Source organism: Lysinibacillus sp. BS3 (assembly GCF_039614735.1).
Classification (GTDB): domain Bacteria; phylum Bacillota; class Bacilli; order Bacillales_A; family Planococcaceae; genus Lysinibacillus; species Lysinibacillus capsici.
The window spans coordinates 518,250-1,440,995 of sequence record NZ_CP154860.1 but is presented as its reverse complement, the minus strand read 5'-3'; the positions used below and the strand labels follow the sequence as shown (position 1 = coordinate 1,440,995).

Here is a 922,746-nt window from a genome sequence, read left to right as displayed (position 1 = left end):
CAAGTTTTTATTGTACCAAGCCTCATCAAAGCGCTTTGCGGTCGTTTCTCGTTCCCGTATAAATTCAGGGTCTTTTTGTTGGATATACATTAATTTATTGGAAAGCGCGAAGCCGAACAGACCTGTTGCAGCGGCGGCTAGCGTTGTTGTAATACCAGAGAATAAAAGCATCTTCTTTTTCATCATAAAACACCTCCACATGCTGTTTCTTATTTGTAATGTTCCCAACTAAGATTGTTTAAAACACGTCAACATTTTACAATATCTTTGGCAAAACTGCGATTATTTCTATTATCGAAAATCGTCAAAATATTTGTTAAAATATACATATCTGCTAGTAGCATATGCATGCAGTGTTGATTCTTGAACGGGGAAAAGGGGAGAATGATTATGACAAACGAGGTAGTAATCGTGAGTGCGGTGCGTACAGCAATCGGCTCATTTCAGGGGACATTAAAAGACGTACCAGCGACAACGTTAGGTAGCATTGTTATTAAAGAAGCATTAGTGCGTGCTGGCGTAGCAGGTGAACAGGTCGATGAGGTTATTATGGGGAATGTTTTATCGGCTGGACTTGGACAAAATCCAGCGCGTCAAGCGGCAATTAAAGCGGGGTTACCTCAAGAGGTATCAGCCTTAACAATTAATAAAGTATGTGGATCAGGTTTAAAGGCTGTTCATTTAGCAACACAGGCGATTATAGCGGGAGATGCAGAGATTGTTGTTGCAGGTGGATTTGAAAATATGAGCCAGGCTCCATACGTCTTAAAAAATGCACGAGAAGGCTTCCGAATGGGCGACCAAAAGGTAGTAGATACAATGATTCAGGATGGCCTATGGTGTGCTTTTAACGATTATCATATGGGCATTACAGCTGAAAATTTATGTGATATGTATCAAATCTCTCGAGAAGAGCAGGATGCTTTTGCAGCTCGTTCTCAGCAACGTGCAGAGGCAGCGATTGCAGCGGGCAAGTTTGAAAATGAAATCGTTGCTGTCGAGATTCCACAGCGCAAGGGAGAGCCACTGCTTTTCAATAAAGATGAATTTCCACGAGCAGGTGTGACAGCGGAATCATTAGGTAAGCTACGACCAGCATTTAAAAAGGATGGCTCTGTCACAGCAGCGAACGCGTCTGGTATAAATGATGGTGCGGCAGCAGTAGTGGTGATGTCAAAGGAAAAAGCACAAGAGCTAGGAATTCAACCGATGGCGATCATTACAGCGAATGCTAGTGCTGGTGTAGATCCTGCAATTATGGGTACAGGTCCTGTAAAAGCAGTACAAAAAGCGCTGACAAAGGCTGAGGTTACTTTAAACGATATCGATCTAATTGAAGCAAATGAAGCATTTGCAGCACAATCGATTGCTGTAGATCGTGAATTAAGCTTTAATCATGATAAACTAAATGTTAACGGGGGTGCTATTGCTCTTGGTCATCCAATCGGTGCAAGTGGTGCTCGGATTTTGGTAACGCTATTACATGAGATGGAAAAGCGTGATGTGAAAACGGGCTTAGCCACACTATGTATCGGTGGTGGACAAGGCGTAGCAACAGTTGTGAAGCGCCCTTGATGTCAATAAGAAGGTGAATAGAAATGGGAAAGAAACGAAAACAGCAACAGCATACTGACAATAGCGTAACAGCTAGTCTACCTAAGCAAGAGGCAGTCACATTAGCAGATCAGCTAGGTGGCGATGTGCTAGCAAAATTGAAAGCAGCGAAGCAAGATTTAACTGCTAAAGAGCAGGCGGCAGAAGAAGAGCGTCAGGCAAAACTAGCTTTTGAACGTAAACAACGAGAAAAAAACAAATCGTTTGAAGAACTTTTAAACGAATACGGCGATAAAGGTACTAAATATTAAGAGAGAACAGTGAATTCACATAGGTGGGTTCACTGTTTTATATTTACAGCATAACATTTATATGGTTGTGGTCGATATATAAGGAGAGATTTTTGAAATTAATGGAACGGGAGACGCTGCCAATAACATATACCTAATTGTAGTTTAGTATCAATTAAATTATGTTAGGAGACCAACATGGTAGAATTACAAACGAAAAGAATAAGATTAATTCCTTTAAACGCTAAGTATCTTAATTTACTAATAGAGCATGAGGAGCAAATGGCGGCGGAGTTGTCATTAAGTAAAGGTGTAGGGAGTTTAGATTGCGAGCTTAAACAAGCGCTGTATTTTAGACTTTGCAAAGTATTAGAAAATGAGCCAAATTATCTATGGCATACGAATTGGTTACTTGTATTAAAAGAAAAAAATTGTGCTGTTGGTGGCATAATGCTAAAAGGTACGCCAAATGAGCAAGGGGAAGTTGTGATTGGGTATTATACTTTGCCTCCTTATATGGGGCAGGGCTATATGACAGAATCAATCATAGCTCTTAAAGACTGGTTACTCCATCAGCCAAATGCAAAATACGTTATCGCTGACACGGAAAAAGAAAATATGGCTTCCCATCGAGTTTTGGAAAAAGCAGGGGCTGTCTTGTTTAAAGAAACGAAGTCCCTCTATTTTTGGCGGTTCCACCTTTAAAATAAAAGACAAAAGGCTATAATTGAGCCTTTTGTCTTTTATTTTTGAGTATTTTTCTTAGTGCAACAACGAGACTAACAAAAACAATGGCTCCAGCTGTATCGACAAGCACATCTTGAGCACTCATTGTACGACCTGGCGTAAAGCTTTGACGAAACTCATCAAGCACTGCGATTGTAGCCGTTCCACCGATAGCAATACTTGCTGCAAAACGTCTTTTTCCCCAAGCGAAGTAAAGGCCAAGTGCGATGCATCCAAATCCCATGAAGTGTGTCAATTTACGAATTAAAAACTCTACAAATGGAAAATAACCTCGCTCTTCCACTGAAACGATGGTTCCCCAATAGGGAATTTTTAAAATAGATAGTTGTTTTTCAAAAGGTTTATTAGCGAGCAAATCTTCTAATGCTGGTAGTATACTCTGTTGCTCATAGGTCATACTAGAGGAGATTACTAGTACAACTAGACAAATGAGTAAAATTAGCCATTTTTTCATCGATGTTCTTGATAGTACTCATTTTTTGTTAGCTCATTAGCTACCTTGAAATCTGTTATAGAATTAATTTTCTCGTAGGAAGCAAGCGTTTGTGCTAGTTGTTGTTGAGAGCTTGCGCCAATGACCGTAGAAGCGATTGTCGGCTCTTTTAGATTAAAAGCGATAGCCAAAGCATGCAAGTTATTATAGTGTAAAGCTAAGTCTGTTAACGTTGTTGTTAACTCCTCAGCAGTATAGGTGTTAAAACCATTAACATGTTGTAGACGTTGTTGCCAGCTATTTGTTAATAAGCCCTTTGCCACTGTGCCACGTGTTACAACAGAAGCACCCTGTTTCGCAATAAAGTTAAACCATTCTTCAGGGCGGCGATCGAGGGCACTGTATTGCATCATGACGCTTCTAGCCGAGCTTGCAGGTAAAAATCGCTGCAATACATTAGGACGAATGGAGGATATACCATATTCACGAATGAGCCCTTCTTTTTTCAGTCCTTCAAATGTGTCAATTATCCCGTCCCAATCATCTTCGATTGTGCCACCGTGTAATTGATATACATCAATGTAGTCTGTTCCTAAACGTCGTAAGCTAGCATGGACAGCTTCTTTTATATAGGATGGTGATGCATCCCAATGCCAGCCATCTACCCCTTCTGCCCACCGATTACCTACCTTTGTTGCTAGGATGACATCATGACGACGCTTACCTAACGTTGCGCCAATAATCTCTTCATTTGCACCATAATCATATAAATCAGCTGTATCTATATAGTTAATGCCAGCATCTAATGCCATATCGACAATGGCAGCTGCTTGTGTTTTATCTGTCGAAAGAGACATGCCTCCTAAACTAATCTCTGAAATAAACAATTCACTTGTACCAAGCTGTCTTTTTTTCATACGAATGACCTCCTTCGATTTCTCTACTTGTAATGGTACAATGAACATATCTGAAGAACAAGCGAGGTTATCGTCAATGAAAAAGTTTGAGGAAAAAACAACGAAAACGACACCGATCTATGACGGAAGAATAATAAAACTACAAATTGATGATGTCACTTTACCAAATGGACAGGTTGCAAAACGTGAAATAATTAAGCATCCAGGTGCCGTAGCGGTGATTGCTGTGACGGACGAGGGTAAACTAGTGTTAGTAGAACAATACCGCAAAGCGCTGGAGCGTTCTATTATTGAAATTCCAGCTGGAAAGCTAGAGCCAGGTGAGGAGCCAGTGATGACAGCACGTCGAGAATTAGAGGAAGAAACAGGTTATGGCGCGCATCAACTTACTTTTTTACAAACATTTGCAACATCACCAGGCTTTGCGGATGAAGTTCTTCATTTGTTTGTGGCGAGGGGATTATATACAATAGACAATAAAGCAGATTTAGATGAGGATGAATTTGTCGAACTATTAGAAGTTTCGTTGGAAGAAGCACAAGTAATGGTGGCTGACCAGCGTATATATGATGCTAAAACAGCATTCGCAGTGCTATGGCTAGCTGCAAATTTAGAAAATAATCTTTTAGCATAATAGAGACGGACGAGCATAAGCTGTACAAACCTTGATAGAAAAGGAGCATGTTTATGTCTCGTACGGTGTCTATTTTTTATCACGCTTCCATCATTGCAGTAAGTTTTGTTTGTGGCGTTATTTTCTTTCATATTATTGGTGGACCGAAAGCGGAACCCTTTATATTATTTATAGAGCCTCGTTTAGCAGATGGGGACAGGCAATCCATTTTTCGTTTAGTACTGCCTGTTGCTATTTCCATAGGTCTTATATTATTACTAGCAACACATAGCGTCTTAAAGGTGTTAGTGCGTGTGACTGTAGCCATGCGTGCCACTTTTTTTGGCTTTAGTTCGGTTTTTTTATTACAAAAACTTGAAGCTTTTTGGCTTTATACGATTTGGTGGTTTCCATTTCAGCTCATCTATTGTATATTGTTGCTAGTCCTATGCAATTTACTTGTACCCGCTTGGTCAAAGCGAAAAATCGGGAAACAAGTATCTGGTCGGACAATTTTGTTGAATTTTATCGCATTTTTCATCATAATAGTTGCTGAGTTTATTGTTATTTCTTATGTGTTAAAATGATGGATTGAATAGACCAAAATTGTGATCAGATAAAAAAGTAGAAGCATGTTAGAAATCTATTCACTATCTTGTAATAGGATTTACTCCTTTGGTATAATGGAAAGAGTTTAGGGGGGCGTCACATGGAGAGCCGAATTGATCGTATAAAAAAACAGTTGCATAGTGCTAGTTACAAGCTGACGCCGCAGCGAGAAGCGACAGTTGCTGTTTTGCTTGAGCACGAAGAGGACCACCTAAGTGCTGAAGATGTTTATCTTTTAGTAAAAGAAAAAGCACCTGAGATTGGTCTAGCTACTGTTTATAGAACGTTAGAATTATTAACTGAGCTCAAAATTGTCGACAAAATCAACTTTGGCGATGGCGTATCGCGCTATGATTTACGCCAAGAGGGAGCTGCCCATTTCCACCATCATCTTGTTTGTATCGAATGTGGTGCTGTTGATGAAATTCAAGAAGATTTACTTGAAGATGTGGAAGCCGTTGTTGAAAAACGTTGGAACTTTATCATAAAAGATCACCGACTAACTTTCCACGGCATATGCTGGCGCTGTCATGATAAAAACGACGAATCGAATGAAGAAAAATAACGAAAAACTGTCTGTTTTAATCTTTGGTATAGATTGAATCGGGCAGTTTTTTGTTTTTTTTATTGAAGTATAGACACCATTAGGGTTGGTGGTTTATGTCGAATGGAGGGTCCTTTAGCACATTTCTTAAGGCCATGCTAAAATAGAGAATAATTGACAGTGAGGGGGCGTTGTGATGAATGAATTTCAATATGCAGTAGAGGACTATATCCATTTTATTCAGGTGGAAAGGCAGTTATCTGTTAATACATTAGCATCCTATCGCCGAGATTTAGAAAGCTATGTACATTTTTTAAAGGAAGCAGAAGGTATGTCTGATTTTAGTGTGGTAGAACGGACAACTATATTACGCCATTTAGAGCAATTGCGGGCACAGGGAAAGACAAGTCGTACCATTGCCCGTCATATTTCATCGATTCGAAGTTTCCACCAATTTTTACTACGAGAAAAGCGCGCAGAAACTGATCCGACAGTCCATTTGGAGATGCCGACAATTGAGCAAAAGTTGCCTAATATTTTATCTATCCAAGAGATTGAAGCTTTACTAACAGCTCCAAATAAAAGTAAGCCACAAGGTATACGTGATCTTGCCATGCTGGAGTTACTATATGGGTCTGGTATGCGCATCAGTGAACTTATTGCACTGGATTTAGCTGATATTCATTTAACCATGGGCTTTGTACGTGTATTTGGGAAGGGTGGCAAGGAGCGAATCATTCCACTCGGCAAAAGCGCACTTTCGGCAATAAATGCCTATTTAAATGGTGCTCGTAGTCAATTACAGGGAAAGTACCCCAAAACAGATGCGTTTTTTATTAATCAAAGAGGGAAACGTTTAACAAGGCAGGGTTGTTGGAAATTAATGAAGGAGCATGCGTTAAAGGCAGGCATCCAACATGAATTAACACCACATACATTGCGTCATTCCTTTGCCACTCATTTGGTTGAAAATGGAGCCGATTTACGAGCGGTGCAGGAGATGCTTGGTCATGCAGATATTTCTACTACCCAGATTTATACACATATTAGCAAAACAAGATTATCTGAGGTCTATAAGCAATTCCATCCACGTGCTTAAAAGATAATAGGAAAAAATTATTTTTCAGTCGGATGTCTGACCTTTATTTTTCGCATTTTTTTGGTAAAATAGAGTCATGAGATTAGGAGGCAACCATTATGAATAAACCTTTTAACAAAATCCATGTTGTTGTCATGGATTCCGTAGGTATTGGTGAAGCGCCAGACGCTGCTAAATTTGGGGATGTTGGCGCACATACACTAGGACATATCGCTGAAAAAATGAATGGGCTTACAATGCCAGTAATGGAGTCATTTGGTTTAGCGAATATTGAACCATTGCATGGAATGCATGCAACTACTGACCCTAAAGCATACTACGGTAAAATGCAAGAAGCATCAGTTGGTAAAGATACGATGACTGGCCATTGGGAAATCATGGGGTTAAATATTGATAAACCATTTAAAGTGTATCCAGATGGGTTTCCAGCAGAGCTAATTGATGAGCTAGAGAAACGTACAGGTCGGAAAGTGTTATGCAATCAGCCAGCAAGTGGTACACAAGTAATTGAAGATTTTGGGAAGGAGCATATGGAAACAGGTGCGATTATTGTCTATACATCAGCCGATCCTGTTTTACAAATTGCTGCTCATGAAGAAATCATTCCACTAGAAGAGTTATATAATATTTGCGAAATTGCTCGTGAATTAACATTACAGCCTGAATATTTAGTAGGTCGCGTCATCGCACGACCATTTGTGGGTACGCCTGGAAACTTTACTCGTACATCCAATCGTCATGATTATGCGTTAAAGCCATTTGGTCGTACAACAATGAATGTTTTGAAGGACGCGGGATTAGATGTGATTGCAATTGGAAAAATCTCAGATATTTTCAATGGTGAAGGTGTGACAGATGCTGTACGTACAAAAAATAATATGGATGGTATGGATCAATTTGCAGAAGTTGTACGTCGTGACTTCCGTGGTCTAAGCTTCTTAAATTTAGTCGACTTTGATGCCAATTTCGGCCATCGACGTGATCCTCTAGGCTATGGACAGGCATTACAAGAATTTGATGCACGTCTACCAGAAATTCTAGAGGTAATGTCAGAAGACGATCTATTAATTATTACAGCAGATCACGGCAATGATCCAACCTTCCCAGGGACAGATCATACACGCGAATATGTACCACTAATTGTCTATTCACCACGTTTTAAAGGTGGTGCGGAACTTGCGCTTCGTGAAACCTTTGCAGATATTGCAGCAACAGTTGCAGAAAACTTTCATGTAGAAGCACCGCCATTCGGTAAAAGTTTCTTACATGATTTGAAATAAGGGGGTTTTTTGTATGAATATGGTTCAATTGTTTGAAAAGAAAAAACAAGGATTAGAGCTTTCTCAAGCTGAAATTCAGTATTTTGTTGAAGGCTATACGACAGGCTCTATCCCAGATTATCAAGCAAGTTCTTTATTAATGGCGATACGTTTACTAGGCATGTCTGATGATGAGACATTTTATTTAACAAAGGCAATGATCGAATCAGGCGATGTCATTGATTTAACATCTATTGAAGGCTTTAAAATTGATAAACACTCAACTGGAGGGGTTGGTGACAAGGTTACACTTGTTGTTACGCCAATTATTGCTGCTCTAGGAATTCCTGTTGCGAAATTTAGTGGTAAAGGCTTAGGGATTACTGGGGGGACAATTGATAAACTTGAATCCATTCAGGGCTTTAAAACAGAGCTTTCATCACAGGAGTTCATTGATAATGTCAATCAGCATAAAATTGCCGTTGCTGGACAAACAGGTAATCTAGTACCAGCCGACAAAAAATTATATGCATTACGTGATGTGACAGGTACTGTCGATTCTATTCCATTAATCGCAGCGTCGATTATGAGTAAAAAAATTGCAAGTGGTGCCGATGGTATAGTCCTCGATGTAAAATGTGGCTCAGGTGCGTTTATGAAGACGCAGGAAGAAGCACAGCGTTTAGCAGATACAATGACGGCTATTGGAGAAAAACTTGGCCGTAAAGTCATCGCACACATCAGTGATATGGATAATCCTTTAGGGAAAATGATTGGTAATAAGCTTGAGGTAGTGGAGGCTTATGCCCTATTAAGTGGACGTATGGCAGAAACGCATGAAGATTTGGTTGAAGAATGTGTTGTCATCTCTTCCTTGATGTACCAAATTGCGGCAGGTGTGAATGAATCGGAAGCGACAGCTGCTGTTAAGCGAGTGCTAGCAGATGGCTCTGCAGCTGCAAAATTCGAGGAGTTTATTGTGGCGCAAGGAGGAGTAGTCTCTGATATTGTTCAAAATGACACAGCTCATAAAGTAGCAGTGACAGCGGTTTCAGAGGGCACGGTGGAGACGATTAATGCTTTATTAGTTGGAGAAGCAAGTGTTAGTCTAGGCGCTGGACGTTTAACGAAGGAATCAAAGCTTGATTATGATGCAGGAATTCAGCTAATCGCCAAAAAAGGTGATCATGTTAATAATGGCGATACGATTGCTTATTTGTATTCAAATCAGCCAATTGACGAAGAGACAATTAATAAAATTCAGCAAGCTTATACAATTGCATAAAGATTATTAGCGAGAGCCCTCACTTATGAGGGTTCTCGCTTTTTTGTGCGTTCGATGAATCGCCAAAATTTAGAGCTCGATGGCGTTTAGAAATTGTAGATTTATCCCATACTGCACTTAACCTAAAAAGCTATAAGTATGTCGATTAGACACTATTTCGGAAGACTTTGCACTAGTTCTGTCAGCCACAAGGATTCAATCTATTGAATGTGGAATTGCACGAGGAGGAGGCGATGTTCATGCATTATCAATTAGAAATGGTCACAAGAGAGACAGTCGTTATACGTTTGTTTGGGGAGCTCGATCATCATGCCGTTGAACAAATTCGAGCGAAAATTTCTGCAGCAATTTTTCAAGGCACTGTGACGACCATCATTTGGAACTTGGAAGGACTATCTTTCATGGATAGTTCGGGAGTTGGATTAGTGCTTGGTCGTATGCGTGAGTTAGAGGCAGTTGCTGGGCGAACTATATTATTGAATCCATCGCCAACAATGCGAAAAGTATTTCAATTTTCAGGTTTAGGACCGTGGATGATGGATGCAACAGAGGAACAAGCGATTGATCGCGTAAGGGGGATTGTAAATGGATAACGAAATGACATTAACTTTTTTGGCAATTAGTGAAAATGAAGCTTTAGCGCGTGTAGCTGTTACAGGCTTTATTGCTCAATTAGATCCAACTATTGATGAGCTATCAGAATTTAAAACAGTTGTCTCAGAAGCAGTTTCCAATGCTATTATTCATGGCTATGAAGAAGATGGTAAGGGTGTTGTGACAGTTCATGCTAAACGTGAGGATGATATTGTGACAGTATCTGTCATGGATAAAGGGATAGGAATTGAAGACGTTAGTCGAGCAATGGAACCATTATTTACAACAAAAAGTATGATGGAGCGTTCGGGTATGGGCTTCACGATTATGGATAGCTTCTCAGATCAGCTGACAGTTATATCAAAATGGCAAGAAGGAACAACTGTAACATTCACGAAGAAATTTTACACAGTTCGCACAGCGGTAATGTGAGGTTAAACCCGTGAAGCCGTTAGAACAGTCGTCCGATAAGCTATTGTCTCAGGAGGAAATGCGTGATTTAATTGCACGTGCACAGCAGGGCGATCATGAGGCTCGTAAACGAATGGTAGAAGGCAATACGAGACTTGTGTGGTCCATTGTTCAACGTTTTACAACGAGAGGTGTTGAGCTTGAGGATTTATTCCAGATTGGCTGCATAGGGCTCATGAAATCTGTGGATAAATTTGATTTAACCTATGATGTGAAATTTTCAACCTATGCTGTACCGATGATCATTGGAGAAATTCAGCGCTTTTTAAGGGATGATGGTATGGTGAAGGTGAGCCGCTCTATTCGTGAGCTCAATTTTAAAATCCGTCATGCTACAGATGAATTTATTAAAAAGAACGAACATCCACCAACCATTCAAGAGCTTGCTCAGGTGCTTGGTGTGACAACAGAGGAAATTGTTACAGCATCCGATGCATTGAGAGACCCTGCCTCTCTTCATGAGCAATTGTATGAGAGTGAGGGTGATTCCATTACACTAATGGATCAAATGAAGGATGAAAAATCGGAGCAACCCTTTGATTACATCCCATTAAAAGAAGTACTAACGAGACTTGAGCCAAGAGAGCAGTCTATCATATATCTTCGCTATTTTTCAGATTGCACGCAAACTGAAATTGCAAATAGATTAGGTATATCGCAGGTACAGGTTTCCCGATTAGAGAAAAAAATCCTTGCCCAGCTGAAAAGTTGGATGGCAACTAGTGCAACAGTGGAGCAGGAAGTAATAAAAAAAGACATCTAAGAAAATGGTGACAGCATGACAAATAAATTATTTAACAGCTTAGAAGAAGCCGAAGATTTTCTTATAGAACAATTTGGTGACGGCGAATCGTTTGACGTTGGTATTAAACACTTATTTGTCAAAGATTTGCCGGTCCTTTGTGCATATATTAGTGGGCTTGTAGATGGAGAAGCTTTAACACAGTTGCTGTCTAGCATGCTTCCAGATGAGGACATTGAAATTGATGTAGAGGATGAGAAGGAATATTTTGAGTCTTACTTTAATTTCCATGGACGTTCAGAAGAAACAGAGCGTAAAGCCTATTTACTAGCCATTTTAAGTGGACAAGTCACCTTTATTACTAAAAGTGGCTATTGCTATGTTGCAGAGCTTAGAAACTATCCAGGACGCTCTCCAGAAGAGCCAGATAATGAAAAAGTTATCCGTGGATCAAGGGATGGCTTTACAGAAGGGATTTCTCAAAACACAGCCTTAATACGTAGGCGAATTCGTAATAGTAATCTACGTTTCGAGCTACATAAAATATCCAAAATCGGTCAAACCGACGTGGCGATCGCGTTTATGAAGGATGTTGCCAATGAAGATATGCTCGAAAGTTTACGACAGCGTCTTGGACAAATAAATCATGATGGCTTGACGATGGCCGATAAATCATTAGAAGAATGGCTCTTTAAACAAAAGTTCCACCCAGTTCCATTTGTACGTTATACGGAGAGACCTGATATTGCTGCAGCTCATCTACTTGAAGGGCATATAGCTATATTAGTCGATACTTCTCCATCCGTTATTTTAGTACCTGTTACAGTGTTTCATTTATTGCAGCATGCAGAGGAATATCGTCAGGCACCCACAGTAGGGACGTTTGTACGTTTTATGCGATATTTTGGCTCTGTAATGGGTTTACTTTTATTGCCATTGTGGTATGTATTTGCAACGAATGAATCCCTACTTCCAGATGCCCTCTCCTTTTTAGGTACGGAGGAGAAATCGCATGTACCTTTATTACTACAAATTTTGATTGCAGATATTGGAATAGAATTTTTGAGGATGGCCGCCATTCATACTCCGTCACCATTGTCCACTGCGATGGGATTGGTTGCGGGGGTAATCATTGGTCAAATTGCGATTGATGTTGGATTATTCTCTTCAGAGGTGGTTCTCTATACAGCGGTGGCAGCCATTCTTATTTTCATTATTCCGTCCTATGAGCTTAGTATCTCCATTAAAATTTTTAGGTTACTGCTACTTCTGATGACGGGTCTCTGGGGTGTCAATGGGTTATTTATTGGTTTATTTTTATTGTTTACGTATTTATGTTCATTGCGACCAATGCAGGCACCTTATTTATGGCCGCTTGTTCCATTCTTTCCAACAGCAATGCTTCGCGTCATTATTCGCTTCCCAATGACAGCGGATGCACTAAGACCTTATGTAGTCGCTTCCAAACAGCGAAAAAGATCATAGGAGCCGTTGCACTCGTTTTTTTCATGTGATAAAGTTCACATATAGTATTTTGTGATTTTTGCAAAAATTATTTTCATTCAAGAAAAAGCAAGTACTATACATTTGTTTTTTTATATGTGAAGGAAATAGTTTTTTGATGGAATGGTTCTAATATAGTAAAGAACCCTTCCACTTTCAAACCGTAAAAATAACAAGATGGAACGATGTGAAAAGGGAGAGATGCACATGCATTTATATGGAACACAAGCGATTTCTGAAGATGGTCATTTAACAATTGGACAGGTAGACACATTAGAGCTAGCAAAAGAGTATGGTACACCACTTTTCGTGTATGATACTGCACTTATTCGTAAGCGTGCGCGCAGCTTTATCGATACGTTTAAAAAACTAGGTGTAAAAGCAGAAGTAGCTTATGCTTCAAAAGCATTTGCATGTGTAGCGGTGTATCAATTAGCAGCAGAAGAAAATTTATCATTGGATGTTGTATCTGGTGGAGAATTATTTACTGCCTTAAAGGCAGGTTTCCCTGCAGAGCGCATTCATTTTCATGGTAACAATAAAAGCATTGCTGAATTAGAGCTAGCTTTTGACTCCAAGATTGGATGTATTGTTGTAGATAATTTCTATGAAATACAGCTTTTAAAAGATATTTCGGAGCGCCGTCAGCAAAAAATGCGTATATTATTACGTGTTACACCAGGTGTTGAAGCACATACGCATGATTTCATCACGACAGGTCAAGCAGATTCAAAATTCGGCTTTGACTTAAACAATGGTCAAGCAGATGAAGCATTCCAACAAACATTTAACCATGAATTCCTAGAGCTACTTGGTTTACATTGCCATATTGGCTCACAAATTTTTGACACTGCCGGTTTTGGATTGGCTGGAGAAAAATTGATTGACAAAATTTCTGATTGGAACAAGACTCACGGATTTACATGTACTGTGTTAAACTTAGGTGGGGGCTTTGGTATTCGTTATACTGAAGAAGATGCACCGCTTGAACCACAAGTATATGTAGAGGATATGATTACAGTTGTCAAAAATAAAGCAACTGTTCTTGGACTGAAGATGCCGGAAATTTGGATTGAACCAGGTCGATCACTTGTAGGTGATGCAGGAACATCTCTTTATACAATCGGTTCACAAAAAATTGTGCCAGATGTGCGAAAATATATTGCTGTCGATGGAGGTATGAGCGATAATATCCGTCCCGCATTATACGACGCTAAGTATGAGGCAGTCATCGCAAGTAAGGCGAACGAGGCGAAAGATGAGCTCTATACAGTTGCTGGTAAATTATGTGAATCTGGCGATAAATTAATTATTGATGCTAAACTACAAGACGCTGCTTCAGGTGATGTGTTAGCCATCTTCTGTACAGGTGCGTATGGTTATTCGATGGCTAGTAACTATAATCGTGTGCCAAGACCTGCAGTTGTATTTGTAGAGGATGGACAGCATCAACTAGCTATTCGCCGCGAAAGTTATGAAGATATTGTGCAAAACGATCTCCCGCTAACTTTAAAAAAGGGTGAGTAAATTTGAGGAAAAATAAGTGGGTATTACTAGCGTCCATTACAACATTTATTTTATTATGGGGCGTAGTCTATTGGGTGTTGGCGTCGAAAGGTATTCTCGGACCTGGTTCGTAAGACAGAAATTGGCTTGCGGTAAAAGTACAAATCGTGTAGGATAGTCAAAGATTATGTACAGCTAGAAAAAGAGGGAATAGACAAATATGTTAATTCGATATAAAAAAGCTTTAGAGAAAATAGCAATGGGGCTACTTTCATTTATGCCTAACGAAAAAGACGTAAAAAAGCTTACAGAAACCATCCACTCCTATGAAAATGACGATAATTGGGTTTTATACTTATGGAAAAAGAATGATGAATATGTTGGCATTGTAGGGCTTGTTGTTGACGAGCATAATATAGCCACAATCCAGCACGTGTCGGTGATCCCTTCCTATAGGGGGGAGGGAGTAGCAACGGAGATGCTTCAAGAAGTGGCGGAACTTGGCCAATATGAAAGTGTGCGTGCTACAGATGAAACACGTAGTTTTGTTCGAAAATGTATTCATTGTATCGATGAAAAAGCAGACGATTAACAACGTCTGCTTTTTCTTTGTTTGCTTTCTTGTCGCTCTGCAAGAATATGTGAGCGATCTCGAAGCATATGTTTATGAAGAAGATAATTTGAGCTATTTGATGGCAAAAGCTTTATACGTGCTAGGGCTAAATCCAGCAAGTGAGGTGAGAGAGGAAGCTGGAAAGTTTGAAAGGACTTGCCCATTTCAATCGAAGTGATAGCTTTTGTTATTTGTGTTAGGAGTTCGAGATAATCAATTTCTTGGAAAAAAACATGCCCTTCATTTACTTGAAAGTTATGAAGTGCTTTTTCTAAAATTCGTTTAGCACCAGTATTGTTACCACGTCGCCAATGATAGAAACCTGTTGCCAGCTGCACATAGCCGACAAGCGGATGCATTTTATCACCAGGTGCAATTTCCTTCCAATATTCCTCTAGCACTTCATGGCATTCAAAAAAATCTTGATTGCCATTAAAATAGGCACAGTAATCTATAAATAAAGTATGATGCTGTGGATGCATTTTGGACTCCTTTCCACTATACTAAAAGAACATAGAATCTCAGGGTGGTAAAATAATGTCTTATGAAGTAAAATTAGAAGCCTTTTCAGGGCCTCTTGATTTATTATTGCATTTAATTCACAGATTGGAAATTGATATCTATGATATCCCAATGGCTGAAATTACACAACAATATATCGACCATATTCATGCAATGCAAGTACTAGAGTTAAATGAAGCAAGTGAATATTTAGTAATGGCAGCAACGTTACTGGCAATTAAAAGCCGCATGTTATTGCCAATTCACGAAGGAGAGATGGAGGACGCAGAATTAGAAGTGGACGGCCCTGACCCTCGTGAAGAACTGGTGCAACGCTTAATCGAATATAAAAAATACAAGGAAGCAGCTAGTAATTTGCAGGAGCTTGAAACAGATCGAGCACAGGTATTTACGAGGCCACCTGCTGATTTAACAGGATTAGCCTCAGAAGAACAGATGGCTTTATTTGATTTGAATGTGAATATCTATGATATGCTTGGAGCATTTCAAAAATTGATGCGTCGCAAAAAATTAAAGAAACCATTAAAAACAACTGTAGCAAGGCAGGAGCGATCAGTAAAAGATCAAATGCGCTCTGTTGTGGATTCTTTACGATTAACAGGTGGACGTGCATCATTTTTCGAGCTTTTTCCCTATGAAGATAAGCCAACACTTATTCTGACGTTTGTATCCCTACTTGAACTGATGAAACGTCAGGTCGTCATCGTAGAGCAAGATGGTAACTTTGAAGAATTAACGGTTACCTTACAGAAGGAGGAATGGGAAGATGACGAAAACTTTGATGTTACAGAGTAGAATTGAAGCCTTATTATTTGTTGTGGGAGATGATGGCTTAACGATTAAACAACTTTCACAACTCTTAGGAGAGCAGGAAGAGCTGATTCTGCAAACAATGAATACATTGAGAGAAACCTACGAAGAAGATTTAACAAGAGGAATCACGGTGAAAGAAATTGCAGGCGTTTATCAGCTCATTACAAAATCTGAGTTTGCCGATACGATTCAAAGATTAGTAGAAAATCCAACCGCACAATCCTTATCTCAAGCCTCCCTTGAAGTGTTAGCGATCGTGGCATACAAACAGCCCATTACACGTGTAGCAATAGAAGATTTGCGCGGTGTGAAGTGTGAACGACCAATCCAAACATTAGTTTCACGAGGATTAATTAAAGAGGTAGGACGGTCAGAAGGGACTGGACGTGCCATCTTATATGGAACAACAAAAGAATTTTTACATTATTTTGGCTTAAATAGTATAGAAGAAATGCCTCCTCTACCTGAAGAGGACCTTGCTGATACAGAACAAGAAACAGATTTATTTATGACGAAGTTCCAAGAGACTTTTAGCGGAGCAAAATAATGGTTAGGTATAATGCGTATCCTTCAACATAAATTTAAATCTATAATTTCCTATCACATTGAATAAGGAGTGGCTCGTTGCTTCGGTTATTTCGTTTAACACTGTTTATGATCATTGTGTTAATGGTAATGCTTCCTCAGACTAGCTTTGCAAGAGGAGGAAGCGGCTATGCTGTCTTGGATGGCGATACAGGTCGACTTTTAATTGGATCCAATAGCGATGAACGATTACCTATTGCTAGCCTCACAAAAATTTGGACAGCACTTGTGGCAATTGAAAATAGTGACTTGCAGGATGAAGTCGTTATATCCCCTAAGGCTGCTATGGCTGAGGGGAGCTCTATTTACCTACAGGCTGGTGAAACGGTGACAGTTGAAACGTTATTGTATGGCTTAATGCTACGTTCCGGCAATGATGCTGCAACAGCTTTAGCCGAACATGTAGGAGGGTCTGTAGAGGGTTTTGTCAAATTAATGAATGAAAGAGCTGTTATTGCAGGTCTTACCAATACCGTCTTTATGAATCCTTCTGGTCTTCATCATGATGAGCATTTATCGTCTGCAAGAGATACTGCTGAGATGTTAAGACTTGCGTTGCAAAATAAAACATTTGAGAAAATTGCTTCAACGGTACTTTATCGGGCAAATACAGTAAACGGAATGTTATGGGAAAATAAACACCGTCTATTAAGAGAAGGTTCAGGAATGGCAGCAGATATAGATGATGAGACAGAACAGCCTGTTAGTTCCTTAAAGTCAGCCACTGGTACTGCTTTCGCTGGAAAAACGGGCTTTACTAAGGTTGCTGGACGAACACTTGCAACGGCCTTTCAAAAGGACGGGCAAATCTGCGTTGTCGTCACATTAAATGAATCAGATGATTGGAATGTACATCGAGGCTTATCCAATAAAGTATGGCAAGATTATAGTCTTGAAACAGTAGTGAAAAAGGGTAAATACAATGTCAATAAAAAGTTGGCTATTCGTTTACAAGAGCCCGTTAGACTACAGTTAAATAAAGAGGAAAAAGAACAGGTGAGGCAAGTATTACATGTTTCAAGGAAACGCCAAGAAGCAGTCTTGTCTATCTTTATAGGAGAAGAACGGATTTATGCAACGCCAGTAAAAGTTGAATCAGCGGATCGTTAAAAACGATTTGCTGATTTTTTACATTATTTGATCAATTGATGTTAAATTTGGTAAAATGATAATGAATGTAAAATTCTTAATTTTCGAAAAAAGGGGTGAGGAAATTGAGGAAAGCTTCAATGGAAAGTAATGGTAGGCAAATTCAATTTGGGCTAATCATTATCTTATTCTTATCAAGTTTAATTGTGCCTGTCATTCTTCTATATCCAATTCAAGAGATACTATATCGACCTAATGAATTTTATTATTTTGCACCTTATTTTAATGCTTATATTATCTTTATGGTCTCTTTATTTGTCATGGCCCTCGTACTACTAATCAATTATTTGATCATACCTAAAACGAAAAAAAGAAAGAATATAAAACGTGGTCTAGTATCTACTTCCTTATTAATTGCCTTAGGTTTCATCGCATTAAGCTTTAATACTTATAAATGGATAGATTCAAGAGGTATTCATATGAATCCATTTTTTAGTTTAAAAGTAAATTTTGTCGAGTGGGAAGAAATAGTGAAAGTTGAGCAGGTTAATCTAGAAAAAAGTGGTGTGACAAAGCCTGATCATCTGGTTTTTACATTTCAAGATGGTTCCACAATTGAGGAACCTTTGGCAGGCAACATGGTACTGGCTAAAAACTATATAGCCAATGAGTTAAAGCAGCGTGGCCTAACAATTGAAAATGTATACAAATAAAAGCTGCCGAATGGTAGCTTTTTTTGTGTCAAAATAAACATTTTACAATCGATTCGCATGATTATCAAATGAGTATACTGCTAGTAAACAAAACAAAATCTCGGTTCAAATGTTAAGAAATTAACGAACGAGAAATTAGTCGGAATACTTAATTAAAAAATGTGAAATTTGTTTTTCTTTAATAATGTCTAAAAGTATGACATAATTTTCACAGATTAGCGGGAAAAATAACCCTATTCATTGGATCGAAATCGAATGATGACGAACGTGTCAATGTGAAAGAAAACTAGAGGTGAAAAAATGGAAAGATTACAAAAGGTCATTGCCTATGCAGGTGTTGCGTCAAGGCGCAAGGCAGAGCAATTGATTTTAGAAGGTAAAGTTAAAGTAAATGGTGTAGTGGTTCGTGAGTTAGGAACAAAGGTATCTAATTCCGATACAATTGAAGTAGAAGGTGTAAAACTAGAAAAAGAAGATAAGGTATATTTCTTACTTTACAAACCACGTGGAACAATTTCTGCAGTTACAGATGATAAAGGACGCAAAACTGTCACAGATTTATTTCATCATATTCCGCAACGTATTTTCCCAGTTGGTCGTCTTGATTATGATACATCTGGATTATTGCTATTGACAAATGATGGAGAATTTTCCTATATGTTGACACATCCGAAATTTAAAATTGACAAAACATATATCGCTCGTGTCAAAGGAGTGCCAACAATTGAAGGGCTTAAAAAGCTTCAACGAGGGATCAAATTAGAGGATGGAAAGACAGCACCTGCTAAGGTAAGTATGACATCTTTCGATGAAAAAGCGGGCAAAGCTATTTGTGAAATTACGATTCATGAAGGGCGCAATCGCCAAGTTCGTCGTATGTTTGAAGCGATTGGAACACCTGTTGTTAAATTAAAACGCGAACGCTTTGCTTTTTTAGATTTATTTGGTCTTGCTCCAGGAGAATACCGTGAATTATCAAAGCATGAAGTAAAGCAACTACGCGTGTTAGCAGAAACAGGAAAGCTTGATTAATGCAATTTTGCCAGAAGAAAGTGTGGATACCAATAGAGGTATTTGGATGTTTACACTTTCTTTGTGGTGAAATCGTTCATAAATCATTCATAATTAATAGCTAAGTGTTTTTGTATCATTTTGCTATAATAGGTGAGAATAGTACACCTAGTAGCAGTTTGTTCAAAAAAGCTGTAACACATTTAATCCGGTATTGTTGACGTCAATGTGAAAGAAGCTTTTACATATTTATAGACGTATAGAGAGTGAAAAAGTTCTATTTGTTTCTTCAATATGTAAAAGCAACGCAAGCCGTAATTGATAGGGGGTTTATTAACTTGGAGAAAAAGAAAAAACGTCTTGTACTGCGAACTGTCATTTTAGCTGTGTTAGCGTTGGCAATCGGGTACACAGTATATGGAACAGCAACAAAGGAAAAAGTAGAGTTAGTAGCAGTAGGCTCTGAGGCACCTGACTTCACGTTAGTAGATTTAAACGGTGAAAAACATAAATTGTCGGATTATAAAGGGCAAGGGGTATTTTTAAATTTCTGGGGAACTTGGTGTAAGCCTTGTGAGAAGGAAATGCCCGCAATGGACAATCAGTATCAAGAATTTAAAGATCACGGTGTACAAACATTAGCTGTCAATATTGCTCAAACAGATTTTGAAGTACAGAATTTTGTCGATCGATATGGGTTGTCATTTCCAGTAGTTATCGACAAAACAAAAAGTGTTATGACTGCTTATAATGTAGGACAATTACCTGCAACAGTGTTAATTGATCCAGAAGGCAAAGTGGCCAAAATTATTACAGGTGAAATGACGGAGAAAGATATTGCTTCGTACATGGAATTAGTGAAGCCAAATAAGGAGTAAATGACGATGGAAAAAATCATTTGTGCTTGTGGTCATAGTAATCCATACGGCACGAAGCTTTGTGAGAAATGTGGTCGTCCTTTAACCGAAGAAGAAAAACAAAATAAAGTTGTTGATATGCGCTATGATGGTATGGCCATTCGTTCCAAAACATATAACAAATCATTTGTTGATAAAATATGGAATTTCTTCTCAAGTGTTAAAGTTGGTATATCCTTAATTATTATCACATTAATTGCTGCTTCAGTCGGAACATTACTACCGCAAGAGTTTTACGTAAAAGCTTCTGATATGGAGAAGGGGGCTTATTACGCAGACGTATATGGTACATTCGGTAAAATCTATTATACGTTGGGGCTTTCGGATTTATATAGCTCATGGTGGTTCCAGATTTTAGTTGGTATGCTAGCAGTATCAATTATAGTGGCAAGTCTTGACCGAGGCATTCCACTTTATAAATCATTAAAGAATCAACGTGTTAAAAGACATGAAAGCTTTATGAAGCGTCAGCGCATTGTTGCAGAAGGACAAGTGTCAGCGAGTGCGGAGGAAACGCTTGATAAAGTGGCTCAAAAAATGACTGAGATGAAGTATTCTGTTCGTCGAGATGGTAGCGCTCTCTTAGCTGAAAAAGGACGCTTTTCTCGTTACGGTCCGTACATAAACCATGTAGGTCTCATCATTTTTTTAGGTGGGGTCATGCTACGTCTAGTTCCAGGCTTCTATGTTGATGAATCGATATGGGTGCGTGAAGGTGAAACACGAGCTATCACTGGAATGGAAGGCTATTTCATTGAAAACCGTGACTTTATTTTAGAAACACATGATAATACACCTCAAGGTGAGCAAGTTAAACAGGGTGTGAATGTAGTGGCTAAAAACTTCCAGACCGATATTACACTTTACAAGCAACCTGAAGACGCATTGCCTGGGGATACGGAAAATCTAGAAAAAGTAAAAGACTATTCTATTCGTGTAAACCATCCTTTGAAAGAAGATGGCTTTGCTCTTTACCAGATGGATTATCGTCTAAATGAATTAAAACAGATGAATTTTGAATTAATTAATAAGACGACAGAGAAATCATTAGGTAAGGTAGAGATTGATTTAACAAATCCTAAAAAAGAATATGATTTAGGGAATGGTTCATCCGTTCAAATTCTTGTCTATACACCTGATTTTGATGGATTTGAAAATGGAGAACCTCAGACTAAAACGTCTATTCCAAATAATCCTGCATTTTTATTTAAAATGACTACACCAGAAACTCCTGAAGGAGAAGTAAGCTTTGTTGAAATTATGCAGCCTCCTTTAGAACCACTGGGTGAAAATAAATACAGAATGAAATTTGCTAGTGCAGAGATGCGTGATATGTCAGGTATTACGGTGCGAAAAGATAGTACCATCCCTATTCTGTTTGTTGGTGGGGTCATCTTTATGATCGGTGTTGCCATTGGCTCTTACTGGAATCATCGTCGTTTATGGCTTCAAGTGGAACCAGACGGCCGTGTGTTAATGGCTGCCCATGTCAACAAAAATATGTTCAGCATGAAAAAGGATTTAGATGCTGTTACAACATTTGCTGCATTGCCTCCGTATAAAGATCAGTTAGAGAAAGATGAGGCTGGCGAAGAGTCCACTACTGGTGGCATTAAAGAAAAGGAAGGTGACAACACCTTATGAGTTTGATTGACTTAAGTGGAAACTTACTATTTGTAGCGTTTATTGCTTATCTAGTTGCGACATTATTATTTGGTGGTTCAATTAAGCAAGGTAATGCTACTGGTAAAAATACTGGCAAATGGGGCAAGCTTGCCATTGTGGTTACTATTATTGGTTTCCTATCACAGCTTGGCTATTTTATTACGCGTTGGATTTATACAGGACATGCGCCAGTAAGTAATATGTTCGAATTTACAACTGCCTTTGGTATGTTCATTGTCGGCGCGTTTATCTTAATTTATTTTATTTATCGTTTGACTGCACTTGGATTAGTGGCACTGCCTGTTGCACTTTTGATTATTGCTTATGCAGCAATGTTCCCGAAAGAAGTAAGTCCATTAGTGCCTTCATTACAAAGTCATTGGTTAACAATTCACGTTATTACAGCAGCATTAGGGCAATCTATTTTAGCCATTAGTGCTGTGGCAGGACTTATTTACTTATTAAAAGTAGTAGATTTAACAAAGCCCTCTAAACAACGTTTTTGGTTAGAAGCCGTTATGTACTGTCTTGTAGTAGTTGTTGGATTTGTCGCGGTAACATCTACATTTAGTGCTATGGATTATGAGTCTAGCTATAATTATGTGGATAAAGAAGGTACTACTCGTAAAATTATTTACAATTTACCTCCAGTATTCGGTATGAATGAATATGAAGTGATAGAAGAACATGGCATGTCGCCATTAGTAGAAATGCCAGCGTTAATTAATGCTAAAAAATTAACAACCGTTGTTTGGTCATTATTGGTAGGATCTGTGTTGTATTTATTAATTCGTTTAATTGCTCGCCGTCGAATTAGTGCCATTTTCCAACCACTTGTTAAACGTGTCAATTTACAATTACTTGATGAAATTGGTTATCGTTCAGTGCTGATTGGTTTCCCTGTATTCTCCCTTGGTGCTTTAATCTTTGCGATGATTTGGGCACAAATTGCTTGGAGTCGTTTCTGGGGTTGGGATCCAAAAGAAGTATGGGCTCTTATTACATGGTTATTCTATGCAGCATTCCTGCATTTACGTCTATCAAAAGGCTGGGAAGGTCGAAAATCTGCTTGGTTAGCACTAATTGGTTTTGGGATTATTTTATTCAACCTAATTGCTGTTAACTTAATTCTTGCAGGTTTACACTCCTACGCGTAACCTGTGAAGCAACAAGCCTTTTCGCTGTAGCGAAGAGGCTTTCTTTTCTTTTCAATATGTGTCACACCATGTACAATAGAAGTTAGAGAAAGATGGAAGAGAGGGATCGTGAAAGTGTCAGAAAATATTTCAGTATTAGTAGTAGATGACGAGGATCGTATTCGCCGCTTATTAAAAATGTATCTTGAGCGAGAAGGATACCTTGTTGACGAGGCCGAAAATGGAGAACAAGCGATCGAGAAATCTTTAGAAAAAGAGTATCACTGTATTTTACTTGATATTATGATGCCTGAAAAAGATGGGCTAGAAGTGTGTGCAGAAATTCGAGAGCGCGCAGCAACACCAATTATTTTATTAACTGCCAAAGGCGAAGAAGCGAACCGTGTACAAGGCTTTGAGCTTGGTGCAGATGACTATATCGTAAAACCATTTAGTCCTCGTGAGGTTGTGTTACGTGTGAAGGCTATTTTACGTCGTTCACAGGCTTTCTCACCAACGACTAATGCATCTTCTTCAAAAGATTTAGTGGTGTTCCAACACTTAATGATTGACCATGATGCACATCGTGTGACTGCAGAAGGCATTGAGGTTAATTTAACACCGAAAGAGTATGAATTGCTGTACTTTTTAGCGAAATCGCCAGACAAAGTATTTGACCGTGAACAACTACTAAAAGAGGTATGGCATTATGACTTCTTTGGTGATTTACGCACAGTAGACACACATGTAAAACGTTTACGTGAAAAGCTCAACCGAGTTTCTGAAAACGCTGCTAAAATGATTGTGACGGTTTGGGGCGTTGGATACAAATTTGAGGTTGTCAATGAATAGAATATGGAATAGTGTTGTCGGGAAGCTATGGGTAACCATATTGCTTCTCGTTTCATTTGTATTATTTGTTTTCACGGTATTAATGCTTGAATTTCTTCAAAATTACCATATGCAGCAAGCAGAAATTTCATTGCGACAAACAGCAGCAACGGTAGCAAGTATAGTAGATGACAATGAAACAGCCGAATCTACCTCTGAATTATTAAAAGATATTTTACCTACAGGAACCAATGCATTGATCGCTATCAGTCATGTTGAAGTGTCCTTTGCGATGCAAGAGGGTGTCAACAAAAAAGAAATACAAGATACTATATTAGCCAATAAATCTTTTCATGAAGTGTTTCAATCAGATGAGCCGATTATTAAAGAAATGATGATGCCTTCTTCAACTGATCAAGAAAAGATGGAATCTTATGTCGTACTTGGTTTTCCCCTAAATGTTGAAAATGCAGTACATGGAGCTGTCTTCATCTACCAAAGCCCAGATGCGCTACATAAAACGTCTAAGGAAACTACGAAAATTGTCTTTTTAGCAGCCTTCATAGCATTTGTGTTGACGACATTCTTCGCATTCTTCCTTTCTTCACGTATAACTTCGCCATTAAGAAAAATGCGTGAATTAGCTTTTGAAATTGCAAAAGGGAATTTTGAAGCGAAAATGCCTACTACCCAAAATGACGAAATTGGTCAGCTTGCCGTTGCCTTCAACCAAATGGGCCGTCAATTAAAGCATAATTTAGAGGTTATCAATCAAGAAAACGAACAGCTTTCTAATATTTTGACATCTATGACAGATGCAGTGATTACGTTTAATAGAGATCGTACAATATTATTAAGTAATCCACCAGCCGAACGTCTGATGCAAAAATGGTTTGTCAACAAAGGCTCCCAAAGTGCTAAACCAATTCCACCTGAGCTGTATCATATGCTTGATCATGCACTGATGTTTGAGGATAAACTAGAAGAGGAAATTGAAATGGATGGCAGCTATTATACATTTACCATTAGTCCTCTTTATAGTGGGGAAATGATACGTGGTGCTGTCGCTGTTATTCGTGATATGACTGAACAGCATCGCTTAGAAAAACTAAGATCGGATTTTATTGCGAATGTCTCTCATGAGCTTCGGACACCGATTGCCATGCTTCAAGGTTACTCAGAAGCATTAATGGATGACGATTTTATTCAGGATCAGGAAGAGCGAAATGAGATTACCAAAATTATTTATGATGAATCGAAGCGAATGGGTCGCCTTGTGACAGATTTATTAGATTTGGCACGTATGGAATCAGGGCATATGACTCTTTATAAAGATGAATTACCAATTAATTCTACTTTTGAACGTATTACACAAAAATTTGCACAGGTAGCAAAAGAAAAGCACGTTCGTCTGCTGTTTGAGAGTGAATTTAATGACGAGGCCATGATTAATATAGATGAGGATCGCATTGAACAAGTGCTTACAAATTTAGTTGACAATGCCCTGAGACATACAGATGAAGGGTCTGTGACTGTAAAAGTAGAGCAGGAGCCGACATTTGCTAAAATATCTGTTCAAGATACAGGACATGGCATTCCTCAAGAGGACTTACCCTATGTCTTTGAACGTTTTTATAAAGCAGATAAGGCACGTACTCGTTCCAAGGGTGGAACTGGTCTCGGCTTAGCCATTGCTAGAAATATTGTGAAGGCACACTCAGGTAATATTATGGTAGACAGTGTGTTGAAAGAGGGTACGACCTTCACGTTTTATTTACCGTTCGATTAATAACAAGTATTGCTATTAATTGGCTGTAACTTCTATGAATGTAAGACGACAAATATTATAGAACGGGGGTGGAGTGCTTTGAATGACTCCGTGTTCCATCGACTATACGATGCATATCACCAAGACGTGTTTCAGTTTTTAATATATTTAGTAAAAAACCGTACACTTGCCGAAGATTTAGCACATGAAGTTTATGTACGAGTGTTGCGCTCATACGATCAATTTGCAGGCAATAGTAGTGAGAAAACTTGGCTATTTGCTATTGCTAAAAATGTAGCAATTGATCATTTTAGAAAGCAAGCTGTACGTCAAAAGCATTCACATGATTTCTTTGACTGGGAAACGGAACAGCTCCATTCAACCACGCCATCACCGGAAGATATGCTACAGGCCAGTGATGAATTTATGCAGGTAGAATCAGCACTTGAAAACTGTACAGGAGACCAAAAAATGGTCATTATTATGCGCTATTTTCAAGATTTATCGATTGCAGAAACAGCGCAAATACTAGATTGGACAGAAGCTAAGGTAAAAACGACCCAGCATCGAGCCATTAAATTTTTAAGGCAACAGCTACAGCCGATTAGAGAACAGGAGGCGAAACGGCAATGACGCATAAGCCATTTGATGATGAACAGCTTGAACATGTCTTGAACAATGCCCCTAAGCTTTCTGACCGCCGTTCAAAAGAAGAAATATTAAATCGGTTAATGGCAGATGCTCGCTTGCAGGATAATAGTCACCTACAAGAAGCGATACAACAACCTATAGAGAATGAAGAAGCACAACAAGAAAGTAAATCTTTAATACAAGATGAACGACCATCACGATTTAAGTTCCGAAAAATGCCGATTTTTACGAGTGTAGCAGCAGTTTTCGCGATAACGGTACTCGTTGGCTTCATGTTCATGAATAATGACGCTAGCCAAAAAGATCTAGCTAGTACGCCAGAAACGGCTAATTACTCTACGTTACAGGAAGATCGTTCTGCTAAAGAGGCAGCTACCCAGGATGAGGCACTTCAATCCAGTATTGTATCGGAGCATGAGCGTATGTTATCTTTACGGTCGTCTGTCTATGAGGAAGATGTGAAAGATGCTGTCGTTTTCCGTATTGGTTTGGCAGGACGCGATGCAGAAAGTGTTCCAATGACATATGTGATACCAAATGAGCGTGTAGCAACTGATTTTGGAACTGAAAAGCCTTCTACCCTACAGATGTATGAAAAATATGCTCCTCAAATAGATGAAGAAGCCAAAGGGTTTACGGATTATCATCCTTTTAAAGGTGAACTGAAGGAGAAGGAAGACAAGCTTGTCCACGTATTACCAAAGGACAATGACTATGATGTTGCATCAGCTACCGTTAATGAGTACAAAGGGACTTTAGAGGATACCTTCTCGGATTCTGAATATACGGAAGTTGAGATTCAAAATGAAGATGGCACACCTTATGAGTTTTCTCAGGAGGGTGAGCCAAGTCAAGCTATGTCATTAACAAACGCCAAGCATTTTAATTATTATTTATACCAAGATGGTAGTGGGGCAGAATATCTGTCACCAGATTTCCGTCAAACATTTGCTAATGTTACAGAGGCACTTACACTAATGAAAAACAAAAATGATGATGTTTATGTAACAGTGGTTCCTGAAAATGTAACATATACCGTGAAAGAGGAAGCAGAAGGTGTAGTCGTAACATTCGATATTCCCTTAGATTTAGCATCGATGGAGCCAATTCGCGCTACCCAATTGATTGAAGCTATGATGTTAACTGCTGCTAGCTTTGACCAACAATTACGCTTGGATAATGTGGTCCAAGAAAGCTGGGAAGGATTCGATTTAAAAACGTATTTGCCAAAGCCTGTGGGGCCAAATAAACAATATATGCCTTAGTCAAAATCAAAAATGGAGCATTCCTGTAACATGGAATGCTCCATTTTTACAATACTTACAAATCTAATCGGAATTTTTTAAGCAGAACTATTTACTTTTTCTTAATAATTAATTATAGTAAGGTTGTAGTATAAAATAATATGATTCATCTTCGGGGCAGGGTGAAAATCCCGACCGGCGGTAATAGAGTGGTGAACCGTTAATGTTTCCATTAACTCGAATGGTTTATGCTTCGCTCTTCAGCCCGCGACCTGTGCAAATTTATTTGCATGGCTGACTTGGTGTGATTCCGAGGCCGACAGTTAAAGTCTGGATGGGAGAAGATGGAGGTACGATCGTCATTCATTGTTATGAAATAAACTATGACCGAGCGCTTTTTTTGTATGGCTTTTTAAACAGTGCTCAAAAATAGTTTAAATTGACGCCTATTCGTCATGCCTTTCTCCCTTGTGCTCTTTATGCATAAGGGTTTTTTTCGTGCTAACAATTGAAAGATCGTCACCTTTCTTCTTGCGAGATTGAATCAGCAAAGAGGAGAGAGTTTTCTATGAAGAAAAATGTTAAACTTCAATCGTTTATTACGATTGGCATGCTGAGCAGTATTTCGTTTTTATTAATGCTTTTTAATTTCCCAATTCCACCATTCCCAGCATTCTTGGAAGTCGACTTTAGTGATATGCCTGCATTAATAGCAGCCATCACAATGGGGCCTGTAGCTGGTATTTTAGTAGAATTATTTAAAAATGTATTGGATTGGATTTTCTCTGGAACGCCAACAGGTGTGCCAGTAGGTCATATTGCCAACTTTGCAACAGGTATTTTATTTATTTTGCCTGTAAGCCTTATTTTTAATCGCTTTAAAACAATTGCTGGTCTTGTTGGAGGTTTAGCGACTGGAACAGTCGTAATGGCAGTAGGGATGAGTATTTTAAACTACGCAGTATTTTTACCGATGTACACATACTTCTTAGGAATGGAACCTGTTGTAGGTGACTCACTTTATAAAATGATTATCGCTGGGATTTTACCATTTAACATTGTGAAAGGTATTTTATTAACGGCTATTATGGCGTTTTTATTTACAACTATGCGCAAGTGGATCGACCGCCAGCGTTCTATCTATATAACAAAATAATTTTTACTAACCTCGGGTGAACATACCTGAGGTTTTTTGTTGGAAGGAATGATGGATAGGGAAAGGTGTGAAGAATAGAAAGGCAAAACTAACGGATAAATATAGAAAAAAGTAATGGGGTAAAAAAGCTAACTAGTACTTTATAATTATAACCTAGTCGAAAGCTATATTTTCATGTAAAATAGAGAAGAGTTTAGAATGTTTGAGGAGTTTGAAGAGATGAGTGGAAAAAAAGGACAATGGTCTAGTAAATTAGGTTTTATTTTAGCATCAGCTGGTGCGGCGATCGGACTAGGGGCAATTTGGAAACTTCCCTATGTAACAGGACAAAGTGGTGGAGGAGCATTTTTCCTTATCTTTGTGTTATTTACCTTGTTAATAGGACTACCGATGTTATTGTCCGAGTATGTTTTAGGACGTGGTACACAATCCGAGGCTGTAACAGCGTATAAAAAAATTGCTCCAACTAAGCCAGGCTGGGCTTGGATTGGTCGAATGGGCGTGCTAGGCTGTTTTTTATTATTAACTTTTTATAGCGTAGTTGGAGGTTGGATCTTTATTTATAGCGGGCTAGGTGTAGCTGGCGCGGTAATTGATCCAGCAGTAGATCCAACTGAATTATTTGGAAAAATTATAGGCACGCCTTGGATTACGCTAGTTGGTCTAGTGTTGTTTACATTAGCCAACGTACTTGTGATTTCATTAGGTGTACAAAATGGGATTGAAAAGGCCAATAAATGGATGATGCCGTTACTTTTCATAATGTTCATTGTCCTTGTTGTGCGTGCAGTTACATTAGATGGGGCAATGGAAGGGGTAAAATTCTTCTTATGGCCTGATTTCTCGAATATTACGGGTAAGGCATTATTAGAAGCCCTAGGGCAATCGTTCTTTGGGTTAGCAGTAGGCTTTTCTTGTTTAGTTACATATAGCTCTTATCTAAAAAAAGATGTCAGTCTTCCGAATTCAGCGGGTTCTGTAGTGCTGTTAACTGTGCTTGTTTCATTTTTAGCAGGTTTAGCGATTTTCCCTGTTGTGTTCGCCTTTGATTTAGAGCCAGCAGCGGGTCCAGGTTTGCTATTTATGGTGCTACCAACAGCATTTAGTCAAATGCCATTTGGTGAAGTGTTTTTAGCCATGTTTTTATTGCTATTTTTATTTGCTACATTAACGTCATCATTTAGTTTATATGAGATTATCGTCGCGGCATTTATGGAGCATAGTCAGAAATCCCGTCCAATGTGGACACTTTTACTTGGTATAGTCGTATTTATTGCAGCTATTCCAGCAGCACTTTCTTCGAGTGTTTTATCGGATATAATGATTTTTGAGAAAAGTATCTTTGATGCAACCGATTTTTTAGTGTCGAATATCATGCTTCCGCTAGGGAATTTATTCATTGCTATTTTTATTGCCTATGTAGTGGATAAAGATTTTGTGAAGAGAGAATTGCTAACGGGTAGTCAAATGGGACAAGGCTATTATTCGACATATCGTATGTTAATGCTAGTTGTTGTACCGATTATCATTCTAGTTGTGTTTGTTAATATGCTACTGCAGTATTAAAGAAAAGGTATATTCTGCCATAGGAAAAATACCTTCTCTTAGTGTTAAAAACATAACAGCCAATAGAAAGGTAGAAATGGATTTCTATTGAAGGCTACTTGCTTTCCTGTGGGCGAGTGCTAGCAGCTTCCTCCGTGTAGGGGCTCACCTGTCTCGTTAACCCACGGGAGTCAAGAAGCCTTCCACACCAACCCAAAAAATCTCAATCTTTTTAGTAAAGGTTTTCAAATAAAGTAAAGGAGTTCATTACTCTTTATGAAGAGGTGTTGTCACTCAGCACTTCACCGCATTGAAAATAAGAGCCTATCCCCTCTAAGAATCCAGATAATGGGTGATTTGATCACTATGCTACTATGAGGTAAAGACACTTTGGAGAATGGTTGATAGCGTCACTCCTATGGGATTTAGCGGCTCATCGGACGCCCCCCTGGAAAGGACGCTGGCGGAACGGAAATCAACCTCTCGCCTTGCAAAGTTGCTATTTCTACCGTTGACTTCTTCTTTTTTTAACAACATAAAAAGGTGTATTCCGTCTAATAGGAATACACCTTTTATTATGATTATAGAGATTAATAATCGTTAAGTGATAGCTCACCTAGCCAATCTTCTTTAATAATCTTCCTTGCTTGTTCTTCACTTTCGGCAATAGGGAATACTTTATCAACCTGTGAAATAGCGAATAAGTTGCGAATGAAATCATCGACGACAATAATGGCGATTTTCTTATCTTTTACAGACACCTTCTTAGCAAAATTAACGATCATACCGAATCCAGTACTATCAATATTTGTTACCCTTTGCATATCGATAATGTATCCGTGTTTTGTGTCTAAGCTAAGTGTTTGCAGCTCTGACTTTATTTCTTCAATCATCCCGTATTCTAAATCGCCTGTAAACGCAATCACAATATAATCAGCCTTTGTGTCAATATTCATTGCAATTTTCTTCTGATTCATCCTATAGCGCCTCCATTTTTCTTTTCTTGTTTGGGGATTTATTCAAACTTAAATTTATTCACTTCATTTTGTAATTTATCAGCAATTGATGATAACTCATCTGAGCTTTGTGTAATTTCGGCAACAGTCGCATATTGCTCTTCTGAGGTTGCGGCAATCTCTTCTGTAGCTGCTGCAGCGTCCTCGATGATGCGAGAAATATCTTGAATGGCTTGTTGCACATCTAGGGAGTTGTCGTTAACATGTGTAAATGCCACTTTCATTTGTTCGACACCTTCTTCAGTTTCGACAACTTTCTCCACGATTTCTTTTAAGGCACTTCCGCCTTTATTGATGATCGTTACTTGCTCCTCGACAGCTAGTAAATTACTTTCCATTGTTCGTACGGTCACAGATGTTTCCGCTTGGATATCATTAATAAGATTAGTAATTTGTCCAGCTGCTAAACTTGACTGTTCAGCTAATTGACGAACCTCTGATGCAACGACAGCAAAACCTTTCCCTTGATCACCTGCTCGTGCTGCCTCGATGGCCGCATTTAGTGCTAACAGATTCGTTTGTTCTGCGATGCCAGTGATAACGGTAATAATACCACCAATTTCTTCAGAGCGCTTGCCTAATTTTTGGATAGAATCTGTTGCATAAGACACTGTTTTCGTAACATCACTTAGATGCATAATCGCTTCATTGATGGCTTCTTCTCCTTTACGTGCGATATGAGTGGATTCGATAGCGCTATTTAAAGTGATTTCAGCTTTTTGTAAGCTCTTTGATACTTCCTCAAGCGTTTTTTGCATCATTGAAACTATTCGTTCAGCCTGATCAGATTGAGTGGTAGTACCAACGGCGATTTCATTCATTGTTAGTGCGATCTGATTAGATGCTTCACTTGTTTGATGTGATGATTCTGCCAAAGTGTGTGATGACTTTGCAATTTGATGTGCACTACCAGCCACAATTTTTATCGTCTCTGTTAAATGATTTTTCATACTACTAAATGCGCGTGCTAATTCAGCGATTTCATCTTTGCCTTTAGGGTTTAACAGTTTAACATTTAAATTTAGTTCTGCTAGTTCCTTGGCATTGGTACTTAGAATGTTAATAGGATTAACAATTTGCTTTTGTAAGAACCAACTAATTCCTCCAATCATTACAATGGCGATCACTAAGGAAATCGCTACATTCTCCAGTGCTGATTTTGTGGCAATGCTTATATAAGGAGCGGTAGGGACAGCGGTTGCCCATACACCGATAACCTCGCCTTGACTATTTACAATCGGATCATAGGCTGCTTGATGCAAACTTCCTAAGACATTGGCAGAACCGATAAAGCGCTTTTTTTCTTTTAGTACAACAGTAGCAACCTCGTCAGAAACCTTTGTATTTAAAGCGCGTTCACCATTATCCACTATATTGGTACTTATACGCGTATCGTTTTGAAAGATGGATACAGCATTCCCGTTTGTGAGTTCTCCAACTTTATCAGCTACCTCAAAGTTTTCTACCATATTGATATCGCCCTTATAGAGTTGGTTGTTTTTAATGGACCATTCACCAGGATATTTAGCGTCTAAATATTCATAGCTCAACTGTATATCTGATAAAAGCTTTGTATCAGCACTTTCTAATAGATTGTTCTTGGCAACAAAAAAATTGACTCCTGCTAAAAGGGAAGTAAGTAAAATAATACAACCAAATATAAGCAGATTCATTTTCTTTCGTATAGATAACTTCATTAAAACGCCCCCAATTTTACGTTTACTTTATAGATGAATCTTTTTGGAAATACCAACTAAAAATTTTGTTTCAGAAATATTTTCGAACCAAATATGGTCGACCATATTTTTGACAAAAAATAAACCGCGTCCACGATCAGCATAATCAAATTTGTCTAAATCGAATTGAAGAACTTTGTCCCAGTCCTTTTCGTCAATGCCTTTTGCTTCGTCAGTGACTGTTATTTTTATCTCTTCGTTTGATTGAGTTACTTGTATTTGAATCTTCTTTTGAGCGGGTGTATTAATTTTTCTCATAGCCTCTACGGCATTGATGACTAGTTCATGAACAACAAATCTTAACTCTCGTTTATAAGGTAGATTATATAACTCTGTATAATTCTCCATTACTTGATCAATAAAGGCTATAGCTTGTGTATCAGGATTTACATTGAGTGTGAATTCCATCTTCAATCACCTACCCTTTAATGTAATTGTTATTGAAACGACTGTGATGTCATCGCTGTAATCATTATCAAATAAATTGTACTTTTGAGAAAACTTTTGTAGTGCATAGCTGTTATCCTGTGAAGCATAGGCGTAGAAAAAGTCCATATCAATTGAGTTTTGCTCGTTCAATGTTAATAATCCATCCGTATAAAGAATAATACGATGCCAGCCTGATAAAGGTATTGTTTTTTTATTTATTTGAATAGTAGGGAATAGTCCGAGGATAGGCGTATTCGCTGGGAGGAAGACTGTTTCTCCAAATTTTCCAAATAAAAAACCAGAAGGGTGAGCCGCATTCACATAGTGCAAAGTGCCGTTTTTTGTATCTAGAAGTATGTAGATTGCTGTCATTAAAAAACGGTCCATATCCTCATCAGAAAATAGCTCGTAAATTTGGCGGTTAAGTTCTTGGATTACGGCTACTGGATCAATTAACTTAGTAATCATTCCTTTTAATAATGATCTGATGGACATAGTAACGAGTGATGCAGCTATGCCATGCCCCATTGCATCGTACAGAAGAATGGCGGTTAAATGGTCATTAATCTTAAACCAGCAGTACATGTCACCTCCTAGTGTATTGGATGTTACGTAAAGACCATCAACCTGTATTTGCTCAAGATTTAATGGAGGAGATAGTGCGTTCTTTTGGAATTTTTTTGCAACAAATAAATCTTTTTGAATCATACTTTCTTGCTGCTTTCGAAGCTTGGCTTCCCTCTGATATTTTAAGGCTACTTGAATTCGAGTCTTAAAGTGAGTAAAATCAAACGGCTTTAAAATAAAGTCGAAAATGCCTGCTTCAAAAACCCTATCGATTGTTATGTTTTTTTCGTAGGTAGTAGATAGAAGGATAGGGACATCTATCCAATTTTTAAGTACATGAATGTGCTGACAAATTTCCTCGCAATTGCTGAGTGTCATTTTCGTGTCAAGTACGATTAATTCCAGCTCATCTTTCAAAGCTGAATCTACTAAATAGTTCATTGCTGCTTCCGTTGTTGAAAAGCAATAAATATTGGGGATGCTGATACGATGAAAATATTTTTGCAGACGTAGCACATCATTACTTACGCTGCCAATAATTAATACTGACATGCCTACTTAATTCACCGCCTTATGTATCTATAACTAAATATTTCCTGGAAGCCAACATAATGATTTCTAACCATAATTATATACTCCGTATTTACTGATAATATGAATAAATTAAAATTCTAATTTGCTATAAATTTACCAATAAATATCGCATTATACAAGGCTTTTGTGATATAAAGTAAAACTTAATCAATAGGATTTTTGACATCTTGGTTCTTGGATAGGGTTCACGGGTTATCTTTTTAACGATGTTCTTGATATATCTACAATTAATGCATGGGGAAATAGTGAATACTTCGTCTCTAGTCATGATACTAGACTGTTCATTTTTAGAGTGACGAAGAATTTTTGTAAGACTAAAGGCCTTTTGTAGAAAGTAGTAATTTTGCCCTTTTTTAAAGATGAAAGATCGCTATTTGAGATGGAAATGTGGTAAGAAAAATTAATCTAAAATAAGGATTAATATATTCGATAAAAAGCATGTCATAAAACCTTACATACATATTGCTTATTCTTCAAATTTAATGTATTTTTAGAGCAGTTATAAAAAACGTGTTAATTAAAATTACATTGGAGTGGTGAAGAATGAAACATTATACCAAAGAAGATATTATACGCCGAGTGAAGGAAGAAAATGTGAAATTTATTCGCCTACAATTTACAGATATCTTAGGGACAATCAAAAATGTGGAAGTTCCTGTCAGTCAATTAGAAAAAGCGCTAGATAATAAAGTTATGTTTGACGGCTCTTCAATCGAAGGTTTTGTGCGTATTGAAGAATCAGATATGTATTTAAAGCCAGATATCAATACCTTTGTGATTTTTCCTTGGACTGCTGAAAAGGGGAAAGTAGCTCGCTTTATATGTGATATTGCAAGACCAGATGGTACACCGTTTGAAGGAGATCCACGCTCCAATTTAAAACGAGTATTGAAGGAAATGGAGGAGCTGGGCTTTACGTCGTTTAATTTAGGGCCAGAGCCTGAATTTTTCCTATTCAAGTTGGATGAAAAAGGGCATCCGACACTGGAATTAAATGATAGTGGAGGCTATTTTGATTTAGCGCCAACTGATTTGGGAGAGAACTGTCGTCGTGATATTGTTTTAGAGCTAGAGGGGATGGGCTTTGAAATTGAAGCGTCTCATCATGAAGTAGCACCAGGCCAGCATGAAATCGACTTTAAGTATGCGAGTGCTATTGAGGCATGTGACAATATCCAAACATTTAAACTGGTGGTAAAAACCATTGCTGCACAGCATGGTCTCCACGCAACATTTATGCCAAAGCCACTATTTGGGGTCAATGGCTCAGGAATGCATTTTAATCTCTCTTTATTTGAAGGTGATAAAAATGCCTTCTATGATGAACATGCAGACTTGCAATTAAGCGCAACCGCACGTAGCTTTATGGCAGGAATTATGAAGCATGTGCATGGCTTTACAGCTATCACGAATCCACTTGTCAATTCCTATAAACGATTAGTACCTGGCTATGAAGCCCCTTGCTATGTAGCATGGTCTGCTCAAAACCGTTCACCATTAATTCGCATTCCAGCAGCACGTGGGCTATCTACACGAATTGAATTGCGTTCAGTTGATCCAGCAGCAAACCCTTATTTAGCAATGGCTGTAATTCTAGCATCTGGGCTGGATGGTATACGAAAAGATTTAACACCACCAGCCGCGGTAGACCGTAATATTTATAAAATGACAGCAGCAGATCGGGAGTTGAACGGGATTGATAGTTTACCATCCTCATTAGAATTTGCGCTAATTGAATTAGAGATGGATACCATTGTTCGTGATGCATTGGGTGACCATATTTATGATAAATTTACAGCTGCCAAAGAAATTGAATGGAATAAATATCGCACACGTGTCCATAACTGGGAGCGTGAGGAATATTTAACGATGTACTAAAGGTGTTGGGGCTTTTTTAGCTCCAACTTTTTTATGTGACATGTACTTCTTTTTGCTCTATCATAAGATTAAAGGAGTGTGAACGATGACACAGATAACTCAAGTTGTGACAATTCAAAACAATGATATTGTTCAATTTGAACTTGATATTAACCGTGCTTTAGTAGATTTAAAAGGCTTTTTCATACTTGATATCAAATACAATACGCTCTTTATTGGAGAGCAGACAGTCATCCATTCTGCTTTAATTATTTATCAGCAAAACAATTACACTATTTAACAAGAGGGGTCATGTCGATGAGACGTGACTTTTTTTAATAAAAGATAAACTCGATTGTTGGAAAGGTTAATGGTAATCGGGTTTCTTCCTCCTTGGATTGTCATAAATTAATTCATCTGGATCACGGATCATTATTTTTCTCCCTAACCAGTAAGTTTCAAAGTAATGAACATCCACAACTTCATTAAGTCTTATAATAACTTCTTTAATAATCTTAATGAAATAGCTTGTTATCCTGCCGAATGTAGCGTGCCTCAAAGTTTTCTACTGCCATTTTACCACTTGATGGAAACACCTGTTTTTTTATCCAAAGCACCTTGGTATTTTACAAAAAATACCTCCTCTCTTATATTTACAGTGGGTAAATGAAAATCGATAGTTGTCGGAAATTTATATGTATTTTATATACTTTTGCTATAATAAAATTATCATGTTCATCGAACAAAGGAGGGGTTTGGTTGAAAATACGGTTAGGTCTTCTTGGCCCTTCAGACTCGATTGAATTTGTCGAAGCTGTCTTGAAAAATTGGCCAGAGTTTATATTTACCTCGATAGAATGTCTAGCACAAGAGGATTTAGATGAAAAAGTGACACCTTTATTGATGGAAGAAATGGATATGTGGCTGTGTACAGGGCCCATCACCTATAATATTGTGCAAAGTTGGAACCAACTAAAGACACCAGTTTTTTATGTTATGTATAAAGGATCATCCTTATATAAAACCGTGTTAAAGGTATTGTACGAACACAAAATCGACGTGAATGAAATTAGCTACGATGCTGGTAATAGTGATGCATGGGAGCAGGCCTTGGTGGAGGCAGGGATTGAAGTAAAGCCTAAATTTGTGGAATCGGAGACAATTTCATTAAAAGAGCTTGTGCACTATCATTTTAAGCTTTGGGAAAGTGGCCAAACAAAGGCTGCCATTACTGGTCATCCCATTCATCATGAACTACAACTGCTAGGTGTTCCAACCTATCGATTGTTCCCATCCTCGATGGCTGTAGAGGCTGTTATTACGAATATGCTACGAACATATGAAATGCTACGCTATAAGGCGACTCAAATTGCTGTACAAATAATCGAAATTGATCCATTTTTAGGAATCGCAAAAAATAACTTCTCAACAGATGAGCTGTTTAGAATGGAACTTAAGATAATGGAGCATTTGCTGACGTACACAAAAAGCATCCATGGTTCCATTAAATCTACAAGATTTGGGCGTTATGTGATTTTCACTACGAGAGGCTTAATGGAGGATATAACGAAGAATTTTAACCAAATGCCTGATATAGAAGATTTCACACCGCTAGATCAAGAGGCCATGACTTGTGGAATTGGGATTGGTCAAACGGTATATGACGCAGAAATAAACGCTGGAAATGCCTTATTGCATGCAAAGGAATGCGGTAAGGGTTCATGGATGGTTTGTTTTGATGATAAAAAAATTGCAGGACCGCTTGGAAAGCCTGAACAACTTACATACTCCTATACCTCAGAAGAATTAGAGGCTTTAAGTCAGAAAACCACCTTAAGTGTGATGACATTAAATAAGTTAAAGTCCTCATTGAAAAAATTAGCAAGTGATGAGCTGAATGCTAATGAGCTAGCAAAATATATGCAGATACCAGCTCGAAGTGCGCGCAGAATATTAACAACCCTTGAGGAAAAAGGATTTGCTGAAGTCGTTGCAGAGGAGAAACCCCATACACGCGGACGTCCACGTAAGGTTTATAAAATTTCTCCATTCTAAGGAGAGTCCATAGATATATGGACTCTCTTGTTATGCTATGAGCGAATTTTGTATTGCTTTACATCTGATGGCAGAGGGGAAGTGTATACCTCACCAGCTCGACGTTCAATTAATTCTGCCTTCGCTTGTTCAATTAATTCTGGTTGTAGAAGGACATCCAGTGCTGTAGAAGCCATAACTTTCCCTGCATGAAGCATGCCTTTATGTGCTAAGGAAGTTGTCCCTGTTGCTACGATTTGCCATGTATGAAGAGGGGTTCCAAGTGGTTCACATGCGGTCATGCATTGTGCAGTTGGGACAAGCCAGCTAACATCACCTACATCAGTAGATCCAGCCATAAATTCATCAGGCTTAAATGGATCAATAATATCCGCAATATCTTTTCCAGCTAATTGACGATTTCTTTGCACATCCACCTTTTTTTCCTCTTCCGATAGTGTTTTACGAATAGCACTAGCAAATTGTATTTCCTCATCTGAATAAGAAGGTGTACCTAATTTAATGAAATTTTCATACATAACCTGTTCTAATGTTGTATTTGGAAGCACATTAGAAAGAGCTGAAGCTAGATCTATTTCTACCTCAGTACCAGTCATCAGAGCAGCACCTCTTGCAATTTCACAAATACGTTGGTAGATATCCTCCGTTTGAGAAACTCTTGGAGCTCTTACAAAATACAAAACTTCTGCCTCTGCTTGTACAACATTTGGAGAAAAACCACCTGTATTTGTAATGGCATAATGGACTCTTGCTTCAGGAATGATATGCTCTCGTAAATAATTTACTCCTATATTCATCAACTCCACAGCATCAAGAGCACTTCTCCCTAAGTGAGGGCTAGCAGCTGCATGGGCGCTTTTACCTTTGAATTTAAAGTACACTTCGTAACAAGCGAGTGTGGCAACCGACATAATATTATTCGTTGTTCCTGGATGCCAAGTCAAAGCAATATCAACATCATCAAAAACACCCTCTCTTGCCATAAAGGTCTTACCGCCACCGATTTCTTCCCCAGGACAACCGTAATAACGGACCGTTCCTTCGATATTGTTCTCTTGCATGTAATCACGTAATGCAATAGCAGCACCAAGTGAACCTGTACCTAATAAATTATGTCCACACCCATGACCGTTACCTCCTGCTTCTTGTGGATTTGGCTGCGCTATACCGCCATGTTGACTTAAACCAGTAAGCGCATCAAATTCTCCTAGAAATGCGATAACAGGATTGCCATGACCAGACGTTCCTATGAAGGCGGTTTCAATTTGGGCAACACCTTTCTCCACTTCAAAACCTTCATCCTCTAGTGCTTTGCTTAATAGTTCAGCAGATTTAAATTCTTCAAATCCTGTTTCAGCATATTGCCAGATTTGATTACTCACTTCAATTAATTTTTCTCGTTTTTCTTCAATAATTTGTGATAGTCTACTATGTTTGGTCAAATAAACTCACCCTTACCTTTCTTTTTATGCATGATCAATTAAACTACTATTCTTTGATGGAATTCTATAGAATACCGCACAGATTACCACGATGACTAAGGCACCGATTAGGAAGAAGAAGGCTGCTTGGAATGAGCCTCCAAAACCATCAATAAGAGCACCCATAGCTGTTGGGGCAATAAAGCCAGCCATACCACTAGCGAAATACATCATGCCTAAAAAAGAGCCTATAATTTTTTGAGAAACATACTTAAGTGGAATGGCCAAAATTGCCATTGAAATGGCTGAATCCCCTATAGAGAAGATACTCTGAAAGGAAATCGCTAACTGAATACTCGATGCATTAAACATCATATAAAGGCATAGGCCTGAAACAATGGCACCAATCAATACAATTATTTTTTCTTTTCCAGCAAGTCCTTTATCAATTAAAAATCCTGTGATAATAGCTGCGATTAATCCACAAGCCTGTGGAATCATAGCAAGTGATCCGACTTCTCGTAAATTTAAATTCCGCGTTTGTTCCAAATAGGAGGGAAGCCATGACGAGAAACCCCAATGGACTGTACTTGAGCAAAAGTACATCACGACAAGCATCCATAAAAATGAACTTTTATAGAGTTCTTTCATTGGACGACCATTTGAAGTTTCTGCCACCTGTTGTTTAATAAGCTTTGGGGGATTGTAAAACTTAAACAATAAAAGAGTGACAATTAGACCAACACCACCAATAATGTAAAACATTGTGCGCCAGCCCCAAGTATCAGCAATTAAACCAGCCAAATACAAAGCAAGAACACCACCAATTAATTGAGCAGCTAGAAGCATCGATTTAGCCCGTGCACGAACATCTTTTTTGAAAATCTCCGTAATGGCAACGCCACTGCCTGTCGGTAAACCACCATCACCAAGACCAAGAATAAAACGAATAGCTAAGATTGCCATAAAAGAGCCAATCATCCCAGTCAGTAGGGAGAAGAGGGAAATCATGAAAACAGCAATAACAATTATTTTCCGTGAGCCAAACTTATCAGAGGCCCATCCTGCTAGCAATGTCATCAGTGCACTGCTTAGCCAAAAGCTACTGATGACCAACCCGCTTTGTGTCTGTGTTAAATGTAATTCTTTGCTAATGGGGATAATGGCCACATTCATACCGAACAATGTTAATGAATCAACTAACCATGCTAGAAATAATAATGAAAAGATAAAATTTCGTTTGCCAACACTCAATTGCGTATGTAACTCACTCATTCAATTCTTCCTCCTTTTTAGGACGCTTTATTTTTATTTAAGGACAATAAAGGTCTTGTCCGTTATTATAAATACATTATTGTTATTTTTCAATATATTTTGATTTCGAGTACAATGAAATTTTGAGGAGATAGAGAAAAAAGTGTAGATAAAGGACGAAATTAAGCAAGGGGAGTAGATCATAAAAAATACTTCCCTTAAAACCTGTCCAAAGTTAGCATAAAAAGACAGGTTATATAGCAGTATCTATTTTAAGATGGAATCAAGGAGTGAAAGCAATGAGTTGGATTGAGTCGATACAAAAGGCCATTAATTATATGGAGGAGCATTTATTAGAGGATATTACGATTGAACAGATTGCGCAGGAGGTTAATTCTTCTGTCTTTCACTTTCAGCGAACATTTGCCATTTTGACAGATATGTCTATTGCAGATTATCTGCGGCGAAGAAGATTAACATTAGCTGCACAAGAATTGCTGGGTACTGAACAAAAAATAATCGATCTCGCCTACAAATACGGCTATGAAACTCCTGAAGCCTTTACTAAAGCGTTTCGAAAACAGCACCATGTTACGCCTAGTGAAGCAAGAAAGAAGCAAGGACCATTACAATCATATAATCGCCTGGTCATACAGGTAAGCTTGAAGGGAGCAGAACCAATGAAATATAAAATTATTGAAAAAGACAAGTTTCAAATTGTGGGTGTAAAAAGAACATACAACTGTCAAAATGGGGAGAATACAACGGAAATACCTCTATTTTGGCAAGAGGTAAACCAAAGTGGCTTTGATCACCAGCTATACCAATTAAATAATGGCACGGTCAATGGTGTATTAGGTGTTTGTGTACCAAATACTGAACAGGGACAAAAGGGCTTCATTGATTATTGGATTGCTACTGATCATGTAGGAGAAGTAGGGGAAGATCTCTTAACAATGGAAGTACCTGCATCCAAATGGGTTATCTTTGAAGTACATGGACCTATGCCTGATGCAATGCAAAATACGTGGAAACAAATTTATTCAGAGTGGTTCCCATCCAACCCATATGAACCAGCAGGAACAGCAGAGTTGGAGGTTTATCCTGAAGAGGATGCTTATAGCCCTGATGCGTATTCAGAAATTTGGATTCCAATTAAATAACAAAAAAGCCAAGGATGCTATACTAGTGCATCCTTGGCTTTTATTATTCTATTAAAAAAATTTACCCTTTTTTTAGTTTTATTAAAGATGTAAAATATATATATGTTTAAAATGAACGGTTTAGCGGTGTTTATTAATCGTTACATAATTTCATGAGGGGGTTAAGAAATGATGAGAGGTACGATTCAAAACAAACGTGTTGAAATTTCACAAGAGGATGCACAGCAATACTTAAAGTTGGGAAAAGTTGCGCATGTTGCAACAGTTGATGAGGAAGGTTTTCCTTATGTTATTCCGTTTGTCTATGTATATGAAGGGGAGGACAAACTATACTTGCATATTGGTAATCTTCGAGAAAGTCACTTTTGGTCAAATATCAAACAAAATCCTAAAATTTGTATAGAAGTTTGCGATATGGGTGATTTACATCCAGGCAAAAAATATGCCTGTCAATCCGCACTAGTTTATCAAAGTGTTGTTTTGTTTGGACATATCGAAAGAATTGAAGAGGAAACGAAAAAAGAATGGTTCTTTGATGCGTTACTGGAGAAGTATGGCAATCCTGAATGGACATTTGAAAGAGAAGGCTATCCGATTATGCCGAAAATTGAACTATTTGAAGTAAAAATAGAAAAGCTGACAGGGAAAATTAATCACGGCATGTATCATTAATCAAAAAGGCTAAGTATTGGTTGAATTCTACCATGCTTAGCCTTTTCTTCTTACGATTTTGTTAAAGTGTAAAGTTGTAGAGTATCATCAGTATTGTGCTTCTCTTGGTAAATGAAATTCAATTTTTTTAAAACCTTGATTGAATTGATATTGGCAGCGTCAACTTCTGCCACAATGGTTTCCATTTTTAAGTGCTTAAAGGCATAATCAATTAAAGCAGTTATAGCTTCTGTTGCATAGCCTTTTCCCCAATATTCCTTGCCCAAATCATAGCCAATCTCTGTTAGAGCATTGTCATAATCAAGCATATTAAAGCCACATGACCCAATGATATGATTGGATGCCTTTTCAAAAATAGAGAAGCGGATTGCCTTGTGTTGCTTAGCTAATTGTTCTAGAAGTTCAATCATTTCCAAGGCTTGCTCTTCTTGTGTAAACTGTGTAATGTTCATATACTTGGTTACATCAGGATCAGACCAAATGGTTAATAAACTTTTAGCATCAGCTTTCTCCATTTTTTGTAACCGCAATCTTTCCGTGTCGATATTTTCAATCAATACTTTTACCTCCAAAATTATGATGATGTTGGATGAAAAATATTGCTATCTGCGCATAATTCAGTCCCTTCATATGGATATAAGTTTATTATAATAGAAATGATACATACTGCAAAATACTGGAGGAAATAGCATGATAAAAGTCTCGGAAGAGCAATATCCTATCATTAAACAATTTATTTCAAGTGCCCCGACATTTGTTTATAGTATACTAGATCGAATGATAGAAGGAGCTGTCTATTCCGATACAGCTGCTTTTCAAACATTATTATTTCACACGAAATCAGGGATATACTATGTATATGGCGATGAAAATAAGACTTCGATTGATTATCAGCTTGCCTATTGTTTGCAACAGGCTATAGAACAACAGAAACGGTTTACCTTATTTTCTTATTCAGAACAGTGGAATACTAAAATCGAACAATTGTTAAATAATCAACTGAGAAAGCTAGAACGCTATACATTTACATTTGATGAAAATATTTATAATCATAGAGAGAAGCATGGGGAAAGTGATTACGAAGTCAAATTTATTACTGAACCCTTGATTAAAAATTCACTGGAATTTGATCAGACATATTATGAGGAATATTGGGATTCTATCTCTAATTTCCTCAAAAATGGCTTTGGCTTTTGTTTGGTACATAAAGAACAAATCATTAGTGAAGCGGTCTCTATATTTAAATCAAATGAGTATGCAGAAATTGATATTATGACAGATTCGAATTTTAGAGGACAAGGATTAGCAAGTAGCATTGCAGAAACATTTATAGATCATTGTCTTGTCAACCAGCTAAAGCCTTGTTGGGATTGTGACATTTCGAATACAGGATCCATTCACCTAGGCACAAAGCTTGGTTTTACGACACCACAAAAATATGCTATCTATACAAAAAGTAGCCCACGCGGTTATTAAAAACATCGTGAGCTTTATCTGCTTTTAAAAGAAACGATTGCGTAATTCAAAAACTCGATAGAATAGTCTAGCGTCTCTAGCCATTTTATTTGGAGCGTTCATATGTGGACGGAGGCATTGTTGAAACAATTCATCACAGTACTTTGTGCTACCGTGGCGTTCATAGCATTCATCATGCAGTTTACAGCAAACATCCACTGCATTTGTAGGCGTACCTGGTCCTGAGCAGCCAGGACCACAGTATCGGTAGCCGGGATAACAAAAACCGAGCTTGCGATTTCTATTCATCTCCTAAACCTCTCTTTTCGATGTTTTTACTATAAAATATGTAATATTTCATCGTAGAAGAGGATAAAAAACTATAAGACTATTCTTTTTGATTTGTAAGGTTCCCGTAAGCTTAAAAATAATTACTTGTAAGGATGGGGAGTTATGCTAGCTATAGCATAAAAGATAAGGAGTTTTTCAACATGAATCCATCCGTTACACAAAAAGAACGAATCATTGCCTTAGATATTATTCGAGGATTAGCGTTATTTGGTATTTTATTTATTAATGTAGGTGCCTATCAGCTCTTGATGGAGGGTGCACCAATGCCTGATATGAGCGGAATCAATGGAGTTATTGATTCACTTATTAATATTTTTATAGAAAAGAAATTTTTCTCTATCTTTTCATTCCTATTTGGGGTTGGTTTTTATATTTTTGCTACACGTGCAGAAGCGCGGGGAGATAGACCGAGAATGCGCTTTGCAAGACGCTTATTGGCTCTATTGGTTATAGGTATTATTCATATTTTTATTTTTTGGGGCTCTATCCTAGCCATTTACGCAGTGATTGGTTTTTTATTGCTACCATTTTACTCTGCGAAGGTTTCAACCATTTCTAAATGGTTGTTTACGATTATCACACTGCATATTCTGGCATTATTAGGACAAATGTATATGCCGTCTAATGCAGTTTCGTCAGCTATATTTGGCTTTTTAGGCAATGATGCCGTAGCCATCTTTATTATGTTTTTAAGTGGATTTTTAGTAGCAAAAGCTGATTGGATTGGGCACATTGGAGCGCATAGTCAAAAAATAAAATGGTTGCTTTATAGTACTTTCCCGTTCTTTATTGGATGCTCATTATGGATTTGGTTTTCCTCACAAGCAGATGACCAACAGCTTCAATCTATCATTGGCTTAGGGGTTGTTCCAACAACCTATTTTTATCTAAGTTGTTTGTTTATTCTATTAGAACATAAAACAATAGTGAAGCTACTTCAGCCAATTGGACGTGTGGGGCAAATGGCCTTTACAAACTATTTAGCGCAAAGCTTTATTGGAACAGCCATTATTTCATTAATGGGGCTAGAAGTAGTTTCACCATCAGATATTGTAGTGATAGCGAGTATTACGTTTATCATTCAAATAATTTTTAGCGTGATTTGGTTTAAGTTCTTTACAATAGGACCATTTGAAAAATTATGGCGATATATGACTTATGGAAAAAAAGTCGTGTCCAAACAATCATAAAATACTGTAAATCCCAAACAATCCTACTGTTTGGGATTTTTTCTGCTAAAATAAATTGTATGTTTTTGTAAAAAATGAAACCTAAAATAGGAGATAATCGTAAACTAGGTACCAGAAATAAAGGAGCGTTTATAATATGGCTAAGCAAATAAAAAAATACATGGCTGTGACAACGGCATCTTTGATGGCTGTACAGCTTGCAGCATGTGGGAATAGTGAAACTCAAACAGCAGAAGAATACCCTTTAACTACTTCTAATCAGATAACTGGAGATCAAAATCAAGCAAATACAAGTGATGAAATAGAAAGTGTTTACAATAGTGAAATGGCTGATGCCTGTGATGAATGGCAAGAAGGTGATGATGGTTCCTTTGAATGTATCGATGAAAATTCACCTTACTATGCCCAGCATTTCTTTAATGGTTTGATGTATGCAACGGCTGGAGCCATGATAGGAAGTGCGATATATAAAAGTCGCAATTTAAAAAATGGTACAGATCGGGATGAGCAAAGCAATGGTGGCGGCTCAGCAGTGCCACGATCGTCATCAAGCGCTAAGGATGAAAGTAAACAAACAAATGGTATAACAAACAGTACGCAAAATAAGGCTAGTTCAACTTCAGGTAGCTCAACTTCAAGTGGATCAAATTCTTATTCGAGTGGACAACGCTCCTATTCGACGGATAGTTCATCTAAGAGTTCCAATTCCTACTCCAATAGCTCTTCCTCAAGCACAGGAAAATCGGGCTTTGGTTCAGGTGGGGCATCTCGTGGCGGCTCGTCCTCCTCGTAAGGTTAGGATAGGGAGTGAAGAACATGATGAATCACACACAGCAACGACAAGAATTTTACTCAAAATTCCCTGACTTCTTTCCTGACTTTGAGGATTTAGAGTACGCATTATATGATGTTTTAGAATTGCCAAAGCAACAAATTGATCAACTTCATTATGCAACACAAATGCTTTGGCGCATCTTTTTAAAAGTCGGGAAACAATTTAAACATTTATCGGTCGATCAGCTCTTAGCCTTAGGTATTCGACCGGAAATGATCCCATATATTCAATTAGATTATTTACAGCAGCAATCAATTCTGGCACGATTTGATTTTATTTGTACAGAGGAGGGCTACATTAAATGTTTAGAGTTAAATGGAGAAACCCCTTTTCTTGTACAAGAAACCTTCAAGATGAATGACGCACTATGTCAGCATTTTGGCTATAAAAATCCCAATGATGTAACAGCCTTACAAAAAGCATTGTCGGGCGCTCTTTTTGCTGCCATTCAATATTTACATAATGTCAAAAAGCCGAAGATTGTCATCACAGGAAAAACAGCGAAAGAGGACTACGAAGAGTATTGCCAGGTACAGTTTATCAAATCCTGTATTCCTTTTGACATTGAGTATGTGCCTATACAAGAGCTTATCATCTTTTCTAGTGACACGTCTGAGGTAGCACAAGGTCTTTATACACCTACAATGGAGAAAATTGATATTTTATTTAGACCCGCACACCCTGTAGAGTTTTTAATAGATGATGTGGCAGCAGATGGTGATCGCATTGGCTTGCATCTTTTAGAGCTTGTCAAAAAACGACAGCTAGCAATTATTAATCCACCTGCTGCCTATGTATTACAATCGAAAATCTTATTATGGTTAATATGGGAGCGGAGAAATGATCCATTGCTCTTTACTTCCGAGGAACAAGCAGCTATTTTGCAATATATGCTTCCTACATACCTTACAGCAGAACCATTTATTCGTGATGATGTACCCTATGTCAAGAAGCCTGTTTATTCTCGTGAGGGAAATACAGTAGAAATTTACGCAGGAAGTGGGCGGAGAGTAAATGCTTCCACATCCAAACACTATGATGATAATTTGTTTATTTACCAACAGTATGTGGAGATGCCTAGTATAACAGTGCAGTTAAAAGAAGGATATCGTGCTAAGAAGTGGCTAATTGGCTCATTTGTTGCTGATAATCGTGCATGTGGTTTAAGCTGTCGGGTAGGCAATCAAATTACAGAATGGGATTCACATTGGTTAGCCGTTGGTTACAAGGAATAGCAAATCTATAGTGCTGAAAAACAAAACCACCTATAAAATTTTTTAGAAGGTGAAAATGGATTGCCGTTGCAGGCTACTTGCTTTCCTGTGGGCGAGCGCCGAACCGCTTCCTTCGCTCCGTGCAGGGTTTCGCCTGACTCGCTATCCCACGGGAGTCAAGTAGCCTTCCACTCCAACCTACAAAAGTGTTATCTTTTTAGCAAAGGTTTTCAAATAAAGTGAAGGTGTTCACTTCTTGTCACTCATCACTTCTCCACATTGAAAATAAGAGCTTATCCCCTCTATGAATACAGATAATGGGCGAATTTATTACTATGCTACTATTAAAAAAGTAAAGACACTTTGCAGAATGGTTGATTGGAGAGGAGCCAGCGTCACACCTAGGGGATTTAGTGAACTGCACCCAAAATATTGGACTTAAAAAATCTAATATAGGGGGTGCAGTTAGTGATTTCTGATGAACAAAAGTTAGCCGCAGTTCTAGCTTACATTGAAGAAAAGGAAAGTACGTATCAGATTGCCAATAGATTACAGAGGGATCGACAGTACGTTCGATTATGGATTGAATTATATCGATACCATGGCATTGAAGGAATTATTCGTCCTCAAGGGTTCACGAATTACGAAGATTCTTTTAAAATAAAAGTAATTCAACACCTGATAGAGACGGGCGATTCGCTCCTTCAGACTGCTGCGAAGTTTAATATTCCTTCTCGTGAAACCATTCGGAGATGGAAAAAACAGTGGATGTCCAAGGCTGGAAAGGTGCTCTATCAAATAGAAAAGGAGCACCAATCAATGCCAAAAAAACAACCACCTTCGTCTGATTTAAATGAAAAAACAACGGAAGAGTTAAAAGCGGAAATTGAGTATTTACGGATGGAAAATGCCTATTTAAAAAAGTTGAAAGCCTTAGTTCAAGAAAAGGAAGCATTCAAACCGAAGAAAAAATGAGAGCTGTGTATGAGCTAAGGCTGGAATTTCCACTTCAAGCTCTATTAAAAGTGGCAAAAATCAAGAAAAGTACGTATTATTATCATCTTCAAAAATGGGTAAAACCAGATAAATATCAGGCGATCAAAGAACGAATCCAGACACTTTTTCATCACCATAAGGGGCGTTATGGCTATCGTCGTATTTGTCTTGCCCTCCGAAATGAAGGTTTTTTCATCAACCATAAAACGGTACAACGATTGATGCAAGAATTGGGCTTAAAAGGGACGGTACGCCCTAAAAAATACCGTTCGTATAAAGGGACAGTCGGCTATGTCGCAGAGAATGTCATCCAACGTGATTTTGAAGCCACTGCATCCAATCAGAAATGGGTAACCGATGTCACAGAGTTTAAAATAAACGGTCAAAAAATCTATGTATCGGCTGTATTAGATTTATTCAATCGAGAAATCGTTGGATATGAGGTATCAAAATCACCTAATTTTGAGTTAGTTCAACAGTCTTTTAAAAAGGCGTTTACGTATACAAAGTTATCGAAAAAGAGTGGCTTAATCATTCATTCTGATCAAGGATGGTTATATCAAATACCCCGTTTTAAAGCGTTATTGACAACGCATGAAATCAAGCAAAGTATGTCACGGAAAGGAAATTGTTTAGATAATGCCGTAATAGAAAGCTTTTTTGGTATTCTGAAATCAGAATTTCTGTACACAACTACGTTTAAAAACTATGTAGAATTTACAAAAGCATTAGCAGATTATATTTACTATTACAATCATGAGCGGATTAAAAGAAAACTCAACGGAAAAAGTCCCGTTGAGTATCGAAAAGCTTCGTAAAAAAGTTTATATTTTTGGGGTCAGATCACGTAAGTGAGAGAAGCGGCTCATTGGACGCCCCCTGGAAAGGACGCTGCAGGACGGAAATCAACCCTTACCTTGCCAAAAGGTATTATTTCTCCTAGCGATATTATCTTTTTTCAACAACATGAATTGGCGAGACTTTTTAAAGTATCGCCAATCGTTTGGTCCTTATTCATTCCAGCCTTTACAGACATCAATCCATTCTTTATAGGGAGCATATGTTTCAAGTTCTGAAATGGTTACCTCAATGGCTGAATTACTACTACCGCACGCTGGAAATACTGTAGTAAAACGTTTTAAAGATTCATCTAAATAAATGGCTACGCCCTCATTCACACCAAAAGGGCATACACCTCCGACATCATGGCCAATCATCGTCTCCACATCATCTTTGGATAACATCTTTGCCTTCGTACCAAATACGGCTTTATATTTTGCATTATCGATTTTTGCGTCACCAGCAGCCACAATTAAGATCGCTCCATCATTTACAAGAAAAGATAAAGATTTTGCTATGCGCTCTGGCTCACAGCCAAGCGCCTGTGCTGCTAACTCAACTGTTGCGGAGCTTTCTTCTAATTCTTGTATTTTGTGTTCTACATGCCATTGTGCTAAATGGCGACGTACTTTTTCAATTGCCATATGTACACCCTCCTACTTGTATCAATTATGCCCTAGCATAGGTTGTCGAGATTTTTTGAGATTTTCGAAAAGATCCCTTTTCTATAGTTGATATACCACCTTCATACAAAAAGCATTCATTAAATCCAGACAAAATTAATTTTACCATAATTTTCAGAATATATAGTTGTGAATGCTTTATCTTTCGGGTACCATTGGTGTAAGGAGTGTAAAATTACACTAGGGAGGTCTTTGTATGCTTAGATTATTACAAATAGTATCTATATTAATTGGTTTGTCCTTTGTGACATTAATAGTGGCATTCATGATCACATTGAGTGGTGGGCTGCATTTAATTAATTTGGTCTTTACTATACCCATTTGTTTATTTGTCTGGATTGTATGTAGTATGTTTAAATGGACCAACACAAAAAAACGAAGGGGCTTGCTATTTGGTGTCATGGGAATCGCCCTGTTGATTGCAGCCATTAAACCGATTCAACATTATTATAAAATGAGTATTCCCACTGTTGATGCGGAAATTGATGTAACAGTCTATCAGCCATTTGTTCCTGGCAATGAAATAGTGAAAAATAAAGCTTCCTTACAATTGACAGAGTCATTACCACGACTAGATGGTGCAACAGCCATGTACCCTTTATATGCGGCTTTTGTGGAGGCTACTTATCCCAAAGGGGAATATCCTCCATATAATAGTAGAGTTCAAGTAAGTCGTACACCAGAGGCCTATCAAAATTTAATAGCTGGAGATGTTGATTTGATCTTTGTGGCAGCCCCGTCCACCTCACAAGAATGGCAGGCAGAAAAGGAAGGACTTACATTTGATATGACGCCAATTGGTCGAGAGGCATTTGTCTTTTTTGTGCATCGTAAAAATAAAATCGATAATTTAACACTTGAGCAGGTCAAAAAAATATATGCTGGAGAAATAACTAATTGGCGTGAAGTGGGTGGGGAGGATGAGGCCATTCGTGCTTTCCAACGCCCAGCAGATAGTGGAAGCCAAACGACACTAGAAAAGCTGATGGGCAATACGCCAATCATGGAGGCACCCACTGAAGATGTTGCATCAGGAATGGGCGGAATCATTCGTGAAGTGTCGCAATATCGAAATTATAAAAATGCCTTGGGCTTTACGTTTAGATATTATTCTACAGAGATGGTTGGTAACAAAAAGATCAAATTACTATCCATTGACGGAGTAGCACCAACAAAAGAAAATATTCAAAATGGTACATATCCTTTAGTGTCTGAATTTTATGCCATCACAGCAGGAACGGAAAATCAAAATGTACAGAAACTGATTGATTGGATACTTTCTGAGGAAGGGCAGGCAGTGGTAGAAAAGGTCGGTTACGTACCAGTGGAAAATCATTGAATAGTTTGCTATACTAAGAGTAATAATCGAATAAAAGTTTTCTAGGGTTCCGTAGCGCTTGCTAGTCTGGTCCAAGAGAAAACCACAAATTGATTTTGTGACACGGAAGGATAAAAGCCTGGGAGATACTGTTTAAAGACAGTTTCTTCAGGCTTTTTTTGTTTGGCTAAAATCAAGTCATTTGGCGAATGCTGAAAAAGTAGTTGGATCATCCAATTATTCGGCCGTGTCTTATAAAATGGAGGGATTTATGATGAATAAACAATGGATCAGCGTCATTATAGCGGCTTGCTTTGAAGTTGGCTGGGTCATTGGGTTAAAGCATGCAACAAGTGTACTAGAATGGATTGGTACAGCAATTGCCATTTTTATTAGTTTTTATTTGCTCATTAAAGCAGGTGAGCATCTACCAGTTGGGACCGTTTATGCAATCTTTGTCGGATTAGGAACAGCTGGTACTGTATGTGCGGATAGCTTGCTATTTGGAGAGCCGTGGAAATTAGCAAAAATCATATGTATTGTTGTGTTACTTGCAGGAGTTGTAGGCTTAAAGCTAGTAACAGGAGAGCCTAAGGAACAAGAGGTGAGTGAATAATGGCATGGATGGCATTAGTTGTTGCAGGGTTATGTGAAATGTTGGGCGTATATATGATTAGTAAATATAATAAGACAAAGAGTATGAAAAATTTAGGACTGTTGATTGGTGCATTCACCTTAAGTTTTGCAGGCCTTGCCTATGCGATGGAAACATTACCAATGGGTACTGCCTATGCGATCTGGACAGGGATTGGTGCAGCTGGAGGAGCGCTGCTAGGTATGCTGTTTTTTAATGAATCTAAGGACTGGCGACGCATCGTTTGTATTGTCCTTGTATTAGGAGCAGCAATCATGTTGAAATTGCTATCATAATTAATCAGGCACTCCTCTTATGCAGGAGTGCCTGTTTTTATATTATTTTTTTACGTCTTTTGTCCATTCAGCCACTTTATCTGGATTAGCATCAACCCATTCTTTCGCAGCATCTTTTGGATCTTTACCATCCATTACTTCTAACATAACACTTTCTAAATCTTCTGCTGTCCAGTGGAAGTTATCGAGTACTGAATATACATCTGGTAAATCTTCTTTTAAGCCTTTACGTACGAATGTATTAATCGTTTCTTCTCCACCATATACACCCTTTGGATCTTCTAAGTATTTAAGATCATATTTCGCAAATTTCCAGTGTGGTGACCAGCCTGTGACAATAATCTCTTCCTTATCTTTCAGCGCTTTTGATAATGCAGTTGTCATCGCACCAGAAGAAGAAGTAATAAAGTTCCAATCTGCTAAATTATCATATTCTTCTAATGCTTTTTCTGTAGCAGCAGTAATGCCCGCACCTGGCTCAATACCAGTGATTGTATGATCTGCTTCATTAGATAAATCTTCAATAGAATTGACATCCATATAGCTTGGTACAACTAAACCGATTTTTGCACCAGCAAGGTTTTCACCTAGCTCATCTAAATCAGCTTTATATTTTTCATATTGTGAAGCATGTGTATGTGGTAGCCAAGCAGCAACCATTCCATCAGCCTCTCCTTTCGAGACAGCCTCCCACATGATCGCATTATCCAAAGGAGTTAATGTTACATCATAACCTAAATCTTCGAGTACCTGCCCAACAACATTCGTTGAGGCAATTTCTGTATCCCACTCAACATAGGCTAGGTTTACCTCCTTAGAATCACTGTTTTTTCCAGAACTTGAGCCTGAGTCGCCTCCACTACATGCAGCAAGCATGAAGCCTAGACCTAGAGCCATTCCTAACTTTGATAGTGTTTTCAGTTTCATCGAATCTCCCTTTCTCTTCATCATTTTGTATCCAAACTGCCGACATCCACCGGAGGATGGATGGTAGCAAGAAAGATGACATTTTTATAATGCTTTCTTTTTATTGAGGCTTTGTGTTAAACGGTCAATAATGATCGCGAAAATAACTAAGCCTAATCCTGCAACGAAGCCATTCCCAACTTGAGTACGTTGAAGGGCTGTTAATACTTCACGTCCTAGACCAGGAGCCCCAATCATAGAGGCAATAACTACCATAGAAAGTGACAGCATAACGGTTTGGTTAATCCCTGCCATAATGGTTGATTTAGCAAGGGGGATTTCTACTTTAAATAATTTTTGGCTAGCTGTACTACCATAGGAGTCTGCAGCTTCCACTAATTCTTTTGGTACTTGACGAATACCGAGGTTTGTCATACGTACAGTTGGGGGTAAAGCAAAGATAACGGATGCAAAGACACCAGGTACAATACCAATACCAAAAAAGGCAACGGCTGGAATTAAATAGACAAAGCCAGGCATTGTTTGCATGAAATCTAGTATTGGTTTAATAATGTTTTCAGCTACCGTTGATTTTGACATTAAGATACCTAGTGGAATACCGATGATGATGGATATAATACTGGAAAAGATCACAAGCGTGGTTGTTTCCATAAGATGAGTCCATAATCCTTGGTTATAGATAAACAACAAGCCAATTAATGAGAATGCAGCAAGCCCTAACTTTTTGCCTGAAACGAAGAAGGCAAATATCACGACAAGAAGTATAAGAATAATGGCTGGGATACTAATTAATAAATCAGTGACCTGATTCATGAGTAGTTTTCCGAATTGCTGAATAGAGTTAAAGAACGCTGAAAAATTACTCGTCAACCAGTCCATAGCTGATTCTACCCACGGAGCTAGTGGTAATGTTGGAATATTATCTAAAAAGTTATTCATGTGATTCGGCCTCCTCATCGCTAGTTGACAGTGCTTGGATGACAACGCCTCTAATTAGTACACCAAGCAAGCGACCATCTTTCACAACGGCAATAGGAGTAGGAGAATTATAAATCATCCCTAAAATATCCTGTAGTAGCATATCTGGTGGAACAGTTAATACTTCTGATTGCACAATAGAATGGACGGTTTGCTCTTGTTTCTTCGCTGCAGCTAGTGCATCGTCTGCAGTGATATAGCCTTTTAAATGTCTATTTTTATCAACAGCCATTAATAAACTTACAGCCTCTTGACGCATACGCTTTAGTGCCACTTTAGGGCCATCTAGGTCTGTATTGACATAAACTGGACGTACCATGACATTTTCAGCTGTCAATACTTTAGAACGATCCACATCTTCCACGAATGTTTTGACATAATCATTTGCTGGGTTGGTTAATATTTCTTCACCCGTACCAATCTGAATGATAGAGCCATCCTTCATAATGGCAATGCGATCCCCAATGCGTAATGCTTCATTTAAATCATGTGTGATAAATAAAATAGTTTTTTTCAATGTTTGTTGTAGATCGAGTAGCTCATCTTGCATTTCCTTGCGAATCAATGGATCAAGTGCTGAAAATGCTTCATCCATTAGTAATATTTCAGGATCATTAGCAAGGGCTCGTGCTAAACCAACACGCTGCTGCATACCACCTGATAACTGATTTGGATACTGGTCTTTATAAGCGAGTAATCCAGCATTTTCTAAAGCCTGTTCAGCTTTTGCTTGCCGTTCTTCTTTTGAAATACCTCGAATTTCAAGGCCATATTCGGTATTTTGAAGTAATGTACGATGGGGGAATAAACCGAAGTTTTGGAAAACCATGCTCATTTTGTTTCTTCGTACAGACCGTAGACTTTCTTTTCCCATGGTAGAAATATTTTCTCCATCGATATATATATTTCCGCTCGTTGGTTCAATTAGGCGGTTTAAAAGCCTTATAAGCGTAGATTTGCCACTTCCTGACAATCCCATAATAACAAAGATTTCTCCTTCGTTGACAGTAAAGCTTGCATCGTATACTCCAACAGTTGCACCTGTTTCTTTTAAGATATCAGTCTTACTTTTTTGTTGCTTAACGAGTTCTAGTGCTTGGGGAATATGTTTGCCAAACACTTTCGATACGTGTTCTATTTTAATTTTTTCCATAGAAGCACTCCTTTCGTAGATTATTACTATGTGAGGATAATGATACCCAAAAATAAACAAGTAACAACCTTACTGTAGCAAAGGGTTGTTACTTTTGTCAAATCGACAAATAAGAAAAAACCCGCTTAAACGCTGTTATATCAGCGCTTAAACGGATTTTAATTTGGGTATAAAAAGCTTTGAACTCTAGCGAAACTTTCATCATTTCCAACAAAATAAATAATGTCCCCTTCTTCAAATGAGACATAAGGACCAGGGGATAGTAATAATTCATTGCCACGTCGAATACCAACGATAGTACTAGAAGTATTTTGCCAAAAATTTAAAGCTTGTACAGTTTGATGAATGCATGGACTATCAGCTGTCATTTCTAATTGATAGGGGATGAACGGATTGACTGACCGGTAATGCTCTGTGCGGCTAATTAGTTGCTTTGCCTTGTCTTGTAAATTAATCAATTCATGATGTTGCTTTTGAATACTTGTCAAAAGCTCATTTTGTATTTCATGAATCGATTGTACATCATGAAACTGTCTGACGAATTGAGCCGCTTTTTCATACGATTTTATAATTACGCCACTACCTTTTGAAGCTTCAACAATTTCTAAGTCTTGCAAAACGGCAATAGCTCTTCTTGCCGTCTCAGCAGAAACATTATATTGACTGGCAAGAGAGGATCTTGCATATATTTTATCGCCAATGCTGTATTTTCTTTCAACAATCTTGGAGGCGAGATCAATGGCTATTTGTTGATATTTTGGTTGCTTTAGTTGAACATTTTTTTCTAAGTTCATGTTAAACTTCCTTTCGTCATTACAGTACCACAGCTTATTATAGACTAGCCTGCACAGAAAAAATAGCATCTCCATAAGCTAGTAGTATATGATGAAAAAGTAATAATAAAATTATCATCGCTAATAATTATAATTAAAGAGTAATAGCTGTCGATTGACACTTTTTAGTTATTATTATAAACTAAGTTACGTTATGTAAGTGATGTGAAAATACATGTGCTCAGTTGGTGAATTTAGCCAACTGTTTCTATAGAAGGTTGGAGATTAATATGACAATTACAACTAAAGTGATGGACTTAGTAAAAGATAAAATGACGTTAGTAAAGCATACAAATACAGAGAATATTTGCCTAGTTGGACCAGTGAAATTACCTGTAAAACAAGGCGATTTTTCTGCAACTTTTCAATGGTATAACTGGCTTAAAATTGATGCGAATTTAACTAAAGAAGAAATCATTGATGGATTAGCCGCTGCTAATTTAGCATTTTTACAACAATCCTCTGTGCTTGTATATGGTGATTTTACCCATTCAGAAGATGCTTTAATCCGAATGCATAGTATTTGTCACACAGGCGACATATTTGGCAGCCAGCGTTGTGATTGTGGATACCAGTTGCATGAGTCTATGAAAATGATAGTTGAGCATGGCTGTGGTGCGATATTTTATTTAGCTGATCATGAAGGTCGTGGTATTGGACTATTCTCTAAATCTCTTGCTTATTTATTGCAAGAGGAAGGGCTCGATACAGTTGAAGCAAACCATGCACTTGGCTTCCCAGATGATACACGTTCTTATGACGAAGCACTTGCGGTATTAGCTACACTGCGTACCAAACCAGTAACACTTATTACAAATAATCCGAAGAAATTGGCTGCATTACAGGCTCGTGGCATGGCTGCGGAAGGGCATGTTCCTTTATGGGGCGGTTTGACAGAGACGAATCGTTTTTATTTAGAAACGAAAGTTGAAAAATCTGGACATATACGTGAAAAGCAATAGGTGGAGGTTGCGATGATGATGAATGTAGATGAAAAGTATATGCAACTGGCTTTGGATTTAGCAGCTAGTGCTAAAGGAAATACGAACCCTAATCCACTTGTTGGGGCTGTAATCGTGAAGAACGGTGTGATTGTAGGTACAGGTTTACACAGAAAAGCAGGGGAACCACATGCTGAAGTGCATGCTTTTCGAATGGCTGGAGAGCATGCACTGGGTGCTACGTTATATGTAACGTTAGAGCCTTGTTCACATTATGGTAAGACACCTCCTTGTGCCAATTTAGTGAAGGAATCTGGTGTCAGTCGAGTGGTAATTGCTATGCAAGATCCAAATCCAGCAGTAGCAGGTCGTGGCATCCAATTGCTACAAGATGCTGGAATAATGGTGGAAGTGGGGGTTTTAGAGCAACAAGCGCGCCGTTTAAATGAGCGTTTTATTCACAATATGCTTACGCATCGTCCTTTTGTTATTTCAAAATTTGCTATGACTCTAGATGGGAAAATTGCTACGCATACAGGACATTCAAAATGGGTAACTGGAGAGGGTGCACGTGAGGATGTTCACCATATTCGTCATGAAGTAGATGGAATTTTAGTTGGCGTGGGTACAGTCATTGCTGATAATCCTTCTTTAACAACAAGACTAAAAGAAGGATATGGAAAAAATCCAACACGTATTATTATGGATAGTTCTCTACGTACACCTGACAATGCAAATGTCTTGAATACAGAGGATGCACCAACGATTCTTGTTTGTAGTGACGACGTAAGCCAAGAAAAAATTCATTTATTTACAGAAAAAGGTGTTACAGTTTTACCCGTACAAAAAAATGAATATGGATTACAGATTGATGAGATGCTTGAAAAGCTTTATATACACGGCATAACAGATATTTTGCTAGAAGGTGGAAGTAAAATGAATGCTTCCTTTTTACAGCAAGGTGCAATCGATAAATATGTAGTATATATAGCACCTAAAGTTTTGGGTGGAAATCTATCGTTAACGCCGTTTGCTGGCTATAATCCCTCTCTCATGCATGAGGCATGGAATGTTGAGTTTGCATCATTTGATAAAATAGGCGAGGATTTGCGTATTATTGCCTATCCAAAGCAGGGTGAAGAAAAGTGAACTATCAAGCAGATGTCTGTATAGTAGGGGCAGGTCCTGCTGGTGCATTGTTATCCTACCTACTTGCTAAAAAAGGGCTGTCAGTGATTTTATTAGAGCAAAATGTAGCACTTGGTCAGGCATTTCGTGGCGAGCATTTAAATGAGGAAGGGGAGGCTGTTTTAAAAAGCCACCATCTTTTCGAAGCAGTCGAGGCACTCGGTATATTACGAATGGAGAAACTTGAGTATTATGCTGGTGGCAGAGCATTTAAAACAATTCTTCCAGATGAAGCAATAGGACATTTAGGCATTCATGTACCACAGGCAAATTTATTAAAAGGAATTTTACAAAAAGCACAGCTGTTCCCTAACTTTACATGCCTGCTACATACAAAGGTTACAAAGCTGATTGAGGATGCTACTGGTCATTATAGAGGCGTTATGGCGATAAAAAACGGAAACCCTATAAAAATCGATAGTCAGTTAATTATCGGTGCGGATGGTCGTTATTCTACTATTCGTAAGCAAGCACATATTGATGTTCAGAAACAGAAGCATGGCTTTGATTTACTGTGGGCTAAAATTCCTGCACCAGCTGATTGGGAACCATCCATAAAAATGGCACTCATCAATGATAAGCAGCTGTCATTGTTTACACAAGTTGGCGGTTATCTTCAAATAGGCTGGAATATTGAGCAAGGTAGTTTCCCTCAGCTTCGAAAACTAGCATTTACACCCTTTATCCAGCAGCTTGTGGAGGCATTTCCAGAATTAACGAAGACAGTACAGGCACAGATAACTTCCTGGCAGGATTTTGTTTTGCTTGATGTCTTTAGTAGCCATTGTAATAGTTGGGGGACAAAGGGCCTTGTCTTGCTAGGGGACGCCGTTCACACAATGACACCAACAGGCGCTTTTGGACTGAATAGTGCACTAAAAGATGCAGATTGTCTTGCGTCATTGCTAAATAAAGACACACTAGCACAATTTAACGTACAATATTTTCAACAAATGCGTGAGCAAGCCATTGAGGAAGTATTAGCAAAACAAATTGAAAAAGAGCAGACATTTGCTTCTAACTTTATAAACAAGGCTTCGTGAAAGGACGAACAACCAGATGAAGTTTGGCTTTGATATAGATGACACATTAATTGATTTACGCGCACATGCCTTTTTACTTTATAATAGAAAGCTTGGCAAAAAGGTTTCCTTTGAAACCTTTCAAGCGATACAACGAGTAGAAATTCATGAACCATTTGGATTAACAGATGAGGAGGGTTCTGCCATGTGGAATAGCGCATTGGAAGAGATCTATTTTACGGACTGTCCATCTTTTGATGGTGCTTTAAAAACCCTCCAAACTTTAGCAGAGCAGGGACATGACATTTACTATATTACATCTCGTCCAAAACAATATTGTGCGCAAACAAAAGCTTGGATGGAAGCACAGGGCTTTCCCATAACAGACGGTCATTTTTTTTGTGGCATGCAAGATGCAGAAAAAGTAGCCATTATAAAAGAGCTTGCTTTAGATATTTATGTAGATGATAAACCAGCAGTACTTGAGACACTTCATGATGTGACAACTAAGGTAATCTTAAAGAATCAATCTTATAACCAGCATGTAAATCTTCCACGTTTATATGATTGGCAAGAGTTTCAAACGATGTTAACAAAATAAAGGATTGGTGCAACGACTAACCGTTGTACCGATCCTTTTTTGCTAAAATCGACTAAGTTTAAAGGTAGATAAATCTTGTTTACTTTTGCCTTCTACAATTAAATCTGCAAGAGCTTCCCCAATGGCACTACTAAATTTAAAGCCATGACCAGAAAAACCTGCAGCAATCACAATATTCTGATGTTCAGGTAAAAAGTCGATGATGAAATCTTCATCTGGTGTCATCGAATACTTACATGTTTTTCCGTATTTAAGCGTTCCATGCTGAGGCATAAACTGATCAACGAAGTTTTGTAAGTCAACAGCATCAGACGCATCAAACGGACGTAGAGGGTCGTTTGGATTAACCACATCACCACCATCGTGTCGTCCAAGTTTTAACCCCGCTCCATCAATACTTGGAAAACCGTAGTAGGTTGAATCGGCAAATTCAAAGCAATAGGCTGGAAAAACTTCATCACGATACAGCTGCTCATCTGCCTCAAACCATGCAAAGGTTTTCCGCGTTGGTGTGACGGGTATGCTCACGTCTACTGTTTGTAGTAATTCTGTTGCCCATGCACCCGCCGTTACTATTAATTGCTTTGCTTTATAGCTATTATGTACTGTTTGTACCTGTACAATATCACCAGCTTGGATAGCCAATACTTTTTCATTTGTTCGGAGGCTTGCACCCGCCTCCAAGGCTAATTTTTTATAGGCTTGGATACATGCTTCAACACGAAGGACACCAGCTGTGGGTTCAAAGCAAGCAACTAAATTTTTTGGCAAGAATAACCCTGGCCATTTGTTCATCGCCTCATCAGGTGAATAGTGTTCAAGTGCTAAATCATAGAGCGCAGCACTAGCCTCCACATTTTGAATAAAGGCACATGTTGGCTCTCCAATATTAACTACTCCAGTTTGTAAAAATAAGCTTTCATTTGCTAAAGACTCTAGCTCTTGCCAAAGCTCGCCAGCTCTTTTTACAAAAGGTACATAGCTAGCTCCTTCACCATAAGCAAAGCGAATGATTCTTGTATCCCCATGATGACTACCTTCTTCATGGGGTGGAGTAAAGGCATCTAGCATAAGTACATTTTTTCCTTCCTTTGCTAAAAAGTAACCAGCCGCCATCCCCATGGAGCCAGCACCAACTATTATGACATCATAGTCCATTCTAATCCCTACTTTTTTGCTCTAGTATAACAGATTTATAGGGAAGGAAACAGAAATTTAGAAAATAAATAGACACAGCACCTGCAATCCGAATGGACTAGAGATGCTGTGCGTTGAGATAGCTACTATTTTGAGCTTGGTAAAATTTTATTAAGGAAAATCGCTACGAGCGCAGCGGTTGCAATAGGCGAACCAAATAAATACTGCACGGTAGTAGGTAAGGAATACAGGAAATCATCAGGCAATAATGTCAAAGCTAACGTTAAAATAACAGGAATTGCAATGACATACATTTCCTTTTCACCAATATGTTCATTTTTCATGACCTGCAAACCACTAATGGCTATTATGCCGCAGACGATCACAAATACACCACCAATAACAGCTGAAGGAATTGCTGAGATGAGTGCTGCTAATTTACCAGAGAAGCCGAAGACGATAAACCAAATACCTGCTGCTATAAAGACACGACGGCTCGCAATCCCAGTAATAGAGATAACACCTGCATTTGTTGAGTAACCTGTCACAGGAGTGGAGCCAAGTAAAGAAGCAATAAAGCAGCCAATTCCTTCACCAATAACACCACGGTTAATTTGTTTATTTGTTAAAGGTTGGTCGATGACATTGCTAATGGCAAACCATGTTCCTGTTGTTTCAGCCATTAAGACAATATATATAATGACCATTGTGATAATAGCAGAAATATTAAAGCTAAAACTAAAATCTGCAAATGGAATTTGTGGCATGCTAAACCATTTGGCTTGCGATACAGGAGATAAATCTAAAACATCCATGATATTTGCTGCAATACTACCAGCAATTAAGGCAATGATGACAGAAGCAATTCGGAATAGACGTCCTTTTTGATGGAAGACTGTGCCTAACATGACACAGATAATTAACACGAATGCTGAGATAAGTGCTAAATAAATGTTTTGATTTATGGATGCGCCTGCACCATTAAAAATATTATCTCTTAAACCAACAGGCATTAAGGACAGTCCAACCACAAAGATAATCGTTCCACCAACAATTGGTGGAATAAATGTTTGGACAATTTTATTGAAGATACCTGTATAGCCTAAAATAATAACCAAAATGGCTCCAATTAAACTAGCACCTAGCACAGTACTCCAACCTAAATCACCACTACCACTTGCTGCATAGATTCCAACAATGGCACCAAGTGGAACATAGGATGGACCTTGTGCCATCGGTAATTTCATACAAAAGTGTGTTTGCACAATCGTCGCGACCCCAGCTGCAATAAAGGTTGATTGAATCAAGGCGCTTGCCTGACCAGTTTGTAGACCGATTAGCATGGCAATTAAAAAGGGCACCACATAAACATCCATAGCCATAACATGCTGTAAACCGAGTAGAGCAGACTGACCGAACGAAATTTTTTCATCTGGTAACACGGTTAATTGTGTTTGTTTTGTTTGATTAGTTAGTTTTCTATGTTGTGTTTCCACGAAGTTGTACACCTCAAAATGATAGATTTTTATTAGAGAATAAGAGAATGATTAGCCTCTCGTATGAACTTTATTTCCTTGCACCCATACCTCGCGAATATTTTCTGGGCGTACAAGATACATGATTTTTTGGAATATATCGTGTAAATCTTCATTTGGATCAAAAATCGGAAGCCTAGCAGTAGGAATTTTTGTATCGATAATTTGTACATCCCATGTATAGTTTTCCTGTAAACGGCCAATTGGAAGACTTAAGCTTTCTCCACCACCAGCTGTCGCAAGATAGAAGGCCTCATTTATTGTAATGCGTGAATTTGGGACACCACGCTTTTCGGCGGAAATGGTTGTATCTACACCATCCTCTAGCATTCTCGATGACATAACAGTTTGTCTTGCATTATCAAAAAGACTAGGAGAAAATCCACCTGAAACATCTGAGCCTAATCCAATGTCAACGCCCATTGCATGGAAGCGGGCGATTGGAATCACGCTGTTTGCAAAATAGGCATTAGAGATTGGACAATGGCCAATGGCAGTGCCAGTTTCAGCAAATAATCGGGCATCCTCATCACTTAAGAAATTACAATGAGCCATGACAGATTTATCACCTAACAAACCAAAGTCATGTAAGGCAACGGCATCATTTTTGTTGAATCGTTCTTTGACGTAGCCGTGCTCCCAGTCACTTTCACTACAATGTGATTGAATATGTGTATCGTATTTCGCAGCCAGTTCACCTAAGCCCTTTAAGGCACCGTCCGTACAGCTTGGAATAAAGCGAGGCGTGACAACAGGATAAACACCCTGTTTAGTCGTTTTGGCTAAATCTTTTACAGCTAAAATAAATTCCTCTGTATCCTCTAATGCGGTTTTCGTGTTTTCATCTCGATAAAAATCAGGATTCTGTTCAGGATCGTCCATGACCACTTTTCCGACTAATCCTCGCTGTCCCTTTTCAGCACAGATTTTCGCTAAAAGTACACTGGCGTCCTTATGAACCGTCGCAAAATATAATGATGTAGTTGTGCCATTGGCAAGTAGTGTGCTTACTAAATCCTCATAAACTTCTTGAGCAAATGCTAAATCGGAGAATTTTGATTCGATAGGGAAAGTATATGTGTTTAACCAATCGTAAAGAGGAATGTCTAAAGCTGTCCCAGATTGTGCCCATTGAGGTGCATGTACATGCAAATCGACAAATCCCGGTAGGAAATATTGGCCTTCAGCTAATGCATGGAAGTTATTTTGATCTTGATATGTAATTAATAGTTGTTGGTAATCAGCTTGTTCAGGAGCGACAGTTTTAACAATCATGCCTTCAGCATTAATGAAAAATAAATAATCCTTTAAAATGTGAACGTCAGTAGCAGATTTACTAGTAAAAGCTGTTCCTTTGAAAATATGCGTATATTCAGACATAAAAACCACCTTAATGTTCGTTTATTGATAATAACACGGATTATTATAGGCTATAAAAACTATTAAGTCTACAAAAAAACGAATATTAGTATGGTGACTAAAGAAATATATGCACCTTTTTAACTACATTTTTACAGCTTTGACAAGCGTTGATAGATAACAAAAGAAGGCACCTATTTGAGAGTGCCTTCTTTCTACATGATCGATTCATTGATGATGTGAAGAAAATTATTAAAGGATGTGGAGTGATGCAATTCATTTTTTCTTGTACAAAGGTAGATCGGTCGTTGGATATCAATGTCCTTAATAAAAACGCGGGCAACTTGCTGCTGTAGAATAAAGCTAGAAGCTGCTATGGATGGTGCTAGCATTGTACCAAAACCTGCCGCAATGGCATGTATGGATTCATTAATCCCGTCTAGTTGTAAACCTACTTTCGGTGGAGGAATTTTATGCACTTTACATAGGGCATTTAAGTATTCTTTTGTGGAACTACCATCCTCCCTTGTGACGAAGGGCTGCTGCATAAGTTCTGCAAGGGATACTGTTTGACCTGCCAGATGATGGTTATACGGCACAATAAACCAATAATCTAAATTCATTAGAAATTGATAATTAATATCAGCATGATGTCCATCTTCTTTGACGATAAAAGCTAAATCAGCTTTATAATGGAGTAAATCCTCAATTACTTGCTGGGAATTGGCGGTCTTTAAATGAATATGTGTTGCTGGATAAACTTGTTTAAATTGAGCTAACCATTTAGGTAGTAAAAAATGGGAGGGAACATGTGTGGAGGCAATTTGCAATTCTTCATTGCCCGTATTTTTAAGCTGTTCAACTTTATTTTCAATATCAGTTTCTAGATCAAATAAGCGCTGTGCCTGTTTGTATAAAAAAGTACCATTTTGGGTTAGCGAAATGCCCCTACCTTTGGCTTCTAGCAGTGTCAAGCCTAGTTCTTTCTCTAAATTTCGAATTTGAATGGTTACAGCAGGCTGACTAATCATAAGTGTCTGTGCCGCTTTGGAAACACTATTGAGTTCAGCCACCTTTGTAAATAAACGTAGAGCATGTAAATTCATGTCGTTACACCTTTCATAAATTTTTTTTATGCTTTTATATACATTATATATTAGATTTATTAATTTGCGCTCTGTATCCTTTTAATTACAGTAGAATATATGAGAGGGGGGTTCATCATGAATCGACAACATATAGGAATTGTCTTTGGAGGAATTTTATTATTAGTTGTTGCAATGGGGATTAGTCGATTTGCCTTCACACCGATTCTACCTTTTATGCGTCATGATGTAGGATTTTCATTGAAAGTGGCTGGTTTTTTAGCTTCAAGCAATTATATTGGTTATTTCATTGGCGCATTATGGGCAGGGTTCATTTATCGTCAACGTAAAAATGTTTTAATGGCAAGTGTTGTTACCAATGTCCTATCTGTTATATTAATGGGCTTAATAGAAGTGTATAGTGTCTGGCTAGTTCTGCGTTTAATTGCTGGCATTACAGGGGGCCTTATTTTTGTGTTAACATCGAGTATTATTATGGATTACTTGGCGAAGCATTCATTATCACGATGGTCTGGCTATGTATTTAGTGGTATAGGCTTAGGGATTGCTATTTCAGGTTTATGTGTACCTGCTATAGAAGCAAGATTTGCTTGGCAGGGTGCATGGTTAGGCTTAGGAATTTTATCAGCGATTTTTTTATTTATTACCTCTTATTTATGGAGAAGTTTAGTGGTGCAAGACAGCACAAAAGTTACGAATTCTCTTGATACAAAAATGACAAAGGGTTTTATGCCATGGCTGATTTTATCCTATGGATTAGAGGGGTTAGGCTATATTATTACAGGTACTTTTTTAGTCGATATTATTCATAATATTCCTTCTCTTCAAGCTTACTCTTCCTATAGCTGGGTCATTGTGGGGCTCGCGGCTATTCCATCAGCTCCTGTTTGGACGGTCTTATTAGAGAAGTTTTCAGCTATAAAAATTTTGTTTGTGGCATACATACTGCAAGTGGTTGGTATCCTGTTACCTGTTTTTGCACAAACGGTATGGAGCGTTTTACTAGCATCTTTTTTATTCGGTCTAACCTTTGTAGGAATTGTCACGCTAACTACTTCCTATGCACGACAGCTATTCCCGACAAAGAGCGGATTCGTTGTTTCTTTATTAACAACCTTTTATGCTTTTGGACAAATTATCGGACCGATTATCGCAGGAAAACTGGTTGAAGTTTATAGTAGCTATAAAGCAGCACTTATATTTGCTGGTGTCATAGTGTTTCTTGCATTGCTCGTTATGGTAATTGGTAGATGGCTAACTGTAAAAAAAGAAGCTGTTGCTGAACATACAATTTCTATATAACGCATAAAAGCCAGAAATCCTATTTGGATTTCTGGCTTTATCATTTACTTAAAGAAGCCGTGCCTCTATCTACATGATATTAAAAAATAAAATAAAAGTCTATATATTTTTTTCTTTATATGGAAAAATAGACAAGTGCACACAGGACGTAACGTTACGATTTTACTTTGAAATGGGGACTGTAAATGAACACAGAACAAGCTATTCAACGCTGGAATCGATATGCGGAAAGGTATACAGCAAACTACGATGAGCAGGGGGATATTCATCGTGTCGTACTGTTAAATCCCACCATCTTTTCTTTGCTAGGTGAGGTAGATGGAAACCATCTATTAGATGCAGGATGTGGAGAAGGCTATTTAAGCAGATTACTGGTAAAGAAGGGTGCAAGAGTAACAGCTGTTGATTTTTCACAAAAAATGCTAGACATTGCTATGGAAAGAACACCACAGCAGGAAGCTATTCAATTTTTACACGGGAATTGTGAAAATTTATCATTTTTAGCAGATGAACAATTTGATGGTATTGTTTCAAATATGGTTCTCCAAGATTTAGAGGATTATCAGGCTGCTCTATGTGAGATGTTTCGATTATTAAAACCTAATAGCACTTTTATTTTTTCGATTTTACATCCATGCTTTGTGACACCAAATAGTGGATGGATGAGACATGAGCAGTTAGATCAACAGTATTGGAAAGTCCAACATTATTTTTATGAAGGGGAGTATCACCAGCTAGATGCTGACCCACCAATAGTTCTATACCACCGAACATTAACAAGCTATGTGCAAGCAATTAGGCAAGCTGGATTTACTATTGAGACTATTGTAGAGCCCAAGCCATCACAAGACATGCTAAGGAAGTACCCTCAATTTGCGGAAGATTTGCATTGTGCAGATTTTATTGTTTTTAAATTAAAGAAATAAAGGAGAAGTACCCATGAGTTTATTTCATGTCAGTGAAGACCCTACTATTATGATTTTTCATCCTCGACTGCCTGAGCGACCAGATTTAGATGCCAAAAAAGGGCTAGTATGGGCAATCAACGAAAGATGCCTGCCAAACTATTTAACGCCAAGAGATTGTCCGCGTGTCTGCTTTCATGCAGGAGATCAAACAACAGAGCAGGACAGACAGCAATATCTACATCAAGCTTCACATGTAGTAGTCATAGAAAACAAGTGGTTAGAAATATTGAAAACTACAAGTCTTTACCTATATGAGTTTGATAGTAATGGATTCACTTTACAGGATGATATTGCGGGCTATTATACGAGTGAAATAACACAAATGCCCATCCATGTCTCAGAGATCAAAGATATAGCTAAAGCGTTATTGGAGCGCAATGTTGAATTGCGAATCATGGATAGCTTATGGGAAATACATGATAAAATCCAAACTACAAGCTTAAATTGGTCCATGTGCAGAATGCGCTTTGCACAACCAAGATTCTAAAAACAAGCCTCGTTATGCACCTATTGCATGGACGAGGCTTATTTATTATTAGACAGTCGGTGTTTGTTCAATTGGTGCTGAAGAGATATTGACTAATTTCTTATCTTGATATGTAAAAATATAATCATAGTTTGCTGTTTCATTGAGCATCTTAGGTAAATAATATTTTAAGTCCGCAATACCTACATTTTCAGGGTGTAAAATCCAAGTAAGCTCCTTCCAATCAAGAATGCCCTCAGCAACCTTTATCGGTGTTACATATGGAAAAGATTCAGGTAGTTCCGCTATAAACGCATACATACAGCCATAGTTAACAACCCCATCTGTCCATGTTATTTTACCTTTATAGGTAATATCCTCAACCGTGATGCCTGTTTCTTCTTTAATTTCTCGTAAGGCACCAGCTAATGGTGTTTCATCCTGTTCAATTTTGCCACCAACACCATTCCATGCGCCCATCCACTGAGGCTTATCTCTATTCAATAAAAGGATATAATCTCCCTTCTTCAGAAAACAAATTGTAAATTCAGCCAAGTTTGTTCCTCCCTTTTCTTTAGTTATCTGAATTGGCAGGAGACCAGCCAGTCTGCTGACTCCAATGATTTGCTTGTTTTAAAATTTCCCATATGATCGATTCTTTAGATTTTGTATAAAGTTGACGATTATATTGGTATTTCTTAGCCAATACATATTTTACCTGCTCATAGCGACGACAGTAATCTGGATGACGGCGCAAAAAATCTCGAAATAATAAGGCTAGCTGCTCTGCCCAACTACCAGCCTGTCGAACATGAATATGTACTCGTCTATCTCTAGGAGCCTCTCGAAAATAGCGTATAGACTTGTCTGGATTTTCTGCTCGATAACTAAAACCTAGAGATTCTAATGGAGCTTTAAATGCTGCCAATGGTGTAAACGATGCGACGGATATTTGTATATCAATTACAGGCTTTGCTGCTAGCCCTGTTACAGCAGTTGAGCCAATATGATCAATTCTCAGCGCTATGTTTCCTAAGGCCTCCCGTAATTGACAGCCTATGCTATGAAATTCCTTAGCCCATTCATCTGTATAAGGTAAAATCAAAATAGGATCAGGCATTTTATCTCCTCCCTTGGTCTTCATAATTATTGTAGCATGCGTGTTATAGTGGAATAAAGATAGTAGAGGGAGTGAGAAAACGATGATTTTAATAAGTGCTTGCTTAGCAGGTTTAAATGTTCGTTATAATGGCACAAACAGTCTAGATGAAAAAATACAAAAGCTTGTGTTAGAAAATAAAGCTGTCACGGTTTGCCCAGAGCTGATGGGAGGCTTTTCAACGCCCCGCGAACCGGCTGAAATTGTAGGTGGCAATGGACAAGATGTACTTGATGGCAACGCAACAGTGGTTGAAAGTTCTGGACGAGATGTCACAAATTTATATCTGAAGGGAGCCTATGCAACCTTACAAAAAGCACTTGAGGTAGGGGCAACTCATGTCATTTTAAAGGAATATAGCCCATCCTGTGGCAGTGCAAAGATTTATAACGGTGCGTTTAATGGAACAAAATTAGCTGGCGAAGGAGTAACTACGGCATTGCTTCGAAGAAACAATATCGTCGTGCTATCTGAAGAGAATTTTTTTGAATGATTAAAGAGAGGCCCCTAAACTAGTAGGGGCCAAATTTATTTATTCAACAATTAATATGCGAGGCGACGTTTTAGCAATTATTTTGGTCGAAATCCAGCCGCCAAAAATGGCAGCTATATGTGAATCAAACTGATTAACACTTAAGTAGTCCCTTATAATATTAGCTATATCATTTTCGTCTTCAACAATTAGTACTTTGATGTTCCCGTTGCTCATACATACTATCTCTCCTTAGTAAGATGTCTAAATCATTTTCTTCGGTTGACTAGGAAAAAAAACAAAACAATGATAAGGAATGCATAGATTATAATCCATGTGTATTGCCAATAAAAAACGTTGGGTATAACTTCAATTTGATCGCCCACACTCATCATTTCTAATGAAAAATGAAGAGGAGGAAGTAACCAAAGAAGTCCAGTTAGAATAGAATCTTTTAAAGTAGCGATCACGACAGAAATAATAAGGATGCCTATTACACCCCACCACGTATTTCGCCTATTTTTCACGAGTTCCCTAGTAAATAAAGCAGTGAGTGCAATGGCAAGTAACGATAAACTAAAATGAGACAAGAAACCTAGTAAAATATGTAATAGTTTGGGCTTCTCAAAAAATGCCTCTATTAGGATAGGATAGATGACAGAAACACAGCTTAGGCTAAAGGCAAGCAGCCCACAAATGATGAATATCCCTAAATTGTAGTCTATTGTTTTTCTCGTATGAAGGGTAGTAATCATTTTTTGTCCTTCATCTTCAGCATGAAATAATGTAACAGTAAACCAGCCCATTAAAAAAAAGAGCACAAGAGATGTAAATGAATAACTATCTAATATTGGATTAGGGACAAAAGTATAATTAACGATAAGACATAGAATGAAGATTGTAAAAGGTGGAACGTATTGATAGGTTCTTAAATAATTTATCAATTGATAACGTACTAAACTGCTCATCTTTTTCGATTCCTCCTTTCAAAAATGAGAAGAGAATTGTTCTTTTTTGTAGTGGACAGTAGCTAAATATTTAATTGAAGCATTGTGTTGTAATAATTTCAGTAAAATTTGATCTGAATCCTTTGCTGGAACAATCGTCACTATTTCATAATGTCCATTCACTAAAAGTTGTTGTTGTTGAATCTCTATCGAAGGTATGATTTCATCGAGTAATGATAGGCTAGCAATCTCAAAAATTAATCGATGCGTTGGATTGCGATCGAAACCCTCTATCTGAATGATCGTATTCTCTTGAATAAGTAAAACGGAGTCTACAAGGTTTTCGAGTAATTTGGTTTCATGACAGGTTAAGAGGATACTGAGTCCTTTGCTTCTTACTCTAGCTAAGATTTGTTCGAAATCATTTTGTGCCTTGGCATCAAGTCCTGACAATGGTTCATCCATTATCAGTAGATCAGTTTCTTCTAGCATCGCCTGCATAATCATCACCTTTTGCTTCATCCCTTTAGAGAAATGGACAATCCTTGTATCTTTTTCCTCTTTTAGTTGAAACATCTCAAGTAATTCTTCTATCTTCTGCAAAAGCTGCTTTTTAGCCATACCTCGTATACAGCCCATGTGATAAAGATATTCTTGAGGTGTAAATAAAATATGAGAAGGAGTTGTTTCTGGTACATAGCCAACTTTTAAAGACGTTTTATGCTTCACAATAGAACCACTGTCGGGTTTAATGAATGCTGCAATAATCTTGAGTAAAGTGCTTTTTCCAGAACCATTTTTCCCCACTAGAGCAATGATTTGATTGGACGCAATTGAAAACGATACATTCTCTAAAATTTTTTTCCCATTGTATTGTTTACAGATGTTTTGTACTTCCAAAATAGTAGTCATCTTCACACACCTTTATTTTTGGATAATTCTTCTCCATAAAATAATTATAATGAAAATCGACCATTCACTTCAATTAAATTGGTTATATTTCCTGTTTTTAGTTATTTCAGTTACATAAAAAAGCTCTGCTTTTTAAATAGCAGAACTTTTAAGGATTGATTACAACGAACGATATTTTTTTAAACTGATAATATTTAACGTAATGAAAACAATGGCAAAACAAGCAAGAATGCTGAGATTCACTATAATATCAGAAAGTGAATAACCTTTATACATCACACCATTCAATGCGTCCGCAGCATAGTATAGAGGCATGATACGCCCAATGTTTTGAAGCCATTCCGCCATACTATCCAGCGGGAAAATACCCGAAAAGAACACTTGAGGAACAATAACAAGCGGAATAAATTGCATCATTTGAAATTCTGAAGCGGCAAAGCTAGATAGCAACGCACCTAAGGATAACGAGACAAGAGCAACCATCATATTGATGAGTAGGACAAGCCAGATGGAGCCTACATGGACAATATCGAGCACATAAATACCAAACAGGACGATAATAATTGTTTGCAGGAACGCAAATAAACCATAGCCAACCATATAGCCTGCTACAATTTCTGAACGTTTAATCGGTGTCGCTAGTAAACGCTCCAATGTTCCAGAAGTACGCTCCTTTAATAAGGCAATGCCCGTAATTAAAAAAACAAAGAAAAAAACAAAGAAGCCAATGAGCATAGGACTAAATATATCAAAAATAGCCGTATCCTGATCACCATAAACATAGTCCGTTTTCATACTGCCTATAGAGGCTTGTGTAGGCTGTAAGATTTGAGCAAGTTGCATCATTAAAGCCTTTGCCAGAGAAGGATCATCATTTAATAAAGTTAACTTACTAACATTTTGCTCTACTGCTAGCCAACCATTATACTCTTTATCTTGTAGCTGTTTTTTTGAAAAATCATTGTCCACGATAATGGTAAAATCAGTCTCTTTTAATTTGTCGATCAATGGGGCGGGCGCATTAGAGACCACAAGTGTGACGGAAGCCTCATTACTATTGAAAATAAAATACATTAAGGACAAGACAAGAAGTGGGGCTAAAAATAATAAAGCAAGTGTCCGTCTATCTCTTTTCATTTGTTGGATGATTCTTGTGATGATAGCACCTATTCTCATTGAACGTCACCTCCAGCTTTTACAAACACCTCATCAAAGTCTTTTGCTTGATATTGTTCTTTTAACTCTTGAGGGGTACCCTGTGCAATAATATGTCCACTTCTCAGCATGGCCAATTGATCACATCTTTCCGCTTCATCCATCGCATGCGTCGTCACTAAAATGGTTTTTTGTTCTTGATCTTTTAAACGAATCAGTTCTTGCCAAATTTCCTTTTTTAAGACAGGATCTATCCCCACCGTTGGTTCATCCAAAATGAGTAGTTTAGGATTTTGAATAAGGGCAATAGCAAGAGATAATCGACGTTTCATTCCCCCCGAATAATTTTCTACTTTTTGTCGTAAGTCATCTGTTAAACGAACGAGGCTTGCCGCATAGGCTACTCTTTCTATTCGTTCCGCTTTAGATAGTGAATAAAGCTTTGCAAAAAAATGTAGATTTTCTTCCCCCGTTAAATCTGTATAAAGTGCATCTGATTGTGCCATATAGCCAATGTCATTTAATAATTGTTTATGAGGAACATTCAAATCTAATACTTGAATAGTACCACTATCAGGTTTCAGCATGCCCATAATCATTTTGATTAGTGTTGTTTTACCACAGCCTGACGGACCGAGTAAGCCCATTAACTGTCCCTTAGGAACATCCAAAGAAAGGGGGGCAATAACTTGCTTATGTTGAAATCGTTTTTCGAGAGACTTAATAGAGATTGCCTGGTTGCCCATATGGTCCTCACTCCTTCACTGAACACAATGTTGATTTGATAAAAATTTTACGGTAGCATGTGAGCAAATACAATCAACAGTTTGCCAGCAAGTGTTAAGTAAATGGAGGGAAATATGTGTCTGTACATGAAAAAATGAATTTTGAAACGAAGCAAGCCATTAAAAATGCTTTTATCCAACAAGTAGAGGAGGTAGGCTTTGAGCGTGTGACTGTAAAGAATTTAGCGTTAGTAGCTGAAATTAATCGTGGCACGTTTTATTTACATTATTCAGATAAATATGATGTGATGGAGGATTTGCAGCAAGAGCTATTAAAGGAGTTAGAGCGCTATGTCAAACATGTTCAGCCGTTGGATGCTTTTCAAACGTTAAAAATGGGGCAACTTTATCAGCCATTTATCAAGGTGATAACGTGTATAAAAGAGCATGCACCAGCTTTTCGTATGTTATTAGGAGAGCAGGGGAGCCCTAGCTTTACACAAAAGGTGAAAATGATCTTTGGGAGTCATATTTTGGACAGATTATCGCTTATACGCAAGGAAGCACAAGATCCAGAGTTTCAACAATACTTACAAGCCTTTATAGCATCTGCCATTTTGGGGGTCATTCAGGAGTGGTTGGACAAGGGGAACGAGAACTTAACGGTAGAAGAAATGGTCGCTCTACATTTTCGATTAATACGTTTTTTAGGAAATGTAGTAGGTACTATTTAATGAAAACCGCTACAGCACTGGATCTGTAGCGGCTAGAAATTTAGAGATGTAAATCTCGTTTTACAAAAAAACGAATTGCTAGACTATAGCAAAGCAAGCCAATGAGGAAAAGTGTACCTAGCATCCACCAGCAAGAGCTATTTTGTTGAATTAATTGAACGGAATCGAACAATGAATAGATTGTAATGTATTGTAATTTGTCTAGTGAACCACCCATATTGCTCAGTGCCTCAATCAGATAAAAGGCAATGGGAATGCCAGCACTATAGGCATAGGATGTTCTTAAATCTTTCGTGCTGCAAGACATAAGAAAACAGAATCCACTAATGGCAAAGTGCAATAAAAATAGCCCGAAATTTAACAGGAGTAGGGCCGTTATGTCCAGCTCATTAGGGAATAATATTTCTGCAAAGACAATCATGACCAACGTAGTAACAGCAAGGAGTGTAAAAAGGCTGATGATCAAAAATAGTGCTTGTGTAAAGACAATTTTAAAACGTGTATTCGGTGTAGCGATTAAGTATGCCATCGAACCATTATCAATATAGCCCATGATGAGCTTATTGGCTAACATGATAGAAAATACCAAAGGAAGAATCATTAATAAAAATCCATATAAATAGGTGGAGAGAAATTCTATCAAGGTATCGCCAATGCTGGTCATACCAAAGGCTGCCATCATCTCAGGCATTGTTTCTGTTAATTTTTTTAGTGTATCCGTCATTTCTGGGTTATACATATAAATTACACTGACAATATATAGCATTAGTACACCGATAATTATGGTGAATAGTTTAAGAGAGGCAAATAACTCATGCTTGAATAAGGTAAAATTCATGATTAAGCACCTCCACTTTCGTAATAATGCATAAAAATATCTTCTAGTGACTGGGAAATAACGTCTAAGTCTATAATTTTATAGTTAGATAGCGTATGGAGAAATGCTTGAAGGTCTCCCATTATAGTAATCATAACTTTTGTAGAAGAGATACGTTCAAGTACATATTCCTCATCAAGGAAGCGAGTGAGCTCTTGCTCATCTTGAAACTCAAGCATGTATTTTTTAGATTTACGTTTCTTTAAATCTGTAATGGTTTCAGTCGCCACGATTTTACCTGCATTAATAATCGCTACACGATCACAAGTTTTCTCTACTTCTTCAATCATATGAGAGGACATGAAAATGGTCGTTCCTTTGTCCTTTTCAGCTAAAATGAATTCAATAAATTTGGTTTGCATGAGCGGGTCTAAACCACTAGTAGGTTCATCTAGAATGACAATTTCGGGATGATGCATGAAGGCACAAACTAAACCAACCTTTTGCTTCATACCTTTCGACATTTTTTTTATGAGCCCAGAAGCATCTAATTCAAAGAAATGCATTAATTCCTCGGCATGGGTGTAATCATTCATCCCTCTTAACTTAGCAATAAAGTGAATAAATTGCTTACCCGTCATTTTATCAATAAACGCAATTTCTCCAGGTAAATAGCCAACAACTTGTTGAATGGTTGCAGATGCCTCCCGACAATTTAAACCGTTAATGAAACAAGAGCCCTCAGTTGGCTGTAAAAAACCCATTAAATGGCGTATGGTTGTGGATTTTCCTGCCCCATTTGGTCCTAAAAAACCGAACACTTCACCCTTTGGAATTTGTAGATGAACATTTTGTATACTATAAAAATCGCCAAACTTTTTAGTTAAATGGTTTACTTCAATCATGGACACGTCACTCACCCCATTTTATTGATACAATAATGTTTTCAAAAATAGAAAATATTCACTAGCCTCTTCCATGCATTGCTCGATTAATTCATTAAAGAGCTCTTGATTATCTACATGCGCTTTTAATCTTTCCTCATAACGATGACTGATACCATCTGTTACCCATTGAATAGTATCAATTGCCTTTTTTATATCCAAATTTTCTCGGAATAAACTAGTATCAATTCCTTCGAATGCAGTTACATAAGCATTTTTTTGAAAAGCGGCATTGTAATGATTTAGTTCATCTCGTACCTCAGAGCTTGTTTCAGCATAGGCCTTTTTCAAAAAATCAAACAGCGCATGATATTGCTTCATGAGATCAATTTTAATTTTCATGATCTGTTCATAACGCTTAAAAATATCAGGCTCTGCTAAATCAATTTGGCGATTAAGTGCCTCGGAGAATTTAGTAGTTGTATAGTCATATAAGAAAAGATATAAATTTTTTTTACTACCAAAATAGTGATATAAAATGCCTTTTGATATATTGGCATTGCTCACAATTTTGTTTGTTGAAGCGGTAGCATAGTTATTGAGCGAAAATTCCCTTAAGGCAGCATTAATAATTGCTTGGCGCTTTTCTTCGGTTAAATTCATAAAAGCTTGATACAATTTTTTACTCCTTTCCGTCATATTTTATGCCATTATATAGAAATTGACTACTGTGGTCAATGTGATTTGGGAAAATAAAAAAGAACATGATTGTGACCATTTCCAATAGTCTCACTCATGCTCTCCATTGCTTCAGTTTACTTATCATAATAATTGTTCAATGCAATTTCTAAACGTTCTTCTAAATGCTTTGAAATATAGCTTAGAACGAATTGCTCTTTGTCCATTTCAATTTGTGCGGACTTAAAAAATTTGGTGAAAAAACCGACTTTATGATTTTGGGAATATTGCTGTAATGCTTCTGTACGTAATTTAGAAACGATTTCATTTTCTATATGACGCTCTCTAATCTTTTGGACAATGTCCTTCACGCTATTTTCTTGCAGCTCGGTAATTTGATTTTGTAGATGCTCATTTTCCTGCTTTAGCTCCAACGTTTCTTTTTGAATTTCTTCCACTTGAAGGACAGAATCGGTCGAAAGACGTTGAATGTTTTTGTCAAGAAAGTCCTGATTAATGTTAACTTGTAACGTCCCTTGCTCTTCATTCGGCAAAATCTGAAAAAGACCTGTTTGAATCATTTGCTGTAGGACGTTTCCAAGCAAATCGATTTTATGTGATAAATCCTCAGAATCCATGGTCGTTGCGGTAATTTGGTGTTTCAGCAACTGACCGTTATCATCAATACCTAGCAATAATTTAATCCCCCTTACACGATACTCATCCTTCAATAATAAAATCATGCGCAATCTCAATATAGCAGGTAGGTTTAAACGAATATTGCTATTTGTATTGGGCGAAGCATTGTCAAAAATATACTGTTCAAACGGTTTTAAATAGTAGCGAAGCATGGCGTCTGTAATATCAAACCAGCCCGCGACTTCTGCAATTGTATAGTGTTTCGATTCATCGATCTCTGCTAAATACCCATCATTATAGAGGTTTTCCTCTAAAGGTGTATGTTGCAGTGCCACAAACAATGGGTCATCTTGCACAATTTCAAGTACCATTTCTTTTGCATCATTTACTTTAAGCATCCTTACACACCCCACTTTATTTTTCCCATGACTAAATGTTCCCTATATAGGTTTCTATTCGATTGGCAGCAATTGTATGCCTATTTTATGTAGGAAATAGTCATTAGAACGAAGTACCTTTTAATCTTTTATGAATCTTAAGGGAAATTGTACTGAAGTTCAGGAGGAAGTTAATACAGAAGAATTACCATCCTATACATTTTATTTTTTATAGATAAAAGATTATAATTAGTGTAAAATTACACTTAAATAATCATATTGTATTTTTGTGGAGGTGTAGCTGAAATGAAAAGATGTATTCAAAGTATGTTGTCGCTATTTCCATTTCCGTTTTTATTTCATTTTTACGAGTATAATAGCCACCTCTCAAACCAAGAGGCTAGCTTCTTATTTCCGTTATTTCTTTTTTTCATCATTGGAGTAGGCATAGTATCTAGAAATGTTCATCTACCTTTGTTCATTGTCCTAAATTTTTTAATGACAGCTTTGTCTTTAATGTTAGGCCATTTTTTTATAAATGATGATGGAAGTTGGTTTAAACCTTTTGGAAGAGATGTAGCCATTATCTTTGTTTCATTTTTTTATGTTTTAGGGCAATTAATTATAAGAGGGATTAGAAAAGGAATCATGAGACATAGAGTAAAAGATTAAAATTACAATAAGTCGTATAAGAAAGGACCATGCCTTTATAAGAAGAGAGGAAAATATGGTCATTACTATTGATAAAGCTAAAAATGAAGATTATATTGCGATCAATCATCTTGGGGAAACAGTTACTTGAACGTGGTAAAGAATGGGGAGGGGGCTACATCTATAGAATTAACTATGTAAGTTCAATACCAATGAAATTGAATTTGATGAGCATTTAGGGATAAAGAGTGTAAAAAGAAAAATGAAGATGAATATAGAAATCAAGCAATTAAGTCACTCATGAATGAAAATGAGCGACTTTTTTGTTTTCACTGTATGAGATCGTGTTGATCTACTAGCTAAATAATGTCAATTATTAAGAAAAAGTTAAGAATTCTCCTTGCAAATCTTTAAGAAAGTCTCTTTATAGTTAAAACCATCAATAAAGAAAGCAAAGCGAGGAGACAACTAAATGCAGCTCATCACCTTCCTTACTGAATTTATAAAGCATCCAAAAACAATAGGCGCTATATCACCTAGTTCTAAGAAATTAGCGCATAAAATGGTGCAACCTATTTGCTTTGAGACGGCTCAATGCATTATAGAGCTTGGCCCTGGGATGGGGGCCTTTACAAAGGAGCTTGTGAAAAGAAAAAAGCCAGCTACATTACTTGTTCTCATTGAACATAATGCGATTTTTTGTGAGAAACTGCGTAGGCAATTTGCTCATGTAGCCAATGTTGTAGTGATCCATGGTTCAGCAGAAAATTTGAAGCAATATTTGACAGATTTGAATATCGAAAAAATAGATTATGTTATTTCTGGACTGCCATTTACTTCGTTAAAGGCGGAAGTATCGTGTTGTATTTTAAAAAATGTGAGGGATTGTTTGTACAATGGAAAATTCATTACTTTCCAATATTCACTTGTGAAAAAATCATTTTTTCAAACCTATTTTCAGAATATTTCACATGAGAAAGTATGGATTAATATGCCACCAGCCTATGTATTGAGCTGTAGGCTAGGAAATACGAGGGTCAGCTAATGGAGCTAAAGGATCTTTTATTATTTATTGAACAATATGGCTATTTTGCTTTGTTTTTTAGTTTATGGCTAGGGATCATAGGCATGCCACTACCAGATGAAATGATTGTCATGAGTGGTGGTTTTCTATCGTCGCTAGGAAAATTGATCATATGGAAATCTTTCTTACTTACTTATTTAGGCGTTGTTTCAGGGCTTTCTCTAGGATTTATACTTGGAAAACTATTTGGTCATCGTGTACTCGATAAACTTGTGAAAAAGAAAAAGGCAAAGTACTTAACCAAATCACAAGAATTGTTAGATCAATATGGACACTTTGCATTAGTCCTGAGTTACTTTATTCCAATTGTTCGACATATCCTCCCTTACTTGGTGGGAATGAATAATATGTCTTTTAAAACATATGCCTTATTTTCCTATACAACAGGCTTTGTCTGGACATTGATTTATTTTACACTAGGTTTATTATTTGGCAGTCAAATTGAATATATTTCTTTGATTGCTACGAAATATGGTATGTACTTTGGGTTATTCATCGTGACTGTTAGCTGTATTTATTATTTTTATATACGGAAAATAATAAAATAGCTAAAATGGAGGAGCATTATGAATGGAAAATATTTGATTAATGGTGGGATTAGATGAGTAATGAAACAATTTTAATTGTAGATGATGAAAAAGAGATAAGAAATCTGATAGGCATTTATTTGAAAAATGAGGGGTTTCATGTGTTAGAGGCATGTGATGGAGAAGAGGGCTTACAGTTAGTAAAGAAGCATAAAGTACATTTAATTGTATTGGATTTAATGATGCCTAAAGTAAATGGCATTGAAATGTGTATGAAGGTAAGAGAAATAGCAGAAATGCCTATTATTATGCTAACTGCCAAATCTCAAGATATGGATAAGATTAGTGGTTTAACGATAGGTGCTGATGATTATGTGACTAAGCCCTTTAATCCGTTAGAGCTAATTGCACGTATTAAATCACAGCTCCGTCGCTATCTGAAAATGAGTGTCTTACATAGCAGCAATAGAGAGGAGCTGGAAGTTGGCGATTTACGTATCAATACAGCGACACATGAAGTTTTTGTTAACAATGAAAGAGTAAAGCTGACACCTAGGGAGTTTGCTATTTTGGAATTGCTTGTTAGTAACCCTGGCATTGTCATGAGTGCAGAGCAAATCTATGAAAAAGTTTGGAAAGAGGAAGCATTTCAATCGGAAAATACTGTAATGGTACATATTCGAAAAATTAGAGAGCGAATTGAGGCAAATCCAAGGAATCCACAATATATTAAAACCGTATGGGGAGTAGGGTATAAAGTTGAAAAAGTTCTCTAGGCTTTTAAAGTTCCCAAGGTTTCTGAAGCAAATTGGTGCGAAAATAAAAAATAATATTCAACGTAGCATTCGTATTCAACTATTTACAACGTTTTTATTATGTGCACTTGGCAGTTTTTTAGTGGCACGTGCAGTAGTGCCATTTTTTGAGAATAACAATGAGACAGTGATTGTGGATTATAGTGGTAGTATGAAGATGATGTATTATCATGCACAGGATACAGCAGCATTGGCAACCCAAGAAAATAGTGTTGAAGCATTAAGAGAATTGATCGATCAAGAAAATGGAAAAATAGAAAATGAGGACAATGCATTCAAAATTGTCGTCACAGATGAGGCAGGTAAGATCTTATATAAAACAAAGCAGGTAAAAGAGCAACAAATCGATTTGCATGAAGAAATAAGGCATGTCATGGGCTTTACAATGAATCAACCTTTTGAAAATGCCTATCATATGATCGAAACTTCTCGTGAAGAGTTTACTACATTAGTGCCACTAACTTTACAAGATAAAAATTATTACTTCTTTGTTAGTGGACTTCCACAAGGAGAAGCCATCACAAGTACGAATGAAGGTCCCATACCTTTTTTCATTGGTGTTATGTTGTTTATCGTATCATTTTTCTCGATAACAAAACGCAAAATGAATCAAATTGAGGCATTAGCAGAGGGGGTTATGGAAATCGCAAAAGGAAATTTAGCCTTTCGTATTGAGAAAAAAGGCCAAGATGAAATTGCTTCACTAACGGATAATGTTAATCAAATGGCAGAAGAAATTATGACAAGTATCGAGATGGAGAGGAAAATTGAGCAACAAAAAAACGAGCTTATTACAAATGTTTCACATGACCTTAGAACACCTCTTACCTCAATCATGGGTTATTTGCGTTTATTAAGAGAAGAGAAGTATGAGACAAAAGAGCAATATGACGAATATTTGAAAATAGCCTTTTCTAAATCCGAACAATTAAAAAATTTAATAGACGATTTATTTGAATATACTAAGCTCACGAATGATAAAAATACTTTAATGCGACAACAAGTTTGTGTAAATGAGCTGCTCGAACAACTAATGGAGGAATTAGTACCGTTAGCAGAGGAGAAACAACGTATTTTTATAAAACATTTTCCAGAGAATCGAATTGTTGCTGCGCTGGATTCGGAAAAGATTGTACGAGTTTTTGATAATCTCCTCATCAATGCGATCAATTATAGTACTGCTGAAGGGAAAATTATGGTTTCCCTTGAAGGACAAGCACACCATGTGCGTATTTGTGTAGCGAATCAAAGTGATGCCTTTACATCGGTGGAGCTTGCTAGTTTATTTGAGAGATTTTATAAAAAAGATCAATCGAGAACAAATGTAACCGAGGGCTCAGGGCTTGGACTAGCGATTGCCAAAAGTATAGTGGAGCTTCACGGAGGAACGATTCACGCAAAATACAAAAATGAGACACTGTACTTTATTATCACATTGCCGTTAGCAGCTACATAACTGACTACAATGGAAGAATAGTAATGGCATGTTGTGTTTGTGTATGATGTGACAGCATGTCTTGCAGGGTTGCTAGGGTAGCTGTGTTTCTGATTAATAATTGGATTTCAGTATGCTTGTATTGTCGTTGAAAGTCCATAATATAATCTGCAATGATATGTAAATTATATTGATTTTTAATCTCTACCTCAACGAAAAATGGCAGTGTTAAATCTGGCAGCTTAATACTGCCACCACGTCGAATCCAAATTGCTTCCTGCACATAGTAACGGATCGGTAATTGGCGGTTACTAGCTATAAAAATATCCATAAAAAACTCCCTTCAGTGTCTAATTACAGCCTAATGGAAATGCATTCAGTCGTCAAAAGAAAACATGTAAAAATCTGATTGAAGATTTTTTCATGTTTTTTTTGTTTGTTTTTTGTTGAATTTGATTTGAATATGTCCGTTTTTTGGACTAATTGTAAAGGGCGTGTAAACATTAATTTAATCCATTGTAAATGATATGTACAGCTAGCTTAAAACTATTAATAATAAAGTCTGACAACAAGGAAAGGGTTGAATGGATTGGCTATCAATGTACAGGAGATGATTTTCCAATTTCTTGGAGGGTTAGGCTTATTTCTTTTCGCTATTAAATTTATGGGAGATGGCTTGCAGAAGGCTGCAGGTGATCGACTAAGAGATATTTTAGATAAATTTACAACAAACCCATTGATGGGTGTACTAGTTGGTATTGTGGTTACAGTTCTCATACAATCAAGTTCAGGTACGACCGTTATAACTGTTGGACTAGTGAGCGCAGGACTTATGAAATTGCGTCAAGCAATAGGCGTTATTATGGGAGCTAATATTGGGACAACCATCACAGCATTTATTATAGGAATAGATGTAGGTGCTTACGCATATCCAATTATGGCAGTGGGCGCGATATGCTTATTTTTCTTTAAGAAAAGTTTCATTCAAAATATTGGACAAGTATTATTCGGGTTTGCAGGTTTATTTATTGGTTTAGAGCTTATGAGTGGTGGAATGAAGCCACTTAGAGATTGGCAACCATTTTTAGATTTGACTGTACAAATGTCTGATGTGCCGATTTTAGGGGTATTAGTAGGAACGATATTCACCCTGATTGTTCAATCTTCCTCAGCTACAGTAGGGATTTTACAAGGGCTTTATGCTGAAGATTTAATAACTTTACACGGGGCATTACCTGTCTTGTTTGGAGATAATATTGGTACAACGATTACAGCAATTCTAGCCGCTTTAGGTGCTTCTATTGCAGCAAAGCGAGCAGCTGCCACACATTTACTATTTAATGTAGTGGGTACAATTATCTTTATGCTCATATTGGGATTATTTACGAACTATGTGGAATGGATTGCAGGGGTGCTCAATTTAGAGCCGAAAATGCAAATAGCCTTTGCACATGGAACGTTTAATGTCATCAATACAATCATTCAGTTACCGTTCATAGGTGTTTGGGCTTATGTCGTAACGAAACTAATTCCAGGCGAAGATTCAGTTATTGAATACAAACCAAAATTTTTGGATAAAAATTTGATTATCAAATCACCATCAGTGGCATTAGGTCAAGCAAAAATGGAAGTAGTGCGCATGGGCGAGTATAGTATTCAAGGTCTAGAAGAAACGTTAACGATTTTGAAAACGGATGATGCTAAGTTAATCGGCAAGGTCGGCCAATTGGAGGAAGCCATTAATAATTTAGACCGCAAATCAACGGAATATTTAGTGGAGCTATCAAAACAATCTCTATCAACCCATGATTCCCAAGTGCATCATGCTTTATTTGAAAATATTCGGGATATCGAACGAATTGGTGATCATGTAGAAAATATAATTGAGCTTCTGCAATACAAGGATAGTAATCGCGTTCGTTTAAGTCAACAAGCGATGCAGGAGTTAGAAGATATGTTTGTTTTTACATTAGAAACTGTGAAAATGTCTATTGAATCCCTTGATAAGCGTGATCTTTCCTTAGCACAGCAAGTGATAGAAAAAGAAAATGAAATTGATAATATGGAGAGACGTTTACGTAAGTTGCATATTAAGCGATTAAATGAAGGAGTTTGCTCAGGTTCAGCAGGTATTGTATTTGCGGATATTGTGAGTAATTTAGAAAGAATTGGTGATCATGCTTCTAACATAGCGGAAACCGTTATTGCCTAATATTAAGCTGTTCAGTGGAGATAATCTGCTGAACAGCTTTTTTATTAGGGGAAGGATAGAATTGTTAAAATGACGGATAGAATTTCAAAACTGAAGGATAGAACCCTCAAACTGTCGGATAGTCATAAGCTTCTATGGCTTCTAAAAAATAAGTTAGGATGGGGGATTGTACTTCGTCCTTACGATAAATAAACCATGTAGGAATATGTGCTTGCTTGTTCTTTATCTTGTGCAATGTTAATGCTTGTGTTGCCATATATTTTTCCGCAATGGCAAGTGGTAGTAAGGTAATACCTAACCCAGCAGCAACACAGCCAATAATACCGTCAAGCGTACCAAGCTCCATTCGATTTTGTGGTCGAACCCCTTCTTCATGTAACCAATGTTCCAAGATGGCTCGATAGGAACAGCCATGTCGGAATGTAATCACAGTGCTTCCCTCTAAATCCTGTAGATGCTTAATAGGTTTATGCTTGCTAGAAGTGAGAATAACAAGCTCTTCACAGACAAACTCTTTCATCATTATATTTTCTTTATAAACAGGTCCGGTAACAAATGCGCCATCTAGTTCATAGTTTTCTACCCGTTCAATATTGTACTGAGAAGGGCTTGTTAATATGGTGATATCCACTTGTTCATGTGCTTGATGAAATGTGCTTAACAGAGTTGGTAAATGCAATGCAGCAGTTGTTTCCATCGAACCAATTCGTAAAACGCCTCGTTGTTCCTCCGTTTCATGTATGATCTCAAAGGTTTTTTCATAGAGATGAAGCATTTTTAGGACTAACTCGTAGAATTGTTCTCCTTTTGGTGTTAGCCGTATCCCTCGATGTCCACGATAAAAAAAGGTTGTTTCGTAGATTGCCTCAAGACTTTGTATTTTCATAGAGATATTGGATTGTGTGTAATTAAGTGCTGTGGCAGCTTTAGAAAAGCTACCTGTTTGGACGACTGTTCGATAAATCGTTAAATCATTAATATTCATATGCCCTCCAGCTATCAATTTTATTGATACTTATTATAAAGAATTAGATCTATTTTTGATACCTAGATATTCGATATAGTGAAATAGAAGGAGTGATGATATGCACAAGCAAACCGTACGCTATTTAATCGGGGGTATTTTTGCTTTAGTTATTGCTATGGGCATCGGCCGTTTTTCGTATACGGTTATTTTACCTTATATGCAAGAAACTTTTGAATTTAGCCGAGCAACAGCAGGTTACTTAGCAACAAGTAATTACTTAGGTTATTTGGTTGGAGCCTGGGTGGCAGGTCGTTTACCAATAGGGAATAAACGTATTCTCTTTTTGCAAATTACCCTTGGTATCAGCATTTTAACAACAGCCTTCATGGGCTTTACAAATGTAATCATCATTTGGTATTTATTACGATTTATCTCGGGTGTTGTGAGTGCTTTTATTTTTGTTGTTATAACAAGCCTTATACTAGACCAGTTAGCCAGCAGTAGTCATATGCATCTATCGGGGCTGTTCTATAGTGGGGTGGGAATAGGGATTGCATTAAGTGCGGTAATTGTTTCACCAATCCAAGCTGTTTTCCATTGGAATGGAACTTGGATCGTATTAGCTTTATTTAGTATTGTATTGTTTGTCTTGATTGTACTATTCATTAAGCCTATTACACCAAGTAAACAACTAGTGGAAAGCCAGATAATTTCACAGAAAACGCCTCCTCAGTCTTGGATGAAATGGTTAATCATCGCTTATAGCTTAGAGGGGCTTGGCTATATTGTCACAGGCACATTTATTGTATCAATTGCACAGGAGTCGACAAGCTTTCATGGAGATGCAGCCTTTGTATGGTTTGTTGTGGGTGTTGCAGCAATTCCCTCATGTATCGTTTGGTCTAAGCTAGCACAGCGTTATGGCTATGTGAAAATTTTACTCATCTCTATGCTACTGCAAGCGATAGGTATTGTTTTACCTGCGCTAGCTACAAATTCGATGACCCTTTATGCTAGTGCCTTCATTTTTGGGGCAACCTTTATGGGAATTACAACTGTTTGTACAACATTAGCGAGGAAACTTGCACCAGTTAATAGTCATCAAATGATAGGTTATTTAACGGCTGGCTATGCGCTCGGACAAATGATTGGTCCATCCATTGCAGGCACACTTGCAAGTTACACAAATAGCTATCAGTATGCCTTAGTTGGGGCTTCCTTAGTAGTAATGCTGGGAGGATTATGTTTAATAGGAGGCGTAAAATATGATAGAAGCAACTAAAAAAAGTAAGTAAGGCATAGTGCGCCTTACTTACTTTGAAATTAATGGATATCTCGTTTCTTAAAGTTACCACCACGAACTTCTGACACATCAGAAATGACTACAAAAGCGCCTTCGTCGATGTCTTTAATAATCGAAACTAATTTATTTTCTTCCATACGGTTAATGACACAGTTTAAGATTTCTGTTGGTTCATTGGAGAAACCACCACGTCCATGTGTATAGGTAACACCACGTCCTAAGCGGGCTTGGATAGCGTCTCCAATCTCCTCGGATTTTCCACTAACAACACGAACTTCTTTTGATTTTTCTAAACCAACTTGGATAATATCGATAACATTTTTGGCAATATAGTAAGTTAACGCTGAGTAGAGAGCACTCTCTAAGCCAAAGATAAAGCTTGCCCCTAAGAAAATAAAGGCATTGATAAATAATATAATATCGCCGACTGAAAATGGAATTTTACGTGATAATAGTACAGCTAAAACCTCTGAGCCATCTAAAGCGCCACCATTTCGTAGGACAATTCCAATACCCACACCAAGGAGCATACCACCAGATAAGACAATTAGGAGGGGATCATTTGGGCCTAAAATGGTTTTGACGTCATGTAAAAGCACTGTAGAAATCGATAATGCTGCAATACCAGCACTACTCATTAAGGCAAAGGTTTTTCCAACTTGCTTGTAGCCGATATAAATGAACGGAATATTTAATACAAAGAGCAGTACGCCTAACGGGATACCAAAGAGGTGCGCACCCATAATACTAAGACCTGTTACACCGCCATCAATGACAGCATTCGGAATTAACACGGCCTCTAGTCCGTATGCAGCTATAACTGCCCCAATAATGATCATAATTAATTTTCGTATATTTTCTAGTGACTTTCCTTTTTTCATAAATCTTCTCCATTTCTCTACGTCAATAGTACCTAAGGCTTTGGAATAATATTTAAAGCAATTGTTTTAGTCTCCAAACCTTTATTTGAGTCGGTCATATTATAGTATTTAGTTAATAAATCGTTTAATTCATTTTCAAAGTTTTTGAATTGATCGTCCGTTAACGTTAAGTCGATTAAAGAAAAAGTTGCTAAATCTGTTGTGCTTTCTTTTTCATCAAGTGAATGCAAGTAATTTTGATATTGAGATAGTAAAGCCAATTGATAGTAGGAAATATAATTTAATTTTTGCTTGGTTGTGAGTTGAGTCCAATCCTCCTTACTAAGTTTTGCTGCTCCTTCATTTAATGCATAAAACTTCTCTGTAACAGAACGAACTTTTCGCTCTTTCACAATTTTTATGATATTTTCATCGACTAAAATTTGGATATGACGATATAGAGTGGCTTGTGGTACATCTTTAATGACAGAAATCATCTCCAATGTGCTCAAACCCTCTTCTTTATTGTGCATCAGAGCTTGTAAAATTTTCATTCTCACAGGGTGCATTAATACCTCTGCTTTATTACGCATAAACCGATCCTCCTACCAGAAAATGAGATAGTATCAAGGGAAGCAATCAAATGTTATCAATTTGAGAACATTATCAAAAAATATACTATAGCGTTTTTTTAAAGATGTACAGTAAAAAGGTAATGAAATTTTTTCATTCTTTTGTTATCATTATTGATAATGATAATGAAAGGGGTTATAAAAATGAAATTACACTATGGTTTTGAAGACTTAAATCAAATTGATTGGGTAAGCATACTACCAATTCTTTTACCATTTGTACTCGTAGGTTTTTTACTTATCACTGTTGCACTAATAGATTTATATAAACATAGAGATAGCAGAGAAAACATACTAATGTGGGCCATTATTATTTTGTTCTTTAATACAATTGGTTCTGTTCTATATTTCGTGATGGGAAGAAAGGATGTCAATAAACGTGCGCTTAGAAATTAATAATATTACGAAAAAATTTAAACAGAAAACGGCAGTAAGTAGTTTTTCAATGGTTATAGATTCGAATGAATGTGTAGGGCTTATTGGACCAAACGGGGCAGGGAAATCTACATTAATTCAGATTATTGCTGATATTCTTTATGCAGATGAAGGGGACATTGTACTTGATGGGCAAAAAATTTCAAAGATGAAAAATCATATTGGTTATTTACCACAGTACCCTAATTTCTTCTCGTGGATGACCGCATCTGAAACTTTAGCCTTTATGGGGACACTTTCGGGTATTTCGAAAAATCAATTACAAAAAGACATCCCAATTCTTCTGGAAAAGGTAGGCTTAGGGAAAGAAGCACATGCTCATGTTGGAACATTTTCAGGAGGTATGAAACAGCGTCTTGGAATCGCACAAGCTTTATTACACAGGCCAGCTTTCATCATTATGGATGAACCAGTTTCAGCCCTAGATCCAATTGGTAGACGTGAAGTGCTGAATCTATTAAAAGACATAAAAAAAGAAACGACCATACTACTTTCTACACATATTTTAGGCGATGCGGAGGAAGTTTGTGAGCGCTTTGTGGTCATTAAAAATGGTTACAAAATAGAAGATGCAACAAAATTAGAGTTACTTAATCGCTATCAAGATTCAGCTATCTTTTTAGCGGTTCAAAAGAAAGATGTTAAGTGGCTAACAACGATTGAACATTTACCTTATGTAAAGAGAATCGAAAATTGTGGGGATGGTTTTAAAGTATATGTCAATCATTTGGAAGAGGACGCCCATCGATTGCTACAGTACGGATTGGATTCAAATGTACTATTTACAAAGTTTGATCTTGGCCTTCAAGAAAGCTTAGAAGAAATATTTTTAGAATTGGTGGTGTAATTTGAAGTGAATACGTTTATAGCACTAAGTAAAAAAGAAATGAATCAAATGACAAAGGAATATAAAGTCGTTTGGCTACCAATCGTCTATATCCTCCTAGGTTTAACTCAGCCGATTATGATGTATTTCTTGCCTGCTATTTTACAATCAATGGGTGGTATAGAAGGGATTATAATTGATCCAACAATGGCAAAGCCAGGAGGAGAAGAAGTGCTTGCTTCAACCCTTAATTCGCAATTTGATCAATTAGGTATAATCATCCTTGCTATTGCAACGATGGGTATTATTCAAGGAGAAAAAGCGAATGGAATGATGGCCTTCATTTTAACAAGGCCAGTATCAATCACATCCTACTTAAACAGTAAACTCCTTACTCATTTTATTTTAGCCGTCCTATGTATTTCGCTTGGCTATGCAATGTCCCTTGGCTATACATCTTATTTATTTACCTCTGTACCGATAATGCGCGCATTGATAGCTTTAGCATTTTATTGTATTTGGCTGTTGTTCATCATTACATTTGTTGCCATGATGAGTACATTTTTTAATAGTACACCATTTATTGCTTTAATTAGTATTGGTGTCTTATTTATTTGTCGTTTTTGTGCTGGTTTACATCCATTCTTAGATGTCATAAATCCAGCTAGTAATAGTTTGTATGCTACAACGATAATCATGACAGGTGACATAGAAAAATGGTATAGCTTTAATATAATTGTCACACTGTTACTTGTACTATCCATGATGGCTATCATGCATCATTTTATTGCCAAAAAGAAATTTTAATATGGAGGAAATCCTCGACAAATGAATGTAAAAGTAAATCGAAGAAGCAAAATTCCATATTATCAACAACTCACACAGCAGTTGCTTTTATCCATAGCGACTGGAAGCTTAAAAAAGGGGGAACATTTGCCTTCAATTCGCCAGCTAGCAGCACAAACAAACCTCAATCTGCATACAGTTCATAAAAGCTACAAAGAGCTTCAAAAAAAGGGGATCATCACCATTAAGCCTCAGTCTAGAGCATTTATTATCGTAGATCCTAATAAAGCAACGACTATTTCATGTCACCAAATAGCTATGAAAGTGGAGCAATTATTGATAGAGGCTTATATTTTAGGCATGAAAAAATCTCAACTAAAAGAAATGTTTTATGACATTTTACAAAAGTATTATACGGAGAGTGAAAGAGATGGCTACTGATAACCTAGTAACCATCTCTTACTATTTTTATTAAATTAAATTAAAAACACAGCAACTATCGTTGTCACAATCAGTCCAATGACTACAGGAATTAAATTTCGTCTTGCCAGTTCAAATGGGCTGACATTACAAATAGCAGCTGCTGGGATTAATGCCCAAGGAATTAGTGTACCACCACCAACCCAAATCGCTGTGATTTGCCCTAAAGCTGTTAAAGTTGCTGTTCCATCACCAATAGCATTCCCGAATAGACTACCAACCGAACCTGCTAAAGAAATTCCGGAGAAGCCCGAACCATCTAACCCAGTAATGGCACCAACAACTGCCAATGTAACAACAGCAATTTCCTTTGTTAACGGAACTATTGCTGCAAGACCGACACCCAGATCATTGACAATACCGTGTGAAGTAGCGGGGAGGTGATCTCCAAGAATTTGTGTAAAGCCAGCATCTCCAAGATAGAAGAAAGCAGCAATTGGAATTACGGGTCCGAAGACTTTAAAGCCGAATTGAAATCCTTGAATCAAATAACTTGTTGTCTTTTCTAATCCCGCTGATTTATGAGCAACCATACTAAGCAACAATAAAATAAAAACAGAGGTTCCACCGATCAAAGCCGTTGCATCGCCGCCCGTTAAATTGAATACTGACATAGCGATAACGTCTAAGATAAAGGCAATAGGAATAAGTACGGCGAAGAATCGTTTTTGCCCAATTGACAGTAAGTTTTCCGCAGTTTCTTGTTCACCCTCCTCCTCCTCATTGTTGCCAGTATTTAAAAGTAGCGTTCCTCGTTTCATATCACGTCTTAAAAAAATATAAGCAACAATTGTCGTTACAACGCCCATTGTGATAACAAGCGGAATACTGGCTGAAACAACATCTCCAACAGGGATACCAGCAGCATCAGCCGTTAATTTTGGAGCCCCTTGAATGACAAAATCACTCGATAATGCAATACCATGCCCAAATAAGTTCATGGCCATGGCAACCCCCAGTGCTGGGAGGCCCGCCCGAATCGCAACAGGCAAGAGCACGGCTCCTAATAGCGCTACTGCAGGTGATGGCCAGAAAAACCAAGAAATAAACATCATTAAAAGTCCAATCGTCCAATAAGCGAGTGCGGGTGTTTTAATGATCTTTGTGAAAGGGGCCACCATAACCTCATTAATACCTGAAGACATCATGACCCGACTCATCGCCACGATAATCGAAATAATAAGAATCGTTGATAGCAGCTCAGTTATGGCATAAATAAAGCTGTTAAACACACCACTTATGGAAGAAGTAAAATCACCAGTTGCAACAATCGCTAGCATAAAGATGCCTACTACACAAATGAGGGTGGTATCGCGACGTTTAACCATAAATCCGATGATGAGCACAATAAAAACCACGTAAATCCAATGGAGAGCTGTGAATTCAATCCCCATACGTTTCCCCCTCAATATTCTGATTCTATAGAATATGAAGAGAAAAAAAGATGGTGATGATTTTAAAAAATTTTGATCCTGGTGAAAAGCAGTCTGAATTAATGGGTAATTAAAATAAATTATTTGATGTAGATCAAGTAATCATAAAAGGAGAGGAATTAGAGCTTGCCATTAAAAATGAAAGTTGAATTAAACGAGTAAAGGTGAAGCAATAATCAGTTCTATTGACTTTATAGTCTTAACAATTTATTATATAGACCAGTCATTATAATTTCGGAGGGGAAAATGTCTAGAAATCAAGAAAGTAAAATGAAAATTTTATCAACCGCGTCAACACTGTTTCAAAAACAAGGGTACCATGCTACTGGATTAAATCAAATTATTAAAGAGTCGGGTTGTCCAAAAGGTTCGCTTTATTATTATTTTCCTGAAGGCAAGGAGCAATTAGCGACAGAGGCAATTAATCGAACAAAAGATTTTGCTGCTCAAGAGTTGAGAAATTTATTTTCACAGCATGATGATGTAATAAAAGCTTTAGAGTGTTTTTTTGGGCAATGTTTAAGTTTCAATCCAAAAATTGCACATGATGGAATTCCACTAGCACTTATTTCTTTGGAAACTTGGCATATGAGTGAGCAACTTCGTTTAGCATGCAAGAATGCCTATGAAGAACTTATCATGATATTAAGAGAAAAGTTTATCCAATCAAATTGGCCCCCTGAGGAAGCTACAGAAATGGCGTATTTAGTCTTTAGCATGATAGAAGGTGGCAGTATTTTCGTACTCACTTACAAATCAAATGAGTCACTTAAAAGAATCTGTAAAAGTATCATAGAATTAATAAAGTTAAAGCAAAAGGAAATTCGCAGAAAACTTAGAAATGAGCTTTAAGATCTCGTAAAGTTCGAAAGGAGGAAGTTGGTAAATGCCATTGGATAACATTTCAAGTAACTTATAGTACAAAATAAGGAGTGCTTGATATTTGCTAAAATCATATATTCATTCATTTTTAAACTCAAAAGAAGAGGGGTTTAGTGGAAATATCTTAGTGGTTGATCAAGGAGAAACAATATATAAAGAATCATTTGGAAAAGCTAATTATGAATGGGATATACCAAATACAGCTATTACAAAGTTCCGTATTGGATCTGTAACTAAAATCTTTACTACCATTGCAATTTTAATGCTAGTTGAAGAGCAAAAGTTACAGTTACATAATACTGTGGATAATTTTATTCCTAATTTTCCAAAAGGTAACCAAATTATGATCGAACATCTATTAACGCATACATCTGGCATTGGTAATATTACTGATCAACCTGATTTTTTATTAAAATCTTATCAACTACAATCACCAGATGATTTAATAAATTGGATTATTTCTTGTTCATTCAAATCTATACCAGGGAAAGAGTTTAATTATTCTAATTCAGGATACATTGTATTAGGTAAGATTATAGAAATGACAAGTGGTTTAAGTTATGAAGAGTTTCTTAAACAAAAGATTCTTCAGCCTCTATCTATGTTAAATACTGGTCTTGATTATAACGTGGCTATTCAAAAGTATAAAGCAAGCGGTTATGAGTTAGAAAAAAATAATATTTATCATGCTAGTTTCATCAATATGTCTAACACCTATTCTGCTGGTGGGTTATTTTCTACAGTAGAAGATTTACAATTACTTGATGATGCAATAAAAAATAATTGTTTACTATCGAAAAATATAACAACTCAGATGCTTTCATCAGGTCGTTTTGGCCATGGATATGGATGGAACATTACTAAGACAAAAAAGAATAATGCGCTCATTTTTCATCATGGCGGGATTAATGGTTTTACTTCCTCCTATTTAAGGTTGATAGAAAGTGACGCAACAATTATTGTTTTAAGTAATATATCTACGTTGTTAACATCAACTGTTGCCAATCAAATTGTAAGTTATATAGAGAATAGAGACTAGGGGTACAGACTCTTTTTCATATGAGAAGAAACATGATTACGGCTTAGGAGTTATTCCTAAGTCTTTTTGAAATAGTATAATTAAAAGGTTGCATTCGGTACGCAAAGTGCTGGTAAGCCCATATAAATTGCAACAGAGAAGATTAGTGGTTCATATAGCGCAACAGTTGTTAATGGAAGAAACAGGGATATACATCGTCAACTCATAACAAATCACTTTAAGATGAATGGCATACAAATTGTTAGACAATAACTAGCAGTTTGTGTGCATTTTTTATAGGTTATTATTGAGTAACTCATATCGCAAATTATCTCCATATACCGGTCTGATCAACTTAACACCATCTTTTTTGCATTTATAAATTTTCTCTTAAAAGGTACTTCATATTATTTAGTTACCTACCCAAAACAAGATATTTGAAAGAAATGAGTTTATAGATTAAAATACTTTTATAGATTATCGATAATCTATAATCCATAATATATAACGCTTTTAGCTAATCACCCTATACACTGAACTATGTTAAAATAAAAAGATATAAATTTATTGGAGTGGTTTAATGGGGTTTGATGAAAATTCAATTTCAAAAAAAACAATTTCTGAGCAAATAGCTGAACGATTATTATTCCGCATATTTTCTGGTTACTATGAACAAGGTCAGCGCTTAATAGAGGCAGAAATTGCAAAGGAGTTACAAGTAAGTCATGCACCTGTCCGTGAGGCTCTATATCTTTTACAAAAAGATGGTGTAGTTGAAAAAGTACAACATAAAGGTGTAAGAGTGAAGATTATAACGGATCAGGAATTAAAGGATTATTTGGAAGCGCTTTATCATCTATTGGATATTGCACTAACCAAGTGTGAATCTAAATGGACTGCCGATTTGCAAAATGAACTATTATTTCGATTTGAAGCTATGAAACAAAGAAAGTCTGCTGAAAATATTTATGAATATGTTGTTTCGTTTGCCCACTTGTTACAATTGTTTTTTGATGTTACAGGAAATATTGCTATGCTACGATTCTTTAAAGAAACAATATTTGTTACAAATGTAGCTGCACAAACAAAATGGAAGATGAATCTAGTTGAATCCTATCATATGTCCATCAATACTTTTATCAAGTGTATAGAAGTGTCGGATTTTGATCATGCACGAGTAGCTATTAAGGATGTTATTTTATGGTACCAATTTAAATAATTTTATGGGGGTAACATAAATGAAAGCTGCAGTTTGGCATGGTGTGAAAGATATTAGAGTTGAAGAGGTTGAATTACGCGCTTTAAGAGAAGAAGAAGTGAAAGTAAAAGTAGCGTGGGCTGGTATTTGTGGAAGTGATTTGCATGAATACGAAGAAGGTCCGGTTTTCGTACCAGTTAATGAAAAAGCTGAATTAACAGGTGAAGTTGCCCCACTTACAATGGGACATGAATTTGCTGGTATCATCGAAGAAGTTGGCTCTAAGGTTACTGACTTTAAGGCTGGGGACCGAGTTGTCATCAACCCTACATTAACATATAGAAATAAACATGAAGAAGTCGATCGTTATGATGGATTTAACTTCATCGGTTTACATGGAAACGGTGGATTTGCGGAATATGTTAATGTCCCTGTAACGAATATACATCGTTTAGCAGATAACTTAACATTACAAGATGGTGCACTGGTAGAACCAATGGCTGTTGCTGTACAAGCTGTTAAAGATGCTGGGGTTACATTAGGTGATTCTGTTGCTGTATTTGGAGCTGGACCAATTGGATTATTAACAGTAATCGCTGCAAAAGCATCAGGTGCTAGTAAAGTTATCGTATTAGATTTATCCGATGATCGATTAGAAAAGGCAAAAGAATTAGGTGCAACCCATGCTATTAATTCAGGTAAAGAAAATCCTGTACAAGCAGTTCGTGCGATTGTTGCAGATGGGGTTGATGTATCCTTTGAGGTGGCAGGAGTTGCTCCTACCTTTAAACAAGCAATTGATGTAACAAAACCTCGTGGTAACATGATGATTGTTTCGATTTTTGCAAGACCAATCGAATGGAATCCAATGCAACTTACAAACACAGGTGTTAATGTATTATCATCCATTGTTTATACACCGTCAATTTTCCAAAGAACAATTGATGCAATGAGCGCTGGTCAACTAAATCCACAAGGGATCATCACAAGTCAAATTGACCTAGATGAGATTGTTGAAAAAGGATTCAAAACGTTAACAAATGACAAAACACAATCTAAAATTTTAGTCGAAATAAGCGGAGAAAAATAAAATTGAGAGGAGTATGGCTGATGACAGCCATGCTCTTTTTTTATAGTCTGGAGGAGTATGGAGCTTAAGAAAAAATGACAAAAGGAATCGAGAATGAACTTCTCGACTCTTTCAGTAACTTAATCTCTTTCCCTAGCTCTCTGTGTGTCTCTAATATTCTTTTGAACCGTGATGGATGCAAATAAACTTAGAACAAATGACATACCATAGAACCCTTTTTCGCTTAAAACAATACTTCCAGCATTATATAACCCAATGCCCATTAATGAAATAGATACAATAAGTGCAACCCAGCTAATACCATAATAAATACTAGTAACTGGTATTCCCTCTTCTTTATCTCTTACTGCTTTTTGTAAGGATATTGCTGAATAGAGTCCAAATATTAAAACAGCTAGGTAATATCCTTTTTCGTTTAGTTGCATCGTTGCATTAAACAAGCCTATAAAATATGCCGTAACACCTACTAACAATGCGCCCCAGGAAGCCCCCTTGAAAGCAGCAGTTGGTTCCCCCTCTTTTCTTTCTACTTTAACTTTCGGATTAGGCTGCTTTTCCTTATCTAATGAAGACTCATTTTGATTAGACAATATCTTTCTCCTCCTTCTATCACTGTATAAAAACATTCTATCATTCTACAGGGAGGTTATGAGAATAGAAATTTTTCTAAATCTCGCTCTTCAATAATAATTTGGCTGTTATTTTTACTGGAATATAGAGTTAATATGGCTTTCTCAAATCTGAAAGCACTCTTATCATTCCTTGGTAAAATTGTGTTCTACACCGAGAACATTTTTTTGCTGTGATTTGCTGTAATTATTTTGAACAGATAAGAGCTAGGTGTATAACTTTTTTTCATATTATTCAAATAGACAGCTGAATATGTTAGGTGTATATGTCTGCCTGTTATTGCTATGTCTACCGCTTATTACGATTCGTGCCACCGATGAAAAAATAATTGAAATGGTTGATAAAGCTGTGAATACCACCGTTTATAGATTTAATTAAATCGCTAGTCCGATCACTTAGAAAGTGATTGCGCCACTGTAACCAACTTTTTTACTCCTTCTCTTAGCTGTTTTTCGTTTGCATAGGAATAGCTTAAACGTATCCAGGAGGATAGTTGTTTTAATGGATCACAAACTTGACCTGGCACAAAGGAGATCGATTGTGCGATGCTTCTAGATAATAATAATTCAGTTGGAAGATCGTCTGGGAGCTGTACCCATAAATTTAGACCGCCTTTTGGACTGTTCCATCGCCAGCCTGTTACAGCTAGCTCTTCCTCCATAATTTCCTTTCGAATCTGTAGGGCAATCCGGATTTTCTCCAAATGTTGTTGCAATCTTAGTGAGGAGAAGTAATGGAGAAAAATTTTTTGATTGAGAAGTGGGGAGCCATTATCAGCTAGCGATTTTTCTGTTAATAGTGATTTCATTAATGATGATGGACAAATAACAGTTGCAATTCTCAAACCAGGAGAGATGTATTTGCAAAAGCTTCGGATATAAATGACTGTCCCAACACTATCAAATGTGTAAATTGGAGCTGGTGGGGCTTGGTCAAAATAAATGTCGTGATAGGCATCGTCTTCTATTATTAGAAACCGATAGTGCTCAGCTAATTCCACTAATCTTTTGCGCTGCTCAACAGAAACCGTATAACCAGTTGGATTATGGAAGGTAGGGTTGAGATAAAATAGGCGTGGCTTGTATTTTTTAATATAGTATTCGACCTGTTCTAAATCGTAGCCCTCAGGGTGGATATCCACCGTAACAATCTGAGCTCCTTGTGCTTTAAAGATATCAATCGCAGCACTATAGCTTGGACGTTCAAATAAAACGACGTCTCTTGGCTTAATAAAAGCTTGAGCAATTAAGTGAATGGCTTGCTGTGAGCCAGATGTTATTAACAGTTCATCTGGACTCAAATGTGTTTTATAGTGGTTGATAAAATATTGGGTCAGTGTCTCACGTAGCTCTAAATCACCCTGTACCGTTGAGTAGGTTGCCAGTACTTTCGGATATAGGTCAAACACTTCCTTCACGTAATTTGAAAAATAGTGATTAGGCAAAAGATTAGGATCAATCAATGCCTGAGAAAAATGATAGGAAACAGATGGCTGATGGATTTCGGATAAATGATTTTTTTTTACGTATGCTGAAACAATGGGATTGTCCTGATCTAAACATTCAATATATTTTGTTACAATTGATTGGACAAAATAGCCTGATTTATCTTTTACATAAACTTTGTCATGCTGTTTTAATAGTTGATAAGCTTTTAATACCGTTAGCCGATGGACATTCATTTCAGATGCTAATTGCCGGACGGAGGGAAGCTTTTCATGTTCTTTCCATTCTTTACGCTCTATTCGGTGCAGTACATCATCATAGACTTTCTTAAAAAGATAATCTTCATTTTGATTTGCTTTGCCCACATCGATTCCTCCTATTCAAACCGATTGTACCACGAACCAAATTGATCTGTTCTATCCTTTTTAATCTGTTCTATCCTACTTCTTTTATGATAGAAAAAGAGGAGGAGTTTGATATGGTAATGATTAATTATTTCTTTATGTGTTTGATTTTTGGGACAACATTTTTAGCAATTAAAGTTGGTGTTGATGCAGGGGTTCCTCCGTTTTTATCAGCTGGTCTTCGTTTTTTCATTGCCGGTTTACTACTATTTAGTTATATGGCTTGGCGCGAAAAAACGACAATTCGGTTATTATTTCGAAAAGAAATGTTTTTTACAGGAGTGGCCTTAACCTTTGGAACGTTTGCCACATTATATTGGGCAGAACAGTATGTGACATCTGGAATCGCAGCTGTCTTATCTGCTACAGGTCCAATGATGATTATTGTTATTCAGACATTTATATTGAAGCAAAAAGGAGACGGAAAATCATTTATTGGTTGTGTTGTCGGAGTCATTGGTGTTACGTTCTTAATCTTACCTAGTTTTGCAATTGAGATTAGTCCCTTCTGGATGGTTGGTTGTTTCGCTATTATTTTAGGTGAAGTTTTCTATGCATCTGGAACAATTTATACGAAGCATGTCATCCAAAAATTTGGAACAACATCTCCAATTGCTTTAAATGCAGCACAAATGATGCATGGAGGGATTTTATTAATCATTTTGTCACTTTTTACTGAGAACATTCAGCTTCATTATCTTTTAAGTCCAGCTTCAATTGGTTCTCTTTTTTATTTGATTATTTTTGGTTCAATGATTGGTCACAGCATTTATTATTGGCTTGTGTCACGAACAAATCCTGTTTTTCCGTCCACATGGCTGTATATCTCACCAGTAATTGCCGTTATATTAGGTGTTACCTTCTATCATGAATATATTTCGTGGTTAACAGGAATAGGTACGCTGACGATTATTGTTGGAACGATTCTAGTCAATTTTGAAACATTGAGAGAGTTGCTTTGGCGGAAGAGGACTGTTCTTCAGGATGTAAAAGAATAATAAAATCTAATCATAAAGGGGAAGAAATGATGAAAATTTCTAGGGGAGTAGAGATTCTGGAGCTTAAATTTAACGGAGCCTTCATTCATCCAACGCTTTTATGGGATCAGGAGATGGCTGTTTTAATTGATACTGGATGTTCAGGTCAAATGGAAGATTTACGTAAGGCAATGGAAGATGTAGGCGTGTCGTTCAACCAATTAAAAGTTGTGATTTTGACACATCAGGATATCGATCATATAGGCAGTCTTCCTGAAATATTGCAAAATTGCGGTAGTCATATAAAAATTTATGCGCACGAACTAGATAAGCCTTATATTCAGGGGGATTTACCGCTTTTGAAAGACGGGCACATAGAGAATCCACCTAAGGGGAAAGTGGATGAGACCTTGAAAGACGGTCAAGAACTACCATATTGTGGAGGAATACGAGTTATCCATACGCCAGGACATACGCCTGGCCATATTAGTTTATATTTGAAGCAAAGTAAAACGCTTGTTGCCGGCGATTCGATGTATAGTGTAAATGGTACACTGGGAGGGATTCATGTTCCAACCACTTTAGATATAGAGGTTGCTCAACAATCTTTAAAAAAATATGTAGACCTAGACATTGAATCGGTGATTTGTTATCACGGAGGATTATGCACGGTGGATATTAAAGAACAGATTCAAAAGCTTTGAATCTTAAAAATAATGATTAAAGATGAAATTTCCTTAGAAAACCAAATGTTTAGAGGCTCGCTCGAACCGTAACAGGCAAGAGTACAGCCCTCCAACGCTTGTAAAACTTCTGTTTTATTGTGAGCCAGCTCATGTTATAATGAGGCACTTAAGATACTTAAGCTCTTTTTTTAACGGATGCCAAGAAAAGCCTCCGCGGAACGATTAAATATGGAGGTGTAAGGAAATGAATAAACGTTGGACGATTGGTGAAATTCAGAAATTTGTTGAGAACAATTCAGAAAGTAAGTTGCTAACGACTGAATACCATGGTTTTTCTCAAAAGCTACTATTTAAATGTGCATGTGGTACTAACTTTGAAAAAACATTTACGAAATTTAAAAATAAAAACCAACGAAAATGTGATGTATGCCAACCGCCAAAAGAGTCACGCTAAACGTTTGCGGCCATTCTAATACTATTAGTGAACATTAAAAACATCTCACTTCTATGTTCTTTATAGAGGGGGGTGTTTTTTTTGATTGGATTATTACAGTATAAGATTTATGCTGAAGGAAATTGAGAAAAAACATTCAATTTAACATTCTTTATTAATGAAATACAAAGATAAAAGCCAAACCCTTGATACATGTGGGTTTTGGCTTTTTTATCATTTTTAAAAATTAGGTTTTCCTCTACGAGAGGATTCATTATTAACGAAAAAAAGATTGTAAAATAACAATCTGTGATATATATTGGAGATTATGATTTTTTTCGACATCTCAAAATCATAAACAAAATTTCATCAATAGACAAGTTTTGAGAGGGAAGTGAATAATCAAGATGTATCTTTATCCCCTATTAGTAGTGATTGCAGCTAGTAGTTTTGGTATCGTTTCAACTATTATAAAACTGGCAATGCGTAGTGGCTTTTCTGTATCTGAGGCAGTTACAAGTCAGTTTTTTATCGGCTTTTGTATAGCAGTATGTATTTCCTTAGTTACAAATAGATCAAATTTTAGCTTTAAAGGCGTTAAAATCCTTCTGTTTGCAGGCATGTTAACAGGGTTAACAAATATTTTATATGGTCATTCTTTAAACTTTTTGCCTGCTTCCTTGGCAGTAGTATTACTGTTCCAATTTACATGGATTGGTATGCTGATTTCTTGTATCACAAAACGGCAATTTCCAAGTAGAATTGAATTCATCTCTTTAATTATATTAGTAGCTGGAACCATACCAGCTGCAGGCATAATTGATGTTGATTTGTCTCAAATACCTTTTCAAGGGTGGTTATGGGGTTTAGCAGCTGCTCTTTGTTACTCCTTATTTTTATATGTAAACGGAAAGACAACCGCAAGTATGACAACCTCTAATCGCTTAGTATTGGTTTCTTTCTTCGCTTTCATGACGACTGCGGCTTTTCAGTCTCCAGAAATTATTTGGAATGGGACTTTGTTTAACGAAGGACTGTGGATTTATGGTTTAGCATTGGGGTTATTTGGCATGATTATACCAGTTTTCTTATTCACAATTGCAGTGCCTAAAGTGGGATTAGGTATGTCATCCATATTGAGTGCTGTTGAATTGCCAATCGCGGTGATGGTATCAGTTATCCTCTTAAGCGAAACGGTTACAACTTTGCAAATAGCAGGTATTGTCATAATCGTTATCGGTATCAGTTTACCAACTTTGCTTGATAAAGATGGATTATTAAAAAATGTAAAAGCTAAATACAGAAAATCTGACAAAGTAGCTAAAGGATCTTCGATTTGAAGATCCTTTTTTTCATGTCAATTAAGCAATGTCATAGCAAAAGAATCATTAGGTCCTTTCTGTATTTATTTAATGACGTACTATTTTTTTGTTCATACGCTGTTCATATTGTTGTCATAGGCAGTACACCTTCATTGTATAAGCTATCCTTAGCGGTTTATAAAAGTAGCCGAGATAGATTGATAGGGTGAAGAGTATGAAAGGGAGGTGTGGCACGAGAAGAAAGGAAAACACAGTTTTCGCTTGCTGTTCTATACCCTCGTGCCAATATAATGAAAAAAACGATAACCTTTATAAGTAAAATAGTAGTAGGTTTAATTATAGCCATATTACTTTTATTAGCGGTTGTTTTCCTTGTTCATATTGTTTGTAGCAAAATGGAGCAAGGAAAACTAGAAACTTATGGTCAGTCTGTCACCGTAGATGGGAAAAAAATGAATGTCCTTATCCAGGGAGAAGGAGAAGAAACTGTCGTACTCTTACCTGGTTATGGAACAGCAGCACCAGCACTTGATTTTCAACTACTAGTAGATGAACTATCTCCATTTTACAAGGTTGTAGTCATTGAGCCTTTTGGTTATGGATTAAGTGCTCTTACGGAAAAAGAAAGAAGCACTGAGAATATTGTTAGTGAAATCCATGAAGCATTACAGCGTCTTCAAATTGAGCGTTATATTCTAATGGGTCACTCCATTTCAGGCCTTTACGGATTGGATTATGTGAACAAATATCCAAACGAAGTAAGTGCATTTGTCGGGCTGGATAGTAGTGTTCCGACAATAAGTGAAAGAAAGATTGAACCTTCAGTATTAACTACTTTAAAACTACTAAAAAAATCAGGTTTAGCTAGATTGCAGGTGAAGCTTAGTGATGACCCATATGTCGAACTACCCTATGATGAGAAAACAAAAGAACAACTGAAAATTCTTAAGCACAAAAATATGTATAATCTCAGCCAGTTAAATGAAGCTGAAATGATGTATGCTAACTTTAAAGCGGCTGAAAGTTTAATATTTCCTAAAAATCTTCCAGTTATTTTGTTTATACAAGAGAAGCATCCAGTAACGGACAGATGGATACCAGAGCATAAAAAACAAATAGCTAACTCTGTCCATGGGAAAGTGATGACATTTGAAGGGAATCATTTCTTATATCGTACAAAAGCAAAAGAAATCGTTGAAGACTTTAGAGAATTTATGAAAGAGATAAAGTGAATGTTCTAAGAAAGATTTTTCATTTCTAAATGGAAAAAAACAGATTTAATTATTGTATTGCTTAATAGTGAAGTATTTAGTGCGTATGAGCAGCAAGCATATTATTATAGACCTAATTATTAACAAATAACCAGGCGCTCAAATGAGAACCTGGCCTTTTTTTGTGAACCATATGTTTTAATCCCAATGTTTAGATCTCAGAGCGAAAGTTATTACCAAGGTTGCTACCCAAACCAAAATAATGACGAAAATTATAAATTAGTGGACTCCATTTATTTGGATCAATATGATTTTCGTCAATAATTATTTCTTCGTGGGCATGTACTTGTGTCGTTTGGGTCTCAACGATAGCAAAATTAGGAGAATAATCTGGAATACGTATATGTTTTACCTTTGCTTCGATTTGAATAGGACACTCCATAATTCGAGTAGGAATAACCGTTGTAGACCCAATAGGTGTTAAGCAACTAATATCACATTTCTCTTTTCTAAATGTAAAACCGATCTGTTTCTTAAAATCTGGAACTGGATTTTTTCCTGTGTAAGGAGCTAACTGTTCCACGTTTTCCCAGAGAGAGGGGTCTGGGATATTTATGACACATTCAGGATGATGTTCTAAGTTTTCAATTGCCTTTCCTCCAAGACCAATCCCTAAGATAATGCAATCTCCTAATACCCAAGAAGAAGATAAAGGGCTAATATTTACTGTTCCATCCTCATTTAACGTACTTAGTAAAATTACAGGAAATCCATAATATAAAATTTTAGGATTTATTATTTTGGTATTTGGCATTTGTTGCATTATTTTCATTTTTAGTTCCTCCCATAAATGTTTTCACTGTCAGACTCATTGTAAAATATAAACATTTCGACGTTCATCGAAGTGTTGATTACAAAATTGATACTTCAATCTATAATGTTGAGCAAAGGTATAGTTTCAAGTCTCCCTATTGCGAAAGTCCTGAAAGTAACCAGTCCGACGCTTGATCATTTTGTACAAACTTATGAAGAAAAATTGTTACAAGTAGTAGCTTTATCTGAGAATCAAAGGCTTTCAGAAGCCTTCCAAATAAAATCTTTTTCACAAGAAATAGGAGATGATTTGCAAGAAATTGCTTTTAGGAAGAGGATAAAAGATAGAGAAATGAAATGAGTGAGGTTGATGGATCTTTGGGTATAAGAGGGAGGCTTCAACTTAATTGACAATGATAATCGTTATCGATAAGGTAGGGATAGGCGAGAGCCGTCATCCCTACCTTTTTATATTTTTGGTAATGAATAAGATGAAAACTATAATTCAACCCAACTACCGAGGACTACACCTTGAAAAAGCAGTAACTTATTGTGGTACGTGCAGTTTGCTGTATGACAAATATTGGTTTTCCAAACAAATTACTATTGAAATGAGGTATATAAGTATGAAAATCGACGTAAATCAGCTTGCAGAGCATTTAGCAAACACTCCTTTCCAAGTAAAAGGAATCTATCGATATTCTAGAAATACAGGTGTACCTTCCGCGGATTATACAGATTCTTTTCCAGGATTTGTTTTTCCCCTTTCTGGAAAAATAGAATTTCAATTTAATGGCACCCCTTACATCTTTTCTCCAGGAAAAGTTGTACACGGGGGAGCGAAGATGAAACTAAATCAAAAAAATTTTGATGATGCAAATTGGGAATATATTCTGGTTTTGTACAGGATATGTACGGAGAATTTAGCAGAGACAAGCTTTTCACATCAGCATTTTGAATTACCGATAGGACAATCTCCTCGTCTAATCGAGTTAATTATGCGTCTATGGCATGTATATAATCAGCGTGGAGGTATATCAATGTTTCAGACAGAAATGCTATTTCGTGATGTACTGAATGAAGCATTATTATGTGTAGCTAATCGACAAAATAGCTGTGCGTCTCACACTCTATTCGAACGAATAACTACTTATATTCATGAAAACTATTATCAAAGCCTTTCCATTACCTCTCTTGCCGAACAATATAACGTTAATCGAAATCGACTATCCTATATATTTAGAAAGCATGCAGGGATGGGTCCAGCAGAATATTTATTAAACTATCGTATAAACATGGCTCAAAAAATGCTATTTACAAGTGAAGTGCCTGTACAACAAATTGCAGAAACGGTGGGAATTACTGACCCCTTTTATTTTAGTAGAGTATTCAAGAAGCAATTTGGTATCTCTCCTACTGAATATCGAGATAAGTTCATCAATAATCCATGCTAAGTTCACCAAGCATCCATTCTCCGCCAAACATGACTTTACTATACTAAGTGTATATCAGAGATATTATGTTGGAGGAATTTCAATGCAAAAGATTAAAGGACTGCTATTTTTAATGCTACTACTAGCAGGTATATTGGGAGGTTGTCATAAATCGCCTGCTGAAAATAAGGGGTTAACTACAGAAGACATATCTTCATCAGCAGCTAATGTAGAAGAAACTGCTTGGCCTAGAACAATTAAAGATGCCCTAGGTAAGGAATTTGTCATCGAGAAAGAACCAGAAAAAATTGTTTCATTATGGTATTTTTACCCTGAAATTTTAGTTGCATTAGGTGAGCCACCTGCAGCTTCTACTGATAAAGAATATTTATCCACTTTGTCTTATTTAAACGGTAAGCTAGATTCAACAGAGGAATTAGGCGATAAATTGTCTCCTAGTATTGAAAAAACGCTATCGATTGGTCCTGATTATATTTTAGCAACAGAACATCATGAAAAATTGTATGAATCCCTAGAAAAAATCGCCCCAGTCATTACGTTGCAATCACAGGACATCTACGAAGACTGGCAATATGGACTTCGCACAGTAGCCAAGATTATCGGAAAAGACGATGAGGCGGAAAAAGTAATTGATAAAATGATGAAAGATATCTCAACAGGACGTGAAGCATTAAAGTCAATTCAAGGAGAGTCTGTAGCGCTTATTTTGTCTTGGGACGGAAAAACGTTTAATGTTCTTGGTGAAGATAACCCTGTTTATACACTTGCTTTCGATAAAGAAAAGGGCTTGGGTCTAACACCAGATCATACATTTAAAGGGAATAATAATCAATTCGCTGCATTTGAAGGCATCTCAACTATTCAAGCAGACCATATTTTCCTTATCGGTGATATTACAAAAAAGGAAGCATTAATGAGTGAGTTAAATCAAAGCAATGTCTGGAATAATATGAATGCCGTAAAAAAAGGTAATATTCATTTAATGGATACTTCCGCTATTACAGGAGGTCCATTAGCTATCGAGTACGCTTTGCAAAATATAACAGAAGCCTTACAAAAGGACGAATAATAGGAAAAACCTTTTCCAAAAGTAAATAAGGAGAGATGAATATGCAAGATCAAGTTATCCATATAAATGAGAAATTATCCGAATTAAAGGAGCTTTGGTCACCGAAAATTATTGGTGAAATACACGATTTTCAATTCAAAGTGGTGAAGATTGCTGGGGATTTTATATGGCATGAACATCAAGGGGCTGATAAGGTATTTATTGTGCTCGAAGGGGAGATGTTTATTGCTTTTCGGGATGGTCAGGTGAAAATATCCAAAGGTGAGATGTTTATTGTTCCTGGAGGAGCGGAACACATGCCCTTTGCTGAAAAGGTATGCCATATTATGCTTGTGGAGCCTAAGTTCATGTAGGCATTACCAGAATAACAAAAAGAGATAGATGATTTTTTATCTTACCCCTTTAGATTAATCTAAAGGGGTATTTACCTTGGGAACAGTTCGTTATTAAGCTAAACCACCATTTACGAAGATTACTTGTCCATTTACCCAACGTGCTGGTCCTGCTAAAAAAGAAACAACTTCTGAAATATCCCTAGGTTCTCCTAGTCTTTCTAATGGTACAGCATTTGCTAAATTATGAATCTGTTTTTCATCTTTTCCATTGAAGAACAAAGGTGTTGCCGTTGGTCCAGGAGCTATTGCATTAACAGTTATATCTTTTCCTCTTAATTCACGAGCTAGAATCATTGAAATAGATTCAACAGCTGCTTTACTTGCTACATAAGCACCATAGTTTGGAAATTGGCTACGAGTAACAGAGGTAGAGAAATTAATTATGGAGCCACCTCTCCTTACTCGTTGTGCAGCTAATTGTGAGATAACAAATGTACCTCTGATGTTTGTGCGATGCATTTTATCTAAATCATTTAAATTCAAATCTGCAATTGGACTAAGTAACATGATTCCTGCTGTATTTATCACGACATCTATACCACCAAAAGCGTTTTCTACTTGATCAAAAGCCATACTCATTTCTATTTCATTTGCTACATCACCTCCCACACCTATAGCATGTCCTTTATCAGCTAATATTTCTTCAACTAATTCGTTAGCCTTTGATTCACTTGAAGAAAAGTGAACGCCAACTGCATAACCTTCTTGTGCTAATTTTGCTACAACAGTACGTCCTATCCCTCCAGATCCGCCTAATACCAAAGCAACACGTTTATACATTTCTTTCACCATAAAATTCATCCTCCACAACCTGTTATTAAAAGTTACAATTTTTTAATTTTGTAACTTTGTTATTGTATATTACACATGTTATAGTTACATTGTCAACAAAATGTAACTATGAGAAGCGAAAGGAGTATATTTAATGGCTATTCTTTCAGAAGAGAAGATTTTTTCTACGGCTGAAGCAATTATTTTAAGCAAAGGTATAAATAAAACAACATTATCAGATATTGCAAAGATGCTAGGCGTAACACATGCTGCGCTTTATAAACACTATAAGAATAAGGATGATTTGCTCCAAAAGCTTGCCCTTAAGTGGTTGGATAATACTTCTAAAGATTTGTTTGAATGGAGTCCTAAAAAAGGCGTTGATGCGGAAATCGCTTTACATGATTGGCTATGGCTTCTTCACGTCACAAAAAGAAATCTGTATCAAAATCATCAAAAAATGTTTCTGTTGTATACAAATTATATAGAAACAAATAAAGATTTAATTAAAGATCATCTCCAGCATCTTGCTAAAAAAGTTGAAGAAATTAGTGGTTGGGAAAATAAGGGGATGGCAGTTATTGTAGCTTTTACTTACTTCCATAATCCTTATTTTGCTGAACGGTGGAATCAGGGGGACCATCTACATTTGTTTGAACAGGTTTGGTCTGTTGTTAGTAGATCTCATTAAGTCTTGATCTTTCAAAGTAAGTACTGCTTGTTGTGATGATCAAAATTATAAAACGGATTGGGAAATAAGCATTTTCCCAATCCGTTTCTTTTTATTAATAGATTCAGCTAAGGCAATCTATTTCTTTTTGGAAGATAGGATAATGTGGTAAATGAAGAATTTGCAATCAAAGCATTCCGATACTCAATTGAATATTTCTAACGAGGCATAAATGGATAATAGAATCGTAGATGTAATTTCAGGAGGATAAAAATTTATGATTCTGTATATCATTATATCGAAAAAATAATGAAATCGGATTAGATTGAAAAAGGAATTATTTGTAAAAATAATTAAAACAGCTACTTTTGCCGTTAAAGGTTATAGTATTACTAAATTATAGAAATTTTTTATGAAAAGATTCCCTATATAACCAATGCAGTATTAAAATTACCTTATTTTTAGCGTTTATTTATTGGTAATGAAGTTATATTATTGTCTTGTAAAGCAAATTACAGTTTGATTGGGATATTTAATCATGAAAAATTTAGAAGATTGCTTTACATATAATTGGTTGAATTATTATTTGTGGGAATGATTTATACATATTTTTATAATTTTATAATTAAATAGCGCGATAATATTGTTCTCACAGAATAATATAATTTATTAAAATTCTGGAGGAATATACTATGACAAAACAAAACAAAGGTCGTAAATTTTTCGCAACTACAGCTACAGCAGCACTTGTAGCATCAGCAATCGTACCAGTAGCATCAGCTGCGGAATTTCAAGATGCAGCTAGCATTTCATCTTGGGCAAAAGAAGCTGTTCAATTTTTAACTGATAAAGGCTACATCCAAGGCGATGAAAAAGGAAACTTCAACCCAGCTGGTACACTTACTCGTGCAGAAGCGGCTGAAATTTTATCAAAAGCATTAGATTTAAAAGCTACTGGTACTGAAGATTTTTCTGATGTTAGTGAAAATGATTGGTTCTATAATGCTGTACTTGCAACTTCACCAGAATTATTTGATGGTATGGGCAATGGTAAATTTGAGCCTAAAGCTCAATTAACAAGAGAACAAGCTGCTAAAGTCATCGTTCAGGGCTACCAATTAACAGGTAAAGCAGATCTTAGCCAATTTGCAGATGCTTCTAAAGCTTCTAAATGGGCTGTATCTTACTTAGAAACAGCTGTAGAAAATGGTGTAATCAATGGTAAAGGCTCTTTATTAGCACCACAAGATAAAATTAGCCGCGAAGAATTCGCTACAATGGTAAAACGTACGATTGATGCAGTTCAAGAAGTAACACCAGCTGTAGAAGCTGTAAAAGGACTTAATGCAAAAGAACTTGAAGTGAAATTCAACACAGCTGTTGATGCAAAAGATGCAGCAATCACAACAAAATATGCTGTTGAAGGTGTAGCAATCACTAACGCAGTAGTATCTGAAGACGGTATGACAGTTACGTTAACAACTGATAAAGAAGTAAAATTAACAAATGGTAAAGTAACTGTAAAACCAATTAAAACAAAAGCGGATGCTAAAGTTCTAACTGAAGAGTTCAACAAATTAATCACATTTGCAGATACGACTCCTGTAAGCGTTAATTCTGTAGAAGCTAAAGGTACTAAAGCTGTTATCACTTTCGACGAGCCAGTACAAAGTGAAGGAACAATCAGCTTAAATGGTACAGAACTATCAAAAGAGCGCTATACTTTATCTGGTAAGAAATTAACAATTACTGGATTAACAGCAGAACAATCTTACAAAGTAGACATTGTTGGTGCAACTGACTTCGCTAATAATATCTCAAATCCTATCGCAGTTAACTTCACAGTTTTGAAAGCAGACGTTGATAATTCAAAACCAACTGTTTCTACAGCAGTGAATGGTACAGAAATTACGTTTGATTTCTCTGAAGAATTAATGAAACAAAATCTTAATGCAGATGCAGAGACTAAAGAATATGCAAAAGTAACAGTAGGATCAACTGTATTCTATTTAACAGATGCTGATATTAAAGATACAGAGGATAAAACTGTATTCACTATTGATGCTAAATCTGCTTTAGGTACAGCTACATTCATTAATACAAACATTAAAGTAGAAGGACAAAAAGATTTAGCTGGTAATGCAGGTGATGCATTTGAGTTCAATGCTATTCTTTCAAAAGATTTAACACCTGCTACACTTGTTTCTGCTGCTACTAAAATGTTAGTAGCTGATGATGTAAATGCTACTACAGACGTTGATGCATTATACCTTACTTTTAGTGAGCCAGTAAAAGTAGAAGGAAAATTAACTGTTAAAACACAAAATGGTATTGCTTACACTACTGGAAAAGAAACAGCAGTAAAAGCAGATGCAGGTTTCGATGTAGATGGTAACGGTAAAATCGAGGGTGCAGAGAAAAACACTGTAAAAGTTGACATTGATCTAGATAGCAATTCAACATACACTTTCGAGTTATCTGCTAAAGCAGTAACAGATTTAGCTGGCAATGTAACTGCTGATACTGTTACTTTCAATGTAACAACAGGCGTATTTGAAGCAACACCTGAAACACCAACAGATTCATTAGTATTCGGCGCTACTCCAGTTGTTGTAACTGACAATAACGTATTCACAGTTGAGTATGCTAAAGATGTGACTGCAACAGCTACAAATGCTGCTAACTACACACTTGGAGGAAAAGAACTTCCTGCAGGTACGCAACTTCAGTTTGTAGATGGTACTAAGAAAGTAAGATTCACTTTACCAGAAGGTTCTATCACAGCTAATGGTAATTATGTACTTGAAGCTAGCAATGTAGTAGATACAAAAGGTAACACGCTTAAAGGTGGAAAAGTGACAACTCAAGTAGCACTTAAAGAAAATATTGTTCCTGTTGCTACTAAAGTAACTGCAGTAGATAGCAAAACATTTACAGTAGATTTCTCTGAAAATATTGCTGATCAAGCTGCTCCAACAGGTGTTACTGTTAAAATTGCAGGATCAACTGTAGAACTTGCTTCTATTACAGTAGCTGGTGGTAAACTTACTGCGACAACTAAAGCTGACTATGCATTAACTGACAGCATTGTAGTTGAATTCAAATCAACAAACCTAGTTGATGCTAATAACAACAAAGTAAAAGACGGTTCTATTGCAAAATAATTAAATCGTTCATTGAAAAGCCCTGTGGAGATTTCCACAGGGCTTTTTTAGTGTTTAAATATGGATCATGCTAATAGGAGAGAAAGACCTGCGAGAGGTTGATTTCCGTTCCGCCAGCGGTCCTTTCCAGGGGGCGTCCGATGAGCCGCTGTGTTCGCTCCAGGGTCTCCTCTGAGACGCTATGATCTGACCCCAAAAATATAAACTTTTTTACGAAGCTTTTCGATACTCAACGGGACTTTTTCCGTTGAGTTTTCTTTTAATCCGCTCATGATTGTAATAGTAAATATAATCTGCTAATGCTTTTGTAAATTCTACATAGTTTTTAAACGTAGTTGTGTACAGAAATTCTGATTTCAGAATACCAAAAAAGCTTTCTATTACGGCATTATCTAAACAATTTCCTTTCCGTGACATACTTTGCTTGATTTCATGCGTTGTCAATAACGCTTTAAAACGGGGTATTTGATATAACCATCCTTGATCAGAATGAATGATTAAGCCACTCTTTTTCGATAACTTTGTATACGTAAACGCCTTTTTAAAAGACTGTTGAACTAACTCAAAATTAGGTGATTTTGATACCTCATATCCAACGATTTCTCGATTGAATAAATCTAATACAGCCGATACATAGATTTTTTGACCGTTTATTTTAAACTCTGTGACATCGGTTACCCATTTCTGATTGGATGCAGTGGCTTCAAAATCACGTTGGATGACATTCTCTGCGACATAGCCGACTGTCCCTTTATACGAACGGTATTTTTTAGGGCGTACCGTCCCTTTTAAGCCCAATTCTTGCATCAATCGTTGTACCGTTTTATGGTTGATGAAAAAACCTTCATTTCGGAGGGCAAGACAAATACGACGATAGCCATAACGCCCCTTATGGTGATGAAAAAGTGTCTGGATTCGTTCTTTGATCGCCTGATATTTATCTGGTTTTACCCATTTTTGAAGATGATAATAATACGTACTTTTCTTGATTTTTGCCACTTTTAATAGAGCTTGAAGTGGAAATTCCAGCCTTAGCTCATACACAGCTCTCATTTTTTCTTCGGTTTGAATGCTTCCTTTTCTTGAACTAAGGCTTTCAACTTTTTTAAATAGGCATTTTCCATCCGTAAATACTCAATTTCCGCTTTTAACTCTTCCGTTGTTTTTTCATTTAAATCAGACGAAGGTGGTTGTTTTTTTGGCATTGATTGGTGCTCCTTTTCTATTTGATAGAGCACCTTTCCAGCCTTGGACATCCACTGTTTTTTCCATCTCCGAATGGTTTCACGAGAAGGAATATTAAACTTCGCAGCAGTCTGAAGGAGCGAATCGCCCGTCTCTATCAGGTGTTGAATTACTTTTATTTTAAAAGAATCTTCGTAATTCGTGAACCCTTGAGGACGAATAATTCCTTCAATGCCATGGTATCGATATAATTCAATCCATAATCGAACGTACTGTCGATCCCTCTGTAATCTATTGGCAATCTGATACGTACTTTCCTTTTCTTCAATGTAAGCTAGAACTGCGGCTAACTTTTGTTCATCAGAAATCACTAACTGCACCCCCTATATTAGATTTTTTAAGTCCAATATTTTGGGTGCAGTTCACTAAATCCCCTAGGAGTGACGCTGGCTCCACTCCAATCAACCATTCTGCAAAAGTGTTTTTTCCTTATTTTTCATACTAGCAGAGCGATCAAAATAGCCCATGATTTGCATGATTAGAAAAAGGATAGGTTTTTATTTTCAATGTAGAGAAGTGATGCGTGATAACCCCTCTTCATAAAACCTTCACTTTATTTGAAAACCTTTGCTAATAAGGTAACACTTTTGTGGGGGAGGGGAGGGCTACTTGACTCCCGTGGGATAGCAAGACAGGCAAAACGCTAAACGGAGTGGTAGCGGAGGAAGCAATTCGGCGCTCGCCCACAGGAAAGTAAGTAGCCTGCAACGGAAATTCATTTTCACTTTTTATTGATTGCTTTTTTAACACTATGAAACCCCTTGGTAGATTTCCACAGGGTCTTTTTAATTTGTTTCTTCTTATTTAATAATGCACCACAGAAGAAACATTAGTATTTCAGTAACGGTAAGCACAAAATAACAGGTTCTCAACTAAATATACACCAGTTGACGGAAACAAATCGACGACTGGCTGTGCATATTGAACGGCTATTTGTAAGGGAATTTGCTCGGGATAGGTCCAAAGGCAATCCAATGATATTTAAAGAATCTGCCCATCAATAGCACGACCATCCATGTGACGAATAGAGCAAAGATAAAGCCACCAATGCTCCATAGGTGATAGATTATACTATTACCACCAGTACTTAATTGTCTATAAAGGAAAAGGAAAAATGGATGCAATAGATAGACGCCAAATGATACTGTTCCTAGATTGATTAAGCCATTTACAAAAGCATGGTTCCATTTATCATAGATCCAGAAAGAAAGCTGTAATAAGACAATACAGGCTGTTAAAGATTGTAGCTGAAAAACTAGCTCAAATATTGTGCTGTTCACTATATAGGTTTGTGATGTATAAACAAAGTAATATAAATAAACATTATATATAGTAGAAATTAGCCATATACACCACACAAAAAGTATCTTGATAGGAAAATTTTCTTTTTTTAGTTGAAGCCATCCTTTGTATTTTTCAAAATAAATTCCTAAAAATGCCCCTGCTAAGAAATAAAAGAGATAGGAAAAAGCGATACTCCCTCTATAGGGATACTGCCATAACTCAGCGTTTAATAGAATAAAGACCCATTGAAGAACGAACCCAATCCAAATTAAATAAGGAGATAGTGCTGGTTTTTTCTTTAAAATATATAGGAATAATGGGAACATAAGATAGAATTGAACAATAATAAAAATATAGTATAGATGCGTATACGCTTTGCCTAATAAAAGTTTTTCTAGAAATTCGATACTAAATAGAGAACGCCATGTGTCTACTAAATCATGTGTCACATAAAATTGCATCGCTGCATAATAAAAAATAGAAAAAAAGAGATAAGGAATGAGTATTTGGGTCACTCTTTTTTTATAAAAATGAATGATAAGCTCCTTTGTTAAATCCTTTTGTATATAATTGTAAAATAATACAAAGCCACTTAAAAAAATAAAAGCAGGGACAGCGAATTTAGGGGAGATATTGAAAAATACATAAAATGGATATAATTTTGAGTCACTAGATAAAGTCGTTACAGGTGTACTAGTAGAATGAATAAGAAGAACAGCTAGAATGGCTAAAGCCCGTGTAATAGCTAATTCATTAATATGTGCTCGCTTCATACGATCATCTCCAAAGTATTAATTATAGTATTGAATTCCCAGAATACTGCCTACATACTCTATTGGTATGCTTGTTAGTACAAATTTAGACAAGCTTTGTTGCCTAAATTTGTCTAAAGGAAACAAGTGGGTTGTTCATGAGCTACTATAAAGCGCTTTTATGTCAGGGAGATGTCAACAATAAAAAAAGCTACCACGCTCGCTTTGCGTAGTAGCTGTATGTTGTTATTTGCCAACTAGAATTATTTTCTGGGAAATAGAATAAAGAAGGAAGCTTAATTAAACTCCTTATAATGCAACAAGGATTCTACCTCTTGCTTGACCCTTCAGTAAAATAGGTAAAACATCAGGAAGTTGTTGTAGTGTTACCTCTTGCTGAATAAAATCATTAAGGTTTGCTGGTTTGAAATCAGTCGCTAGTCGATGCCAAATGTTTAATCGAATGTCCATTGGGCAATAAACAGAATCAACTCCAAGTAAACTCACGCCTCTTAAAATGAAGGGAAATACACTTGTAGGAAGCTGTGTACCTGCCGTTAAACCACTACATGCAACAGCCCCACCATATTGAATTTGGCTTAATAATGAGGCAAGTGGCTCTCCACCAACAGAATCAACAGCAGCAGCCCATTTTTGTTTGCCTAATGCTTTAATTTTTCCATCATAAACCTCTTCACGATTTACTATTGTAGTAGCCCCGAGTGATTGTAAATATTCATGTTCAGATTCTTTTCCTGTGCTCGCTTCAACTTGATAACCCAGTGTTGAAAGAATAGATACGGCAAAGCTACCTACACCACCTGTAGCCCCTGTCACAAGAATTTTCCCCTTTTCAGGATGAATACCATTTTCCTCTAACTTTTGAACAGATAATGCAGCTGTAAATCCTGCAGTACCAATTACCATAGCCTCTTTAAGGGAAAGTCCTTTTGGAAGCGGTACAATCCATTGCGCTGGGATGCGGGCATATTCACTAAAGCCACCAAAATGGGAAACACCTATTTCATAGCTAGTTGCAATGACCTCGTCATCAATTTTAAAGCGAGAATCCTCAGAAGAAACAACAGTCCCAGCTAAATCAATGCCAGGAACAAAAGGATAAGACGTAACGATTTTACCATCAGGAATAGAGGCAAGACTATCTTTATAATTAATACCTGAATAACTAACTTTAATTAATACCTCACCCTTTGGTAGATCTTCTAAAGTTAACTTGTTCACTTTCACTGTAAATGCATCATCTTTATTGACTACTAACGCACTAAAATTTTCTGCCGTCATCGTAAACGTCCCCCTACAATTTTATTCCATTAAACAGTATCAAAATTATTCTGACCGGTCAACATAAAATTGGATTGTTGCTACTCTTCATGTATAATAACTTCTATCAAGTCATCGGAGGCTCCTATGAAAAAGAAAGAGGAAGAACGTAAAAAACAGATTATGAAAGCAGCCTTTAACGCTGTTTCACAATTAGGTTATGATAAGGTTACACTACAAGACATAGCCAATCATGCCAGTGTCTCAAAAGGGGTAGTTCACTACTACTTTACAAGCAAACAAAACATTTTATTAGAATTACTTGAATCCACTACGAACAAAATCTACAGCTATGAAATCCAAGAAATAGGCAAGCATCAAACAGCTATAGACAAGCTTCATGCCTACTTAAATGCTGTATTTGTATCCCCTATAGAAAATAAAAAATTTTACAGGGTTTATTTAGACTTTTTAGCTCAGGCAAATAGCAATGAAGAGTACAAAAGAATTAACTTAAAATTTTATGAGAATTGCTGGGGAATTGGACAAGAAATTATTGAATTAGGAAAAAGAGAAGGTGTCTTTAGTTCAGACATTGATTCCTTAACCTATGCAAAAATGATGAGGGCAATGATTGATGGTTCATTAATTCAGTGGTTAACCTGCGATTTAGAAGAACAACATAAATTTTATAAAGAAACCTGTTTGAATAGTATTGTGCGATTATTAAAATAGGCAATTGAAAAGCCTTATTACTATTGTAGTAAGGCTTTTTTTTGCCGTAAAAAAGAAGAATAATTGAATGATCTTGGAAAATATTTATTAACATATTGCATTTATAGATAAAATTACCGTCAAAATTTTCGGAAAAAACTATAAAAAAAGAACAGTTTTAATATTTTGTTTAGTAATTTTTTACAAAAATACGCACTAAAAAGGAAAAAATTGTTTTGTTATGCATTGAAATAGCGTTTATGCAATCGTTTATACAAGAATAAATCTATGTTTTTAATAATTTAAACTGTATAAAAATTTAAAATAATGTCGAGTTGAGTCAATGTTGCAATTTCTTTATACTGTGAAAGTAATTGTTGGAGAGGAGAAAACATCATGAATAAAGAAGTGACAATTATTGGGGTGCCCATGGATTTAGGTCAAACAAGAAGAGGCGTAGACATGGGACCAAGTGCTATCAGATATGCGGGGGTAACTGAACGACTTGAGAGACTTGGTTATTCGATTTACGACGAAGGGGATTTAACTATTGACTTCGTACACGAAGATAAAGACGCAGAAGGAAAGACAAACTTAAAAAATTTAAAAACTGTCACAGAAAGTAACGAGAAGCTAGGCCAAAAAGTAGACCATGAAATTTCTTTAAACCGTTTTCCTTTAGTTTTAGGTGGAGACCATAGTATTGCTATTGGAACATTAGCAGGAGTTTCCAAGCATTATGAGAATCTAGGTGTCATTTGGTATGATGCCCATGGCGATTTAAATACTGGTGAAACATCTCCTTCAGGAAATATCCATGGCATGTCTTTAGCTGTAAGCTTGGGCCTTGGACATCCAGCACTTACAAATATCGGAGGCTATGCTCCAAAGGTAAAGCCTGAAAACGTTGTTATCATTGGTGCTCGAGATTTAGATCCTGGAGAAAAAAAGCTTATTAAGGAAATTGGTATTAAAGTATACACGATGCATGAAATTGATCGTTTAGGAATGACGAAAGTAATGTCAGAAACGATTGACTATTTAAAGGAGCGCACAGACGGTGTTCACCTATCATTAGATTTAGATGGACTGGATCCAAATGATGCACCAGGTGTAGGCACGCCAGTAGCAGGTGGTATTAGCTATCGTGAAAGTCATTTAGCTATGGAAATGCTGTCAGAAGCAAATATTATTACTTCAGCAGAATTTGTTGAGACAAACCCTGTATTAGATCAATACAATAAAACGGCTATTGCTGCGGTAGCTTTAATCAGCTCACTATTTGGCGATACATTACTTTAAGCCATGAATAGAAGTCATTTTGTATCCCAGAAGGAAGAACTTTTCTTAAAAAATTAGGTCGCGACAACCAACTATAAGAAAATAGCTCTCCCTATAGTAAGTTTACAATACAATTTAGCTATTCAATAGCCTTTATTTTGTCAGAAAATTGACAGTTCATAAAATATATAAAACAGTTTATCTATTAACATTCAAATTTTAGATTGTTATCTGTTTTGTACGAAAAAAAGAAAGTGCTTACACAGATAATGAATGTAAGGAGTTTTTTATGGCAGCAGAACAATATGAATTAAAAAGAAGTATGAAAGCAAGACACTTATTTATGATTTCACTTGGCGGATGTATTGGAACTGGTTTCTTTCTTGGATCAGGCTACACGATTAACCAAGCTGGGCCAACTGGTGCCATCCTAGCTTACTTAGTAGGCGGAGCAGTTATGTATTTAACAATGCTATGTTTGGGTGAATTGTCTGTTGCTATGCCGGTATCAGGTTCATTCCAAACGTACACAACGAAATTTATCGGTCCTGCTACTGGTTTTGCCGTTGGATGGCTATACTGGCTAGGTTGGGCAGTAACTGTTGCTCTTGAGTTTTTAGGGGCTGGACAACTAATGCAAAGATGGTTTCCTGATTCACCAGTATGGATGTGGTGCCTAATATTTGCAGCACTACTCTTTGTATTGAATGGTTTATCAGCAAAAGCATTTGGTGAAGCAGAATTTGTCTTCTCCAGCATTAAGATATTGGCAATTATTATGTTCCTTGCGGTTGGTGGAGCAGCTATGTTTGGGCTAATCGATATGAAAGATGGAACAAATGCCCCTTTCCTTACTCATTTTTATGAGGGTGGATTGTTTCCTAATGGTGTAACAGCACTGCTTATTACAATGATTACCGTGAATTTTTCATTCCAGGGTACAGAATTGATTGGTATTGCTGCTGGGGAGAGTGAAAATCCTGAAAAGACTATCCCTAAATCTATTAAGCAAACTGTTTGGCGTACGCTGTTCTTCTTTGTGTTATCCGTATTTGTACTTGCAGCAATGATACCAATGGATAAAGCAGGGGTGGTGGAAAGTCCATTTGTAGTCGTATTAGATAGCATAGGTATTCCATATGCAGCAGATATTATGAATTTTGTTATCCTAACAGCCTTATTATCTGTCGCAAACTCGGGTCTTTATGCTGCAACACGTATGCTGTTTTCACTATCTGTCGAAAAGATGGCAAGTCCCGTTTTAGGGAAAGTTAATAAAAGAGGTATCCCAATGAATGCATTACTAATCACACTCGCTGTAGCAGGTCTGTCTTTACTGTCAAGTGTATTTGCTGCTAATACAGTCTTTGTGTGGTTATTATCTCTAGCAGGCTTAGGTGCACAAATTGGTTGGATTGCGATTACAGCATCTCAAATTGCATTTAGACGCTCCTATATACGCCAAGGAGGAAAAGTAGAGGATTTAAAATTCAAAGCGCCGCTGTATCCAGTGATCCCTATTTTAGGTTTATTAGCGAACTGTATTGTTATGGCAAGCTTGGCTTTTGATCCAGCTCAACGTTTAGCACTCTACTGTGGTGGAGCATTCTTCATTGGTTGTTATATCGTTTATTATTTAAAAGTGAAAAAAGTGACGAATTTAGAAATAAACCAACAAGAAGTCCAATTAAAATTAAATCAAAAAATATATCTTTAATATCAAAGAGTAGCTACTTACATGGCTACTCTTTTCTTCATAGAGAAGCAACAACAAAGACGTATTTAACAAAGAATAGTTCCAATAATAAGAGAAAAAATTTATTGTTTTTCGATAAATAAATATTGAAATAAGATAATTTATCATTTATTCTTCATACAAGAAGCAATTTAATTATGAACAAGTTCATTTGAGGTGGATTCATGTTGAAGAATTTTATTAAAGACTTAGGAGTCTTTACGTATCATCAATCATTATCTTGTATTTTTCCCGTTGTGATATTTGCTACACTTGCACTCTCTAAAGCCATTCAAATACCTGGGGTAGGAAGATATGACTTTATTCTGGCAATCTGTCTATTGACTCAGTACTTGATGTATAAATTTGGTTTAGAAACAAAGGATGAAATAAAAGTCATTTGCTTGTTTCACATTATTGGGCTCGTGCTCGAACTATATAAAGTGAATTTCAATTCATGGTCATATCCTGAAGAGGCGTGGACAAAAATAGGGGGTGTGCCTTTATATAGCGGATTTATGTATGCGAGTGTAGCAAGTTATATTTGCCAAGCTTGGCGTAGGTTTGATTTAAAAATTGTAAGCTGGCCAAAAAGTTATGTAGCTATTCCACTTGGAGCCATTATCTACTTGAATTTTTTCACACACCATTTTATTTATGATTTTAGATGGCTGTTAATGGCACTACTATTTATTGTGTTTTATCGTACTGTTGTAAAATTTACAGTACGGAACAAAGTCTTTAAAATGCCCATCGTTGTATCGTTCTTTTTGATTGGCTTTTTCATTTGGATTGCTGAAAATATTGCAACGTTCTTTGGAGCATGGTCCTATCCAAATCAAGAGGTGTCTTGGTCGATTGTTCATTTTGGTAAAATCAGTTCATGGTTTTTACTTGTAGTCATTAGCATTATGATTGTTGCGCAACTTAAACTATTCTATCGTAATGTAGGTGAAAATTTGGAGAAGAAATCATTCAATATATGACATTCATTTGTAGAACTAGAGAACTTCTAAGAAAATAGTATGGGCTTTTGATAAACTAGTATTTTTACCTTGTACCCATGCCCTTTCATCAAACTGTCCCTTTTTTAACGTGCAATACTGCTGTAGACTCCTTTTTAGAAGAGGATAGGGGGAATGATAATGGTAACAGATATTCGGATGATAAATAGAGCTTGTACAGATGAAAAACAAATTAAACAATTATTAGAAGGCGCACAAACTGCATTTCTTGGTTTGGTAGATCAACATATGCCATATGTTATTCCGCTAAATTATGTTTACAAAGACGGAAGTTTTTATTTTCATGGTGCCAACGAAGGAAGAAAAATAGATATTCTAACAAATAATCGGAATGCATGTATCACAATAAGTGAAAATTATGGAACAATGGTAGACCCTATTCCTGCTAAGACTGATACGGCTTATATAAGTGTAGTAGCAAATGGTTTGGTGGAATTTGTTACTGATTTAAATGAAGCTACTGCTGCTATGCAGGCAATGCTTGATAAATATGTACCAGATTATTACCAAGCACCTTTATCAAAAAAGCATATCGAAAAATATCAGTCATCTTTAGGGAGCAAAACGCTTGTTCTCAAAGTGAAACCGACCAGTATAACTGTAAAAGAGAATAAATTAAATAAACAAATGCTATATTACGCAGGTAGAGTGGTAACACAGGATATGAGTCGAAAATCTACTACTACAGCAATCAATCCAACAAATTAATTACCAGAAAATGCGAGGCTTGGGATATAACCTAAGCCTATTTTTGATGTAGTAATAGTTCATTATGAAGCTATCTATGATTTTGTTAATATAAACTTATTAAAAGTAGAGCTGGAAAGATGTTTTCATCTAACTACCCTAATAATAGATATAGTCATGCGTAAGTGCTATAATGCCTGTGAAAAATCATTGGAAAACAAGTGGGGAGAAGGAGAGGGCAATACAGTTGAATATATTAGTTGTTGACGATGAAAAGGAAATTGCAGATTTAATAGAACTTTACTTAAAAAATGAAAACTATCATGTATTTAAGTTTTATACGGCTCAAGAGGCTTTGGCATGTATTGAGCATGAGAAAGTAGATTTAGCTGTTCTGGATATTATGATGCCTGATATAGATGGGTTTACTATTTTACGAAAAATCCGAGAAACACTAAATTTTCCAGTGATAATGCTTACGGCAAAGGAAGAAGAAATCGATAAAATAAATGGATTTTCTCTGGGAGCAGATGATTATATAACAAAGCCATTTCGTCCATTAGAGTTGGTTGCTCGTGTAAAGGCACAAATACGAAGGTTTACTTTCTACAACCAAGGTTCGAAGCAACAGGAAGATATCATTGATTTTGCTGGCTTGGTGATTAATAAAAACACACGACAAGTCTTTTTAAATGAAAGGTCCATATCCCTTACACCTACGGAGTTCGCTATTCTTTGGTATTTATGTGCAAATCGAGGGACAGTTATTAGCTCAGAGCAATTATTCCAAGAAATTTGGGGGGAAAAGTACTTTAGCAGCAATAACACGGTAATGGTTCACATTCGACATTTACGGGAAAAAATGAAGGATGCTGCGGAGAACCCAAAGTATATTAAAACGGTTTGGGGAGTGGGGTATACCATTGAAAAATGAGTTTGGCAAACTGAAAAGGAAAATGGTTCTACAAATTATTTCGATACTTGTCATCGCTAGCATCATAGGCTTTTTTATTAATTTTGCATTTATTGATGGGGTCTTACAAGCTCCCTTTGCAGATGCTTTTATTGCTTTTTGTGAAAATGTCTTGCAACTTGATTATTATGCTGCAAGCAATGCCTATCATGTGTTATTTCGACAAAATAAATCGCTTTGGCTTGCGATAGGATTTATTTTATTATTATTGATTATTTTCTATATCGCCTTGTCTCGATTTACCCGATATTTTCATCAAATTAGTTCAAGTATTACCATGCTTGCTGATGAGTCAGGGAAGGAAATTGAGCTCCCAGCTGAACTCGATTTTTTGGAAAAAAAATTAAATAACGTGAAATATAAATTAGAAAAGCGTGCAAGGGATGCACAAGAAGCTGAGCAACGAAAGAATGATTTAGTTGTCTATTTAGCGCATGATATTAAAACACCTTTAACATCCATTATTGGCTACTTAAGTCTTTTAGATGAAGCGAGGGATATGCCGGTAGAGCAGAAAGAAAAATATGTGACGATTACATTAGATAAATCTTATAGACTGGAACAACTAATCAATGAATTTTTTGAAATAACCAGGTTTAATTTACAATCCATCATTTTAGAGAAAGATTCTATTCCTTTACAACATATGTTAATGCAAGTGGCCGACGAGTTTTATCCATTGCTGGCACCAAAGGGTCAAAAAGCCATCGTCAAATTAGATGAAGATATTACTATCTATGCAGACGGTAATAAGATAGCAAGGGTATTTAATAATATTTTAAAAAATGCAATTGCCTATAGTGATCCAAATAGTACAATTGAAATTAGTGCGCAAAGCGAAAATAATCAGACATTTATTTCGTTTACGAATACAGGGAAGACGATCCCTCCTGAAAAATTAAAAATGATATTTGAAAAGTTTTACCGCTTAGATAGTGCAAGGTCTACCCAAACAGGAGGTGCTGGGCTTGGTTTAGCCATTTCTAATGAAATTGTACAGGCCCATGGCGGAACCATTACCGCAACTTCTAGTAATGATACAACCGTATTCACCGTGATGATTCCAACCAATTCTTAAGAAACCTTAAGAATTCACTAATAGTAAATTAAAAATAAGCTCCTTTTTTTATGGTTGAATAAAAGCATAAAGAGAAGGAGTTGTTTTTATGTTCAAGAGAAAAGGTATATTGAGTTTATTGTTCTTATCCATACTGATTTTCGTTTATTTACTATTGAAAGAATCGCCAATGACTTTACGTCAGGAAATAGATCATGCACCAAAAGTAGTACAAACAGCCAGTCAGCATATGCTCGATCTTGATATGTACAGTTCGAATGCAATTTTAGTGAATTTGGATGAAAATCAAATTGTTTTAGATAAAAAAAGTGAGGAAAAGATTTATCCTGCTTCTTTGACAAAAATGATGACGGTTCTAGTCGCGATAGAGCAGATCTCCAATTTACAAGAAGAAATCATTTTACCTAAACATATCTTTCGGGATTTATTAGAGGAAAATGCGTCAGTGGCGGGCTTTCTCCCAAATGAAAAGCTGACAGTAGAAGATTTGTTGTATGGCTCTATGTTGCCATCAGGTGCAGAGGCATCACTAGGTTTAGCTGAATATGTTGCGGGGTCAGAACGTGGATTTGTGAAACTGATGAACGAAAAGGCGCAGCAGCTAGGCATGAAAAATACGCACTTTGTGAATACAACTGGACTCCACCATTCAGATCATTATACAACTGTAAAGGATATGTCTTTACTTTTACAATACGCCTTAACAAACGATGATTTTCGAAATGTTTATACAGCAGAAAGATATTCTATAAAATCAACAAACCTTCATCCGGAAGGCATTACTTTTACCAGTCGCATGTTTCAGCATATGACGTCAAGTGCATTGCCAGGAGGGGAAATTTTAGGTGGAAAAACTGGCTATACAGAAGATGCAGGCTTATGTTTAGCAAGCTTAGCCCTTATAAATGGACAAGAATATGTGCTAGTGACAGTAGGAGCGGACGGCAGCCCTAGAACGGAGCAATATAATATTACCGATGCCATTTCGGTATATAGTCAATTATAACTAGCCCTAATAGTGTGTGATTAGAGAATAATTCATTTTCTAGTCACACTTTTTTGTAGTTGTAAAAATAATAGAATTGAATAATAGATGGGAGATTCCATATAAGTCTCTATAACCAACATGTTGTTGGTATGGCAGAAATAATTTATTAATTTTAATCTTCAGAAAAATGATATATAGTAAATATGATCAAATACATTCATCTTTAAGGAGGATACTATGGGGAGATTAGTTCATTTTGAAATTCATGTAAGTGATATGGATCGAGCTAAGGATTTTTATGGGGAAGTTTTTGGATGGTCATTTCAGGACTGGAGTGAATATGCAGGCATGCCTTACTTCGGTGCCGTGACAGGTGAAGATGGTGAACTTGGCATTAACGGTGCTTTAATGCAACGCCAAGGGCCTCCACCAGAAACAAACCAAGCGTTGAATGGCTATGCTTGTACAATGGGTGTTGAAAGTTATGATGTAACGGAAGCAAAAATTCTTGAAAACGGGGGCAAAGTAGCCATGCCAAAGTACGCATTACCAGGAATGGCATGGCAAGGCTATTATATTGATACGGAAGGCAATGTATTTGGTATTCACCAGCCCGATAAAAATGCCAAATAGTATTGAGGGATAAATCGCTCTAAGAAGGAGGGAACCCGCTCCTAAAGAAGCGAAAACCCGCTCTTAAAAGTGTGAGAGCCACTCCACTGTAGTGAAAAACCCACTCATTAGCAGTTGAAAGTAGTAAGACCTATGTTCGAGAAAACGAGCATAGGTCTTTTTTGATTATCAGATAGGTAAATGGGGAGATTTGTAAATATATAATGTTTTATTTTGGTAAATTTGGTATCGTTGAATGAGATAATTTATCAAATGATACATAGTATGCAAGGAGAAATAGCAATGAAAAAAAGAAGCTTTATGTTATTTTTATTCGCACCAATATTGATTTTAGCATCTTGTAGTAGTGAGGATAAAAGTGTTACTGCTAATGAGAAAAAGTATATTTCATCGATACAGAAAAAGGAGGTCTATGAGATTCAACAGCCTGCAAAAGTCAATATTGCTAGAGGTTCAATCATCAATAATATGAATAACGCTTTAAATATTAATGAAATTGAAAGAGGGCTCATGAATTTATCGGTGAATCATTTCTCAACTGACAAGTTTTATATGCAGGAAGGTCAATATCTCGAAGAGAAAATGATCAGCCAATGGTTAAGTAGAAAAACAGATGAAGGTATTGGGTTAAATCCAGCCATTGAAACTAGAAGTGACAATGTGCTAGAGGATGAAAAAAAGTATCCTTTGATTCTCTCACATGTGTTAGAACAAAATTTTATTAATAAAGAAAATAACAAAGTAGAGGGACTATCGATCGCGATCTCGTTAAATGAATTTTATGATATACGAGTTTCCGATGCCAATGGTTTAATTTACACAGGCCAAGTGAAAGTAGACCAAAATGATGATGATATCAACGATGTTAAAAATTATGGGAAGGAAGTAGCTAAAAGGATTCTTGAGGATATTAGAAAAAATGAAAAATATCCGAGAGTCCCTATTTATTTAACTTTATATCAAGAATCTAATATAAACGATATTATTCCAGGCATATTTTTAGCTGAAACCTTTATTCCTAAAGATACAGATACCATAACAAAATGGTTTGATATAGATAAAAAGCATTATATATTCCCATCAGATGCTTTATATAGTTTGGACCAAAATATGTATAATAAATTATTAATTTTTAAAGAGGATATTCAAGGTGGATTTAAACATTTAAATCCTAAAATCATGGGAAAACTTCGTTATGAAGATGGCAAATTAACAGATATTAATCTAGAAATACACGTACCACTGGTTAATGATATTGAATTAATTGGCTTGTTACAGCTCACTAGTACAAAAATAAATACAATTTTATTTGACTATATCCCCATCACCATTCGGGTAATCGATCAGAAGCAGGATGTTGGAATTGTTCTCTGGGACCCAACGGAAAAACAAATTTTTGCATCACCTATTTGAATAGAAAAAAGCTAAAGGGTGAAGCTCCATATTAAATTTCGTAACTTGTATTTATATCTACTGTAATTGAAGAACCATCATTATTATCAAATTTCATGAACCATTGACCAGCTTGGCTTGCATCCAACTCGTAAGTTGAAGTAAATGATTGTCCAGATTTAATGATCTCTCCGTCTATCCAAACCGTTCCATTAGGTGCAGTTAATATAAACCTAATAGATTGTGAGCTGTTATTTTTCACATAAATTTGAATTGTATCAGTGCCATTACTAGGTGCTTTAAAATTAAAGCTCATCGAACCCTGACCAGTTGGAAAGGTAGAAGACGTTGTAAGAAGAGAATCATCACTTTTTTCAGCTGTGGGGGTAGAATAAGATTCCTCAGCAGAAGCACCAAGGTTCGGCGGAATAGATGGTTGGAGTATAGGATCTTCTATAAAAGATGCTCCACCAATTGGAAATATAAAAAGAGTAACTATAAATAAAGAGGTAAATTTTCTCATGATTCCTCCGCTTAAATATTTTTGAATTATCTCAATAATACCTTTATTTAACTTTATAGTAAATATTAGTTTGGTTGCTTATTTTTCATTTGTTAGAGGACCTTCAAAAACTTAATAGACATTCATTGCAATCTCTGCCATGAATGATTATTATGAAAATGATAATCGTTATCAATTAAAAAGAAGGAGAGTAGCAATGAAAAGACACCTTATTATTGGAATGCATTTAGCTGTTTACGGTAATCATGGCAAACAGGGTGCCTTGATAGAAGAACATATTGCATTTGCGCAGCGTGCTGAAGCAGCGAAATTAGATTTTGTATTTAAGGCGGATTATTTAACAGCTCATCCAGAATTAATGGCTAAAATGAAAGGAACAGTTGGCTTAGACCCTAACTTTTTAATGGCGATGGTGGCAAGAGAAACGAAACAGATTGGCTTAGTAACAACGATTTCCACATCCTTTACGCCACCTTATCTGATTGCGCGTCAATTGCAGTCCTTAAATTGGATTAGCGAAGGACGAGTTGGATGGAATATCGTAACCTCTATAGATGGCGCCCATAATTTCAGCAATGAGCCCATGCCTTCTTCCGAGGAGCGTTATGCTAAAGCGGCAGAATGTACAGCGGTGGTCAAGCAGCTATGGCATAGTTATCCCTATGAAACATTAGAAATGGATGGGAATTTAGAGAAAATAAAAGAGCTTGTTAAGCCAATTGAGTATGAAGGAGAATTTTTCCATATAAAAGGTCCCTTAAATCTCCCAATGCATCCAGCAGGAGAGATTCCACTCTTCCAAGCAGGAGCGTCGGATGTTGGGCGGCAATTTGCGGCTACTGTTTCCAATGCGATTTTTGCGGCTACACCAGTCATGGAGGTGGGTATTGAGATGCGTAATGATTTGCGTCAGCAGGCTATAGAAGTAGGTCGTTCAGCCGACGATATTCGCTTATTACCCGGACTCTATTTCTTTATAGGGGATACATATGAAGAAGCACTCGAAATGCACCGACAAGCACATGCACATTTAACACTTGAGCGGCGCTACAGTGCTTTAGAATCTGTGATTGGCATGGATGTTCGTCATTTGGCACTTGAAGATCAGGTAACGATTGATATGCTGCCATCAAAAGATCAACAAGTACGTAGTAAAACACATGCAGATTTGGTACGTCGTTATATTGTAAACAATGAACCAACAGTCGCAGTATTGTTAGCACGCCCAGAGGTAATTGGCTCAGCCCACCTTGTAGCAATCGGTACACCACAGGATATTGTCGATCAAATCGTTACTTTTTATGAAGAGGGTGCATTGGATGGCTTTATTGCCATACCAGGCGGACCTGCGAAATCTTTGGATTTGTTCTTTAGCGACGTTATTCCCATGTTAGTAGAGCGGGGGTTATTCAGAGCTGAATATGAAGGTAGCACATTACGTTCCCATTTAGGCTTAGATGTGCAATCCCCTATTAATAGCTGAAAAAGGGCAAGCCATAAGCTTTGCCCTTTTATTGCTAGAAACTCATTCGAATATTAATAGGATAAAGATAAGGTGATTCAGGTTGTTCGATTGTTACCCAATCATCAATATGGATAACAGGTAAGCTTGCACCTTCATATGTTGTTTGACTAATTGTACCGACCACTTCAATCCATGTATCTTCTGTGAGTGTAGGAGCGTCCGAAAACTCTGTCAGAAAGCCGACGATACTGGCATCGGCGACGCAATGCGTAATAAGAAATCTTGAAATCACTAGTTGCTTTTCTGTAAAATTTTCTTCTTTTAAAACAAAGCCCTTCAACTGTATTTTCTTCCCCAAATAGTTAGCCAAATTTTGATTAATTTCTTCATAATAAATCGTGTAGTCCTCATCGGTCATTTTTAGCATGGATTGTTGGGATAGCTGTTGCTTTAATTGCTCATATTGTTTTTTTGTCATTTCCTGTTTTTCCTCTGTCAGTCGGGGATCAGCTTCATGTTCATCATAGATGTTTTCATCAATCGTTTCATTTGAAGTGAGGTAATCCTCTATTTTAGATGATTGATTTTGCTGGGTGAGAATAAATGCACCACCTTTTTTATCAGCGATGGATGCATCTAAAATTTTTGCTGGCACCAAGAAGCCTGTCATTATTGGTGTCATGATAATGAGGTAGGCTATCATTTTTTTTCGGGTAAAGGCTGTGTGACCATGGTCGTGATGGGAGCAGCATGCTTGTCCCGTTTGATCACATGAATGAGGAACCTTTGAAAAAGATATAATTCTTGTCACTTGAACAAGAAATAGTATAAAAAATAAAATGGCGGCTGTTTTACTCAGCCCTTCATATTTAGGGTTGATAAATTTTGTTAGTTCTCCGGTCCAATGTAGGTTGGCAATCATAGCCGAAAAGGCGAGTAACATGAAGGCTCTTAGCGCTTGTTGAACGTGAAATTTCATGGTTTTCCCCCTTAGAGATACGCTGAAAGAATCCATATACTAATGTAGACAACTGTAGCCACTAAGGCGATTAACCAAAAAACAAATTTTAAACGAAATACGCTCATCAACATAATGGTATTTTTCAAATCGATCATAGGGCCAAAAATAAGAAAGGCTAGAATGGATGGAGTGGAGAAAATAGCACTAAAGGATGCGCCAATAAAGGCATCTGCCTCAGAGCAAAGTGACAGAATGAAGGCTAAGCCCATCATAACTAGAATGGAGGAGGGTTCACCTTCTCCAATGGCTACGAGTGTTTTGGTAGATATATAGGTTTGTACAAAGGCAGCTAAAAATGCCCCGATAATTAAGTATTTACCCATATCAAAAAATTCATCGATGGCATGTTTGACCATATTTAATAATTTGGTGAAGAAGGATGTTTGTTGACTAGGGATTGTTAATGAGTAGGGCTGTAAAGAGCTCTTAAATTGGGAGCCTTTAAAAAATAAGCTGATAAGTAATGCTACTACAATAGCGATGACAAAGCCAACAAGCATTCGAAGGCTCGCTATTCTTAAATCATTTCCAAATGCCATATAAGTAGAAAGAATAACAACGGGATTAATAAGTGGACCAGTTAACATAAAGCCTATAGCTGCATGTATAGGTACGCCTTTGACAATCAATCTTCTAACAATCGGAACAATCCCACATTCACAGGCTGGAAATAATGCACCTACAAGACAACTCATGATAACTGCCATCACAGGGTTTCGGGGAATCCACCTTTGGATATGTTCCTCTGTTATAAAAATCTGAATAAAGCCAGCAATCAGTATTCCAATTAAGACAAATGGTAATGCTTCAATTAAAATACTTAAAAATATCGTATTTAAATTGAGTAGAGAGGAACTAAGGTCGTTTAGAGCTGAGACGTTGAATAACAGTAGTTGTAGCATGCCTAGGAATAAAATGAAGAGCAACCAAAAATTCAATACATATTTAGAAAAATGGAGACGTTCCACATAGACCTCCTTAAAGTGTAATGGTTACGTTTTAATTCAAGATATGACATAGATGATATTGTTAGTACTTCAAAAAAGGAAAGAGAAAGTAAAAATTGATTTCTACCATCTTTTTACTTTCCCTCTATATCGAATTATTTATGAGAATACTTAGTTCTATATTGTTTAGGGGTAATTCCCGTAAATTTTTTGAAAACTTTAATGAAATAGCTTTGATCTGTGAAATTAAGTAATGAACCGATGTCTAGGATTGGATAGTTGGTAAATGTTAAGAGTTTTTTCGCCTCATCAATCCTTTGCTGCTGAATATATTCACTAAAGGAAGTACCTACTTCCTTTTTAAATAAGGAGGAAAGATAATTGGGGCTTAGGTGGCAAATTGCTGAAAGTTGGTCGAGTGTTAGATCCCCATACAACTCATTTTCAATAAAATGGATACAGGTAGTAATGGGTCCAGAATACTTCCTTGTATTTGCCTGTGATACACGGCTTGTATAGTCGTAAATAGCTTCCTCCATTAACGAAAGAATTTCGATTAAACTGTTTTGATCCTCTAGCTTTTGAATGTAAAAATCATTTAATGTAAAGGCTGTTTCTTCATTTAAACCACCCTCAATTGCTGCACGGCAAATAAGTGCAATGCCTGTAATCATCAAATATTGAACACTTCTTAAATTATTGCGTTTTGATAGTATTCCAAGTTCTGCTTGCTCAACAATGGAATAATTCAAAACTTCATTTAGTTTCTCTATACGCCCATTTTTCACATTGTCTAACAATATTTTTTCATAGTAAAGATTTGTATGAATAATATCATTTCTTCTTGCATAGGAGAGCTCAAGCGTAGTATTTTCCTCATGACGAATGAGAGGTCTTAATGCTTGGTTGTGATAAATGACAGCAGATTTATTTAATTTCTTTTGATAGATGGCATAATACACAAATAAACTAATGGCTAAACTTTGTTGATAATGAAGAATAGGAATCAGCTCTTGATTAACACTTGTCTTTATGTCTTCCACTTCTGGCGAAAGGGAAGGGCCAACTACAATTGCACCTAAATATTGATCCTCTTGCTGCACATTAATATAGAAAAAATTAAACTCAGCATAAGAGAAAAAAATTGGATAGGCATTAGAATCTTTATGGTAAGGATATGTTTTCAACTGTTCCTTTAAAGAAATGTAAGATGGATTATTTGTTGATGAATAGTCAAAGATTATTTTTCCTAATGAATTAATATAAGTGACTGGAAGATGATGTGTTTCATAGATTAATTGGCTGATGTATTGAAGATCAATAGTGTTAATTTTCATGTTCCTACACTCCAGTTCGTAATAATTCTATTAAAATGAAAGCATTTACATTTTTATTGGATAGACATTGAGAAAGTACTATTTTGTGTAGAATAATACAATAAATAAAGGAGAAGTAGCAATAAAATAGACAGTGACTTTAAAATGTTAGGGAGGAATAGAAGATGGATCTTTTGAATAAAATTGCAGTTGTAACAGGCGCAGGAAGCGGAATTGGAAGAGCTAGCAGCTTGAAACTTGCTAGCAATGGTGCAAAAGTGGTGGTAGTGGATTTCAACAAAGAAACAGGGGAAGAAACAGTAAGCTTGATTAGAGAACAAGGCGGGGAAGGTATTTTCGTTCAGGCAGACGTTTCAAAAAGTGAAGACGTTCAGAAATATGTCAATACTGCTGTTGATACGTACGGACGTATTGATGTATTTTTCAATAATGCTGGGGTTATTCAGAAAATTTCTCCACTAACAGAGATTGAAGATGCAGAATATGACCGTATTATGTCAATCAATGTGAAGGGTGTATTCCTTGGCTTAAAATATGTTTTAAAAGTAATGGAGGGACAAGGAAGCGGTTCAATTATAAATACAGCTTCTACAGCAGGAGTTCGCAGTGAGCACAGTATGGCTGTCTATTCTGCAAGTAAGCATGCAGTAGTGGGTTTAACAAAATCAGCTTCTTTGGAGTATGTAAAAAAAGGTATTCGGATCAATGGTATCTGCCCAGGGGGAGTAGAAACTGCATTAACAAACAGTGTAACTGCGATGTTTGAAACAGGTGGCTATGTGCCAGAGGAGATTCCAAATATGAGAATGGGACGCTATGCAAAACCAGAGGAATTAGCAGAAATGGTAGTATTCCTAGCATCGGACAAAGCAAGCTATATGACAGGCTCTATTGTGTTAGTAGATGGTGGTTTAACTTTATAATGAAAGAAGAAATCCAGTGAATCATTTCACTGGATTTTTTGCGGTAATGAATCGAATCACTATAGGGTGAATTTTTTGAGCTCATTCATCAACGTATTAATCATAGCTTCAAGATCGTCTATCTTAGCACTAATTTTTTGGAAGGAAAGTAGCTGTTCTTGCGTTGATGCCGATATTTCTTCTGTGCCAGCAGCCGTTTCTTCTGTAATAGCAGAAATATTTTCAATGGTACTATTTACTTGCTGGCTCATTTCATTCGTTTGTGCCATTTCTCTTGTGAGGTTTTGTAAATCGCGATGGATATTTGTTATGTGCATGGTAATAACAGAGAATGATTGTTCTGTCTCTACCATGGATTGAGATTGCTCATTTGACAGCAGATAACCTCGTTCAGCCGTAGTAAGGATGTGCGTAATGCCATCTTGAATATGCGAGACCATTGAAGTGATTAAATTCGTAGCATTCTCCGTTTCAGAAGAGAGCTTTTTAACCTCCTCGGCAACAATGGCAAACCCTTTGCCTGCTTCTCCAGCTCTTGCAGCCTCGATGGCAGCATTTAGTGCTAATAAATTTGTTTGGCTAGCAATCGTATGGACAGCATTGGCTGCGCCTTCAATTTCCGTAGTAAATTGAGAGAATTGAGTTACAGCTTCCTTAATATCAAGTGATGTGGTTGAAATATCCTTTGCAATGGAAGATTGTTTTTCTAATGAATATTGACCATTTTGAACAGCCTCCAGAGCTTGTTTACCAGTGTCAGCCGATTGCTCACTTGTACGCATTACATCCCTAAATTGATCTGCCATATTATTCATTTGGAGTGCCACTGATTGAATGTCTTCTGACATCGTATAGCTGCCTTTTGCTAATTCGTCGGTTGAGGTAGCGACTTGATTACTACTTTCATGAATATTGTTCATATGGCTCGTCACTTCTTGTGTAAACAAATTAACATCCTTTCCAATATTATCAATGGATTGTACAGTACTTTTTAAATTATTCATCATGTCTGCAAAGCTTTTTGTTAATTGATCAATCTCATATCGACTGTTTGCTTGATAGGAAAGGGTAGAAGTATCCATTGTTAAGTTTCCTGTTGCTGCAGCCTGTGCACAATCTACAATCTGATTAATGGGTTTGGTAATTCTTTTCGCAGCTACATAGGAATAAAGTATCGTAGCAATAATTAATAGCACACTACCTATGATGGTAGAGGTTGTAATGAAACCTATTTTTTGCTTCGTTACTTGGATCATTTCTTGATACCATTCGTTCGTTTCTTTTTTGAGCAAATACATATCGTTTAAAATTCCTTTAATTCTGATGGACTGCTTTTTAATTTCAGAGCGATTGTTTTCTTGAAACCCGCTTTCAGTCGCTTTTTCTAGATTTTCAAATTTACTAGCTATTTTTTCGACGATTGTCTGATGTTCAGGTATTCTCGTTAGAGAGGCTAATGCCTCTAAATTACTTTTTGTTTCTTGTAAAATAGCGAGCGCTTCGTTTTTATTGGCTTCACTATCCAGGTAGGTAAAATTATTTAAAGATTGGCTGGCAACAACTAAACTTTGCTCTAGTTCTTTCACTGCAAGTAAAAGTTTCGTATCATCCTGTGCTGTTGTTTGGATCGTGAATGTTTGTAGGATAATAAAGCCAATCATAGCCATAGCCAATACGATTGGAATCAATGTGTTCATAAATAATTTCTTACGTAGTGTCACTGGTCATTCCTCTTTTCCGCAGTAACTTTTATCGTACCTGAAATAATGGCTTCTTTGGCTTTTTCGATAGCAGTCTGTTGCTCAGCTGTCAGTTGAATTACACGAATATCTGCTAGTCCCACACCCTGATCCGCTAAACCTAATGCAAAGGATTTTTCTGTAATTTTACCATTTTCTACTAATGTCTTAGCGAGTTGATAGACGGCTAGATCAACATTTTTAAGCATGGATGTGACAACTGTTTTTTCGGCAACAAAAAACTGATCGATATCAACACCTGCTGCATAGATCCCCATTTCCTCTGCCTTTTTTATCGCCCCAAAGCCAGTAAAGCCTGCTGCATGGTAAATAAAATCAACGTTATTTTTGATATACCTTTCTGCTATTGCTGCACCAGCCTGGGTATCGTCAAAGGTACCAGCATAGTCACTCATAATTTCAATCGATGGCTGTACATAACGTGCCCCTTCGATAAAACCATTTTCAAAGTGATGGATAACAGGAGCATCTGCTCCACCAATAAAGCCAACTTTTCCTGTTTTACTTGTCATAGCAGCAATCATGCCAACTAAAAAGCTACCTTCTTGTTCTTTAAAGGTAATCGAAATGATGTTGTTAATATCAGATTGCCCGTCAATCAGTATAAATTGCTGAGAGGGATTTTGTTTTGCAGTCTTTTCTAGTGCTTCTTGTACAGAGAACCCGAGACCAATGATGATATCATATTTTTCTGCTACAAGTTCATTCAGCTTTTCCTCGTATTTACCATCAGGAGCCTCTTTGTAATCAAACAAAATGCCTAGCTCATCGCGCGCTTTTTCTAAGCCTTTAAAAGCGGAATCATTAAATGATTCATCGCCTAGTCCTGCATCTGATAGTAAAATTCCTATCTTATATCCTTCAGTTGATGTTTCTGTCGGTGCTGAGGAACAGCCTGCTATCAACAGAGTGATCAAAAGAAAACTAGTGAATAATTTCTTCAAATTTTGTGTACCTCCTGTTGTGTATAAAATATATATCGGCAAAAACTTAATATTTTTAGTCTGATGTCAGACATCCGTGCAAAAAATTTTTAGGATGTCTAAGAATAATGAATCATTTCTATATACATAATAAGTTAATAATATAAAGCTAGATTACTAATAAAGTAATTGATTTATAAAGGTTTTCGTAGCACTTCTTGTATGTACAGCACTATAAAAGCCTAACGCAAATAGCGTCAGGCTTTATATGTTCTAAACAGCGCCGAATAATTTTAATAAATTAATAATAATAATGCCGATTACCCCAAAGTCTGAATCACCGAAGGTTGTGCCCTCATAGCCAATGTCTCCCATAAAGATAAGGAGTATGGCTGGAATAAAGCTAATTAATAAACCATTGGCAAAGGCTCCGGACATCGCACCAATTCTACCGCCAGTAGCATTTCCAAAGACCCCCGCCGCAGCACCTGTGAAGAAATGTGGAACAAGACCTGGCACAATGACTTTTAGTCCGATGAAGGGGAGTATAAACATGGAAACCAGCCCTGCTATAAAACTAAAAATGAAACCAATAATAACGGCATTTGGTGCAAAAGGAAAGATGGTTGGACAATCAAGTGCTGGTTTTGTGTTTGGTACAAGCTTATCTGCAATGCCTTTGAAGGCTGGAATAATTTCAGCAATTAACATCCGTACACCTGCTAAAATAATATAAACACCCGCTGCGAATGTAATCGCTTGCATAATAGCGAAAATAATAAAATTTGAGCCAGCTGATAATTGTGACTCAATATAGGAAGGGCCAGCAAAAAGGGCAACAATTACAAAGAACACACTCATTGTTAAAGAAATAGCAACTGAGGTATCTCGTAAAAAGCCTAATGCTTTCGGAACCTGTATATCTTCTGTGGATTTCATTTTATTACCGAAGAGCTTACCAATCTTTGCAGAAACATAATAGCCAACACTGCCAAAGTGACCAACAGCAAAGTCATCACTCCCTGTTATTTGTCGAACTGTCGGCTGTAAAATGGCAGGGAACACGACCATACAAAGTCCAAGAATGATAGACCCAACAAGAATAAGAGGTGTACCACTCATCCCTCCAACTGATAATGAAGCGGCGATTAAACAAGCCATAAATAATGTATGATGTCCAGTTAAAAAGATATATTTTAATGGCGTAAATCGCGCAAATAGTAGATTCATAATCATACCAAATACCATGATTAGTGCAGTAGCTGTACCAAAATTAGTCTGAGCAGCTGCCACGATGGCCTCATTGTTGGGAATGACTCCCTGTACTTGAAAGGCATGATCGAACATTTTACTAAAATGATCTAAAGAGCCAATTAAGACAGTGGCACCAGCTCCGAGGATGACAAAGCCCATTATCGTTTTTAATGTACCTGACAGAACAGTGGAATTTGATTTTTTTTGAATAAGTAAACCAATAAAAGCGAATAGGCCGACTAATATAGCTGGTGTTCCTAAAATGTCATGCATGATAACATCTAACATACCAACACCTCATCCTATCCAAATTTTTAATGCTTAAAGCAACGGTTCAAGCTTTTCTTTTATTTCTGAAATACTCATCATATTTACGATGCTCACAATGATTCCTTTGTCTTTCGCTAATTCATTCACGATATCTGCTGCCCCTAAATAAATATCTGCTTTCTCCGCCTTGGCAGACGCTAAATCTGTATGCGTTACCTCTGCATCTTTCCCCAATACTTCTAATGCTTTTTTAACATTCAATTCTAAAATAAAGCTACTTCCTAAACCGCTCCCACACACGACTAAAATTTTCATTCTGTTGACTCCTTTGTCGTATATTGTTTGATTTTCTCCCATATCATGTCCGCATGTTGACAGGCGATTAGGTCATCAATCTGATCGGGTTCTTGTAAGACTAATGCCAAATCAGCCAACACCTGTAGATGTGAAGCATTGTCAATGGCAGCTAGCACAATTAGTAGGTAGACAGGCTGATTAGGGCTAAAAAAAACAGGCTTTTGTAATCGTAGCAAGCTTATGGCTAGTTCAAGAACCCCATCAGATGGCCGTGCATGAGGAATGGCTACTTTGGGTGTGATGACAACGTAAGGACCATAGTGTTCAATAGATCGAATCATGGCTTCGACATAGCGCTGTTCAATTTTGTGTTGTTGTACTAATGGGCTAGCCGCTAAATGAATTGCTTCTTGCCATGATCGGACAAAGTTTGCAAGCTGTATACAATCTTTTGTCAACAGCTTGGTTAGCAAGGACAACCCTCCTTTCATAAAAATATCTTCCCATTCCATGTTATTACGACTGTATGTGGAATTATGTAATCGTAGAAGACATTTTTAATTGCTTTGCTATTTCATAAACCGACGTTTTGACAAATTCATCCATTTTATGATCTAAGCGCGTTTTCGGATAAATCAATTGAATTTTTCTATTTAGTGTTACATCATGTAGATCTTTCTTCAGCAGTACACCTGATTTTAATTCTTCTTCTATTAAGGAAACAGATAGAAACGCCAAGTTTTTGCCAAAGGTCAGCATCTTTTTAATCGTGCTCACAGAATCCAGCTCAATTGTGTAAATAGAAGGCTGAAAAGGGTCCATCCACTTTTCAATGAAGTGATTCGTGGAGCTAGATGATGTATGCAACAATAGCTTGTATTTAAGAATATCTTCTTTGGTGATGTCTTTTTGTGCTGCTAGCTCGTGAGATGGGCTGAATGCCAATACAAGTGCATCTTCACCGATTGTTTCGTAATGAAGTAAAGGATTTTCCTGCTTAGTCTCCATGATGAGCCCGAAATCTAATTCTTGTAGTGCTACCTTTTTTTCAATTTCAGGTGCTGTTTTTACTTCTAATGAAATGCGAATCTCAGGACAGGTCGTTGAAACTTGATGAATTAAATCTGGCATAAAAATATGGGCAGGTAAGCCACTCGCCCCTAGTCGTAATGAACCGATATGGCCTGCTAAAAGATTTTCAATAAAACGATCCATATCCTTTTGAAGTTGAACCATTTGACGAGCGTAATGATACACACCTTCGCCCGCTTCTGTTAAACGGTATCCTCCAGCATTTGTTCGAAATAAATGAATACCATATTCCTCCTCTATAGAGCGAATATGAAATGATACGGTGGGGGCTGTAATGCCAAGTGCTTTGGCGACAGGTGCTAATTTTTTTAATTCTACAAGTAAGCAAAATGCCTGTAATTTACTATTGTTCATTTTATCCTCCTAAAGGAAATTAGAAAAAATCTTGTATTTGCTTTAGTTTATTAGATTTTTTTTAACGTGTTATTAATAGTAGATTAATATTTTCTAAATATCTGGAATTTATAGTTGTAAGTAACGAGGAGGATACTTATGAAAATCTCATTAAAAAATATCGAGAAAAAATATGGGCAGTCTCAAGCATTGTGGCCGATTGATGTGGAGTTAGATCAGCAATTTATTACGATTCTCGGACAATCAGGCTGTGGCAAAACAACCTTATTAAAGTTGATAGCTGGCCTTGAACAGCCATCAAAAGGAGAAATACGATTTGATGACACCGTCATTTATTCTTCGGCGTCTCGTAAAAATGTCAAACCAAATAAGCGTAATATTGCTATGGTTTTTCAAGATTTTGCTCTATGGCCACATATGACCATCTTCCAAAATATTGCCTTTGGCTTAAAGGGCATTATTCCGAAATCAGCTATTCCTGAACGAGTCGAGCATGTGATGCGATTGGTAAAAATGCAAGGCTATGAGAAACGAAAGCCAGGTGAATTATCGGGTGGACAACAGCAGCGAGTGGCATTAGCTAGAGCTTTAGCGACCAAACCGCAATTAATTTTATTTGATGAACCTTTATCCGCTCTCGATGCTGTTTTAAGAGAGCAAATGCAAGATGAAATCATGCACCTCATTCATGAGCTTAATTGCCAAGCCATTTTCGTAACACATGATCAAACAGAGGCCATGACAATGTCTGATCAAATTATCGTTATGGAGGCAGGGAGGATTGCTCAAATTGGCTCGCCTGAGGAAGTTTATCGTGCACCAGCAACGCCCTATGTGGCAGATTTTATTGGCAAAGTGAATTGGCTTCACAATCGACAATCAATTGTGCGACCTGAGGGTGTTTCGAGAATATCGCGTCCTGGTACGATTGCCAAACAAGCGCAGATTGTGAAAAGTACATTTGTTGGCGATCGTTATCTAGTACAAGCACAGGTAGAAGGACAGTATTGGAACTTTTATGAGAAGCAGCCATTAGAGCATGGAAAAAGGTTGCAAGTTTTTATTGATGAAAAACAAATCTATCAATTGGAGGGTTTACATTGAAGAAACGACATTTTAAATTTTGGGCAACTGCTGGCATTTTATTGGCCTTAGCATTAGCTGGCTGTGGTAATAAAGAGGCAAAAGAGACGAATGAAGCAAGTGCAAAGACACAGGAGGAGAAAGTTCTGACAGTGTATTCTGCTGGGCCAGATGGTTTAGCTGCAAATATTCAGCAAGCATTTGAAGAAAAAACAGGGATTAAAGTGGAAATGTTTCAAGGAACTACGGGTAAAATTCTCTCTCGTTTAGAAGCGGAAAAAAATAATCCTGTAGCTGACATTGTTGTACTTGCCTCTGTTGCCTCAATGGATGGGTTAAAAGCAACAGATCAATTGCAAAGCTACGAAGCGGCTAAAAACAAGGACAAAATTAACAGTGATTGGTCGGATCAAGATGGATATTTTTATGGCTACAGTGCCTCTGCTTTAGGTATTGCCTATAATACGAAAAATACGACACAGGCGCCTACGGATTGGTCTGATTTAGCAAAAGCTGATTGGCAAAATAAAATGAATATACCAGATCCAAGTCTGTCAGGCTCTGCTGTTGATTTCTTATTTGGCTACACAGCAGCAGAAAAAACAGCTTGGAGCACGATTGATAGTTGGAAGAAAAATGGCTTACAAGTCAATGGTGCGAATAAAGAAGCCTTGGATGCGGTTATTACAGGCGAGAAAAATGCCACGATTGCAGGTGTAGACTATATGGCTTATAAAGCAAAAGCAGACGGTGAGCCAGTGGAAATTATCTATCCGACGAGTGGGACAGTAGTTAGTCCAAGAGCGGTAGGTATTTTAAAGGATGCGCAACATGTAGAATCTGCACAAGCCTATGTTGATTTTTTATTGTCAGATGAAGGGCAAAAGCTAGTAGCAGATGCTTACTTATTACCAGGGAATAAAGATATTGCTGTGAAAAATCGTGCAGCATTAGATGAAATTCCACAGTTAACAGTTGATTGGATGGGTGCGGAAGCGAAACAGCTGGAAGTACTAACAAAGTTTACGGATATATTTCGTTAAATAAAGGGAGGTTAATTTACCTCCTTCTAGTTTTCATAGAGAAGGGTTGACATGCCATGATAATGGAAGGAAGACGAGCTTTTGGATTTTTACTGACAATTGTCATCATATTTGCTATCGCACCGTTGATGGCCATTTTAGTTTATACCTTTATAAAAGAGGGACATGTTGATATATCACAGTTTAGTCGAATGTTTACACACGATAGAATATGGAAAACGCTTGGAAATTCGATGGTTTTAGGGATTTTCGTGATTATTGGGACAACAATTATCGCATTACCTATGGCTTTCATTCGCACGAAAACAAGTTTATATCAATATGAATGGCTCGATATAGTGTTAACGATTCCATTTATGACACCTCCCTATATTGGTTCAATGGGCTGGATTTTGTTTATGCAGCACAATGGTTTTTTACAGCAGCTTATTCCAAGTGCTGCTTGGATGACAGATTCCTTCTTTTCCTTATTTGGCATGGTAGTGATCATGAGCCTACACCTGTTTCCATTTTTGTATTTAATGCTAAAAAATACATTACTTCGCATAAATGGCTCATTTTTAGATGCAGCGCTGATTTTTGGGCGAAGTTCTTTGCAAAATTGGCTAAAAGTTGTGTTACCTCTTTTACTTTCGAGCTATGTTTTGGGAAGTCTCCTTATTTTTATTAAGACGCTTGCTGAATTTGGAACGCCAGCTACATTCGGCAGTCGGATTGGATTTCAAGTGTTTACAACCGAAATTCATTCCTATTTATCAAGATGGCCAGTTGATATTCGCATGGCAACCTCGCTATCCTTATTCTTATTGTCAGTTTGCTTAGTCATTTGGTATTTCCAAAATCTCATTGGACGCAAATATACATATGGTGTGCTATCAGGAAAAACACCTGCTAGACGTGAGATCAAGGACAAGTGGTATATAAGAACAGCTTCTTGGACTTTTGTAGGGCTTATTTTATTGCTATCTATCGGCATTCCTTATTTCTCTATTATCGTGACCTCATTGCAAAAGGTACGGGGAGATGGTTTACAGGCAGGGAATTTCAGTTTGGCTTCTTATCAAGAGGTCTTCACTAGTGGAAGTGCAGGATTGACAGCATTTTTAAATAGCATTGTTTTTTCTATCATGACGGCCTTGATAACCGCCATAATAGGTTTATTCATAGCTCTTTATATTAAAAAAGGAGAAACCAGAAAGCAGCAAATATTAGACTTCTTTAGTTTAATGCCTAATATTATTCCGGGGATTGTCTTTGTTGTAGGTTTAATTATGTTTTGGAATGCTCCTTGGCTTCCCGCAACAATTTATAACACAAAGGCAATGGTAATAGTCACATACTGTGTACTGTTTTTACCTTATTCGGTGCAGTATATAAAGTCTTCTTTTTCACAATTGGATGCCTCTATTTTTCAATCAGCTGCTATTTTTGGACGTAGTAACATTGCGGTTTATCGTCGCATCATCCTACCACTTTTGATGCAGGGTATTTTTACAGGAATGATGATGACTTTTATTATTTCAATGCGAGAGCTTGTAGCTGGCCTTTTAATTTTGCCACCATCCGTAGAGACAGGGGCAACCTTTATCTATAGCCAATTTGAGCAAGGTAATGTAGGGGTTGGAATGGCAGTAGCTGTTATAACCGTCCTTATGACTGTTATTTTTATGTTCCTATTGGGTTGGCTGCAAAAACGAGGAGGGCAGGCCAATGCTTAGTGTTGAAATTTTAGGTGGTGTAGGCGAATATGGGCGCAATTGTTTTTATATAGAAAATCAGAGGCAGGCCATTTTATTGGATTGTGGCATTATGAAAAATACACAAAAAACGCCACCAAATATTACATTTAATCATATTGAAAAGCTAGTTGCTGTCTTTATTTCTCATTCGCATATTGATCATGTAGGGGCATTGCCAATACTACAGAACATGGGCTATACGGGACCGATACTAATGAGTCATACAACTGCTCAGCAGCTTCCACTGCTTATCCCACAAGTCAGAACTTTCTATCCAGATACGATTGGAAAATGGATAGAGGTCAATGAATATCTTGCCTTTCAATGGGGATATAGTGGGCATTTAATTGGAAGCGTGTGGTACAAAATTCGTTTTTTTGATGAAATGATTTTTTTCTCTGGTGATTATGTAGTCGATTCGTATTTATTAAAGGCGACCTTGCCAGAGGAGGATGGAACGGTTTATGATGTAGCGTTTATTGATAGTGGACATGCGGAAAAATGCATTCGAAATCTTGAGGTGTTACAGCAAATGGCTATGTATGTAAAGGCTCATCCCAATCATTCATTTATATTCCCCTCCTCTTTTTCGGGCAAAACAGTCGATATTATGACGTATCTTTCCGAACATACAACTCGAGCGATTAGGGTAGATGCCAAGCTACAACCTTTATTGGCGCATTATGATGAAGAACATGAAAATATTTGGCCGAATAAAGTGATGCTTTTAGAACGACTCAAGCAAAAACAGGACAGTCACCATGTACTGTATTTTGTCTCAGAGCAGGATGTGGCTCAAGTGGAGGAGCTTGCAATGGATTATCCGACGGCAATTTTTGTTCATACAGGCTATTCTCGTCATGCTTCCAATCCAGCTAGCTTAAAGCATATCTCTGAGGAGTTCTTCTATAAAACACATCCAGACTATTGGGATTTAGTGGAACTGTCACAGAGACTTCGTGCACGACAAACGATCTATTTTCACAGTACACATACAAATTTAACAACAACATTTCCGAAGGAGGAATTAAAGCGTGACTAAACTAAAAAAATGGGCATTTTATCTGTGTGTCTTGGGCTTAATAGTGATTAGTATGATGGGTGTGAATACAACACAAGCGAAAGCAGCCATTGAGCCAGGACATGAAATTAAATTCAATATTAAACCTGAGATTTTTAATGAATCAACTATTGTCCAGGCTTTTCAAGCAACTAAAAAGGATGACGTAAAAGTTTATTTTTATGATACGCTTGACCAATTGTTTCTACGTCATGACTATATACACCGCTTACGTGTATATAAGGGTAGTAATAAAATGGATATAACCTACAAAAAGCGTTTTTTAAACACACCTTTAAGTGAAGCAATGGCAGAAACAATGAATCATGGTTTTACTGGTTCTGAGTCAAATTATAAGTTTGAGCTAGATATTAAGGGAGATCATCGTACATTTACGATAAGCCGAAAGGAATCTTTGAAGACTTCTGCTGATGTCTCTTATGATTCAGTTGCTACAAATGTTGCGAAAAAATTCATTCTTGAAAATGCGCCAAAGAAAATTGTAAATTGGAACTCCGAAGCATGGTATAAAAATACGTTGTCTCAAGTTGTCGTATATGGGCCTGCTAATGCTACGACCTATAAAGGAAGCTTTTTAGGACATGAAGCGGATATAGAGGTATGGCAGTACAAAGGCGATATTATGGTTGAACTTTCTACGAAGGTAGATGATGCGGCTCAAGCAGCTACTATAGAAAAGCAATGGTATGAGCAACTATTATCCACTGGCTATCTAAGCGGGGATCAACGTGGTAAAACGGCATTTGTTATGGATAAATGAATAGGACGATAATGATTTCGCCTCATATAGAAATGAGGCGAAATTTTTCTTTGGCAACAGAGAGATTAAAAAAGTAGGTCCATGTTTGTTCTAACTTTGATAATTTCGCTTACACTTACTATAGGACGAACTTTGGGTGATATGAGGGGGAAATAACATAGCGAAAAAAATGGGCATTGTTACACTACTACTTTTCGGTGTTTACGTGCTTTGTATGTACTGGTATATTTTCCACAGCGGTGGTGGTAAAATACCAAGTGCCTTACAAGGAACGGCGGCAGATCCAGTGATGTTTATGTCTGGCAAGGAGCTTTTTTTAAGTGGTGAATATTCAAAAATACGGAACTTTGTATTCTTTGTAGCCACACCTTTAGAATGGCTTATTTACTTCTTGATTTTACTATTGGGTGTATCTCGTTATTTCGAAAAAGTGACGACCTCCCAAACGAAGTGGAAGCTATTGCAAAATGCGGGTTACTTATTCCTATTATCTTTATTGCTCTATATAGTGCTATTCCCGCTTGATTATTATCGCTATCATCTAAGCAAAAGCTATGGCATCAGTACACAAGCATTTGCATCTTGGATGAAGGATGGTGTCATTGATTTTTGGGTGAATTTTGGCACTAGCTTGATTATTGTTACGGTGATTTATTGGCTCATTAAAAAGAGCGAAAAAAGATGGTGGCTCTATGCTTGGCTTTTAACTATCCCCTTTACAATCTTTGTGATGTTCATTCAGCCAGTTGTCATTGATCCTTTGTACAATGATTTTTATCCACTAAAAAATAAAGAACTGGAAACAAAGATACTTTCACTTGCTACACAGGCCAATATTCCAGCAGAGCATGTTTATGAGGTCAACATGGCAGAAAAGACAAATGCTTTAAATGCTTATGTGACAGGAATTGGGAGCAATTCGAGAATTGTACTATGGGATACTACATTAAATAGACTAACGGACAATGAAATTTTATTTATCATGGCACATGAAATGGGACATTATGTTGAAAAGCATATTTATTTTGGCATTGCAGGCTATTTATTCTTAATGTTAATAGGGCTATGGCTAACAGCGAAAATTATGCGTCGCTTGATTTCACGATATGGACAGGTTTTAAAAATTAATAAAATCAGTTGCATTCGTTCCTATCCATTATTTTTACTCATTACTTCTATTTTACTATTTGCTTCCAATCCAGTATCCAATTTTATATCGAGATATCAAGAAACGAGAGCCGATCAATATGCTATTAACCTTATGAATGATCGAGAAGCGGCTGTAACAGCATTTCAAAAGCTAACGATTTCAGGCTTAAGTGAAGTGAACCCGCCGCTCTTAGTGAAGTGGTTCCGTTATACACATCCACCGATGCTTGAGCGAATCTATAAAGTTGCGGATACAGGGGAACATAAACAAAATATGCCTTTAAAGGAAGAACAGAAGAAAAAGTAAGAGGATAGGTTTTTCAGGAGTGTAAATTGGGTAGTCTATGACAAAGATGTATCAAAAATTGGTCGTTGATTGATAGGGGATAGCATTATGCGAAATGTGATTATAATTACACTTTCTTCCATTTTAGTGGCCTTTGCCTATAATTATTTATTGATTCCCCATGAAATCTTGAGTGGTGGGTTGAGTGGTATTGCCATCATGCTTGGGATTATTACCCCTTTAAATACAGGCGTGTTAAATTTACTGCTTAACCTGCCTTTACTGATTTTAGGTGTGATGAAGCTCGGCAAGCGATTTATTAGCTACACCATTCTTTCGGTGGCTGTGTTGTCAGTGAGTTTATATATTATTCCAATACACAAAGCGACACAAGAGCCAATCCTCGCGTCCTTATTTGGTGGTGTTATTGTAGGGTTTGCAATGGGCATGATTTTCCGAGCAGCTGGCTCCTCAGGGGGCTTTGATATAATTGCTATGCTACTTAGCCGGAAACGTGATTTTCCGCTCGGAACGTTAATTGCCGCTATGAATGGAATCGTAGTGGCTGCTTCTGGCTTTGTCTTTAGCTGGGATGCGGCGTTGTTAACCCTTGTGTCCATTTATGCAACTGGAAAAGTAGTGGATACAATTCATACAAGCCATATTAAATTAACGCTGATGATTATTACGAGTAAAGGGGACGAGGTCAAACAGCAACTATTAGAAAAGCTACATCGTGGAGTAACGATTATCGATGCAAAGGGAGCGTATTCAGGCGAGGGTCGGAAAGTATTAATTACTGTTATTACGCGTTACCAACTAGCTGATGTGAAAAGCACGATTAAGGAGACTGATCCAAAGTCGTTTGTGAATATTTTACAGACGACGGAAGTAATCGGAATGTTTGATCGTGGTACAACTAAATAATGCTATTCTCTACACACGTTTTAGGTTATACTTACCATAATCGAACGTGTGTTTTTATTTGAGGGGACGGGATTGTAAAGATGGAAAAAGAAATAATTCATGCTTACTGTATACAGCTTCATGGAACAACGTATGACTATCAAGAGGAGTGGCAAGCAGATCGCTATCATATCGGTGGAAAAATGTATGCCATGCTTGGAGGAAATAGAACAGGTAAGCCTGTTCTTACATTGAAATGTGAGCCTTCTCGAGCGGAGGAATTACGAGAAGCCTATGCAAGCATTATACCTGGTTACTATATGAATAAAACCCATTGGAATTCCATTTATATGGATGCTGAGGATGTCCCGATGGATTTGGTAGAGAATCTTATCCAACATTCCTATGAGCTTGTTTTCAATAAACTAACGAAGAAAGCACAGCAGGAAATTCAATTGATTGGCAACCCCTCAAACAAGTAATGAATAGCGCATTTACCTTTTTGGCAAATGCGCTAATGACTAATTATAACCACGCTCACCATAAGGCTTTAGTGTCTCAAGCCATTTTTGCTCCAGCTTTTCGAGCTCTTTTTTTTCATCGAAATAGCCTTCTTCTTTTTTCTTTAAATACTCAACGATTTCCACCTCAAAAGCTTCTTGACCATATAAATTGTAATCTGCCTGAAGCACCTTGTTCGTATGTGTATTGGTTTTTAGCATAAATTGAAAGCCATTTAAACGCTTTAAATTATTAAAGCTCCCCACAAATAATTTGCCTGTTTGTGTATTGGTCATTGTAAAAACGCCAGCTTCAATTTTCATCTCTTTATACATTTCTTTTAACTCTTTTTTATGATCCATTTTTATTAACCTACTTTCTTATTTTTTTACCCAATAGGCACTGCCATCTGCTTTCCGGTCAAGAAAACCGTATTCAATTAAGTAACGACGTATGTGAACATAGTCTTCATACATCGGTTTAATCACTTCATTTAATTCTTTTTCAGTATAATGCTTTTCTTGGTCAAAAAGATTTGCAATTGCACGCAGCACTACAATTTTCTGTTTTTCGCGCTTTGGAAAGCGAACCAGTTCCTTGCCAACACCGGTTGGAAATAGCTTCTCTAATAATTGCTGTTCTTCCGTGAGGGTTACGTTATAGCGATCGTCGACCATAGTAGCTGTTTTATGTATAGGCACAAATGGTTCCTCCTTCTGATCTTGTTCTTTTAGTAACTCCATCATCACCATCAATGTTTTGGCTTGGCGTTCCTTTTCTTTTAAAGCAAAACGGTGATGGCGAATCGTTGTGGCACTGCCAATCTCTAATTCTTCTTTTATCTCCTGATCTGATTTTCCCTCATAAAATAAGCGTAAAATATGACTTTGATGTTCTGTTAAGCCTGTCATTTTTTTATTGAGACCGTTTAAATAATGAAAAACAGAATGGTGAGCCAATGTAATATGGTGTTGCATCATTTTCTCTGCTTCATATAATAAGCCCTCTTGAGGATAAATAATGCCTTTTTCTACTTTTTCACCGCATAGTAGGCAGGTGAAGTGTGTCGCTTGATCGATATATCCCTTTTTTAGATCATCGATAGGAGCTTGCCAAAATAATTCATTTACATCCATTGCAATCCCTCCTTGATAAAACAAACGAATTATAAATTTGTTTGTTATTTAATATTTAAAATAACAAAATGTTTGTATTAAAGCAATAAAAAACACATCGTATTCTAAACGATGTGTAAAATGGTTGGCTCATATTTAGTTATACTTTCTCTTAAATAAGATCATAGATGCTAGAGAAAGAACTACAATTGTACAGACAATCACAATTAGACTTGTTGTGGAGCTAATTATATGTCCATTTAGTTCATAAACAATGCCATAATTCATTTTATAATCTTCCACATAAGAAACGGGCACACCATGAAAAACATTTGCAATAGAGCTCTCCATAAATGCATTGCGTAATAATAGTGTTGTATGGCTAATTGGAAAGTACATGATTATATGTTGTGCAAAGCTTGGTAGAGCTCCAAGAGGTACATAAACACCACATAAAAATCCAAGTAATGTACCAACAATTGTGCCGAGTGTTGAGAAAGCATTTTGGGTCGACACAAATAACGAAAGAAATAAATTAAAAACACTCGCAAGCAAGACAGATAAAAACAGTATGCTCAATACCTGAATAAAATCCCCAAAACTTAGAAGCTTACCTCCCGTTGTGACAATAAAGATTTCACAGCCAAGGAGCGCAATAAAGGAAAAAATACAGCCGATAATAAATGCATTGAGCACATAGCTCAACTGAATAGTTGCACGAGAAAGGGGAGCTGTTAAAAAGTCGGCTTGTACTTTGGATTCTTGGTCTTTAACAGCGATACCATAGGCACCAAGTGTAGTCGAAACAGCAATCATGGATAGTAAACCTGCTACTAGCCACTCATTGACCATGGTAATCAATTCAGGTGTAGCTTCTGTTAGTTGTTCAATGGCATCTACCTGCATTTTTTGGAGAAAGACAGCGTACAACACAATGACAATAATGACTGACAGTAGGGAGAAGAACACCTGTGTTTTATCCCGTCTAAATATTTTGTTATTACGCAGAACTAAACTAATTAATGCTTCCACTACGCAACCTCCTCCTCTGCCATAATATGAAGAAAGACATCATCCATTGATCCTTTAATGACTTCGAAGGAGGTGATAAGTGGCTCAGCTTTTTTTAAAAGGGGAAGTGCTTGTAAGGTAGACGTTAAACGGATGGTGTATATCCCTTGTTTCTCTGTGTAGGAGATCGCATTTTCCTCAAGAAACTTTACACCCTCCTGTGCATTTTGAAAAACGAGAGCCATTGAATCATAGGCATATTTTGTTTTTAGTGCATCGGGCGTTCCCTGTGCGACAATTTTACCTTGCTTTAAGACAGTGACTTGGTGAGCGACTGCCGCTTCCTCCATATAATGGGTCGTTAAAAAAACAGTCATATTGGTTTCCAGTTGAAGCTGCTTAATCGCCTGCCAAACAAATTGACGTGTTTGTGGATCTAAACCCGTTGTAGGTTCATCCAGAAATAAAATACTTGGACGATGAATCAGTGCACGAGCAATATCTGCTCGCCTTTTTTGTCCCCCTGATAATGTTCCATATTTTTTCTCTTCAATATCCTCTAAATGCAAATAGGTAGAAACAAATTGATAGTTATCGGTAAGCTGTGTTTTCGATAAGCCATATGTTTTCCCTCGATGGAGGATATTTTCACGTACAGTTAATCGCTCATCTAATAGACTTTGCTGGAAAACGACACCAATAGATTTACGGATATCCGCGTTATCATTGCTTGCGTCGAGTGTGAAACCATTAATAGTTACTTGACCACTCGATTTTTTTAGTAAAGTACAAAGTATTTCAATCGTTGTAGATTTACCTGCACCGTTTTCACCTAAAAAAGCGAATAGGGTGCCTTGTTCGACTGTAAAAGAAATACCTTTAACAGCTTGCTGATCTCCATACTGTTTACATAAATTTTCAACTTTTATCGCAAACGTCATGAGTGGTTAATCCCTTCTCTTTTGAATTTCTTTATTGATTTTTTCAATATCATTTAATTGAAGAACATATAGAATACACCAAACAATCAAGTAAATAATGGCTTCCGCAATAAGTACATACCATACACCTGAATCAAACCAGCTACCAAAATAGCCTGCGGTTAGTACACATGCTGTCACCGCTACTAAATGGAGAAGAAGCTGAACTGTAAAAGGCAATTGCTCCATATCAAAAATGACGGATAGCAAACCAATGGCAATGCCAAGGATGGCCGCGATAACAATTTGCTCCAATAATTCTGTTCCTGACGCCACCGCATTATTTGATAGGACGCTAAGTGTCACTAAGACATAAGAGGAGCTAAGGGAAATGAGTAGACCGATAATCATCATGCGTAAATACTTCATGCTATGAATCCCTCCCAATACCTAAGTGTCTCTTTAATTCTTTTAAATATTTTCGGCTGACATGAATGGCTACGTCATTTTCAAGTAATAGCTGTGTAGTGCCGATTTTGCCCATTTGAATAGAGGATATTTTATGGATATTGACGAGTGTAGACTTACTCACGCGTACAAAATCTTTGGCTAGCTGAGCCTCAAGCTCATATAATTTTCGCTTGGACTCAAACTCTTGCTCATCTGTCTGTAAAAATACTTTGGCATCCTCTGCGTAAATGGAATAAATATCGGAAATTTTTAAGAGATGAATTTCTTGTTGGTCATACCCATCTAGCATCGTAGTTTGGGATGCTTGAAGCTGTCTCATCAATCTTTCAATTTGCTCATTATATTCCTTGGCATGAATATGAACCTCAGTTTCCTCGAGCTCATGATTGATGGTTAAATGAATTTTCATAGGAGGCCTCCTTTAAAAACGCTGAATCAGGTATTACTAATGTAGCATAGAAAATTTTAGCAAGGATAAATTGTTCGATAAGAGGTTTTATTTGTTGGATAACAGGTTCTTTTTCAACGATAGCAAACAGCTCAAAAGTCGGTCCAGTAGAAAAAGCGGTTTATAAAGGTCATAATAGGCTTATCGAGTTGAAGGGGTTGCTACCATGTTTATTTTTGATAAGCATATGTTCATCACATTATGCATTGGTTTAATAGGTGCTGTAGTTTTTCAATTTTTCCATATACCGATGCCTTGGCTGTTAGGAGCGATTACAGCGGTCCTCATCGTGCAGCTATCCACCAATGTCCAATTAAAATGGCATCATTCTTTCCGCAATTTTGGTTTAGTCGTAGCAGGTTATTCTATCGGCTATGCCTTTACACCAGAAGCTGTACAGGACATCAAGCTTTTTTTAGGAAGCATGGTCGTGTTAAATATCATATTTATTTTGTTGTTTTTTGCGGTAAGTTTCCTTGTTGCCAAGCGGACAGATTTAGATTTTGCGACTGCCTTAACGTGTTGTGTTCCTGGAGGCATGTCGCAGGTTGTGGCATTTGCGGAAGAGCAACAAGAGATGGATATGGTGGTCATCACATTCTTTCAAATCCTTCGCGTTCTTTTAATCGTTGGCTTTGTTCCTTTAATGGTGGCAGGGGCAGGTGGCAATAGTTCTATGATTGATGGAACATACACATGGAACCTTGTTGGCATACTTGTGGTATGTGGTGGCGCAGGGTGGCTAGCACAAAAGCTAAAAATTCCAACAGGCTATATGCTAGGCCCAGTGTTTTTACTAATGGGCGTTAATATGGCAGGGATAGAAGTGCCAAAATTACCATTATCGCTTCTGCATATTGCCCAACTCATGCTAGGAATTTATATTGGATTATTATTGAAAAAAGAGGATTTACATTTATCGAAGAAGCATATCTTTTATGCGTTTGTTTCGGCAGGCATTTTTATTGGGGCAGCCTATGGTTTAACATTTGTGATGGCAGCGTTGTACAGCCTTGATTTTAGGACAAGCTTTTTAAGTATTGTTCCTGGTGGTCTTGATCAAATGGGGATTATTGCCGCTTCGGTCCATGCAAATGTCACGATTGTCACGGCCTTTCAGCTTTTTCGTGTACTAGTTGTCTCGATTTTTCTGGTGCCTGTGGTAAAAGTATTTGTAAGAAAAGTGAAAACATGAGGGGGCTTTGAATCAACCTCTCATGTTTTTCTTTGTGCGAATTTCGATCAAATAGAACTTTTGAATAATGATAAATGAACGTTAAATTTTCCCTTTCCAAATAATCCGAATAATGTTATGATAGCCATAACTACTATGAACGGAGGTGAGAAGGAATGAATAAAAACGCTACGAAAACATGTGTAAAAGTGGATACGGCTATGTATTTTGCACGTGTGATTACTTTCGATTTTGCGAACAACGGGATAGGTCTGTCCATTTTTAAGCAAAATCAAATAACAAACGTAGCGAATTAACCATTCTTTTTCACACATTTAATTGAGAAGAGGACTGCTTGTTAATGAGCAGTCTTTTTTGTGTTCTAAAGATGTTTTCGCACGTTTCATTGGAGGAAAAAACGATGCAAATGAAAGCTGAACAAATCCAAAAAATTATGGGTGGTAATATATTATTCGAGAACTTACAGCTAGAGGTGAATAGTGGCGAACACGTGGCGATTGTTGGTGTAAATGGCAGTGGTAAAACGACTTTATTACAACTGCTAGCAGGGGTAGAGATACCTGACAAGGGACGAATAATTAAAAGTAAAGAAGCGACGATTGGCTATTTACATCAGATTCCACATTATCCACTCCATGCTGTGAAAGAAGTGCTGGAGGAAGCATTTGCGGATATTTATGCAATAAAGGCAAAAATGACAGCACTTGAGCAAGAGATGCAGTCGACGGTCACGGATAAAATATTACTGCAATATGGGCAATTGCAGGAGCAATTTATGCTATTAGGGGGCTATGAAGTAGATGCACAGCTAGCAATGATTGCAAATGGACTAGGTATTTCAGATATGCTAGAGCAGCCATTTAGTAGTTTAAGTGGTGGTGAAAAAACAAAGGTTATGCTTGGACAAATTTTATTGAAAAAGCCCTCTATTTTGTTATTGGATGAACCAACGAACCATCTGGATATGCAAGCTATTGAGTGGCTTGAACATTATGTGCGAAACTTTGAGGGGATTGTCATTGTCGTATCCCATGATCGTCAATTCATGAATCAAGTAGCCCAGAAGATTATTGAAATTGAGGATGGAGAGGCTTTTACGTATAACGGCCATTATGATGCCTTTATAGCACAAAAAGAAGCAAAAATTGAACAACAGTTTGCAAACTATGAAGAGCAGCAAAAGAAAATTAAAAAGATGCAAGAAACGATAAAACGATTAAAGCAGTGGGCGAATGAGGCGAATCCACCAAACGCCTCGATGCATCGACGTGCAAAAAGTATGGAAAAAGCATTAGCACGTATCGAGCGAGTAAAGAAGCCCCTCACTAAAAAGAAAATGAATTTAGCGTTAACGATGGCTGAACGCAGTGGTAAAGAGGTCGTGCTTTTGCAAGCCATTGATCATGGCTTTGATAAGCCTTTATTGAAGGAAAGCAATCTAGCTATTTATTTTGGCGAAAGATTAGCGATTGTTGGGAGCAATGGTAGTGGAAAATCAACATTATTAAAAATGATGTTAGGGGAAATCATTCCTAATCTGGGAGTGTGTCAGATTGGAAGTAATGTGAAATTTGGATACCTTTCCCAACAATTTGAACATCAAAATCCTGCTATTCGATTAATTGATGCCTTTCGTGAAAGTGTCGCCGTGTCAGAGGCGGAAGCTCGCCATATACTCGCACGATTTTTGTTCTATGGCTATGATGTCTTTAAAAAAGTGAAGGACTTAAGTGGTGGAGAAAAAATGCGTCTTCGTTTAGCACAATTAATGCATGAGGATATCAATGTCTTAATCTTAGATGAGCCAACGAATCATTTAGATATTGAAGCAAGAGAAGTATTGGAAGAGACACTAGAATCCTTTGAAGGCACGATTATTGGGGTGTCACATGACCGCTATTTCTTACAGAAAATTTTTACGAAAACGGCGTGGATTGAAAACCAGACTATTCAAGTTTTTGAGGGAGATTATGAGTGGGCTAGAGAAAAACGACAGGAACTTGCAATGAAAATGGTTGAAAAACAACCAGTAAATAAAACGCAGCCACCTAAAAAAGAATTACCGATTGAACAGCAAATTGAAAAATTAGAGACAAAACTACAACAACCATCGCTTGCTAAAGAACAACGGCAGAAGCTTGAACTTCAATTAGAAAATTTATATGAAAGATGGTTAGAGGGGGGCACAGAGCATGTTTAATTTAGAACGCATTATGCAGCTTGATATAGAGTATGTGAAGAGTTTCAGTGAAGTGGAGGTTTGTAAGGAGGGGGTCTTATTTTACAATCAGGCTATCCCAACCTATTACGATGCAAATCATGCACAGATTTGGAGAAAGATTGAACAACCTGATTTATTTTTACAAGACATCAAAGATTTCTACCAATCAAAATCTCTGATCCCGCGGATTTATTTATATAATCTAGAACAAAATCAGCTATGTATAGAGGCATTAGAGACGCACGGCTTTCAATATGAGCATTTTGTTAATGAAATTCAGTACTGGGATGGTGAATATGCGATACTTCCACCTAATCCTGCCATTCAAATTGAGCGTGTAACGGATGCAAATATGGAGGAAGCATTAGCAGTAGAAATGAGCATTTCTGCATTTGGGGAGCCTTCATTAATAAAAAAGGCATTTGAGCAAACCTATCATTCTTCACATTTTACGTATTATCTACTAAGACTAGATGGGGTGGCGTGCTGCTCAGCAAATATTTTTGTGTCAGAAAATCAAGGTAGGATTGAAAGTGTTGCAACAACTGAAAGCTATCGTGGTCGTGGTTTAATCGGCTATATGCTGCAGCATATCCAACAGCAATCAGTCAAGCTTGGATTGGACGATCTTTGGATATTACCAATTAGTGAACAGGTTGCCAAAGTCTATGAGAAGGCAAATTTTAAATCGGTGGGCTCCGTTGCATCGATTCATGCGTTTACTGAAGGGAAGAGCATTCAAGATATCCGCCAACAGGCTTAAATAGCTACACATAAAGATCGCCAAATTCCTGTAGTGCTTACAAGGAACTTGGCGATTTTTTAGAACTGTACTTGTCAATTTTGATTACAGGTTGTTTTAATGAAGGGATGCTTTAAAATATAATCAGCAAAAATTATTTCCTGCTCCTGTAGAACGATAGCTGCTCATTACGACATCGAATTCCTCAGGCCTCAGTTAACAGCATTGTTTTTATCCATTGTCTGATATGAATTTGCGAGATGCAACTTACTCGGCTTAGTTGGAGCTGGTGGACCATTCATTTTTGCGATGAATGCCTATAAATGGAGGTGGGAGCTGTTTTATTGGAGCTTCTGTTACTTATTTTAATCGTGTAGTATATGTCTAATCGTTTGCGAATGAAACTTGTTAAAGGATAAGTAGGAATGAATGAAAACTAGTAAAATCCTGAATAGTATCGACTATTCGGGATTTTTGTTTTATTGTTAAAAAGAAGGATTTTCAATTATTAAAAGTTTTTTACTTGAAAAAATGTCGTATTCGATTTATTGTCTTTAGAGATACTTGTTTAATGGACTTGGAGGATATGAAATGCACGGAATTTATATACGCTATAATGTCTCAGATGAAACCCAAGCAGCACAATGGCCCAAAAAAATGGATGCATTTGCGTATGTTCAACGAGAAAAACCACAACAAGACAATGATAACTTGCTGTCAAAAGAAGAGCTAAAAAACCATGCCATTCGCTATATTAAAAGCTTGAAAGACAATGCAAGTGTCCATTTAGTAGAGCAGCGCAACGGTGAAATTGAACATTTTGATCGACGCTACATGGAGTCATTAAAGTTAAAGGAAAGCATCGATTCCCAACTTATTAATCTAGAAGAAATACGCTTATTATTGCAATTAATGAATGTCTTGAATTTATCCCATGCTTTTGGAGAAAATGCTGGCAAGCTACTTCGTCAAATAACGCCATATGCCAAAGAGGTAGAACATCCAACATTCCAAACAACACGCGTTGAGCGCCATTTTTATTCGGAGCTAATTGAACAAATTGAAATGGTTTACGCACGAATTATGCGTCAGCACAACCCATCGACAACGGAAATGCAGCAATCAGAAAAGCTCTGGACAACTGTCTGTGAGCAAGCAATAGAAAAAGTAGAAGCACGAATCGAACGTTTATCATCTATTAAATTAAAGCATGAGAAAAATTTACTAGAGTTTAGTCACTTAAAACAGCAAAATATCGAAGCGAAGGAACGCTTAGATCTAGCTGTCCATGAGCTGGATGCCATTTTAAATGTATTAGAATCATAAGAAAAGCATGTCTCTGTCAAAATCGGAGACATGCTTTTTATGTTGTCGTCGGATAGAGGGACAAAAGTGACGGTAAGCAGTGCGAAAGTGGTGGATAGCTTCGTAAGATTGACGGATAGCTGTGCTTTACTTCGCTTTCTCCTCTGTTTGATCCCGCTTAGTTTGGCGTGAAAGGCGGATTAAATCCAATCCAAGAAGCACAACAATGATATAGAATAGAGGACTTGTGAACGATAGGCCAATTTGTGATTGACCGCCAAGTAATGTTAAAACAATCCATAATCCAACTGTATACAATGTTAATCCGATATAAGCCTTTTTTGATAATCTTTTATATCTACCCTTGTCGAAGGCTAGCTGAATGATGACAAGCCCAACTAATATAAGCAATATTATTTTTTTAGTCAGCATCGCAGCAATAGCTGTATCAGGGAAGAAATCATTAACGAATAATAACGTGAAAAATATTAAAATTACAAAATTTAAGATTGTCGAAAGCTTCATGCCATTTCTCCTTAGTTGTCAGAATACTTTTCTATTGTAACATGGTTCTAATGAAAGCAAAAAATAATACTTTAAAGAAGAGTTTGAAAAATTTTGAAACTTTTCCTGAGGTACATCCGTATAGTAGGTAATATGATGAAAAGGGGTGAGCAACTTGACGCTATTTGGCTATTCACTCGAGCAGATCTTTTTGGTGGTTTTGATTTTCGCTGGCCTTGCCACAGTATTGGTTATGTTTTTTGGTGATGCAGTCGAAGGTATTGGGGAAGGACTACCCATTTTTAATCCGAGTGTCATTCTATCTTTCATTACGTTGATGTCAGCAGCAGGTTTTATTTTAGAAAAACTAGCCTGGTTCTCTAGCGTTTGGAACATCATTGCTGCATGTATCATCGGTGCTATTTTAAGTTCCATCTTTTATTTATTTGTTCTCGTTCCGCTACGTTCCGCTGATGTTTCTTTAGCTTACACAGAGGAATCGCTAGGCGGGCAATTAGGAAGAGTTATTGTGCCAATTCCAGTAGATGGTTTTGGCGAGGTTGTTATCGAAACGACAAGTGGCATGATTTCAAAACGCGCAACGGGCTATGATAATGAAGCTATTGACTATGATGAAACCGTACTTGTTGTGGATGTGAAGGACGGAACACTTTTTGTTAGAACGTACGAGAAAAAATTTGTTTAAAGGAGAGATATGTCTATGTCAACTGATATCTTAATTGTTTTAGGAATTGTAGCATTTGTATTAATTGCCCTAGTCGGCTTATATGTGACAAAGTATCGTACGGCGGGTCCTGATGAAGCACTGATTGTGACAGGTAGCTATCTCGGCTCTAAAAATGTACATAAGGATGAGTCGGGGAATCGCATTAAAATCATTCGTGGGGGCGGTACATTTGTATTCCCTATTTTCCAACAAGCACAGCCGTTAAGCTTACTTTCTAGTAAACTAGAAGTGACAACGCCTGAGGTGTATACAGAGCAAGGTGTTCCTGTTATGGCAGATGGTACAGCCATTATTAAAATTGGCGGTTCCATTTCAGAAATTGCGACAGCAGCAGAGCAGTTTTTAGGCAAGCAAAAAGCAGAGCGCGAAGGGGAAGCACGTGAAGTATTAGAAGGTCATTTACGTTCCATTTTAGGATCTATGACGGTTGAAGAAATCTACAAAAACCGCGATAAATTCTCACAGGAAGTTCAACGTGTTGCTTCACAAGATTTAGCAAAGATGGGTCTTGTCATTGTATCCTTCACGATCAAGGATGTACGAGATAAAAATGGCTATTTAGACTCACTAGGGAAACCGAGAATCGCACAGGTAAAGCGAGATGCTGATATTGCGACAGCAGATGCAGAAAAAGAAACACGTATTAAACGTGCAGAAGCGTCTAAGGAAGCACAAAAGGCAGAACTAGAGCGAGCGACGGAAATTGCAGAAGCAGAAAAAGAAAATCAATTAAAAGTAGCTGAGTTCCGACGTGAGCAGGATATTGCCAAAGCGCGTGCTGACCAAGCGTATGAGCTTGAAACTGCTCGTGCTAAGCAGGAAGTAACGGAGCAAGAAATGCAAATTCGCATTATCGAGCGTCAAAAGCAAATTGAATTAGAAGAAAAAGAGATTTTACGTAGAGAAAAGCAATATGACTCTGAGGTTAAAAAGAAAGCAGATGCAGATCGCTATGCAGTGGAGCAAAATGCTGCAGCTGAAAAAATGCGTGAGCTTGCACAGGCTGATGCGGAAAAATATCGTATTGAATCATTAGCAAAAGCAGAGGCAGAGAAAATTCGTTTGGATGGTCTTGCCAAAGCTGATGCAGAGCGAGCACAAGGGGAGACGGAGGCTGATATCATTCGTTTACGTGGTCTGGCTGAAGCTGAAGCTAAACGTAAGATTGCCGAAGCCTTTGAATACTATGGTCAAGCAGCTGTACTGGATATGGTTGTACGCATGATGCCAGAGTATGCAAAAGAGCTTGCAAGTCCACTTGGCAATATCGATAAGATTACAGTGGTCGATACTGGTGGTGGAGAGGGAAGTGGTGCGAATAAGGTGACATCTTACGCAACCAATTTAATGTCTACACTTCAAGAAACATTAAAAGAAACTTCTGGTCTCGATGTAAAAGAGCTGATCGAGAGCTATGCTGGGAAGCACACATTGCGTCCAGAATTAGAGCAGATTGCTTTAGGACTTGAAAAAAAGCAAGCACCTGAAGAAACGAAAGAAGCGGTAGAACAATCCTAACAAAAAACGACCTGATGATCTCATCAGGTCGTTTTTTTATAGTTGTTGCTGCCATTCACTTACAAGCATGCCATAAATAACGTGATTTACATAATGATCGTAGAGCCATTCTGCAGCTCGAATGGTTCCTTCTTGCATGAATCCAAGACGTTCTGGGATTGCGCGACTTTTGTGATTGGCTTCAGCAACACGAATTTCAACTTTATGAAGCTTCAATGTTTCAAAGGCATATTGCAATAAAGCTTTTACCGTTTTCGTCATGATGCCATGTCCTTGTGCTCCTTCGCTCAACCAATAGCCAATAGTGCCGATTTTATTGCTCGGGTTAATCGCGTTAAAGCCTGCAATGCCAACAATTTCATTTTTAAAGAGAATGACTAGGGAGAGGCTACTGTTCGCTTCATGGCCCTTAATACAGCCCTCAATATAGGCTTTTGTATCCGCCAGTTCTTTTGTGAAATCTAGCCATGGTAGCCATTCTTTCAGATATTCCCTCGAGGCATCCGTTAATGCAAAAACCTTCTCTGCATCTTCAGGTGCGATCATCCGTAAAGCTAAATCTTGGTTTATGGTAATTTGCATTATTGTTCACCTCATTATTATTTTAACGCATTGTGCATAAAGCCTTTCATTTCTCGGCTAAGTAAAGTTAATTCTTCTATAATTTCGCTGAAATCCTGTACGAGCTGTGCTTGCTCATTTGTTGCATCATTGATTTGTCCCATATTTTGCTTTAGATTATCTAGATTTCTATTGATATTCCGTAATGATGATTCTATATTTTCGGTAGCACTAGACGTCTCAAAGGACAGCTTTCGAACTTCCTGTGCCACAATATTAAAGCCAGCGCCGTGCTGTCCAGCACGTGCAGCCTCGATGGATGCGTTTAAACCTAATAAATTAGTTTGGCGAGATATACTTTTAATTAAATCTGTCACGGCATTTGTTTTTTCAGAGTCCTCTAGGGCATGCTGTGCCTGCTTATTAATTTCCTCACTAGTGGCTGCTAATTCCTCAGAATGAGAAGCGATTGTATGTACTTTATCCTGTAGACTGTTGACGATCTTATCCATCGTAGCCATATAATCTTCAAGTTTGAGCTCATTATCTATTGGTAAGCCAAAAGCTAATGCACCTACTACTTGACCATTTTCACGAATGGGGAATGAAAAAGCATTGATTGCTACACCGTAAACATCCTCTGGTATCACCACATCTGCATTTTGTCCATTAAAGGCGATGAAAACATTTTGGTCATTGGCGTTAACTTTTTGTCCATCATGGTAGCCGGAATCCACACGTTTACCTGCTAAGTATTTAACGACTGTTTCATTTTCCTTTTCAACAACAGCTACAATGGCTTCTTGTTTTAATGCTAGATGAATATAAGGTGTTGCGAGGGCTAAAGCTTCAATAATTTTCATAAAAATTCCTCCAAGTCTCGTCAATGAAAATGGTTGTGTCATCTGTCTTCATTGTGACAATGGTTCTAGATGATTACTTTTACTGTAGCACAATATTTGCCAAGTCAAAATAGCTATTTATATTTTTTATTAAAAGAAGAACATACAAATCCGAAGTGCTTTTATTTGTCAATTATTATTTTTTTGCAGCGGTGAAAATGAAGGCCTTTTTGTCTATTTTTTGACAAGGAGACGTGTGTTTTGCGAAATATTGTATTAGAATAATAGTAGCATGTGGAAGAAGTTAAGGAGAGAGTTTCATGGACTATATACAAAAGGGTACGAGGGCGTTTCATAAAGCGAATTGGGCCTTATTTTTAGCAGGCTTTATTACGTTTGCTAACCTATATGTAACGCAGCCATTACTACCAACATTTTCAGAAGCATTTCACGTCTCACCAGCTGTAGCAAGTTTATCTCTTTCAGTAACTACCTTTGCATTAGCGGTGAGTTTAATAATTGTCAGTTCGTTATCAGAAGCATGGGGAAGAAAATCATTGATGACGATTTCTATTTTTGCAGCTTCTGTCCTGACACTAGCTCTTGCATTTTCACCTAACTTTGAAACAATTTTAGTTTTACGTGTTGTACAAGGCATCGTTTTTGCAGGTTTACCAGCAATCGCTATGGCTTATTTGGGAGAAGAGATGGAACCAGCAAGCTTAGGGGTTGCCATGGGCTTATATATTAGCGGTAATTCAGTAGGGGGACTTAGTGGACGAGTTATTATTGGTACCTTAACGGACCATTATAACTGGCATACAGGCATGATGGTACTAGGAGGAATCAGCCTGCTAGTTAGTTTATTGTTTGTCTGGATGTTACCAAGCTCCAAACATTTCAGCGCGCGACCTTTACAATTAAAAGCATTGACCAAAACCCTACTGCAACATTTAAGAGATCCTTCTATGCTGTGTCTTTATGGGATGGGGTTTCTTTTAATGGGAAGCTTTGTCACACTTTATAATTATATTGGCTTTAAACTAATGGCACCTCCCTATAATTTAAGTGCCACAATTGTAGGTTGGATATTTGTCATTTATTTAGTTGGGACATTTAGCTCGGCATGGTTTGGCAGTTTAGCCGATCGTTATGGTCGCCAACGAATGCTCTTACTGGCCATTGCCATTATGTTAGCTGGAGCTATAGTAACGCTCAATGGGCTCCTTACTTTAAAGATTATAGGGATAACAGTTTTTACCTTTGGCTTTTTTGCAGCTCATTCAATCGCAAGTGGCTGGGTGAGCAAACGAGCATCCCACGATAAAGCACAAGCATCTTCTCTCTATTTATTTTTCTATTATTTTGGTTCAAGTGTTGGAGGAACAGTAGGAGGCGTTTTTTGGATGAAATATGGGTGGATGGGTGTTATAGTGATGATTGCTCTGTTTTTATTCATTGCTTGTGTCCTATCATTTTTATTAAAAAGATTCATTGTTAGACAACGTATCACAACATGATGTGAGGTGTCATTTTGCAGGAATTACTTTTCTATTTTTTCATTATCCTAGCAGCTTCTATTTTACAAACCAGTACAGGTTTTGGTTTTTCCGTTATGGCTACGCCTTTTTTACTGTTGCTTTTTACACCACAAGAGGCGATGCAAATCAATATAATACTGTCCCTTGTTATTTCGTTTTCTCTCATATGGAAGGTGAGACATGATATTGATGTAGCGTTGCTTAAAAAGGTGATGATCGGTAGTGTTGCAGGTGCTCCTTTTGGTAGTATACTATTTGCCTTAGTCGATGTGACGACATTTAAGCTGCTCATCGCTATCCTTCTTATAGGGCTTACGATTCTATTGATTAGAAATTTCTCTATTCAACAAACAAGGAGTAGAGATTATGGCGTTGGTTTTATATCAGGTATGTTCACAACAAGTATTGGGATGGCTGGACCACCACTGTTGCTCTATTTTGCGAGCACACATAGAAATAAAGAAACCATTAGAGCTGTTTCACTAGCCTACTATATATTTATCTATCTAATTAGCTTACTTTCTCAAGTCATTTTTGAGGGTACAAGTAAAATGGTTTGGATATATAGTATGTATGCTTTGCCAATTGTTTTCTTAGGACTTATTTTTGGACAAATGCTATTTACTCGATTAAATCAAAAATTGTTTAAAATCTTAATTTATTTTCTATTAGTAGCAGCAGGCTTAATTTTGTTGATCCAAAGTTTATGGACAATGCTATAAACAACAAAAAGAAGTATGGAAGGATAATACATCCTCCCATACTTCTTTATTGTTAACCCATAATATTGTAGCCAGCGTCGATGTAGATCGTCTCACCAGTCACACCACGTGATAGGTGAGATAGCATAACAATCGTCATATCTGCTACTTCGTCTTGTTGAACATTACGTTTTAAAGGAGCTGTTTCTTCAATTTTGTGTAAAATTGTGTTAAAAGAAGGAACACCTTTTGCAGCGAGTGTACGAATAGCACCAGCTGAGATAGCATTGACGCGAATATTATCTTGGCCAATATCAGCAGCAAGATAGCGCATAGAAGCCTCTAATGCAGCTTTTGCAACGCCCATCACATTGTAGCCATCAAGTACTCGTTCTGCACCTAAGTAACTCATTGTAACGATAGAGCCACCCTCTGTCATGTATGGATGAGCTGCTTTTGCAGTGGAAATAAGTGAATAGGCACTTGTATCTTGTGCGAATGCATAGCCTTCTCGAGTTGTTTCAAGGAAGCGGTTGTGTAAATCTTCTGCATGCGCAAAAGCCACTGAATGTACAATCCCATGAATAACACCAACCTTTGAGCCTATTTCTTCAAAAGCTGCTTTTGTGCTGTCGTCACTATTTACATCACATTGAACAACAAGAGAATCGGATTGTCCGATATTTTCTAATTGTTTTTGTAATTTTTTTAATGAACGTTCTTGACGATACGTGAAGATGACATTTGCACCAACGTCAAATAAACGTTTAGCAATGCCCCAAGCAATACTGCGATCATTTGCTACGCCCATGACAACAATGTTCTTATCTTTTAATTGTAATAAATTATCCATCATTATGAAGAACTCCTTTGTGAGATAATATCTGTTATTAGTACCAACTACTAAAATCTTATCATACATAAAATAACGTTGCAATAACAAGATGAAAAGAGAAGTAGTTGAGAGAGCAAAAAAAATTCATCTCTTTACAGTAGAGACGAATTAAAAAGTGTGCTATTTTATTTTGTTACATAATGATCATACATATCTACTGCTCGATTAACAGCACTACTGACAGTGATTCTAAAGCAATTTTGTGACCGAATGACCTGTGCCAATATTTTGATTGCTCTTGTTTGATTTTTATGGAATAAAGCATTGTCTGTTTGAAAATCATCGTTTAAAAAGGCAAGATAATAAGGTATTCGATTTTGTGGTTTTAACAAATCAGATTCTGCACTTTTTTCAAGTGTATCGTACACCCATAAATCGATGGCATTTCCTAAGTGGAAGGCTGCAAAATACTGAAAATCATCATTCTCACATTCTTTTACTTTTTGAATTATTTGAATTTTTTGGAGCTCATCTAATAAGAATGTATTGATGGAATAATAGATGGCTTTAGAAGGATTTAGAATGAGCTCATCGGTCTGCTGCGATTTTAAGAAAACCCAGTTATTTAACACGTTTGCCCATGCGTCCACATTATTCAAACATTTCGCACAAACATCTGGAAATATTGATTGCCACTTTGCAGCAAGATTTTTAAATCTATTCATATGGTCTTGATCAATATAAAATAAACTATGCTCAACTTGTAACTGCTCAAACATTCACATTCCTCCAATAGATTGGTATGTATAGCAATGGACCATATGCCTATTATCTTGATGCAAAAGATAGCCAATATTTTAATCAATAAGAAGGCATCCCCTGAAGGATGCCTTTTAAGATATACATCAACGGAAGACTATTCAAATTTTAATGAGTCACCATCGAATGTTTCATCTGCTACTTTGATAGAGTCTGTTGGACAACCTTCAAAAGCGTCTTGCATATCTTCCAATAGATCCTCTGGAACTTCAGCAGTTCCCATGTTATCATCTAAAATAACGAAGGCAATGCCTTCATCATCATAATCATAAATGTCTGGCGCTGCGGCTCCACATGCGCCACAAGCGATGCATGTATCTTTATCAACTATTGTGTATTTAGCCATTTTATTCTCTCCTTTAACGATGTTCCTACAAAGCTTCATACTCATTTTAAAGATGTTTATCTTACATTTCAACTTAAATACTATTAAATTGGAGGAATTTGCGTCAATGTTTCATCAAATTTTATTGCAAATCTTTCAAAAACTCAATAAAGAGCGGACGATTTCGGCTGCCTATCATGTCCTAAGAGGGAAGCGTTCAGGCCAGACGATTCAAGATATTGGTCTTTTTCAACTGCATCAATATTTTGGCCTCTTGCCAAAACTATCTCGTACTACATTTGATGAGGCTGTAAACTTATTTATGCAGAATAGTTGGTTAAATGTGCAGGAATCTGGTCATTTTTACATGGAAACGCTAGGATTACAACGAGCACAACAAACGCCAACCTTTTTCTTTGATGGTTGGCACTATCGGGGAAATGAGCATGTGTTTTTTGCGAGGCTCTCTCTCATTGTACAAAGTTTGTCACATCAAGCCGCAGCCGTTCGTACCTTTTCACCGATTAGTAGAGATACAATGATTCAAGCGTGGGTGCGAACTTTTTTACAGGCACATCATTATAAGGAAGGTCATTTACAACAGCAATTATTGACAGAATGTAATCATGTGCTAACTATTCTCCCTGTGTCAGATGCAAGCAAACAGCTTGTTCTATATCGTTTAAGTGGTTATCAATTACCAGGATGGACGTGGCAACAACTTGCAGATGAACGGAAGGAAACTGTACTGGATAGTCAATTAGCTTTTATTGAAACCCTACATATATTATTAAATGAAGTGCATCAAAAAATAGATGATTACCCATTACTAGGGCATGTGGCAGAAGGATTAAAAGTTAAAATATTGCTAACAGATTCTGCACAACAAACCGCACAATTATATGAACAAGGTTATTCGATGGAGCAAATTGTTCAAATGAGAAAACTAAAACAAAGTACAATTGAGGATCATTTTGTGGAATTAGCTATGTATGAACCGAACTTTTCTATTGGCCCATTCGTCTCCTATGATGAAGCTCAAAAAGTGTGGCAGGCATCGAAGCAGTATCAAACAAAAAAATTGAAAATATTACATGAAGCTTTAAACGATATGAGTTATTTTCAATTAAGGCTTGTCCTTGCGAAAGGAGAAGTATAAATGGAACTTGAACAATTATTGCATAAGCATTTTGGTTATTCATCATTTCGACCAGGACAGAAAGAAGTCATTGAGGCATTACTACAAGAACAAGATGTTATTGCCTTATTACCAACAGGAATGGGAAAATCACTCTGCTACCAGCTACCAGCCTATACATTAGAGAAACCTGTACTAATTGTTTCACCATTACTGTCATTAATGCAGGATCAAGTAGAAGAGCTGAAGCGTTTTGGGGAAAAGAGGGTGGTAGCTTTAAATTCCTTTTTATCACTAACAGAGAAACGTTATGTATTACATTATTTAGAGCAATATCGTTTTATTTTTACTTCCCCAGAGATGCTGCTCCAGCAACAGGTACAAGAGAAACTGGCGCAGATGAAGCTAGGTTTAATCGTAGTAGATGAAGCGCATTGTATCTCACAATGGGGCTTTGATTTTCGACCAGATTATTTACGAATAGGTGACTGGCTATCGAGAGAAAATCGTCCGCCAATTTTGGCATTATCTGCTACGGCAACAAAGAAGGTTGTTCGAGATATACGGGAAACTTTATCTCTCAAAGCTCCCTTCGAGTTTATGTATAATGTTGACCGCCCGAATATTCATTTAGGTCGTGTAGTAGTGGAGGATAAGGCTGATAAAGCTAGATGGCTCATGCACAATATTATGGAAACAGCAGGGCCTGGTATTTTATATGTTTCCTCACGTAAACGTGCGCAACAATATAGCGAAGCCTTATTACAAGAGGGCGTTCGTGTTGCTGCATATCATGCGGGCTATGGGGTGGAGGACCGTCAATTTATTCAACAGCAATTTATAGCTGGTGAACTTGATTGGATTGTTGCAACAAACGCTTTTGGTATGGGCATTAATAAGCTTGATATACGGCAGGTCATTCATGAATCAATGCCTGCCAATATAGCGAATTATATGCAGGAGATCGGACGTGCAGGGCGGGATGGTCACTCTGCACTTGCTATATTACTATATGCTGAAGGTGATGAGGAGCTGGCTAAATTTGTTGTGACAGGCGATTTACCAACTTTACATCATGTTGACCGCTATCAGGAGCTGCTATCTCAGCAAATACAGCCCATCCAAATGCTGAAAAATGGGGAGTTAAGTGAGACAGCCTTCCGTGTGTTAGACTATTGGCTGCAACGAGAGTCTTCGGAACAAGTGAAGGTCCGATTAAATCATTTAGCACTAGAGAAATACAATGCAGTGAATGAAATGCTTCAAATCATACAGACAAAAGACTGTATTCGTGAACATTTAGTCGGGTATTTTGGGCAAAAATTGCAGAAAAAGCCGGAAAACTGTTGTGAAAATTGTGGAATCCATTATGATGTAATCAAGAAAGTACGCTTAAAAGAGAAAAAGAAAGTAGAAATGGCAACGTGGGAAAGTCGATTGCAACAATTATTAATGGGTAATTAGACTAAAACTGACGGTCATTTACTTTTTTCGTAAAATTCGTCATAATAGAGATGATAGAAAGCGTAGTAAGGTTGGGGGAAAGGCGAATGAATAAAGAAGATTATCGCGATAAAATAGAAGAGCATCGTCAATCGTTTGAAGATGAGCAAAAAGAACAGCAATCCTTATCAAGAGTTTCCAGAATGAATAAAAACGGTAATAAAAACAAAAAGCCAAAAAATTCGAAACGTAAGACACCGTTAATGACGATTCTGTTTGTTATTTTTATCTTGATACCATTAACAATTCTTATTTATTTTTGGAAATTTTATGAACCAGGAAAAACGATTGAACAAGCCGAAAAGGATACAGCTGAACAGGTTGTGGAATTAGATCCTTCAGAAGCATCTGCGTCAGATAAAGATAAGGAAAAAGATGATAAGGGTCAAGACGCTCAGGGAGATAAGAAGGCTCAAGAGCAATCTCAAAAAGATGCTGATAAATTAGCAGCGGAGCAAAAAGCTGCTGAAGAAGCGAAAAAGGCTCAAGAGGCGAAAAAGGCAGAGGAAGCAAAAAAAGCCGAAGAAGCTCGAAAAGCTGAAGAAGCAAGAATAGCTCAACAACAAGCAGAGGCAGCAAGAAAAGCAGAAGAGGCTAGAAAAGCGGAAGAAGCAAAACAAAATGCTAAAGCAACGACACATACTGTAAAAGCAAATGAGAACTTATACCGAATTGCATTAAATCACTATGGCGATGGCAGTGAAGCGACTTTAGCTAAAATTCGTGCTGCTAATGGGATGTCCTCTAATACTGTAATGGTTGGGCAAGTCATTAAGTTACCTTAATAGAATTTTTTATCGTTATATAGGTTTTCTAGTATAAAATTACAGACAAACGTTCACACCAAAACGTACGTCTGATTTAGCAAAAAGGCGATTCGTTTTTTAAGAAGAATCGCCTTTTTGCTGTCGTAAGGAGAAGTGAGAAAATGCTATATTTAGGGCTATTTCTTTTGGTAGTCATCGCCCCTCCACTTTATATGTGGAAGGTGGCACATGAAAATAATGTATTGTCTCACCAGCTTTCATTACAGGGTGAACAGGAGAAGGTACGATTATTTTTTATTTCAGATGTTCATTTACGTAAAATAAGTAAGAAAATGATTGCACAGTTACAGGGACATCATTTTGATGCAGTAATTATTGGCGGTGATTTTGCGGATAGCCGTACACCGATTGATCGTATTCATGAAAATTTATCATTATTAACGTCCCTTGGACCAACCTATTTTATTTGGGGCAATAATGACAGAGAAATTGGGGAAGAAAGACTGAAGGACATTTTACAGGCATACCATGTTCAAATTATTGTCAATGATGCCGTACAGCTTCCGCTTAAAAATAGCTTTTGGTTAAGTGCTATTGAGGATACAACTGTTAAAGAATATAGTTTTGAAAAAGCTTTTGCAAAGATAGGAGATCAGGATTTAGTTGTTTTTATCGCCCATAATCCAGAGGTTTTTGCGAAAGTTCGGGCTAAATATCGTGCGGATTTAATGATGGGGGGACATTTACATGGAGGGCAAATCAGATTCGGTCCATATGGTGTCCATCCAAATGGTTCCTATCGTCGGCGTGATGGTGTCATGACTTTAGTAAGCAATGGCTATGGGACGACATTAGTACCTTTTCGATTTGGTGCAAAGCCCCAATGTCATATAATTGACATTGATATATCGAGTAAATAAACAACCAAAACGTGTGAGAAGGCGTATAATAAAAAAGTATCGTCTATTCTATGAAATGTGAAAGCATGGAGCAGCAATTTTTGCTGTTCAAATTCGATTGGAGTGTCAAGAAATGCAGCAAGCAGATGCAATTATTGTTGGAGGAGGCCCATGCGGCTTAGCAGCAGCAATAGCTTTGCAAAATATTGGTTTACAACCTATTGTGATTGAAAAAGGAAATATCGTCAATGCCATCTATCATTACCCTACACATCAAACATTTTTTAGTACGAGTGAACGGTTAGCCATTGGTGATGTACCATTTATTATTGAAGGACGTAAGCCGAAACGCAATCAAGCCCTTGTCTACTATCGAGAGGTCGTCCGTTTAAAAAATATACAAGTTAATCGCTTCGAAAAAGTACAAAGTGTTGTAAAAAATAATGATTTGTTCACGGTTACCTCCGATAAGGAAATATATGAAACGCCCTATGTTGTCATTGCAACAGGTTATTATGATCATCCGAATTATTTAAATATCCATGGTGAGGAGTTACCTAAAGTTTTCCATTACTTTAAAGAGGGCCATGAATTTTTTGATACGGATGTTCTAGTTATAGGCGGCAAAAATTCAGCGATAGATGCCGCGTTAGAATTAAATAAAGCTGGGGCTCGTGTAACCGTAGCCTATCGTGGCAGCGAATACTCTCCAAGCATCAAGCCATGGGTATTACCCGAATTTGAAGGGGTAGTCAAAACTGGAGAAGTTGACATGCTTTTTAATACAAATGTATTGGAAATACGTGAGCACGAAGTTGTTTTAGAAGTAGAGGGTCAAGAGAAAATAGTAAAAAATGATTTCGTTTTTGCTATGACTGGCTATCATCCTGATCACTCCTTTATTAAAGCGATGGGAGTGGACATAGAGGAAGAAACGGGTCGTCCTTATGTTACGCCTGAAACGATGGAAACCAATGTTGAAGGACTATTCATTGCAGGTGTTATTGCAGCAGGAAATAATGCCAATGAAATTTTTATTGAAAATGGTCGTTTCCATGGCGAATGTATCGCTCAAACTATTGAGCAGAGAAAAAAATAACGATCGAGGCTGTATAGGCATGTAGCTTATACAGCCTTTTTAGCAAGGAGGCAGCTCAATGATTGGCTTGTATTGGCTCTTGAGTTATTTAATAGGAAACATCTTGACGGCTTATTTCGTTGGTAAGATATACGGTGTCAATTTGCAGGAAGAGCGTAGTAAAAATTTAGGCGCGCGTAATGCGGGAAGTGTGATTGGGAAAACAGCGTTTATTTTGACTCTTCTTGGCGATTCATTAAAAGGTGTACTTGTTGTCGGATTAGGACGCATGTGGCAATTGGATGAATGGGTCCTTATTGGCGGAGCTGCATGGGTGATAATTGGCCATCTATTTCCGATTTGGCTGAAATGGAATGGAGGGAAAGGTGTAGCTACTTTTATTGGTGTGGGTCTCGCCTTATCGCCAAGTCTTTTTTTATGGATGATTATTGGTACAGCACTTATATCTGCATTTACTAGAAGTCTGACACTTGGCATGGTTGGGGGCTTTGTTTTTTATATAGCCGCAATTATACAAGCAGGGAAATTAGAGCCATATGGACTTTTAATCATGGCAATCGTGTGTATGCTTATTAAGCATATGTCTAATATTCAGGAATCATTGAAAAGAGGGAAGTGAAGGAAATGTATTGGTGTAAAATTGCCAAGACAAATGAAGAATTTGAGGCGATTGCTCGATTGAATTATGAAACATTTGTAGAAGAAATTCCTCAGCATGAGGTAAATGCATCGCGAAAAAAAGTAGACCGATTTCATCAGGAGAATACCTATGTCGTTGTTTATAAGCAAACAGAATTAATTGGCATGGTGGCGTTTAGAGATCAACGACCATTTTCTATTGATGAAAAGATTGGTAAGGTCGAGCAGTATTTATCGAAGGAAAATTGTGAGAAGCTTTGTGAAATTCGTTTGCTTTCCGTGAAGAAAGGTTATCGAACGGGGCGAGTTCTATTGAAGCTTACTCAGGCCTTAACTACATTTGCCTACGAAAAAGGCTATTCTGCTGCAGTGATTTCAGGTACAACGAGAGAGGAAAAACTATATAAGCAGATGGGTTTTAAGCAGTTTGCACCAGCTGTCGGGGAAGAGGGTGCGATGTTTTTACCGATGGTGCTCACTAGACATGAATTTGAACAATCATTACAACATAGACTAACGACGGAACCCTCTACATTTTATCCTGGGCCGGTGAGGCAATTAGAGACAATTGCTCATTCAGATTTATCACATCGTTCATTACCTTTTTATGCGCTTTATGAACGAGTGCAGAAGAGGTTACTGCATTTATCGAAGTCCAATCATGTTGGTGTAATCGTAGGAACGGGAACGCTAGCAAATGAAGTAATGCTTGCACAACTAAAGGCACAGCAATTAGGAAAAGGGCTTATTCTCACAAATGGAGAATTCGGTGAACGTTTACAGAAGCAAGCCGCTCGTTGGTCATTACATTATGATGTGGTAGAAAAAGAATGGGGAACAGTATTTGATGACAAAGAACTGGCTTCACAGCTTGAGACGGGGTCTTATCAGTGGATGTTGGCAGTACATGGTGAGACTTCCACGGGAACTTGTAATAACTTAGATATTCTTAAAAAGCTTGCTAAACAATACAATGTAAAGTTATGTATAGATTGTATTAGTTCGTTCGGTGCCATGCCGTTCTCTTTACAGGACTGCTATTTAGCTACGGCTGTGAGTGGTAAGGCCATTGGTGCGTTAAGTGGGCTAGCATTTGTATTTTCGCAATCACTTGCACCCCCATCTGCCAATCTACCCGCTTATCTTGATTTAGCAAATTATCAGCAAGGTGTCATACCATTTACATTACCTGCTGTATTACTGAGCAATGTGGAGACTGCATTGCAAGCCTATCCAGCACGTTATGAGCAGCTACAGCAACGCTTTCAATCACTGCTGCAGCTACCAATCATGCAATTTCAATATCCAACTACTCAATATCCGATGTTGATAACTGTTCAATTGCCTAATAATTATGCCAACCTACTTATTGATTTAGCATTAAACGGGCTATTCGTTCATGGTGAAAGCCAGTATTTACGCCAAAAGAATTTCATTCAATTTTCTGTGATACAGCCAGATTTTGATGAAGCTTTGGCTCGACTTAGCGAGATACTGGGCTATTATGAACAGGTGATCGAGACTTTAGCGTTACAAGAAAAAGTCCTTTAAATTTAAAGGCGAGCCAGTTGTGTTAAGGCCTATTAATAATTTTAAGCGTGCCTTTTGACCATTAATACCTGTGGCGAATATGGCGCCTAAGTCTTCTAGCATTTTACCGCCGCCCATATAGCCATAAACACCTTCTGCAATTCCATTAAAGCAGCGGGAAACAAGTACAACTGGGATGTCTCGCTGTATAAGGCTTTCAATTCCCTTTACAACAGATGGCGGGACATTCCCTTGACCTAGTCCTTCTAGCACAACACCATCATATTTACATGCAAGCACGACATCCAATAAATCTTCTTCCATTCCAGCGTACACTTTTAGCATTGCAACACGCTTAGTTAAATTGTTAACATCTACATATTGTCGACGAATTGGTGCGTGATGGAATAAGATTCTGGATTTTGTAATAAGGCCAATCGGTCCATATTGTGGAGATTGGAAAGTATTTACAGAACTTGTGCTTGTTTTTGTTGTATTTACAGCAAGATGAACCTCATCATTCATCACAACAAGCACACCTTTATCACGTGCTTCTTCATCAACAGCTACTCGGACTGCCTCTACTAAATTATAAATCCCATCTGCTCCAAGTTCGTTAGATGAACGCATTGCTCCTGTTAGCACAATCGGAATGGCTAAGTTCGTAGTTAGCTCTAAGAAATAGGCGGTTTCTTCCAATGTATCCGTACCGTGGGTGATGACCACACCGTCAATTGGCTGTGCGTCAATTTGTTCCAAAATCAAGTTACGCAATAAAAGCATCTCTTTCGGTGTAATATGTGGAGAAGGAAGGTTAAAAGCTTCTATTTCGATAATGCTTGCTAGTGAAGCCAGTTTATTACTTTCCTTCATTAGAGGATTTTCCTTATTAGGCATGACCGCTCCTTCAGCACTCATCGCCATGGAGATTGTGCCGCCAGTATGAATTAATAAAATTGTTTTTTTCATAAAAAAATAAATCTCCTTTTAAAAAGTTTTTTTGTCATTACATGGTATAATAATAGCAGTCTATTGTTGAAAGGAGCCGGCATCATGATCATTTTATTATCTGCTGCCATTGCTCCCGGTCTAGCGCTTTTTAGTTATTTCTATTTGCGCAATCAGATGGCTACGGAGCCAAGAAGAACTTTACTACAAACGTTTTTATACGGCGCATTTTTAACGTTCCCAATCATGTTTTTACAGTATGTATTAACAGAGGAAGGGGTTTTTCGATATCTTTATCTTCAAGACGTACTATTTTCAAGTGTCATTGAAGAATTTTTTAAATGGTTTGTGCTATTAATTGCCATCTATAATCATATAGAATTTGATGACCCTTACGATGGTATATTGTACGGGGCAAGCATTTCACTTGGCTTTGCTACGATTGAAAATGTTCTTTATTTACTTTCATTTGGCTTAGACACGGCATTTATGCGAGCCTTATTACCAGTATCGAGTCATGCTTTGTTTGGTGTCGTAATGGGCTATTATTATGGACGGGCTAAGTTTTCGAAACTTGTTAAGACAAAAGAGATGATAGCTATGGCGCTTTGTGCACCAGTCGTACTTCACATTCTATACAATACAATATTATCATTCAAAGGTCACTGGGTTTATTTAATGATTCCTTTTATGTTGTTTTTATGGTGGTTTGGCTTGCGCAAAGTGAAGCTTGCACATTATCATCTGGTGCAGCATCTTCACATGCAAAAGAAAATATAAAGCGTAGAAATCGTCAAAGATTTCTACGCTTTATTTCATTTTTATCATGTATAAATTACTCCTTTTGTTTCAAGCTATAAAAAAAAGGAGTGATAAAAGTGCGTTTAGTAAGCATACTTTTTGCTTTGATATTAGGAATTAGTATAATTGCGATTCCTCAAAATGATGCAAATGCATTTAGCGATCAGCAAATTACTCGAGGTGCCTATGGAGATGATGTCATTGAATTGCAAGCAAGGCTACAATACTTAGGTTTTTATAAGAGTAAAATTGATGGCAAATTTGGCTACAACACATACTGGGCTTTACGTAATTTCCAAGAAAATTATGGGTTACCAGTAGACGGAATTGCAGGCGCTAAGACAAAGAAAGCGTTAACGGGCAATTCAGATTATGACGAAAAATGGGTGAAAGCTCAATTAAATGCAGGAAATCAATTTACTTATTATGGTGGGCAGCCACTTGATCAGCAAGTGAAAAAGAATACTAGTGGTGGCAGTAGCAATAGTAGTGGAAGTAGTAATAATAATGGAACACAGACACAAGTTCCTCCCAAATATACAGAGCGTGATTTACAGCTAATGGCGAATGCGGTATATGGAGAGGCAAGAGGAGAACCATATGAAGGACAAGTAGCAGTTGCTGCAGTTATTTTAAATCGTTTGGAAAGCCCAGATTTCCCGAATACTATTTCAGGTATCATTTTCCAACCGTTAGCATTTACGGCTGTTGCAGATGGGCAAATTTGGCTTGAGCCAAATGAGCGAGCGAAAGAAGCGGTTATTGATGCAATGAACGGCTGGGACCCTTCTGAAAATGCATTGTATTATTTCAATCCAAAAACTGCAACGAGCAAATGGATTTGGTCACGTCCACAAATTAAACAAATTGGAGAGCATATTTTCTGTTCATAGAAAGGAGGAACCTAGATGAAAACTTGGCTCGTGGTCTTAACGATTGCCGTTATTGGGTTAGGGGCATACAGTATTGATTTACATGGAGATAAAGAAGATTTACAACGTACCGTGCTAGCACAATATACAGATAAGTTAACGGATGCATCTGAAAAACTTTCCCATCTTCAACGCTCAGTATCACAATCCCTGTTGTTTCAAGATGAGCAGGCGATTCACAATGAACTAGATTCGGTTTGGCGTTTAAGCTCAGAAGTTCGTTCTTCAATTGCGAATATTCCAATAGGACAAGAACTATCAAGTGAATGGATGAACTATCTAGGGCGACTTGGCGATGAAGCAAAAAGGACAGCGAAAACAGGGGATTATGAAGCTTGGCGTGAAAAAATGCCCCAGGTTTCAACGAATTTACAATCTCTTTCCGATGAATGGACAGCTGCAACCGTCGATTTCTATAAGCATGATGGGAAAATGGATGTTTGGCTACAGCAAGTAGATAATAAAAATCCAAATAGCCAATTTGATACTGTAAAAGATACATTAAAGGGCTACGGCGAAAAGGATTTCCCGTTAACTTTATCTGAATCTGATTGGCAGAAAAAAATTGAGTTAAAGGCATTACAGGATGCAGTTATTACCGAAAAAGAAGCTCTAGAAAAAGTGAAATACTTATTTCCAGTCATTAAAGATGCCACATTTACAGTTACAAAAAGTAGTGATACAGCACCATATCCTTTTTATCATATCCAATTCCACCAAGGGATTCGATTAGGCTATGTTGATTTAACAGAAAAGGGTGGACATTTATTATCCTATTTAGTAGAACGTCCTGTGGATGAAGCCAAGTTATCACAAGAGGAAATCATGAAAAAAGCGCAGGAATATGTGAAGAAATTAGGCATGAAAGATGTAGCCTATGTGGAATCACGAGAAAATCATCAAGCTTGGCATGTGACATTTGCTCGTGTCCATCCTGGAGATAATGCGTTAATCTACGCTGATGGTGTTCAATTGAAAGTGGCGAAAGATACAGGTGAGCTGTTAGGTGCAAATGCAATGGAATATATTCAAGAAGAAAATATTAAAAAGCAAACAGCTAAGCCGATTGATTGGAAAACGTTCTTCCAAGACGATATCCAAGTACAAGAGGTAAAAAATATCTACACAGATAATGGACAATTTGAGCAACGTCTTTGCTATGAGGTCATTGCATTGCGTGATGGTAATACGCAGGAAACATTTAGAATTGTTATTGATGCGGAAAACCATAATGTATTAAAAGTGGAATATCTAACTTAATCAATGATGCTTCCGCTCTGTATCAACTTGACATGAAAATACTACCAATTTTTATAGCCAAAATAAGCTTCTCATGAGATAATTAAACTATATTTTTCGCACGGGGAGATGCTCATGGAAATAAAAATTGGTACACAATTACAACTTGAACCAACTTATACAGAGCGTTTGGAGAAATTCCGCTGTAAAGTTGTAGAGCAAAAAGATAATATTCTATATATTGATTATCCGGTTAATATGGCAACAAAGAAAACGGCATTTTTAATAGATGGCTCAGAATTTAGAGCAACTTTTCGTACCGAGGATAAACAATCCTTTGCCTTTAATACAGAGGTAGTTGGCCGTAAAGCAGGTAATATCCCAATGATTATGTTGCATTGTCCAACACCAGAGGAGTTTATAAAAATTCAGCGACGAGAATACGTTCGTGTGGAGACACAAGTAGACGTTGCTATTCAGTTGAAAGATTATAAATATCAGCTTGTGACTGTGGATATTAGTGCAGGAGGCCTAGCAGTCATGTTGAAAGGTCAAGTAGCTTTCACTGAGGGTGATGAAGTAAAACTAACCATCGTATTGCCATTTGCCAATGGAGATGTCAAGTATGTCATTACGGAAGCGCTGATCGTACGTATTTTTGAAAAAGAGGATAAACGCATTGCAACAATCCAACTAACAGATACAGATGATGTCGATCAACAGCATATTGTCCGTTTTTGCTTTGAACGTCAATTAGTCAATCGTCGTAAAGAAATAAACCCTTTTAATGTTTAATATCCTTTATGAATATTTTGATGAAGCCCTCTCCTAGTAGAGGGCTTTTTTGAGGTTATATGATACAATAAGAGGTGCAGAAAGTAGGGAAGAATATGAAGAAAAACATTCAAATTGCGATAGACGGGCCTGCTGGTGCTGGCAAAAGTACAATCGCGAAAATTGTTGCTGAAGCACTTGGCTTTACTTACATTGACACAGGTGCAATGTATCGAGCAGTTACGTATAAAGCGATGCAACAAAACATACATTTAGATGATGAAGCAAAATTAGCAGAGATGCTTGAAGTAAGCACAATTGAATTAAAACCATCACCTCAGGGACAGCTTGTTTTTTTAGATGGTCACAATGTGTCAGCGGAAATACGCTCTAATGAGGTCACTTCATCAGTCTCACAAGTAGCTGCCCATGCGAAGGTTCGTGAGCTATTAGTTGCTCAACAGCAAAAACTTGCAGCTAATGGCGGTGTTGTCATGGATGGCCGCGATATTGCTACACATGTCTTAAAGGATGCAGAACTAAAGATTTTCATGTCTGCAACAGTAGAGGAGCGTGCTAGACGACGCTTGATTGATAATCAAAAAAGAGGAATTGACTCCTCTCTTGAAAAACTTCAGGAAGAAATTGCGCTACGTGATAAAAAGGATAGTGAGCGTGAAGCATCGCCACTGATTCAAGCTGAAGATGCGATTTTTTTAGATACAACAGCATTGTCCATTGATGATGCAGCACAAGCTATTTTAAAATTAGCAGAAGAAAAAATGCTATAAATCCTAAAATTTCAGACATTTTTAGAATTTAAAGGATTTATTTTTGTCTTTGTCTTCAATATCGAATAAAATAGTAAGGGAAGATGCGAAGGAGGGTTACATATGTCTGAAGAAATGAACTATGCAGAACAAACGTTTAACGAGGGTGATATCGTCAAAGGCATTGCCGCGCAAGTTGATGAAAAGGCAGTATCTGTATCAATTCCAGGTGCTCCGTTTGATGGTATTGTACCGATTAGTGAATTATCTAGCTTACACATTGAGAAAGCGTCTGATGTCATCTCAGTTGGAGATGAATTAGAATTGATGATTACAAAGGTTGAAGAAGAAAACTTTGTCCTATCAAAACGTAAAGTGGATGCTCTAAAAGCATGGGATACACTGGAGCAGCAATTTGCCGCTGAGGAAATCTTTGAAGCGGAAGTAAAGGATATTGTTAAAGGTGGTCTTGTCGTAGATTTAGGTGTACGTGGCTTTGTACCAGCATCGCTTGTAGAGGACTATTTTGTTGATGATTTTGAAGGCTATAAAGGGCAAACATTAAGCTTTAAAATTGTTGAGCTTGATAAGGATAAGAATCGCCTTATTTTATCTCACCGAGCAGTGGTTGAAGTAGAGAAAGCTTCGCAAAAGAAAAATGTGATTAATCAAATAAAAGCTGGCGATGTATTGGATGGTAAAGTACAGCGTCTCGCGTCATTTGGTGCATTTATCGACCTAGGTGGTATTGATGGTCTTGTACACATCTCGCAAGTATCACATGAGCATGTGAGTGATGTGAGTGAGGTTTTAGCTGAAGGACAAGATGTAAAAGTAAAAGTTCTATCAGTGGACCCAGAAAATGAACGTATTTCTTTATCTATTAAGGAAACAATTCCTGGACCATGGTCTAATATTGAAGAACGTGCCGCTAAAGGCACTATTTTAGACGGTAGAGTGAAGCGACTTACTTCATTTGGCGCATTTGTGGAAGTATTCCCAGGCGTTGAAGGTTTAGTGCATATATCGCAAATTGCGCATAAGCACATTAACACGCCTCATGAAGCACTAAAAGAGGGACAAGAAGTACAGGTAAAGGTTCTTGATGTCAACGCTGACGAAGGCCGTCTAGCCCTTAGTATTAAAGAATTACTAGAAAATCCTGAAGCAGAAGAAGTAATCGACTATGAATTACCTGAAGAGAATACAGGCTTCTCATTCGGTGATGTGATTGGCGATAAACTAAAAAACTTTAAATAATGTATAAAGCGAGGATGCTTAAATGTATCCTCGCTATTTTTATGGTTGATAGGATTTTGAAAGTGAAGGATAGCGATTGAGGAGTGGATAAAATCTTTGAATTGAAGGATACAACTTTAAAAGTAGCGGATAAGATTTCAGAAGTGAAGGATAGCAAATAAGAAGAGGATAAAATCTTTGAATTGAAGGATAAAACTCTAAAAGTAGCGGATAAGATTCTCAAAATAAAGGATAGCAATTAAAAAGGCGATAAAACCTAAATAACTCGGATAGTTTGCTTAAAAAAATGAGGTAACACCTTTTATCACCATACATAGCGTTCTACATTATGGATATGATATGATATAATGGCATTTTTCGTGTATAATAGCGAAAGACAAGAAGTTGGAAGGATGAAGTACAGATGACGAAACCAGTAGTAGCCATCGTAGGTCGTCCGAACGTAGGTAAGTCGACGATTTTTAATCGTATCGTTGGAGAACGTGTTTCGATTGTGGAGGATATCCCAGGCGTAACACGTGACCGTATTTATAGTTCGGCAGAGTGGTTAACACACGATTTTAATATTATTGATACAGGTGGCATTGAAATTGGAGACGAGCCGTTTTTAGAACAAATTCGTCAACAAGCTGAAATCGCTATTGATGAAGCAGACGTTATTATTTTCATGACAAATGGTCGTGAAGGGGTAACGGCAGCAGATGAGCAAGTTGCTAAAATTCTATACAAAACAAAAAAACCAGTCGTATTAGCGGTCAATAAAATTGATAATCCTGATATGCGTGAAATGATTTATGATTTTTATGCACTTGGCTTCGGTGAACCTTGGCCTATTTCAGGTTCCCACGGTTTAGGTTTAGGGGATTTATTGGACGAATGTGCGAAACATTTCCCGAAAGAAGATGAAGAACAATACGGTGATGATGTCATTAAATTCTCTTTAATTGGTCGCCCGAATGTTGGGAAATCCTCTTTAGTGAATGCTTTCCTAGGGCAGGAACGTGTTATTGTTAGTAATATTGCAGGGACAACACGTGATGCGATTGATACGCCTTATGCATATGATGGACAGGAATATGTCATTATTGATACGGCGGGTATGCGTAAAAAAGGAAAGATCTATGAAACAACCGAGAAATATTCTGTGTTACGTGCGCTACGTGCTATTGAACGCTCAGACGTTGTTTTAGTAGTGCTGAATGCAGAAGAAGGTATTCAGGAGCAAGATAAAAAAATCGCTGGCTATGCACATGAGGCTGGAAAAGCTGTGATCATTGTTGTGAATAAATGGGATGCCATTGAAAAAGATGAAAAAACAATGAATGTCTTTACACAGCAAATTCGTGAGCATTTCCTATTTTTAGATTATGCCCCAATTATTTTTGTATCGGCGAATACAAAACAGCGTGTGCATCAAATTTTACCGATTATCCAACGTGTCAGCGAGAATCATGCGATGCGTATTCAGTCCTCTATTTTAAATGAAGTGATTGAGGACTCAGTGGCTCGTAATCCAGCACCGACAGATAAAGGTCGTCGTTTACGTATTTACTATGCTACTCAGGTAGCGATTAAGCCACCAACATTCGTTGTTTTTGTGAATGAACCTGAGCTTATGCATTTTTCATACGAACGCTTCTTAGAAAATCGCATCCGCGAAACATTTGACTTTGAAGGGACGCCAATTCGTTTAATTACACGTGCGCGTGCTTAAGGCAATAGCTATAGACATACAATACGCCAACCCGACATTATTGTTGGGTGGCGTCTTTTTACAAGAAAGAACTTACTTAATAGACAACCCAACAAAGGGAGGATTTTGTTATGGAAAAAGTTTGTGTGTTAGGGGCAGGCTCATGGGGTACTGCACTGGCAATGGTACTAGCGGAAAATGGACATGATACGCTTGTATGGACACATAGAGCTGAGCAGGCAGAAGAAATCAATCAACTGCATACGAATAAAAAATATTTACCAGAAACCATTCTACCTGTAAATTTACATGCGACGAGTGATATGGCGCAGGTAGCTACTCATGCAGAAACCATTGTTGTGGCTGTTCCAACCAAAGCGATTCGTGAAGTATGTGAGAAACTAACGGCTGAATTAACAAAAAAAGTGTTGTTTGTCCATGTTTCGAAAGGAATTGAGCCTGACTCATTAAAACGAATATCTGAGATTTTAGCAGAAAGCTTACCAGCAATGTATGTGGAAGAAATTGTTGTTCTTTCTGGGCCAAGTCATGCAGAAGAAGTGGTACTGCATCATCCTACAACGGTTACTGCAGCTTGTGCTAATATTGATGCTGCTGAAAAGGTACAGGATTTATTTATGAATCAGTTCTTCCGCGTCTATACAAATGAAGATATCATTGGTGTAGAAATAGGAGGAGCGTTGAAAAATGTTATCGCTTTAGCGGCAGGTATTACTGATGGCTTAAATTATGGAGACAATGCAAAAGCGGCACTTATTACGCGAGGTCTTGCAGAAATTTCACGGTTAGGTGTAAAAATGGGTGGTAATCCATTTACGTTCTCAGGGCTTACAGGTATGGGGGACTTAATTGTAACCTGTACAAGTGTCCACTCGCGAAACTGGCGTGCAGGTAATATGCTAGGGCAAGGTATGAAGCTACAAGAAGTGCTGGATCAGATGGGCATGGTCGTAGAAGGTGTCCGTACCACGAAGGCAGCCTATCAATTAGCAGAGAAATATGATGTCGCCATGCCGATTTCCACAGAGCTCTATAGTGTGCTATTTAATGATGTTGAACCGAAAGTGGCAGTAGATGCCTTAATGATGCGTATGAAAAAACGAGAAATAGACGATATGAAGCATTAATATTAATTTTTTGATTAGACTTGTCATTAAATGGACATAAATAAGGTGTCTCAACGAATCTGTTGAGACGCCTTATTGTGTGCCACTAGTTGAATAGAAATACATGCTAAAAGAGTTGTCCATTTCTTGATAGTTATGGGACAACTATTTCTTTTTAGCAAAAGCACATAGTATAATATACTTTGATTGTGTCTTGACATTCAAAGAAAGGTGGTTTTTTGAAATGGGCCCGTTAGCTCATATGCCTGCGCTTGATGTAATGTGGGTGTCGTTTTATTGCATCGCATTTATGATTATATCAGTCGGCTTAATTTATTTAGCGCGAAATAAGATTTCAAATGTATTTTTACGAACAGTCGTAAATTTATGTGCATACATACTGTTTGGACTTGGCACATTTTTAATGGTACTTGTAGTTGCCACTTGGCCAGCATAAATAATAATGAGGTGTCAGTAACATGAAAAAACTAAGTGCTTTGCTGTTGGTATTTGCAACCGCCATACTGTTAGTAGGATGTGCGTACCCAGAAGAAGAAAAAAGGGCTAAGGTCACGCCTGATGTCGATCAACTAGCGGCAGTTCAACGTGCTGTGGATGAATACCGTGAAGCAACAGGTGGACTAGTACCAATTAAAAATAGCGAGCTAGATACGGATATCTATATCAAATATTTAATCGATTTTGAAAAACTTATGCCGAAGTATTTGACGACAATTCCTGGAAATGCCTATGAAAAAGGTGGTATATATCAATATATCATTTGGGACCCTGAAAATGAGGCATCGGTCAAATTAGTAGATTTAAACGCGGCAGAGCGTATACGTGAAATAGGTATTCGTAAACTATCTACACAGTATTTACCAATAAAAGGGTCAATTTCAGATAATGTTTATCAGATCAACTATAAAGATTTGGGTTATAAAACAGAGGTAACTGTAAAAAGTCCCTATTCTGGCGTCGAGTTACCGCTTTTCATGACTGGTGATGGTGAATTACATGTAGACTATGCTGTGGATTTAGGCCAGCTTTTAAAAGAGGATAAGCCGAATGTAAAGCCAGGTGATGATATTCGCCAACTGCTTGTCGACAAATTTCCAGTGGTGCCTGCCTATTCTATTCCATATACAGTGGACGAGAATGGAGAGCCTATCTATGATATGAAAACGTATAATGCGGATGTCAAAAAAGCGAAAGAATTACAAAAACAAGAGGCAGAAGCCGCCGAGAAAAAAGAGAAATAGCAAACAAGCTCCTTACATTTGTGAGGGGCTTTTTCATATTTGTCTACAGGCTCGCATATAGTGAAAAAGCGTAGATAAAGGAGGCAGAAACCTTGAGTGAAGCAGTATTTAGAGAAATTGCAGAGCGCACAAATGGCGATGTTTATATTGGTGTTGTCGGTCCAGTACGTGTAGGTAAATCAACATTTGTAAAAAAGGTAATGGAATCAGTCGTGTTACCAAACATTGTGGATGAAACGGAAAGAATGCGAGCACAAGATGAGTTGCCACAAAGTTCTCCGGGGCCAGTCATTATGACTGCTGAGCCGAAGTTTGTGCCTGCCCAAGCAACCCGTATTGTGGTCGGTGAAGATGAAATGCCATTCCAAATTCGATTAGCAGATTGTGTTGGTTATATTATCGATGGGACAAAAGGCTATGAGGATGAAAATGGACCAAAATTTGTTCATACGCCTTGGCATACGGAGCCAATTCCATTTCAGGAAGCCGCTAAAATTGGCACAGATAAGGTGATTCGCGATCATGCGAATATTGGTATTGTCGTAACGACTGATGGTACAGTGAACGGAATCAGTCGACGAGCAGCAGAGAAGGCAGAAGAGGAAATTGTAGAGCAATTAAAAGACATCGGCAAACCATTTGTCATCTTACTCAATTGCCAAATGCCTGCGAGAGAAGAAACGGTTCAGCTTCGCAATGAATTGTTTGAACGTTACAATGTCCCTGTTATTGCGATGTCCATTGATCAAATGAGAGAAACGGATATTCAATATATTTTACAAGAGGCGTTATTTGAATTCCCAATTCGTACCATTGAGGTGGAAAAACCAGACTGGCTGGATGTATTAGATGCTACACATCCATTAAATGTTGCATTGATTGATTCGATGGAGGAAGTCCTTTCTTCTGTTATGAAAATTCGAGATGTGCAACAGGCGTCAGATGCCTTTAAAGCCATTGACTTTATTGACCAAAGTGAAGTTGTTCATGTAGATGCAGGTGTAGGAACAGCTGTAATTCGGGTATCCCTACAGGGTGAATTGTATAAATCAGTTTGTAATGAATGGCTAGAAGAACCAATTGAAACGAAAAAAGATTGGTTACTCTTTATCAAAGAGGCGGCAGAGGCAAAAGAGGCCCAAAAACGATTTAAAAGTGCTATTCACGATGCTGATACGACAGGCTATGGCGTGACATTGCCAATGATGCAGGAATTTGAGCCAACAGCCCCAGAGCTCATTAAACAGAATAATTTCTTCGGCGTACGAATGAAGGCAAAAGCGCCATCCTATCATATTATCCGAGTTGATATGGAGTCAGAATTTGCACCGTTAATTGGCTCAGAGTTCCATAGTCAGCAACTTCTAAAAGATTTAAATCATGCTTATTTACATGATCGTGATGCCTTATGGAATACACAATTATTTGGCACACCATTGCATGAAGTATTAAAAGAGGGAATTCGTTATAAAATGGATGCAGTTCCATCTACTGCCAAAAAACGTATGCGTCAGACGATTGAGCGTATGGTTAACGAAGGAGATCGTGGTTTAGTAACATTTATTTTATAGTGATAAAATTCAGAAAAAATGCAAAAAATATACGCAGGGCTTTTCGTTTTTATGCGAAAAGTCCTTTTATTTTTGTTTTTTGGGTGAAAAACTGATTTTTTGGTTATAATCATGTATGAATACAGTTGCGTAGCGGTTTTCTATGTGTTACTCTTTTTACAGAATTGGTTCATGACCCTTTGAGAGGAGGTGAATGGTGTGAATAAAACAGAATTAGTAAACTCTGTTGCTGAAGCTGCAGGTCTTTCTAAAAAAGACGCTTCTAAAGCAGTTGAAGCTGTATTTGATACAATTCAAGATGCTCTTGCAAAGGGTGACAAAGTACAATTAATTGGTTTTGGTAACTTTGAAGTACGTGAACGTGCGGCTCGTAAAGGTCGTAACCCACAAACTGGTAAAGAAATCGAAATCGCTGCTAGCAAGGTGCCTGCTTTCAAACCAGGTAAAGCGCTTAAAGACGCGGTAAAATAATACACGTCTAGTAGTTACATAGAGCAGTCTTCATGTTAACGAACATGAAGGCTGCTCTTTTTAACTTCAAATTTGAATTTTACATAATAATATACAGTGATTTTCTTATCTAGAAGCGAATTTCTGATGAATCAGGTAAGTCATTTTGCGCTTACCTTTTGGATGTGCTACGATGCATAGGGAAATGTGTAATGTTTTGATATGCAGGAGGGTTTTTTGATGTCGAATATTGATTTATTAAAAATAGAAAAAGCGGTAAAAATGATTTTAGAAGCGGTAGGTGAAGATGTAAATCGTGAAGGTTTATTGGATACGCCGAAGCGTGTAGCAAAAATGTATGCCGAAATGTTCAGCGGCTTGCATGAGGATGCTAAAGATTATTTTAAAACGGTATTTCATGAGGATCATGAAGAACTAGTGCTTGTCAAAGATATACCTTTTTATTCGATGTGTGAGCATCATCTAGTACCTTTCTATGGCAAAGCACATGTTGCATACATACCAAATGACGGCGTTGTTGCTGGGCTGAGTAAGTTAGGACGTGCAGTGGAGACGATTGCCCGCAGACCACAACTGCAAGAGCGTATTACCTCTTCAGTAGCAGACACAATAATGGAGATGCTTTCGCCAAAAGGTGTCTATGTTGTGATCGAGGCTGAGCATATGTGTATGACAATGCGTGGATTAAAAAAACCTGGTTCTAAAACGGTGACATCTGTTGCACGCGGTATTTATGAGGAAGATGAAGTGAAACGTAGAGAAGTACTATCATTTATTCAAATGTCTTAAATTGCGTGTCTAATTATGTTATGATGAACTAAGAATTTGTCGGATTTAAGGAGTGTACAAAGATGTCACAAGATTATATTGTTATTCAAGCAGAAGAAGATGGTGTACATGTCATTGGATTAACACGTGGAACTGATACGAAATTCCATCATTCAGAGAAATTAGATGCCGGCGAAGTAATGATTGCTCAATTTACAGAACACACGTCTGCCATGAAAATACGCGGTAAAGCGCAAATTCATACAGCACATGGCGTGATCAATAGCGAAGCGAAAAAATAAGAAATTTTGTTTCTGACGATAGGTTTTAATGCTGTTCAACGTTCTACAGCACATATAAAAACACTAGATGTGAAAAACTTAGTATAAGGTCTATGGGCAGTTAGCATTCCAACATTCAATTATGGGAGAGCTTTACTGCCTGTGCTATGAAGAAAGCAAATTTTTTTTATTCCGCATCGTTGCGTATGCTATAATGACTCAGTAAGCAAGCGTTTGGCCTTGTAAAGGGCTAACGTATCTGAAAGTGAAATGGAGTAAGGTCTATGAATGCAACATACATTCAAAATTCAATTGCACAGTTAAAAACAGAGATTTTCATGGATGTTCGTCATAGAACTTTGCAAAAATACACAGGTGTACCTGTGCTAGATGAAAATCAACTGTTTTATTTGTTAATCCCGTTTTTGAATGGTGAAGAGTGGCAACAAGAGCAACAAGAGGCTGCAATTACTGTTGGCATAGTGTACGCAGCATTAGCGGCTCACGATCATATAAAAGAATTAGACGCAACATCAAAAGAACAGCAGCTTACCGTATTAGCTGGGGATTTTTATAGTGGTCGTTATTATGAAATATTAGCAATGTCAGGGAATGTTGCATTAATTCGAAACTTGTCACAAGGTATTGTGGCACGATGTGAAAACCAAATTAAGGTTTATGAAAATAAACAACGAACAATGGAACAGTGGTATACATCGATGAGTACGATAGAATCTGGGTTAATTGCTCAATTTTTTGATCTTTATTCTTTCAGTGAATATATACCACTTATAGAAAAAAGCTTATTAATCTTGCGTTTAGAAAAAGAATGGACAGCTTATCAACGTGGGCAAATGTCTTTAATGGGTAAGGCACTAGAAGAAAGTGTCAGACGTAATGGCGCAACCTTTAATAGCGTCATCCAAGGGAAAATTGTGCATTTAAAAACAGAGCTATCACAGATCATTAATCAGGCATCCTTTTTACAAAGTGATATCAAACAAGCTTTACATGCACATGTAGAGGCATCCATTGCTTCTACTAACGGATAAGAGAGGTTTTTCAAAATGGCTAAAACGAAAGAAGAACACGTTCACGAAGTATTTGAAAGTATTTCGGAAAACTACGATAAAATGAATGGTGTAATTAGTTTCCAGATGCATGTTGGCTGGCGTAACGATACGATGAAGCACATGGCTGTAAAACCTGGATCAAAAGCACTTGATGTATGCTGTGGCACCGCAGACTGGACAATCGCATTGGCAGAGGCTGTTGGTGAAAGTGGAGAAGTAAAAGGGCTTGACTTTAGTCAAAACATGCTGAAAGTTGGCGAAAAAAAGGTAGAGCCATACCCACAAATTGAACTCATTCATGGAAATGCAATGGAGTTGCCTTTTCCAGATGATACGTTTGATTATGTGACAATCGGCTTTGGTCTTCGCAATGTACCTGATTATTTACAAGTTTTGAAGGAAATGCATCGTGTTGTTAAACCAGGTGGAATGGTGGTTTGTTTAGAAACATCTCAATCTGAAATCCCTGGTTATCGTCAGCTGTTCCGTTTTTATTTTAAATTTATAATGCCGATATTTGGTAAAATATTTGCGAAAAGCTATAAGGAGTATTCTTGGCTTCAGGAATCTGCGAATGATTTCCCAGGTATGAAAAGGTTAGCGGCATTGTTTGAGCAGGCAGGATTAGAAAAAGTAACGTACAAAGCATACAGTGGCGGGGCTGCGGCAATGCATATGGGCTTTAAAAAGATACGTTAATGGGGGAAGGTTTTCACACGTGGAAAAGATGAAGTTAAAACTACTCTATTCCGATTTGAAATCAGATATCGAAATCATTGAACAAGAGTTAGAAAAAGCGGTGGACTCATCTTCATATTTGATCAACGATGCTTCTCTCCATTTATTACAAGCTGGTGGCAAACGGATAAGACCAATTTTTGTGTTACTAGGCGCAAAATTTGGTGATTATGACATTGAGAAGATGAAGGATGTAGCGGTGCCTTTAGAACTCATTCATATGGCATCGCTTGTACATGATGATGTCATTGACGACTCCAATATGCGAAGAGGACGCCCGACTGTCAAATCACAGTGGAATAACAGGGTAGCAATGTACACAGGCGATTTTATTTTCGCACGTGCGCTGGAATATATAACAAAGTTAGAAGACCCACTTGTTCATCAAATTTTAGCCCGTACGATGGTGGAGATTTGTAACGGTGAAGTCATTCAAATTGAAGATAAATTTAGATTAGATCAAGGTTTAAAAGATTATTTTAGAAGAATCAAACGCAAAACAGCATTACTTATTTCTTCAAGCTGTGAGCTAGGAGCTGTGGCAGCGGGGGTTGATGCTAAAACAGTTCGGCATTTAAAGCGCTTCGGCTACTTTGTAGGCATGAGCTTCCAAATTATCGATGATGTTTTAGATATTATGGCAACTGATAAAGAACTAGGGAAGCCAGCAGGTAGTGACTTACTACAGGGCAATATTACTTTACCGATTTTATTGTTGAAAGATGATCCGGAGATGCAACCATACTTAGTTAAAGTGTTTGCAGGCACGTTAACAGAATCGGAACGTCAAAATATGTTGCAATATGTGCGTAAATCTCATGCGATTGAGCAAGCTAATCGTATGAGTGATAAATATTTGAAAAAAGCCTTACAAGAAATTGATGCTTTACCAAAACATCCCGTTAAGAAAAAATTACGTGATGTAGCATTGTTCATGGGTAAGCGCAAATTCTAGCTTTTTGTTGTACAAAAGCTCATTTTTTGTTAATATTTATCGGTAGGTGTAAAACCTGTTAGACGAATTTAAGGAGTGTTTTAAACATGGCAATTGAACAAACTTTTTTAATGGTTAAGCCTGACGGCGTTGAACGTCAAGTAATTGGAGACATCGTTGATCGTTTCGAACGTCGCGGTTTTGTAATGAAAGGTGCTAAATTAATGGTAATTCCTAAAGAATTAGCAGAAAAGCACTATGCTGAGCATGCTGAGCGTCCATTCTTTGGTGAATTAGTTGATTTCATCACTTCTGGTCCTGTATTCGCTATGGTATGGGAAGGCGAGAACGTAATCAAGCTTGCTCGTACAATGATGGGTGCAACAAAACCTGAAGAATCTAACCCAGGTACAATCCGTGGTGACTACGCAACAACTGTTTCTCACAACATCATCCACGGTTCTGACTCTCTTGCTTCTGCAGAGCGCGAAATCGGCTTATTCTTCGGTGAAGATTTAGTTTAATTTCGAATAGATCAAGCAATCTCAATTTTTTGAGATTGCTTTTTTATTGCGCAAAAAAGGGGAGGGATCATTCCGACGAATAATCTCTTACTAGAAACATATAGAATTGTTAAAAACTTCTTAGTCATGTACAATAAATAATGTAATATTCTGATAATTAAGTGAGGAATAGTTGAGTAGACTCGTCAATAAACTAAGAGGATGACGAGGAAAAGGGGTTATGGACATGAGAGAAGTGGTGATTGTAGCAGCTGTGAGAACTGCTATAGGAAGAAGTAAGGGCGCATTAAGTCAAGTTCGAGCAGATGATTTAGCAGCTGATGTATTACAGGAGGTTGTAAAGCGTGCAGGCATTGGTAAGGAACAAGTAGACGATGTCATTTTGGGGTGTGTGACGCAAACAGCTGAACAAGGGGCAAATATTGCGAGGACCTCTTTATTAATGGCTGGATTCCCCGATAGTGTGCCAGGTGTAACCATTGATCGTCAGTGTGGTTCAAGCCAACAAGCCGTGCACTTCGCAGCACAGGCAATTTTAGCCGGGGATATGGACATTGTCATTGCTGGTGGGGTAGAAAGTATGTCAAGAGTACCAATGGGCTCAAACATGCAACATGCCCATGCTAGTAACCGCTTACAGGAAAATTATGATATTATCCATCAAGGATTATCAGCAGAGAAAATCGCTTCCCAATGGTCTTTATCGAAAGAACAGCTAAATAGCTATGCTTATCAAAGCCATCAACGGGCGATTTCCGCCATTAGAGCGGGTCATTTCCAAGCTGAAATACTACCCATTCAAGTTCCACAAGAGGATGGCTCAGTGACAACATTTGCGGTAGATGAGGGTCCTCGTGCAGAAACTACCGTTGACATTTTAAATGGATTAAAAACCGTCTTTCAAGAGAATGGCGCGATTACTGCGGGCAATGCGAGCCAAATGAGTGATGGGGCCTCAGCTGTAGTCGTAATGGCATTGGATAAAGCGAGAGAACTAGGCATTCAACCACTCGCTAAAATTGTGACAAGAGTGGTCGTGGGCTCTGATCCGACATTAATGCTGACAGGGCCAATCGAAGCTACTAGAAAAGCATTAGAACGGTCAGGGCTCAACATTGAGGATATCGACACATATGAGGTAAATGAAGCCTTTGCACCTGTGCCGCTCGTATGGCTGCATGAAATAGGAGGAGACCCACAGAAGCTCAATCCTGATGGTGGAGCCATTGCACTGGGACATCCATTAGGGGCAACAGGTACGAAATTGTTAACGACCATGCTCTATCGAATGGAGCGAGAGAATTATCGTTACGGTTTGTTGGCGATTTGTGAGGGAATGGGGATGGCCAATGCCACGATCATTGAAAAAATGTAAAAGGGGATATGTCTGATGAAGGAACATGAAGTGGTGGCAGTCGTAACAGGGGGTGCCTCTGGTTTAGGAGAGGCAACCGTTCGGAAATTAATAGGACAGGGTGGCAAAGCAATTATTTTTGATGTCAATGATGAGCGTGGACAAGCTCTAGTGGAAGAATTAGGTCAAAATGTCCTTTATGCACGAGTAGACGTCACAAAGGAAGAGGAGGTGGCGACTGGCCTTGAGCAGGCTATTGCAGCTTTTGGCAAGATCAATGTTGCAGTGAACTGTGCTGGCATTGCAGATGCGAGTAAAGTTATTTCGAAGCGTGGTATACACGCCCTTGCGTTATTTGAAAAAGTGATTGCTATTAATTTAGTTGGCACGTTTAATGTCATCCGTCTAGTGGCAGAAAAAATGCAACATAATGAGCCAAATGAGGATGGACAGCGTGGCGTCATTATTAATACCGCGTCTGTGGCTGCATTTGATGGGCAAATCGGACAAGCTGCTTATAGCGCGTCAAAAGGTGGCGTAGCAGCCATGACGTTGCCAATTGCAAGAGAGCTTGCGGAAATCGGTGTCCGAGTGATGACCATAGCGCCAGGATTAATTGAAACACCAATGTTTGCTTCGTTACCTGAGCCTGCACGAACAGGTCTTGCTCAAATGACACCATTCCCTAAACGACTTGGTAAACCTTCGGAATATGCTCTTTTGGTTGAAAGTATTATCCACAATGGCTTGTTAAATGGAGAGGTCATTCGACTAGATGGTGCCATTCGCATGCAACCGAGGTAACGGCAAAATCTAGTTCAAATAGTTTTTGTTTTGATTGTTTCTAAAATCGTAGATGAAGGGAAGCGGTATCATGCATATGATGGATACACCTTTATTATTAACAAGTTTTTTGAATCGTGCAGAACGATTTTTTCACTCAAAGAAAATCTATTCTCGAACAAGTGCCACTACTATTCACGAATTTACGTATAAAGAATATGTCAAACGGACTCGCCGATTAGCCGATGCTTTGACGAAACTAGGGATGGATCGAGGAATGAAGGTGGGCACATTTGCTTGGAATCACCATCGCCATTTGGAAGCCTATTTTGCTGTACCATGTGCAGGAGCAGTATTGCATATGATTAATATTCGATTATCCCCTGAGCATATTGCCTATGTCATCAATCATGCCGAGGATGAAATATTATTAATAGATGATAATCTGGTGCCACTAATTGCACCTATCGTCTCTCAGCTGAAAACGGTAAAGCATTATATCATTATGGGTGATGCTGTTGCAGTAGAAACTTTACCGATTCCAAATGCTCTTTCCTATGAATCGCTACTTGCGGAGGCAGATGAACATTTCACATTCCCAGAAGATTTAGATGAAAATACACCTGCAGGCATGTGCTATACCAGTGCAACGACGGGCATGCCAAAGGGAGTAGTCTATACACATCGCAGTATTGTACTTCATAGTTTAACAGCTGGTCTCGCTGACAGTATTGCAATTTGTGAGTCGGATGTGGTGTTACCTGTTGTGCCAATGTTCCATGCGAATGCATGGGGATTACCATTTGCCAGTGTCGCATTTGGTTCTACACAGGTCTTACCGGGACCTATGTTTACACCACAGCTATTGCTAGAATTATTTGATGTATATAAAGTTACATTGACAGCAGGTGTACCGACCATATGGCTGGGCGTTCTACAGGAGCAGCGTCAAAACCCTCGTGACCTATCGTCTATGCGATTAATTGTTTGTGGAGGTTCTGCTTCACCAATTGGTCTTGTCCGAGGCTTTGAGCAAGAACTTAATATCCCTTACATGACAGGTTACGGTATGACGGAAACCTCACCTCTTGTAAGCCTATCCACGTATTTAACACATATGCAGGACTATACGGCTGATGAAAAAATGAATGTTCGGATTACACAAGGTATGACGATGCCACTTATTGATACAAGGATTGTCAATGAAAATGGTGAAGTGCCTTGGGATGGCAAAACGATGGGAGAGCTTACGATTAGAGGACCATGGATTGCTAATGAGTATTATCAGGATGAACGAACGGAAGAGGCCTTTAAAGACGGCTGGCTCTATACAGGCGATATTGCTGTGATGACAACAGATGGCTATATAAAAATTACCGACCGTACAAAGGATTTAATTAAGAGTGGTGGCGAATGGATTTCTTCAGTAGAGCTTGAAAATGCATTAATGTCCCATCCAAAGGTCTTTGAGGCGGCTGTTATTGCCATTCCACATGAAAAGTGGTTGGAGCGACCATTAGCTTGTGTCGTAGCAAAGCCAGAGTTTAAGGGTTCGATTACAAAAGAAGAGTTACTAGAGAGTCTACAGCACCAATTCCATAAATCATGGGTTCCTGATGATATTGTCTTCATTGACGAGGTACCAAAAACGTCTGTAGGTAAATTCTTGAAGGCTAAATTACGAGAAGATTTAAAAGAGTATCGCATACAAGTCTAACGATAATGGATAGAATGAGGGTGGTGAAAAACTACCTTCATTTTTTATTGGAATAAATTCCTGAAAAATGAAACTATTTTTTCCATTTTGCCGTATAATCAAAATAACGAAAGGAAGTGAACGGATTGTCAATTGCCATTGTAGCGATAATTGGGGGCGTCATTATTTCTCTAGCTGGAATTTTTACAGACGCTCGTACTAGACAACAAAAAATAAAACTGAAGGCTGTTGAAAAAGAAGTAGAATTAGAAAAGCTTAGGTTAGAAACTTATACGATTGAAACAGAAAAAATGAGACTTGAATTAGAACAGTCGAAAGTATTACTTTTAGAGGAAAAACAAAACGTAAGAAAGTAGATTTGCATACATGAGAAAGACTATTTCAGGATTGGGACTTTTCCGCTATAATGGTAATACGACGCTAGAGGGGAAGATGACCATATGTCTGATTATGAACAGTTTATAGAAGGTATTAAGCGCAAAACAGGAATAGATTTAGCGTTATATAAAGAAGCGCAAATGAAAAGACGATTAACCTCTCTTTATGAGAAAAAGGGCTATCGTAATTTTGTAGACTTTCTAAAGGCACTCGAACAAGATCGTGATTTAATGAATGAATTCTTAGATCGTATGACGATCAATGTTTCTGAATTTTATCGCAATGGAAAGCGCTGGGAAGTATTACAAAAGAAAATATTTCCGAAACTTTTACAAACTAATAAGCGTTTAAAAATTTGGAGTGCGGCTTGTTCGACAGGAGAAGAACCATATTCTTTAGTAATGGTATTATCTCAATTGGTGCCTTTATCTCAAATTCAAATTATTGCCACTGATTTAGATGAGAATGTGATACAAAAGGCGAAGTTAGGTGTCTACCCTGAACGCTCTTTAGCCGAGGTCCCAAGTGATATTAAAGCAAAGTATTTTGAACAAGAAGGCTCCTTCTATCGCGTGAAGGATGAGATTAAGCGTTGTGTAACCTTTAAGAAACATAATTTATTGAATGACTCTTATGATGGCAATTATGATTTAATTGTTTGTCGCAATGTCATGATTTATTTTACAGAAGAAGCGAAAGATCAAATTTATAATAATTTTAGTAAAGCACTGCGCAAGGATGGCGTTTTATTTGTTGGATCGACAGAGCAAATTTTTAATCCAGCACGTTATGAATTTGATGTAGAAGACACGTTCTTCTATCGGAAAAATAATTAATAATATGGATGAAAAGCTTTGTACAAATAACACAATTGTACATAAAGTTGACCAAGCATTAAACATAGATAATTCATACGCTTTTCGCTTATCATAAGCAAAGGCGTATTTTTTATAAAATTTAGCTAGGTGTTTTTTATAACTTTCATTCAGAATATTCACATTTAGATCTATGAAAATGGTAACTACTTAAAAGACATTCGTAAAAGGACTGTTTTTTTAAAGAATATATGTTATAGTGAAAAATACATACTTTAGCGAGTTGAAGGGAGAAAGTGTTTATGCGTTACTTAACAGCAGGTGAGTCTCATGGACCTCAATTAACGACAATTATTGAGGGTTTACCGTCACTCTTACCCATTACAGCAGAAAAAATTAATCACGATTTAAAACGTCGCCAAGGAGGTCATGGACGTGGGCGCCGCATGCAAATCGAAACAGATACAGTGGAGATTGTTGCTGGTGTTCGTCATGGTCAGACACTTGGATCTCCTGTTGCACTCGTTGTCACAAATGATGATTGGAAGCACTGGACTAAAATTATGGGAGCAGAGCCACTAGCTGATGATATCAATCCTGAAGATATCAAGCGTCAAATCTCACGTCCTCGACCAGGTCATGCAGATTTAGTTGGAGGCATGAAATATGGTCACCGTGATTTAAGGAATGTATTAGAGCGCTCCTCTGCGCGTGAAACAACTGTACGAGTAGCAGTTGGGTCTGTGGCAAAGGCGTTACTTAATGAACTAGGCATTTCCATTGTTGCACATGTTACAGAGATAGTGGGAATTAAAGCCGATACTTCTTTAATAGAAGGAAAAACAACAGAAGAAATTCGTGCAATTGTCGAAGCGGATCCTTGCTACTGTGTAGATCCAATCGCCTCTGCGAAAATGGTTGAGGCAATTGATGAAGCGAAAAAGGCCGGCGATTCGATCGGTGGTGTTGTAGAAGTCATTGTAGAAGGCATGCCAGCAGGTGTAGGTTCTTATGTACATTATGATCGTAAGCTGGATGCAAAGCTTGCTGCTGCTATGCTATCTATAAATGCATTTAAAGGAGTAGAGTTTGGACTTGGCTTTGAAATGGCACGTCGAAAAGGTTCTGAAGTACACGATGAAATCATCTGGTCTGAAGAAGAAGGTTATACTCGTGCAACCAATCGACTTGGTGGCTTAGAAGGCGGTATGTCAACAGGTATGCCAATTGTTGTACGTGGTGTGATGAAGCCAATTCCTACTTTATATAAACCATTACAAAGTGTAGATATTGAAACAAAAGAGCCGTTTAAAGCGAGTGTTGAGCGCTCTGATAGCTGTGCAGTACCAGCAGCGTCTGTAGTTGCAGAACATGTTATTGCCTGGGAAATAGCGAATGCAATTTTAGAGCAATTCCATAGTGATCAACTACCACAATTACAAGCTCAAATTGACGAGCATCGTCAATATACAAAGGGGTTCTAAGTTATGCGTGTACCAGTAGCAACAAAATCGCATCAATATGAAGTTGTTCTTGGGCATCAATTTCTAACTGAAGCTGTGGAGGCATTTGCTGATAAACTTCAAAAAGCGGATAAGCTCTTTGTGTTTACAGATGTCAATGTTTGGGCAGCACAGGGAGAGTACTTCAAAGCAAATTTCCCGTACCACTTTGAGGTTTTTATTTTGCCAGGTGGAGAAGCGTGCAAAACCTTTGATCAATACAATGCTGCTCAAACATTTTTATTAGAGCAAAAATGCTCCAGAAAATCCTTCATTTTTGCTTTTGGAGGAGGAGCAGTTGGCGATTTAACAGGTTTTGTTGCGGCAACCTATATGCGTGGGATTCCGTTTATTCAAATTCCAACGACTATTCTAGCGCATGATTCCGCAGTTGGTGGAAAAACTGCCATTAATCATCCACTAGGAAAAAATATGATTGGCGCATTTTATCAGCCAGAAGGCGTGATATATGATACAGCTCTTTTAGAAAGTTTATCAGAGCGTGAGGTACGTTCGGGAACAGCAGAGTTAATTAAGCATGCCATGATTTCTGACCCGAACTGGCTGGAGGAATTAATGACAGGAGATTCGGTGATCCATTTTAATCAAAATGAACTAGCAAAGCAACTAAAAAAAGGAATTGAAGTGAAAGCACAAATTGTTGCTGAGGACGAAACAGAGCAATCCGTTCGAAAGTTTTTAAACCTAGGCCATACATATGGACATGCCATTGAGGCAGCTGCGGGTTATGGCAAAGTGGCTCATGGTGAGGCGGTTATGATTGGACTCGTCTATTGTCTTCTATTGAGTGAACGATATGGAGAAATTGATCGAACGTTCACCCAATCCTTTTTACAGTTTGCGATAAAAAACGGCTATCCTTTTAAGGCTGTGAGTGATTATTCATTTGAACAATTATCTAGCTACCTAATGAAAGATAAAAAAGCGGAATATGGCATTTTACAATTTGTTCTTTTGGAGAAAATTGGAAAGCCTTTTGTCAAAGCTATTGATTTAGAAGAATGCCAAGAAATAGATGCTGAATATAGACAGTTATTAGCGGAGGTGCTTGTATGATTCGTGGACTTAGAGGAGCAATAACAATTGAATCTGACAAGCCAGAGCTTGTATGGGATGAGACAGCAAGATTAGTGCGTGAGGTTGTGGCAGCAAATAATGTGGACATTGATGATATCGCATCGATCCTCATTTCAACAACGCCAGATATTACCTCAGCATTTCCTGCTCGTGCAGTACGCTTGATGGATGGCTGGCAGTATGTCCCTGTTATGTGTACACATGAAATGGATGTGCCAGAAGCATTACCATTATGTATTCGTGTATTAATACATGCAAACGTAGAGGTAGCCCAAAAAGATGTAAAGCACTTGTATCTCAATGATGCAGTGAAATTAAGACCAGATTTGGCTCAGGCTAAATAAGTAGAGGAGATGTTTTAGATGAAGTGGAAACAACAATTGGACGGTATGCAAGCATATAAGCCAGGTAAACCAATTGAAGAAGTACAACGTGAATATGGCTTAAAGGAAGTTATTAAATTGGCATCGAATGAAAATCCATTCGGGTGCTCACCTAAGGTAACAGCTTATTTACAAAATAATGCAGTGAATCATGCACTTTATCCAGATGGCTATGCCCAAAACCTACGTACTGCTGTGGCAAATCATCTAGGTGTGAAAGAGACACAGCTTCTTTTTGGTAACGGCTCTGATGACATCATTGCTATTATTACTCGTGCTCTGTTGTATCCAGGGGTAAACACGGTTATGGCCGACCCTTCCTTCTCTCAATACTGGCACAATGCTGAAATTGAAGGTGCTGAAGTACGTAAAGTGCCTTGTCAAGATGGAGCACATGATCTAGAGGCAATGTTGGCTGCGATTGATGACCAAACTTCTATTGTTTGGGTATGTAGTCCAAATAATCCTACAGGAGTTGTCATTCCTGATGCTGCATTGCGTGCCTTTCTTGCAAAGGTTCCAAGCGATGTCCTTGTCGTGCTTGATGAGGCATACATTGAATATGTTACACATCCAGACCACAAGGATACGTTACCAATCATTAATGAGTATCCGAATGTGCTTTTACTGCGTACATTCTCTAAAGCATATGGCTTAGCTTCGTTCCGCGTAGGCTATGCTATTGGCCAACCTGATGTTATTGCTAAGCTTGATCCTGTGCGTGCACCATTCAATAATACAATCTTAAGTCAAGCTGTTGCTGCCATTGCCCTCAGTGACCAAGATTATATTGAAGCCTGCCGTGAAGCCAATGAAAAAGGTAAAAAACAATATGTAGAATTTTGTGAAAAGCATAATTTAAAATACTTCCCATCTGATACAAACTTTATTTTCTTTGATACCCATGCTGATAGTGATGTTGTTTTCCAAGAGCTGATGAAAAGAGGCTTTATCGTGCGCAGTGGTAATGCATTAGGCTTACCAGGATTTATCCGTGTGACAATTGGAACAGAGGCTCAAAATGCAGCATTGCTTAGCCAACTTGATGAAGTGTTAAAACAACAAGGGGTATTTGCATGACACGCAAAGTACTCGTTATAGGGCTAGGATTGATCGGAGGTTCTATTGCCCTTGCTTTGCAAAAAGCACCAGAAACAAAAATTATTGGCTACGACATGGACGCACAAACACGCGAGCATGCAAAAACATTAAATATTGTGCATGAAATTGTCGCAGATCCACTGGTTGTTGCGGCTGAGGTTGATGTTATTATCTTCGGTACGCCCGTTAATGCAACACTGGATTGGATGGAGCAATTAAAATCATGGCCCTTGAAAAATAAAGTCATCGTAACAGATACAGGAAGTACAAAAAAATTAATTATGCAAAAAGCCAGCGAATTACGAGAACTTGGCATAACGTTTATTGGTGGACATCCAATGGCGGGGTCTCATAAAAGTGGTGTGCTGGCTGCTAAGGCGCATCTTTTTGAAAACGCATATTACATGCTTACGCCACTCGCTGGGGAAGAAATTGTTCATATGGCACAGCTTGAAAGTTTGCTGAAATTTACCCATGCAAAAGTAGTCAGTGTATCTGCCAGTGAGCATGATCACATGACAGCGGTGGTGAGTCATTTTCCACATGTTATCGCAGCCTCACTTGTCCATCAATTAGGTGGCGAAAATGGGGAGTACCCAATGACACGTTCTCTTGCAGCAGGAGGTTTTCGTGATGTGACACGAATTGCCTCTTCGAATCCTATCTTATGGCGAGATATTACGCTGCAAAATCGCGAGGAACTCCTCACGCAATTAGATGGCTGGGAAAAAGAAATGACACGCATTAAGGAACTGCTGATGGAGGGTTCTTCACAGGATATTGAAAACTATTTTGCTGTTGCCAAAGAACTGAGAGATGAATTACCGATTAGTGCAGGGGCTATGTATACACCATTCGATCTATATGTTGATGTTCCTGACTATCCAGGTGTTATTTCTGAAGTGACGGGCTTTTTAGCAGATGAAGCAATTAGTATTACGAATCTTCGCATCGTTGAATCACGAGAAGATGTTTTCGGTATTCTAGTCATTAGCTTCCAAAGTGAAAATGATCGCGAACGTGCTGCAGCCTGTATTCAAAAACGAGCAAATTTCGAAACGTATATTTCTTAGCATAAGAAAGCGTCGGCATTTCGGCGCTTTCTATCTTCATATTGGAGGGAAAAAAGTTCATGAGTGAAAAAGTATTGCAATACAACAAGCCTTCTTTACAGGGCTCTTTAACTGTTCCAGGCGATAAGTCTGTATCTCATCGCTCTGTGATGTTTGGCGCCATTGCTAGTGGAACAACGACAGTAGAGGGCTTTTTACTAGGTGAAGATTGTTTAAGTACAATTGATTGCTTCCAGAAACTTGGCGTTCAGATTGAGGTGGAAGGGACAAATGTAACCATTCATAGTCCAGGGATGGATGGCTGGCAGGAGCCGACAGAAGTGTTATATACGGGTAACTCTGGTACAACAACACGCTTAATGCTAGGCATTTTAGCTGGTTCTACTGTTCACTCTGTCATGACAGGAGATGCATCCATTGGAAAACGACCAATGCGCCGTGTTATAGATCCACTGCGTCAGATGGGTGCACAAATTACAGGGCGTGCAGACGGGCAATATACACCACTAGCCATTCAAGGTACAAAATTACAAGCCATTGATTACAAGATGCCTGTAGCAAGTGCACAGGTGAAATCTGCTATTTTACTAGCGGGCTTGCGTGCTGAAGGAACAACTATTGTTAGAGAAATGGATGTTTCGAGAGATCATACAGAGCGAATGCTGCGTCAATTTGGTGCACATGTAGAAGTAGATAATGGCGTAGTATCGATTGAAGGAGGACAAGCTCTCAATGGTACGCATGTTTCTGTGCCAGGAGATATATCATCGGCTGCCTTTTTCTTAGTGGCAGGAGCCATTTGCAAAAATAGTCAGCTAACACTAAATAATGTGGGCATTAATCCAACACGTGATGGCATTATAGAGGTGCTGGAAAAAATGGGCGCCACGATGACGGTAACGCCGAATGATGATAATCAAGCTGAACCGACAGCAACAATCCAAATCGCGACATCTTCTTTAACTGGTACAATAATTGAGGGAGACATTATTCCTCGTTTAATTGACGAAATTCCAATTCTTGCATTACTCGCTACGCAAGCACATGGTCAAACGATCATTAAAGATGCCGAGGAGCTAAAGGTGAAGGAGACTGACCGTATCACGGCTGTTGTGACTGAATTGAAGAAACTTGGTGCCCAAATCGAAGCAACAGAAGATGGGATGATTATTGAGGGACCAACGTCTTTAAAAGGAGCAAACCTTCAAACATATGGTGATCATCGAATCGGCATGATGGGTGCAGTTGCAGCTTTAATAACAGACGGAGCTGTTGCACTAGATGATGCACAATGTATTGCTGTATCCTACCCATCGTTCTTTGAGCATATTGAGGCAGTGAGGTAACAATTAAAGAGAGGCTCTCCAAGCTTTTGGGGAGTTTTTTCTTGTTTCAGAGGTAAATGTTTTGTAGCATAAAGGTATCAACGAAAGAATAGGTGAATGACTGTGAACAATGCGATGACTGAAATGATGCAAGCACTTGAACAAGGGGATTTAGCATTAATAGATCAGCTACTAGAATCATTTTTAATGAAGGAGCTACCCGAGGAGATCTATGCACTTGCTGAGATTTTTATGCAGTATGGGTACATGAAGGAAGCTGACCGTGTGCTGGAGCATTTACAATTTTTATTCCCAGAAGAAGCACAGTTAAAAATAGATCGTGCCAATGTCCTAATGGAGCTTGGTAATGAAGATGAAGCATTAGATTTATTATTAGAAATTGAAGAAACCTCCCCAGAATATCCACAAGCGTTATTGGTTTTAGCTGATTATTATCAAATGCAAGGGTTATTTGAGGTTGCAGAAAAGCGTATAAATGAAGCATTAGCGATTTTACCAGACGAGCCATTATTACATTTTGCGAAAGCAGAACTTTTATTTGAAACAGGTCGTTTTTTAGAGGCAGCAAGACTGTATGAGGACTTATATGAGCAGCAAAATGAATTTGCTGGTATTCAACTTGTCGAACGACTAGCGGAGGTTTATCGTGCAGGTGCAGCCTATGAGACGGCATTTGATTATTATGTCAAAGCCCTTGAAGATGAAGTAAAGCCCGATATTTTATTTGGAGCTGCTTATTCAGCCTTCCAGTCACAAAAATACGAGATGGCTATTAAACAACTAGAGGAATTGAAAGAATTAGATCCTGATTACTTCTCAGCCTATTTATTGCTTGCGGAAAGCTATGCAATGACAGAGGATAATCAAAAAGCTTATGCTGCCATTCAAGAGGGGTTAAAGCGTGATGAATATGATAAATCGCTTTATTTATTCGCTGGTAAAATGGCATTGAAAAATGGTTTGCCAGAAGAAGCTGAGCAACATCTGAGAGAAGCTATAGCGCTCGATCCTGAATATATGGAAGCGGTACTGGCACTTATTTCAGTGTTTGGACAACAGGAGCGCCATGAGGATGTAATCGAGTTATTTGAGACATTACAGCAAAATGATTTTGAATGGAGCACTTTATATCCTTTTGCGGCAGAGGCATATGAAAATTTAGAATTGTACGACCGTGCATACGAATTTTACCGTTTGGCATATAATGATTTTAAGGAAGACGCAACATTTTTAGAAAAATATGTTTACTTCTTATTAGAAGAAGGAAAGCTTTCAGAGGCAAAAGAGGTTCTTGGACAATTAATCAACATTCAACCGGGTGAACCAGAGTGGCAGGAGAAGTTAGAAACCTTAGAATTTGAGTAAAGGAGGGAGTGGGTATGACTGCTTCTGTATCAGTTGTTGATAAAAAAGCATTTGTTCGATGGTTTTTAAAAAATTATCAATTGAAACGTCGTGAGTGTGTATGGATTTTAAATTACCTATTAAGTAATGATGACTTGTTAAAAAGAATCCGTTTTGTGGAAGAAGCTCACTATTGTCCTAGGGCAATGGTGATGTCAACAGTAGACTCAACAGGTGTGCCTTTTCGTTTCTATAAAGGCAATGTGATGACGGCAGATGCTGAGAAGTCTTTCCATGATTTACGCTTACATGAACAAGAAGATATGTATATACAATTGAATTTTCCTAATATACCACCAAGTGCACAATACTTAGCAGTTCTTGAAGAAAACCCTTATATGCCAGAAACACTGCTCGTCAGTGAAAAAGATCGTGTACTGGCAGAAGAGCTGCTTTCCAATAGCTTACTCGTATTCCAAGAAGAGAAATTACTTGCACAAATTGATGAAGCTCTCGACCAGGGAGATGAAGTGCGATTTTATGAATTGTCTAATTTGTTACAAGCATTGAAGGAAACGGCTAATTTACGTTAATTATAGGTAAAAATTGAATGTCCTTTATCCATTTCAATATGGTAACATTACTAGTGAATGATTGTTTTCACTTTTAATTGGGTATCCTATTGAAGAGTGGAAAAGGACATTTTTATTTTGCGATAAAAGGAGGTTTGTTGAATGTATTTTAATGCAAACGATGTAACATCGTTTATGGCACAAAAAGATTTTATTGATACCGCGGTTGTTCCACTTGTATCCATTGATCTCTCTTCTGAAAAAATGAAACAAAGTGGTGCCGAGGTAGATTTTGTCATGTCTTTAACTTCTTTTATAGAGCAGCAGTTTAAAGGTCGACTACTAGTCATGCCACCATTTTCTTATATGACAACTTTAAAAAACGACGATTTACCACAGCAATTAGAAGCACAATTACATAATGCTGGATTTAAGCATGTGTTCTTCATTACTTGTGACCATTATTGGACAAAGAGTGGAGAGATAGGCAATATGATTTGGTTACCAGCGATTCCTTTAGAAAGTATGGATGCCAGTGTGAAAAAATCCATTCTAGAAGATCAATTGCGACAAGTGATTCCAATGCTTTCGACTAAATGGGCACAGATTTAACAATTAGTTTCAATAAATGTTCACATTCTCCAGCTTTCCACAGAATGCTATATTGACCAAGCTATGGACTTGATATATCATATATATGTCCTAGTATTACTATTTGTAAAAGTATGTCCGTTGGACTGACCTTTAAGTTAGAGGGGGGAAAATAATGAGTAATAATCGAGTTTCACGTCGTCAATTTCTAAGTTATACTCTTACTGGTGTAGGTGGATTTATGGCGGCAGGTATGCTAATGCCAATGCTTCGCTTTGCAATTGATCCTGTGCTACAAAAGCATGAGGGTGGGGATTTTGTAAAAACAGAGCATAAAATCGCTGACTTGACTGAAGAGCCTGTAAAAGTGGACTTTTCATATGAACAAGTGGATGCATGGTATAAATCACAGGTTACAGATGTAGCTTGGGTTTATAAAAGTGGCGATCAAATCATTGCCCTTTCACCTGTTTGTAAGCATTTAGGATGTATGGTTGACTGGAATGGAGATTCTGCACACCCAGGTCAATTCTTCTGTCCATGCCACGCAGGACGTTATGAGAAAAACGGGAAAAACATTGCAGGTACACCGCCTCTAGGTCCGTTGGATGAATTTGAAGTACAAGAACAAGATGGCTATTTAATGATTGGTCCAGCTAAAGCAAATTCTCTAGTTAAATAAGTAAGGGGGTACGACAACAGTGCTAAATAAAATTTATGATTGGGTCGATGAACGCCTAGATATTACACCGATTTGGCGTGATATTGCCGACCACGAAGTGCCAGAGCACGTTAACCCTGCACATCATTTTTCAGCATTCGTTTACTGCTTTGGTGGATTAACATTCTTCATCACAGTAATTCAAATTCTATCTGGTATGTTCCTAACAATGTACTATGTACCAGACGTTGTGAATGCCTGGAAATCAGTTTATTATTTACAAAACGAAGTAGCATTTGGTGAAATCGTACGCGGTATGCACCACTGGGGAGCTTCATTAGTTATCGTAATGATGTTCTTACATACACTTCGTGTATTCTTCACAGGTTCTTATAAAAAACCTCGTGAGTTAAACTGGATGGTTGGTGTAGGTATTTTTGGTGTAATGATGGGTCTTGGATTTACAGGATACTTATTACCATGGGATATGAAAGCATTATTCGCTACTAAAGTAGGTATCGAAATTGCAGCATCAGTACCGTTTATCGGTGGGATGATTAAAGTATTATTAGCGGGTGACACAACGATTCTTGGTGCTCAAACGTTAACTCGATTCTTTGCGATTCATGTATTCTTCTTACCTGCAGTATTGTTTGGGTTACTTGCAGCGCACTTTATCATGATTCGTCGTCAAGGAATTTCAGGACCGTTGTAATTGTCTTGACGGTTCGATGATCTTTAAAAGGAGGGGACACTATGCATCGCGGAAAAGGAATGAAATTTGTCGGCGATTCTCGTATTAAAGCGAATCACAGAATGCCGAACGTTCCAAAGGATTATTCCGAATATCCAGGTAAGACGGAAGCTTTCTGGCCAAACTTCTTACTGAAGGAATGGATGGTAGGTGCTGTATTTTTAATTGGATACTTATTATTAACTGTCGCTCACCCGTCACCACTTGAAGGGCCGGCAGATCCAACTAGAGCATATACACCACTACCGGACTGGTACTTCTTATTTATGTATCAACTTTTAAAATACTCATTTGCTTCTGGTCCATACAATGTAATCGGAGCTATTGTAATTCCAGGTCTTGCATTTGGAGCGCTATTATTAATGCCATTTTTAGACAAGGGTCCAGAACGTCGTCCATCTAAACGTCCATTGCCAACAGCGTTTATGTTATTAACTTTAGCTGCTATGTTCTACCTAACTTGGGAGTCAGTTGTTAACCACGACTGGGAAGCTCAAAAAGCTATGGGTGCAATCGTAGAAACAGTTGAATTCGATAAAGAATCAGAAGGTTATAAACTATACGCTGGTTCAGCTTGTATTACATGTCACGGTGAAGGCTTAGAAGGTGGAGCTGGTGCACCATCTCTAATGAACACTGGATTAACAGCTGATGAGATTAAGGACATTGCTCATAATGGTCGCGGTAACATGCCACCAGGATTATGGACAGGTTCAGATGAAGATCTTCAAAAACTTGCTGAATTCATCGAAAGCTTAAAAGCAGAGTAATAGTAAAAGAGTCAGGAAACTGGCTCTTTTTTTCTACCTTGTTATACTATTGGGACTGGAAGCCATACAAAAAGGTTCCCTTGTATAAAGGATTTTAGCGAAAGATGTCGAAAAAACATTTATTCTTGAAACAAGTAAGCGAATTAAAACAATAAAATAACACATATTGATGGTGAGATACAATTGAATTGAAAGGTAGAGTAAAGCTCTAGAATTTCAGAACTATACATAAATAATGGATTGTTTTTATCGGAAGGAGTTAACATCGTGCAACTAACAAGAGCAAATATTTGGTACCTTCTGACCCATAAATCATTCTTGATAGTGCTGCTAATTATTAATCTACTAGGTACAATTTATGGCTATTATTGGTATGGGTGGCAGCTTGCCATCACAGAGCCTATTTTTTATATTTTTGTTCCAGATAGTCCGACAGCCAGTTTATTCTTTTGTTTTGTGTTAATTGCTTGGATTATGGGGAAAAGCTGGCCACTGATGGAAGTACTTGCCCTTGTTACGTTGGTGAAATATGGCTTATGGGCAGATGTGATGAATATTTGGACATTAATTGAAACAGGTTCTATTGGCTGGCAGGGATGGATGCTAGTTGGTTCACATTTTGCCATGGCTGTACAAGCTGTACTATATATGAAGAAATATGTCTTCACTTATTGGCATGTTGTGATAGCAGCTGTTTGGACACTGCATAATGATGTCATTGACTATGTATTTGGGCAAATGCCGATGTATCGGGATTTAGCCAATTACACAAGCTATATAGGTTACTTTACATTCTGGTTATCAATTGCATGTATTTTACTTGCCATTTTCTCAATTAGGTGGCGCAAATATTTGCCGAATTAGGGTATAAATTATAGAATTATAGTATCGAGGTAGAAAGGGGTTAGAAAATTGTCAACGAGCATGTATATTGTTTATTTTGTGATTATTATGCTGCTTCCACTTTATGCTCAAATGAAGGTAAAGGGTACGTATAATAAATTTGCAAAGCAACGTACAATGAAGGGGCAAACTGGTGCAGAGGTAGCGCGTGCGATTTTAGATGCAAACGGCTTATATGATGTACGAGTTGTGCCAACACAAGGTGTGTTGTCTGATCATTATAATCCAGCAACCAAAACAGTGGCTTTATCAGAAAGTAACTTTTATGAAGCAAGTGTTGCAGGTGCTGCGGTTGCTGCCCATGAGGTAGGTCACGCCATCCAACATAAAGAAGCTTATTCCATGCTTACATTACGTAGTAAGCTAGTCCCAGTAGCAAATATTTCTTCTAATGCGTCTTGGATTTTCGTAATGATTGGTATTTTTGCAAGTAGTACGAATTTCTTGCTATTAGGTATCATATTATTAGCAGCAGGTGTTGTTTTCCAATTAGTGACACTTCCGGTGGAGTTTGATGCCTCAAAGCGAGCATTAGTTCAAATGAATTCACTTGGCATTATTACAAATGAAGAAGAACGACCAGCACGAAAAGTATTAAGTGCTGCAGCATTAACATATGTAGCAGCGGCAGCGGTAGCAGTACTAGAGTTATTACGTTTAATTTTAATTTTTACCAATATGCGTAGCGACGACTAAGAAAAAACTTGTTATAGTGGTACACCACTATAACAAGTTTTTTATCTTCGTATGCTTAATGAAGGGGTTGCTTTTGATCGTCTAGTGTGAAGCCTTCTCCTGCCACATCTCGTACTTCAATGATGGAAACAAATGCGTGCGGATCAACTTCATGCACAATAGATTTTAACCGTACAACTTCATTGCGACCAATTACACAATAAATAACCTCCTTAGGTTGTTTCGTAAAATGACCATGTCCTTCTAAAATGGTGATACCACGCTCCATTCGAAGAGCGATTGTTTCAGCAATGGCTCCAGACTTTTCTGATATGATAAGCGCACCACGAGCCGCATAAGCACCTTCTTGTACAAAGTCAATGACACGGGCTCCAACAAATACGGCTACTAATGTATACATCATGGAACGAGCATCCAAGAACGTCAGCCAAGAAAGAATGATGACGATGGCATCGAAGACAAACATGGTTTTCCCCATACTCCAGCCAAAATATTTATGCCCTAGTCGTGCCAAAATATCGACACCACCTGTAGTGCCACCGAAACGAAAGACAATCCCAAGTCCCAATCCAACAAAGACACCAGCAAAAAGTGCTACAAGCAACATGTCATCCTCTAAATGGATGGTAAATTGATATTTTTGGAAAATTTTTAGAAAAAGAGATACGGATAAAGTGCCGACAAGCGTATAGACAAATGATTTTTTTCCAAGTAATCGATAACCTATGATAAACATGGGAATATTTAATAACAGGTTCATTAAGGCAGGGTCCCATCCTAATGTAAAATATAGTATGAGTGTAATCCCACTTAGTCCACCTTCACCCAGTTGATTTTGGATGTTGAAGTGAACAAAGCCGAAGCTGAAAACTGCTGCTCCGAGCATAATCGCGATAATATTACGTATTTTAATCTGTTTTAGCATTTGACCTCCTGTAGTTCCAAACAAATGAAGTAGTGTTATCTATTATCTGACATTTTATTGGTTTTGACAACAATGGTGTAAATTTTATACGATGGTAAATAGGAGTGTGATTTTTATGGCAGATCAACTAACAATGCAAGCTTTACAACAGCGTGTCGATGACTATATAGGACAATTTAAAGAAGGCTATTTTCCACCATTTGAATTACTTGCACGTCTAACAGAAGAATTAGGTGAACTTTCACGCGAAGTTCAGGATGTCTATGGACAGAAAAAGAAAAAGAGTACAGAGGATACAAACAGTATTGAAGAGGAACTAGGAGACTTTTTCTTTGTACTAGTCTGTTTTGCAAATGCCCAAGGTATTAAACTAGATGAAGCACTTTTACGCGTCATACATAAATTTGAAACTAGAGATAAGGATCGTTGGACTAGAAAGGATGAAGAATGATGTCGATTCGTGTAGCTATTGCGGGAGCAAGAGGAAAAATGGGAGCTGAGGCTGTACATACGGTCATGAAACATGACAAAATGGAATTAGTAGCTGTACTAGATTATAAGGAAGTAGGAAAAACTTTAGGTGATTTAGATATGTTTCCAGCAAGCTATACAGTGCCTATATTTACAGAAATGCATGATCTTGTAGAAGCAACTGCACCAGATGTACTAGTGGATTTAACTAATCCACATGCAGTCTACAAACATACAAAGGAAGCACTGAATTTAAATGTACGACCAGTAATTGGTACAACAGGATTTACAGATGCACAACTAGAGGAATTATCAGCCATGGCCAAAGAAAAAGAGTTAGGTTGCATTATTGCACCAAACTTTGCGATTGGTGCTATCCTAATGATGAAGTTTGCAAAAGAAGCAGCCAAATACTTACCAGATGTAGAGATTATAGAAATGCACCATGATCAGAAGCTTGATGCACCATCTGGGACAGCGGTGAAAACGGCACAGTTAATACAAGAGGTCCGTACGCCAAAGGCACAAGGACATCTAGAAGAGAAAGAAACCATTAAAGGTGCAAGAGGTGGAGATTTTGACGGTATGCGCATTCACTCCGTACGTTTACCTGGTTTAGTGGCACACCAGCAAGTATTATTTGGAGGGGATGGGCAGCTACTAACGATTCGCCATGATTCATTAAACCGTAATTCTTTTATGTCGGGTGTTGCATTTTGCATAGAAGAGGTTATGAAAATGGATCAGCTTGTTTATGGTTTAGAAAACATCATCTAAAGATTGGGATGGAAGCTATATGAAAATCGCATTGATTGCACATGATCGTAAAAAAGATAATTTAGTACAGTTTGCTATTGCTTACCAAAATATTTTACAAGAACACACACTATATGCTACCGGCACAACAGGACAACGTGTCATCGAAGCTACTGGTTTGGAAGTTACACGTTTTCGTTCAGGGCCACTTGGTGGCGACCAACAAATTGGCGCAATGATTGCCAATAATGATATGGACATGGTGATATTTTTCCGTGATCCTTTAACAGCACAACCACATGAGCCAGATGTTTCTGCACTAATCCGTCTTTGTGATGTTTACCAAGTGCCACTGGCAACAAATATGGGAACAGCAGAAATATTACTAAAAGGCCTACAGGAAGGCTTTGTGGATTGGAGACTGATACAAGAAAGACGCAATTAACAAAAGACGTGATTCAGAAAGGATGATCATCGAATGAAAAAGCTAAAAATAGGCATTACCTGTTATCCTACAGTTGGTGGCTCTGGTGTCATTGCAACAGAATTAGGCAAAATGCTTGCAGAAAGAGGACATGAAATTCATTTCATCACCTCAAGCGTACCATTTCGATTGAATAAAATTTATCCAACCGTCTTTTTCCATGAAGTCGAAGTTAATAATTATTCAGTATTTCAATATTCTCCATACGATATTGCATTAGCGAGTAAAATGGCAGACGTCATCAAGGATGAAGAGTTGGATGTGCTACATGTGCATTATGCCATCCCACATGCAGTATGTGCGGTACTAGCCCGTGAAATGAGCGGCCGAGACATTGGCATCGTTACAACCCTTCATGGCACAGATATATCGGTGCTTGGGCAAGATTCTACGCTCTCACAGGCCATTAAGTATGGGATTGATAAATCTGATATTGTGACAACCGTGTCACAGGCATTAAAAGAACAAACCTATGAACTGATTGATACAGTAAAACCAATTGAAACGATTTATAACTTTGTGGACGAACGCGAATACTTCCCACGAAATTCAGGAAACTTAAAAGAGCAATTTGGTATACAAGAAGATGAAAAAGTCCTCATTCATGTATCAAACTTCCGTAAAATAAAGAACCTTCCACACATTGTAGACGCCTTTATGAAAATCCGTGCCAACATGAAAGCAAAGCTCTTATTAGTAGGTGATGGCCCAGAAAAGCATCGTGTCATGGACCAAGTAAAAGGAAGTCCGTATATGAAGGATGTTTTATTTTTAGGGAAACAAGAAAACTTAGCTGAACTGTATGCGATTAGTGATCTAAAGCTATTATTATCACAGCAAGAATCGTTTGGACTGGTGTTATTAGAGGCAATGGCTTGTGGTGTACCTTGTATTGGAACAAATGTAGGTGGTATTCCAGAAGTCATTGAGCATGGTGTTGACGGCTATATCGTGGAATTAGGGGATACAGAGGCAGTTGCGGCGTATGCAACCCATTTATTGCAAGATGAGGAACAATTACTGCGCTTCCGAGAAGCGGCCATCCGTGCAGTAAGTGAAAAATTCCACTCATCCAAAATTGTGGAACAATATGAAAATCTGTACGAGAAGGTTGCGGAAAGAAATCATGCAAAACAATAAAGAATGGCAGGCAGCCTATTCAGTCATTGAGCAATTAGAACAGGCAGGATTTGAAGCAGTTATTGTTGGTGGTGCTGTAAGAGATGCTTTACTCGATCGTCCTGCCCATGATGTAGATGTGGCTACAAATGCCTTGCCTGAAGAAGTAAAAACTGTGTTTCAAAAGACTGTAGATATTGGGATTCAGCATGGGACGGTACTTGTTATCGTACCCGCTGGACCTGTGGAAGTGACTACCTATCGGACAGATGGGGAATATACAGATCATCGAAGACCACAGAATGTCCATTTCGTTCGATCTCTAAAAGAGGATTTACAACGCCGAGATTTTACAATGAACGCCATTGCCATGCGGCGTGATGGCTCTTTTGTAGATTATTATGGTGGACAACAAGATATTGAAAAGCGCATTATACGAGCGGTAGGAGAGGCAGAAAAACGGTTTGCAGAAGATGCTTTAAGGATGCTGCGAGCGATTCGCTTCTCTGCACAGCTTGATTTTACGATCGAGGCGAATACATTCGCAGCCATCCAGCAAAGGGTTGCTGATTTGGGCTTTATTGCAAAAGAACGCATTAAAGCAGAGCTTGATAAGCTTTGGGTAGGACAAACAGTTTTTGGGGGTATACAAAAACTAGAGGACAGTGGATTAACTGCCTATTTAACAGGTGATTTTCAAACTGCACAATGGCATAATTTCCAAACAAAAGATGCCCTTCTTGGCTGGGCATACTTTGCCTTACTACAAGGAGCAGCATGGCGTGAGGTAGTGCGCGATTATCGATTATCGAATAAGGAAATGGCGTTTATTAATTCCGTTTTAACCGCTTATGACGCTTTAAAAGATGGTTGGACAAATCGCCATTATTTTTACTACACAGAGCAAGAACTAGAGGCTGCACAATATTTTGCCCAACTTCGCCAATTAGACGCTTTGATACCTCAACAATCTATCCGAGAATTACAGGCAAAGCTACCGATTCAACATAAGCAAGAATTAGCGGTGAATGGTGCTGATTTACTGAAATGGTCTGGCAAAAAGGGTGGGCCGTGGGTAAAAGCCTCATTGGAGGATCTGCTGACAGCCATTCTTCATCATGAACTTCAAAATGATCGACAACAGATTAAAAGTTGGTTGGAGCAACAGGATCTTACTTAAAGCCGAATACATGATAGGTAAAAGCCGCCTCCTGAAATGGGAGACGGCTTCATTAAATTCCTATCGTTGGTGGTCATTTACGTTAATTTACAGTATGATTAAGACAAAATAAGTTACATAACAAGAGTACAGTTAACTAAAGGATTGATGTGAAGATGACAATTTCCATGAAGGACGAAATTTTAAAAAGAATATTGGCTGCTGATGGAGAAGCGGTTTCAGGTCAGGAATTAGCAGATTCTCTTGGTGTCTCAAGAACCGCTGTTTGGAAGCATATGCAAACATTACAAGAGGAAGGGTATACATTTGATACAATTAAGAAAAAGGGGTATGTATTGACAGGTGTACCAAATAGCTTGAGCCCGACACAGATTAAGCTTTTTTTAAAGACAGAGCATTTTGGACGTTTGATCCATTATTACGATGTAGTTGATTCAACACAAACAATTGCGCATAAGCTTGCACAGGAAGGAGCTCCACACGGTACAATTATTATTGGTGAGGAGCAAACAGCGGGGCGTGGTCGTATGGCTCGTCCTTGGGAGTCTGCACATGGGACAGGTATTTGGATGACCGTTATCGTTCGGCCAGATGTTACGCCCCAACAGGCCTCATCCTATACACTTGTGGTGGCAGTAGCTGTCACAATGGCCATTAAAACCTTATATAAAGATGTAGAGCCAGCGATTAAATGGCCCAATGATTTATTGATTAATGGCAAAAAATGTACGGGGATTTTAACGGAAATGCAAGCAGAGGCGGATCTTGTGCAAGCTTTACTTGTTGGAATTGGCATAAATGCGAACCAAGCAGCAGCTGACTTTTCACCTGATATTGCGGATATTGCCACTTCATTACGATTAGAAGCTGGAGAAGAAATCAATCGTGCAGCACTTGTGGCCTCTATCTTACACTATTTAGAACAATTTACAGAACTATACGTTAAAGAAGGTTTTGCGAGTCTCAAGACACTATGGCAGCAAATGTCTTGTACAATTGGTCAACGTATAGAGGTAACAACGATACGCGAACGTTTTGAAGGGGTTGCCAGTGGTATTACAGACGATGGTGTTCTGCAACTGACACAGGACGATGGAACGGTTCGAACGATCTATGCAGGAGACATCAAAATATTATAAAAAAGAAGCTGCAAGTAATGTCCTATACTTGCGGCTTCTCATGTTGTTGCAAAAAGATGATGTCAACGGCAGAAAAAGCAACTTTGCAAGGTGAGGGGGTGATTTCCGTTCCGCCAGCGTCCTTTCCAGGGGGCGTCCGATGAGCCGCTTCACTCACTTACGTTCGCTCCAGGGTCTTATCTGTGACGCTAAATCCCCTATGAGTGACGCTGGCTCCACCCCAATCAACTATTCTGCAAAAGTGTCTTTGCTTTATCTTTCATACTGGCCGTAGCGAACAAAATAATCCATTATTTGTATTATTAGAGAATCGATAGACTTTTATTTTCAATGTGGGGAAGTCATGCGTATCAGCACCTCTTCATAAAGAGTCGTGAACACCTTCACTTTATTGGGAAACCTTTGCAAAAAGGTAACACTTTTGTAGGTTGAAGTGGAAGGCTACTTGACTCCCGTGGGATCGGCGCTCGCCCACAGGAAAGAAAGTAGCCTGCAACGGAAACCATTTTCACCTTTCACAAAAATTCTATTAATGGTTTTGTTTTTCAACAATATGAAAAGCTGCAAGTAACGTCCTGTACTTGCAGCTTCTTTTATAGTCTATTCTTTATTTTAGTGACACATCTATATCACCATGTGATAAGGAAACATTCAGTTGGTGCTGACCCTTCGTTACCTGAGTCACGGTGCCACTTTGTTCTTCATCATTAATGGTCACATCACCGAAGTCTGTTTTGAGAGCATAGCCTACATCACTTTGTTTGTTTTGTAAGTGAATCGTTGTATCGCCAAAACTAGAGGTAATGGTTGTTTGCCCATTTAATGTGCCATCTATATCGATATCTCCATGCTCGCTCTCAATAGTGAAGCCGTTACTAGTAAGTTGCTGAAGAGTCAAATCACCAAAGGACTGCCTAATCTCTGTTTTGTCACCCGTCGTGCTGTTGAAAGTAATATCTCCATAATCCTGGATGAGATTAAGCTGCTGATACTGGAGCCCATGAATGGCTGTATCGCCAAAATTACTGTCTATTACAATCGCCTCTATTTTTGTATCTTTTGGGACATAGAGTTTGATTGAAGGGGAAGAGAGGTTACCGAAGCCAAATTGAAAACCATCCTTTTTCTTTGCCATTGTTTCGATGGTTAAAGTTCCGTTATCAATATGATATGTTACATCTTCTTGCTCATGGACCTTTGTGTCTAATTTATAGTCACTATCACTTGCAACAATCTCCACATCTCCATAATCATTTACGATATTAATGCTTGTGAATGCATCTAAAGCATGAGACTGACTTATTAATTTAGTATTACTTGGGACATAAAGACCCTCTGAATCTTTAAGAATCAGCCAGCGACCCCCTGAAAAATAGCCAATCAATGCGAGTAGAATGCCTAATGCAATCATTGTCATGGCTATAAGGGTATTTTTTGACGTCATTTAGAAGTCCCCCTTTTTTTGCTTCTTTGTCATTTTATGGAACAGTCTGCCTAATGTTTCAACAGAGACAACAACGGTTTTCTTGATAACACGAGCAACAACTGGGAACAGTAGGACACCCAAGCCCGTTACGATTAACCCGACACCCATAAAGAGCAGTGCGGTCGGCCAATGCTCTGTTAAAATTAAGAAACCTGAAATGATCGCCACAACGCCACCAGCAAAAATACTAATAACAGTTGCGACAATAGCAAAGATTAAGCTGATAATGACTGCGCCAAATGAAAAAATGAGTGCAATGGCTGTTGCAAGTAATGGCAATGAAAGGGGCGCAGACAGTATAGCTAGAATAATGAGCCGAATGGCAGACATATTCTTTTTTGTTGATTTTGCCGAGGAGGTTTCTAAATCCTTTAATGCGAAATCAGCTAATATTTGTGAGGCAACGTGTGAAGGAGAGCCAAGTTGTGAAATGACCTGATGCTCATTTTCCTCTCCAGCTTCCTCAAAGTATTCTTCATAATAGGCAAGCGCAGCGTCTAACTCATGCGCAGGAAGCCGACGTAATTTTCCTCGTAGCTGTTTCAAATAGCTTGCTCTATCCATCTAAATTCCCTCCTAAAAGTACACAATCAACCTTTTCCTTATACATTTGCCATTCTTTTAATAGCTCTAATAATCGTATACGTCCTTGCTCCGTAATTTGATAATAGCGTCTATTTCTACCTTGATAAGGTTGATCGTACGTTGTTAAGTAATGCGCTTTTTGTAAGCGGCGTAATACAGGATACAGTGTAGACTCTGAAATCTCCATGACTGATTGTACCTGCTGTGTTAAAGAATAACCGTAGGCGTCCTCTTTCTCGACAATAGCCAGTACACAAGCATCAAGTAAAGCTGAACCAAGCTGAAATGTCATCTTTTCACCTCACATGTAATACCTATACTTCATTTTATATTATATGACATATAGTATGTGGATAGTATATGACGTATAACATTGATTGTCAATTCTAAAAGAAAATTTTTTCCAATGTTGTTAGACGAAGATATTGTAAGAAAATAATATTTGAAGATTAATAGGAAAATCTGTTATAGTATGTGCGAAGGGCAGTATCCATTGTGAACGGCACCTTCAAAAACGCAATAGACTATACTATCAAATATCTGCCTTGATCTTTTAGACAGGGACGGAAGAAAACGATACGTTCAAATATAGCTTTCATTTTGTAAGCTATTGCCTCTTTCAGGGGTCTTTTTATCATTGAACGACACACTACCCTTCTGTCTGTTTTCGGCCAGAAGGGTTTTTCTGTTTTCTTCCTTTAAAAAAGGAGGACTACAAAATGAAAACGACAACAGATTTTTTAAAGATGAAAGCGGCAGGCGAGAAAATCGTGATGGTGACGGCCTATGATTATCCAGCTGCTAAATTCGCGGAAGAAGCTGGCGTTGAGATGATACTAGTCGGGGATTCACTTGGAATGGTCGTGCTTGGCTATGATTCTACAATGCCTGTAACTGTAGCGGATATGGTTCATCATGCAAAAGCAGTAAGACGAGGGGCAAAGGATACGTTTATAGTCGTTGATATGCCCTTTGGTTCTTATCATGGCGATGTCAATGAGACACTCAAAACAGCCATTGCGATGATGCAACAAACAGGAGCAGATGCTTTAAAGGTTGAGGGGGCAGGTGAAGTTATACCTGTCATTCGTAAATTAACGTCAGCTGGTATTCCAGTAGTAGCTCACTTAGGCTTGTTGCCTCAATCAGCGGGAGTGCTTGGTGGTTATAAGGTACAAGGAAAAACAGCTGAACAGGCTGCTACACTGCTTGAAGAAGCAAAACAATGCGAAGCGGCTGGAGCATGTGCAGTCGTGTTGGAATGTATCCCTCATCAGCTGACAGAAATTGTTTCAGCTAGTCTTGTTATTCCAACCATTGGCATAGGCGCTGGTATTGAGGCTGATGGACAAGTGCTAGTGTATCATGACATGCTAAGCTACGGTTCGCACCATGTACCGAAATTTGTTCAACAATTTGCTGATATGGGCAAAGAAGCAAGCGCGGGGATGATGGGTTACGTAGAAGCAGTGAAAGCGGGTACTTTCCCAGCTCCAAAGCATTTCTTCACAATGAAAGAGGAAGCATTAGATCAGCTATATGGAGGCGTTAAATGATGAAAGTCATCACGACCATACAGGCATTAGCCACAGAAATTCAAGCAGCTAAGCATGCTCAAAAAACGATTGGACTTGTTCCGACAATGGGCTATTTACATGAAGGTCATTTAACATTAGCACAAACAGCTCGTGTAGAAAATGATGTCGTTGTGATGAGTATATTTGTCAACCCAACACAATTTGGGCCAAATGAGGATTTTGAAAGTTATCCTCGTGATTTGCCTAGAGATACTGCATTAGCTGAATCTGTGGGCGTTGATATTGTGTTTGCACCAAGTGTGGAAGAAATGTATCCTCAAGATGGAGGGATTCGTCTACATGCAGGTGAGCAGGCTACCATTCTTTGTGGTGCAAGTCGTCCTGGTCATTTTGATGGTGTTTTACAGGTTGTCTCTAAATTATTTCATTTAACACTGCCAACAAGAGCTTATTTCGGTCAAAAAGATGCACAGCAGGTTGCGATTATTGCGACAATGGTACGTGATTTTAATTTCCCTTTAGAAATGCGTGTTGTCCCAATTGTACGCGAGGAGGACGGATTAGCGAAATCTTCCCGTAATGTCTATTTAAGTGAGTCAGAGCGACAAGAGGCTCCAGCGATCAATGAGGCATTACAGTTGGCTCGCGATAACTTTTTAGCGAATGGTGATGCTGATAAAGCACTTGCAAAAGCAAAAGCTCATATTCATGCAAGAACACATGGCCGCATTGATTATATTGAATTATTAACATATCCAGATTTAACACCAGTGACAACTGCAACTCAGCAAGTTCTGTTGGCAGCAGCTGTTTATATAGGTAAAACACGTTTAATCGATAATTGTATTTTTACTGTGAAAGAGGGACTATAGTATGTTACGTATGATGATGAATAGTAAAATCCACCGTGCAACAGTGACACAGGCAGATTTAAACTATGTAGGCTCCATAACAATAGATGAAGATATTTTAGATGCAGTAGGTATGCTGGCAAACGAAAAAGTACATGTTGTTAATAACAATAATGGCGCTCGTTTTGAAACATATATTATAGCTGGTGAACGAGGATCAGGTGTCATTTGTGTTAATGGCGCAGCAGCAAGACTTGTGCAGCGTGGTGATATTGTCATTATTATTTCCTATGTGTATGTGGATAATCATGAGGCAAAAGACCATCAACCAACTGTAGCCATCATGGGAGAGGGCAATACAATTAAGGAAATGATCGCACACGAGCCAGAAGCAACTGTGATGTGAATTCAGCCATAGAATAAATTAATACTAGAGAGGAGGATGGCAGAGCATAGCCAATCCTCCTTTTTTGCGATTACGTTTATATCAAAAGTTACTGGCAAAAATTTGCTTTTATTACTATTAAACTAGTTAACAAAATTATAATTTTACAAATGTTCTAGTATTTTGCGTCATATTTATGTAGAATTTAGTTGTTAGTACATCATTTTACTAGTGGAGGTATCATTTGTCATGGAAAATAAACGTAACAAATTTTTAACAGTAACTGCAGCAGCATTGGCTGTAACAGCGGTAGCGGTAGTACCAGCATCAGCAGCAAGTCCTTTTTCGGATGTAAAGGAAAGTCATGCAGATTTTGAAGGCATTTCTACACTTTATGCAGCAGGGATTATTAGTGGTTACCCAGATGGTACATTCAAACCAGATACAAATGTCACACGTGGACAAGCGGCAAAAATGATTGCAGGCGCATTAAAATTGGATACAAAAGAAGTAGAGGATCCAAAATTTACGGATATTAGTGCATCAAATCCTTATTATGGCTCAATTGCAGCCCTTGTAGGATTAAATGTCATTACAGGCTATGGAGATAATACTTTCCGTCCAAACCAAACAATTACACATGGTGATTTAGCAAAAATTTTAGCATCTATCCCAACATTACCAGAGCTAGAAAGTGCAAAAAATCATGAGGCTAGTGAAAAAGTTACACGTGGACAACTGGCAACATTCATTGCTGAGGCTCTAACAAAATCAAACCCAGAAACTCCAGAGACTCCAGAAACACCAGAAACACCAGAGACTCCTGAAACACCAGCAGATGCATTCTCATTATCGATTTTACATGTGAATGATACACATGCTCGTGCAAATGAATTACCTAAATTGGCGACAGCTGTAAAAGAACAAAGGGAAGCAAAGAAAAATGTTTTAACATTACATGCTGGCGATGCATTTAATGGTACATTATATTTCAATGAATTCCATGGACAAGCAGATCTAGCGCTATTAAATGAAATTGGCTTTGATGCAATGGTATTTGGTAACCATGAATTTGATTTAGGTGCCTCTCCAGAAGGTCATCAAGCATTAGCGGATTTTGTTAAAGGGGCTAAATTCCCATTTGTGGATGCCAATACAGATTTCTCAGCAGATGATAAATTCACTGGTTTATTTACAGACTTAATTTCAAGTGAACCTGAAAATGGTAAAATTTATTCTGGTATTGTAAAAGAAATTGATGGAGAAAAAGTTGGTATTTTTGGTTTAACAACAGAAGAAACAAAAGCTGTTGCATCTCCAGATAAAGTAACATTCTCAAATTACATTGAAGAGGCCAAAAAAGCAGTAGCGGCTTTTGAAGGTATGGGGGTTAACAAAATTATCGCCTTAACACATATTGGATTTGAAGATAATGCGAATATAGATAATGACCAACTATTAGCAAAAAATGTAGATGGTATTGACATTATTGTAGGTGCACATGATCATACAAAATTAGACAAACCATTTATCGTAGATACAAATACAGCTGGCGAAGCAAAAGAGGCTACATTAATTGTACAAGCTAATGAGTATGTAAAGTATTTAGGTACACTAGATGTAACATTTGATGGAAATGGTGTTGTGACTGAATATAATGGTGAATTAATCGACCTTGGTAAAGTAGCAGAGGATAAAGCGGCATTAGAAAAACTTGCACCGTTTAAAGAAAAAGTAGATGCAATCATGAAACAAGAGATTGGTGTAAAACTTAATGAAGCATTAGATGGATCACGTGAATTAGTACGTACACAAGAAGCGGCATTAGGTAATCTCATTACAGATGGCATGTTAGCAAAATCACAACAATACTCAGATAAAAAAGTTGTGATGGCATTTACAAATGGTGGTGGTATTCGCGAGACGATTCCAGCAGGTGAAATTACTGTAGGTCATGTTATGACAGTACTACCTTTTGGTAACACATTAGCACTTATGGATATAACAGGTGCTCAATTAAAAGAAGCATTTGAACTATCTGTAGGACAAGCACCAAATCAATTTGGAGGCTTCTTACAAATTGCAGGTGCAAAATTACAATATGATTCTTCAAAAGAAGCAGGCTCTCGCATAGTATCGTTTGAATACTTAGATCAAGCAACAGGTAAGTATGTAGCATTTGAAGATGATAAAACATATACAGTAGCAACAAACGCCTTTACTGCTAAGCAAGGTGGGGATGGCTATGAAGTATTTAGAAAAATTTACGAAGAAGGTCACGTAACAGATTTAGGTTTATCTGACTGGGAAAATTTCCAAGAACACTTATTATCATTAAAAGAAGTGAAAACAACAACAGAAGGTCGTATTGTTGATGTAGCAAAAAAACAATAAGCGTAACGTTGTTTGAGTAAGCACTCCATAACGATTCCACAACGCAACCTTAGGGGATTGATATCTCCAAGGTTGCGTTTTTTGTATGGATGCGGTGATTCAACAAAGAGGAGAAAGGATGCCGCAGAGCCAATAATATGATAAAATTCAACTTATCTAATGTGAACTGTGAGTTGAGATGTATGATGGAAAGTCAAAAATATGCAATTGTAGATTTGGAGACAACTGGTCATTCACCAGCCAATGGGGACCGGATGATTCAAATTGCCATTGTTATTATGAAGGATTGGGAAATTGAGCGTACCTATACGAAGTTCATAAATCCGGGGAAAGCTATTCCAACTTTCATTCAAGATTTAACGCATATAACGAATGAGGATGTAAAGGATGCCTTCCCATTTGAAGCGCATGCGGATTACATATATGAGCTACTTGCTGACTGTGTATTTGTTGCACATAATGCAGATTTTGACTTATCCTTTTTACAAGCAGAGTTTAAACGTGCTGGACTACCGAAATGGCAAGGTAAAAAAATGGATACGGTGGAGCTAGCTAAAATTTTGTTCCCTATGTCCCTTGGTTTTAAGCTAGGGGATTTAGCGGCCGATTTAAATATTGAGTTAGCAAATGCCCATCGAGCGGATGACGATGCTCGCGCGACAGCGGAGCTATTCAAGCATTGCTGGAAGGAGCTACTAAGTTTACCACAGCTTACACTTGAACAGATGCATAAGCGTTCCTTTCGCTTAAAATCAAATATTTCTCAGCTTTTTTTTGAGGCGTTGCAAATTAAGCGCCAGCATACGACGGGCCGCGAAAATGTACATTATTACCGTAATTTTGCGATTGGCAATGGCCGAAATAAGCATGAGCATGTGACAGAAACGATTGCCTACCCTCAATCAGTAGATGAGAAAATAACTTTAATGTCAAAGGCACTACCAAATTTTGAGGAACGTCCTGCACAATTTGACATGATGGACACGATTTGGCGGGCATTACATGAACAACAGGAGTGCGTGATTGAAGCTTCTACAGGTATTGGTAAAACTGCTGGCTATTTACTTCCAGCCATCTTATTTGCCCGTGCTGTCAATAAAAAGATTGCCATCAGTACGTATACTTCCTATTTACAAGAACAGCTTGTAGAAGAAGAGCTACCAAAGATTGAAAAAATCCTTGGGACAAAGGTGAATTTGTGTGTGTTGAAGGGAATGCAGCATTATATTGATCTCGATCGCTTTGAGCAATGTATGGCATATGCTGATGAATCCTATGATGATACATTTACTATTTTACAAATACTTGTGTGGTTGACCAAAACAGAGACTGGTGTGTTGAGCGAGCTCAATGTTTCTGGTGGCGGACAACTGTTTTTAGAGAAAATCCGAAAAATACCGAATGACAAGCCTTCAAAGGGCTTTGATTTCTATGAGCAAGCTTTAAAGAACAGTGCAGTTGCTGACTGTATTGTAACGAATCATGCCATGGTTTTAAGTGATTTAGTGCGTCAAACACCACTTTTTACAGAAATAGATGGCTGGATTATTGACGAGGCGCATCAATTTATTCAGGCTGCTATGCAGCAGGATGAAGTAGTCTTCTCCTATACACAATGGAAGTATATTTTTGGACAAATTGGTACGATGGAGGACACGGCTCTATTTCAACAGTTTTGCCAGGCAGCGAAGAAAAAACAGCGAGTAGCCATGCAAAATTTACAGCATCTTGATGCACAATTCATACGTTTGCAACGGACATTTGATGAAACAATCCAGAGAACTATTCAAAAATTGCAACAGCAAATGAAAGGGAAACAAGCAGGTAGTAAATGCACCTTGTTTTTAGAGGATGTTTCATTTGCGAAAGAAACGTTTGCACAAGTAAGCAAACTAACCCAGCAATGGCTGGATCTCGCTACTAGCATTACACAGTCGTTCGAAAATGCGATTGAGCAGCTAGATAAAAACGATCAATATGTATTATCTGAATGGCAATATTGGATTCGAGAAGTGAAGATAAAAATTGCTGAATGGGACGATATTTTTCTGTCACCACAGGAAGGCAATTCTGTTTGGTTAGAATTTGATGTACGGAGTGTCCCTGGCAGTCTCCATGTTTTTAAGAAGCCTGTCAATGTGACGCCGATAATTGAAAAAGTATTAGCACCATTACGTCAGCAAGCAAGTATTGTTTGGACATCAGGTACATTAACGGTACCAGGCAATGAGCGCTTTGTTACACGCCAGTTAGGCATTTCTGATAATGTTGAAGTCTTGAAACTACAAGCTCCACCAGCCTACTATGCTGGGGCTAAGGCATTTATCGTCACCGATATGCCAGATATTCAGCATGTCAGCCAAGAAGAATACATTGAGGCTGTTGCCCATGCAATTACGCGGACTGTTCGAATGACAGAAGGGCGTTGCTTTGTACTCTTTACAGCACAGGATATGCTACGAAAAACAGTTGAGCTTATCCAAGATAGTGAACTATTAGATGATTACATGCTATTTGCACAAGGTGTTACAGGCGGTAGCCGTATGCGCATTCTAAAATCCTTCCAAAAATTTAGTCATGCCGTTCTATTTGGTACAAACAGTTTTTGGGAGGGGGTAGATGTTCCAGGAGATGCACTTGCCTCTGTTATTGTCGTACGATTACCATTTTCTTCACCAGAAGAGCCTGTTTTTAAGGCGAGGGCAAAGCATCTAACTACCCTAGGCCGCAATTCCTTTACGGAGCTTTCCTTACCAGAAGCGATCATGAGGTTTAAGCAAGGCTTTGGTCGATTAATACGTTCTTCGCAGGATAAAGGAGCTTTTATTGTCCTAGACCGACGAATTACTAGTAAGTCATATGGGAAAGAGTTTATTAAGGCATTACCACCTATCGATGTAAAGAAATTGCAGCTACCCGAATTGTTAAAGGAACTAAATCATTGGCAAAAATAGCAGAAACCCCTTTTAGCATTGCTAGAAGGGGTTTTTACGTATTGTATAAGCGTTTAAAGAAAGGCAATTGCTAGTATGATTCTCATTGCTTGTTTTTAGTTTGCTCATCAAAAAGGTTAGCATTACGAACGATTTCTGTAATATATTTCATAGTGATTGCCGTTGCTTGGTTGGCATCATAACTTTTGCGATTATTCAATAGGTTTGTAAACATACCTTGCCAAATTAATAGTGTAATTTCATTGATGGCATCAACATTGCCTTCAGTTAAGTAGCCTTCTTTTAAAGCGATCTCTAACATAGAACGCCCTCGTTTCGTTAAACTGTGTTGAAATAAAATGGTCTTTAAATCATCAGGGATATTGATTAAATCATTGGGGTAAAAATTATAATAATTTTCCAATAGTGCTTCTGGCGTTTCCCCTAAATCCATGATAAAGACTGCGTGAAAAATCTGAGGTTGTTTGAAGGAATATTGACAAAAGCACTCCCAAGCCAATAAGTATTTTTCAATAGGATCTTTGCCTCTTTCTATGTAGCGAGCAACTTCGTTGGTATAGTCTTGCATGCATCTCATCGATGCAAAAAATAGAAGATGCGAGACTTCTGAAAAATAATTGTAGATAGTAGCACTGTTGTAACCTGCTTTATCAGCAACCTTCCGGATTGTGACATTTTCCAGCCCTTCTTCTTCGATGATTTCCGCAGTGGCATCTACAAAGTATTTCCACATACGACTCCTTTGTATTTCCTTTTTCTTCAAAGTAATATCCCCCTAACAAACAATTAATTACTGTAAAATCATTAATTAAATGTATATATTTACCTTATTGTAGCTAATTTAAACTTATTATAGCATAGCAATTTTAATTATCTTCTTTCATTATAGCATTAGCTTTTGTCATTTTCAGAGTTGTGCATTAGAATTTCAGGTGATATACTAATCACAATTATTTTATAATCATGATTACTAAATAATCAAGATTCAGAATAATTAGACGAAGAGGATGTTATAACTAGGAGTCTTGCACTTAGACACAAGGGGAGGATTATACAATGAGTAAAAAAATTGTGACACAATTTGAGTGTACATATGAAACGATTGAAAACACATGGATCGAGTTAGCAGACGGCACAAGGCTTTCAAGTCGTATTTGGCTACCAAATGTAAAATTGGGAGAGAAAGTACCAGCCATTTTAGAGTATATTCCTTATCGTAAAACAGATGGGACAAGAGCAAGAGATGAGCCTATGCACGGTTATTTTGCAGGACATGGTTATGCTGTTGTGCGAGTGGATATGCGAGGTTCAGGTGAGTCAGATGGTTTATTAAAGGACGAATATCTAAAGCAAGAGCAGGATGATGCCCTTGAAGTCATTGAATGGATTGCTAACCAAAGCTGGTGTGATGGCAATATTGGGATGATGGGGAAATCGTGGGGCGGATTTAATTCTCTACAAGTAGCAGCTCGTCGACCAAAGGCGTTAAAGGCGATTATTACCGTAGGCTTTACAGATGATCGTTATAACAATGATATTCACTATAAGGGCGGTTGCTTGTTAAACGATAACTTCTGGTGGGGTGCTATTATGTTAGCCTACCAGTTACGTCCAATTGATCCACATATTGTTGGCGATAGCTGGCGTGATAAGTGGATGGAACGATTAGAAAATATGCCTTTATGGATGGCACAATGGATGGAGCATCAAACAAGAGACGATTATTGGAAACATGGTTCAGTTTGTGAGAATTATCAAGACATAGAAATCCCAGTTTTTGCGCTAGATGGCTGGGAAGATTCCTATACAAACACAGTCTTAAGTTTAATGGAAGGGCTTTCTGTTCCGAGAAAAGGCATCATTGGCCCATGGGCACATGTTTATCCCCACGATGGAGTGCCGGGTCCAGCAATGGGCTTTCTACAAGAAGCTGTGAAATGGTGGGATCATTGGTTAAAAGGAATAGACAACGATGTAATGGATGGACCAATGGTGAATGTCTGGGTAGAAGAGAGCATGGAGCCATCCGTTAAGAAACCAATTAGCAAAGGCTATTGGGTTGGTTTAGAATCGTGGCCAGCAGCGGAATCGATACAAACTAAGGTGTATCAACTGACACATGGAAAAATAGTAGAAAACCGTAGTGAGCAACAAGAGCAAGTCCTACTAAAAACTCCTCAAAATCATGGACTTTTATCTGGTGAATGGATGGGCGCTGGCGTACTAGGTGAAAGTCCAGCAGACCAACGATTAGATGATGGAATGGCCATGGTTTTTGAAACGGATAGGCTAGAGAAAGCCTTAGAGATTGTGGGCTATCCAAAATTTGAAGTGGAATTAATGAGTGACAAACCACATGCAATGCTATTTGCACAGCTATCAGACGTAGCACCTGATGGAGCTGTCACTCGTGTATCCTATGGCGTGATGAACCTGACACACTTAAATGGGCATGATCATGTTGACCTGTTAACACCTGGTGAAAAAGTGAAGGCCTTTGTTCAGTTAGATTGCTGTGGCCATCAATTTAAAGCGGGGCATCGTTTACGCCTATCCTTAGCTACAACGTTTTGGCCGATGTTTTGGCCAATGCCAGAAGACGCTACATTGACATTAAATCTAGAAACGGCTACCTTATCATTGCCAACCTTCCATGGTCAGCAGGTAGTAGGACCTAATATGAATGCTGAAAGTGCACCATTAACGCCAATCACAACGCTGCAAGAAGGAAGAGTTGATCGTTCTATATCCTATGATATTTTAACAGATACATGGACATGCATTACAGATGGGGTTGGAGGCGTATTTGGTGAAGGTATTTATCGCTTTGATGATATTGATGTCACTGTAGAACATAATTTGAAACGAGAATTAACCTTAACGAATGCTGATCCACTGTCAGCTCAGTATACAATCTATCAAAAGATGAAAATTGGTCGTGAAGGCTGGTGGATTGACGCGGATATTACGGTTACCAAAACATCCGATCAGGAAAACTTCCAAATTGTTGGGGAAATGGTCATCAAAGAAAATGACAAACAAGTCTTCCATAAGGAATGGAATCAAAAAATTAAACGTCATGGCTTGTAAATAACATATAAGGGGTAAACATATGGAAGCTAAGTTAAAAAAGAATACAGCTACTTTAGTTATTTTAGCTGTTTCAGGTGCCTTAATTTACGCATTGCCTTATTTTAGAAACTACTATTATGATGTCTTTCTGGATGCATTTCATTTAACCAATACACAAATGGGGACACTTGGTAGTGCGTATGGTGTTTGTTGTTTAATTTCCTATATTTTTGGAGGATTTTGTGCAGATCGTTGGAAAACGAAATATTTATTAACCATTTCTTTAGTAGCCACAGGATTATTAGGGTTTACATTATTATTGTATCCACCCTATCCAGTTCTTCTACTGATTCATGCTGCTTGGGGAATCACGTCCATTATGACGTTCTGGGGAGCATTAGTAAAAGCGGTTCGTTCTTTAGGCTCTGAAAATGAACAAGGAAAAGCTTTTGGATTTTTTGAAGGCGGACGTGGTGTAACCAACATTATTCAATCTGCTGTGATTTTAGGGATCTTTGCTTTTTTTGCAAAACATATGAGTGATAAAATGGCTCTTTCAGCAGTTATTACGGTGTATTCTGTGATTTGTCTTTTGTTGGGCCTCATGATTATGATGCTGTATAAAGATCCAGATCAAGCAACTGTCAGTCCAGAAGATAGAGAGAGCAGTAAAACGTTTGATTGGGCAGTCCTTTGGAAAGTGTTGAAGATGCCAACTACCTGGCTTGCGACTATACTTATCTTTACGTCCTACGCGATGATTATTAGCTATTATTACATTACACCTTATGCAACGGCCGCATTTGGTGCGTCTACGTTAATTGCTGCGGCTTTGGGCTACTTCTCGCAATATTGTCGTCCAATTGGTAGTTTTAGTGCAGGAATCATAGGAGACCGGATTGGTGTGTCGAATATGGTGTTAATCGGCTATATTTTATTAGCACTTGGTTTAGTAGGGCTCATTTTATTACCAGGAAAAGCTTCTTTTATCCTTATGCTTTTAGTGTTCATTGGGATTATCTATACATCTATGTATGCTTTGCAAGCGATGCATTTTGCAATTCTAGTAGAAGGCGATTATCCAGTAGAATCAACAGGAACTGTGTCCATGCCACTGATGATAATTGGTTATAGTGGTGAAATCTTTATGCCAATTATTGCAGGTGCTTGTTTAGATTACTGGGGTGGCACAGCGGGCTATAAAGTATTCTTTGGTATTTTATTAGGCTTAGCTATTATTGGATTCATTACAGTAGTCATTTGGCAGCGTGTGACGAAAGAAAAACGCCGAGAAATTGCTTTACAACGAAAGCTTTCCAAGGAACAGGCACTTACTTAATTTAGTTTAGAACTAACATTGGTTTCTTCCAAAGCCAGCTTTTTTTAAACATAATGATGAATAGCTAAAAAGGCTGCGAATAGTTTTTTACTATTTATACAAGTTGATTATTCACAAATCAATATGTAAACAGGGAAACAGAGGCGTCAAGATAATGACGCCTCTATTTTCGTCTCCGGTTTTGTATGATCCAGTAAAAATTCCACACGATTTCTACCATGGTGTTTGGCCTGATATAAAGCCTTGTCACATCTAGATAATAAGGAATGAATTGTATCGCCCATCACAAAGCAAGTCACTCCAATAATGATATACATATCAATGCTATCTAGTTTATCTGTTACCTCTAGCCAATGGGATTCATTTTTATCTATTCAAATATTATCCATGGTTAAACGTAACCAAATAGTATCTCTCGTATGCCAGAAGAATGGATACGATTGATTTCTAGCCACAAAAGAATGATCATGGACATCACTCAATATATCTTCGATGGAGACCATTTTGGAATTAAATGCTGTCCTAACACAATAGGATCTAGCAGCTTATCTGTTGGGCTATTGCGCTAACAGGGGGGATGAGAGCGAACATAACTAGGATAATAAGTGTGAATAAATTTATTTTTCTGACTATTGTATTTTCCATGTTATTTGCTAAAACATTATTATAGACCATAACAGCAAGATTGAGGACGAAATAAAAGGATAGTTCCTGATAATATAAGGTCTAACAAACAGCATGGAGGCTTATATTATGTCAAAAATTCAGCAATTTTATGATTTACATTTTTCACAAGAGCTATTATTTATTGGGAATGCTTGGGATGTTATATCAGCATTAACATTAGAAAAGGCAGGCTTTCAAGCAATCGGTACAACAAGCTGGGGCATAGCGAACTCACTTGGCTATGCAGACGGTGAACAAATCGATTTTCAACGACATCTAACAATTATTCAATCCATTACAGAGCAAGTCAAGATACCCGTATCAGCAGATATAGAAGCGGGGTATGGCCATGATGAACAAAGTATTATCGACAATGTTTTGAGAACGGCAGATGTAGGAGTAGCAGGGATTAACATTGAGGATTCCTTTAAACATCAAACAGGCTTAAGAAGCATAATTGAACACTGTTATTTATTAACAAACATGAGGAAAGAATTAGATAATCATGGCTATAAAGATTTCTTTATTAATGCTCGAACAGATACGTATTTTCAATTAGAGCAACCATTTGAAGAAACAATAACAAGAGCAAAAGCTTATATTGAGAGCGGAGCAAGTGGTATATTTATCCCAGGCTTAACAGATGCCAATGAAATAAGCGCGATGACTCGTAATATAAATGCGCCCATTAATCTTCTTTCATTACCTAGTTTAACGAATGTCAAGCTACTAAAAGAATTAGGGGTGAAACGCTTTAGCTTTGGAAATGCACTTTCAGATAAAATAATTGCGCATTTAACACAGCATGCTGCACAATTATTAAAAGACCAAGATACTTCTGCGTTATATATATAGTCGATGGGAATGAGGTGAGATAATCGTGGACAATGCCATCAATTTATCTTTTGAGGAAAAGTGGGAAAAGATTATAACATGTGATCAAACCTATGATGGGCTTTTTTATACAGCGGTTAAAACTACTAAGATTTATTGCCGTCCTTCCTGTAAATCCAGAAAGCCGAAAAAGATGAATGTTGAATTTTATGAAGATATCCAAAAAGTAGAGGCGGCTGGCTATCGGGCATGTAAACGATGTCAGCCTGAAATCGAACATTCCCCACACACGCAATTGATTAAAAATGTCACGACTTTTATTATGAACGAATATAAACAAAGAGTGACTTTACAGGATATGGCGGAGCATGTTGGCCTCAGTCCCTTTCACCTTGAACGACTATTTAAACAAGAGACTGCTGAGACGCCTCGAACGTATTTAGAGAAAATCAGAATTGATAAGGCTGCCCATCTATTAAAACATACCGACTTTACAAATTTAGAAATATGTTATGAAGCTGGCTTTCAAAGCCCATCTAATTTTTATAAAGTTTTTCGACGGCTGAAAAATTGTTCGCCTACAGAATACCGTAACCTATCGTAGGAGAGGGAAATGATATGAAATGGACAAACGATGTTGGCTATTTAGTTATCGAGTTACCACAAGCATTTAATTATAGAGAGTGTTTGCAGTTCTTAAAGCGCTCACATCACGAAATACTTCACCATATAAAGGATGATGTGCTCTACAAATTATTGAAGATTGATGAACAATTTATTTTATGTGAAATAACTGAACAAGCACATAAAATAATAGTAATATTTCCAATGAAACAGCCAGCTAGCCATGAACAGGCGATCATCGCACAATATATCGCAGAGTGGTTTGATTTAACAAAGGATTTGCAGGGGTATTACCAGATGGCTGAAAACGATCAAATCCTAAAGCCACTTGTGAAGAAATATAATGGATTACGGTTAATCGGGATTCCTGATTTATTTGAAGCATTAATTTGGGCAATTATTGGTCAACAAATAAATTTAACTTTTGCCTATATGTTAAAAAAAAGATTTGTCGAGCATTTTGGAGAATATGTTTACTTTGAGGGGCAAAGCTACTGGCTGTTTCCAACGCCAGAGAGAATAGCCGTTATTGAGGTAGATGATTTGATCCACCTCCAATTTACACGGAGGAAATCAGAATACATTATTGATATTGCCAAAATTATCGTAAGCGGACAATTGACAAAAAATTTGCTGTGGCAACAAGAGGACTACGAAGCCATGAAAAAACGATTAATGGACATTCGAGGAATTGGTGCATGGACAGCAGATTATGTGCTTATGAAATGTCTGCAACAACCGACAGCATTTCCTATAGCAGATGTAGGTCTACATAATGCTTTAAAAATACAACTAGCATTAGAACGAAAACCAACAATTGAAGAATTAAAGAACTATGCGGAACATTGGCAAGGCTGGCAAGCTTATGCCACCTTTTATTTATGGAGGTCACTGTATGAAACGGTATAAATTAGATTATTCATCACCAATTGGGATTATAGAAGTTGAGGGAAGTGATACAGCAATTGATGCCATTAACTTTGCAGAGCGAGAGCAGGTCGTCAATGCTCCTCAGCAAGACACACCTGAAGTTTTACTAGAATGTGTTAAGCAATTGCATGAGTATTTTCTAGGTGATCGTCAGGAGTTCTCGTTTCCTTATGTTTTTCGAGGTACAGATTTTCAACAAGCTGTTTGGCATGTTTTACCGAGTGTAGGATTTGGTGAAACGGCTTCATACAAGGATATCGCCATTGCTATTAACAATGAAAAAGCTGTAAGGGCTGTTGGTAGTGCGAATGGTAAAAATAATATCAGCATTGTTGTGCCATGTCATCGAATTATCGGCTCCAATGGAACGCTGACAGGTTATGGAGGCGGGATGTGGCGCAAAGAATGGCTGCTTCAGCATGAGCAGACACATAAAAATTTATCCAAGTAACGCCATTCATCAGAGTACGTCATTTCGCCATTTGTACACAGTATAAAAAAGAGGTTATTGCAAAAAATAAGACCGTCAAAATGGCGGTTGTAATGACTAGTCTTTGTCATTTTATCGCTTCTTATGACACCTCCCTGCTAAGAAATATAGCTTGGAGTATTGAAAATAAAGGAGGTGTACACATGAGCGTGCTTTATAGAATCGCCTTAGTACTAGTTATTATAGGTGCAATCAACTGGGGACTCATTGGATTCTTTAGATTTGATTTAGTGGCTTATTTATTTGGTGGACAAACGGCGGTCTTATCTCGTTGGGTTTATGCACTCGTTGGTCTTGCTGGGCTAATTTCGATTCCTATTCTTGTAAAGCGATTTGAAGACGAGGATGATGTAGATACATTTACTCGTATGGATAGAAATCCTAGCTATGGCATGGAGGCTGGAGAAGAAACAGATTTCTCAGAAGTAAGAAAAACGGAAGAGAAAAAAGAGAACAAATAGTTAAACTGTAAAAACTAGTGACCATGTTGGCGCGTCAGTTTTTTCAAAATATTCGCGTAGCTATTGACTACGCGAATATTTATTTTTTAGGATTAGTCCTGATTACTTGGAAATGCAAAGGAAGAGGTAACGTCATTCCCTTGTTCTATCCATTTTTCTGAAATGGTTTTCGCTTTTGTGAAGAAACGTACTTGGTCAGGTCCAAACATATGCCCCTCACCAAATCTTGAACGTTTCCAGCCACCAAAGTTATGATAGCCTACTGGAATAGGAATGGGTACATTGACACCTACCATACCTACTTCAATTTCAGTGGTAAACTTTCGAGCTGCAGCACCATTGTTCGTAAAGATGGTTACACCATTTCCTAATTCATGGGCATTAATAAGGGCTATAGCTTCCTCTAATGATGCCACGCGGACGACATTACGTGCAGGTCCAAAAACCTCTTGTTCATAAATTTCCATTCCAGGCTTTACATGATCGAGTAATGTAGGTCCAAGATAGAAACCGTTCGATTGTTTGGAAATTTCCGGATTTCGCCCATCGCAGACCAATGTTGCGCCTTCTTCTAGGCTACGATTGATATAGCCAATGATGGCATCCTTTGATTGCTGAGTAATGACTGGTCCAAAATCAACTTCGGCATCTGTATAGGGACCCACTTTTAATTTGGCAATTTTATCGGCAAGAATACCCACTAATTTATTGGCTGTATCCTCCCCAACAGGAATAATGGTTGACAGTGCCATACAACGCTGGGAGGCAGCTCCATAGGCAGCCCCTAAAAAGGCATTTGCTACATGCTCTAAGTCAGCATCTGGCATAACCACCATATTATTTTTACCTCCCCCAAGTGCTGTGACACGCTTCCCATGTTTAGAGGCTGTAGCATAAATGGCTTCTGCAACTGGCGTAGAGCCTACAAAGGAAATCGCTTCAATGGCAGGATGGCATAACAGCTCATTAACAGCATCTTTGTCTCCATTAATAACAGTCCAAACCCCATCTGGTAAGCCTGCCTCTTTCCACAGCTCTGATAAAAATAATGCTGAGCAAGGAACCCGCTCTGACGGCTTGAGAATCACACAGTTTCCTACAGCCACCGCCATACTTGTAATTGCTAGCGGTACCATGACAGGGAAATTAAATGGTGAAATAGCCGCTACAATGCCTAATGGTTCTTTCAGAGAGTAGGCATTGATATGACCACCAACATTCACCGAATACTCTCCTTTAAGTAAATGGGGGGCATTGATAGCTAAATCAACAGATTCTAAACCGCGAGTAATTTCGCCCTTGGCATCCTCAATCGTTTTGCCACTCTCTGTACAAATCATATCAATTAGTTCATCGATATTTTCTGTTATGAGTTGGCGGAATCTAAGGATAATTTCAGCTCGTTTACCAACTGATAAGGCACGCCAAGCAGGAAAAGCCGCTTGGGCAGCAGCAATCGCTTCCTGTACCTCTTGTTTTGTTGCTAAAGGTACACGAGCAATGACAGTACCTGTGCTTGGATTGTAAACATCTGAAAACTGACCGCTTTTCCCTAGAACTGTTTGTCCATTGATAAAATGACCTAAATCCTGTATGTCTGTATTTGTTACCATCTAGCTATTCCTCCTACAGTTTAATAGAATGTAAGGCTTGTACAAATTTTTCAACAATGAAATTCTTCTCGTCTGAGGAAATAATCAGAGGAGGAGATAAGGTTAACACATTATTGAAACCTGCCACGGTTACCCCATTTTTCCCAATGAGTAACCCTTGTTCCTTACATTGTGTGATCACTTTGTTCACAAGTGTAATGTCGAGGGGTGTTTTGCTATCTTTATCTTGTACTAGCTCTACGCCAATTAATAAGCCTTTCCCACGAATATCCCCAACATTCGGGTGCTCCTTTAATTGCTCCTGTAATGTAGTGAGTAATGTAGCACCTAGTGCAGCCGAGTGGGCAAATAAATTTTCCTTTTCCATTATTTCAATATTTTTTAATGCGACGGCACATGCTGCTGGTGATCCACCGAATGTGTTGACATGACGGAAAAAGTCATATTCCTCAGTTCCAGCAAACGCCTCATAAATTTCACGACGAACAGCTGTAGCAGACAGTGGCATATAAGCGCTGGTTAAGCCTTTTGCCATAGTCACAATATCAGGCTGGATGCCGTAGTTTTGGAATCCAAAAGCTTTGCCTGTACGACCAAAACCACAAATGACTTCATCGACAATGAGTAGTGCGCCATGCTTCTCACAAACAGCTTTAACTCCCTGTAAGTAGCTGTCGTGGGGCATAATTACACCACCGCCAGTAATAATAGGCTCCATAATGACTGCTGCTATGGAATCTGACATTTCCCAAGTCATGACATGATCGATTGCTTGGACGGATGGTAATGCACAAGGGTCCTTACTTTGAATATGGTCTTCATTGGCACGATAAGCGTCAGGTGGAGAGACATGTAAAAAACCTGGTGCCAGTGGCTCATATTTATACTTTCGTTGAGCTTGTCCAGTTGCTGCAAGAGCACCCATCGAGCTACCATGATAGGCCCGGTAACGAGAAATAATTTTCGTTCGATTGACGTGACCTTTTTGTTGATGATATTGTCTAGCTATTTTGAAGGCTGCCTCATTTGCCTCGGAGCCACTATTGGAGAAGAAGACGACATAATCATCCCCTAAAAGCTCATTAATTTTTTCACTTAATTGAATAGCAGGGATATGCCCAACAGATAATGGGGTATACGTATTTTCTAGCAATTGCTCATAGGCAGCTTTGGCAATCTCCTCACGTCCATAGCCAACGTTCACACACCATAAACCTGCCATTGCATCTAAATAACGCTTGCCTTCAATGTCAGTAATCCATGCCCCTTTAGAGGATTGGACGATCATTGTTGCATTTGGATTGTAGGGCTTCATAGAATGCCATACGAATTGTTCATCTTTTACTTGCCAATTGGGACTTGTTACATTTGTCACGAAGCTTCACTCCTTCTAAACAGGTAGTTGATTAGCATGCATATGTTTTCCTCAGATGTGGACAACAAAAATGCGCAGTCGCCCCCATTTGTACTTTATATGTATGCTTCAAGAATTTTAGAAGGAGTATTTAATGAGAAAGATAATTCAGTTAATTTAATGTTGTGACAGGCTATTGATGCATTAAGACATCCTCAATTAAAAAGGCAATATACAAATTAGTCTTCGTAAAGGGATTGCTTAAGTCCATATCTAATAGCATTTCAATTTTCTTAATTTTATAGAGGACGGTGTTTCGATGTATAAATTGACGTTCACTAATCCTGCTTGTACTGCCATTTTCCTCAACAAAAATACGTAAAAAAGGTACATAGTCTGTCCCATGTAGTTCATCATAGCGGTAAAGTTGTCCTAAAATATCCTGACTAAACGATTTCATTAGGGGCTGATTTTTCACAGCCATCAATATTTTATAGGCACCGATTTCTTTGTATTTATACAAATAACGATTGTTATGAAGCTGTGCTAAATGGATGACGGTTAAAGACTCATCATAGCTTTGGCGAACATTTTCTAGCTCTTTATGAAAGTTACCTTTACCGATAATAATATCCAAGTAACCATTTTTTAGCGTGATTTTTTCATAGATTTCTTCCACAACTTTTGAGAAGGGTATATTAGGTGTATTGATTTGTGCTTTATCAATTAAAAAGATGAGGTGATTTTTATGCTTTAATTTTAAGAAGCGTTGATAGCGATTTTGAAAAGCGAATTGGATCATGACCTCATAACGGTCAATAGCTGCTTTGGAGCCAATGGTTGTACAAGTTATGATCGCTAATTCTCTTCCTTGAGGAAATCCTAGCTGTGCTAGTTGATCTTTCATTGTGTTAGTGTTTTGTTTGTAATGAAATAGTAGATTGAAAAGAACCTTTTCTTCGATAGAAAGCTCTTGATGGTGATTGGCAATAAATTGAAAGGTAGTTTTTAATAGATCAGCAATGCGATAATTCCATGGCATTTGAAAAATTGGGAAATCATGTTGATTGGCAAAAGAGATGACGGCTTCTGGAATGCTAGGAATGAATGGTCCTGTATTAATGATAAAGCCAGCTACTTTTTTTGTGTATGCCTGTTTGACAAGATGTTCCAAGGAGTCTTGCTGCGCATCTAAATTAATACCTGTTGTGACGACTAATTCATTGGGTCTACAAAACATGATTAAATCACTGCTTTCCACAACATTAATACCAGTAACTCTGCGATACGTACCACTATGTCCAGCGACTAATGTGAGCATTGGGAAATGAACTCCCTCTACAATTTTACGAATCGTCCCCATACGTTCCCCCCTTAATTATGAACATAACTTACCATATATGATGTGCAGTTGCACATATTTTTTTAGTTTACTATCCATATCTCACAAATTTTATCTATTTTAGAATGTTTATTAACTACTGTGAAAGAGAGGACTTGCATATGTATAAATGTAATAGTAGACGATTGCAAGAGTTAATTGAACAATTTAGTCAATTTGGGGCCACCGAAAATGGTGGTGTCACACGTTTGTCTCTTTCGAATGAGGATGTATTAGCAAGAAACTATTTTTGTGAGTGTTGCAAAGCGTTAGGAATGGATATTCAGGTGGACGATATGGGCAACATTTACGCCACTCTTCCTGGTAAAAAGAATGTGCCACCCATTGTCATGGGTTCCCATCTAGATTCAGTAGAAAAAGGTGGAAGATTTGATGGTGTGTTAGGTGTACTAACAGCGATCGAGGCCATTCGAACAATAAAGGAAAATGATATCGAAGTGGACATTCCTCTTACGATTATCAATTTCACGAATGAAGAAGGGGCACGTTTTGATCCAGCCATGATGAGTTCAGGCGTCATTACCTCAAAATTTGACAAAGAAAAAATGCTCCAATCTACGGATAAAAACGGCATTCGTTTTCAACAAGCTTTACAAGCAAGTGGCTATGAGGGAGAGCAAACCAATCGTCTGAAGGAGGCACTTGCTTATATCGAATTGCATATTGAACAAGGGCCAGTATTAGAAGCAAAACAGCAGGAAATTGGTGTGGTTGAAGGTGTGCTAGGCATGGTCTGCTATGAAATTACAATTAGTGGGCAATCAAACCATGCAGGTACAACCCCAATGTCAATGCGTAAAGACCCAATGATTGTGGCATCAACCATCATTAAAGAGCTATATGAACAATTAGGAAAAATTGACGAACAACTTGTTTTTACTTTTGGTCGTATGAATGTTTCCCCGAATATTCATACCGTTATCCCAAATAAGGTGACATTTACAATTGATTCACGTCATCAAAAGCCAGAGGTCATGCAACAGGTTGAGGATATTCTCAACGCGCTTCCTGAGACAGCGGGCGGATGCCATATTCAGCCTGTCAAGTTATGGGGCAGAGATACCGTGTATTTTGATAGTGCGATTTGCAATGAAGTAGAAAGAGCTTGTCAAAGCTTTGGCTATTCATCTCATCGTATGTTTAGTGGCGCTGGGCATGATGCACAGTATATGGCAAGTATGGTTCCTTCCGCGATGATTTTTGTTCCAAGCATTCAAGGCAAGAGTCATTGTGAAGAAGAGGAAACAGCCTTTGAAGATTGTGCAAAGGGCGCAGATATTTTATTGGAAACGGTGTTAACGCTACAAACGAAGTTTAGTATGGGCGAAACATATACACTGCATTAACTATCAAGCATTCTCTAATTTTGTGATGAAGGGTGAGAGGCATAGTGAAAAAAATTATTAAAGGTGGACGAGTAGCAACTGCTGCTGATGTATTTGAGGCAGATATTTTAATTGAGAACGGTAAAATTGTTCAAATTGGACAAAATTTAACGGATGCTGGCGCTGAAATAATTGATGCTACAGGCAAGTACGTATTGCCTGGTGGCATTGATCCCCATACGCATTTAGACATGCCATTCAATAACACGGTGACGGATGATGACTGGAAATCAGGCACTATTGCAGCGGCTTTTGGTGGGACAACTACTATTTTAGATTTCTGTTTAACAGCAGGAGAAGAAAAATTATCGACAGCCGTAGAGAAATGGCACGACAAGGCAAAAGGAAAGTCTGCTATTGACTATGGCTTCCACTTGATGATTGGTGATCTAACACCTGAAACCGAAGCTGAATTACCACAATTATTAGAGCAAGAGGGCATTACTTCTGTCAAGGTCTTCATGGCTTATGCAAAAGAATTCCAAGCGACAGATCGTACACTATTTAAAGCCTTTAAAATCGCTAAGGATCTTGGTGCGATAGTGATGGTCCATTGTGAAAATGGCTCTGTTATAGATGAGCTAGTAGAGGAGGCAAGACGTGCTGGACATAAGGAACCGATCTATCATGCACTAACTCGTCCAGCGGAATTGGAAGGAGAGGCAACAAAGCGTGCTATCGAATTAGCGCATATAGCTGGTGCGAAGCTCTATGTGGTGCATGTGACATGTAAAGAAGCGGTAGATGAAATTATTGCCGCTCGTGAAAAGGGCTATGATGTTTATGGTGAAACTTGTCCACCGTATTTAACGCTCGATCAATCCGCATTATCGCAACCAGGCTTTGAAGGAGCCAAATATGTTTGGTCACCGCCACTTCGTCCTAAATATCATCAAGAACATTTATGGAATGCCTTAAAGGCAAAACAGCTACAGACGATTGGCTCAGACCAATGCTCCTTTAGCTTTAAAGGTAAAAAGCAATTAGGCTTAAATGATTTCTCGAAAATTCCAAATGGCGGACCATTCATTGAAGACCGCTTCAGTATTTTATACTCTGAGGGCGTGGCAAAAGGCAGAATTTCCATCAATGAATTTGTTGATATGATCTCTACTAGTGCCGCAAAAATATTTGGCTTATTCCCGCAAAAAGGAACGATTGCAATTGGTTCAGATGCGGATATCGTCATTTTTGACCCAGAGGCGCAGCGTCAAATTTCAGCTAAAACACATCATATGAATGTGGACTATAACCCATATGAAGGCTGGGAGGTAACAGGTGAGCCTGTTAGTGTACTCGTACGTGGGGAATATGTCATTAAAAATAAAGAATTTGTAGGTGTACTTGGCAGTGGACGATACATTAAACGTCCATTAAAAACAGTAACTGCGGAAGCTCTAAACATTTAGCTTCCTACAGGATAGGACCGATTGTTTTGACTGGAGAGCAAAACAATCGGTTTCGTAATTAGGGTACGGAAAAAATGAACACATGAGGGGGATGTGGAAATGGTTCCGATTCAAGAAAATGCAATGACCGTGCAGCTTAGACGTAATTTTGTGGAATTAAAAGGTAAGATGACAAAGAATGAGGCTATTGAGGAAGCCAATCGTTGTTTGTATTGCTATGACGCACCATGTATTAAAGCATGTCCAACAAGTATTCAAATACCAAATTTCATAAAAAAAATTGCATCTGGTAATATGAAGGGTTCTGCTACGACTATATTAGAAGCAAACCCAATTGGTGCAAGCTGTGCAAGAGTTTGTCCAACGGAAGAACTGTGTGAAGGGGCGTGTGTCTTAAATTCTTCAACAAAGCCAATTAAAATTGGTGAGTTACAACGTTATGCAACGGATTGGGCAATGGAAACCAATGCTCAGCTATTTAAGGCAGGTCCACATAATGGACAGAAAATAGCCATTGTAGGGGCAGGTCCTGCTGGTTTGTCGGCAGCTCGTGAGCTCAGTCGTTTAGGCTATCAAGTAACTATTTATGAGGCTGAAGCGAAGGCAGGGGGCTTAGGAAGCTATGGGATTGTAGCATTCCGATTACCAAATGATGTCGTAGATTGGGAAGTAGAGCAGATTGAACAGCTCGGTGTGGACATTCAAACGAATACAGCTGTAGGTGTGGATATTTCTGCTGATGAAATTTTGGCTCAGTATGACAGTGTGATTTTAGCTGTCGGTATGGGTGCTGTCCCAAATTTGGGCATTGATGGGGAAGAATTAGAAGGGGTACATGATGCCATTGAGTTTATTCGAAAAACAAAAATGGGACCGCTTACAAATGATATTGTAGGGAAACGAGTAGCCGTAATCGGTGCTGGAAACACGGCGATAGACGGTGCTACAAGTGCGGTGCGTTTAGGCGCAGATAATGTACAAATTCTCTATCGTAGAACAGAAAAAGAAATGACAGCATACAAATTTGAATATGAATTTGCCAAGCAGGATGGTGTGGAATTTAAATGGCTAACTGCACCTAAAAAAATTATTGGCAATGAAGCAGGAAAGGTGACAGGCATTGAATGTGTGAAAATGAAGCTTGGTGAGGCAGGTCCTGATGGTCGACAACGCCCTGAAGAAGTAAAGGGCTCCAATTTTATCATTGAAGTGGATGCTGTTATTAAAGCCATCGGGCAAACTCGTTTTGTATCGTTAATTGAAGCCTTTGGTTTAGCTCATACAAATGGTGTCGTAGACATTGATGAGACAACAATGCAAACGTCCAATGACAAAGTATTTGCATGTGGAGATGTTGTCTTTGGTAATGGACAGGGTGAAGCGATGGTAGTGACCGCTGTACAGCAAGGAAAAGATGCAGCATATAAGATTCATGAATGTTTAAGAAAACCAAGTGAGATTGCATAAAGTGAACCTTCAATCAGGGAGGCTCTTCCTCCACTGATTGTTAGATTCATCAAATGGGTTTATACAGGCTGTTAATCCCCCATCTGAATGATTACATTAGCTTTTGAAATGGGGGTCATACAGCCTGTATCTGGCACTATGCTTTCAGTTGACAAAAGATTGTTAGTACGGATAGAGGGGGAACTTATATGGCAGACTTACGCATTAATTTAGCGGGCATCAAATCGCCGAATCCATTTTGGCTAGCATCTGCTCCACCAACGAATTCAGGCTATCAAGTACAACGTGCATTTGAAGCGGGCTGGGGTGGCGCAGTTTGGAAAACGTTAGGAGAACCGATTTTAAATGTGTCTTCCCGTTTTGCAGCAGTTAGCTATAATGGCCAACGTGTGGCAGGCTTTAACAATATTGAATTAATTACGGATCGACCATTAGAAGTGAATTTACAAGAAATTTATGAGACGAAAAAGAAATTTCCTAATCACGCAATTATTGCCTCGTTAATGGTGGAACCAAAGCAAGAAAAATGGCATGAAATTGTGAAACGAGTAGAAGATGTGGGGGTTGATGGTCTTGAGCTTAACTTTGGTTGTCCACATGGGATGGCAGAACGAGGCATGGGTTCTGCCTCTGGTCAAGTCCCTGAATTGGTGGAAAAACAAACGTACTGGGTAAAGGAAGCGGCGCGTACACCTGTTATTGTTAAACTAACGCCCAACATTACGGATATTACCGTGACGGCGGAAGCGGCAACACGAGGTGGAGCAGATGCTGTGAGTATGATTAATACGATTAACAGTTTAGCTGGTGTTGATTTAGATTCTTGGAATACAGTACCACATGTGGCTGGAAAAGGAGCTCATGGGGGCTATTGTGGTCCAGCAGTTAAACCAATTGCACTGAACATGGTTGCAGAATGTGCTCGTAATCCATTAGTCAATGTACCGATTTCGGGCATCGGGGGGATCTCCAATTGGCAAGATGCAGCGGAATTTATATTAATGGGTGCGACAGGCGTACAGGTATGTACAGCAGCAATGCATCATGGCTTTAGTATTGTGGAGGATATGATTGATGGGCTGAATAACTACTTAGATGATAAAGGTCTAGCTTCAGTCATGGATTTAGTTGGTCGCTCTGTACAAAGGTATTCAAACTGGGGTGATTTAGATTTAAATTATAAAATTGTCGCAGAAATTAATAATGATGTTTGTATTAATTGCAATAAGTGTCATATTGCTTGCGAGGATACATCCCATCAATGTATTGACCTTTATACGGAGGATGGTCGCCCAATGCTAAAGGTTCGTGAGGAAGACTGCGTAGGCTGTAATTTATGCTCAATTGTTTGTCCTGTCGATGGAGCCATTTCAATGGTTGAACGCCCATCTACAATTCCGCCAATGACATGGAATGAACGCCAATCACTTCTTAGCAGTCTATCAAAATAAAGGACCGTTGTTCATTTTTGAATAAAGATTAAAATCGAAATTCCACCTTCCTTCAGCATTTTGGGTGAAGGAAGGCACTTCAAGTAGGTTGTCACGGAAATTAGAAAAAAAGGAGAGAAACATTATGGAACGTGAAGGGAATTATTTAAAATCCCCAGATTTACTTCCAGTGACACATCAACAAAGAAATATTGGAACATTTGGTTTTGCGGTGATTTGGATAGGAATGGCAATTGTATTAGCGGCTTTTGCCATTGGTGGTTCGGCTATCATGAATTTATCCTTACCAATGGTGATTGTGGCAACATTGGTAGGTTCTTGTTTAATTGGCGTCTTTATGACGTTAATTGGTGACATAGGAATAGAGCATGGATTATCTTTCCCTGTTTATATGCGTGCACCATTTGGCACATTCGGTACTCATATACCTTCCCTTGTACGTGGTGTTACAGCTGCCTGTTGGTTTGGTTTGAATACGTATTTTGGTGCATTAGCGATAAACGGAATTTTAAATTTATTGTTTGGCTTTGATAATTGGTTTATCTGCTTCCTTGTGTTTGCAGCGCTTCAACTCTTTAATACATCTCTTGGTATTAAATCCATTGAACGTTTTGCTGATTTAGCAGCCCCTGTCATTATTTTAATTTCTTGTTGGATGTATTACACATTGGCAGATAATGCAACATCTCAGGGAAAAAATATTTGGACGTGGGTGGAAACCCCAACAACAGGCTTCGCTGCTTTTACCGCCTTTATGGTAGTGGTGATGGCAAATATGGGCTTTTGGGCAACCTTAGCAGCAGATATGCCATCCTTGTCCCGTTTCTTTAAAGCACCCAAAAATGAGCGTAATTGGTTCAAGCGTAATAAAACACAGCTTGTAGGCTCTTTAATTGTCATGCCCATTACAAACACATTCATTGTTACGATTGGTGCAGTTTGCTATATGGCAGTTGCCTCGGCAGACCCAATTAATGCCTTACAGCAAAGTGCAAGCGGCTTTATTCTTGGAATTCTATTGCTGATGATTGTATTAGCACAATGGTCGACAAATACCTCTGCCAACGTTGTACCAGCAGCTACTATTTTCTCTAATATCGGTGGACCGAAAGTGCCATTCTGGGTAGGGGTAGTTATTGCAGGAATTATTGGTATTCTTGCACAGCCCTGGAGTCTATTTGATGTCATGGTCAATGTCCTATTAATCATTGGCGGTATTTTAACAGCGATTGTAGGTATTTTATTTGCTGATTACTACCTGATTCGTAAACGACGCGTACATGTAAAAGAGCTTTATGAATTAGATGGGCAATTTAAATATTATAAGGGCTTTAATATGGCTGGGTTAATCGCCTGGGTAATCGGTGGTGCAGTTGCCAATATATTTTCAACTTACTCTTCTTTAGTAGGGTTTGCTGTAGGCGCGATTGTATATTATGTATTAGCGAAGTATTGGTGGTTTAAAAAGTATCCACAAGCTGAGCTAGATGATCCGAGTGATGCCAAATATTTAGGTATTACTGTCGGACATAATTTAGACGAAATATTTGGCCAGCCAACAGCTCCAACGGCGACTCCGGATGAAGATGAACTGGTGGAGCAACCAGATCCTCTGTTAGAGATGAAGGGTGCCGAGTAAGTGAGACAACATCAAGACATTTTCAAAAGAAGGTGAGGTGATGGCATGTCTGAATTCCAACAAAGCACAGAGGAAATTCAAAAAGTAGATCATTATTTAGATAGTGGCTTTAAAATCAAATATGTCTACGAAAATTTAAGTGGGATGTTTGTAGAATTTGCACGTCAAGAAGAAGTGACTTTGCTACAAATTCTAACAGCAGATGCACGTAAATACTTCTCTGCAAAATTACAGGAACAAACTTTATTACAATAACGAAGTAAACTCTATTCCTTTCGACTTGAACGGAATAGAGTTTTTTGAATTTTCTGATTTAAATTATGTTGAAGTAACATCATATTTCGTATAAATCGTCGTTATTACCTATTTTTTGTTATTGCTATTAAAATAGCAATATTTTTTGTTTTTCCTAAAAATACATTTGTCTTTTTTAGAAAAATTGATTATTATTTTAAAGTAAAAACATCGTAGAAAGAACAACAGGAAAAGAGGCGTTATGGAGTGGCCAATAAGGAATTGAAAAGAGGATTAGAAGCACGTCATATTCAAATGATTGCACTTGGCGGTACGATTGGTGTTGGGCTCTTTATGGGCTCAGCAAGTGCTATTCAATGGACAGGACCTTCTGTACTCCTTGCCTATGGTATTGCAGGTATTTTTATTTTTTTCATTATGAGGGCAATGGGTGAGATGCTTTATATGGAGCCAAGTACAGGCTCTTTTGCCACATTTGGCTATAAATATATTCATCCTTTAGCAGGGTATTTAACAGCGTGGAGTAACTGGTTCCAATGGGTTATTGTTGGGATGTCTGAAATTATAGCAGTAGGAACGTATATGCAATATTGGTATCCAGAATTACCAGCTTGGATACCTGGTCTAATTGCAATGGTGATTTTGGGTGTGGCAAACTTCATTTCTGTCAAATCGTTTGGAGAATTTGAATTCTGGTTTGCGATGATTAAAATTGTTACGATTATTTTAATGATTATTGCAGGGGTCGGACTCATCTTCTTTGGCTTTGGCAATGATGGAATAGCAATCGGCTTATCTAATCTTTGGAGTCACGGTGGCTTCTTTACAGGTGGCTGGACAGGATTTTTCTTTGCCTTATCTTTAGTCGTTGCTGCCTATCAAGGGGTGGAGCTCATTGGGATTACAGCAGGAGAAGCAAAAAATCCTCAACAAACGATTACGAATGCCATCCAAAGCATTATTTGGCGAATTTTAATTTTCTATATCGGTGCAATCTTTGTCATTGTTACAGTGTATCCTTGGGATGAGCTTGGCACAATTGGTAGTCCTTTCGTTGCGACATTTGCTAAGGTAGGTATCACAGCTGCTGCAGGTATTATTAATTTCGTCGTCATCACAGCTGCAATGTCAGGGTGTAACAGTGGAATCTATAGTGCTGGACGTATGTTATATACACTTGCTATGAATGGACAAGCACCAAAATTTTTCGCAAAGCTTTCTAGTAATGGTGTGCCTTTATTTGGAACAGCGGGCGTATTAGTTGGCTTAGTCGTTGGTGTTATTCTAAGTTATATTGCCCCTGAAAACTTATTTGTTTATGTGTATAGTGCAAGTGTTTTACCAGGGATGATTCCATGGTTTATCATTTTAATAAGTCAAATTCGTTTTAGAAAAGTAAAGGGAGCGCAGCTAGCAAAGCATCCTTTTAAAATGCCGTTCGCACCGATTACAAACTATGTAACAATCATCTTTTTAATCATGGTACTAGTCGGCATGTGGTTCAATGATGATACACGCGTGTCATTAATAGTGGGCATTATTTTCTTGATCCTCGTAACCATTAGCTACTACGTATTTGGTATTGGTAAAAACCGATACAGCAAAGATTCTATAGAATAACCTTTAAGGATGTATCTCTAATTGGGATGCATCCTTTTTGTATGGCTATTTTTGCTAGCACAATTTTTACATAATTAAATGAAAAAAAGACAAACTACTAAAAATTGAATGATATTGACTGGTATTTATCGGAACAAAAGGGGTGGAGAAAAATGAACGAGATACCCGAGCAGATTGTCGCTAAATTAAAGCAGGAGATTAACGAAGTCGATGACGTAAAACTGAAAATGATCGCTACAGAAGAAGGGGATGTGACGGTCATTTATTTCTCCTCACTCATCGAAAAAATGACCTTACAAACCATGGTGACGATTCCACTAGCTAATAATTTGAAACAAATTCATCAAATGGCTCAATATGTGGACCCGAAAGATGTGAAAGGTGTCGTTAAAAAATTGAATGCTGGGCAAACCCTTCTTTTTTTTCACGAAACCAACGCCTTATTAAGTGTCGATACGTATAGTGCGCCTACAAGGGCCATTACGGATACGGAAACAGAGTCGACTGTAATCGGTCCACAGGATGCATTTACAGAATCACTGGAAACGAATATATCGTTAGTGAGAAGACGGATTCAAAGCTCCATGCTAAAAAATGAAAACCGAATTGTTGGGTCAGAAGCCAATATTAAAATATCGATTATGTATATGGATAATATCGTGAGCCATGAAAATTTAGATGATTTAAGAAACCGTATTGACCAGGTAGATTATCCGTTATTTACGGATATATCCGTGTTGAAGCAATTAATTGAGGATAATCCATTATCGCCCTTTCCTCAATATTACATGACAGTCCGTCCAGATAGTATTTGCCGTTATCTTCTGGATGGTAGAATCGTCGTTTTTATGGATAATAGTCAACTAGCCATTGTCTGTCCCACTTCTTTTTTTGAAATGTTCGTGTCGATTGAGGATTACTACAACCGTTGGACAACAGCATCTTTATTAAGGATGCTGCGCTTTTTTGGTTTTTTCTTAACGATCATGATTACACCAATGTATATATCAGCCTTAACCTTTCATCCAGAAATTTTGCCATACGAATTATTACTAAATCTTCAAGAATCAAGAAGTAAGGTACCATTTCCACCACTGATTGAGGTATTATTTATCGAGCTTATAATTGAAGTGTTGCGAGAAGCGGGCTCTCGAATGCCTGCCAAAGTCGGACAAACCATTGGTATCGTAGGAGGTATTGTAATTGGTACAGCGGCCGTAGAAGCTGGATTACTCAGTAATATACTCATTGTGTTAGTCGCTACCTCAGCACTACTTTCCTTCTTACCGCCTATTTTCTTAATGAGTAATACTAGCCGATTTATTCGTTATATTTTTATCTTATCAGCAGGTTTATTTGGCTTGTTTGGACAGATGCTCGCCTTTGCGTGGTTAATCCACCATTTATTAAGTCTCAAATCCTTAGGAACGCATTATATGACACCTGCTATTCCAAGAAAGCCAAGCGATTTATTGGATAGTGTCATCCGATTTCCAACTAAATATATAAGAAGTAAGACTGGTATTTCAAAAGTACAGAAAAAATAGTGTCAGAATGAGAATGAGGTGGTTAACTTTGAATACAACAAAAGGAAAGGTGTTAAATCGTTATCATGTCATCTTCTTAGCGCAAAGTATTATGATTGGTACCGGTATCCTTTCGCTCCCTCAGAAATTAAGTCCTATGGGCTACACACAATCATTTATGCCTCTTCTCTTTGGTGTGATTGCTAGCCTGACACTATTTGCGATGGTATGGCTTTGTTCAAAGTTTCCCAATGATGATTTATTTCGAATGAATGAAATATTATTGGGAAAATGGCTCGGAAAATTTATAAATCTACTCGTCATTATTCAATTTATTGTTTTTAGTGCAGGGATTATTAGTAATTATATGCACTTAATTCAAAGTACAGCATTGCAGGAACAAACCATTACCATGCCTGTCCTTTGCTTTTTACTTCTACTTATTTATATTGTAAGTGGGGGTATTAAATCTATTGCACGATTTTGTATAATGACATTTTTTATTACCATTGGATTATTCTATTTTACGCGCTGGGCCATTGAAAAAGGTGATCCAAGTCATTTTTTGCCTCTATTTAATTTTACGCCTAAGGAATTTTATGAAGCGTTAAAGCAAGGATATTTTTCTATCCTTGGTTACGAATTAATTCTATTTTATTTTCCATATATCATCGATCAAAAAAAGGCATTTCGTCATTCCTTAATCGGTATTTGGATTAGTATATTTTTATGCTTTATCACAACAGCTATTAGCGTCATGTATTATTCAGAGTGGCAATTAAAAAATGTAGAGTTTTCAGTATTAAACCTATTTAAGGCAGGAGAATTTACCTTTATTGAGCGAATCGATATCATTGGCATTACGCTTTGGGTTTTTCTAATCTTATCCTCGATTACAGCCTATGTATGGTGTGCAAAAAGGGGTATGGATACCTTCCTTAAAAAGAAAAAGCAAAGTTATCAGTTGTATATCATCGCCTTGATCATTTTCTTTATTGTAAAAATGCCCTTTTCGCGTGAATTCCAAGAAAAATTATTTATGGCAAGTAACTATGTAGGCTATGTGCTGGTAAGCTGGCCAGTGTTTTTAATCCTGATATATGTTATTCGAAAAAAGCAGGTGCAGGTATGAAAAATAAACGTCTATGCATCATTTCTTTTTTGATTTTCGTTTTACTTGCAGGCTGTTCTAAAAAAGAAATAAAAGTTCCTCTAGAGGATGTTGGGATGGTAGATTCGATGGCTTTTGACTATATCGATGAGAATCAGATGAGACTCACAGTAGCGATCCCCCAATATTCTCCAGACGCAGAAAAAGACACACAAACTTTTTCTATCACAACAGATTTAGTATCAAGCGGCATCGTGGAAATAGAAAAGCAATCCGATAAGAAAATAGTCTTCAATCAATTGCGAGTTGTCTTAGTAAACGAAGATTTTGCGCGGAAAGGGAATGTTCGAAAAATTGTTCAGCACTTATATCGCAATGCGGAAGTAGGTAATAAAGTATTGATAGCTGTTGTGAAGGATAATGCGGAAGCGATTTTAAAAGGAGATTATCCTGATAAGCCAAGTATTAATTTTTATTTGAACAATCTATTAGAGCCGAGTATCAATACTGCTTTTAACCCCAATACCAATATTCATGATTTTATGTACTCGATTACAAATCCTGTAGTGGATACAGTATTACCTTATGTTGAAAAACGAGAGGAGAAATTAGAGATTAAAGGCGTTGCCATATTTAAAGGGAATCAGATGCATGAATTAATTAAACCTGAGGAAGCACTAGTTATTCAAGCTTTAAGTGGACAGAAAAATCTTGCTCCTTTGCACCTTGATTTAAATGCGGGACATGGAGAAGAAAAGGTAATGATTGATTTAATCGAGAGCAGTGTGAAAAAAGAGAGTAATAAAAATATGGAATCACCCAAATTAACGATTTTCTTAAAAATAAAGGGTACTTTAAGCGAATATAAGGGAGAAAGAGAATCACATTTATTTACAGTTGAAAGTATAAGTGATTTGGAAAAAGATGTGAATAAACAGCTGGAACAGGATATTAGTGAATTTTTAGCGCGATTAAATAAAACAGAGGTAGATCCAGCTGGCTTAAGTGAAGAATTTAGAATGTATCATCATGGAAAATGGACATCGAAAAAAACAAGAGAGCTTATTAGAAAATTAGACGTGAAGGTCCATGTAGAAACGTCCATTATTAGTACAGGTACTTTAAAATAACAGCAAAGACCCATTCGATAAGAAGGGTCTTTGCTGTTATTGTGTTTTTCGCATAATAAAGCTTAAATGTCTTCCGGCTTGTTTATCTTGACGATAAGAAAAGCCATCGGGACTAAGGAATGTACAGGTTTCATCAATTTGTATTTGATTCACTGGAATACCCGCAAGCTCACATTGCTTTTTGACTGTCTGCTGATTATCAATATGGTATTTTTTCGTTTCTGCATTGTAATACATAAATTCTTCGGCATAACCAAGACTGTGAAATTTTTCATATACATCTGCGTCTACCTCAAATTTCTGCTGACTCAGTGCCATACCGATTTGAACATGAAAGTCCTCAGGTCGACACTGTTCTTCATTCATAAGATGCTGAAACAGTTTGGGTGTTATTTCTTTGACTGTTCCTTGCCATCCCGAATGAATCACACCGACGAGTCCATTCACAGCATTATAAAAAATAACGGGCACGCAATCTGCTGTAAAACTACATAATAGTAAGTTGGGCTCAAGTGTATAAAGCGCGTCTGTATTCTTCACCGCTGTATCCATTTGCGCAGCTCCTCGTCCTTGATCGGCTAATGTGACTTTATGAAAGTTCGCACTATGTGTTTGCTCTGTACAAATAAAATTTTGTAAATCACAGTTCAATGTCGCAGCTAAATGCTGACGATTGTTAATGATAGCTTGAACATCATGGCAACTATGCAAAGCCATATTATTGTGTTCAATCTCCATCTCATCTTTTAAGGTCGTTCCTGCGATATATTGCTCATTATCTATATACATTTTTATTTTCATTTAATCACCTCGTTTTACTATATAGGATCGCTTGTGGAATGTATAGGTTGCCGTTTTTTACTATTTAGCACTCCTTTACCCGTCTATCAAACTTTTAGACATAAAGAATCGATTTCCTCATATAGTAGAAGGAATGCTAGAGAGGGGGAGAGCGTGAATGTTGAGTGAAAAAGACATATTATTAATTTGCCAAGTAGGAATGGGTCTTTTTTGGATTTTTACATATATACTTGTTATTTACAAAGGATGGCAAGATAAAACCTATGGCATGCCTTTGGTCGCTATTTGTGCCAATATTTCATGGGAATTTATCTTTGCCTTTTTCTACCCACAAAATGACCTGCAACGCTATATTACGCTGATTTGGTTTGTATTGGATGTCTTTATTTTGATGCAATTTTTACGTTATGCTCCAAATGAATATCGAAAGATGCTATCAAAAAAGCTATTGTATTTCTCCTTTTTGATCACGTTAATCTTTAGCATGCTGATCATTTTAGGTATAGTCTATGAATTTCAAGATTTCGAAGGAAAGTACGTAGCATTCTTTCAAAATCTTATGATGTCAGGTCTATTTATTGCTTTACTCTTGCAAAGAGGGAATTTAGCTGGTCAATCCATGGGGATTGCAGTTTGTAAGATGGTGGGTACATTATTTGCAGCGGTTGGATTTTATCTATACTTCCGCACACCTTTAATTACCATTATTTCTGTAGCAACGCTCTTTTATGATTGGCTCTATATTCTCTTAATTTATCGATTACAGCGTAAGCAATTAGCAAAATAGGATATTTTGTGCAGCAATTGATCACTGAATCTATTAGTAATGTATGCCAATTACAAACATATTGCAACTTGATGACAATTCCAATGGGAAAGAATAGCGAGAGAAAGGGCTTTAACCAAACATATGGCGAGCTTGTCATACAATTGTAAAAATCCTTCCAAATATTTTGTGATGATTATGGCTCAGAAACTATTTACGATAATGGTAGAGCAATTAGGAAGGGTGATTAAAAAAATAAAAAAAGCAGCACTAGCTTCAGTAGTAGCAACTTCATTATTAGTGCCAGTTGCGGCAATGGCCGCCGAATCCTATACAGTGACATCTGGCGATACGCTATGGAAAATAGCATTAAAAACAGAAACGGGTGTACAGGAATTAATTGATGCCAACCCACAACTCGCTAACCCAAATCAAATTTCTCCAGGTCAAAAAATTAACGTCCCTGTAAAAGAACAGGCAACAGTTGAACAAGAGGTTGTGAAACTTGTCAATGCAGAACGGGCAAAAGCAGGTCTTCCAGCATTGCAAGAAGATTGGGAGCTATCAAGGGTTGCTAAATATAAGTCGCAAGATATGCAGGATAAAAATTACTTTGACCACACAAGTCCAACATATGGTACACCTTTTACCATGATGAAAAACTTCGGTATTACGTATAAATCTGCTGGTGAAAATATCGCGAAGGGCCAACGCTCCGCACAGGAAGTTGTAACGGCCTGGATGAACAGTGAAGGACACCGTGCCAATATCCTTAATAAAAGCTACACACATATTGGTGTAGGCTATGTACAGGAAGGTAATTACTGGACACAAATGTTTATTCAAAAATAAAAAAAGAAAGAGTATCTATTGGCTTTTGTGATAGCTAGTAGATGCTCTTTTTCGCGTTAAATTCTAAAGTATACCGTATTGGAAGCGTATATTACTTCTTCTAGAATTAATCCCCCTAAATCATTAAAAGGTTAATTAAGTACAAGAATACACATCAAACTATCTTTAGATATGTCAGGCTAAGGATAATGTAGCGTGTTTTTGCTATCTTGACAAATAAAAATAACCAAAAAACAACACACTATGAGCAATAGACGAATAAGATGTCTCTGTAGTATGAAGATAGAGGTGGTGTTTATGGTTGAAAAAGAAGTGGTTAGCTACATGTTGCGTTATCTGTATGACGGGTCTCGTAGGTTGTGAAAAAACAGCAGTCTCTGATAACAAGCTAGAACAAGAAATTCAACAACGTGAGGAAATAAAGCAACCTGTTACATATGAACAAGAACAAATGATTGATCCTATTGTAGAGGTTGTTGATCCAACTACGAGTAAGGTACTTAAAACAATATCTCCAAAGGAATTTGGCTTCGATACGGACCCACAAGCCTATCAAAAGCATATCGAACAATTAGCAAGGGAATGGGCAAGAGGAACGGACACATCAAATGGCTATGATCAGCGTATGATGCTTGATCGATTGGATGAAAACGGGCAAGTGATCAAGGGGAAGCCGCAAATCATTTTAAAGGAAAGTGAGCTAGTGGAGCGTATTATCGAAGCTTCTGCGACTGGCGGTCAGGTAGAAATGCCGCTCTATATAACAGAAAGTGGCTATTATTTTGAGGATCTTCCTTTATTAGAGGAAGTGGTTGTTGCATCTTATACAACTTATTTCAATCGTGCTGATTTAGGAAGAAATAAAAATATTGAGCTCTCTGCTAGAGCCATTCATAATGTGATTGTAGGCAGTGGCGATTATTTTTCTTTTAATACAATTGTAGGCCCAAGAGATGAGGCAAATGGCTATCAACCCGCACCTGAAATTATTAATAAGAAGGTAGTCATGGGAATTGGTGGTGGAATCTGTCAAACTTCTTCAACCTTGTTTAATGCAGTAGACCAAATTCCCGTCAAATATGTTGAGCGTCATCATCATTCGTTAGATGTAGGATATGTCCCAAAAGGAAGAGATGCTACGGTTTCTTATGATACGTTAGATTTTAGGTTTCAAAACTCAAATGATGTACCATTTTTAATTAAGGCAAGTTATGGAGAGAATTCTCTAACAATTGAAATTCGAACGGCAGAAAAATATGTAGAATTATTGAAAAAATCATAATGTTGTAAGGAGACACCACTGGACGTTGGTGTCTTTTTTCGGATCGCATGCTATAGTTAAATTGATACAGTTAAGGAAATTTTAGGGGGAAAAAGACAATGCATCCTAAACTACAAGCAACTATTGATTCGATTGATTTATACCAAGCAACTTACCCAGAGGATGCTTGTGTCATCGTGGCAGATACGGAAAAAGTGCTTGCCTACAAACCAGGAAAAAAGGTTGACTTAAAAGTTGGGGTTGGTGACCCAGTACATAAATATCGAGGTACAGCAACAGAAATAGCGTTAAGTTCAGGGAAATTTGTGAAAGAGGAGCGTAGCGCAGAAGGTTTTGGTATGGCCTATATCGCCTCTGCCCAGCCTATTTTTGAAGGAGGACGTATTATTGGCGTAGTAAGTGCCATTATTTCGAACGAAAAAATGGATAGTATGCGTCTATTGGCAACTGAGCTTTCGAGTGCTGTAGAAGAAATGACAGCTACAAATGAAGGATTAGCCACTGCCAGTAAGGATGTATCCAATCGTTTGGAAGAGCTATCTAATTTCGCGGAATCGATGACAGGCGATATTGAACAAATTAATGTGATTGTCCATTTAGTAAAAGATTTAGCTATGAAATCGAGAATTCTTGGTCTAAACGCATCGATAGAAGCAGCACGTTCAGGTGAGCATGGGCGTGGCTTTGCGGTGGTCGCTTCTGAAATACAAAAAATGTCCCAGAGTAGTACAGAAAGTGCTGATAGCATAACTGTGCAACTAGAAAATATTAAACAATCCATCGATCAGGTCAATGCATCAACAAATCAAATTGCTGCGTTTACACAGCAATTTGCTGCGAGTATGCATGAATTAACAGATGCCTACAAAGGGGTTAATAGTACAGCAGAAAAGCTAATGCAAATTAGTGACATCAAAGGATAGGCATATAAAAAGGATAATAGACAAGTGCTATTATCCTTTTTCATGATTAAATGATCTCTAAAATTTCCTGTGGTGTTGAGACACTGTATTCAGGTTCGTCATTTTGCACGACTTCTTTGGCATCATAGCCCCATTCCACCCAAATAATTGGTATACCGGCTTTCTTACAAGCAACAATATCCCTTTGCTCGTCTCCAATGTATACGACGTTAGACGAGTCGACATTTGCTTCCTTTAAAAACTTTTTCATTACTTTGTCCTTACCAAAAATGCGGTTGGAGCAAAGGACATCTGCTACACAATGAATACCGTTCATTTTAAGAAATTCTAAAATATTCTCTTTAGAGTTTGAGGAAATAATCAGGATTTTATAGCCTCTTTTATCAATCTCTATTAAGAGTTCTTTCATTCCTTCAAAAAGATGAACATCATTTAATGATTGACGATACAATTTATAAAATTGCGGTAAAATCATAGGCAACTTATACATTGGAAAGTCGAATAATTTACTGCGTTCTGAAATTGATAATTTTTTTAATGTATCAATTTCCTTTAATTCAATGCCTTTAAATTTATATTTTTGGGCTAAAGTATTCCATGCTGAGGCAAACACAGCAGTAGAATCTGCAAGCGTCCCATCAAAATCAAAGATAATATGCTTCATTGCAAACTTTCTCCTTTTTCATCTCGTTGTATTGACGTTCTATGCTAAAAAATTTTACATGGAATGGGCATCTAGTATTCTTGAAATAACAACCATTTTGAGCGTACGTAAACATCTTATGGTAAATATTATCAGAAAATACGGCGATTGCAATGAAAATGGTACAACAAAAGGAGGTGTCTCAAAAGTCCATTGAGACACCTCGACATTATTGTGTTTTTTTCAAAAAGAAGGAGAGTATGACATTGATTATTGCCAGAACAAAACTGATAGAAAAGACAAAGGCCGAACCTGAAGCTGCTGCTTCTTGCGTATTAGTTGTTATGTCACTTAGGAGGTGCTGTTGTTTTGCTGAGAACAACGACACCATCACAGCAATACCAATTGCACCAGAAACTTGCTGAGAGGTTTGTGTAATCGCAATGCCATCTGGAAAGTATTGTCTTGGTAAGGCATTCAGCGTATTTGTTTGAACAGAGGCTAATACCATTCCAACACCAAGCATCATGATAATATGCGTTACGACTAATAGCCAAGTAGCTGTTTCTGTACCAGATAAAGCATAAAGTCCATACCCGATTACAACAAGTATAGTGCCAGGCGTAATGACTGCACGAGGGCCATATTTATCGAAGAATTTACCAATTGTAGGGGCTAATATACAGTTTAATAGACTACCAGGAAGCAACATTAAACCTGTCCCAAAAGCCGATACGAAAAGGACCATTTGCATATACATAGGAAGCACTACCAGCATAGACAACATATTGAAGAAGGTAATCATATTCATAAGAAGACCTAACACGAACATGGGGTATTGAAACGCTGTCAAATTTAACATCGGATGTTGCATTTTCAATTGACGTATTACAAATAAACATAAGGCGATTACACCTAGCAAAATGGTGCCTAGTACAGTAATATTTGACCAGCCTAAATCTCCGCCAGCACTGACACCATAAACGATGCCACCAAAGCTAATGGTAGATAAGAGAATGGACCAAAGATCAATAGCCAGCTGCTTTATTTCATTTACATTAGGAATAAAGATAAAGCCAAAAATAATGGAGAATAATAGGAAGGGGATGGTAACCCAGAATATCCAGTGCCAGGACAAACTATCTAAAATCATCCCAGCCAAGGTTGGACCGAAAGCGGGTCCAGCTAAAATAACGAGACCCATTACGCCCATAGCACTACCACGATTATTAGCTGGGAAAATTGTGAAAATCACATTTTGCGTTAAAGGTAATATAATCGCAAGTCCTGCTGCTTGAATAATACGTGCTAAAAGTAGGACAGCAAAAACGGGTGCGACTGCGGCAAGTATAGTACCGATTATCGAAAAGAGTAAAGACGCCATAAACATTTGGCGAGTAGTAAACTTTTGCATTAAAATGCCTGTTACAGGTACTAAAATGCCTAATGTGAGAAAGTATCCTGTTGCAAGCCATTGGATGGTTGTAGCGTCCACATCGAAGAGCAGGCTTAGCTCTCCAAGTGCAATATTTAATGCTGTCTCACTAAACAATCCTACAAAGCCAGCTACTAAGAGAGCAGCCATAATCGGACTTGTTTTTATTTCTTTATTCACAGTAAAAGCTCCTTTAATAAATGTTAGACGATCATAGGAGATTAAAATACAGAATATTTAGAAATTAATAGACGAATTTCTAGCAATCTTTTATTTTCTGCACAATAAAATGACCATGACGATGTTATCGTGATGTGGATTATCAGCGATCGTTTTTCCTATTAGCCAGTACACCTCCACGATACTGGCTTTTCTGATTTTTACTATAGCAAAAAAATTTTCTCGAATGTAAGTATTAATTCTAGCTTCATCTATACGATTTCACAATTTGGACAAACATTTTTGACATAGCATTCATTTTTTGAATGAATTAGAGGAGAAACGACGAGCACCTATCACAAATGCATGATAGGTACTGGTAATTTTTATAAAAGTTTTTCTGTTTTTTCGCGTGTTCGAATTAAATAAAAGGCATTGATGCAGGCGGCAATCGGAATAATCAATGCAATGCCGATTCCTGCACAAAAAATGGTTGTCATTTCGGCACTAAAAACCTTGGAGTTAACAATTTCCCCAATCGAATAGGAGAGGTCCTTGAACCAGATTAATAAGCTTAAATAGCCACCAAAGAAAGCAAAAAATAACGTATTGGTATAGGTTCCTAATATATCTCTTCCTATGCTTAAGCCAGCTGTAAATAATTTTTTTCTACTAATCGAAGGATTGCGATAAAAAATCTCATGCATAGAGGTAGCGATGGAAATGGCTACATCCATAATGGCACCTATCGTACTCATAATGATGACTGATGCACCAATCTGCACAAAATTAACACCAATGTAGAGAGAAAAGATGCTGATTTCTTCAGTTGATTCTTCGCCAAACCCTTGGATCATCGACTTTTCCGTTACAAAGGTAATAAAGAGTAGTAACACACCTATCGTCACCATCGTCGAGATAAAGGCTGTAATGGTTTTACTGTTTGTTTTATTGATATAGAAAAGACTAATACAGCTAATGACCGTACAGGCAATAAACGTCAAGATGATGGGGCTATTTTTAGGGTTTGTCATTAAAAAAATGGTGACAAAGAGCACACCAAAGTTTAGGAATAAAGAAAGAAATGAGCGTATCCCCTGTCTACCGCCGACAAGTACCATTAACACGAATAATATAACTGCTAATAAGACGACAACATTCATCCTTGAACCCTCTTTCGATTAATGAAAAATATAGCGGTATACTGACTGATAGGAATCGTAAGGACAACACCAATACCCCCTGCTAAGGCACGGGCTAATTCTAAAGAAAGATTTAAGGACAATGTAAGCCCTAATGTGGAAGAATTTTTTAAATAGAGAATAATCATAGGTATGGAGCCGCAAAGGTAGGCAAAGAATAAGATACTTGTAATGGTACCCATAATATCTTTACCGATTTCATGTCCCGAAGATTTAAGAGCCTTGACAGAGATTGTAGGATCTTGCTCGTATAAAGCAAAAATTGAGGAAGCCATTGTAATAGAAACATCCATTACTGCCCCAAGTGAGCCAATAAATAAACCTGCCATAAAGACAGTACGATAAGGACGTGTTAAAAATTGCATTTCTTCATAACGAAGACCATTTTCACCTGTCAACCACATTACAATAGAGCTTATGATAAGCGCTATAACAGTGCCTAAAAGTGTGGACACGATGGCTACATATGTTTTTGTATGCAATCCACTAATAAGTAGTAGCGAAATAATCGTAAATAGCAGGGCGCAAATGCCGCTGACTAATAACAGGCTTACGCCCCCATGCTTCACATAAAGATCTAATGCGAATGATAAAATCACAGCATTGACACTCAAACTAATGATAGAAAATAAGCCTTGTCTTTTACCTACAATAAGTAGGGCAAAAATAAAAATCCATGCAATCATTACCATGGTTTGATCTCGTTTTAAATCGAGAATGGTTCCTGTTAAAACAGATTGTGTTTTGCGATCATCTAGCGTGACAAAGATTTCATTGCCTACATGGTATTCTTGATCAAAAGCACCAGACGAAGAATAGTCATTCGTCAAATGAATGGATTGCCCCTTATGCTGACCATTTTTGATAATGGCCATAATCTCCTGTGTAAACAAAAAATCCTCATTTTCATACATATCTGTCATGGGTTCTGATGCTGTTACATCCACTTGCGTTATTTCCGCTATCGGTCGATCATAAAATTGTTCGTTATGATGTACGAAAACGATCGAAACCCCACAACAGAGTGCTAATAGGGCATAGAAAATAGCTTGTTTAAAAGGTATATTTTTAAAAAATGTCAAGTAAATGACCTCCAAACTGCTAGACTGAATAGTCACTTGTAAAGGAACGTTTTTTTGATGAAGAAGTTCCATAAACAGGTTAAATGTCATCATTTTAATAATATCTTTTACATTTTTCAAGTCGAGTCAGAGCTGTTTAAAATTTATGCTTCGAAAAAAATTTAAAAAGAAGGATGGATAATATAATAAAATAGTGTTATCGTAAGACTAGCTAAATAAAAATATTCTTCGGGGTAGGGTGAAATTCCCGATCGGCGGTGATGAAGCAATTCAAAGTCCGTGAGCGCAAGCTGATTTGGTGCAAATCCAAAACCGACAGTTACAGTCTGGATGGGAGAAGGGTAAAAATGCGAACTTTTTAAATTGATACTAATTTAGAAGGTTTATTTGACTATGCATTTATTACAAAACTTCCCAATCATCTTGTGGGAAGTTTTTTTGTATATTTTGAAAACCCCTTGCTATGCGAGGGGTTCCAAAGAGCTTCTAGCTATGGACAAGAAAAAAACCCCAGCCGTACAATGAAATCAGGTCTGGTCAACCGACTTCGTACGAAAGGGGCTCCAAATGGATAATAAAAGTTTAGCACACACGACATGGAATTGTAAGTATCACATCGTCTTTGCGCCAAAATATAGAAGGCAGATTATTTATGGACAAATCAAAGCAGATATAGGTAGAATTCTTCGCCAGTTATGTGAAAGAAAAGGAGTAGAAATCATTGAAGCCACAGCCTGTCCTGATCACATTCATATGTTGGTGAGTATTCCACCAAAAATAAGTGTTTCATCGTTTGTGGGTTATTTGAAAGGGAAGAGTAGTTTAATGATATTCGATCGGCATGCGAACCTGAAATACAAATATGGAAATAGGAAGTTTTGGTGTCGCGGATATTATGTAGATACAGTAGGACGAAACAGAAAAATCATACAGGAATATATAAAAAATCAATTGCAAGAGGATATACTTGAGGATCAAATGACCATGAAAGAATTCATTGATCCATTTACAGGAGAAGAAATACAAGCAAAAAAGCGAAAATAATAAAACCACTTTAGTGGTAGCGTGAAAACGGAGTGCGGTTGGCGGACCTTTCAGTGTGTCTTTAGACATGGGCCAGTACCCCAGCGTTTCACGCGTAGAGCAAACCACCAGTTAGACTGGTGGTTCTGATTTAGCTACAATCGAATAGAAGATGTTCTTCGGGGTAGGGTGAAATTCCCAATCGGCGGTGATGAAGCAATTCAAAGTCCGTGAGCGCAAGCTGATTTGGTGCAAATCCAAAACCGACAGTGATAGTCTGGATGGGAGAAGAACGAATGAGATGACGGTCTATGAAAAAATTGTTTTCAAATAGGCTTATTTGTTGATGTCTTATACTCCCAAAACCCCTTTGATGTAAAGGGGTTTTTATTTTTTATTGCTAACGAGAGAAGGGAGAAGGATAAGGCACAAAAACAGGTGGATCAACTTTAAAAGTAAAGGATAGAAGTGCTAATAAAGTAGAGTAGGTGATGGAATGTTTACAGGACTTGTAGAGGATATTGGTATCATAAAAGCCGTGCAAAGCGATCGGGACAGTATGGAAATTACGGTTCAATCAGCTAAGATAACGGAGGATGTCAAGCTTGGTGACAGTATAGCGGTCAATGGAGTTTGTTTAACAGTGACAAATTTCACACAACAGCAGCTTACGATGGATGTTATGCCTGAAACAGTCAAAGCAACAAATCTACAGCAGCTGGCAATAGGCGATTCTGTTAATTTGGAGCGTGCCATGCCTGCTAATGGACGATTTGGTGGCCATTTTGTTGCTGGTCATGTTGATGGAGTCGGCAAAATTTTGCGAAAACGTCCAGTAGCAAACGCCGTTTATATTGATATCGAAATGTCAGAGGAGCTAACCAACTTTTGTATTCCAAAGGGTTCCATAACAATTGATGGCACAAGCTTAACCCTTTTTCATGTTGAAGCCAATAGTGTCACAATTTCACTTATTCCTCATACTTACAAAGAAACCGTTTTAGGTATGAAGAGGGTTGGAGCAATCGTTAATATCGAAACCGATTTAGTTGGAAAATACATTATAGGGCAATTAAAAAAGGGGCAAACAACGCCAGCTATTACAAGAGATTATTTAGCACAACATGGTTTTTAAATCACAGAATAGGAGTTGATCATCGTGCTACATTCAATTGAAGAAGCCATAGAGGATTTAAGGCAGGGCAATATGATTGTGGTGGTTGATGATGAGGATCGAGAAAATGAAGGAGATCTTCTGGCACTCGCTGAATTCATCACACCAGCAACAATCAACTTTATGGCAACCAATGGTAGAGGTTTAATTTGTACGCCGATTTCGCAGCAGCTTGCACAAAAGCTAGATTTATATCCAATGGTTCAGCACAATACAGATAACCATCAAACCGCATTTACGGTAAGTATCGATCATGTAGAAACAACGACAGGGATTAGCGCCTTTGAGCGTGCGCTAACGATACAAAGAATGATAGAAAAGCAAGCTAAGCCAACTGATTTTCGTCGACCAGGCCATATTTTTCCGTTGATTGCGAAAGAGCAAGGAGTGCTGGAACGGAGAGGGCACACGGAGGCCACTATTGATCTAGCGAAGCTTTGTCATAGCGTACCTGCAGGTGTTATTTGCGAAATTATGGGTGATGATGGGCACATGCTTCGGTTTGAAGAACTAACAAATTACGCTGCACATCATGGCTTAAAAATGATCTCGATAGAAGCATTGGTTGCTTATCGTAAACAATTATCCACTAATAAAACTAAAATTTCTATGTAAAAAGGAGAAGGAACAATGGGTCAAACATTTGAAGCACAATTAATTGGAACGGATTTGAAAATTGCAGTAGTAGTGGGTCGTTTTAATGAGTTCATTACTAGCAAATTATTGGATGGGGCAATGGATGGTTTAACTCGTCATGGGGTTGATTCTGCATCTATTGATGTTGCATGGGTGCCAGGAGCTTTTGAAGTTCCTTTTATAGCGAAACAACTGGCAGAAACGAAGAAATATGATGCTATTATTGGTTTAGGTACTGTTATTCGTGGCTCTACAACACACTATGACTATGTTTGTAATGAATCGGCAAAAGGCATTGCCAATGTGTCATTGTCAACGAATGTACCTGTTATTTTTGGAATTGTTACTACCGAAAATATTGAACAGGCAATTGAACGTGCAGGAACGAAATCTGGTAATAAAGGCTATGATGCTGCAATGTCTGCAATTGAGATGGCAAATCTAAAGAAAATGATTGGATCAGGACAATTTGAATAGTCGTCACAACATTTGTTTCTTTGAATATTTTGAACAACCATGGGAAAAATATGCTTAAGTGTATTTATTGAAGGTGATTGTTTTCATAAATGTACTAATCTTGAGCTGGCTCAGTAGGAGATGAGAAGTATTTCATCAATGGAACAAATTAATTTGAAAATGTTGAAATCACTATTTCAACGCTCTGCTGATGTGATTTTCCAACAATATAATTTTCAGCAATATACAGTACATTTGATAACTTGTGATGCAATGGTCAATGAGCAAATACTTCAAACTGTGGTTGTTCAACGTGTTCAATCTTTGTTAAGCAATGTCACTGAGGACATGCTAGAGGAAGAAATTGAACAGCATTTACACATTCCCTATTTACAAAAGATTTTATCGAAAGAGGATGCGGTAACTAGGGTCTATAAAGGCCATGTTTTACTGTATTTTGAAGAAAATCAATTACTTTATTCTAGTGATATTTCAAAAAGACCCAATCGAGAGCCTGGGGAAACAACATTAGAACTAGTAGTAAAGGGACCTAGAGATGACTTTATTGAAGATGTTTTTATTAATATTGCTTTATTAAGAAAACGATTACCGACTAATTCTTTTAGTGTAGAGACATTAGAAATTGGTAAGCGTTCTAAAACAACCGTAGCCATACTATATATGGAAGACATTGTGAATTTAAATATGCTGGAACAAATTCGACTTCAATTACAAAAAATTGACACGGATATTGTTATCAATGGCGACTTATTAATGGAAAAAATTGAAAAGACAGCGACAGTTCTTCCAAGACATGATTATACAGGAAGACCTGATTTTGCTATGCAGGCCTTAATTAGAGGAAGAATACTCTTAATGATTGATGGTGTGTCCTATGCCATAATTACACCTGCAAATATTATGTTGCTCTTTAAATCAGCAGAGGATAATGAGTACCCACTCATTGTTAGCTCGATGGAACGATTACTCAGAATTGTCGGGATATTAATAAGTATGCTACTGCCAGGTTTTTGGCTTGCATTGACGACATATCATCAAGAACAGCTTCCATTTCTACTACTTGCTACGGTTGTAGAATCGAGGTCAGGATTGCCCTTTCCAACCATTCTAGAAATTTTAATGATGCTATTTATGTTTGAATTGTTTCGAGAGGCTAACTTGCGCCTTCCTAGTGCAATCAGTGGCTCAGTTAGTGTGGTAGGGGGACTAATTATTGGGGATGCAGCGATTAAAGCAGGTGTTACAAGCCCCTCAATGATAGTTGTGATTGCCATTTCTAGTATCGCTGCATTTACATTGGTCAATCAATCCTTTGTGACGGCTATGAGTATTTTTCGATTAATCATTATTATGGCTTCGGCGTTTTTTGGTTTATTTGGTTTTTTTATATCCGTGTTTTTCATCCTTTTATACACTGCGAATATGAGAGTCTTGGGAGTGCCATACGTAAACTTTAGTGCCGATTTTGAAAAGGGCAATATACGTAAGTCCCTATTGCGACTATCTCCAAAGGGCTATAGTAAACGACCTACCTTTCTTAAGCCGCAAGATCAAACACGGACTTCAAGTAAAAAATAAGCATATTGTGATGAGATCAGGTATTGTTGATACCTGATCTTTTTTTGATACCTTTGCTTTAGTGGTTTTTTCAATTTTCCATTTAAATAGGAAATGAGACATAAAAAGTTATTACTTATCTTTTTAGTTTACTTTCTTGTCAAGGATTATTAAACTATTTGTTACAGTGTGTAATTTTGGGTATGAATAAAATAAAAATTGATTTTGTGTTTTAATTTATGTAGGATATACAAGCAATGTTTGCTTTACAAACAAAAAATAGAGTTAATTATAATATAATAATATTCTAGAATATTTATAGATGAGGAAGTACCGTTTTTTATGAAAAATAGAAAAATAAAACTAATATTAATTCTATCAACGATTTTATTATGTTTGTTTACAAGTTTAAACATCTTTACATCCTATGTAAAAATAAAAAAGACCGTTGAAGAGTCGATTGCCAATCAAAGCTTAGAGGCAGCCCATTCTATTGCTGCATCCATAGATACGGATGCCTATCAGCAATTTTTAAATAATCCACAGGAAAATGATTATTATTGGAAAGTAAGAAATTATTTAAACGATGCAAGGATAAAATTAGGTGCACTATTTGTTTACACCTTAAAGGTGGATAATCCTGAAGTATCTATAGCCATGATTACAGGGATGCCAAAAGAAATGAAAGAGGGCTTCGGTATTGGCGTGGTTTGTACTGTCCCTGCAAAGCATGTTGAAAAGGCCTATAATGGTGAAACCTATGTTACAGAGGTAATTCATGATTCTGAACATGGGTCTTATTTATCTGTTGGTGCACCCATCAAAGATGATAATGGAACAATTATCGGGTATTTAGGCATTGACATTAGTGCAGATACGCTAAATGGTATTAAGGGTAAAGTCATTGAAGACAACCTATTTAATTTTATTTTTAATGGTGTACTTATTTTAATTGTCATCGGTTCTTTTTTATTTTTACAAAGATGGTATCAAAAAGAGGTAGCGAAGGAAGTTGGCGCTACAGAGGACACATATCTAGCAGAAATCAAAACATTGATTACTTCGGTGTCGTCCCTACGTCATGATTTTACGAACCATATCCAAGTGTTACATGGTTTATTACAATTAGAAAAAACAGATCAGGCGAGACAATATTTATCCTCACTATCAAAAGAAGTTCAGGCGATCAAGTCATTAAAATTAAATATTGATCATCCAGGTTTGTCCATCTTATTGCAAACGAAGAAATTAACGGCTCAAAATCACCATATTGATATGGATTTTACGCTTTCTCAAAATGATTTTAATAAGATTAAAACGACAGATTTAATCAAGATTCTATCCAATTTAATTGATAATGCGATTGATGCTGCTGTTGAATTACCTGAGGAACAACGTAAGATTAAGATTTGCTGTACAGCAGATGAATCACAGTATGAATTTAAAATTACCAATACAGGGCCAAATATTGCGAATCCTGATCACATATTCAAACAAGGATTTTCAACGAAAAAACATGAGAATGGTAGACTAAGAGGACAAGGTTTATTTATTGTCAAAGAAATTGTCACTAAATATAATGGTCATATTTCAATTGATTCATCAAAACATTTAGAAACGACTGCTATTGTCAGAATTCCAATAAAATAACAGAAAAAGGCTTCCTACAAAAAGTTGTGGGGAGCTTTTTTCTATGTACAGCACATACATTACAAAGTAGAAAGTGATATGATGAAGGAGATGAAGAAAATGGAAAAGGGTCTCCTAGCGTTATTGAGAAAAGGTGGGCTAACCTTATATGCAAGACACGGAACAGCAACTATTGGTGTAGATCAAGCATATGGTACATTTCAAAGTTGTCAAAATCAACGGAATTTATCCGATCAAGGTCGTAGGGAGGCAATTTATTATGGTCAAATGCTACGCTATTGGCAAATTCCCATCCTTTCCACCATCACTACCAGTCCTTTTTGTCGGACCATTGAAACAGCACGTTTGGCATTTCCCAACAGCAATCTCCAAATTGACCCCTTCTTGTTTGAAATCTTTATGTTAGGTGGCAATCTTCCTACAGTAGTGCAAAGCAGTATATTAACGATTTCTACATCGATGCTGGAAATCATTCCACCTGAGGGCATAAACAACATAATCATTGGGCATAGCTTTCCAAGAAATGTAGGGCTGGGCATCATTTCGAATATGGGGACGGTTGTCATAAAACCTAAAGGTCAAGGACATGGTTATGAGATTGTGAGAAAACTAACCTTAGAAAATCTAGCAGCATTAGATTCCATTTGAAAAGAGGGATTGTATGAAGATTAAAACAGTTGCACAATGTACATTAGATGAAGTATTGAAAGCATGGAACAAAGGCTTTGAAGGTTATTTTATTGAAATTAATATGACAGCAGAAATGTTTTTACAGCGACTAGTGGGGGAGGGCTTATCTCCTGAGCATTCTATTGTCGTTTTTGATCAAGAGGAACCGATTGCCATTGTGATGAATGGCTTTCGTACCATCGATGGCCAAAAAACAGCTTGGAATGGTGGGACTGGTATTTCTCCAGCATATCGTGGTAAGGGTGTCTCGCGCCTATTAATGGAGGAAACCCTAACTATCTATAAGCGAGAAAATGTAGAGTTGGGTACGTTAGAAGCCATTAAGGAAAATCAGGTAGCCATTGCCTTGTATGAAAAATATGGTTATGTGGTTGCCAATCAATTACTATTTTTAAGCGGCGAGTATGAAGCCAAGGTAACATCTACAGTAGCCCTTCATATAGCGACCATTCGCCCAGAGCAGCTAGCACATCTATCTTTCTATCGGGAAGATGTTCCTTGGCAGTGTAACTGGCAGAGCGTGAAGCATGGGGAAGCAAAGGTGTTTTATAATGATAACAATGAACCACTTGGCTATATGCTATACAAAACATTGTGGAATGAATATGGTGAGGTGGAGCGTATTCTACTTTATCAAATGGTAATACTAGAGGAAAGTAATGTAGAGTTAATAACACAGTTTTTAGCAAGTATTACAACACATAAAGTCCATTTGACGACAGTGAACTTCTTAGCGAGCAATCCAGCAACAAGCTATTTGTTAAAGCATGGATTAAAGGTGACAACAGAGCAGGTACAGATGACAAAGCTACTATAAGCCAGGCTATCGTTCAGTATACGAATCAATTAAGCGTGGAAATAGAGCGACGTATGTAAAAAGCAGAGGGAAAAGTAATTACAAAACAACAAGGGCTCCTTATGGTACATGAAGCGCCATAAGGAGTCCCAGCTATGAAAAAATAATTGACCTATTGATTAATTTGAGGGTCTTGGGACGCCTCATTATTGTTATTATCAGGAGATTTCTTGAGTTGTACCGAATTATTGGATGTATTCGATAGCGAAGAAGTTCCTTTCGCCAAAGTCAGAACCTTAGCAACATATTCTGTAGATGAATCAAGTTGATTACCAAATGCATCTACTGGTATGCTTAGCGCTTGGCTGACGTTAGAGAGATTATTCGGATAAATTCTGGTGCTATTTGGATTGCTAATAGCATCCTGCAATTTGAAACTATCTGCTTTATCCTTAGGTAACATAAACACTCTATACTCCGTTACGCTTTGACCATTTTTGACATCAAAGCTAATGTTTATATTGTTATATTTATATCCGTCGCCCTGAAGACTGAGTGTTACTTTCTCCACTGATCCAGGGGCTGAAAGGTCTTCCAAAGCAATGTAGGAAGATGGGTAGGATAAGCTATACATTTCCTTAGAATTTCCACCACCTACAGACAAGATATATACGCGATATTCTTGGCCATTCGTTATAAGTCTTCCGTCTGTATCTCTACTATTAGCCCCCAATTTCACACTATACTGGCCTTTACTCCAACCTGTATAATTAGTTGCTCTAATAGCTGTATTCAGATCAAAGTCATTTGCCTTTGAAGCGGGCACAACTAGAATACGGTAACTATCTATATTTGATTCATCAGAAGGTTTTGTAAACGAAATCTGTAGATCTCGACCATCTCCATAATCACCAACATCGCTAACATTAATATTGCTTACTGCCTGAACAGCTTTGCTTTTACTAATTGTAATCACAGGTGAAGGAGAGGATAGAGCGTAGGCATTTAAAGAGTTACCATTTGCAACAGTCAGTACATAGACGCGATAGCTAGTTCCTTCTGTAATAAAATTACCTCGTACATCCCTAATCCCATCCAATGTTCTATTTGCTGCTAAATTTCCACCTTTGCTTTCTGTGATGTAATAAGAGCTACTATTGGCTTGTGAAAGATTAAAGCTACTGTAATAGGCAGTTGGTACCATTAGAATCCGATAATGATTAACATTCGATTCATCTGTAGGCTTCGTGAATGTTACTTGCACATCACGGCCATCCCCTTTATCATCGATATCTGCAACATTCAGATTAGTTACAGCTTGCACTGTGAAGTTTTTAGTTAGTGTAATCGTAGATGTTGCGGCAGTTAGCGCATTGTTTCCTAAGGTATTTCCATTGGCAACCGTCAATACATAGATACGGTAGTTCGTACCTTCTTTAATAGTATTTCCGCGTACATCCCGAGTATTTTCAGTTAACGCTTGCTCATATGTGGTTTTCCCAGATTTGTTAATAGTCGTGTAATTGCTGCTGGATACGCTATTAGCATCCGTCAGACTAAAATTATTGTAATTTGCTGTTGGTACCACCATAACCCGATAGTGATTAATAGGTGCCTCATCAGCAGCTTTATTGAATGACACAAAGAGGTCACGACCGTTACCATTATCACTCACATCGCTGGCAATGATATTCGACACTGCACCCACATTGTTGCTTAGCAGCGAAATCATATTGGAGGCTGGAGAAAGCACATTATTTGCAGAGTTATTAGTTACTGCCATAATAAATACACGGTAGCTAACGCCATTTTGAATAGCATAACCGTCAGTATCTTTTGCTCCTGCAGAGAGCATCTGCGTAATATTGTTGCCTGTTTTGTTCACTTGTGTGTAATAAGTGTTAGGTAAACTGTTGGCTTTTGTCAATGTAAAGTTCGTATAGTTGTTAGCTCTTACAACAAAAATTCGGTAAGAGAGAACATTCGATTCATCAGACATTTTGTTGAAGCTAACTCTCAAATCGCGTCCATCGCCAAAATCATTAACATCATCTACTTGTGTAATAGTTGGAGTAGATACAGTAAGCGTTACTGCTAATGAAGCAGGCGAGAGTTTATTCATGCCAGAATTCGTATTACTTACAGACATAACGAATGCTGTGTAGGATTCGTTATTCTTTATAAAGTCACCTGAAGTATCTCGTGTTGAGGATGACAGAGTTGCTATCAACGTACTGCCGTTGCTTCCCGATTTGTCCACTGTTGTATAATAATTGCTGGATAAATTATTCGCAGTGGTAAGACTAAAATTGTTAGCATCCTTGGTCTTTACTATAAACACACGGTAATTGGAAGTATTGCTATCATTTTGTGGACGAGTAAAGCTAACTGAGACATCACGTCCATCGCCAAAATCGTTAATATCGCTAATCTTCACATTTGTTACTGCGGTAACAGTAGACATGTTTGTTAGAGTAATCTTCGGAGAAGAAGTTGATAATACGCTAGAATAAGAACCTTTACCAATGGCAAGTATATAAACCACATAAGACTGATCATTTTTTATGTAGTCTCCGTCCACATCTCGCGAGTTTTGCGATAAAGTTACGGCACGATTCGCATTTGAAGTCGATACCACCGAATAATTAGAAGAGGAGACTTTAAGAGCTGATGACAAATTAAAACTTTTAGAAGCCTTCACAACCATAACCCGATAATGATCTACATATGATTCTGTAGACGATTTAGAGAAGCTAACCTCAAGATCACGCCCATCTCCCTGATCATTCACATCTCGAACTGACACATTGCTCGCTGGAGCAATACTGATATTACTTGGAGTGTCAGATTTAATAGATACTTGCTGTTTTTCCGAGTTCCAATCAACATCCTGCCCAAGTGCTTCACTGACGAAGCGTACTGGTACCATTGTTCTACCTTTTAATACCTGTGCTGGTACATCAAGCGTTACAGTCTGGTTATTAATAGTAGCTGTCTTTGATTTAATCTTGAGAACTACCGTTGTATCACCTTTTATCCCTGTGACTGTTTGAGTCTTTTGGTCCCAGTTTACGCTTGCATTCAATGCTTCAAAGATCGCTCTAAGTGGTAGCATAACACGTCCTTGAATCATCGCTGGTGGCTGATCGGTTTTTAATTGCACCCCATCCACATTAATTGTGATGGCTTTTGCCGCTTGTGCGGTTGCCGGCTGTAATACTAACGGTACAATAAGTATCACAGCAAAAAGTAAAGTCCATATTTTTTTCATAAATTCCACCCTTCTTCATGCCATTTGAATGACTTAGCATGACATCTAATTTAACGTATGAGCATCCTAAAAGTTTCACCCTTTTACCTTTTAAAGAAAATTTAACCATCATGCAGTTTTGATACTTATTCTGGCTTACTTCCCTTACAAGATGATTGAAAAGAGTAAGGGAATTTTGAGTGGATAACCTCACACTATTCGACGTAGGAGAATTGAATAAAGCAGGTTAAATTGAAGTGTTACAATTTACGGGAAGTGCAATTTTCTTAAAATAACTGCACGACTGTATGTATATTACCAACTAAATTTTTTATGACATATTTTTTGTACACTTTCACCAAACTAATGGAAAGGCAGAGGAAGGTGAAGAGATGCAACAACCATTTGATGTGGGTGATATTGTTTATATTTTTTACCGCAATCCACATATTCAAGATGTAACGAATATACAGGAAGCGGCAGTCGTTTATCATCCAGAAAAACCAGAGGAGCTAGCTCTATTTTTATTTGAAACCTATTATCCAATCACGAATGACATGGTAATTTTTGCAAGCGAGATGGCGGCTGAACAGGCCTATCACCAGTATTTTCATTAAGGGAGGACTCACATGATAAAGCCATTTACCCCTCAGCTTGTTTATTTTGAGCCAGATGCCCTCCAGTATCCATTAGGTCAGGAGCTAAAAGAGAAGTTTGAGCAGATGGGAATTGAAATTCGCTATACAACTTCCCATAATCAAGTGAGAAACCTTCCTGGAGACAATGATTTTCAAAAGTATCGGGTAGCAAAATCGACCTTAGTAGTGGGTATTCGAAAAACATTAAAGTTTGATACATCTAAGCCCTCAGCGGAATATGCCATCCCATTTGCGACTGGCTGTATGGGACATTGTCATTATTGCTATTTACAAACAACTATGGGCAGCAAACCTTATATTCGGACGTATGTCAATGTCGATGAAATCCTAGAACAGGCCGATCACTATATGGCTGAACGAGCACCTGAAATCACTCGCTTTGAGGCATCCTGTACTTCTGATATTGTAGGAATTGATCATCTTACCCATACCTTAAAGCGAGCCATTGAGCATTTTGGACAAAGTGAGCTAGGTCAGTTACGATTTGTAACGAAATTCCATCATGTGGATCATTTATTAGATGCCAAGCATAATGGTCGTACAAGGTTTCGTTTTAGTGTCAATGCTGATTATGTGATTAAGCACTTTGAGCCAGGTACATCACCATTGGAAAAGCGCATTGAGGCAGCGGGGAAAGTGGCAAGAGCTGGATACCCACTCGGATTTATTGTTGCGCCCATCTATCTTCATGATGGCTGGCAGGAGGGCTATTATCATATGTTTGAGCGATTGGACGCTGAATTGCCAAAGGATGTGCGCGATGACATCACCTTTGAATTTATTCAACATCGCTTTACAAAGCCTGCAAAACGAGTGATTGAAAAAAATTATCCAATGACAAAGCTAGAGCTCGACGAGACGGTAAGACGATATAAATGGGGCAAATATGGCATTGGTAAATATATTTATCAAAAAGAGGAAGAGGAAGACATTAAGGAACATTTGTATCGCTATATGCAGAAATTTTTCCCTCAAGCAAAATTAGAATATTTTACATGATAATTAGAGAGAGAACGGCTTGTTTTCTCTCTAAATTAATTGTGCGATATAAGGTTCAATATATCGACGATCTTTTAAATCGTTTGGTAAATGGTAAAGAGAGAAATATTGCATTGTCTCTGATTCATTGTAATCAATCACTAAATTACCAAGCACATTTCTTGTATAGAAGACTGCTGTAACGGCGTATAATTCGTCCCCATTCGAAACTTTAAGGTAACAATCCGGACCAGAAAAAACACCTAGTAACTGTAAATCTGTGATGGCTAGTCCTGTCTCTTCTTGTACCTCTCTTTTGGCAGTATCCTCTAAGCTCTCGCCTAATTCCATTAAGCCTCCAGGGAGCCCCCAACCGCCATCATATCTTTTTTGTAGTAATATTTCGTTTTCAGTATTAAGAATGAGAACCACCGATCCAGGTAAAATAATTGGTTGGTGTCCTACATACTGTCTTAAAAATTTATAGTATTCCATAATGACACCCCTTTCTCTAAATAGTTTTAATTGGTAAATTCTTCTTAATTATGGTCTTTGTATAATCTGAAAGTCAATGGTAACGCTAACAGAGATTGTTGTGAAGAAGGAGAGAATACTTGAATGGATTCATTTCAACTAAATTGTTGGTCAGAACATGGAGAACTGAAAGTAGTGATGCTTTGTGCACCTTCACTCGTAGATGTAACGGATTTAACAATAGCAGAGCAGGTTGGTTGGAGTGATACGGTCAACCATCAGAAGGCGATGGATAATTTCATGGCATTAAAGACAACATTCGAAAACGCAGGGGTACATGTACTTGATTATGCAAGAGAACTAGCCCACGATCAGCAGCTATTAAGTGAGCAGCTCCTCAATCGTTATTTTGTGCGTGACCTAGCCTGTGTCATTGGGAATCGGCTTTTACTTGGAAATGCTGGAAGCTCACTTAGAAAACCAGAGTACCCTCTTGCACATTCACTATTAGAAAAATGGTTACCACAACAATGGAAAGCTAATTTGCAGCCGCTTCATTCCTTCGAATGTGGAGATTTGTTAATTTTAAATAAAGATGCTGTGCTTATTAATCTTGGAATGAGAACATCAATAGAAGCTATCGAAAGCTTAAAGGAAGGCATTTTTCAAGAGGGGTTTTCTGAAATTGCCATAATTGATTTACCGAAAAGCAATGATACGCTGCATTTAGATATGAATTGTAATGTTGTAAACGCGAATCTGGTAGTTGCTAAAAGCTTTGTACGCCATTTTCCTATTCAGGTGTTAACAGCTCAAAGCAGTCGTTTTGATATGGTAGAGTCATTTTTAAAGCGTCATGGTTTGGATGTTTACTGGCTTGACTCGTATAAGACCATTCCAGACATCAACTTTATTAACCTGAATCCAGAAACACTGTTGATAAGCAAGCAGGCAACACAACAACAATTATTAGCGCACCCACTGCTGAAGAATAAAAACTTGCTTGAAGTTGATGTCACTGAGCTTGAAAAAGGCGGTGGTGGCATTCGATGTATGACATTGCCATTGGTAAGAACGTAACGAAGGGTTGAGAACAATGACTTCAAAATCAGCTAAAGGAAGTATGGCCTGGTGGCAGCTTTCGCTTCTTGGTATCGGTTGTACTTTGGGCACTGGCTTTTTTCTTGGGACAAGTATGGCCATTCATAAAAGTGGGCCTGCGGTATTGATTCCTTTTTTATTAGCGGCCATTTGTACGTATATCGTGTATGATGCACTTGTTAAAATGTCTGTGGAAAATCCAGATAAAGGCTCTTTTCGTACCTATGCCAAGCAAGCCTTTGGACGCTGGGCAGGATTTAGCAATGGCTGGGTGTACTTGATTTCTGAGCTATTAATCATGGGAAGCCAGCTGATGGCGCTCGGCATTTTTACGAAATTTTGGTTTCCGGTGCTGCCCCTGTGGATTGCTGCATCGATTTATGCTGCTATTGGTTTAGTCGTTATTCTCACAGGCATGAAGGGCTTTGAAAATTTCCAAAATATCTTCGGTGCCTTAAAGGCAGCTGCCATCATTATGTTCATTATTGTAGCAGGGGTCATCATCATGAGAGGTACACCATCTACTACAATGGCTTCACTTCAGGCTAATTATGAAGCATTTTTTTCACAAGGACTAAAAGGTATTTGGCTCGGATTACTTTATGCCTTTTATGCCTACGGAGGAATTGAAGTGATGGGTTTAATGGTCATCGATTTGAAAAATCCAAAAGAGGCGCCAAAAGCGGGGAGAATTATGCTGATCGTGATTACCGTTATTTTTATCATGGCCATCGCCCTTGCATTAGTACTCGTTTCGTGGAAAGACTTTTCGATTGATGAAAGTCCTTTTATTACAGCGCTTCAAGGACACCATATCCCTTTTGTGGCAGATATCTTTAATGGTGTGCTAATCATTGCTGGTTTTTCAACAATGGTGGCCTCGCTTTACGCGGTGATCACCATTCTCACTACACTTGCAGAGGATCATGATGCACCGGCAGTCCTTGCAAAGAAAGGAAAAATGAAAGTTCCTTTTCCAGCCTTTTTATTTTTAACGAGTGGGCTAGTAATTACGATTGTAATTGGTTTTTTGATGCCAGAAAAAATCTTTGAATATTTGATTACAGCGGCGGGTTTAATGTTGATTTATAATTGGCTTTTTATTTTAGTGACCTACTGGAAGCTCATGGAGTTAACTAAGTGGGGGCATGTAAAGAATGCTATGGGGATGTTGCTCATTGCTGTGACGGTATCTGGAACTTTAGGTGAAAAAACAAGCAGACTCGGTTTTTATGTGAGCCTGCTCTTTATAGCCTTAATCAGTGTGGCGACCTGGATTGTTGTGAAAAGGCAAAAAAACATTACGTAATGAACCGTTTTCCTGAGACATCCTTAAAAAAGGACATTTGGATGGACTATGGTTATCATCACTTAAGAAGTACTGCTTCCATTCATAACTATCTTCTTGCCCATACCATTTTAAATCTGGATGTCCTGGAACTGTGTCGTAGTCTGCAATCCGCTGACGAATGAGCTTTTTGATTTTTCGCCCAAAGGCTGTGGTGTCGTTTATATCATCGAATATCCAACGGGGTTGAATGGCCATTAATAAAGTGGAAAAATGACGACTCTTTCGCAATTTATGGGCTGGTGTTGCACAAGAGATAAAATAGGGTTCACCATGAAAGCAAAACTCCCATTCATGGTGAGTAGGCTCCATTGGTATTCCTTCAGGCCAATTCATCTCATCCAAATTGGTTAAATTATTTAATATGGACCAAAATAACTGCTGATAATCTGCTACCTCAAAGCTATCTTGCATATCGTGAGGGGTATGAAAGAACACAGTAAGAGTTGTATACTTCCCGAAAGTTCGTGATGCTTTCGTATAGTCCTTTAAGCATTGTGCTAACATTTTAATCGATTGCTCTTCCCGTGGATCCCCGACAAAACTATAGCGCAAATGGTTTGATAAAAAGCCCATTCTTGCTGGTATACACGGAAACGTATTTGCTTCATCCGCAATCGTGGCAGCAAAATCTGTATAGGCTGACCGTTGCCATAATGGAAGTGTATCAAACTGTTCTTCAATCCACTCCCGATCAAACACTACTTCCACTTGAGACTCCTCCTTCTACTCACCTTTATACTATTAAAGAAAAGACAAAGTGGTTACGAATCTGTGGTGCGTGACACTAAAGATTTTTAATGATTCAAGTCAAATTATGGCTAACCTTTTTGCGTGTAAGATGAATAATTCCATAAAGAAGAATGAGCAGTTTTGGTTTAGAAGTGATCACTCCGAGCAAGGAGATGAGCAATTTGAAGTAAAAGAGAGCGCTTCGAACCAAGGAAAGAGCGGCTTTGCATGAAAAGAGAGTGTTTCAAGCCAATAAAAGAGCAGCTTTGAATCAGAAGCGAGCACTTTAAACCAAAGAAAGAGCGGTTTTGAACAAAAAATGATCACTTCGAGCAAAGAAAAGATCGGTTGTGAAAAAAATGATCACTTCAAACTAAAGCAAGAGCAATTTCAGTCAAAAAAGATCTCGCCTCCAGCTTCTCCAATAGTAGCGATCACCACACCCGAAAAGCAGCATGGTCTTAGCCGTTTTGCTGTAAAACCTTTTCCTCTAAAATGGTTAGAGCATGTTGGATGTCCTTTAGATCATCCTGTGTTGCGTGTTGAATAAGCTGTAAAAAGCGTTCTTCGATACAGGCAAATGCCTCCTCCATCATTTTTTCACCCTCTTTGGATAAACGGACATACTGCTTTCTGCGGTCGGCTGTGTCGTTAAATTTTTCGATTAGCTGCCGTTCCAGCAATTTCCGAAGTTCACGGCTTGTGTTGGGTAGGGACATATGCTGACATTCACTGATTTCTGTTGGTGTGACAGGTTGGCTTACTTTAATATATTCAAGAATTTTATATTGTAGCGGTGTAATATTCGCAGTGTTAACATTTTGTGTGAGATCATGTGTCACTTGATGGATTGTGGCTGTAAATGCTACAAACTGATGAAATAAAGCGCTTTTATTCAATGGGATCACCTCTTACTGTCAAGATAACAAATAACTTGTCCTAAAACAATTATCATTTGACAACTAAAATGAAATGAATTATTATTTTGTTATCAAATGATAAGTAACGAGGAGGCGCACAATGAAAACGTTAATTGTTTATACATATCCCAACCATAAAAGTTTAAATTATGCTTTTTTACAAGAAGTGATAAAGGGGTGTCGAGAGAATCCTACCATCGAGGAGATTCAGATACTAGATTTATATGAAGAAGAGTTCGATCCACGCTTAATTTTCCATGAACATAAACGACGTCGTGATATGTATCGGGATCCGAAAATGGAAAAATACCGCCAACAGCTCTCTTGGGCAGATCAAATTGTATTTGTTTATCCGATCTGGTGGGGGAGACCGCCAGCCATGCTGTTAGGATATATCGACCAATTATTTGCAGCAAATTTTGCTTATCGAGATACAAAGGGTTTATTTCCAGAGGGTCTTTTAAAAGGGAAGTCTGTAGTCTGTGTGTCCACGATGAAGGGGCCAACCAATTATCCATTTTTATGGTTAAACAATGCACATAAAATTTTAATGAAAAGGGCGTTGTTTAAATTTGTTGGAATGAAAAAAGTGAAGTTTTTTGAGTTTGGTAATATGGAAAGTAAAAAGGGGAAGCAACAGCAAAAACTAAATAAAGTATATCGATACTTTAGTAAAGTAGCATACTAGAAAAAACAACTCATGCAGACGGGGTTAGTCGTTTGCATGAGTTGCCGTACTGTCGATGGGGACAGTAATCAAAAATCTTGTATATTCTGCTATTTGGCTTTCTACAGCAATGGTTCCATGATGCATCTCAATTATTTTTTTGACAATGGCTAGCCCTAATCCGCTACCGCCATTTCCAGCAGTTCGCGATTGATCGGCCTTATAAAACCTTTCGAAAATATGCTTTTGTTGTTCTTCGGTTAAGCCTATGCCAGTATCTTGAACCCGAACGGTTATCGTGTCGAACTGCTTTTTCATAGATAATGAGATGGTTCCATTGGTAGGTGTAAACTTAATACTGTTTGTCAGTAAATTCATCCAGACTTGATTCATCAAATCCTCATCTGCAGTGATGCTCAGGTTATCAAGATCGAGATCAAAGTCAATCTGTTTGGCTAACCAATTCGGTTCTAGTGCCAGCACAACATTGCGTAGTTGTTTATCGAGTCGATAAGTTATAGGCTCAAATGGATGATGCTGCGATTCTAAGGAAGTTAGCTTGAGTAAATTGTCGCTAATTTTTGATAGACGATTACTTTCTAATTCAATTATAGCTAGATAATGCTGACGTTTTTCTTCAGGTAGGTTAATATTTTTCAAAGCCTTGGCAAAGCCATTAATAGATGTTAAAGGTGATTGAATTTCATGGGAGACATTGGAAATGAACTCCTGACGCATTCTTTCCAGTTCACCTAACTCAACAGCCATATGATTAATACCATGAATCAATTGCCCAAATTGATCCTCCTCATCTGCTCTCAAATCCAGCTGAACATCAAAATCACCTTTTGCCATGCGGCTTAATGCATCTACAATCGTATCCCAATAGTTACGTTGTCGATTTAGTCCGATTAAAAAGATAATGGCAGCTGAACAGGCAAAGAGTGCAAACACCCCAATCACTGTTGCTAGTTGTAGCCAAAATCCATGAGGCTCAGTTCCTAACCGTCCATACAGCCATGAAGTTACATGATAGGAAATAAAAGCGAAAACGGTGTTTGCAATCAGAAACAGGCAAAAGACCAGCGCTAATCTTAACAAGAATCTTCGTTTTCTCATGTGCCTAGTTCCAAGCGGTAACCAAGACCACGAATGGTGCGAATGACAAAGCCACTCGTCTCCTGTGGAAAGCGTTCTCGTATTCTTTTGATATGGACATCAACTGTTCGTTCATCTCCCTCATAGTCGTAGCCCCAGATTTCTTCGATCAACTGTTCACGGGAAAAGGTTTTGCCAACATAGCTTGCAAGTGTAAATAATAGCTCGAACTCCTTCAAACGAAGGAGAATCGTCTCGCCGTTCATTTCCACTTCATGTGTATGGCGATTTAATTTGACATGACCAGCCTCTACAACTTGAGAAAGGGAGATACGATATCTTTTTAAAATAGACTTAACACGTACGATTAGCTCGGCAGGCTCGAATGGCTTCACAAGATAATCATCTGTCCCTAAATGAAAGCCCTTGATTTTTTGAGAGGTTTCTCCTTTAGCTGTTAGCATAAGGATTGGTAGATCTGTATTGAATGAACGTATTTCCTCACATAATGCCCAGCCATCCATGTTGGGCATCATAATATCCATCACGACCATATCGACTTTCTCAGTGTCTAATTTAGACAGTGCATCGACACCATCGATAGCCTCTATTACTTCTAAGCCCTCGTTTTGCAGAAACACTTTTACCAATTCGCGAATATGTGCATCATCATCCACGACTAATAGTTTTGTCATCTCAACAAACCCCTTTATTCTACGTCTTTAATGCGTAATTGCTGCATGGCAAACTCACGATACATAGCATGTGTTTCAAAGAGTGTTTCGTGTGTACCACAGCCTGTAATATGCCCTTTCTCAATAAACAATATTTGATCGGCATCTACCACTGTCGATAAACGGTGCGCAATGACTAGTGTTGTGCGTCCTTGCATTAAGTTGTCTAATGCTTTTTGTACATAAATTTCTGAATTACTATCTAAGCTTGATGTTGCCTCATCCAGCATTAATATTTGCGGATTACGTAAGAGCGCTCTTGCGATAGAGATACGCTGACGTTGTCCTCCTGAAAGCTTGATGCCTCGTTCTCCAACTTCAGTATCGAACTTATCTGGAAGCTCGTTAATAAATTGATCTGCATAGGCCATTTTAGCCACTTTTTCTAGCTCATCATCTTGCACTTCACGGTCTATACCATAGCAAATGTTTTCTCGAATCGTACCTGAGAGCAGGGCACTTTCCTGCGCTACATAGCCGATTTGACTGCGCCAAGAGTGGAGTGAAAAAGTTTCGATTGGTGTATCTCCTAGTGTGATACTGCCGTTCGTTGGCTGATAATATCGTTCTAGCAGTGAAAATGTAGTTGTTTTACCGCCACCACTTGGTCCAACGATGGCTGTTACTTTGCCTGGCTCAATTGTGAAGTTAATATCGGATAAAATGGGCTCCTCACCATAAGAAAAATCAACATTTTTAAGATAAATGGGTTGATCTATTTTTTCTACTGTTAAGCCTTCTTCAATACGTTCTTCCTCGTATTCAAGCAATGCACTAATTCGTTCTGTAGCACCCATGGCTTTTTGGAGCTGGGTAAAGAACATCGTTAATTGCGTCATTGGCATAATGATTTGGATTAAATATAAAATAAATGCCACCATATCGCCAGCCGTCAGCTCTCCAGAGGAAACACGGACACCACCATAGCCAATAATAGCTACAAGCACAGACATCAGAACGAATGAAATCAGCGGGGAAATCAGTGCATGAATTTTTGCTTCTTTTAAGCCAAATGTAAAGAGATTCGTAATGCCCTTTTTTCCACGCTCATATTCAATTTGCTCAGCATTTGAAGCCTTGACTAGGCGCGTTTCAGGTAAAACTTGATTTAATACAGACGTAAATTTTGCTGTTTCATCTTGCATTCCTTTTGAAATCACAAACATGCGTCGCCCTAACAACATTAAGATCACCATAGCCAGTGGTACGGCAATCAGCATGACTAATGTCATTTTCCAATCTAAAAATAGAAGAATGATGATAGAACCTATAATGGAAATAACGCCAGATAAACAGTTTGCTAAATGCTCTGTTATAAGCTCTTTCACAACCCCTGTGTCATTCGTAACACGGCTCAATGTTTCACCAGTATCATGTTCATCATAATAGGGGATTGGTAAATGCAACAGCTTTCGCCATAGCTGGTCACGTAATTTTGCCACAACATGATGTCCAACTCGATTTAAATAATAGATGGATAATCCACTGGCAATAGCCTGGGCGATAAAGGCAATACCTAGTACAATAATTTGCCAATAATTAAGCGATTCTAACGAAAAGCCATCCACTAATTGTTTTGTAAATAATGGAACAATAAACCCTACACCTGTCGTTGCTAAACTCATCACTAAAGCGATGACAAGTAGCCATATCGGTGGTTCGGCACGTTTTACTAACTGTATAAAACGGCGCCAATCTTTTTGTTTAGACATATCATTTGATGTTTCTTGCAAAGAAATAAGCCTCCTTCATTGTCTGAAAACAATGTATTTCGTTTCTATGGCTTTACTATAGCATGCGTTTATGAACTGAATATGAAATGAATGGTCATCAAAAAAGGTGATGCGATCACCACCTTTTGATACTAGTCTGCAAATTCATCGTGGTATAAAGACTTACCAAGCAAGCGATAGATTCTTAAGGCTAGCTGGATTTGTAACAGCTCCTCATAGCTTTTTAAATCTGTTTTTAAAATTTCTTTAATCTTTTCAATCCGATAAATTAACGTATTGCGATGGATAAACATTTCCTTGGCTGTTTCACTTATATTCATATGATTGATAAAGTAATTTTCTAATGTAAGTAGATAGCTTGTCCCATGTAATAGATCATGCTCAAAGACAGAACCCAAGCTTTCTAAGAAAAAGTCCTTTAGCTGCACTTCATTAATATTCGAATCTAAAAAATGATAAATGGAGTGATCCGCATAATGAGCCACTGCTCCACGCTCTTCGAAGCGGTGCATAAGACGGAGAGCTTCATGTGCCTCTGCAAAGCTTTTATGGACAAAACGTATATGTTTATATTCTTTGCCAATTCCCATTAAGAAAGAGCTTTGCGTATGTTGCTGTACTAATAATTGGAGAATGTTTTCTGCGTATTGCTTTGTTTCATTGATCGTGAAATCTTGTTTGCTGTCTTGCTGTCCAACTAATATAATGATTTGATTGTTGCGATAAAGGCATGTAATTTCTCCATTAATTGTGCTAGAGTGCTCATAAATTAAATTCATACATTTTTTTGCAATATTATCGGTTTCGTATTTTCTAGAAATTAAATCATGCTGGTTTTGCAAATTTTCATGGCTAATAGAGATGACGATGCAATAATATTTATGGTTGATCTTTAAGCCGTGGAGATCGCATAGTGTTTGTAGCGTTTCAAGCGAAGTGATTTTTCCAGTCAATAAATCATCAAAAAACTCTTGTTTAATCTTTAGTCGTACACCCTCAATTTCCTTCTGTTTTATCCTTTCTAGTGCCACAATCGTGGAGGCTTGCTCTAAAACGATGAAATCAAACTCATTCAGATCCCGTACAGTTTGCCAAATGACAATATAGCCATAAATATAGTTGGCTACTGCAACAGGAAGAATTCTACATTTTACGGCTAGATCTTCTAATTGATAGATTCGTGTAATGGATTTTTGCATTTCATTGAGATCATTCGGAATGGTATTTATAAAATCCTTTGAAAATGTTGGACGATTCTTCTTTAAATTAATGCCATAGGCAAGGGGCACAGGATTCGTATCAAGATCTGTATAATGCAGTAAATTCCAGTCATTATCTAAAAAAATAATCGGGTTATTAATTGTTTCAGCTAACTTAGAGGAAATAGATTCGATGCCTCCTCCTTCAAGCGCCACCTTAAATAGCGTATTGTGCATGTCCAAAGATTTTCTATTTAATAGATCATAACGGCCAGATGCCTTTTCATTGATAATCGAGATGACCTTGGAAAGGGTGTAATTATAAGGTAACTCTAATAACGGCAATCCATGCTGATTGGCAATATCGATCATGTTTTGAGGCGTCTTTTGTAAATAGCGTCTCATTTTAATAACAAGGCCTGCACAATTGATTTTAGAGATTTCTTGGATAATTTTATTTTGTAAGGCTTCGTCATCTTGGAAGATGTAACCAGTCGTTAACAGTAATTCATTCGGTGTCAGCCAATCAAATGCATCGGGATTTTCGATAATATTCACAAGTGCAATTTCATTGTGAATTCCTTGCTCTCCAGCAACAATTTTAATTCCTTCAAGTGCCTTTATCTCTAATATATCTTTAATTGTTAGCAAATGATTTCACTCCTTCGCCATAATCTTATCACAAAACATTGTACATATTGCCTAAATGATCTACATTCTTTTTGGTTTTGCTAAACAATGATATCTACGGCATAAGAGAATAAAATAAAGCTTGTAAGACGGAAATGTGAAAGTAGTAACATTCTCGCGGTTTATTTCTTTTTAGTTGAAATGAACAATAGGTCAGAGAAATGGAGGAATGAAATTGGTAGATATGAATGTGGTCTCAGAATTTTTAACTGCAGCTGAAGCAGGTGATAATAACGCTCTGAAAGGTTATTTACAACAAGGTGTGGATATTAATTCTCAAAATAAGCGCAAACGTACAGCAATTTTACTTGCTGCGATGAATGATCAATTAGAAACAGTAAAATTTTTAATTCAGGAAGGGGCAGATATTGACCTTCAAGATCAAATTTGTTTAAACCCATTTTTGTATGGATGTATAAATGGAAAGTTAGAGCTTGTGAAAATAATGCTACAAGCAAACACAGATTTAGAGCGTTTAACACGCTTTGGCGGTGTAGGGATTCATCCAGCAAGTGAGAAGGGCTTTGTAGAGGTAGTTCGTGAACTTGTAACGACTACAGACATCAATGTCAACCATACAAATATTTGTGGATGGACACCATTGATTGAAGCCATTCTCCTCAATGATGGGGGAGAAAAGCAACAAGAAATAGTTCGTCTATTAGTTGAACATGGAGCAGATACACAATTAGTGGATCAATATGGTGTGACACCATTAACAATGGCTAGAGAAAAAGGATTTACTGAAATTGAAAAAATTCTACTAGAAGCAGGAGCGAAATAGTAGTACTCCTACGACATAAAGAGGTGTACATATGATACATGCCAAATCGGGTGATGATTATTTCCTGCAGCAAATAGTGGCGACGTTTACGGGAACGGTTCATAGCGTGTTTAAACATGCCTTAAATATACGGAGTGATGGTAAGGATGAAATTTTTACACTTGCTACGAAGGCAATGGATCGGGCACCCAATACACTTGTCATTGATCTTGATACATTGGATCACCTGGGCATTCAGCAACATGACAGGGTATCGGTTCGCCATAATCAACTATTAATAGAAGAAAAATTAATAATAGCGATCCCAACCGCCTCTCGTTGGCAATGTCAGCTACCTATTTATCCAGCAAATTGTACACGCTTAAAAATGAATATGATCCGTGTAAAACAATTCATTGATTTACATGGGAAAGGCGGCGGCATAAAACGTAATGATTCTCCCGTCAGTGAATTTGAAGCGGAGACATCGAGATTATTACAGCAGCGCACAACTTTACTTTATGAGGAAATATTGAATCAACGTTTGGATCGTTTTCAGGCATATGCAGCTGATTTAGTAGGCTTGGGGCCAGGGCTAACACCATCAGGGGATGATTTTTTAGTAGGCTTATTTGCTATCATTCACTTACAAAATAGCCCGTGTTCTATGTATAAACCTTTGTGTGAAAGCGTCATCAAAGTGATTCAGCCTTTGACCAATGAGATTAGCTTTACAACATTGAAGAAGGCAGCATATGGACAAGTAAGGGAGTCCATCTGTTCATTCATACACGCCATTTTATATGGCACAGAAGTGGAATCCATTGAGGCTCTGAGAAAGGTGCTTGCTATTGGCTCTTCCTCAGGAACAGATATTGCCTTAGGGCTGATAAGTGGCTTAGAAGCCAATATAAAATTAGGAGGATAATGATGAGTATTAAAGTCGTAATTAAGCGCAACACATATTTTGATTCAGTGTCATTGATGTCACTATCTACAAAAGCGAATCAAATTGAAGGCGTCGAGCAAGCAATTATTGGTATGGGTACGGAGATGAACAAAGGAGTCATTCGTAACGTTGGTTTGATGACGCCAGAAGTGGAGGAAGCAACAGCAGGGGACTTAATGATTATTGTTAAAACTGCTAATGCGGATCAAATAGAAAGCGCTTACCTAGCAGTGGAAGAATTACTAACAAATAAAGATAAAGCACAAGCAAAAAGTGATATTAAATATGCAACGATTGATTCAGCTGCACAAGGAATTCCTGATGCAAACTTTGCGGTCATTTCTGTCAATGGGGCATTTGCTGTTCGCGAAGCACGCAAAGCACTTGAAAATGATCTACACGTGATGCTTTTCAGTGATAATGTGAGCGTTGAAGACGAAGTAGAATTAAAAACTTTAGCACATGAAAAAGGCTTATTAATGATGGGACCAGACTGTGGTACCGCTATTATTGGTAATACAGGACTTTGCTTTGCAAACGCTGTAAGAAAAGGCAATATCGGTATCGTAGCGGCATCTGGTACAGGTAGCCAAGAAGTAAGTGTTCGCATTCATGACTTCGGTGGTGGTATCACACAACTGATCGGTACTGGCGGAAGAGATTTAAGTAAAGAAGTGGGCGGTATGATGATGCTTGATGGAATCAAAGCACTAGAAGCCGATGAAGCCACTAAAGTGATTGTACTTGTATCGAAGCCACCTGAAGCAAGTGTTGAGAAAAAAGTACTCGCACAAATTAAAGAATGCAGCAAACCGGTAGTGGTTTATTTTATAGGTGGTAATGAAGAGGCTGTAGTCGCAGCTGGTGGACAATTTGCTAAAACATCGAAAGAAGCAGCCTTAAAGGCAGTCTTACTAGCAGGTATTGATGAAGCAGGTATTAACAAACGTGCACTTAACATTCCATTAGTTGAAGCGGTTCGTGCAAAATTAGCGCCAGAGCAAAAATACATTCGTGGGTTATTCTGTGGCGGTACGCTTTGTGATGAATCTATGTATCTAGCTATGGAAAAATTAGATAATATTTACAGTAACATCCAAAAGAATCCTGATTTCTTATTGAAAGATATCAATGTGAGTCAGGAACATACATTCATTGACTTCGGTGATGATGATTTTACAAATGGTAAACCACATCCAATGATCGATCCGTCTTCTCGCATAGAGCGCTTCTTACAAGAAGCAAAAGATCCGACAGTTGGTGTCATTGTGATGGACTTCGTATTAGGCTTTGGCTCTCATGAAGACCCAGTAGGTGTTATGCTTCCCGCCATCATTGAAGCTAAACAATTTGCTGAAAAAGAAGGTAGACATTTAGAGATCATTGGGTATGTCCTTGGAACAGACTTAGATACGCCAAACATAGATGAGCAAGTGGAAAAATTAGTCGATGCAGGTGTTACACATGCAAGCAGTAGTACAAATGCAGGGTTACTTGCTAGAGAAATGGTGTTGAAAGGAGAAAATCATGAGTAAGATTAATGAACTTTTCACAAGTAAAATTAACGTAATTAACGTAGGTATTGAACTTTTTAAGGATGATATATTAGCACAAAATGCAAGTGCTACACACCTAGAGTGGTCACCACCGGGAGGAGGTAAGCCAGAAATTATTGCAGCACTAAACAAAATCGATAAAGCAGAACTTGCTGAAAAAATCGAAGCAGCAAATCGTCTTGCGGTGGAAAAAATTGTGAACTCTCAACCCGTGTTGATTGGTTTCGATCAAGCCATCAATGTTGTACCTGGCATGACGAAAAAAACAATTTTACACGCAGGACCACCCATTACTTGGGAAGATATGAATGGCCCAATGAAGGGCGCTGTGATGGGTGCTCTTGTATTCGAAGGATTAGCAAAAGATTTAGAAGAAGCAGCAGAGGTAGCGGCGTCTGGAGATATTACATTCTCACCTTGCCATGAGCATAATGCAGTTGGTTCAATGGCTGGGGTAACATCTGCTTCGATGTTTATGCACATCGTTGAAAATAAAACGTATGGCAATATCGCCTATACAAATTTAAGTGAGCAAATGGCAAAAATCTTGCGTATGGGTGCCAACGATGACAGCGTTGTCGAGCGATTAATATGGATGCGTGATGTGTTAGGACCAATTTTACGTGATGCAATGAAATTAAATAAAGACGGCATCGATCTACGATTAATGCTTGCACAAGCGCTCCACATGGGTGACGAATGTCATAACCGTAATAATGCAGGTACAAGCTTATTAATTCAAGCATTGACACCATATATCTTAGAAACAGATTATCCTGTTGAACAGAAGCGAGCAGTATTTGATTTCGTGGCAAGTAGTGATTATTTTTCAGGTCCTACATGGATGGCATGCTGTAAATGTGCATTAGATGCTGCACATGGAATCGAATATAGTACTGTCGTGACAACAATGGCACGTAACGGTGTAGAATTTGGTGTTCGTATTAGTGGCATGCCAGGTAATACATGGTTTACTGGCCCAGCACAAAAAGTAATCGGACCGATGTTTGCTGGCTACAAACCAGAGGATTCAGGTCTTGATATAGGGGATAGTGCTATTACAGAAACTTACGGTATTGGTGGTTTCGCAATGGCTACTGCACCAGCAATCGTTGCTTTAGTAGGTGGAACAGTGGATGAAGCAATTGGTTATTCTCGTAAAATGAAAGAAATTACGACGACAGAAAACCAAAATATTACCATTCCATTATTAAACTTCATGGGAATTCCTACTGGTATTGATATTCGCAAAGTCATCCAATCAGGTATTCTTCCAATTATTAATACAGCTATCGCACATAAAGAGGCTGGAATCGGTATGATTGGTGCTGGTATCACAAATCCTCCAATGGAAGCTTTTGAAAAAGCATTAATTACAATTAGTGAGAAGTGGGCTTAAGCCCACTTCCTATAAGTAGGAGGAGCTTTCTATGGAACACGCAAAAATTGAACAGTCCAATCAAGATTATAGAGCACTTGGCTATTCGGAAGAACTTTTACCAAAAGGTCCTCAGGAAAGAGACTGGGGAATCTTTAACTACATTACCGTGTGGATGGGCGCAGTTCACAATATTATGTCTTATATGACGGTTGCAGGGTTTTTTGTCTTAGGATTATCAGTTAATCAAGTTTTCTTAGCCATTATGCTTTCAGCAGTAATCGTCTCAGCAGGCTATTGCTTAAATGGATATTCCGCCTCTAAATATGGCATTCCGTTTGCCATATTACTAAGAGATTCATTTGGAGTAAAAGGCTCTATTATTCCGGCGTTATGTCGAGGGTTGATTGCTGGGGTTGTATTCTTTGGTACGACGACCGTTGTGGGCGCTCAATCCCTTAATGTATTATTTGCAAGATTCATTCCGAACTATATGTCTATTGGTGGAGACTTCACTATTTTTGGCTTAGATGTTCCGACTATGATTTCTTATATTATTTTATGGGTAATTACAGTTTTACTTTTTTTAGGTGGCATGGATATGCTAACAGTCTTCGGTAAATACTCATCACCGATTGTTTATATTTTCATTATTGGCGCAGCGATTTGGGCAATTAATATTGCTGGAGGAATTGGACCAATTTTAGAATATAAGCCTTCTACAACGATGGAAAGTCCATTGGTTTTTATTGCATGTGTTAGCGCATTGGTGTCTAACTGGGCTGGTCCAATTGTAAATATTGCAGATTTTACGCATAGAGCTAAATCGCCAAAAGCAATGATCTATGGCTTATCCATCGGTATGATCGGCTCGTATCTATTATTTGCGATTACTTGTATTAGTTTAATAGCAGGGACAGAAATTGCTTTTGGGCAACCAATTTTTAATATTGTAGATGCTATTGATAAAATTCAAAATCCCTTTTCAGTGATTGTATTAATTTTAGCGTTAAATGTAGGCGCAACAGCTTTTGTAGTTTTTGGTAATTTATTACCATCTGGATTACAAATGACAACTTTATTCCCTAAAGTATTTACGGTCAAAACAGCAGGTATTTTAACAGCGATTATTGGCACAGTCATTTTGCCTTGGAAACTAGTATCGAGTACAGAAACGTTATTTTTCTTTTATAGTTTTATAGGCTCTATGTTTGGACCGATTGCAGGTATTATGTTGTCTAGCTTCTTTATCGAGCGTAAAAGACGTTTAGATTTATCTATGATTTATGTGGAAGAAGGTCATAATGGAGCTTATAAATCTGGCTATAACATCGTAGCATGTATCGTTCTATTAATAAGCTTCCTCTTACCAATGTCAGGTGCTTTCCTGAAAAGTGTGCCGTTTTTAGTACAGCTAAATAACTTTGCTTTCTTTAGCGGACTGATCGTGTCATTCATTTTATATAAGCTGTTATATAAATTTAATCAGCAAAATGTTCAAAATAGTGTAGAAAAAGAAGTAGGGGTGTAGTTGTGAATAAATTAGTAATTGTAGCAATCGGCGGTAACTCGTTGGTAAAGGATAGTGGAAGTGAATCTATTCAAAGTCAGCAAGAGGCAGTTGCTCAAACTGTCGAGCATATCGCGGATATGATTCAGGAAGGTTATAAAGTGGTTGTCACACACGGCAATGGTCCACAAGTTGGTTTCACTTTACAACGAAGTGAAATTGCTAATGAAGTATCAGGCATGCCAGCAATTCCGTTAGTAAACTGTGTGGCTGACACACAAGGTGGAATTGGCTATTTAATTCAACAAGCATTAATTAACGAACTGACTAAACGTCAAATTAATAAAAAGGTAGTCAGTGTGATTACACAAGTTGAAATCAATGAACATGATCCCAACTTTATTAACCCTACAAAGCCAGTTGGTTCATTCTTTACAAAGGAGCAAGCGGAGGCGATGCTAGTAGAGCATCCAGATTGGAAAATGGTAGAGGATTCTGGCCGTGGCTACCGTCGCGTTGTGCCTTCACCAAAACCAATCGATATCGTGGAAAAAGAGGCGATTAAATCATTAATTGATAATGATTATGTCGTGATCGCTGTAGGCGGTGGTGGAATTCCAGTTGTGAAAAAAGAAAACAATGTCTATGAGGGTGTAGATGCAGTCATTGACAAAGACTTTGCAACAAGTCTATTAGCGGCACAAGTAAATGCGGATTCATTAATTATTACAACGGGTGTTCCGCGTGTGTTTATTAACTTTGGAAAACCTGAACAACAAGCACTTGAAGAAATTACTGTTGAGGAAACAAAGCAGCATGTTCAAGATAATCAGTTCCCGCCAGGAAGTATGCTACCAAAAATCGAAGCAAGCTTAAGCTTCTTAGAAAATGGTGGTCATCGAGTAATTATTACAAACCCTGAAAGTCTGAAAGAAGCGATCAATAATCAGGCTGGTACTCATATTATTAACTAGGAGGAATCACGGTATGGATTATATTCAACTAGCTGTTGACAAAACAAAAGAAGGCATCGATCAAAATATTGGTGGACCATTTGGTGCAACCATTGTAAGAGGTGATGAAATCATCGCTGTTGTTGGCAATACAATGATGCGTGATACAGACATCACTGCACATGCAGAAATAGTAGCCATTCGTGAAGCCTCTAAAAAGCTTGGCACAATGGATTTATCCGATTGTGTCATCTACGCTACTTGCGAACCATGTCCAATGTGTGTGGGCGCTATTATTTGGTCGGGTATTAAAGAAGTTCATTATTGTAATACAGCAGAAGATGCTCATGTACATGGCTTCTCTGATATGCATCTACGTGATTACTTAACGGGTAAAGATAAAAGTGTCCTGAGCATGCAAAAAATTGAAACGACTGAAGAATGTGATGCTTTGTTCCATCATTTCAATGACAAAATGGCTAATAGTAAATAGATTAGAGCAGTCATATACTGCTTAAGTCTTTCCAGTGAATTAGAGTAGGGATCTCGTTATGGAGAATCCCTTTTCTAATTTTCAACCAAAAAGGTGTAAAATAGATACTATACAAGCGTACATTTGGTCTGATTTTCATCTTCGTAATTCTTCAAAAGGAGCTGTTTACATGATCTATAAAGAACGTTATCAACAATTACTAGATAAAATGAATCAATATAATTCAGGCGAAAAAGGGATTACGAGAGTTGCCTATACGAATGAAGAACAGGCTTGTTTACATGCCTTTATTCGTTTATGTAAAGATGAAAATCTTCAAATTCATATTGACCATTGTGGAAATCTTATTGCTCGAAGAGAAGGCAGTGTGCCAGGATTGCAGCCTGTTGTCATGGGATCTCATTTAGATACTGTCTATCAAGGCGGTAAATATGATGGCGTTGTAGGGGTAACCGCTGCCCTAGAGGTCATCAAGCGATTAAACGAGCGATCTATTGTGACAGAGCATCCAATTGAAATTATCGCCTTTGCCTGTGAGGAGTCTTCAAGATTTGGTGTGTCAACAGTAGGCAGTAAAGCAATGGCAGGATTAATTGATAAAGAAAAATATCGCCATTTAGTCGATCGAGATGGTATTACGATGGAGCAGGCTTTTGCTCATTGTGGACTTGATTTTAGTAGTGTTGATCAAGCGACAAGAGTAGAGGAAGGATTCCATGCCTTTTTCGAATTGCATATTGAACAGGGACCACTGCTAATTAACTATGAAAAGAAAATTGGTATTGTCACAGGGGTAGCAGCACCAGTTCGCTTATTAATGAAGTTAAATGGAAAAGCGTCCCATTCAGGCACGACTCCAATGAATATGAGAAAGGACGCTCTTTTAGGAGCATCCGAATTGGCATTAGAATTAGAAAAAGCGGCGATAGCAGAGCAGGAGTTTGGCACTGTGGCAACTGTTGGAATACTAGAGGTTGTGGCAGGCTCGATGAATGTAGTTCCAGGTGAAGTGGAGTTAACTGTAGATATCCGATCATCCTCTGTGGAATCGAGAGAACGTGTGCTTCAGCATTTTTATACGGTTATTGCAAACGTTCAACAAAAGAGGCAGCTTGCGATTGAATACAATGTCATTAGCTCAGAGGATCCTGTCCAGCTTTCTCCAAAGCTAATGCAAGATTTAGAAACAATTTGTGTAGAGAAGAAACTATCCTATCAATATATGCAAAGTGGAGCAGGTCACGATTCTATGAATATGACAAGGCTCGGACCAGTTGGCCTTATTTTTATTCCTTCAGTGGATGGTTTAAGTCACCATCCAGATGAACATACGGAGCTTGAAGATATATTAATAGGAATCGATGTTTTAGAGGCAGTTGTGCTAAGATATGCTTCAGTCAGCTAATTAGCAAGCATCAGTTGAAGACGCTACATGTATGGCCAGTGTCATCCCGTGAAGGCAATACAACAAAGGCACAAAATCGATTCCATCATTAAAAGACGACCTTCCTTGTTAGAAAGTCGTCTTTTTCATGTGAATATGATGCATTTGTGGTTGCTTTTGGTTTCCAATTTTTAGTTGAATCAGAATCATCACAAGGACGATGATGATCATGCCAATAATAGCAGTTGTAAAATTGCCTGTGAAATCTCGAACAAGACCGACAAAGAAGGGGCCCAATGCAGCAAATACAAAGCCAACTGATTGTGTCATAGCAGCTAAGAAGCTAGCCTCGTGAATATCTTTGGCCTCATCAATTGGTAATGTTAGCCCTAATGAGAAAAGCCCACCTGCACCAAGGCCAATCAGAATACTGCTCAGCCAAGGATTATAAGAAAACAGTAGCATCAATAAACCAATTAATTCTAATGATGAACTACCTACTAGCCATACGGCTCGATGCTGAAAACGGTTATTTAATATAGGCACTAAAAATGTAGCTGGCATTTGGGCAATTGTTAATAGTGTCAGCATCATTCCAGCGTCGTGTTTGCTATAGCCTAAATTTTCTGCGATGGGAGGTAACCAAGCCATGATGGTATAAAACATAAAGGCCATTAACCCAAAAAAGCCTGTTAAAAGCCAAGCCTTTTGATTCATTAACATTTGCTTCACACTGTTGCTCTTACTAGGTGAATTTGTGACTGATGCAGTAACTGCTTTTTGTTCAATTGGCTTCCACCAAAAGAATAAAGCGATTAAAGCAAGAATAGCCCAGGAGGCAGAAGAAGCTTGCCATGAATGAAAAAAATTGCTTAGTGGAATAGAAAGCCCAGAGCCAAGTGCAGCTCCTACTACAAGTGCTAGCGAGTAAATCCCCACTACACGGGAAGGGTTCGCAAATTTCTCCTTAATATAGCCCGATAACAGTGGTCCTACGATGGCAATGCCAATGCCTGATAACAAGGCTGTTACTAGCATGACCCAAGCAGTATTAGCAAAATATCTGGTAGCTGTTGCTAGTCCAATAAGAATAAGAGCGTAAGCGATAGTTCGCTCGATGCTCCAACGATTAGCTAGTTTGATTGCGAAAGGTGCAAATAAGCCCATACATAGCACAGCTAAAGAAGTTAGCAAACTAGCAGTAGCTGCGCTCATATGTAAAGTCTGGCGAATAGTTCCTAACAAGGGGGACACCGAAGTAATGACAGGCCGTAAATTAAAAGAAGCTAAAATAATGGAAATAATTGGTACAATTTTGTGATTTATATTCATTGTCTTTCCTCTCCGTCCTATCAAATAAATAGTAAGCCTAAATTGAAGTCTATCTGAATTAGAATGATTGAACAATACTATTATTACTATTACAATGATAGTTAGAAACTATGATAGGGCGTGGTCTATGTGGAAATACGGCATCTGCATTATTTTATGGCAGTCTATGAGGAGCTACATTTTACAAAAGCTGCTGAGAAACTTGGCATCTCTCAGCCAACGTTAAGCCAGCAAATACGTGTGCTGGAGGATGAGCTAGGAATGCCATTGTTCGATCGTATTGGCAAAAAAATTGTTGTGACTGAGGCAGGCTCTCTTTTGTTTAGCTATACAACAGAGGTATTTAATACATTACAAAATGTCAAAGATTCGATTAAAGATTTACAGGGGCTACAAGGGGGACAAATAAGTATTGGCATCATGCCATCTGATCTTGATTATCGGATTACACAGCTTGTTATTGATTTCCATCAAAAATTTCCAAAGGTAAAATTAAAGATACTTGCTTCCATCGATATTATGCGGCAGGTTCTCGAAAATGAAGTGGATATCGGTATTGGGACGAATGTAGAATCAGATGATCGATTGGTCATTATTCCTTTATGTAGAGAGGAATATGTACTGACCGTTTCAAAGGAGCATCCATTGGCACAGCAAACAGTGATCCCAATTGCTGAATTAGAAGGACTTCCTATGGTGATGTATCCAGAAGGTTTTCTTGGTAGAGAGATAGTAGAAGAGGCTGTAAAAAAGCATGGTTTTCACATTCATTCTATTCTTGAAACAAGCTCTGTCACGTCCATTATGAATCTCGTTCGAGCCAATATTGGTGTAACGGTGCAACCCTATCCTTTGCTCCAACAAATGAATGATCCTAGTTTGTGTAGTATACGAATTTCAAATGGTGCTCCAAGCCGAAGCCTATCCATTATTTTCCGCGTAGATCGCTATGTTAGTCAGGCAACTACTGCTATGATTGAGCAAATTAAACATTACTTTAAAAGTAAATAGGGTTAACAAAAAGGAAGATATAAAAATATGTTCCTTTTTTTAGGGAGTTCACATATACTATTTATAAACCGACAGTCAGTCTAATTTGTAGGGCAAGTCCTAGAAGCTTGTGCCTACAATTTTTTAACATATTAAATGACCGACTGTCGGTCTAAAAATAATAAGGGGTGTTTTTTATATGGAAATGCTAGTCAAAGAAAAAGGCTTTTCGAAAGATTTTATCATTATGGTAGCTGGGCAGATTATTTCTATTTTAGGCTCTGCGCTTTTAAGATTTGCTCTTTCACTTTTTGTTTTAGATATAACAGGACGGGCAGATCTTTTTGCTGTGCTTTTCGCTATTTCAAGCCTTCCTGTTTTACTTACACCATTTGGTGGCGCTATAGCAGATCGTTTTAATCGGCGAAATTTAATGGTCCTATTTGATTTTATCAGTAGTGGCATTGTATTGATTTTTTTTATTGTATTACTAACAAACAATCATTCTGTGCTATGGATTGGGTTGGTTATGGTGCTTCTTTCATTCATTAGTGCAATGTACACGCCAGCTGTAATGGCTAGTATTCCGCTATTAGTTAGCGGACAAAAGCTTGAGCAGGCTAATGGGATCGTCAATGGGGTCCAGGCATTAGCAGGAGTGACAGCACCTGTGCTAGGGGGGATACTATATGGAATGCTTGGCCTCAAACTTCTCGTCATAGTAAGTGGTTTATTATTTTTCTTTACGGCTATTGTAGAAATGTTTATGACAATCCCATTTGTGAAACGTAGCTATGATGGTCATTTGATGCCGACCTTAATCAAAGACATGAAAGAAGGTTTTACTTATGTGGTGAAGCAAACTTTTATTTTAAAATGTACGCTACTTGCTGCTTTATTGAATTTACTATTGACTCCACTTTTTATCGTTGGTGTGCCTATTATTCTTCGTGTCACGATGAAAAGTAGTGATACATTGTATGGAATAGGAATGGGGATTATTGATTTTGCGACGATTTTAGGCGCGTTAACGATGGGGTACTTTGCAAAAAAGCTGCGTATTCACACCCTCTATATTTGGGTATTGATGTCAGCCTTTTTGGTAATTCCCATGGCTATGTCTGTGCTACCTCGCGCCCTTCAAATTGGCTATTATCCATCGTATAGCTTATTTATTGGTTGTGCTCTTATCATTGCGATGATGATGACGATTATCTCCATTTACGTAATGACCCTTGTCCAAAAAGAAACACCAAATGAACAATTAGGGAAAGTCATGGCAATTATGATGGCAGTATCACAGTGTATGGCACCACTTGGGCAGATGGGGTATGGGTTGCTATTTGAGTTCTTTCAAGCCAACATCTATATACCAGTGTTTATAATCTCTGTGTGTGTATTATTATTAGCTTTCGTAACGAGAAGAATATGGCGATTGGAGGTCAAATAAATTGCTGGAACAAAGAAAACCACCTTTTCATTGGTAGTTTTCTTTGTAAAGCGTACTTAGCTAAAATCTTCGGGTTCTTTGACGAGGCCTATGCCTGCTGGTAGGAGTATTGGTAGGAAGGGTTGGGAACAGTAGCGTTGGCATATGTTGTGTATTATCTCCTATATGAATAGTAATGGATTCTTCTTCTTGAGGTGAGACTACCTTTTCTTCCTCAAGTTGTGAGTGTTCTACCTCATTTAATAGTGGAGCTGAAGATTCACTATGATGGGTAGTACTTGTAGGATTTGTAGGATTTGTGGGAGCTGTTGATTCTTGATGTGTTACAGGATGTTCTACTGCTGCATGAGGCTGCTGAACAGCATGGACGTCTTTCATAACGAGAATGGGTCGCATCATATCATGATCCTCATGCTCAAGGAAATGACAATGCCACATATAATTCCCGACATGATCTTTCCAATGCATAATAATTTTTGTCACCTTTCCAGCGTCAGCCTTCACCGTGTCCTTCCAACCTCGCTCATAGTCTCTTGGTTCTTCAGGCGGCCCTGTAAATTGTACGATGCCTTCATTTTGATAGATTTCTAAATCAAACGGCCTTCGTTCCAGAATTTTAAATTGAATGAGGTGCAGGTGAATAGGATGGATAAAGGGTGTAGCATTAATAAAGTTCCAGATTTCCACACTATCTAAAGAAGGTTTTTCCGTTGCTGGATCATGGTACATTCGATCATTTAACAGCAACATAGGTCGACCAAACTCATCGGTAGTCGCCGTCAATGGTAGTTGTCTTTCAATATGTGCATGGTGTGGATGTAGATCCATAGAAACGGCAAGTCTTTCTGGAATCTCACTTGTATCTTCACATTTCAAAGGTAAAGTTACTCGAAACTGCATAATCACGTTTGTGTGTTCATCACTGAAATCGGTATCAGTATTAAGTAAGGTAATCTCCTGTCCAGCACAGCTTGAAAAATCGATAATGACATCCGTGCGTTCAGCTGGCAGCAACTCGACAGATTGGATAAGTTGTGGTGCTGATAAGAAACCGCCATCTGTACCAATTTGAAACATTGGTTGATCATTGGAAAGACTGATGACATAGCCTCGTCGATTAGAGCCATTTAGTAAACGAAATCTATATTTACGTGGCTCAACATCTAAAAAAGGCCATAGTTTTCCGTTAACCACTATCGTATTGCCAACAAAGCCTGGTGTGATAGAGGGATGAACAGGCACGGGAAAGGGTGGTTCGTCAGGATAAAACAATGAGCCATCCTCATTAAACGTTTTATCTTGAATTAAAATCGGATATTCATAGTCTCCACATGGTAAATTAGAGCGTTCCTCAAGGGCATCCCTCAGTAAATAAAAGCCTGCTAATCCTGCATATACATTTAAACGTGTTAAAGCCATGGCATGGTCATGATACCACATGGTAGTGCCAGGTTGATGATTCGTATATTCATGTATTTCCTTATTAAATTTTGGACCAGTATGCCGATAGTCTCTTGTGTACCATGCTTCAGGATGGCCATCACTCTGCCAATCCACATTGGCACCATGTAAGTGAGTAACTGTTCTTACTTCTTGTGAATCGTTTGCAGCATGAAGCGTAAAATCTACTGGTAAAAAGTGCTGTAAGGGCAGCTGGTTTTTGTATTTCACATAGATAGTTTTATCTTTAGAAGCTTCTATGGTTGGCCCTGGGTAAAGCCCATTGTAGCCCCAAATTAATGAGTTTGGAAAATGCTTATGAAAACGATGCTGGCCCTCCATCATGACCAATTCGTAATAATCATTCTTCTGTTGCCCTCTGCTGTATTTTGGTTTAGCAATCATTGGTTTTGGAAGTTCATCTACAAATTTTGGAATTGTTGCTGGATCAGAAGGGTTAATTTGCATACTCACAACATCACGTCCCTTTTCGATACTAAAAAAGCTAATTAACTCATCATATGGGTAAAAACAACAGGTAACGAGGACAAAAATGGAGAAAAATGTGTAAAGACATAAAAAATTTACCTACATATTATGATGGGATAAGATGATTCACTTTCAAGCAAACAGATGTAAGATTTTAAAACAATCATCACAAAAGATTTTTGCGTTGTAGGTAATAGTTGGTATCATACGAAAAAGGCGGACTAAGTGAATACATATGTCTTATAATTGAGAAAGCACAAAGTAAACTGGATGATATGGGGTATGGAGAAGTGGTGAAACGGTGGAATTAACATTAGAAGAATTAAATAAAACGATAATGGAGATGCGCACAAAGGGGTATTTAACGAAAGCACTAAAGCTTGCTGATCAAGGTCTTTTAGTCGCATTAGAGAGCAATAACTATCCATATGTCATGGATTTGTACTATCAAAAAATATTAGTTCATCATTCTTTAGGTGACACATTAAGCATGGTTAATCTTATTCATGATTATGAGGCCATTTGTCAAAATTATGGTACGACAAAAGATTTAATGCATTATCATTTAGTAATGTCATTAATCTATGATTTAGTTGGCATCCGTGAAAAAACGGTGGAGATGACGAAAAAATCTATCGCCTATGCACAGGAGCTACAAGATCCTGTCATGCTTGTTCGCTGTCATAATAATCTGTGCTATTTAGAGGTAGAGAAGGGCTGTACAAAGGAAGCACTTCAAGCAGGGCTATTAGCTAGAGAATATAATAAATCTCTTGCTAGAACAATGCCTGATCTAGCAAAATTACATGATATTCGTATTAATAATAATTTAGCAGATGTGTATATTTTAGAAGGGGATTTTAAAAAGGGGAAGGCATTGCTGGACAGTACGTTATCCTCTACTATTATTCATCATCATAAACGAGAAAAAGTAGCGGCATTGTTTGGCTACGGTTTTTTATTTGAAAAACAGCAAAAGCTTGAAGAAGCTGTATTTTATTATAAACAAGCCATAGATCTTGCCCGATCTTATGGAGATAAGCCAATTACAAAAAAAGTGATGCGCTTACTGTTAAATGTATTGTATCAATTGGATTGGCGAGATGAAATTTTTGATGTACAGCGTGAATATATTGATCTCTCGGAAAAAATGAGTGTTGCAAATTTATTACAACAAGTAATGAACTTAGAATTTAAGCGTCAAAAGGAAAAGCTTGAGAAAAAAGCACATTATGATCCATTAACAGGCGTTTTAAATCGACATTTTTTAGACTATGAGCTACAGGAATGGCTCAATGCAGCCGAAATAACGCAATCCTATGTATGTATTACGGTTTTGGATGTCGATTATTTTAAACTATTTAACGACACGCATGGTCATTTATTTGGAGATATGATTTTACAGCTTTTAGCTAACAGCTTGAAGGATTTTTTACAGGATGAAGATGTGGAAATTATTCGTTATGGCGGAGATGAATTCATCCTTTGTTTTAGGCATTCTCAGAAGGACTATATCAAAACATTGGTCCATAACACACATGCCTATTTGCTCTCACTAAAGCTCGAACAGGAACAGCAAAGTTATCCCTTAAGGGTCAGTATGGGTGCTTGTGTGAATAATCAGAAAAACTATCAATACAAGGAGCTATTTGAGCAAGCGGATAGCTGTTTATACCAAGCAAAGGCGAATGGCCGTGCTAGCTGTGTGCTATACGAATTATCATAATGACAGGTTCCTATTTACATAGTTAAATAGGAATTTTTCTTGTGATAGGACCATGTTTTTTATGCCCAAAACGAGGCTTCTATGAGGTGAAATGAAATTTACTGTAGTCATTGTTTGAAAACGTTGTTCTAGCAACGTACAATATATGAAATTAAGAAACACGACAGCACAAAATTGTTGTATAATGTTGTGGTATGAGGAAAGAAAGCAGGTTGACAAAATGGAAAGCAAAATGAATGGTTACACAGTTATAGACACACACATGCATCAGCTATGTGTTATGCCAAAACAGCTCGATGTGAAACATAAGGTGAATAGATGAAAAACTGGTTAATTTTCATTTCTGTCTTTATTGTTTCGTTGTCACTTGTCATTAGTATTTTAGTACTCTGGAAAGCCGAGGCTCCGTTCCGTTCAATTGAAGAGCAGGCTGAACAGTTGGCACTCGATGCCAAAGCCCTCGCAATTGTATCGGAGTCCTACACATATAATGGCAAACATTCGTATGTTACTGTGTTCGGGGTAGACGAATACGGTGATAAAAAAGCTGTCTTTGTTCCGACGAATCTAGACGAGGATTCCATTCAGGAAGTGATATTAGAAGATGGTATTACGGAAAAGCAAGCATTATCGGTTTTTAAAAATGAAGGAAATGTACAAAAAGTCCTCCACATGAAATTAGGCTATGAGGAGCCTGGCGCAGTTTGGGAAATTACATATCTGAACGACCACGACCAGCTCAACTATGTCTATATTCTGTTTAAGGATGGCGACTGGTGGAAGCGCATTACGAATTTATAAGAGGAGTAGATCCCGAATGAAAAATTTATTAGCAACACGTGTAAAAACTTTAACACCATCTTCAACATTAGCGATTACTGCAAAAGCAAAAGCATTGAAAGAGCAAGGTATTGATGTGATTGGTCTTGGAGCTGGTGAACCAGACTTTAATACACCTCAAAATATTTTAAATGCTGCCATTGATTCAATGGAGAAAGGGTATACAAAATATACACCTGCTGGCGGACTTCCAGTTCTGAAAAAAGCCATTATTGATAAGCTTCAACGCGACAATAACCTTACCTATCAGCCAAATGAAATCATTGTTGGTGTAGGGGCAAAGCATATTTTATACACGCTATTCCAAGTGATTTTAAATGAAGGTGACGAGGTTATTATTCCAATTCCTTATTGGGTGTCTTATCCAGAACAAGTGAAATTAGCTGGCGGCGTACCAGTTTATGTTGAAGGTACACGTGAACAAAGCTATAAAATTACAGCGGATCAACTGAGAGCAGCTGTGACAGACAAGACAAAAGCAGTGATTATTAATTCTCCTAGCAACCCATCAGGCATGATTTATTCTCGTGAAGAGCTTGCAGAACTTGCTGCTGTTGCAGAAGAAAAAGATATTTTAATCGTGTCAGATGAAATTTATGAGAAGCTTGTATACAATGGTATTGAGCATTTTTCAATTGCACAACTTTCTGATGCAGTGAAAGCACGTACAATCGTTGTTAATGGTGTGGCAAAATCTCACTCTATGACAGGCTGGCGTATTGGATATGCTGCAGGTGACACAGACATTATTAAAGCAATGACTGACCTTGCATCACACTCAACATCTAATGCGACAACAACAGCACAATATGCAACTGTGGAGGCGTATAATGGCTCTCAGGATGCGGTAGAGGAAATGCGTCAGGCATTTGAATCTCGTCTTGAAAAAATTTACCCACAGTTAAGTGCTATTCCTGGCTTCCATGTATTAAAGCCACAGGGTGCATTCTACCTATTACCGGACGTAGCAGAAGCTATGGCTCACACTGGCTATGATTCAGTAGATGCATTTGCTGCGGATATTTTAACAGAAGCAAACGTAGCAGTGATTCCAGGCTCTGGCTTCGGTACACCAACTACTATGCGATTATCTTATGCTACATCTTTAGACTTATTAGAAGAGGCAGTCCGTCGTATTGATACATTCGTAAAATCAAAATGGCAAGACTAATCCTTCTAGTCAACTTTGGAGGATTTCTATGAAAAAAATTATGATTAAAGATATGCCACAGCATATCGGTGAAACAGTCAAAATTGGCGCTTGGTTAGCCAATAAACGTTCAAGTGGAAAAATCGCGTTCCTACAGCTACGTGATGGCTCTGGCTTTGTACAGGGCGTTGTAGTGAAAGAAGAAGTAGGCGAAGAAATTTTTGCTACGGCAAAAGGGATGACGCAAGAAACTTCTATGTATGTGATTGGTGAGGTGAAAGCTGACGAACGTTCAAGCTTTGGCTGTGAGCTTGCTATAACTGGTATCGAGGTACTACATGCAGCAACAGATTTCCCAATCACACCAAAAGAACATGGTCCAGAATTCTTAATGGATAACCGTCATTTATGGCTGCGCTCTCGTAAACAACATGCCATTATGAAAATTCGTAATGAAATTATTCGCGCTACATACGAATTTTTCAATAACAACGGTTTTACAAAAATGGACCCACCAATTTTAACAGGTTCTGCGCCTGAAGGTACTTCAGAGCTGTTCCATACAAAATATTTTGATGAAGATGCTTATCTATCTCAATCTGGTCAGCTTTACATGGAAGCTGCTGCGATGGCTTTAGGAAAAGTCTTCTCATTCGGTCCAACTTTCCGTGCTGAAAAATCTAAGACTCGTCGTCATTTAATCGAGTTTTGGATGATTGAGCCTGAAATGGCATTCGTAGAATTTGAAGAAAATTTAGAAGTACAAGAGCAATATGTAGCGCACATCGTACAATCTGTACTTGCAAACTGCAAATTAGATCTAGAGCGACTTGGCCGTGATACATCAACACTTGAAAACATTAAAGCGCCATTCCCTCGAATTTCTTATGATGATGCGATTAAGCTTTTACACGAACAAGGCTTCGACGATATTGAGTGGGGCGATGATTTTGGTGCGCCTCATGAAACTGCGATTGCGAATTCATTTGACAAACCAGTATTTATTACTTGTTACCCAGTAGGTATTAAACCGTTCTATATGCAACCACACCCAGATCGCGATGATGTTGTATTATGTGCTGATTTAATTGCACCAGAGGGTTACGGAGAAATTATTGGTGGTTCAGAGCGAATCCATGACTACGATTTATTAAAATCACGTCTGGAAGAGCATAACCTATCATTAGATGCCTATGCTTGGTATTTAGAGCTTCGCAAACATGGTTCTGTCCCACATTCAGGTTTTGGTCTAGGGTTAGAGCGAACTGTAGCATGGATTTCAGGCACAGAGCATATCCGTGAAACAATTCCATTCCCACGTTTACTAAACCGCTTATATCCATAAGCTAATCAATTTAAAAGTCGCGTAGTGAACTATCTACGCGGCTTTTCTACTTACTTAAAGAAGGAGTCTGGAGAATAATGAACGTAAATAATCATCGACTCCGTACATGGACTGAGCAGAGAATGATTCCCATTCCACAGCTTTTTTTTCAGTTTTATAAGGAGTTAAACATGGAGGATGAAGAGGCACTGATTGTCATGCACTTATTGGCCTTTCATATGGAGGAGAATGACTTCCCAACACCTAATGATCTAAAAAATCGTCTCACAATGTCTGATAATGACATCACATCCCGTTTACAGCGATTAATGCAGAAGGGTTTTCTTGAAATTACACGAGATGTCGACGCGGGTGGCAAGCTATATGAAAAGTATTCCGTATACCCGCTATGGGAGCGCATTTTACAGATGATTGATATGAAAGAGCAGCAACAAACGGCAGTGACACTTCAGCAAGAAGAAGGGGAGATATTCCGTCTTTTTGAAGAGGAAATGGGGCGTCTTTTATCTCCTTTAGAACTTGAAAAAATTGGATGCTGGCTTGATGAGGACAAGCATAGTCCCGCACTCATCAAAGAGGCGCTAAAGGAGGCTGTCTTTGCTGGAAAATTGAGTATTCGCTATATTGATCGCATTTTATTAGAATGGAAAAAGAAAAATATTACGACACCTCAAGCCGCACAAAAGCAAAGTGAACAGTTCCGTGAGAAACAGACATTTAACAGAGCACCAGCTCGAACAGTTCAACAAGAAACGCAATCAACGGGTAGAGTTCCTTTTTATAATTGGTTGGAAGAAAGAGAATAGGGGGCATCCAGTTTGTTAACGAAAAAACAGTGGGAGCATTGTCTAGAAGAAATGGATCGAATGTTTCCCGACGCACATTGTGAGCTCGTCCATGACAATGCTTTTGAGCTAACGATTGCTACATTATTATCTGCACAATGTACAGATGTACTAGTCAATAAAGTAACGAAAACCTTATTTCAAAAATATAAAACACCAGAAGATTATTTAGCTGTTTCTATAGAGGAATTGCAACAGGATATTCGCTCTATTGGCCTTTATCGCAATAAGGCGAAGAACATTCAGGCTCTATGTCAACGTTTACTAGATGAGTACGGTGGCGAAATCCCTGCAACACGTGAAGCATTGGTGACATTACCAGGTGTAGGACGAAAAACGGCCAATGTTGTGCTTTCAGTAGCCTTCGATATTCCAGCACTTGCAGTGGATACCCATGTGGAGCGAGTATCCAAACGCCTAGGGCTCTGTCGATGGAAAGATTCGGTGCTTGAAGTGGAAGAAACGATTATGAAGAAAACGCCAATGGACAAATGGTCAAAAACGCATCACCAATTAATTTTCTTTGGGCGTTATCATTGTAAGGCCCAAAATCCTGGATGTGGTACTTGCCCTTTACTCGACGATTGTCGTGAAGGGCAAAAGCGTTTAAAGAAAGGCATGGTGAAGAAAGCATGAATAGCGAAGCCATTGCAAAAGAAAAAGTAGATGCATGGTTTGCCCAATGGACTTCACTACAAGCCGCTATCCATACAGCACATGATGTAAGAAATGGACTGGCAAAAGGGCTAATGGAAGATGCCATCGAGCTATTTGAACAACTTGTGCAAGCTGCAGGCGATGAAGTGCTACCGATTAATGGGGTTGAGCGATTAGCCTTTATTAAAGCTAAGCCAGGTCAATATGCATGCTATCGTCAACTAGATGAGCTATTTAAAGAAACGAAAAAGCGCACAGCACGACTGCGGATTCAAGCTAGTAAAAGTTAGAGTGGATGGATAGAGTATAAAAAGTGGATAGGACAGATAAAGTGAAGGATAGGACGCGAAAAGTGGCGGATAGACCTTGTAGAGTGAAGGATAGACCTTCAAAACTGACGGATAGCCTCCTCAGAGCCCTTCATCAATAAAAAAACAAAAAACCGAGAAGCAGTGAATGAACTGCTTCTCGGTTTTTTTCTTTATTCTGAGCTTTGGTCTTCTTCATTTGGGTTGGTAGGCTCGGTAGGAGGTGTTGGCTGCTGATTTCCATCATTATTGCCATTGTTTCCACCATTGCCGTTATTTCCATGCCCATTGCCATTTCCATGCCCGTTATTACCATTATTATTGTTGTTATTACCGTTGTCGCCATTACCATTATTGTTATTACCTTGATCATTATCCTCTTGACCAGGATCAATCGGTAAATCAATATCTGGTTCATCTGGATCTTCCGTTTCCAAATCTTCCTCAGGGGTAGTTGTGATCTGGAAGGTAGTTGTCCCAGGCTCACTGCGTGTGCCATCTACAATGGCTACGACAGAGATTGTATAGTTACCATCTTCAAGTGTGTTAGCAACAGTTAGGCCTTTGGTGTCTGCTGTGCCAAGGACAACCGTTTCTCCACCTTCACGTGTGGCAGAAACTTCAAATGAAGTTGGTAATGGTTCATCGGTTTCTGGATTTAGGATGGCATCATGTTCCCAAGAAATATTGATCGACTGTGCTCCTAAATCTAAGTTTGCTGAAACATTATAAGGTGTAGATAGCTCTGGCGCCTCATAGACCTCAGAAACCTCTGTTGGTTCAGTCCCGCGAACGAATAACTCTGTTTGACGTAGTTCGCTAGGTGTATAGTCACTTGCCAATCTTAAAGGTTTAGAGCCTACTTCCACCGTTGCTTCTACAACAGTACTTGGCTTTTTGAAGCTAGCTGTCTCAACATTCGCTGAAATTTCTTGCATAATCGTCTTAAATAAGTTTTGTGGTAATCGACGTTCTTCCCACGTTGTAATTGGATCAAAGTGTTTTTCATAGCCACTCCATATAGCGATGGAATAGTTAGTTGTGTAACCAGCAAACCATGAATCTGGCACACTTGTATTCGGTAAATTATATTTGTTAAAGTCTTCTGCTGAATAGTTAGTTGTACCTGTTTTACCTGCGATATCCAAGCCAGGCACATTGGCTGCAGTTCCTGAGGCATCAGGCTTATTGCCGACTACATCACGTAGCATGTCTGTTACCATGTAAGCCGTATAATCATTCATAGCCACTTTAGACTCAGGTGTATAGTTTTTAGACGTTTTACCATCTCGATAGACAATTTTTGTAATCGAATGTGGATCTGTATAGACCCCGTTATTACCGAAAGCAGCATAGGAAGCTGCCATTTGAATAGGAGAGATAGTAATAGCACCACCGCCAATTGCATCGGACTCATAGAGATTTTCTGTTTCAATTCCTAAACGTCCAACAAATTCCTTGGCTTTTTCTGTGCCAACCTCCTGTAATGCTTTGACAGCTGGAACGTTCCGTGAAGCATATAATGCTTTACGTGCAGTCATGGCACCCATATATCTGCCATCCCAGTTTGTGATTGTTTGCTTTGTACCTGTATAGTTCATTGGTTCGTCGACAAGTGTTTGACCTGTAGACCATTTTAAATATTCAATTGCTGGCCCATAGTCGACTAACGGTTTCATTGTGGAACCTGGTTGATTATTTGTTAAGTCCTCGGCATAATTCCAGCCACGTTCTGCACCATATTTACGACCGCCACCAACGGCTTGAATGGCACCTGTTTTTGTATCAACGACCGCCACACCTGACTGAATATCTTCAGTTGGGAAATTACTATCATCATTCATCACATTTTCTACAACTTGTTGAGCATTTGGATCAAGCGTCGTATAGACTTTGATTCCTTCTGCCATTGCCGAACCGTCACCATTATTTTCTAATTCATTAATAACAATATCCAGGAAGGCATCATATTTGGAACCTGCAAATGATTGGCGTGTTGCATCATCCGCTAAACCTGATTGAACTTCTGCTTTTTTGGCTTCTTCCATTTCGGCTTTAGAAATTTTTCCGTGTTGATACATTAATCCTAAAACGGTATTACGTCGTTTTTTTGCAAGCTCAGGGTTTTTTAATGGATTATACGCATTTGGTCGTTGCACTAGCCCTGCTAATAGTGCTTCTTCATCTAAAGTTAAATCTTTTAATTCTTTACCATAGAAGTATTGTGAGGCTGTACCGAAGCCATAGATACGACCTGACATAAGCATTTTGTTGAAGTACATTTCAAAAATTTCTTCTTTCGTATACTTACGCTCTAATTGGAAGGCAAGCCATGCTTCTTGTGCTTTACGCTTTAATTTCTTCTCGTTTTGTAAAAATGAGTTTTTGACTACTTGCTGTGTTAAAGTTGATGCACCTTGCGCACCAAAGCCATCACGGAAGTTTGCAAGGATTGCCCCGCCTAGACGATAAAAATCCATACCATGATGCTCAAAAAAGCGTACATCTTCTGTAGCCAGAATAGCATTGATCATATCTTCAGGTATATCTTCATATTTTATATATTTACGGTTTTCAGCACCGATTGTTGCAAATAATTCACCGTTTTTATCGTAGAACTCTGAAGAAACAGGATCTTTCAGTAATTCTTCATCGAGCTCTGGAGCCGTGCTTGCATAGAAGGCAAATAATGCACCTCCTCCAATTAAGCCTGCTACACCGATGGCTAAGACAGTTAAGAAAATGCGTTTAAACCATGTCTTAGCGGATGAGGCTGGTTTCGTTGTTTTCTTTTTATTTTTTTCAGCGAGAGCTTTTTGATGCTCTCCACGTGTTCGACGACGTTCAGTCATTCTTATTTCTCCTCACTTTCAGACCCGTAGCATTTTGCATCAATCAATTGTTGGATGATAGGTAAATAATCGATACGCGGATAATAGCTCGTGGGAATTTCATATGCCTCTTCTTCGATGATCGAAAAGGGTATCGATTTACGATTGCCATTTTCCATTGCTTGCCAGGCCTTTTGTAAAACTTTGTATGGCACAATAAAATATCGTTCAAAAGCAGAAAAACGAACGATAATAAAAGCCACACCATTTTGTTCCGTCACTTGCTGCATATGTGTCATTTGATGCTCATGAATATTTTTTAAGGGGAAACTTGTTTTGGAAGCCGTTTCCTTTGCATCAAAATCTATATAATGCCCATTCCAAACACCATTGTAGTCGGTTGTAGAGGGTGTTCGAAAATAAGCTTCACGAATGACAGCAGCACTTCGTGAAGGGTACTCTACTTTGACGATTTGCACAGGAACAGGTTTCTTATGAATGATAGCAAGTCGCCTTTTTATATAATAGTCGTTTGCTTCATTAATTTCATCTTCTAGCGTCTTCCCGCGATTACTAAAAGATAAATCTTTGCTTTTGCTCTTTTTTTCTGTTTTCTGTACAGAAGCATTTGGGGTATACAATTTCCCGTTTGGATAACGAATTGTCATTAAACTCACCCTTTACCTTACTGCTTTTCTATCCACTAGTTTACCATGTTTTAATAGCTGTTCTCTACCTCCATCATTCATGAAATTGTTACTAGAATAGTAGAAAACAAATGGTACGTATGAATAATTTGCGTCGAAAAATCGCCAGCTTTATTATTACTAGAATCGTCAAAATAACTGATAAATTTAAATAGGTCATTGGGATGAAAATATACTCACACAGCAACCTTTCATTCATGACGATTTTTTTGGTCAGAGGTTCACTATTAAAATTTTATCGAAAATCTTCTTCTTTCAGCTAACTTACGCTTATTTTGTCACGCCTGAAGGTAATTCTATACATACGAGGAATACTAAAGTAAAGCAAAGGAGGCGTTATTTTGAACAAGTTAGAACAATTAGTTGCGCAGTTAGATCTGGTCAATCAATTACTTTTCACGAGAGTGTCATTGGAAAACAATGCTCATAGTTTGCATTTTTTTATGCAACTTAAAGCGGTTAGCCAGAAAGTAAGCTTAGCAGAAAAGAACTGGCAAGTAAAGAATGCTTGTTCGCCTATTAGTAGTGAAAAATCATAGACTTTGGTACACTTATCTTATAAGCAATTGAACTAACGCAATAGCATGAAAATTGATACATTATTTTCCATAAAGGTGTGGTAAATAGGTGTCATAAACAGTGATATTTCCATAGCTGACGAGCTGAACAAAACATACTCAGCATGTATATGCCGTCACTACGAAATATATTTGCTATGTATAATTGTTGAGAGATGAGGTGCAAAATTGTTAGTTATCCAGCAAACATCCAAATTAATAGATGAATGTGATCAGTGCGTTTCACGTTTTTGGCAAATGCGTGAGGAAGATCGAACACCTGATTTTTTTCAAGAGGTAAAGCCACATGCAGATGAAATTCATCAACTTTTAAAGGTATGGCAGCAAGAAGCCAATAAATGGATTCAAAAAAATCGACCAAAATATATGCATACGCAACAAATTGCTTCAGTCGTTGAATCGATGGAGCAATTTGTTGTGCAATCTTTTTATAAAGAAACAAGTAAAAAACGTTTTTTAGATGCCATACATTCTACTTCCTATACTTTGAAAATATTTGAACGATTAGTTAAGGAGGGAGAAAAGGATGCTATCGAAGAAACGAACGATTAGCGAGCTTTTACATGAGTGGAGATATGATGAAGAACTTAAAGAGCGTATCCTGCACTGGCAAACATTAGAAGGGCGTCCAGCGAACTATGCACCATTTCCTAGGAATTTACATCCTTCTTTAGTGAAAGCCTTACAGACAAGAGGGATTGAGCAGCTTTATACACATCAGCGAGAGGCATTTGATTTGGCACAGAGTGGTACATCTTTTACAGCGGTTACGCCAACTGCTTCAGGTAAATCCTATTGCTATCATCTGCCAGTGCTACAAAAAATAATGGAGGATAAAAATGCACGTGCCATTTATTTATTTCCAACAAAGGCACTGGCACAGGACCAGAAAAATGATTTGAATGAGCTCATTGAGCAAAGCGGTGAGGAGATTTTAAGCTATACCTATGATGGAGATACGGCTCCAGGCATTCGCCAAAAGGTTCGTAAGGCAGGGCATATCGTGATGACGAATCCTGATATGCTTCATTCGGGGATTTTGCCGCATCATACAAAATGGGTTTCACTTTTTGAGAATCTACAATATATTGTGATTGATGAATTGCATACATACAAAGGTGTGTTTGGTTCCCATGTGGCGCATGTTATTCGGAGATTAAAAAGAATTTGTGAATTTTATGGGAGTAAACCAGTGTTTATTTGTACATCGGCTACCATAAAAAATCCTAAAGAGCTTGCTGAGCTGCTAACGAATGAATCACACATGCTCATTGCTGATTCGGGTGCTCCAGTTGGTAAGAAAACCTTTCTTTTTTACAATCCGCCGATTATTCATAAAACATTTGGCGTGCGTAGAAGTGCTGTATTAGAGGTAAGTGATTTAGCTAAGAGGTTGTACACGGCTGGCATTCAATCCATTATTTTTGCCAAAAGTAGGGTACGAGTAGAAATGATTGTAACCTATTTAAAGGAACTTACACGTAATAAGCTGCTCGATGAATCTGTACGTGGCTATCGAGGTGGGTATCTGCCATCTGAACGACGTGTCATCGAAAAAGGCTTACGTGATGGAACAATCCAAACAGTAGTTAGCACCAATGCATTAGAATTAGGTGTCGATATCGGTCAATTACAAGCATGTATTATGACAGGTTACCCAGGAAATATTGCGAGTGCTTGGCAGCAAGCAGGACGTGCAGGGAGACGTCAGGATGAGGCATTGATTATTTATGTTGCGCAATCTTCCGCATTGGACCAGTATGTAGTCAATCATCCACTATTTTTACTAGGCAGTACACCAGAGGAAGCACGTATTTATCCAGAAAATATGCTGATTTTAATGGATCATTTGAAATGTGCTGCCTTCGAGCTACCTTTTTCAACAGGCGATACGTATGGAGAATATGACATACAAGAATTGCTGGAGTATTTAGCAGAAGAAGGGGTAGTTTTTAAGACGAGTGATAAATGGCATTGGATGAGTGATCGTTTCCCGGCGCATGATATTAGCTTACGTTCAGCGTCACAAGAAAATGTAGTCATTATTGATCTTACCATTCCTGCACAGACAAAGGTTATTGGTGAAATGGATCGTCATAGTGCCATGACACTCTTGCATGAAGAAGCCATTTACTTGCACCAAGGCATTCAGTTCCAAGTAGAGAAGCTTGACTGGGAAGAAAAGAAAGCCTACGTACGTGAAGTAGATGTTGATTACTATACAGATGCCAATCTAGCAGTTGAAATGAAAGTTTTAGAGGAAGATCGTAACTGTTCATATGCAGGTGGAACAATCTGCTTTGGCGATGTTGGCTTAATTGCACAAGCAACGATTTTCAAGAAAATACGCTTCGGCACACATGACAATATTGGCTCAGGACCTATACATTTACCACCTGATGAGATGCATACAAGTGCTTCGTGGCTATCGTTTACAGCACCAGATAAATGGACAGAGGAAGAGCTAACAGATGCTATGACTGGGGTAGCCTACGCGATGAATGCCTTCATTCCTTTGTTTATTCAATGTGATAGTAGCGATGTAGCCGTTGTACCACAGGTGAAGGCCACACATAATGAGCGGCCAACGTTTTTTGTCTATGATAAGTATCCTGGTGGCATCGGCTTAAGTGAAAAGGTATATGAACTATGGGAAGAGCTAATCATGAAAACATATGAGCATGTTACAAATTGTGCATGTGAATCGGGCTGTCCTTCCTGTATTGGGGCACAAGAATCATTGCTCCAAACAAAAGGAAAGGTAGCTAAATTACTGCAACAATTAATGGTATAGTAAACAGAGGGTGAGGAACGCCAATATGTTCTTTCACCCTCTTGTTTGTATTCATGGTAAATCGATTTTCCTCGAAGAATATTTTGAATGAGGTTAACAATCATGTTACTCTTGCAAGAGAGATGTCTTATACAATAAGCAGAAAATGAGTGAAATTCATGTCTTACGAAAATAAAATATTACAAATGAAAAAAATGCTGGGAAAAAAACCGATGTCCGCTAAAAAGGTTGAAGAACCAGCGTTCCAAAAGCCTGCTAGGCCAAGCTATACAGAGCAATGGAAACAGGCGGGACTAACGGTTGTTGAAAATGATTTCGGCATCGTATTTAAGCGTCAAGTAAGCTATCCGTTTAGCTATCAGCATGGACATTATCAACTGCAATCATTCTTTGAAGCCCTGAAAAAATGGCAAGATGCTGAGTTTGATCATCCTTATGCGCTAGATATGGAAGAGTCCGTCTTATTTTTTGACACGGAAACAACAGGTTTAAAGGGTGTTGGGACCCATATTTTTTTGCTTGGATTTTTAGAAGTAGCTGAAGAATCCTTTATCCTCACACAATATATTATGGCAGATCCTGCACATGAAGCAGCCTTCTTATTTGAATCCAAGCTTTGGCAAAAGTCAGCTACTGTGATTACCTATAATGGGAAAAGCTTTGATTGGCCACAGCTTGAAACACGATGGACATTGCATCAAAAAACCTTACCAAAATTACGCTCTCAGCGACAGATCGATTTGTTGCATAGTTCGAAGCGTTTATGGAAAAATGATATGGAGCGCTTAAAATTAAAATCTGTCGAGGAAGAAAAGCTTGGTTTTTCGCGTAAAGGGGATATTCCAGGCCATCTCGCACCTATTATTTATTTGGATGCAGTAAAAAGTGGCATTCCAGATGCTCTTATAAAGGTTTTGCATCATAATGAGTGGGATTTACTATCACTTATCACACTGTATAGTCATTCTACGTATTTATTGTTCGAGCAGGACCATGAAGAATCAGCAAAAACTTTCACCAACATTGGGAAATGGTATGGTGATTTAAGAGAAAGCACACAAAGTGTGAGGATTTTAGAAAAGGTGACATCAAAATTTGATGCGCTAGAAGCGGGCCATGCTCAATATTATTTAGCTTTACAGCACAAGAAGAATAAACGCTATAGTGAAGCTATTGACTCATTCGTGGCCTCCCTTCATTTTGTTGAAGCAAGAACAAAGTTACATGCCCTTGAGCAGCTAGCCATACTTTATGAGCACCAAATGAAGGATTATGAGCAGGCCCTTTATTATACGCAAGAAGGCATACGTCTCATTCGAAATAATGGGCAATGGAGAGCAGAACAAAAACAAAAATGGGAAATTTCTTGGGAAAAGAGACTACACAGATTAGGAAATAAGAAATAAATTCGTGGGTAAGCGCGTGAAACGACAAGTTTAGCCTTACAATTAGTATTTTCAGACGATATAATGTGATGAAGTATGCTATAATGTATTCGTGTATGTAGTGTGAGGAAGGGCGATGTGAATGGACATTAAATTAACGTCAAAAATGATCCTTGAAAAGGAATTTAAAAAGAACTTTAAAGGCTACAATGTAGAAGAAGTAGATTCTTTTCTTGATGAAATTATTCAAGACTATGAAACGTTTGAAAAAGTGGTGGCCCAACTACGTGAAGAAAATAGACAGTTAAAAGAAGAAATTGAAAGCACACCTAAGAGACAACCGGTTGCTTCAGCGGCAGCTGGTACAACGAATTTTGATATTTTAAAACGTCTTTCTAATTTAGAAAAACATGTATTTGGTAGCAAGCTGTACGAATAAATTTAGTCAATTATATTGTATTTAACATAAAACTCTAGTATAATCTTTCGTATCATCACGAAATTCTGGTAATCGCTGCGGCGCTAGACGTCGTAGAGGAAAGTCCATGCTCGCACGGTTCTGAGATGACCGTAGTGTTCGTGCTTACTGAAAAAATAAGGTAAGGCAGCTATTAAGGCTGACGGCGGAAGGAAAACCTAAGTCCTCTGGATATGGTTGACACTTCCTGAAAGTGCCACAGTGACGAAGCTTGCTTGGAAACTTGCAAGGTGGAACGAGGTAAACCCCACGAGTGAGAAACCCAAATTATGGTAGGGGCACTCTCTAGAAGGAATTGAACGGATAGAGGGACAGAGTTTGCTCTGTAGATAGATGATTACCACCTGATCGTACGAGGCGCAAGCTGTTTGAGTACTCGGGAACAAAACATGGCTTATGGAATTTTTTGATGCTTATCTACGAAATAACAAGCGCTCTCCAATTCGGTGGAGAGCTTTTATTTTGAATTCATGAGGAAAAAGTAACCTTGTTAATCAAGTCTTGGTATGCGCTATACGTTTGAGAAGTATCGCTACCGCTTCTAAGTCACAACATCTGAAAACGGTTATAGCATCAATGTGATGTATTGATCTTGACTGCTCACATACTTGTATTGTAAGCAAACGCCAGGTATAACAACCACCTCTATAAATGGTTTATCAGTTTAGGTGTATGGTTACCTGTTTATCAAGAGAATGCCTTCGGCGATTGTCATAGATTTACTTGAGGCGCTTTTCGAGCAAATTCGAAAAATCTGGACGCATTCATTGCACGAAAGAGAAGCGTCAGTGACAATTACACCGAGCGTAATAGATTACATAGTGGTTGGCCTGACGTAAATGCCCTTCTGAGAGGGAGTATAGAGAGATAGGATGGAGCGGAAACATGAACGGAGTAAACAATTGGGAAAGTACGGATAAACTGAAACTGATATCTAAATATCCGACTTCCTTAATACTTAAAATCTTCGAAAATGTATCTGAAGGTATCATGATTACTGATGAATACAAAAAAATAGTAATGGTTAATCCTGCCTTTGAATTTGTGACAGGCTATACATGTGATGATGTGGTTGGAAAAACGCCAGCCGTTTTACAATCTGGTGTACATGAATTGCCGTTCTATTTAGAGATGTGGGAGCAGATACGACAAGAAGGCATTTGGCAAGGTGAGATATGGAATCGTCGTAAAACTGGAGACGTATATCCTGAATGGTTAACAATTGTTTGTGTAACCAACGATGAGGGTGAGGTTACAAATTACTGTGGTATTTTCACAGATTTGTCTGAAAGAAAAATAGTAGAAAATGAATTAGAAAAGCGTTTGCTCACGGATTCATTAACAGATGTATCCAATCGTTTTGCCTATATCGAAAGAATGGATAATCTCTTGGAATCGACTTCTGCTATTTCTCATTCAGTGCAGCATGCGATCTATTTCTTAGATTTGGATCGATTTAAGCAAATTAATGATACATTAGGCCATGCTGTTGGAGATTCAATTTTAATAGAAGTAGCAAATCGACTAAAAAAATTACTGAAAAATAAAGATATTATTGCAAGATATGGCGGAGATGAATTCGTCATTACATTAACCAATGTGAAAAATGTGAAAGAGGCTGCAAAATTTGCTGAACAAATTATTAGTAGTATTGAACAGCCAATGATGATAAATGATCAGGAAGTTTTTATTTCTACAAGTATTGGTATTAGCGTTTATCCAGTTGATAGTAAAAACACAGAAGAACTGATCAATTGTGCAGATAGAGCGATGACTTATTCAAAAAAGAATGAATTAAACGGCTATTCCTTCTATTTTGATGAACTGCAAACCGACGCACAACGAGTGCTATTGCTAGATTCTGAGTTAAGAAGAGCAATAGAAAACCGTGAATTTGAGCTACATTTTCAGCCAAAGATTTCTATGGAAAATGAGCAGATTCAAGGTTTAGAAGCACTAGTCCGCTGGAATAGCGAGAGGCTAGGCTTTGTTTCGCCTGCTGAGTTTATCACTTATGCAGAGGATACAGGTCTAATCATTCCATTAAGTGAGCTTATTATCGAAAAAGCATGTGAGGCAGTCATTCAAATGCAACAATATGGTTGGAAAACACCTGTCGCCATTAATATCTCGAGCATTCACTTTAAACAGCAGAATTTTTTGGAGTCGATACAAACAATATTAGAGCGCTATAATATGCCAGCTAACAATTTTGAAATAGAAGTGACAGAGCGAACGGTGATGAACAGTGCCAATGAGACAGTTAGTAAATTGGTTCGTTTAAAACAATTAGGCTTTAAAATCTCAATCGATGATTTTGGGACTGGCTATTCATCCTTAAGCTATTTGGTTCGCTTCCCATTAGATTGTTTAAAAATTGATCGTAGCTTTATCCAGCATATTGGATCACTCGATGAAAAACAGGCAGTTGTAGATGCGATTATTCAAATGTCCCATCGCTTAAAAATGAAAGTTGTTGCTGAAGGTGTAGAACAAGCACAACAAGTGGATATACTACGTAAAATGAACTGTGATATTATCCAAGGCTATTATTACAGCAAACCACTCCCGTTAAACGAATTGATGGAGTTTATGGAGTATTGGGAAATTGAGCATCAAGGAAGGAAATAATCTATGGCAAACTATCAATTAGTAGCTACGTCAGCAATGGGCTTAGAAGCTATTGTGGCACAAGAAGTAAAAGCACTTGGCTATGAAACAACCGTTGACAATGGCAAAGTATATTTTGAAGGCGATGAAACAGCGATTGCGCGTACCAATCTATGGCTACGTGTAGCGGATCGTGTAAAGATTGTTGTTGGGCAATTCCCAGCAAAATCGTTCGAACAATTATTTGAAAGTGTAAAGGCACTCCCTTGGGAGAAGTATTTACCAGTGGACGCTGCTTTTCCTGTTTCAGGAAAGTCCGTAAAATCGAAATTATTTAGTGTACCTGATTGTCAAGCCATTACCAAAAAAGCAATCGTTGAGCGAATGAAACAGCATTATAAGCGACTTGGCTTTTTAGATGAATCTGGAGCGACTTACAAAATTGAGGTTTCAATTTTAAAAGATGTGGCGACACTAACGATTGATACATCTGGTGCTGGCCTACATAAGCGTGGCTATCGTCAGGCTCAAGGTGAGGCACCATTAAAAGAAACATTAGCAGCTGCACTTGTACAAATTTCAAAATGGAATCCAAATCGCCCGTTTGTTGACCCATTCTGTGGCTCTGGTACTATTGCATTGGAAGCGGCGATGTTTGGACAAAATATAGCGCCAGGCTATAACCGAGAATTTATTTCTGAGGAATGGCCATGGATGAAAGCTGCAATCTGGGATGCGGTTCGTGATGAAGCAGATAGTTTAGCGAACTATGATCAGCCGTTGGAAATTATTGGTTCCGATATTGATCACCGCATGGTCAGCATTGCGCAAGAAAACGCAATGGAAGCAGGCTTTGGAGAGTTAATCACGTTTAAGCAAATGCAAGCACGTGATTTTACAACACAGTTAACGGATGGTGTCATGATTGGGAACCCGCCGTACGGAGAGCGTATTGGTGATGTGGAAGTCGTGGAACAGGTGATTCGCGATGTTGGGAAGGTCATGAAAAACTATCCAACTTGGTCTGTATATATGCTATCCTCCATGAAGAATTTTGAAGAATTATATGGACGCCAAGCGACGAAAAAACGTAAATTATTTAATGGTTTTATTGAAACAAATTATTATCAGTTCTGGGGTCAAAAGTCTAAAAGAGATTAACGAATAGTAACGGAAGATAAGATTTTTTCTTATCTTCCGTTTCGTCGCGTATAATAGCACCAGATAGTTAGAGGGGGAACATTAATTGCGTAAATCTTTACCATTTGCATTATCAAAGGACCGTTCATTTTTCGATTCATTAGGTGACTGGATGGGCGATGTTCTTTATGATGAATTACCAGAAAAGGGCTTTGAATGCCGTGATGAGCAAATCTTTATGGCTTATCAAATAGAACAAGCACTAAAAGAAAAAAATGTTCTCTTTGCAGAGGCAGGAGTGGGAACTGGCAAAACGATCGCTTATTTGCTTCCAGCTATTTCCTACGCACGTTACACAGGGAAACCTGCGTTGATTGCTTGTGCAGATGAAACATTAATCGACCAACTTGTAAAAGAGGGGGGCGATATTTATAAACTCCAAAAAACGTTAGGACTTGATATTGATGTTCGTCTAGCAAAATCGAGAGATCAGTATTTATGCTTAAAACGCTTTGAGGAAGCAGAGAAAGTGGAGTCGGATGAATGGATTGATGATATTTCCTTTTCTATCCCTGATGGTGTTTATGCACAAGGTTCGATGATTGCTGTTCATCCATATGGGGAACGCAGTGATTATCCAACAGTCAGTGATGAGGATTGGCAAAAGGTTAATTACAATTCGATTATGCAATGTTCGGTTTGTGACCTTCGTAATCGCTGTGGGCAAACATTGCATCGCTCTCATTATCGAAAATCAACCGATCTTGTTATTTGTTCACAAGATTTTCTAATGGAGCATTTAGCTACAAAGGAATCTCGTGAGCGTGAAGGTCAGTTAGCATTACTGCCTGAGGTATCAATGATGGTGCTGGATGAAGGACATTTATTGGAGTATGCTGCGCAAAAAGCGATGACCTATAAAGTACAGGCGACGACTATCGTGCAATTACTGGAGCGCTTGATGGTAGATGGTGTACGCGAGCGCACACTGTATGCAATGGAGAAATTACAGGATGATCATGAACTATTTTTTGATCAGCTTCGTGATGATATTGTCGCTTCTAATGAAGATCGCAAACGCATAAACAAATCAAAAACATTGCTTACTTACGGGAAGCAATTAATAGATGATGTAGAAACATTGATGGAAGAATTCGTTTTTGAATCAGAAATGTACATGATACCTGAATATGAGCTAAATATGGCGGAAGAATATTTAGATCAATATGAGGCTTCGTTGCGTATTTTCATCGCACAGGGAGATGCAGTAGATTGGTTAGAGGAAACAGATGGTGAAGAAACGCTCGTCATTATGCCTCGTTTAATCACAGAAGTTTTAGCAGAAAAATTATTCTCTAAAAAGCTTCCAATCGTCTTTTCTTCTGCCACTCTATCGGTCAATAAAGACTTTTCTTATATTGCCTATAGTTTAGGAATTCGAGATTACCAATCATTTTCTGTGCCATCCCCATTCGACTATGAAGAGGTTATGAAAATCTATTTACATGAGCTTACACAACGAGACAAAACAGCGCGTGTTCAGCAGTTGCTGCTTGATGGTGAGCAAACGTTGATTTTGTTTAAATCGAAGCAAGCCATGCTAAACTTCAAGGCAGAATTACCGCTAATGGAACGTATGTATGTAGCATTTGAGGGAGATCGAGAACTATCAGCCATTGTTCGAGACTTCCAGCAAGGAACAGTTAAAACATTATGTTCATATCATTTATGGGAAGGGTTAGATTTGCCTGAGGAAGCATTAACTCGTGTGATTATTTATGATTTACCGTTTCCTCCACAGGACCCATTATTTGATGCGAAACGTACATTTGCCGAAAACCCATTTGAGGAAGTGGAATTACCTTTCATGCAATTACGCTTGCAGCAAGGGATGGGGCGCTTAATTCGTACATCGAATGACCATGGTGATATTCACATTTTATTAAATGAAGATGAACAAAAGCAGCGCGCAGCCTTTGAAAATATAGTAGCAGTTGTACCAGAAATAAAATAAAAAGAAGCGAGTTTACCCAAACGGTAAGCTCGTTTTTGTTATATCGAAATAACATTATGTGTGTAGTTAAATTATGGATCTTTAAAAAACTGTTGAATATTTCTCTTTTAAGCTATATAGTTCTTTGTAATGCAACGAAATCTTGTGAAAGAATATATTTTTTATATTGAAAATAATTTCACAAAAGGTTTATAATAATGACAAAGATTTTTAAGAATAGTCAAATTGCTTGCTGACTATTCCTTGATAGGGGGCTTAAACCTGTCGAACATTCAATCATTGTGTAGAAAATATACAAATCTATCGGCAACGGATATTGACAAGTTAATAGAAATAGAGGCTACGCTAACGTATTATGCTGAGTTGACTGATTGTTACATGTTCATAGATTGCCTGTTGGAGAATTTACCGCATGCAATTGTTGTGGCAGAGGCATTCCCGAAGAAAGAGATTGGTTTATACGAAAAATCAGTTATCGGAAAATTCGTATTTGAAAGTTTTGAACCAGCCGTATTTGCTGCGTTTAAACATAAAGAAAAATCATCCATTTCCAGAGCAATTACGCAGGAAGGCATAACGGTGGAGCAAAATGTCATTCCCATTTTTAATGAGCAGCAGCAAGTAATTGCTGTGTTGATTCAGGAAAAAATGGTGAAGATGCAAACGACACCGAAGGATGATTTTCAAAATATGCCGTTTGCATTAATTGAGCATATTGTCGAACCTAATTCTCAACCAATTCCAGTTGTTTCTGATTTACTCGTAGAGTCGATTATTCTCACAAATCACGAAAATAAAGTGATTTATAGTAATCCAGCAGGCTATCATTTTATTTCGGAGCTATCTGGATTAGAAAATTTTGACAATATAGCGTTGGATAAAATCTTACCTTTTTTACAGGAGGTCTATGATAAAGGCGACGATGTCTTTTTTCTAGAAATTACGATTGATCGTAAGTCCTTTATTGTGAAGAAGATTCCTATTCGCAGTCATAACGAGAAAGTCACGCTACTCATTATTCATGATCTAACAGAGCTTAAGCTGAAAGAAAATGAGCTAATGATGAAAACATTTGCGATACGAGAAATTCACCACCGCGTGAAAAACAATCTTCAGACAGTGACAAGTCTATTACGTTTACAAATGCGAAATGATCTGTCTGCTTCAAATGCAAGTGCGTTTCAAGAGGCATTAAATCGAATCTATAGTATTTCATCGGTGTATGAGCTGATTTTAGAAAATGAAGATAACGCTGAAGAAAGAGTAGACGTTATCGCATTAGCTAAAAAAATTGGTCATAAAATGATTGGTACGTCTAATACAGCAACTATTCAACTAGCCTTTCATCATGAAAATTTGCAGCTGTTCTGCCATTCAAAAAAGGCAGTCTCTTTAGCACTCATTATTTGTGAGCTACTGCAAAATGCATTAAAGTATGCGTTTATCGGACGTGATGAAGGAGTTATCGATATTCAATTCATTCAGGAAGATTCTACAATTTCGCTTCATATTTCTGACAACGGCGTTGGAATGCAAGAGGTGAAGGCATCTTTTGGTATGGAGATTATCACAAGGCTTGTAGAATATGATTTAGCTGGCTCATTTTCAATTATCCCTAGTAATGAAGGTACACATACTCAAATTCAGTTCCCTGTAAGTGAGGAGGTATTTATCGTAAATGACTAGGAAAGTTATGATTGTCGAAGATGAATCACTGATTGCGATTGATTTGAAGTTTATGTTAGAAGATAACGGCTACGAAGTTGTAGCTCAAGCGAACAATGGGGAAACAGCCATTGAATTAGCCTTTTTACATAAACCACAGTTAATCTTAATGGACATTAAAATGCCTAAACTTGACGGTTTAAAGGCAAGTAAAATTATTGAACAACAGCTTGGTATACCTGTTCTTTTCATCTCGGCCTATAGTGAAAAAGAATTGTTGCTATACATGAAGCAGGATAATATATTAGGATATGTAATGAAACCGTTTTCTGAAAAAAATGTGTTGCCTGTGCTTGAGGTTGCTTTTCATCAAATTGATAAATTCAACCGTCTCAATGGGGAGATCTTACATAAGCAAACACAATTAGATAAGCGAAAAGTCATTGAACGAGCGAAGGGCTTACTGATGCAGGCTGAAAATATAAGCGAGGACGAGGCTTACCGTAAGATTCGCAATGAAAGCATGCAAACACAACAGGAAATGGTGCATATTGCACAGCAAATTATTAACAACTTACAAGTCAATAGTTGAAGCAAAGGCGCTTTAAAGAGATTTCTTCTTTAAAGTGCCTTTTTTTATATAAATTTATAAATAAAAAAGGGGTGATGAGTAAGATGGCAATGATAGGAACGGTTATCGTTTATATTATTATGATTTGTGCTGTTTTAGGGGCAATCGGAGCTATCCGAGATGCTGAGTATGGAATTGGGAAAGAATTTATGAATGGGATCCATACGGTTGGTCATATTTTTGTCCCAGCAGCAGGGATCATGGCAGCTATACCTTACTTAACATGGTTTATTAGTCATTTTATTAGTCCGATTTTTGAGTTAATTGGCGCAGATCCTGCGATTGCAGCGACGACGATTTTAGCCTCGGACATGGGTGGTTACCAATTAGCCAATGCATTAAAGGAGTCTTATGAGGGATGGGTAATGGCTCTTGTTGTTGGTTTTATGTCAGGTGCTACTATCGTATTCTCAATTCCAATGGGCCTTGCGATGTTGGATAAGCGTGATCATAAATACATGGCGCTAGGAATTATGGCTGGCGTTTTAACAATTCCGATTGGTGCATTTATTTCTTCGATCATGATTGTGCTATTCAACACAGAAGTACGTGAAGTCATTAGTACAACAGAGGCTCCTACATATGTATTTGCCATTTCTGTTTTACAAATATTAATTAACTTACTACCTTTATTCATTTTCGTTATCTTAATCGCACTAGGCTTAAAGCTTATTCCAAACGGCATGATTACTGGCTTCATGGTATTCGGTCGTGTAATGGATGCGGGAATTAAATTGGTGTTAGTGTTCTCTATTGTTGAGATTTTTACAGGTATTTTTACAAAGATTTTTGGCGCGTGGGGCTTCGATCCAATCATGGCTGATGAAATCGATCAGTTCCGAGCATTAGAAACAGCCGGTTATATCGGGATTATGCTAGCGGGTGCCTTCCCAATGGTGTATCTAATTCGAAAGTATGCTTCCAAGCCACTTGAAGCAGCTGGTAAAAAATTAGGCTTATCCTCTGTAGGAAGTGCTGGGATTTTAGCAACGATTGCGAACATTTTAGCGATGTTTACACTAATTCGCCATATGCCACCAAAAGACAAAGTAATTAACATTGCATTTGGTGTATGTTCCGCCTTTTTATTAGGTGATCACTTATCATTCACGGCGAACTTCCAGCCAACCATTATTTTACCTGTTATTGCAGGGAAGTTTTTAGCGGGTGTTATTGCGATTATTTTAGCCTATAAGCTTTCAGTACCAACTGCATTAAGGTTGGAAATTGAAGATCGTAAGGCTGGCATTATCAAAGAAGGCGAGTATTTAACAGATCAACAATCTTAATTGATTAAAAAGTGAGGTGATGACGTGTGAGTGAAGAGAAAAAACGATTTATTCAGGAGTTTGTGCCGGGTAAACAGCTAACATTGAGTCACCTTATTGCCAATCCTGATCCAGAAATGTTTCAAAAGCTAGGTATCCAAGAAGCAGGTGCCCTTGGCATTATGACTTGTACGCCAAGTGAAACGGTAATTATTGCAGGAGACTTAGCAACAAAGGCTGCCAATGTCAAACTAGGATTTTTAGATCGTTTTACAGGTAGTCTCGTTATTGTTGGTAGTGTGTCAGAGGTAGAAATGGCGATGTTAGAAATCAATCGTTTTTTATCCGAGGTATTAGGTTATACACCATCAAAAATAACAAAATCATAGGATGTGTCATATGAAAAATCGAGTAATGATAATAGGCGGTGTGCAAGCAGGAAAGTCAACATTGATGAATACATTGTTGGGCAAAGAAAGCAGTGCCAACAAAACACAAGCACTCGTTTATGATGACTGGATTGTTGATACACCAGGTGAATATGTTGAAAATCCAATGTATTACAGAAATATAATGGCAACATCTTTGGAAGTAACCCATGTGATTTACTTGCAGGATGCCACATCAGCAAGGAGTGTATTCCCTCCGCAATTCAGCTTAGGGATTCCCAAAATACAAATAGGGGTTATTACCAAGATTGATGCCCCTGATGCAGATGTAGAAAGGGCTACCGCCTTATTAAAAAATGTTATGACGCAGGGCCCTATCGTGAAAACCTCTTCCTGGCAAAAGCTTGGCATTGAATTGATTGAACCATTGATTCAACTCCAGACAAATGAAGAAATTCGACAATTTGTTAAGGAAAGCGATAGTCCGTATCTCATGTATTGCTCACAGTAGCGAGAGGGAGGTGTAGGGTGAAAACTGAAAAAATATTTAGTGCAGGCATTGATATTGGGACAAGTACCACAAAAATGGTTGTCAGTAGTTTTCTGTTAAAGAATGTGGCTGGCGTAACACATGTGCCAAGGATTGAAATTATTGAGAAAACGGTGTTGCATCAAAGTCCAATTATTAGAACCCCTTTTATCAATAAAGACATCATTGATATGAAAAAGATAGAGGAATTTATTTCTCAACAGTATCAATTGGCACAAATTGCTCCATCTGATATTGCAACTGGGGCCATCATCATTACTGGTGAATCAGCCACGAAGGAAAATGCAAGTGAGGTTGTCCATACCATTGCAGATGGCGCAGGTCATTTTTTAGTTGCTACCGCAGGTCCTGATTTAGAGGGCATCATTGCTGCCAAAGGGGCAGGTACTTTACAGCAATCAAAGAATTCATCCAAAGTCATCGCCAATATCGATATTGGTGGAGGGACAGCGAATATTGCTGTTATGCAATTTGGAGAGGTCATTGGTACATGTACCTTACATGTTGGTGGTAGATTGATTGAGTTTAAGGATGGCAAGATTCAATCAATTTCTCCGCCACTCATGCGATTGATGGAACGATGGACTAATCCGTTAGCGGTCGGTGATGCGGCCGAAGATATTCGAGTGACACATTGTATTGAAGAAATGGTGCAAACACTTGCCATGATTCTTCATGGGCAATGCAGAGATGAAAAGCATCCATTATTACTAGGGCATTTACCAAACTGGCATAAACCTGTGGATGCCATCGTTTTTACGGGTGGTGTGGCCTCTTGTATTTATGAAAATGAATGTACCCAGCGTCAATATGATGATATTGGTGAAAAATTAGCGAAAATGCTACTTCAGCATGAACAGCTACAATCATTTTTATGGTTACGACCAGAGGAAACAGCACGTGCAACAGTGACTGGTGCTGGTACACAAACCACTGAAATCAGTGGGGCAACCATTCAGGTGGATGCCCAAGTATTACCACTAAAAAATGTACCTGTCTTCAATTGTCATATAGATTCTTCAACAGATTTTAACTCGACGGTGAAGACAGCAGTAGAGAGAGCAAATGATTTATTTTCTATACAGGACAATCGTTCGCCATTTGCCCTCTATTTTAGTGAATTGCCATATTTAAGCTTTCAGGATGTACATGCATTGTGTCAGGCCATTTTGTTACATTTGGCGACAAGATGCTCTAAGGACATACCAATTATCATAGTCATTCAATCAGATTATGCAAAGATTATTGGACAGACCATACAAGCCATAAATGCGACAGTACCAATTATTTGCATCGATCAAATTAAAGTGGAAACGGGCGATTACATCGACATTGGAGAGGTTCTGCCATCTGGCGTCGTTCCTGTTGTGGTGAAGACCCTTGCCTTCCATTCAAAGTAAGGAGGATGAATGTGAACTTATCGGTGATATTTGGTGGAGAAAAATATAATTTTAAATCATTAAAAGATGTTATGGCTAAGGCCAATGAAGAAAAATCAGGCGATCAGCTAGCAGGTATTGCCGCTGAGACGGTTCAACAACGGATCGCAGCAAAGGCAGTATTAAGTGAGCTTTTAGTTAAAGATATCCGCGAAAACCCATTAGTGCCACAAGAAAATGATGAGGTTTCACGCATTATTGAGGGCGATATTAATGAGCAAATATATGGAGAAATCAAAAACTGGAGCATCGAGCAGCTGCGTGAATACATTTTATCAAATGACACGGGTGATCGTGAATTAAAGCGTTTAAGTAAAGGGATGAATTCCGAGATTATTGCCGCTGTTACAAAACTAATGTCCAATTTAGATCTTGTACATGCAGCCAATAAAGTTGAAATACTTTCAACGTGTAATATTACGATTGGTCAAAAAGGGACGCTGTCATCTCGTCTACAGCCAAATCATCCGACAGATAATATTGATGGCATCATCGCCTCTCTAAAAGAAGGACTGTCCTATGGTATTGGGGATGCTGTTATCGGCATTAATCCTGTAGATGATTCAGTTGAAAGTGTCAAAAAAGTGCTTACAGCTACAAAGGAATTCATCAATGATTGGTCCATTCCTACGCAAAACTGTGTATTAGCTCATATTACAACACAGATGAAGGCAATTAAACAAGGCGCCCCAGCAGATATGATTTTCCAAAGTATCGCAGGGACAGAAATTGCTAACCGTTCGTTCGGTATTTCTGCTGATTTAATACGAGAAGCAGAGGAGCTCATTAAAAAACAAGGAACAGGTACTGGTCCAAATTTATTCTACTTTGAAACAGGTCAAGGCTCAGAGCTATCGGCAGAGGCACATATGGGTATTGACCAAGTAACACTGGAATCGCGCAATTATGGATTTGCTAGACATTTTAATCCTTATATTGTGAACACTGTAGTTGGCTTTATTGGCCCAGAGTATTTATACAACAATAAACAAGTAATTCGAGCAGGTCTCGAAGATCATTTCATGGGCAAAATGCATGGTATTCCTATGGGGGTAGATATTTGCTATACCAACCATATTAAGGCAGACCAAAATGATGTGGAAGATTTGAGTGTATTGCTGACAGCTGCTGGTGTTAACTTTATTATTGCTGCGCCAATGGGCGATGACGTGATGCTCAACTATCAATCGATGAGCTTCCATGATGTGGCTACATTACTCCAAACATTTGGTAAAAAACCAGCACCAGAGTATTTGGCATGGTTAGAGAAAATGGGCATTTATGAAAATGGTCGACTGTCAGCAAGAGCTGGCGATTTATCCATTTTTGAAAGGTAGGTGAGTCAAGTGAATGATCAATTAGTTTCTATGATTACACAGCTTGTCATGGAGAAGATGGAGAAAAGTACAGGTAGCCAAACACCTGAAATAGCAGCTACTCCAACAGAACAACCACTTATTAAATTTTATGATACAGTAGAAAATCGTTCTTCAGGAACAACAGAAGCTATAGCAACATCACAGGAGCCATTAATTCAGCTGTATCAGCATGGAGCTCCACAGCAAGTAACGACGGTTACTTCTGCTACTTTCGAACAACCAGTAAATGACGCTGTGCCGATCAAGCCCTTTCAGTTTGAGGCGGGCTCGTTAAGTGAAAGTGTGCAGGCTGCTAAGAAACATACACCTGCTCGTATTGGTGTAGGAAGAGCAGGGACAAGACCGAAAACGAAAACCTGGTTAAAATTCCGACTTGATCATGCTGCTGCGGTAGATGCTGTATATGGCGAAGTGACAGAAGATCTTTTACAAAAGCTTGATGTCTTTCAGGTCACAACGAAAGTCACAGATAAAGAGGAATACATTACAAGACCTGACTTAGGGCGTCGTTTATCAGAAGAATCAAAGGCATTGATTCAGCAAAAATGTAAACCACAGCCAAAGGTACAGATTATTATCTCGAATGGCTTGAGTGCAAGTGCGATTGAGGAGAATGTTCAAGATGTTTACTTAGCCCTTCAGCAAAGTCTTAGCAATTTAAATATTGACATTGGTACTACGTTCTATATCGATAAAGGGCGTGTTGCTTTAATGGATGAGATTGGTGAGCTGCTACAGGCAGAGGTTATTGTTTATCTAATTGGTGAGCGTCCAGGGCTCGTATCAGCAGAATCGATGAGTGCATATTTATGCTACAAGCCAAGAATTGGGACAGTGGAAGCGGAACGTATGGTAATTTCAAATATCCATAAGGGTGGTATCCCACCATTAGAAGCGGGAGCTTATCTTGGCACAGTCGTAGAAAAAATCCTGCGTTATCAGGCAAGTGGCGTAGAGCTTGTCGCAAAAGAAGGTTAGGAGGCTGAAATATGTATCCTCAAAAAATTATGGCGCAAATCTTGGCGATGCAAACCATTCCAAGAGTCAACAGTGAACTAGCAGAGCAGTTAGATTTAAAGCCACATCATCATAGCATTGGGCTTGTCACACTGACAATCGACGATGTTGGCTATGTTGCCTTAGATGAGGCGACGAAAAAGGCAGATGTCGATGTTGTTTATGCAAAAAGCTTTTATGCTGGAGCGGCACATGCGTCTGGTCCATTGTCAGGTGAAGTGATTGGCATTATTGCTGGAAGCTCACCTGATGAAATTCGTAGTGGTCTTGATGCCATTCAACAAAAAATTGAATTTGATACGTATTTTGAAGCCATTAATAATAATGACAATCATGCCTTGTTTGCCCATACCGTGGCAAGCTGTGGGACGTATCTTGCTGAGCTTGCAGATGTAAAGGTTGGCACCCCACTTGCTTATTTAATTGCTCCGCCGCTTGAAGCGGTTGTTGGATTAGATGCAGCATTAAAGGCTGCAGATGTTGAGCTAAAGGTTTTCTTTGGTCCTCCATCTGAAACCAATTTTGGGGGCGGCTTATTAACTGGCAGTCAATCTTCATGCGAGGCTGCGGCACATGCATTCAGAGAAGCTATTGAAAATATAGCTAGAAACCCAGTGATTTAGAAGGGAGGCGGCTTTATGGCCACATTAGACAAAGACTTATTAGCGATTCAGGAAATGAGAGATGCCGTTAAACATGCTAATACAGCACAGGCTGCCTATATGCAATTTTCTCAGCAACAAGTAGACAACATTGTAAAGGCTGTCGCGGATGCTGCCTTTAAGGAAGCAGACCGTTTAGCAAAAATGGCTGTGCAAGAAACAGGAATGGGTATTCCTAACCATAAAAAGATGAAAAATGAAGTAGCTTCACGAGATGTCTATGAAGATATTAAAGAATTAAAAACAGTTGGTATTGTGGGCTATGATCGGATGAAAAAAGTAGCCGAAATTGCAAGTCCTTTCGGTGTTATTGCTGGTATCGTACCAACAACAAATCCAACCTCTACAGCGATCTTTAAGACACTTATTTCTTTAAAAACGAGAAATGGTTTAGTGCTTAGTCCACACCCATATGCAGTGAAATGTACAAAAGAGGCTTTAGATATTTGTCGAGTAGCTGCTGAAAAAGCAGGTGCGCCAGAAGGATTACTACAATGTTTAACAATGTCCTCCATGGAGGCAACACAGCAGCTAATGAAGCACCCAAACATCCATTTAATTTTAGCTACGGGTGGTGGTGCATTGGTCAAGGCGGCCTATAGCTCTGGCAAACCTGCCTATGGGGTTGGGCCAGGAAATGTACCAGCTTATATTGAAAAATCGGCTAATATTCAAAAATCTGTACGTCAATTGGTGCAAAGTAAATCGTTCGATAATGGCACAATCTGTGCAACAGAACAAGCCATTATTGTGGATAAGGTGATTGCAGAGCAAGTGCAAACAGAATTAAAGAAAAATGGTGCCTATCTATTAAATGCCGAAGAAAAAGCTAAAATGGAAAAATTGATCTCGCCAGTTCCTGGGAAAGTAAATCCCCAGATTGTCGGTAAATCAGCTACTTGCCTAGCAGATTCTGTTGGTATTACGGTACCAGACGATACAAAAGTTCTTGTGGGCTTCGAAACAATGATTGGTAAAAATATTCCATTTTCTCTTGAAAAACTATCACCAATCTTTGCGCTTTATGTTGTTGAAAACAGTACAGAAGCCAAGCAGGTGATGATTGACCTGCTCAATATTGGAGGACGTGGACATACATGCTCAATTCACACTGAAAATGCAGCATTAGCAGAGCAATTTTCTGTCGAATTACCAGTATCACGAATTGTGGTTAATACATTATCCTCAATTGGTGCAGTAGGTGGCACAACGGGCTTAGCACCATCCTTTACATTAGGCTGTGGGACATTTGGCGGCAATATTACGTCAGACAACATTACAGCAAGACATTTATTAAATATCAAACGTATGGCGTATGGCATTAAAGATGTCGAAGTGCCAAAACCAGAATTCGAAGTACAGTCCGTGGTTGAATCGGTAGTTTCACAAGAACCTACTCTTGATACAACGATGGTTCAACAAATTGTCGATCAAGTATTAAAACAAATCACATTACAAAATAAATAAATTATTTGGAGGAATGACAAATGAGTACAGCATTAGGAATGGTAGAAACAAAAGGTTTAGTAGGAGCAATTGAAGCAGCAGACGCAATGGTAAAGGCAGCAAGCGTTAATTTAGTAGGCAAAGTACATGTAGGTGGCGGGATCGTAACAGTTCTTGTACGTGGTGATGTAGGTGCAGTAAAAGCAGCAACAGATGCAGGGGCAGCAGCAGCACAACGTGTAGGAGAGCTATTATCTGTCCATGTAATTCCACGTCCACATCACGAATTAGAAATGATTTTACCAAAAGCAGAAGCATAATTTCATGATCTTTCAAACGCTATAGATGGAAAAATAACTACCATTTATAGAAGAGAGCTGGATCTAACTTTAGAACAGCTCTCACCTTGTCCTGATAAAATAATCAACAAAATAAAGAGGTGGCTAACATGACAACAGCAACAAAAACTTTTCCAGTGGCCATTTCGGCTCGTCATATCCATCTAAGTGAAGCGGATTTACAAGCACTTTTTGGTCCAAATGCAACCCTAACGAAAGATTTCGACTTATCACAGCCAGGGCAATTTGCTGCAAAAGAGCGCGTCTCTATTGAGGGACCTAAAGGCGTTATTCATAATGTCCGTGTCCTTGGACCTGTTAGACCAGCAACCCAAGTAGAGGTAAGCCGCACTGATGCCATGAAGCTAGGAGTGACACCACCTTTACGTCAATCAGGTGATATTGACAATTCTGCGGGTATTAAAATACTTTCTCAAGACAAAGAAATAGAGATCCAGCAGGGAGTCATCATTGCGCAAGCGCATATTCATATGACTGAGGAAGATGCCAAAGCATTGGAAGTACGCAATAATGAATTAGTTTCAGTAGAAGTTGTAAGTGATAGACCTGTCACTTTCCGAGGTGTCGTTGTACGTGTTTCCAATGATTTTAGTCTGGAAATGCACATTGATACGGATGAAGCAAATGCTGGTTTTATCGAACAGCAGGCACAGGGTAAATTAATAAAAGTATCATCGTAAGGAGGAGGCAAGATGCAAGAAAATTTAGTGCAAAAAATTGTGGAAGAAGTTCTGCAACAAGTCTTAAAAAATCAATCTTCCCCTCCACATGACGGTAAAATTCCGATTGGTGTATCTGCCCGCCATGTCCATCTTGCACAAGCAGAAGTTGAACAGCTCTTTGGTGAAAATTATCAGCTCACACCGAAATTCGAGCTTTCACAGCCAGGGCAATTTGCTGCGGAGGAAACTGTAGTAATTGCAGGTCCAAAAGGGTCAATTGAGCGCGTGCGTATTCTTGGTCCCGCTCGTTCCTTATCACAAGTGGAAGTAAGCTGGACAGATGCTATGAAATTAGGTCTGAAGCCACCATTAAGAATTTCTGGTGATATTCAAGGTTCCAGTCCTGTTACATTAATTGGTCCAAAGGGAAGTGTTGTGTTAAATGAAGGCCTCATTATTGCACAGGCACATATTCATATGTCCCCAGCGGATAGTGCGAGATTCCAAGTCGTAGATGGGCAATCTGTCCAAATTAAGGTAGAAGGTATTCGCCCAATTATTTTATCGAATGTGGTTATCCGTGTTTCAGAGCGCTATCGCTTAGAAATGCATATTGATACAGATGAAGCAAATGCAGGGTTAATTCAGCAAGGAACGCTTGCAGAAATCGTGCATCATCAAGTAAGTGAACCTATGATCACTGTGAAAGAGCAGTCGCCAGTCGTACAGAAAGTAGAGCAACCGTCCGTCTATCATTATGACAAAAAGCTACTTTCACAAATAGAAGTGCTCGATATCGATGCACAAGAAATTGTCGTTCCAAAGAAAACCATTGTGACAGCATTGGCTTATGATAAGCTGCGAGAGTTAAATAAAACATTAACGATTCGTTCAGAGTAGTTAGACAATGTGTGTCGCATAAAGAGGGTGAAGTTCATGCAAATGGGAAGAGTGATAGGCAGTGTATGGGCAACACGCAAGGAAGAGGGACTGAATGGTTTAAAGCTACTAATCATTCAACCTATTGATTCCAATCAACAGCCGATTCGCACAGAAATGGTTGCAGCTGATCGTATAGGAGCGGGTATTGGTGATGATGTCCTGATTACAAGTGGTGGGTCATCTCGCTATATTATGAAAGATAATCCGTTACCGATTGATGCAGTTGTCATTGGTATTATTGATTCTACGGAAGTAATGAGAGGTGAGGACAATGAGTAGCGCAATTGGAATGATCGAAACAAAAGGATTAGTAGGCTCTTATGAAGCTGCTGATGCGATGATTAAAGCGTCAGACGTCACAATCGTCAAACAAGAGTTTGTGGATGGTGGCATCGTGACGATTGTCGTGAAGGGTGACGTAGGTTCTGTACAAGCTGCAGTAGAGGCTGGAAAAGCAGCAGCTATGCGTGTTGGTGAATTATTAGGCGCTCACGTCATTCCGAGACCTGATGAAGATGTCTTTAAAATGATTAAAGGACCAGAGGCACCAAAGAAAAAGGCTGTCTCTGCACCAGCAGCAACCCGTGCTAAAAAAACAACAGAAACAACATCGGCGACAGATAATCGAGGTGAGGCATAATGGCATTTCGTAAAAATAAAATCGCTGTTATTGGAGCAGGCCACACTGGTTCCACACTGAGTTTATTTTTAGCACAGAAAGAATTAGGCGATGTAGTGCTTGTTGATATTCCAGAGGCCGAGAACCCGACAAAAGGGAAAGCTTTGGATTTGCTACAAACAGGCCCCATCGAAAAATTCAATGTGTCCATTAAAGGCACGAGTCAATATGAAGATATCGCTGGCGCGGATATTGTTGTTATTACAGCAGGTATTCCACGTAAACCAGGAATGAGTCGGGATGACTTAGTCACAACAAATGCTAAAATCATTCAACAGGTTTCAAGACAAATTAAACACTATGCTCCAAATAGTATTGTTGTTGTGTTGAGTAATCCTGTTGATGCCATGACGTATGTGTGTCATAAGGAAACAGGCTTTGCCAAAAATCGTATCATTGGTCAATCTGGTGTATTAGATACAGCTCGCTTCAACACGTTTGTGGCGCAGGAGCTTCACATTGCACCAGAGGATGTATCAGGCTTCGTCCTAGGAGGACATGGCGATGAAATGGTACCATTAATCCGTTATTCCTATGCAGGCGGCATTCCATTAGAGAAACTAATTCCTCAGGAACGACTACAGCAAATCGTAGAGCGTACGCGTAAAGGCGGCGGTGAAATTGTTGGCTTACTAGGTAATGGTAGTGCCTACTATGCACCAGCAGCAGCGTGTGCCCAAATGGTTGAAATTATTATCAAAGATCAACGAAAAATTATCCCTTCTATTGCCCTATTAGAAGGAGAATATGGGTACCACGATCTCTTTTTAGGGGTACCAACTATTTTAGGTGGCAATGGCATCGAATCTGTCATTGAATTGCACCTAACAAATGAAGAACAAACAGCCCTTCAGCACTCTGCAGAAGCTGTGAAACAGGTAATTGCTATTTGCCAAAACATTGAATAGAGTAAACAGACTCTATTTTTCAACGGATCGAAAGGATCCCCAACTTTCTTTCCAATAAAGCTTCATGATAGCTCAAAAAATGTTTGATTGGAAACCGAACATGACTTGAAGGCTAGTATAAATCCCCAATTATATAGAAAGCTCTCCTGTATTTATGGGAGCAGAAACTGTAGCAGACTTTAAAGTTTGCTGCAGTTTTTTTCATTCACAACTTATATCATAAAAATCATTATCGCTTCTACTATAATGAAATTAGGAGGGATGTGGATGAACAACATTGTACAGGAGATGATTGATTGGATTGAGCGTCACCTATCAGAAGGATTTTCATTGGAGCAATTAGGAAAGGATATGGGTTATTCTCCTTATTACTGTTCTTTTAAATTCCATCAGGCGACAGGGATGACGATTAAAAAATATCGATCACTACGTAAAATCTATCTTTCTACTACTGCATTAAAAGATCCCCAAAAGAAAATAATCGACATCGCCTTTCACTACGGCTTTTCATCGCAGGAATCCTTTTCTAGAGCTTTTAAAAGGTACTTTGGTATAAGTCCGAATGATTACAGAAAGTCCCCTAAACCTTTACAAACCTTTGTAAAGTTGAGATTACAGGATGATGGAGGATGGTTGACGATGGATATTTCTCAGAAATTAAAAATTGAAGTATTACAAGAGAAGATTAATGCGCAATACGATCAGAAGCTATTGAATGTATTAAATGGTCAAATGATGTATGAGGAGTTCGCAAAACAACAATTAATGGGCAACAGCGATTACGTTCCTTTCAATGAAGCGATGTGTGCGAATCCAACGATTAGTCCCATTTTCAGTGAAGAATTTAATAAACTACGCGCTATAGGGCATGAGGTGTCTTTACAACAATATGAGCAGGTGACATTGAATCCGTTAAAGCCATTGTTAACAAATGACTATGAATGTATTGTTTTATGGTTTGGAGATGATATGTTTTGTCAGATGAATTTATTGACAGTCCTCGCTTTCCTAGAGCAACAAAGCTATCAAGGCAAAGTCTATTATTATATGGTCAAGGAAATGACCTATGAAGTGGAAGAAACAGAGATAGAACTTGGACCGTATGGGGAGGTCTATCAGGAAGTATTGATGCACCATCGTCTGCCCAAGACAACGCTTATACCTGTCATGTATCAGGGCATTCAATTATTTTTCAGCTATTTAAATGAAGAGAATGAGATCACTGTGTATATAAAAAAACACCTCCATCTATCTCAAAATGACCTGTTAAAGCAATTATTTTCTCTATTTCCACACTATGGATTGGGGGATAGACAATATATTAAAATAATAGAGAAGATAAAAAAGGAATATTCTGAATAATTACCCTAGAAAGTCCGCAATATACAAAATTTTCGAAAATATGATAAAATAATAACGTGAAAAGGAGGATGAATGCATGACTGTTCAACAATTTACAGACTATGTGAAGAAAATGCAGCATTATGAGGAAGCGCTCAATGTGATTTATTGGGATATGCGGACGGGTGCACCGAAAAAGGGGTTAGCACAACGTTCTGAGGTAATTGGTACATTATCAGCCTCCTTATTTGATATGCAGACGAGTGAAGAACTAGGAGAGCTTCTAGCAGCATTAGAGTCACAAAAAGCTGATCTTGACTATGTAACACTGCGTCTAGTAGAAGAAGTAAGAAAGAATTACGATCAAAATAAAAAAATTCCTGCGAATGAATACAAAGAATTCGTCATTCTTCAATCGAAGGCAGAAACGGCTTGGGAAGAAGCGAAGGCAACGAATAATTTTGCTCTATTCCTACCATACCTAGAAGAAATCATTCAATGGCAGAAAAAATTCATTCAATATTGGGGCATTAAAAATGGATCTCCATATAATACATTACTAGATTTATATGAGCCAGATATGACAACAGATGTCGTAGATCAAGTATTTGGTGAATTACGAGAGTCTATTGTGACGCTTGTTCAAAAAATTGCTCATTCATCGAATAAGCCTGATACTAGCATGCTATTTAAGCATTTCCCGCGTGAGGCACAGCGTGAATTATCGTTAGAATTGCTTACTCAGCTCGGCTATGACTTTGATGCTGGTCGCTTGGATGAAAGTGTCCATCCATTTATGATCGGCTTAAATTATGGTGACGCTCGTATTACCACTAAATATGATGAAAATGATTTCCGTTCAGCTATTTTTGGCACGATTCATGAGTGTGGTCATGCGATGTATGAGCAAAACATTGATGAAAAACTTGCTGGTCTACCATTAGCTACTGGTACATCGATGGGGATTCATGAATCCCAATCATTATTTTATGAAAACTTTGTCGGCAGGAATGAAAAGTTCTGGGAGCATAACTATGAGCGTCTTCAACACTTCTCACCAGCTCAATTTGGCGATGTTGCATTAGCCGATTTTTTACGTGCCATCAATATGGTAGAACCATCATTGATTCGCATTGAAGCAGATGAACTAACATATCCATTACATATCATGATTCGCTATGAAATTGAACGTGACCTCTTCAATGGCGATTTACAGGCGAAGGATCTCCCACAGGTATGGAATGATAAATATGAGGAATATTTAGGTATTCGTCCTGAGACAGATGCACAGGGAGTATTACAAGACATGCACTGGTCAGGTGGCATGTTTGGCTATTTCCCATCCTATGCATTAGGAATGATCTATGCAGCGCAATGGAAGCACGCGATGGACAAGGATATTCCTAATTTTGATGAATTACTAGAAAAGGGAGAGCTACTACCTATTCGTGAATGGTTAACAGACAAGGTCCACCAATATGGGGCATTGAAAAAGCCATTCGAGCTATTACAAGAAGCGACAGGGGAAGGCTTAAATGCGAAGTACCTAGCAGACTATTTACAAGAAAAATATACAAAGCTATATCAGCTATAGAAAAACAAGCGATTTCTCTAAAATGAGAAATCGCTTGTTGCTTTGAAAATATTCTTACCAAAGCTTAAAGCCTTTGAGCCGCTGGTGAATTTGAAATAATTTCGAAGATTGGAATTGTGTAAGCTAATATAAATAAGGCTACTAAAATTACAAGTTAAGATTGAAAGTAAGCTACATTTCATGTTACATCAATATTTTTTATATAATGTTCAACATAATAAAGAGTCATTTTTAAATTGAACTATTGTGTTAAACAATCTGGCCAGATTGTTGAGTAAATATTTTTTTGTGTAGCTTATGTATGATACTTTTTTAAAAAATTTAGGGGTGATTATGGTGACACTTAAATGGTTGTGGATATTGGTTATTGCATTTTGCGTACTAGAATGGATTTCAATCCCATTCATAAGTGCATTTACAGGAAAATTGTATCAAGTAGTTGATGGTGTATTAATAATTACTTTTATTATTTATCCATTATTTTTCTTGACTACTCTTTTATTATTACAAAAGGGGAATAAAAAAATTGGTGCAGTAATTTTGCTTATTCCACTAATAGTGTATGCCCCCGTGTTAATAAGTCTTCAAACGTTGGTTAAATAATGAATTACTAATTGAGTTAACGTAGCGCTTTGTACAACAAGAGTTTCAAATATTATCGAACTTTAAGAAATTTAATCAATCCCATTAAATAAGAGCAAGTTTTGAACAATCATTTTTTCAAAACTTTCTCTTTAGTTTTGTTCTCATATCAAGGTTGATATCGTTAATTTAATCAAACTTTATTACAAATCTACTCAACAAGAAGTATTTGGGTATTTATGTTAGAATTCGATTAAGTTTGTGAAGTATATGTAACTTGGTAACTTTTATATGGAAAAGAAGGAACATAGGCAGATGGAAAATATAATAAGTTAATTAATGCAATTCCTGCTCAAGAATATGATGTTATGGGACAACTATTTAAATTTATGAGTAATTGAGGGATTTACTTGACGATTTTCAGAGTAAGCAACATCGAGAGACATGTTAGTGAGTGTCAGGTGGCATGTTCGATTACTTCCCATCCTATGCGTTAGGTATGATTTATGCCGCGCAATGGAAGCACGCGATGGACAAGGATATTCCTAATTTTGATGAATTACTAGAAAAGGGAGAGCTACTGCCAATTCGAGAGTGGCTAACTGATAAAGTTCATCAATATGGAGCATTGAAAAAGCCATTTGAATTGCTAAAGGAAGCGACAGGGGAAGGCTTAAATGCGAAGTACCTAGCAGACTATCTACAAGAAAAATATACGAAACTCTATCAATTATAAAGTGAAAAGAGCGATTTCTCGTTACAGAGAAATCGCTTTTTTATAGGAAGATGCGTTTGGATGCTTACCACAATTGATAGCCTTTGGAGCCGGCTGGTGAATTCGAAATAATATCGATAATTGGTACTGTGTAAGCGAATAAAATTAAGGCTACTAAAATAACAAGCCATATTTTAAAGTTTTCTAAAATAGCTGGTGTCGGACCGCTAAGCTCATGTACATCACCTACTGGGAATTCCTCTTCGCCTTTAGGTGCGAACCAAGCTAATTTCACTACGATATAAATGATCACAAGGATGGCGATAAAGAGAATTGTTCCACCCACAGCTTGTGCGATTTGATAAGGAATCCAATCGTAAGCCTGCTGAGCGCCACCATATTCTGAGTAATCTGAGCGACGAGGCGCACCAATCAGACCAGCAATATGCATTGCTGAAGACATAATCGTCATACCAGTAGCCCATAAGATACCAGCAAAATTACTAAGATTATTTAAAGACTTCGAAAGTGTACGGCCTGTTAAATGTGGAATTAACCAGAATGCCGCACCGAAGTAAGTTAAAACAACAGCTGTGGCAATCGTTAAATGGAAATGCCCTGTAACCCAAATAGTATTATGAATTAATTGGTTCATTTGATAAGAGGCATTGACAATTCCGCCTGCACCACCTGGAATAAATGACACCATACCGATAAATGGTACGAAGAAACGAGCATCCTTCCAAGGTAATTTTTTAAACCAACCAAATAGTCCTTTGCCACCTAATTCACGTCCACGTAACTCGAACATTGCAAACATCGAGAAGGCCGTCATGAGAGAAGGCACGATTACAGCAAATGTTAAAACAACTTGAATGAACTTCCATGTACCATCAATACCAGGCTCTGTTAACTGATGGTGAATCCCAACAGGAATAGAGAAGAGTAAGAACAGCATAAACGAAAGTCTTGCTAAAGAATCGGAGAAAATTTTCCCGCCAATTACTTTTGGAATAATCACGTACCACACCATATAGGCAGGTAATAACCAGAAGTATACAAGTGCATGACCAAAATACCAGAAAAGGGTACGCGATAATGCCACATCGACACGCTCAATTAAACCTAAGGACCATGGTAACAATTGAATTAAAACAGAAGCTGCCACACCAAGCGTTGCCACGAACCACATTAAATTATTAACAACTACCATAAATGATAGTAATGGGCTGCGTTGTCCACTCGCTTTATTTTCTTTGCGCCACTGGACATAACGTAAAATTTGACCTGCGCCGCCAACCCAAGAACCAACTACGACGAATGTAAGACCTAAATAGAAAATCCAATGTGCCTTTAATGGCGCATAGAATGTATAAAGAACAGTTGCCTTATTCAATAAAACCATCGTTGCTGCAGCAGCTGTACCAATCGTCATTAACCAAAAACCAATCCAGCCAAGTTTTCTCTGAGTATCAGTGAATGTACCAGATGTTCGACTTACACTTGCAATTTGGAAGCCGTAAATAAAGAATGTAGTTAATATAAGACCGAGTAATACACCATGAACTGTTAGTACTTGATAATAACCAATGCCTGCTGGTAATGTAAATTGACCAGAGCGTACAAAAACCTGTAATAAACCTGCAAGACCACCTAATAACAATGCGATAAATGCCACGTAAATATGTGCCATTGCTAGCTTTGCATCTCGACGATCCACTTTTGTCATTGAATTAGTGTGACTCATTTGAATCCACCACCTTTAGCATAGAGTGCATCATCGTATGTCCAGTACCACAATACTCATTACATACGATTAAAAACTCGCCAACCTTATTGACTTCTGTCACATATTCCGAAATATAGCCAGGCTCAAGCATCATATTGATATTCGTACCTGCAACCTCAAAACCATGCATAACATCCTCGCTTGTTGCGATAAATTTCACTTTTGCACCAAGTGGAACCTCAATTTGTGGAGGATTATAATTGAATGCAGAAGCAATTACTACCACTTCGTAATCCCAATCCTTACCTTCTACCTTATGGACACCTGGATTATCAAAAGGTGCTGTCTCTTTCACTTTCTCGTAATCTAGTGTTTTTTTACCATTGTTTGGATGGGAGCCTTGATGAAATGCTCCGATACCGAGAATGATCAGGAATGCCACTAAAGTGGTAACTCCAAACACAAGCCAGTATTTCTCATACTTATGTATGTGCATATGTTTCTGTCCCTTCTTCGTAGATTAAAACCGTCCAATGAACAAATCGAAGCAGTACACCCAAAGTAAAATGATGATAATACCTACTCCAAAAACTGCATAGAGTGAACCTTTTAAATTTTCATCTGACTTCTTTTTATTTGCCATTTTTGCTCCTCCTACGCTTTTTATTGTTGTGTTTCTTACAGTCATCATATAGAAATCCATTGCATTTTGATGTGAAAAAAATCACACTTCTAGGGGAATTATGTGAAGAAAGTGTGAAGGATTTAAGAGAGAAAAAAAACAAGCCATCTCAAAAGTCATTGAGATGGCTTGCTTAATGATTGTAATTAACTTTTTTTAATAAAAATAATAGATTTTAAGAAAGGGAGAACCGTCCTTCTCATTCCCTTGTGGGCGAAAGGCAAATCTTACACACATACATGCTGAATGTCTTGCATACAATGTCTTATTTGGAACAGACTTTAAACCTACCAAGCTTCTATTCCGCTTCTTCTTCAATTGTTAATAGAACTGTTAGGGCACCGACGCTTGGGACCGAAACTGGGAGAGCAAAGGCCTTTTCAAAGCCATATAATTTTGTATTGCCCACCATCACCGTTGGCGGAGTGATATCAATTTCTAAGCTTTCTTGCCCAACAGCTGTACATAAATTTCCTGCAATCATGTTACCAAATTCCCCTGTAAAGGATTCTAGCATTTCTCCTTCAAGCGGCATACCGAACATAGTACTACCGATCCCGCTGAACACTTCGGGAGAGGAGTCAATGATAACGCGTCCCTTTAAATCTCCGATTAAGCCAATTAATACGCCCATTTGTTGCTGTTGAAAGGGTTCAGAAATAATACTAGGCGACTTTACTTCTATATCCATAGGAAGAATGGTTTTTAAAGCGTGAATTGTCCCGTTTAAAATAGTTTGAAAGTACTTCGAATTACTCATCATTACCGCATCCTTTTTCCGACTTTTCTACATCTTACCATGTAAAAAGGGTAAGATGAAAGTATGTCTTGACGAATTAACGTGAAATTTATAATATATTAATGAGAATGATTTTCAAATTCAATGTAAACGTCTGAAAACTTAACGAAAAATAACTAAGAAGGAGCGGTTCGCAATGACTTTCGTATTGATTGGAGCAGCTGTAGTGATCTATATTGGAGTTGGAAAATACGTCATGAACCAGGCAACTGCACATTTGAAATAAGAGCTAATACTTGTTAAATATCTTTAGGCATGGTCCGAATATTCGGACCATGTTTTTTTGTATTTCTAGGAATGATAAAAAAATTAAATGTTTTTTCGGAATAATTTAATTAAGAGGAATTTTTATTTTTTTCTGAAAACTATTGAAATAACCAAGTTTTTTCTGTTAAGATTTTAAAAAATGGAATCGCGTTTCATATTTTGGAACGGAGGGGGAAATGAGTTTGAATATTTTAGAAGTAAGCGATTTGAAAATAGGTATTCAACAAAATAAAAAAGATATTGCCATTGTGAATGGAGTATCATTTCAACTTGAAAAAGGAAAAACTTTGGGGATTGTAGGGGAATCAGGTTGTGGAAAAAGCATGACATCACTTTCACTTATGGGATTGTTACCTGCCGGGGTTAACTGGCAAGGTGGAGAAGTTTACATAGATCAAAAACAAATTAATAAAAAGTCGAATAAGGAATGGCGAAAGATTCGTGGGAAAAAAATTTCTATGATATTTCAAGAACCAATGAGTTCGCTCAATCCAGTATATAAGGTCGGTTCCCAAATTATGGAAATGATTCATAGCCATGAAAAAATTTCAAGGAAAGAAGCTCATGAACGTGCCGTTGATATGCTTCGTCTCGTAGGTATTCCTCGTCCAGATAAAGTAGTGAATGAATATCCTCATCAATTATCAGGAGGAATGCGACAAAGGGTTATGATCGCCATGGCATTGGCTTGTGGACCAGAAATATTAATTGCAGATGAACCTACTACAGCATTAGATGTGACAATCCAGGCTCAGATTTTAGATTTAATGAGAGACATACAAGAAAAACTAGATATGTCCATCATTTTAATTACCCATGATCTTGGTGTAGTAGCAGAAATATGTGAGAAAGTAATTGTGATGTATGCTGGTGAAATAGTGGAAGAGGCAACAGTGCTAGATTTGTTTAATTATCCGCTTCATCCATATACAAAAGGGTTATTAAATTCATTGCCTGACATTGAATCAGAACAAGAGTACCTTCCATCAATAGAAGGGGTGGTGCCATCACCATCCGATATGCCTTCAGGTTGTAGATTTTTCGATCGCTGCGAATTTGCAACAGATCAATGTAAAAAGAAGCCTGATCTATATACAACCTCTATTGGTACCAAAGTTAGATGTTGGCTGTACGAAGAGAACGAAGTAGGAGGGGGAATTGTCAATGGGCAGTCCATTGTTAGAAGTTAAACACTTAAAGAAATATTTTCCAGTTAAAGGATCACGTTCAGGTCATTTAAAAGCAGTAGATGATGTTTCATTTTTTGTAAATGAGGGTGAGGTTTTAGGAATTGTCGGAGAGTCTGGGTGCGGAAAGTCCACTATGGGTAAAACATTAATTCAGCTTCTAACACCTACTGAGGGTGAAATTTTACTGAATGGAGAAAATATTGCCACTCTTAGCCCAAAAGAGGTACGTCAAAAGCGCCGTGATATGCAAATCATCTTTCAAGACCCTTTTTCTTCCCTTAATCCTCGTATGAAGGTGTTTAAAATAATCGAAGAACCTTTGGTGAATTTTGGAATAGGTACAAAGGAAGAGAGAAAACAACGCGTTTATGAAGTAGCTAAACAGGTTGGACTTACACAAAAGCAGTTAGAACGTTTTCCACATGAATTTTCAGGTGGTCAAAGACAACGGATTGGAATTGCTCGAGCATTAGTGTCCAATCCAAAATTGATTGTTGCAGATGAACCAGTATCTGCTCTGGATGTTTCCATTCAATCTCAAGTATTAAATATTATGAAAGATTTAAAAAAGGAAATGAACCTTACCTACATTTTCATATCACATGATTTAAGTGTAGTGCATCATTTTTGTGACCGCATAGGGGTAATGTATTTAGGAAAGTTAGTGGAAATGGCAGATAAACACGAATTATTTAATAATCCTAAACATCCATACACAAAAGCTTTACTATCGGCATTACCAAAATCTCATCCTTCAAAAGTAAAGGAGCGAATTGTGCTAAGTGGAGATGTTCCCAATCCTGCTAATCCACCATCGGGTTGTACATTCCATACACGATGCCCAAACTGCATGGAAATATGTAAAGTGACACCTCCGAAATTTAAAAAAATTGGCGATAAGCATGAAGTTTCCTGTTTACTTTATGAAGAGCAAATGGAGCGATTAACATGAGCAAAACATTGGAAAAAGGTATTAATATTTTAACGTTATTTACTGAAGAAAAACCTTCTTGGCGGTTAGACGAGCTAGCGATCGAAACGGATATTCCTAAACCGACTTTACATAGGTTTTTAAAAACATTTACAGATTTAGGCGTATTAAAACGTCCTTACGTTCAAAGCGGTGGACAGTTAGTATTGAGTGATCATTATCTACTTGGGAATAAACTCATTGAATTAGGTGCAATTGCTGCAAATTCAATTGAAATTCGTTCTTTGGCTATGCCGTATATGAAGATGTTGCAACAGAAGTTTGACTTGGCTGTTCAACTAAGCATACTGGATGAAACAGATGGTCTTTATATCGAAAAAATCGAAAGTTTAAAACCAGTTTTATTATATACACGGGTGGGGAGAAGAGCACCTCTTTATGCAGGCGCTTGTTCAAGAATACTTTTATCCTTTCAATCAGAGGAAAAAATTAGTGAGGTACTTCAAAAAACTCGTAAAAAATATGCTAGTGGAACACCTGTTACTGATGAAGAGATATTTGAACTAATTGAATTTGGGAAAAAAAATGGCTATGCCTACAGCGTGTCAGAATTGGAAGAAGGCACTGTATCAATAGCAGTACCGATTTTCAATAGTGAACGCAAGGTAGAATACTCGATTAGTATAGCGGGCATAGAGACACTCATACCAAAAGAAAAAATAAATGGATTTTTAGAAGGTCTGTGGGAAACGGCAGCTTCAATATCTGCTGAACTAGGTTATTCGATGCCATATCCTTATGGCGTATAGATAGCACAAATACAAAAGGGGATGAACAATGTATGAAGAAACAAAAATGGATTGCGCTATTACTTGTTTGTATAATGATTGTTTTAACAGCATGTAGTGGCGGTACATCATCAAAAGACGAAAGTAAAAATAGTAGTAAATCATCTGGTGAAAATCCAGCAGCAACACGTGGAAATGAATTAGTTATTCGTGTGGCAGGAGACCCACAAAACTGGGACCCAATTGATACATTTTTACTTGCTTGGAGTACAGTAGCAACATCGGTATTTGAAGGATTAGTTAGTCGTTCTTTAGATTTAGAAATTCAACCAGGGTTAGCGGAATCTTGGGAATATATAGATGATAAAACGATTGTTTTTAAACTACGACAAGGTGTTACCTTCCATAATGGCGAACCGTTTAATGCGGAAGCAGTTAAATTTACATTTGATCGTCTACTAGGAGAAGAAGGTCAACAAGGTCCGCAATATTCAAACTATACGTCGATTGACAATGTTGAAGTGACAGGTGACTATGAAGTCACTATGCACCTAAATGCCATTGACCCAGTATTATTGACTAAACTTTCAGGATATGGTGCTGTCATCGTACCACCTAAATATATCCAAGAACAGGGTGCAGAGAATTTTGACATGAAGCCTGTTGGTACTGGTCCATTTAAAATGACTGATTATCAACGTGATAAACAAGTAGTTATTGAGCGATATGAAGATTATTGGAATAAAGATGCTATTAAACTAGATAAAGTAACATTTAAAGTGATTCCAGAGACAGCGACGGCACTGGCAGAATTACAAACAGGAAATATTGATATTATGACACGTTTAGAGGTTTCGCAAGCGGCAACAGCAGAAGGAACTGATTTCATTGAATTAAAGGATGTGTCCACTCCTACAGCGTATTCAATTCGTTTTGATACAGCACAAAAGCCTGTTGATGATGTACGTGTTCGTCAAGCGATTAACTATGCCATTGATAAGGAAACAATAGTGAAAGAAATTTTAGGTGGCTATGGCAACCTCATTAGTTCGTTCCAAAGTAATCTATCTTTTGGCTATAACAAAGATTTAGAGCCATATCCATATGATCCAGAAAAAGCAAAAAAATTACTTGCAGAAGCTAAGGTTCCTGAAGGTACTACACTTGAATTCTTTATTCCAGGTACGGATGGAACATTTAAAGAAATAGCCCAAGCAGTAGCATTTTATTTACAAGAAGTGGGATTAAAAGTTTCTATTAATAGTGTGGAAAATACTACATTCCAATCAGAGTTAATACCACAAGGGAAAGCTGGTCAAATGTATAAAAATGGCTGGGGTGGTTGGACTTTAGATTTTGATAATACAGCTTATTTAATGTATCACGAAGGGGAATTCTGGAATCCATCCTATAAAAATGAAAAAGTTGAACAATTATTAGCGGCAGAGCGAGCAACGATTAATAATGAGGAGCGTCAAAAAATCTTTAAAGAGCTGACAGAAGTGTTATATGAAGATGCTGCAGAAGTTAATTTATATTCTGAGGTTGAAATATACGCAGTGAATAAACGAATAAAAGATTTCCAACCACCTCATGATGGCCGCTTTAGATTTGAAGGTGTCACTGTCGAGTAAGTAAAAAATTATGAGATAGTATGCTTGTCATACTATCTCTTTCATTTCAAATTAGGAGGATGGAATTATGCTTTCCTATATACTACGACGTTTATCGCATACAGTGTTGGTGATAATTGCTGTCTCATTAATTATATTTTTCGCCATTCGTTTAACGGGGGATCCGGTAAGCATCATGTTCGGTGCTGGGGAACCTTCACAACAAGCAGTAGAGGAACTGACAGCAAAGTTGGGTTTAGATAAGCCTATTTGGGAGCAATATATCATATTCATGAAAGATTTAGTAACGCTTGATTTTGGTACATCGTATCGTTCGAATAGTCCAGTTTTGGAAATGTTGTTAGAACGAGCATGGCCAACACTAGCACTTGCTTTAGGGGGGATGACTGTAGCATTGTTAATCGCTATTCCTATCGGTATCCTATCTGCAGTTTATAAAGGCAAGTCCATTGATATTTTTGGTCGTATTTTTTCTTTATTAGGTATCTCTTTCCCTAATTTTTGGTTAGCGTTTATGCTAATCTTGATCTTTGCTGTTCAGTTAAAATGGTTACCTGTATCGGGCTTTGATGGGTTTAGCTCATTGATCCTGCCATCCATTGCATTGGGTCTGATTTTATCTGGTATTTTAGTTCGATTAATTCGTACCTCTATGCTTGAGGTGCTTAAAATGCAATATGTGACAACTGCTCGAGCAAAAGGAATTAGAGAATGGCTTGTCATTATTCGACATGCCTTTCGAAATGCCTTATTGCCAACTGTGACGTTTGTTGGGTTACAGTTCGGTGGACTTTTAGGGGGGGCTGTTATTGTAGAGCAAGTATTTTCTTGGCCGGGAATCGGAAGATTAATTGTTGATTCTATTAATCAACGAGATTATCCAGTCGTACAGGGTGGAGTAATTCTCCTAGCTCTTATCATGATTGTCGTCAATCTAATTGTGGATTTATGTTATTCATTAATTAACCCAAAAATACGCACTGGAAGAGGTGACAATTAATGACACAGATAATGGAAGCAGAAACAGTCGAAATAAAAAAGGTTAGTAGAATAATAAGTATTTTAAAGTTTATTAAAAATAATCCAACTGGGATAATCGGTCTATTATTAGTTGTCACGACTATTCTATGTGCGATATTTGCCCCTTATATTGCTCCACATGATCCAGGAGCAGCTAGCTTAGGACATCGTCTAGATTTGCCTAAATGGTTAGACGATACTGGTAAATCTCAATATTTACTTGGGGGAGACCAAGTTGGACGGGATTTGCTAAGTAGGATTATATATGGTGCTCGTATTTCCCTTTTGGTAGGGATTTGTGGTGTGCTCATTTCGTTAGTCCTTGGAACATTTCTTGGAATTGTGTCAGGGTATTTTGGGAAATGGATGGACGATTTAATCATGAGGTTAGCTGAAGTTCAATTAGGTCTGCCATTTATTTTACTAGCAATTGTAATTATGAGTGTATTTGGAACAGGGATTGAAAAAATCATTATTATTCTTGGACTTACATATTGGGTTAGTTTTGCTAGGCTAATTCGAGGGGAGATTTTAGCTCTAAAGGAACAAGAATATATACAGGCTGCAAAGGCAATCGGAGGCACACATTTTAAAATTATCCTTAAGCACATCTTACCAAATGTTGCTTCTTCGATTTTAGTGTTAGCAACGATGTGTATCGCAGAGTTTATCTTATTAGAGGCTTCACTAACATTTTTAGGGTTAGGTGTTGAACCGACAGTACCTTCGTGGGGCGGAATGTTAGCAGACAGTCGGAATTATATGACGTCAGCTTGGTGGATTTCTGTATTTCCAGGTATTGCAATTATGTTAACTGTACTAGGCTTTAATTTACTAGGAGATTGGCTACGAGATCGCTTAGATCCAAATATGAAAGTTTAGGTGATAGTGTGAACTCTAAAATATTTTCAATTTTATTTAATAAGAATGAAACCCTAAAAAAGCCTTCTTTATTTATAAACTTACCTACAAATCTTGTTCCAATCGGATTGATTGATTTTTGTGCGAGGTTAGGCTTAGAGTCAAATGAAATAGATTTTGATTTATTTCAAGCGTCTAATCAGCAGTACTCAATGGAATTTTTACAACATAGTAGTACATTTATTTCACAGAATGGGTCTATCTTTACACTCTATTATGAGACTGAGTCTTCGCTGTCAACGTTGTTAAGTACGATAGCAAGTGAAGGAATGGCCGAAACGCATACAGATATTCCATCCTCTTATTATGAAAGTTTAAGTCATCTGTGGTCAGCCTATGGAACTGGTGAGAAGGACGAGGCACATCCACATCAGCATTTAAGTGTGAAAATTAATTTACAACAAGAAATCACGTCAAACGCCATTATAAAAGAAGTTTGCTATCTTGCATTACGTTTAGGACTGTATGCTACCTCTGTTTCTTTACCAGTTGTCACAGAAGATCATCGACAGTTCTCGATTGATATCAAGCAAGGAACTGAAAATTTCATGGAGTTAAGTTCTAGAAACGTTATTCAAATTTGTGGTACTAAAGATTGCTTACCGACTGTCCTACATTCAATAGCAAAAGAAAAGCATGTGTCTGAAGGTGGCTTATTTGGTGTTTGGGAGCTAAACGAAAAACAAGTAAATGTAGCAGATTTGTTGTATGAAACAACATGGGAAGATGAATCGGAAGCATCGTATATTTTAAATGCTTTGCAAGATGAACCAAATAAAATGCTTGATGCTGAAATCTATCTTACAGCTTCTAAAAAAAATCGAGATGAATATTGTTTAGATTTGTATAAGAAATTTTCAAATTTAAAGACAATTACAGTTCGCTCTGCGTTTAAAACAGGGTTATACTGGATATTAGAGGAAGTACTTCCATCTGTTTCGGGTCATTTTGAACAAGTAAAAATAATATGTAAAGATGGGGTTAATCAAAATGGTTTAGAACAGCATAATCGCTGGATTATGGAACTTTACCCAGTGGACGAATTGATTGAAATGCAATATGGCATACCGAAAGAAAATGTACAATTTGAGCTTTCAAGCACACAGCAGCACATCTATAGTGTCTATGTTGATGATCTATTAATTGCTGAATTAAATCCGCTGATTAGTGAATTGGATTATGTTGATGGTCAGAGAAAAGTCTATCCAACTACAGCAGGGTATAGGTTATTTGAAGATGGGAAACTGGTTCAAGAAAATGCAATATTGTCAGATCGTGAGCGTTTCTATAAAACGTATATCAATGAGTTTCTTCCTCAGATAGTGGGAAAATTAAATATTGATGTAACAAATCGTGATCAAGGACAATTGTTCCCTTTATTTGATCGCATCGAAATTGACTTTACTTCATCTGGAATTGAAGAAGAATTAAACGTGAAGCAAGAAGCAAACTCGTCCTTTGAAGCGTTATACGAAGACCTTTATTTTAACACGCTTGATTATTTTAATGAACTCGGTCGCCGATTAGTTAATCAACCTTATCAAGCTCCTGGTGGTATTATTCCCTTTATTCATATAGAGGAAAATATTTATAAGCCTATTAAAAGTGTAATACGGGCATACAAATGGCATGAAAAAACCAATTTAGTTCCAGTTGCAAAAAGAATTTTATTTAACCAAGAGGGGCAATTTGAAACAGTAGAAATGTATTTAGGTAATTATCTGAAAGTAATGGAAATGAATGATAATTTAAAATACAAAATTAAAAATGTTTATCAACTATCAACGCGGTATCAAAATTATTCTGAGGTCAAACTAAATTATGGGGATATATCTTACAAAGGGAATGTCATTCCATTTTTTGAAGTGACTGAGCCTATTACTAGTGACTTTTATTCAGGACTTAAAAAATCGGATGAAAAGCATACGATTGTCTTTGAAGCGGGCCATCATCCAAACGAAGTATCTAGTACACCTGCTATATTAGAGCTCATGGAAGATATTATTTGTCACCATCCTGAAATCTTAAAAAAGATTAATATAATCATTATTCCGCTATCAAATCCAGATGGTTATGAAATAATGGAGAGCTTGACAAAAGAACATCCAAAATGGAAACATCATGCTGCAAGATTTAATGCGGTAGGTTTAGAGTTTGCCTATGTCAAATTCCAAGAAAGTGTATTTGGTGAGGCAAATGTTTTACCACTTATCTTAAAAAAATGGGCACCTGATATAGTGATTGATGATCATGGAATCCCTGCTCGTGAATGGGTTCAACCATTCGCAGGATATGCGTGTCCACCTATTTTCCCTGTTTCTTACACGCTTCCAAGTGCTAAGATCTACGGAATTGGTCGATATGCGGATTATGATACGAGGGAAGTCCAGGCTACGAATCTAGAACGAGTAGCTGAAAAAGTGAATATGATTTTTGAGGGTACAATATTTGCCCAAGAAAATGCTTATTGGCGTGAACGCTACTATAAATATGGCACAAAGTGGGATCCACAAAAGTACCCAATTGAAGAAATGGGAAATATAAATTTTTATCGAAGTATGGAAGTTACGCCAACATACTCATCTGTAAGTATATTACGCTACCCGCAGTGGGTGGCTCTAGATATCATTTCTGAAGTGTCTGATGAAATTGTTTATGATGAAGAATTAACTTCTTGTATTGAAGCACATAAATTATTTAATCAAGCTATTATTGAAGCAGCACTTTCTACTAAAGTAAATAAAATTAAACAATTTGGACGCTACTTTAAAAAACGTCCGATAGAAATCAGGTGACAAATATGACAAAAATATTAGTAACAGGGTTTGAACCATTTCTTGATTTTAAAATAAATCCAACAATGCAAATTGTGGAAGCATTAAATGGAAAGAAGATAGATAGCTATGATATCGTCGGACGAATTTTATCTGTTGATTTTCAGCAATCAGCGGAGCAATTAAAACAACATATAGAAGAAGTGAAACCACAAATCATCATTTCATTAGGGTTAGCAGGAGGACGTTTTAAAGTAACACCAGAGCGCATTGCCATTAATGTGAAAGACGGAGAGCCTGATAATAATGGCTATACACCCGTTGATGAGAGTATCTATGAGGAGGGGGAGGATGCTTATCTAACAAACTTACCGATTCGCAGTATGGTAAATCGTTTGCAGGGAGAAGGATATCCAGCGGAAATCTCCAATACAGCAGGTGCATACTTGTGTAATAACATTATGTATGAGGGGCTTGCTTATGCCCAGCAACATAAAGGGGTTCGTGCTGGCTTTATTCATATTCCAGCATCATTTGAGCTGGCAATCCAACATGGCAAAATTCCCGGCTGGAATATCGGAGATTTGATAGCTGCAGTACAGCTTTGTATTGAGGAGACGGCACGTGCAACCAATCATTGATTTTCCTCATTCGATGTGGATTAGTCAACATACTATTCGTTTTGCATTCAAGGAGGAAATCTCCCACTCAAACTTTCACGCGGTCCAAACGTTTAATCGTTTTCTGAAACAGCAGCTACGACATAACCTAGTTGAAAGTGTTGCAAGCTACCATACAGTAACAGCTTATATTAAACAAAATATAGATGTTGAACGTTTAGAAATGCAGTGGCTTGAGATGCAAGCCTCCACAACAATTGATAAAGGAACGAATCGATTTTTAAAAATACCTGTCTGCTATGATGAGGAATTTGCCTTAGATTCAAAGCGCGTCATGAATTTTACAGGTTTACCTTTTGAGGACATTAAAACATTGCATATGTCCAAAAGCTATTATGTGTATTTAATCGGCTTTTTACCAGGCTTTCCATACTTAGGCGAGCTTGATTCTAAATTATTTGTGCCACGCTTACAGAAACCAAGGGCATCTGTATCAGCAAGCTCTGTTGGAGTTGGGGGTGGACAAACAGGAATCTATCCTGTCGATTCACCCGGTGGCTGGAATATTATAGGGAAAACACCTTTGGATTTATTTGATGTTCATGGCAAAGAGCCATTTTTATTTGAACTTGGTGATGAAGTTCAGTTTTATGAAATAACCAAACAGCAATTTTGGGAAATGAAAAGCAAAGGAGTGTAGCGTTTGAAGCCACTTCTGCTCGTAACAAAACAAGGGGTTTATGGTAGCTTACAAGACAAAGGAAGGTACGGCTATCGGGCATTTGGTATTCCGTTATCTGGACCAATGGATAACCGATCGTTTCAAGCAGCTCAGAGAATCTTACATCACCACCATGATCAAACGTCTTTTGAAATGTTTGTGGGTGGTTTTGAATTCGAGGCGCTTGCTGATTGTGTTTATGTATTAACAGGGGGGCATAGTACATGCTTGGTTAATCATGTACCAATCGAAATGTGGAAAACATTCCATTTAACGAGGGGAGATAGATTAGCTATCAAGGGTGTCCATCAAGGCTCTATTGTTTACTTAACTCCATTAGGAGGTTTTCGTACAAACGATGAGCTTGGTAGCCAATCCTGCCTTCCGCTTGGCAATTTGGGAACACGGATTACAAAAGGAAGTATTTTGTATGGGCAGGTATCATCGTCTTTAAAATATAATAGAGGGCTATATGCACCCTATCGTCCGAATTTTGACAGTTCCATTACGGTTCGATTGTTTAAAGGACCGCACTTTCATTTATTTACAGAAAAGAGTCAGCAACAATTTTTACAAAATCCTTTTCAATTTATCGGCGGCAATCGTATGGGCTACTACATAAAAGGACCTGCCTTACAACTTCAGGAAATGAAAGATATACTGTCAGAAGCTACACAGTTCGGTACGATCCAAGTGCCGCAAAGTGGTGATCCCATTATCCTAATGGCTGATGCTCAAACAGTAGGAGGCTATCCTATTGTTGCAACAGTTCATGAAGAAGATTTACATAAAGTAGCGCAAATGCGTATGTTTAACACAATTCACTTTGTACTGGAGGAAACATGATGTCAATTGATATCAATTGTGATCTGGGTGAAAGCTATGATGCTTTTATCGCGGGTAAGGACGAAGAACTATTAGACTATGTAACTTCCATCAACATTGCATGTGGCTATCATGCGGGTCATCATTCAATCATGCATCAAATTGTACGAAGCGCCATTCGTAAAAATGTTCACATTGGTGCACATCCAGGCTATCCCGATCGAGAGGGATTTGGTCGCCGTAACATGGAATGTAGCCCAGCTGAAATTTACGATATGATGGTTTATCAAATTGGTGCCTTACAGGCATTTGTACAGATTGAAAATGGTATGCTTCATCATGTTAAACCACATGGCGCACTCTATAATCAATGTGCGAATGACCGTGAAAAAGCGTTAGCTGTAGTCAATGCAGTGTATGATCTTAATCCACAGCTTATTTTATATGGCTTATCTGGTAGCCTCATCGTAGAGATTGCTAGAGACCAGGGGCTTCAAGTATATGAGGAGGTTTTTTCGGATCGACGCTATAACGAAGATGGCACATTAGTGAACAGACAGGTGCCAAATGCCTTCATACAATCGGAAGAGGAAATGCTAGTGCATGTAAAAGGAATTTTGACTGCGAATGAAGTGATGTCGGTCCAGTCCAAAAAAATTAAAGTGGCAGTCCAAACCTTATGTATACATGGAGATGGCCCACATGCGCTAGACTATGCGAAAAAAATTGCAGGTCTTAGAAAGCAATTACAATAAAATGTAAGAATGGATGCCCTAAATAAGGCATCCATTTTACTTAGATTGTTGTCACTAGCTCCACAGCTTCTAGCACAATTGGCGTACCAGCAGAAAGTGTACCTGTGACAGTATTGAACGTTATTTCAGTTGTAGAAACTGTATAGGCACCACCCTCCTGAAGAACACCATTGATATATAAGTTATAGTAACCATTTGCGACTTCTGGGAATACTGTTGCTGCTGTACCGCTATCATTTAAAAACGTTGTTGCAGCGACTGTTGTGCCATCTGCAATGGCAAGGGGTGCAGCTAAGACGTTAAAAAATCTTGTAGAAGTACCTGTTACATTGACGTGAATATTAATAATGGAAAGTGCCACCCGATTCACCTCCTTTCTTTTCCTTTATTTTGTTGTAAAGCCTAGCGATTCAATAATGATGGGTGTTCCTCTATACAATGTGGCATTATAGGGTACGATTGTCAGGGAGGCTGGGGTTACCGTATAAATACCGCCTTCCTGCATCACTGCATTAATATAAAGGTTAACGTAACCATTGGGTGAAAAAATTGTAAACTCAGTAACAGCATTTGCTTCATCATTCCAAAAGAGATCGGCTGGAAGAGTTGCCCCATTCGATAGATCAAGATCAGCTGTAACGATATAAAAATATCGGTGGATTGTTGGTATAATCATACCTTCAGGGACTACTTCAGGAGGATTAATGGGTATTCCGTTTGTTGCTTTTATACGGGGCCAGATAAATCGCTCCTCACAGTTACATGAACAATATTTTTCAATGATTTGATGAGACTTAGGATTTATCATATGGCATCACACTCCCTTCATAAAAAATAACTTTGCCCCGAATATGCTTACTATAAAATATGAGGAAAAAATAAAAAGAACTAGTTGACCATCTATCATTTAGCATAGATTTTTTGTATAAACATGTTTTTCTAAGGATGGAAACGTTGGCATATATGCTTTAAATTAGTGTTATACTTTGCTAGTTGAATAAGGTAGAATACTAATTATGAATAATTAATGAAAAAGGGGTTACTGGTTTCATGAAAGATTTTGAACAACAATTGGAGGGGCTATTAAAGCAAGCCTCTTTGCAATACATAATTTATCAGCATAATGGTGATACAGAGCGCATGGATAAAACATCACTTTTTGCTCGAAAAATTCAGCAAAAAGAGTATGTGATTGGCTTTGCAGGCCATTTCTCTGCAGGGAAGTCCAGTATGATTAATGCGCTGTCTGGTGAAAATCTACTGGCATCTAGTCCTATTCCAACAAGTGCGAACATCGTAAAAGTTCATAAATCAGAGGAAGACTATGCGATTGTTTATATGCACAATGAAAAGCCTGTAAAATTTGAGGCTGGCTATGATTTTAAAACAGTAAAAGAGCTAAGTAAAAATGGGGATTTGGTGTCACAAATTGAGATTGGACACAGTGCCTCTACACTACCACTAGGTGTCACTGTAATGGATACGCCAGGGGTAGATTCCACAGATGATGCACACCGCATGTCAACGGAATCAGCATTACATATTGCCGATATCGTATTTTATACAATGGACTACAACCATGTGCAGTCGGAATTAAATTTCCAATTCACAAAGCAATTAATGAAATATAATCCAAATGTTTATTTAATTGTCAACATGATTGATAAGCATAAAGATAATGAATTGAGCTTCGAAGAATTTAAAGCAACTGTTCATCAATCCTTTGCAGCATGGGGTGTTGTACCGAAATGTGTTTTCTTTACTTCATTAAGAGAGCCTGAGCATCCACATAATGATTTTGAGGCAGTAAAGAAAATTGTGATGGACAGTATGAATGATTGGCAGGAGCAGCTTGTACAAACAGCTACGAATACATTGCGTTTATTGCAAAGCGAGCATGACAATTATTTAATGGAAGAAAGACAGGATCGTTTGGCAATTGATGAAGAAATTTTAAGTGCGGATGACTGGGCACACCATCAAGATATTTTAGAGCAATACAATAAATTAAATCGTCAGGTTGAATTATTCTCAGTAGAAGCTTGGAACGAAACGTTTGAGGAGCAACGTAAGGAGCTACTCGCGAATGCTGCAATTATGCCAGCTGATTTACGCGATCGCTTACGCCTTTATTTAGAAAGCATGCAGGAAGGTTTTAAAGTTGGGGGGCTCTTTACTGCAAAGAAAAAAACAGAGGAAGAGCGAAACCGACGTAAAGAAGATGCGTATCATGCCTATCAAAATGTGATCCATGCACAAATCACGGGGCATTTAAAAGGTCTTATGAAAAAGGCATTGAAGGACGTTGGGGCATTAAATGAGGAACGTGCCGCAGCCATTGATGCCTATGTATTTGACTTACCTTTTTCATTGATTGAGCAGCAAGTTCAAACAGGCGCTATTTTAACAGGTGATGCTGTGTTAAACTTCGCTAACCGTATCGCAGAAGCAACAAAGCGCTACTTCATTCAGGAGACAGATAGCTGGAAAAATGCGCAAGCGACAACTCTTGAAGCTGTAGCAACAGAAACTGCCGCACCATCAAAATTAAAAATGGCGAGTATGCAGGACAAAGTAGATGCCATTAATGCAGTCCTTGAAATTGAAGGCTATCAGCAATATAGTGCAAGCACTATGCATCAAGCGAGCAATGAAATTCGTAAAGTTGCCAATCAACAGCTTACAAATTGGGAACAATCATTTAAGCAAGATTTAGCAGAAATTCGTCTATTTGACGAGTCCATGTTGCAGCCAAAAGAGCAAATCATCCAACAAGAGGAAGCTCAGCAAGCTACTAGTGCAACGACTCTACCAATCGATGGTGTGATTAATCGTGCACTCCATACTGCCAATGCAGTCAAAGAGGTGCAAGGCTTTGCTGAAGTAGCCCAATACCTTGAAAATAAAGTAGAACGACTACAGAAAAAGGATTTTACCATTGCATTGTTTGGCGCATTTAGTGCTGGGAAATCTTCCTTCTCAAACGCTTTAATGGGAGCCAAGGTGTTACCTGTATCACCAAACCCAACAACTGCGGCCATCAATAAAATTCGTCCAGTTACACCTGAACACCCACATGAAACAGCGGATGTACAGCTTAAAACTGCGGAACAAATGCTAGAGGATATTCAAGGCTCCTATGCGGCGATTGGTTTGTCTGTATCGACATTGGAGGAAGCCTATAATCGTGCTGATGAAGGGCTTGCAGTGCAGTTAACGGACGAACGCTTAAATGTTCATAAATCATTTATTCGTGCCTATAAAGAAGGCTATCCAACCTTTAAGTCAGAGTTTGGTTCTATCCTCCGCGTAGACCGTGAAGAGTTTGAAAAATTTGTAGCACAAGAAAATAAATCTTGCTTTGTTGATAATATCGACTTCTATTATGATAGTCCATTAACTCGTATGGGCGTGACACTTGTTGACACGCCAGGAGCGGACTCTATTAATGCCCGCCATACAGGCGTAGCATTTGAATATATTCGTAATGCTGATGCCATCCTATTTATTACGTACTATAACCATGCCTTTGCCAAAGCTGACCGAGAGTTTTTAATTCAACTTGGTCGTGTGAAGGATGCATTTGAGCTAGATAAAATGTTCTTTATTGTCAATGCAATTGATTTGGCAACAACGGATGAAGAACAGGAAGATGTAAAAGGCTATGTACGCTCAGAGTTACAACGCTTTGGCATTCGCTTCCCAAGACTATATGGGGTATCTAGTCTTTTAGCATTGAAGGAAAAGGTAGAAGGTGCCGATTTAACATCAGGGATGCCACCATTTGAAAAAGACTTCCATACATTCTTAAATGATGAATTGAGTGCATTAGCCGTTCAAGCTCTTGCAGAGGAAGTTGATAAAACAGAGCAACGTTTGGCGGATTTAATTGCCCAAACAGAGGAAAACTTAAAACGTAAAGATGAGCGACTAGAGGAATTAGCAACACTTGAACAACATATTCAATCGAAGTTCAGTGTGCTGAATACGAGCATGTTAGAGAGTGAAACAAAGCAGGAGCTTGATGAGCTACTCTATTATGTTCTTCAGCGTGTTTATTATCGTTACCCTGAGTTCTTTAAGGAAGGCTACAATCCTTCTACCTTTGCTGCAATGCCCGCACAACAAGCATTGGAGCATGCATTAAAAGAAGTGATGCAAAGCTTGCGTTTTGATTTTACACAAGAAATGCGTGTAACAAACTTCCGTTTATCGCAGTTCATTAGCAAGAAAATGCAGCATCGCTTTAAAGATGAAGTACGCGAATTGAAAGAGTTAAATCGAAGCTTCTCATTCCTAGCCTTTGAATCTTCTGAGCCAAATTTACTTGATTTTGAAGGTCCATTTGGTGAGATTTCGAAATATGCGAGCGTAAAATCTCATTTCCGCAATCAAAAAGCTTTCTTTGAAAAGAATGAAAAAGTGAAGCTGAGCGAGGCATTAGAAACATTGACAAAACCAGATGCACAAGATTATTTAGATGCACAGAAAGTTTCCCTTATGACATGGGCGATTACGTTTATTGCAGAGGAAGCCGAAAAATTACGTTTGTATATTTATCATCAAGCGCTTGAGCAAATTGACACAGAAAGATTAGCATTACAAGAAGAGAGCCGTTTAGCTTCTTGGAAAGCGATTTACGCACAATTACAATACGCATGAGGTGATTCCTATGGGAAAAGTATTCAAATCAGTGGATGAAATTCAGTATGAAGGCGTCCGTTTCATCGATGCTCGTTTCGATCTTCAGGACAAAGAGGCAGGCAAAAAAGCATTCGAGGAAGGCCATGCAACTGGTGCTGTTTATATTGATTTAGAACAACAGTTATCAGATATGGACAGCAAAGACGGTCGTCACCCGATGCCAAGCAAAGAAAAATTGACTTCTGTTTTTCAAGAATTAGGATTACGCTATGAAGATCAAATTGTTGTCTACGACCAAGGAGCAGCCCCATTTGCTCCACGCGCCTGGTGGATGCTGACATATGCTGGTTTCCCAAATGTAGTGATTGTTAACGGAGGTGCACCCGCACTAGAGGCGAAAATGCCGTTTACCAAGGATATTATTAAATATCCACCAACCATCATTGAGTTTGCTTGGAAGGATGAGCTTTATGCACCACGCCAAGCTGTAAAAGCCATTGTAGATGGAGAGGTAAAAGCTACTTTACTCGATGCCCGCGCGGCTGAAAGGTATCGAGGAGAAGTAGAGCCTTTGGATAAAGTAGCAGGTCATATCCCAACTGCGAAAAACTTTGACTGGGAGCAATTGAAGTCAAATGGTCAACTAAAGGCAAACGATGCATTACGTCAAAAAGTTGCAGCTGATGAACCGGTTGTGGTTTACTGTGGCAGCGGCGTAACTGCCTCTCCACTTTATGCCGTATTAGCAGATGAAGGTTATGACAACATCCAATTATATGTAGGTAGCTTCAGTGATTGGATTACAGAATATGACGTGGAAAAAGGCACAAACGAATAAAAAGAAACGCTCACTTCGGTGGGCGTTTTTTTATAGTGCGGTGGATAGAGCGTAAAGTAGAGGTTAGAATTTAATGTAGCGGATAACCTGTTCAGATTGGCGGATACGGAAGAAAAAAGTGGAGGATAGAACGTTCAAAGTGACGGATAAAATCTAATGTAGCGGATAACCTGTTTAAAGTTGCGGATAAGAAAGAAAAAGTGGAGGATAGAACGTTCAAAGTGACGGATAAAATTTAATGTAGCGGATAACCTGCTCAAAGTGGTGGATAAAAATGAAAAAGTGAAGGATAGAACGTTCAAAGTGACGTATAAAATTTAATGTAGCGGATAACCTGCTCAAAGTGGCGGATAAAAATGAAAAAGTGGAGGATAGAACGTTCAAAGTGACGGATAAAATTTAATGTAGCGGATAACCTGCTCAAAGTGGCGGATAAAAATGAAAAAGTGGAGGATAGAACGTTCAAAGTGACGGATAAAATTTAATGTAGCGGATAACCTGTTCAAAGTGACGGATAAAAATGAAAAAGTGAAGGATACCCCTTTTAAAGTAGGGGATAGAATTTTATACTTGATCAAAAGGTAGATGCACTCGATGTCGTACAGGAAGTCGCTTACCGTAGCTATTAAATACATACATTCTCTTCAAAATTCATCCTATTTAAAAACATGGTTAATAAGGATGGTCATAAACTGTGCAATAAATTTACTAAATAAGCGTGAACCGATCGTCGAGTTTGAGCTGGAGTCAGAACTAGGTGAAGAACCGCATGAAGAACTTCCTGAGAGGTGGGCGTTGGAAGATGTGATGACAAAGCTCACAAAGGAGGAAAAGGATATTATTTTGTTGAGATTCTATCATGATTATACATTGTCTCAGGTGGCTCAGGTATTGCAGCTTAAATTAGGGACGACGAAAACCATTTTGTATCGTGCATTAAAAAAATTAAAGCAGGCACTGGAACAGGAGGGGCAAGGGTGAACGATCTAAAAAAGCAGATGGATCAAATAGACATTCCAGAATCGTTACATCAGCGTAGTCTACAAGGTATTGAACAAGCAACAAAAGAGCAGCATAAGCCTTTGCACTGGGTACCTAAAGTCTTGACTGTTGCTGTAACACTTGCAACGGGTGGATTTGTGGCATTCATGGTGGGGGAACAACACGTAGATAATGATCGGGCTAGTGCGTTAATGTCACAATTAGATCATTTATCTTCGCCAATATACTGGATTTTGGCTATTTTGTGCGTATGCATCATACTATACATCTCTAGGAAAAAGCTTAAAGTTGGCGCTGATCAGAAAAAGACGATTGGTGTTGCAGTAGTTTTGATTTTACTGATCGGTAACAGTACGATTTTTTTACAACATCAATTCATAAAACCGATAGTGGTTCCTACTGCAATTGAAGTTACAGATAGCTTACAGAATGCTTTAGAGGTACGCTATATTACAAACAAAGATGACCATCGATATGTGAAATATTTACAGGCAGAAGACGTGCAATTACCAATAGTATATGATCAAACAGAGCAAGCAAATCTAGTCAATGGCTTTTATTATCCATTGGATACTTCTCAAGATTTACGCTATCAAAATATTCGATTAGCTTTTTTTCAGTTTGATTTAAACACGATGAAAAAAGTGATGGCAAGTAAAACTATTTATCTTGTATTAAATGACGGGGTGAAATTACCTGCCCCAATTCATTTTACGAGGGAAACCTTCATTGATGAAAATCAGATCATGAATCATAGCTATAGTCAGTCAAAACATGATTCGGAACAAATCATATCATTTACCCTTCAGCAGGATGCAGTTTTTGATGCATTTTATGTTCCAGCTACATTAGAGGAGAAAATACTGTTGAAAGAATGGCGATTAAACGATCAGCGCTATACAGCAAGTGATTTTCCTTTTTCAGTGACGAAAGGTCAACGCTTGGAGCTGACTATTCAATTGAAGGAAGCCTCCTTAGATATCAATACGTCCATAGGTTTTAGTGGCCCCGATGGTTATTTAACTATAAGAGTATATTCGCAAGCGTATTTTACGTCGAATTTGGTGAAAAAGGTGCGTGAAAACAATGAGTGAATCTAAACAACAGGTAAAACTTTTACAATGGTTTGCAGTGGCGCTCTTTTTTCAATTTATCTATTTAAATGTTTTTAAATACGCTAATCTTCTACAAGATATCCTTGTTTATGGGGCCTATTTAAAAAGTCTTTCATTCTATAAAGAAAAAACACCTATCAGCAAATATATGGCTTGCGCTATGATTCTTGCCTTGATGAGTACTTTCTTTTCTTCACATCTTCTCTTCTATTGGAGTACGGTTTTAATTCAAGGAATTAAATTGCTGATCATAATGGAATTTGGAAAAATTTTATTAAGCATTGAACAAAAACACGATATACAGGGTTCCACTACAAGAGTGATGAAAAAATATATAGCGATTACCTTTGCTGTCATTATAAGTTGGACGCTGTTAATGAATGTTACAAATGATTGGCAGATGGGATTATTGTTCCTAGGCGCATTGCTTTTATTGGCTGTAAATATACGATTATTTCTTCATGTGTTAGCACTTCGTAAACATGTAAAAAACAAATCCTTTGTTGTTACCTACTTACAAAAATGACTCACCATTCATTTTATGCTACACTTTTTGTACAAGGGGCAAAGGGGGAGCAGGATGTTTAAACGGGAGAAAAGTATCGAGATTCAGCAGCATCGCGGTGTACAATGTGCGCATGGGAAAGTTGCGGTGCAGGGGGTTGGTATGAGTGTGTACAGTTTTTTTGTGGATGGGTTACTAATTGATACAGGTTCCTACTCACTATCGCAGGAATTTCAATCCTTTTTTAAGGGTATACCGATAGAGCAATTGGCATTAACACATTCACATGAGGATCATGCAGGAAATGCAGCGTGGATTCAACATCATAAGAATGTACCTATTTATATTCATCGTGATTCAGTCAATCTTTGTGCTGAAGATGGAGACTATCCACTCTATCGTCAGGCATTGTGGGGGGAACGACCCGCGTTTGTTGCCCAACCATTTGGTCAAACCTTACAAACGAACGCAGCAACATGGGATGTTATTGAAACACCTGGGCATACTACAGATCATCTTTCTTTTTACAATCGGGAAACAGGCGCTATGTTTACAGGTGATTTGTTTATCCAGCCAAAGACAAAGGTTGTGCTTGATGAAGAAAACATTGTCCATACCTTGGCGTCTTTAAGGAAAATAGTAAACTATGATTTCGATGTCGTCTATTGCTGTCATGCAGGCTTTATAGTGGATGGTCGAACGAAAATACAAGAAAAAATTGCTTATTTGGAAGACATGCAAGGAAAAGTGAAGCAATTATTTAAGCAAGGTTTTTCTGTTGAGGAAATCACCAAATCAATTTTTCCTCGTGATTATCCGATTACAAAAGTTTCGGGAGAGCAATGGTCTTCCAAGCATATCATCACGGCCTTTATTAATCATTTTACCGAAGAGTCCTTTATATAGGGCTCTTTTTTGTCTTGTTAAGAATTTCACAAATACTTTGATCTGTATAATAAAAAACTTTGTGAAAAAATGTGAATAAATTGTGACGAAGTCAATCAGGGCAATGGATGCGCTTACAAAAGTTTGTGAAAAAATTCTCATTTACATAAGAAAAATACTATGTGAAAAGTTGAACAGGCTAAATGGCTCTATGTGTACACTTTTTAATGTGTTAACAATTGCATTAATTATCTTAAAATAATTGATTGTGAAATGTTTAATTTGACAGAAAAATGTAATGAAAGTCATTAAACATTGAATTTTTGAAGTTTAAAATAAATTGACAGAAAATTCGTTGACTATATTTTCACAAAGTATTATGATTCTGAAATATAATAAAAAATCAAAGGGAAAAGGATGGGATGGAATGGACGTAATGAAAAAGGCTTTAGAAATGCATGCACACTATAGCGGGAAATTAGAGGTGAGCTCAAAGGTACCTGTACAAGATTCCTATGATCTTAGCTTGGCTTATTCACCGGGGGTAGCAGCGCCATGTGTGGAGATTGAGAAAAATCCTTCGCTTGTGTACGACTATACAATGAAGGGTAATATGGTAGCTGTTGTGTCGGATGGGACAGCGGTTTTAGGGTTAGGAGATATCGGACCGAAAGCGGCATTACCTGTAATGGAAGGGAAGGCGATTTTACTAAAGCGTTTTGCCAATGTTGATGCTTTTCCAATATGCTTAGATACAAAAAATACGGATGAAATCGTCAGCATTGTGAAGGCGCTTGCCCCGACATTTGGTGCGGTAAACTTAGAGGATATTTCAGCACCAAGATGCTTTGAAATTGAAGATCGCCTACGTCAAGAATGTGATATTCCAGTTTTTCATGATGATCAACATGGAACAGCAATTGTTGTAGGAGCAGCGATGATTAATGCCAATCGTATTGTGAAAAAGGATATTGCAACGATGAAGGTTGTGATTAACGGTGCTGGTGCTGCGGGCATTGCGATCTTACGTATACTTGTACAAATGGGCTATAAGAATATTTATATGTGCGATACAAAAGGTATTATTTATGAGGGGCGTACAGAGGGGATGAATCCGATTAAAGAAGCGGTTGCTCATTTGACGAATCCAGAGAAGCAACATGGTACACTAGAGGATGCACTAACAGGTGCAGATGTCTTTATTGGAGTTTCTGTAGCCAATCTATTAACAGAGGCACATATTGCGTCCATGAATGAAAATCCAGTTGTCTTTGCCTTAGCCAATCCAAATCCAGAGATCACGTATGAAAATGCCAAAGCATGGGGGGTACGTGTTATGGGAACTGGCCGTTCAGATTATCCAAATCAAATTAATAATGTTCTTGCATTCCCTGGTATTTTCCGGGGAGCTTTAGATGTGCGTGCTACGGATATTAATGAGTCGATGAAGCTAGCTGCTGTAGAAGCCATTGCCTCCCTTGTGAGTGATAAAGAACTAAAGGAAGAATATATTGTGCCTAAATCTTTGGACGAACGCGTTGTGGCAATCGTCTCACGCGCAGTAAGTGGGGCAGCTGTAGAATCTGGCGTATCTGAGCTATTCCAGCAAAGTACAGCACTATCTGTTTAATAAAATTGAATAGGGAATTAGAACAGATAGGGAAAAGTGTATTGCTTTTTCTCTATCTGTTTTTTATCAAATATGCTCGAAATTTGTTGTTTTTGGTGTTTTATGTAATAAAATGATTAAGTAAAATGGAATGTTTTACATAGTTGATTGAAGAGAAGAAATACTTATTGATGACAGATTTAGGTTAAAAAATAAGTCTTAAGTCCATTTAAAATTGAAAGAAGTGATGAGGGAAAATGACATCAATCGTACAATTTCGATCTATTAAAACGAAGCTAATCGCTTTTTCATTGCTGCTTTTAATGATTCCGTTACTTATCTTAGGTTTTATAAGCTATCAGCAAAGTAAATCAAACCTAGAAACAGTAGGGAAAGAAAATCTAAAAAATAGTGTCGAAATGACGATTGCTATGATTGAGCAATTCAATCAAGAGGTAGAAGCAGGCAATTTATCATTAGAGGAAGCTCAGGAAAAAGTAAAGATTGCTATTTTAGGAGAAAAGGATAGTGAAGGAAAGCGACCGATTAATAAGGACATTAAACTTGGCGACAATGGTTATATTTTTGTTGTTGACCAAAAAGGGATGTCCGTTGCCCATCCAAATATAGAGGGTACGAGTGTTTGGGATGAAGAGGATGATAAAGGCGTTAAGTACATACAAGAAATCATTGCTAAAGGGAATGAAGGTGGTGGATTTGTTTCATATTCGTGGCCGTTACCCAATTCAGGTCAATTAGAGGACAAAGGGGTTTATGCAGAAACAGATCCATATTGGGGTTGGGTCATTGGTGCGAGCACCTATTTAATGGACTTCAATAAACCAGCACAAAGTATTCTTAAGATAACACTTATAGTAATTGGCTTGGCCATTATGGTGGGGATATTGATCATTTGGCAATATGCGAGTAGTATGACAAAGCCTATTAACCAAGCGGCTCAAGCGATGGAGCGTTTTGCAGAGGGAGATTTATCTCAAGAAAGTATGGCTATACGTTCAAAAGATGAAATTGGAAAACTGGCAAACGCCATGAATCAAATGCAAATAAGGTTGAAGGATATGATTCATAATATTGCCCAAGCATCAGACTTAATTAATACATCTAGTAAAGAGCTAACGCATTCAGCAAATGAAGTCAATATGGGAGCGGAGCAAGTTGCGATTACGATGCATGAATTAGCATCGGGTGCTGAGGGACAAGCTCACCATTCTAGTGCATTAACTTCATTAATGGAGCGCTTTACAGCAGATTTACAGGAAACGAATCAGCATGGTGCACATATTCATCAATCTTCAGTAGAAGTTTTAACATTAACGAATGAAGGAAGTCAGCTAATGACATCCTCTAATTCTCAAATGGAAAAGATTGATAGCATCGTGCAAAATGCCGTTGAGAAAGTGAAAAAATTAGATGCTCAAGCACAGGAAATCTCTAAATTGGTCGTGGTCATTAAGGATATTGCAGATCAAACGAACCTGTTGGCTTTAAATGCTGCGATTGAAGCGGCAAGAGCGGGAGAGCATGGCAAAGGATTTGCTGTAGTGGCAGATGAAGTACGTAAGCTTGCCGAACAAGTAGCCTTTTCAGTAAACGATATTACATCCATCGTCACGAATATTCAGCAAGATTTTGATGTTGTCACGAACTCTTTAGAGGATGGTTACCAAGAAGTAAAAGAGGGAACGAATCAAATAAAAGCTACTACTGAAACATTTAACACGATTAGCCACTCCATTAATGATGTAGTGGAGAGTGTCCAATTAATTTCAACGAATTTATCGAAAGTTACAGAAGATGGCCATAAAATGAATAACTCTATTCAAGAAATTGCTGCGGTGGCAGAGGAATCTGCTGCAGGGGTCGAGCAAACAACAGCTACGACAGAAGAGACAAGTAGCTCAATGGAGAATATGGCTGGAAAGTCTGCTCAACTATCAGAATTAGCATTACAATTGAAATCTCTCATTGCTCAATTCAAACTATAAAAAACATCTCCCACTCTCTTAAATGAGAGGGGAGATGTTTTTACATCATGCCAACACCAATAATTCCGATGAGTATGACAAAGAAAAGAACAAATAATACGATGAAGATAATAATGGCTGGAATAAAGATGGTGAAGAAAGCCATCCAGTTTGAAATTTGATGTGCTTCAGCGACTACACCTACAGAAATAACAAATGACCAAATCGTCACAATGATGCTTACTAAAATAGTTGGCCAAAAAATCCACGGTAATGAACCCATAAAATTAGGATCCAATAATGAATCGGGTGAAGTCATTAACCAAATAATATAAAGTGGAATCAGTACGATATATGGGATTGCAGTTAAGCTTAACCCCTTAAATAAGTCCGAGTAAGTCCCAGTACCTTTAAATAATTTCCCGAATAGCCAAGAGATGAGTGCAGAAATAGCTGTGCCAATCATACCTGCGATAGGAGCAAAAATGACACATAATAGGACTAAAAGCCATGGCGAAAAATCAGGAAGAAATTCTGAATCAATTAATCCAGACATAAGGGAGCCAATATAACCAATAGACAAAACCAAAATTGCAAAGCCGATAGATTTTTCATTAATCATATAACGAGTCGTTTGCTTTGGATGCATCCAAACCGATAAAAATGGATTTAGTTTTGACCTTTCTTCTTTTGATGTCTCATTCAAGTTTTCCATCAAACTACCTCCAAAATAATAGAATAATTGCTTGTTACATATAGTTAATATACGAGTGAAGTAAAGAAAAGTTTCATGGAAAATAAAAATAAGCCCACACATAAAAAAAGAGTCGTAATTGTCGACTCTTTTTAGGGTTGTTTCTATTATTCAGCTAACATAATTTTCTCAAGTTCTAACGGCTCAATATACTGATCACCTTTGTAAGCACGCATATTACCGCCTGAAATTTCATCGATTAATAAAATTTCATTCGTTTTCGCATCGCGGCCGAATTCTAATTTAATGTCATAAAGCGTTAAGCCTTTTTTAGCAAGCTCTGCCGCTACAAATTTGGAAATTTCAATTGTACGTTGTTTTAAAATGGCGTATTCTTCATGAGTTAACAGGTTTAACATCGCTAAAGCATCTTCAGAAATTGGAGGATCTAAACGATCATCATCTTTGATTGTTACTTCTACAAAGGAGTCTAAATCTTGTCCTTCCTTTACATAGGCACCATAACGGCGTAGGAACGAACCAACTGCCTTAAAGCGGCAAATCACTTCTAAACCGTTACCGAAAACAGTTGCCGGTTTTACTGTCATTGTTGCATCTTCAAAGTTAGCATCAACGAAATGAGTAGGAACTCCTTGTTCGTTTAATTTTGAATAAAAATAAGAAGTTAAACGTAAACCAGCCAAGCCAGCCCCATCAATTGTTAAACCAACAGTATTTGCACCTGGATCAAACACGCCGTTTTCTCCTGTAACATCGTCTTTAAATTTTAATAAATAATGACCATCTTCTAATTTGAACACATTTTTTGTTTTACCTGTATACAATAATTCCACAAAAAACCCTCCAATATTTTTCATAGTACTCTAAAATTATAACACGAATGTTCTAAATATTTAATGATAAAAATGTTCGTTTAAAACGTTTATTTTGATGTTTTATAACGGAATTGCAAATAAAAAATAAGGTGATAACGAATGTTCGTTACCACCTCGGTTGAAATTAAGAATATTCCGAAATCAAATCCTAGGAAACATTGAAAATAGAAGGTTATTAATAGACGCCTTCAGTAAGCATTCCATCTGCTACTTTGATAAAGCCAGCAATGTTTGCACCAACTACTAGGTTACCTGGGAAGCCATATTTTTCTGCTGCCGCTTTGCTGTCTGTATAAATATTTTTCATAATTTGATGAAGTTTCGCATCTACTTCTTCAAATGACCAAAATACGCGACTAGAATCTTGTGCCATTTCAAGAGCAGATACCGCAACTCCACCAGCATTCGCTGCTTTTGCTGGACCAAATAATACGCCTGCCTCTAGGAATTCATTGATTGCTTCAAGGTCTGATGGCATATTAGCACCTTCACCGATTGCTTTCACACCATTCGAAATTAATGTACGAGCTGACTCACCGTTAATTTCATTTTGCGTAGCACATGGTAGGGCAATATCACAAGGAATCGTCCAAATTCCTGTACAACCTTCTGTAAAAGTAGCATTTGGTCGGTAATTAACGTAAGTTGAGATACGGTCACCTTTTACTTCTTTAATTTCTTTGATAGCATCTAAATCTAAGCCCTCTGGATCGTAGATATAGCCTGAAGAGTCCGAGCAAGCAACCACTTTGGCACCATACTGTTGCGCTTTTTCAATCGCATACGTAGACACATTACCAGATCCAGAAACAACTACTGTTTTTCCTTCGAATGAGTCATTTGCATCCTTTAGCATTTCGTTCACAAAATAAACAGTACCGTAACCAGTTGCTTCTTTACGTGCTAAAGAGCCACCGTAGCCAGGAGTCTTACCAGTTAATACACCTGATTCATTTGCTTTTGTTAAACGCTTATATTGACCCCATAAATAACCTACTTCACGAGCACCTACGCCAATATCACCAGCAGGAACATCGACATCTGGACCAATATGACGGTATAATTCAGTCATGAATGCTTGGCAGAAACGCATAATTTCTGAATCTGATTTACCTTTCGGATCAAAGTTTGAACCACCTTTACCACCACCGATAGGTTGCCCTGTTAAAGCATTTTTAAAGATTTGCTCAAAGCCTAGGAACTTAATGATGGATTCATTTACGGAAGGATGGAAGCGAAGACCGCCTTTATATGGGCCCATGACATTGCTGTATTGTACACGATAGCCACGATTCACTTGCACTTGATTGTTATCATCTTGCCATGCTACACGGAAAGAAATAATACGATCTGGCTCCACAATACGAGATAAAATATTGGCCTTAATATATTCAGGATGTTGCGCGAATACAGGTACTAATGAGATGAAAATTTCTTCAGCTGCTTGTAAAAATTCCGCTTGATGACTATTCTGTTGTTTAAGTTGCTCAAATACGCCATCTACGTATTCTTTTGCTAATTGTTCATTGCTAACAGTTGTAATTGTCATAAATAAAACCCCCATTTAGTTGATAGATGTATCGTATATCTATTTTTCAAACTATTCAATAAAATACTTTTAAAGTTTGTGAAAAATTGAGCAAGAGAGGTTGTTTTAAAATTATATTAAAATAATTTAGTTCTAAGTGATTCATCTAATTACGAGAAAGGAATGATGCCTTATTGTGAAGGTTCTTATAGACGCTGATGCCTGTCCAGTAGTGGATTTAGCGCTATCTATATCATCTGAGTTTGAGATAGAAACTATCTTGTTTTGCGATACATCACATCGTGTTGAACGTGATAATGTAATAACAATTATTGTACCCAAAGGTCCAGATTCGGTTGATTTTACGCTAGTGAACGCGCTTTCAAAACACGATATTGTTATTACACAGGATTACGGATTAGCAGCCATGGTTTTAGCACGAGGAGGGTATCCGATTGATCAAAATGGACGAGAAATGTCTAATGAAAACATCGAACGTTTGCTCGATATGCGGCATGTTGGTCAAAAAATTAGAAGGGCAGGTGGACGAACAAAGGGACCTAAAAAAAGAACACAAGAAAACAATATTTCTTTTGAAATGAAATTTCGACAAATTTGTGAACGAGCAATTTTAGCCCATAAACTGGAGGAATCTACAGGTGAAAAATGAACATAAACACGAACTATTCGAACAATATCCGCAGTTGAACGAACTAGCAAAAAAGGCTACTGTATTGTGGGAAAATACAAATTGGATGAAAAATCCTGAAACAACGCTCTTTACTATGGCTGAAGTGGATGATGCGGAAGCAACATTACAACGTTTTTCTTCTTATTTAAAAGTAGCATTTCCAGAGCTTCTAGAAAGTGATGGTTTAATTGAATCAACGATTAAGGAAATTCCTGCAATGAAAAGTGCTATTGAACAAGCATATGATGTGGCGATTCCCGGCCAATTGCTTTTAAAATGTGATCATGCATTACCGATCTCTGGCTCGATCAAAGCACGTGGAGGAATTTATGAGGTATTAAAACATGCAGAAAGGCTAGCTTTGGCAAGTGGAAGACTTAAAGAAGTGGATGATTATGCAATTTTAGCAACAGAAGAATTTCAGTCGTTCTTCCAACAATATACGATTGCAGTAGGCTCTACGGGGAATTTAGGATTAAGTATCGGCATTATGGGCAAGAAGCTCGGCTTTAATGTCGTTGTACATATGTCGAGTGATGCCAAGGAGTGGAAAAAAGCCTTACTGCGTGAAAAGGGTGCGACAGTGATTGAATATGAAGCTGATTACAGTGTAGCTGTTGAGCAGGGGCGACAGGAAGCTGAGCAAGATCCAAAATGTCATTTTATTGATGATGAAAATTCTAAGGATTTATTTGCTGGCTATGCCGTAGCTGCCAAGCGTTTAAAGGAACAGCTAGAAAGGACGAATATTTCAGTGGATGAAGCACATCCATTGTTCGTCTATTTACCATGTGGCGTAGGTGGAGGACCAGGTGGTGTTGCCTATGGATTAAAAGAAATTTATGGTGAGCATGTGCATATTTTCTTTGCAGAACCTGTCGCTTCTCCTTGTATGACGATCGGGCTGATGACAGGCTTACATGACGCAATTAGTGTAGAAGATATTGGCCTTGACAATCGAACAGAAGCGGATGGGTTAGCTGTTGGTCGTGCCTCCAAATTTGTAGGAAAAGTGATGGAGACGTATATAAGTGGTTGCTATACTGTATCAGATGAAGAGCTGTTTACATCTCTGGGATTAGCGATGGAAAGTGAAGGTTTATTTTTAGAGCCATCTGCACACGCAGGAATGTATGGAGCCATTCGTTTATTACAACAAGGTCAATCCTATCTAGAAAAGAACGCATTAGTAAACCATCTACCACAAGCCACACATCTTGTATGGGCAACTGGCGGTAGTATGGTCCCACCTACGATGCGAGCTGCTTATTTAGCAAAGGCCGAGGAATTTAATTAAAGACGATGTGAAGCTATGTTTGGATGGAAGCTCGACCTCTATTAGTGATATCCCGCTCGAGCATGCAGTAAAGCATTCGAATAGTGAGATGACCCGCTCCAATAGGAGTCCAAAGCGCTCACAAAATGTGTGGATCCGCTCCAATAGGAGTCCAAAGCGCTCACAAAATGTGTAGACCTGCTCAAGTAGGAGTCCGAAGTGCTCACAAAATGTGTAGACCCGCTCCAATAGGAGTCCAAAGCGCTCGCAAAATGTGCGGACCTGCTCAAGCAGGAGTCTCAAGCGCTCACAATATGTATGGACCCGCTCAAACAAGAGACTAAAGCGCTCAAAAAGTGAAGCAACCCGCTTAGATTAGCGTCCACAAATGCGCAACGCAATTTTAAGTTTAGTAGAAACAAAATCAAATTAAAAAACAGGTGGAGTCATTTTTCTCCACCTGTTTTTGCTGTTTAACGTTGTAGTGCTTTACGTTGTGCGGCTAAGTATACTTCTTGTGCGGCAAGGACGCCTGCTCCTGGTTCGAAATCATAGGAGAAGTCTTGTAGGGCAGCCTCGAGTAGGGAAACGGCTTGTAAAATGTCACTTGGGAAACAATAGCCCATATGGCCGAATCTAAAAATTTTACCCTGTAGATGACCTAGACCGCCTGCGAAATCTAAATGATAGTGTTGCTTAAGGTGCAACAAAAATTCACTAAGATCAATTCCTTGAGGTGTTTTAATTGCTGTAATAGTTGGAGAAGCGTATTGATCTTCAGTTAATAGCTCAATGTGTAATGCTTTCATTGCATTTCGCACCATGTTTTTCATGAGGTCATGTCGGGCAACTGTTTGCGTAAAGCCACCTTCCTGTTCGATTAACTTACACACCTCATGCAGTCCATAAATCAGTGTGATAGCAGGTGTATTAGGAGTCATGCCCTTTTCCGCCCAGCTACGATAGCTTTGAAGATTTAAGTAATAAGCAGGTGTTTGATTTTCTTCAATGACTTCCCAAGCTCTTTCGCTTACGCTGACAAGAGAGAGTCCAGGTGGGAGCATCATGGCTTTTTGAGAGCCTGTCACCAGAATATCAATGCCCCAAGCATCCATTTCAGCAGGAACGCCACCAATACAGCTTACACCATCAACGATAACGAGGGCATCTGTTTCTTCACGGATCACCTGAGCTAGTTCAGCAACAGGGTTTAAAATACCTGTGGATGTTTCATTGTACGTCACAAAAACGGCTTTAATAGTTTGTAATGGCTGTAAAAATGCTCGAAGCTCTTCGGCTGTACAAGCCTGTCCCCATTCTTTTTCGAGCTTATGTACATGGAAGCCATATTGCTCACAGATTGAAACGAAATAGTCGCCAAAAGCTCCAACTGTGATGACGACAACCTCTTCACCAGCAGATACAGTATTAACAGCTGCAGCCTCAAGCGCGGCTGTCCCACCCGAAGGTAAAAGTAAGATGTCCTGTGTCGTACCGAAAACAGGCTTTACTAATTCAATTGTTTCTCGGTATAATTCTACAAATTCCTGACTACGATGACTAAAAATATCCCGATTCATCGCAAGCTGTACCTTTTTTGGAATCGGTGTTGGCCCCGGATGTCTTAAAATATTTTCATACATATTCATTTATCCCCTTTGCTAGAAATTCAAAATTTTCTAACTATAATAATAGCATATTTATGGTGCTAGCTAACTACTTTTTTGAAAAATGATGGAAGAGATTGTCATTGTGGTACAATTTTTAAAAAGGAGGCAGTGCGAATGGAAACATCCATGCATTATCCATTTATCTATTTCTTCTACGACACAAACCAGGTGCTAGTATATAGAATTCAAGCGTTAGAGTATATCACAATAGCAGAGGTGATGAGGGAGGGGGAATGGCAGGGGTATGAGCTTGAGCCATCTGAATCTTTTACAGCATTTCATCATGAACAAAGCACACCTCAGCAGGGATGGTCTTTCTTTATGGGGCAGGAAGAGCTCTATCAGTTGGTAGAAATTATTAATGATTATATTCAGCAGGTCATAACTACTGCTTCAGCACAGATGGTACATATTGTTTGCTCGGAATCTGCAGCAGGCTCCTTACGAGCGACACTTGCTCCACCGAAATATGTGATCGGGTTTCCAGAGGATTTGTCGATTGGACCTTTGTGGAAACTCGATGAAAAAAGAGGACAGGCATTCCGTGATGAGTGGCTAAGAGAAAATATTAATGATGGAATGGATGATTTTGTAAACCGAAATAAATTAATGAACACAATCAGAGAGATACAGGATATTCCAAGCAACCTGCAGATTTACATTTGGTGTGGGTACAATGCAGAAGAACAGTGTGGTATTAGATTTCTACTCTATTTATTACGTGATAAAGCCAATGAAGTTGTTCTTATCAACACAGGTGAACAGCGGGCTATCAACCATCAATGGAACATGGAAATGTATGATATAAAGCGAATGTCCGCAAAGGAGCGTCTAATTTTTCAGCAACAGTGGGAAAGTTTAGCACAGACAAAGGATGTTTGTCGTCTATGGCTACATCGACAAATTGAAGCAGTCCAAGAGAACTATTATGATAATTTGATTATGTCAACGATGGAACAACTTCATAAGGAGCAAGGGGGTACTGATTTTATACAAACAGGTGAATTCATCTCAGAGCTATTAACAAGAATGGATGCCCCCCCAAATATCTTCTTTTTAGAATATAGAATTCGCTATTTAGTATATAGCGGGGTTTTTGAATTAAAGGGAATTCCTAAATCCATGCACCATTACTCTGTGAAATTACGTAAAAAACCTCTTTAGCCTAAGGGCATAAAGAGGTTTTAAACAATTAAGCAACGAAAGGTCTGTTCATACGCATTAAGCCGTAGATGGCAAAGAACAATCCACCTGTTATTACCATTAAGATTGTGTATAATACTGCCTTACCTGTTTCGCCACACCAGCGGTAGAATAGGCGATACGTGAAATACAGTGTAAAGCCTGCCGCTCCTAAAGAAGCCAGAATACCGATAAATGGAATAAACGAAACAATGATCAATCCTGCATAAATAAGGGTATTTTTTAAAGCTGTTGCACGTATTGTTTCTCGAGTATCCCCACCAGCTGTCAGCAGGAAGAGACTATATACATTAATAATGGGAATCCAAGCAATATAGGCTACATCTCCAAAACCATTTGTTTTAGATGTCATAAAATAAATAAGTGCACTAATAATGTAGGCAATTAAACCAATAGCAAGAGCGGCTAGTATAAAGATAAAAAATAAACCACCCATGGCTGCATCTAAATCTGAGTAATAATAAGAATCATTATAGTCATAATTCATCAGAAAAACCTCCCTTCATATGAAAATACCTCCTAATCATAACAATCCTCAAATGTTAAAGCTACAACAATTTAGATGTAATATTTAGTAGAAATCGCACAAATGTACTAGAATGAAGTTGATTATTTAAGACTTTAATGATGATTTTTTGAGTGCCTTGTGATAAAAATGCAAAAAATATCCTCGGGAACATTATTATGCTAGTTTTTGAGAATCATTTTCCGTTTTATTAATTTCAAAAATTACGTACAAAAACATTACTATCCTATGATGGTAGTTGCACAAGAAATGCCACAAAAAATAAAAATAGCCATCTTAACTACATTGTAAGATGACTATTTTCACGTGTATTAAATGAATTTGGCGATGTGCTCAAGTTCAATGCGGGAAGAATTGTAAGCAGGTGCGGCTGCCTTACCAATGGCAATTAAAATAACTGGGACGATATGGTCAGCTAATTCAAAGCGTTGAGCAAAGGCTTCTTTATTAAATCCACCCATTGGCACTGTATCATAGCCCATGTCTTTAGCTAGTAGCATGATTTGCATGGAAATTAGACCAGCATCAAATGTAACGATATTTTTTAACACTTCTTGGGGAAGTTGAGAATATAGATTGATTGAGTTGTTAATCATTAAATCTTTTGTTGCCTCATTGATATAGCCAAGCTCGAAGTTCTTTGTATAGATGGCCTCGGCATTTTCGTACATCTTTGTATCACCTAAAACGGCAATAATTGCTGAGGAAGTTTCTACTTGTTCTTGGTTATTGGCAATAGCACGTAGCTCTTTTTTGACCGCTTCATCCTGAATTACTAAAAAGCGCCAAGGCTGTAGGTTACTAGACGATGGAGCAGACGTTGCTTCTACAAGTAATTCTTCTAATTGTTGCTGCGGTATTTTAAAATTTTCATCGTATTTACGAACGGATTTACGCTCGTGCATAACTTTAGTTAAAGAACTTTTTGTCACTGTCATTATTTTGTCTCCTTCATGGTATGATGCGTTTTTTACTATACGATAAATGAATTCATTTTCCAAGTAAATTGCTCGAATTAAAGAGTCTTGAAACTAGGATTTAAAAGTTGCAAAAAAAACATATTTTTGTACGTATAATCCATTTATACTAGAGATGGAATAGAGCAATAATAATAGATATGGAGTGAAGGTGAATGAAAAAGCTATTAGGAAATTTAAATATTATGGCAAAAATCGCAATGCTTATTCCTGTCATCACTGTTTTTTTAGGTGGTATGACCTTCCTTAACTATTTGAACGTATCCAATGAACTTGAAAGCTCTATTGAAAATGAAATGTCTATACTAGCGGATGATGTTGCAGGTTCCGTTGAGAGCAAATTGCATGCACACATTCAGCTCATAAATAGTGCAAAGACAACAATAGAATCGGCTGACAGTATGATGACCAGAGAGCAATTTATTCGCTACGTACAGCAGCTATTGCCTTTCAATAAGGAAACGTATGGTATGGGATTATGGCTAGAGGAGGATGTGGCAAAAGGGGAAATTTTCGGGCCTTATGCCTATAAGGAAGAAGAAAAAATTGTCTCTACGGATGCTTATGAAGATCCTGCCTATCATTTTCACGAGCAAGAATGGTATCGCAATAGTATCCAATCTAATAAGGTAGTTCATACTGCACCTTATTTTGATGAAGCTCTTGGGGAAATGTTTATCTCATTTGGTACACAAATTGTCAAAGATTCTAAGCCCATTGGCGTTATTACAGGGGATTATGTATTAGATTCAATTCAATCCATTGTTTCTGACGTGAAAATTCGAGAGAGTGGTTATGCATTTATAATTGATGATAGTGGCAAAATTTTAACGCACCCTGATGTAAATAAAGTGAATAAAGAAACGATCCAGCAGTTGTTGAACATGCCTGTGGAGCAGATTTCTGATCAAAAAAAGTTAATACATACAAGCAGTCAGGGTAGTGATTTTACCTTACAATTTATGCAAATACAAGATATGCCGTGGAAGTTAGTTTTACTGGTTCCGACAACTGAGCTTTACGGCGAAATACAGGCAATGCTTCAACAGCAAATCGTGATCAGTGTCGTTCTAATTTTACTTATCGCAATTAGTATTTATTTCCTTGCTCGTTATATCCGTGGGGAAGTGAAAACAATGAATACTCATTTAGGCTATCTTGCTACAGGTGATTTAACGCAACAAATGGCCGTTCATACGAAGGACGAATTTGGTGAAATGGCGCAGTATTATAATGACTCTGTGGAAGCATTAGGTTCGATGATGCAGCGCATTGTAGCTGAAACCGAGACAGTTGCTTCTACTGCAGAGGAATTAACGGCAAGTGTGCAAGAGGTCAATAAAACTGTCACAGAAGTTGCGATTTCTATGCAAGAGGTGGCAGAAAATACGAGTTCACAACAACAGGTGAGTGGGGAGTTAGAGGGTGTAACAACACAACTAGGTGGGGATATGAAGACCGCCATGGACGATTTACATGAAGCTGTCCAACAATCACAAAAAACCTCTGAACTCGCTACTGGCGGATCACAAAAAATACATGGTTTCGTAAATGATATTGTCCACCTACATGCACAGGTTGACAGTAGTGCCAATCTGGTGAATGGGTTGAAGGAGCATTCGATTCAAATAGAGCAGATGAGTCAGCTCATTTCGGCTATTACCGACCAAACTAATTTACTATCACTTAATGCTGCCATTGAGGCAGCACGAGCAGGGGAAGCAGGGAAAGGCTTTGCCGTTGTTGCAGGAGAGGTTAAAGCACTGGCTGAACAAACTAGCCGTGCTTCGTTAGATATTGCAAAGGTTGTGCAGACGATTCAGGAACAAATGAATGACGCGGTAGAGATGATGGAGCAAAGTCGAAAAATAGCTCATCAAGGCATTGGCTCTGTTCAACAGGCAGGCATGACCTTCGATACAATTGCCAGTGCAACTGAAGGTCTCCAAAACACCATGCAAAAGACAAGCAAAACGACATCTGATGCTTTTGAAAAGTTGCAGGCAGTAACCGAAAAAGTACAGGAAATTAGCAAACAGGCACTTGCAACAAATGATCATACATTAAATGTATCGGCCATCACGGAGGAGCAGGCATCGACAATGAATGAGATGTCTGTAGCCTCAGAGCAATTAGCGCAACTTGCTCAAAATCTGCAAGAAGAAGCAACTAAATTCACGATTTAGTGCTAAGGTGTACATCTAGATTTAGGTGTACACCTTTTTAAGATCTAAATGAAAAAGCTTCCCATTTTACATTTTTCTTAGGTGCAGCCGATTTGAAATGCTTGATCATTTTTTCTGGTCCACATATATAAATACTAGTTTGTGGAGAAACGGATAACTCATTAACAGAGAGTCTATTGCGCTGTGTTGTATCAATAAATGTGACATTAAAATGGTCATTTGCTTGTGCATAATCCTCTAAAAAATCTTTGTAGATGACATTGTCTTGCCCGTGAAAAGAATAATATAAGTCAATTTTCTTATCAGGCTGCGTGTGTAAATAGGCAAGAAATGGGGTGATGCCCATACCACCTGCAATCCATAGCTGCTGTGCATTCCCCTTGCCGAAGTCAAAATGACCATAGGGGCCATCTACAGCAACCTCTGTATGAACCTGAATAAGGTTGTAGACCTGTTTGGTATAATCTCCAATAGCTTTCATTGTAAGATTGATTTGTTGTCCACACCCTCCAGAAATAGAGAAGGGATGTGGTGCTTTTTCGATACCCTCTTGAAAGACTTTCAGAAAGAGAAATTGTCCTGGTCGATAATCCAGCTGTTTTGTAAGCTTCAACTTAATTTCCAATATCTCAGGAGTCAGCCTTTGAATGGATGAAATCTGACCTTTATAGGGAAAGAACATATCCTGATACATTGTCAGCATATAAAGGGCTGACATAAATCCAATCGTAGTTGTTAATGCTGTAAAAATTCCTAAAGCTGAGGGCTGTAATAAATCATAGTGGCTAGAAAAATAAGCATGATAAATACCCAATGTATAGGGCACAAGTAATAAGCGATGAAGCCAGCGCCAATGCTCGTACTTCAGGAATTTTGCAATAAAGGCAAGAATGATTAGGAAGATAAAGCCGTATTGAGCAAGCTCGCCAAGATCTTTTGCGAATTCGTTGAGTGGTGTTTGTTGTGTTAGCTCTTCATCAGGAATCATTTTTTGTAATTGCCCGTGAATAAGAATCAATACAAGTGAAAGGATTGCTAGTAATTTATGATAAAAATAGACATGCTCAAGACCACTAAACCATCGCTCTAACATTTTTATTCTTGTAGCTAATAAGAATACAAGAAATAAACAAGTTATGGCTAAGCCACCAATGACATGACTTAGTGTGTTCAATGGATGAATCGGTGCCATCGGTTTGCTAAAATACCAAAGCAAAGCACTACCACACAAAATGATGAAAATAAAAAGTATTCCTTTATAAGCTCTCATATTTAACCTCCATCACTATGTTTATCCATAATTTAACTAGCTATACAATCAGAGTGGAAAAAGTTTCGAGCGTACGTTCGGAATGTATGTTCCCTTTTGTGTCGAATTATGTTACATTAAGAAGGAAAAATAAGAGAAAAGGAGTGGAAGTAATTTATGCAAGGGAATACCCATATCGTTGGGGGCATTACAGCAAGTCTTGCCTTTGCGCAGTTTTCAAATGATAACCCACTTGTCTTAGTTGGTGCGGGGGTTATTGGTGCATTACTTCCAGATATTTGTCATAGAGGTAGTAAAATAGGTCGAACATTTCCCCTCATCGCGAAGCTAGTGACTACAGTATTTGGACATCGTTCCTTTACACATAGTTTGTTGTTTTTAATAAGCATGATGGTTTTATTACATATGTTGATTCCCTATCGAGCGATATCTATTGGAATAATTATCGGGATGGCTAGTCATATCATACTTGATATGTGTACAAAAAAAGGGGTTAAACTATTTTTCCCTGCGACTGTCTCCATTCGTTTTCCACTTACAACGAAAACTGGTAGCAAGGTAGAAGGTGTCGTACTGATGTTGTTATCGATGCTATCCATCTATTTCAGCTATGAATTAATTGTAAGATTTATTGATGCGATATAAATAAGAAAAGCCCCAGTAATCGTTTACTGGGGCTTTTCATGTTAGTCTGCCTGTACCTCTTCAACAGTTTGCTCTACCTCAGCACGAGTCATTTTTTCTCGTCCTTCTTGCATTGCCTTTAGTGTTTTGTGCGCTAAGGCAAGTGGTAGGCGACAGAATAGCTGTATAGTACGTTTATTGATATCCTTCATATATAAATCTGCTTTGGCTAAATTTTCTTCTGCATACGCAAATAAATCCTCGCGTGTCCATCCCTCTGGTACGAAACTTACACCACGTTCATCTAAATCCTCATGCTGATTACGTAAGATGTTGACAGCCTGCAATCCACGGCCATAGCCTATTGCTAGCTCGCGATCCGTTTGAACGCCTGCACCCCATGCCCAAAGCTCAGACAGCATCGTCCCTACAAGCCCAGCCACGTAGTATGTATAATCGTCTAAATCCTCACGTGTGCGGACCTGCCAATTCGCCTTTGCCCATTTTGCCATCCCAAAAGCCATTTCACTTGTGGAAGCCTGTACAATTTTTCTGGATTCCTCAGGGCAAAATGTCAGCCAATCTGCTAAACGAAGGGATACTTCAGGTAATAGCTCTGCATAAGGTGCAAGTAATGACTGATAGGCTTCGTTATTGAAATTGTCCTTTAGTAATTCACTCGTTGCTGACAGTAATTCAAATTTTACATCATTAGAAAGTTCTTCATGGTCTTCAATTTCATCAATGGCACGCATTGCTAAATAGGCTGCAGCCACTGATATCTTTAAATCATTTTTTAAAAATGTAATAGGTATATAAAACGTGCGGCTTGTATCTTTCAAAACCTGCATCGCTTCTTTGTAAAGTCTTTTTTGCTCGTTCACTTGTATTCCTCCGTTCAAATGGTTCCACATCTATAGTATATCGTATCGTAAAAATAGGGAAAGATAAAACAGATTGTTCATATTTAGAGAGATATTCTTTGAAAACGTTTCCTAAAAGTGATATAGTTTAATAGTAAACTATTTAAACCTATACTTTCATTGTGGACGAAAGTATAAGTTAAACCACATTACAGAAGAGAGGAAGTTTAGAAAAATGGGACGTTTAGATAACAAAATTGCGATGATTACTGGTGGCGCATCTGGTATGGGTGCAGCAATGGCGAAATTGTTTGCCCAAGAGGGTGCTACGGTAATTGCAGCTGATATTAATGAAGATAACCTAGCAAAAATTTCTGAGCTTGACCATGTAGAGGGGATGAAATTAGATGTTTCCTCTGACGAAAACTGGGCAGAAGTGACGAAAGCCATTGTGGAGAAATATGGTCGCATTGATATTTTAATTAACAATGCTGGTATTTCATCCGAAAAAGGGCCAGATCAAATTACACAAGCGGATTGGTCAATCATGCATAATATCAATGCCTTTGGACCTTTCCTGGGCATTAAACATGCCTCTAACTATATGAAAGAAGCTGGGAAAGGCTCTATCGTTAATACATCCTCTTACACAGCAATTATTGGCGCTGGCTTTAATGCCTATACAGCCTCTAAAGGATCTTTACGTGCGATTGCTCGTGCAGCGGCATCAGAGCTTGGTGCTTTCAATGTTCGTGTCAATACAGTATTCCCTGGTGTCATTGAAACACCAATGACTGCTAAATTATCAGAAGCAAAAGAAGCAATGGATATGTTAGTAAGAGCAACACCAATGGGTCGCCTTGGTCAACCAGAAGAAGTAGCGAATGCTATTTTATTTTTAGCATCTGATGAAGCTTCTTACATTACAGGTGCCGAGCTTGTCATTGATGGTGGCTATTCAGCACGCTAATTAATCGTTTTAGGAAAGTGAAAGTGCCTGTTCAAGCAGTGCATTTTCACTTTTTTTTACATTTCAAGATTTAAATAGTGGAACGTCCGATTTGGACTCTCCCATCACTATTTCATGAACCACCCAAAGCGCCTTAATATGATAGGCATCGTGCATAGCTAATCTCTTCATTTCAAGCACTAATGAGTGCTCTCCTGGAATCTGTTTATATAAATCTTCATATTCCGCTTTAGAATATTCGTTAAATTTCAAAAACAGCATTATGCTTTAACAAAGCTTTATTTTTTTAGTAGAATGATAATAAAGCTTTAGAAATGCATTAAAATTCAGCTATCATATAGAAAAAATTTGATATTTTCCATGATTTTTTCATGAAAGTTTACGAAGTTATTGCACAATCATTTCAACAGCGTTAAAGTTTAGAAAGGGCGAAAATGTCATTACACAATTTGGGGGATTGTACTGAGCGTTTAGCTTTTGTACGAACAAATTAATTGGTCAGGATTTTGGCACACAAAACTCCTTGCAAAATCCTTCGTACCAATGAGGGCATGTACTTTAATAGTTGCCTTAATCTTCGCGTAAACTGCAATCATTATATGACAAAGTTGCGTAATAAAAACAAAGGAGAATTGTATGCCAAAGGCTATAGGTATTGATGCAGGCGGCACATTGACAAAGGTTGCTTATTTAGATCAACACAATGAACTTGTTTTAACAACCTTTCCGTCTAATGATCTGCAATCTGTAAAAAAATGGATTATCGATCATCCAGATATTGAGGATATTGGTGTTACGGGGGGACGTACAGAGCAATTACTTGATGTCATTAAAACAATGAAATCGATTCATTATATAGTGGAATTTGAAGCAACATTAAAGGGTGTCCGATTTTTACTAAATAAAGAAGGCTACTTTTTTGAGCGTAGCATGATTACCAATATCGGGACAGGCACTTCCATTCATTACATGGAGGGCAATACCCATATTCGCGTTGGCGGGACAGGCGTTGGTGGTGGGACGTTAATTGGATTGTCAGCGCTTACAACAGGGATTACAGATTACAATGAAATACGAGAAATGGCTGACAAGGGCCATCGTGAGAGCATTGATTTATTAGTTAAGGACATTTATCAGGGCATGGATACACCTATTGATGGTCATTTAACTGCAAGTAATTTTGGGAAAGTAGGCATTACCCAGTCCATGAAACATCCTGCAGAGGATATTATAGCGACGGTTCAGGGTCTAGTAGGTGAAGTTATTACCACGCTTAGCATTCAATATGCGGAAGAAAAAAAGGCTCAGCATATTGTCTATATTGGATCAACTCTCAGCAATAATGCTCATCTTGCCCGTGTGATTGCAAATTATACACGTACGAAAAAGCATACACCTGTCTTTATTAACGATCATGGTTTTTCAGGCGCTGTCGGAGCATTGCTCAACATTACAGAATATACAATTGTCTAGGGACGAAATATGAATGAACATGACTAATACATATTAGTCATGTTCATTTTTTTACAATTAGCGAAGAAACTGACCTACATAGTAACGCCTCAATTTGAACAAATTATGTGCAGGAGGTGATGTTACGTGGGGAAACGTAATAATCGAAATAACAGTAAAACCATGAATATGCGAACGCATAATCCTTTTGGTACTTACAAAAGTAAGGATCTTGATCGAAGTAATAGCAATAACAACAATCCGAATGACAACTTAAACGAAGAATTCGCAGCAGAATTTGATGCAAAAGCTAAAAATAAAAACAATAAAACGAATCATGATAAAAACCAGCAGTCCAATAAAACGAAATAACGGAGGTACAAATCATGGCAAAAAAGAGAAAAACAAGCTTTAAAAAGAAAAAGAAGGAAGATACACATAAAAAGAATGATCGTGAGGAGTACTCAGCAGAGTTTAACCAAGTCATTCATAATAACCCTCAACAGCCAAAGCAATAAAGACAAGCTGCTCCAAATCTTTTTGGAGCGCTTATTTTTTAAAGGAGTGATTCAAGTGAGGAAGTTATATTTACTTGGGATTGTGCTTGTTTGTCTTACTGTGTTCATACAAACAGCAATGGTTGCAAATGCACAACAAGAAGCACCTCCAGCCTATGCCAAATGGGGACAAATGGCCATCAAAGAGGTAAAGGCAAAATATCCTTCAGCCAAAATTATCGATTATTTGCATGAGGGTAAAGAAGTACATGGGGCGTCAACAATCGAAAAGTTTAAGCTCTGGCTCAAGCAACCCGATAAGGAATTTGGTGTCTATGTAAGAATTAGTTATCAAAGTGCAACACAAAAGGTAGAAAAAATTGAATTACAAGAAAGTACGTCATGAAAAAAAGGATGCCCAGAAAAGGCATCCTCATTCATTTAACTTTCAAGCTTTTGAATAAACGCACGCATCAAGCCTGGTAAATCAGGCCAGGCATGTCCACTTACTAAATTGCCATCTGTATGAAGATTGGCATCAATATAAGTAGCGCCAGCCACTTGCACCTCTGGCTTGCAAGCAATATAGGCTGTCAGCTCACGTCCTTTTAGCACTTCAGGAATCGTTGCGAAAATTTGTGCCGCATGACAAACGGCTGCAATCGGTTTATTCGCTTCGAAAAAGTGGGATACGAGTGTTGGCACATGCTCATTTAAACGAATGTATTCTGGCGCACGACCACCAGGAATAATCAATCCATCAAAATGGGTTGGATCAACATCAGCAAAAGAAGCATGTGCCTCTAAACCATAGGCAGGTCGCTCGATGTATGTATCGACGCCATCTACAAAATCGTGTAGTACAGTTTGTAATTTCTTAGCTGATGGTGCTGCAATTGTGACATCATAGCCTGCCTCAAGACAACGATAATAAGGATAAAAAATCTCTAAAGCCTCTACGGCATCTCCTGCAAGTATTAAAACTTTTTTCCCCATGATTCCATCTCCTTTACATTGAAAGTTTATTAACTTTTATTCGACACATGCAACAAATTTCCTGCTGCTGGTCAAGCCATCTTGGCAAATTACTTCCTTTACAAAGAAAAAAATGAAGCGTATAGTATTTATTTAGCTAGGTAAATAATTTTAGGAGGTAGATAGTGATGAATCCAATTTTCCATGCTTTATTCCAAAAAAATCGCTATTTAACTAATTGCTTAAATGAAGTGCTGAAGCAGCATCATTTATATAGTTCTCAGTGGACCATTTTATATTGCTTACATAAAAATGGACCGATGACATTGACGCAAATTTGGAAATATTTAAATGTGGAAGCGCCAAGTATCACCAGAGCGATTACAAGGCTTGAGGCATTGGGCTGGGTACAACGATTAGATGGTGAGGATAAACGAGAAAAGATAGTGACTTTATCCACACAAGCAGAGGAGCGCCTACCAGCCATTACAGCGACTATTCGAGCGTTTGAGGAGGAAATGGTAGGTTCTTTAACTGCTGAAGAACAAGAGCAATTTCTGAAGCTATTGGAAAAAATGAAAGGTTGATGGACATGCAGCAAGAAGAGAATACACAAATATGGACGAAGCGTTTCATTAGTCTATTTTTAACGAATATCTCAGTTTTTTTTGTATTTTATGGACTTGTAACGACTTTGCCGCTTTATGCAATAGGGGAGCTACATCAGACAGATAAGGAGGCAGGGCTTCTATTGTCTGGCTTTTTATTGTCAGCTATCATTGTACGCCCGTTTTCAGGAAAACTGTTGGATGTATTTGGTAAGAAAAAACTGTTAGTCCTCTCAATCGGGGGCTATTTTATATGTACCGTCTTATATTTATTTATTCATCCATTCGGCCTTTTACTTGGTCTACGTTTTATACAAGGGATTTTCTTTAGTATTATTACAACAGCTGCAGGATCTTTAGCGGCTGATATCGTTCCAGCTAAACGAAAAGGAGCAGGCCTTGGCTATTTCACGATGTCTACAAATCTAGCTGTCGTTATTGGTCCATTTATCGGACTATTATTAATACAATATAGTACCTTTAACGTATTGTTCATCGTTATGAGTATCTGTATTCTAGCAGGAGGAATTCTAGCGTTTACGGTCAATACTGATGATTTACCGAAACCTGCACATGAAGGAAAACTAACCTTTAAATTTGATGATCTGTTTGAGCGAAAAGCGTTACCTGTTGCTGCGATTGCTAGTTTAGTAGCCTTTTCGTATGCCAGTGTTTTATCCTTTTTATCGGTCTATGCACAGCAAAAGGATTTAATGGCTGTGGCCAGTCTTTTTTATGCGGTGTTTGCTGCATCCATGTTAATTACGCGTCCGTACACAGGTAAACTTTATGATACGAAGGGACCACAATTTGTTATTATTCCCGGCATTATCTCCTTCGCCATCGGGCTCGTTATGCTCGCTTTTGTAGAGGGGCCCGTATTATTTTTGAGTGCTGCTATTTTTGTAGGTTTCGGCTATGGTGCTGTGACGACAAGCTTGCAAGCATTAGCCGTTCAATCCACAGCCATCCAGCGAAGTGGCTATGCTACAGCAACCTATTTTACGATGTTTGACCTTGGAATCGCACTAGGTTCTTATATTTTAGGAATGGTAGCCGTGCAGGCAGGCTATGCTTCAGTTTACTTGTCAGGTGCAGGCTTACTAGGGGTTGTCTTTATTATTTATCTATTACGACTTGCAAAGATGAAACCGAAAAAAATAGTGAATATATAGTAAAACAGTTGGGCCTGTCCCAACTGTTTTTATGATTATAGGCAATCATGTAGCGTGGCCGTTTTAGACCAAAATATGGTATAATAAGAGAGTAACTAGATAGAGGTTTCATGGGCGGTTGGCACAATATTAACCTATCTCATTCAACTTATGGAAGAGAAAGGAGTTGATGCCTTTGACTATTTTTGAAGCAATAATGGTTGCGATAAGTCTTTCAACACTTATTGTTTCTGTACTTGCATTGTCATTTACTTTTACACAAAAAAAGTAAACCGCCCCTGCCTCGCCAGCATGTGAGATGGTTTACTTTCATCACTTTGCAAATCGCCTTTGAAGCGATTCATCTTGTTACTAGGACCATTGGTGTTCCAGCACCAATGGTCTTATTTACTTATATACATCTTCACTAAGAATTATAACATGGATAAACGGTTTTTTTCAAATAATGTAAATTTAATTGTCATTGACTACAATGATTTTTGGGAAACAAAATATATGGAACCTAAATGGCTTGAGTGGGCAAAACAGCCACAATCAATTGCACAGGCAGGACTAACTTATTCGAAGGATATTTATGACTTGGAAAGGGTTTGAATCATTAAGAGAAATAAGCGTTGGCATTATAGCACACCATACAGATATCGATAAGACAGTTATACGTGATTTATTTGCTAATGAGACGGGTTATGCGACCCCAAAAATAGATATTCGGGCGGTGGTTTTTAGGGACAATAAAATATGAATGGTTAAAGAAAAAATGTATGGTGATTGGTCATTACCAGGTGGCTGGGGCGACATCGGCTTTACACCTAGTGAAGTAGCCATCAAAGAAACGAAAGAAGAATCGGGATTTGATGTAAAAGCAATCAAACTCATAAGTGTATTTGATAAGAAGTGCCACCCTCAGCCACCATCTCTCTACCATGTCTATAAAATGTTTATCCAATGTGAAATCATTGGAGGACGTGCAGAAGAAGGCATGGAAACTAACGCTGTTGCGTTCTTAGCTGAAAATGAACGCCCTCTCTATCAATGGCTAGAAATACCGAATCACAAGTAAAATTAGCTTTTCGTCATTTAAATAATCTATATTTACCTACCTATTTTGATTGAAATCTCAAGCTGAATAATATGAATTGTATATTTGACGATTAAAGGAGAGCCGCTCAAACCAGCTCTCCATTTTTTATGTATTCTTCGATTTTTTCGAATTTGTATTTGACATAAAGTGTGCATAAAGGAAAACACTAAGAAAATCTTAAGAATTGATGTCTGAGTTTGTTAAGATTTAATTAGTATTATATCCTTATACGAATCCTATAGGGGTGATTGACATGAACCTAAAGCGGTGGAGGAGTGAATGTAGTTGAACATTTTGATTTGTGATGATGATAAAGAAATTGTTAGGGCGATTAGCATTTATTTAGAAAATGAGGGCTATCAAGTATTCAAAGCTTACAATGGGATAGAGGCAATCGATCTTATTCGAGATCACATTATTCATCTTATTATTATGGATATTATGATGCCCAAAATGGATGGGATTACGGCGACGATGAAGATTCGGCAAGATAATATGATTCCGTTAATTATGCTTTCTGCTAAATCAGAGGATTATGATAAAATACTGGGATTAAATATCGGAGCAGATGATTATATGGCCAAGCCGTTTAATCCATTAGAACTTGTGGCTAGAGTGAAATCGCAGCTCAGAAGGTATACGACCTTTGGAAGTCTTGAGAGGAGTAGTGCTGTATTTCAAACGGGTGGTCTTGTGATTGATGATGAACAGAAAATCATTACTGTTGATAAACAAGAGGTTCATTTGACACCAGTGCAATATAAAATCTTAAAGCTTCTCACAGCCAATGCTGGAAGAGTATTCACGATTGAAGAAATTTATGAAAAGGTATGGAATGTCAGGGCTATTAATCCTGAAAATACGGTTTCGGTTCATATTCGAAAGATTCGAGAAAAAATTGAAATTAATCCAAAAGAGCCGAAGTATTTAAAAGTTGTATGGGGAGTTGGGTATAAGGTTGAGAAAGTTGAGAAGTATTAGTCATGCACTTATTACGAAAGTAGTTGTGTTTCTAATTGCTGTCGCTTGTTTAACTGGTATAGCGAGAGTAATGATTAACATGGAATTTAATGAGATTCATCTTAGTAGTATAAATCAAGATAACTATTTTGAAAGTCGAGCATTCGCAGATGAAAGTTACAGCATTATTGCTCCTTTAGCGCAATTAATCGGAAAATACAAAAGTGAAGAATATATTTTAAGTGGGAAGACACTAACAGAAGAGGATAATAGAAGAATCGAAGAGGAATTATATTATGATTTTCGCAATTCTTACAGATATAATCCTAATTTGAGTGAAGAGGAAAATAAGCACATCTATCAGGAAAAATATGCAAAAGACATTGCTAGAACAAAAGATGAAAGTATGACAGAACAGGTAAGAAATTTTTATCAATTACGCAGTTCGCTCGAAGCCTATGAAGGAATTGTGTTTTATGCGAGTGACGGTGAACATAAGTTCTCCAATAGTGATCTCACTAAGAAAGAGCAATTTGAATCCTTTGATGCCTATATGTTATTTGAAGATTATCAACAAAAGCTTTACCCAAATGAAGTGAAAGAAAGTCAATACTTGGATTACTTTACACACGAAGTTAACATGTTGAACCCACAAACAGATGTTATTTATGTGGCGTTTAAAGATTCTTACCTACAGCAAAAAATATCGGAATGGGAAAAAGATAAAGCGGCTGCCCAAGGTTTTCTGAATGAATGGATAGTATTTCTAGCAGGGTTTATTTTATGTTTTGTGTATTTAATCATAGTTATTGGAAGAACGCCATTTGATAAAGAAGAAATTCATTTCCATGTCATAGATAAACTTTATAATGATCTTAATATTGTGCTTATCGGTTGCTTAACAGCGATGTGGATCGCCATGATTGTTGAAGTCTTCCGTGATATGTACATGTTCTTCACCGTGCCTATTTTTATCATTGGCTTACTATTGATTTTATCACTCGTAAAGCATATTAAAAATAGAACGTTATTTCAGCATACACTCCTCTATCAACTATTCAAAAAGCTATTTATTTTGCTGAAACATGTTTTTGACAGTGGCAGTACAGGCGTCAAAATTGTGCTGCTAGTTATTGGCTATCCATTAGTAGTGGCGGCTACGTTTTTCATGTTTCCTATTACGATGGGGATTGCTGCCTGGTTGGCAATGAGAAAGGTGAAGTCGTTTAACCGCATTAAAGAGGGTGTAGAGCAAATTAAAAATGGAGATCTTCATCATCGAATTGAAGTTGACGGAAAAGGGGAGTTTAATCAACTTGCAGAAAATATTAACCGTATTACAGATGGGTTAAAAAAGGCAGTGGATAGTGAAATCAAGAGTGAGCGTTTAAAAACAGAACTTATTACGAATGTTTCGCATGATATTAGAACGCCTTTAACGTCAATTATTACGTATGTTGATTTATTGAAATTAGAAAACGATCCTAAAATGATTGAAGAATATGTAGATGTGTTAGATCAAAAATCTAAAAGACTGAAGCTTTTAACGGATGATTTATTTGAAGCGGCTAAAGCATCAAGTGGTAGTATACCTGTTCAGTTAGAACGGATTGATATCGTCTCATTACTAACGCAAGGAATTGGAGAAATGGATGAAAAAATTGAAGCCTCGTCATTAGATTTTAAGTTAGCCCATCCAACAGAAAAAGTGTATGTGAAGGCTGATGGTAAACTCCTATGGCGTTCCATCGAAAACTTATTCTCGAATATTTTTAAATACGCACTGCCTACATCAAGGGTATATATTGGTGTTGAAGACGTAGGGAATGAAATACTTGTGACATTTAAAAATATTTCAGCATATGAATTAAATATTTCAGTTGATGAGTTAATGGAACGCTTTAAACGGGGCGACGAATCAAGATCAAGTCAAGGTAGCGGATTAGGGTTGTCGATTGCTGAAAGCCTTATTCACATCCAGAATGGCAAATTCTTAGTTCAAGTAGATGGTGATTTATTTAAGGTCATGATTTATCTACCGAAATTTCCAAATGAATAATGTAATAAAGGAATAGGATACATGCGAGTCCTATTCCTTTTGTGTACGTAAAGAAGATAAAAAAAGAGAGCGGCATAAGCCAACTCTCCCTTAACTTAGTTAAGATTCTTTTGTAAAAATGCCTTTGTACGGTCGTTTTGAGGGTTTGTAAAGAAGTTGTCTGGATGATCGGATTCGATAATTTGACCACCATCCATAAAGACGACCTTATTTGCTACCTCTCGTGCAAAGCCCATTTCGTGTGTTACCACAATCATCGTCATCTGATCCTCTGCTAGGCTTTTCATAACCTTTAATACTTCGCCTGTCAGCTCAGGATCTAAGGCAGAGGTAGGCTCATCAAATAATAAAATTTGAGGATTCATCATAAGGGCACGTGCAATTGCTACCCGCTGTTTTTGGCCGCCAGAAAGATTAGCTGGAAAAGCCTTGGCCTTGTCGGCAAGACCAATTTTTTGTAGTAAATCTTGACAGCGTTTTGTAATGGCTTCTGCCGATTCTGTTTTTAATAAGCTCGGTGCCATTTCAAGGTTTTGCTGAACGGTTAAATGGGGGAACAGGTTAAAGTGTTGAAAGACCATCCCCATTTTAGCTGTGATTGCTTTGATGTCTTGTGGCTTTGTATATCGACCATCTTGCACTAAATAATCGCCATCTACTACAATACTGCCACCATCGATTTCTTCTAAATGTATTAAGCTTCGAAGCATTGTACTTTTCCCAGATCCAGAGGGACCGATAACTGCAATGACATCATTCTTCTCTACTGAAAATGTAATTTGTTTCAGAACCTCCACCTGATCGAAAGATTTCTTCAAATTTGTTACTTCCATTAATGCCATATGTGTCACCTCTATTCGAATTTAAAGCGTTTTTCTAGCCATTTAAAGAACACCGTCAAGACAAGGGTCATGACTAAGTAAATTGCACCAGCAATAAAGAACGGTGTAATTGTGAAGTCACGATTGACAGCTGTTTGCGCAAAATGTAGTAATTCTGGAACAGCAACTGCATAAAGTAGGGCTGTATCCTTAATTAGTGTAACGGATTCATTTGATAAAGCGGGTAAGGCGACACGAAACATTTGTGGCAAAATAACACGTGTCGTCGTTTGCCATTTGGATAAGCCGAGTACCTGGGCTGCCTCATATTGTCCTTTATCGATGGCAAGAAGACCACCACGGAATATTTCTGCAAAGTAGGCAGCATAATTTAAAATAAAGCCAAGACATGCGGCTACAAAACGATCCAATACTAAATATTCACCGATTACTGGCAGCATAGGTAGACCAAAGCAAATTAATAATAATTGTAGTAATAGTGGTGTACCACGCATGATATAAATATACGTATGTGCAAGCCAAGCGAGTGGTTTTATCCGACTTTTTACGGTGAGTGTTAGTAAAAAGCCAAATGGAATCGATACCAGAATGGCAATGAAGAACAGTAAAACTGTCATTTTTGCTCCTTCTAGCATCGGTAATATCATAGTTTGCCAGTAATCCGCCATAACGATGTCCCTCCAAAAAGAGTAAGAGTTCCGCTAAGGAAACTCTTACAGTTGATGTATCCTGTCATTATTTTAATACTTTATCTTCACCGAACCATTTTGTTGAAATGTCAGCCGCAGTACCGTCTTCATTCATTTTGTCTAACGCGGCTTGTAGTTTTTCTAATAAGGCTTCATTTCCTGGTTTCACACCAATACCGTATTGCTCAGGTGCGAGTGATTCCTCTAATAATTTGAATGTGTCAGGCTCTTGTGTCATGTAATATTCTGCAACTACAGCATCAATTACCACAGCATCAACACGGCCTGTTTTTAAGTCTGATAATGCTAAAACATTATCCGCAAATTCTGTAATTTTTTTCACTTCTTTGTGAATTGGATTACCGTTTAATGCATCGGCTGCAGAAGAAAGGGATTGAATACCTACTTCTTGTCCAGCTAAATCACTTAGCTTCGTAATCTTTGAATCTGCCTTTGTTATTACAACTTGAGAGTTTTCAAGATAAGGCTTTGTAAATAAAACTTTTTCCTTACGTTCATCTGTAATGGTATAACCGTTCCATATTAAATCAATACGTCCACTTAATAATTCAGCCTCTTTTGTTTTCCAATCGATTGGCTGGAATTCTGCTTCAACGCCCATATGCTCTGCTGCAGCGCGAGCTAAATCAATATCGAATCCAACGATGTCATTTTTATCATCGCGGAAGCCCATTGGTGCAAATTTATCGTCAATTCCAATAATAATTTTTTCTTGATCTGCTGCTGTTTCGTCTTTTTCTGCTGTCTTTTCTTTTGAAGTACCGCATGCTGCTAAAACGATGACAGCTGTCAGCATCATAAATAAAGTCAATACACGTTTCATTTTAGTTTCCCCCTATAATCTAACGCTTTCGTTTGCTAAACTGCTAATGTGTTAAAGGATAACATCGTACTCTAACAATGTCAATATCGTTTTGGATTAATCAGAAAATGAGTGGCGTTTTCTAGCTATTTTTTGAATATCATAAAATAATGAAATTGGGGGAAAGTAAGTAACTGAAGAATAGGGAAAAGAAAAAGGGACTGCTCCAATAGAACAGTCCTGTGAAATGAGCTAGCCATTTTTGCTTTGGATTGCTTTTCGTGCCAAGGCATCAGCCGCTTTATTTTGTGAGTCGGGCACCCATTTGATAAAGAATAAATCAAAGCTAGTAGCAAGCGCTAAAGCTTTTTCTAAATAAGGTTTAAATTCCTCATTTTTCACATATTCTTTTTCCATAGAAGCAACAACGATTTTGGAATCTGAACGCACCGAGACAAGAGGGGAGCCTAGCTTTTGCGCTTCTTCAAGACCACGAACCAATGCTGAAAACTCAGCAATATGGTTGTTTGTTTCCCCAATATACTCGCTGATTTGGATCTGGTGACCTTCACCTTTAATAAATATTCCTATACCACTTGGCCCGGGATTTCCTGCACTGGCAGCATCTATATAAACCTCTAACATATCATCCCTACTTTGCGTTTTGACTTCTCTATAATTGTACAACAAGGCTATGGGCAAAGCATCCTTGTGGGGCAATTCGTGTTTGAAAAAAATACGTTGGAAGTAAACAAAATAGTTGCTTGTTGAAATTGAACGCTTCATAATAGTAGGAAGTGAATTTTGGACGTGAAAGGAGCGAGAGTTCAACATGGATAAAGTGACGGTTATGAAGGATATTGATGAACTGCATGATACGTATTGTTCGGATTGCTTAGTGATTAAGCAATTACGTAAAGAACGTGGTAAACCAGGGGCTCATCGTTTCTGCATTGAAGCCTGTTCAGTTGGAGAAAAGCTACAGTTCCTAGGGGAAGAACTTTTAAAAGTTTATAGCAAATAAACACATGAGAAAAAGCTACATGTATTAGCAAAACGCTAGTACATGTAGCTTCTTTAATTGTCAAGATTATTTCGTTTCAGCATAGCTGCTTAGATCTTGGTAATACTTTGTAAGAGAGGAAGCCGAAATATCGAATGTCGCAGCGATTTCTTTTACCGTCATAGAAAGGGACTCAAACAGCTCCTTTTCCTGACCGTAACGAATAGCACCAGCTGCAATGGCCGCTTCTTTACGCGCAGTCGGTTGACCTTCAATTAAATAGTCTTCTAAAAGCTCAAGCATCGGTGCTGTTTCACGCTCATTTTGCTCTAGGAAGTCTTTTACTTGTGTCAGGACATTGCTCTCAAAGTTTGAAAATTCCTCACCTTTATAGCCATTTGATACTAATAACTCCCAAAATGCTAGGTGCTCTTCTTTTAAGAAGGAGCCAACCTTCTTCTCTGAAGCCTCAAAGCGCTTCTTAAATTCTTCAAAGACCTTCGCATGATCCTCTGGGAAGAAAATCAGTGTAGACACAGCTAAATAATGAGCCGATTTCTTCGTGCCATCTGGTAAAATGAAGGCAAATACATGCATACCTTCAGGAATCGGTTTGTTATTTTCACGTCGAATATAAAGTTCATCATTTGTAAGTATATGATTAGCCTTGAAATATTTTTCCTCAACAACAGACACCGTACCAATAAATAAAGTAGGCTGAGACCAATCTTCAAGTACTTTGACTGTAGAAGGTCTTACCGCTTTTTTCTTCGTTTTCTTCAAATAATTTTTCCAAATAGATGGCTCTTGATGGAAGAAAAAGTCGTCTAAAGCGATGGCTTCAATAAGCTCTCGCTGTAAAACGCTCTCTAATTTAGGCTGCCATGTGCCCACATGCTCAATATAGGCACGAACATCTTTACGTTCAGGATACTCTAAGTAAAATGTTTGTAGCACACGCTCTAATTCTTCGATTTGTACTGCTTCCACTGTTACTTGTTGTTTGCCTTCACAACATTTTTTATATTTTTTGCCGCTACCGCATGGGCATGGATCATTACGTTTTACCATAATTAGAACACTTCCTTTAATCATTGTTAATCGTATATTGCTAAATAATTTGCGTACTCTTAATAATAACGGTACTTTTGTATGAAGAAAAATGATTGTCTATTTTGAAATATCTAAAAAATATAGAGGGACGCCCTGATTCTAGTATATGTACGTATTTTTCTACTTAGAACTAAAAAAAGAAAACGATCTATACCTTGAATAGGCAGGACCGTTTTCTAGTTAAATTATTGCTGAACCGCTTCGATTTCCACTGTTAGACGTTCAAGCTCATCAATTAAATGGCCAATGTAGGCAATTGTATCACGAAGTGGTTGGTCAGTCGTAATATCAACACCAGCCATTTGCGCTAACTCCACTGGTGATTTTGTACCGCCAGCCCGAAGAACTGCTAGCCAATCTTCAACAGCTGGAGCGCCCTCTTTTAAAATACGTTGAGACACTTGTGTGGAGATGGTTAACCCTGCACTATATGTGTATGGATAAAGGCCCATATAATAGTGCGGCTGACGCATCCATGTGAGTTCAGCACCTTCAGAAATAGCGACAGTATCACCCCAGAAATCTTCCAACACGGAACGTTTTAATTGATTGAGGATGGTTGCATTAACTGCTTCTCCAGCATCAATTAATTCATATACTTTGCGTTGATAGGCAGCTTCTAGTAAATGTGTAACAAAGTTATGATAATATGTTTTCGCTACAATATTGGAAATTACCCAACGTTTAAAGCGTAGATCTTCATTATGTGTTAGTAAATAATTTGCTAACAGCATTTCATTCATTGTCGATGGCGCTTCAATAAAGTATAGAGATGGACGACTATTAAGATACGATTGATGTTCATACGTATTTGCAAAATGCCCAGCATGACCAAGCTCATGAATAAGTGTAAAGACTTCATTCATTTGTTCATTCCAAGACATTAAAATATAAGGATGGCTACCATACGGACTTGAACAAAATGCCCCTGTAGATTTTCCTTTGTTTGGCGCATAGTCAATCCAGCGTTCATTAAAGGCTCTCTCCATTAATTGATTATAGTCTTCACCCATAACGGCTAATGCCTTTTCAACATATTCTTTTGCCTCAGCCATTGATAATCTTGGATCATACTCAGGATCCAGCGCAATTTTTAAATCTGCAAATGTCATTTGGTCGATTCCGTTGGCTTTTTGAATTAACGTTGCATAGCGACGCATATGCGGGGCAAGCTCTTTTGTAATTAAATCAATTTGACGATTATAGAGCGAACGATCGACATCTTGATCAAATAATAAATAATCAATGACAGAATTAAAGCCTCTTAGGTCAGCCATTGTTTTTTCTTGTTGAATATGTGTGTTATATACTTGTGCCGTTGTATGCTGGTAATCGCGTAGCTTGCTTGAAAAAGCTTGAAAGGCAGCACGGCGTACATCTGTATTTGCTTCAAACTCCCAGTCATTTTCGTACAGCACAAAGCTAAGAGGATGCTTTTCGCCATTGGCTTCAAATTCGCCAAAATCCATGTCCACTAATTTCGTCGTATTGTACGTTTTATATGGCGCGTCAAATGTGGCACTGAAGGCTGCCAGCGCTTTTTCCACTTCAGGATGGAGCTGGTGTGGTTTTTGTTTTAATAATTCCTCTAGATATCGTTTGTAAAGAGGGCTTAATGTCGCTGCTTCTTGTAAAACAGCTTCATCCAATGCTAGTAACTCGCTGCGCACGAAGGATAGTGCACTGCTGACTTTTCCTATAGCTGTACCAAACTTTGCAGCACGCATTTGTGCTACATCATTTGTGCGATCTGTCTCAAGATTTAAGCTTGCATATGTGCCAATCGGAACAAACTTTTTTTGTAGCTCTTCAAAGGCTGTTAACACGTCGATTACTTTTTGTGCATTTGTAATCGTACCTTTGTATTGTTGCTCGAAGCTAAGTGCATCTTCCACTAATTGTGCTAAGGTAGGTTCAAAATCAGCCTCATTGCTCAATAAATCTGTTAAATCCCAAGTTTCCTCTACTGCAACATCTTTTCGTAATGGTAAAACTTTCATTTATGGACACCCCTTTACATATAAGTGATTTCATTATAACGAAACTATTTCGGAAAGTGAAATAATTTCATAGAATAGTTGAAATATTCTTACTCTAAATCGTTTCTCATGAAGGATGTTTGAAATATTGTCGGTCGGGAACAATGAGTGTATAGCCAACATCTTTTATTACTCATACTAATGGCTAGAACAAGACATATTGGAGGAGAAATTGATTATGACACAAAACTTAAACAAACAATTAAATAAGCTAGTGGCGACATGGTCTGTGCTTTATACAAAGCTACACAATTATCATTGGTATGTCACAGGTCCAGCCTTCTTTACACTGCATGCAAAATTTGAAGAGCTATATAATGAAACAACATTGAATTTAGATGAAATAGCAGAGCGTATTTTATCAAAGGATGGCAAGCCAGTGGCAACATTAAAAGAGCATCTAGAGCTATCCTATGTAGATGAAGCAACAGGTGAAGAAACGACAGAGGACATGGTTGCAACGACAATCTCAGATTTCCAAAAGCTGATGAAAGCTTTAAATTCTACAATGGAGCTAGCCGCAGAAGAAGGAGACGACCGTACAGAGGATTTACTCAATGCCATGTATCAGTCTCTTGAAAAGCATACATGGATGTTAAAGGCCTTTCTTGACAAGTAAAAATTGAAAATTTGCATGCTGAAGAAGAAATTCTCTCCAGCATGCTTTTTTTCTGCCCTGAACTTATTATGTCAAATCAGCAACGTAGTTTAAGGCAATTTAACAATTATTACAGTTTAGTAAAATGGGTTTGTTTGTGTGTAGTGCGGGTAATTACCTAGTAAGCCATACAACATAGGAGGAATTGAACATGATGAATGAACAAAATCCAAAAATTGAGGTGGCCCATACAAGGGATGAAATGCTTCACATTTTAGAGAATATGCGAATGGAAGGTTATCACCAAGACGATATTCATATTATTGCGAGAGATCCCCAACAGTTTGAGGATGTAAAATGGGATGCCGATGTGCAAACGCATGAGGCTGGAAATTGGGTAGATCAATTTAAATCTTGGTTTACAGGCGACTCAGCCGTTACAGAGGGTTTAAAACGATTTAATCTGTCAGAGGGACAAATCGCTTACTATGCGCATCTTGTAGAACAAGGAAGTATTGTCTTATATGCAGAACATGAGGATGATGTCGATACACTCCAAACATATCCAGAGACTGCTGAAGAGCAAGAGGAGCGTTTAAGAAATCAACAGCGTATGGCAGAAGCAGAGCAATATAGAAGATTTTTATAATGAATCAAACTAACGAGATATGACTATTCCTTGCTAGTTTGAATATAGACAAAGTCGATTGTTTCGACTTTGTCTATTATTTTATCTAGCATTTCTTGAAAAGAAGGGCTATTTTTTAAATGCCATCTTTATATTTAGAAATGTTATTTTTCGCATTTAGTATTGATAGAATAGGATCACTTGTTTTCTTTTTAAAAGGTTGCGAAAGCAGGTCTTGTAAATTAGTAGATTCTCTCATATCAAGGCTTTGTTTGGTTTCCATGAGGAGAACCCTTTGTCCTGTTGGTTTGACAAGGTATTGACGTACATAGCCATTTTCGTATCTGACCTCAATTTTCGATTTGTTCTTTTTTTCGTCTTCCTCTTCACGGCCACCGACATGTCTCATTAAATCCAGTAGGTTTTGTGTTTGAATTGGTTGATTATCCTTGGTTGGTAAATAATATGACGTATGTAAGGTTTGAATTTGCATGTATGAATCTCCTTTATTTTCGTACCTGTAAAAATTAGTCTATTTTACATGTAATCGTGCTATAAATTCAATACATAGTAAAAGGAAGCTTGAGAAATAACTCTCAGCTTCCTCTTTTATTCATATGCACTATATTATTGTATGACTTTTTCCTGTGCATCCTTTTTCATAAAACGTAATACATGGAAATGCTCTAATTGTGCTACTAAATTCCCTATAAGAATGAAGCTGCCACCAATCATTAATTTCATTGTTATGCCTTCTCCGATAAACATCATGGCAAACATAGCGGCAAAAATTGGTTCTAAGGAGAATATAAGACCTGTATGTGTAGCAGAAGTATACTGTTGTGCAACAGTTTGACCCACAAAGCAAAACGCACTACAGATGATGCCAAGCCCTAAAATAGCAATCCAGGATATTGCTGAATTTGGCATTGTTGGTGTTTCGAATAGAAAGGTTAACACAAGTGCATAAATTCCAGCAAAGCCAAGCTGATAAATTCCGTATGAAATGGACTCTACATTTCGTGTGAATGAGCTATTTAAAAGTAAATAAATTGAATAACATAACGCAGCAATTGCTACTAATAAATCACCTTTATGGAATGTGAATGAGCCGTGTGCTGTTAAGACGGTAATACCAATCATGGTACAAATGATTGCAAAGCTAACTGCTCGAGAAGGTAATTTTTTTTCAATAAAGCTGCTGAAAATCGGCACTAACACGACCGTTAGGCTTAAGATGAAGCCAGCATTTGAAACAGAAGTAGATTGTAAACCAAATAAACTTAACGCGAACACAATGAATAATAAAAATCCTTGAATAGCCGCATATTTTAATGTTTTACCATTTACTTTGATCATCCGTTTGTAAAAAATAAGTCCTGCTACGAAAAATGCGATGATACAACGTAATGCCACCACATTATAAACTGCCAACGTTTCTAGCCCCATGACCATAAAGGTATAAGAGAGCCCCCAAAACATTGTGACAATAACCATCAATACATTTGCTTTTCCTTGGATACTCATTATGTTCACCTACCATCTGTGTACTAAAACAGTTTTATACTAAAAATTACTATATATCTTGTGTTGTGATTAGTAAAACGAATGTTTATAATGAATAGGATTAAAAAAATTCATGTATATAGAGGGATTGCGGATGAGCTTAGTGAAATATGAGATTTTAACAAAGGTGGCAGAGGTGGCAAGCTTTACAAAAGCAGCTGATGCGCTAGGGTTAACACAATCTGCTGTGAGTCATGCCGTGTCGAGTTTAGAAAAAGAGTTTGGCTTTGCGCTCATTCATCGAAGTCGTGTGGGTGTGACATTAACGAGTGAGGGACAAACAATGCTAAGGGCAATGCGTCAGGTTTTGGATGCTCAGGAATTATTGCAACAGGAAGCAGCTCACATTCATGGCGTGACACGAGGTAAGGTTCGAATTGGTGTGATATCGAGTATTTCTTCCAATTGGATGCCAGAAATTGTTCGAATTATGGATAATCAATTTCCAGGGATACAGGTGGAGTTACGAGAGGGAGATTACTATGAAATTGAACAATGGCTTTTAAGTGGTGAAGTAGAAGCAGGATTTTTGAATGGTCAAAAGTCAGAGCAATATCAGTTCACTGAGCTCCAACAAGACCCATTATTATGTATTGTTTCGGATAAAAGTCCATTGTTTGATAAGACAGAAATTGATATCGTAGATTTAGAGGATATGCCATTTATTATGACTTCCTATAAAGGGACAAATGATGTCAAGGTGCTATTAGAGCAATATCATGTTAAGCCGAATATCCGCTTTGAGCTTTCCGAGGAGGTAGGGATTCTTTCCATGATTTCTCATCATTTAGGGATCAGTATTTTACCTCAGTTGGTTATTCAAAATTTACCGCCAACATTGAGAGCGATTCCGTTAAAGCAAGGTGGCTACCGAACGATTGGTATTGCCATGAAACACCATGCTTCGCCCGTCACAAAGAAATTTGCAGAGATATTAAGTGCTTGGCTAAAAGAACAAAACAGCTCCCTAAAATAGTGGCTATTGAAGCCTATCCTTACATTACGTTAAAATAGTATTTGTATATATTTCAGAAAATAGGTGAGTGTATGGGGACATTACAGGGCAAAACCGTACTCATTACAAGTGGGGGAACACTTGAAAAATGGGATCGTGTACGAGGTCATACTAATTTATCAAAAGGCACAATGGGGTGTTATTTAGCAGAGGCGGCGCTGGCTGCTGGCGCTAACGTAGTATACATGCATGGTTACTTTGCACAGCTCCCAGAAAACCAAAATGATATGACATTGATACAATTTGAAGGCATAGAGGATTTAGGACAAAAGGTACGTCATGCAGTTCAACAACAACATGTCGATATCGTTATTATGGCGGCTGCGGGCTCTGATTGGGTCATTGACAAAGTATATGATCAATCAGGTAATTTAATGGAGGAAACGGGGAAAATGCCTTCTGACGAACCACCTATTATTCATTTTAAAAAAGCACCAAAAGTATTAGGTCAAATTAAGGGATGGCAACCGAATGTAACGTTAGTAGGCTTTAAGCTCGAAGCAACGAATGATGAGGAATTCTTGTTAGCTCGTGCCAGACTGCGTATGGAAACAGCCAATGCACAATTTATGGTAGCAAATAGCTCTCAGTCTTTATATGGGGGGGATGAACCTCATTGGATTGTACCTGCTGATGGACAGCCTCTTAAAGTAATGGGCAAGCAAAAAACAGCAGAAGCTTTAATGATGTATTTACAAAATCAATAAATGTGAACTGTGTAGAGAAATATTTCTACACAGTTTTTTCTTGTCTAAAAGGTTAGCATCCTATAATATTTACTTAACGGTCGGTAAAAAAAGGAGGGTAATAATGGGAAATAAAGAACAAACTTTTCGCAAGATTATAGAAATTGCTTATGTGATGTTTGCGGAAAATGGATTTGAAAAAACAAGCTTAGCAATGATTGCTACAGAGGTCGGTATTTCAAAACCAGCCATTTACTATTATTTTCAATCAAAAGATCAATTAATCGCTTTCATATTTGATGAATTGTATAAAGAAATTCAACATGATGTTGCTGTGGATTATAAAGAGCTTTCTTCTGCTAATTTTAAGGAGGAATTACTTAAGCTAGGCTATAAATCTATTGAGGCACAGGACAAGGACCCTTATTTTAATAAAATATTTAATCAATATGTACTATTAGCGGCCCGCGATGAAAACTATAAAAGACAATTAGTAGAGCTAGAAACCAGTTTTTTAACGAGCTTTGTTGCTATCCTACGATATGGCGTACAGCTAGGCGTGCTAGAGGATACTCCACATATAGAAGCGAAGGCACAGATGCTAGCCCTCGTCTATGATAATATCGGTAATTTCATGTTAACAGGCAACCAATTGAACTATAGGGCTATTTGGAAGGAGGCAGTGAATAGCGTTATCCAAGGGGGCAAAAATGACAAAAAGAAATGATGATCGGCGCATTGAAGGTCTTGATTTTGCAAGAGCTCTCGCCATGCTTGGCATGTTCATTGTCAATTTTGGCGTCATAACAGATTCTACAACGAATGGTTCAACATGGTTAATTGCCTTCCAACATCTTTTCGAGGGACGTGCTTCGGCCGTATTTGTCATGCTAGCAGGAATAGGGACAGCCTTAATGACTCGTCAGGCTAGAGAGAGTAAGGACCCAATCCTTCTTCGTCAAAATCGACTTACTTTGTGGAAGAGGGCGCTTTTGTTATTTACGATAGGGATAATATTATATGCAATCGGCTGGACAGGAGATATCTTACATTATTATGGCGTGTATATGTTTGTTGCTGCTTGGTTGATTGCCCAATCCAAGAAAATGATGATCTTCATAATTGGTGCCATCCTTATCCTTTCACAATGGCTTCAAATTCAATTTAGTTACCTTGCTGGTTGGCATCCAACATATGTGCTACTAGAGTATCTTGATTTTTGGACACCAGCAGGATTTATAAGAAATTTGATGTTTAATGGCTATCATCCACTATTCCCCTGGATTTGCTTCTTTCTGATAGGTATGGTAGTGGGCACATTAGATTTAACAAATCATACATTAAGAAAAAACTTACTGGTGATAGGTTTATTGTTAGTCATCATGACTGAGACTTGTTCAACGTTATTCATTAAGATGACAACCATTCATTTATTAGATGTAGAGAGTGCATTGTATTTATTTGATACAGGACCGATTCCACCGAATATGATGTATGTCCTATCTAATTCGGCTTCGGCTATTGTTATCATTGTTGGCTCCATCTATCTTGTAGAGACATGTAAAAATAAGGTTATTCAATCTTTCATATTAACAGGACAAATGTCTTTAACGCATTATGTTGGCCATGTTGTTATAGGCATTGGAATACTAATTATTTGCCAAAAGCTGGAGAACCAAACACTTGCTTTTTCCATGCTGTATGCCTGCTGTTATTTTTTAGGATGTGTCGTTGTTTCTGTATGGTGGAGGACTAAACATCATCGAGGCCCACTTGAATTCATGATGAGGAAATGGAGCTTGTAATAAATTAATGGATTGCCATCTATTTCTCACTGACTAGGCATAAAATACTTTAGGTTTAGGGAGTCTTTTAATCTAAACGACATATTGCATAGTATTCAACTAGGTTTTCTAATATTTTGTATTGACATTCCTATAGCAGAATTATAGAATTATTTTCAAGAAACGCAGTACTCTTATCAAGAGAGGTGGAGGGACTTGGCCCAATGAAGCCTCGGCAACCGAACAACAGGTGCCAAATCCAACAGATGGTGTCTGAGAGATAGGAGGGGCTATCAATCAGTTTGATGCGTTGGCCTCTTTATGAACAATAAGGATAAAAAAGAAGGGGTGTATCGTATGGCTCAGTCAGTAAAAGTAGATGATAAGAAACTAGAGGCAATTGCGAAGGCGATTCAAAATCTTGAATTTGGTGAAGTGCATATTACGATTCAAGATGGTGTGATTGTGCAAATTAATAGGCTTGAAAAGCAGAGATTTCCGCAGAAAAAATAACAATGATTTCAGTAGAACTTATGTCAAACGGCCACCTATAAGCATGAAGGATTTCCTGTGCTTACAAGTGGCCCTTTTTTTGTGTAAAGACTAGCTATAAAAGCTTTTTGGTATGGGACCGATATGACGGCGATGATAAAGCAAAGGCTCTTTTTGAGCATTTGTAATGTCTACGACCTGCCCAATAAAAATGGTATGGTCGCCAGCATCGATTTGCTGAAATGTTTTACATTGTAAATTAGCTGCTGTATCATGTAAAATCGGTAGTCCTAAAGAGGAAGTTGACCATTTTGCTTGTGCAAAGCGATCAGGGATTTTACTGGCAAATAGTGTACATAAATGCTCTTGATCACTCGCTAAAATATTGACCGCAAAATTTGGCGCAGTCGTGAAATAAGGATGGAGCTGAGATTTTTTATCGAGTGACCACAAAATAAGGAGCGGGTCGATTGAAACAGATGCAAAGGAATTGACGGTTAAGCCAATCGGTTTTGTGTCATGACATGTCGTGACAACTGTTACGCCTGTAGGATAATTACCTAATGCCAATTTAAAAGCAGCTACTAAATCTGTCATTCAAATCACCTCTTTATGAAATTAGTGAACGGAGTTTGTAGGTAAACGAAACTTTTTTTCATATCCTACTAGTAACTCCTTTTCTTGAGTAAATTTTAAACTAATCAAACATACAGGTAAAGGTAATGGGGAAAGAAAGGGGAATGGCCATGACTTTATATTTTGATCATTTGGTTCATCAAGTGGAATCACCAGAAAATATAAAGGTTTTCTTCAATAAACGAAATGTCCATACAGTGAATGGTGGGCAGCACACGATGTGGGGGACTTATAATACGTTAAGCTACTTTGGCTTAAGCTATATTGAACAAATTGCTATCTATGATCGTGATTTATTTGAGCAAGCGGCACAATACCCATATTCCCTACATTATACGTTTAAACGTGATCAAGAGCGCCAGGGATTTTCTCGAATTGCTCTGCGCACAAAAAATATTGAGGAAGAGGGTCGACGCTTGCGAGCATTGGGCTATGAAGTATATGGACCAGATGCATGTAGCAGAACAAGACCAGATGGCACTGTGGTAGAATGGAAGCTACTGCATTTTGGTAAGCCAGATCTGCCAATTGATTTTCCATTTTTGATTGAATGGGCGGAGGAAGATGAAGAACGTTTGGTTCAATTAAAGGCAAGTGGTGCCATTGATGTCAAACAGGCTATAACGATGGAATCCGTCCAATTCTACGTCAAGGACATGCAGGCAACAGTTAAGCTGTGGCAAGAGGTGTTACAGCTACCAGTGCCTACGCAATATGAGCAGTATTTGTCACTACAGCTACCGAATATGCGCTTAGATTTCTATGAGGAAGAGAGCGCGATGACAATGACACTTGGTCATGTCAAAGAGGGACCATTTGGTGTGACATTAAAGGATCCTAAACGAACAAAGGAAACTTTAGTTTGCCCTGGTGCTTTTTATTGGATAAATCGATAAGGAGAAAAGGCTGGGCCATAACTAACTGGGACCTTCATTAAGCCGAATAATCTTTAAATTAACAAACATGATAACTAGAAAAACCGAACTATTCCGAAACACTTCGTAAGCGTTTTAGTGGATAGCTCGGTATTTTTATGGGCTGAAACACTTTTGCTTCCGCCTTTTTACATAAGTATTGAAAAACAAAACCATCAATAGAATTTCTGATGCTGGCTACTTGCTTTCCTGTGGATTTAGCGTTACAGAGGAGACCCTGGAGCGAAATCACCCCAACCTTGCTAAAAAGTTTTAGCTAGTGACATGATCTTTAATTCAACAATATGGAAAAATCCACTTCATCAGAAAAGTGGATTTTCGTTGCCAATTATTATTCAATTGTCATTTTTTTCGGTGTTTCTGTACCTGTATACCAATCAAATTCAATTTCAAATGAATGCTTGTCGCCCTTTTTTGTATAGGAGTATTCGATTTTGAGCTGTTCACTTGGGCTGACAACTGTTGGCTCTGTGTCTTGAACAAAAGTGAATTCACCATTTTCTTTAAGCTTTTTTGCAATCGTTTCCAGTGTTGCTGCAAATTCTGCTACACTTTGTCGTTCTTTATGCTTCAAAATAACTTCAGTCATGGGTTTATTTTGTTTTTGCATCGAAATCCCTCCTTACGTCTTGTTACTTCTATTATAACATGGAGGGGGCATTCAGCTTATAAAACAATACAAAAAGCGGATGAAGGAAACGATGCATTTCCTAATCCGCTGCTAATCTGGAACTACATGGATAGTCCCATTACGCTTATAGTTTTACAACATTTGATGCTTGGGGTCCACGATTGCCTTCCACAACATCAAATGAAACCTTTTGACCTTCTTCAAGTGTACGGAAGCCTTCCTCCTGGATGCCCGTAAAATGAACAAATACATCTTCGCCATCATCACATTCAATAAAGCCATAACCTTTTTCATTATTGAACCACTTTACGATCCCCTGTTGCATAAGCATTCGCCTCCAATGCGCTTGAATGTAAAATAAAGTTAAATAAATGGTGCACTTATTGAGAAAATGTGAAAAAATTGCATTTTCTCTTAGAACATACAGGAATTGAACAAATAAGTCAATTGATTGACGAAATGCTTGCATATCTGGCTTTCTTTTTTTTCACAATTAAGACTATAATGGAAATGAACAACATAGAAAGTAGGATGCCAAATGACAACGAAAAATCAACCATTATCAGATTTAGAAATCGCTAGTCAAGCAGTGATCAAACCTATTACGGAAATTGCCAATGCTGCGGGTATTCCAGAGGATGCTCTTGAGCAGTATGGACGCTACAAAGCAAAGATCGACCCATTAAAAATTACTGCTCAAGGCGAGGATGCAAAGGTAGTATTAGTATCAGCTATTAGTCCAACCCCAGCTGGTGAAGGAAAGTCGACTGTGACTGTTGGACTAGCAGATGCCCTTCATCAATTAGATAAGAAGGTGATGGTCGCATTACGTGAACCATCATTAGGTCCAGTCATGGGCGTAAAAGGTGGCGCAACTGGCGGAGGTTACGCACAAGTTATACCAATGGAGGATATTAATTTACATTTTACTGGCGACCTTCATGCGATTACAACAGCTAACAATGCTTTATCCGCATTTATTGATAATCATATCCACCAAGGAAATACACTTAACATTGATCCACGACGCATTATTTGGAAGCGTGTCATGGACTTAAATGATCGTGCCCTTCGTAAGGTAGTGGTGGGATTAGGTGGTCCTGTTCAAGGCATGCCGCGCGAGGACGGCTTTGATATAACGGTTGCCTCTGAAATTATGGCGGTATTCTGTTTAGCAACAAGCATTGAGGATTTACGTGAGCGCATCGCTAGTATCGTGATTGGCTATACTTTCGAGCGTGAGCCTGTCTTTGTGCGTGATTTACAGGTAGAGGGTGCCTTAACACTATTATTAAAAGATGCCTTTAAGCCAAACCTAGTTCAAACATTAGAGGGAACACCTGCTATTATCCATGGTGGTCCATTTGCGAATATTGCCCACGGCTGTAATTCTATTATGGCGACACAAACCGCTCGTAAGCTAGCTGATATTGTGGTGACAGAAGCGGGCTTCGGCTCTGATTTAGGTGCTGAAAAATTCATGAACATTAAAGCGCGTAAGGGAGGCTTTAAACCAAGCGCAGTTGTCATTGTAGCGACAATTCGTGCCTTAAAAATGCATGGTGGTGTACCGAAAACAGCGCTTGTAGGCGAAAATGTGGAAGCACTTCTACAAGGGATTGAGAATTTAGCTAAACATGTAGATACAGTTCGTACATTTGGCGTTGAACCAATTATTGCATTAAATCGTTTTATCACGGACACAGAGGCTGAGCTAGAAGCCGTTCTGAACTGGTGTCAAGAAAATCATGTTCGCATTGCCCGTACGAATGTCTGGGAAGAGGGCGGTAAAGGTGGTCTAGCCTTAGCTGAGCAAGTACTAGCTGTGCTAGAGGAAGAAAACAACTTCTCTCCTTTATATGATGTAACAGAGTCAATTGAAGAAAAGGTACGTACGATTGTGCAAAAGGTATATGGCGGGAAAGATGTACAATTTACAGACCAAGCCAAAAAACAAATTGCCCAAATCGAAAAATTTGGTTGGGACTCCCTTCCAATTTGTATGGCGAAAACCCAGTATTCTTTATCAGACCAACCAAGTTTACTTGGTCGTCCAGAAGGCTTTACCATCACAATTCGCGAAGTTATTCCAAAGCTTGGTGCAGGCTTCTTAGTTTGTCTAACTGGCGATATTATGACAATGCCAGGACTTCCAAAAGCACCAGCTGCGCTACGCATGAATGTCGATAACGAAGGACATGCGGTAGGATTGTTTTAACAGAATATTAAAAGCTGCCTACTTAAATGGGCAGCTTTTTTATTGATAATGGGTAAACATGGTTCGTAGGAAGTGACCCAATTCAACGTCTATCTACAATGCAAATATGGTATAAAAGTAAAATTTCGGATGATTCCTTCATCCACCTCTTGAGTAAAAATTCATAAAAATTAATTTTTTTAAAACGATTTTAAGATTCTAGTGAAAACTAGGATCTTTTTTATGTTGCACAAAAATCACGAGAACTTTCCTTATATAAATGTGTTTGGTATTTTTTATCAATAGTTCTCTGATATTGGAAAGATAGAGCGGGTTTTTACAACGAAGGACAATTGTCAAATGAATTTTTATTTAAAAAATACATTGAATTTTCTTTTTCTTTTAAATATAATTTATTTAATTCTAATTCGGAACGCTGTACCGATAATAGGAACATGGAGGGATGAAGTCTTGAAAATCGCAACAGATATTGGCGGTACTTTTACTGACCTAGTTTTCACAGATGAAAAAGGAAATCTTCATTTTGATAAGGGACATACGACACCTGGTCACTTTGAGGATGGCATACTAAATGTATTAGGACGACATGTAACGGAAGATTCTTTCATTGAATCATTTATTCATGGATCGACGGTTATCATCAATACATTAACGGAAAGAAAAGGGGGCGTAGTTGGGTTAATTACAACAAAGGGTTTCCGTGATGTTATAGAAATTGCTCGTGGAAATCGACCAGACTTATATAACTTTAAATATAAAAAGCCAGAACCATTTGTAGAGCGTTATTTACGTCAAGAAATTGATGAGCGAATTGATTTTAAAGGAAATATTATGAAAGCGCTTAATACCGAGGAAGTTGACGAGATCGTTTATAAATTTAAGGAATTAGGTGTTGAGGCGATTGCCATTTCCTTAATACACGGCTATAAAAATCCAATTCATGAACAACAGTTAAAAGAAGCCATTTTAAAAATTTGGCCGGAAGTATATATCACACTTTCAAGTGAAACGATTAAAGAATACCGTGAGTATGAAAGAACAAACACAACAGTCCTTAATTCTTATGTAAAGCCAATTGCACATGCCTACTTAAAAAGCCTAAAAGAGAAATTAAGCACAATTGGCATTACAGACCATTTAAAAATTATGCAATCGAATGGCGGGACTACAAGCTTTGATAAAGCAATGGAGCTACCAATCAACCTCGTTGAATCTGGACCTGTAGCAGGGATGTTTGGGGCAGCTAAATTAGGCCAACTTTTAAATGAATCGAATATCATAGCTTTTGATGTTGGTGGGACGACAGCAAAATGTTCGCTTATTACAGATGGCAAAGTCAATGTCACAACAGATTACTATATTGAAAGAAATGAAAAATTTGCGGGCTATCCTATTAAAACACCTGTAGTGGATATTGTGGAAATCGGAAATGGTGGTGGCTCTATCGCACGTGTAGATCAGTTTGGCTCATTAAAGGTTGGACCAGATTCTGCTGGGGCAAAGCCAGGGCCTGTAGCATATGGCTTAGGGAATACACAGCCAACAATTACAGATGCCAATGTTTATTTAGGAAGATTATCCTTAGAAAACTTTGATAACCCAGTATCCATTGACAAAGTGGAGGAGGCTCTTGTTGAAGCAATTGCGAAACCATTTAATGTGTCAGCAGAAGAAGCAGCACAGGGTATTTTAGATATTGCAAACTCCAATATGTTAAATGCACTGAAGCTGATCTCTATTCGTAAAGGCTATGATCCTGAAGACTTTACAATGGTGGCATTTGGTGGCGGTGGTCCACTACATGCGATTAATTTAGCAGAAGAGCTTGGTATGAAAAAAGTCATTATTCCTTATGGCTCATCCGTCTTCTCAGCATTAGGAATGATGATGACCGAATATCGACAAGATTACATTCAAACAAGTTTAATGAACTTTGACAAAGACCATCTTGCGGCTATTCAAGAAAATATTGATCAAGTCATTGCTAATGCCTATGCAGATGCACCATTATCAAAGGATCATTATTATTTTGAAATTAATTATGATTTACGCTACAAAGGTCAAGAGCATGCCGTTAAATTAAATGCATCAGCTATTACGCTTGATGAAGAGGGGCTACTTGCATTAGCAGAAGCCTTCCATATCAAACATAAACAAGAGTTTTCTTTTGATTTACCAGCTACACCAATTGAGTTAGTCAACTTACATCTTACAATCTACGGGAAAGATGAGGCGGTTCAATTTAAAGAGCTAGACTTCTCTCATATCGACAATTCTACATGTATCAAGGCACAACGCAATTTATATGTGAAGGGAACAGGTTGGGTAGAGGTCAATGTCTATGACCAACAAAAATTAGTACCTGGCTATGTCATTACAGGTCCTGCAATTGTGGAAAATCCAACATCTACGGTCGTAATCAATAATAATCAATCAATTGAAATTGATAAATACGGCAATTTGATAGTAGAGATGGAGGGGAAATAAAACATGAAAAAAGATGTTTTTGCAGTAGAAATTATTCAAGATTCATTGCTAGCTATAGGCGATGAGATGTTTATAGCTCTAGCACGCTCTTCTATGAGTCCAGTAATCTATGAAGTATTAGACTATGCTTGTGGTTTAACAGATGCCAAGGGTAATTTAATTAGTCAAGGAAACGGTGTAACGAGCTTTATTGGGATGTTAAGTCCAATGGTACAGCGTGTAATAGAGAAGTTTGATAATGGGAAAAAACTACATGAAGGTGATGTCATTATTATCAATGACCCTTATGTTGGAGGTGGATCGCATTTATCGGATGTGGGCTTAGTTCTCCCAATTTTCTACAACGGTGAAATTATTGCGTACTCTGCCAATAAAGCACACTGGACAGAGGTAGGGGGCATGGACCCTGGTTCATTTACAAGTAATTCTAATGAAATCTATCAGGAAGGTTTACAGCTACCAGGTGTCAAACTTTATCATCAAGGTGAGTTGAACGATGCAGTCTATGAAATCATTTCTACGAATGTTCGTTTACCAGAGCTTTCAATCGGTGATATGTTTGCACAAGTAGCCGCCTTAAAAACAGGTGAAAAACGAATCTCAGAGCTTTGTCAGAAGTTTGGTGCGGAATCGGTGAAATTGTCCATTCAAAAATTATTGGACAAAGGTGAGAAAATTGTAGAGTATGAGCTTCAACACCTACCTAAAGGTGAATTTTATGCGGAGGACTTTATTGAAGGGGACCCATTAAAGGGTGGACCTTATCCAATAAAAGTGAAAGTCACAATTAGTGATGAGGCGTTTATTTGTGACTTCAGAGGCTCACATCCTGCAGTCAATGTGCCAATGAACTGTTCTCAGTTTGGTTTAATGGCAAGTGTGCGCGTTATGTTCTTAGCATTACTTGGCGATATTGACGTAATTAACGAAGGTGTCTTTAAACGCTTAACGATTATCACAGATGACAATTCGATTGTTTCAGCTAAACGTCCACATCCTGTGTCTATGAATTTTGAGGCACGTATTGGGGCAGCTGATCTAATTTGGAAAGCTCTTGCGCCGCATTTACCAGAACGCTTATCGGCAGGGCATTTACAATCTGTTTGTACGTTTATTCTCACTGGGAAAAATCCTGAAAATGATGAGTCATTCCTAATTGTTGAGCCATCTGTTGGTGGCTGGGGAGCGGCGAATGATGAGGATGGGCAAAGCGGGCAATACTGTATGGGAGATGGCGAAACATATAATCTTCCAGTTGAAATTGCCGAAACAAAATACGGTATTCAAATTGATGAATATAGCTTAAATTGTGACGGTGCTGGTGCTGGTCAATTTAGAGGTGGCTTAGGTGTTCGTCGCGTTTATACAGTCAATCATGATGGTCAAAAGGTTTCTGTGAACTTAGGTAGACATCAATTCGCGCCATTCGGCTTAAATGGTGGTGGAGAAGGCTCTCACAACTATTTAATCATTCATAAAAAGGATGGAACGAAAATTGGACCAGTGGGCGTACTTGCCAATTATGAATTGCAAAAAGGCGACCGTATTGAGCTTGTGACTGCTACTGGCGGTGGTTATGGTCCTCCACACGAACGAAGCTCAGAGGCCATTGAACGTGACCTATTAAATGAATATATTTCTGTAGATGTAGCGAAAGAGCGATACGGTTATCAAAACGCTTAAAGGGAGAAATAGATGACTGTCAAGACATTAAAAAACTCATTGGATATACTAGAATGCTTTGCAACGACAGAAAATGCATTAGGTGTTCGTGAAATTTCACGCATGATGAAACTGCCGACAAGTGTCGTGCAAAGAACCATTAATACATTTACAGAAGCGGGTTATTTAATACAGGATGAACACACGAAAAAATATAAATTAGGTTATAAAATGTACCTTTTTTATGATGTGTTATCGAATTCAAAAGACCCTCACTCGACCATTTATGAATTGATGCAAAATCTTGCCAGTGAAATCAATGAATCAGTATTTCTTACTTATATGGACAATGAATACGGTGTCACAACGAAAATAGCCGAAAGCAATAAAAATGTAAAGTATGCGGTGTCTTTAGGAACAAAGACACCCCTTTACATCGGTGCTTCCTGTAAGGTCATGTTTGCTTATTTAGACGAGGACAGGCAACTGGAATTAATGGCCTTCTTTCATGAGGAACAATCGAAGGAAGAGCAGGTTTCTTTCCTAGCGTCATTAAAGGAAGAGCTGCAACAAATTCGCCAAAACAACTGGTGTGTTACCATCGGGGAGTATAATGAACATGCATTTGGCATTAGTGTACCGTTATTTAACTATAAAAAGGAAATCACTGCATCTCTTACAATTTCTGGGTTAGTATATGATTTAGATGATCAAAGGGAGAAAAATATGCTTGAACAGTTAGTGAAAGTAGCTCAGCAAATACAATCACACATTTCAAAATTATAACAACAATAGGGGAGCTGACACTATGAATAATAAAGTATTACATCCAAGGGCTTTAGAGCCTGTAACTCTACTAATGATCGTCTTAACATCTGTTGTGGGGGCAATTATTGGGATACAGCTAATTACGACTTTAGGGATTTCTGCCAATACATCAATCGTTGGGGCAATATTTGCGATGATTCTTGGAAGAATACCGATTGGCAAGCTAATTGCCTTTAAATCTGTACACAGACAAAATATTATTCAAACTGCCATTTCGGCAGCAACGTTCAGTGCAGCAAGTAGTTTAATGTTGCCAATTGGTATTCCATATGTATTAGGCTATGAAAATTTAGTATTACCATTGTTTATCGGTGTTATTTTAGCGATGTTTGTTGATGCTTTATTATTATATAAATTTTTCGATACAAAGATTTTCCCAGCAGCAGGTACTTGGCCACCAGGGATTGCAACAGCTGAAGCCATTAAGGCGGGCGATAAAGGCGGTAAGAATGCAAAGGTATTAATTGGTGGTGTGTTAATTGGTATCGTGGGATCTGTTTTGAAAATTCCAATGTCAGCTTTTGGGGTAGCGTTCATCGGTAATATTTGGGCACTGACGATGTTTGGGATTGGGCTTTTATTAAGAGGCTATTCTGTTCAATTATTTAATGTTGACTTAAATGCTTACTATATTCCACATGGCGTTATGATTGGTGCTGGGATTGTAGCACTTTTCCAAGTAGCTTTTGCCTTATTGAATAAAAAGTCGGCTAAAAAGTCAGAAGAGTTAAGCTATTCAAAAGATGCAAAAGAAATTCGACAAGCATTTGGTGTTGGGTTTATAGCATATTTAGCCATTGCTCTATTAATCGCTATTTTAGGCGGTATTATTTCACACATGTCTTTCGGTATGTTAATAGGATTCATCATCTTTGCAACGATTGCTGCATTTGTCCATGAGCTAATTGTAGGTATCGCAGCGATGCATGCGGGTTGGTTCCCTGCATTTGCAGTGGCATTTATTACACTGATTGTTGGTATTTTAATTGGTTTCCCAGCTCCAGCACTTGCATTACTAGCAGGGTATAGTGCTGCTACAGGGGTAGCATTTGCGGATATGGGCTATGACTTAAAAACTGGTTTCATTTTACGTGGTAATGGTAGTGATGTTGCATTAGAAAAAGAAGGTCGCAAGCAACAATTGATTGCTGGTATGCTAGCTTTTGCAATTTCCGCAGTTGTAGTATTGCTATCCTATAAATCTTATTTTGCACAGGATTTAGTAGCACCTGTTAACCATGTGTATGCAGCAACAATTCAATCAGGCGTTACAGGCGATGTAGCGAAACAATTAATGATTTGGGCGATTCCAGGTGCATTAATTCAGCTAATTGGTGGTTCAAAACGTCAAATGGGTATCTTATTCGCAACAGGTTTATTACTTGTCAATCCAATTGCTGGCTGGGCTGTATTAGTTGGTATCATACTTCGTGTTATTTTCACATATGTGACGAAAGGTAAGAGAGAATCTGAAATGACGGTCTTTGCAGCAGGTGTCATCGCTGGAGATGCGCTATATAGCTTCTTCTCTTCCATTCTAAAAATAGGGAAATAGAAAGGAGTCATGCTGAATGGCGAAAGGATTATCGTATGAGGATGGGATTGCTGCCGTTTATGGAGGAGCAATCCTTGGCGGAGGCGGCGGTGGTCTCCTAGAGGAAGGACTCAAGCTAGTGGAGGAAATCTTTGCAGCAGGCGAACCTCAAATGGTGGATATTACTGAATTAGACCAAGAAGATTTAGTTGCCTGTGTGGCAATGGTAGGTGCGCCATCAGCGGCCGATCAATATATTTCAAATGAACAGCTTTGTTGGAGCTATCGTAGTATGAACAACTATATCAATCGACGTCTAAAGGGCATCATTACCAATGAAAATGGTGCCATCACGACGATCAATGGCTGGTTGCAGTCAGTCTTATTAAATGTACCTGTTGTGGATGCTCCCTGTAATGGACGAGCACATCCAACGGGAATCATGGGTTCTTTAAATCTCCATGAACAACAAGAATATCAATCCGTACAATTTTATGCAGGAGGAAAAGGTGACTTCGCCGTTCAAGGCTTTGTGGAAGGGAATTTACACAGCACCGCAAAGACAGCACGCCAAGCTTCTATTTTAGCAGGCGGGCTAGTCGGGGTCACTCGAAATCCTGTGACGATTGACTATTTACAAAAACATGGCGCACCAAATGCGATTACCATGGCCATAGAGCTTGGCTATTGCTTCTTAAATGGGCAAACCTTTGAAGAAAAGCTAGCCCATGTGTTGCAGTATTTGAATGGGGTGCACATCGTATCAGGCGCTGTCACAAATTATTCGTTAACAAAGGAAAATGGCTTCGATGTAGGGGAATTATCAGTGGGTGATTACCATCTGACGTTCTGGAATGAATATATGACATTATCGAAGGAAGGGCAGGTACAATCCAAATTCCCAGATCTCATTATGACGTTCGATACAGAGAAAATGATGCCAGTTCCAAGTGCAAGTATTGAAGAAGGAATGCATGTCGCAGTGATTCATGTAGACCAATCTAACTTAAAATTAAGTACAACCATGCAAAACGAAGCACTATTGCGGGAAATTGATGAAGTGATCAAAGGCGTTCTATAAAGTAAGAAAATAAAACAGTAAAAGCTGCCATCATCTACTTGAATGTAAGATGGGCAGCTTTTATTTGTCCTTCAGCGGGATGGTAATACATTTTATCACAATCGTTCCTACTTCCTTTTTCACTTCATACATTGATGGCTTAAATGAATTTCTTACTGATTTGCACAACTCATCGAACGTGGTATTCACAAGCTGTAAGCAATTATCGTGTACGATTTTCATTAAAGGGAGGAGCTACGTTCATACATAATCAAGGTATTGACCAGAAGAAGGTAACAACCAGTAATGAAAAAACAATGCACTTCTGCTACAACTGGCGAAATCCTTTTGGTCATGCAACAAACTAACTTGTTGTTCACATTTTCGGCATGTACATCTGGCTATGCGGGTTAAACAAAGAATTTCTAAGGGAAAGTGTTCACTTTTATTTGTTTAGATGATAGGTTTTCAATACGCACGTCATCTTTTAAACAGGTTATTCAATTGTAAGCCCGCTGAAGTTAATGTTAAATCTGTTAAACACACAGCTGTTGTACATTGCTGAAAAATATGAGGTACAGAACAAATAGCTGTTCTGTACGTTTATCATACAATATTCTGAAAAATTAGTCAATTGAAATGGATTTGATTTTTAATTTTTCTAGATTACCTCTTATGTAATAAAATACAGTATAATTTTGTAGGAAAGGAATGAGTGAAGACTATGAATCATTTAATGAATAAAGTACGTGAAATATATGATCAATTTGATGCTAGTCATGATTTTCAACATATTGAACGTGTCTATCAAAATGCATTAGCTATCCTACATAGCGAGCCAACAGCAGATGAAGAAGTTGTGAAAATAGCGGTACTTTTACATGATGTCAGTGACAAAAAGTATACCGATAGCAAGGAAAAGGAAGAACAGCTTATTGCGGAATTACCTGTTAGTGAAGGTAAAAAGCAGCATATTCGAGATTGCATTGCTCAAGTGTCATTTAATGGTGGGAATGAGCTAGAAGCAACATCATTGGAAGCAAAAATCGTCCGAGATGCAGATCGTTTAGATGCGATTGGTGCTATTGGCATTGCCAGAACATTTGCTTATGGTGGCGCAAAAGGTCGCAAGCTTTATGATAAGGAAGAAGAAGCACGCACAAATATGTCAGAGTCAGAATATCGTCAAAACAATACCGCGTCTGTTACTCATTTTTATGAGAAATTATTACTGCTAAAAGATTTAATGGTGACGGAAAAGGGCAAGCAAATGGCACTTGAACGTCATCAATTTATGGAAAGTTTTTTAAAGCAACTCCAGCACGAAATCGGTCAATAGCACATAGCACAAAAACCGCCTTTTCAATTTGAAGGGCGGTTTTTGTGCTTCATTCGGGTATGGTCTTCGTACCACCAAAAGGATGTATGGTAAGCTAGTACTTTAGTTTTGTATTGACTATCAAATAGATGGGAGACGCACAAATGAGGAATCCTTCATCATGTGTTACTCCATTACCTTTTAATAGCTTAGATGGATTCATTAAAATAGGAGGATATCGCTGTTGTTAATGCTTCCCAAATGATTGCCAGGTCTGCTTGGGAAGTACGCCAATTACTGAAAGCCGCGCGAATAGCTGGCGTACCTTTGTAGACAGTTGGCGTCATGTATACTTGGCCTTGTTGATTTAAAGTTGTTAAAAATTGTTGGTTCATTTCAGCTGGCAGTGCCTCATGATTGACGGCGAAGCACACGATATTCAGTCGAACAGGTGCTAGCAATGTAAAGTAGGGACTGTCATCTATTTTTTGACCAAGCTGTTGTGCGAGTAATACATTTTCTTCTATTAATTGTTGGTAGCCCAATTTACCATAGGCCTGTAAAGAAAACCAAGCAGGTAGCGCACGAAAACGACGTGAATTTTCAGGTGTAAGATCACAGAAATCTGGATTTTTAAGGGAACTACCAAGATAGGCAGCATTATTTTGAAAAACGGTTGTTTGCAACGATTGATGACGGGTAAATTGCATAGCGGCATCATAAGGGACGTTCAGCCATTTATGTGCGTCAATTGTAATAGAATCTGCATAATTCATGCCCTCAACAAAGTGACGATACTTTGGTGAACAGGCTGCAAAGCCACCAAAGGCCGCATCGATATGAAGCCAGAAAGGGTATCGCTTTTTTAGCTCGCCAATTGCTTGTAAATCATCAAAGTCAACCGTATTGACAGTTCCCGCATTTGCTACAACTATACAAGGTTCATGTAGGTTTTCTTCAAGAAACTGCTGTAATTTTGTGATGTCAATGGCTTCTCGCTGTTCTAGGCATAGCATAGTATGAATGGAATTTCTCCCCATACCAAGCATAGAAGTTGCTTTGATTATACTTGAGTGGGGCGTTCCGCTAACAATCTTTATTGGAGGGATACCATATAGACCATCCAGAGCAGTGTTTTTTCCATAGTATTGTGCAATCCATTCCCTTGCTTGAGCAAGTCCTACAAAATTAGCCATCGTAGACCCACTGACAAATGTTCCTCGATAATCATCGCTTAATAGCAATAACTCCTTTAGCATGTCAATTGTCGCAAGCTCCATTGTACCTGCAATAGAGCCCTTAGAATGGGATAAATTTTGATCGTAAATACTTACTAACCAATCTCCGACAATCGAAGCAGGGGTAGATCCACCTGTGACAAAACCCAAGTATCTTGAGCCTACACTACTATTTAAGCCTTCAGCAAATTGCTTTGTAAAATATTGAAGTGTTGCCTGAGCACCCTCACCCACTTCTGGAAGTGTCGGAGTAGGAAGGCTAGGGGAATGGTTCGTTACAGCTCTATGCTCCAGATTAGTAAAAAAATTGGCTGCATGGTCAACTACAGCCATTAAAAGCGTTTTTATTTTTTCCTGATCTTGCTTCATGTTCATCATGTGTCATCATTTCCCTTCATTTTAACTTAGCTATTTCTGCCTCTACACTATATAGTGATATATATAACAGTCAAATGAAGACTATAACAGTTGGAGGTCCAATGGAAATAAAGCTGAATCGTCAGTCCGATCAATCTTTAATTACTCAGATTTCAACTATCCTTGCAGAAAAAATAAGGTCAGAATTTTTACAGGAAGGGAGCCAATTACCTTCTATTCGGAGCTTTTCAAAAGAAAATCAAGTGAGCCCTGTCACGGTCAGTAAGGCATATGCCTTATTAGAAAGAAATGGTTATATTGAAGTGATACATGGCAAGGGGGCGTTTGTTCGAAACAAAGAACAAAGAAGCACAAATGAGAGCCGTAGTGATTATAATTGGCAACTAACCATTCCTGATTACATTCAACGTTCACAATCTATGTTAAATAAAAGAATGGAATATGCGATGAAATTCTCCAGTGCCACCATCCACCCTGGATTATTACCCTCTGTTTATTTGGTGAATGAAATTGTGGCGATATTACAGGCAGATCCTCAGATTGTGGCTCGTTATGGAACGGTACAGGGGGATGAAGATGCACGAAAGGCAATCCGAGACTATGTCAAAACATATAGTAATATTGCCGCAACACCACAGGAAATTATTGTGACAAACGGTGTACAACAAGGTATAGATTTAGTGGCTAAAACATTTATTGGACCTGGAGATATTGTCATTACCGAAGCTCCTACATATACAGCAGCAATCGATGTCTTTAGAAATCGTGGGGCCCACATTATTCCCATACCAGTAGACGAGGAAGGAATGCAGACAGCTCTTCTAGCGTCACTCTGCCTAAGCAAACAGCCAAAGCTTATTTATACAAATCCTACCTTCCATAATCCTACAGGCACAGTTTTAACTAAAGCAAGAAGGAGAGAATTACTGGATCTTGCCCAACAATATGGCTTTCTTATTGTAGAGGACGATTCATGGAATGAAATTTATTTTGACGATAACCCACCACCACCACCTCTGAAAGCTTTAGATACAAGTGGTCATGTTATTTATTTAAAAGGCTTTAGTAAGACGTTGGCCCCGAGCTGTAGAATCGGCGCTATCCTTTCAAAAGGTACCGTTCATCAACGACTTTTATCTGCCAAATCCAGTGCCGATTCGGGTAACCCCTTATTAACACAAAAGGCACTGATTCCATTTTTACGTTCAGATCGAATGCATGCCCATTTAGAAAAACTGCGTATTGCACTTGAGATAAGAAGGGATCAGACCATTGCATTGTTGAATAAGCATGCACCAAAGGGCGTTACGTGGATCGAGCCAAAAGGTGGACTTAATATTTGGGTATCTTTACCTAGTAATGGCAATACGGATGAGCTGTTATGGAAGGCTCAACAAGCCCAAATTACCTTTTTACCAAGCTCAGCTTGTTATCCAGGAGAGCCACAATATCACCATCTAAGAATTAGTTACTCTTATCCTGAACCTCACGACTTAACACAAGGAATCATCAAGCTTTGTCAGCTTATGGAATCCTATTTACAGGACATGCCACCAGTTCGTTGATAGTTTGTTGTTCTTTGTTTACCTGCGGTTTGATGTTATGATGATTAGTGGATATCAATAATCGTCTACATAAAAATCGTGTGGGCATGAACAATACCTAACATGAAAGAGATGGAATAGTGGAATGAGTCATTTAATTGTACAAAATTTAACCAAAACAGTGGGCGATAAAACGCTTTTTCAAAATATTGAATTTACCATTTATGAGGGAGAGCGGGTAGGCTTAATCGGTATAAATGGAACGGGAAAATCAACCCTGTTATCCATTTTAGCTGGGGACATGGAAGCGGATTCGATGACAGTAGATCGCCCGAATAAATACCGTGTCGCTTATTTACCACAGGAGCCTACATTTCAGGCAGGTGAAACAGTTTTACAAGCTGTCTTTTCAGGCGATTCGCCCATTTTACAGCTGAATCGTCAATATGAGGAAACGGTTGCTGCACTAGCAAGTAACCCAACATCCGAAAGTTTACAAAAGACGTTATTTAGTCTGCAACAGCGCATGGATGAAGAGCAGGCATGGGATGTCAATGCCCTTGCAAAGACGGCCTTAACAAAGCTTGGGATTGAAACTTTTGAAAAAGAGGTACTAACGCTATCAGGCGGTCAGCAAAAACGTGTTGCATTAGCGAAGGTGTTAATTGAACCAGCGGATCTTTACTTATTAGATGAGCCCACCAACCATTTAGATGTACAGTCTACAGAATGGCTTCAAGAGATGGTCTTACGATTAAAGGGTGCAGTGATTTTCATCACCCACGATCGTTATTTCTTAGATGAATTATCAACACATATTTACGAGTTAGCAAATCAAACCTTGTATCGTCATACAGGGAATTACGGTGATTATTTAGAGGCTCGAGCTATTCGTGAGGAGATGCAAGCTGCTTCTGCACAGAAGGATCGCAATCGTTATCGTTCAGAATTAAAATGGATACGTCGTGGTGCGAAGGCGCGTTCAACTAAGCAAAAGGCTCGTATTCAACGCTTTGAAAAGCTAGAAGAAAACCTAGAACGCAAAACAGAAGATGTTTCCTTGGATATGGGACTTGCGACAACACGTCTTGGACGTAAAGTGCTGGAGGCTGAGAAAATTTCGAAAGCCTTTGGCCAGCAAAAAATCCTTGAAAACTTCTCATTTCTACTACAGCAAGGTGATCGAATTGGCATTATCGGCGCGAACGGTGTAGGGAAATCAACTTTGTTGAACATGCTAGCAGGAGAGCTGACACCCGATCAAGGTGAAATTCTTGTTGGGTCAACGGTCAAGCTGGCACATTTCAAGCAAACATTGCCGAAAATGAATGAAAATGAGCGCATGATTGAATATATACGTGAGGCTTCAAATGATATTACCGATGCAGAGGGTGTCCGTTACTCAGCTGCTCAAATGCTGGAGCGCTTTTTATTCCCGTTGCATGCTCATGGTACTCCAATTGGAAAATTATCGGGCGGTGAGCGCAAGCGTCTTCATTTATTACGTTTATTGATGGAGCAACCAAACGTCTTATTATTGGACGAGCCAACCAATGATTTAGATATTGAAACATTAGGTGTGCTAGAGGATTTCATCGAGCATTTCCCAGGCGTGGTTATCACGATTTCCCATGATCGTTTCTTCCTCGACCGTATTGCGAAAAAGCTATGGATACTAGATGGTCAGGGACAAGTAGAGGAAACACTGGATCTATACAGTGAGTATCTGGAGAAACGTGAGCAGACAGCTACTGTCAAAGTAGAAACGCCAAAAGTAGAAAAACCAAAATCAGAAAAGCCAAAATCAGACAAAAAAAAGCTATCGTTTAAAGAGCAAAAAGAATGGGAAACGATTGCAGACGAGATAGAGAAAACAGAAACTGCTATTATGGAGACCGAAGAAGGAATCGCCAATGCAGGCTCAGATTTTACCAAGCTACAGGAATTAACAGCTAAGTTGGAAGAGCTAAATGCACAGTATGAGCATCTAATTGAAAGATGGTCGTATTTAGATGAAATAGTTAACGGATAAGGAGCGATAGACATGAAGATTATTACCATTGAACCGACGCCAAGTCCCAATTCTATGAAGATTGTTGTTGATACAGAGCTACCATTCGGGAAGAGCTATAATTTTACAAAGGATAATAAAGACGAAGCAACAGGCGAGGCGGCTGCTATTTTAGCGATTGAGGGAGTAAAGGGCGTTTACCATGTAGCCGATTTCTTTGCTGTTGAGCGCAATGCCAAATATGCATGGGAAGGCATTCTAGCAAGTATTCGTCAAGTGTTAGGGGAAGATGTCCAAACACAAGAAGAAACGGTTGTGGCCAATGAATTTTATGGAGAGGTTTATGTCCATGTACAATTTTACAAGGAGGTGCCTTTACAAGTAAAAGTTTTTGATAACCAACGTGAATATCGTATTAGCTGCGGAGACCGTTTTGTCGATGCTTTTAATCAAATTATTGAGTCAGCAGTAGATGAAAACTATATTTTCCAACGTAAGTGGATTGATTATGGGGTTCGCTACGGTGAACTTGAGGAAATTGCTGAAACAATCAAACAGGAGATTGATGTCACTTATTCTGCAGACCGTTTAGCAGAAATTGTCACAGCTATCAATAATGATGGTGAAAAAGCCGCTGTGAAAACGGACAAACTCAAAGTGACAGTAGAACAGTTCAAGCAACCTGAATGGGAGAAACGCTTCCAACTGCTCGATCAAATGGCTGATCCTGAGCTAGACGACCTACCGCTATTAGATTTAGCCTTACAGGATGAACAAATGTCTATCCGTCGACTAGCGACGGTGTACTTAGGCATGATTGAGGATGTGGCAGTTGTCCCTTATTTAGAAAGAGCCCTACAAGATAAAAGTGCAGCTGTACGTCGAACGGCAGGTGACTGCATGAGTGACCTGGGCTTTGTAGAATTTGAAGAAGCCATGCTGCAAGCCTTACAGGACAAAAACAAATTGGTTCGCTGGCGCGCAGCCATGTATTTATATGAGGTCGGCACAGAACAGTCCTTACCAGCATTAAAGGCTGCCGAAGATGACAAAGAATTCGAAGTGAAGCTACAAGTGAAAATGGCCATTGCCCGTATCGAACAAGGCGAGGAAGCAAAAGGCTCGGTTTGGAAGCAAATGACCGAATCCCGTCAACAATAATCAGGAAAAACCAGCAAATGCTGGTTTTTTCTATTTTGTAATGGTTGGCATTCGCCCTAATAAATGGGGAAGGTGCTTCTGAATGGTGATAGGTCCTCTCCAAGAGATGAGCGAATCACTCCAAAGAAGTGTGGACCCGCACTTAAAAAGAGTGAGCCGCTCAAAAGAAGCGAATACCCGCTCAAAAGAACCAAAAACCCTTTCTCCAAATTAAAGAAATCCCGCTCAAAAAAGTGTTCCCTCTTCCAAACTATAATTATCTAACCACCTGAAAATCAAAAACAATACTCTCTTGCATTCGATGAATTGATCGAAAAACCGTGTAAAACAGAAAAAAATGTTGTTTTCTAGTGATTTATTGCTAAACAAAAAGTTAAAGGCGTTCTTTGAATCATTAACATATTGTCTAGTTTCATAGAGAAAGGACAATGTTAAAATAACATAAATTCAGAATATTCTTTAAAAATAGGAGGTCCTTTGCATGACAGTAACTAGTTTAAAGACAACAAAATCGTATGTGCGAGATCGTGAGACGGTCATTGCCTTAACACAGAAGCTCGTGCGCATTGAAAGCGTTTACCGTGAGAACGATCCGAAGGGCAATGAGCAAGAGGTGGCAACTTTTGTAGCGGCATATTTACGAGATATTGGCATCGAGACGCATATCGAGGAGGTTGTGCCAGGGCGACCAAATGTCATTGGTATTATTGATTCGGGCAAGCCTGGGAAAACATTACTTTTCGAAGGACATACGGATGTGGTGACAGAGGGCAATCGAGAGGCTTGGGCCTATGATCCATTTGGAGCAGAAATTGTAGATGGGCGTATGTATGGCAGGGGAACGAATGATACAAAAGGGAATCTTGCTTGTATGATTACAGCTTGTCAGTCATTGCTACTAGATCAAGAGGCGTTTACGGGCAAAATTATTTTATGTATTCCATGTGATGAAGAAGGGCTTATGCTAGGCATTAAGCATTTTATTAAGAATGGCTGGGCCGATGGTGTGGATGGTGCGATTATCTGTGAGCCACAGGAAAATAATGTGTGTATTGCACAACGCGGGGCTATTCGTTTACAGGTAGATATTTTCGGTAAAATGGCGCATGGTGCGATTTCGTGGAGTGGTATCAATCCTAACTGGCGTATGGCACGTTTCATCGTAGAGCTTGAAAAATTGGAAAAAGAGGAGCAAGCACGATTAGGGCGTGATCCAATGCTGAATTGGCCATCTATTACACCAACGATTTTACGAGCGCCTGTAAAGGGAGATGCGCAAATCAATGTCATTCCTGATCACTGTATGACAACACTCGATATTCGCACGGTGCCTGCGCAGGACCATGATGAACTACTGGGCAAGATTGAAGGGATTATTAAACGATTACAAGCAGATGATCCTGATTTCAAAATAGAACTGACGGTTCTTGATAACCGACCTGCAACAGCAACAGCGAAGGAAGACCCTGTTGTACAGGCAATATATGAGGCTGTGGCAGAGGTAACAGAGAAGGAACCAAAATATAATGGTGTTCCAGGCGCGACAGATGGGACGTTTCTTCATGTGCATGGTATTCCAATTGTAACGGTTGGAGCAGGAGATCGAGAAATTCCTCATCAAATCAATGAGTATGTGGACATTGAAGAATTGGCAGAAACAACGGCCATTTACCGTTTAGCAGCATTAAAATTTTTGGCGGGTGATGCACAATGACAGCTATCAAAATAGCAGTAATACCAGGAGATGGCATAGGAAAAGAGGTTATGCAGGAAGCGTTAAAAGTTTTAAATTGTTTGCAAGAACAACATAGCTCCTTACAAATTGAAACAACCATCTTTCCTTGGAGCTCCGATTACTACGTACAGCATGGCTGTATGATGCCTAATGATGCACTGGCAACACTTCAAACATATGATGCGATTTTATTTGGGGCTATTGGCGATGCTCGTGTGCCTGATGATGTTACCGTTTGGGAATTAATTATGCCCATTCGAAAGCATTTCCAGCAATATGTGAATTTCCGTCCTATTAAATCACTACCTGGGATAGCGTCGCCCTTGGCTAACGGCAAAGAAATTGATTTTGTGATCTTCCGTGAAAATGCAGAGGGTGAATATTCGGACAGCGGTGGTCGACTGTACCAACAGCAGCCGCAGGAAATGACGATTCAAAATACAATCATGACGCGCATTGGGATTGAAAAAATTGTCCATGCTGCCTGCGATTATGCGAAGCAACACGGTAAAACCAAAATAACAAGTGCGACAAAATCGAATGCCATTATTCATTCGATGAAATTCTGGGACGAGCATACAAGCAAAACGGTGAAGCAAAGTTCACCAGCACTACAGCTCGAATCCATTTATATCGATGCACTCGTCGCCTATTTCGTAGAACGACCACAGAATTTTGAAGTGGTGGTAGCGTCCAATTTGTTTGGCGATATTTTATCCGATTTAGGCTCTGCTATTGTAGGAGGACTTGGTCTATCTCCATCAGCCAACCTGAACCCCGAAAAGGATTTTCCATCGATGTTTGAGCCTGTTCATGGCTCAGCACCAGATATTGCAGGCAAGGGTATTGCCAATCCAATCGCTCAAATTTGGTCGCTTGCCTTACTGCTTGGCCATCAAGGCAGACCAGATTTAGAACAGCTCATTGTTAAAGCCATTTCAGCTGTGCTGCAAGAAGGCGTTGTGAAAACAGCAGATATTGGTGGACAAGCGACAACAGCACAAATGGGCGATGCGATTTGTCAGGAAATTATTAATAGAACTTTAACAGCAGGAGGTGTTTAGCATGGCAGTTGAGCAAAAGGTGATTGTGGTTACTGGTGCGGGAGGCGGTATGGGAAAGGCCATTATTCACGAGCAATTAAAGCTGGGCAATCGAGTTATTGGACTTGATCTATCCATAGATGCCTTATCAGATATTGCACAGGATGCCCTTCAATGCTTTGAAGTCAATGTGTTACAGGAGGAACGTGTGCAAGACATCTGCCAGCAGGTTTTTGATAAGTATGGCAGAATAGATGGTCTTGTTAATGCACTGGGAATTGCCCAGTCAGCTACGCCGATTGAAGAGGTCACAATGGATGAATGGAATCGTTTAATGGATGTTAATGTGAAAAGTTTATTTATCACGACAAAGGCAGTTGTCCCTTTTATGAAAAAACAGCAAAGGGGTTCTATTATTACAATTGCCTCGATTTCAGCAGTGCGACCAAGACCGGGCTTACAGGCTTATATTGCATCGAAGGGTGCAGCAGAGAGCTTTACGAGAGGACTAGCAATTGAACTAGCATCTAGTCAAATTCGGGTTAATACGATTCATCCAGGACCAGCAGACACACAAATGCTTGGTCAATTTGCCGCACAGGGTGCAGACGTAGAGCAGACGAAGCAAAGTGTCTTTGTGCAATCTGTGCCATTAGGACGATTAGTGAAGCCAGCAGATATAGCAGGAGCTGTTAGTTATTTACTATCAGATGCAGCAAGTATGGTCACAGGAACGACATTACATGTAGATGGTGGCCGTGGATTATAGGAGGGGTACAATGAAAAAAATTCCTATGTTGATAGATGGTGAGTGGGTTCACGGTGATGCTCAGACATACCTTGATGTTAAGAATCCCTCAACGGGTGAAGTGATTGCACAAATTAGCAACGCGAGTAAAGAACATGTAGAAGAGGCAGTACGTGCAGCCCGTGTAGCCTTTGAACGTGAGGGCTGGCGTCAATGGAAAGCCTATGAACGTGGGCAGTTATTGATCGAATTTGCTCATTATATTCGTAAGCATGCAGAGGAATGGAGTTTGCTAGAATGTCGGGATGTAGGAAAGCCCTTATCACAGGCAAGAGCAGATATTGAAGCAGCGGCACGCTATTTTGAATTTTATGGTGGTGCAGCGGATAAGGTGATGGGAGATACAATTCCGATTGAGGATGGGCTTTTAAATGCAGTAGTGCTAGAGCCAGTGGGCATTACGGTACATATTGTGCCATGGAATTATCCGATTCAAATTACGGCAAGAAGTGTAGCAGCTGCTATAGCAACTGGTAATGCAGTCATTGTGAAAAGTGCGGAGGATACACCGCTAACAACACATGCCATTGCAGAATGGTTAGCCGATAAGTTGCCGAAAGGGATTTTCCAGCATATTACGGGCTTGGGACGAGAAGTTGGTCCTTATTTAACTTCACATCCCGATATTAATCATATTACGTTTACAGGTTCTGTTCCCACAGGAATTGCGGTGATGAAGGCGGCTGCTGAAAATGTTGTGCCTGTGACATTAGAGCTTGGTGGTAAATCTCCTAATATTGTTTTTGCGGATGCTAACATGGAGCAGGCATTAGAGGGAGTTGTACGTGCGATTATTCAAAATGCTGGTCAAACTTGTTCAGCAGGGGCACGTTTACTCATTGAGGAACGAATAAAAGAGTCCTTTATTTCCCGATTAGCCCAAAGGTTCCAAGTGATCCAAGTAGGACCAGGTGAAGCAGATATGGAGATGGGACCGTTACTGAATGAACAACAATATACAAAAATCACTGCATTATTACAGCAAGCAAAGGTAGATGGCTATGTTGTGACGGGTGGGGAACCATTGACATTGGCAGGCTATGAGAACGGCTTTTATGTTCAGCCAACTATACTTGATGGTGTTGATCCAAATGATCCATTAGCTCAGGAGGAAATTTTCGGTCCAGTGTTAACCGTCTTGACATTTTCGACTGTAGAGGAGGCCATCGCATTAGCCAATAGTACGGACTATGGCCTAGTGGCGGGCATTTGGTCACAAAATATCGATACGGCTCACTATGTGGCAAGTCGTGTGCAGGCGGGACAAGTATTTGTCAATAATTATGGGGCTGCTGGAGGCATTCAAATGCCATTTGGAGGCTATAAAAAAAGCGGAATTGGTCGAGAGAAGGGCTTTGTTGCACTGCGAAACTATACGCAAATGAAAAATATCGCTATACGCTATGCACCACCTAATCAACACTGAGATGGAGGGACGCATATGGAACAGCCAAAAGAAAAAGATGTGCTTTTAGAGGTCAATCACTTATCAATTAAATTCCATTTAAAAAATGGCAAAGAGGCAAAAGTTGTGGAAGATGTGAATTTTACTATTCATAAAGGAGAAACCGTTGCACTGGTTGGTGAATCGGGAAGTGGCAAAAGTATTACATCCTTAGCCATTATGCGGTTGCTGCCTATACCTCCAGGAGAAATTACGTCAGGTTCTATCACTTTAAACGGTAAAAATCTACTTACCTATAAAAATAAAGAAATGAGCCGTATACGAGGCAATGAAATTAGTATGATTTTTCAAGAGCCCATGACCTCTTTAGATCCCGTTTTTACGATTGGCAATCAAATGATTGAAGGCATACGAAGACACCAAAAGGTATCGAAAAAAGAGGCATGGAATAAAGCGCTACAGCTTTTAAAAGAAGTCGGGATTGCGAATGCAGAAAAGGTCATTGCGGAATATCCTCACCAACTATCAGGCGGGATGCGACAACGCGTTATGATTGCCATCGCAATGTCGAATAATCCGCAGCTATTGATTGCGGATGAGCCAACTACTGCACTTGATGTCACGGTTCAGGCACAGATTTTAAAGCTGATGCTAAAAATGAAGGAAGAGCATCGATCAGCCATTTTATTCATTACCCATGATATGAGCGTTGTTGCAGAGACAGCTGACCGCGTTATGGTGATGTATGCGGGACAGATTGTCGAGGAGGCCCCAGTAAGAGAGCTCTTTTTAAATCCACAGCATCCTTATACCACAGCGCTTTTAAAGACGATGCCAAGCCTTGAAACAGATGTCAAAAGGCTACCATCGATTCCTGGTACTGTGCCACCTGCGTATGCATTACCTGACGGCTGTCGCTTTGCGCCACGTTGTCCCCATGCGCTGGCACATTGTCATCAGGAGCAACCTGCTGTTCATCACATTCAGGAGGCACATAAGGTACGCTGTCATTTATTCACGGAGAAAGGAGAGCTGGCTCATGACAGAGAAAGAAGTTTTGCTGGAAATTAATCATTTAAAAGCCTACTTTCCTGTGAAGCGTAAATCGATGAAGGAAGAGAAAAAGGTCATAAAAGCGGTTGATGATATTTCGATTGAGATTTATAGAGGGGAAACACTTGGAATTGTTGGTGAATCAGGCTCAGGAAAATCCACCTTTGGGCGAACAATTTTAAAGCTCGTTGAACCAACAGCAGGCGAAGTGCTATATAAAGGACAACCCATCCAGCATTTAAAGGGGAATAAGCTACAAAGTTACCGCAATCAAATGCAAATGATTTTTCAAGATCCCTTTGCCTCTCTCAATCCTCGGATGCGAATCGGTTCTATAATCGAAGAGCCGATGAAGCTACAATTAACCTTGACGAAGGAGCAACGCAAAGAGCGTGTGAAGGAGCTATTACAAAAGGTAGGGCTACCTGAGGATGCCATGCATAAATTTCCACATGAATTTTCTGGTGGGCAGCGGCAGCGTATTGGGATTGCACGGGCATTAGCGATTCATCCAGAATTCATTATAGCCGATGAGCCCGTTTCAGCATTGGATGTGTCGGTGCAATCACAAGTGCTCAATCTCATGATGGATTTACAGGATGAATTTCAATTAACCTATTTATTTATCTCACATGATTTAAGCGTTGTGAAGCATATTAGTGACCGTGTGGCAGTGCTGTATTTAGGTAGAGTAGTGGAGATTGGGACAAAGAAGGAGCTATATGCCAATCCGTTGCATCCCTATACACAAGCATTACTATCTGCAATACCAGTTGTTAATTTTGATGAGCCTAAGCAAGAAATACTTTTACAGGGCGAGTTACCAAGTCCGATGAATCCACCTGTTGGCTGTGTCTTTCATACACGTTGCCCGCATGTGATGGAAAGATGCCATCAGGAGAGACCGAAGCTTCACAATGAAAATGATCACCAACGAGTAGCCTGTTTTTTATATGATAAAAAATCAGAAAATTATAATTATTTAAAAAGTGAGGTGTGAAGAATGTTTGGCAATATAACGGATGTGCCAGGTGTTAAGGTAGGACATCGCGAGAACAAGGAGGGCATCACAGGCTGTACGGTGCTAGTAGTGGAAAAAGGAGCAGTTTGTGGAGTGGATGTTCGAGGCTCTGCACCAGGTACTCGTGAAACAGATGCGTTAGATCCCATCAATGAAATTGACCGAGTTCATGCTATTTGTTTAGCTGGGGGTAGTGCGTTTGGGTTAGATGCTGCTACAGGCGTTATGCAATTTTTAGAGGAGCAAGGGATTGGGGTAGATGCAGGAGTAGCGAAAATACCGATTGTACCAAGTGCTGTACTCTTTGACTTGTTTATCGGTGATCCACATGCACGACCTACAGCACTAATGGGCTATGAAGCGGCACAAGCGGCACAAGTTGGCTCATTTCCAAATGGCAATGTAGGCGCAGGCTACGGAGCAACTGTAGGCAAATTAGCTGGTCCAGAATTTGCAATGAAGGGTGGGCTTGGTAGTGCTTCCTATGCGGGAAAAGATGGTCTTGTAGCAGGTTCTATCGTGGCTGTCAATGCAGTTGGAGATGTCAAGGACCCGACAACGAGGAAAATTTTAGCTGGAGCAAGAGATACGCATTCTGGTCAATGGGTGGATTGCTGTGCCTATTTAGAGCAACATGCACAATCAGAGGCTTTAGCGGGAACTAATACAACCATTGGTGTTGTGGCAATGAATGCCAAGCTAACGAAGGCGGAGGCTAAAAAGATTGCGCAGCTTACGCAAAATGCCTTAGCACGCACGATTTATCCTGTTCATACGATGCTGGATGGCGATACGATTTTTGTGCTTGGTACAGGGGATCAATCCTATGCACTTGATTATTTAGGCCAGCTAGCGACAAAGGTGATGGAGGAAGCAATTCTAGCTGGCATTAAAGCCGCTGAACGATTGGCGGATGTTGAGAGTTATACAAGCATTCAAAAGACAAGCACTTAGAAAAAGGGGGAACAGCCATGCAATGGAAAAAAAGCGGATTGATACTACTAACAGTGTTAATGGCAATCGTTATGGCAGCGTGTTCAAGTGATGGAGAGAAAACGACGACTACTTCAGGTACTACAGATGGTCAAGCGGCAACAGATGCTCCACAGGAAATTGTTGTACGTGTGAATGATGATCCAGATTTTTTAGATCCACATAAAGCGACAGCGTCCATTTCTTATCAAATGATTCTAAATATCTTTGAGGGGCTAATGGCTCCTGAAACGGATGGCTCCTTAAAAGAGGGACTTGCTGAAAGCTATGAAATTTCTGAGGACGGCTTAACCTATACGTTTAAAATTCGCCAAGGTGTGAAGTTTCATAATGGTGATGATTTAACGATGGAGGATATTCAATATTCCTTTGACCGTTTAATGGGGAAAAATGGTGGAGAAAAAATGTCCAATAGCTTTGATAATGTAGCATCTACAGAGGCGCCTGATGCAAGTACATTTGTGATTAAGCTAAAAGAGCCAAATTCAAATTTCTTGTATTCATTAACAGGCAGACAATCAGCTATTATTCCAAAGAGCAATGATGGGAAGCATAATGAAAATCCAATTGGTACAGGTCCATTTGCCTTTGTGAAATATGCACCAGGTACAAATTTAGAGCTTAAGAAAAATGAACAGTATTGGCAAGAAGGATTACCTTATTTGAATAAAGTAACCTTTGCCTTCCAATCAGATGATCAGGCAGCCATTATGAGCTTAATGGCAAACGAAGTTGATTTAACGAGTGTTCCTTGGCACCGTGTGAGCGAGGTAGAGGGAAGCTATAATTTATCACACCAAAATAATAACTCTTCTCTTATTGTTACATTTAACGAAACAAAGGCACCATTTGACAATGTGAAGGTTCGTCAAGCAATCAATTACGCAATTAGTAAAGCCGATATTATTGACTCTGTGTTTGCAGGCTATGCTGTGCCACTTGGCTCTAATATGAGTCCAGCGATGGGCGATTTCCAAAAGAAGGGCTTAGAAAGCATGTATGAGCGAGATGTGGAAAAAGCGAAGGCGTTATTAGCAGAAGCAGGATATCCGGATGGCTTTAAAACAAAAATTACAGTGTCTTCACACAATGATATTTACTCAAATATTGCACAAATTGTCGTAGCTAATCTACAAGAGATCGGAATTGATGTAGAAATTGAAGTAGTGGAATGGGGAATTTGGCTAGATCGCGTTTACTTTGGTCGTGACTATGCAATGACAACGATTGACTTAACAGGTCGTGCATCTGCTTTTGAAGTGTTGAATGATTACATTTCTACAAACGATAGTGAAAACTTCTTCTTATTTAAAAATGAAGAATACGACAAAATTATGGCTGATGTTTTAAAGGAAACCGACCAAGCCAAGCAAATAGAGTACTATCATCGTGCACAGGAAATATTAGCTGAGCAGGCAACAGCAGTGTATATTGCGGATTATCAAATCGTTTGGGGATCTGACAAACAGGTGACGGGGCTCAAGAGCTATCCATTCTGGTTCCACGATATGTCAGAGGTCAAGTTTTCAAACTAGAAAGGGATGAGTGCTTATGATGTATATCCTACGTCGAATCATCCTGTTAATAACAACCATCCTTCTAGTATCCATTATTACATTTGGTGTTTTTCAAATTTTACCTGGTGATCCAGTTCGCACAATGCTAGGAACAGAGGCGGATCCCACTCAAATTGAAAATTTACGATCTGAGCTTGGCTTGGATCGTCCTCTTTATGAACAATATGTGGATTGGATGAAGGGCTTATTGACAGGGCAATTAGGGAATTCCATTCGATTTTCCATGCCAGTAAAAGAATTACTATTTGATCGACTTCCTGTCACCATGTCATTAGCAGGACTCACCCTTATCATTATCTTAATCATCTCATTACCTTTAGGGATGTTTGCAGCAAGAAGACAAAATAAATTAAGTGATGTGTCATTATCGACTGTAACCCAGATCGGTATGGCAGTGCCTTCCTTTTGGCTAGGGATGATGCTTATTCTTTACATTGGCCTACAGTTCAGCTTTTTTAAAATAAGTGGCTATATACCTTGGACACAAAGTGTAGCAGGGGCGCTCAGTACCCTAATACTTCCAGCCTTAACGATTGCGATTCCGCAAATTGCGGTGAATTTTCGTTATGTTCGTACAGCCATTTTGGAGCAGGTCCAGCTCGATTATGTCCGTACGATACGCAGTAAAGGGATGTCTGAACAAAATGTAATGTATAAGCATGTTTTGAAAAATTCCATGATTCCGATATTGACGGTTTTTGGGTTGATTATGGCGGAGGTTGTGGCAGGAACGATTATTGTGGAGCAGGTGTTTTCATTGCCAGGGATTGGTCAGTTATTGATTACGGCTATCAGTAATCGTGATTTTCCACTCGTACAAGGGATCGTTATGTATATTACAGTAGCTGTCGTCATGATTAATTTTATCGTCGATGTTTTATATTCTGTGTTAGACCCTAGAATCCGATTACGTTAAGAGGTGACTACCATGAAACAATTACAGCGCTATACTAAAAAAATCAATTTAGTCATTGGTCTCCTCGTCATTGTTGGCTTTCTGCTCGTCATGATTGTTAGCTTTTTTTATACACCCCATGATGTCAACGCGATGAATATACCTGAAAAATTGCGTGGTCCAGGTGGTGCCTATATGTTTGGAACAGATGAATTTGGGCGAGATATTTTTAGTCGCATTATGAAGGGGACACAAACAGCCTTTGCCGTGGGTCTATTAACGGTTGCGATTGGAACGATATTTGGTATTCTCATAGGCGGAATTGCAGGCTATGTTGGTGGCTGGGTCGATGAAATATTTATGCGTACGATGGACGCTTTAATGGCCTTTCCAGGAATCATCTTAGCATTAATGCTTGTAGCAGTATTTGGCCCAGGAATAACGAATACTGCGATAGCGCTGGGGATTATCGCGATACCTGCTATTGCGAGGATTGCCCGCAGTGGCTTTGTGCAACAACGTGACTCGGAATATGTGCTGGCAGCGAAATTAATTGGTGTTAAGCCTTATAGCATCATGTTTCGTCATATTTTGCCAAACATTTCGTCGCAAATTATTGTGGCAGCAACCGTGACTTTTGCGACAGCCATGTTAGCCGAGGCAGCACTGAGCTATTTAGGGCTTGGGGTACAGCCACCAAACCCTAGCTGGGGTAGAATGTTAAAAGATTCACAAGCCTATTTAATCGGTGCCCCTTGGTATACGTATGCCCCTGGAGGAGCCATTACGATTCTTGTTTTAGGCTTATACATGCTCAGTAATGCTTTACGAGATTTTATGGACCCGCGTTCAAAATCGTAATAGATCAGGTGCTGTCTTTTGCAACAGTTCATATGCCTTAACTGCCATCTCAATATTGAGGCGATGGGGAGCTTGTAAAAAATCAGCACCTAGTATACTTTCTAAGCGTTCTATTCGTTTGTAAAGTGTTTGACGGACAATAAACAGCTGTTCTGCTGTATCATTTTTAGCTCCATTACAGGACAGATAAACAGCTAATGTTTGAAATAAATCATGGCTACTTTTTTGATCTAATACTAAAATTTCCTGTAAATAATCTTTTACAAATTGTAGGAGAGCTGTTTGATCCTGCTGTAATAACAATCGATAAACACCTAAATCCTTATAATAGATGGAGCTCGTCAATTGATGATGCTGCATTTGGATGGCTGATTTGGCTTCCTTATAGCCCAGATGAACACTTTCGATCGTTTGATAGACATTGCTAATACCACAGCTAAGGGTAAGTTGCTCAAAAAATTGTGCTGCTTTTCTTGCAATGATTTGTGAAATTGCTTGATCAAAAGCGTCGCGATTGTCTTTCATATAATCTGCGGCAATGAAAAAGGCTAAAATAATTATCTCGTGCTGTCTTACTGAAACAGTAGGGAAAAATCCAAGCTTTTTCAGAATCGAACGAACATACATGGCATTTTGTAGCTGGATTTCCTGCCATTCTTCTTCAGGTACAGTATTGGCTTCATCATGTAGATTGAACACGACGACTCGGTAAAATAAATTACGACTTTCGATTGGTAAATAGCTTTGGTAGTATTGAATATCTACTGGCTGACCTTGAATTAAAGCTAGTATGAATTCATCTTCCCGGCTTTGCTGTCGCTCCTGAAGCATGCGGTTACGCATTAAAATATGGGCAATTGACATAGTTGCTCGTTCAAGATTTAACAAGGTGTAATCACTCTGCTTTGGCAGTTCAGAATGCATACATAAATAGCCCCACACTTGTCCAAGTCCATTAACAGGAATAATGACAAAATGGTCTATACCCAAGGATAGAAGGTGCAAGGGCTCTTGTAGTTCTAACTGCTGACAATGCTCCTCCATGACACGTAAGTATTTTTTAGCCTCCATAGGATAATAAAAGCTTTTTGTATCTTCTGAAACAAATAGAAAGGGAGCATTTGTATCTTGATGGAGCACTTGTAATATTTTTAAAATACCATTTGGCATTAATGATAATTCCATAAAAGTTTTGGATAGTGTATCTAGCTGTGTAAGTGCCTGCTGGTGTTGATTAATTATGTACGTGTGCAAATCTTGCGTAATATCAATAAATCGTACAATTTCTTCAAAGATGATGATAGGGAAATGATGGGCATTTGCCATGGCAATCAATTCTACGGGAACATGGTCAAAATAGTCGCCAATTTCTATACAAAGACCAGCTGCCTCATTACGAATAAGGTTTTGTAAGTAGGCTATTTGTGTTTCTCGTTCTAGCTGTAAACCGACACCCGTGGTTAAAATTAATTCACCACCATTGATTAAGGTTTCAAAATCTTTAATTTCTAATATATGTGTCCACAATACTTGGCGATCTAGGCCGTGCTGCCCTGCAATAAGCTTCGCCGATTCAAAATGCTTGCGCTTGAGGACATCACGTACGAGTAGAGGATGTTTCGACATCAATTAGCACCTGCCCTTCGAATGTACAATGTCTATTTCATTATGTTAGAGAAATCAGAAAATTTCAATATTAACTAGCTTAATAGGGAAAATGGTGATAGACAAAAAGACACCGATGATACACGATTGGAGGTCATGATATGGAGCGAAACGATCAGTTTACACATACTTTACAGCAAAAAGATCATGAAAACATTTGGCATCACATGTCTATCTATAACGACAAAGCACCTCCCATTATTGAGCAGGGAGAAGGGGCATGGATTACAGATAGTTTAGGCAATCGCTTTTTAGATGGCATGTCAGGCTTATGGGCAGTGAATGTAGGGTATGGGCGTGAGCGTCTTGCTAGGGTTGCGTATGAGCAGCTAAAAAAGCTTTGCTATGCTCCTTTAACACAAAGCCATGAACCTGCCATCAGGCTCGCTGAAAAAATAAACAGCTTACTTGAGGATGACTATATGATGTTTTATTCCACTAGTGGCTCAGATGCGAATGAAGTAGCGTTTAAGTTAATACGTCAATACCATCAACAAAATGGGGAAGGGAACCGCTACAAAATCATTGCTCGTTATCGGGGCTATCATGGCAGTTCACTTGGGGCATTAGCAGCTACAGGTCAGGCATTACGTAAATTTAAGTACGAGCCGCTGACACCGGGCTTCTTACATGTTGCTCCACCTGATCACTATCGTCGTCCAAAAGGGCAGTCAATTGAGGCATACAGCCTAGCACTTGCCCGAGAAATGGAAGAAAAAATTATTTGGGAGCAAAAAGAAACCATTGCGGCTGTCATTATGGAGCCACTCATCACGGGTGGTGGAGTGCTTATTCCACATCCAACTTATGTCAAAGAAGTCGAGCGCATTTGTAGAAAGCATGGAGTATTACTCATCATGGATGAAGTCATTTGTGGTTTCGGACGGACAGGTAAGCTATTTGGCCATCAGCATTTTGATATTCGACCAGATGTCATTACCATGGCGAAAGGATTAACGAGTGCCTACCTACCACTATCCATTACAGCTATACGGAAAGACATTTATGAAAAATTTAAAGAGACGGACGGCTATAGTCATTTTCGCCATATCAATACGTTTGGGGGCAATCCAGCAGCTTGTGCAGTGGCCTTAGAAAATATAAAAATCATGGAGGAGGAAGGACTTGTGCAGCGAGCAAGAGATTTGGGTATTCAATTCCTACATGATTTGCAAGACCTATTAGAGCTGCCTTTCGTTGGCGATATTCGTGGGCTTGGGTTACTCATTGGCATCGAGCTGGTTGAAGATAAACAATCTCAAACACCTGCTAAGCCTGAGCTAATCGCGAAAATCATGGCTGATTGTCAAGCAAATGGCTTAATTATTGGAAGAAATGGTGATACAGTTGAAGGCTTCAATAATATCATTACGTTAAGTCCACCGCTGTGCTGTACAGACGAGGACTTTGATTTTATGGTTGCTGTATTAAAACGAGTATTTGCAGCCAATGTCTAGCCTAAGGCGATTCCAAATGTGCGAAAAACACGAGGAATCGCCTTTAATACTGTCGTTTATGCCCTTTCTTCACCTCTTCCCAGTCAATTTCGATGTTATGCAACACACGTGTTAGAAGACTGTGAATGCAGTTAATCTCCTCATTAGAAAACCCCTCAAGCGCACGAGCATTGGAATATTCGCCCTCCCGTTTTAAAAAAGGATAGATGTCCATACTTTTAGCTGTAGGAAAAAGTAATTTATTTTTCTTATTTCCTTGTTCAATTCGTTTTTCAATAAAGCCTTTGGTCTCCAATTTTTGAATAGCTCGTGAAGCCGTTGTACGGTCTACCTTCAAAAGCTCTGCGACTTTCTCTTGAATAATACCTGGATGTTCACAAATACGGATGACATATAAATATTGCCCCTTTGTCAAATCCAATTCCTTGAATTCAATATTGCTTATCGAGTCTAATGCCCGTGCTATGGCACCTATTTCACGTAAGATTTCTTTCATGTTCGATCCTCCTGAGATTTTTGTTGTAATTGCAATAAAAATCATTCTATACTAATACTATCATCTTCAAAGTGAAATTGCACCTAGAGAAGATGATAAGGCAGGAGAAACTAGGAGGAATAGTAATGACTATAAAAAAAGTGACAACTGAAGCAGAATTACAAACAGCGTTTGATTTTAGACGAAGCGTTTTTATTGAAGAGCAGCAAGTCCCTGAGGAAGAAGAATATGATGAATTTGATGCACTGGATGCTCCATGCGATCATATTTTGGTGTATTACAATGAGCAACCTGTTGGAACAGGGAGACTTCGAGTTGTAGAGGACTATGGCAAATTGGAGCGTATTTGTATATTAGAAGAATACCGCAAATATGGCCTTGGTAAGGAAGTTATTGTAGGCCTAGAGCAAATTGCTCGAGATAAAGGGCTAACAAAAGCAAAATTAAATGCTCAGTCCTATGCAGAAGGCTTTTATGAAAAATTAGGCTATCAGCGTGAAGGTGAAGAATTTATGGATTGTGGCATCCCCCATATTTTAATGAAGAAATACTGGTAACAGACGAAATTCACACGATTATAGAACATGCCAGACTTAGCGTCATACTTTGTAACTTTTTAATCGTTGCTTGGGTCTACTGCTGAAAGGGGGGATGTTGTTGAAGAAATGGATATGCCTTTGTTTCATGTGTTTGTTGTTACTGACTGCTTGCGGTAGTCAAGTCATCATCGAATGGGTTGATTTAATTAAATGGGATGGTGAGCAATATGAAGCTGTATATGAAGTAGCGTTAGCAGATCGTTCATTCATCGATAAGGAAATAGGGGAAGTTGATTTTAAAGTGGCAGATCATATCAAAAGAACTTCCTATCGCTTTAAGGATGGCGATGCAGCCTTCCATGAGAAGGGAACAAAGCTTTATGCGATAAAGGGTCTGGACGATGCCATTGCGGTAGAGGATCAGTCGGTTATTAATGGCTATCGAATTTATATGATAAGAGCTGAAGCTCCGCCGCGACGGAATTTTGATCAGGTTCCATTAGAAGAAGTGAAGAAAATAGAATTCTACTCATCTACGGAAGAAGGCAATCGGAAAACGGCTAGCTTTACAGACCAATCTGACATGGAAGCTATAAAGGCAATTTTAGTCAATAGTAAACCAGCCCCATCCTTTGAGCCAAATGGGGATACGAACCGTTATGATGTACTCCTTTATACAGACGATGCCATTGCTTTTCAATATGGCATACAATTTGATGGTACTACTTATTTTTGGTTTCCGTCAGAAAACGCGATTTTATCGAATGATATACAGCAGTTTATTTCCAAAGATTAGCGTACTTCTCTAAAGAGAATTGCATGCTACTTTCTGTAATGGTTAGGCGATCAGGAAGATTAACACTTTGGCAAAATGCTCCAATTAAAGAAAGCTGCCTAAACATAAGGCAGCTTTCCTTTATTTTTGCTTTACAACCGTACCTGCAAAGCTATCATGAGGAAGACGTTGACCATGCTGCTGCTCGAAGGCTTGGCGATCTTTTAGATAATCGAACGTACTGATAGTGTCTCGATAAGCCATGCGTTTAATAATTTGACATTCTGATAATGGACGACCATCTTCATTTTCGAGTGTCAATCCCATTGCTTTGTAGCCAATCGTTTGTCCGTTTTTACGGAGTTGTGCATATTCTAGCGCCCACAATACCACGGTTGGCGTAACGAGTGCATGAACAGCCTCATTTTTTACTTTTTTTCGTAGGAAGTATTCAACCCCAAACGTGACAGCTGTTGAAACAGCTGTATCGATTAAAAATGCAGCTGTGCGTTTTTTTGTCATCGATTCCATATAAGCCCTCCTTTAATGACCTGTCACTAGTACATACGAACAATAAGGACAAAAAGTTTCGATTTATCCTAGATTCATATCTAATGAAAGTACAGGATAGGATGGAATTGCCCCATGCTTTGTTGTTGAAATGCCCGCATATCCGTTTGCAAAAGATAGCAGAGACATTGCATACTGTTCACAATGAGCTACCACTTGATCTACTGTTAGTTGATGATGAAGAAATTGACTTAAAATCGCGCCAATAAAAGCATCACCAGCCCCAGTTGTATCAACGGTTTGTACCTTGTTAGCAGGAGCCTTCATATGATGCTTTTTCGTATATAAGGTAGCCCCAGCAGCACCATGTGTAATGATGATAACTTCTACATATCCCTTGAATAACGTTTGAACAGCTTCCTGTTCATCTTCTAGAGTTGTTAAAAACAACAGTTCTTCCTCTGAAAGCTTGACAATATGGGCTTTTGGTAAAAAGGCTAAAATGGTTTCACAACACGCCGTCTTATCCTGCCATAAAGGAAGGCGCACATTCGGATCGAAGGATATAAGGCTTCCTGCTTGATGTGCCTGTTCAATAAGGGCAAGATGTGCTTGTTTCATAGGACTCTCTACAAGATTAACAGAGCAAAAGTGAACGATATCGTGCGCTGTTAATAGCTGCGAGGGGAGGTATTCCTGTTTGTATAAGAGATCTGCAGCATGCCGGCGATAAAATTGAAAATCTCGTTCGCCATGTTCATTTAATGAAACAAAGGCAAGACTTGTTTCACCATCCGTTGATTGACGAATAAACTGTGTATCTACACCTGCTTGCTGCAACGTTTTGATTAGGAAGTCACCAAAGGCATCCTGACCGACTTGTGTAAGAAGGGCCGCCTGCTGTCCTAGCTTTGCACAGACAGCGGCTACATTGGCAGGTGCTCCTCCTGCATGTTTAGTAAAATGCTCAATGTTGGCTAGGGAGCCGTGCTGCTGTGTCGGTGTAAAGTCAACTAATAATTCTCCAATTGTGAAGAGCTTGCCCATTATGAGACCTCCTGTGGTAGTCGCTTTTTCTTAGGAACATAAATGGTATAAAAAATACCAGCGAAAATGAGAAGGATCCCCATCGTTTGCGTAAAGCTTGGCATAAAATCAAGCAATAGCATATCCAGTAAAATGGCGACAACAGGGTCGACAAAAACCAATACAGAGACAAGAATCGTAGACAGGCTACGAATACTATCAAAAAATAAATAGTAAACAAATCCTGTATGAATAAAGCCTGTGCCGAGTATATAAAACCAATTGGTTGACGTTAATCCATCAAACAGCGAGAAGTCGATAAAAGGCAGTAGTATCACGATTCCAACTGTTGTTTGAATATAGGTTAACGCATACGAGCTAAGCTTCGTGATGGTTTTGCTTGTTAGCATTGTAAGGGCATAAAATACTGCTGACAGTAATGCCCAGATAAAGCCAGATTGCATAAATTCTGAGAACGACACAAAATTATTGAGACCGATGATAAAAATACTACCGATAAAGCAAGTGATTGTTGCGACAAGTGCCTGAATGGTCATTTTTTCCTTCAAAAAGATAGCGCCTAAAATTAACACAAATATGGGGGCTAAATTATAGATGGAAATGGCAATTGAAATGGACATTTCCTCAAAGGCTTTAAATAAAAATACCCAGTTTAACACAATAAAGACACCGCAAATAAGCGTTTGAAAAATTTCTTTCTTATCCCATACCTCTGTTTTATGTCCACCAGTGATGAGCCACATACCACCTAGAAAGAGGGTTGCGCAAATGCATCTAACAAAGACAAGCTCTGTAGCGGGAACACCAGTGTGAACGGTAAAAAAGCCGATGGAACCAAACAGTGCCATGGAGACTGTTAGTTTAATGATTGCTGAGATGTTCATACGAAACCTTCCTTCTATTATTTTATGAAACTATAAGAACTATTCACGAATTTGGCCGTTGCCATGAATAACATATTTTGTTGATGTTAATGCAGGCAAGCCCATTGGTCCACGGGCATGTAGCTTTTGTGTACTAATACCGATTTCTGCACCATAGCCAAATTCAAAGCCGTCTGTGAAGCGGGTGGAGGCATTATGATACACTGCTGCTGCATCAACATTGTTTAAGAACGTCTCGGCGGTTAATTGATCTTCTGTAATGATGGCCTCAGAATGATTTGTGCCAAAGTATTGAATATGCTCAATCGCTTCATAGACATTTTCCACCAATTTAACGCTTATTTTTAAATCAAGGAACTCTGTCGCATAATCTTCCGCCGTAGCTGGAAGGGCAGCTGCAAATTGCTGACATACTTGCTCATCACCGATGATGGCTACACCTGCATGATGAAGGGACGTTAAAAGCTGGACGCCATGTTCTTGAAACCAAGTAGGATGAATGAGTAAGCTTTCTGCTGCATTACAAACAGAAGGACGCTGTGTTTTAGCATTCAGACAGATTTTTTCTGCTTTTATGTAATCCGCCATTTCATCCACGTAAATGTGACAGTTGCCTGCACCTGTTTCCAGTACAGGAACAGTCGCTTCATTGACAACTAAATCGATCAGGGCTTTGCCACCGCGAGGAATGAGCACATCTAAGTACTCTTTTAAATGGAAGAGTTCTTTGGCTGTTTCGCGGCTTGTATCCTCAATTAATTGAACAGCATCTGTAGGGATGGATGTTTTAGCAAGCGCGCGATGAATACTTGCAACAAGAGCCATATTAGAAAACTTAGCAGAGGAGCTTCCACGCAAAATAACTGCATTGCCCGTTTTTAGGGAAAGTGTTGCTGCATCGATCGTGACATTTGGTCGAGCTTCATAGATCATACCAATAACACCAAGTGGCACAATTCGTTTTTCAATGCGCAGCCCATTGTCTTTTTCAATGCGTTCAACAATTGTACCTACTGGATCGTTTAAGGAGATGAGTAAATGAATGGCATCGGCCATTGCCGCAATCCGTTCTTCATTGAGCATGATGCGATCTAACGTAGACGCAGGAATACCTTGCTGCTCACCCTGTGCCAAATCCTTTGCATTTTCAGCCATGATGTCAGGTTGATCGATTAATAGCTGTTCTGCAATTTTTTTCAGTGCCTCATTTTTCTCGCAGGTTGTTTTAATATTTAACATGTAGCTTGCGGCTTTTGCGCGTTGTCCTTTTTCTTGAATTTCACTTGTCATTTGTCATTCCTCCTTAATTCGTTTGAATTTTCAGCCATTTGTCTCGGTGAATTACCTCAATAGGGCTTTTCAGCAATGTATCAGTCCGTTTTCCCATGGCAGAGATAAGCTCTTGGGATGAGTACAGTACTTCGCCGCGTCCTAGTAAGTCCTTCTCGCTATAGACTTCAACAACATCACCATTTACAAAATCACCTTCTACACGATAGACGCCAGCAGGTAATAGACTTTTCCCATTATTCATTAAAGCCTGTTCAGCACCACTATCTATAAAAATTTTACCAGAAATTTCCGTAAGTGCAATCCACTGTTTATGATTTGTTAACACAGCAAGCTCGTCATGCTCCACATAAGTGCCATCACCATGTCCTGCTAAAATATCGACGAGCTTCTGTGCACCATGACCTGTTCCGATAAATACCTTCACCCCTGCACGTAGCGCTGTTCGTGCAGCCAGAAGCTTAGAGGCCATGCCACCTGTGCCAACCTTTGATCCTGTACCATCCGCAAAGCTTAGTAGATCATCTGTAATAGCTGCTAATCGATCAATGCGCTCTGCCTGAGGGTTTTTATTGGGATTGGCATTATAAAGGCCATTGATATCTGTTAAAATGATGAGCTGATCTGCGTGGACAAGTCCACTGACGAGTGCTGAAAGCATATCGTTATCTCCAAAGGTTAATTCACTAATTGACACTGTATCGTTTTCATTAATAATCGGTAGCATGGATCGTTCTAACAATTCCTCGAAAGTCGCATAGGCATTTTTATAGCATTCTTTTTTAGAAAAATCTGTTCGTGTCAATAATATCTGTGCAGGCATGATATCGTAAATACTAAATAAGGCACTGTACGTTTGAATAAGTAGGCTCTGTCCTACAGCAGCAGCTGCCTGCTTTCCTTTCACTGTCACAGGGCGAGCAGGGTAGCCTAGTTGTTTAAAACCCGCCGCTACAGCACCTGACGAGACAAGCAACACTTCATGACCCAATTTCTTCAACTCGGCGATTGCCTGCACATGGTCCATTAAGCGAACTTTATCGATTTCACCCTTCACATTCGTTAAAGAGCTACTACCAATCTTAACAACAATTCTTTTTCTCTCCATCTCACTACCTCCATCATTGCTGAATCAAGATAAAAAAAGCCTTTTCATCCTAAAAATTAGGACGAAAAGACTTGCCTTCCGTGGTACCACCTACATTGAATATCATGCGACATTCCACTTTTCTCATAACGCTCGAGACTGCGCCTAGTTTGGCTAGGACGTTTCACGAAGTAGGTTTCATCAGTCTTTCTTGTACAATGCCTTGCAGCCGATGGGCATCGCTCTCTTTTCAAGCAGTGGCTAACTACTGATCTTCGTTCGTTTTCTCATCTATTGACTAAAGGATGCACTACTTCTAGTAGTCTGTCAAGCTGAATGGATAAATTACTTGAAAGTTTTGATAAATTAAGAAAGGGATGCGCTAAAACGCTAAAGAGGTCGCTTATTCAATTATTTAAACCACCAAATCGCAATGAAAAGGGGAAGCATAGCCAGTACAATGACAAAGAAACTCCAAATGACTTGTTTCCCCGAAGACATATTTTTGGGTTTAATGCTCATTTGTTCATACAGCTGGTTAATGGCCCGTTGCTCTTTCGCATAAAGCATTGCTTGAAATTCTTCGTAATCTTGTATATAGCTAGATGGGGCACGTGGACTGAAGCGTAAATTTCGAATGGAATCTGTAATCTCTTTGTCAGCCATCCAATACGTGAAGACAGGTGCTAAGCCTGCGTTTTGTGTGGCCTTTACCTCAATGTCATGGGATTTCATTTTATAGTAAACCTGTCCATGCTCATCCTCATATTGCGTGACAATATCACTTACTGCCATTATCAATCACCTCTTATGGAAGTTATCTGGTTTATCATGAGTTTCTACTATTATAATGGATTAGGGAAGAAAAGTATCGCTTGAGCGAGCATAAATTGTGAAACCAAAATTTAAAAAAAGTTTTGGATAAAGTCATAAACTTACATCTAGTGAGAACAACGTCATGTAGTATAATGTATATAGTTTTTTAAAAGAAGTTGAAGGAAGGGAAAGTTTTGGACATCTCAACGTTATTTGCGTTTTTAGGGGCTGCGATGATTTTAACCATTATGCCAGGGCCCGATAATTTATTTGTGCTTGCCCAAAGTATTACACAAGATAAAAAAGCGGGTATTGCCACATCTTTTGGATTGTGTACAGGGCTACTTGTTCATATTAGTGCAGCAGTACTTGGTATTTCTGCGATAATTTATCAATCGACCATTATTTTTACCATCGTCAAATTTGCAGGAGCAGCGTATTTATTATATCTAGCTTGGCAATCATTTCGTGCTAAAGGAGACCCTTTTACGTTGCAACAGCAAAATACGCAAGCCTATATTAAATTATATAAAAAAGGAATATTAATGAATATTTTAAATCCAAAAGTATCGTTATTTTTCCTAGCGCTGTTACCACAGTTTGTTAATCCATCGCAAGGACATGTGGCGTTTCAAATGCTTATTTTGGGTATTGTATTTTTAATACAAGCGCTTGTATTATTTTCATTGTTTAGTATATTTGCAGGGAAAGTTAGACAAGTCATTATTGGTAAACCTGCGATTGCTAAACGACTAAATACAGTTCAAGGTATTCTATTCACATTTATCGGGATACAGATTGCCATCAGCAAACAGTAGGGAGGAATGGACATGGCTATTTTACATATTACCTTTAGCTTAGCAACGCAGGGTTCTATGAAACTTGCAATTCGTCAACATCGTTTGCAGCGAAATGAATCAGTTCTAAGTGTCCATGATGATCTCTCGATTGGACCTCTTCAAAACTTTGAAGAACGTAAAACTTGGTTAGCCACGCATATTTTAGATGATGATGACCAGCAATTGTATGATGAGATGTATGAAAACTGGAGGAAAAAAATCGCTAATTTACCTTGTGATGTGGATGTGTGGATTTGGTATAGTCACAACACACATGAACAGATAGGACTGCGCTATGTGATGAGTGAGTTAATTCATAAATGCAGTATGGTGTATGGTATTGATGCAACGGAGAATCTGAAGAGTATTCACCCCAATTTAGACATTCGCCATACAGGCGAGCTTTCCTCGGAAATGCTAATGAAGCTTCGCCCTAGTGCAAAACGATTCTCTGTGCAAGAATGTCAGCAACTCGCTAAGGAATGGGAAAACATTAAAGAACAGCCAAGTACATTACGGTTATGGAAAAGTGAACTATTGCATGTAGAGGAAGATGCAATGGATGCACACATTATCGCCAGTGCAAAAAATTTGCATTTACAGCAAAATGAAGAGTGGCTAATGCCTACGCATATTTTGGCACAGACATTTGAAACATTTGTCCATTATGTAGGAAATGATTTTGTAGAGTATCGCTTACTGACGCTCGTCGAACAGGGAGTATTTGCAATGAAAGGCGATACAACGGATATTTTTTCCTATCAGGTTAAATTACTTTAATACATTTAAGAGAATGAACAGTAAAAATCATGCGAGCAAAGCCTGATTTTTTATTGTGCCAAATGCTTGAAGCCGTTTGTATTAGTAGTGCTCAAAGTCAGTCGTTTCAACATAATGATTCAGCACAGTAACTTAACCTTTTTAATTTTGATAACACTTTTCATATTCATCTTTCATTAACAAACTTTGACAAGCCAAGCCATTTTCATGATAAATCTCTTTATCAATACTTAATACTATACTTCTATTTGAATTGGTATAATTAGGCTCTTTATTAACAATGGATAATTTTTCTTCGTCTAGCCATTCCATCGAGAATTGACTTTTTGCCTCTGCATAATAGACGATTTTGTTTGTGTGAGCATTATTATTTAAAATTTCTATCCATACATGAACACCACCACTTGGACCTGCACCACCATATGGTTCATAATAAGCGTGCGCTGTATATTCCCCTGTAGGAGATGACACAGATTCGGGCACCTTTTGCGTATCTTTTTTATCTAAAGTACTAAACGTAAAAAAATATTGGATATATATAAATATTCCCAAAAACAGTACTAAACCTGTCAATAGTGCTGTTAGTGTTTTTTTAGGGAAGTTTTTCTGTTTAAAAAAGAAAATCATTAATTTGATTACAAAAATGAACAATACGATCAAGGTAAATAAAAATACAAAGAAACCTAATGTATTAAGTAATAAATTCAAATTATTACCTCCCTAGTATGGTAAAACAGTGCCTTTTAGAAAATAAAGCGAGTAACAAGGACATCTAGATGATGTTGTTACTCGCTCTTTCTATTTATTGTCATAAAAATCAAAGACAAATTGTTTAAACTGACGTGCAGATGGCGATAAATAACGATTTTCTATCCAAGCCATGCCTATAATTCGTTCACATACCATATCCTCAACATGAATTTTAACGATTTTTTTGGGGTTTAAATCCTCATCATCGGGTAGTAAGGAAACGCCAAGCCCCGCACCAACAAATCCAGCGATTGTCGATACTTCATCACCTTCATAAGAAATTTTAGGCTTAATGCCCGCAGCATTTAATAAGCGATCAGCTGAGCGGCGTAATGCATAGCCTTTTTTCATTAAGACAAAACTTTCATGCTCCAATTCTTTCATTTTGATGCTTTTACGATGGGCTAATGGATGGTCAATTGGGACCATTATAAAGAGCTCATCTCGCCATAATTCCTTCCAACAAACTGGCGGCTCTGTATCAATCGCGGCTAGTAGGCACAAGTCTAACTCACCTGCCAGTAATTGTTTTAACTGTGAATGGGAGTAGTTTTGTGTGAAATGAAAACGGATATGGGGATGTTTTTGACGGAAGGCACGAATCAAGTCGGGTACAATACTCGTTCCAAGTGTATGTAAAAAACCGAGTGATACATCTCCAAGTTCTGGATTATTAAGCTCCTGTAATTCTAAAACAGCCTTTTCATATTCTTTACGCATGCGCTGGACACGATATAAAAATAGCTCTCCATATCGGTTTAGCATAATCGAGCGCCCTTGTCTGTCGAAAAGCGGTACACCTAATTCTTCCTCCAGCTTTGAAATTGAACGACTAAGTGCTGGCTGTGAAATCGCTAATGCTTCGGCAGCCCGTGTCATATGCTCTAACTTTGCAACGGTTACAAAATATTCTAATTGTTGCCACTCCATTTTTTTCACCTCTTTTCTTGTGATTTTTAAGTTATCTGCATTATAACGGGAAACAGACGGGAAGTATAGGTAACAAAAAATTTTTAAAAGGACGTTGCAATTATTTAGCAGAAAGGAAAAGTTAAGTAGCAGAAAGTGTGATAGTACAGCCGTTAAGTTGACATCATTCATGCACAATAAACATTGATTTGATAAAAACTATAAATTGTACATTATGAATAAAGGGTGATAAGATAGACACATAAAATACACAATTATTAATTTCCGTGAAGGGGATATCATAAAATGAAGTTAACAAAGCCACAACCTCTAACAATCGAGGGAGGCAAAAAAGCCGTACTATTACTGCATGGATTCACAGGTAGCACAAAAGATGTGAAAAAGCTAGGAGAATTTTTATCTCAACGAGGTTACACTGTGCATGCACCAATTTATAGTGGGCATGGCGTAGAACCAGAAGCATTATTAGAAACAAAACCAGAAGATTGGTGGAACGATGTAGTAGAAGGTTATAACTTCCTACAAAAGAAAGGCTATGAAGAAATCGCTGTTGTTGGGATTTCACTTGGAGGCGTCTTTTCGTTAAAGGTCGCAGAGACATTCCCAGTGAAAGCATGTGTAGCGATGTGTGCACCGATTACACGTGATAATTCAAAAGGCTTATTTACACGTTTGTACCACTATGCTCGTTTATATAAACACTTTGAAAATAAATCAAAAGATCAAATTATTTCAGAATTACATGAATTACGTATTTCACCGAAGGATTCATTGGACGGCGTAACACGTTTAACAACAGAAACGCGTGAAGAATTATCAACGATCAAAGCACCAACTCTTGTGTTACAAGGCTCACTAGATGATGACCTATATCAAGAAAGCGCACCTTTTATTTTAAATACTGTGGAAACAGACGACAAAGAAATCATTTGGTATGAAAACTCTGGCCACATTATTACATTGGACAAAGAACGCGATAAAGTGTATGAAGATGTTTATAAATTTTTAGATCATATTGAATGGTCAGTTGCAAACTAAGAAGGGGCTGTCAGTAGACAGCTCTTTTTTTGTTGAATCTCACTGGATAAACGAAAAAACTATTGTAATTATAATAAATGCTTGATAACATGATGAAATTGTAGTGAAAAATCATTCGATTAAAATAATTTGCTATAGTCTAAAACTACTAAGGAGCACATCAATTATGCAACAAAAAATACCTTTTTCAACTTACGCAGTCATTGGTACCATGTTATTTGGACTGTATTTTGGAGCAGGGAACCTAATTTTTCCTATTCAAATGGGTCAATTTGCTGGGACTAATTTTTGGTTTGGATTAATCGGATTTTTAGTGACTGCTATCGGCTTACCATTCCTCGGAATTTTGGCAATTGGCTTATCAGGTAGTAATGGTTTACGTGATCTAGCCAATCGTGTTCATCCTATATTTGGTATTATTTTTTCATTGGCACTGTACTTAACAATCGGACCATTCTTTGCCATCCCACGTACAGCAACTGTACCTTTTGTAGTAGGGTTTGAGCCATATATTCAAGCACAGCATGCAACACTGCTACTTGCTGTATTTAGCTTTATATTTTTTGCCATTGTCTACTATTTTTCTTTAAATCCAGCGAAAATAATGGATTATATCGGTAAATATTTAACGCCTGCATTTTTAGTTGTTTTATTTATTTTAATTATTACAAGCATTACGAAGCCAATGGGCCATTTCCAGCAGCCAATTGGTGAATATATGGATGCCGCCTTTATGACAGGCTTTAAAGAAGGCTATAATACGATGGACGCCCTTGCCTCACTAGCCTTCGGGATTGTTGTCATTAATGCAATTAAAAGTGCAGGGATTACAGATCGTAAGGAAATTGCCAAGGCTACATGGACATCAGGTATTTTTGCGATGGCTTTAATGACGCTGATTTATGGTCTCATAACATATATGGGCGCTTCCAGTATTAATGCTGTCGGGACTTTTGATAATGGTGGTTTAATCTTTGCGGCAGTGGCCGATCATTATTTCGGCTCATTTGGAGCTATTTTATTGGCGGTCATCATCGTGCTCGCTTGCTTAAAAACAAGTATCGGCTTAATTACATCTTGTAGTGAGTTTTTCCATGAGGTATTTCCAAAAATTAGTTACAAATGGTTTGTGTTTCTGTTGTGTGCTGTATCCTTTACGATTGCGAATTTTGGTTTAAACAATATTATCAAATATGCTATTCCAGTTTTAATGTTCTTATATCCATTAGCGATCGTCCTAATCTTGCTCGCTCTAAGCTCATCCTTCTTTAAGAATAAGCAAACAGTGTATGCCATAGCGATGATTTTTACATTTTTCATTAGCCTGATTGATGGCTATAAAGCTCTGGTAGAAAGTGTGCCAGATGCGAAGTTAGGTATATTGGATGCAGTAGAGAAATACTATTCTGCGATGCTTCCTTTTTATGATATTGGCTTAGGATGGATACTGCCAGCGTTAATAGGGGCAGTAATTGGAAGCATGATTCCGTCTCGAAAAGTTATATAATGAAAGAAACACGCACAGAAAATGTCTCTGTGCGTGTTTCTTTATGGATTAGTAAGCTGTCCAGCCACCATCAACAGCAATAACTTGTCCATTCACAAAGCTAGCCTCATCTGAGCCTAGGAAGATCGCTAATTGAGCGATTTCTTCTGGCTGACCAGCCCGCGGATTGATGGATAGTCCTAGTGCTTGTCGTGCAGCACCTGTTTGGCTCATATTTGTCATAGAAGAGGCGATATTGGTCATCACTGCTCCTGGCGCAATACCATTACAGCGAATATTTTTATCAGCATACATAAAGGCTGTATTTTTTGTTAAACCAACTACCGCATGTTTTGAAGCTGTATAAGCAGCCCCAGCCCGTGCACCATATAAGCCACCTGCAGAAATATTATTGACAAAGACACCGTGACCTTGTGCAAGGAAAATTTCGGTAGCCATACGCATAGAGCGCATAATAGCTGTTGTATTCACTGCAAATACTTTTTCCCATCGTTCATCAGAAATTTCTCCAACTGGCTCCATACCATCCATAATACCTGCATTGTTGACTAATATATCTAATTGACCATAGTTCGTTTTTGTTTCATCAAATAAGCGTTGTAAGTCTTCTGTTGATGCGACATTGGTTTGAATGGCAAATGCTGTTCCTCCAGCCGCTTGAATACCTTCCACAACCGCTTGGGCACCCTCTAAATTTAAGTCTGAAACGGCAACCTTAGCGCCTTCTTTTGCATATCCTTCTGCAATGGCTTTCCCCATACCTGAAGCTGCACCTGTCACAATGGCTACTTTACCTTCTAATCTCATCTCAAAGACCTCCTCATAGTAATATCTTTACTTATTGAACATCTGTTCATTAAAATCATATAATAAAGATGAAAGCGATTTCAATATGCAAAAAAATGGGATGTGTTGAGTAATCAACACATTTGGACAATCTGTTTATTAAGGAGTTGAAAAAATTGCGTACTACGGATTTACGGATTATTAAAACGAAGCAAGCTCTCCACGATGCTTTATTGACCTTGCTTAGCCAAAAACCATTGGAGCAAATCTCCATTGCTGAAATTTGTAGAGAAGCAAAGGTCAATAGAGGAACCTTCTATTTACACTACGAGCAAAAAGAGGGGCTCTTTGAAGAATACTTTCAGGAGATAATGGAGGATTTATATCAATCCTATGAAGAACCCTATCGTGCCGTCACGACATTGGACACAAATCAATTAGATCCCAATACTATCCGTATTTTTCATCATATTGAACGCTTTAAAATGTTTTACCGTATCGTCTTTTCTAAAAATGTCCCGCTGACCTACTATTACATGCTATTTGATGGGATTTATTCCCTGCTAAAACGCGATATTACCACACAGCACATACATCAAATGGAGGATCATATCTCGATCGACTATTATAGTGCCTATCAAGCAAACGCCATCATCGGACTCATCATCCAATGGTATCGCGGCGATTTCAGCGATAGCGTGACCATGTTAAATCAACAGCTAGCAGCTATTTTAAAGAATGTGAGGAGTGGGGGATAGAACGCTTGAATTGAAGGATAGAAGAGAAAAAGTAGCGGATAGAACGCTCACTTTTAAGGATAGAGAGAGAAGTGACGGATAGGACGCCAAAATTGAAGGATAGTATAGGAAAAGTAGCGGATAGAACGCTCAATTTGAAGGATAGAGTAAGAAGCAGTGGATAGGACGCCCGATTTGAAGGATAGTATAGAAAAAGTGGCGGATAGAACGCTCAATTTGAAGGATAGAGAGAAGCAGTGGATAGGACGCCAGAATTGAAGGATAGAAGAGAAAAAGTAGCGGATAGAACGCTCAATTTGAAGGATAGAGTAAGAAGCAGTGGATAGGACGCCCGATTTGAAGGATAGTATAGAAAAAGTGGCGGATAGAATGCCCAATTTGAAGGATAGAGTAAGAGGCAGTGGATAGGACGCCAAAATTGAACGATAGTATTAGGAAAAGTAGCGGATAGCCAGCTCAATTTGAAGGATAGAAGAGAAAAAGTAGCGGATAACCACTCAAAGAGAAGGTCTACATCAACTTGTAGACCTTCTCTTTTCTATTAAATCATCGGACTGGAGCTGGCTTAAATGTGACGATCAACGTAGCAATGGCTAGTGTCACGAAGATGATGATGGCCAATGAGCTACTGTTTTGCAGGAGATTATCAGAACTACCACCAAAGATGATTGTGTAGTAGCCATCTGCTCCATACGAGGCAGGTAGCATGGCAGCGACCTGTTTGTATCCTTCAGAAAGCATGGTTTTTGGAACAAGTACACCTGATGTTACTAATTGGAGTGAGAGAGCACAAATATTAAATATCATCCCCATATTCCCAAAGGCAATTACAAATACTTGGGCCAAGCTAAGGAAAGCAAGATACATTACAGATTGGAAGAGATAAATCGACAACAGGCTTTCTTGACTATCGATATTAAAAAGGTGCATCAAACCAATTGTTATGAATGGCAATGTAAAGGCTACGCCCACATTGAGTAGCTGTCGTGCGAGAAATAATTGCCATTTTGATAGGCTGTCTTGAACGAGCTGTGCTGCTTGCTGGTGTTGCATAATCATAACCATCGCTCCCACAAAGGAGGAGATGATGACCATAAGTGGGACAAAGTTTGCAGCAAATCCCTTTACATCATTGGTTTTTACAATCGTACCATCGACGGGATGGTCTTTGACATTCATTACAGTCGTTTTGACAGAAGTGGTAATTTGTTGGGCAGTGTGTTGCTCGAAGGGAAGCTGAGCAAATTGTTGAGCAAAGACTGCAACCGCTTGATTTTGTTGCATTGGATAGAGGGCTTGATTGATTTCTTCTGTTAATTGCTTTGCTACACCCTCCATCATATTTTTCGCTACACTTGCATTGGCTTGATTAATCGCATAAATAATTTCAGCCTCTTTCCCTGCTTGAATTTGATTTGTAAAATCGGATGGAATTTGCATAATCATATTAATTTGTCGTTCGTTTAATGCGCGCTCAGCTTCCTTCATCGAAGAATAGTCCTTCATTCCAAAGGGGATGGAGCCTTTGATGTTCTGTGCTACCTGTTGACCCATTACAGAATCTTCCACAACAATACCAATGCTTAACTGTTCCGCTCTTTCATTGACACCATCATAGGCAGTCATCCAAATTGTAAAGAATATTAATTGGAAGGCAATGGTTGCAACAATGCCGATATAGGTTTCACGAACTCGCAATAGTGCTTGTAAACCTGTCATTTTTTATTCCCCCTAAAATTAAGTAAGTACTTACTTGCATTGATTAGAAAAATTTTTTCTAGGAAACGAGTCCCCTAGAAAAAATAGCAACACTAGTTTGTAAAAGTTCTTCAGTTGGTAAGTCAGACACGATAGTTCCAAGGCGAGCACGTGACATAAAATGACCAAAATTCAAAGCTATAAGCGATAACGCTGCTGCTTCAAAATCAACTTCTCTTATTTTTCCTTGTTGATGCATCTCTTGAAAATAGAGAATGAGCTCCTTTTTTATGAGGAGCGGGAGATTGGCGATTTCCTCACTAATTTCAGGAAATTGAATAGATTCCTTAAAGCCGATCATGACAAAATCTTTAATCGACATTAAAAAATGAAAATGCTTCAGTGAGAAATTCAATAAATCCTTTTCTAATTCCCACGTTACATTTTGATTGATCTCCTGCTGTAGAAGAGGATAATAAGAAAATTGCTCAATAATGGCTTTTAATAAACCACGTTTGTTGCCAAAGTGACGAAAAAGAGTGACCTCATTGACACCTGCTAATTCTGCAATGGTTTTGGTAGTTGCAGCTGTATAGCCTTTTTCACTAATCAATTGTAGAGCAGCTTCGATAATTCGTTGCGCAGTTCCTTTCGTTGTCAAGAACATACTTCCTTCCATGCAAGTAATTACTTACATCCTAGCATAGTGTACGAGGATCTGCAACACTGTGAATGAGCGTTGACAATTATATCGACTGCTGATATATTTTGAATATATCGACTGGCGATATATTGATAGACGATATAAAGGAGGATTTGTATGACACAGGAGCATCCGCCATTAACAGAGGGCGTTTATTATATTTTATTAGCATTATATGAGGCGAGGCATGGCTATGGCATTATGCAATTGGTGGAAGAAATGAGCAATGGAAGAGTGCGCTTAGGGGCCGGAACCATATATGGTGCGATTAAAACATTGTTGGAACGAGGATGGATAGAGGCACTTGATGGAGATGGCAGAAAGAAAGAATATATTATTACTGAAACTGGAAAAACAGTGGTGGAATATGAAATTTTACGATTAAGGGAACTTTTTGACAATGGTATCCGTATAACGAGAGGAGTTGAATAATATGCATAAATATCGATTGATGATTAATCCCTATGCAATAGAGAAGTGGGTCAATGACATGGCTAGTCAGGGCTGGCACTTAAAAAAATTTACATGGATTCGTTTTACGTTTGAGCGTGGAGAACCAAATAGCTATATTTATCGCCATGATGAATTAGAGCGATTCGGTACGCACTATGAAGAGGGATTTCTCGAATTTCTCAAATCCTCTGACATTGAACAAGTAGACCGCTCTGGAAATTTTGTATTTTTTAGAAAAGCAGCACAGGAAGGTCCATTTGAGCTGTATACAGATAAAAAAACGAAAATTGGTAACCTGTCAAAAAAGATGAGGATCCTGCTTTCTCTTATTCTACTTAATTTGTTCATTGGACTGATCGGTTTAATTGGCGATTTTTCGGAGCAAACAACAGACTGGGTTGGTTTTGCGTTAAATACGCTGAATCTTGTGGTTGTTGTAGTATTTGCCCTCCCATTCTATAAGCTTATGCGTATACGTAATCGATTAAAGAGAGAATTAAATGTATTTTCGGATTAACGAAGCGTCTATTATTTTCCGGGAAATCAGAAAATAATGAAAAAGGAAGCATGATTTTATAGTAGGAGTGATGCAAAATGAAAAAAAGAATGTATCGTTTTTTTATTGATTACGAAAAGGAAGAACGCTGGGTCAATGACATGGCAGATCGGGGGTGGAATCTTAAAAAGACAGTAGTAGGCTACTTTGTTTTTGAAAAAGGGACACCAGGTCAATATATTTATCGAAATGAATTTATCAATAGAAAGTCGAAGGATTATTTTGAGTTTCTAGACGAAATGCATATCGAGTGTGTGTCTAAGTTTGGTGGGTGGGCCTATTATCGAAAACCAAAATCGGAGGGCCCTTTTGAGATATTTTCAGATGCTTCCTCGAAAATAAACTATATTAAATCCATGAATCGCATTTTTATATTCGTGCTACTGTTAAATTTAATCATTGGTATTTATAATCTATCCCTTGGTTTACGGGAATTCGTTGTAGGATCTATGAATACAAGTGTGGGGTGCATGAATTTGATTGTCGCCTTACTGCTATTCATTCCTATAGTAAAAAATGAAAATCGTAAAAAGGGCTTGAAACAAGACTTACATATATTTGAAGGATAAGGAGGAAGACAACATGACATTACAGTTACAGCATGTCACAAAGAAGTACAAGGATTTTACAGCTGTAGATGATTTAAATTTTACCATTGAAAAAGGGGAAATTTTCGGTCTAATTGGTCAAAATGGTGCAGGAAAAACAACGACATTCCGAATGATTTTAGATTTACAGGAGACGACAGCGGGGACGATTACTTGGGATGGGCAGCCAGTTAATGCCATTAACCGAGATGTCCTTGGTTATTTACCAGAGGAGCGTGGTATTTTCCCAACAATGAAGGTAGAGGAGCAGCTTTACTTTTTTGGTGAGCTACGTGGCATGAAGCGAGCAGAGCTGAAAAAGGAAATAGATTTTTGGATTCAACGTTTTGAACTGGAGGAAAAACGCAAGGATAAGGCAGAAACACTGTCAAAGGGGAATCAGCAAAAGGTACAGCTAATTGCAAGCTTTATCCATAAACCTGCGTTTTTAATTTTAGATGAGCCGTTCAGTGGGCTAGATCCCGTCAATAAAGATTTACTAAAGGATGCTATTTTACTATTGAAAGAGCAAGGCACGACGATTTTGTTCTCCAGTCACCAAATGGACAATGTCGAGGAGCTTTGTGATCATTTGTGTTTATTAAAACGAGGTGTTTCTTTATTTTCTGGAAGCTTACTAGATTTAAAGAAACAATATGGTAAAACAAAGCTTGCTGTCCGTACGGATTGGTCAACAACACAATTATTGGCACTTGATGGTGTCAAGGATGTGCGTGTAGAGAAGGAGCAAACAGTGCTTACATTAGTGGACGAAAGCTTTGCTCAAGGTATCTTTGAGCAGCTATCCAATGGGAAGTATATTGAAAAATTCAGCTTAGATTATTTATCGTTAGATGAAATCTTTAAAGATAAGGTAGGTGGCCATGTTGTCGAAGTTTAGTTTATTAATGAAGCAATTATATAAAGCTAAAATTAAATCAAAATCCTTTATCTTAATGACTTGTTTATATGTAATTGTCATGTCAGTGGCTGTCTTCTGGTCAGAAATTAAGGAATTATTCACAGGTGATGATGAAGCACAGCAAATCGCGATTGTTAATAAAACCTCTGCTGATCTAAGTGGTATTTTTGTCTCGAATGGAGATATGAATTTTATTCAAGATGAGCAAGATGTATCGACCCTTGAAAAAAGAGTAAAGGACGGCAAGCTGGATGCGATTGTGACGATTAACGACCAAAATAGTCAATTACATGCGGAAATTGCTACGTTTACACCCCTGAAATTAAACGATCAATCTACATTATCATCCTTATTACAATATGCAGGACAACACTATGCCGTACAACAATTATCGCTTTCACCTGAGCAAGCGGCACAAATCATGGCAGCTCAAACAACAATTTCCACGAAAAACTTAAATGAGGCATCAACAGGTGGAAAAAGTGAAGAAGAAAAGCAATCAGGGCTAGTAGTTTCCTATGCGGTAGGAATTTTAATCTATTTCTTCATTTCTACATTCCTATCGATGATTACGACTGAAATAGCCTCTGAAAAAGGCTCACGCGCAATGGAAATGCTTTTAGTTAGTGTCAAACCTGGGACACATTTTAAAGCAAAAATCGCTGGAGTTTTATTGCTCGCTTTAACACAGATGGGTATTATTGCGATTGTGTTCCTTATCTATGCGAAGTTTATCAAAGGTGGAATGGTTTGGGATGCAGCTGCTAGCATTGTCAAGGAATTGTCCGTTGGCTATGTCATCTATGCTATCGTATTCCTACTGTTAACAGTTATCCTTTATCTTATTATCGGTGCATTATTTGGCTCTTTAGTATCGAAAGTAGAAGAGGCGGGTCAAGTATTAATGCCTGCGATGATTATTACGATTATTGGCTTCTATGTTATGCTGACAGGCATGGGGAATCCAGATACAATTATCATTAAAATATTCTCTTATATCCCACTAACTTCTGGAATGATTATGCCAATGCGTATTGGCGCTACAGATATCGGTGGCATTGTACCATTACTTTCTTTAGGAATTTTAGTCGTAACGATTGTTGTCGTATACCTATTCAGTTTATCGTTCTATAAACGTAGTGTATTGACATATAGCTCTGGCGGCGTCATTCAAAAAATTAAAACGGTATTAAAGGTAACAACATAACATAATGGCAGCTACATGGATAATGTAGCTGCTTTTTTGGTGTCATGGTGCCATTGTTAGCAAACAATGTAAAGGAATTTACGGAATCAGTCGAATTTTGGCTAGAAAGAAGCTATAATTTATAAAGGGGGATGAGATGATGTTAGCTAAATCAGAGGTGGAGGCAATTCTTGACCGATCATCAAATCAGCGTTTAGCAACAGTCGAAGAAAAAGCGCAGCTCTTTCAAAAGCTTCAACAGCTGTGCCCTACTAGTAAAGAAATAGCAGAAATTCTTCACTATTGCACTGAAGTGGAAATTTTTGTTGATAATGCTCACCCTAATCAATATAGTTTGCAATATAAGGTACACCAGAATGGCTATTGTATAGCAGATTCGTATTTTTTCATCCTATAGAAAATGAAACTTTTTTACATGGTAATCGTAAGTAATTAGTAGAGATAAATTGCAGGGGGTAAAACATATGTCTGAATTCAACAATGATCTTTTAAAATCCAAGGACCCATTCGCTTCAGAAAATCCTTTATTACAGCCAAATCCACTTTTACAGCAAACAGCTGAGCAAAAGCCAGTACTTGTATCTGAGCAGGAACTATCACAGATCGCTCAAAACCAGCTAATGTTAAAGCAGGATCCAGAGGTTCATACACTTGCACAAAAAATTGATGTCAAAGATCAAATTGCCATGCTAGAGCTCGGTAAAGAAACGGCAAGTGGCATTTCAACCTTTTCTGATAAAATGCTCGCAACGATGAAAGCTAGTAAGCTGGAAGAATCGAGTGTGCTTTTAAATAACCTGAATAAAATTATGGATAAATTCGATCCACAGGATTTTGCGGAAGAGAAAAAGGGCGGTTTCATCTCCAAGCTCTTTAACAAAGGAAAAGAGCAATTGGAAAGGTTCTTATCTAAGTATGACAGCATGAATAAAGAAGTGGATGTCATTTACCGTGAAATCCAAAAATATGAAGGGGAAATGAAGCGTAATACCATTGACCTTGAAAATTTGTATGATCAAAACTTAAACTACTTCCAATCATTAAGTAAATTTGTTGCAGCTATTGAAGTGAAAACAGAAGAGGTTCGTGCGTCTTTACCAGCACTTGAACAAAAGGCTCAAAGTGGTGATCAATTGGCAGCTATGGAATATGAAACAATGCTTCGCGCTGTGGAATTATTAGAGCAACGTCGCTATGATTTAGAAATGGCACAACAAGTATCATTCCAATCAGCACCACAAATTCGCTTAATGCAGCAAGGGAACAATCATCTAATTGCCAAGATTAATTCTGCCTTTGTCACAACGATTCCGATCTTTAAGCAGGGGCTTATTCACGCAGTGACATTGAAGCGTCAAAAGTTGATTTCTGATTCTATGGTGGAACTAGATCGCCGTACGAATGAAATGCTTGTGCGTAATGCAGAAAATATTAGTAAGAACAGTGTGAATATCGCTCGTCAAGCTGGTAGCCCAAGCATTAAAATCGAAACTATTGAAACAACATGGCAAACAATTATGGCTGGTATTCAAGAAACAAAGCAAATTCAAGCAGAAACAGCAAGAAACCGAGAAGAAGGTCGTAAACGTATTGAGCGTTTGCAATTGGAGTATGAGAAACTGAAAAAAATGTAAGGCTAAAGCTTCTTGCAGCTATTGTTGCAAGAGGCTTTTTTTATGGAATGGGTAGGCAGATAGAGGCTCCTTCCACACAAGGGAAATGATCTTTGACAAAAAGTAAAATAGTGATTATGATAATGTTAAATGAGAATGGTTATCAAGTGGAAAAGGAAGCGGAAAGATGCTACACAAAGGTATTCGATTACATGTAATTATTCGTGGAGGAGTGAAAAAATAAATGGCAAATAAAATAAATCCCTCTACATTGTCGTATGAGCCGTTTAAAGATGGAACGCTTGCTCTATACACGACAGATAGCTTAATGATTGTACCGCAAAGTCGCTATCTAGAGCTTTTGCTTATGGAAGAGTTATATAATGCTATGTATAAGGATTTAGATAACAAGCAAAATGGTTTAGAACGAGAACGAAAAATGCTAAAAAAACAAAATGCACAGCTAACAGAGGATCTACAAAAGTTAAAGCAGCAAAACACGGTCTTGCAGAAAAAGGTCACTGAATATAATTGTGTGGTGGAGGAGATGAAGGTGCTCCGTCAACAAAATACAGATCTTCTCATTGAACTAAGTAAATATACAGCGATGTCAAGAGAGTCATTGACGGGGCCCTTGAAGTCGATGATTCGAGATATGCGTGAGCAAGGGGTTGGAATTAAAGAAATCCATATTCGCATCAAGCGCCAAATCAATCCAGAGATTAGCTATAGTACTGTACGCAAGTATATTTCTGAGCTAGAGTCGGAACAAAAAGGTTAACAGCTTTTAAAAGGAACTAGAAATTTGGCATTTACAGCAGCTACTCAAAGTCCTATAATGAGTCTATTCTTTAACTAGTTTAAGATTATAGGAAATCGTTAACCGATTTCAGTAAGAGTAGGAGCGTTAATATCATGTCAAATGAGAAAAAAGGAGTTTTGGCAGCCTTTTTTGCCTATGCCTTTTGGGGAGCATTCCCTCTATATTGGAAATTACTTGAGCATGTACCAAGTATGGAGATTTTATTATCCCGTGTCATTTGGTCCTTTGTCTTTACGGTGCTGGCAGTACTCGTATTTCGAATGCGTCAGGATCTCGTAGCAGATTTAAAATATTTATGGTCACATCAAAAGCATTTCTGGCAGCTTGCGGGTGCATCCTTTGTCATTTCAATGAACTGGTATTTATATATTTGGGCAGTGACGCATAATCATCTCATTGAAACGAGCTTAGGTTATTATATTAATCCGCTATTGTCTGTAATTTTCGGGGTGATTTTCTTTAAAGAATCGCTGAGTCGTGCACAATGGGTAGCAACAGGAATTGCTTTTATTGCGGTGATTATTTTGACGATCAATTACGGCTCAGTACCTTGGGTAGCTTTATTGATTGCGCTATCTTTTGCTATTTATGGTGTGCTGAAAAAGAAAATTACACTGGATGCTACAAGAGGCCTAGCCATTGAAACGTTATTGATTTTACCCTTTGCATTAGGCTATTATGTCTATCTTTTTGCTACACATCAAGCCTCGTTTTTACATGTTGATGTTAAAACAGATATTTTGATGATCTTTAGTGGTTTAGTAACAGCCGTCCCGCTTATTTTATTTGCGAAGGGGGCACAAAATATTCCTTTATATTTACTAGGGTTTATCCAATATGTATCGCCAACGATTGTCTTGATTTTAGGCATCGTGCTGTACAAAGAGCCATTTAGTCAGGTTGAGCTCCTTGCATTCAGCATTATTTGGGCTGCTTTACTTTTATTTTCTGGTTCGAAAATTATAGAAACAAGAAAAGCCCATCATAAATCAGTTTCGTAAAAGACTTGTAGATTTTTCTACAGGTCTTTTTTTGTAACTTTTACCACTTCGCTTTGTAATGCACAAAACTTTTTTATTCCTTATCGGATTGGGCTGCTAGATTGTCTGCTATTTTGTTTAATCGTATCCGAAAGATCGATAAAATTCCTCCACTAACATGGTGAAAAATATAGGTAGCTTATTGAGATGAAGTGACTGTTTGAGCACTATTAAAATCGCTAGAGCGAATGGCAGAACGATTACGATGGCTGCGGGATTTTTCAGCTCATGCTTTTGCCTTCTAAAAAATAACCAACAAATAATGGTAGCCATTAAGAGTGCACTGAGTAGGATGAGGCTAACAATGAATAACTCATTCTCGGCAGCTTTATATTGCGCTAAATGCAAGACTGCATAATGAAAGCCCATTGCATTTCTTTCACCAATCACAGTGGCAGAGGCTGTAGGGATTATAAAAATAAATAAGAAAATGAAGGTAAACAGGCAATGGGGAGTCTTTTGTTGTATTTGGGTACTCCCTCCAAATAGAGTCTTTTTGATAGATTCGACAATATAGGAGAAAACCTTTTGAAGGTAGGTACCTTTACTTTCCTGTTAGCATATAGTAAAATGTCAATAATTAGATAACAATGATCAATTAATGAGAGGTGCTTTTTGTGAGTGCGGTAGGTTCTAACTAGGTAAAAATTGAATGAAATAGTGGCGATGACGACAGCAGGGGATACATGTTATAAACACCCCTTATTTTGTCATGGATCTATTTCAACAACCTATGTAGATACCTACAATACTTTATTAAGCGTGGCAGATAGGATAGATACTTCAATTAGCTGAAGTGTTATTTGTGATGCCAGGAAAACGCGCCTTTTAAAGATAGAGCTGTGGGGATTCCTCACAGCTTTTTTATTTTGTTTAAACCATCATTGCTATCTATTATTGGGTAGGTATCTTCATGTATGATAAAACATTACAATGAGGAGCAAAAAGAAATGAATAATACTACACTTGAAAAATTACAATATCATGAATTAAAGGACATCGTTAAATCCTATTGTGTCAGCGGGTTAGGCAAACAGCTTTTAGATAAATTAATGCCAAGCTCAAACTTAGCAGTGGTAAAAAATCGGTTGAATGAAACAACAGAAGCTCGTGCAATATTGGATGCAGAGGGGCATGTTCCGTTTTTAGGGGTATCGAATATTGAGCATATTATGAAGAAGCTTGAAAAGGGAATGCTTCTAGATCCCAGTGAGCTAGTGAGTATCTCTGATTTTTTACGAGGCTGCCGCAACATCAAAAAATTTATGTTAGATAAGGCATTTTTTGCGCCTGTTCTTTCCTCTTACGCTCATTCTATGGCTGAATTTAAAAGCGTGGAGGAGGAAATTAATTTTGCGATCAAAGCCAATCGTGTAGATTCGGCTGCTAGTCGTGAATTAAAACGCATCCGACATCAAATGGAAACGACAGAGGAAAAAATTAAAGAACGTTTAACGAAATTTTTAAATAACAGTGCTAATAAACCGTATATTCAGGAATTTTTTATTAGTCAAAAGGATGATCGCTATACGATTCCGATTAAGGCGACCTATAAAAATCATGTACAGGGTACGGTCGTTGAAATTTCCTCAAAAGGGGCAACCGTTTTTATGGAGCCAAGTGTTGTCGCTAAATTAAATGTAGAATTAGCTACCTTAAAGGCTGAGGAAGCCGTGGAGGAATACCAGATTTTAGCGTCTTTATCAGGGCTATTGATGGAACATCTTCATGCCATCACCATTAACATGGAGTTGATTAGTCAATACGATATGGTTTTTGCCAAAGCGAAGTTCAGTAGACAAATTGGTGGTAGGGAGCCACGTATAAATGATTACGGTTATATTCAACTAATCAATGGTAAGCATCCATTACTACCAGGAAATGCGGTACCTCTTCAATTTTCCATCGCGAAAGACTACCGTAGCTTAATTATTACAGGTCCAAACGCTGGTGGGAAAACAGTTGTGTTGAAAACCATTGGCCTTTTAACATTAGCTACGATGTCGGGCTTCCATATTGTAGCGGACGAAGGAACGGAAATGGCTGTATTTGATCATATCTTTGTTGATATTGGCGATAATCAAAGTATAGAGAATGCACTTAGTACGTTTTCTTCTCATATGAAAAATCTTTCCGATATTATGAGAGCTGCTAATAATCATACACTCTTACTGTTTGATGAAATTGGCAGTGGAACAGAGCCAAATGAAGGAGCTGCACTAGCCATTGCGATATTAGAAGAATTTTATCAAATGGGCTGTATAACTGTGGCAACTACACATTATGGTGAAATTAAACGATTTTCTGAAATGCATCCTGATTTTATGAATGCGGCAATGCGCTTCCATGCTGATACATTAGAGCCTTTGTACCAATTACTCATCGGCACCTCTGGAGAAAGCAATGCCTTATGGATTTCTAAAAAAATGAATGTCCGAGAAGCTGTTTTACAAAGAGCAAAGGATTATATAAATAATAAACAATATCAACTGACGATCGTTCAGGACAGTAAAATTCGAAAGCCTAAAGAAGAGAAAAAAAGCTTGGCAGCGGCTTATACATTTGCAAAGGGGGATCGTGTGAAATTATTGGACTATGATGATGTGGGATTGGTATATGAAGAAATGAATCCGTACAATAATGTCAGCGTATTCTATCAGGGGCAAATACTAGAGGTCAATGTAAAGCGGCTTGCCCTTGAATTACCTGCAACAGAGTTATACCCTGAAGGATATGATTTAGAGACATTATTTGTAGACTATCAGGATCGGAAGCTTCAGCACGATATCGAACGTGGGTCGAAAAAAGCGTTACGCAAAATCCATAAACAAATAAAGAGTGATCGTCAGCAATAAAAACAAGGGATTGCACAGCCTCGTGCAATCCCTTTATTAATTAATTTATGGAATCAATCTGTGCCTTAATCGTTCGATAGACTTCCTCAATTTTTCGTTTATAGGGCAAATCCACTAAATCCAGTGAATCTGTATAGGCCATTTTTGCAATTTCATAGGCTGTTGTTAGCTCACCAAAATGTGCATAGCAAAGGGCTTTATAGGAAAAGCATTCATTTAAGCTTAAAATATCATATGGATGATTAATATAGATCGGTCTGTGTTTATACTGTTCGAATGCAGCCTTCGCCTCCTCATATTGTCCAAGTAAATATAAGGATTTTCCTTTTTCAGCATAGTAAAAGTTTGGATCTAGCTTGTCTAAATAATCATCGTGTCTAAGCTGATAAAAACGTTCTATTTCAATCAGAGCCTGCTCATAATTATTGCTGTAATTATTACAATAATGTGCCTTCAATACAAAAATAAAAGCATCAACCTCAACACGTTCAGCAAATGCCTGATATTGCTCCAGTTTCATAAACATATGATTGGTTTGTTCAAAATCACGATCAATCATGGCACAATAGGCACCAATTCTGTACATATTATCAATCTGATAGAACAGTTGGTTTTTATGAGCATTGGCAATCGTCTCTTGAATTAATTTTTTCCCTTCCTCATGCTCACCAATTGCAAGTTGGAAAATACTTGTATAATAAGTCATTAATAAGGCATCACGAGAATCGAGCTGATAGTCCTCTTGTTCGATAATTTCCTTTGCCTGTAAGATACGATCGTACGCCAATGTATATTGACGTTTTGCTGCTAAAATAGCCATCTCGAGGATAAAGGTTTTGAACCAATGGCTGAGTAAATTAATTTCCTTAAAAATAGTGCGGGCTTGCTGAAGCGGGACTTCCCATGTTGTTAATCCAGCTTCATACTGGGCATCTGCGTAAATATACAATAAACGGCCAGCTTCATAACTTTGAGGCAGGCCCTCCACAGACGGCTTAATTAAATCGACAATTTCTTGATGATGATGAGCATCACCACGTTTTACTTCTGCAAATAAACTTTCCACCTGCTCTAATAGCTGGCGTATGGAGGATGGGGTTACTTCTTCCAGTAATTCACTAGCTTTTACACCTAAACGTTCAGCAATATAGTCAAGGCTTTCCATAGAAGGCTTAGCCTTATCATTTTCTATTTGGCTTAACATTCCTTTAGTTAGACGATCACCGGCAAGTGCCTCTAATGTTAATTTTTGTTCTTTCCTTAATTTGCGAATTCGTGTGCCTAAAGAGTCCACTGCCTCGCCTCCTTTTGTTTAATTATATTAAACTTTTGCTTGCATGAAAAGAGGGAGCTGTGGTATATTTTGTTTAACATAATTAAACTTTTTAATTTAGTTAAATAATGGAGGGATTTAGATGAATGAAGCGGAAAAATTAAAAAAGGCGACCTATCACTTATGGACGTTCACGGCGAGTAAAATGATTGCCATGTTAGGTGCAAACGTCATGGCATTCGGTATTAGCTTGTATATTTTAGCGATGACTGGGTCGGCAATGAGCTTCGCTACCAATATGATTTGTTCAGTATTACCACGCGCACTTGTGGCACCCTTAGCAGGCTATGTCGCAGATAATTTTTCAAAAAAACGCACAATATTAATAGCACAGGCAGGAACCATTTTGACAGTAGGGGGATTACTGCTTTATACAGAAACAGTAGGAATGTCCGTTTATGCTATATACATAGCTACTGTTTTTAATACGATTTGCTCAGCCTTTTCTGGTGTAACGTTTTCATCAGCAATTGCCACACTTGTCAATCCAGAGAGATTACAACGTGCGATGTCATTTAACCAAATGTCAATGTCCGTAGCTGCAATTGGAGGACCAGTCATTGGTGGTATGATGTATGGATTTTTTAATATGGATGTATTTTTAATGGTGAATATGGTGGCCTATGCGATTGCCTTTTGTTTAGAGGCAACAATGGATTTTAACCTTTATAGTACAAGAGGGGAAGATACGAAAAAAGAAAAGATGTGGGGAGGGCTGAAAAGTGGTTTTCATTATATCAAGCAACGTAACGTCATTAAGACCATTATGTGGGTAGCATTGTGGATCAACCTATTCTTTTCTGCCATCGCTGTTGGAGGAACGTACATCATTATTGAATTGCTAAAAGTAGAATCCACACACTTTGGCTTTATTGAAGCGTCTGGTGCATTAGGTATGCTCTTAGCATCCCTTTATTTCGCAACAAGATCTGAAGTAAAGGTACCTTTACGCTTTTCGAAAATCAGCTTATTACTATTGGCGGGAAGTGTTGGCTTAGCAGTCATCCCTTTAGTTACTGATTTTTCCTATATAGCTATTGTGATCTTCTATCTCATCATTTACTTTATTTTCGCAATTTTCGAAATGGGGATAAATATGCCCATCGGGGTGTATTTGCAAAAAATCATTGCGGAAGAGTACCGTGGGCGTGTTTTTGGGCTAATGGAGACGATGGCGATGTCCATGATGCCGATTGGTATGGTAGTCTATGGCATGTTATATGATACATTACCAGCAACTATTATTTTACCAGTAACGAGTGTCATTATTATTATCATTTCACTTGTGATGCTACGCTCATCTATTTTAAAAGAGGCACATCCAGAGTATTATGAAAAAGCAGCTCTCCCAGAAGGGGTCGCGAACACAACAACTTAAAATAACGAGGCTGGGACAGAACTCGATTATATTGAAAAACAATAAAAATGGATATTAGCTTTTTCACTTTAAGAAGTTAAATATGCCTTCCTAAATCAAAAAAATGTTAGACTAATTATATCTTGGTCTAACATTTTTTCTTTTAATAGGCTAATTTGATTACTACGGCTAGCTAGTATGAAAGATAAGGAAAAGCCCCTTTTGCAGAATGGTTGATTGGAGTGGAGCCAGCGTCACTCCTAGGGGATTGAGCGTCACAGAGGAGACCCTGGAGCGAACGGAAGTGAGTGAAGCGGCTCATCGGACGCCCCCTGGAAAGGACGCTGGCGGAACGGAAATCAACCCCTCACCTTGCAAAGTTGCTTTTTCTGCAGTTGACATCATCTTTTTCAACAACAAGAACAGGCATGCGGTGAAATGCCTTTACTGATCATCAATAACAATATAGGTTGCTTGAATAGGGCCATGGACACCAACGATAAGAATCATTTCGATATCGGCTGAGTTACTTGGTCCCGTAACAAAGTTGATACAGGAAGCAATTTTTTCACCCTGACGGATTTTTTCACTAATCCAACGAGCTGCCTGTGTCATACGAGGCACAATTGTACTTTTAGGAATGATAATGATCGACTTTTCAGGTAAAAAGCTAATGCTTCTCCCTCTATCTTTGCTACTAAAAAGCACGGCAGTTCCCGATTCTGCTAACGTCATTTCACTAATTGTCACGCCAATATTAGCTTTTTCAGCTTGACGGATATTTTCCTCAGGTTGCTGTGAATCCCATTCATAAAGCTGAATATTGGCTTGTGGCCATTGTTCGTTCATAAGTGCGGATAATCCGTAGTCCTGGAACCGTTTATCCTTCCATGTAATAACAGACTGACCTCCATACTTGTCAACAACGTCCTGTAAATCCTCTGGAAGTGTCGCAGTATTAGAAATGACAATATTGGTATGGATGTTGGCACACTGCTTAATTAATATTTCCACCAATTCATCCTTTGTCGCATCTTTGAGCACACGATCTTGTGGCTGATACTGCCAAGTTGGTCGTGGTAGTTCTGTCTTAGGCGAACGTCCGAGCTGCTTCGCAATATTTGCTAAAAATGTTTCTCGACGCTGAATCATACCAGTCATTATTGCCCGCCTCCTTTTGTACGATGCTTCATCCAGTCTCTAAAGCTGTCTTTACTTGGTGCAGGGAAATCCCTTGCCTCAGTCCATGCTTTTAATGGGCCTGGACCATTAGAAATAGTCTTGTTTTTGATAAATGGAGACATGGCAGGTGCAGCCATTTTTGTCGCCATTTTATAAAGGGTAGGGGAGGAAGCCCCTAGACCAAATGCCTTCATTAAAAGCTTTTCAGAGATAGGTGCCTTGCCCTCATTTTCAACAATAACCTGACGATGGCGATGAATGAGCTGATGTAATGGAATTTTAACAGGGCATGCATCTGTACAAGCACCGCACAATGTAGAAGCATAGGGCAGTTCTTTAAAATCATCGTAGCCTCCTAAAAGTGGAGAGAGCACAACACCTACAGGTCCAGAGTAGATAGAGCCATACGTATGCCCACCAACATGACGATAGACAGGGCAAGCATTAACACAGGCAGCACAGCGAATGCATTGTAAAATAGGCTGGAATTCACTACCTAAAATAGCCGAGCGTCCATTATCAACAATAACTAAATGAAATTCCTCTGGTCCATCCGTATCCTCTTCGTCCTTTACGCCTGTTAACGTTGTAATATAGCTCGTTAGCTTTTGACCGACAGCACTTCTTGTTAATAAACTAACAAGGACCTCCATTTCTTCAAATGTAGGAACTATTCTTTCCATTCCCATAACTGTGATTTGTGTTTTTGGTAGCGCTGTTACTAAATCAGCATTGCCCTCATTCGTAACGAGTGTAATCGATCCACTTTCAGCAATAGCAAAATTACAGCCTGTAATACCAATATCGGCTGTTAAATATTCCTGTCTTAATTTTTCACGTACATAAAGGGCAAGTTCCTCTGGCTTTTCTGTTTGACTGTAGCCTTGTTTTTCCTTAAAAACATCTCGAATTTGCTCCTTATTTTTATGCAAGGCTGGCGCCACAATATGCGAAGGGGGCTCGTGATCTGCCACCTGCAAAATATATTCACCTAGGTCTGTCTCAATCACTTCACAACCAAGCGCTTCTAAAGCCGTATTTAAGTTAATTTCTTCTGTTACCATTGATTTGGATTTCACAATTTTTGCTGCATTTTTCTTTTTAGCAATGCTTTGAATATAGTCGGTTGCTTCCTGTGCAGTTTGCGCAAAGAACACATGCCCACCTCGTTTGGCAACATTTTCACTTAATTGATAAAGGTAATAATCAAGATTTGCTAAAACATGCTTGCGAATTTCCTCTCCATGAGAACGCCATTCTTCCCAATGTCCTAATTCCTCTGCTTGTTGAAGGCGACGTGTTTGAAAACGTTCTTGGGCACTCGAAACCGCACGACGCATAAACTGATTATCTAGCTCTTTCGTGACACGTTGTTGAAACCGATCATCACTTGTTTTCATGGCCATGTTTATTTCCCCCTTTTATCGGCAATTTAACACTTCTGCAATATGCATCACTTTAATTGGCTTACCCTGACGTTGAATGCGACCACCGATATTCAATAAGCAGCCTGCGTCAGCTCCTATCAAAATGTCAGCGCCTGTTTCTTCCACATTCAGTACTTTTTCATTGACCATTTCTCCAGAAATATTGCCCATTTTAACTGAAAATGTGCCACCAAATCCGCAGCATCGATCCTTACCAGGGAGATCCACATAATGCAAGCCCTTGACGTTCTTTAATAATTGGAAGGGTGCCTCTGTTACACCAAGTAATCTTGTCATATGGCATGACGTATGATAAGTAGCTTTACCTTCTAGATACGCTCCTACATCTTCTATCTTTAATACGTTGACAATAAACTCTGTGAATTCATAGGTTTTAGCTGCTAATGCTTGCGCTTTTGGCTCCCATATGGGGTCTCCTTTAAAAACTTCTGGATATTCCTTCAACATATAAGCGCAGGAACCAGAGGGAGAGACTACATATTCAGCATGCTCAAAGGCTGTGATCATTTTTTTCATCGCATTTTTCGATTCTTCGACATAGCCGCTATTGTAAGCAGGCTGTCCACAGCAAATTTGATCCTCTGGAAAGTCGATGTCACAGCCAAGTCTTTCTAATACTTCAACAACTGCTTTTCCCACATCCCCTTGAAACATATCCACTAAGCAAGTGGCGAATAGTGTGACTTTCATATTTCATCGCTCCTTTTATAAACAACTGGTCATCAGATGACTTTTCGATAATTTAATCTTACAACAAATTTGAAAAAGTGAAAACGTTTTTTTTATGAATTTTCAGAAAAGAAAAACTACCTAGCTTGTACTAGATAGTGTTTAGTGTGAATTGGATTCTGTTGTTTCGAAATATTGTAATAGCACTTTTTCAACGTTGCTTAAATGAGATGCCATTGCATGTTTGGCTAGCTCTTCGTTTTGCTGTTTAATCGCGAGGAAAATCTGCATATGTTCATCATATAATTGTTCGCTCGTTGTTTTTTGTGAATACAACCAAATTCGCCGTGTCTCTTTCATCGTTTCGATCATTAAACCAGAAATTTGATCTAAAATTGTAGTGAGTAGGGGATTTTGAGAGGCATTGGAAATTGCTGCATGAAATTGATAATCTGCTTTTTCACCAAGCTCGCCATCACCATGTGCCTGCTTCATATCCTCTAAAATTTGTACCATTGCCTGAATATCCTGATCTGTACGTTGGAGGGCTGCACGTCCTGCTGCTCCCACTTCAATAATTTTGCGCACTTCTAGTAAATGAGCAATATCCTGTCTATTCGTTAACATAGCGGTGGATAAAGGAAAGTCAAGCTGATGGGCTGGCACACTTTTGACAAACGTTCCAGAGCCTTGTTTGATTTCAATCAATCCCATTGCTTTTAATGCAGATAATGCCTCCCGTACAGCGGAACGACTCACTTGTAATTGCTCGGCAAGCTGCTCAACTGAGTCAAGCCGATCACCTGGCTTTAGGACACCAGCTCTTATTTTTTCATGCAAGATTTCGGATACTTCTTCATAGATCTTTTTTGGTCTAATCTTTCTTAATTCCAAGGGCTACACCTCTTTTTTCGCTCATTTGCTATCATCATTATACATGAAAATAAGTCATTTACTCATGGTTTACCATGAACACTTTGTGTAGAGTAGAGGACTGTCGAAATTTAAAGAAATAATAATGAAACATATAATAAGGTCATCTGATGACTGTATATCCAGATGATTTAAAAGATGAGTGTAAAATAAATAGTTTCTTACTATAACATGGGCGTGATAGTGTCTATGAAAAACAGAAGCTTCTTTCAACATTAATGACAAGTAATCGACACTGTCAAGAAAAAGGTAGAAAAATTAGCTATACTCTTTTTGAATAAGGGGGAAGATTGGCGGATTTTGTTGACAGAAAATCAACAGGAGCGCATAATGCAGAAGTAGCTTGGTGGGACTTCTCAAAAATCTCATCATTTTGCCATGAAACGTTCACAAACTAGAAGGGCGCTTTTTATTTTGTTTTTTGGTACGATGGATGCAGTAACTGTAAGGAGCGAATAAAAAATATGGGATCTGATATTAACGTATTTTTAGCTTTTGGTGCAGGGTTCTTAAGTTTTATTTCACCATGTACTCTTCCACTATATCCAGCATTTTTATCGTACATAACGGGTATGACATTAGATGAGCTAAAATCAGAAAAAGGTATGCTACAAAAACGTGCCATTTTCCACACACTATTCTTTTTACTAGGCTTTTCCATTATCTTTATCATTATTGGACTAAGTGCTTCATATGCAGCAGAATTCTTCCTAAATTATCAAACATTATTACGACAGGTTGGGGCTATTTTAATCGTCGTATTCGGTTTAATGATTGTGGGATTATTGCAGATAGACTTCTTAATGAAGGATCGAAAGTTCCAATTTAAAAATAGACCATCTGGCTATTTTGGGTCTGTCTTAATTGGTATTGCCTTTGCGGCAGGCTGGACACCATGTACAGGACCAATCCTTGCATCGATTATCATGTTAGCAAGTACAAACCCAGGTGCGGGCTTTAGCTATATGTTTGCGTATTATTTAGGATTCGCCATTCCATTCTTCGTGCTATCTTTCTTCATTTCACGAATGACTTGGATTCGTACACACAGCCAGAAAATTGTAAAAATCGGCGGTTACATCATGATTGCCGTTGGGATTTTATTATTCTTTGATGGCTTAACGTATATTACACGCGTTTTACAGCCTATTTTCGGTGGATTTACAGGGTTTTAATTTGTTAAACTAAAGAGGCATACCGAACTTTAACGTGGAGGGAGATGAACATGTGCCTACAGTTTTAGTAGTAGATGATACGCTATTTATGCGTGTTGCAATCAGTAATATGTTTACAGAATGGGGCTATGAGGTAGTCGGTAAGGCAGTAAATGGTAAGGAAGCTGTGGCGATGTATCGTGAGTTACAACCAGATTTAGTCACAATGGATGTAACGATGCCCGTTATGACAGGTATTGCAGCCGTAAAAAAAATCATCCCAGAATTTCCAGATGCAAAAATCATTATGGTAACAGCATTAGGGCAGCAAAAATTAATCGTAGAAGCGATTGAGAGTGGGGCAAAGGATTTTATTACAAAGCCTTTCGAGCCAGAACGATTAAAGGCTGTTGCTGATCAATTACTTGGACAAAATTGTTAATTAGACATTAGAGGAGGATTTTTTTATGTTAAGCAGCATCCCTTCTCACTATTATGTTATAGGGTCGACCATTATGGCCATTCTTATGGGGAGCTTTGTGATGGTCATACGAATGAGAGCTTCCAAAATGCCGACAAATGAGAAGAAAATTATTATTCCACCAATAGCGATGTCCTCAGGTGCACTGATGTTTTTATTCGAGCAATTCCGTGTACCACCGATGCAAATCTTAGAGGCGGCAGCTGTAGGAATGGTATTCTCGACAATATTAATTGCTACTTCTAAATTTGAAGTAAAGGGTCGAGATATTTATTTAAAACGTTCAAAAGCATTCGCTTTTATATTAATCGGATTGTTAATATTCCGAGTGGTGGCGAAAATGATTTTAAGTAGCTCCATCGATGTCGGTGAATTAGCAGGTATGTTCTGGATATTAGCCTTTGCCATGTTAGTACCATGGCGTATCGCAATGCTAATCCAGTTTAAACGCGTCAAAAAAACAATTCCAAAACTACACTAGTGCTGAAGCTAGTGTAGTTTTTTTATGCATTTAAGCGCTGGAGGAACTGGATAGCCTTATAAAAGTGACGGATAAAGCAGCAAAGCGCGGATAGAAGTCCAAAAAAAGAGGATAAAGCTTGCAAAGTGCAGGATAGCCTCATAAAAGTGGCGGATAGAATCCCAAAAGTAGAGGATAGAGCAGCAATGCGCGGCTAGAGGTCCAAATGAAGAGGATAAAGCTAGCAAAGTGGAGGATAGCTTCATAAAAGTAGCGGATAGAGCAGCAAAGCGCGGTTAGAAGTCCAACTAAAGAGGAAAAAGCTAGCAAAGTGCAGGATAGCCTCATAAAAGTGGCGGATAGAATCCCAAAAGTAGAGGATAGAGCAGCAAAGCATGGATAGAGGTCCAACTAAAGAGGATAAAGCTAGCAAAGTGCAGGATAGCTTCATAAAAGTGGCGGATAAAAATTCAAAAGTAGAGGATAGAGCAGCAAAGCGCGGTTAGAAGTCCAACTAAAGAGGATAAAGCTAGAAAAGTGCAGGATAGCTTCATAAAAGTGGCGGATAAAAACTCAAAAGTAGAGGATAGAGCAGCAAAGCGCGGTTAGAAGTCCAACTAAAGAGGATAAAGCTAGAAAAGTGCAGGATAGCCTCATAAAAGTGGCGGATAAAAACTCAAAAGTAGAGGATAGAGCAGTAATGCGCGGTTAGAGGTCCAAATAAAGAGGATAAAGCTAGGAAAGTGCAGGATAGCATCTTAAAAGTAGCAGATAGAACCTCAAAAGTAGAGGATAGAGGTAGCAAAGCGCGGCTAGAAGTCCAACTAAAGAGGATAAAGCTAGGAAAGTGCAGGAAAGCTTCTTAAAAACACAGGTTAGGACAATAATCCCATAGTTAAGTAAAAACGCTGCACAAAGATTTGTGCAGCGTTTACTCATTCGAATAGATGTTCATAGGGGGAGATGTCAATTTGCATTTGCTCTAATTTTTTGCGTAAAAATTTGTGATCGCGTTTTGGTGTTGCTTGGATATAGCCGCGAATAATGAGGTCATTGTTAATGGCAGCTGCTTTTTCTTCTAATGCGAGCTCGCCAATTTTTCCTGCAATTTTTTCCTTCGCCACTTGTCTAAAAAGCTCAGGGACGGGGCTTACGAGTTCATAGAGTAATTCTTTTTCAGCTTGTCCCCACAAGTGAACAGTTTTATCTAAATAATATTCTTGCCAATCTAAATCAGATTTTCCATCCTGCTTTGGGAGTGCCTTTAAAAATTTGCGGAACATGAAGAATCCGCCAATAGCCATCAATGAAATGAGGACGACAACCCAAAATAAAATAAACCATAAAAACCAACCTTGTAACAAATCGTTCACCTCTTTGCCTTCTCTCACTCTATTATAAAAGCTTCCGAAAAAAAATTCATCCTTAATGTCCCTTTTTTAGCAATTCGCCTTTATATAGTGTGCAGAAGGGAGGTGATGCTACATGGCTAATGTTAACTTTGTAAATGCTATACTGCGTCTCAAGTATGTGGATGGCTATGATGAGAACAATGAGCCTACGTTCACCACGAAATCGTATCGAAATATTAACAACACACATAGCGCGGACGATTTGTTAGCTGTTGCTTATGCTATTGCTAGTCTTTCATCACAATCACTGGCTGGCATTGCGAAACAGGAAACACACGATTTATCTTAAGGAGGGATCACAGAATGACACAAGTTCTAGAATTACAATTTGCCACAACTGATGGGAAAACGACAACCCTTTCGATTGATGCACCAAAGCCGAATATCACGGTGACTGACATTCAGCAGGCAATGGCAACGATTATGGCTAAAAATGTTTTTACTGGGCAAGGTGGTGCACTGTCAGCCATCAAGGGAGCTCGTATTGTAGATCGTCAAGTCACAGAATTTGAAGTAGTAACAGAATAATTCAACAATGGTCTTTGCTACGAGAAGTGCAAAGACCATTTTTATCGTGAGAGAGGAGGAGAAGGATGGAACAGTGGTTGAACATGATATCCGATATCGGTTTTCCGATTTTAGTGTCATTTTATTTATTGCACCGCGTCGAAGTAAAGCTTGATGCGATTCATGCTGCACTCGTTTCATTAAAATGAAATGGATTTCACAAAGATGTACGAAAGCTGTCACTTAGAAGTTCTTGTCAACGCTTACAACCTACGTTAGGATGGGGATAGTGTAGGTTAGGGAGAGTGTTGACATGAAACGTAAATTAATAGGGCTAGTGCTGCTGTTAGCCTGTGCATCTGTGCTAGGCGCATGTGGAAACTCAAAATTTAAAGCAGATTATAGTCTAGAAATACCCGATTTTGAACATGTTAATCAACGTGGTGAAACGGTTTCGCTTGAAAGCTTAAAAGGTAAGCCTTGGATTGGTATGTATATTTTCACAAACTGTGTGTCCATCTGCCCGCCCATGTCATTAAACATGGCACAAGTCCAAGAAAAGCTTCAGAAAAAAGGAGTAGAGGACTATAACATCGTTGCCTTTTCAGTAGATCCAGATGTTGATCAACCAGATGTGTTAGCGGATTATCTTAGTAAATACAATGTTCAAGATGAATCTAAATGGAACCTTCTTACAGGGTATTCACAGAAATATATCGAACAATTTGCGGTGAAAAATACAAAGATTTTAGTGAAAAACGACCCTAACAGTGACCAAGTCATTCATGGCAATCAATTTTTCTTAGTCGATAAAGATGGTGTCCTCGTCAAAATGTATAATGGTTATGCTGAAAACATTGAAGATGTACCGATTGATACGATAGCTTCTGATATCGAAACATATATTGATGAAAATTTATAAAGTAACAGTAAACCGTCTCAAATGGTTGAGGCGGTTTTTTTATGTATTTTTCTATCTGGAAAAATAATCTTTTTCTGGTTGGGAGTCGTTTATAGTATAGAAGGAGGGTGATGGCGTGTCTGATCATGAAAAATTCGAGCAGTTAATGGCTATACATACGGAGCAATTGTTTCGAATTGCTTATTACTATACAAAGGATTTACAAATAGCCGAGGATATTGTACAGGATGTGTTTATTAAGTTCTATCATCAAAAACAATATGAGGAACGAGGAGAAATGAAGGCATACTTAGCCCGCATGACAATCAATAAATGCAAAGATTATTTAAAAAGCTGGGCATACAGAAAAATAACATTTCAGCATAAATTTTTTACCAAACAAAAATCAACATTGCCGGACACACTGATTCGTCAAGATGAACAAGCACTGTTAGATGATGCCATTTTAAGCTTACCTCTCAAACCACGAGAAGCAATTGTCTATTTTTACTTGGAGGAGATGACGATTAAAGAGATTGCGGAGCTACTTGCGATTCCTGAAGGTACTGTGAAATCACGTTTAAAGAAAGGAAAGGAGCTATTAAAAATAGAGTTACAACATATTGAGTGGGAGGTGCTTTTCCATGGATAAACATACAATGCAGGTACTACAAGATGTTTCAGCACATAAGGAAGCCATTATTCATAAGGTTCGACAACAAATTCAGCAAGAGCCTGTTATGCCCAAGCCAAGATGGACATATCGTGCCCTTACGATAATGATTACCTGCTCTATTTTATTATTCATTGCATGGCAAGCTGCAAAACCGATGGGCGAGTTAGCTACACAGGATGAAGGGGTAACACCTACATTCACAGATTTATTTCAAACAGAAGTGGAGGGCAAAGACACAGCATTCAGTAATTTTTTTCCACTTGCTAATTATTTAAGTCAGGCAAAACATATCCAATATTATGCACCACTTCAAGGTTTAGAGGCGATGCAATCAGTAGCAACATCACTGGAGGATGTCGTTCATCTCACTGATCCTGAAAATTTACCATTTCAACCAAATATACATGAGGTCTATGCAATTTCAGCAAAAATGGAGGATGGTAGCCAACAAACGCAATTTCAATTTAGCTATAAAAAAAAATCCTCCACTGGGGTGGATTTACAATTTATTAATTTTACCGTGACAAATGTAAAGTATAATCCCTTAGCGAGCTATGTGAAGTCTAAAAATATGGAAGAAACTTTAGGGATGAAAGTTTCGAATATAGGCTTAAATTTTATGAATCCCCTGTTTTATCGGGAGATGTCACCAGAACGAGGTTATGTATATACTTATTATAATTATGATGAGACGGATAAGCGAATCTTTCAAATGACTACTAGAGCCAATGAGTTTTATTCTTACTATAACGGCTATGTCTATCATATCGGGTATCAACTTGATGGAGAACCACAGGAGGTTCAAGAAAAAATGGCGATCCTTGCAAGAGATTTTATTCTTGGCGAATAAGTCATGAGACATTTCAATTGAGCTATAATAGAATGATAGAAAAGAGGGGATGGAGGTTCGACTATGACAATTGCACAAACCTATTTACAAGTTGTTCAGAAAAGATTTCAAAGTGTGAAAGAGCTAGGGGATAAAACACTTGCCCAAATGGAAGAGGCACAATTGCACTGGGCATACAATGAAGAATCCAATAGTATTGCAGTGATTGTAAAGCATATAAGTGGAAATATGGTTTCCCGCTGGACAGATTTTTTAACGACAGATGGAGAAAAGCCAACGAGAAATCGAGATGATGAGTTTGAGGATAGTCTTCACACCAAAGAAGCAATCATCTCAGCTTGGGACAAGGGGTGGCAAGTGTTTTTAGAGGCCTTGGCGAGTTTAACAGAATCCGATTTACAGGGACATGTCACGATTAGAGGGGAGCGGCTAGCAGTCATTGATGCTATTGAAAGACAAATGGCACACTATGCACAGCACGTCGGTCAAATCATTTATATCGCCAAATTGGTAAAGGGCTCTGATTGGCAAACACTCAGTATTCCTAAAGGACAGTCACAAGCTTTTACTGAAGCCATGCTAGATAAACATCAACGCTAAAAAAGAAAGATCGTAGCCAAGTAGTAGGTGCTACGATCTTTTTTCTGCTAAATAGAGCTTGTATAAGGCTGTTTCTAGGTCGGTCGCTTGAGCGAGTTCAAATGCCTCCTGCTGACTTCTATGATTTGTGATTATCTCATAGAAAAAGTGAATTAGAAACATGAGATTAGCATTACCCTCAATATAATCATCAGGTGCTAGGTAGGAATGACAGCCACTCTCTAAAAAGGCTGTCGCTAGCTGCTGCCAGCCTAATGTACAGCCTGCCGCAATGACCTTGACACCCTGTAGCTGACAATAGGTTAAGACATCTTGAGGTTCAAAATAGATACTCCTTGGTTCATTTTCTTCATATACCTCTTCTCCTAGCTCAGGCAGACAAAATCGCCCCTCATCGCCGTGAAAGTTTAATAGCAAATAATCCATTTTGTGAGGAAGATCATTTCCAGATAAAATATCAATTAAATCATTTGGTCTGCCAATTAAATCGAGTGTCACTCCTGCACCAAAGGATTCCAGTGCTGCTCGAATGGCCATGGATTCAAAATCACAGTCAGGACCAACTACTAAATGTACGTATAATTCTGGTCTACTCATACATCATCACCTCTATTTAAGTATAGCTGAAACTTATTAGAGTAGTAAATCGTATATGACAATAATTACTATAAATGTAAAGTGGTAAAGGAGGTGATAAAGTGTACAAGAGTGGTTATATTCATACACTTATTCTGGGCATTGTTCTAAGTATAAGCACACTACTACTCTTCATTTACAATGAAAGGCAGCGGGAGGAGCTAGTGCCGCTGCATACTCCCATTCAATCAATTAAAGAGGCTTGGTATTTGTCTGGAAGTAATGGCAAAGAGCAATATTTATATCCATTAAAGCAAGTATTCTACGTCGACCGCTATGAGGTGAAAGATACAGATCGCCTTCAGCAAGTTTTACAAACTAAAAAGGATCTTAGCAGTCGACCAGCAGACCATGAAGCAGTAAGTGATTTATACATACACTTCCATAATGGCAAGGAAACGGCCTTGAAAGTAATAGTCGAGGATGAACGATTCTTCCTAATGGATCAAAAAACAGGATTGTATTATGTACTGCAAGCACAAGAAGCTGAGGATTATTTTCATTTGTTAAATGAGAAAAGCAAAATGTCGTGGCTATTATTTATTGTTTATACAATTTTATTTTTTGGTCTTGTCTATATGCTTGTAAAGAAACTAATAGCCGCTAAATCCACAGAGAAAGAAAGCATTCCCTCCAATACGAGGGAAAAAAGATCACTAGCAGATTCTATTTATCCAGCCATCCTGCCCTTGGTCATCACATTCTCTATGCAGATTTATGGGGCTCAACATAGCTTACTATTACTGAGTGCGATGATGCTGACTTCAGGCATTCGAGAGTTTTTAGAAAAAAGAGGTCATTTTCTGAAAATGCTCCTACTTCTTCCGCTCTTTTGGTTTTATCTCTATGGTTTCCAAATGATTACTTCCTATTTCAACTAGTAAAATAGTGGATATTATTGTCAATAGATTAGATGCGAAATTCTCATTATTGTTAAATTTTAGCGATAGTTTAGGAGGAGGAGCATAGATTTTATAGGCTAATAGGTTTAGGTAGGCTATACTCAAGTGGATTATAGAAGAATAGAGGGAATCATATGAGACTAACTGTGGAACGGAAATTGCAATTTGCTTTTGGTATTGTCCTCATCTTTTTACTGCTTATATCAGGGATTGCTATGTACTACTTGAATAATAATAATCAGACATTAGCAGAAATCGAAGACAATACGGAATTAATCCATTTATATCAAGATATCTCGTTCCAAACCGTACGAGCGAATGCGGCTATTCGTGGGTATATGTTATATGGCAAGGAAGAAATGCTCAACAATCATCATGAAATCCGAAATACCTTACATACGTCGATTAATCGACTTCAAGAAGTAGGCGATAGTAATCAAGATTTTGATCAATTTTTATCGCAGCTTGACGACTGGGAAAAGGCTATAGATGGGCAGATTGTGCCTCTTTATCAGCGAGGGGATCATCAGCAGGCACAACAAATGGCTTTACCGATTTTAGGTGAGGGCTCTCAGAAATTGGTTGTCTTTGGAAAAACGATGGCAACAGCTCAGCAAGAAGATATGCAGGCTCATATTGAGGCTACCAAGCAAAAAGGAGAAAGAAGTGGCCTGGAAATTATGATTCTAGTGGCTATTTCTCTACTTATAAGCATTATCATTGCAACACTATTTGGTAGACGAATAGCAAAAAATATTCAACAAACAGTAGTTGAAATGGATAAGTTTTCGGAAGGGAATTTGCATACGCATTTACAATTTAAAACCAAGGATGAGTTTGCGCACTTAGCCGATTCCTTCAATAGTATGTCAGAAAAGCTTCGACTGATGATGAAACAAGTCGGAAACTCCTCTGAGCAAGTTGCCGCAACATCCGAACAGCTAACAGCAAGTAGCATGGAGGTTACACAGGCGACAGAGGTGGTAACAGAATCTATTCATGATATTGCACAAGGTATTGATCAGCAGGATACATTAACAAGTGATGTACGAAATTTATCTGCCCATATCTTGAAGAAAATGAATGATATTTCTACAAGCATACAAAGCGTGAATCAAGCAACAGTCAACACGAAAAATATGGCACAAACAGGTCGTTCTTCGGTACATGATGTTACAGCGCAAATGAATGAAATCTCTACTAACACAAGTGAGCTAAATACACGTGTACAAGATTTAGATGACAATACAGCGGCGATTGTATCAGCAGTAAATGTCATTAAGAGTATAGCGACACAGACCAATTTACTAGCAATCAATGCCTCTATTGAAGCCGCAAGGAGCGGGGAGCATGGGAAAGGCTTTGCGGTAGTGGCAGAGGAAGTCCGCAAGCTAGCAGATGAGTCAAATCTTGCTGCAGTCGATATTGAAAAAGTAGTGGCCCAAATTACAGATAGCACGAGGATTATCGAGGAAGATATGGTTAATAGTAATGATTCTGTCCATGTAGGTCGTGAAAAGGTTAATGTGGCAAGGGATAACTTTATACAAATTGATGATGCCATTAATGATGTACAAGCACAGACCGAGCTAGTAACGGCAGCCATTCAAGCAATTCATCAAGATATTGAAAAGTTAGTGCAGGAAATGGACTATATGAGTGAAGTGTCGATAAAATCAAGCCATCATGTGCAAAGTGTTGCAGCCTCTTCAGAGGAACAAAATGCAGCTATGGAGGAGGTAGCAGCAGCCTCTACCCATCTAGCAAAGATGGCAATAGACCTGCAAGAATCCATTCAATCGTTTAAATACTAAATTCAATTGACCCCTGTCTAGTTACAGGGGTTTTATTTGTCGGTAAAGCCTGAATAATATGAAAATCGTAAAAATGTTAGAAAAAATTTTTTTCGTCCGATAAAAGCTTTGGGAGAAATGTTAAGCAGATAAAGAGAGGGAGAGGTTTAGAAAAAATCAAAAGGAGATTGATATATGAAGAAACTATTTAGCAGTTTTAAGGGCAAGCTTTATACGCTATTCGCGCTAGTATTACTTATCCCTGTCATATCTGTTGGGAGTTTGTCTTATTTATCTGCAAAAGACTCGATTGAAGAAGAAATTTTATTTAGTGCCAATGAAAGTGTAGGCATTTTAAATAAGCTCATTGACAAAACAATTAGTGAGAAAATGAGTGACATCAATTTATTTAGTAGTGAAATAGATGCGCGTCAATATGAAGAAGCACAAGCTTCGATTGTGGCTAAATTTCAGCAATATACAAAGCTTAATGCAGATGTATTGAGTGTTTATATTGGCATGAATGATGGTCGATTTACACAGGAGCCAAAATTGAATGGTGCAGACTATAATCCATTAGATCGAGATTGGTATAAAGAGGCGACAGCTTTAAAAGGTGAAACCTTAATCACCAACCCTTACAAGGATGCGGGGACGGGTGATATGGTGGTAACAGTTGCTAAGCAGACGAAGGATCATGCTGGAGTTGTGGCAATCGATATTAAATTAACCGATCTTCAAAAAATTGCTGATTCAATTCGAATCGGAAAAAATGGGTATCCTTCAATTTTTGGAGAAGACAAGATGGTCATTTCACATCCTACACTTGAAGCGGGAGGGGAGCTGAAAGAAAGTTTCCTTGATAAAATGTACGAAAGTCCATCAGGTACGTATGAATATGTCTTTAATGGTGATGATCGTCTATTATTCTATACGACAAATGAACTGACAAATTGGAAAATAACAGGAACGATTTTTGCTGAAGAAATTGATGAGTCTGCTTCCTCGATTTTATACCATACGATTCTAGTCCTCATAGCAGCAATTATTATCAGTTCCATCATTTTTTATTTTGTAATGAGGGCTGTCATTAAACCAATTAAAGCTTTAAAGGATAGTGCGGTTACGATCAGCAAAGGGGATCTCACGGAAATGGTAACGATTACGTCAAAAGATGAGATTGGCCAATTAGGACAAGCCTTTAATGATATGCAAGAAAGCTTACGGACACTAATTCAAAAAATTGAACAAAATGCAGAGGAGGTTGCTTCTTCAGCAGAAGAGCTAACTGCCAATGCCAATCAGACAAGCATTGCAACAGAAAAAGTGGCGATTTCCATTCAGGATGTTGCAACAAGTGCTGATTCTCAAACGATTAGTGCCAATAAAAATGCAGCTTCCTTACATGAGCTTTCTACTGCCATTCTGCATATTGCTGAAATCTCCTCCGCTGTGACGGACCTTTCACAGCATGCGACATTACAGGCGGATGAAGGCGGACAAGCTGTTCAAAATACAAAGAATCAAATGCAATCCATTCATTTATCCGTAGCAGACTCCAATGCGAAAATCCAGACATTGCATGAACGCTCTCAGCAAATTACATCCATTTTAGATGTGATTACAAGCATTGCAGATCAAACAAATTTACTAGCTTTAAATGCAGCTATCGAAGCAGCGAGAGCAGGAGAGCATGGGAAAGGCTTTGCAGTCGTGGCAGACGAAGTGCGTAAGCTTGCAGAGCAATCACAGGAATCAGCTAAACAAATATTTGAGCTTATCCGAGGGATTCAGCAAGAAACGGAGCAATCTGTCAGTATTATGGCGAAGGTTACAGAGGATGTGCAAAGTGGATTGCATATTTCCGATGAAGCCATTGCAAAATTCCAAGTCATTATGACAAGTATGAATGAGATTACCCCTAAAATGGAGGAGGTCTCCTCAGCCTCTGAACAGATGTCTGCAGGTGTTCAAGAGGTAGCAGCAGTAACAGAAGATTTGGCATTCTCCGCGAAAGGCAATGCAGCGGCGTCTGAGGATGTAGCGGCATCAACAGAGGAGCAATTAGCCTCAATGGAGGAAATCAATGCCTCTGCGCAAGCACTCGCACATATGGCGGATGAATTAAAGCTACTGATTAGTCAGTTTAAATATTAAAGCACAACGCCACTCCAAAATTTTGGGGTGGCGTTAAGTGTTGATTACTAGTAGAGCAAAGTAACCGTTTTTTATAAAATTACCATTTATTTAAATATCGAAAAAACGCCACTCTAATTTTAGAAGTGGCGTTCAGTATTTTATCGATCTTCTTCTTCCCAACAGTCTGTATTTTTTAAGGTTGGGATTGATTTTGCATAGAAGACAGGATTTTTTCCTGCTCTACGTTGCTCAGTAAAGTCGTCTAGCACGAGGAAGGCAATTTTACCGAGCATCATAATGATGGCGATATTGATAAGCGCCATCAGCCCCATAAAGAGGTCAGCGAGATTCCATACAAGCTGTACCTGTGCGATGGAGCCGAACATGACCATAACTAACACTAAAATTCGATAGCAAAACATCCAAGCTTTATGGGCATCCATAAATTCAATATTGGATTCACCATAATAATAATTACCAATAATCGAACTAAAAGCGAAGAAAATGATGGAGATGGCAATAAAATAAGGAGCCCAATCACCAACATGAACAGCTAAAGAATTTTGCGTCAAAATAATACCATCACTCTCACCTTTATCATATAAGCCCGCTAAAATAATGATAAAGGCAGTGGCTGTACAAATCATAATCGTATCAAAAAAGACACCTAAGCTTTGTACAAGTCCTTGTTTAGCAGGATGCGAAGTATTAGCAGTCGCAGCAGCATTCGGTACACTCCCCATCCCTGCTTCATTGGAAAATAAACCGCGACGTACGCCCTGCATGATTGCTGCCCCAATTGCGCCACCAGCAGCTTCCTGTAGGCCAAATGCATGAGTGAAAATTAATGAAAAAACATGTGGGATTTCCGATAAATTAGTCACCACTACAAAAAGAGCTACAAGTAAATAGAAGATGGCCATAACTGGAACAAGAACTTGTGTCACCTTTACAATTCGATGGACACCACCAAAAATAATTAATCCAGTTAAAATGACAAGTATAGCCCCGATAATCTTTGGATTTACATCGAAGGCTTCGCCGACTGAAGTGGCAATTGTGTTGGATTGCACAGCATTAAAAATAAAGCCAAAGCTTAATGTTAATAGAATACTAAAAATAATGCCAAGCTTTCGCTGACCTAATGCTTTCTCCATATAGTAGGCGGGCCCACCACGGAATGTATCGCCATCCTTCACTTTATAGACCTGTGCTAAGGTACTTTCAATGAAGGCAGTGGCCATCCCTAAAATTGCGATTATCCACATCCAAAATACTGCACCAGGTCCGCCTACACCAATAGCTAAGGCTACCCCTGTAATATTTCCTGTGCCGACACGTGAAGCAGCACTAATGGTAAAGGCCTGGAACGGAGAAACCCCCGAATCGCCCTCTCTTTTTTCTACAATTAAACGAAACATTTCTGGAAAAAGACGAATTTGTACAAACTTCGTACCGAATGAAAAATATAGTCCTGCTGCTAAAAGTAAGATAATGAGGATATATGTCCATAAAATATTATTTCCACTGTCAACTATTGTTGAGATCCATTCCATAAGTTGTCCTCCTTTCACAATACGCTTTAGTCTACACTGTTTTTTTATTAAAAATCAACTTTTCTAAAATAATGAATTATACTAAAATTTTGATATTTATAATTTATTAATTGAGAAAACTTATTTTATCTACTATTTTCCAATCCTTGTATATTATTTTTGGAAAATTCTCTTATTTTTGTGTGAGGGAGGCGTATAATAATAGAAAAAGGAGTGATGTAGACATGAAAACAATCGGCTTAATCGGTGGGATGAGCTGGGAGTCATCTGCTGAATATTACAGACTTATCAATGAACAGGTTAAACATAGGCTAGGGGGCCTACACTCTGCGAAATGTATTTTGTTTAGTGTAGATTTCCAGCAAATTGAGCATTTTCAAGCTAACCGGGAGTGGGACAAAGCAGGTGAGGTTCTAGCTCAAGCTGCACAAGCACTTGAGCGGGCAGGCGCAGACCTAGTCATCATTTGTACCAATACAATGCATAAGGTCATTGATGTTATCGAGTCTGCTATAACCATCCCTATTTTACATATTGCGGATGCCACAGCTAAGCAAATCAAAGAAGCGGGGTTACAGAAAATAGCGCTTCTTGGCACAAAGTACACAATGGAGCAAGCGTTTTATAAGGCAAGGATAGAAAGCTTTGCCATAGAGGTGATTGTGCCTGACAGCAACGACCGAATGGAAGTAAACCGAATTATTTACGATGAATTGTGTCTTGGTACCATTGTACCAGCATCTAAAAGGTACTATAGCCAAGTGATCGAGGAGCTTGTACATGCGGGGGCGCAAGGGGTAATTTTGGGCTGTACGGAAATCGGCTTACTGATTCAGCAGGAGGATGTCAGCATTCCCGTGTTTGATACAACGGCTATCCATGCACAGGCTGCTGTGTTAATGGCGATTCAGGAGGATGCATAATATGCAGGGAAAAGTAAGACAATTGGGCATTGAAATTGGTGTGTTACCAGTTGGTCAGAAAAACTGCATCACCGATGTAGAAGGAGTTCAAGTGGGGCATGTGACATTGGATGAGCCATTAGATCAGAATGGGGCCTATGCGTGTACAGGCGTTACAGCTATTTTACCGCATGGAGGCAATGTATTTCAGCAAAAGGTAACAGCGGCAAGCTATGTACTAAATGGCTTTGGGAAAACAACGGGACTTGTGCAAGTGAATGAACTAGGTGTACTGGAATCGCCCATTATGTTAACCAATACTTTTGGCGTACCCGCTGTGACACAAGGTACATTAAGCTATATGCTTGATAGGAATGAAGACATTGGACTGACAACAGGAACCATTAATCTCGTTGTGGGCGAGTGTAATGATAGTTATCTTAATTCGATTAGAGCTTGTTCAGTGACACCTGCGCATGCCATAGAAGCCATTCGCCAAGCCTCTACAAAGACGGCACAGGAAGGCGCTGTTGGTGCAGGAAAAGGGATGATGTGTTTCGGCTACAAAGGAGGAATTGGTTCTTCCTCTCGCATCGTCAAAGTAGAATCAAATGAAGTGAACTATACAGTAGGCTGCCTAGTTCTTAGTAACTTTGGACAAGACAGGGAGTTTTTAGCCGAGTATTACAAAGTCTCAACTATGCAAAACCAATCTACTCTATCACCAACAGATGGCTCCATTATCATTGTCCTTGCGACAGATGCCCCGCTAAGTAGTCGACAATTAACACGTGTCATTAAACGCTGTGGTATCGGTTTAGGACGGACAGGCAGTCATTTTTCACATGGTAGTGGCGATATTGTGATTGGCTTCACGACGGCACATTGTATTCCTCATACCGCTGATCAGCTTATTGAGACTAGAACTCAGCTTCGTGAGGATCATCCCATCATGAATCAACTGTTTACAGCCGCAGCGGAAGCGACAGAGGAAGCGATACTAAATTCATTATCCCAGGCACAGACAACAACTGGCCGCAATGGACATACAGTGCAAGCTTATTCCTTTCAACAGGCATAAAAGAAAAGGCTATTGAAACAGCAATTGTGTTTCAATGGCTTTTTTTAGGCCACCAAACAGGTTTCGTTAATTTTTTAGCATGAGCGAGCTATAAGATGAATAAAATTCTTAATTAGAGGATATAAGTGGTTTTTCGACCCGTCAATTGCTGGAATATGTATCATTGTAAGAATATATCCATTATTTTGTAATTATTCTTTTTTTATCTAGTCAATGGTAGAGAGATATGATAACATTCAACTTAAAAAACTGAATTATCTAACTATTTAAAGGAGGGTTCTGTTATTATGAACCTTTTTCAACCGATAGCACCCTCTCTAAATGGAAGCCCCTCGCCATCACCAGTTGTCTGTGAAAACAATGAGCCGCTTATCCAGCTTACAGGTGCTCATCCTAGGATATTTATGGAACCCATCTACTATCAGCAACAGATTTCTAATAGTTTACGAGTTATTCATGTAAGAGAAGGAGTCTATGAGCGTTTGCAACAGGTGTTAACATTATTACCTCAAGAGTATTGCTTATTACTTTATGATGGCTATCGTCCATTTCAAGTACAGCAGCATTTGTTTAGCCATTTTTCTCAGCAATTAGCAAAAAGGATGCCGCAGTTAACATCACAAGAGATTGTGCAGGCGACCAAAAAATATGTAGCATTTCCAAGTAAAGATGCAGCCCATTTAGCCCCCCATTTAACAGGGGGTGCCATCGATGTAACACTGGCTGATGTTCATGGTAAAGCCCTCGATCTTGGGACAGCGTTTGATGAAATGAATGAAAAATCCGCGACCCGTTATTTTGAACAACATACGCATGAAAATCCGCTTGCCTGTCAGTACCGACGTTTGCTGTATAACTGTATGACACTTGCTGGATTTACGAACTATGCGGAGGAATGGTGGCATTATGATTATGGCAATGTGGCATGGGCTAGACGTGTTCAAGCACAGGCAGCGCATTACGGAGCAGTACACGCAACAATTCAAAATCACCATGTAAAGGAGTTTCGATTTCTATGAAAGTTTATATTAGTGCAGATATTGAAGGGATTACAGGTACAACTTCGTGGAGTGAGACCGAGTTAAACGCACCTGATTATCAGTTTTTCCAAAGACAAATGACACGTGAAGTAGAAGCTGCCATTGAAGGAGCGATAGCGGGGGGCGCAACCGAAATTTTAGTAAAGGACGCACATGATTCAGCCCGCAATCTAGACATTTCCAATTTACCAATCAACTGTAAAGTTATCCGTGGCTGGACATACGACCCTATGTGTATGGTAGCGGGTCTCGATAAAAGCTTCGATCGTGCTATTTTTATCGGCTATCACAGCAAGGGTGGCAGTGAGCGTAACCCACTAGCCCATACACTTTGCACATACGCGGATGTCAAAATCAATGGCGAATATGCGAGTGAATTTCTGATCAATACCTATGCAGCAGCCTTACACGGTGTTCCTGTGTCCTTTGTGAGTGGGGATGTGGGGTTGACAGAAGAGATTCCAACCGTAAACGAACACATTGTCACATTTGCTACTAAGGAAGGAATCGGCAATGCGACGATTAGTGTCAGTCCACAACTAACTATCATGGAAACCAAGCGACTGGTAGAGTCTTCTATGAAGGTTCCTCGTACCGCATTACAGGTAACGTTGCCAGAACACTTTAGGGTAGAGCTTATTTATCGTGATCATACACGAGCCTATCGTAATTCATTTTATCCAAATGCCAAATTCAAACCGCATAATACCGTGGAGTTCATGACCCATGATTTTTATGAGGTGCTGCGTGTCCTGCAATTTTTAACATGATGGAAAGGTTTAGTGGGAGCTTTTACATCAAGTGAGGATTCTAATTCATGAAAGGTGAGAAGTGACCAAAAAAGTGGTGGACCCGCTCAAAAAGCAGTGGGACACGCTGTCTGAGTGGTTTGGTAGTTGATAGAACCGACAATTTAATCTCATAACTGTGACAATGAGTATGTACCGTTGTTCATTTCATCGATAGATGGTCAATTTAGACAGACCTAGCTTATGTTTGAATGATCCTATTGCAGATGCAATCCATCCTACCAATAGGATTTTCATTATAAAAAGATGACTAGGGGGATGCTTGTGAGAAAATATTGGTTGCTGTTCGTATGTCTGGTCGTATTATTTTGTGTAGCCTGTAATGACAAATCAGCGAGTGAAAAAGCATCGGAATATCGAGTGGTGTATTCAGGGGAAATTAAAACGTTAAATTATTTAAAGACGTCAGAAACAAATGAATTTGCGGTAGCTGCGAATATGGTGGATGGGCTCATTGAATATGACAACTATGGGGTGGTCCAGCCAGGATTAGCGAAAGAGTGGTCTGCGAATGAGGATGCTACGGTGTGGACATTCAAATTGCATGATGACGCAAAATGGGTGACACATGAGGGCAAGGAATATGCAGATGTTGTGGCACAAGACTTTGTGGATGGCTTACACTATGTGCTTGATGCTAAAAATGAATCGTCGACAGCTTGGATTGCGACGGTGGTGAAAAATGGGGAAGCCTTCTATAATGGCGAGATGAACGATTTCAAGGAAGTAGGCATAAAGGCGCTAGATGAACATACAGTAGAATATACTTTAGAGGCGCCGACACCTTATTTTCTTTCTATGTTGAATTATGTTTGTTTCTTCCCTGTGAATGGCAAATTCATTGCGGAAAAGGGAGAGGATTTTGGCACAACACGTGAAAACTTCCTCTATAACGGTGCCTATATTTTAGATAAATTTGAGCCACAAAATGAACGCGTTCTTGTGAAAAATGAAACGTACTGGGATAAAGACAAGGTGCTGATTGACCGTATTCGCTATAAATACAATAAAGAGGCGGCAACTGTGGCGCCTGAGCTGTTTTTACGTGGCGAAATCGATTCGGCTAGTATCCCGACCTCCATCATTGATGAATGGTTTAAAGATGAAAAGAAAAAATCTCAGGTTCGTCAAACACAAAATAACTTCTATACCTACTTTTATGCACTCAACTTCAACCCACAATTTGACGCACAATACGAGCCTGATAACTGGAAAATCGCCGTCAATAATAAAGATTTCCGCAAATCCTTATTCCATGCGCTTGACCGTGTCTCCGCGATGCTAACGGTTGAGCCATATAATCCAGCAGATTTGCTGAGCAATACCATTACACCGAAAAACTTTGTTGATGTGGAAGGAGTGGATTATACACAACTAGCACCCCTTACATCCATTTCCAATGAGGATTCCTTCAATAAAGAGCTGGCCCTAGAGTATAAAGAAAAAGCAAAAACAGCGTTAGCAGGTAAGGCCACATTCCCTGTAAAGGTTTTAATGCCTTATAACGCTGGTATGCCAGATTGGGCTAATCGCTCTCAAGTAGTCGAGCAGCAAATGGAAAAACTACTAGGGACAGATTATGTCGACATTATTGTAGAGGCTGGTCCATCCACAGGCTTCTTATCAGAGGTACGTCGTCCAGGTAAATTTGCACTCTTAGAGGCGAACTGGGGTCCTGACTTTGCAGATCCATCTACGTATACAGATCCTTTCACAGTAGATGGAACTTACAATAAACCAGAATTAGCAGAAGGCTATAAAGAGGCGAATGGTAAAACAACATATCAAAATCTTGTAGATCAAGCGAAAGAAACAATTGACACAGCCAAACGCTATGAGCTATTTGCGAAGGCAGAAGCGTTTTTAATTGAGGAAGCCTTTGTTATTCCATATTCAGTTGGTGGTAGTGGCTATATGGCATCTAAATTAAATCCATTCGAGGCGCAATATTCGCCATTTGGTGTAACGGCAGAGAAATTTAAAGGCCAGCAAGTGCTAGAAAAGCCAATGAGTAATGAAGAATTTAAAAAAGCGCTTTCTGAGTGGGAGCAAGAACGTGCGGAAGCACTAGCCAATGCTGAAAAGTAGTAGAATTTCGTAGATGAAAAGGAGATACCGAAAAGAATAGTCGGCATCTCCTTTCGTCTTTTTGACAAAGGAGGATGGCGCGATATTGCAGTATATAGGAAAACGACTCTTACAATCCGTTTTAACCCTTTTTATTATCATCACCATTGTCTTTTCATTATTACGGCTAATGCCAGAGGAAGGCTATTTAGGAGCGGCTGCTGATAAAATGTCACCTGCTCAGCAGGAAGTTTACTTAACAAGTCTCGGCTTGCGAGACCCAATCCTTGTCCAACTGGGGAATTTTTACAAGAATTTACTGCAGGGGGATTTGGGTAAGTCAGTGACTTATCGTACCGATGTCCCAGTAGTGACGATTATTGCAGATAAAATCACGTATTCTCTGCTCTTTGGTTTAGGAGCAGTCGCTATATCACTCCTGATTGGTGTGCCGCTAGGAATAATGATGGCCTATCGTAAGGGACGTTGGTTGGATCGACTTGGGACAGGCTATATCGTATTTGTTGTTGCAGTCCCTGCAGCGGTTTATTACTTAGTTATTCAAATGTATATTACAGAACTCTTTCAATTACCGATGCTGTTTGATGAATACAGGCCGATTACTTGGATTCTTCCACTTACGTCAATGGCATTGGCTCCAACTGCCTCCTACGCGATGTGGATGCGACGCTATATGGTGGATGAACTGAACAAGGACTATATTAAGCTGGCTAGGGCAAAGGGCGTAAAGGAGCGGACACTGATGTTCAAACATGTATTACGTAATGCCTTTATTCCCATGGCACAATATTTACCTGCAACAATTCTGTTTACGATTACAGGCTCGATTTATATAGAGTCGTTGTATTCCATTCCAGGGATGGGGGGCTTACTTGTGGATGCTATTCAGCGACAGGATAATACGATTGTTCAAGGCCTAGTGTTAGTGTTCTCTTCCCTTGGTATCATTGGCCTTATTTTAGGGGATATTGCCATGGCACTTGTCGACCCTCGTATTAAATTAGGCAAGGGAGGGGGTGTGCGTTAATGGGGATGTATACAGATGAAATCAATAATATTTCAAATAAATCACGTGAAACCTTATTTGAATTTGCCGAAGTGGACGCAAAACAGGCGGAGGAAACGGGCTATTCAAATTATTCTTATTGGCGATCTACATGGCAATCCTTTTTGAAAAATCGACTGGCCGTTTTTTTATTAGTTGGGGTGATCATCATTGTTGGCTTTACGATTCTACAGCCCTATTTACCCGCGCAAAAATCACCAACTGAAATTTACTTGGATGAACAAACAGGGATGCAGGCACGTAATATTGCACCTAGTGCAGAATTTTGGTTTGGCACGAATTCAATCGGTCAGGATTTATGGTCTCGTATTTGGGCGGGGACGAGAACCTCACTCTTTATTGGCTGTGTTGTCGCCTTAGTAGAGGCAGTGGTGGGCATTACAATTGGCACGCTATGGGGCTTTTCACGGAAATTAGAAGCGCCTATTACACAGCTTTATAATGTTGTCGATAATATCCCCACAACCATTGTGCTCATTTTAATGTCCTATATCTTACGGCCAAGTATTTCAACCATTATTATTGCCATGTGTATTACGGGATGGGTGGAAATGGCGAGGTTTATCCGCAATCAAATTGTTATTTTGCGTGACCGCGAATACAATCTAGCCTCGAAGTGCTTAGGCACACCTGATTATCGTATTATCCTAAAAAATCTATTACCTTATTTAATTTCTGTCATTATGCTCCGCATGAGCTTAGCGATACCCTTTGCAATTGGGGCCGAAGTCTTTTTGACGTATATTGGCTTAGGGCTTCCGATCAGTGAGCCATCCTTAGGAAATTTAATTAATGAAGGACGTGTCCTTATGATGTCACCAGATCTACGGTATCAGCTTATTTTCCCGAGTATTGTGCTAAGCGTTATTACGATCGCATTTTATATTATTGGTAATTCCTTTGCAGATGCAGCAGATCCGAAAAACCATGTATAAGGAGAGGAAGCGAGTGACAGTGAAAAAATCAAGCATATTAGGCATCCAAAATTTAGTGATTCAGTTTACGCTACGTGGTCGAATTTTAACAGCGATTCGCGGTATTTCACTCGACCTTTACAAGGGGGAGAGCTTAGCCATTGTGGGTGAATCAGGTTCGGGTAAATCCGTGCTGATGAAATCCATTATGGGCTTGCTCGATAAAAATGGTCGTATTAAGCAGGGGCAAATTATTTACAATGCACAGGATTTAGGAAAGTTCACAACAGAGCAAGAATGGCTAGGGATTCGTGGTAAGGAAATAGCGATGGTGACACAGGATCCGATGACATCGTTAAACCCGCTCAAAACCATTGGAAAGCAAATTGAAGAATGTGTGGTTATGCATCAAGGCTTAAGAGGTAAGGAAGCCTATGCAGAAACACTAAAACTGTTAACAGATGTCGGCATTACCGATGTGCAAAAGCGCTATAAACAATACCCGCATGAATTTTCAGGAGGGATGCGCCAACGTATCGTTATTGCGATTGCCATTGCATGTAAGCCGAATATTTTAATATGTGATGAGCCCACAACAGCTTTGGATGTAACCATTCAGGCACAAATTTTACAGCTCTTAAAAAGTCTTCAGCAAAAATACGGCTTAACAATCGTCTATATTACGCACGATTTAGGCGTAGTCGCAAAAGTGGCTGACCGTATTGCCGTGATGTACGCGGGCGATGTCATCGAAGTTGGGGAAACACATGAAATTTTCTTTCATAGTAAGCATCCTTATACGTGGGCGCTTATTTCCTCCTTACCACAGCTTGGCTCAAAAGGGGAACAATTGTATTCCATCAAGGGCACACCTCCGAATCTTTTTCAGGAAATAAAGGGAGATGCCTTTGCCCCACGAAATCCATATGCATTGAAAATTGACTTTATCGAGCGGCCTCCTTTTTTTCAGGTCAGTGATACCCACTATGCTCGTACATGGTTATTAGACCCACTTGCACCAAAGGTAGAGCCTCCAGCAGCCTTACAGGCATTTTTTGCAGAGGGGAGGCAGTATGCGAATGACTGATAAAGAGGTGCTTGTAGAAGTAAAAAATTTATCTGTTGTTTTTGGCAAAGGAAAAAATAAGTTTACAGCCATTGATGATGTCAGCTTTCAAATTTTTAAAGGCGAAACATTTGGCATTGTAGGTGAGTCAGGCTCAGGGAAGACAACGATTGGTCGAGCGATTATGCGCATCAATGAGGTCACAGAGGGACAAATTTTGTACCATGGCAAAAGTATTCAGGGGAAAATCCCTAAAGATTGGGATAGAGAAATTACGCAAAAAATCCAAATGATATTCCAGGACCCTATGGCATCTCTAAATGAACGAGCAAAAGTAGATTATATTGTCTCAGAGGGCTTATACCCTTCGAAAAAATATAAAGATGAGGCAGATCGACAACAAAAGGTGCGCGATGCGTTATTGAACGTTGGGCTACTTCCAGAGTTCTCAAGCCGCTTTCCGCATGAGTTTTCAGGAGGTCAACGCCAACGTATTGGCATTGCTCGTGCGTTAGTGATGGAGCCAGAGTTTATCATTGCAGATGAGCCAATATCCGCCTTAGACGTATCCATTCGAGCGCAAGTATTAAATTTATTAGCAAGCCTTCAACAGCGAAATCATTTAACGTATTTATTTATTGCCCATGATTTATCGATTGTCCGTTTTATTACGGATCGTACGGCGGTCATTTATAAGGGGAAGATTGTGGAGCTAGCGGAAACAGAAAAGCTTTTTGCTCATCCGCTGCATCCTTATACAAGGGCTTTATTATCAGCAGTACCAGAGCCGAATCCCTATAAGGAGCGGGAGAAAGTTGTAGAAGTGTATGATCCGTCACAGCATTGTTATGATGAAAATCCCCCCTCATTTGTTGAGATAGAGGAAGGTCATTTTATTTTAGCCAATGAAGAGGAACTTGCCCATTATCGTACTTCACTGAAAAGGGAGGAAAAGATATGATTTGTCCAAAGGCATTGAAAAAGGGTGACACAATTGGTCTTATTAGTGCTTCTGGAGCAACGCCACCCGAAAAGCTGCAACCTGCTATTGCTAGTATCGAAAAGCTAGGGCTCAATGTGGTCGTTGGGGAGACCTGTCACGCAAGACATGGCTATTTAGCAGGCACAGATGATTTACGGGTAGCAGATGTTCATCGTATGTTTGATGATCCAATGATTGATGGTATTTTTTGTATACGTGGGGGCTATGGTGCGACGAAAATTTTAGCCCAATTAGACTTTGACTTGATAAGTGCCAATCCAAAAGTATTTGCTGGCTATAGTGATGTGACCGCTCTACATATAGCTTTTAATCAGCTATGTGGCTTTGTAACCTATCATACGCCGATGCCATCCACAGAATTTATTAGACAGGAGATGGATGACTATACTTGGCAGTCGTTCATTCAGCTGATTATGGAGAATGAAAGAAAGGCGTATTACTTAAAAAATCCCTCTCACCAGCCCATGTCTACACTGGTTCCTGGGAGCGCTTCAGGTCAACTCATCGGTGGCAATTTAACATTAGTGACAGCTTCACTTGGCACACCCTATGAAATTGATACACGAGGTAAAATTCTGTTTTTAGAAGATATCGATGAAACGGAGCAACGGGTGGATCGTATGCTGACACAATTAAAACTGGCAGGAAAGCTAGATGACGTGGCAGGCATTTTATTGGGCGCTTGGACAAATTGCGAACCTGAAAATCCCGAAAAGCCAGCTCATAGCTTATCATTACAAACTATTTTTCAAGAAATTCTAGTGCCTTTAGGGAAGCCTATGATTGCAGATTTGGCATGTGGTCATTGTTTACCAACGATGTCGCTTCCTTTAGGAAGAAGCGTCAAGATGGATGCGGACAATCAGCGTATCCATGTAGTTGGATAGGTGGTCTATGGAGCAGAGAATTACTACACTTATTCAAGAATCGCCCTATAACGTACATTTGTTTATTAAAAATCTAACAACGAATCAGTTGCTCATCAGTCATCAGCTAGAGACTTCATTTTCAAGTGCAAGTTTAATCAAAGTGCCGATTCTGTTAGCCTTGCTCTCATATATAGAGAAAAACAAATTATCACTTAATTCTACGCTTACGATTTCACCAACTGATTGGGTGGATTTTAGTGTGATTAGTGAACAAAGACTTACACAAAGCACTTTCTATGATCTGCTATTGTGGATGATTATTACTAGCGATAATACAGCTACGAACGTCTTAATCGATGTAGTTGGCATGGAATATTTGAATGACTATTTTCAGCATATCGGTTTACAGGACACACTGCTACAGCGAAAAATGATGGATGTGGAGCGGCTAGCAAAGGGCATAGATAATCGCACATCAGCAAGGGATATGGCACATCTTTATACGCAAATCTATCAGCAAGAGCTTTTAACGCCTCCCTACAATAAACTAGTCATTGATATTTTAAGCCGTCAGCGTATACATGACTCCCTAAAGCGCTATCTAGTAGAGGATGTGAGGCTGGCACATAAAACAGGCGGACTGGATACAGTCGATCATGATGTGGGGATATTTTACACGAATGCAGTCGATTATAGTATGGGTGTTTTTATAACAAATGTAACGGACAATGATCAGGCACGCCAACTCATTGGTCGTCTATCAAAAGTTGTCTATGACCAGTTGGTGAAGCGGAAGGGGGAGAAGGATGAAGGCTATCGTTACAGCCATGATTGCTAGCTTGCATGCCATGCCAGATAAAGATTCTGAACTAGTCGATGAAGTGCTTTATGGGATGACCGTAGAGATCATCAGGGATGTCAATGACGCTTGGGTTTCTATTCAAACGGCCTATCGTTACGAGGGTTATTGTCAGAAGGCAGACTTACTGCAAGAGGAAGCACTAGCATCTACATGGCAACAAGATGCACAGTATGTAGTGTGTCAAAGCTTTGCAGATGTTTTGCAGCAGCCACGTATTCAAAGTACAAAGCTGCTAACGCTTGTAAGAGGTTCTTCCATTCGTGTTATGTCAGACGAAGCAGTACCTGAAGAATGGTCAGCTGTACTGCTAGTGTCAGGACAAATAGGGTATGTTCGAACAAAATGGCTACAACCAAAAATAACAGCACATTCATTATCGGAGCAGCAGTTCCGAGAAAATGTGGTGGACACAGCGCTCAGCTATTTAACGGTCCCTTATCGCTGGGGTGGCAAATCGCCACTAGGTATTGATTGCTCTGGTTTATGTTCAATGGCTTATATGTTAAACGGTGTCTATATTTATCGTGATGCCCGAATAGTAGAGGGCTTCCCTATCGTTAACATAGAGCAAGCCCGAATGCAGAAGGGTGATTTAATCTATTTTCCAGGTCATATTGCTCTATACATGGGTGATGATTTGTATGTCCATTCATCGTTAGGTGGTAATGAAGTAACGATTAATAGTCTAGATGCCAAACATCCCCTCTATCGACAGGATTTAGCCACGACTATACTAGCAGTAGGTACTTTATATAACTCACAGAAGACTAGTTAAGCTTTTTTAAAGGTCAGTCCCATCTTGAGAATGATAAACGTACTGAGATGGATCAGTGCTAACACGATAAACTGCCATAGCCCAATTAAAAATGTACTCATGCATAAATCAAACACTGCTTCACCTGGGGGCATATCTGGATAGGGCTCTAGTTGCCCATAATGCCACACAAAATAACAGGCGATAGAGGTGCCTTGTCCCACATAGACAAAGGTCCAATGGATAGAAGCTGCTACTCTTTGCCGACTACAACATAGTAAGAGGTTCGATAAAATAATAAGAGCGGGGAAAATAATAAGATAAAAGGAACCCTCTGCTATTTTTGTTGTGAAATATAGGTTGTAGCTAAGCTGAATCAATGGCAATAGCATAAGGTTAACGGCGAGAAGACTGAGCAATTGTGTACGCTTCACTGTGTTCCTATCCTTTCCGTATTTTTACACTAAGACGTTTAGACAAACGAATTAGTTTCATGAGAAAAAACGTCCATACTCCTTGATGAGTCATGGACGTTTTATGTTAATAATGATAAATATTAAGTTGCTGGCCTGCTTCAAGACGTTCTGTTCGAAGCTGATTCCACTGCTTAAGTGATGTCACCTTCACATTATAGGCTTCGGCAATCTTCATAAGTGAATCTCCATCAGCCACCGTGATGGTTTTCTTATCTTTTACAGGGCTATCATATTGCTGAAGGTCATATTTTGCGATCAATGTATTTAATTTTTCATTGTAAGCCGAATCAGTTGCATAGGAGCCTGTTAAAAACTTGGTCGCATCTGTATAGGTAGTTGTGTTGCTTTTGAAAACGCCCGCGTAAAAATCTTTATTCCATGACACGCCATTACGCATTAATTTTACATAATCCTGCATGGATGCTTCATAGGAAGGGTATTTGCGGAAGTCAGCCATGATGGTAGAAAGGTTGCCTGACCCATCATCCTCTGTGGTTTCGAGTGTGACGGAATTATTTTGGTAGCTGCCTTTCATTCCAAAAAGATTATAATTAGGGGCAGAGCCAAGTCCACTTTGCCCATGCTCACTTTCTAGAATCGCCTGAGCAATCATCACGGATGCATATAAGTCATTGTCAGCACCAAGATCTCGTGCGGTCTCTGCAATCTCACCGATAAACTCTTCCACACTTGGACGATCATCAATAACCACAGACTCTTCTCTTTCAGTCGTATTAAATAACTGTGTCACCATATAAAACGAAATACAAATAACAACAACGGCAATCATAAGTCCTTTAAAAAAGTTTAGCACGTATTTCATTGTAGCTGGATGTTGGTCGTGACCACATCTCCCTCCCTTCTATTAAAAGTTTAGCTATCTCTCATTATTACAGAGAGTGAAAGAGATGTATAGTTGAATAGACTTCATCATTCATAGAACGTTTCTTGCCTTAATTAGTTCCTAAATCTATCTTAAAATTCTGAGACATAAATTGTTTGAATCTCTCAAAATATCGCTCGGACGCTTCCCATTGAATCGTATTTAAATAAGATAGCTCTTGTCGACCAAAAACGTTAGGAGGCTGATAGTGGCGAGCAACATAGGATTGATTTTCGAGCGTATAAAAATAATACGCTTCATCAGGCGTCATAATTTCAATGCGAGCATGTATCCTATCGCCTTCATCATCCAAATAGGTTTGACGGAAGCTATAGTATTTGGAACCATCCCACAATCCATCATGTTCATCGTCTAAATCCAGAATCGTAGGATGCTGGAGAATTTGTTGTACATCTCGCACCTCGATACTATGCAAGTAAAGTTCTGCTACATTGATGCAGGTTAACAACATCAGCCAGTGCTGTTGTAAATCCACTAAATCCTCCTGGGGGGATGCTGTAATATCCCACCATTCAGCTTCTTCATCTAGTGTTTTTGTCAAGAGAGAGACGGATTGATCCTCATTAAGCCAAATAAAATAATGACACTGCGAGGTCAATATATAAATACTATCATTGCGTACATCTCCATCAGCATTGGTATGTGCGCGTTGGATCATAAAATAAACATCCTGTTCCGTCAAATCGAAAGAAGGTTTGTCAGGTGTCATCAGAATACATGAAGTCAGTTTCAGTATGCTTTCCGCATTGATCGAATGGTGCGTGAAATAAATAGGAGCTGCTATTGTCCTTTGAGGAACGCTTGTAAATTGAGTGAGTGCAGAACGCCCTTGTTTTAGAATTTCCACGAGTGAAGTGAAGGAAAAGCCGATGTCATCCTCATCCTCAGGTAAAAATATCTCGTCTACTAATACATCTTCAATACGGATAGGGAGTTCCTGAAAAACGCCATCTCCGTGCCATATATTTACGATACAAGGAATCGACTTCTGACCCTTTACGTTGATGCGATACTCATCATCTTGAACCAAAATTGCTGCCTGAAGATTGCCATTAACGATCGTTTCGCCATGATTGTAGGAGCCACATAATATATTCTCGACTGTCAGATGCCCGTGCACATAGATTTCCTGACCACCTACAGCTATATTTTTAGAAAGTACATTGCCCATCACTATCAGCCCAATTGCCCCATCTGTCTCTAAATTATAGAGGGTGTCTACGGTTAGATGACCATTGATGAAAATGAGAATGGTCTTGTCCTGTTGTGGGAATGGCATATCCCAGTCCAAATCAAGAGAGGGAAGTGTTAAATCCCCCTCATAGTACGCTACTAGATCATCCTCACTAAAATCCTTGTAAAACTTTGCCCACCAAGAGTCTGCTGGAAACCTTTTTGCTAGTTGTGAAATCGCCAAAAACTGAAAGCCATTATGCATAGGTCACGACCTCTCTACTACAATTTTTATTATTTTCTCACAGCTAGTAATTGGCAGTCAATTTCATAGAATGGTAGAGACAAGATTAATTTCATAGAAAATGGTATTATTAACCTTTAAAACAATGAGTTGAAAGGGCGTTTTGATTGAATACGATTTTTAATGTGACACAAAAACAGCTATATGATTTTCTGCTGAATGTAGCGACAATAAGACCAGTTTTTATTTGGGGAGCACCTGGCATTGGGAAATCAGCGATTGTTGAAAACTTTGCTAGTGAATTAGGGCTACATTGTGTATCGTTATTGGGCAGTCAGCTAGCACCTGAGGATATTATTGGTGTTCCGCAGATTAAGGATGGCTACAGTGTTTTTTGTCCACCCAAAATGATTGCACGCGATGAACCTTATTGCCTTTTTTTAGATGAATTAAATGCTTGCTCACAGGAAGTACAAAAAGCGTTTTATAGTCTTATTCATGAACGCAGGATTGGAGAGTTTACATTGCCAGAGGGTACGATTGTTATTGGTGCAGGCAATCGGGCTCAGGATAACGCGATTGTTAAGCCGATGTCCTCCGCATTAATCAATCGGATGGTCCATGTTCAGCTTAGGGCATCGCATAAAGATTGGCTTGAATGGGCCTATACACATGAAATACATCCATATGTGATTGAGTATATTCAAATGCGTCCCGATCATTTATGGAGCGAACCTCCGAAAACAGAAGAACCCTTCTCCACGCCTCGTTCATGGCATATGTTAAGTGATTGTTTGTATGCATATGGCAATAGCTTACAAGAACAAACAATTGATCTATTAGCAAGTAGCTGCCTGTCCGCGCATACTGCCAGTCAATTTAAAGCCTTTATCAAGCAAGTGCAGAGTAAATATGATCTTGCTAAAATTATTCAAGGAGAATTACGTTGGCCCGATCAACCTGATGAAAGAGATTTGCTTTATTTCATGGCACAATCCTTCCGTGCTCAGTTACTGAAGGAGCTTCCGAACGAGCATACGACATTGAAGGGCAATCAACGGCAATTAGCCTTTCGAGCCAAAGACTTGATCAAGGACTTATCATCCATCAGCTTAGAAATTGCACAGATGGTTGTATCAGAGCAAAAGGGTGAAGCATTGCCTGCCTGGTTTATGCTGGAGGTTATCCGAGATTTACCTCGTTTAGTAGCCAAAAAGGAAGGGTAGCTTATGGCCAAAAAGAAGAAAGCATCACAGCAGGAGCATAAAAATGAGAAAGCCATCGCACTTGGGCATGACATCGTCTCTACACATCCCCTGTTCGAGGCGTTATGTCATGCTGTTTACATGCAATACGAAAGTATGCCTCAAAAGGATTGGGCTTACGTTACAAGCGCAGGTGTTATTTATGTGAATCAGGATAAAAAAGGTCAGCCAAATGAATGGGCTTATGTGATAGCGCATTGCTTGCTACACCTTGGCTTACATCATCATCAATCAAAAGAGCAGCAGGAGCTGTGGAATATTGCCTGTGACTGCTATATAACAAAATTTTTAGCAGAGCTAAAATTTGGTCAAGCACCAAAGGAAATGAGTAATCCTCTTTTTGAGGCCATTAGCTCTGAGGAAAAGTTATATGAAAGATTTTTACGCGAAGGTGTGCCAGATGATTTGAAAGGCTATAGTACAATGCCAGGCCAAGTGGACTTTGTGATTTCACAAAATCAAACAGGCTATCTTTATAGAGGGAATAGTGATTTCGCTGCATTATTTGCAGAAGGTTTATCGAAAGCCGTGCAAAGTGCCATTCGAGTAGCGGGTGGGGTAGAAAACACATTGGGAGGCACAACGAGGGTAACACAAGCACAACGCGCAAAGGCTTGGTTTATGAGCTCCTATCCCTTATTTGGTGCTTTGGCAGCAGATTTTACGATCATTGAAGACCCACTTATTTGCACAAGAATGGATATTTCGGTCGCAGCCATTGCAGTCGAAACAAAGGAAATTTATTTGAATACGGCGGTGGGAATGACCGATGAGGAAATGCGGTTTCTCATGGCACACGAATTGCTTCATGCAGGTTTAAGCCATGCGACCCGCAGACAAGGACGTGATCCTTACTTATGGAATGTTGCTTGTGATTATGTTATCAATGGCTGGCTCATCGATATGCAAATCGGCGAGATGCCAGCATTTGGCGGGCTATATGATCCAGCATTAAAAGGACTTTCAGCCGAATCTATTTATGATCGTATAGTTACAGATATTAGGATGTATCGCAAATTAAGAACCTTTCGAGGGCAGGGCATCGGAGATATGATCGAAACGAATCCACCAGATTTTTGGGAAGGCAAGGTTGGCGTGGATTTAGATGCTTTTTATAGAAGGGCATTGAGTCAAGGGTTAAGCTATCATATGACCCAAGAGAGAGGATATTTGCCACAAGGGCTCATTGAGGAAATTCGTAGCCTAGCACAGCCTCCTATTGCCTGGGATGTGGCATTAGCCAAATGGTTTGATCGGATGTTTCAACCGATAGAGAAAGTTAGAACGTATACCCGCCCCAGTAGAAGGCAAGCATCGACACCTGATATAGCTAGACCAAGATGGATTCATCAAAGCGGTGAGGAAGATGGACGTACTTTCGCAGTCCTTATTGATACATCAGGCTCCATGGACCGTCTCTTACTAGGAAAAGCACTCGGTACAATAGCGAGCTATAGCATCGCTAGAGATGTCCCCTTTGTTCGCGTTATATTTTGTGATGCTGTTGCCTATGACGCTGGCTATCTAGCCCCTGAAGAACTATTAATGAAAGTGAAGGTAAGAGGTAGAGGAGGCACAGTATTACAGCCTGGTATACAGCTACTTGAAGCCGCACAGGATTTTCCAAAGGATGGTCCTATCCTGATTATTACAGATGGACAATGTGATCGTTTAGCCATTAAAAGACAGCATGCCTTCGTACTACCACAGGGGGCCAAGCTACCGTTTGTGCCCAAAGGCGAGGTATTTAGAATGAAATAGTTGCATCTATCTACAAATGTTTGAAATGATTTTTGTTGGTGAAATATAAAAAGTGAACGCATTTCATGAGCACATTTTTAAAGGAGATGACAGATGATTACATTTGACAATGTCTCAAAACAATATGATAACAACCAAATAGCTGTCAAAGCGCTAAATGTAGAAATTAAAAAGGGTGAATTCTTTGTTATTATTGGCCCTAGTGGATGCGGCAAAACTACTTTGTTGAAGATGATTAATCGATTAATACCCTTAACAGCAGGCACCATCTGGATCAATGATAAAAGAATTAGCGATTATAATATCCATGAGCTGCGTTGGAGTATTGGCTATGTACTACAGCAAATCGCCCTATTTCCGCATATGACAATAGAGGAAAATATTGCGGTTGTACCAGAACTGAAGAAATGGAGTAAAACGAAAATCCATCAGCGTGTAGACGAACTATTAGCGTTGGTGGGTCTGGAGCCAGCGAAATATCGTCAGCGTAAGCCAAAGGAGCTGTCAGGAGGCGAACAGCAAAGGGTTGGCGTTGTTCGTGCCTTGGCAGCTGACCCAGAAATTATTTTAATGGATGAACCCTTTAGTGCGCTAGACCCTATTAGTCGCACCAAACTACAGGATGATCTACTAGAGATGCAGCGTACCATCCAGAAAACCATTGTATTTGTATCACATGATATGCAGGAAGCACTGAAATTAGGAGATCGTCTCTGTATTATGAAAGATGGCGAAATTGTTCAGATAGGCACTCCACAGCAATTACTACAAAATCCTGTAAATGATTTTGTCCAACAGTTTATTGGAGGTAAGCAGTCGGATCAATTGTTTACGATCCATGATGTGTTACAGCCAATCACAGTGACAAACGACTTTGGGCATACCATTCCTATTGATGCCCCATTTCCGACGATTCTTGAAAAATTAGCCGAGCATGACTTGTTAGGTGTCGAAGAGAATGGCAAGCTCATTGGCATGGTGACAAGAGCTTCCACGCTTCGTTATTTAGCAGCGGATTCTAAGAAAAGAGGGCATGTGCATGGTGGCTAATGTGGTAGATGTATTTCAGGAACGGAAGGCACAGCTGCTGGCTGCATTACTAGAGCATATCCAAATCTCTTTTATTGCGCTATTTTTTGCTGTCCTCATCGCTATTCCCCTAGGTATCTATTTAACCAATAAAAAGAAAATAGCCGAGAGTATTATTGGAATCAGTGCTGTGCTGCAAACGATTCCTTCCTTAGCGTTGCTCGGCTTATTAATCCCTTTATTCGGTATTGGGAAAGTTCCCGCAATTATTGCGTTAGTCGTCTATGCGCTGTTGCCTATTCTACGAAACACCTACACGGGCATCAATGAGGTTGACCCATCACTGAAAGAAGCGGCATTAGCTATGGGAATGAATCGATCAAAGCGTTTAGTAAAGGTTGAGCTACCACTTGCTATGCCTGTTATGATGGCTGGTATTCGGACAGCGATGGTGCTGATTGTGGGAACAGCAACATTAGCCGCTTTAATTGGTGCAGGAGGCTTAGGAGATATTATATTACTTGGGATTGACCGAAATAACACGGCACTCATTCTTATAGGAGCCATTCCCGCTGCTATTTTAGCCCTGATTTTTGATGTGGCGCTTAAAAAGTTAGAATCTCTGTCCTTTAAAAAAACCATAACGACGTTGAGTCTCATTAGTTTAGCGGCACTGGTAATGATTTTCTTCCCGCTCCTAAGCAGTAAACAGCAAGATGAAATAGTCATTGCAGGAAAGCTTGGTGCGGAGCCTGAGATTCTCATCAATATGTATAAATTATTAATTGAGCAGGAGACCGATTTAACGGTGACATTAAAGCCAGGGCTTGGTAAAACTTCATTTGTATTTAATGCATTGAAATCGGGCAGCATTGATATTTACCCTGAATTTACAGGCACCGCTATTTCGGAGTTTTTAAAGGAAGAAGCCATTAATAATAACCAAGAGGACGTCTATCTTCAGGCAAAAGAGGGGATGCAAGAGCAATTCGATATGGTCATGCTAAGCCCCATGAACTATAACAATACGTATGCACTCGCTGTATCAGAGGAGCTGGCTGAGAGCTATCAACTGCAAAAAATCTCTGATCTTAAACCGATAGAGCAGAAGGTGAAAGCAGGCTTTACATTAGAATTTAATGACCGTGAGGATGGCTATGTTGGCATACAAAAACGGTATGGGATAGCCTTTACGACACTTGCAACGATGGAGCCAAAGCTTCGCTATCAGGCAATACAATCAGGTGATATTAATTTGCTAGATGCTTATTCAACGGATAGTGAAATTCGTCAATACAAGCTACGTGTATTGGAGGACGATCAAGCATTATTCCCACCATACCAGGGAGCGCCTTTACTAAGGAAAGAAACGCTGATTGTCTATCCAGAGATTGGAGAAGCGTTAAATCAACTAGCTGATCACATTACAGATGATGAAATGCGAGAAATGAATTATCAGGTGAATGTAGAAGGAAAGCTTGCAGCAGAAGTAGCAAAAGAATATTTAGTAAAGATAGGATTATTAAAATAAACCCTCTACCTTTAGAGGGTTTATTTTTATCAATAATTTATTAATGATAAACATTAAAAAGTTATTGATAGAGATAAAGGGGGATGTATAATAGAGAGAAAGGAGGGAGAGGTTGATAATGGGGCAAACAATTCAAAGTAAAGAATTTCGATGGATGACAAAGGGGCTTCGTACCGCTTTTACCATCATCATGGTGATGATGATTTTTGTCTTGACGATGCTCGCGATTTTTATGGTGGGAGCAATGGTGGTATCAGAGCAACAAGTGAATCATTTATTAGCAAAGGGCAGTGTGACCGCTGCCGTTCAGTTAGAAGGATTGGAAATGAAGCTGGCAGAAAATGTGACAAGGGACATTCACTATTCAAAAAAAGATGTCATGACCTTTCTATTTACTGCTACAATATACATAGCTATTTTATTAATGATTATTGTACAAGTGAGGAATATATTAAGTAACTTATCAAAAGGTATTGTATTTTCACTCGCTAATAGTAAAAAAATGGAGAGAATTGCCTACTGTGTGATTGTATTGAGCTTGACAGTAAATGCATTTCGTACATATACCGTCTATCTGATTATGCAACAATTCCAATTGGAGTCCCGATTTGTAGAGACGGGTTTGATCAAGGGGATTAGCTATCATTTTACAGGCATTCACTGGACTCTTTTACTATGTGGTGTGGTGATTTGGACCTTTGCACGTATTTTCCGATACGGTGCATTCCTTCAGGATGAATATGATGCAACAGCTTAGGAAGTGAAAACATGACCATAATTATTCGATTAGATCGTATGCTAGCGGATCGTAAAATGCAGCTGAGTGAACTTGCAGAGAGGGTAGATGTTTCGATTGTCAATCTCTCTAATTTAAAAACAGGCAAAGTAAGAGCCGTACGTTTTTCTACATTAAATGCCATTTGTAAAGCTTTGGGCTGCCAGCCAGGAGATATATTGGAGTATGTAGAGGAAGAAGATGACATCTAGAAGCAAAGCAGAAAGGATTTTTTGAATGACGGCTTTTAGTTTTTTAATGCTAGCTATCATAGCAGAGGTTTTTGCCAGTTCCTTGCTCAAGCGTACGGAGGGCTTCACACGAATTGGGCCATCAATTGGCGTAGTAGTAGGCTATGGAACGGCATTTTATTGTTTAGCCTTAACATTAAAAGTGATTCCTATTGGCACAGCCTATGCAATTTGGGCAGGTTTAGGGACAGCGTTAACCGCTATTGTGGGAGTTGTCCTCTATAAGGAACGATTTAATCGCAAGAAGGTATTAGGGATTCTATGCATTATCTTGGGTGTTGTGGTACTCAATCTTGCTGGTGGTCATTAGGAGGCTGAACAGGATGAAAGGCTATTTATTTTTAACACTATCGATTATAAGCGAGGTCTTTGCAACAACCATGCTGAAGTTCTCAGACGGCTTTACTGTCCTCGTTCCATCCTTGGCGGTAACAATTGGCTATGGTATTTCGTTTTATAGCCTATCCCTCTGCTTAAAAACCATGCCATTAAGCTTGGCCTACGCTATCTGGTCAGGTGTCGGCACAGCTTTAACCGTTCTGGTAGGCATTGTCATTTGGCACGATATTTTTACTGTTTATTCTGCGATCGGTATTGTCCTCATTATAGGAGGCGTTATCTTGTTGAATCAGGGGGATAAAGGTGAAGAAGTGGTGGATAGCCTAGCAAAAGAGTTGGATGCTTGAGGAGATAGGCGGATAGAGATGCGAAAGTAGCGGATAGCGGGTCTAAATTGATGGATAGGATTAGCAAAGTGATGGATAGGATTAGAAAATCGATGGAGAGGTCTGCCAAAACCTAGGCTTAGTTCAGCGCAAACCAATAGAATGGGGGAATTTGATGATAAAAGCTCTAATTTTTGATTTTGACGGTACAATCATTGATACGGAAACAGCATGGTATAACGTTTTTAAGGATGCCTATGCACAATATGGTGTTGAATTATCGTTAGCAACCTATGCTAAGTGCCTTGGGACCAATCTTCAAACCTTTAATCCCTATACATATCTTGTTACACATCATCACATACAACTGGATGTGGAGGCTTTTCAAACATCCATTCAGCAACGCCATGCACAATGGATGGAAACGGAAACGCTAAGACCTGGTATTTTAACATTGCTACAGCAGGCAAAGGAAGCGGGTTTGAAGATTGGACTTGCTAGTAGCTCCAGTCGTCAATGGATTGATGTGTATATGGATCGGCTGGGTATCCGACATTACTTTGATTGCTTTTGTAGCGCTGACACGGTGACAAATGTTAAGCCTGATCCAGAGCTTTACTTGCAGGCGCTTGAACAATTAGGAGTAGAGGCTGTTGAGGCCATGGCAATTGAGGATTCACCGAATGGCGCACAAGCCGCTGTAGCAGCGGGACTTTATACAGTGGTCATTCCGAACGAGATTACCAAGCAATTACCATTCAATACAAAACACCATACCGTTACTGCATTAGAACAATACACAATACATGATCTCCTCGCAACATAAGCTTTTGCAAAAGCCTCCCCCTCATTGGTGGAGGTTTTTTTAGTTTCTTTAGGAAGAAGTCGCCATATTTTTTGTCGCAACATATGATAACGAGAGGGCAACTTACACGGATCAAATCGTATAGTCAAACTAAGAGAGGGGGCTACGAATTGAATAGTGATAAGAAAAGAAATCACTTTTTATGTGAAGCTTTAAGTGATTTAAAGGATCTTCAGGATATTATGATGAATTTTCATTCTAAATATTTTGGTCAGCTACTTATTAAAATTGTCGGGAGTGATACGATTCCATTTTTTTTAATTACACATAGTGGTGCTCATTTAAGCTTATTGGATACAGTGAAACAGTTTGAGACAGAGTTTTTCCGCATTGAGGATGTTGATAGAGAGCGTTGCCGTGGCACAGTATCATTGTTGCGTGCTTTTGATTATGAAGGAAACGATACAAATTCGATTGCAGATGTGGTGAGGTTAGAAAAAACAAGTACAAAGAAATCTATTGAACTCAGTGGTATATCGGCCATTCAGCTCTTAAAGCCAGACATGTTGAAGGGGAAATTTATCATAGAGCCGAAATGGTAGTACCATATTAAACTACTAAAGCTAGAGCATCTGTCTATATGCAAGGGATACAAAGTGAATGTAATAGAGAGAGAATCTAATGAAAGGAAGTTTAGCTATGACGATTATTGGTATGCTGCATCATCGACTTGATCCAACAACAGTGCTCAAGTCCTATGCCTTTGCAGCAGTTGCGAAAGCTGAAGGCGCAACATTTTTTTACTTCACACCTAAAAGTGTGGACTTTGCCAAACGTTCTATTCGAGCAAAGGTCTATGAGAATGGACAATGGCAAGAGAAAACAATGCCCTTTCCTGATGTTATCTATAATGCAGGAAGCCCTGAGAAATTATCTGTCTCGAAGGAGATTATTGACCTTTTAAAAGAGGAGATTCCATTCACAACCCATTCAATCGGGAACAAATGGAATGTGATGAAACGATTAAAGGAAGCGAAGGAATTTGAACAGTATTTGATTCCCTCTGAAATTGTAAAGGATGCCGATTTATTTCATAAGTTCGTTAATTATTATAAACGAGTGGTGTTTAAGCCAATTGATGGACGAAAAGGGAAGGGTATTTATTTTATAACGAAGGCGGGAGCCAAATATTTTGAGGTGCGAAAGGATAGCACCACGACAACCTATACAAAGCCACAATTGGATGCATTGATAAAGGAGCAACTTGCGTCTGGCACCTTTATTATGCAGCCGTATATTCAATCTGTTACAAAATCTGGTCAGGTCTATGATTTCCGCCTGCATGTTCAAAAAAATGGAGAAGGTAAATGGGTAGTGACTACGGTGTATCCACGCATTGCACCGAATGGCTCCATCATACCGAATATTAATAACGGTGGCTATACCAATTATTTAGATCCTTTTTTGGAGCAGGAGTTTAAGGATGAGGCCTATAATATTCGGCGAATGCTTGAGCATTTTTCACTGGCGCTGGCACATCATCTGGATGAAATTCAAATGGCGAAATTTGGGGAAGTTATTGATGAAATTGGCATTGATGTAGGGTTAGATCAAAATCAAAAAATTTGGATGTATGAGGTCAATTGGCGCCCAGGCTGTCCTCCTGCCTTTTACTTGGAATTAGATGTGGTCATCCATTCCATCCGTTATGCGATGTATCTTGCCAAAAATCAAAAACCGCTGAAAAAGAAAATTGTCCAACAAAAAACGAAGCAGGTGGAGGCAAAGAAAACCCTACCTATTATTGCGATTACAGGAAGTGCAGGGAAAACCACAACAAAGGCATTTGTGGGTTCGATCTTATCGAAAAAGTGGAATGTATTTGAATCAAAGGATTATTGGAATACGACGGAGCATACGAAAAAGCATAAGGAAGAAATCAATGATACACATCAGGCCGTTGTATTAGAGTATGGTATGGCTTACCCAGGCATTATTACCAATCACTGTAGCATCATCCAGCCGAATATTAGTATTGTAACGAATATAGGCTTAGCCCATGTTGGGAACTTTGATGGAGATGTAAGAGGTGTTGCCAAGGCAAAATCGGAATTGATTCATGGTATGGATCAACAGGGATTACTCATTGTCAATCAAGATGATGACAATTCAAGATACTTAGAGACACAGCAATTTAAAGGGAAAATCATCACGGTAGGCATTAAAAAAGAAGCGGATTACCGTGCATATGATTTGCAATATAAAGATGTCGGCATGTCCTTTAAAATGAAGCTGCATGGGCAAGAAATAGAATTATATATTCCTATTTTAGGAGAACATCATGTATACAACGCATTGAATGCAGTGGCAGTGGCTGATCTTTTAGGATTTAGTCCACTTGATATTCAGGCAGGGCTCAACTTTAAAAAACCACCAAGACGTTTAACGATTTATAATTGCCGTGATGATATAACGGTTATTGATGATACAGTACACTCTCATCCGCAGGGGGTTCGTGCTGCGCTCGATGTACTAAAGAATATCGCGACAAATCGCAAGGTAGCCATTATTGGACAAATGCGAGAACTTGGTATCTTGAGAGAAGAGGAATATCGTAAGGTTGGAGAGTACGTGTATGAGATAGGCATCGATGAATTTATTACCTATGGCTTTAGGACAGATGAAATGAGTAATGCTGCCATATCGAAGGGCATGGACCCATCCAGAGTACATCATTTTATTAATAAAGATCAATTGCATGCCCTCCTTGAAAAGCTCATTAAGCCTCATGATACCATTCTTGTGAAGGGTGCAAGTAAAACCAATATGTTTGAAACCGTGAAGTTTTTAGATCAAACGTTTAAAGAAGAATAATCGTTTACGACTTATGAAGATAAAAAAGCCCGAGTAACTGTCCACTGGCAAGCGGCAATTATTCGGGTTATTTTTTTCAAACTCTCAAAATGAATTTTATTTCCTTCGCTGCAGTGATTGCGTGATTTCTTGCTTCCTTCAAGGTTGCTCCCTCTGCAATGACATAGGCGTAACGGTGACCCATTGATAAAGGTGGGGTAAGGAGGGTGCCTCTTCTCGGTTTGACATATACTTCAACGACGCCAGTTGATCTTGTCGCTCTTGCCTTGCCAATAACCTTTTCTAAAATTCCTCTACTTTCCACAATGACATATTTTGTATACACAAATTTTTTATGTCTTGGTTGCAGATTAGGCTGTTCTCCTAGCAAAATCTTCAGTGTTTCTTCTACTAAACTAAAACCTAGAGCTGCTTGTAGCATATTATTCATAGCGCCACCTGAAATTCGAGGATTGATCTCGATAAGTTTCCAACCATTTTGGGTTAATCGAAGCTCTAAGTGAAGAGCCCCATTCTCAATACCAAAGGCTTTCACGATGGAATGGAGTACCTCCTCGATGCCTGATTGGATGTCTTTAGGGGCTTTCACTAGAACACCATAGCCAGTAATGATAAATCGTTTTCCTTGGGTAATTTCTTGCTCAATTATACCAATGACATGTGGTTGTCGTTGATAAACAACCGCCTCTACTAAATATTGAGGGCCATCTAGATATTCTTCAATCATGATGGTTTCATAGGGATTTTTACTGCGTAGTGCTTTGAGGTGGTTATTGAGCTGGTCGGCATCCGTTGCTAGTAAGACATCTTTTGAGCCAGTTGATTTAGGAGATTTTACGATTAATGGAAAGGTTAAATTTTTAGCTATAGGTTCGTTCGGTTTCATGAGCGAAAATTTTGGTGAGTATGGTTGGTCTTGTAAAAACTTTCTTGTTTTTTCTTTATCCTCCATAGTTTCAATGGCACTGGAGGATGTATAGTTCTGACAAAATTCATCACATAGTATTGAAGCAATATGGACAAATGGATCAACAAAACTAACGATACTTTTAATATTTAATCCAGCTTTTCCTAGTTTCTCAATTTCATCTTTCATGCTCTCGATATCAAAAGTATCAATGAGTATCATTTTATGGATGTCGGGGTAGGCTCTGCGCTGCTGAAGTTGTTTTTCATTATTTGTGAAAAGTACTGTGAAGTAGCCTAATTTTTCTGCTGCCCTTGTTGCTTCACGACTAGACCCAGATTTGTTTGTACCGATAAATACAATGGCTTTCAGGTATATCACTCCTTCTATTGGTACTTAGATACTTAATCACCTTTATATATATGCAATGAAATAGATTTCCTCTAGTTATGTATCTTGTCTACATCCAAGCAACTTTTAAAAGGTTACATATACTAGAAAAGAAAGGAGGGAGAAAAGATATGAAGCCTCTTTCGGTGAAAAATTTAGCAATGATTACGGCAGGCTATCTAGTGCACGGGTCAGAGGATACACTGATTCAGCATGGGGCTTATCGATTAAAGCAAGTGAAAAAGTCCAATACGGCCCTTTTTACAAGTAAACGTATTGTTAATTGGAAAAATCTTGAGCCACTTTCTCCTCTAGTGCTAGTGACCGATAGAGCTTATCGGCCAACTGACATTCCCAATCATGTCATTATGATACAGGTAGCGAATGCAGAAGAGGCCTATTGGAAATTTGTCCATTTTTATCGCAGCCAGTTTCATATTCCGATTGTCGCGATCACAGGTACATCAGGCAAAACAACGACAAAAGAGATGATTAAACATATTCTTTCGGCTGATCGGAAAGTGACTGCGACGACATTGAGCAGCAATTCTAGAACGGCTTCTTTGCAATATTTACTGGGCATTGAGGATGAAACCGAGGCTGCCGTTTTTGAAACAGCAGTGGGCTCACCTGGAGACGTTACGAATGCAGGGAGATATTTCAAACCGACAATCGGTATTATTACGAATATCGGAGCCCATCATTTAAATTATTGCAAAACATTAGAAGGCTATATTCAAGCAAAGGGAGAAATGCTAGATATCATTCATCCAAAAGGTACATTAATTATCAATGCTGAAGATATGAATACGAAAAAAATAGATGTTTCGAGATTTCGTGGGCGTTTGATTAGGGTAGGAAAGCATGACTCCTGTGATTTTCGCGCAAGCCATATCCACTACTATCAAAAAGGGATGAAATTTATTCTGCATCATGATAGAAAAAGCTATGACATACTTGTACCAGGGTTTGGAGAGCATCAGGTTTATAATGCTCTTGCTGCCATTGCCGCGGTCCATGATATGGGGATCCCTATTCCAGTCGCAGCACAACAGCTTCAATCATTCCGTCAATTAAAAAAACAACTGCAACTCTTTGAGGGCATTAATCATTCCATGTTATTGGATGATACATGGAGTATTACAACCACTTCCTTAGAGGCTGCCTTAAAAGTGTTGAATGAATTAGGTGACGGAAAGAAAAAGATTGCAGTTATTGGTACGATTACCGATTTAGGTTCATGGGGCTACATTATTCACGAACAGGCGGGTGAATTAATTCAACGTATTGGCGTGGATGTCCTGATTACCATTGGAGAACACGCAAGGATTATGGCTGATCATGCAGTAAAGCTAGGATTTAGCGCGCCTGTTTATACATTTAAAAATAGTACGCTAGTCTATCCGTTATTGCAGAAGATTGTGGATGAAAATACCATCATTCTCATAAAGGGAGATATGTATAGCAAACAGGTCTCTAAACTAGCAACGGAGCTAAAGCTAAAGCCTCCACCACCTGCTGATTAGCTTTTTTAATATAGGATATTGACTGTGCCACATAGAAGAGCTTTCTAATAAGGTATAGTAATTGATCAAAAAGCAGCACGCTAGATCAAGAGAAGAAATAAGTCATCTACAAGATTGATAAAGAGAGGAGGCGTAGTACACTTGCAATCCATTAGTGTGCAGAAACTTAGGAATGTCCTACAGGGAAAGCTCATTCACGGATCTGAACAATGGTCTGTTAAGCAGGCGATCTACTATAATCGGCATGATTTAACAAAGAGCCATTCGCTCCTGTTTGTTAGTCGAAACGATCAAATCAACTGGCAAGAGATTGATCGGAAAGGTCCGTCTCTTATCATATCCGATAAACCGTCTACAGAGTTAAAAAATGCACTGGAGAATACAACCGTTTTACAAGTGAAAAGTGTTGCACAGGCATATTGGACATTTATCGAGTATTATCGTGGGCTCTTTGAAATTCCCGTTGTGGCTTTAACAGGAACTTGTGGGAAAACAACGACAAAAGAGATGTTAAAACATATTGCTAGTAAGCATTGGCAAGTGCAAGCATCCATCAGTAGTAAAAACGAGCCAAGGCAATCATTACCTTATTTAACGGGCATTGACGATAAAACACAAGCCGCTATCTTTGAATTAGGCTTAGGGAATACGGGGAATATTAAACATCAATGTATGATCTATCAGCCAACTATTGGGATCATTACAAACATTGGTGTGCATCATCTAGATGGCTGTCTCAATTTGGAGGGCTATATTAAGGCTAAGGCAGAAATTGTGGAAGGCATTAAAGAAGATGGCACGTTAATCATCAATGCTGATGATGCCAATACTAAAAAAATCTCATTGAAAAGATTTAAAGGGAAGATTATCAAGTTTGGCTTACAGGATACGGCAGATTACAAGGCTTCGAAAGTGGAGTTTGCCAATACGGGCATGAAGTTTGTTTTAGAGGTAGCGGATGAAACATACAATGTGTTTGTCCCAGGCTATGGAGAGCATCAGGTCTATAATGCCTTAGCCGCGATTGCAGCTAGCCATGAAATGGGGCTGACCATTCGTCAGGCAATCGCAGGACTAAGAACATTTAAACAGATGGCAAGACATTTAGAATTTACGACAGGACTTGGTGACAGTACAATTATTGATGATACATGGACAAATAACCCAACATCTGTAGAGGCAGCCTTAAAAGTGCTAGATACGGTGGGAAAAGACAAAAAGGTCATTCTTGTTTTAGGGGATATAAAGCGATTAGGCAATTTTGAAGAAAAATATCATCGCGAAATCGGCTCCATGGTAGCACTAAGAAAGATCGATACATTGATTACCATCGGCAAAAGGGCAGAGAAGATTGCCGATCAAGCGCAAAAGGATGGAACCAGCGCAGAGGTTCATACGTTTAAAGAGGTAGCAGGCGTTTTAGAATTATTGACACCAAAGCTAGATGCGGACACGATAGTTTTAATTAAGGGACCGATGTCTAGTAGATCCATGATCGAATTTGCCAATAAACTAAAAAACGCATAGAAAAAGGGTGTCTCAAAATGAATGAGACACCCAATTCTTACTTATTTTAAAACACGCCGAGCTGTTACCCATGTTATGCTTAAACTTTGTTTCACAACAGTTCGTTGTCATATTAATATATTAATATATTGATTACTCCCTATAATAGATCCTCGTTTGTGTGATTTCTATTGGTAGAGATGAATAATAAATCTACTTTTTGAAACTGAGATTTTTGAATACATTTACCAACTAAAACTTGTGTTTGCTAATTTATTCTTCAACTCAATACCATGTTTCTTAAAGACATAGTAAGTAAAACCTGTACTTGTAAAAGTCAGTGCACTTAACAGGGCGTAGAGTTATTTAGTAGAGATAACGCGCTTCGCAGTAATATAGTGTTGAGCATAATAATCAACAAATAATACTCTTGTCATGACACCATCGGAATTAGGGATGATGATACGGTGATCGCCTGCATAAATCCCTACAAGAGAAGGTTTTTTTGAACCTTTCACACTATTAAAGAAGACTAAATCACCCTTTTTCAAATTAGCACGCGCTACAGTTGATCCTTTGCTCATTAAACCGCTTAAAGAAGTTGATCCGAGTTTAACGCCACTTTTACGATAGATGAAATCGACAAATGCTGGAGCGGTAAAGCGTAGACTTGACTCATTTGTTGTCGAGCTAATCGATACTTTATTTTTATAAGTCAGCGCATTCTCAACAATTTTATCGCCTTTTGTAGCAGGGTTGGCAGATAGCAGAGTAGGTAATACTCTACGTGCCGATACATAGTTTTCTTTATAATACGGCTTACTATTTAAATCAGAGATAACTATATTTTGTTTGGTATCAGCCATATGGATGATTTTATTGTCGCCAATATACATGCCGACATGGTCGGGATCAGTTCCTGTTTTTTTACTTTTAAAGAACACTAAATCGCCTTTTTGTAATTGGTTTCTCGCTACATAAGTCCCTTGCTGAATCATATAATTTTCATTATACGTACCAAGGTCTACCCCGTTTTTCTCGAAGATGTACATTAAAAATGAAGCACAAGAAAATTTGTATGGGTATGTAGGCTTGTAAACCGAATTGCTGTATGTTGCTTGCCCCATTAAGCTTTTACCAGTCTGAATTAATTGGTCTGCTTTTGCAGCTACCGCCTGTGCGTTGTTCTGAGCATTTGTTGTCGCAGCCTCTACTTGTATTGGCTGGATCGCTGTTTGCACCATTCCAAATGAACTAAATCCAATTGTTAATGCAAGTGTTGTAGATAAAAATCGTTTATTCATGTTTTGTAACCTCCTAAAGCATCTAGTAGGATTTCTCCTGTATACCTTTGCCATGGAAATAATCGTAGCATGAAAAAGTAGGGCTTCTGGGCGGTAAATGTTACCAGGGTAACTGAAGGGAGGGCTTCAACACTTGCTATAAAAGGCTTTATCAAGGGAATTTACAGTTTTATTACAAATGTTTCAGTAAGATGTAATATGGAACAATTCCATGAAAAAAGCTGCCCCAAAACGAGGCAGCCTACACGATTTTCTGTATCATTTCTACACGATTACCAAAGGGATCACGGAATTCAAAACGCTCGTAATGAGGAATAGGCACAGAATCGAGTATCTTGATTTGATGAGCTGCGAGTTTCTTCCGCCAATACTGAATATCCGCTACTTGATACGCAATATGCGCCTTTGTGGTCAAACGATCGAAGCCATCCTCTGTCCCTACATGGACCTCCTGTTGACCAAGCTGTAACCAAAATCCCCCACGTCCTTTAAGAGAATCAGGCTTCTCTAATTCTTGAAGTCCTAAGACATGACAATAAAAATCCTTCCCTTGCTCCTCACAACCTTTCGGAATTGTAATTTGAACATGATGTAAACCCATTATCATCTCAGACCGCCCCCTTTTTTTCTTAATTATAGAGTAATTTCTAAATATTTGAAATGGATGGGAGGATAGAATTTGAACTGGTGGATAGAACTTCAAAAGTGGAGGAATGAATTCAAAAACTGGCGGATAGAATCATCAAATGGAAGGATAGAGTTTAAACTAGCGGATAGAACTTCAAAAGTGGAGGATAGAATTCAAAAACTGGTGGATTGAATCATCAAATGGAAGGATAGAGTTTAAACTAGCGGATAGAATTTCAAAAGTAGAGGATAGAATTCAAAAACTGGCGGATAGAATCATCAAATGGAAGGATAGAGTTTAAACTGGTGGATAGAACTTTAAAAGTGGAGGATAACGCTTCGAATCAAGTGGATAAAACCTCAAAAGAGAGGGATAGAGCTCTAAATCTAATCTTTAGAACTTCAAAAGCCCAACATTTCTATTCTGTTAAGATTTAATACTATGGTATAATAATAAAAACGGAATAATAGGATAGAGGTACAAATTAGATTTTTTAATTTGTTTAAAAGGGAAGATCGGTGTGAATCCGACGCTGTCCCGCAACTGTAAATGGGAGCACATTTCAAAAGGCCACTGTTACGAGTCGTAATGGGAAGGTGAAAGGTGTGATGAACATAAGCCAGGAGACCTGCCTTTATCTAGTACAGCCAAAAAACCTACGCGGATAGGGGGTGTTGAGTGTGACTAGAGAATTTCTCCTGCATGCTCATAGTACGATGATTGCTAAAAAGGGTGCTTCTATGTTTAATAGAAAGCTTCTTTCCATCTGGCAATCACCGTATTATGTCGTGTATTTGTCATAGTAGACATCTTTCTGATGAGGGAAAGATGTTTTTTTATGGAAAAAATTAAAGGAGCGGTCCACATGAATCCACAAGTTGTTGAGTACTATGAAAGCTTATTCAAATTTGAAATTATGCAAGAGCCTAAACCCTTAAAGGAGCTTGTCGAACAATATGTTGGGCATGATGCTTCACATGAGCAATCTATTTTAGCAGCATACGCAAATGTTTTGAAAGAATTAAGAGGATAGATATTTGGCTACTTCGAAAAACGAAGTAGCCATTTTTTAATAAGCGCATGCTTTGACAATTAATAATAGTAGGCGTACAATTTCGTTGAACAACTGTTTTGAACGTTTGTTCAAAAAAAGAGGTGAGAACTATCGATCAAAAAGAAAAAAATAAAGAGGTAAAGGATCAAATTTTACAAGCGGCAAAAACCTTGTTTTCATCAAGGGGCTTTGATGGCACCACGGTGAGACAAATTTGTGAAGAAGCAGATGTGTCACTTGCACTTGTTTCCTATCATTTTGGTGGCAAGGAAAATGTCTTTAATGCATTATTTGAACCGCTACGCCACACCTTTATGAATGCTCATTATGACGTTCAAGATTCAATCGGTGCGCTTCGTAGCTTTTGTCGTAACTTTGTTCTTTACCGAATCCAGGAGCATGAGTTAATTGATATATTACAGCAAGAAATAGTCATGAATAGTCCTAGGCTTGAGATGCTAAAGGATGTGTTTTTACCTTCCTGGGAGCAACTTCGGACAATTTTATTGGCTTGTCAGGAGCAGCAGACCATTTACTTCGAGTCACTTGATGTTGCACTGAACTTTATTATGGGAACGTTAATGTATTCGTTGAACAATCCCTTTTTAAACCGTTCTTCATTACAAGCAACACCCGATCAGATTGCGGAGCTTGCAGTGAACTTCGTGTTACATGGTCTTCAAACAAACTTATAAAAAGAAGGTAATAGAATGAAAGCAGCAAAATTTTACGGTGTAAAAGATATTCGAGTAGAGGAGGCACAACTGCCAGCACTAGAGCCAGGCATGGTGAAAGTAAAAGTTGCCTTTGCAGGAATTTGTGGTAGTGATTTACATGAATATGCTGGTGGGGCTTATGCATTCCGTACACAACCCGTATTAGGGCATGAATTTGCAGGTGTCGTTGTAGAGGTTGCAAAAGGCGTTACACAGACAAAAGTAGGAGATCGTGTGGCAGTGGAGCCACCAATTCCATGTGGTAAATGTGATAATTGTCGACGTGGCTATTCCAACTTATGTAAACGTGGTCAATCTTATGGCTATACAATTTCTGGCGGATTTGCAGAATATGCAGTTGTACAAGAAGAAAATATTCACCTTCTTCCTGACAATATGAGCCTAGAGCTAGGCGCACTTGTTGAACCTACAGCAGTCGCGGTTCACGCAGTTCGTCAAAGTCAATTAAAGCTTGGCGATACAGCTGCTATTTTTGGTGCGGGTCCTATTGGTTTATTGGTCTTGCAGGCTGTGAAGGCTGCGGGAGCAAGTGAAATTTTTGTCGTAGAGGTATCCGATGAACGACGCCAAAAAGCACTTGAATTAGGCGCAACGTATGTCATTAATCCAATTGATACGGATGCAGTAGCGTTTGTACGTGAAAAAACAACTGGTGGGGTAGATGTTGCGTATGATGCAGCAGGTGTGCAAGCAACATTTACAAGCGGTGTTAGTGCTGTTCATCCAGGTGGCGAATTTAAAATCGTCAGCGTTTGGGAAAGACCTGTAGAATTTAACCCTAATGCGGTGGTTTCTCCAGAGGTAAAAATCAGTGGCTCGTTTGCCTATGTGAATATTTTCCCTGAAGTGATTCGATTACTTGCTCGTGGTGTAATTGATGGACAAGCTGTTATCACAAGCCAGATTGCAATAGAGGATATCGTAGAAAAAGGCTTTGAAGCTTTAACAAAGGATCGTAGCCAATGTAAAATTCTTGTGAATATGAGCATGTAATTGTCTGAAATCATAGCCGAACTTGAGGTTTGGCTATGATTTTTTGGGCCACCTTAATAACATAATACCAATTGGAATACATTTGTTTGTCATAAAACTGCCTTTAGGACTTCATTCATATTTCACTTTTTACTTATATAATTAATCTGCTATAAATAGAGAGATTGGAGATTAAATATGAAAAATTTGCTTTATTCTAGGTTTTGGCGACTTCATTTTTTCGCAGCACTTTTTATTACGCCTTTATTGCTGTCTCTCACATTAAGTGGGATTGGTTATTTGTTTTTTACAGATGTAGAAAATCGATTATATGACGATTATTTCTTTGGTGAGAGCCATAAGGAAGAGGTCTTAACAATTGATGATGCCGTGGAAAAAGCGGAGTCGGCATTTGCAGGATACTCTACTACGAAAGTGATTATGTTGGAGGAGCCATATAATACGCGTTTAACTTTATCAAATGGCACTAAACAAAAGTACGTATTTTTAGATGATCACAATCAAATGGTTGGTAGTCAGGACGCCGATTATACATTTTCAAATATTATGAGAAATACGCATAGCTCCCTCTTTATTGGTGGTACCTTTGTAAACTATTTAGTAGAGCTAGCAGCTTGTTGGACGATCTTTTTATTACTGTCAGGTCTTTATATGACATTCAAAGGAAATCTCCTAAAGAAGGGCAAGTCGGAGAATAAGAGGCAAAAAAGTAAGAGATTGCATGCACTTGTTGGGACAATTATTACCATTCCAATGGTGATGTTCATTTCGACTGGGCTATTATGGTCTGCTTTTCAAGGTTCCATGCTTGCAGATATAGCGTCAGAAAATCCTACTTTTGGGTATCCATTACTCCAACAAAAGCCACCAACATCTGATGACTCTGAAATACCTTGGGCGACTCGTCAATTAGAGGCACCGACATCAGAAGGAGAACATGCCCAACATCATGGCGGTGGAGCTGTCCGTTATACGAACGATAGCCAAATGACGATTGCTCAGCTTGAAAAAGAAATCAATTCGATGAACATTGCTAAGCCTTACTCTATAATTTATCCGTCAAACGGTGAGGGCGTCTATACAGTGGCGAAGGCTAGTAATTCTGGTGTAACAGGGCTAGATGTAAAACCTACAGCCGAAGCCACAATGTATTTTGATCAGTATAGTGGCAAGTTTATCGATCAAGTGAATTATGACGATTATGGCCCATTAGCTAAATTCTTTACATGGGGAATACCATTACATGAGGGGCATTTATTCGGCTGGCCGAATAAGCTTTTAAACTTAGTGGTTTGTCTAGCCTTCTTAGCCGTAATCGTGTGGGGCATTCGCACTTGGATTTTACGTAGAAAAAAAGGGGAGCTGTCTGCACCACCGCAAATTTCTCATAAAATATCCATGCCATTCATTATTTTCCTTGTCATATTAGGGATTATGATGCCGCTATTTGGTGCGTCATTAATCGCTGTGGTAGTAATTGAATTTATCCTTTTAGGTTGGCAAACAAAGAAGAAGCTAAGAGCACAAGAAACTAAATAAAGCAAAGATGATACGGCACAGCGGGTTTGTGCCGTATCTTTTTTTGTTTATTTCATTTATAGGAACGCAATACTATACTGAAGCGGCAAAAATGTTTATAGATTTTTCAGCATGATTTTATAAAGTTTTAAGATTTGTATGGTACATTGCTAGTAGTTTCAGCTTATGGGGGGGATGTAGATGTCAATAAAAACAAGGTTTTTGCTATCTTATGTGGGTGTCATAATCATTGCCATCACACTATTACTAGCAGCGGTTTTTCTTTTTTCCTTTGCCATTACAGGTGATGTCAAAGCGATTGAGCATTTTTATAAAAAATCTTATGTCCAAAAGCCTTTGACGACAGTAGAGGAAAATGCGTTTCTAGATTTAAAATTACTAGCTAAAAAAAGTCCCCAGCAGCTTTTAGATCTCGAACAGCTTGAACAAATCAATGCGCCTTCGATAGAGATTGTGGTACGAAAAGATCATCAAATCGTGTATTCAACACAGAAAGAGCATAAACAATTATTGCTTCAAAGCTTACCTAGCTTTGAAGCGACCAATATTAATTCTCGTGACACCATCATGATAAATCGAGCCTTTTATACGTATGTTAAATTTGATTTTTATTTTCCAGATCAAACAGAGGGCAGTATTTTCGTATTGAGAGAGGTTAGTTCCCATGCAGAGGTAACGAGGGAACTGCTACCGATTCTTTTAGGTATTTTATTTGTCCTGTTTATGATGATTATTGGCTTTTTAAATTATTTAGTATCAAGAAGTATTATTAAACCGATTTCGGCATTAAAGGAAGGGGCAGAACGAATTAAATCGGGCGACTTGGATTTTGAAATTGCGACCCACTCGAAGGATGAAATTGGTCAGCTGAATCGGTCATTCGAGGAAATGAGAGTCAAATTAAAAGAATCTATCCAGCTTCAGCTTCAATATGAGGAAAATCGAAAGGAGCTCATCTCCAATATATCCCATGATTTAAAAACGCCGATGACTTCCATTATCGGCTATGTGGAGGGCATTAAAGATGGTGTGGCAAATACAGAGGAAAAGATGGATAAATATTTAACTACTATCTATACAAAGGCAAAGGATATGGATGTATTAATTGATGAGCTATTCTTATTTTCTAAATTGGATTTGAAAAAGATTCCCTTCCAGTTGGAAAGCATCAATCTCCAGCAATATATGCATGATTATGTAGAGGATGCAAGCTTTGATTTTATTGCACGAGATATTCATTTACAATATCTATCAGCAGGCTCGCCGCTTTTGGCAATGGTGGACCGAGATAAATTAAGACGTGTCCTGACGAACCTTTTAAGTAATAGCGAAAAATATATGGATAAGCCGTATAAGCAAATTATTATTTCCTTGCATGAGCGAGCAGAGGATGCGATTATTCAGGTAACAGATAATGGTGCAGGCATTGATCCTGTCGCATTGCCCTATATTTTTGATCGATTTTACCGTGCGGAGCCTTCACGTAATTCGCAAACAGGAGGCAGTGGCTTAGGGTTAGCCATTGCCAAACAAATCGTTGTTGAAATGGGTGGCGATATTTGGGCAAAGAGTGAATTAGCAAAGGGGACGAGCATATTCATTTCATTGAAAAAGGCTGAGGAGAAGGTGAATCATCATGAAAAAAATTCTGCTAATTGAAGACGAAGTGAGCATAGCTGAGCTTCAACGAGATTATTTAGAGATTAATGGCTTTACAGTAGATATCCAACATCATGGAGAGGATGGGCTACAGCAGGCACTTAAAGGTAATTATGATTTAATCATTTTGGATATTATGCTACCAGGGATAAGTGGCTTTGACATTTGTAAACAGATTCGAGCGGTACACAATATTCCCATTTTATTTGTTTCAGCTAAAAAGGAGGATATTGATAAAATTCGTGGTCTTGGACTAGGGGCGGATGATTATATTACAAAACCATTTAGTCCGAGTGAATTAGTGGCAAGGGTCAAGGCCCATTTGTCGAGATATGAGCGTCTGGCGACCCATCAACAAACAAATCATATGATGTCCATTCATGGTATTACAATCGATACTTCGGCTAGAAAGGTGTTTGTTAATGGTGAGGAGATTGCCTTTACAACGAAGGAATTTGATTTACTTGTCTTTTTTGTTAGACACCCCAATCAAGTATTAAGCAAGGAACAGCTATATGAGCGAAACTGGGGCTATGAATCAGCTGCAGACGTTTCGACTGTCACTGTTCATATACGAAAGCTACGCGAAAAAATTGAACGAGAGCCAGCGCATCCCAAGTTTTTGGAAACAGTATGGGGTGCAGGCTATCGCTTCAATGTTTAAGTAAAACTACCTCGTCCTTGTGGCGGGGTAGTTTTTTTAGACTTTTTTAAGAATTCGTTAATGGGCAATTTAGCATTACCGCTTACACTGAGGAAGGAAAGGCGGTGTTTTAAAATTGAAAAAAAGGCAGGCAGTAATCATTGCATTAACATTTTTACTTCAAGGGTGTGCCTCAATTGATACAGAAACAATACAGCATGATAAAGGTGGGAGTGAAGTGGTGGGAACAGAATGGGCGAGTGAGTTGCTCAATGCAGCTGAAAGGGGAGATATCGATGGGCTTCAACATGCTTTGAAACAAAAAGGGGACATCAATGTACAAGATTCAAATAATCGAACAGCTTTGATGATAGCTACCTATAATCAGGATATAGAGGCAGTTAAATTATTAATAGATGCAGGAGCAGATGTTAATATTCAGGATAATCAGCAAAATACGCCATTTCTCTATGCAGGTGCGGAGGGCTATCTGGGTATTTTAAAGATGACCATTCAAGCTGGTGCTGATCCGACTATTTTAAATCGATATGGGGGAACAGCACTCATACCAGCAGCAGAGCATGGTCATGTGGAGGTCATCGAGGAGCTATTGAGCAATACCGATATTGACGTCAATCATGTGAATCATTTAGGCTGGACAGCCCTGATGGAGGCGATTGTCTTAAATAACGGCAATCCAACACAGCAAACCGTAATACAACGACTAATTGAACATGGTGCTGATGTAAATATTCCCGATCAAAATAACGTGACACCATTGCAACATGCAAAACAACGAGGATTTAAAGCAATCGAACAAATTCTACTTGCAGCAGGCGCAAAGTAACCCAAACTGTAGAGACGGCTCTCTACAGTTTTCTTAGTGTTGAAAAACAAAACAGTCAATTGAAAGGTAGAAATGGATTTCCGTTGCAGGCTACTTGCTTTCCTGTGGGCGAGCGCCGAATCACTTCCTCCGCTACCGCTCCATTTAGAGTTTCGCCTGTCTTGCTATCCCACGGGAGTCAAGCAGCCTTCCACTTCAACCCACTAACTTATTAGCAAAGGTTTTCAAATAAAGTGAAGGTGTTCACTACTCTTTATGAAGTGTTGTCATGCATCACTTCTCCACATTGAAAATAACAACTTATCCCCTCTAAGAATACAGTTAATGGACCATTTGTTACTATAAAAAAGTAAAGACACTTTGCAGAATGGTTGATTGGAGTGGAGCCAGCGTCACTCCTAGGGGATTTAGCGTCAAGAGGAGACCCTGGAGCGAACGTAAGTGAGTGAAGCGGCTCATCGGACGCCCCCTGGAAAGGACGCTGGTGTAACGGAAATCAACCCCTCGACTTGCAAAGTTGCTTTTTCTGGCGTTGACATCATCTTTTTTCAACAACATGCAAACTGTAAAGACAGCTCTCTACAGTTTTTTGTTCTTAAATTATTTTTCCTATTTTTTAATTCTTTTTTAATAGTTTATTTATTAGCAGTTTAGATATGGACTTTATGATAAATTTTGTAAACCAAATTTCACCATAAAGGAGAGTTCAACAAATGAAATTAAGAAAACGTATTGTCCCAGCAGCATTGGCTTTATCCGTAGTATCAGCAGGTCTAGTAACCATAGGCGAGCCATTAAATGCAGATGCGGCAAGCAATAAAGCAGTAGTAGCGGAAAACGAGCAAGTAGCTAAAATTACAAACATCAAGCCATTAAATACAATGACACTACAAATTACATTTAATCAGCCATTAGCAGCAGCTGATGTAGACCTAAATCATTTAGATGTTATAAAAAAACATTTTACGTTTAATGGAGATTTAGAGATTGTCAATGTGCCACGCTTAATGACAGGCTCTAAGAGTACATATATTGTACCAACAACATTCCAAGAAGATGATTTTATCTATACATTGAGCTATAAAGAGCAACGCAATAAAGTTTTTGAGGGCACAGATGAAAAGGTATATGTACGCAATGTGGAGCAAGTCACAAATGATACATTTACATTGGAATCCTTTCAGGAGGATGGCGTAGTAGATTATGCTAATATTATTGAAGCCTATCGCGCAGGCCGTGGAGATTTAGCATTTAGCTTAGATGGTCATAATCGAGATGCTAGCGGCAAACGCTTTGATGTTATTTCTTCCTTACGTGATCGCTATGTGACGGTGAGAACAAGTGAGGGAGAAGAGTTTGTTGCTAATTATGTACCATTTACACAAGCAGCTGATGGCAGACAGGCTCCACAATTTAGACTCCCTGCTGGCAAGGTTTTAAAACCAGGTGTGACTTACCGTGTGTACGCACAATGGGCGGAAATAGATGTAAGGAGCTTTGTAGCGAAAGAAATCGCGCCAATCACTCTGCAAACAGCGAAAGCCATGGATGAAAAATCCTTTGAATTACAATTAAGAAACGATCCGCAATCTGATTTACTTGCTGGCCGAAGTGTAGCGTTAAAAGGCAGTGATGGGAGTACATTGCAAGCACAATATCGTTATTCATCACGTAAAGGTGCTGTGGGCATTTTTGATCTAACGAATGGTGGTACGTTGAAAGCAAATGTCAGCTATACCGTAATCCCATTAAACAACTGGGCTATAGCAACAGATTTAGTTCTACAAGGAAAATAAACGTTCTTTTGCTTAATAAAACAATGAATCTGTCATTTGAAGCCTAATAAATGGAACGTATTTTATGCTAACATTGTAAAAATCTCGTCACAGCTGTGGCGAGATTTTTTTTATAGCCAGCCTTTTTCACCTGCTACCTGAGCGGCTTGCTGTCTAGATTCAACTTGTAGCTTTTGAATAGAGGTAGATAAATAATTGCGAATCGTGCCCTTCGTTAAAAATAACTGCTTACTGATTTCGTTTGTGGTCAAGCCTTTTTTGACTAGCTGAAGCACCGCAATTTCTCGTTCATTTAAAGGGTTTTGCTCCTTCATAAATAAGGAGGCGGCTAAATCCTTGCTGACCACCTTTTCTCCTTGCATGATTTTTCGAATAGTAGCAATTAAATAATCGATGGGTTCATCTTTCAATAGATAGCCGTGTACCTCGCAATCCATTGCCTTCTGCAAATAACCAGGGCGTGCAAAGGTTGTTACAATCATTACCTTGCAAGGGAGGTTGGCCTGTTTAATTTTTTCAGCAAGCTCAAGCCCTGATAGATGGGGCATTTCAATATCGACTAGGCAAATATCTGGTGGCTCCTGCTGGATCAATTCCCATGCTTGTTGTCCATCTGCCACCTCAGCTATGACCTCAATATCAGGCTCAAACGCTAGTAGCGAAGTTAGGGCACCACGTAACATTTGTTGGTCTTCTGCTAGTAATACACGTATCATCTTAGAGGCTCCTTTCCATCTTGAATTGGTAGAGTGAGGGTGACGCTTGTGCCTACTGGTGTGTCACTTTCAATCAGGGCAAAGCCTTGCAGCATATGCATTCTTTCTTTTATGGAGTGGATGCCATTCCCACGTCCTTGTGACTGTAAACCGATGCCATCGTCTTTCATCACAAGTGTATAGTGTCCAGCACAACATTGAATGGTGAAATGACATTTTTTTGCCTGACTATGCTTGAGAATATTCGTAGTCGTCTCTCGTACACATAGAGCAAGCATCGTTTCCTCCACACTAGAAAGTACGATTTGAGGACATTGATTGTCAAGGGTTGTCGTAATATTCGCGCTTTGTAAAAGCTGTTGGCAATGAATAAGCTCCGTTTGCAAAGAAATAAAATTCATATCAGACACAAGCTCACGTACTTGTTTTAAGGCGGTACGGGTAGTGGCTAATATGTCATGTAGCTCAGGCTTCACGCTTGAAGGATCTCGGTCAATCAGTTTGGTCGTTAGTTCGGTTTTTACTTTAATCATTGTGAGCGTATGGCCAATTGTATCATGAAGGTCTCTAGCGATCCGTTGTCGTTCCTCTTGCTGAACAAGCTGTGTATTTACGTCTGCCAGCTCAGCCTGCAGATTTTTCGACTTTTCCACAAAATAAATGAGAATCGGGAGCACCAGTTGAAACATCATAATCGGTACTAGTACCTGTGATTCTTTTGGTAAAAGGGAATCTGTTGTCATGTACAAAACCGTCAAAAACATGACAGCGATGGCTACAATCCCACAGGCAATATGCCATTTTGATTTTGCACGTCCTAGTAAGTCGGCAAAGGTAAAGCCAAAAATAAGCATAAAAGGATCGACAATTATGCTAAGTAAGGTGATAAGGACAAAGGCTACTAGAGATGCAGTAAGTAGCGTCCAATCTCGATGCCATAAAGCAATGTAGAAGGCTATTAGGTATAAAAGGAGCACTGTTATTTTCATAGCTAAGGGAAGGGAATGAGACCCTAATACTAATGCGAATAGGAAAATGACAGAAGCTGCATCAATGATTAAATAATGCTTAATTTGTTCTCTAGGATATATTTTTATTACTAGCACCATCCTTTGTTGCTGATTACTGTGTCATCGCTTGAAGGGCTTTTTTACGAATCCATTCCATAGGGCCCATTTGAAATTTCTGTAACCAAGCGAATGCTATAACAAGTTGTAAGATTGATAGAGATAGCCAAATACCAATGACAGTGAAGCTATTGACTTGCCCACCTAAGCCAAGCCCCCAGCCATAAAAAATAATCGACGCAAGCACGTTTTGGAGGACATAGCAGCTTAAAGACATTTTACCAACATGAGCAAAGCGCTGCCAAAGCCAGTCTAGCCTCTTATATTCTACCAGTTTACCTAAAATTCCAATATAGCCAATGGATAGAAGAGGGGCACAAAGATAGCGAACAGGTAAATCAAAAAGCCCACCAGGAATAAAAATAAGCAGATTGATAGGAAAGCCAACGAATACACCGATATTAAAGAGCTTTTGTCGAGTTTGACGTCCTTTGTCTGTTGGTGAAAATACCTCATTACGCATGAACTTCACGCCAAGTAAAAATAAAAAGACATTCATCGGGATAATAAATATAGCTTCTGAGCGATAAAATAAAAAGTTTGTGAGACGATGCTGCACCTGCGCAAACCATGTGCCATGTTCATAGAGCTCAGAAACGGATGCCATACCATTTAATGAAACACCAGCTCCTTGTATGGTACTGATAAAAATAAGCAGAATCATTAGGATGTGAAAGCCACCAAAAAAATAAAAGGCTCCCGTCATGACCTTATCACCCAAACGTACAATAAAAGCGACGATGAATGCTGTGACAGCATAGCTCATTAAAATATCATACTCCATCACAAGCGTGTAGTGCAGTAGCCCCTCTAACCCTAAGAAGATGATAGTCCACAGGTATACTCCTGGCCATGCTGTACCTCTCCGTAAGGCTTGCTGATATTTTAATTGCAGGCCTACTCCAAACATAATTGTTAACAACCCAAGCAGCTTGCCATTAACGAAAAATAATACGACCATACGTAAAAAATCATTGAAGGACCACCAACCAGAATAATCACTTGTTGTTATATACGATAAATCACCAAGATAAGCAAAAATCCAAATATTTGTGCCAAGCGTTCCTAAGACGGCAAAGCCTCTTAACATATCGATAAAGGGAAGTCTTTGTTGTGTTTGCATAAGTTCGATCACTCTTTCTTTGTTTTCTTACCTTAAGGATAAGAAAATTTCAAGAGATAACCTATTCACACCAGTCAAAGAATCTTGATGACAGGTGTCATAAAGTATGCTGTGCCAGCACAAAAACCAGCAACGCTTTTGCTGCCGGCTCATTATTTTGTACAGGTATAGATGCGATAGTCTAAAATGTCTTCGTATTTTTCATTCATGGCAATATGCTGATCCATGATTTTATAGAATTCGGATTCCATATCTGTGGAAACTTGAAATTCAGGCTTGGATGAGATGGATTTGTTTTTTTGTATATGGATATCATAAAAACCAGCCTGTTGCAGTAGTCTTACCCAATCCTTTTTCCTGAGGAGAGACTGAAAGCCGTAAAATTGTTGGAGGTCGTCTGCAAGTTCGGTACGAAGTGTTTGAGGAATGGTAAATTCGATAGCAATGAAGCGGCCACCTTTTTTCAATAAACGATAAATTTCCTGCAAAGCCTGCTGCAAATTAACAAAGGCCAGAACCGACTCAGCTAGAATCAAGTCAAATGTCTCGTTCGCTAACGAGGTTTGTTCAATAGAGCCTTGCAGAAGTTTAACAGGTAGACGCGCTTTATGCATTCGCTGACGAGCCTTTTCTATCATGATGGGCTGAATATCGAGACCTGTGACGTTTGCTTGATAGGAAGATGCTAAATAAGCAGCCGTTTGCCCTGTACCACATCCCACATCTAAAATATGTGTGTTTTGCTCGATATTCTCCGCTTGCAAAACAGCCTTTGATAGATTAATGCCCCCAGGATGTGCGCCTCCGACCCCGAACTTAGCTAAAAAGGTAAGATAATGAGAGTCTTGTATAGTACCACCTTCTTTTCTCTTATAGTATGACAGGGAAACTAGTATGGTTCCCTTATTATTTTTAACCTCTTCTTCAAAAGTCTAATTCGCTATAAAAATTTTTACATATACTAGTTAGAAGCTTTCAGATAGGGGGTGTATAAATGCCATATTTTCAGCCGAATGCTAGAAGAGGTCCATATCCGCCAAACAATAGGCAATATTTTGGCCCACCTTTTCGAGGTAGGATGGTGCAACCATACTATTCTCCCAATCAACAACAGCAAGGTCCTAGATTAGGAAATTTACCAGATCATTTAAATACAATTATGGGGCATGCTGGGACGATTACAAATGGAGTAAATATGTTGAGACAGATGGGAGCGTTATTAAGTTTATTTAGATAAAAACTAGAAACCCTCTTAAGATCAGACTCTTAAGAGGGTTATATTTAGGTTTAATGGGCTGGTGCAAATTGCTTTTCGATAATAGAGCGATTTTTCTCTTTAAATAGCTCATTATGCGAGGACACCATGCCATGACGATAGGCAGTTGGTTCTAAATACGTTTTAATAGAATTGACTGCATTGGCGGCATCTTGGAATGTGCCAAGTAGCAAATTAATTTTTCCATCAAATGATAAAATATCACCTGCTGCAAAAATACCTGGTTGTGCTGTTTCACCTGTTGCCTTTCCTTCAACATAATAATCATCCTTTTTCGGAATGGCAATGGCCTCATCAAATGCAAGAGACGCCTCACGACTATAGCCATGACTGACGATTACCTCATCGATTTGACGCGTATAACTTTGCTTCGTTATCGTATTCTCACATGTGACTAATTGAATAGCCGTTTTATCAATATTTGCGGAAAGCTTTGTAATCGTTGTATTACACTCAATGCGCACACCTGCATCCAGTGCTTCCTGTACAGTGGCTTCGTGTGCTGATAGATTCTCTTTGCGGTAAACAATCGTTACGCTTTTGGCAATCGGACTTAATTCAACAGCCCAATCGATGGCTGCATTACCACCGCCTGAGATAATGATATCCTTATCGACAAAACGTTTATACGATTGCACAGTGTAATGTAGATTGGACATTTCATATTTTTCAGCGCCCTCAAGTGTTAGCTTTTGAGGGCTAATAATGCCGCCACCTACAGCTAACAGTACCGTTTTAGAATAATGCTTTTCACCAGCTGCTGTATGAATGACAAAAATATCATTGTGACGTTCAATTAAATCTACTTTTGTACCTGTCAAAATTGTAGGATCAAATGTTTTGGCTTGCTCGATTAATTGTTTAACAAATTGTTCACCCAAAACGGGAGGATGTCCCCCAATATCCCATATCAGCTTTTCAGGATAAAGTAATACTTTACCGCCAAGCTGTGGTTGACTTTCTAATAATTTTGTTTTTAAACCCCGTAAACCACTATAAAAGGCACTATATAAGCCAGCTGGGCCACCGCCAATAATTGTCACATCATACACATGCTGCATTTTTATTGCCACATCCTTAACAAATAGTAAAAAAGTAATTGACAAAATCTTATCAGGTAACTAGACTAATTCTAGTGATAATGATTATCATTTTTAGCTTTGAATATCATAGCATGGAAAGAAGTAAAAAGAAAGTGAGGGTCCGATTTGCGTTTAGAAGTTGAATCGATTCGTGTTGGTTATGAGAATAAAACGATTGTGCATGACTTATCGCTGCAAATTCCTGATGGCAAAATCACGACAATCATTGGTTCAAATGGTTGTGGAAAATCAACCTTGTTAAAAGCTATCACACGGATTTTAAAGCATGAGAGTGGACAGGTCATATTAGATGGTCAAAATATTTCCAAGATGAAAACAAAAGAATTAGCAAAAGAGCTGGCAATCTTACCACAGAGTCCAGAAAGTGCACATGGTTTAACAGTGGAAGAGCTTGTATCCTACGGTCGATTTCCTTATCAAAAGGGCTTCGGGAATTTATCACAAAAAGATAAAGATGTTATTGGCTGGGCTTTACAGGTAACCAAAACAGAAGAATTCCGTTTACAATCTGTAGATGCTTTATCTGGTGGACAACGTCAGCGCGTATGGATTGCGATGGCCTTGGCCCAAGAAACCGACATTATCTTTTTAGATGAACCGACAACTTATTTAGATATGGCTCATCAGCTAGAAGTTTTAGAGCTACTTTACAGGCTGAATGAAGAACAGGGGCGCACGATTGTCATGGTCCTCCATGATTTAAATCAAGCGGCACGTTTTTCAGATTATATTGTAGCGCTTTCACAAGGTGAGCTTGTAAAATTCGGAACGGCTGAAGAAGTGATGGTTCCAGAAGTATTGAAAAAAGTATTTAATATAGATGCAGTTATTGGCAAAGATCCACGAACGAACAAACCAATGTGCATTACATATGACTTATTACAAACCATTTAAAAGGAGAATAACAATGAAAAAGTGGCTATTACCAATGTTTATGATGCTTGTGCTAGTACTTGCAGCATGTGGCAGTAAGGAAGAAAAAACAGAGAAGGCTGATGAAGGCTCAAAAGAAGAAGCTTCAACAGAAACAATCACATATCAATCAGAGTCAGGTCCTGTAGAAGTACCAGCAAATCCGAAACGTGTTGTTGTACTATCTTCTTTTGTAGGAAGCTTATTACAGCTTGATGTAAATGTTGTTGGTGTGGATGCATGGGCAGCAAAAAATCCCAACTTCGAAGATGCGATTAAAGATGCTGTTGTAGTTGAAAATACAGATATTGAAAAAATTCTTGAGCTAGAACCAGATTTAATTATTGGCTTAAATGGTATTGAAAATGCTGATAAATTAGCAGAAATCGCGCCAACTGTATTATTTACGTATGGTAAAGTAGACTATTTACAGCAGTTCATCGAAATCGGTAAAGTGGTGAATAAAGAAAAAGAAGCAACTGCTTGGGTAGAAGATTTTAAAACACGTGCAGCAGAAGCTGGTAAAAAGATTAAAGAAAAAATCGGTGAAGATGCGACTGTAACAGTAGCAGAGAACTTTAATAAACAGTTCTATATTTATGGCGATAACTGGGGTCGTGGAACAGAGATTTTATATCAAGAAATGGGCTTGAAAATGCCTGAGAAAGTAAAAGAAACAGCGTTAGAGCCTGGCTACTATGCTATTTCTCAAGAAGTTTTAGGGGAATATGCAGGTGACTACGTGATCTTCAGTATGTTCCAAGATCAAGATAATTCCTTTACAGATGCAGCATGGTTTAAAGATTTAGAAGCGGTGAAAAATGGTCATTTATTTGAAGTGAATGCAAATGCCTTTTATTTCAATGACCCTATCACATTAGAACATCAACTGAAGTTCTTTGAAGAGAAATTTTTACAATAATTAGTAGAGAGTAGCGAAGGCGAATGACAAAGTTTCGAAAGCTTCCATTTTGGCTTCAAGTATTGCTTGCATTGATTGTATTAATTGGTACTGCTAGTATCTCGCTGTGCTTAGGGGCAGCGAATACAAGCATTCAAGATGTCTTTCAAGCAATTGTCGGACAAAGTGGAGGTAAACATTACACGATTTTACGTGAAATTCGATTTCCTCGTATCATTGCAGCTATTTTTGTTGGGAGTGCCCTCGCAGTCGCTGGGGCGATTATGCAAGGGGTTACACGGAACCCATTAGCTGATCCAGGGCTGCTTGGTTTAACGGCAGGGGCAAATGCTGCCCTTGCTTTAACAATGGCATTTATCCCTAAATTCTCGTATTATACGTTAATTTTAGCCTGCTTTGTTGGGGCGGGAATCGGTATGATGTTAGTTTATGGGATTGGTGCTTCTACTAAAAAAGGCTTTTCCCCTTTAAAGCTTGTTTTAGCTGGTGCGGCTGTCACAGCATTATTACAGGCAATCGCTGAAGGGACGGGCATTTTATTTCAAATTTCCAAAGATGTTTCGATGTGGACAAGTGGCGGTTTCATTGGCACAACATGGCAGGCATTATTGATCGTACCCGTTATTATTATTGGCTTAGTGCTTTCATTTGCTTTTAGTCGTCAATTAACGATTTTAAGCTTAAATGAAGAAGTAGCAGTGGGTGTCGGACAAAATACTACGCTCGTAAAGGGTGTAATGATGTTCGTTGTGGTTATTCTGGCTGGCTCTGCTGTGGCCCTAGTCGGAAATCTAGCTTTCGTTGGCTTAATGGTACCGCATATTGTCCGCGCGTTTGTTGGGACAGACTATCGTTTTGTCTTACCAATGAGCGCCATTGTTGGTGGCTGGTTTATGGTGTTGGCTGATTTCGCAGGGCGCATGATTAACGCACCTTATGAAACGCCAGTTGTCGCTATTATTTCGATTTTAGGTCTTCCATTCTTCCTATTATTAGTGCGGAAGGGAGGACGTCAATTTGTTTAAAGAAGGTCGCAAAAAACAGCGTAAATGGTTACTCATATGGCTTGTGGTAACCTTGTTCATTTTTATTTTAGGGATTTCATTAGGTGCTGCTTCGGTTTCTATTGACCGAATTCTTCCAACCTTACTGGGCGATGGTAGTTTTAAAGAGTCCTTTGTACTCTTTTCAGTCCGTTTACCTAGAATGTTTGTGCTAGCGGCTGCGGGTATGGCATTAGCACTGGCAGGGGCCGTATTACAGGGCGTAACCCGCAATGATTTAGCAGACCCAGGAATTATAGGTATCAGTGCTGGCGCAGGTGTTGGGATTACTGTCTTTTATTTGCTAGTAGATGGCGACCTTCCTCACTTTGCCTATATTTTACCGATTGTCGGCTTTTGTAGTGCCTTAGTGACAGCACTGGGTATTTACTTTTTCTCTTATCAGCGTAATAAGGGTGTCCATCCCGTACAGTTTATTTTAGTAGGGGTAGGCGTAGCATCAGCCTTATCAGGGGTCATGATGGTATTAATATCCTCTGCTGAGCGGAGCGATGTACAATTTATTGCACAATGGCTAGCCGGAAATGTATGGGGCACAGATTGGCCATTTTTCTGGGCGCTAATGCCTTGGCTTGTACTGGGCATCCCTTACATTTTCTATAAAGCCAACGTTTTAAATGTCTTGGCCATGACGGAGCAAACAGCAGTCGGACTTGGTATGAACATTGGGCGAGAACGTTTCCGATTATTAATTGTTGCGGTTGCACTAGCGGCTGCCGCGGTATCCGTAACAGGGGGAGTAGCCTTCATCGGTTTGATGGCTCCCCATATTGCAAAACAGCTCGTTGGTCCACGCTACCAATTCTTTTTACCACTGACGCTATTCATTGGCGCAAGCTTGCTAATGCTTGCTGATACCATTGGACGTGTTGCTATTGCAAGTGCAACGGTTCCTGCTGGGATTGTTGTTGCATTTATTGGCGCACCTTATTTTCTATATTTATTACGGAAGAATGTCTAGAAAAGTACTAATTAAAATTGAATGATGCTCGAAAGAAAAGTCTTTTGTTCTAGCGAAAATAGGGGGATTTTTATTTTAGGCATTTTATATGGTAAGTTTTTAGGAACCTCATTCATTGAGGTTCTTTTTTTATATAATCATGGCAGGAGGTGATTAGATGATTTTATTAGAACGTCAAACATCAGAGACGCAAAAGATGCTAGAGGCACTTGTACAAAGACTTCCTATATCCCATAGTAAATACACATTATATTGTGAGCATTTAAGGCGCCTACAAGCAGGATTCGCTGGTGAACAGTTCGTTGATGCAAAATGGCTTGAACTTGATTTACCATTCCCCCACTATTTTCTTCATGACTTTCAAACAATGAATGACTTCGGTTCTACCCATCAAATGGACACCGTCTTTCTCTGTCCTCACTTTGTACTCATCCTAGAAATCAAAAATATTACAGGCAAACTTTCATACGATGCTTCGTTCGCTCAATTAACACGTACGATCGCAGATGATACGGTCGAAGGCATGACGGATCCATTTCTTCAGCTGGAACGGCATGTAGTATGGATGAAGAAGCTATTACAGAAGGAACGCATCGATTTACCAGTTTTGCATGCGGTGGTATTGGCAACGAAAAATGGTATTTTGACAAAGGGATTTGACGGGCTGCCTATCTTTCATGTGGCAGGGTTACGATTTTATTTACAAAAATGGATGGAGCGGCATCAACCTAGAGTAAGAGTAGACCTTTTGCGATTCGCCAACCTTTTATTATCCCTGCAAACTAAGTTGAAAAAAGAGGTAGAGGTACCGTTCAAGGAAATAGTGAAAGGTGTGCTATGTCCACAGTGTGGCTCGGGGCAACGTTTAAAATATCACTATAAGAAATGGATTTGCCCTCGTTGTGGATTGGTGGATCGAGATGCTTTGATACGATCATTGGAAGAGTATCGATTACTAGTCGGGCAGCAGGTAACCAATCGAAGCTTCCGCGAATTCTTTGGCATTGACTCTCCCGATTTAGCGTACAAGTTGATGCAACAACTCCCTTTGAAAGCGGAGGGTGTCAAAAAGCATCGGAAATATTGGATTAAGGAATAGCGAACTAAGCGTTACAATTCAAGCGGTCTGAATTGTAGCTTTTAGTGCTGTAGAGAGAAAGGGCGCTTGAAGTAGGTGGATAGAATGCTGAAAGTGACGGATAAGATAGAGAAAGTAGCGGATAGGCCGCGAGAAGTGATGGATAGAACAGAGAAAGTGGAGGATACGCTTCGTGTAAGTGGATAGAGTGCTGAAAGTGACGGATAGAACAAGGAAAGTAGCGGATAGAACGCGCAAAGTGATGGATAGAACAGAGAAAGTGGAGGATACGCTTCGTGTAAGTGGATAGAATGCTGAAAGTGACGGATAGAACAAGGAAAGTAGCGGATAGAACGCGCAAAGTGATGGATAGAGCAGAGAAAGTGGAGGTTACGCTTCATGTAGGTGGATAGAAAGCTGAAAGTGATGGATAGAACAAGGAAAGTAGCGGATAGAACGCGCAAAGTGATGGATAGAACAGAGAAAGTGGAGGATACGCCTCGTTTAAGTGGATAGAGCAGGATACCACTCACTCCCAAGAGCGATGTTTCGCTTATTTCCTACTAGACAAATAGAGTTTTTAGGTATATAGTTAGCTAGGCTAACTAATATAAAAGGAAGTGATAGTGTGACAATTGAACAGGAATTTTTTAATCAGTACCGCTTAATGTATCGGCCGTTTATTAATCAGTTGAATGTGCAGCTTGAACCCTATCAGTTATATAGCTCACAGTGGGCAGTGCTTCGTTTCTTGAATGATAAGGGTCCACATTCATTTGTAGATATCGCGAATTTCATGTCTATAGAGAAGCCAAGTGTCACGAAGCTTGTACATAAACTGGTGGAGCTAGGCTATGTGGAAACGATGACGGGCAAGGATAAGCGTGAAAAGCTGGTACACCTATCAAAGCATGGGGAAGAGCTTGTGCTGGAAATAAAGTCGCATCTACATCCATTTTTTGAGCAGGCTTTGGCAGGCGTGCCCAAACAAGATATTGACATTGCGACACAAGTTTTAGCAAGAATTTGTATGAATATTAATCAATAGGAGAGAGAAACGTGGAAGCAACCAGAAAGAAACTATGGACAAAAGATTTTTTAATTGTCTCACTTATTAATTTTACCATTACGTTAATCTTTTATTTATTAATGGTTACGATAGCAGCATATGCGGTGGAGCATTTTAATGCCTCTACAAGTACAGCGGGGCTTGTATCGAGTATTTTTATTATCGGGACACTATTAGGTCGTCTTGGGACAGGGCGTATTATTGGAGACTGGGGTAGCAAAAAAACATTATTTTGTGGACTATTATTATTTATGTTATCAACAATGTCTTATTTTATAGCAGGCAATTTACCACTGCTGATGATCAATCGTTTAGTACAGGGGATTGCACTAGGGATTGCCAGTACAGCAACAGGTACCATTATTGCACAAATTTTACCAGCTGAGCGTCGTGGAGAAGGGATTGGTTATTATAGCTTAAGCGCTATTCTAGCCACAGCCATTGGCCCATTTATTGGAATATTATTAACACAGCTATTTGCAGATTATCGTATGATTTTTGCAGTAGATTCTGTGTTAGCGATTATTTGTTTCTTTATGTATTACATTGTGACCGTGCCAGATGCACCGAAAAAAGCAAAGGATACAGCTGTAAAGGCTGGGTTTAAAGTGACGAACTTTATTGAAATGCGTGCAGTACCGATTGCCTTTGTGGCACTTGTGATTGGCTTTGCTTATTCAGGTGTGATGTCGTTTATGACGTTTTATGCAAAGGAGCTAGATTTAGTATCAGCAGGTAGCTACTTCTTTATTATCTATGCTATTGTCATTTTGGCTACACGTCCATTTACAGGGAAATTGCTTGATACAAGAGGGGCAAATATCATTATCTATCCATGCTTAGTGTTGTTTGCAATAGGCATGTATGCCTTTAGCTCAGCAACAACTACGATTGCCTTTTTAATCGCTGCCGCTTGTATCGGGATTGGCTATGGAAACTTCAACTCGGTGGCACAGGCAATTGCCATCAAAGTAACACCAAATGAGCGTTTAGGACTTGCGACATCTACGTATTTTATTTTTTATGATTTAGGCTTAGGTGTCGGGCCTTATTTCTTAGGCTTATTTGTACCATCTATGGGCTACAGCTCGATTTTCTTCTCGATGGTCTTTGTTATTTTAGTGTCGATTGTGCTTTATTACCTTTTACATGGAAAACATGAAAATTTGAAACAAGCAAAAATTTTGTAGATTAGAATCATTATATTGTAGAAAAAACGTCTTTTTTCTAGTTGTTTGTAAAGAATAACTGAAAAATGACGTTTTTTTCTATTTACAAAAATAGTTGTTGCAATAGATGATGATAATCATTATCATCACAATATAAAACAAATTCGGAAGTAGGTACGAAGTATGAAAAACAAATCATTTTTGTCGGTATTAGTAGCAGGAGGCATTTTAATGGCTGGCTGTGGCAATACAGAAGAAGTAAAAAAAGAAGATAAGCCAGCAACAGAACAGGCGGAGCAAGGTACAAAAGAGGTGGATTTATCTTCTGAATTATCAGCCTATCAACAATTTGCGTTAGAGCAAATGGATCAATTTTTACTAGATACAGAGAAATTTGTGAACCTATTCAAAGCAGGCGATATTGAAGGGGCAAAGGCAGCGTATGCGCCAGCACGTATGTATTTTGAACGCTCTGAGCCAATTGCGGAAAGCTTCGGTGATCTTGACCCTCGCATCGATGGACGTTTAGCAGATATTCAAGAAGAAGGTAAGGGTGAGGAAGAATGGTCAGGCTACCATAAGCTTGAGTATGCGCTTTGGGAAGAAAATACAACAAAAGGTTATGAGGCTGTAGCAGATCAGCTTCTTGCAGATGCGAAGGAATTGCATGCACTTGTGCAAACAGTGGAAGTGACACCTGACTTAATGATTACAGGTGCAGTAGATTTATTAAATGAAGTATCAACATCTAAAATTACAGGTGAGGAAGAAATTTACTCTCATACAGACCTTTATGATTTTAAAGCGAATATTGAAGGCGCAGAAAAAATCTTTGAGATTTTACGCTCAAAATTAGAAGCAAAAGATTCTACATTAGTGGCAACACTTGATGAAAAATTCAAAGCAGTAGACGATTTATTAGCACAGCATACAACGGCTGATGGTGGCTATATATCTTACGAAGAATTAACGGAGGAAAACACAAAAGCACTGGCAGCAGCGGTGAATCAGCTTGGAGAACCATTAAGTCAAATGGGTATCATTTTGGAGTGAACATAAACAATGACAACGTCAAACGAGGAAAAATTTATAAATAAAAAAATTTCTAGACGTGATATGTTAAAGCTAACAGGTATCGGTGTGGCAGGTGTTGCCATCGGTGCCTCTGGCTTGGGTGGTGTCATGAAAGCAATGGGCTATGATGTCTTTGAGCCAGTAGCAGATAGCACGACGGCTAGCAATAAGGTCAATTTCTATGGCAAGCATCAGTCAGGTATTGTGACACCTGTACAGACGAATATTTATTTTGCTTCTTTAGATGTATTAGTGACATCAAAGAAGGAACTACAAGCGTTGTTCCAGCAATGGACACCCCTTGTTGTGCGTTTAATGAATGGTGAAGTCATGGTCGATGTATCGACAAATACAAGAGTGCCAACTGGCGATACTGGAGAGGCAGAGGGCTTAGATGCATCTAATCTATCCATTACCATTGGTGTCGGGCCTTCATTATTTGATAAACTGGGCATCCAGCATTTAAAACCAGCGGAGCTAAAGGATTTACCACATTTCCCTAAAGATCAGCTACAGAAAGAATACACAGGTGGTGATTTGTGTATTCAGGCTTGTGCAGATGATCCGCAGGTGGCCTTCCATGCTGTTCGTAATCTAGTACGAGCTGCTTCAGGTAAAGTAGAAATAAAATGGTCACAGGCGGGCTTTAACTCGTTTCCAGCTAGTGGAGGGACACCACGAAACCTCTTCGCCTTTAAGGACGGTACTGTAAATCCAGCCATTACGGATGAAAAAGACTTAAATGAGGTCGTGTGGGTGGATAAAGGTTGGTTAAAGGGTGGCTCTTATTTAATTGCACGTAAAGTTCAAATGCATCTTGAAACTTGGGATCGTACATCATTGAAAGATCAAGAGGCAACATTTGGCCGTTACCGCGACAGTGGGGCACCTTTTGGCAAAACAAAGGAATTCGATGATTTTGATGTAGAGGCAAAGGATGATAAGGGCAATTATATAATGCCTGATACATCACATGTCCATTTGGCGCGGAAATCAGGTGCGCGTATTTTGCGACGCTCTTATTCTTATGCGTCAGGCGTGATGTCGAATACAGGGACCCATGATGCGGGGCTAATCTTTATTTCTTTTCAAAAAGACCCAGCCCAATTTACAACCATCCAAAATAGCTTAGGGCGTATGGATAAAATGAATGAGTACATTACCCATCGAGGCAGTGCCGTGTTTGCTTGCTTCCCTGGTGTACAAAAGGGGAGTTATTTAGGTGAAGCACTTTTTAACGCGCTATAGTATCGTGTTTGCCCTTATGCTGACTTTAGCTTTACCTGTGCAAGCTGCGCAGTCCTATAGTCATCTCTATATTGCGATTAGTGATGCACTGATGAATACAAAGAAGGATAAAGAGGCGGAGGCCAAGCAGGCACTTGAACAATTTGCTGTTGATTGGGCTAAAGTATCTTCAGAGCAGAAAGAGGCAAAAGCAAAGGTTGATGAAATCCTTGCACAGGCTACTGAGGCAACGTCCAAGGATGAACGTTTAGAGGAGCTATCCGCACTATCCAATGCATTGCGTGCATTAGAAAAGCTTGAAAATCCAGTGGATGAAGCGGCACAGCGAGCAGAGTTTGGACAAAAATTTAAGCCGATAATGGCAGACTTTGAAAAAGCTTTAGCAAGTGGTGATATTCAGGCCATTGATGAAGCCTACAAAGATTTTAATAGTAAATGGAATAAAAATGAGCGACCTGTGCGTGAACAAAGTATCGCAATGTACGGGCAAATCGAAACACAAATGGCATTTCTTCGTATCTCTATTTCTGCTGAGGAGCCTAATGTAGCGCTTATGCAATCTCAATTTGCTGCTTTAAAGCAAACGATTGAGGATTTTGTAGCTGGTAAAGAAACAGCCGAAGTGGTAAAGGGAGAGTATTCATTAGCGACATTAATTGCCTATATAGATGAGGCCAATGATTTTGTCAACGCTGGTGATTACCAGGCAGCTTCAAATAAAATACGTGAGTTTATTACCATTTGGCCAAGCGTAGAAATTGAAATCTCCACACGTAATGGTAGTCTTTACACGAAAATTGAAAGTGATATGCCGATTATCGCGAGTGATTTATTAAAATCCAACGTCGATCAGCAAGCTATTACCAAACAATTAAATACATTCCGTACTGAAATTGAGCTAATTCAAGGGGATACCGATTACACCATTTGGGACGCTGCGTTAATTTTATTACGCGAAGGACTAGAGGCATTACTGATTATTTTAGCCTTAGTGTCATTCCTTAATAAATCAGGACAAAACAAGATGCGCAAATGGATTTATGTCGGAGCGTTTGTCGGCGTTCTATTATCCGCCGTAGCTGCCATCCTTATGTCGACGATTTTAAATTCGGCAACGATTGATACGAATCGCGAGTTAATGGAAGGCTATGTAGGGTTAATTGCTGCAGCGATGATGATCGGTGTGGGTATTTGGCTGCATAGTAAATCAAGCGTGGTCAGTTGGAATCGCTATATTTCCAAACAAATGGGTAATGCCATTTCGAGTGGCTCTATTTTTGCGATGGCTATGATTAGCTTTTTATCGGTCTTCCGTGAAGGTGCAGAAACACTAGTCTTTTATGCGGGGATTGCACCTAAAATGGAAACGTCGCAGTTTATACTTGGAATTGTGGTGGCACTGCTCATTCTTGCTGTACTTGCAGTTGTGTTATTTAAAGCAAGTGGCAAAATTCCAATTCACAAATTTTTTGCAGTAGCAACTATTTTAATTTATGTGCTAGCCTTTAAAATTATTGGTGTCAGTCTGCATACTTTGCAGCTGACAGATAATCTGTCCACAACGATTGTTGATGGCTTACCTGTTATTAGCTTGATTGGCTTCTATCCAACGGTGGAAACAATCATAGGACAGTCTATTTTACTTGTGTTAGTGACGGCTACTGTGCTTTATAAAAAGAAACAAGCCTAATGAAAAAGGGTAGATGAGCGTAAAACGCCATCTACCTTTTTTTATTGCCAATGAGCAGGTCGTTTTATATATGAAGGTAATTTAGTCGAACGATCCCCCTGTGCGGCGTTGATTTGCATTTGGGTTAAAAACAGACTTGTTGAAAGATCAGCACCGCGTAAATTGGTATCTCGCAAATCAGCCCCGATGAAATCTACTCCCTGTAAATTCGCATCTTGAAGATTAGCTGCTATTAAATAACTCCCCCTTAGATCAGTCGCTCGTAAATCCTTGCCTTTTAAATTTTTGCCCATCCAATTAGCCCCACGCTGATTCAAGTTTCTAGAAGCCTTTCCCTTCACACTGTGCTGGCGAATTTGTTCGCTAGTTTGGAGCAATAGTGCATTGATCGGCATACGAATAGCTACCATATCCAATGCTAATAAGGAATCTGCATCCTGAGCTATTGTCTGCTGTAGGTGCTTCAATTGAGCAATTAGCTGTTCATAAAGCATATTATCCACCTGATAGGACAAAGCCTCCGCCACATATGCAATCATTTCGTAAAGCTGTTCCATAATAGGAAAAACACGAAACATCTTGTCAGCATGCTCACGAGATTGTCGCCAATCCTGTCCATGAAATGTCACCTGTGAAACCTGTTGACCTGCGCCTAGGCAATCAAAAACGGTACAGCCCTTAAAACCTGTTTCTCGTAGCTGACTATGTATGTGACAGCTATAGTTATCCTGCAAATTAGGACATGGCGTACCTGCGGGTTTATTGATTGCAAAATCACTAGAAGCCACAATATTTAAAGCGGTACAGCACAAGCCAAAACAGCTTTGACAATCTGCCTGTAGACTGTGTCGGATTTTTGTACCAATGGTTTTTGTCTGATTAGACATCCTCATTTTCCTCTCTGATCTTATCCATTTAGTTACTATTTTAACACTAACAAGCTACCAGTTAAAATAGAGAGCAAACTGTATTTTGAAAGATAGTAGGGGATATGGTATTCTTCTTCAAAAGAGTTGTAAAGAAAAGTGGTGGTGGAACATGGGGTAACGGTCAATGAATTATTACAATTGCCATCTTTTCGAGGGGCAGAGGTGTTAACAGGGCAAGATAATCTGCACCGTACCGTATCATCTCTATCTGTATTAGAGGTATCGAATGTTGATTTTTATTCGAAAATTATTAACCGTGTACAGGAGGAATGGTATGCAGAGGAGCTTGTCATTAGCTCCTTTTACTCCATTCGAGATAGTGTGGAGCAGCAATGTGAAACGATACAGCATTTACATGATTTAGGAGAGCTGGGGCTTATTTTATATTATGTCGGCATTGTATTGCCTGATATTCCAGAAGAAGTGCTTGCGTTAGCGGAGGCACAAGGCTTTATTATCATTTGTATGCCGCGAAATGATTATTCACTGCGCTATAACGAGGTTATCTATGAGGTTATGGAAGCGATTGTTAGTAATCAAGGCGTTAATGATCATTTTGTCAAAGAGACATTAGAAAAGGTATCGTTACTACCTGAGCATTTAAGAAGTGTTGAAATTACACTGAAAATGCTTTCAGATCGTTTAAAGGCGAATATTGTGCTCACCAATAGTCATTTTGACATTGTGAACCAAGTGATGTGGCCACGAAATTCATCATTAGATGTAGCGAATGTCATTGAAGAATGCTCCCAATCCAATTTTCAGAGGGAAGCAGGCAAGCTCGAGCTGCTAAGAAGTGATGTCGCCTGTGTCGTAGACTATAAAAGAGTACATCAAAAAAATGGCGAGCCGCTATTTTTATTTCTGATTAAAGAAAATACAAAATTACCTGCTAAGACAATTGAAAAAGTAAGTGAGGTTGTGCAAGTAGCCATAAATTTATGGGGAGACAAGCATGATGAGGTTAGTGAATATGCCTTAGTTAAAGCTATTATCAATGACGAAGGGGAGAAAATGAGAAGATTAGCCAATCTTCTTCATATTGATGTTTCCGCCATTCAAATGATGTGGCTTGTCTACATGCATGATTTAGCAGACGAAAAAAGAATTCGCGATGAATTAGAAGAGCAACTGTCCAAATATTATCAAACAAGAGTCATCCAATGCATTGACCATTGTATGATTGTACTGGTAGGCAATTGCTTTTATAAGTATCATGAGTTTGAGATTGCCATTGAATATAGTGAAACTACTCAGTATGATGCCCAAATCGCAGAAATTGTTTATGCACCTAAAATGAGAAATACAAAGTCTGTTCGTCAAATGTATCAATTGGTCAATCAGGTGGGGGACAAAGCCCATACGATTTATCCGATGCGAAAATTGTTTACTGCAGCGGAAGTGCGCTCCATGAAAAGGGCAATTGATGTCAGTAAGCAGGGCGAGGAAATGATTGAAGAATATTTGTCTGTAATTGAACCCATTATACGTGACCATGATTCCTTGCAGACTTTGATAACCTTTTTATTAGATGCAAATGCTAGTGTGGAGCGCTGTGCAGAGCTCCTCTATATCCATAAAAACACGGTGAAATACCGCATCAAAAAAATTAGTGAGCTGATTGGCACAGATGTTACCGTATATTCGGAATTTTATGATGCCTACATGGCTTGCATGCTATATCGATTGATTAATGATTAGAATAATCTGAAATTTTGTCATTTTGAACAAAATTTCAGATTATTTTTTTCATTTGCGCAAAAGACTCAACTCTTACCTATCTTCTATAATTAAAAACATTAATCCATCACCAAATAAGGAGGGAGTCACATGCAAAATGAAAATAAAGGTCAATCTTGGTATAGCTTAGGCATTATTTGGGCTGGTGCCATGATTTGTATTCCCAGTTTATTAGTCGGTAACGCACTGATTACCAATATGAGTTTATCAAAGGCACTGGCTGTTGCTTTTGTAGGCTATGCTATTGTCGTGATCATCATGATTTTGCAAGGCATGCAAAGCAGTGATTTAGGAAAGCCCACTGTCCATATAGCAGGACAAGTGTTTGGAAAAAAGGGCTCTCGTACAATATTATCCATTATCTTAGCTATTGCTTGCTTAGGGTGGTTTGGCATTCAGGCCAATGTGTGTGGCGTAGCCTTAGCAAATTTATTAGCAATCTATCATTTGAATATACCTATTCCAATCGCTTCATTCATTAGTGGTATGGTCATGGTCGTATCCGCACTTTATGGGATGAAGGTGTTGCGTATTTTAAGCTATATCGCCGTACCATTGCTCGTCATCATTTGTCTGTATGGTTTAGGTCAAATATTAACTGGTGAGCAACTACAGCTCGTTCGGGATTATCAGCCACAGGGCAATATGAGCTTTATGGATGGTTTAGCTGTAACGATTGGGTCCTTTGCATTAGGGGCTGTTATCGCGGGTGATTATTCGCAATTTTCAAAAAATCGTTCAGACGTTTTCAAAGCCGCTACATTAGGGATTATTCCTGCAGGGGTGCTAATGATTGCTGTGGGAGCTGTCTTAACGATTGCCTATCAAACAAGTGATATTACAGCAGTCTTTCTGCATATCGCAACACCCTTTATTGGTGGAGTGGGTCTGATTTTAGCAACATGGAAAACCAATTTGGTCAATGCAATTTCAGGTGGAATTGCCTTAATTAATGTATTTGATGTTGCTAAAAACAAAGAACGATTAGCCATAGGTGTGGCGGGTACAATTGGCACAATCTTAGCCGTTGTAGGGATTTTAAATTATTTTACACCTATCATGTCAATTTTATCGGCGATGATTCCGCCTGTTGCAGGGGTGATGATTGCTTCCTACTGGGTCATTCATAAAGGCAAAACAGATAACTGGCAGGAAGTTGAAGGGGTCAATCGATTAGGTGTATTTTCTTGGCTAGTAGGTGCTGTAATTGCCTGTATGCCAGTGGTATTTTCCTTATTCCCTGCATTGCCAGCGCTACCAAACCAACCGATGATTGGCATCATTATTTCATTCGTGATTTATTATGTTGGGTATCGTGTATCTGTACAAAAAACGGTCATATTGGAGGAACATAGATGAGATATTTAGATCAGGCAGCTATTGAACATATTGCCATAGGGGCAGCATTTTTAGGAACAGGTGGGGGAGGAGATCCCTATATTGGAAAATTAATGGCGCTTTCTGCTATCGAAAAAAATGGCCCTGTAAAGTTGTATTCAGTGGATGAAATTGCGGATGATGATTTTTTCATTCCAGCTGCAATGATGGGGGCACCATCAGTTTTAGTAGAAAAATTCCCACGTGGCGATGAGTTTGTTAAGGTTTTCCAAAAGCTTGCCCAATATTTAGGAAAAGAAAAAATTGCAGGCACCTATCCAATGGAAGCAGGTGGGGTCAATTCGATGATTCCTATTGTAGTAGCAGCACAGCTTGGCTTACCATTGATTGATTGTGATGGCATGGGGCGTGCATTTCCGGAATTACAAATGGTGACATTCCACTTAGATGGGATTTCGGCAACGCCAATGGCCATCACTGATGAAAAAGGGAATATTGGTATTTTTGAAACGATTGATAATAAATGGACCGAGCGTATCGCCCGAACAGCAACAGTAGAAATGGGCGCTAGTTCTTTAGTGAGCCTCTACCCAACAACGGGTGCACAAATTAAACAAAGCGGTGTTCATCATATAGTGACGCTTTCTGAAAAAATCGGTGAAATTATTGCCTCAAAAGATCAAGAGGTGAACGATAAGCTACAAAGCCTTTTAAAGCTTGCGGAAGGATATGAGCTTTTCCAAGGAAAAATAGTGGATGTTATTCGTGAAACGAAGGGTGGCTTTAACCTAGGTAAAATGAATCTTGAAGGTATTGAATCTTATAAAAATGATCAAATGAAGGTTCATTTCCAAAATGAAAACTTATTAGCTGAGAAAAACGGGCAGGTTATAGCGATGACACCAGACTTAATTTGTTTGGTGGATTATGAAACTTTATTGCCTGTTACAACAGAGAGCTTAAAATATGGTAAACGTGTGCGTGTGATTGGCTTACCAGCACATGAAAAATGGCGTACAGCAAAAGGTATTGAAACAGCTGGACCCAAATACTTTGGCTATGAATATGAGTATACGCCAATTGAGGAATTGGTGAAAAAGGAGGTAGCAGAGCATGTATAAAATTGGAATCGATGTAGGTGGAACAAACACAGATGCCATCCTTTTAGACCATAATAGCCAGCTTATTTACAGTGTGAAATCACCAACAAGCTTAGATATTAAAACAGGGATTGAAAAGTCACTGCAACAATTACTAGAGGGTGCAAATATTGACAAAACAAAAATTACTCATGCGATGTTAGGGACAACACAATGCACCAATGCCATTGTTGAACGTAAAAAGCTAGCAAAGGTTGGTGTCATTCGACTAGGTTATCCAGCGACGGCTTCCGTACTCCCTTATACAGCTTGGCCAGCGGATATGATTGATAAATTATCTGGTAATTATGCCATTGCCCATGGTGGTTATGAATATGACGGCCAATTATTGAGTGCGCTTGATCAACAGGAAATTACAAAACTACTAGAGGAATGGCGTGGTCAAGTAGAATCCATTGCGATTGTTGGTGTCTTTTCCTCTATTAAAAATGATCAAGAATTGCAGGTTCGTGAATGGATTCAAGAAGTCTATGGCGAGGAATTCCCAATTTCCTGCTCCTCATTAATAGGTTCAGTCGGGTTAATAGAACGTGAAAATGCTACGATTCTAAATGCTGCATTATGTAAGGTGATTGAGACAACAACACAGGGCTTTGTACAGGCGTTACAAGCGGAAGGCATTTTTGATGTAGAGGTGTATCTATGCCAGAATGACGGTACATTAATGTCTATCGACTACGCCAAGCAATTCCCAATTTTAACAATTGCCTGTGGACCAACAAATAGTATCCGTGGAGCATCGTATTTATCCCAAATTCAAAACACAATGGTATTGGATGTTGGGGGTACCACTTCAGATATCGGTGTATTACAGGATGGTTTCCCGCGAGAATCCTCGGTCGCAGTTGAAGTGGGAGACATTCGGACAAACTTTAGGATGCCAGATATTATTTCAGTCGGACTTGGCGGGGGAAGTATTGTTCGTGTGAACGGCAACATAATTACAGTCGGGCCGGATAGTGTAGGCTATAAAATCAGTGAGGAGGCCCTTGTTTTCGGTGGCTCGACCTTAACGACAACAGATATCGCTGTCCGTTTAGGCTTAGCAGATGTAGGTGATTCCACGTTAGTGGCACATATTGATGAAGCCTTTGCCAAAGCCGTTCAAGAAGAAATTTCTTCGTTACTAGAACAGGCGATTGATAAGATGAAAACTTCCTCAGAGGATGTGTCACTAGTCTTAGTAGGGGGTGGTGGTATCATTGTGCCAGAAAAGATTCGGGGTGTTTCCACAATTGTAAAATCTGAATACGGTGGTGTTGCGAATGCCATCGGAGCCTCGATTGCACAAATTAGTGGTCAATATGAGCAAATTTATATTTATTCCAAAGAACCGCGTGAGGAATCCTTGAAGGATGCACAAAACAAGGCTGTGAAACAAGCCGTATTAGCAGGTGCTCTTGAGGGTACCATTGAGCTAGTGGAAGTAGAAGAAACACCTCTCGCGTATCATCCAGAAAATGCAACAAGATTGAAGGTAAAAGTAGTAGGGAAAATGGTGTAACAGTCAAAGGAAGAGTCCTAGTTAAACAGGGCTCTTCCTTTTATTAATTGCTCAAATGAATGAATCACTGCATCAGGTTTAATGTCAGTAGGATTCGTGAGCCGAGGAGGATTGTACCATATGCCCTTCATCCTTGCTTGCTGACAACCAGCAATATCTTTTGCTAAGTCATCCCCAACGAATAAGGCTTCATTTGGCTGAACTTGGAGCTGATGTAGAGCTAATTCAAATATGCGTTTGTCAGGCTTAGTTAAGCCTACTTCCTCCGAAATAAGGATAACATCAAAATAGCTAGCTAAACCTGTATGTGTGATTTTAGCCTTTTGTCGCTGTGTAGAGCCGTTTGTGATAATGCCAACTTGTACTTGCTTCTTAATCGTTTGGAGAACCTTCAACATATGTTGATCGATAGAAAAGCAATATGGAAACTGCTGATCCCAAAAATCTTGCATGTCATGGCGAGGCAATTGAAAAGTTGATGGAAACGCATCAAAAAACGATGATAAAACATTGGTTTTATCGGCAATCCCATAGTCTCTTTTATCGTATTCCTTAAATTTTTCCAACATGTCCTTTTTGAGCATACCCTGAACAGCACCATAGTATTTTTCCAAAATAATATAAAACAGGTTATCGACAGCATGATCTCGATTAAGTAAGGTATCATCTAAATCAAATAGTATCGCTTTCAACGAGCTTCATATCCTTTCTTGCTCATCAAGAGGTTTTCGTTTATGTTTTTCATTAATAATTTTTTTGTTTAGGATCGTTACCTTGCCAACCATGAGCAACCTCATATCTTCCACAATATACTTAGCTAGCTCTTCGTCCGATATGTCATTTCCTTCAATATCAAGGCGAAAATCCTGCCCTTGTATACCACCACCATTGGTAAATTCAATTTCAAAATCAAAGACAACTCTTTTATCCATTCAAGTACCACCTTACGCTTAGTGTTAGAGTGCTATCCATATATTCTGTGTTTAATAGGTGAATACCTTCTTTGAGCATAAGCGTAATTGTTGAGTAAACAAAATTTCCTTTTTCTTGTATTTGCCACTTGCTAACAAAAAAGTCATAGTGTAATATGTAACTAGTACACTATGACACGAGGTGTTGTGATTGAAAAGCTTTTCAGGACTTTTAAAAAAAGAATGGGTACTTTATCGCTCATGGTTTCTAGTAGGGATATTTATGGGACTTATGCTATCTTGGATAGTTCCCTATATCTTACATCAGTTTGTTGATCTCTTTGCACAGGAAAATCAGCTAGAGTTTGTATTTACGATGCTCGTCCTTTTTCTAGGCGGATTTTATTCTGTTATACAATTTTTGGCATCGATGCGATTTGACATTAAAGCAAAGGAGAGCTGGCTCCATTCAACAAGCTCTATCACAAAGCTTATCGGAGCAAAATTGGTTTGCTCATTAGTAGGATATGTCCTCTTCACTATCCTTTTTACGAGTATAGCCATTTTCAATATTAAGGATGAGCTGATCGCGAGCGCTGGAAAAATTTTACTAGTTTTGGTAATAATTGTTATTATATTGGCGATTTTACAATTAATGCTATTTATCGTTCTTTTATTCTTTTTAGCTTTTTATTTGCAATTGAAGCGCATAATAGGTCGTTTTTCAATTGTGCTGACAATGATTGTGTTTTATGTAACCACAGCTGGTTGGGCGCGGGTAACGGAGAGTCAGCTGTATCGAACGATCTTCCTCCATGGGGAAGTTTCGCTTCAAAACATCGAACACTATCTACCAAAAGCGAAAGAAATGACGATGGAATGGATGCTTGGCTCGATATATGTCGTTGAGGAAATAGCCATTACGTTATTACTACTTCTGCTGTTTTTAGCAGCATCGAAGTGGCTTGAAAGGGTGGTTTTACGATGACGATGGATTTTTCGCGTGACAAACCCATTTATAGCCAGCTTGTCGATCGAATTTGTGGAGACATTTTGAAGGGGAAGTTGGAGCTAGGTGATCGACTTCCCTCTGTTCGAGAATATGCAGTAGAAACAGGTGTCAATGTCAATACGGTGCAACGTGTATACAAGGAGTTAGAGGCAATGAATATAACGGAAACCAAACGAGGACAGGGTACATTTATTACGAGCAATGAGGAGCGCATTGAGTTATTGCGTGAAGAGATGAAAAATCAGCTGGCTGAAAATTTTTTAACATCGATTGAGGCATTAGGCTTTTCGAAGGAAGAGATGCTTGTGGTTTTGAAAAATAAAGCGTGAGGTGAAGGGATGTTACAGCTATCAAATGTATCTTTTCAATATAAGAAAAAGCCAGTTTTACAGGATCTATCCTTCTCCTTTCCGATTGGACAAATCATTGGACTAGTTGGGGAAAATGGTAGTGGTAAATCTACGCTTATGAAAGTTTTGGCTGGTTTACTGAGACCCACTGCTGGTGAGATCACACTAGAGGGTAAGCCAGTCACACGTAGAAGTGCTGACAAAATTGCTTATTTACCAGATACAGATTTATTTTTTGAGTACTACACGGGTGAACAGCTTTTCCAGCATTATGCTTCGCAATTTGAAGATTTTTCCTATGATAAAGCCTGTATCGTCGCACAATTTTTACAGGTAGATACGCGCACAAAGCTACGCCAATTATCAAAGGGTAATCGTGGTCGCATGAAAATGGCTGCCACCCTTGGACGAGAGGTTCCTTATTATGTCATGGACGAACCATTTGCTGGGCTAGACCCAATTGTGAGAGAGCAGCTGATTAAAGGCTTAATTCAATTTACGGACATCGAAAATCAAACGATTTTGCTATCCACACATGAATTATATGAGGTAGAGCCTATTTTAGATCAAATTATTTTATTGCAGGCAGGATCAATCATGGCCTACGAGAATGTGGAAACATTACGCGATGTGGCTAATAAGGATGCAGTTGAGTGGATGAAAGGGTTTTATCGTCCTTCAGTAAAAAATATTGACAGCTAAAGGTGAAGAAGGAATCGTCAATAAAGCAATGTTGTCGTGCCAGACTGCATAATGCTCAGGCGAAATAGATTAGAAAGGGTGAAAAATATGACAGAACCGATTGTACAATTGCAAAATTTATCGAAAACTATTCGAGGAAAGCAATTAATTCAACAGTTAAACATTGATTTATATCCAGGCCAAATTACAGGATTTTTAGGACCGAATGGAGCGGGGAAAACAACAACAATCCGAATGATGACAGGGCTTATGCATCCAACAGAGGGCAATGTCATCATCGACGGGCTTTCACTGAAGGAGCATTACGAGGAAGCCATTAGTAAGGTTGGTGTGATTGTTGAAAATCCAGAAATGTATAAATTTATGTCAGGCTATAAAAATTTACTACATTTTGCACGTATGCATAAAAATGTAACAAAGGAACGAATTCAGGAGGTCATTCAACAGGTTGGGCTCGAAAATCGTATACATGAAAAGGTCTCTACGTATTCACTTGGTATGAGACAACGACTAGGATTAGCCCAGGCGTTATTGCACAGACCGAAATTTTTGATTTTAGATGAGCCGACGAATGGCTTAGACCCTGCTGGTATTCGTGAGTTTCGTATGTACCTACGTAAGATTGCTTCAGAAGAGGGCGTATCCGTCTTTGTCTCAAGTCACTTATTATCAGAAATTGAATTGATGTGTGATCGAGTGGCCGTGATTCAAAATGGGCAGCTAATTGATCTGCGCGATATTCACAATGAAAGCTCATCATTTTATTATGTGGAGGCACAGCCAAAAGAGCAGGTGTCTGCTTATCTGGAACAGTGTGACTTTAACTTTGTAGCAGAGAATCAAGGCTATGTGGTGGAAATGAAGAAAGAGGATGTCCCAGCTATGACTACACAACTAGTCCAAGCGGGTATTCAATTATTTGCTGTACAGCCACATCAAAAAACATTAGAGGATCAATTCTTAGAAATGACTGGAGGCGGACAAATTGCTGAAGCTAATTCAAAATGAGTGGATGAAATTATGGCATAAAAAAGGAACATGGGCAATGGTGGCCATGCTGATTCTTGTCATTCTTGTTCCTGCTGGAATCACCAAATATTATGAAGTAAAATCCCCGACGGAAGGCTCTTGGCAGGACATAGAGCAGGATGCCATTCAATCTTATAAAGAGACGCTAGCAGGTGAAGATTTAACGGAGGAAGATAAGGCATACTTTCAAGAGCAGATGGCTATTTCTGAATATCGTTTAGCGAATGATGCACCAAGTCAAAAAGATAGTAGTCTTGCAAGCTTTATGTCCTTTACAAGCGGTATGCTTACGCTTGTTACTTTATTTACAGTCATTACCGCAGCTAGTATTGTATCGAGCGAATTTTCAACAGGGACGATTAAAATGCTCTTAACGCGCCCAATGTCCCGTGCCAAAGTGTTAACGTCTAAATTACTGACAACATTCCTTTTTGGTTTGTTATTGTATGTGGTCAATGTTGTGGTAAGTGCCCTTATCGGCTTAGTCTTGTTCGGCATGGGAACAGGTGTGGAATTAGAAATGGTCAATGGACAGGTCGTTGAAAAGGCTGTATGGAGCGATTTAGCCTATCATTACCTATTATCTGGTGGCGATTTTGTGATGTCTACATTATTTGCCTTTTTGATTGGCTCAGTATTCCGTTCAAGCTCATTAGCAATCGGTTTAACGATGTTCCTTTCTTTTACAGGCGGCATGATAGTTATGTTCTTAAGCCGATACGACATCGTCAAATATATTTGGCTCACACATTCTGATTTAACACAGTATGAGCATGGTGGTGGCTCCATGATTGCTGATGTGACGTTGCCCTTCTCATTAACAGTACTTGCTATATACGCAGTAGTTTTCCTTGTCATTAGTTATTCAACCTTTATGAAACGTGATGTCACGGCATAAACTAAAGAAGAACTGTGCCCTAATTTTGGATTAGGGTGCGGTTTTTTTGTTTAACATCACGAAATATTAAAAAAGTATTTATTTTTTTTTGAATTGCGCCTATAATAATAGCAACTTAGTGAAAACGCTTTTTTTTTACTAAAGTGGTCTAGACAACTATACCAAAGGGGGATAATGAATGTTTGCTTTCTTACAAAAAATCGGTAAGTCGCTCATGTTTCCAATCGCAACATTACCAGCAGCAGCATTACTATTGCGTTTAGGTTCAGCGGATATGCTTGGGGCCGTACCGAATGAAGCCATCCAGTACATTGCTAGTATTATGGCCGCTTCTGGTAATGCTATACTAGGGAATTTACCAATTATTTTTGCTATCGGTATTGCGATGGGGTTTGCACATGATAGCAGTGGTGGCGCAGCTCTAGCAGGTGCGATTGCGCATCTTGTTTTAGTCGCCGTTTTAGGGACTGTTAACGAAGAATTAAATATGGGTGTGTTTGGTGGTATTATTGCCGGTATTACGGCAGGCTTATTATATAACAAATATTATAATGTGAAATTTCCAGAATGGTTATCATTCTTCGGTGGACGGCGCTTTGTACCGATTATTACGTCCATCACCATGGCAATTTTAGGTAGTATTTTAGCAATTGTTTGGGGACCAATTCAAGGTGGTATTGATGCTGTCGGTAATTGGATGATTGGTGCAGGATCACTTGGTGTAGGGATGTATGGCTTCTTCAACCGTCTATTAATTCCAGTGGGTCTCCACCATGTAATCAATACAATTATTTGGTTTGATTTCGGTGAATTTACAAATGCTGCAGGCGAAATCGTGAAAGGGGATATCAACCGCTTCCTAGCAGGAGACACGACAGCTGGACATTTCCAAGCTGGTTTCTTCCCAATTATGATGTTTGGCTTACCAGCAGCCTGTCTAGCAATGTATTTTGCAGCGAAAAAAGAAAAGCGTCCAATCGTTGGAGGGATGTTCGTTTCCATCGCTTTAACAGCCTTTTTAACGGGTGTTACAGAGCCTATTGAATTTTCCTTTATGTTCTTATCACCAGTTCTTTATGGTATTCATGCTGTATTAACAGGTATTTCATTGGCTGTGGCCTATCTCGTTGGATTCCGTGACGGCTTTGGGTTCTCTGCAGGCTTAATTGACTACTTACTCAACCTTGGTCTGGCAGATAAACCATGGCTCTTACTACCTTTAGGTTTAGGCTTTGGGGCGATTTACTTTGTGGTATTCTATTTCTTAATCAAAAAATTAGACTTAAAAACACCAGGACGTGAAGACGATGAGGATGAGGATGGCGAAGTAAATGCTATTGCTGATGATGTCGATTTACGTGCATATTATACAATTGAAGCATTAGGTGGAAAAGACAATATTAAGCAAGTGGATTATTGTACAACTCGCCTACGATTATTAGTACAGGATTCTGCTAGCGTCGATGAAAAAACATTGAAGCAAACAGGTGCAAGAGGAGTTATGCGTATTAGTAAAACCAATGTCCAAGTAATCATTGGGACATCCGTGGAGTTTTTAGCTGAGGCCATAAAAGAACGTTTGAAAAAAGGCAATCCAGCACCAGCCAATGTAGGACTTCCATCAGCTCAGCCTGTCATGGAAGAAACGGTGAAGAATGACACGATGACATTCCGTGATTTCGAAATGCCAATGACGGGTGATTTATTGCCTTTAACAGAAGTGCCTGATGAGGCATTTTCAGCAGGCTTGATGGGCCCAGGTTTCGGGATACGTCCGACAGATGGAGCAGTCTATGCACCATTTGATGGTCAAGTAGTGATGGTGTTCCCCACAAAGCATGCAATTGGCTTAAAATCTGATACGGGCATTGAAGTATTAATTCATGTTGGCTTAGATACGGTCAAACTAAATGGTGATGGTTTTGATCTGTTCGTTACAGATGGTCAAAAAGTTAAGCGTGGGGATGCGTTATTAAAAGCAGACCTTGTACAGATTGAAGGGCAAGTACCTTCTGTCATCACACCAGTTGTCTTTACAAGCTTAATGGGGCAAGAGATTACACTTGAAAAGACTGGCTATCAACGAGCAGGCTCAACGAATATTATTACAATGAAGAAGTAACAACTAATGGGGCTGTTAGCGAAGGTATACAGAGGCAATGAGCTATTGCACACGGATGCCTTTTCGACAGCCCTTGTTCAAGAAGGAGATGTTTTTCTTGAGTTTACTCATTCGAAATATCACAGTAGTGAATGGCAATGGACGAGATGAACAGGTAGATGTATGGATGAAGGATGGTAAAATTGCGCAAATTGCTCCTCAGCTTGATATCCACGATGTAGAACAGCTTGATGGTTCAGGGAAATTTTTATTGCCAGGATTTATTGATATGCACATTCATGGATCCGCTCAAATGGATACGATGGATGCTTCTGATGAAGGGCTTCATACGATGGCTCAATCCCTTTTAAAAGAAGGAACGACAAGCTTTTTAGCTACAACGATGACACAAAGCTATGACAACATTGAACGAGCTATTGAAAATGTAGCACAGTTCCAGCCACAGCCAGATGAAGCAGAGGTACTGGGTATTCATATCGAAGGGCCATTTGTTTCAAAGCAGCGAGCAGGGGCACAGCCTCTTGAATATATTGTCGAGCTAGATTTAGATATATGGACAAAATGGCAGCAACTAAGTGGCCATAAAATCAAGCAAATTACGCTAGCACCAGAAGAGCCGAATGGCATGGCAGCTGTGCAAAGTATTTCTGCTAGCGGTGTCATTGTTTCAATTGGTCATTCGGATGCTACCTTTGAGCAAATGCAACAAGCGGCTCAATTAGGTGCCACACAGGGGACACACTTATACAACCAAATGCGTCCATTCCACCATCGAGATCCAGGTGTAGTTGGCGGTGTCCTGCTGCTAGATGCGATTAAGGCAGAACTGATTGTTGATTTTATCCATATGCATGAAGGAGCGGTGGAAATGGCCTATCGCTTAAAGGGAGCGGACGGGCTTATTTTAATTACAGATGCCATGCGCGCAAAGGGAATGCCCTACGGAGCATATGATTTAGGCGGTCAAACAGTCCATGTGACAGAAGCAGGTGCCCATTTGTCAAATGGATCGTTAGCAGGCAGTATTTTAAAAATGGATCAGGCTGTACGGAATATGCATCACATTACGAATTGTACGCTGGAGGAGCTTGTCAAAATGTCCAGCTTTAATGCTGCTGAGCAATTGAAGCTAGGTAATAAGGGTCAGCTTATACAAGGCTTTGATGCGGATGCAGTGATTTTAGATGAACATTTAAAGCTCCACCAAACGATTAAGGCGGGCAAGGTCTTATATGATGCAAATTCAAGTGGACAATAGTTACTAATATGCAGCAGGTATACAAACATCTTGCATGAAACGATGGAAATGAAAAGGTGATAGAACATGAATACCTATTTTCAACTAGTAAATCGATATTTAACAATGGTGGCACAGCAGGAAAGCAACCAACTTATGCATATTGCCAAGCAAATTGTTAAACGTCTCACAAAGGGAGGCATTATCCAGCTCTTTGGCTCTGGTCATTCCATGCTATTAGCACAGGAATGTTACTATAGAGCAGGTGGCTTAGTGCCTGTCAAACCGATACACATAGAATCGTTAATGCTACATCAGGGTGCACGGCAATCCTCACAAAATGAAAAAAAACAGGCTTTTTTAGCCACCTATAAGGATCAGCTGCAATTTGATGAGCAAGATGTTTGTATCATCATTTCAACCTCTGCCAATAATCCAGTGCCCATTGATATGGCTACCTATGCAAAGGAAGCGGGCGCTTTGACTATTTCACTCCAATCACTGGAATATCAGCACCAGCCGTCGCGCCATCCGTCAGGCAAGCGTTTAGAGCAAGTAGTAGATGAAGTTTTGAATACGCATGTGCCATTAGGTGATGGTGTGTTAACCGTTGACCAATTGCAATATGCTCCTGTATCAACGGTGTTAGGTGCGACTTTACTAAATGCTTTATTCGCTCAAATCATTGAGCTTATGCATGCACAGGGCGCTAGTGTACCAGTGTTTGGTAGCAGTAATTTAGGGGAAAATAATAACGATGCGCTCATTGATCAGTATGGTCAGCGTATTCATTTCTAGGATACAAAGGAGGATATGTGGTGAAAGTAAAAAGATTTTCCTCAATGGATGATTTATATTCACATGCAGTAGCGACCATCGTTGAAGCCAAAAATAATGGCGCCACAACGTTCGGGTTAGCTACTGGTGGAACAATGGAACCACTATATGCTAAAATCTGTAAAACAGATATTGATTTTTCACATTGTATTAGCTTTAATTTGGATGAGTATGTTGGGCTTGAGGCAACTCATCAGCAAAGCTACGCCTATTATATGAACAAACATTTATTTAACCAAAAACCATTTTTAGCATCGTATTTACCAGATGGATTAGCAGTAGATCCTTTAGTGGAAACAGCTCGCTATGAAGGATTACTGCAACAATATCCCTTAGATTTCCAACTGCTTGGTATCGGTCAAAATGGTCATATCGGCTTCAATGAGCCTGGTACGTCATTTGCTTCTTTAACACATCTTGTAACACTCGAAGAATCTACTCGTCAAGCTAACGCGCGTTTCTTTTCATCCATTGACGAAGTGCCAACACAGGCATACACGATGGGTATTCAATCGATTATGCGGGCAAAATGCATTTTGTTACTCGCAGTGGGAGAAGCTAAGCGTGAGGTGTTAGAGCGTTTACTGGCATCTGATTATACAGAAGACGTACCTGCAACTGCTTTATCGAAACATCCAAATGTAATGGTTTTAACAGACTTACAAGAAGAGGAGAATAAATTATGAAAACACAACAATTTACAGTAGTCGATCCTTTAGGTATTCATGCACGACCAGCGAGCCAGCTTGTGGCAAAAGCAACACCATTTGCTTCATCTATAGAAATACGTACAGAAGAAAAAGCAGCTAACTTGAAATCAATCTTAGGTGTGATGGGATTAGCCTTAAAGCAAGGTTCACAATTTACACTTGTTGTAGAGGGGGAAGACGAAGAGCAAGCATTAGCAGCACTAACGACACTCATCACGGAAATGGGGCTTGCACAATGACACGACTCACTGGTATTGCCGCTTCAGACGGCATTGCCATTGCGAAAGCATATCGTTTCGTCCAACCAGATTTAACATTCGCTAAAACAACTGTTCATGATATCGAGGCAGAGCAGAAACGTTTAGCAGCCGCTCTTGCCAAAGCAGAGCAAGAACTGATTGTCATTCGACAGCAAACATTAGAAAAATTTAGTGCAGAAGAAGCCGCAATTTTTGAGGCACATTTATTAGTGGTTCATGATCCCGAATTAATTGGGCCTATCAATCAAAAAATTGCAGACGAAGCGGTAAATGCGGAGTATGCATTGCATGAAGTAACCTCTATGTTTGTGGCATTATTTGAAGGTATGGATGACGAATACATGAGTGCCCGTGCATCAGATATTAAAGATGTGACAAATCGCATATTAGCACATTTACTCGGAGTACATATTCCAAATCCAAGCAATATTAACGAACAGGTAATTATCGTAGCGAATGATTTGACACCTTCAGAGACAGCCCAATTAGATCGCAACTATGTTCTCGGTTTTATTACCGATATTGGTGGGCGTACATCCCATTCAGCCATCATGGCTCGTAGCTTAGAAATCCCAGCAGTCGTAGGGGCAGGGGTTGCTACGACAACAATTCAGGATGGCGATACTATAATTGTTGACGGTTTGACGGGTCAAGTCCTAGTGAATCCAAGTGCCGATGTGATTGCAGACTATCAGGAAAAGGCACAAAAATATCGTGTACAGCAGGCGGAATGGTCTACTTTAGTGAATGAGCAAACCGTTTCTAAAGATGGCGTGCATGTTGAGCTAGCGGCTAATATTGGATCGCCAAATGATTTGGATGGTGTATTGCGTCATGGAGCAGAGGGAATTGGCTTATATCGAACAGAGTTTTTATATATGGGCAGAGAAAATTTACCCTCTGAGGAAGAACAATTTACAGCGTATAAAACAGTCTTGGAAGGAATGAAGGGCAAGCCAGTTGTTATTCGAACACTGGATATTGGTGGCGACAAGCACCTGCCATATTTACCTTTGCAAGAAGAAATGAATCCATTCCTTGGTCACCGTGCCATTCGTCTATGTCTTGACCAGCAGGAGTTATTCCGCACACAATTGCGAGCACTACTGCGAGCATCTGTCTACGGAAACTTAAAAATTATGTTCCCTATGATAGCGACCATTCAAGAATTCCGTGCGGCTAAAGCCATTTTGCTTGAGGAAAAGGAAAAGCTGATAGCTGGAGGGGTTGCAGTAGGCTCTTCCATCGAGGTCGGGATGATGGTTGAAATTCCCTCGACAGCCGTAATGGCAGATATTTTTGCCAAAGAAGTGGATTTCTTCTCCATCGGGACAAATGATTTAATTCAATATACAATGGCGGCAGATCGGATGAATGAAAAAGTTTCCTATTTATATCAACCATATAACCCAGCCATATTACGTTTAATTCAAATGGTCATTAAAGCTGCCCATCAAGAACAAAAATGGGTAGGAATGTGTGGAGAAATGGCTGGCGATGAGCATGCTGTTCCACTATTGCTAGGCTTAGGCTTAGATGAGTTCTCGATGAGTGCTACGTCTATTTTAAAAACGAGGGCCTTGCTAAAGCAATTATCTGTCCCAGAGATGCAGACTTTAGCAACAGAGGCATTACAGCTAGCGACAGCTGAAGAAGTGCTGGAAAAAGTAAAGCAAGCTGTGAAATAGGATAAAACAAAAACCCATCTACCAACAAGTAGATGGGTTATTTATTATTGGCTGAAAGAGTCAATGAATATCGGTATTTCTAATAAATCCTCCACGATGGCATCCGCTTGAACATGTTGCCATTGTTTATCTTTTTTCCAAATGCCCTTCATTCCCACATGTTGAGCACCTTTGACATCATTCACAGGATGGTCGCCGATAAAAACACATTCATGAGGAAGGACATTCAGCTTTTCGATGGCATTTAAAAACAGTTGGGGATCGGGTTTTTTCATTCCTGCCCATTCCGAAACTAAAATGACATCAAAATAATGTTCAATTGCTAATGCCTTTATATTGTCCATCTGAAAATGCCCATAGCCATTCGTAATCATGCCTAAAGCCAACTGATCCCTTTTCAATTGTTCTAGCATAGGGATAAGGTTAGGAAAAGGGACACAGCTATATTTAAATTCGTTTAGGTAATCTTGAAGAAGTTCTTCCCACGTAATATGAACAAGGTGAAATTCTTCTACCAATTGCTGGTAGACATGGTCCTTCCAAACGTAGCCCCGCTTATCTAATTGGATAAAACGAGCTATATATTGTTCTTTTGGAATGAAACCTAGTACTCCCTTTAATCGCTCATATTGCTGCTTAATGAAGAGTTCGACAGATGCATCTCTATTTAATAATGTTCCGTCTAAATCAAATAATGCCGCTTTCATCATCATCCTTTTCACCCTCCTATTTGATCATAAAAAAAGTAGCTGAAGTTAGGCTTCAACTACTTTTTAGTTCATTAGGCATGTTTTGAAATGATTTGCTGAAGCTTTGCTTGCAGTGTCGGTAGGTCATGCATCGTAACCGTTGTGCGAACATAGCTTTCATCCATATCTAATGCTTCAGCAAAAAAGCTACCAATGCCTTTTACTTTGCGATCAATTTGCATGAAAATCTCTGCAGAATGGTTGGATTGAGAAAGGAAAACTAATTCAAGCTCATCTAAATGGCCTCTATATTGTCCAGTGGGTACAAATTCAAATTCCTGGACAAATGGATAGTAGCCGCGGAAGCGTGAAGGAGCTTGTTCACATTCAGCTTCACGTAAACGGAAACCTAATCCACGAATTGCATCTAATATATGACCTGCTAGTGCTGTTGGCTCGACACGAATATAATCCTTATCACTCGGATCGACCGCATTTTTAATATCAAGGCCCGTTTGAATCCATACCTGTGTTTTACCTGCACTAATCGGTGTTTCAAATGGCAATGTTAATGAAATAGGGAAGATTTTTTCCTCGCCGGCGCCCAGTGTGAAAGGCTCTGTTACTTTGACCTTCTGCAGTGCGGCAACCTCTGTATGTTTGTGATCATTCGACTCACGGATATAGGTCGTATTGACGGATAGGTAAATCGTGTCGACCTGTTGCTCAACTTGACCGCCACGCACAATGATTTCACCCTGCATGACCTCTCCAGCACGATAAGTATCCTTCTCCAATCTTGTATCCACTGTCGCTGAACCTATACCAATACTTGCTAATGCTTTATGAAAAAAAGACATCTTTCATTCCTCCTACTGACATCGTTAGCTATACATACGCTTATGTTGAAAAAAGGTTTCAAGACTTACAAATTTTTCGTTATACTAGTTGAAAACGAAAGAGGGATGGCGATGGAGACAGAGTGGCTACGCACATTTATAGTGGCAGCACAAACTGAAAACTTTCGAGAAACAGCTGAAAAACGATTTATTACACAATCGACCGTAACGAAGCATATCCAACATTTAGAAAGGGCATTGCAAACCCCATTATTTAATCGACAGAGCAAACAGGTGACGTTAAATCAGCAGGGTGCTTATTTTCGTCTGCAGGCACAAAAAATCCTGTCCGCTTTAGATGAAGGGCTACAACAAATGGATTCCTTCGTAAAAGGCTACACCGCTAAGCTTACGATTGGCGTTGCTCCGCAAATAGCGAATTCAACATTACCAGCTATTATTACAGCATTCCAGCATCGAAAGCCCTCTACTCAGGTAGTGATAGAACTTTTAAAATCCAATGAAATTGGGGAAGCGGTATTTACTGGTGTAATCGATATGGGCTTATCCAAATTAACCTCAACTCGTGAGCTTCACACGGTAATGCTCGCACAAGAACCATTGCATTTAATTGCTCCTATTGCTAAAAAGGAATATGATGCTTTCACCCTTTTACAGCAGGAAACGCTTTTCACACATGAATATGCGCCCTATTGGCAGGAAGTACAACAGGTGCTACAGCAATTTACTAGCCATCAAACAATGCATATTAATCAAACAGAGGTGATCAAGCATTTCGTCAAGCATGGTCTTGGTATTGCCTTGCTGCCTAAGAGTGTAATTGAACCAGATTGTCAGCAAAATCTTCTACATAGCTATTCAGTAAAAGAATTTTCTCACATTGTATCGGATACTTACTTGCTTACAAAGTATGTCTCGGCTGATTATGATGATTTTTTAGTAGCGTGTAATAGCGTGTATGGGTAAAGCCGTTTTCTGCACTGTTTATTCATAATGTTCCTTTATACTATTTTAGTATAAATAATAGATAGAGGGTGTTTAGATGTATAGTATATTGTCCACCATTAGTCAGTTTATTAGTGAACCGCTTACGCAATTTGTACAGGGCTATGAGCATTCTGCCCTGATGATGGCCATTCTTCTTGGCTTGATAGGTGCCTTTGCTCCATGTCAGTTAACAGGTAATATGAGTGCCATTACATTTTACGGCAATCGAACACTTCAAAAGAGCAGTAATTGGCAAGAAATTATGTTTTTTATAGTGGGGAAAGTGGTTGTTTTTAGTGTGCTTGGCTTTTGTGCTTGGCTTTTTGGGCAATCATTTGAAACAAAGATGACCGGTTATTTTCCAATCTTTCGTCAGGCTATTGGGCCGATGATGCTGCTAACAGGGCTGGTGCTAATCGGTTTATTCAAATTAACCTTTCTACAACGTTTAACATCGCTGCTGCCGCCTGTAGTAAAAGAGGGGAAATTTGGCTCGTTCTTAATGGGTGCTAGTTTTTCTATTGCCTTTTGTCCCACTATGTTTGTTCTATTTTTTGTATGGTTAATGCCCCTTGTGGCGAGCACTTCCTATGGGCTGCTTCTACCTAGTATTTTTGGCGTAGCGACCGCTGTACCGCTCATCATCATGCTTCTGTTGATCTATGTCTTTGATGCCAAGCGTATTATCCTACGAAAAAGTATGAAAATGGGAAGAGCTATTCAAATGACAGCAGGTATCCTATTAATTTTAATCGGAATAACGGACACCATTACATATTGGAGTATGTAAGACATGTATAATAGAGTGAAAATGAGAAAGAGAGATACAGTATGATCGCTATATTATTATTTATTCTTGCGGGAATTGGTGAAATAGGTGGGGGCTATTTAATTTGGCTTTGGTTACGAGAGGGTAAACCTTTTTATTGGGGCATTATTGGCGGTATTGCACTTGCTCTGTACGGCGTTGTTGCAACATTCCAGTCCTTCCCTACCTTTGGCAGAGTTTATGCAGCCTATGGTGGGGTATTCATCGTGTTGTCTATTTTATGGGGGTGGGGCATTGATGGCAAAAAGCCCGATCATTTAGACTTTATTGGCGCAGGGATATGCTTAATAGGCGTCATTGTAATATTGCTGCCTCGCTCTTAGCATTGAAAAAAGGTTACTACAACAGAATAGTAACCTTTTGTAATCTATTTTTTACGAGCAATAAAGCGCAGACGATAATAATCAATGACCCATTCATTCTGTTGGAAACAAGTTGGCTTTAATAATTCCTCACATGTCGCATAAACCTGCTCTTTCTCATCAGCCTTTAAGTGCTGTAGAAGATTTTCACTAAACATGACCAACCAGTTGCGAAGCCCATCCTGCCCTTGAAGTGGTGTAGGGCGTTTATAGAGTGTGATATTCTCGACCTGAAAGCCTGCATTTTCTAATTTTGATTGATATTCCTCGACGCTTGGAAAATACCAAGGGAAATAGTGGTCGATATAGGGAAATTGTAAAGATTCCATACTTTTTTGCAGAGCCCAAATGATAGATGCAATATTGCCTTGTCCACCCATTTCAGCAACCAAGCGTCCACCGTTCTTCAGTGCACCATAGACATTTTCGATAACTACATCAGGTTCCTTCATCCAATGAAGTGCGGCATTGGAGAAAACGGCATCAAATTGCTGAGAAAAGTGCATCGCTGTAGCTTCCATCGTTTGAAAGTTAATGGCAGGATATTTTTGCTGAGCAGCTAAAATCATTGTAGCCGACGCATCTACTCCGAGCACAGAAGCTCCAAGTGCTGATATGTCATTAGCCAAATCTCCTGTACCACAACCCACATCTAAAATATGTTCATTTTTTTGCGGCGCTAGTAGATTGACTAAGCTTGTACCCAATTTTGACACGAAATCATGCTTTTCATCATATAAATGAGCATTCCATTTTGTTTTTGTTGTCATCCTCTTTCATCTCCTTTAGTAGAGCATAGCAAAGGAGGTCATCCAACAGAAATGCGAAAAATCATGAATTTTGATTCCAAATTGGAATGATAGCTTTCTCTCCAACAGCTAGCTTTACACGCTATCAAATTTCCGAGCCGATAAGGGATTAAAATTATTTTATACAACACATAGTCAAGGTAGTAAGAAATGGTGTTTCCACAAAAATTTTGAGTAAAATAAAAAGGTAGCTGATGTTGTTTTCAGCTACCTTTTGTTATGGTTAAAGCTTTGTTAATGTTTTGCCACTCCAGCCAAACAAGATCGTAAGAATTGGTCCAAGTAAACAGAAGAAGGTGAATGGTAGGTAATCCAGTGTGGAAATACCGAGAACACTTGCGATAAAAATACCACAAACACTCCAAGGCACAAGAGGGTTGACAACCGTACCAGCATCCTCCATGACGCGTGAAAGGTTTTTTGGTGCAAGCCCAACCTTTGCAAATTGTGCCTTAAAGGCCTCCCCAGTTAATAGAATGGATAAGTACTGTTCACCGATCAATGTATTGACACCGATGCCCGTGATGGCAGCACCCGTAATAACAGAACCAGCACTTTTAAATAAGCTTTCGACTTTCGTTAAAATGCTTTGAATAATGCCTAGTGTGAATAAAAGGCCACCCATTGTTAAAGCAAGTAAGACAAGCGCGATTGTAAATAGCATACTATTCATCCCACCACGAGTGAGCAAGGCATCTACCTCTTTATTACCAGTTTGAGAGACATAGCCATCAAACAGAATTTTGAAGACATCTGAAGCGGGAACTGGGTCAAGTAGAGAGCCAAGACCTACTCCAATAATGGACACAACAGCCAATGTAATGACTGCAGGTGCCTTGTAAAAAGTCATGATTACGAGAACAACAATTGGCAATAATGTATACCAATGAATAAGTCCTGTAGACAGTAAACCCCCTTTAAATTGCTCCACTGTCTCAAAGGATGTAGCAGCTCCTGTTGGGGAGATAATAGCATAGAGCACAAAGGAGATAAGAAAAGCAGGGATGGTTGTCCAGCCCATATTTTTAATATGCTCAAAAAGGTCTACACCAACTGTACCAGAAGCAAGATTGGTTGTATCGGATAATGGAGACATTTTATCACCAAAGAAGGCCCCAGAAACAATCGCTCCAGCTGTAATGGTTAGCGAGATATCCATAGCTCCGGCAATGCCCATAAATGCTACACCAACCGTTGCGACAGTTGTCAGAGAGCTTCCAATTGAAATACCAACGATACTACAAATTAAAAACACGATAGCAAAGAAAAAGTTTGGCGACACAGTTAAAAAGCCATAATAGATAAGGGTTGGGATCGTTCCACCCATAATCCAGCTGGAAATTAAAATGCCAATAAAAAAGAAAATAAAAACGGCGCCAAGTCCAGCGCTAGCACCAGCAATCATACCACCCTCAAGATCGCGAAAGGGTACTTTTTTCAGTAATCCATAAGCCAGTAAAAGGGCAATCACAAGAAAAATCGGGATATGCGGCGTAGCCTTTAAATAGCCAATACTATAAGCCATTATGGCGATAATTAAAATAGTGATAAAGCTTGCCTCAAGAAATCGAGGGTTACTCTTTGCTTCTATTCGAAACATGTGAATCCTCCTAATAAATACTTCTGCGCTTCAATGCGGTGAAGCCCAAAAGTATTATAGCACGCTAATATTTTTTGTCAATTGACTGAAAATTGGCGGTCTCAATGAAAGAAATAATCCCAGGCATTTTTCAAAATCAATAAACATGTCATGACAATAAAGATGACACGCATCATGCTCGTTCCACGCTTCAGCGCAAATTTGGATCCAAGGATTGCCCCAAAGATCATGACAAAGCCCATCGAAAAACCATAGAGAAAATGAACTTCTCCTAAAACTAAAAACATGATTAATGCCGCTAAATTTGAGGTGAAATTAAAAGCTTTCGCATTACCAGCAGCTTGGAGAAAATCATAGCCCATCATTAATAGAATAAAAATAAAAAATGAACCTGTACCTGGTCCAAAAAAGCCATCGTAAAAACCAATAGCCGCAAATGCACCTATATAGGCTAAATGTTTGGCTGTACTAAGTACACGCTCTTGATATTGCTGTCCCCAATCTTTTTTAAACATTGTATAAGCAGCTACAAGGACGAGCATAACAAGCATAAGTGGTTTTAAAATAGCAGGGGACACAAGATGGACAGTAAAGGCACCGAGTAAAGACCCTACAAAGATAAAGGGGAGGATTTTCCGATTTTCTTGATATCAACTTTACCTGCACGTAAAAAAGTTAGCATACTTGTACCATTACTAATGGTATTGGCCAGTTTATTTGTGGCAATGGCTGTACTTGGAGGTAAACCAACAGCCATTAATGCAGGTAAGGAGATGAGCCCACCACCTCCAACAATCGCATTTAAAAAAGATGCGATAAAAGCAAGTAGTAATAATATTGTGAGTGAAAGTAAATCAATATCCATAAATATGCTCCCATCTTTCCTCATTGCGTTTTAACATAGCGTACTGCGGAAGTCAAAAAATAACAATGAAATTCCAGCATTTTCATGTAAATTTCGTTTACAATTCCTTAACATTTCACAAGACAAACAAATAAGCAGAAAAAAGTTTATTTCAAGTATTTTTATAAAAATAAAAGAAAAAATGGTCATTTTTAAAGAAAAAATAGTGATTTTTAATATTTGATTTCCAACGTTTACAACTTGCGAAATAGCTTAAAAATAAATGTGGCAAATTTTATATTACAGTTTTGTAAAATCAACATCTTAGTGTTTAAAATTTTGTAGAATTGTGTAAATGTTTTGTTATGATGGTTCAGAAATTGACAATATTTTTTCAACAGGAGGAACAGGATGTTCAACTCAAATAAGCAAGATCCATTTTTTCAGTCACTATTAAAAATCGCGAAAAACGTGAATGAGGGTATCTATTATGCTCATAATGCCCGTATTCAAGATATAGATGCGCTAAAAGAAATTGCAGATACAATGAAGCAATACGAAACAAGTGGCGATAAATTAATCCATGAGCTAATCGTTATGCTGAATAAATCCTTTATGACGCCAATTGAGCGTGAAGATATTTTAGCATTAGCCAATAAATTAGATGATGTGATTGATGGAATGGAAGGCTGTATTGCGCACTTCAATATGTACAACCTAACAGAAGTAACAGAGCCAATGCGTCAATTCCTCACATATATTGCGAAAAGCACGGACGAAATGGTACAAGCCATGGAACTGTTAAATAGTAAAAAGCTTGTGGAAATGCGTAAACATGCTATTCAAATTAAGGACAATGAACGTGAATGTGATGAAATTTTCCGTTCTTCAATGAAGCAATTATTCATCCAAGAAAAAGACCCAATGCGTTTGATTGTTTTCAAGGATATTTATGAGCAATTTGAAGACATTGCGGACAGCTGTCAAACAGTAGCAAACACAATTGAAACAATAATTATGCGTAATGCATAAGATGGAGTGTACGAAATGGATACGATCTTATTAATCACCATATTAGTCGTTATTTTCGCACTTGTGTTCGACTTTATTAACGGCTTCCATGATACAGCCAATGCGATTGCTACCTCTGTATCGACCCGTGCCTTAAAGCCACGTACTGCGGTTTATATGGCAGCAGTAATGAACTTCGTCGGAGCGATTACATTCGTTGGGGTAGCCAAAGCCCTAACAAAAGATATTGTGGACCCATTTTCTTTAAATGCCTATGATGGCGATATTACAGGTTCTGTTGTTATTTTAGCAGCCTTATTATCTGCCATTACATGGAATTTATTAACATGGTATTTTGGGATTCCATCAAGTTCTTCTCATACATTAATAGGTTCTGTTGCAGGGGCAGCTATTGCCGCAGCAGGATTTGATATTTTGAACTATGCTGGGTTTATTAAAATTCTTCAAGCACTTATTTTTTCACCATTACTAGCGTTCGCAGCTGGTTTCCTGATGATGACATTATTAAAAGTCATCTTCAAAGATATGAATTTATATCGAACGAATAAAGGCTTCCGTACAATGCAAATTGGGACAGCAGCCTTACAATCCTTTACACACGGGACAAATGATGCGCAGAAGGCAATGGGTATTATTACCTTGGCGCTAATCGCCGGCGGCCTACACCAAGGAGATGATATTCCTTTCTGGGTACGTTTTGCTGCAGCAACTGCGATGGGTCTTGGTACATCTGTCGGAGGTTATAAAATTATCAAAACGGTTGGCGGTAAAATCATGAAAATCCGCCCAGTAAATGGGGTAGCAGCAGACTTAGCTTCTGCATCGATTATCTTTGGTGCCACATTAATCCATTTACCAGTTTCTACAACACATGTTATTTCTTCATCCATCATGGGTGTCGGAACAGCACACCGTGTTAAAGGCGTTAAATGGGGGATGGCACGTAAAATCGTTACAACATGGGTCATCACGATGCCAATCTCTGCTGTCATGGCAGCATTGATTTACTATATTCTAAGTTTATTTTTCTAGTTCGCTAAGGAATGCACAATCACAGTGCATTCCTTTTTTAATGGGATAAAAATGAAGGATGTAGTGGATAGAACCGGCAAAGTGGCGGATAACCCGGTTAAAGTAGTGGATAGAACGGCAAAATTGGCGGATAGCCCGGTTAAAGTAGTGGATAGAACCGGTAAAGCTGAAGGATAGCCCGGTTAAAGTAGCGGATAGAACCGGCAAAGTGAAGGATAGCCCCACAAAATTGGCGGATAGCCCAGGCAGAAAGAAAACTGCTTCGATGAAATCGGTAGCCTCCTCCCCTTGTATAAAGTGCGGATACGCTCTAAGGTAATTATAAAGAAAGTGTAAAGTTCGGAGAAAACCGTTTTTTCCGTAGTAAGGTGAATGCAGGAGGAAAATGATGAAGGAAAAATTACTACTGATTGAGGATGATACAGCGATTGGGCGCATTGTGAAGGATACGCTAGAACAGGAGGGCTATTGTGTGACATGGGCTACTACTGGCCTTGAGGGACTGGAAGATTTTCAAACGCAACCTTTCGATTTAGTGCTAGTGGATTGGATGCTGCCAGAAATGGATGGGTTAACGGTTTGTCAAAATATCCGTTGGGAGAGTGATGTGCCAATCCTAATGATGAGTGCCCGCAAGGAAGATGCGGATAAGGTGGAGGGCTTGCAGGGGGCAGACGATTATATCGCTAAACCATTTAGCTTAGAAGAATTAAAGGCACGAGTTGCCTCTCATCTTAGACGCTGGCGACGCTACCACAAGCAAGACGTGATAGAAGAGCATACTGCCTATGCGAATGGATTAACAATAGATTGGCAACGACAAATAGTATGTGTTTATCAGCAAGAAATTGCATTAACTCAAAAGGAGTTTGCCCTTGTTAGGCTGCTAGCTAAAAATCCGAATCAAACCTTTACAAAAGAAGAACTGTATCAGCATATTTGGCAGCAAGCAACGTTAGAGGACACTCATACTGTCACAGTGCATATCAAGGCACTTCGCGAAAAGCTCAAGGATTCTGTGAAAAACCCAAATTTCATTCAAACTGTGTGGGGTAAGGGCTACCGTTTTATTGGTGAACCATTATGAAAATAAAAGCGTGGTTACTAATTATGTTTTTTATTGTAATGGTCATACCCATAGTAGGAGCTTATAGCCTTTATGTGTGGATTAATGCTTATTACCAAGATAAAAATGTGGCGGAGTACTTTGACAAGTGGACAGAGCTAAATCAGGTAAAAGATGTCGTTGACAATCCAGTGCTTTATCAAAAAAATGCCGATTTTGAGGAGATAGAGGAACTTACCAATGAGAAGTTGGCGATTACCCTCTATACGAAATCTGGCTATGTTTTATATTCCTCCAACCCTTTGCTAACGGGCTATGTAGGGAAAGAGCGCATGTTAAATGGTTTATTTGATTTACAGCAAGCATACAACGCCTTTACATACAAGGAGCCTGTATATCTAAAAGGTGATTTGCTTGGCATCTATGAAATTCAATTAATACGAACAGATTGGGTAAAGGGTGTAGAAAAGCGTTCATGGCTTGTCATCGCAAGCACGATCCTGTTGTTTCTTATCATTTATTTAACTGTCATCTTGTTGCTTCATCGGAAACTGAATCGGCCATTAGGTGAACTGATGCAGCACATGCGTAATTTTGCGAAAGGTCAGCATGTTAAATCAACTCTAAGCGTAAGAAAAGATGAGATTGGGGCACTCGCCAAAACATTTGAGGCGATGCAGGTTGAAATTGAAAAGACTCGAGCTTCCTTAAAAGCGGAACAACAGCAAAAAGAAATGATGATTGCAAGTATTTCCCATGATTTGAAAACACCCCTTACAGCCATCCAAGCCTATGCGGAATCTTTACAAAATAAAGGCTTATCAGAACAGCAGGTGGCAGAATATCAGCAGGTCATCGTTACGAAGGCAGATCGGATGAAGCATATGCTAGAGGATTTAATGATGTTTACCTTACTTCAATCAACGAACTATACATTAGAGCTCATTGCTGTGGATGGAGAAGAATTTTTTGACATGGCCTTGTCTGACTATGAACCGTTATGTGAGGAAGAAGGATTTACATTAAAAGTCTTCTGTTCCGTAGATGGACTCTATGCTGTGCATCCTAAACAACTTCAGCGTGTCATTGATAATTTATTGAGCAACGCCTGGCGTTATGGGGAAAAGGGGACAACAATAGGCTTAGCGGCAGTCAATGCTGGAAATGATCCCGAATGGGGCTTTGATTTCTTGAAGTCTGCTTTAAACAAGCAAGAAGGTATGTATATAATTGTGCAAAATCACGGAAGAGGCATACCACAACAGGACATTGTTAAATTATTCGAGCCAATGTATCAAGCAGATTATGCGAGATCAAAGGCTGGTGAACGAGGAACAGGACTAGGCTTAAATATTACAAAACAAATTATTGAAAAACATGGGGGTACTGTCGAACTGCTTTCTAGAGAGAACATTGGAACAGCGGTAATTTGCTGGCTACCACCTTATAAAGGAGTAAATGAATGATGAATTGGAAAAGATCTTGCCGAGCAGCAGGCTTAATTGCTGTTATGACATTTAGCTTGGTGGGCTGTAATTCAGAGGCAACTTATACACCTCAGGAAATTATCGACCAAGCCCTTCAAGAATCGAAAGAGCCACTCACTTATTATGGCGAATATACGTTAGATATGGGAGAGCTAGGTGGTAAAGCTCAAGTGAAGGAATGGGTAAAGGATAGCAATAGACGGATAGAAATGACAGGCGATAATGGTGAACATGTTATCACAGTTAAAAATGATGCTAAAGTGATTAGCTATGATGTCACTGAAAAGACAGCCTACACAATGGATTATTCACAACCTGAATTAGACAGCTTGCAATCACCTAAAGATCAGGTACAGCTTATTTTTAATATGGTTAAAGATACGCATGATATTAAGATAGCAGGAGAAGAGAAGGTTGCAGGTAGAGATACCTATAAAATCGTCGCAAAAACGAAGAATACGGAATCGTTATTTGGCGATATCGAAGCATGGATTGACAAAAAAACTTGGCTGACATTAAAAATGAAGACAGATAGTGCAGGGACTCATATGCTCACTGAATATTCTAAGATTAATTTTGGTGGAAAAATAGATGCTCAACAATTTACACTAGATTTACCAAAGGATGTAACGATTCAGGAAATTAGCGGACAGGATACTTCTGAATCCATTTCATTGGACGACGTAAAGCAGCAGCTTGAAAAATTTTTATTAGTACCAGAAGTAAATGGTCTAACGTTAGACAACATATCCATGGTTAAAGGGATAGAGGAACGACCAGAATACTCTTTCGATTATGTTTTAGATGGAGAGCTAGCCTTTTTTGTCACGATTTTTAAAGCAGATGCTAGTGTTGCAGATATTGGTCCCATTTTAAATGAAAAAGAAATAGATATTCGAGGACAAAAAGGCACTGTTATGGATGGTGAAAATTTCCGTTCCCTTGCTTGGCAAGAAAACGGCTACCAATATAGTATGGTTGGACAAAATCCAGAATTAACAGTTGAGGATCTTTTAAGCTATGCGCAACAAATGACCGTTGTACAATGAGGTGATACTATGAAAAAAGCGCAAGGACTAAAATGTCTGGCATTATTTTTATTTACCACTATTTTCTTATATGGGGTAGGAGAAACATATGAGGTGTCTTGGCTACAATTTCACTTTACGGGACAATATCAGGATGTAGGCTTTTATTTCAGTTTTACATCCCTCATTCCAATATTAATTGGATTGTTAATGGTGGGTCTATATGAATCATTGTTAAAAAGATTCATCTAAATAATTTGGAGCAGGATCAAAGTGGAGGATCCTGCTTTTTTTATGGTAGAAATAAAGTTGGTATATTACAATATTTATGTAAAGAGGATATTAATAGGAGGTTTCTTCAATGGCTACATTTCTACATGGCTTTGCTCAACAACTCATTTTCCCCTTGTTTATGATTTTATGCTTTTATTTCACATTAACTTATTTTCATCATCTAAAGACAGGCGATGATCGTGGTATTAAGAACACAAAATGGGCTGCAGTGGTATGTTTAGCTTTCGCTTTGGTTGCACCAGCGCTTTATAATGTGATTACGTTTATGGTCATGATGAGGTAAAGTGATAATTTTGGCACAATACGTACATAATGTAAGGTAACAGGTTTAGTCCTTCTAAAATGAGGGAATATACAGTTATCCTAGGATATTGTAGGTGGTACATATGTTTGACAATTTACTATTTCAGTTACCTTTTATTATTTTTATCGGTTTGTTTTCACAGTGGTTAGCATGGCGTTTTCGCATGCCTGCCATTGTCATTATGAGTATCGCTGGGCTAATTATTGGTCCGTTTACAGGGTTAGTGTCTCCAAAAGAGACATTTGGCCCTATTTTTCATACCATTATTTCTCTGGCAGTTGCCGTTATATTATTTGAAGGAAGCTTAAGCCTTGATTTTCGAGAAATACGTGGCTTTAAGAAGTCCATATTGCGTATTTCCACAGTAGGGGCAGCCATCGCTTGGATTGCAGGCTCTACTGCCGCGCATTTTGTTGCAGGGCTATCATGGCCAGTCTCTTTTGTCATTGGTGGATTATTTATTGTGACAGGTCCAACCGTTATTTTGCCTTTATTGAGACAAGCAAAATTGAAGGAGCGACCAGCAGCTATCTTAAAGTGGGAAGGCATCGTTGTAGATCCTTTTGGCGCATTGTTAGCGCTATTTGCGTATCAGATCGTTTTGGGTATATATCATTTAGAAGGTGGGACATCTCTAACCGTTTTCTTTGTTTCCGCCTTTTTAGCCGCCCTGTTAGGAGGGGGCGTCGGTTATGTAATGGGGCAATGCTTGGAGCGTGGTTTAATTCCAGAGTTTTTGAAATCACCTTTGTTACTTGCTACTATTTTACTTGTTTTTGCCCTAAGCGATGCCATCATGCACGAGACGGGCTTATTGGCTGTGACAGTGATGGGGCTTGTGATGGCAAATATGCATTTAACAAGTCATCATGAGCTGTTGCATTTTAAAGAAAATATTTCGGTTATTTTAATTTCAAGTGTCTTTATTATGCTGACGTCGTCTTTAACCATCGATACGTTATGGCAAATCGTTGATTGGCGTATGCTACTATTCGTGCTAGCAATGATGTTTATTGTTCGACCGTTATCGATTTGGATTGCGACCATTAATACAGGCTTAACATTGGAAGAACGGGCCTTAATTGGGTGGATTGCACCGAGAGGGATTGTAGCATTAACCGTTTCAGGTTACTTTACAACGGCACTACAAGACGTAGGTTTTCAAAGTGCACAATTATTAACAGCGCTCACATTAGCACTTGTTTTTGCGACAGTGGTTGCCCATGGCTTTAGCATTGGCTGGCTTGCGAAAAAATTAGATCTACAAGCCTCCACTGGGAAAGGTATTGTGATTGTAGGCGCTTCTCCATTTACAACACAGCTCGCAACGTCCCTGCAAAATAACGGAATTGATGTGTTGATGATGGATCGTGCATGGGAAGATTTATCTGCTGCTCGACAAAATGGTATTAAGACGGAAACAGGTGATATTTTAAGCGAGCATACTGAGTTTTATGTTGATTTAACCCCATATGATCAACTAATTGTAGCAACAAAGCAGGACGCCTATAATGTCCTTGTTTGTGCAGACTTTGTTCCAGAATTAGGGCGTCTCAATATTTTTCAAACGGCTTTACATTCTACAGACCCCAAAAATTACTCACGGAAGTACGGGGGACAGCTTCTTGTCGATGCACAGCATGATATTCATCAGCTCAATGAACTGATAGAGCAAGGTGCACAACTTCGTCAAACGAAAATTACAGAAATATTTACATGGAAGGATTATGTAGAACAAAATCCTCATGCCGTCTGGGTGTATGCTATAACACAGGATGGAGCTATCGTGTTGGATATGGTCAATAAATATGACGATATAAAACATGAACCACATACTATTATTAGTTTAATTCGCTAAAACCAGCCACCTGTTTGTGCAGGGCGGCTGGTTTTTTGATGCAAGAGAAAGGAGACTAGTTGACTGAAAATGACCATGCTTGTAATTAGTGTTCTGCCTGTTTCATACAAAGCACGAACAGCTAGCTTAAAGAGAGCAACTCTATATTCCGATGATGAATAATGGTAATTCCACCCCAAGAGAGCATTTAATTAGGAGATTTTTCTAACCCATTTCTACTAAAAATCGCAGTGTTAAATGGCTAGCCATACTTTCCTCCTCATTACGCAATCTGCTGTAAATGTGTCTTCTTAAAAGCGTCATCATATTTTAAACCATAGCCAAGTGCGCGATCTAAGAAAATATGTGCGAGCCAAATCAGGGCAGCCATCAGAGGTATTGATGTAGTCGTTAGTAAACCAATCACCATCAACATGGCAGGTAGCACAAAACTATGCCCCGTATTATAGAAAAGAGCGCCTATTTTTGTATTGATGAGATAGCCAACCATGGTGATGTCTGGGAGCAATAAAAACACAATAAAATAAAGCCATGGAAAATTTAGATGACCATAGAAAGAAGCTGTGATGATGAAAGCAAGGATATATTCGATTGAGATGATTTTACGTAGTGACATTTAACCACGACCTTCCAGTAAATTTTGATACATATCCTCAATGAGTAAGGCAATTTTTTCTTGATTTTCTTCAAATTGTCCGTCAGCCATTAGCGTTTTTGTCAGTTGTAACGAATGAAGCGCATGCTGATAGAATCGTAGTTGCTGCTCAATTTGGGCAATCTTTGTGGAAAAGAGCTGTACCGTTTCTTCATTACATGCTGTTGAAATAGGCTTTTGTTCGAGTGTCAGTAAATGTTTAATTTCTTGAAGCGTAAAGCCTAGCTGTCGTAAAACGATAATAAATTTCATTGTATGTTCACAAGTGGCATCATACACACGGTAGCCATTGTCTTGTTTTTGCGGCTGTAAGAGTCCCTCTTTTTCATAGTAGCGAACGGTATCAGTTGTTAATTGAAATTTCTCGGCGAATTGTTTAATTTTCATGTAAGTACCTCCTAAATTCATCCTAACATTGGAGTATGCTCCAAGGTCAAGGTGCTTGAGGAAAAAATTTAAAAAAATGAAACGGTCATTCAGTGGCAGTCGTTTATAGTGTAAGAAGGGGAGGTGGACGGCATACTTGAGGAAATGATCGAAGAACATGCAGCACATTTATTACGTCTCGCCTATTTTTATGTAAAAAACCGACAAACCGCAGAGGATATTGTTCAAGAGGTCTTTATTAAATTTTCTCAGCGTGGTTATGAAGAACGCGGGCAGTTGCGTGCGTATTTATCCACTCTAACGATTAATCAAAGCAAGGATTATTTAAAAAGCTGGCATTATAAGAAATTACTATTACAAGAAAAAATATTTCCTATTCAGGGGAATAGACAACGAGATGAGCTTGTGGCAGCAGAGGAACGGTCACACATTGGGGCAGCTATTTTAAAGCTTTCACTTACCTATCGGGAGCCTATTATCCTTTATTATTTTGAAGAAATGAAAATTCGTGATATTGCCCAGCTACTTGGCATTGCGGAGAATACGGTGAAAACAAGACTGAAGCGGGCAAGAGAAGCATTAAAGCCTCATCTAAAGCAGGAGGAATGGGAGGTGCTTAGACATGAATGAGATACAGAAGGAATTACTCAATGTCGCTGGTGATATGACAGCAAGCAAAGAACGAGTCAAAAAACAAGTACTACAACAGTCTATCAATAGAAGGAAGCCTTTTCGTTTCACTCTATTAACCATCCTACTGACACTTTGTGTGGTGGGGTTTATGATGGTGCAGCTTCTTACGAACGAAACAGAGCAAACAACCTCACTATTTCAGGAAAGACAGCTTGAGCATTTCGAACGTATTAATCGGCTAATGTGGCCAGGAAAAGAGCAGGAATTTTATAAAGAGGAAGCCTATCTATCGTATGAGAAGCTCGTTGCCGCCTACTATTTTGCGAAATCATTAGGAATTGATTATTCTAAGGCAGAGCTCGAGGCGGAGAGAAAGAAGCAGGTAGAACAGTTGGAAATGCTTTATCAAGCATCTGAATACGAAGCACTATTTCAGGGATTAGCACCGAAACAATATGTTGAAACATATCTCGAGCCCCTACTGCCGATGTATACAACGCGAACAAAGCTATATGCCTTCTATAAAGAAAAATATCCAACTTTTTATGCTTACCAAGAAGTAGCCAATATTGATGCCAAACGATATTTCCAAGCGCATTATACTGATCAGGCAACAGCCTTTCAAGAGGAGCATAACATCGTATTACGGACCAATTCACATGGCTCTTCAATGGTCGGAACAGTTGCAGAGGTTGAAGCGAATGTTTTCTTATTTATTGAAGGAGTGATTCCCGAGGACCTTGATCATATGACGGAAGAACAGCTTGCTGAAAAATATGAACAGGCCAATTGGTATCCTGTGCTGGATGATTTTCCTGTCAAGCAGGGGGATTATATTACTTTAACTTCTATGGGAACAGGCAGTATAGAGGAAAACGGGGTCGTAAGAAATTATGGTTTATTATCTAAACTGGAAAAGCTAGAGCCAACCATTACAAAAAAGCTTGAGCTAGAAAATGACAAAGAGGTCGCTCAGTTTTTACAGGATATCCCTTGGCAGCCCGCAAATTATATGAAAAGGCCACCCGAATATTCATTTGAAGTAGAAGGCGTCCGTATTGAAATGTGGAAGGGCTATGGGGGTTCAATTTATCTCCAAAAGGCTGGAAGCGGAGAAATTCACCTTAGTGCCAACAGAGCGAAGGCATTAATAGCCATCCTGGGCATAGAAGAATCTTAACAAGTCTCTTGAAAGAGGCTTGTTTTTTGTTTAGGGGAAAATTATAGTGAAAGTACCATGTTAAAATAACCTTTAATTGAATGTAGGAAAAAATACACAGTGATTTTCTTTATTAGGCTGAATTACTTAATGTCGAAAAAATAAATGAGTCTAAAGAATTGTAATATTTTAAGGTCAAAGGTAGTATTAAAGAAGTAAGGATGAAGAAAAGGAGGGGCGGTATGAACGCACAAGAATTTGAAGAACTATGGATTACGCTTAATGAGTTATATAATGCGGATCGTTTTTTAGAATATATAGAAATAAGTAGTGCCGCAATTGAAAGTGCCATTAAGCTTGAAATGTATGATAAGGCTATCCTTCTATTACGTTATAGCTGTGCCAGTTATTTTCAAACGGGTGATTTACAGCTTTCTATAAGTGTCCTTGAACAATATCGTGAGTTAACCTTTCAACATGGCAACGATATTGATTTAATTCAATATTACAATTTAGCAGCCATTTATTGGGGAACATTTGGTCATTTAAAGAAATCAGAAGAGTTGATGCTGAAAGGCTTAAAAATTGCTGAAGCAATTCAGCACGTGGAGAGCATGGGGAAAATCTATAACAATCTGAGCGACTTAGAAATATCCATGGGAAGCTATCGGACAGCTAAGGAATTTGCCTTAAAGAGTTTATATTATGCGAATGCGTTTGAAATAAAGCATAAAGAGCCTTATACAGGGATTATCCATCCGAAGACAAACCTAGCTGTTGCACTTATTTGGCTTGAAGAATTTGAGGAAGCCAATACGATATTACAAGAATTAATGGCAACGATTCATCATCCACCCTATTCGAAAGTACAACTTGAGGTACTCAATGCCTATGCCTTCCTGTGTGAAAGACAGGGACGTATAAGTGAGGCCATAGATTTATATCAAAAGACAAAGCATTATGCTTTACAAAACAATGACCTTTCTTTACTTCAACTAATTTATAATTCTTTAGTGAAGCTAATTGAGGAGCAAGGCAATAAAATTGTATTATGTGCGATACAAAAGGAATATATAAATATTTTGTTAGAAATCCAGCGTGAAAACTATTCACATGTATTGTTTGAAATGGAATATAACGATCATAAGAAGCAGTTTGAAAAAAATGCCTATATTGATCCACTGACGGCTATTTACAATCGTCGCTATTTTGATGAACAGGCCAAAAAGATGGTCGAAAAGGCGACTGAAAATCATCAGCAATTGGCCCTGATGATGGTGGATTTAGACCATTTTAAAGAAATCAATGACATGAATGGCCATTTATTTGGCGATGATGCTTTGACGAATACAGCCAAAACTTTACAGGACTATTTTCAGCCCTTTGAGTCCATTGTTGCCCGTTTTGGTGGGGATGAATTCATTGTGTTGAGTCAAGTAAAGGAAGGTGAATCAGTGCAAACATTGGCTGACAACCTGTATCAAACCTTAACGGCACTGTCACTAACAGTGAATAATCAAACGGTTCAGTTGGAATTTAGTATAGGTGTCAGTACGAATGATCATGGCAAAATTCAGAAAGTAGAAGAGCTTATCCAGCATGCGGATGAAGCGCTCTATAAATCAAAGCGTAACGGCCGCAACCAAATTACGCACTATAATCATTATTGCGATGTGGGAAATGGTATTTAAAAGAGAGAGAGGCATATCTACGAGGGAAGTGCCTCTTTCGTAAACGTGTTGCTAGTGTGATGGATTAAGCAAGCCATAAAACACAATATCTTCAAAAGTACCGTTTTTATAAATATGATCCTTTAATGTTCCCTCATAGCGCATGCCACATTTCTCCATAATTTTCCCAGAGGCGGGATTGGAATGGAAATACCGGGCATAAATACGATGATACTGTTTCTCCTGAAAGGCAAATTCAATCATCGCTTGAGCAGCTTCTGTTCCGTAGCCATTACCCCAATAGGGCTCTCCAATCCAATAAGCGATTTCTCCTCTTTGATGTTGGGATTGATTTGACAGTCCTATCGCTCCATATAATTGTCCACTTTGTTTGTCTGTTATCGCAAATTCGTAACTTCGATTTTCCTCAAAGTTTTGTTGATGCGTGGAAATCCATGATAATGCACATTCTAATGTATAAGGATAAGGTAAACTCAATGTGCTTTTATAGATTGCATAATTGTTACATAAAACACTTACTTCCTGTGCATCTGCTTGCGTAAAAAGTCGAAGTATTAAACGTGTCGTTTCTATCGTCTTTTCAGTTGGCGAATAAATCATCGAATACCCCCTTTTCAATGGTTGGATTGATTATAGCACAATAAAAAGTAAAGTAAACCAAATAATGGGTGTTATAAAGTATCTTGAATTGGAATAAAAATTTATTGAAAAACGATAAACTATATGATAAATTAAACAGGAGAATAAATAAAAGAGGTGCGTAAGATGAAACGAGAAACGCTCTTTTTAAAGATAGCTGTTTTTCTAATAGGTATACCCGTTCTTGCCTTATGTGTATGGGTGGTGCCTCGTGTTGCTTTGAATACAGTGGAGCATTCTCCCATTTTAACCATTGTTGCTTTAATTGGCGTCTATGCAACGGCTATTGCTTATTTTGTTGCGCTATTTACGACGATCAAACTATTAAGCTATATTGACCAAAACATTGCATTTTCAGAGCTGTCTGTCAAAGCTTTAATCAAGATCAAATATTGTGCAATTATTATTAGTAGTGTTTACGTGGTTGGCATGCCACTGATATACTATGCTGCGGAAGTAGACGATGCCCCAGGTCTTATCCTTATCGGAATGGTCATTATTTTTGCTTCCTTTGTCGTGGCAGTATTTGCTGCTGTGCTGCAAAAGCTTCTAAAAAATGCCATCGATATCAAATCAGAAAATGATCTAACGGTTTGAGGTGAATACTATGGCAATGATCATTAACATTGATGTAATGCTGGCGAAACGAAAAATGAGTGTTACAGAGCTTTCAGAAAAAGTTGGCATCACGATGGCGAACCTTTCGATTTTAAAAAACGGCAAGGCCAAAGCCATCCGCTTTTCAACATTAGAGGCTATTTGTGAGGCATTGGATTGCCAGCCTGGCGATATTTTGGAATATCGGAAGAACGAGGAACTACAAAAATAAGGATCTGCGTAAAGCAGATTCTTTTTTTGTAGAAAATATTGCCAACAGAAGTAGTCCTATGCTAGGATAAAGAAAAGATATATCGACAGGCAGTCGGTCAATTATAAGGAGTTGTCTTATGAGAGAAATAAAAAAAGCGGAAGAACGCAGAAATGAAATATTAGATGCAGCGGATGAATTATTTGCACAGAAGGGATTTGATGGCACTAGTACGAGTAATATTTTGGAAAAAGTAGGCATTGCTCGAGGTACCCTCTATTATCACTTTAAATCTAAGGAAGACATTATGGATGCGCTCATTGAGCGTTATACAAGCACAATGCTCGCAAAGGCGAAAACCGTTGCAGCAGACAAGACTATAGCTGTAAATGAGCGGATATTGCGCGTTGTCATGGCATTGAATATGCAAAATGAACAGGGTGGACAGGAAATGATGGAGCATGTTCATAGACCGCAAAATGCCTTGATGCACCGTAAAATACAGCAAGTGGTCATCAATCAAGTGCCACCAATCCTTACTGCCATTATTCGGGAGGGCATTGAGCAAGGTATTTACCAAACGCCTTATCCCTATGAGTGTATGGAAATGATTATCGCTTATACCAATACGGTATTCGATGATGATCTCGTCTTGATGACAGATGAGGAAAGAGCTGCTCGTATTCCGGCATTGATTTTTAATATTGAACGAATGCTAGGGGTGGAAAGTGGTAGCTTATTGTATATGATGCAAATGTTTGGAAATAAAGGAGAAGGCAGTCCGAACTAAATATTTTAGGTCTTGTTAGATTTGATGGCGATTAACAATATACAAAGAGGTGACTTATGTATTGGAAAATTGTGCGAAATGATATGGCAAATAGCAAGCTAATTACAGGTATGACCATGCTATTTGTGGCGGTAGCAGCTTTACTTGTCACACTATCAGCAGTACTTATGGTCCATTTGACAAGCGCAATTGACACACTGATGAAACAAGCAGAAACGTCTCATTTTCTTCAGATGCATGCAGGGGAAATCGATCAAGTGCGGCTTTCTGAATTTGCAGAGCAAAATAAATATGTAGATGAATATCAAATGAATGAATTTCTAAATGTGGAGGGCTCAAAGATCCATATTGCGGGTACCACATTGGCACATAGTGTGCAGGACAATGGTTTCAGCACACAAAGTGAGAAATTTGATTATTTACTTGATCTTGATGGTCATGTGATTGAAGTGGCAAATGGTGATATTTATGTACCTGTAAGCTATTGGAAGGACGGTATTGCCGACTTGGGGGATACTGTCATCGTTCAAGATCAAACCTTTACAATAGCTGGATTTCTAAGGGATTCACAGATGAACTCAATGCTGGCTTCCTCCAAACGCTTTCTTGTCAGTGAACAAGATTATGCAGCAATCCAGGAAGCGGGAACAGTTGAATATTTAATTGAGTTTCGTTTGAAAAATTTGGCGGATTTAAAGAATTTTGAGGAAGCCTATACAAGTGCAGGGTTAGAAGCAAATGGACCAACCATTACCTATAAGCTTTTTCAAATGCTGAATGCCATATCAGATGGGCTTATGATTGCTGTGATCTTGCTCATCAGTGTCCTTGTAGTCGCTATTGCGTTTATGTGTATTCGATTTACATTGCTCACTAAAATTGAAGAGGATACTCGAGAAATCGGTGTGATGAAAGCAATTGGCCTACGAGTGGCAGATATTCAGAAAATGTATCTAGCCAAATATGGCGTTATAGCTGTGATTGGTTGTATGCTCGGTTTTGCCTGTTCCTACTTCCTTCGAGATATTCTATTAGAAAATATCCGTCTGTTCATGGGAGAAACAGACAAAGTTTCACTCATTTGGTTGTTCACGGGTCTGGGGTTGTTGCTCGTGTTTATCGTGATTATGGGCTATGTACAATCGGTACTGAAACAGTTTCGCAAGCTATCAGCCACGCAGGCTCTGCGCTTTGGCACAATGCAAGGAAAAGGGCAACATGCAAAATTATTGAACCTCAGCGCCAATAAAAGGCTACCGATTAATCTTTTCCTTGGCATAAAGGATGTGCTATCACGAAAAACACTTTATGCGACAATGCTCGCAGTATTAGTATTGGCAACATTTATTATCATCGTCCCTCAAAACTTACACAACACAATTGCAGCTAAAAGCTTTATTACGTATATGGGTATTGGAAACAGTGACATCCGAATTGATATCCCACAAGGCAAGCAAAATGAACAACAGGTGGCAGCGGTGATGGATAGGCTTGAGCATGACACAGCCATTAAGAATTACACTGTTTTGACAACAAAAAAATTCACAACGATTGCTGAGGACGGAACAGCGCAAAACCTAAAAATAGAGCTGGGTGACCATACGATTTTTCCCTTAGAATATGCACACGGAGAGGCTCCAGTTGCTCCTAATGAAGTGGCACTTTCGGTGCTCAATGCAGAGGAGCTTCAAAAAAAGGTTGGCGATAGTTTAGCAGTGGTAATTAATGGACAGAAGAAAAATTTGAGGATTAGCGGTATTTATTCAGATATTACCAATGGAGGCAAGACTGCGAAGGCAGCTTTCTCTGACCAGTCTACGGATAGCATGTGGAGTGTCGTCTATAGTACGATGGCAGATCCATCTCTTGTTGCAGATAAAAGGGCGGAATATGCAAAAACCTTCTCATTTGCCAAAGTGTCAGGTATTGATGATTATATTTATCAAACTTTTGGTACGACGATTCATGCCATCGAAAAGGCAGCTCGTGCAGCACTCGTCATTGCCTTATTGCTGTGTGTGCTCGTGACATTATTATTTATGAATATGCTGATTGCGAAGGATCAAGCGCCCATCGCTATCATGAAGGCATTGGGATTCACGAATGTCGATATAGCTACACAATATGCTGCACGTTCGATTTTTGTATTACTGCTTGCTATCTCGATGGGGACGTTGCTCGCAAACACGTTAGGTGAATATTTAACTAGTACGGTCATTGCCTCATTCGGAGCGGCTTCCTTTGATTTTATGATTAACCCACTAGCAGCGTATGTTTTTTGCCCACTAGCGCTTACAAGCGTTGTTCTGCTAGCTACGCTATTTGGTACGTCAAGGGCAGGGCAGGTAAAAATTATTGAGCATATAAAGGAGTAGAACCTATGAATATCGTAAGTGGTGAGCAAATAGCAAAGACGTTTCAAGTAGGCAAAGAACAGCATCCCGTTTTACTGGATGTATCAGTTGCCATCAATCAAGGGGAGTTTATTTCCATCATGGGCCCATCAGGCTGTGGTAAATCGACACTGTTGTATGCCCTTAGCGGGATGGACAGTATTGATCAAGGTCAGGTCATCTTTGATGGAATGGACTTAACGACATTAAGTGACAAAGAACTGGCTGATTTGCGTAGAACGAAAATGGGCTTTGTCTTTCAGCATCCGACCTTTCTAAAAAGCTTAAATATCCTCGATAATATCCTGTTACCTGCGATGCGTGATGAGCGAAAAAATGTCAGGGCCTTGACAGAAAGGGCACTACAGATCATGAACAAAATGGGGATTGCAGACTTGGCAAAGCGAGATATTACACAAGTGTCTGGTGGGCAGCTTCAACGGGCAGGCATCTGCCGGGCCTTGATTAGCAACCCGCAGGTGATCTTTGGAGATGAACCCACAGGCGCATTGAATTCAACGTCTGCTCAGGAAATCATGGATTTATTAGCCTCCATCAATAGTGAAGGCACAACGGTGATGCTTGTGACCCATGATCCAAAGATTGCCGCAAGAACAGAGCGTATCCTTTTTATGTCTGATGGTGCTATCGTGAATGAATTGAGATTGCCTCGATTCACAGGCACCGATTTAGACGATCGAATGGTCAAAGTTGTCTCTACTATGCAAAAAATAGGTATTTAGCTTGAAGAAATCCGTAATGATTTAAAAATTACGGATTTTTTTTTGATAAAATGAATCGCATTCGTTACGGCGACCGTCAGTAGTGTAGAAAGTAGGTGAGGGCAATGATGGCTATTGAACAGATAATCGAGGAGCACGGTGATTACTTACTAAAGGTCGCTTATCTATATGTAAAAAATAAGGCAACGGCGGAGGACATCGTGCAGGATGTGTTCATCGCCTTTTATCAAAAGCAGGGACAGTTTCGTCAGGAAGCATCCTTACGTACATATTTAGTGAAAATGACGGTTAATCGAAGTCACGATTATTTACGAAGTTGGAAAAGTAAACGACTGACATTGTTTGAAAAGATCACGGGGCGCACAACAGCTATGACACCTGAAAAGGAGATGCTAGAGAAAACTGTAAAAAAAGAGCTGGTGGAGGCACTGTTTGCATTATCAGTTGCCTATCGAGAGGTCTTGATTTTGTATTATTTTGAGGAGATGTCGACAGTGGAAATTGCACAGCTTGTACAATGTCCGGAAGCAACGATTCGCACAAGATTACAGCGAGCTCGTAAACAATTAGCAACAGCAATGGGTGACTTTGATTGGGAGGTGCTACGCCATGAATCAATTTAAAGAGGAACTATTAAAGGAGCTACAAGATGTCAAGCTCTCACAGCAGCGCAAACAAGTAATCGCGGAAAAAGCACGACGAAAAGTTCAACGTAAAGCAGATGGTCAATGGACGTATCGCATCGTGTTCGCAACCTTTACTATTTTTGTTATCGGTTTTAGCTATATCTTGACACAACAGAAGGGGCAACAGGGTTCAGGCCATCAGGCGGCTAGCCTACAGTCCGATAATTGGCATTGGTGGTCACTATTTGCTTCGGATTATGTAAGAGGAATGATTTTACTGAGCATTTTTATAGGCGCTACATTTATTGTCAAACGCTATCTATTGAAAAAGGGGTATGGTTTACCTGTTTGTATTGAATGTGGGGAGAGTTGGTCTGAGAAGGATGCACGTAAATTATATCGCAAAAATAGTGAAATTGTGTGCCCTCATTGTGGACAAAAACAATATCGCACAAAAAAATCCATGCAAATCAGTGGTGTAATGACGATGCCAGTGCCACTGCTGATTATGCTACAGTATGTTTTCCATCATTTTGTTATCGGTCTCATTTTCTTTTTAGTGGGCATGTTCTTCTACCATTATCAAATTGCGCCATATGTGTTTAAGCTACAAGAGAAAGACCCGATGAATGAACCTTTATGGTAATGATTTTGGCAAGAAATTGCTAGGCTAATCTAGCAATTTCTTTTTTTATTCTAAAATAGATTGACAATGGTTTTCATTTGCTTTATCTTTGTGTTAACTTATTTTTATTATTAGTTAACGCACAAGGGGAGGCTTTTTACATTGAAAAAAGGAAGTACATATCAATATGTGTTAGCAGCATTTGGGGCAGCAATAATCGCAGTTTTAGCACAGGTAACAATCCCACTACCACTTATCCCGATTACAGGTCAAACGTTAGCGGTTGGAATTATCGTGACGATTTTAGGGACAAGATTAGGCACGTTATCTGTTCTATTATATATTTTACTAGGGGCAGCAGGTTTACCTGTATTTAGCGGTATGTCAGGTGGACTAGGAATTTTAGTTGGTCCAACAGGTGGATATATTGTAGGCTTCCTTGCCACAGCCATTATTATGGGCTTATACTTAGATAAATTTGGTATTACATTTACTCAAGCTATTATTGCGAATATCATTGGGATGATTGTTACATTAGCGTTTGGGACAGTGTGGTTAAAAATTGTAGCAGATTATACATGGACAGCTGCCTTTATGGGTGGTGTTGCACCATTTATCGTGGTTGGTATCGTCAAAGCGGTACTTGCAGCATGGATTGGTGTGATCGTTCGGCGTCGCTTAGAAAGAGCGCACTTAATTGAAGCAATAGCATAGGACATGGGAGGAATTGTTTTGGCAACATTATGGACAGGTGGTAAGATTTACACGATGGCTCAGGTTGGTGAAACAGTGGATGCAGTCCTTGTTGAAGATGGAAAAATTGTGGCGACAGGCTCAGTGGAGAGCTTGTCGCCACTAGCTGCTTCTATCCAACATTTAGAGGGTAATATCATGTATCCAGGCTTTGTCGACAGCCATTTACATATTATTGGCTACGGAGAAAAACTCAAGCATCTTGATGTATCGGCGGTTACGAGTAAAGAGGCGTTACTTGTGAAGCTTCAGGAGCGAATGGCTCAGGCGTCAGCACATGAATGGGTCATTGCGATTGGACTAAATGAAAACCAATTTGAAGAGCCCGTTTTTCCGACCTTAGCAGAGCTAGATGCCCTTGGAGATGCTCATTTAATCATTAAACGGAGCTGTCATCATTTGATTCTAGCCAATTCCAAGGCACTCGCTTTTGCAGGAATTACAAATAGGACTCCTTCGCCAGAGGGGGGTGTCATTGACAAAGTAGATGGTCAGCTCACAGGGATCCTAAAGGATGCTGCCTTGTATTTAATTGTTAACCAGATGCCACATATTACACCTGCTTATATTGAGGATGCACTGACAAAGGCGGTGACCTCATTGCAATCCTATGGTTTAGTAGGGGGACATTCAGAGGATTTAAGCTATTATGGACCGCCAAGCCAGCCGATTCAGGCTTATCGCAAAATAGTAGAGGCACAGCAATCCTTTAAGGTGCATGTATTACAGCATCATACAGTCTTTGAAGAGGTTGCGAAGATGGATTTAGCTTCCTCACCATTTTTGGAGTTTGGTGCGATGAAAATTTTTATTGATGGAGCCTTTGGAGGTCGTACGGCTGCACTACGTCAGCCTTACTGCGATGATTCGGACAATGCAGGGATGCTTATTCATACAACTGAGCAATTAACAAGCTATGTTCAGCTGGCACGTCAATATGGACAAACCGTTGCCGTGCATGCCATTGGGGATTTAGCAATCGACACGATTTTAGACGTTTTTGCGGCATATCCTCCTCAGGAAGGTCAGCTTGATCGCGTAATTCACTGTAGCTTAGTCGATGAGGAACTATTAGCCAAGCTAGCTGCATTACCAGTGGCAGTGGATATGCAGCCGCAGTTTGTACAGGGAGAATACCAAGCAGAGCTATCGAGACTTGGAGAGGAGCGCGCACAGGGCTTACATCCTTTAAAATCGCTTCTTGACAGAGGGCTGATTGTCGCAGGCGGCAGTGATGCGCCAATTGAAGTGCCAAACCCGTTGCATGGTATTTATGCGGCTGTCACTAGAAGAAATTTTGAGGAAACACATGATGGCTATAACCCTCATGAGAAAATTTCCCGATTTGAGGCAGTCCGTTTGTATACAGTAGGAGCGGCTGAAATCATTGGACAGCAATTGATGCGTGGCAAAATTGCAGAAGGCTTTGCTGCAGACTTTACGATTTTACAAGAAGACGTTTTTACGGTAGAGATGGAGCAGCTTCCACACATTCAAGTCGCATGTACGGTTGTGAATGGTCAGATAGTATATGAAAATCGCTGAGAAGGTTATCCTTCCCAGCGATTTTTTTATGGGACTATTGTTTGTCAGTTAATTGTTTTACTTGTTGTTCTAGGGTTGACACACGTTTTGATAAGTCCTCTACTTGCTGTTGCATGGTTGGTGGAGGAGACACAGGGGCAGTGGATTTCATTTTTTTGATCATATGGATCATTACGAAAAAGATCGCTAGAAACATACATAAAAGAACGGTTGTACTAATGATATCACCAAGGTTGAATTTCATGTTTGCGCTCCTTTCTGTAGCGGGTATCTAGTTATATACAGGGTGGCCTGCTAAAAAGTTTCAAAAAAATGGTGAATGTCACGATTAATACAAAAATTGACGCCTACTTTGGTATAGAGGAGTGCTATTTTATTGGCTTCGAGGAATGGGTCATAGCAGTCAAAACATACGTTAGTAGTGAGCGATTTTAACAGCATGATAGGGGTGAGTATGTGCACAAGGCAGGACAAGTAATGCGACAGGCTGTCCATAATATTTATGTTTATCGATTCGATTATGTACAGGTTTTCGCATTAATTAGAATCTTTCAGTTTTTATTAATGATCCCTGTAACCTCTATCGTATTGAAGCTCATGCTACAAGTAACAGGGTTTACACATATTACTGAGCAAAATTGGCAAAGCTTTGTGACGCATCCCTTTGTGATGATAATGATTTGTCTATTAATTTTGCTGTTTTTATTATTTGTATATTATGAGATGGGCTTTCTATTTCTCATGGCCTTTCATCAGCAACGAGGACTTCGCTACCGATTTCTTCCTTTATGGCAACAATTAAATCGCAAGGTTGTCTATTTTTTTAGTGTGCAAGTTCTATTTCTCATCGTCTATTTAGCACTATTAATGCCACTAGCTTCCTTTATGCTACCCCTTACATTGACTCAATCCATCTCCCTACCACATTTTCTAACTGAAGAAATCATGAGTAGTCGAGCGGGTAGGCTAGCATATGCTGCGGTGGCAAGCATTATCGTGATGATAGGTATTCGAAGCATCTTAACGTTACCTATCTTTACAATCCAGCCGAACATCTCTATTTTGCGTTCTTTTAAGCAAAGCTGGCGATTTTCCAAGCGTGGATTATTTGAACTAGTCGTGCTACTAGCTATGCTTTTAACAGGTCATCTGTTGATGATGCTTGGTATCACAGTGGTCGCTACGTTTCCCCTCTATTTAATTGAACGTTTAATGCCAAGTGCAGCCTTGGTTACGGCTGGGCTGACACTAGCCTTTTTAGAAATGGTCTTTGTGGTGCTATTTAGTTTATTACAGGCGATGTTTTCACAAGTTATGGTCGCCATCACGTATAATACGCTAGTTATAGGCAAATTGAGCGGAACTACACATCGGAAGCGGCACTATAAGCCATTACTATTGATCAGTGGCATTGTGTTTCTCGTATTAAGTATGATGAATATCAATTCATTAGAGAAAAGTGTCTATGCGCCAGATACCAAAATTATTGCCCACCGCGGCTATGTAGCAGGCAATGTAGAAAATACAATTAGTGGATTGGTGAGTGCAGCCAATGCGGGGGCAGATTTAATTGAAATCGACATTCAACAAACGGTGGATGGGGAATTCGTCGTCTTCCATGATCGAACATTACGAAGGTTAGCAGGTAAAAATGGTGTTATTGCGAATATGACCCTGAGCGAACTAAAAACGTTAACCATTCATCAAAATGGCTTTAGCGATAAAATTGCTTCATTAGATGATTGTATTGAAATTGCCAAAGCGTTAGATGTGGCGCTTCTAATCGAATTAAAGGTGCATGGTCAAGAAACAGAAGATGTTTTACCTAAATTAGTAGAGAAGCTACGAAAATACAAGGTGCTAGATTCCTATTATGTGCAATCCGCTGATGGACAGAAAATGACGCAATTAAAAAAATTGGTGCCGAATTTGCGAGTCGGTATTGTCTATGCACTCAATATTGGACCGATGGAGGAAAATGTTGATTTTATCGCACTGGAGGAATCCTGGGTAACGGAGCAGCTTATCCAAGAATTGAAGCAACATCCGACCGATTTATTTGTTTGGACACTCAATGACGACCGCTCCCTGCAAACCTTTATCGAAAAAAATGTCAGCGGCGTCATCACTGACCACCCCGACGTCGCCCGTGAGCTAAGAACCCAGCAAAGCGAAAACCAGTATTTCTTACAGCGCATCCTGAATCGTCTGAGATTTATCTTTTGATCAGGGGAGAATAAAATTGCGAAGAAGCGAATATCCAAAAGCAAAGCACCGCCATCTAGTAAATCGAATATTCAAGAGAAGTCGCTCGCAAATCGCTATAGCTCAAAATGAGGAAGCAAAGCTCTAGCCATAAAAATGGAGACAGTTTGTAACCTTTTTCGTGTGAACACGACTACTTTATTGAATTCGGGAAAATGAAGGAGATGCTTTTTGTATGAAAATGACGAAAGTCGTACCATTTGCTATGTCAGCATTATTATTAGGGGGCGCGATTGGAGCTCCAACTGCATCAGCGAACGAAGGAGAGGCTACTGTGATTAACGCAGAAACTTCGGAGCAACAAGTGCAGCCTATTTTTATTAAAGTGACAGGTACAGTTGAAAACGTAGAAGTACGTGAAAATGCCACATACTATACAGTGGTTGATGGTGACAATACAAATATTGTGATTGCCAATAAAGACTCATTAGTTTTTGACAATATGGGAAAAGAAGCCAAGCTTCAAAAAGGAGATAAGGTGTCAGCTTACTCATATGCCAAGAAGCCGATGCTTGCGATTTATCCACCACAATACAACCCAGAAGTAATCATTGTAGAAACAGAAGAAATGGGTAGCGTGGAAGTGGATTTCTTCAATAAAGATTTAGTGGATACTGAAAATAACCTCAAGTTAAATGTTGGGGAAGACACGAAGCTAGCAAGTGCTACTGGCAAAGCTGTGAAAGTGGACGATTTAAAAGAGCAGCATTTAGTGGTGTTCTACACAATCGCAACGATGAGCATCCCTGCTCAAACACCGCCATCAAAAGTGATAGTATTAGATACAATTGAGAAGGAAGAGCCTGTTGAAGTGGATCCAGCTCCAACACCAGAACCAGCTCCAGTTGATTCAGCGGTTCAAGAAATTATCAATAAAGACTTTTACGAAGTAGATGGGACAAAAATGGTGCCGCTACGCTTAATCGCTGAAAAGCTAGGCTTTAAAGTAGAAGTAACGCCAAAAGGTGCCATTGTTTCAAAAGGAGCCCTTTCGTATACAATTACGCGAGGTCAAAAAGAATATGGTTATAATAAAGCGCTTCGCCAATTTAAAGTAGCCCCTGCTTTATTAGAATCTGGCAAAACATACGTACCTGTTGAATTTGTAGAGGAATTAACAAAATAATCTCGTCATCTCCCTTTATGGTTTCTACCATGAAGGGGGATTTTTTATGGGAAAAAATAGTTGTAGAAAAATATTTTAAAAAAGGTTTTAGAGAGCAGTTGGAGACAACTGAAATTGGTTTTTTGTGGAGTTTTCATTTTACGCTTAAGAGAAATAAGTGGTTTTAGAGAGAAAAAATCAAACAGAAAATAATATTCAGAGTATTGACAATTATTAAACTATTATTTAAAATTCAAAACAAATCCACATAAATACAGAAATAAAGTGTTGGATTTGTGGATTTTGTTGGATTTAACTTTGTGTTTGGAGTGATGATGTATGTCTCTTTCGTTTGAGGAACGTAAAAAAGTGATTTTAGATATTTTAGATTTAGAAGGAAAAGTGAAGGTAAGTGATGCAGAGCAGCTATTAAATGTATCAGGCGAGACTATACGTAGAGATATGGATCGATTGGAGAAGGAAGGGCTTCTACACAAAGTCTATGGGGGGGCTGTGAAGGCAAAGGAAAAGTATGAGAGGACCTTTGAACAGAAAACGTCACTTAACAATATAGAGAAGAGAAGGATTTGTAAGGCTGCTGCAAATATTGTGGAAGACGGTGATGTTATCTTTATCGGTCATGGTACAACAGCCTATGAAATCGTTCGTTATTTAGGTGATAAGCCCAACGTCATTGTCGTCACAAATTCACTCCCAGTTCTATCATTAGCCGCAGAATGCTTTCAAGGGAAGGTGCTCTTTGCGGGAGGAGAATATGAACATCGACAAAAATTTATGGGAGGTCCATTAGCTGATTTATTTTTTAATCAACTAAAGGCAAATAAAGCCTTTGTTGCTGCAGGCGGAATTTCGTTAGCAGATGGTATTACCGACTATGATATTACGGGCGCAGCGATTTCAAAGAAATTAATAGAGCGGGCAGAAAATACGATTATTTTAGCGGACCATACGAAATTTGGTGTCTCTACATTTGCGCATATTTGTCATTTAGAGGACGTTTCGATGGTGATTACAGATCAAAAGAGCTCCACACAATGGCAGGAACGATTACAGCAGAAAAAAGTGGAATTATTCATTGCAGGTGAAATGTTGGATGACGTCAATGTATAGGAAGGTGGAAACTATGGACTATTTTGCAAATAAACAGGCAACCTTACAAAAATCAATTGACTGGTGGAATCCAGGAAAAACGAAACAGTGGCAAATCGATGGTGTCGATGTTGTTATCGGGAAACGAGAGGGCTATTATTTCTACGATGTGGATGGCAAAAAATTAATGAATGCGCATCTCAATGGCGGAACATATAACCTTGGCCATCGTAATCCAGAAGTCATTGCTGCATTAGTGGAAGGAACCAATTATTTTGACATTGGCAATCATCATTTTCCATCTACTGCACGTGCACAGTTAGCTGAAAAATTAGCAGCCTGCACACCAGAAGGCTTAACATATTCTATTTTCTCTAGTGGTGGAAGTGAAGCAATTGATGTTGCTCTAAAGTGTGCGCGTTATGCTACAAAACGTAAAAAAACGATTTCCATTAAAAATGGATATCATGGACACACAGGTCTTGCGGTTTCGCTTGGCAATGAACGCTATTCAAAACCATTTTTAAGTGAGGGCAGTCCCCATGAATTTGTGCACGTACCTTTCAATGATCTGGCGGCAATGGAACGAGAGCTTGCTAGAGGGGATGTAGCTAGCGTAATTATCGAGACTATTCCTGCGACATATGGTTTCCCCTTGCCCACTGCTAATTACTTGGCTGATGTCAAATCACTTTGTGAACGATACGGGGCATTATATATTGCAGATGAGGTGCAAACGGGCTTGATGAGAACAGGTAAGCTGTGGGGAATTGAGCATTATGGGGTGAAACCGGATATTCTGGTAACAGCAAAGGGGCTAAGTGGCGGTATCTATCCAATTGCAGCTACAGTGGTCAATGAACGAGCAGGCGGCTGGATGGAAGAAGATGGACTAGCCCATATTTCTACATTTGGTGGAGCAGAACTAGGTTGTGTAGTGGCGATGAAAGTATTAGAAATCTCCCAACGTCCTGAAGTAGTAAAGAATGTAGAATATGTTGCTCGTTATCTACGAAGTGGTTTAGAGCGTATTCAACAACAATATCCTGATTTCTTTGTGGGCATTCGTCAGCTTGGCGTTGTTATGGGCCTAGAATTTAATCATCCTGAAGGGGCTAAATATGTGATGAGCTCCTTGTACAAACATGGTGTATGGGCCATTTATTCAATGCTGGATACACGTGTGTTGCAATTTAAGCCAGGGCTATTATGTGATAAAGCGTACTGTGATGAATTGCTTGAAAAATGTGAGGCGGGCATAAAAGAAGCAGCGCAGCTTGTGAAATTTGCACGCTATTAAAGGAAAGAAAGCTTGTCAATTTAGTAAACAGGGGGTTTTCTAGATGGGTCAAATGGATTTCATAGATTTAGAATTGGTCCTTTCCAACTTTCATCAAGCAGCAAATGATGCATTAAAGGAGTTTAGTTGTTTACTAGAAGCATCTTGTAAAATGATTGATTATTCCGAAAATGCGACGTATCTCGTAGAAGATGGGCAGGGCAAAAAATATATTCTGAGGATCAGCCGACCAAATTACCATAAAAAAGAGGAGATCGAAGCGGAGATTGCCTGGTTAAACTCGCTCCATGAGCAATCTCCTATTGATGTATCACTACCGATGCGAGCAGATGACGGTGACTACGTACATGCTCATTCGTATAATGACACGATATATTATAGCACATTATTTACATTTTTGGAGGGCAATGCTCCTGATGAGAATAATGAAGATGACTTAATTCAGCAATTTGAAACATTAGGCGAAATTACAGCCATGTTCCATAAACACACAATCGAGCAGCATGATTATTACCAAGCCTTTCAGCGCATGACATGGGACTATGACACGATTCTAGGTCAATCTCCAAAATGGGCGAGATGGCAGGATGGACTAGGAATGACCCCTGCACGAATCGCTTTATATGAGGAAGCATCACATATCATTCAAAAGAAGCTTGAGGCATTTGGAAAAGAGAAAACACGATTTGGTCTTATCCATGCGGATTTACGCTTAGCTAATTTACTCATCTATGGGGACGAAATTAAAGTGATTGATTTTGATGATTGTGGTTTTGGGTGGTTTTTATATGATTTAGCCACATCGGTGAGCTTTATTGAGCACATGCCTTATCTTGATGAGTTGATCGCTTCATGGGTTAAGGGCTATAGCAAAATTCGATTATTAACAGACGCAGAAAAAGAAATGATTCCAACTTTTATATTAATGAGAAGACTACAGCTTATTTCGTGGATTGGAAGTCGTGATAATGAGACAACGCGCTTACTTGGTGAAAATTACACGCTTCAGAGTGATGATTTAGTGAAAGCCTATGTAGAAAAGTATCAAGACTGTACCAACTAAATAACGATAAAAGGTGGCGAATAACATGTCTTCGAAAAAGGATGAAATCATCGTATTAAAGAAAGCCCTTACACCCATCCATTTATGGACAATTGGCGTCGGCATTGTGATTTCTGGGAACTACTTTGGCTGGAATTTTGGTTTAAGTCAATCTGGTTTTTTAGGAATGCTCATTGCCACATTATTTATGGCGATTATGTATTTAACGATGACCTTAGGTATTTCTGAATTATCGACGATGTTACCTTATGCAGGAGGACCTTACTCCTTTGCTCGACGGGCGATGGGGCGTTATATCGGTTTTATTACAGGAGTTGGTGTCGTGCTGCAATATGTCATTGCCGCACCAATTATCGCGATTGGTATTGGGGGCTATATCAGCTTTTTGTTTCCAGCCGTACCGACAGTGGTGGCAGCTGCCTTTATGTATGCTCTGTTCATGGGGGTTCATATTATTGGCATTAAAGAATATGCCACGATCGAAATGGTGCTTGTTTTTATTGCTTTAGGCTTACTAGTCTTAATGTATTTCGTTGGTTTACCGCAAATTAATGTGGGCCATTTATTCCCTGAGAATGGCGATCTTATACCAGGTGGATTTAAAGGCATCTGGTCAGCATTGCCCTATGCGATGTGGCTATTCCTAGCAATCGAGATGTTGCCTATGTTATCGGAGGAGACGAGAGATGTGCAGAAGGACATGCCGAAGGGGTTAATTTCAGGTATGGTGACCTTGCTGATTTTATCCATTTTGACAACAACTGTTGCCATTGGGCTAGCTGGCATCGATGTCATGACGGTTGCTGAAGATCCATTGCCAGCAGCGATTGCCGCTGTTTTTGGAAATACGTATTGGTTGGCGCAGATTTTAGCATCTGTTGGCTTAGTAGGACTAATTGCAAGCTTTTCGGGTGTGATTTTGGCTTACTCTCGTCAGGTCTATGCTTTATCACGTGCAGGCTATTTGCCAAGCATGTTATCGAAGATGCATAAAAAGCGTCAGACACCATATATGGCCATTATTTTGCCAGGCTTTATCGGGTTAGTGTTAGTCATTTTATTTAATCCAGATGATTTAATTTTAATTTCTACATTTGGGGCATTAGTATCGTATATTACGATGAATTTATCGGTGTTGATTTTGCGTAAAAAAGAACCTCATTTAGTACGTACCTTTAAGACACCGCTGTATCCATTTACGCCTATTGTCTCACTTGTGCTAGCCGTCATTGCTATCTTTGCGAGCTTCTTTGCGAATTTGACTTTTTTCATCGTTTGTTTGGCTGTTTTTGCTGTGGCAACGATCTATTATTGGGTGTGGGCAAGACACCATATTAACGAGGATGCACCAGAGGAACGCTTTGCGAAGGACGCTACAGTGCAGGTAGAGGTGCAAGCACCAGTATCGCCAATAGAGGCTATACGAGAATAAATAAAGGGATGGGTTTTCCTATGACAAAAGTGGAATGGGTCATTTTTGATAAGGATGGAACAATCATAGAAATGGATTCTTTATGGATTGCCTGGGCCAAAAATTTATATGCTAATTTAACTGTAAATTCAGACTTAGAGATCTATTTTTCCTTACAAACTTTTTTAAGAAACATAGGGGTTAATGACAATGGAACAACGATTGACCCAACGAGTCCTCTAGCTATTGGAAGTATACAAGAAGCTGAGACGATCGTGGCGTTCTTACTCTATCAGCAGGGAATCCCATGGAGCAAAGGGGTAACACTTGCGAGAGCAGCTTCCAACTTAGCCACATCGCAGCAGGAAAATAGCAAGGTACAGGCATTACCAGGTATTCGTAATCTCTTAATAACCTTAAAAAATAAAGGGAAGAAATTAGGGGTGATTACAGCTGATCAAACGGCACGAGCCAAATCTCATTTACAACAGCTAGAGTTATTAGCTTTGTTTGATTTCGTTCTAGGAAGTGACCAAGCTACATCCAGTAAGCCCTTCCCAGACTTAGCATATGTGGCAAAGGAACAGTTTCAAGTATCGCTTGAGAAAGCCGTGATGATTGGCGATTCGAATGCAGATATGCTCTTTGCTAAAAATGCTGGCATGTGCTTTTCAATTGGCATCATTCCTAGTGCCACATACCCAAAGGATTATTTACCTGATGCAACCGCAATTATTGAAGCGTATGACGAATCTGTTCTCACCATGCTAATCGAAAAGGAGTGAGCATATGGACAATCAGCTAATTGCCAAGATTACTGAATTGGTATTGGAAAAACTAACGCAAGGCTCTCAGCCTGAACAAGCTTCTAAAACGTTATCAAATGAGGAATTACAGGAATGGCAATCATTTCGATTAATAAAAGAAAACCAACATCAGACGCAGCAAACAACTGCCCCTGCATATGTAGCATTATCTACGCATGAATTACAGCATTGGCAAAGTCTGCACCAGCAATCATCAGGCACTGTCTCTGTAGCTAATTCGAGCGACTTAATTGCCCTAAAAAAATTTACATGACGGGAGGTTCGTCATATGGTGAGAGACCAAGATTTGGTTTCGATACAAGAGGCAAGAGACGGAATAGCAGCCGCTTCGATTGCGCAAAAAATGTATGCCAGCTTTACGCAAGAGCAGGTCGATCGAATTGTCGAGGCCATTGCCCAAGCTGCTTATAAACAGGCAGAAAATCTTGCTGTATTAGCTGTTACGGAAACAAAGATGGGCATTATTGAACATAAAAAAATAAAAAATGAGTTGGCTTCTCAAGGTGTCTATGAAGCCATTCGGCATGAAAAGACAATTGGCGTTATACACGAGGATAGGGTAGCAAGGCAGGTGGAAATTGCTTATCCATTCGGTGTTATTGCGGCAGTTACACCTGTTACGAACCCGACTGCTACAGCCATTTTTAAAACGCTAATTGCCCTAAAGGCGCAAAATGCCATTGTCTTTAGTCCTCATCCAACAGCAGTCAACTGCACTATCGAGGCATTGAAAATTTGTCAGCAGGCAGCCGTTCGTGCAGGGGCGCCAGAGGGACTTATTCAATGGATTAGCCATCCAACAATAAAAGGAACAGAGGAACTTATGCATCATCGTGATGTACAGCTAATTTTAGCAACTGGTGGAGCAGGGCTTGTCAAAGCTGCCTATAGCTCAGGGAAACCAGCCTATGGTGTTGGCCCTGGGAATGTTCCTGTCTATATTGATCGCACAGCAAATGTGAACGAGGCAATGAAGCAAATTATCGATAGTAAATCATTTGATAATAGTACGATCTGTGCCACAGAACAAGCTATTGTCGTACATCAGGAGGTCAAAGCACAGGTGATGGCTGCTTTAGCAGAAAATGGGGCCATCCTTCTAAGTGGGCAGGACAAGGAAAAATTAGCAAAGGTGATTTCACCAGTAGCTCGTACATTAAATAGCCAAATTGTCGGGAAGCCAGCAACCGTAATAGCCCAAATGGCTAATATTGATGTCCCTCGACATACACGCGTATTAGTCGCGGAGGAACATCAGATTGGGAAGGAGTATCCATTTTCCATGGAGAAGCTTTCTCCCATCCTAGGTCTTTATACGGCTCGTTCTCAGGAAGAAGCAGTAAAGATTTGCCGTCGCTTGCTTGACGTTGGAGGGAGAGGACATAGCCTGGCTATTCATGCACAGGACGAACATTTTGTTAAGCAGTTTGCCGCTCAAATGCCCGTGTCCAGAATATTAGTCAATACTTTAGCATCTGTTGGGGCTGCAGGCGGTACGACAAGTTTAACGCCTTCCTTTACATTGGGCTGTGGGGCCTATGGGGGAAATATTACGAGTGATAATATTTCTGCACATCATTTATTAAATAAAAAAAGAGTGGCCTATGGTGTGAAGGAACTAACGATTCCACCCCCAAAGCATCCACAAAATATACAGGCTCCAGCGATGCAAGCAATTGAAGGGGTGTCTATTGACAGGTTGTCCATTGAAAAGATTGTAGAGGAAGTACTCACAAAGCTAAGTAATTAGAGGAGGAAAAGGAAATGAGCGTAGAGATAAATGGAGCTTTAGGCATGATTGAAACAAGAGGCTTAATCGGATCAATTGAGGCGGCAGATGCCATGGTAAAGGCAGCAAACGTCAATATTGTAGGGAAAGTACATGTTGGTGGCGGCATTGTGACGGTGCTGGTGACAGGTGATGTCGGGGCAGTCAAGGCAGCGACGGATGCAGGCTCTGAGGCCGCACGTCGGGTAGGTGAGCTATTATCGGTACATGTTATTCCACGCCCTCATTCAGAATTATACGCAATTTTACCTAAGTGAAAAGTGAGGGATTGTGATGACAAACAATCAAATACATGCCACTGAAGTTACAAATCAAAGTATCCCGATTGCGATTTCTGCCCGTCATTGTCATGTTAATGAGGAGGATTTCTATTATTTATTTGGTAGAGACGCAGCGTTACAGAAATGGAAGGAACTTTCCCAGCCAGGTCAATTTGCTTCACAGCATGTTCTAACGATTAAGGGACCCAAAGGCCAAATTGACAAGGTTCGGGTTTTAGGCCCATTTCGCACTGCAACCCAAATCGAAATCAGTCAAACGGATGCCATCAAGCTGGGTGTAACACCACCAATTCGTATGTCAGGCGACTTAGAAAAATCTGAATCAATCACATTGATTGGACCTCATGGAACTCGCCATAAAACACAAGGATTGATTATTGCACAAGCACATATTCACATGGCTGTATCCGATGCTGCTGCCTTCAATGTCCAAGATAAGGAAATCGTGACGGTTGAAATCTGTGGGGATGGACGTCAGCTACGATTAATGAATGTGGTTGTGCGTGTCTCCTCAGCATTCGTCCTTGAGATGCATGTAGATACAGATGAAGCGAATGCCGCCGCTCTTCAACAGCATACAATTGGCAAGCTTATCAAAATGGAGTGACAGGTATGGATATAAAAGAATTACAGAGAATCATCGAAGAAGTAGTCATATCAATGATGGATAAAAAGCATAAAAGACTTTTGCTTGTCCATTCTCATACGACCATTTCTAAGAAACAGGTGGACGTATTACAAAGCTATTGCCATGTTGAGGAGTGGCAGGCAAATGAAACCACAAGTCCCACTCAGCTATTCTACGATGCTATTGTTTTTCTCGAAGTGGATCAAGCATTTATCGTCAGCAGTGCCCAAGGCTTGCCTACTACACCGGCAGCCTTGTACCTGTCTGAGCTGCTGGTTAGCAATCAAACAGCAATTTTAATTCCAAATGAAAAATTATCTGCTGTTGTCACAGCAAAGGAACCGAATCCTTACATGAAAATGTTGCTGCATCATATAGAGCGCTTAAAGGAGTTTGGCTGTGACATTCAGTTATTTGCACAGCTTATTCGATTTTTAAAGCAGCAAGAGGAACCGGCTCGTTCGACTATAGTGGCAAACTATTTGACAGCAGAGATGCTTCAATCGTACAAGGGGAAACGGCTGACACTACCTGCCCACACAAAACTTACACCACTAGCACAAGAAATGATTCAGGAAAAGGGAATGACGATACAAAGATATTAGCAGGAGTGTTGTTACATGATGAAATCGATTGGTATTGTGGAGACAAGAGGACTTGCGATTTCAATACGAATCGCAGATGCTATGCTTAAAGCAGCGGATATTCGAATACTTCGACAAGAAACCATCGATTTGGCTCTAGTAACCATTGCCATTGAAGGGGACACAGCGGCCATTCAGGAAGCGATAGCCATTGGTACACAACTAGCTAAAGCAGCCAACCAATGGATTGCCTCTTCAACTATTTTAAGGCCAGATATCGCGGTGAATGGATTAGTAACAGAAATTGCGAAAAAGCCAAGTACTTAAAATGAATAAAAGGAAAGGTGGAGGAACGAGTTGAAGGTCGATTTAACAGGGAAGGTTGTCATAGTTACTGGTGGTAGTAAAGGAATTGGGAAGGGGATTGCTACCGTATTTGCTGAACAGGGTGCTCATGTGGTGATTGCAGCAAGAGGTATGGAAGCTGCCACAGATGTAGCAAATCAATTACAAGCGCAAGGACTCTCCGCTTCTGCTGCCACTGTTGATGTTGAAAACTATGAATCTGTTGAAAGCATGGCTACGGAGGTTGCTAACTCTTTTGGTTCCATCGATATTTTATGTGCCAATGCTGGTATTTTTCCCTCGATGAAACTAGAGGACATGACGACGGACCATTGGGATCAGGTATTAAATGTCAATGCCAGAGGAACGATGTTTGCTGTCAAAGCTTGCGTGCCCCATTTAAAGAAAGCGAATGCTGGCAGGGTCATTATTACCTCGTCGATAACGGGTCCAGTGACTGGCTATGCTGGATGGACACATTATGCCGCAAGTAAGGCAGCTCAATTAGGGTTTATGCGGACTGCGGCTCTTGAATTAGCACCCTATCATATTACGGTCAATGCCGTGTTACCAGGAAATATCGCAACAGAAGGCTTAGATGGTCTTGGTGACACCTATCTACAGAAGATGGCGAAGGCGATTCCTTTTGGTAGCCTTGGTCGTGTGGAGGATATAGCGTATGCTGCATTGTTCCTTAGTAGTAAGGAGGCAGGCTTTATTACGGGTCAATCGATCATTATTGATGGTGGCCAAACATTACCTGAAGATGCAGAGGCATTTTAATAGAAGGAGGGATACGAAATGAATTTAGGCGCATTAGGAATGATTGAAACAAAGGGCTTAGTGGGCTCTATTGAAGCAGCTGATGCAATGGTCAAGGCTGCCAACGTGAATATTGTGGGTAAAGTCCATGTGGGTGGCGGTATTGTCACGGTGCTTGTTCGTGGGGATGTAGGGGCTGTAAAAGCCGCAACAGATGCAGGAGCAGCAGCTGCACAACGTGTTGGAGAGCTATTATCTGTACATGTGATTCCGCGACCACATGCAGAATTGGAAGCGATTTTAAAAATGCAATAATGAGTGAGGTGGCTATATGAATGAACATGCAATAATAAAAATTGTTAATGATGTCATAGCCGAATTACTACCTAAAAAAGAAGTAGCTCCTACACCCAATGAAATTCCTATAGGTATCTCAGCAAGGCATATTCATTTACAACAAGAACATGTCGAGCAGCTATTTGGCAAAGGTGCTACGCTGAGTGTAAAAAAAATGTTAGCTCAACCCGGTCAGTTTGCAGCACATGAAACGCTACAGGTGGTGGGACCAAAAGGAAGCATCCAAAATGTACGTGTATTAGGTCCTGCTCGCACCTTCACACAAATTGAAATTAGTCATACAGATGCCATTGCCCTAGGAATTCAACCACCTTTGCGTGAATCGGGAGAAATTGCTGGCTCAGCTAGCTGTATATTGGTAGGACCTAGAGGAAGTTTGATTTTACAAGAAGGGGTCATTATCGCACAAGCACATATTCATATGGCACCTGCTGATGCACAGCAGTTAGGGGTTCAGAACGGTCAATACGTCTCCGTTAAGGTGCAAGGGCGACGTCCCATTACCTTTGAGCAAGTGAAAATTCGTGTGGCTGATCACTATCATTTAGAAATGCATATTGATACAGATGAAGCAAACGCAGGCTTCATCCAACAGGGTGAAACGGGTACAATTATAACAGGCAAGATGGCAGGAGAGCCTTACAATAACTTCGTCAGTCCTCCAATTGAAATTAACCACAAGATAATAACGGCAAATGATGTAAGCCGTTATCAAGGTGAGACAGTGATAGTCCCCAAAGAGGCAAGGTTGACGGCACTGGCGAAGGAGGCCGTGGAAAAATTAGAAATTGAACTTCAGTTTCACGAAAAAGGATGAGGATGCATGCGGATAGGAACAGTGGTCGGAAATATCTGGGCAACACGTAAAGAGGAAGGGCTACAGGGATTGAAATTACTCATTATCCAGCCAATAAAGCTGGATGGTCAACTGAGTGATGAACAAATTGTTGCGGCAGATCGTATAGGTGCAGGTGTTGGAGATAACGTCATTTTAACAATGGGCAGTGCTGCTGTACGAAGTTTTTCTACGTCCAGTATTTGTCCAATTGATGCCATTGTTGTTGGCATTATAGATGGCACAGATGAATCGTGAGGTGAGCAAAGTGACAGAAGCGATAGGAATGATTGAAACGTATGGCTTGATTGGCTCCATTGAAGCTGCAGACGCCATGCTAAAGGCAGCCAATGTCCAATTAGTGAAACAGGAGCTAGTAGACGGTGGTATCGTAACCATTATTGTTGAGGGAGATGTTGGTGCAGTACAGGCTGCGGTTGATGCTGGTAAAGCGGCAGCAACGCGAACGAGCAAGCTACTAAGCGCACATGTAATTCCACGAGCAGCCAATGAAGTATTCACAGCGATTATTGATGAAACACAGCCGATAAAAGTGACGGAGGCAGCAGCCAAAAAAACAAGCACTCGCCAGAAGCCTCAACAAGCAAAACTTGTAGAGGATGAGCAGGCAGATAAGTAGTCGATGAATCTATGTCGTTAGGAGGGGGAGGCAGATGAGCTTTAGGCGACCCAAAATCGCCATCATTGGCGCTGGACATACAGGTGCAACCGTAGCGTTAATGGTCGCACAGAAACAGATCGGGGATATTGTGCTTATCGATTTACCAGACTTCGAAAATGCTGCGAAAGGGAAGGCATTAGATATTCTCCAAGCTGGACCAATAGAAAGATTTAACGTACAGGTGACGGCTACTTCAAAGTATCAGGAAATAGCTCATGCTGATATTGTGGTTATCACGGCAGGTATTGCAAGAAAGCCTGGCATGACACGGCAGGATTTAATTCATACAAATGCGGCAATCATCCGCTCGGTAAGCGAACAAATCAAACGTTATGCGCCAACTAGCTATATTATCGTCTTAAGTAACCCTGTCGATGCCATGACCTATGTTTGTCTGGAAACAACGGGTTTTCCCAAAAATCGTGTCATGGGACAATCAGGTGTTTTAGATACAGCGCGCTTTAATACCTTTATCGCACAGGCTCTTCAGCTTGCTGTCGAGGATATATCGAGCTTCGTTTTGGGTGGACATGGCGATGAAATGGTGCCACTCGTTCGCTATACGTATGTCGGAGGAATACCATTAGAAAAATTAATGCCACAAGCACAGATTGAGCAATTAGTGGAGCGAACGCGAAAAGGTGGAGGCGAAATTGTCGCCCTACTTGGCAATGGCAGTGCTTACTATGCCCCAGCCGCCGCCATTGTCCAAATGATTGAAGCGATTGTGAAGGATCAACGGAAAGTAATGCCCATCATTACTTATTTACAGGGCGAATATCAAGTAGACAATGCCTGCATCGGTGTCCCAGTTGTTTTAGGGGGAGCTGGTATTGAAAGTGTAATTGAATTGCATTTAAACGAAGAGGAACAGCAAGCATTTAATCATTCGGTTCACCAAGTTTATCAAACATTAGCCTATATCAAATGATGCGAGCGCATGACACCATCTAATAGTGGCATGTATTAGATGGTACTTTACATAGTTGAGGCACCTTACGATGTTGTAAAGGTGCTTTTTGTTGTGCAAAATTTTCTTTTAATGGAAGATCGTTTTCTGTACAATTAAAAAAGTTACTACTGATGCACAAAGGAGGATACGATGAAACAAGCACTCATCATTATCGATATACAGGAGGCTTTCTTTCTAGATGGCCAGCAAAATCTTTGGAACAGTGAAGCTATTATCAAAAATATTAATGCCTCCATTACATGGGCACGGCGCAACGAAGTACCCGTTATTTTTATTCAGCATACAGACGCAGATGATGTGGATTTTGCATTAGGTCAACCAGGCTGGGAACTGTATCATGGATTACTTAGACAGGCGGAGGATCAAGTGATTCAAAAAACAACGTGGGACGCTTTCTATCAAACGGAGCTTGCAGCTTATTTACAAGCGCATCACATCGACCAATTGATTTTCGCGGGTGCTCAAACAGAGTTTTGTCTTGATACAACAATCCGTAGTGCTTTTAGTCATGGCTACCATCATAATATTTTAATAGAAGATGCACATAGCACCTTAAATAGTAATGTACTGGCAGCACCACAAATTATTCAACATCACGAATCCATTTGGCATAATCGTTTTGTGCGGATTCAGTCAATTGGAGGATTCCAACATGCTGATTGATCAGAAAGAGCTCCAGATAAAAGAGCTATCCTATACAATTCGCTGTGCCCGACGCGAAGATGCCCAAGCCTTATCAGATTTACGCTTGCAATTAGACGGTGAAACGGAAAACTTCGATCGTGAACAGGGCGAGGCATTGATTGATCGAGCAGGCTTTGAGCAGCTTATTCAACAGGATAGCGAAAGCTCAAAAAATTTATGTTTAGTAGCGGTTGTCGGTGATCGGATCGTTGGGTTCTCAAGATGTGAGGGCTCTCCACTCAAAAGGCTTGCCCATAAAGTAACCTTTGGTGTTGGAGTCAGTAAAGAGTTTTGGGGCTATGGCATAGGAAAAGCCTTGCTGCAAGAATCCATTGATTGGGCAGATGCCAATGGTATTCGCAAAATAGCACTAGAAGTGTTAGAAACCAATGAGAAAGCGATACAGCTCTATAAAAAAATGGGCTTTTTAGTGGAAGGCATTCTGAAAAATGATAAATGCCTTGCAGATGGCAGGTTCTATCACACGATCATTATGGGAAGATGGCAGGAATAGCATCGGAGAAGGAATTTAAAACAGCATGACAAATTTTATGTATATCTTTTGTTTGATTGTCTGGGGTCTTAATTTTATTGCAGTCAAAATTCAAGGAACGCCAGTCAGTTTAGAATTATCTTTAACCTATCGTTTAGTCATGACAGCCCTTTTATTTTTCATCCTTGCTTGGTTCTTGAAGCCACAGGGTAAACCACAACAGGGCGACGTACCTTTTATCATCGTTTTTGGCGTTTGTAATTTTGCATTCAGCTATTTAGCGCTGTATTATGCGACGATATGGAGCTCGGCTGCTATTGTCACATTAATTTTTTCATTAAAAGTCATACTAACACCCATCGCCCTACGGATATTTCTCAAGGAGCCATTGCATCGTCGTGTTTTAATTGGCGGTATTTTAGGCGTCATCGGCGTGGGGGTGCTGATTTATCCATCTTTACATAATATGGAGTTAAAAGGAGTGTTAATTGCCTTCGTAGGGACTGTCCTAACAGCCATTGGGGATGCAAGCTCTGCCCGAAATGCCAAGCATCAAATCAACCCGATTTATGCGAATGCCATTGGTTTTGCAGTGGGTAGTGCAGTCATGTGTGCCATTGTTTGGCTACAGGGACAAACAGTCGTAATACCCAAATCCTTTACCTACTTATCGGCGCTCTTGTATTTAACTCTTATTGCATCCTTTTTCGCATGGTTATTTTACTTAAAACTAGTCGAACGAATTGGAGGGGCAAAAAGTGGCTATATGGTTGCATTATTCCCCGTGATTGGTGGTATTGCGTCTGTTGTCATCGGCGAATCAACACTCAGTATTTATTTAATCTTAGGCTGTCTTTTTAGCTGCATTGGAGCTGCGATTGCCTTAGGCTTTAAAATTAAGCCTATTTTACGATGAACGAAAACCCCTTTCCCTTCATAAACTAGAGAAGAACGCTTGAAAAGGGTGAGGGACAAAATGTCATTCGTTCCATTGAATGCAATGGGTATTTTGAGAGAAAAAGATGAGGATCACTGGGACATTGATCGCTGGGAAAATGATGGTGGCAGAAGCCTAGAGGCGTAAGGGAGACAGAAATTTGTCTCCCTTTAAATATTTTTGAAACCTTTTGATCAATTGCTCGTATGATAAGTAGACAAGTTTTCGTTGTCAGCTATAAAAAAGGGAGAAATGATTTTTTTGAACCATTGAACAAAACGATTACTATTCATTATTTACGTGATTGTCATTGCGGATGCGTATTACACAACGCTCTATATTGAACCAAAAACACCGCCGCAACACCAAACCATCAAAGCAACAGCCATCACGGTAGACCAACTACGGTAGCAAGCCTCACAAAAGGAAGCGGACAACCCGTCGTTTGAAGCCTTTTTGCTTCAAGCAATTTCTTCAAAGCGTGGTCCAGGAATTGGTGATGCAAGAAATATTCGTAGAAGCACGAACTCCAAAGCGTGTCTATTTACATTATCAACAGCTACGTTGCTGACACCCTGTACATTTACAGGGTTTTTTTAATAGGAGGAGCAAAATATGAGTATGACAACCTATATAGGCTTCAATTTTCCAGTTGAAATACAGGATGACTATACAGAAAATGAAGTTGACATAAATTATTTTTTCTCGGTAAAAGAGAATCGCCAAATTGTACAGGCAAAGCATTTTACAACACCCTATGTATATGAAATCGAAACAAAGGGAGAGCCCATTTGGCAAATGCATAACGAAAATAAAGTGTATTCCCCCCATAACTATGAAAAAGCCAAAAGAACTTTTCACCATGTATGTGACTTTCTAAAAAAATTCCTTCCCAAAGGAGATTATTGCGAAATCTACATTTGCTGGATAGGAGAAGAAGGAGAGGAACATGAGAAAAAACTGGCACTTCTGTTAGACCAACTGTCAGTAGATGAGGTAGAAATAGTTGAGAAATGTTTGATGATGGTGAGAAATTAAAATCTTCATAAAGTAAAAGATTGAAGCAATAAGCCTCAATCTTTTTTCTGTTTGCTAGGAAGCTGATAGCCCTCTAAGTCTGGAATAAATTCTTGTGGGTCAATAGATACATTCACTTCAAGCCTTTCTGGATGAACATAGCTTGTCAGCTCACCATTTTGGTCATATGTTTCACTTTTAACGAGAATCCCAGTATCTTTATCCACCCAAAAACGAAACGCTTCTGTCGTGCCTTTTAAATTTTCACTATTTGTCACCGTTTCATCCATTTTCCCAGCTAATACGATTGTATTATGACCTAACAACGCTTCATTTTGTTTTTCAATCTCCCAATGCTCCATATTTCTTAAATAACTAGCAGCTTTCTCATAAGCGAATAACGACATACTTGAACTTCCAAATGAAGGTCTTTCTCTCAATTTATTATATGAAATAGGGGGATATTTCAAGTCAATACTAAAAGCTTGCTCAGGAGTAACTACGTCTCGTTTTGATTTCTGTTTCGTTTCATTAACTGTATAAACTTTTTGTCCATAAAGTGCTGTATATTTTAACCAGCTCTTTCTGTTGTTATAAAAGTACTCCTGTGTATCGTTCTTGATTCCCGTCGTGTTATCATCTAAAGCGATTATTTTTTCATAGCCTCCAACTTCTTTTTTGGTACTTACTTTATAAGTAACACCCAATGTTCTAGTGGAACCGTCTTGAGAAATTTTATGTTCTTCAAATTTTCCAGCTGCTGAGTGAAAATAATCAATCGAATTTAATAATTTACTCACGACATCCTCTTTCGTCATATCCCCGTAAAATTCTTCTTGGATCGGGGGATGATAAAGAGTAGTTTCCATTATAGGTTCTTGTGAACGGTCTCCCTTATCAACTGGTTGTACTGTCAGCTCCGTGACCATAAAATAGCTAGCTCCTATAAGAAAAAAACCAATGACTGCTATAGGTAACAAATGATTGAAAATGGATTGGAATTGGGGCTGTTTCTTGTAATCTTTTCGAAGCCTCTGCCTTACTTTTTCTTTATGTTTCTCATTAAAATGAATGTCCTGGAATGCCGTGTCATCCAATGCCTTGCCTATATTTTTAAACATATCATTCATTTATCTTGCACCCTTCCATTGATTTTTTGAGCATAAGTCGAGCCCTATGAAGTCGAGACTTAATGGTTTGTAAACGCAAATCTAACAAATCAGCTATTTGGTTATAGGACAGCTCTTCATAATAATAGAAAATAATGAGTTCTCGGTATCTTATTGGTAGAGCAAGGATTTTTTCAGAAAGTAATCGTTTATCCTCCTGTCCGACTAATTCCAACTCAGGGGATTGACTAGTACTCTTAATTTTTGAGAAAAATTCTGTCAGAACAATATTTCTATAAGACCAGCTTTTTAATTTATCTTTACATAGATTGACAGTAATTCGATATAACCATGTTTTATAGGAAGATTCATTCCTGAAATTATCTAAATGCTCATAGCACTTTATAAACACTTCTTGCGCAATATCTTCCGAAAGCTGCTTGTGCTTCATATACGTAAAGGCAAGACGTGCTATGTCATCTCCATATGCCTTCATCAACCATTCAAGCCTCTCCTCCTTACTACATTCACTGCTAACTTCTATTGATGTTCTCACATGTTCAAGCATCTTCCACACCCTTTCAATTATTAGACGGAGTTGGTGCCATTTGGTTGTAATCAATTTACTATAATAACGAGTGATTTGTAATAGCAGTAAAAGAGAGTATGAGAGATTTTTGTGTTATTATTCAATAGTAAAATGCTAATAAATGGTGAAAAAGGGGAGTAGTATGCATACACAATTCGAATTTACGGTTTTTCCTCAATTGGAAACAGAACGTTTTATTTTACGAAAAGGGATAATGGATGATGGCCAAGATATTTTGAGACTTTATTCTAATGAAAATGTAGTGAAGTACCTGCCATTACCATTGTTTGCTTCAGTTGAAGATGCTATTGATGAAATCAATTGGTATGAGAAAATTTTTAAAGAACAAAAAGGCTTAAGATGGGTAATCGAGGAAATTCAGACCAACAAGGTGATTGGCACATGTGGCTATTTGAATTATGAAAAAGAGCATAATCGTATAGAAATTGGCTATGATTTAAACCCTGACTATTGGGGAAAGGGTGTGATGCAAGAGGCTTTAAGTTCGATCATCCACTTTGCCTTTACATCCATGGGAATCAATAAAATCGAAGCAAAAATAGAGCCAGAAAACACAGCATCTATCAAACTATTGGAAAAATTAAACTTTTCTCAAGAGGGTCTTTTGAGGCAACATGAATTTGAAAAAGGGAAGTATGTGGATCTCGCTATCTTTTCCCTATTGAAAAGTGAATATTAGGAGGTTAGGAAAGTCGCTCTCATCATGAGGGTGGCTTTTAATTTTGCTATTACTGCGAGATACATAGAGAATCAGCCATGTTAAACGTAACTTTTAAATGGAAAATATTATAAAAATTAACTAATGTAAGGTATTATTATAATAAATGGCTAACCTTCTAAAGAGGAGTGAGAGAGATGAAGCTCGTAAATGTTGTATTGACAGGACTATTGATAAGTGGATTGTTAATAGGTTGTACCGAGGAAGGAGAAACGAAAGGGGAACAGGTAAAAACAGAAGAAACAACAATCAAACACGTAGCAGCAGTAAACCCTTCGAAAATCTGGAATGATGTATCAACCCCTGAAGGCTTCAATAACTATGAGATTGAACCAACGTTGGAAGCTTGGATTGCCTATCATGCCCAAGATATTAACAAAACAACAGACGTAGACGAATATTATCTAAGGGCAGATCGTCTCACGAAGGAAATGATATATTTTAGGGTTCAAGGGGAAGACCTTCAAAAGGATTTTGAAAATTTAAATGTACTGCAGATTTTGATGGGACATCTGGATTATGTAATATCGGTTGAGAAACAGCAAGGTCTTGATACAGCTGAGTCCTATGGAGAATTAACTAAGTGTTTTACGTATTTCACTGAATTACTTCACGATCTCAACGTAATCATCAATAACGATGGCAAGGGTGAAACATATGGGCTCACACACCAATTAGACGGGAGCAAGGTGGACGAACTCGAAAAACTTCTTTATACAGAGGCCAGAAAGGAGTAAAAGCTCAAAGTGAAATATTTATTAGCAATATTGAAGGGGGAATATTTTTGAATAATAAACAACTAATTCCTACAAATGAAATTAAAGAAGAGTTCGAGGCTATTTTATTAGAACATGCTAGTATTGCGCATTGTGAGATTAATTTAAAAAACGGCACGTTCAAAAATATACAACGATTAGACACCCGCTATGACGAGTTTGCTTTGGATATTATGAATAATGAATTTTGTTTTAGTCTAAAAGAAAAAAATAACATAAACTTTTATAGAATTAATCTTGAAACATTTAATCAAACACATGCTATCACATTAAATTTAAATAATTATTTTTCTTCTGAAGAAATTAAGGATGAAAGTTATTATTCCAAGTTAATTTACCTTAATCCTCAATATTTGTTGTATTTTATTACGAAAAGAGAAATTAACTATGGACGTCCTTTTTATCAATGTATTTTTTTGATAAACACTTCAACAGGAGAGATAAAACGATTAAATCCTTTACTTCCAAACGGAGATAATTTACTTAGATTAGATACTTCCAAAAACATCTATCTAAGCAATCACAATCACTTATTACTATTAAAAACTGGGAGAATTAGACCCTTTGAGAAACAAGCAATGTATAATGGAGTAGATATTGAAAGTCCTTATCATGACCACCTTGAATCGATTTACTTAATGGAGGTTTCATCTTTAATTAACCAACAGAATTTTAATAATGCGACATTACTATCTTTATTAAATTATTCAGGTGTTTCTGAAAACTTACGATATGAGAACAATATTCTTTCATACGTAGTATCTGATTTTACGAACAACACTAAAGAGTTAATAAAACATGATTTGTTAGACGGGGATGTTTCAAAATTTCAAGATGACCAATTAATACGAGATTATTTAAATTATGATTTTGAATTATTACCAAACTACTATCATTATATCTCTAAATTATCTAAACAAGATAAAGCTGATACGTTTAATCTAATTGACGATGAATTGTCGTTTAATGTAAAGCTGGATAAAATAAGCTGAGAGAATTTTAACTAGTTATAAGCATCTGTAATGGAGTTATGGATTACATAGGAGGCAGAATAAACCACTCTCCGATGAAGTGACTGCATAGGATAGATACAATTATTTTCATTAGGAAGCTATTTGGCATGGATTCGATAGTCTATCGAGATTCATGTCTTTTAATTTTGCTTTCATCCATGCTAAAGATATTTCTCATAAACAAAAAAGATTGAAGCCCATTAGCCTCAATCTTTTTATGGTCGCTTTCATTATTTTACGTTCGGATAAATCATTGTTGCTGGGTCTACATATTCATCGAACTGTTCTTCTGTAAGTAAGCCACTTGCGATGGCTGCTGCCTTTAAGGTCGTGCCTTCTTTGTGGGCCTGTTTTGCGATTTTTGCTGCGTTTTCATAGCCAATATATGGGTTTAACGCTGTTACAAGCATTAATGAATTTTGTAAATTATGATCGAGTACCTCTTTGTTTGGCTCAATGCCTACTGCACAATGGTCGTTAAATGATTTCATTGTATCCGCTAATAGGCGAGTTGATTGTAAGAAGTTGTAAATGATGACTGGTTTAAAGACGTTTAATTCAAAGTTACCTTGAGAAGCGGCGAAGGCAATCGTTGCGTCATTTCCAACTACTTGCGTGACGACCATTGTCATTGCTTCACTTTGGGTAGGGTTTACTTTACCTGGCATAATGGAAGAGCCTGGTTCGTTTTCTGGGATCGTAATTTCCCCAATACCTGAACGAGGACCACTTGCTAGCCAGCGAACGTCATTGGCAATTTTCATTAAATCAGCCGCTAAAGCCTTTAATGCACCGTGTGCTACAACTGCTTCATCATGACTCGTTAGGGCATGGAATTTATTTGTAGCTGATGTAAATTGTTTGCCTGTTAGCTCACTAATTTCCTCAGCCACACGATCACCAAATTCAGGGTGAGCATTGATTCCTGTACCGACCGCTGTTCCACCAATTGCAAGCTCCTTCATATAGTCAATATTTTGGATAATCATATGCTCTGATTTTGAGAGCATGGCTGCCCAGCCACTAATTTCTTGACCTAATGTAAGAGGTGTCGCGTCCTGTAAATGCGTACGACCAATTTTAATAATGTCCTTAAATTGAGCTGCTTTATCTTCCAAAGTTGCTTTTAGTAAACGTAGTCTTGGTAATAAATAATCTTCCACTTTTAAAACAGCCGCAATATGCAATGCTGTTGGGAATGTATCATTTGAGCTTTGTGATTTATTGACATCATCATTTGGATGAATACGGTCCGCTTCACCAGCATCCTCTAATAGCTGATTCGCACGGTGAGCAATGACTTCATTCACATTCATATTGGATTGTGTACCACTACCAGTTTGCCAAACCACAAGAGGGAATTGATCGTCCCATTGACCATTTAAAATTTCATCTGCAGCCTGCACGATGGCATTTGCTTTAATATCAGAAAGTTTGCCTAGTTTATTATTCGCAATCGCCGCACTTTTCTTTAGGATTGTCATAGCTTGCACAAGCTCGATTGGCATTTGTTCTGTACCAATTTGGAAATTTTCTTTACTGCGCTGTGTTTGCGCGCCCCAAATTTTATTAGCAGGTACTTTAATTTCACCCATAGTGTCTTTTTCAATACGATAATCCATGTCAAAACAGCTCCTTTAGTATGTAAAGTTCTCCTCATATAAAGATAAAAACGGATACTCTTAGTCTGATGTAAGAATATCCGTTTGATACATGCTTATTCAAAAAAGAGGGGGATTCTGAATGAAGCAATTTGGAGAAAGAAATAATCTATTGATAATGATAATTGTTATCAATTAAAAAGTCAACGGTTTTGCTTGAAGAAATTTAAAGTGAATGATTCGCAATCATTACCTATTTTATTCCCGAAAATTAAGGGAATAAACCATGTTTTAGTTGATTATCTCTTTTTCTTTCCAAGCTCTTTAAGAGGCTGCTTTTTAGGGATTTTTTCGAATAATATCTTCACATGAAAATTGTTGTCATCAACTTGAAGTACCTCCAACACCTTTGCCTTGCGCCCTTTAATGCGAATATCTTCTTCCACAGTAGGTAGCTTGACAAGCAATTGACTTAAAACGGACGTCTTGTTTTCGTAGTAATGCGTCACAAACATCGCGATTCTCCTTCTGACTTTTGATTGTTACTCAATTTATGAGCGAGGGATAATAGTTAGAACTTTGGAGATGGTGAGCAAAGAATGAATGAAACCGCTCGAAAAGCTGTTAGAGGTGATCATAAAGAGAGGAAACCCGCTCATCGAGTTACTGAAGGTAATCATAAAATGAGAGAGCCAAGCACAGAGGAAAACTAGTAATTAGTTTCCTATAGAAGTTTATAACTTAGTGAGGGGAAAGAGGCGTAGAATCCATTACAATACTTAATAGTCATATTGTGGGTGAATGGAATAAATATATTTTACATTTCGGGTTGGTTAATTATGTTAATATCACGTTAGATTAACATGATTAGATAGTAAAGAAAAGGAGGCGAGTAAGTAGAATGACAAATAATATCATTGAACAAGCAAAACGAGGGTTGGAGGGTTTTGCTATTGGGGGTTATCATACTAGCGGAAATTTTAGTAAGTATCGGGAGGATTACTATAAATATTTTGGAGATCCAGATGATGAAACGAGAAAATACGCTATAGCTGCATTTACTTGTATGCTGGGTACTTGGGAAACGGGTTCTCTTCAGATATTTCAGCCTATACAAGAGTGGGAGGAAAATAAAAAATGGAGCACCAATCCATTAGACCAGAAGCGATTTTATCGTTTTAAAGATTATCTTTATGCACTGTTAGCACATCATGAGCAGATAGAGAAAGAATTCCCCTATATGTATGAAGATATTGTTTTATTTTTAATAAAAATAGAATTAAATCAAGGGATCAGATATGAGGAATGGTTTCCAGAGCATAACCCGAATTTGTTTCAGCGATTAAGAGAAGAAATTTTAATACCTAAACAACATTTGGTAGATAAAAGAAGTCATCGGAAATTCTTATTAAAAGAAATAGGTATTGAACCTTTTTTCGAATCGGATCAATTTAGGTAATGAAAGTAATCCAAAAGTGGATGGAATCGCTCAGAAAGGGTTCCAAGGTGATCGAAAAGAGAGGCACCCCGCTTATTCAGCAAGCCACTGCGAAATAAAATTGCAATGGAAAACACTACTGCATGTTGCAGGGAAATCATTCACTTAATCAGTTAGAGAGGAGGTCAATGTCCACTTTTTTTATAAAAAAATCAAAAATATGACATGATACTACAGGTAGTAATTGCAACTTTCGACATGTTTTTTATTTATTTCTCGGGAAATATCTCATAGCGAGTTGTGAAAATGGTAGGGACTTCGTCAGCTGTTTTAGGCTATTTATGTTGGGCTGGCTTGGGTGGATACATAAAAAGGTAACATTTCAATCAAACAGGTAGGTGGATTACGTTTCAGCTTGAGGGATGTTCGCTATAATAAGAGTAAGGAGGAAATGAAATGTATTTAAAGTCATGTAAGGTGTTACAGGATACGATTCCCAATAAACAGGAGTATCCTTTTAATATTCCAAGCTTGCAGGATTTGCATGAGCTGGAGTTCCCAACGAATGTGACGTTCTTTGTTGGGGAAAATGGTTCGGGGAAATCAACATTACTGGAGGCGATTGCTGATCGTTGCGATTTCAATACGGCTGGTGGTGGTCGTCAAAATTTATATGAAGTACATAAGGCGGAATCTTCATTGGGGGAATATATCCGTTTGTCGTGGCTGCCAAAAATATCGAATGGGTTTTTTCTTCGATCAGAAACATTTTATCAATTTGCCAGTCATATTGATTTGTTAGAGCGCCATCCAAACAAATATGCTGCTTTTGGTGGGAAATCACTACACCATCAATCTCATGGTGAATCCTTTCTTGCGTTATTTATGAATCGTTTTAAGGGTAAAGCCATTTATTTATTGGATGAGCCTGAGGCGGCATTGTCACCAACGAGGCAGCTGAGCTTGCTGAAAATAATCAAGGACCTTGAGCATGAGGCACAATTTATTATTGCTACACACTCACCCATTTTGCTTGGCTATCCGAATGCAACGATTTATAGTTTTGATCAAGGAGAAATTGAATCCATTCGCTATGAGGATACCATTCATTATATTGTGACCAAACGTTTTTTAGATGCACCACAGTCGATATTAAGAGAGTTATTTGATGAGGAGAGGGAATCATGAATCAACGAAAAGGCTTAATCATGCGAGAAATTCGATTGGATGAAATGGCACAGTCCATTGATTTACTGAATTATGTCTTTCAAATGTCAATGTCCATTCACAAGGATCGTCGCTTTGTGAATGCTAAGAGTAGGCAATTTAATGAAGGGCATGCTATCGGGTGGTTTGATGGTTCACAGCTTGTATCGCAAATTTTAAGTTTGCCTTTTGAGGTGAATGTGCATGGCAAGATTTATGAAATGGGTGGCATCACAGCAGTTGGGACATACCCTGAATATTCGGGACATGGCTTAATGGAGAGTTTGATAATTGAAAGTCTGCAAAGTATGCGAAATGAAGGACATTATATATCCTATTTATTTCCATATTCTATCCCTTATTACCGCAAAAAGGGATGGGAAATTATGAGTGATATTGTGGAATTTCAAGTGAAGGATACACAGCTTCCACATTATGCAGGGCTTAATGGGAAAATTCGCCGAGTTGATCCGAAGCATGAGGATGTGGTGGCTATCTACGCACGCTATGCGCAGAAAACGCATGGGGTAATGGTGCGCAATAGTATTGCCTGGAACGAGAAGTTTCAGGAGGATTTCTGGGAGGAGAAATTTATAGATAGTGATGTGAACCTTCAGGCAGCGGTCTACTATGATGAAGAAGATGTGGCACAGGGCTACATGTTCTATCGTATTATGTAGGAAAATTATTACATTGATGAAATCGTCTATTTGCAGGAAGAGGCTCGTAAAGGTTTATGGAATTTCGTCTCGGCTCACAGCTCGATGGTCTACAATGTCTACGGGAAAACAACCGGTAATGAAGCGGTAGCCTTTCTATTAGAGGACAGTGAGATCATTCAAAAGGTATCGCCTTATTTCATGGCAAGAATCGTCGATGTCAAAGAATTTTTACTGCGCTATCCATTTATTGGTCAGAATTTCGAGCTTCAGCTAGCTGTCAGTGATCGCACTGTGGCGTGGAATAATGGCACCTACATCATTAAAATGAAAGATGGAAACCTTTCTGTGCAGAAGGTAAGTGAGACGTTGGACATGAATGCTGTGCATTTAACAGTGCAAACACTGGCTACTATGCTGTTAGGCTACAAACGTCCAACCTATTTAGAACGAATTGAACGATTACAGGGACGTACAGAGGAAATTGCATTGCTCGAGGCGGTTTTACCAGTAGGTATCCCAACATTTATTGATTATTTTTAAGTGGTATGGTAAGAGCCGTAACGTTGAAGGTTATGGCTGCCACGCCTCTTTTAACAGCTCGATGCCCAGCTTGATTTCTTCCAACGCTAATTTACTAAAGCCTAATTGCAGCATTGGTTCCTCATTTTTTTGATGGATAAAAAAGGGGCTTGTCGGATAAACCTTCACACCGTAAGTCGCCGCCTGTTGGATCAGCTGCTGCTCAGAAAGTGGAGACTTTATCTTCACTAATACATAGAGTCCTGATTGCTCACCTAACACGGTTATTTGCTGACCAAAATGTCGTTGTAGCTCCTGTACAAGGTGCTGCATTTTTTGTTTATAGGTCAAACGCATTCGTTTAATATGGCGTGTCCATTCCCCCTGCGCCATAAATTGGGCCATTGTGCGTTGATGGAGGGACGAAGCATTTTGTTCAAAATGAGCAAAACGCTCTTTATAGGGCTGAACAAGTGCATTTGGTAGCACCATATAGCTTAAACGCACACCTGGTAAAAACGATTTAGAGAAGGTGCCGAGATAGATTACCCTTGATGAGTCGATGGAAGCAAGGGCAGGAAATGGCTGTTGCGTATAGCGAAACTCTCCATCATAATCATCCTCTAGAATATAACCATCGACTTGTTGAGCCCATTGTATTAAGGTCTGTCGCTGCTGAATAGACATGGACACACCGTATGGGAAATGATGTGACGGGGTGACATACATTAAGCGTGATTGACAGTTTTGGAGTATGTCAAGTTGAGCTCCTGTTTCCATTACAGGTAGTGACTCTATTTCGAAGTGATGTAACTGGAAGGCTTCCCGTGCACCATCATAGCCAGGGTCTTCCAAAAGAATGCTTGGGAAAGATTCTTTTAGTAAAAATCCAAGATACAAGAGCATTTGCTGTGTGCTACTACCAATAACGATATTGTCGCTCGTTGTATAAACCCCTCTTGCTTGCAGTAAATATTGCACAAGCTGCTCCTTTAGCACTGATTCTCCAAACAGTTCTCCATATTCGTAACAGGTTGATTCCTGTAATACTTGATTGGCAATTTGGCGCCATGTTTTCATGGGAAAATGTTGCTGATCGACAGCCCCAGCGCGAAAATCTACAAGATAGGATGCAGCCTTCTTTTTTGGCTGTGTCGTAGGGGGCTGTTCCTGCTCCTTTAGAAAAACCTGCTCTAGTGCATTGACGAAATAGCCTTTTCGTCCCTCCCCACGTATATATCCTTCTGCTACAAGCTGTTCATAAGCGGTTAATGTAGTATTACGACTGACCTGTAAAGTATCTGCAAGTTTTCGTATAGAGGGCAGGGAATCATCTGTTTGAAGTGAACCTTGCATAATAAGTGCTTTAATTTGCTGGTACACTTGCTTATATTTTGCCTCTTTTTCTGTTAATAGAAAGATAAAATCGTCCATAAGGCACCACCTTGACATGTTAAAATGTTTGGAACTGTTTCTTTTGAAATGTCAGATTATTTACTACCATCATACTAGAAGGACAATCAAAAGGAAATGGAGATTAAAATATGAAAATTTGTATGGTGACACAGCAAACGATGAGAGACGTAGTCCCATTATTTAATGCCTATCGTGAATTTTATGGACAATCATCTGATTTACAGCAAGCTGAGCAGTTTATACAGGAGCGAGTAATGGGAGCAGAGTCTATTATTTTCCTGGCATATTTGGAGGAGGAGCCAGTTGGATTTGCACAATTGTTTCCAGTCTTTTCATCCGTAGCTATGAAACGAGCGTTTCTCTTAAATGATTTATTTGTGGCGAAACAAGCCAGAAAACAAGGTGTAGCACAGGCGTTGATGGAGCAATGCTATATCTATTGTCAGCAGGAAGATGCTCGTTACATGATGCTAGAAACTGCCAGAGATAATGTCCAAGCACAGAAGCTCTATGAAAAAATGGGCATGACGATTGATGAAACTGTTTATTATTACAGTATTTATTGGTAATTTTTTTCGATGTGACTATAAATCTAAGTTTCAGCCCCCACCATTGATTGTGACTATGGTGGGGGCATTGTGGTTATGCGTGGCTCATCCATCCTGCGAAGAGACCTGAGGAGAAAAAGCGGGTAATATTTTGAAAGCCCGCTTCACTTAATAGCTGTTGGATTTCTTGATCGGAGAGGAAGGAAATATTCATGATGCCCTTGCCCATGCTATCTACCTTTTCTTTTGTATAGCCGGCCTCTAAAAAGTAGCTTTGCCATATTTTGATGCGATCTTGTAGCTCGTCACTTTCTCGTTCTCCGTAGGCACAAGCGAGGACAAAGGGCTTTCCAGGTTTTAATTGCTTGTGAATATTTTGCAGTAGATGGAGTTTCTCCTGTCGATCTTCAATAAAATGAAGAACTAGGATACAGCTTGCCGCATCGAATTTCGGTGTTGATTGGGGTAAGCGCTCAATTGTTCCTTGTAGTAGCTGAACGCGACTTTCAATATCCAGTTGCACGGCTTTATGTTGTGCAATTTGGAGCATTTCCTCAGATGGATCAACCCCAGTGAACATCCATTTAGGGTTTGTTGGTCCCCATGCAGAAAGCTCGTTGCCCCCACCAGCTCCTACAACAAGCAGGGATGCTTCTTGTTCTCCTAAATGCATGCGGAAATAGGCTTGTGTCACGGCAAATAATGTGTCATAGGCAGGCACTGAAATTCTTGTGCTGTGCTCATATGTTTGTGCCTTTTCTAATAAATGTGTAGGTAATGTACGCATTGTGATAGCCTCCAGTGTTTTATCATCTCTATTACAGACCTTTAATATCTGTAATAGAGTATAAATGAAAATAACTGAAAAGACAAAGGAGAAGCCCTTTGACTTCGTTTTTTTATTGTAAAACATTTAATAATTAACAATAAAGATAAATAATTTAATGTTTATCGTTAAATAACTATTGAAAAAAATGGCACTTTCTTCTATGCTTGTAGTAAACAGGAGGGGAAATAAGATGATGAATAGTTTAATCAGTGCCATTTTGCAAGTGATGTTATTTTCAGTGATTCCGTTTATTTGGTGGCTTTGTACAGCGAGAAAAAAACAGCCCTTTTTAACGTGGATAGGATTGCAAAAGCCTATTATTGTGCACAAGGGAAGGTATGCTATGTACATTGTACTTTCTACTTTCACGATGTTAATACCGAGCTTTGCGCTAGTCTTTTTCTATATTGATCGCTCCTTGCTAGCGGCGAATCAATTCGCGGGACTTGGAGCTGCTGCCGTCATTCCAGCACTTTTCTACGCTATTATTCAAACAGGTTTATCAGAGGAGCTATTATTTCGCGGCTTTTTATTAAAGAGATTGATGAAGATTTTTGATTTTCAAGTAGCAAATCTCTTGCAAAGTATTGTTTTTGGCTGTGTTCATGGGGCCATGCTATGGTCGGTGCTTCCGCTTCATGTAATCTTATTAGTTGTGCTTACTACAGCGCTTGCTGGCTATGTGATGGGCTGGGTGAACGAACGAATTGCTGGAGGTTCCATTGTCACTAGCTGGAGTATCCATAGTATTGTAAATTTCATAGCGGCGTGCTTGTATATGTTTAAATTTTGACTTATTTGCATTTCTTTGCTGTCACTTGCATAATAGGGCAGAGAAGATTTTTTCGTGAAGGGACGTGCAAGCATGACAGAGTGGCCTAAGGGAGTAGCAAAACCAGCAATTCGCGCATTACATGCAGCGGGCTATACAGAATTGAAGCAGCTAGAAAGAGTTGAGCTTTCTACATTAGCTCATCTTCATGGAATGGGTCCAAAAGCTTTAGCAGCGATTGAGGCGGCACTAAAGGAAAGTAGGGAACTTCGTGAATAAGCTGACATTGTTTTTACTGGCGATGGTTGTCTATTATATCCTCGTTGTAGTCGTTATTAGCAAGCTGTTTATTATTCCTATTATGAAAGTGATGGCTCTTATCTTTTTTATAGGGGCAGGCTATATCTTTTCTCGTAAAATGCGTAGGAAATTACAGTAGGAGGTAATATGAAAATTGTTAAATTAACATTCTTTTATTTAGCTATTATTTTATTGGCATTGACGCTGTCCTTAGCGGGTGTTCGTCTATCCATCTCTCTTGGGATATTTGCATTAATTGCGGTAGGGATGATTTATCGCCATATACATATTTTATATCGCACAAACAATATGGAGCAGGTGGATAAATGGGTTAAAAATCACCGAAAAGAGCCTATATTTGCTGCTCTCTATGCATCAGCTTACGGGACAAAAGAGGAACAGATTCAGGCAATCGATGTCATCATTCATCATTATAAGCAGCCAGCCATTAAGTACAATTACCTCTTTATTAAGGCCATTATGGAGGAGAATCTTGGTGCTGCTAAAGTAGCCGCAAGACAAATTGATAAGGAGCCTTTAACTAGCTATGCACTATGCTATATTGCTGCGCTGGAAGGTCGAGCGGCCGATATGAGAAGTGATAAACTAACACAGCCGTGGATGCAACCTGCAATTGAAGCGGTCTATGCCTGTACAATAAAGGATCAGGCTAATTTCCGCCAATTCGCGGATGCCAGCATCCAACAAGCACGTGGCATACAGAAATACGGTTTAATACATAATTTTAAGCAAATGGAAGATGAATTGGTAAAGGCATAATGGAAGGGCTACTTGATAACAGTATCAGGTAGCCTGATTTTGTGTCAGAAATCATAAATTAATTCAATGAGGTGAAAATGTTTGTCTAAAATGGATCATATGATGCAGATTTTATGGATGTTGAATTCAGGTAGGAAAATTACCGCGAAAGAAATCGCTGAAAAATTAGAGATTAATATCAGATCCGTTTACCGCTATATTAACTCACTTTCTGCCAGTGGTGTGCCGATTATAGCTGAAACAGGTCATCATGGAGGATATACCCTGTTGAATAATTTTATTAAAAGTCCTCTTATTTTTGATGTTGATGAGAAAGCGGCATTACTTCATGCTTCTATTTTTGCAAAAGAAGCTGGCTATTTTTTAGATGAGGCATTAAACAGTGCAACAGCAAAGCTTACAATGTTTTCAAATCAAGAGCAAGAAAAAATGATTCAACAGCATTTACAAGGTTTCGAGATAATCGGTCTTGATGAATCCTCCTTGGAGCCACTATTAAAAAATTTAGAAGAGAGTATAGTAAAGAGAACATCTATAGAGATGGAATACCATACTAATAATGAAGAGCAATCTAAGTCTAGGGTGGTTAATCCATATGGTTTGGTTTATTGGAAACAAAACTGGTATGTCGTTGCATTTTGTCATGTAAGAAATGAAATCCGTACTTTTAAAGTAGGCCGAATTAGTAGTCTGCATCAAACAGGCATTCCCTTCCAACGACCACAATCTTTCTCTGCCAGTGATTTTTTTATGAAAAGCCTTTTTCCTCAAGTCGAAGATAAACAGAACCTAGTGCCCTTCATCATTTGTGGAAAGTCAAGTGCTGTGGATGCGATCAGTCAGCATTGGTTTTTAAAGTATCACCTCCAAGAACGCACCAATAAGAACGCTATATTTTTAGTAGATGAGGAAGCATTACATACCTATGTACCCTATTTACTTTTTCCCTATGGAAAATCAATCCAAGTAGTAGAACCCATAAGTCTAAAGCAAAAGATAATTGACGTTCTATATGAGCTCATTCATTTTTATGAAAATGAAAACTTTACTGACGGAGAATGTCAGTAAAGTCAGACTGTAGACAAAAGCCCTCGAGAAGTTCACTCTCGAGGGCTTTTATCATTTTTCTTCCTATGTCGTCCTGATATTTGGTAATAGATTACCAAATCCAACATACTCTTCGAGCATAGTTGCTCTCTTAAGCTACTTGCCACGTCCAAGTAGCCAGTTTCTTTAAATTCATGGCAGCAAAAGTAAGCATCGCTTGCATGGACAATTTTTTTATACCTCTTAAGGTTGTCCATCGCATACCATGCTTTTCCTTTGCATCGGCAAAGACACGCTCAATCGTTTCTTTGCGCTTTGCATAGATTTGTTTGATGTCATAGGAATGGCGTAAATGTTCAGCTTCCTCCACATACGACTCCCAGATATGGCGTTGAATGAGTTTTTGATGATGCTTACTTTCTGTACATTGGGAAAGGCTTGGACACTTCGCACAAATCAAAGGATTCGATTTATATTGCCGATATCCTTCTTTCGTCGTTGTTGCATACTTCAATATCTGCCCTTGTGGGCAAAGATAACAATTATAGTGCTCGTCATATATATACTCATGCTTTCGGAAGAAACCATCTTTCGTTTTAGGACGTGTATACGGAAGAACAGGCAACATTTGATTCTCTAATAAAAAGTTCGTAATGGCTGGTGTTTTATAGGCTGCATCTGCCGCAACAGCGATTGGTTTTTGAACGTTTTGAATGACTCTTTCAACAAGTGGCTGCAATACATGGCTATCGTGCACATTTCCCGGAGTCACAATGGCACCTAAGACAAAGCCCTTTTCATCTGTCGCTGCATGAAAAGAATACGCAAACTGTTTCGTACGTTCATCCTTCACGTAATACCCACTTTCAGGATCTGTCGTGCTTTCCTTTATTTCTTTCCATTCTTCTTTTTCAAATTTCTCCGGGGAAAAGGGCTTTTTTCCGTGTTCCTCACGATCAATATTTAACTCTAATTGAAGTTTCTCTTCATAAGCCCGTGTTTCTTTTCGCACAACTTTTTTATCATACTTTCGTTTATTCGCACTCGCTTTCACATGCGTAGAATCGATAAATAAATGGTCTGCATGGAGGAGTCCTTGATGCATAATCTCTTTTAATATACGATAGAATATCTGCTCAAATATATCAGTGTCTTGAAAGCGACGGACATAATTTTTACCGAAGGTAGAGAAATGCGGGACTTCTGTATGGAAGCCAAACCCTAAAAACCAACGATACGCCATATTCGTTTCAATTTCTTTGATGGTTTGACGCATGGACCGTATACCAAAAACGTACTGAATAAACGTCATTTTAAAGAGAACAACAGGATCAATACTAGGGCGTCCTTTAGCAGAGTAGAGGTTTTCTACTAAAGGATAGATAAATGAAAAATCAATAGCCGCCTCTAGTTTTCGTACTAAATGATCTTGGGGAACTAATTGATCAATCGTTAGCATTTCTAATTGTTCACGTTCATTGATTTGATTTTTCGTCATCATGGTTGATCACCTCGAAAGTGTACTTTTTATCAATAGATGAATAAGGAATTCTTTATGTAGAAGTTGATTGGAACGAAGGGTGGCGACTCCTGCGGGAAAAGCGGGAAAGTCGAGATCCTGGACTAAGCGAAGCGAGGGAAGCAGCTCGACCCCGCCCGCGGAAAGCGTCCGCCCGTAGTGGAAATCAACGGCTTTACTTTATTTTATTGTAAAAGAAAAAAGACTGTAGGCAAACTCAAAATTCATTGAGTTTGTCTACAGTCTGACTTTACTGACGGAGAATGTCAGTAAAGTTTTTTTATACTAAGCATAGTTTCAATAAAAGGAGTGTTTATTATGCAGACAAGAAAAGTGTATCTTTATGTATTTGATACGATGGCAGATTGGGAGATAGGGTATTTAATGGCCGAATTAAATACAGGTAGATATTTTAAAAAGGGGTTAGAGCCTTTAGAGGTGATGACAGTAGGGATTGATAGAAGTCCTGTTACGACGATGGGTGGCATCACCATACTTCCAACGATGGCCGTTGCTGAATGTCACTTGAATAGCATGGATGTCTTGATTCTTCCAGGAGGCAATACATGGCTAGAATCTATTCATGAGCCTGTATTGAATAAAGTCTCAAAAGCGTTGAATGAAGATGTTTTCGTAGCTGCAATTTGTGGTGCAACGTTTGGTCTTGCAAAGGTTGGTTTGCTTGATACAAGACAACATACGAGCAACGATCTCGAATACTTGAAGATGCTTTGTCAACATTATATTGGGGATGAACATTTTAAACAGAAGCCAGCCGTAACTGAAGGGAATTTAGTAACGGCATCTGGCATTGCACCGTTGGATTTTGCCTACCATGTTTTGAGGCTGCTCGATGTTTTTACACCTGAAACATTACATGCTTGGTATAAGCTTTATGAGACGCAGGAGAAAAAATATTTTTATGAATTAATGACATCCATTGAATAATAATTAGTCTAAGAAGAGCATGTTCATTGTTAAAACATGCTCTCTTTTTTTACATTAACTTTTTTTAGCCAACAAAATGCCTCGCACAATCCCTATCATGAAGATGCCAAATAACAGCAGTAAAAATAAGTAAGCATGCCATTGTTGTAAAATACGTTCACGACCTAGAGCTACCGTCAGGTCATTGAATAGGGAGTAGGTAAAATACAATAGAATACTATTTTTGATGAGACAAAACGTAAGGATGCCATTTTGTCGCTGTTTATGGGAGAGAGGTGCTTTATTTTTACGCATCACAGGATAAGCTGCCTTTATCTCTAAATAGTGTAAAAGTAGAAAGAGCATAAGAGCGACAAAGGGTAAATAAAAAATAGCAATTTTCGGACCGAATTGGGCATGTTCACTCGTGAAGCTTTGCAAGACAGGAATCATGGCAGGGAGCTTGCCGTATTGAATGAGTGTCGCTGTAATGCCAGCTAGAAAAATAGTCGCCACAATAACCGTTAACTGGTGACAAAAGCGTGGTGTAGGTGTTTTTTGTTGTATATGCATCCTTGCTCCTCATTTCCATCATCATTGATAATAACAATCTGTTATACTGTATCATAGAATGATTGCTTTTTGTGTTAGGGAAAGAAGGATATTATGGAATACTTGTTGTTTTTACTTATTGGCATCATTGGGAATGTCATTGGTACGTTAGTTGGGGGTGGTGGCTTAATTACCTTGCCAACGATGATGCTAATGGGTGTACCCGTCCATTCGGCTATTGGCGCAAATAAAGTGTCCAATATGGTGAGTGCTTTTTTAAGCTTTTATACAATTTATCAACGTAAGGAATTAGCATGGAACGAAATGCGTTCGGTGTTACTTGTCTCTTTAATCGGAGGTACATTGGGGGGACTTTTCGCTTCATTCATGAGTAGTCAATCATTAACGTTCATTGCTATTATTTTACTTGGCTTTGCGCTTGTCATGTCCTTTATGGGTGGAGCTGATTTTGGCGACAAGGAACGTTTTACGATGAATCGAAAAAACGGTCCTATCCTTCTTGGAGTTGGCTTTTATGACGGTATGTTTGGTCCAGGCAGTAGTACATTGGCGCTTTATACATATGCACATGAGAAGATTTCCTATATTAAAGCCGTGGGGCTATCACGGGTAGGGGTATTTGCAATGTGCTCAGGAGCAGCGATTACCTATATTGCTACAGGGAAAATCGAATGGCCGTTAACGCTTATTTTAATGATTGGCTCGACGATTGGTGCACAAATTGGGCTTGTGCTAGCCAGAAAAGTGAAAGCACATCAGGTAAAGCTTTTACTGCGTATTGTAACGATTGTGCTGATTATACAGCTTGTTTATGATTTCATCCATCAGCTTTAGGAGGTGATTGTCCTGTTTGAAATTTCACCCTATCCAACCTTTTCGTGGTCGTTATCGCGTCATAAAACATTGACAAGCTGTGCCCGCAAATACGGCTATGAATATTACTTTTCACATAACGGGTGGCTCAGTTACAATGTGGAGCCATATCATCAACAGGTGTATCGCTTAAAAAAGCTGCAATCGATGCCTATTTTATTTGGGCAAATTGTCCATCGATACATTGAGCAGGCCATTAATGATTATTTACAAACAGGAAAAGCTCCAACAGTAGAGGAGCTAATTCAATTGGGGCGCGGGCAGCTGAATGCAGCCTTTATTGACTCCACTCGTCGTCTTGAATTTTGGAGGCAAAAACCAAACAAGTTTTATATGATGCAGGAAATCTATTACCATGGCACCCTTTCTCCTGAGCTTGTGCAAGACTATAAAGAACGTTTACGACTTGTTTTTAATCATTTTTTGATGAGTGAAACATTCCAGCAAATCACCTCACAAAAAGGCTCTCTCCGTATCGGAGAACCAGAGCAATTCCGCTCCATGAAAATAGAAGATGTCCAGGTATTCGTTGTTATGGACTTTCATTATTATGATGAATTGAGGGATAAATGGATTATTGTTGACTGGAAGACCGGTGGAGAATCTGATGATGACCGTCAGCAATTAGCCCTCTACGCGTACTATGTTCAGCAAAAATACCGTGTGTCTCTAGCGCAAATCGAGGTCTATAATGAATATTTATTAACAGGCAAGCGCAAGAAATATAGTTTTACAGACATGGATATGGAGAATATTTTGTATACGTTTCAGCGCAGTGTTTTAGAAATGAAAAAGTATCAGGCTGATATTTTTTCCAACGAGCCCGTGGACATCGAGGACTTTGAACAAACACAAGAAAAATGGCATTGTCGTGGCTGTAATTTTAGGGAGTTATGTGCGCAGAAATATGATGAAAAATTGAGCAAGTGACCAAAAAGTCATCGAAATGGTCGCTTGCTTCATTTTTATCCTTTTTGGTTAAATGACTATATGTGTTGATTGTCATTTTTATATCAGAGTGACCGAGTTGCTCCTGTATGATCTTAAAATTTACATACCGACTGACCATAAATGAGGCATATGAATGTCGTAATGCGTGAAAATTCAACTTTGGTAAACTGTACTTTTCAATAATTCTTCTCCAAGCAAGATTTATAGCAGCAGGTTTTGATGGATTACCATCTGATTTTTTGTAAAGTTTAAGTTTAAGGGAGTTCCATCATCATCTTTTATCAGATTCCAAGCATCACTCTTTTCATTTTTTAGTTCCTAATAGCCATCAACAAATAACTTTAGTTCACGCATCAAACTCTTTGGGACGTTAACTAATCGAGGCTTTTTGTTTTTTGGGGGTAAAATTTTTAGTTTTCTAACTTCAATATCAAATTGAAGGGTTTTGTCTACATAGATAGTATTATTTTCAAAATCAAAAGATTCCACACATAATCCTGCTATTTCTGCTAGTCGTAGTCCAACCATTGCTGCCAACTTAATCTGGAGCTTGAGTTTAGGATTTACGTTTTCTAATACTCTGAAAAGATGTTTTAACTGTTCTTCGTTGTAAAATTCTAAGTCCTTCTTTTTAGGTTCCAAACGAGAAGATTTAATGTTTGTCCATAGGATTATCTTTAATTAATTTCCATTCAATCCCTTTAGAGAAGATGCTTTTTAAAACAGTATATTGTCCTTTTGCTTCACTAGGACATCTTTCTCTCCATCTTTTTAGACATTCTACTAGATATAGGGTTTAGATGTTAGAATGTTTATAGTCACCTAAATCCTCTATAATACATTGATCAATAAAATTTGCAAATTTAATATTTTCAACTTTTCATCTTCTTTATTTAATACTTCGATTTCAAAATCTGTAATAGCTTCCTTTATTGCATATTGCACGATCAGACATGGATTTCGTACGTATGGTTTTAGTATATCTAAGTCGTTTACCAGTGTCTTCATCATACCCATGTTCAACAGTAACTTTTATTCGAGGTTCTCCTTTCTTGGTAGGTGGTAAAACTACATATAAATCCTACTTACTCTTGTACCCTTCAAGAGCTTCATCTAAAAAGTCTTCAGTTACGTTAAGAAAATCAGCTAGCTCATAACGATTCACTATTTGTAATTTATGAGCTTGTATTATTTTTGAAAAGGAAACAAGTATCATGTATCCCAATCCACGTGCTCTCAACTCTTGTGGAAACTCTGTTCCGCCACCATTTGCCGAAGCATTTGTATGAGCAAATTTACCTGAGATGTGTGCAACTAGCAGTAGATACGCAATGAATATTTGATAAATTTTGTAGAGAAGGGAGAATGGAAATGAACAACATAGTTATCCACGAATTAAGGAGGAAGTTGCAGCTATTTTAAAACAATCACCAGCAGAGCCCACATTTGAAGATACAGTTATAGAAGGAAAAGAAAGACGTTATACAATAATTAATGAGCTTGATGTTGAAAAGTATTTAAACATTGGAGAGCGACAAGAACTAGCGATTGTGTTAGTTAGGATCTCCAAAACATTAAGAATGGGATAAACCGTTGGGAAAGAGTTGCAGATTTTCCTTAGAGTTAATGAACAATATGCTATTTCTTTTCATATTTTTTACTATCCCATGCCCAATTTAAAAAAGCATAAACAATTACTGCCCATAAAGAAAAGAAGAGATTATTAAGAAAATCCCAATTACCTTTTTTGAAATAATCCGAAACAGATAAAAGTAAAAAAAGTATAACGAAGTAAACAATATTCAAGTATTTTCTGATAAATGTCATTAGAATCACCTTAATATGTATTTTGTGTAAATTATAACATAAAAAGTCTTAGTGATTTGTGACTTAATGCTTCTAGCCAATGATGACTACTACCAAAACCTAAAACGCATCATCAAGACTGTGGAAGACCTATACAACGAGTTAGGTGAGGATATGCATACCATTGTAGATATGCGTTACTGGATACAGATGACTGTTATGAATGCGAGGACATAGCCGATAAGCTTATATTTCACGTCATAAGGTATTGTGTAAACGTAACATTTTAATAGATAAAACAGCAGAAAGTATTGGTTGGGTTTAAAATTTATTTCATTTCATTTGTATTTTTTAACACTACTAAAGTCATGTTTTATTATAAATTAAATATTATTATAGTAGAATCTTGATTTGAAAAAATAGATGATTCAATATAAGAACCTTCATCATTAAAGAATGGAGGTTCTTTGGCAATGAATTGGTGATTTAACACTTTATAAATTGTAACTATTTGTCATTTAATAAAAGGTAATTAAATACTATTTAAGTTTATTTTGTAAAATTATACAATTGCGGTGTACCCAGAAAAATAAAGGAGTGGAAAAATGAAGAAATTTAGCGGATTATTGATAGTTTTATTTATGACTATATTAGTAATTCCTGTAACAGCAAAAGCTAACGATGATATTTTATCGGAGTTAGTAAAAAAAGAGGCACAAGATTACTGTGGTGTTTACACTCTAAGTCCAATGGACGGTTTTGAACCTATAGAAGTGCCTGAAGGCGAAATTCCAACTGATGAAATAAACTTTGCTGAAGAGAACGAGGCAATGAAAGCAGCGTCACCGATGAAAGATCAGGTGGCAACATCATCCTCTGGTTCAAAGATTGTAATGCCAGCAGCTAAAACTAGAAATTACGGTTATTGTCATATTTATGAGTATCATATGAAGTTTTCTAAGGGGAAAATAAAATATGAAACTCAAGTAAACAATGAATGGAAATCACAATTCAAATATGCTTATTATCCAGCAAAATCTATGGATATCGCAATGGAAGTAATAAATGGAACAGACGAACTGTTAAAAGATCCTACAGTTAAAGATCGTTATACAAAAGAATTTATTTCGTTTAAAGAAGGACAAAGAGTTAGGGTTGCAATTCAAAAAGGGAGTTCATGGTCAGGGTCATATTCAAAGTATGATTGGATTATTGTATCAATGTTCCCTGTATTCTAAATGTGTGTTATAATCTATATTATGGAAATTTTTAAAGAAAGTGACTATGGTATGGAAAATAATAAAATTATACAAAATGTGAAACAAACTATTTCTGGGATTGAAATTGGGTATTTTACCACTGCCAAAAACTATATTTATGATGAGTATTTTAAATATTTTAATGATGATGATAAAGAAACTAAAAAATATGCATTATTAATTTTTACATGCATGTTAGGCAACTGGTTTAATAAGTCTACTTTTGTCTTTAAACCTGAAAAGGAACGTTTAAAATACAACAATGAAAAAGGAACAAAATTTTTTAATTTTGAGGATTATATAACTTCATTGTTAGATAACTATCAAAATATTAAACAAGAATTTCCTTATATGTTTGAGATTATTGTTGTGTATTTAATTTTGATAGAAAAGGATAAACATATGATTTATGAAGAATGGTTTCCAGAAATTAATCCGGAAATATTTCAAGAACTTAGGGAGAAAATTTTAATTCCCAACAAAAATCTGGTCGATGATTGTCATCCAATAAAATATTTATTTAGAGAAGTTGGAATTAAACCTTTTTTCAAAGGTGATTTTTTTGATGAATAAATACTAAAACCACATTTCAAATGTACAGCACCCCCTAAGTTAGGCCAAAAATCTAACTTTTAGCCTGTAGACCTCGAGGACTTTGAACAAACACAAGAAAAATGGCATTGTCGGGGCTGTAATTTTAGGGAGTTATGTGCATCAAGGTGAAAAAGAAGCGAGTGCTAATATAGCCTCTCGCTTCTTTTTAAGTGATTTTCGTAAAGTGAGTTTTTGTGCTTTTTTTAATAAAGTAAAGAAAAATTAATTGCACAAGTAAAACGATTAGAAACATGATGCCCAAAATAATGAATGAAACCATTTTCACTTCAGGTGTTTGCACAATCCCTGCACCATCAACATTTCTTGCCCCAATAAATACGGCGATGCCAGAAAAGATCAATAACCATACAATATTTACAGCCCACCAAATTATTTTCATACCCAATATGAACCCTCCTTCTTCTTGTAATTCCCCAGGGAGCTTAATTATAGCAATTTACCTTAAATTTGGAAATGCCCTATAGACGGTCCTACATCTCAGCCTACAGACGGATTGACTATTTTTAAAATAGAAGTTTTTCACAGACTTCATTCCTTGTTTAGGGGATATATGGTAAATTTGGTATGTGCATATTATGTATTACCTTAGAAAGGAGGCAGCATATGATGAACAATAAAAAGACGTTTATAGGATCAATCGTTATGTTGGGTATTTGTATGTGTCTGTTTTTTCCGTATCCCTACAATGAAGCGATGATCGCACATACTACATTCATGTCGATTCCCATCGAAACACAGGATGGATACGTGTTACTTGGCATCTTTGGCTCGATTTTATTTATAATTGCTATGATTTTACTACTTAGGAGTATCAACAAATATCATTTTCGAACATTTGTTATTGTAGTATTACTTTATTCATTTTTACCTCATTTGCTTATCATGGCGTATCAAGAAACCTTTGCTAGTGGCATTATGGCCATTTCATACAAAGGGGATGGAGAATGTCGTTTTGATATGGTGAGAAAAGACTTAATGAATGGGGAATGTACCATTGTCCTACATAATCGAAGCAATGAAGCTGTGTCCTTTGATTTACAATTTATCGATACGAATTTTTTTAAAGGCGATAAGCAGATGGATTCACTTATGAATATAGCAGGGCCATATCATGTGACCATCGAGGCCAATCGTGAAAAAGCTATTCATCTAAAGGAATTACTCGATTTAACAAATGTTCCTAATCATATTGAGGGAGGTAGCTCCTCCAAGGTGCATGTGCAATTAATAGACGGTGACAAGGAAAGAACTTTATAAATAGTCGATGCGGGGAAAATATTTTGCGTTTTATACATAGTTTCAACGTTACATTTGCTTTTGTGGTAAACTTGTATTAAATTATAGTAAGCTATGAATTGATCTTGAGAGAGGAGGCAAAAAGTCATGGAAACTATTTTCAGAAGAACGGCGATTGAGGTAAAGACATTTTTACAATTAGATGATTTAGGCTCAAAGGGACCAGTCTGTGGTTTTTTAAGAAAACAGCATAGTGAAAGTAGTAACCGGAAGCTTTTTGCCTTTGTCAGTCATGTGTGAAAAATGACTTTTTAACCATACAAAGTAATTGGTAGACGCCGGTTTTATGGCGTCTTTTTTGTTGTGATAAAACGGAGAGAGGGTGAGTGAATTGCTAAAAAAACTAAGACAATTAAGGAATGTTGCAGTGTTCCAAGCGCTTCTAATTTAAAAAAATAATTAGAAGCGAGGAATTTACTATGAAAAAACAACCAATTTTTACTTCATCATTTCTTTTTCTATTCATAAGTAATTTTTTTATTTTTATAGGATTTGAAATGCTATTGCCTATTTTACCAGCCTATTTATTAAGCATAAACGCCAATCCGATGCAAGTAGGCTTGGTGACGACGGTATTTACACTAGGTGCCATCACGATAAGACCTTTTGTAGGGTACTATTTAATGGATCATAAGCGGAAAAAACTAGCGATTGTGGCAAGTATAGCCTTACTCATAATTACAATGCTGTATCCATTGCTTAACACGATTTGGATTTTCCTATTACTCCGACTTTTCCATGGAACAGCGTGGGGTGTATCCACGACAGCCAATAGTACAATGGCTGTAGATAGTATCCCTAAAGCTCGATTAGGAGAGGGAATGGGCTATTTCTCGGTATCCACAACCGTGGGAGCGATTGTTGCACCAAGTCTCGGTATCCTTATTTACAGTACCTTTTCTTTTCACACGCTGATTTGGTCGTCAGCCTTCCTAAGCCTATTTGCGATCATAATGCTTTCCTTTGTGCATGCAACGACACCTATTCAAAATGACAAGCAGCCACTTCGGTTTATGGAAGCGATATTTGAAAAAGAAGTAAGGTTTCAGGCAGTATTGACTGTTGTGACGACGCTTGGTTTTGGCGCTATTATTACATTCTTAGTTCTTTTTGGTGAACAAAAGGGATTAAAGGATATTTTTCTATTCTTTCTTATCAACGCAATTGTTTCCACCTTAATACGTCCTTTTACAGGGAAATGGTTTGATAAGCATGGACCATGGTCGATCATTATTGTGTCAGCGATTTTCGGTTTTCTATCTTTAATCGTGTTATCCTATACTACAAATAATTTCACATTGATTATCGCCGCGATTTTATTTGGTGCAGGCTATGGCACCGTTATGCCGTGCCTACAAACCTGGGCTGTTCAAAAAGTAAGTGAAGCCAAAAGTGGTGCAGCCAATGCCACTTTTCTTTCCAGTTTTGATGTTGGAGTTGGTATGAGCGCATTTATCTTAGGAATTTTAGCTGAATGGATAAGTATAGAAATGATTTTCCGACTTGTTAGCCTTAGCTTTCTTCTTGTCGCTCTGTTAGTCTATCGGGATTACATTCTTAATAACAAAACAAACCATTAATATAGGAAGAAGGACCAGTCTCAAGTGTCTGGTCCTTTTTTCTTTGACTTATAACGCAAGAGTAAACTATTTTTCCCAAAGCTCAATCAGTCGACCTTCTGGATCTTTGATCCAAATAAACTTTCCAAATTCGTTACACTCTAGAGGTTTTGCGAGTGGGACATCAAGATGTTCAAGATGCTTTATCATCTCGTTTACATCATGAACTTGGAAATTTAACATCACTTGCTGTTCTGCTGGAAAATAATTGTCCTGTTCAGTGAAAAAAGAAAAGATCGTTTCATTGCCTTCTTGGGGTTTAATGATTGTCCCATTCCAATCGTTTATTTCTAGCATCAAGGTTTCGCTATACCACTTTTTTACAGAATCTAGATTCTTTGTTCGCCAAAATATACCTCCAAAGCCTTTTATCATCGCCTCGATCTCCTGTCTGTTTAACGTTTCCTCATCTTTTCCATTACTATAGCATGACAAGATGGCCATAAGAAAGAGACCATGCCATTTTGGATGGTCTCTACCTATTATTCGGTAATCGTTTCTGCAAATGTTTTACGGCCAGGGCTTACTTTATTAATATGAATATCGATTTTACTGATGGAATCTTTGCTTAAAGGAATTTTGCCATCCTTCTCTAATCTCTTCCAAGCCTTTACATTACTACGATAGAGATATTCGGATAGACGAAAGACATCCGCATCCATTTTTAGTCCTTCCTCAAAGGTAGTTAGGATTTCTTCCTTGACGGCTTTTTCTACTTTTTTTCTTACCTGATTGGGTGTCAGCTTTCCTTTAAAACCATTTAAAATCGTATCGAATTTTAAATTTACCTCAAACTTTACATCATTACCTTTCACAATTGGCTTGACTTTAACATCTAGCTTTTTAATATCGACGGTTAAGTAATCACTTTTTTCATTATTTTCTAATTCGACGGTGATTTCTCCTTGCTTTGTTTCATCATTCATCCACTCTATTCCACGTGCAGATTTGCCTTTAATATAGCCTTTAAAACTATCCTTTGAAAGAATACCAACGCCAGCAAAAAAGGTTTCTGTTTTGGGGCCATCCATTGTCTCCCAGTTTTCGTTGACGGTTACATAAGGAATTTTCATTTCGTGGTTGGGCTCATTTAAGCCTATGACGAGCTGTCTTAAATTAACGGGCTCTACAAATGACTCCTGCTTCGCTGTATTTTTAGGATTACTTAATTTGGCGGCAGTTGGTGATTTCTCTAACAATGGAGAAACTAATAAAACATCCTCGATAGGATCTTGGGTACAGTAAACCCAAATATGATATCTGGTCTCCCGAAAGCGTAAAAAAGTGTCAATAACCGCAATCGCATTTTCATCTTTCATAGCACTCTCTGAGAAGAGAAGAAAGGTCATATGTCCCCAAAATACTTCTTGGTCCATTGAACGATACAATTTGTAGATGGCTTCTTCTATTGTCTTCCCCTTCGCTTGGCCAATTTCGGTAGGTGCAGCTTCGGGATTAGCTGATTCTGTTTTCGCTACGTTAGCAAAGTTGATAATTTGTAAGTATGCTGTATATTCATTATCCTTATAGTCAACCCCCACACCTTGTGCGTAATACATGCGTTGCGGCTCTGTTACATCCCAACAGCCTGATAGCAGTAGTGTAGTCGTCAGCATTAAAATAACAATCGCAATTTGTTTTTGGCTCATATATCTCCCTACTTTTTGAAGTTCGTGTATATTAGTTTGTACAATAACGCAAGGTATTATAAGTAGAGACCATTTGTATGTAGGAAAGTGCTGCTCTCGTCAAAATGACGTAGAGACAGCACAAATGATTTTAGTGGAAATATTTTTGGACGCGTTCAACGACCTCGTTTGCCGATAGTCCATTCGCATCAATCACAGGACCTTCCATAACTGGGTCACTAATTCCCATGACATCGCGATCCTGACCTGTAATAATACAAGCATCACATTTTTTCGCATCCTCTTCATTGCGAAGCTGGATGACTTCAAAGCCTTGTGCTTTTAAAGCATCTTCGATATTCGTTAATGATTGTTCCACACCAATAATTCTAGACATTTCTTGTCCACCTCCTACAAATAATGTGCCATTTCAGGTTGCTCATTATTCATACTATTTTTTAGTGGGGAGAGATAATTTCTAGAGATCCGTGCGTAATAGGGGTTGTGTACTACATCTAAAAGAACCGCCAAAGCTTCGAGAAATCGTAAAATCAACATATTCTACGGTGATACCTCTCTTCGCTAGTTGCTCGCCAATCCATGTAAATTCTTTGTCTGTAATATAGACTTCTTCATTAATAGGTAAGCCGTTAGTAGCAAGTTTTGCGGCATCCTCTAGGGAAACGTGAATTTTATCCCAATCTTTTAGCTGTTTGGGAATACCATCAATGAGTGCTTCCTCGCAGACAATCATTAGACCCTCTCTAACGAGGCTAAGCGCACAGTCGAGATGAAGAATGGTTGGATGAAGCGGCACTTCGACCACCGTATAATCAAAGTTACTCGCTAAATTACGCAGCCACTGCACACCATTTTTATTGGAGGCTAGTCCTGAATTCCCGACAAAAATCGTTTTATCTAACACTAACACATCGCCGCCCTCTAAGAACGGGCCAGCTTCAGAATCAAAACCATCTGCCATATCAGGCTTTGGAATGGAGACATAGAAGCATTGATTTTCATTTGCTTCCTGTGCTAAAAGATTACGTACGGGCAAAACTTCGTTGCGTCTATGTGGGAATCGAAGGGAGCCCTCGATTAAAAAATGGCCGATAGTGAAAAAGGGATCGCGAACGAAGAAATTGCTATAGCCATCTTCTTTTCCTACTTCTTTTTCATAGTCTGTTAAACGTCTTGGTACTTGTACTTCTACCCCGTATTTTTCTAATACCTTTTTTAAATTTGCTCGTTCCAATTCCCATTGCTGCTGTCTTTCTGGAAAGACATCTTTAAAATTTTTACCGAGTGTATCTACGCTTGCATAAAGTGCTAGTGTTTCTTCTGTTAAAAATTCATCATCTGTTGGAGCCTCCTTAGCTGGAAAAGCAAATTCCGATTGCGCCATGACAACTCGTTTTAAAGGAGCAAACTCACTTTTTACAAAAATATTCGTCATCTTACTGCCTCCTGTTGTATGATTTAGAAAAAGTAGTGAAAATTTTTCCTGTAATGTTCCTTATCGTAAGATATATAGTTACTATATAGTCAAGGATGGGCTGTAAGGTGGTGAAATGATGGGCATTGCAGAAGTGTTGACCATTGTCTTTGTCGTATTAAAGCTAACAAATGTCATTACATGGTCGTGGTGGCTGGTATTATTACCAGCGATTCTTTCATTTAGTCTGTATGCCATTATTGGGCTGGTGAAGCTTGGGATGGTATTGATTGCTGTGGTAGCAGTGAAAAGGCGGGAAAAGAAAGCAGAATTATGAAATCATAGTAGCCAAATTCTAGTAATCAGAACAATCAGGTCCTTCTTTTGTTTCGCATAGTCATGTAGGATCGTATTGGAGATTAGAGCATGAAAAAGGTGAGGATAGTCCAATTAGGTCCACCCTCACCATTTTATTATTTGCTTAATTCATAAGTTTTCACAGCTGGAGGAACAAAGCTTTCACATTTATCTAATAGTGCTGCTGCGTCCTCATCAACAATAAGTGCATCACGATATTGTGCTTTTAAAAATTGTTCATTTTGCATATGGTCAAAGAAAGATATTAATAAATCAAAATAGTTTTCCATATTGAAAATAGCACAAGGTTTTTGAAGCAGCCCGATTTGATTCCACGTAAATACTTCAAAAAATTCCTCTAATGTTCCAGATCCACCAGGAAGGGCAATAAAGCCATCTGCTAATTCCATCATTTTACTTTTACGTTCATGCATCGTCTTTACAACAATCAGCTCTGTCAGCTGTTGATGCGCAATTTCACGTTCTTCTAATAATGTCGGAATCACCCCAATGACCTTGCCGCCTTCTTCTAGCACTGTATTCGCTACTGTTGCCATGATGCCTACAGAAGCACCACCATAAATAAGAGTTATTTGTCTTTTGGCTAATTCTTTTCCTAGTAAAATCGCTCCTTGACGATAAGCTTCGGAAGCGCCTAGACTGGATCCGCAAAATACGGCAATACTTTTCATAGCTGATTTCCTCCATATCTGATCGAATTCTTTTATAGTATAATTTATTTTGAAGAGGAAGGAAATGGAGGAAACTGAATTGGAACTAAATGAATTTCAACGCTGGGTAAAGGATTACTATGAAGCACGTGGCTGGTCAGAGCTTAATATTTTTCCACGTATTGGCTTCTTGGCAGAAGAAACAGGTGAGGTAGCCAGGGCGATTCGAGCAATCGAGATTGGTAGAGATCGACCAGATGAAAAAACACAATCCTTTGAAGAAAATAAGCAGGAGCTAATTGAAGAGCTAGGGGATGTCTTAGGAAATCTTATAGTGATTGCCAATCAGTACGATATTCCATTAGAAGAAATATTTGCAGCTCATCAAGACAAGCTGATAAAGCGTTACCAGGAATAGGAGGAGCGAGATGCAATATCAAGTAGAGGTTTTACGGGGACAGCATGAGGATTTTACAAATTTTTTAAGCGAAAAAATTCGTGCCTATAATAATGAGCAATCTCCTTATCATCGCGAAAGTAGAAAGAAGGGTGCGGTTCTTCCTTTACAGTTAATCGTCACAGATCAACAGCAGCAATGGATAGGTGGTATAACAGCTGAAGTCTACTGGGGGTGGATAGAAATACATAAATTTTGGTTTAGTGAAGAATATCGTGGAAAGGGAATTGGCACAAAGCTCTTAGCACAGGCAGAGTTAGTAGCCAAGGACATGGGCGCAACAAAAGCCCTACTGACAACCTACGAGTTTCAAGCGCGTACCTTTTATGAGGCACATGGCTATCAAGTAGTGGGAGAAATTAAAGATTATCCACCAGGCAGTAGCTACTATACCATGGTGAAAGTGCTTCCTCAAGAATAGGCTGTCTAAGGAGATAGACAGCCTATTTTAATTGACATCGCCCAAATAGATTGTTGTTTGTTGTCCTCGTATAAATTTCTGTAATGGTTGGGTAAGCGCTTTGGGGTAAAGTCTATATGTATGAAGCTTTTCAATCGGTATCCATTGTGTCCCAATTTGAAGACTATCAGGATTTGTTGGTTGACAAGTTTGCGTATTTACCTGACAGAGGAAATAATATTCTACCTGATGTACATCAGCGTCAAAGGCGGCATGCTCATGATTTTGTCCGATGTATTCACGGATAAATAACAGCTCTCCAATGTGAACGGAGGAGCCAATTTCCTCCAGGCATTCCCTTTGCAACGTCTTGTGAAAGGTCTCTCCATGCTCCTGTCCACCACCTGGACAAAGGTAAAAGTAGCCCTCTATATCTTGATTTTTTGTTAGCAATAGTTTCCCATCCACGATGATGATGGCTTTGACAGAATTTCTAATCATGGACTTCTTCTTTTAATTGTTATTTTTCGTGATCATGACTAAAACGCTTCATGAATGTCTACCTTAGTAAAAAGGGGAGATGAAGCGTGTATTCAATGTCCAATTTTAAATTACTTGTCGAAAAACAGACCGAAATTGATACCATTTATCAGAAATGTAATGATTTAATTCAATCAACTGTTACGCCAAAGCTAGATGCAGAGGTCGAGCAGTTTTTAATGCTAGTTGAACAGCATTTGACACAGCAAGGCTTTACAATTACGAATACATCAACAGGGTTAATCGCCAATTATCAAGAGGCTGTCATTAATGTAGATAAACATTCAAAGCATTTGGAAGAATGCTTTTTTATCAATTTAAATAGTTATGCTGAGGATCAAGTCTCTATTGTACTAGATATTTCACCGACAATGCTACCAAAAATTTCAAACCAGCTCGATGGCTACACAGATATTATTGAGCAAATGACAGATAAGCTAAAGCAAGCAAAAAGTTTGGAGAAAGCCTGTACAAATCCCAAATTTCTTTATAAAACACAAAGCAATAAAGTTTTCCATACCCCTCAGGAAGTATTGGATTATTATTTTCAAGGATAGGAGAAGCAGCTAGAAAAAACTAGTAGGTGTATAAAAAGTGGAAAATTGATGTTGAGGACTGACCTCAACAGTATAGACAAATAAAAAAATACACCTTCGATTGAATATGGGGTTAAAAACTAAATTTCAATTAGGAGGTGATTTTTCTAAGAGTAATAGGTTTTAAATGAATTAATTGATCCCTATTGCGAAATATATATAAAAAGGATGATGATTCAATTACAAATCACCATCCTTTTTAGCGTATTAAATAAGTAAAACATACTTAATCTGTAAATAAATCATTCCTTAATCCGTTTCAAAGGGCTTTTCTTTATACTTGGAAACATCATAACGCCCAATTACTTGATAATTAGACGTTTCATCGTCAGCCTTGAATTTATTGAAATCAGCTACATCCAGAGCATCTGTCATCATCTTCAATAAATATTGTGGTTCCGGAGCTTCTTCTACTGCTGCAAGAACTAGTGCATTTCGTAAATATCCTGCATACTGTGAGAGCAATTGAGCATTGAAGTCTAGCCTATTTGCTTCAGCAAAAAGCTTCATGAAAATCGATACCGTTCGTGTATTTCCTTCTCGGAAAGGATGAACACGCCAAAGTTTTGTCATAAATGAAGAAAAGTCCTCAACAAGGAGAGGATTAGAATACTTCCATTGCTTAGATTTAGACCAACTGAAAATAGTTTTTAAATCAGATACAATGTGATCTTTATCACTATAAGCAACAGATAATCCACTTAAAACATGTTCGCTTTTATAAATATTGACTGTGCGGAATTCTCCTGCCCATAAATATAGCTCATGAAAAAGGAAGTGATGAATCTTTTGGAGACTTTTATATTTTTGGAAGTCAATCTCATGCGTGATAGAAGAAATATCTATAATCCCAGCGATTAACAGTTGTGCTTCAACGTCAATCAATTGTTGTTCATCTCGAATATTTAATTTGTTGATTAAGACATTTGTATTAGGATAAATATATGGATCCATAAACTACTGTGAAGCCCTTGTATATTTTTCAACAATCGCTTGTTTCAATTGGCTGGATGATACTTGACCATTTTCATATTGGTTTAAGAGGTTCTGTGTAAATGCGCTCGGTTTTCCACCGTCAATGGCAGCCATACCAACTGCGAATTGCACTTGCTTTTTACGTTCTAAGGATGAATTTTCTTTCATAAATAACACCCCTCACTTTAATGGTATATCTATTATATCAGTTTTATGCATCAGGAGATAGTTAGATCACTGCACGATGCCTACTGACATAGTTCAATCTTTGTCATTAAGTATTTACACTTTGAGTGAGAAAATTCAATAGGTGCCAGTGGGAAAAATTTAGAGCTAGGCTATCCTATAATCAAAGTGGGTGAAATTTTACGAAGAGTAAAATTTCACCCACTTTTTCTATTCGGAGAAGAGGTTTTGTTCTAGTCTTTCATCTATCTAAAAGCGATAGCGATTGGAAGCCCGCTTTCTTCCATTATCGAATAAACTTTCTCCCGCAAAGCCACATTATCAAGGATAGACCTAAGAAATAAAGTGGCATTGTCAGTAAAGAACCGTTATGCAGTAAGCTCATACCAGATGTGATGGCACTGACGAGTAAGTAATAGCCGAGACTAAAGATAGCGCCTGCTGTGCCAATCACATCCTGAAAATCTACTAACGCTAAACTTAAGCAATTAGGAAGTGCGATGCCCGAGCCTAGCAGTGTGATAAAAATAGTAATCAGCATACCAATGGCCATCATGCTCGCGTGCAATGGCAGGGTACAAACGATGGTCAAAAGCAAAGTGCCACCAAGCATTACCAAACAGCCAACATGGATGATTTTTTGTGGCGAATGGCTGATGACGAGTCGCTTTGAAATCATAGCCCCAATTATGGAAGCAAGGGCAACGATAATGCCAAGAAATCCGTACAGGCCAGGTGACAGCTGGAAATGCTCGATGAATATAAAGGGTGCTTCGGCATAGTAGCTAAATAGAACACCATTAATGCCTCCTATTAGTAGCCCATAGACAAGCACGATGGGTGAAGCAAAAATGCGTTTGACGACAGGCCAAATCGCTGTTCTTTGTCTTGTTGCAGGATTGGTTGTTTCTGGAAGTCTGCAATAAGCATAGATAAACAACAGGATACTCATGATGACAAGGACACAAAACACGGCTCGAAAGCCTAGTGCTTGATCCACCCAACCACCAATTAACGGCCCTATAGCTGGGGTAAAGGCAATGACGGCTGAAATTTGAGCAAACATAGCATGGCGTTGGCTTCCCGTCACACTTTCACGCAATATGGTTTGCGTAATAATGGAGCCAGTTGCAGCGCCGAATGCTTGTAGCAATCGACTTGCTAATAGAAAAGGGATTGTCTCTGCGTAAAAGCAGAGTAGGCTACCTATTCCATAAAAAATTAAACCACCTAGCATGGCAGGTCTACGGCCAATAAAATCAGAAATCCATCCCCAGCAGAAAACGCCGAACGCAAAGCCAATAAAATAGATGCTTAATGATAATTGGACAGAGCTATTGGCTACATCAAGTGCAGCGGCAATATCCGGGAGTGATGGTGTGTATATTGTTTCACTAATTTGTGGAAAAGCCACAAGAACAATCATTAATAATAAAGATGGTACTGCCTGTTTTTTCAACATATTGCCCTCCTACAAGCAAAATTCTACTTTGTTAGTTACAAGTAGATTGCGTAGCTAGGGAAACGGCGGGACCATTATAAGAATACGTTCATAGGATGTCATGTTGAAATCACCTTTATATGCTTGAAGTAGGAGTGCATAGTCTAGCAACTATTATAGGCTATTTTACAATAATTATATAGTAATAATTGCTAAAGCTAAGAGATATTGCTTGTATATGGAAGGGGAATTTTGTAAAATGGAACATATGTTCTTTTAAATTTGAATGACAGAGGGTGTATCTAATTGAATTTTGAGCTAACTTTATTTACTTCTAGTGATATTCAGGGATTAATCGAGCTATCAGCTTCCGTTGGATGGGATTACGATGCCTACGAAATTGAAACGATTATGGCAGCAGGTAGAATAGTTGGACATAAAAATATGGAAGGAAAAATTGTTTCCAGTGCAGCCATTATTCCCTACGACACAAATGTAGCTTCCATTGGCATGGTGATTGTACATGAGCAATGCAGAGGTTTTGGCTTAGGTAGAATCGTTACACAAGCCTGTATCGATAGTGTTTCAGCGGAAACAGCGATTATGCTCGTAGCTACAAAAGAAGGACAACCTTTATATCAAAAAATGGGCTTCACGACTGCTGAGCATGTACATAAATATTTGGCAGACAAATATGTTGAGACGACCAGCAAAGCCGATTTTTTAGGCACCATCAAAGAATTTCAAGAACAGGATTTTGAACAGCTGGCCAAACTTGACGCAGCAGCCTTTGGGGATAGTAGAAGAATCTTTTTGCGTAAAAGAATACAGCAGTCACAGCGCTGTGTTGTTGTCAAAAATCAAGACAACCAAATGATTGGCTATGGCTTAACGATCGCGGGGCCAATTTATCTACTTTTAGGACCAATCGTCGCGCCAAGTAAAGAAATAGCACATCATATTATCAATGAATTGGCTAAGGGCTATCAGGGAAAATTACGTATCGACTGTCCATCTGTTCAAAAGGAGCTTGGTCCAATTTTACAACAAAGTGGTTTTACGATGGCTGCCACGCCACCTGTCATGATCCGTAATGCCAAAAAAATACCTCCAAGAAATCAAACATTATATGCTCTAGCAGCACAAGCTTTCGGGTAATCAAACGTGCAAGCCTACTCTGGGGTTTGCACGTTTGTATTGTCAAAAAAGGATTTTGAAGGAAGAGTAGAGAATGATATGGATGGTAGAGGAGGGGAACAGCATGTTTCCAGAATTAGAAACAGCAAGACTTAGGTTAAGAGAACTCACAGAGGAGGATGTTCCTGCGATTTTTCGTTGCTTTTCCAATGAGGCTTTAACACGCTATTATGGGCAGGAGCCTTTTGCTGACACACAGCAGGCTGAGCAGTTAATTAAGCAATTTGCTAAAAATTTTGAGGAAAAGCGTGGGATTCGTTGGGGAATTGAACGAAAAGATTCGAGTGAAGTGATTGGTACAGTTGGCTTCCATTTATGGTCGGCGGCACATCAACGAGCAGAAATTGGCTATGAAATTCATCCTGATTACTGGCGGCAGGGTTATACAAAAGAAGCTGTGCAGAAAGTAATTGCATATGGTTTTGGGGATATGAACTTAAACCGGATTGGAGCCGTTGTTTTTTTAGAGAATGAGGCATCTTCCAAGCTTTTAATTCAGCTTGGATTCCAACAGGAAGGCATATTGAGGGACTATATGTATCAAAAGGGACAAGCACATGATACATTTATCTATTCTTTGTTAAAAAAAGATGAATAACATAGCTTTAGCGCTTTTATAGAATAATCATTTACTTGGAAATGGATAATAAATAATAATTTAGATGGAGTTTTGAGGCTGCTTTTTTCGGTTATAGTTCTTATATGAACAACAATTCATAAGTTCGTGTAAAAAAGTAACAGATGAGGGGCTGGGTGTTATGGAGCAATATAGCACAGCTTATTTTCAAAAGCTAGATTTACTGTCAAGCTTATACGCGGGACAGGCTGCTTTAAAGGATTCCCTTCCAACAGAGAAGGTCAAGCGGATGGAGCGCTATCAACAAATTGAAGCGGCGATTACAAAACTAAATAACGAAATTAGAATAATTGAACGGACCATATTAAAGTCCTCCCATCCTACTAGAAATAGTTAATGGTAGCTCAACCCATGCATATCCCAGCATGGGTTTTTCGTTTGATAAGGTAAGCTTATGTATTTTTATAATAATTATAGATTTTTCTTATGGGTGATCTACTAGTACACTAAAATAAAAGGGGAGGGTGAAGAGAATGGGGATTGATTTCCATAATCAGCAACATCGTACGTCTTATACAACTAGACAGGCAGATAGCTCATGGAAGGCAGCGTTAGCGAAACATATTCCTTTTCATAGTATGGGAAAGGCAGTAGATATCGGCTGTGGCGGAGGGATTTATGCCAAGGCACTTGTCGATATGGGGGTGGCATCTGTAACAGGTGTAGACTTTTCACTAGCCATGCTAGACGGAGCGAAAGAAAATTGTCGAGCATATCCGCAAATCACATTTGTGCAAGGAAATGCTTTCAATACAGGGCTTGCAGGGGATACTTTTGATATCGTGCTTGAACGAGCCTTAATTCATCATATGCAAGATGTCAAAGCATGCTTTCAAGAGGCATTTCGGCTTTTACAGCAAGGCGGTTATTTTATCGTACAGGATCGCACCCCAGAGGATTGCTTACTTCCAGGGGATGCTCATCATATAAGGGGCTATTTCTTTGAAAGTTTTCCTTCGCTTATTCAAAAGGAAGTAGAGCGCAGACACACTAGTCAGTTGGTGACAGAAAGCTTACAAGAAGTAGGCTTTCAAGAAATTAGTGGACTCAAACTATGGGAGACGAGACAGGTCTATGCTAATAAGGAGCAATTATTGGCTGATTTACAAGGTAGAGTGGGGCGTAGTCTATTGCATGAATTGAATGACAACCAATTATCGACCCTTCTTGAGGATATAAGGAATGCGATCACCACTGAAGGTTCCATCATTGAAAAGGATCGATGGACAATTTGGATCGCCAAGAAAAAATAATAACCACCTTCTGGAGAGGATCAAACCTCTCCATTTTTATTCGATTGCAGCATCAAAATCTTACTCCGCTTTCTCAGAGCTATCCGTCAATTCACAGGATCTATCCGCCACTTTTAACTTTCTATCCATCACTTTAGGATTGCTATCCACTACTTTGCACATTTTATCCGCTTTCCCAGAGAAAACTCTTATGGCATCACTATAAGGGATTATTTAGCAAGTGCTAGCAAAAATTCATCGCGGTCTGCTTCTTCCTGCATTTTACTATCGACAAGCATTGCACCTGATTGAACACTTGTGATGTCGTTGTCTACCAGAAACTGTACATTGACCTTGGCTACTTCATTGTTCACCGTGCAATCACCCTCAAACTCTACAACATCCTGTCCCTTTTGTGTTTCAAAATAGACCCAATATGGATTTTCACAGGCAGAGGCAAAGGCACTCTCCAAAGTTTTTGCGCTATTTTCATAGGAATAGTTTTTTACGTATGTAATATATTCATTGTCTGTAATATCCTTTTGTGGACCATAGAAGTACCAAAATACCGCTAAGATACCGATTGGCACAATCCACAGTATATTTCTTTTACTTAATTTCCCCATGTGTTATATCCCCCTTTATGTGAATATTTTAACATCTTCTTTTGCATTTTTGCTAGCTTACGATAATATTTTCTATTGAAGGCTGCGATTCTGTTCACAGCGTGAGCTTTGAATTCAGGTGGCAGTTATGATAACGTTAGTTGATAGATTTGTTTCGATGTCGCCAAATGGCTTGGTGAAGGAGGTTTTTACATGCATAAAAGAAGACGTGGTGTGCTGCTAGTTCTTGTGCTGATGTTAATGGGTCTAGCCTTTTTTATCGGCATGAAAGTGAGGCCAGTCACACTACCGACTAGAAATCCTGAGACAACGCCCGTTCAAGAGGATGCGTCCGAACAGGAAGGTGGTTCAGACAATATAGAGGTCCTCATTCAGGATATTGCTCAATTCGCGCGAGAAGGAAAAGTACCTGATGTGCCATTTGCAGCAGGAGATACAGAACAACAAGCGGTTCGTGAGCAATGGGGAGAACCGCAGCAGGTCACGGAATCCGCCAATGGACAATATGAGGATTATGAGGATGTGACGATTGGTTATCGAGGTTCACTGGCCTTCGATATCCGTTCATCGAAAGAGAATATCAAAAGCATTCGTTTAGCAGATATTAAAAATAAGTTGGGTGAACCTGATGAAGTTCGTTACTATCAGGATCCTTCAACCGATCAAATTATTCTTGTCTACCAAGTAAATGCCAGCTATCAATTAAAGTGGATTTTACCGAAACCGATTGACAGTGATGCCAATCCTACTGTTCATCATATTTCGGTCTATACGGAACTGAAGCCACAAGCGCCAGATACGGTGGAACAAATGACATTGGACGAGAAAATCGGTCAAATGATGTTTGCAGGTGTTTCAGGTACGACGCTTCAGCAGGAGACAATAAGCCTTATTCAAAAGGCTAAAGTAGGTGGTTTAATTCTTTATGGCAATAATCTTGAAACACCCCAGCAAACGGTCACATTGATGAATGACTTAATGGCTGCCAATTCGAATAATCAGCTACCACTTTTCCTTGGCACTGACCAAGAGGGTGGCAAAGTAGTCAGATTACCAGGCGCTTTAAAAAATTTCCCAACGAACCGAAAAATTGGGGACATTAACCAATCCAAGTTTTCATTTGAAGTAGGCCAATTATTAGGGGAGCAATTAAAGGCATTTGGCTTCAATCTGGACTTTGCGCCTGTATTAGATGTCAATAGCAATCCGAATAATCCAATTATCGGGGATCGTTCGTTTTCCAATGATCCAGCTATCGTCAGCAAATTGGGTATTCAAACAATGAAGGGTCTGGAGTCGGAGCAGGTTATTCCTGTCGTGAAGCATTTCCCTGGGCATGGTGACACATCTGTGGATTCCCACTTAGAATTGCCAAAGGTGACAAAAAGCTTGAACGATTTGAATCAGCTAGAGCTTGTCCCATTTAAAGAGGCCATTAACAATGGTGCAGATGTCGTCATGGTCGCACATATTTTATTGCCAAAGATCGATCCCCAGTATCCTTCCTCCATGTCGAAGGAAATTATCACGGGTACGCTAAGAAAGCAACTGGGCTTTGACGGTGTTGTGATGACTGATGATATGACGATGAAGGCCATCACGAATCATTATGCGATCGGGCAAGCAGCTGTCGATTCAATCAAGGCTGGTAGTGATATTATTTTAATCGCTCATGAATATGCCAATATTACAGCAGCTATAGAAGCGGTGAAGGTAGCCGTCAGCAATGGGGAAATAACAGAGGAACGCATCAATGAAAGTGTCCAAAGAATCCTAAAACTAAAAGAAAAATATCAGCTTGTCAATCAGCCCGTGCCAGCAGTTGATATCAACAAGCTTAATACGGACATCGAAAAAGTTTTGAATACGTATATGAAATAAACGCAAAAAGGGACATACAGCTACCAGTGTATGTTCCTTTTTGTGAATGATGGATAGGGTGAGAACGTGGATAAGGAATTCAAATTAGCTAGTCAATTATTACTGTTACTAGATTCTGAACAAAGATGGTTTACTTTAGGGGAGGTTGAAAAAAGCTTACATATTTCAGATAAGACCATACGGAAGCTCGTAGAAGAGATCAATCGGCAATTACCAGCAACAATGACGATTGACGTATCTAGAGGAAAGGGAATTTTTCTACAACGAGATGGGCGAAGTACAACCGTTAGTGAAGTGCTTTCGAGCATGTTCAGGCAAACCATCTTCTATCGCTTCATGCACTTATTGTTTATCAATGGGCAACCTTATTCGATGGAGGAGCTAGCAGAGGCGATGTTTATGAGCACTTCCTCGTTGAAGAAGCTGATTACGCAACTAAATAATCATGATTTGAAGCCGTATAAGCTACGCATTACATACTCGACGCCCGCCGTAAAGGGAAATGAATTGAATATCCGCTATTTTTATTGGAAATTATATGGTGATGCCTATGAGTATACAGGATGGCCATTTACCAATAGTGACTTTGATTTTATCAATCAATGCATCACGCAAATAGAGCATGAGCAAAACATTGTTTATTTTATTAACTCCAAAAGGAAATTATCCTTTTTAGTGGCGATTGTCTTGGAAAGAGTACGAAAGGGGAACTATGTCAAAATTACGGAGGATGATTACGCCTGGGAAAGAGGAATGTTCTATTTGCCAGTAAAAGACTTTGCACAGGCACTGGAAGAAAAATTTTCGATTGAATTACCAAAGCGTGAATTGTTTTTTATGCAATCTCTATTTAGTCTAAGCCAATATCATTATTATGAAGGATCAGACATGACGCCAATGAAGGAAATCGAATTATATAAAAATAAAGAAATTGATCAAATGGCGCAGCAGTTGTTCACCTTATTGGCAAAGGCTTACCCTAATCTACATATGAATGAGCGGTTTAGCTTGGAGGTATATGAGTTTTTAGACAAGCTTTTAATCGATAATGCCATCCCTGAGTGGCTGATGATTTCAAAAAGTAATTTAACAAACTATGTTCAAATTGAATGTCAGCAAATTTACCAAGATATGCAGGTCTGTATGCAAACATGGAAAAAAGCGTACCCTTCTATCCTGTATAATGACTTTCATTTAACCAAGCTTACCTTGCTTGTTCGTTCAGGGCTACGTTATAAAAGTAAACGAGCCTTCTTGGTTATTGGAGAGGAATTTTCAATCCGCCATTATATCGCCAATTTAATCAAGAATGAAATTGGGGACCAGCTGATTATTAATACCTCTATTATGAAGGGGTTAACGGATGAGATGGTACAGCAGCATCACATTGATTTTGTCATAAGTAATTTTCCCGTTGCCTTAACGACAGTGCCGGTTGTTATTATATCTACGATTCCTACCAAAAGGGACTTAGATAATATTCGTCAAGAATTGCTTCGGTAATTTGGTCAATTATTTCCCGTACACAACGTAACAATCTGGTCTAGTTTGTCAGGATTATTAAACCTTATACTCATAGTAGTTTCTGAACAGATTTCTTGTAAAAGAAGTAGTTTCGGAAATGGCTGTGGGTATTTTTATTGGTAAATGAAAACGGTTACCTAATTGGATTGGAGATAAATGACAAGTTTTTGGAGGAATGAAAATGAGTAGACATTTAGGAGCAAAAAAGGGAGAAATAGCTGAGCGTGTCTTGCTGCCTGGAGACCCTTTACGTGCAAGATTTGTAGCAGAGCATTTTTTAGAGAATGTCTATTGCTATAACGAAGTAAGAGGAATGTATGGGTATACAGGAACGTTCAAAGGTGTACCGATTTCCGTGCAGGGGACGGGCATGGGGAATCCATCGATGAGTATATACGGTACTGAATTGGTCAACGATTATGGCGTGAAAAAATTGATTCGTATTGGCACATGTGGCGCGATGCAAAAGGACATTCAAATCCGCGATATCATTCTAGCCCAAGCAGTGTCTTCAGACAGCAATTTGACGGAGAAAATTTTCTACGGCAATAATTACGCACCAATTGCGGATTTTTCCTTATTAATGAAAGCGTTTCAACGAGCGCAAGGGAAAAAAGGCAATGTGTTTGTTGGCAATATTTATAATTCAGATGAATTTTATCGTGAAACATTAGACAGGCTTCATAAGTTTATGGAATTCGGTGTTTTAGGGGTAGAAATGGAAAGCACCGCCCTCTATACGTTAGCCGCAAAATATGGAGTAAAGGCATTGTCTATTTTGACGGTAGGTAGTCAACTATTAACAAATGAAAGCTTAACGCACGAGGAAAGTGAAAAATCCTTTTTTGATATGGTGGACATTGCTCTTCATACAATCATCGATGCGTAAGGGATTGCATGGGATGGGAAGAAAAAGCATTTGAAAACATTGTTCGTTACGGAGGGGACAGCATGCATTATATTATTTCGATAGTAGGTCTACTACTCGTGCTATTTTTAGCATGGCTTGCAAGTAATAATAAGAAAAAGATTAAATACCGCCCAATCATTGTGATGATTGTTATCCAGCTTGTTTTAGGGTTTCTATTACTGAAAACAGGTATTGGGGAATTTTTAATTAAAGGATTTGCTGATAGCTTTGCAAAACTACTTGAATATGCCAATGAGGGCACAAATTTTGTATTTGGTGGGATGGCGAATGAGGGTGCACATACATTTTTCCTCTATGTTTTAATGCCAATCGTATTTATGTCAGCCATCATCGGCATATTGCAACATTATAAAATTCTACCGTTTATGATTAAATATATAGGTTTCGTATTAAGTAAAATCAATGGCATGGGAAAACTAGAATCCTATAATGCGGTTGCAGCGGCAATCGTAGGGCAAAATGAAGTATTCATTTCAGTGAAAAATCAAATCGGCTTTTTACCAAAGCATCGGCTTTATACCTTATGTGCTTCTGCGATGTCAACGGTATCGATGTCCATTGTGGGCTCTTATATGACGATGCTAGAGCCAAAGTATGTAGTGGCAGCTCTCATATTAAACTTGTTTGGTGGTTTTATCGTGGCCTCAATCATTAACCCGTATGAAGTACAAGCGGAGGAAGATATAATCGAAGTGCAAGAAGGTGAAAAGCAAACGTTTTTTGAAATGCTAGGCGAATACATTATGGACGGTTTTAAGGTAGCCATCATCGTCGGGGTTATGTTAGTAGGCTTTGTAGGGTTAATTGCCCTCATTAATGGTGTGTTTGATGGCATTTTCGGTATCACATTCCAAGGTTTCCTAGGCTATGTCTTTGCCCCAATTGCGTTTGTCATGGGTGTACCTTGGCATGAAGCTGTGAATGCAGGGAGTATCATGGCGACAAAGCTTGTGGCAAATGAATTCGTTGCCATGCTGGACTTCGTTAAAATCCAAGATAGCTTCAGTGAGCGTACAGCAGCGATTGTCTCTGTATTCCTCATATCCTTTGCTAACTTTGGCTCAATTGGTACCATTGTAGGTGCCGTAAAAGGGTTAAATGAAAAGCAAGGCAATGTAGTGGCACGCTTTGGATTAAAATTGCTATACGGTGCCTCACTTGTAAGTGTTCTATCAGCCATCATTATTGGGATTGTGTTTTAAAGAAAAGAAATGAGAGGTGCATATTTTAGGCGTATCAATCCCTAAAATATGCTTTTTTTTGATCTTTTGTCAGGTGAGAAACATTGTAACTTTCTTCCATGATTTTCGTTTGATCTATTAAGAGGTTGAATTGTACCAGCAGTAAAAATTTATAAGGGGAAGGATAAGAATGAAAACTTTCTATCATTGTTTAATCATGTGGATACCTTTTATAGTGCTGTTTGCCTTAGCTGGATTTGGCTTAGAAGTTTTAGAAGGAAGAAAAATCAGGACATCAGAATATATGACGGGATTTCGTGATTTAGGCGTTGGTTATATGTTCTTAATGGGCTCTTTTGCTTTTATTCTCTATCCGATTTCGTTTTTACCGTTAACATTTATTGTGAGTCGTTTTATGAAAAATTGGCTGTTCAAAGTGGTTACCTTCACTTTATTTGGTGGGGCAATAGGGGCTTTTTCTTTCGTAATCATTTATGATTCGCGATTTATAGAAGAATATAATTTAAGTATTATCAATTCGATGCTTATTTTTGGTATTGCGAGTTTACTCTATGCTTTAGTAGAAAATGCGGTGAAGAAAAAAATAAAATTTGTTTAACGAATGAATGTGTCTTTTTTTATCTAGCGGCATATGGAAAATTATTCCTACTCATTTCAGTCTAATTACCGATAGCATATTAACGGATTATCCTTTATGGTTAATAGGTCGTAAAAGACACTATCAGGAATATCCTGCAAATATTGAAATGATAGGTGGAAAACAATGAATTATCGAGTTTTATTATATTACCATTACACGAAGATTGAAGACCCAGAGACGTTTTCAGCAACGCACTTAGAAATGTGTAAAGAAATCGGTTTAAAAGGTCGTATTTTAGTAGCCAATGAGGGCATTAACGGGACTGTTTCGGGGACGATTGAGCAAACAGAGCAATATATGGCAAACATGCAAGCAGACCCATTATTCGAAGGCATTGTCTTTAAAATTGATGCGGCAGAAGGACATGCATTCAAAAAAATGCACGTTCGCCCACGTCCTGAGTTAGTCAACTTAGGCTTAGAAGAAGACGTCAACCCACATGAATTAACAGGTCGCTACCTGTCACCAGAACAATTCCTTGCTGAAATGCAAGATGAAAATACAGTAGTATTAGATGTGCGTAACACGTATGAATACGATGTCGGCCATTTTCGTGGCGCGATTCGACCAGAGGTGAAAAATTTCCGTGATACACCAGAATGGGTCCGTGCAAACCGTGAGCTATTCGAAGGGAAAAATGTTTTAACATATTGCACGGGTGGTATTCGTTGTGAGAAGTTTTCGGGTTGGATGAAACGTGAAGGCTTTGGCAATGTCGGTCAATTACATGGTGGTGTAGCAACATATGGAAAAGATCCTGTGGCGAAAGGTCAATTATGGGATGGTCAAATGTACGTTTTCGATGAGCGTTTAACGGTGCCAATCAATCAAGTAGAGCATGTGATTGTCGGTCGTGATCACTATGACGGTGAACCTTGTGAACGCTACATTAACTGTGCAAATCCTGAATGTAACAAGCAAATCATCGCATCTGAAGAAAATGAAGCAAAGCATTTAGGTGGCTGTACAATCGAATGTACAAAGCATGCGCGCAATCGCTACATCGTGCGTCACAATTTAACAGAAGAGCAAGTAGCTCAAGCAATTGAGGCGTTAATTTAAACAAACAAAGCGTTATTAAATATCTTTCATAACCTACTTTATAGAGGTTCTTAAAACACTCAATGTAAGTGTTCAAACTATCCATTTCAACAGTGGACTAGTCTGCTCGCTTATATAGGGTGTTTTTTCTTTTGTAAGGAAAATGTAAATGACTCCATCATTGGTAGGAAGGGCGGAAGAAATCTGATGCTGTTTAAAGTAAATGTTCAGAGGGTATTCAACAAAATGTAACAGTGTAAGCACACAAAGTGTTTGTCACTAATTAATCAAAATAGGAGATGATAGCTGATGGGAAACCCACATCTAACCGATCCACGTAAAAAATTTCATACCGAAAAATTCCCAAATCAGGAACAGAACACGCCAGCGCTACAGCATGGAATGATCCCCAAACCTGACTGCGGAGAAGAATCATATAAAGGATACAATCGTTTAGAAGGGCGCAATGCCTTAATTACAGGAGGCGATTCTGGGATTGGCCGTGCTGCCGCTATTGCCTATGCACGTGAAGGAGCCAATGTAGCCATCCAATTCTTCCCTGGTGAAGAGGAAGATGCCAACGTCGTTAAAGAATTAATTGAAAAAGCAGGAAGAAAAGCATTACTGCTACCGTATGACTTGCGAGAAGACGGCACAGCGACAGAGATTGTTACAAAAACCGTAGAAGCCTTTGGCGGATTGGACATTCTTGTATTAAATGCTGCGCAACAGATCGCACAGCCATCCCTAAGTGACTTAACAATTAAACAAGTGCAAGACACTTTCAAAGTAAACATCATCAGCATGTTCGAGACCGTAAAAGCTGCTGAAGAACATTTGGAGCCAGGAAGTGCAATTATCACCACCACATCGGTTCAATCTTTCGATCCATCCTCATCTTTAATGGATTATGCCGCGACAAAAGGTGCAATAAGCAACTTTATGGTATCCCTATCCTCGTACTTTGCTTCTAAAGGTGTTCGTGTCAATGGTGTTGCACCTGGCCCGATTTGGACGCCGCTTCAGCTAGATAACGGGAAATTAGAAGGAGAGATTCCTGAGTTTGGCCAAAATACGCCCCTCGGCCGTGCAGGACAGCCAGTAGAGCTTGCACCCGTTTATGTTCTTTTGGCCTCGGATGAAGGAAGTTATATCACGGGTCAGATTTATGGAGTGACAGGTGGTAAGCCGATAGACTTGTAAACTTACTAAAACCACTCTCGACATTAGTGATGTTCCACTGATTATGGTAGATAAACAGCTTAAGATGGATAATGAAAACGAATTAAATGATATGCCCCCTATAGTTAGTAGTTTGTCTCTAACTTGAGGGGGCATCTGCTTTTCAATCACCAATTGGAATCATCGTTTATAAGTAGGAGCGCTTAGCAGGCCATGAACCTTGTAGTTTACGAAGTTGAACAATTTGTCCTGTATGGTAAGCGTCGTGCAAAAGGATATTTAGATATTGTTGCCAAACTGGAAGAGCGGGACTAGGTTGATCTAATGCCTCTTCTTGCAAGGATGCTAATGAAGATTGTAAGGCTTCATGTACGTGAAGTGTTCGATTCACTGTTTCTTGCCAAGCATCTTCATCATGAGCACCGCCTTGGACAAACGTTTCATCATTATTTTGTGGAGCAACAAATGTCTCATCTTTATGTAAGCGAGAAAGTAAGCGCTCTTTAAAGATTAATAAATGGTTTACATTTTCCCATATCGTATTAGCGGCATTTCCTTCTGGTTGCCAACTAGCTTGCGCAGCAGTAAGATTCTTTAATGCTTCTGATAACGGTGGGTACCATTCCTCTTCGTAAAAAACCTGATTGACTCCATTTTGCAAGAGCTCTTTTTTACTCATTTGGATAACCTCCTTTTTGTAACACTCAAAACATTCCTTACTATTAATTTATCAAATTTTCCAAAAATAGTACATAGTAATAGAATTTTGTTGTTCTTTACTCGACATTGCCATTTCATCTAACTCAAAATCAAATTGTAAAGTTTGCTTGACATACGTAGTGATGTAAAGTAAACTTTACTTAACATTAAATGTATAGTTTGCTTTACATTTATAAAGGAGGCATTATGAAAAACAGAATTCGAGAATTACGAAAATTGAACAAGATTACGCAGGAAGAATTGTCGAAACAAGTTGGCGTTTCACGGCAATCGATCATTGCTATTGAATCAGGCAAATTCAATCCATCCTTAGAGCTTGCCTACAACATTTCCAAAGCGTTCAATAGCACAATTGAAGAAGTGTTTATATTTGAAGAGGGGAGAATGAATAATGGAGATTAATATCTGGGGTATGATTGGATTGTATGGGGGAGTGATTGGTGGACTTCTTGGATGGTGGTTCGGGCGACAGAAAGCTAGAAAAAAAAGAGGTTTAGACGAGCTGTACTATCATATTTGGCAAAAGGCGAGATCCTATTCATGGTATGTGACATTAGGAGCGCTGTATGTTTTCTTTACGTTACTCAATTTTGGAATTGAATTAAGCACTGCTATGGTTTTAGGTATCCTTTTATTAACACACGTAGCGAGTTGGGGAATCATTGGGATTATTTTGACCATCAATATGTCCAGCGCAGCCCCGTTACAGCCCTCGCGTGTGAAGGTGGGCCTATTCGTCTTCATTACGTCCATTATTGTATTCACGATCATCTCGATCCTGACGACAAACTGGCTATTTTTATTATTTAGTATTCCACCTAATTTAATTGCACTTTTTACTGCACTTACTCCGAAGCGAAAAGATTCCGAGGTAACCTACTAAACTTCATACTAATATCGTACCGTTTTTTCCCCTATAGATATGGTGGTCTATGGGGGTGTTTTTTTATATATGACATTAAAAGCATCTAAATGGAAAAATGGTTTTGACTAACATTGTTAAAATAAGTAAAATGATAGTTGTTACAGAATTTGGGAGGTGTTTACTTGCATACAAACTATGTTCTATATAATATTGTTCCTTTCGGATTTTTAGTGTTGTTGGTCTATATTTTTATAGATGTATTTCTTGATTACTTTAGAAAAGAAATCAAGCCTAATCAAAGACGCGTTACTTTATATAGCTTTTTCTTCTATTTACTATGTTTACTTCAAATTAAAGTAGGGGGAATAACACTTTTACCTCTAAATCCAGCAGACAAAAGTAGGAGTTTTATTACAGCTAATGATTGGTTTGGAATTTTTGATAGTATCCACTTCAATATGTATTTGTGGAACTATTCAGCTATAGTTTATAATTTTTTATTATTACTTCCTTTAGGGATATTTTTATGCGTTCTTTTCCATTTTAAAAATAGAAATAAAGCCATTTTTCTAGTGATATTGTGTTGTTTAGGTATAGAGCTTTTACGTCTACTATTAGGGTCGTTTAGTTTAGTTCCTAGGAACATTGGATCTGTAGATGGTATCTACTTGTTATGTAATATACTTGGTGGAATAATTGGTATATTAATAGTGAAAATATTTACGCATATACAAATGAAGCGAAAAGATAAAGTTTATAATGGTAGTTTTAATTGAATAATAGTTTTCGGCAATTGGGCGCGTTTATTTATCAACGTGTCTTTTTCTTTTAAATGGCAATATTGTTGAATAATACAGTTATTTGAAACCTTTCCTACAATTTACCGTTAAGTATTGTTAAACGGCAATACAAATAGAAAGAGGGATTCGTTATGATTGGTTGGCTTAATATTGGCAGTCTCTTACTAGGAATAATCGCTTGGATACTTCCGGTTATTTATCTAATGGGAAATAAAAAACATGAACATTCTAATTGGGGCATCCTTGCCGTTCTCAGCATCAGTGCCTGCGCTATTTCAATTAGTTTTCAGATGTTTTATAATTATCATTTAGTAAAAATTGAGGATTGGACGGCACTCATGGACACGACACGTGCAGTCGTGATAGCCACAGCAGTTCTTCTCATTTTTACATTGCTATTAAATGGCCTTACTTTTATTGTATATCAAAAGAACAAAAAGTAAGATATTCGTTGCCTGTTCGTATGATTGAAATATATTTTTGGTTTTCAGAGAGTGTAATGAAGAGAATGGTAATTTTTGGGCCTTTTTACAATCGGGCGCTTTATTTAGCGAAAATCTACTCTTTCTCGTGAGATGGCTAGAACAAAGGCTATGAAAAAAATAGTATCAATTATTTTTACGAACAGAAAGCTACCGGTTGATGAGAGGTGCATGTAAAACGAGTGAGAATTCATCTTGGAGCTCTGTACCGAAAAGATCATACACCCGTAATCATGTGCGAGAGTATCGTCAAATGACCGTACTTCTTAAGGTAAGTAATGTGAATTGCTTATAAATTAAAGGTGGTAACACGAGTTGAATCGTCCTTTTGGTTAATCCAAAAGGGCGTTTTTTTGTATATTTTGAAAACCCCTTGCTATGCGAGGGGTTCCAAAGAGCTTCTAGCTATGGACAAGAAAAAAACCCCAGCCGTACAATGAAATCAGGTCTGGTCAACCGACTTCGTACGAAAGGGGCTCCAAATGGATAATAAAAGTTTAGCACACACGACATGGAATTGTAAGTATCACATCGTCTTTGCGCCAAAATATAGAAGGCAGATTATTTATGGACAAATCAAAGCAGATATAGGTAGAATTCTTCGCCAGTTATGTGAAAGAAAAGGAGTAGAAATCATTGAAGCCACAGCCTGTCCTGATCACATTCATATGTTGGTGAGTATTCCACCAAAAATGAACTGCTCCCCAAATGTTAGACACATCTAACATTTGGAGGAGCAGTTTTTATATGGCTAAATTTACATCGGAAGAAAAACTACAAGCAGCCTTACGTTACATAAAAGGCAATGAAAGTTCACATGAAATTGCTAAATCTATCGGAACAGATCACAAAGCAATTCTTAATTGGGCGAAACAATATGAGTATAATGGCGTAGAAGCGTTTATAAAGCGATATACAAATTATTCGGCACAGTTTAAACTAGACGTACTAAACTTTATGATTGAAAATGGTACGTCCTTACTTGAAACAGCAGCTATCTTTAAGATAGCTACGCCTTCTACACTTCGTAGTTGGAAAAAGCAATTTAAAACAAAAGGATTCGATGCCCTTCAATCAAGGAAAAAGGGGCATCCATCCATGAAAAAAGAAACGAACAAACAACCAAAACAAGCACCAGTAGAAGGGACACCTGAAGCACTTCAAGCAGAAATCAATCGTCTACGTATGGAAAATGAGTACTTAAAAAAGTTGAACGCCTTAGTTCAAGCCAAGGAAAAATCACCAAAGAAGACAAAGTAAAGGTCATCTATGAATTAAGGCATAAATACTCGGTGAAGGCGCTTGCGAAATTCGCAGGCATTCCACGTAGCACGTACTATGATTTAGTGAAGAAGATGGATCGTCCAGATCCAGATGCCGAGTTAAAGGCCGAAATTCGAGCAATTTATAACGAACACGAAGGTCGTTATGGTTATCGTCGTATTCGTGATGAGCTAGCAAATCGTGGGAAAAAAGTGAATCATAAAAAGGTTCAACGTATCATGAAAGAATTAGGTTTAAAGTGCTTAGTGCGTATGAAGAAATACAAATCTTATAAAGGGACAATCGGTAAGATTGCGCCTAATAGATTGGATCGTAACTTCATAGCAGAAGCACCGAATGAAAAATGGGTTACAGATATTACGGAGTTTAAGCTGTTTGGTGAAAAGCTCTATTTATCACCTATTTTAGACTTATTTAACGGCGAAATTATTACGTACACAATTGGTCATAGACCAACATATTCGCTTGTATCAGAAATGTTGGAGAAGGCACTAGAGAGGTTGCCAGAGGAACATCAATTATTGATGCATTCAGATCAAGGTTGGCATTACCAAATGAAACAATATCGCCACGCCCTTGAATCAAGAGGCATTGTGCAAAGTATGTCACGTAAGGGAAACTGTTATGACAACTCTGTCATGGAGAATTTCTTCGGCATCATGAAGTCAGAATTCCTCTACTTAAAGGAATTTGATAGTGTCGAGCATTTTAAAAAGGAACTTGAAAAGTATATAACGTATTACAACACGAGACGTTTAAAGGCAAAATTAAAACTGAGTCCGGTAGAATACCGAACTCAGTTTACCCAAGCTGCCTAAACGAAATAACCGTGTCTAACTTATAGGGGTCACTTCAAAATAAGTGTTTCATCGTTTGTGGGTTATTTGAAAGGGAAGAGTAGTTTAATGATATTCGATCGGCATGCGAACCTGAAATACAAATATGGAAATAGGAAGTTTTGGTGTCGCGGATATTATGTAGATACAGTAGGACGAAACAGAAAAATCATACAGGAATATATAAAAAATCAATTGCAAGAGGATATACTTGAGGATCAAATGACCATGAAAGAATTCATTGATCCATTTACAGGAGAAGAAATACAAGCAAAAAAGCGAAAATAATAAAACCACTTTAGTGGTAGCGTGAAAACGGAGTGCGGTTGGCGGACCTTTCAGTGTGTCTTTAGACATGGGCCAGTACCCCAGCGTTTCACGCGTAGAGCAAACCACCAGTTAGACTGGTGGTTCTGATTTATTCCTTTTTTGAACAAGTATTTGAAAATCTAAACGTATGAGGAGTAAGCATTATGAAAGATAATCATCAAGATTCACAACTAAAGCGGGAATTAAGTACGCGTCACATGCAATTAATTGCACTTGGCGGATCCATTGGGTCGGTTTATTTTATGACTCTAGTTCAACCACTCAAATGGCAGAGCAGGCAAAGTGAGGAATAGGCTCTAAAGTAGCGGTTAAAACATGAAAAGTAGCGGATACAACGTGAAAAGTGATGGATAGAGCAGCCAAAGTGAGGGATAGGTTCTAAAGTAGTGGTTAAAACATGAAAAGTAGCGGATACAACGTGAAAAGTGATGGATAGAGCAGGCAAAGTGAGGGATAGGTTCTAAAAAGGCGGTTAAAACATGAAAAGTAGCGGATACAACGTGAAAAGTGATGGATAGAGCAGGCAAAGTGAGGGATAGGTTCTAAAAAGGCGGTTAAAACATGAAAAGTAGCGGATACAACGTGAAAAGTGATGGATAGAGTAGGCAAAGTGAGGGATAGGGCCATCTATTTTGCTCCTTTTCATTTAAGGGTCATATTGTTGAGTAAAGCAATACATCTTACATTTGCGTGTTTATCTTAACATTGGGTCCAATTGTTGAATAACATTCTTTTAAGTAAAGTTTCCAAACAAAGCTTCTGGCAATTTAAGTTTCAGCATTTTAATACATGATATACTTAAACGCACTTGAATTAACACAAGGTATATTGTTATCTTTGTAGAATCTAATTATTATAATAAATTGCGGTGAAATTCAATTCTATAAAGGGAGTGTAAAGGTGGACCTACTACTTTGGGTAACTATTGGTTTCATAATAATTGGATTTGTTGTGCTCGCTTCTATGAAAAAAGATATGGAAAGTAAGGTCGCTTTTATAAAATTGAATATGGAAGAAGAGGGAAATTCATCAAAAGCAAGATCTGTAGTTTGGTGGATATGGAGTACCACTGCTTGGGGGATAGTAAGTCTGTTTCTTGTTGTTTGGTGTGTCCATCATTACTTTGGGTAACCTTTTGGCTTCAAATGGGTAAAAACAGGTACTGCACATTTCTAAATGAAATATTGTAGCAAAATATATTAAAAGCAAAGGGTGGGTATTTTGAAGATAATTGAGACGGAACGATTATACCTTAGAGCGTTAAAAATGGACGATCATCATGAATTATCAAAAGTGCTTTCCGACCCCGAATCTATGCAATATTACCCTCATCCCTTTAATCAAGAAGATGTTAAAAATTGGATCAGATGGAATGAGAAAAATTATAAGCAATATAATCACGGACTATGGGCAGTTGTTTTAAAAGAAGGAGATCTATTTATCGGTGATTGTGGAATAACCATGCAGAACATTGACGGTGTATGGTTACCTGAAATCGGTTTTCACATTATTAAAGCGTATTGGAATAAGGGGTATGCGACAGAAGCGGCATCTGCTTGTAAGGAATATGCATGGAATGTTCTGGGCTATTCTGAAATATTTTCATACACGACCTTAAAAAATATCCCATCCCAAAAAGTTGCGGAAAAAATCGGGATGAAAAATTATAAGATTTTTGAGAAGAATGGTGAACAACAAATCGTTCAAGTTGCCTACAAAAGTTTATGAATAGTTAGTAACTCATTTTTTATTCCAGAAAAGGGCGCGTTTATTTAGGAACGTGTCTTTTTCTTTTAAAGAATTGAATTGCATTCATTTTTCAAAGGGGGATTGAATGAAGAAATATATAAAAGGTTTAGTGCCTTGCATTTATTTGATGTTGTCGTTCTTTGTACTATCTGGCTGCAATGCTCAAAAAAGTGGTAATACTTATTATTTATTATTGATGGGTGAAAGTGAAAGCTGGAATCTAACTGGGTATGAAATTGTTATAACACCAGAAGACTTTAAAGCAGGATTTGGGACCTTAAAAATGAAAAACGTCAATACGTATATGACAGATTTCTTCCACTTTGAAACGCATGTGGTTATCGAGAGTGATGATTCAGTCGTTCATACTGATTCAGTTACTGGTGAGACGAATATAGCAGAATATACAACTGGTGCTATTGCAGGGCCATACATCAATAAAAATGGTGACTTTATTACACTGAAAGATATACATGAGATTTATGTGATCGTTGAATGGTGGGATACTAGTAAGAACGAAAGTATAATAGAAAGAATAGATTTATTTAACAAATCGAAAAAAGAACAGTCCTTCTTGAACGAACTATAGGTAAAGTTGAATAACGATCTTCTCGGACGCTTTTCTGAAATAATAGGAAAGCGTCTTTCTTCATGAAAAGGGCCATTATCAGTAAGCCCATCTAATACATAGGTACTGTTGCATCATCTAGAAGTGCATTGCATACTACTGCAATCTTGATAAAAAGGCTATTCTAAAATATTTCCAGGAGATTGAACAATTTTTTAGAAAACGAGCGTCTAAGTAGTAGGATTGAAACGAGGTGAGTTGTTGTTGGAACAAATCGTAGAACAATATGGTGAATATTTGTATCATCTTAGCTATTTATATATGAAGGATTTTCAGCTTGCAGAGGAGATTACACAGGACGTACTCATGAAGTACTTATTACATAAAGACGATTTTAGAAAAGATGCTTCATTGAAAACGTATTTAACCCGTATCGCTATTAATTGCTGTCACGATGAACTACGTAAACAAAAGAGAAAATCATTTATTTCAAAGCTTTTACCACTAGGTAGAACTGAACCCTCCGTAGAGCAAACATATATAGCAACTGAAGATTTTGCAACTTTAAAGCAAATTGTCTTTGCATTACCACTTCATTATAGGGAAGTCATTGTACTGTTTTATTATGAAGAATTTGATGTTTCTGAAATTGCTAGTTTAATAAACGTCTCACAAAACACCGTTCGTACAAGGATTCGTCGAGCGAGAGAATTGTTGAAAACAAATCCAGAACTGGAGGCAATATTTTATGAAGGAATTTAAAGACAAGCTAAAAGAAGAATTGCGACAAGATGCCCCATTTACAAACGACATCAAGCAACGTATATTGCAAAAGAAACCCATAAAAAGAAAGTTCAACTGGCAGGTTGTCACCGTATCTATTGCAGCTTGTTTCATTATTGGGTTAATGCTATTCGTTGAGTTTTCTCAAAAGAATAACCTACAAACCGCAAGTCAGCAAAATGAGCTACTACCGATTGTCGATGATGTTTCTTCGTTAGACATCATTCAACCGAAATATGCCCATCTACTTGGAAAACAATGGATGTTGCATTTTTTACCCATGATTATTGATAAGGAAGCCCCCATTACGTATGGAGATTACATTGCTTTTTATGGAACGGATGGGCTTGTCGTTTCAACTGTATTAGGATTAGGGAATGATCATGTAACAATGAAGCAAGGGCAAATTTTAGTAGAGGATACCCCATTAAAAGTACATGGATTAAATAAGCAAATAAAAAAAGAGGATATCAATGACCCATTGAAAAACCCTTACTTTTTTCATAACTTTGGAACAAGACCAGCGCCATTCAATGACAAATCGATTTCTGCGAAAGAAAAAGAAATGGTTGTTTATGACAGTGACGAAGGCCATACGATTATGAAAATTAGTGAGGGGCAATTAGTCGGTAAGGTCGTAGGCTTCCAAAATTTTGAGCTAACATTTGAATTGTCTGAACAGGAGCAGCAAGTTTTTGATGCCTTTAAAGCGGATTATAATATTGAAAAGTTAAAAAATATGACACCCCAAGCGATTACTAAAATGTTTTTATTGAGTGATATTGAAAAAGATTATGAAACATACGAAGCATTGTTTACAACAAATAAGAACGAAGAAACAGAAAGTGTTCGAAGACATTATGAGAAAACGAAAATCGTACGTCAGGAGTTGTTTACAAAGGAAATAAATCGTCTTATTATTGCAAACCTCTTTGCTGGGCTAGAACATGCGGAGTTTGAGCAACAAACAGATACAACAGGAGTTGTAAAATTTATTTCACTTGAAGGACCAATTGAGCTAGGTATGGAGAAAAATGCCCAAGGAATTTGGCAGCCAGCCTTTAGTAGGGGAATTTATTAGGTTTTTAGAAAGGACATCAATTCTAATTTTCATCAGTATCTTTATCTAATAATCGGACGCGTTTATTTCGAAACGCGTCTTCTTTTATGGGTCATGTAGATTGAATAAAGAGCAGGATAGTTTAACGATATAGGTGGATTTTTATGGTAAAATATTTAGTGGAATGTATTTTTGGGGAGTGAGTTTTAAGAAAAGGAGTGTTCAAAGTTGAAAAAAGTGTTCTCAGGAATTTATCTTGGGTTAATTCTAATCATGACTTCGTCACCGGCATATGCAGCCGATTTTCAAATAAAAGTTGACGGTGTTACAATTGCATCTGATGTAAATCCAGAAGTTAAAAGTAATCGGACAATGGTTCCTTTACGTGTAATTAGTGAAAATTTAGGGGTAAATGTTGTATGGACGGATGCCCAAATCACACTTACTAAAAACGATATACAGGTAACACTAAAACTTAATCGTAATCAAGTGGTGAAAAACGGTAAAACAGAACTGCTTGATGTAGAGCCATATATGAAGAATAATCGTACTTTTGTTCCGATGCGTTTTCTTGCCGAAACATTTGGCAGCAATATCACTTACAAAAACGGTACAGTAACGGTTGAGACACTGCCTCTCTTTATTGATGGTATAAAAGTAAAAGCATTGCAATACGAATATCATATGACATTAGGCGGAGTCGTACAGCAAATCAATGGGAATGGTTATAACGAAGCTATTTATCATACTTTTATAAAAAATAATGGAAGTAAAATCGAAGCACCTACTTATAATCCTTGGAATTCTCATCCCATTCCAGTAGGAGACTATGATAAAAATGCGCAATTTGATTTTTTAGACCAAGACTCGAACAGTATCAAACGGTTTGATATTTATTTTTCCACGGGGGACTTGGGCGGAGTTTTGGTGCATGATACTACTGCAAATCATTGGTATGTCTACAGTGATACCGCAAGACTGGGAATACTTCAATTAATTGATACAGCCTCGTTGAACGGCTTTGTGACAGTTATGAGTAATACAGTTCCATAAGGTGGATGATAGTGTTTTACTATTGTTTTAACGGACTTACTTTAATAAGGAGTAGAGCCTTTTTCTACTTAAACAACATTGCAACTTTGTTTGTACCATTACGCAGGTTTATATTTTCATGTTGTCAGAAGAAATGAGGTAATTTATTTGGATGAATGGAAGAAAGTTGTACTTAGTTTACTCGAAATTATTGTAATTCTATCGATTGGTTTACTTTTCACAACTTATATTTTAAGACCTATATACGAGAATTTTGGAATTCAATTTACAGGTGACGTATGGGTAAACTGGTTTGGATTATCGTATATTTTATTCGTCTTATACTCGTTGATTGTCGGTATTTTTATTTTTCAGGAAAGTAATATCTTTAAACAGCGACGTACATCAGTACTCTTTTGGCTCATTTTTATTGGTTCAAATTATGTAGTTTTTATTCCTTTTATAAAAGGTGAAAATCCATTCTAAGACTTCTATATAGTTCATTATTTCAACAATCCCAAAATCTATTACCGACACAAAGTAGGATAAAAATCAAAAACTGCATCCATTTAGATGCAGTTTTATTTTTTTCTAATCAGTGTTTCACCAAGTGGGATTCCAACCACAACAACCAAAACAGTTAAAATTAACAGTGCTCTAAAAATAAAATATGCAGCTTCATCAAACATCGTATCCCTCCTTCTTTTTTACAATACCTACCTCATATTCCGAAAGAATTATTGTTGTGTTTTTATAGTTTACGTCATTACAAGGTACGTATGCAGTTTTTAAAAAATTTGTGGTCTTCAGACATTTCTTTAGTAAGGAATACGTCATGCTTCCTCTAAAGGGTCACTTTAATCCTTTAGAAAATGGAAGAATACAACCTTGTATTGATGCTATACAAGATCTTCAATCGTTATTTGCTAAAGAATGAGCTAAAGGTTAATAATCCTTTACCCGAGATAATAAATAGTAAACGATACATAAGTAAATTTAATGGGGGTTATGATGAGGGTAGCGAAGAAAATAGCCAAGATAGCAGGAATCCTTCTAGTTATACTGACTTTGTTTATGGGGATTGGATACGCTATTCTTGTGATTAATCCGTTAGGAAATAAACCAGGCAAGCCAGTTGCGGATATTGAAGACAAGGTGGAGATTTGGGGAGAAGAAGTGGCAGGTAATCATTCGGGAAGTAAGCTTGACGATATGAATATTAAGGGCAATCCTAACAGACTTTTGGCGACATTCAAATTTTCCACTGGCATTGTGGGAGAAGACTATAAAGACAATGAAGCGGCCATTGATACCTTTACCTATGTCCATGAAATTGAAGGGGGCTATGAAAAATCAACCTATGAAGATGAGCCCTATTTGATTCCTTATACGGTAGCGAACAGTGACAGTGCCGTCATTATTATGCCAGGTGGTGGTTATGGCTTTAAGGAAATGGATGGAGGAACAGCGGAAGGAAAGGAAGTAGCTGCATCATTAAATAAAGCAGGTATTAATGCATTCCTTCTCCACTATCGTTCCAATCCCTATGAGTGGCCTATTCCACAGCTAGATGTTCAGCGTGCTGTCCGATTTCTACGTTATCATGCCAATGATTATGGTCTCCATCCAGATCGAATTGGTTTAATAGGTTTTAGTGCTGGAGGCTATCAAACGGGTAGCTTTATTAACCTTATTCAGGGAGAAAATCTGTTTCCTGCTAGTTATCAGCCTGATGCCATTGATGCTGTTGATGATCAAGTAGCATCCGCTGCTATGATTTACCCTGCATTGACGTATCGCTATAATGTGCCCATGCTCTTTGCTTCTTTTAATGATGAAGATGTCAGAAATCCAGAAAAACGTGAAGAGCTCTTGCAGCAGACAGATTTATCTACGCATTTCAGAACAGCTGATATACCTCAGTTTATAGCTTATGGGACAAAGGATTTAGCAATCGGGGTAAAAGGTCCACAGGAGTATATCCAATCTGCACGAAACGCAGACGCGGATGTGACTGTGATAGTAGCAGAGGACCAGAATCATGGCTTTAAGCAGGAATACTATATGAAAGCGTATCTTGAATGGGTAAAGAAAATTTTTGCTTCTTTATAATTTGCTTAAGAGGTCAAAGATTTTAGTAAGTGCTATTTTATATGGTTTAAAGTAAAATAGTAGTAAGGTATTTCACCATCAACTCAACTAATCTGATTAGTTGAGTTTTATGTTTTTATAGAAAAGCTACTAAAATATTGTAAAGAAGATGTGATGATTAATGGGGAAAATTGCTATATTAGCAGAGAAACCATCTCAAGCAAGAGCATATGCAGACGCCTTTAAAGTGAAGCAAAAAGAGAAAACCTTTATTGAACTGGAACCTTGTGCTACTTTTCCTCATGGTGCAGTTATTACCTGGGCGGTTGGTCATCTTGTTGAATTAAAGGAGCCGAAAGAATATCAGAAGGAATGGGAGAAGTGGTCGCTTGCTTCATTACCGATCATTCCGCAAAAATTTGAAGATAAAGTGGTCTCTAAAATGTATCCACAATTCAATGCAGTCAAAAAAATCTTTAGTGATCCCCAAGTAACAATGATTTATAACTGCTGTGATAGTGAACGTGAGGGTTCAAATATCTTCTACTCCCTTTTGAAAATGACAAAAGTAAATAAGCCAGTTAAACGATTATGGATCAATTCATTAGAAGTGGAGGAAATCCGAAAAGGTTTTAATCATATGCAAGGTAATGAGCGTGATTTGCTTATGTACCAAGAAGCTAAAACGCGTCAAATTAGCGATTGGCTAGTGGGTATGAACTGTAGTCGCCTCTATACGCTACTGTTGCAGAAAAAGGGCTTCAAGGGCAGTATCTCCATCGGACGAGTACAATCGCCAACCGTCTATTTAATTTATAAAAGACAGCAGGAAATTGAACAGTTCAAGCCTGAAAAATTTTATGAAATCGAAGGGGTATTTAAAGCTCAAAATGGTGTATATAAAGGGAAGGCGAAGCTAAAGACAAAAGAGCGGGCTGAGGCAGTGCAGTTATTGCAACAGCATGGGATTGAACCGAATGATACAGGTCTCATTACAAGTGTCACGAACAAAACGAAGCGGATGGCACCGCCTAAACTACATGCGCTATCAACTTTACAAGCGGCTGCCAATAAACGTTGGAAATACAGTCCATCACATGTGTTGAAACTTACGCAATCACTTTATGAGAAAAAGCTCGTTTCTTACCCACGTACCGATTCACAGCTCATTACACATAATGAGTTTGCTTATTTAAATGAATCATTAGGAAACTATCAGCAGCTTGTGGGAAAAGCATTTCAGCCAATCAATAGAGGGAAGAACAAGCGCTATGTCGACAGTGCCAATGTTGGGGAGCACTATGCGATAATTCCAACGAAAAAAATACCGACCGCCAAAGCGTTGCAATCCATGAATGCTGATGAACGAAATATTTATTTTGAAATCCTCAATACGACACTCGCTATGTTTCATCAGGATTATGAATACGATGAAAAAACGATTATCACGAATGTCAAAAATGTAGAGTTTAAAACAGTAGGGAAAACAGAGCTTGTCAAAGGCTGGAAAGAATTATTTTCAAATGAGACAGAGGTGCAGGCGCGTGAGGAGTCTTTACCTGTTGTCTTCCAAGATGAGCTGGTACAAAGTAAGATTGCTATTTTAGAAGGCACGACAACACCTCCGAAGCCCTATACAGAAGGTCAACTCATTACGATGATGAAAACCTGTGGTAAATCGGTTGAGGATGAAGAGGAAATCGAGGTGCTGAAATCGATTGAAGGGATTGGGACGGAAGCAACTCGAAGTGGCATTATCGAGACGATTAAGAAGCATGGATTTATTGAAGTACGAAAAAATATCGTGAGCATTACACCGAAAGGACAGCTTTTATGTCAGGCAATTGAAGGAACATTACTGTCAAGTCCTTCCATGACGGCTAAATGGGAAATTTACTTACATAAAATTGGTAAGGGGGAAGGCTCTGCCAAGCATTTTATTGAGAGCATAGGCAAGTTTATTCATCAACTAATAGCAGAGGTGCCTAAACAGTTAGAGTCACTGACAATTGAAGCAGAGCAGTTTAAACCAGCTGTGGTAAAAGATATTGCCATGTGCCCAGCATGCAAGGAAGGGAAAATAGGCTTGCGTAAAAGCTTTTACGGATGTTCGAATTATAAAAATGGTTGTAAGCAAACGTTCCCACAAAGGCTATTAGGAAAAAAACTAACGGAAAAAAACATCCATGATTTATGTAAGAGTGGGAAAACTGCTATGATGAAAGGCTTTAAATCAAAGAATGGCAAACAATTTAATGCAGCCCTACGTTTGGTAGAAGGAAAAATTGAATTTGAATTTAAAGAAAAGTAAATGCTGTTAGTTTCAAAGGACTTCCAACATGAAAGTAGGATAGTGTGTTTGTATAGGACATGCTATCCATTATTAAGTAAATCAGTCACATAAAAGGAGCGATGTAATGACGACTATAAAAGAAATTGGCAGCTTATGTCTGACGGATAGTGATGGATACATAATTAATCATGCAGATTGGAATAAAATCAACCCTATTTTTCTTGCTGTCATCAACGATGTGGTTCATACCTATCGCACCCTTCTCCAAGATGACTTACATAGCATTTATATAAGGGGATCGATTCCAAAGGGTATAGGTATTGAAGGAGTAGCTGACTTAGACACAATAGCGGTTACGAAGCATAAGCCTAAAAAACAGCAGGTAAAGCGGATAAAAGAAGTAGAGCAAGCTTTAACTCAAAACCATGATTGTGTAGATGGGATTGAGCTAAGTGTATTCGGCAAAGAAGATATTTTAAATACGACATCTTTTTCAATCATTAGTTTCATCCTCCAAACCCATAGTATATGTGTCTTTGGAGAGGATTTAATACCTCGATTACCAAGATATAAAGCGAACGAGGCTTTAGCGAATGACCACCTTATTCATTTGCAGGGGCAAATAAAAAATGCCTGTGATGATCTTCAAGATAATTCGGATAGAGAGGATATTAAAGATTGTTGTAAGTGGATTATGAAAATTATAGTAAGAGCAGGGCTTGCACTTGTCATAACAAAGGAAAACACCTATACAAGGGATTTATACCCCGCCTATAAACGGTTCTCAGAATATTTCCCTGACAAGGAAAGCGACATGAGAAGGGCACTTGAATATGCAATAACACCCATAATCGATACGAACGTTTTGTTATTGTTTTTAAATGAATTTGGAACGTGGATGATCAGTGAAGCGGATAAATGGTTACAATTCTATAACCCTACTAGAGAATTAAACATGAAAATCGTATAACTTTCGAGACAAATAGAGAAAGGTAATCACATTTGCGTTGTGATTACCTTTTGTTTTTGTTGTTAATTGAAATTTGGTGTTCTGCTTTATCTTTCAAAAGGGTTGTCAATATAAGGGCCTTTAATGGTAATACGCATTAACTGGGTCGCCATAAATTTGGGGGTATAGGGCATATCATTTTCTAACCACCAGACGATTACTTCAAGAAAGGCGGCTGCATAAAAACGGACGGCCATTTCGCGCGGCACGGTCAGCTTTTGGTCGTCAGGCTCCATCATTTGAATGCCGCTCGAGACAAAATTGATAATAATGTCTTTAAGACCATCGGAGAAATAAGGGATATTTTTTTCTGTGAGATAGACCTTGTATAGCTTACTATTCAGCGCTATTTGTTCAAATAAATGCATAAATGTCTCATGTGGCTGGTCATAATTTGGTAATAAATCAAAATCCTTCTTCTCTTCGAAGGGTGGATGGATACTACTTACAAGCTCATGCAAGGCTTCTTCTGAGCTTTGATAGAGAAGGTCTAATTTATCACGGTAATGTAAATAAAAAGTGGCACGGTTTAATGTAGCCCGTTGTGTAATATCTTGTACCGTAATCTTTTCATAGCCTTGTTCATCAATTAATGCCACTAGTGCATCTCTTAATAATTGGCGCGTTCTGATGACGCGAGGGTCCATTTTTTTCGACATTTTGAAGCTCCTTGTATTAAATTTTCAATTTAAACAACAGTCCGATTGCAAGTGTTGTGAAAGCATCATTATGGGCTTTGGTGTTGTTTGCCCTTTTTCAATTGCGCGTTATAATTATATTAACGACACCGTGTCGATAATACAACTAGTTGTTAACGTGTTCACGAATTGTTCATTTATATAGAAGAAAGGGAGTTTTATGATGGGTCGTTTAAATGGGAAAGTAGCAATTATTACAGGAGCAGCAATGGGAATGGGCGCTTCTGAGGCAAAACTATTTGCACAAGAAGGCGCAAAGGTCATTGCAACAGATGTACAAATCGAGCCCTTGAATAATTTAGTAAAAGAAATTAAAGAAAATGGTGGGGACATTATTGGTCTTCAACATAATGTTACTTCTGAGGATGAGTGGAAAGCAGTGATTGCCGAGGCTGTAAAGGCATATGGCAAAGTAGATATCCTCGTCAACAATGCGGGCGTTTCATCACCTAAAACAATTGCCAACATGGAAATGGCTGAATGGAATAAAATTATGGATATTAACCTGAATGGTTGTATCATTGGCATGAAATATATGATTCCTGAAATGCAAAAAGCTGGCGGTGGTTCAATTATCAATATTTCTTCGATCGGTGGAATCGTGGGAATGGCTGGTACAAGCCCCTATACAGCAGCAAAAGGAGCGCTTCGTGTGCTTTCTAAATCGGCTGCGATTGAATATGGTAAAGATAAAATTCGTGTGAATTCTGTTCATCCAGGCATTATTGTAACACCAATGACAGCGCCTACGATGGAAGAGGGCGGTGCATTGCCATACTATCAAGCTTACACGCAATTACCATACTTCGGTGAACCTGAAGATGTAGCTTATGGCGTAGTGTTCTTAGCGTCAGACGAATCCCGCTTTATGACAGGCGCAGAGCTCGTAATCGATGGCGGCTGGACAGCCATTTAATCCAATAGCAAAAAAAAACTAGGCATCACTCGACGTGAGCCTAGTTTTTTTATATCCACAGTCACTCCATAAAGGCCTCAGGAACGAGCGAAAAACCTCATAAATAAAAGAAAAAGCCTTGCTGAAGGAATCCCTGATACATACAAAAATAGCACAGACATAGTGGATATTTGTGCATATCATAAATGGAGTAAGCGTTTTCTTCATTTATATAGAAGAAAGTCAAAACCGAAAATTTCACGATTATGTGAACGTCACGAAAAAAAATTCACAAAAACCTTAACTATTTCATGTGAAATCCGTATAATAAATCAAACAGTACGAAAATTGTCCATATTTCTCGAAAAATTGCGTGAATTTTTTAAATTGTATTGACGTAGGAAACGATAATTTGTACACTGTGTACAGTCAATTGTTTTGTGGAGGAATACAATTAATTTGAAAAAGTTAGGATTTGATAGATATGATCGTGTGTAAATTTGGTGGAACATCTGTAGCAAGTGCAGAACAAATACAAAAAGTAGCAAACATTGTAAAATCTAATCCGGCGCGTAAGGTTGTTGCCGTTTCAGCACCAGGGAAACGTTCTGGTGACGATATAAAAGTAACTGACCTATTAATACAATTAGCAAATGCAGCGTTACTACAAGAGAATACAGAGGAAAAATTGCAAACTGTTGTGGATCGTTTTAGAGCGATTGCTGATGGTTTGGGGCTAGATAATGCCATTTGTGACGTAATCGCAGAAGATTTACGTGAACGTGTACAAGGTGACAAAACAAATGTGGAATTATTCATCGATAGTATTAAAGCAGCAGGTGAAGATAATAACGCCAAGCTTATTGCAGCTTACTTTAATGCCATTGGTATGCCCGCACGCTATGTCAGTCCTAAAGAAGGTTTAGTGGTCAATGATTTACCAGAAAGAACCTTTGCATTACCTGAAGCGTATGCTAATTTAGCCCCTTTAAAAGACACAAAAGAAATTATTGTGTTCCCAGGGTTCTTCGGTTACACTAAAGCGGGCGTATTGCGAACATTTGACCGCGGTGGCTCTGATATTACAGGCTCTATTTTAGCAGCAGCCGTTGAAGCGGAGCTGTATGAAAACTTTACGGATGTGGATTGTGTGTTCTCCGCGAATCCGAAAGTCGTCAACGATCCAGTGGAAATTAAAGAAATTACGTATCGCGAAATGCGCGAATTATCATATGCAGGCTTTTCAGTGTTCCATGATGAAGCGTTAATGCCTGTCTACAAGATTGGGGTGCCCGTTAACATAAAAAATACAAATAATCCATCAGCCCCAGGTACACGTATTGTACCAAGCCGTCCTGCAACAGGTCGTCCAGTTACAGGTATTTCGGCAGACAGTGGCTTTTCAACTTTATATGTCTCTAAATATTTGATGAATCGTGAGGTAGGCTTTGGACGTAAGCTACTCCAAATTTTAGAAGATGAAAATATTTCTTATGAACACACACCATCTGGTTTAGACGATATTTCTGTCATCATGCGTTCGAATCAACTAACACCAGAAAATGAAGCACGCATTCTTAGTCGTGTGAAAGAAGAGCTACATGCAGAGTATGTAGAAATGCGTCACGGTTTTTCCATGATCGTGATTGTGGGCGAAGGGATGCGTCATAACACAGGATTAGCTGCCCGTGCTGCCACAGCGATTTCAAAAACTGGCGCAAATATTGAAATGATCAATCAAGGTTCTTCTGAAGTGAGCCTCGTGTTTGGTGTCCTTCAGGAATATGAAAACCGCATTTTACAAGCGTTATATGAAGAGTTTTTTGCCCATGCAAAAGCATAATGACACAATCGTCACTAATCCAAGTGTTTCTTGCTTGGATTAGTGTTTTCTTTTTGCTGAGAATACGGTAAAATCGAGGGCGTACATAGTTGGGAGGGTTATTCGTGAAGAATTTAACAATCGGTATGCTTTTTTCAATCATCGGGATACTTTTTGTCTGTTTAACGATTATGGATATTTTACCGTCATCGACAAAAACAATGAAAATTGTTTACATAGGCATTGGGTGGGTCTTTATTATCGTCGGCTCTGTCATCCGCTTTAAGAATCTCAAACAAAAGCAGCAATAACACTTTGAAAATGGAATTGTGACAATAGCCAAAGTTATGATACAATTTCAAAGAAAATAAATAATTTGAGTATTATGAAGTTGTTATTCTGTACAAATGTTCAGAAGGTTCAAATTTTAATAAAGAATCGACCGTACAAATTCTTCTTTGTAAGAATTTGTTTTTTTATGTTCCGTCATAACTTTATCGCGAGGAGGCGATTGATTGCCTATACTTACTAAGGATTGCATTCATATTTTTGACGATTATGTTGCCCTTCAAACAGCTTCAGCCATGAAGGTTGTATCCTCAGCCATGCATAACCCAGGCTTTGGTCATTATACGCATCTGATGAATCGAACGGTGCCTATTACCTATGATGAACGACAGCCACATCAGGAATTGCTGCAGTTTTTGCAGGCACAGCATTTCCCGCATGACAATACAGTGGCTATGATGACGGCTGTCCAAGCCAAGTTTGCGACTATTCGTGACTTTACATATGAGGGAATCCACCTTGTCATTATGATTACCGCAGGGCTTGGCAATGCGGTGGATATTACCCGTGCTTTTCAACGAGAGGAGCAGTACCATGCAGGCACCATTAATACTTGGGTGCTGATCAATGGCAAGCTGTCTGATGAGGCACTTTTTCAGGCAATGATTTCAACTACGGAAGCCAAGGTCAAGGCTTTAGTAGATGAAGGTGTTACAGATCCTACGACAGGCACGCTAGCTACAGGTACATCTACTGATAGCTTGCTTATTGCCTCGACAGAAGAAGGGGACTTCCATCAATATGCAGGTCCCATCACTATGCTTGGTAAGGTCATTGGCTATGGTGTTTATGAAACGATGTGTGAGGCGGTTAGGAAATACAAAAAAGATAAAGAGGAGAGGTCTAAATGATTGCTATCGTGATTGCCTGCATCATAGGGCTTATTTTTGATTTAGTAGTAGGGGACCCTCCGAAGCTTCCTCATCCTGTACGCTGGATTGGACACTTGATTCAATCGCAAACAGCTTTATGGAATAAGGGCAAATGGCGCAAGCTACGTGGGACAGTGATGGCACTTGCTGTTGTTGGCACGACCATGTTTGTGGTGACGCTAATTCTATTACTAAGCTATCAGGTGAGTATCATTTTTGGCATCCTTGTAGAGGGTCTGCTGATTGGTATCGGACTGGCACAGCGGAGCTTGAAGGAGGCGGCGATGGCTGTCTATGAGCCGCTTGTCAAAGGGGATTTTTCCGAAGCACGTGTTAAGCTGTCTTGGATTGTCGGACGTGATACCGATAAACTAGGTGAGGATGAAATTGTGCGTGGTGTGGTAGAAACGGTTTCTGAGAATACAAGTGATGGTGTGACAGCTCCACTCTTTTATGCCTTTCTATTTGGGGCAATTGGTTTATGGGGCTATAAGGCTGTCAATACCTTAGATTCGATGGTGGGCTATAAAAATGAAAAATATAAAGACTTTGGTATGTTTTCAGCCAAGCTTGATGATGTCCTGAATTTTATTCCAAGTCGCCTTACAGGCTTACTGATCGTGCTTGGTACGAAAAATGAAACAGATCGTTCGCTTGGCAAGCGCTTAAAGCGTTGGGTACAGGACGCTAAGAAGCATCCTAGTCCAAATAGTGGCTATTTAGAGGCAGCGACTGCAGTGCAGCTTGGTGTACAGCTAGGAGGAAAAAATACGTATCAGGGCGTTGTTTCTCATCGAGCAATTATGGGGGAAAAATTAGTGCCATTAACGAAAGAGCATATTGCAACGTCCATTATTCATATGCGTATTGCCACAGTGCTGTTTGCGCTTGTTATGTTAGCAGTGGAGGTGTTAATTTATGCGGTTACCTAATCACGGAGCAAATCCGCAAAATGTTTATCAGCAATTAGGCTTAACGATGCCTGAGGTGGTGTATGATTTCAGCGAAAATGTCAATGCGGCAGGACCACCAGCCTTTGTGGAGGCACGTTGGCGTACTTTTTATCCACTAATTCAGCGCTATCCAGATCCAGATGGGGAGCCTTTTTTAACGAAGGTCGCTGCTTTTCATCAAGTAGCAAAGAATACGATTTTACTAGGCAATGGGGCTTCAGAGCTTTTTAGTGTACTAGCAAGACGCTATGCCAATAAGCGTGTCATCATTGTGCATCCAACTTTTTCAGAGTATGAGCGAACATTGCGTGCTGCAGGTGCTACAATTGTTCCTATTGTCGTGACAGATTTTATCAATTACACATTGCCATTAGAGCAGCTACAGCAGGAAATGTTGACGGCAGATGCTGTTTATCTTTGTACACCTAATAATCCAACTGGCGTATTGCCAAATAAGGAAGATTTACTCGCCTTAATCGCACACGGAGCAATCGTTAACTGTGAGCTTGTTATCGATGAGGCATTTATGGATTGGGTAGATGAGGCGCATTCGCTGATTCAGTTTAGTGCCCAAAACCCACATGTTATTGTCGTTCGTTCGATGACTAAAATGTATGCGATTCCAGGTTTACGACTTGGGTATTTGGTTGCGCATGCTACAATTGTGAGCGCCTTAAAAGAAATGCTACCGCATTGGAATTTAAATGCCTTTGCGCTTGTAATTGGGGCAAGCTGTTTAGACGAACAGCACTATTGTCAGCAGGCAATTACCTATGCCGCTGCGCAAAGGGAATGGCTGCATCGTTACTTACAGGACAATGGCTGCCAAGTAACGAATAGTGTAACGAATTATGTGTGCTTCTCCTTACCGAAAACACAGCAAGCAGACGCCTTTTTCACCTATTGTCTTGCACAGGGTGTTGTGCTGCGTCACACAAAAAACTTTCAAGGTTTGCAGGGTGAGTGGTTCCGTATTGGCATAAAAGACATTGCAGCCATGACATCTTTACATAATTGTCTACAAACGTGGTTTAACCTAAATAAGGGGAGAGAAAAGTGACAACTTTTTATCTAGTAAGACATGGGGAAACACAATGGAATCAGGAGCATCGACTACAGGGGTGGCTGGATTCTCCATTAACGGAAAACGGTAGAGCAGCGGCTGAAAAACTTCACAAGCAACTGCAACAGATTCCTTTTACCGCTGCTTATTGTAGTTCAAGTGGTCGTGCAAGAGAGACGATGGCTATTTTGATGGCCAATCGCAAGCTGCCTATTGCCTATGAAGATGATTTACGGGAGATCTTTTTAGGGAAATGGCAGGGGCAGACAATCGACGATATACTGGCGACACATAAGCTTGATTATGAGCTATATACGAACTACCCTGCGCAGTTTGTGGCGAGTCATACAGAAAGCTTTGGAGCTGTAACAGAAAGAGCGATGTTTACATTAAAAAAAATAGCAGCCCAACATCACAATGAAACGATCCTCATTGTCTCCCACGCTGTAACGATTAAATGCATTATCAATGCTATTTTACAGCGCAGTATTAGTGAGCTATGGGCGGCCCCATACATTCATGGGACAAGTGTGACAGTGATTGAACGGCAAGGTCAACAATGGCTTGTGAAGGATATTGGTAATTTACATCATTTACAATAGGAGGTGTCCTACATGGCGCTTATTTTTATTACAGGTGGTGTACGTAGTGGTAAATCCCATTTTGCCGAGCAAGCAGCGCTTCAGCATTATGAGGCACAGGCATGTACAGCGAAACGCTTGCTCTATTTGGCTTCGGGTATTGCCTTAGATCATGAAATGGAAAAAAGAATCTTACGGCATCAGGCAGATCGCCAGGCACAGCCTGTACAATGGCTGACGGTGGAGGCTCCCTATGCAATTTCTGAAGTATTTGAGACACTTCAGGATGGAGATGTGGTGCTGTGGGATTGCGTGACAACTTGGCTGACCAATGCTTTTTACGAAGGCTATGACAAGGGGACACCCTGTTTACAACAGCCTGGTTGTTTAGCTAAGAAGCTACAGGCCGTCAAGCAGGCGATCCAATCACTACTGAAGAAGGATTTGACTTTTTTTGTGGTATCCAATGAACTGTTTGATGAACCTCCTTATGCTAGTGATGAAGTAGAATTATACCGACGAACGCTCGGACAGTTCCATCAATGGTTGGTTTCTATGGCACAGGAGGCCTATGAAATGAACTATGGCATTGTAAAGAGATGGAAATAATCAAGAAGGAAGGCAAGAGGATGAAAAATTTTTGGCATAGCCTCCTACTGGCATTTCAATTTTTTACGGTATTGCCAGTACATAAAGAGCTTCCGCTAACAAGGTCCACCATCACAGGCATGTTTGCTTGTTTACCGTGGATAGGTGCTTTAATGGGAACAACGGTGGCAGCCGTGCTTTATAGTCTTATGCAGTGGACAGCCAGCAGTGAAGTGATGCTAGCTTTCACTGTGATAGGGCTATTTGCTTTATGGACAGGTGGTTTGCACTTAGACGGCTTTATTGATATGGGCGATGCCTATTTTTCCTATCGAGATCGAGAAAAACGATTGGAGATTTTAGATGACCCCCGTGTGGGAGCGTTCGGAGTATTGGCTGTGGTGTTTTTATTAATGGGGAAATTTGTTATTCTACATGAGCTTTTTGTGCAGCAGAAGTTCGACTTGTGGATGGTACTATTCGTTCCATTTCTAACAAGGGTGGGCATGAGCTTTTATTTTATGTCACTCCATTGCTCAAAGGAAAAAGGTCTTGCTTATTTTTTTAAGTCTCATATGAATGCTAATCGATTAAAAGTGATCATGCTGTTATCGCTCGTATTGGCGATGACGGTTGTTTTTATCAGCACGCAGTTCTTACTTCTTCCTGTTGTCCTAGTCGTCGTTTTAGCCATTGCACTTTTTATTTTTCGACAATTTACGTTGCGTAATTTTGGTGGAGTATCTGGCGATTTACTGGGTGCCTCCATTGAAGGGATGGAGGTTGTGCTATGGGTGACATTGTTACTGTGTGCTTAATACGGCATGCGCCTACAAAAGAGAATCTTGAAAAGCGTTACCTTGGGTGGACGGACGCACCATTAGCAGATACAGCCAAGCTTGCTGTTGTGGATGCATTGGTTAAAAAGGTATATGGCAGTGATCTACAGCGCTGTCGACAAACGGCTGCTCATTATTTTCCCAATGCTAGCTACCAGGCAGAGGCATCCCTTCGAGAGACGAACTTTGGTGCATTCGAAGGGAAAACCTATGAGGAGCTAAAAATGGATGCTCACTATCGGGCATGGATAGATGATCCAATCCGTACACCCCCTCCACAAGGTGAGGCATTCGATGATTTTATGAAACGTGTTGTAGATGGATTTCATTATTTACCGAAAAATGAGGATAGCTATTATTTAGTGGTTCATGGTGGGGTTATTCGTGCCTTACTTGTTGCCTTTGCGCCAACAGAACAGCCCTTTTGGTCCTATCAAGTGCCACATGATAAACAATTTGTTTTAACATTTACAAGAAAGGCTTGGGAGGAGGGAGCACGATGCATGTCTTTATCGGAGGTGCCTATAACGGCAAAACCGACTATGTGAGGCGCTTGTATGAACCGCAACAGATGGTTATGATTGCTGGCGAACTACCTGAGGTAGCGCCCGCCTGTGATGTCCTTGTCCTAAAGAACTTAGAAAAATGGCTTGTGACACAAAACTTGGAGGAAGATGAACAAATCGTACAAAAGGTGCTAGCAACCTTACAAGAGCTTGAACACCATTGTACACTCGCACTTATTGTGACGGATATGGGGCGTGGGGTTGTGCCAATGGAAAAACAAGCCCGACAGCTACGCGATACCTGTGGTCGACTATATCAAGCATTGTTCAAGGAAGCGGAGCAAGTTGTACGGATTTGGTATGGAATAGCTGAGCCATTGAAGTAAAGTAGACATTCAACAGAAAAGAGGGAATGAAATGGAACGACAAAAATTAAGAAAATTGATTTTGACGGCGATGGTAGCGGCCATCTGTGCAGTAGGAGCAATGATTAAGGTACCAGCGTTTATTTCAACGGCTGCACTGGATTCGGCTCCTGCCTTTTTAGGTGTTGTCTTTCTATCCCCCATCTTAGCAGGGGTTGCTGGATTAATCGGCCATTTTATTACAGCATTAACATCTGGATTCCCCCTAGGACCTTTACATATTATTATTGCGGTAGAAATGTTGATTGTCGTATGGGTCTTCGGGGTGATGCATAAAAAAGGCATGCACTTTTGGAAATGGCCAGTTGCCTTAGTATTAAATGGTATTGTTGCGCCACTACCATTTTATTTTATTATTAGTCCAGCATTTTTCTGGGGTGCTTTAGGTAGTATTCTAATGGCAACGGTGATCAATTTAATCATTGTTGCGGTAGTAATGCCCGTCCTATCAAAGGTTTTTGTGCGTAAGGAAGGTCGTGCACAGTGAGAAATGCGATGAAAGTAGGGGCATTCATTGCGACCATGGATAATGCCGCAGCCATTGGACAAAAACCGCAAGATGTTGTGTCGGCACCAGACCAATTGACAGCCTACATGACAGCCCGTGTAACGTTTTTAGAACAGCTTGCTGCACAGGCACTACCTATTCAAGTTCTACTTGCGAATTTTTCTGGAGATGCCGCATGGTCTCGCTATGAAAAAGGTATACAGCAAGTGTTTACAGAGGCAGGTCTTACATGCCCAGCCATTACGGGGAGTACGGAATCCAATATGCCCACATTGCAGTCAGGCTTAGCTGTTACAATGCTTGGAGAAATTCAGCAGCAGCGTCGAGCATTTGACCACGATCAGCTTAGCTGGTACACCTATGGCCTGCCGCTTGTGGGTGAAGAGGTGTTGGCACAGCCTGAAGATGTGGCGCAGTTGCTGCCTGTTTTCAAGGCATGGCAGTCAGAAATTGTTCAGCAAGTATGGCCAGTCGGATCAAGGGGGCTGCAAGGAGAATTTGCCCGTCTGTTTGGGGAGCGACATGTGGAATGCGCTCTTGATGGAGCAAAATCAGCAGGCCCCTGTACAGTCATTTTGCTAGGCATTGCTCCAGACAATGAGTCACAGGCACAAAAAATTTTCCTGCGAAATTTTGAGAAACTACGCATTTCTGAAAAGTGATGGGGCTTGTTTTGAGCAAATGATCGCAGCTTGGGACAGGGCTAGATAATCCAGAGCAAGTGTTATTTTACTTCGATATGATTCTTGCTCTGGGTATTTCCTTACTTATTGACAGGATGACGCTGAATCTAAAGTAGCTGGCTGTTGCTTGTAAAGGAATAGGCCCGCTCTGTAGTGTGAGGAAGTCGCTCTTCAGCAGGGCAACCCGCTCCAAAGTAAATGAAACCCGCTCATAAGAAGTGGAACTTCGCTTTAAAAATTCACCACCCTCCAAAATCTGCTTAGAAATTAGATTTTTTCTCCTTATGAAGACACTACACCACAATCAAACCACTCCAATAATATTACGAGACCCGAAAAATTATTTATCAAATGGGAATGATTTTCAGTTATAATAAGGAACGAATGGGATTTAAATAGAACGGAGTCGAATGTATGCAGGCAGTTAAACAATTAGGGCAGTATTTGGGGCCTTATAAATTTTTCACGCTGATTGCACCGTTATTGATGGTGCTAGAGGTGACGATGGATTTAATTCAGCCGACCATCATGCAACATATGATTGATACGGGGATTGCCAATGGGGATAATCGTTACGTATTGAATATGTTTGTGTGGATGCTTGGCAGTGCAGTGCTCGGACTTATTGGTGGGGTTGGTTGCTCGTATTATAGCTCGAAGGCGGCGATTCATTTTGCCTCGGATATTCGACAGGCTCTTTATGAGAAGATGATGACTTACTCAGCCAAGGAGCGAGATGCTTTTACAACGGGGAAGCTGATTACGATTTTAACGAGTGATGTGGAAAGTATTCAGCGTGCCTTTATGATGACGCTGCGTATTTTTGTGCGTGGGCCCTTGCTCTTTATCGGCGCAGTGATTATTGTGTTTGTCACAGCACGTGAGCTTTTTTCCATATTGCTCATTATCGTACCATTGTTGGTTATAGCGATGTATTTTTTTACGAAATATTCGGGTGTATTGTATCGTCGTGTTCAGGAGGCCATTGATGCCGTCAATACGAAGCTACAGGAAAATTTGGCGGGTATTCGTGTAGTTAAAGCCTTTCGCCGTGAAACACAGCAGGTAGCACAGTTTGGAGAATTAAATGAGGCGTTGACGAAACGTTTTATTACAGCTGAGCAAATTGTCGGGGTACTTGTACCCTTTACGATGTTTGTTGTCAATCTAGGGATTGTAGCCGCGCTTTGGCTTGGAGCCATTAAGGTAGACGCGGGTACACTGCAAGTTGGCGTTATTCTTGCATTCATCAATTATTTAACGATTATTTTAAATGGACTGATGTCCTCTAGTATGGTGCTGATGCAAATAGCGCGAGCCTTGCCTTCAGGAGAACGCATTGTGGACGTGTTAAACAAAGAGATTGCTGTTAAGGAAGCGGAACATGCGCTGACCGATCCAATAAAAGGGGCCATTGACTTTGATCAGGTGAGTTATCGTTACTATGAAACAGCTGAGGATGTCCTCAAAAAGATTTCATTTTCGGTGAAACCAGGGCAAACGGTCGGCATTATTGGAAAAACAGGTAGTGGTAAATCGACGCTGGTGAAGCTATTACCTCGCTTATTTGATCCCTCTGGTGGCGAAATCCGCATAGACGGAAAACCGCTAAAATCCTACTCACTCGCAACCCTACGTGAGCATATCGGATTTACCTCACAGAAAGCATTATTGTTCTCTGGACCGATTGAAAAAAATATTCGTCTCGGTAAGGATGATGCTACAGCTGAGGACCTACAGCAGGCATTAGAGGCGTCCTGCGCCAGTGAATTTGTAGAGCGACTTGATAAGGGCTTAGCACATGAATTATCACAGGGTGCTACGAATCTTTCGGGTGGGCAGAAGCAGCGGCTTGCATTAAGTCGTGCGTTTATTCGAAAGCCTGCTATTTTGGTGTTGGATGATACAACGTCAGCGTTAGATAGTGCATCAGAACAACAAGTGCAGCGAGCTATTGCCACCTATTATCAAGACACAACGACCTTCATCGTAGCGTCGAAAATTGCCTCCATTCAGCAGGCAGATGTTATTTTGGTACTAGAGGATGGCGACATTGTTGGGCAAGGAACCCATCAGCAGCTTCTACAATCAAATGCGCATTATCAAGCAATTTATGCGTCACAGCAAAAGGCTGGTGAACAAGGATGAGTCAAGGTCAACCAAAGCAAATGAATTTTGGACGTGGACCGCGTATGGGGGGACCAGCTGAGAAGGCGAAAAATCAAAGGGAGACATTGTCACGTGTATGGCATTATGTCAAGCAACAAAAAATAGGGCTGTTTTTCTCTATCTTTTTTGTCATTGCTTCGACCTTTTTAAGCCTTGCGGGGCCCTATATGATTGGGCATATTATTGATGATTACATTATGAAAAAGGATATCGACCGAACGATTCGTTTAGGCATCCTGTTGGCCGTTATTTTTTCAGTAGCCTCTATTCTGACATGGCTGCAAACCTATGTCATGATTCAGGTGGCGATGAAAACCATTCGGACATTGCGTCTGGAACTATTTCAAAAGCTTCAAACACTGACATTACGTTTCTTTGATCAGCGTGCACTTGGGGATTTAATGAGCCGTGTGACCAACGATATTGATAATTTAAATACCGCACTTGTGCAAAGTGTTACGCAAATCGTGTCGTCCATTTTAACTGTAATCGGTGTCAGTATCGCCATGTTTACATTAAGCTGGCAATTAGCAATCGTGACATTGATTATTATTCCGCTAATCGTTTTCACAACCAAGCAAATCATTAAACGCAGCAGTAAAAATTATGCAGCACGACAACGGGATCTTGGGAAGCTGAACGGCTATATTGAGGAAATGATTACAGGTTCGGAGGTACTTACGCTTTTTGGTAGGGAGCAGCAAACGATTGATACGTTCCATCAGCAAAACGAAAATCTACGAAACTCTGCCCAACGAGCAGAAATTACCTCTGGCTTACTAGGTCCGATTAATAACTTTATGAATAATTTAGGCCTTGCTGTCGTCATCGGAACAGGTGCCTTTTTAGCAGTAAAGAGTATTGTTACAGTGGGGATTATTGCCGCCTTTGTGACCTATACACGGCAATTTTTCCGTCCGCTTAATCAGCTATCTAATCTATTAAACACCTTCCAGTCTGCTATTGCTGGGGCAGAGCGTGTTTTTGAGATACTAGATGAACCCTCAGAGGTAGCCGACAAGCCTAATGCTATCAAGACGGCATCGCTCAAGGGGGATGTTGTTTTCAAACAAGTATCATTTAGCTATGAGCCAAATAAGCCTGTGTTAAAAAACATTGACTTCCATGCCAAGGCAGGAGAGACATTTGCTCTTGTTGGGCCAACAGGCTCAGGCAAAACAACGATTATCAATTTATTAACACGTTTTTATGACGTCGATCAAGGTGAGATTTTAATTGATGGGCATAATATTGAACACTATCAGATGGCGACGATTCGCCAAAGAGTTGGTGTGGTTTTACAGGACACCTATTTGTTCTCGGGAACGATTCGTGAAAATATTCGCTTTGGTAAGCTAGATGCGACAGATGAAGAGGTTGTGGAAGCGGCAAAAATCGCGAATGCCCATCATTTTATAAAATATTTACCTGCCCAATACGAAACACCCGTGCAGGCAGGAGGAGCCAATTTAAGTCAGGGGCAGCGTCAGCTTATTGCGATCGCCCGTGCAATTTTAGAGAATGCCGATATTTTAATTTTGGATGAAGCGACATCCAGCGTGGATACCCAAACAGAGGTCGATATTCAAAAAGGCTTACAGCATTTAATGCAGGGACGCACAAGCTTTGTCATTGCCCATCGTCTGAAAACAATCGAAAATGCCGATCAAATCCTCGTGATTCAGCAGGGAGAAATTGTCGAGCAGGGCAATCACCAAGAGCTGATGCAGCAGCAGGGAATCTATCGTCATCTTCAACAAAAACTATTGTTAGAGCAGGTAGAATAGGGAATAATGAAGGTACATCTTCCAGAAGGCGAGGGATTGACATGTATGAATTAAAGACCAAAGAAACCGATGTAAGTGTCATTGAATTTATTGAAAGTGTAGACCATCCAAAAAAGCGAGAAGACGCCTATCGATTATTGGACATTTTCACAGAGGTCACAGGCTATGAAGCCAAAATGTGGGGACCGAGTATTATAGGCTTTGGTAAATATCATTACAAATATCAAACAGGTCATGAAGGGGATGCCCCACTAGCTGCCTATTCCCCTCGCAAAGCGAAAATTAGCTTATATTTTGCTCCAGGGGATGAACGAGAGCAACTATTACAACAATTTGGTAAACACACAACAGGAAAAGCCTGTGTTTATATTAATAAGCTAGCTGATGTGAATGAAGACATCTTAAAAGCCCTTATACAACAAACGATCGATTTTTTACGAAAAACCTATCCAGATGCTTAATCAAGAGAGCTGCCTATTAGTTAGGTAGCTTTTTTGTATGAAATTTATCTATTTTCTCCAAAAGTTTAGTAGAAATTTATTTTTACCGTGTATCCTTGCAAGTATCAACGAAAAGAGGAGATACGTATGAAAAAGAAAGCAAAGAAAATGATTGTCTATATGGGGGCATTGTTTGTGCTTGGAATGGTGATAATTTGTATTTATCACTATAGCTTAATACAGAAGGAGTCAGCTATTTTACAACCTAACGGGACATTAAACAATGTAGATGGTCAAAATCTCCATGTTTATCAGGAGGGGGCTGGCGAGGATACATATATTTTTATGGCTGGCTCAGGTATCGCAGCACCCGTATATGAGCTAAAAGGGCTGTATCGTAAGTTTTCACAGCATCATCAAATTGCAGTAGTGGATCGAGCTGGCTATGGCTATAGCGACGTAGCCCATGATGATAGAGGAATCGATACGATTTTAGCGCAAACACGACAGGCACTTCTGCAAAGTGGGCTTGAACCGCCCTATGTCCTTGTGCCACATTCCATTTCAGGGCTAGAGGCCATTTACTGGGCGCAAAAATACCCAGAGGAAGTAAAGGGCATCATCGCTCTAGACATTGGCCTACCTAGTCAATATGTAAAGCATCCAATGGGGACGGTCGATCGTTGGATGGTGAGAGGCATGCACCTCGCTACTAAACTCGGCTTACATCGACTTTTGCCAACACAGGTCTATAATCCGCAAGTACTTCAAATGTCGTTTTTAACAGCACAGGAAAAGGAAATCTATCAGGCGTTGTCCTTTAAGCAATTTTTTAATGAAGATATGCAAAATGAGCTGTTGCAGGTCTACGAAAATAGTTTACAATCAGAACAGCTCAAAAAGCCGCAAGACACGCCTATCTTACTGATTGATGCGATTGCGGAAGAAAATAAACATTCGAAATATACGAAGCAAAATCGGCAGGATTATGCTGACTTTGCAAAGCAATTCACTAATGCACAGGTGAAAGAGGTCAGTGGGACACATAGTATTTATCTCTATCAGCCAGATGAAATCTATCAACTGGCAATGGAATTTATGAAAACAACGGGTGATGAGAAAGGTCGATAAGTATGAAAGGATTTAGAATCTTAATTATAGAAGACGATCACATGATTGGTGATCTACTGCAAAAAATAGTGCAGCGTGAGGGCTATGAGGCAATCTGGAAAACAGATGGCAAGGATATGATGGCGCTGATTCAGCAGGTGGATTTAGTCATAATGGATATTATGCTGCCAGGAGAGGATGGCTATCAATTAAGCAAAAATATTAAACGTTTAGGCTTAAATATTCCAATCATTTTTCTATCGGCACGTAATGATATTGAAAGTAAGCTAGAGGGGTTGATGGTTGGCGAGGATTACCTGACAAAGCCATTTGATCCGCGAGAGCTGTTGCTAAGAATGCAAAAAATGCTAGCACAACAGTATGGTACACTTACGCAAATTCAGCATTTATTGATCGATGGGGAGCACCGTCAAGTATTTCATCATAGTATCCATGATGAAATCGCCCTAACAGCGATTGAGCGAAAAATTTTCTTTTATTTATTTGACAATCGAGACCGAGTATTAACAAAGGAACATTTTTTTGATTATCTTTGGCCGCTCGATGAACGCAATCATAATATTTTGAATGTCCATATTAAAAAAATTCGAACAAAGCTACAAGACCCAGCAGGCATTATTGTGCAAAATATTTATGGAGAAGGGTATCGTTTAAATACCTATAATAAAAAATGACCTTAAAAACAAAATACCGTACTTTGTTATTTGTAGCCATTGGGAGTGTGCCTGTTGTACTATTAGGCATTAGTGTGGCCATGTCAATTTTGTATGACAAGGCCTTTAAAATGAAAAATGACGGCATTCCGTTTCATGAGTCCTATGCCTATCCTATGATGCTGATTGCGTTTGTGCTAGCGTTAGGAATGCTCGCATGGCTATTTTCCACATCGATTCATTCGTTACTATCCAAAATTACACTACTTAATAAAACAATACGAGAACTAGCAAGTAATGAGCGAATACCTGAGACGTTAACGATAAAAAGTGAGGATGAAATTGGACAGCTTAGCCAATCTGTCAATCTTTTAATTGAGCGTACAACTTACCGAGAATTAGAGCTTGCCCAGCAGCAGGAGCTTCAAAAAGAGCTGCTACAAAAGTTGCGACATGACATTCATACGCCGTTAACGGCTATCCGTTTGCAGCTGTTTTATCTAGAGGATCAGCTACAGGGGCAGCCCAAATTGGTGGAATCCTTACATGCACAAATTCAATATATCACGAATTTAACTAATGCATTTCAGTTACAGTCCTTTGATACGAGTGAACAGTCCTATGTCATGCAGGAGGAGGTTCAACTTGTCCCATTGTTACAAATGATGATAAAGAAGTGGCAGTATCTATATCGCATGCAGAATATTACGCTGCATTTTCAGCACGATGATTTACAAGCAACTTGGCTTAGCAATGAATTGTGGCTACAGCGTTTATTCGATAATGTCTTTCAAAATACATTAAAGCATGCCCAAGCATCCAAGCTAGAGGTGACGATTAAGGACGGGCAAGTTGTCATGTGTGATGATGGTATTGGCTTTACGACTGAAGATGAGCATGGCGGACTTGGGCTTAAAATCATTCAGGATATTGCTAAAACATTGAATATCGAAGCTTCCTTACAATCAAACAAAAATGGCACGACCTTCTACTTTACACACTAATAAAAAACAACGGCAGCCTTTGCCGTTGTTTTTTCTTTTACACTGATTTTCGTTGCTGTAGTAAGAACAGGGCAAGTCCTAGTAAAATGACCACAATACCGATCCCCTGTTGAACGGAAATCATCTCATCTAAAATAAAATAAGCTAATATACATGTGCCGATTGTTTCGCCTAAAATACTCATGGAAATCACCGTTGTACTTAACCATTTCAATAGCCAATTAAAAATGGTTTGCCCGAAAATCGTTGCAATGACAGCCAGCCCTACAAGGGACCACCAGGTGGAGGCTGAATAATCGAAAAACGATTCTTTCATAAAGAGGGCATAAACGGCTAAAAAGATCGAGCTACTGCCATAGCCGATAATAGAATAGGGAATGAGCGATAAATCCTTGCGCACTGATTGCCCAATAAAAAAGTAGGCTGTAATAATACCTGCCGCAATAAAGGCAAGAATATCGCCATAAAGGGCTTGTCCACTAATTTGGAAATCTTGCCAGCCAATAATGAAGCAGCCGATGATCGCTACGAAGCAGCCAACAATCGCTCCTTTTGAAAATCGCTCCTTAAATAAAAAATAGCTGCCTACTAAAGAGAATAGTGGCTGAAGTGTCACAATGACGGTTGAACTAGCCACAGATGTGTAGTTTAATGATTCAAACCATAACACATAATGACAGGACAAAAATAAGCCTGATAAAATGCCGAGTCCCCATTGTTTTTTCGTGAGACTTGTAAGCTCCTGCCGCAAGCTCTTCTGTGCCAATAAAAATGGAAGAAGTACTAGCATCGCAAAAAATAGTCGATAAAAGGCTGTAATCGCTGGTGGTGCATCAGCTAGCTTAACAAAGATTGCTGAGGTAGATAATGCAAATACTGCAAAAAATAACGAGATGTAATAAAACATGATGTACTCCTAAGCATTTACAAGATTAATAATGACAAACCTATTATAGTGTAGTCCGCATGAATAATATAGGGTTTTTAGAATATTAGCACAAAATAAGTTTATGGAGCTAATTCTGCTCAAGCAAGGATTCAATGACCTGTTTTAATTGCAGGATGAGGGGCTGCTTACTGTCATCTTTTTTATAGATATAAACTGTTTCGATCACACTGTGAAGCCCATCTAAATCATAAAAATGCAGGTCGGGACAAGGATAAAGTGCTAGTAATTTGGTATTTAATACAGCCAATGTATGCTCGATTTCAAGAAAATCTAAAATACTACTAACTGATTTAATTTCCTTCATCGTAAAAGGTACCTGCTTGTCAGTGAGCCATTGTGCTAATGCATGGGTATACATGCAGCCCTTACTTAACACAAGCAATGTGACAGGTGTTCGTTGATCAAAGTCAATGATATGAGCGGAGCTTGAGATAACTTCAAACGTCTCTGTGGCTAGTACATCATAGTGTAGATCGCTATAATGCTTGATTGGATTACTTGTCAATGCACAATCTATTTCCGCCAGATGAACTTTGTGATTTAAGGCTGTACTTGATTCCACAGTGAAATCAACATCTATCGGACTTCGACTAGTTTGCAGTGCGTTCATGATGGATGGTCCATATATTTTAATGGTTGTATGAGATGTACCAACCAAAATGCTCGTTTGTGTAGGGCCGATGGTATGTAAAAAGTCTTCATACTGCTCGGCAACTTTCTTTAAAAACTGTAAATAATGTTGACCTACCTCTGTCAGCTTTAAGCCTTGGGGTGTTCGTTTAAAGACGTCCTGCCCAATTTCACGCTCCATTTTTTTCACCTTTGCTGTTAAGGCAGATTGTGTATAATTGGTGATTTCAGCCGATTTACTCAAGTTTTGCCTCTCTAAAAGCTCCATTTTTAAGGCAATTTCTTCAATGTTCATGTTGTTCCTCACATACCTATAGATTTTTTTAATAGCCGCTATCATTTTCCTCCATTTTACGTACGCTAGCTGTCCACGTACACTCTAGATAATGAAAAGGTAGACTGCAAAAGCAGTAACCTGATGGAGGGTTTTTATGCATACATATTATCGATGGGTCATCTTGCTTGTGGCTACACTTTCGCAAACAGCCGCAACCTTTGTGACCTACGGAATGGGGCCAGTTGCCTCTTTTTATCAAATGGAATGGCACTTAACGTCCTTCCAAACAGGGCTAATTGTTTCAGCCGTCAATATAGGGCCAATTTTCTCCATGCTGCTATTTGGTTATCTCATGGATAAAAAGGGAGAAAAGCAGATTATTGGATGGGGCTCGATACTACTGGGCCTGTCAGCCTTATTGCTAATACCCGTGAATCATTATACGACATTGCTTCTCGTATTAATAGTTGTGGGGATATGGTATGGCAGTGCGCAAACAGGTGGCAGTACTGCTATTGTGAAATGGTTTCCTAACAAGCATCGAGGACTTGCTATTGGGATACGCCAAACAGGTATTCCGATTGGAGGTGCATTGGCTTCCACTTTGCTGACCTATTTGTATCAACATCATCATCTATCCTCTGTCCATTTAGCACAGGGCTTGATGGCGATTGGTGGGGGACTATTATTTTTATTGCTGTACAAAGAACCAAAACAGCATGACACCGCTACGGCACCTCTCATTCCTTTTAAAGAGAAGATGCGTGCTATTCGGCACAATCGGGCGCTCTATCCTTTATTTTTTGTGGGCATGGTCATGATGTCCCTCCAAATGATTATCATTGCTCATTTTATGAGCTATTTACATCATGAAGGTGGGTATACATTAACCGAGGCAGGGCGCTATTTAAGTCTGATTTTATTTGGTGGGATGTTTGGGAGAATTGTACTTGCTTGGATGAGTGATCATTATTTCGCTCAAAAACGAGAGCCATTATTAGTGCTCGTCATGCTCGCTACATTCCTGATGCTTGGCTTTTTGCCCTTTGTCATACATAGCAAGGGCCTCATGATTTTAATTTGCAGTTTATTTGGGTTTTTAGCGCTTGGCTGGTATTCCATATATATCACTTGTGTCACGGAGCAATCCGATTCGCAAGCAGTAGGACTAACTGTTAGTGCAGCGTTAACAATTAATCAGTTCTTTATTGTCTTGGCACCAACGGTTTATGGTTTATTGGTTACTGTTTTTTCCAGCTATCAGCTCGCTTTGGATGTTATCGCTGTAATGGTTATACTGGGGGCATTTCACTTATACAGAACATCCCAAGGTAGTCTAACTTCTGAAAGTTCGGTAAAATAATGGAAAAGAGGAAATGGAGGTTGCGACGAATGACCAGTTCGATTTGGATTGAGGCAAAGATAGATAAAGTATGGCAGGCGATTACAGAGGAGCAATCCCTCTCCCGATGGTACGCACCAGGCTCCATATGGGACATCCCTATACTAACGGCTGGGGAAAAGATGACATTTACCTTAATGCCAAATGCGCATAACCAGCTTTCTGAAAAACTGCCGATGGAGCTAACGATTCAGCAAGTGAAGAAAAATGAGGAATTTTCCTTCTATCTAGAAGTTCCTGAAACATTGATTGCTATTACGCTAGCCCAACAGGGTAATGGCACTACGGTGAGCTTTAATTCGTCAGGCTATGATGCCTCTCTTGCGAATTTAAAGGCATTGCTGGAGGGGCATGACATTCCTTATCAGTAAGCCTCTCTACGTCTTAGGTCTTAGATGAATTTCGAGCGGAGGGTCGTATTTTAATTTCCTCCCTCCTATATAATGAAATTATTGGTAGATTATACGGTGGGAGGAAATAATAGTGAAAAAATTAGTGGGTTTAGGTGTCGTGATAGGCACGTCAGCATTGGTATTATCGGGGTGCTTTTCCTTTATTCCAAATAAAATGCGAGAGGAAGCCATTTTGGTGGAAAAGGATAAAGCGAAAGCATTAGAGGTAGACATTGATTTAGGTGTTGGCGAAATGAATGTATCGAGTGGTGCAAAGGAATGGGTTGAGGGCAACGCAGAATATAATGTAAAAAAGCTAGCCCCTCAGATAGACTATGATCTACATGGCGATACAGGAGAAGTGGAAATCAAGCATAAGGGCTCAACAAGGCTGGGGCTCTCGAATATTAAAAACACATGGGCGATTCAACTGAACGACAGCATCCCCATGGATCTAAATGTGGAAACGGGTGCTTCTCTTGCCAACCTTGATTTACAGGGTCTTCAGCTGGAAAAGCTCGATATTGAAGCGGGTGTCGGTGATCTAACGGTTAATCTAGGTGGCGACTGGAAAAAGAGCTTTACAACGACTATTGAAACAGGTGTCGGTCAAACAACAGTTATTTTACCTTCAAAGGTTGGCGTGAAATTAACGACAGAAAAAGGCATTGGCTCGTCTAATGTGGAGGGCCTTATATCAAAAGGGAATGGTGTCTATGTCAACGAAGCTTACGACAAGGCGGATGTCGTACTAGAGGTCAATTCGGAATTGGGCATCGGGGAAATTACCTTTAAGTTAGATCGATAGAAAATGGAGTAGGCTACTTGATTGAAATAAATACAATAACCATAATAGGAGCGTCAAATACATCCTTTGTATTTGACGCTTATTTTATGGTAGTTTTAAGAAAGCAATGTTTCAAAGGAGCGAATAGATTGAAGACCTATACATACAAGCAACCAGCGGCCATCGAGTCAACAGAGACCGTTACTATTTTAAATGAAGCGGGGGAGGTATCGTCCACCGTTCAACGCGTGTATTCCAATGCACTAAAAAAAGCATTCGATAAAACGATGGACTATCGTTATTTCGTTCGTTTTGATGTTCACGATCGCAATGGTCAGCCGCTTTTTACGTGCAAAAAAGTATCCCGTCGCGGGCGCGTGCATTTCCGTGGCAAGGATTTGGTAACAGGTAAAGACTATATGATTGCCTATGATGGCTGGCAAATTATGATTCCTGATTTAGTTATTACCGATGGCGAACAGCAGATCAAGCTCAACAAAGAAATGGAGGACTGGTCTGTTTTTACTGTGAATGAGCAGCCTATCGCACGCTGGCAAGCGACTTTCTGCGAGACGCATTTTGACATTACACTACAAATTGAAGACAGCAGTCCCATTCAGCAGGTAGCCTTTTTTATTGCCATCGGACAGGCAGTGCTGTTTGTTGGGGCTTAAATAAAGGTAGATGGAAGAAAGGGCTTGATGAAATGCTAAACATATTACCAGCAAAAGAGATTTATTTACAGGGAAATGAGCATGCCCTATTGCTTTTACATTCCTTTACAAGTCATACAAGAGATATGAAGACAGTAGCCACTGCATTACATAACCAAGGCTATACCTGCTATGCGCCGCTGTATCGTGGACATGGCACTCATCCAGAACAGTTATTACACTATCAGGTAGACGACTGGTGGCAGGATGTAGTGAATGCTCATCAATTTTTATTGGATGAAGGCTATCAAAAGATTTCGGTCATCGGTCTATCCATCGGGGGAATTTTCGCGTTGAAGCTTGCTCAATTAGAAAGGCTCAAGCAAATCATTGTCTTATCTGTGCCGTTTGATAAGGAGCCAGAGCAATTAAAACAAAGGATTATTGACTATGCCCATAATTACAAAACAATAGAGGGCAAGCCACCACTTCAAATCGCTCAGGAAATGGAGCCATTTGAGAACATGCCATTACATGCAATGAACGTATTCCAAACATTTATCCAAGCAACGATGGAGCAGCTTGATAGAATTATCATTCCTATCGCTATCTACTATGGTGAAAAAGACGATGCCTTATACACGCAAAGTGCTGAAACGATCTATCAGCACGTTCATTCATCTAGAAAGCAGAAGAAAGGCTTTGGAAATTCTAAGCATCTCATGACATTAGGACGAGATCAAGAGGCTATCATAAAGGAAATGATAGAATTTCTTCAAATTTAGGGAGAATTTCATTTATAAAATGAGTGGGGGTGCTCCGCTCCAAAGAGGGGTAAAAGCGCTCACTCAAGAGAGAGCCCCGCTTCTAAAAAAACAGCCACCTCTATCCATAGAGGGGCTGTTTTACTTATATTTCCAAGATCTCATTCGCTAATTTTTGTCTGCTCATCCAGTAGCCTTGAAGGGTAAAGACAATGAGTGTTGACCCTAGGAAGGCGAGACTTGTGAGGCCCAATGTTAGAAAGTCATAGGACATCGGCGAGCCATCATCAATGAAGCCTAGCATCCTCGTTAAGACGAACCCCAGAAATGTCCCGACCGTGAGACCATAAAGGACAAACGAAAGGACTTGTGTCAGTATGAGCTTCATCAGCCCATTTGGTGACAGACCAATTAATCGTTGGATGGCATAGTCACTGCGTTTTGTATAAATGGTATGCAGTAATGTTTGGAGGACACCAAGCCCCGTGGCAGCTATTAAAATAACAAAGACGCCAACAAATAGGCTCCACCGTTGGAAGAACAATTCATTGGATTGTGCTAATATGGTCGCTTTATCTGTCAACTTCAGGGCTGGCCAGCGCTGTTCCAAGAATGACAGCTCCGCCAATGCCTGCTCTGGGTGGGATGTTTCGACCATAATGTCTTCGATAATTGGGTGATCCTGTGCCGTGAGGAATGATGACCAATCAACGATTAAATCAGCACGGTGAATAAGTGTATCAGTAATTCCTATAATTTGTAACTCACCAGTAGGCATATCCTGCCGGGCAGTAAAATCATAGGTACCCATCGTTACACGATCACCCACTGCCAAATGATAACGCTCGGCAAAGCCCTTTGTCACGACAAGCCCATTTTGCAAATTTCCTTCCTCAATTTGAGGCAACTTCTTTAATTGCATAAATTTCTTAATATCAATGGTTGTATAGTTCTCTGGTAGCCATTCATCGCCGAGTTGTAGAGCAATATACGCATTATTACTTTGTGTATACGCGTACTGTACGCTTGGCAATGCTTCTATTTCCTCTATAATTGCAGGCGTGATAGTTGGATCATTTAATTCATTATTGATTTTTATGGCTGTTTCGTATTGTGATTCTGTGTAGGCAAGGTCATTGTGTTGTAAGGTTTTCATTAATGAACTTCCAAAGGTTAAAATAACCATTAATCCTATCATGCTGAGCACCACGGGCATATTTTTGCGTACTTGTGGCATGAGCTGCTGGCATGCTAAATAGGCTTCCTTGCCAAGTACCCTTCGAATCGGCTTTAAAGCCAGATGAAGGATGGCTGTAAATAGATAGGGGATTAGTAACAGTAAAATCCCACATACAAATAGTGTTCCGAGTAAAATAAATAAGGCACCTTGATCGCTTCCTGTCCCAGCTAAATAGGCTTGTAAAAAGAAGAAGGTAGCTGACACACCTACAATACTGACAATAATTGTTTTCCATTTTGTCCAACGCAGCTCTAAATTTTCATTATCTGTCGCGATTTGTAATGGCAGTAGTCGAGAGCTTTTCGCTACTTGCCATTTTGTCATCACTTGAAGAATGATGAAGCTGGAAAGGGCAATTAAAAGAATAAACACAATAGGAAGCTCTGTTTTAGCTTCGGGTAAATGCAAAAAGCTAATTAATTGTGGTAGCCAGCTTTTTATTATCACAAGGCTCAGCGTTGTTCCAAGTGTAACGCCAAAGCTAATAATCAGTGATAGTTGGAGCTTGACTATACGTCCAACCTGTTTCGCGGATGCCCCGAGAGCCCGTAAAATCATGAGCTGCTCTTTAATTTTATAAAATAATAGCTGGAATGTGGACAGCAATAGGACACTTGAAATGAGTAAAATAAAAACGGATAGTACAATCATAAAAACCATTAAGCTCTGTAAATTTCTTTTAATGACATCGTAATCACTCATAACATCAACACGTAATGTTTCATCCAGTTGTTTGATTTCTGCGCCTACTGCCTTGGCACGCCCCTCATCAGTTTTAATGAGCGCAAATATGCCTGCCGTTTGTGGCTGACTGTTGTTCATCCATGCCTTAACTACGTCATTCGCTAAGAGGATGATATTAGGGCTGTCAGTGCCTTTCATCGTCGGTAAAATTTCTTGCACGATAAAATCCTTTGATTGAATATGAATGGAGTCCCCAACTCGTTTGTTGAAAAGACGGGCAACATTTTCCGAAAGAATGGCATCGTTCGGTCCAAGATTGACCGCAAAATGGTAGCGACTTTTCACAAGGTCATCATTTTCGACGCCAACGGTATAAAATGCGGTGTACTTTTCATGTTCAACGATTGTATGAGCTATCGATAAGCGGGACACTTGTGTGACACCGGCTAAAGTAGAAAGCTCCTCTATTTGATTTGTCGTCAACAATTTTTGCTGATCGGGATTATAACCAACCATTAAATCCATTTCCCCATACAACGCTTGGATGTCTGCCTTCATCTGGCTATTCGCATTCCAAATGTAGACGGTCATCGTCATCACCAGGCAAATCGAGATCGTAATAATACTAATACTCGTTAGGACATTTGCCCAAGCGGCACGAAAAAGCTTGAGGGCAATATTGCGCATCGTAAACATTAGCGATCCCCCCTCGTTATTTCCTTGAATTTCATTAGAATACAATCTAAATCCTCTTCATTTTGCCGGTTTTGATAGGAATCCACAATCGCCCCATCATGGAAGAACAATACCCGATTGGCATAGGTAGCCACATAGGGGTCATGTGTGACAAGTAATATCGTTTGCTGGTTCTTTTTTTGCAGAGCAACAAGCAGCTCTAAAATTTCATCTGTTGTATGAACATCCAAAGCCCCCGTTGGCTCATCTGCCAGTAAAATAGGAGGATTGGCAATAATCGCTCGCGCAATGGCGACCCGTTGCTTCTGCCCACCAGAAAGCTCATGTGGTCGATGCTTTGCCCAAGCAGCGATGTTTAAGGTTTCCATCATGTGCTGCACACGCACCTTAATCTCCTTGCTAGGAATATCATTTAAAATAAGGGGAAGTGCAATATTATCCTCGACGGTTAAATCCTTTAGCAGATGAAAGGATTGGAAGATAAAGCCGATATTTTCTTTTCGGAATTGCGATGCTTTTGGCTCTTGATAAATAGCCTGAGCTTCCTTGCCAAATAAAAATAATGCTCCATCTGTTGGCTCATCGATTGCACTGATCATGTTCAGAAGAGTACTTTTACCAGAGCCGCTTGTCCCCATAATCGCCACCATTTCCCCTTGATAAATGGTGCAATGGATATTTTTCAAGGCATTCACAGTATGATGCTTTTGCTGATAAATTTTGGACATCCCTTCAACACGTAGCACCTCTGTTAAACGTCCTTCAGGGATGGGTATTGCATTAATGACTTCTTTCAGCGGATTGAACCCACTCATCGAGATATGCCCCCTTTAATTGTTGTCGTAATGCATGCAAGCCACGGCGAATATGTGTTTTCACGGTACCTTCAGGGCATTGCAAAATCGCCGCAATATCCTTGACAGAGTAGTCTTGATAAAATCGTAGTAATAGCACCGTTTTGTACTTTTCCTCAAGCCTGCAAAGAGCCTGCCATAAATCCAGCTCTTCTTCGATGTATGTAGGAGATGCGCTTGTTAAATCCTCGAAAGTTTGTGGTTCAACAGGCATAACTGTTTTTTTCTTCGCAATATAGGTTTTACAGCAATTTATCATAATGCGGGTAAGCCAAGTGGCAAAATAGTGAGGCTCCTTTAATTGCGGTAGCCCCTCATAGGCTCGAATAATGGTTTGCTGAAAAACTTCTACGGCGTCGTTTTCATTTTGTACGTAGACATAGGCCATTCGGTAAAGCTTATGCTGCTCCTGCTCAATGAGCTGATAAAACGCCTGCTCATCACCTTGTTGGGCTAAGGCTACAAGAGTTTGTTGGGTGCTCGTAATGAAAATCGCCTCCTTTTCGACCATTAGACTCAGCAAGTCATCATTTCGATTCAAGTTTTTTATTTTTATTGAGAAACGTCATAAGCATACCCATTTAATAGAAGGTTATCAATTTACTGCTATAATGATAGTGGCTTCATCAAAAAAAGGAGTGAGTTTATGAGCAGAAAGCCTATTTATGTCGAGATAGACATTCAGGCTCCTATAGAGAAAGCGTGGGATTATACACAAAATCCTCATCTGCATGAGCAATGGGATTTACGTTTTACATCGATTACATATATTCCGAAAAAAGCACCCGAGGAGCCACAGCGTTTTACCTATGAAACGAAGGTAATGCCAGGCTTACAGGTAAGCGGCTGGGGAGAAAGCAAGGGGGAGCATCATAAAGAAAATGGCACGCGAACATCCTCACTGCATTTTGGTACGCCTCAAAAGCGCTCACCCATAGCGGAGGGAAAAGGCTATTGGCAATATATCCCGCATCAACAGGGGCTGACATTTCTGACCCAATATGATTATGATACACGCTATGGCAAGCTTGGCGTATTCTTTGATTTATTTTTTCGTCCATTAATGGGGTGGGCGACGGCACTCAGCTTTGACGTTTTAAAAAGATGGCTAGAAAAAGGAGAAAATCCTACCTCACAGTATAGACGATTCTTTTTAACGATGCTTCTGTGTCTATTCTTTTGCTTTGTCTGGTTCTATCATGGTCTTGTACCGAAGATCATCCATATGCATCCGCAGGAGTTAAAGATGACCGCTTCATTACTAAACCATGCAGATCAGCTAGTTATGTGGATAGGGGTTGCGGAAATTCTCTTTGCTTTTTGTTGGCTTTACCCGCGAGGAAAACGCTGGCTCTTTGGCATGCAAATCATCGTTTTTCCGCTCTTGACGATAGCTGCTATTGTTGCGGACCCGACAAGTGTACAAGCACCCTTTAATCCACTTACCTTTAATAGTGCTTTATGGGTGTTGTCGATTGTCGGATTTAGCTTAAGTAAGGATGTACCGAGTGCTAAAAGTTGTAAAAGAAAGCGAGGATAACAAGGATGACGATCTATCAAACATTATTAGGGGATGATTTTGCAAGACTTCATCCGATGCTACAACAGCGTTATGCGTTACCAATTGATGAACCATTTTTTGCTAAGGGCGTGATGCATCAAATAAAATCTGGTGCTAAATGGATGTGTCCCTTCTATACACTGGCTGCGAAAACGCGATTTCTGTTCCCAGAGTCAGGGGAGGATATCCCCTTTACTATTTCGAATACATGCAGAGCCCTGCCAAGTGGGGAACTAGAGGTGCTATGGGAGCGCACCTTTTATTTCCCGCAGAAAACAAGGCATTTTGATGCAAGGATGACCATTAATCCAATCCAAAAAATTGTGAAAGATTATTTAGGCACACCCGCTCTTTTTTATTCCGATTTGCACTTTACGGTGACACGAGCGGGGACATTGGTCATTCGTTCAGGTAAGCAGCGCTTTGTCCTCTCGCGTTTCGAATGCCCGATGCCTAGACTGTTAGAGGGTCGAGTCATTGTAGAGGAAGGCTTTGATGAATCGAAAAATGTCTTTACCATTCATGTCTCCATCCATAATCCATTCATAGGGAGGCTCATGATGTATGCTGGTGAATTTACGCAACAATCGAAGTAATTTCATTTTTTTACTAGGGATTTTGTTCACGGTGATGTGCTTTGTGCTTAGTGGGCAACCCAATTACTTATGGTTACTAACCGTTGCTCAACTAGTTTTCGTTCCCACCATGGTATCAATGGTTGTGGATGTTCAGAAAGTCGGCACAGTCATTACTATGGGGATGATGCTAGCCGTTACACTGCTGCATTGGTCGACGGATGGCGTTTTGGCTAATGTTTTGGCAGGCATGTATGTACTGTATACCTTCTATATCGCCATGCAAGGCGTGAAAAGATTTTTACAACGAGGTTTTACAAATATTGCGGAGTTTGCTATCGACATGGGGCTTTTCTACCTAGCCCTCGGTGGTCTGTGGTTTTTCGCCTATGTCACCAACATGGATACTGGTTTTTCACCATTAATAACGTGGTTAACGGCCATTCACTTTCATTATTCGGCTTGTTTATTACCCATTTCAGTTGGACTTTTAGGTCGATTACATGATAGTAGCGGCTATCGTGTTATGGTGATGATGTTGCTGGCAGGACCAATCCTTGTTGCGATAGGTATTGCCTTTTCCATTCTCATCGAAATCATCGCCGTCGCTCTTTATATTTTCGCCATTTACGGCTTGTTTTTCGTAGCGCTCAAAACAAAGCTTCCGTTTGGACAGGGGCTATTGCTGAGGACTTCCTATGGAGCGCTCTGTCTGACGATTCTTGGATCTTGTCTGTATGTTTACAGTCGTGTCAGCGGAAACGTTTCCATCGGCATTCCAGAAATGCTTCAATTCCATGGTGTGATCAATGGTGTTTTCTTTGGGGGGATAGGGGTCATCGCCTGGCTAATGGCTGTCCCCCCAACAACACAGCGTCCGTTTGAGTTCCCTGTAAGCCAAATTCGCGGGAAGCTACATCATGAGAATATACCACACCCTGGCTTGGTCGATGCCTTACAGGATTTTGTCGATACTACAAAGCTACCGCCTGTCATTCCACATTTTTATGAGTATACGACGACCTATCGGCTGCTTTCGACGGTGCAATGGAAGGCTTGGTTTCGACCTTTTGCCTTTCTGTATCAAGGAATGAGCCGTTTGCTCCAACAGCTCAATTTACCCTTTTCCAGTAAGCAAGTTGAGATGACGGGTAGCATTGTTCAGGTCGATTCTGCACGAGATAGCCGTCCGTCTCCACGTGCATGGATTCGGACAATTCATCAGCAAACCGTTTTTGTCGCGATTTATTCGAAGCACACAAGCGACGAAACGACCTATATGAATATAGCCTTACCACTCCCGTTCTCAACAATGGTTGGCATTTTGTATGCCTATGAAGAAAATGGTCAGCTACACCTAACAAGTCGTCATGATGGAGATGCAGGAATTTATTTGGCGATAGGAAAAAATGTGATGAGGCTACCCCTACAGGAGCATTTTCAAATTTCTGCGGTAGATGACAAGACATTGTCAGCACGCCATCAGATGACGTTATTTGGTATTCCATTCCTACAAATTGATTATCATATTAAAAGAAATGCATAGATTGGCAGGAATTTCCTCAACCGAACGAGAAGGTCCTATTATAGAGACAAATAACAAGGAGTGATGGAAGGCTTGCGTTTAACAAAAGGAATTTCTGGTTTCGATGCAGCGCATTTAATTGAGCAGGACATGCGCATGTTTCAGTCGATGGTGTACCATTTAGTGACAAGCGAACAACGAGCGAAAGTAAGGCAATTTATTGATCAAGCGCCCTTTGTCTATATGCAGGCAGTGATTGAAATCGATGGAGAAACACTGACGATTCTTCATCATCGTTTGATGCCGTACATCGCATTTGCCAAGCAGGAGGTGAATAGCTTTACCTTTTTATCAAAGCCTCACCTGCATAAATATTTTCCTAATCGTAAATGCTTGGAAGCGGAGACACTTACAACATTACTAACAAAGGATGAGGCGTTCCATAGCCTATCTGCTACAGAATGGAAATACGTCTCTTATTTTAATAGTCAAACAATTGGCGATGTAATGTTCAATGGCTGGGATTAAGGATAGTACTAAAGGCGTGCGATAAAAGATGCTATAAAAAACATTATATTGACCAAGTTATTTCTGGAAATATAGCAAAAATTCCTAAAACCGCTAATCGTCCTAATTAAATGGTAGATTTTTAAGGATGGAATAGATTAGGAAAATAAGGGGTTTTTGCAAATGAAGTTCAAAACAATCAGTAGACGCATTGTTTTTTCCTTTAGCATTGTGATTGCAATCATGATAGGATACATTGTTTACAATTACTTTGCCATCAAGCAAAGCAATGATGCGACAGAGCAAATTGTACAGCAAGAATTACAACTATTAATCATCGATTACGAGCAGGCACAGTCCATTGATTTAAGAATAGCGGCAGCTAGAGGCTATGTGCTTTCTGGGAGAGAAAAGTATAAAGAGATATTTCAGGATAATGTTGCAAAGGAACTAAGCAATGAAGAAAAGCGATCAGCATTATCTTCCTCAGGCGAATTCGGACAATTTGCGGAAATGTCTAAGGAATGGAACCGTTATATTGAGCAAGAGGTATTTGCGGTATATGATCAAGGGAACACCGAGCTGGCTACCCAAAACCTCACAAAAATGGATGACACAGCTACGACCATTCGTGAAGGCTACGAAGACTTAGCGGCGCAACGGAAGCTAGCCATTAATGAGGTAGGGACGGACAGTATTGCTGCTGGAGAGCAGAAACAGCGAATCGCCATTATCGTAGGTATTGTGATTGTTCTTCTAGCAGTGATAATTGAGCTATTAAGTGCTCGTGGTATTTCAAGACCAATCGTGACGTTAACCAAGCGTATGCAACAAATGACCAATGGCGATTTAAGTGAGCCGCCTTTGAAGGTTCAATCGAAGGATGAAGTAGGGCAACTGATGGAAGCGACCAATACGATGTCAGATATTTTAAATCGTCTATTAAAGCATATTCAAACGGTGTCCAATGATGTAGCGGCACATAGTGAGGAGCTTCTTCAGTCGACTTCTGAGGTCAAAATGGGGACAGAGCAAATTGTTCATACGGTTACAGAAATGGCAAGTGGGACAGAATTACAGGCAGATCATGCCTCTGATGTCGCTTCCGCAATGAATGATTTTACTAGCAAAGTCACTACGGTTCATCACGGCAGTAAAGATGTTCAACAGTATTCGCAGAATGTAAAGGCTTTAACACAAGAAGGTAGAAGCTTAATGACCACTTCCACCAAACAAATGGAAGCCATCCAGCATACAGTGAAGGACGCGGTGAATCAGGTAAATGGCTTAAGTAAGCAAACACAGGAGATTTCTAAGCTTGTAGCGGTCATTCAAACGATTGCTGCCCAAACTAATTTACTCGCATTGAACGCAGCGATTGAAGCAGCTAGAGCTGGGGAACAGGGGAAAGGCTTTGCCGTGGTGGCCGACGAGGTTCGAACATTAGCCGAACAGGTCGCCTTCTCCGTCGATGATATTACAGCGATTGTCAGAAAAATTCAGGATGATTCCGATACAGTAACCTCCTCGCTAGAGCAAGGCTATGAGGAAGTCGAAAAGGGCACAACACAAATGGCCGCAACCAATACAACATTCAATCGAATTGCGGATGCTATTGAGGCCATTGCGACAGGCATTGAAGGTATGTCAGTGGAGCTAGCTGAGGTTGTTCACAATACTGTCACGATTAATAAAGCAGTCGATGAAATTGCTGCTGTCTCCGAACAATCAGCGGCAGGCATTCAGGAAACATCGGCTACCATTGAGCAAACTGCAAGCTCCATGGCGGAAATTAAACATAGTGCCGAGCATTTAGCAGAAATGGCTGAACAACTAAATGCCCTGATTCGTCAATTTAAGCTATAGAAAATACTTGTGGATTTCAAACTTCCCTCACATTTCATCTGTATACTAAGGCATTGGAAGGTGGAATCATTTTGAGAAAATATTTACTTTTATTATTGATGAGTACTTTATTCATGGCACCCGTTGCCTACGCCCATACGATGGATAAAAGTACACTATTCACGGATGTCCCTGAAACAGCCGCCAATATTCAGGACATTATGATACTACACAGTATTGGGCTTCTTGGGTACAATGGCAAAGATATGGCCTTAAACCCAACAGACAATCTTTCACGCAAGGACTTTGCAGGCTGGGTAGGTGGCTTTTTCGGCCTTGAGGGAGCAACAGTGGATGAGCTAGCACAAGCAGCTCAAAAAGAGGATTACGTATCTTCGCTAGAGGGAGATATTACGTACAAGGAAATAAATACAGCACTTTTTCATCATAAACTTGAGCTAGCCAATCCTGACGCAACCATGACGAAAGAAGAGTACATTGCATTCTTAACAGAGCACCTTACATTTGATATGGGCGGACATACGCTTATTCAGATGGGCGGCTTTGCAGAAGGACCAACGGGTACGATTGAAGACGTTGTCACAGGTGACCAAACAGGAATCATCATCGACGGTAAAACATACATGCTGTCAGGACACCCTCGCATCTTTGCCGATTCAACAGATGCCAAAAGCTGGGTAGGGCAACAGCTAGAACGTTCTATTTTTACAACAGCAGCGGATCACCATCATGGTCATGACGGTGGGCAAGAGGAAAGCCACGGGGATCATGCAGAAGGCCATGGCGACAGCCACGAGCATGAAGCATCCGACTCGAATGAAGCAACACTACAATATGTGCAAATTAGCACTGCACAAGTGGTGAAAGAGGATGCCAAAGAAATGGAGTCTTCGAACGCTACACCAAGAGAAGAGCAACAAGCAGCCGCAGCAGATGACACAACATCCAACTCAAACACAGTTTGGATGATCGCTATCCTAGCAGCACTAGCCGCTATTTTTGTTATTGTATTTGTGAAACGCAAGAAATAATGTAAATGAAAAAAACCAGCAATGACCGAGGGAATTCGGTTGTTGTTGGTTTTTTCATTTTTCCCCACTTTCATTAAACCGTCAAACATTCCAAATAAACACCTGCATATTCCAGCAATTTTACACAAAATTGAATAAGCACAAGCATGTTCGGTATATAAATAGGGTACGAACATTTTTTGGTTAGGAGTGTGTAAATGGCTGTACTTGTGGTGAAGAGGAGTATTATGCATCGTTATCAAAGTATCGGGCAGGCGATTGAAGAGGCGGCGCCTGGGGATATGATTGAAATTCGGGATGGGATTTATGAGGAAAGCTTGGATATTGCCAAGCGGCTGACGTTGTATGGGGTTGGCAATGTGACCATCAAGGGTGGTGTATTTATTCGCTATCAAACTCCTGTCGCGATGCGTAATTTACGGTTCCGGCAAGGGCAGGGGCTATATGTGAAAGGTGATTTACAGCTAGAGAATTGTGTCATTGAGGAGCAATTGATTCGAACGCAGATGATGGTGAGCTATGGTAGTTTGCTGATGAAAAATTGTGCAGTGCTTGCTACGCCACTGAATCATTTTGGTTTGCGTGTGGCGAATGGCTCCAGTGTTATTCTAGTCGACACGACATTTGAGCATCATAAGAAGGCACAGATTATCGCTCAAAACTGTGAGCTGACCTTGACGAATTGTATGCTGTTGGAAGGGAAGAAGCATGGTATTTTTGCGATTCGCCATGTCAAGATGACAATGGAGGACTGTGAAATTCATGGGCATGACAAGGCACAAGTAATGGCTGCGTCGAGTGAGATTACGATGACCAATTGTTTAGTGCACCAAGGGCAAGGGGTAGGCATTCAATTGTTTGATAGCACGACTTTCAGGATGGATGGCTGTGAAATAAAAGAGCATCTTGATACGAATATGGTGGTTCATCGCAGTGAACTAATGGTTTCTGATTCTATTTTTTCAGATGGTCAAAGTCATGGGGTGTATCTTGGAGAAAAAACCGAAGCCAAGTTCTATGATTGTCAAGTTTCTCGGCATGTCAAGGCACAGGTGTTGATAGAAAATAGCAAGGTGGAATTGCATACATGTCATGTTCGTAATGGCATGGCTGTCGGGCTTACCATTGTGGATGAGGCAAATGTTTCGATGAACCAATGTAAAATTCAAAACCATCAGCAATTTCATATTATTGTTGATGCTAGTGGATTAAAGCTACAGCAATCGATTATTCAATTTGGGCAATCAGGTGGTGTTTATGGTAATGAACATGCCAAAATCATGATGCATCATACAACGATTCGAGAGCTGCAAAGCCACCATATCTATATCAACAATGCCCGATTATTTACACAATATTGCACGTTTGAACAAATGGAAGGAAACGGAATTACTTGCATTGATGCAATTTTTGAGATAGCTAATAGCTATTTTAAAGATGGTCAAGAAAGCTCTTATGCCATGATTTGGTCAGATCAATCAATGGGGCGTATTGAAAATTGTAGGGTGGATAAGGCGGCTAGACCATTCTTAGCGCTGTCCAATAAATCATTATTGGAAATGCGTCATACTGATATAGCCGCAGTAAAGGCTCCAGCGGTGGTACAGGAAAACAGCCAAATATTTGTACAAGGACATGTGCAGACAGCGACATGGCAGAAGGATACAGCATCAAAGGTTTCTCAAATTGAGGACATGAAATTAGAAATAGTGAAATATGATATTAAAAAAATAATATAAAAGCCGATTATACAAATAAGACAAGTAGTTTCAATTTTGAAATTACTTTTTTTATGGATTCGTGTATTGATATTTCATATATGTGAAAAATGGGTAAAGAAATACGTTTGGGCTTTAATTAATTTTAATTTGTGCAAAAAAAATCTATAATTCGACAAAATGCAAGAATATTTTTATAATGGTATAGATGTCTTGTTGCAATTACTGCAATATTTTGAAATATTCCACAGGGAAACTTATACAATCTTTGTATAAGTTATAACCAACATAATAAAAGTTTTTACTTAATGTAAAATAAATATTAAATAAATGTGGATAATAGATTGATTATTTTCTATGTTTAAACCTATAATTAGTAAAAATGGTTCATGCAATAAGATAAATTTTCGTTAATTATGAAATGGGAGTAATGATTTTACAATAATAAATAGAGAGAGTATTGGGGTGATATGAGTATGTTTGGGCTGACAAAAGAGGAAATTATGTTAATGCTAGAGGAGATGGAATTAGCAGAGAAGCACAAGAATGTGATTGCTGATATCTTACATCTAAATAATATGCGAATCGAACAACAACTCGCATTAATGATCCATTTAATCATAGATGAGCGCGAACGAAATATTTCCAACAATACATATCTAAACTAAAAAAATGTCGAAAAATCACAGGTGCTATGTTTGCAACGCCTGTGATTTTTTTGTCAGCCATTTTTATAATTTTTTTGTGAAGCAAATGATGCGATTAGCTTCTGTAAAACCGAGCTGAAGATGAACCCTTAGGCTTTCGTCATTGTCCCATTCACAGTCACTGGCAAACTCTAGACAGCCCCTATGCTTTGCCCATTGCTCACATTTCTCCACAAGCAGTCTTGCATAGCCCTGCTGGCGATATTCCTCTCTCACAAAAAGGCCTTCTAAATAGCCGACTGGACTCGAGTCAGTCCCTTCTACATAGTCTGTTCTTAACTGGCATTGGGCAAATCCAACTGCTTCGTCATCGTCATAGGCAAGGAAAATAGCTGCGTTTTCTTCCCTTAGCAGCTGTGTCATCTCTTCGGTAAATTCCTCTAGTGTATGATTAGGCCAGAGCAGTAAGGCTAATGAGGCCGCAGCATGAGCGTCCTTCTGGTTTGCTTGTTGAATCATAAAATCTTCCTCCTTTGTAAAAAATGAAACAAATTGTTTTGAAGTACGTACAAACTAGTAAGCGTTTTTATTTTAAAGCTCTAATTCTATTTTAACAATCTTACTTGAGGGGGGAATCCAATCATGTCACTCTTACAAACGTTAATTGAACAAGCGAAAAAGCCAAATGGATGGATTGGCTCAACGATGCTACAAATTATGAATTTTTCCCATCGTGGTATGAATGCATGGTTCATCAGGCAAGGAGCTATCAATGACGGTGATCGTGTGTTAGACATAGGTTGTGGTGGTGGGAAAACGCTCCAAATTTTATCCAAATTGAATCCAAATGGTATAATATATGGGATAGATTTTTCCACACAGGCAGTGAAGGAATCAATCAAATTGAATAAAGCAAATGTTGCCAGGGGTTGCGTCATTGTGAAAGAGGCAAGCGTTTCAAGCATTCCATACGATGATCAGTTTTTTGATGCGATTACAGCCTTTCAAACGCACTATTTTTGGCCATCCTTGGAGCAGGATGTAGAGGAAGTATGGCGGCTTCTGAAAAACGGTGGGAAATTTATTATCATAGCAGAGCTCTACAAAATGAACTATCATATGAAAGCCTATCAAACACCTGAGGCAACGAAGCAATTATTAGAACGTATCGGTTTTCAAACCGTGTATGTCACCGAAAAATCAAGTAAAGGATGGCTTTGCATTACAGCTATTAAGTAAAGGATACATAAAATGGAGGGTATAAAAATGAAAAGATGTGATTGGGTCAAGCTAGATGAGCCTTTGTATGTGGAATACCATGACAAGGAGTGGGGTGTACCGGTCTATGATGACCAGCATTTATTTGAGATGCTTTGCTTGGAGGGGGCACAGGCTGGCTTGAGCTGGTGGACGATTCTCCAAAAGCGTGAAGGCTATCGTGAGGCATTTGATCAATTCGATGTGGAAAAAATTATCCATTATACAGCAGACAAGCTAGAGGAATTGCAGCAAGACACACGGATTGTACGCAATAAATTAAAAATAGCTAGCGTGGTGACAAATGCTAAAGCATATCTCCAAATACAGGAAAAGCATGGCTCATTCTCAGATTATATTTGGGGCTTTGTAGATCACAAACCAGTTATGAATGAGTGGGCATCCATCAAAGAGGTGCCTGTGACGACAGAAATTAGTGATCGTATGAGCAAGCAATTGAAGAAAGATGGCTTTAAGTTTATCGGTAGTACAATTTGTTATTCTTTTATGCAGGCAGTGGGCATGGTAAACGACCATACAACAGATTGCTGCTGTCGACAAAAGGAGCTAGCGGATGGCAATTGAACAAATTCGGGCTCAACTAGCCACGCAGGCCACGATTTTTCAAACGGGTGGTATTCGACCTACACATGATTTATTGGAAAGCTGGATTGGCTATGTGGGCTGGTCCTTACCAGAAGAGCAGCCACCATCTGGCTATCAGCCGCTCGCTACGTTTTTTCTAAAAGGTCTACCCTATGTACCGATGGCATTACAGCCTTTTCAATTAGTCACAGTTTTTGTCGATGAACGTCTATTTGATCATCTGATGGAGGATGATCTTTGTTCTTATTTTGATATTAGAACGTACACCACTTTGGAAGGCTTAGTAAAGCGCGAATGGCAGCATGAACAAATTCGCGCGTTTCCACTCATACCACAGCATATCACGAACGACTATCCAACATGGGATGGGGGCGGTATTCCTGCTCAATTGGAGGAAGAGATATTGACGTTGGAGCATGAAGAGCAGCTCGACTATTTTGAGGATATTGTTGAAGACCTCTATCCACTCCATAAAATTGGTGGCTATCCAAGCTTTTGTCAAAGTGGCGTTGATTTCGGTGACGATGCGCCATTTGTCCTCCAAATTGCCTCCGATGCAAAAGCGCGTTTGAACATCGTGGATCATGGTAATTTTTATTTATTCTACAATCCAACAATCCAGACTTGGCACGTCTATTGTGATTTCTACTAAAGGGATGGCGGCTTGTCTCTTTCATGAATTGTCATCATGATGAACCGGTAAATCAGATATAAGCCAAGGTACGCCCCTGTAATTAGAAAGACAGGGTTTAAGAACACAGCATGGATCGTTGTCATAAAGACTACATCCTCAAGAATAATGTTCGTTATAGCTGTAGCGGCAATCGTGCTAAACAGAATCGCAGCAAGGACACCTAGTATGTTGAAAAGAAGGCGAAAGCTAGCCCATTTGTGCTGAAGATATGCCATAAGGCTGGGGATGCCAATCGTGGCAGTCAGCATGAAAATTGTCATAACATCACATCCTTTCTTTCAGATTGCCCTTGTTCGTTCCTGCATAAACATAGAAAACGATAGGAGGGAAACCGATTGCGATGGCAAGAAGGAGAGTTAAAAAGCACTAGGAAGGTGAAAAAAGTGGAGCATAAAACGGTGGTCAAAAATGGCATTGGCTTTGGTTCGGTTTTAGCGATTACGATCTCCTGGAGTGTGCATCACTCCATCATTTGGGCAATCATCCATGGCTGTTTTAGCTGGCTGTATGTTATTTACTACGCTATCATGCGCTAAGCTTGTAGGTCAGCCTATCAACTAAGATGTTGTTTGAATAAAAATAACATTGGGTACATAAAAACAAAGCGTTCATAATTTTTAATGAGCAAGCATAAATAACAAAGTGCTCTTTTTCCAAAGTACCAATTGTATGAACGTAGAAGAAAGGTTGATAGAATGACACATCAAGTAACGGCTTTAAGTAATGTTAATGGTAATGCTACAGGCGTGGAAGGTATATTACAAAATGTAGCATTTATTTTATCGACGTTTACGATTCCTTGTCCGCTCCGCGAATATGTGACAAGGTCTGATATTCGTAAACCCTTCCAGCGTATGAAGAAAATAAACACAAAACGCCTCATAGAATGTATCCAACGTTTTGAGCCACGAGCTGTCGTAGTAGATGTTGATTATCTTGGCGATGTAAATAGAGGGAAATTAGAGCCCATTGTCAAAGTCATTGTCAATGAATAGCTGAAAAATATGAATTCTGCCAGGTATGGTTTCACGAACCTGGCAGAAGATTAAATGTGCCCTTATAGTGGTAGGATTATGGTATATGAATTGGTGTCAAGTAGGATAATGGAACAGTTACGCGTTTCTAATGGCAATAATTTGCTGGCAATCAATGATAAGTGGTGTTGCTGCTGCAGCATCTACCTCTAAGAATGTAGCACAGCAAGTTTTAGGATCTAAGCTGATGAATAAAATTCCTGCAAAGCTACCGCCACCTGCTAAAATAACATCAACCAAAGTGCCAGGAGATAAGCATCTTAATAGATGACAAATACAGCCTTTACACTTGTGATCTTTGGAATAATCCTTCTCGTAGTAGTACTCTTCCTCCTCTTTTTTGCAAGAGCAAGAATCCTCCTTATGTTCCCATTTACAATGGTCATCCTTTTCATGACACTTACATCGCTGATGCTTCTGTTCCCATTTGCAATGCTCATGCTTCTGTTTGCATTTGCATCCTTCTTGTTTGTGTTCACATTTTTTTTCTAAATGACAATAGCATTTTACATATTGTTCACAGCACTTTTCTTTTTTATGATTCCAATTCATATATTGACTATATCTACTATCCTGCATCTTTTAATCTCCCTTTTTGTTAGTTTTTTAGTAATGGTAGCGCTAACCTTTACATTTCTAATCTATGAAGCCACAAACAAAACTTCTTGGTAATTTGCCCTTTGTACAAAAAGAAAATTATTTTTTAATAATTAAAAAGAGAGAAATAGCCATACATAGCTGTGAGAATAATAACAATTTCAGGGCAAAAGATTGCTAGACTTCCGCCTGTAAATTTCATGGAGAAATGGAGCGAGTGTATGAAAAGTGTCCTGCAAATCTTCTTTTTATTCATGTGCTTACTGGTTGTGATGTCATTGTGGATGGCACAAAGGGAGCCTTTAGCTATAGCTCCGAGCACCGAAAGAGCAACTCCCTATGCTGAAGAGCTTGGCGAAAAATTACAAGCTACGAATTTTACAAAACAAGTGTTACAGGCGATACGGTCGGCAGGCTACTCGCCTGATAGTACAGTTGGTTATCTAATAGACTCTCCAGCGCATCAAGTCATCACTATTCAATTACACGATGGGGAAGAAATTGATGTAAGTACAGAAAGTGAAATTCAATCGATTATCGATGAGCTAGCTGAAAAGAATAATATGCATCTATTTATGGTTGATGTTCAATTACTAGAGCGTGAATAGTAGAGGGGAGGCACTGTGATCTGTGCCTTTTTACATATAAAGGGAATTGTAATATAATGATAAAGAGGTGAGAGAAATGAAAATTTTAATATTAGGCGCGAGTGGACGTGTCGGCAGCCATTTGGTAGAACTAGCAATAAAGGATCAGCATGAGGTCACCCTATTAGTCCGAAATCCCGATAAATTACCGCACCATCATCAACAGCTGTGTGTAATGAAAGGGGATGTTTTAAACAAGCAGGATATCGAGCAGGCAATGCATCATGTGGATGTGGTGGTGAGTGCATTAAATACAGATGGAGGCACTACATTATCGGCTAGCTTACCATTGATTCTTGAAGCGATGACAAAGCAACAGGTGACAAGAATCATTACGATTGGAACAGCAGGGATTCTACAAAGTCGTGTAACGCCGACTCTTCTTCGTTACCAATCAACGGAATCGAAACGAAAATCGACCTTTGCTGCACAGGAGCACCAACGTGTATTCGAACAGCTACAGCAATCTGCAATGGATTGGACAATTGTTTGTCCTACCTATTTACCTGATGGGGCCTGGACAGGAAACTACCGCGTTGAACGCAACTTCTTGCCAGAGGGAGGTAGCGAAATTTCAGTAGCGGATACAGCAGATTTTGCCTACCAACAAATCTTCAGTGAGGAATTTTTGAGAACACGCGTCGGACTTGCCTACTAGAAAAGGGGGAATATAGTGAAATATATTCATGCCATCATCGGGATGGTAATCATTGTCCTAGGATGTGCCTTTCTCAGTACAACCATAGAGGAGGCGCCTGTTAGAAATGTGATGCTGAAAGTCTATGGAGCTATCATTGTTTCCATCGGCTCTTTCTACCTCAAAAAAATTGCGAAATTTGGTAAGCAATAAGCACTTTTACACACGGATAGTCTAAATGGACTTATCGCTTTAACCATTCTTTATCCTAAATCGTCCAAATGATAGCTATTTTAGTGAAAAAATATACTGTTATTTTCCTTTTTATAGAAGGTTTGCTATACTTTATGTCGAATATATCTATTGAAGAGGTGATTGTATGGACAAGGAGATATCAAATAACTATCAATATCCTAAACACCTAACAAGCCTTGATGGAATCGAAACGACAGAATTATATGTCATCAAGATAACAAAGGAACAAGTGGATAGGTTGATTGAGGATATCGATCAAACATTAAAGACGTCGACATGACGTCTTTTTTCATGCCAAAAAAGGCCACCTTCCAAGAAAAGTGACCTCAAAACAGGAGAGCTGTGGAAAGGCTAGATTTGCTTTACCCTACTATTTGTATGTAAAAGTAATCTTGTTAGCTAGCCATTTGCCTGAAAGATAGATGAAATTTACTCGATTTTCTAGCAACTCAGTTCACTATCCATATATGTACTACCTCAGTTCTTCTGACATGAAAAGGAGTAATTCAAAGCCAAATAATCGCGGATGATAGTAGGCTGTCCGCCATTTTCAAGACATAGCTTACTGGCAATTTTAATTTCCTTCTGATTATAGTGAGATTGTGCTCCAATCAAAAATATGCCTGACAGTATCAATAATGTACCGATGCCCAACACATATTTTATAACCCTTTTCACTCATCTAACCTCCATTTCGATACATTTACCCTACTGTCTAACATATGTTGAAGCATAAAAGCATTATGTTTAATTGACAATTTGTATACGTTTGTATACAATCAGTTTAAGTTAATGTATACAAATGTATACAAAAGGAGTGTTTTAGAAATGAGAGGATCTGGATTTAGAGAGCATATGAGAGAGGGACACCACCGTGGAGGACGCCACAGAGGCATGGAAGGCGCGCCACAGCGAGGAGCAAAAACGTTCCGACGCGGCAAAGCGATTTCATTTTTAGAGATGCTGTATGTGAAGCGAGCTACCATTAAACAGCAATTAGAACAGCCAGAATTTCAATCGATTCAGCAAATTTTAGTCGGTGAATTAAAAGCCATCGATCTAGTTATCCAAGAATTTTGCCAGTTGTTTGATATTCAAGAAAATGAAACCAACGACAGTCTACAAGAGGAAGATAACGCACATGAAACAAATGAATAACTATATAGATGAGGTATTTTATCAGGACGATGCCCTATTAGAGGATGTCCTGTCCTCTATTGCCGAAAATGGTATGCCTGCTATTTCTGTCTCTCGATCATCAGGAAAGCTGTTGACGATGCTTGTATCGATTACTAGGTCAAAGGCTATTTTAGAAATTGGTGCTCTTGGCGGCTTTAGTGGTATTTGTCTGGCGAGAGGAATGGAAGGGAAAGGCAAACTGACATCCCTAGAGTTAGAGGATAAATATGCACAGCTAGCCGCCAAAAATCTTGCCAAGGCAGGCTTTGCCGAGCAGGTAACGTATATGACAGGTCCTGCATTGGATAGCCTTGAAAAGCTTGTGGCAACGGGACAGTGTTTTGATTTTTTCTTCATTGATGCTGATAAGGATAACTATGAAAATTATTTAGCCTATTGCATACAGCTAGCAAGCCCTGGTGCATTCATTGTGACAGATAATGTCCTAGCAGGAGGCAGTGTAGCAGACCCTATGGCGACACCCAAGCGCTATACAGCCATCATGAAAAAGTTCAATGTCACAGTGGCTAATCATCCGCAGCTGGATTCGATTCTTTTACCCATTGGGGATGGTATGACGGTTTCAAAAGTTATAAAATAATGCATATCAGAAATTAACTATTAATGGTAAAATGTTGTTAGCAAACGATAAGGGAGAGATGCTTTTGAAGCAAGCACTAGTGATCATTGATGCACAGCAAGAATTAATCGAGGGGAATCAGGATGAACAAGCCGTCTATCGCAAGGATGAATTGCTTAAAACAATCAATGCCGTTATTCAAAAAGCTACTGAGGCAGAGGCACATATTATCTTTGTGCGTGATCGGGATGTAGCTGGTGGAGAAGGGAAAGGCTTTCAGGTACATCAAGCGATCCAAGTACCAACTACCGCTGTTTATTTTGATAAACTGGCTACGAACGCTTTTTATAAGACAGGCTTACTCGATTATTTACAGGCCAATGAGGTAGAGCATTTGGTGATGATGGGCTGCAAAACCGAGCATTGCGTGGATACAGCAGTTAGAGCAGCAACTATTCAGGGCTTTGATGTCACATTGGTGGGAGATGGCCATTCAACAAATGGTTCCCAATACTTATCACCAGAAGATACGGTTGCCCACCATAACGACATCCTGCATGGCCATTACAATGTGGATCATTTCTCACTTGTGCGAAACGCCGATGAAGCATTATTTGAACCAACACATCATAGTTATCGCTAATTATAAAATGACCAAGAATCTAGGTTCTTGGTCATTTTTACATATAGAAATGATTGAGCATCCAACCTATAACCGTACTCACGATACCAACTCCTATCAAGACTAGCCCATGGGTTGGTGCTTGATAATCCTTTTTAAGTACAATCCCCATACAGATAGCCATAAGCCCACAAAAAGCTTGGAATAGGAGAAGGGCTACTACCACATTGACCCAACCGATGATTAAAAGTAATCGCTTACTATTATTTTCATGTACCATTTATTGTTCTCCTTCTTCATTTCTATGTAAATAAAGTGCCATACCTAACACGCATAGTAGTAGGATTGAAAAAATAATAGACATTGTCGCTTGATAGACAATGGCAGTTATGAACAAAAACAATAAAATAATCAGTATGATGAGACGGAGTAGGAATTTTGTTTTTTTACGAATGGCGAAAAAATCCTGTAGAATAATGAGTAAAAAGCTCACACCAAATAGGAGAGCATATTTACACCCTCACCTTGTAAGTATTTTAAAATAATTATAGGAATGAGTATGTATTTTAAATACTTGTACCACTGGAAAAGACGATCCATGTTGCTGCCTCCAGCTCAATAGACTATTTTTACAAATATTGTAACGAAAATTATGATCCGACACAATGATCTTTTATTTTCATAGGGCCACTGTGCGAGCAGTGACCCTAAGTATCAAGTCAGGAGGTGTAAGGCTAAAATTAGCTTTACACTATTATATGTATGTGAAAGTAGCTTCAAAAGCTAGTTATCTGCCTGCTCGATAGATTATTTTTTGGAAGGCGACTAAATGGGGCACCAATTGTCGGATGAAGGGCTACTATTCCTGCTAAAGTAAAGATAAGGAAGGTGAAAGAAGTGGATTCTTTAACAAGGTTGAATAAGGCGATTACGTATATCGAGGCCAATCTAACAGAGGAAATTGATGTGCAAGAAGCTGCGAGATTAGCTTATTGTTCGGAATACCATTTTAAACGTATGTTTTCCTTTCTAGCAGGCATCTCGCTATCAGAGTATATTCGTCGTAGGCGTCTGACGCTTGCCGCACTGGAACTATCAGATTCATCTATGAGAATTCTCGATATCGCGATTCGTTATGGCTATCGCTCTGCAGATGCATTTACAAGAGCCTTTCAGCAAATGCATGGCATCACACCATCGGAGGCGAGGCAAAATGGTCAGCACCTAAAAGCGTTTCCACGAATGACCTTCCAACTTACCATACAAGGAGGTTGTGAAATGAATTACCGACTCGAACAAAAAGAAGCGTTTCACATCGTGGGTCTTATGAAAAGAGTACCTATCGTCTTTCAAGGAGAAAATCAAGCGATAACTGAAATGGCACGTGCATTAACAATGGAGGATATTGGGCAACTAAAAAAGCTGTCGAATCTAGAACCAACAGGAATCATCCAAGCCTCCACAAACTTTTCTGAGGGCAGAATGGAGGAAAAGGGCGAGCTTGATCATTATATCGGCGTAGCCACAACCGAAACGTCTCACCATTTTTCACAGTTGGATGTACCCGCTTGTACGTGGGCTGTCTTTGAAGCGGTTGGACCATTCCCACAAACACTGCAGGAAACATGGGGGCGCATTTATGCGGAGTGGTTCCCATCATCTGGCTATGAACAGGTTGCTGGTCCAGAAATCGTGCGCCATACAAGCACGGATTTTTCCTCACCAACCTTTACAAGTGAAATCTGGATACCACTTCAGAAAAAGAAGCCTCTTGCATAATGCGAGAGGCTTTTACTGTATTTTCGTTCCATTGGGCAGCTGCTGATCGGGCGTTAACAGGATTACATCTCCCTCCACAGGTACACCACCAATGACTAATACCTCTGACTTAAAACCCGCAACGCGACGTGGCGGGAAATTAACAATCGCCACTACTTGCTTCCCAATAATGACTTCGGGTGTATAACGCTTCGTAATTTGTGCGGAAGACTGTTTAATGCCCAATTCTTCACCAAAATCAATTTTCATTTTAATCGCAGGAACCCGAGCCTTTGGCAGTTCCTCAGCCTCTAATACCGTGCCGATTCGTATATCAAGTGCTATAAAATCTTCTATTGTCGCCATCACTGTACTCCTTAAGCTTTTATGACAATGTTAGCATTTAATAGAAAAAAATACAAAAAAGAAGAGCACATAGCGTGCCCTTCTCTCGTTAACGACGATGCTCTACCAGGTCAATCGCACCTAACACAATATGTGCTAAGCCAAAGCCAAAAATCGTATTGGCCACCATTTTGTTAGAGCCATGTTTTTGCTTCATTGCATAGCCTGCCGCCGTAACAGCTGACCCGAGTATAGTGGGGATTAAACCTTCACGAATTCCATTCATAAATTGATCCCTCCGTCGTATGATTCGGCGTGAGTTTCACACCATACTTACTATGAACGTTTGGCGCGGATACTATACTAGGCATCAACCGTATCAATCATGAAAGCAGTGATCTCCGTTTGATCTGCATTTGTATAGGCCTTGCAAAAAAGAACCACAGCACTTTCTTCATCATCAAACCATAAATAGCGAATTTCTGTTGTGAAACAACTTTGGTCGTTCATTTCATACACATCAATAGCTAAGGAAGCTTCATCCAGCGGCCATGTTAAGGTACCTTGCAAGGCGAAAACCTCCTGCAGAAATATAGCAGTATCCTCTGTTAATATCTTCTCCTGTTGAAGTTTCTCATATCTATTATGTACTAAATCATCTAAGGTCATTTTCGTTAATGCACTTATTTTGTCTTTCATTTGCATAGCCTCCCTCCTTATAGTTATTTTACTGGAAAAGGAAAAATCTTGTATAGGTAAATAGGGATTTATTGAAACGAAAAAGAGCGGTTAGCCGTATAATAAACGAAGGGGGGCTGAAAATGAAGTATATAGGCATTGGCACCATCTTGTCCATTCTAGGTGTGATATGCTCCATTCTCATATGGGGTACAGAGGAAGCCCATTTGCTTTCAGGGCTACTCGGTGGAATTTTCATCGTTTCTGCCATGTTATTGTCAGGAGCCATCGCAAGCGGAGATAGAATGCGCGCCAATTTCGCAACAGAAACCAATGAAGACAGAAACGAACGCAATCTTCTCATGAATAATGCGTTACTATTAGCAATACCAAACATTATCGTAGCAATCTTTGTTTATTATTTATGAAGCTAATAGCAGCCATCAATTTAGAATAAGCTTGGTATTCAGCACATTTAGCATTCTATCCACCGATTTGAAATGAGCAATCCATTCTAAGCGATTCTATCCATCAAAATGAGCGATGTATCCGTCAGATTAGACATTGTATCCGTCACATTTAGAATTCTATCCACCAATCATTACATATAAAAATCATAAAAAGTGTCACATCTACCCTAGGTGTGGCTTTTTTTGTTGCATTTAATAGAGAGGAGTACATTTGCAATAGAGAGGTGGTACTATGCAATTAACAGATGGTACACAGATATTTGACACGGACATCATTGATGAAGCTGCTAAAAAGAGGGAGCGTGATGAGCAGGAGCGGGAGATGCTCAACGCCTTTGCCCGCTATGCATACCTACGATATAAGCAAATACGAGACAAAGTAAATCCGCGGAAATGCAAATATATGTATATTCATCAGGTACGTCAGCAATTAGCATTACCTGCTAGACTACAACGTGTTTGCAAGCTGCTAACGATGACGGAAGAGGAAGTTCTCTACATTGTTGAATTTGTGCGGAAGTATTTGAAATACGTTAAATAAGCCTCATCTACAAAGATGGGGTTTTTTTACATAATTTCTAGGGAGAATTGTTTCTCAACAACCGCTCCATATAGTATGATGAACGTGTATAAAGGAGTGAGCGTAGTTGAGATTGATTAAATTTCTAGTGGTAATTGCTATATTTGTTGGTGTAGTGGGGTATGGTGTACTACATTTCGGCACAAAATTTGCCTCTGAAAAAATTGTAGATACCTTGTCGACAGAATTAGAAAATAGCGGACAAAAGGAAGAAATCAAAAATACCATTGAAAATGACCCACAATTAAAAGCCTATATGGAAGAGGCGAAAACGGTCGATAGCAGTACATTACCGTTTACGACAAAAGAAGAGGCAACGAAAGTCTTAATTCAAAAAGTGGGCATTACCGATTTGAACGACATGCGTGTAAAATTGCAGGACGGCTCGATGACGCAGGAAGAAGCTCTACAAATGGTGGAAGGCAAATTATCCGATGAAGAGATTGCAGCTTTAAAAGTCATTGTCTATAAAGAGCTTTATGAATAACAAACAGCAGAAGCAATTGTTTGCTTCTGCTGCTTGCATTACCCATTACAGATCATGATTATATTTCCATCTAAATCTTGAATGTTGAAGTAAGCAAAGTCATCAAAACGTTCTATAGGCCGAACAATCGGAATGCCCTTGTCTTGCATAGACTGATAGGCATCGTCAATATTGTTTGTGTAGAAATTAAACAACACATGCTTGGACGGCTGTAACTGAAAGCCAGGATCAAATGTGTGATCGTCTAAGGTAATTCCCGTCTCAGAGGAAATGGGTAAATTGTAGACAGGCGAAACTACCTTCTCTTCACAAAAGGGCAGACCAAGAAGTTGGCTATACCATTCTGCTGATTGACGTAAATCTCGGACATGAATAAAAACATTATTCACCTTCTTGGTAAGAGGGGACGTTACAAAATTCATTCTTTCTACCACCTTTCGCTTGTTATGATAGGAATTCGCTAAAAAATTTTTTTCACCTGCTTAAAAGAGCATGCTTCATGGCATGTTCTTTTTTTATGTCCCATTTTTAAAAATTTTCTTTATATAGTTAGAAAGGACATTAGATGGAAAGAGGGATCGTCATGATTTATCGAGTAGCCAAAAAGGAGAATTATGTGGTTTTGGATAAAGCCTTTTTAAATGATGAGCAATTAAGCTGGAAAGCAAAGGGTCTGCTTGCCTATATGCTGTCTTTGCCAGATGATTGGTCATTTAGTCTTGCAGATATAGCAATACGTAGTAAATGTGGGCGGGAAGCGACAGCCAAAATTTTGGACGAACTCATAGAGGCGGGCTATCTTCAAAAAGTACAGGAACGAGGAAAAGACGGCAAGTTCGGTAGGGTAGAATTTTTCGTTTATGAAGCATCAAAACGTGCTGCTATACCGTCAACGGGAAATTCGTCAACGGTCGTACCATCGACGGAAAAGCCCACACTACTAAATAATAATTTACTAAATAATCAATTACTAAAAGATAAAGATGATAAGGAGTCTACTAACACTGCCTACCACTTTTATGTACAACAAGGCTTTGGCAAACAAACAGCCTATATTGCTAGTAAAATTCGTCACTGGCTCACTATTTTTTCAGAGGACATGGTCATCTATGCGATGAAGCTAGCGGTGGAGCATAATGTTTTACGCTGGCGGTATGTAGAGAGCATCTTACAAAATTGGTGCCATCAGAACATAAAGAGTCTTGCAGATATTGCTATCGACCAGCAGCGTTTTCAAGCCCGCAAGCAGCAAGTGTCATCACATTCTAAAGCCAGACGACGGGAAATCATTCCGCAGTGGTTTCAGCAGCGTGGTGATCAGGAACAAGAATTTCAGCCAACAATTGATTTTGCAGCAGAACGACAAAAAATTTTAGCCCTCTTACGGAGTGAATAAATTCTCCGCATACCATAAAGGCTTAATCGATGAAAAGTTATCATGATCCTGTAAAATCATGTGAATTCTTTCCAACGCATCGTCAAAGGAGCGTGGGTCATAGTGACGAGTCCAAACAATGGTTGAAAAGACAGTCATGGCTGCATAGAGGGCATATAACCGCCAAAACATATCGTCTGGTGAAGATGAAAAATAGCCATCAATCTGCCCAATACAATAGGGGATACTTTGTCGTCTACTAAACAAGGCAAGATTATAAAAATCATGATAAGGATCACCCACATCATAGCCATTAAAATCTATCACCCCATTGTAAGTATGTCCTTTACAAATAATGTGACCGAGATGAAAATCATCATGAAGCAGGGTGATGGGGCGTTGCTTTAACAGTGGTAAGTGCGTTTCAATAAAGCGCAATAGTTTAGCTTCTTGTGGAAGTTGATAGGCATCTTGTTGGTATGCCTTCAAATAGGTAGAAAACTTTTTGAGCTGTGTTGTCTCCCAATGAATCATTTGCGGAGGGCTCACTTGATGTATTTTTCTTAATTCTTTCCCCGCCGCAAGCCCAAGGTGGAATTGCTCAGAGTCAGAAAGTTCCTGAATAATTTCATCTGCTGGTGTTTCTTCTAAAAAGCTAACGACCATTGCGGATATATTGGCTTCCTGAAACAAGGTATAGTCAACGGCTTTATGTGTTCTTACACCCTGCTTTGCTAACTCTTGGAGCAAGGAAAACTCTACTGCACGTTTGTCATGATGTGCTAGATCTGACAAGCGCACCAAATAGCGCGTTTCACCAACTGTTACCAGATACTTGCTATCAGGTGAATAGCCTTTGTTAATTTTCACTAGCTGTGTAAAGCCGTGTAAGCTTGGTAATTGACGAATAATCTCTACTGCCTGCACACTTTCTTTCCTCGCTTTCAATATTTTAGAAGAACTAAAATACTACAGAAAACAATACTTTGTCAATGCTTGGAAGCGAGAAAAGAGGTTATAAAATCATAATGAAAAAATAGTAAAAGAGCACAACTAACTAGAAAACACTTTTGTGCGCGCATTTACTAATAGTAAGTGGATGTCCTTGTGACATTCACACTTCATAGCTTCGAGGAAAGAGAGGTGAAACGATCGCAGTAGCCTTAAGCGCGAAAAGAAGCTAATAAGCCTCAAAAGGAACCTCTAATTATCTGTTGTTTACCCTAAAAAACCCAAAAAGAAGAAAAGAATAACATAGCGTCAGTCGCTAAAAATAATAGGAAAGGACGGTGCAACATGAGTTATGTTATTGAAAAACAGATGATGTCAGGGCTACCGAATCAAGCGCTAACGGCAGTCAAATACGTTGTGGCGCATGAATCAGGTAATGGCAGCAATACAGGTCCAAATGCATTGGAAAACGAAATTGCCTATATGAATCGAAATAAAGCCAATGCCTTTGTTTCTCACTGGGTAGGCGGTGGTGGAAGAATCGTACAAGTAGCCCCAGTCAATCTCGTGCAATATGGCTGTGGACCAAAGGGAAATCCGTATAGCTATGCCCAGGTGGAATTGGCACGGACTGCTGATAAGGAACAATTTAAAAAGGACTATGCGGCTTATATTTGGCTGTTACGTAAGCTTGCGATAGAGGCAGGGATTCCCACTGTTTTAGATGGTAGCGGCAACGGTATTAAGTCACATCGATGGATTGCGGAAAATCTAGGAGGCACTACGCACAAAGATCCTTTTGACTATTTAAAAAGTATGGGGATTACAGAAGCACAGTTCCAGCAAGATATTAAAAATGGGCTTGAGGAGGGATTAACTGTGTCACAATATAATGAGCTAAAACAAGAAATAGAGACGTTGAAAAGCTTACTAGCTGAAAAAGCTAGTTTACAAACAAGCAGAGAAGTGGGAGCAGCCCATAAAGAGGCTTGGGAGTGGGCTATTAGCGAAGGCATTATCCGAGGCGATGGAAGTAAGAACATGAATCCAGCAGGCGCCTTAACAAGAGAGCAAATGGCGACCATGCTGAAACGCTATTACGACAAATTTATAGCCAACTAATTGTGCAGGATAAAGCTCCTATGTCATCACGAGCTTTATCCTTTTTCATTGAATAAAGGTTTTTTAAAAATTTTGTCGAATGTAGTAGAAGAGAGGAGGGGTTTTGATGTTAACCAAAATAAGAAAAGTAAAATTTGAACAAGAAAGAAAAAATCCATTATACCAAGTGGTGATGGAATGTCCCGATGGTAAGCAACTCTATGTAAAATTTGATTATACGTATAAAACAAAAAATTTCTGGCCATTAGAAGTGAATTATAATAAAAAGAACTATGGTGCAAAGCTAGCATGGTATACAAATGAAGTCGAGAATATGACAGTGGCTTTATTTCTAGAAACGATTGCTGGTAAAATCAACAAGAAGTATGATTTTAACTTTAAGAAACAATAAAAAAAGCAGCACCTTGTAGGAGCATACTGCTTAAGACTTGTCCATTATTTAGTTGAGATATAAACAACAAGTGCTGCCTCATCAAATGTTACATTTGCGCCAAGTGCTTGACTGACAAAGCGTAAAGGCACCATTGTTGTACCTTGATATATTTCAGCAGGATGGCTGAGTGTGATTGTTGATGCAGAACCATTTGTATCAACATAAGCCGTTTTATTCCCCACACCAATCACAATTTTTTTACTGTCCTTTGTTGCCGTTACTTTTTTCGTTGCATTATCATAGCTAACCGTTGCCCCAAGAGATTCAAAGATTGCCTTCATTGGCACTAAGGTTGTGCCATTTTTCATATAAGCGCTAGGCGTATAATTTTGCTTCACGTCATTTAAATAGACAGCAACCTTCGTTAATACAGGTGCTACAGTTGCTTTAGGGGCTGGCGCAGAATAACTTTGACCGCCTGAAGAAGACCCTGCATTATTGCCACCATTGCCATTATGATAATGATAGCCAGAACAAAGCCCTTTAGCCTTTGATTTGTCAGAACAGTTGTGACCGCCATTGCTATCTAAACGCCCTGGATGTGCACTCGCAATAGAGGCAGTGGTGAAAAATAATGTAAGCATCGCCACCAACAAAACCAATTTCTTCATATAAATCCTCCAATTATCAAAATATGTAATTATTATACTATTGAAAAGAGAATTTTGATATGTTTTTATAGGAAATTAGTTTTAAACCAATAAAAGGCACTACCAGTCAAGATTGGTAGTGCCATTTTGTTATACGGTTAATTGATTTTCGTTTTGGAGATCAATGGCTTTTTGGAGTAGTCGATGCAGAACGGCTGCAAAGGTTGCAATCGTACTGGTTATAAAGATGCTTATGAGTGTCAGCGTAAAAATTCCTGTAATATCTTCCTTGCCAGTAAACATCATCATAATTGTTGCAATACCTAGCACAAGGCCGGCTACAATAGTGAGAGCACAATTTTTGATCGTTCTCAAAGCCCGTACAGATGATTTGGAGAACGCTTTATGCTGGTCGATGTTCGTTAAGAGGCGATAGGCCTTATACAACGCCGTGTAATAGGGAATGCATAGTGCATACACATAGAGTAAAAAAAGATAAGACAAATAGGAGGATTCGGGATGTGCCGCTGCATCTCTACTGGCTATCCCAGGTAGCCAAAATAGTCCTAAAGCTAATACAGGGATACCTAGCAGCATAATCACACTCTTTAGGAAAATGGTTGACCCCTTTTTATGTTTCATACAAAACACCTCACTGGTAATGATATATTGATTTTAAAATAAAATTTATCGATTTTCAATAAAAATATATTATTATTCATTGATTTTTTTCGTTTTAAAAGACATCCATCCTTATAGGATAGATGCCTTTTAAATGGGATGATTAACATCTTACATATTTACGTTTAAAGCCAATTCTGCCTCGCTCTATTTCCTTTTGAATTGTTTCATAAGCATTTAGCTGTGTGCTTTTCTTGTTGTCTCGCTTCATTTCTACAGGACCAATCGCTTGTGCGGTTGCTACTGCTTGTTCGTGGAGCGGCACATAGGAAATAGCCACTGTATATAAAAAATTATTCATGGCCGATTTTGTACGTTCGGGTACGTCGTGGATGGTATTTTTCACGACATCCAGCATGTTAGCCAGCTTGCTCTCGGAAAATTCGCTATCCTTGCGATTCCCTAATAGCCAGCAATAGCAGCTCCAGCCCGCAGACATTTTCAGTTCCTCACCACTGGCAATCCACGCATCCGCCACCTCCTGAGCAATCGGTGCCTCTGCTAAAGTAACCGCTACTACATAATCCGACAGCATATAAAAATAAGCTGCCTCCATCCATCGATTAAAATCTTCCACAGTCATGGCTTTTGGATCTGCTATGATGCCAGCAAAGTACATCGCATCATAGTTACCAGTAGCATAAAGCTCTTCTGCTAGAGCCTGATCGATTTTAATTTTCTTCGCAATGGGCTTCATTGCACCTGTTGCCACACCAAATAACGGCTCATGGGCGCCATTTGACATATACATTTTTTTCGTCCGTTCCTTGCCAAGAGCCTCTAGCTCCTGCATCACCAATTCAGCATTCATAATAGCACTTCCTTTTCTTTAAATATCGATTGCCTTGAGACAGCTAGTATTATTTACACCATATAGCGTTTTAGTTCCTTCTAAGTGGTCGCTTAAGAACCGATCCACCATTTGAATAAGCTCTTCAACGGAAAAATCAAGCTCGCCCTGTAGCCAGCTAATGGTAACAGCCGTAATGGATACAGTGAAAAAATGGGTCACAAAACTCATATATTTTTTCTCTACCTCTTGACACATTTCCGCAATTTGCTTCACAAAGTCTTCAATAATGCTATATATTTCTTGATGGAAAAAGCGATTAAAATGCTCATGGCCCATGGAGTTAATAGCATTTAGTGCAAACGCTCGATTTTTTTCTAAGTACAATAATATATCGCGATAGCCTTCTTGCCAAAGGCTTTCATCCTTATAATCATCCAGTAACTCAATTGCCTCTCGCTCTAGTGTCCACTTCAATAAATCATAAATATCCTCAAAGTGATAGTAAAACGTCTGTCGATTCAATTGTGCTTTCTCCATGACTTCCTGTATCGATATCTTTTCTAACGGCTTAAGGACCATTAAGTCTTTTAAGACACTGGCTAATTGCCTTTTTGTTTTTTCACTTTTTTTCATACAGATCACCTTTTTTACAATTTTGCATTTTTGTCTGAATTTATACAGATCACGTTATCTGTCTATATCTTGCTCTTCCTTTCTTGATATACAGTATAGTCAGTTCTAATTGGAAAGGAAGAAAAGCATGAAAAAGTCATGGATATTGAGTCCTGTTTTTTGGGTGATAACAGTTATCGTGATGCTGATGATAATGCCTAATCTTGAAAAACTTGTACTAGATAAAGGACAAATCACATTGCCTAGTGACTTAGAGAGTGTCATTGGCACAGAGCTGTTAAACGATATTCAAAACGAAGGGAAGGATACCTATTCGTTTGTCTATGTATTTCATCAAGAAAAGGGTCTAACAGCTACTGATTATTCGGCAATCGAAGAGGTCCTTCATCATTTAAACACAAATAAGCTTCTTATCACAAATGCGCTCTTCCATACAGACAGTGAGCATGCGGCGAATCAATTGGTTAGTAAAGACCATACAACCGTCATGGCACAATTGTCAATCGATAGAAAGATCGGTACAGCCAGTGAAGCGGCAGCGCTATTAAGGGCGGAAGTGAAAAATTTACCAATGGATACATATGTAACAGGAGCCGATATTGTGATGGATGATTTCTCTGCCACAACCCAAGAAGGTGTGAAAAAGACTGAAATCATTGCTATTATCTTTATCATTGCCATATTAGTGATTATTTTCCGTTCACCGATCATTCCATTGATCTCGCTTTTAACAGTAGGGGTGGCTTATGCTGTATCATTATCCATCATCGCCTTACTTACTAATTATTGGGATTTTCCGTTTTCTAACTTTACACAAGTATTTTTAGTTGTCATATTATTTGGGATTGGTACAGACTACAATATTCTTTTGTTTACTCGCTTTAAAGAGGAATTGGCTAAAACAAATCATGTCTTAAAGGCGATACAAAACACCTACAGAACCGCAGGCAAAACCGTATTACTAAGCAGTTCATCTGTGTTAATAGGCTTTACGGTGTTGTATTTTTCAAAATTTACCTTGTATCAAAGTGTTAGTGGAATCGCGATTGGCATTTGTATCTTATTGGCGGTTTTGATGACATTAAACCCATTCTTTATGGCATTGCTTGGCTTTAAGCTGTTTTGGCCAAGTAAGGCTATATCAGAGCATACTGAAAATAAGCTGTGGGGTTTTTTAGCAAAAAACGCCTTTGCAAGACCAATCGTTGGCATTATCTTTGCCTGTATCCTCACTGTGCCATTTATTTATCACTATTCAGGAGGGCTCAATTATAATGATTTAGTAGAAATCGATGACAAATATGAATCGAAGCAGGCAATTAGTTTGATTGAAAAACATTATGAGCCTGGTATGAGTGCGCCCGCCACACTTGTCATCCAACAAAATGAATCGCTCGCAAGCACTGATTATTTACGTGCATTAGATGAATTAACTGGCATTATTGCGAATACACCTGGTGTAGCGAAAGTCTATTCTCCGACACGTCCAGAGGGGGAGCGTATTGCTGATCTTTATGTGAATGAACAAGCAAATACTCTACAGGGGGGCTTAGGAGAAGCACAGGAGGGTGTCGGTTCCATTCAAAAAGGACTACAGGATGCCACCAATCAATTATCGAAAGAACAAGATGTCAGTGGTGTCCAAAATTTAATAAATGGCACCATACAATTACAGAATGGAGCTAGTGATTTAACCAACGCGCTACAAGGATTAACAAATGGCTTAGACAAGGCAGCAAACGGTTCTACAGATTTAATAAACGGGACAGTATCCCTAGAAGCGGGACTTGGGGAGCTTCAGCAAGGGCTCAATCAATTACAAACCTTCTATCAACAAATTGATACGGGCTTTCAACAATATCGTTCCGTTTTTTCTCAAATCGAGCAGCTAATCACGTCCTCTAAACAAGCGTTCGAAGGTATTTTAGGGGCCATGAATGCGTATGTCCAAGCAAACCCGGTAGCAGCAGAAGATGACAACATCCAAACAACTATAAAGACTGCTCAGCAAGGACTAAGTTCGTTAAATGCATTAGATGTTGTATCACTTTCAGCCCAATTTAATCAATTAACACAGGCTTTTGGGCAAGCCAATACCTCCCTAGCTAATGCCCAATCAGCCATTGTGACATTAAAAGCAGGCGCTCGTACTCTAAAAAATGGTGTCAATGATTTATCCCAAGGAATAGGGACAGCAGCACAAGGAGCCAATCAAATAACGACTGGTTCACACAATTTAACCAATGGATTAGCTGAGGTAAAAGCAGGTCAACAGCAATTACAGCAACAATTAACCAGTCTACAGGATAGCATGGTGGAACTGCGCAATGGATTAGGCGAAGGAGCAGAAGGGCTAGAAGATATCTACGCAGGATTAGATGATGCAAATGGCTATTTACATGAATTGTCAAACAAAGAAACAGGGACATTCTTTATACCAGCAGAGGTGTTACAGGGTGAGTTCCAGGAAAGCTTAAATGCTTATATGACCGATGATCGTCATGCCGCAACCTTCATGATTATTCTGGATGTCAATCCCTATAAGGAAGAAGCTATGACGATTATGCGTGACATCAAGCATCGAGTAGACAGCTATGTGGAAAGTTCGTTATTGCAGCAAGCAAACGTCTATTTAACAGGTAAAACAATGAGTAATATCGATTTACAAGAAATTTCTTCAGCTGACTTTATACGAAGTGCAGTACTGATGCTTGCCGGCATTAGCGTGATTTTATGGTTAATCACACGCTCCTTTTTACAAACACTTATTATTAATGCCAGCTTATTAATCGCGACATTTGCCAGCCTTGGTTTAACTGAAATGATAGCGAAACAGCTGCTAGATTATGACATGCTTAGTTGGAATGTACCATTCTTTACGTACATTATGATTGTCTCACTTGGTGTGGATTACTCGATTTTCTTGATGATGCGCTATAACGAAACAGCACAAGCAGGACTGAGGGAAATTATTCCAACAAGCCTACAAATGGGAAGCGTTATTTTAGCAGCGGCCGTTATTTTAGGTGGCACATTTGCTGCACTAATGCCATCTGGCGTTATTACACTGATTCAGGTAGCGATGGCAGTCATTATTGGATTAGTGATCTTGACGTTTATGATGATGCCAATTTTTATTCCAGCTTGGTTTGGGTTTGCCGACAAAATAAAATTATTCCTAGCAAATAGAAAAGAGAAAAATCTGTAACGTCATCTATTTTTTAAGAATAGAAAAAATACTATTATATGAAATGAAAATGTGGATTTGGTATTTTCCAAATCCACATTTTAGCTAGAGCCTATTCCAAATAAACATAAATTGAGCTGCATCCGATTCGAGGGCAATTTGATGATAGTTTGTTGAATCATCATCTGTAATCAAGCGACCTTTTTGCACATTTAAAATGGCATGTTTAACAGAGTCTGGATGTTCAATCGCATAGTGGGAGTCTTTTAGAAGAGTGAGGGCAGATCGACATTTATGTTTATCGATGCGCTCATTTTTTCCTTTAAAATACAGCTTAATTAAATAGGGCACATCGTCAATGATTAAACCGAGCTCAGGATTGGAACGCACAATTAAATCGTCACAATACCAATTCGCCTTACCTGGTTCAAACCACTGTACGTTTTTATTTTTTAAGAATCTAATATAGGCTTTGACGGCTTCTTGGTAATTTTTCTGGCGTGCAGGAAGGGCGTTATCCACGATGTCGAGTAAATAGGTATCATTAAAACGATGTTCATGGTATTTTTTTAATCCATCACGCAAGGCTTTCCAATAATCTTTTATTGGATGGTACTCTCCCTGATATTTTATATCCTTCACAAACTTTGTCTTTGCTGCACTTCCCTTCATTGTGAAGTCTGTAAATTGTGTTAAACCAATAGATGGCTTTGTGAGCGTCGTCATTTTTCCATCACCCTTCTTTCATCATCGCTGACATACTATAGATTAGTATTATATTGGAAAGGGTACATGTATATGATTGATGGGCTTGTTAACAATCAGCTCCTAACAGTATTCTATTACAATAAGAAAATCAATTTTTTAAAAAAATATGTTTAGATGTGTTTTGACTGGGAATATAAATAGCGAGCTAGTAAAAAGCTCAAAAAAATATTTAGGAGGAATAGAAATGGCTAACAAGCAAAACAATCGCAACAGAAACAACAATGAAAACATGACTGTCGAAGAAGCGGGACGTAAAGGCGGAGAAGCTACCTCCAGAAATCATGACCGTGATTTTTATGAAGAAATAGGACGTAAAGGCGGCGAGGCTACGTCTAAAAATCATGGACATGAATTTTATCAAGAAATTGGCCGCAAAGGTGGAGAAGCTACGGCTGAAAACCACGGCGAAGAATTTTATGAGGAAATTGGCCGCAAAGGCGGAGAAGCTACCTCTGAAAAGCACGACGACGATTTTTATGAAGAAATAGGACGTAAAGGTGGAGAAGCACGCAGTAAACAGCGTAGTAACAACTCCAACAGCAATCAAAATCGTCGAAATAACAATAATAACTAATCACTTTTAAATAGCTTGAAACCCTTCACACATAGGGCGTTTGTAGTTTTAAACTACAGGCGCCTTTTTTGTTGTTAAGTTCCTCTCAATCCACAGGATAAATTTGTTGAATTTCTCCTAATTGTAGTATATATTTAATCCGCTTCTATTTGTTTTTAGAGGAAATGAGGATAGAGAGAATGACACAACTTATAGATAAAGAACTATTTCAGGTAATTCAATCCGTCGTGCAGGCTGTGAACATGACGGTCAAGATAAAACAAGATGATTCAGGTATTAATATGAGCTATAACTTTATTGGGGATTATGTAGGATTTGATGCGAAACGATTAGTAGAGGCAAGAAATGAACTAATGCTTCCAACTTCACTTGAAATTTATGTCAAAACAATGACCCTTCATGAGCTAGGTCATGCAGTGGATCGACAAGCATTACAGGCGTCACTTCCACGTACAATTGAAATCTTTACGATGAAAAAGCAACATGCCTTAAAAGAAATATATCGTCAGGAACAACTACTAGCCATGCTGATTGAAGAACATGAAATGAATATTCAATTTGAGCAAACGGCTTGGGAAAATGCATGGATGCTTAACCATACACATCACTTAGTTCCTGAAAAGGACTTTGACTATATCAAACAGCATAGCCTAGCGACCTATCAGCGTTTATATGAGCAAGATTTACAAGCTTATCACCATCTTTTGAACCAGCAGATGGTGCAATTAGTTTAGCTAGAAATAATCATTTCATACCGTCGCGGGAATAGATCAAACCAAATAGGGCAATGTAATACTACTTGGAGGTGATCATTTTGACAAAGGGCAAGCAATATAAACGTCAGTCAGAGTTGGCGGAATTAGCGACAGATTTAAGTCCAGATGATTTAGATGTGCGCGAAGAAAATGCTCTAACACAAGAGCAAAAGAAAAATTCGAGCGAAGGAAATCGTTCAAAAAAATCTGCCACACGCAAATCGCAATCATAACGTAAACACCACAATCATTTCCGATTGTGGTGTTATTTTATCTATTGCCACTTTTACATAGAACTGTACTACCGAGCATTGATTTAATGTTACAATTTATAGAATGAATGAAAGGAGCTGGAATAAATGATTTTATTTATCGTATTTGTTGGAGTTGTCGTTGTCATAGGCATCGTCAGTAATGCAAATAAAAATCACAGCAAATCGAATGAGCACAACCACCATATCCATTCCCCTAACGAATTTTCAACAAATGATGCATATCTTTCCTCCCAGGACAGCCAACAGTGTGCTGATTCTAGTGCTACTACGAGTGACTCATCCTGTGGCTCCGGTGGGGAATGAAGGTGGCCCATTCTGAATTATGGAGATATTGCTAGTAAATTGGCTTACGAGAATTCAAAGTAATCGAACTAAGAGCAAATTTTTTATAACGTGATCAAAAGCGGAGGAGGTCTGTTTTGCACCGATCTCTTCCGAAGTACATATGTAAAATTTCATCACCTCACCACTAGTAACTATTGTTACTAGAGAAGTTGTGAACTGTTCTTTAAGATATAGCGAAAATGAAGCAACAGGCGTAAGATAGAGGAATAGATAGAGAGAATTTGGAGGTAGTAGTTGATATGATTCGATTCGAAAATGATTATGCAGAAGGTGCCCATCCACAAATTTTGCAGCGGTTAGTGGCTACAAATGAAGAACAATCTCCAGGGTATGGTATGGATGAGCATTCCGAAAAAGCAAGAGCCTATATAAAAAAAGCGATTGCAGCGGAGCAGGCAGACATTCACTTTTTAGTGGGGGGGACACAAACGAATACAACCGTGATAGCATCTATTTTGCGTCCTCATCAGGGCGTCATTGCTGCGAGTACAGGGCATATTGCGGTGCATGAAACAGGAGCTATTGAGGCAACTGGTCATAAGGTACTGACATTACCTAGCGATGATGGCAAACTAACTGCTGCACAGGTGAAAGCCTGCTATGATGCGCACTGGCTGGATAGCACTCATGAGCATATGGTGCAGCCAGGCTTAGTGAACATATCACACCCTACAGAAAATGGCACGACCTATAGTAAGGCAGAATTAACAGCCTTACGTGAAGTTTGCCGAGACTGTGACTTACCACTGTTTATAGATGGTGCTCGTTTAGGCTATGGTCTAGTGGCACAAGACAGTGATTTATCTCTCGCTGACATGGCTCAGCTTTGTGATGTATTTTATATTGGTGGTACTAAAATGGGTGCATTGTTTGGAGAAGCAGTCATCATCGTGAATCCTGCGTACCAAAAGGATTTCCGCTACATGATTAAGCAAAGAGGAGGGCTACTTGCCAAAGGTCGATTATTAGGCATTCAGTTCGAAACGCTATTTGAAGATACGCTCTATATGGATATTTCGCATCATGCGGTAGATATGGCAATGATGATACGACAGGCATTTCTCGATAAAGGCTTCGCAATGCGCTATGATTCAAAAACGAATCAGCAATTTCCAATTTTACCAAACCATCTACTTCCAACGTTAGAAGTAAAATATTCCTTCTCCATTTGGGAAGCATACGATGATACCCATACGGTTGTGCGCTTTTGCACAAGCTGGGCTACGACCAAAGAAAATGTGGATCGTTTAATAGACGACATCTACCGTTTAATATAATCAATCAAGCTGCACCTTCCGTCAAAGGGTGCAGTTTTTTCCTATTATTCCCTAACTCTTGCTATACTATAAATAACAGGAAAGGTGGAAGCGAATGACTAAATACGTAGCACTTTTAAGAGGTATTAATGTAGGTGGGCACAATAAATTAAAAATGGCTGAATTGAGAGACGCGCTGCAACCACTGGGGCTCCAAAACATTCGGACATATATTCAAAGTGGCAATATCCTGTTTGAATCGAGTGAATCAGAAGAATTTTTGCAACAGCAAATTCAAGAGACCATCCAAAGTACCTTCACTATCACGAGTACAGTAATTATCCGTACAGCTGAAGAATTCCGCTCTATTGTGAACAATTGTCCTTTCTCAGAACAAGACTTAGCAGATGCAAGTGCTACAGCTACAGGGGAAAGTCTCCATGTTGCACTACTTTCAACAGTTCCAACTGAAGAGAACGGAGCTAAGTTATTACAATATGTAAGTGAAAAAGAGCGCTGCATTATCAAGGGGAGAGATGTCTATCTGTTATTTCACGATAGCATTCGCAATGCCAAGCTTAGTCAACAACTGCCTAAGCTAGAGGTGCCCGCTACAGCTCGCAATTGGAAAACGATGATGAAGCTTGCGACAATGATTGGTGAGTAGGGAAACTCATCTTTTCTATAAGGAGGCGTGTTTGAATGCGACGGGATCAAGTAGGTTATTTTATTTATCCTTTTTTGTACTTCATTGTTAGAACAATGAATCAATGGAGGAAGCATGAGCCGATTGCATGGGGAGAAAATGTGACGATGATGGTCATCACAATGGTCATCATCTATTTCTTTGTTTGGATGTGGAATTGGTCCAAAAAGCCGTATCAATGGAGAAAGAAGAATAATAAAGAAACATAAAGCAAGAGAGCAAATTTCATTATTGAAATGATGCTCTCTTTTTTTACTTAAACTTTTCAGGTTTTGTGGCTTTAATAGAGGCAATTTCTCCACATTGGGTACAGACAGTGAAAATAAGGGGTGAACCTGAGGAAAAGATGGTATTCACGGGTCTTAAAGCAGCATAGCCATCTAATTTCCCTTCAGAAAAAGATTGACTGCCACAGGCTTTACAACTATATGTATTTGTTTCCATATTCTCACCTCGTAATGTAAGTTTAAGGAAATTATAGCATAGAAAAAACTACAGCGATATGCATCACTGTAGCTCAGAATTGGTTGATACCCCTTGAGGTTTTCTAAAGTATTATAGCATAACAACTTATTCATTGTATAGATGAAGGAAAATATATAAATGTTGCGACTTCATTTGACTTTATCGAATTGGCTATTTGAACGAAAAGATTGGGTGTTTCCTGATTCGTGCTATCTTTATAAATGCCAAGAAGATATTGTAAATTGCTTTCTTCAAAAACAAAGAAGTTAAAAAGCAGGTGCTCAAAATAAATTCCCTAACGACCATCTTGCAGTGTATATGCTTTTCCTGAAAAGCTCACTTTCGGTTGAATAGGTCGAATATCAATTTTAAAAATATGCTGTTTCATTTCGTTATGAACATAGAGAATGTTAAGTGAATCATTCATACCATATTGATGATCTTTGTAAAATCGACCAAACTTATGTGTGATGGAAAACGGGGGTATAACAGTTGGGAGTTTGACCTTACTATAATGCTGTTCAAATTCCTTCACAGCCGCTTCTACTGATTGATAGCCTGCTTCATCAAATTTTTCCTCAAAAGTGGGTGGCAGAGGATGCGCACTTGCATGTTCAATGGTGTGGTTAATTAAAAAAATACATAGTGAAAAAGTAATTTTCTTTAGCATTGCTTGCACGTCCTTATTTAAATAGCACTTTATATATAAGTATTTCGAATCAGGATGTAAATATACGTGTTCACATTTAAGGATATTAGTTTAAAAATAAATAGTTTAATGTTAAACTATTTTACGTCAGGAGAGCTGATTTGCTCTTTTTCGTGTAATTTGAAGGAGGAATTGAAGATGAATCGAGTAAAAAATAAAGTGGCATTAGTGACAGGTGGAGCTTCTGGTATTGGTTTATCAGCAGCTAGCTTGTTAGCAAAAGAGGGCGCAAAAGTAGTCATTGCTGATTTTAATGTAGAGGGTGCTAAAGAAGCAGCAGCAACTTTAGTCAATAATGGGTATGAGGCAGCAGCCGTTTTCCTTGATGCAGGGAATGCTTCCTCCATTGAAGCGGCCGTGAACTTCACTGTAGAACGATACGGCTCATTAACGGTGCTCTTTAATAATGTTGGTCTAACTAACCTGAAGAAAGATTTAGATATATTAAATATTGATTTAGATGAGTGGGACCGCTTAGTCAATGTGAATTTAAAATCCATATTACTAGGAAGTCGTTTTGCCATTCCACATATGCAAAAAGCGGGCGGGGGCTCAATTATTAATACGGCTTCTATGGCTGCATTCGCCAGTGACCAAATACGTACAGCCTATGGGGCAACAAAAGCAGGTGTGGTGAATATGACGAGAAACATTGCCACACAATTTGGGAAGGATCATATCCGTTGTAATGCGGTTGCACCAGGTCTTATATTAACACCTGCCGCGAAAAACAATATGCCAGAAGAAATGCTGGCCATTTATGCGAAATTTAATGCGCTACCATATCATGGGGAAGCGGATGATATTGGTCATGCAGTTGTATTTTTAGCCTCTGACGAATCAAAATTTATGACGGGCCAAACATTGCAAATTGAAGGCGGACATTACCTCGCTAACCCAACCATAGCTGATACTAATAACTGGCTAGCATCTTTATAGTTAATAAATAAAAGAGGTTGTCTTAAAATAGACAACCTCTTTATTATTTGGCACAATAGCTACATTTGAGGAGCTTCCAAACCAAACTGAGCCCATTCCTCTTTCGCTGGACCATAAATACCTGGAACAGTTAAACCAGCCTGACGCATCAGAACCGTCATTTGACCGCGATGATGACTTTGATGCTGTAGTAAAAATAATAACAGGGAACCATTGGGCATTTGTTGACCAATAAATTCAATCGTTTCAGTCATTGTCTTGTCAGTCCATTGCGATTGTATCGCTTCCACAAAGGCTTCACTCGCTTGGTGATAGCCATCTGCAATGAACTGAGCAGAAGTAGGAACTGGAAAATCCTTTGCTGGGGCTTCAAACGCTAAATTCGAATTCAAGGTAATAATTCGAATTGCAGTAACCGTGTGCCAAGCAACCCGTCCTAAAGTCCAGTTTTCGGGAGTGATTGCCTGATGTAGCGATTCATCTGTAAGGTTATTAAGTAATTTTTGCGTAGCAGCGGCTTCAAATGCCCAAGACTGTAAAAAATGATCGATTGTTTGAAACATGAAATCCCTCCAAAAATAGCCTATGATGTATTATTTTCCTATGCTCTTAAAAGAAAAGCAAGATAAAGCACTGCATAAAGGGGAAGGGCAATAGAGAGCAGGATGTACATGCTCCATTCACCAATCGATAATTTTCGTTGCCACCTCGTTAATTTAAGCTGTCGACAATAGATCATACTAGCAAGTAAAAAAATTAATAAAGTAAAATCCTTTAAGTTATCTAAAAAGATGTTCAGAATATCAACTCCTTTAGGCATTTGCAATATATGTGTCAACAAGACGTTCAATGACCATAAGCTGAGCCAACATAAAAAGTGCGTCTCTATCTAACATAGAAACGCACTTCGATTTATTCGTCTCGAATGACGATAAAAACGCCACTAAAAATTAATAGGGAACCTATCCAAAAGGAAAGCCCAATCGTCTCTCCCAATAAGAGCCAGCCTAAAAATGTGCCAACAATTGGTTGAAAGAAGAAAAATAAGCCGCCACTAGACGCATTCATTAGTTGAAGCCCTTTATTCCACAATAAAAAACCACCAGCTGTTGAGATAATGCCTAAGTAAAGCAAGCCCCCTGAAATGGTCGGTTGTAAAACACTTGCCAGATCTAAATTCTTTAGCCTTGGAAGGACAAAAGGGGTCAATAACATCACGGCAATCATAGATGTATAGGTTGTGACAACAATTTGTGAGTAATGGCTTGGTACCTTTTTGACGAATACCGACATCAATGCCCACGTTAAGGCAGCAAGCAGTAAATAGAGTCCACCTAATTGCTGTGTCACATCGATTTGACCATTGCCTACAACAATCCCGACACCAATCGTGGCAAGAGTGATAGAGAAGCATTTTTTCAGCGTAATGCTTTCTTTTAAAATCAAACGGGCGAAGACAACCATAAAAGCAGGGGTTGTAGCAGTAATAATTGCCCCCATCTGCGCGGTGGATAGCATTGTGCCCATTTCCTGTGTCACAATTGAAATCGTGTTCCCAATAAGGCCAACAAGAAAAATGATCAGCCAATCTTTTTTAGCTATTTTCCAGGATTGCCTCATCATGATCCCAATGATCCCGAGTGCAATCACCGCAATCAGATATCGCATCCAAACAAGCTCTAATGGTGGCACAACCTCCACCACTACTTTAACAACTACATACATGGCACCCCAAATACTCGCAGCAAGCGATAAAAAGATGGCACCGATTATTAGATTTCTCATGTTTTTTTCCTCCGTTTTCATAGATACCTATGCCCTTAACGGAGAAAAAGCGCTTCTACCGTTAAGGAAGAAGAATTGCTGGTACGTCCTGTTCAAATAATGGAGCAAACATCATAATAATCCCACCATCCTCAAGTCATTTTTTATTAGTATAATAGAATACACATCGTTTTCATAGGGAGATTTCATGAAAGCAAAAAGAGGGGGATGAAAATGGTAATACTTCAATACGAGATGGAAGAGAAGGATTTGCCAATCATAAAGGAGGTCTATCAATCTGTAGGCTGGATGAAACATGATGAACAGATTATCAAACAAGTTTTCGATGCAAGCACACATCAAGTTTTCGCCGTGGTAGATGGAAAAATAGTGGGCTTTGCTAGAGCTTTGTCAGATGGCGTATTTAATGCCGCCATTTACGATGTGGTTGTGCATCAAGCCTATCAAGGCACAGGGATTGCACGTTTACTTCTGGAGGATATGATCGCACAGTTAAGGGAGGTATCCTGCATTCAGTTAATCGCCACAACAGGGAATGAACCGTTTTATGCAAAAATGGGCTTTAGAAAATTGAAAACAGGTATGGCCATCTATAAAAATCAGCAACTAGCTCAAGAATATCTGGATTAAAGGAAATGGTCGGAAACCCACAAATGGTTTCCGACCTTACAATTTTATTTCATTATAATTAGACTGGATGAAATAGCTGTTAGTGGATACCCGCTTATAGTGCCCTACATTCCACTCATTCAAGTTGATTAAATCCTTAAGGAATTTGGGGACAGGGCAATTCCAATCTACATTTGCTATTGTTAGTGGGAAATTATCCTCAGCGGGATTAGGTGTATGGATATTAACTGAATCCAAACCAGCATCCTCCTCTACAAACTCCATCCATATTTGATAAGGTTTTCCGAATGTCGAGAGCCTTTCTGATAAGCGGTTATATAGGGCTATATGTGCTTTGATGTGCTCTCTTCTTATCTTTAAACCATCATTGCCGTACCCGTAAAAATCAAGGTGAGTGTGCCACAAATTAAACCAACCTTCTTCGTCAAAGTCTACAATAGATAGCTCTGTGGTTGTTTGTCGCCATAAGTTACGGAAATAACGCCTTTTCCCACGAAATTTTTTCAAATTACTGTTCCTCCATTTAAAAAGCTGTTCCTTTCATTGCGTTGCCTTTTATTAAAATAAAGGCTTTGGCAATCCACTAAGATGCGCGATAACAGAGATTTGCCCAATATGGTAAGCTTCATGTGAGTAAACATGATGAAACAACCAGTTAAGTGTAGGGACGGAAGGTGGCGTCCAACCATCGGAAAACTTCGGCACCTCGACTATTTCATTGAGCTGCGATTCGTCTAATGTATGTAGAATGTCATCCGTATAATTTCTAATTTGAATATAGCTATCTAGTATTTCCTTAGGCGAACAATCATCGTGAAGGTTTAATATACAAGGATTTTTAAGTCCAATTTCATTCACCCAATAGTCTTCGCTACTTGATAAATGAGAAATAATCCATGCTACATTATTTGGATAAAACTCAGATGTCTTAAACCAAAACGTCTCATCAAGTGTGCTTAGGTAAGGTATTAACGTTTTCCTAAGATCATTACGATATGGAAATAGCACATCTATACATCCTTTCATTTATTAATAGGTTTATTGTATAGGAACAAGCACGGGATAGGAAATGAATCCTTTTTTCTCAGATTAAAAGAGGTCTGGAATATTAAAAAAATCACCTAGAGGAAGGTGATTAAATCGGATTGACTTTAAGTTCTCTTAGAATTAAAAGAACGCCCATTCCATACACAATAGAAATGGCTAAAGGTACAAGTGTGAAGGCTTGATCGACAAAGAAGCCACCTAAAATCAGAGCAAAAAAGCAGACGCCTAGAGTCACAAATAAATAAGCCTTACTTTTATAAATCCATATGTATGGCAGAAAATGAGAGCCTGCAAGTAAACCAATTGTAAAGGGAAGATATTCAGGTATGTTCATATACACAATGATAAATACAGGTATGTAAAAAGCTTGAGGAGCGGCAACGATTCCTCCTAACGTCCCTAAAGGATTGCCAGTAGCGTTTAAATTAATCCCAAGAATTTTACTAATACCTAAACCGATAGGGAAAATGGCACCTAAGCCAAATATCCAACTTAAACGAACTGCTTCGATTGGCAAAACTAAGGGCATTAGAGTAAAAAGTAAAAAGACAACCGCACCAGAAAGTAAAATGGGAAATCCCTTTTTTACTTCAACGATCATTTCCTTTTGTAAATCTTCCAGTGTTTTATCCATCAACGCACCATCCTTCATGAAATAAATAGAATATAACCTATAATATACCAGTATATTTCTATTTTTACCACAGATGATTTGAAGTGGAATTTTTTAGAAAAGTTTGCGATCCATTGCCTAAAAAATTCTTGAAGACCAAGATTATTATTAAAAAGGAAGGAATAGCAGAGAGCCGAAACTTTTGCTCACTCTATGGCATTGATGTGGAAGCTGCCACAGGTTTATCCAATGGGGCTTTTACCTGTTATTTTTTAAATATAAATGTTTTTAATCAAGAGTACATATTTAGAAAAGCTACCTTCATATTGAATATGCCATTTTCAATATAAAGGTAGGATAAAAAAATTAATATTTGACTTTAGTGATAATAGGGGTTTCAACTCTACTATTCAATTTTTGGAATAGCCAGATAGCAAGGAATAAAGCCATGCTTACAGTACCAAAACCGACCCAATTCAAATTTAGGACAGAGGTATGACTGATGACAAACCCGCCTAATGCAGACCCCAGTGCAAAACCGAATTGGATAAAGGAGGTATTTATGCTTAGGGCAATGTCTGGATTTCGAGGTACTAGTGTAACAAGAAGGAGCTGCTGGGCAGGAGAAATACTCCAAGTTGCTACCATAAAAATCATTAAAATCAAGATCAATACAAAGAGATTGATACCAGCTAATGCGAATAAGAGGAGCGTTACTCCTTGTAACAGCAATCCAAAACAAATGGTAAAACGCGAACCCTTTGCATCAGCCAATTGCCCGCCCACTCTTGAGCCAAGAAAGCTACAGATGCCAGCTAAAAATAGAATGCCACTAATTTCAGTCATAGAAAGAGGGGATGTGGCTTGCAAGAAAGGCGTAATATAAGTAAATAGGGTAGCGTAGCCACCGACATAAAATAAAGTAATCGCCAGGGCAGTTAGAATTTTTGAATCTTTTAAAATCGAAAGCTGCGACCTGAGTGTAACAGCTTCTTCCTCCTTGATAACTGGAATTTTTTTATAGATGATAAGCAATGGAAGAATGGTTAATAAACCGATCAACATAAATAAAACTCTCCATCCAAATATTTCGCTAAAAAATGTGCCAATTGGAACACCCAGCACGAGCGAACTACTTAGTCCCATCAAAATGATGCCGATAGCACGGCCTCTTCGTTCTTTTTCAACTAATCGAGTAGCTACTGCCATGGCCACCACTGTAGCAATTCCTCCGCTAACCCCTTGAATAATTCGTATCCCTAGTGCGTACTCAAAAGAAGAGGCGATAAACATGAATCCGTTACTAATAATGAACACACTAACTGTAGCCATAAGCAACTTTTTGCGATCCACATTGATCGTGAGCGCAATGAGAATTGGAGCGAAAATGGCTGCTGCTAGGGCAAATAAAGTCACTAATAACCCAGCTTCTGAAATCGTTACTCCAAAGTCGACGGCAATCATTTCAATAACGCCTGTAATAATGTACTCAACGGTTCCGATTAGAAAAACAATGAGTGATAAAACATAGATAATCAGCTTATTTTTCAACTCAATTCACGCTTCCTTCAGCTATTTATAATAGGTATTTGTATCTCCATTAATTGGACGTTTTGGGTTGTAGATAATGGTAAATAGATTTCTCTACCTGGTTCGTTTTCCTTGACTTGATAGTTATTTTCTACAATCCAGTTAGCTAAATCAACACAGGCTGTACAAGCAAAGTTAGAATCTGAACGAAAGGTCATTGTGGCCATCATTGGCTCAGGAGGAAGAGTCCGTAGTTGAAATGTATCAGGGAGTGATGAAAGCTCCTTGGTTAAAAAATAGCCGACTTCAAATTCAAACTCGTCTTCTTTCTCCTCTATTTCTTTCCATAAAACAACCTGAGGACTTTGAGCTAATTGGCGCATTTCCTTTGTTAGTAATTGATTAAATGTACGAAACAGATCTGGAATATCTTCTTCTCTCCCGCGTGCTTTCAAAGAAAGGAATTGCTGAGCATCCACTGCCTTGATGCGGATTTCTTGATCTGATTCCACCTGACCCTCTCGTTCTAAAAGTTGCATACGTTCTTCAATTCGTGCAAGCTTGGCCTGTTCCGTCTGGATAATATGTTGAATCTCACTTTTTTTCAGCTTAAACATCCCTTGTATATCTTTTAACGAAATATCTTCGTGGAGCAAACGTATAATTTGTGGCAAGGTAAACCCCAATTCCTTATAGAGAAAGATCCGATTGAGCTCTAGTAGCTGGTCTGCTGAATAGTATCGGTAGCAAGTATCATGGTCCACCTTTCTCGGCTTTAATATGCCAATCTGATCATAATAGCGCAATGTTTTTAAGGATACTTTGCTTAGCCTAGAAAATTCACTGATTTTAAACAAAATATCACCTCCAATCTAATAACTTAATGCAAGTATACAGTTTCCTGTGCAGGGGAAAGTCAAATGCTTTTTAAATAACCTTACTACAATCTAATGTAGTAAGGCGCTTGTGAATATTTCAATGAATGTTAAATATAAAAATAACAATAATAATATAATTAAAAACAATTATTATTTATTGTTAATCAATAAATTTCGTGTTAAATTTATAGTGTCATTAAATAAGTGAGGTGCTTTCAATGAATGTTAAACCAGGTTTAACATCTTTTTTAAAGGTAATGATTCTTCTGGCTGGGATGGCCATTCTTGCCCTATGTATATTTTTTGTACCTCCTATGGCTCATTTCGCATCGAGTTTGTATCCGAATTTTTACCCAATGAATTATCTCATTTTCATTGTGATGTATGGATCGGCTGTACCTTTTTACATTGCTCTCTATCAGGCTTTTAATCTTTTACGGTACATTGAAGCCAATACAGCTTTCTCGGAATTATCTGTAAAAGCATTAAAGTACATAAAGTGGTGTGCGATAATAATCAGTGGCTTGCACCTATTAGCTTCACCACTTTTTCATTTTATAACAAACAAAATGGATCCTCCTTTTGGAATAGTGGGACTCCTCATCATTTTTGTTTCACTAGTTATCGCCATTTTTGCGGCTGTCCTCCAGCGGCTTCTACAAGAAGTGACGAATATAAAATTAGAAAATGATTTAACGGTCTGAGATGGATGATATGGTGATATTAGCCAAACGAAAACTGCTCATAGAAGAGATGGAGAACCTATCAGTTAGAATTCGGAATCCTATGGAAGTTTAATAGTGAAGCAAGTAAATTTCTAGATAGATATGTAGTTTAATCTTTTAAGGGGGCTGATCCACTTTTATTCTACTTTTGCTATACTTTATGAAATTGAATAGTATAGGAGGCTATAAAAGTGGATTGGAAGATAAAAAAATTTGATGAATTAACCGTAAAAGAACTATATGAGATACTGAAGGTTCGTGCGGAAGTTTTTGTGGTAGAGCAAGAATGTGTCTATCAGGATCTAGATTCAAAAGACGAAAATGCTTATCATTTATTTGGTGAAGACCAAGGAGAGGTAGTTGGGTATTTAAGAATTCTACCCAAAGGAATAGCATATCAAGAAGCAGCAATCGGAAGAGTATTAACAAAGCAAACATACAGAAAAAAGGGATTGTCTTTGGAAATGGTGAAAAGAGCAATTGATTATATTCTAGATGAGATTGGAGAAGACGCAATCCGCATTTCTGCGCAGGCATATTTGCTAAAATTCTATGAGGGCTTCGGATTTGAAAAGACATCAGAAGTTTATTTAGAAGATGGAATAGAACATATAGAAATGCTATATAACAGGCTGTCCGTCGAATAATAATATTAATTTAATAACGAACAAACAAGGCGTCCGATAGCATAAATTATCGGACGCCTTGCATTTAAAGTGGAGGATAACCCTCAAATAGCAGGATAGAATTCTAAAAGTGGAGGATAAAACTGAAAAAGTAGCGGATAGAACGCTCAAAGTGAAGGATAGCCCTCAAATAGCAGGATAGAATTCTAAAAGTGGAGGATAAAACTGAAAAAGTAGCGGATAGAACGCTTAAAGTGAAGGATAGCCCCGCAAATTAGGATGATAGAATTCTAAAAGACGATAAAATAGCAGATTAACAAATTGTAAAAAATGAGCGCTATCCGAGCATAAGGATAAGCGCTTTATTTTTTTCTTGAATTGTTAAGCCCTTAAGCTAGTATTTAACCTTCAATCCTAGTAATGAAGCAAAACCTATCGCTTGTTCAGTAGAGACTTCACACCCATTTAAACTTTCTGGAGTTACTTGAAGTCTTTTAAATTTACATGTACTGATGTCTATTCCTTTTAAGGAAGTTTGGGAGAAATCCACATCATTTAGATCACTTTCCTGAAACGCTACTTTATTTAGTAAACAATCATAAAAATTCGCACCTTGCAGGGAGGTGCTATCAAATAGCACTTGTTTAAAGCGCACTTCGGGGAAATTACATAAGTTTGCAAGGCAATTTTCAAATGAAACATTGCCGAGGTTTGCTTCAGATAAATTCAACCCTAATAATTTACAGTTTTTGAAGGCCACTCTATGAATGATGCCTTCACTTAAGTTAGTGTTAGATAAATCACAGTTTTCAAAAATGACGTCCGTTAAATCAATTTTTTGAAAGGTACAATCGATGAATGTGACATTTTTAAAGATAACATTAGAGACGATTAATCGTTCAATATCCTCGTGAGCAATGACTGTATCCGTAATCTTGCAATTTGTTAAATAGGGTTCCTCCTCATAAAAAATATCCTGAAAATTTGCTTTGTCAAGATTCGGGGATATTTTTGGTGATATAAGTTGGAAATTGTATGACATATTAGCACACCCTTCAAATATAAATAAAAGCTTCTTCTATTTAGTATAAGTGCAAACCTAAAATAAGAACACCGTCTATACGGTGCTCTTATCTGGTTTATACAAAGGATTCATCATCTTACTAAAAACGGAGGCTAGTACCTGTTGAAACAGCATACCGAACACAACAGGCATGGCGACTTTACCTGGAAAGTACGTTGTGGCCACGATGACACCGACTGTAATATTTCTCATGCCACTAGTAAAAACAAAGGTTGCCATTTGTGGACCGTCTTTTAACAGATATCGACCAATGAGGTAAGCAAATAGGTAGCCTGATACTGCAAGCAAGAACACTAAAAGCACCACGAAGAAGAGATGCATGTTGATATCCTTTAAGTAGGGAGCAATGGCACTGCTATTAATCAGTATGACAGCAAATAAACATAGCTTTGAAAAAGGAGCAAGTTTCTTACCGATTTTTTGGGGGATGGCTCCTTTCGAAAGTTCATTCACTAAGATACCTAAAATCGTGGGTAAGACAATCATCCATAGTAAATTCAGAATCAGGGATGCCACATCCAACTCAATTTTTTCACCCGAAACGATATAGAGGATGAAGGGGAGGATGATGGGTGAAAGGAGCGTATCAATTAAAATAATTGATAAGCCTAACGGTAAGTTCCCTTTGCAAATATTGATCCAAATAACACTCGTTACACCTGTTGGAAGTGCAACTGCTAAGACAAAACCAACAGTCAACAAATGGTCATCAAACAAAACAGAGGATAAGAAATAAGCCCATAAAGGCATCAAGAGATGAAGAAAAAGGATGGAGAATAAAATGAGAACTGGATGCTTCATGAAAATTTTTACATCTTTAAATTTCATATGTAAGCTTCCTGAGAATGTCATGAAGGCAAATAGCCAGGAGACGAGGAATAATAAATGATGTCCAATACTTTCTAAGAATACACCTACAATTAAACTTAATGGTGTCAGGATCGCAATGTATTTTTGGAGAAATACATTTAGTTTTTCTAACATACAAAGACCTTCTTTTTTTATCTGATTTTATCACTTTTATTATAATCGTAGGTAAATTTACCGCAAAAAAAGCAGAAGATTTACTCCTGCTAAGAATTTACATGTTTTTTATTGGTTTCTTTAGTGAACGGCATCCATACAATGCCTACGATCAATAAAATATTACCTGTCCACCTAACCCATAAATAATAAGGCTGGTCTTTTAAAAAGTACAACGAAGCTAGGATAATAACCATCCCAATACCAATCATTAATTTTAAATAAATCGGAGTTTTTGCCATTCTCCTGCCTCCTTTCTATCTTTTCATGAAAATATATCTATATCACTCTTTTACCTATCCAATGCGCAGTAAAGACAATGGGAAAAAATAGTATGCCAAAAGGCAGGCTTATCAAAACGATATGCCAAGTAAGGATGCCACTAGTAAACAAAGATTTAAATAAAATAATGCTATAGGGAATAATGATGATGGCTGATGTTATAGCTCCTGGTGTAACAGAACGAAATAAGAGCGATTGTCCAATATGGGTAAAAGCATGGATAAAGAAAACAAGTGTAACAGCTGTGAAAAAATAGATAGAAAAAGTGACTCCATTTAGAAAATAGTAGTTAGCCAGAATGGTAGAGAGACTAACAAACAAGAAGATAAATAAGACAGCAACCGCAAATTGTGCGGTGCTCATTGAAAATTGTTTCACCACTTTATCGGCTATTTTTTGGGGTAATCTTTCATACAGCTTATGACGATTATGATGTAACCATTTCTCTACCATAATAATTTCTTCAAAATCATGAATAATAAATAAAATAGGAAACAACCAAATTAGTGTTTGAACATTCGACCATTCCATATGAATACCTCTCTCCTTATCACTATGCTGGAAGTGTTACTAGAAATACCATATTTATATAATATATGTTAATAATAACATATTAGAAAAAGTTGTAAGCTAAGATTCATTTATTATTGAATCTAATTATTAAGAAATCGGGGATGAAGCTGTGAGTGAAATCGATAAACGTAATAGACTAAACAAGGAACCATTCTCATATCAAACGACAAAAAAGGGGACTGTCGTTATTTATTATGAAGGCAAGCAAATTAAAATCGTCAAGGAGAAAGAGGCTGAGCGTCTACTAGCAAAAATTAAGCAGGTGGAGGGGCAGATAAAGGAAGTCCAGCTATTGTTAGCTAAAATTACGGGTAATTTTAAACGAGGTAACGAGAAATTGGCTAAACCTCAAAAAGGGAATGAAGGTTAAAAAAGATTTATTGAGATAATAATTATGCAAAGCTAATAGTAACTTATTGAATTGGTTTTTCCTTTTTAAGGCAGGCGTTAAGGGGGTTATTACGATTATTTACTGTATGCTTCTCTTTTATAAAAATACAAGCACTTGCTTTGTCCAATGAGAAGGGAAGATAAATTAACGCACAATTAGTGGATTTGAATTTTTTGTTAATTATTAGCTCATTTTACCATTTTGTCGATAACCTGTGTTATTCTATATTAGAATAATAAATTAGGAGGCGGTAATATGTATTACAGCAATGGTAACTATGAAGCTTTCGCACGTCCTAAAAAACCTGAGGGAGTCGATAAAAAGTCTGCTTATCTGATTGGCTCGGGACTAGCCTCACTGTCAGCAGCATGTTTTTTAATTCGTGATGGCCAAATGAAAGGTGAGAACATTCATATTCTTGAAGAGTTAGATATTTCAGGAGGAAGTCTAGATGGCATACTTAATCCGACGAGAGGGTTTATTATTCGCGGTGGACGAGAAATGGAAGATCATTTTGAATGCTTATGGGATTTATTCCGTTCCATTCCTTCGTTAGAAGTAGAAAATGCTTCCGTTTTAGATGAATTTTATTGGCTTAATAAAGAGGATCCTAATTATTCAAAATGTCGATTAATGAAGGATAGAGGCCAAAGACTTGAGGATGATGGCAAGTTCACTTTATCAGACAAATCCTCAGAAGAAATGATTAAATTATTCTTTACGCCTGAGGAAAAATTAGAGGACAAAAAAATCACAGATGTTTTCTCAGATGAATTTTTTGAATCGAATTTTTGGCTCTATTGGTCCACGATGTTTGCGTTTGAAAAATGGCATTCTGCGATGGAGATGCGTCGTTATATTATGCGTTTCATTCATCATATTGGCGGATTACCAGATTTATCGGCCTTAAAATTTACAAAGTATAATCAGTATGAATCGCTCGTGCTGCCAATGATTAAATACTTAGAAAGTCATGATGTTGATTTCCAATATAATACGGTTGTAGAAAATGTTTTAGTTGATAAGGTAGGAGACAAAAAAGTAGCTCATACATTGGTGTTACGAAAAGATGGTGTGAAAAAGAATATTGAACTAACAGAAAATGAGTTAGTGTTTGTGACAAATGGTAGTATTACAGAAAGTACAACATACGGGGATAATAATACGCCAGCCCCTATCAATAAAGATTTAGGTGGCAGCTGGTCCCTGTGGAAAAATATCGCTGCCCAAGGTGAAGAGTTTGGTCGACCAGAAAAGTTCTGCGATAATCTGCCAGAGGAAAGCTGGTTTGTTTCAGCTACCCTTACAACCTTAGATGATCGTGTGGCTCCATATATTGAAAAAATCAGTAAAAGGGACCCATACGCTGGTAAGGTCGTAACAGGAGGGATTGTCACAGCTACTGATTCTAATTGGATGCTAAGCTATACATTGAACCGACAACCTCACTTTAAAAATCAACCAAAGGACCAATTAGTTGTTTGGATTTATGGCTTACTATCAAACAAGCCAGGTGATTTTATTAAGAAAAGTATTACGGAATGTACAGGCATTGAGATTGCACAAGAGTGGTTATACCATATGGGAGTACCAGTGGATGAAATTCCAGACATTGCACAAAATTCTTGCAATACGATTCCATGCTATATGCCTTACATCACCTCTTATTTTATGCCAAGAGCAATGGGGGATCGTCCACTTGTTGTGCCAGAAGGATCTGCTAATTTAGCCTTTATTGGCAACTTCAGTGAAACAGCAAGAGACACTGTCTTTACTACGGAATATTCCGTAAGAACGGCGATGGAGGCAGTCTATCAACTATTAACGATTGACCGAGGTGTCCCAGAGGTATTTGCGTCTGCCTTTGATGTTCGCACATTATTAGCATCAACGGCTCGTTTGCTGGATGGTAAAAAACTAACAGATATTGATGCACCATTTATCTTAAAGCAAATCGGTAAATTGGGTATTCATAAAACAAAGGATACAATCATTTATGATTTACTGAAAGAAAGTAAACTAATATAGTGTTGAAAAATAGACAAAGCAGTTTGAGGGGCTTTGTCTATTTTTTTTATAGCCAGTCTTTTACATAGGCAAGTAAACCGATAAACGCACCTAACCCCATGCCAATAAAGACAGGCACTATGAGGTTGGCTTTCTTGTGTACGGTTTTCATTTCTTTCATTGAAATCCCTTCTTTCTCATCACATACTTAAAATTCTAAGCGCATCGTCTGGTTCGTATCCTTGAACCCATGTTTTTCATATAAGGATTTAGCGCCTTTATTTTCAGTCAATACATTTAACTCCAAATAGTCCAAGTGACGATAGGCTGCCCATTTTTTCGCTTCATCTAATAAAGCAGACCCAATTCCTTTGTTTTGGTAATGTTTGCCAACAATCACATCCACAATAAAAGCATATTTGTGTTCAACCAAGCAAGTATAGGGTGGGGTCGTTGTTTCTTTAATAAGCAAAAAGCCTACCACTTCGTTCTCGAATGTTGCGATTAAAATATCTGAATCATCTTCAATGATCGTAAACCTGATAAAGTTGGCAACTTGTTTGGCAGGTTTGATATATTTAGGTTGAAGAATCGACATCTCTAAAAAAAGCTCTTGGTATAAACGCTCAATTTGTGGAATTTCATCGAGCGTTGCAGTTTTTATTTCCATACTATCCCTCCGTCAGTTTTAGCATCATAGTAAGTAATATTTTACATTAATGGTTGATTAATAGAAAGGAGAAGGCGCATGAGGTTATGGCATATAGATTTAATTGCGTATCTACCAAAAGGACAACTACTGTCGCAGTGGAGAGAGCTAAATAGCATATTTGCGAAAGAGGATCAGCATATACTGATTAATTATATATACGAATACCCGAAAGAAGATTTGTATTTGTATACAGAAAAAGTCATGGATGAAATGAAGAAGCGGGGTTATCAAATTCGAACCTACGAAAAAAAGAATAACTACTTTAAGGGTTTAGGCCCAGTAAAGGATAGGAGACCCTTTCAACAGCATCATAATCAGGAATATCTTGAAATATGTTTTTATAATTTAAAGGAGAAATTTATAAGAGGCCAGAGGGATTATGAAGAGGAAATGTATCAGCAATTATGCACATATATAAATAACGTGCTTTAACTAGGAGGGTTATACATGTTAAGAGCGATTATATTTGATGTAGATGGAACGATTTTGGATACGGAGCAAGCGATTTTACAGTCATTGCAAAGAATCTTACGAGAAGAAACACAACAGGACTATCCCTTTGAGGCTTTACGATTTGCTTTAGGCATCCCAGGAAAAGATGCATTGCAGAGGCTTAACGTGGATGACATAGAGGCTGTGCATCAGAAATGGTCTGCGGCTGTGCTGGATTTTTCACATGAAGTGGCTGTTTTCGAAAGTCTAGAGGAAGTTATTCAGCACCTTGCAACAAAGCCGCTACAAATGGGTATTGTCACTTCTAAAACAGCGCAAGAGGTAGTGGATGAGTTTGAGCCGTTTGGGTTAAGTGAGTATTTCCAACATATTGTAAGTGCCAGTGATACGGAAAAGCATAAACCACACCCAGAGCCGCTGTTAAAATGTCTGGACGCATTACAGGTAGCACCAGAAGAGGCCATCTATATTGGTGATTCTATCTATGATTTCCAATGCGCAAAGCAAGCAGGCGCCAAGTTTGCCCTTGCCCATTGGGGAGCCAAATCCACCATTGGCTTTGAGGAGGCAGATTACGTCTTCTATGAGCCAAAGGATATTTTAGCAATTGTTAAGTAGCATGAAAAATAGAAGATGGTGTCCTATATTTCACACCATCTTTGCCTATTACATGGTAGGTGGGAGGTAAATAGTTAAGAAGGTTAAGACAGTTAAATTCCTTATATCTACACTCACATGGGATAAGATATTGAACGTAAATAAATGGCTCACCTGATATGGATAAGTACAGTCGCTTCATAAGAATGTGAAAACTTAATGAAAGAACATGGAGTTGCGTAGGCAGCTCTTTTTTCTTTATTGAATAGTGGCATCAAAAATTTATAAGAAAAGTAATTGACACCCGAACTACTCGGTGTTACTATGTAGTTGTAATAAGTATTACTTAATAGCTTCTCAAAAGCAAAAAAATTTTACCTAAGTACTAAGTTATACAGAATAGTGAAGCAAATAGAGGTGTTCTGCATATGGAAAATTTAACGGAGATGCTGAAGGGGTCCCTGGAAGGCTGCGTACTGGAAATCATTAGCCGTCATGAAACCTACGGATACGAAATTACCCGACGCCTGAATGAGTTAGGGTTCACTGAAGTCGTGGAAGGGACGGTCTACACCATCCTCGTGCGTTTAGAGAAAAAAAAACTGGTGAATATTCAAAAGAAACCATCAGATATGGGACCGCCCCGCAAGTTTTACTCACTTAATGAGGCTGGACGTGCTGAACTAAAATTATTTTGGGAAAAATGGGATTTTATCTCGTCAAAAATCAATGCTCTAAAGTCTTTTTAGTTTCATATGATAATGCGTCTGATCTTTAGCTTGATAATACAAAGGAGGAAAATAACGTGATCGAATTGTTCAAAAAAATGATGGGTGATAAAAAAGAGTACAAGATGATGATGGCACGGGTCGAACAACTGCCCGAGGATTATCAATTTGTGTTTAAAAAAATTCAAAACTACATGTGGAATTTCACAGCAGGCAATGGGATGGATATGCTGCACATGCAATATGAATTGATCGAGTTGTTCGAGGCTGGTGCAGCGGAAGGCAGACAAGTGCTGGAAATCACTGGCGAAGATGTAGCGTCTTTTGCTGATGAGCTAGTGGCAAACGCAAAAACCTATATCGCCAAGTATCGTGAAGATTTAAACCAAAGCATTTTGAATCGATTAGGAAAAAAATAAATGGGTCAGTAATACCGACTGAATAGCTATTTGTTCATTGTTGCCTTCGCTATTCAGTTTTAATTTTTAAACGGTACTAAGTTATACAGATTATCAGTCAGACTAAGTAGTTAAGGAAGGGCAATCTACTCTGCAAAGAGATTTTTAAAAAGGGAGGAAAAAGGATGAGCAAAGATGCGATTTCTGTAAAAGGGTTAAAAAAATCTTTTAAAGAAAAGGAAGTTTTAAAGGGAGTGGATTTTGAGGTGCGACGTGGCGAAATTTTCGCATTGTTAGGCTCAAATGGAGCAGGGAAGACGACGATAATCAATATTCTCTCCACATTGATGAAGTCTGATGGTGGCAAAGTAGCGATTTGCGGTTTTGATGTCCAGCACCAACCAGATCATGTTCGTCAGAGCATCAGCCTAACAGGGCAGTTCGCCACTTTAGACGGTATGCTCACAGGGCGGGAAAACCTGATCATGATTGCCAAGTTGCGAGGAGTTTCCAATCCCGCTCAAACCGCAGACAATCTACTCGCAAGATTCAGCCTGACAGATGCGGGCAATCGTCGGGCCGACAATTTTTCTGGCGGGATGCGGCGCCGACTTGACATTGCCATGAGCATGATTGGGACGCCAGCAGTTATTTTTCTAGACGAACCAACTACAGGGCTTGATCCTGAAGCACGAATGGAAGTCTGGGAAACAGTCAAGGAGCTTGCTGATGGTGGCACGACCATCTTGCTAACGACCCAGTACCTGGAGGAAGCCGAACAACTGGCGGATCGTATTGCCATCCTACATGAAGGAAAAATTATAACGACTGGCACCCTTCTAGAACTTAAAGAGATGTTCCCACCAGCGAAAGTAGAGTATATTGAGAAGCAGCCAACACTTGAGGACATTTTCCTCGCCATCATTGGCAAAAAGGAGGAGATTTAAATGAAGAGTAAAACATGGGTATTGCTAGGGCGTTTAATGCGTAACATTATGCGCAGTCCAGATACAATAATCACGGTGGCGATTACGCCAATTATGATGATGCTACTATTTGTCTACGTATTTGGTGGCGCAATAGAGACAGGCACAGACAACTACGTCAATTATTTATTGCCAGGAATCTTATTGATGGCAATTGCATCGGGCTGCGCTTACACTTCCGCACGACTGTTTACAGATATAAAGAGTGGGCTGATGGCACGTTTTATCACCATGCCCATCAAGCGCTCGTCTGTATTGTGGGCTCACGTGTTGGCCTCGCTTATTTCCAACGCGCTTACTGTTGTAGTCGTTATCCTTGTTGCGTTCTTGATGGGTTTCCGTTCTAGTACGGATCTCTTGGATTGGTTCGCGGTAGCTGGCATACTAGGGCTGTTTACGCTAGCATTGACATGGTTGGCAGTCATTCCTGGATTGGCAGCAGGGTCTATGGAGGGGGCAACAGCCTACTCGTACCCGCTGATTTTCCTACCTTTTATCAGTTCGGCCTTTGTTCCCACGGAAACCATGCCTAAAATTATCCGTGCGTTTGCTGAGAACCAGCCCGTTACCTCAATCGTCAATGCAATTCGTGCCCTCTTATATGAAGGCTCTGTTAGTAATGATATCTGGCTCGCTCTTATGTGGTGCATCGGCATCATGGTCATCGCTTATTTTTTCGCCATTAAACAATTTAAACGCCAGTTAGTCTAAATTCATCATTATCAAATAAGCCATACGAACAAGTCGATTTCTTATTGTATAGGAAATCGACTTGTTCTCGCTTCTATTCAATTTATATGGATAAAGACAATGTTAATTTCGAAAATGATTTCGTGCTAGCAGGGTTGCTGACTGATATTCATAAGGCAAATCATCCTCAAAATAAATCGCTTCTACTGGACATACTAATTCACAAGCTCCACAATCAATGCAAAGATCTGGATCAATTACATATTGGGTATCTGTCCTAACAATGCAATTTACTGGACATACATCCAAACAGACAGCCGCTTTTTCATCCCTGCATAATTCTGTAATTACAAATGCCATTATAAATCCTCCTATACAGACAACTGGTGTTTTAATTCTTCGGGTGAGTGTTTCCAATACGCTTCATTAAATTCAGATAAAAACTGATAAAGTAGCTTTTTTGAATGACTATCCATATGCTGCAAGAGAAATTTCCCTTTCAGTGCCTTATCTAAAAAATTTACCTGCTCTGGCAAAGATTTATAGCCAAGCTTAATACGACGTTCTTCTTTTGATACCCGTACTTCACTTGCGGTACATCCCGCATAATAGGGGCCATTTTGATTAACCTGAATCGCTACCCAAACTATCCAATAACGATAATAATCGCTGCTAGCATGAGCTAGATCAGGTGAAAAACGAACTTTTTTTTCAATTTTACTTCGTCCGTGTAGGGCTTCTAAATCTATAAACACGTGCTCTTTTTCACAATCTATAATAATTGACGTTACATTATTTAGATCAAGGGTACCTACTCCGTAACCTCCATCTCCGTCAGTTGAATCGTTACTTAAAATTGTAAAATGCATTTTCTCTTTCATAGAAGTCACCTCGACACATTTGTATTTCCTGATTAATAAATAGTTAATCAGTCTGAACATACAGTTTTGCTCATAGCAAAAAATCACATAAAAAAACATCACTGTACGCTACGTTGTACAAGATGTTCTACCTGTTGGTAATTTTTCAAGTACAAAACTAACAAACACATTACGTATAGTTTTTATAAATTAAGATACTTGAACGTTTTAGTAGTAATTTTTTTCTATACGTAATGGTTGTCTAGGATTTTTCCTAATACTTTTATGGTTAAAAAGTATAAATACAATATACCGTCTAACATCAATGATTGTCTTCAGACTAATGTCTGAAATGTTATGTATTGGAAATTAGTGATTGGACCTTTAATTAACGGAACGTGGTTGCTATCAATTTTGCCCTTCCTTTTTAATTGGTAGAAAGCAAGTATCTGTAAAAGAGACAAAGACTCCTGTGTTGAAAAACAGCTTTTTTTCTATAAAGGAAATTAATTGCTTGTTGTTGTAACAATAATAGTGTACGATACATAGTATAAGTTATACAGTGTATATCATATAGTAAGTGAAATAGAGGTGAGTGCATGAGTACGTTACTGAATTCATTAATGACAGAACTTAGGAGAGGAACACTGACATTAGCCGTTTTAAGTCAATTACGAACACCGCAGTATGGATATTCACTTGTTCAATTATTGGAAGATTCGGGCATTAACATCGATCAAAGTACATTATATCCATTGCTTCGGCGTTTAGAAAAACAAGAGTTAGTGACAAGTAGCTGGGAAACCTCTGAGAGTAGACCCCGCAAGTATTATGTATTAAGTGAATATGGATTAGACGTCTTTTTGCAATTGAAACGAGAATGGATTAATAATTCAAAAGAACTTTATGAGCTACTAAAAGGAGATGAGGATAAAGATGAATCTGACTGAAATTTATATTCAAGAAGTCACGCGGAGGCTGCCTGAAAAAAATCGTGAGGATATTGCACTTGAGTTACGATCAACCATTGGGGATATGCTGCCTGATGATTACAATGAGCATGATGTAAAGGAAGTACTTGAAAAATTAGGGAATCCAGCGGCGTTAGCGAGCGGTTATCGTGATCAACCAATGCATTTAATTGGCCCTCGCTATTTCGATGTATACCTCTCGTTACTAAAAATGATTATTCCAATTGCTGCTGTCATTGCGGTCATCTCAATGATTGCTGAATATTTTATTAGTTTTGGTGGGGAAGAGGCGGTTATGAATGCTTTTCTCAATATGATGGGTGAAGGAATATGGAGAATCATCGAAGTAGGCATACATGTCTTTTTCTGGCTAACGGTCGTATTTGTCATTTTGGAACGAACTGATAAAGGAAAAGAACAGCATCCATTATCAGCAAGTCTTAAAAAATGGACTCCTGAGGATTTGAAAACTGTCATTTATATTCCGAAGAAAAAAGCAATTACCAAGCTTGAAGTATTTGGCTATTTAATGTGGACGGCCATTTGGGCAACTCTATATTTTTATGCAAATCATCTTTTAGGTATATATGAAGGTGGCGGAGAGGGTCTCAAGTTCGTAATGCCAGCTTTAAATCAGGATGTTTTACTTCGTTATTGGCCTATTGTAATTGTTGTCATTGCTCTCGAAATTGGGTTAGCTCTCTACAAACTACTAAAAGGGCAATGGACGAAAAAAGTGGCAATCTTTAATACAGTTGTGGAGCTTTTCGCAACCGTTGTATTCATTGTGATAGTAAGTAATCCGAATTTAATGAACCAAGAAAGTATCACGTACATGAGTAAATTATTTACCACATCTACTAAGCAATTTGAAATATGGCTAATTGCCGGCATAATTATTATATTTGTTGTATCTGCGGCAATCAGTATATTCGACGGCTTCCGCAAGGCACGAATTCGTTAATTCATCGTTGTTTATCAACCATGGATACTTTACTTAAAGATGGCCACCGTATAGTGCCATCTTTTTCTTTTGAAATCTATGTAAGATGAAGTGAAATTACATAAATAGACAGTGGGGGAGTAAAATGGATTTACTAATTGGAATAGCGATTGTACTAATTGTGTTTTTCTCTTCAAGCATAATAGAGAGAAAGTTAAAATCGATTGAAAGGCAAAACAATCGCATAATAGAAATACTAGAAGAAATAAGAGATAGAAAATAAATAGATCATCTACTAACAGCGAAGTTTAGTGTAACGATGAAATACCCCATCAAAGTAAGACACAAAATCTAGCTTTGAACTGCTCCCCAAATGTTAGACACATCTAACATTTGGAGGAGCAGTTTTTATATGGCTAAATTTACATCGGAAGAAAAACTACAAGCAGCCTTACGTTACATAAAAGGCAATGAAAGTTCACATGAAATTGCTAAATCTATCGGAACAGATCACAAAGCAATTCTTAATTGGGCGAAACAATATGAGTATAATGGCGTAGAAGCGTTTATAAAGCGATATACAAATTATTCGGCACAGTTTAAACTAGACGTACTAAACTTTATGATTGAAAATGGTACGTCCTTACTTGAAACAGCAGCTATCTTTAAGATAGCTACGCCTTCTACACTTCGTAGTTGGAAAAAGCAATTTAAAACAAAAGGATTCGATGCCCTTCAATCAAGGAAAAAGGGGCATCCATCCATGAAAAAAGAAACGAACAAACAACCAAAACAAGCACCAGTAGAAGGGACACCTGAAGCACTTCAAGCAGAAATCAATCGTCTACGTATGGAAAATGAGTACTTAAAAAAGTTGAACGCCTTAGTTCAAGCCAAGGAAAAATCACCAAAGAAGACAAAGTAAAGGTCATCTATGAATTAAGGCATAAATACTCGGTGAAGGCGCTTGCGAAATTCGCAGGCATTCCACGTAGCACGTACTATGATTTAGTGAAGAAGATGGATCGTCCAGATCCAGATGCCGAGTTAAAGGCCGAAATTCGAGCAATTTATAACGAACACGAAGGTCGTTATGGTTATCGTCGTATTCGTGATGAGCTAGCAAATCGTGGGAAAAAAGTGAATCATAAAAAGGTTCAACGTATCATGAAAGAATTAGGTTTAAAGTGCTTAGTGCGTATGAAGAAATACAAATCTTATAAAGGGACAATCGGTAAGATTGCGCCTAATAGATTGGATCGTAACTTCATAGCAGAAGCACCGAATGAAAAATGGGTTACAGATATTACGGAGTTTAAGCTGTTTGGTGAAAAGCTCTATTTATCACCTATTTTAGACTTATTTAACGGCGAAATTATTACGTACACAATTGGTCATAGACCAACATATTCGCTTGTATCAGAAATGTTGGAGAAGGCACTAGAGAGGTTGCCAGAGGAACATCAATTATTGATGCATTCAGATCAAGGTTGGCATTACCAAATGAAACAATATCGCCACGCCCTTGAATCAAGAGGCATTGTGCAAAGTATGTCACGTAAGGGAAACTGTTATGACAACTCTGTCATGGAGAATTTCTTCGGCATCATGAAGTCAGAATTCCTCTACTTAAAGGAATTTGATAGTGTCGAGCATTTTAAAAAGGAACTTGAAAAGTATATAACGTATTACAACACGAGACGTTTAAAGGCAAAATTAAAACTGAGTCCGGTAGAATACCGAACTCAGTTTACCCAAGCTGCCTAAACGAAATAACCGTGTCTAACTTATAGGGGTCACTTCACTTTGACGGGGTGTTTTTATCTGTCAAAGAAGAAAAATCGCACGACATTAAATAAAGGGACAAGTCTATGATTTTAATGGGAAGGTATTATTCTGGCGGATATTTATACGTCTTTAGATGTGTGTGATGAATCAATTTAACATCTGGTCCTGAAGAAATTTCATAGGTCATTCGATCCTTTCCAATAGGAATCCATTGTCCGCCATCCGTAGGTTCAATTTCAAATGTAATTTGCATGTTAAAGCCTCGGAAATGATTTCTTTTTGTTTCAATTACTTCAATTTTCCAGGGAGTAATATGAGGGGAAACATCCTCTCTAACCTTTGAATAATAATTGGTCAAATCTTCTTCAATATAAGGAGTAAGCAATAGCATGAGCATATCCTGCAATCTCAGCTCGTTAGAATCCTGTGTTGGTTCAGCTGTTGAAGCGGGTATTGTTTGAAATGAAGTAACTAGTACAAGGGAGAATATAAAAACGAGTAATATCTTTTTCATTTTCTTCCAAACACCTCTTTGTGGTCTAATGCATTGTATTGTTACCTTTATGGAGTGAAGTATGTATGATCGAAGTAAAGGTGTTCGAGTATAGGCTATACAAACAATAGAAGATATTTTCTGACATGACGATTGGCAAAAAATAAGCTGCAATACTGTTCAACATAATAAATGCTGGGAACCAATCATTTTGACGGAGCTTAGCTATATTTTGACCACCATTCGATAAAAAATTTAAAATAACCACTAACATAAATCTACGTCCCCTCATAACTAATTAATTTTATATTGGATGGCGATGGCAAAAAAATAGAAGGGGCACGGATGGAAGTGCCCCTTAGTAACAAATCGGGAGGTGCCATGTTAAACGAATTCGCTTAACACTACTTCTATTTATATGATAAGATTACTTGGTTTTATGGACCATCATCTTGAATATGCTAAAATTTACACGTCGTAGCGAAGAATGGCTCTTATCCAGTCCTTTACTAATAGTTCCCATTGGAGCTGTGAACTGTCTAAGGGGAGAGAGAGACTTTGCAGCTCTTTAGGGAGCAAGTGTATTTTATGACGTATCATTTCATTGTCAGGTGATTCTGTATCGATAAATAAAAGATAGCGTCCGATTAAATCTTCCTTATACATAGATGGATAATCAAGGGCTTTTAATACACGTGTAGAAAATTCCACACCATTTAGCTTTACTTCAAAATGTCCTCGCACATTAAATTCACAGTGAATATGTGTACCAGGTAATCGATATAGCGCTTGTAGGAAAGCAGCTAATGTTCTTTCACTAATGAAATAGGTTTTCCAATAGTATTGACTCTCTTCATGTTTATTTGAATTAGCATCATATGTATCATACCTTATTTCGATTGTTGTTTCTGCTTCGGTAGATTTTTTCCTAGTGAGGTAGTGCCGAGCAATTTTTTTAATGGTGTGATGATCTAAGTCACATCCATAGCTGAGAATAGTTACTTGTCTACGTTGTGCTTTGGCGAATAACCGCATTTCTAAATTTGCATCACTATTTAAATCCCAGCCATAGCGTGGGTTGTAATGAATACATGTACTTTTGTTCATTGCGACCTCCTTTTTCCCATGTCTACTAACATTATAAATAATTTTGTCTAATTTTCCTTATTTTTCTTTTAAAAATGAAACTTTTGGATTTTAAGTTTCGTATAAACTGGAAAATACTCTTTTAGAAGGTAATTATGGCTAAATGGAGAGGCACAATCCTTCTTTGTACATTGCTATTAACAGCCTGTACAGCAGAAACTGTTCAACCTAAGGAACAAATACTGGAAGGGAAAAACGATGAAAATATTGTGGTCACAAAGGATGGCAAAATAACCTTTGAAATTAAGAATGAGATTGGTGTTCCACAAGATAAAGTAGAGGCTATAAAGGATGAAATTGTGACAGCATACGACCACATAAAGAATTCTATACATACTTCCTACACGCCATCTGAGCATATCAACGTATGGTTTATGGAAGACGGTCTATCCTGGGGGTTTGCATCGAAAATCGAACTAGTTGGCGTTAAAGAAGATACCTATCCACTTGTCCATGAAATGACCCATTCTTTACTTGGCTATGGCAACAATTTTGGATCAGACCATGGCTATTTTACACAAGAGGGTTTTGCAAGTTATATGGAGGAACAATACGGAAAAAATAAATTATACTTTGAAAAATACATGAAGCATTATTTGGATTCAGATAAGTTAATTCCTATTAGTAAGTTAATTGATCCAAATCAAGATGATGTCTATTTTCGCCCAGCACTTTCAAGTGAAGAACAGAATCGAGTCATGATGGAGATGAGCTACACACATGCGGCATCATTTGTTACATATTTAATTGATACCTACGGACTCGAAAAGTTTGAACATATATATAACGAGAAAGAACTAGCGCAAAAATTAGAGGAAGTTTACGGAAAGAGTAGTAGTGAGTTAGAAAAGGAATGGTTAGCATTTATTCAACAACAACAAGGGTTTACTCATGAGGAAAAATTTAAATCAGGAAATTTTTATGATATGAATACAATTCTTCTTCAAATAGATCCAAAATATTTTGCCAAGGAATAATATTTTTCTAAAAGTAAACCCAAGTGCTCTTTATTCAGAGCTCGTGGGTTTACTTGTGTATGAATTCGGATGAAACTGTCTATGTAATAAATGAACGCCCAGTAAAACGCACAGACCACCAATGCTTCTTAATAATATATTTTTGAGAAATACTGTATCGTCAACCGTAATCACAATCAACATAGGGCCAACCATAATCAATGCGATGCCTAGTAATGCTTTAATTACTCTCAACATGTAGAATTCACCTCAAATTTACCATTTCAGATTTGATTATCGCACGATTATCTGAAAAGGAAAAGGGTCACTAGGCTGGTAAAGTGACCCTTATAAAAAAGCTAGTATGACCTTACAAACTTTAGGAGTCTGTAAAAGGTTAGGTGCTAATTGGGATGATTAGTACATGAAAGAAGCGCCAACAATAATTAAAAGAATGAATAGAACGACGATTAATACGAATGTTGAACCGTAATAGCCGCCACCGCCAGAGTCGCCGCCATAATAGCAGCTGTTGTTCATGTTACCTACGTTTCCATTGTATCCCACTGAAAATCCCTCCTTTCTACAACCTATAATATGTGTGCTGGCAGAAAGGAGAAATGGTATTTACCCTATGGTTCTAAAAAATGCTGAAAACATTCTTGTAAATTACTTTTATAGAAGAAGGTTTTTCATTTACTTAATTTTGATTTTTTTACATAATTAGAGAGTGGTGTTTTAGGTTTCAAGTAAAGTTAGAAAAGAAAGTGGGCGTTACATGCTACGGGAAAAGCTAAAGCAAAAAATCATAAGTGAACCAACTGAATGTATGGCTTATTTAACAGAATTAGTGAAGTCAAATCGAATTTATAATGGGGAAGTATTGGCAATCATTATAGATGTTATAAAAAATGGACCTTATCAATTAACCAACACGCAGTGGGATGCCTTGTTAGATAAGGGTTTACTACCTGATTTTTATGTAGAATGTGATAGCTGTGAAGATACCATTCCCTGGTCAGAAATGTACCATGCGATCTTCATAGCGAGAGATCATTATTGTCCCTTTTGTAGATATTTAGCAAATAAAGAGAATACAAGATTATTAGACTAGGATGGTAGAGGCAATAATGAAATGGTTCATGATAATTGCCGAATGGCTATTGTTTTTATATGTGTTAATTTGTCTATTGAGCTTTAACATAATTCACCTTGGAAACCTTCTCTATGTGGATATGCCGCACGAAGAATCGATGACTGTGACAGCATCCTTTGCGCAGACATCACTGTTTATTATAGGTATAGGTGTTGTTTGTTTTTTGTATATGAAATATTTATGGGGCAGTAATGCTTATAAAAAGTCAAAGGCAGTGATCTGGGGAAGTCTATTTGCCTGCCATGCATTGACAAGCGGTTTTTATTTGCTCATGCGATATGGGCTTATATGGAATCAACATGAAGCAATGGAGCTTTTATTATCGACGATCATTAGTTTCGTCCTTACAATCCAGGCTGTGATGAAATATGTAGCAAGTAAATATTGAAAGAGTGAGATGCTAGGAAACTGGTATAGTAAAGCAACGTTTGACTTATTCAACAAACGGGCATTTAATTAAGTAAAACATAAACCAAAATTGGATAATTATGTTGAAATGAAGAAGAAATAAAATATACTAAAAAACGGAGCGGATAGTGAAAAAAGGACTTAGAATATCGATTTAATTAGACACAAAGATATGGGGGTCGTGTATGTTTATAGTTAGTCAAGTTATTTTATGGATTATTATATCAACTATTATTAATGCATATTTAATGACATTACCCATACCTGTTTTACAGAGAAGAGATTTTCCAGCTAACTATCTTATTCAACAAAACAATCGAATAGATTTTCAAAAGAATAACGAATGTGCAGCATTTTCAACAGCATATCTATTACGTCATTTTGGCATGGAAGATGATGGTGAAGGGTTATATACGCATTTTCCTAGTAAAACTAGGGTTGGTACTGTATATCCAAAGGGAATCCGAACGGTGTTAAGAAAAAAGGGTTTTAAAACAAAATATCATAAAGGAAATGTAAGTACATTAAAGTATGAAGTTAGTAAAGGAACTCCCGTGATTGTTTTTATTAAAACACAAAAGGATCGTAACTATCTGCATTTTGTCCCAGTAGTAGGCTATGACAAGGAATATATTTACCTTTCAGAATCAATAAAGAAACTGGTGAATTGTGATGATGTACACAATCGCTATAATCGAAAAGTTCCAATTAATGAATTTAAGAAACTATGGAATGTAAAGAGAATTCATATGCTTCTTTATAGCAATACTTACATAGCCGTAGACGCCACACAGTCTAGTTAATTGTTTTATCATTTAAAATGTTTACAATAACAAGAAACAGGAGTTGAACGTTATTTAACAATCGGGCGAGATTTTGCAATAAGAAAAAACACTCAAATTATCAAATAATATAAACTAACAACGCAATATTTTTTATGTGAACTAACTGGTGGAGACATTCAATATCAAGACTTAGATGAAGAAATTGCTTGGTAGGATAGCAATGAAATTTCAAAATTTATTCATGCATACCCGAAAGACTCAGAAGCTATTGAACAACTATTATCAAATTTATCTTAAAAAAATCTTCCACAATTGTGCGCATTTCTTTAAAAAGGAATGCGTCTTTTTTAATACGAAATAAACAAAAACTCCGCGTTATTTTTTAGTGTGTAAAGAATGGAAATCCATGATGTAGGAAATAATGTAGTTCTCGAATGCAAATTACAATTCAAAAGAAAGCAAATTATTGTGGAGGTAAAAATGACTGTTCTTGATTGTATCATTATAGGCGGAGGTCCTTCTGGGTTAAGTGCTGGCTTAACTTTAGGAAGAGCTAGGAGAAATATTGCATTAATGGATGATGGGACAAATAGGAATAGAGTGACACAGGCGTCACATGGATTTATTACGCGTGATGGAATAAAACCACAAGCATTTAAAGAAATAGCTTTAAAAGAGTTGGTGAATTACCCGTCCGTCTCCTATCTTAATGCGACAGTTACTGAAATTATAAAGGATATAGGTAATGAGCGATTTACTGTCAAAACATCTACTAGTCAGGAATTAGTTTCAGAAAAAATAATACTCGCCACCGGTGTTCAAGAAATATTTACTATACCAAGTATAAGAAAGTTTTATGGGAAAAGTCTATTTAGTTGTCCGTATTGTGATGGTTGGGAGCAAAAGGATAAGCCATTAGTGGTGATGGCAGAAAAAGAAGAGCATGTACTGCATTTGACTAAGTTGATTTATAATTGGTCACAGGATTTGGTTGTCTTAACGAATGGAGCTCACTTATCTAAAGAAGGTAAAATGGAGTTACAAAAACACAATATCAAAATAATATCAGAAAAGATAAAAGACCTCATAGGTAATGATGGGTACTTGCAAAAAATAGAGTTTGAATCAGGAGCAACCATTATAAGGTCTGGTGGATTTGTGGCCCCATCTTATTATCGCCCCAATCAGTTTGCTGAGAAGCTTGGCTGTGATATTGATGAAGATGGAAAAGTCATAACAGATGGTGTTGGTAGAACAACTCAAAAAAATGTATATATTGCAGGGGAAACCGAAAGATCTAAACCATCCACTTTAATGATTTCAGCTGCTAAAGGTAATAAAGCTGCTGTTTCAGTAAATACTGATTTAACGATGGAACGCTTTTGATGACGCCAAAACACTTGGAATAGGATCTTAGCAATAACATATCAGCTAATGTATTCTCAAATATTGTGTTAGAGTTACTATAAGAAATGACGAAGAACGGATTTTGCTTGTAGAATCCGTTTTTGTTGTTCCAAAAATTATAGTTTTACAAGGGTAGGGTAACAACTAAAACCAATAAAAAAAGCTCGGGGGAAGAAAAACATGAAACAAGTGGGGACTCTATACTTTTTCTGTGGAAAAATGGGAGCAGGAAAATCAACAAAATCAAAACAATTGGCTAAAGAAAAAAATGCGGTACTTTTATCTGAGGATGAATGGCTTTCCTCTCTTTATCCCAATCAGATCACATCATTTGAGGACTATCTAAAATTATCAGCACAGCTCAAGCCGATGGTGAAAAAGCATGTCCAAAACATTTTGAGTGTTGGTACGCATGTAGTAATGGATTTTCCAGGTAACACTCAAAAACAGCGAAAGTGGTTTTTGGATATAGCGTCAGACGTCAATGCAAACCATCAACTAATCTACCTTAATTTAAATAACCAGCAATGCTTGCGTCAAATTGCGCAAAGGCGTAACGAACAACCCGAAAGAGCAGCTTTTGACACGGAAGCGACGTTTATTGAAGTTACTAAATTTTTTGAAGCACCAGAAGCTTCCGAGGGTTTAAATATATGGGAGTTTAGTGGGAAAGAATAACACAGAGTTATAGCACCAGGAAAAATTAGCTGGACTAAACCGCCTATAGAATTGTCATATGTAATTTATGCGGTTTATGAAGAATTTTTGAAAATTATATTGACAAACTATTTTTTTTCTGTAAAATGAAAAACAATTCAAAAATATTTGTATAGAACAAAGGCTATGAAAAGAAGTAGTATCAATTATTTTTACGAACAGAAAGTTACCGGTCGATGAGAGGTGCATGTAAAACGATTGAGAATTCATCTTGGAGCTGTGTACCGAAAGGATTATTCTAAGTAGGCTACGCCGGTAAGCACCCGTAATCATGTGCGAGAGTATCGTCAAATGACCGTACTTCTTAAGGTAAGTAATGTGAATTGCTTATAAATTAAAGGTGGTAACACGAGTTGAATCGTCCTTTTGGTTAATCCAAAAGGGCGTTTTTTTTATTCCTTTTTTGAGCAAGTATTTGAAAATCTAAACGTATGAGGAGTAAGCATTATGAAAGATAATCATCAAGATTCACAACTAAAGCGGGAATTAAGTACGCGTCACATGCAATTAATTGCACTAGGCGGGTCCATTGGAGTCGGTTTATTTTATGGCTCTAGTTCAACCATTCAAATGGCGGGACCATCTATTTTACTAGCTTATTTAATTGGCGGGTTAGTTATTTTCACCATTATGCGTGCATTAGGCGAAATGGCAGTAGCAGAACCTGTATCAGGCTCATTCAGTATGTACGCAAATAAATATTTAGGGCGCTTTGCTGGCTTCTTATCTGGATGGACATATTGGTTCATGTGGATTGTCGTGGGCATGGCAGAACTAACAGTTGTCGGTGTATATATTAACTACTGGTTTCCAGATATTCCACAATGGGTAACTGCCCTTGTCGTACTTGTGATGATGACGCTTGTAAACTTAGCAAATGTAAAAGCATATGGAGAATTCGAATTCTGGTTTGCGATGATTAAAGTTGTGGCAATTATCGGGATGATCGTTCTAGGATTAGCCATTATTTTCTTCGGTGTCGGCAATCACGGTGAAGCAATTGGCTTTGATAATTTATGGGCACATGGTGGCTTCATGCCAAATGGTTTCCATGGTATTTTAATGTCACTCGTATTAGTTATGTTCTCATTCGGTGGGGTTGAATTAGTGGGTATTTCTGCAGGAGAAGCAAAAAATCCTAGCAAGTCCATTCCATCAGCGATTAACAACATCGTTTGGCGTATTTTAATTTTCTATATTGGGGCGCTAGGCGTTATGATGGTTATTTATCCTTGGAACAAAGTTGGCTCAGAAGGTAGCCCGTTCGTTCAAATTTTCGATTACGTCGGTATCCCTGCTGCGGCTCACATTATTAACTTTGTCGTCATTACAGCTGCAATGTCTGCCTTTAATAGTGGCTTATATGGTTCAGGACGTATGCTACACAACTTATCGGTACAAAAAAATGGTCCAGAATATTTTAAAACAGTAAGCAAAAACGGTAGTCCGAGTCGAGGGATATTATTTTCGTCAGCTGTGTTATTAATCGCGGTTGTCTTAAACTATGTAGTACCTGAAAAAGTGTTCATCTATATTTCTGCAGTTGCGACGGTTGCAGTTATTACAAGCTGGATGATTATTTTATTAGCACAGTTGAAATTTAGGAAGTCAAAAACGAAAGAGGAAGTAGCCAAGCTGAAATTCAAAATTCCGCTTTACCCACTTTCTACGTATATTGCTATTGTATTTTTATTAATGGTTATTGTGTTAATGGCGTTTATTCCAGATATGCGTGTTGCCCTATATGTGGCACCAGTTTGGTTTTTCATCTTATATATTGGCTACAAAGTAATACATGTTAAAAAGTAGTTACATCTTTTATACTGATACTTCTACTGCGCAAATTGTTAAAAAATCATTTTGGTATACTCGATTCATTACGTTTATCTAAGGTTTAATAATTTTTAGCCATTAGTAAAGAATGTGATGAGTGCCTTCATTTATGAATAGGTTCATAATAAAATTGATCTGTATTTAGACAAAAAAGGAGGGGCAAGATGGAAGTAGTATATTTGGCTGGTGGATGTTTATGGGGCGTACAAGCTTTTATAAAAACACTACCAGGAGTTACGTTTACAGAAGCAGGAAGAGCGAATGGAACAAGCCTTACGCTTGAGGGCGATTATGACGGGTACGCTGAATGTGTAAAAACAGAGTTTGATCCCACAGTTGTAACCATTAGGGATTTAATGGGCTATTTATTCGAAATCATTGATCCTTACAGTTTGAATAGACAAGGACAGGATGTTGGCGAAAAATATAGAACAGGCGTATATAGTGAAATTCCTGAGCATTTAAAAGAGGCGAAGGCATTTCTTAGAGAGCGAAATGATTACGAGTTTATAATGGTTGAAGTGTTGCCCCTTACAAACTATGTCAGAAGTGCAGAGGAACATCAAGATAGATTAACCAGATGTCCAAATGATTATTGTCATATTCCCGCAGAAATTTTAAATAAATATAAATAACGGAATTTACGAGACCTTTCTATGTTATTAGTGCGTCATTTGGATTATCAGGTTATGTATTTGCTAAAATGCAGAAAATTAGAAGGAAATGATAAGTGCGTAAGAAGGGCTAGTGCGGTGTAGCTAAACCCGTTCTATGTAGGCTTGTTCCAAACGGAATTATTCAAGTAAAATAAGAGAGACAGCTATTTGTAAACATTATACCTAAAAATGGTAGTTAGAATAAGGAAGATAGTGTATTGGTATATAATATTGAACAATGTATTATCAAATCAATACATCACTATTATTTTTTAAAGATAAAGCCTGTATCTTCAATTACCAAGTAATTATGGATACAGGCTTTTTTTGTGGCCTTTTAATAAAGATTGATAATAATTAAGTTCGATTAGTTATAATAAATTTTTGATGAAAAAACTGTATGAAATAAGCAGGAACTAAAGATTATTTGGAGAAATTTAAAAGTATAGTTCAAATTAATGAAGAGAATTGTTATATAATGGAGGACGGTAATTATGAACATTTATAATACAGTTCCATATTTTTTATTAAACTACAAGCCTTCGGAGCGGTTCTTAAAACACTACCATGAAAAGTTCTCCCAACACTTCAAGGAATATTTTCTGTATCATTGTAAAAATGCAGATGAGAAGATTAAAAACGCCATTCAAAAATATCCTTCCAAAATGAGTGAGATAAAGGAATCGAGTGGAAAAATCGAAAGTCTAATTCAACAAGTTGTGTTAACTTACAGACAAAAATATAATGTCGAGTTCACTAAAGATGTACATATTATTGTTGGAGCATATGGGTCAAATGCATTTACACATCGTCAAATTATTCCTGAAGTGACTTTTTGTTTAGAAAAGCTCTCTTCTAATGATAAGCATTTAAAAGTAATTATTGCTCATGAATTTGGTCATACGCTTCATAATATTTTATCAGATCAGGAGGGTATGGATTGGTCTAAAGTTCAGTGGTTTCATCCCTTTACAGCGCTGTTTCAGGAAGGTTGTGCAACGTATTTTTCAGAACAAGTTGCTGATGCTGATAAATCGGTCTATTTTTTATACGATGATACTGGAGAAGAATGGTTAAGATTTGCAGAAGATAACAAAAAAGATATTATCACTAGTTTTTTGGGAGATATGAACAAACGTACACAACCTGAAATTATCCATGAATGGTTTTCAATTAATGGAGGTTCCAACTTTGGTTTCACACGTTTAGGGTATTTTATTGGATACAATGTGATTCAAATCTTAATTGAAAAGTATCAAGAGAAAGAGGCTGTTACACTTTGGAAAGAATCTACCTTCAATAAAGAAATAGAGAATGTGCTTTTAGAACTTACTTAAAATGATTTAATTAGAGTTAAGTTATTTGACATTCGGGCCCGATTGTCGAGTAACAGAGGATGAAAATGAACAAGCTTTTTATAAAAAACAAACTTAAAACTGCTAAAGAAGAGTCCATTTTGAACAATCTCTTTCAAAATGGATTCTTCTTATTTATCTTAAAACAAGTATTTACGAGAGGTGTTGCTCGAACTTATTTCAACTTGCTTCTCTGAGTAGGAAATAATATATCTTTATCTCTCATCGCATTTGTAAACATGACATTACGATACACAACCGGATTCTCTTTAATCCTTCCACTAGCTTTAAGCCAAAGAAATAAAGAACTTACCCTATCTATGATGGCATTGACAGTAGAAACTTTAAGGTCATCTTTAACATATTCGTAATCTAACCTCTCCTCATTTCCATGAAATCTATATGGGTTCTTGAGCCACAATTTGAAGTTAGTAAGAACATCAGGTTTACCGTCTAGATCCAAAATATCCAACCCTTTTATCTTCAAATACACAATGAAATACCATAAGTTGTAGCAGTATGTTCTTATCGTATTAGGGAATACTTCTCGTTCAGCTCTTGCTTGTATCATATCAAGATATTCCTTTACCAATGATTTAAAATCCAAGGATGCTACTCCCTTGCAGTATAGATTTCCAATAAAAAAATCACCGCTCATTTTGTTCAAGTAACAGATTTTTTGATGAGTAATTGAATTTGGCTAAAGTTAACTATAGAAGTTGTTAAATCAGTAAATGTAGCACCAACTTCAATAGAGCGTGAATTGATGAAAAATTAAAGTGTCCCTTTTCAATCCCTTTGAAGAAATATGGTAAAATGGACAAAAGTAAAGGCTTTGGAGGGATGAGGTTGGCAGAAAAAAGGTTAAAAGTTTGTGAAAAAGGACATCCATTTTACAAAAGCACAGATTGTCCAAGCTGCCCTACCTGTGATCAGGAAAATAAACCTAGCAGTGGCTTCCTTTCCAAATTGAGTTCACCTGCAAGAAATGCATTAGTACACGCAGGTATTGATACGTTGGAAAAACTATCTATGTATACGGAAAAGGAAATCTTAAAATTGCATGGTATTGGACCAGCCTCCTTACCGATTATGAAATCATCATTGAAAGAAGAAGGCTTGTCATTTAAATAAGTGAGGGGGAAGACAACAATGTCAACGAAGGAATTATCACAAGAGCAAACCGAGGAACTAATCAATACTTTGCAAGTTCGCTTCGAGAAAAATACATCTCGTCATGAAGGGCTTGACTGGGCAAATGTCCAAGCTAGGCTAGAGGCTAATAGGGAGAAACTATGGTCGCTCTACGAAATGGAAGCAACAGGCGGTGAACCAGATGTAATAGGCTATGATGCAAACACGGACGAGTTCATTTTCTATGATTGTTCTGCGGAAAGTCCTAAAGGTCGCAGAAGTTTATGTTATGACCGCGAAGCATGGGAATCTAGAAAAAATCACAAGCCTGAAAATACGGCTATGGACGTAGCCAAGGAAATGGGTATTGAGCTGTTAACAGAGGAGCAATATCGCCAACTACAGGAGCTTGGCAAGTTCGATTTAAAAACATCAAGCTGGGTACAAACACCTGACAACATTCGAAAACTAGGCGGAGCTATCTTCTGCGATCGTCGCTATGACATGGTCTTTATGTACCACAATGGAGCAGAATCCTACTACGCAGCAAGAGGCTTCCGTGGATCGTTAAGAGTTTAAGAAATAAAGGCATATGTCCGATTTGCGGATGAGCATATGCCTTTTTCTATGGAAATATAGTTATGCCAATGTCTTTCTAGTTAGCTATATCCTTTATTTAGTGTATGATAAACTAAAAGGGGAGGTGGAGAATTATGTTAAATTGTTTAAAAATTATTTTTTCCATCACAGGCATATCTCTCGCAGTTTACGGACTAATCACACGTGATTTCCAATTGAATTACCTCATGATATTGTTCTTAGGCTTTTTCATGTTCACTTTAGGTATTCAAGAATTTCAAAAACAGCGAACAGTTTATGGTTGGTTCCTAATGGGGGTATCTGTATTTTCAATCTATGTGTCCGTTCAGAGCTTTGTCTTGATATAAAGGAAGCAGCCACTGTTAATTTTCGTAATACCATACATCGATCAATTCCTTCCAGACATTTTCATAAATCACTTCCAAAGTATATAATGGCCCTTCATCTGGATGGGATTCAGTTAAAATTTGCATGGCATTTTTTTCTGTCGATGTCATGTTCAAATGTTCGTCTTTACCTCACGATTTGCCCCTTGTCCCATCATTATTATTTTTAGGATTTCATCAGGAAATGCAAATGTTTTTTCCTCCGTTTTAACTGTTTCATTACACCCTACAAGCAATAACAAAATGAATAATAAGAATATTTTCTTCATTATGTTCCTAGATATTTTATAGATTTGATGGGTCAGACCCGCTCATCGCTCATACCAGATATTTATATGTTATAATTTACATAAATTACATAAAATGAGGTGAAATGATGGAGAATGAAAAATTAGTTTGCAAGGCTTGTGGGCAGGATACCTTTACGATTGGACAGGTGGGTGGTACTACAAGCCAAGGCAATATACGACCTATTGGCGCAATTATGGCGGTAGGGTCACCACTCCAAATGACTTTTTGTAAAAACTGCGGGGAAGTTGCTTCATTTAAAGTGGTAAAACCACAGAATTTTAAATAATCGTTGAAAGGGTCACTGATAGGAAAGTGATCCTTTTTATATAGTGGACGTTTAAAAGGGGATAAGGATTTAAAAGCATACATATGTTCGACTTTGGTTAATTGAATACCGTGATATGAAACCTGTCTTACAAGACAAAACACCCTCTAATAGGTTAAAGGGTGTTTAAAAACTAGATAGAATTTCGATAAGCTCTCAAAGTTGAATGTAAGTTTGAATTCGAACTTGAGATTGATTTTTTATAGTTATACATACCTAATGGGCTTAAATGATTAGAACTAGATCCTAATAACCCTTGCTTTACTGCGCTTTTTAACGTTTCAATTTGTTTGCTAGATAGTTTAGAAGTTTTACTTTCTTCAAGAATTTTATTTACATTATTTATTTTTTCTTGATTCTCTTTTGATGTAGCTTTAACTTCCTTGCTCATTTGTCGTGTCAACCCATAATACTTAGACGAGGACTTTCGTGACATTAAATATTGCATAGTAGAGAAATTGGTCGTCATCATGATAAATTATCACCTTCCTAATCACATTTTTAGTTCCATAGTTGTTATCGTACTGAACTTGAAAAGATTTAGTATATTTACTTTTTTTAGTAATTGATTTTCGGGTTTAATCAGACCAGATGATGGCACCAGTAAGCTTTGAAAAACGTGGAGAAATACTATCAAGAACACAGTATTAAGTCAGTTGGATATAAACTATCATAACTACCACTGCCGAAGAAGCATATATTGTATATGAAAAATTTGCAATATCAATATATATTGAACGGATGGTTTGAATTACAGAAGGAAAAAAAGTAATAGGTAAAGAATATTTATTGTGGAAGACCCTATTAAAACTAGATGAGTTTGTTGATAGGAGGGATACAATTTAACAAGTAATTTGTGATGTAAAATAGGGCTCTAAGTAAAGTGAGAAGTCGCTGTACAAGCAAAGAATAATTCTAAGCTGTTAATAATTAAACAATTAACAGTACTATTAACGTTTGTTAATAGAAACGACATTAAATGGCTATAAAAATTAAAAAGTGAAGATGAAAGATACTTATTCCAAACTAAACTAAGGAGTGTTATTTTGAAAAATATTATTATTAGCATAGTATTTTTATTAAGCTTTGTCGTTTCATTTCTTTCAATAAATACAGTCACCTTTGCTGCAGTTGATTTCCCTGATATTGAGAATTCCTATGCAAAAAATGCTGTCAACGAGTTAGTTGAAAAAGGCATTATAAATGGTTATCCAGATGGTGAATTTAGACCAACATCAGCAATTACAAGACAAGATTTTGCTATAATTTTAGCGAAAGCACTGAATTTGAATCTAACTAACTCTCCAAGTACTCCAACATTTACAGATATTCCAACAACTCATTATGCTTATCCAGCTATCGAAGCAGCAGTTAAAGCCGGATTAATAAATGGGATAGGTGATGGGAAGTTCGGCGTTGGCTCAGGTTTAACACGTCAAGAAATGGCCACTCTATTTGCTAGAGCATTAGGTGGTGAAACTAATGGCCTTGGCGAACAACTTACTTTTGCTGACCAGCATAAAATTTCTGCTTGGGCAAGGGATGCGGTAGGTTTTGCAGTAGCATCAAACCTAATGACAGGCGATACATTAAATCGTTTCAATCCACAAGGAATTGCTGAAAGACAACAAGTTGCCCTTGTTGCTTCTCGATTTTTAAAGCAGATTGATAAAGTAACACCAGAACCAAAACCAGAACCAAAACCAGAACCAAAACCAGAACCAAAGCCAGATCCAAAACTAGAACCAAAACCAGTACCAAAGCCAGAACCAAAACCAGAACCAAACTCAGACTCAGACTCAGTTCCATCACCAACACCAATTGTAATTCCTGTAGTCGGGATTACATTGAATGAGGTGATAGAAAATCTTAAAATTGGTGAAACAAAGACATTAACAGTAAATGTTGTACCCGCAAATGCGACAAATAAACTTGTGAGATGGACTTCCTCAGATCTGAACGTTGCAACTGTTAACGGGCAGGGGAAAGTAATAGCGACTGGTATAGGGACTGTGACCATAACATCAACAACGGTAGATGGACTAAAAACGGCTTCAGTTACTTTCACAGTGACCCATAGCAATGGTGCAGCGATTACTGGCGTAGGAACGTCATCATCTGTTTTACAACTGGGAGAAACTACTAGTAGAACAGCAGAAACAACCGAATCAGGCACAATAACGTGGTCATCAAGCAATACAGGTGTTGCAACAGTTCATTCTAGTACAGGTGAAATTACTGCTCACACACCAGGCAACACAACCATTTCGTATACAAGTAGTAATGGTAAAATGAATTCTGTGAGTCTCACTGTATATGATGAGGCAACAGCAAAAAGCCCAACATATTCGCAAGTACTGCAAATGGATGAAGTAATAACAGCTTCAGTAGGAGCAGGTTTATCTGCAACAGCAACAAACAAAAGTTTTGTAGCTGAACCAACAAGTGTAGCGATAGTGAATGCTACAACTGGCCAAGTAACAGCTATAAGTGCAGGTAGCTCAGTTATTACGTATGTAGGAATGGATGCTAATGGCGTAGTAATTGAAAAAGGTACGACAACTGTGACAGTTCATCCACAAGCAGCAGTAGCAGCAATACCCATGGTGCCAGCACCTTATTCAGTTATTGGCTGGGGCTCAGCAGCAACTAATTTTACGCCTCCAGGAGTCGGACAATCCATCATCTGGACTGTAACAAATGGTACAGGAGCTGCAACAATTCAGCAAAGTACAGGGGCTATAAGAGGTGCTACAGCTGGTGATGTAACGGTAAACTATAAAATAGTAGATAATAACACTAGAGTAGTAGCTTACAAGTCAGCACCCGTAACGGTGACAATTCCAGATACACCAAGAGTTAATATTTCACCACCATATGTTGATGGTGGGACATTTGGTGAACCTTATTCCATGTCAACTAATGTGAATTTGACGGTTGCCATAACAGGGGAAAACAATTCAAATGTCACTTTCAGTAATCCGAGAAGTAATGATGACAATATTGCCACTGCAACGATTACGGGTCCAAATCCTTCTGGACATGTTTTTTTAAATGTGCAGAAGATTGGTACAGGAGAAGCTCAGATAACATTTGATTACACAGATATTAACAATAATACTGGGTCGATGACATGGATTTTTAATTTCCAATAGAACTAATTTTACAAGCTAAAGGATGCGTCTATGGACGTGTCCTTTTATAGTGTCGTTCAAAAGAGGCATTGACTAATCATTCCCTCTTTTTTCAGCATAAAGTCGGCAATAAAATCATCACAGCTTGGCGAGCAGCCATTCATATATAGTGAACCTCCAAGTAAATTAAGCGAATCAAAACAAAGCCAATATGATACAAAGCATGTCGCGTGTTAGTCGATGTATTGATACGAACCGATTGAAGCATTTTGGTGCAAAAGCATGACTTATGTAAATATTATAAGCATACCGTTAGCAGAAACGTTTGAACGGCTTGAGTCCTGTCTACTTAGAGTTGTTCATTTTGACAATTATGTGAATGGTTTTACCTAACTAACTTTAAAATGTTTTCAAGGGTTTTTGAAGAAAATTCACAGTAAATATTACTTTAGATGTACAAGTAATAACTTGTACGCCAATAATAAGGAAGGATAAGTGACGTGATTTGGCGTGATTTGTTTTTTATTTATAAATTACGCCAAAATATACATAATAAACGCCAAAAAAATGGCGTTGATTGAGTGTTGATTTAGAAAAGTTAAGAATGTTAGGATAAAATTACCTCGAGGGATATTTACTATAGTAATTCAACAACTATTACTAAATAGATTACAATAGGAGTTTATTTCATGAGAAAATTTAAATTAATGACTATTTTAATGATCACAATGACGTTACTTTTTTCAGGGGTCTCTAGTTCGTATGCAATTAGTACTGTTGAAAGTATGAATCAAGAACAAAAATTAGAAAATGATTTAGCAGAAGCACTTGAATTGATTTTTGACAAAGCAGTTTTAAAAAATAATAAAGAAGTTATTGTAGGTTATGATAGAGAAATAATAGAGACAGAATTAAAAGGTAATTCTATGAAAGAGGCGATCATTGAGGGATTAGAAGTAGAAAACCTACTAATTTCTTCTGAAGACGTTAATATAATTTCTGAACCACAAATTACACTATTTGCAGTAGCTTGTGAATGGCATGGTAAAAGAGAAACAATGGAATTTAGAGCAGCAGAAAATGAATGTATTAAAGAAGGTTTATCGAGTTATTTTGGTATTGCTACATCATTAACGATTATTGTTGATGCAATTAGAGCATCTAATTTCAAACAAGCTGCAAAATTAATTTTAAAAGAGTTTCCTAAAAAAGTTGCAGGTGCAACACTTCCAGGTTTAGTAATAAATCTTAGTGTTATCTCAGTAAGCTGTTCTACTAAGATGAACAAACTATTCCCAGGAAGTTCTAATTGTGAATAAGGAAAAATAAAATATGAAATTAATCAGGAACTTTCTAATTTATTTTATAGTCGGTGCGATAATTATAAACATTTCTAAGTTTATTTATAATAAAGAGGACTACTATTTTGATAGTAAAGAGACGATAATGTACGGTATTATCACTATGGTTGTATTTCTCATAATGGATTATGTAAGAAATATAAGTAAGTCCAGAAGTAAATAATTTTGTGATAAACCCAGGTATTCAATAATTTTGAGCCTGGGCTTTTTCCTTTTGTATTATTGGTATATTTAGTAATTAAATATTACTTTATATGAATACATACTAGAAGCGATGAAACATAATGAAAGCTTTGATTGTTCTAATTGTGCAATCACGAAGTCACATTCCCCCCAAAAACCCAAGAAATCAGGCGAAAAGCATGTCTTTGTACATTCACACAAAACCTCTTTGCGAATACATATGAAAGAGGGTAAAAGCATGAACGCTTATGATGAATGTATGCGTTCATGCTTTTTCTATGTCTTGATATATCAACGTTTATAGGGGTTTTTTGAGGTTGGTTTTTTAGAAAAAGTCACGGAAAGTAAACATTTATTCTTAAGTTCTTTTTGAATAAAGTTTAGGTCTAAAAAAAATTTAGAGCAACATTAAAAATAAAGTATAATATATGTAATAAATGGGTTTTACTAATTAATTTAAACACTTTAAGAAGCGAGTGAGATAGAATATGATACTTGTAAATGGAATTATTATGTATTTAGCAACAGTTGGTATAATGTTGCTTATTTTGAAAAAAATTAGTGTTGTTATGCTAAAGGTACAAAATAAATTAAAAGAATTTTTAAATCGAAAACAACTGAACTACTTAAATAATAGACAATTAAAAAATCTCATTAGAACTATAAAAATAGAACTTTTTTTATTAAATATACTTAATAAATTTATTCAAGGTTTCCCATCTAAAGAGGTAAAGAATTACACAAATGAAGAAACTACATACTTTATAAATGGAAATGTAGAATACTATAAATTTTATTTAATTAAGTTCTTACCTATTAATATTTTTAACGTATTAATAGTATTATGTATATTACAATTATTTTATGAAATACCGATAGTTAGTTACATATTTAATATTAATTTACCAACATTCAAAGAGTTGAAAACTTGGATAAGTTTAGCCTCACCACTAATAGTAATTTTAATAATTGTTCTAGCATTTTATTTTTTAAGCCCATCTGGATTAATAAGAACTACAAAAAAAGCTGTTCATAAAGATAATTTAAAAACGCAAATTGAATTTCATTTTAAACATAAAGGGTTATTTTATAGGGCGTTACGTACTGCTAACCAAAATATAGGATATATTATTAATAATCAGAAGGATTTTATTGAAAATAGAATACATAAAAAAGCTTTTTATTTAGAAAATTTACTTGATATTGATGAAATTTCATTATTGGCAAAAGCAATCAATAATTTTAAAGTCGAAAATTCCAATTTGGAACTATTTACTTTCGGGATTAGTCATAAGGTTTGTTATGATTTAGAAAGAGAATTTTCTAAACAAATGGATGAAAATGAAATTTCAGAAATACTGCAAAGTATTTTTATTACAAAAGAATCCTTTGATACGTTTTATTTTTCAAAAAACGATGAGTTTTTAGTTTACAAATTTAGCAAATGTATTTTAAATAGCATTAAATTTCAAATCTATATTCATAAATATCTTAAAATAGTTGAAGAGAAAATTGTTAAAAAACATAATATATTTGATTTCTTATCATTTATCACTAATAAAGATAAATAAACCATAATAATTTAAATGTGGAGATACTCTTTAAGAAATTAGTATCCCCATTTTTATCTTCACACTTCCAACAACTCAGTAAACTTATCATGCATCCTCTCAGTAGCGGCCATGCGCATCCCAGATGTAACATGCAAATAAATCTTCGTTGTTGATCAGAATTCTTATGTCCAACCCGATTCATAATAAAGTTCAAATCCACCCCAGCCTCTGCCAACAGACTAATATGTGTATGCCGGAGGATGTAGGTGCGGAATTGTTTGTTGATGTCGGTGAGTGCACCGATGCGCCGGACGGTTTGGTTGAGCATTTTGACGATAGGGGGGATGCCCTCCTTATCGCCGAAAACAAAGTCGGACTTAGCCCATTCTCGATACTCGCGCCATTTGTAAAGCTGCTTTAATTTCTCCACTACAATATCATCAATATCGACGGAGCGGATGCTGCCTGCAGTTTTGGGTGGAGTGAGCTCGAAGTAACCCCTTATACTTTTCTTTGCATACACCGTTTTGTTGATGTGTATGACCTTCTTCTCCAAGTCCACATCCTCATACTTTAAGGCAACAGCTTCGCCTGGTCGCATTCCTGTAAAAGCGATTGCGTAGATTAGCGTGCGATATATGATATTATGATGTTTGTCCACGTAACTTAAAAATTCCTTCAGTTCATTGGTTAAAGCTTCGCTGTGTCCTCACTGCTTGCTTCCTCTAACGTCATTTTCTTCTTCGGCACAAAATTAGCTTCCACAGGGTTCATTTCAATCAATCCAGATTCTTTGGCATAGGCAAATAACATTTTGGCTGTATTATGAGTACCGCGTAGCGTATTATAGGCTGTTCCATTATCAAATAGATGATTGAGCTATCCTTGTAATTCGATAGACGTGATTGCGGTTATTTTCTTTTTCGCCAAATAGCGATTGAGTAGGGAGATGCAATAGGTACCTTTAACTTCTAATATTCTCGTATATTTACTATTTAATATCTATATACAGAAGTTAAATGGAAATCACATCTGGGGAAAAAGATTGCTCGAAATATTGAAGCAAAGAAACGTGGATTTCATTTAAACGCCCTTGCATCTCCTTGGGAGAAATGGGCAAAGATTTTAGATGAATTTAAAGAAGCAAATCGTAAAGGTATAGAAACCTTAAAAACGTAGGTTAATACAGTCGTGAGAAGAAAAGACGAATGATTAAAGACCATTATAAACTTATTTCTCGACATATTGGCTATGAATGCGAAGTACCAAAGGACGTATTAGTATTGACGGCTGTAGTTGATGTTCAAGATGACCGATTAGAAGTAGAAGTTGTGGGTAACGCTTCTTTTGATCCTTTTGTAATAGCCCTTTGTCGTCAGATAGGTTCAGCATTAGAACTGAATTATACAGATAATTTAAAAGGTACAACAATAGAGATCCGTATTCTTATTTAGCGAGTATGGGAATCTCCGAGGCACAATTCAAGCTAGACATTTTAAATGGCTTGGAGGAAGTAAAAGGGGCTGAAATTACAGAAGCGAAAGTTATACTTAGTGATACAAAAACTATTCCAGCAGTGATTATAGATGGTAGGACACACGTTTCAAGTACAAGAGCTAGCCGATCTTTTAGGGTTAAAACTCGTTTATAACAACGAAAGTTAAACAACAAAAATGTATGAAGTAAAAAGATAATATTAACTCTTTTGTAATTCGAAGGCCTGTTACCTTAATTGGTAATGGGCTTTTTTATTTCACAAACATAAAATCAAATAAATTACAATGAAATTAATAGTAATTATTGTTAAGGTTTTGTAAAAACAATAAAATATACTATCAGATAAGAATGTCAAACAAAATCTGATGAAATTAAAATAAATGTAACTTTGGACCTTCTTATTACATAAATACCGCCAAAATATGGCGTGATTGATAGCGTTATGTGGCGGTTATTGTAAATTTAATGTAAATTTTACGCCGAAGAATGGCGTGTTTCAACAATTGAAGTGGGGAAGTTTCCAATGATAGGATAATAATAACTCGAGGGTGTGCTTACTATAGTAATCAGCTTATTAACAGAAAATTAAATTCAATTAATTCATGGAGGGTAAATATATTGAAAAAGTTTATTATTAGTCTAATATCTACATTTTTATTATGCGCAACGATTTTACCAAGCATATCTTTTGCACAAGAAATAAATGAAGGATCTGGCAATGAAAATTATGAATATCCCGAAGGATTAGATAATACCCTTCCTATTGATAAAATTGGTGATGGTGAGGAAGCGGTACAACAATTTTGGGTAGGTCCTATATTCAGAGTGGTTTTACAAGCTGGGAAATATATTTCATCGATGAATAGAACAGGTAAGGTAATAAAAACTGCTAGAAATGTTGTAGCTACAGAAGCTCATATTTTTTCAAAAAAGCATCTTGATGGAGGTATACTGAGATTAGGAAAAGATAGACAGCAAATTGTAGACAGAGGGATTGACATAATATCAAAAAATGACGACAACGGAAAGTTGAAACAAGGGCATAATCAAATTTGGACAAATATCAATAACCAGCCAGCTGAGGTAAGATGCTTTGTGAGTAAGGATGGTCAAATAGAAAGTTTTGATATTTTCTTTCGTGCGGTAAGTACGCCTAAACCAGGTGCTAATTTGATTATTGATTAAGAGGCGAGGATGAAAAATTTCATGAAAAAATTACATTCGAACGGACATTCACTTATACAAAATGAAAATACACTATCTTTCGTAAGTTTTTCTGAAGAAGAGGATAAAACTTACTATTATCAATATAATGGTGAAAATCTAAAGGAAATATCAAAAAAAGAGTATGTGGAAAGTAAATTTGGTGATAAATGGGATGATATATCTAGTCAATTGGAGGAGTCAAATTATTCATACATCGAAAATATAGCGAAATGTTGGATAAATGAAGAAGGAAAAAGAAAATTAATTAGTCTTAGTGAATACTATATTAATACATTTGGGGAAAATTGGGAGGATAAATATGATATTAATATCATACCTCACAATATTTTTTCTGATGTTACTAATTTTATGACATGTGCTATAAGAAATGAAACGATTTGCCTTCTGTGGCCTCATAATATCATACTGCACTTCAATGAGGATGATAAGCTTGTTCAATATATTTTGTTGGAAACCTCTGACTATTATGATACATTGTATAAAATTTGTTCAGATGGACAAGCAGTCTGGGGCGTATCTCCCACTTTGAATTCTGTTGTAAAATATAAATTTCCGAGTTTTGAAATAGAAAAAATCTACCGTTATATGCCTTATGAAGAACTCCCAGGAAAGTCTGAAGGTATAAGTAATGAAATCAATGTAATTTATTGTGAAAATGAGCTAACAGGATTAAATTACCCAGAATATATTTCTTATATCGATGAGAAATTATATATTTGTGATATGGAAAATAAACGAATTGTAACGTTTAATCCAAACAGTGGGAAAATTGAACAATATATCTCTCTGAATTCTAAACCGTTTGAGTTTTTAAAATATAAAAATCAATTTGTTATTCAAACAGACACTGGAATATATTTAATGAATAAGAATGAAAAGAAGGATTTTTCCGATTAGAATTTCTCAAAAAAGACCAGGCGCTCATATAAAATAGAGTACCTGGTTCTTTTTGTTTATTCATCATATTCATCACATGAAGTTCCTTAGCTGTATCTTTTCTTTTTAAAATATACAACGATGTTAAAAATCACTAATACTAAGCATAATGAATAAATGACTATCATTGAGTAATCAAAAAACTTTGGTTCTTTCCAATTGACCATATCTGTTAAGATATACAAAGCAAATGCTAAAGCAGCCACATATCCGATATTTTTCATAATTGAATGGATGTGATAAGATTATAGGGAAGGAGGCGCTAACCTCCTTCTGTAAGTTTTTAGCGACGTTTACCTTTGCGAGAGGGCGTCGCTTTTGTTTTGGCTTATTCTTCATATCGCTAGTGTTTTTTGCGGAACTTGTTAGTAAGTTAAGCAGTTGCGATAGCTACTAGATAAGCTAGAACCTTATCATAATCACTTTGTCAACCTCCTTTCTATACTCATGATATATATCAAGTGATTTATAAAAGTTTTTTTTTATTTTGCTAAGTGATTATCATAGTATTCATCAAGCTTTTCAGCTACTCCTAATCCCATACGGCTAATGTCGCTAACACCATCTTTAGCAGCCTGTGCAGCGTTAATAACTGCTTCTACCTTTTCTGTAAGTTTCATATGTCATCATCCTTTATAATTTTATTTAATTGTAAATCAAATGGTATATATATCAAGTGGTTTTTATTTTATAGAGAACCACTCTTTTTGTTGAGAAACTCTTGGTATATTTTAGGTTTCAAAGTATACTCTATATAAATCCATAATAGGAGAGATGACGCATGGTGAAAGCTTTGAATTGTCCAAACTGTGCTGCAGTTTTTAACCCAAGCAATAAGTCATGTGAATACTGTGGGAGTTACATCATCACCACTGATTCGAAACAATTTAAATATGATCTAAATGAATTTAAACCAACTTATAAAAAGATTTTTTTCCATGAAATTGAGATGGGTACGAATGAGCTACCAATACGCTCTGGAATGGCGAACATTTATTATAGTGCAACTAAATCGGATGGAGGGCGCTTGTTATTAACCAATCAACGCCTTATTTTTTGTGCTCATGCTCTAAACATTAATCCTAATTTATATTGGGAAATTAGTTTAAAGGATTTAGATCGAGCCGAGAATGGTTTAAATCTTCTTATCTCTCAGAGAATTAAGATTTTTGATAGGAAAGATAATGAAACAACTTTTGTCGTTTATGGCGGGAAAACTTGGATAGCCGAAATTGAATGTGCTTTAAATCAATATTAAATAGAAGCGACCAGGTATATAATTATTATTAAGCTTGGTCATTTTTCCTCTATGATCCAGTTACATTCAATTTAGTTCCATTTTTTAGGTGTGTAACGACCCCGAATAAAACCACTATCCGTTACACAAAAAAGTCACCAAAATCACAAAAAAGTCACATTTCTCCCGAAAACCTACGAAATCAGGCAAAAAGCATGTCTTTGTACATTCACACGAAACCTTGCTATAATAAGGTTTGCGAATACATAGGAAAGAGGGTAAAAGCATGAACGCTTATGATGAATATATGAAGCAGGTTGTGAAGCCGATGCGTGAGGAGCTTGTGGAGGCTGGTTTTACGGAGCTCACGACTGCGGATGCGGTGAATGAATTTATGGCGGAGACGAAGGGAACATCGTTAGTGGTGATTAACTCGGTTTGTGGTTGTGCGGCAGGGCTTGCTCGTCCAGCGGCGCGTGAGGCAATTGCAGCGGTGAAGCCAGATCATCTTGTGACGGTGTTTGCGGGGCAGGATCCAGAGGCGACTGCGGCGATGCGTGGTTATTTTGAGGATGTGCCACCTAGCTCACCATCTATGGCGATTTTAAAGGATGGGGAGTTGGCTTACTTTATCCCACGTGAACAAATTGAGGGATTCCCTGTGGAGCAGATTGTCTCTCATTTAACTGGCGTGTTAGAGCAAACATGCGAGAACTAAAAACGATTGTGACGACAGCGGGCAGACCAGACGATGTATCGATGGCGCTCGCTGCTTTTGCGTGTCAAGAATTAGGTGCTGCGTTTGAGCCACGGAACAAGCGCTCTGTTCGCAAAATTTCGCAGGAGTTGCAGGCACATGTGATGGTCGCTGGGAAGAATCGCTTCGAATATTATGCCTATGGGGCGCAGGAGCCGTTTTTCTTTCACCCCAATTCTGCGGCGTTTCGATTAAAGCGTGTGGCCCGTGGTGAGGCAGAGCCTTTTTTGGAAGCGGCACAGCTTCAACTGGGGGATTCCGTGTTGGATTGTACGTTAGGTTTAGCGGCAGATGCCATGTTAGCGGCTTATACAGTGGGTGAAGCAGGTCGTGTTGTGGGACTGGAAGCAAATCCAAATGTAGCGTTTATTGTTAGACAGGGGATGCAAGCCTATGATACATCCGAGCTACCGTTAACTGCCTGTATGCGACGCATCGAGGTAATACAGTCTGAGGCTGTTCGCTATTTAAAAACCCTACCAGACAACGCATTTGATGTGGTTTATATGGACCCAATGTTTGAGAAGGTTATAGAAGAGGCCAATAATTTTCAGGCATTACGGCTAGCAGGGGAGCATGTCACATTAACCGATGAATGGGTTTATGAAGCCAAGCGTGTAGCGAAAAAGCGTGTGGTGTTAAAGGCACATTTTCGCTCAGAGTGGTTTGCGACCTATGACTTTCAGCAGCATGAACGGATCACTGCAAAATTTCATTATGGTGTGTTAGAGGTATAGAGGCTTGTTCTTGAGACAAGCCTTTTTTTAGTATATGGTAATAAAAGAGGAGGGTGGAATAATATGGTGAACAATGATAAACGAACTCCCTTTGAGCTAGACTTGCTGGCGAATGCACAGTCGTTGATCTGCACGAAACCTCCTATTCCATGGGCGTATGAAACGAGCATTGCTGCCAATGGTGTTTTGGCTTGCGGTTGGGATCATGAGGAAAACATCGTACTAATTAGTGGCTCTGGCTATAGTGTCACTGAGCCTATAACAGGTCGTCGTCTTCATCGAGAACGAGACGTGGATGAAACCTACGACAGAATGAGTGATGACCGTTTAACGTTTCAATTGCCTCAGGGGAAAATTTCTATTTTCGGCTTTGAAGCTGGGGATGGGATTCATATGACAGCAGATGGCTGGCAGGTTGAAGTTATTTATCCTTGGTGGCCACGTGCCACAGTAGTACTCGATTATCTTTATACAACTAATTATACTTATTTAAAAAATGCGACAGCTATTGATTTACAGCGATTGGATGGCATGATTAAATGTGGATTTTCGCCATCTGGCAAGCATTTAATAATAATGGGCTCAGGCGGTGCATTGATTTATTCGAGAAAGGGATGAGGTCATGGATGATGAACAGAATGGCTATGTTTCCATATGGGCTGGTAATTTTACAAGCGAAGAACAGTTACATACATATCTTGCCACTGTCTATCAGGGAGAAGATGAAACGGACGAAGCCTTTTCACAAAAGTTAGCAAAGCTTTTTTTACCAGAAAATCAGCACCGTACTTGTGAGGAAGAGTTTAAAGCACTTTATGATGAGTTCTACAATCAATTTGAATACGATTTCGGCTTAACCTTCGACGAGGATTTTTGTGAAGCGCTATTTTACGAAGCAGCTTCAAACCAACTTAAGCAACTACTTTGTGATGAATTTTCCTATTCGCAGCAATTTAAACATCAAGTGCTAGCCAAAATGGGCAATGAACTACAGAAAGCTTATAATGCAATAATTTTACTATATGACATGAAATATGAGGGTCACATTCAATCTGTAAGCCATGAAGCGTTTCATATCGATTTTGTATGCTCTATTAAATTGCAGGAAATGTGATGAAAGGAGGTTTTGATGATGTTACCAGCAAAAATTCCTCGTTAAGCCCGTGGTCCACCTTGGTTCAATAACAACGATCTTACTTATAAAAGGAGCGATGTAAATGATTGGACCAAGAAAAAAGACAAGTGATGAACGCATGCAGATTGCCCATTCGATTGCGCAACAAGTTCTCGCAAAATATGGAGGAAATGTTCGAGCAATTGGTATTTATGGCTCGTTGGCTAGAAAATCAGATGGTCCGTTTTCTGACATTGAGCTTAAGTGTGTCTGTCATCAATTAGAGCACAGCTATAGCTATGAATGGACAGCAGGAGATTGGAAGGCAGAGGTTAATTTCGATCAAGCAGAAGTGATTATCGAAGAGGCAATAACGGTTCAGGAAGATTGGCCATTAACAAATGGGAAGTTTTTCGATTTACAGCCACTTTATGATCCTTCGGGCTTTTTTTTAGAACTCAAAGACAAAGCGGCCACTGTGGAGAATGCCCGATTTAAGGAAGCAATTTGCAAAACCATTATAGAAGAAATGTATGAATACATGGGGAAATTAAGGAACATAGCGGTTCAGGGTCCCACTACATTTTTGCCGATACTGGCGATGAAAATAGCGATGACAGGTGCCATGATAGTAGGATTACACCATAGGCAGTGCTATACAACATCTGCACAAGTATTACCTGAGGCTTTAGCGATAGATGATCAGCCACATGGGTTAAAAGCATTAGCTGAAATGGTCATGACAGGCAATCTAACGAATCCTCAGCAAATCATAGCTGCCTGTGAAAACTTTTGGCAAACACTTCTCCAATGGACAGCTGAAAAGGGCTATCAGATTAAATGCTCTAAGGAGATTCCTTGGTAATTTTTTATAGACCTTTACATTTGTAGTATAAGGTGCTATAATAGAACACGTGCTATTTTAGGTAGCATATTTCCGTAATCTGGCATTCTGCTTTTTGTTTTTGTAGATACTTATTCACACTGGCGCATGCTTTGGGGCTGCAAGGACGCAAAAGATGGTAGGGTTTGCGTTGCTTAAGTTAGAAGGCACACAGTGGAATTTTACCGCGGTGATGAAACGAATCTGGTTTCAAGATAATATTCCCCAGACGATTGGGTTGAGACTTTTACAATTTACGAGAATGTTACCTATAAATACTAAAGGGGTAGTTTCGCAACAGCGAGGCTGCCCCTTGTCTAATTTTAAGGCCAGTCATGTCCAACCATGACAGGCCTTTTTGGTATACATTACCGTTTACTCTCTTCCATAAATAAGTGATAATAAAAGCATGAATTTTAGTAAAAATCTAAATTCTGCATAAAAAAATCAGAAAAATCAAAAAGGTGAGGGATGTCAATGGGAAATATCGACACACTATCGACGAATGTCGTGACACAATTAGAAGAAATGGCTATACGGCAAGACAATATGGATCAGCTAGTATCACGCTATTGCCAAGAAAGACTGCTTTATCGTCTATCCATATCCTCCTATGAAGATCAATTTTATCTAGATGGGGATCTATTATTATTTGCTTTAACAAATGGATTGGTGAAGCCTTCCAAAGAAGTCACGCTGACTGCGCAAGCAAGCGTTCATCAACATGATATAGTGAAACAGGCCTTTAAAGAAATTTGCTCACTAGCGGATGGCATTGAATGGGATGCACAGCGGATCGAATCGTCTGTATCGAATGACAATATTCAACTAAGCATACCAGCTACATTGGGCAAAATGACTGTATACATAGAAGTTAGGATTACTTTTAAAGAAAACATGCGAATAACACCAAAGACCATTAATTTTCCAAGCTTGCTAGACAATAAGGCTGCGGTGGTTTATACATATCCAACAGAATTCGTACTGGCACAAAAATTTATCGAAATTTACCAGTACCCAGCATTAGAAAAGACTGAAAAAACAATAAATGAAGTACAACAATTGCTACAAACGCAAACTATTGAAGGACGAAGATTGCAGGCGTATATTGTGGACTTATTTGATCGTCATCATTTTACAATCGAGCTAACTTCTACACTCGAGATGACAGGGATTCTGAAACAATTCTTTATCCCTATTTATGAAGCGATTTTGGCTGAGGACGAATTTTTCAAGCAATGGAACAATCGAGCATGGCAATGAAGAGAGGGACCCGCAAATCATCTACGGTTTGCGGGTTTTTGCATGGCTATTATTCAGTAATTTATTAGGGGGATACATTTGTATGTCTCATGAATGGTTTCTTCTTTTTATTAAAATGTAGCTAAAGTGTATCTGTTGCACGAATAAATAAAGTTGAATCGTATTATGTCATGAAGGAGGTTAGGTGAAAAATATGATAAAGTTTGCTGGCTTAAGTGTGCAAGAAATTGTCCAAACATATAGTGACACCCTCATACGAATTGCTGTGCAACAGACCAAAAATATGGCTGAGGCGGAGGACATTGTGCAGGAGGTTTATATGACACTGATGAGGCAGAACAAGCCCTTTGCTCATGAAGCACATTTAAAGGCTTGGCTCATAAAGGTGACATTTAATAAGTGCAAGGATTATTTTAAGTCCTCACGTGTGAAGAAGACGGTACCCATTACAGACGAAATGGCCTTTATTGCAAAAGAGGAGCAGATGGTTCTTACTGAAATTTTTGAGCTTCCTTCAGAAGAGAGAGTCATTGTTTATTTACATTATTACGAGGGCTATACAACGGCAGAAATTGCTGATTTATTAGAGATCAACGTCAATACAGTAGGCTCAAAGCTCAGAAGGGCACGAATGAAGCTGAAAACGATTCTAGAAGAGGGGAGCAAAGTATGATGAATGCTTATAAGAATGTGATGAAGCAGATTCATGCTTCTGAGGAATTTAAGCGTAAGATGCAGGAAGAGATGATGAAATATGAAAAGAGGTCCTTTATGAAAAAAGTAAGAATTAGTGTTGGAAGCTTAGTAGCCTGTGCAGTGATTGCTGTCCTTGCTATGGTAAATATAAATCATGATACACCAATTGATTTGACGGAGAGAATTGTTGCGGACCATTCAGCTCCTGCGGCAAGTGCGCTAGTAAATATCGAAGGGACCATTACGGAAGTAGGAGAAGATGGGCTGAGCTTTACATTGGATAACGGTATGGAAGTAGTCGTGACAGATAAAACCAAAATAGGAATAGATGGACCGACAGCACCACCTAAGGAGGAACAGCTATTTGAGCCTACTTTTAGAGTAGGTAATTTAATTGGCGGCTATACAGAAGATACCTCCTCAAATCCAGTTCAGGCTGCTGCCATTTATACAAATTGGAATTTTGAACATCCAATACGATAAAGATTTAGATGCGCAAAAAAGAATTTCCGAGGGGAGATTCTTTTTTTATAGCTTCTGGTTAACTATTTATTCCTTTTAATCCTAAAAACGAGATTGAATAATACTATTTATAAAGAAATGATTATTTTTATACAAAAAAGTATTGTCTAAAGAGAATATTGTCACTATAATTTACGTAATAGTCTTACATTTCCGAATTGCGAAAAATAATACGCATTATGGAAAAAATATCATACTAGGGGGATGGGCTATGAAAAGAAATTTAATGGTGTTGCTTACAATTATGGCAGCTTTCACGCTAGTTTTAGCGGGTTGCGGCTCGAAAGACAATACATCATCAGGTGATGGAGATAGTAAAAAAGTTTATAAGGTAGGTACTGAGGCTACATTTGCACCTATCGTATCTCTTGATGATAAAGGGAATATTGTAGGGATTGATGTGGATGTGTTACAAGCAATCGCGGATGAAATGGATTTTGAAGTGAAGTGGGAAAGTATTGGTTGGGAGCCGGTATTCCAAACAATTAAAAATGGTGAAACAGATATTGGTGGTGCAGGGATTACAATTACGGACGAGCGTAAGGAAACATTTGATTTTACTGAGCCGTACTACGAATCTCAATTATTAATCGTGGTGAAAGAAGATTCAAAGATCCAATCATTGGATGAATTAAAAGATAAAAAGATTTCTGTACAAATTAATGCTACTGGTCATATGGCTGCCAAAAAGCTACAGGGTGAATCTAGTCCCAACATTTTTGCTTTCGAAAATCAACCAATTGCTATTCAAGAGATGCTGAATGGCAACGTAGAAGCGGCGATTGGAGATAATTCAGTTGTTTATGAATATATCAAGGCACATCCAAATGACAAAATCAAAGTAATTAAAGATGATTCCTTCGAAAAAGAATACTATGGTTTCATGGTTCAAAAGGGGAACAAAGAGCTTTTAGATAAGTTAAATGAAGGCCTTAAAAAGATTAAAGAAAACGGTAAGTTAAAAGAAATTACAGGTTCAGACTTTTAGTAATAAATAAACCGTAGAAGCTCACCTCAAGGGGAGTTCTACGGTTTATTTTTTAGGTGCTAGTCTTGCGCTTCAGCAACTGTTTTGACCCGTTCTAAAAATTGTACGACTACTTTGTCCGATGCAAACAATAAAAATAATTTGACGAACCATTTTAACGCATTATTTGTTACGGAATAAGTAAAGGAAGTCTCTGTTTCATTTATTTTATTTAATTCATAGTAAGCCGTAATTTCAAACAAATTAGCGAGTACAAAGCCTACTTTCAATATTTTTTTATCAGGTGTATTCGAATATTCCAATGTTTCTACATCATACGTTTCGATACGTTTTCCTTCTTTATATTTTTGGCGATAAATACTGCCAACCCCTTCTTCTGTTACTTTTACAGGCTTGTTTTCAATTACCTGTGGCATAATCTTCTGCATATCAGCTAAAGAGCCATCAAGTAATTTCCAAACGTTTTCGATGGGGGCATTTATGTTTATAGTCTTTGTCCATGTTTTCATCCAAACACCTCTACTTTCAAAATTACTTATCTATGCTGTAAATTAAACTAATTAATAAATGTAAGTATACTAAATTTTAACGGTAGCCACATGATTATTAACATTTGAGGAGATAAGGGAGAGAAAAACAAAAAAAGATTGAAGCCAATGTAGCTCCAATCCTTCTTATTTACATATTCATCCTATTAATGGAATAGCTATGTGTTAGTTTTCATCTTTTATTTTCCAATCGTTATAAACGATATCTTGAAGTACATTTTTCAGTTGTACAAATTGCTGCTCTGAGATATTAGATTGCTTCATCACTTGGCGGGACACTTCAGGTAGTTTCCTTCTTACATCTACGCCTTCCTTGGTTAAATATATTTTCATTAATCGTTCGTCCTCCTTAGAACGTTCACGACAAATGTAATTCTTTGCCTCTAATTTTTTTAACAACGGTGTTAATGTTCCTGAATCTAAAAATAAACGTTGGCCCAATTCTTTCACCGTTATCTGTTCGTTTTCCTCTAAAGCTAATAAAGTGATATAGCCTGTATAAGTAAGATCGTAAGGCTTCAATAATAATGTATATTGCCGAGTGATTTCCTTAGATGTTGCATACAAAAGAAAGCACAGCTGATTATCTAAATGATTAGGCATAAAAATCCCCTCTTAAAGTTCTTCTACTACCATTTATATTAAAAATAAAGTTCCTACTTGTCAAACGCAATTAAATTGTGTACAATTCAATTTGTAAAAATTAGATTGTATGCAATTTAATTAATAACAAAAGATAAGGGGTTTTCAGTTATGAAAGAATTATACGCAACTACAATGATTAATGAAGGTGGCCGTAGTGGCACATCCTATGCAGAAGATCAATCTTTATCATTAAAAATTGCACCACCAGGCTCCAAATTAGCGGATGTTACAAACCCAGAACAATTATTTGCGGCTGGCTATAGTGCTTGCTTTAATAGTGCATTAGATTTAATCAAACGCCAAAAGAAACTAAAAAATGCATCAACCATTAAAGTAACAGTGAAATTAATGGAGCAAGCTTCTTTTGACTATGTGCTTGCAGTGGAAATCGAAGGGCATATTGAAGGACTAGCAGTGGAGGAAGCACAGGAATTATTAGAGGTCACACATACGGTATGCCCATATTCAAAAGCAACAATGGGCAATATTAATGTAACAATAAAAGCAGTTTAAATTGTGAAAAGAGGGAAACTACATGTTATCAACTACACCATTAAAACAAATTATGCAAATGCGTAAATCTGTTCGTAAATACAATGCAGAGACTAAAATTCCGCGTGAAACAATCATGCAGCTGCTGCAGGATGCTACTTCAGCACCTTCTTCAAGTAATATGCAGCCATGGCGCTTTCTTGTCATTGATGATAAGGAAATTCAGAAGAATATCAACTTCTTTTCATTTAATCAAGAGCAAATCGAAACAGCCTCTGCCATTATTGCTGTCATTGGTGATATAGAGATGTATGTAAATGCTGAGGAAATCTATGCAAAAAACGTGGAGCTGGGCTATATGCCAGAACCAATTGCCAATAAGCTTGCACAAGATGCGCTGACAATGTATGGTTCAGCACCAACAAAAACATTAGAAAATATCGTACACTTTGATGCTGGCTTAGTATCGATGCAAATCATGCTATTAGCGAAGGAAATGGGCTATGATACCGTTCCGATGGGTGGGTTTGATAAAGCAAAATTCGCGGAATACATGGAATTACCAGCAAATGAAATTCCTATTTTATTATTAGCCATTGGTGAAGCGGCAGCCCCAGCATATGGTTCTTCACGCCTACCAATAGACCGCATTGTTCGTTTTAATAAATAGTTTCAAGCAATGTCCTTGATACACTTGAGGACATTGCTTTTTTAAAGATTTTTTAGGAGGGAATAGGATGTCTTCATTAACTTTTATTTTAAGCTTAGTCGTAGCAGCTGAGCATTTGTATATTATGTATTTAGAAACGTTTGCAACTACTTCTAAAAGAACAGCAAAAACATTTAATCTGTCTGAAGAAGCGTTAGAAAATGCAAATGTTCAAGTTCTTTTCAAAAATCAAGGCGTTTATAATGGTCTGATTGCGATCGCCTTATTGTATGGATTATTTTTGTCACATCAGCAAACTGAAATTGTTGCCATTTTTTTAATCTTTGTAATCATTGTCGCTTTGTATGGTAGCTTAACAAGCTCTAAATCGATTCTATTAAAACAAGGTGGACCTGCTATTTTAGCACTTATTAGTTTATTTTTCTAAAGGAATCTCTACATATAAAAAGATTGAAGTTAATGTAAACTTCAATCTTTCCTGCACACATATTCTAAAGCGTGTCGCACATTTTTTACCTCAGTTGGCCACAAAGAAATTCAATAGCAAAACATTGATAACACGACGTAATGCATAACAGACGTTATCTCTGTTCTAATGGAAGTATAGTGGAAGACTTATATAATTGTGAGCAAAGATTTCTTTTTAAGGAAGGAAGATAATTAGCTTACATCTAATATACAGATTGTCCAAAACTTTATTAACAGTCAAAAAGATATATATTGTGATGATTGTCTCTCTGAAAAGTTGGATATTAAACCAAGACAACAAATCAATCAAATTTGTAATAAGTTAAAAAAACAGGTCTTTTATAAAGAGAGGTTAAACAATGTTCTTCTTGCGCCAAAGATATACTTATCAATAATATAGAATTTAGGTAGAGTTTTTCATAACATCCTAACTTTTTAATAAAGGGGTAAAATAGATGATGCTTAAAAATAGAAAAGTAATAGTAACAGGTGCAGCTTCTGGTATAGGAAAAGAAATTGTTAAACAATGTTTAGATGAAGGTGCTTCAGTACTTGCTTGTGATATTAATGAAGACGCCTTAAGGGAATTAAAACAATCAATGAATGTCCCCTCAGATTTGTATACATATCAACTAGATGTAAGTATTTATGAAGAAGTAGTCAATTTTTTTGGAAATTTGGAAAGAGAACATTGTGATGTAGATAGTTTAGTTAATAATGCAGGGATTTATTTGGGTAAGAATATACTGGATTATCAAACCGAGGAAATTGATAAAGTCATAGATATAAACTTAAAGGGATGTATTTATTTTTCTCAAATGTTCGGGAAATATCTACTTCAGAGCGAACGTAAGGGAGTCATCGTGAATATGTCTTCTGTATCAGGTATGGAAGGCAGTTCAGATGCAATATATGGACTCTCAAAAGCTGCTATATTGGGATTAACTAAAAGCTGTGCAGTGAATTTCTCACCATACATCAGAGTTAATGCCATTGCCCCTACAATGGTAAACACTCCTATGATGGATGCAATACCTATTTGGAGAAAAGAGGAATATTTAAATCATCAGCTCATCGATACACCTGTAATGCCTGAAGATGTTGCTGATACTGTTATTTTCCTCTTGTCAGATAGATCAAAGCATTACACAGGTGCGACATTTGATATTAATAATGGTGGATATCTAAGGTAGTTCAAAAACTTATTCAACTGTTTTGCCAAACTAATTATTTACTCAGAAATTTGGCGCTTTTCTCAAATAAGGAAAGCGTCTTTCCTCATGGAAATAAAACAAATGGGATGTTGAGTTGTTCATTAGAAGTTGTTCAATGAAAGGAATCGCTACATAATGATTTTTGGTTAGGGAGGGGTTAGTTCTGTTGATCAAAATGTAGTTCGCCAGTCGAAGAGGCTTGGTGCTCAAATATTAATGCCATTTTGAAGAATCACTTTCAGATGTAATACATATAAATATGTACCCCTAGGTCAATGAAAAAGGTACTTTTGCAATGCAGAGACAAAAGTACCTGAAAACTTCTATATTAGGGTTTTAAAACCACTTTAATGCAACCTTCTTGCTTTGTATCGAATATTTCATAAGCATGTTTTGCTTTTTCAAGGGGGAGGACATGTGTAATGATATCACCGACATTCACTTTTCCTTCAGCCATTAAGTTATAGACATGGGGCATGATATGAACAACTGGAGCCTGTCCAGTACGAATCGCTACATTGCGTTGGAATATATCTCCAAGTGGGAAGGCGTTGTATCGACCGCCGTATACACCGGTAATTTGGATTGTTCCTCCTTTACGTACAGCTTGACTAGCTGTGACAAGGGCTCCCATAGCACCACCTTGAAGTTTTACCCCACTTGCAAGAAATTCTAGTGGCGTCATTTTTCCACTCATCCCTACGCAATCAATGACAACGTCTGCACCGCCCTTGGTAATCTCTTTCAAGTATTCACCACAATTTTCATGGTCTTCAAAATTAACAATTTCGACGTTATTTGTCTTCTTTGCATGTTTAAGACGATACCCGATGTAGTCAACTGCGATTACTCTTTCTGCTCCTTTCAGCCAAGCAAATTTTTGTGCTAGCAGTCCAACAGGTCCGCAACCAAGAATAATAACAGTATCTCCTTTCTTCACACCAGCATTATCTACACTCCAAAAAGCAGTAGAGGCTGCATCGGCAAGGAGAACGAGACTTTCATCAGGAACTTCTGATTTCTCTGGAATTTTGAAAGGAATAAAATTGCCATAGGGCACTCGCATAAACTCTGCCTGTCCTCCCGGAAAACCGCCCGTTGTGTCTGAATAACCAAAGTAGGCACCCATTTCGCCATTATCGTTTGCATTATCACATTGACTTTCCAGATCATGATTGCAGTACCAGCATTCCCCGCATGCAATATTAAAAGGAATGACAATCCTGTCACCCTTTTTAACCTTCGTCACATCTTTTCCAACTTCTTCTACAATACCCATTGGTTCATGACCAATGACATAATCTTGTCCAAGATTCGGAATCATACCATGAATCAAATGCAAGTCTGACCCGCAAATGGCAGTAGTGGTTAAACGAACAATAATATCATCGGCTTTTTTTATTTTAGGATCTTGTACTTCTTTAACCTCAACATTTTTTACACCTTGAAAAGTGACAGCTTTCATTTAAAAAATCCCTCATTTTCGTTTATTTTTTCGGTGGGGTAGGGAACATTCCTTTTCGATTCATATCTTTAGGGAATAAATCCAACTGGGCAATACTAATCGCATTTTCTGCTGATTTAATATCCAGTTCCTTTTGTCCTGCAAGATCATAAGGTTTTAGCCATTCTTTTTTTACCATCAGTTCAGAAATTTCGAAATATAAATCGACCATGACATCCAGCTGAGTTCTCAAGATTTTCTGAAGAGCAGGAGAAGCTGTTTCTGTTAAGGCAATTGAAAGATTCCGAATACCCGTTTTAGTTGTAAGTAAAAACTCAAGAGCAATCCCCGAATCAGTTAGTTCAGGCATTCCAACTGAATTTATAGGATCTAAATAGTCTTGCATACAATTGTCCTCCTAATATTCCAATTCCGATTTTGAGTAGAGCTTAACCATAGCAGTGAGTGCCGGGGTAGATAATTTTACATTTTTGTCCAATAACGCTCTTAAATCATCATCAAAGACCACACCTTGACTCAGCTTCGATTTAAGTAAACTAGTTGTCATAAAGTTAATGACTTCATGAAATTCCATGGTTTCATGAAGTGCTAATTTTTTCTCAAACACGTAATTCGCACCTCCATAATTTTCTTTAAAAAGTCTTCCCTGTAGCAAGTCTATTTATGCAAATTCGCATTGGATTAATTCTAAGACTATATTGATAGCTATAATCTGATTTAAAGTTGAATTTCCTCCATTCTTTTCACTCAACCCATTTATTACATTACTTATGTGCTTGAAGCCTTATGAAAATTGGTTTTAGGCGTTTTTCTCTTTGTCTAAAGAAAATGCGGGATGTATCCTAAAGGGCGCTTTTCTGAAATAAGGGAAGCTTCTTTTTTTCATAAATGGGTCATTTAATGAAAGAAGGGAGCAACACTTTTTTTAGATAAATTTATATAAAATTGGATATAAAAAAGGACCTTCAGTCTCTATAGCTGTCAGGTCCTTATTTTTTATACTATTTCATTTGTTTTTTAAAATATCTTCTACTTTGGTAAACCTCAAGACAACAAACAGGAGAATGAAGCCCAGTACATCCTGGATATAACTCAATGGTTCATCATCTTTTGAATGCAACCATAAATTTGCTTAACACACTGCCAAGAATTATTAATATTATATTAGTCCCAACAAGCCAACTGTGTGCATGCATTACTATACATTGTAATGTAAAGAAAAATAAAAAACCCCAAAAGCTGCATATAACTGAAGTGACCCCTATAAGTTAGACACGGTTATTTCGTTTAGGCAGCTTGGGTAAACTGAGTTCGGTATTCTACCGGACTCAGTTTTAATTTTGCCTTTAAACGTCTCGTGTTGTAATACGTTATATACTTTTCAAGTTCCTTTTTAAAATGCTCGACACTATCAAATTCCTTTAAGTAGAGGAATTCTGACTTCATGATGCCGAAGAAATTCTCCATGACAGAGTTGTCATAACAGTTTCCCTTACGTGACATACTTTGCACAATGCCTCTTGATTCAAGGGCGTGGCGATATTGTTTCATTTGGTAATGCCAACCTTGATCTGAATGCATCAATAATTGATGTTCCTCTGGCAACCTCTCTAGTGCCTTCTCCAACATTTCTGATACAAGCGAATATGTTGGTCTATGACCAATTGTGTACGTAATAATTTCGCCGTTAAATAAGTCTAAAATAGGTGATAAATAGAGCTTTTCACCAAACAGCTTAAACTCCGTAATATCTGTAACCCATTTTTCATTCGGTGCTTCTGCTATGAAGTTACGATCCAATCTATTAGGCGCAATCTTACCGATTGTCCCTTTATAAGATTTGTATTTCTTCATACGCACTAAGCACTTTAAACCTAATTCTTTCATGATACGTTGAACCTTTTTATGATTCACTTTTTTCCCACGATTTGCTAGCTCATCACGAATACGACGATAACCATAACGACCTTCGTGTTCGTTATAAATTGCTCGAATTTCGGCCTTTAACTCGGCATCTGGATCTGGACGATCCATCTTCTTCACTAAATCATAGTACGTGCTACGTGGAATGCCTGCGAATTTCGCAAGCGCCTTCACCGAGTATTTATGCCTTAATTCATAGATGACCTTTACTTTGTCTTCTTTGGTGATTTTTCCTTGGCTTGAACTAAGGCGTTCAACTTTTTTAAGTACTCATTTTCCATACGTAGACGATTGATTTCTGCTTGAAGTGCTTCAGGTGTCCCTTCTACTGGTGCTTGTTTTGGTTGTTTGTTCGTTTCTTTTTTCATGGATGGATGCCCCTTTTTCCTTGATTGAAGGGCATCGAATCCTTTTGTTTTAAATTGCTTTTTCCAACTACGAAGTGTAGAAGGCGTAGCTATCTTAAAGATAGCTGCTGTTTCAAGTAAGGACGTACCATTTTCAATCATAAAGTTTAGTACGTCTAGTTTAAACTGTGCCGAATAATTTGTATATCGCTTTATAAACGCTTCTACGCCATTATACTCATATTGTTTCGCCCAATTAAGAATTGCTTTGTGATCTGTTCCGATAGATTTAGCAATTTCATGTGAACTTTCATTGCCTTTTATGTAACGTAAGGCTGCTTGTAGTTTTTCTTCCGATGTAAATTTAGCCATATAAAAACTGCTCCTCCAAATGTTAGATGTGTCTAACATTTGGGGAGCAGTTCAATACAGTGGGGTTTTCACATAAGATCATCAGCTTATTCTAAATATAGTCCTACAACAACGGTTGGTATCGGTACTGCAACTGTAAATGGTGTTATGATTAATTCGCCGTATTCAAATCACACAGCAGCACCAGATTATAATTTCCATGGTAGTTTGAAAAATTATCAAATTATGTTAACAGGCAAAAGCCAACCTCTTAAAGCCAACGATATTGTAACTCTATTCTTTAGAGCACATTCATCTAACGGTGCAAATAGTAGTGCTACTTCGGTTGACCTGAAATGTAGAGTATCATAAACTTTCCATATAGGGGGTTAAATAGATGGCTCTTAGATGGAATAAGGAAAATATTATTTTCGATAGCTTACATGAAGCAGATGTATGGGCCGACTCAATAGGAAATGAGATTTATGCAAGACTATATGATGGTTATGATACACCAGATTATAAAATAGCTTATTCCTTAGCTTTTAGACTTGCTGAAATGAAAGAATTCAGAGTAATTACTGAGATTTCAATAGATAAGGAAACAAGATATAAAGTCTGGGTAATATCTGCTTAGAATTGATTACACTTATTTAAAACTTACTCCTTGAATACATCTTGAAGCCCCGAATTGTAGACACTTAAAAGTGAAAACTATTCGGGGTTTTTTGTTTTATAGCGAAACACTTTAAATATCTATGGGAATAAAAGTGGTATGTGATTGGATTCATCTATTAAATATTAAATTTAAAGCCTATTAATAAATGTGTGGTTTGAAATAAAGTTGCGAAGTTTATAAAAAAGACACGATGTTTAAAACAAAGTCGCGATAGTTATAAAAAAGTTGCGAAGTTATACCCCTTTGGATCACTGAGACCAAAGGATTTTTATAAAAAGGTAGTATTCCACAAACGGGCCATATTATTGAATAACAATTTTTAAAGATATATTACCAAACGACGCTTTGGTAACGTTCTATCCTACAAAAAAGACACCTATCTGATGGGAGTTGAATCCCAATCAGACAGGTGTCTTTTTTGTCTTATTTTTTCATCGTCATTTCTGTTGCAGCTGCTTCAATGACTCCGATTGCCCAATGACTAGCCGGTACATCACGGAATGTTGATTCGGTGATGTTTTCTACTGTTGGTCGTTCAAATAATTGGTTCAGGACTTTTACCGCTTGTGCACGTGTTAACGCACCATTCGGATTAAACGTTGTCGCACTGTTTCCAGTCATAATGCCGAGGGCACTTACTCTTTCAATCGATGAGGCAGCCCAATGGCTTGCTGCAACATCGGAAAAGACTTTTCCGGGCTTAGCGGTTTGACAATACGTTTTCGTGTCATCTTGTGCACACACTGTATCTACCCAGCGTGCGATGACACCCGCCATTTGGGCACGGGTAATTGTCCCATTCGGGTCAAATTTGGTTTGGGTTGTGCCATTAAATAAACCAGCTTGTTTCACAAACTCAATCGCATACTTCGAAGTATTCTTTTCCGTATCTTCAAAAGTTACTTCGGCTGTTGGAATTTTCCCATTTGTTAAGAAACGGGCTAACATTGTTGCCATTTGAGCACGTGTTACCGAAGCATTTGGTTTAAATGTGCCATCTGGGTACCCTTGAATGTAGGGCACTAATCGGTTTGTTTCTACTTCCTCTTTCTCTTCTTCTTGCACTTCTGAAGCATACACTAAGCTAAATGTGGAGAAATGATCGACTTCAAATTGGAATCCTTTCACACCTGGTTCAAATTCTACTATACGACCACGTTTTACTTCAGTTGTTGCGTCACTATGCTCAATATAAACAACCAGTGAGGCCATTTGTTCTGCTGTTAATGCAGCCGAAATTGGTAACGTAATCGTTATCGGACGATTTTGTAGATTCGTTTCAATCGTTACCGGTGTCCCTAACAATGAAAGGGTTGCTCTATTTGGCATCGCCTGTTGAATGTGTTCATTTTGTCGCACATTCGCCTGAATCATTTCCTGTTGTTGTGCCTTTACAGGCATAATGCGGAAGAATATATCCTCAGTGATCCCATTAAATGCGGTAGATGGCATCATCAAGTGTGCTAATGCTGTTTGCATAAAAAGATTCGTTTGTTGCTTGTTTAAATAGAGCCCAGCCGTTCGTGGGAGATGTAAAATCGCTTCTACTGTCGCCGTTTCTGCTGGGTATACGAGACGAATTGTTCGTTCCTCTTGATTCGACATTTGTTGTACTTGTACTTGAACAGGTTCCAATAAAACGTTTGCATGATAACGCACGATTCCTTGTTCAACCGTACGAATAATAGGGATGACACCTGAAGGCATCGGTTCCACTGAGTCGTCTGGTTGTGGTACCGGTGTCGTCTCTGGTACGGTTGTTGGTGCCTTCACCGTAATGGTAGCCGTATCAAATGAACTGCCGTAAGTAGCCGTAACAGTCACCGTACCGGGTGCGATTGCAGTTAAGGTACTTCCTTGGATCGTCGCAACCGTTGGATCGCTTACTGTAAATCCGGTTTTCGCCGTTTGATCTTGCGTAGTGCCATCCGAAAGGTTTTCTATTAGTTGGAAGTTTTGTGTGCCTCCAACAGTTAGTTGCCCTGTTTTAGGTGAAAGACTAATGCCTGTTGTTGTGACAGGAGCTGAATTCACCGTAATGGTTGCTGTATCAGATGTGCTGCCGTAAGTAGCCCTGACGGCCACCGTCCCAGGAGCAATCGCTGTTAAGACATTATCTTGCATCGTGGCGATGGCTGAATTATCTACTGTAAATTGGGCATTCCCAGTTTGATCTTGGGTTGTGCCATCCGAAAGGTTTTCTATTAGTTGGAAGTTTTGTGTGCCTCCAACAGTTAGTTGCCCTGTTTTAGGTGAAAGACTAATGCCTGTTGTTGTGACAGGAGCTGAATTCACCGTAATGGTTGCTGTATCAGATGTGCTGCCGTAAGTAGCCCTGACGGTCACCGTCCCAGGAGCAATCGCTGTTAAGACATTATCTTGCATCGTGGCGATGGCTGAATTATCTACTGTAAATTGGGCATTCCCAGTTTGATCTTGGGTTGTGCCATCCGAAAGGTTTTCTATTAGTTGGAAGTTTTGTGTGCCTCCAACAGTTAGTTGCCCTGTTTTAGGTGAAAGACTAATGCCTGTTGTTGTGACAGGAGCTGAATTCACCGTAATGGTTGCTGTATCAGATGTGCTGCCGTAAGTAGCCCTGACGGTCACCGTCCCAGGAGCAATCGCTGTTAAGACATTATCTTGCATCGTGGCGATGGCTGAATCATCTACTGTAAATTGGGCATTCCCAGTTTGATCTTGGGTTGTGCCATCCGAAAGGTTTTCTATTAGTTGGAAGTTTTGTGTGCCTCCAACAGTTAGTTGCCCTGTTTTGGGTGATAGAACTATGCCTGTTGAGTAAGTGGGCCACTTTGCATAAATTATCATAGGTGCTGTAACCGTATATGTCCATGAAGTAGTATACGATTGGTCCTCGAACCATCCGTGAAAAGTAGCTCCTGGCTTGGCTTGGTGATTAAATGCTGTCTGACTAAGTCTTGAAATTTGTCCTTTAAATTCAACTTGATTTAGCTGGTTATTATAAAAGGCAAAAGTCCCAATACTAGTCACACTAGAAGGAATGGTCACATTCGGTAGCTGGTTAGACGCAAAGGCAAAACCCCCAATACTGGTCACGCTAGAAGGAATGGTCACATCCGTTAGCTGGTTACTATAAAAGACATAATCCCCAATACTAGTCACGCTAGAAGGAATGGTCACATTCGGTAGCTGGTTATACGCAAAGGCAGAAGCCCCAATACTGGTCACGCTAGAAGGAATGGTCACATTCGTTAGCTGGTTATTATAAAAGGCAAACTCCCCAATACTGGTCACGCTAGAAGGAATGGTCACATTCGGTAGCTGGTTAGATCGAAAGGCAAAAGCCCCAATACTGGTCACGCTAGAAGGAATGGTCACATTCGTTAGCTTGTTATTATAAAAGGCATACTCCCCAATACTGGTCACGCTAGAAGGAATGGTCACATCCGTTAGCTGGTTACTATAAAAGACAGAATCCCCAATACTGGTCACGCTAGAAGGAATGGTCACATTCGGTAGCTTGTTATATCGAAAGGCAGAAGCCCCAATACTGGTCACGCTAGAAGGAATGGTCACATTCGTTAGCTGGTTAGACGCAAAGGCAGAATCCCCAATACTGGTCACGCTAGAAGGAATGGTCACATTCGTTAGCTGGTTAGACGCAAAGGCAGAAGCCCCAATACTGGTCACGCTAGAAGGAATGGTCACATTAGTTAGCTTGTTAGATTGAAAGGCAAACTCCCCAATATTGGTCACGCTAGAAGGAATGGTCACATTCGTTAGCTTGTTAGACGCAAAGGCAGAAGCCCCAATATTAGTCACGCTAGAAGGAATGGTCACATTCGGTAGCTGGTTATAATAAAAGGCAGAAGCCCCAATGCTAGTCACGCTAGAAGGAATGGTCACATTCGTTAGCTGGTTATTATAAAAGGCAAACTCCCCAATATTGGTCACGCTAGAAGGAATGGTCACATTCGTTAGCTTGTTAGACGCAAAGGCAGAAGCCCCAATGCTGGTCACGCTAGAAGGAATGGTCACATTCGTTAGCTGGTTAGACGCAAAGGCAAACTCCCCAATATTGGTCACGCTAGAAGGAATGGTCACATTCGTTAGCTGGTTATACGCAAAGGCAGAATCCCCAATACTGGTCACGCTAGAAGGAATGGTCACATTCGTTAGCTGGTTATATCGAAAGGCAGAATCCCCAATACTGGTCACGCTAGAAGGAATGGTCACATTCGTTAGCTGGTTAGACGCAAAGGCAGAATCCCCAATACTGGTCACCGCTTGACCATCAATAGTAGGTGGAATAGTGACGTCTTTTGTTGTTCCTTTGTAACTTTTAATGGTAACGCCTGTACCATTTGGATTTGTTAAAAAATCGGATTCACTATTCGCAGCACCATAGACCGGTATATTTCCCCATTGTAAATTGAGGAGTAACACGATTAGGAATAGACTAGCTAGTTTTTTCATATAGTAAGTCCCTCTCTTTCTTGTGATTTCTATGTACGAATAACGTCAACTTCTCTAGCATTCAGAACATACAAAAGTAAAAAATAACATACAAAGGTTAAAAATAGGTTAAAAATTTAAAATTAAGTAATTATTTTTTATACAAACCCATTCAAAATAACGTTCCCAAATAAAAGTTTGGGTAGACACAAAAGCCAAGAAACGCTGTAAAACAAACGTTACTTGGCTTTTTCATTGGATATTGTTTATACAAAGGTATATAAAGAGAGTTTACAATAAGACTTTTCAAAATATTGCAGAAAACATTGTAGGGGTGTTATATGAATAAAAACCTGTATATGGAGACTTTCTAAATCTGTATTCTTCTCAATCCTATATTACAATTGCTGGTGGTTTAGGTGAAACGATCTTCAACAAACGGGCGCGATTGTGGAGCAACACAGGTAGAAAATAATCAAACTTTTTTATTAAAACCTAACTTATAACTGCTAAAGAAAAACCCCTTTTGATCAATCTTTTTTCAAAAGGGATTCTTCTTAATTTAACATAAAATAAGGGTTTGCAAGGTAATTTTACTCAAACTTTAATTCAAAGCTACAGTTTCTCCACTAACTAGTAGCGATAGAACAAAGCATAATTTTATTTGTTATAATTTAAGTAATATATATAAAATAAGTAATAATATGGATAATTAACTGATTCTACATAGTCAAGTGACATTCAAGAACTAATTCGTTCCACATTTAAGCTAAAGAGAGTAGGGATGTTTATGTATAAAAAGCTTTCTGCGGATGAAAGAGAGCAACAGCTATCAGCATTAACTATAAAACAACGGAATTTTTTAGAAAACGAAATGAAACGTGGTAGACGGACAGTATTAGAAAACGTTATGAGAGAGGAAAAAATCACAGCACTCAAGTCCATAGATATAACTCTTCAAGAAGATGAGATGAATGTCGTAGATTGGTTGATTTCCGATTACAATGATTTTGGTCCAGGTAATCTAGATGGGCGATGCGCCTGTGGTCGACGACTACGATATATGTTTACCGTTGAACATCAAGTGACTCGGACAAAAATTCAATATGGGAAGGATCATTTGAGTGCATTTTTAAATATTGAAGTGAATGAAATAGATGGCGTTATAAATGAGTTAGATAAGATTGATTATGAACTAGATGAACTTTTATGGAAATTAAATAATAATGTGTACTACCACGAATACTACAATAGAATCCCTGATAAAACAGTAGTTTCTGAAAGCATTAAAAGGCATTTTGAAATGAATATTCCATTTTTAGATCGACAAATCAATAGGTTAAATAAATATTTTCAAAAACAAATGGAAGCATTAGAGGAAGAACAACGTAAAATTCAGCGTGAAGTTGACCTTGAAGAGCGCCAGAAAGAAAGAAGACGAATTGAAGAATTACTTCAGGAAAAGAAAAATATTGAGGCCACTTTAGAGGTTGTAAGAAAGGCTCAACGCGAAATTGAAATCAAAAGACAACAGCAGGAAAACGAACGTATAGAAAAATTGTCACAAGAAAAAAAGATGATAGAAGACAAACTAATTGAATCAGTAAAAGCACAGCTCGGCTATAATGCTGCTTTCGATGAAGTAGCATATTCACTTGTATTGAACGGTCAACATAGCGCGGTAGCAATTAGTCATATTATGGCTAATGATTTTGGCTTTAATAAGCATTTTTCTGTAGGCATTATGCATCGTCCCTTCATTTATTTTGATGTATTACTGGCTTTGAAGAAACAAGTGGATAAAGGATATCTTATTATGGATGAATCATCAAATATAGTGGATTGTATTTTCTATGTGAATCCTTACCGTGAGGAAGATAGAAGTAATGAATCCGAGGAGTTGCAACAACAAACTTTTTCACTTTTTTAATGGTAAATAATTTGGATGAGATAACTCATATTTTTGTTTATTTTAATGATTTTGATGCAATACTTGATGGATTTTACTTAGTTTCAGAAAATGATTTGTCCGATTTAAAAAGTTTGAAATCAGCAAGATTTATAATAAGAGATATAAACGGCAACGAAGCTTGGTTTAATAATTTGAATTGCGGTTATGGCGGTATAGGACCATCTTACTCACAAAAAGTACTTGAGAAACTTGGTATACCATCAGACAAGTCCAAATGTGTAAAAGATAGTAGTTATGACATAGTTAAGTATTTTAAAAATGAAAAAGGGGAGTTTGAAGTTTATCCTATTGAAAGTGCAATTACGAGAAAATCAGAATGTAAAGCAACTTTATATTATCACAAGGGAAAAATAGTTTGTTTGCAAGTTGAAGAGAATTACGTGTCTTATATGGATGATAAAACAAAGTTCTTATATGAATATTCATCGATTGTTCCCAATCCTAGTGATATTATCCTGTTTAATAATAGAGAGTCTGCTATTGAGCATGGATATTTCACAAAAGATTTTTTTGGTAATGATAAGGTTTACCAAGTAATATTAAGAGATCAGCATGGTAGGGAACTTTGGTTATGCCCTCCTGTTCATGATAATAGCGCCTTGAAATATCAAAAAAGTGTAAATGAAATATTAGAGTTTTGTGGTCTAGATGTAAAGTTTGAGGAAAACAAACATAAGTAAATATTAAACCGAAACAAGTTCCAGTAGAAGTAATTGAAATAAATAGCAGCTTATAGTTAATTTACATTAAAAGAATTGATTATAAAAGCACTCAAAACAAAAAAATCACACACATCAGACAAGTCTAGGTTGTGTGATTTTTATTTTCATGCATTAATATGCTGTGTAAGCAATATTTTTATTTTTTTCTCCAAATTCATTTGCGTTTTTATCATTAGTAGCATTTTTGAGTCCAAAATACACATCAAACCAATATAAATCTCTTTTTCTATTTAAATCACCTGTGTCCGTTACTTTAAAAATAGTTTTATTACTATAACCTTCTACATATAAAGCATTTTTTATGAGTATAGTAGAACCAAAAGGAAATATAGTATCATGGTTTGATGTTGATTTTTGATGAACAGCAACAGTCATATACTGTTTTTGGATAACTTGCTCCACCATGCCCTATTTTATTTCCTGTATAACCAGTTACTACACCTGCAATATGTTCAGAGAGCGCTTGTGTTTCGATGTCCGGTGTTTCGATGGCCTGTGTTTTCGGTGAAAATGTAAAAATAAATATAAAACAAGTAAGTATCGAGATAACTGCATTTTTCTTCATGAATACAACCCCTTTTAGTTTTTATATTGTTCTCTTTCAAATTCTTCTTCTAGCTCACCCGTTTCTGCATTGAACAATAAATAAATCATATTTTCCTTGGACTGGTCCCATCCGATAACCATCACAATTGGAATGTTTTTTTGCGAGTCTTTAGTAAAACTAAAATTATATCCCTTAGCAAAAGTGTCTCCGGGATAAATTTTGGTGATTTTTTGAGCCCTTTTTAGTAATTCAGGTGTATCATACTTAAATTCTTCAACACTAGAAATAAAGTGACTTTTAGGCATAGCGTTTAATTCATTAGGAACATGTACTTTATCTAGTACCTTTCCGTTTTGAATAGTTATTAAATAATAGTCTTTTTTATTTGGTATGCCAAATTCAATGCTCCAGTACTTTCTTCTGCCTTCCATTCCTGTTGGCGTTTTATCTTTGTCAACACTATTTCCACTATATAACATTGCTTCTTTGTTCCACTGAAGAGCCTCTTTTTGGGCAATCTCAATTGCTTCTTTTAACGTTAAACCCATTTCCATGTCAGGAGAAAAAGCAACTTCAGATTTTTTGCTCGAATCTAACGTTGTATCGTGGTCTGTACTTTGTTGACAACTTGCTAAAAATACACAAATGAAAAGAAGTAAAAAAAATTTCTTCATTAATTCCTCCCTCCAAAGAAAATTAATTTTAGTTGGTATAAGAGTAATTTATACATATAATTTCAAATACCTTCCATTAATTAAAATTTTTATGAAAAGGTCTCTTCGATTTCTATTTACCTAGAAGAACGCCAGAAAGAAAGAAGATGAATTGAAGAATTACTTAAGGAAAAGAAAGAAATTGTGGCCACTTTAGAGGCTGGAAGGAAGGCTCAACGCGAAACTGAAATCAAAAGACAGCAGCACAAGAAAATAGATGATAGAAGACAAACTAATTGAATCAGTAAAAGTACAGCTCGGCTATAATGCTTCTTTCGATGAAGTAACATAATTACTTGTATTGAACGGTCAACATAGCGCGGTAGCAATTAGTCATATTATGGCTAATGATTTTGGATTTAATAAGTATTGCCCTATTTAAATGGACCAAAGATGAACTAGGTCCTACAAGTGTATTTTTATGGTCAACCGATTAACCAGGTCCTGCAGCTGAATATGTTTGGATTGATTGCCCCAGTGATGAGCAGGTCATCTGGCCAAAGCAAAGAGGCTTAATAACTAGCCGCATTAAAGGTGGCTTTATTCTTAAAATTTTAGTGTTTCATGATTTTACATTAAAAAGTTGAATAAGACGAAAAAGGTCGAATACATTATGATATCTGCTCATATCGTAAAATGAGAGGAGGTGGGATTTATTAAAAAGAAATTCCTTATTGTAGTCTTAAGCATCATGGGGGTACTATTATTAAGCTTCGGATTAGCTTCTTTAAATGGTTCTGCTGAAAATAACATTAGTCCACCACCAAAAAGTGCTGAAATTCAAATGTTGGAAAAGATAGAAGTAAAATTAGTGGGGAAATATAAAATAGGTACCTATAGTATTAATACTCATGTTGATAACAATTCGAAGGATATAGATATTGATGTTCTTGGAAGCCAAGAGTATTATGATTCAGTAAAACATGAAATCAAAGATGTTGTGAGAAATTTGATTAGGTCAACTAAATTTGAAAAATATAATGTTAATGTAAAAAAAGGTGAAATTCGTCAAATGATAACAGAAGAAGAGTTAGAAAGAAATAATTTATTGGTTGAGATCGCAAAAAAAATTAATAATGAATTATCTAATGCTTATCCAAACAAAATTGATGGAGGAGTAGATATGAGAATTCCTCCACCGGAAGATCCCCAAGAACTAATTGTGGAAGTAAGTACATTGTTAGATGGGGAAAAACAAGTAGATATTGGTAAGGAAATAGAAAGGACAATATATACTACATTAGAGAAAAAGTTAGCCTCTAATAAACTTTTAAAAGAAAGTACCGTGAAAATATACATTTATAATAAGAATAAAGAAAAAATAAAAACATCTTTATAAAAAGATGTTTCAGACTGTAGACAAAGTCGATTTTTTCGACTTTGTCTATTATTTTTAAATTAAACGGCTATAAGTACAATTTTTTCAGATTTTCCAAACCCTTTATTTTCTAGGATTCAGAAAAATATTTGAACATAGAAAACTAAAGTTAAATGCCGACTTATGATAACTTTTTGTTACGAATTTAGTTTGTCGACACTCTGAAATATCTTTATAAAAAGATGTTTTTTTTCTTTAATCATAAAAGCTTAATGTAAACTTGTCACCCTTATCAACTAAAATAGAGAATTGTACTCTATCACCTGCATTAAGATTACCAATTTGAACAGTTCCTTTATAGTCATCTATTGAATTAAGTAAAGTAAACTTTTTAACCCCATTAACAAAATAAGTAGTATGGACATAATTTGAACTATAAAAAGTGCTTTGCATATCTATTTTAAAATTCCCACCATCAGTCGCAACATATTCATTAGTCAACCATGCTACTCCTGCTCCAAGTGTTGGATTTTGTTGTCCTTTAAAATCCCATTCTCCAGCCCCCAAAGGATTTACCTTTGAATCACTATCAATTTCTGTTGCATAAGTATAAAAAGGAATTGCAAAAGTAGTTGCTAAAGAAATCATAAAAACTAATAACAGAATTTTAAATCTAAATAATTTATTCATAATAAAACTACTCCTTTTCCAATTTTTTAATTGCTATTAATTTAATTCTATAATATTGTAAAATATCCTCTTAATATAAAAAATTATATAGTATGTATATTTAAATCTATTTTCTGTTCATTATAAGTAGACTCTAGCTGAACAAAATAGAATGTAGTAATATCAATGTATTAGATTGTTCATTATAAGTTGTTCAATTAAAGGAGTCGATACATAATGATTTTTGGTTATGCACGGGTTAGTTCTGTTGATCAAAATTTAGATCGCCAGCTGAAGGAGCTTGAAGCTTTCGGATGTGAAAAAATTTACAGTGAAAAAAAGTCAGGAAAAGATTTTGCTCGTTCTGTTTATCGTGAAATGAGATCGAAAATGCGGTTTGGTGATGTGCTGGTCATTCATGATTTAAGTCGTTTCGGGCGGAACAAACAAGAAATCCTTAATGAATGGAAGCAAATAACAGAAGATGAAATTGATATTGTTGTTTTAAATATGCCAATCCTTGATACACGAAAATATAAAGAACTAGCAGGAGGTGTTGGCCAGCTGGTGTCCGATCTCGTTTTGACACTTCTTTCGTGGATGGTTGAAGAAGAACGAAATCGAATTAAAACAGCACAGTCAGAAGGTATCGCTATTGCTAAAGAGCGTGGAGCTTTCAAAGGCAAGCCTAGAAAATATCATGCTGAAGCAAAGGGAAAGGATCGTCTTATCTATAATGTAGTGGTCCAATTATTAAAACAAAATGAATCAGTAGTGAATATTCATCGAGAAACAGGTCTTGCTAGGAACACTATTTATTCAATTAAAAGGCAATTAGAATTGGATGAGTAAACCATCTCTAACAACAAGGATGCAGTTGATAAAACAAGGGCAAGCGATACTTCGTACAAATCGCGTACAAAATGCGTACAAATCGCGTACAAAATGCGTACAAATCGCGTACAAAATGCGTACAAATCACGTACAAAATGCGGACTTTTTTTCGGAAAATCTGTGCTAAAGTATTAGTATCAGAAGATTATGTCCTGAAGAAAGAAAAAATTTTGACAGGATACATAAAGGGTCTTTCCTATTTATAGGAGAGATCCTTTTCGCTTTTGAAATATTAATATTTTTGATGGGAGGGAAAAGAGAAAATGGAAGAACGTCCAAAGCAACAAATCTATGGGTATGAACTTGAGCCAGTGGATATTTCAGATATGTTGTCTTTTGTAGAAAGTAGGCAGGAAGTACACGGCAATAAACCAAAAGTTACTTTGAGCATGTACGGAGATGATGGAAAATGGCATGTTGACGCAGCTGTACGCTACAAAGGTCGTGAAGGAAAGGATGAGTTTCAACCTTTCTTATTAAAATCCTATAAACAACTGTGGCGTGCGGAAAAATATGCGAAGGAAATTGCTGAAGAATATGGCTTTTCAAATGAAGGACTTAATCCTTCATTAACTAATACAGAAATGTTCTTACAGTATCAGAAACGAAAGCATGTAAAGGATACATTCACAAAAGACATGCAAAATGAAATCGAACAACATGGTACTGAATTAATGAAGGTTGTCGAAACACAGGCAGTTGGTGAAGAAAATGACCAATCTTTCTTAACGAAGAAAGAGGTGGAACATTTAATAAGTGAGCAATTTAATCGTATTGAAATAGGTATCGAACAAATGCTCAATTCTGTGGATCAACAATCAAAGAAGAAGACATTCGCTGACTATCGTGATGAAATGAAAAATCTTCTAAAGGAATGTCGCCAGCATTTCAAAGATTCTATTATTGAACGTACATTAACATCCAAACAAAAAATGGATGACAAGGTAATTGGGCTACGGAATGGTGTTCGCGATAGTATTTCTGAAGTAAAAGATTCAGCTAAATCAAAGTTGATGCAGAGCATTCTTTATATGAACGAACGCTTAAAGGACTTTACAACTGTTATCGATCAAAAGTTGTACGAGCATGAGCCAGTACAACTTGATAGGAAGCAAAACAAAGCTATGGCTGCACAAGCTCATGAACGATAGGGATTCCCCAAATTTGGGGAGTCCTTTCTATTTTAAAAAACTAAGATACTAAAAAAAGGATGGGGATTATAGTGAAAATGACAAAAAACCTTAAACGTAAAGTGATGGCTGTGCCATTCGCTGCTGTGGCATCTATGATGCTAATGACATCAGCATTTGCTGCAGAAACAGAAACAAAACCAGTTAACCAGGTAGATCCAATTGTAGAAGTAGCACCAGTAAAAGCAACAACGCAGCAAAAACTACAATCAAACAATGATAGTGAGCGTCGACAAGCATTAGAAGAAACGTTTAACGTGAAGCTTTCTGACACAGATATTTGGGCAGATAAAGCAGGTGAGTATACTTATGATATGTATGGAAATAAGCATGAGTATACACCACACGAAGCACTTAAAGCATTAAAAGTTTATGCAACAAATGCAAATCGCCAAGAGTTAATTCAATACGGCATTCGAGAAAATGACTGGCAACCATATCGTGCATTTGAAGCTGAAAAAACACCAGCGTACTTTGAACTTGTCGATGGTAAATACGAGTACAATAAAATTTTCTGGGGAAATTTAATTGAACATGATCTTACAAATTTTAAAACAAAATTGGCCGATAACTGGAATGACCTTGAAAAGCGCGCTGTAATTGAGGCTGAAATGAAAGCCTACATTAAAAAGCAGGCTGCTATTTTTAATGAAGCTCCTGGAATCGTTCCTTACGTAATTGGACTTAATCACACTGTAACTTTGGCGAAAGAAAATGGTGTTGCTGAAGTAGCAAAAGATTACTTTGACAGTAAATATAATCATCCTGATGTTATGGCAAAAGGTATCTTTAAAGATGGTTCTAATCCATTTAAAAAATAATGTGTTTGATAGTTTATTAATGTTCGACAGGCAGCTTGGGGCTGGAACTAAATATTAATGCATTCAAGAGAGGGGGCGTTGGCCACTCTTTTTTTATTGCCCTTGAAGGGAGGTGGAGAATTTTGAATAACTACAAAGCAGAGATCACTCTAGCTATTATCGTTTTAGTTTTATTTGGTGGGATGGTAGCCTTTGCTACTGGTGTAGTCGATCCTCTAATGGCGAAAATCGGTGCTGGATGGACGAAAATGGTAGACAACGTATTTGGCGGAATTGGCGTTTAAAAAGACAGCCTTTTAGAAGAGATCGTGAGGGACTCTTCTTTTTTTATTGCTCTAACTCAATTGAAGGGAGGTATAGGAATTGAATAACTACAAAGCAGAGATCACATTAGCCATCATCGTTTTAGTTTTATTCGGTGGAATGGTAGCCTTTGCCACTGGCGTAATCGATCCTTTAATGGCGAAAATCGGTGCTGGATGGACGAAAATGGTAGACAACGTATTTAGCGGAATTGGCGTATGATAAAGGCTTAATTTAGCCCTAGGGGCAGGGAGTCATGAGGAGCAGAAGATAACGATCTTCTGCTTTTTTATTTTATCGAAAGGAGAATTACAAATTGACACCATCAGAAAGAAAGCGTCAAAGCAAAGTAAAGCCAGAAGGATTTGCTGAAACTGAGGCCTTAGTAAAGGAAATATTTGAGGCACAGGGACAGTCTTATTTTGATTGGCTACATCAGCAACATCAAGCTCTAATTCTTGAATTTAGCTTAGAAAATAAAGGAATGATAGCTTCTCTAGCTAAGGAAAAGGAGGTATAAAGCATGGATAATGCCATTACACTTATAAATGAGATTGCAAATGACGTACAAAAATTTGCGCCTGCAGTAGCTGGCTTGGTTTTAATTATTATTGGCCTTGTTTGGATGTTTGCAAAAGATCCTCAAAAGAAAGAAAGTGCGCAGTCTTGGATGATGAACGTATTTATCGGATTCGCCATTGTTTATCTAGCTGCATCTTTCGTTGCTTGGATGACAGGAAAAGTATCTGGATTCTGATCTAATATTTTACTGAGGGAAAGCAAGGGAAGGAGAAAACAATGTGTTACGAAAATTATTGATTCGTTTCAAGGATGACGGTGATTACTTTCGAGAAATTGATGAAGAACGGAATTATTTTTTTACCGAAGCAGAAGGAATTATTGATAGGATTCGTGACAGAATTGCAAAAGAAAAAAGGGCAGCCTCTACCAAGTCTTTTGAGTTTTGGATTGATGGCCAATGTTTAGTTATCAGCCAAGTTCATTTTGACAAAAAAGATAGCCTCCAAAAACAGCTTGAGCATACAATTCTAACATTTGATAGTTGGGAAGAAGATATACGACATAAGTATGTCAACACCCTAAAGGAGTATGTTGAGGAGGAAAAGCAGCTGTTTATTAATAAAGAGTTTGCGACATTTGCGATTCGCTTTGATCAACTATTCGGTGTTTCTGCTTTTGAACCGTTCCCTATTTATTTAGATGGTTCACAACTAAATCAAGTATATGGGACCATGCAACCACTTGTTAGAACAGGCTTTTATGCAGAACTTGAGCAAATGATGGCAGCTATAAAAACTGCTTTAGAAAAGTTAGTCCTCGATGCTCAAAAGACTTTGCAAGGTGAGCAAACAGACTTTCTTCAACAGCAAAAATTGTTAGAGGAAAAGGTAAATTTGATATTGCAAGAGGATACAGCTTTCAAACAATTTACTCAATATGCTGGTGCAAGTTTTCAGTCTGTAGGAAAACATCGCATTGAGGCTTTATGTCCCAATTTCAAACTATATCAGTCTGTTCAGCTAATCCTTTTTTCAACTTTTGTAGAACAATATAGTTTTGCTGAAGCTTATGAAATTCATTTAACACTGGTTACGGCTTTAAAAGAAAAATATGATGCTATTTTATCGCAAGGCTTCTCGCTTGCTAATGATGAAATGATTGAATCTCTTGTTTTAAGTCCAATTCTACAACAATTTAAGTTGGATATTGAAAAGCAATTACAGAGAGATGAGGTGAAGGAGGATGAGCCACAATAAATTACTTTATCAAGATATAAATGAGATGTTGGCCGAATTAAATGCAAAGGATCGAGGCAGATATTTCATTTGTACGTGTCCAGAGTGCCAGCAACAGGAAGCGTTTATCTATAAAAACAATATGAATTTCATTCAATGCAATCGAGAAAATAGTTGTGGTGAGCGTTTTATTTTATCCTACGAAGAAAAAGAGGCTGAAATCTCTTACTCTACTGATCAAGATAAAAGAAAGGGACTTAGCGTTAAGGAGTCTAAGCAGCTGGCCGACTTTACAAAATTAATGAATCATGTCCTACAAAATATCGAAAGTGACACCTTAGACAAGGGTTATCGAGGACTTTCACGTGCAACTACTTCCCCGTTCATTGCTGATTTTTCTAATCCAGAAGGCGTGAAATTTATGTTTGAATATGCGAATGGATTATTACCGAAGAATTATGCGGATAATCATTGGATGTGTCAAAGAAACCTTGTCTTTCCGTTATTTAGTGAGGATGGTCGTATAGATCGAATTTTGTTACGTTCATCCATTAATCCAAATATTGAGCCTAAAGAAATACAACTAGTTGTGAATCCCTCAAATGAAGCGAGGGATTTTTTTGTTGATATTCCTGAAGAGGCAAAAACCGTTGTTATTGGTGAAGCTATTTTGGACAGTTTATCATTTCGTGAAATCGATAAAACGCTTGGAATTATGGCATTAACAGGTTCTCGGAAATACCGAACTCTCTGCAACTATATAAAAGAAAATCCAGAAAAATTTAAGAATAAGCGATTTCTTATTGCTATGGACGATGATGTTGCTGGCTATAAAGCTTCCAAAGAAATCGCTAGTTGTCTGGAAGAAATACATGCTGATTATCAAATTTTTATATACCCTGAAACGTGTAAAGATGGAAATGACTTTTTAGTAAAGGAAAAGGAAAAATTTCAGCGATATGTTCAGTTTTTTGATAAGAAATTTGAGTCAAACAGCAGAAATTATATTGATATTAAAAAGTCCATGCAACATGTAGTAATATGCAATTCGAGAATGGATGCTTTATCGTTCCGAAGTGTTGATGCAGAATGTGGCGTATTAGTTATACAGGGAGAGGACAATGTTGATTTTAAAGAACCTATCCAGAAACTAATGTTAAACAGGGATTTACAGCATAAAACATTTATTCTAGCTATGCCACATACAGCTGAAGGTCAGAACAAAACACATGAGTTGATTGGATTTTTTGAGAAAATGAATTTAGAGTACAAAGTTTTTGAATATCCTGATGATGCCTTATCGCCAATAAAATTTTCTCTGGATGATCATAAGTCTTTTGAGAAATGTGTTAATCAACAACTTTTCAAAAAAGAAAATCAAGTGCGGAAACTTCAATATGAACGATAAGACACAAGGAAGGAGATATTATGACGACTTTTTTGAAATGGTTTGTACCACTACTAGCGTTCGTAGCTTTTATAGGGTTTATTGCCTACGGGGCATCAGTTCAGAATATAACGACACGTACAATGGCCGAAACTGAAGTGGTTTTGGAAACTGCTCATGTAGGAGCCATTCGAACAGGCTTAAATGAGCAGGGACGATCAGAGAAGGACGCTTTGTATATAGACAAAAAGGAATTAGTAGAAAATTTGTTGACTGAAATTGCAGCAACTCAAAAAAATCTTACCTACAAGCTCCAAGTAAATTATGCATTTGTAGATGCAGGAGGTAAAGTAACATCCATTGATAAAGATATTCGCGGTATCCAATACCGTATTCGATATATTGATGAAAAGGGTAAAGTGAAGGGTACTGCTGAACGACACTTAACACTGAATGAATTAGAGTAGGTACTCACCAAATTTGGTGAGTGCCTTTTACTTTAAGGGGAGGGTGGTGAAGCACAGGCATGTCAAATCTAAAAGGTGCAATTTTGGCGATGGCACTATGGGTTGGTGTAGTGTTTCCTTTCTTATTAAGTTTTGGAATCGACTCTTTGCAACAACGTGCTTATCTCAGTACAACAGAAAAAATAGCAGAGCTTCTTAAACAAGAAGGTGGCGTTTCCGAACAAGTACAACAGGTAGCGAATAATTTAAAGGGCAAAGGCTACATAGTGACCTTTTCTAAACCTAGTTTAGTTCAGTTTGGAGAAGAAATTGTTATTAATTATCAATATGAGTATCAAAATGTACGTGGTAAACAAAAGTTAGCTACACAAAATAAAGTGGTAATAGACAAACGTATAGTCGCAGGTGGCGGTAATCCTACCACGCCAAAGGAACCTCAAACATATTCTGTGACAACGCCTGAATCGTTAAATGCCAATGGTGAATTTACGTTTAACATACCAGGATTAAAAAATATACTAAATGTAACTTCAAATACTGGAAATGTTGAAATTGTGCGTGTTAACGGTGAAGAAGTAACAGCGAGAGTTTCTAATGGAGCCATCTCAAAGAAAGTTCAAACAGGTGGAGCATTTATTCCAGCTGATACGAAATTTGTTCGAGTTACAGAAAAACGAAGTAGTCCTAGAGTAGCGAAATACTTGAATTATAACCAAGATGGGTATGTAGGTAAGTTACAATATGTTGGATACTCAGGAACAGCACCAAGTAAACAAGTAACAGGTGATAATTTGTGTATACATTTGGTAGCTGGAAGTTTTTCAAATTATGTTTATAAAGATGGAGAATGGACTCGTTCTAGCGGAACAACAGGTTGTAGTAACACTGTTTTCAAGTACAAAGAAACAGATCCAAATGGTGTAACTTGGGTAGGCGATTTAATTGATTATGTGGATACTTTCTTTGATGAACCTAAGTATGTTTATAGATCTGGGGAATCATCACTAGAATTATTAAACGGTGTCGAATATCCAAATAAACCTGATCTTAATTCCATTGTCCCTAATCCTAAAAATGGAGATACCCTTGAAATTTTAGCTACTAAGGGTATTCGTAAATTTACTGGTATAGTTTATGACAATTCTAAAGGTAATCCAAGTTGGGATTACGAAGGATACGTCACAAGATCAGAATCAGATACACGTACTTACGCCAACTACTATCAATATCAACTACAATTTGAGTATATGAGTAATTGAGTACGATAAAACTTTCTACCTTTAAGTGCTTGAACCGAAAGGTTTAGCAGAATGGTGAGTCATTTCACAAGAAGGGAGTGAGAGATTTCATATGTCTAACCTAAAAGGTGCTATTCTGGCCACAGCGTTGTTTGCAGCTGTGGTTTTTCCTTTTCTTCTCATGATGTCTATCGATGCTTTCCATCAACATGCCTTTTTAAAGATGACAGAAGAGGTTACAGAGCTTGTCAAAGAAGAAGGCGGTGTATCTGAACATGTTTCACAAGTAGCTGAAAGATTAAAGAAAAAGGATTTAACGGTGACTTTCTCTAAGCCAGGACTTGTTAAATTTGGAGAAGATATTGTTATTGGGTATGAATACAACTATCAAAATGTGCGTGGTAAGAAAACGCTAGATGGTCAAGATAAAATCGTGATTATGAAGCGTCCCACTGGTAAAAATGGTGGTAATTCTAATGAACCTAATCTGCCAACTGAAATTGCAAAGTCATACTCTACAAAAACACCTGAGTCATTGCAGCCAGATAAAGAGTACACATTTACGGTACCAGGATTAAAAAATCTACTGGGTGTATCTGCAGATATGGGGAAAGTAGAAGTTGTACGTGTTGAAGGGGAGAAAGTGACCGTTAAAGTATCAGGTGGAAAAGTAGTAAAAACAGTACAAACAGGTGGAACAAATACGCTGGCAGACGAAAAATATGTGACAGGTGAAGATACAGCTGCGTATAACCAAAATGGTTATACTGGCACCCTAGAACGCTATCTTTATAGTGGGAAACTTATGCCAGCTGATAGTAAGGTGATCACGACAACCAAAACATCGTTATTTACTAGCATTTTCCCAGGTTCTATTGATTATGGATCAGATGGCTATCATGGTACTTTGTTGAAGAATGGAGATCCAGTTAAAACGATCTTTAGTGGTGAATACACACCTTCAGATACTAAATGGATAGAAGGTGCTACAGCTGAAGATTACAATAAAAACGGTTATACAGGCAAGCTTGAAAGATATGTTGTAAGTGGCGTATACATCCCTAGCGAGAGTAGATATGTAGAGGGTCAGGATCAAGCCTATTACAACCAAAATGGCTATACAGGTATGTTAGAACAATATGTTGCTGGTTGGAAAGAGGTATTAGTAGATCGTTATGCTGATTATGTTGTACCTACGGGATTGAGCTGTCCTGCGGTATATCCAGGTGGCAGTTATCCTTTGTATGACTACACAGAGGATGTAATGGGGGCAAAAACATGTTATTACAAGTATACTGTTTCTGAAAATATCATTATTAACAAATATCGTGGCACAGTAACAAAACCAGGTATAGACACACGTGTATATGCTTATAAGGGAACAGTAACGAAGCCAGCTACTGATACACGAATATATGAATATGTACAGGATTACACTGGTACGGTTACAAGACCTGAAATGGATACACGTATTTATAAATACCGCGGAACAGTGGTAAGACCAGCCTCTGATACGCGTACTTATGAGAATTATTACCAGTACAATCTTAATTTCCAATATAGGTAGGTGAACTGATTAGATCAGATCAACTACTTCAATTAAATCAAGTGTACTGTAGAACCTTCTTTTAATGAAAGGGGTGAGAGATTTCATATGTCTAACCTAAAAGGTGCTATTCTGGCCACAGCGTTGTTTGCAGCTGTGGTTTTTCCTTTTCTTCTTATGATGTCTATCGATGCTTTTCAGCAACATGCCTTTTTGAAGATGACAGAAGAGGTTACGGAGCTTGTCAAAGAAGAAGGCGGTGTGTCTGAACATGTTTCACAAGTAGCTGAAAGATTAAAGAAAAAGGATTTAACAGTGACTTTCTCTAAGCTAGGGCTTGTTAAGTTTGGAGAAGAGATTGTTATTGGGTATAAATACAACTATCAAAATGTGCGTGGTATGAAAACGCTAGATGGTCAAGATAAAATCGTGATTATGAAGCGTACCACAGGTAAAAATGGTGGTAATTCTAATGAACCTAATCTGCCAACTGAAATTGCAAAGTCATACTCTACAAAAACACCTGAGTCATTGCAGCCAGATAAAGAGTATACATTTACGGTGCCAGGGTTAAAAAATCTGCTGGATGTATCTGCAGATATGGGAAAAGTAGAAGTTGTACGTGTTGATGGGGAGAAAGTGACCGTTAAAGTATCAGGTGGAAAAGTTGTAAAGACGATACAAACAGGTGGAACAAATACGCTGGCAGATGAAAAATATGTGACAGGCGAGGACTCAGCTGTGTATAACCAAAATGGTTATACAGGCACCCTAGAACGCTATCTTTATAGTGGGAAACTTATGCTAGCTGATAGTAAGGTGATCACGACAACTAAAACATCCTTATTTACTAGCGTTTTCCCAGGTTCTATAGACTATGGATCGGACGGGTATAGAGGTAATTTGTTGAAGAGTGGAGATCCAGTTAAAACGATTTTTAGTGGTGAATACACACCTTCAGATACAAAATGGATAGAGGGTGCTACAGCTGAAGAATACAATGAAAATGGTTATACAGGAAAGCTTGAAAAGTATCTTGTAAGTGGAACGTATACTCCAAGCGATACTAAGTATATTCAAGACCAAAATTCAGCCAATTATCATCAAGATGGTTACTTTGGATATTTAGAACGTTATCAAGTTGAAGAATTCACTACAATAAGCGAGGTTTATCCTAACTTGGGGACGGGTGGTTGTTCTCATTTTTATTATATAAATGGACAATCTTTAACTTTAGTAAATCGCACGATTGATGGGGATACTACAACTTGCTTTTACAGTGGATATATTTTGGTAGATAAGTATAAAGGAATGGTCACAAAGCCTGCAGTTGATACACGCGTATATGCTTATAAGGGAACAGTAACAAAACCAGCTACAGATACACGTATTTATGAGTACGTCCAAAATTACACTGGTACAGTTACAAGACCTGAAATGGATACACGTATTTATAAGTACCGAGGAACAGTGGTAAGACCAGCCTCTGATACGCGTACTTATGAAGATTATTACCAGTATGAATTGAATTTCCAATACAAATAAGGTGAGATATATGAAAAAATTTCTCAAAAAGTCAATTTGGTTTTTGTTTTTTGTATTTGTAGCTGCTATAGCTTATATAAATACGGACTATGGGAATATTGCCCCTCAAAGAGAGCAACAAGAAATCAAACACGTTCAGATGTAACTACTACATCCAGAGCGTGTTTTTTGTTGGAATTTGAAAGAAAGGAGTAAGGTCTATGAATGAAACAAAATATTTACAACGTTTAGCACAACCTAAAGGACTTCTTGTTTTCTCTATAGTTTTTTGGTCACTCATGTTTTTTGTTTCGAATTTTGTGCTTGCATTCCTTCAATCTATACTGGCATCATTTCATCAATTCCAGGCAGATCCCAAGAGTGTATCTTTTTCGATTGATTGGCGAAGCTTTTTAGATTTTCAGTCAACTTGGATTCCGTTTTATATAGGGTTTGCAATTCTAAGCACGATAGGATTTGTGAAATTTATCTATAAAATTCGCTTGAATTTTGTGGATTTGAATAAAGGGCAGCACGGCACTAGTGAATTTGAACAGGTGCGTGAATTAAAAAAGCAATACAAAATTATACCTGCTGCAGAAAAAGAATATGACGGTGATGGTGGCGTCATTATTTCAGCTTTACAGGAAAAAGGGCGTCCGTACCGTCTATTAATCGATGAAGGACCCATTCATACGATGGTTATTGGGATTACGAGATCGGGTAAAGGGGAAACTTTTGTATTTCCTCAGATAGATGTACTGAGTCGAGCCAAAAATAAGCCCTCCTTAGTTGTCAACGATCCAAAAGGGGAACTTGCAGCTGCTAGTTATGACACGCTAATTGCTCGTGGTTACGAAGTGCATGTATTTAATTTAATACAACAATACATGGGAATGGGATTTAATCCATTACAAGTAGTTATCGATGCGTGGAAATCAGGAAATACGAGTTTAGCGCAACAGTATGCGAATAGCGTAGGGTTTATGCTATACAATGATCCATCAGCAAAAGATAAGTTTTGGTCCAACTCAGCTCAATCTTTGGTGACAGCAATCATTTTAGCCTTGACTGAAGATGCGCTCCTGACTGGTAAAGAAGATACGATTAACTTATATTCTGTGGCTAATTTCCTTTCTACACTTGGAAGTGATAATAACGAGGAGACAGGTGAAAACGCATTAGATTTATTCTTCCGAGCCAGAGATGAGGTCAATCCAGCTCGCATGATGTATGCAACAAGTAACTTTGCTGCTGGTAATACACGCGCAGGAATTTTCTCATCAGCGATGGATAAATTGCAAATTTTCACATTAGAACCCAATGCAAAACTTACAAGTTACAACAGTTTAGATTTAACAGAAGTCGGATTTGGCGACAAGCCAATCGCGATTTTTATGGTAACGCCTGACTATGATAAATCGAACCACGTTTTGGCCAGTATTTTTGTGAGTCAATTATATCGAGTAAATGCTGAGAAGGCTACTATGAGTCCTAGTGGCAAAATGAAACGCCATGTACATGCTTTACTTGATGAATTTGGGAATATGCCAGTAGTGGATGGTATGGACGGTATGGTTACTGTAGGGGCTGGCCGAGGGTTTAGGTTCCATTTAATTATACAAGCTTATTCTCAAATGAAATCCCTATATGGTGATGACGCAGATACAATCATTGGTAACTGCTCTAACCAAATATATATTTTAACGAAAGATAAAGCGACAGCAGAACAGTTCTCCGCGCTCATTGGTACAAAAACAATTACAGATGTGAGTCGTAGTGGGAAATTACTGTCTACAGATAAGTCGCATAGTGAATCCGTGAAAGAACGTGCATTACTGATGCCAGATGAATTAATGCAGTTAAAAGAAGGGGAATCTGTAGTCGTTCGTGCTAATAAGCGTCAAGATAATGAGCGTAGAAAAATTGTGCCTAAGCCTATTTTTAATACGGGCGTTACAGCTGCTAAGTTCCGTTGGGAGTATCTAGCAGAGGACTTTGATAATAGTAAGTCCATATTATCTCTACCCATTATGTCCACTAAGTATCACAATTTAAAGATGTCTGAAATGGTCTTCACTTCAAAAAGTGAAAGAGACCTTTTTGTTTGTATGTCTTCAGCGATGAGTACAGCAGAGTTTTCTAATTTGACAAGTACCTTGTATCAACTATTACAATCAACGGATGATTATTTAGATGAAATCCCTACCTGGTCATTTTTACAGCTCTTTAGTTATCTTACTTACGGATCAACGATTGAATCAATACCTATTGAACGTAGAATTTTCAAGGATTTAAAAAAATACTTACCAGATAAAGTTTTGAGGGAATGGACAAGTATTTTACGAAATCAACGCGAAAAAACGATGCAAAATAAAATGTCTTCAGCTCAAGATGAAAAGATAACAAATATTCAAAAATTGATTATGGAAGGAAGCGAATGAAAGCATGTTTGAACAGGTACAAGAATTAAAAAGACAATATCAAATTATTCCAGCTACCTCCAAAGAATTTGAGGGCGATGGTGGTGTGATTATTTCTGCCTTGCAAGAAAAATTTCGCTCTTACCGTCTACTGATTGATACTAGACCAGTTCATACGATGGTTATTGGGCCTGCACGCGCAGGCAAAGGAGAATCCTTTGTTTTCCCAATGATTGATGTACAAAGTCGTGCTAAAAATAAACCATCCTTAGTCATCAATGATGCTAAAGGAGATCTTGCGGCTGCCAGTTATGAAACTTTAGTTGCTCGGGGTTATGATGTTTACGTTTTTAATGTGAGTCAACATTGTACAGAAATTGATTTAGATTTAACTGATGTAAGATTTGGCGACAAGCCAATTGCTATTTTTGTGGTTTCAACTGATTGGTCAAGTCGCATGTTAGCGAGTAAGTTTATAAGTCATCTATATCGTGTCAATGTAGAGAAAGCGAAAATGAGTCCTAGTGGTAAAACGAACCGCCTAGTACATTTTTTACTAGATGATTTAGGTAATATGCCACCAATTGAAAATATGGGTGAGATGGTGGCTTGTGGTGCTAAAATGGGGTTCAGATTTCACTTGATTTTTCAATTAATGTATCAAATAAAAAATTTGTATGGAGAAGAAGCAGATACGATAATTGGTAACTGTTCCAACCAAATTTTTATGGGAATTAATGATATAACTACTGCAGAAAAACTATCAGCTTTCATTGGGATGAAAAAAATTATAGGTGTGAGTCGAAGTGAGAAACTTTTGTCTATAGATGAATTAATGCATTTAAAAGCAGGGGAGTCAATAATTGTTCGTACCAACAAGGGGCTTAAACCGATTTTTAATAGAGGCATTACTGCAGCTAAATTTCGTTTTGAGTATTTAGCAAAGGACTTTAATAAAAACAAGTCAATCTTATCCTCACCATAAAATTAGAAAATTACTTGGAAGGAGTTATTAAAGATGTTTAACGAGTTGCTTAAAGAACGGTTGCTTGACGCTCATTTAGAATTTTTCGGAAAAGATAAAAAGAAATTTCTAATCCATCGTATTTTATACGCTGTGGTTGTAACCATGCTGTATACAATGATCATTATGGTGATTAAAAAACCAATATTGTTAATTGGTTTGCCAGCTGGCTTTTATCTAGGATGGAAATTTGCTTATATCAAATTGCTGGCAACCAAAAAAAATATTGATGTAAAAAATTCCTTTTTGTTTCCGCAATTTTTGCAGAGCTTCATAGCATTACTACCGAGTTCAGGAAATGTCTATCAAACATTGAAAGTAGCGTTGAAATATACGCCTGATCCATTGGATAAAGAATTGATCAAACTTATTCAGAAAATCGAGAATGGAAATGATCGAAATGCCTATTTAGAATTTGCGGATTATATAGGTTCTAGTGAGGCTTACATGGTTATGAATATGATTTACCAATTTAGTGAACAAGGTGTAGAAAAGGAATCTATACAGGAATTAGAGCGATATATCCAAAACCTTCAGGAAAATAAGGTTGATGAATTGATACAACATAAGATGAATGCAAGCGATAAATTTGGTTTATTTCCAATTCTAATATCGCTTTTTTTAGTGGGTGGATTTGCTGGTGTCATTTTCTTGCACTACATGACGAATGTGACAGATGCATTAAATACCATGCCTAAATAGACTTTAAACAATATGACAAAGGAGGATGGTGGTGAATGTCTAAGGAAACGTTTGAAATTATTGAAAATGTTGCCCTTTTGCGAACTGCTGATACGGGATGGACAAGGGAATTGTCAAAAGTAAGTTGGTATCATAAACCAACTACTATTGATATACGGTGGTGGTCTCCTCAAAAAGAAAAAGCAGGAAAAGGCGTATCACTTACGATGGAAGAAGCCCAACTATTGTTGGAAGGATTGCAAAAATGTTTGTCTATTGAACAAATGGAGGTATAAAAAATGAACGTAATGAGCGATCAGGAACGTCTAGAAGAAAGAATTAATGAAATATTGGAACAAAGTTTTTTAGGGCCTTATTTGAAACAATTAACTATCACAGATATTAGATTTAATGGAACACAATTGAGGATACAAGATAATGAAAAAGGGCGATATTTAGCGCCAGACCAGCCAAGTAAAGAAGACGTGCAAAGACTCGTGAAACAAATATCAGATATTCAAAAAGGTAATTTTTCGCACACTGAGCCACAATTGGATACAGAAATCGGTATTTTACGGATCAGCGGCACACATCAACGTATTAGCATTGACGGTGTTAATCTTGCCATTCGTGTTTCTCGTCCTCATTTAGCGATTAGTTCAATAGCTGCTTTAGTGACAGGAGATCATGAACCCGTAGAGCAATTGTTTAAAGTATTAACGCTTGCCGAAAGTAATCTTATCATTTGTGGACGAACAGGTTCAGGAAAGACAGAATTTCAAAAACTGTTAGTTGGATATACAGCTGAAGATGCAAACATTGTATTAATTGAAGATACACGGGATAGTCATATAAAAACATTATACCCTGAAAAGGATATTACAAGTTGGAAAACAATACCTGGTGTGTTTGAAATGAGCGATGGTGTGAAAGCAGCACTTCGAAATAACCCTGATTGGACCATTATCGCTGAGATCCGAGGTGCAGTAGCTGCAGATGTATTAGATAGTGCTAAAACCGATCATGCCATTATCTCTACTTTACACGCTAAAGGGGCCATGAATATCCCATCTCGCTTGATTCCGATGATTCGACAATCACCAGCTTATGCGATTATTGATGATCAATTAATTGGAAATGAAATCGTAGAATTTTTACGTTGGGGTTGCTATTTACAAGGGACAAGGACCAAAGAAGGAAAAACTGTTCGAAGAATCAAAGAATTGGCCGAGTATACGGAGTTTACTTCTAAAGGAACAGTAGGAAATTATGTGTATAGAGAAGTGAAAGTAAGGGATCAAAAGACAGGTGAATATCGTATCGAACAACGTTATCATCCTTTATCAGAAAAAACATTGGCGGAACTAGAAGATAAAGAATTAATTCATTTAGTTCCAGACGTATTTTTGCCAAAAGGGAGGCAGTAAATTGTCATGAAACAATTATTAAAAGAAGCTCGTGTTTTGTTCTATGGCTGGGAAATCGCGTTTTATTTACTAATATGGTTCTTGGCCAACTATCAGTTTTTCTATCTCATTTCAAAAGAGCGCACCATTAGTATTATTGTTGGCTGCATAGGTGCTCTCTTTTTCTTTTTTGTCTTTACGGTACAAAATCGCCAATTAAAAAAATATCAAATGCATTTAAGTGAGCTATTAAAGTATGTCACGAACATGATCTTCTTTCTACAAACAGGTGAAAATGTGCTTCATGCATTTAAGGAAACGAAAGCAACTGTCCATCCAGACATACAAAAAGCAATTGAAATCAGTATTCAACAGTTAGAAAAAGAGGCTCAATTAAATACAAAACAGTTTGAAAAGTATGATTTTCCTACCTTAGATCAGTTTCATCAAAATTTAAAGATTCAATATGAGCATGGCGGTAATCCAGGTGACTTATTTAGCCAAATACATAAAAACATGATATTTGAGCTAAAGAAACGTGATGAATTATACCGTAAACGTAGAGGTTTCGCGATGGCCGTGTACATGTTGCTAGGCATGGTAATGGGGATCTCATTAATGCTGCGTTTTATCGTTGGGGAACTATGGGACACGTTTTTAAACGTTGGTTATGCTGGTCTAGGCGTGTTACTAATAACACAAGTATTTGCTTTTTTAAACCTATACTTTTTACAGAAAAGAAGTATGGATATATCGATTCGCTACTAAATATATAAAACAAAGGGATTCGCCAATTTTGGGGAATCCTTTTAAAAAGGGGATTATACAATGGTATTGCCGTTTGATACACATGAAATTTATATTTCAATTGACCGTTTTGATGAAGAAGGAGGTTACGCTGATTATTATAAGTTGAAAAGTGATTTTACTAAAATAAGTGTTGAAAAAATACCTATGACAACAAGGGATAAACCTTTAATAGTATTAAACGAGTCGCAATTCCTTTCAGCAAAGTCATTTTTAATGAATAAGCAAAACCCATTTCAAATGAGTAAAGATGAAGCGATTATTTATTATAAAATTGGGTTTATTACTAAAGATGAGCTAGACAACTTCATTCATACCTAGTCATTTACTTTAATTATAAAATTAGTTTTGTTGTAATTAGCAACAAATTGGGTTATACTAATACTATCAAATGAAGTATATACAAAGGGGTGTAAAACGATGGAGAAATCTTTAAATTACGAACAAACTTTCAAAATCGAAGTATTAAACGAATTTTCTAACGGTGTCTATGCTCGATTACTAAATTTTATCTTGAAAAATGGTGTTGATAAAAACGATAGTAATAACTTTTATGTTAGTCTGTTACAACAGTTCTCAGAAATGCTTAATGTAGACTTATTTAAAATGTCAAATGTTGAATTAGATAATGTTAAGTCTTATTGGGAGAATATGAACGATTACATTAAAGGAATCACAAAGGAAAAATCAGCATGAATAAGTTTGATCTCGCTTATTTTTCAGAAGATGAGTTCCAGGAGCGTTTGCAATTTACCATAGATAGATTAAGTAAAAAAAAGAAGCCTTTTCAAAAGCCAGTTGCTTATCTTTTAGGGGGACAAGCAGGTGCAGGGAAAACTACATTACATGCTATTATAAAGGATAAATTGAACAACGATGTTATAACCATCGATAATGATACATTTAAACAAATGCATCCTAATTTTGATTTACTGGTTGAAAAATACGGTAAAGATTATGTGGCACATGTTACGCCCTTTTCTAACAAAATGACTGAAGCCTTGATTGAACATTTTAGTAGCCAGGGTTTCAATTTAACTATTGAAGGCACTTTACGAACAATTGAAACGCCTATGCAGACTGCTACATCTTTAAAAGAAAAAGGCTATGAAGTCAACCTTTATGCAATGGCAGTATCAAAAGATTTGTCTTATCTAGGTACAATAGAGAGATATGAATCAATGTATTTAATCGATCCACAAACAGCAAGATCAACTGATAAGGTTATCCATGACACAATAGTTTCAAATTTGCCTGATAACCTCGATATGCTTTTTAATAGTGGTTACTTCGCTGAAATTAGTCTTTTCACAAGAGAAGGAACAAAAGTATATTCTAGTGTTGATACGCCTTCTATTAGTCCAAAACAAATTATTTATGAAGCTTTAAATCAAGAAATACCCAAAGATGTATTGATTAATAAAATTGATCATATTATCCAATTGACTAAACACAACAATCATCAAGTGCCAGATCTGTTACATTGGAGGAAGGAACTGATACGACAACCTATTTCTCCTTTCCAAGACGATGAGAAGAAACAAGACAAAGTATTTAATAAAGTAAATAAAAATAAGGTTTTTGAACGTTAAGGAAGAGATGTCATTGGAAAAAGTATATTTAAGCCAAACTGATATTGGAAAATTGACCGAAAAAGTAGGCTGGGGAGATCGTCGGAAAATTGCTGTTTTAATAGGCAGAAATCAATTTCCTCCACACGATGTACGAATAGGGAGTACGAAAGGTTGGAAAAAAGAAACGATTGACCAGTGGTTCGAAGACGTAGTGGAGAAAGATTTAAAGAAAAAGCCAAAAATACCTCTGAAGCCACAAGTCTAAGGTAGCCTAAAACTATGAGAAAAGTACACATAAAAAAAGAGGATTCGCCAAAAATGGTGAGTCTTTTTTCATGGAAATAAATTGATTATTTTAACAGATATGGTATAATGTAGTTATAGAAACTTCCTATTAAATAGTTATTGGTTTGAAATATAGATTGAGCAAAAAAATACCATTTGTTGAAGGAGGAAAATGAAATGAGAAACAAATTATTTATGGCGACATTAGCAGCTGCTATTGCTGTTCCAGTGATGGTGGCACCTATTCCGACTCATTATGCTGAGGCTGCAGGAACAAAAGGAACTGTAGTATTGGCCAATAATCCTTTCAAAGATGTAAAAGTAAATTCTCCATACTATAAAATTATTCATGAAATGCGAGATGCTGGGATCATTCAAGGCTATGAAGACGGTACTTTCCGTCCAGATACAACAATCAGCCGTCAACACGCTGCTGCATTAGTTAGCCGTGCGCTGAAAATCAATGATTTAACACTTGAAAAAACAAAGGATTTTAAGCAGCCAAAGGATCTACGTACAGATAGTCCTTTTTACAATGACATCAAGGACTTAGTAGAGGCAGGGCTTTTAGAATTAGACAGCCAGGGCAATGTAAACCCGAATAAGCCTTTGACACGTGGGGAAATGGCGAAAATTATTGCTGTAGCTTTCAATCTTGAAGTGAAGGCAGATTATGTGTTTGGGGATGTAAAAGGTTCAAAATATGAGGAATACGTGAAAGCATTATATTCAAATGGCGTAACGACAGGTTATGAGGACTATACGTTTAAATTGAATGGTTCTTTAACGCGTGTTCACTATGTCCTTTTCATGCACCGTGCTATGAATATAGATGCTGATTTCGTAGCAGAGCCAATTCCAACACCAACACCGAAACCAACGCCAGAACCAAAACCTGATCCTAAACCAACAACTAAGAGTCCAGTTAAGTATAGCGATTGGAGCTATCAGGATATTAAAACAAAAATCCCTCGTCCAGCTGGCTATGTAGCAGGTGAACATGAGAAGAAGAATGCTGAAATTTTAAAAGAGCTTATCATAGAAAATGGACATAGAGGTAAGGGGAGTTTTAATATAGAGTCCAAATCTTGGAATTCTTCTTCATTTACATTTGAAGAAAAATTACGTTTCAATGCCGAATATGCTGGTGTAACTTACGAGGAATACGTCTCCATTATTAATCAAGTGATTAAAACAGGAGAGGTTTATGATGGTGGAACCTTTGCAATGTACTTTAATTATCAAAACGGAATGATTTATGAATCTGGAACAGATCAAGCTCGGTAATAAAATATCAAATTTCAAAGACCTTTATTTTAAAGGTCTTTTTTGTATGGAGAAAGGGTGAATATACGTGTTAAAACGGGTTATTTCTATTTTTTGCTTAATTATTTTATTATTTTCTATCTTTAACTTTGAAGGTAATAAGCCCCTAGAAGTGGCTGCTGCTACCACAGCCCCCATTAAGGACACTATAACTCTTACAGTGAAGTTTCCTGATACTGTTGGAGAAGGGTTTGGAATAGAACCCACTGATCCTGAAGAAATTCATCAGATGGTGGATAGTAAAGGAAAAACGCACCCACACCGTACAGGATGGGGAGCTATTAAATATGAGTGCGTAAGAACAGATACAGATTACATTGCTGGTTATGACTACTATGGGAACCCTATATGGGATGTTCATACAGTGTCAGGTTGGAGACAAAAGGAAGACTACAGCACAGAAGATAGCCATGTTCCACATCAGCCTGCTGAAGTTAAAAAAGAGATCGTTGAAAAGTATGGAGAAGAGATGTACGAACTAGCAGAAGCTGCAGGCGCTGTATTCTATTATGACGACACAACACCCATTCCTGCTCGTTTCCTTACAGGAGATATAGGGGACTATAACCGACGAGTAAACGGTACAACAGGTCGCTATTCGATTTATTATAAAGACACTACCTATACTGATAGTCATTGCCAGAATGGAGAAAAGGCTTATTTTTATAGAAATAATGATTTCTTTGTCACAACAACTTTTGATGTTGAGTGGAAAGAGCCAGAAGATAAGCAAGGAACAGGTTTAGGGAGAGCATATTGGGAATTAGAAAGAACGGATAAAAATGACCTCAGTGAAGTAGCTGTCTATAGTAGCTTTAAGGGAGAATATGATAAACATGTTGCAGTTCGAAACATTAAACATACAGTAAATCTTGATACGAAACATGTTGAACAAGAAGGAGCGATTGAATTTACGATAAACGCAAAACAAGTCCAAAACAAGGACATGCAGTATGGCTTTGAATATGAGTATACCAACAAAGAAATTGGGTGGGTTTGCACAGGGAAAGGCGAAGATCAAGAATGTCATTGGGATGATCGTCCCGATTGGCGAGCTGTCCAAAAATTTGAGTTGAACGGTTCTATACCAGTTGATCATCAACAAAAGAAAACTGAAAAATCGGATAAACTAGATAACATTTTAGTAAAAAAATGGGTCGTTGGTAGAGAAGATAAGTATGGTCCATCGAAAGAATCAAAAGCGTATTATGAACAATATCATCGTGCTGAAGGGAATGAATGGCAGGATGAGATAAATTTAAAAACACAAACTACTTTGCCTATGACACCAGGAAAATTATTGTATAGCGTAGAGCTACCTTCAGGTAAACATAAAGACGGTGACTTTTATCCACTTATGAAAACACAAAGTTCGGGTACTTATAAAGCAGCTGAATTAGACGAAAGCCTACAAGCTGAGTTTGAGGATGGCGTACAGCTTCAACAAAAAGTAATGAAAGATATGGGGATGAAAGGTGATCAACGGCAGTTCGAAGGGGAATTTGTTTCTGATTTGTTTTTCACGGCTTCAGGAACTGGCTTTATGTCAGGTTATAAATATGCTGAAAAAGTGAAGCAAGCTATTAAGAGCGATCAAGGACTACCGAGTTTCGCGCAAGTAGTACAAGAGGGTGCAGCTAAAGGGGAAGCAGACTTTGTTCAATACACAAACGTGCCATTTGAGGACGAATGGGTCTTTACAAGTTCAGAAGAGGATCTTCCTCACTTACAACGTTATTCTTTACCTATTACACCGTATTCTCAATTAATGCCGAATGAAACGTACAAAAATCAATTAGAATTAGTGGATATGGGATTAAGCGATCTGAGCTTTACATTTGATCAATCCTTTAGCTTTGAACATTTCTTATTTGGTTCGGGGTATGATGATGCCTGGATTATTGAGCAGCCAGAATCGAGGGTACCTGTGACAGAATTTGAGACGGTGGAGTTAACGCATGAACAAGTGAAAAAACTTGCTAAAGCTGAACGACAACACTCTAATAACAAAATTCATAACTTCCGATTTGTGGATCGGACTTTTCCTGATAAAGTAAGAGAAATCCGAGGCGCGCGATAAAATGACTATGATTTATCTGATAATCACTCCTATCCTAGTCTTTGTTATTTCATATTTTTGTGCAAGATATGTCGTATGGCCAATTTTTAAGATGATTAGTCAAAAAGAGGATTCACCAAAAATGGTGAGTCCTTTTTCTATTAAAAAGTTTGAATGTAGAAAATAAGAAGGGAGGATTCGTTCATGGAAGATAATGAAATTATCGAGAAACATAAGATACTGGAATCCATTTTGCATGTGAGTGATGGCTTTCTTTGGCAAGATGTGTTTAGGGCGCTTGGAAGTGGCATTATCTACACATTAAGCTGGTTGAATCAATTATTAGAAGACATAGTGACCAAAATTATTACACTCAATGATTTTTATGCTACGGGCGCAATGGGAGAGTTTATGGATAAAGCAAGACCATTAATATGGATTGTATTCTTTATAGCTCTTGTGGTTCTGGGCTTTCAATTTATGTTAAATAAAGTGGAAAAACGGAATGAAATTCTACTGAATATTGTGATGGCCGTATGTTTTATCGTCATCATTCCAGATTTAATGTCTAATATGCAGAAGATTATTGGTGTCGGAATTGAACAAATGAATCCTGAAAATGAGACGCTTGCTAGTAATATGATCAAAAGTAATGTGGCTGACGTTTTGTATTATGCCGAACATGATTTTCAATTTGCCAGTAGTACACGTGGGGATGAAAGTTCACCTCCAAGACCTGCAAGTAAAGAAAATAGTTCCATAGGAACTACAGATTATACCTATGCAAATCGTTTTTCGGATTCATCAGCGTTGCACATCCCCTTTTTACAAAAGCTTGACTTGCACGAAGATGATGGCTGGCTTTTTAAAGAAGATTGGGTAAAGCAATTAAGTGATGAGTCAAAAGAGGTTTTAAAAACGAAATCAGTTCCGACAGGTGTTGGCGACAGTTATCAAGTCGAAGAATTACAAGATAATGCCGTCCCTATGACGAAAATAGGTCGAGAAACTTATTATCGTTATCATGTCAATTGGCTGTCTTTAATTGTGTCCTTACTGGTAACGTCTATTGCGTTAGGTATCACAGTTTTAAAAATTGGCCGTGCAATTTTTGATCTAGCGTTCCATCAAATTTTTGGTATGTTCATTGCAGCTAGTGACCTTACAGGTGGACAACGGACAAAAAAAGTATTGGTGGAAATGGTCAATACTTTTGTCGTGATCTTTATAATGACGGGCCTCCTCCAACTATTCGTTTTGTTTGTTAATTGGGCAAACGGATTAAAGACGGATATTGGGATGTTTGGTGTCGTCATACTCATGATTGCTGGTGCTTGGGCATTGATTGATGCTCCTGATATTGTTCAACGTATGCTTGGTATTGACGCAGGTTTACGCAATGGATGGCAAGCGATGATGGGAGCTTATGCAGGAGGTAAAGCATTGACAGCTGGCGCACAGGCTCTTAAAAACGTAGCTCAAAAAGGTGCTGCTACTGTAGCAGGTGGCGCAAATATGGCGAAGAGAACTGTCGAAGGAATGCGTACAGAAACACCGTCAGAGGTAGGAAAACGTACTTCTGTGCCAGCGATACCTGGTAGTGGCGATGTAAAAACCATGCCAAAATCAGATGAACAGCATTCAAATTCTACTATGGGGGGTACTTCAGATTCTATCCCGTCATCGGTTGAAAGTGATGGATTGAATGCACATGATCAGATAGCTGCAACTTCACAAGATTATGAGCCAATTCCATCTAGTGATAACAGTAACCAAGTGGGTATGCCAGGCAGTATGGGAAGTGTTCAACCTGATCAAATACCAAGTCAAGGTGGAAAGGAAAAAGGAAGTCCACCAATCCAACCAAAGACAGTAACAACACCAGCTAAACCACCAACAAATACAAGCACAAGTGATGTTTCACAACGGGGTGCTATGCAACGTCAAGAAAGTCAACCTATATCAGGAAGTCCTAGTGTTGATTCTTCAATACAAAGTGTAACTGGTCATGATGGCGACATGCACCAGGGCCCAATTCAGCGACAAGAACATGAGCCAATTCCATCTAGTGAAGCAATCCCGTCTGAAGGGATCTCAACACAACCAAGTACACCAGGCGTGGCAAGACAAGTAGATACAGCAGCAACTATTCCAACAGGAGGTCCAAACGTTCGTCAAACAAGTGAGGCAATCCCGTCTGAAGGGATTTCACCACAGCCAAGTACACCAGGCGTGACAAGACAAGTAGATACAGCAGCAACTATTCCAACAGGTGGTTCAAACGTTCGTCAAACAAGTGAAGCAATCCCGTCTGAAGGGATCTCAACACAGTCAAGTACACCAGGCATGACAAGTTCAGCAAATACAGGAAATGTTCCAATGAGGTCGAACGTCCGACAAGCAAGTGAAATAATCCCACCTGGAAGGGTTACACAACAGGCAAGCACACCAGGAGTAATAACACCATCAAGTACAGGAAATGTTTCGACAGGTTCAAACGAACGTCAAACAAATGAAACAATCCCATCTGTAGGAGTTGCACCACAACAAAATACACCAGGAGTGACAGCTCCAACGGTTATAGGAAATGGGCATCAAACTGTTACTAGTGGAGTAATTCAACAAGGTTCATCAGGAAATGTCCAACATGTTGCACCGCAAAATTCGACACAGGCACAAGTAGTTAGTCAATCAACAGGAGGATCAAACGTTGTACAGCAAGGACCAGTTGTTTCGACTGTAGGAGGACAAGGTGGTACTGTTCAGCCTAATCAAAAGTCAACTACCATTGATCCTAAAACATATGGACATAAACAGGTGGTGCATACAAATACCATTCTTGGTGGTAATCCATCTGTACAACAACTGAAAGAAAGCGTGACACGTGCTGGTAATAGTGGTTTTACACTTGGTCAAAATATTCGTCGTATGACCAATAATATAGGAAAAGGAAAAAGACAAGGGAGTGACCAAGAATAATGTATGACATTCCAAAAGAAATTAAGGCAAAGCCTAAAATTGTTGGTTTAGAAGTAAAGGAGTTAATCATTTTGTTGGTTAGCTTCTTTCTTTTTTTCACCGTATTAAAAGATTTAGTACATGGTATTTTGTTTATTCCTTATATATTGATGGCAAGTGGTACCTTGTTTTGGATGGTATTGCCTTCTAGGAATAACCCTCGACTCAAAAATTACATGTCATTGTATTTATATTTCAAGCGTAATAAATACACTTATCATGCATTAGATGTCAAAAAAATTATGAATGATTATTTATATGGAGAGGGGGATCATCGTGAATAAAGAGGAAATTAAGCCAATTATTGTCCCTTCTTATACCGAGGAAAAAGTGTCTAAAAAAAGCTTCCTTAAAAAGTATCCTTTTTTTCTAAAGAATAAAAAGGCAAAAAAGAAGGTTGAAAGAAAATCTCATGTTTTACGGAAAACGCCTATGATTATGCCATTTATCGATATAACTGACGAGTACATTGTGATGAAAAAAGGGTACTTTATGGACATCTTTCAAATTATGCCTAGTGATTTACACTCACTAACGGATAACGATATAACAGTAAAACTTTTAGAAAATGCACGCTTTTATCGTAGTTTTTCATCTCAGCACAAAGTTGTAGGGTTAAACTTTCCAGCCAATACATAAAAGCAAAGGCTGTATTGGGAAAGAAAAAAAGAGAAAACGACAGATCCATTACGTTTACGTTTTATCAACAGAAAGTTATTTGAGTTAGAGTTTTTAGAACGCGAACGGACAAACCGTGAATTTTTCTTGTTTATCTATGCGAAGTCAACTCAGACTTTAGAGGATGAAAAAAAACAAGTAGTGCGAGGGATGCGACAATCATTCCCTTTGCAAGCTTTAACAAAAGAAAAGAAGCAAGACATTTTATTTATGATGTCTAATCAAAATTCTAAATTATAAGTAGAGGAGGGGATGTTTAACAATGAAGCTATTAGACTCTCTTATGAAGATGAAGCAGCCAGATAAAATGAAGCAAGAGGAGAAACAAGAGAAAGTGTATAATCCCACTTTTTTAGCTGCTATACAACCGCAAGGCGGTATTCAATTTAAAGATAAATACATTCAAAAAGGAGACGGTTATGAGGCCTGTATTCACATATGGGACTATCCAACGAATGTATCAAAACTATGGTTAGAAAAAATATTCTCCATGCGTGATGTCATTGTAACGATGGATAATGCAACAATGCCTAAAGATGAAACCGTTAGTGCGATTAATAAAAGTATGTTAGAGCAGACCGTACGTTATTCAAGTGGAAAACATCAATCTGAAAAAATGGATGCTCAAAATAGTTATCAAGAGTTAGAAAGGCTTTATCAGGAAATTTCACAAATGGGTGAGGTCGTAAAGCTTGTCGACATTCGTTTATTTGTACATGCAAAAACGATTCATGAGCTGGAACAAAAAGTACAAGCAGTTGAAACGGATTTAATTAGTTATGGATATAAGGGAACGATATTTCTTAATGAAAGTAGTTGGGAATGGCAGTCCCTTTTTGTTCCTTATCAAGAGCAACAAACATTTCCAAATAAAAGAGAAAGTAAAGGCATACCAGCGCTTTCATTAGCTGCAGGTTTGCCTTTTCATTTTTCAGAGCTTAACGATCCCACAGGCAGTTATTTAGGCACGACATTTAGTGGTGGTAATGTTATTTTTGATCTGTTTCATCGAGACAAACAGCGTACATTTTTTAATGCCGTTGTTGCTGGAACGATGGGGAAAGGAAAATCGACACTGTTGAAAAAGCTGACAACGGATAATGCTTGTCGTAGTAATGTGATACGGGGTTTTGATGTAACAGGCGAATTTGCCACGTTAGTAGAAGAATCTTTGAATGGCCAATTAATTAGTTTAGATGGCAGTCAAGGTATCATAAATCCTTTGCAAATTTATCGTATTTCAGACGGCACAGATCAAAAAAGTGAAGAACTTAGCTTTATGCAGCACCTTTCTAAAGTTACAACCTTCTATCAATTTTTAACGAATAATCCTTCAACGGAAGACTTAGAAGAATTTAAAAAAATATTACGTTTGTTTTATGTATCTTTAGGTTTTCAAGAACGGATTCAAAGTACGGGTGTAACCCAGTTAGCGAATGAAGAATATCCGACATTCAGTGAATTTTTACAGTATGTGCGGAATGAATTATATGAGGATTTACCACAACGTATTATTCGTAAAGAGTTGTCTATGACTAGAGCCAATCGTCTAGAAAAAATTGAATTAGTAATTGATAATTTAGTACACAGTTATGGTCATTTATTCGATGGACACACATCCATTCCAGCTTTTACAGATGAACAAGTGATTTTCTTTTCTGTCCGTAATCTAACAAGGTTAGAGAAAAATATATTTAATGCACAAATGTATAGTGCATTAACGTTGATATGGGATAATCTTATTCAAATTGGTACACCTCAAATGCGAGCAATTTATGAAGATAGTAATTTCAATGAAGAGGATGTTATTCGGTTTTTCCTGGTTATCGATGAATCTCATCGTTTTATCAATGCCAATAATCTGTTAGCTGTGGACTATTTAATTGATTATGAACGAGAAGCCCGTAAGTATTTTGGTGGAATTGTATTAGCTAGTCAATCCATTCGAGATTATGTACCTGACCATGCAGATTCGGAAGTTGTGACAAAGATTCGTACTTTATTTGAATTAACACAGTACAAATTTATCATGGGACAAGACGCCAATACATTAGATGCTATGCGAACGATTTTTGAGGGTCAAATCAGCGAAAGTGAATTGGCGCAAATACCGCAGTTCCAACAAGGAGATTGTCTACTATCTATTAATGGAGTAGGGAATTTAATGTTCAGCGTAGAAGCATCAGAAGAAGAGTTGGCAATGTTTAGAGGGGGAATGTAACGTGGAACGTTCTACAATGTCAAAATTAATCTTGGTACTATTCATTGGTTTGGTCATGTTAGGGTTCATGATAAAAATGTTCTTCTATGATGGTAAAAATAAAGATGATACAGGTTTTGAGGGAGAAAATGAATACAGCTACACAGAACCAATAGAGGAAGAAAGAACAGACTCAGAGACGGAAACCGATAAAGATCAACAAGTACCTGTAGGGAATACGGAAATCGATTATGACGCTGAGTATGGGGCTAAATTCGGTGAAGATAAGGTACAGGCAGCAGAAAAATTAGCGGAAAAAGTTATGCAAGCTTGGCTAGAAAATAATACAGATATGGAGATGTGGAAGGAAATTTCTACAGCTCCTTTTTTAATTGTTGTACAAAATGAAGTAATGGCTCCGAAGGATCAACTAACAAGGAAAGTCCAGTCACTTGATGTTTCTCCTACAAAGGCTTCAGGAGATCAAGAAATACAATTCATGGTCTATGCCACATGGGATGTGCTTTCTGTAGGTAAAAAAGTTAGAGAACAATCCAACATGTATAAAATATCTTTGACACTTTCTGAGTCGGGAGAATGGTTTGTAAAAGAGTTGAGTCGTGTATGAAGCAACTCATTAATTTTATTGGACAGCAGATTGGTAAAAAGATTTTGGTATGGATTGCAGGGTCGTTAGGGTTTTCATTCTTTGCGTTTGTAGCTGTCATTTTGTTGGCCATCATCATGATAATAGGTGCAGTAGGAGGCTCAACAAACAATCATTCTATTGGAGGAAATGGTTTATCAGCTTGTTCTGTGACAGGAGAAATCGATGAAGTAAGCTGGAATGCAGCCTTTTCAAATGCAGGGGCTTTCACTGGAAAAGGAGATTTATTTATAGAACTTGCTAGATTAAATGGCATTGATCCTGTATTGGCTGCAGCCATTGCTTTTCACGAAACAGGTCGAGGTACATCCAATGCGGTTGTAAATAAAAACAATCCAGGAGGCATCATGGACCCAGCTACAGGTTGGTCTAAGTTGATGCATTTTTCCACATTAGAGGAAGGGTTGTCATACACAATGGCGAATTTAAAGCGTCGCATTATTGATGACGGACTCTCAACAATTGAGTCATTAGGGAGTGTTTATGCACCCATCGGGGCAGCAAATGATCCGAACGGATTAAATGCACATTGGGTACCAACGGTCACGAAATTTGCTAGTGAGTTGGGTGGATTAACGATGAATTGTTCGCCTATGGGTTCTCAAATTGTTGGAAATGAAGCTTTTAAAACGATTTTAAACGAGATGTTAAAGTACGAAGGATGGTCCTATGTTTGGGGTGGTTACAATCCAAATATGGGCTTTGATTGTTCAGGATTAATGCAATGGTCTTACGCAAAAGCAGGCATCCAACTTCCACGTACAGCCTATACACAATACAAATTTGCTCAACCAATAACACGGGATCAATTGCAACCAGGCGACTTAATTTTCTTTAAAAGTGCTAATTACGCACCAGTTACACATGTCGGTATGTATGTAGGAAACGGAAAAATGTTTAACTCGCAAAACGATGGTGTGCGTTATGATGACGCGTTAACAGGTTATTGGGGATCTGTCATTGTGGGTTATGGAAGAGTGGCCGATTTCTCTGAATAAAGGAGGGCGTTAAATTGTGAAATTAAAAATAAATAAAGGCTTAGAAAATAAATTTTATGTAAGTCTGATGTCGTTTCTCATCATTAGTTTTTTGATTATCTTCACATCCAAGTTGTGGATGTATGATGATAATCCAATTAAACAAACACCTTTTAACAAAGACATAGTTGGTTTAGAACAAACGACATTAATCTTAAAAAAATGGCACTATAATCCCGAAAAAGGGTTCATGGAAGTATTGCTGGAAACACGACACACAGGTTCAGATAACGTAAAACCTACATTTGCATTTGCGGCCAAAGCGTCCAAATCATTGGAGTCTTACCCTGTGAAAATTATCTATCAAAAAGATAATCAGTACGTTCTTCATATTTCAAAAGTGCCTGAAGAGTATTCTGTTATTGGTTTATTTGTTAAGGAAATTCGTGATCAAAAAATACTTGAAAGTGAGGCAAGGGACAAACTGTTGGCTGAAAAAGGCGCTGTCGATCCATCAGCTGTTTTAGATTTACCACAGCCGAAAGAAAAGATTATTGTTGGCGATTATCGAAAAATAAGTGAGGATAAAACCTTGAAAGAAAAGACACAGTTCGCCTATCAAGAAGAATTTATTGCGCTTGAAATTGACCAAATTGATAAGAAGATTCGTACATTGGAAGGAGAACAGATTCCCTTACAAGATGACATTATTGCATCAATACAAAACGAAATGAAGCATCTAGAAAGTGAGCTTGCCTATAAGACGGAAGACGAAAAACAAGAAGTACGTCTACAACTTGTAAAGAAAAAAACAGCGATTGAAAACGTCAATGAGAAGAAAAAAGACTATCAAAATCGACTAATAGAATTACAAAATAAGCGAAAGAAGTTGCAAGAAAAAATTGACATGATTGGCTCCGATGAAATGAAAAAGAATGTAGTTGAAGTCGAATAATACTAGTAGTAAATGGATTGATTTTAGCAAAAAAGCTAGGAAGAAAACAGGAAGAACGTAAGAAATTTCAGGAAGAAAACAGGAAGAATTGCTCTTTTTTATGGGGACACCGAAATACTAGGCTCTGCCTAGTCTATCACCCCAGGTGATAGCAGATTTCCCTTATGCTCTTTCACTCAATAGCCTGCGCTCGCAGGCTATTTTCAGTTTCGCCTCTTTTAGAGACGAAACGCTCAACGCCCTAGCGACTTTGAAGTAAAGGAGAGATTGCACAATGGCCGAAATAAAGGCACGGGTTGATCCAGCATTAAAGAAAAAAATAACAAGCATGGCCAAAAAAAAGAAGATGACACAAAATGATTTTATTAATCTTCATTTGAAACGAATAACGACTCCAAATTTATTTCAAGAAGAAAAAAATCGCTTCGAAGAAATGCTGGGGATGCATATAGAAGTGTTTGCAACATTTGCAAAATCGAATGAAGAGTTGCTGAAGAAACTGATTTCAATTGAGGGCATTTTAAACCAAGAAGTTCAAAAGGTTTTTGAGCAAGAGGTGAACGAATAATGAGTGACATATTAATTCGAGATGTCGATGAATTAGCAATAGATAAAATTGATAAAGCTGCTAAAAAAGCAAAGGTGTCACGCCAGGTTTATTTAAAATCCTTGCTTGAACGAATTGCATATTTTGATGTGTTCATTGAAGAACGAGATCGCTTTGAAAAGGTTGTAATGTCTTCACAGAAACAAATGGAACAATACTTACTACAGCAAAGTGAACTATATGAAAGTGTATTGCGAATTGAATCCATGCTGTACTTATTATTAGATAGTGATGCAGAAGAAATAAATCAACAACTGACAGAATTAGTAGGAAAGGAAGTGAAGTTAAGTGACAGTAACGAAAAATAAAAAAAATTTCTGGTTAACGGATTCTACAATACTAAAGCTCGAACAGTTAGCAACTGAAAAAAATTTAACTCTTGGTGGTGTTATAGAGTACCTAATTGAGACTCTTTATGCTCATGAAACTTCTCAAAATCAAGCCCTTTTAGCAGAAGTAGAAGCAATGATGCACAAACATTTACACAGTATATTGGAGCCAATTACAGAAGACTTAAAACGAGTACGTATAACAGGGAATGTTATTGATCGTAATACTCAGATGATGCTTGAATTTTGGAATCACTATTTCATTATGACAGATGCAAAACAGTTAGGTTCTACTGATCGATTAAAAACAGTGCCTTTTACTCAAGCTGAGGAATTAATAAAAAATCGTATTGCACATAATCGTCAAAAGAAAATCGATCAGGAAACCAAAAGAGCTTTGCCAGATAATCAAGGTTCTTAATGGATAGAGGGAGATAAAGATGAATAATTCTCCTGGCGTTGTTTTAAAAAGTCGCTTTGTTATGCCATCCAGCGAGGAGTATCAGGATTTTATTAGTTATATTGATCGTGATGCTGCGAAAGTGAAGGAGAAAATTATTACTGATGAAAATGATTCCTTTTCTGTTTTTTATCAGTATATGGACTATATGGGAGATGAAAACAAGCAAGGTGCATTGTTTTCATCTACTGAAGATATTATCAATATGGATCAAAAAAATTCATTAAAAGATTTGTTCAAGCAGGCTCAAGAAAATGGTTCTCCACTATGGCAAGATGTGATTAGTTTTGATAACACTTGGCTACAAAAGTATGGATTAATGGATGAGGGTGGACAGGTTAATGAAGTGAAAATGAAAAATATTGTGCGCGCTGCAGTAAACGAAATGTTAAAAGGAGAGAATATGATCGATAGTGCGGTATGGTCTGCAGCTATTCACTACAACACAGACAACCTTCATGTTCATATAGCGACAGTTGAGCCGATACCTACACGGGTTAAAAAGTGGACAAAGAATTTTGAAACAGGTAAATGGGAAGAACAACTACGTGCCAAACGAAAACAAGGTTCCCTTGATAAAATGAAGTCGAAAGTGGCCAACCTTATTATGGATCGCACAAAAGAACGTAATCTTATAACCGATTTGATACGAGGTAGTGTGAATTTAAAAAAGGAAAAGGGAGTCGATTTATCTACACATCGTCAAACGAAAAGGCTTTTTCGAGAGGCACTTCAACGATTACCGCAAGATCGTTCTCAATGGAGGTATGGTTATCAGTCAATTGATGGGGCAAGGCCGTATATTGATCAGATCGTTGATATATATTTAAAACGTTACTATAAAAATGAAATGATAGATCTTCATCGGCTACTGGATGAAGAAGTTGAAGTCATGAAAGAAAAGTATGGAGAAGGTAGCAAGTATCAAAACTATAAACAAACAAAATTAGATGATTTAAAAAAACGTATGGGTAATGCGGTTTTAACTGAAATGCGTGCCTATCAAAAGGAAGCCGATCATCGTTGGTTTGAACTATCTAAATCCCAAAGGAAGTATCAAGCTCCTATGTATCGTCAAAATTTACATGTTTCTAAAGGGTTAAACCAGGCACTAAATAATTTGAATTATCGGTTACGAAAAACGTACCACGACTTTAAAAAAGAACGAAACATGGAAGAATTTGACCGCATGTTAGATGGATACGAGCGTTAGAGGAGGTTGTTAAATGTCCTACCAAGTCAAATGTGAATCATGTAATAAAGTGCTTGATGTAATTAGAGAACCTTATCATGGGGCAATGTGTATGTCGTGTATTGATAATAATCTAGATATTGTTGTGATGTCTGCTCCAAAAGAAATTGGTTTCTTTGACGAAAATAGTAGATGGATTTCCCCCATGAACTATTTAATTCAGAACCTTGATGGAAAAAATTATCTTATACATCGAGAGCTGGCTTTGGATGAACTATGTGAGTACGATGATGACCAAACTTTTTATTATCGATCACAAAAATATCTAAAAGAACTTACAAACATGCCCTCGAAAGAGGCTGCAGAAGAAATCATTAAAAGCTGGTGGAATGCATTTAATGAATTAAAAAATTTTGAAAATAAGAGGGATGGCAAAAATGAACAACATTCAATATGCGTTTATTAAAGAGTTAGAAGAACAGCATGTTACGCTTCGAGTAAATAGTGTAGATCTAAAAATAGATCTAACAGAGGATAATCGACAGTTTATCTTTGGGGCAATTCAACAAGGTACATTTATTGTGCCATTCAATCAAGAAAGCCATGAAATAATTATGGATACCTCATTACTTGAATATTTTCCTGAAACAGAACGTCATGAATTAGCAGATGCCCATTTGATACCTGAAGAACTTTAAAGGAGTAGAGATTATGGTGATGACACGTAAAAAATATACAGCAAAAACAGCAGAGGAAAAGCAAAAAGAGATCGAAGAATTATCAGAGAAAATGACCAATCAACTAAGCTCCTATTTTATAACTGAGGATGCTTTAAAAGAGCATTTAGCTTTTATGTCAATATTTTATAACTATTCCTTGCGTAACATGGCTTTGATTCAAAATCAGTTCATGGGTGCAAAAGCAGTAGGTTCATTTAAGTTTTGGCAGGACAAGGGTGTATCTGTTAAAAAAGGTGAGAAGGGGATTCAAATATTTGTCCCTACACCTGTCACATATTTTAAACGGGATGATGAATGGATACAGATGCAATTCGCTAATTCAAGAGAGAAAGCACAAATTAAAAATGGCGTGCTAGAAACTGAAAAAAAGTTGTTTTTTAAAATTGGCCATGTATTTGAATATACCCAAACAGATGCAAGAGAGAAAGGGATGCCTGTCTCTGAAATCTTTGGCCAGTATCACCAGGATGGAGTGATAGAAAATGAAGGTGAAATGTTAGCAGCCTTGCATAAAGTATCTAAAAATATTGGGTTTGAAATATTACCAGTACCTCCACGTGAATTAGGAGTAGCGAAAGGAGTTGCTTATCCATATGAAAAAATAATTGCCTTAAACCCACGAAATACAGCTTACGAAAATGTTACTACGTTACTTCATGAGTTAGCACATGCTAGGCTGCACACTCCTGATGTTCGAGATAGCTTTACTACAGCAGAACGTGAATTTCAAGCAGAAATGGTGTCCTATGTCGTGGCCAGTCGATATGGAATTGATACTGAAAATTTTAGTCTTTCTTATTTGGCCAGCTGGACACAACAAGGTAAAGAATTAAAAGATAAAGAGATGTTATTAAATGGTGTGAGAACAGCAGCGAGTGAATTTATAGAAACCATCGATAATCATTTTTTAGAAATACGACGTGCAAAAGAGAACGAATTAATGAAGCCTGTGCAGCTGCTATTAATCGAGTACGGGGCTTTATCGAATGCCAGCTTGCGTGCAATTGAAGCTGAGGACTTAAAAGAAATTATTCATGACATAATCACTAATAAGGTTGAGCAATTACAACATCCAGCATTTAAACAGGAATTGGATCAACTTAGAAGTGTCAGTGATGATTTACTTACCTTTGAGCAAGTAAATGCAGATTTTATCCAGGTGTTTAATAATACGTTTAAAGATAATTTTGCCCTCATTAATCAGCAAGAAGTGACTAATCCGAAGATCCTAATCCAATGGTCTGAAAGTGAACTAATGTCTAATGAATTAATGGGGTTTGCTGAAGGAAATGAACGCATGGCGCTGCTTGAAAAGGAAGTGTTTTCTGATAAAGAAAAAGCATATAGTTATCTCAAAACTCGATACCATGTATTAATTCCAAACGGAGATACAGTCGATCTAGTTAATCCAGATCGATTGGATATTGGTGATGGAGAGTACAAGAGTCCATATGATCAACTCATTGCAGAAAATAAGCTAACTGATCCGCAACATCAGGAAATTTTAAAGGAACTCGCTTTGTATGCTGATGAAAAGCAGCGTGGTGGCCAATTAACTGAGTCAGTCCAGGTAGAGAAAGAGTTGCAACAAAAAATACCTGGTGCTCATGATGAAGTATTGAAAAATGAAGTGGGTACCAAACACAAGCGAAGATGTATTGCATATGAACGTTAAGGAAGCGCAGTCAATTTGACTAGCGTTATTTTTATTGAAAAATTAAAGAGGCTTGTCCCTTCAAGCCTCTTAAAAAGTATGTAAAAGAACGCTTGTTCTCCTGATTTAATTATAATATGTCGGGAGGAAAAAAGCTATGAACATTAACAAAAATACTATTTATAACATGGATTGCCTAGAGGGTATGCAGTACATACCAGACAAGTCGGTTGATTTAATCCTGACAGATCTTCCTTATGGAACGACTACCTGTCGTTGGGATACGATTATTCCGTTTGAGCTTTTGTGGGAGCAGTACGAGCGAGTTATCAAAGATAACGGAGCTATTGTATTAACGGCAAGCCAGCCATTCACTAGTAAATTAATTATGTCCAATCTTAAACTGTTCAGATATGAGTGGATTTGGAAGAAAGGAAAGCACACAACAGGATTCCCAAATGCCAATAAGATGCCACTAAAAAATCATGAAAATGTATGTGTCTTTTATAAAAAACTGCCGACATACAATCCGCAAGGAGTTATATATTGTAAGCCTGTATTAATAAAAAATTCTCCTAAAATGAAAATACTAGGAGATAGAAATGAAACATTAAGTAAACCACATATCGTGAAAAGGAAAAACTACCCTAAGTCAGTAATTGATTTTCCACGTGACAGCAAAACTTGGCACCCGACACAAAAACCATTATCACTATTTGAGTATCTTATCCTAACTTATACAAATCCAGGTGACACAGTGTTAGATAACTGTATGGGAGCATTTACTACAGCTGTAGCATGTGACAATACAAAACGTTCCTGGATTGGTTTTGAGTTGGATTCAGAATACTGTGAAGGGGGGAGAGAACGAGTAAACGAAAATAGACAAAAGTTAGGTTTAAAACCAGTTGAAATTTTGTCCTTAAAAAAGTGAAAAGTAATATTTAATTTTAAAGAGATCAGGACTCATCAAAATTGGTGAGTCTTAGCAGTTAAACAACTATTGTTATTATCATTGAGGGAGATGTGTCTATGGCTGAAAAAATAAAAATGATTGCGGTAATAGAAGTTGATGAAAATATAGCGAAAGATCACAATTACAACATTGAAGAGGAATTCAAATGGCTAGTTGATAGTGGTATATTTTTAAGAAATCTTGTGAATGTTCCTCCTGATTTTGATATAAATGATCTGCAGCAAGAAAATAAACTAATGAAAGAGAAAAAAACAATTAGAAAACAAGACAAAGGATTTTATGAACGTTAGTGAAAAGATTTTTAAAATCTAACAAATATTCAAAGGTTAAGGATTCATCAAAATTGGTGAGTCCTTTTTCTTATCAAAGGGAGTTTTTCAGGCTTTGTAGATCAAATTTAATTATTTAGAACGGAAGGAGTGTGTAATATGGCAATTTTAAAGCCTTTAAAGAGGTTGAGTGAGTGTTTCTTGATATTAACAATGCTTTATTTAAGTATCGATGGAGTGTGTGTATTAACAACCTTTATCAGTAGTGACAATGTACGTGAAGGTATCGAGGGGCTTATGGTTTTTTTAATTACGACTTCCTTCGCATTGTCACTAAGCTTGAAATTTACATTTCGGACGTCAAAAACCATATTAGAATCCTTTTTGCTTTGTTTATCTTTATGTACATTGTTAGGCTTATCGTTTTTAGGAAACCAGGAAAGTACAACATTAATAATTGTAATTTATCTTGTTTTAAATGCGGTTCTATTTTTAGTTCAGAAAATAATTATTCATAAAAAGCAGAAACAACATAATTTAATTGTTAATGATAAAGGAGGAGTTTGAAATGTCAGAAGAAACAAATGAAGATATTATTCAACCATTTTCTGTAGAATGTCCCTGGTGTGAGAGGGAGCAAAAAATATATGAACAAGAGCAAACAGTAGGCTGTACATCGCATAAATGTGAAAGTTGCGGGATAAGTTTTGCCATTTGGCACTTAATTGAAGAGAGGTATAACAAATGAAAAAATATAGATTAGGTTATGATTATGTATTTTTAGCAGATACGCCATTTATGTACAAAGGCGTTAATATTGGGGCCACAAGCGTAAATGTGTTGTTTAAAGTGTTTGATACTAAAGGAAACGAAAAATTATTTGAGTCAGAAAATGAATTAAATGAACAAAAAATTGATTTTGGTAATGGAAATTCATGTTATTTATTTGAATTTATTAGATGTTTTATTGATACAGAAAATGTTTTGAATTTTGAACCCAATATAAAACTTTTAAGAGAATTTGGATGCTCTTATACTTTGCAATGGGAGAAAACGTCATATACAAAAGATATTTTGATTAATGGTGTTCTAAATCCTGAAGATGTTTCAGAAGTTGAGTTTATGGAACTGATGAAAAATAATATGGAATTATTTGATATTCGTGATAACTACCCAGCTCAAACAACTTCGTTTTTTACACAAGAAATAATCATGTTGCACGATTACAAATTAAAAAACGTTCCTGTAAATTATGGGCTTGGTAAAGAAGAAACTGTTTCAAAATATCGCTATGAATACAACGGTGAAAAATATTTAGTTGAGGTTGTACTTGATATAGGAAATATGATTGAGGTTGCGGTTTTTGAGCTTGATGATAATACCATAAAGTACGTTGGAGATACAGGGGAAAATGTATTCTTTGTTTTTAATACGATGACTGTTTTAGTAAAAGATTTACAAAGTTATGTGAATAAATGGATTGAAGAACATAAAGAATTGATTTTTCATGGGAATTGCTTACTTGAGGAGGTAGTGAAAAAATGAATTTAATTAAATTATTGAACCAAATAAACATTGATCAAACAATCACTGCAAATCCTATACATTTTTTGTTATTTAAAGAATCTCACTTTGAAAATCTCTATATGCCTATGTACTGGGGTGGATATGGACGACTCTTCAATAAAGAAATCTTAAATGAATTTTTTAAAAATGAAATTTCATATGATGAAATTATTCAAGCTGTAGATTTAACAACATTAGAGTTGCCCTATCAAAATGAATTTCTTCCCTTGATTAAGGAACGATTAGAAGAAATAAAAAGCCTTTCTGAACCAGTCCTTAACAGCGAAAAGATGAATATATTAAACTCACTTATTCTGTCATCAAGTGCATTTGTTTCATTACCTTATATCAGGAAATCTATTCACAAGCACGAACTTATAACTTTGTTAGCTTTAACTGAGTGGGAATTTTGGTTTCAAACTTGTTCAGGATGGGGTGTTAGCTATACCGCACTCACTATAAAATTCAATAGCATTTTCGATATATCTGAGTTAGAAATATATTTACCTTATGATGAACTGAACCAGTTACTAGATAAGCTTCAGTTTCAAAATGAAGAACTTTATAGAAACTTAGAATCATCTAAAAATATAGAAGAAAGTGAACTATTTGCAAGGTTATCTAACTTGAATATGTAGCCTGTTTATTAAAGTCAAAAATATATAAAAGGTGGTTATTAGAATGAATACAGTCATATTAGCCGAAAAACCTTCACAAGCAAAAGCTTATGCCGAAGCTTTTGAAGTAGCAAAAAGAGAAAAAACACACATTGAACTAAAACCTTGTAGCACATTTCCAGATGGAGCAGTCATCACATGGGGAATTGGACATCTTGTTGGCTTGAAAATGCCAGGGGAATATCGAAAAGAATGGAAAAACTGGGATATTAAAAATTTACCTATCATTCCAGCACAATTTGAGTATAAGGTTTCTGAGGATAAAAAAGTTCAATTTAATGCTGTAAAGAAGCTAATTAATAACGCTGATGTAGTAATCAACGCATGTGACATTGATCGTGAAGGTAGCAATATATTCTATTCTACTTTCAACATGACAGGTGCAAAAAATAAAACGATTAAACGGCTCTGGATTAACTCACTTGAAGTAGATGAAATTGTCAAAGGCTTTCAATCCTTACAATCAAATGAGAAAGATTTATTAATGTACAGCGAAGCAAAAACTCGTCAAATATCAGATTGGCTTGTAGGAATGAACGCTAGTCCTTTGTATAGTTTGCTTTTGCAAAATAAAGGTCTTAATGCAAGTTTAAGTATTGGCCGTGTACAATCCCCATTAGTTTATATGATCTACCAACACCAAAAAGAGATTGAGAACTTTGTATCTAAGCCATTCTTCGAATTAGTTGGCCATTTTAAATCAACAAATGGCCAATATACAGGTAAGGCAAAGGTTAAGACAGATACACTTAAAGAATTAATTTCATTTTTAGAAGAAAAAAACCTGGTATTAAATAAAGAAATTACAGGTGAAGTTTTAGAAATAGAGACAAAAGAGAAACATATAAAATCACCAAGATTACACTCTTTATCAACACTACAAAAGATTGCTAATAAAAGATGGAAGTACAGCCCTTCTAAAGTGTTAGAAATAATGCAGTCTTTGTATGAGAAAAAAATAGTCACTTATCCTCGTACCAGTATAAATTTCATTACTGAAAATGAATTTGTTTACTTGTCAAACAATGTTGAAAATTATATGCAGTTAATAAATGTCGATTTTACCCCTAATAAAGTTGCTAATAAACGATATGTAGATGGCACAAAAGTTCAAGAGCATTATGCCATAATACCAACTAAGACAATACCTAGTGCTAATACATTAAACAGCTTATCGGTTGAAGAAAAGCATATTTATGATGAGGTTTTGCGTAATACACTTGCTATGTTCCATAGTGACTACTTGTATGAGGAAACGAAAATTGTCACAGCTGTAAATAATGTGAAATTTGAAACTGTTGGAAAGGTAGAAATTGAAAAAGGTTGGAAAGCTTTATTTGTACAATCAGATGATGAAGAACATGTGGAAAATGGCAGTAATAAGGTGCTTCCTAGCGTTTCAAAAGATGAAAGAGTATTAAGTATCCTTCAAAGCAAAGAAGGGCATACAACGCCTCCTAAGCCCTATACAGAAGGTGATCTAGTTAAAGTAATGAAAAACGCTGGGAAAACAGTAGATGATGAAAGTGATAAGGAAATCTTAAACGAGGTAGAGGGGTTGGGGACTGAGGCCACACGTTCTAGTATCATCGAAACCATTAAGAAAAATGGGTATATTACAGTAACGAAAAATATTGTTTCTGTGACGAATAAAGGCAAAATTTTATGTGAAGCAATAGAGGGTACTTTACTTGCAAGTCCAGTAATGACTGCTAAATGGGAAGGAAAGCTAAAAGAAATCGGAACTGGAAAAAGTTCACCTGAGAATTTTATTTCTAATATTAAAGCTTTTATCATGAATTTAATTCAGGAAGCACCGAAAAAAATAGGACAAGTTAGTAATATAGAGCAAACAATAAAGATAGAACAAGCAAACAATAACAAAGGTAACTGTCCTTGTTGTAAGAAAGGTCAAATGATAGATCGTAAAACTTTTTTAGGGTGCAGCGAGTATAAAAATGGTTGTAAGTTTTCGATTAATAAAATAATTGCAACTAAAAAGCTTACGGAAAAAAATATCAATGATTTATTAGAAAAAGGGATTACGTCAGTCATAAAAGGCTTTAAATCGAAAACTGATAAATCGTTTGATGCAAAACTAAAAGTAACTGGTGACAAAGTGACATTTGAATTTTCTAAATAGGTCATTTTATTAGGGAGTCATTTCTTGAAAATGGACCGTAAGAAAGGAGACTAATCGTGCTAGGAACTAAGGCAAGACAAAAAATAAAAAATCCTACTTTGATTTTGGGTTATATAATTGCTGCTCTAGTTGGATGTTTAGGTAGTTACCTGGTCTTTTTACGTTTATGGTCATTATATGGTGTGCCACACCTGATGTTTTCGTTATTGGCTATAAGCAGTGGTGGAATTATTAGCTTTATTTTAGCTATTTTCTTGATGGGTAAAATATTTGATAAGCTTTATTTTGACTGACTATATAGTGAGTCTTTTTTGTTTTAAGGAGGTGATTTAGAATTTCTTATTTTTAATCACATAATGTATGGATGGCAAAGTTATATTTTAATTATTATTAGTTATTTTTAGGATTCATCGAATTTGATGAATCCTTTTAATTTGAGTTAACTGGATAAATGATGAATTAGTATTTCTTTTGTATAAGGCACTGACATATTTCAAAAGAATAAAGCTATAACACATGTGATTTAAAATACTTAAAGGGAGTATCAGGATTGAAATTTTTGAATGCTGAGATGTTGAATTATTTGAAACCATAATAAGAATATTGATGGTTAAAAGAATTCTATAAATAGTTTTCTATATAGTCTGCGTTGAAAATAGATTATATATGTAAAATATATTTTAATATTGATTTTATGAGAAAATATGGTTATTATATTTTGGAGGATATATTAAAAAGAACTACTTATATAATATTATATTCCTATTTTATGTATTACTTTTTATATTTATAACTTTATATAGGATTTTGGTTATAAATTAAATTAAACTGAAAAGGAACTACAATGAAAAGATACAATTAAAGCTCTTAGGGATACAGATTTTATGGTTAATACAAAGTGTTCACCTGACAGATATTTTTATCCAGAATGATTATTTACTATAAGGCAAAAGAATTAAACAATTAAAGTTATTAATTTCAAAACCTTCAATAAGTATAGCCCCGTTCTAAGAAAAGAACGGGGCTAAAAATATAGTTGTTTAATTTGTGCGAAAAGAAATTACTTTGAATTCCAAAAATTTTAACACATCTTACATAAGTGTGTAAGAGAATTAAGAGATACAAATAAAAGGGAACAGGAATTAAAGTTAAATAAAAACACCTTTAATTTCTCTTATGAAGCTATTATAAGCAGCATACACAAACAACTTGAAGCATTTAAAGTGAAAGGTGAGGAAGGAACTGAAATATGAAAAGTGGAATTGGTTACTTTAAGATATCCAAAGGAACCTAAAAGTTCGATCTGGACAAATTGAAATTCCTTTTAAAGTAAAAAATTGAATATTTTAGCTTATTTAATTTCAATAAAACCAGCAGAACAATAGCACTGCATGGATGTCTGATATACTGTAGACGTATGTAAAATGTGTACTTATTACCTCTTACAAACTATCTTTGAAATGCAGAAGAACATATAATCAGTCAGCTAGATGTCCAAATGATTATTACCATAATCCAGAAGAAATATAAAGGCGGTATAAGAAAGGGAGATTATTTAAAGATGGTTTATAGGTAGTTTTCAGAAATGCTTTACCTTATAATACTTCACTGGAAGGTTTGCCTCTAGTCTACTTTGTTTTAAAATAAAATTACCTATTGGATCCATTATTTTTATATTTTAAAGGACACGTTTCAGAGACAGTTGTCATTCTTCCCTACTACTTCACTCCTGTGGTGTATCAGCAGTCACTCAATATTCTCAGTAGTTGCCCCATGACCATATACTTAATAAATACGAAAAATAAATCATGTATGAAAGGTGAATATAATTGAATACTACATCATCGATTATCTTTTTAAAAACTATTGCTCCTAAATTTATGTCCTATCTGCTTCCTAAAGTTACAAATACAAAAATTTTTCGTGATATTAAAGATAAATGGATAAGAGACAATTATACGCAAAAAACTACACTTATTTTTAAAGCAGCTATTGAAGACGCAAAAGCAGTATTGAATATTCCTGATGAATTAGCAGTAGCTTTATTAGACGATTCTATAAACAGAAATGAGGTATTCCGCTGGATTTTAGAAGAGGCACCAGCAAGTATTAATACACACGAACTAAATCTCGACCCCTATATGGAATCGTATCGAGAGTACCAAGATTTAATAAAACCCTTTTTTGAATTAATAGCTCTTTGTATGAATGACTATAAAACAAAAAATTGGGATCCAGAATTTTTAGAACTACTATACAAAATCGGAACTTTAGAAGAAACAATTAAAGAAGGCTTTAATACAGTGATTGAAAAGCAAGCTTTAACTACTAATTTAGTTGAAGAGAATAATAGTTACTTAAAAGAAATAATTACCCCTACTGAATTTAATGATTTAAATGATCTAATGAAAAAAGGTCTCTTAAAAAGTGCTCGAGAAAAAGCTATTGAAAGATTAAATAAACCAAATCTAAAGCCCGACGAAACTTTAGAGCTACATATAGTAATAGCAAATACTTTTATTGAAACTAGAGAATTTGAAAAGGCTATTCGACACCTCTACACTGCCATCACACACTGCAAAAACGAAGCTAGAAAAGAACGTTTTTTAGCTCTTATAAACATATTTGAAGAACGTTTTAATAAAGCAGAAATTCACATTGGAAAAGCTATTGAAATAGGTGGAGAGACTTCTGAAAACCTTAGTGTCTTATTAAATGTATTAATAGGCCAAAATAAATATAAAGAAGCTATTGATATTATTGAAAGTGAATCAGACGGAAAATTCGAGGAAACAAAAGCTAGTATATGGATTCTTTTGCAAGAGTTTGAAAAAGTCATTAATCTTGCAAGTGAAAAACTACAAGATAATCAATTTAATATAGTTTGGTTATTAATAAAAGCTGAAGCATTAGTATTACAATTAGAGACTAATCTGTCTAGAAATAAAATTGTATATCCAGAACTTACATTTAAAGGGGTGCTACCACTTCTTGAAAGTATTGAAAAGCAAACAACCGAGAACTTTTATATTTTAGATAGAATAAAAGAGTTAAAAGCTTGTCTTTACTTTAGAACAAATAGGTTTTCAGAAGCTAAGATACTGTATGAAGAATTATTTCAAAAAGACAAAAATTACAGAAGTAAAATATTTGACAATCTACTTCTTAATATTATTGGTTCTAATGAATGGGAAAAATCTATAGTTTTATTAGAAGAGAAAAAAACTATCGATGGTTTAGACTTAGATGAAATGTTACTCTTAGCTGATTCATATATAAATTCAAGCATTCCTGCTAAAGCAGTACAACTTCTACAAGAAAACCAATTACTGGGGGAGCCTAACGATACTAACTTCTCATACTATTTTAAATATATTGATGCGTTGTTTGCAAAATTAAAGCATGCGGAAATTATAGAATTAATTAATACATTTAATATCGACGAGTTTAATAGTTCGTTCAAAGACATTTTAAATGGATATTATGCCTTTAAAAAACAAGATTGGGAAAAGACGATATCTCTTTTAGAACCCAATTTAGATAAATTCAATTATCAAGATAAGGTATCTATAAAAGTAATCTTAAGTATAGCTTATTACAATAAACACACTAAAGATGATTATATAAAGTTAAAAGAAATTATAATTACAATTCCTAATTGGATACAACACGAATCTATAGTTAGTCGCTATATCCAAACTCTCTATGAACTTGGTGAATACAAAACAATAGTTGACTTTGAGGAGAAATTGCCTTTTAAATCTGTTATCCTATCTGAGGTAATTGCAACTATTTATTTCAATTTTGGATGGTATGAAAAGGCAAAGCTTAATTATTTATCACTATATCAACAAACTAGAGAATTAAAATACCAATTAAGTTACGCAAATTGCTTTTATCAACAAGGGGAGATCCAAACTTGCCTTGAAATTTTATCTGCTGCAGAAAATGAAGTAAATAAACGTGGAAATATAGAAGATTACCAGTTAATAAGTTTTGCCTATAAAGAAGCAATGGAATATAGGAAATCAATGGAATATGCGTATAAAGCTCTCCTGGTAGGAAAAAATTCCGCAAAAATATGGGGATTTTATTTTTACAATTTTTCAACGCTGAATCAGTTCATTAATGATCCTGAAGAAAACTGGATAAAAGAATACCAAAATATTATTAAAAACTTTGAAAGTACATTTCCAGATGATGATCCTATTTTCAAAAAAATTACAGTATTAGAAAATGATGAAGTATCTTCTGAATTAATTTCTAACTTAAAACAGCCAAAGGAATCTACAGAAGAACCTATTACATTATTTATTAAGTATAAACTACCTATAAATTTTCTAGTCAATATCTTAAATCGAAACCCCTTTGAAACATGGGCATATGTAATTAATAATAAGGATCTTCCTATAAAGGTTATAAATGGGTCTATAGAGGAATTAGTGTCAGGTTTAAAAATTGCTTTATATTCAAAAGGAATATTATGTGATTTTACTACCTTACTAATGTTAAATCATTTAAATTTACTTGACATGCTTAAATCAGAATTCAAGTTATATATTCAACAAGAACAATTTGATTCAGCCTTACATGAATATTACAATAATAAACTTTCTATTCACAATGGTATTAAGACAATGTCATATGAAAATGAAAAAATACAAGTAATCGAATACTCTCCAAGCCAAGTAAAAGAAGCAGTACAAAATCAAGAGTATATACTTAACTGGATTAAAGAAAATTGCATAATGGTTGGTAATGTTATTAAAGATCAAGTTTCTAATCCTAAAGACATTCCATTCTTAGAAAACATTTTTGAAATATGTAAAAATCAATCACTAAATCTGTTAATTGATAGTGCAACTGTAAGAGATATAGCTAAAAATGAATTTAATATTAACTGTATTTCTACGCTAGATATAATGAATTTATTAAAATTCAGAAAAATTCAAACGCAAGAAGAACAAAATTTCTTAATGGGTAAACTAATAATGGCTGGTTATACATTAATACCAATTACAGATGAAGTTTTCACTTGTTATATAAAAGAGAAAAATTACGTTACGGATTATGAAATGCAACTACTTTTTAATTATTTTAAAAATGAAGATTTAAAGGTAGAATTTTTGATAGATTTAGTCTCAAATATTCTTTATTGGCTATGGACTGAAATAATCCAAATAAACGATAAACATACAATAACTAGGTTTATTTGTGAGTATATTTGCTTTAACCGAAATAAAGACTTTATCATATCTAATATAATGGTGAGGACTGAAACAAAATTCAATCCTTTTTCAGTACATCAAAAATTACTGTTGAAACAATTTTTAACGGAATGGCTTGCTAAGTCCTAAACATTTCAAATAATTTAGTAAAATTTCAAATCGTATTTACAATGAAGTGGGAAAGTATAACCTACGATATTTTAAAATATCAGTACTGATTCACACCACCTAAGTGGTTTTATAAAAGAAACACAACACTCGTTTACAATATGGGTGTTTTTTTGTGGTTTAACCAAGAGGAAATAGGGTAAAGCATGTACTCCCAATCATTAGATATTTCAAATTATTTTAAAGTGATAATTTCATCCATACGATTAGATACGTGTACCTCCTCTTTTTTTAATGAATGTGCATAAACTTTATAAATCGTCTCTGGAATATCGCCAACTAAAGCAGCAACTGTAGATATCGGAATATTATTAGATAATTGTATCGTCATGAAAGTGCGCCTTAAGTAGTGAGGTGTAAAATGATTATTTTTGGGGGAGTTAGGGAAGAAAGTGATTAGTTGAAAGAAATTGTACAGTAAAAATTTATAATTTAAATAACTTTTCAAATTCTTCTTCTTAATTTATGTTTTTCGACCTATATAAAATAATAGTCTTATCTGAAATTAATTTACCTTATTAGAAATTAGCTTTATTTATTTTAGCTATTTACTAATTTAATTTAAAATTTTGCTTAACGCGCTGCCAAGTATTAGTAATATTATATTAGCCCCAACAAGCCCCAACATAGTCCCAAAACGAGCCCCAACTGTGTGCATTATTTTGCGTTACTATGCATTGTAAAGAAAAATGAAAAACCCCAAAAGCTGCATATAACAGGCTTTTAGGGCTTTGTAGGGTACATATTACAAAATAAAAAAATTAGTCCGTGAAACATAAAGATGATAAGTAACCTAACATTAATAAAAGACCAATACCCATTGCGATGCTCATGCTTTGTACCTCCTTTAAAAAAACGACACATTATTCATAAATATTGTACAATGAATTATAGAAATATGAAACCTTTTAATGGCGAGAACGTATATAATAATAGGAGAATTACCAATTTGTACATAAAGAGTAGGTGACAATAAATGAAAACGTGGGTTAAGAAAAGTATAGTCATCATGGTTGCGTTTTTAACATTTGGTTTAATAACGCCTACACATGAGATTTGGGAAGCATTTGATCAAAATCCTTCGAACCGTGCATCCATCGGCCCTTCATCAGGGACAAGCACTGCTTTAGCTGCTGAGCATGATGGCAGCACTGACGAGCAGCTACAGATACAAGAGGAAGCGATTGATTATAATGCCTTACTGGTGGATGCAGCTAGAGAACAATCGTACATAAAATTTGGCACAAAAATTGGTCCAAAAATTAGCAATGAATTCGACAGCATCATCTTCCCTAAAATGGAGGAAGCCATTGCAATGACAGTGGCTAATCTTGATGATCAAACTGCTGCATCTTTAACCATCTCTGAAAGACCAAGTGGTAATTACGGTGAGAAAATTTTCAATGTCATCAACAATGAAACAGGCACAGATTTAATTCGCTTCCATGTGCGCACAGAAAAAAGACCGCAGGAAGGCTACTACTACAACTTCCATTACCACAGTGTCGAGGACAACTTCATGGCACATAACAACCTTGGCGATATCTATTGGGAAAAAAACACACCACCTAAGTGGTTGTCATAATAAGTACGAAACACTCGTTTACATGACGAGTGTTTTTTTGTGAATATCTCAGCGTTTGTAAAAAGTCATTGAGTTATAACTTTTAATTTTTCAGAGTGGGGGAGGTAGGGGAAAGCATGTACCCTAAAAAGTACCCCAAATTCTTAAGTTTTTGATTTTCTTAGATTTATCAATTGAATTGTAGCGATAGCTGATATCAATAGCTACATTGAGCACTCTCGATTGAAGGTGCTTTCCATCAATATAAACAGGACTTTTGTTTATGATTGATTACCCTATATGCAAGTCCTTTTGTTATGCTTTCACAGCCTCTCCCGTAACTCCACATAGGGCTTTATAGCACCATTTAGAGAACCATATAAAAGAAAGGTGACTTTTATAGTCACCTTTTCACTTATAGATAGCAATTTATTTATTGAATATTTGCTCATAACGGTGGAAGAATGCCACAGCGTGCGCTCTTGTTAGAGAATCATTTGGTTTAAACTCTGCATCCGTTTTAGTAGTTGTTAAGTCGAAGTCACGTAGAAACTGGATGGCTTCTGGCTGAGATACTGTTTTTCCATAATGCATAGATGCTAGGATACGAGCAAAATTACCACGTGTGATGTCTTTGACTGCATATACCTGTTTAGACGCTGATATACCACCAAGCGTTGGTAGAGCGTACTTACTTGCTAGTTGATAGTTTACATCTGCACTCCATGAAGAACTAGGTTTTGTTGAAGCTAATTCATCAGACTTAAAGTAACGGAAAAGTACAGATAACATCTGATTTTCTGTTAAATTCGTGTTTGGTTTCAGTAAGTTTTCGTATTTCTTTGTTGCAGGGTTGTATACGTTTGGATAACCGCTGATAAGTCCTTTGTTTACTGCCCATTGAAAATCCTCTGCCCAGTACTGGTCTGCCTTGTAATCAGCGAACTTTGATACATCTATACTACCTACTGGAGTTGTAGGAGTTGTAGGTGTTGAAGCTGAGTAGTTTAAATAACTTGATGCTACATACCCCTCTGTCCCGTCATTTCTTTTCACAGGATACCAAACAAAATGGTTTTTCTTAGTTGATACGGCTTCATATTCAAAAGGGCCCGTAATGGTAACAATTTCGCCTTTACGTAAAGTACCCATAGAAGGACTATCCGTAGTAGGTTTTGTCCTAACTGTTACATTAGTTGTTGCATTAACTTTTTGATTTGTTTTAAAAAAGTACTTTGATTTTGTTAATGGTAAATCAAAATCGTAGTTCATCACTGAAAATTTAATATTTTCCCTGCTGTTAGAGTCATATTGAAAATGTTCGCGTGTAAAAGGCAGCTCTGTTAAGTCTATTAATTCTAATCTCTCAATAATTTGGAGAATTTTTTCTTGATAGGCATTTGCATTTCTTTCCCCAGTTGCTTGGACAAATGGACTATTTACCGGCTTAGTACCGTTATAAGCCATGATAGCGAAGTACCAATGTTCCAATATATCTCTTTTCCCACCGTTGATGCTAGGCAAATCCTTCCGCTTAAACATATCATCTAGAGTCTCCACACCAGCTCGAATATTATAGACAATATCGTTTTTTAGTCTATCTTGATTGTAGCCTGCTTGATTGGTAATTTGCATAATGCCAATTCCATTATCAGCTGTCACAATCGCTTTACCATTCATATCGAAATGACGCCAATTTCCACTTTCACCTTCCGCTATTGCCTTCACAATTTCAGGAGGAACATTATAACTCAGTGCTGTTTCGGTTAACAAACAGTTCATTGTGGAATAATCAGGGTTGACCTTCGATGCCGAATCATACTTACATGTTTTTGCAATATCATTAGCTAATACATTTTTATCTATATTTATAGTTAGAGAGAGGGCACCAATGACAATACCACTAATCAATGGTTTCAATATCTTTTTCATATCTGGTTATTACACTTCCTTTCATATTTTCCAAAGTTAAAAGATTCAGATATATGTTATCATAAACCCAATATTTGGGATAGGGGTAATATTCAATGTTCCTTTCATTTAACAGGGTAGAGTGATAAATGATAGCCCTAACATATATTGATTTGGTGAAAGGGTTGTAAATAGTGAGTTCATTGAAACAAGCCCAAGCCAAATCTATATCTACGCCGCATCTGCGGAAGATGTATTTCCTCTGAGAACCGACCTGAGAGCAGTCCATGTAACCAAGTAGTACGTCTATCTAATACTCGGTTCGTCTGAGGGCTGTTCTGAGAAGGTAGACAAGAGAACAAGCACACCTACTAATGATGTGCTACCACAATCTCATCATAACTTTTTTATAAGCTTACACTTCTCTACACAAACATTTGTAAACATGTTACACTATACCAAACAACGGATTGTTCAGTTTTTTAACTAACAGATGCTTTAGTAAATGAAGAAAAGGTTCTACATATTAGTCATATCTAATATGTAGAACCCTTTAACTTTCTATCTTTATTGAAATTAGGTCTTGATAAATCGAATTATTGGATAAATATAAGCACTTTAAAATCACAGATGCAGTTATCTTAGGTTAAAAGAAAACCCGTTTACTATGCTGGTGGGCAAACAATTAAGTAACGATAAGTATCAACCACTCGCAAATGTAGAATTTGGATTCAAGCCAGAGGAAAAAACTGCATTCAGGGAAATAAAATGAATTTAAGTTAAGTTCCCCAAAGGAATATTAAAAAATATACAAAAATATTATAATCTAAAAAGCACGATAAGCTATGAATACTTGATATTAAAGTAATCTAATAAATAAAAACTAAAAGATACCAACCCACTTAGACTCTGGGAAAAAAACACACCACCTAAGTGGTTGTCATAATAAGTATGAAACACTCGTTTACATGACGAGTGTTTTTTTCGAAAATAAAATACATACTGAGAGAGACAAGGGAAAGTATGTACTCCGAATAACTTAGATATCTAGGATTGCATTGTCATTGAAGGTATTTAAAATCAACCTACTCAACAGGAAATAATTATTGTCCCATCCCAAAATGCCTTCTGCCAGTATTTCAAAAGGCAAGGAAAATGAAGAAATCAGTCGCTTGATGGAGGAATGTGGGGTTGAATTTGTCTTTTCTTGCGCTTACCCGGGAAATTTTTTTATTTCCTAAACAAACATTTGAACATTTTGTTAAAGGGAGTTAGGGGGGACTGCCAAAGGAAAGTTCGACTCCAATTGATATCAAACTACTATAAGAAAAATAGCTACCTGTTAAGGCAGCCATTTATTATTCCGCAACATTGCCCATAGCAATAGAAATTCGATTCCAACTGTTAATTTGATTAATCAAGATAACCAAATCGACATAAGCCTTTTCATCAAAATGCTTGCGAACACGCTCATATAATTCATTAGGAACGCGTTTTTCTGGAATAAGCGTAATATGTTCCGTTAATTCTAATGCTACTTTTTCAGCATCTGAATAAAAAGTACATTCTCTCCAAGCGCTAATGCAGTATAAGCGCTGTTCAGTCTCTCCCATTTTCTTCGCATCAGCAGTGTGCATGTTGATGCAATAGGCACAGCCATTAATTTGAGAAGCTCTAATTTTAATAAGCTCACGAAGCTTTCTCTCAATACTACTTTTTTTAGTGTATTTTTCCATTTCCATCATTATCTTCATAGCATCTGGTGCAATTTCATAATAATTCATACGTTGTGTCATTGTGAATCCCTCCATTATTTATTAGCTAATTCAACGGATAATTGATCCGCTTGATAAAGTGCATTTTGCAAGACATCTTCTGTATTCAATAAGGCTGTTCCTTGGACACGAAGAATATTAAAATCTTCTATTCCAAGAAAGGCAAACATTGATTTAAGGTATTTGTAAGAATACTCTACTTCGGTATACCAATCGCCATTTGTATAAATTGAACCACTTGCCTGTATGAGGATCATGCTCCTTCCATCATTTAATAAGCCCACAGAACCATTTTCCGTATATTTGAATGTTTCTCGCGCAATTAGAATGTTATCCATATAATCCTTTAGCTTTGAAGGAATATTAAAATTATGCAAAGGCATTACAATTAGATATTTATTGGCACTTTTAAATTGAACTAAAATTTCATTCATGCGTTCCAAAACTTCATTTTCTTCGTGTGTTAAAGGATCTCCATTTCGTGAATGTTCCCAGCCACTTAAAACAATCTTATCTATCATCGGAACAACGTCTTCATATAGATTAATTTGCTCAATTACTTCATCATCCTGTTTATTTTCTTTGTATGTCCCTAGAAAATGATCTAATACTTGAAGGCTCAAAGATGTCTTTGATTCCACTTCAGGGTGTGCATTTATCACAAGTAGTTTACGCATAAAAATCCTCCAGTTAAATAAAGTTGTTACTAATCGTCGATTGATTTTATCGTTGATTAACTTTGTCTACAATATACGCTTTTCATTTTCGTTTGTCAAACTGATTCATTTATGTATGGCTAAAATGTGTTACTATCATGGTAAGCAAAATGTTTTAAGAGGGTGGAATAATGAAATATAGTGTGATGGTTGAATATGCCCTACACAGTCTTGTTTATTTAATTGATGTACCAAAAAATGAAAGTATAGGAATAAAGGATTTATCAGAATTTCAAGGATTATCGGAGACCTATCTTTCAAAAGTTTTAGGGAAATTGTCCAAGGAAGGCATTGTTAGCTCGGTATCTGGTGTAAAAGGGGGTTATCGACTCAATAGAAAACCTGAAGATATTACATTTTGGGATGTTGTGCGAGCTGTTGAAGGTGAAGATCCGATATTTCAGTGTAAGAATATTAAAGCGAATTTTGCTTATCAAAATAAAAAACAAAAGTGTGAGTCTTGTTCAAGTCAATCGAACTGTACGATCAATAGTGTCATGCTGGAAGCGGAAGAACACATGCGAAATTATTTAAGAAGCAAAACGATAGCGTGGTTAGAAGAAGAATTACTGCGGACTCTACCAAAGGAGCAAATAGAAGAAGCAAAAAATTTTTTTAAAAAAACAAATTGATAACTTGAATTGAATCATTTTGGATGTATGTAAATTCGGTTTACCTGAATGAAAATCTAAAGCGGGAATTTTATCCTGAAGGAATTAACCAAAATTGTGAGAAACAAAAAACCGGCAAGGATGCCGGCTGCGGATGTTGAATAAAAGCTATTTTGAATTATTTTCGTTAGCAAATTTACCAGAAGCAAATTTTTTGTTTGCTTCAGCTTGTTGAATTTGTTGTCTGATTTGGTTAACATCAGTTTCATTCCCAAATTCAACGTTCGTTGACTTCATTGCGTTCATAGAACCAGAAGCCTGTTGCTTTTTAGCTTCAGCTTGTTGAATTTGTTGTCTGATTTGGTTAACATCAGTCTCGTTCCCGAATTCAACATTCATTGAATTCATTGCGTTTGGAGCTGCATTAGGAATTTTTGAGTTGAAATTTTGGTTGTTGTTATTATTCGCCATTAAATATCACCTCCTGAAAAGTAGTGTGTGCAGAAGGTTTTTTACTATCCATACATTTTAGAAAAAACTAACCGATTTGGACTGGCACTACCGAGTGAGGACCTCTAGTATCAAATTTGCATAGTTTAAGAAATCTAGTTTTCCTAGTATAATTGTTGTAAGTTCGTTATTGTGTTTAGAGATTGGAGAAATGTATGAAAGATCGTAAACAAATCGTTATCGAATCAACATTACAATTATTTACTGAAAAAGGGTATCAGCATACATCGGTTCAGGATATTTTAGATAAGGCAAATATTTCGAAAGGTACATTTTATAATTATTTTTCATCTAAAAACGAATGCCTGAAAGCCGTATTAGAGCAAAATCGTCAAGAGCGAAATGTTTTAAAAGAGGAAATTTTAGTTGGTAAGAAAAAAGATGATGTAGACGTTTTAATTGAACAATTAATCGCCACATTAAAAATTAAAGAAAAATATAATTTAATGCCTTTATTTCGAGAAATCTCCTTTTTGCATGATGAAGAGCTGCAAGAAATTCTTGCGGAACATCGCTTTCATGAAATCACCTGGTTAAAAAACAGATTCTATGATATTTATGGAGAAGAAGGAAAGCACTATTATTATGAGTGTGCAGTCGTCTTTTTTGGCACCTTCCAATATTTATCTTTTTATTGGAATTTGGCTACTAATATGACGATAGATCTAAAAAAAGTGGTTACTCGGTCATTGAAATATGTAGAAAGTTTTCTGCCAGAAATGATTAAGAGTGGAGAAATTCTATTAGAGCCTCAGGAAATGTTTTTATTAGAAAAGGATTTAGCCTATAAGTCCATTACTAGTAAAGAAATACAGGAGAAATTAGAGAAATTTTGTAAAAAAATCTCGACAATCGAACTTCCACAAAAATCACTCGAACTCTCTAGCTTGCTTTTGGATGAAATGAAGAGAGAAACACCCCGCATGAGTGTTTTAGAGATCATGCTACAGCCATTTCGTGCTTCTTTTGCTGAAACGATTTATAAATATGAAGCTGAAGAAATAGCCAACCTTTTCTGGCTCTTTATGAAGATGAAAACAGCAAGTCATAAATGAATGATTGAATAACTAGACCAGCTTTTTAGCATAAAGTTGGTTTTTTCTTTTGTATTCGCTGGCTATTAATACTAGTGAGGGCATTAAGTTTTTTCATTCTTTTGTCAGTGAATATTCGATACTTGGTGGAATCGTGTCATTTTTCATAAAGCGGAAATAATAAAAGTATACATTTCCCACCAATTATACTTTGTTCTATAATTCCTACCCAATTCATGTTGAAACCGTATTAAGACACAACAAGTAAGCTCACCATAGACGACAATACATTCTCGGTTTAAGTGAATTACTAATTCAGGAAGTGTTATAATAATTTTACAGATTGTGGAGGTGGAGAGAGCTGGTGAAGGAAATAAGAGAACTATGGATGATTACATTTAAAATATTTTTAGAATTAATAAGAATTATTATCCTTTTTTCCATTATTGGATGCGTGATGTGGGGAGGCGCCAGGCTTATTTATACCTCTTTTGATATAAATGTTGTTGGTTCTTACGCTGGGTGGCTGGGGGGAATCGCTATATATAGTTTATTGTTTTTCCTCTATCGTAATAAACTGCAGTTTTCGGGATTTTATAATGGTCCATATCGCCAAAAATTATCCCCTACAACCACTACCATTTTTATTACGATTTCCGTTTTTTTATTAATACTGCCACTTTTTTGGCGTCCTCATTTTTAATATAGTTTCATTTGATACATAAAAAAGAATGAAAAGAGGGTTACTACTGTGAAAGAATGGAAGGATAGGGCAGAAGTATCTTTTGTCACGGATATTTCCCGATTCGATTACCTGAGACAGCAAATTCAAGAAGTGGCTGAAAAATTCAGTTTCAATCATCAGCAACTTGCGAAAATATTTGATTTACCAATGAATGAGCTGGATAGTTTATTGAATAACAAGGGCAGCATCACGACGGAGCAGCTAGATAAGATTGAACGAAAAATAGTTATGTTATGTGTTGGCTTTGAAGGCTTTGATGCAAGGGAAAGAGCCGCATTGCTTTTGAATGACCTCATTAAGGAATACATGTTTTCAACGGCTAGTGTCGCGAAAATGATTCATGTAGAGGAAAAGGACTTAATCGATTTTAGACAAGAGATATCGATCGATAAGAACGTAGAATTGAAAATTTGCGTGAATAGTATCATGCTTCATTTTGTATTACATGACTAATGACAAGCCCTGGTATTTTGGACTAAATCATTCACGAAGGAAGAATAAAAAATCTTCTCTTCTTCGCTGGCATTCTTCATGACTTCCACGTTTTCCTTCATACATAGTAATGAAGAGAACCTCACACATTAACCAAAAAGTATGGAGGTTCCTAAATGAAAAATGCCAATAGAGTGTATGTGCTTTTATTTATCGTAGTTTTCTCATTTTCTTCAACCGTATATGCAGAAGAAAATAAGGAAGGTATTCTTGTATACCATGTGAAATATGATTATGAAGCTATAAGTAAATTTTTGGGCATGACCGTGCAGGAATACGACCAAGAGTGGAGGAAAGGTCTTTCGATTGCAGAGATGGCGGAGAAAAAAGGAATTGCTAGAAGAGATGTAGAAGGCTATTTTTATCAATTTCATTATGAAGAAATGCAAAAATGGCGAAAAAAGGGTGTCATGACGGAGAAACACTATTTCCATCTTGTGTACGGATTAGCCGATGAAATAGAGGAATTTATTGATCGTAATCCCAACCGATAACTTTTTTCTAAACCCGAAAAGTTAATCTTTTAAAGTTAAAAGGCAGAAATGTTGTTTGCACAACATTTCTGCCTTCGTTCATTTATTTTTGTGTAATACGCTCGAAAAATTCCAGTGTTCTGTTCATATCCGTAACATGTTCATTGCATGTTTGACTATCTGCACAAATGTAATTACTGTGGTTGGTAAACGTGCCAACCACCTGTCCTTTAATGGACGTAGTAAATAGGCCTACATCTGAATGGCGATTACAGATAGCGCAAATGCCGCGAACCGTGTTATTGGCAAATATCCCTTTGATCCCTTTTAGCTGCCCATTTTGCTCAAGGACAACATATTTTCGATGTGTGCCAGCATCATCCCAAGCAAGATAACAAATTTGCTGAAAATCGAGTGCTTCTAGATTTGGTAGCTTGAGCTTCTTTTCTTTTTTAAATAAGGCTTTAAGCGTACTAGCGGTCACCGGCTTGAACGGGATGACATATGGTTTTAATTGCTCTAAAAATGCATCACCTTGTGCACGATCTGTGACAGCAAAAAGCTGGTCTATCAGCATTGTTTCTGCTGCTGATAATGCTAATTTTGTTGTTACCTCCGTATCAACAAGGCCACGTACCGCTAGGATAACGTTTTTATCCTTTGTTGTTGTCAGTGCATGTAAAATTTTATTTAATTGCTGTTCTAGTAAATGATAGTTGGCAACCGTTAAAAACGGCTGAATTGTTTGTTGTTCCATTTGAAATCTCTCCTGTTTATTAGGCTATTTGATTACTTTTTGGCCTAAAGAGATCATTCAATTTCTGTTAGTTTATAACTTAATCTTGACCTCTTTGACCTAAAGAAGTCGTTCTAGAGCATGCATTACAAGTGAATGCGATCATTTAGATCCCTCCTTTAAAGGAAACGTTGATTTATATGGGTTTTACATAAGGTTTTATAATAGGTTGAATTAAACAGGCGACCAATTTACATTAATTTGTTAAAAATTATAAGTGTCTATAGATATAGTAACATGTGATTGCCCTAATTGCTCTTGAATTGTTTTGAAATTACTCCCTTTACAATGGTATAAGATGCAAAGGTTCATGCAAATTTATTAGACGAAATTGTTTGTCTATAATCAACATTTCCATCTTCATTATATGTAGGACACTATTTATTTTTCTTTTGATAGGCTAATTTTTGTAATCTTGATGTATAAGAATTAGGATTGTTTAATTAATTTTAATGAACTAATTATATTTCTACCATAAAAAAGAATAAAGTAAATTAGTGTAACATTTATAAAGAAATAAAGTATATTAAAGTTAATTTGAGTAATGCCATTTTTAGTAAATAGAGCAATTGCGGATGATAACTCATTCTCACCGATGTAACTTATAAAGGGGAATGGGGCTCCAAATTTGTTAGAACCAAAAGATGCAAAGAAAATGGACATTAAGCTCATTATAATGCTAATCCATAACAACGCCTTTTTGTTTGTACCTTGCATTAAGTCATCTCCTTTTATATTTTAACTACCCAGTATTATTATATCGTAAAAAGTTGAATGTGGTAATATTTTGGTAATTTATAATAAAATATTATCCAGAATGTTTATTGTAATTTTTATACATATTGATATTATAACAGCTTATGAAAATTTGAAAATTGATAAAGCACTGTTTATTTTCTGAATTGTTGGAAAGGTAATAAATTGGTATAATGGACTGAATTGGTTAATGAAGGGGGATTTATGATGAAACAGATGACTGAACGTAAATTAATGAATGCTTGGAGAATTTATACATTGTAGGAGGCACTATGCTATTAAATAAAGAAGGTTTTGATTTATGGGCCGATGGATACGACCAAACGGTACAACACAGTGAGGAAAAGTATCAATACCCATTTGCAGGCTATAAAGCGATTTTAAATAAAATTTTCAATGAAGTGATGGCTGTTCCCGCTTCCACAGTTTTAGATATTGGCTTTGGAACAGGGGTATTAACGGCGAAGCTTTATGAACAGGGGCATTCGATTTATGGCTTTGATTTTTCTGCGAACATGATTGCCATTGCCAAGGAAAAAATGCCAGAGGCTCACTTAATGGAGTGGGATTTAATGAATGGCTTGCCACAGGAGCTATTACAGCAGCCCTATGATGCGATTATTAGTACGTATGCGCTCCATCATTTTACAGATGAGCAAAAGTCTTTGTATATCACACAATTATTACAGCACCTATCACCAACAGGGAAAATTTTAATTGGCGATGTAGCTTTCCAGACAAGAGAGCAGCTGGAGCAATGTCGTCAAGATAGCAAGGGATACTGGGATGAGGATGAATTTTACTTTGTCCATGAGGAGCTAAAGGTCGCCTTACAGGAAATTTGTGAGTTAACATTTTACCCACTATCGCATTGTGGTGGAGTCTTTGTGATTAGTCGGAAGAATATAAATGCTGATTAGTGACCCTTTATATGGGGAGTTCGAGATAGATGGTTTGTTAGAGGAATTGATTGTAAGTAAGCCAGTTCAACGCTTAAAGGAAATTCATCAGGCTGGGGCAGGCTTTCTAGTAAATAGCAAGTGGACTATTTCAAGATTTGAGCATACTGTAGGTGTCATGCTGCTTATTAGACAGCTTGGCGGTTCATTGCAGGAGCAGGTGGCAGGCTTATTACATGATGTGTCCCATACCGCTTTTTCCCATGTGGTGGATGTTGTCCTTGAAAATGAGGCGGAAGATTACCATGAAGCGATATTCATGGATGTTATCAAACAGTCTTCGATACCTGCGATTCTTGAAAAATATGGCTACGAGGTAGAGAACATACTAGATACATCCAGATGGTCGTTACTTGAACAACCTGCTCCAGCATTGTGTGCAGATCGTATCGATTATACATTAAGAGATATGTATTTTTATGGAAATTTAGCCCTGGAAGATATCCAAAAATTTTTACAGGACTTATTCGTTTTTCAGGGGAAACTGTGTGTTAAAACGATTGAGCGTGCAGAATGGTTTGTAAAAATTTATTATCAGGAAGTGTTAGATTTTTTCTTGCACCCTTTAAATATCTATGCGACAAGTTCGTTAGCGCATGTATTAAAGCTGTCACTAGCAAAACAAATTCTAACGCTTGAAGATTTCCTAAAGACTGATCATGAGGTAATGCAGCAGATGAAGGCTTCACATGATCGAGACGTTCAAGCTCTTTTACAACAATTACATGAAAATGTAGAGGTAAGAGAAGAACAAGAGAATCATGACATTCATTTTCGTAATAAAGTGCGACTCATCGATCCAGCTATCTATCATCAACAGCGACTATGGAAGGCGAGCGAGGTATCTAACTATGTCAAAGCAATGAATGTCTCTGCTTTGGAAAGGTTTGAGCAGGGTGTTTATGTGAAAATAATCAATGAGGAGCTGTCATAGGGCAGCTCCTTTTCTTTAGGCAAACATGGATAAAATATATTTGCCAGAAAGCATAAATAGGGCATAGACAGCGAGCGCGCTCATAACAGAGATGCCTGGTTTAAACCAGCTTGTTAGGAGAAACGTGAGCACAGTAAATAATAGCATGCCAACCGCTCCAAATACCGTGTTTTGAAGAACAGTATGAAAGGTATCTTCTTTCATATTTTTCATTTGCATGCCCATATTAATGAGCGTCAATATCGGTAAGGCCGTAATAATACCTGATAAAAATAAATACTTAGATTGGCTAAGTAGTAGCGCTAGCACCATGATTGTGCCACCTACTAAAAAATAGAGAAAGTATAACATGGGATGCCCTCAATTAAATTCAGAATAGAGTAATAATACTGTAGAACGTAAGTGTTCACAAGTACCCATTGATACTATTTAGCAAGAAGCGCAGAAAGATAGATGTTTATGAAAAATAGATAGAATTTTTGGGAGGGGGTGAGTAGTAATGTCCATTCTATCCTTTATGCTTTTATATGTAGTAGGCATACCAATCTCTACGCTGCTGCATGAAATTGGGCATGCATTGGGTGTTATAGTATGTTCAAAGGAACGAGCCCATGTTTATTTAGGTGCAAAAAATCTTCCTGAAAACTTGCGTATAGGTCGTATACATTTCCATATTCGATGGGGATTGTTTGGCTTCTGTACCCCACAACAAGGGAGTAGCTTAACGCGCAAGCAGTCGCTCGGATTTATAGCGGGTGGTCCTATCATGACTTTAGCAGTATTACTTTTTGCCAGCTATCTAGCCCGTTATTTTGCTGCTTATGCAGGGATACACTATTTTTTCAATAGCCTTTTTTATTTGAATACTTTTCAATTTCTTGCAACAGCAGTCCCGCTAATTTATCCAAACTGGTATAAGCCCTATGCAGGTTTACCCTCAGATGGCTATCAGATGCTAAGCTTACTGAAGAAAAATATCTGAAAATAAAAACTTTAACGAGGTCACTTTTAATATATCGTTGTATACGATATAATCGTTTTGAACGATATATTAAAGGAGTTATTACAATGATTAAAGATATAAATGATTATTTTACAACGATATTCTATCATCTACATACAACCCATGAAGATGTTATTTCCCATCAGAGTGTGCGTATTTTGCAAATGATACAAAAGGAAGAGGAAGTGACGGTGCGTGATATAGCAGGGTTACTAAATATTTCTCCTAATACGGCATCAGAGCATGTGAAAAAGCTAGAGCGTCATGGCTGGGTGATGAAGGAGCGTGCAAGTGACGACCAGCGTAAGGTCATGCTACATTTGACAGCAGAAGGGCTACAAGTGTTGAAGAAAAACTCGGAGCTAGATGATGATAAGCTACAGCATGCACTTAATCAGCTAACTGAGCAGGAACAGCAAGCCATTCTACAGGCGTTTCGACGTCTAAGTGAGGTGGCAAAATAATGTATACATTCTTTAAAATTTTGAGTTCAGCAGCCATCATTGGCGTTGTGACGGAGGTTGCACGACGATTTCCTACCTATGGAGGCATTATTGCTGCGTTGCCCTTGGTGAGTATTTTAAGCATTATTTGGCTGACAGTGCAAAGTGAGTCGAGTGAGCATATTCAACGCTTTACGGTAGGCGTTATCGTTGGCTTGCCTGCAACGATGTGCATGCTATTTGTGATTTACATGGCGATGAAATCCTCCGTACATATTGTACTAGCTATTGGACTTGGTGTGCTATCCTGGGCTGTATTTTTAGGCATACAAAAAGCGATTGCAGGGGTTTTTCATATTTCCATTTAAGAAGGAGTTTATAAAATGACGATTATTGCCATACATCAACTACCAAAACAAACTGTAAGCGAATTTTTTCAGGAACATTGGGGTACGACAGAGATGGTCATTTCCAGTGGCATTTATGATTGTAGTGAATTAGCGGGCTTTGCTTTTATGAATGAGCAACAAATGATGATCGGTTTAATCACCTATATCATGCGGGAAGAGGACTGTGAAATCATTTCGTTAGATAGTACGGTTGAGGGGAAAGGTATTGGTTCTGCTCTTGTGAAAGCAGTAGAACAAGCAGCAATGGAGCAGGGCTGTACAAGCATATCACTTATTACAACAAACGATAATTTGCATGCATTGAAATTCTATCAAAAACGAGGCTATTGTTTAATAGAAATACTGCGTAATGCAGTGGAAAAAGCAAGAGCCTATAAGCCTTCTATCCCACTCATTGGTAATGATGGTATTCCAATACGAGATGAAATACGTTTACAAAAACAACTTGACTGTCAATAAGTCAGGTTGTTTTTGTTATACTAGTTGGGAGGAAAGAGAGGGAAAGTATGAAAAAAATACTATTTATTTTAGTACTGAGTGTGCTTGTGGTCGGGGCAATCTTTATGATTTATCTCAAGAGCAATCCACCACTTGTTATTCAAAGCTATAGCAGCAAACAAGGCAATGAAGCAATCAAAATCATCGCACTTGAAAATACAGGGCTGCGTGAAATTAAGCTAAAGCAAATACTGGTGAATGATCAGCGTCCTGATAACGCGAAGCTTATAATAAGTAAGTCAGAACCTTTTGAGGCGGAAACAAAGCTAGAGGGAAATGATCAACTATCTTTTCATAAATTAGCACAGCGAACGATCGTACCTCAAAGATACATAAATCAACAAGCTATTGGCGAGCAGCCACAGCATTATGCAGTACAAGTTCTAGCATCTAACAACCAGAAAGTAACGATACACTATGAATACTTAAAAATACCTTTTACGCTTACAGTTGAGCTTCAAGCCAACAAATAATCACTTTTTGTCTTATCCTTTATGCCTGTGTCAATTTCTAAGATTGTTTGGTGAAAAGCTCCTATCCCTCCTAGAACATGGTAATATTGTATTAACAGCAATTGTGATACTAGGAGGGACCTAATGGCATTTATCATCTTGGGTATAGTACTATTTATCTGTGTTATCACTGTGACATTAGTGTTTATGAAAAAGCTTTTAAAAAATGATATTATGCTTGAAGTGACAGCCACTTGTGAAGGAAAAAATGAAGACAATCAAGCGATTATGAAGATATATTTTAGGTATTCCATTGGACGTCTTGCCAGAAGGAAACGAGAAATGATAGGCAGTATTGAATGGTCTGAAGGGTGGATGCCTGTCAGCTATAATTTAAAAGAACATGGCGTGTATGATGAAGAACGACTTCTGTATGCAACGAATGAGCAAACGTATTCCACCTTTGAAATCAACGCGACAAATGCGCTTGACGAGCAAGGACGTGGAGAGGGCTACGTGGTCCTTGTATTAGAAAAGCCAAATACCTCTCATATGTCCCGAGCGGGTGTTATTCTCGCTGTGACAGCCAATATGGTTACATATCAATTATCAGACTCGACTAGCTGGCACAATGATATGCTAGCGAACTAGCTATCCAATGTATTGGATAGCTTTTTTGGTATTTACAAGTAAAAATAGGCTGTTTATGGAACCAATTGCGGAAAATAACGTATAGAAAGAAGAAGGACTTGCAGGAGGAAGGAGGATATAGATGTCCGAACAACATAGCAAATACAATGATTCAAGGCTTGTCACAATAGATGAGCAAATATGTGCACTTTTGCAGCAACGAAAAGAGCAAGCTGCTCTTACTCCAGGCTTGCCTTCGGATGATACCATTTCGAAATGGGCACAGCAATATGGTTTCGATGATACTTTTTTAGCGTTGTTCTTCTAGTTGATTAAATCAGAAAAATACTATACTTCAAAGGTAGAACCTTCAGGCTTCCGTCACTATATCCCTGTATTGAAAACGGTAGCAAAGGGAGAGCGTTTGTATACGGTTTCTTATGTTCGTCAATATGACAATGCAAGTGTAGTGCAATTATTAATCGATTGGGATGAGCAGCAAGAACCTCAGCTAACGATTCAGCAAAAATTAGAACGAAAACATTTTGGTCTATACATTGATGCGTCCTATGAATGCCGAAGTAAAGGTACAGGTGGCTCAAATGGACATGAAAGCAGTACGTATGTGGTGACACCACCCTTGCCAGATGATTTAAGTGGACTTCATTTTGTTTTTACAGAATACGAGGATGCCTTTGAAGAAAAGCCGACAGGGTGGGCTATCACCATACAAGGTTAGGGGGATATTTAATGAAAAAATGGATGTTTCCACTTGCCCTCATCATCCTATTGACAGCTTGTCAAAGTCCCAAGCAGGAGATACATTATATCGCCAAAAGTGAGCATTGGAAAGCCATCTATCATAGTAATGGTGAGGTGGGCTTACGCTTATTTTATCTGGGAGATGATGATGATTTGGGGCCTTTAGAAATTACAATTGAGGGGACAAAAGAATCCCAAAATTTAAGTGATGTTCAGTTAAATAAAGATGGCTATTATTCCTTCACAAAAAAAGAAAGTGAGAAAATCTTTAAACGAGAAACAAAGCCAATGATCCATGTAGAATGGCAATCTGAAGATGAGACCTTAGAAGTGAAAAATCATTAGGAGATAATAATAAAATGCGAATTGAACAGCGCGAAGATATAGTGATTATTGATGGGCTAGAAATCAGCGGTACGATTCAAAAAAATCAACAATGCCCGAGTTGTCAAAATTCCATCATCTATGATGACACGTTTGATAGTTATTTTTGTGCGATGTTTAATGAGTGGCAAGAGGAGGCATGTGATGACCCGCATTGTCACTATTGTGTTCAACGTCCAGAACGCCCATTGCAAGTCCATCGCTAAATTTTTTTCTTTTTTAGTGTTTGACAAAGAATTCACTATTCGTTATAGTAATTAACAATTTCATACAAAATGAAATGGGCAATGATAAGGACAAGAGATGCGATTAACCATTTATAGAGAGGGAGGCCTTGGCTGCAAGCTTCCTAATGTCGTACTCCCATCTTACTACCTTGGAGCCGTGCTTGGAAACTTGCACCGTTTTTTTTGCGGCGTTACAGCAAAATCAATGAGCCACTAGCTTATAAACTAGTGGGAATTTGGGTGGAACCACGGGTAATCAACACATACTCGTCCCTTCTTAGGGGCGGATATGTGTTTTTTTTATCTACACAATTATGCCAAGGTGTAATTGATTTTATTACTAAAAGGAGTAGAGAAACATGTCAAATCAACGTATTCACATTCAATTTCCAGATGGTCAACAACAAGCATTTACTAAAGGTGTGACACTAACCGATATTGCACAAGCGATTCGTCCAGAGCTTCGTAAAAAGGCAGTCGCAGGGAGTGTTAACGGAACCATCATTGATTTGACGCGCCCGATTATGGAAGATGCACAAATTACATTGTACGATGCAAGCTCAAAGGAAGGGATCGAGGTCATTCGCCATTCTACGGCCCATTTATTAGCTCAGGCAATTAAACGACTTTATCCACATGCACAATTTGGAGTAGGACCAGTCATTGAAAATGGCTTTTATTATGATATAGATATTGCTGATACACTGACACCGAGTGATTTACAGCAAATTGAAAAGAAAATGAAACAAATTGTACAGGAAAATATCCCGATTCATAGACGCGAGGTTTCACGTGAAGAAGCAAAGCAATTATTCGCCCATGATGCGTTAAAGCTAGAGCTGTTGGAGGCAATTCCTGTAGATGAGCTAGTTACGATTTATGAGCAGGGAGATTTTTATGATTTATGTCGTGGTCCACATGTCCCGTCTACAGGCAAATTACAGCATTTTAAATTAATGCATGTGTCAGGCGCTTACTGGCGAGGCGATAGCGAGAATCAAATGCTTCAGCGTATTTATGGCGTTGCCTTTGCTACAAAAGAGGAACTGCGCGATCATTTTATCTTCTTGGAGGAAGCAGAAAAGCGAAATCATCGCAAGCTAGGTAAAGAGCTATCGTTATTTATGTTTTCAGAGGAAGCACCTGGCATGCCCTTCTATTTAGCCAATGGTCAAATTTTACGCAATGAACTGGAATCGTATTTGCGACATTTACAAGCAAAATATGACTATAGGGAAGTACGAACACCGCTGATGATGAACCAACGCTTATGGGAGCAGTCAGGTCACTGGGATCATTATAAGGACAATATGTATTTCACACAGGTGGATGACCAAAGCTTTGCCTTAAAGCCGATGAACTGTCCTGGGCATATGCTGATTTTCAAAAATGCCTTACATTCCTATCGGGATTTACCTATACGTATGGCAGAATTTGGGCAAGTGCACCGACATGAATTTAGTGGCGCCTTGAATGGTCTGTTACGTGTACGAACTTTTTGTCAGGATGATGCCCATATTTTTGCAACACCACAGCAAATTGAGGATGAAATTGCACTGGCCTTAAAGATTATAGATGAAGTGTACAACGTCTTTGGATTTGCGTATACGATTGAATTATCGACACGACCAGATGATTATATGGGTGATTTGGCACTGTGGGATCAAGCAGAAGCAGCACTTGAAAATGTCCTAAACAATTTAGGTATTGCCTATACAATTAATGCAGGGGACGGGGCTTTCTATGGACCGAAAATTGACATCCATATTAAAGATGCGATTCAGCGCAGTCATCAATGCGCAACGGTTCAGCTTGATTTCCAGCTACCAGAGAAATTTGATTTAACGTATATTAATGAGCACAATGAAAGGGTGAGACCTGTTGTCATCCATCGTGCAGTGTTTGGCTCAATTGATCGCTTCTTAGGTATTTTAATCGAGCATTTTGGCGGAGCATTCCCAACTTGGCTGGCACCACAGCAAGTCCAAGTGATTGGAGTAGCTGAGGCACATCAAGGCTATGCCAAGCAAGTTGTTGAAGCTTTACAACAGGCAGACATCCGTGTGCAATTAGATGACCGTCAAGAAAAGCTCGGCAAAAAGATACGAGAAGCCCAATTGCAAAAAATACCATATATTGTGGTTATTGGTGATCGTGAGGTTGCCAACCAAACTGTAGCTGTTCGCAGACATGGTCAGCAAAATTCCACTGATAAGTCACTACAGCAATTAATAGAAGAAGTCACAGCAGCCATTCAACAAAAAAGTTTAGCTTAATTTAAGTAAAGAAAGCTTGCGATGAATGTTCGTCATTCATCGCAAGCTTTTTAATTGTTAAGAAATTTTTACTTCTATTTTTTTGAAATGACTACTAGAATCTACATGGTGTGCATACAATGAATTAAAGGTGCTTGGAACTTTCTTGAAAAAGCGAATGTCCCAGTATTACTTCTTGTGTTTCAGCGTCGATGACAAGAAATTTGCGATAGGATTCATCGGTATTGTGCTGAAAGGATGCTAAAAAATAAACTTGTCGATTGGGATGAATAAAAGTATGTTGAGAGAGGTCTATTGTTTCCTGTTTACCATCTGTTTGTAAATAAAAACGTTTTGTCGCATTTGCTACATCTTTAAAAGCCATCTTTTGACGAATATTCAATGAAGCATTGGTATATTCCTCATAAATCGCACGATTAAGCTGCTGATAAAATGTGTCCTCATCACGAAACGATTGAAATTGGTTGTTTGGGTATTGATATAGTGTATTTATTTCAGTTGGTGTGCAAAGTGTGGGTGATGTATGGTCTACTGAATGTTGAGGTGGCAATAATATTTTGGAAACAACCATAAAAGTTAAGATGAATACGTGCATCATTCAACCTCCAAATGTTTTCTTATCAAAAACATCGCCTACTTTTTCATTCTCTATACATTCTGAGAAATGGCTAGGTGAATGCATGTATCATCCCCGATAAAACCAGCCAATAAAACATGGCCTGGCTTTATCATATCTATACTTTCTTCTATTATATGCCTCGTTATGATTAGGAAGCTTGTGCTTGTTTTAAATATCTATTAAGTAAGACATCCAATTCTTGACTGTAATCTACTACAATAGGGTGGGTGAAACCAAGATCCTTTGCTTTTTTATACATAATTCTTCGTTTGATCTCAATTTCCGCCTTCAAGAATTGTTTAAGTAATAAGTTAACCAAGATATTTTCCTCCTAATTTTTTATCCATATTCTTGAAATAAATTTTTATGACCTCGATTCAACTTTTTCATTGTATATCACTTATATTAAAAAAAATGTCACATTGTGTATCGTTTCTTAAATTCGTAATTTAGTCATAGATAAGGTACTTCATCCTATTTAACTTGGTTGAAAATTTTTATATATTATAGATAAAAATTACTGTAAAATTCCCCTTTTATAGAATTTAATATATGACTTAAAACCCTGTTCGTGTGCTGAATAGGGTTATTCACGTTCTTTGTTTTAGAAAATATTAAGGGGAAAATGGAGAAGTCTTAAGTCTTTTATACTAAGAAAAAAGTTGTGATTAGAGATTGAATTTTCCGATAATTAATTGCAGAATTCATATCTTGTCACATTTTAGCAAATTCCCTTTTTTGTTGTTTAGAAATGGGGACATTTCATTGTCTATGGTGAAATGTTGAGAATTTTTGAAATTAATGGAATAATGGGTGAGAGAAGAGGTGATGAAGCGGATTGATCGTTGGAATAAAGAGAGGCCTTTCAAGCTTTCTTAAACGCAGGTGAAATTCGTCCTTTACAAGCCATGATGCATTCCTCACAAAAGAATTGTTTGAGCGAATTAACTTACGTATTTCAGTATAGATTTTATGATCGAATAGTGATTAATGAATCGAGCACCCCTGATTTACAGGTCGTTCAACTGGAAATTTCCGTTGGGAGTCAGCGCTACATAAAAACATACGCCCTGCAACAGCAAGAGGGGATTTGGAAGGTTCATTTAGCTAAAGATCAAAGAGGAGAAACAGATGACTGAAATTTATTTTGTTAGACACGCACATGCTCATTATTCAGAGGATGAATATCATCGTCCACTATCTGCTCAGGGACAAAGGGATGCAGAGTGTGTCACAAATCTTTTGAAGCATCATCGAATCGACGCAGTTTATGCTAGTCCTTATCGTAGAGCCATTCAAACAGTGGAGGGGATTGCACAGGCGCGTCATTTACCCATCCAAACGATAGATGCTTTAAAAGAAAGACAACTTGCTACTGGGAAGCTGGAGGATTTTCATGCAGCAGTTCAACGGGTGTGGCAGGAGCCAAGCTTTGCATGGGCAGGTGGGGAGTCCAATCAACAGGCAATGGCTCGCGCTATTCCAAGTTTGCGAAACATCCTTCTCACGCATCCACAGGAGTCTGTCGTTATCGGTACACATGGCAATATCATGGCATTGATGATGCAATATTTTGATGCCCAATACGATTATGCATTTTGGCAAACGTTAAGTATGCCAGATATCTATCGATTAGCCTTTCAAGGGCTATCCTTACAGGAAGTAACACGCGTGTGGCAAGAGGACTGAACAAAAAAAGAGATACTACAGCAATCATAGTATCTCTCTTGTGCTATTCTGTTAATTCCTCTCCCAATCGGAGCGTAAGAGGCCAAATAAAACTACGTCATGGAATGTACCGAAGCGGAAAATTTCTTGGCGTAAAATGCCTTCTTTTGTGAAGCCACATTTTTCATAGGAGCGAATAGCTGCTGGGTTAAAGCTAAAAACCTGAAGCTTGATTTTCTGAACAGCTATATATTGGAAGATAAAATCAATAAGCGTTTTCATTGCATCCGTGCCATAGCCCTTGCCGTGCCACTCTTTCCCAATTGAAATGCCCACTGAGCAAGTGCTATTTTGCCAATTCACTGCATAAACGCCACAGGAGCCTATTAACTGTTGTGACGCTTTTTCATAGATACCGAAAAAGTATTCCTCCTTCTTTCCGCTGATACTGTTAAAGAAAGCGGTGTGATCCTCTACAGTTTGTGGAAAGGGAATCTCATCATTAGCAAGTAGCAAAGAGGTGATTTCGCTTTCGATTGCTATAAAAGCCTCTAGGTCAGCAGTAGTCATTTGTTGTAAAGTGATCGATTGACCTGTTAAAAATGTTTTCAAATAATGTTCCATTATTGTATTCTCCCTTATATAAGGGCTGCAAGTAGCGTTACAACCCTACGATTGTTGGTAATATTTTCACGTCTACTGCATCTTTCACACTCATAAATCCACCCCTTTTTTTGTGCATACTTCCATAGTAGCATGAGGGACTAAGAGAATGGAAGAAATTATGTTAAAATATGTCATAGTTAAAGAGAGAGGGATTAAGATGCGCACAACATATTTTGCGAATTTATTACAATACTTACCACAAGAAGAGCAGCAACAATTACAACAGGCTTTTGGTGCTTCAGAGACACAAATTCAGGCCTTGTTAGAAGTATTTCCGAACTGCCCACAAGCTTTGGTGGAGCTATTACAGGATGTCAATGGTACATATTATTGTCAGCATGGGCAAGAAACGATCTGTGTTTTAGTCCTAGGCTCTGATTTAGGGGATTATCCGTATTATTTAAAATCGGTGGAGCAAATCGTGAAAGATTATCATGACAAGCGTGAAACAATTTATGAGCGCTATCAGGAATTTTTAGCGTATGTGGAAGTAGATGAAAAGATTAATATGCATGTCCCGTTAAATGAACGGCTCTGCTTTGCAGATTGTATGAATAATGGGGGCACATCAAGCCTATATATTGATCTTACGCCAAATGAAGCGGGACAAGTTGGCCAGGTGGTTCGTTATGTCCATGATCCTGATAGCTTTGAGGTGATTGCAGCTTCGTTTGAGGATTATTTACAGCAACTTATAGAGGGAGACTATGAATTCACCGCTATTTACGAGGAGGAATTCGAGTGACTATGCAGCTCATGTTCTATGAGGACAAAGCAAAAAATTTAGTAGAACAATATACCCTAACAGAAGAGCAGCTACGCTATACAAAGTCTCCAAAAGAAAGCATTGCACTTGCTAAGCAGGATAATAGTCGGCATGCCATTTTAGCAATGGATGGTAACAAGCTAGTCACGTTCTTTGTCTTACATGAAAAAGAGGGGGTGACGCCTTACTCCTCTAATGAACAGGCGCTATTAATCCGTTCCTTTTCCACTGATTTTTATGAGCAGGGCAAAGGCTATGCCAAGACAGCACTTCAATTATTGCCTGACTTTGTTCGCAAGCATTTCCCATCCATCAATGAGCTGGTGCTTGGGGTCAATGTACCAAATAGAGCTGCTCAAGAACTTTATAAGCGATGTGGCTTTGTCGATGAAGGCAGACAGGCAATGGGACTTCGAGATGAGCTAAAGGTGATGAGCTATTATATGAAGGAGGTTGAAAATTGAGCCATCATATAATTGAAGCAAGAATGGAGCATTTACAAGCACTTTGTACAATCGATCAAGAAGTAATTGGAGATTCATCCAGAGCGGAAGAAATTCAGCAAGCTATCAAAGAGAAACGCTGTTTGCTATACCAATCCGCTGATACCATTGGGGGGTTTTTGCTATTTAGCAATGACTTTTTTGGCTATAGCTTTATTTCCTTAGTCATTGTCAAGCCGTCCGAGCGCAGAAAGGGGATCGCATCTGCCTTAATGACCGCTTATATCCAAATGGCTAAAACAGCAAAGGTTTTCTCCTCTACAAATCAATCCAATAGGCGTATGCACCAGCTTTTTCATAACCTAGGCTTTATCAAAAGCGGTTTTATCGACAACTTGGATGAGGGAGACCCAGAAATTATTTATATGAAACAAGCCTCACCACAAACCTAGGGTGAGGCTTTCGTTTATTTTTTTGCTTTGATGAATAAAAAGGATGGCCTGCGTAGTTCCTTTTCAATAGAAGGAAGTTGTTGAATGGCTGCTGTGCTTGGAATTGGTTCTACGATTTTATCAATGGTTAACCCATGGGTAATCAATGTATTGACCAGTGTCGCTATAGTGCGATGATATTTGACAACACCATCCACCAACCATGTTTGCTCACGCAAGCCTTCTTCCTGGTAATGATCCACAGCATAGTGCAGACGTTGATGATTGTCATCATATACCCAATTATCATCTGTTGTATGACGAGCTGTAGCAATAGGATGCTCTACAGAGAAGATAAATACACCGTTAGGACGTAGCATGTGAGCAATTTGACCAATGACCGCATCGAAATCTTTGACATAATGAAGAGATAGGGAGCTGGTTATACAATCAAAGCTAGCCGAAGGAGCTTCATAATCCTCTATTGCCTGTAGCTGATAGTCAATTTGTGAGTGGGCATGCTCCTGTTTAGCGACGGACAGCATATTGCTCGAAACATCTAATGCGGTTACGTGCTTGGCTTGATGGTCGATACAATACTTGGCGAAATTCCCCATACCACAGCCAATATCGAGTACCTGTAAATTTGTCAACGGTGGAAGTAAAGCCTTCATCGTGGGCTGCTCCAAAAGACGGTTATAATTAGATGCTTTTTGTCTCAATGTCTTGTAGTGATGAAAAAATATCGGATTATCATAAATATTTTGTTTCATTAAAAGCCTCCAGTTTATGAAACATAACGTTATGTTATTTGTGCGCATCATTATTGTCCCATGTAGATAGAAAAAGAAATAGACTTTTATTACAATTTTTTGTAAGATGTAGATAGAGGCATACCATTTTTTGATACAGTCATCTTCCATTTAATGGGATATTTTCTCGTTCCCTCTACATAATGATTGAACCTACCAAGCACATCCCCATTTCCATGTCATAAAAATGTAACAATTTGAAAAAATAAAAATATTTAAAGGGAAAACATGGCACTTCTTACACGCTATAACGTTCTTACTATTTGGAAGCATATTCCGAAAAATAGACGTTGGAGGGATTCTATTGAATCAAGAAAGTTTATTATCCATTAGTAGCAATGCCTTATTTATTGCCTTTATTCTACTACTCATTGCTATTGTGCCATTAGGGCTAGCAGTCAAATCAAAGAGAAAAACATTCGGTAAGCTAGGACTATTGCTCACTTATATAGCCTTTGCCCTACAGCTCGTGTACTTTGTTGTCAGATGGGTGGCGGTTGACCATGCACCTGTCAGTAATATGTATGAATTTATGACGTTCTTTGGCATCATGCTTACAGGAAGTTACTTAATTATCCATTTCTTATATAAGCAAATCGTGGTTGGCTTATTCACGATTCCTGTATCCTTAATCATCCTTGGTTATGGAAGCGTTTTCGCAAAGGAAGTATCGCCGCTTGTTCCATCATTACAAAGTCACTGGTTAACGATTCATGTCATGACTGTGGCCTTTTCTAGTGCCATTTTATCTGTATCCTTTGCTACAGGTTTAATTTACTTATTAAAAACGCTGGATGTTTCTAAAAAATCTATCAGTACATACGGTCTTGAGTTTGTGTTGTATTGTTTGGTGGTTGTCATTGGCTTTATTGGCGTATCGACGTTTTTCAGCCTTGCCACAGAAGAGGTGCAGGTACAATTCGATAATGCACAGGGACAGCAAGAAAAAGCCACTTACTCCATGATGCCCCTGATTGTAAGTAAAGGAGCCGTCACCGAGAAGGGTGAAGCAATCGGTGGTGTCGAAATCACAAATAAAATAGATGCCAAGAAATTAAATTCGATTGTCTGGGCATTTATCGTGGGTACTATTTTATATGGTGTCATTCGATTCATCACAAGAAAATCAGTGAGTGCCTTATTAAAGCCATGGACAAGCCGCGTACAGCCACAATTAATGGATGAGATTTCCTATCGCGCAGTTGTTATCGGCTTCCCATTATTTGCATTAGGTGGCCTGCTATTCGCCATGATTTGGGCGCAAATTGCCTGGAGTCGCTATTGGGGCTGGGACCCGAAAGAGGTGTGGGCATTAATTACCTTTTTATTCTACGCAGCCTTCCTCCATTTCCGCTTATCCAAAGGCTGGGAAGGTGAAAAAACAGCCTGGTTGGCCATCATCGGCTTCGGCATTATTGTGTTCAACCAAGTATTTGTCAATCTAGTCATTGCCGGCTTACATTCCTATGCCTAGTTAAAGGTAGGGGGTCTTGACTCCTAAGTGATCCTGACTGAGTGAGGAGGAGCCCGCTCTAAAGTGAGGAGAGAGCGCTCAAACTAGTCAGGTAACTGCTCCAACTAGTGAGAGAACCTCTTAGCTTTGGCCATCCTTTTCTTCTTATTAAAATATTCAACCGAAAAAAGCATTACGAAATGCATGTAGCACTTCGTAATGCCTTTTATTAATTATTTTTTGCGAAATAGTCTAGCGTTGCTTGACCTAAAACGTTGGCGGCAATTCGTAATGAGCGCTCGTCGATATCGAATTTCGGATGATGGTGTGGATAGACTTCCTCCCAATCAGGGTTTTTCGCCCCTGTGAAGAAAAACGCACCGGGGATTTCCTCTAAGAAATAGGCAAAGTCCTCACCGCCCATATTTGGATCAACTATTTCAACAGTCTCAACATCTGCAATTTTCTCTGCGGACGCCATTATATGCTCAGTCTCTGCATCATGGTTCACAACAGGCGGATAGCCTCGCACATATTCATACTCGTAATCGGCTTTTGTTAAATAACAAGTTGCCTTTAAAAGCTCTTCGATTTCATGCTCTAACAAACTACGCTCCTCCTCGTGGAAAGTGCGCACCGTACCCTTCATGTACACTTGATCAGCAATGACGTTGAATGGATTTAATGCCTCAATATGGCCAATTGATACTACTGCTGGACGTAATGGGTTGATGCGACGTGCCACAAGCTGCTGTAAATTTGTAATAAACTGAGCTGCAAGGACAATGGAGTCCTTGGTGTCACTTGGGTTTGAACCATGGCCGCCCTTGCCTTTTATCGTTATATAAATACCATCTGCTGCAGCCATTAATGGTCCTTTAGCTGTTTGCACTTTGCCAAGATCAGTGGGTGCCCATAAATGTGTCCCAAAAATAACATCTACACCTTCTAAGCAGCCATCCCTAATCATCGAAATAGCTCCACCTGGCGCAAGCTCCTCAGCATGTTGATGAATAAAGACGATTGTTCCTTCTAAATCATCCTTCATTTGATTAAACGCCTTCGCTAAGATTAAGAGGGAAGCTGTGTGTCCATCATGGCCACAAGCATGCATACGCCCTTTAATTTTCGATTGGAAAGGTAAGCCGGTTTCTTCCGTAATGGCTAAAGCATCAAAGTCTGCTCGTAACGCTACTGTTTTCCCTGGTTTTCCACCAACTAACTTTGCCACAACTCCATTGCCACCTACACCTTCACGAACCTCATGACCTAATGCACGATGAAAGGCAGCAATGGTTTTTGGCGTTTCAACTTCCTCAAAGGAAAGCTCAGGATTTTCATGGAAATGACGACGAAGCTGTATTGTCTCTTCTTCATATTGTTTTAATAAATCTGCTAACTGTTGTTGTAATGTTGTCATTCTCTAACACTCCTTATTTTAAGTAAATATAATCTCCAGGGCCAAGCGGTAAACCTAGTAGGAACCAAATGGCGAAGAGGATAATCCAACCGATTGCGAAAAACACCGAGAACGGTAATAAAGAAGAGATAAGCGTACCAATTCCGATATTTTTATCATAGCGCTTTGCAAAAGATAGTAAAATCGCGAAATACGGTAACATAGGGGTAATTGGATTTGTAATCGAATCCCCTACACGATAGGCCATCTGCGTAACCGCTGGGGAATAGCCTAAGTATAAGAACATTGGTACGAAAATTGGTGCAAGTAAAGCCCATTTTGCAGAAGCACTGGCGATTAATAGGTTGACAAAGGCACATATTAAAACAAAACCTATCATCATTGGTAAACCTGTAAAATTCAATGCTTGTAAAAGCTCTGCACCTTTAATGGCTAAAATAGAACCAATATTGCTCCAGTTGAAAAAGGCAATCATTTGTGAAGCGGCAAATGCTAATACAATAAATGGCGCCATATCTGCAATGGATTTAAAAATTTTCTCCGCAACTTCCTTATCGTTTTTAACCTCCTTCGCTGCTATCCCATAGGCAAGCCCAGGTAATAGGAAGAAGAATAACATGATAGGTACAATGCCTGCCATGAAAGGTGAGTTTAAAAAGCCACCTGTGGCAGGATCACGTAAAAGACCGTTCGACGGTATGACTGTAAAAGCAATGACTAAAATATAAACTAGCGTTACGATTCCAGCCCATTTTAATCCTCTCTTCTCTAAAGCTGTCAATGGCTCTAGCTTTTCAATTTCACCGTGAAACGAACCAAAGCGAGGCTCTGTAAACTTCTTTGCAACCCATGTACCAATAATGACTAATAAAAACGTCGAAGCAATTAAGAAATAGTAGTTCATCGTTGCACGACCAGTGTACGCGGGGTCTGCTATTTGTGCTGCTGATTCTGTAATCCCTAATAATAATACATCTAGAGAGCTAATTAATATGTTCGCACTGAAGCCTCCAGCTACAGCTGCATATGTAATAATTAAGCCTGCTAATGGATTTCGACCAATACTCATAAAAATCATGGCTGCAATTGGTGGTAAAATGATAAATGCCGCGTCAGCCGCTAAGTTACCAACTAAACCTGTAAAAATGATAAAAGGTACAATTAATTTTGTAGGTGCTGACATCACAATTTTCTTCATGACAGCTGAAATTAAGCCTGTTTGCTCAGCTAAACCAATACCAATCATTGTCACGATTACTAGCCCTAATGGAGCGAAGCCTGTAAATGTTGAAACCATCTGCGTTAAAATTAAGATAAGTCCTTCTTGACTTAGCAGATTTTTTACTTGAATGACATCTTCGGTCCCAGGTTGAACTGCTGAAATACCGAGCATGGATAAAACCCATGATAAAACTAGTACTATACCTGCTAGAATAATAAATAACGTGATAGGGTCCGGTAGCTTATTACCTGCACGCTCGATTTTATCTAACATATTGTCAATCCAAGATTTTTTCTTAATTGTTTGTGAATTCCCTTGCATAAATTTCATCTCCTTTTATACTTTATTAGACTTAACCTTTAAAAATCCAATGTCTCTATTTTAAGACATCGAAAATCTATGTCCTTTATACAAAGAAACCATATTTTCTGACTATTTTCAATATTTATTTTTTATTAAGGAGCTATATGTATGTATAAAATTAATGTTTTTACCGCTAAACGCTCACTTTCATGGGTTCAACAGCTTGAAAAAATTAAACCCTCTTTTTGTGAATTTCATTACTATGCTTATACTGATTTTGAACATTTGAATGAGCTTTTAGAAAAGTATTTGGAAGGGGGAGATGGAGCGCTTTTTAGCGGACAAATTCCATATTTTTATGCTCAAACGCATTTTCAAGAAGCAACGGTACCCATGCATTATTTTGATATTTCAGAGCGTGATTTTTACCGTACCGTTACGGAGCTTTTTTATGAGAAAAAGATTGCTATGAATCGCATTGCCATCGACTTTTGCTATGAGGAAAACGGCTATTTGGGCATTCATGAATGGTCGATAGGAAAAAAACCTTATCTTTTTAGCCAAACGATGAGCGAGTACGCAAGTAGCGATATTGTCGATAAAGCTGCTGAATGGCATCTACAATTGCATAAGGAAAACAAGGTTGATTTGAGCTTTACCCGCATTGCAGAAATACGTGAGCGCTTAGCTGATCAAAATATACCATTTATCGCTTTTTACCCGTCTCAATATGCAATGCAATTAACATTAGATCATTTTCTCAATCAACTGCGAATTCGACAGCTTAACCAAAATAAAGTAGTGGTAGTGCATATTTTAATTCCGATAGATAAATCGAATATAGAAGACCTAGAATATCGGCAAATTGCCTTATATAAAACTATATTAGATTTCAAACAACTGTATGCTAGCTCATTTATCGTACATCGTGAGGCATCGTTTATTGCAATTATCACGACGTATAAGCAATTTTTAAGTACAACGAATCGTTATTCACATTGTCATTTAGTTGATTTTTTAAATGAGAAGCTATCGTTTCCTGTCAGAATAGGGTGGGGAATTGGTGACTCTCTAATTGAAAGTCAGGAGTTTGCTAAAAAAGCCGCAACCCTCTGCTCCTCAAAGGAAACACAGGGATACATTATTGAAAATTCACGAGAAATCGGGCCTTTACTATATGGAACGATGCTACAGTTTGACGATGAAAAACAACAGCATCTAAAAAATTTAAGTACGACATATGATATTCCCTTATTACAATTACAAAAAATAGAAGCGATGCTGGAAAAACTAACGACAACGATTGTTAGTGGGGAACTGCTCAGCACACATCTTGGCATTACGGTACGCTCTGCAAACCGCATTTTAAAGCAGCTCCATGAGAAAAATTTAGCACACGAATTACCAAGCAACACGTCCACCACACGTGGACGCCCAAAAAAGTATTATCAAATTCATTTATATTAGTCAGGATGGAATGGCTCATACGGTGGGGCTACCTGTGCAAGTTGATAGGATGAATAAATCCTGACACAGGAAAAAAGAGACATCCATTTACGAATGTCTCTTTTTATATGCACGTCTATGTTAAGTGAAGATTATAGTTTCACTACATTCGTTGCTTGAGGTCCACGGCTGCCTTCTTCTACGCCGAATTCAACTTTTTGGCCCTCTTCTAAAGTTTTGAAGCCATCAGATTGGATAGCTGAGAAATGTACGAATACATCATTGCCACCTTCAACTGCGATGAAGCCAAAACCTTTTTCTGCGTTAAACCATTTTACTGTACCTTGTGTCATGTAAACACCCTCCCAAAAAAATTCAACAATCAATTGCTTCTATCACATATAAAAAACGTATTCAAAAGCTCGTATTACTTTTGAATACGTGTTTTTAATCATAGCAATGAAGTAATGTAATTATTACCCTTATTATAGTACAGAATTGTTTGTATATCCAGTAAATTCCGTTTTTAGTAAGGAAAAATTTACATTTGTAATCTAATAGTAAAGAAACGCTATTTCCTCATTATTTAATCCATGCTTTTTCCTTCGCAACAATGACCGCCTCTGCCCGCGATTCTACATTTAGCTTGACGAATAGCTTCGATAAATAGTTCTCCACCGTGCGCTGGGTGACACCAATTGCAGAGGCGATGGCTTTATTTGTACAGCCTTGGGCAACGAGCTGTAGTATTTCCTGTTCCTTATCGCTCAGTAGAACCTCCTGCTGCACATTCGGCAGGTTGGTGCGTTGCTGAACAAAGTCTAAGAAATCGGCTGCTAGTAAAATCTCACCTCTTATGGCTGCTTGAATGGTTTGGATCACTTGCTCCTTTGTCGCTAGCTTTGATAATAGACCGTCAATTTTTTTCTCAATCAATAGCTCATAATAATCGGAAAGTTCGTAGCCTGTGTAAAGAATAATCAATGCATCTGCTTGTTTTTTCTTAATCATCTCTGATAGTTGAATGCCGTTGATTGGCTTCATATTGATATCAATGAGAAACAACTGAAAGGTAGCTGTATCCATTCTTGATAAAACGGCTGCGCAATCCTGTTCTGTTTCGATTTGAACATTGGCTAAATCCTGCAACAATGTTTTCGTACCATCTAAAACGACAGGATGGTCATCTATAATAAGTATGTTCATCATATGAATCCCCGTCCTCTTGTATTTGTATATAAATATGCATGCCCTCGTTAAGGCTCGATTGAATGGTAATGTCACCATTAAAAGCACGGACACGTTCGCGAATGCCATTAATGCCCATTGATGCAGAGGACTGTATTAAATCGTCAATGTCGCAGCCTATACCATTATCATCGTATCGAAGGATAAAGCCTTGAGGGATTGCTTGTAATTGAAGCGAAACCTCTGTTGCTTCGGCATGCTTGATTGCATTATTTAACAGCTCCTGAACAAGACGATAGACTACGAGATGCAGGGTGACATCCTGAAATTCTACACGATCAATTTGGGCGCTTAATAAAAAATCAGCCCTTATTTTTACCTTTTGAATGAGTTTTTTTAATGCCATTTGTAAACCAAAGGTATCCAATAGTGGGGGACTTAAGTTCTCGCAATATTCTCGTAAGTCCTTCGTTGCATTCAATAGCTGCTCGCGTATAGCTAGCACGGTCTCCTTCTGAATAGTAGGGGAGCCAGCTAGGACATCAAGCTCTCTGGCTAAATGAAGCTGCTCCTGCAAAATGGTATCATGTAATTCCTGTGCTAAAATACTCTTTTCCTTCTCAATAATATTCCATAGCAATTTATCGAGCCAAGGAAGCGGTGTATCGCTGGTATTTTTTATATGCTGAATTTCACGCACTAAATCCTCAATTTGCTGTAAGTTATTGATAAACATGGACACATACAGTGCAAGCAATTCTAACCAAAGCAGCTCTTCCTTTTGCAGAGCATGGCGTATTTCTAACATAATCTTTTCCTCACCAGCATCATGTAACAGTAATTGCGGATAGTAGCTTACATGCTGTGGAGAATCGTCTGTTATTGTCCGGATATGAAACGCTGTGGTTCCAAGCTTCTCGGTGATTTCATATTTAAAACGATCCAATAATTCTTGTTGGTTTTTTGCTTTGCCCATACGCTGAACGGCTGCATATAAATTATGTACATAATTTCCAGTAGAAGAGAAGATAATTTTTCGATACTTAAAATCAATGCGTTCTTTTATATAAAAGCTTGCAATGATCACCATAAAGACAAGTAAAAAAATACTTGTGACATGGACGATGGATAGCTCCCCCATGAATAACAGGGCAATCCCTGCTGTCAACAGAAGCGCACTGAAAAAGGCTAGCGTTGAATAATAGCGTAATCGTGATAATTGGTATTCAATATCGAATAATCGTTCGTTCACCTGAATGAACAGAAAAGAGAACGGAATAAATAATAAAAATAATGCGGCGATTTCAGCGTGTAATATCGGCTTATGTCCTAATATTTCAGGTGTAACGAAGAATAATAAAAAGGGTAAAAACGGCACGATAAAGGCAAGCGCAATTAAACGAATTTTGGCCAATTTAGTACGTAAATAACTCGTTACTAAAATAAAAATTGCATAGACTACCAGGACAGCAAATAAACTTAGGTTCAATATAGGTGTGAACTCACGTAATGATGGCTCAATTTCCTCCATTAGATAAAAGCCAGGGATGAACAGTATTAATAAGTACAGCCATTTGCTGTGAGGGTAGGTCCACTTAATTTGTAGGTATTTGAAAAAGTGTTGTAAAAAGTGAATAAAGAGAACCATGCATAAAATAATACAGCTACTAATGACAAACATCCCAATCATATTTCCTCTAGCTGATGCGCCAGTACTGATATAGGCGGTCGAACAAGTTAATAAAAATAGGATCAATAAAAACGTTGAAAGATTATTTTGATTGCGTCGCCAAACATAAAGTGCGACACCAAAAGCTAGGAAAAAATAAAAGATAGGGAACAAAATTTGCAAATATAATTCTTCTGGCATGTCTCGATGTTTGACAGCAATGGTTTGAATACTCTTATCAGCCTTTTGGATCGTTAATGCATTGGCGCTTCTAACGATCATTTGCTGTTGAACGTAGCGATTCTCCATGGCTGGCTGCCCATCGATAGACACAATAATATCCCCTTTTTCAATATTTTTTTGCTCTGCCCATAGAGGGTAATAGCTATCCACAAAAACAGGCTGACCGTTTGTCGTATCGAGAGTGAGACTCACAAAGGGTGTTTTGATGGTAATACCTAACACATAAATACCGAGTATTAAGTATGTAAGAAAAATACAATAAGTACATTTTTTCATTGTTAAACCTCTAATTTGCTTATGATCATAATCTCCTATATATTATCGCTAATTATTGATAAATTTGGAATACCGAAATAACGAGTTTCGGAAAACCACTATTGTTTTTTCGGAATAACGAAATAGTGTTTTCGGACATGGCTATGATAGGGTAAATTTAATCATTAGTGTCGAATAGGGGGACTTCTGCGTGAAAAAAGGCATTTTAACACTTTTAATTTTTTTTCTCATCGCTATGATCACCATTCCATTGACCACGAACCATTGACCACGAAGGCCAAAACGGTGAATCAGGATAAAGTCGAGGTAGAAATTGGTCTCATAGGTAGTGATCATCATTTTGTCTATAAGATTCCGAAGCATTTACATAAGGATATGCCCTATACAGAAATGAAAAATGGCATTCAAGCTTCCTTAGCTAATCATTGGAAAATTGGTGAGACTCGTTATGAGGCCAATAAATCCGATGTTGCCTATACCTTTTATATTCAGGATTTATTTCAAGAAAAGCAGGATGGTCAGCTAAAAGTAGCCATTCCCTATCGTCATCTAGTAGGGATGTTTGGCGAGCAAGATCCTATTCAATTGCGTATTTTAGCAAGTAAATTATCCAAGTGGACTGTCAATACAAAGGATTGGACAGCGCTTGGCTTTATGGAGCCCTTTACTTTTTTAAGTGAACGTGAATATGTCTATGAGGGGGCAGTCCAAGAGTTATTAAACCAAAGAGTGGGCCATTTTGATGGCACCATTCAAAAAAGTCAGTTGCTTTTATACAGTGTCATTTATTTTTGCTTTATGGCTATCCAACTGCTTGCTTGTCTTATTTTATCCAGACGGTTAAAAAGGAAAATCATTAAAAACCCAGACAATATGCATCAGTTCCGTAAACTCAATTACCTGTATCAATTGGTGCCGATTTTGATCATTGTCGCACAAATCGTGTTCCTTGTATTATCGGGTCTGATTACAGCATTTGGATTATACTTTAGTCCTGGCATTGATTTATTAGTGATTGTTGGACCTGTTTTATTAAATATCATCTTGCTGCCCACTTTTTTCGTCACAACAGAGAGTGAAATTTCAAGGGAGCTCAACAATAATTCGTTGTGAAATGGTATAATGATCAACAGCAAACTTGAAGGAGCTGTTGAAGAAAAATGACGCATCCAGAATTCGCGTACTTAAATTTACTACAACATATATTAGAAAATGGCACAAAGAAAGAGGATCGAACGGGGACAGGTACATACAGTGTCTTTGGGTATCAAATGCGTTTTGATTTAAGCAAAGGTTTTCCTCTTCTAACGACAAAGCGTGTGCCCTTTAAGCTTGTAGCAAGTGAATTATTATGGTTCATTAAAGGGGATACCAATATCCGTTACCTATTGCAGCATAATAACCACATCTGGGATGAATGGGCATTTAAAAAATGGGTGGAATCTGATGAGTATAAAGGTCCTGATATGACAGATTTTGGTCGACGCTGTTTAGTAGACGAGTCATTTAACGCATTGTATCAAAAAGAACTTGCCTCATTTTGTGAACGTGTCTTAACAGATGATGACTTTGCACAGCAATATGGAGATCTCGGAAATGTCTATGGCAAACAATGGCGCCATTGGACAACCTCTGATGGCGATAGCCTTGATCAGCTACAGGATGTCATTCATCAGATTAAGCATCAACCTGATTCACGCCGTATCATTGTCAATGCATGGAATCCTGAGGATGTCATTAATGCGGGCGCAAAGGGCAGTAAAGCTGCATTACCACCGTGCCATGTGATGTTCCAATTTTATGTAGCAAATGGTAAATTAAGCTGCCAGTTAATGCAAAGAAGCCTTGATACATTATTAGGCTGTCCATTCAATATTGCGTCTTACGCCTTATTAACACATTTGGTTGCACATGAGTGTGGCCTAGAGGTTGGCGAATTTATTCATAGCATTGGGGATGCACATATTTATGCAAACCATGTGGAGCAAGTGAAAGAGCAGCTATCACGTGAGCCAAGAAACCTACCAACATTGCACATCAATCCAAATAAAGCATCCATCTTTGATATAGAGCTTGAGGATTTATCGATTGAAGGATATGATCCACATCCTGCGATTAAAGCACCAATTGCCGTATAATGCTAACAGCAGCCATTTTGGTTGCTGTTTTTTTCAAACAAAGATCTAGGTCTAACTATTTGTTTTACGAAATAGGCAAGTAGTTGGATGACTGGATGAAAAGAAATTAATTATAGTTATTATGGTATAATTAGCATTATTTGGTATAATGGGAATAGTCCATTATATTGTAGGGGTGATAGTTGTGAAAAATACAATGGTACTTCTAGTAGATGAATATGATCGACAGCAAAGCAAGCCAGAACAAAGCATGGGTTCTGTGCAACATGCATATTCTTGTAACAAGATCGAATTGTCGCAGCAGCAAATTCAAGAAATGATGCAAATCATCGAAGAGATTCGTTTGAAAGGTTATAAAGATACACTATAAATGTAAGCGCCTCCTAAGCTATAATGGCTATGGAGGTGTTTTTTTATGAACGTTATTTTTATCGATTCTTATTCTGGGGAAGAGCTGCTACATATGGTGTCACAAGATGTAGCAGGCATTTTGGCAGCAGCGCAAGGAGAAAGTGTGACATTTCCTGTAGGTCACTTTAAATATGAATTTCATAATTTAGATTTTTATGAGGACAACGGTCAAATACGACAGGAATTAGTCATTTACGTAAAAAAAATATAAGCGATACATTAGCAACAGCATAACGGGGCACAATATATACAGGTGACAGGGCTTGACTTTTTTTTGCACCTGTAACTATAATAGTTACAACAGGTGGTGATACATATGGTGAACAGTCGATTTTCGGTGGCGATCCATATTCTTTCGCTCATTGCTACAACCTCTGATAAAAGTATCCTTACGTCCGATTTTATAGCTGGTAGTGTGAATACCAATCCAGTAGTTGTAAGAAGAATGATTGGTGTGCTAAAAAAAGCTGGCTTACTTTCTTCTCATTCTGGCATGGCTGGCTATGAGCTATTAGTAGAGCCAAAGGATTTAACACTGCTAGCGATTTATCAGGCAATTGATGGGCCAGAGCAGCTATTTGCCATTCATGATGAGCCCAATCCAGCGTGTGCAGTAGGTCAAAAAATCAAGCATACATTAGAGGGTGTCTATACATCTGTGTGGCTGGCAATGGAAGAGCAATTACAAGCACAGACGCTACAGGATGTGCTAGATCAGCTTCGTACTTAGACGGAGATGGTCTTCTTGTATCTAACCTGTAACTAAAATGGTTACAACTAAACCTTAGGAGGAATAAATCATGAAAATTGCCGTAATTGGTGCAACAGGAAAAGCTGGACAAAAAATAGTAGAGGAAGCGGTACAACGTGGTCATGAGGTCACAGCCATCGTTCGTTCAGCAGCAAAAGTGACAGCTGCTATTCCAGTAATTGAAAAAGATGTGTTTGATGTGACGCAAGATGATGTAAAAGGCTTCGATGTCGTTGTCAATGCATTCGGTGCTCCAGCTGGACAAGAAGATTTACATGTCAAAGCTGGTCGTCATTTAATCTCGATTTTCCAAGGTATTCCTACAAAATTAGTGGTTGTAGGGGGAGCGGGCAGTCTATTTGTGGACCCAGAGAAAAAAGTGCGTGTGATGGATACACCAGATTTCCCAGCCATTTATTTAGCAACAGCGCAAAATCAAGGACAAAACCTACAGGATTTACAACAATCATCCATTACTTGGACATTTATTAGTCCATCTGCATTTTTCGATCCAGAAGGACCACGTACAGGTCACTATACAGCAGGAGTCGACCACTTATTAGTAAATGAGGCGGGGGAAAGCTATGTCAGCTATGCCGATTACGCAGTGGCTGTCGTCGATGAATTAGAAAACCCTCAGCACGTTAATAGCCGTTTCACAGTAACGTCAAATAAATAATAAAATGCAACCGAGCGTAGGAAATGCGCTCGGTTTTTTGTGATTTTTTTGCTTTTTTGAAGGATTTTTTTCGTTTACAGAAAAATGACTGTTTACAATACGACTTTTATTAGCTACTATCAAGTGTGAGTATTACATAAAAGGAGACGACAATAATGTCAACACAACGAATAGAAAAAGATTTTTTAGGTGAGCGCGTATTACCAGCAGAGGCGTATTACGGAATTCAAACACTACGTGCTACGGAAAACTTCCCAATTACAGGCTACACAATTCACTCTTCACTTATTAAAGCAATGGGGATTGTGAAGAAGGCAGCTGCATTAAGTAATATGGAAGTACACCTATTATCAAAAGAAATTGGTGAGGCAATTGTCGAAGCAGCGCAAGAAGTGATTGATGGCAAATGGGATGCTGAATTTATTGTAGACCCAATTCAAGGTGGTGCAGGTACATCCATCAATATGAATGCCAATGAAGTCATCGCTAACCGTGCCCTAGAAATTTTAGGGAAAGAAAAAGGTGACTATCACACAGTAAGCCCAAACAGTCATGTCAATATGTCACAATCAACAAATGATGCTTTCCCAACAGCTATTCATATCGCTGTGTTAAATTTAATAGATGAATTATTAGTAACGATGGATTATATGCAATCCGTTTTCCATCAAAAAGCAGAGCAATTTGCTCATGTCATTAAAATGGGACGTACGCATTTACAGGATGCCGTGCCAATCCGCTTAGGACAAGAGTTTGAAGCTTATTGCCGCGTGATCAACCGTGACATCGTACGCATTCGTCAAACTCGTCCGAATTTATATGATGTGAACATGGGTGCAACGGCTGTTGGAACAGGCTTAAATGCCTTCCCAGACTACATTAAATCTGTTGATGAGCATCTTGCTGAAATTTCTGGTTTACCATTAAAAGGTGCAACGCATTTAGTGGATGCAACACAAAATACAGATGCCTACACAGAAGTATCAGGCGCTTTAAAAATCTGTATGATTAATATGTCTAAAATTGCTAATGACTTGCGTTTAATGGCTTCTGGTCCTCGCGCAGGCTTAGGAGAAATCCTGTTACCAGCTCGTCAACCAGGTTCTTCAATTATGCCAGGTAAAGTTAACCCAGTTATGCCTGAGGTGCTGAATCAAGTAGCCTTCCAAGTAATTGGGAATGACCATACAATTTCTCTAGCATCGGAAGCTGGTCAATTAGAATTAAACGTAATGGAGCCTGTATTAGTGTTCAACCTAATCCAATCGATTAGCATTATGAATAATGTATTCCGTGCGTTTACAGAAAACTGCTTAAAAGATATTGAAGCAAATGAAGAGCGCATGAAAGAATATGTAGAAAAAAGTGTAGGCGTGCTAACAGCAGTTAACCCTCACATCGGTTATGAAGTAGCTGCTCGTCTAGCACGTGAAGCTATTTTAACAGGTCGTTCAATTCGTGAGCTTTGCATTGAAGAAGGCGTCCTAACAAAAGAACAATTAGACTTGATTTTAGATCCATATGAAATGACACACCCAGGTATTGCGGGTTCTAGTATCATGAAATTAAAATAAAACGAGCAATTATGGACTGTAGACATGCCCTAAAAGGCTGTCTATAGTCTTTTTTTGTAGACCTTTTCTCATATAAAATAGAGCGTATCCTTATGTATTTTAGGATTATTCAACTATAATAATGGTATGGAAGACATATTTTAGTTGGGGGAATTTGTAATGAGTTTACGAAAAAAGAGTTTACTTGGCTTTTCCGTTTTAAATGTTTTAATGATCGTTATTTTATTTATCGATTTAGCCAATGTAACGACATTGGATTGGTTTTCTACCGTGTTAACGATTGTAGGAATTGCTATTACACTATCTTACACAGTGTATGTCCATTACAAAGTGATACAGCCTATCAAACAAATCACAGAGGCTGCACAAGGAATTACGGCAGGTCAATTAGATACCGTTGTCATTGAGGTTCGTGATAATGGTGAAATTTCTCAACTAGCACAATCCTTTTTAGAGATGCAGGAACAATTACGAACAATGACACAAAAAATTGCGCACAGCTCTACAGATTTATCAGCAAGCATCGAGGAATTATCTGCGAGTACGAATGAAATTACGCTTGCTGTGGAAGAAGTAGATCAACAAATGGAGAAGACGTCAGAGGGCTTGAAGCAAGCAGCACAATCGGCTAATGATAGTGCTAAATCTATGCAAGAAACCGTTGATGGCATTGAGCGAATTACAGTAGCCACACAAGATGTGTTTGTGCATGCAAAAGATGCTAGCGAGATAGCAGGAAATGGTGCAAATATTTTACATGTGGCAAAAGAGCAAATGCAATTTATTTCCTCTTCAACAGAAAAAACAAGTGGATTGATGCAGCAATTATCCCTTAAAATGTCAGATATTAAATCAATGACAGATATGATTACTACCATTACAGATCAAACAAATCTACTAGCATTAAATGCGGCCATAGAAGCAGCACGCGCTGGGGAGCATGGTAAAGGCTTCGCCGTTGTAGCTGAAGAAGTGCGTCAATTAGCAGAACAATCAAAGCACTCTGCTACGCAAATTGTGGATTTAGTTGTAGGAATAGAAAGTGATACAAAACAAGTAGCCTCATCAGTAGAAGATGATTTGAAAAATGTTCAACAAGGAGTGTATGTAATTGACGAAGCGACAAAATCATTTGGCACAATTTCACAGCATGTTAGTCAGATGACAAGTCAGCTAGAGGATATTTCGACGACAGCTGAGCAGCTTTCAAGTAGCGCCAATGAAGTGGCATCCACTGTGACAACCATCGCAGCTGGCATGGGCAAGCTATCGAATTATACAGAAGCTGTTTTACATTCAATGGATGAGCAAACAGCCTCAATGCAAGCAGTTAATCATGTCACACAGGATTTAAGTGTCCAAGCGGATAACTTACAAAAGTTAACAAATCAATTTCATGTCTAGGTAAGAAATTGATATTTTCAAGATTTTTTAGCCCTGAAATAACTATCACATATTAATAATTTTATAAGTTTTTTAGTATAATTTTTATCTTCCTGTCACACATTCGAGAAGAGGCTTTTTTACAGACGACAAATTTTCTGTAAAATATGCCTCTTTTTTTATTATTTATTTCGTAAACTTGTAAATTAACAGATAAATAAAAATGTTGAATTTTCTAATCGAGTTTCTTATAATGGACTAGCTGTTACCTCTATTACTCACTTCAACTATTGCAACCCGCACTCGCCGGGTCAACAAGTCATTTCTATTTCTCTTCGCATATCCCTTGCGAAATTATAATTTGTAAGACAACAACTAAATGTAACTAAAACTGAATCGTAAGACCATTACAAAAAATTGAAAGGAAGTCATGCCTCGAAAAAATATTATTGAAAGATAATTCTGAATAAAAGAAAGAGAGAGATTGGATTGAAGCTATCACCAGTTGAACAAGAAAAATTACTCCTCCATGTGGCAGGAGAACTTGCGCTGAAAAGAAAAGCTCGGGGCTTAAAGCTGAATTATCCAGAAGCTGTCGCTCTAATTAGCAGTTTTATTATGGAAGGTGCTCGAGATGGTAAAACGGTAGCACAGCTTATGAGTGATGCCAAGCATGTACTGACAGCGGAAGATGTGATGGAAGGTGTCGGGGACATGATTTCAGATGTGCAGGTTGAATGTACATTCCCAGATGGGACGAAACTGGTCACAGTTCACCGTCCAATTCAGTAAAAGGAGTGTTTGTGGATGATTCCTGGAGAAATTCGACCGAAAAACGGAGTGATTGAAATCAATGTGGGACGAGCAACGAAAAAGGTATTGGTGGCGAATACAGGTGACCGTCCGATACAAGTAGGTTCCCATTTTCATTTTATTGAGGTTAATAGATTTCTAGCGTTTAATCGACAAGATGCGATTGGTATGCACCTCAATATTCCATCAGGTACAGCCGTGCGTTTTGAACCTGGGGAAGAAAAAGAGGTGGAGCTTGTCGAATTTGGTGGTAAACAACATGTCTTTGGCTTAAATATGTTAACAGAGGGCTCTACCCACCATAAGGACGAAATTTTGGACAAGGCAATTGAAGGTGGCTTTAAAGGAGCGGAAGAAAAATGAAGGTAACACATGAAGCTTACGCGAAAATGTTTGGCCCCACTGTGGGTGATAAAGTCCGTTTAGCCGATACGGATTTATGGATTGAAATTGAGAAGGACTATACTTCATACGGTGATGAGGGGGTCTTTGGTGGTGGTAAATCACTACGTGTCTCAATGGGGCAAAATGGTAAAAATACACGCAATGAAGGTGTGCTGGATACAGTTATTACCAATGTTATGATTATCGACTATACAGGGATTGTAAAAGCAGATATCGGTATCAAAGATGGTCGTATTATCGGTATAGGGAAAGCAGGCAATCCGAACAGTATGGATGGTGTGGACCAGGATATGATCATAGGTGTGGGAACAGAGGTTTATGCAGGCGAAGGGCTTATTGCAACAGCAGGAGCAATCGACACGCATATCCATTTCATCAGCCCTGATCAGGTGGAAACAGCATTATTAGCAGGGACAACGACATTTATAGGCGGTGGAACAGGTCCAGCAGCAGGCTCAAAAGCGACAAGCTTAACGGCTGGTGAATGGCATCTGCATCGCATGCTACAGGCTGTAGAGGGATTCCCCATCAATGTTGGTTTGCTTGGAAAGGGTAGTGCATCTGATCCTGCGCCTATTATCGAGCAGGTTCGTGCAGGTGCGATCGGGTTGAAAATACATGAGGACTGGGGTGCCACACCAGCTGCACTCGATCAAAGTCTATCGGTGGCAGATGAATATGATATTCAAGTTGCCCTCCACTCCGATACATTGAATGAAGCAGGGTTTGTAGAAGATACAATCAATGCGATTGATGGCCGTGTCATTCATATTTTCCATACGGAAGGTGCGGGTGGCGGTCATGCTCCAGACCAATTAGTGATGGCATCCTTACCTAATATTTTGCCAGCATCGACGAATCCTACGAAACCGTTTACGACAAACACGATTGATGAGCATTTAGATATGCTGATGGTTTGTCACCATCTAAAGCATGATGTACCAGAGGATGTGGCATTTGCAGATTCACGCATACGCCCAGAAACAATTGCAGCAGAAGATATTATGCAGGATTTAGGGATTTTGAGCATCATGTCTTCCGATTCACAAGCGATGGGACGTGTTGGTGAGGTCACAATCCGAACGTTCCAAACAGCAGACAAAATGAAAAAACAGCGTGGTCCATTACCACAGGATGAAGGCAAGGATCACGATAATTATCGCGTTAAGCGTTATATAGCAAAACTAAATATTAACCCAGCTATTGCCCATGGCATAAGCCATGAAGTAGGCTCGCTGGAAGAAGGTAAATTAGCGGATATTGTCTTATGGGACCCAGCGTTCTTTGGGGTGAAGGCGGAAGTTGTCATTAAGGCTGGTATTGCTGTGTATGGCATAACAGGTGATCCAAATGCTTCCATTCCTACACCACAGCCAATGAAAGGCCGTCGAACATATGGCTTCTACGGTCAAGGGCCGCAGCATTGCGGCATGACATTTTTACCGAAAATTGCTGTGGAAGAAGGCTTGCCAGAAAAATTAGGCCTAAAACGAATGATTGGCACGGTTTCAAATTGCCGAAATATTCGTAAAGCTGACATGAAGCTTAATAATGCCACTCCGCAGATTGATGTTAATCCAGAAACCTATGAAGTGAAAATTGATGGGGAGCTAGCAACATGTGAGCCAGTGGATGTACTTCCAATGGCACAACGCTATTTCTTATTCTAAGCACATGATATGAGTGTAACAGCGAATACAAAGAAAAAGAGGAGCTAAACCATATGTTAATAGAAAAAATTATTGGCAATATAGCGAATGAAGAAGAACATCCACAAAAGGCAACGGAATGGATTGAGCTAGAGTGGGAGGAATTAAGCAAACGCATTCTTCGCACAGCAACGGATCAAGGAACAGATATCGCTTTACGTATAGAGGGTGAAGAGCCTCTACAATATGGTGCCTATTATTCGAGGATGAGCAACGACGAATTGCAATTCGTACAAAATTGGAGCCAGTTATCGTCATTACACCAAAAGATATGTATGAAATGGGGAAAGCTGCCTTTGAATTGGGCAACCGTCATACTCCTAGCTTGATTGCAAACAATGAAATCATCGTACGAGCAGATCATACGATTAATCCATTATTAGATGAAATTGGGGTGCACTATGAAACAACTGAACGACGCTTTAAGCAACCGTTCAAATACCGTGGACACGCTCACTAATTTATCCTTATTACAATTATTGCAAATTCATGACTCCGCATTTCCAATCGGTTCCTATACACATTCCTATGGTATGGAAACGTATATTCAGGAAGATATCATTCGCACAAAGGAACAATTAGTTGAGTTTTGTCAGGTCTATTTATTTCACAATGTAGTTTACGGTGATGCAATTCTTATACAAGAGGCATTCCATGCAGCTAAAAGACGAGATGTTGCTCATCTTATTGAGCTCGACCAACTTTGTGGGGCAATGAAGCTAGCGAAAGAATCTAGAGATGCTAGTGTCAATGTAGGGAAGCAATTTATGCGAACAGTAGCCCCTCTAATGGAGAGTCCTTTTTTATTGCAATGGAAAGAGAAGATTGACCATGAAGAAGTAAAAGGCCATTATGCAGTTCTCTATGGGATTTATTGTGAAGCACTAGGTGTGAACGTTTTTCATGCAATCATGACCTTTATGTACGCATCAATTAGTGGTTTAGTGCAAAATGCTGTCCGTGCTGTACCCTTTGGTCAAAATACAGGTGTGCAAGCATTACATGAGCTATTAGCCCCTGTGGAGGAAGCAGCCGAAACGGTGTTGACGTTAACAATGGATGATCTAGCCAATAATGCACTAGGTATTGAACTGGCGTCCATGAAGCATGAATTTTTATTTTCGAGATTATTTATTTCATAGAAAGCGAGAGGATATACATGAAACCAGTACGTATTGGTATCGGTGGGCCTGTTGGATCAGGCAAAACATCTTTAGTCGATCAATTAACACGGGTAATGCATGAACACTACAACGTAGCTGTCATTACCAACGATATTTATACAAGAGAAGATGCGCAGTATTTAATCACAAACGGTGTGTTAGCAGAGGAGCGAATTATTGGAGTAGAAACAGGTGGTTGTCCACATACAGCCATTCGAGAGGATGCATCCATGAATTTTGCTGCCATTGATGATTTGAATAAGCGCTTTCCTAATTTAGATATTATATTTATTGAAAGCGGTGGCGATAATCTATCGGCAACATTTAGTCCTGAGCTCGTGCATGGCTATATTTATGTGATTGATGTGGCAGAAGGACAGGACATCCCACGTAAGGGTGGTCCAGCGCTAACACGTTCAGATTTATTGCTAATTAATAAAACTTCGCTAGCTCCTCATGTTGGGGTTGATCTGGAGCTCATGGATCAGGACGTGAAAAAAATGCGTAGTGGACGTCCATATATTTTTGCGGATGTTCGCTCCCAAACAAATGTTGATAAGGTGGTTGAATGGATTCAGCACCATTTGTTACTTGAAGGTGCCGAAGCAGTTGAAGAAGATGTTTAACCCTAGCAAAGTTAATCATTTTGGCAAATTAGAGATGGCCTTTGAACCGAGACGGGGCTATACACGACTGGTTCATGTGTACCAGCAACCCCCATTAAAGGCCAGTCGTGAACTATACGAAGGCAATCATCCAGCAGCCACCGTTTTTATCATGGAATCCTCAGGGGGCATGGTTGCGGGAGATCGCAATGAAATTACGGTTACACTAGCGCCAGATAGTCAGGTGAAGCTAAAGCAACAATCAGCATTAAAAATTTACCCTTCCCACAATGGTGAGTTTTGTACACAAGCTATAACGGTGGAACTTGCAGAGCAGGCGAGATTAGAATGGCTCCCTGAAGTGACGATTCCATTTGAACGAGCAAAATTTCAGGTACATACAACCATTCGTATGAAGGAAAGCTCGACATTGATCTGGGGAGAAATTGTTGCTCCAGGTAGAGAAATGCGAGGAGAAATCTTTGACTATCAAACATTCCAATCCAAATACAAGATCTATGTAGAGGATACTTTGATAGCTTATGACTCGTTGCAGTTTAAGCCGCAGGAGATGAATTTTGCCAAAATCGGCTTGCTTGAAAAGGCACGCTATATTGGTTCTTTGTGGATTGTCTCTCCATCGGTTAACAAACTTCAAATAAGGGATTTACAGGATCAAATCCAACAGGAAAAGTCCCTTCAGGCGAGTGTGACAAAATTGACAGATCAAGCCATTCATTGTAGATGGCTTGCCAAGGAGCAACGAACACTTCACAAAGAAATAAACCGCATGTTCGAGTACATCGCAGCATTGCTGTAATTTCTGTTGTGATAAAGGAGATAGTAAATTGAAAAAGTTTTCCGTATTGATACTTTTGATGGTGCTAGCGGTAGTTTTTGTGGGCTGCTCGTCTAATCAAGGAGGAGAGAAACAACCGACAGCTACATCATCTGCCCAGGCAAATGAGCTTGTTTTTGCCTCAGAGTCTGAGTTTGCAGGCTTAAATCCTCTTTTGGAGGAAACCAATTTAGATGCCTTTTTATTTAGAGGTCTGATGCGCTTTGATGAGCATAATGTACCCATCAATGATATTGCTCAAAGTATTAAAATATCAGATGACCAGATGACTTATACCATTTCGATTCACAGGGATGTAACCTTCCATGATGGGCACCCATTAACGGTGGACGATATTATGTTTACCATTAACAGTATTTTGGATGATGCAAACGGTTCTTATTTAAAGTCTGATTTTAGCCATGTTGCGTCAATGGAAAAGGTCAATGACATGACGATGACTATCCAATTAGACGAGCCATTTACACCGCTATTAGACAAATTAACGGTGCCAATTTTACCAAAGCATGCCTTTGAGGGGCAAGAGATGAGAACCGCTACATTTAACCAGCAGCCAATCGGTGCGGGTCCGTATATGTTTGAACAATGGGACAAAGGGACAAGCCTGACACTAAAGGCATATCCATCTTTCTTTGGCACAAAAGCTTCTATCGAGAAAGTAATTTTTAAATTTATCCCCGATAGTAATGTGCGTGCGCTCCAGCTAAAATCGGGTGAGGTCGATATAGCGTTACTAGACCCGAATCAGGTAGAGGAGCTATCGAAGGTTGAGCATTTAAAGCTATACGAGGTGGAATCAGCAGATTATCGCGGTGTTCTCTTTAATATGAAGTATCCTATTTGGCAAGACGTTGCTGTTCGCAAGGCCATTAGCTATGGGACAGATCGTGCAGGTATTGTCAAAGGCATTTTACATGGATACGGTACAGAAGCATACTCACCGCTACAAAAGCATGCCTTTGTAAACGCCAACATTGAGCATTATAAATATGACCTTGATAAAGCAAACGAGCTACTTGACCAAGCGGGCTGGCAACTAGCTGAGGATGGTTTCCGCTATAAGAATGATCAAAAATTAGCATTTACTATTACGGCACCTATTACTGACACAGTGCGTGTGAACATGGCTAATTATGTGGCAGAAGGCTATAAAGAAATTGGGGCAGATGTGCAAGTAGCTGCACTCGATTGGAGCAATATTGTCATTGAAGAAACAGAAGCCTTTATGGTTGGCTGGGGAAGCCCGTATGATGCTGACCATCATACGTATAGTCTCTTCCATTCTGGTGAATCCAGTCTCACAAGTGCTGGCTACAATTACGGTAGCTATAACAATCCGAAAGTGGATGCATTGCTAGAGGAGGGGCGTACAACCGTTGATCCTGAAAAACGTAAGGAAGTCTATGGGGCATTACAGGAGGAGCTAGCACAAAATCCACCATTCGCCTACTTTGCCTATGTGGATGCTGTGTATGGTATTAATCAGCAGATTAGTGGCGTCAAAGAGCGCATTTTAGGTCATCATGGGGCAGGCTTCCTCTGGAATGTCGAGGAGTGGAAATGGCATGATCGCTAAATGGATCGGGAAGCGCGTGATAATGGGGACAATTGTCCTCATTATCGTGAGCTTCCTCTCTTTTTTCCTGATGCATGCGGCTCCTGGTAATCCAGCTGCAGCGTATTATGGTGGCAATGCCCAAACGTTATCGACAGCGGAGAAAGAACGCATTGAAACAGCTTTTGGTCTGGATCAACCGATACTCTATCAATATGGTGTGTGGCTCCGTGAAGCGATGCAAGGAAATTTAGGCTACTCGGCAAAAGAAGGCAGACCAGTAGCGACAATTATACAAGAACGTTTACCAAATACATTACAGCTCGTTGTTGGAACTTTAGGCATCGTAGCCATTGCCTCAACATGGCTCGGCTTACAGGCAGGCATGAAGGAGGGTTCGTTATTAGATCGCGGACTTTCCTTTGTAAGTATTGCTAGCTCAGCCATTCCTCCATTTTGGCATTTTATTCATCATGGTGTTCTCTGTACAACTAGGCTGGTTTCCTTCATCGGGGATGAAGGATGTACGAGGGGATGGCGGCCTTGTGGACCGACTATACCATATGGTTCTTCCTTTATCGGTCCTTGTACTGGCACATGTCGGGGTATTCGCACGTTTTTTACAGGAAAATGTGAAGGCAGAGAAGCATCGTTATTATGTAGAGGTGGCACGTGCCAACGGAGTACCAGAGCGAGCTATTCGTAAGATGATTTTACGCAATGCCATTATTCCATATATCAATTATGTCGGTGTGACCATCCCATCATTTTTTGGAGGATCCATCGTGGTTGAAACATTATTTGGCTGGTCAGGCTTAGGTCAGCTTTTAGTGAAAGCAGTGATGGTAAAGGACTTTCCAGTGCTGATGGGTGCCATTTTAATCACTGGCGTAGTAGTCGTTATCTGTTTATTTGTGATTGATGTCCTCATGATTTGTCTCAATCCCCGCTTAAGAAGAGGGGGAATCGTATGAGAAAAGAGCAAAAAATGCTCATCTTTTGGCTAGTGATTCTTGGTCTTTTAGTAGGCTTCACCCTATTTTCCTCATGGTTAGTGCCTTTTGAGCCAAACGCGATGGATATGAATCATATTTATGAAGCACCTAATGGAACACACCTCCTTGGCACAGATCAGCTAGGTAGAGATGTTCTTTCCCGCCTACTCGTTGGTGGTAGAGTGACCCTTTTTATCGCTACGTTATCGGTTGTTCTATCCAGCATAATTGGCATTATCTATGGCGGTATAAGTGGCTATTTCGGTGGAGCTATTGATGCAGTGATGATGCGTATACTAGAGGCATTTTTAACAATTCCATCTTTAGTGATTGTGCTTGCTCTTCAAGCGATTATGCAAGGAAGTGTATGGCGCATGGCAATGATTATGGGGTGCACAGGCTGGTTTGTCACTGCCCGTATCGTGCGCTCTGAATTTATCCGGTTGAAGGAATTAGAGTTTATCCACATGGCGAAGATGTTCCGCACTCCGCTGTGGAAGATTCTTTTTCGTCATTTATTGCGTAATAGTCTTCCCGCCATTTTTGTCGTGACGATATTTAATTTTGCTGGTGTTATTTTTACGGAAGTATCCTTAAGCTTTTTAGGTATCGGTGTTCCACCGTCCATTCCATCGTGGGGGACGATGCTCTATACGGCACAAAATGATTTACTTGTCGGGGCTTGGTGGATGGGCCTTTTTCCTGGGATGTTCATTTTCGTAACGATTTTATGTGTGCAAGCTATTGGTAGTAGATTTAAGCAGAGAGGGGGACAGACCCATGTTTAAAATAGAGCATGTTACTGTTCGAATAAACGAAAAATTTATATTGAACGATCTCTCGTTTACGGTGCCAAAAGGTCAGATTACCGTGATGATAGGTGAAAGCGGTAGTGGAAAAAGCACCATGCTCTCTGCCATTCTAGGCATGCTTCCAGCGCAAGCAACAGTTGAAGGCTCAATCTTTTTTAATGGAAGAAATATAGTGGAATTAGCAAAACAGGATCAATCTGTACTACGCCAAAGGCACTTCTTTACGATTTTTCAGGATGCTGCTAATAGCTTTTCGCCAACGCAAAAAATGAAACAGCAATTGTATGGATTAACTGCCTTACGGATGGGGCAGACAAAGGCAGTATTTCTAGCTAAAATGAAGCATATTGTACAGGATTTACATTTACCAGCAGATGTGTTGGAGCGCTATCCCTTCGAGCTTTCAGGAGGGATGCTACAACGCTGTATGCTTGCCTGTGCTCTCTATCTGGCGCCAGCTGTTTTATTAGCGGATGAACCAACCTCTTCCTTAGATATGCTGCATCAACAGGAATTTATTCAACAATTGAAAAGGCTTCATACACGGCTAGAAACAACCGTACTCTTAATTACCCATGATTTAGATGTAGCTGCTTCCATCGCGGATTTTATCCTCGTCATGAAAAATGGAGAAATTGTGGAGCGAGGGCAAGTAACAGAAATCTTTGAGCAGCCTAAGCATCCATACACTAGGCAGCTAGTAGCGCATCATTTTTAGGAGGAGGTGTGGGCTTTGTTACTTCAGGTTCACAATATTTGTAAAAGCTATCGAAAGGGACGCCCAATATTAAATCATATTCATCTTACTGTAGGAAAAGGGGAAATAGTCGGCTTAGTAGGAGAAAGTGGCAGTGGCAAAAGCACATTGGCCAAAGTAATTATGCAGCTAGAAGCTCCTGAAAAAGGGGCAGTATACTTTCAACAGCAACCAATAACCAAGCATCGTCGCGCAGCTTTTTATGACAGCTGCCAGATTATTTTTCAAAATGCAACAGCCGCTTTAAATCCCATGTGGACTGTAAGGGACCTATTAAGAGAGCCGCTTCAGCATAAGCAACCTATAACGGACACCTATTTACAGACCATGCTGGAGAAGGTCAAGCTACCCACAGATATCTTACATGCCTTGCCCTCTGAGCTAAGTGGCGGAGAAAAACAGCGAGTTAATTTATTACGATCCCTTTTGGTCGAGCCACAATTAATCGTATGTGATGAAATTATTTCAAGCCTAGATCGCTTGATTCAACGAGAAATCGTTGATTTATTAAAGACCTTGAATAAAGAAAGGGCAATGGCCATTCTCTTTATCTCTCATGACTTAAAGGCTGTTTCCTATTTATGCGATCGCATTTATGTGATGAAGGCTGGAACCATTGTTGATGAGAGCAACAAAGAGAATAACGGCTTTACCTTCACGGACAGCTATGCAAAAATGCTGTTTCAGGCAATGGATCATTGATTTGGCAAAACACTTCCTTTGAAGGGGAAGTGTTTTTTTTATGAGTGAACTAGCGCAGCTAATTTTTCAGTGAACTCCTCAGATATTGTGTAGATAGTATGCGTATCCTCGACATGCATCAAACTACTGTTTTGCCCTTTATCACCTAACCAAAGATGATAGCGATATTTGTTTCCTGCCTTGTCCACTATTTGTACATCATATTCTGGCGAAGCCATATTGACAACACCCTCGTTTTTGACTGTTGTTGCAATGGCTTGTTGGAATAGTGTAAGTGATTCTTCATCCGTATATTCTTTAAAAAAATCAGTGTTCACCTTGTTAAATTTAGCACCAATAGAAATGCTGACCTTAGCTAATTTATCATCTGGTTTTTCATTACATCCTAGTAAAACAACGGCTAGTAGAGACACTAAGGCAGCTATCATTATTCGCAACCACTCACCCCCTCTATAGGCTAAATAATACCACCATTTCCTGTCGTAGCTCTCACTTCTTTGTAATACATTAAATAAACGAGAGCGAAAGGGGACAGATAGTGGGCTTATTTGATGGATTGATCGGCAATGCAAGCGAGGTGAATTTAGAAAAACTACAGGAGGAGGTCCATAATTTATTAATTCCAAACGAGACAGTCAAGAACGCCTATAAAATTATTAGAGACACGTTTATTTTTACCAATAAACGATTGATCCTCATTGATAAGCAAGGAGTGACTGGCAAGAAAACAGAGTATCATTCCATTCCCTATAAAAATATCGTTCATTTTTCAGTCGAAACAGCTGGAACATTTGATTTAGATGCAGAGCTTAAAATATGGGTGTCTGGCAGTCCATTACCGATTCAAAAAAACTTCAATAAGGCGACAAATATTTATAAGGTGCAAAGCGTCTTAGCACAGTATGTTTTGGGGACGTAATGAAGGTGCTAATAGTACGTGTGCACAACCAAAAGCCCGCAGATTTGCGAGGCTTTTTTGTCGTGCCGGGAAGGGGTCGGTGTAACGGATTTTAAGTTGGCTTCATGATTACGGTAAGCTCGAAAATACTGTCAAGTGTAAATAACAGCGCCTTGCCGAGACCTTATTCAAATACAATCATTTCTCCGACTTCTTTAAACCCGAAGCGTTTATAAATATTTTTTCCATCCTCTGATGCCTGTAAGACTACGGGCTTTTGCTTATCGATTGTTTGACTGAGTAGGAATTGAAACATCTCACTGCCATAACCCTTGCCCCTATACGCATCTTTTGTCATCACATCATAAATCCCATAGCTATGTTTACTGTCGATTAATAATCCCGTAGCGATAGGTACTTCCTTTATACAACCAATAAACATGCGAGCATTTGATGCTAGTTTTTCCTGTGAGAATTGATGAAAGTAAATTTCTAATGCATCTCTTTCTGCTGTTTCTCCAAATAAACTTAGAAAAACTTCCTTATATTGTAGAAGCTCTTCCTTGTTACTTACTTCTGTGATGGTAAGATAATTGGAAATTCGTGGACCTGTGTGAAGTGTATGGTCAAGCTTCATCATCATATTTCGTTCAGCTTCCTGTAAATTGCAGTCTTTTATCAGCTGTAGCCAATCATCGCTTAGATAGTTGGCATCCACCCACGTGCTGAAGGGAAGTTTATTCACAATGAAATGATTAATCCTTTGTTTAAGATGATTTTCCTTATGAATTATAGGCGATTTCGCTACTAACAAATTAAATGTATCAGTTGGAATATTTGTATTGGCTATGACAAAATGAGCTTCCTCTATAATTTGTCCAGAAACGGCTCCAGTAAATAGTTTCATTTTTTCCTCTAAATTACTCGTTACTAATTGTTGACTTGTTTTCATATTTTTCATCCTTCCACTATTAGAAGTTCACTATCTTTCATTATAAAGTCAATGAAAGATAAAAAATACGCAGTTCACCTTTTTTATATCCCCCTCTAACTTTATTAGTAGTTTGGAAAATATTGTGATATTTGACTTTAGAAAAACACTACTTTACAATTGATTTTAGTAATCTAATAGGAATGTGCATATACTCATTCCTATGACAACTGAATAGCGTGTAGTAAGAGGTGTAAATTGCGTGCAATTTGCTTAAAAGGGAAGTCGGTGCGAATCCGACACTGTCCCGCAACTGTAAATGTGAGCGACTTTTCAGTATCCACTGTCTTTGGACGGGAAGGAGAAAAGAAGCGATGATCATGAGTCAGGATACCTGCCTGTTACGAGTACACACCATAAACCTACGAGGAATAGGAGGTGGCATGTTGACAAAACAGAATGCTCTGTTCGTCACAGTACGTCAAACGCCCATAGTAAATGAAAGGGTTCACAATCGAACTCGTTCACACATACTTAGGGTTTGTTTGGCATTGTGTGATGAAAGAAGATAAAATGAAGGATTTCCTCAAAAGTAGGGAGTCCTTTTTGTTTTGAAAATATGTACGCAAAGGGGATGCACGTATGACAAATATTCATGTAACGACAACGTTGGAAACGCCTTATGAAGATCTGAACATTTGTAAGCAACCACGAACAGAAGTTGCCAAGAAAGCGAAAACAAGAATGGTGGTCGAGTCTCTGATCGATCAATTATTAGCAACGAAGCTGATTCGCAATGATCGCTTCTTTGAGCAAATCTTATATAATAAAGAAATTATTTGGATACAAAATGGGGATGTGGACGGTCATCTTTTAGCGAAAGCAGCCATAGCAGATGAACTAAAAACAAAGACGAATAGTTTTATGATGTACATGCCGACCAATCCGATTGTCTATGAGGTCAACGGAGAAGCGTATCACTTAATTACGCGCATTGATTCTACACGCGCAAAGCCCAACCTCGACCGTCTATCATTGGAGCCAAAGCCTGTTTTAAGTGCCGCTCGTGTCAATGACTTATTATGCTCGATTGTCATGCGCTTTTACGAAACATATTTATATGATTTAGCATCTCATCATGACAAACTCATTGCATTTGTGCAGCAGGAATATGCCCAATTTATTGAAGCGGTGCAAGCGTTAAATGATTATCATTTCAACTGGCATCCACGTGGCAACGGTCACGAGCTTTTACTGCAATTAATTGATCATCTACAACTATTAAAAAGTCAACCTGGTAAGGTACTAATTGATTTTACGAACAAGCATGACTATGTAATAGTTGAACCCGCATATTTGTTGGACAATCCAACAAAGAAAGCTGTCGGTGCACTATAAAAACAAGCCCTCCATTTTTTGGAGGGCTTGTAATATCTTATGGCAGGGTAGAGATATATTGATGCCCAAGCAAGAAATACCCGCGGAAATACCCGAAGCGAGCAGGCTCATCCCATCCTACAGGCAATGCATGGCTGCCTGTGCTTCTTGCCATGGAACCGAATATCCTTTGCCCTTAGCACAAAAGATACTAGAGGAACTATACTCAGGGTCGGCATTTCTATCGTAGCCAATCTGTGCAATCACATCCTCTGTATTATGGCACACATCATAGCCATCAAATTGGAGTGTGAGTGCACCTTTCCCATTTGTATAGGCGGCAAAGGTTGTACTGTAGCTCATTAAAGTGGCAACAGGTGCACGACCTGTTAGGATAACATCCGTTTCGGATAAAATCGGGTCATCGAACGTGCCAGCTGCTTGCTGAATATCAGTCATCATACGACCGATAAAGTCATTTGAAGCTTTCATTTTAAAGCGATAATAGGGTTCAAGTAGGACATTTTGTGCCTGCTCCAGCCCCTGACGCAGGGCACGGAAACTGGCTTCACGGAAATCTCCCCCCGATGTATGTTCATTGTGCCCGCGACCTGTTAGAAGTGTAAAATGAATATCTGTTACAGGGAAGCCTGTCAGTAGCCCATGATGGTCACGCTCAAACAGATGCTTTTCAACAAGGCGCTGATTGCCTACAGATAAATGATCGGCATGACAGGCATTGGTGAAGGTATTACCTGTTCCACGTGGATTTGGCTCCATTAATAAATGAACTTCTGCATAATGCTTGAGGGGCTCGAAATGACCATAGCCCGTTACGGTCGTCGCAATGGTTTCCATGTATAAAATTTGCGGCTCACCAAAGGAGACAGCTAATGAAAAACGCGTCATTAATACCTCTGTCAGGACCTCCAATTGAATGGCACCCATAATATGCACATGGATTTCCTGAAATTTTTCCTGCCAGACCACACGCAAGGACGGTTCTTCTGCTTCGAGTAAACGGAAAATCTGTAGCACTTCCTTGATATGCTGATCACCCTCATATTGAACCTTTGCCTGTAAGGTTGGGACAAGCTCATAGGGCTGTGATAGCATCGTTGTACCGATTCGATCCCCAATGTTTGCCTGGCTCAGTCCTTTGACAGCGAAAATTTCTCCTGCCTCTACCTGTTGAACGGTCTCAAAGCGACTGCCGTTATAAAGGCGAATTTCGGTCACTTTTTCTGTTACTTCGTCAAATGAAAATTCATCTCGTACATGCAACGAGCCCTTGGTTGCCTTCATAAAGGTTAAACGCTGGTGCCCATCATGACGAATCTTAAAAACCTCGCCCTCAAACGGGGCATCCTTGTCAAAATGGGAAGCCGTTAACAGCGGGAGCTGGTCAAGAAATTCCTGAATGCCCTCATCCTTTAAGGCCGAGCCAGCAAAGCAAGGGAAGGCACATTCATTTTTAATCATTTCCTTTAATTGAGCAAGACACTGTTCATGCTCCAATGACTCATTTAGAAAGGCATCAAGCAATTTTTCGTCGCGCTCCGCCAGCCATTCCATAATATTATTTGATACATAGTCTGCTCGCAGTGGCTCATCGATGAACAATACATGCTGAGAGCAATCTTTGCGAAGCTGTCTGATGACAGCCTCCATATTGGCACCCTCACGATCCATTTTATTGATAAAGAAGAAGGTAGGGACATGGTATTGACGTAAAAGTTGCCACACTGTTTCTGTATGGCCCTGTATCCCTTCGACAGCGCTAATGATAATAATGGCATAATCCATCACACGAATAGCACGCTCCATCTCAGGGGAGAAATCGACATGCCCTGGCGTATCAATCAATGTGTATGTATCATCGCCAATATTCATGCGCCCTTGCTCGGCAAATATCGTAATGCCTCGTCTGCGCTCTAGCTCATGATGATCAAGAAAGGTATCCTGATGATCAACTCGCCCCCGTGCTTGAATACTATTTGTATGAAAAAGCACTTGCTCAGAGAAGGTCGTTTTTCCTGCATCCACGTGCGCAAGTACACCTATTGTTTTGTACATAAGAAATCCTCGTTTCTATAGAATGCTATCTTTTTATTGTAACAGAATACTAGCTTCTATATTTCTTGTAAAATAGTTCGTCTTTATGTCAAAATAGTGCTAATATAATGATGATTATACTTTTAGTGTCATACTACTGATTGCGCGATAAATTTTCTTCTGCTAGTCTATCAATAGTATTGACCATTATAGAACGTATTGGTGCAAATGGCATTTGTCATTTGCTTAAAAGGGAAATCGGTGCAATTCCGATGCTGTCCCGCAACTGTAAATGGGGAGTCTATACAGCATGCCACTGTAGTGAAACTATGGGAAGGCGTATAGATGATGAACCTAAGCCAGGATACCTGCCAGTATGTATTTTTTGACTAAGAACCACGAGGATGGGGATAGTGATGAAGGTAATGATACCGTTATTTCACTATGCTACTCTCTTGGCGACAAGAGGGTTTTTTTATGCCCTTCCAACTACCTTAGTAGTAAAGAAGTCTCTGATTTCTTTCTATATTTTAACAGCAAAGGAGAAAAGGACATGAAGAAATGGAAAAGTATATGGCTGATGATGATCATTGCCTTGGTCGCTGTTTTAGGGGCTTGTAACGCAAAGGACAAAACGGAATCAGCTGCACAAGGTGAAAAGGTTGAGCCATCTGAGGCGGCAGCAGAAGTAACCATTGAAAATAATGACACAACGCAAACATATACGGAAGCACCAACAAAAGCGATTAGCTTAAATCAACATGTGACAGAAATTATGCTAGCACTTGGTTTAGAGGATTCTATGGTAGGGACAGCTTACTTAGATGATAAAATCTATGAACCACTGCAAGAGGCATACGATAAGGTCCCTGTTCTTTCCGATCAATACCCAACGAAGGAGCAAGTCATCGATGCCGAGGCAGATTTCCTATATGCTGGCTGGAAAAGTGGCTTTGGCGAAAAGGGTGTAGGCACACCAGAAGAGCTTGAAGAATTAGGCATCCATACGTATTTACATACGGCTTCCAACATGACAAAGCCAACAATAGAGGATATTTTCACTGATATTCGCAATATCGCGAAGATTTTCCGTATTGAGGATCGTGGCGAAGCTTTAATTGAGCAAATGACGAAAGATGTAGAGGCAGTACAAGCTAAATTACCAAAAGATAGCGAAAAATTACGTGTTCTTGTGTTTGATAGCGGTGAAAAGGATGTATTTACAGCTGGTCAAAACTTTATGAATGAGCTTGTGACAATCGCGGGTGGACAAAATATCTTTGGTGATGTGGAATCAGGCTGGACAACTGTGTCGAAGGAAGATGCAGTAGACCGCAACCCAGAGGTAGTTGTCGTGATTGATTACGGTGAAACAACGGCAGACCAAAAGATCCAATTCTTAAAAAATGATCCAGCCTTAAAGGAGATGGAAGCGGTCAAAAATGAGCGCTTTGTCATCCTGCCACTTTCAGCAGCGTCTGAAGGGGTTCGTGCGGCAGAGGCCATTGAAATTTTAGCAAAGGGCTTCTATCCTGAAAACTTTTAATCCATTCGAGCTAGCGTTTTTGCTAGCTCCTTTTTTATAAGGAGCGATAAAAATGAACGCATTTCAAAAAAATGTACCAGATCAAACATTTGAAACACTGAACCGTCATGGTGAGTTTACCCGTCTAGCCGTTAGCCCTGGCATTATTAATAAGCATTATACTCCTGCACAATTCCAAAAAATAGCCGAAATTGCTGGCGAAAAGGGGGCGATAAAATATTCTGCTTCCTATAGTATACTCGTATCCATACCAACGTGCGATGCCACGGAAGCGGTGCAAGCCTTACAGGAAGCAGGTCTTTATGTTGCTCCCTCTGGTTCAATCATAGCCATGAAGGCCTGCGATTTTTGTGATGGGGAGAAAATGGAGGCTGCTCCGATAACCGAACAGCTCTATCATGCCATAGAGGGGATGAAGGTACCTGCAAGAGTGCGTGTCAATATTAATGGCTGTGCATCAGCTTGCTACAATGCAGTCTATGATGATATTGGACTCGTTTACCAACAAGAAAGCTTTGATGTCTATTTAGGGGCAGTACCAATGGGAGCAAAGGCACAGGCAGGCACGTTATTCGCTAAGAGGGTAGACGTCACACAAATTGAAGATTTTTTACTGCACCTGATAAATCTTTATAAGGAGCATGCTCGCCCAAATGAGCCCTATTATAAATTTTATCGCAGAACAAAGTCAGCGGAATATTGGGAACTAGTAAAAAATTCAATTAAATAGAGGAATATTACTTAGGGTGTCGAAGTATTGTAGTAAGACAGAAAATTACAATACAAAGGAGCAAGAACATGACATCGAAACAAGGGATTCAACCAGAAGATCTTTATCACTTAAAATCAGTAGCAGATCCACAGCTTTCACCAGATGGGACAGAGGTAGTTTATGTAGAGACTCGTATGGACGAGAAGAAAAACGACTATATATCGAATTTGTTTTACATAAACTTGAAGGACAAAACACCACAGCAATGGACATTTGGTGAAGATAGAACGAGTTCCCCTGTTTGGTCACCAGATGGCAGTCAAATTGCATTTTTGTCAACGAGAACAGGTAAGTCGCAAATTTATGTTCTTTCGAAAGCAGGTGGAGAGGCAAAACAGGTGACACATTGTAAAAATGGAGCGACCTCCCCTGTCTGGTCACCATGTGGCAAGAAAATTGCTTTTTCAGTCGTGCTAGGGAAAGATGAAACCATCCTAGATAAAGCGGAGGATGAGAAGAAAAAGGACAAAGAACTAAAGCCACTAGAAATCGAGAAAATGAAACACAAATCGGATGCTGGTGGATTTATTGATAGGGAGCAGTTTACCCATATTGCCATTGTCAATGTGGCATCAGGAGAGCTAGAACAAGTGACAGAAGGCAAAGAGTACTGCCATCTGGGTACTTGGTCGCCAGATGGCAAATACCTTACGTACTTAGCAGATAAGGCAGAGGATTTAGATTTCTCATTTAATGTGGATATCTATTTATTGGAGTTAGAATCTAAGCAGAGTCACAAGCTAACAGAAGGTTCGGGTGCTTATTACCAAACAGCTTGGTCTCCGAATAGTCGCTATCTTTCTTTTGTAGGTGGAGAACGTGAATTTGAAAATGCCACACAAGCAAAGCTTTGGATTTATGACATGGAGCAAAAACTACTAAACTGTGTAACAAGTGAATTTGATGCACCTGTTGGTGATTATGTCATCGGTGATTTCCTGCAAGGTGTAGCGTCACCACGTGTGCAATGGATGAATGATAATCATAGCTTCTACTTCCAAGTCACAGATCACGGCAATGCGGCGATTTATTACGGAAATGTAGATGGCGAAATTTACCCAGCTATCCATGATGATCAATATGTCTATGGCTTCTCACTTGATGCGCAAAACGATCAGGCTATTGCGGCTATTAGCACAACGACCAATCCAGGCGATCTGTTTTATGTGAACCTAAAAACAGGTGACAAAGAACAGTTGACGTCCATTAATGAAGATTTTTTAAAAACCAAAACATTAGCTGTTCCAGAGAGTATCGAATTTGAAGGTGCAGAAGGCTGGAAGGTCAATGGCTGGATTATGAGGCCAGTTGGCTATGAAGCAGGGAAGAAATATCCTCTCATTCTTGAAATCCATGGTGGTCCGCATGCAATGTATGGTAATACCTACTTTAATGAATTCCAAATCCTTGCTGCACAAGGCTTTGCAGTGCTTTATACGAATCCGCGTGGTAGTCATGGCTATGGCCAAAAATTTGTGGATGCAGTACGTGGCGATTATGGTGGTAATGATTATGCGGACTTAATGGCAGCGGTAGACTACGCTCTGGAGCACTATGATTTTATTGATCAAGATCGTCTAGGTGTAACTGGTGGAAGCTACGGTGGTTTTATGACCAACTGGATTGTGGGCCATACAAATCGCTTTAAAGCTGCTGTGACGCAGCGCTCCATTTCGAACTGGATTAGCTTTGCTGGTGTCAGTGATATCGGCTATTACTTTACAGACTGGCAAATTCAAGCAGGACTCGATGATATAGAGAAGCTATGGCATCATTCGCCACTGAAGTATGTAGACAAAGTGGAGACACCATTATTGATTTTACATGGTGAAAAAGACTATCGTTGTCCAATTGAGCAGGCAGAGCAATTGTTTATCGCCTTAAAATATCATAAAAAACAAACAAAGTTCGTGCGTTTCCCTGAGGCGAATCATGAACTTTCAAGAAGTGGAAAGCCCACATTACGAATTAATCGACTTGAATATATCCGTGATTGGTTTGTGAAATATCTATAATCGGGTGGCCTAAGAAGAGAACATCTTCTTAGGCTACTTTTAATAGAAAGGCTCTGTTTGTTTATAACGTTTCAATCTTTTGGAACCTTTATTGTAGAGGTACCGAACCTCCTTAGGTAGAATCAACTTTTCCTTACATAAAAAGAATCACACCTTGGTGTGATTCTCGATTGGTTAGTCGATTTTCTGGATGAACACGACCTTCAGATAATTAAATTCAGGGTATTCACGTGGTACACGGAAATCCTTCGGTAAACCGTATTCCTCGACAATTTTATAGCGTGTACGAGTCTCTTTAAAGGCTTGGTCAATAAAGCCTTTGAACTTTTTCATGCCAAAGCTGGCATTATTTGTGGAAGCCACAATGATGCCGTTTTTAGCGGTAATGGCAATCGTGTCCTTTAGTAATTTAGGGTAGTCCTTTGCCGTTGAAAAGGTCATTTGCTTCGTACGTGCAAAGCTAGGTGGGTCTAATACGACAAGGTCAAACTGTAAAGCATGGCGTTGTGCATATTTAAAATAATGGAAGACATCCATGACTTTTATATCCTGTGCCTCATAATCAATATGATTGACACTAAATTGCTCAATCGTTTTGGCTAGACTGCGCTTTGCCACATCTACACTCGTTGTCTTGATGGCTCCTCCTAGAGCGGCTGCCACAGAAAATGCTCCTGTATAGGAAAATGTATTCAGCATGTCTGTATTGTTGGCATAACGCTCACGAATAGCCAATCGTACCTCACGTTGATCGAGGAAAATCCCTGTCATGGCGCCATCGTTTAAATGCACCGCATAGGTCATACCATTTTCCTTCACCATGATAGGAAATTCTCCTGGCGTGCCCATTACAAAATCATCTTGCTCGATATATTGTCCTTTGCTATCAAAGCGTTTTTTCTCATAAATCGCTTGGTAGTCTACTGTCTCAGCAAGCGCCTCATACACCACTTCTTTAAATGAGTAAATGCCCTCACTATACCAGCTTACCATGTAGTAGCTGTTAAAAAAATCAATCGTAAGACCGCCGATGCCATCTCCTTCACCATTAAACACA

Annotated in this window: 960 protein-coding genes, 1 other RNA gene, 9 pseudogenes, 8 riboswitches and 1 other annotated feature (2 of these 979 running past the window's edge); of the genes and pseudogenes, 706 read left to right on the top strand and 264 right to left on the bottom strand. The window is 38.3% G+C overall.

Annotated elements, in window-relative coordinates; genetic code table 11:
* On the bottom strand, window positions 1-183 hold the 5' portion of the coding sequence (locus AAJG31_RS07495) for an alpha/beta hydrolase (RefSeq protein ID WP_279496433.1). The gene continues 789 nt to the left of window position 1, outside the view; only the first 183 of its 972 coding nucleotides appear in the window; it begins with the start codon at window positions 181-183; the stop codon falls past the left edge of the window.
* A 207-nt stretch (window positions 184-390) separates the two neighbouring features.
* On the opposite strand from AAJG31_RS07495, the gene AAJG31_RS07490 reads away from it, so the two are divergent.
* The 3 genes from AAJG31_RS07490 to AAJG31_RS07480 all read left to right on the top strand — a co-directional run bounded on the left by AAJG31_RS07490 (window position 391) and on the right by AAJG31_RS07480 (window position 2,549).
* The gene (locus AAJG31_RS07490) at window positions 391-1,575 is read left to right on the top strand and encodes an acetyl-CoA C-acetyltransferase (RefSeq protein WP_279494330.1); all 1,185 of its coding nucleotides are present in this window, start codon (window positions 391-393) and stop codon (window positions 1,573-1,575) included.
* A gap of 23 nt (window positions 1,576-1,598) precedes the next feature.
* Window positions 1,599-1,865, top strand: coding sequence for a YqkE family protein (locus AAJG31_RS07485; RefSeq protein WP_036080173.1), 267 nt, complete (start codon window positions 1,599-1,601; stop codon window positions 1,863-1,865).
* Window positions 1,866-2,042: 177 nt separating this feature from the next.
* Window positions 2,043-2,549, top strand: coding sequence for a GNAT family N-acetyltransferase (locus AAJG31_RS07480; protein ID WP_269898874.1), 507 nt, complete (start codon window positions 2,043-2,045; stop codon window positions 2,547-2,549).
* Between the two features lie 16 nt (window positions 2,550-2,565).
* Here the strand turns inward: AAJG31_RS07480 and AAJG31_RS07475 are convergent, their stop codons facing one another.
* Both AAJG31_RS07475 and AAJG31_RS07470 read right to left on the bottom strand, forming a co-directional pair.
* Window positions 2,566-3,045 carry a VanZ family protein gene (locus AAJG31_RS07475; protein ID WP_279494331.1) on the bottom strand — a complete coding sequence of 160 codons (480 nt, stop codon included), beginning with the start codon at window positions 3,043-3,045 and terminating at the stop codon, window positions 2,566-2,568.
* On the bottom strand, window positions 3,042-3,941 hold the full coding sequence (locus AAJG31_RS07470; RefSeq protein ID WP_054550600.1) for an aldo/keto reductase: 900 nt from the start codon (window positions 3,939-3,941) through the stop codon (window positions 3,042-3,044). Before AAJG31_RS07470 ends, AAJG31_RS07475 begins: the two co-directional genes overlap by 4 nt.
* Before the next feature lie 76 nt (window positions 3,942-4,017).
* On the opposite strand from AAJG31_RS07470, the gene AAJG31_RS07465 reads away from it, so the two are divergent.
* From AAJG31_RS07465 to AAJG31_RS07410, 12 genes are all read left to right on the top strand, one after another.
* On the top strand, window positions 4,018-4,575 hold the full coding sequence (locus AAJG31_RS07465) for an NUDIX hydrolase (protein WP_048391304.1): 558 nt from the start codon (window positions 4,018-4,020) through the stop codon (window positions 4,573-4,575).
* Between the two features lie 53 nt (window positions 4,576-4,628).
* Complete coding sequence (locus AAJG31_RS07460; RefSeq protein ID WP_004232169.1) at window positions 4,629-5,141, top strand: hypothetical protein; 513 nt, start codon at window positions 4,629-4,631, stop codon at window positions 5,139-5,141.
* A gap of 122 nt (window positions 5,142-5,263) precedes the next feature.
* Window positions 5,264-5,728: a Fur family transcriptional regulator gene (locus AAJG31_RS07455; protein ID WP_004232171.1), complete on the top strand. Its 465-nt coding sequence runs from the start codon at window positions 5,264-5,266 to the stop codon at window positions 5,726-5,728.
* A 175-nt stretch (window positions 5,729-5,903) separates the two neighbouring features.
* Window positions 5,904-6,806, top strand: a complete 903-nt coding sequence (gene xerD, locus AAJG31_RS07450; protein ID WP_054550601.1) for a site-specific tyrosine recombinase XerD — start codon at window positions 5,904-5,906, stop codon at window positions 6,804-6,806.
* Window positions 6,807-6,904: 98 nt separating this feature from the next.
* Window positions 6,905-8,086 carry a phosphopentomutase gene (deoB, locus tag AAJG31_RS07445; RefSeq protein WP_259950932.1) on the top strand — a complete coding sequence of 394 codons (1,182 nt, stop codon included), beginning with the start codon at window positions 6,905-6,907 and terminating at the stop codon, window positions 8,084-8,086.
* 13 nt (window positions 8,087-8,099) lie between these two features.
* Window positions 8,100-9,350 (top strand): thymidine phosphorylase, encoded by a 1,251-nt coding sequence (locus AAJG31_RS07440; RefSeq protein WP_054550603.1) that lies wholly within the window; start codon window positions 8,100-8,102, stop codon window positions 9,348-9,350.
* Window positions 9,351-9,589: 239 nt separating this feature from the next.
* Entirely contained in the window at window positions 9,590-9,943 is a 354-nt protein-coding gene (gene spoIIAA / locus AAJG31_RS07435) for an anti-sigma F factor antagonist (protein WP_004232181.1), read from the top strand.
* Complete coding sequence (spoIIAB, locus tag AAJG31_RS07430; RefSeq protein WP_048391296.1) at window positions 9,936-10,376, top strand: anti-sigma F factor; 441 nt, start codon at window positions 9,936-9,938, stop codon at window positions 10,374-10,376. The genes spoIIAA and spoIIAB overlap by 8 nt, the downstream gene beginning before the upstream one ends.
* Before the next feature lie 10 nt (window positions 10,377-10,386).
* The gene (gene sigF / locus AAJG31_RS07425) at window positions 10,387-11,178 is read left to right on the top strand and encodes an RNA polymerase sporulation sigma factor SigF (protein ID WP_009370709.1); all 792 of its coding nucleotides are present in this window, start codon (window positions 10,387-10,389) and stop codon (window positions 11,176-11,178) included.
* 15 nt (window positions 11,179-11,193) lie between these two features.
* Window positions 11,194-12,642 (top strand): spore germination protein, encoded by a 1,449-nt coding sequence (locus AAJG31_RS07420; RefSeq protein WP_004232186.1) that lies wholly within the window; start codon window positions 11,194-11,196, stop codon window positions 12,640-12,642.
* A 225-nt stretch (window positions 12,643-12,867) separates the two neighbouring features.
* Window positions 12,868-14,187: a diaminopimelate decarboxylase gene (gene lysA / locus AAJG31_RS07415; protein ID WP_259950933.1), complete on the top strand. Its 1,320-nt coding sequence runs from the start codon at window positions 12,868-12,870 to the stop codon at window positions 14,185-14,187.
* A 199-nt stretch (window positions 14,188-14,386) separates the two neighbouring features.
* Window positions 14,387-14,758: a GNAT family N-acetyltransferase gene (locus AAJG31_RS07410; RefSeq protein ID WP_259950934.1), complete on the top strand. Its 372-nt coding sequence runs from the start codon at window positions 14,387-14,389 to the stop codon at window positions 14,756-14,758.
* On the opposite strand, the gene AAJG31_RS07405 is transcribed toward AAJG31_RS07410, so the two are convergent.
* On the bottom strand, window positions 14,755-15,261 hold the full coding sequence (locus tag AAJG31_RS07405; RefSeq protein WP_004232196.1) for a DUF309 domain-containing protein: 507 nt from the start codon (window positions 15,259-15,261) through the stop codon (window positions 14,755-14,757). The two genes, AAJG31_RS07410 and AAJG31_RS07405, sit on opposite strands and share 4 nt — an antisense overlap.
* A gap of 55 nt (window positions 15,262-15,316) precedes the next feature.
* Here AAJG31_RS07405 and AAJG31_RS07400 point away from each other — a divergent pair, with 55 nt between their 5' ends.
* From AAJG31_RS07400 to AAJG31_RS07335, 14 genes are all read left to right on the top strand, one after another.
* Window positions 15,317-16,096: a segregation/condensation protein A gene (locus AAJG31_RS07400; protein WP_066036605.1), complete on the top strand. Its 780-nt coding sequence runs from the start codon at window positions 15,317-15,319 to the stop codon at window positions 16,094-16,096.
* Window positions 16,068-16,661, top strand: a complete 594-nt coding sequence (gene scpB / locus AAJG31_RS07395; protein WP_048391293.1) for an SMC-Scp complex subunit ScpB — start codon at window positions 16,068-16,070, stop codon at window positions 16,659-16,661. Before AAJG31_RS07400 ends, scpB begins: the two co-directional genes overlap by 29 nt.
* A gap of 77 nt (window positions 16,662-16,738) precedes the next feature.
* Window positions 16,739-17,809: a serine hydrolase gene (locus AAJG31_RS07390; protein ID WP_054550607.1), complete on the top strand. Its 1,071-nt coding sequence runs from the start codon at window positions 16,739-16,741 to the stop codon at window positions 17,807-17,809.
* Between the two features lie 104 nt (window positions 17,810-17,913).
* A complete protein-coding gene (locus tag AAJG31_RS07385) occupies window positions 17,914-18,501 on the top strand; it encodes an alkaline shock response membrane anchor protein AmaP (RefSeq protein WP_233436311.1) in 588 nt (195 codons plus the stop codon).
* 300 nt (window positions 18,502-18,801) lie between these two features.
* Window positions 18,802-19,533 (top strand): pseudouridine synthase, encoded by a 732-nt coding sequence (locus AAJG31_RS07380; protein WP_004232209.1) that lies wholly within the window; start codon window positions 18,802-18,804, stop codon window positions 19,531-19,533.
* A 317-nt stretch (window positions 19,534-19,850) separates the two neighbouring features.
* Complete coding sequence (gene resA, locus AAJG31_RS07375) at window positions 19,851-20,390, top strand: thiol-disulfide oxidoreductase ResA (RefSeq protein ID WP_004232210.1); 540 nt, start codon at window positions 19,851-19,853, stop codon at window positions 20,388-20,390.
* Window positions 20,391-20,396: 6 nt separating this feature from the next.
* Window positions 20,397-22,073: a cytochrome c biogenesis protein ResB gene (locus AAJG31_RS07370; protein ID WP_054550608.1), complete on the top strand. Its 1,677-nt coding sequence runs from the start codon at window positions 20,397-20,399 to the stop codon at window positions 22,071-22,073.
* Window positions 22,070-23,251, top strand: coding sequence for a c-type cytochrome biogenesis protein CcsB (gene ccsB / locus AAJG31_RS07365; protein ID WP_048391290.1), 1,182 nt, complete (start codon window positions 22,070-22,072; stop codon window positions 23,249-23,251). Before AAJG31_RS07370 ends, ccsB (AAJG31_RS07365) begins: the two co-directional genes overlap by 4 nt.
* Window positions 23,252-23,365: 114 nt before the next feature.
* Window positions 23,366-24,082, top strand: a complete 717-nt coding sequence (locus tag AAJG31_RS07360) for a response regulator transcription factor (protein ID WP_004232215.1) — start codon at window positions 23,366-23,368, stop codon at window positions 24,080-24,082.
* On the top strand, window positions 24,075-25,850 hold the full coding sequence (locus AAJG31_RS07355; protein ID WP_066036607.1) for an ATP-binding protein: 1,776 nt from the start codon (window positions 24,075-24,077) through the stop codon (window positions 25,848-25,850). The genes AAJG31_RS07360 and AAJG31_RS07355 overlap by 8 nt, the downstream gene beginning before the upstream one ends.
* A 78-nt stretch (window positions 25,851-25,928) precedes the next feature.
* On the top strand, window positions 25,929-26,462 hold the full coding sequence (gene sigX / locus AAJG31_RS07350) for an RNA polymerase sigma factor SigX (RefSeq protein ID WP_009370717.1): 534 nt from the start codon (window positions 25,929-25,931) through the stop codon (window positions 26,460-26,462).
* The gene (locus tag AAJG31_RS07345) at window positions 26,459-27,745 is read left to right on the top strand and encodes an RNA polymerase subunit sigma (protein ID WP_257961741.1); all 1,287 of its coding nucleotides are present in this window, start codon (window positions 26,459-26,461) and stop codon (window positions 27,743-27,745) included. The genes sigX and AAJG31_RS07345 overlap by 4 nt, the downstream gene beginning before the upstream one ends.
* A 143-nt stretch (window positions 27,746-27,888) precedes the next feature.
* Window positions 27,889-28,074: riboswitch (FMN riboswitch) on the top strand.
* A 218-nt stretch (window positions 28,075-28,292) separates the two neighbouring features.
* Window positions 28,293-28,880, top strand: coding sequence for an ECF transporter S component (locus tag AAJG31_RS07340; protein ID WP_036080135.1), 588 nt, complete (start codon window positions 28,293-28,295; stop codon window positions 28,878-28,880).
* Between the two features lie 219 nt (window positions 28,881-29,099).
* Window positions 29,100-30,446, top strand: a complete 1,347-nt coding sequence (locus tag AAJG31_RS07335) for a sodium-dependent transporter (protein WP_066036662.1) — start codon at window positions 29,100-29,102, stop codon at window positions 30,444-30,446.
* A gap of 569 nt (window positions 30,447-31,015) precedes the next feature.
* Here the strand turns inward: AAJG31_RS07335 and AAJG31_RS07330 are convergent.
* From AAJG31_RS07330 to AAJG31_RS07315, 4 genes are read right to left on the bottom strand one after another with little or no spacing between them, the layout of a single operon-like run.
* Window positions 31,016-31,402 carry an STAS domain-containing protein gene (locus AAJG31_RS07330; protein ID WP_009370722.1) on the bottom strand — a complete coding sequence of 129 codons (387 nt, stop codon included), beginning with the start codon at window positions 31,400-31,402 and terminating at the stop codon, window positions 31,016-31,018.
* A gap of 38 nt (window positions 31,403-31,440) precedes the next feature.
* Window positions 31,441-33,138 carry a methyl-accepting chemotaxis protein gene (locus AAJG31_RS07325; protein ID WP_066036608.1) on the bottom strand — a complete coding sequence of 566 codons (1,698 nt, stop codon included), beginning with the start codon at window positions 33,136-33,138 and terminating at the stop codon, window positions 31,441-31,443.
* Between the two features lie 27 nt (window positions 33,139-33,165).
* Window positions 33,166-33,585 carry an ATP-binding protein gene (locus AAJG31_RS07320; RefSeq protein ID WP_279496436.1) on the bottom strand — a complete coding sequence of 140 codons (420 nt, stop codon included), beginning with the start codon at window positions 33,583-33,585 and terminating at the stop codon, window positions 33,166-33,168.
* Window positions 33,586-33,591: 6 nt separating this feature from the next.
* Complete coding sequence (locus AAJG31_RS07315; RefSeq protein WP_048391278.1) at window positions 33,592-34,725, bottom strand: response regulator; 1,134 nt, start codon at window positions 34,723-34,725, stop codon at window positions 33,592-33,594.
* 585 nt (window positions 34,726-35,310) lie between these two features.
* On the opposite strand from AAJG31_RS07315, the gene glnA reads away from it, so the two are divergent.
* The 3 genes from glnA (at window position 35,311) to AAJG31_RS07300 (ending at window position 38,679) form a co-directional block, all read left to right on the top strand.
* Complete coding sequence (glnA, locus tag AAJG31_RS07310; protein WP_048391277.1) at window positions 35,311-36,645, top strand: type I glutamate--ammonia ligase; 1,335 nt, start codon at window positions 35,311-35,313, stop codon at window positions 36,643-36,645.
* A gap of 85 nt (window positions 36,646-36,730) precedes the next feature.
* Window positions 36,731-36,925 (top strand): hypothetical protein, encoded by a 195-nt coding sequence (locus AAJG31_RS07305; RefSeq protein ID WP_048391275.1) that lies wholly within the window; start codon window positions 36,731-36,733, stop codon window positions 36,923-36,925.
* A gap of 458 nt (window positions 36,926-37,383) precedes the next feature.
* Complete coding sequence (locus AAJG31_RS07300) at window positions 37,384-38,679, top strand: transcriptional regulator (protein ID WP_048391274.1); 1,296 nt, start codon at window positions 37,384-37,386, stop codon at window positions 38,677-38,679.
* 35 nt (window positions 38,680-38,714) lie between these two features.
* Here the strand turns inward: AAJG31_RS07300 and AAJG31_RS07295 are convergent, their stop codons facing one another.
* Both AAJG31_RS07295 and AAJG31_RS07290 read right to left on the bottom strand, forming a co-directional pair.
* Window positions 38,715-40,121 (bottom strand): M20 family metallopeptidase, encoded by a 1,407-nt coding sequence (locus AAJG31_RS07295; protein ID WP_048391273.1) that lies wholly within the window; start codon window positions 40,119-40,121, stop codon window positions 38,715-38,717.
* Window positions 40,122-40,145: 24 nt separating this feature from the next.
* The gene (locus AAJG31_RS07290; protein WP_048391272.1) at window positions 40,146-41,375 is read right to left on the bottom strand and encodes an MFS transporter; all 1,230 of its coding nucleotides are present in this window, start codon (window positions 41,373-41,375) and stop codon (window positions 40,146-40,148) included.
* A 278-nt stretch (window positions 41,376-41,653) separates the two neighbouring features.
* On the opposite strand from AAJG31_RS07290, the gene AAJG31_RS07285 reads away from it, so the two are divergent.
* Together AAJG31_RS07285 and AAJG31_RS07280 are read left to right on the top strand one after the other, a co-directional pair.
* Window positions 41,654-42,517 carry an AraC family transcriptional regulator gene (locus AAJG31_RS07285; protein ID WP_048391271.1) on the top strand — a complete coding sequence of 288 codons (864 nt, stop codon included), beginning with the start codon at window positions 41,654-41,656 and terminating at the stop codon, window positions 42,515-42,517.
* A gap of 168 nt (window positions 42,518-42,685) precedes the next feature.
* On the top strand, window positions 42,686-43,189 hold the full coding sequence (locus AAJG31_RS07280) for a pyridoxamine 5'-phosphate oxidase family protein (protein WP_279494339.1): 504 nt from the start codon (window positions 42,686-42,688) through the stop codon (window positions 43,187-43,189).
* Window positions 43,190-43,239: 50 nt separating this feature from the next.
* Here AAJG31_RS07280 and AAJG31_RS07275 read toward each other — a convergent pair whose 3' ends face one another.
* Window positions 43,240-43,746, bottom strand: coding sequence for a GNAT family N-acetyltransferase (locus tag AAJG31_RS07275; RefSeq protein WP_103117649.1), 507 nt, complete (start codon window positions 43,744-43,746; stop codon window positions 43,240-43,242).
* Window positions 43,747-43,879: 133 nt separating this feature from the next.
* Between AAJG31_RS07275 and AAJG31_RS07270 the strand changes: the two genes are divergently transcribed.
* Window positions 43,880-44,665, top strand: a complete 786-nt coding sequence (locus AAJG31_RS07270; RefSeq protein ID WP_279494340.1) for a GNAT family N-acetyltransferase — start codon at window positions 43,880-43,882, stop codon at window positions 44,663-44,665.
* Between the two features lie 24 nt (window positions 44,666-44,689).
* Here the strand turns inward: AAJG31_RS07270 and AAJG31_RS07265 are convergent, their stop codons facing one another.
* Window positions 44,690-44,953 carry a Parvovirus coat protein VP1-like protein gene (locus AAJG31_RS07265; protein WP_279494341.1) on the bottom strand — a complete coding sequence of 88 codons (264 nt, stop codon included), beginning with the start codon at window positions 44,951-44,953 and terminating at the stop codon, window positions 44,690-44,692.
* Window positions 44,954-45,135: 182 nt separating this feature from the next.
* Between AAJG31_RS07265 and AAJG31_RS07260 the strand changes: the two genes are divergently transcribed.
* The 5 genes from AAJG31_RS07260 (at window position 45,136) to AAJG31_RS07240 (ending at window position 50,048) form a co-directional block, all read left to right on the top strand.
* Window positions 45,136-46,185 (top strand): DUF418 domain-containing protein, encoded by a 1,050-nt coding sequence (locus AAJG31_RS07260; protein WP_279494342.1) that lies wholly within the window; start codon window positions 45,136-45,138, stop codon window positions 46,183-46,185.
* Between the two features lie 136 nt (window positions 46,186-46,321).
* Window positions 46,322-46,978 carry a hypothetical protein gene (locus AAJG31_RS07255; protein ID WP_279494343.1) on the top strand — a complete coding sequence of 219 codons (657 nt, stop codon included), beginning with the start codon at window positions 46,322-46,324 and terminating at the stop codon, window positions 46,976-46,978.
* 23 nt (window positions 46,979-47,001) lie between these two features.
* A complete protein-coding gene (locus tag AAJG31_RS07250) occupies window positions 47,002-48,255 on the top strand; it encodes a glutathionylspermidine synthase family protein (RefSeq protein ID WP_279494344.1) in 1,254 nt (417 codons plus the stop codon).
* A gap of 447 nt (window positions 48,256-48,702) precedes the next feature.
* Window positions 48,703-49,209 (top strand): helix-turn-helix domain-containing protein, encoded by a 507-nt coding sequence (locus AAJG31_RS07245; RefSeq protein ID WP_066038258.1) that lies wholly within the window; start codon window positions 48,703-48,705, stop codon window positions 49,207-49,209.
* A complete protein-coding gene (locus AAJG31_RS07240; protein ID WP_066038259.1) occupies window positions 49,206-50,048 on the top strand; it encodes an IS3 family transposase in 843 nt (280 codons plus the stop codon). Before AAJG31_RS07245 ends, AAJG31_RS07240 begins: the two co-directional genes overlap by 4 nt.
* Window positions 50,049-50,240: 192 nt before the next feature.
* Here AAJG31_RS07240 and AAJG31_RS07235 read toward each other — a convergent pair whose 3' ends face one another.
* Entirely contained in the window at window positions 50,241-50,714 is a 474-nt protein-coding gene (locus tag AAJG31_RS07235) for a YbaK/EbsC family protein (RefSeq protein ID WP_004232289.1), read from the bottom strand.
* Between the two features lie 235 nt (window positions 50,715-50,949).
* Here AAJG31_RS07235 and AAJG31_RS07230 point away from each other — a divergent pair, with 235 nt between their 5' ends.
* From AAJG31_RS07230 to AAJG31_RS07220, 3 genes are all read left to right on the top strand, one after another.
* Window positions 50,950-52,092 carry a substrate-binding domain-containing protein gene (locus tag AAJG31_RS07230; RefSeq protein ID WP_279494345.1) on the top strand — a complete coding sequence of 381 codons (1,143 nt, stop codon included), beginning with the start codon at window positions 50,950-50,952 and terminating at the stop codon, window positions 52,090-52,092.
* Window positions 52,093-52,122: 30 nt separating this feature from the next.
* A riboswitch (guanidine-I (ykkC/yxkD leader) is annotated at window positions 52,123-52,219 on the top strand.
* Between the two features lie 126 nt (window positions 52,220-52,345).
* A complete protein-coding gene (locus tag AAJG31_RS07225; protein WP_004232293.1) occupies window positions 52,346-52,687 on the top strand; it encodes a multidrug efflux SMR transporter in 342 nt (113 codons plus the stop codon).
* Complete coding sequence (locus AAJG31_RS07220; RefSeq protein WP_048391256.1) at window positions 52,687-53,001, top strand: multidrug efflux SMR transporter; 315 nt, start codon at window positions 52,687-52,689, stop codon at window positions 52,999-53,001. Before AAJG31_RS07225 ends, AAJG31_RS07220 begins: the two co-directional genes overlap by 1 nt.
* 42 nt (window positions 53,002-53,043) lie before the next feature.
* On the opposite strand, the gene AAJG31_RS07215 is transcribed toward AAJG31_RS07220, so the two are convergent.
* The 4 genes from AAJG31_RS07215 to AAJG31_RS07200 form a co-directional block, all read right to left on the bottom strand.
* Window positions 53,044-53,928, bottom strand: a complete 885-nt coding sequence (locus tag AAJG31_RS07215) for a glycine betaine ABC transporter substrate-binding protein (protein ID WP_048391254.1) — start codon at window positions 53,926-53,928, stop codon at window positions 53,044-53,046.
* Window positions 53,929-54,012: 84 nt separating this feature from the next.
* Complete coding sequence (locus AAJG31_RS07210) at window positions 54,013-54,867, bottom strand: proline/glycine betaine ABC transporter permease (RefSeq protein WP_048391252.1); 855 nt, start codon at window positions 54,865-54,867, stop codon at window positions 54,013-54,015.
* Window positions 54,860-56,059, bottom strand: a complete 1,200-nt coding sequence (locus AAJG31_RS07205) for a glycine betaine/L-proline ABC transporter ATP-binding protein (RefSeq protein WP_048391251.1) — start codon at window positions 56,057-56,059, stop codon at window positions 54,860-54,862. The genes AAJG31_RS07210 and AAJG31_RS07205 overlap by 8 nt, the downstream gene beginning before the upstream one ends.
* A 158-nt stretch (window positions 56,060-56,217) precedes the next feature.
* Entirely contained in the window at window positions 56,218-56,853 is a 636-nt protein-coding gene (locus tag AAJG31_RS07200) for a TrkA C-terminal domain-containing protein (RefSeq protein ID WP_048391250.1), read from the bottom strand.
* A gap of 269 nt (window positions 56,854-57,122) precedes the next feature.
* On the opposite strand from AAJG31_RS07200, the gene AAJG31_RS07195 reads away from it, so the two are divergent.
* From AAJG31_RS07195 to AAJG31_RS07180, 4 genes are read left to right on the top strand one after another with little or no spacing between them, the layout of a single operon-like run.
* A complete protein-coding gene (locus tag AAJG31_RS07195) occupies window positions 57,123-57,854 on the top strand; it encodes a GTP cyclohydrolase II (protein WP_048391249.1) in 732 nt (243 codons plus the stop codon).
* A gap of 15 nt (window positions 57,855-57,869) precedes the next feature.
* Window positions 57,870-58,982 (top strand): bifunctional diaminohydroxyphosphoribosylaminopyrimidine deaminase/5-amino-6-(5-phosphoribosylamino)uracil reductase RibD, encoded by a 1,113-nt coding sequence (gene ribD, locus AAJG31_RS07190; RefSeq protein ID WP_081011052.1) that lies wholly within the window; start codon window positions 57,870-57,872, stop codon window positions 58,980-58,982.
* Window positions 58,979-60,064 carry an FAD-dependent monooxygenase gene (locus AAJG31_RS07185; protein ID WP_279494348.1) on the top strand — a complete coding sequence of 362 codons (1,086 nt, stop codon included), beginning with the start codon at window positions 58,979-58,981 and terminating at the stop codon, window positions 60,062-60,064. Before ribD ends, AAJG31_RS07185 begins: the two co-directional genes overlap by 4 nt.
* Window positions 60,065-60,080: 16 nt before the next feature.
* The gene (locus AAJG31_RS07180) at window positions 60,081-60,644 is read left to right on the top strand and encodes an HAD family acid phosphatase (protein WP_259949926.1); all 564 of its coding nucleotides are present in this window, start codon (window positions 60,081-60,083) and stop codon (window positions 60,642-60,644) included.
* Between the two features lie 42 nt (window positions 60,645-60,686).
* Here AAJG31_RS07180 and solA read toward each other — a convergent pair whose 3' ends face one another.
* The 4 genes from solA to AAJG31_RS07160 all read right to left on the bottom strand — a co-directional run bounded on the left by solA (window position 60,687) and on the right by AAJG31_RS07160 (window position 65,781).
* Window positions 60,687-61,802 carry an N-methyl-L-tryptophan oxidase gene (gene solA / locus AAJG31_RS07175; RefSeq protein ID WP_259949927.1) on the bottom strand — a complete coding sequence of 372 codons (1,116 nt, stop codon included), beginning with the start codon at window positions 61,800-61,802 and terminating at the stop codon, window positions 60,687-60,689.
* Window positions 61,803-61,927: 125 nt separating this feature from the next.
* Window positions 61,928-63,277, bottom strand: coding sequence for a solute carrier family 23 protein (locus tag AAJG31_RS07170; RefSeq protein ID WP_259949928.1), 1,350 nt, complete (start codon window positions 63,275-63,277; stop codon window positions 61,928-61,930).
* Window positions 63,278-63,328: 51 nt separating this feature from the next.
* Window positions 63,329-64,696 (bottom strand): guanine deaminase, encoded by a 1,368-nt coding sequence (guaD, locus tag AAJG31_RS07165; protein ID WP_259949929.1) that lies wholly within the window; start codon window positions 64,694-64,696, stop codon window positions 63,329-63,331.
* 194 nt (window positions 64,697-64,890) lie between these two features.
* Window positions 64,891-65,781 (bottom strand): LysR family transcriptional regulator, encoded by an 891-nt coding sequence (locus AAJG31_RS07160; protein ID WP_258860311.1) that lies wholly within the window; start codon window positions 65,779-65,781, stop codon window positions 64,891-64,893.
* A 117-nt stretch (window positions 65,782-65,898) separates the two neighbouring features.
* Between AAJG31_RS07160 and AAJG31_RS07155 the strand changes: the two genes are divergently transcribed.
* The 3 genes from AAJG31_RS07155 to AAJG31_RS07145 all read left to right on the top strand — a co-directional run bounded on the left by AAJG31_RS07155 (window position 65,899) and on the right by AAJG31_RS07145 (window position 68,538).
* The gene (locus AAJG31_RS07155) at window positions 65,899-67,083 is read left to right on the top strand and encodes a YbfB/YjiJ family MFS transporter (protein WP_259949930.1); all 1,185 of its coding nucleotides are present in this window, start codon (window positions 65,899-65,901) and stop codon (window positions 67,081-67,083) included.
* A 185-nt stretch (window positions 67,084-67,268) separates the two neighbouring features.
* Window positions 67,269-68,009, top strand: a complete 741-nt coding sequence (locus tag AAJG31_RS07150) for a class I SAM-dependent methyltransferase (RefSeq protein ID WP_259949931.1) — start codon at window positions 67,269-67,271, stop codon at window positions 68,007-68,009.
* A gap of 13 nt (window positions 68,010-68,022) precedes the next feature.
* Entirely contained in the window at window positions 68,023-68,538 is a 516-nt protein-coding gene (locus AAJG31_RS07145; protein ID WP_279494350.1) for a DUF6886 family protein, read from the top strand.
* Window positions 68,539-68,586: 48 nt separating this feature from the next.
* Here the strand turns inward: AAJG31_RS07145 and AAJG31_RS07140 are convergent, their stop codons facing one another.
* The gene (locus tag AAJG31_RS07140) at window positions 68,587-69,072 is read right to left on the bottom strand and encodes an 8-oxo-dGTP diphosphatase (protein WP_259949934.1); all 486 of its coding nucleotides are present in this window, start codon (window positions 69,070-69,072) and stop codon (window positions 68,587-68,589) included.
* A gap of 19 nt (window positions 69,073-69,091) precedes the next feature.
* Window positions 69,092-69,637 (bottom strand): GrpB family protein, encoded by a 546-nt coding sequence (locus tag AAJG31_RS07135; protein WP_259949936.1) that lies wholly within the window; start codon window positions 69,635-69,637, stop codon window positions 69,092-69,094.
* An 82-nt stretch (window positions 69,638-69,719) separates the two neighbouring features.
* On the opposite strand from AAJG31_RS07135, the gene AAJG31_RS07130 reads away from it, so the two are divergent.
* On the top strand, window positions 69,720-70,169 hold the full coding sequence (locus AAJG31_RS07130) for a DUF523 domain-containing protein (protein ID WP_054550630.1): 450 nt from the start codon (window positions 69,720-69,722) through the stop codon (window positions 70,167-70,169).
* A 39-nt stretch (window positions 70,170-70,208) separates the two neighbouring features.
* On the opposite strand, the gene AAJG31_RS07125 is transcribed toward AAJG31_RS07130, so the two are convergent.
* From AAJG31_RS07125 to AAJG31_RS07105, 5 genes are all read right to left on the bottom strand, one after another.
* On the bottom strand, window positions 70,209-70,385 hold the full coding sequence (locus AAJG31_RS07125; protein WP_259949938.1) for a hypothetical protein: 177 nt from the start codon (window positions 70,383-70,385) through the stop codon (window positions 70,209-70,211).
* A 32-nt stretch (window positions 70,386-70,417) separates the two neighbouring features.
* On the bottom strand, window positions 70,418-71,116 hold the full coding sequence (locus tag AAJG31_RS07120) for a hypothetical protein (protein ID WP_048391214.1): 699 nt from the start codon (window positions 71,114-71,116) through the stop codon (window positions 70,418-70,420).
* An 18-nt stretch (window positions 71,117-71,134) separates the two neighbouring features.
* The gene (locus tag AAJG31_RS07115; protein ID WP_115673490.1) at window positions 71,135-72,007 is read right to left on the bottom strand and encodes an ABC transporter ATP-binding protein; all 873 of its coding nucleotides are present in this window, start codon (window positions 72,005-72,007) and stop codon (window positions 71,135-71,137) included.
* Window positions 72,008-72,166: 159 nt separating this feature from the next.
* Window positions 72,167-73,183 (bottom strand): ABC transporter permease, encoded by a 1,017-nt coding sequence (locus AAJG31_RS07110; protein ID WP_259949939.1) that lies wholly within the window; start codon window positions 73,181-73,183, stop codon window positions 72,167-72,169.
* Window positions 73,180-73,908, bottom strand: a complete 729-nt coding sequence (locus AAJG31_RS07105) for an ABC transporter ATP-binding protein (protein WP_112117601.1) — start codon at window positions 73,906-73,908, stop codon at window positions 73,180-73,182. The genes AAJG31_RS07110 and AAJG31_RS07105 overlap by 4 nt, the downstream gene beginning before the upstream one ends.
* A 116-nt stretch (window positions 73,909-74,024) precedes the next feature.
* Here AAJG31_RS07105 and AAJG31_RS07100 point away from each other — a divergent pair, with 116 nt between their 5' ends.
* Complete coding sequence (locus tag AAJG31_RS07100; protein WP_016993228.1) at window positions 74,025-74,621, top strand: TetR/AcrR family transcriptional regulator C-terminal domain-containing protein; 597 nt, start codon at window positions 74,025-74,027, stop codon at window positions 74,619-74,621.
* A 40-nt stretch (window positions 74,622-74,661) separates the two neighbouring features.
* On the opposite strand, the gene AAJG31_RS07095 is transcribed toward AAJG31_RS07100, so the two are convergent.
* The 4 genes from AAJG31_RS07095 to AAJG31_RS07080 all read right to left on the bottom strand — a co-directional run bounded on the left by AAJG31_RS07095 (window position 74,662) and on the right by AAJG31_RS07080 (window position 78,037).
* On the bottom strand, window positions 74,662-75,459 hold the full coding sequence (locus AAJG31_RS07095; RefSeq protein ID WP_175400711.1) for an ABC transporter permease subunit: 798 nt from the start codon (window positions 75,457-75,459) through the stop codon (window positions 74,662-74,664).
* Window positions 75,460-75,461: 2 nt separating this feature from the next.
* Window positions 75,462-76,343: an ABC transporter ATP-binding protein gene (locus AAJG31_RS07090; protein WP_233436359.1), complete on the bottom strand. Its 882-nt coding sequence runs from the start codon at window positions 76,341-76,343 to the stop codon at window positions 75,462-75,464.
* A gap of 21 nt (window positions 76,344-76,364) precedes the next feature.
* Window positions 76,365-77,000, bottom strand: coding sequence for a TetR/AcrR family transcriptional regulator (locus AAJG31_RS07085; protein ID WP_315054812.1), 636 nt, complete (start codon window positions 76,998-77,000; stop codon window positions 76,365-76,367).
* 137 nt (window positions 77,001-77,137) lie between these two features.
* Window positions 77,138-78,037, bottom strand: coding sequence for a hypothetical protein (locus AAJG31_RS07080; RefSeq protein WP_279494355.1), 900 nt, complete (start codon window positions 78,035-78,037; stop codon window positions 77,138-77,140).
* Between the two features lie 285 nt (window positions 78,038-78,322).
* Between AAJG31_RS07080 and AAJG31_RS07075 the strand changes: the two genes are divergently transcribed.
* The 5 genes from AAJG31_RS07075 (at window position 78,323) to AAJG31_RS07055 (ending at window position 82,549) form a co-directional block, all read left to right on the top strand.
* Window positions 78,323-78,688, top strand: a complete 366-nt coding sequence (locus AAJG31_RS07075; protein ID WP_279494356.1) for a hypothetical protein — start codon at window positions 78,323-78,325, stop codon at window positions 78,686-78,688.
* 451 nt (window positions 78,689-79,139) lie between these two features.
* Window positions 79,140-79,712 (top strand): rRNA adenine N-6-methyltransferase family protein, encoded by a 573-nt coding sequence (locus AAJG31_RS07070; protein ID WP_279494357.1) that lies wholly within the window; start codon window positions 79,140-79,142, stop codon window positions 79,710-79,712.
* On the top strand, window positions 79,712-80,299 hold the full coding sequence (locus AAJG31_RS07065) for a DedA family protein (protein ID WP_048391197.1): 588 nt from the start codon (window positions 79,712-79,714) through the stop codon (window positions 80,297-80,299). The genes AAJG31_RS07070 and AAJG31_RS07065 overlap by 1 nt, the downstream gene beginning before the upstream one ends.
* A gap of 53 nt (window positions 80,300-80,352) precedes the next feature.
* Window positions 80,353-81,054: a response regulator transcription factor gene (locus AAJG31_RS07060; protein WP_279494358.1), complete on the top strand. Its 702-nt coding sequence runs from the start codon at window positions 80,353-80,355 to the stop codon at window positions 81,052-81,054.
* Window positions 81,038-82,549: a sensor histidine kinase gene (locus AAJG31_RS07055; RefSeq protein WP_048391192.1), complete on the top strand. Its 1,512-nt coding sequence runs from the start codon at window positions 81,038-81,040 to the stop codon at window positions 82,547-82,549. Before AAJG31_RS07060 ends, AAJG31_RS07055 begins: the two co-directional genes overlap by 17 nt.
* Before the next feature lie 4 nt (window positions 82,550-82,553).
* On the opposite strand, the gene AAJG31_RS07050 is transcribed toward AAJG31_RS07055, so the two are convergent.
* Entirely contained in the window at window positions 82,554-82,859 is a 306-nt protein-coding gene (locus AAJG31_RS07050) for a hypothetical protein (protein WP_048391191.1), read from the bottom strand.
* A 279-nt stretch (window positions 82,860-83,138) separates the two neighbouring features.
* Between AAJG31_RS07050 and AAJG31_RS07045 the strand changes: the two genes are divergently transcribed.
* Window positions 83,139-84,740 (top strand): Na/Pi cotransporter family protein, encoded by a 1,602-nt coding sequence (locus AAJG31_RS07045; RefSeq protein ID WP_197078708.1) that lies wholly within the window; start codon window positions 83,139-83,141, stop codon window positions 84,738-84,740.
* A 106-nt stretch (window positions 84,741-84,846) separates the two neighbouring features.
* On the opposite strand, the gene AAJG31_RS07040 is transcribed toward AAJG31_RS07045, so the two are convergent.
* A complete protein-coding gene (locus tag AAJG31_RS07040; protein ID WP_048391189.1) occupies window positions 84,847-85,725 on the bottom strand; it encodes a LysR family transcriptional regulator in 879 nt (292 codons plus the stop codon).
* Between the two features lie 100 nt (window positions 85,726-85,825).
* On the opposite strand from AAJG31_RS07040, the gene AAJG31_RS07035 reads away from it, so the two are divergent.
* Window positions 85,826-86,989 carry a YbfB/YjiJ family MFS transporter gene (locus AAJG31_RS07035; protein WP_048391187.1) on the top strand — a complete coding sequence of 388 codons (1,164 nt, stop codon included), beginning with the start codon at window positions 85,826-85,828 and terminating at the stop codon, window positions 86,987-86,989.
* 41 nt (window positions 86,990-87,030) lie between these two features.
* Here the strand turns inward: AAJG31_RS07035 and AAJG31_RS07030 are convergent, their stop codons facing one another.
* Together AAJG31_RS07030 and AAJG31_RS07025 are read right to left on the bottom strand one after the other, a co-directional pair.
* The gene (locus tag AAJG31_RS07030; RefSeq protein WP_048391185.1) at window positions 87,031-87,891 is read right to left on the bottom strand and encodes a YitT family protein; all 861 of its coding nucleotides are present in this window, start codon (window positions 87,889-87,891) and stop codon (window positions 87,031-87,033) included.
* A 32-nt stretch (window positions 87,892-87,923) separates the two neighbouring features.
* A complete protein-coding gene (locus tag AAJG31_RS07025; RefSeq protein WP_048391183.1) occupies window positions 87,924-88,463 on the bottom strand; it encodes a transcriptional regulator in 540 nt (179 codons plus the stop codon).
* A gap of 183 nt (window positions 88,464-88,646) precedes the next feature.
* Between AAJG31_RS07025 and AAJG31_RS07020 the strand changes: the two genes are divergently transcribed.
* Genes AAJG31_RS07020 through AAJG31_RS07005 form a run of 4 tightly spaced genes read left to right on the top strand, consistent with a single transcriptional unit; the run spans window position 88,647 to window position 90,990 of the window.
* Window positions 88,647-88,898, top strand: a complete 252-nt coding sequence (locus AAJG31_RS07020) for a PLD nuclease N-terminal domain-containing protein (RefSeq protein WP_279494361.1) — start codon at window positions 88,647-88,649, stop codon at window positions 88,896-88,898.
* Complete coding sequence (locus AAJG31_RS07015) at window positions 88,882-89,784, top strand: ABC transporter ATP-binding protein (protein ID WP_279494362.1); 903 nt, start codon at window positions 88,882-88,884, stop codon at window positions 89,782-89,784. The genes AAJG31_RS07020 and AAJG31_RS07015 overlap by 17 nt, the downstream gene beginning before the upstream one ends.
* 6 nt (window positions 89,785-89,790) lie before the next feature.
* A complete protein-coding gene (locus tag AAJG31_RS07010; RefSeq protein WP_279494364.1) occupies window positions 89,791-90,570 on the top strand; it encodes an ABC transporter permease subunit in 780 nt (259 codons plus the stop codon).
* Between the two features lie 21 nt (window positions 90,571-90,591).
* On the top strand, window positions 90,592-90,990 hold the full coding sequence (locus AAJG31_RS07005) for a GntR family transcriptional regulator (RefSeq protein WP_048391179.1): 399 nt from the start codon (window positions 90,592-90,594) through the stop codon (window positions 90,988-90,990).
* A 35-nt stretch (window positions 90,991-91,025) separates the two neighbouring features.
* Here the strand turns inward: AAJG31_RS07005 and AAJG31_RS07000 are convergent, their stop codons facing one another.
* Window positions 91,026-92,423: a hypothetical protein gene (locus AAJG31_RS07000; RefSeq protein WP_048391177.1), complete on the bottom strand. Its 1,398-nt coding sequence runs from the start codon at window positions 92,421-92,423 to the stop codon at window positions 91,026-91,028.
* Between the two features lie 285 nt (window positions 92,424-92,708).
* On the opposite strand from AAJG31_RS07000, the gene AAJG31_RS06995 reads away from it, so the two are divergent.
* The 4 genes from AAJG31_RS06995 to AAJG31_RS06980 all read left to right on the top strand — a co-directional run bounded on the left by AAJG31_RS06995 (window position 92,709) and on the right by AAJG31_RS06980 (window position 96,650).
* The gene (locus tag AAJG31_RS06995; RefSeq protein WP_257961466.1) at window positions 92,709-93,314 is read left to right on the top strand and encodes a TetR/AcrR family transcriptional regulator; all 606 of its coding nucleotides are present in this window, start codon (window positions 92,709-92,711) and stop codon (window positions 93,312-93,314) included.
* Window positions 93,315-93,405: 91 nt separating this feature from the next.
* Window positions 93,406-94,383: a serine hydrolase gene (locus AAJG31_RS06990; protein WP_279494367.1), complete on the top strand. Its 978-nt coding sequence runs from the start codon at window positions 93,406-93,408 to the stop codon at window positions 94,381-94,383.
* Window positions 94,384-94,942: 559 nt separating this feature from the next.
* Window positions 94,943-95,581, top strand: coding sequence for a GntR family transcriptional regulator (locus tag AAJG31_RS06985; RefSeq protein WP_048391171.1), 639 nt, complete (start codon window positions 94,943-94,945; stop codon window positions 95,579-95,581).
* Between the two features lie 19 nt (window positions 95,582-95,600).
* On the top strand, window positions 95,601-96,650 hold the full coding sequence (locus AAJG31_RS06980; RefSeq protein ID WP_048391169.1) for a 2,3-butanediol dehydrogenase: 1,050 nt from the start codon (window positions 95,601-95,603) through the stop codon (window positions 96,648-96,650).
* A gap of 119 nt (window positions 96,651-96,769) precedes the next feature.
* Here AAJG31_RS06980 and yiaA read toward each other — a convergent pair whose 3' ends face one another.
* Both yiaA and AAJG31_RS06970 read right to left on the bottom strand, forming a co-directional pair.
* Complete coding sequence (yiaA, locus tag AAJG31_RS06975; protein ID WP_048391167.1) at window positions 96,770-97,240, bottom strand: inner membrane protein YiaA; 471 nt, start codon at window positions 97,238-97,240, stop codon at window positions 96,770-96,772.
* Between the two features lie 431 nt (window positions 97,241-97,671).
* Complete coding sequence (locus tag AAJG31_RS06970; RefSeq protein ID WP_279494368.1) at window positions 97,672-99,090, bottom strand: PLP-dependent aminotransferase family protein; 1,419 nt, start codon at window positions 99,088-99,090, stop codon at window positions 97,672-97,674.
* A gap of 113 nt (window positions 99,091-99,203) precedes the next feature.
* Between AAJG31_RS06970 and AAJG31_RS06965 the strand changes: the two genes are divergently transcribed.
* The 5 genes from AAJG31_RS06965 (at window position 99,204) to AAJG31_RS06945 (ending at window position 103,779) form a co-directional block, all read left to right on the top strand.
* A complete protein-coding gene (locus AAJG31_RS06965) occupies window positions 99,204-100,127 on the top strand; it encodes an EamA family transporter (RefSeq protein WP_269898838.1) in 924 nt (307 codons plus the stop codon).
* Window positions 100,128-100,156: 29 nt separating this feature from the next.
* Window positions 100,157-100,810, top strand: a complete 654-nt coding sequence (locus AAJG31_RS06960; protein WP_103117684.1) for an MBL fold metallo-hydrolase — start codon at window positions 100,157-100,159, stop codon at window positions 100,808-100,810.
* A gap of 226 nt (window positions 100,811-101,036) precedes the next feature.
* Window positions 101,037-101,246 (top strand): hypothetical protein, encoded by a 210-nt coding sequence (locus AAJG31_RS06955; protein WP_048391161.1) that lies wholly within the window; start codon window positions 101,037-101,039, stop codon window positions 101,244-101,246.
* Window positions 101,247-101,632: 386 nt separating this feature from the next.
* Window positions 101,633-102,565: a DMT family transporter gene (locus AAJG31_RS06950; protein ID WP_054550654.1), complete on the top strand. Its 933-nt coding sequence runs from the start codon at window positions 101,633-101,635 to the stop codon at window positions 102,563-102,565.
* A gap of 272 nt (window positions 102,566-102,837) precedes the next feature.
* Window positions 102,838-103,779, top strand: a complete 942-nt coding sequence (locus AAJG31_RS06945) for an alpha/beta hydrolase (protein ID WP_279496438.1) — start codon at window positions 102,838-102,840, stop codon at window positions 103,777-103,779.
* Between the two features lie 190 nt (window positions 103,780-103,969).
* Here AAJG31_RS06945 and AAJG31_RS06940 read toward each other — a convergent pair whose 3' ends face one another.
* Entirely contained in the window at window positions 103,970-104,590 is a 621-nt protein-coding gene (locus AAJG31_RS06940; protein ID WP_269898837.1) for a flavin reductase family protein, read from the bottom strand.
* Window positions 104,591-104,662: 72 nt separating this feature from the next.
* On the opposite strand from AAJG31_RS06940, the gene AAJG31_RS06935 reads away from it, so the two are divergent.
* From AAJG31_RS06935 to AAJG31_RS06920, 4 genes are all read left to right on the top strand, one after another.
* Window positions 104,663-104,932, top strand: a complete 270-nt coding sequence (locus AAJG31_RS06935; RefSeq protein WP_305210566.1) for an opine metallophore biosynthesis dehydrogenase — start codon at window positions 104,663-104,665, stop codon at window positions 104,930-104,932.
* 265 nt (window positions 104,933-105,197) lie between these two features.
* Window positions 105,198-106,025, top strand: coding sequence for an AraC family transcriptional regulator (locus AAJG31_RS06930; protein ID WP_279494370.1), 828 nt, complete (start codon window positions 105,198-105,200; stop codon window positions 106,023-106,025).
* A gap of 82 nt (window positions 106,026-106,107) precedes the next feature.
* On the top strand, window positions 106,108-107,094 hold the full coding sequence (locus tag AAJG31_RS06925) for an ABC transporter substrate-binding protein (protein ID WP_279494371.1): 987 nt from the start codon (window positions 106,108-106,110) through the stop codon (window positions 107,092-107,094).
* A 41-nt stretch (window positions 107,095-107,135) separates the two neighbouring features.
* Entirely contained in the window at window positions 107,136-107,447 is a 312-nt protein-coding gene (locus AAJG31_RS06920) for a cupin domain-containing protein (protein ID WP_279494372.1), read from the top strand.
* 93 nt (window positions 107,448-107,540) lie between these two features.
* Here AAJG31_RS06920 and AAJG31_RS06915 read toward each other — a convergent pair whose 3' ends face one another.
* Complete coding sequence (locus tag AAJG31_RS06915; RefSeq protein WP_254659983.1) at window positions 107,541-108,281, bottom strand: SDR family oxidoreductase; 741 nt, start codon at window positions 108,279-108,281, stop codon at window positions 107,541-107,543.
* 133 nt (window positions 108,282-108,414) lie between these two features.
* On the opposite strand from AAJG31_RS06915, the gene AAJG31_RS06910 reads away from it, so the two are divergent.
* Window positions 108,415-108,951, top strand: a complete 537-nt coding sequence (locus tag AAJG31_RS06910; protein WP_048391146.1) for a TetR/AcrR family transcriptional regulator — start codon at window positions 108,415-108,417, stop codon at window positions 108,949-108,951.
* A gap of 671 nt (window positions 108,952-109,622) precedes the next feature.
* Window positions 109,623-112,094 (top strand): S-layer homology domain-containing protein, encoded by a 2,472-nt coding sequence (locus AAJG31_RS06905; RefSeq protein WP_279494373.1) that lies wholly within the window; start codon window positions 109,623-109,625, stop codon window positions 112,092-112,094.
* Window positions 112,095-112,304: 210 nt separating this feature from the next.
* Here the strand turns inward: AAJG31_RS06905 and AAJG31_RS06900 are convergent, their stop codons facing one another.
* The 4 genes from AAJG31_RS06900 to AAJG31_RS06885 form a co-directional block, all read right to left on the bottom strand.
* Entirely contained in the window at window positions 112,305-113,147 is an 843-nt protein-coding gene (locus AAJG31_RS06900; protein WP_066038259.1) for an IS3 family transposase, read from the bottom strand.
* Window positions 113,144-113,650 carry a helix-turn-helix domain-containing protein gene (locus AAJG31_RS06895; protein WP_066038258.1) on the bottom strand — a complete coding sequence of 169 codons (507 nt, stop codon included), beginning with the start codon at window positions 113,648-113,650 and terminating at the stop codon, window positions 113,144-113,146. Before AAJG31_RS06895 ends, AAJG31_RS06900 begins: the two co-directional genes overlap by 4 nt.
* A 618-nt stretch (window positions 113,651-114,268) precedes the next feature.
* Window positions 114,269-115,396 (bottom strand): acyltransferase, encoded by a 1,128-nt coding sequence (locus AAJG31_RS06890; RefSeq protein WP_259949968.1) that lies wholly within the window; start codon window positions 115,394-115,396, stop codon window positions 114,269-114,271.
* 288 nt (window positions 115,397-115,684) lie between these two features.
* On the bottom strand, window positions 115,685-116,677 hold the full coding sequence (locus AAJG31_RS06885) for an acryloyl-CoA reductase (protein ID WP_279494374.1): 993 nt from the start codon (window positions 116,675-116,677) through the stop codon (window positions 115,685-115,687).
* A 126-nt stretch (window positions 116,678-116,803) separates the two neighbouring features.
* Between AAJG31_RS06885 and AAJG31_RS06880 the strand changes: the two genes are divergently transcribed.
* The 10 genes from AAJG31_RS06880 to AAJG31_RS06835 all read left to right on the top strand — a co-directional run bounded on the left by AAJG31_RS06880 (window position 116,804) and on the right by AAJG31_RS06835 (window position 127,183).
* On the top strand, window positions 116,804-117,391 hold the full coding sequence (locus AAJG31_RS06880) for a TetR/AcrR family transcriptional regulator (RefSeq protein ID WP_054550665.1): 588 nt from the start codon (window positions 116,804-116,806) through the stop codon (window positions 117,389-117,391).
* 375 nt (window positions 117,392-117,766) lie between these two features.
* On the top strand, window positions 117,767-118,672 hold the full coding sequence (gene rocF, locus AAJG31_RS06875) for an arginase (protein WP_048389666.1): 906 nt from the start codon (window positions 117,767-117,769) through the stop codon (window positions 118,670-118,672).
* A gap of 268 nt (window positions 118,673-118,940) precedes the next feature.
* Window positions 118,941-120,368 (top strand): amino acid permease, encoded by a 1,428-nt coding sequence (locus AAJG31_RS06870; protein WP_004232450.1) that lies wholly within the window; start codon window positions 118,941-118,943, stop codon window positions 120,366-120,368.
* Between the two features lie 203 nt (window positions 120,369-120,571).
* Window positions 120,572-121,372, top strand: coding sequence for a DUF817 domain-containing protein (locus AAJG31_RS06865; RefSeq protein ID WP_054550667.1), 801 nt, complete (start codon window positions 120,572-120,574; stop codon window positions 121,370-121,372).
* Between the two features lie 159 nt (window positions 121,373-121,531).
* The gene (locus tag AAJG31_RS06860) at window positions 121,532-122,119 is read left to right on the top strand and encodes a pyridoxamine 5'-phosphate oxidase family protein (RefSeq protein ID WP_066038246.1); all 588 of its coding nucleotides are present in this window, start codon (window positions 121,532-121,534) and stop codon (window positions 122,117-122,119) included.
* 220 nt (window positions 122,120-122,339) lie between these two features.
* Window positions 122,340-123,032, top strand: a complete 693-nt coding sequence (gene vanR, locus AAJG31_RS06855) for a VanR-ABDEGLN family response regulator transcription factor (RefSeq protein WP_199768326.1) — start codon at window positions 122,340-122,342, stop codon at window positions 123,030-123,032.
* Complete coding sequence (locus AAJG31_RS06850) at window positions 123,022-124,149, top strand: HAMP domain-containing sensor histidine kinase (RefSeq protein ID WP_081011056.1); 1,128 nt, start codon at window positions 123,022-123,024, stop codon at window positions 124,147-124,149. The genes vanR and AAJG31_RS06850 overlap by 11 nt, the downstream gene beginning before the upstream one ends.
* Before the next feature lie 88 nt (window positions 124,150-124,237).
* Window positions 124,238-125,155, top strand: a complete 918-nt coding sequence (locus tag AAJG31_RS06845; RefSeq protein ID WP_131519623.1) for a serine hydrolase — start codon at window positions 124,238-124,240, stop codon at window positions 125,153-125,155.
* A gap of 219 nt (window positions 125,156-125,374) precedes the next feature.
* Window positions 125,375-125,770 carry a VOC family protein gene (locus AAJG31_RS06840; RefSeq protein WP_103117691.1) on the top strand — a complete coding sequence of 132 codons (396 nt, stop codon included), beginning with the start codon at window positions 125,375-125,377 and terminating at the stop codon, window positions 125,768-125,770.
* A 282-nt stretch (window positions 125,771-126,052) separates the two neighbouring features.
* A complete protein-coding gene (locus AAJG31_RS06835; protein WP_081011057.1) occupies window positions 126,053-127,183 on the top strand; it encodes a CamS family sex pheromone protein in 1,131 nt (376 codons plus the stop codon).
* 31 nt (window positions 127,184-127,214) lie between these two features.
* Here AAJG31_RS06835 and AAJG31_RS06830 read toward each other — a convergent pair whose 3' ends face one another.
* Window positions 127,215-127,685 carry a hypothetical protein gene (locus AAJG31_RS06830; protein ID WP_054550673.1) on the bottom strand — a complete coding sequence of 157 codons (471 nt, stop codon included), beginning with the start codon at window positions 127,683-127,685 and terminating at the stop codon, window positions 127,215-127,217.
* Window positions 127,686-127,905: 220 nt separating this feature from the next.
* Here AAJG31_RS06830 and AAJG31_RS06825 point away from each other — a divergent pair, with 220 nt between their 5' ends.
* Complete coding sequence (locus AAJG31_RS06825; protein ID WP_279496440.1) at window positions 127,906-129,168, top strand: NtaA/DmoA family FMN-dependent monooxygenase; 1,263 nt, start codon at window positions 127,906-127,908, stop codon at window positions 129,166-129,168.
* Window positions 129,169-129,202: 34 nt separating this feature from the next.
* Here the strand turns inward: AAJG31_RS06825 and AAJG31_RS06820 are convergent, their stop codons facing one another.
* The 3 genes from AAJG31_RS06820 to AAJG31_RS06810 form a co-directional block, all read right to left on the bottom strand.
* Entirely contained in the window at window positions 129,203-130,129 is a 927-nt protein-coding gene (locus AAJG31_RS06820; RefSeq protein ID WP_279494377.1) for a TIGR03943 family protein, read from the bottom strand.
* An 11-nt stretch (window positions 130,130-130,140) separates the two neighbouring features.
* The gene (locus AAJG31_RS06815) at window positions 130,141-131,139 is read right to left on the bottom strand and encodes a permease (protein WP_279494378.1); all 999 of its coding nucleotides are present in this window, start codon (window positions 131,137-131,139) and stop codon (window positions 130,141-130,143) included.
* Window positions 131,140-131,273: 134 nt separating this feature from the next.
* On the bottom strand, window positions 131,274-132,455 hold the full coding sequence (locus AAJG31_RS06810; protein WP_279494379.1) for an AraC family transcriptional regulator: 1,182 nt from the start codon (window positions 132,453-132,455) through the stop codon (window positions 131,274-131,276).
* Window positions 132,456-132,619: 164 nt separating this feature from the next.
* Here AAJG31_RS06810 and AAJG31_RS06805 point away from each other — a divergent pair, with 164 nt between their 5' ends.
* A complete protein-coding gene (locus AAJG31_RS06805; RefSeq protein ID WP_103117696.1) occupies window positions 132,620-133,378 on the top strand; it encodes a glucose 1-dehydrogenase in 759 nt (252 codons plus the stop codon).
* A gap of 59 nt (window positions 133,379-133,437) precedes the next feature.
* Here AAJG31_RS06805 and AAJG31_RS06800 read toward each other — a convergent pair whose 3' ends face one another.
* From AAJG31_RS06800 to AAJG31_RS06775, 6 genes are all read right to left on the bottom strand, one after another.
* Window positions 133,438-135,099: a HAMP domain-containing methyl-accepting chemotaxis protein gene (locus AAJG31_RS06800; protein ID WP_279494381.1), complete on the bottom strand. Its 1,662-nt coding sequence runs from the start codon at window positions 135,097-135,099 to the stop codon at window positions 133,438-133,440.
* Window positions 135,096-136,082, bottom strand: coding sequence for a BMP family ABC transporter substrate-binding protein (locus AAJG31_RS06795; protein ID WP_115673461.1), 987 nt, complete (start codon window positions 136,080-136,082; stop codon window positions 135,096-135,098). The genes AAJG31_RS06800 and AAJG31_RS06795 overlap by 4 nt, the downstream gene beginning before the upstream one ends.
* 252 nt (window positions 136,083-136,334) lie before the next feature.
* Window positions 136,335-137,603 (bottom strand): PTS ascorbate transporter subunit IIC, encoded by a 1,269-nt coding sequence (locus AAJG31_RS06790; RefSeq protein WP_279494382.1) that lies wholly within the window; start codon window positions 137,601-137,603, stop codon window positions 136,335-136,337.
* Between the two features lie 33 nt (window positions 137,604-137,636).
* Complete coding sequence (locus AAJG31_RS06785) at window positions 137,637-137,900, bottom strand: PTS sugar transporter subunit IIB (protein WP_004232490.1); 264 nt, start codon at window positions 137,898-137,900, stop codon at window positions 137,637-137,639.
* On the bottom strand, window positions 137,897-138,355 hold the full coding sequence (locus AAJG31_RS06780; RefSeq protein WP_054550682.1) for a PTS sugar transporter subunit IIA: 459 nt from the start codon (window positions 138,353-138,355) through the stop codon (window positions 137,897-137,899). Before AAJG31_RS06780 ends, AAJG31_RS06785 begins: the two co-directional genes overlap by 4 nt.
* Window positions 138,356-138,416: 61 nt before the next feature.
* Entirely contained in the window at window positions 138,417-139,328 is a 912-nt protein-coding gene (locus AAJG31_RS06775) for a LysR family transcriptional regulator (protein ID WP_279494384.1), read from the bottom strand.
* Window positions 139,329-139,466: 138 nt separating this feature from the next.
* Between AAJG31_RS06775 and AAJG31_RS06770 the strand changes: the two genes are divergently transcribed.
* The 8 genes from AAJG31_RS06770 to AAJG31_RS06735 all read left to right on the top strand — a co-directional run bounded on the left by AAJG31_RS06770 (window position 139,467) and on the right by AAJG31_RS06735 (window position 147,857).
* Window positions 139,467-140,432 carry an ABC transporter ATP-binding protein gene (locus AAJG31_RS06770; RefSeq protein ID WP_279494385.1) on the top strand — a complete coding sequence of 322 codons (966 nt, stop codon included), beginning with the start codon at window positions 139,467-139,469 and terminating at the stop codon, window positions 140,430-140,432.
* Window positions 140,429-141,454 (top strand): ABC transporter substrate-binding protein, encoded by a 1,026-nt coding sequence (locus AAJG31_RS06765; RefSeq protein WP_279494386.1) that lies wholly within the window; start codon window positions 140,429-140,431, stop codon window positions 141,452-141,454. The genes AAJG31_RS06770 and AAJG31_RS06765 overlap by 4 nt, the downstream gene beginning before the upstream one ends.
* Window positions 141,455-141,510: 56 nt before the next feature.
* Complete coding sequence (locus AAJG31_RS06760) at window positions 141,511-143,172, top strand: iron ABC transporter permease (protein ID WP_279494387.1); 1,662 nt, start codon at window positions 141,511-141,513, stop codon at window positions 143,170-143,172.
* Window positions 143,165-144,235, top strand: a complete 1,071-nt coding sequence (locus AAJG31_RS06755; RefSeq protein WP_054550686.1) for an MBL fold metallo-hydrolase — start codon at window positions 143,165-143,167, stop codon at window positions 144,233-144,235. Before AAJG31_RS06760 ends, AAJG31_RS06755 begins: the two co-directional genes overlap by 8 nt.
* A complete protein-coding gene (locus tag AAJG31_RS06750) occupies window positions 144,228-145,034 on the top strand; it encodes a hypothetical protein (protein WP_054550687.1) in 807 nt (268 codons plus the stop codon). The genes AAJG31_RS06755 and AAJG31_RS06750 overlap by 8 nt, the downstream gene beginning before the upstream one ends.
* Window positions 145,035-145,191: 157 nt before the next feature.
* Complete coding sequence (locus AAJG31_RS06745) at window positions 145,192-146,490, top strand: M48 family metallopeptidase (RefSeq protein ID WP_054550688.1); 1,299 nt, start codon at window positions 145,192-145,194, stop codon at window positions 146,488-146,490.
* An 87-nt stretch (window positions 146,491-146,577) separates the two neighbouring features.
* On the top strand, window positions 146,578-147,396 hold the full coding sequence (locus tag AAJG31_RS06740) for a YitT family protein (protein WP_004232517.1): 819 nt from the start codon (window positions 146,578-146,580) through the stop codon (window positions 147,394-147,396).
* A gap of 80 nt (window positions 147,397-147,476) precedes the next feature.
* Window positions 147,477-147,857 carry an MmcQ/YjbR family DNA-binding protein gene (locus AAJG31_RS06735; RefSeq protein WP_279494390.1) on the top strand — a complete coding sequence of 127 codons (381 nt, stop codon included), beginning with the start codon at window positions 147,477-147,479 and terminating at the stop codon, window positions 147,855-147,857.
* A gap of 39 nt (window positions 147,858-147,896) precedes the next feature.
* Here the strand turns inward: AAJG31_RS06735 and AAJG31_RS06730 are convergent, their stop codons facing one another.
* The 6 genes from AAJG31_RS06730 to AAJG31_RS06705 all read right to left on the bottom strand — a co-directional run bounded on the left by AAJG31_RS06730 (window position 147,897) and on the right by AAJG31_RS06705 (window position 151,802).
* Entirely contained in the window at window positions 147,897-148,238 is a 342-nt protein-coding gene (locus AAJG31_RS06730) for a GIY-YIG nuclease family protein (RefSeq protein ID WP_054550689.1), read from the bottom strand.
* Window positions 148,239-148,256: 18 nt separating this feature from the next.
* Entirely contained in the window at window positions 148,257-149,012 is a 756-nt protein-coding gene (locus tag AAJG31_RS06725) for a DUF2087 domain-containing protein (RefSeq protein WP_279494391.1), read from the bottom strand.
* Window positions 149,013-149,147: 135 nt separating this feature from the next.
* On the bottom strand, window positions 149,148-150,023 hold the full coding sequence (locus tag AAJG31_RS06720; RefSeq protein ID WP_279494392.1) for an ABC transporter permease: 876 nt from the start codon (window positions 150,021-150,023) through the stop codon (window positions 149,148-149,150).
* Window positions 150,023-150,943, bottom strand: coding sequence for an ABC transporter ATP-binding protein (locus tag AAJG31_RS06715; protein WP_279494394.1), 921 nt, complete (start codon window positions 150,941-150,943; stop codon window positions 150,023-150,025). The genes AAJG31_RS06720 and AAJG31_RS06715 overlap by 1 nt, the downstream gene beginning before the upstream one ends.
* A gap of 6 nt (window positions 150,944-150,949) precedes the next feature.
* A complete protein-coding gene (locus AAJG31_RS06710) occupies window positions 150,950-151,351 on the bottom strand; it encodes a DUF3021 domain-containing protein (RefSeq protein ID WP_048389711.1) in 402 nt (133 codons plus the stop codon).
* Window position 151,352: 1 nt separating this feature from the next.
* A complete protein-coding gene (locus tag AAJG31_RS06705; protein ID WP_048389715.1) occupies window positions 151,353-151,802 on the bottom strand; it encodes a LytTR family DNA-binding domain-containing protein in 450 nt (149 codons plus the stop codon).
* Window positions 151,803-152,007: 205 nt separating this feature from the next.
* Between AAJG31_RS06705 and AAJG31_RS06700 the strand changes: the two genes are divergently transcribed.
* The 5 genes from AAJG31_RS06700 (at window position 152,008) to AAJG31_RS06680 (ending at window position 157,325) form a co-directional block, all read left to right on the top strand.
* Entirely contained in the window at window positions 152,008-153,036 is a 1,029-nt protein-coding gene (locus AAJG31_RS06700) for an AbrB family transcriptional regulator (protein WP_048389717.1), read from the top strand.
* 155 nt (window positions 153,037-153,191) lie between these two features.
* Entirely contained in the window at window positions 153,192-153,332 is a 141-nt protein-coding gene (locus tag AAJG31_RS06695; RefSeq protein WP_004232534.1) for an RAxF-45 family protein, read from the top strand.
* 104 nt (window positions 153,333-153,436) lie between these two features.
* Window positions 153,437-155,236 (top strand): ribosomal protection-like ABC-F family protein, encoded by a 1,800-nt coding sequence (abc-f, locus tag AAJG31_RS06690; RefSeq protein WP_259949998.1) that lies wholly within the window; start codon window positions 153,437-153,439, stop codon window positions 155,234-155,236.
* Window positions 155,229-156,020, top strand: coding sequence for a GNAT family N-acetyltransferase (locus AAJG31_RS06685; protein ID WP_115673449.1), 792 nt, complete (start codon window positions 155,229-155,231; stop codon window positions 156,018-156,020). The genes abc-f and AAJG31_RS06685 overlap by 8 nt, the downstream gene beginning before the upstream one ends.
* Before the next feature lie 570 nt (window positions 156,021-156,590).
* Window positions 156,591-157,325 carry a hypothetical protein gene (locus tag AAJG31_RS06680; protein ID WP_048389726.1) on the top strand — a complete coding sequence of 245 codons (735 nt, stop codon included), beginning with the start codon at window positions 156,591-156,593 and terminating at the stop codon, window positions 157,323-157,325.
* Between the two features lie 126 nt (window positions 157,326-157,451).
* Here AAJG31_RS06680 and AAJG31_RS06675 read toward each other — a convergent pair whose 3' ends face one another.
* The gene (locus tag AAJG31_RS06675; RefSeq protein WP_269898819.1) at window positions 157,452-157,829 is read right to left on the bottom strand and encodes a hypothetical protein; all 378 of its coding nucleotides are present in this window, start codon (window positions 157,827-157,829) and stop codon (window positions 157,452-157,454) included.
* A gap of 154 nt (window positions 157,830-157,983) precedes the next feature.
* On the opposite strand from AAJG31_RS06675, the gene AAJG31_RS06670 reads away from it, so the two are divergent.
* Both AAJG31_RS06670 and AAJG31_RS06665 read left to right on the top strand, forming a co-directional pair.
* Window positions 157,984-158,514, top strand: a complete 531-nt coding sequence (locus AAJG31_RS06670) for a hypothetical protein (RefSeq protein ID WP_004232545.1) — start codon at window positions 157,984-157,986, stop codon at window positions 158,512-158,514.
* Between the two features lie 15 nt (window positions 158,515-158,529).
* A complete protein-coding gene (locus AAJG31_RS06665; RefSeq protein WP_004232547.1) occupies window positions 158,530-160,074 on the top strand; it encodes a flotillin family protein in 1,545 nt (514 codons plus the stop codon).
* A gap of 36 nt (window positions 160,075-160,110) precedes the next feature.
* Here the strand turns inward: AAJG31_RS06665 and AAJG31_RS06660 are convergent, their stop codons facing one another.
* Both AAJG31_RS06660 and AAJG31_RS06655 read right to left on the bottom strand, forming a co-directional pair.
* Window positions 160,111-160,656 (bottom strand): GNAT family protein, encoded by a 546-nt coding sequence (locus AAJG31_RS06660; RefSeq protein WP_103117709.1) that lies wholly within the window; start codon window positions 160,654-160,656, stop codon window positions 160,111-160,113.
* 17 nt (window positions 160,657-160,673) lie between these two features.
* Window positions 160,674-161,498: a methyl-accepting chemotaxis protein gene (locus AAJG31_RS06655; protein WP_048389774.1), complete on the bottom strand. Its 825-nt coding sequence runs from the start codon at window positions 161,496-161,498 to the stop codon at window positions 160,674-160,676.
* A gap of 299 nt (window positions 161,499-161,797) precedes the next feature.
* On the opposite strand from AAJG31_RS06655, the gene AAJG31_RS06650 reads away from it, so the two are divergent.
* Window positions 161,798-162,997 (top strand): MFS transporter, encoded by a 1,200-nt coding sequence (locus AAJG31_RS06650; RefSeq protein WP_048389775.1) that lies wholly within the window; start codon window positions 161,798-161,800, stop codon window positions 162,995-162,997.
* Between the two features lie 14 nt (window positions 162,998-163,011).
* Window positions 163,012-163,740 carry a sulfite exporter TauE/SafE family protein gene (locus AAJG31_RS06645; protein ID WP_279494410.1) on the top strand — a complete coding sequence of 243 codons (729 nt, stop codon included), beginning with the start codon at window positions 163,012-163,014 and terminating at the stop codon, window positions 163,738-163,740.
* Between the two features lie 52 nt (window positions 163,741-163,792).
* Here AAJG31_RS06645 and AAJG31_RS06640 read toward each other — a convergent pair whose 3' ends face one another.
* The 3 genes from AAJG31_RS06640 to AAJG31_RS06630 form a co-directional block, all read right to left on the bottom strand.
* Complete coding sequence (locus AAJG31_RS06640; protein ID WP_004232559.1) at window positions 163,793-164,575, bottom strand: SDR family oxidoreductase; 783 nt, start codon at window positions 164,573-164,575, stop codon at window positions 163,793-163,795.
* 164 nt (window positions 164,576-164,739) lie between these two features.
* The gene (locus AAJG31_RS06635; protein ID WP_279494414.1) at window positions 164,740-165,333 is read right to left on the bottom strand and encodes a hypothetical protein; all 594 of its coding nucleotides are present in this window, start codon (window positions 165,331-165,333) and stop codon (window positions 164,740-164,742) included.
* 137 nt (window positions 165,334-165,470) lie between these two features.
* A complete protein-coding gene (locus tag AAJG31_RS06630) occupies window positions 165,471-165,719 on the bottom strand; it encodes a ferredoxin (protein ID WP_004232564.1) in 249 nt (82 codons plus the stop codon).
* Window positions 165,720-165,825: 106 nt separating this feature from the next.
* Between AAJG31_RS06630 and AAJG31_RS06625 the strand changes: the two genes are divergently transcribed.
* The 7 genes from AAJG31_RS06625 to AAJG31_RS06595 all read left to right on the top strand — a co-directional run bounded on the left by AAJG31_RS06625 (window position 165,826) and on the right by AAJG31_RS06595 (window position 173,294).
* The gene (locus AAJG31_RS06625) at window positions 165,826-166,857 is read left to right on the top strand and encodes a helix-turn-helix domain-containing protein (RefSeq protein WP_048389783.1); all 1,032 of its coding nucleotides are present in this window, start codon (window positions 165,826-165,828) and stop codon (window positions 166,855-166,857) included.
* A complete protein-coding gene (locus AAJG31_RS06620; RefSeq protein ID WP_279494432.1) occupies window positions 166,858-168,300 on the top strand; it encodes an ATP-dependent DNA helicase in 1,443 nt (480 codons plus the stop codon).
* Window positions 168,301-168,386: 86 nt separating this feature from the next.
* Window positions 168,387-169,124: a LysM peptidoglycan-binding domain-containing protein gene (locus AAJG31_RS06615; RefSeq protein WP_054550700.1), complete on the top strand. Its 738-nt coding sequence runs from the start codon at window positions 168,387-168,389 to the stop codon at window positions 169,122-169,124.
* Between the two features lie 143 nt (window positions 169,125-169,267).
* On the top strand, window positions 169,268-170,026 hold the full coding sequence (locus AAJG31_RS06610) for a metallophosphoesterase (protein ID WP_103117713.1): 759 nt from the start codon (window positions 169,268-169,270) through the stop codon (window positions 170,024-170,026).
* Between the two features lie 112 nt (window positions 170,027-170,138).
* On the top strand, window positions 170,139-171,104 hold the full coding sequence (locus AAJG31_RS06605) for a YpdA family putative bacillithiol disulfide reductase (protein ID WP_279494437.1): 966 nt from the start codon (window positions 170,139-170,141) through the stop codon (window positions 171,102-171,104).
* 58 nt (window positions 171,105-171,162) lie between these two features.
* Window positions 171,163-171,723: a glycerol-3-phosphate acyltransferase gene (locus tag AAJG31_RS06600; RefSeq protein WP_112117657.1), complete on the top strand. Its 561-nt coding sequence runs from the start codon at window positions 171,163-171,165 to the stop codon at window positions 171,721-171,723.
* Between the two features lie 5 nt (window positions 171,724-171,728).
* The gene (locus AAJG31_RS06595; RefSeq protein WP_103119058.1) at window positions 171,729-173,294 is read left to right on the top strand and encodes an aminotransferase class V-fold PLP-dependent enzyme; all 1,566 of its coding nucleotides are present in this window, start codon (window positions 171,729-171,731) and stop codon (window positions 173,292-173,294) included.
* Here the strand turns inward: AAJG31_RS06595 and AAJG31_RS06590 are convergent.
* A complete protein-coding gene (locus tag AAJG31_RS06590; RefSeq protein WP_066037611.1) occupies window positions 173,274-174,242 on the bottom strand; it encodes an asparaginase in 969 nt (322 codons plus the stop codon). The two genes, AAJG31_RS06595 and AAJG31_RS06590, sit on opposite strands and share 21 nt — an antisense overlap.
* An 84-nt stretch (window positions 174,243-174,326) precedes the next feature.
* Here AAJG31_RS06590 and prsW point away from each other — a divergent pair, with 84 nt between their 5' ends.
* From prsW to AAJG31_RS06405, 37 genes are all read left to right on the top strand, one after another.
* Complete coding sequence (gene prsW, locus AAJG31_RS06585; protein ID WP_004232588.1) at window positions 174,327-175,001, top strand: glutamic-type intramembrane protease PrsW; 675 nt, start codon at window positions 174,327-174,329, stop codon at window positions 174,999-175,001.
* A 98-nt stretch (window positions 175,002-175,099) separates the two neighbouring features.
* Window positions 175,100-175,915 carry a spore cortex-lytic enzyme gene (gene sleB / locus AAJG31_RS06580; RefSeq protein ID WP_279494445.1) on the top strand — a complete coding sequence of 272 codons (816 nt, stop codon included), beginning with the start codon at window positions 175,100-175,102 and terminating at the stop codon, window positions 175,913-175,915.
* 15 nt (window positions 175,916-175,930) lie between these two features.
* Window positions 175,931-177,214, top strand: coding sequence for a PepSY1/2 domain-containing protein (locus AAJG31_RS06575; protein WP_048389800.1), 1,284 nt, complete (start codon window positions 175,931-175,933; stop codon window positions 177,212-177,214).
* A 114-nt stretch (window positions 177,215-177,328) separates the two neighbouring features.
* Complete coding sequence (locus tag AAJG31_RS06570; RefSeq protein WP_279494449.1) at window positions 177,329-177,988, top strand: flagellar brake domain-containing protein; 660 nt, start codon at window positions 177,329-177,331, stop codon at window positions 177,986-177,988.
* 95 nt (window positions 177,989-178,083) lie between these two features.
* A complete protein-coding gene (gene cmk / locus AAJG31_RS06565; protein ID WP_004232599.1) occupies window positions 178,084-178,758 on the top strand; it encodes a (d)CMP kinase in 675 nt (224 codons plus the stop codon).
* A gap of 102 nt (window positions 178,759-178,860) precedes the next feature.
* Window positions 178,861-179,997: a 30S ribosomal protein S1 gene (gene rpsA / locus AAJG31_RS06560; RefSeq protein WP_279494451.1), complete on the top strand. Its 1,137-nt coding sequence runs from the start codon at window positions 178,861-178,863 to the stop codon at window positions 179,995-179,997.
* 403 nt (window positions 179,998-180,400) lie between these two features.
* Complete coding sequence (der, locus tag AAJG31_RS06555; protein ID WP_112117660.1) at window positions 180,401-181,711, top strand: ribosome biogenesis GTPase Der; 1,311 nt, start codon at window positions 180,401-180,403, stop codon at window positions 181,709-181,711.
* Between the two features lie 110 nt (window positions 181,712-181,821).
* Window positions 181,822-182,838 (top strand): NAD(P)H-dependent glycerol-3-phosphate dehydrogenase, encoded by a 1,017-nt coding sequence (locus AAJG31_RS06550; RefSeq protein ID WP_016993349.1) that lies wholly within the window; start codon window positions 181,822-181,824, stop codon window positions 182,836-182,838.
* Between the two features lie 223 nt (window positions 182,839-183,061).
* Window positions 183,062-183,274 carry a DUF2768 domain-containing protein gene (locus tag AAJG31_RS06545; protein ID WP_004232605.1) on the top strand — a complete coding sequence of 71 codons (213 nt, stop codon included), beginning with the start codon at window positions 183,062-183,064 and terminating at the stop codon, window positions 183,272-183,274.
* Window positions 183,275-183,296: 22 nt separating this feature from the next.
* Window positions 183,297-184,079: a hypothetical protein gene (locus AAJG31_RS06540; protein WP_054550706.1), complete on the top strand. Its 783-nt coding sequence runs from the start codon at window positions 183,297-183,299 to the stop codon at window positions 184,077-184,079.
* Window positions 184,080-184,171: 92 nt separating this feature from the next.
* Window positions 184,172-185,650, top strand: a complete 1,479-nt coding sequence (spoIVA, locus tag AAJG31_RS06535; RefSeq protein WP_048389809.1) for a stage IV sporulation protein A — start codon at window positions 184,172-184,174, stop codon at window positions 185,648-185,650.
* 198 nt (window positions 185,651-185,848) lie between these two features.
* Window positions 185,849-186,121 (top strand): HU family DNA-binding protein, encoded by a 273-nt coding sequence (locus tag AAJG31_RS06530; protein ID WP_004232618.1) that lies wholly within the window; start codon window positions 185,849-185,851, stop codon window positions 186,119-186,121.
* 219 nt (window positions 186,122-186,340) lie between these two features.
* Complete coding sequence (folE, locus tag AAJG31_RS06525) at window positions 186,341-186,910, top strand: GTP cyclohydrolase I FolE (protein WP_066037616.1); 570 nt, start codon at window positions 186,341-186,343, stop codon at window positions 186,908-186,910.
* Between the two features lie 62 nt (window positions 186,911-186,972).
* Window positions 186,973-187,191 carry a trp RNA-binding attenuation protein MtrB gene (gene mtrB, locus AAJG31_RS06520; protein WP_004232621.1) on the top strand — a complete coding sequence of 73 codons (219 nt, stop codon included), beginning with the start codon at window positions 186,973-186,975 and terminating at the stop codon, window positions 187,189-187,191.
* 263 nt (window positions 187,192-187,454) lie between these two features.
* Window positions 187,455-188,222: a heptaprenyl diphosphate synthase component 1 gene (locus AAJG31_RS06515; protein WP_048389813.1), complete on the top strand. Its 768-nt coding sequence runs from the start codon at window positions 187,455-187,457 to the stop codon at window positions 188,220-188,222.
* 15 nt (window positions 188,223-188,237) lie between these two features.
* Window positions 188,238-188,942 (top strand): demethylmenaquinone methyltransferase, encoded by a 705-nt coding sequence (locus AAJG31_RS06510; protein WP_048389815.1) that lies wholly within the window; start codon window positions 188,238-188,240, stop codon window positions 188,940-188,942.
* Window positions 188,943-188,961: 19 nt separating this feature from the next.
* Window positions 188,962-189,936, top strand: a complete 975-nt coding sequence (gene hepT / locus AAJG31_RS06505; RefSeq protein WP_054550708.1) for a heptaprenyl diphosphate synthase component II — start codon at window positions 188,962-188,964, stop codon at window positions 189,934-189,936.
* An 86-nt stretch (window positions 189,937-190,022) separates the two neighbouring features.
* Entirely contained in the window at window positions 190,023-190,439 is a 417-nt protein-coding gene (ndk, locus tag AAJG31_RS06500; RefSeq protein ID WP_004232627.1) for a nucleoside-diphosphate kinase, read from the top strand.
* Window positions 190,440-190,665: 226 nt separating this feature from the next.
* Window positions 190,666-191,814 (top strand): thiolase family protein, encoded by a 1,149-nt coding sequence (locus AAJG31_RS06495; RefSeq protein WP_054550709.1) that lies wholly within the window; start codon window positions 190,666-190,668, stop codon window positions 191,812-191,814.
* Window positions 191,815-191,829: 15 nt separating this feature from the next.
* Window positions 191,830-192,597, top strand: coding sequence for a 3-hydroxyacyl-CoA dehydrogenase (locus AAJG31_RS06490; RefSeq protein WP_279494461.1), 768 nt, complete (start codon window positions 191,830-191,832; stop codon window positions 192,595-192,597).
* Window positions 192,598-192,667: 70 nt separating this feature from the next.
* On the top strand, window positions 192,668-194,293 hold the full coding sequence (locus AAJG31_RS06485; RefSeq protein ID WP_048389825.1) for a long-chain fatty acid--CoA ligase: 1,626 nt from the start codon (window positions 192,668-192,670) through the stop codon (window positions 194,291-194,293).
* Window positions 194,294-194,418: 125 nt separating this feature from the next.
* Window positions 194,419-194,649, top strand: a complete 231-nt coding sequence (locus AAJG31_RS06480) for a hypothetical protein (RefSeq protein ID WP_048389827.1) — start codon at window positions 194,419-194,421, stop codon at window positions 194,647-194,649.
* Between the two features lie 84 nt (window positions 194,650-194,733).
* On the top strand, window positions 194,734-195,507 hold the full coding sequence (locus AAJG31_RS06475; RefSeq protein ID WP_048389829.1) for a protein-glutamate O-methyltransferase CheR: 774 nt from the start codon (window positions 194,734-194,736) through the stop codon (window positions 195,505-195,507).
* A gap of 281 nt (window positions 195,508-195,788) precedes the next feature.
* Window positions 195,789-196,970, top strand: coding sequence for a chorismate synthase (gene aroC, locus AAJG31_RS06470; protein WP_004232644.1), 1,182 nt, complete (start codon window positions 195,789-195,791; stop codon window positions 196,968-196,970).
* A 3-nt stretch (window positions 196,971-196,973) separates the two neighbouring features.
* The gene (gene aroB, locus AAJG31_RS06465) at window positions 196,974-198,065 is read left to right on the top strand and encodes a 3-dehydroquinate synthase (RefSeq protein WP_016994409.1); all 1,092 of its coding nucleotides are present in this window, start codon (window positions 196,974-196,976) and stop codon (window positions 198,063-198,065) included.
* Window positions 198,062-198,430 carry a chorismate mutase gene (gene aroH / locus AAJG31_RS06460; protein ID WP_004232646.1) on the top strand — a complete coding sequence of 123 codons (369 nt, stop codon included), beginning with the start codon at window positions 198,062-198,064 and terminating at the stop codon, window positions 198,428-198,430. The genes aroB and aroH overlap by 4 nt, the downstream gene beginning before the upstream one ends.
* 18 nt (window positions 198,431-198,448) lie before the next feature.
* On the top strand, window positions 198,449-199,549 hold the full coding sequence (gene hisC / locus AAJG31_RS06455; RefSeq protein WP_066037622.1) for a histidinol-phosphate transaminase: 1,101 nt from the start codon (window positions 198,449-198,451) through the stop codon (window positions 199,547-199,549).
* Entirely contained in the window at window positions 199,546-200,643 is a 1,098-nt protein-coding gene (locus tag AAJG31_RS06450) for a prephenate dehydrogenase (RefSeq protein ID WP_279494465.1), read from the top strand. The genes hisC and AAJG31_RS06450 overlap by 4 nt, the downstream gene beginning before the upstream one ends.
* A 59-nt stretch (window positions 200,644-200,702) precedes the next feature.
* Entirely contained in the window at window positions 200,703-201,989 is a 1,287-nt protein-coding gene (aroA, locus tag AAJG31_RS06445) for a 3-phosphoshikimate 1-carboxyvinyltransferase (protein WP_115673441.1), read from the top strand.
* Window positions 201,990-202,085: 96 nt separating this feature from the next.
* Complete coding sequence (locus AAJG31_RS06440; protein ID WP_279494468.1) at window positions 202,086-203,354, top strand: tetratricopeptide repeat protein; 1,269 nt, start codon at window positions 202,086-202,088, stop codon at window positions 203,352-203,354.
* 14 nt (window positions 203,355-203,368) lie between these two features.
* Window positions 203,369-203,926, top strand: a complete 558-nt coding sequence (locus tag AAJG31_RS06435; protein WP_048389838.1) for a ReoY family proteolytic degradation factor — start codon at window positions 203,369-203,371, stop codon at window positions 203,924-203,926.
* A 141-nt stretch (window positions 203,927-204,067) separates the two neighbouring features.
* Window positions 204,068-204,517: a YpiF family protein gene (locus AAJG31_RS06430; RefSeq protein WP_279494469.1), complete on the top strand. Its 450-nt coding sequence runs from the start codon at window positions 204,068-204,070 to the stop codon at window positions 204,515-204,517.
* A 154-nt stretch (window positions 204,518-204,671) separates the two neighbouring features.
* Window positions 204,672-205,178: a ubiquinol-cytochrome c reductase iron-sulfur subunit gene (locus tag AAJG31_RS06425; protein ID WP_004232660.1), complete on the top strand. Its 507-nt coding sequence runs from the start codon at window positions 204,672-204,674 to the stop codon at window positions 205,176-205,178.
* A gap of 19 nt (window positions 205,179-205,197) precedes the next feature.
* Window positions 205,198-205,872, top strand: a complete 675-nt coding sequence (locus tag AAJG31_RS06420; RefSeq protein ID WP_004232663.1) for a menaquinol-cytochrome c reductase cytochrome b subunit — start codon at window positions 205,198-205,200, stop codon at window positions 205,870-205,872.
* Between the two features lie 41 nt (window positions 205,873-205,913).
* Complete coding sequence (locus tag AAJG31_RS06415; protein ID WP_004232669.1) at window positions 205,914-206,681, top strand: menaquinol-cytochrome c reductase cytochrome b/c subunit; 768 nt, start codon at window positions 205,914-205,916, stop codon at window positions 206,679-206,681.
* A gap of 267 nt (window positions 206,682-206,948) precedes the next feature.
* Window positions 206,949-207,545, top strand: a complete 597-nt coding sequence (locus tag AAJG31_RS06410) for a DUF1405 domain-containing protein (protein WP_048389842.1) — start codon at window positions 206,949-206,951, stop codon at window positions 207,543-207,545.
* Between the two features lie 60 nt (window positions 207,546-207,605).
* Entirely contained in the window at window positions 207,606-208,280 is a 675-nt protein-coding gene (locus AAJG31_RS06405; RefSeq protein ID WP_036077718.1) for a zinc metallopeptidase, read from the top strand.
* 55 nt (window positions 208,281-208,335) lie between these two features.
* Here AAJG31_RS06405 and AAJG31_RS06400 read toward each other — a convergent pair whose 3' ends face one another.
* Window positions 208,336-209,205, bottom strand: a complete 870-nt coding sequence (locus tag AAJG31_RS06400) for a YitT family protein (RefSeq protein ID WP_004232676.1) — start codon at window positions 209,203-209,205, stop codon at window positions 208,336-208,338.
* 115 nt (window positions 209,206-209,320) lie between these two features.
* Here AAJG31_RS06400 and AAJG31_RS06395 point away from each other — a divergent pair, with 115 nt between their 5' ends.
* From AAJG31_RS06395 to AAJG31_RS06370, 6 genes are all read left to right on the top strand, one after another.
* Window positions 209,321-209,656 (top strand): nucleotide pyrophosphohydrolase, encoded by a 336-nt coding sequence (locus AAJG31_RS06395; protein ID WP_036077682.1) that lies wholly within the window; start codon window positions 209,321-209,323, stop codon window positions 209,654-209,656.
* A complete protein-coding gene (gene dapB / locus AAJG31_RS06390; protein ID WP_279496441.1) occupies window positions 209,656-210,453 on the top strand; it encodes a 4-hydroxy-tetrahydrodipicolinate reductase in 798 nt (265 codons plus the stop codon). The genes AAJG31_RS06395 and dapB overlap by 1 nt, the downstream gene beginning before the upstream one ends.
* 19 nt (window positions 210,454-210,472) lie before the next feature.
* Window positions 210,473-210,877, top strand: coding sequence for a methylglyoxal synthase (mgsA, locus tag AAJG31_RS06385; protein ID WP_004232690.1), 405 nt, complete (start codon window positions 210,473-210,475; stop codon window positions 210,875-210,877).
* 33 nt (window positions 210,878-210,910) lie between these two features.
* Window positions 210,911-212,056: an N-acetyl-alpha-D-glucosaminyl L-malate synthase BshA gene (gene bshA, locus AAJG31_RS06380; protein ID WP_004232695.1), complete on the top strand. Its 1,146-nt coding sequence runs from the start codon at window positions 210,911-210,913 to the stop codon at window positions 212,054-212,056.
* Window positions 212,043-213,215 carry a CCA tRNA nucleotidyltransferase gene (locus AAJG31_RS06375; RefSeq protein WP_048389850.1) on the top strand — a complete coding sequence of 391 codons (1,173 nt, stop codon included), beginning with the start codon at window positions 212,043-212,045 and terminating at the stop codon, window positions 213,213-213,215. The genes bshA and AAJG31_RS06375 overlap by 14 nt, the downstream gene beginning before the upstream one ends.
* A 155-nt stretch (window positions 213,216-213,370) precedes the next feature.
* Window positions 213,371-214,354, top strand: a complete 984-nt coding sequence (locus AAJG31_RS06370) for a biotin--[acetyl-CoA-carboxylase] ligase (RefSeq protein ID WP_279494471.1) — start codon at window positions 213,371-213,373, stop codon at window positions 214,352-214,354.
* Between the two features lie 607 nt (window positions 214,355-214,961).
* On the opposite strand, the gene AAJG31_RS06365 is transcribed toward AAJG31_RS06370, so the two are convergent.
* From AAJG31_RS06365 to AAJG31_RS06355, 3 genes are read right to left on the bottom strand one after another with little or no spacing between them, the layout of a single operon-like run.
* Window positions 214,962-215,798 carry a DUF4097 family beta strand repeat-containing protein gene (locus tag AAJG31_RS06365; protein WP_279494473.1) on the bottom strand — a complete coding sequence of 279 codons (837 nt, stop codon included), beginning with the start codon at window positions 215,796-215,798 and terminating at the stop codon, window positions 214,962-214,964.
* Window positions 215,799-216,404: a DUF1700 domain-containing protein gene (locus tag AAJG31_RS06360; RefSeq protein WP_279494474.1), complete on the bottom strand. Its 606-nt coding sequence runs from the start codon at window positions 216,402-216,404 to the stop codon at window positions 215,799-215,801.
* A complete protein-coding gene (locus AAJG31_RS06355; protein WP_004232706.1) occupies window positions 216,397-216,717 on the bottom strand; it encodes a PadR family transcriptional regulator in 321 nt (106 codons plus the stop codon). Before AAJG31_RS06355 ends, AAJG31_RS06360 begins: the two co-directional genes overlap by 8 nt.
* Window positions 216,718-217,144: 427 nt before the next feature.
* On the opposite strand from AAJG31_RS06355, the gene panB reads away from it, so the two are divergent.
* The 5 genes from panB to dinG all read left to right on the top strand — a co-directional run bounded on the left by panB (window position 217,145) and on the right by dinG (window position 224,547).
* Window positions 217,145-217,981 carry a 3-methyl-2-oxobutanoate hydroxymethyltransferase gene (panB, locus tag AAJG31_RS06350; protein ID WP_066037629.1) on the top strand — a complete coding sequence of 279 codons (837 nt, stop codon included), beginning with the start codon at window positions 217,145-217,147 and terminating at the stop codon, window positions 217,979-217,981.
* Window positions 217,981-218,835, top strand: coding sequence for a pantoate--beta-alanine ligase (gene panC, locus AAJG31_RS06345; protein WP_259950129.1), 855 nt, complete (start codon window positions 217,981-217,983; stop codon window positions 218,833-218,835). Before panB ends, panC begins: the two co-directional genes overlap by 1 nt.
* Window position 218,836: 1 nt before the next feature.
* On the top strand, window positions 218,837-219,220 hold the full coding sequence (gene panD, locus AAJG31_RS06340; protein ID WP_009370842.1) for an aspartate 1-decarboxylase: 384 nt from the start codon (window positions 218,837-218,839) through the stop codon (window positions 219,218-219,220).
* Between the two features lie 228 nt (window positions 219,221-219,448).
* Complete coding sequence (locus AAJG31_RS06335) at window positions 219,449-221,593, top strand: 5'-nucleotidase C-terminal domain-containing protein (RefSeq protein ID WP_279494475.1); 2,145 nt, start codon at window positions 219,449-219,451, stop codon at window positions 221,591-221,593.
* A gap of 182 nt (window positions 221,594-221,775) precedes the next feature.
* A complete protein-coding gene (dinG, locus tag AAJG31_RS06330) occupies window positions 221,776-224,547 on the top strand; it encodes an ATP-dependent DNA helicase DinG (RefSeq protein ID WP_112117674.1) in 2,772 nt (923 codons plus the stop codon).
* Between the two features lie 82 nt (window positions 224,548-224,629).
* On the opposite strand, the gene AAJG31_RS06325 is transcribed toward dinG, so the two are convergent.
* A complete protein-coding gene (locus AAJG31_RS06325; protein WP_054550961.1) occupies window positions 224,630-225,280 on the bottom strand; it encodes a TetR/AcrR family transcriptional regulator in 651 nt (216 codons plus the stop codon).
* A gap of 323 nt (window positions 225,281-225,603) precedes the next feature.
* Between AAJG31_RS06325 and AAJG31_RS06320 the strand changes: the two genes are divergently transcribed.
* The 7 genes from AAJG31_RS06320 (at window position 225,604) to AAJG31_RS06290 (ending at window position 232,963) form a co-directional block, all read left to right on the top strand.
* Window positions 225,604-227,637, top strand: a complete 2,034-nt coding sequence (locus AAJG31_RS06320) for a CocE/NonD family hydrolase (protein ID WP_279494476.1) — start codon at window positions 225,604-225,606, stop codon at window positions 227,635-227,637.
* A gap of 22 nt (window positions 227,638-227,659) precedes the next feature.
* Entirely contained in the window at window positions 227,660-228,958 is a 1,299-nt protein-coding gene (locus AAJG31_RS06315) for an MFS transporter (RefSeq protein ID WP_279494477.1), read from the top strand.
* Window positions 228,959-229,711: 753 nt separating this feature from the next.
* On the top strand, window positions 229,712-230,479 hold the full coding sequence (locus AAJG31_RS06310; RefSeq protein WP_054550721.1) for an isocitrate lyase/phosphoenolpyruvate mutase family protein: 768 nt from the start codon (window positions 229,712-229,714) through the stop codon (window positions 230,477-230,479).
* A gap of 25 nt (window positions 230,480-230,504) precedes the next feature.
* Complete coding sequence (locus tag AAJG31_RS06305; protein ID WP_112117678.1) at window positions 230,505-231,062, top strand: Ada metal-binding domain-containing protein; 558 nt, start codon at window positions 230,505-230,507, stop codon at window positions 231,060-231,062.
* Between the two features lie 14 nt (window positions 231,063-231,076).
* Window positions 231,077-231,991 (top strand): DNA-3-methyladenine glycosylase, encoded by a 915-nt coding sequence (locus tag AAJG31_RS06300; protein ID WP_279494478.1) that lies wholly within the window; start codon window positions 231,077-231,079, stop codon window positions 231,989-231,991.
* Entirely contained in the window at window positions 231,978-232,463 is a 486-nt protein-coding gene (locus AAJG31_RS06295) for a methylated-DNA--[protein]-cysteine S-methyltransferase (RefSeq protein ID WP_048389877.1), read from the top strand. The genes AAJG31_RS06300 and AAJG31_RS06295 overlap by 14 nt, the downstream gene beginning before the upstream one ends.
* Before the next feature lie 182 nt (window positions 232,464-232,645).
* Window positions 232,646-232,963 carry a DUF378 domain-containing protein gene (locus AAJG31_RS06290; protein ID WP_048389879.1) on the top strand — a complete coding sequence of 106 codons (318 nt, stop codon included), beginning with the start codon at window positions 232,646-232,648 and terminating at the stop codon, window positions 232,961-232,963.
* A 92-nt stretch (window positions 232,964-233,055) separates the two neighbouring features.
* Here AAJG31_RS06290 and AAJG31_RS06285 read toward each other — a convergent pair whose 3' ends face one another.
* The 3 genes from AAJG31_RS06285 to AAJG31_RS06275 form a co-directional block, all read right to left on the bottom strand.
* The gene (locus AAJG31_RS06285) at window positions 233,056-234,576 is read right to left on the bottom strand and encodes a CoA-acylating methylmalonate-semialdehyde dehydrogenase (RefSeq protein ID WP_279494480.1); all 1,521 of its coding nucleotides are present in this window, start codon (window positions 234,574-234,576) and stop codon (window positions 233,056-233,058) included.
* 13 nt (window positions 234,577-234,589) lie between these two features.
* Window positions 234,590-235,951: an aspartate aminotransferase family protein gene (locus AAJG31_RS06280; protein WP_279494481.1), complete on the bottom strand. Its 1,362-nt coding sequence runs from the start codon at window positions 235,949-235,951 to the stop codon at window positions 234,590-234,592.
* Window positions 235,952-236,123: 172 nt separating this feature from the next.
* On the bottom strand, window positions 236,124-237,293 hold the full coding sequence (locus AAJG31_RS06275) for a PucR family transcriptional regulator (protein WP_048389885.1): 1,170 nt from the start codon (window positions 237,291-237,293) through the stop codon (window positions 236,124-236,126).
* Window positions 237,294-237,433: 140 nt separating this feature from the next.
* Here AAJG31_RS06275 and AAJG31_RS06270 point away from each other — a divergent pair, with 140 nt between their 5' ends.
* The 10 genes from AAJG31_RS06270 (at window position 237,434) to AAJG31_RS06225 (ending at window position 250,325) form a co-directional block, all read left to right on the top strand.
* Window positions 237,434-238,678: a Zn-dependent hydrolase gene (locus AAJG31_RS06270; protein ID WP_259419173.1), complete on the top strand. Its 1,245-nt coding sequence runs from the start codon at window positions 237,434-237,436 to the stop codon at window positions 238,676-238,678.
* 44 nt (window positions 238,679-238,722) lie between these two features.
* Complete coding sequence (hydA, locus tag AAJG31_RS06265) at window positions 238,723-240,126, top strand: dihydropyrimidinase (RefSeq protein ID WP_279494484.1); 1,404 nt, start codon at window positions 238,723-238,725, stop codon at window positions 240,124-240,126.
* 99 nt (window positions 240,127-240,225) lie between these two features.
* Entirely contained in the window at window positions 240,226-241,593 is a 1,368-nt protein-coding gene (locus AAJG31_RS06260) for an NAD(P)-dependent oxidoreductase (RefSeq protein ID WP_112117684.1), read from the top strand.
* A gap of 188 nt (window positions 241,594-241,781) precedes the next feature.
* Window positions 241,782-243,044 carry an NAD-dependent dihydropyrimidine dehydrogenase subunit PreA gene (gene preA, locus AAJG31_RS06255; protein ID WP_048389894.1) on the top strand — a complete coding sequence of 421 codons (1,263 nt, stop codon included), beginning with the start codon at window positions 241,782-241,784 and terminating at the stop codon, window positions 243,042-243,044.
* 124 nt (window positions 243,045-243,168) lie between these two features.
* Window positions 243,169-244,683 (top strand): NCS1 family transporter, encoded by a 1,515-nt coding sequence (locus AAJG31_RS06250; protein WP_054550729.1) that lies wholly within the window; start codon window positions 243,169-243,171, stop codon window positions 244,681-244,683.
* 45 nt (window positions 244,684-244,728) lie between these two features.
* Window positions 244,729-244,938 carry a hypothetical protein gene (locus tag AAJG31_RS06245; protein ID WP_016995612.1) on the top strand — a complete coding sequence of 70 codons (210 nt, stop codon included), beginning with the start codon at window positions 244,729-244,731 and terminating at the stop codon, window positions 244,936-244,938.
* A 246-nt stretch (window positions 244,939-245,184) separates the two neighbouring features.
* Window positions 245,185-246,558 (top strand): amino acid permease, encoded by a 1,374-nt coding sequence (locus AAJG31_RS06240; protein ID WP_257961404.1) that lies wholly within the window; start codon window positions 245,185-245,187, stop codon window positions 246,556-246,558.
* A 152-nt stretch (window positions 246,559-246,710) separates the two neighbouring features.
* Window positions 246,711-248,105, top strand: a complete 1,395-nt coding sequence (locus AAJG31_RS06235) for a spore germination protein (protein ID WP_053075663.1) — start codon at window positions 246,711-246,713, stop codon at window positions 248,103-248,105.
* 28 nt (window positions 248,106-248,133) lie between these two features.
* On the top strand, window positions 248,134-249,216 hold the full coding sequence (locus AAJG31_RS06230) for a GerAB/ArcD/ProY family transporter (protein ID WP_054550732.1): 1,083 nt from the start codon (window positions 248,134-248,136) through the stop codon (window positions 249,214-249,216).
* Window positions 249,213-250,325, top strand: a complete 1,113-nt coding sequence (locus AAJG31_RS06225; protein ID WP_054550733.1) for a Ger(x)C family spore germination protein — start codon at window positions 249,213-249,215, stop codon at window positions 250,323-250,325. The genes AAJG31_RS06230 and AAJG31_RS06225 overlap by 4 nt, the downstream gene beginning before the upstream one ends.
* A 36-nt stretch (window positions 250,326-250,361) precedes the next feature.
* Here AAJG31_RS06225 and pgeF read toward each other — a convergent pair whose 3' ends face one another.
* Window positions 250,362-251,126, bottom strand: coding sequence for a peptidoglycan editing factor PgeF (pgeF, locus tag AAJG31_RS06220; protein ID WP_279494488.1), 765 nt, complete (start codon window positions 251,124-251,126; stop codon window positions 250,362-250,364).
* A gap of 157 nt (window positions 251,127-251,283) precedes the next feature.
* Here pgeF and AAJG31_RS06215 point away from each other — a divergent pair, with 157 nt between their 5' ends.
* The 4 genes from AAJG31_RS06215 (at window position 251,284) to AAJG31_RS06200 (ending at window position 254,949) form a co-directional block, all read left to right on the top strand.
* The gene (locus AAJG31_RS06215) at window positions 251,284-251,913 is read left to right on the top strand and encodes a hypothetical protein (protein WP_279494489.1); all 630 of its coding nucleotides are present in this window, start codon (window positions 251,284-251,286) and stop codon (window positions 251,911-251,913) included.
* A 171-nt stretch (window positions 251,914-252,084) separates the two neighbouring features.
* Window positions 252,085-252,744, top strand: a complete 660-nt coding sequence (locus AAJG31_RS06210) for a CAP domain-containing protein (protein ID WP_279496444.1) — start codon at window positions 252,085-252,087, stop codon at window positions 252,742-252,744.
* Between the two features lie 301 nt (window positions 252,745-253,045).
* Complete coding sequence (locus AAJG31_RS06205; protein WP_066037647.1) at window positions 253,046-254,026, top strand: VanW family protein; 981 nt, start codon at window positions 253,046-253,048, stop codon at window positions 254,024-254,026.
* Between the two features lie 98 nt (window positions 254,027-254,124).
* Window positions 254,125-254,949: a methyl-accepting chemotaxis protein gene (locus tag AAJG31_RS06200; protein WP_048389914.1), complete on the top strand. Its 825-nt coding sequence runs from the start codon at window positions 254,125-254,127 to the stop codon at window positions 254,947-254,949.
* Window positions 254,950-254,995: 46 nt separating this feature from the next.
* On the opposite strand, the gene AAJG31_RS06195 is transcribed toward AAJG31_RS06200, so the two are convergent.
* From AAJG31_RS06195 to AAJG31_RS06180, 4 genes are all read right to left on the bottom strand, one after another.
* Window positions 254,996-255,613 carry an HAD-IA family hydrolase gene (locus AAJG31_RS06195; RefSeq protein WP_048389915.1) on the bottom strand — a complete coding sequence of 206 codons (618 nt, stop codon included), beginning with the start codon at window positions 255,611-255,613 and terminating at the stop codon, window positions 254,996-254,998.
* A gap of 208 nt (window positions 255,614-255,821) precedes the next feature.
* Window positions 255,822-257,207, bottom strand: a complete 1,386-nt coding sequence (locus AAJG31_RS06190) for a DHA2 family efflux MFS transporter permease subunit (RefSeq protein ID WP_083225374.1) — start codon at window positions 257,205-257,207, stop codon at window positions 255,822-255,824.
* A 365-nt stretch (window positions 257,208-257,572) separates the two neighbouring features.
* On the bottom strand, window positions 257,573-258,349 hold the full coding sequence (locus AAJG31_RS06185; RefSeq protein ID WP_279494493.1) for a YibE/F family protein: 777 nt from the start codon (window positions 258,347-258,349) through the stop codon (window positions 257,573-257,575).
* Entirely contained in the window at window positions 258,346-259,470 is a 1,125-nt protein-coding gene (locus AAJG31_RS06180) for a YibE/F family protein (protein WP_066037650.1), read from the bottom strand. The genes AAJG31_RS06185 and AAJG31_RS06180 overlap by 4 nt, the downstream gene beginning before the upstream one ends.
* Window positions 259,471-259,690: 220 nt before the next feature.
* Window positions 259,691-259,816, top strand: a riboswitch (FMN riboswitch).
* A 221-nt stretch (window positions 259,817-260,037) separates the two neighbouring features.
* Between AAJG31_RS06180 and tnpA (AAJG31_RS06175) the strand changes: the two genes are divergently transcribed.
* The 8 genes and pseudogenes from tnpA (AAJG31_RS06175) to AAJG31_RS06140 all read left to right on the top strand — a co-directional run bounded on the left by tnpA (AAJG31_RS06175) (window position 260,038) and on the right by AAJG31_RS06140 (window position 267,494).
* Window positions 260,038-260,514, top strand: a complete 477-nt coding sequence (gene tnpA / locus AAJG31_RS06175) for an IS200/IS605 family transposase (protein ID WP_115673398.1) — start codon at window positions 260,038-260,040, stop codon at window positions 260,512-260,514.
* A 150-nt stretch (window positions 260,515-260,664) separates the two neighbouring features.
* A riboswitch (FMN riboswitch) is annotated at window positions 260,665-260,790 on the top strand.
* A 199-nt stretch (window positions 260,791-260,989) separates the two neighbouring features.
* The gene (ribE, locus tag AAJG31_RS06170; RefSeq protein WP_066037651.1) at window positions 260,990-261,628 is read left to right on the top strand and encodes a riboflavin synthase; all 639 of its coding nucleotides are present in this window, start codon (window positions 260,990-260,992) and stop codon (window positions 261,626-261,628) included.
* 24 nt (window positions 261,629-261,652) lie between these two features.
* A pseudogene (ribB, locus tag AAJG31_RS06165) lies at window positions 261,653-262,279 on the top strand (3,4-dihydroxy-2-butanone-4-phosphate synthase); the annotation flags it as partial.
* Between the two features lie 18 nt (window positions 262,280-262,297).
* Window positions 262,298-262,780 carry a 6,7-dimethyl-8-ribityllumazine synthase gene (gene ribE / locus AAJG31_RS06160; protein WP_048389922.1) on the top strand — a complete coding sequence of 161 codons (483 nt, stop codon included), beginning with the start codon at window positions 262,298-262,300 and terminating at the stop codon, window positions 262,778-262,780.
* Between the two features lie 138 nt (window positions 262,781-262,918).
* Complete coding sequence (locus tag AAJG31_RS06155) at window positions 262,919-264,358, top strand: spore germination protein (RefSeq protein WP_279494494.1); 1,440 nt, start codon at window positions 262,919-262,921, stop codon at window positions 264,356-264,358.
* Between the two features lie 321 nt (window positions 264,359-264,679).
* Window positions 264,680-265,987, top strand: coding sequence for a GHKL domain-containing protein (locus AAJG31_RS06150; protein WP_103117740.1), 1,308 nt, complete (start codon window positions 264,680-264,682; stop codon window positions 265,985-265,987).
* 99 nt (window positions 265,988-266,086) lie between these two features.
* Window positions 266,087-266,635, top strand: a complete 549-nt coding sequence (locus AAJG31_RS06145; RefSeq protein WP_066037654.1) for a histidine phosphatase family protein — start codon at window positions 266,087-266,089, stop codon at window positions 266,633-266,635.
* A gap of 13 nt (window positions 266,636-266,648) precedes the next feature.
* Window positions 266,649-267,494 (top strand): GNAT family N-acetyltransferase, encoded by an 846-nt coding sequence (locus AAJG31_RS06140; RefSeq protein ID WP_279494498.1) that lies wholly within the window; start codon window positions 266,649-266,651, stop codon window positions 267,492-267,494.
* Between the two features lie 151 nt (window positions 267,495-267,645).
* Here the strand turns inward: AAJG31_RS06140 and AAJG31_RS06135 are convergent, their stop codons facing one another.
* Entirely contained in the window at window positions 267,646-270,744 is a 3,099-nt protein-coding gene (locus AAJG31_RS06135; RefSeq protein WP_279494499.1) for a copper amine oxidase N-terminal domain-containing protein, read from the bottom strand.
* A gap of 371 nt (window positions 270,745-271,115) precedes the next feature.
* On the opposite strand from AAJG31_RS06135, the gene AAJG31_RS06130 reads away from it, so the two are divergent.
* On the top strand, window positions 271,116-271,340 hold the full coding sequence (locus tag AAJG31_RS06130) for a transcriptional regulator SplA domain-containing protein (protein ID WP_004232790.1): 225 nt from the start codon (window positions 271,116-271,118) through the stop codon (window positions 271,338-271,340).
* Window positions 271,341-271,352: 12 nt separating this feature from the next.
* Window positions 271,353-272,381, top strand: a complete 1,029-nt coding sequence (gene splB / locus AAJG31_RS06125) for a spore photoproduct lyase (protein ID WP_279494500.1) — start codon at window positions 271,353-271,355, stop codon at window positions 272,379-272,381.
* 30 nt (window positions 272,382-272,411) lie between these two features.
* Here the strand turns inward: splB and AAJG31_RS06120 are convergent, their stop codons facing one another.
* Complete coding sequence (locus AAJG31_RS06120; RefSeq protein WP_048389932.1) at window positions 272,412-272,855, bottom strand: NUDIX hydrolase; 444 nt, start codon at window positions 272,853-272,855, stop codon at window positions 272,412-272,414.
* Between the two features lie 123 nt (window positions 272,856-272,978).
* Here AAJG31_RS06120 and AAJG31_RS06115 point away from each other — a divergent pair, with 123 nt between their 5' ends.
* A complete protein-coding gene (locus AAJG31_RS06115) occupies window positions 272,979-273,914 on the top strand; it encodes an arginine deiminase family protein (RefSeq protein ID WP_279494501.1) in 936 nt (311 codons plus the stop codon).
* A gap of 16 nt (window positions 273,915-273,930) precedes the next feature.
* Window positions 273,931-275,244, top strand: a complete 1,314-nt coding sequence (locus tag AAJG31_RS06110) for an amino acid permease (protein WP_279494502.1) — start codon at window positions 273,931-273,933, stop codon at window positions 275,242-275,244.
* Here AAJG31_RS06110 and AAJG31_RS06105 read toward each other — a convergent pair.
* Complete coding sequence (locus AAJG31_RS06105) at window positions 275,191-275,994, bottom strand: YqcI/YcgG family protein (RefSeq protein WP_016994316.1); 804 nt, start codon at window positions 275,992-275,994, stop codon at window positions 275,191-275,193. The genes AAJG31_RS06110 and AAJG31_RS06105 overlap by 54 nt on opposite strands.
* Before the next feature lie 482 nt (window positions 275,995-276,476).
* Window positions 276,477-276,914 carry a MarR family transcriptional regulator gene (locus tag AAJG31_RS06100; protein ID WP_115673420.1) on the bottom strand — a complete coding sequence of 146 codons (438 nt, stop codon included), beginning with the start codon at window positions 276,912-276,914 and terminating at the stop codon, window positions 276,477-276,479.
* A gap of 121 nt (window positions 276,915-277,035) precedes the next feature.
* Between AAJG31_RS06100 and AAJG31_RS06095 the strand changes: the two genes are divergently transcribed.
* A complete protein-coding gene (locus tag AAJG31_RS06095) occupies window positions 277,036-277,623 on the top strand; it encodes an NAD(P)H-dependent oxidoreductase (protein WP_054550751.1) in 588 nt (195 codons plus the stop codon).
* Window positions 277,624-277,647: 24 nt separating this feature from the next.
* On the opposite strand, the gene AAJG31_RS06090 is transcribed toward AAJG31_RS06095, so the two are convergent.
* The 4 genes from AAJG31_RS06090 to AAJG31_RS06075 form a co-directional block, all read right to left on the bottom strand.
* On the bottom strand, window positions 277,648-278,721 hold the full coding sequence (locus tag AAJG31_RS06090) for a HAMP domain-containing sensor histidine kinase (RefSeq protein WP_175400756.1): 1,074 nt from the start codon (window positions 278,719-278,721) through the stop codon (window positions 277,648-277,650).
* Window positions 278,718-279,395 (bottom strand): response regulator transcription factor, encoded by a 678-nt coding sequence (locus AAJG31_RS06085; protein ID WP_103117749.1) that lies wholly within the window; start codon window positions 279,393-279,395, stop codon window positions 278,718-278,720. Before AAJG31_RS06085 ends, AAJG31_RS06090 begins: the two co-directional genes overlap by 4 nt.
* Before the next feature lie 14 nt (window positions 279,396-279,409).
* Window positions 279,410-281,167: an ABC transporter ATP-binding protein gene (locus AAJG31_RS06080; protein WP_103117750.1), complete on the bottom strand. Its 1,758-nt coding sequence runs from the start codon at window positions 281,165-281,167 to the stop codon at window positions 279,410-279,412.
* A gap of 131 nt (window positions 281,168-281,298) precedes the next feature.
* Complete coding sequence (locus AAJG31_RS06075; RefSeq protein ID WP_054550754.1) at window positions 281,299-283,017, bottom strand: PucR family transcriptional regulator; 1,719 nt, start codon at window positions 283,015-283,017, stop codon at window positions 281,299-281,301.
* Window positions 283,018-283,231: 214 nt separating this feature from the next.
* Between AAJG31_RS06075 and AAJG31_RS06070 the strand changes: the two genes are divergently transcribed.
* The 8 genes from AAJG31_RS06070 to AAJG31_RS06035 all read left to right on the top strand — a co-directional run bounded on the left by AAJG31_RS06070 (window position 283,232) and on the right by AAJG31_RS06035 (window position 292,063).
* Entirely contained in the window at window positions 283,232-283,840 is a 609-nt protein-coding gene (locus AAJG31_RS06070) for an ankyrin repeat domain-containing protein (RefSeq protein WP_103117751.1), read from the top strand.
* 31 nt (window positions 283,841-283,871) lie between these two features.
* Window positions 283,872-284,747, top strand: a complete 876-nt coding sequence (locus tag AAJG31_RS06065; RefSeq protein ID WP_103117752.1) for a DUF2877 domain-containing protein — start codon at window positions 283,872-283,874, stop codon at window positions 284,745-284,747.
* A gap of 2 nt (window positions 284,748-284,749) precedes the next feature.
* Window positions 284,750-286,303 (top strand): acyl-CoA synthetase FdrA, encoded by a 1,554-nt coding sequence (fdrA, locus tag AAJG31_RS06060; RefSeq protein ID WP_103117753.1) that lies wholly within the window; start codon window positions 284,750-284,752, stop codon window positions 286,301-286,303.
* Window positions 286,296-287,723: a DUF1116 domain-containing protein gene (locus AAJG31_RS06055; protein ID WP_048389952.1), complete on the top strand. Its 1,428-nt coding sequence runs from the start codon at window positions 286,296-286,298 to the stop codon at window positions 287,721-287,723. The genes fdrA and AAJG31_RS06055 overlap by 8 nt, the downstream gene beginning before the upstream one ends.
* 31 nt (window positions 287,724-287,754) lie before the next feature.
* Window positions 287,755-289,233, top strand: a complete 1,479-nt coding sequence (locus AAJG31_RS06050; RefSeq protein ID WP_103117754.1) for a cytosine permease — start codon at window positions 287,755-287,757, stop codon at window positions 289,231-289,233.
* 2 nt (window positions 289,234-289,235) lie between these two features.
* A complete protein-coding gene (arcC, locus tag AAJG31_RS06045; protein ID WP_048389956.1) occupies window positions 289,236-290,186 on the top strand; it encodes a carbamate kinase in 951 nt (316 codons plus the stop codon).
* A gap of 13 nt (window positions 290,187-290,199) precedes the next feature.
* Complete coding sequence (locus AAJG31_RS06040; RefSeq protein ID WP_048389958.1) at window positions 290,200-290,658, top strand: nucleoside deaminase; 459 nt, start codon at window positions 290,200-290,202, stop codon at window positions 290,656-290,658.
* A gap of 169 nt (window positions 290,659-290,827) precedes the next feature.
* Complete coding sequence (locus tag AAJG31_RS06035) at window positions 290,828-292,063, top strand: Zn-dependent hydrolase (RefSeq protein WP_048389960.1); 1,236 nt, start codon at window positions 290,828-290,830, stop codon at window positions 292,061-292,063.
* A gap of 108 nt (window positions 292,064-292,171) precedes the next feature.
* Here the strand turns inward: AAJG31_RS06035 and AAJG31_RS06030 are convergent, their stop codons facing one another.
* Complete coding sequence (locus AAJG31_RS06030; RefSeq protein ID WP_103117755.1) at window positions 292,172-293,374, bottom strand: MFS transporter; 1,203 nt, start codon at window positions 293,372-293,374, stop codon at window positions 292,172-292,174.
* A gap of 129 nt (window positions 293,375-293,503) precedes the next feature.
* Between AAJG31_RS06030 and AAJG31_RS06025 the strand changes: the two genes are divergently transcribed.
* Window positions 293,504-294,385 carry a LysR family transcriptional regulator gene (locus AAJG31_RS06025; RefSeq protein ID WP_048389964.1) on the top strand — a complete coding sequence of 294 codons (882 nt, stop codon included), beginning with the start codon at window positions 293,504-293,506 and terminating at the stop codon, window positions 294,383-294,385.
* 178 nt (window positions 294,386-294,563) lie between these two features.
* Complete coding sequence (locus tag AAJG31_RS06020) at window positions 294,564-295,814, top strand: MFS transporter (RefSeq protein ID WP_103117756.1); 1,251 nt, start codon at window positions 294,564-294,566, stop codon at window positions 295,812-295,814.
* Between the two features lie 60 nt (window positions 295,815-295,874).
* Here AAJG31_RS06020 and AAJG31_RS06015 read toward each other — a convergent pair whose 3' ends face one another.
* Window positions 295,875-297,722, bottom strand: coding sequence for a multicopper oxidase (locus AAJG31_RS06015; RefSeq protein ID WP_259950133.1), 1,848 nt, complete (start codon window positions 297,720-297,722; stop codon window positions 295,875-295,877).
* 322 nt (window positions 297,723-298,044) lie between these two features.
* Between AAJG31_RS06015 and AAJG31_RS06010 the strand changes: the two genes are divergently transcribed.
* The 7 genes from AAJG31_RS06010 (at window position 298,045) to AAJG31_RS05980 (ending at window position 304,596) form a co-directional block, all read left to right on the top strand.
* Window positions 298,045-299,469, top strand: coding sequence for a tetratricopeptide repeat-containing diguanylate cyclase (locus AAJG31_RS06010; protein WP_259950092.1), 1,425 nt, complete (start codon window positions 298,045-298,047; stop codon window positions 299,467-299,469).
* Window positions 299,470-299,787: 318 nt separating this feature from the next.
* Window positions 299,788-300,270: a DUF5590 domain-containing protein gene (locus tag AAJG31_RS06005; protein WP_048389969.1), complete on the top strand. Its 483-nt coding sequence runs from the start codon at window positions 299,788-299,790 to the stop codon at window positions 300,268-300,270.
* Between the two features lie 16 nt (window positions 300,271-300,286).
* A complete protein-coding gene (locus AAJG31_RS06000) occupies window positions 300,287-301,480 on the top strand; it encodes a pyridoxal phosphate-dependent aminotransferase (RefSeq protein WP_048389971.1) in 1,194 nt (397 codons plus the stop codon).
* 28 nt (window positions 301,481-301,508) lie between these two features.
* Entirely contained in the window at window positions 301,509-302,804 is a 1,296-nt protein-coding gene (gene asnS / locus AAJG31_RS05995; protein ID WP_004232833.1) for an asparagine--tRNA ligase, read from the top strand.
* 77 nt (window positions 302,805-302,881) lie between these two features.
* On the top strand, window positions 302,882-303,610 hold the full coding sequence (locus tag AAJG31_RS05990) for a DnaD domain-containing protein (RefSeq protein ID WP_016994290.1): 729 nt from the start codon (window positions 302,882-302,884) through the stop codon (window positions 303,608-303,610).
* Between the two features lie 12 nt (window positions 303,611-303,622).
* Window positions 303,623-304,285 (top strand): endonuclease III, encoded by a 663-nt coding sequence (gene nth, locus AAJG31_RS05985; RefSeq protein ID WP_279494509.1) that lies wholly within the window; start codon window positions 303,623-303,625, stop codon window positions 304,283-304,285.
* On the top strand, window positions 304,282-304,596 hold the full coding sequence (locus tag AAJG31_RS05980; RefSeq protein WP_279494510.1) for a YpoC family protein: 315 nt from the start codon (window positions 304,282-304,284) through the stop codon (window positions 304,594-304,596). The genes nth and AAJG31_RS05980 overlap by 4 nt, the downstream gene beginning before the upstream one ends.
* A 191-nt stretch (window positions 304,597-304,787) precedes the next feature.
* Here AAJG31_RS05980 and AAJG31_RS05975 read toward each other — a convergent pair whose 3' ends face one another.
* Both AAJG31_RS05975 and recU read right to left on the bottom strand, forming a co-directional pair.
* Entirely contained in the window at window positions 304,788-307,466 is a 2,679-nt protein-coding gene (locus AAJG31_RS05975) for a PBP1A family penicillin-binding protein (protein ID WP_279494511.1), read from the bottom strand.
* 2 nt (window positions 307,467-307,468) lie between these two features.
* Window positions 307,469-308,113: a Holliday junction resolvase RecU gene (gene recU / locus AAJG31_RS05970; protein WP_048389981.1), complete on the bottom strand. Its 645-nt coding sequence runs from the start codon at window positions 308,111-308,113 to the stop codon at window positions 307,469-307,471.
* Between the two features lie 380 nt (window positions 308,114-308,493).
* Between recU and AAJG31_RS05965 the strand changes: the two genes are divergently transcribed.
* The 29 genes and pseudogenes from AAJG31_RS05965 to AAJG31_RS05825 form a co-directional block, all read left to right on the top strand.
* Window positions 308,494-308,691 (top strand): hypothetical protein, encoded by a 198-nt coding sequence (locus tag AAJG31_RS05965; RefSeq protein WP_004225568.1) that lies wholly within the window; start codon window positions 308,494-308,496, stop codon window positions 308,689-308,691.
* A gap of 207 nt (window positions 308,692-308,898) precedes the next feature.
* Window positions 308,899-309,282 carry a YppE family protein gene (locus AAJG31_RS05960; RefSeq protein ID WP_054550767.1) on the top strand — a complete coding sequence of 128 codons (384 nt, stop codon included), beginning with the start codon at window positions 308,899-308,901 and terminating at the stop codon, window positions 309,280-309,282.
* The gene (locus tag AAJG31_RS05955) at window positions 309,257-311,524 is read left to right on the top strand and encodes a DEAD/DEAH box helicase (RefSeq protein ID WP_279494513.1); all 2,268 of its coding nucleotides are present in this window, start codon (window positions 309,257-309,259) and stop codon (window positions 311,522-311,524) included. Before AAJG31_RS05960 ends, AAJG31_RS05955 begins: the two co-directional genes overlap by 26 nt.
* Window positions 311,525-311,682: 158 nt before the next feature.
* Window positions 311,683-312,930 carry a ribonuclease H-like domain-containing protein gene (locus AAJG31_RS05950; RefSeq protein WP_054550769.1) on the top strand — a complete coding sequence of 416 codons (1,248 nt, stop codon included), beginning with the start codon at window positions 311,683-311,685 and terminating at the stop codon, window positions 312,928-312,930.
* A 121-nt stretch (window positions 312,931-313,051) separates the two neighbouring features.
* Window positions 313,052-313,348, top strand: coding sequence for a cell division regulator GpsB (gpsB, locus tag AAJG31_RS05945; protein WP_004269307.1), 297 nt, complete (start codon window positions 313,052-313,054; stop codon window positions 313,346-313,348).
* Window positions 313,349-313,408: 60 nt separating this feature from the next.
* Window positions 313,409-313,789, top strand: an RNA gene (gene rnpB / locus AAJG31_RS05940) — RNase P RNA component class B.
* A 483-nt stretch (window positions 313,790-314,272) separates the two neighbouring features.
* On the top strand, window positions 314,273-316,018 hold the full coding sequence (locus AAJG31_RS05935; protein ID WP_054550770.1) for a GGDEF domain-containing phosphodiesterase: 1,746 nt from the start codon (window positions 314,273-314,275) through the stop codon (window positions 316,016-316,018).
* A gap of 3 nt (window positions 316,019-316,021) precedes the next feature.
* Window positions 316,022-317,158 (top strand): class I SAM-dependent RNA methyltransferase, encoded by a 1,137-nt coding sequence (locus AAJG31_RS05930; protein ID WP_115673409.1) that lies wholly within the window; start codon window positions 316,022-316,024, stop codon window positions 317,156-317,158.
* An 85-nt stretch (window positions 317,159-317,243) separates the two neighbouring features.
* Window positions 317,244-319,151 (top strand): ATP-dependent DNA helicase, encoded by a 1,908-nt coding sequence (locus AAJG31_RS05925; RefSeq protein ID WP_279494515.1) that lies wholly within the window; start codon window positions 317,244-317,246, stop codon window positions 319,149-319,151.
* A 225-nt stretch (window positions 319,152-319,376) separates the two neighbouring features.
* Window positions 319,377-320,837: a histidine kinase N-terminal domain-containing protein gene (locus AAJG31_RS05920; protein WP_026023345.1), complete on the top strand. Its 1,461-nt coding sequence runs from the start codon at window positions 319,377-319,379 to the stop codon at window positions 320,835-320,837.
* A complete protein-coding gene (locus tag AAJG31_RS05915; protein ID WP_004269312.1) occupies window positions 320,830-321,408 on the top strand; it encodes a response regulator in 579 nt (192 codons plus the stop codon). Before AAJG31_RS05920 ends, AAJG31_RS05915 begins: the two co-directional genes overlap by 8 nt.
* An 83-nt stretch (window positions 321,409-321,491) precedes the next feature.
* Window positions 321,492-322,736: an ethanolamine utilization protein EutH gene (gene eutH / locus AAJG31_RS05910; protein ID WP_054550774.1), complete on the top strand. Its 1,245-nt coding sequence runs from the start codon at window positions 321,492-321,494 to the stop codon at window positions 322,734-322,736.
* Window positions 322,737-322,762: 26 nt separating this feature from the next.
* A complete protein-coding gene (locus AAJG31_RS05905) occupies window positions 322,763-323,104 on the top strand; it encodes a BMC domain-containing protein (protein WP_004269314.1) in 342 nt (113 codons plus the stop codon).
* A 10-nt stretch (window positions 323,105-323,114) separates the two neighbouring features.
* Window positions 323,115-323,615 (top strand): EutP/PduV family microcompartment system protein, encoded by a 501-nt coding sequence (locus tag AAJG31_RS05900; RefSeq protein WP_054550775.1) that lies wholly within the window; start codon window positions 323,115-323,117, stop codon window positions 323,613-323,615.
* A gap of 17 nt (window positions 323,616-323,632) precedes the next feature.
* Entirely contained in the window at window positions 323,633-325,054 is a 1,422-nt protein-coding gene (locus tag AAJG31_RS05895; protein WP_054550776.1) for an ethanolamine ammonia-lyase reactivating factor EutA, read from the top strand.
* A 5-nt stretch (window positions 325,055-325,059) separates the two neighbouring features.
* Window positions 325,060-326,430 carry an ethanolamine ammonia-lyase subunit EutB gene (locus tag AAJG31_RS05890; protein WP_008176446.1) on the top strand — a complete coding sequence of 457 codons (1,371 nt, stop codon included), beginning with the start codon at window positions 325,060-325,062 and terminating at the stop codon, window positions 326,428-326,430.
* A gap of 9 nt (window positions 326,431-326,439) precedes the next feature.
* Window positions 326,440-327,450 carry an ethanolamine ammonia-lyase subunit EutC gene (gene eutC, locus AAJG31_RS05885; protein WP_054550777.1) on the top strand — a complete coding sequence of 337 codons (1,011 nt, stop codon included), beginning with the start codon at window positions 326,440-326,442 and terminating at the stop codon, window positions 327,448-327,450.
* 11 nt (window positions 327,451-327,461) lie between these two features.
* Window positions 327,462-328,112 carry an ethanolamine utilization microcompartment protein EutL gene (eutL, locus tag AAJG31_RS05880; RefSeq protein WP_036077522.1) on the top strand — a complete coding sequence of 217 codons (651 nt, stop codon included), beginning with the start codon at window positions 327,462-327,464 and terminating at the stop codon, window positions 328,110-328,112.
* Window positions 328,113-328,127: 15 nt separating this feature from the next.
* Window positions 328,128-329,618 carry an aldehyde dehydrogenase family protein gene (locus AAJG31_RS05875; RefSeq protein WP_054550778.1) on the top strand — a complete coding sequence of 497 codons (1,491 nt, stop codon included), beginning with the start codon at window positions 328,128-328,130 and terminating at the stop codon, window positions 329,616-329,618.
* A gap of 20 nt (window positions 329,619-329,638) precedes the next feature.
* Window positions 329,639-329,917, top strand: coding sequence for a BMC domain-containing protein (locus tag AAJG31_RS05870; RefSeq protein WP_004269321.1), 279 nt, complete (start codon window positions 329,639-329,641; stop codon window positions 329,915-329,917).
* 128 nt (window positions 329,918-330,045) lie between these two features.
* Window positions 330,046-330,636, top strand: coding sequence for a phosphate propanoyltransferase (locus AAJG31_RS05865; protein WP_054550779.1), 591 nt, complete (start codon window positions 330,046-330,048; stop codon window positions 330,634-330,636).
* Window positions 330,637-330,648: 12 nt separating this feature from the next.
* Window positions 330,649-331,518: a phosphate propanoyltransferase gene (locus tag AAJG31_RS05860; protein WP_009370493.1), complete on the top strand. Its 870-nt coding sequence runs from the start codon at window positions 330,649-330,651 to the stop codon at window positions 331,516-331,518.
* Window positions 331,519-331,554: 36 nt separating this feature from the next.
* Window positions 331,555-331,839 carry a EutN/CcmL family microcompartment protein gene (locus AAJG31_RS05855; protein ID WP_004269324.1) on the top strand — a complete coding sequence of 95 codons (285 nt, stop codon included), beginning with the start codon at window positions 331,555-331,557 and terminating at the stop codon, window positions 331,837-331,839.
* Window positions 331,832-332,200 (top strand): BMC domain-containing protein, encoded by a 369-nt coding sequence (locus tag AAJG31_RS05850; protein ID WP_016991930.1) that lies wholly within the window; start codon window positions 331,832-331,834, stop codon window positions 332,198-332,200. The genes AAJG31_RS05855 and AAJG31_RS05850 overlap by 8 nt, the downstream gene beginning before the upstream one ends.
* Entirely contained in the window at window positions 332,200-333,147 is a 948-nt protein-coding gene (mdh, locus tag AAJG31_RS05845; protein WP_016991928.1) for a malate dehydrogenase, read from the top strand. The genes AAJG31_RS05850 and mdh (AAJG31_RS05845) overlap by 1 nt, the downstream gene beginning before the upstream one ends.
* A gap of 267 nt (window positions 333,148-333,414) precedes the next feature.
* Complete coding sequence (locus AAJG31_RS05840) at window positions 333,415-334,509, top strand: AraC family transcriptional regulator (protein ID WP_279494519.1); 1,095 nt, start codon at window positions 333,415-333,417, stop codon at window positions 334,507-334,509.
* 76 nt (window positions 334,510-334,585) lie between these two features.
* Window positions 334,586-336,082, top strand: a complete 1,497-nt coding sequence (locus AAJG31_RS05835; RefSeq protein WP_066037678.1) for a carboxypeptidase M32 — start codon at window positions 334,586-334,588, stop codon at window positions 336,080-336,082.
* Window positions 336,083-336,418: 336 nt separating this feature from the next.
* Window positions 336,419-336,685 (top strand): hypothetical protein, encoded by a 267-nt coding sequence (locus tag AAJG31_RS05830; protein WP_054550783.1) that lies wholly within the window; start codon window positions 336,419-336,421, stop codon window positions 336,683-336,685.
* A 436-nt stretch (window positions 336,686-337,121) separates the two neighbouring features.
* Window positions 337,122-337,400, top strand: a pseudogene (locus tag AAJG31_RS05825) (carboxypeptidase M32); the annotation flags it as partial.
* Window positions 337,401-337,464: 64 nt separating this feature from the next.
* Here AAJG31_RS05825 and AAJG31_RS05820 read toward each other — a convergent pair.
* From AAJG31_RS05820 to AAJG31_RS05805, 4 genes are all read right to left on the bottom strand, one after another.
* The gene (locus tag AAJG31_RS05820; RefSeq protein WP_016991925.1) at window positions 337,465-339,126 is read right to left on the bottom strand and encodes a b(o/a)3-type cytochrome-c oxidase subunit 1; all 1,662 of its coding nucleotides are present in this window, start codon (window positions 339,124-339,126) and stop codon (window positions 337,465-337,467) included.
* Window positions 339,113-339,604, bottom strand: a complete 492-nt coding sequence (locus AAJG31_RS05815; protein ID WP_016991924.1) for a cytochrome b5 — start codon at window positions 339,602-339,604, stop codon at window positions 339,113-339,115. The genes AAJG31_RS05820 and AAJG31_RS05815 overlap by 14 nt, the downstream gene beginning before the upstream one ends.
* Before the next feature lie 24 nt (window positions 339,605-339,628).
* Window positions 339,629-339,751, bottom strand: a complete 123-nt coding sequence (locus tag AAJG31_RS05810) for a hypothetical protein (RefSeq protein ID WP_009370491.1) — start codon at window positions 339,749-339,751, stop codon at window positions 339,629-339,631.
* 337 nt (window positions 339,752-340,088) lie between these two features.
* Window positions 340,089-340,550 (bottom strand): chemotaxis protein CheX, encoded by a 462-nt coding sequence (locus AAJG31_RS05805; RefSeq protein ID WP_004269332.1) that lies wholly within the window; start codon window positions 340,548-340,550, stop codon window positions 340,089-340,091.
* Window positions 340,551-341,032: 482 nt separating this feature from the next.
* On the opposite strand from AAJG31_RS05805, the gene AAJG31_RS05800 reads away from it, so the two are divergent.
* The 11 genes from AAJG31_RS05800 to AAJG31_RS05750 all read left to right on the top strand — a co-directional run bounded on the left by AAJG31_RS05800 (window position 341,033) and on the right by AAJG31_RS05750 (window position 353,035).
* The gene (locus AAJG31_RS05800; protein ID WP_026023343.1) at window positions 341,033-342,046 is read left to right on the top strand and encodes an ABC transporter ATP-binding protein; all 1,014 of its coding nucleotides are present in this window, start codon (window positions 341,033-341,035) and stop codon (window positions 342,044-342,046) included.
* Window positions 342,021-342,998, top strand: coding sequence for a dipeptide ABC transporter ATP-binding protein (locus AAJG31_RS05795; protein WP_036077504.1), 978 nt, complete (start codon window positions 342,021-342,023; stop codon window positions 342,996-342,998). The genes AAJG31_RS05800 and AAJG31_RS05795 overlap by 26 nt, the downstream gene beginning before the upstream one ends.
* On the top strand, window positions 342,995-343,786 hold the full coding sequence (locus AAJG31_RS05790) for an IclR family transcriptional regulator (RefSeq protein WP_279494520.1): 792 nt from the start codon (window positions 342,995-342,997) through the stop codon (window positions 343,784-343,786). Before AAJG31_RS05795 ends, AAJG31_RS05790 begins: the two co-directional genes overlap by 4 nt.
* Before the next feature lie 32 nt (window positions 343,787-343,818).
* Entirely contained in the window at window positions 343,819-345,399 is a 1,581-nt protein-coding gene (locus AAJG31_RS05785; RefSeq protein WP_016991919.1) for an ABC transporter substrate-binding protein, read from the top strand.
* Window positions 345,400-345,466: 67 nt separating this feature from the next.
* Complete coding sequence (gene nikB / locus AAJG31_RS05780) at window positions 345,467-346,399, top strand: nickel ABC transporter permease (RefSeq protein WP_036077499.1); 933 nt, start codon at window positions 345,467-345,469, stop codon at window positions 346,397-346,399.
* Window positions 346,399-347,301, top strand: coding sequence for an ABC transporter permease (locus tag AAJG31_RS05775; protein WP_016991918.1), 903 nt, complete (start codon window positions 346,399-346,401; stop codon window positions 347,299-347,301). The genes nikB and AAJG31_RS05775 overlap by 1 nt, the downstream gene beginning before the upstream one ends.
* An 8-nt stretch (window positions 347,302-347,309) precedes the next feature.
* A complete protein-coding gene (locus AAJG31_RS05770; protein ID WP_279494521.1) occupies window positions 347,310-350,135 on the top strand; it encodes a M14 family metallopeptidase in 2,826 nt (941 codons plus the stop codon).
* Between the two features lie 5 nt (window positions 350,136-350,140).
* The gene (locus AAJG31_RS05765) at window positions 350,141-350,755 is read left to right on the top strand and encodes a pyroglutamyl-peptidase I (protein ID WP_279494522.1); all 615 of its coding nucleotides are present in this window, start codon (window positions 350,141-350,143) and stop codon (window positions 350,753-350,755) included.
* Window positions 350,739-351,434 carry a 5-oxoprolinase subunit PxpB gene (gene pxpB / locus AAJG31_RS05760; RefSeq protein WP_036077491.1) on the top strand — a complete coding sequence of 232 codons (696 nt, stop codon included), beginning with the start codon at window positions 350,739-350,741 and terminating at the stop codon, window positions 351,432-351,434. Before AAJG31_RS05765 ends, pxpB begins: the two co-directional genes overlap by 17 nt.
* A 3-nt stretch (window positions 351,435-351,437) precedes the next feature.
* A complete protein-coding gene (locus AAJG31_RS05755; RefSeq protein ID WP_279494523.1) occupies window positions 351,438-352,301 on the top strand; it encodes an allophanate hydrolase subunit 2 family protein in 864 nt (287 codons plus the stop codon).
* Complete coding sequence (locus AAJG31_RS05750) at window positions 352,301-353,035, top strand: 5-oxoprolinase subunit PxpA (RefSeq protein ID WP_103117770.1); 735 nt, start codon at window positions 352,301-352,303, stop codon at window positions 353,033-353,035. Before AAJG31_RS05755 ends, AAJG31_RS05750 begins: the two co-directional genes overlap by 1 nt.
* A gap of 40 nt (window positions 353,036-353,075) precedes the next feature.
* Here the strand turns inward: AAJG31_RS05750 and AAJG31_RS05745 are convergent, their stop codons facing one another.
* Together AAJG31_RS05745 and AAJG31_RS05740 are read right to left on the bottom strand one after the other, a co-directional pair.
* The gene (locus AAJG31_RS05745) at window positions 353,076-353,396 is read right to left on the bottom strand and encodes a DUF4183 domain-containing protein (protein WP_202341749.1); all 321 of its coding nucleotides are present in this window, start codon (window positions 353,394-353,396) and stop codon (window positions 353,076-353,078) included.
* A 24-nt stretch (window positions 353,397-353,420) separates the two neighbouring features.
* Complete coding sequence (locus AAJG31_RS05740) at window positions 353,421-353,843, bottom strand: DUF4183 domain-containing protein (protein ID WP_004269345.1); 423 nt, start codon at window positions 353,841-353,843, stop codon at window positions 353,421-353,423.
* Window positions 353,844-354,085: 242 nt separating this feature from the next.
* Between AAJG31_RS05740 and AAJG31_RS05735 the strand changes: the two genes are divergently transcribed.
* The 8 genes from AAJG31_RS05735 (at window position 354,086) to AAJG31_RS05700 (ending at window position 365,639) form a co-directional block, all read left to right on the top strand.
* Window positions 354,086-357,697: a dynamin family protein gene (locus tag AAJG31_RS05735; protein WP_279494524.1), complete on the top strand. Its 3,612-nt coding sequence runs from the start codon at window positions 354,086-354,088 to the stop codon at window positions 357,695-357,697.
* Window positions 357,698-357,707: 10 nt separating this feature from the next.
* Complete coding sequence (locus AAJG31_RS05730; protein WP_279494525.1) at window positions 357,708-358,517, top strand: sulfurtransferase; 810 nt, start codon at window positions 357,708-357,710, stop codon at window positions 358,515-358,517.
* 594 nt (window positions 358,518-359,111) lie between these two features.
* Window positions 359,112-359,498 carry an RNA polymerase sigma factor gene (locus tag AAJG31_RS05725; RefSeq protein WP_279494526.1) on the top strand — a complete coding sequence of 129 codons (387 nt, stop codon included), beginning with the start codon at window positions 359,112-359,114 and terminating at the stop codon, window positions 359,496-359,498.
* On the top strand, window positions 359,495-360,613 hold the full coding sequence (locus tag AAJG31_RS05720) for a hypothetical protein (protein ID WP_279494527.1): 1,119 nt from the start codon (window positions 359,495-359,497) through the stop codon (window positions 360,611-360,613). The genes AAJG31_RS05725 and AAJG31_RS05720 overlap by 4 nt, the downstream gene beginning before the upstream one ends.
* The gene (locus tag AAJG31_RS05715) at window positions 360,606-361,160 is read left to right on the top strand and encodes a hypothetical protein (RefSeq protein ID WP_066037692.1); all 555 of its coding nucleotides are present in this window, start codon (window positions 360,606-360,608) and stop codon (window positions 361,158-361,160) included. Before AAJG31_RS05720 ends, AAJG31_RS05715 begins: the two co-directional genes overlap by 8 nt.
* Before the next feature lie 54 nt (window positions 361,161-361,214).
* Window positions 361,215-362,045 (top strand): MBL fold metallo-hydrolase, encoded by an 831-nt coding sequence (locus AAJG31_RS05710; protein ID WP_066037693.1) that lies wholly within the window; start codon window positions 361,215-361,217, stop codon window positions 362,043-362,045.
* A 406-nt stretch (window positions 362,046-362,451) separates the two neighbouring features.
* On the top strand, window positions 362,452-363,654 hold the full coding sequence (locus tag AAJG31_RS05705) for a malic enzyme-like NAD(P)-binding protein (RefSeq protein ID WP_048390037.1): 1,203 nt from the start codon (window positions 362,452-362,454) through the stop codon (window positions 363,652-363,654).
* 236 nt (window positions 363,655-363,890) lie between these two features.
* The gene (locus AAJG31_RS05700; RefSeq protein WP_054550794.1) at window positions 363,891-365,639 is read left to right on the top strand and encodes a methyl-accepting chemotaxis protein; all 1,749 of its coding nucleotides are present in this window, start codon (window positions 363,891-363,893) and stop codon (window positions 365,637-365,639) included.
* Between the two features lie 40 nt (window positions 365,640-365,679).
* Here AAJG31_RS05700 and AAJG31_RS05695 read toward each other — a convergent pair whose 3' ends face one another.
* From AAJG31_RS05695 to gdhA, 3 genes are all read right to left on the bottom strand, one after another.
* Entirely contained in the window at window positions 365,680-366,333 is a 654-nt protein-coding gene (locus AAJG31_RS05695) for a Yip1 family protein (protein ID WP_048390041.1), read from the bottom strand.
* A 146-nt stretch (window positions 366,334-366,479) separates the two neighbouring features.
* Entirely contained in the window at window positions 366,480-367,166 is a 687-nt protein-coding gene (locus tag AAJG31_RS05690; RefSeq protein WP_004269355.1) for a phosphoribosylaminoimidazolesuccinocarboxamide synthase, read from the bottom strand.
* A 217-nt stretch (window positions 367,167-367,383) separates the two neighbouring features.
* Entirely contained in the window at window positions 367,384-368,757 is a 1,374-nt protein-coding gene (gene gdhA, locus AAJG31_RS05685; RefSeq protein ID WP_004269356.1) for an NADP-specific glutamate dehydrogenase, read from the bottom strand.
* 175 nt (window positions 368,758-368,932) lie between these two features.
* Between gdhA and AAJG31_RS05680 the strand changes: the two genes are divergently transcribed.
* Together AAJG31_RS05680 and AAJG31_RS05675 are read left to right on the top strand one after the other, a co-directional pair.
* Window positions 368,933-369,406: a YaiI/YqxD family protein gene (locus AAJG31_RS05680; RefSeq protein ID WP_004269357.1), complete on the top strand. Its 474-nt coding sequence runs from the start codon at window positions 368,933-368,935 to the stop codon at window positions 369,404-369,406.
* The gene (locus AAJG31_RS05675) at window positions 369,396-370,724 is read left to right on the top strand and encodes a D-serine ammonia-lyase (RefSeq protein ID WP_279494528.1); all 1,329 of its coding nucleotides are present in this window, start codon (window positions 369,396-369,398) and stop codon (window positions 370,722-370,724) included. The genes AAJG31_RS05680 and AAJG31_RS05675 overlap by 11 nt, the downstream gene beginning before the upstream one ends.
* Before the next feature lie 452 nt (window positions 370,725-371,176).
* On the opposite strand, the gene AAJG31_RS05670 is transcribed toward AAJG31_RS05675, so the two are convergent.
* Window positions 371,177-372,346 carry an alanine--glyoxylate aminotransferase family protein gene (locus tag AAJG31_RS05670; RefSeq protein WP_279494530.1) on the bottom strand — a complete coding sequence of 390 codons (1,170 nt, stop codon included), beginning with the start codon at window positions 372,344-372,346 and terminating at the stop codon, window positions 371,177-371,179.
* Between the two features lie 141 nt (window positions 372,347-372,487).
* Between AAJG31_RS05670 and AAJG31_RS05665 the strand changes: the two genes are divergently transcribed.
* Window positions 372,488-373,537: a DUF1835 domain-containing protein gene (locus AAJG31_RS05665; protein ID WP_103117776.1), complete on the top strand. Its 1,050-nt coding sequence runs from the start codon at window positions 372,488-372,490 to the stop codon at window positions 373,535-373,537.
* Window positions 373,538-373,565: 28 nt separating this feature from the next.
* On the opposite strand, the gene AAJG31_RS05660 is transcribed toward AAJG31_RS05665, so the two are convergent.
* Window positions 373,566-374,063 carry a hypothetical protein gene (locus tag AAJG31_RS05660; RefSeq protein WP_004269361.1) on the bottom strand — a complete coding sequence of 166 codons (498 nt, stop codon included), beginning with the start codon at window positions 374,061-374,063 and terminating at the stop codon, window positions 373,566-373,568.
* 350 nt (window positions 374,064-374,413) lie between these two features.
* Window positions 374,414-375,040: a nitroreductase family protein gene (locus tag AAJG31_RS05655; RefSeq protein ID WP_054550798.1), complete on the bottom strand. Its 627-nt coding sequence runs from the start codon at window positions 375,038-375,040 to the stop codon at window positions 374,414-374,416.
* Window positions 375,041-375,234: 194 nt separating this feature from the next.
* On the opposite strand from AAJG31_RS05655, the gene AAJG31_RS05650 reads away from it, so the two are divergent.
* Window positions 375,235-377,265, top strand: a complete 2,031-nt coding sequence (locus AAJG31_RS05650; RefSeq protein WP_103117777.1) for a methyl-accepting chemotaxis protein — start codon at window positions 375,235-375,237, stop codon at window positions 377,263-377,265.
* A 37-nt stretch (window positions 377,266-377,302) separates the two neighbouring features.
* Here the strand turns inward: AAJG31_RS05650 and AAJG31_RS05645 are convergent, their stop codons facing one another.
* A complete protein-coding gene (locus AAJG31_RS05645) occupies window positions 377,303-378,535 on the bottom strand; it encodes a ferric reductase-like transmembrane domain-containing protein (RefSeq protein ID WP_279494531.1) in 1,233 nt (410 codons plus the stop codon).
* Between the two features lie 156 nt (window positions 378,536-378,691).
* Here AAJG31_RS05645 and AAJG31_RS05640 point away from each other — a divergent pair, with 156 nt between their 5' ends.
* Window positions 378,692-379,180 carry a metal-dependent hydrolase gene (locus tag AAJG31_RS05640; RefSeq protein ID WP_036076312.1) on the top strand — a complete coding sequence of 163 codons (489 nt, stop codon included), beginning with the start codon at window positions 378,692-378,694 and terminating at the stop codon, window positions 379,178-379,180.
* Window positions 379,181-379,221: 41 nt separating this feature from the next.
* Here AAJG31_RS05640 and AAJG31_RS05635 read toward each other — a convergent pair whose 3' ends face one another.
* Entirely contained in the window at window positions 379,222-380,043 is an 822-nt protein-coding gene (locus AAJG31_RS05635; RefSeq protein ID WP_081977460.1) for a squalene/phytoene synthase family protein, read from the bottom strand.
* Window positions 380,044-380,257: 214 nt separating this feature from the next.
* Between AAJG31_RS05635 and AAJG31_RS05630 the strand changes: the two genes are divergently transcribed.
* The 5 genes from AAJG31_RS05630 (at window position 380,258) to AAJG31_RS05610 (ending at window position 383,347) form a co-directional block, all read left to right on the top strand.
* Window positions 380,258-380,992 carry an SDR family oxidoreductase gene (locus AAJG31_RS05630; RefSeq protein ID WP_004269367.1) on the top strand — a complete coding sequence of 245 codons (735 nt, stop codon included), beginning with the start codon at window positions 380,258-380,260 and terminating at the stop codon, window positions 380,990-380,992.
* Between the two features lie 636 nt (window positions 380,993-381,628).
* The gene (gene coaW / locus AAJG31_RS05625; protein WP_036076313.1) at window positions 381,629-382,465 is read left to right on the top strand and encodes a type II pantothenate kinase; all 837 of its coding nucleotides are present in this window, start codon (window positions 381,629-381,631) and stop codon (window positions 382,463-382,465) included.
* A gap of 126 nt (window positions 382,466-382,591) precedes the next feature.
* Entirely contained in the window at window positions 382,592-382,816 is a 225-nt protein-coding gene (locus tag AAJG31_RS05620; RefSeq protein ID WP_004269369.1) for a hypothetical protein, read from the top strand.
* Between the two features lie 14 nt (window positions 382,817-382,830).
* Complete coding sequence (locus AAJG31_RS05615; RefSeq protein ID WP_004269370.1) at window positions 382,831-382,962, top strand: hypothetical protein; 132 nt, start codon at window positions 382,831-382,833, stop codon at window positions 382,960-382,962.
* A gap of 55 nt (window positions 382,963-383,017) precedes the next feature.
* Entirely contained in the window at window positions 383,018-383,347 is a 330-nt protein-coding gene (locus tag AAJG31_RS05610; protein WP_054550802.1) for a DUF3889 domain-containing protein, read from the top strand.
* A gap of 35 nt (window positions 383,348-383,382) precedes the next feature.
* Here the strand turns inward: AAJG31_RS05610 and AAJG31_RS05605 are convergent, their stop codons facing one another.
* A complete protein-coding gene (locus AAJG31_RS05605; protein WP_054550803.1) occupies window positions 383,383-383,937 on the bottom strand; it encodes a DJ-1/PfpI family protein in 555 nt (184 codons plus the stop codon).
* A gap of 167 nt (window positions 383,938-384,104) precedes the next feature.
* Between AAJG31_RS05605 and AAJG31_RS05600 the strand changes: the two genes are divergently transcribed.
* The 5 genes and pseudogenes from AAJG31_RS05600 to AAJG31_RS05580 all read left to right on the top strand — a co-directional run bounded on the left by AAJG31_RS05600 (window position 384,105) and on the right by AAJG31_RS05580 (window position 389,799).
* Window positions 384,105-384,503 (top strand): MarR family transcriptional regulator, encoded by a 399-nt coding sequence (locus tag AAJG31_RS05600; RefSeq protein WP_004269373.1) that lies wholly within the window; start codon window positions 384,105-384,107, stop codon window positions 384,501-384,503.
* Complete coding sequence (locus AAJG31_RS05595) at window positions 384,503-385,699, top strand: MFS transporter (protein WP_048390066.1); 1,197 nt, start codon at window positions 384,503-384,505, stop codon at window positions 385,697-385,699. Before AAJG31_RS05600 ends, AAJG31_RS05595 begins: the two co-directional genes overlap by 1 nt.
* 495 nt (window positions 385,700-386,194) lie before the next feature.
* Window positions 386,195-386,812: pseudogene (locus AAJG31_RS05590) on the top strand (NUDIX hydrolase).
* A gap of 253 nt (window positions 386,813-387,065) precedes the next feature.
* The gene (locus tag AAJG31_RS05585; RefSeq protein ID WP_048390068.1) at window positions 387,066-387,761 is read left to right on the top strand and encodes a response regulator transcription factor; all 696 of its coding nucleotides are present in this window, start codon (window positions 387,066-387,068) and stop codon (window positions 387,759-387,761) included.
* Window positions 387,739-389,799: a HAMP domain-containing sensor histidine kinase gene (locus tag AAJG31_RS05580; protein ID WP_066037701.1), complete on the top strand. Its 2,061-nt coding sequence runs from the start codon at window positions 387,739-387,741 to the stop codon at window positions 389,797-389,799. Before AAJG31_RS05585 ends, AAJG31_RS05580 begins: the two co-directional genes overlap by 23 nt.
* A 95-nt stretch (window positions 389,800-389,894) precedes the next feature.
* Here the strand turns inward: AAJG31_RS05580 and AAJG31_RS05575 are convergent, their stop codons facing one another.
* The 4 genes from AAJG31_RS05575 to AAJG31_RS05560 all read right to left on the bottom strand — a co-directional run bounded on the left by AAJG31_RS05575 (window position 389,895) and on the right by AAJG31_RS05560 (window position 392,798).
* Window positions 389,895-390,641, bottom strand: a complete 747-nt coding sequence (locus AAJG31_RS05575) for an amino acid ABC transporter ATP-binding protein (protein ID WP_066037702.1) — start codon at window positions 390,639-390,641, stop codon at window positions 389,895-389,897.
* An 11-nt stretch (window positions 390,642-390,652) separates the two neighbouring features.
* Window positions 390,653-391,309 carry an amino acid ABC transporter permease gene (locus AAJG31_RS05570; RefSeq protein WP_066037703.1) on the bottom strand — a complete coding sequence of 219 codons (657 nt, stop codon included), beginning with the start codon at window positions 391,307-391,309 and terminating at the stop codon, window positions 390,653-390,655.
* A gap of 67 nt (window positions 391,310-391,376) precedes the next feature.
* Entirely contained in the window at window positions 391,377-392,174 is a 798-nt protein-coding gene (locus AAJG31_RS05565) for an amino acid ABC transporter substrate-binding protein (RefSeq protein ID WP_054550807.1), read from the bottom strand.
* Window positions 392,175-392,405: 231 nt separating this feature from the next.
* Window positions 392,406-392,798, bottom strand: a complete 393-nt coding sequence (locus tag AAJG31_RS05560) for a ribonuclease HI family protein (protein WP_066037704.1) — start codon at window positions 392,796-392,798, stop codon at window positions 392,406-392,408.
* 187 nt (window positions 392,799-392,985) lie between these two features.
* Here AAJG31_RS05560 and AAJG31_RS05555 point away from each other — a divergent pair, with 187 nt between their 5' ends.
* A complete protein-coding gene (locus AAJG31_RS05555; RefSeq protein WP_004269383.1) occupies window positions 392,986-393,177 on the top strand; it encodes a zinc-finger domain-containing protein in 192 nt (63 codons plus the stop codon).
* Window positions 393,178-393,243: 66 nt separating this feature from the next.
* Here AAJG31_RS05555 and AAJG31_RS05550 read toward each other — a convergent pair whose 3' ends face one another.
* Together AAJG31_RS05550 and pepF are read right to left on the bottom strand one after the other, a co-directional pair.
* Window positions 393,244-394,227, bottom strand: a complete 984-nt coding sequence (locus AAJG31_RS05550; RefSeq protein WP_004269384.1) for an SEC-C metal-binding domain-containing protein — start codon at window positions 394,225-394,227, stop codon at window positions 393,244-393,246.
* A 227-nt stretch (window positions 394,228-394,454) separates the two neighbouring features.
* Entirely contained in the window at window positions 394,455-396,269 is a 1,815-nt protein-coding gene (pepF, locus tag AAJG31_RS05545; RefSeq protein ID WP_066037705.1) for an oligoendopeptidase F, read from the bottom strand.
* 217 nt (window positions 396,270-396,486) lie between these two features.
* Here pepF and AAJG31_RS05540 point away from each other — a divergent pair, with 217 nt between their 5' ends.
* The gene (locus AAJG31_RS05540; RefSeq protein ID WP_054550810.1) at window positions 396,487-396,927 is read left to right on the top strand and encodes a DNA starvation/stationary phase protection protein; all 441 of its coding nucleotides are present in this window, start codon (window positions 396,487-396,489) and stop codon (window positions 396,925-396,927) included.
* 190 nt (window positions 396,928-397,117) lie between these two features.
* On the top strand, window positions 397,118-397,555 hold the full coding sequence (locus AAJG31_RS05535; RefSeq protein WP_048390084.1) for a general stress protein: 438 nt from the start codon (window positions 397,118-397,120) through the stop codon (window positions 397,553-397,555).
* Between the two features lie 115 nt (window positions 397,556-397,670).
* On the opposite strand, the gene AAJG31_RS05530 is transcribed toward AAJG31_RS05535, so the two are convergent.
* Both AAJG31_RS05530 and AAJG31_RS05525 read right to left on the bottom strand, forming a co-directional pair.
* Complete coding sequence (locus AAJG31_RS05530) at window positions 397,671-398,027, bottom strand: hypothetical protein (protein ID WP_066037706.1); 357 nt, start codon at window positions 398,025-398,027, stop codon at window positions 397,671-397,673.
* Window positions 398,028-398,161: 134 nt separating this feature from the next.
* Window positions 398,162-399,061, bottom strand: coding sequence for a DMT family transporter (locus AAJG31_RS05525; RefSeq protein WP_004269389.1), 900 nt, complete (start codon window positions 399,059-399,061; stop codon window positions 398,162-398,164).
* Between the two features lie 133 nt (window positions 399,062-399,194).
* Between AAJG31_RS05525 and AAJG31_RS05520 the strand changes: the two genes are divergently transcribed.
* The 5 genes from AAJG31_RS05520 to AAJG31_RS05500 all read left to right on the top strand — a co-directional run bounded on the left by AAJG31_RS05520 (window position 399,195) and on the right by AAJG31_RS05500 (window position 403,098).
* A complete protein-coding gene (locus AAJG31_RS05520) occupies window positions 399,195-400,076 on the top strand; it encodes a LysR family transcriptional regulator (protein WP_048390089.1) in 882 nt (293 codons plus the stop codon).
* Between the two features lie 71 nt (window positions 400,077-400,147).
* Window positions 400,148-400,822 (top strand): phosphopantothenoylcysteine decarboxylase, encoded by a 675-nt coding sequence (locus AAJG31_RS05515; protein WP_048390090.1) that lies wholly within the window; start codon window positions 400,148-400,150, stop codon window positions 400,820-400,822.
* A 103-nt stretch (window positions 400,823-400,925) separates the two neighbouring features.
* A complete protein-coding gene (locus AAJG31_RS05510) occupies window positions 400,926-401,528 on the top strand; it encodes a TetR/AcrR family transcriptional regulator (RefSeq protein ID WP_279494537.1) in 603 nt (200 codons plus the stop codon).
* Window positions 401,512-402,606, top strand: coding sequence for a heparan-alpha-glucosaminide N-acetyltransferase domain-containing protein (locus AAJG31_RS05505; protein ID WP_279494538.1), 1,095 nt, complete (start codon window positions 401,512-401,514; stop codon window positions 402,604-402,606). Before AAJG31_RS05510 ends, AAJG31_RS05505 begins: the two co-directional genes overlap by 17 nt.
* A 170-nt stretch (window positions 402,607-402,776) precedes the next feature.
* Window positions 402,777-402,872: riboswitch (SAM riboswitch) on the top strand.
* A 70-nt stretch (window positions 402,873-402,942) separates the two neighbouring features.
* Window positions 402,943-403,098 carry a YezD family protein gene (locus AAJG31_RS05500; RefSeq protein ID WP_004269393.1) on the top strand — a complete coding sequence of 52 codons (156 nt, stop codon included), beginning with the start codon at window positions 402,943-402,945 and terminating at the stop codon, window positions 403,096-403,098.
* A 90-nt stretch (window positions 403,099-403,188) separates the two neighbouring features.
* On the opposite strand, the gene AAJG31_RS05495 is transcribed toward AAJG31_RS05500, so the two are convergent.
* Window positions 403,189-403,674 carry a flavin reductase family protein gene (locus AAJG31_RS05495; RefSeq protein WP_048390098.1) on the bottom strand — a complete coding sequence of 162 codons (486 nt, stop codon included), beginning with the start codon at window positions 403,672-403,674 and terminating at the stop codon, window positions 403,189-403,191.
* 149 nt (window positions 403,675-403,823) lie between these two features.
* Between AAJG31_RS05495 and AAJG31_RS05490 the strand changes: the two genes are divergently transcribed.
* A complete protein-coding gene (locus AAJG31_RS05490) occupies window positions 403,824-404,609 on the top strand; it encodes a VOC family protein (RefSeq protein WP_048390099.1) in 786 nt (261 codons plus the stop codon).
* Window positions 404,610-404,979: 370 nt separating this feature from the next.
* On the opposite strand, the gene AAJG31_RS05485 is transcribed toward AAJG31_RS05490, so the two are convergent.
* Complete coding sequence (locus AAJG31_RS05485; RefSeq protein WP_048390101.1) at window positions 404,980-405,258, bottom strand: amphi-Trp domain-containing protein; 279 nt, start codon at window positions 405,256-405,258, stop codon at window positions 404,980-404,982.
* Window positions 405,259-405,403: 145 nt separating this feature from the next.
* Window positions 405,404-405,604 carry a cold-shock protein gene (locus tag AAJG31_RS05480; RefSeq protein ID WP_004269397.1) on the bottom strand — a complete coding sequence of 67 codons (201 nt, stop codon included), beginning with the start codon at window positions 405,602-405,604 and terminating at the stop codon, window positions 405,404-405,406.
* A 213-nt stretch (window positions 405,605-405,817) separates the two neighbouring features.
* Between AAJG31_RS05480 and AAJG31_RS05475 the strand changes: the two genes are divergently transcribed.
* From AAJG31_RS05475 to AAJG31_RS05445, 7 genes are all read left to right on the top strand, one after another.
* Window positions 405,818-407,497 (top strand): formate--tetrahydrofolate ligase, encoded by a 1,680-nt coding sequence (locus AAJG31_RS05475; RefSeq protein ID WP_048390103.1) that lies wholly within the window; start codon window positions 405,818-405,820, stop codon window positions 407,495-407,497.
* 450 nt (window positions 407,498-407,947) lie between these two features.
* Window positions 407,948-409,984 (top strand): hydantoinase/oxoprolinase family protein, encoded by a 2,037-nt coding sequence (locus AAJG31_RS05470; protein ID WP_103117789.1) that lies wholly within the window; start codon window positions 407,948-407,950, stop codon window positions 409,982-409,984.
* Between the two features lie 3 nt (window positions 409,985-409,987).
* Complete coding sequence (locus tag AAJG31_RS05465) at window positions 409,988-411,667, top strand: hydantoinase B/oxoprolinase family protein (RefSeq protein ID WP_066037711.1); 1,680 nt, start codon at window positions 409,988-409,990, stop codon at window positions 411,665-411,667.
* Window positions 411,668-411,679: 12 nt separating this feature from the next.
* Window positions 411,680-412,432: an IclR family transcriptional regulator gene (locus tag AAJG31_RS05460; protein ID WP_054550817.1), complete on the top strand. Its 753-nt coding sequence runs from the start codon at window positions 411,680-411,682 to the stop codon at window positions 412,430-412,432.
* 22 nt (window positions 412,433-412,454) lie between these two features.
* On the top strand, window positions 412,455-414,029 hold the full coding sequence (locus tag AAJG31_RS05455) for an OPT/YSL family transporter (protein ID WP_048390111.1): 1,575 nt from the start codon (window positions 412,455-412,457) through the stop codon (window positions 414,027-414,029).
* Between the two features lie 16 nt (window positions 414,030-414,045).
* Window positions 414,046-415,089, top strand: coding sequence for a DUF917 family protein (locus AAJG31_RS05450; RefSeq protein WP_066037712.1), 1,044 nt, complete (start codon window positions 414,046-414,048; stop codon window positions 415,087-415,089).
* Window positions 415,090-415,792: 703 nt separating this feature from the next.
* A complete protein-coding gene (locus AAJG31_RS05445) occupies window positions 415,793-416,407 on the top strand; it encodes an HD domain-containing protein (protein WP_066037713.1) in 615 nt (204 codons plus the stop codon).
* A 188-nt stretch (window positions 416,408-416,595) separates the two neighbouring features.
* On the opposite strand, the gene AAJG31_RS05440 is transcribed toward AAJG31_RS05445, so the two are convergent.
* On the bottom strand, window positions 416,596-417,999 hold the full coding sequence (locus tag AAJG31_RS05440) for a pyridoxal-dependent decarboxylase (protein ID WP_345803575.1): 1,404 nt from the start codon (window positions 417,997-417,999) through the stop codon (window positions 416,596-416,598).
* Between the two features lie 104 nt (window positions 418,000-418,103).
* Between AAJG31_RS05440 and AAJG31_RS05435 the strand changes: the two genes are divergently transcribed.
* The 13 genes from AAJG31_RS05435 to AAJG31_RS05375 all read left to right on the top strand — a co-directional run bounded on the left by AAJG31_RS05435 (window position 418,104) and on the right by AAJG31_RS05375 (window position 434,109).
* Complete coding sequence (locus AAJG31_RS05435) at window positions 418,104-419,567, top strand: PLP-dependent aminotransferase family protein (RefSeq protein ID WP_279494546.1); 1,464 nt, start codon at window positions 418,104-418,106, stop codon at window positions 419,565-419,567.
* 124 nt (window positions 419,568-419,691) lie between these two features.
* Window positions 419,692-421,578, top strand: a complete 1,887-nt coding sequence (locus AAJG31_RS05430) for an ABC-F family ATP-binding cassette domain-containing protein (RefSeq protein WP_279494547.1) — start codon at window positions 419,692-419,694, stop codon at window positions 421,576-421,578.
* Window positions 421,579-421,590: 12 nt separating this feature from the next.
* On the top strand, window positions 421,591-422,718 hold the full coding sequence (locus AAJG31_RS05425) for a virulence factor (protein WP_279494548.1): 1,128 nt from the start codon (window positions 421,591-421,593) through the stop codon (window positions 422,716-422,718).
* A 481-nt stretch (window positions 422,719-423,199) separates the two neighbouring features.
* Window positions 423,200-424,432, top strand: coding sequence for a M20 family metallopeptidase (locus tag AAJG31_RS05420; protein WP_279494549.1), 1,233 nt, complete (start codon window positions 423,200-423,202; stop codon window positions 424,430-424,432).
* Window positions 424,429-425,517 carry a tartrate dehydrogenase gene (locus AAJG31_RS05415; protein ID WP_279494550.1) on the top strand — a complete coding sequence of 363 codons (1,089 nt, stop codon included), beginning with the start codon at window positions 424,429-424,431 and terminating at the stop codon, window positions 425,515-425,517. The genes AAJG31_RS05420 and AAJG31_RS05415 overlap by 4 nt, the downstream gene beginning before the upstream one ends.
* 1 nt (window position 425,518) lies before the next feature.
* Window positions 425,519-426,265 carry a glucose 1-dehydrogenase gene (locus AAJG31_RS05410; RefSeq protein ID WP_054550825.1) on the top strand — a complete coding sequence of 249 codons (747 nt, stop codon included), beginning with the start codon at window positions 425,519-425,521 and terminating at the stop codon, window positions 426,263-426,265.
* 10 nt (window positions 426,266-426,275) lie between these two features.
* The gene (locus AAJG31_RS05405) at window positions 426,276-427,730 is read left to right on the top strand and encodes an aldehyde dehydrogenase family protein (RefSeq protein ID WP_279494552.1); all 1,455 of its coding nucleotides are present in this window, start codon (window positions 426,276-426,278) and stop codon (window positions 427,728-427,730) included.
* Window positions 427,731-427,745: 15 nt separating this feature from the next.
* Window positions 427,746-428,780 carry an ABC transporter ATP-binding protein gene (locus AAJG31_RS05400; RefSeq protein WP_004229594.1) on the top strand — a complete coding sequence of 345 codons (1,035 nt, stop codon included), beginning with the start codon at window positions 427,746-427,748 and terminating at the stop codon, window positions 428,778-428,780.
* Window positions 428,749-429,762 (top strand): dipeptide ABC transporter ATP-binding protein, encoded by a 1,014-nt coding sequence (locus tag AAJG31_RS05395; RefSeq protein WP_066037719.1) that lies wholly within the window; start codon window positions 428,749-428,751, stop codon window positions 429,760-429,762. Before AAJG31_RS05400 ends, AAJG31_RS05395 begins: the two co-directional genes overlap by 32 nt.
* Window positions 429,763-429,765: 3 nt before the next feature.
* The gene (locus tag AAJG31_RS05390; protein ID WP_279494554.1) at window positions 429,766-430,737 is read left to right on the top strand and encodes a P1 family peptidase; all 972 of its coding nucleotides are present in this window, start codon (window positions 429,766-429,768) and stop codon (window positions 430,735-430,737) included.
* Between the two features lie 17 nt (window positions 430,738-430,754).
* Entirely contained in the window at window positions 430,755-432,311 is a 1,557-nt protein-coding gene (locus tag AAJG31_RS05385; protein ID WP_009374229.1) for an ABC transporter substrate-binding protein, read from the top strand.
* A 16-nt stretch (window positions 432,312-432,327) separates the two neighbouring features.
* Window positions 432,328-433,269: an ABC transporter permease gene (locus AAJG31_RS05380; RefSeq protein WP_279494557.1), complete on the top strand. Its 942-nt coding sequence runs from the start codon at window positions 432,328-432,330 to the stop codon at window positions 433,267-433,269.
* 12 nt (window positions 433,270-433,281) lie between these two features.
* Window positions 433,282-434,109 carry an ABC transporter permease gene (locus tag AAJG31_RS05375; protein ID WP_004229583.1) on the top strand — a complete coding sequence of 276 codons (828 nt, stop codon included), beginning with the start codon at window positions 433,282-433,284 and terminating at the stop codon, window positions 434,107-434,109.
* Here the strand turns inward: AAJG31_RS05375 and AAJG31_RS05370 are convergent.
* Window positions 434,098-435,735: a PucR family transcriptional regulator gene (locus AAJG31_RS05370; protein ID WP_279494560.1), complete on the bottom strand. Its 1,638-nt coding sequence runs from the start codon at window positions 435,733-435,735 to the stop codon at window positions 434,098-434,100. The genes AAJG31_RS05375 and AAJG31_RS05370 overlap by 12 nt on opposite strands.
* A gap of 140 nt (window positions 435,736-435,875) precedes the next feature.
* Here AAJG31_RS05370 and AAJG31_RS05365 point away from each other — a divergent pair, with 140 nt between their 5' ends.
* A complete protein-coding gene (locus AAJG31_RS05365) occupies window positions 435,876-437,231 on the top strand; it encodes an aspartate aminotransferase family protein (protein ID WP_048390134.1) in 1,356 nt (451 codons plus the stop codon).
* A gap of 43 nt (window positions 437,232-437,274) precedes the next feature.
* Here the strand turns inward: AAJG31_RS05365 and AAJG31_RS05360 are convergent, their stop codons facing one another.
* On the bottom strand, window positions 437,275-437,727 hold the full coding sequence (locus tag AAJG31_RS05360; RefSeq protein ID WP_004229576.1) for a MarR family transcriptional regulator: 453 nt from the start codon (window positions 437,725-437,727) through the stop codon (window positions 437,275-437,277).
* Between the two features lie 125 nt (window positions 437,728-437,852).
* Between AAJG31_RS05360 and AAJG31_RS05355 the strand changes: the two genes are divergently transcribed.
* Both AAJG31_RS05355 and AAJG31_RS05350 read left to right on the top strand, forming a co-directional pair.
* Entirely contained in the window at window positions 437,853-438,284 is a 432-nt protein-coding gene (locus AAJG31_RS05355; protein WP_066037722.1) for a GNAT family N-acetyltransferase, read from the top strand.
* A gap of 100 nt (window positions 438,285-438,384) precedes the next feature.
* Window positions 438,385-439,062 carry a hypothetical protein gene (locus AAJG31_RS05350; protein ID WP_333879960.1) on the top strand — a complete coding sequence of 226 codons (678 nt, stop codon included), beginning with the start codon at window positions 438,385-438,387 and terminating at the stop codon, window positions 439,060-439,062.
* A 120-nt stretch (window positions 439,063-439,182) separates the two neighbouring features.
* Here AAJG31_RS05350 and AAJG31_RS05345 read toward each other — a convergent pair whose 3' ends face one another.
* The 6 genes from AAJG31_RS05345 to AAJG31_RS05320 form a co-directional block, all read right to left on the bottom strand.
* Window positions 439,183-439,572, bottom strand: coding sequence for an RDD family protein (locus tag AAJG31_RS05345; RefSeq protein ID WP_112117780.1), 390 nt, complete (start codon window positions 439,570-439,572; stop codon window positions 439,183-439,185).
* Between the two features lie 63 nt (window positions 439,573-439,635).
* Window positions 439,636-440,598 carry a carbohydrate kinase gene (locus AAJG31_RS05340; RefSeq protein WP_279494563.1) on the bottom strand — a complete coding sequence of 321 codons (963 nt, stop codon included), beginning with the start codon at window positions 440,596-440,598 and terminating at the stop codon, window positions 439,636-439,638.
* Window positions 440,598-441,482 carry a DMT family transporter gene (locus AAJG31_RS05335; protein ID WP_004229564.1) on the bottom strand — a complete coding sequence of 295 codons (885 nt, stop codon included), beginning with the start codon at window positions 441,480-441,482 and terminating at the stop codon, window positions 440,598-440,600. The genes AAJG31_RS05340 and AAJG31_RS05335 overlap by 1 nt, the downstream gene beginning before the upstream one ends.
* Window positions 441,483-441,521: 39 nt before the next feature.
* The gene (locus AAJG31_RS05330) at window positions 441,522-442,772 is read right to left on the bottom strand and encodes a glutamate-5-semialdehyde dehydrogenase (RefSeq protein ID WP_054550833.1); all 1,251 of its coding nucleotides are present in this window, start codon (window positions 442,770-442,772) and stop codon (window positions 441,522-441,524) included.
* A gap of 13 nt (window positions 442,773-442,785) precedes the next feature.
* A complete protein-coding gene (proB, locus tag AAJG31_RS05325) occupies window positions 442,786-443,880 on the bottom strand; it encodes a glutamate 5-kinase (RefSeq protein WP_048390146.1) in 1,095 nt (364 codons plus the stop codon).
* Between the two features lie 390 nt (window positions 443,881-444,270).
* Window positions 444,271-444,654 (bottom strand): sodium:proton antiporter, encoded by a 384-nt coding sequence (locus AAJG31_RS05320; RefSeq protein ID WP_279494564.1) that lies wholly within the window; start codon window positions 444,652-444,654, stop codon window positions 444,271-444,273.
* Window positions 444,655-444,869: 215 nt separating this feature from the next.
* On the opposite strand from AAJG31_RS05320, the gene AAJG31_RS05315 reads away from it, so the two are divergent.
* Window positions 444,870-445,493 carry a LysE family translocator gene (locus AAJG31_RS05315; RefSeq protein WP_279494566.1) on the top strand — a complete coding sequence of 208 codons (624 nt, stop codon included), beginning with the start codon at window positions 444,870-444,872 and terminating at the stop codon, window positions 445,491-445,493.
* A 12-nt stretch (window positions 445,494-445,505) separates the two neighbouring features.
* Window positions 445,506-446,294 (top strand): DUF1835 domain-containing protein, encoded by a 789-nt coding sequence (locus AAJG31_RS05310; protein ID WP_279494567.1) that lies wholly within the window; start codon window positions 445,506-445,508, stop codon window positions 446,292-446,294.
* Window positions 446,295-446,435: 141 nt separating this feature from the next.
* On the opposite strand, the gene AAJG31_RS05305 is transcribed toward AAJG31_RS05310, so the two are convergent.
* Window positions 446,436-447,002: a DUF5412 family protein gene (locus tag AAJG31_RS05305; protein ID WP_054550836.1), complete on the bottom strand. Its 567-nt coding sequence runs from the start codon at window positions 447,000-447,002 to the stop codon at window positions 446,436-446,438.
* Between the two features lie 90 nt (window positions 447,003-447,092).
* Entirely contained in the window at window positions 447,093-447,974 is an 882-nt protein-coding gene (locus tag AAJG31_RS05300; protein ID WP_048390154.1) for a LysR family transcriptional regulator, read from the bottom strand.
* A gap of 285 nt (window positions 447,975-448,259) precedes the next feature.
* On the opposite strand from AAJG31_RS05300, the gene AAJG31_RS05295 reads away from it, so the two are divergent.
* Together AAJG31_RS05295 and brnQ are read left to right on the top strand one after the other, a co-directional pair.
* Window positions 448,260-449,012, top strand: coding sequence for an alpha/beta fold hydrolase (locus AAJG31_RS05295; RefSeq protein ID WP_048390156.1), 753 nt, complete (start codon window positions 448,260-448,262; stop codon window positions 449,010-449,012).
* 166 nt (window positions 449,013-449,178) lie between these two features.
* Window positions 449,179-450,519 carry a branched-chain amino acid transport system II carrier protein gene (gene brnQ, locus AAJG31_RS05290; protein WP_054550837.1) on the top strand — a complete coding sequence of 447 codons (1,341 nt, stop codon included), beginning with the start codon at window positions 449,179-449,181 and terminating at the stop codon, window positions 450,517-450,519.
* A 48-nt stretch (window positions 450,520-450,567) separates the two neighbouring features.
* Here the strand turns inward: brnQ and AAJG31_RS05285 are convergent, their stop codons facing one another.
* Window positions 450,568-451,326 (bottom strand): SDR family oxidoreductase, encoded by a 759-nt coding sequence (locus tag AAJG31_RS05285; RefSeq protein WP_066037728.1) that lies wholly within the window; start codon window positions 451,324-451,326, stop codon window positions 450,568-450,570.
* 155 nt (window positions 451,327-451,481) lie between these two features.
* Between AAJG31_RS05285 and AAJG31_RS05280 the strand changes: the two genes are divergently transcribed.
* Complete coding sequence (locus AAJG31_RS05280) at window positions 451,482-452,063, top strand: TetR/AcrR family transcriptional regulator (RefSeq protein WP_048390162.1); 582 nt, start codon at window positions 451,482-451,484, stop codon at window positions 452,061-452,063.
* A 546-nt stretch (window positions 452,064-452,609) separates the two neighbouring features.
* Here the strand turns inward: AAJG31_RS05280 and AAJG31_RS05275 are convergent.
* Window positions 452,610-453,782 carry an ABC transporter permease gene (locus tag AAJG31_RS05275; RefSeq protein WP_259948706.1) on the bottom strand — a complete coding sequence of 391 codons (1,173 nt, stop codon included), beginning with the start codon at window positions 453,780-453,782 and terminating at the stop codon, window positions 452,610-452,612.
* Window positions 453,783-453,840: 58 nt separating this feature from the next.
* Window positions 453,841-454,428 (bottom strand): TetR/AcrR family transcriptional regulator, encoded by a 588-nt coding sequence (locus AAJG31_RS05270; RefSeq protein WP_244205671.1) that lies wholly within the window; start codon window positions 454,426-454,428, stop codon window positions 453,841-453,843.
* 153 nt (window positions 454,429-454,581) lie between these two features.
* On the opposite strand from AAJG31_RS05270, the gene AAJG31_RS05265 reads away from it, so the two are divergent.
* The 9 genes from AAJG31_RS05265 (at window position 454,582) to rarD (ending at window position 461,626) form a co-directional block, all read left to right on the top strand.
* The gene (locus tag AAJG31_RS05265) at window positions 454,582-454,896 is read left to right on the top strand and encodes a PadR family transcriptional regulator (RefSeq protein WP_009374222.1); all 315 of its coding nucleotides are present in this window, start codon (window positions 454,582-454,584) and stop codon (window positions 454,894-454,896) included.
* A 1-nt stretch (window position 454,897) separates the two neighbouring features.
* Window positions 454,898-455,434, top strand: a complete 537-nt coding sequence (locus tag AAJG31_RS05260; RefSeq protein WP_066037730.1) for a DUF2812 domain-containing protein — start codon at window positions 454,898-454,900, stop codon at window positions 455,432-455,434.
* A gap of 77 nt (window positions 455,435-455,511) precedes the next feature.
* A complete protein-coding gene (locus AAJG31_RS05255; protein ID WP_066037731.1) occupies window positions 455,512-456,042 on the top strand; it encodes a DUF2812 domain-containing protein in 531 nt (176 codons plus the stop codon).
* Window positions 456,043-456,055: 13 nt separating this feature from the next.
* Window positions 456,056-456,961 (top strand): ABC transporter ATP-binding protein, encoded by a 906-nt coding sequence (locus AAJG31_RS05250; RefSeq protein ID WP_054550841.1) that lies wholly within the window; start codon window positions 456,056-456,058, stop codon window positions 456,959-456,961.
* A complete protein-coding gene (locus AAJG31_RS05245; protein WP_345803574.1) occupies window positions 456,945-458,189 on the top strand; it encodes an ABC transporter permease in 1,245 nt (414 codons plus the stop codon). The genes AAJG31_RS05250 and AAJG31_RS05245 overlap by 17 nt, the downstream gene beginning before the upstream one ends.
* Before the next feature lie 139 nt (window positions 458,190-458,328).
* Entirely contained in the window at window positions 458,329-458,586 is a 258-nt protein-coding gene (locus AAJG31_RS05240) for a hypothetical protein (protein WP_279494579.1), read from the top strand.
* Between the two features lie 67 nt (window positions 458,587-458,653).
* Window positions 458,654-459,823, top strand: coding sequence for a toxic anion resistance protein (locus tag AAJG31_RS05235; protein ID WP_048390185.1), 1,170 nt, complete (start codon window positions 458,654-458,656; stop codon window positions 459,821-459,823).
* Window positions 459,824-460,046: 223 nt separating this feature from the next.
* Window positions 460,047-460,583 carry a hypothetical protein gene (locus AAJG31_RS05230; protein WP_279494581.1) on the top strand — a complete coding sequence of 179 codons (537 nt, stop codon included), beginning with the start codon at window positions 460,047-460,049 and terminating at the stop codon, window positions 460,581-460,583.
* Between the two features lie 134 nt (window positions 460,584-460,717).
* Window positions 460,718-461,626 carry an EamA family transporter RarD gene (rarD, locus tag AAJG31_RS05225; protein WP_048390187.1) on the top strand — a complete coding sequence of 303 codons (909 nt, stop codon included), beginning with the start codon at window positions 460,718-460,720 and terminating at the stop codon, window positions 461,624-461,626.
* Between the two features lie 117 nt (window positions 461,627-461,743).
* On the opposite strand, the gene AAJG31_RS05220 is transcribed toward rarD, so the two are convergent.
* Complete coding sequence (locus AAJG31_RS05220; RefSeq protein ID WP_279494582.1) at window positions 461,744-462,034, bottom strand: hypothetical protein; 291 nt, start codon at window positions 462,032-462,034, stop codon at window positions 461,744-461,746.
* A 581-nt stretch (window positions 462,035-462,615) separates the two neighbouring features.
* Between AAJG31_RS05220 and AAJG31_RS05215 the strand changes: the two genes are divergently transcribed.
* Window positions 462,616-464,520, top strand: coding sequence for an endonuclease MutS2 (locus AAJG31_RS05215; RefSeq protein ID WP_279494583.1), 1,905 nt, complete (start codon window positions 462,616-462,618; stop codon window positions 464,518-464,520).
* Window positions 464,521-464,560: 40 nt separating this feature from the next.
* Here the strand turns inward: AAJG31_RS05215 and AAJG31_RS05210 are convergent, their stop codons facing one another.
* Window positions 464,561-465,814: a helix-turn-helix transcriptional regulator gene (locus tag AAJG31_RS05210; protein ID WP_259948710.1), complete on the bottom strand. Its 1,254-nt coding sequence runs from the start codon at window positions 465,812-465,814 to the stop codon at window positions 464,561-464,563.
* A 121-nt stretch (window positions 465,815-465,935) separates the two neighbouring features.
* On the opposite strand from AAJG31_RS05210, the gene AAJG31_RS05205 reads away from it, so the two are divergent.
* Window positions 465,936-467,231, top strand: a complete 1,296-nt coding sequence (locus AAJG31_RS05205; RefSeq protein WP_259948713.1) for an MFS transporter — start codon at window positions 465,936-465,938, stop codon at window positions 467,229-467,231.
* Between the two features lie 423 nt (window positions 467,232-467,654).
* On the opposite strand, the gene AAJG31_RS05200 is transcribed toward AAJG31_RS05205, so the two are convergent.
* The 4 genes from AAJG31_RS05200 to AAJG31_RS05185 form a co-directional block, all read right to left on the bottom strand.
* Window positions 467,655-468,371 carry a lactate utilization protein C gene (locus tag AAJG31_RS05200; protein ID WP_066038257.1) on the bottom strand — a complete coding sequence of 239 codons (717 nt, stop codon included), beginning with the start codon at window positions 468,369-468,371 and terminating at the stop codon, window positions 467,655-467,657.
* Window positions 468,371-469,798, bottom strand: a complete 1,428-nt coding sequence (locus AAJG31_RS05195; RefSeq protein WP_066038256.1) for a LutB/LldF family L-lactate oxidation iron-sulfur protein — start codon at window positions 469,796-469,798, stop codon at window positions 468,371-468,373. The genes AAJG31_RS05200 and AAJG31_RS05195 overlap by 1 nt, the downstream gene beginning before the upstream one ends.
* Window positions 469,799-469,813: 15 nt before the next feature.
* Complete coding sequence (locus AAJG31_RS05190; protein ID WP_115673934.1) at window positions 469,814-470,530, bottom strand: (Fe-S)-binding protein; 717 nt, start codon at window positions 470,528-470,530, stop codon at window positions 469,814-469,816.
* A 141-nt stretch (window positions 470,531-470,671) separates the two neighbouring features.
* Window positions 470,672-471,403: a FadR/GntR family transcriptional regulator gene (locus AAJG31_RS05185; protein ID WP_131519810.1), complete on the bottom strand. Its 732-nt coding sequence runs from the start codon at window positions 471,401-471,403 to the stop codon at window positions 470,672-470,674.
* 503 nt (window positions 471,404-471,906) lie between these two features.
* Between AAJG31_RS05185 and AAJG31_RS05180 the strand changes: the two genes are divergently transcribed.
* From AAJG31_RS05180 to AAJG31_RS05170, 3 genes are read left to right on the top strand one after another with little or no spacing between them, the layout of a single operon-like run.
* Window positions 471,907-472,617 carry a cytochrome c biogenesis protein CcdA gene (locus AAJG31_RS05180; RefSeq protein ID WP_016995208.1) on the top strand — a complete coding sequence of 237 codons (711 nt, stop codon included), beginning with the start codon at window positions 471,907-471,909 and terminating at the stop codon, window positions 472,615-472,617.
* Between the two features lie 34 nt (window positions 472,618-472,651).
* Window positions 472,652-473,038: a response regulator gene (locus AAJG31_RS05175; protein ID WP_004229473.1), complete on the top strand. Its 387-nt coding sequence runs from the start codon at window positions 472,652-472,654 to the stop codon at window positions 473,036-473,038.
* Window positions 473,039-473,063: 25 nt separating this feature from the next.
* A complete protein-coding gene (locus tag AAJG31_RS05170) occupies window positions 473,064-473,558 on the top strand; it encodes a cytochrome c biogenesis protein CcdC (protein WP_004229470.1) in 495 nt (164 codons plus the stop codon).
* A gap of 914 nt (window positions 473,559-474,472) precedes the next feature.
* Here the strand turns inward: AAJG31_RS05170 and AAJG31_RS05165 are convergent.
* Complete coding sequence (locus AAJG31_RS05165; RefSeq protein ID WP_004229468.1) at window positions 474,473-474,901, bottom strand: DUF2621 domain-containing protein; 429 nt, start codon at window positions 474,899-474,901, stop codon at window positions 474,473-474,475.
* A 121-nt stretch (window positions 474,902-475,022) separates the two neighbouring features.
* On the opposite strand from AAJG31_RS05165, the gene AAJG31_RS05160 reads away from it, so the two are divergent.
* From AAJG31_RS05160 to AAJG31_RS05130, 7 genes are all read left to right on the top strand, one after another.
* Window positions 475,023-475,238: a DUF1659 domain-containing protein gene (locus tag AAJG31_RS05160; RefSeq protein ID WP_279494587.1), complete on the top strand. Its 216-nt coding sequence runs from the start codon at window positions 475,023-475,025 to the stop codon at window positions 475,236-475,238.
* Between the two features lie 14 nt (window positions 475,239-475,252).
* Window positions 475,253-475,477: a DUF2922 domain-containing protein gene (locus AAJG31_RS05155; protein ID WP_048390203.1), complete on the top strand. Its 225-nt coding sequence runs from the start codon at window positions 475,253-475,255 to the stop codon at window positions 475,475-475,477.
* A 65-nt stretch (window positions 475,478-475,542) separates the two neighbouring features.
* Window positions 475,543-475,665, top strand: a complete 123-nt coding sequence (locus AAJG31_RS05150; RefSeq protein ID WP_004229459.1) for a YvrJ family protein — start codon at window positions 475,543-475,545, stop codon at window positions 475,663-475,665.
* A 104-nt stretch (window positions 475,666-475,769) separates the two neighbouring features.
* Window positions 475,770-476,378 (top strand): SCO family protein, encoded by a 609-nt coding sequence (locus AAJG31_RS05145; protein ID WP_279494589.1) that lies wholly within the window; start codon window positions 475,770-475,772, stop codon window positions 476,376-476,378.
* Window positions 476,379-476,493: 115 nt separating this feature from the next.
* Window positions 476,494-477,009, top strand: a complete 516-nt coding sequence (locus tag AAJG31_RS05140; protein WP_048390207.1) for a sigma-70 family RNA polymerase sigma factor — start codon at window positions 476,494-476,496, stop codon at window positions 477,007-477,009.
* Window positions 477,002-477,883: a hypothetical protein gene (locus AAJG31_RS05135; protein WP_279494590.1), complete on the top strand. Its 882-nt coding sequence runs from the start codon at window positions 477,002-477,004 to the stop codon at window positions 477,881-477,883. The genes AAJG31_RS05140 and AAJG31_RS05135 overlap by 8 nt, the downstream gene beginning before the upstream one ends.
* Window positions 477,884-477,946: 63 nt before the next feature.
* Window positions 477,947-478,483 (top strand): DUF1572 family protein, encoded by a 537-nt coding sequence (locus tag AAJG31_RS05130; RefSeq protein ID WP_016992030.1) that lies wholly within the window; start codon window positions 477,947-477,949, stop codon window positions 478,481-478,483.
* Window positions 478,484-478,513: 30 nt separating this feature from the next.
* Here the strand turns inward: AAJG31_RS05130 and AAJG31_RS05125 are convergent, their stop codons facing one another.
* Window positions 478,514-479,080, bottom strand: coding sequence for a hypothetical protein (locus AAJG31_RS05125; RefSeq protein WP_054550850.1), 567 nt, complete (start codon window positions 479,078-479,080; stop codon window positions 478,514-478,516).
* A 101-nt stretch (window positions 479,081-479,181) separates the two neighbouring features.
* Between AAJG31_RS05125 and AAJG31_RS05120 the strand changes: the two genes are divergently transcribed.
* The 3 genes from AAJG31_RS05120 to AAJG31_RS05110 all read left to right on the top strand — a co-directional run bounded on the left by AAJG31_RS05120 (window position 479,182) and on the right by AAJG31_RS05110 (window position 483,971).
* Entirely contained in the window at window positions 479,182-480,000 is an 819-nt protein-coding gene (locus tag AAJG31_RS05120) for a hypothetical protein (RefSeq protein ID WP_279494591.1), read from the top strand.
* A gap of 155 nt (window positions 480,001-480,155) precedes the next feature.
* On the top strand, window positions 480,156-481,835 hold the full coding sequence (locus AAJG31_RS05115) for a methyl-accepting chemotaxis protein (RefSeq protein WP_279494592.1): 1,680 nt from the start codon (window positions 480,156-480,158) through the stop codon (window positions 481,833-481,835).
* Between the two features lie 174 nt (window positions 481,836-482,009).
* Window positions 482,010-483,971 (top strand): methyl-accepting chemotaxis protein, encoded by a 1,962-nt coding sequence (locus AAJG31_RS05110; protein WP_279494594.1) that lies wholly within the window; start codon window positions 482,010-482,012, stop codon window positions 483,969-483,971.
* 140 nt (window positions 483,972-484,111) lie between these two features.
* Here the strand turns inward: AAJG31_RS05110 and AAJG31_RS05105 are convergent, their stop codons facing one another.
* Window positions 484,112-485,509: an alanine/glycine:cation symporter family protein gene (locus AAJG31_RS05105; RefSeq protein WP_048390221.1), complete on the bottom strand. Its 1,398-nt coding sequence runs from the start codon at window positions 485,507-485,509 to the stop codon at window positions 484,112-484,114.
* 224 nt (window positions 485,510-485,733) lie between these two features.
* Between AAJG31_RS05105 and AAJG31_RS05100 the strand changes: the two genes are divergently transcribed.
* The 12 genes from AAJG31_RS05100 (at window position 485,734) to AAJG31_RS05045 (ending at window position 497,984) form a co-directional block, all read left to right on the top strand.
* Window positions 485,734-486,432, top strand: coding sequence for an amino acid racemase (locus tag AAJG31_RS05100; protein WP_279494596.1), 699 nt, complete (start codon window positions 485,734-485,736; stop codon window positions 486,430-486,432).
* 1 nt (window position 486,433) lies between these two features.
* Window positions 486,434-487,492, top strand: coding sequence for a P1 family peptidase (locus tag AAJG31_RS05095; RefSeq protein ID WP_279494598.1), 1,059 nt, complete (start codon window positions 486,434-486,436; stop codon window positions 487,490-487,492).
* Window positions 487,493-487,779: 287 nt separating this feature from the next.
* Window positions 487,780-488,511 (top strand): M15 family metallopeptidase, encoded by a 732-nt coding sequence (locus AAJG31_RS05090; RefSeq protein ID WP_048390226.1) that lies wholly within the window; start codon window positions 487,780-487,782, stop codon window positions 488,509-488,511.
* Window positions 488,508-489,302 (top strand): M55 family metallopeptidase, encoded by a 795-nt coding sequence (locus tag AAJG31_RS05085; protein WP_066037404.1) that lies wholly within the window; start codon window positions 488,508-488,510, stop codon window positions 489,300-489,302. Before AAJG31_RS05090 ends, AAJG31_RS05085 begins: the two co-directional genes overlap by 4 nt.
* Window positions 489,303-489,605: 303 nt before the next feature.
* Window positions 489,606-491,429 carry a peptide ABC transporter substrate-binding protein gene (locus AAJG31_RS05080; protein ID WP_341715399.1) on the top strand — a complete coding sequence of 608 codons (1,824 nt, stop codon included), beginning with the start codon at window positions 489,606-489,608 and terminating at the stop codon, window positions 491,427-491,429.
* An 85-nt stretch (window positions 491,430-491,514) separates the two neighbouring features.
* Window positions 491,515-492,456 carry an ABC transporter permease gene (locus tag AAJG31_RS05075; RefSeq protein WP_345803573.1) on the top strand — a complete coding sequence of 314 codons (942 nt, stop codon included), beginning with the start codon at window positions 491,515-491,517 and terminating at the stop codon, window positions 492,454-492,456.
* Window positions 492,456-493,430 (top strand): ABC transporter permease, encoded by a 975-nt coding sequence (locus AAJG31_RS05070; RefSeq protein ID WP_066037407.1) that lies wholly within the window; start codon window positions 492,456-492,458, stop codon window positions 493,428-493,430. Before AAJG31_RS05075 ends, AAJG31_RS05070 begins: the two co-directional genes overlap by 1 nt.
* Entirely contained in the window at window positions 493,423-494,496 is a 1,074-nt protein-coding gene (locus AAJG31_RS05065) for an ABC transporter ATP-binding protein (RefSeq protein WP_103117823.1), read from the top strand. Before AAJG31_RS05070 ends, AAJG31_RS05065 begins: the two co-directional genes overlap by 8 nt.
* Window positions 494,489-495,436, top strand: a complete 948-nt coding sequence (locus AAJG31_RS05060; protein ID WP_279494605.1) for an ATP-binding cassette domain-containing protein — start codon at window positions 494,489-494,491, stop codon at window positions 495,434-495,436. The genes AAJG31_RS05065 and AAJG31_RS05060 overlap by 8 nt, the downstream gene beginning before the upstream one ends.
* Window positions 495,433-496,365, top strand: coding sequence for an LD-carboxypeptidase (locus tag AAJG31_RS05055; RefSeq protein WP_103117825.1), 933 nt, complete (start codon window positions 495,433-495,435; stop codon window positions 496,363-496,365). Before AAJG31_RS05060 ends, AAJG31_RS05055 begins: the two co-directional genes overlap by 4 nt.
* A gap of 7 nt (window positions 496,366-496,372) precedes the next feature.
* Window positions 496,373-497,185 (top strand): class A beta-lactamase-related serine hydrolase, encoded by an 813-nt coding sequence (locus AAJG31_RS05050; RefSeq protein ID WP_279494606.1) that lies wholly within the window; start codon window positions 496,373-496,375, stop codon window positions 497,183-497,185.
* Window positions 497,154-497,984 (top strand): SH3 domain-containing C40 family peptidase, encoded by an 831-nt coding sequence (locus AAJG31_RS05045; protein WP_279494607.1) that lies wholly within the window; start codon window positions 497,154-497,156, stop codon window positions 497,982-497,984. The genes AAJG31_RS05050 and AAJG31_RS05045 overlap by 32 nt, the downstream gene beginning before the upstream one ends.
* Here AAJG31_RS05045 and AAJG31_RS05040 read toward each other — a convergent pair.
* The 3 genes from AAJG31_RS05040 to AAJG31_RS05030 all read right to left on the bottom strand — a co-directional run bounded on the left by AAJG31_RS05040 (window position 497,981) and on the right by AAJG31_RS05030 (window position 500,781).
* Entirely contained in the window at window positions 497,981-498,397 is a 417-nt protein-coding gene (locus AAJG31_RS05040) for a hypothetical protein (RefSeq protein ID WP_103117827.1), read from the bottom strand. The two genes, AAJG31_RS05045 and AAJG31_RS05040, sit on opposite strands and share 4 nt — an antisense overlap.
* Before the next feature lie 106 nt (window positions 498,398-498,503).
* On the bottom strand, window positions 498,504-499,262 hold the full coding sequence (locus tag AAJG31_RS05035; protein ID WP_048390248.1) for a glucosaminidase domain-containing protein: 759 nt from the start codon (window positions 499,260-499,262) through the stop codon (window positions 498,504-498,506).
* A gap of 130 nt (window positions 499,263-499,392) precedes the next feature.
* On the bottom strand, window positions 499,393-500,781 hold the full coding sequence (locus AAJG31_RS05030) for a hypothetical protein (RefSeq protein WP_279494608.1): 1,389 nt from the start codon (window positions 500,779-500,781) through the stop codon (window positions 499,393-499,395).
* A 146-nt stretch (window positions 500,782-500,927) separates the two neighbouring features.
* On the opposite strand from AAJG31_RS05030, the gene AAJG31_RS05025 reads away from it, so the two are divergent.
* The 11 genes from AAJG31_RS05025 to AAJG31_RS04975 all read left to right on the top strand — a co-directional run bounded on the left by AAJG31_RS05025 (window position 500,928) and on the right by AAJG31_RS04975 (window position 511,716).
* On the top strand, window positions 500,928-501,986 hold the full coding sequence (locus AAJG31_RS05025) for a MoxR family ATPase (RefSeq protein WP_004229422.1): 1,059 nt from the start codon (window positions 500,928-500,930) through the stop codon (window positions 501,984-501,986).
* A gap of 3 nt (window positions 501,987-501,989) precedes the next feature.
* Window positions 501,990-503,786, top strand: coding sequence for a VWA-like domain-containing protein (locus AAJG31_RS05020; RefSeq protein WP_279494610.1), 1,797 nt, complete (start codon window positions 501,990-501,992; stop codon window positions 503,784-503,786).
* A 93-nt stretch (window positions 503,787-503,879) separates the two neighbouring features.
* Window positions 503,880-504,836, top strand: a complete 957-nt coding sequence (locus AAJG31_RS05015; RefSeq protein WP_279494612.1) for an ABC transporter ATP-binding protein — start codon at window positions 503,880-503,882, stop codon at window positions 504,834-504,836.
* Entirely contained in the window at window positions 504,826-506,346 is a 1,521-nt protein-coding gene (gene opuFB, locus AAJG31_RS05010; RefSeq protein ID WP_279494613.1) for an osmoprotectant update ABC transporter permease/substrate-binding subunit OpuFB, read from the top strand. Before AAJG31_RS05015 ends, opuFB begins: the two co-directional genes overlap by 11 nt.
* 118 nt (window positions 506,347-506,464) lie before the next feature.
* Entirely contained in the window at window positions 506,465-507,103 is a 639-nt protein-coding gene (locus AAJG31_RS05005; protein WP_279494615.1) for a DUF2975 domain-containing protein, read from the top strand.
* A gap of 11 nt (window positions 507,104-507,114) precedes the next feature.
* Window positions 507,115-507,333: a helix-turn-helix transcriptional regulator gene (locus tag AAJG31_RS05000; protein ID WP_004229412.1), complete on the top strand. Its 219-nt coding sequence runs from the start codon at window positions 507,115-507,117 to the stop codon at window positions 507,331-507,333.
* A 25-nt stretch (window positions 507,334-507,358) separates the two neighbouring features.
* Window positions 507,359-507,682 carry a multidrug efflux SMR transporter gene (locus AAJG31_RS04995; protein WP_048390263.1) on the top strand — a complete coding sequence of 108 codons (324 nt, stop codon included), beginning with the start codon at window positions 507,359-507,361 and terminating at the stop codon, window positions 507,680-507,682.
* Window positions 507,683-507,695: 13 nt separating this feature from the next.
* Window positions 507,696-508,058, top strand: coding sequence for a multidrug efflux SMR transporter (locus AAJG31_RS04990; RefSeq protein ID WP_279494617.1), 363 nt, complete (start codon window positions 507,696-507,698; stop codon window positions 508,056-508,058).
* Between the two features lie 154 nt (window positions 508,059-508,212).
* Entirely contained in the window at window positions 508,213-508,863 is a 651-nt protein-coding gene (locus AAJG31_RS04985) for an HAD family hydrolase (RefSeq protein WP_066037420.1), read from the top strand.
* A 149-nt stretch (window positions 508,864-509,012) separates the two neighbouring features.
* Window positions 509,013-509,444 carry a hypothetical protein gene (locus AAJG31_RS04980; protein ID WP_066037421.1) on the top strand — a complete coding sequence of 144 codons (432 nt, stop codon included), beginning with the start codon at window positions 509,013-509,015 and terminating at the stop codon, window positions 509,442-509,444.
* Window positions 509,445-509,523: 79 nt separating this feature from the next.
* Window positions 509,524-511,716: a YheC/YheD family protein gene (locus tag AAJG31_RS04975; RefSeq protein WP_279494618.1), complete on the top strand. Its 2,193-nt coding sequence runs from the start codon at window positions 509,524-509,526 to the stop codon at window positions 511,714-511,716.
* 76 nt (window positions 511,717-511,792) lie between these two features.
* On the opposite strand, the gene AAJG31_RS04970 is transcribed toward AAJG31_RS04975, so the two are convergent.
* Window positions 511,793-513,004 (bottom strand): ATP-grasp domain-containing protein, encoded by a 1,212-nt coding sequence (locus AAJG31_RS04970; RefSeq protein WP_048390271.1) that lies wholly within the window; start codon window positions 513,002-513,004, stop codon window positions 511,793-511,795.
* 140 nt (window positions 513,005-513,144) lie between these two features.
* Here AAJG31_RS04970 and murF (AAJG31_RS04965) point away from each other — a divergent pair, with 140 nt between their 5' ends.
* Both murF (AAJG31_RS04965) and murF (AAJG31_RS04960) read left to right on the top strand, forming a co-directional pair.
* A complete protein-coding gene (gene murF, locus AAJG31_RS04965; protein WP_054550872.1) occupies window positions 513,145-514,539 on the top strand; it encodes a UDP-N-acetylmuramoyl-tripeptide--D-alanyl-D-alanine ligase in 1,395 nt (464 codons plus the stop codon).
* A 141-nt stretch (window positions 514,540-514,680) separates the two neighbouring features.
* Window positions 514,681-516,066, top strand: a complete 1,386-nt coding sequence (murF, locus tag AAJG31_RS04960; protein ID WP_305210592.1) for a UDP-N-acetylmuramoyl-tripeptide--D-alanyl-D-alanine ligase — start codon at window positions 514,681-514,683, stop codon at window positions 516,064-516,066.
* A gap of 341 nt (window positions 516,067-516,407) precedes the next feature.
* Here the strand turns inward: murF (AAJG31_RS04960) and AAJG31_RS04955 are convergent, their stop codons facing one another.
* A complete protein-coding gene (locus tag AAJG31_RS04955) occupies window positions 516,408-517,349 on the bottom strand; it encodes an NlpC/P60 family protein (protein WP_231595546.1) in 942 nt (313 codons plus the stop codon).
* A 241-nt stretch (window positions 517,350-517,590) separates the two neighbouring features.
* The gene (locus AAJG31_RS04950) at window positions 517,591-517,956 is read right to left on the bottom strand and encodes a VOC family protein (protein ID WP_048390278.1); all 366 of its coding nucleotides are present in this window, start codon (window positions 517,954-517,956) and stop codon (window positions 517,591-517,593) included.
* A 479-nt stretch (window positions 517,957-518,435) separates the two neighbouring features.
* A riboswitch (cobalamin riboswitch) is annotated at window positions 518,436-518,628 on the top strand.
* A gap of 29 nt (window positions 518,629-518,657) precedes the next feature.
* On the opposite strand from AAJG31_RS04950, the gene AAJG31_RS04945 reads away from it, so the two are divergent.
* From AAJG31_RS04945 to AAJG31_RS04905, 9 genes are all read left to right on the top strand, one after another.
* Window positions 518,658-518,780, top strand: coding sequence for a hypothetical protein (locus tag AAJG31_RS04945; RefSeq protein WP_004229388.1), 123 nt, complete (start codon window positions 518,658-518,660; stop codon window positions 518,778-518,780).
* Window positions 518,781-518,842: 62 nt separating this feature from the next.
* Window positions 518,843-519,010: a hypothetical protein gene (locus AAJG31_RS04940; protein WP_167444835.1), complete on the top strand. Its 168-nt coding sequence runs from the start codon at window positions 518,843-518,845 to the stop codon at window positions 519,008-519,010.
* A 98-nt stretch (window positions 519,011-519,108) separates the two neighbouring features.
* On the top strand, window positions 519,109-519,726 hold the full coding sequence (locus AAJG31_RS04935; protein ID WP_259948774.1) for a TetR/AcrR family transcriptional regulator: 618 nt from the start codon (window positions 519,109-519,111) through the stop codon (window positions 519,724-519,726).
* A 15-nt stretch (window positions 519,727-519,741) separates the two neighbouring features.
* The gene (locus AAJG31_RS04930) at window positions 519,742-520,761 is read left to right on the top strand and encodes a 2,3-butanediol dehydrogenase (RefSeq protein ID WP_279494620.1); all 1,020 of its coding nucleotides are present in this window, start codon (window positions 519,742-519,744) and stop codon (window positions 520,759-520,761) included.
* A gap of 177 nt (window positions 520,762-520,938) precedes the next feature.
* Window positions 520,939-522,300, top strand: coding sequence for a PepSY domain-containing protein (locus tag AAJG31_RS04925; RefSeq protein ID WP_279494621.1), 1,362 nt, complete (start codon window positions 520,939-520,941; stop codon window positions 522,298-522,300).
* A gap of 180 nt (window positions 522,301-522,480) precedes the next feature.
* Window positions 522,481-523,959: a HAMP domain-containing sensor histidine kinase gene (locus AAJG31_RS04920; protein WP_279494622.1), complete on the top strand. Its 1,479-nt coding sequence runs from the start codon at window positions 522,481-522,483 to the stop codon at window positions 523,957-523,959.
* On the top strand, window positions 523,937-524,623 hold the full coding sequence (locus AAJG31_RS04915) for a response regulator transcription factor (protein ID WP_048390285.1): 687 nt from the start codon (window positions 523,937-523,939) through the stop codon (window positions 524,621-524,623). Before AAJG31_RS04920 ends, AAJG31_RS04915 begins: the two co-directional genes overlap by 23 nt.
* A gap of 115 nt (window positions 524,624-524,738) precedes the next feature.
* Window positions 524,739-525,449 carry an ankyrin repeat domain-containing protein gene (locus tag AAJG31_RS04910; RefSeq protein ID WP_115673959.1) on the top strand — a complete coding sequence of 237 codons (711 nt, stop codon included), beginning with the start codon at window positions 524,739-524,741 and terminating at the stop codon, window positions 525,447-525,449.
* A 713-nt stretch (window positions 525,450-526,162) separates the two neighbouring features.
* Entirely contained in the window at window positions 526,163-527,245 is a 1,083-nt protein-coding gene (locus tag AAJG31_RS04905; protein WP_279494623.1) for a hypothetical protein, read from the top strand.
* 110 nt (window positions 527,246-527,355) lie between these two features.
* On the opposite strand, the gene AAJG31_RS04900 is transcribed toward AAJG31_RS04905, so the two are convergent.
* The 4 genes from AAJG31_RS04900 to AAJG31_RS04885 form a co-directional block, all read right to left on the bottom strand.
* The gene (locus AAJG31_RS04900) at window positions 527,356-527,961 is read right to left on the bottom strand and encodes a response regulator transcription factor (protein WP_004229368.1); all 606 of its coding nucleotides are present in this window, start codon (window positions 527,959-527,961) and stop codon (window positions 527,356-527,358) included.
* Window positions 527,958-529,070: a sensor histidine kinase gene (locus AAJG31_RS04895; RefSeq protein WP_066037427.1), complete on the bottom strand. Its 1,113-nt coding sequence runs from the start codon at window positions 529,068-529,070 to the stop codon at window positions 527,958-527,960. The genes AAJG31_RS04900 and AAJG31_RS04895 overlap by 4 nt, the downstream gene beginning before the upstream one ends.
* A gap of 13 nt (window positions 529,071-529,083) precedes the next feature.
* Window positions 529,084-530,211, bottom strand: coding sequence for a DUF418 domain-containing protein (locus AAJG31_RS04890; protein ID WP_066037428.1), 1,128 nt, complete (start codon window positions 530,209-530,211; stop codon window positions 529,084-529,086).
* 152 nt (window positions 530,212-530,363) lie between these two features.
* Window positions 530,364-530,996, bottom strand: a complete 633-nt coding sequence (locus AAJG31_RS04885; protein ID WP_305193802.1) for a class I SAM-dependent methyltransferase — start codon at window positions 530,994-530,996, stop codon at window positions 530,364-530,366.
* Between the two features lie 209 nt (window positions 530,997-531,205).
* Between AAJG31_RS04885 and AAJG31_RS04880 the strand changes: the two genes are divergently transcribed.
* On the top strand, window positions 531,206-531,448 hold the full coding sequence (locus AAJG31_RS04880; protein WP_004229360.1) for a hypothetical protein: 243 nt from the start codon (window positions 531,206-531,208) through the stop codon (window positions 531,446-531,448).
* 50 nt (window positions 531,449-531,498) lie between these two features.
* Here the strand turns inward: AAJG31_RS04880 and AAJG31_RS04875 are convergent, their stop codons facing one another.
* On the bottom strand, window positions 531,499-532,548 hold the full coding sequence (locus tag AAJG31_RS04875; RefSeq protein WP_066037430.1) for an NAD(P)/FAD-dependent oxidoreductase: 1,050 nt from the start codon (window positions 532,546-532,548) through the stop codon (window positions 531,499-531,501).
* Between the two features lie 147 nt (window positions 532,549-532,695).
* On the opposite strand from AAJG31_RS04875, the gene AAJG31_RS04870 reads away from it, so the two are divergent.
* The 10 genes from AAJG31_RS04870 (at window position 532,696) to AAJG31_RS04825 (ending at window position 543,777) form a co-directional block, all read left to right on the top strand.
* Window positions 532,696-533,484 (top strand): ABC transporter ATP-binding protein, encoded by a 789-nt coding sequence (locus AAJG31_RS04870; RefSeq protein WP_048390300.1) that lies wholly within the window; start codon window positions 532,696-532,698, stop codon window positions 533,482-533,484.
* Window positions 533,485-533,497: 13 nt separating this feature from the next.
* Entirely contained in the window at window positions 533,498-534,424 is a 927-nt protein-coding gene (locus AAJG31_RS04865) for an iron-hydroxamate ABC transporter substrate-binding protein (RefSeq protein ID WP_048390303.1), read from the top strand.
* Window positions 534,425-534,447: 23 nt separating this feature from the next.
* Window positions 534,448-535,449: an iron ABC transporter permease gene (locus AAJG31_RS04860; protein ID WP_279494624.1), complete on the top strand. Its 1,002-nt coding sequence runs from the start codon at window positions 534,448-534,450 to the stop codon at window positions 535,447-535,449.
* Window positions 535,442-536,449, top strand: a complete 1,008-nt coding sequence (locus tag AAJG31_RS04855) for an iron ABC transporter permease (RefSeq protein ID WP_048390307.1) — start codon at window positions 535,442-535,444, stop codon at window positions 536,447-536,449. The genes AAJG31_RS04860 and AAJG31_RS04855 overlap by 8 nt, the downstream gene beginning before the upstream one ends.
* A 157-nt stretch (window positions 536,450-536,606) precedes the next feature.
* Complete coding sequence (locus AAJG31_RS04850) at window positions 536,607-537,548, top strand: NERD domain-containing protein (protein WP_279494625.1); 942 nt, start codon at window positions 536,607-536,609, stop codon at window positions 537,546-537,548.
* Window positions 537,549-538,155: 607 nt separating this feature from the next.
* Window positions 538,156-538,575 (top strand): MarR family transcriptional regulator, encoded by a 420-nt coding sequence (locus AAJG31_RS04845; RefSeq protein ID WP_259419097.1) that lies wholly within the window; start codon window positions 538,156-538,158, stop codon window positions 538,573-538,575.
* Between the two features lie 11 nt (window positions 538,576-538,586).
* Window positions 538,587-539,786: an MFS transporter gene (locus tag AAJG31_RS04840; RefSeq protein WP_054550885.1), complete on the top strand. Its 1,200-nt coding sequence runs from the start codon at window positions 538,587-538,589 to the stop codon at window positions 539,784-539,786.
* A gap of 162 nt (window positions 539,787-539,948) precedes the next feature.
* A complete protein-coding gene (gene efeO, locus AAJG31_RS04835) occupies window positions 539,949-540,818 on the top strand; it encodes an iron uptake system protein EfeO (protein WP_103117847.1) in 870 nt (289 codons plus the stop codon).
* Between the two features lie 9 nt (window positions 540,819-540,827).
* Window positions 540,828-542,087, top strand: a complete 1,260-nt coding sequence (efeB, locus tag AAJG31_RS04830; RefSeq protein ID WP_048390318.1) for an iron uptake transporter deferrochelatase/peroxidase subunit — start codon at window positions 540,828-540,830, stop codon at window positions 542,085-542,087.
* Window positions 542,062-543,777: an FTR1 family protein gene (locus AAJG31_RS04825; RefSeq protein WP_279494628.1), complete on the top strand. Its 1,716-nt coding sequence runs from the start codon at window positions 542,062-542,064 to the stop codon at window positions 543,775-543,777. Before efeB ends, AAJG31_RS04825 begins: the two co-directional genes overlap by 26 nt.
* 41 nt (window positions 543,778-543,818) lie before the next feature.
* Here the strand turns inward: AAJG31_RS04825 and AAJG31_RS04820 are convergent, their stop codons facing one another.
* Complete coding sequence (locus AAJG31_RS04820) at window positions 543,819-544,664, bottom strand: pentapeptide repeat-containing protein (protein WP_279494629.1); 846 nt, start codon at window positions 544,662-544,664, stop codon at window positions 543,819-543,821.
* Between the two features lie 138 nt (window positions 544,665-544,802).
* On the opposite strand from AAJG31_RS04820, the gene AAJG31_RS04815 reads away from it, so the two are divergent.
* From AAJG31_RS04815 to AAJG31_RS04800, 4 genes are all read left to right on the top strand, one after another.
* The gene (locus AAJG31_RS04815) at window positions 544,803-546,407 is read left to right on the top strand and encodes a PucR family transcriptional regulator ligand-binding domain-containing protein (RefSeq protein ID WP_345803572.1); all 1,605 of its coding nucleotides are present in this window, start codon (window positions 544,803-544,805) and stop codon (window positions 546,405-546,407) included.
* A gap of 129 nt (window positions 546,408-546,536) precedes the next feature.
* The gene (locus AAJG31_RS04810) at window positions 546,537-547,805 is read left to right on the top strand and encodes a cytosine permease (RefSeq protein ID WP_259948815.1); all 1,269 of its coding nucleotides are present in this window, start codon (window positions 546,537-546,539) and stop codon (window positions 547,803-547,805) included.
* Window positions 547,802-548,905 (top strand): DUF917 domain-containing protein, encoded by a 1,104-nt coding sequence (locus tag AAJG31_RS04805; RefSeq protein ID WP_237900318.1) that lies wholly within the window; start codon window positions 547,802-547,804, stop codon window positions 548,903-548,905. The genes AAJG31_RS04810 and AAJG31_RS04805 overlap by 4 nt, the downstream gene beginning before the upstream one ends.
* Window positions 548,898-550,448, top strand: a complete 1,551-nt coding sequence (locus AAJG31_RS04800; protein WP_279494633.1) for a hydantoinase/oxoprolinase family protein — start codon at window positions 548,898-548,900, stop codon at window positions 550,446-550,448. The genes AAJG31_RS04805 and AAJG31_RS04800 overlap by 8 nt, the downstream gene beginning before the upstream one ends.
* Before the next feature lie 17 nt (window positions 550,449-550,465).
* Here the strand turns inward: AAJG31_RS04800 and AAJG31_RS04795 are convergent, their stop codons facing one another.
* Together AAJG31_RS04795 and AAJG31_RS04790 are read right to left on the bottom strand one after the other, a co-directional pair.
* Window positions 550,466-551,140 (bottom strand): HAD family hydrolase, encoded by a 675-nt coding sequence (locus AAJG31_RS04795; RefSeq protein WP_279494634.1) that lies wholly within the window; start codon window positions 551,138-551,140, stop codon window positions 550,466-550,468.
* 6 nt (window positions 551,141-551,146) lie between these two features.
* On the bottom strand, window positions 551,147-551,380 hold the full coding sequence (locus AAJG31_RS04790; RefSeq protein ID WP_279494635.1) for a cyclase: 234 nt from the start codon (window positions 551,378-551,380) through the stop codon (window positions 551,147-551,149).
* A 190-nt stretch (window positions 551,381-551,570) separates the two neighbouring features.
* Between AAJG31_RS04790 and AAJG31_RS04785 the strand changes: the two genes are divergently transcribed.
* From AAJG31_RS04785 to ptsP, 11 genes are all read left to right on the top strand, one after another.
* Window positions 551,571-552,347: a hypothetical protein gene (locus AAJG31_RS04785; protein ID WP_279494636.1), complete on the top strand. Its 777-nt coding sequence runs from the start codon at window positions 551,571-551,573 to the stop codon at window positions 552,345-552,347.
* Window positions 552,344-552,700, top strand: a complete 357-nt coding sequence (locus AAJG31_RS04780) for a GntR family transcriptional regulator (protein WP_048390347.1) — start codon at window positions 552,344-552,346, stop codon at window positions 552,698-552,700. The genes AAJG31_RS04785 and AAJG31_RS04780 overlap by 4 nt, the downstream gene beginning before the upstream one ends.
* 9 nt (window positions 552,701-552,709) lie before the next feature.
* On the top strand, window positions 552,710-553,423 hold the full coding sequence (locus tag AAJG31_RS04775; protein WP_048390349.1) for an ABC transporter ATP-binding protein: 714 nt from the start codon (window positions 552,710-552,712) through the stop codon (window positions 553,421-553,423).
* Between the two features lie 87 nt (window positions 553,424-553,510).
* Window positions 553,511-554,431: an ABC transporter ATP-binding protein gene (locus tag AAJG31_RS04770; protein WP_009370928.1), complete on the top strand. Its 921-nt coding sequence runs from the start codon at window positions 553,511-553,513 to the stop codon at window positions 554,429-554,431.
* Window positions 554,409-555,350 carry an ABC transporter permease gene (locus AAJG31_RS04765; RefSeq protein WP_009370929.1) on the top strand — a complete coding sequence of 314 codons (942 nt, stop codon included), beginning with the start codon at window positions 554,409-554,411 and terminating at the stop codon, window positions 555,348-555,350. Before AAJG31_RS04770 ends, AAJG31_RS04765 begins: the two co-directional genes overlap by 23 nt.
* Before the next feature lie 178 nt (window positions 555,351-555,528).
* The gene (gene nagE, locus AAJG31_RS04760; protein WP_259948830.1) at window positions 555,529-557,472 is read left to right on the top strand and encodes an N-acetylglucosamine-specific PTS transporter subunit IIBC; all 1,944 of its coding nucleotides are present in this window, start codon (window positions 555,529-555,531) and stop codon (window positions 557,470-557,472) included.
* Between the two features lie 97 nt (window positions 557,473-557,569).
* The gene (gene nagA, locus AAJG31_RS04755; RefSeq protein WP_103117859.1) at window positions 557,570-558,730 is read left to right on the top strand and encodes an N-acetylglucosamine-6-phosphate deacetylase; all 1,161 of its coding nucleotides are present in this window, start codon (window positions 557,570-557,572) and stop codon (window positions 558,728-558,730) included.
* A 66-nt stretch (window positions 558,731-558,796) separates the two neighbouring features.
* The gene (locus AAJG31_RS04750; protein WP_259948835.1) at window positions 558,797-559,507 is read left to right on the top strand and encodes an SIS domain-containing protein; all 711 of its coding nucleotides are present in this window, start codon (window positions 558,797-558,799) and stop codon (window positions 559,505-559,507) included.
* 20 nt (window positions 559,508-559,527) lie between these two features.
* Entirely contained in the window at window positions 559,528-560,232 is a 705-nt protein-coding gene (locus AAJG31_RS04745; protein ID WP_103117861.1) for a glucosamine-6-phosphate deaminase, read from the top strand.
* Window positions 560,229-560,495 carry an HPr family phosphocarrier protein gene (locus AAJG31_RS04740; RefSeq protein WP_004229305.1) on the top strand — a complete coding sequence of 89 codons (267 nt, stop codon included), beginning with the start codon at window positions 560,229-560,231 and terminating at the stop codon, window positions 560,493-560,495. The genes AAJG31_RS04745 and AAJG31_RS04740 overlap by 4 nt, the downstream gene beginning before the upstream one ends.
* Complete coding sequence (gene ptsP / locus AAJG31_RS04735; RefSeq protein WP_048390361.1) at window positions 560,492-562,204, top strand: phosphoenolpyruvate--protein phosphotransferase; 1,713 nt, start codon at window positions 560,492-560,494, stop codon at window positions 562,202-562,204. Before AAJG31_RS04740 ends, ptsP begins: the two co-directional genes overlap by 4 nt.
* A gap of 44 nt (window positions 562,205-562,248) precedes the next feature.
* On the opposite strand, the gene AAJG31_RS04730 is transcribed toward ptsP, so the two are convergent.
* Together AAJG31_RS04730 and AAJG31_RS04725 are read right to left on the bottom strand one after the other, a co-directional pair.
* On the bottom strand, window positions 562,249-562,914 hold the full coding sequence (locus AAJG31_RS04730; protein WP_103119063.1) for an HAD family hydrolase: 666 nt from the start codon (window positions 562,912-562,914) through the stop codon (window positions 562,249-562,251).
* Window positions 562,915-562,985: 71 nt separating this feature from the next.
* Window positions 562,986-563,753: a sporulation protein gene (locus AAJG31_RS04725; RefSeq protein ID WP_054550900.1), complete on the bottom strand. Its 768-nt coding sequence runs from the start codon at window positions 563,751-563,753 to the stop codon at window positions 562,986-562,988.
* Window positions 563,754-563,864: 111 nt separating this feature from the next.
* Here AAJG31_RS04725 and AAJG31_RS04720 point away from each other — a divergent pair, with 111 nt between their 5' ends.
* The 3 genes from AAJG31_RS04720 (at window position 563,865) to AAJG31_RS04710 (ending at window position 565,892) form a co-directional block, all read left to right on the top strand.
* Entirely contained in the window at window positions 563,865-564,719 is an 855-nt protein-coding gene (locus AAJG31_RS04720) for a LysR family transcriptional regulator (protein WP_103117863.1), read from the top strand.
* 76 nt (window positions 564,720-564,795) lie between these two features.
* The gene (locus tag AAJG31_RS04715; RefSeq protein WP_115673976.1) at window positions 564,796-565,530 is read left to right on the top strand and encodes a sulfite exporter TauE/SafE family protein; all 735 of its coding nucleotides are present in this window, start codon (window positions 564,796-564,798) and stop codon (window positions 565,528-565,530) included.
* A 41-nt stretch (window positions 565,531-565,571) separates the two neighbouring features.
* Window positions 565,572-565,892, top strand: coding sequence for a YnfA family protein (locus tag AAJG31_RS04710; RefSeq protein ID WP_004229297.1), 321 nt, complete (start codon window positions 565,572-565,574; stop codon window positions 565,890-565,892).
* 44 nt (window positions 565,893-565,936) lie between these two features.
* Here AAJG31_RS04710 and AAJG31_RS04705 read toward each other — a convergent pair whose 3' ends face one another.
* From AAJG31_RS04705 to AAJG31_RS04695, 3 genes and pseudogenes are all read right to left on the bottom strand, one after another.
* Window positions 565,937-566,701, bottom strand: coding sequence for a class I SAM-dependent methyltransferase (locus AAJG31_RS04705; RefSeq protein WP_279494637.1), 765 nt, complete (start codon window positions 566,699-566,701; stop codon window positions 565,937-565,939).
* A 262-nt stretch (window positions 566,702-566,963) separates the two neighbouring features.
* Window positions 566,964-568,340 carry a Na+/H+ antiporter NhaC gene (gene nhaC / locus AAJG31_RS04700; protein WP_115673977.1) on the bottom strand — a complete coding sequence of 459 codons (1,377 nt, stop codon included), beginning with the start codon at window positions 568,338-568,340 and terminating at the stop codon, window positions 566,964-566,966.
* 101 nt (window positions 568,341-568,441) lie between these two features.
* A pseudogene (locus AAJG31_RS04695) lies at window positions 568,442-569,205 on the bottom strand (TSUP family transporter).
* Window positions 569,206-569,595: 390 nt separating this feature from the next.
* Here AAJG31_RS04695 and AAJG31_RS04690 point away from each other — a divergent pair.
* The 8 genes from AAJG31_RS04690 (at window position 569,596) to AAJG31_RS04655 (ending at window position 577,285) form a co-directional block, all read left to right on the top strand.
* Window positions 569,596-570,216, top strand: a complete 621-nt coding sequence (locus AAJG31_RS04690) for a DUF47 family protein (protein ID WP_004229078.1) — start codon at window positions 569,596-569,598, stop codon at window positions 570,214-570,216.
* 15 nt (window positions 570,217-570,231) lie between these two features.
* On the top strand, window positions 570,232-571,248 hold the full coding sequence (locus AAJG31_RS04685) for an inorganic phosphate transporter (protein WP_004229076.1): 1,017 nt from the start codon (window positions 570,232-570,234) through the stop codon (window positions 571,246-571,248).
* A gap of 388 nt (window positions 571,249-571,636) precedes the next feature.
* Window positions 571,637-572,335: a response regulator transcription factor gene (locus AAJG31_RS04680; RefSeq protein WP_259948848.1), complete on the top strand. Its 699-nt coding sequence runs from the start codon at window positions 571,637-571,639 to the stop codon at window positions 572,333-572,335.
* A complete protein-coding gene (locus AAJG31_RS04675) occupies window positions 572,332-573,780 on the top strand; it encodes a HAMP domain-containing sensor histidine kinase (protein WP_259948849.1) in 1,449 nt (482 codons plus the stop codon). The genes AAJG31_RS04680 and AAJG31_RS04675 overlap by 4 nt, the downstream gene beginning before the upstream one ends.
* Window positions 573,780-574,850, top strand: coding sequence for a sigma-E factor regulatory protein RseB domain-containing protein (locus tag AAJG31_RS04670; RefSeq protein WP_279494639.1), 1,071 nt, complete (start codon window positions 573,780-573,782; stop codon window positions 574,848-574,850). The genes AAJG31_RS04675 and AAJG31_RS04670 overlap by 1 nt, the downstream gene beginning before the upstream one ends.
* 9 nt (window positions 574,851-574,859) lie before the next feature.
* Window positions 574,860-575,081 carry a hypothetical protein gene (locus AAJG31_RS04665; protein WP_004229062.1) on the top strand — a complete coding sequence of 74 codons (222 nt, stop codon included), beginning with the start codon at window positions 574,860-574,862 and terminating at the stop codon, window positions 575,079-575,081.
* A gap of 109 nt (window positions 575,082-575,190) precedes the next feature.
* Complete coding sequence (locus tag AAJG31_RS04660; RefSeq protein ID WP_048390387.1) at window positions 575,191-575,406, top strand: hypothetical protein; 216 nt, start codon at window positions 575,191-575,193, stop codon at window positions 575,404-575,406.
* Between the two features lie 103 nt (window positions 575,407-575,509).
* Window positions 575,510-577,285 (top strand): sodium:proton antiporter, encoded by a 1,776-nt coding sequence (locus tag AAJG31_RS04655; RefSeq protein WP_279494640.1) that lies wholly within the window; start codon window positions 575,510-575,512, stop codon window positions 577,283-577,285.
* Window positions 577,286-577,547: 262 nt separating this feature from the next.
* Here the strand turns inward: AAJG31_RS04655 and AAJG31_RS04650 are convergent, their stop codons facing one another.
* Window positions 577,548-577,901 (bottom strand): DUF4260 domain-containing protein, encoded by a 354-nt coding sequence (locus AAJG31_RS04650; protein WP_279494641.1) that lies wholly within the window; start codon window positions 577,899-577,901, stop codon window positions 577,548-577,550.
* A complete protein-coding gene (locus AAJG31_RS04645) occupies window positions 577,902-578,327 on the bottom strand; it encodes a MerR family transcriptional regulator (protein ID WP_279494642.1) in 426 nt (141 codons plus the stop codon).
* Between the two features lie 123 nt (window positions 578,328-578,450).
* Between AAJG31_RS04645 and AAJG31_RS04640 the strand changes: the two genes are divergently transcribed.
* The 3 genes from AAJG31_RS04640 (at window position 578,451) to AAJG31_RS04630 (ending at window position 581,810) form a co-directional block, all read left to right on the top strand.
* Complete coding sequence (locus AAJG31_RS04640) at window positions 578,451-578,957, top strand: sigma-70 family RNA polymerase sigma factor (protein ID WP_048390395.1); 507 nt, start codon at window positions 578,451-578,453, stop codon at window positions 578,955-578,957.
* Window positions 578,950-580,140: a hypothetical protein gene (locus AAJG31_RS04635; protein WP_279494644.1), complete on the top strand. Its 1,191-nt coding sequence runs from the start codon at window positions 578,950-578,952 to the stop codon at window positions 580,138-580,140. Before AAJG31_RS04640 ends, AAJG31_RS04635 begins: the two co-directional genes overlap by 8 nt.
* Window positions 580,141-580,361: 221 nt before the next feature.
* Entirely contained in the window at window positions 580,362-581,810 is a 1,449-nt protein-coding gene (locus AAJG31_RS04630; protein ID WP_279494645.1) for a diguanylate cyclase, read from the top strand.
* Between the two features lie 51 nt (window positions 581,811-581,861).
* On the opposite strand, the gene AAJG31_RS04625 is transcribed toward AAJG31_RS04630, so the two are convergent.
* The gene (locus AAJG31_RS04625; RefSeq protein WP_004229045.1) at window positions 581,862-582,410 is read right to left on the bottom strand and encodes a GNAT family N-acetyltransferase; all 549 of its coding nucleotides are present in this window, start codon (window positions 582,408-582,410) and stop codon (window positions 581,862-581,864) included.
* A 165-nt stretch (window positions 582,411-582,575) separates the two neighbouring features.
* Between AAJG31_RS04625 and AAJG31_RS04620 the strand changes: the two genes are divergently transcribed.
* From AAJG31_RS04620 to AAJG31_RS04580, 9 genes are all read left to right on the top strand, one after another.
* A complete protein-coding gene (locus AAJG31_RS04620) occupies window positions 582,576-583,046 on the top strand; it encodes a DUF2975 domain-containing protein (protein WP_048390401.1) in 471 nt (156 codons plus the stop codon).
* A gap of 10 nt (window positions 583,047-583,056) precedes the next feature.
* Window positions 583,057-583,278, top strand: a complete 222-nt coding sequence (locus AAJG31_RS04615) for a helix-turn-helix transcriptional regulator (protein WP_004229042.1) — start codon at window positions 583,057-583,059, stop codon at window positions 583,276-583,278.
* Between the two features lie 118 nt (window positions 583,279-583,396).
* Window positions 583,397-584,047, top strand: a complete 651-nt coding sequence (locus AAJG31_RS04610; RefSeq protein ID WP_131519867.1) for a TetR/AcrR family transcriptional regulator — start codon at window positions 583,397-583,399, stop codon at window positions 584,045-584,047.
* Between the two features lie 56 nt (window positions 584,048-584,103).
* On the top strand, window positions 584,104-586,422 hold the full coding sequence (locus AAJG31_RS04605; RefSeq protein ID WP_279494646.1) for an ABC transporter permease: 2,319 nt from the start codon (window positions 584,104-584,106) through the stop codon (window positions 586,420-586,422).
* Window positions 586,423-586,427: 5 nt separating this feature from the next.
* Window positions 586,428-587,183 (top strand): ABC transporter ATP-binding protein, encoded by a 756-nt coding sequence (locus AAJG31_RS04600; protein WP_259948878.1) that lies wholly within the window; start codon window positions 586,428-586,430, stop codon window positions 587,181-587,183.
* A gap of 104 nt (window positions 587,184-587,287) precedes the next feature.
* Window positions 587,288-587,806: a sigma-70 family RNA polymerase sigma factor gene (locus AAJG31_RS04595; RefSeq protein WP_259948881.1), complete on the top strand. Its 519-nt coding sequence runs from the start codon at window positions 587,288-587,290 to the stop codon at window positions 587,804-587,806.
* The gene (locus AAJG31_RS04590) at window positions 587,793-588,455 is read left to right on the top strand and encodes a TIGR04104 family putative zinc finger protein (protein WP_259948883.1); all 663 of its coding nucleotides are present in this window, start codon (window positions 587,793-587,795) and stop codon (window positions 588,453-588,455) included. The genes AAJG31_RS04595 and AAJG31_RS04590 overlap by 14 nt, the downstream gene beginning before the upstream one ends.
* Window positions 588,456-588,596: 141 nt before the next feature.
* Window positions 588,597-589,148: a biotin transporter BioY gene (locus tag AAJG31_RS04585; RefSeq protein ID WP_004229030.1), complete on the top strand. Its 552-nt coding sequence runs from the start codon at window positions 588,597-588,599 to the stop codon at window positions 589,146-589,148.
* Between the two features lie 18 nt (window positions 589,149-589,166).
* Window positions 589,167-590,732 carry an amidohydrolase gene (locus AAJG31_RS04580; RefSeq protein WP_259948885.1) on the top strand — a complete coding sequence of 522 codons (1,566 nt, stop codon included), beginning with the start codon at window positions 589,167-589,169 and terminating at the stop codon, window positions 590,730-590,732.
* 34 nt (window positions 590,733-590,766) lie between these two features.
* Here AAJG31_RS04580 and AAJG31_RS04575 read toward each other — a convergent pair whose 3' ends face one another.
* Entirely contained in the window at window positions 590,767-590,976 is a 210-nt protein-coding gene (locus AAJG31_RS04575; RefSeq protein WP_048390417.1) for a hypothetical protein, read from the bottom strand.
* A gap of 212 nt (window positions 590,977-591,188) precedes the next feature.
* Between AAJG31_RS04575 and AAJG31_RS04570 the strand changes: the two genes are divergently transcribed.
* The 23 genes from AAJG31_RS04570 to AAJG31_RS04460 all read left to right on the top strand — a co-directional run bounded on the left by AAJG31_RS04570 (window position 591,189) and on the right by AAJG31_RS04460 (window position 610,201).
* Window positions 591,189-592,958 (top strand): glycerophosphodiester phosphodiesterase, encoded by a 1,770-nt coding sequence (locus AAJG31_RS04570; protein ID WP_279494648.1) that lies wholly within the window; start codon window positions 591,189-591,191, stop codon window positions 592,956-592,958.
* Between the two features lie 214 nt (window positions 592,959-593,172).
* Window positions 593,173-594,123: a stalk domain-containing protein gene (locus AAJG31_RS04565; protein WP_279494649.1), complete on the top strand. Its 951-nt coding sequence runs from the start codon at window positions 593,173-593,175 to the stop codon at window positions 594,121-594,123.
* A 318-nt stretch (window positions 594,124-594,441) separates the two neighbouring features.
* Window positions 594,442-595,233: a DeoR/GlpR family DNA-binding transcription regulator gene (locus AAJG31_RS04560; protein ID WP_048390423.1), complete on the top strand. Its 792-nt coding sequence runs from the start codon at window positions 594,442-594,444 to the stop codon at window positions 595,231-595,233.
* A 13-nt stretch (window positions 595,234-595,246) separates the two neighbouring features.
* Window positions 595,247-596,512, top strand: coding sequence for an aminotransferase class III-fold pyridoxal phosphate-dependent enzyme (locus AAJG31_RS04555; RefSeq protein WP_004229019.1), 1,266 nt, complete (start codon window positions 595,247-595,249; stop codon window positions 596,510-596,512).
* Between the two features lie 43 nt (window positions 596,513-596,555).
* Window positions 596,556-597,575 (top strand): phosphotransferase, encoded by a 1,020-nt coding sequence (locus AAJG31_RS04550; protein ID WP_279494650.1) that lies wholly within the window; start codon window positions 596,556-596,558, stop codon window positions 597,573-597,575.
* Window positions 597,576-597,600: 25 nt separating this feature from the next.
* Complete coding sequence (gene eat / locus AAJG31_RS04545; protein ID WP_048390427.1) at window positions 597,601-599,007, top strand: ethanolamine permease; 1,407 nt, start codon at window positions 597,601-597,603, stop codon at window positions 599,005-599,007.
* 20 nt (window positions 599,008-599,027) lie between these two features.
* Window positions 599,028-599,771 carry an HAD-IA family hydrolase gene (locus tag AAJG31_RS04540; protein ID WP_279494651.1) on the top strand — a complete coding sequence of 248 codons (744 nt, stop codon included), beginning with the start codon at window positions 599,028-599,030 and terminating at the stop codon, window positions 599,769-599,771.
* Window positions 599,772-599,775: 4 nt separating this feature from the next.
* The gene (locus tag AAJG31_RS04535) at window positions 599,776-600,066 is read left to right on the top strand and encodes a hypothetical protein (RefSeq protein WP_004229009.1); all 291 of its coding nucleotides are present in this window, start codon (window positions 599,776-599,778) and stop codon (window positions 600,064-600,066) included.
* 15 nt (window positions 600,067-600,081) lie between these two features.
* On the top strand, window positions 600,082-601,563 hold the full coding sequence (locus tag AAJG31_RS04530; RefSeq protein WP_279494652.1) for an aldehyde dehydrogenase family protein: 1,482 nt from the start codon (window positions 600,082-600,084) through the stop codon (window positions 601,561-601,563).
* Window positions 601,564-601,577: 14 nt separating this feature from the next.
* Window positions 601,578-601,859, top strand: coding sequence for a BMC domain-containing protein (locus AAJG31_RS04525; RefSeq protein WP_004229005.1), 282 nt, complete (start codon window positions 601,578-601,580; stop codon window positions 601,857-601,859).
* A gap of 16 nt (window positions 601,860-601,875) precedes the next feature.
* Window positions 601,876-602,490, top strand: coding sequence for a phosphate propanoyltransferase (gene pduL / locus AAJG31_RS04520; protein ID WP_279494653.1), 615 nt, complete (start codon window positions 601,876-601,878; stop codon window positions 602,488-602,490).
* 5 nt (window positions 602,491-602,495) lie between these two features.
* Complete coding sequence (locus AAJG31_RS04515) at window positions 602,496-603,116, top strand: hypothetical protein (protein ID WP_259419071.1); 621 nt, start codon at window positions 602,496-602,498, stop codon at window positions 603,114-603,116.
* A gap of 15 nt (window positions 603,117-603,131) precedes the next feature.
* Window positions 603,132-603,422 (top strand): BMC domain-containing protein, encoded by a 291-nt coding sequence (locus tag AAJG31_RS04510; RefSeq protein WP_048390435.1) that lies wholly within the window; start codon window positions 603,132-603,134, stop codon window positions 603,420-603,422.
* A gap of 30 nt (window positions 603,423-603,452) precedes the next feature.
* Window positions 603,453-604,223, top strand: coding sequence for a 3-oxoacyl-ACP reductase FabG (gene fabG / locus AAJG31_RS04505; RefSeq protein ID WP_279494654.1), 771 nt, complete (start codon window positions 603,453-603,455; stop codon window positions 604,221-604,223).
* Between the two features lie 18 nt (window positions 604,224-604,241).
* Window positions 604,242-604,517: a BMC domain-containing protein gene (locus tag AAJG31_RS04500; protein WP_048390439.1), complete on the top strand. Its 276-nt coding sequence runs from the start codon at window positions 604,242-604,244 to the stop codon at window positions 604,515-604,517.
* A 16-nt stretch (window positions 604,518-604,533) separates the two neighbouring features.
* The gene (locus tag AAJG31_RS04495) at window positions 604,534-605,376 is read left to right on the top strand and encodes a phosphate propanoyltransferase (RefSeq protein WP_259948906.1); all 843 of its coding nucleotides are present in this window, start codon (window positions 604,534-604,536) and stop codon (window positions 605,374-605,376) included.
* A 6-nt stretch (window positions 605,377-605,382) separates the two neighbouring features.
* The gene (locus tag AAJG31_RS04490) at window positions 605,383-605,652 is read left to right on the top strand and encodes a EutN/CcmL family microcompartment protein (RefSeq protein ID WP_016995124.1); all 270 of its coding nucleotides are present in this window, start codon (window positions 605,383-605,385) and stop codon (window positions 605,650-605,652) included.
* Window positions 605,642-606,034 carry a BMC domain-containing protein gene (locus AAJG31_RS04485; RefSeq protein ID WP_066037476.1) on the top strand — a complete coding sequence of 131 codons (393 nt, stop codon included), beginning with the start codon at window positions 605,642-605,644 and terminating at the stop codon, window positions 606,032-606,034. Before AAJG31_RS04490 ends, AAJG31_RS04485 begins: the two co-directional genes overlap by 11 nt.
* A 34-nt stretch (window positions 606,035-606,068) precedes the next feature.
* The gene (gene mdh, locus AAJG31_RS04480; protein ID WP_066037477.1) at window positions 606,069-607,007 is read left to right on the top strand and encodes a malate dehydrogenase; all 939 of its coding nucleotides are present in this window, start codon (window positions 606,069-606,071) and stop codon (window positions 607,005-607,007) included.
* A 171-nt stretch (window positions 607,008-607,178) separates the two neighbouring features.
* Window positions 607,179-607,712 carry a cysteine hydrolase family protein gene (locus AAJG31_RS04475; protein ID WP_066037478.1) on the top strand — a complete coding sequence of 178 codons (534 nt, stop codon included), beginning with the start codon at window positions 607,179-607,181 and terminating at the stop codon, window positions 607,710-607,712.
* Window positions 607,702-608,247: a GNAT family N-acetyltransferase gene (locus tag AAJG31_RS04470; RefSeq protein ID WP_066037479.1), complete on the top strand. Its 546-nt coding sequence runs from the start codon at window positions 607,702-607,704 to the stop codon at window positions 608,245-608,247. Before AAJG31_RS04475 ends, AAJG31_RS04470 begins: the two co-directional genes overlap by 11 nt.
* Window positions 608,248-608,272: 25 nt before the next feature.
* On the top strand, window positions 608,273-609,142 hold the full coding sequence (locus tag AAJG31_RS04465; protein WP_004228976.1) for a DMT family transporter: 870 nt from the start codon (window positions 608,273-608,275) through the stop codon (window positions 609,140-609,142).
* A gap of 636 nt (window positions 609,143-609,778) precedes the next feature.
* The gene (locus AAJG31_RS04460; RefSeq protein WP_054550934.1) at window positions 609,779-610,201 is read left to right on the top strand and encodes a hypothetical protein; all 423 of its coding nucleotides are present in this window, start codon (window positions 609,779-609,781) and stop codon (window positions 610,199-610,201) included.
* 35 nt (window positions 610,202-610,236) lie between these two features.
* Here AAJG31_RS04460 and AAJG31_RS04455 read toward each other — a convergent pair whose 3' ends face one another.
* A complete protein-coding gene (locus AAJG31_RS04455) occupies window positions 610,237-611,310 on the bottom strand; it encodes a hypothetical protein (protein WP_066037480.1) in 1,074 nt (357 codons plus the stop codon).
* On the bottom strand, window positions 611,303-611,857 hold the full coding sequence (locus tag AAJG31_RS04450; protein WP_066037481.1) for a sigma-70 family RNA polymerase sigma factor: 555 nt from the start codon (window positions 611,855-611,857) through the stop codon (window positions 611,303-611,305). Before AAJG31_RS04450 ends, AAJG31_RS04455 begins: the two co-directional genes overlap by 8 nt.
* A 163-nt stretch (window positions 611,858-612,020) precedes the next feature.
* Between AAJG31_RS04450 and AAJG31_RS04445 the strand changes: the two genes are divergently transcribed.
* The 3 genes from AAJG31_RS04445 (at window position 612,021) to AAJG31_RS04435 (ending at window position 614,385) form a co-directional block, all read left to right on the top strand.
* The gene (locus AAJG31_RS04445) at window positions 612,021-612,578 is read left to right on the top strand and encodes a GNAT family protein (RefSeq protein ID WP_048390456.1); all 558 of its coding nucleotides are present in this window, start codon (window positions 612,021-612,023) and stop codon (window positions 612,576-612,578) included.
* Window positions 612,579-612,754: 176 nt separating this feature from the next.
* Window positions 612,755-613,354: a hypothetical protein gene (locus AAJG31_RS04440; RefSeq protein ID WP_054550937.1), complete on the top strand. Its 600-nt coding sequence runs from the start codon at window positions 612,755-612,757 to the stop codon at window positions 613,352-613,354.
* A gap of 47 nt (window positions 613,355-613,401) precedes the next feature.
* Window positions 613,402-614,385 (top strand): hypothetical protein, encoded by a 984-nt coding sequence (locus tag AAJG31_RS04435; protein WP_066037482.1) that lies wholly within the window; start codon window positions 613,402-613,404, stop codon window positions 614,383-614,385.
* A 251-nt stretch (window positions 614,386-614,636) separates the two neighbouring features.
* On the opposite strand, the gene fumC is transcribed toward AAJG31_RS04435, so the two are convergent.
* Both fumC and AAJG31_RS04425 read right to left on the bottom strand, forming a co-directional pair.
* The gene (gene fumC / locus AAJG31_RS04430) at window positions 614,637-616,028 is read right to left on the bottom strand and encodes a class II fumarate hydratase (protein ID WP_066037483.1); all 1,392 of its coding nucleotides are present in this window, start codon (window positions 616,026-616,028) and stop codon (window positions 614,637-614,639) included.
* 278 nt (window positions 616,029-616,306) lie between these two features.
* Window positions 616,307-616,522, bottom strand: a complete 216-nt coding sequence (locus AAJG31_RS04425) for a hypothetical protein (protein WP_004228943.1) — start codon at window positions 616,520-616,522, stop codon at window positions 616,307-616,309.
* Window positions 616,523-616,908: 386 nt separating this feature from the next.
* On the opposite strand from AAJG31_RS04425, the gene AAJG31_RS04420 reads away from it, so the two are divergent.
* From AAJG31_RS04420 to AAJG31_RS04410, 3 genes and pseudogenes are all read left to right on the top strand, one after another.
* The gene (locus AAJG31_RS04420; protein WP_279494660.1) at window positions 616,909-617,466 is read left to right on the top strand and encodes a hypothetical protein; all 558 of its coding nucleotides are present in this window, start codon (window positions 616,909-616,911) and stop codon (window positions 617,464-617,466) included.
* 435 nt (window positions 617,467-617,901) lie between these two features.
* Window positions 617,902-618,633, top strand: coding sequence for an AAA family ATPase (locus AAJG31_RS04415; RefSeq protein WP_048390527.1), 732 nt, complete (start codon window positions 617,902-617,904; stop codon window positions 618,631-618,633).
* Window positions 618,630-619,853 (top strand): annotated as a pseudogene (locus AAJG31_RS04410) (GNAT family N-acetyltransferase). Before AAJG31_RS04415 ends, AAJG31_RS04410 begins: the two are co-directional and overlap by 4 nt.
* A 30-nt stretch (window positions 619,854-619,883) precedes the next feature.
* Here the strand turns inward: AAJG31_RS04410 and AAJG31_RS04405 are convergent.
* Window positions 619,884-621,266: a PLP-dependent aminotransferase family protein gene (locus AAJG31_RS04405; protein ID WP_279494664.1), complete on the bottom strand. Its 1,383-nt coding sequence runs from the start codon at window positions 621,264-621,266 to the stop codon at window positions 619,884-619,886.
* A gap of 110 nt (window positions 621,267-621,376) precedes the next feature.
* On the opposite strand from AAJG31_RS04405, the gene AAJG31_RS04400 reads away from it, so the two are divergent.
* Complete coding sequence (locus AAJG31_RS04400; protein ID WP_259948926.1) at window positions 621,377-621,817, top strand: GNAT family N-acetyltransferase; 441 nt, start codon at window positions 621,377-621,379, stop codon at window positions 621,815-621,817.
* A gap of 73 nt (window positions 621,818-621,890) precedes the next feature.
* Here AAJG31_RS04400 and AAJG31_RS04395 read toward each other — a convergent pair whose 3' ends face one another.
* The gene (locus AAJG31_RS04395; protein ID WP_066037488.1) at window positions 621,891-622,583 is read right to left on the bottom strand and encodes a class I SAM-dependent methyltransferase; all 693 of its coding nucleotides are present in this window, start codon (window positions 622,581-622,583) and stop codon (window positions 621,891-621,893) included.
* Window positions 622,584-622,815: 232 nt separating this feature from the next.
* Here AAJG31_RS04395 and AAJG31_RS04390 point away from each other — a divergent pair, with 232 nt between their 5' ends.
* From AAJG31_RS04390 to AAJG31_RS04370, 5 genes are all read left to right on the top strand, one after another.
* Entirely contained in the window at window positions 622,816-623,418 is a 603-nt protein-coding gene (locus AAJG31_RS04390) for a CPBP family intramembrane glutamic endopeptidase (RefSeq protein WP_004228915.1), read from the top strand.
* 72 nt (window positions 623,419-623,490) lie between these two features.
* Window positions 623,491-623,676 carry a hypothetical protein gene (locus AAJG31_RS04385; protein WP_048390683.1) on the top strand — a complete coding sequence of 62 codons (186 nt, stop codon included), beginning with the start codon at window positions 623,491-623,493 and terminating at the stop codon, window positions 623,674-623,676.
* Window positions 623,669-623,836: a hypothetical protein gene (locus AAJG31_RS04380; RefSeq protein WP_016993359.1), complete on the top strand. Its 168-nt coding sequence runs from the start codon at window positions 623,669-623,671 to the stop codon at window positions 623,834-623,836. The genes AAJG31_RS04385 and AAJG31_RS04380 overlap by 8 nt, the downstream gene beginning before the upstream one ends.
* A gap of 8 nt (window positions 623,837-623,844) precedes the next feature.
* The gene (locus AAJG31_RS04375; protein WP_131519892.1) at window positions 623,845-624,477 is read left to right on the top strand and encodes a hypothetical protein; all 633 of its coding nucleotides are present in this window, start codon (window positions 623,845-623,847) and stop codon (window positions 624,475-624,477) included.
* 81 nt (window positions 624,478-624,558) lie between these two features.
* Window positions 624,559-625,545 carry a YafY family protein gene (locus AAJG31_RS04370; protein WP_279494668.1) on the top strand — a complete coding sequence of 329 codons (987 nt, stop codon included), beginning with the start codon at window positions 624,559-624,561 and terminating at the stop codon, window positions 625,543-625,545.
* Window positions 625,546-625,675: 130 nt separating this feature from the next.
* On the opposite strand, the gene AAJG31_RS04365 is transcribed toward AAJG31_RS04370, so the two are convergent.
* On the bottom strand, window positions 625,676-627,025 hold the full coding sequence (locus AAJG31_RS04365) for an IS1182 family transposase (protein ID WP_279494669.1): 1,350 nt from the start codon (window positions 627,023-627,025) through the stop codon (window positions 625,676-625,678).
* A gap of 336 nt (window positions 627,026-627,361) precedes the next feature.
* Here AAJG31_RS04365 and AAJG31_RS04360 point away from each other — a divergent pair, with 336 nt between their 5' ends.
* A complete protein-coding gene (locus tag AAJG31_RS04360; RefSeq protein WP_066037491.1) occupies window positions 627,362-627,991 on the top strand; it encodes a type 1 glutamine amidotransferase family protein in 630 nt (209 codons plus the stop codon).
* Window positions 627,992-628,045: 54 nt separating this feature from the next.
* Here AAJG31_RS04360 and AAJG31_RS04355 read toward each other — a convergent pair whose 3' ends face one another.
* Window positions 628,046-628,543: a hypothetical protein gene (locus tag AAJG31_RS04355; RefSeq protein WP_066037492.1), complete on the bottom strand. Its 498-nt coding sequence runs from the start codon at window positions 628,541-628,543 to the stop codon at window positions 628,046-628,048.
* A gap of 93 nt (window positions 628,544-628,636) precedes the next feature.
* On the opposite strand from AAJG31_RS04355, the gene AAJG31_RS04350 reads away from it, so the two are divergent.
* Together AAJG31_RS04350 and AAJG31_RS04345 are read left to right on the top strand one after the other, a co-directional pair.
* Window positions 628,637-629,377 (top strand): sulfite exporter TauE/SafE family protein, encoded by a 741-nt coding sequence (locus tag AAJG31_RS04350; RefSeq protein ID WP_279494671.1) that lies wholly within the window; start codon window positions 628,637-628,639, stop codon window positions 629,375-629,377.
* A gap of 12 nt (window positions 629,378-629,389) precedes the next feature.
* On the top strand, window positions 629,390-630,346 hold the full coding sequence (locus AAJG31_RS04345; RefSeq protein ID WP_341715419.1) for a PD-(D/E)XK nuclease family protein: 957 nt from the start codon (window positions 629,390-629,392) through the stop codon (window positions 630,344-630,346).
* A gap of 339 nt (window positions 630,347-630,685) precedes the next feature.
* Here the strand turns inward: AAJG31_RS04345 and AAJG31_RS04340 are convergent, their stop codons facing one another.
* Entirely contained in the window at window positions 630,686-630,895 is a 210-nt protein-coding gene (locus tag AAJG31_RS04340) for a hypothetical protein (protein WP_345803571.1), read from the bottom strand.
* A 303-nt stretch (window positions 630,896-631,198) separates the two neighbouring features.
* The gene (locus tag AAJG31_RS04335; protein WP_250783401.1) at window positions 631,199-631,378 is read right to left on the bottom strand and encodes a hypothetical protein; all 180 of its coding nucleotides are present in this window, start codon (window positions 631,376-631,378) and stop codon (window positions 631,199-631,201) included.
* A gap of 1,400 nt (window positions 631,379-632,778) precedes the next feature.
* On the opposite strand from AAJG31_RS04335, the gene AAJG31_RS04330 reads away from it, so the two are divergent.
* Both AAJG31_RS04330 and AAJG31_RS04325 read left to right on the top strand, forming a co-directional pair.
* The gene (locus AAJG31_RS04330) at window positions 632,779-633,411 is read left to right on the top strand and encodes a hypothetical protein (protein WP_066037497.1); all 633 of its coding nucleotides are present in this window, start codon (window positions 632,779-632,781) and stop codon (window positions 633,409-633,411) included.
* A 51-nt stretch (window positions 633,412-633,462) separates the two neighbouring features.
* On the top strand, window positions 633,463-634,005 hold the full coding sequence (locus AAJG31_RS04325) for a hypothetical protein (protein ID WP_225340902.1): 543 nt from the start codon (window positions 633,463-633,465) through the stop codon (window positions 634,003-634,005).
* Between the two features lie 187 nt (window positions 634,006-634,192).
* On the opposite strand, the gene AAJG31_RS04320 is transcribed toward AAJG31_RS04325, so the two are convergent.
* Complete coding sequence (locus tag AAJG31_RS04320; protein WP_259949182.1) at window positions 634,193-634,426, bottom strand: DUF3923 family protein; 234 nt, start codon at window positions 634,424-634,426, stop codon at window positions 634,193-634,195.
* A 224-nt stretch (window positions 634,427-634,650) separates the two neighbouring features.
* On the opposite strand from AAJG31_RS04320, the gene AAJG31_RS04315 reads away from it, so the two are divergent.
* The 3 genes from AAJG31_RS04315 to AAJG31_RS04305 all read left to right on the top strand — a co-directional run bounded on the left by AAJG31_RS04315 (window position 634,651) and on the right by AAJG31_RS04305 (window position 636,923).
* Window positions 634,651-635,304 (top strand): hypothetical protein, encoded by a 654-nt coding sequence (locus tag AAJG31_RS04315; protein ID WP_269898648.1) that lies wholly within the window; start codon window positions 634,651-634,653, stop codon window positions 635,302-635,304.
* Between the two features lie 126 nt (window positions 635,305-635,430).
* Entirely contained in the window at window positions 635,431-635,583 is a 153-nt protein-coding gene (locus AAJG31_RS04310) for a hypothetical protein (protein ID WP_167444836.1), read from the top strand.
* Window positions 635,584-635,762: 179 nt separating this feature from the next.
* A complete protein-coding gene (locus tag AAJG31_RS04305) occupies window positions 635,763-636,923 on the top strand; it encodes an MFS transporter (protein WP_279494674.1) in 1,161 nt (386 codons plus the stop codon).
* Window positions 636,924-636,989: 66 nt separating this feature from the next.
* Here the strand turns inward: AAJG31_RS04305 and AAJG31_RS04300 are convergent, their stop codons facing one another.
* The 4 genes from AAJG31_RS04300 to AAJG31_RS04285 all read right to left on the bottom strand — a co-directional run bounded on the left by AAJG31_RS04300 (window position 636,990) and on the right by AAJG31_RS04285 (window position 640,046).
* Window positions 636,990-637,337 (bottom strand): glyoxalase/bleomycin resistance/dioxygenase family protein, encoded by a 348-nt coding sequence (locus tag AAJG31_RS04300; protein WP_048390551.1) that lies wholly within the window; start codon window positions 637,335-637,337, stop codon window positions 636,990-636,992.
* Between the two features lie 107 nt (window positions 637,338-637,444).
* Complete coding sequence (locus tag AAJG31_RS04295) at window positions 637,445-638,611, bottom strand: Ger(x)C family spore germination protein (protein WP_279494675.1); 1,167 nt, start codon at window positions 638,609-638,611, stop codon at window positions 637,445-637,447.
* Window positions 638,612-638,741: 130 nt separating this feature from the next.
* Window positions 638,742-638,987 (bottom strand): YkuS family protein, encoded by a 246-nt coding sequence (locus AAJG31_RS04290; RefSeq protein WP_004228871.1) that lies wholly within the window; start codon window positions 638,985-638,987, stop codon window positions 638,742-638,744.
* A gap of 81 nt (window positions 638,988-639,068) precedes the next feature.
* Window positions 639,069-640,046: an arginine deiminase family protein gene (locus tag AAJG31_RS04285; RefSeq protein WP_279494676.1), complete on the bottom strand. Its 978-nt coding sequence runs from the start codon at window positions 640,044-640,046 to the stop codon at window positions 639,069-639,071.
* Between the two features lie 118 nt (window positions 640,047-640,164).
* Between AAJG31_RS04285 and AAJG31_RS04280 the strand changes: the two genes are divergently transcribed.
* Window positions 640,165-640,362, top strand: a complete 198-nt coding sequence (locus tag AAJG31_RS04280; protein ID WP_054548795.1) for a transmembrane Fragile-X-F protein — start codon at window positions 640,165-640,167, stop codon at window positions 640,360-640,362.
* A gap of 136 nt (window positions 640,363-640,498) precedes the next feature.
* Here AAJG31_RS04280 and AAJG31_RS04275 read toward each other — a convergent pair whose 3' ends face one another.
* Window positions 640,499-641,074, bottom strand: coding sequence for a TIGR00730 family Rossman fold protein (locus AAJG31_RS04275; protein WP_279494677.1), 576 nt, complete (start codon window positions 641,072-641,074; stop codon window positions 640,499-640,501).
* 79 nt (window positions 641,075-641,153) lie between these two features.
* Between AAJG31_RS04275 and AAJG31_RS04270 the strand changes: the two genes are divergently transcribed.
* Window positions 641,154-641,471: a MazG-like family protein gene (locus AAJG31_RS04270; protein WP_279496320.1), complete on the top strand. Its 318-nt coding sequence runs from the start codon at window positions 641,154-641,156 to the stop codon at window positions 641,469-641,471.
* Window positions 641,472-641,481: 10 nt separating this feature from the next.
* Window positions 641,482-641,931, top strand: a complete 450-nt coding sequence (locus AAJG31_RS04265; protein ID WP_279494678.1) for a GNAT family N-acetyltransferase — start codon at window positions 641,482-641,484, stop codon at window positions 641,929-641,931.
* Between the two features lie 27 nt (window positions 641,932-641,958).
* Here the strand turns inward: AAJG31_RS04265 and AAJG31_RS04260 are convergent, their stop codons facing one another.
* The gene (locus tag AAJG31_RS04260; protein WP_054548793.1) at window positions 641,959-642,411 is read right to left on the bottom strand and encodes an NUDIX domain-containing protein; all 453 of its coding nucleotides are present in this window, start codon (window positions 642,409-642,411) and stop codon (window positions 641,959-641,961) included.
* Window positions 642,412-642,506: 95 nt separating this feature from the next.
* Between AAJG31_RS04260 and AAJG31_RS04255 the strand changes: the two genes are divergently transcribed.
* Entirely contained in the window at window positions 642,507-643,007 is a 501-nt protein-coding gene (locus AAJG31_RS04255; RefSeq protein ID WP_227744841.1) for a hypothetical protein, read from the top strand.
* A gap of 288 nt (window positions 643,008-643,295) precedes the next feature.
* Here the strand turns inward: AAJG31_RS04255 and AAJG31_RS04250 are convergent, their stop codons facing one another.
* The 3 genes from AAJG31_RS04250 to AAJG31_RS04240 form a co-directional block, all read right to left on the bottom strand.
* Window positions 643,296-644,000 carry a Fic family protein gene (locus AAJG31_RS04250; RefSeq protein WP_048390571.1) on the bottom strand — a complete coding sequence of 235 codons (705 nt, stop codon included), beginning with the start codon at window positions 643,998-644,000 and terminating at the stop codon, window positions 643,296-643,298.
* A 3-nt stretch (window positions 644,001-644,003) separates the two neighbouring features.
* Window positions 644,004-644,189, bottom strand: a complete 186-nt coding sequence (locus AAJG31_RS04245; protein WP_048390572.1) for an antitoxin VbhA family protein — start codon at window positions 644,187-644,189, stop codon at window positions 644,004-644,006.
* A gap of 304 nt (window positions 644,190-644,493) precedes the next feature.
* Window positions 644,494-645,666: a multidrug effflux MFS transporter gene (locus AAJG31_RS04240; protein ID WP_279496322.1), complete on the bottom strand. Its 1,173-nt coding sequence runs from the start codon at window positions 645,664-645,666 to the stop codon at window positions 644,494-644,496.
* Between the two features lie 288 nt (window positions 645,667-645,954).
* Here AAJG31_RS04240 and AAJG31_RS04235 point away from each other — a divergent pair, with 288 nt between their 5' ends.
* From AAJG31_RS04235 to AAJG31_RS04220, 4 genes are all read left to right on the top strand, one after another.
* Window positions 645,955-646,806, top strand: coding sequence for a GNAT family N-acetyltransferase (locus tag AAJG31_RS04235; protein ID WP_279494679.1), 852 nt, complete (start codon window positions 645,955-645,957; stop codon window positions 646,804-646,806).
* A gap of 103 nt (window positions 646,807-646,909) precedes the next feature.
* On the top strand, window positions 646,910-647,443 hold the full coding sequence (locus tag AAJG31_RS04230) for a GNAT family protein (protein ID WP_279494680.1): 534 nt from the start codon (window positions 646,910-646,912) through the stop codon (window positions 647,441-647,443).
* Between the two features lie 160 nt (window positions 647,444-647,603).
* Window positions 647,604-647,819, top strand: a complete 216-nt coding sequence (locus AAJG31_RS04225) for a hypothetical protein (protein WP_054548789.1) — start codon at window positions 647,604-647,606, stop codon at window positions 647,817-647,819.
* 136 nt (window positions 647,820-647,955) lie between these two features.
* Complete coding sequence (locus AAJG31_RS04220) at window positions 647,956-648,735, top strand: class I SAM-dependent methyltransferase (RefSeq protein WP_279494681.1); 780 nt, start codon at window positions 647,956-647,958, stop codon at window positions 648,733-648,735.
* 209 nt (window positions 648,736-648,944) lie between these two features.
* On the opposite strand, the gene AAJG31_RS04215 is transcribed toward AAJG31_RS04220, so the two are convergent.
* Window positions 648,945-649,340 (bottom strand): hypothetical protein, encoded by a 396-nt coding sequence (locus tag AAJG31_RS04215; protein ID WP_048390581.1) that lies wholly within the window; start codon window positions 649,338-649,340, stop codon window positions 648,945-648,947.
* Between the two features lie 192 nt (window positions 649,341-649,532).
* Here AAJG31_RS04215 and nagZ point away from each other — a divergent pair, with 192 nt between their 5' ends.
* From nagZ to AAJG31_RS04180, 7 genes are all read left to right on the top strand, one after another.
* A complete protein-coding gene (gene nagZ / locus AAJG31_RS04210) occupies window positions 649,533-651,221 on the top strand; it encodes a beta-N-acetylhexosaminidase (RefSeq protein WP_279494682.1) in 1,689 nt (562 codons plus the stop codon).
* A gap of 66 nt (window positions 651,222-651,287) precedes the next feature.
* Entirely contained in the window at window positions 651,288-652,724 is a 1,437-nt protein-coding gene (locus AAJG31_RS04205; RefSeq protein ID WP_279494683.1) for a helix-turn-helix domain-containing protein, read from the top strand.
* A 202-nt stretch (window positions 652,725-652,926) separates the two neighbouring features.
* On the top strand, window positions 652,927-653,634 hold the full coding sequence (gene deoD, locus AAJG31_RS04200; RefSeq protein WP_054548784.1) for a purine-nucleoside phosphorylase: 708 nt from the start codon (window positions 652,927-652,929) through the stop codon (window positions 653,632-653,634).
* A gap of 62 nt (window positions 653,635-653,696) precedes the next feature.
* Window positions 653,697-654,878: a NupC/NupG family nucleoside CNT transporter gene (locus tag AAJG31_RS04195; protein ID WP_048390691.1), complete on the top strand. Its 1,182-nt coding sequence runs from the start codon at window positions 653,697-653,699 to the stop codon at window positions 654,876-654,878.
* Window positions 654,879-655,047: 169 nt separating this feature from the next.
* Window positions 655,048-655,476 carry a hypothetical protein gene (locus AAJG31_RS04190; RefSeq protein WP_279494684.1) on the top strand — a complete coding sequence of 143 codons (429 nt, stop codon included), beginning with the start codon at window positions 655,048-655,050 and terminating at the stop codon, window positions 655,474-655,476.
* A gap of 165 nt (window positions 655,477-655,641) precedes the next feature.
* Window positions 655,642-656,580, top strand: coding sequence for a rhodanese-related sulfurtransferase (locus AAJG31_RS04185; protein ID WP_054548782.1), 939 nt, complete (start codon window positions 655,642-655,644; stop codon window positions 656,578-656,580).
* Between the two features lie 288 nt (window positions 656,581-656,868).
* Window positions 656,869-657,762, top strand: coding sequence for an SDR family oxidoreductase (locus AAJG31_RS04180; RefSeq protein WP_054548781.1), 894 nt, complete (start codon window positions 656,869-656,871; stop codon window positions 657,760-657,762).
* Between the two features lie 166 nt (window positions 657,763-657,928).
* On the opposite strand, the gene AAJG31_RS04175 is transcribed toward AAJG31_RS04180, so the two are convergent.
* A complete protein-coding gene (locus AAJG31_RS04175) occupies window positions 657,929-658,420 on the bottom strand; it encodes a DinB family protein (protein WP_279494688.1) in 492 nt (163 codons plus the stop codon).
* 227 nt (window positions 658,421-658,647) lie between these two features.
* On the opposite strand from AAJG31_RS04175, the gene AAJG31_RS04170 reads away from it, so the two are divergent.
* The 18 genes and pseudogenes from AAJG31_RS04170 to AAJG31_RS04085 all read left to right on the top strand — a co-directional run bounded on the left by AAJG31_RS04170 (window position 658,648) and on the right by AAJG31_RS04085 (window position 673,604).
* The gene (locus AAJG31_RS04170; RefSeq protein ID WP_279494689.1) at window positions 658,648-658,863 is read left to right on the top strand and encodes a helix-turn-helix transcriptional regulator; all 216 of its coding nucleotides are present in this window, start codon (window positions 658,648-658,650) and stop codon (window positions 658,861-658,863) included.
* On the top strand, window positions 658,853-659,344 hold the full coding sequence (locus AAJG31_RS04165; RefSeq protein ID WP_279494690.1) for a hypothetical protein: 492 nt from the start codon (window positions 658,853-658,855) through the stop codon (window positions 659,342-659,344). The genes AAJG31_RS04170 and AAJG31_RS04165 overlap by 11 nt, the downstream gene beginning before the upstream one ends.
* Window positions 659,345-659,508: 164 nt before the next feature.
* Window positions 659,509-660,102 (top strand): VanZ family protein, encoded by a 594-nt coding sequence (locus tag AAJG31_RS04160; RefSeq protein WP_279494691.1) that lies wholly within the window; start codon window positions 659,509-659,511, stop codon window positions 660,100-660,102.
* Between the two features lie 155 nt (window positions 660,103-660,257).
* Window positions 660,258-660,569, top strand: a complete 312-nt coding sequence (locus AAJG31_RS04155) for a hypothetical protein (RefSeq protein WP_054548778.1) — start codon at window positions 660,258-660,260, stop codon at window positions 660,567-660,569.
* 521 nt (window positions 660,570-661,090) lie between these two features.
* A pseudogene (gene tnpA, locus AAJG31_RS04150) lies at window positions 661,091-661,306 on the top strand (IS200/IS605 family transposase); the annotation flags it as partial.
* Between the two features lie 49 nt (window positions 661,307-661,355).
* Window positions 661,356-662,710 (top strand): IS3 family transposase gene (locus AAJG31_RS04145; protein WP_139111235.1). Its coding sequence is split into 2 segments (ribosomal slippage): window positions 661,356-661,809 and window positions 661,809-662,710, totalling 1,356 coding nucleotides; the frame shifts between segments, so codons are not numbered across the junction.
* A gap of 36 nt (window positions 662,711-662,746) precedes the next feature.
* Window positions 662,747-663,016 (top strand): annotated as a pseudogene (gene tnpA, locus AAJG31_RS04140) (IS200/IS605 family transposase); the annotation flags it as partial.
* 185 nt (window positions 663,017-663,201) lie between these two features.
* A complete protein-coding gene (locus AAJG31_RS04135) occupies window positions 663,202-663,351 on the top strand; it encodes a hypothetical protein (RefSeq protein WP_196333027.1) in 150 nt (49 codons plus the stop codon).
* Between the two features lie 607 nt (window positions 663,352-663,958).
* Window positions 663,959-664,189 carry a hypothetical protein gene (locus AAJG31_RS04130; protein WP_066038523.1) on the top strand — a complete coding sequence of 77 codons (231 nt, stop codon included), beginning with the start codon at window positions 663,959-663,961 and terminating at the stop codon, window positions 664,187-664,189.
* Between the two features lie 90 nt (window positions 664,190-664,279).
* On the top strand, window positions 664,280-664,786 hold the full coding sequence (locus AAJG31_RS04125) for a GNAT family N-acetyltransferase (RefSeq protein ID WP_336623323.1): 507 nt from the start codon (window positions 664,280-664,282) through the stop codon (window positions 664,784-664,786).
* Between the two features lie 106 nt (window positions 664,787-664,892).
* Window positions 664,893-665,396, top strand: a complete 504-nt coding sequence (locus AAJG31_RS04120; protein ID WP_066038522.1) for a hypothetical protein — start codon at window positions 664,893-664,895, stop codon at window positions 665,394-665,396.
* A gap of 243 nt (window positions 665,397-665,639) precedes the next feature.
* Window positions 665,640-666,137 carry a sigma-70 family RNA polymerase sigma factor gene (locus AAJG31_RS04115; protein WP_066038521.1) on the top strand — a complete coding sequence of 166 codons (498 nt, stop codon included), beginning with the start codon at window positions 665,640-665,642 and terminating at the stop codon, window positions 666,135-666,137.
* Window positions 666,124-667,239: a hypothetical protein gene (locus tag AAJG31_RS04110; protein WP_066038520.1), complete on the top strand. Its 1,116-nt coding sequence runs from the start codon at window positions 666,124-666,126 to the stop codon at window positions 667,237-667,239. The genes AAJG31_RS04115 and AAJG31_RS04110 overlap by 14 nt, the downstream gene beginning before the upstream one ends.
* Window positions 667,240-667,446: 207 nt before the next feature.
* Window positions 667,447-668,271, top strand: coding sequence for a copper amine oxidase N-terminal domain-containing protein (locus AAJG31_RS04105; protein WP_279494695.1), 825 nt, complete (start codon window positions 667,447-667,449; stop codon window positions 668,269-668,271).
* A gap of 147 nt (window positions 668,272-668,418) precedes the next feature.
* Window positions 668,419-668,736 (top strand): hypothetical protein, encoded by a 318-nt coding sequence (locus AAJG31_RS04100; protein WP_054548773.1) that lies wholly within the window; start codon window positions 668,419-668,421, stop codon window positions 668,734-668,736.
* Window positions 668,737-669,261: 525 nt separating this feature from the next.
* On the top strand, window positions 669,262-670,362 hold the full coding sequence (locus tag AAJG31_RS04095) for an alpha/beta hydrolase (protein ID WP_305193853.1): 1,101 nt from the start codon (window positions 669,262-669,264) through the stop codon (window positions 670,360-670,362).
* 160 nt (window positions 670,363-670,522) lie between these two features.
* Complete coding sequence (gene topB, locus AAJG31_RS04090; RefSeq protein WP_112117909.1) at window positions 670,523-672,652, top strand: type IA DNA topoisomerase; 2,130 nt, start codon at window positions 670,523-670,525, stop codon at window positions 672,650-672,652.
* Between the two features lie 106 nt (window positions 672,653-672,758).
* The gene (locus tag AAJG31_RS04085; RefSeq protein WP_066038517.1) at window positions 672,759-673,604 is read left to right on the top strand and encodes a nucleotidyltransferase; all 846 of its coding nucleotides are present in this window, start codon (window positions 672,759-672,761) and stop codon (window positions 673,602-673,604) included.
* An 86-nt stretch (window positions 673,605-673,690) separates the two neighbouring features.
* Here AAJG31_RS04085 and AAJG31_RS04080 read toward each other — a convergent pair whose 3' ends face one another.
* Window positions 673,691-674,302, bottom strand: a complete 612-nt coding sequence (locus tag AAJG31_RS04080; RefSeq protein ID WP_009371039.1) for a TetR/AcrR family transcriptional regulator — start codon at window positions 674,300-674,302, stop codon at window positions 673,691-673,693.
* A gap of 202 nt (window positions 674,303-674,504) precedes the next feature.
* Between AAJG31_RS04080 and AAJG31_RS04075 the strand changes: the two genes are divergently transcribed.
* From AAJG31_RS04075 to AAJG31_RS03985, 19 genes are all read left to right on the top strand, one after another.
* Entirely contained in the window at window positions 674,505-675,257 is a 753-nt protein-coding gene (locus tag AAJG31_RS04075) for a glucose 1-dehydrogenase (RefSeq protein WP_054548769.1), read from the top strand.
* A 463-nt stretch (window positions 675,258-675,720) separates the two neighbouring features.
* Entirely contained in the window at window positions 675,721-677,079 is a 1,359-nt protein-coding gene (locus AAJG31_RS04070; RefSeq protein ID WP_279494700.1) for an aspartate kinase, read from the top strand.
* Window positions 677,080-677,183: 104 nt separating this feature from the next.
* On the top strand, window positions 677,184-677,369 hold the full coding sequence (locus AAJG31_RS04065; RefSeq protein WP_048390624.1) for a hypothetical protein: 186 nt from the start codon (window positions 677,184-677,186) through the stop codon (window positions 677,367-677,369).
* A 204-nt stretch (window positions 677,370-677,573) separates the two neighbouring features.
* Entirely contained in the window at window positions 677,574-678,257 is a 684-nt protein-coding gene (locus tag AAJG31_RS04060) for an adenosylcobinamide amidohydrolase (protein ID WP_048390626.1), read from the top strand.
* The gene (cbiB, locus tag AAJG31_RS04055; RefSeq protein ID WP_279494702.1) at window positions 678,254-679,210 is read left to right on the top strand and encodes an adenosylcobinamide-phosphate synthase CbiB; all 957 of its coding nucleotides are present in this window, start codon (window positions 678,254-678,256) and stop codon (window positions 679,208-679,210) included. Before AAJG31_RS04060 ends, cbiB begins: the two co-directional genes overlap by 4 nt.
* A complete protein-coding gene (locus AAJG31_RS04050) occupies window positions 679,197-680,291 on the top strand; it encodes a threonine-phosphate decarboxylase (protein WP_054548767.1) in 1,095 nt (364 codons plus the stop codon). The genes cbiB and AAJG31_RS04050 overlap by 14 nt, the downstream gene beginning before the upstream one ends.
* A complete protein-coding gene (locus AAJG31_RS04045) occupies window positions 680,288-680,896 on the top strand; it encodes a histidine phosphatase family protein (protein WP_054548766.1) in 609 nt (202 codons plus the stop codon). The genes AAJG31_RS04050 and AAJG31_RS04045 overlap by 4 nt, the downstream gene beginning before the upstream one ends.
* Window positions 680,897-680,908: 12 nt before the next feature.
* A complete protein-coding gene (locus tag AAJG31_RS04040; RefSeq protein ID WP_048390634.1) occupies window positions 680,909-681,484 on the top strand; it encodes a bifunctional adenosylcobinamide kinase/adenosylcobinamide-phosphate guanylyltransferase in 576 nt (191 codons plus the stop codon).
* Between the two features lie 20 nt (window positions 681,485-681,504).
* The gene (gene cobS, locus AAJG31_RS04035; RefSeq protein ID WP_066038525.1) at window positions 681,505-682,281 is read left to right on the top strand and encodes an adenosylcobinamide-GDP ribazoletransferase; all 777 of its coding nucleotides are present in this window, start codon (window positions 681,505-681,507) and stop codon (window positions 682,279-682,281) included.
* Window positions 682,254-682,850, top strand: coding sequence for a histidine phosphatase family protein (locus AAJG31_RS04030; RefSeq protein WP_048390636.1), 597 nt, complete (start codon window positions 682,254-682,256; stop codon window positions 682,848-682,850). Before cobS ends, AAJG31_RS04030 begins: the two co-directional genes overlap by 28 nt.
* The gene (locus tag AAJG31_RS04025) at window positions 682,802-683,194 is read left to right on the top strand and encodes a bifunctional adenosylcobinamide kinase/adenosylcobinamide-phosphate guanylyltransferase (RefSeq protein WP_048390638.1); all 393 of its coding nucleotides are present in this window, start codon (window positions 682,802-682,804) and stop codon (window positions 683,192-683,194) included. The genes AAJG31_RS04030 and AAJG31_RS04025 overlap by 49 nt, the downstream gene beginning before the upstream one ends.
* A gap of 31 nt (window positions 683,195-683,225) precedes the next feature.
* Complete coding sequence (locus AAJG31_RS04020) at window positions 683,226-683,720, top strand: ECF transporter S component (RefSeq protein WP_048390640.1); 495 nt, start codon at window positions 683,226-683,228, stop codon at window positions 683,718-683,720.
* Window positions 683,717-684,403: a hypothetical protein gene (locus AAJG31_RS04015; RefSeq protein WP_066038515.1), complete on the top strand. Its 687-nt coding sequence runs from the start codon at window positions 683,717-683,719 to the stop codon at window positions 684,401-684,403. The genes AAJG31_RS04020 and AAJG31_RS04015 overlap by 4 nt, the downstream gene beginning before the upstream one ends.
* A gap of 435 nt (window positions 684,404-684,838) precedes the next feature.
* Window positions 684,839-686,572, top strand: coding sequence for an ABC transporter ATP-binding protein (locus AAJG31_RS04010; RefSeq protein ID WP_066038514.1), 1,734 nt, complete (start codon window positions 684,839-684,841; stop codon window positions 686,570-686,572).
* Complete coding sequence (locus AAJG31_RS04005) at window positions 686,569-688,380, top strand: ABC transporter ATP-binding protein (RefSeq protein WP_279494705.1); 1,812 nt, start codon at window positions 686,569-686,571, stop codon at window positions 688,378-688,380. The genes AAJG31_RS04010 and AAJG31_RS04005 overlap by 4 nt, the downstream gene beginning before the upstream one ends.
* Window positions 688,381-688,421: 41 nt before the next feature.
* Entirely contained in the window at window positions 688,422-688,841 is a 420-nt protein-coding gene (locus tag AAJG31_RS04000; protein ID WP_004228761.1) for a DUF1801 domain-containing protein, read from the top strand.
* A 126-nt stretch (window positions 688,842-688,967) separates the two neighbouring features.
* Entirely contained in the window at window positions 688,968-689,951 is a 984-nt protein-coding gene (locus AAJG31_RS03995) for an alpha/beta hydrolase (protein ID WP_257961194.1), read from the top strand.
* A 2-nt stretch (window positions 689,952-689,953) separates the two neighbouring features.
* Complete coding sequence (locus AAJG31_RS03990) at window positions 689,954-690,625, top strand: response regulator transcription factor (RefSeq protein WP_279494706.1); 672 nt, start codon at window positions 689,954-689,956, stop codon at window positions 690,623-690,625.
* Complete coding sequence (locus tag AAJG31_RS03985; RefSeq protein ID WP_279494708.1) at window positions 690,622-691,608, top strand: HAMP domain-containing sensor histidine kinase; 987 nt, start codon at window positions 690,622-690,624, stop codon at window positions 691,606-691,608. Before AAJG31_RS03990 ends, AAJG31_RS03985 begins: the two co-directional genes overlap by 4 nt.
* 37 nt (window positions 691,609-691,645) lie before the next feature.
* Here the strand turns inward: AAJG31_RS03985 and AAJG31_RS03980 are convergent, their stop codons facing one another.
* Together AAJG31_RS03980 and AAJG31_RS03975 are read right to left on the bottom strand one after the other, a co-directional pair.
* Entirely contained in the window at window positions 691,646-692,515 is an 870-nt protein-coding gene (locus AAJG31_RS03980; RefSeq protein WP_054548760.1) for a DMT family transporter, read from the bottom strand.
* Window positions 692,516-692,624: 109 nt separating this feature from the next.
* Window positions 692,625-693,482, bottom strand: a complete 858-nt coding sequence (locus tag AAJG31_RS03975) for a LysR family transcriptional regulator (RefSeq protein WP_279494710.1) — start codon at window positions 693,480-693,482, stop codon at window positions 692,625-692,627.
* A 136-nt stretch (window positions 693,483-693,618) separates the two neighbouring features.
* On the opposite strand from AAJG31_RS03975, the gene AAJG31_RS03970 reads away from it, so the two are divergent.
* The 5 genes from AAJG31_RS03970 (at window position 693,619) to AAJG31_RS03950 (ending at window position 697,483) form a co-directional block, all read left to right on the top strand.
* Entirely contained in the window at window positions 693,619-694,827 is a 1,209-nt protein-coding gene (locus AAJG31_RS03970; protein WP_279494712.1) for an MFS transporter, read from the top strand.
* Between the two features lie 29 nt (window positions 694,828-694,856).
* Complete coding sequence (locus tag AAJG31_RS03965) at window positions 694,857-695,237, top strand: SRPBCC domain-containing protein (protein WP_048390658.1); 381 nt, start codon at window positions 694,857-694,859, stop codon at window positions 695,235-695,237.
* 112 nt (window positions 695,238-695,349) lie between these two features.
* Window positions 695,350-696,066 carry a toast rack family protein gene (locus AAJG31_RS03960; RefSeq protein ID WP_279494715.1) on the top strand — a complete coding sequence of 239 codons (717 nt, stop codon included), beginning with the start codon at window positions 695,350-695,352 and terminating at the stop codon, window positions 696,064-696,066.
* Window positions 696,067-696,194: 128 nt separating this feature from the next.
* Complete coding sequence (locus AAJG31_RS03955) at window positions 696,195-696,719, top strand: hypothetical protein (RefSeq protein ID WP_279494717.1); 525 nt, start codon at window positions 696,195-696,197, stop codon at window positions 696,717-696,719.
* 32 nt (window positions 696,720-696,751) lie between these two features.
* Window positions 696,752-697,483, top strand: coding sequence for an alpha/beta fold hydrolase (locus AAJG31_RS03950; RefSeq protein WP_279494719.1), 732 nt, complete (start codon window positions 696,752-696,754; stop codon window positions 697,481-697,483).
* Window positions 697,484-697,607: 124 nt separating this feature from the next.
* Here the strand turns inward: AAJG31_RS03950 and AAJG31_RS03945 are convergent, their stop codons facing one another.
* From AAJG31_RS03945 to AAJG31_RS03935, 3 genes are read right to left on the bottom strand one after another with little or no spacing between them, the layout of a single operon-like run.
* Complete coding sequence (locus tag AAJG31_RS03945) at window positions 697,608-700,082, bottom strand: ABC transporter permease (RefSeq protein ID WP_279494720.1); 2,475 nt, start codon at window positions 700,080-700,082, stop codon at window positions 697,608-697,610.
* Window positions 700,082-700,897: an ABC transporter ATP-binding protein gene (locus tag AAJG31_RS03940; RefSeq protein ID WP_082148110.1), complete on the bottom strand. Its 816-nt coding sequence runs from the start codon at window positions 700,895-700,897 to the stop codon at window positions 700,082-700,084. The genes AAJG31_RS03945 and AAJG31_RS03940 overlap by 1 nt, the downstream gene beginning before the upstream one ends.
* The gene (locus tag AAJG31_RS03935; RefSeq protein ID WP_308339955.1) at window positions 700,863-701,477 is read right to left on the bottom strand and encodes a sigma-70 family RNA polymerase sigma factor; all 615 of its coding nucleotides are present in this window, start codon (window positions 701,475-701,477) and stop codon (window positions 700,863-700,865) included. Before AAJG31_RS03935 ends, AAJG31_RS03940 begins: the two co-directional genes overlap by 35 nt.
* Before the next feature lie 105 nt (window positions 701,478-701,582).
* Between AAJG31_RS03935 and AAJG31_RS03930 the strand changes: the two genes are divergently transcribed.
* The 8 genes from AAJG31_RS03930 to AAJG31_RS03895 all read left to right on the top strand — a co-directional run bounded on the left by AAJG31_RS03930 (window position 701,583) and on the right by AAJG31_RS03895 (window position 710,387).
* On the top strand, window positions 701,583-702,476 hold the full coding sequence (locus tag AAJG31_RS03930; RefSeq protein ID WP_279494723.1) for a DoxX-like family protein: 894 nt from the start codon (window positions 701,583-701,585) through the stop codon (window positions 702,474-702,476).
* A 5-nt stretch (window positions 702,477-702,481) separates the two neighbouring features.
* On the top strand, window positions 702,482-703,093 hold the full coding sequence (locus tag AAJG31_RS03925; RefSeq protein WP_103117946.1) for a DUF4166 domain-containing protein: 612 nt from the start codon (window positions 702,482-702,484) through the stop codon (window positions 703,091-703,093).
* Window positions 703,062-704,618 (top strand): YndJ family protein, encoded by a 1,557-nt coding sequence (locus AAJG31_RS03920; RefSeq protein WP_279494724.1) that lies wholly within the window; start codon window positions 703,062-703,064, stop codon window positions 704,616-704,618. The genes AAJG31_RS03925 and AAJG31_RS03920 overlap by 32 nt, the downstream gene beginning before the upstream one ends.
* Window positions 704,619-704,681: 63 nt before the next feature.
* Window positions 704,682-705,125 carry a hypothetical protein gene (locus AAJG31_RS03915; RefSeq protein ID WP_066038500.1) on the top strand — a complete coding sequence of 148 codons (444 nt, stop codon included), beginning with the start codon at window positions 704,682-704,684 and terminating at the stop codon, window positions 705,123-705,125.
* A gap of 162 nt (window positions 705,126-705,287) precedes the next feature.
* Window positions 705,288-706,970 carry a methyl-accepting chemotaxis protein gene (locus AAJG31_RS03910; RefSeq protein ID WP_279494725.1) on the top strand — a complete coding sequence of 561 codons (1,683 nt, stop codon included), beginning with the start codon at window positions 705,288-705,290 and terminating at the stop codon, window positions 706,968-706,970.
* 71 nt (window positions 706,971-707,041) lie between these two features.
* Entirely contained in the window at window positions 707,042-708,001 is a 960-nt protein-coding gene (locus tag AAJG31_RS03905; protein ID WP_279494728.1) for a hypothetical protein, read from the top strand.
* 197 nt (window positions 708,002-708,198) lie between these two features.
* A complete protein-coding gene (locus tag AAJG31_RS03900; RefSeq protein WP_279494729.1) occupies window positions 708,199-709,740 on the top strand; it encodes a right-handed parallel beta-helix repeat-containing protein in 1,542 nt (513 codons plus the stop codon).
* A 455-nt stretch (window positions 709,741-710,195) separates the two neighbouring features.
* Window positions 710,196-710,387, top strand: coding sequence for a hypothetical protein (locus AAJG31_RS03895; RefSeq protein ID WP_048393895.1), 192 nt, complete (start codon window positions 710,196-710,198; stop codon window positions 710,385-710,387).
* 63 nt (window positions 710,388-710,450) lie between these two features.
* Here AAJG31_RS03895 and aac(6') read toward each other — a convergent pair whose 3' ends face one another.
* A complete protein-coding gene (gene aac(6'), locus AAJG31_RS03890; protein WP_259949077.1) occupies window positions 710,451-710,885 on the bottom strand; it encodes an aminoglycoside 6'-N-acetyltransferase in 435 nt (144 codons plus the stop codon).
* Window positions 710,886-711,008: 123 nt separating this feature from the next.
* Between aac(6') and AAJG31_RS03885 the strand changes: the two genes are divergently transcribed.
* From AAJG31_RS03885 to AAJG31_RS03875, 3 genes are read left to right on the top strand one after another with little or no spacing between them, the layout of a single operon-like run.
* The gene (locus AAJG31_RS03885) at window positions 711,009-711,605 is read left to right on the top strand and encodes a class I SAM-dependent methyltransferase (RefSeq protein ID WP_279494732.1); all 597 of its coding nucleotides are present in this window, start codon (window positions 711,009-711,011) and stop codon (window positions 711,603-711,605) included.
* A 27-nt stretch (window positions 711,606-711,632) separates the two neighbouring features.
* The gene (locus AAJG31_RS03880) at window positions 711,633-712,208 is read left to right on the top strand and encodes a DNA-3-methyladenine glycosylase I (protein ID WP_048393888.1); all 576 of its coding nucleotides are present in this window, start codon (window positions 711,633-711,635) and stop codon (window positions 712,206-712,208) included.
* Window positions 712,198-712,881, top strand: coding sequence for a DUF1963 domain-containing protein (locus AAJG31_RS03875; protein ID WP_279494733.1), 684 nt, complete (start codon window positions 712,198-712,200; stop codon window positions 712,879-712,881). The genes AAJG31_RS03880 and AAJG31_RS03875 overlap by 11 nt, the downstream gene beginning before the upstream one ends.
* On the opposite strand, the gene AAJG31_RS03870 is transcribed toward AAJG31_RS03875, so the two are convergent.
* Window positions 712,878-713,183, bottom strand: coding sequence for a hypothetical protein (locus tag AAJG31_RS03870; protein WP_048393885.1), 306 nt, complete (start codon window positions 713,181-713,183; stop codon window positions 712,878-712,880). The genes AAJG31_RS03875 and AAJG31_RS03870 overlap by 4 nt on opposite strands.
* A gap of 75 nt (window positions 713,184-713,258) precedes the next feature.
* Between AAJG31_RS03870 and AAJG31_RS03865 the strand changes: the two genes are divergently transcribed.
* Together AAJG31_RS03865 and AAJG31_RS03860 are read left to right on the top strand one after the other, a co-directional pair.
* Complete coding sequence (locus tag AAJG31_RS03865; protein ID WP_048393883.1) at window positions 713,259-713,459, top strand: hypothetical protein; 201 nt, start codon at window positions 713,259-713,261, stop codon at window positions 713,457-713,459.
* A gap of 159 nt (window positions 713,460-713,618) precedes the next feature.
* On the top strand, window positions 713,619-713,918 hold the full coding sequence (locus tag AAJG31_RS03860; RefSeq protein WP_048393880.1) for a hypothetical protein: 300 nt from the start codon (window positions 713,619-713,621) through the stop codon (window positions 713,916-713,918).
* A gap of 117 nt (window positions 713,919-714,035) precedes the next feature.
* On the opposite strand, the gene AAJG31_RS03855 is transcribed toward AAJG31_RS03860, so the two are convergent.
* A complete protein-coding gene (locus tag AAJG31_RS03855) occupies window positions 714,036-714,536 on the bottom strand; it encodes a hypothetical protein (RefSeq protein WP_279494739.1) in 501 nt (166 codons plus the stop codon).
* 239 nt (window positions 714,537-714,775) lie between these two features.
* Here AAJG31_RS03855 and AAJG31_RS03850 point away from each other — a divergent pair, with 239 nt between their 5' ends.
* From AAJG31_RS03850 to AAJG31_RS03835, 4 genes are all read left to right on the top strand, one after another.
* Window positions 714,776-715,162: a hypothetical protein gene (locus AAJG31_RS03850; protein WP_103117954.1), complete on the top strand. Its 387-nt coding sequence runs from the start codon at window positions 714,776-714,778 to the stop codon at window positions 715,160-715,162.
* A 76-nt stretch (window positions 715,163-715,238) separates the two neighbouring features.
* Window positions 715,239-715,859: an SDR family oxidoreductase gene (locus AAJG31_RS03845; protein WP_259949092.1), complete on the top strand. Its 621-nt coding sequence runs from the start codon at window positions 715,239-715,241 to the stop codon at window positions 715,857-715,859.
* 15 nt (window positions 715,860-715,874) lie between these two features.
* Window positions 715,875-716,051, top strand: coding sequence for a hypothetical protein (locus AAJG31_RS03840; RefSeq protein ID WP_181574665.1), 177 nt, complete (start codon window positions 715,875-715,877; stop codon window positions 716,049-716,051).
* Window positions 716,052-716,217: 166 nt separating this feature from the next.
* The gene (locus AAJG31_RS03835) at window positions 716,218-716,373 is read left to right on the top strand and encodes a hypothetical protein (RefSeq protein WP_016993988.1); all 156 of its coding nucleotides are present in this window, start codon (window positions 716,218-716,220) and stop codon (window positions 716,371-716,373) included.
* A 197-nt stretch (window positions 716,374-716,570) separates the two neighbouring features.
* Here the strand turns inward: AAJG31_RS03835 and AAJG31_RS03830 are convergent, their stop codons facing one another.
* Window positions 716,571-716,771 carry a hypothetical protein gene (locus AAJG31_RS03830; RefSeq protein ID WP_016993987.1) on the bottom strand — a complete coding sequence of 67 codons (201 nt, stop codon included), beginning with the start codon at window positions 716,769-716,771 and terminating at the stop codon, window positions 716,571-716,573.
* 150 nt (window positions 716,772-716,921) lie between these two features.
* Between AAJG31_RS03830 and AAJG31_RS03825 the strand changes: the two genes are divergently transcribed.
* The 3 genes from AAJG31_RS03825 to AAJG31_RS03815 all read left to right on the top strand — a co-directional run bounded on the left by AAJG31_RS03825 (window position 716,922) and on the right by AAJG31_RS03815 (window position 718,495).
* Window positions 716,922-717,251: a hypothetical protein gene (locus AAJG31_RS03825; protein ID WP_279494741.1), complete on the top strand. Its 330-nt coding sequence runs from the start codon at window positions 716,922-716,924 to the stop codon at window positions 717,249-717,251.
* Window positions 717,235-717,873 (top strand): O-methyltransferase, encoded by a 639-nt coding sequence (locus tag AAJG31_RS03820; protein WP_066038490.1) that lies wholly within the window; start codon window positions 717,235-717,237, stop codon window positions 717,871-717,873. Before AAJG31_RS03825 ends, AAJG31_RS03820 begins: the two co-directional genes overlap by 17 nt.
* Window positions 717,874-717,937: 64 nt before the next feature.
* A complete protein-coding gene (locus tag AAJG31_RS03815; RefSeq protein WP_279494742.1) occupies window positions 717,938-718,495 on the top strand; it encodes an isochorismatase family protein in 558 nt (185 codons plus the stop codon).
* 37 nt (window positions 718,496-718,532) lie between these two features.
* Here the strand turns inward: AAJG31_RS03815 and AAJG31_RS03810 are convergent, their stop codons facing one another.
* The gene (locus AAJG31_RS03810; RefSeq protein WP_115673735.1) at window positions 718,533-718,754 is read right to left on the bottom strand and encodes a hypothetical protein; all 222 of its coding nucleotides are present in this window, start codon (window positions 718,752-718,754) and stop codon (window positions 718,533-718,535) included.
* Between the two features lie 617 nt (window positions 718,755-719,371).
* Between AAJG31_RS03810 and AAJG31_RS03805 the strand changes: the two genes are divergently transcribed.
* Window positions 719,372-720,253 carry an AraC family transcriptional regulator gene (locus tag AAJG31_RS03805; protein WP_048393870.1) on the top strand — a complete coding sequence of 294 codons (882 nt, stop codon included), beginning with the start codon at window positions 719,372-719,374 and terminating at the stop codon, window positions 720,251-720,253.
* A 12-nt stretch (window positions 720,254-720,265) separates the two neighbouring features.
* Here the strand turns inward: AAJG31_RS03805 and csaA are convergent, their stop codons facing one another.
* The 3 genes from csaA to AAJG31_RS03790 all read right to left on the bottom strand — a co-directional run bounded on the left by csaA (window position 720,266) and on the right by AAJG31_RS03790 (window position 721,282).
* Entirely contained in the window at window positions 720,266-720,598 is a 333-nt protein-coding gene (gene csaA / locus AAJG31_RS03800) for a chaperone CsaA (protein WP_004228641.1), read from the bottom strand.
* An 88-nt stretch (window positions 720,599-720,686) separates the two neighbouring features.
* On the bottom strand, window positions 720,687-720,863 hold the full coding sequence (locus AAJG31_RS03795; protein ID WP_004228639.1) for a hypothetical protein: 177 nt from the start codon (window positions 720,861-720,863) through the stop codon (window positions 720,687-720,689).
* Between the two features lie 77 nt (window positions 720,864-720,940).
* Window positions 720,941-721,282 (bottom strand): hypothetical protein, encoded by a 342-nt coding sequence (locus AAJG31_RS03790; RefSeq protein WP_279494744.1) that lies wholly within the window; start codon window positions 721,280-721,282, stop codon window positions 720,941-720,943.
* 116 nt (window positions 721,283-721,398) lie between these two features.
* Between AAJG31_RS03790 and AAJG31_RS03785 the strand changes: the two genes are divergently transcribed.
* The 3 genes from AAJG31_RS03785 to AAJG31_RS03775 all read left to right on the top strand — a co-directional run bounded on the left by AAJG31_RS03785 (window position 721,399) and on the right by AAJG31_RS03775 (window position 722,792).
* Window positions 721,399-721,683 carry a DUF5316 domain-containing protein gene (locus AAJG31_RS03785; RefSeq protein ID WP_115673739.1) on the top strand — a complete coding sequence of 95 codons (285 nt, stop codon included), beginning with the start codon at window positions 721,399-721,401 and terminating at the stop codon, window positions 721,681-721,683.
* Between the two features lie 274 nt (window positions 721,684-721,957).
* Window positions 721,958-722,266 carry a hypothetical protein gene (locus AAJG31_RS03780; protein ID WP_004228634.1) on the top strand — a complete coding sequence of 103 codons (309 nt, stop codon included), beginning with the start codon at window positions 721,958-721,960 and terminating at the stop codon, window positions 722,264-722,266.
* 106 nt (window positions 722,267-722,372) lie between these two features.
* The gene (locus AAJG31_RS03775; RefSeq protein WP_048393864.1) at window positions 722,373-722,792 is read left to right on the top strand and encodes a hypothetical protein; all 420 of its coding nucleotides are present in this window, start codon (window positions 722,373-722,375) and stop codon (window positions 722,790-722,792) included.
* 38 nt (window positions 722,793-722,830) lie between these two features.
* On the opposite strand, the gene AAJG31_RS03770 is transcribed toward AAJG31_RS03775, so the two are convergent.
* Entirely contained in the window at window positions 722,831-723,214 is a 384-nt protein-coding gene (locus tag AAJG31_RS03770) for a VOC family protein (RefSeq protein WP_066038485.1), read from the bottom strand.
* A gap of 161 nt (window positions 723,215-723,375) precedes the next feature.
* On the opposite strand from AAJG31_RS03770, the gene AAJG31_RS03765 reads away from it, so the two are divergent.
* Window positions 723,376-724,188, top strand: a complete 813-nt coding sequence (locus AAJG31_RS03765) for a DnaD domain protein (protein WP_279494745.1) — start codon at window positions 723,376-723,378, stop codon at window positions 724,186-724,188.
* Here the strand turns inward: AAJG31_RS03765 and AAJG31_RS03760 are convergent.
* Entirely contained in the window at window positions 724,174-725,094 is a 921-nt protein-coding gene (locus AAJG31_RS03760) for an aminoglycoside phosphotransferase family protein (protein ID WP_279494746.1), read from the bottom strand. The two genes, AAJG31_RS03765 and AAJG31_RS03760, sit on opposite strands and share 15 nt — an antisense overlap.
* Window positions 725,095-725,463: 369 nt before the next feature.
* Between AAJG31_RS03760 and AAJG31_RS03755 the strand changes: the two genes are divergently transcribed.
* Window positions 725,464-726,240, top strand: coding sequence for an N-acetylmuramoyl-L-alanine amidase (locus tag AAJG31_RS03755; protein WP_103117966.1), 777 nt, complete (start codon window positions 725,464-725,466; stop codon window positions 726,238-726,240).
* 106 nt (window positions 726,241-726,346) lie between these two features.
* Window positions 726,347-726,631 carry a hypothetical protein gene (locus tag AAJG31_RS03750; RefSeq protein ID WP_048393855.1) on the top strand — a complete coding sequence of 95 codons (285 nt, stop codon included), beginning with the start codon at window positions 726,347-726,349 and terminating at the stop codon, window positions 726,629-726,631.
* Between the two features lie 44 nt (window positions 726,632-726,675).
* On the opposite strand, the gene AAJG31_RS03745 is transcribed toward AAJG31_RS03750, so the two are convergent.
* From AAJG31_RS03745 to AAJG31_RS03730, 4 genes are all read right to left on the bottom strand, one after another.
* Window positions 726,676-727,284: a copper amine oxidase N-terminal domain-containing protein gene (locus AAJG31_RS03745; RefSeq protein ID WP_279494747.1), complete on the bottom strand. Its 609-nt coding sequence runs from the start codon at window positions 727,282-727,284 to the stop codon at window positions 726,676-726,678.
* Between the two features lie 129 nt (window positions 727,285-727,413).
* On the bottom strand, window positions 727,414-727,905 hold the full coding sequence (locus tag AAJG31_RS03740; RefSeq protein WP_279494748.1) for a DUF2975 domain-containing protein: 492 nt from the start codon (window positions 727,903-727,905) through the stop codon (window positions 727,414-727,416).
* A 142-nt stretch (window positions 727,906-728,047) separates the two neighbouring features.
* Window positions 728,048-728,755 (bottom strand): DNA alkylation repair protein, encoded by a 708-nt coding sequence (locus tag AAJG31_RS03735; protein WP_115673744.1) that lies wholly within the window; start codon window positions 728,753-728,755, stop codon window positions 728,048-728,050.
* A gap of 18 nt (window positions 728,756-728,773) precedes the next feature.
* The gene (locus tag AAJG31_RS03730; RefSeq protein ID WP_279494749.1) at window positions 728,774-729,370 is read right to left on the bottom strand and encodes a TetR/AcrR family transcriptional regulator C-terminal domain-containing protein; all 597 of its coding nucleotides are present in this window, start codon (window positions 729,368-729,370) and stop codon (window positions 728,774-728,776) included.
* A 127-nt stretch (window positions 729,371-729,497) separates the two neighbouring features.
* On the opposite strand from AAJG31_RS03730, the gene AAJG31_RS03725 reads away from it, so the two are divergent.
* Entirely contained in the window at window positions 729,498-732,578 is a 3,081-nt protein-coding gene (locus AAJG31_RS03725; protein WP_279494750.1) for an MMPL family transporter, read from the top strand.
* Between the two features lie 84 nt (window positions 732,579-732,662).
* On the opposite strand, the gene AAJG31_RS03720 is transcribed toward AAJG31_RS03725, so the two are convergent.
* On the bottom strand, window positions 732,663-733,283 hold the full coding sequence (locus AAJG31_RS03720) for a hypothetical protein (protein ID WP_115673745.1): 621 nt from the start codon (window positions 733,281-733,283) through the stop codon (window positions 732,663-732,665).
* Window positions 733,284-733,554: 271 nt separating this feature from the next.
* Between AAJG31_RS03720 and AAJG31_RS03715 the strand changes: the two genes are divergently transcribed.
* The 6 genes from AAJG31_RS03715 (at window position 733,555) to AAJG31_RS03690 (ending at window position 737,445) form a co-directional block, all read left to right on the top strand.
* Window positions 733,555-733,899, top strand: a complete 345-nt coding sequence (locus AAJG31_RS03715) for a KGG domain-containing protein (protein WP_311198638.1) — start codon at window positions 733,555-733,557, stop codon at window positions 733,897-733,899.
* 179 nt (window positions 733,900-734,078) lie between these two features.
* Complete coding sequence (locus tag AAJG31_RS03710) at window positions 734,079-734,633, top strand: hypothetical protein (protein ID WP_054549408.1); 555 nt, start codon at window positions 734,079-734,081, stop codon at window positions 734,631-734,633.
* A 71-nt stretch (window positions 734,634-734,704) separates the two neighbouring features.
* A complete protein-coding gene (locus AAJG31_RS03705) occupies window positions 734,705-734,887 on the top strand; it encodes a hypothetical protein (protein ID WP_227744851.1) in 183 nt (60 codons plus the stop codon).
* Window positions 734,888-735,513: 626 nt separating this feature from the next.
* Window positions 735,514-736,551 (top strand): aminotransferase class V-fold PLP-dependent enzyme, encoded by a 1,038-nt coding sequence (locus AAJG31_RS03700; protein WP_279494751.1) that lies wholly within the window; start codon window positions 735,514-735,516, stop codon window positions 736,549-736,551.
* A 94-nt stretch (window positions 736,552-736,645) separates the two neighbouring features.
* Window positions 736,646-737,197: a DUF1697 domain-containing protein gene (locus AAJG31_RS03695; RefSeq protein ID WP_103117972.1), complete on the top strand. Its 552-nt coding sequence runs from the start codon at window positions 736,646-736,648 to the stop codon at window positions 737,195-737,197.
* A gap of 35 nt (window positions 737,198-737,232) precedes the next feature.
* The gene (locus AAJG31_RS03690) at window positions 737,233-737,445 is read left to right on the top strand and encodes a hypothetical protein (protein ID WP_048393837.1); all 213 of its coding nucleotides are present in this window, start codon (window positions 737,233-737,235) and stop codon (window positions 737,443-737,445) included.
* A gap of 43 nt (window positions 737,446-737,488) precedes the next feature.
* On the opposite strand, the gene AAJG31_RS03685 is transcribed toward AAJG31_RS03690, so the two are convergent.
* Both AAJG31_RS03685 and AAJG31_RS03680 read right to left on the bottom strand, forming a co-directional pair.
* On the bottom strand, window positions 737,489-737,680 hold the full coding sequence (locus tag AAJG31_RS03685) for a hypothetical protein (RefSeq protein ID WP_048393836.1): 192 nt from the start codon (window positions 737,678-737,680) through the stop codon (window positions 737,489-737,491).
* A 316-nt stretch (window positions 737,681-737,996) separates the two neighbouring features.
* The gene (locus AAJG31_RS03680) at window positions 737,997-738,371 is read right to left on the bottom strand and encodes a hypothetical protein (RefSeq protein WP_279494752.1); all 375 of its coding nucleotides are present in this window, start codon (window positions 738,369-738,371) and stop codon (window positions 737,997-737,999) included.
* A gap of 177 nt (window positions 738,372-738,548) precedes the next feature.
* Here AAJG31_RS03680 and AAJG31_RS03675 point away from each other — a divergent pair, with 177 nt between their 5' ends.
* A complete protein-coding gene (locus AAJG31_RS03675) occupies window positions 738,549-739,349 on the top strand; it encodes an SDR family NAD(P)-dependent oxidoreductase (protein ID WP_279494753.1) in 801 nt (266 codons plus the stop codon).
* A gap of 59 nt (window positions 739,350-739,408) precedes the next feature.
* On the opposite strand, the gene AAJG31_RS03670 is transcribed toward AAJG31_RS03675, so the two are convergent.
* Together AAJG31_RS03670 and AAJG31_RS03665 are read right to left on the bottom strand one after the other, a co-directional pair.
* Entirely contained in the window at window positions 739,409-739,912 is a 504-nt protein-coding gene (locus AAJG31_RS03670; protein ID WP_279494754.1) for a DinB family protein, read from the bottom strand.
* A gap of 349 nt (window positions 739,913-740,261) precedes the next feature.
* Window positions 740,262-741,134, bottom strand: a complete 873-nt coding sequence (locus tag AAJG31_RS03665) for a DMT family transporter (protein ID WP_279494755.1) — start codon at window positions 741,132-741,134, stop codon at window positions 740,262-740,264.
* 213 nt (window positions 741,135-741,347) lie between these two features.
* Between AAJG31_RS03665 and AAJG31_RS03660 the strand changes: the two genes are divergently transcribed.
* The gene (locus AAJG31_RS03660; protein WP_279494756.1) at window positions 741,348-741,764 is read left to right on the top strand and encodes a GNAT family N-acetyltransferase; all 417 of its coding nucleotides are present in this window, start codon (window positions 741,348-741,350) and stop codon (window positions 741,762-741,764) included.
* Between the two features lie 36 nt (window positions 741,765-741,800).
* Here the strand turns inward: AAJG31_RS03660 and AAJG31_RS03655 are convergent, their stop codons facing one another.
* The 5 genes from AAJG31_RS03655 to AAJG31_RS03635 all read right to left on the bottom strand — a co-directional run bounded on the left by AAJG31_RS03655 (window position 741,801) and on the right by AAJG31_RS03635 (window position 745,811).
* Entirely contained in the window at window positions 741,801-742,271 is a 471-nt protein-coding gene (locus tag AAJG31_RS03655) for a hypothetical protein (protein WP_279494757.1), read from the bottom strand.
* Window positions 742,272-742,322: 51 nt separating this feature from the next.
* Window positions 742,323-742,772, bottom strand: a complete 450-nt coding sequence (locus AAJG31_RS03650; RefSeq protein WP_054549402.1) for a DinB family protein — start codon at window positions 742,770-742,772, stop codon at window positions 742,323-742,325.
* A 127-nt stretch (window positions 742,773-742,899) separates the two neighbouring features.
* A complete protein-coding gene (locus AAJG31_RS03645) occupies window positions 742,900-743,445 on the bottom strand; it encodes a hypothetical protein (RefSeq protein ID WP_279494758.1) in 546 nt (181 codons plus the stop codon).
* Between the two features lie 345 nt (window positions 743,446-743,790).
* A complete protein-coding gene (locus AAJG31_RS03640; protein WP_279494759.1) occupies window positions 743,791-744,975 on the bottom strand; it encodes an MFS transporter in 1,185 nt (394 codons plus the stop codon).
* A gap of 17 nt (window positions 744,976-744,992) precedes the next feature.
* Entirely contained in the window at window positions 744,993-745,811 is an 819-nt protein-coding gene (locus AAJG31_RS03635; RefSeq protein WP_066038467.1) for a MerR family transcriptional regulator, read from the bottom strand.
* A 239-nt stretch (window positions 745,812-746,050) separates the two neighbouring features.
* Here AAJG31_RS03635 and AAJG31_RS03630 point away from each other — a divergent pair, with 239 nt between their 5' ends.
* Window positions 746,051-746,536 carry a DUF2975 domain-containing protein gene (locus AAJG31_RS03630; RefSeq protein ID WP_066038466.1) on the top strand — a complete coding sequence of 162 codons (486 nt, stop codon included), beginning with the start codon at window positions 746,051-746,053 and terminating at the stop codon, window positions 746,534-746,536.
* 212 nt (window positions 746,537-746,748) lie between these two features.
* Window positions 746,749-747,204 (top strand): GNAT family N-acetyltransferase, encoded by a 456-nt coding sequence (locus tag AAJG31_RS03625; RefSeq protein WP_279494761.1) that lies wholly within the window; start codon window positions 746,749-746,751, stop codon window positions 747,202-747,204.
* 373 nt (window positions 747,205-747,577) lie between these two features.
* Here AAJG31_RS03625 and AAJG31_RS03620 read toward each other — a convergent pair whose 3' ends face one another.
* From AAJG31_RS03620 to AAJG31_RS03605, 4 genes are all read right to left on the bottom strand, one after another.
* Window positions 747,578-748,225 (bottom strand): pentapeptide repeat-containing protein, encoded by a 648-nt coding sequence (locus AAJG31_RS03620; RefSeq protein ID WP_066038261.1) that lies wholly within the window; start codon window positions 748,223-748,225, stop codon window positions 747,578-747,580.
* A gap of 75 nt (window positions 748,226-748,300) precedes the next feature.
* Window positions 748,301-749,251, bottom strand: a complete 951-nt coding sequence (locus AAJG31_RS03615; protein ID WP_279494762.1) for a bile acid:sodium symporter family protein — start codon at window positions 749,249-749,251, stop codon at window positions 748,301-748,303.
* Between the two features lie 89 nt (window positions 749,252-749,340).
* Window positions 749,341-749,532 carry a hypothetical protein gene (locus AAJG31_RS03610; protein WP_054549391.1) on the bottom strand — a complete coding sequence of 64 codons (192 nt, stop codon included), beginning with the start codon at window positions 749,530-749,532 and terminating at the stop codon, window positions 749,341-749,343.
* 37 nt (window positions 749,533-749,569) lie between these two features.
* A complete protein-coding gene (locus AAJG31_RS03605; RefSeq protein ID WP_279494763.1) occupies window positions 749,570-750,103 on the bottom strand; it encodes an HXXEE domain-containing protein in 534 nt (177 codons plus the stop codon).
* Between the two features lie 151 nt (window positions 750,104-750,254).
* Between AAJG31_RS03605 and AAJG31_RS03600 the strand changes: the two genes are divergently transcribed.
* Entirely contained in the window at window positions 750,255-750,515 is a 261-nt protein-coding gene (locus AAJG31_RS03600; RefSeq protein WP_103117981.1) for a hypothetical protein, read from the top strand.
* A 276-nt stretch (window positions 750,516-750,791) separates the two neighbouring features.
* Window positions 750,792-752,564 carry an oleate hydratase gene (locus tag AAJG31_RS03595; RefSeq protein ID WP_054549388.1) on the top strand — a complete coding sequence of 591 codons (1,773 nt, stop codon included), beginning with the start codon at window positions 750,792-750,794 and terminating at the stop codon, window positions 752,562-752,564.
* A gap of 187 nt (window positions 752,565-752,751) precedes the next feature.
* On the opposite strand, the gene AAJG31_RS03590 is transcribed toward AAJG31_RS03595, so the two are convergent.
* Window positions 752,752-753,213: a GNAT family N-acetyltransferase gene (locus tag AAJG31_RS03590; RefSeq protein WP_279494764.1), complete on the bottom strand. Its 462-nt coding sequence runs from the start codon at window positions 753,211-753,213 to the stop codon at window positions 752,752-752,754.
* A 78-nt stretch (window positions 753,214-753,291) separates the two neighbouring features.
* On the opposite strand from AAJG31_RS03590, the gene AAJG31_RS03585 reads away from it, so the two are divergent.
* From AAJG31_RS03585 to AAJG31_RS03560, 6 genes are all read left to right on the top strand, one after another.
* Window positions 753,292-753,687: a pyrimidine dimer DNA glycosylase/endonuclease V gene (locus AAJG31_RS03585; RefSeq protein WP_279494765.1), complete on the top strand. Its 396-nt coding sequence runs from the start codon at window positions 753,292-753,294 to the stop codon at window positions 753,685-753,687.
* A 15-nt stretch (window positions 753,688-753,702) separates the two neighbouring features.
* Window positions 753,703-754,326, top strand: coding sequence for an HAD family hydrolase (locus tag AAJG31_RS03580; protein WP_279494766.1), 624 nt, complete (start codon window positions 753,703-753,705; stop codon window positions 754,324-754,326).
* Window positions 754,327-754,733: 407 nt separating this feature from the next.
* Window positions 754,734-755,054, top strand: a complete 321-nt coding sequence (locus AAJG31_RS03575) for a PadR family transcriptional regulator (RefSeq protein WP_257961143.1) — start codon at window positions 754,734-754,736, stop codon at window positions 755,052-755,054.
* Between the two features lie 56 nt (window positions 755,055-755,110).
* A complete protein-coding gene (locus tag AAJG31_RS03570; RefSeq protein WP_279494769.1) occupies window positions 755,111-755,452 on the top strand; it encodes a DUF1048 domain-containing protein in 342 nt (113 codons plus the stop codon).
* Window positions 755,453-755,616: 164 nt separating this feature from the next.
* Window positions 755,617-756,378 (top strand): ATP-binding cassette domain-containing protein, encoded by a 762-nt coding sequence (locus AAJG31_RS03565; RefSeq protein ID WP_279494770.1) that lies wholly within the window; start codon window positions 755,617-755,619, stop codon window positions 756,376-756,378.
* Complete coding sequence (locus tag AAJG31_RS03560) at window positions 756,379-757,128, top strand: ABC transporter permease (RefSeq protein ID WP_279494771.1); 750 nt, start codon at window positions 756,379-756,381, stop codon at window positions 757,126-757,128.
* A gap of 102 nt (window positions 757,129-757,230) precedes the next feature.
* On the opposite strand, the gene AAJG31_RS03555 is transcribed toward AAJG31_RS03560, so the two are convergent.
* Window positions 757,231-757,467 carry a ferredoxin family protein gene (locus tag AAJG31_RS03555; protein WP_279494772.1) on the bottom strand — a complete coding sequence of 79 codons (237 nt, stop codon included), beginning with the start codon at window positions 757,465-757,467 and terminating at the stop codon, window positions 757,231-757,233.
* 11 nt (window positions 757,468-757,478) lie between these two features.
* Complete coding sequence (locus AAJG31_RS03550; RefSeq protein ID WP_279494773.1) at window positions 757,479-757,988, bottom strand: YwhD family protein; 510 nt, start codon at window positions 757,986-757,988, stop codon at window positions 757,479-757,481.
* Window positions 757,989-758,566: 578 nt separating this feature from the next.
* On the opposite strand from AAJG31_RS03550, the gene AAJG31_RS03545 reads away from it, so the two are divergent.
* The 4 genes from AAJG31_RS03545 (at window position 758,567) to AAJG31_RS03530 (ending at window position 761,648) form a co-directional block, all read left to right on the top strand.
* Window positions 758,567-758,917 (top strand): PadR family transcriptional regulator, encoded by a 351-nt coding sequence (locus tag AAJG31_RS03545; protein ID WP_016994532.1) that lies wholly within the window; start codon window positions 758,567-758,569, stop codon window positions 758,915-758,917.
* A complete protein-coding gene (locus tag AAJG31_RS03540) occupies window positions 758,904-759,902 on the top strand; it encodes a hypothetical protein (RefSeq protein WP_279494774.1) in 999 nt (332 codons plus the stop codon). The genes AAJG31_RS03545 and AAJG31_RS03540 overlap by 14 nt, the downstream gene beginning before the upstream one ends.
* Before the next feature lie 124 nt (window positions 759,903-760,026).
* Window positions 760,027-760,164 (top strand): hypothetical protein, encoded by a 138-nt coding sequence (locus AAJG31_RS03535; RefSeq protein WP_004228528.1) that lies wholly within the window; start codon window positions 760,027-760,029, stop codon window positions 760,162-760,164.
* Window positions 760,165-760,293: 129 nt separating this feature from the next.
* Window positions 760,294-761,648 (top strand): IS3 family transposase gene (locus AAJG31_RS03530; protein WP_139111235.1). Its coding sequence is split into 2 segments (ribosomal slippage): window positions 760,294-760,747 and window positions 760,747-761,648, totalling 1,356 coding nucleotides; the frame shifts between segments, so codons are not numbered across the junction.
* Window positions 761,649-761,772: 124 nt separating this feature from the next.
* Here the strand turns inward: AAJG31_RS03530 and AAJG31_RS03525 are convergent.
* The 3 genes from AAJG31_RS03525 to AAJG31_RS03515 form a co-directional block, all read right to left on the bottom strand.
* On the bottom strand, window positions 761,773-762,183 hold the full coding sequence (locus AAJG31_RS03525) for a DUF3888 domain-containing protein (protein WP_279494775.1): 411 nt from the start codon (window positions 762,181-762,183) through the stop codon (window positions 761,773-761,775).
* A gap of 25 nt (window positions 762,184-762,208) precedes the next feature.
* Complete coding sequence (locus AAJG31_RS03520; protein WP_279494777.1) at window positions 762,209-762,436, bottom strand: hypothetical protein; 228 nt, start codon at window positions 762,434-762,436, stop codon at window positions 762,209-762,211.
* Between the two features lie 194 nt (window positions 762,437-762,630).
* Entirely contained in the window at window positions 762,631-763,269 is a 639-nt protein-coding gene (locus AAJG31_RS03515; RefSeq protein ID WP_279494778.1) for a hypothetical protein, read from the bottom strand.
* Window positions 763,270-763,403: 134 nt separating this feature from the next.
* Here AAJG31_RS03515 and AAJG31_RS03510 point away from each other — a divergent pair, with 134 nt between their 5' ends.
* Window positions 763,404-764,285: a hypothetical protein gene (locus AAJG31_RS03510; protein WP_279494779.1), complete on the top strand. Its 882-nt coding sequence runs from the start codon at window positions 763,404-763,406 to the stop codon at window positions 764,283-764,285.
* Window positions 764,286-764,681: 396 nt separating this feature from the next.
* Here AAJG31_RS03510 and AAJG31_RS03505 read toward each other — a convergent pair whose 3' ends face one another.
* Window positions 764,682-764,804: a YjcZ family sporulation protein gene (locus AAJG31_RS03505; protein ID WP_081456919.1), complete on the bottom strand. Its 123-nt coding sequence runs from the start codon at window positions 764,802-764,804 to the stop codon at window positions 764,682-764,684.
* Window positions 764,805-765,042: 238 nt separating this feature from the next.
* Between AAJG31_RS03505 and AAJG31_RS03500 the strand changes: the two genes are divergently transcribed.
* From AAJG31_RS03500 to AAJG31_RS03465, 8 genes are all read left to right on the top strand, one after another.
* Window positions 765,043-765,378: a hypothetical protein gene (locus AAJG31_RS03500; RefSeq protein WP_279494782.1), complete on the top strand. Its 336-nt coding sequence runs from the start codon at window positions 765,043-765,045 to the stop codon at window positions 765,376-765,378.
* Between the two features lie 16 nt (window positions 765,379-765,394).
* A complete protein-coding gene (locus tag AAJG31_RS03495) occupies window positions 765,395-765,808 on the top strand; it encodes a hypothetical protein (protein WP_345803570.1) in 414 nt (137 codons plus the stop codon).
* 205 nt (window positions 765,809-766,013) lie between these two features.
* Complete coding sequence (locus tag AAJG31_RS03490) at window positions 766,014-766,631, top strand: cysteine peptidase family C39 domain-containing protein (RefSeq protein ID WP_066037844.1); 618 nt, start codon at window positions 766,014-766,016, stop codon at window positions 766,629-766,631.
* A 462-nt stretch (window positions 766,632-767,093) separates the two neighbouring features.
* A complete protein-coding gene (locus AAJG31_RS03485) occupies window positions 767,094-767,999 on the top strand; it encodes an NAD(P)/FAD-dependent oxidoreductase (RefSeq protein ID WP_066037871.1) in 906 nt (301 codons plus the stop codon).
* Window positions 768,000-768,200: 201 nt separating this feature from the next.
* Window positions 768,201-768,698 carry an ATP-binding protein gene (locus tag AAJG31_RS03480; protein WP_279494784.1) on the top strand — a complete coding sequence of 166 codons (498 nt, stop codon included), beginning with the start codon at window positions 768,201-768,203 and terminating at the stop codon, window positions 768,696-768,698.
* Between the two features lie 156 nt (window positions 768,699-768,854).
* Window positions 768,855-769,106, top strand: a binding site (T-box leader).
* 78 nt (window positions 769,107-769,184) lie between these two features.
* Window positions 769,185-770,546 (top strand): amino acid permease, encoded by a 1,362-nt coding sequence (locus AAJG31_RS03475; protein ID WP_279494785.1) that lies wholly within the window; start codon window positions 769,185-769,187, stop codon window positions 770,544-770,546.
* A 188-nt stretch (window positions 770,547-770,734) separates the two neighbouring features.
* The gene (locus AAJG31_RS03470; RefSeq protein WP_258858751.1) at window positions 770,735-771,205 is read left to right on the top strand and encodes a peptide-methionine (S)-S-oxide reductase; all 471 of its coding nucleotides are present in this window, start codon (window positions 770,735-770,737) and stop codon (window positions 771,203-771,205) included.
* Window positions 771,206-771,720: 515 nt separating this feature from the next.
* Window positions 771,721-772,563 (top strand): DUF5700 domain-containing putative Zn-dependent protease, encoded by an 843-nt coding sequence (locus AAJG31_RS03465; RefSeq protein WP_279494786.1) that lies wholly within the window; start codon window positions 771,721-771,723, stop codon window positions 772,561-772,563.
* A gap of 193 nt (window positions 772,564-772,756) precedes the next feature.
* On the opposite strand, the gene AAJG31_RS03460 is transcribed toward AAJG31_RS03465, so the two are convergent.
* Window positions 772,757-773,188: a hypothetical protein gene (locus AAJG31_RS03460; protein WP_279494787.1), complete on the bottom strand. Its 432-nt coding sequence runs from the start codon at window positions 773,186-773,188 to the stop codon at window positions 772,757-772,759.
* Between the two features lie 236 nt (window positions 773,189-773,424).
* On the opposite strand from AAJG31_RS03460, the gene AAJG31_RS03455 reads away from it, so the two are divergent.
* The 3 genes from AAJG31_RS03455 (at window position 773,425) to AAJG31_RS03445 (ending at window position 774,662) form a co-directional block, all read left to right on the top strand.
* A complete protein-coding gene (locus AAJG31_RS03455) occupies window positions 773,425-773,715 on the top strand; it encodes an RNA polymerase alpha subunit C-terminal domain-containing protein (RefSeq protein ID WP_066037872.1) in 291 nt (96 codons plus the stop codon).
* 18 nt (window positions 773,716-773,733) lie between these two features.
* Window positions 773,734-774,294, top strand: coding sequence for a DUF4256 domain-containing protein (locus tag AAJG31_RS03450; RefSeq protein WP_066037849.1), 561 nt, complete (start codon window positions 773,734-773,736; stop codon window positions 774,292-774,294).
* 134 nt (window positions 774,295-774,428) lie between these two features.
* Window positions 774,429-774,662: a DUF3953 domain-containing protein gene (locus AAJG31_RS03445; protein ID WP_279494788.1), complete on the top strand. Its 234-nt coding sequence runs from the start codon at window positions 774,429-774,431 to the stop codon at window positions 774,660-774,662.
* A 15-nt stretch (window positions 774,663-774,677) separates the two neighbouring features.
* On the opposite strand, the gene AAJG31_RS03440 is transcribed toward AAJG31_RS03445, so the two are convergent.
* On the bottom strand, window positions 774,678-774,812 hold the full coding sequence (locus AAJG31_RS03440; protein WP_277620335.1) for a hypothetical protein: 135 nt from the start codon (window positions 774,810-774,812) through the stop codon (window positions 774,678-774,680).
* 265 nt (window positions 774,813-775,077) lie between these two features.
* Here AAJG31_RS03440 and AAJG31_RS03435 point away from each other — a divergent pair, with 265 nt between their 5' ends.
* A complete protein-coding gene (locus tag AAJG31_RS03435; RefSeq protein WP_054549372.1) occupies window positions 775,078-775,278 on the top strand; it encodes a hypothetical protein in 201 nt (66 codons plus the stop codon).
* A 172-nt stretch (window positions 775,279-775,450) separates the two neighbouring features.
* Here the strand turns inward: AAJG31_RS03435 and AAJG31_RS03430 are convergent, their stop codons facing one another.
* On the bottom strand, window positions 775,451-775,708 hold the full coding sequence (locus tag AAJG31_RS03430) for a hypothetical protein (RefSeq protein WP_244205647.1): 258 nt from the start codon (window positions 775,706-775,708) through the stop codon (window positions 775,451-775,453).
* A gap of 655 nt (window positions 775,709-776,363) precedes the next feature.
* Here AAJG31_RS03430 and AAJG31_RS03425 point away from each other — a divergent pair.
* The 3 genes from AAJG31_RS03425 (at window position 776,364) to AAJG31_RS03415 (ending at window position 781,566) form a co-directional block, all read left to right on the top strand.
* On the top strand, window positions 776,364-778,472 hold the full coding sequence (locus AAJG31_RS03425; protein ID WP_279494790.1) for an S-layer homology domain-containing protein: 2,109 nt from the start codon (window positions 776,364-776,366) through the stop codon (window positions 778,470-778,472).
* A 668-nt stretch (window positions 778,473-779,140) separates the two neighbouring features.
* Entirely contained in the window at window positions 779,141-779,770 is a 630-nt protein-coding gene (locus tag AAJG31_RS03420; RefSeq protein ID WP_066037853.1) for a hypothetical protein, read from the top strand.
* A gap of 713 nt (window positions 779,771-780,483) precedes the next feature.
* Window positions 780,484-781,566, top strand: coding sequence for a hypothetical protein (locus AAJG31_RS03415; RefSeq protein ID WP_066037855.1), 1,083 nt, complete (start codon window positions 780,484-780,486; stop codon window positions 781,564-781,566).
* Here AAJG31_RS03415 and AAJG31_RS03410 read toward each other — a convergent pair.
* Entirely contained in the window at window positions 781,550-782,209 is a 660-nt protein-coding gene (locus tag AAJG31_RS03410; RefSeq protein ID WP_066037856.1) for a site-specific integrase, read from the bottom strand. The genes AAJG31_RS03415 and AAJG31_RS03410 overlap by 17 nt on opposite strands.
* A gap of 547 nt (window positions 782,210-782,756) precedes the next feature.
* Here AAJG31_RS03410 and AAJG31_RS03405 point away from each other — a divergent pair.
* The 3 genes from AAJG31_RS03405 to AAJG31_RS03395 all read left to right on the top strand — a co-directional run bounded on the left by AAJG31_RS03405 (window position 782,757) and on the right by AAJG31_RS03395 (window position 785,169).
* Window positions 782,757-783,002: a terminase gpA endonuclease subunit gene (locus AAJG31_RS03405; RefSeq protein WP_066037857.1), complete on the top strand. Its 246-nt coding sequence runs from the start codon at window positions 782,757-782,759 to the stop codon at window positions 783,000-783,002.
* 661 nt (window positions 783,003-783,663) lie between these two features.
* Window positions 783,664-784,230: a hypothetical protein gene (locus tag AAJG31_RS03400; RefSeq protein ID WP_066037859.1), complete on the top strand. Its 567-nt coding sequence runs from the start codon at window positions 783,664-783,666 to the stop codon at window positions 784,228-784,230.
* Window positions 784,231-784,251: 21 nt separating this feature from the next.
* Window positions 784,252-785,169, top strand: a complete 918-nt coding sequence (locus AAJG31_RS03395) for a hypothetical protein (protein WP_139111243.1) — start codon at window positions 784,252-784,254, stop codon at window positions 785,167-785,169.
* Window positions 785,170-785,690: 521 nt separating this feature from the next.
* Here the strand turns inward: AAJG31_RS03395 and AAJG31_RS03390 are convergent.
* Complete coding sequence (locus tag AAJG31_RS03390; RefSeq protein WP_175400763.1) at window positions 785,691-785,828, bottom strand: hypothetical protein; 138 nt, start codon at window positions 785,826-785,828, stop codon at window positions 785,691-785,693.
* 161 nt (window positions 785,829-785,989) lie between these two features.
* Here AAJG31_RS03390 and AAJG31_RS03385 point away from each other — a divergent pair, with 161 nt between their 5' ends.
* The 10 genes from AAJG31_RS03385 to AAJG31_RS03340 all read left to right on the top strand — a co-directional run bounded on the left by AAJG31_RS03385 (window position 785,990) and on the right by AAJG31_RS03340 (window position 793,405).
* Window positions 785,990-786,466 (top strand): hypothetical protein, encoded by a 477-nt coding sequence (locus AAJG31_RS03385; protein WP_066037861.1) that lies wholly within the window; start codon window positions 785,990-785,992, stop codon window positions 786,464-786,466.
* A gap of 265 nt (window positions 786,467-786,731) precedes the next feature.
* A complete protein-coding gene (locus AAJG31_RS03380) occupies window positions 786,732-787,163 on the top strand; it encodes a BrxA/BrxB family bacilliredoxin (RefSeq protein WP_004228455.1) in 432 nt (143 codons plus the stop codon).
* Window positions 787,151-787,939, top strand: coding sequence for a class I SAM-dependent methyltransferase (locus tag AAJG31_RS03375; RefSeq protein WP_279494797.1), 789 nt, complete (start codon window positions 787,151-787,153; stop codon window positions 787,937-787,939). The genes AAJG31_RS03380 and AAJG31_RS03375 overlap by 13 nt, the downstream gene beginning before the upstream one ends.
* A gap of 63 nt (window positions 787,940-788,002) precedes the next feature.
* Window positions 788,003-788,557, top strand: a complete 555-nt coding sequence (locus AAJG31_RS03370) for a hypothetical protein (RefSeq protein ID WP_279494798.1) — start codon at window positions 788,003-788,005, stop codon at window positions 788,555-788,557.
* Between the two features lie 4 nt (window positions 788,558-788,561).
* Window positions 788,562-789,053 (top strand): immunity 22 family protein, encoded by a 492-nt coding sequence (locus tag AAJG31_RS03365; protein WP_279494799.1) that lies wholly within the window; start codon window positions 788,562-788,564, stop codon window positions 789,051-789,053.
* Window positions 789,054-789,156: 103 nt separating this feature from the next.
* Window positions 789,157-789,918 carry an ANT(4')-I family aminoglycoside nucleotidyltransferase gene (locus tag AAJG31_RS03360; RefSeq protein ID WP_279494800.1) on the top strand — a complete coding sequence of 254 codons (762 nt, stop codon included), beginning with the start codon at window positions 789,157-789,159 and terminating at the stop codon, window positions 789,916-789,918.
* Window positions 789,919-790,413: 495 nt separating this feature from the next.
* A complete protein-coding gene (locus AAJG31_RS03355; RefSeq protein WP_279494801.1) occupies window positions 790,414-791,199 on the top strand; it encodes a nucleotidyl transferase AbiEii/AbiGii toxin family protein in 786 nt (261 codons plus the stop codon).
* Between the two features lie 193 nt (window positions 791,200-791,392).
* A complete protein-coding gene (locus AAJG31_RS03350) occupies window positions 791,393-791,872 on the top strand; it encodes an RNA polymerase sigma factor (RefSeq protein WP_004228445.1) in 480 nt (159 codons plus the stop codon).
* Window positions 791,869-792,378, top strand: coding sequence for a hypothetical protein (locus AAJG31_RS03345; RefSeq protein WP_066037867.1), 510 nt, complete (start codon window positions 791,869-791,871; stop codon window positions 792,376-792,378). Before AAJG31_RS03350 ends, AAJG31_RS03345 begins: the two co-directional genes overlap by 4 nt.
* Before the next feature lie 250 nt (window positions 792,379-792,628).
* Window positions 792,629-793,405 carry a basic amino acid ABC transporter substrate-binding protein gene (locus AAJG31_RS03340; RefSeq protein ID WP_004228443.1) on the top strand — a complete coding sequence of 259 codons (777 nt, stop codon included), beginning with the start codon at window positions 792,629-792,631 and terminating at the stop codon, window positions 793,403-793,405.
* Between the two features lie 59 nt (window positions 793,406-793,464).
* On the opposite strand, the gene AAJG31_RS03335 is transcribed toward AAJG31_RS03340, so the two are convergent.
* Window positions 793,465-793,914, bottom strand: coding sequence for an SRPBCC family protein (locus AAJG31_RS03335; RefSeq protein WP_048394580.1), 450 nt, complete (start codon window positions 793,912-793,914; stop codon window positions 793,465-793,467).
* Window positions 793,915-794,118: 204 nt separating this feature from the next.
* The gene (locus AAJG31_RS03330; protein WP_227744892.1) at window positions 794,119-794,562 is read right to left on the bottom strand and encodes a MarR family transcriptional regulator; all 444 of its coding nucleotides are present in this window, start codon (window positions 794,560-794,562) and stop codon (window positions 794,119-794,121) included.
* Window positions 794,563-794,706: 144 nt separating this feature from the next.
* Here AAJG31_RS03330 and AAJG31_RS03325 point away from each other — a divergent pair, with 144 nt between their 5' ends.
* From AAJG31_RS03325 to AAJG31_RS03310, 4 genes are all read left to right on the top strand, one after another.
* Window positions 794,707-795,111, top strand: a complete 405-nt coding sequence (locus AAJG31_RS03325; protein ID WP_004228436.1) for an Ohr family peroxiredoxin — start codon at window positions 794,707-794,709, stop codon at window positions 795,109-795,111.
* 22 nt (window positions 795,112-795,133) lie between these two features.
* Window positions 795,134-795,760: a nitroreductase family protein gene (locus tag AAJG31_RS03320; RefSeq protein WP_066037868.1), complete on the top strand. Its 627-nt coding sequence runs from the start codon at window positions 795,134-795,136 to the stop codon at window positions 795,758-795,760.
* Between the two features lie 67 nt (window positions 795,761-795,827).
* On the top strand, window positions 795,828-796,187 hold the full coding sequence (locus tag AAJG31_RS03315) for a DUF1304 domain-containing protein (protein ID WP_066037869.1): 360 nt from the start codon (window positions 795,828-795,830) through the stop codon (window positions 796,185-796,187).
* A 499-nt stretch (window positions 796,188-796,686) separates the two neighbouring features.
* The gene (locus AAJG31_RS03310; RefSeq protein WP_048394621.1) at window positions 796,687-797,421 is read left to right on the top strand and encodes an SDR family oxidoreductase; all 735 of its coding nucleotides are present in this window, start codon (window positions 796,687-796,689) and stop codon (window positions 797,419-797,421) included.
* Between the two features lie 349 nt (window positions 797,422-797,770).
* On the opposite strand, the gene AAJG31_RS03305 is transcribed toward AAJG31_RS03310, so the two are convergent.
* The 4 genes from AAJG31_RS03305 to AAJG31_RS03290 all read right to left on the bottom strand — a co-directional run bounded on the left by AAJG31_RS03305 (window position 797,771) and on the right by AAJG31_RS03290 (window position 801,549).
* The gene (locus tag AAJG31_RS03305; protein ID WP_054549299.1) at window positions 797,771-798,907 is read right to left on the bottom strand and encodes a zinc-dependent alcohol dehydrogenase; all 1,137 of its coding nucleotides are present in this window, start codon (window positions 798,905-798,907) and stop codon (window positions 797,771-797,773) included.
* A 22-nt stretch (window positions 798,908-798,929) separates the two neighbouring features.
* Window positions 798,930-799,292: a spore coat protein gene (locus tag AAJG31_RS03300; RefSeq protein ID WP_048394572.1), complete on the bottom strand. Its 363-nt coding sequence runs from the start codon at window positions 799,290-799,292 to the stop codon at window positions 798,930-798,932.
* Window positions 799,293-799,304: 12 nt separating this feature from the next.
* Window positions 799,305-799,514 (bottom strand): hypothetical protein, encoded by a 210-nt coding sequence (locus AAJG31_RS03295; RefSeq protein WP_016993944.1) that lies wholly within the window; start codon window positions 799,512-799,514, stop codon window positions 799,305-799,307.
* Window positions 799,515-800,194: 680 nt separating this feature from the next.
* A protein-coding gene (locus AAJG31_RS03290) for an IS3 family transposase (RefSeq protein ID WP_139111235.1) occupies window positions 800,195-801,549 on the bottom strand; the annotation gives its coding sequence in 2 pieces (ribosomal slippage) (window positions 800,195-801,096 and window positions 801,096-801,549; 1,356 coding nt in all).
* A 376-nt stretch (window positions 801,550-801,925) separates the two neighbouring features.
* Between AAJG31_RS03290 and AAJG31_RS03285 the strand changes: the two genes are divergently transcribed.
* A complete protein-coding gene (locus tag AAJG31_RS03285) occupies window positions 801,926-802,165 on the top strand; it encodes a hypothetical protein (protein WP_004224260.1) in 240 nt (79 codons plus the stop codon).
* A gap of 465 nt (window positions 802,166-802,630) precedes the next feature.
* Here AAJG31_RS03285 and AAJG31_RS03280 read toward each other — a convergent pair whose 3' ends face one another.
* Entirely contained in the window at window positions 802,631-806,662 is a 4,032-nt protein-coding gene (locus AAJG31_RS03280; protein ID WP_279494804.1) for a leucine-rich repeat protein, read from the bottom strand.
* Between the two features lie 769 nt (window positions 806,663-807,431).
* On the opposite strand from AAJG31_RS03280, the gene AAJG31_RS03275 reads away from it, so the two are divergent.
* Window positions 807,432-808,571: a hypothetical protein gene (locus tag AAJG31_RS03275; protein ID WP_225340947.1), complete on the top strand. Its 1,140-nt coding sequence runs from the start codon at window positions 807,432-807,434 to the stop codon at window positions 808,569-808,571.
* An 11-nt stretch (window positions 808,572-808,582) separates the two neighbouring features.
* Window positions 808,583-809,293: a hypothetical protein gene (locus AAJG31_RS03270; RefSeq protein WP_139111252.1), complete on the top strand. Its 711-nt coding sequence runs from the start codon at window positions 808,583-808,585 to the stop codon at window positions 809,291-809,293.
* Between the two features lie 153 nt (window positions 809,294-809,446).
* Here AAJG31_RS03270 and AAJG31_RS03265 read toward each other — a convergent pair whose 3' ends face one another.
* From AAJG31_RS03265 to AAJG31_RS03255, 3 genes are read right to left on the bottom strand one after another with little or no spacing between them, the layout of a single operon-like run.
* Window positions 809,447-809,740, bottom strand: coding sequence for a hypothetical protein (locus tag AAJG31_RS03265; protein ID WP_004224163.1), 294 nt, complete (start codon window positions 809,738-809,740; stop codon window positions 809,447-809,449).
* Entirely contained in the window at window positions 809,670-809,900 is a 231-nt protein-coding gene (locus AAJG31_RS03260; RefSeq protein WP_004224158.1) for a hypothetical protein, read from the bottom strand. Before AAJG31_RS03260 ends, AAJG31_RS03265 begins: the two co-directional genes overlap by 71 nt.
* Before the next feature lie 14 nt (window positions 809,901-809,914).
* On the bottom strand, window positions 809,915-810,556 hold the full coding sequence (locus AAJG31_RS03255; protein ID WP_004224156.1) for a hypothetical protein: 642 nt from the start codon (window positions 810,554-810,556) through the stop codon (window positions 809,915-809,917).
* A gap of 730 nt (window positions 810,557-811,286) precedes the next feature.
* Here AAJG31_RS03255 and AAJG31_RS03250 point away from each other — a divergent pair.
* On the top strand, window positions 811,287-811,934 hold the full coding sequence (locus AAJG31_RS03250; RefSeq protein ID WP_244264666.1) for a hypothetical protein: 648 nt from the start codon (window positions 811,287-811,289) through the stop codon (window positions 811,932-811,934).
* Window positions 811,935-812,168: 234 nt separating this feature from the next.
* Here AAJG31_RS03250 and AAJG31_RS03245 read toward each other — a convergent pair whose 3' ends face one another.
* The gene (locus AAJG31_RS03245) at window positions 812,169-812,603 is read right to left on the bottom strand and encodes a hypothetical protein (protein ID WP_004224152.1); all 435 of its coding nucleotides are present in this window, start codon (window positions 812,601-812,603) and stop codon (window positions 812,169-812,171) included.
* A 216-nt stretch (window positions 812,604-812,819) separates the two neighbouring features.
* Between AAJG31_RS03245 and AAJG31_RS03240 the strand changes: the two genes are divergently transcribed.
* The 48 genes from AAJG31_RS03240 to AAJG31_RS03005 all read left to right on the top strand — a co-directional run bounded on the left by AAJG31_RS03240 (window position 812,820) and on the right by AAJG31_RS03005 (window position 859,759).
* Window positions 812,820-813,434, top strand: coding sequence for a recombinase family protein (locus AAJG31_RS03240; protein WP_004224151.1), 615 nt, complete (start codon window positions 812,820-812,822; stop codon window positions 813,432-813,434).
* Window positions 813,435-813,739: 305 nt separating this feature from the next.
* Window positions 813,740-814,627, top strand: coding sequence for a hypothetical protein (locus AAJG31_RS03235; protein WP_004224149.1), 888 nt, complete (start codon window positions 813,740-813,742; stop codon window positions 814,625-814,627).
* Window positions 814,628-814,698: 71 nt separating this feature from the next.
* Window positions 814,699-815,487 (top strand): TrbC/VirB2 family protein, encoded by a 789-nt coding sequence (locus tag AAJG31_RS03230; protein WP_066036889.1) that lies wholly within the window; start codon window positions 814,699-814,701, stop codon window positions 815,485-815,487.
* A gap of 122 nt (window positions 815,488-815,609) precedes the next feature.
* On the top strand, window positions 815,610-815,771 hold the full coding sequence (locus AAJG31_RS03225; RefSeq protein ID WP_004224145.1) for a hypothetical protein: 162 nt from the start codon (window positions 815,610-815,612) through the stop codon (window positions 815,769-815,771).
* Window positions 815,772-815,850: 79 nt separating this feature from the next.
* Entirely contained in the window at window positions 815,851-816,012 is a 162-nt protein-coding gene (locus AAJG31_RS03220) for a hypothetical protein (RefSeq protein ID WP_004230910.1), read from the top strand.
* 94 nt (window positions 816,013-816,106) lie between these two features.
* The gene (locus AAJG31_RS03215; protein ID WP_004230914.1) at window positions 816,107-816,310 is read left to right on the top strand and encodes a hypothetical protein; all 204 of its coding nucleotides are present in this window, start codon (window positions 816,107-816,109) and stop codon (window positions 816,308-816,310) included.
* A gap of 3 nt (window positions 816,311-816,313) precedes the next feature.
* Window positions 816,314-816,547 (top strand): pilin, encoded by a 234-nt coding sequence (locus AAJG31_RS03210; RefSeq protein ID WP_004230916.1) that lies wholly within the window; start codon window positions 816,314-816,316, stop codon window positions 816,545-816,547.
* Window positions 816,548-816,590: 43 nt separating this feature from the next.
* Window positions 816,591-817,568, top strand: coding sequence for a hypothetical protein (locus AAJG31_RS03205; protein WP_004230917.1), 978 nt, complete (start codon window positions 816,591-816,593; stop codon window positions 817,566-817,568).
* The gene (locus AAJG31_RS03200; RefSeq protein ID WP_004230919.1) at window positions 817,555-818,955 is read left to right on the top strand and encodes a toprim domain-containing protein; all 1,401 of its coding nucleotides are present in this window, start codon (window positions 817,555-817,557) and stop codon (window positions 818,953-818,955) included. Before AAJG31_RS03205 ends, AAJG31_RS03200 begins: the two co-directional genes overlap by 14 nt.
* A 20-nt stretch (window positions 818,956-818,975) precedes the next feature.
* A complete protein-coding gene (locus AAJG31_RS03195) occupies window positions 818,976-819,401 on the top strand; it encodes a hypothetical protein (RefSeq protein WP_004230920.1) in 426 nt (141 codons plus the stop codon).
* Between the two features lie 59 nt (window positions 819,402-819,460).
* Window positions 819,461-820,660: a hypothetical protein gene (locus AAJG31_RS03190; RefSeq protein WP_004230922.1), complete on the top strand. Its 1,200-nt coding sequence runs from the start codon at window positions 819,461-819,463 to the stop codon at window positions 820,658-820,660.
* A 91-nt stretch (window positions 820,661-820,751) separates the two neighbouring features.
* Complete coding sequence (locus AAJG31_RS03185) at window positions 820,752-822,206, top strand: hypothetical protein (protein WP_004230923.1); 1,455 nt, start codon at window positions 820,752-820,754, stop codon at window positions 822,204-822,206.
* Between the two features lie 87 nt (window positions 822,207-822,293).
* The gene (locus AAJG31_RS03180; protein ID WP_004230925.1) at window positions 822,294-823,730 is read left to right on the top strand and encodes a hypothetical protein; all 1,437 of its coding nucleotides are present in this window, start codon (window positions 822,294-822,296) and stop codon (window positions 823,728-823,730) included.
* A gap of 200 nt (window positions 823,731-823,930) precedes the next feature.
* Window positions 823,931-826,153, top strand: a complete 2,223-nt coding sequence (locus AAJG31_RS03175) for a type IV secretory system conjugative DNA transfer family protein (RefSeq protein WP_004230928.1) — start codon at window positions 823,931-823,933, stop codon at window positions 826,151-826,153.
* A 4-nt stretch (window positions 826,154-826,157) separates the two neighbouring features.
* On the top strand, window positions 826,158-827,117 hold the full coding sequence (locus tag AAJG31_RS03170) for a type IV secretory system conjugative DNA transfer family protein (protein ID WP_004230930.1): 960 nt from the start codon (window positions 826,158-826,160) through the stop codon (window positions 827,115-827,117).
* Between the two features lie 33 nt (window positions 827,118-827,150).
* Complete coding sequence (locus AAJG31_RS03165) at window positions 827,151-827,858, top strand: hypothetical protein (protein ID WP_004230931.1); 708 nt, start codon at window positions 827,151-827,153, stop codon at window positions 827,856-827,858.
* Between the two features lie 35 nt (window positions 827,859-827,893).
* A complete protein-coding gene (locus tag AAJG31_RS03160) occupies window positions 827,894-828,133 on the top strand; it encodes a PC4/YdbC family ssDNA-binding protein (RefSeq protein WP_004230933.1) in 240 nt (79 codons plus the stop codon).
* A gap of 3 nt (window positions 828,134-828,136) precedes the next feature.
* Entirely contained in the window at window positions 828,137-829,264 is a 1,128-nt protein-coding gene (locus tag AAJG31_RS03155; protein WP_004230935.1) for an ATPase, T2SS/T4P/T4SS family, read from the top strand.
* A gap of 6 nt (window positions 829,265-829,270) precedes the next feature.
* Window positions 829,271-830,011, top strand: a complete 741-nt coding sequence (locus AAJG31_RS03150; protein WP_004230936.1) for a type II secretion system F family protein — start codon at window positions 829,271-829,273, stop codon at window positions 830,009-830,011.
* A gap of 60 nt (window positions 830,012-830,071) precedes the next feature.
* A complete protein-coding gene (locus tag AAJG31_RS03145; protein ID WP_004230937.1) occupies window positions 830,072-830,371 on the top strand; it encodes a hypothetical protein in 300 nt (99 codons plus the stop codon).
* A gap of 99 nt (window positions 830,372-830,470) precedes the next feature.
* A complete protein-coding gene (locus AAJG31_RS03140; RefSeq protein ID WP_004230939.1) occupies window positions 830,471-830,746 on the top strand; it encodes a hypothetical protein in 276 nt (91 codons plus the stop codon).
* Window positions 830,743-831,642: a zeta toxin family protein gene (locus tag AAJG31_RS03135; RefSeq protein WP_004230941.1), complete on the top strand. Its 900-nt coding sequence runs from the start codon at window positions 830,743-830,745 to the stop codon at window positions 831,640-831,642. Before AAJG31_RS03140 ends, AAJG31_RS03135 begins: the two co-directional genes overlap by 4 nt.
* A 13-nt stretch (window positions 831,643-831,655) precedes the next feature.
* Window positions 831,656-831,889 carry a hypothetical protein gene (locus tag AAJG31_RS03130; protein ID WP_004230943.1) on the top strand — a complete coding sequence of 78 codons (234 nt, stop codon included), beginning with the start codon at window positions 831,656-831,658 and terminating at the stop codon, window positions 831,887-831,889.
* 197 nt (window positions 831,890-832,086) lie between these two features.
* Window positions 832,087-833,196, top strand: coding sequence for an S-layer homology domain-containing protein (locus tag AAJG31_RS03125; protein WP_216486345.1), 1,110 nt, complete (start codon window positions 832,087-832,089; stop codon window positions 833,194-833,196).
* A gap of 67 nt (window positions 833,197-833,263) precedes the next feature.
* Window positions 833,264-835,315, top strand: coding sequence for a hypothetical protein (locus AAJG31_RS03120; RefSeq protein ID WP_066036887.1), 2,052 nt, complete (start codon window positions 833,264-833,266; stop codon window positions 835,313-835,315).
* Between the two features lie 183 nt (window positions 835,316-835,498).
* On the top strand, window positions 835,499-838,273 hold the full coding sequence (locus tag AAJG31_RS03115; RefSeq protein ID WP_279494820.1) for a pLS20_p028 family conjugation system transmembrane protein: 2,775 nt from the start codon (window positions 835,499-835,501) through the stop codon (window positions 838,271-838,273).
* The gene (locus AAJG31_RS03110; RefSeq protein WP_004233211.1) at window positions 838,273-838,596 is read left to right on the top strand and encodes a DUF5592 family protein; all 324 of its coding nucleotides are present in this window, start codon (window positions 838,273-838,275) and stop codon (window positions 838,594-838,596) included. The genes AAJG31_RS03115 and AAJG31_RS03110 overlap by 1 nt, the downstream gene beginning before the upstream one ends.
* A complete protein-coding gene (locus tag AAJG31_RS03105; protein ID WP_279494822.1) occupies window positions 838,589-838,951 on the top strand; it encodes a hypothetical protein in 363 nt (120 codons plus the stop codon). The genes AAJG31_RS03110 and AAJG31_RS03105 overlap by 8 nt, the downstream gene beginning before the upstream one ends.
* 301 nt (window positions 838,952-839,252) lie before the next feature.
* On the top strand, window positions 839,253-841,211 hold the full coding sequence (locus tag AAJG31_RS03100; RefSeq protein ID WP_279494824.1) for a type IV secretion system protein VirB4: 1,959 nt from the start codon (window positions 839,253-839,255) through the stop codon (window positions 841,209-841,211).
* 1 nt (window position 841,212) lies between these two features.
* Window positions 841,213-841,818 (top strand): hypothetical protein, encoded by a 606-nt coding sequence (locus AAJG31_RS03095; RefSeq protein ID WP_279494825.1) that lies wholly within the window; start codon window positions 841,213-841,215, stop codon window positions 841,816-841,818.
* Window positions 841,815-842,855, top strand: coding sequence for an NlpC/P60 family protein (locus tag AAJG31_RS03090; protein WP_083225255.1), 1,041 nt, complete (start codon window positions 841,815-841,817; stop codon window positions 842,853-842,855). Before AAJG31_RS03095 ends, AAJG31_RS03090 begins: the two co-directional genes overlap by 4 nt.
* Before the next feature lie 16 nt (window positions 842,856-842,871).
* Window positions 842,872-843,789, top strand: a complete 918-nt coding sequence (locus tag AAJG31_RS03085) for a hypothetical protein (RefSeq protein ID WP_066036881.1) — start codon at window positions 842,872-842,874, stop codon at window positions 843,787-843,789.
* Between the two features lie 274 nt (window positions 843,790-844,063).
* The gene (locus AAJG31_RS03080) at window positions 844,064-844,357 is read left to right on the top strand and encodes a hypothetical protein (protein WP_066036880.1); all 294 of its coding nucleotides are present in this window, start codon (window positions 844,064-844,066) and stop codon (window positions 844,355-844,357) included.
* The gene (locus AAJG31_RS03075; protein WP_066036879.1) at window positions 844,357-844,704 is read left to right on the top strand and encodes a hypothetical protein; all 348 of its coding nucleotides are present in this window, start codon (window positions 844,357-844,359) and stop codon (window positions 844,702-844,704) included. The genes AAJG31_RS03080 and AAJG31_RS03075 overlap by 1 nt, the downstream gene beginning before the upstream one ends.
* Window positions 844,685-845,146: a hypothetical protein gene (locus tag AAJG31_RS03070; RefSeq protein WP_066036878.1), complete on the top strand. Its 462-nt coding sequence runs from the start codon at window positions 844,685-844,687 to the stop codon at window positions 845,144-845,146. Before AAJG31_RS03075 ends, AAJG31_RS03070 begins: the two co-directional genes overlap by 20 nt.
* 19 nt (window positions 845,147-845,165) lie before the next feature.
* Window positions 845,166-846,398, top strand: a complete 1,233-nt coding sequence (mobP2, locus tag AAJG31_RS03065) for a MobP2 family relaxase (RefSeq protein WP_066036877.1) — start codon at window positions 845,166-845,168, stop codon at window positions 846,396-846,398.
* 13 nt (window positions 846,399-846,411) lie between these two features.
* On the top strand, window positions 846,412-846,843 hold the full coding sequence (locus AAJG31_RS03060) for a hypothetical protein (protein WP_083225254.1): 432 nt from the start codon (window positions 846,412-846,414) through the stop codon (window positions 846,841-846,843).
* Window positions 846,815-847,075: a hypothetical protein gene (locus tag AAJG31_RS03055; protein ID WP_066036876.1), complete on the top strand. Its 261-nt coding sequence runs from the start codon at window positions 846,815-846,817 to the stop codon at window positions 847,073-847,075. The genes AAJG31_RS03060 and AAJG31_RS03055 overlap by 29 nt, the downstream gene beginning before the upstream one ends.
* Window positions 847,076-847,088: 13 nt before the next feature.
* A complete protein-coding gene (locus AAJG31_RS03050; RefSeq protein WP_066036875.1) occupies window positions 847,089-848,792 on the top strand; it encodes an LPD25 domain-containing protein in 1,704 nt (567 codons plus the stop codon).
* A gap of 136 nt (window positions 848,793-848,928) precedes the next feature.
* Window positions 848,929-849,705, top strand: a complete 777-nt coding sequence (locus AAJG31_RS03045) for a site-specific DNA-methyltransferase (protein ID WP_279494831.1) — start codon at window positions 848,929-848,931, stop codon at window positions 849,703-849,705.
* A 98-nt stretch (window positions 849,706-849,803) separates the two neighbouring features.
* A complete protein-coding gene (locus tag AAJG31_RS03040) occupies window positions 849,804-850,037 on the top strand; it encodes a hypothetical protein (protein ID WP_225340972.1) in 234 nt (77 codons plus the stop codon).
* 138 nt (window positions 850,038-850,175) lie between these two features.
* Entirely contained in the window at window positions 850,176-850,583 is a 408-nt protein-coding gene (locus tag AAJG31_RS03035) for a hypothetical protein (protein WP_225340973.1), read from the top strand.
* Between the two features lies 1 nt (window position 850,584).
* Window positions 850,585-850,764, top strand: a complete 180-nt coding sequence (locus tag AAJG31_RS03030) for a hypothetical protein (protein WP_225340974.1) — start codon at window positions 850,585-850,587, stop codon at window positions 850,762-850,764.
* Window positions 850,761-851,561, top strand: coding sequence for a hypothetical protein (locus AAJG31_RS03025; RefSeq protein WP_225340975.1), 801 nt, complete (start codon window positions 850,761-850,763; stop codon window positions 851,559-851,561). The genes AAJG31_RS03030 and AAJG31_RS03025 overlap by 4 nt, the downstream gene beginning before the upstream one ends.
* On the top strand, window positions 851,558-852,220 hold the full coding sequence (locus tag AAJG31_RS03020) for a hypothetical protein (protein ID WP_225340976.1): 663 nt from the start codon (window positions 851,558-851,560) through the stop codon (window positions 852,218-852,220). The genes AAJG31_RS03025 and AAJG31_RS03020 overlap by 4 nt, the downstream gene beginning before the upstream one ends.
* A gap of 43 nt (window positions 852,221-852,263) precedes the next feature.
* A complete protein-coding gene (gene topB / locus AAJG31_RS03015; RefSeq protein WP_279494835.1) occupies window positions 852,264-854,402 on the top strand; it encodes a DNA topoisomerase III in 2,139 nt (712 codons plus the stop codon).
* 56 nt (window positions 854,403-854,458) lie between these two features.
* Window positions 854,459-854,695, top strand: coding sequence for a hypothetical protein (locus AAJG31_RS03010; RefSeq protein WP_279494837.1), 237 nt, complete (start codon window positions 854,459-854,461; stop codon window positions 854,693-854,695).
* 1,536 nt (window positions 854,696-856,231) lie between these two features.
* Window positions 856,232-859,759 (top strand): hypothetical protein, encoded by a 3,528-nt coding sequence (locus tag AAJG31_RS03005; RefSeq protein ID WP_279494838.1) that lies wholly within the window; start codon window positions 856,232-856,234, stop codon window positions 859,757-859,759.
* Window positions 859,760-859,973: 214 nt separating this feature from the next.
* Here the strand turns inward: AAJG31_RS03005 and AAJG31_RS03000 are convergent, their stop codons facing one another.
* Window positions 859,974-860,129, bottom strand: a complete 156-nt coding sequence (locus tag AAJG31_RS03000) for a hypothetical protein (RefSeq protein ID WP_175400720.1) — start codon at window positions 860,127-860,129, stop codon at window positions 859,974-859,976.
* 645 nt (window positions 860,130-860,774) lie between these two features.
* On the opposite strand from AAJG31_RS03000, the gene AAJG31_RS02995 reads away from it, so the two are divergent.
* Complete coding sequence (locus AAJG31_RS02995; protein ID WP_279494840.1) at window positions 860,775-861,383, top strand: YpjP family protein; 609 nt, start codon at window positions 860,775-860,777, stop codon at window positions 861,381-861,383.
* Window positions 861,384-861,791: 408 nt separating this feature from the next.
* On the opposite strand, the gene AAJG31_RS02990 is transcribed toward AAJG31_RS02995, so the two are convergent.
* The 3 genes from AAJG31_RS02990 to AAJG31_RS02980 form a co-directional block, all read right to left on the bottom strand.
* Entirely contained in the window at window positions 861,792-863,294 is a 1,503-nt protein-coding gene (locus AAJG31_RS02990; protein WP_345803569.1) for an SH3 domain-containing protein, read from the bottom strand.
* Window positions 863,295-864,631: 1,337 nt separating this feature from the next.
* Window positions 864,632-865,069, bottom strand: a complete 438-nt coding sequence (locus tag AAJG31_RS02985) for a carboxymuconolactone decarboxylase family protein (RefSeq protein WP_279494843.1) — start codon at window positions 865,067-865,069, stop codon at window positions 864,632-864,634.
* Between the two features lie 14 nt (window positions 865,070-865,083).
* Window positions 865,084-865,725 carry an NAD(P)H-dependent oxidoreductase gene (locus AAJG31_RS02980; RefSeq protein ID WP_054549282.1) on the bottom strand — a complete coding sequence of 214 codons (642 nt, stop codon included), beginning with the start codon at window positions 865,723-865,725 and terminating at the stop codon, window positions 865,084-865,086.
* A 170-nt stretch (window positions 865,726-865,895) separates the two neighbouring features.
* On the opposite strand from AAJG31_RS02980, the gene AAJG31_RS02975 reads away from it, so the two are divergent.
* Window positions 865,896-866,396 carry an Rrf2 family transcriptional regulator gene (locus AAJG31_RS02975; protein ID WP_103118029.1) on the top strand — a complete coding sequence of 167 codons (501 nt, stop codon included), beginning with the start codon at window positions 865,896-865,898 and terminating at the stop codon, window positions 866,394-866,396.
* Between the two features lie 147 nt (window positions 866,397-866,543).
* On the opposite strand, the gene AAJG31_RS02970 is transcribed toward AAJG31_RS02975, so the two are convergent.
* Window positions 866,544-866,846: a gamma-type small acid-soluble spore protein gene (locus AAJG31_RS02970; protein WP_259418912.1), complete on the bottom strand. Its 303-nt coding sequence runs from the start codon at window positions 866,844-866,846 to the stop codon at window positions 866,544-866,546.
* Between the two features lie 194 nt (window positions 866,847-867,040).
* Here AAJG31_RS02970 and AAJG31_RS02965 point away from each other — a divergent pair, with 194 nt between their 5' ends.
* The 4 genes from AAJG31_RS02965 to AAJG31_RS02950 all read left to right on the top strand — a co-directional run bounded on the left by AAJG31_RS02965 (window position 867,041) and on the right by AAJG31_RS02950 (window position 869,650).
* Entirely contained in the window at window positions 867,041-867,940 is a 900-nt protein-coding gene (locus tag AAJG31_RS02965; protein WP_279494845.1) for a TetR/AcrR family transcriptional regulator, read from the top strand.
* A gap of 343 nt (window positions 867,941-868,283) precedes the next feature.
* Window positions 868,284-868,622: a hypothetical protein gene (locus AAJG31_RS02960; RefSeq protein WP_279494846.1), complete on the top strand. Its 339-nt coding sequence runs from the start codon at window positions 868,284-868,286 to the stop codon at window positions 868,620-868,622.
* Window positions 868,623-868,670: 48 nt separating this feature from the next.
* Complete coding sequence (locus tag AAJG31_RS02955; protein ID WP_066036860.1) at window positions 868,671-869,117, top strand: HTH domain-containing protein; 447 nt, start codon at window positions 868,671-868,673, stop codon at window positions 869,115-869,117.
* 155 nt (window positions 869,118-869,272) lie between these two features.
* Complete coding sequence (locus tag AAJG31_RS02950; RefSeq protein WP_279494847.1) at window positions 869,273-869,650, top strand: hypothetical protein; 378 nt, start codon at window positions 869,273-869,275, stop codon at window positions 869,648-869,650.
* Between the two features lie 82 nt (window positions 869,651-869,732).
* On the opposite strand, the gene AAJG31_RS02945 is transcribed toward AAJG31_RS02950, so the two are convergent.
* Window positions 869,733-870,386, bottom strand: a complete 654-nt coding sequence (locus AAJG31_RS02945; RefSeq protein ID WP_048394543.1) for an elongation factor G-binding protein — start codon at window positions 870,384-870,386, stop codon at window positions 869,733-869,735.
* A gap of 1,067 nt (window positions 870,387-871,453) precedes the next feature.
* Between AAJG31_RS02945 and AAJG31_RS02940 the strand changes: the two genes are divergently transcribed.
* Window positions 871,454-872,101: a class I SAM-dependent methyltransferase gene (locus AAJG31_RS02940; RefSeq protein WP_066036856.1), complete on the top strand. Its 648-nt coding sequence runs from the start codon at window positions 871,454-871,456 to the stop codon at window positions 872,099-872,101.
* Window positions 872,091-873,074, top strand: a complete 984-nt coding sequence (locus AAJG31_RS02935) for an HD domain-containing protein (RefSeq protein ID WP_279494849.1) — start codon at window positions 872,091-872,093, stop codon at window positions 873,072-873,074. The genes AAJG31_RS02940 and AAJG31_RS02935 overlap by 11 nt, the downstream gene beginning before the upstream one ends.
* Before the next feature lie 15 nt (window positions 873,075-873,089).
* Here AAJG31_RS02935 and AAJG31_RS02930 read toward each other — a convergent pair whose 3' ends face one another.
* Entirely contained in the window at window positions 873,090-873,425 is a 336-nt protein-coding gene (locus tag AAJG31_RS02930) for a hypothetical protein (RefSeq protein WP_066036854.1), read from the bottom strand.
* Between the two features lie 148 nt (window positions 873,426-873,573).
* On the opposite strand from AAJG31_RS02930, the gene AAJG31_RS02925 reads away from it, so the two are divergent.
* The 11 genes from AAJG31_RS02925 (at window position 873,574) to thrS (ending at window position 880,159) form a co-directional block, all read left to right on the top strand.
* Complete coding sequence (locus tag AAJG31_RS02925) at window positions 873,574-874,056, top strand: hypothetical protein (RefSeq protein ID WP_279494850.1); 483 nt, start codon at window positions 873,574-873,576, stop codon at window positions 874,054-874,056.
* Between the two features lie 86 nt (window positions 874,057-874,142).
* A complete protein-coding gene (locus AAJG31_RS02920) occupies window positions 874,143-874,541 on the top strand; it encodes a MarR family winged helix-turn-helix transcriptional regulator (RefSeq protein WP_036219134.1) in 399 nt (132 codons plus the stop codon).
* Window positions 874,541-874,888, top strand: a complete 348-nt coding sequence (locus tag AAJG31_RS02915) for a DUF3147 family protein (RefSeq protein WP_016993931.1) — start codon at window positions 874,541-874,543, stop codon at window positions 874,886-874,888. The genes AAJG31_RS02920 and AAJG31_RS02915 overlap by 1 nt, the downstream gene beginning before the upstream one ends.
* A 15-nt stretch (window positions 874,889-874,903) precedes the next feature.
* Window positions 874,904-875,389: a GNAT family N-acetyltransferase gene (locus AAJG31_RS02910; protein WP_048394534.1), complete on the top strand. Its 486-nt coding sequence runs from the start codon at window positions 874,904-874,906 to the stop codon at window positions 875,387-875,389.
* A gap of 47 nt (window positions 875,390-875,436) precedes the next feature.
* Complete coding sequence (locus tag AAJG31_RS02905; protein ID WP_048394533.1) at window positions 875,437-875,901, top strand: hypothetical protein; 465 nt, start codon at window positions 875,437-875,439, stop codon at window positions 875,899-875,901.
* 123 nt (window positions 875,902-876,024) lie between these two features.
* On the top strand, window positions 876,025-876,531 hold the full coding sequence (locus AAJG31_RS02900; protein ID WP_054549270.1) for a hypothetical protein: 507 nt from the start codon (window positions 876,025-876,027) through the stop codon (window positions 876,529-876,531).
* 121 nt (window positions 876,532-876,652) lie between these two features.
* The gene (locus AAJG31_RS02895) at window positions 876,653-876,838 is read left to right on the top strand and encodes a hypothetical protein (protein WP_279494852.1); all 186 of its coding nucleotides are present in this window, start codon (window positions 876,653-876,655) and stop codon (window positions 876,836-876,838) included.
* Window positions 876,839-877,249, top strand: a complete 411-nt coding sequence (locus tag AAJG31_RS02890) for a hypothetical protein (protein WP_279494853.1) — start codon at window positions 876,839-876,841, stop codon at window positions 877,247-877,249.
* 11 nt (window positions 877,250-877,260) lie between these two features.
* Window positions 877,261-877,617: a hypothetical protein gene (locus AAJG31_RS02885; RefSeq protein WP_054549268.1), complete on the top strand. Its 357-nt coding sequence runs from the start codon at window positions 877,261-877,263 to the stop codon at window positions 877,615-877,617.
* A 14-nt stretch (window positions 877,618-877,631) separates the two neighbouring features.
* Entirely contained in the window at window positions 877,632-877,862 is a 231-nt protein-coding gene (locus AAJG31_RS02880) for a hypothetical protein (protein ID WP_279494855.1), read from the top strand.
* A 380-nt stretch (window positions 877,863-878,242) separates the two neighbouring features.
* The gene (gene thrS, locus AAJG31_RS02875) at window positions 878,243-880,159 is read left to right on the top strand and encodes a threonine--tRNA ligase (protein WP_279494857.1); all 1,917 of its coding nucleotides are present in this window, start codon (window positions 878,243-878,245) and stop codon (window positions 880,157-880,159) included.
* A 124-nt stretch (window positions 880,160-880,283) separates the two neighbouring features.
* On the opposite strand, the gene AAJG31_RS02870 is transcribed toward thrS, so the two are convergent.
* Window positions 880,284-880,754 carry a hypothetical protein gene (locus AAJG31_RS02870; protein ID WP_048394519.1) on the bottom strand — a complete coding sequence of 157 codons (471 nt, stop codon included), beginning with the start codon at window positions 880,752-880,754 and terminating at the stop codon, window positions 880,284-880,286.
* Window positions 880,755-880,926: 172 nt separating this feature from the next.
* On the bottom strand, window positions 880,927-881,097 hold the full coding sequence (locus AAJG31_RS02865; protein ID WP_004230265.1) for an aspartyl-phosphate phosphatase Spo0E family protein: 171 nt from the start codon (window positions 881,095-881,097) through the stop codon (window positions 880,927-880,929).
* An 812-nt stretch (window positions 881,098-881,909) separates the two neighbouring features.
* Between AAJG31_RS02865 and AAJG31_RS02860 the strand changes: the two genes are divergently transcribed.
* The gene (locus AAJG31_RS02860) at window positions 881,910-882,467 is read left to right on the top strand and encodes a histidine phosphatase family protein (RefSeq protein ID WP_048394517.1); all 558 of its coding nucleotides are present in this window, start codon (window positions 881,910-881,912) and stop codon (window positions 882,465-882,467) included.
* Window positions 882,468-882,518: 51 nt separating this feature from the next.
* Here AAJG31_RS02860 and AAJG31_RS02855 read toward each other — a convergent pair whose 3' ends face one another.
* Complete coding sequence (locus AAJG31_RS02855) at window positions 882,519-883,070, bottom strand: GNAT family protein (protein ID WP_048394516.1); 552 nt, start codon at window positions 883,068-883,070, stop codon at window positions 882,519-882,521.
* 148 nt (window positions 883,071-883,218) lie between these two features.
* On the opposite strand from AAJG31_RS02855, the gene AAJG31_RS02850 reads away from it, so the two are divergent.
* The 3 genes from AAJG31_RS02850 to AAJG31_RS02840 are packed head-to-tail and all read left to right on the top strand — an operon-like array spanning window position 883,219 to window position 884,773.
* Entirely contained in the window at window positions 883,219-883,857 is a 639-nt protein-coding gene (locus tag AAJG31_RS02850) for an SMI1/KNR4 family protein (protein WP_279494860.1), read from the top strand.
* Window positions 883,854-884,342 (top strand): GNAT family protein, encoded by a 489-nt coding sequence (locus AAJG31_RS02845; RefSeq protein ID WP_279494862.1) that lies wholly within the window; start codon window positions 883,854-883,856, stop codon window positions 884,340-884,342. Before AAJG31_RS02850 ends, AAJG31_RS02845 begins: the two co-directional genes overlap by 4 nt.
* Entirely contained in the window at window positions 884,339-884,773 is a 435-nt protein-coding gene (locus AAJG31_RS02840; RefSeq protein ID WP_237900661.1) for a GNAT family N-acetyltransferase, read from the top strand. Before AAJG31_RS02845 ends, AAJG31_RS02840 begins: the two co-directional genes overlap by 4 nt.
* Window positions 884,774-884,787: 14 nt before the next feature.
* Here the strand turns inward: AAJG31_RS02840 and AAJG31_RS02835 are convergent, their stop codons facing one another.
* A complete protein-coding gene (locus AAJG31_RS02835) occupies window positions 884,788-885,525 on the bottom strand; it encodes a class I SAM-dependent methyltransferase (RefSeq protein ID WP_279494864.1) in 738 nt (245 codons plus the stop codon).
* Between the two features lie 343 nt (window positions 885,526-885,868).
* Here AAJG31_RS02835 and ccsB (AAJG31_RS02830) point away from each other — a divergent pair, with 343 nt between their 5' ends.
* Entirely contained in the window at window positions 885,869-887,038 is a 1,170-nt protein-coding gene (gene ccsB, locus AAJG31_RS02830) for a c-type cytochrome biogenesis protein CcsB (protein ID WP_279494865.1), read from the top strand.
* A 208-nt stretch (window positions 887,039-887,246) separates the two neighbouring features.
* Here ccsB (AAJG31_RS02830) and AAJG31_RS02825 read toward each other — a convergent pair whose 3' ends face one another.
* Together AAJG31_RS02825 and AAJG31_RS02820 are read right to left on the bottom strand one after the other, a co-directional pair.
* Window positions 887,247-888,437, bottom strand: coding sequence for an amidohydrolase (locus tag AAJG31_RS02825; RefSeq protein ID WP_279494866.1), 1,191 nt, complete (start codon window positions 888,435-888,437; stop codon window positions 887,247-887,249).
* 13 nt (window positions 888,438-888,450) lie between these two features.
* Window positions 888,451-889,980, bottom strand: a complete 1,530-nt coding sequence (locus tag AAJG31_RS02820) for an AbgT family transporter (RefSeq protein WP_048394502.1) — start codon at window positions 889,978-889,980, stop codon at window positions 888,451-888,453.
* Between the two features lie 150 nt (window positions 889,981-890,130).
* On the opposite strand from AAJG31_RS02820, the gene AAJG31_RS02815 reads away from it, so the two are divergent.
* Window positions 890,131-891,429 carry a hypothetical protein gene (locus tag AAJG31_RS02815; protein WP_048394501.1) on the top strand — a complete coding sequence of 433 codons (1,299 nt, stop codon included), beginning with the start codon at window positions 890,131-890,133 and terminating at the stop codon, window positions 891,427-891,429.
* 131 nt (window positions 891,430-891,560) lie between these two features.
* Here the strand turns inward: AAJG31_RS02815 and AAJG31_RS02810 are convergent, their stop codons facing one another.
* The 3 genes from AAJG31_RS02810 to AAJG31_RS02800 all read right to left on the bottom strand — a co-directional run bounded on the left by AAJG31_RS02810 (window position 891,561) and on the right by AAJG31_RS02800 (window position 894,784).
* Window positions 891,561-891,761 (bottom strand): cold-shock protein, encoded by a 201-nt coding sequence (locus tag AAJG31_RS02810; protein WP_004230248.1) that lies wholly within the window; start codon window positions 891,759-891,761, stop codon window positions 891,561-891,563.
* A gap of 229 nt (window positions 891,762-891,990) precedes the next feature.
* Complete coding sequence (locus AAJG31_RS02805; RefSeq protein ID WP_048394499.1) at window positions 891,991-892,617, bottom strand: response regulator transcription factor; 627 nt, start codon at window positions 892,615-892,617, stop codon at window positions 891,991-891,993.
* Complete coding sequence (locus AAJG31_RS02800; protein WP_279494869.1) at window positions 892,592-894,784, bottom strand: ATP-binding protein; 2,193 nt, start codon at window positions 894,782-894,784, stop codon at window positions 892,592-892,594. The genes AAJG31_RS02805 and AAJG31_RS02800 overlap by 26 nt, the downstream gene beginning before the upstream one ends.
* A 285-nt stretch (window positions 894,785-895,069) precedes the next feature.
* Between AAJG31_RS02800 and AAJG31_RS02795 the strand changes: the two genes are divergently transcribed.
* The 21 genes and pseudogenes from AAJG31_RS02795 (at window position 895,070) to AAJG31_RS02695 (ending at window position 912,095) form a co-directional block, all read left to right on the top strand.
* Window positions 895,070-895,897, top strand: coding sequence for a hypothetical protein (locus AAJG31_RS02795; protein ID WP_345803568.1), 828 nt, complete (start codon window positions 895,070-895,072; stop codon window positions 895,895-895,897).
* Between the two features lie 47 nt (window positions 895,898-895,944).
* Window positions 895,945-896,922 (top strand): thymidylate synthase, encoded by a 978-nt coding sequence (locus tag AAJG31_RS02790; RefSeq protein WP_279494871.1) that lies wholly within the window; start codon window positions 895,945-895,947, stop codon window positions 896,920-896,922.
* A 184-nt stretch (window positions 896,923-897,106) separates the two neighbouring features.
* Entirely contained in the window at window positions 897,107-897,292 is a 186-nt protein-coding gene (locus AAJG31_RS02785; RefSeq protein ID WP_103118057.1) for a hypothetical protein, read from the top strand.
* Between the two features lie 45 nt (window positions 897,293-897,337).
* On the top strand, window positions 897,338-897,544 hold the full coding sequence (locus AAJG31_RS02780) for a hypothetical protein (RefSeq protein ID WP_036080672.1): 207 nt from the start codon (window positions 897,338-897,340) through the stop codon (window positions 897,542-897,544).
* A 105-nt stretch (window positions 897,545-897,649) separates the two neighbouring features.
* The gene (locus AAJG31_RS02775) at window positions 897,650-898,063 is read left to right on the top strand and encodes an Rrf2 family transcriptional regulator (RefSeq protein WP_279494874.1); all 414 of its coding nucleotides are present in this window, start codon (window positions 897,650-897,652) and stop codon (window positions 898,061-898,063) included.
* Window positions 898,064-898,133: 70 nt separating this feature from the next.
* Entirely contained in the window at window positions 898,134-898,763 is a 630-nt protein-coding gene (locus AAJG31_RS02770; protein WP_257961058.1) for an NAD(P)-dependent oxidoreductase, read from the top strand.
* Window positions 898,764-898,918: 155 nt separating this feature from the next.
* Window positions 898,919-900,337, top strand: a complete 1,419-nt coding sequence (gene aspA, locus AAJG31_RS02765) for an aspartate ammonia-lyase (RefSeq protein ID WP_004230240.1) — start codon at window positions 898,919-898,921, stop codon at window positions 900,335-900,337.
* Between the two features lie 159 nt (window positions 900,338-900,496).
* The gene (locus AAJG31_RS02760) at window positions 900,497-901,741 is read left to right on the top strand and encodes a HAMP domain-containing methyl-accepting chemotaxis protein (RefSeq protein ID WP_048394485.1); all 1,245 of its coding nucleotides are present in this window, start codon (window positions 900,497-900,499) and stop codon (window positions 901,739-901,741) included.
* Between the two features lie 468 nt (window positions 901,742-902,209).
* Complete coding sequence (gene ureA / locus AAJG31_RS02755; RefSeq protein WP_036080666.1) at window positions 902,210-902,512, top strand: urease subunit gamma; 303 nt, start codon at window positions 902,210-902,212, stop codon at window positions 902,510-902,512.
* Window positions 902,513-902,527: 15 nt separating this feature from the next.
* Entirely contained in the window at window positions 902,528-902,896 is a 369-nt protein-coding gene (locus AAJG31_RS02750; RefSeq protein ID WP_016992588.1) for an urease subunit beta, read from the top strand.
* Window positions 902,893-904,608 (top strand): urease subunit alpha, encoded by a 1,716-nt coding sequence (gene ureC, locus AAJG31_RS02745; RefSeq protein WP_036080661.1) that lies wholly within the window; start codon window positions 902,893-902,895, stop codon window positions 904,606-904,608. The genes AAJG31_RS02750 and ureC overlap by 4 nt, the downstream gene beginning before the upstream one ends.
* Window positions 904,609-904,661: 53 nt before the next feature.
* Window positions 904,662-905,107 (top strand): annotated as a pseudogene (locus tag AAJG31_RS02740) (urease accessory protein UreE).
* Window positions 905,049-905,789: an urease accessory protein UreF gene (locus AAJG31_RS02735; protein ID WP_279494879.1), complete on the top strand. Its 741-nt coding sequence runs from the start codon at window positions 905,049-905,051 to the stop codon at window positions 905,787-905,789. The pseudogene AAJG31_RS02740 and the gene AAJG31_RS02735 overlap by 59 nt, the downstream one beginning before the upstream one ends.
* A 17-nt stretch (window positions 905,790-905,806) precedes the next feature.
* Window positions 905,807-906,436: an urease accessory protein UreG gene (ureG, locus tag AAJG31_RS02730; RefSeq protein WP_054549250.1), complete on the top strand. Its 630-nt coding sequence runs from the start codon at window positions 905,807-905,809 to the stop codon at window positions 906,434-906,436.
* On the top strand, window positions 906,429-907,235 hold the full coding sequence (locus AAJG31_RS02725) for an urease accessory protein UreD (RefSeq protein WP_279496326.1): 807 nt from the start codon (window positions 906,429-906,431) through the stop codon (window positions 907,233-907,235). Before ureG ends, AAJG31_RS02725 begins: the two co-directional genes overlap by 8 nt.
* A gap of 28 nt (window positions 907,236-907,263) precedes the next feature.
* On the top strand, window positions 907,264-908,850 hold the full coding sequence (locus AAJG31_RS02720) for an ABC transporter substrate-binding protein (protein WP_279494881.1): 1,587 nt from the start codon (window positions 907,264-907,266) through the stop codon (window positions 908,848-908,850).
* A pseudogene (locus AAJG31_RS02715) lies at window positions 908,798-909,094 on the top strand (hypothetical protein); the annotation flags it as partial. The gene AAJG31_RS02720 and the pseudogene AAJG31_RS02715, both read left to right, overlap by 53 nt.
* Window positions 909,095-909,302: 208 nt before the next feature.
* A complete protein-coding gene (locus AAJG31_RS02710) occupies window positions 909,303-909,803 on the top strand; it encodes an ABC transporter permease (RefSeq protein ID WP_279494882.1) in 501 nt (166 codons plus the stop codon).
* Complete coding sequence (locus tag AAJG31_RS02705; protein WP_279494884.1) at window positions 909,800-910,612, top strand: ABC transporter permease; 813 nt, start codon at window positions 909,800-909,802, stop codon at window positions 910,610-910,612. The genes AAJG31_RS02710 and AAJG31_RS02705 overlap by 4 nt, the downstream gene beginning before the upstream one ends.
* Window positions 910,605-911,354: an ABC transporter ATP-binding protein gene (locus tag AAJG31_RS02700; protein ID WP_054549247.1), complete on the top strand. Its 750-nt coding sequence runs from the start codon at window positions 910,605-910,607 to the stop codon at window positions 911,352-911,354. The genes AAJG31_RS02705 and AAJG31_RS02700 overlap by 8 nt, the downstream gene beginning before the upstream one ends.
* Window positions 911,355-911,360: 6 nt before the next feature.
* On the top strand, window positions 911,361-912,095 hold the full coding sequence (locus AAJG31_RS02695) for a dipeptide/oligopeptide/nickel ABC transporter ATP-binding protein (protein ID WP_279494886.1): 735 nt from the start codon (window positions 911,361-911,363) through the stop codon (window positions 912,093-912,095).
* A gap of 38 nt (window positions 912,096-912,133) precedes the next feature.
* Here the strand turns inward: AAJG31_RS02695 and AAJG31_RS02690 are convergent, their stop codons facing one another.
* Window positions 912,134-912,523, bottom strand: a complete 390-nt coding sequence (locus AAJG31_RS02690; RefSeq protein WP_279496328.1) for a hypothetical protein — start codon at window positions 912,521-912,523, stop codon at window positions 912,134-912,136.
* Window positions 912,524-912,633: 110 nt separating this feature from the next.
* Here AAJG31_RS02690 and AAJG31_RS02685 point away from each other — a divergent pair, with 110 nt between their 5' ends.
* Window positions 912,634-913,014, top strand: a complete 381-nt coding sequence (locus tag AAJG31_RS02685; RefSeq protein ID WP_048395723.1) for a PH domain-containing protein — start codon at window positions 912,634-912,636, stop codon at window positions 913,012-913,014.
* A 163-nt stretch (window positions 913,015-913,177) separates the two neighbouring features.
* Here AAJG31_RS02685 and AAJG31_RS02680 read toward each other — a convergent pair whose 3' ends face one another.
* Window positions 913,178-913,945 carry a GNAT family N-acetyltransferase gene (locus AAJG31_RS02680; RefSeq protein WP_279494888.1) on the bottom strand — a complete coding sequence of 256 codons (768 nt, stop codon included), beginning with the start codon at window positions 913,943-913,945 and terminating at the stop codon, window positions 913,178-913,180.
* A 211-nt stretch (window positions 913,946-914,156) separates the two neighbouring features.
* A riboswitch (cobalamin riboswitch) is annotated at window positions 914,157-914,341 on the top strand.
* A 225-nt stretch (window positions 914,342-914,566) separates the two neighbouring features.
* Between AAJG31_RS02680 and AAJG31_RS02675 the strand changes: the two genes are divergently transcribed.
* Window positions 914,567-915,322: a hypothetical protein gene (locus tag AAJG31_RS02675; protein WP_048395717.1), complete on the top strand. Its 756-nt coding sequence runs from the start codon at window positions 914,567-914,569 to the stop codon at window positions 915,320-915,322.
* 117 nt (window positions 915,323-915,439) lie between these two features.
* Here the strand turns inward: AAJG31_RS02675 and AAJG31_RS02670 are convergent, their stop codons facing one another.
* Window positions 915,440-917,377 (bottom strand): TetM/TetW/TetO/TetS family tetracycline resistance ribosomal protection protein, encoded by a 1,938-nt coding sequence (locus AAJG31_RS02670; protein WP_279494889.1) that lies wholly within the window; start codon window positions 917,375-917,377, stop codon window positions 915,440-915,442.
* 182 nt (window positions 917,378-917,559) lie between these two features.
* Window positions 917,560-917,747, top strand: a riboswitch (cobalamin riboswitch).
* A gap of 162 nt (window positions 917,748-917,909) precedes the next feature.
* Between AAJG31_RS02670 and AAJG31_RS02665 the strand changes: the two genes are divergently transcribed.
* From AAJG31_RS02665 to AAJG31_RS02655, 3 genes are all read left to right on the top strand, one after another.
* Window positions 917,910-918,902, top strand: coding sequence for an ABC transporter substrate-binding protein (locus AAJG31_RS02665; RefSeq protein WP_131520306.1), 993 nt, complete (start codon window positions 917,910-917,912; stop codon window positions 918,900-918,902).
* 52 nt (window positions 918,903-918,954) lie between these two features.
* Window positions 918,955-919,632, top strand: a complete 678-nt coding sequence (locus tag AAJG31_RS02660) for a precorrin-3B methylase (protein ID WP_066036835.1) — start codon at window positions 918,955-918,957, stop codon at window positions 919,630-919,632.
* A 68-nt stretch (window positions 919,633-919,700) separates the two neighbouring features.
* Window positions 919,701-921,689 (top strand): S9 family peptidase, encoded by a 1,989-nt coding sequence (locus AAJG31_RS02655; RefSeq protein WP_279494891.1) that lies wholly within the window; start codon window positions 919,701-919,703, stop codon window positions 921,687-921,689.
* 174 nt (window positions 921,690-921,863) lie between these two features.
* Here the strand turns inward: AAJG31_RS02655 and AAJG31_RS02650 are convergent, their stop codons facing one another.
* Window positions 921,864-922,746, bottom strand: the 3' portion of a protein-coding gene (locus tag AAJG31_RS02650; protein WP_066036833.1) for a class I SAM-dependent rRNA methyltransferase. 314 nt of this gene lie beyond the right edge of the window; 883 of the gene's 1,197 nt are visible here — the last part of the coding sequence; its start codon lies beyond the right edge, outside the window; it ends in the stop codon at window positions 921,864-921,866.

Excerpts from the sequence above, each read along its gene's own strand:
- AAJG31_RS05815 (WP_016991924.1), bottom strand. The coding sequence starts at position 339,604 with ATGCACATACATAAGTATGAGAAATACTGGCTTGTGTTTGGAGTTACC.
- cmk (WP_004232599.1), top strand. The coding sequence starts at position 178,084 with ATGAAGAAAAACATTCAAATTGCGATAGACGGGCCTGCTGGTGCTGGC.
- AAJG31_RS06865 (WP_054550667.1), top strand. The coding sequence starts at position 120,572 with ATGTTGAAGAATTTTATTAAAGACTTAGGAGTCTTTACGTATCATCAA.
- AAJG31_RS03750 (WP_048393855.1), top strand. The coding sequence starts at position 726,347 with ATGTTAACCAAAATAAGAAAAGTAAAATTTGAACAAGAAAGAAAAAAT.
- AAJG31_RS04025 (WP_048390638.1), top strand. The coding sequence starts at position 682,802 with ATGCATGTCTTTATCGGAGGTGCCTATAACGGCAAAACCGACTATGTG.
- topB (WP_112117909.1), top strand. The coding sequence starts at position 670,523 with ATGGGGAAAATTGCTATATTAGCAGAGAAACCATCTCAAGCAAGAGCA.
- AAJG31_RS03415 (WP_066037855.1), top strand. The coding sequence starts at position 780,484 with ATGATACTTGTAAATGGAATTATTATGTATTTAGCAACAGTTGGTATA.
- AAJG31_RS05155 (WP_048390203.1), top strand. The coding sequence starts at position 475,253 with ATGACACAAGTTCTAGAATTACAATTTGCCACAACTGATGGGAAAACG.
- AAJG31_RS03615 (WP_279494762.1), bottom strand. The coding sequence starts at position 749,251 with ATGTTAGAAAAACTAAATGTATTTCTCCAAAAATACATTGCGATCCTG.
- AAJG31_RS03150 (WP_004230936.1), top strand. The coding sequence starts at position 829,271 with ATGAAACAATTATTAAAAGAAGCTCGTGTTTTGTTCTATGGCTGGGAA.
- AAJG31_RS04330 (WP_066037497.1), top strand. The coding sequence starts at position 632,779 with ATGAAGAAATTTAGCGGATTATTGATAGTTTTATTTATGACTATATTA.
- AAJG31_RS04085 (WP_066038517.1), top strand. The coding sequence starts at position 672,759 with ATGACGACTATAAAAGAAATTGGCAGCTTATGTCTGACGGATAGTGAT.
- AAJG31_RS06325 (WP_054550961.1), bottom strand. The coding sequence starts at position 225,280 with ATGTGGAAATACTTTGTAGATGCCACTGCGGAAATCATCGAAGAAGAA.
- AAJG31_RS05735 (WP_279494524.1), top strand. The coding sequence starts at position 354,086 with ATGAAAGATTTTGAACAACAATTGGAGGGGCTATTAAAGCAAGCCTCT.
- AAJG31_RS04250 (WP_048390571.1), bottom strand. The coding sequence starts at position 644,000 with ATGGATCCATATATTTATCCTAATACAAATGTCTTAATCAACAAATTA.
- AAJG31_RS03565 (WP_279494770.1), top strand. The coding sequence starts at position 755,617 with ATGAGCAAAGATGCGATTTCTGTAAAAGGGTTAAAAAAATCTTTTAAA.
- AAJG31_RS04295 (WP_279494675.1), bottom strand. The coding sequence starts at position 638,611 with ATGAGCCAAAAACAAATTGCGATTGTTATTTTAATGCTGACGACTACA.
- AAJG31_RS07410 (WP_259950934.1), top strand. The coding sequence starts at position 14,387 with ATGTTAATTCGATATAAAAAAGCTTTAGAGAAAATAGCAATGGGGCTA.
- AAJG31_RS03855 (WP_279494739.1), bottom strand. The coding sequence starts at position 714,536 with ATGCAGGATAGTAGATATAGTCAATATATGAATTGGAATCATAAAAAA.
- AAJG31_RS05355 (WP_066037722.1), top strand. The coding sequence starts at position 437,853 with ATGACTATAAAAAAAGTGACAACTGAAGCAGAATTACAAACAGCGTTT.
- AAJG31_RS03630 (WP_066038466.1), top strand. The coding sequence starts at position 746,051 with ATGAATGTTAAACCAGGTTTAACATCTTTTTTAAAGGTAATGATTCTT.
- AAJG31_RS05795 (WP_036077504.1), top strand. The coding sequence starts at position 342,021 with ATGGGCAGTCCATTGTTAGAAGTTAAACACTTAAAGAAATATTTTCCA.
- AAJG31_RS02790 (WP_279494871.1), top strand. The coding sequence starts at position 895,945 with ATGACGCATCCAGAATTCGCGTACTTAAATTTACTACAACATATATTA.
- AAJG31_RS07105 (WP_112117601.1), bottom strand. The coding sequence starts at position 73,908 with ATGGGCAACCAGGCAATCTCTATTAAGTCTCTCGAAAAACGATTTCAA.
- AAJG31_RS06150 (WP_103117740.1), top strand. The coding sequence starts at position 264,680 with ATGAAAAATAGAAAAATAAAACTAATATTAATTCTATCAACGATTTTA.
- AAJG31_RS03345 (WP_066037867.1), top strand. The coding sequence starts at position 791,869 with ATGATGAATGCTTATAAGAATGTGATGAAGCAGATTCATGCTTCTGAG.
- AAJG31_RS02995 (WP_279494840.1), top strand. The coding sequence starts at position 860,775 with ATGAAAACGTGGGTTAAGAAAAGTATAGTCATCATGGTTGCGTTTTTA.
- AAJG31_RS03910 (WP_279494725.1), top strand. The coding sequence starts at position 705,288 with ATGAAGTTCAAAACAATCAGTAGACGCATTGTTTTTTCCTTTAGCATT.
- AAJG31_RS07075 (WP_279494356.1), top strand. The coding sequence starts at position 78,323 with ATGAAAAGATGTATTCAAAGTATGTTGTCGCTATTTCCATTTCCGTTT.
- AAJG31_RS03885 (WP_279494732.1), top strand. The coding sequence starts at position 711,009 with ATGTCACTCTTACAAACGTTAATTGAACAAGCGAAAAAGCCAAATGGA.
- AAJG31_RS06130 (WP_004232790.1), top strand. The coding sequence starts at position 271,116 with ATGCAACAACCATTTGATGTGGGTGATATTGTTTATATTTTTTACCGC.
- pduL (WP_279494653.1), top strand. The coding sequence starts at position 601,876 with ATGACAAACAATCAAATACATGCCACTGAAGTTACAAATCAAAGTATC.
- AAJG31_RS07150 (WP_259949931.1), top strand. The coding sequence starts at position 67,269 with ATGAACACAGAACAAGCTATTCAACGCTGGAATCGATATGCGGAAAGG.
- AAJG31_RS03285 (WP_004224260.1), top strand. The coding sequence starts at position 801,926 with ATGGCTCTTAGATGGAATAAGGAAAATATTATTTTCGATAGCTTACAT.
- AAJG31_RS06915 (WP_254659983.1), bottom strand. The coding sequence starts at position 108,281 with ATGGTGAAAGAAATGTATAAACGTGTTGCTTTGGTATTAGGCGGATCT.
- AAJG31_RS05955 (WP_279494513.1), top strand. The coding sequence starts at position 309,257 with ATGCTATCGAAGAAACGAACGATTAGCGAGCTTTTACATGAGTGGAGA.
- AAJG31_RS06570 (WP_279494449.1), top strand. The coding sequence starts at position 177,329 with ATGGAAATAAAAATTGGTACACAATTACAACTTGAACCAACTTATACA.
- AAJG31_RS02680 (WP_279494888.1), bottom strand. The coding sequence starts at position 913,945 with ATGAAAACAAGTCAACAATTAGTAACGAGTAATTTAGAGGAAAAAATG.
- AAJG31_RS06275 (WP_048389885.1), bottom strand. The coding sequence starts at position 237,293 with ATGGGGACGATTCGTAAAATTGTAGAGGGAGTTCATTTCCCAATGCTC.
- AAJG31_RS04180 (WP_054548781.1), top strand. The coding sequence starts at position 656,869 with ATGGGAAACCCACATCTAACCGATCCACGTAAAAAATTTCATACCGAA.
- AAJG31_RS05110 (WP_279494594.1), top strand. The coding sequence starts at position 482,010 with ATGAAGAAACTATTTAGCAGTTTTAAGGGCAAGCTTTATACGCTATTC.
- efeO (WP_103117847.1), top strand. The coding sequence starts at position 539,949 with ATGAAAAACAAATCATTTTTGTCGGTATTAGTAGCAGGAGGCATTTTA.
- mgsA (WP_004232690.1), top strand. The coding sequence starts at position 210,473 with ATGAAAATCGCATTGATTGCACATGATCGTAAAAAAGATAATTTAGTA.
- AAJG31_RS07315 (WP_048391278.1), bottom strand. The coding sequence starts at position 34,725 with ATGTCAGTATTAATTATTGGCAGCGTAAGTAATGATGTGCTACGTCTG.
- AAJG31_RS03110 (WP_004233211.1), top strand. The coding sequence starts at position 838,273 with ATGTATGACATTCCAAAAGAAATTAAGGCAAAGCCTAAAATTGTTGGT.
- coaW (WP_036076313.1), top strand. The coding sequence starts at position 381,629 with ATGCCAAAGGCTATAGGTATTGATGCAGGCGGCACATTGACAAAGGTT.
- AAJG31_RS05215 (WP_279494583.1), top strand. The coding sequence starts at position 462,616 with ATGAATAATACTACACTTGAAAAATTACAATATCATGAATTAAAGGAC.
- AAJG31_RS03725 (WP_279494750.1), top strand. The coding sequence starts at position 729,498 with ATGAAAAAGTCATGGATATTGAGTCCTGTTTTTTGGGTGATAACAGTT.
- fumC (WP_066037483.1), bottom strand. The coding sequence starts at position 616,028 with ATGGATTATCGTATTGAAAAAGACACTATGGGTGAAATTAAAGTACCT.
- aspA (WP_004230240.1), top strand. The coding sequence starts at position 898,919 with ATGTCAACACAACGAATAGAAAAAGATTTTTTAGGTGAGCGCGTATTA.
- AAJG31_RS06510 (WP_048389815.1), top strand. The coding sequence starts at position 188,238 with ATGGCTAAAACGAAAGAAGAACACGTTCACGAAGTATTTGAAAGTATT.
- AAJG31_RS04365 (WP_279494669.1), bottom strand. The coding sequence starts at position 627,025 with ATGATGACGAAAAATCAAATCAATGAACGTGAACAATTAGAAATGCTA.
- AAJG31_RS06260 (WP_112117684.1), top strand. The coding sequence starts at position 240,226 with ATGGTTCCGATTCAAGAAAATGCAATGACCGTGCAGCTTAGACGTAAT.
- aroA (WP_115673441.1), top strand. The coding sequence starts at position 200,703 with ATGAGTGAAAAAGTATTGCAATACAACAAGCCTTCTTTACAGGGCTCT.
- AAJG31_RS05520 (WP_048390089.1), top strand. The coding sequence starts at position 399,195 with ATGAGCTTAGTGAAATATGAGATTTTAACAAAGGTGGCAGAGGTGGCA.
- AAJG31_RS03490 (WP_066037844.1), top strand. The coding sequence starts at position 766,014 with ATGTTTATAGTTAGTCAAGTTATTTTATGGATTATTATATCAACTATT.
- AAJG31_RS02825 (WP_279494866.1), bottom strand. The coding sequence starts at position 888,437 with ATGACAACATTACAACAACAGTTAGCAGATTTATTAAAACAATATGAA.
- AAJG31_RS05365 (WP_048390134.1), top strand. The coding sequence starts at position 435,876 with ATGGAGCGAAACGATCAGTTTACACATACTTTACAGCAAAAAGATCAT.
- AAJG31_RS04225 (WP_054548789.1), top strand. The coding sequence starts at position 647,604 with ATGGAGCAATATAGCACAGCTTATTTTCAAAAGCTAGATTTACTGTCA.
- AAJG31_RS04050 (WP_054548767.1), top strand. The coding sequence starts at position 679,197 with ATGCGGTTACCTAATCACGGAGCAAATCCGCAAAATGTTTATCAGCAA.
- AAJG31_RS06545 (WP_004232605.1), top strand. The coding sequence starts at position 183,062 with ATGGGCCCGTTAGCTCATATGCCTGCGCTTGATGTAATGTGGGTGTCG.
- AAJG31_RS06145 (WP_066037654.1), top strand. The coding sequence starts at position 266,087 with ATGGAAAAGGGTCTCCTAGCGTTATTGAGAAAAGGTGGGCTAACCTTA.
- AAJG31_RS06715 (WP_279494394.1), bottom strand. The coding sequence starts at position 150,943 with ATGACGTTTGCGATAAAAGTTGAAAATTTATGTAAACAGTATGGAGAT.
- dapB (WP_279496441.1), top strand. The coding sequence starts at position 209,656 with ATGTCGATTCGTGTAGCTATTGCGGGAGCAAGAGGAAAAATGGGAGCT.
- AAJG31_RS03390 (WP_175400763.1), bottom strand. The coding sequence starts at position 785,828 with ATGAAACTTACAGAAAAGGTAGAAGCAGTTATTAACGCTGCACAGGCT.
- AAJG31_RS06365 (WP_279494473.1), bottom strand. The coding sequence starts at position 215,798 with ATGACGTCAAAAAATACCCTTATAGCCATGACAATGATTGCATTAGGC.
- AAJG31_RS07420 (WP_004232186.1), top strand. The coding sequence starts at position 11,194 with ATGACAAATAAATTATTTAACAGCTTAGAAGAAGCCGAAGATTTTCTT.
- AAJG31_RS06825 (WP_279496440.1), top strand. The coding sequence starts at position 127,906 with ATGCATTTAGCTGTTTACGGTAATCATGGCAAACAGGGTGCCTTGATA.
- AAJG31_RS05095 (WP_279494598.1), top strand. The coding sequence starts at position 486,434 with ATGCAGGGAAAAGTAAGACAATTGGGCATTGAAATTGGTGTGTTACCA.
- AAJG31_RS02895 (WP_279494852.1), top strand. The coding sequence starts at position 876,653 with ATGTCCGAACAACATAGCAAATACAATGATTCAAGGCTTGTCACAATA.
- AAJG31_RS05935 (WP_054550770.1), top strand. The coding sequence starts at position 314,273 with ATGAACGGAGTAAACAATTGGGAAAGTACGGATAAACTGAAACTGATA.
- AAJG31_RS04500 (WP_048390439.1), top strand. The coding sequence starts at position 604,242 with ATGAATTTAGGCGCATTAGGAATGATTGAAACAAAGGGCTTAGTGGGC.
- AAJG31_RS03395 (WP_139111243.1), top strand. The coding sequence starts at position 784,252 with ATGAAAAAATTACATTCGAACGGACATTCACTTATACAAAATGAAAAT.
- AAJG31_RS03055 (WP_066036876.1), top strand. The coding sequence starts at position 846,815 with ATGAACAACATTCAATATGCGTTTATTAAAGAGTTAGAAGAACAGCAT.
- AAJG31_RS02970 (WP_259418912.1), bottom strand. The coding sequence starts at position 866,846 with ATGGCGAATAATAACAACAACCAAAATTTCAACTCAAAAATTCCTAAT.
- AAJG31_RS03315 (WP_066037869.1), top strand. The coding sequence starts at position 795,828 with ATGTCTTCATTAACTTTTATTTTAAGCTTAGTCGTAGCAGCTGAGCAT.
- AAJG31_RS04285 (WP_279494676.1), bottom strand. The coding sequence starts at position 640,046 with ATGACGAATATTTTTGTAAAAAGTGAGTTTGCTCCTTTAAAACGAGTT.
- AAJG31_RS06065 (WP_103117752.1), top strand. The coding sequence starts at position 283,872 with ATGATACATGCCAAATCGGGTGATGATTATTTCCTGCAGCAAATAGTG.
- AAJG31_RS05035 (WP_048390248.1), bottom strand. The coding sequence starts at position 499,262 with ATGAAATACGTGCTAAACTTTTTTAAAGGACTTATGATTGCCGTTGTT.
- AAJG31_RS03325 (WP_004228436.1), top strand. The coding sequence starts at position 794,707 with ATGAAAGAATTATACGCAACTACAATGATTAATGAAGGTGGCCGTAGT.
- AAJG31_RS06675 (WP_269898819.1), bottom strand. The coding sequence starts at position 157,829 with ATGAAGCTTTCGACAATCTTAAATTTTGTAATTTTAATATTTTTCACG.
- AAJG31_RS05555 (WP_004269383.1), top strand. The coding sequence starts at position 392,986 with ATGGATAAAGTGACGGTTATGAAGGATATTGATGAACTGCATGATACG.
- AAJG31_RS06640 (WP_004232559.1), bottom strand. The coding sequence starts at position 164,575 with ATGATGGATAATTTATTACAATTAAAAGATAAGAACATTGTTGTCATG.
- AAJG31_RS04750 (WP_259948835.1), top strand. The coding sequence starts at position 558,797 with ATGAATACCTATTTTCAACTAGTAAATCGATATTTAACAATGGTGGCA.
- AAJG31_RS07045 (WP_197078708.1), top strand. The coding sequence starts at position 83,139 with ATGATTTTCCAATTTCTTGGAGGGTTAGGCTTATTTCTTTTCGCTATT.
- AAJG31_RS03140 (WP_004230939.1), top strand. The coding sequence starts at position 830,471 with ATGGAGAAATCTTTAAATTACGAACAAACTTTCAAAATCGAAGTATTA.
- AAJG31_RS04400 (WP_259948926.1), top strand. The coding sequence starts at position 621,377 with ATGAAAATTTGTATGGTGACACAGCAAACGATGAGAGACGTAGTCCCA.
- AAJG31_RS04680 (WP_259948848.1), top strand. The coding sequence starts at position 571,637 with ATGAAGGAAAAATTACTACTGATTGAGGATGATACAGCGATTGGGCGC.
- AAJG31_RS03300 (WP_048394572.1), bottom strand. The coding sequence starts at position 799,292 with ATGCAAGACTATTTAGATCCTATAAATTCAGTTGGAATGCCTGAACTA.
- AAJG31_RS03710 (WP_054549408.1), top strand. The coding sequence starts at position 734,079 with ATGACACAACTTATAGATAAAGAACTATTTCAGGTAATTCAATCCGTC.
- AAJG31_RS05340 (WP_279494563.1), bottom strand. The coding sequence starts at position 440,598 with ATGGGCAAGCTCTTCACAATTGGAGAATTATTAGTTGACTTTACACCG.
- AAJG31_RS07040 (WP_048391189.1), bottom strand. The coding sequence starts at position 85,725 with ATGAATATTAATGATTTAACGATTTATCGAACAGTCGTCCAAACAGGT.
- AAJG31_RS06375 (WP_048389850.1), top strand. The coding sequence starts at position 212,043 with ATGCAAAACAATAAAGAATGGCAGGCAGCCTATTCAGTCATTGAGCAA.
- rocF (WP_048389666.1), top strand. The coding sequence starts at position 117,767 with ATGAATAAAGAAGTGACAATTATTGGGGTGCCCATGGATTTAGGTCAA.
- AAJG31_RS04525 (WP_004229005.1), top strand. The coding sequence starts at position 601,578 with ATGAGCGTAGAGATAAATGGAGCTTTAGGCATGATTGAAACAAGAGGC.
- AAJG31_RS03900 (WP_279494729.1), top strand. The coding sequence starts at position 708,199 with ATGGCTGTACTTGTGGTGAAGAGGAGTATTATGCATCGTTATCAAAGT.
- AAJG31_RS05775 (WP_016991918.1), top strand. The coding sequence starts at position 346,399 with ATGACACAGATAATGGAAGCAGAAACAGTCGAAATAAAAAAGGTTAGT.
- AAJG31_RS04615 (WP_004229042.1), top strand. The coding sequence starts at position 583,057 with ATGGCAATGATCATTAACATTGATGTAATGCTGGCGAAACGAAAAATG.
- AAJG31_RS04300 (WP_048390551.1), bottom strand. The coding sequence starts at position 637,337 with ATGATAAAAGGCTTTGGAGGTATATTTTGGCGAACAAAGAATCTAGAT.
- AAJG31_RS03475 (WP_279494785.1), top strand. The coding sequence starts at position 769,185 with ATGAAAGATAATCATCAAGATTCACAACTAAAGCGGGAATTAAGTACG.
- AAJG31_RS03755 (WP_103117966.1), top strand. The coding sequence starts at position 725,464 with ATGAGTTATGTTATTGAAAAACAGATGATGTCAGGGCTACCGAATCAA.
- AAJG31_RS06725 (WP_279494391.1), bottom strand. The coding sequence starts at position 149,012 with ATGGATGTAAATGAATTATTTTGGCAAGCTCCTATCGATGATCTAAAA.
- AAJG31_RS03950 (WP_279494719.1), top strand. The coding sequence starts at position 696,752 with ATGCTAAACATATTACCAGCAAAAGAGATTTATTTACAGGGAAATGAG.
- AAJG31_RS06805 (WP_103117696.1), top strand. The coding sequence starts at position 132,620 with ATGGATCTTTTGAATAAAATTGCAGTTGTAACAGGCGCAGGAAGCGGA.
- AAJG31_RS06370 (WP_279494471.1), top strand. The coding sequence starts at position 213,371 with ATGACAATTTCCATGAAGGACGAAATTTTAAAAAGAATATTGGCTGCT.
- panC (WP_259950129.1), top strand. The coding sequence starts at position 217,981 with ATGAAAGTCATCACGACCATACAGGCATTAGCCACAGAAATTCAAGCA.
- AAJG31_RS03080 (WP_066036880.1), top strand. The coding sequence starts at position 844,064 with ATGGCCGAAATAAAGGCACGGGTTGATCCAGCATTAAAGAAAAAAATA.
- tnpA (WP_115673398.1), top strand. The coding sequence starts at position 260,038 with ATGGATAATAAAAGTTTAGCACACACGACATGGAATTGTAAGTATCAC.
- AAJG31_RS05460 (WP_054550817.1), top strand. The coding sequence starts at position 411,680 with ATGACTGTCAAGACATTAAAAAACTCATTGGATATACTAGAATGCTTT.
- deoB (WP_259950932.1), top strand. The coding sequence starts at position 6,905 with ATGAATAAACCTTTTAACAAAATCCATGTTGTTGTCATGGATTCCGTA.
- AAJG31_RS04905 (WP_279494623.1), top strand. The coding sequence starts at position 526,163 with ATGAAATTAAGAAAACGTATTGTCCCAGCAGCATTGGCTTTATCCGTA.
- AAJG31_RS03730 (WP_279494749.1), bottom strand. The coding sequence starts at position 729,370 with ATGAAAAAAAGTGAAAAAACAAAAAGGCAATTAGCCAGTGTCTTAAAA.
- AAJG31_RS03405 (WP_066037857.1), top strand. The coding sequence starts at position 782,757 with ATGATTAAAGACCATTATAAACTTATTTCTCGACATATTGGCTATGAA.
- AAJG31_RS05245 (WP_345803574.1), top strand. The coding sequence starts at position 456,945 with ATGTTGTCGAAGTTTAGTTTATTAATGAAGCAATTATATAAAGCTAAA.
- AAJG31_RS07290 (WP_048391272.1), bottom strand. The coding sequence starts at position 41,375 with ATGAGTGAGTTACATACGCAATTGAGTGTTGGCAAACGAAATTTTATC.
- lysA (WP_259950933.1), top strand. The coding sequence starts at position 12,868 with ATGCATTTATATGGAACACAAGCGATTTCTGAAGATGGTCATTTAACA.
- AAJG31_RS04135 (WP_196333027.1), top strand. The coding sequence starts at position 663,202 with ATGAAAGATAATCATCAAGATTCACAACTAAAGCGGGAATTAAGTACG.
- AAJG31_RS05015 (WP_279494612.1), top strand. The coding sequence starts at position 503,880 with ATGATTACATTTGACAATGTCTCAAAACAATATGATAACAACCAAATA.
- AAJG31_RS07125 (WP_259949938.1), bottom strand. The coding sequence starts at position 70,385 with ATGAGCAACGGGAACATCAAAGTACTAATTGTTGAAGACGAAAATGAT.
- AAJG31_RS06245 (WP_016995612.1), top strand. The coding sequence starts at position 244,729 with ATGTCTGAATTCCAACAAAGCACAGAGGAAATTCAAAAAGTAGATCAT.
- AAJG31_RS03575 (WP_257961143.1), top strand. The coding sequence starts at position 754,734 with ATGGAAAATTTAACGGAGATGCTGAAGGGGTCCCTGGAAGGCTGCGTA.
- AAJG31_RS03505 (WP_081456919.1), bottom strand. The coding sequence starts at position 764,804 with ATGAACAACAGCTGCTATTATGGCGGCGACTCTGGCGGTGGCGGCTAT.
- AAJG31_RS05505 (WP_279494538.1), top strand. The coding sequence starts at position 401,512 with ATGACAAAAAGAAATGATGATCGGCGCATTGAAGGTCTTGATTTTGCA.
- AAJG31_RS04420 (WP_279494660.1), top strand. The coding sequence starts at position 616,909 with ATGACAAATAATATCATTGAACAAGCAAAACGAGGGTTGGAGGGTTTT.
- AAJG31_RS03645 (WP_279494758.1), bottom strand. The coding sequence starts at position 743,445 with ATGGATAAAACACTGGAAGATTTACAAAAGGAAATGATCGTTGAAGTA.
- AAJG31_RS06315 (WP_279494477.1), top strand. The coding sequence starts at position 227,660 with ATGGAAGCTAAGTTAAAAAAGAATACAGCTACTTTAGTTATTTTAGCT.
- AAJG31_RS07225 (WP_004232293.1), top strand. The coding sequence starts at position 52,346 with ATGAATAAACAATGGATCAGCGTCATTATAGCGGCTTGCTTTGAAGTT.
- AAJG31_RS06655 (WP_048389774.1), bottom strand. The coding sequence starts at position 161,498 with ATGAAAATTATTGAAGCTTTAGCCCTCGCAACACCTTATATTCATCTA.
- AAJG31_RS04340 (WP_345803571.1), bottom strand. The coding sequence starts at position 630,895 with ATGGTTGGACTACGACTAGCAGAAATAGCAGGATTATGTGTGGAATCT.
- AAJG31_RS07065 (WP_048391197.1), top strand. The coding sequence starts at position 79,712 with ATGGAGCTAAAGGATCTTTTATTATTTATTGAACAATATGGCTATTTT.
- AAJG31_RS04170 (WP_279494689.1), top strand. The coding sequence starts at position 658,648 with ATGAAAAACAGAATTCGAGAATTACGAAAATTGAACAAGATTACGCAG.
- AAJG31_RS07130 (WP_054550630.1), top strand. The coding sequence starts at position 69,720 with ATGATTTTAATAAGTGCTTGCTTAGCAGGTTTAAATGTTCGTTATAAT.
- AAJG31_RS03580 (WP_279494766.1), top strand. The coding sequence starts at position 753,703 with ATGTTAAGAGCGATTATATTTGATGTAGATGGAACGATTTTGGATACG.
- AAJG31_RS05600 (WP_004269373.1), top strand. The coding sequence starts at position 384,105 with ATGAATCCAATTTTCCATGCTTTATTCCAAAAAAATCGCTATTTAACT.
- AAJG31_RS06660 (WP_103117709.1), bottom strand. The coding sequence starts at position 160,656 with ATGCAAATTACCATAAACCAAGATTTAGCTTTACGGATGATCGCACCT.
- AAJG31_RS02810 (WP_004230248.1), bottom strand. The coding sequence starts at position 891,761 with ATGACACAAGGTACAGTAAAATGGTTTAACGCAGAAAAAGGTTTTGGC.
- AAJG31_RS05160 (WP_279494587.1), top strand. The coding sequence starts at position 475,023 with ATGGCTAATGTTAACTTTGTAAATGCTATACTGCGTCTCAAGTATGTG.
- AAJG31_RS03470 (WP_258858751.1), top strand. The coding sequence starts at position 770,735 with ATGGAAGTAGTATATTTGGCTGGTGGATGTTTATGGGGCGTACAAGCT.
- AAJG31_RS03340 (WP_004228443.1), top strand. The coding sequence starts at position 792,629 with ATGAAAAGAAATTTAATGGTGTTGCTTACAATTATGGCAGCTTTCACG.
- AAJG31_RS04710 (WP_004229297.1), top strand. The coding sequence starts at position 565,572 with ATGATCGCTATATTATTATTTATTCTTGCGGGAATTGGTGAAATAGGT.
- AAJG31_RS07235 (WP_004232289.1), bottom strand. The coding sequence starts at position 50,714 with ATGGCAATTGAAAAAGTACGTCGCCATTTAGCACAATGGCATGTAGAA.
- aroB (WP_016994409.1), top strand. The coding sequence starts at position 196,974 with ATGCGTGTACCAGTAGCAACAAAATCGCATCAATATGAAGTTGTTCTT.
- AAJG31_RS04790 (WP_279494635.1), bottom strand. The coding sequence starts at position 551,380 with ATGGATAAAAGAGTTGTCTTTGATTTTGAAATTGAATTTACCAATGGT.
- AAJG31_RS04635 (WP_279494644.1), top strand. The coding sequence starts at position 578,950 with ATGAATGAGATACAGAAGGAATTACTCAATGTCGCTGGTGATATGACA.
- AAJG31_RS05220 (WP_279494582.1), bottom strand. The coding sequence starts at position 462,034 with ATGGGCTTTCATTATGCAGTCTTGCATTTAGCGCAATATAAAGCTGCC.
- AAJG31_RS04705 (WP_279494637.1), bottom strand. The coding sequence starts at position 566,701 with ATGACAACAAAAACAAAATGGAATGCTCATTTATATGATGAAAAGCAT.
- AAJG31_RS06980 (WP_048391169.1), top strand. The coding sequence starts at position 95,601 with ATGAAAGCTGCAGTTTGGCATGGTGTGAAAGATATTAGAGTTGAAGAG.
- AAJG31_RS04955 (WP_231595546.1), bottom strand. The coding sequence starts at position 517,349 with ATGAATAAACGATTTTTATCTACAACACTTGCATTAACAATTGGATTT.
- AAJG31_RS05810 (WP_009370491.1), bottom strand. The coding sequence starts at position 339,751 with ATGGCAAATAAAAAGAAGTCAGATGAAAATTTAAAAGGTTCACTCTAT.
- AAJG31_RS03665 (WP_279494755.1), bottom strand. The coding sequence starts at position 741,134 with ATGAGAAATCTAATAATCGGTGCCATCTTTTTATCGCTTGCTGCGAGT.
- AAJG31_RS05840 (WP_279494519.1), top strand. The coding sequence starts at position 333,415 with ATGAACAACATTGTACAGGAGATGATTGATTGGATTGAGCGTCACCTA.
- AAJG31_RS03745 (WP_279494747.1), bottom strand. The coding sequence starts at position 727,284 with ATGAAGAAATTGGTTTTGTTGGTGGCGATGCTTACATTATTTTTCACC.
- AAJG31_RS06000 (WP_048389971.1), top strand. The coding sequence starts at position 300,287 with ATGAAAAATTTATTAGCAACACGTGTAAAAACTTTAACACCATCTTCA.
- AAJG31_RS04655 (WP_279494640.1), top strand. The coding sequence starts at position 575,510 with ATGTTTGACAATTTACTATTTCAGTTACCTTTTATTATTTTTATCGGT.
- AAJG31_RS05370 (WP_279494560.1), bottom strand. The coding sequence starts at position 435,735 with ATGTCGAAACATCCTCTACTCGTACGTGATGTCCTCAAGCGCAAGCAT.
- AAJG31_RS03720 (WP_115673745.1), bottom strand. The coding sequence starts at position 733,283 with ATGACGACGCTCACAAAGCCATCTATTGGTTTAACACAATTTACAGAC.
- AAJG31_RS05870 (WP_004269321.1), top strand. The coding sequence starts at position 329,639 with ATGAGTACAGCATTAGGAATGGTAGAAACAAAAGGTTTAGTAGGAGCA.
- scpB (WP_048391293.1), top strand. The coding sequence starts at position 16,068 with ATGACGAAAACTTTGATGTTACAGAGTAGAATTGAAGCCTTATTATTT.
- AAJG31_RS07025 (WP_048391183.1), bottom strand. The coding sequence starts at position 88,463 with ATGCGTAATAAAGCAGAGGTATTAATGCACCCTGTGAGAATGAAAATT.
- AAJG31_RS06930 (WP_279494370.1), top strand. The coding sequence starts at position 105,198 with ATGAAAATCGACGTAAATCAGCTTGCAGAGCATTTAGCAAACACTCCT.
- AAJG31_RS04575 (WP_048390417.1), bottom strand. The coding sequence starts at position 590,976 with ATGAAATTCAACCTTGGTGATATCATTAGTACAACCGTTCTTTTATGT.
- panD (WP_009370842.1), top strand. The coding sequence starts at position 218,837 with ATGTTACGTATGATGATGAATAGTAAAATCCACCGTGCAACAGTGACA.
- AAJG31_RS03525 (WP_279494775.1), bottom strand. The coding sequence starts at position 762,183 with ATGAAAAAGATATTACTCGTTTTTATATTCTCCCTTGTACTAGTTACT.
- AAJG31_RS06300 (WP_279494478.1), top strand. The coding sequence starts at position 231,077 with ATGAAATGGACAAACGATGTTGGCTATTTAGTTATCGAGTTACCACAA.
- AAJG31_RS05475 (WP_048390103.1), top strand. The coding sequence starts at position 405,818 with ATGACAACGAAAAATCAACCATTATCAGATTTAGAAATCGCTAGTCAA.
- AAJG31_RS06215 (WP_279494489.1), top strand. The coding sequence starts at position 251,284 with ATGTTGAGTGAAAAAGACATATTATTAATTTGCCAAGTAGGAATGGGT.
- AAJG31_RS05200 (WP_066038257.1), bottom strand. The coding sequence starts at position 468,371 with ATGACTGGTATGATTCAGCGTCGAGAAACATTTTTAGCAAATATTGCG.
- AAJG31_RS04165 (WP_279494690.1), top strand. The coding sequence starts at position 658,853 with ATGGAGATTAATATCTGGGGTATGATTGGATTGTATGGGGGAGTGATT.
- AAJG31_RS06885 (WP_279494374.1), bottom strand. The coding sequence starts at position 116,677 with ATGACGGCAGAAAATTTTAGTGCGTTAGTAGTCAATAAAGATGATGCA.
- AAJG31_RS06730 (WP_054550689.1), bottom strand. The coding sequence starts at position 148,238 with ATGGATCATAAAAAAGAGTTAAAAGAAATGTATAAAGAGATGAAAATT.
- rpsA (WP_279494451.1), top strand. The coding sequence starts at position 178,861 with ATGTCTGAAGAAATGAACTATGCAGAACAAACGTTTAACGAGGGTGAT.
- AAJG31_RS05975 (WP_279494511.1), bottom strand. The coding sequence starts at position 307,466 with ATGACTGAACGTCGTCGAACACGTGGAGAGCATCAAAAAGCTCTCGCT.
- AAJG31_RS04690 (WP_004229078.1), top strand. The coding sequence starts at position 569,596 with ATGTTCAACTCAAATAAGCAAGATCCATTTTTTCAGTCACTATTAAAA.
- AAJG31_RS07470 (WP_054550600.1), bottom strand. The coding sequence starts at position 3,941 with ATGAAAAAAAGACAGCTTGGTACAAGTGAATTGTTTATTTCAGAGATT.
- AAJG31_RS05860 (WP_009370493.1), top strand. The coding sequence starts at position 330,649 with ATGCAAGAAAATTTAGTGCAAAAAATTGTGGAAGAAGTTCTGCAACAA.
- AAJG31_RS04040 (WP_048390634.1), top strand. The coding sequence starts at position 680,909 with ATGGCGCTTATTTTTATTACAGGTGGTGTACGTAGTGGTAAATCCCAT.
- AAJG31_RS03465 (WP_279494786.1), top strand. The coding sequence starts at position 771,721 with ATGAACATTTATAATACAGTTCCATATTTTTTATTAAACTACAAGCCT.
- AAJG31_RS05890 (WP_008176446.1), top strand. The coding sequence starts at position 325,060 with ATGAATGTGAACTTATCGGTGATATTTGGTGGAGAAAAATATAATTTT.
- AAJG31_RS06845 (WP_131519623.1), top strand. The coding sequence starts at position 124,238 with ATGTTCAAGAGAAAAGGTATATTGAGTTTATTGTTCTTATCCATACTG.
- AAJG31_RS05730 (WP_279494525.1), top strand. The coding sequence starts at position 357,708 with ATGGGAAAAGTATTCAAATCAGTGGATGAAATTCAGTATGAAGGCGTC.
- AAJG31_RS07110 (WP_259949939.1), bottom strand. The coding sequence starts at position 73,183 with ATGAGAATAGGTGCTATCATCACAAGAATCATCCAACAAATGAAAAGA.
- AAJG31_RS07265 (WP_279494341.1), bottom strand. The coding sequence starts at position 44,953 with ATGAATAGAAATCGCAAGCTCGGTTTTTGTTATCCCGGCTACCGATAC.
- AAJG31_RS05115 (WP_279494592.1), top strand. The coding sequence starts at position 480,156 with ATGAGACTAACTGTGGAACGGAAATTGCAATTTGCTTTTGGTATTGTC.
- topB (WP_279494835.1), top strand. The coding sequence starts at position 852,264 with ATGAATACAGTCATATTAGCCGAAAAACCTTCACAAGCAAAAGCTTAT.
- AAJG31_RS04010 (WP_066038514.1), top strand. The coding sequence starts at position 684,839 with ATGCAGGCAGTTAAACAATTAGGGCAGTATTTGGGGCCTTATAAATTT.
- AAJG31_RS06310 (WP_054550721.1), top strand. The coding sequence starts at position 229,712 with ATGTCAAAAATTCAGCAATTTTATGATTTACATTTTTCACAAGAGCTA.
- AAJG31_RS07200 (WP_048391250.1), bottom strand. The coding sequence starts at position 56,853 with ATGAACTTAGAAAAAAATGTTCAACTAAAGCAACCAAAATATCAACAA.
- AAJG31_RS05430 (WP_279494547.1), top strand. The coding sequence starts at position 419,692 with ATGAGTCATTTAATTGTACAAAATTTAACCAAAACAGTGGGCGATAAA.
- AAJG31_RS05260 (WP_066037730.1), top strand. The coding sequence starts at position 454,898 with ATGCATAAATATCGATTGATGATTAATCCCTATGCAATAGAGAAGTGG.
- AAJG31_RS03355 (WP_279494801.1), top strand. The coding sequence starts at position 790,414 with ATGGGAAATATCGACACACTATCGACGAATGTCGTGACACAATTAGAA.
- AAJG31_RS04305 (WP_279494674.1), top strand. The coding sequence starts at position 635,763 with ATGAAAAAACAACCAATTTTTACTTCATCATTTCTTTTTCTATTCATA.
- AAJG31_RS03770 (WP_066038485.1), bottom strand. The coding sequence starts at position 723,214 with ATGAATTTTGTAACGTCCCCTCTTACCAAGAAGGTGAATAATGTTTTT.
- AAJG31_RS05145 (WP_279494589.1), top strand. The coding sequence starts at position 475,770 with ATGAAACGTAAATTAATAGGGCTAGTGCTGCTGTTAGCCTGTGCATCT.
- nhaC (WP_115673977.1), bottom strand. The coding sequence starts at position 568,340 with ATGTTTCGAATAGAAGCAAAGAGTAACCCTCGATTTCTTGAGGCAAGC.
- AAJG31_RS06925 (WP_279494371.1), top strand. The coding sequence starts at position 106,108 with ATGCAAAAGATTAAAGGACTGCTATTTTTAATGCTACTACTAGCAGGT.
- AAJG31_RS04415 (WP_048390527.1), top strand. The coding sequence starts at position 617,902 with ATGTATTTAAAGTCATGTAAGGTGTTACAGGATACGATTCCCAATAAA.
- AAJG31_RS05500 (WP_004269393.1), top strand. The coding sequence starts at position 402,943 with ATGGCTCAGTCAGTAAAAGTAGATGATAAGAAACTAGAGGCAATTGCG.
- AAJG31_RS05670 (WP_279494530.1), bottom strand. The coding sequence starts at position 372,346 with ATGTATGAAAATATTTTAAGACATCCGGGGCCAACACCGATTCCAAAA.
- AAJG31_RS05105 (WP_048390221.1), bottom strand. The coding sequence starts at position 485,509 with ATGGAATGGATCTCAACAATAGTTGACAGTGGAAATAATATTTTATGG.
- AAJG31_RS05320 (WP_279494564.1), bottom strand. The coding sequence starts at position 444,654 with ATGGCAGTAAGTGATATTGTCACGCAATATGAGGATGAGCATGGACAG.
- AAJG31_RS05785 (WP_016991919.1), top strand. The coding sequence starts at position 343,819 with ATGAAGAAACAAAAATGGATTGCGCTATTACTTGTTTGTATAATGATT.
- AAJG31_RS04650 (WP_279494641.1), bottom strand. The coding sequence starts at position 577,901 with ATGTCACTACGTAAAATCATCTCAATCGAATATATCCTTGCTTTCATC.
- AAJG31_RS03485 (WP_066037871.1), top strand. The coding sequence starts at position 767,094 with ATGACTGTTCTTGATTGTATCATTATAGGCGGAGGTCCTTCTGGGTTA.
- AAJG31_RS04560 (WP_048390423.1), top strand. The coding sequence starts at position 594,442 with ATGTCTCTTTCGTTTGAGGAACGTAAAAAAGTGATTTTAGATATTTTA.
- AAJG31_RS02850 (WP_279494860.1), top strand. The coding sequence starts at position 883,219 with ATGGAAGAAATTATGTTAAAATATGTCATAGTTAAAGAGAGAGGGATT.
- AAJG31_RS03945 (WP_279494720.1), bottom strand. The coding sequence starts at position 700,082 with ATGTTTACGATGCGCAATATTGCCCTCAAGCTTTTTCGTGCCGCTTGG.
- AAJG31_RS04645 (WP_279494642.1), bottom strand. The coding sequence starts at position 578,327 with ATGAAAATTAAACAATTCGCCGAGAAATTTCAATTAACAACTGATACC.
- AAJG31_RS03820 (WP_066038490.1), top strand. The coding sequence starts at position 717,235 with ATGAAACAAATGAATAACTATATAGATGAGGTATTTTATCAGGACGAT.
- AAJG31_RS03350 (WP_004228445.1), top strand. The coding sequence starts at position 791,393 with ATGATAAAGTTTGCTGGCTTAAGTGTGCAAGAAATTGTCCAAACATAT.
- nagZ (WP_279494682.1), top strand. The coding sequence starts at position 649,533 with ATGCATAAAAGAAGACGTGGTGTGCTGCTAGTTCTTGTGCTGATGTTA.
- fdrA (WP_103117753.1), top strand. The coding sequence starts at position 284,750 with ATGAGTATTAAAGTCGTAATTAAGCGCAACACATATTTTGATTCAGTG.
- AAJG31_RS02820 (WP_048394502.1), bottom strand. The coding sequence starts at position 889,980 with ATGCAAGGGAATTCACAAACAATTAAGAAAAAATCTTGGATTGACAAT.
- AAJG31_RS06890 (WP_259949968.1), bottom strand. The coding sequence starts at position 115,396 with ATGAAGCGAGCACATATTAATGAATTAGCTATTACACGGGCTTTAGCC.
- AAJG31_RS07160 (WP_258860311.1), bottom strand. The coding sequence starts at position 65,781 with ATGAATTTACATGCTCTACGTTTATTTACAAAGGTGGCTGAACTCAAT.
- AAJG31_RS04920 (WP_279494622.1), top strand. The coding sequence starts at position 522,481 with ATGTCAATAAAAACAAGGTTTTTGCTATCTTATGTGGGTGTCATAATC.
- AAJG31_RS05195 (WP_066038256.1), bottom strand. The coding sequence starts at position 469,798 with ATGGCCATGAAAACAAGTGATGATCGGTTTCAACAACGTGTCACGAAA.
- AAJG31_RS03440 (WP_277620335.1), bottom strand. The coding sequence starts at position 774,812 with ATGACATCGACAGAAAAAAATGCCATGCAAATTTTAACTGAATCCCAT.
- AAJG31_RS03520 (WP_279494777.1), bottom strand. The coding sequence starts at position 762,436 with ATGTTAGTGGTTATTTTAAATTTTTTATCGAATGGTGGTCAAAATATA.
- AAJG31_RS03035 (WP_225340973.1), top strand. The coding sequence starts at position 850,176 with ATGGCAATTTTAAAGCCTTTAAAGAGGTTGAGTGAGTGTTTCTTGATA.
- AAJG31_RS06760 (WP_279494387.1), top strand. The coding sequence starts at position 141,511 with ATGATAATGGAAGGAAGACGAGCTTTTGGATTTTTACTGACAATTGTC.
- AAJG31_RS03610 (WP_054549391.1), bottom strand. The coding sequence starts at position 749,532 with ATGGCAAAAACTCCGATTTATTTAAAATTAATGATTGGTATTGGGATG.
- AAJG31_RS03335 (WP_048394580.1), bottom strand. The coding sequence starts at position 793,914 with ATGAAAACATGGACAAAGACTATAAACATAAATGCCCCCATCGAAAAC.
- AAJG31_RS04325 (WP_225340902.1), top strand. The coding sequence starts at position 633,463 with ATGGAAAATAATAAAATTATACAAAATGTGAAACAAACTATTTCTGGG.
- AAJG31_RS04630 (WP_279494645.1), top strand. The coding sequence starts at position 580,362 with ATGAACGCACAAGAATTTGAAGAACTATGGATTACGCTTAATGAGTTA.
- AAJG31_RS03835 (WP_016993988.1), top strand. The coding sequence starts at position 716,218 with ATGGACAAGGAGATATCAAATAACTATCAATATCCTAAACACCTAACA.
- AAJG31_RS06270 (WP_259419173.1), top strand. The coding sequence starts at position 237,434 with ATGTATAAATGTAATAGTAGACGATTGCAAGAGTTAATTGAACAATTT.
- AAJG31_RS03920 (WP_279494724.1), top strand. The coding sequence starts at position 703,062 with ATGCTGGTGAATTTACGCAACAATCGAAGTAATTTCATTTTTTTACTA.
- eat (WP_048390427.1), top strand. The coding sequence starts at position 597,601 with ATGTCTTCGAAAAAGGATGAAATCATCGTATTAAAGAAAGCCCTTACA.
- ccsB (WP_048391290.1), top strand. The coding sequence starts at position 22,070 with ATGAGTTTGATTGACTTAAGTGGAAACTTACTATTTGTAGCGTTTATT.
- efeB (WP_048390318.1), top strand. The coding sequence starts at position 540,828 with ATGACAACGTCAAACGAGGAAAAATTTATAAATAAAAAAATTTCTAGA.
- AAJG31_RS06680 (WP_048389726.1), top strand. The coding sequence starts at position 156,591 with ATGCACGGAATTTATATACGCTATAATGTCTCAGATGAAACCCAAGCA.
- mtrB (WP_004232621.1), top strand. The coding sequence starts at position 186,973 with ATGTCACAAGATTATATTGTTATTCAAGCAGAAGAAGATGGTGTACAT.
- AAJG31_RS04000 (WP_004228761.1), top strand. The coding sequence starts at position 688,422 with ATGTATGAATTAAAGACCAAAGAAACCGATGTAAGTGTCATTGAATTT.
- AAJG31_RS04185 (WP_054548782.1), top strand. The coding sequence starts at position 655,642 with ATGAATTATCGAGTTTTATTATATTACCATTACACGAAGATTGAAGAC.
- AAJG31_RS04175 (WP_279494688.1), bottom strand. The coding sequence starts at position 658,420 with ATGAGTAAAAAAGAGCTCTTGCAAAATGGAGTCAATCAGGTTTTTTAC.
- AAJG31_RS07220 (WP_048391256.1), top strand. The coding sequence starts at position 52,687 with ATGGCATGGATGGCATTAGTTGTTGCAGGGTTATGTGAAATGTTGGGC.
- AAJG31_RS07020 (WP_279494361.1), top strand. The coding sequence starts at position 88,647 with ATGAAATTACACTATGGTTTTGAAGACTTAAATCAAATTGATTGGGTA.
- AAJG31_RS07000 (WP_048391177.1), bottom strand. The coding sequence starts at position 92,423 with ATGGGGATTGAATTCACAGCTCTCCATTGGATTTACGTGGTTTTTATT.
- AAJG31_RS03365 (WP_279494799.1), top strand. The coding sequence starts at position 788,562 with ATGGATGATGAACAGAATGGCTATGTTTCCATATGGGCTGGTAATTTT.
- glnA (WP_048391277.1), top strand. The coding sequence starts at position 35,311 with ATGAAACATTATACCAAAGAAGATATTATACGCCGAGTGAAGGAAGAA.
- AAJG31_RS03895 (WP_048393895.1), top strand. The coding sequence starts at position 710,196 with ATGTTTGGGCTGACAAAAGAGGAAATTATGTTAATGCTAGAGGAGATG.
- AAJG31_RS05665 (WP_103117776.1), top strand. The coding sequence starts at position 372,488 with ATGGAAACATCCATGCATTATCCATTTATCTATTTCTTCTACGACACA.
- AAJG31_RS06195 (WP_048389915.1), bottom strand. The coding sequence starts at position 255,613 with ATGAAGCATATTATCTTTGATTTTGATGGGACGCTTGCAGATTCTACT.
- AAJG31_RS04080 (WP_009371039.1), bottom strand. The coding sequence starts at position 674,302 with ATGTCGAAAAAAATGGACCCTCGCGTCATCAGAACGCGCCAATTATTA.
- AAJG31_RS03860 (WP_048393880.1), top strand. The coding sequence starts at position 713,619 with ATGACACATCAAGTAACGGCTTTAAGTAATGTTAATGGTAATGCTACA.
- AAJG31_RS07270 (WP_279494340.1), top strand. The coding sequence starts at position 43,880 with ATGATAAAAGTCTCGGAAGAGCAATATCCTATCATTAAACAATTTATT.
- AAJG31_RS04290 (WP_004228871.1), bottom strand. The coding sequence starts at position 638,987 with ATGTCTAGAATTATTGGTGTGGAACAATCATTAACGAATATCGAAGAT.
- AAJG31_RS06995 (WP_257961466.1), top strand. The coding sequence starts at position 92,709 with ATGTCTAGAAATCAAGAAAGTAAAATGAAAATTTTATCAACCGCGTCA.
- AAJG31_RS06840 (WP_103117691.1), top strand. The coding sequence starts at position 125,375 with ATGGGGAGATTAGTTCATTTTGAAATTCATGTAAGTGATATGGATCGA.
- AAJG31_RS07145 (WP_279494350.1), top strand. The coding sequence starts at position 68,023 with ATGAGTTTATTTCATGTCAGTGAAGACCCTACTATTATGATTTTTCAT.
- AAJG31_RS03200 (WP_004230919.1), top strand. The coding sequence starts at position 817,555 with ATGAGCCACAATAAATTACTTTATCAAGATATAAATGAGATGTTGGCC.
- AAJG31_RS06960 (WP_103117684.1), top strand. The coding sequence starts at position 100,157 with ATGAAAATTTCTAGGGGAGTAGAGATTCTGGAGCTTAAATTTAACGGA.
- AAJG31_RS07180 (WP_259949926.1), top strand. The coding sequence starts at position 60,081 with ATGAAGTTTGGCTTTGATATAGATGACACATTAATTGATTTACGCGCA.
- AAJG31_RS04260 (WP_054548793.1), bottom strand. The coding sequence starts at position 642,411 with ATGATTAGAAATTCTGTCAAAGCCATCATCATCGTGGATGGGAAACTA.
- AAJG31_RS04540 (WP_279494651.1), top strand. The coding sequence starts at position 599,028 with ATGACAAAAGTGGAATGGGTCATTTTTGATAAGGATGGAACAATCATA.
- AAJG31_RS06035 (WP_048389960.1), top strand. The coding sequence starts at position 290,828 with ATGATCTATAAAGAACGTTATCAACAATTACTAGATAAAATGAATCAA.
- AAJG31_RS04355 (WP_066037492.1), bottom strand. The coding sequence starts at position 628,543 with ATGCATATACAACAAAAAACACCTACACCACGCTTTTGTCACCAGTTA.
- AAJG31_RS03210 (WP_004230916.1), top strand. The coding sequence starts at position 816,314 with ATGGATAATGCCATTACACTTATAAATGAGATTGCAAATGACGTACAA.
- AAJG31_RS03060 (WP_083225254.1), top strand. The coding sequence starts at position 846,412 with ATGTCCTACCAAGTCAAATGTGAATCATGTAATAAAGTGCTTGATGTA.
- AAJG31_RS07320 (WP_279496436.1), bottom strand. The coding sequence starts at position 33,585 with ATGGAATTCACACTCAATGTAAATCCTGATACACAAGCTATAGCCTTT.
- AAJG31_RS05865 (WP_054550779.1), top strand. The coding sequence starts at position 330,046 with ATGACAACAGCAACAAAAACTTTTCCAGTGGCCATTTCGGCTCGTCAT.
- AAJG31_RS05740 (WP_004269345.1), bottom strand. The coding sequence starts at position 353,843 with ATGATAAATCCTAAGTCTCATCAAATCATTGAAAAATATTGTTCATGT.
- AAJG31_RS06600 (WP_112117657.1), top strand. The coding sequence starts at position 171,163 with ATGATTGGCTTGTATTGGCTCTTGAGTTATTTAATAGGAAACATCTTG.
- der (WP_112117660.1), top strand. The coding sequence starts at position 180,401 with ATGACGAAACCAGTAGTAGCCATCGTAGGTCGTCCGAACGTAGGTAAG.
- AAJG31_RS04315 (WP_269898648.1), top strand. The coding sequence starts at position 634,651 with ATGATGAACAATAAAAAGACGTTTATAGGATCAATCGTTATGTTGGGT.
- AAJG31_RS06905 (WP_279494373.1), top strand. The coding sequence starts at position 109,623 with ATGACAAAACAAAACAAAGGTCGTAAATTTTTCGCAACTACAGCTACA.
- AAJG31_RS06755 (WP_054550686.1), top strand. The coding sequence starts at position 143,165 with ATGCTTAGTGTTGAAATTTTAGGTGGTGTAGGCGAATATGGGCGCAAT.
- AAJG31_RS06140 (WP_279494498.1), top strand. The coding sequence starts at position 266,649 with ATGAAGATTAAAACAGTTGCACAATGTACATTAGATGAAGTATTGAAA.
- AAJG31_RS06485 (WP_048389825.1), top strand. The coding sequence starts at position 192,668 with ATGCATATGATGGATACACCTTTATTATTAACAAGTTTTTTGAATCGT.
- AAJG31_RS07480 (WP_269898874.1), top strand. The coding sequence starts at position 2,043 with ATGGTAGAATTACAAACGAAAAGAATAAGATTAATTCCTTTAAACGCT.
- AAJG31_RS05485 (WP_048390101.1), bottom strand. The coding sequence starts at position 405,258 with ATGCAAAAACAAAATAAACCCATGACTGAAGTTATTTTGAAGCATAAA.
- ribE (WP_048389922.1), top strand. The coding sequence starts at position 262,298 with ATGGGTCAAACATTTGAAGCACAATTAATTGGAACGGATTTGAAAATT.
- AAJG31_RS03995 (WP_257961194.1), top strand. The coding sequence starts at position 688,968 with ATGAAAAAGAAAGCAAAGAAAATGATTGTCTATATGGGGGCATTGTTT.
- AAJG31_RS05125 (WP_054550850.1), bottom strand. The coding sequence starts at position 479,080 with ATGAGTAGACCAGAATTATACGTACATTTAGTAGTTGGTCCTGACTGT.
- AAJG31_RS04605 (WP_279494646.1), top strand. The coding sequence starts at position 584,104 with ATGTATTGGAAAATTGTGCGAAATGATATGGCAAATAGCAAGCTAATT.
- AAJG31_RS03555 (WP_279494772.1), bottom strand. The coding sequence starts at position 757,467 with ATGGCATTTGTAATTACAGAATTATGCAGGGATGAAAAAGCGGCTGTC.
- AAJG31_RS03930 (WP_279494723.1), top strand. The coding sequence starts at position 701,583 with ATGAGCAGAAAGCCTATTTATGTCGAGATAGACATTCAGGCTCCTATA.
- AAJG31_RS03535 (WP_004228528.1), top strand. The coding sequence starts at position 760,027 with ATGGATTTACTAATTGGAATAGCGATTGTACTAATTGTGTTTTTCTCT.
- AAJG31_RS05805 (WP_004269332.1), bottom strand. The coding sequence starts at position 340,550 with ATGAGTAATTCGAAGTACTTTCAAACTATTTTAAACGGGACAATTCAC.
- AAJG31_RS04620 (WP_048390401.1), top strand. The coding sequence starts at position 582,576 with ATGAAACGAGAAACGCTCTTTTTAAAGATAGCTGTTTTTCTAATAGGT.
- AAJG31_RS06870 (WP_004232450.1), top strand. The coding sequence starts at position 118,941 with ATGGCAGCAGAACAATATGAATTAAAAAGAAGTATGAAAGCAAGACAC.
- AAJG31_RS07005 (WP_048391179.1), top strand. The coding sequence starts at position 90,592 with ATGAATGTAAAAGTAAATCGAAGAAGCAAAATTCCATATTATCAACAA.
- AAJG31_RS06225 (WP_054550733.1), top strand. The coding sequence starts at position 249,213 with ATGAAAAATAAACGTCTATGCATCATTTCTTTTTTGATTTTCGTTTTA.
- AAJG31_RS02800 (WP_279494869.1), bottom strand. The coding sequence starts at position 894,784 with ATGAAAAAATGTACTTATTGTATTTTTCTTACATACTTAATACTCGGT.
- AAJG31_RS07195 (WP_048391249.1), top strand. The coding sequence starts at position 57,123 with ATGACAATTACAACTAAAGTGATGGACTTAGTAAAAGATAAAATGACG.
- AAJG31_RS06940 (WP_269898837.1), bottom strand. The coding sequence starts at position 104,590 with ATGAAAATAATGCAACAAATGCCAAATACCAAAATAATAAATCCTAAA.
- AAJG31_RS03385 (WP_066037861.1), top strand. The coding sequence starts at position 785,990 with ATGGTGAAAGCTTTGAATTGTCCAAACTGTGCTGCAGTTTTTAACCCA.
- cobS (WP_066038525.1), top strand. The coding sequence starts at position 681,505 with ATGAAAAATTTTTGGCATAGCCTCCTACTGGCATTTCAATTTTTTACG.
- AAJG31_RS05450 (WP_066037712.1), top strand. The coding sequence starts at position 414,046 with ATGGCGAAAGGATTATCGTATGAGGATGGGATTGCTGCCGTTTATGGA.
- AAJG31_RS04255 (WP_227744841.1), top strand. The coding sequence starts at position 642,507 with ATGTCCAATTTTAAATTACTTGTCGAAAAACAGACCGAAATTGATACC.
- AAJG31_RS06920 (WP_279494372.1), top strand. The coding sequence starts at position 107,136 with ATGCAAGATCAAGTTATCCATATAAATGAGAAATTATCCGAATTAAAG.
- AAJG31_RS04780 (WP_048390347.1), top strand. The coding sequence starts at position 552,344 with ATGACGATGGATTTTTCGCGTGACAAACCCATTTATAGCCAGCTTGTC.
- AAJG31_RS05550 (WP_004269384.1), bottom strand. The coding sequence starts at position 394,227 with ATGGTAAAACGTAATGATCCATGCCCATGCGGTAGCGGCAAAAAATAT.
- AAJG31_RS05820 (WP_016991925.1), bottom strand. The coding sequence starts at position 339,126 with ATGAGTCACACTAATTCAATGACAAAAGTGGATCGTCGAGATGCAAAG.
- ureG (WP_054549250.1), top strand. The coding sequence starts at position 905,807 with ATGAAACCAGTACGTATTGGTATCGGTGGGCCTGTTGGATCAGGCAAA.
- AAJG31_RS04600 (WP_259948878.1), top strand. The coding sequence starts at position 586,428 with ATGAATATCGTAAGTGGTGAGCAAATAGCAAAGACGTTTCAAGTAGGC.
- AAJG31_RS04460 (WP_054550934.1), top strand. The coding sequence starts at position 609,779 with ATGAGTATGACAACCTATATAGGCTTCAATTTTCCAGTTGAAATACAG.
- AAJG31_RS04385 (WP_048390683.1), top strand. The coding sequence starts at position 623,491 with ATGACAGAGTGGCCTAAGGGAGTAGCAAAACCAGCAATTCGCGCATTA.
- AAJG31_RS05275 (WP_259948706.1), bottom strand. The coding sequence starts at position 453,782 with ATGACAGGTTTACAAGCACTATTGCGAGTTCGTGAAACCTATATCGGC.
- AAJG31_RS04590 (WP_259948883.1), top strand. The coding sequence starts at position 587,793 with ATGAATCAATTTAAAGAGGAACTATTAAAGGAGCTACAAGATGTCAAG.
- AAJG31_RS03420 (WP_066037853.1), top strand. The coding sequence starts at position 779,141 with ATGAGAAAATTTAAATTAATGACTATTTTAATGATCACAATGACGTTA.
- AAJG31_RS03305 (WP_054549299.1), bottom strand. The coding sequence starts at position 798,907 with ATGAAAGCTGTCACTTTTCAAGGTGTAAAAAATGTTGAGGTTAAAGAA.
- AAJG31_RS03240 (WP_004224151.1), top strand. The coding sequence starts at position 812,820 with ATGATTTTTGGTTATGCACGGGTTAGTTCTGTTGATCAAAATTTAGAT.
- AAJG31_RS06095 (WP_054550751.1), top strand. The coding sequence starts at position 277,036 with ATGAAAACGTTAATTGTTTATACATATCCCAACCATAAAAGTTTAAAT.
- AAJG31_RS03455 (WP_066037872.1), top strand. The coding sequence starts at position 773,425 with ATGAGGTTGGCAGAAAAAAGGTTAAAAGTTTGTGAAAAAGGACATCCA.
- AAJG31_RS03000 (WP_175400720.1), bottom strand. The coding sequence starts at position 860,129 with ATGACGATACAATTATCTAATAATATTCCGATATCTACAGTTGCTGCT.
- AAJG31_RS03740 (WP_279494748.1), bottom strand. The coding sequence starts at position 727,905 with ATGAAACATAAAAAGGGGTCAACCATTTTCCTAAAGAGTGTGATTATG.
- AAJG31_RS06235 (WP_053075663.1), top strand. The coding sequence starts at position 246,711 with ATGAACGAGATACCCGAGCAGATTGTCGCTAAATTAAAGCAGGAGATT.
- AAJG31_RS04070 (WP_279494700.1), top strand. The coding sequence starts at position 675,721 with ATGATCGTGTGTAAATTTGGTGGAACATCTGTAGCAAGTGCAGAACAA.
- AAJG31_RS02700 (WP_054549247.1), top strand. The coding sequence starts at position 910,605 with ATGTTTAAAATAGAGCATGTTACTGTTCGAATAAACGAAAAATTTATA.
- AAJG31_RS06360 (WP_279494474.1), bottom strand. The coding sequence starts at position 216,404 with ATGGATAGAGCAAGCTATTTGAAACAGCTACGAGGAAAATTACGTCGG.
- AAJG31_RS02945 (WP_048394543.1), bottom strand. The coding sequence starts at position 870,386 with ATGGAACAACAAACAATTCAGCCGTTTTTAACGGTTGCCAACTATCAT.
- AAJG31_RS02710 (WP_279494882.1), top strand. The coding sequence starts at position 909,303 with ATGGTGTTCTCTGTACAACTAGGCTGGTTTCCTTCATCGGGGATGAAG.
- AAJG31_RS05060 (WP_279494605.1), top strand. The coding sequence starts at position 494,489 with ATGACTGATAAAGAGGTGCTTGTAGAAGTAAAAAATTTATCTGTTGTT.
- AAJG31_RS05595 (WP_048390066.1), top strand. The coding sequence starts at position 384,503 with ATGGACATGCAGCAAGAAGAGAATACACAAATATGGACGAAGCGTTTC.
- AAJG31_RS07135 (WP_259949936.1), bottom strand. The coding sequence starts at position 69,637 with ATGCCTGATCCTATTTTGATTTTACCTTATACAGATGAATGGGCTAAG.
- AAJG31_RS03940 (WP_082148110.1), bottom strand. The coding sequence starts at position 700,897 with ATGAGTGGGTTCAATCCGCTGAAAGAAGTCATTAATGCAATACCCATC.
- ndk (WP_004232627.1), top strand. The coding sequence starts at position 190,023 with ATGGCAATTGAACAAACTTTTTTAATGGTTAAGCCTGACGGCGTTGAA.
- AAJG31_RS03990 (WP_279494706.1), top strand. The coding sequence starts at position 689,954 with ATGAAAGGATTTAGAATCTTAATTATAGAAGACGATCACATGATTGGT.
- mdh (WP_016991928.1), top strand. The coding sequence starts at position 332,200 with ATGGCATTTCGTAAAAATAAAATCGCTGTTATTGGAGCAGGCCACACT.
- AAJG31_RS04995 (WP_048390263.1), top strand. The coding sequence starts at position 507,359 with ATGACGGCTTTTAGTTTTTTAATGCTAGCTATCATAGCAGAGGTTTTT.
- AAJG31_RS04230 (WP_279494680.1), top strand. The coding sequence starts at position 646,910 with ATGTTTCCAGAATTAGAAACAGCAAGACTTAGGTTAAGAGAACTCACA.
- AAJG31_RS03115 (WP_279494820.1), top strand. The coding sequence starts at position 835,499 with ATGGAAGATAATGAAATTATCGAGAAACATAAGATACTGGAATCCATT.
- AAJG31_RS04220 (WP_279494681.1), top strand. The coding sequence starts at position 647,956 with ATGGGGATTGATTTCCATAATCAGCAACATCGTACGTCTTATACAACT.
- AAJG31_RS02965 (WP_279494845.1), top strand. The coding sequence starts at position 867,041 with ATGAAAGATCGTAAACAAATCGTTATCGAATCAACATTACAATTATTT.
- AAJG31_RS04800 (WP_279494633.1), top strand. The coding sequence starts at position 548,898 with ATGTATAAAATTGGAATCGATGTAGGTGGAACAAACACAGATGCCATC.
- AAJG31_RS05100 (WP_279494596.1), top strand. The coding sequence starts at position 485,734 with ATGAAAACAATCGGCTTAATCGGTGGGATGAGCTGGGAGTCATCTGCT.
- thrS (WP_279494857.1), top strand. The coding sequence starts at position 878,243 with ATGTCAAATCAACGTATTCACATTCAATTTCCAGATGGTCAACAACAA.
- AAJG31_RS05310 (WP_279494567.1), top strand. The coding sequence starts at position 445,506 with ATGGCTATTTTACATATTACCTTTAGCTTAGCAACGCAGGGTTCTATG.
- AAJG31_RS06495 (WP_054550709.1), top strand. The coding sequence starts at position 190,666 with ATGAGAGAAGTGGTGATTGTAGCAGCTGTGAGAACTGCTATAGGAAGA.
- AAJG31_RS05000 (WP_004229412.1), top strand. The coding sequence starts at position 507,115 with ATGACCATAATTATTCGATTAGATCGTATGCTAGCGGATCGTAAAATG.
- AAJG31_RS02885 (WP_054549268.1), top strand. The coding sequence starts at position 877,261 with ATGAAAAAATGGATGTTTCCACTTGCCCTCATCATCCTATTGACAGCT.
- AAJG31_RS05875 (WP_054550778.1), top strand. The coding sequence starts at position 328,128 with ATGGCCACATTAGACAAAGACTTATTAGCGATTCAGGAAATGAGAGAT.
- opuFB (WP_279494613.1), top strand. The coding sequence starts at position 504,826 with ATGGTGGCTAATGTGGTAGATGTATTTCAGGAACGGAAGGCACAGCTG.
- AAJG31_RS05565 (WP_054550807.1), bottom strand. The coding sequence starts at position 392,174 with ATGAAACGTGTATTGACTTTATTTATGATGCTGACAGCTGTCATCGTT.
- AAJG31_RS07465 (WP_048391304.1), top strand. The coding sequence starts at position 4,018 with ATGAAAAAGTTTGAGGAAAAAACAACGAAAACGACACCGATCTATGAC.
- AAJG31_RS02900 (WP_054549270.1), top strand. The coding sequence starts at position 876,025 with ATGGCATTTATCATCTTGGGTATAGTACTATTTATCTGTGTTATCACT.
- AAJG31_RS05425 (WP_279494548.1), top strand. The coding sequence starts at position 421,591 with ATGAAGATTATTACCATTGAACCGACGCCAAGTCCCAATTCTATGAAG.
- AAJG31_RS02760 (WP_048394485.1), top strand. The coding sequence starts at position 900,497 with ATGAGTTTACGAAAAAAGAGTTTACTTGGCTTTTCCGTTTTAAATGTT.
- AAJG31_RS05915 (WP_004269312.1), top strand. The coding sequence starts at position 320,830 with ATGACTAGGAAAGTTATGATTGTCGAAGATGAATCACTGATTGCGATT.
- AAJG31_RS02770 (WP_257961058.1), top strand. The coding sequence starts at position 898,134 with ATGAAAATTGCCGTAATTGGTGCAACAGGAAAAGCTGGACAAAAAATA.
- asnS (WP_004232833.1), top strand. The coding sequence starts at position 301,509 with ATGAAAAAAATTATGATTAAAGATATGCCACAGCATATCGGTGAAACA.
- brnQ (WP_054550837.1), top strand. The coding sequence starts at position 449,179 with ATGCAACAAAAAATACCTTTTTCAACTTACGCAGTCATTGGTACCATG.
- AAJG31_RS03660 (WP_279494756.1), top strand. The coding sequence starts at position 741,348 with ATGGTAATACTTCAATACGAGATGGAAGAGAAGGATTTGCCAATCATA.
- AAJG31_RS05270 (WP_244205671.1), bottom strand. The coding sequence starts at position 454,428 with ATGTTCTTGACAACGAAAGGAACTGCGCAACGAATTATCGAAGCTGCT.
- AAJG31_RS03075 (WP_066036879.1), top strand. The coding sequence starts at position 844,357 with ATGAGTGACATATTAATTCGAGATGTCGATGAATTAGCAATAGATAAA.
- AAJG31_RS04510 (WP_048390435.1), top strand. The coding sequence starts at position 603,132 with ATGATGAAATCGATTGGTATTGTGGAGACAAGAGGACTTGCGATTTCA.
- AAJG31_RS04895 (WP_066037427.1), bottom strand. The coding sequence starts at position 529,070 with ATGGTGCTAGTAATAAAAATATATCCTAGAGAACAAATTAAGCATTAT.
- AAJG31_RS03685 (WP_048393836.1), bottom strand. The coding sequence starts at position 737,680 with ATGGAAACAAATACATATAGTTGTAAAGCCTGTGGCAGTCAATCTTTT.
- AAJG31_RS03875 (WP_279494733.1), top strand. The coding sequence starts at position 712,198 with ATGGCAATTGAACAAATTCGGGCTCAACTAGCCACGCAGGCCACGATT.
- AAJG31_RS05570 (WP_066037703.1), bottom strand. The coding sequence starts at position 391,309 with ATGGCGGATTACTGGCAAACTATGATATTACCGATGCTAGAAGGAGCA.
- AAJG31_RS05170 (WP_004229470.1), top strand. The coding sequence starts at position 473,064 with ATGTTAAGCAGCATCCCTTCTCACTATTATGTTATAGGGTCGACCATT.
- AAJG31_RS07335 (WP_066036662.1), top strand. The coding sequence starts at position 29,100 with ATGAGTGGAAAAAAAGGACAATGGTCTAGTAAATTAGGTTTTATTTTA.
- AAJG31_RS05180 (WP_016995208.1), top strand. The coding sequence starts at position 471,907 with ATGGGATCTGATATTAACGTATTTTTAGCTTTTGGTGCAGGGTTCTTA.
- AAJG31_RS06185 (WP_279494493.1), bottom strand. The coding sequence starts at position 258,349 with ATGAATGTTGTCGTCTTATTAGCAGTTATATTATTCGTGTTAATGGTA.
- AAJG31_RS05410 (WP_054550825.1), top strand. The coding sequence starts at position 425,519 with ATGGCAGTTGAGCAAAAGGTGATTGTGGTTACTGGTGCGGGAGGCGGT.
- AAJG31_RS05695 (WP_048390041.1), bottom strand. The coding sequence starts at position 366,333 with ATGGAAAACTTGAATGAGACATCAAAAGAAGAAAGGTCAAAACTAAAT.
- AAJG31_RS06705 (WP_048389715.1), bottom strand. The coding sequence starts at position 151,802 with ATGAAAATTCATTTAACCATCAATCATGAGCTCGAGGAAACTGAGGTT.
- AAJG31_RS02980 (WP_054549282.1), bottom strand. The coding sequence starts at position 865,725 with ATGCGTAAACTACTTGTGATAAATGCACACCCTGAAGTGGAATCAAAG.
- AAJG31_RS07215 (WP_048391254.1), bottom strand. The coding sequence starts at position 53,928 with ATGAAACTGAAAACACTATCAAAGTTAGGAATGGCTCTAGGTCTAGGC.
- AAJG31_RS03925 (WP_103117946.1), top strand. The coding sequence starts at position 702,482 with ATGACGATCTATCAAACATTATTAGGGGATGATTTTGCAAGACTTCAT.
- AAJG31_RS03790 (WP_279494744.1), bottom strand. The coding sequence starts at position 721,282 with ATGCAAATGAAAGACAAAATAAGTGCATTAACGAAAATGACCTTAGAT.
- preA (WP_048389894.1), top strand. The coding sequence starts at position 241,782 with ATGGCAGACTTACGCATTAATTTAGCGGGCATCAAATCGCCGAATCCA.
- AAJG31_RS07030 (WP_048391185.1), bottom strand. The coding sequence starts at position 87,891 with ATGAAAAAAGGAAAGTCACTAGAAAATATACGAAAATTAATTATGATC.
- AAJG31_RS05235 (WP_048390185.1), top strand. The coding sequence starts at position 458,654 with ATGTCTGAATTCAACAATGATCTTTTAAAATCCAAGGACCCATTCGCT.
- AAJG31_RS05495 (WP_048390098.1), bottom strand. The coding sequence starts at position 403,674 with ATGACAGATTTAGTAGCTGCTTTTAAATTGGCATTAGGTAATTATCCT.
- AAJG31_RS03550 (WP_279494773.1), bottom strand. The coding sequence starts at position 757,988 with ATGAAAGAGAAAATGCATTTTACAATTTTAAGTAACGATTCAACTGAC.
- AAJG31_RS03025 (WP_225340975.1), top strand. The coding sequence starts at position 850,761 with ATGAAAAAATATAGATTAGGTTATGATTATGTATTTTTAGCAGATACG.
- AAJG31_RS04875 (WP_066037430.1), bottom strand. The coding sequence starts at position 532,548 with ATGCAGCATGTGTATGATGTGACAATTATTGGCGGTGGCCCAGCTGGC.
- AAJG31_RS04020 (WP_048390640.1), top strand. The coding sequence starts at position 683,226 with ATGGAACGACAAAAATTAAGAAAATTGATTTTGACGGCGATGGTAGCG.
- AAJG31_RS05540 (WP_054550810.1), top strand. The coding sequence starts at position 396,487 with ATGACACAAAACTTAAACAAACAATTAAATAAGCTAGTGGCGACATGG.
- AAJG31_RS06820 (WP_279494377.1), bottom strand. The coding sequence starts at position 130,129 with ATGAAATTTCACGTTCAACAAGCGCTAAGAGCCTTCATGTTACTCGCC.
- AAJG31_RS02905 (WP_048394533.1), top strand. The coding sequence starts at position 875,437 with ATGAAAAAAATACTATTTATTTTAGTACTGAGTGTGCTTGTGGTCGGG.
- AAJG31_RS06740 (WP_004232517.1), top strand. The coding sequence starts at position 146,578 with ATGCGAAATGTGATTATAATTACACTTTCTTCCATTTTAGTGGCCTTT.
- AAJG31_RS04470 (WP_066037479.1), top strand. The coding sequence starts at position 607,702 with ATGCTGATTGATCAGAAAGAGCTCCAGATAAAAGAGCTATCCTATACA.
- AAJG31_RS06290 (WP_048389879.1), top strand. The coding sequence starts at position 232,646 with ATGAGCGTGCTTTATAGAATCGCCTTAGTACTAGTTATTATAGGTGCA.
- AAJG31_RS07095 (WP_175400711.1), bottom strand. The coding sequence starts at position 75,459 with ATGAATTTTACCTTATTCAAGCATGAGTTATTTGCCTCTCTTAAACTA.
- AAJG31_RS03965 (WP_048390658.1), top strand. The coding sequence starts at position 694,857 with ATGACCAGTTCGATTTGGATTGAGGCAAAGATAGATAAAGTATGGCAG.
- AAJG31_RS03715 (WP_311198638.1), top strand. The coding sequence starts at position 733,555 with ATGACTGTCGAAGAAGCGGGACGTAAAGGCGGAGAAGCTACCTCCAGA.
- AAJG31_RS02870 (WP_048394519.1), bottom strand. The coding sequence starts at position 880,754 with ATGCACGTATTCATCTTAACTTTTATGGTTGTTTCCAAAATATTATTG.
- AAJG31_RS03125 (WP_216486345.1), top strand. The coding sequence starts at position 832,087 with ATGAGAAACAAATTATTTATGGCGACATTAGCAGCTGCTATTGCTGTT.
- AAJG31_RS03545 (WP_016994532.1), top strand. The coding sequence starts at position 758,567 with ATGAGTACGTTACTGAATTCATTAATGACAGAACTTAGGAGAGGAACA.
- AAJG31_RS02665 (WP_131520306.1), top strand. The coding sequence starts at position 917,910 with ATGAAGAAATGGAAAAGTATATGGCTGATGATGATCATTGCCTTGGTC.
- AAJG31_RS04005 (WP_279494705.1), top strand. The coding sequence starts at position 686,569 with ATGAGTCAAGGTCAACCAAAGCAAATGAATTTTGGACGTGGACCGCGT.
- AAJG31_RS06295 (WP_048389877.1), top strand. The coding sequence starts at position 231,978 with ATGAAACGGTATAAATTAGATTATTCATCACCAATTGGGATTATAGAA.
- AAJG31_RS07325 (WP_066036608.1), bottom strand. The coding sequence starts at position 33,138 with ATGAAGTTATCTATACGAAAGAAAATGAATCTGCTTATATTTGGTTGT.
- AAJG31_RS07210 (WP_048391252.1), bottom strand. The coding sequence starts at position 54,867 with ATGAATAACTTTTTAGATAATATTCCAACATTACCACTAGCTCCGTGG.
- AAJG31_RS05150 (WP_004229459.1), top strand. The coding sequence starts at position 475,543 with ATGGAACAGTGGTTGAACATGATATCCGATATCGGTTTTCCGATTTTA.
- AAJG31_RS04440 (WP_054550937.1), top strand. The coding sequence starts at position 612,755 with ATGAAGCTCGTAAATGTTGTATTGACAGGACTATTGATAAGTGGATTG.
- AAJG31_RS06020 (WP_103117756.1), top strand. The coding sequence starts at position 294,564 with ATGGAAATGCTAGTCAAAGAAAAAGGCTTTTCGAAAGATTTTATCATT.
- AAJG31_RS06685 (WP_115673449.1), top strand. The coding sequence starts at position 155,229 with ATGTTTAATTTAGAACGCATTATGCAGCTTGATATAGAGTATGTGAAG.
- AAJG31_RS06540 (WP_054550706.1), top strand. The coding sequence starts at position 183,297 with ATGAAAAAACTAAGTGCTTTGCTGTTGGTATTTGCAACCGCCATACTG.
- AAJG31_RS05700 (WP_054550794.1), top strand. The coding sequence starts at position 363,891 with ATGACATCAATCGTACAATTTCGATCTATTAAAACGAAGCTAATCGCT.
- AAJG31_RS05465 (WP_066037711.1), top strand. The coding sequence starts at position 409,988 with ATGAAAAAAGATGTTTTTGCAGTAGAAATTATTCAAGATTCATTGCTA.
- AAJG31_RS04265 (WP_279494678.1), top strand. The coding sequence starts at position 641,482 with ATGCAATATCAAGTAGAGGTTTTACGGGGACAGCATGAGGATTTTACA.
- AAJG31_RS05030 (WP_279494608.1), bottom strand. The coding sequence starts at position 500,781 with ATGCATAATGGCTTTCAGTTTTTGGCGATTTCACAACTAGCAAAAAGG.
- AAJG31_RS06955 (WP_048391161.1), top strand. The coding sequence starts at position 101,037 with ATGAATAAACGTTGGACGATTGGTGAAATTCAGAAATTTGTTGAGAAC.
- AAJG31_RS04490 (WP_016995124.1), top strand. The coding sequence starts at position 605,383 with ATGCGGATAGGAACAGTGGTCGGAAATATCTGGGCAACACGTAAAGAG.
- AAJG31_RS02930 (WP_066036854.1), bottom strand. The coding sequence starts at position 873,425 with ATGTTATACTTTCTCTATTTTTTAGTAGGTGGCACAATCATGGTGCTA.
- AAJG31_RS06775 (WP_279494384.1), bottom strand. The coding sequence starts at position 139,328 with ATGAACAATAGTAAATTACAGGCATTTTGCTTACTTGTAGAATTAAAA.
- AAJG31_RS06610 (WP_103117713.1), top strand. The coding sequence starts at position 169,268 with ATGCTATATTTAGGGCTATTTCTTTTGGTAGTCATCGCCCCTCCACTT.
- AAJG31_RS04195 (WP_048390691.1), top strand. The coding sequence starts at position 653,697 with ATGCATTATATTATTTCGATAGTAGGTCTACTACTCGTGCTATTTTTA.
- AAJG31_RS04405 (WP_279494664.1), bottom strand. The coding sequence starts at position 621,266 with ATGGACGATTTTATCTTTCTATTAACAGAAAAAGAGGCAAAATATAAG.
- AAJG31_RS06405 (WP_036077718.1), top strand. The coding sequence starts at position 207,606 with ATGTATATTGTTTATTTTGTGATTATTATGCTGCTTCCACTTTATGCT.
- AAJG31_RS05835 (WP_066037678.1), top strand. The coding sequence starts at position 334,586 with ATGACTGTTCAACAATTTACAGACTATGTGAAGAAAATGCAGCATTAT.
- AAJG31_RS03675 (WP_279494753.1), top strand. The coding sequence starts at position 738,549 with ATGAATCGAGTAAAAAATAAAGTGGCATTAGTGACAGGTGGAGCTTCT.
- AAJG31_RS04495 (WP_259948906.1), top strand. The coding sequence starts at position 604,534 with ATGAATGAACATGCAATAATAAAAATTGTTAATGATGTCATAGCCGAA.
- AAJG31_RS04610 (WP_131519867.1), top strand. The coding sequence starts at position 583,397 with ATGAGAGAAATAAAAAAAGCGGAAGAACGCAGAAATGAAATATTAGAT.
- AAJG31_RS07050 (WP_048391191.1), bottom strand. The coding sequence starts at position 82,859 with ATGGATATTTTTATAGCTAGTAACCGCCAATTACCGATCCGTTACTAT.
- AAJG31_RS03735 (WP_115673744.1), bottom strand. The coding sequence starts at position 728,755 with ATGAATGCTGAATTGGTGATGCAGGAGCTAGAGGCTCTTGGCAAGGAA.
- AAJG31_RS06735 (WP_279494390.1), top strand. The coding sequence starts at position 147,477 with ATGGAAAAAGAAATAATTCATGCTTACTGTATACAGCTTCATGGAACA.
- AAJG31_RS05335 (WP_004229564.1), bottom strand. The coding sequence starts at position 441,482 with ATGAACATCTCAGCAATCATTAAACTAACAGTCTCCATGGCACTGTTT.
- AAJG31_RS02690 (WP_279496328.1), bottom strand. The coding sequence starts at position 912,523 with ATGATAGCTGCCTTAGTGTCTCTACTAGCCGTTGTTTTACTAGGATGT.
- AAJG31_RS03690 (WP_048393837.1), top strand. The coding sequence starts at position 737,233 with ATGCGACGGGATCAAGTAGGTTATTTTATTTATCCTTTTTTGTACTTC.
- AAJG31_RS05255 (WP_066037731.1), top strand. The coding sequence starts at position 455,512 with ATGAAAAAAAGAATGTATCGTTTTTTTATTGATTACGAAAAGGAAGAA.
- AAJG31_RS05630 (WP_004269367.1), top strand. The coding sequence starts at position 380,258 with ATGGGACGTTTAGATAACAAAATTGCGATGATTACTGGTGGCGCATCT.
- AAJG31_RS03795 (WP_004228639.1), bottom strand. The coding sequence starts at position 720,863 with ATGAATGGAATTCGTGAAGGTTTAATCCCCACTATACTCGGGTCAGCT.
- AAJG31_RS04775 (WP_048390349.1), top strand. The coding sequence starts at position 552,710 with ATGTTACAGCTATCAAATGTATCTTTTCAATATAAGAAAAAGCCAGTT.
- AAJG31_RS05705 (WP_048390037.1), top strand. The coding sequence starts at position 362,452 with ATGGACGTAATGAAAAAGGCTTTAGAAATGCATGCACACTATAGCGGG.
- AAJG31_RS04310 (WP_167444836.1), top strand. The coding sequence starts at position 635,431 with ATGGAAACTATTTTCAGAAGAACGGCGATTGAGGTAAAGACATTTTTA.
- AAJG31_RS04685 (WP_004229076.1), top strand. The coding sequence starts at position 570,232 with ATGGATACGATCTTATTAATCACCATATTAGTCGTTATTTTCGCACTT.
- AAJG31_RS07250 (WP_279494344.1), top strand. The coding sequence starts at position 47,002 with ATGATGAATCACACACAGCAACGACAAGAATTTTACTCAAAATTCCCT.
- AAJG31_RS07345 (WP_257961741.1), top strand. The coding sequence starts at position 26,459 with ATGACGCATAAGCCATTTGATGATGAACAGCTTGAACATGTCTTGAAC.
- AAJG31_RS03780 (WP_004228634.1), top strand. The coding sequence starts at position 721,958 with ATGCAATTAACAGATGGTACACAGATATTTGACACGGACATCATTGAT.
- AAJG31_RS02670 (WP_279494889.1), bottom strand. The coding sequence starts at position 917,377 with ATGTACAAAACAATAGGTGTACTTGCGCACGTGGATGCAGGAAAAACG.
- deoD (WP_054548784.1), top strand. The coding sequence starts at position 652,927 with ATGAGTAGACATTTAGGAGCAAAAAAGGGAGAAATAGCTGAGCGTGTC.
- AAJG31_RS02815 (WP_048394501.1), top strand. The coding sequence starts at position 890,131 with ATGTATAAAATTAATGTTTTTACCGCTAAACGCTCACTTTCATGGGTT.
- AAJG31_RS06430 (WP_279494469.1), top strand. The coding sequence starts at position 204,068 with ATGTATTTTAATGCAAACGATGTAACATCGTTTATGGCACAAAAAGAT.
- AAJG31_RS03480 (WP_279494784.1), top strand. The coding sequence starts at position 768,201 with ATGAAACAAGTGGGGACTCTATACTTTTTCTGTGGAAAAATGGGAGCA.
- AAJG31_RS06595 (WP_103119058.1), top strand. The coding sequence starts at position 171,729 with ATGTATTGGTGTAAAATTGCCAAGACAAATGAAGAATTTGAGGCGATT.
- AAJG31_RS04930 (WP_279494620.1), top strand. The coding sequence starts at position 519,742 with ATGAAAGCAGCAAAATTTTACGGTGTAAAAGATATTCGAGTAGAGGAG.
- AAJG31_RS07340 (WP_036080135.1), top strand. The coding sequence starts at position 28,293 with ATGAAGAAAAATGTTAAACTTCAATCGTTTATTACGATTGGCATGCTG.
- AAJG31_RS03500 (WP_279494782.1), top strand. The coding sequence starts at position 765,043 with ATGCTACGGGAAAAGCTAAAGCAAAAAATCATAAGTGAACCAACTGAA.
- AAJG31_RS03435 (WP_054549372.1), top strand. The coding sequence starts at position 775,078 with ATGGAGAATGAAAAATTAGTTTGCAAGGCTTGTGGGCAGGATACCTTT.
- AAJG31_RS04565 (WP_279494649.1), top strand. The coding sequence starts at position 593,173 with ATGAAAATGACGAAAGTCGTACCATTTGCTATGTCAGCATTATTATTA.
- AAJG31_RS04675 (WP_259948849.1), top strand. The coding sequence starts at position 572,332 with ATGAAAATAAAAGCGTGGTTACTAATTATGTTTTTTATTGTAATGGTC.
- AAJG31_RS03845 (WP_259949092.1), top strand. The coding sequence starts at position 715,239 with ATGAAAATTTTAATATTAGGCGCGAGTGGACGTGTCGGCAGCCATTTG.
- dinG (WP_112117674.1), top strand. The coding sequence starts at position 221,776 with ATGATGGAAAGTCAAAAATATGCAATTGTAGATTTGGAGACAACTGGT.
- AAJG31_RS04880 (WP_004229360.1), top strand. The coding sequence starts at position 531,206 with ATGCCATATTTTCAGCCGAATGCTAGAAGAGGTCCATATCCGCCAAAC.
- AAJG31_RS03765 (WP_279494745.1), top strand. The coding sequence starts at position 723,376 with ATGATTTATCGAGTAGCCAAAAAGGAGAATTATGTGGTTTTGGATAAA.
- AAJG31_RS05390 (WP_279494554.1), top strand. The coding sequence starts at position 429,766 with ATGTTTGGCAATATAACGGATGTGCCAGGTGTTAAGGTAGGACATCGC.
- AAJG31_RS06590 (WP_066037611.1), bottom strand. The coding sequence starts at position 174,242 with ATGAAAAAAACAATTTTATTAATTCATACTGGCGGCACAATCTCCATG.
- AAJG31_RS06110 (WP_279494502.1), top strand. The coding sequence starts at position 273,931 with ATGACTTCAAAATCAGCTAAAGGAAGTATGGCCTGGTGGCAGCTTTCG.
- AAJG31_RS06400 (WP_004232676.1), bottom strand. The coding sequence starts at position 209,205 with ATGCTAAAACAGATTAAAATACGTAATATTATCGCGATTATGCTCGGA.
- AAJG31_RS05400 (WP_004229594.1), top strand. The coding sequence starts at position 427,746 with ATGGAACAGCCAAAAGAAAAAGATGTGCTTTTAGAGGTCAATCACTTA.
- AAJG31_RS03595 (WP_054549388.1), top strand. The coding sequence starts at position 750,792 with ATGTATTACAGCAATGGTAACTATGAAGCTTTCGCACGTCCTAAAAAA.
- AAJG31_RS04450 (WP_066037481.1), bottom strand. The coding sequence starts at position 611,857 with ATGCTTGAACATGTGAGAACATCAATAGAAGTTAGCAGTGAATGTAGT.
- AAJG31_RS06550 (WP_016993349.1), top strand. The coding sequence starts at position 181,822 with ATGGAAAAAGTTTGTGTGTTAGGGGCAGGCTCATGGGGTACTGCACTG.
- AAJG31_RS03670 (WP_279494754.1), bottom strand. The coding sequence starts at position 739,912 with ATGTTTCAAACAATCGATCATTTTTTACAGTCTTGGGCATTTGAAGCC.
- AAJG31_RS03255 (WP_004224156.1), bottom strand. The coding sequence starts at position 810,556 with ATGAAGAAATTTTTTTTACTTCTTTTCATTTGTGTATTTTTAGCAAGT.
- abc-f (WP_259949998.1), top strand. The coding sequence starts at position 153,437 with ATGCAAATGAAAGCTGAACAAATCCAAAAAATTATGGGTGGTAATATA.
- AAJG31_RS03700 (WP_279494751.1), top strand. The coding sequence starts at position 735,514 with ATGATTCGATTCGAAAATGATTATGCAGAAGGTGCCCATCCACAAATT.
- AAJG31_RS04095 (WP_305193853.1), top strand. The coding sequence starts at position 669,262 with ATGAGGGTAGCGAAGAAAATAGCCAAGATAGCAGGAATCCTTCTAGTT.
- nikB (WP_036077499.1), top strand. The coding sequence starts at position 345,467 with ATGCTTTCCTATATACTACGACGTTTATCGCATACAGTGTTGGTGATA.
- AAJG31_RS05065 (WP_103117823.1), top strand. The coding sequence starts at position 493,423 with ATGTATAAGGAGAGGAAGCGAGTGACAGTGAAAAAATCAAGCATATTA.
- AAJG31_RS04915 (WP_048390285.1), top strand. The coding sequence starts at position 523,937 with ATGAAAAAAATTCTGCTAATTGAAGACGAAGTGAGCATAGCTGAGCTT.
- AAJG31_RS07285 (WP_048391271.1), top strand. The coding sequence starts at position 41,654 with ATGAGTTGGATTGAGTCGATACAAAAGGCCATTAATTATATGGAGGAG.
- AAJG31_RS02985 (WP_279494843.1), bottom strand. The coding sequence starts at position 865,069 with ATGACACAACGTATGAATTATTATGAAATTGCACCAGATGCTATGAAG.
- AAJG31_RS03825 (WP_279494741.1), top strand. The coding sequence starts at position 716,922 with ATGAGAGGATCTGGATTTAGAGAGCATATGAGAGAGGGACACCACCGT.
- spoIIAA (WP_004232181.1), top strand. The coding sequence starts at position 9,590 with ATGCATTATCAATTAGAAATGGTCACAAGAGAGACAGTCGTTATACGT.
- AAJG31_RS02675 (WP_048395717.1), top strand. The coding sequence starts at position 914,567 with ATGACAAATATTCATGTAACGACAACGTTGGAAACGCCTTATGAAGAT.
- AAJG31_RS02655 (WP_279494891.1), top strand. The coding sequence starts at position 919,701 with ATGACATCGAAACAAGGGATTCAACCAGAAGATCTTTATCACTTAAAA.
- AAJG31_RS03370 (WP_279494798.1), top strand. The coding sequence starts at position 788,003 with ATGGTGAACAATGATAAACGAACTCCCTTTGAGCTAGACTTGCTGGCG.
- AAJG31_RS07080 (WP_279494355.1), bottom strand. The coding sequence starts at position 78,037 with ATGCTTAAAGTAAATGATGCAAAAGAAATGGTACTTGAAATTGTGCAA.
- AAJG31_RS07035 (WP_048391187.1), top strand. The coding sequence starts at position 85,826 with ATGCACAAGCAAACCGTACGCTATTTAATCGGGGGTATTTTTGCTTTA.
- AAJG31_RS03165 (WP_004230931.1), top strand. The coding sequence starts at position 827,151 with ATGTTTAACGAGTTGCTTAAAGAACGGTTGCTTGACGCTCATTTAGAA.
- AAJG31_RS06395 (WP_036077682.1), top strand. The coding sequence starts at position 209,321 with ATGGCAGATCAACTAACAATGCAAGCTTTACAACAGCGTGTCGATGAC.
- AAJG31_RS04360 (WP_066037491.1), top strand. The coding sequence starts at position 627,362 with ATGCAGACAAGAAAAGTGTATCTTTATGTATTTGATACGATGGCAGAT.
- AAJG31_RS05420 (WP_279494549.1), top strand. The coding sequence starts at position 423,200 with ATGACAGTAACTAGTTTAAAGACAACAAAATCGTATGTGCGAGATCGT.
- recU (WP_048389981.1), bottom strand. The coding sequence starts at position 308,113 with ATGACAATTCGTTATCCAAACGGGAAATTGTATACCCCAAATGCTTCT.
- ureC (WP_036080661.1), top strand. The coding sequence starts at position 902,893 with ATGAAGGTAACACATGAAGCTTACGCGAAAATGTTTGGCCCCACTGTG.
- AAJG31_RS05900 (WP_054550775.1), top strand. The coding sequence starts at position 323,115 with ATGAAAAATCGAGTAATGATAATAGGCGGTGTGCAAGCAGGAAAGTCA.
- AAJG31_RS06880 (WP_054550665.1), top strand. The coding sequence starts at position 116,804 with ATGAAAAAGAAAGAGGAAGAACGTAAAAAACAGATTATGAAAGCAGCC.
- mobP2 (WP_066036877.1), top strand. The coding sequence starts at position 845,166 with ATGAATAATTCTCCTGGCGTTGTTTTAAAAAGTCGCTTTGTTATGCCA.
- AAJG31_RS05930 (WP_115673409.1), top strand. The coding sequence starts at position 316,022 with ATGGCAAACTATCAATTAGTAGCTACGTCAGCAATGGGCTTAGAAGCT.
- AAJG31_RS03250 (WP_244264666.1), top strand. The coding sequence starts at position 811,287 with ATGGGGGTACTATTATTAAGCTTCGGATTAGCTTCTTTAAATGGTTCT.
- AAJG31_RS04665 (WP_004229062.1), top strand. The coding sequence starts at position 574,860 with ATGAAAAAAGCGCAAGGACTAAAATGTCTGGCATTATTTTTATTTACC.
- AAJG31_RS06005 (WP_048389969.1), top strand. The coding sequence starts at position 299,788 with ATGAAAAACTGGTTAATTTTCATTTCTGTCTTTATTGTTTCGTTGTCA.
- solA (WP_259949927.1), bottom strand. The coding sequence starts at position 61,802 with ATGGACTATGATGTCATAATAGTTGGTGCTGGCTCCATGGGGATGGCG.
- AAJG31_RS06630 (WP_004232564.1), bottom strand. The coding sequence starts at position 165,719 with ATGGCTAAATACACAATAGTTGATAAAGATACATGCATCGCTTGTGGC.
- eutL (WP_036077522.1), top strand. The coding sequence starts at position 327,462 with ATGTATCCTCAAAAAATTATGGCGCAAATCTTGGCGATGCAAACCATT.
- AAJG31_RS04535 (WP_004229009.1), top strand. The coding sequence starts at position 599,776 with ATGGACAATCAGCTAATTGCCAAGATTACTGAATTGGTATTGGAAAAA.
- AAJG31_RS06435 (WP_048389838.1), top strand. The coding sequence starts at position 203,369 with ATGACTGCTTCTGTATCAGTTGTTGATAAAAAAGCATTTGTTCGATGG.
- AAJG31_RS06985 (WP_048391171.1), top strand. The coding sequence starts at position 94,943 with ATGGGGTTTGATGAAAATTCAATTTCAAAAAAAACAATTTCTGAGCAA.
- AAJG31_RS06965 (WP_269898838.1), top strand. The coding sequence starts at position 99,204 with ATGGTAATGATTAATTATTTCTTTATGTGTTTGATTTTTGGGACAACA.
- AAJG31_RS06030 (WP_103117755.1), bottom strand. The coding sequence starts at position 293,374 with ATGAATATAAATCACAAAATTGTACCAATTATTTCCATTATTTTAGCT.
- AAJG31_RS05510 (WP_279494537.1), top strand. The coding sequence starts at position 400,926 with ATGGGAAATAAAGAACAAACTTTTCGCAAGATTATAGAAATTGCTTAT.
- panB (WP_066037629.1), top strand. The coding sequence starts at position 217,145 with ATGAAAACGACAACAGATTTTTTAAAGATGAAAGCGGCAGGCGAGAAA.
- AAJG31_RS07490 (WP_279494330.1), top strand. The coding sequence starts at position 391 with ATGACAAACGAGGTAGTAATCGTGAGTGCGGTGCGTACAGCAATCGGC.
- AAJG31_RS05645 (WP_279494531.1), bottom strand. The coding sequence starts at position 378,535 with ATGAGAGCTTATAAAGGAATACTTTTTATTTTCATCATTTTGTGTGGT.
- AAJG31_RS04395 (WP_066037488.1), bottom strand. The coding sequence starts at position 622,583 with ATGCGTACATTACCTACACATTTATTAGAAAAGGCACAAACATATGAG.
- AAJG31_RS07070 (WP_279494357.1), top strand. The coding sequence starts at position 79,140 with ATGCAGCTCATCACCTTCCTTACTGAATTTATAAAGCATCCAAAAACA.
- AAJG31_RS03975 (WP_279494710.1), bottom strand. The coding sequence starts at position 693,482 with ATGAACATTGAAGAAATTGCCTTAAAAATGGAGCTTTTAGAGAGGCAA.
- AAJG31_RS02775 (WP_279494874.1), top strand. The coding sequence starts at position 897,650 with ATGGTGAACAGTCGATTTTCGGTGGCGATCCATATTCTTTCGCTCATT.
- AAJG31_RS03495 (WP_345803570.1), top strand. The coding sequence starts at position 765,395 with ATGAAATGGTTCATGATAATTGCCGAATGGCTATTGTTTTTATATGTG.
- AAJG31_RS04215 (WP_048390581.1), bottom strand. The coding sequence starts at position 649,340 with ATGGGGAAATTAAGTAAAAGAAATATACTGTGGATTGTGCCAATCGGT.
- AAJG31_RS05435 (WP_279494546.1), top strand. The coding sequence starts at position 418,104 with ATGGAAATAAAGCTGAATCGTCAGTCCGATCAATCTTTAATTACTCAG.
- AAJG31_RS03785 (WP_115673739.1), top strand. The coding sequence starts at position 721,399 with ATGAAGTATATAGGCATTGGCACCATCTTGTCCATTCTAGGTGTGATA.
- guaD (WP_259949929.1), bottom strand. The coding sequence starts at position 64,696 with ATGTCTGAATATACGCATATTTTCAAAGGAACAGCTTTTACTAGTAAA.
- AAJG31_RS03605 (WP_279494763.1), bottom strand. The coding sequence starts at position 750,103 with ATGGAATGGTCGAATGTTCAAACACTAATTTGGTTGTTTCCTATTTTA.
- AAJG31_RS04625 (WP_004229045.1), bottom strand. The coding sequence starts at position 582,410 with ATGATTTATTCGCCAACTGAAAAGACGATAGAAACGACACGTTTAATA.
- AAJG31_RS06200 (WP_048389914.1), top strand. The coding sequence starts at position 254,125 with ATGCATCCTAAACTACAAGCAACTATTGATTCGATTGATTTATACCAA.
- AAJG31_RS07240 (WP_066038259.1), top strand. The coding sequence starts at position 49,206 with ATGAGAGCTGTGTATGAGCTAAGGCTGGAATTTCCACTTCAAGCTCTA.
- prsW (WP_004232588.1), top strand. The coding sequence starts at position 174,327 with ATGATCATTTTATTATCTGCTGCCATTGCTCCCGGTCTAGCGCTTTTT.
- AAJG31_RS05240 (WP_279494579.1), top strand. The coding sequence starts at position 458,329 with ATGTTAGCTAAATCAGAGGTGGAGGCAATTCTTGACCGATCATCAAAT.
- AAJG31_RS02735 (WP_279494879.1), top strand. The coding sequence starts at position 905,049 with ATGAAACAACTGAACGACGCTTTAAGCAACCGTTCAAATACCGTGGAC.
- AAJG31_RS03245 (WP_004224152.1), bottom strand. The coding sequence starts at position 812,603 with ATGAATAAATTATTTAGATTTAAAATTCTGTTATTAGTTTTTATGATT.
- AAJG31_RS06605 (WP_279494437.1), top strand. The coding sequence starts at position 170,139 with ATGCAGCAAGCAGATGCAATTATTGTTGGAGGAGGCCCATGCGGCTTA.
- AAJG31_RS03045 (WP_279494831.1), top strand. The coding sequence starts at position 848,929 with ATGAACATTAACAAAAATACTATTTATAACATGGATTGCCTAGAGGGT.
- AAJG31_RS06785 (WP_004232490.1), bottom strand. The coding sequence starts at position 137,900 with ATGAAAATTTTAGTCGTGTGTGGGAGCGGTTTAGGAAGTAGCTTTATT.
- AAJG31_RS06440 (WP_279494468.1), top strand. The coding sequence starts at position 202,086 with ATGACTGTGAACAATGCGATGACTGAAATGATGCAAGCACTTGAACAA.
- rarD (WP_048390187.1), top strand. The coding sequence starts at position 460,718 with ATGTCAAATGAGAAAAAAGGAGTTTTGGCAGCCTTTTTTGCCTATGCC.
- eutH (WP_054550774.1), top strand. The coding sequence starts at position 321,492 with ATGGCAATGATAGGAACGGTTATCGTTTATATTATTATGATTTGTGCT.
- AAJG31_RS05230 (WP_279494581.1), top strand. The coding sequence starts at position 460,047 with ATGGCAAATAAAATAAATCCCTCTACATTGTCGTATGAGCCGTTTAAA.
- AAJG31_RS05650 (WP_103117777.1), top strand. The coding sequence starts at position 375,235 with ATGAAAAAGCTATTAGGAAATTTAAATATTATGGCAAAAATCGCAATG.
- AAJG31_RS07485 (WP_036080173.1), top strand. The coding sequence starts at position 1,599 with ATGGGAAAGAAACGAAAACAGCAACAGCATACTGACAATAGCGTAACA.
- AAJG31_RS06770 (WP_279494385.1), top strand. The coding sequence starts at position 139,467 with ATGAAAATCTCATTAAAAAATATCGAGAAAAAATATGGGCAGTCTCAA.
- AAJG31_RS05375 (WP_004229583.1), top strand. The coding sequence starts at position 433,282 with ATGAAACAATTACAGCGCTATACTAAAAAAATCAATTTAGTCATTGGT.
- AAJG31_RS03970 (WP_279494712.1), top strand. The coding sequence starts at position 693,619 with ATGCATACATATTATCGATGGGTCATCTTGCTTGTGGCTACACTTTCG.
- AAJG31_RS03985 (WP_279494708.1), top strand. The coding sequence starts at position 690,622 with ATGACCTTAAAAACAAAATACCGTACTTTGTTATTTGTAGCCATTGGG.
- AAJG31_RS02920 (WP_036219134.1), top strand. The coding sequence starts at position 874,143 with ATGATTAAAGATATAAATGATTATTTTACAACGATATTCTATCATCTA.
- AAJG31_RS03310 (WP_048394621.1), top strand. The coding sequence starts at position 796,687 with ATGCTTAAAAATAGAAAAGTAATAGTAACAGGTGCAGCTTCTGGTATA.
- AAJG31_RS05445 (WP_066037713.1), top strand. The coding sequence starts at position 415,793 with ATGAATCATTTAATGAATAAAGTACGTGAAATATATGATCAATTTGAT.
- AAJG31_RS05750 (WP_103117770.1), top strand. The coding sequence starts at position 352,301 with ATGTCAATTGATATCAATTGTGATCTGGGTGAAAGCTATGATGCTTTT.
- AAJG31_RS05535 (WP_048390084.1), top strand. The coding sequence starts at position 397,118 with ATGATGAATGAACAAAATCCAAAAATTGAGGTGGCCCATACAAGGGAT.
- AAJG31_RS06415 (WP_004232669.1), top strand. The coding sequence starts at position 205,914 with ATGCATCGCGGAAAAGGAATGAAATTTGTCGGCGATTCTCGTATTAAA.
- AAJG31_RS05380 (WP_279494557.1), top strand. The coding sequence starts at position 432,328 with ATGATGTATATCCTACGTCGAATCATCCTGTTAATAACAACCATCCTT.
- AAJG31_RS05725 (WP_279494526.1), top strand. The coding sequence starts at position 359,112 with ATGTCGTACAGGAAGTCGCTTACCGTAGCTATTAAATACATACATTCT.
- AAJG31_RS04120 (WP_066038522.1), top strand. The coding sequence starts at position 664,893 with ATGAAGAAATATATAAAAGGTTTAGTGCCTTGCATTTATTTGATGTTG.
- AAJG31_RS05800 (WP_026023343.1), top strand. The coding sequence starts at position 341,033 with ATGAGTTTGAATATTTTAGAAGTAAGCGATTTGAAAATAGGTATTCAA.
- AAJG31_RS04275 (WP_279494677.1), bottom strand. The coding sequence starts at position 641,074 with ATGAAAAGTATTGCCGTATTTTGCGGATCCAGTCTAGGCGCTTCCGAA.
- AAJG31_RS03510 (WP_279494779.1), top strand. The coding sequence starts at position 763,404 with ATGGCTAAATGGAGAGGCACAATCCTTCTTTGTACATTGCTATTAACA.
- AAJG31_RS05205 (WP_259948713.1), top strand. The coding sequence starts at position 465,936 with ATGAATGAAGCGGAAAAATTAAAAAAGGCGACCTATCACTTATGGACG.
- AAJG31_RS04555 (WP_004229019.1), top strand. The coding sequence starts at position 595,247 with ATGGACTATTTTGCAAATAAACAGGCAACCTTACAAAAATCAATTGAC.
- AAJG31_RS06830 (WP_054550673.1), bottom strand. The coding sequence starts at position 127,685 with ATGAGAAAATTTACCTCTTTATTTATAGTTACTCTTTTTATATTTCCA.
- AAJG31_RS05085 (WP_066037404.1), top strand. The coding sequence starts at position 488,508 with ATGAAAGTTTATATTAGTGCAGATATTGAAGGGATTACAGGTACAACT.
- AAJG31_RS04720 (WP_103117863.1), top strand. The coding sequence starts at position 563,865 with ATGGAGACAGAGTGGCTACGCACATTTATAGTGGCAGCACAAACTGAA.
- AAJG31_RS03155 (WP_004230935.1), top strand. The coding sequence starts at position 828,137 with ATGAACGTAATGAGCGATCAGGAACGTCTAGAAGAAAGAATTAATGAA.
- AAJG31_RS04900 (WP_004229368.1), bottom strand. The coding sequence starts at position 527,961 with ATGATACGTGTATTACTAGCAGAAGACCAACAAATGTTACGTGGTGCC.
- AAJG31_RS05980 (WP_279494510.1), top strand. The coding sequence starts at position 304,282 with ATGAATAGCGAAGCCATTGCAAAAGAAAAAGTAGATGCATGGTTTGCC.
- AAJG31_RS07120 (WP_048391214.1), bottom strand. The coding sequence starts at position 71,116 with ATGAGCAGTTTAGTACGTTATCAATTGATAAATTATTTAAGAACCTAT.
- AAJG31_RS04990 (WP_279494617.1), top strand. The coding sequence starts at position 507,696 with ATGAAAGGCTATTTATTTTTAACACTATCGATTATAAGCGAGGTCTTT.
- AAJG31_RS03880 (WP_048393888.1), top strand. The coding sequence starts at position 711,633 with ATGAAAAGATGTGATTGGGTCAAGCTAGATGAGCCTTTGTATGTGGAA.
- AAJG31_RS03235 (WP_004224149.1), top strand. The coding sequence starts at position 813,740 with ATGGAAGAACGTCCAAAGCAACAAATCTATGGGTATGAACTTGAGCCA.
- AAJG31_RS06665 (WP_004232547.1), top strand. The coding sequence starts at position 158,530 with ATGTCAACTGATATCTTAATTGTTTTAGGAATTGTAGCATTTGTATTA.
- AAJG31_RS04770 (WP_009370928.1), top strand. The coding sequence starts at position 553,511 with ATGACAGAACCGATTGTACAATTGCAAAATTTATCGAAAACTATTCGA.
- AAJG31_RS06635 (WP_279494414.1), bottom strand. The coding sequence starts at position 165,333 with ATGTTTGAGCAGTTACAAGTTGAGCATAGTTTATTTTATATTGATCAA.
- AAJG31_RS05560 (WP_066037704.1), bottom strand. The coding sequence starts at position 392,798 with ATGTTAGAGGTTTATATAGATGCTGCCAGTGCAGGAAATCCCGGGCCA.
- AAJG31_RS06650 (WP_048389775.1), top strand. The coding sequence starts at position 161,798 with ATGGACTATATACAAAAGGGTACGAGGGCGTTTCATAAAGCGAATTGG.
- AAJG31_RS07405 (WP_004232196.1), bottom strand. The coding sequence starts at position 15,261 with ATGCATCCACAGCATCATACTTTATTTATAGATTACTGTGCCTATTTT.
- AAJG31_RS04155 (WP_054548778.1), top strand. The coding sequence starts at position 660,258 with ATGATTGGTTGGCTTAATATTGGCAGTCTCTTACTAGGAATAATCGCT.
- AAJG31_RS06210 (WP_279496444.1), top strand. The coding sequence starts at position 252,085 with ATGATTATGGCTCAGAAACTATTTACGATAATGGTAGAGCAATTAGGA.
- AAJG31_RS07060 (WP_279494358.1), top strand. The coding sequence starts at position 80,353 with ATGAGTAATGAAACAATTTTAATTGTAGATGATGAAAAAGAGATAAGA.
- AAJG31_RS06320 (WP_279494476.1), top strand. The coding sequence starts at position 225,604 with ATGAGTAAAAAAATTGTGACACAATTTGAGTGTACATATGAAACGATT.
- AAJG31_RS04075 (WP_054548769.1), top strand. The coding sequence starts at position 674,505 with ATGGGTCGTTTAAATGGGAAAGTAGCAATTATTACAGGAGCAGCAATG.
- AAJG31_RS04350 (WP_279494671.1), top strand. The coding sequence starts at position 628,637 with ATGGAATACTTGTTGTTTTTACTTATTGGCATCATTGGGAATGTCATT.
- AAJG31_RS05360 (WP_004229576.1), bottom strand. The coding sequence starts at position 437,727 with ATGAAAGAAATCTTACGTGAAATAGGTGCCATAGCACGGGCATTAGAC.
- AAJG31_RS04810 (WP_259948815.1), top strand. The coding sequence starts at position 546,537 with ATGCAAAATGAAAATAAAGGTCAATCTTGGTATAGCTTAGGCATTATT.
- AAJG31_RS07440 (WP_054550603.1), top strand. The coding sequence starts at position 8,100 with ATGAATATGGTTCAATTGTTTGAAAAGAAAAAACAAGGATTAGAGCTT.
- AAJG31_RS05415 (WP_279494550.1), top strand. The coding sequence starts at position 424,429 with ATGACAGCTATCAAAATAGCAGTAATACCAGGAGATGGCATAGGAAAA.
- folE (WP_066037616.1), top strand. The coding sequence starts at position 186,341 with ATGTCGAATATTGATTTATTAAAAATAGAAAAAGCGGTAAAAATGATT.
- AAJG31_RS06695 (WP_004232534.1), top strand. The coding sequence starts at position 153,192 with ATGAATAAAAACGCTACGAAAACATGTGTAAAAGTGGATACGGCTATG.
- AAJG31_RS07455 (WP_004232171.1), top strand. The coding sequence starts at position 5,264 with ATGGAGAGCCGAATTGATCGTATAAAAAAACAGTTGCATAGTGCTAGT.
- AAJG31_RS05615 (WP_004269370.1), top strand. The coding sequence starts at position 382,831 with ATGGCAAAAAAGAGAAAAACAAGCTTTAAAAAGAAAAAGAAGGAAGAT.
- AAJG31_RS06860 (WP_066038246.1), top strand. The coding sequence starts at position 121,532 with ATGGTAACAGATATTCGGATGATAAATAGAGCTTGTACAGATGAAAAA.
- AAJG31_RS06615 (WP_054550700.1), top strand. The coding sequence starts at position 168,387 with ATGAATAAAGAAGATTATCGCGATAAAATAGAAGAGCATCGTCAATCG.
- AAJG31_RS03560 (WP_279494771.1), top strand. The coding sequence starts at position 756,379 with ATGAAGAGTAAAACATGGGTATTGCTAGGGCGTTTAATGCGTAACATT.
- AAJG31_RS03170 (WP_004230930.1), top strand. The coding sequence starts at position 826,158 with ATGTTTGAACAGGTACAAGAATTAAAAAGACAATATCAAATTATTCCA.
- AAJG31_RS04975 (WP_279494618.1), top strand. The coding sequence starts at position 509,524 with ATGAAAGGAAGTTTAGCTATGACGATTATTGGTATGCTGCATCATCGA.
- AAJG31_RS02835 (WP_279494864.1), bottom strand. The coding sequence starts at position 885,525 with ATGAAACAAAATATTTATGATAATCCGATATTTTTTCATCACTACAAG.
- csaA (WP_004228641.1), bottom strand. The coding sequence starts at position 720,598 with ATGGCGACAATAGAAGATTTTATAGCACTTGATATACGAATCGGCACG.
- xerD (WP_054550601.1), top strand. The coding sequence starts at position 5,904 with ATGAATGAATTTCAATATGCAGTAGAGGACTATATCCATTTTATTCAG.
- AAJG31_RS05855 (WP_004269324.1), top strand. The coding sequence starts at position 331,555 with ATGCAAATGGGAAGAGTGATAGGCAGTGTATGGGCAACACGCAAGGAA.
- AAJG31_RS06950 (WP_054550654.1), top strand. The coding sequence starts at position 101,633 with ATGTATCTTTATCCCCTATTAGTAGTGATTGCAGCTAGTAGTTTTGGT.
- AAJG31_RS03585 (WP_279494765.1), top strand. The coding sequence starts at position 753,292 with ATGAGGTTATGGCATATAGATTTAATTGCGTATCTACCAAAAGGACAA.
- AAJG31_RS07380 (WP_004232209.1), top strand. The coding sequence starts at position 18,802 with ATGGAAAGATTACAAAAGGTCATTGCCTATGCAGGTGTTGCGTCAAGG.
- AAJG31_RS06710 (WP_048389711.1), bottom strand. The coding sequence starts at position 151,351 with ATGAAGTATTTACGCATGATGATTATCGGTCTACTCATTTCCCTTAGC.
- AAJG31_RS04550 (WP_279494650.1), top strand. The coding sequence starts at position 596,556 with ATGGGTCAAATGGATTTCATAGATTTAGAATTGGTCCTTTCCAACTTT.
- AAJG31_RS05135 (WP_279494590.1), top strand. The coding sequence starts at position 477,002 with ATGGATAAACATACAATGCAGGTACTACAAGATGTTTCAGCACATAAG.
- AAJG31_RS04865 (WP_048390303.1), top strand. The coding sequence starts at position 533,498 with ATGAAAAAGTGGCTATTACCAATGTTTATGATGCTTGTGCTAGTACTT.
- AAJG31_RS05300 (WP_048390154.1), bottom strand. The coding sequence starts at position 447,974 with ATGGAGTGGCAACAATTAGAATATTTTGTAACCGTTGCAAAGTTAGAG.
- AAJG31_RS04660 (WP_048390387.1), top strand. The coding sequence starts at position 575,191 with ATGGCTACATTTCTACATGGCTTTGCTCAACAACTCATTTTCCCCTTG.
- AAJG31_RS03190 (WP_004230922.1), top strand. The coding sequence starts at position 819,461 with ATGTCAAATCTAAAAGGTGCAATTTTGGCGATGGCACTATGGGTTGGT.
- AAJG31_RS03540 (WP_279494774.1), top strand. The coding sequence starts at position 758,904 with ATGAATCTGACTGAAATTTATATTCAAGAAGTCACGCGGAGGCTGCCT.
- AAJG31_RS07460 (WP_004232169.1), top strand. The coding sequence starts at position 4,629 with ATGTCTCGTACGGTGTCTATTTTTTATCACGCTTCCATCATTGCAGTA.
- AAJG31_RS06425 (WP_004232660.1), top strand. The coding sequence starts at position 204,672 with ATGAGTAATAATCGAGTTTCACGTCGTCAATTTCTAAGTTATACTCTT.
- AAJG31_RS05455 (WP_048390111.1), top strand. The coding sequence starts at position 412,455 with ATGAATAATAAAGTATTACATCCAAGGGCTTTAGAGCCTGTAACTCTA.
- AAJG31_RS03380 (WP_004228455.1), top strand. The coding sequence starts at position 786,732 with ATGAACGCTTATGATGAATATATGAAGCAGGTTGTGAAGCCGATGCGT.
- AAJG31_RS03040 (WP_225340972.1), top strand. The coding sequence starts at position 849,804 with ATGGCTGAAAAAATAAAAATGATTGCGGTAATAGAAGTTGATGAAAAT.
- spoIIAB (WP_048391296.1), top strand. The coding sequence starts at position 9,936 with ATGGATAACGAAATGACATTAACTTTTTTGGCAATTAGTGAAAATGAA.
- AAJG31_RS06515 (WP_048389813.1), top strand. The coding sequence starts at position 187,455 with ATGAATGCAACATACATTCAAAATTCAATTGCACAGTTAAAAACAGAG.
- AAJG31_RS05605 (WP_054550803.1), bottom strand. The coding sequence starts at position 383,937 with ATGGGGAAAAAAGTTTTAATACTTGCAGGAGATGCCGTAGAGGCTTTA.
- AAJG31_RS05655 (WP_054550798.1), bottom strand. The coding sequence starts at position 375,040 with ATGACAGTGACAAAAAGTTCTTTAACTAAAGTTATGCACGAGCGTAAA.
- AAJG31_RS03020 (WP_225340976.1), top strand. The coding sequence starts at position 851,558 with ATGAATTTAATTAAATTATTGAACCAAATAAACATTGATCAAACAATC.
- AAJG31_RS02855 (WP_048394516.1), bottom strand. The coding sequence starts at position 883,070 with ATGGAACATTATTTGAAAACATTTTTAACAGGTCAATCGATCACTTTA.
- AAJG31_RS03145 (WP_004230937.1), top strand. The coding sequence starts at position 830,072 with ATGGTATTGCCGTTTGATACACATGAAATTTATATTTCAATTGACCGT.
- pepF (WP_066037705.1), bottom strand. The coding sequence starts at position 396,269 with ATGAAAGTTTTACCATTACGAAAAGATGTTGCAGTAGAGGAAACTTGG.
- AAJG31_RS05765 (WP_279494522.1), top strand. The coding sequence starts at position 350,141 with ATGACAAAAATATTAGTAACAGGGTTTGAACCATTTCTTGATTTTAAA.
- AAJG31_RS04805 (WP_237900318.1), top strand. The coding sequence starts at position 547,802 with ATGAGATATTTAGATCAGGCAGCTATTGAACATATTGCCATAGGGGCA.
- AAJG31_RS05790 (WP_279494520.1), top strand. The coding sequence starts at position 342,995 with ATGAGCAAAACATTGGAAAAAGGTATTAATATTTTAACGTTATTTACT.
- AAJG31_RS04950 (WP_048390278.1), bottom strand. The coding sequence starts at position 517,956 with ATGATAATGGGTTTACATCATGTTCAAATTACAATTCCGAAAGGTTGT.
- AAJG31_RS06835 (WP_081011057.1), top strand. The coding sequence starts at position 126,053 with ATGAAAAAAAGAAGCTTTATGTTATTTTTATTCGCACCAATATTGATT.
- AAJG31_RS06055 (WP_048389952.1), top strand. The coding sequence starts at position 286,296 with ATGAGTAAGATTAATGAACTTTTCACAAGTAAAATTAACGTAATTAAC.
- bshA (WP_004232695.1), top strand. The coding sequence starts at position 210,911 with ATGAAAAAGCTAAAAATAGGCATTACCTGTTATCCTACAGTTGGTGGC.
- AAJG31_RS03260 (WP_004224158.1), bottom strand. The coding sequence starts at position 809,900 with ATGAAGAAAAATGCAGTTATCTCGATACTTACTTGTTTTATATTTATT.
- AAJG31_RS02750 (WP_016992588.1), top strand. The coding sequence starts at position 902,528 with ATGATTCCTGGAGAAATTCGACCGAAAAACGGAGTGATTGAAATCAAT.
- AAJG31_RS04715 (WP_115673976.1), top strand. The coding sequence starts at position 564,796 with ATGTATAGTATATTGTCCACCATTAGTCAGTTTATTAGTGAACCGCTT.
- AAJG31_RS04890 (WP_066037428.1), bottom strand. The coding sequence starts at position 530,211 with ATGCAAACACAACAAAGACTTCCCTTTATCGATATGTTAAGAGGCTTT.
- gpsB (WP_004269307.1), top strand. The coding sequence starts at position 313,052 with ATGGACATTAAATTAACGTCAAAAATGATCCTTGAAAAGGAATTTAAA.
- AAJG31_RS04515 (WP_259419071.1), top strand. The coding sequence starts at position 602,496 with ATGGATATAAAAGAATTACAGAGAATCATCGAAGAAGTAGTCATATCA.
- AAJG31_RS03030 (WP_225340974.1), top strand. The coding sequence starts at position 850,585 with ATGTCAGAAGAAACAAATGAAGATATTATTCAACCATTTTCTGTAGAA.
- AAJG31_RS04985 (WP_066037420.1), top strand. The coding sequence starts at position 508,213 with ATGATAAAAGCTCTAATTTTTGATTTTGACGGTACAATCATTGATACG.
- AAJG31_RS04940 (WP_167444835.1), top strand. The coding sequence starts at position 518,843 with ATGAATCCACAAGTTGTTGAGTACTATGAAAGCTTATTCAAATTTGAA.
- AAJG31_RS03100 (WP_279494824.1), top strand. The coding sequence starts at position 839,253 with ATGAAGCTATTAGACTCTCTTATGAAGATGAAGCAGCCAGATAAAATG.
- AAJG31_RS04850 (WP_279494625.1), top strand. The coding sequence starts at position 536,607 with ATGATTTTATTAGAACGTCAAACATCAGAGACGCAAAAGATGCTAGAG.
- AAJG31_RS03590 (WP_279494764.1), bottom strand. The coding sequence starts at position 753,213 with ATGGAAATAAAAACTGCAACGCTCGATGAAATTCCACAAATTGAGCGT.
- AAJG31_RS04320 (WP_259949182.1), bottom strand. The coding sequence starts at position 634,426 with ATGAAAATAATTTGGTGGGCTGTAAATATTGTATGGTTATTGATCTTT.
- pgeF (WP_279494488.1), bottom strand. The coding sequence starts at position 251,126 with ATGAAAATAAAAATGTATATAGATAATGAGCAATATATCGCAGGAACG.
- AAJG31_RS03180 (WP_004230925.1), top strand. The coding sequence starts at position 822,294 with ATGTCTAACCTAAAAGGTGCTATTCTGGCCACAGCGTTGTTTGCAGCT.
- AAJG31_RS05530 (WP_066037706.1), bottom strand. The coding sequence starts at position 398,027 with ATGCAAATTCAAACCTTACATACGTCATATTATTTACCAACCAAGGAT.
- AAJG31_RS06450 (WP_279494465.1), top strand. The coding sequence starts at position 199,546 with ATGACACGCAAAGTACTCGTTATAGGGCTAGGATTGATCGGAGGTTCT.
- AAJG31_RS02975 (WP_103118029.1), top strand. The coding sequence starts at position 865,896 with ATGAAATATAGTGTGATGGTTGAATATGCCCTACACAGTCTTGTTTAT.
- AAJG31_RS03195 (WP_004230920.1), top strand. The coding sequence starts at position 818,976 with ATGACGACTTTTTTGAAATGGTTTGTACCACTACTAGCGTTCGTAGCT.
- AAJG31_RS05490 (WP_048390099.1), top strand. The coding sequence starts at position 403,824 with ATGACTTTATATTTTGATCATTTGGTTCATCAAGTGGAATCACCAGAA.
- ptsP (WP_048390361.1), top strand. The coding sequence starts at position 560,492 with ATGACACGACTCACTGGTATTGCCGCTTCAGACGGCATTGCCATTGCG.
- AAJG31_RS04455 (WP_066037480.1), bottom strand. The coding sequence starts at position 611,310 with ATGAATGATATGTTTAAAAATATAGGCAAGGCATTGGATGACACGGCA.
- AAJG31_RS05020 (WP_279494610.1), top strand. The coding sequence starts at position 501,990 with ATGGCCAAAAAGAAGAAAGCATCACAGCAGGAGCATAAAAATGAGAAA.
- AAJG31_RS03810 (WP_115673735.1), bottom strand. The coding sequence starts at position 718,754 with ATGGTACATGAAAATAATAGTAAGCGATTACTTTTAATCATCGGTTGG.
- AAJG31_RS03050 (WP_066036875.1), top strand. The coding sequence starts at position 847,089 with ATGGTGATGACACGTAAAAAATATACAGCAAAAACAGCAGAGGAAAAG.
- AAJG31_RS04390 (WP_004228915.1), top strand. The coding sequence starts at position 622,816 with ATGATGAATAGTTTAATCAGTGCCATTTTGCAAGTGATGTTATTTTCA.
- AAJG31_RS02925 (WP_279494850.1), top strand. The coding sequence starts at position 873,574 with ATGTCCATTCTATCCTTTATGCTTTTATATGTAGTAGGCATACCAATC.
- AAJG31_RS07255 (WP_279494343.1), top strand. The coding sequence starts at position 46,322 with ATGGCTAAGCAAATAAAAAAATACATGGCTGTGACAACGGCATCTTTG.
- AAJG31_RS04445 (WP_048390456.1), top strand. The coding sequence starts at position 612,021 with ATGCATACACAATTCGAATTTACGGTTTTTCCTCAATTGGAAACAGAA.
- AAJG31_RS03185 (WP_004230923.1), top strand. The coding sequence starts at position 820,752 with ATGTCTAACCTAAAAGGTGCTATTCTGGCCACAGCGTTGTTTGCAGCT.
- AAJG31_RS06945 (WP_279496438.1), top strand. The coding sequence starts at position 102,838 with ATGAAAAAAACGATAACCTTTATAAGTAAAATAGTAGTAGGTTTAATT.
- AAJG31_RS05295 (WP_048390156.1), top strand. The coding sequence starts at position 448,260 with ATGAAGTTAACAAAGCCACAACCTCTAACAATCGAGGGAGGCAAAAAA.
- AAJG31_RS06155 (WP_279494494.1), top strand. The coding sequence starts at position 262,919 with ATGGAACAAATTAATTTGAAAATGTTGAAATCACTATTTCAACGCTCT.
- AAJG31_RS05640 (WP_036076312.1), top strand. The coding sequence starts at position 378,692 with ATGCAAGGGAATACCCATATCGTTGGGGGCATTACAGCAAGTCTTGCC.
- AAJG31_RS04820 (WP_279494629.1), bottom strand. The coding sequence starts at position 544,664 with ATGTCTAATCAGACAAAAACCATTGGTACAAAAATCCGACACAGTCTA.
- AAJG31_RS05660 (WP_004269361.1), bottom strand. The coding sequence starts at position 374,063 with ATGAATTATGACTATAATGATTCTTATTATTACTCAGATTTAGATGCA.
- AAJG31_RS06700 (WP_048389717.1), top strand. The coding sequence starts at position 152,008 with ATGTTTATTTTTGATAAGCATATGTTCATCACATTATGCATTGGTTTA.
- AAJG31_RS05345 (WP_112117780.1), bottom strand. The coding sequence starts at position 439,572 with ATGGAATCGATGACAAAAAAACGCACAGCTGCATTTTTAATCGATACA.
- AAJG31_RS05055 (WP_103117825.1), top strand. The coding sequence starts at position 495,433 with ATGATTTGTCCAAAGGCATTGAAAAAGGGTGACACAATTGGTCTTATT.
- AAJG31_RS02705 (WP_279494884.1), top strand. The coding sequence starts at position 909,800 with ATGAGAAAAGAGCAAAAAATGCTCATCTTTTGGCTAGTGATTCTTGGT.
- AAJG31_RS07400 (WP_066036605.1), top strand. The coding sequence starts at position 15,317 with ATGTCTTATGAAGTAAAATTAGAAGCCTTTTCAGGGCCTCTTGATTTA.
- AAJG31_RS06790 (WP_279494382.1), bottom strand. The coding sequence starts at position 137,603 with ATGTTAGATGTTATCATGCATGACATTTTAGGAACACCAGCTATATTA.
- AAJG31_RS07475 (WP_279494331.1), bottom strand. The coding sequence starts at position 3,045 with ATGAAAAAATGGCTAATTTTACTCATTTGTCTAGTTGTACTAGTAATC.
- AAJG31_RS06900 (WP_066038259.1), bottom strand. The coding sequence starts at position 113,147 with ATGAGAGCTGTGTATGAGCTAAGGCTGGAATTTCCACTTCAAGCTCTA.
- AAJG31_RS03375 (WP_279494797.1), top strand. The coding sequence starts at position 787,151 with ATGCGAGAACTAAAAACGATTGTGACGACAGCGGGCAGACCAGACGAT.
- AAJG31_RS06250 (WP_054550729.1), top strand. The coding sequence starts at position 243,169 with ATGGAACGTGAAGGGAATTATTTAAAATCCCCAGATTTACTTCCAGTG.
- AAJG31_RS05090 (WP_048390226.1), top strand. The coding sequence starts at position 487,780 with ATGAACCTTTTTCAACCGATAGCACCCTCTCTAAATGGAAGCCCCTCG.
- AAJG31_RS05990 (WP_016994290.1), top strand. The coding sequence starts at position 302,882 with ATGAACGTAAATAATCATCGACTCCGTACATGGACTGAGCAGAGAATG.
- AAJG31_RS03360 (WP_279494800.1), top strand. The coding sequence starts at position 789,157 with ATGATTGGACCAAGAAAAAAGACAAGTGATGAACGCATGCAGATTGCC.
- AAJG31_RS05385 (WP_009374229.1), top strand. The coding sequence starts at position 430,755 with ATGCAATGGAAAAAAAGCGGATTGATACTACTAACAGTGTTAATGGCA.
- AAJG31_RS03265 (WP_004224163.1), bottom strand. The coding sequence starts at position 809,740 with ATGGTGGAGCAAGTTATCCAAAAACAGTATATGACTGTTGCTGTTCAT.
- ribE (WP_066037651.1), top strand. The coding sequence starts at position 260,990 with ATGTTTACAGGACTTGTAGAGGATATTGGTATCATAAAAGCCGTGCAA.
- AAJG31_RS02805 (WP_048394499.1), bottom strand. The coding sequence starts at position 892,617 with ATGATGAACATACTTATTATAGATGACCATCCTGTCGTTTTAGATGGT.
- AAJG31_RS04725 (WP_054550900.1), bottom strand. The coding sequence starts at position 563,753 with ATGTCTTTTTTTCATAAAGCATTAGCAAGTATTGGTATAGGTTCAGCG.
- AAJG31_RS06285 (WP_279494480.1), bottom strand. The coding sequence starts at position 234,576 with ATGGTAACAAATACAGACATACAGGATTTAGGTCATTTTATCAATGGA.
- AAJG31_RS04730 (WP_103119063.1), bottom strand. The coding sequence starts at position 562,914 with ATGATGAAAGCGGCATTATTTGATTTAGACGGAACATTATTAAATAGA.
- AAJG31_RS03160 (WP_004230933.1), top strand. The coding sequence starts at position 827,894 with ATGTCTAAGGAAACGTTTGAAATTATTGAAAATGTTGCCCTTTTGCGA.
- AAJG31_RS04465 (WP_004228976.1), top strand. The coding sequence starts at position 608,273 with ATGACAAATTTTATGTATATCTTTTGTTTGATTGTCTGGGGTCTTAAT.
- AAJG31_RS06810 (WP_279494379.1), bottom strand. The coding sequence starts at position 132,455 with ATGAAAATTAACACTATTGATCTTCAATACATCAGCCAATTAATCTAT.
- AAJG31_RS07115 (WP_115673490.1), bottom strand. The coding sequence starts at position 72,007 with ATGACTACTATTTTGGAAGTACAAAACATCTGTAAACAATACAATGGG.
- AAJG31_RS03915 (WP_066038500.1), top strand. The coding sequence starts at position 704,682 with ATGGAAGGCTTGCGTTTAACAAAAGGAATTTCTGGTTTCGATGCAGCG.
- AAJG31_RS07205 (WP_048391251.1), bottom strand. The coding sequence starts at position 56,059 with ATGGAAAAAATTAAAATAGAACACGTATCGAAAGTGTTTGGCAAACAT.
- AAJG31_RS03850 (WP_103117954.1), top strand. The coding sequence starts at position 714,776 with ATGAAAAGTGTCCTGCAAATCTTCTTTTTATTCATGTGCTTACTGGTT.
- AAJG31_RS03445 (WP_279494788.1), top strand. The coding sequence starts at position 774,429 with ATGTTAAATTGTTTAAAAATTATTTTTTCCATCACAGGCATATCTCTC.
- AAJG31_RS04595 (WP_259948881.1), top strand. The coding sequence starts at position 587,288 with ATGATGGCTATTGAACAGATAATCGAGGAGCACGGTGATTACTTACTA.
- AAJG31_RS05045 (WP_279494607.1), top strand. The coding sequence starts at position 497,154 with ATGAAGGCTATCGTTACAGCCATGATTGCTAGCTTGCATGCCATGCCA.
- AAJG31_RS03280 (WP_279494804.1), bottom strand. The coding sequence starts at position 806,662 with ATGAAAAAACTAGCTAGTCTATTCCTAATCGTGTTACTCCTCAATTTA.
- AAJG31_RS04335 (WP_250783401.1), bottom strand. The coding sequence starts at position 631,378 with ATGATGAAGACACTGGTAAACGACTTAGATATACTAAAACCATACGTA.
- AAJG31_RS06040 (WP_048389958.1), top strand. The coding sequence starts at position 290,200 with ATGGATTATATTCAACTAGCTGTTGACAAAACAAAAGAAGGCATCGAT.
- aroH (WP_004232646.1), top strand. The coding sequence starts at position 198,062 with ATGATTCGTGGACTTAGAGGAGCAATAACAATTGAATCTGACAAGCCA.
- AAJG31_RS07355 (WP_066036607.1), top strand. The coding sequence starts at position 24,075 with ATGAATAGAATATGGAATAGTGTTGTCGGGAAGCTATGGGTAACCATA.
- AAJG31_RS03320 (WP_066037868.1), top strand. The coding sequence starts at position 795,134 with ATGTTATCAACTACACCATTAAAACAAATTATGCAAATGCGTAAATCT.
- AAJG31_RS02915 (WP_016993931.1), top strand. The coding sequence starts at position 874,541 with ATGTATACATTCTTTAAAATTTTGAGTTCAGCAGCCATCATTGGCGTT.
- murF (WP_054550872.1), top strand. The coding sequence starts at position 513,145 with ATGAAGCCTCTTTCGGTGAAAAATTTAGCAATGATTACGGCAGGCTAT.
- AAJG31_RS04530 (WP_279494652.1), top strand. The coding sequence starts at position 600,082 with ATGGTGAGAGACCAAGATTTGGTTTCGATACAAGAGGCAAGAGACGGA.
- AAJG31_RS02935 (WP_279494849.1), top strand. The coding sequence starts at position 872,091 with ATGCTGATTAGTGACCCTTTATATGGGGAGTTCGAGATAGATGGTTTG.
- AAJG31_RS03090 (WP_083225255.1), top strand. The coding sequence starts at position 841,815 with ATGAAGCAACTCATTAATTTTATTGGACAGCAGATTGGTAAAAAGATT.
- AAJG31_RS05405 (WP_279494552.1), top strand. The coding sequence starts at position 426,276 with ATGAAAAAAATTCCTATGTTGATAGATGGTGAGTGGGTTCACGGTGAT.
- AAJG31_RS07230 (WP_279494345.1), top strand. The coding sequence starts at position 50,950 with ATGCTTAGATTATTACAAATAGTATCTATATTAATTGGTTTGTCCTTT.
- aroC (WP_004232644.1), top strand. The coding sequence starts at position 195,789 with ATGCGTTACTTAACAGCAGGTGAGTCTCATGGACCTCAATTAACGACA.
- AAJG31_RS02780 (WP_036080672.1), top strand. The coding sequence starts at position 897,338 with ATGAACGTTATTTTTATCGATTCTTATTCTGGGGAAGAGCTGCTACAT.
- AAJG31_RS05515 (WP_048390090.1), top strand. The coding sequence starts at position 400,148 with ATGGGGACATTACAGGGCAAAACCGTACTCATTACAAGTGGGGGAACA.
- AAJG31_RS04190 (WP_279494684.1), top strand. The coding sequence starts at position 655,048 with ATGAAAACTTTCTATCATTGTTTAATCATGTGGATACCTTTTATAGTG.
- AAJG31_RS04475 (WP_066037478.1), top strand. The coding sequence starts at position 607,179 with ATGAAACAAGCACTCATCATTATCGATATACAGGAGGCTTTCTTTCTA.
- splB (WP_279494500.1), top strand. The coding sequence starts at position 271,353 with ATGATAAAGCCATTTACCCCTCAGCTTGTTTATTTTGAGCCAGATGCC.
- AAJG31_RS05265 (WP_009374222.1), top strand. The coding sequence starts at position 454,582 with ATGACACAGGAGCATCCGCCATTAACAGAGGGCGTTTATTATATTTTA.
- AAJG31_RS02940 (WP_066036856.1), top strand. The coding sequence starts at position 871,454 with ATGCTATTAAATAAAGAAGGTTTTGATTTATGGGCCGATGGATACGAC.
- AAJG31_RS02990 (WP_345803569.1), bottom strand. The coding sequence starts at position 863,294 with ATGAAAAAGATATTGAAACCATTGATTAGTGGTATTGTCATTGGTGCC.
- AAJG31_RS02725 (WP_279496326.1), top strand. The coding sequence starts at position 906,429 with ATGTTTAACCCTAGCAAAGTTAATCATTTTGGCAAATTAGAGATGGCC.
- AAJG31_RS03620 (WP_066038261.1), bottom strand. The coding sequence starts at position 748,225 with ATGTCATACAATTTCCAACTTATATCACCAAAAATATCCCCGAATCTT.
- AAJG31_RS05950 (WP_054550769.1), top strand. The coding sequence starts at position 311,683 with ATGTCTTACGAAAATAAAATATTACAAATGAAAAAAATGCTGGGAAAA.
- AAJG31_RS03870 (WP_048393885.1), bottom strand. The coding sequence starts at position 713,183 with ATGACAATTTTCATGCTGACTGCCACGATTGGCATCCCCAGCCTTATG.
- nagE (WP_259948830.1), top strand. The coding sequence starts at position 555,529 with ATGTTTGCTTTCTTACAAAAAATCGGTAAGTCGCTCATGTTTCCAATC.
- AAJG31_RS05285 (WP_066037728.1), bottom strand. The coding sequence starts at position 451,326 with ATGAGATTAGAAGGTAAAGTAGCCATTGTGACAGGTGCAGCTTCAGGT.
- hisC (WP_066037622.1), top strand. The coding sequence starts at position 198,449 with ATGAAGTGGAAACAACAATTGGACGGTATGCAAGCATATAAGCCAGGT.
- AAJG31_RS06335 (WP_279494475.1), top strand. The coding sequence starts at position 219,449 with ATGGAAAATAAACGTAACAAATTTTTAACAGTAACTGCAGCAGCATTG.
- AAJG31_RS03275 (WP_225340947.1), top strand. The coding sequence starts at position 807,432 with ATGTATAAAAAGCTTTCTGCGGATGAAAGAGAGCAACAGCTATCAGCA.
- AAJG31_RS06120 (WP_048389932.1), bottom strand. The coding sequence starts at position 272,855 with ATGGAATACTATAAATTTTTAAGACAGTATGTAGGACACCAACCAATT.
- AAJG31_RS06575 (WP_048389800.1), top strand. The coding sequence starts at position 175,931 with ATGAAAACTTGGCTCGTGGTCTTAACGATTGCCGTTATTGGGTTAGGG.
- AAJG31_RS05070 (WP_066037407.1), top strand. The coding sequence starts at position 492,456 with ATGGGGATGTATACAGATGAAATCAATAATATTTCAAATAAATCACGT.
- AAJG31_RS06115 (WP_279494501.1), top strand. The coding sequence starts at position 272,979 with ATGGATTCATTTCAACTAAATTGTTGGTCAGAACATGGAGAACTGAAA.
- AAJG31_RS05130 (WP_016992030.1), top strand. The coding sequence starts at position 477,947 with ATGACAATTGCACAAACCTATTTACAAGTTGTTCAGAAAAGATTTCAA.
- AAJG31_RS07305 (WP_048391275.1), top strand. The coding sequence starts at position 36,731 with ATGACACAGATAACTCAAGTTGTGACAATTCAAAACAATGATATTGTT.
- AAJG31_RS04670 (WP_279494639.1), top strand. The coding sequence starts at position 573,780 with ATGAATTGGAAAAGATCTTGCCGAGCAGCAGGCTTAATTGCTGTTATG.
- ribD (WP_081011052.1), top strand. The coding sequence starts at position 57,870 with ATGATGAATGTAGATGAAAAGTATATGCAACTGGCTTTGGATTTAGCA.
- AAJG31_RS04280 (WP_054548795.1), top strand. The coding sequence starts at position 640,165 with ATGGGCATTGCAGAAGTGTTGACCATTGTCTTTGTCGTATTAAAGCTA.
- AAJG31_RS04925 (WP_279494621.1), top strand. The coding sequence starts at position 520,939 with ATGAAAAATTTGCTTTATTCTAGGTTTTGGCGACTTCATTTTTTCGCA.
- AAJG31_RS03695 (WP_103117972.1), top strand. The coding sequence starts at position 736,646 with ATGACTAAATACGTAGCACTTTTAAGAGGTATTAATGTAGGTGGGCAC.
- AAJG31_RS05575 (WP_066037702.1), bottom strand. The coding sequence starts at position 390,641 with ATGGCATTAATGGAAGTAACAAATTTGAAGAAATCTTTCGATCAGGTG.
- AAJG31_RS05715 (WP_066037692.1), top strand. The coding sequence starts at position 360,606 with ATGAGTGAATCTAAACAACAGGTAAAACTTTTACAATGGTTTGCAGTG.
- AAJG31_RS06085 (WP_103117749.1), bottom strand. The coding sequence starts at position 279,395 with ATGACAAAACTATTAGTCGTGGATGATGATGCACATATTCGCGAATTG.
- AAJG31_RS05710 (WP_066037693.1), top strand. The coding sequence starts at position 361,215 with ATGTTTAAACGGGAGAAAAGTATCGAGATTCAGCAGCATCGCGGTGTA.
- AAJG31_RS04485 (WP_066037476.1), top strand. The coding sequence starts at position 605,642 with ATGAATCGTGAGGTGAGCAAAGTGACAGAAGCGATAGGAATGATTGAA.
- AAJG31_RS07330 (WP_009370722.1), bottom strand. The coding sequence starts at position 31,402 with ATGAATCAGAAGAAAATTGCAATGAATATTGACACAAAGGCTGATTAT.
- AAJG31_RS05850 (WP_016991930.1), top strand. The coding sequence starts at position 331,832 with ATGAGTAGCGCAATTGGAATGATCGAAACAAAAGGATTAGTAGGCTCT.
- AAJG31_RS04110 (WP_066038520.1), top strand. The coding sequence starts at position 666,124 with ATGAAGGAATTTAAAGACAAGCTAAAAGAAGAATTGCGACAAGATGCC.
- AAJG31_RS03135 (WP_004230941.1), top strand. The coding sequence starts at position 830,743 with ATGAATAAGTTTGATCTCGCTTATTTTTCAGAAGATGAGTTCCAGGAG.
- AAJG31_RS05395 (WP_066037719.1), top strand. The coding sequence starts at position 428,749 with ATGACAGAGAAAGAAGTTTTGCTGGAAATTAATCATTTAAAAGCCTAC.
- AAJG31_RS02950 (WP_279494847.1), top strand. The coding sequence starts at position 869,273 with ATGAAAAATGCCAATAGAGTGTATGTGCTTTTATTTATCGTAGTTTTC.
- AAJG31_RS07280 (WP_279494339.1), top strand. The coding sequence starts at position 42,686 with ATGATGAGAGGTACGATTCAAAACAAACGTGTTGAAATTTCACAAGAG.
- AAJG31_RS05525 (WP_004269389.1), bottom strand. The coding sequence starts at position 399,061 with ATGAGTATCCAAGGAAAAGCAAATGTATTGATGGTTATTGTCACAATG.
- AAJG31_RS03980 (WP_054548760.1), bottom strand. The coding sequence starts at position 692,515 with ATGTTTTATTACATCTCGTTATTTTTTGCAGTATTTGCATTATCTACC.
- AAJG31_RS05440 (WP_345803575.1), bottom strand. The coding sequence starts at position 417,999 with ATGAACATGAAGCAAGATCAGGAAAAAATAAAAACGCTTTTAATGGCT.
- AAJG31_RS07090 (WP_233436359.1), bottom strand. The coding sequence starts at position 76,343 with ATGATTGAAGTAAACCATTTAACTAAAAAGTTTGGCGATTTTTATAGT.
- AAJG31_RS04030 (WP_048390636.1), top strand. The coding sequence starts at position 682,254 with ATGGGTGACATTGTTACTGTGTGCTTAATACGGCATGCGCCTACAAAA.
- AAJG31_RS03430 (WP_244205647.1), bottom strand. The coding sequence starts at position 775,708 with ATGAGCAAGGAAGTTAAAGCTACATCAAAAGAGAATCAAGAAAAAATA.
- AAJG31_RS05330 (WP_054550833.1), bottom strand. The coding sequence starts at position 442,772 with ATGACAAGTGAAATTCAAGAAAAAGGACAACGCGCAAAAGCCGCAAGC.
- AAJG31_RS03450 (WP_066037849.1), top strand. The coding sequence starts at position 773,734 with ATGTCAACGAAGGAATTATCACAAGAGCAAACCGAGGAACTAATCAAT.
- AAJG31_RS05190 (WP_115673934.1), bottom strand. The coding sequence starts at position 470,530 with ATGAAAGTCACACTATTCGCCACTTGCTTAGTGGATATGTTTCAAGGG.
- AAJG31_RS05480 (WP_004269397.1), bottom strand. The coding sequence starts at position 405,604 with ATGCAACAGGGGATCGTAAAGTGGTTCAATAATGAAAAAGGTTATGGC.
- AAJG31_RS02910 (WP_048394534.1), top strand. The coding sequence starts at position 874,904 with ATGACGATTATTGCCATACATCAACTACCAAAACAAACTGTAAGCGAA.
- mdh (WP_066037477.1), top strand. The coding sequence starts at position 606,069 with ATGAGCTTTAGGCGACCCAAAATCGCCATCATTGGCGCTGGACATACA.
- AAJG31_RS04425 (WP_004228943.1), bottom strand. The coding sequence starts at position 616,522 with ATGTTTGTGACGCATTACTACGAAAACAAGACGTCCGTTTTAAGTCAA.
- AAJG31_RS02860 (WP_048394517.1), top strand. The coding sequence starts at position 881,910 with ATGACTGAAATTTATTTTGTTAGACACGCACATGCTCATTATTCAGAG.
- AAJG31_RS02660 (WP_066036835.1), top strand. The coding sequence starts at position 918,955 with ATGAACGCATTTCAAAAAAATGTACCAGATCAAACATTTGAAACACTG.
- AAJG31_RS07260 (WP_279494342.1), top strand. The coding sequence starts at position 45,136 with ATGAATCCATCCGTTACACAAAAAGAACGAATCATTGCCTTAGATATT.
- AAJG31_RS06475 (WP_048389829.1), top strand. The coding sequence starts at position 194,734 with ATGTCTGATTATGAACAGTTTATAGAAGGTATTAAGCGCAAAACAGGA.
- AAJG31_RS03515 (WP_279494778.1), bottom strand. The coding sequence starts at position 763,269 with ATGAACAAAAGTACATGTATTCATTACAACCCACGCTATGGCTGGGAT.
- AAJG31_RS07370 (WP_054550608.1), top strand. The coding sequence starts at position 20,397 with ATGGAAAAAATCATTTGTGCTTGTGGTCATAGTAATCCATACGGCACG.
- AAJG31_RS02880 (WP_279494855.1), top strand. The coding sequence starts at position 877,632 with ATGCGAATTGAACAGCGCGAAGATATAGTGATTATTGATGGGCTAGAA.
- AAJG31_RS05050 (WP_279494606.1), top strand. The coding sequence starts at position 496,373 with ATGGAGCAGAGAATTACTACACTTATTCAAGAATCGCCCTATAACGTA.
- AAJG31_RS04740 (WP_004229305.1), top strand. The coding sequence starts at position 560,229 with ATGAAAACACAACAATTTACAGTAGTCGATCCTTTAGGTATTCATGCA.
- AAJG31_RS06625 (WP_048389783.1), top strand. The coding sequence starts at position 165,826 with ATGTTTCATCAAATTTTATTGCAAATCTTTCAAAAACTCAATAAAGAG.
- AAJG31_RS04860 (WP_279494624.1), top strand. The coding sequence starts at position 534,448 with ATGACAAAGTTTCGAAAGCTTCCATTTTGGCTTCAAGTATTGCTTGCA.
- AAJG31_RS06910 (WP_048391146.1), top strand. The coding sequence starts at position 108,415 with ATGGCTATTCTTTCAGAAGAGAAGATTTTTTCTACGGCTGAAGCAATT.
- AAJG31_RS06090 (WP_175400756.1), bottom strand. The coding sequence starts at position 278,721 with ATGAGAAAACGAAGATTCTTGTTAAGATTAGCGCTGGTCTTTTGCCTG.
- AAJG31_RS03680 (WP_279494752.1), bottom strand. The coding sequence starts at position 738,371 with ATGCTAAAGAAAATTACTTTTTCACTATGTATTTTTTTAATTAACCAC.
- AAJG31_RS06355 (WP_004232706.1), bottom strand. The coding sequence starts at position 216,717 with ATGACATTTCAGCTTGGTTCAGCTTTACTTGATGCTTGTGTACTGGCT.
- AAJG31_RS06620 (WP_279494432.1), top strand. The coding sequence starts at position 166,858 with ATGGAACTTGAACAATTATTGCATAAGCATTTTGGTTATTCATCATTT.
- AAJG31_RS06490 (WP_279494461.1), top strand. The coding sequence starts at position 191,830 with ATGAAGGAACATGAAGTGGTGGCAGTCGTAACAGGGGGTGCCTCTGGT.
- AAJG31_RS05005 (WP_279494615.1), top strand. The coding sequence starts at position 506,465 with ATGGGGCAAACAATTCAAAGTAAAGAATTTCGATGGATGACAAAGGGG.
- AAJG31_RS06015 (WP_259950133.1), bottom strand. The coding sequence starts at position 297,722 with ATGCAAATTAACCCTTCTGATCCAGCAACAATTCCAAAATTTGTAGAT.
- proB (WP_048390146.1), bottom strand. The coding sequence starts at position 443,880 with ATGGAGAGAAAAAGAATTGTTGTTAAGATTGGTAGTAGCTCTTTAACG.
- AAJG31_RS07155 (WP_259949930.1), top strand. The coding sequence starts at position 65,899 with ATGAATCGACAACATATAGGAATTGTCTTTGGAGGAATTTTATTATTA.
- AAJG31_RS06135 (WP_279494499.1), bottom strand. The coding sequence starts at position 270,744 with ATGAAAAAAATATGGACTTTACTTTTTGCTGTGATACTTATTGTACCG.
- AAJG31_RS04375 (WP_131519892.1), top strand. The coding sequence starts at position 623,845 with ATGAAAATTGTTAAATTAACATTCTTTTATTTAGCTATTATTTTATTG.
- AAJG31_RS05250 (WP_054550841.1), top strand. The coding sequence starts at position 456,056 with ATGACATTACAGTTACAGCATGTCACAAAGAAGTACAAGGATTTTACA.
- cbiB (WP_279494702.1), top strand. The coding sequence starts at position 678,254 with ATGATTGCTATCGTGATTGCCTGCATCATAGGGCTTATTTTTGATTTA.
- gdhA (WP_004269356.1), bottom strand. The coding sequence starts at position 368,757 with ATGACAATTACAACTGTTAGCAATGAACAATTAGCAAAAGAATACGTA.
- AAJG31_RS04245 (WP_048390572.1), bottom strand. The coding sequence starts at position 644,189 with ATGAAAGAAAATTCATCCTTAGAACGTAAAAAGCAAGTGCAATTCGCA.
- AAJG31_RS03175 (WP_004230928.1), top strand. The coding sequence starts at position 823,931 with ATGAATGAAACAAAATATTTACAACGTTTAGCACAACCTAAAGGACTT.
- AAJG31_RS06050 (WP_103117754.1), top strand. The coding sequence starts at position 287,755 with ATGGAACACGCAAAAATTGAACAGTCCAATCAAGATTATAGAGCACTT.